We start from the raw sequence: 922746 nt of genomic DNA on the forward strand, positions 1-922746 counted from the left end.
TCGATGTGCGCGGTGCCGGCTTCGCGCCAGGCGAAAACGTCCAGCTGAGCGTGCGCGGCGAAGACGAAGGACTGGTACTGCAGAACTTGACCGCCAGGGCCGGCGAGAAGGCCAGCTCGGCGCCCTTCCAGGTGGTGGACGCCGCGGCGTCGCCCAACGCCCTGGTCGGCGACGCCCTGCGTACCTATCGCCTGGCGCTGGTCACAGACCCCACCTATGCCGCCTACTTCGGCGCCGAGAACGTCACTGCCGCCAAGGTCACGCTGATCAACCGCGTCACCCAGGTCTACGAGGACGAAACCGCGATCCGCCTGGTGCTGATCGACGCCACCGACGCGCTCAACCTGAATACCCCGGACCAGATGACCGGCGCCAACGGCCCCTGCGGCGGCGCAGCCTGCTTCACGCCGGCCCAGGCATCGGGCTGCGCCAGCGGCACGCTCACGCGCAACCGCGTCGTCGCCGGCCTGCTGGCCGGGGCCAGCAACTTCGACGTCGGCCACATCGCCCTCGGCCTGAATGGCGGCGGCGTCGCCAGCCTGGGCGTGGTCGGCGGCAGCTCCAAGGCGCAGGGCTGCACCGGCCTGCCGCAGCCGACCGGCGACTTCTTCGCGGTCGACTACGTTGCGCACGAACTGGGCCACCAGTTCGCGGGCAACCATACCTTCAACGGCATCAACAGCAACTGTTCCGGCGGCAACCGCAGCGCGGCCAACTCGGTCGAACCGGGCAGCGGCTCGTCGATCATGGCCTACGCCGGCATCTGCACCGCCGACAACCTGCAGAACCACAGCGATCCCTACTGGTCGCAGCGCAGCTTCGACGAGATCGTGGCCCTGACCTCGTCCAACGAACTCACGCTCAGTGAAATCCAGATGGGTGTGCTGACCGGTTTCAACACGAACGGGCAGCAGTTCCAGATCGCCTATAACGGCGGCCTGTCGGCACCAATCGTACGCGGCGCCAACTATACGACGGCCGGCATCAAGGCGGCGATCGAAGGCACCGCCGGCTGGCCCGCGGGCGGCACGGTGGCGGTCAGCGCATTGAGCGATACCGCCTTCACGGTGACGTTCGGCGGCGCGCTGGCCGGCGTCAACGTCGCAACGCTGCAGCTCCAGGGCTTCAGCGGCGGCAGCAGCGGCTATGTCGGCGAAATCACCGCCGGCGGCCCGACTACCCGCCGCGGGTCGGTGTCCTACAGCGGCAATACCGCGCCGGTCGTGTCGGTCACGGGCAGCTACACGATCCCGGTGCGCACGCCCTTCGCCCTGACCGGCAGCGCGGTCGATGCGGACGACGATCCGCTCACCTACCTGTGGGAGCAGAACGACCGCGGCGCCGCCACCGGCACTGCCCTGACCAGCAATCTCAAGACCAATGGTCCGCTGTTCCGCCAGTTCGGCATGCGCGCGCTGGTCTCGAACGCGGACGCGCTCGAGTTCAACTCGCCCGGGCAGAACGAGGTGAACGCGAATCCGACCCGCGTGTTCCCCGACATGGCCCAGATCCTGGCGAACAACACCAACGCCCGTACCGGCGCCTGCCCGGCCCCCAGCTCGCCGCTGACCGCGGCCGAGATCGAGTGCTATTCGGAGTTCCTGCCGACCGCCGCCTACGTCGGCTTCAACGCCAACGCCAACCCGGCCTCGCTCAACTTCAAGCTGACGGTACGCGACGGCCGCGGGGGCGTGAACAGCGCCACCACGAACCTGGTGCTGGCGCCGCTGGCCGGCCCCTTCCTGGTCACCTCGCAGGGTGCGCCTGCAACGCTGGATGCCGGCAGCATCCAGAACGTGACCTGGAACGTGGCCAACACCAATGCCGCGCCGGTGAACACCTCGGCCGTGAAGATCAGCCTGTCGACCGACGGCGGCGCGACCTAGCCTTATGTACTGGCCGAGTCGGCCCCGAACACCGGCAGCGCCAGCGTGCAGCTGCCGGCGATCGCCGCCGCGGCCGCGCGCATCAAGGTGGCAGCGGTCGGCAACGTGTTCTTCGACGTGTCGGACGCGGACATCGCGATCCGCCTGCGCGCGGACGCCAATGGCGACGGCATGGTCGACTGTGCCGACGTGGCCATCGTTAAGGCCTCGGTTGGCAAGCGCAGCGGCCAGGCGAGCTTCGATCCGCGCGCGGACGTCACCGGTGACGGCATCGTCGACCTGCGCGATCTGGCCTATGTCAACCAGCGCCTGGCGCCGGGCAGCGTCTGCAACTGACGCGCACGCGCCATCCGGGCGGGCGCCAGCCCGCCCGGATCAAACTAATGTTTATCAAGGACTAACAAATGTTTAAACTGAAAACCTTCCTGGCTGCCGCCCTGCTGGCCGTCACCGCCCAAGCCTGGGCCGCACCGATCCTGAGCGCCGACGCCACGCCGACTCCGGCCACCGCCGGCGCCAGGCTCGACGTCGACGTGCGCATCGCGGATATCGTCGACGTGTTTGCCTACCAGTTTACGCTGAACTACGATGCCAGCCTGCTTCAGGCGACCGGCATCAGCGAAGGCAGCTTCCTGGGTGCGGGCGGGCCGACCGACTGGTTCGTTCTCGGCATCGACAACGACGCGGGCAGCATCTCCTTCGTGCTCGGCTCCCTGGTCGGCGCAGTGCCAGGCGTATCGGGCAGCGGTAACCTGGCGAGCATCGCCTTCCAGGCGATCGGCATCGGCAATGCGGCGCTGTCGTTCTCGGACGTGCTGTTCCTCGACAGTAGTCTGAACGATATCGATGTCGAATTCGGTAATTTAACGATCGGCATCGCCCCCGCCTCGGGCAACGTGCCGGAGCCGGCCAGCCTCGCCCTGTTCGGCATCGGCCTGGCCGGCGCCGGCCTGCTGCGCCGCCGCGCCGCTCTAGCACGCGTCTGAGCGCATCCTCCGCGGCCCCACGGACGTCGCCCTTACTGGCGCCGTCCGGCAAGCAAGCGTGGGGCCGCGCGAGACGCCAGCCCCGGGTCTATTCCAGCGCGCGCCGGCGCGACTCCAGGTCGACGCAGGCGATCGCGATCGCGCCGATCACCAGGAAGGCCGCCAGCATGGCCAGCGCCAGCGTGAAACGGGTCGCCATCACCGGCGCCACGATGCTCGGCGCGAACAGGCCGCCGAAGCGGGCCACCGCGCCGGCCATGCCCATGCCGCTGGCGCGCAGGCCGGTCGGATACACCTCCGGCGTGAACGCATACAGCGCGCCCCAGGTGCCCAGCAGCGCAAAGCTCATCAACAGGGTCGAACCGACCACCAGCCAGGTAGCGCTGCCCAGGCTGTAGGCCATGCAGCCGGCGGCGCTCAGCAGCAGGAAGCCGACCAGGGTCGGCTTGCGTCCCCAGCGCTCCACGCCATAGGCAGCCAGCGCAAAGCCCGGCAGCTGCACCAGCGCCAGCAGGATCAGGAATTCCTGCCCGCGCATGAAGCCGAATCCCTCGCTGCTCAGCTTGACCGGCAGGTAGACGAAGATGCCATAGTAGGCGACGGAGATCAGCATCCATGCCGCGAACAGCGCGGTGCTGCGGCGCCGCAGCTTGCCGGAGAATAGCGCCGCCATCGGCTGCCTGCCGCCGGTGTCCGGCGCCAGGGGCCGGATCTCGACCCGGCGGCCGTTCACCGCGGCCACCCGCGCCAGCACGGCGCGCGCCTGCTCCCCCTTGCCGCTGCGGTTGAGGTACATGGGGGATTCGGGCACGTACAGGCGCAGGACGACGCCGAACAGGGCCGGCAGGCCGGTCACCAGGAAGATCACCCGCCAGGCGTCGACTCCCCAGCGCAGCGCGACCAGAGCCAGCACCGCCAGCAGGATGGTGCCGACGGCCCAGAAGGATTCGAGCAGCACCAGCCAGCGTCCGCGCCGGTCGCTGGGCAGGAATTCGGCCATCATGGTGTAGTCGACGGGCAGCGTGCCGCCGACGCCGACACCGGTCAGGAAGCGCAGCACCAGCAGCCAGCCCAGGTCGGGCGCGAAGGCCGAGGCCACCCCGAAGCAGGCATCGAGCAGCACCGCCGCCATCAGCACCGGCCGGCGCCCGATGCGGTCCGCCAGACGCCCGAAACCGAAGGCGCCGACCAGCATCCCGACAAAAAACCAGGTCCCGGTCCGCAGCGCTTCCGGCAGCGTGACCCCGAAGGTCTGCGCGATCGATGGCGCGCTGAAGCCGATCGACAGCACCTGCATGGCGTCGGCCATCCAGACCAGGCCGAAGATGGCGAACAGGCGGTACTGGAAGCGGCCGACGCCGGCCGCCTGCAGTCCCTGCTCTACGGTCGCGGTCATGGTGGACATCGTCGTTGTTCTCGCGGTCATGGCTGGAGTGTGCGGGAATATTGCAGGGCCAACAGTGCAATGGAAAACACTGGGACGAAAAAAATGCCTGCAATGCAGGCATTTTCGGGAGCTTCGGCGTGTTACACGCCAACCATCGAGACGGCCTTGGTGTTCAGGTAGGACTCCAGCGCTTCCGGACCGCCCTCGGACCCGTAGCCCGAATCCTTGATGCCGCCGAACGGCAGCTCGGCGCTCGGGGTGGCGGGCTGGTTAATCCAGAGCATGCCGACTTCGACGCGGTTCATCAGGAGCTGGGCGTACTTGATCGAGCGGGTGAAGGCGTAGCCGGCCAGGCCATACGGCAGGCGGTTCGCTTCCGCGATCGCATCTTCCAGGCTGTCGAAACCGCGCACCGCTGCCAGCGGGCCGAAGGGCTCGTCGTTGAACACGCTCGCGGCCAAAGGCACGTCGGCCAGCACGGTCGGGGCGAAGAAGTTGCCGGCGTCGCCGACGCGCTCGCCGCCGGTGGCGACGACGGCGCCCTTGGCGCGTGCGTCTTCGACGAACTGGGCCATGGCGCTCAGGCGGCGCGGATTGGCCAGCGGCCCGAGGGTGGTGCCCTCCTGCAGGCCGTCGCCCAGCTTCAGGCCTTCGGCATGCGCCACCAGTGCGCGCGTGAATTCGTCCTTGATCGCGTTGTGCACCAGGAAGCGGGTCGGCGAGATGCACACCTGGCCGGCGTTGCGGAACTTGGCCGCGCCGGCCGCCTTGACGGCCAGGGCCACGTCCGCGTCCTCGGCGATGATCACCGGGGCATGGCCGCCCAGCTCCATGGTCGCGCGCTTCATGTGGGCGCCGGCCAGGGCGGCGAGCTGCTTGCCGACCGGGGTCGAGCCGGTGAAAGTGACCTTGCGGATGATCGGGTGCGGAATCAGGTAGCCGGAGATCTCGGCCGGGTCGCCGAACACCAGGCCGACCACTCCCGGCGGCACGCCGGCATCGACGAAGCACTGGAACAGGGCCGCCGGCGAGGCCGGGGTCTCTTCCGGCGCCTTGCACAGGAAGGAGCAGCCGGTGGCCAGGGCGGCGGCCAGCTTGCGCACCACCTGGTTGATCGGGAAGTTCCACGGGGTGAAGGCGGCCACCGGGCCGACCGGCTCCTTGAGCACCAGCTGCTGGGCGGCCGGGTTGCGCGACGGCACGATGCGGCCATACACGCGCATGCCTTCGGCGGCGAACCAGTCGATGATCTCGGCGCCGGCCATGGCTTCCATCTTCGCTTCGGCCAGCGGCTTGCCCTGCTCCTGGGTCAGCAGGCGGGCGATGTCGCCGGCGCGCTCGCGCAGCAGGTTGGCGGCGCGGCGCATGGTGGCGGCGCGCTCGGCGGCGGTAACGTTACGCCAGGTCTCGAAGCCCTTTTGCGCCGCGGCCAGGGCGCGGTCCAGGTCGGCGACGCTGGCGTGGGCCACGGTGCCGATCGACTGGCCGGTGGCGGGGTTCACCACGGGGATCGTCTTGCCGCCCGTCGCGTCTTGCCATTCGTTGGCGATGAGGAGTCGGGTATCTGGATAGCTGGAAGTCGTCATGGGCCTCAAGTCCTGTGTTGAATGAATCGTAAATCATGATCATAACCGTTGTTCGCTTGCCCTGCAGGCCGGCGCGCCGGGTCCGGGCTGCGGCCAAAAAAGAAAACCCGCCGAGGCGGGCTTCCTGCTCAGCTGGACGATAGTTCGCAGAAACCATCGTATTGCTGGCAGGTGATAAGAAGATTGCCGATTAAATGCGGCAAAGCCTGGCGCGGCGGACGTATCTGCGCCGATTTCGCTCGTTGATCAAGATGATCACGATCAACACAACTGCTTCGAACGGTTGGTCCTTGATCAGGTGTACAAGTTGAGTCATGGTTTCGAGGTCAAACATGATGCTTCCTTTAAAAAGGTTGGAAGGACTCGCCGATAGGACATCCACAAGCTTCCTTCTGGGTGCTTTTTCCGCGAGCACATGTTCGACCGGCCCATTCCTCAGCAGTTGCCGCAAGTCGGTGCCAAGCTGAGCCGTATCAATAGGACCCGCTTAGGCGCCAGATGCCTGCCTTTAGATTGGCAGAAAGAGACAAGTGGCAGATGACCAAGCTTAAGCTGAGCAAAGACAGTGAGCGGCCACCTTTGATTCCATACAATCCCATGGAGCGGTAATGTCGAGCCAAAGGATGTTGGAAAGCTAATGGAAAGCGTGATCGTCTACACAGGGAAGGACTTGCGCCGCATGCGGGAGGAAGGCGGCTGCGGCCACTGGACCGCCAGCCCGATCCGGGTGGAGGCCGCCCAGTACCTGGTATGCGTACGGAACCGCCGCGAGCAATGGGCCGCGATGGACCACGAGCACGGCGTGGCTTTCCTGATTGCGAAAATCACCGGCACCAAGCCGTCGATGCATGCGGCGAGGATCACGATTGAATTCGACAGCTATGCCTTGCTCGCTATCCCCGATGCCTGGCAGCTGCTGGCCAAGGGTCAGCGTTTTCCTGTCGCCTACATGGAAACCGCTGACTTGTTCACCAGGCTGACCCTGGACCCGGACGCGCTGGCCTGGAAGCCGTTTACCACCAACCCAGGCCCTGTCCAGCGACACCTGGCGGATGCGCCTGGCGCGTACAGCGGTGCGCCCGATGCGGGCCGCAGCAACGTGGAGAGCTTTACCAATGCCATCGCCGATGCCAAGCGTAAGCTGGCCGACTCCCTTGGCATAGCTTCCGAGAAGATCGAGATAACGATTCGCCTGTAAGGCAGCGAGTCAAGGCAGCGCCAGCACCGTATGCGGCAATCCCGGCGTATCGACACGGAAGGCAAACAGTCCGCCCGCCAGCGGCTGCTCGAGACGCTGCGCCGGCGACAGCCCTTTCCAGGCCGTGGTCACATAAGCCGTGCGCAGGTCCGGGCCACCGAAGGCCAACTTGGTAATGTTCGTGCATGGGAAGCGGACGCTGCCCACCAGCCGTCCGGCCGCCGTGTAGCGTTCGATGCGGCCGGCGCCGAACAGGGCGATCCACAGGTGGCCTTCGCAGTCCACCGCCATGCCGTCCGGACGGCTGCCCTCCGGCAGTTGCAGGAACACCCGCTTGGCGGCCAGGCTGCCGTCCTCGCGCAGGTCGAAGGCGTACACGCGCCGCAGCGGCGTATCGGTGTGATACAGGGTTTTCCCGTCCGGGCTGATGGCCGGGCCATTGGTGATGATGTAGCCGTCATCGGCGCGCGCCAGGACGCCGTCGCGGCCGAGCCGGTACAGGGCGCCGGTCGGCGCGGCCTGGCCGTCGTCCATCGATCCGAACCAGAGGTTGCCGCCGGCGTCGACGTGGCCGTCGTTGAAACGATTGCCCGGCAGGTCCTCCTCGATGCGCCGCAGCGGCGCGAACGCGCCGGCCGCCGGGTCAAAGCGGTACAGGCCGTCTTCCAGGGCGCAGACCATGCTGCCGTCGGCGGCGGGCACCACGAAACCGGGCTGGCCGGGCGCGTTCCAGCTGCGCCGCGCGCTGCCGTCCGCGGCGCAGCGGTGGATGCGCCTGCCCTTGATGTCGACGAAATAGACCGCGCTGGCGGCGGCGTGCCACAGGGCGCCCTCGCCCAGGTGGGCGCCGACGTCCCAGATGCACTGGGGTGTTGTGAGAATATTCATCGGCGCATTGTAGCGCCGCAGGAGCTTGGGACCGCTTACAGGTAGCGGTAGCCGATGTCGCTGTACGGAGCGCCCGCCAGCTCGAAGGCACGGCGCAGCAAGGCGCCAAGGCGGCGCGCAAGACGGCCGAAGGTGTCGGTTGCTTCTGGACGGGTCGGGTGGATGGCGATGGCGTTCATGCTGTGTCCCTCAATGATGTTGCGTTTAGCGATAGGGAGAGTTTACAGCAGCGCCAGATATATATCCAATTTCTATTTCCGATCACCGCGATAAGTTTTGCAAATATCATGAACAGCCTGGTGCATGCGTGATATCAGCCGGGCTTATATGACTCAGGCAAGATCGCGGGCCCGCTGTCCGCGCGCCACGTCGCGCAGCACTTCCCGCGCTGCATTGTGGCCCGGGGCGCCGGTGACGCCGCCGCCCGGATGGGTTCCCGAGCCGCAGGTGTAGAGCCCGGGAATCGGGCCGCGGTAATCCGCATGTCCCAGCATCGGACGGGCCGCGAACAGCTGGTCCAGTCCCAGCGCGCCGTGGAAGATGTCGCCGCCGACCAGGCCGAAAGTCCGCTCCAGGTCGAGCGGTGTCAATATCTGGCGGCCCAGCACCGAACGCCTGAAGTTGGGTGCGTAACGGTCGACGGTGGCGATCATCAGGTCGGCCACCTCCTCGCGGTGCGCGTCCCAGCTGGCGCCGTCGGGCAGTTGCGGCGCCACGTGCTGGCAGAACAGGCTGGCGACATGCCGGCCCGGCGGCGCCAGGCCGGGGTCCAGGGTGGACGGGATCAGCATCTCGACGATGGGTTCGCGCGACCAGCCATGGGTGCGGGCATCCATGTAGGCGCGATCCATGTACTGCAGGCTGGGCGCGATGATGATGCCGCTGCCATGGTGCTCGGCGGCTTGGCTGCCGGGCAGGCAACTGAAGCTCGGCAGCTCCGACAGCGCCACGTTCATGCGGAAGGTGCCGGAACCGCAGCGCCAGGCCTGCATCCGGCGCAGGAAGTCGCCGGGCAGCGCGCCGGGGTCGACCAGCCGGGTGTAGAGCAGGCGCGGATTCAGGTTCGACACCAGCACGCGCGCATCCAGGCGCTCGCCGCCGGCGGTGACGACGCCGCGGGCTCGGCCCTCCTCCAGCGCCACCTCCTCCACCGCGCAGCCGGTGCGGATCTCCACCCCTTGCGCCTGCGCCGCCTTGGCCATCGCCTGCGTGATGGCGCCCATGCCGCCCATCGCATGCCCCCAGGCGCCCTTCTTGCCGTTGACTTCGCCGAACACATGGTGCAGCAGCACGTAGGCGGAACCGGGCGTATACGGACTGCCGTAGTTGCCCACCACGCTGTCGAAGCCGAACGCCGCCTTGATCGGGGCGCTCTCGAACCAGCCGTCCAGGTAGTCGCCGGCCGACTTGGTGAACAGGTCGAGCAGCTCGCGCTGGGTGGCGAGGGACAGGCCGCGCATCCGGTTGCCGAGTTTGCCGGCCTTGATGAGTTCGGGCAAGGCCGTGAGCCAGCTGCCCTGCACCCGGTTCGGCGGGGTCTGCAGCACCAGCTCGCGCAGCAGGTCGGCTGCGCTGTCGAGGTGGCGGCCGTAATCCTCGAGGCGGCCGGCGTCGCGCTGCGAGAACTTGGCGACCTCCTGCGCCGTCCTGCCGGCGCCCAGCTTCAGGTAGCGGGTATCGTCGAGCGGAAGGAAGTTCGACAGCGGCCGCTCGACGATGCGCAGGCCGTGCTTGCTCAACTCCATATCCGCAATGACCTTGGGGTTGAGCAGGGAGACCGTGTAGGCGGCGACCGAGTTGCGAAAACCGGGGTGGAATTCTTCCGTGACCGCGGCGCCGCCGACCACCGGGCGCCGTTCCAGTACCGTGACCTTCAGGCCGGCGCGGGCCAGGTAGAAGGCGCACACCAGCCCGTTATGGCCGCCCCCGATGATGATCGCGTCGCGCATAGGCTGTCTCCCCGGATAAGGGAAACATTATGTCCCAATGGCACGACGGATGCAGCTTGTAAATACGCCAGGGTTTGGCGCGGATCGAAGGCTCTTCGCTCAGCAGGCGCTCGGCTTCACGCGCTCGACTTCGAGGCCGAACAACGGACGCAGGCGCGTGCCGAACACGTTGCCCGTGAACGCGGCGACGAGCCAGAGCCAGCCGTGCAGGCTGCCCGACAGGATGCCGCTGAAATAGGCGCCGATATTGCAGCCGTAGGCCAGGCGCGCGCCATAGCCGAGCAGCAGGCCGCCGACCACCGCCGCCAGCAGCGAACGCAGGGGCAGGCGCCATACCGGCGCGTAGCGGCCGGCAAGCGCCGCGGCCAGCATCGCGCCCAGCACGATCCCGATGTCCATCACGGTGGTCACGTCGCGCCACAGCGGCGCGGCCAGGGCGGCGGCGTTGGCCTTGGTGGTCCAGTAGGGCCAGCTGGCGATGTCGACCCCGAGGACCGACAGGGTCTTCGCGCCCCACAAGGCGAATGCCGAGGTCACGCCCCAGGGGCGCCCGGCCAGGGCCAGGGTCGCGAAGTTCAGGACCACCAGCGCGACGGCGCCGGCCACCAGCGGCCAGGGGCCGTGCAGCCAGCGCGGGCCGGCCGCCGCCTGCAGCTGCGGCGTGACCAGGCGTCCGTGACGGCGCTTCTCGACCGCCACCGTGATGGCGGCGATCAGGGCGAACACGGCCAGGTTCAGCAGCAGCGCCGGCACCAGGCCCAGCGCGTTCACCATCGACAGCGGCGCCAGCTGCGGCTGCGCGCTCCAGAACGGCATGTGCGCGGTGGCGATCACCGAGCCGGCGATGAAGGCGGCCAGCGTCACGACCATGCGCGTGCTGCCGCCGCCGACCGTGTACAGGGTGCCGGAGGCACAGCCGCCGCCGAGCTGCATGCCGATGCCGAAAATGAAGGCCCCGACGATCACCGAAGTGCCGGCGGGCGACACCAGTCCGGTGACCGGGGCGCCGAACAGCGTGCCGCTGGAGAGCACGGGGAAGAACAGCAGCACGCCGAGCGCGAGCATGAGCATCTGGGCACGCAGGCCGGCGCCGCGCCCGTCGGCGATGAACACCCGCCAGGCCGAGGTGAAGCCGAATGCCGCGTGATACAGCGTGACGCCGAGCAGCGCGCCCACGGCGTAGAGCGCCGACTGGCGCCAGCCGGCCGCCTGCGCCAGGTACCAGCAGCCCGCCCCGATGAGCAGGAGCGCGACGGCGAAGGGTTTCAGGTTGATGTCGACGCGCGGGCGCGGGGACAGGGAGGACAGGGATGCGGGACCGGACATGGCGAATCGATGACGGAGTCGGGAAACCTGCCATTGTCGCGCGTTTTCGCACTTCTTGCAGGGTCCGCTGCGTGCTATCCTGCTTGCCTCTTGATCATGGGACGGGCGATGATGGCGAACTTGGGCGTGGCGCTGGCCACATTAGGGATGCTTCTTCCAGCGTCAGCCAGCGAGCCGCGGCAGCCGGACCCCAAGGCGACCGAGGTGTGGGCGCCCGAGCCCAGGCGCGTCGTTCCCGCCTCCCCGCTCGCGGCGCCGTCCGACGCGATCGTGCTGTTCGACGGGAAGGACCTGCGCGAATGGGTCTCGGCAAAAGCGTCCGACCAGGCCGCAGGCTGGAGCGTGGCCGAGGGCACGTTCACCGTGCGCGCCGGCAGCGGCGACATCCAGACCCGGCGCCTGTTCAGCGACTACCAGCTCCACCTCGAGTGGCGCGTGCCCACGACACTGGGCGGCAGCGGCCAGGGGCGCGGCAACAGCGGCCTGTTCCTTGCCTCGACGGGCCCGGGCAGCGGCTACGAGATCCAGATCCTCGACTGCGCCGACAACAAGACCTATGCCAACGGCCAGGCCGCCAGCATCTACAAGCAGCACATTCCGCAGGTGAACGCCTGCGCCGCGCCCGGAGAGTGGCAACGCTATGAGATCATCTGGACCGCGCCGCGCTTCGCACCCGACGGCAAGCTGCTGTCGCCGGCCCGCGTGACCGCCCTGCACAACGGCGTGCTGGTGCAGAACCATGTCGCCCTGCAGGGCGAGACCGTGTATGCGGGCAAGCCGTCCTACCGCCGGCACGGACCCGCGCCGATCAAGCTGCAGGACCACGGCGACGCCGTCAGCTTCCGGAATATCTGGGTGCGGCCGCTTTAACGGCCTAAGGTTTCCGGCTCAGCCGATCGCCGCGGCGATCGTGCGGACCAGCAGGGCCACGCCGCCGGCGACCAGCCGCGCGCCCACCACCGCGACCACGATCAGGACGGCCAGCTGGGCAAGGCGCAAGGCCAGCTCGTGACCGCGCCAGGCGCGGCCGAAGCGCAAGGGGCCATGCAGGCGCTGCGCAAAACCCGGTGTTGCCAGTCGAAGTTTCATGATTGTCTCCGATGTATGCATGTCTGTTGTGAGTCCAGCATACTCCACGACCAGGCTGCCTGCAAATGCACGCGGCAAGCCGCGTGCGTGGGCCTTCAGGCGCGGGCGGCGCGCGCCTTGTGCAGCTTGCGATAACTGTCGATCAGGCGCTGGTGCCGCTCCAGGCCTTCCAGCTTCATGCTGGTCGGCGTCAGGCCGTAGAAGCGCACGCTGCCGTCCACCGAACCCAGTACCGCGTCCATCCGCTCGTTGCCGTACATGCGGCGGAAGTTGACGACGTAGTCGTCCAATTCCAGCTCGTCGTCGAGCACGACTTCCAGCACCACGTTCATCGCCTGGTAGAACAGGCGGCGTTCGACGGTGTTGTCGTTGTATTGCAGGAAGGCGCCCACCAGTTCCTGCGCCTCGTCGAAGCGCTGCAGGGCCAGGTTGATCAGGAGGCGCAACTCGAGCACCGTCAGCTGTCCCCAGTCGGTGTTTTCGTCGAATTCGATGCCGATCAGGGTGGCGATGTCCGAGTACTCGTCCAGTTCGTTGCTCTCGAGGCGTTCGAGCAGCGCCGCCAGGGCGTCGTCGTCGAGGCGGTGCAGGTTCAGGACGTCTTCCCGGAACAGCAGGCTCTTGTTGGTGTTGTCCCAGACCAGGTCTTCCACCGGATAGATTTCCGAGTAGCCGGGCACCAGGATGCGGCAGGCATTGCTGCCCAACTGGTCGTACACCGCCGTGTAGACCTCCTTGCCCATGTCCTCGAGAATCCCGAGCAGGGTGGCGGCTTCCTCGGCGTTCGAATCCTGGCCCTGGCTTGAAAAGTCCCATTCGACGAAGTCGTAGTCCGCCCTGGCGCTGAAGAAGCGCCACGACACCACGCCGCTCGAATCGATGAAGTGCTCGACGAAGTTGTAGGGCTCGGTCACTGCCTCGCTGGCGAAGGTCGGCTGCGGCAGGTCGTTCAGTCCTTCGAAGCTGCGCCCCTGCAGCAGCTCGGTCAGGCTGCGCTCCAGCGCCACTTGCAAGCTCGGGTGCGCGCCGAACGAGGCGAACACGCCGCCGGTGCGCGGGTTCATCAGGGTGACGCACATGACCGGGTAGACGCCGCCCAGCGAGGCGTCCTTGACCAGCACCGGGAAGCCCTGCTCTTCCAGTGCCTGGATGCCGGCCAGGATGCCGGGGTATTTCGCCAGCACTTCCTGGGGGACGTCCGGCAGCGCGATCTCGCCTTCCAGGATCTCGCGCTTGACGGCGCGCTCGAAGATCTCGGACAGGCACTGCACCTGGGCTTCGACCAGGGTATTGCCGGCGCTCATGCCATTACTGGCGTACAGGTTTTCGACCAGGTTGGACGGGAAATACACGGTTTCCCCGTCCGACTGCCGCACGAAAGGCAGCGAGACGATGCCGCGCTCCACGTTGCCCGAATTGGTATCGATCAGGTGCGAGCCACGCAATTCGCCGTCCGGGTCGTAGATGCCCAGGCAGTATTCGTCGAGGATCCCGTCGGGAAGCGCATCGTCCGGGCCGGGCTTGAACCAGCGCTCGTTCGGGTGATGGACGAAGGGCGCGTTGGCGATATCCTCGCCCCAGAACACGCCGGCATAGAAGTGGTTGTTGTTCAGGCGTTCGATGTACTCGCCCAGGGCCGAGGCCAGCGCGCTTTCCTTGGTCGCGCCCTTGCCGTTGGTGAAGCACATCGGCGAGTGCGCATCGCGGATATGCAGCGACCAGACATTCGGCACGATATTGCGCCACGAGGCGATTTCAATCTTGATGCCCCAGCTCGCCAGCATGGCGGACATGTTGGCGATGGTCTGTTCCAGCGGCAGGTCCTTGCCGGGGATGTAGGTCTGCGCCGCCGCATCCGGCTGCAGGGTCAGCAGTGCCTGGGCGTCGGCGTCGAGGTTCTCCACCTCTTCGATCACGAATTCCGGCCCCTGCTGGACCACCTTCTTGACGGTGCAGCGCTCGATCGACCGCAGGATGCCCTGGCGGTCCTTGTCGGAGATGTCGGCCGGCAGTTCGACCTGGATCTTGAAGATCTGCTTGTAGCGGTTTTCGGGGTCGACGATATTGTTCTGCGACAGGCGGATGTTCTCGGTCGGGATATTGCGCGTATTGCAATAGAGCTTGACGAAATAGGCTGCGCACAGGGCCGACGAGGCCAGGAAGTAGTCAAAGGGACCGGGCGCGGAGCCATCGCCCTTGTAGCGGATCGGTTGGTCGGCGATCACCGTGAAGTCGTCGAATTTCGCTTCGAGACGCAGCTTGTCGAGAAAGTTGACCTTGATTTCCATAATAAATCCTTGAGTCCTGCTTGAAATAACATGGCCAACGCCGACCATCCAAAATAGCAAGGCCCTGTAAGAACAGGGCCTTGGGCTGACATTATCCGCGACGTTCATGGCGCGCGCAATCGGCGTTGACGCCGCCTGATGCCCGACGGTATTATGAAATCGATTTCACAACAATGACAGGAGACAGCATGCACCACCCAGCGCCCCCATCGGGGCCTCCCCGACTCTTGCCTGCGCGGCGCCTGGCTATTGCATGCGCCGCACTCGCGCTTGCCGGCGGCGCGCATGGCGCCGGCCCGGCGGCAAGCGTCAAGCTCAACCAGGTCGGCTACCTGCCGGCCGCGCAAAAGCTGGCCGTGGTGCCCATGTCCTTGCCGAGCGACGCGCAGGGCCGCTTCGCCGTGATCGATGCCGCCAGCGGCAAGCAGGTGTTCGAGGGCAGCCTGGGCGGCGCCGCCACCTGGGATGCCTCGGGCGAACGCGTGCGGCTGGCCGACTTCTCGGCCCTGCGCACCCCCGGCAGCTACCGCCTGCGCGTGGCCGGCCTGCCGGATTCGGCGCCGTTCGCGATCAAGGCGGGCGTCTACCGTGAGCTCGACATCGCGGCGATCCGCAACTATACGCTGAACCGCACCGGCATCGCCCTCACCCCGGCCGTGGCCGGCCCCTACGCGCGCCCGCTGGCCCACCCGGACACCCAGGTACTGGTGCACGCCTCGGCCGCCTCGAAAGCCCGCCCAGCCGGCACCGTGATCGCGAGCCCGAAGGGCTGGTACGACGCCGGCGACTACAACAAATACATCGTCAACTCCGGCATCAGCACCTACACCCTGCTGGCGGCCTACGAGCACTTCCCCGAGTGGTTCGCCAAACTTCCGCTGAACCTGCCCGAATCGGGCAACGGCCTGCCCGACATCCTCAACGAGACGCTGTGGAACCTCGACTGGATGCTCAGCATGCAGGACCCGAACGACGGCGGGGTCTACCACAAGCTCACCAACAAGGCCTTCGATGGCATGGTCATGCCCGAGAAGGCGATCACGCCGCGCTACGTGGTGCAGAAGACCACCACGGCCACGCTCGACTTCGCGGCCGTGATGGCCGCCGCCAGCCGCGTGCTGAAACCCTTCGACAGCCAGCAGCCGGGACGCTCGGCGCGCTACCTGGCGGCCGCCGAACAAGCCTGGCGCTGGGCCGAGGCCCATCCGAAGGTCCTGTACCAGCAACCGGCCGACATCCAGACCGGCGCCTACGGCGACCAGAGCGCGGACGACGAATTCGCCTGGGCCGCCGCCGAACTCCTGGTCACCACCGGCAAGCCGGCCTACCGCGCCCGCGCCTTTGCCGGTACGGCCATCAAGGGAACCGAGCCGGGCTGGGCCGACGTCGGCATGCTGGGCTGGATCTCGCTTGCCCAGCATGCCGGACGCCTGCCGGCGGGCGTGGACGCGGCTCCCGTGCGCAAGCAGCTGCTGGAGGTCGGCGACCGGCTGGTCGAACGCTGGCGCGCCTCGCCCTACCGCGTCACCATGGGCGCCAAGGACTTCGTCTGGGGCAGCAGCTCGGTGATCCTGAACCAGGCCATGATGCTGGTCGCGGCCTACCGCGTCGAGGCGCGGCCGGACTACCTGAATGCGGCCCAGTCGGCGCTCGACTACGTGCTCGGCCGCAACGGCCCGGGCATGTCCTTCGTCACCGGATTCGGCGCCCGCTCGCCGATGCACCCGCACCACCGCCCGTCCGAGGCCGACGGCATCGAGGCGCCGGTGCCGGGCATGCTGGTCGGCGGCCCTAATCCCGGCCAGCAGGACGCCAAGGATTGCCCGGCCCCCTACTCGTCGACACTGCCGGCCCTGTCCTACCTCGACCACGTGTGCAGCTACGCCAGCAACGAGATCGCGATCAACTGGAATGCGCCGCTGGTGTACGTGGCTGCAGCCATGGAGTCGCTGCAACGCTGAAACAGCGAAGCAACACCGATTGTTAGGCGCAAACATTTTGATTGCCTGACAATCGGGACCTGCTCTACACTTCGGTCGTATTGATGCGCAAAGACGCATCGACGGAAACAAGAACAGGAGACGATATGAATGACAAGCCGATCCGCCGGATCGTCATCGTGGGCGGCGGCACCGCCGGCTGGATGGCGGCGGCCCCGCTGGCGCAGCGCCTGGCGCGCCGCCCCGATGCGCCCTGCGAGGTGATCCTGGTGGAGTCGCCCGAGATCGGCACCATCGGGGTCGGCGAGGCGACCTTGCCGACCATCCGCTACTACAACGCCGCGCTGGGCCTCGACCCGGACGACTTCGTGCGGCGTACCAAGGCCAGCTACAAGCTCGGCATCGAGTTCAAGGACTGGGGCCACCTCGGCAACCGCTTCTTCCACGGATTCGGCGATTTCGGTCCCTCGGTCGACAGGCACCCTTCGCACTTGTTCTGGCTGCGCATGGCCGCGCAGTTCGACAACATGCCGGCGCTGGAGAACTGGTCGGTCTCGTCGATCATGGCTCGGCACAACAAATTCGTGCCGCCGCACAAGGGCACGCCCTCGATCACCGACGCCTATTCCTACGGCTACCATTTCGACGCCGGCCTGTACGCCAACTTCCTGCGCGAGTACGCCGTGGCGCACGGTGCGCAGCGCCTCGAGGGCACCATTGTGGAGGTCGAACAGCATCCGGAGAGCGGCTTCATCACGGCAGTCAAGCTGCGCGACGGCCGCCGGATCGAGGGCGACCTGTTCGTCGACTGCTCCGGATTCCGGGGCTTGCTGATCGAAGGGGCACTGAAGGCCGGCTACGATGACTGGAGCGAGCAGCTGCCCTGCAACAGTGCGCTCGCCGCGCCCTGCGCCAGCGTGCCCGCCCTGACGCCGTATACCCGCTCCACGGCCAAGGAATCGGGCTGGATCTGGCGTATCCCGTTGCAGCACCGCACCGGCAACGGCCACGTCTACAGCAACGCCTTCACCAGCGACGCGCGGGCACGCGAGCTACTGCTCGACTACCTCGACGGCGCCGCGCTCGACGAGCCGCGCCAGCTGCGATTCGTCACCGGCCGCAGGCGCAAGTCGTGGGTCAAGAACTGCGTCGCGGTGGGCTTGTCCGCCGGCTTCGTCGAGCCCCTGGAATCGACCAGCATCAGCCTGATCGAAACCGCGGTCGGCAAGCTGGTCGAGCTGTTCCCGGACCGCGACTGCCGTCCCGAACTGGCCAACGAGTTCAACCGCTACATGGGCGTGCGCTACGAATCGGTGCGCGACTTCATCGTCCTGCACTACAAACTGACGAAGCGCGACGACTCGGAATTCTGGCGCTACTGCGCCAACATGCCGATTCCCGATACGATTCGCCACCAGATCGAGCTGTTCCGCGAAACCGGGCGGGTCACGATCCTGGACCCGCACGGCTTCGCCGAGCCTTCTTTCGTGGCCATGCTGATGGGGCTGGGCGCAGTGCCGAAGCGTTACGATCCTTTCGTGGATGCGGTGGACATCCGCGAGGTGCACGGGCACTTCGCCGGTGTGCGCGACATGATCGCGCAGGCCGTGGACCGGATGCCGACCCATGACGCCTACATCGCGAGCCAGGTCAGGGCGGCGAACCAGGCCGCCGCCTGAACGGCGTCCCGCCCTACCAGCCCATCCGTGCCCGGACCAGTGCGGTCAGCTTCGCCGCATTCGCCTGGTGGTGATGCACCCGCGGATGCTGGCCATAGCCCGTATGCTCGAAGAACAGGGTGTCGATCCGCTTGTCGCCATCTTCCTTGCGCATCTGCTGCACGGCGGCGGTGACGTAGCCCGGCCAGGGTGAACCGGGACGGGTCGCATCCATGCTGCCGAGCGCACAGACTATGTAGGCCTGCGGGTAGCGTTGGCGGATGCGCTGCACGAAGCGCTTGTAGGCCGCGATCCGCTCGGCGTCGCCTGGTTCCGGCTGCAGCTTGTGGTCGCGGCCGATCAGCCAGCTGTCGTTCTGCAGCAGGTTGACCACCACCACGTCCGGGGTCCAGCGCGCGAAATCCCAGCGGCTGTCGTTGTCGCCGACGGCGCTCAGCTGGTCGTAGAAGTCCGGCATGGTGAACGGGAACCAGCTGATCATCACGCCGATGCCGCTCTGCGAAGTCATGTGCACTTCGGCCTTCAGCTGGCGGGCGGCGATCGCGGCATAGGACAGGAAGCTGTTCTTGTCCTTGCCGGCGTCGTCGCGGCCGTTGAGCGCACCCTCGTTGCCCATGCCGCTGGTGATCGAGTCGCCGAAGAATTCGATCCGGCGCTTGGGGCGCGGCGCGGGCGGCAGCAGAGCGGCGCCGTCGTCGAGCTCCAGGCCGCGGAACACGGTCGCGCCCTCCTCGCCTTCAGTGCGCTTGGTGATCAGGAAGCTGTGGGTGCCGGGAGCGAGCTTCTGCGCCACGACGTAGGTCGCCGCGCCCTGCTTTGCTTCGAGCACCAGGGGCGCCGATAGGTCCCCGTCCAGGAACACGTTGAAGTAATTCCGGCCGCGCTCGTCGTCAAGCTTGATGGCGAGCGAGGTGCCGGTGAAGCGCCCCGCGATGGAGGTATTCGGCCAGGAAATCAGCGGCGCATCCGCTTGCGAAAAGTCGATGCGGCCGGTGTACTGCAGTTTCGCATCGCTCGGAGAAACCGGCGTGGCAGCCGTCGCCAGGCCGGCGTGCAGCAGGGCCGCGAGGGCCAGCGAAAGGGTAAAACGTGTCATGGTGGCGCTTTCGGTCATGCTCGGCCTTGTTCTCTTGCTCGGGCATATTGTAATCGCCCCCGGAGCCGCGACCGGTCTTGCCGGGCGATGCGCTCCAGGGGATGGCTGCTCACAGCTTGATGGTCACCAAGCGGCCGTCGTAGCTGACCGACTTGTCGTAGGCATCCAGGTCCGCCGCCGCGGCGGTGCCCGGGCGCAGCACGCGTACCCGGAATTCGCGCTGCACCGGCATGCCCTTGTACTGGCCCTCGCGCGCGCCAATCGTGACCACCCCGTTGCGGTCGTCGTAGCTGAACGGGATGCGGCTGAACTCGCCACGAGCATAGGCATTGGTCACGCCGTCGTCCTCGTACAGGCTGGCCTGGCCGTCGGCCCCGGCGACGACCTGCAGCACCAGCGGCGCGTCCGGCTTTTCGTCCACGTACTGGGTGACCGGGCCGGTCGGGATCACGCTGCCAACGCGCAGGAACAGCGGGATGCGCTCGCGCGGCGCCTGTACGTTGATGGTCTTGCCGCCCTGGTGGCGTTGTCCGGTATCGAAGTCGACCCAGTCGCTGCCCTGCGGCAGGCAGACCTGGCGCGCGCGTGCGCCATACGCGGTAACCGGGGCCACCATCATGCTGGGGCCGAACATGTACTGGTCCTTGATGTTCTTGACGCGCTCGTCGTGCGGGAAGTCCATCACCAGCCCGCGCATCATCGTGCCCGAATGATAGTGGGTGTCGGCCGCCATCGTGTAAATATAGGGCATCAGGCGGTAGCGCAGTTTCAAATAACCGACCATCGCGTCGCGCATGCTCTCGTCGCCTGCCGCGATGTTGTAGATCTCGCGCTTGACCACCTCGCCGTGCGAGCGGAATAGCGGAGAGAAAGCGCCGAACTGGAACCAGCGCAGGTTCAGCTCGCGCCATTCCTGCATGTCTTCCGGCTTGGCCTGCTTGATCCCGGTTGCGCGGTTCTCCTGGGCCGAACCGACGTCGCCTGCCTGGAAGCGGGTCTCCTGGGCGTAGCCGCCGATGTCGTGGGTCCAGTTCGGGATCCCCGACATCGAGAAGTTCACGCCCGACGCGATCTGGTGGGCCAGGTTGTTCCAGCGGCCGACGATGTCGCCGCTCCACACCGCGACCGAGTTGCGCTGGATGCCGGCAAAGCCCGAGCGCGACAGGATGAACTGGCGCTTGTCCGGCTGGTCGCGGCGCAGGTTTTCGGCAAAGCCTTCCGAGTGCACCAGGCTGTAGGGATTGAAGGTGATCTCGCCGGCGCCATACACGGTGGGGCCGATCAGCTGCTTGAAGTCCTCGAGCCGCGCGTTCGACAGGATGTCCGGCTCGGTATTGTCCATCCACCAGGCATCGAAGCCCAGGTCGACCAGCTTGTGCTTCATCTGGCGGTAATAGATGTCGCGCGCTTCCTTGGTGTACGGGTCGTAGTGGCTGTTCTTGTAGCCCGGGCCGACCCAGTCGAGGTCGCCATTCTCGACGTTCTTGGTCCACATGTGGCCCTTCGCCGCCAGCTCCTTGTAGTTGTCGGTATTGGCGTAGAACTTGCCCCAGATCGACAGCATGATGCGGGCGTTCTGCTTGTGCACGGCCTCCACCATGCCCTTCGGGTCCGGGAAACGGGTCTTGTCCCAGTCGTGCGAGCCCCAGCCGTCTTCAGGCCAGTAGAACCAGTCCTGCACGATGTTATCCAGCGGCCAGCCGCGCTTGCGGTATTCAAGCACGGTGTCGAGCAGTTGCTGCTGGGTCTCGTAGCGCTGGCGCGACTGCCAGAAACCGTAGGCCCATTTCGGCATCATCGGCTGCTGCCCGGTCAGGTGGCGGTAGCCGGCGATGACCCGGTCCATGCTGTCGGCGCTGATGACGTAGTAGTTGATCGCCTCCGCGATTTCCGAGGACATGGTCAGTGAATGGCGCTCGGCTTTCGGCAGCGGATCATTATGGGTGATGGCGATCATCCCGCTCGACACCTTCCAGTCCAGGTGCAGCTTGACCGGCTTGTTCTTCTCGAACTTGACCTCAAAATTGTGATACCACGGGTTCCAGCCCATGCGCCAGACGTCCATCACTTCCTTGCCGTCGATGGACAGGCGCGCATAGTCCGACGAGTACAGCTGCATCTTGTGCATGCCGGGCTTGCTGCTGACCATGCTGCCTTCCCAGACCACGCGCGCGTCCTTGATATCCTTGAGGGCCGGCAGCTCCTTCGGCCAGTTCTCCGCCACGTCCTTCAGGTACTGGTAGGCGATGTCCTTTTCCTGGCGGGTCAGCGCCAGCTTGCCGTCGATGTAGTAGCGTGCCGTCAGGCCGCCGGGCTTCCCGTGCGCGTCGAGCAGGCGCAGGTCGCGCGACATCCAGGCATAGGGCGTCGGGTCGCCGAAGCGCGAGATGCTGTTGTTATCCCACAGCAGGCCGTAGTTCTTGTCCGAGACCACGAAAGGCACCGAGGCAATCATGTTGTGCTGGGCCAGCAGCACGTCTTCGCCGTTGTAGTTCATCTGCGAATTCTGGTGCTGGCCCAGGCCGTAGTAGGCATCGCGGGTGCCGTGGTTGAAGCCTTGCGTGATTGCGAGGAAGGGCTTGCCGCCCACCGTGACCGGCTTCATGCGCTCCGCGTCCTGGCGCAGGATAGGCTTGCCGGCCGCGTCGAAGAAGGCCACCCGCCCGTCCTTCAGCGACACCGTGGCCGATATCCTGCCCGCCTTGAGCCGTACCGCCTCGTCCTTGCCGTCGCGGGCGCCGTCCACGCTGAAGGTGCAGGCGCAGGGCCTGGCCACCGTCATCAGGGAGGGCGTGAGCGCCTTGCCGGGCGCATCGAACTTCAGCACCTGGATGATGTTGTCGCTCATCAGATTCAGGCGCACCAGCTTCGAGCCCCCCGTGTCCGGCCTGACTTCGACGCCGGTGGCGGTCTTCTGGTAGCTGCCGGCGAGGGCCTGGGTGGCTGCGCACAGCAGCAGGACGGCGGCTGCCGTTCGGGTCACTTGCATTGCGGGTCTCCTGGTTCTTGTTGTCGGTGCTCGGTCTTGCTGCTTAATAGTCGTAGGTGCGCATCGTGACCTTGAGCACGGTCGGCGCGGCCGGCAGGTTCAGGCCGTAGTCGGTCTGGTCGCCGTTCCAGTTGCGTTCCATGATCCATTTACCGGCGGCGTCGAAGCGTCTCTCCTCCACGCGCGCCAGCATGGCGGGCTTGTCGCCGGCAGGCGCGAACTTGACGCGTGCGCGCTGGCCGGCCAGCACGAATTCGCCAGGGCCGAGCTGCGCGATCGCCACGCCGCCTCCCGGCAGCTCGGTGCCCTCGGCGTATTCATTCTTGTCGCGCAAGTACTGGCGCTCGCCGAACTGGAACTCGCGGAACGAGACCGTGGCCTTCCAGCCGTCGAGGGCGACCGCCTGCTCGGCCCGGTCGTCGCCCTCCGCCACGCCATGGGTGCGGCCTTCGAAGGCCCAGCGCGCCCACAGGCGCGCCATCGGCGCCAGGGTGGCGTACACCTGGGCGAAAGGCTCGACCATGCGGCGGTCGCTGTGCTTCGAGCCGAGCGGGTAGTTGCTGTAGCTGGCATAGTCGATGCCGAAGGGGACCACGCCAAGCGCGCCCCTGCCGACGATCTGCCAGACGTAGCGCGCGTATCCCGCGGCATTGCCCATTTCCGCCACCAGGAGCGGGTTGTCCGGACGCTGAAAGCCGGCCAGCACCCCATTCACCTTGGCGGACTCCGGCATATAGATGTCGGGCGCGGCGAAGTCGATGTGGGGCGCCGCCGCCTTGTAGATGCCGAGCACGTCCCAGGTCGGGCCGCCGCTGGCGAAGTCGCCCTTCCACGGCGTGGCCGGCTGCCCGGGCTGGCCCGGCTCGCGCAGCGCATTGTTGACGAACATCGGCAGGTCGTAGACCGCGCGGCCGGCCTTGGCAATCTCCTCGATATAACTGGCGATCGCCCAGCTATGGAAGTACTGGCCGGCATAGTCGCCGTACACCTCGCTCCAGCTGCCTTGCGACGGACGTCCGGCGGGCGCGGGTTGGCGCGCCAGAACCGCCGCGGGAACCGCCTGGCGGAATGCGGCCTCGGCGCGCACGCCATGGTCGCGCACCAGGCCGTAGGTGCCGACCTCGTTCTCGACCTGCACCATGATCACGGTGCGCTTGCCGGCGTCGATCTTGCGGATGTGCCGCATCAAGGCCACGAACGCCTTCTTGTCGGCCGCCAGGGTGGCTTCGCCGAAGGGCGACAGGCAGTAGCTGGGCTTGCCGTCCGCGTCGAGCATGCGCGGAAAGCGCCGGTTGTCGAATTTCACCCATGCCGGGGTATACGCCGGGCCGGTGTTCTTCCAGGTGCCGAACCACAGCAGCACCAGGCGCTTGCCATGAGTCCTGGCCTGGGCCACCAGGGTGTCGACGTAGCTGAAGTCGAACCTGCCCTCCTCCGGCTCGAGCTGTTCCCATGCGACCGGGATCGCCAGGGTGTTGGCATGCGCATCCTTGAGCGCGGCCCAGACCTTTGGCAGCGCTGCCGGGTAGTTGCTGGAGTTGTGGGCCTGACCGCCCAGCACCAGGAAGGGGGCGCCATCGACCAGCAGGGCATGGCGTCCCTCGCGCTCGACAATGCGCGGCAGATCGGGAGTGAAGGCGGCGGCCGGACCCGCTTGAACGAGCTGGGCAAGAAGAATGGGGACGGCGACGGCAAGGCGCGGCGCGCCGCGGCGACGGAAAGGAAGGCGCATGGTCTCCTGCTTGTTATCGGTGTCGGTGGTGTCGGCACTTCTTGCCAGCATCCTAAGCCAGCCGTATGCAGCAATGCAAGGAAAATGTTCGCGCTACCATACAATTTCCCGGCATGCGCGGGTGATCGCTCTTGAAAAACGGAACAGGGACGCTGCGATTGCTGCGCCGCGGGGCTGGACGCCTGCCGCAATCACCTCGGCCGCAGCAAGCGGGACCCTCTCCCGCTTATGCGAACCGCATGAAATCCCGACTGGAGCAGCGGGTTCACGACAGTCGGTGCACAAAAAGCGCATTTCTATGAAATCGATTTCTTGACCTTGTTCAATGTATTGCGTACTGTAGAGAACCAGTGAGGCCGCTTGCCGCAAACCAGCTGCTTCCGGATGCCTGCCCGGGCACCTATACATGGCAAGGACCCGGCTTCGCGCCTCACCGTTTGCACGTCCTGCCGAATATGCTGTTGTGAATTAGCAAAATCTACAGTCTTGTGAGGTTTCTGCCGAAAATGTATGGTAGCGTATAACAACCGGTGTTAGTAGAGGCTCGGTGCAGTGCTGGCGCTTGACAACTCAGCACATAAAAAAATTACCTATATCAGGAGACAACGTGAGGAAGTTCCAGAAAACAGCGATCGCCGCAGCGGTCGCGCAGATTGCCGTCCTCTATAGCGGCGCAGCATGGGCACAGACCGCCGCTACCGGCGCGGAGGAGCCGACCGTCCCCGCGACCGCGGTCGTCAAGGTGTCCGGCCAGCGCGCCGCACTGCAATCGGCCCAGCAGCTCAAGCAGAATTCCGACGAGCTGGTCGATTCGATCGTCGCCGAGGACATCGGCAAGCTCCCGGACCGTTCGGTCACCGAGGTGCTGCAGCGTATCGCCGGCGTCACCATGGACCGCAACATGCCGGGCGACCCGAATCGCCAGGCCGTCGAAGGCTCCGGCGTGTCGGTGCGCGGCCTGACCTACGTGCGCTCGGAAGTCAACGGCCGCGACGCGTTCTCGGCCGGCGGCGGCCGCTCGCTCGGCTTCACCGACGTGCCGCCGGAGCTGATGGCCGGCGTCGATGTCTACAAGAACCCTTCCGCCGAACAGATCGAAGGCGCGCTCGCCGGCCTGGTCAACTTGCGCACGGCCATGCCCTTCGACTTCGCGGGCTTCAAGGGCTCGCTGGGCGCCTCGCAAACCTATTCGGAGCTGAACAAGGCCAAAGGTCCGACCGGCACCGTGCTGTTGTCGAACCGCTGGACCTCGCCCATCGGTGAATTCGGCGCCCTGGTCAACTTCGCGTATGCGAAGAACCCGACCCGGACCGACGCCATCGGCATCGATCCCTTCTTCCCGCACGTGAATTCCCGCAACCCGGCCCAGTACAATCGCGACGCGACCAAATGGCTGCCGTTGGGCGGCGGCCTGCGTTCGCAGGAGTTCGAACGCGTTCGCCGCGGCGACTATGCGGCCTTCCAGTGGCGTCCGAACCGCGACCTCACCGCGGCGCTGACCTACTTCAAGACGCAGTACGAGGAAGACCTGAGCGAGCGCGTCGTGGCCTCGTCGGAAGACAAGTGGTACCAGCAGGTGGCCGGCGCCGACGTCACCTATGACGCCAATGGCGCCTTCCAGAAAGGCACGATCTCGAACCCGACCTATGGCGGCTCGCCGTTCAACAGCTCGCGCCGCATCAACCAGCGCGACTCCGGCACGCGCGACCTCGCGCTGAACGTGCAATGGCGCGTGACGCCGGACCTGACCTGGACCAACGACTTCCAGCACGTCCGTTCCACCACCGAAGGCTTCGATGCCGACGTCTCGACGGGTTTCATCCTGCCGAACCAGTCGATCGACCTCACCGGCAGCGTCCCGCAGATCGGCCTCGGCTCGGCGCAGTTCATGGCCGATCCAAAGAACTACTACTGGGCCTACACCCAGGAGGCGCTGGACCGCGCCAAGGCTACCCAGAAGGCCTGGCGCAGCGACGTCAAGTTCAGCTTCGACGACCCGGTGCTGCGCGATATCCGCTTCGGCGTGCGCCTGGCGGACCGCGAAGCCGAAAACCGCAAGGCCCAGAAGTTCTACAACTGGTCGTCGATCACCTTCCCGTGGATGGAAGGCTGGCAGATCCCGGGCGTCGCACGCCTGAACGACCCGCGCTTCTCGGGCGGCACCGAGCTGGCGCAGATCCCGAACTTCTTCGACGGCAAGGTCTCGGTTCCGGCGATGCTGTATCCGACCGATGCGCTGGCACGCGACTTCCCGAACGGCTGGACCAAGCTGCACGGCTACCACACCACCCTGTGCGAAGAACAGAAGGCCGCCCAGGGCTGGGGTACCTGCGACGCGTGGAAGCCGTCGACCTTCGACACGCCGTCGGCGCTGAACACGCAGACCGAGAAGACCCAGGCCGCCTACACCCAGCTGCGCTTCGGCTTCGACGACCTCAAGTACCCGATCGACGGCAACATCGGCGTGCGCTACGTGAGGACGAAGAACACGACGAACGGCTATATCGCCTACGACCCGACCAACGTCAGCATTCCGGGCGACGTGCCGGTGGAAGGCGTGAACACTCTGGTCAACATCGCCAAGTTCGAGACCCCGCGCAGCACCGATACCTCGTACAGCCACTGGCTGCCGAGCCTGAACCTGCGCCTGAAGTACAACGACAAGCTGCAGTTCCGCTTCGCCGTCGCCAAGTCGATGGCGCGCCCGGACTTCAACCAGCTGCAGTCGCTGACCACCCTGACCTCGCCGGCGAACCAGCTGACGATCAAGGATCCGGTCACGCTCCAGGACCAGCGCGTCGTCTTCAGCGGCAACAACCTGACCGGCAGCAGCGACGGCAACCCGCTCCTGAAGCCGACCACGGCGACCAACATCGACCTGACCGCGGAGTGGTACTTCGCCAAGGCCGGTTCGCTGACCCTGGCGGCGTTCAACAAGGACATCAAGGACATCATCGTCAACACCACCTACGGTTACACGGTGAAGGATGTCAACGGCAAGAACCAGACCTTCGCGGTCACCCATCCGATCAACGGCGCCCACGGCTTTGCGCGCGGCTTCGAGATCGCGCACCAGCAGTACTACGACTTCGTGCCGGATTGGCTGCGCGGTATCGGTACCCAGGCCAGCTGGACCTATGTGTCGAGCGAGCGCAAGCTGGACAATCCGGTGCCGGCCGCGTTCTGCGCGGGCAGCGACCAGTCGAACATGAACCTGTCGATCAACGGCTGCGACACCGACGGACGCCCGTTCGGCAACACGCCGCTGCAAGGCCTGTCGCGTCACACGGTCAACTTCGCGGTCATGTACGAAAAGAATGGTCTGTCAGCGCGCCTGGCGTACAACTGGCGCTCGCGTTACCTGGTTGCCGTCAACACCTGGGGCAGCCGCGGCAACAACGGCCTGAACACGAACCCGGACGCCGGCCCGCGCTTCCTGATCCCGACGCCGAACAACGACCAGGCCTACGGCCTGCCGCTGTGGCAAGACGATTACGGCCAGCTGGACGGTTCGATCTTCTACGACTTCACGGACAGGTTCCGTGTCGGCCTGGCAGCCCAGAACCTGAACAACGCCAAGACGCGCCAGCTGATGCAGCAGCACGCCGGCATGTTCACCCGCCAGCTGTTCATGAGCGGGCCGCGCTACACGCTCCAGGCCTCGTACTCGTTCTAAGCTTCGTCTCTCCTGAAGTCGCGGTTCCGCCTGGCGGTCCGCGGCTTTTTTTTTGGTTCTTCGCGGGGAATGGGGGAAGACGGGGTTGACGATCTAATCGGGAGGTGGTGGCGGTGGCCTGATGTTGGTAGATTGATAGTCGCCAAACAAATCAGTCTATCAAACCACCGCCATGCTCAATGCTATGTCGTCTGTCCCGTTTTGGGAAGGCCATATTGTCGACACCGTCCAAGAACAAGAAGACGGATCACTGTTAATCGTTCTCGATACCTGCCCGGCAAGGGATGCTGTGTGCGGAGCGTGCCACCAGCCTTGCGCCCTGGTGCATGAGCGCCGAAGGCGTAAGGTGCGCGATCGCGACGTTCTGGACAAGCGCGTCTGGCTCGATGTGCCGGTACGGCGGCTGGACTGCCATCACTGCAATGCACGAGTGGCCGAGCACATTGTTTGGCTCGACCGCCGGGCGCGCATCACGCACCGCGTGCGTCTGTGGGTCGAGGCGCTGGCGCAGTTGCTGCCCATAGCCCATATAGCCCGGTTGACCGGGCTGCACTGGCATACCATCAAAGAGATTGATCATCGGCGACTAAAGCAGCTGCACGGCGACTTCTCGGCGGTGGGCGTACGCCGCTTGGTCATGGACGAATTTGCCCTGCACAAGGGCCATCGCTACGCTACCGTGGCCATGGATGCCGAGCGTATGCGCGTCTTGTGGGTTGGGGAAGGCAACAGCCGGGAAGCGATCCGGCCATTCTTTGAGCTGCTGGGCGAGCAAGGCTGCCAGCGAATCGAGGCGGTGGCCATGGATATGAACACGGCCATGGACCTTGAAGTGCGTCAGCAATGTCCAAACGCGGAGGTGGTCTACGATTTGTTTCATGTCGTGGCCCGCTTCGGCCGCGAAGTCGTCGACCGGGTGCGCGTCGATCAAGCCAATACGTTACGGGCCGAACCAAAAGCGCGCCAGGTCATCAAGCGTAGCCGCTGGCTGTTACTACGCAACCGCGACAACCTCAAGGCCGAACAGGCCGTCAAGCTCGAAGAACTGCTCGCCGCCAATCAGCCGCTGGCAACGGTCTACCTGCTCAAGACCGAATTGAAAGAGATCTGGTATGCGCCATCGGTCCGGGAAGGTGCTCGTCGATGGAAGGCTTGGCTCAAACTCGCCTTGGAAAGCCATATCACACCGCTGATCCAGTTTGCCAAACGGCTGGCCAAGTACCGGCGCGGCATTCTGGCTTCGGCCATCTATCCGATGAACTCATCGATCCTGGAAGGCGTCAACAACCGCATCAAAGTCATCAAGCGCATGGCCTACGGATTTCGGGATGCATCCTACTTCTTCCTGAAAATCAAGGATGCGTTTCCCGGCAAAACGCGATGAACCTTTTTTTTATCCTCCGCACCAACACCATTCAGACAAGGAGCATTCCATGCACATCCAAGGCGACATGATCATCGGCAGGCGCAGCGTGCGCGGCGCCGCAGGCGTCGTCCACGCCATCGACCCGGCCCGCCACGCCAACCTCGAACCCGGCTTCGGCCTGGCCTCCGGCGAAGAGCTGGCCACCGCCTGCGCGCTGGCCGAGGACGCCTTCGACAGCTACCGCGCCCTGCCCCTCGAGCGGCGCGCCGCTTTTCTGGAGGCCATCGCCGCCCGCATCCTCGACCTCGGCCCAGCCCTGATCGAACGCGCCGGTCTCGAAACCGGCCTGCCGCAGGCACGTCTGGAAGGCGAGCGCATGCGCACCGTGAATCAGCTGCGCCTGTTCGCCAAGGTGGTCCGCGACGGTCACTTCCTGGCGGCGACCCTCGATTCGGCCCTGCCCGAACGCACGCCGCCGCGCCCTGACCTGCGCATGCGCAAGATCCCGCTGGGCCCGGTCGCGGTCTTCGGCGCCAGTAACTTCCCGCTCGCCTTCTCGGTGGCCGGCGGCGATACCGCCTCAAGCCTGGCAGCCGGCTGCCCAGTGGTGGTCAAGGCCCACAACGCCCACCTCGGCACCTCGGAGCTGGTAGCCCGCGCGGTGCAGCAGGCCGCCATCGACTGCGACATGCCGGAAGGCGTGTTCTCGATGCTGATCGGCGAAGGCAGGACCATCGGCACCGCGCTGGTGGCGCATCCTGCGATCAAGGCGGTGGGCTTCACCGGCTCGCGCCAGGGCGGCCTGGCCCTGATGCGCACAGCTGGCGCGCGCCCCGAACCGATCCCCGTGTATGCGGAAATGAGCAGCGTCAACCCCTTCTTCCTGCTGCCGAATGCGCTCGGGGGCAAGGCCGGCGCATTGGCGCAAGGCTTCGTCGATTCGCTCACGCTCGGCGGGGGCCAGTTCTGCACCAATCCCGGCCTGGTGATCGGCCTGGAGGGAGACGCCTTCAATGCCTTCAGCGTGGCGGCCGCCGAGGCCCTGCAGCAAAAGACCGCCGGCACCATGCTCACCCCCGGCATCCACAAGGCCTATGTCGAGGCGGTCGAAGCCCGCTCCGCCGTGCCCGGCGTCCAGCTCCTGGCGCGCGGCGCCGGGGCTGGCTCGGAAGGCCCGGCATGCGCAGCCCAGCCTGCCCTGTACGGATGCGACGCCGCCACCTTCCTCGCCACCCCTGCGCTGGAAGAAGAGATCTTCGGGCCGGCCGCGGTGTTGGTGCGCTGCCGCGATGAAGCCGAGCTGCTGGCCGTGTCCGGCCACGTCGAGGGCCAGCTGACCGCGACCGTCCACGCGACGGCGGCGGACCAGGCGCTGGCGGCAAGCCTGCTGCCCATCCTGGAACGCAAGGCCGGCCGCATCCTGTTCAACGGCTTCCCGACCGGCGTCGAGGTATCGCATGCGATGGTGCATGGCGGCCCCTTCCCGGCCACCTCGGACAGCCGCACGACCTCGGTGGGTGCCACGGCGATCGACCGCTTCCTGCGCCCGGTCTGCTACCAGGCGGTGCCGGCCGAACTGTTGCCGGAAGCGCTGCGCGACGACAATCCGCTGGGCCTGGCCCGGGTGGTCGATGGCGTATTGAAGACCGCGGAATAAGGTCAGCTCCTTGTAGGGTGGGCGGGTCTTCCCGCCCACGCGGTGATAGTTGGCTTCTGAATAGGCGCACGGGCTGCAGAAGCGTGATATGACCGCGTGGGCTTCGTCGGTGAGGCCACTGGCCTCACCGACCCCGCCCACCCTACAACAGTCCAGCGCCAAATCAAAAAGCCAGGCGCATGCGCCTGGCTTTTTCACAATCAGCGGCGGCGCGCAAGCGCCGCCCGGCTCAGCGCCTGCCGGTACGGGTCGCCACGTCCAGCCACACCGCCAGGGTCAGGATCAGGCCCTTGACGATCATCTGCCAGTAAGTGTCGACGTCCAGCATCGACATGCCGTTGTCCAGGCTGGCCATGACCAGGGCGCCCACCAGCGCGCCGTGCACGGTGCCGGCGCCGCCCCGCATCGAGGTGCCGCCGATGAAGCAGGCGGCGATCACGTCCAGCTCGGCCGACATGCCGGCCGAGGGCGAACCCGCCGCCAGGCGCGCCGTGTTGATCAGGCCGGCCAGCGCGCACATCAGCCCCATCAGCCCGAAGATCCACAGCTTCACGGCGCGCACGTTGATGCCCGACAGGCGTGTCGCTTCCATATTGCTGCCGACGGCGTAGATGCGGCGGCCGAACACGGTCTGGCGTGCGATGTAGCTGAACACGCCCAGCAGGACCAGCAGGATCAGCACCGGCAAGGGGATGCCCTCGTAGCTGTTGAAGGTGCTGATGAGGCCTGCCAGCACCACGCCGATGATGGCCACCCGGGCCACGCTGCGCCACAGCGGCAGGACTGGCAGATGATGGCGCGCCTGGCTGGCGCGCTGGCGCCATGCCAGCACGCAGGCCAGCACGAACAGCACGGCGCCCAGCAGCATGCCGAAGGCAGGCGGCAGGTAGGCCTGGCCGAGCTGCTCGAATTCCGGCGAGATCGGCGCGATCGTGGTGCCGTCGGTGAGCCCCAGCACGATGCCGCGGTAGGCCAGCATGCCCCCCAGCCCGACAATGAATGACGGTATCCCCGCATAGGCTGTCAGGTAGCCGTTCAGGAAGCCGAGCAGCATGCCGCCCGCCAGCACGATCGCCATCGAGATCGGTAGCGGCAGGTGGTGGACCACGTCGAGCACTGCCGCCAGCCCGCCCAATAGTCCGAGGAGCGAGCCGATCGACAGGTCGATCTCGCCGGCGATGATGACGAACACCATGCCGCAGGCCAGGATGCCAGTCACCGACATCTGGCGCATCAGGTTGGACAGGTTGCGCGCGGAGGTGAAGCCGCCGTCGGTCTTCCAGCTGAAGAAGGCCCAGATGATGGCGATCGCGACCAGCAGGGCCAGAATCTTGTATTGCGTGAAAATCTGCTTGAAGCTGATTCCCGTGTTTGCCGCCGCCCGTGCCGCGCCGCCCTGGGCCGCCACTGGCGCGTGTACTTTGTCTAACATCATTTCACCTGTCCGATTGCAGCGGCCAACACCATTTCCTGGGTCAGGCCTTGATTAAGGAAGTTCCCGCGCAGCTTGCCCTCGCCCATCACCAGCACCCGGTCCGAGACCCCGAGCACCTCGGCCAGTTCGGACGACACCATGACGATGGCGATGCCCTGGGCGGCCAGTTCGAGGATCAGCTTGTAGATCTCGAACTTGGCGCCGACATCGACTCCGCGGGTCGGCTCGTCGAGGATCAGCACCTTCGGCTGGGTCAGCAGCATCTTGGCCAGCACCGCCTTCTGCTGGTTGCCGCCCGAGAGCGCCGTAATCGGCAGCGCCGGGCTAGCGGTCTTGAGCGCCAGGCGGCGGATCTGCTCGCCCACCTCGCGCGCTTCCAGGCCCTCGTCGATGCGGGAGAGCTTCGAGAAGCGGTCCAGCACCGACAGGGTGATGTTCTCGCCCACCGACAGGTCGCGCACGATGCCGTGCTGCTTGCGGTCTTCGGGCACCAGGGCGAAGCCCGCCCCGATTGCCTTGAGAGGTGTCGAGGTGTCGACCCGCTGGCCGTTCAGCCACACTTCGCCTTCGTAGGCGCCTTCGTAGGAGCCGTAGATCGCGGTGACGAGCTCGGTGCGGCCGGCGCCCACCAGGCCGGCGATGCCGAGGATCTCGCCGCGGCGCAGCTCGAAGGAGACGTCGTCGACCTTCTTGCGCTGCGGCTGGTCCGGATCCCAGCAGGTGACGTGGCGCGCCTCCATCACCACCTCGCCCACCTCGTGCGGCAAGGATGGATACAGCTGGTTCATCTCGCGGCCGCACATCTGGGCGATGATGCGGTCGACGTTCATCTGCTGCATCGGGGTGGTGGCGATGTGCTTGCCGTCGCGGATCACCACGATGGTGTCGCAGATCGCCGCCACCTCTTCCAGCTTGTGCGAGATGTAGACGCAGGCCACGCCCTTGGCCTTGAGGTCGCGGATGATCTCGAGCAGGACGGCGATCTCGCTGGCCGTCAGCGAGGCCGACGGCTCGTCCAGGATCAGGAGGCGCGCCTGCTTGTTAAGGGCCTTGCCGATCTCGATCAGCTGCTGGTGGCCGCCGCCGTAGTTCTTCACCGGCAGCACCACGTTCACGTCGGGGAGCTTCAGCTCGCGCAGGATTTCCTCGGCACGGCGGTTCATGGCCGGGTAATCGAGGCGCCCGCCCGGCAGGGTCAGTTCGTTACCGAGGAAGATGTTCTCGGCCACGGACAGTTCGGGCACCAGCATCAGTTCCTGGTGGATGATGATGATGCCGGCGTCCTCGGTCTCGCGCACCGAGCGCGCCCGCAGCGGCTGGCCGTCGAGCAGGATTTCGCCGTCCCAGCTGCCGTGCGGGTAGACCGCCGACAGGACTTTCATCAGGGTGGACTTGCCGGCGCCGTTCTCGCCGCACAGGCCGATGCACTCGCCGGGACGGATCGCCAGGTCGATCCCGTCGAGCGCGGGGACACCGTCGAATCGCTTCGCGATGCCCTTCATTTGGAGAAGATAGGGTGACATTCAAGACTCGTTGGTGTGCGCCGCCACGCGCCGGTCGCCATCGACCGGCACGGGTGGCGCAGAGTGCCGACAGCTGCTGGATTACTTCCCGGCCAGCTGTGCCTGGGAATAGAAGCCGTCCTTGACCAGCAGGTCGACGTTCGACTTGTTCAGCAGGACCGGCTTGAGCAGCAGGCTGTCGACGTTCTTGACGCCGTTGTGCATCTGGGCGTTGTAGGCCGGCTTCTGGTTGCGCACCAGCTGCACCGCGACGCTGGCCGCGTTCGAGGCCAGCGCGCGCAGCGGCTTGTAGACGGTCATGGTCTGGGTGCCGGCGATCACGCGGCGCACCGCCGCCAGGTCGGCGTCCTGGCCCGACACCAGCACCTTGCCGGCCAGCTTCTGGGCCGCCAGCGCCTGGATCGCGCCGCCCGCGGTACCGTCGTTGGAGGCGACCACGGCGTCGATCTTGTTGCCGCTTGCGGTCAGCGCGTTCTCGACGATGGCCATCGCCTCGGAAGCGCTCCAGTCCTTGACCCACTGCTTGCCGACGATCTTGACGTCGCCCTTGTCCACCAGCGGCTGCAGCACCTTCATCTGACCTTCGCGCAGGATCTTGGCGTTGTTGTCGGTCGGGGCCCCGCCCAGCAGGTAGTAGTTGCCCTTCGGCTTGAGGTTCACCAGCGACTGCGCCTGCAGCTCGCCGACGGCCTTGTTGTCGAACGAGACGTAGGCATCGACATCGGCATTCAGGATCAGGCGGTCGTACGACACCACCTTGATCTTGGCCTTCTTCGCTTCGCGGATGGCGTTGTTGAGCACCGTGGCGTTGTAGGGAACGATCACCAGCACGTCCACGCCGCGCGAGATCAGGTTTTCGATCTGGGCGATCTGGCGCTGCTCGCTGGCGTCGGCCGACTGTACGTACACCTTGGCGCCCAGCTTCTGCGCGGCCGCCGTGAAGTAATCGCGGTCGCGCGCCCAGCGCTCCAGGCGCAGGTCGTCGATCGAGAAGCCGATCTTGGGATTGGTGGCGTCCGCGTGGGCCACGCCGACGCCGCCGCTGAACAGGATTGCGAATGCCAGGCCGACGGCCTTGATCATCTTTTTCATTTGTTATGTCTCCAATTGATTTCTTCTGTTGCCAGTTCGGGGCGGCTCTGCGGCTGCTCCTGCCATTCTGATCAAAATCCCGCCGCAGCGCCAGCCCGACGCATCGTCAGTGGTTATGGCGCGGCATGTCGTGCGCCACGCCGCGGTAAGGCAGTGCCAGCTCCATACAAGCCCCGGTGTGCAGCTGGCCCACAGTGGCGCGGTAGATCTGCTGCCATGGCGTCTGGTTCGGCGGAATTGCCGGCGGATCGTCCCTGCGGCGCGCCGCCAGCTCCTCATCGGAGACCAGGACGTCGCAGCGCCCCGCGTTCAGGTCCACGCGCACGATGTCGCCGGTACGCAACAGCGCCAGGTTGCCGCCGGCCGCGCTCTCGGGCGACGCATTCAGGATCGAGGGGCTGTCCGAGGTGCCGGACTGGCGCCCATCGCCCAGGGTCGGCAGCGCCATGATGCCGCGCTTGATCAAGGCATCGGGCGGCTGCATGTTCACCACCTCGGCCGATCCGGGCCAGCCGATCGGGCCGGAGCCGCGGATCACCAGCATGGTGCGCTCGTCGATCTCGAGCGCCGGATCGTTGATGCGGTGATGGTAGTCGTCCGAACCGTCGAACACGACCACGCGGCACTCGAAGCGGTTTTCCGCGCCGGGCTCCGAGAGGTAGCGCTCGCGGAAGGCCGGGGAAATGACGCTGGTCTTCATGATGGCGAAGTCGAACAGGTTCCCCTTCAGCACCATGAAGCCGGCGCTGTGCTTGAGCGGATCGGCAAACGGGCGGATCATCTCGCGGTCCCAGCTTTCCTTGTCCACCAGGTTCTCGGCCATGGTCTTGCCGGTGACGGTCGGACGCTTCGAGCGCAACAGGCCCTGCTGCTCGAGCTCCCACATGATGGCCGGCACGCCGCCGGCGCGGTGGAAACGCTCGCCCAGGTATTTGCCGGCTGGCTGCATGTTGAGCAGCAGCGGCACGTCGTAGCCGTATTCCATCCAGTCCTCGGGCGTGATCTCGACGCCGGCGTGGCGCGCCATGGCGACGATGTGGGGCTGGGCGTTGCTGGAGCCGCCGATCGCGGCATTGACCACGATCGCGTCCAGGAAGGCCTCGCGCGTCAGGATGGTCGAGGGACGGACGTCCGCATGGGCCAGCTCGACGATGCGGCGGCCGGTGTCGTAGGCCATCTGGCCGCGTTCGCGGTACGGGGCGGGAATCGCCGAGCAACCGGTTAACGACATGCCCAGCGCTTCGGCCACGGCGTTCATGGTCGAGGCGGTGCCCATGGTGTTGCAGTGGCCGGCCGAGGGAGCCGACGCGGTGGCGATCTGGATGAACTTCTCTTCGTCGATCTCGCCTGCTGCAAGGCGCCGGCGGCCCTTCCAGACGGCGGCGCCGGAACCGGCCAGCTCGCCCTCGAACCAGCCGTCCAGCATCGGCCCGCCCGACAGCACGATGGCCGGGATGTCGACCGTGGCGGCTGCCATCAGCTGGGCCGGGGTGGTCTTGTCGCAGCCGGTGGTCAGCACCACCGCGTCGATCGGGTAGCCGTGCAGGATCTCGACCAGCCCCAGGTAGGCCAGGTTGCGGTCCAGCGCCGCGGTCGGGCGGCGGCAGTTCTCGAAAATCGGGTGCAGCGGGAATTCCATCGGGATGCCGCCGGCGTCGCGGATGCCGTCGCGCACGCGCCTGGCCAGGTCCAGGTGGATACGGTTGCAGGGCGCGATGTCGCTGCCGCTCTGGGCGATGCCGATGATCGGCTTGCCCGAGCGCAGTTCGTCCGGGGTGATCCCGTAGTTCATGAAGCGCTCCAGGTAGAGCGCGGTCATGTCGATCCGCTCGGGGTTGTCGAACCAGTCCTGGGAGCGGAAACGGCGTGGCTTCTGTTGTTGGTCGTCGTGATTCATGTTCTCATTTCTCCAGCCGCAAGAGGCGCTGCGGCAGTCCCGGGGTCTCCACACGGAAGCTGAACAGGCTGCCGGCCAGCGGCTGCGCCGCCAGTTCTTCGTTCGACAGGCCCTTGCGGGCGGTGGTGGCGTAGACCGTGCGCAGGTCCTCGCCGCCGAAGGCCAGCTTGGTGACGTTGGCGCAGGGGAAGCGTACTTCGCCCACTTTTCGTCCTTGCGCGTCGAAGCGGTCGATCCGCCAGCCGCCGAAGGTGGCGATCCACACGCAACCTTCCGCATCCACGGCCATGCCGTCCGGATAACCGCCGTCCTTCAATTCCACGAAGGGGCGCTTGTTCGACAGGCCCCCGTCCGTTGCCCGGTCGAAGGCGTAGGTGCGCTTCTCCAGGGTGTCGGTGTGGTACAGGGTGCGCCCGTCGGGACTCAGCGCCGGGCCGTTGGTGATGACGTAGCCGTCGTCGTGGCGTTCGGCCTTGCCGCCGTCGAAGCGGTACAGCGCGCCGGTGGGCTGCTCTTCGGCGTCGTCCATCGAGCCGAACCACAGTGCACCGGCGGCGTCGACGTGGCCGTCGTTGAAGCGGTTGCCCGGCTGGTCGGCTTCGACCGCGAGCAGGGATTCGAAGGCGCCGCCCTCCTCGATGAAGCGGTACAGGCCGTCGTCCAGCGAGCACACCATGCCGCCGTCGGAGGCGCGCACGATGAAGCTGACCTGGCCCGGCGCTTCCCAGCTTTTTCGCTCCCCGCCGTCGGCGTCGCAGCGGTGGATACGCCGGCCCTTGATGTCGACGAACCAGACCTGTGCGCTGGTGGCGTCCCACAGGACGCCCTCGCCCAGCGTGGCGCCCACCTGCCACAGGCACTCTGGCGTGCTTGCAATGGTCGGGTGGCCGCTCATGCGCCGTACCAGCCCGCGTCGACGAAGTATTCGCGGCCGCTGCAATGGCGCGCATTGTTCGAGGCCAGGAACAGGGCCAGCGCGGCCACGTCCTGCATCTCGACGCGCTCGGGAATGCACTGCCCGGCCAGGATGCGCGCCTCTTCCTCGGCGGTATGCCACAGCGCCTGCTGGCGCGGGGTGCGCACGGCGCCCGGCACCACGGTGTTGGCGCGGATCCCGTACTTGCCGACGTCGCGCGCCAGCGCGCGCGTCATGCCCTCGATGCCGGCCTTGGCCGTCATGTACAAGTGCAGCTGGGTGTGCGGCAGGTGCCAGGAAATCGAGCCGAAGTTCAGGATCACCCCGTCGCGCCGCTCCTTCATGCCCGGCAGCACGGCCTGGGTGCAGAAGAACTTGTGACGCAGGTTGACGTTCATGCGGCTGTCCCAGTATTCCGGGGTGACGTCCTCGATCTCGTGGCGGTCGTCGTTGGCCGCGTTGTTGAGCAGGATGTCGACGCCGCCGAGTTCTTCCTCGATGGCGGCGAACACGGACTTGAGCTGGTCCAGGTCGGTCAGGTCGCAGCGCATGAACTTCGGCGGGTGCCGGGACGCGGCCAGGCTGGCCTCCAGCTGGCGCGATGCCTCCTCGGCGATGTCGAGGAAGATCACGCGCGCGCCCTGCCCGGCGAAGGCCGTGGTCAGCTCGCTGCCGATGCCGCTGCCGCCGCCGGTGACGACGACGCGCTTGTCTTTCAGGTCGGGATAGGACGCGTAGGCGAATTCTTGTTGTTTGTTGTCAGACATGAAAATCTCGTGAGGGAATGGCGTCCTAGCGGGCGCCGGCGGCAGCCAGCAGGCCGCGCCGCGCCAGGTTGTTGTAGAGGGCCCGTACGCCGAAGGTCCAGGGTTCGATGCCGTCGCTGCGCTGGACCGTGTTGACCAGCGTGCCGAGCGAGGGCGTGGAGATGCTGACGCGATCCCCGAGGTGGTGGGTGAAGCCTTTGCCCGGCGCGTCGCGGTCCTTGATCGGCGAGAACATCGTGCCGAGGAAGAGCATGAAGCCGTCCGGGTACTGGTGGTGGGCGCCGCAGGTCTGGCCGACCAGGTCGAGCGGGTCGCGGCTGATCTCGCGCATGCGGCTGTGGCCCGCCAAGGTGAAGCCGTCGTCCAGGCCTTCGATCAGCATGCCCACTTCGGCTTCGCGCAGGGTATCGAGCGAGAAGCCGCCGTCGAACAGGCGGATGAAGGGGCCGATCGCGCAGGAACCGTTGTTGTCCTTGGCCTTGCCCAGGAGCAGAGCGCTGCGGCCTTCGATGTCGCGCAGGTTGACGTCGTTGCCGAGCGTGCCGCCGACCACCAGGCCACGGCTGTTCACGGCCAGCACGATTTCCGGCTCCGGGTTGTTCCAGTGGGATGCCGGGTGCAGGCCGACCTCCGCGCCGTGGCCGACCGCCGACATCGGCTGCGACTTGGTGAACACTTCGGCATACGGCCCGATGCCCACTTCCATGTACTGCGACCACAGGCCGCGGCTGGACAGCTCGTCCTTCAGGCGCAGGGCGGCTTCGGAGCCCGGCTCGATCTGCGACAGGTTGGTGCCGATCGAGGCCTGCAGCTGGGCGCGCAGTTCGCCGGCGCGTCCGGGGTCGCCCTTGGCCTGCTCTTCGATCACGCGTTCGAGCAGGCTGACCGCGAAGGTCACGCCGCATGCCTTGATCGCCTGCAGGTCGCACGGGGCGAGCAGCCTGACGCTGCCTTCGGCTTCCGCGCTGCTTGCGGCCTGCACCAGGGCCAGGGCGTCGCCCAGGTCTTCGCCTTCGGCGCCGCGCACGATGGCCAGCATGTCGTCGCGCTCGAACAGCTCGGCGACCGTGGCGGCGTGCCGGGTGATGTCGACCAGGCGGCCGCGGCGTACCGCCACCACGGCGGGGCCGTCGACTGGCGCGCCACGCCAGACGCGGCCGACCAGCAGCGCGTCGTTCAGGTCGGCGGGCAGGAGATTGGTTTCTTGTGTCATGATCTTTCTCTTTTCCTTATGCCACGGTGAGGGTCGCCTTCTTGAGGTCGACGCTGTTCGGTCCCACGAAGATGCTGAACGTGCCCGGCTCGACGACGCGCTTCATGTCGGCGTTGAAGAACCACAGGTCGCTCGGCTTGATGTCGAAGTCCAGGGTACGGCTGGCGCCCGGCTCCAGGCTGACGCGCTGGAAACCCTTCAGTTCCAGCAGCGGCCGGGTCACCGAGCTGACGTCGTCGCGGATATACAGCTGCACGACCTCGTCGCCGCGCAGCTGGCCAACGTTGCGCACGTCCACCTGGACCCGGGTGCTGCCGTTCACCCCGATGCGCGCCTGGATCAGGCGCGGCTTTGATATCTCGAAACGGGTGTAGGACAGGCCGAATCCGAACGGGAACAGGGGCGTGGTCACGCCGTCGATGTAGCCGCGCCGGGTGCTCGGCTTGCGGTTGTAGTACATCGGTAGCTGGCCCGGGTCGCGTGCGATCGTGACCGGCAGCTTGCCGCCCGGGTTGGCGCGGCCGAACAGCAGATCGGCCACCGCATGGCCGGTCTCCTGGCCCAAGTACCAGCATTCGAGCAGGGCGTCGGCGCGTTCGGCCAGCAGCTTGGCCGACAGCGGACGGCCGTTCAGCAGCAGCACCACGGTCGGTTTGTTCAGCGCGAAGATGGCGCGCGCCAGGTCGTTCTGCTGGCCGAGCAGGTCCAGGGTGATGCGGTCGCCCAGGTGGTGGTCGGCCCAGGCTTCGCGCGCGGTCATCTCGTTGTCGCCCAGGACCATGACGATGGTGTCGGCCGACCTGGCGGCTTCCACGGCATCCTGGATCAGGCGGGCATTGACTTCCGGCTTGGTAAACTCGATCTCGTCCTTGCCCCAGATGCGCTGTTCGGTCAGGCGCACGCCCTCGCGGTAGTCGAACGAGAAGCCCTGGGCGCGCGCTTCGTTCTCCAGCGCCTCGTGGATCGAGACCACGTGGCGCGGGATATCGGAATAGCCGCCGATCGGGGTATCCTTCGCGTGGGTGCCGAGCAGCAGCATCTTGCCGACCCGGTTCGGCTGCAAGGGCAGCAGGCCCTTGTCGTTCTTCAGCAGCACCGCGCTGCGGCGCGCCGCTTCGCGCGCCAGTGCGATCGCGTCCGGGGTCGCGGTCAGGGCTTCGGCCCGGGCCGCGTCCGCGTACGGGTTCTCGAACAGCCCGGCATCGAACTTCAGCTTCAGGATGCGGCGCACGCTGGCGTCGATCTCCTTGACCGAGATCCGTTTTTCGCGGACCAGGTCGGCCAGGCTCAGGTAGCCCAGCGGATCCGGGGTCTCGACGTCGACGCCGGCCTTGACCGCCTGCAGCGCCGCCTCCTTGTCGTTGGCGGCCAGGCTGTGGCGCGACACCAGCTCCTTGACCCCCATGTAGTCCGACACCGTCGCGCCCTGGAAGCCCCACTCCTTGCGCAGGACGTCGGTCAGGAGCCAGCGGCTGGCGTGCGACGGCAAGCCGTCGATCTCGTTATACGAGGGCATCACGGCCGCAATCTTTGTTTCCTTGATGATCTTCTCGAAGGGCGGAAAGAAATCCTCGCGCAGGGTGCGCTCGCCCACGTGGGCCGGACCGATGTTGGTGCCGCTCTCGGGCTGGCCGTGGCCGGTCATGTGCTTGAGGGTCGCATGCACCTTGTCGGCCGCCAGCGGCAGGGTCTCGCCCGAGAAGCCGATCACGGCCGCCTTGCCCATCACGCCGCACAGGTGCGGATCTTCGCCGTACGTTTCCTCGATGCGGCCCCAGCGCGGATCGCGCGCCACATCGACCACCGGCGCCAGCGCCAGGTTGGCGCCGCGCGCGCGCATCTCGCGCGCCGCGACCGAAAACACCTGCGTCACCATCGCCGGGTCGAAGCTCGAGGCCAGGCCGATCGCTTGCGGGAAGCAGGTCGCCTCGCGTGCCGTGTAGCCGTGCAGCGCTTCCTCGTGCATCAGGACCGGAATGCCCAGGCGGGTGCGCTCCACCGCCCATTTCTGCACCGCGTTCACGTACTCGGCGGTCTCGCGCGGGCCGCGGTTGGCGGTCGCACCCGAATTGCCGGCCACATTGGCGTCCCGGCCCAGCAGGCGGTCGGACGGGCGCGCCAGCATGCCCATGCCGTTCGGGTAGGCGGCCTGCGCCTTCTCCATCGAAAAACTGCTGTCCTGGTTCTGCACACCCGGCTTCTTTTGCCACAAGCATTGCATCTGGACGATCTTTTCTTCCAGCGTCATGCGCCGCAGCAGGTCTTCGACCCGCGCATTGACCGGTGCACTTGCCTGCTTGTACAGCGGTACGCCGCCCTGCCCGCCCTTGGGGGCCGCTGCCGCGAGGGCGGGGACGCTGCCCAGGCCCGCCATGCCAGCCATGCTCCCTACCGAGGCCAGGAATTCCCTGCGTTTGATACCCATCGATGTCGTCTCCGCTGCTTGTTGTTATGTCCCGCTCGTGAACGGCGGGTGATTGCAGTCAAACATTCGTATAACAGAAATGTTACCGCAACCATTCCAGTCTAAACGGCGGAATTATCAGCTGTCAATCAAATACTTGCCGAATGTTCAGCGAGCGCGACGAAAGGCGATGGGAAGCCGGCCGGAGCGGCTTCGAAGGCGGGATATCAGGGGGGAGAAAAGCTGCCGCGGGCGCGCCGGCAAGGCGCGCCCGCGGGGACGAGAACGGGGACGGAAGCGGCTCAGCGCGCAGCCTGGGAGCGGCGCGCACCCGCGGGTGCGACCTTGGCGCCGGCCTTGACGGAGGGGAGCCGCGCCGGCGGCCGGGTGCGCGGGGCGGCATCCGACTGGCGCCGCACCAGTTCGAATGCCATCGGCACGCGTTCCGGCGGCGCCTCTTCGCCCTCGCGCAGCGCGCGCACGCGCCGCACCAGCGATTGCACCGCTTCGCGCGCCATCTCGGCGATCGGCTGGCGCACGGTGGTCAGTTCGGGCCAGATGGTGGTGGCCAGGGCCGAGTCGTCGAAGCCGGTGACGGTGAGGTCGCCCGGCACGTCCAGGCCCAGGCGGTGCGCGACCGCGACGGCAGCCGCAGCCATGTCGTCGTTGCTGGCGAAGATCGCGGTCGGGCGCTCCTCGAGAGCCAGCAGGTGTTCCGCCGCATCCAGGCCGGAGCGGTAGGTGAACATGCCCTGCACCACCAGGTCTTCGGCCTTGTCGGCGCCCTTCTCTTCGATGGCGGCGCGGTAACCCGCCAGGCGGCGGCCGCTGGCGGTCTGGTTCGGGTGGCCGACGATGAAGCCGATGCGCTGGTGGCCGAGGGTAATCAGGTGGCGCGTCATCTGGTAGGCGGCATCGTAGTCGTCGATGCTGACGGCGCCCACGCGCTCGTCCGGCGAACCGCAGGCGACCACCACGGCCGGGATGTCGGCCTCGGCCACGCAAGCGATCACGGCTTCGCTGTCGCACAGCGGCGGCGGCAGGATGATGCCGTCCAGCCCGTTGCCGATCAGGCGCCGGGTCTGCTCTTCCTCGTGCTGCCCGGCTTCGCACTTCTCGACGAACAGCTGGACGTTGTTCAGGCCGGACTGGCTCAGCAGGCCGACCAGGAATTCGCTGAGGTAGGCGGCGCTCGGGTTACTGTACAGGAAGCCGACCCGGATCGGCTTGGAGCCGGCCAGGTTGCGCGCCTCCTGGTTGGGAGTGTAGTTCAGGGCGGCGACCGCCTCGGCGACCTTGCGCCGCGTGCTCTCGCGCACCAGGCCCTTGCCGTTCATGACGCGCGACACCGTCATCGGCGAGACGCCGGCCAGCTTGGCGACGTCGGCCATGGTCGGCTGGCCGCGGCGCTCCACGTCTTCCTGGATGGCTTTCACGTTGGCTTTACTCATGTTCTCGCGGACCCCTGTGGACGATATGACTCTGTTGTTTGCGCTATCTTAGCACAACCACAAACCACGACGCATGTCCCTCGCTCAGCGGCGCAACGTGCGATGCCTGCTTAGAAATCGATTTCATTCCGCCGAAGATTGCGCTAACATTCCTGCGCCACAATCACAATACGGAGACACGGAACAACATGACGACACGACGCACCATGCTGCAGGCGCTTGCCGGCGCCGCCCTCCTGCCCACAGGATTCCCCGCACTGGCGGCCGCCCCCGCGGGCGAGGCGCTTAAGGACATTGCAAAGCGCAAGGGCCTGCGCTTCGGGACCGCGGTCGGCGCCGGAAAGAACCAGTTCGGCGACCCGGCCTACCGCGTCCTGGTCGAACGCGAGTGCAACATCATCGTGGCCGAAAACGAGATGAAGTGGCAGGCCCTGGCGCCGACGCGCGATGCCTACCGTTTCGGCCCGGCCGACGCGATGCTGGACTGGGCCGAGAAGAGCGGCATGGCGATGCGTGGCCACAACCTGTTCTGGCAGCCCGAGAAATGGCTGCCGGCCTGGATCGCGAAGGAGAACTTCGGCAAGGACAGGGCGCGCGTGGAAACCCTGATGCGCAAGCACGCCCAGACGGTGTGCGCCCACTACGGCACCCGGATCCAGAGCTGGGACGTGATGAACGAAGCAGTCGACCCGGCCGACGGCAAGATGCGCCAGAACGCCCTCACCCGCGCGTTCGCCGGGCCGTCCGGCGCCGTCGAGCAGGTGGACCTGGCCTTCCGCCTGGCGCACGAGTACGCGCCGCACGCCCAACTGGTCTACAACGACTACATGCGCGAGGACAGCGGCAGCGCCAAGCACCGCGCAGGCGTGCTGCGCATGCTGGCCGAACTGAAGCGGCGCGGCACGCCGGTCCATGCGCTCGGCCTGCAGGCCCACATCGGCTCCTGGGACGAGAGCAAGAAGCGCGGCCGCGAAGACATGCTCGCGTGGCGACAATTCCTGGACGAAGCCACCGCCATGGGCTACGACCTGTTGATCACCGAGTTCGACGTCAACGACCGCGCCCTGCCGGCCGACATCGCCAAGCGCGACGCCGGCGTGGCGGCCGCCGCGCGCGAGTTCCTCGACGTGACGCTCTCGTATCCGCGCTTGACGGACTTCCTGCTGTGGGGCCTGGCCGACCATATCAGCTGGCTGCAGACCTGGGACGAGGCGCCGCGCAAGGACAAGCTGGCGCAGCGTCCCCTGCCCTACGACGCCCAGCTGCGCACCAAGCCGCTGCGTCAGGCGATCGCGGACGCCATGCGGGCGATGCCGGAGCGCCGGCAGGCACGCTCGGACAAGTCAGTTACCTAGCTCCATTCAGCGCCGGTCAGATTGGTGCCGTAGAGCGGAGCGTCTTCGTGGCGTTGCGCCTCTGTATACCCGTAACGTTTGGGCCCTTATCGGCAGTCGGGACGCCCGTATTCCTATCCGTAAGAATATGGCACCGACTGTGTCTGGTGACAGAGGGGCTATCTCACTCACCCGTCTATCCAACTGTGCACGAAACAGATGAAGCCATACGATTTCGCTAACCGGGAAGGTTATCTATAAATTGTTTCGGTCCAAAAACAACCGTTTCCATTTCATGGGCACGCGCCCGCGCGTGGATACATTTCTCATCCTGTCCTCGATGAAGCCACCTTTGATCGTGTACGTTGCCGTGTACGTTGTAGTGGGCGTCGCCGTTGACGTTGCAGTGGGCATTGCCGTGGGTAAGTCACTTCAACGCTTGGGCCATTCGCGTTAAGCCTGGGAAAAGCTTATCGATCAGAGAGACCCCAAAACCTTCCTTCTGATTCATCGGTCAAATTCATGCCTTAATCTATCGACGACCCGCTTGAACATTTCCACTGCACCGGCAAACCCTTCGCTGAGATCGTCATGGAAAAAATCGGTAAAAAATTCCTCAGGCCACAATAAAACAGCACCGTCTGAGTCTTGCCTTACATGCCAATACCGCGAGCATCGATCATCCACGACTTCGAACAGGCATGCCGGAATGATCCGGCATCCGCCAAAATCGTTAAGTATTTGATATTGCGCCCCACCACCATGTGGCTCGGTTGGGAGCAAAAAACTTAAACCCAGTACAAGATATTCCTTCCCGGGCACAATCTGGTATTCAATTTTTGGGCTAGACGTATAGCCCAGTTGCTTCTCTTGGTCATCGCTTAACCGTGTCCCAACGCACCTGACCTTCATGGCTGCCTCTCATCCTTCAACTTCGTTTTGAATTCGACGACCTGTTTGGTTTCCCTATTCTGAGCCGCATGAGTTTCGATTTTTGTACCGTCCTTCGCAACGTGATTGCCTCCAGACACTTTCTGCCAATCGCCGGCTTTGCCACCATGCTGCTCAGAAAGACGTCCAGCGTCTCGGTAAGGTGTTTTCGTTCCAGCGCCTGCAATTACCTCGCCTTTTCCAGCAGCCAGCCGTGCAGTTTGTGCCTCGCTCGCCAGAGATTTTCCAGCTTTAGTGCCTGAACGGCAGACTTCCCGGCTGCGCCAGCCACAACAGTGGCTTCTGCAGGAGCCATGATTGCAGCTGCTACGGGAGGACCAATCAGCATACCAATCCCCACCGCGATAGCTGGCCCTCGGAAGGGCTCGTACACAGATGCGTTACCTGCCGCTACGTCGTTGCGGAACTGGTCCCCGAACCCCTCGGCAGCGCGCTCCTGGCGACCGTCCGGATCAATGTATTTGTAGGGGTTGTTGGCCGCGTAAGCGTAGCGATTGAAGCCGCCGCCGGTATTCGCATCCGGTCACCGGATCTATGCTCAAGAATCGTCCAGCAAACGCATCATAATACCGCTGCTGCATGTACACGAGTCCTGTATCGTTGTCGTTCACATGCCCCGTGAACCCGATAGTCCTCGGCGAGCCTGCCACGATGTACCCGTACGGCTCGTAGCGCGTCCGATTCAGTATCACCCCCGCCGCATTGGTCTGCGCCACCGGACTGCCCAGCGCATCGGTATGGCTGTAGGTCACCGTGCTGCCACTCACCTCGGCCAGCACGTGGTTGCGCATGTAGACATACTTGGTCGGCGTGCCGCCGCTGGGTGCAACGTACAGCAGCTTGCCGTCCTGGGCGTACACCTGCACTCGCGTCACCCCGTCGGTGCCGACGACGCTCACCCTTCTCTTGAAACCGTCGTAGGTGTAGGTAGTGAATCGCCCCGGCTTTCGTGGAGGCCGGTTTGTGTGAGTCAGGCCGGGATAGCTTGACTACTCAACTGCTTGTAATAGTTTGCCTCAGCTTCTGCCGGCGGTATATAGCCGAGTGGTTCCAGTAAGCGGTGGTGGTTGAACCAGGATACCCATTCCAGCGTGGCCAGTTCGACGGCTTCACGCGTTTTCCAGGGGGCGCGGCGGTGGATCAGCTCAGCCTTGTAGAGTCCGTTGATGGTCTCGGCCAGCGCGTTATCGTAACTGTCCCCTTTGCTGCCCACAGATGGCTCAATGCCAGCTTCTGCCAGACGTTCGCTGTACTTTATTGACACGTATTGCGACCCTCTATCGCTGTGATGGACCAGCTCGTTTCGCTCCGGCTGCCGCGCATACAGCGCCTGTTCCAGCGCATCGAGTACGAAGTCGGTCCGCATCGAACTGCTCACCCGCCAGCCAACGATGCGCCGGGCGAAGACGTCGATGACGAAGGCAACGTAGACAAAACCCTGCCAGGTCGACACGTACGTGAAATCGCTGACCCACAGCTGGTTCGGCCGCTCGGCCTTAAACTGGCGGTTGACCCGGTCGAGCGGACACGGTGCCTTCATATCGGGAACCGTCGTACGTACGACCTTGCCACGCATGACGCCACGCAGCCCGGCCTTGCGCATCAAGCGCTCCACCGTGCAGCGGGCCACGTCCGTTCCCTCGCGTCGCAACTGGCGCCAGACCTTGTCGGCGCCATAGACCTGCATGTTTGCCTGCCAAACGCGCTCAATGTCGACGCTCAGCACATCGTCACGCTGGATTCTTGCACAACGCAAGGCCGGGTTGCGCTGCTGCGCGGCGTAACGCCAGTAGCCAGACGGCGCGACCTGCATCACACGGCAGATCGGCTCGACACCGTAGACGTGGCGGTACTGGTCGATGAATGCCCTCACGGCTTGAAGCGGCGGTCGAGCTCCGCCTGGGCGAAAAACGCACTCGCCAGACGCAGAATCTCGTTTGTCTTGCGCAGCTCGCGCACCTCTCGCTCCAGGGCTTTAATGCGCTCTTCTTCGGCAGTAGTCGGACCAGGACGCTGGCCGGTATCACGCTCTTGCTGGCGCACCCAGCGGCGCAGCGTCTCAGGAGTGCAGCCGATCTTGGCCGCGATCGACGTGATCGCTGCCCACTGCGATTCGTACTCGCTGGCTGCTTCGCTGACCATGCGCACAGCGCGCTCGATGACTTCGGGAGAATATTTCGGTTGCTTCTTCATAGCTCCATTTTCTCAAAGAACGGAGCCTCTACAAAACCCGGGGCGATTCAGTAGCTCTGCCGACTGCCCGTTTCATCCGGTTGGCCAGGTCGTACTCGAACACCTGGCTGTTGCGCTGCGTGACGTTGCCGCGCACGTCGTAGCCGTAGGTGACGTTGAAGCCCGGCGGACCATTCGTGATGCTGTCCAGGCGATTAGTCGTCGCGTTGATGTTGTGGAGCGTATTGCGCGCGCTGATGCCGCCGGTGATCGTGGTGCTGGTCAGGTTGTCCAGCACATCGTAGCCATAGGTGGCAGTACCCCACATGTTCGGCGCGGTGGCTGTTTTCAGACGCTCCAGGCCATCGTAGCTCATTGAGCGGTTGCTCACGTTCGACGGCAGCAGGTCAAGAATCGAAGTGACGTTGCCGCTGGCGTCGTAGCCATATTGGTCGTCGCGCACCCCGCCCAGGTCGGTCGACCGCAGAGGCAGGCCGCGCTCGTTCTGGGTGGTGCTGTGCTTGATGCCGGTGGTGCTGCCGTAGTTGAAGCTGGCGATGCCGCCGTTGGGGTGGTGCAGGATCGCGTTGGCATAGGGGCCGACCTGGCGCGGTTCGCCCAGGGCGTTAGGGTTGTAGGCGACCGGCGTGTTATCGGGATAGGTCAACTGCGCGAGCGAGCCGTTGGAGTCGTAGTTGCGGCTGATGTTGTAGGTCACGCCGCCATAGACCAGGCTTTCTCTCTCGAGCAGGCGCCGCTTGTTGTAGGTATTGGTCCAGACCGCGCCATCCGAGCTGACCGTGTTCAGCAGGCCGTCAGGCGTGAGAGTGACCGAAACCGCCGGGCTGTTGTCGCCGTAGGTCAAGCCGGTCGACCGGTTACGCGCGTCGTATTGATAAGTGATCTTGCTCGCTGCAGGCACGCTGGCCGTGTCGCACGATGTCGTCGACGGCAAGGCGAGGCCGCTGGCGCGCCAAGAGACATTGTCGGCGCCGTCGTAGTCCTGCACGGTCGCGCCGTTCTCCGGCTCGATGGTCTTGCACAGGCGCTGGGCGCTGTCGTAGACGTAGCGGCGGGTGACGCTCTTCGTGTTGTCGCTACGCCTGATCGAGAGTGGCTTGCCGAAGACATCGCGCGTGATCGAGACATCTGCGCGCTCGGGCCCGAGAATGTTCGTGATCGACGCTTGCGATGGTTCGTCGAAAGCCTGATATCCATACACGGTAGCGTAGCCACGCGGACTAGTTACCGTGGTCGTAAACCCGAGGTCGTAGGTGGTCCTGGTCCAGGCGTAACCGTCCGGCTCCCCGACTTCGCTTTTCGCAGCTTTCGCAGTCTGGCGCCCAAGGGCGTCGTACGCATAGTAGACCCCTGGGCCGATCTGGCCGTAGGTCCGTCGCGGATAGGACTCGAAGTTCAGACGCCCGGCGGAGTCATACAGCATCTTGGTCGTGCTCAGGGTCGCGGTGACGTCGCTGTCGTCCCAGCGCTCGACGTAAACGGGACGCAGCAGCGCGTCGAAATAGGTAACCGTGCGCGCCGTGCCGGTAGAGATCTGCTGGCGCCAATGACCAGCGGCGAGGTCGAACTGCGCGCCGGTCGACTGCCAGGTCGAGACCGTTGTCGGCGCCCAATTAACAGTGTCGCCCGTGGGATGATTGATCGACGCCAGGCGGCCCATGGCATCGTAGCCAAAGGTAGTGGTGAAGCTTGCCTCGTTGGTCAGCGAAGTGATCTTGCCGATATTGTTGACGACAGCGGATTCGAACTTGCTATCGGCATAGTCGATTCGCTGGGCGATGCCGCGCTTGTAGCTCGAGAACGTTGTTAGCTGGTTTTTCCCGTCCTTGACCGTCGCGACCGTGCCATCGGTGTTGTACGTGTACGTCTGTTGCAGCTTGCCGAATGTACTGACAGTTTCGAGGTTGGCGGTGGTGGCGTTGTACTGATTTAGCACCATCGACCGGCCCGTGCTGGCCTCTTTGACTTCCTTGACCTGACCCAGGACCCATTTGGACAGGTTGTTTTCGTAGCTCGTGTTTTCGGTGCGCGCAAAACCGAGGCTACTCGAACGTTGGATCTGCGTTGGTTTGACATAGGTGTCGAATGCGGTCGCTTCCCAAGTAAAGGTCGTTCCCTGTTGGGTGATAATCCGCTTGTCCAGCGGCGCCGGGCGGCTATCCATTGCCGAGTCACCCGAATTACTTGGATCGCCCACGCCGAAGTAATTCGGATAGGGACCTGCGCCATAGGCTCGGTAACGGTTGGACGTCGTCCGCAAGGCCGATCTTTCGTCCCAGCCTGCTTCCGTCAGCTCCAGACGTCCTTCATTCACATCCTTGTGATTCCCGAACGTGTAGCGGGTAACGAAACCTTCCGGAGCAGTCACGCGGACGGTTTTCGTTTCGGGACAACTGATGCAAGTATCCCAGCTGGCGTTGGACTCGCCATAATCGATTGTCCAGGATAGTGAGCTCAGCCCTGGTCCGGAAATCGTCTTATTGATAACAGACTGGGTGACGAAGTAACGGGGGACTACGGGAGGGGAGTCGGTACTAAAGCACCCCGTCTGCACCTTTGACCGCCCGTGCAAGGTTGGACGGAGCGTAAACGTTCCGGTTGCACCGGATGGATGCACGATAATGCCGGTGTAATCGATTGCGGTGAACATCGGCACGTCATAGCAGCCACCGTTGTTCTGGAACGTAACTGGCTTGAGCAAGTTGTGGAAGCTGTCTGGGAAAGTCCAGGACGAGTTGTCGGGCTGCGTCACCTTGCGTAGATCGAAAATCGTCGATGCTGAACCTTGCACCGGGAATTCGGCGTAGTCATAGGTCCAGGTACGCATCCCATCGCTGACGGTCTTGACCACGTCCGCCAAGCCCAAAGTATTCGGTACGTAAGTGAGGACAAGCGACCGCCCGTCGCTGGAATCGATCCGTGTGAGATTGCGGGACTTAGCCGGATCTGGGTTATATGTGTATGTAACCCAGTTGCCGTAGCGGTCTTCAACCCTAGTAGCAAGGATCCAGATTTCATCCCGTTGCAAGGTAAACGTGGTCGCAGCGTTGTCGGGCGAAGGATTCTCGGGAAGAAAAGGCGTTCCTCCGCTTTCCTTTTCTGGCGGTGGCGCCGTTCCTTTCTGCTGTTGCTCTAGCACCTGGGCTGCCACGGTGAGCGCACCTTGCGGCTCAGGGGAGGGCTTGGCCAACGTTTGCACGGGGTAACGGACATACCAGTCGAAGTAGTACTTCGTTCCATCCGGTGCGATAGCCAGGAAACCTTCGCCTCCGGTCACCGGGACCGTCGTGGTTGAAGGGTTTTTCAGCGTCGTCAGGCAGGACACTGCCCACAAGTTGGAAGTGACGATCGGATAGTTTGCAGCAGGCGCCGGGACATGGGGGTTGGAGGGATCGCGGAGCAGTAGTCGCTGCTCGCCCTTGCCTGGCACGTAGAGATAACTGCCTTTCCAGAATTCGTCGTAATCCCAGTAAGCGCTACCATTATTGGATGTCGCCGTGGGCGGTGCACCAAATTTCGAACAGCGAGTCATACCTTTGAAGCCGTCTTTCCATCCGTCGGAACGCGCGAAAATACCGTACACGTGAGGGACGTCGAGTTCCCATTGGCCAAATGGCCGGCTTGTCTCGCCCCGTTGGCCAGTCTTGATGCGGCGTCCAATAGATACTGGCAGAGTGTTATTCCCCGGAAGGCTGACATCTGTCTGCGTGAAGTCTAGGGCGCCGTTGTAGAAATTAATTGAGTCTCCGAAAAGGTCTGTTCCAACGGCAGCAACGGCGCTTGGCGAGAGGATTTGCTTCCTCTGCTCTTCAAAGGAAGTGATGTTCTGACCGGAGGCGATCAATGAAACGAACTGAAGAGAAACGAAAACGAACGCACGAGAGGGACTACGCATAAGGCACCCCACTGTCTTTGAATGGTTGAGATAACTCGACAGTAAGTGTTTAGTTTCGTGCGATCATCTCCCTCGCCGTAGCTGGCCTTTGTTCCGTGCAAAGGCTATGCTGGGCGAGTTGATTGCTGGGTTCAGCAGTCCCGGCATTCAATCGCACCAGGAGCAATTGGCAGCATGAGTTCACGTATTCACCCGCAGGCCCGTACCACACCGAAAATCCGGCAAGAGATCAAGGATTCGGGCCTGTCGGACCGGCAGGCCGCCAAGGTCTTCAACATCAGCCGCGCTACCGCCCGCAAATGGCTCAAGCGCGACGACGTGCAGGACCGCTCGCACCGTGCCCATACCCTGCACACGACCCTGAGCGCAGCGCAGGAGAACATTGTGCTCGCGCTACGCCAGTCGCTCTTCCTGCCGCTCGACGATCTGCTGTTCATCACGCGGCAATACATCAATGCCGACGTCTCCCGGTCGGGCATCGCACGCCTGCTCAAGCGCGAGGGCATGTCGCGCCTTGAAGACGTGATCCCGAAGGCCGAAGGCGAAACGATCTCTCCGAAGAAGACCTTCAAGGACTACGAGCCAGGCTTCATTCATATCGACATCAAGTATTTGCCCCAGATGCCGGACGAGACCTCGCGCCGTTACCTGTTCGTCGCCATCGACCGCGCCACGCGCTGGGTCTTCATGCACATCTACGGCGACATGACTGACAAGAGCAGCGTCGATTTCCTGCGCCGCTTGAAGCTGGCCTCGCCGATCAAGATCAGCAAGATCCTGACCGATAACGGCTCGCAATTTACCGACCGTTTCGCTACCAAGGACAAGAAGCCAAGCGGGCAGCACGCCTTCGACGTGGCTTGCGCCGCACTGCCTGCCGAGCACCGCCTGGCGCCGCCGCGGCATCCGCAAACGAACGGCATGGTCGAACGCTTCAACGGACGCATCAACGAACTGCTGCAGCAAACCCGCTTCGACAGCAGAGCCGACCTGGAAACGACCTTGCTGAACTATTTGAAGCTGTACAACCACCACATCCCGCAGCGTGCACTCGACGCCAAAACGCCCATCCTGGCGCTCAAGGAATGGCAGCAGAAACGGCCAGAATTATTCGTTAAACGGGTCTATGAACAGGCGGGACTTGACAGCTAATCGCTACGTCGTAATTACGCTGCTCGCATAATATCTTGCAGTTTCACAATCATCCAATGGGAAAATGACCGCCTCGGCGCGGAACTCTTCGCGTACGTGCGTTTTTCTGATTTGCTTATGTTGACTGCCTTTGATCAGTATTTCAGACGGGAGTGTGCGAAAATTTCAGGCTACCTCACTCACGAACCGAATTGGCTATGCAAGATACACTCGCTGCTAATCACAATTCAACGTGAGCTTTCCATGCAGCCGGACGCGATACAAGGATCGCGCACGCTGTAGTGCTAGGACTCCCGGCAGCAGCCAACGCACAAGCGTGCCGCTAGTAGCAGCCAAAAACACTTCAAGGCGAATCCTTAGATCGCCCGCACCGACTCGCGTACCACCAGGCTGGGCTCCGGCACTTCGAGCTCGAGCGGCTGCTGGCGGATCATGCGCAGGATTGCCCGCCCCAGGCGCTGGCCGACGTCGAACAGCGGCTGGCGCACCGTGGTCAGGGGCGGCGTCGTGTACATCGAGCTGTGCAGGTCGTCGAAGCCGACCACGGAGACCTCGTCCGGCACCGTGATGCCGCGCCGGAACAGGGCCAGGCGGGCGCCATAGGCGGTCAGGTCGTTGGCCGCGAAGATGGCGGTGAAGCGCTGGTTCGAGGCGAGCAGGCGCTCGACCGCCCGCAAGCCGCCGGACTCGGAAAAGTCGCCCTGCAGCACCAGCTTGCGCTGCGCCTTGATCCCGTGTTTGGCCAGGGTGTCGCGGTAGCCGGCCAGGCGCGCCAGCGCATCCCGGTGGTCGGAGGGGCCGGCGATGAAGGCGATGTCGCGGTGGCCATGCGCCACCAGGTGCTCGACCGCGTCGCAGGCGCCGCGGTAGTTGTCCAGTGAAAAGCCATAGGTGCGCGGTCCCTGCAGGTCGCGCCCGAAGACGACGATCGGCACCTGCTCCGACAGCGCCAGGATCTGCGCGTCTTCCAGGTTCCCGCTCAGGATCACCAGGCCGTCCACCCGGCGCGCGATCAGAAGTTCGATCCGCTCCGCCTCCTCGTCCGCATGCCAGTGGCCGGACACGATCAGCGGCGCATAGCCGGTGCCCTGCAGCGCATCGTCGACGCCGGCCATGGCGTCGGCAAAGTAGCCCGAGGCCAGCGACTGGGTCAGGATGCCGACGGTGCGCGAGCTGCCGGTCTTGAGGTTCTGGGCCAGCACGTTCGGCTTGTAGTTGAGGCGCTCGATGGCCTGCTCGATGGCCTGGCGCTTGTCGTCCGACACCTTGGCGGTGCCGTTGAGCAGGCGCGACACGGTGGCCGCCGACACCCCGGCCACGCGGGCGACTTCATGGACGGTGGCCGTCGGCCGTTCGGATGCTTTTCTCATGCAGGGATGGGGCCAGAACGGCAGCTCGGGGCCGCGGCCGGGGGTGGAAAATTGCCAGTATAGCAGCAGCCAAGCCGTCACCGCCCGCCAAAATGTCGTTGACACCCGCTCCGGCACGCGCATATGATGAAATCGATTTCATAGATAGCTTCCGGGTGGCTGCGCCAGTGCGCCACCGGCCGCACCGCCAACCTCGACCCCAATCCGCCATGACCGATTCCACCCACTTCCCCCCGGGCTTCACCTGGGGCGTCGCCACCAGCGCATTCCAGATCGAAGGGGCCGCCGAGCTCGATGGCAAGGGCCCCTCGATCTGGGACAGCTTCTCGCGCAACAGCGCCAACATCAAGGACGGCAGCAACGGCGACGTCGCCTGCGACCACTACCACCGCTACCGCGAAGACGTCGGCCTCATGGCGGGCCTGGGCGTGGATGCCTACCGGTTTTCGATGGCCTGGGCGCGCGTGCAGCCGGCCGGCAAGGGCGCCTGGAACGAGAAAGGCTTCGACTTCTATGCGCGCCTGCTCGACGCGCTGCAGGAAAAAGGCATCGCGCCGCACCTGACCCTGTACCACTGGGACCTGCCGCAGGGCCTGCAGGATGAAGGCGGCTGGCTGGCGCGCGACACCGCCTACCGCTTCGCCGGCTATGCGGAGGAAGTGGCGCGCCGCTTCGGCGACCGCCTGGCCAGCATCGCGACCCACAACGAACCCTGGTGCACCGCCAACCTCGGCTACGGCAACGCGCAGTTCGCTCCCGGCGTCGCCGACGCCAGGCAGGCGATCCAGGTGTCGCACCATCTGCTGCTCTCGCACGGCCTGGCAATGCGGGCGATGCGCGCCGTGAACCCGCGCGCCAAGCTCGGCATCGTGCTGAACCAGTGGACCTCGGACCCGGCCACCAACAGCGACGCGGACCGCGCGCTGGCCGAACTGGAGTGGGCGCGCTCGGTGCAGTGGTTCATGGACCCGATTTTCAAAGGCCATTACCCGGAACTGGCGCTGCGCGCCCACGGCGCCAACGCGCCCCAGGTCGCGGAGGGCGACCTCGACATCATCCAGGGAGCGCTCGACTTCCTGGGCGTGAACTACTACTTCCGCCACTACGCCAGCGCCGACACGCCGCCGCGCAGCGCGCCCGCGGCGCTGGGCACGACCGACATGGGCTGGGAGATCTACCCGCAGGGCCTGACCGAGCTTCTCCTCAAGCTCAAGGACGAATATACTCTGCCGCCCATCTACATCACCGAGAACGGCATGGCCTCGGCCGACCGCGTCGAAGGGGGACAGGTGAACGATAGCGCCCGGATCCGCTTCGTCGAGCTGCACCTGGCGGCCCTGAAGGCGGCCATGGACGCGGGCGTGGACGTGCGCGGCTACTTCATGTGGAGCCTGATGGACAACTTCGAATGGAACTCGGGCTACGCCAAGCGCTTCGGCATCTACCACGTCGATTACGCTACCCTGCAGCGCACACCGAAGGCCAGCGCGCACTGGTACCGCGACTTCGTCGCGGCCCAGCGCGGGCAGCGGCGCGCGGCATGACACGCTTGTCCGTCACATAAAAAGAAACACGGAGGAGACAATGAACGACGAACAATACCGGGACGGACCGCGCCTGGTGGCCGATATCGGCGGCACCAACGCGCGCTTCGCCCTGGAGCGCGGCCCGGGGTGTATCGAACAGACCGAGACCCTGCCCTGCGCCGACTACCCGCGCTTCCAGGACGCCGCGCGTGCCTATTTGGCGCGCCACGGCGGCGCCGGCGTACGCCATGCGGTGATCGCCATCGCCAATCCGGTCGACGGCGATGTCGTCAAGATGACCAACCACTGCTGGGAATTTTCGCTGCAGGCGGCGCGCGCCGAACTGGGCCTCAGCACCCTGCTGGCGGTGAACGACTTCGCCGCGCTGGCGACGGCGGTGCCGCTGCTGGCCGCTTCCGAACTGGTGCAGGTGGGCGGCGGCGCGCCGGCGCTGGACGGCGTGATCGGCCTGGTCGGCGCCGGCACGAGCCTGGGCATGGCGGGGCTGCTGCCGGCGCATGGGCGCTGGACCGCCCTGCAAAGCGAAGGCGGGCACGTGGCCTTTTCGCCTGCCGACCGGCGCGAACAGGACATCCTGGCCTATTGCTGGCAGCGCTGGGAGCACGTCTCGGCCGAACGCCTGGTCTCCGGCCCCGGGCTGGCGCTGATCCACGCAGCGCTGTGCGCGCGCGCCGGTCTTGCCCCCGCGCCGCTGGAGCCGGCCGTCATCGTCGAACGGGCACTGATTGGTGAGGACCCGCGGTGCGCCGAGACCCTCGACACCTTCTGCGGCATGCTGGGCACCGTGGCGGCCAACCTCGCCGTGACCCTGTGCGCGCGCGGCGGCATCTATATCGGCGGCGGCGTGGTGCCGCGCCTGGGCGAGTGGTTCGCGCGCTCGTCCTTCCGCCGGCGCTTCGAGAACAAGGGGCGCTTTTCCAGCTTCGCCACGCGCATTCCCTGCTTCGTGATCCACGCGCCCTACCCGGCCCTGGGCGGCGCCGCCGCCATGCTGGCCGAACACCTGGACGCGCGCCGCGCCGCGCCGCAACAGCCGCAGCCGACGATGGAGGTGCAGCATGGGCACGCCTGAACGCAGCCGCCACCCGCTGCTGTGGGTGCCGTCCGGCTACTTCACGATGGCGCTCGGCTACGTGATGCTGACCAGCGTCACCGCCATCATGTTCAAGAACCTGGGCATGGACAACGGCCGGGCCGCGCAGTATTCCAGCCTCCTGATCCTGGCCTACACCATCAAGCCGCTGTTCGCGCCCTTCGTGGAGATGTACCGCACCAAGAAATTCTTCGTGCTGTGCGCGCAGGCGGCAATCGGCTTCGGTTTCGCCGGCGTCGGGCTGGCTTTGGGGCTGCCCGGCTACATGGGCATCCTGATGGCCCTGTTCTTTGCGTTGTCCTGCATCGGCGCCACCCAGGACATCGCCAGCGACGGCGTCTACGTCACCTCGCTCGACTCGCGCGCCCAGTCGCTGTATTGCGGCATCCAGAGCCTGTCCTGGAATATCGGCCCGATCGTCGCCGCCGGCGGCATGGTGTTCCTGAGCGGCTACCTGCACAGCCATGTGTTCGGCCATGACCCCAAGGTGTTCGGCCCCGACTGGGTCGACGCCTGGCGCATCATCTTCTTCCTGGTCGCCGGCATCATCCTCTTGATGGCGCTGTGGCATGCGCGCGTGATGCCGGAAGGCGCGCGTGCCGCCGATACGCCTTCGAGCGTCCGCGACGCCGGCCGCATCCTGTTGGACGCCTTCGTCACCCTGTTCCAGAAGCGCGACATCTGGAAGATGATCGCCTTCGCCTTCCTGTTCCGGCTCAGCATCGGCTTCCTCGAGAAGATCGGCCCCTTCTTCATGGTCGACCCGGCCTCGCAAGGCGGGCTGGGACTGTCGAACGAGATGCTGGGCCTGATTTATGGCACCTACGGCCTGGCCGCGGTGCTGCTCGGCTCCCTGCTCGGCGGCTGGTACGTGGCGCGGCGCGGCCTGAAGTCGACCCTGTTCGTGCTGTGCTGCGCGGTGAACATCCCGAACGTGACCTTCCTCCTGATGAGCATCTACCTGCCGGACAGCCTGCTGGCCATCACGGCGGGCGTCGTCATCGAGAAGTTCTTCTTCGGCTTCGGCGCCGTGGGCTTCATGATCTACCTGATGCAGCAGCTGGCGCCGGGCAAGTACACCACCACCCACTATGCCTTCGGCACCGGCCTGATGGGGCTGTGCGGCATGGTGACCGGCGTGGTGAGCGGCCATCTGCAGGAAATGATGGGCTACATCGGCTACTTCACTTTCGTGATGGTGGCGACCATCCCGTCCTTCCTGGCGACCTGGTTCGCGCCCTTCCACCATGACGACGGCAGCCAGCCTGCTGGGGTGGTAGAGGAGGAAGGTGTGCCGCCGGCCGGTTCGCCCCACCCCGCCGCCTGAGCGTTGCAACGGCCGGGCCCGCGCGCCCGGCTGACTTTCTTCCTTCGAACGGCGCCGAATCACACCGGTGCCCATGCCTTCACGCAATCTACGTTATGCTCGCGTGTTCGACAGCTCGGACACACGGCAGAATGGGTATTTACCTCTTATTATCCGGGGGCGCCGCCACGCCCCCGCACGGCAATCCGGCCGACTCCAGCCGCAAGCGTCAGCGAATGGAGCGCACCTGATGTTTCATCTGATGTTCAGTTTGCCCTGCGTGCTCGTGCTGATACGCTGGCTATTGCCCTTGCCCTTGGCCGGGCGCACGAAGCTGGCTGGCGCGGTGGTGTTGGCGCTGGCCTCGCAATATCACCTGTGGTCGCGCTTTTCTTCCGGCAGCGTATTTTCGCCGGAATTCCCGAAGTCCCTGATTATCCTGTTCAATTGGGCGTTTGGCGCCATCTTGTTGCTGGCTGTGTTCCAGCTATTGCTCGATGTGGGCGCCCTGGTGGCCGCCCTGGTCCGGCGACGCCGCGTGCCGATCCCTGCGCGCCTGCGCGCTGCGACTGGCATCGCAGCCATGCTGCTGGCCGCTGTCGGCGTCATGCAGGCGATCAAGCCGCCGCCGCTGAAGGATGTCGAGATCGTGGTCAAGGACCTGCCGCGCGAATTCGAGGGCTACCGGGTGCTGCACCTCACCGACCTGCATATCAGTCGCCTGTTCGACGCCGCATGGACACGCAAGCTCGTCGACGATGCCAATGCGCGCGGGGCGGACCTGATCGTCATCACCGGTGACCTCATCGATGGCAATGTCTCAGAGCGCGAAGCCGACGTGGCCGCGCTGCGTGACTTGCGCGCCCGGGACGGCGTCTGGGTCATTCCCGGTAACCACGAGTACTTCTTTGGCCACAGCGCATGGATGGCGTATTTTGCCGGCCTCAACATGAAGCCTCTGGACAACCGCCATACCATCATCAAGCGAGGTAGCGGCCAACTCGTGCTCGCCGGCGTGAACGACGTGACCGCTCCGCGCACCGGCGCTCCCGCGCCCGACCTCGATGCGGCGCTGCGCGGCGCACCAAGCGGCGCGCCGGTCGTGCTGCTCGACCACCAGCCCAGGAATGCCCGCGTGTCAGCCAGCCGTGGCGTCGCGCTGCAATTGTCCGGCCACACGCACGGCGGCATGATCATCGGGCTCGACCAGGTCGTGGCGCGGGCGAACAATGGCTTCGTCTCGGGCCGCTACGAGGTCGACGGCATGACGCTCTACCTGAACAATGGCACGGCGCTGTGGCCGGGGTTCGCGCTTCGGCTTGGCGTGCCTGCGGAGCTGACGCGGATCATGTTGCGGCGGAAGGCGCCTTGAGCGTGCTGCGACTGCAAAGGTGCAAGCCGGGCGTCGACCCGTTTCCCGCATCCGGATGCAGTATCTTGACACCGGAATTAGCGACGGCTCAGTGGCTACGCGTAGACCCGGCGCTTGTCGCGCGCTTCCTGCTTGATCAAACCTTGATCCCGGCAAGATGAATAATACACGCCCGTCAACGCCGAACATCATCCGCTCAGGTCGGTTCGCAATAATGAAACGCGCTTGAAGAAGGGTACGTATCCTCGGAGCGAGAACGGTAGTCGACCCTATCTGGGCGGCATTGCGGGCACTTATGGGCTCGGCGATTTAACAAATCGCTTTGAACGACAGGTTCGCACCCTATCGGATCAGCTAAGCGCGCATCCAAACCTCTTCGAATGCATGCTCCTCTCTCCTGCTGCAGAGACCGTTTCAGACACAAAGCCGACGTCGGAATTGTAGAGATTCAAATAGGTTTTGCTTTAAGAAACGTCTTTTCTGTGCTTTTCTCGTGCGAGTCGAAGCTCCTTAGCTGTCAAGACCCGGCTGGTTATACACGCGCTTCCTGAACAATTCAGGGCGTTTTTCATGCCATTCCTTGAGCGCCTGAACGGGTGTTTTGTGTTGGAGCGCGCGTTGCGGAATGCTGTGGTTGTAGATCTTGACGTAATTGCGCAGCGTCGATTCCAGTTCGGCAGCTGAACCAAAACGGGTCTGGTTGACGATGTCGCTGATACGACCGTTGAAGCGCTCCACCATGCCGTTGGTCTGCGGATGACGAGGCGGGATGAGCCGGTGTTCGATGCCGAGCTGCTTGCACAGGCGGTCGAACACGTGTGTGCCGCTGGGTTCCTTCTTCTTGCCGCCAGCCGTGAAGCGGTCGGTGAACTGGCTGCCGTTGTCGGTCAGAAGCTTGACGATCTTGACGGGACAGGCTTGCTGGACTTTGTTGAGGAAGTCGCCACTGCTGCCATCGGTCTGGTCGGCATAGAGCTCGATGAAGACCCAGCGCGTAGCACGGTCGATGGCAACGAAGAGATAGCGCCTTGCCGTCTCGTCGGGCATCTGCGGCAGGTACTTGATGTCGATGTGCACAAAGCCCGGCTCGTAGTCCTTGAAGGTCTTTTTCGTGGCGGGCGCAGTGCCTTCCTGCTCGACCAGGTTACGTAGATCCGAGACACCGTGGCGGCGCAGGCAACGTCCCAGGCCGGCACGCGAGACGGCTGGATTGATGAACTCGCGCGTGACCGCCAGCAGGTCGTCCGTGGGCAGCAGCAACGTCTTGCGCAGCTCCACCACGATGAGCTCCTGCTCGGGCGTGAGCGTCGTGTACATCTTGTTCGGCGCATGCGACTTGTCTTCAGGAGACTCGCGGTTTTGCCACTTTCGGATGGTTTGGCGGGTGACGTTGTACATCCTGGCCAGTTCGGCCTGCGGGAGCGTCGAGTTCCTGATTTCCTCACGGATCAGGTGGGTAGTACGGGCTTGGCTGTGCAGTGCCTGGGTCATCGAGTTGCCAGTGAAGAGTCGGATTGGAACAGTGTACGCAAAACGTGTCTGGCCTTGAAGAGCGGCCAGCTACGCATGGGTACATGATCCCACGAGTCCAGACACTTAGCGTACTCGAGTTTTTCCAGTATTGCAACCGGAACTGCGCCGGGGCTTTCGTCGTCAAAAATCCATTCAAAGTAGTCCATTACGATCCCCACTAACTCATACATTAGAAAATGGAGTGATTTGGTATCTATGGAATACTGCGGACCAAAGAAATATGCATAGAATGAACTAATTTCGCGAGGGCCGATGGATATTTTTGGGGCTTCATCCAATGCAAAATGTTTGCTACCATTAGCGATATCGCGAATTGCATGCCTAATTTCCTTCATATAAGGGTGGGCTACTGCTGTCAGCAGCGGTTGTAAACTGATACAGGCAGCGATTGAAAACTGATACACCATTTTGAGAAGATGGCCGCTTTGCGGAGCGGCCTTGAAATCCAAAGAGGTGTACGTGGAAATCCAACTCCTGAAGAAGCATGGGTTAAGCCTTCGGCAGATCGCCGCCGAGGTAGGCTGCGCAGTGAACACGGTGCGCCGGCATCTGGCCCTGGAGGCTGTGCCGAAGTACGAACGCAAAGTGAAGCGCAAGACGAAGCTGGCGCAATTCGAGCAGTACCTGAAGGATCGGCAGCAAGCTGCTCAGCCCGACGTGATACCGGCCACCGTGCTGTACCGCGAGATCGCCGCGCGCGGCTACGAGGGCGGCATGAGCCAGTTGCGCGCCTTCGTGCGCACCTTGCGCCCGGCGCCTCCGGCCGACCCGGTGGTGCGCTTCGAGACGGCGATGGGCGAGCAGCTGCAGGTGGACTGGGTTGAATTCCGCAAAGGCAGCGCGCCGTTACATGCGTTCTGCGCGACGCTCGGTTTTAGCCGGGCCAGCTACGTGGAGTTCGTCAGCAACATGAAGGTGGAAACCCTGATCGCCTGCCATGAGCGCGCTTTTGCGGCGTTTGGGGGCGTGACGCGGCGGGTCCTGTACGACAACATGAAAACAGTGGTGCTGGAGCGCGATGCGTACGGCGAAGGCGAGCACCGCTTCCACGCCGGCTTCCTGGACTTTGCCAGGCATAGCGGTTTCGTGATCAAGCTGTGCCAGCCGTACCGGGCCAAGACCAAGGGAAAAGTCGAACGCTTCAATGGCTACCTGCGCCGCTCGTTCTATGTGCCGCTGGCGAGCCGGCTGGCGCAAAGCGGCCAGAAGCTCGACGTCGTAACGGCCAATGTGGAAGTGGCCCACTGGCTGCGCGAGGTGGCCAATGCGCGCATCCACGGTACGACTGGCGAGCCACCAGCTGAAGCATTGAAGCGGGAAGTGGAGCATCTGCAAGCGCTGCCGGCACCGTGGCGTGCGGACATCGCGGCAGCCAGGCCGCAACCGACCGCCGCAGCACCTACGGTGCCGCGGCCGGCGGCAGTGGTGGAGCGGATCGCCCAGCCATCTCCAGTACAGCATCCGTTGCAGGTGTATGACGCGCTGCTGGTACGGGTAACGGAAGGAGTGGCGGCATGAACCTGCAGCACGAGCGTATCGCGGCGTTGTGCGAGAGCCTGAACCTGCCGTTCGTGGCCCAGGGCTACGGCGCTGCAACGCAGAAGGCAGCGAAGCAGGAAATGGCCTACAGCGACTTCCTGGAGGGCCTGCTGAGGGAGGAAGTCGCCGGGCGCAACGTGCGCAAGCAAAGCACGATGACCCGACTGGCAGGATTCCCAGCGGTGAAGACGCTGGACGAGTTTAACTATGACTTCGCCAAAGGCGTGAAACGCAGTCAGGTCGAGGAGCTGGCTGGCCTGGGCTTCGTTGAGCGACATGAGAACGTGGTGCTGGTCGGCCCCAGCGGCGTGGGCAAGACGCACCTGGCGATGGCACTCGGTTACAAGGCCACCCAGGCCGGCATCAAGACGCGCTTCACCACGGCGGCCGACCTGATGCTGGCGTTGACGACGGCGCATACCCAGAACAATTTGAAAGCGGTGATGCATCGCGCGATCAAAGCATACCGGCTCTTGATCATCGACGAGATCGGCTACTTGCCGATGAACCGGGAGCAGGCGAACCTGTTCTTCCAAGTGATCGCGGCCCTGTACGAACGCAGCAGCCTGATCGTGACCAGCAACCTGCCGTTTGGGCAATGGGACACGACCTTTGCGCAGGATACGACGCTGACCGCGGCCCTGCTCGATAGGCTACTGCACCATGCGCACATCGTGCCGATTGCCGGCGAAAGCTACCGGCTGAAGCACCAGCGACAGGCCGGGATGATGAGGGGGAATGATGTTGCAGAAATGGGCTGAACACGGACCGTGTTCGGCGACGGCGGTGTATCAGTTTTAAATCGCTGGCACGACGATATCTGTATCAGTTTTCAATCGCCGTTGACAACTGCGATTTTAGAAAATGAATGAATGGGTTTTTCTATAGATTCACTGCCTAACCAATCTTTGTGCAGATGCCAAGCGGTTACAAAGAAGTTAAATGCTTCGTACTCTTCAAGCCACTGCTCATCCTGTGTCTCTGGGCGCTGCACAAGCAACAGCTTGCTATCGTGTTTCAGTTTTCGAAAGAGATCATAAGAAGTTGATAGGCCAAATTTCGTAGCGCCAAACGACATACACCCTCCACATAAGTTGCAACAAATATTGGCCGAGACTTGGAACAGCAGACTGGACAGCGATTTTAAACTGGAATGTTATCGTCGTATGTACTAGCTACGTCCACCAAATAGATGATTTGTGAGGCAGATACTGCGAGGACGTATTCTGCAACCTCAAGCGTGGCGACTCCCCCATCAGCGCCTCCATGGCCTACCCCATCCCCGCCACTTCGATACGCATAAATGCCAGTGATGGTCTGCGCCAGCGCTTTCGGGATAGGTTGCTCTTTATTTGTGCCTAGCCATTTTGCGAGCTCTCCTAACGTCGACGCCTTAGCCGCAGGGTATAAAGTTTTCCCTACAGCCTCAACTGCGCAAACAGCTTCCTTCACTGTATTTTCAAAGTCTGGTTTTCTAGGATCTCGGAAGAACTGCAGAGCTTTATCGTAGTGTCTACGTGCGCTGACAAGCCGAGGGTCCCCGAGTACAACCTGGGCTCGAGTTGATACGTCAACCGTATGCTTTCGCCCCCGACGGCGGACCATTCCCTCTGCAAACTCGTATGCTAACTGCTCTTCTGCAAATAAGCGTTGTAATTCATTTCCTATGAATGCTTGAACATCAGACTTCTCCGTTTCCACTTCGAATCCGAAATTATTGTGGTAGCCAACATCCTTTGCTAGAAAGCTGTATAGTCGCTCGCAAAAATCATAGCATCTTTCCCAACTTAAACCGTCAAGTGCGTCTGCAGCATCGTTTCGAGCTTGCTTGAGGTGAGCGGTTGCTTGACGGTCATATTAAATTGGCGATAAACGGCCTAGTCGTTGCAATTCCCTTGCGAACGGGATCCAATTGTCGATGAATCCTTTCTCTATTAGCTCAGCAAGCAAGTGTAGAAGACCCACTCTCGCACTTGCAGGAAAATCGGAATCGATCTGACGGTGTGTACCGCGAACTCTCGCTGAAAACGGAGCTGCAAAAATGTTATTCATCCCACATCATCCTTCATACATATAGAATCAATCTGGTTACACACCCAGATTGTCGCATCCATCATCCATGAAACCTTCGCGTGCATCACATGAATCGAGACAGCGCACGAATGTCCGTTTTTGGACGAACCTGGCCGTTAGGCTTAGCACAGCAGGTTGCCAGGGCGGAAAAATCGCGGACTGTCACGGAGGACCGGACCCTACCCAAAACAGCCTCTCAAAACTCAAGAATTCGCGCGCAAATACGTCAACACCAGAATTTTCAACTACCCCTGAGGATGTGTAACCGCGTAGAGGGCTTTACGAAAATCTGGGCTACCAAATTCTGGCGTGTCCTTCAATTTTTTATATATGTCGTATTTAAAAGCCATATCTACAACTTGAAAGAGCGCTCCTTCACGCGGTGTTAGGTAACGCGGCAATACGTCTTCTTGCATTTTTAAGGTAGCATGTGCCACTCGGTGCAGCCGTAATAGTAGCCCGACCAAGCTGTCTTGACCCCAACCCTCATAAAACCAACCTTGATGATTCAGAAATCCGGCTTCCGCAACTTTCCAGGGATTCAAAGACTTGTCGACAAAATTTGAAAAAACGCAAACATCATTCACAGCGATAAAGTCGGCTTGGTCCAGCGGGTCAACGCCACGCGTTTCATAAAATTCCAGGATTTCAAAACCAGTCTCAATAGGCGCAGCTTTGCATTGCATCGCAAAAACGCCGAACGGCACTCGCTTTGCCCAATCACCAAGAATCCCATATTCGTGGAGCATGGAGGTTTTTGCACGCCCCAATCTCTTGACAGACAAACCCTGTTCGAGCGCTCGATGAAGTTCTGCTCTGTCGGCAATGTTAGGCTTCACCTCGATAACAGAGTCAACGCCCTCGGCTAGCAGCAAGCTAAACTTGTCTCTTGCGCTTACCGTGTACGGATGGTTTGGTGCACATATCACACAGTCAATTGACGCAGCGATATTCCCGAATGAGTCACGCACCTTGCCTTTCGCGATTCGATGAGGAAAAGGAAAGTAGCGCCCTATAAATGCTTGGACAGCATTCTCACGAAATTCCGCGACTTCTTGGGATGTCCCGCCACCCTGGATCGAAGCCTTGCGGAATTCGCTGTTGAGCTGTAATGCTTCCTCACGTAATAAGCTATAAATATCGTCCATGCGATAGATCCAATTCTTGTTCAATTCTGGATGTCGATCGACCTGTTAGGTCCATTCGCCTCACAATTCTGGCTCACGGCTCAAACGTCCGATTTTGGCCAAAGTCGGCCACTGACCTCAGCATAGCAGGTAGCAATGAGGAAAAAATCGCTGACTATCACGAATGACGAGGGTCGATCCGGAGCAGCCCTCAAGATGCACCTTACTTCAGCCGGTAGATTCAGCATGGCCGGTTGCAAACGGTCAAAGCGCTCCAGTTCACAAGCAGCGTCGGAAACGGTCGATCCGATCCGCGGCACCTGCTCAGTCGACGCGACAAAGCAGGAAAGTCCGATGTAGCGAACGCGCCTGCGCAGCCAAGCCTACTACACTGATCCTGCCCATTCACGGCAAAGCCTGGAAGCGTCATCGCAGGCAGCGCCTCATTACGAAAACGCCGATCATGCTCCGCATTCCCTTGCGCAACTACCGCACCTCACCGACTCGCCGTACCCTACCCATCCTGCTGGCTTGCCTGTCGGCGCTAACGCTGCTGTCATCCGCCAGTAGCGATGCTGCGGCACAGGCGGCGGGCACCGATGGGCGCTATGAACGCGTCGCGCGGAGCCCGGATGGCATCGGCAAGAGCTACATGGGCCGCGAGATTGCCGGGGTGATGGGATGGGAGGGCGCCCAATGGCTCGAGCGCGAAAGTCGGGCACTTGAGGAGCGGCCGGAATTGCTTCTGCGAGAACTGGCGCTGGCGCCGGGCATGACCGTGGCCGACATCGGCGCCGGCACCGGCTACTACACCTGGCAGCTGGCGAAACAAGTTGGTCCCGGCGGGCGCGTCTATGCAGTCGACGTCCAGCTGGAAATGATTCGCATGCTCGACAGCCAGATGGCAAAGCGCGGCGTGCGCAATGTGGTCTCGGTGCTAGGCAGCGAAACCACCGTAAAACTGCCCCCGGCGAGCGTCGACCTGGCGATCATGGTCGATGTCTATCACGAGCTCGCTTATCCTGCGGAGGTCCTCGACAGCATTGTCGACTCCCTGAAGCCGGGCGGGCGCGTCGTCTTCGTCGAATATCGGGCCGAGGATCCGTCAGTCGCGATCAAGCCGCTGCATAAGATGAGCGAGCGGCAGGTACGGCGTGAAGCCACGGCGCATGGTTTAGTATGGGAACGCAGCATCACATCGCTGCCGATCCAGCATGCGATTGTGTTCCGGAAGCCATAAGCACAGATCGTGTTGCGAGATCGGGTGGTTGATGGCGAACTTCTCGAGTTCGCCACAGGAGACCTCCTCAGCGTTTGACATCCATCTCGAAGGGCACCGCCGGCAGGCCGGACTTGCTGTCGTAGAGCGTACAGGTGGGCGCGTCGCCCCAGCAATAGCGGATTTTTTTCGCATCGGCGGCTGCGGGCAGCACCACCCGGGTCCCCGCGACACGGGCTTCGGTCCAGCGGCAACCGGTATCCGTGCAGACCTCGAAACCGATCGGGCCTGCCGCGCCATAAGCGACCAGCGCAGATTCGACCCCATCGAAATCCACCACCACGCCTTCGCCCTGCGCGGCCCCCGACTTCACCATCGGCCCGTTGGGGCTGCCCGGCTGCCCATACAGCTTGACCCCGAATCCGCGCGCCAGCCGTTCGCCGACGCCCTGCTTGTTGGCCGGATGGATGTCGGTCGGGTCGCCCAGGTCGATCGCCGTCGCCAGCACCGCGTTCGCATCGGCCAGCACCGCGCGGCGCTGGTCCTCGCGCAGCCGCGCCCAGCCCGATTCGGCCGGCTGGGTCGGACGCGCGCCGAAGTTCGCCAACTGGACCACGCCAAAGGCCATGTCCTTGCCAAACTGCGCGCGCCAATCCTTGAACAGGCGCGCCAGCAGGCCCTGGTAAGGCGAGCCGACATTGCTCTCGCCCTGGTACCAGAGCGCCCCCTTGAACGGGAAGCGGCCCAGCGGCGCGATCATGCCGTTGTACAGGACGCTGACCCCTGCCATCGCATCCCAGGGGGCGCGCGGCGGATAGCGGTTCGCGGCTGGCGGCATCTGCCAGCGCCAACCCGTCAAGGGCAGCACGCTGCCGTCGGCCAGGCGCAGCCGGCGCGGCTGGTCGCCGTACATGCCGCCGTAGCTCCACAGGTCGAGCACGTTCAGTACGATCGTGTTCTCTCCCGCCTTGAGCGTACCGGCGGCCAGCGGGTAGGCGCGCGCCGTGCCGGCGCCCGCCGTGAAGCCGACCGGCTGGCCGTTCACCCAGGTAGTATCGACTTCGTCGATCAGACCGAGTTCGAGCGTCGCGGCCTGGGCCGCCTGCGCCGCCGTCAAGCTGACGCTGACGCCGTACCAGATACTGCCGTCATAGGCGGCAAGCTCGGGCACGCCCCAGTTTTCCCAGTTCTTGGCGACGTCCGGCACCGCCTTCCACGCCGCCAGGTCGGTGCTTGATGACGTCCAGGGCCGCCCCGGGCCGCCGGACGGCTGCCACCAGGCTTCGACCTCCTTGCCGAAGGCGATGCTGGCCTTGGCCGGATCGCTCGCATATAGCTGCAGCAGTTGCTGCTGGCGCGCGTAATCCGGCAGCGAGGCCGCGGGCGAGAGCCAGGCGGTCAGGTTCGAGCCGCCCAGCGAGGCGTGCACCAGCCCGACCGGCAGCTTGATCTTGCGCTGCAATTCCTTGCCGAAGAAGTAGCAGGTGGCCGACCAGTCGGCGACGGTCTGCGGCGATGCCGCCTGCCACGCGACCGGCTTTGCCAGCCGCGCCAGCGGCGCCGGCTGCGGATCGACGGCGACCGTCGCGATGCGCAGGTCCGGATTCGTCGATGTGCCGATCACCGTGTCCGCATTCAGGGCGCGATTCACCGTGAGCTGCATGTTCGACTGGCCCGAGCACAGGAAGACGTCGCCGGTGACGACGTCACCCAGCGTGACCCGCTGGCCGCTGCTGCTGGAGACCGCCAGGGTATCGGTGCGTCCCGCCGGGAGACTCGGCAGCGTCACGCTGAAGCGGCCGGCCGCGTCGGCGGTGGCCTTCCAGGCGCCGCCGAAGCCGCTCACCGTGACCACGTCGCGCGCGCCGGTAGTGCCCGACACGAGCGCACCCTGGCGCGGCAGCACCATGTGGTCCTGGAACAGGCTGTCCAGCTGCAGGCGCGGCGCCTCCGCTGCCGCGCCAGGGGGCATACTAGCCAGCAAGGCGGCCGAGATGATGAGTTGTCGCATGCGTCTCTCCCGATGTCAGCGTGCGCGGCCGCGCGCGTCCAGCGTGCTGGCGGGCAGGTCGACGGTCACGCTGGTGGCGCCCGTGCCGGCGGCGTCCTCCGCCAGGGTCAGGCGCAGCTTGCCTTCCGGCCGGCGCCAGGTGCGCGACTTCTCGTCGAACATGGCCAGCACGCGCGGCTCCACCGCAACCTCGACTTCCCTGGTCTCGCCCGGCTGCAGCTCGACCTTGGTCCACGCGGCCAGGCGCTTCGGCGCCTCCCATTTGGTCGCCAGGGGCGACGCGTACACCTGCGGCACGTCCTTGCCGGCCAGGTTGCCGGTATTGGTCACCTTGAAACGCAGGTGCAGGCGGCCGTCCTTGAGCTGGCCGGACAAACCTGAATACGCGAACGTGGTGTAGGACAGGCCGTACCCGAACGGGAACAGCGGCTTGTGGCCCTTCAGGTCGAACCACTTGTAGCCGACCGCCGCGCCTTCGTGGTAGTCGACGGCGAACTGCAGCTCGGGGTTCTTCGGGTCGCCGTCGAGTTTCGGGCGCGGCAGTTGCTGCACGGATTGCGGGAAGGTGGCCGGCAGGTGGCCGGACGGATTGACCGCGCCGAACAGCAGGTTGGCGATCGCCTCGCCGCCGCTGGTGCCCGGATACCAGGCTTCCAGCACCGCCGGGACCCGCGCCAGCCAGGGCATGGAGACCGGCCCGCCGGTCTGCAGCACGACCACGGTCCGGCCGTTGGCGCCCGCCACCGAGGCGATCAGTTCTTCCTGGCCATCTGGTAGCGCCAGGGTCTGGGCGTCGTTGGCCTCGCCGATCCACTGGTTGGCGAAGACCAGGGCCACGTCGGCCCCTGCCGCCACGCGCGCGGCGCGGGCCGGGTCCCGCCCATCGTCGAACACCACCTTCGCATTCGGCGCCTGGGCCTGGATCGCGTGCAGCGGCGAGGACGGGTAGTACACCACCGGCCCCGGCCAGGTGGCGGGCAGCAAGCCCTTGACCGCGATCCCGCCCTTCGGATACACCTGGGACGAGCCGCCTCCCGACAGCACGCCGGCATCCGCATGGCCGCCGATGACGGCAATGGTGCGCACGCTCTTCGACAGCGGCAGGATGCGGCCTTCGTTCTTGAGCAGGACCATGCCCTCTTCCGCGGTCCGGCGGCTGACCGCGCCGTTGGCGGCGTAGTCGACCGCGCCGCCCGGCTTGACCGGATTGTCGACCACGCCCTTGGCGAACATGGTGCGCAGGATGCGGGTCACCATGTCGTCGAGGCGCTTCTGCGGGACGGCCCCGGTCTTGACGGCCTCGCCCAGCGCGCCGCCGAAGTACTGCGACTTGTCGAATTCCATGCCGGACTGCTGGTCCAGGCCGTTGTTGGCGGCGGCCACGGTGCTGTGGGTGGCGCCCCAGTCGGACATGACATAGCCGCGGAAGCCCCAGTCGCGCTTGAGCACGTCGTTCAGCAGCCAGGAATGCTCGCAGGTATAGGGGCCATTGAGGCGGTTATAGGCGCACATCACCGAGCCGGCGTCGGACTGCTCGAGGGCCAGTTCCATCGCCAGCAGGTCGGACATGCGCAGCGCCGCCTTGTCGATGCGCGCATCGAGTTCGTTGCGGCCGGTCTCCTGGTCGTTGAGCACGAAGTGCTTGAGGGTCGAGATGATCTTGTTCGATTCCACGCCCTTGATCGCCTGGCCGATCATGGTTCCGGCCAGCAGCGGATCCTCGCCCGCGTATTCGAAGTTGCGGCCATTGCGCGGCTCGCGCTGCAGGTTCACGCCGCCGGCCAGCATCACGTTGAAGCCGGCAGCGCGCGCTTCCGAGCCGATCATGGCGCCGCCGGCATAGGCGACCGCCGGGTCCCAGCTCGAGGCCGTGGCCAGGCCGGACGGCAAGGCGGTGGCTTCGCGCACGTTCGGGCCGGCCTGCGAGGCCACGCCCTGGCCGGCATCGGTTTCGAACAGCGCCGGCAGGCCGAGGCGCGGCGTGCCGGGAATATAGCCGGCCGATTGCGGCAGCGCGTCCGGATGCTTCCTGCTCTGGCCGAAATCGTGGCCAAAGTAGCCGAACACCCAGCGCAGCTTTTCCTGCTGGGTCATGGCCTGCACGGCCAGGCGGGCGCGCTGGTCGGCGTCCAGGGAACGGTCGAGCCAGGGCTTCTGGGCTGGTTCTGCGGGTTCGGGCGCGGCCAGGGAGCCGGCGCCGAACAAGGGAAAGGCGGCGGCGATGGCCGCGACCAGGGCGGTGCGCGCCATGGCGACGGCGTGGTGCTTGCGTTGCATGTTGTCTCCAGATCGAATTGTTGTTGTCTGCTTATTTAGTGCTGTCGGCCGGCCGGTACTCGAACCAGTCGAAATCGGCCCCCGCCATGGGAGCGCCGTCCGGGCCATGCGCGACCATCCCCAGCACCACACCGGTGAAGCCGCCCGCGTCCTCGGAGCTGAGCGGCGCAGTCGGCGCGCTGCCGAAGTCCGCCACCTCGCGCTTGCCGTCGCGGTAGCCGAACACGTAGCGCTCGGCTGTGGCGCGCACGAACAGCTCGACCTTGCCGGCGGCCAGGGGCACCTCGCGCACCACGGTGCTCTTGCCTTTCACGCGGGTGAGCAAGCGGACCACGCGCCCCTTGCCGGTTCCGGCAACCAGCAGCTGGTAGTGGTTGTCCTCGTTCATGCGCAGCGCCAGCCCGGCCTGCTCGCCTTTGGCGCGCGGCGTGAAGTCGAGCAGCGTGGCGGCGCGCATGTCCAGGTGCGCCTGGCGCTTGCCCACGAAAGCGGGGGTGCCGATGTCTTCCAGCGACAGCTTGCTGCCCTTGAGGCGCAGGAAGCCGGGACGCTCCGACAGCGACCACAGGTCCTGGGCCGGACCGCGCAGGAAGATCCACTCGCCGCCCAGCTTGGGGCCCTTGAATTCGTCGCGCGCCGCGGTTGCCGGCCACGGGTGCGGCGCCGGCAGTCCGGGCGCCTGCATCTTCTCGAGGAGCGGCGCGCCGCCATTGATCTTGAGCCAGCCATCCTCGGTCCATTCGACCGGGGCCAGCATGGTTTCGCGGCCGAGGTGGTGCTTGTGCTTCAGGTGGCGCACCCCCAGCATCACCATGAACCACTTGCCCTCCGGCGTCTGCACCAGGTCGGCGTGCCCGAGCGCCTGCAACAGCAGGTCCGGCCGGTCGCGGTGGGTCAGGATCGGGTTATCCGGCGCCCCCTCGAACGGTCCCCAGGGCGAGCGCGAGCGCGCCAGGATCACCACGTGGCCGTAGGAGGTGCCGCCTTCCGCATGCAGCAGGTAATACCAGCCGTTGATCTTGTACAGGTGCGGCCCTTCGGGCCAGACGCCGCCCAGGCCATTCCAGATGCGGCGCGGCTTGCCTTTAATCTGGCCGGTGGCGACGTCGACCTCGACCTGGCCGATGCCGCCGCGCTCGCCGCCGTCCTGGTAGGTGAGGTAGACCTTGCCGTCGTCGTCGAAGAACAGCGAGGGATCGATCCCCTGCACGTCCTTGATCCAGACCGGCTCGGACCACGGGCCGGCCGGATTGGTGGCGTGGACGATGAAGTTGCCGCCGCCGGCGACGTTGGTGGTGATCATGGTGAAGTGGCCGTTCCCGCAGCGCAGGGTCGGAGCGAAGATGCCCGCCGAGCTTTTCTGACCCGCCAGCGGCAGCTGGCTTGGACGGTCGAGCGCATGGCCAGCCAGGCGCCAGTTGACCAGGTCCTTGCTGTGGTAGATCGGCACCCCGGGGAAGTACTCGAAGGTGCTGGTGGCGAGGTAGTAGTCCTCGCCGTCCCGGCAGATGCTGGGGTCGGGGTTGAAGCCCGGGATGACCGGGTTCCTGTACTCGCCTGCAGAGGCGATGATGGCGCAGGACAAGCCGATGGCTGCCCACGCTGCGATACCGAAGCGCATCCCAGTTCCTTTCGTCCACGTAATGTTAGCGCAACCAGTATAGGTTACAAAATGGTTACGAGCAACGGAAAGAAAGTGGGAGGACACGCGCCGGCGGAAACCGGCGCGTGGAGGGCCGCAGGCTTAGCGCACGGCGGCGACGGCGAGCGCGGTCATGTTGACGACCCGGCGCACGGTCGCGCTCGGGCTCAGGATGTGCACGGGCTTGGCCGCACCCAGCAGGATCGGGCCGACGGTGACCCCTTTGCCTGCCGCGACCTTCAGGACGTTGAACAGGATGTTGGCGGCGTCCAGCGAGGGCATCACCAGGAGGTTGGCGCTGCCCGCAAAGCCACTGGCGCCCTCGCCTGCCGGCTGGTACAGGCGCCGGATCTCTTCCGACAGCGCGGCGTCGCCATGCACCTCGCCGATCAGGGCCAGGTCCGGCGCGCTGGTCGCCAGCAGTTCGCGCGCTTCGCGCATCTTGCGCGCCGAGGGCCGCTCCGAGGAACCGAAGATCGAGTGCGACAGCAGCGCCGCCTTGGGCTCCAGGCCGAAGTGGCGCAATTCGGTGGCGGCGAGGCGCGTAATGTCCGCCAGTTCCTGCGCCGACGGGCTGTCGTTGACGTAGGTGTCGGTGATGAACAGGGTCATCTTGTCCAGCACCAGGGCGTTCATCGCGGCCAGCACGCCCGTGCCGGGCGCGGTGCCGATCACGTCGCGCACATGCGCCAGGTGGGTGTCGTAGCTGCCCGCCATGCCGCAAATGAGCGCATCGACCTGGCCCGACTGCAGCAGGCGCGTGCCCTGCAGGGTGGCGTCGCCGCTGCCATCGGGTTCGGCCAGCTCGTAATCGACGCCACGCGTCAGGCGCAGGCCGGACTGCTTGACCGCCTGCTCGACCGCTTGCGCCGTGCCGATCAGCACCGGCATGGCCAGGCCTTCGTCGACCACGGTCTGCACCGCGCGCAGCACGCGCTGGTCGGTGCCTTCGGCATAGGCGACGCGGCGCGGGCTGGCCTTGGCCTTGGCGAACACCGGCTTCATGAAGAAGCCGGTGTGGTAGATCATCTCGCCCAGGCGCGCGCGATAAGCGTCCATGTCGGCGATCGGGCGCGCGGCAACGCCGGAGGCTGCGGCGGCTGCAGCCACTGCTGGGGCGATGGCCGCCATCAGGCGCGGATCGAAAGGCTTCGGGATGATGTAGTCGGGACCGAAGCTCAGGTCCTGGCCGGCATAGGCTTCGGCCACCGTATCGTTGGCTTCGGCCTCGGCCAGCTGCGCGATCGCGACCACGCAGGCCAGCTTCATCTCGTCGGTGATGCGGGTAGCGCCGCAGTCCAGCGCGCCGCGGAAGATGTAGGGGAAGCACAGCACGTTGTTGACCTGGTTCGGGTAGTCCGAACGGCCGGTGGCGATGATGCAGTCGGGACGCGCGGCCTTGGCCACTTCCGGGCGGATTTCAGGTTCCGGATTGGCCAGGGCCAGGATCACCGGCTTGTCCGCCATGGTCTTGACCATCTCGGCAGTCAGGACGCCGGCGGTCGAGCAGCCCAGGAACACGTCGGCGTCCTTGACGATGTCGGCAAGGCTACGCGCTTCAGTAGCCTGGGCATAGCGTGCCTTGTTGGCTTCCATGTTGGCTTCGCGCCCCTGCCAGATCACGCCCTTCGAGTCGGTAACGAAGATGTTCTCCTGCTTTACGCCCAGGCTCACCATCATGTCGAGGCAGGCGATCGCCGCCGCGCCGGCGCCGGAGGCCACCAGCTTGACGGCGCCGATGTCCTTGCCCACCACCTTCAGGGCGTTGAGCAGGGCTGCGCTCGAGATGATGGCGGTGCCGTGCTGGTCGTCGTGGAAGACCGGGATGTTCATGCGTTCGCGCAGCTTCTTCTCGATGTAGAAGCACTCGGGCGCCTTGATGTCCTCGAGGTTGATGCCGCCGACGGTCGGCTCGAGCATGGCGATGGCGTCGACCAGCTTGTCCGGATCGTTCTCCGCCAGCTCCAGGTCGAACACGTCGACCCCGGCGAATTTCTTGAACAGGCAGCCCTTGCCCTCCATGACCGGCTTCGAGGCCAGCGGGCCGATATTGCCCAGGCCGAGCACCGCGGTGCCGTTGCTGATCACGGCCACCAGGTTGGCGCGCGAGGTGTAGTCGGCGGCGGTGCTCGGGTCGGCGGCGATCTCTTCACAGGCATAGGCCACGCCGGGCGAATAGGCCAGCGACAGGTCGCGCTGATTCGACAGCGGCTTGGTGGCCACCACCTCGATCTTGCCGCGCACGGGGTTGCGGTGGTATTCCAGCGCGTCGGTACGCAGTTGGCTATCGACGTTTGCGCCGAGGCTGCTCTCAGTGCTCATGGGTTCCTCTTTCTTGATGTGATGCAGAAAAGGGATAGCATACTGCACTGTGCGCCTGGTGTTGTTCCCGCCGCCCAATCGCGCAAGCTGTTGCTGCATCTTTCACTCTGCCTCGGGCGCGCGATCGCGCGAGAACGGTGTAGCATGGCGGCCTTGTTCCACGCCCAATGCCAGCCGCAGATGACGCACACGCCGACTACACCTACGACAGCGCCCCCCGCCTTAGTCGACCTCCCGTGGCGCGACCGCAGGATACAGCTCGAACTCGACTGGGTCGGCCACGCCGATTCCTGCTATCCGCCGGTCGTCTTCCTGCACGAGGGCCTGGGTTCGGTTGCGCTCTGGAAGGATTTCCCAGACCGCTTCTGCCGGGCCAACGGCCTGCGCGGCCTCGTGTATTCCCGTTACGGCTACGGCCGCTCCACCCCGCGTCCACCCGACGAGCCGCAGACCCGGGACTTCCTGCATTACGAGGCCGAGGTGGTGCTGCCGGCGCTATTGGCCAAACTGGACATCGTCCGCCCCTGGCTGTTCGGCCACAGCGACGGCGCCTCGATCGCGTTGCTGCACGCCGCCCGCCATGGCGCGGACCTGAGTGGGATCGTGGTCGCCGCTCCCCACATCATGGTCGAGGAGATCGGCCTGGCGTCGATCCGCCAGGCACGCGAAGCCTGGCTGCACGGGCGCTTGCGCGAACGCCTGGCGCCGTATCACCTCGACGTCGATTCGGCCTTTCGCAGCTGGAACGATATCTGGCTCGATCCGGCTTTTCGCGACTGGGATATCCGCGCAGAGGTGGCGAAGATCACCGTCCCGGTACTGGCGATCCAGGGCGAAGGCGACGAATACGGCACGCTCGAGCAGGTGCGCGGCATCCAGCGCCTGGCGCCGCACACGCACTTGGCGATCCTGCCTGACTGCGGGCACTCTCCGCATCGTGACCAGGCCGCGCGCATCATCACCGAAGCCGGGCGCTTCATCGTGGGGTACTCCCAGCCCTTCCATCAGAATAATTGATATTATGCATAAACAAACATTATTAGAATAGATGACAGTTCCGCGTTAATCTCGTGTCACATAAGCAGTGACATGGCGGCCAGCAGCCGCCGTACCTGCACGACATAAGGAGACGCACGTGGCGCATCTGGAACTGGCACAGGAAAGTTTCGACTACCTGATCGTGGGCGGAGGATCGGCAGGCTGTGTGCTCGCCAACCGCCTGTCCGCCGATCCCGGCATGCGGGTCGCCCTGATCGAGGCCGGCACCGACACGCCGCCGGGCGCGGTACCGGCGGAAATCCTCGACAGCTACCCGATGCCGCTGTTCTGGGGCGAGCGCTATATCTGGCCGGAGCTGAAAGCGCGCGCCACCGCCGGCGCCGCCCCCAAGGTCTACGAACAGGGCCGCGTGATGGGCGGCGGCTCGAGCATCAACGTGCAGGCTGCCAACCGTGGTCTGCCGCGCGACTATGACGGCTGGGCCCGCGATGGCGCGGACGGCTGGGGCTGGGACGAGGTGCTGCCCTATTTCCGCAAGCTCGAGCGCGACCTCGACTTTCCCGACTCTCCCCTGCACGGCAGCAAGGGCCCGATTCCGATCCGCCGCATCATGCCCGACGCCTGGCCGCGCTTTTGCCACGCCTTCGCGGCAGGCCTGCGCTCCAGTGGCCTGCCCTACCTGGACGACCAGAACGCCGAATTCGGCGACGGACTGTTCCCGGCGGCATTCTCGAACATCGACGACCGCCGCGTCTCCACCGCCGTCGGCTACCTCGACGCCGCCACGCGCGCCCGGCCCAATCTGCGCATCCACGCCGGCATGCGGGTCGAGCAGCTCGTCATGAGGCAGGGCGCGGCGAGCGGCGTGATCGCCGTCGACGCGCGCGGCAACCGGGTGCGCTTCGCCGCCCGCGAAGTCATCGTCTCGGCGGGCGCGCTGCAATCGCCCGCGCTGCTGCAGCGCGCCGGGATCGGCGATGCCCGGCTGTTGCGCGAGCTCGGCGTGCCGGTGGTGGCCGACCGGCCCGGCGTCGGCCGCAACCTGCAGGACCACCCGGCACTCACCTTCTGCCACTTCCTGGCTCCGGAATTCCGCATGCCGCTGGCGCGCCGCCGCGCCAGCATGACGGCAGCCCGCTTTTCCTCGCAGCTGGACGGCTGCGAGCCGGGCGACATGTACATGTCGAGCGCCACCCGCGCCGCCTGGCATGCGCTCGGCAACCGCCTGGGCCTGTTCTTCCTCTGGTGTAACCGGCCGTATTCGCGCGGGCAGGTACGGATCCTGTCGTCCGATCCCCTGGTCGCGCCCGAAGTCGAACTGAACCTGCTCTCGGACGAGCGCGACCTGGAGCGCATGGCGCTCGGCGTGCGCCGGCTTGCGCAAGTACTGCAGCGCACCGACCTGCACCGCCACCCCGGCGACTTCTTCCCGGCCGCGTTCTCGCCGCGCATCAAGGCCCTCAGCCGCGTGAGCCCGGCCAACGACCTGCTGACGCGGCTGCTCGGCATCGGCCTCGACACCCCGGCTCCCCTGCGGCGCTGGATCATCGAGCGCTTCGTTACCGGCGGCCAGCGCATGGCGGCGCTGCTGGCCGACGAGGCAGCGCTGCATGCCTTCATCCGCAAGAGCGTGTTCGGGGTGTGGCATGCCAGCGGCACCTGCCGCATGGGCCCTGCGCATGACCGCCAGGCCGTCACCGATTCCGAGGGCCGCGTATACGGCGTGGCGAATCTGCGCGTGGTGGACGCCTCGCTCATGCCCAGCCTGCCCTCGGCGAACACCAACATCCCCACCATCATGATGGCCGAAAAAATCGCCGACGCGATCCTGTCGCGCCGGCCAGGGGCCGGCATGCGTCAGCAGCGCGTGCTGGCCGTAGATCCCTGACGCCGCGCCAGACGGCGCAGAAACAGTTCGCAGTCGCCCGGTGCTTTCCCAAACACCGGGCGCTGCTCAACCCTAGGAGACGAAAATGGCTGTGGTCACAAACGAAGTCGCATTCACGGAGCGGGAGAACAACCGCCATACGCTCAGGGCGGTGGTCGCCTCAACTGTCGGCTGGTCGCTCGACCTGTACGACCTGTTCATCCTGTTGTTCGTCGCGCCGATCATCGGCCGGCTGTTCTTCCCGTCCGACAACCCGATGTTGTCGCTGGCGGCGGTGTATGCCTCGTTCGGGGTTACCGTGCTGATGCGGCCGCTGGGCTCGGCCCTGTTCGGGTCCTACGCCGACCGCAAGGGCCGCAAGGCCGCCATGATCGCCTCGATGATCGGGGTCGGCGTCTCCACCGCGGCCTTCGGCCTGCTGCCGACCGTCGCCCAGATCGGCGTGCTCGCACCGATCCTGTTCATCGTCCTGCGCCTGATCCAGGGCGTGTTCGTGGGCGGCGTGGTCGCCTCGACCCACACCATCGGCACCGAGTCGGTGGCGCCGCGCTGGCGCGGCGCGGTCTCGGGCCTGATCGGCGGCGGCGGCGCCGGCCTCGGCGCCCTGCTGGCTTCGGTGGTCTACTGGACCCTGTCCGAGATCTTCCCGGGCGAGGCCTTCGACGAATGGGGCTGGCGCTGGATGTTCTTCACCGGCATCATCAGCGCCGTGCTGGGCATCACGATCTTCAGCAAGCTCGAAGAATCGCCCATGTTCAAGAAGATGCAGGAAGCCAAGGCACGCAGCAAGGCGACCGTGGTGGCCGATGCACATCCGGTCCGCACCCTGTTCAGCGCCAAGTTCCGCAACATCCTGCTGGTCAACCTGTTGCTGACCATCGGCGGCGGCGCCGGCTACTACCTGACCTCGGGCTTCCTGCCCACCTACCTGAAGGTGGTGACCGGGACCCCGGCCACGACCTCCGGCTTCATCCTGATGCTGGCCAGCGTCGGCGTCATCGTCGCCTCGATCGCCGCCGGGCACCTGAGCACCCTGATTGGACGCAAGAAGGCCTTCGTCTGGATCGGCGTCGCGCGCCTGATCCTGCTGCCGGCGATCGCCCTCCTGATGCCGGGCGTGACCGATACGGTGACGCTGGCGGTCTACGTCATCGTCTTCAGCATGCTCGGCAGCATGGGTTATGCCCCGATCCTGATCTTCCTGAACGAGCGCTTCCCGACGGCGATTCGCGCCACCGGCACCGGCCTCTCGTGGAACATCGGCTTCGCGATCGGCGGCCTGATGCCGACCTTCGTGTCGCTCAGCTCGCCGCTGCCGACCGACGTGCCGATGTCGCTGGCACTCTACCTCGCCGGCATCAGCGTCATCTTCCTGATCGGCGCCCTGGTCGTGCCCGAAACCATGGGCAAGCTCGACGAGCCGCAGTCCTGAACGCCTACGGAGATGGAGGAACACACCATGCATGCAAAGGACCAGAAGATCCGCGAACGCTCTGCCCGCTTTCGTGACGAGTACGTCGCCGCCACGCCCGGCTGGTACCGCGGCGAGATGCACCTTGGCTTCACCCTGCTGTTCACCGGCAGCGTGATCGCGTGGTGCCTGTTCCAGATCGAGAATTCGCGCTGGCAGGAATGGATGATCGCGCTGCCGATCTTCCTGTTCGGTAACTGGGCCGAGTGGGCGGCGCACCGCTACCTGCTGCACCGCCCGAGCAAGTACTTCAACGCGATCTACAAGCGCCACTGCGCGGTGCACCACCAGTTCTTCACCCACGTCACCCTCGAGTACGAGGGACAGAAGATGTGGCGCGCACTGCTGTTCCCGCCGTTTGCACCGGTGATGTTCGTGCTGGCGGCGCTGCCCTTCGCGCTGCTGGTGGGCTGGCTGTGGTCCGCCAACGCCGGGTATATCGCGATGCTGACCATGGCCGGCTACTTCCTCATGTACGAGGCGCTGCACACCCTGTCGCACGTGGTCGACAGCCCCTTCCTCGACCGCCTGCCGCTGGTGAACACGGTGCGCCGCATGCATGTGATCCACCACCATCCGGAGTTGATGGCCACCCGCAACTTCAACCTGACCTTCCCGATCTGCGATGCCCTGTTCGGCACCAGCGACTTGCGCAAGGGCCTGTGGGGCACGCTGTTCCACGGCAGCGGGCATGCCACCATGGGCGAAGAAGAGCGGCGCATCGTCGGCCCCGATGCGGCCACCCCAGTGGCCGAAGACCGGCGCAAGCATCACAATTTGTGATATTTCGGATCAATAAACACTATTAGGCGTGATGACCTTGCCTCCCTATACTGAAATTATCAACACAGGCGTCACGCCCGGGAGTTCGACAGCATGGAAATGAAGATCGCCCATATCGACGGGCAGCAGCAGGCCGGGCCCTTCGTGGGCCGCCCGATGCGGCGCATCGAGGATGCCTCGCTCCTGACCGGGCGCGGCCAGTACGGCGACGACGTCGGCGTCAAGCCGGGCACCCTGCACGCGGCCATCGTGCGCTCGCCGCATGCCCACGCGACTCTGAACGGCATCGACAGCAGCCGTGCCGAAACCGCTCCGGGAGTGCGCGCCGTGCTGACCGGGCGCGACCTGGCCGCCTGGTCCAAGCCCTTCGTGGTCGGCGTCAAGGCGCCGATGGAGATGTGGGCACTGGCGGTGGACCGGGTACGCTATGCGGGCGAGCCGGTCGCGGTGGTGGTCGCGGATACGCGCTACCTCGCGGAGGACGCCGCGGACCTGCTGGTGGTCGACTACACCCAGCTCGACCCGGTGGTGTCGATCGAGTCCGCGATCCGCCCCGACGCTCCCATCCTGCACGAAGGCCACGGCAGCAACATCGCCAGCGACCGGAGCTTTCGCTACGGCGACCCGGAAACCGCTTTCGCCAATGCGCCGCACACGGTGGAGCTCACGGTGCACTATCCGCGCAACTCATGCACCCCGATCGAAGGCGCGGTGGTGGTCGCCGACTACCTGTCGGAAGAAGAAGGCTACGACGTCGCCTCCAACTTCATGGGGCCGTTCTCCCTGCACACCGTGATGGCGCTGGCGCTGCGCGTGCCCGGCCACAAGCTGCGCCACCGTACCTTCCGCGATTCCGGCGGCAGCTTCGGCGTCAAGCACGCGGTGTTCCAGTACGCGGTGCTGATGTGCCTGGCCTCGCGCAAGGCCGGCGCCCCCGTCAAATGGGTCGAGGACCGGCTCGAGCACCTGGGCGGCCTGACCTCGTCCACCAACCGCCTGTCGACCATCCGCGCCGCCGTGGAAGGCGACGGCCGCATCACAGCCCTGTCGTACGACCAGTTCGACGACGTCGGCGGCTACCTGCGCGCGCCGGAGCCGGCCACCTTCTACCGCATGCACGGCGTTCTTACCGGCGCTTATGCGATCCCGAACCTGGCGGTGCGCAACCGCGTGGTGCTGACCAACAAGACCCCGGCCGGCCTGGTGCGTGGCTTCGGCGGGCCCCAGGTTTACTTCCAGCTCGAGCGCCTGATGCAGCGCATCGCCGTCGAACTGGGGCTGGAGCAGCTCGAGGTCTACCGCCGCAACTTCATTCCCGCCGATGCCTTCCCCTACCAGGCGGCGGCCGGCGCCCTGATCGACTCGGGCAACTACCAGCGCGCGCTGGAACTGATGCAGGACGAAGGCGGTCTGGCTGCCCTGTACGAAAAGCGCAAGCGCGCCCGTGCCGAAGGCCGGCTGTACGGCATCGGCTTTGCCGCGATCGTCGAGCCCTCGATCTCGAACATGGGCTACATCACGACCGTCCTGCCGAAGGAAGCGCGCGCCAAGGCCGGCCCGAAGAACGGCGCCATCGCCTCGGCCAGCGTGGCCATCGACCCACTCGGCGGCATCAACGTCACCATCGCCTCGGCCCCTGCCGGCCAGGGCCACCGCACCGTGTGCGCCCAGGTGGTGGCCGACGTGCTGGGCGTGGAGCCGGACCAGGTCGCCGTCAACGTCGAATTCGACACCCAGAAGGATGCCTGGTCGGTCGCGGCCGGCAACTACTCGAGCCGCTTCGCCGGGGCGGTGGCCGGCACCGTGCACCTGGCCGCCGGCAAGATCCGCGACAAGCTGGCGCTGGTGGCGGCGCCGCAGCTCGGCGTGGACCCGGTCGACGTCGTCTTCGCCGGCGGCAAGGTGCACGCGAAGGGCGACCCGTCACGTTCCCTGCCTTTTCTCCGCATGGCCGCCAGTCCGCACTGGGCTCCTGGCCTGCTGCCGGAAGGCGTCGAGCCGGGCCTGCGCGAAACCGCCTTCTGGACCGCCCCGCAGCTCGGCGCGCCGGACGAGCAGGACCGCGTCAACACCTCGGCCGCCTACGGCTTCGCGTTCGACGTATGCGGCGTCGAGATCGACCGCAATACCGGCCGCGTGACGATCGACAAGTACGTCACCACCCACGACGCCGGCAAGATCCTGAACCCGGCCCTGGCCGACGGCCAGATCCGCGGCGCGTTTGCCCAGGGCCTGGGCGCGGCATTGATGGAGGAATTCCGCTACGGCGAGGACGGCAGCTTCCAGTCCGGCACCTTCGCCGACTACCTGGTGCCCACCACCTGCGAAGTGCCGGAACCGCAGATCATCCACATCGAGACGCCTTCTCCCTTCACGCCGCTGGGCGCCAAGGGCCTCGGCGAAGGCAACAACATGAGCACGCCGCCGTGCATCGGCAACGCGGTGGCCGACGCACTCGGCCTGAAGGACGTCGAACTGCCGCTCACGCCCTCGAAGGTCGCCGACCTGATCGGTGCCGACGAGCCGCCGCCCTCGCCTGCGGTGCGTCAGGCGCAGGCCGCGCCCGCACCGGCAACGGCCGGCGGCGGCAAGGGTGGCAAAGCGCTCGCCGCGCGCGGCGAAGTGCTGCTCGACGCGCCGCCCGAAGCCGTGTTCCGGGTCCTGCTCGACCCGGTGGCGCTGGCCAAGGTCATCCCCGGCTGCAACGCGCTGGAGCCGGCGGGAGAACACCGCTACCGGGCCGACGTCAGTGTCGGCGTGGGCATGATCAAGGCGCGCTACGCCGCCGAGGTGGCGCTGTCCGAACTCGATCCGCCGCGCAGCCTGCGCCTGGCCGGTTCCGGTCTGTCCGCGGTCGGCAGCGCGCGCGGCAGCGGCGTCGTCACGCTGGAGCCATCGAACGGCGGCACGCTGCTGCGCTACGACTACGCGGCCGAAGTGTCGGGCAAGGTGGCCGCCGTGGGCAGCCGCATGCTGGAGGGCGCCGCCAAGATCGTGCTGAACCAGCTGTTCGAGCAGCTCGGCCGCGAGGCCGGCGGCAAAGGGGCGGCCGTGGCCGCACCCTCAGCGAAACGCGGCCTGCTGGCACGCATCCTGGCCCTGTTTGGAGTACAACGATGAAACCGCAAGCATTCGACTACGCCCGTCCCGCCAGCCTTGATGAAGCCGTCGCCCTGCTCACCGACGCCGGCGATGACGCGCGCATCCTGGCCGGTGGCCAGTCGCTGATGGCCGTCCTGAACCTGCGCCTGGCCCAGCCGAGCGTGCTGATCGACATTTCGCGCGTCCCGGACCTGAACTATGTCCGCCCAAGCGGCGGCAAGCTCGCCATCGGCGCCGCCGCGACCCAGGGCAGCGTCGAGTGGCGCGCCACGCTGGCCACGGAAGTGCCGCTGCTGGCCCAGGCCTTCCCGCACATCTCGCACTTCCAGATCCGCAACCGCGGCACCGTGTGCGGCTCGCTCGCCCATGCCGACCCGAGCGCCGAGCTGCCCCTGGCCCTGCTGGCCTTAGGGGGCGAAGTGGTGCTGCGCAGCCGCCGCGGCCAGCGCACCGTCGCCGCAGCCGATTTCTTCCAGGGCATGCTGATGACGGCGCGGGCGCCGGACGAACTGCTGGTGGAAGCGCGCTATCCGCTGGCCCAGCCGGGCGTGCGCTATGCCTTCGACGAGTTCTCCGGCCGCCATGGCGACTTCGCCATGTGCGCGGTGGCGGCCGTGGTCGGCCCCGACAGTATCCGGCTGGCCGTCGGCGGCGTCTCGGACCGGCCGACGGTGCGGACCTGGGGCCGCATCGCCGGCGACGACCTGGCGTCGGCGATCAACGATTTCGCCTGGGAGCTGGGCGCCAAGGACGACCACCACGCCTCGGCCAAGTTCAGGCGGCAACTGGTGCGCCACCTGGGGCGCGCCGCGATTGAAAAGGCACTCTCATGAAAACCTACCGCAAAAACGAGGTCGTGCGCATCGAACTGGTCCTGAACGGCCAACGGCGCAGCGGCACCTGCGAACCGCGCACCCTGCTGTCGGACTTCCTGCGCCAGGACCTGGGCGCCACCGGCACCCACGTCGGCTGCGAGCATGGCGTCTGCGGCGCCTGCACCGTCAACATCGACGGCGTCGCCGGACGCTCCTGCATGACCCTGGCGGTGCAGGCCGAGGGCTGCCGGATCGAGACCGTCGAAGGGCTGAACGGCGGCCAGGAAGGCCTGTCCGACCTGCAGGAAGCCTTCCGCCGCAACCACGCGCTGCAGTGCGGCTTCTGCACCGCCGGGATCATGATGTCCTGCACCGACTACCTGCGCCGCAACCCGGACCCGACCGAAGCAGAAGTGCGCGAAATGCTCTCGGGCCACCTGTGCCGCTGCACCGGCTACACCAACATCGTCAAGGCCGTGCTGGAAACGGCCGCCGAACGCCTCGGCAGGCCGCACGCTCCCGGCCTGGCCCCGGACAGCCCGGGTCACGCCGGCGTCGGCGACGCCGGACAGTCCAGGCTGGTCAACGCCTAGATCAACGAAACGAACAATCAACCGGAGGAGAACATCGTGCTGGATCTTGGACGCACATTCCTGCAAAGCGTCGAACGCAGTCCCCACGCGCTGGCGGTCGTCGACGGCGAGCAGCGCCTTACCTATAGCGAGTGGTACGAACGGATACAGCGTGCTTGCGCCGGGCTGGCCGCCCTTGGCCTGGAGCGCGGCGACCACCTGCTGGTGGTGCTGCAGAACCGTATCGAAATGGCCACGCTGCACTGGGCCTGCCAGTTCAGCGGCGTGATCGCCACGCCACTGAACTGGCGCGCCAAACCCGAGGAAGTCGAGTACTGCCTGCTAGATTCCGGCGCCAAAGCCATCGCTTACGAATCCGTCAGCGAAGCGGCGGTCGGCGGCAGCGCGGCCGCGGCCGGCGTGGCCCGGATCGCCGTCGGCGGCGCCGCGGGCGGCACGCTGGCGTTCGACGAGCTGCTCGCACGCGCTCCCGGGTCGCCGATCCTGGCGGCCCAGGCCGAGGACATCTCGCTGATGCTGTATACCTCGGGCACGACCGGCAAGCCCAAGGGCGTGCCGCGCCGCCACCGCGCCGAGCGCGCAGGCGCCCTCGGCCACGTCGCCCAGAACCTGTACCGGCGCGGCGAGCGCACGCTCGGCGTCATGCCCCTGTACCACACCATGGGCGTGCGCTCGCTGCTGGCGATGGCGCTGGTCGACGGCCTGTTCGTCTGCGTGCCGAAGTTCGACTGCGCCGCCGCGTTCCGCTCCATCGAACAGGAGCGCGTGACCAACCTGTACCTGGTGCCGACGCTCTACCACGACATGCTGGCATGGCGCGAACAACACGGCGCGGACATCTCCTCGGTGAGGAAACTCGGCTTTGCCGGCGCACCGATGCCGGATGGCCTGCTCAAGCGCCTGACCGAGGCCTTCCAGCCGGAGCTGTTCGTCAACCACTACGGCTCGTCCGAGGTGTACACCTTCGCCATCGACCAGGACGCAACCCGCAAGGCGGGCAGCGCCGGACGTGCCGGCATCAACACCCGGCTGCGCGTGGTGCCGCTCAACGCCGAATCGCCCGAAGGGACCGTGGCGCCGGGCGAGGAAGGCCAGATCATCTGCGACCTGCAGGGCGACGAAGCCTTCGAAGGCTACTGGAACCGCCCCGACGCCGACGCCAAGTCGATTCGCAGCGGCTGGTACTTCACCGGCGACACCGGCTACATCGACCTCGAGGGCGACCTGTTCGTGACCGGCCGCATGGACGACATGATCATCAGCGGCGGCGAAAACATCTCCCCGGTCGACATCGAGTCGGTGCTGTCGCTGCATCCGTCGGTGGACGAGGTGGCGGTGGCCGGCCTGAAGGACGAGCGCTGGGGCCAGAAGGTGGTCGCCTTCGTCAAGACGCACGGCGTGGTCAGCCCGGAAGCGCTGAACGCTTACTGCCAGTCGTCTGACCTGCTGAACTTCAAGCGCCCGCGCGAATACGTCTTCGTGCGGGAGATCCCCAAGTCACCGGTCGGCAAGATCCTGCGACGCAAGCTGGTGGCCGGTGAGTACGAACCGGTGCCCGCGCCCGGCAACAAGGAAGGAAGTGTGCAATGAAGGCAGACGCGAACGCAGAAGTGATGTCGACCGGCAAGGCGCGCGACCTGCGCGAGTGGCTGGCCCACCTGGAAGCGACGCAGCGCCTGGCGGTGATCCGCGAAGGCGTGCCGCTCGAACACCGGCTCGCGGCGATCGCCAAGCGCCTCGACGGCGCCCAGGCCGCCTATTTCCCGCGCCCGGGCGGCCATGACATTCCCGTGGTGTCCGGCTTCGTCTCGCGCCGCGCCTGGATCGCCGAGGCGATGGGCGTGGAACAGGCAGGGCTGCTGGCCGCCTTTCGCAAGGCGGTCGAGCACCCGCTGCCCTGGCGCGAGGTCGACGCCGGCGCGGCGTGCCAGCAGGTCGTGCACCGCTTCGGCCAGGACGAGCAGGAGCTCGACCTGCACACCCTGCTGCCGATCCCGACCCACAGCGAACATGACAACGGTCCCTACATCACCGCCGGGCTGGTGATCGCGCGCAATCCGGTCACGGGCGTGCAGAACGTGTCGATCAACCGCATCCAGGTGCACGGCCGCGACCGCATGGCGATCCTGATGCTGCCGCGCCACCTGCTGGCCTTCTACCAGGCGGCCGAGGCGAACGACCAGCCACTCGACGTGGCGGTGGTGATCGGCGCCGATCCGCTCACCCTGCTCGCTTCTCAGGCGATCACGCCGATCGACCACGATGAGCTGGAAATCGCGGGCGCCCTGCACGGCGCGCCGCTGCCGGTCGCGAAGTGCCTCACCAGCGAGGTGCGCGTGCCTGCCAACGCCGAAATCGTCATCGAAGGCAAGCTGCTCCCGAAGCTGCGCGAGCCGGAGGGCCCCTTCGGCGAGTTCCCGAAGTATTACAGCGCCCAGGAGAACCGCGAGGTGATCGTGGTGGAGGCCGTGACCCACCGCTACAATCCGATCTACCACACCATCGTGCCGGCCGAAATGGAGCACCTGCTGCTCGGTTCGATCCCGCGCGAGGCCACCATGCTGGCCCACCTGCAGCGCAGCTTCCCCGGCGTGCTCGACGTCCACCTGTCGGTCGGCGGCGTGGGCCGCTACCACCTGTACGTCAAGTTCCGCAAGCAGCGCGAAGGTGAGCCGCGCAACGTCATCCTCGGCGCCTTCGGCGCCCACTACGACATCAAGCAGGTCACGGTGGTGGACGAGGACGTCGACGTGCACGATCCGCAGCAGGTCGAATGGGCGGTCGCCACCCGCTTCCAGGCCGACCGCGACCTGATCGTCATCTCGGGCGCGCAGGGCTCGGTGCTCGACCCCTCGACCACGGTGGGCTACACCGGCGACGGCGTCGCCCCGCCGCACCTGCAGGGCATCAGCGCCAAGATGGGCCTGGACGCCACCAAGCCGGTGGCTTACCACGGCCACGTCTTTACCAAGGTGCGCATCCCGGGCGAGACCGAGATCGACCTCGACCAGGAGATCGTGCGCGGCGCCGCCATCGACTGGTCGAACGTGACGGTGCGCACATGAGCAAGCCGCGCCTGGTCGTCGCCATCACCGGCGCCAGCGGCGCCATCTACGGCGTGCGCCTGCTGCAGGCCCTGCGTGAATCAGGCGCTTGCGAATCGCACCTGGTGATGTCGTCGTCGGGCGTCATGACGGCCCAGCAGGAACTCGACCTGCGCCGCGCCGACATCGAGGCGCTTGCCGACGTGGTGCACAACGTCAAGGACATCGGCGCGACCATCGCCAGCGGTTCGTTCCGGTCGGCCGGCATGGTGGTGGCGCCCTGCTCCATGAAAACCCTGGCCAGCATCGCCCACGGGCTGGCCGACAACCTGGTTGCGCGCGCGGCCGACGTGATGCTCAAGGAGCGGCGCCGGCTGGTGCTGGTCGTACGCGAAACCCCGCTCAACCTCGCGCACCTGCGCAACATGACGAGCGTGACCGAGATGGGCGGCATCATCTTTCCGCCGGTGCCGGCCTTCTACACCCGTCCCGGCTCGCTCGACGAGCTCGTCGACCATACCGTCGGGCGCCTGCTCGACCTGTTCGACCTTCCCCACGATGGCCTCGTCAAACGCTGGGAAGGCATGAGCAAGCAAACAAGCGAACAACGCAATCAATAACCTCCAGGAGAACAGCATGACCCAAGCAACCCAACTGAACCACCCGGCCCACCAGCTGCTCGACAACCTCAAGGGCTTCCGCGTGGAAGTCGACCCGGAGCGCCAGCGTGCCGACATCATCCTGTCGAACGGCCAGTTCAACATCATCTCGATGGCCCAGCGCGACCAGCTGCGCCTGGTGTTCGAGGCGCTCGACTTCGACGAGCGCGTGCGCGTGATCGTGCTGCGCGCCGAAGGCCAGCACTTCTCCAGCGGCGGCGACATCAGGGGCTTCCTCGAGGCCAGCCCGGAGCACGTGTCCAAGCTGGCCTGGAACATCGCCGCCCCGGCGCGCTGCAGCAAACCGGTGATCGCCGCCAACCGCGGTTTCTGCTTCGGCGTGGGCTTCGAGATCTCGCTGGCCTGCGACTTCCGCATCGCCACCGACACCACCTTCTACGCGCTGCCGGAGCAGAAACTCGGCCAGATCCCGGGCTCGGGCGGCTCGGCGCGCCTGCAGAAGATGGTCGGCATCACGCGCACCAAGGACATCGTGATGCGCTCGCGCCGCATCCCGGGCCAGCAGGCCTACGACTGGGGCGTGGCCACCGAATGCGTGCCCGACGCCGAACTGGAAGCGGCCACCGACCGCCTGGTCGACGAACTACGCGCCTTCTCGCCGATCGCCCAGCGCACCGCCAAGAAGCTCCTGAACGACACCGAGGATTCGCCGCTGTCGATCGCCATCGAGCTGGAAGGCCACTGCTACAGCCGCCTGCGTTCCTCGGACGACTTCCGCGAAGGCGTCGAAGCCTTCCATGCGAAGCGTTCCCCTAGCTTCAACGGCAGCTGAACCCAGGGGGAAGCTCCGGATGAGCAATCTGAACGCACGCAACTACATCGACGGGCAGTGGCAGGGCGCCGCGTCCGGCGCCGTCGGCGAAAGTCGCAACCCGGCCGACGGCAGCGTCATCGGCAGCTACGCCGCCAGCGGCACTGAAGATGCACGGCTGGCCATCGCCGGCGCGCGCCGGGCTTTTGACGGCTCGCTGTGGCCGCACGATGCGCGCCTGCGCCAGCTGGTGCTGCTGGAGTGGGCGCAGCGCCTCGAGCAGCGCCCCGAACTACCCGCCCTGCTCACCCAGGAAAACGGCAAGGTGCTGGCGCAGTCGCGCGGCGAGCTGGCGGCGGCCATCTCGGAAATCCGCTACTACGCGGGCCTGACCCGCCACATCCCGGGGCACTTCATGGAAGTCGAGCCGGGCGCCTACTCGGCCACGCTGCGCGAGGCGGCCGGGGTGGCGGGCCTGATCATCCCGTGGAACGCGCCGGTGGTGCTCTTGATCCGCTCGCTCGCGCCGGCTCTGGCGGCCGGCTGCACCGTAGTCATCAAGCCGGCGCACCAGACCGCACTGATCACCACCGAGGTGCTGCGCGAACTGGCGGCGGTGGAAAGCCTGCCGCACGGGGTGCTCAACCTGGTGCTGGAACGGGGCAGCGAGGTGGCGCAGGAACTGGTGGCCTCGGCCGAGGTGGACGTGCTGAGCTTTACCGGCTCCAACCTGACCGGCCAGCGCATCATGGCGGCCGCCGCCCCGACCATGAAGAAGCTGTCGCTGGAGCTGGGCGGCAAGTCGAGCTGCCTGGTGTTTCCCGACGCCGACATCAGGTCCGTGGCCCAGCGCCTGGCCACGGCGGCGACCATCATTTCGGGCCAGCAGTGCACGGCCGCGCGCCGCGTGCTGGTGCATGCCTCGCGTTTCGATGAGATGAAGCGCGCCCTGAAGGCGGCACTGGAAGCAATCGTCGTCGCGCCGGGCGACGCTCCGGGCGCCGGCATGGGGCCGCTGATCGACGGCGAGTCGCTCGATCGCGTGTCGTGCGACGTCGAACGCGCCCTCGACATGTGCGACGAAGTGGTGCTGCGCGGCGGGCGTGGCGACGGCAAGCTGGCGGACGGCCACTTCTTGAGCCCGACCCTGGTCGCGCACGCCGATACCGGCGCCTTCTTCACCCAGGACGAGATCTTCGGCCCCTTCGTCGTGCTCGAGAAATTCGAGGACGAGAAGGACGCGGTGGCGCGCGCCAACCATAGCGTGTTCGGGCTGTCCGCGAGTGTCTGGACGGCGGACGGCGACCGCGCCATGCGCCTGGCGCGCGCGCTGCGCAACGGCACCGTCTGGATCAACGACCACAACCGGCTGTTCGCCGAAGCGGAAACCGGCGGCTACCGCCGCAGCGGCATCGGCCGCCTGCATGGCTACGAAGGCCTGGCCGACTTCCTCGAGACCAAGCACATCTTCCGCAACGCCGGCCTGGTCTGAAGCCGGACAACAAACTGAAAACTACAGGAGACAACATGAGTTACCTCGAAGGACAGCGCCGCAAGGCGATGCTTGCGGGCGCATGCCTGGCCGGCTTCCTCTCGGCACCGGCATGCGCACAGGGAAACGTCACGGTGTACGGCATCGTCGATGCGGCGCTGGCCCGCATCAGCAATGCCAATGCCGAAGGGAAGGCCGTCACCAAAGTGCCGTCGCTGACCGGCAGCCTGCCCTCGCGCATCGGCTTTCGCGGCGAGGAAGCCCTGGGCAAGGGCCTGAGCGCAGTCTTCGCGGTAGAGGCCGGCTTCGGCCCCGACACCGGCCTGTCCGGCCAGGGCAACCGCCTGTTCGGCCGCCAGGCCTGGGTCGGTCTCAAGGGCGGCTGGGGCACGCTGCAGCTGGGCCGGGTGATGAACATGACCTACCTCAGCACCGCCAGGAGCGACGTGCTCGGCCCCGCCCTGTTCTCGATCAGCAGCATCGACCTCTACCTGCCGAATGCGCGCAGCGACAATGCGCTGGCCTATGTGGGCAACTTCAAGGGCTGGACCGTCGGCGCCAGCTACAGCCTCGGGCGCGACGCGTCCTCGGCCGGCGGGGCCGCGGCAACCGGCTGCCCGGGCGAACTGGCGGCCGACGACGACGCCTGCCGCCAGATCACCGCGCTGCTCGGCTACGAGACCGACGCATTCGGCATCAATGCCGTCTACGACCGGATGCGCGGCGGCCCGGGCGCGGCGAACGGCCTCACGAGCAGCGCAAACACCGACCGCCGCGTAGGCATCAACGCCTACGTCATGCTCGGACGCACCAAGCTGGGCGGCGGCATGTTTGCCAGGACCACGGATGCCGCGCCCGGCAGGACCGAATCGGACCTTTACTATCTGGGGGTCAGCCATCCCCTCAGCGCCAGCCTGACGCTCGACGCCCAGGTCGCGCGCAAGGCGGTCGACGCATCGGCCGACGATTCGAACCTGATGGCCGCGCGCCTCACCTACGCGTTCTCGAAGCGTACCGCCGTGTACGGTGCGGTCGGGCGCATGGACAACCGGGGTCAGGCGGCGATCGCCCTCGACGTGGGCGGCAGCGCGGCGCCGGGACGCACGCAGAACGGGATCATGGCCGGGCTGCGGCACTCATTCTGAAGTAAGATGCCGGCTTCGGACATCAATACCTGAAGCCACATTCCCATGGACTTGCGCCAGATTCACTACTTCATTGCGCTGTACGAGGAAGGCACCGTCACCCGTGCCGCGCACAGGCTGAACATCGTCCAGCCAGCCCTGAGCATGCAGATCGGCAGGCTGGAGGATCACCTCAGCCAGAAACTGTTCGAGCGAGGCAAGCAGGGCATGGTGCCGACCGCCGCCGCGCGTCAGATGTATCGCCTGTTCGTCCCCATCGTGCGCGACTTCTCGAATGCCGAGGCCCAGATGCTCAGCAGCGAGGGAGAAATCCGCGGACACGTGAAGATCGGCCTGATCGCCTCGATCACCGAAGGGGTGCTGGTCGAGACGCTGAGCGACTTCTCGAACAAGTATCCGGAGGTGGACGTGACGGTGAGCGACGGCTATACCAGCACGCTGACGGACTGGGTCACGGCGGGACGGCTGGATGCGGCCATCGTCAACAAGCCGCGCCGCCCGCTGGCGCTCGACGTCGAGCACATCGTCGACGAGGAGATGGTCCTGATCACCGGGGCCGGCCTGGCGGCCAGCCTGCCGCAGAACCTGGCCTTGCGCCAGGTGCCCGCGCTGGGCTTGCCGCTCGTCCTGCCGAGCCGCGGCCATGGCCTGCGCAGCAACATCGACAGCTTCGCCGAGAACGAGAACATCGAGCTGACGGCCAAGTTCGAAATCGACTCTCTGATCGCGGCCATCAACCTGGTCGAGCGCTGCCCGGTGGCCAGCATCGTCCCGCGTGTCGCGGTGCACCGGCAGCTGGCCAGCGGGTCGCTGCGCGCCCATGCCATCGTGTCGCCGAGGCTGGTGCGGCGCGTGGTGAGCGTGTCGCACCCGCGCCGCCCGCTGAATCCGGCCACCAAGCTGTTCGTGTCGATGCTGGCGGCGAACCTGCGCCTGCGCACACCGGGGGCGCAGGCGGAAGGCGAAACGCAGGGCGCCGCGCAGGAAGTGTCCGGCCTGGACCGGCCCGAAGCGGATTAATTCCTTCGATCGATACCTGCTTCAGCGCGACGGCCGGGCCACACGCGCATCCGGCACCGGAGCCCCGAAGTCCGGCGTGCCGTCCGGTCGCCACGTGATGGGCTGCGCGCGCGTATGGCGGTTCGGGTCGAACAGGGAGTCGCCCGTGATCTTTTCGTAGTTGCGCGCGTGATAGACCAGGATGTCCTGCTTGCCGTCCGGCGTGGTGGTGAAGGAATTGTGTTCCGGGCCGTACTGCCCGGTCGCCGCATTGGTGCGGAACACCGGCACTGGCGACTTGGTCCATACGGCCGGATCGAGCAGATTGGCGGATTCCGCGGCCGTCAACAGGCCCAGGCTGTAGCTGGCGTCAGTGGCGCTGGCGGAATACGTCATGAAAACGCGGCCATTCTTCACCAGCACGGCCGGGGCCTCGTTGACGTGATGGGTCATCTTCTCCCACGCATAGTGGGGCGTGGTCAAGAGCGTCGCCGGACCCTGGATCGACAGCGGCGTGTCCATCTTCGCGAGGTACACGGCCGTCATGTGCCGGTCCGCCGTGGGCGGCTTCTGGGTCCAGGCCAGGTAGCGCTGGCCCTTGACCACGAAGGTGGTCGCATCAAGGGCAAAGGATTCCCAGCCGGTCTTGAGCTGCCCCCGTTCGATCCACTGCCCTTCCAGGGGATTGGCGGCGGCATTCTCGAGCACGTAGAGGCGGATGTCGAAAGGGGCGTCCTCGCGTCCGGCCGTGAAGTACAGGTACCACTTGCCGTCGATATGGTGCAGCTCGGGCGCCCAGATGTGGCGGCTCATCGGGCCGCCGACATGCTTGCGCCAGACGACCCTGGCCTCGGCCTTGCCCAGCTCGTCCAGCGAACGGGTGCGGCGCAGTTCGATCCGGTCGTATTCCGGGACGGTGGCCGTGTAGTAGTAATAGCCGTCGCCATGCAGGGTCACATGCGGATCGGCCCGCTGCAGCACCAGCGGGTTGGCGAATTCCGCTGCGGCGGCCGGCAAGGCCAGCGCGAGCGCCAGTGCGAAGCTCAGACGGGCTTTCATCATGTTCAGGGTCCTCGGTTCAGTAGATCTCGGAGGCCGCCAGCCTCACCTGCTTGAGCAGCAGGTCCGCGCCCGGCGCCAGCAGGTGGTCCTGCTGGCGGATGATGCCGAAGGCGTCCATCTTGCAGGGCAGCTCGATCGGCAGGATGCGCATCACGTTCAGCGACGCGTAGTACTGCGCCACTTCCTGCGGCATCACGTGCAGCGAATCGGTCTGCTGCAGCAGCGTGGTGATGAGCAGCAGCGCGGTGGTGTCGACCACGTTCACGGGAGGCTGCAGGCCGGCGCGGCGGAACATCATGTCGAAGCGGTGGCGCAGGATGCTGCCGGGCGGCGGCAGGATCCAGGGCTGGTCGGCGATGTCTTCCAGGCGCAGGTCCTTCGCTTCGAGCAGCGCATGGCCGGGACGCACCACGGCGCAGGCGGGTTCCTCGGTCAGCTCCTCGTACACCAGGCCGCTCGAGTCTTCCTTCTCCAGGATGCGGCCGATCATGAAGTCGAGCGTGCCGCGCTGGAGCTTGTCGAGCAGGACGTTGCTGGGCTCGAGGTGCACGCCGATGCGCAGCAAGGGCGCCTGCTCCTTGATGCGCGCGATCGCGCGCGGCAGCAGCGCCATCGCCGGCGACATGATGACGCCTACTTCCACCTGCCCGGACAGGCCGGCCTTCAGGGCGACCAGGTCGTCGTGCGCCAGCGCCAGACTGGTGAGCGCCATGCGCGCGTGGCGGATCATGGTCTCGCCGTAGATGGTCGGTTCCATCCCGCGCGGCAGGCGCTCGAACAGGCGCACCTCCAGCATCTCTTCCAGGTCCTTGATCTGCTTGGACGCCGCCGGCTGCGTCATGTGGAGTTCCTCGGCCGCGCGGTGGATGTTGCGGTAGTCGTCCAGCGCGATCAGGAGCAGCAGCTGGCGCGTCTTGAGGCGCGCCTTCAGAAACCAGTTTGGGTTCGTCGTATCCATCAGGAAATCATATCATTTGTGATATCGATCCAATGGAAATGCCGCTCGATGGCTATCACTTGCAGCCAGGCGAGGGGTTGGCGGCCGGCCCTTCCGCCGTTTGCGCCACCGGCAGCATCTTGCCGTCCGGGCCGTAGTGCAGTTCTTCCACCGCGACCGAGCGGCGGTATTCGCCGCCGGTCGGCAGCTTGCCGTTGTGGTAGAAGATGTAGGACTTGCCGTTGAACTCGACGATGGCTTGGTGGATCGTGTTGACGTTGCTGTTCTTTTCCATGATCACCCCGCCGTAGGACCAGGGCCCGGTGGCCGTCGGGCCGCTCATCACCACGGTCTCTTCGGGGAACTTGCGCGAGTACGAGAGGTAGTAGGTGCCCTTGCGCTTGTGCAGGTAGGCCGCTTCCACGAAGTTGTCCAGGCCCACGGTGTGGATCGGACCGTCGAGCTCGATCATGTTGGGCTTGAGCTTGGCGTACTTCATCACCGTGTTGCCCCAGTACAGATAGGCCTGGCCATCGTCGTCGATGAAGACAGCCGGGTCGATGTCGTCCCACGGAATATCGGTTTGCTTGGTCATGTCGTTGGTGATCAGCGCGGTGCCGCGCGCGTCCACGAAGGGCCCGGTCGGGCTATCGGAGACGGCCACGCCGATCGCCTTGCTCTTGAGGGCGGCGTGGTCCACAGTCGAATAGAAATAGTACTTGCCATTGCGCTCGACGATGTCGGAAGCCCAGGCGTCGCGCCCGGCCCACTTGAAGGTGCTGTAGCGCAGGGGCGAACCGTGATCGGTCCACTTCTTCATGTCGCAGCTGGAGTAGACGCGCCACTCGTTCATCACGTACTCCTTGCCGCCGACGGGCGCTTCGTCCTTGCCGACATAGACGTAGACGCGGCCGTTGTCGACCAGCGCGGCCGGGTCGGCGGTGAAGATGTCCTTCACGATGGGATTCGAAGCCCCGGCCAGGGGCGCGGCCAATGCAGCGGCCAGTCCGGCCACGAGTACGGACATCTTATTCATCACGTCTCCTTATATATTGCTCTTATTTATTAGCTTTGCTTCTGACGGAAGCCCATCAGGCGTTGGACCACGCAGAACACGAACAGCAGCGCGCCGATGACGATCTTGGTCCACCAGGAGCTGAGGGTGCCGTCGAAGGCGATCAGGGTCTGGATGGTGCCGAGCACCAGCACGCCCGACAGCGCGCCGAGGATGTAGCCGTAGCCGCCGGTCAGCAGGGTGCCGCCGATGACCACCGCCGCGATGGCATCGAGCTCGGTGCCCTGCGCATGCAGGCCGTACCCGGACAGCATGTAGAACGAGAACAGCAGGCCGCCCAGCGCCGCGCAGAAGCCGCTGAAGGCATACACCGCTACCTTGGTGCGGCCCACGGCCAGGCCCATCATCGCGGCCGACTGCTCGTTGCCGCCGATGGCGTACACCGCGCGTCCGAAGGACGAGTAATGCGCCATCCACACCGCCAGCAGCAGCATGGCGATCGCGATCAGGGCGCCCGGCGACAGGAAGCCGCCCAGGAAGGGCAACTGGGTCTGCGACATGGCCACGAACAGCGGATCCTCGATGGTGATCGACTCGATGCTGATCAGGTAGCACAGGCCGCGCGCCAGGAACATGCCGGCCAGGGTGACGATGAAGGGCTGCAGGCGGAAGACATGGATGATGGTGCCCATCGCGCCGCCAAATGCTGCGCCGCCCAGCAGCACGATGGCGATCACCGCCAGCGGCGGCCAATGCGCCACCTGCAGCAGCCAGGCCGCAACCATGGTGCTCAGGGCCAGCACCGCGCCCACAGACAGGTCGATGCCGCCGGATAGGATCACGACGCCCATGCCGATCGCCAGCACCAGCAGGAAGGCGTTGTCGATCAGGAGATTGAGCATCACCTGCAGCGACAGGAAGCCGTCATATGCCTGGCCGCCGGCCAGCAGCATGGCCGCCAGCAGGACCACGGTCGCGGCCGAGGTGAACCAGGGCGCGCTCGACACGCGCGTGGTCAATGCGTTCATGCCGCCCTCCTCTTCCACAGGCTCTTGAACTGGTCGGACTGCGAGATGCAGACCAGGAACACCACGCTTGCTTTCACGACCATGTTGACCTCGGGCGGGACGCCCAGCGAATAGATGGTGTAGGTGAGCGTCTGGATGATCAGCGCCCCGATGATGCTGCCCATCAGCGAGAACTTGCCGCCGGCGAGCGAGGTGCCGCCCAGCGTGACCGCAAGGATGGCGTCCAGCTCCAGCATCAGGCCGGCGTTGTTGGCGTCCGCGCTCTTCACATTGGAACTGATCATCAGCCCGGCCATGCCGGCGCAGGCCGCGCTGAACACATAGACGAAGACGACCAGGGCCGCGGTGCGGATGCCGGCCAGGCGCGCCGCCACCGGATTGATGCCAACCGCCTGGATGAACAGGCCCAGCGCCGTGTGCCGCAGCAGCAGGCTGGTGGCGGCGAACACCGCGATCACCACGAACAGCGCGAACGGCAGTCCGAGCAAGTAGCCGCTACCCAGGAAGAAGAAGGGCTGGTAGTAGACGGTAACGATCTGGCCGTCGGTGAGCAGCTGGGCCAGGCCGCGCCCGGCCACCATCAGGATCAGGGTGGCGACGATCGGCTGCAGGCCCAGGCCCGCCACCAGTGCCCCGTTCCACAGCCCGCACAGCACGGCGGCGCCCAAGGCGGCCAGCAGGGCCAGTCCCATCGGCGTCTGCGCCACGTACTCGGGCACGCCGTTGTTGATCACCATGGTGCCGCCGATGAGCATCGAGGCGACGGTGCCGGACAGGGCCACCACCGCGCCCACCGAGATGTCGATGCCGCGCGTGGCGATCACCAGGGTCATGCCGATCGCGGCCAGCATCAAGGGAGCGGCGCGGTTGACGATGTCGACCAGGCTGCCGTACAGGTGGCCGTCCTTGATCTCCAGGTGGAAGAAGCCGGGGATCAGGAGGAAGTCGATCAGGAGCAGCAGCGCCAGCGCGGCCAGGGGGCGGAACAGCGAATGCTGGAACAACGAGGGTTTTGCCGACTGCGCGGGCGCCAGCACGGTTTCCTTGACAGCGACGTTCATGCGCTGCCCTCCCCGGCGATCACGTGCAGCACCGTGCTGTCGTCCAGCTCACCGCGGCCGTACTCGCCGCAGGCCTTGCGGTCGCGCATGACCACGATGCGGTCGCTCACGCGCAGCACCTCGGGCAGCTCGGACGAGATGAACAGAATCGACATGCCCTTGCGGCACAGGGTGGTAACGTAATCCATGATTTCCTGCTTGGCGCGCACATCGATGCCGCGCGTCGGTTCGTCGAGGATCATCAGCTTCGGCTCGGTGGCCAGCCAGCGCGCCAGCAGGACCTTCTGCTGGTTGCCGCCGGAGAGCGTGCCGATCGGCGTTTCGATGCTCGCCGTCTTGATCCCCAGTTGTTTCACATAGTGGGCCGCGAGTTCCTGCTGGCGGCGCATCGGGATCGCGCGCAGCAATCCCTGGCGCGCCTGCAGCGCCAGGATCAGGTTTTCGCGCACCGACAGGGCCAGGATCGCGCCCTCGTGCTTGCGGTCTTCGGAGCAGAAGCCGATGCCCTGTTGGATGGCGTCGCGCGGCGTGGAGAACACGCGGCTGCGGCCGTCGATTTCGATCGCGCCGGCGTCGGCCTTGTCGGCCCCGAACAGCAGGCGCGCGGTCTCGGTGCGGCCGGAACCGAGCAGGCCGGCCAGGCCGAGCAATTCTCCCTTGCGGATCTCGAGGTCGATCGGGTTCAGCACCCCCTTGCGCGCCAGCGCCTTGGTGCGCAGGAAGGTCTCGGTGGCTTCGCCGGCTGCGGCGCAGGCACTGCCGGTTTCTTCCTGCGCCTCGGCCGGTGCGCCGATCATCTTGTTGACCAGGGCCAGGCGCGACAGCTCGCTGCACAGGTACTCGCCTTCGCGCTCGCCGTTGCGCATCACGGTGATGCGGTCGGAGATCGCGTAGGTCTGGTCGAGGAAGTGGGTGACGAACAGGATCGCCATGCCATGCTCGCGCAAGCCGCGCAGCACCGAGAACAGCAGCTGGACTTCGTTCTCGTCCAGGCTGGAGGTGGGTTCATCGAGGATCAGGACCTTGCTCGAAATGTTCAGGGCGCGCGCGATCGCCACCATCTGCTGGATCGCCAGCGGATAGCTCGACAGGGGCTGGGAGACGTCAACATCGATCTGCAGGCGTTTTAATAGTTCGGCAGCCTGGCGGCGCATGCCGCGCCAATCGATCATGCCGAAGCGGCGTGGGTAGCGTCCGATGAAGATGTTTTCCGCAACCGACAGGTTCGGGCACAGATTCACTTCCTGGTAGACCGTGCTGATGCCGAGCTGCTGGGCGTCTTGGGTGGACGTCGGCGCGATCGCGCGGCCATCCAGCTGGATGCTGCCGCGCTCGGGCTGGTAGACGCCGGTCAGGACCTTGATGAGGGTCGACTTGCCGGCGCCGTTCTGGCCCATCAACGTGTGGACTTCGCCGGGAAACAGGCGCAGGCCCGCATCAAGCAGCGCCTTCACGCCCGGGAACTGCTTGTGGATGCCGGTCACTTCCAGGACCGGCGCCACGGTGGTCGAGGCGAGCATGGCCGCCTCAGTATTTACGGTTCGGGAATTCCTTGGCCGCGACTTCAGCTGGGAACACACCCTCGTTCACGGTAATACGCTTCGGCACCGGCTTGCCCGCCTTGACCATTTGCGCGGTCTGGATCAGCTGCGGCCCGAGCAGTGGGTTGCACTCGACGGTGACGTTGAGCTTACCCTGCAACATGGCCTCGAACGCGCCGCGCACGCCGTCGATCGACACCACCAGGATGTCCTTGCCCGGTTTCAGGCCCGCTTCCTCGATGGCCTGGATCGCGCCGATCGCCATGTCGTCGTTGTGCGCGTACAGCACGTTGATGTTCTTGCGGTCGGATTTGAGGAAGGCTTCCATCACCTCCTTGCCCTTGGCGCGTGTGAAGTCGCCGGTCTGCGAGCGGATGATCTTCAGCTTCGGATGGTCCTTGATGACTTCAGCGAAGCCGGCCTTGCGGTCGATCGCCGGCGCCGAGCCGACGGTGCCCTGCAGCTCGACGATGTTGTAGCTGCGGTTCGGGTTCTTCTTCTGGTGCTCGACCAGCCAGCGCGCGGCGCGGCGGCCCTCTTCCACGAAATCGGAACCGATGAAGCTCACGTACAGCGAGGGGTCGCTGACCTTGACGGCGCGGTCGGTGAGGATGACCGGGATCTTGGCGGCCTTGGCTTCGCGCAGCACGGTGTCCCAGCCGGATTCGACGACCGGCGAGAAGGCGATTACGTCGACGCGCTGGGCGATGAAGGAGCGGATTGCCTTGACCTGGTTTTCCTGGCGCTGCTGGGCGTCGGCGAACTTCAGGTTGACGCCGGCCGCCTTGGCGGCGCTCTTGATCGAGGCGGTGTTGGCGGTGCGCCATTCGCTTTCGGCGCCGACCTGGGAGAAGCCGATGGTGAGGGGTTTGGCGGCGTAGGCCGGCATCGCGCAAGCGATGGCACAGGCGGCGGCGCTACCCAGGAAGGTTCTGCGGGTGAGGGTCATTACCTTAGTCTCCGGTATTGTTGTTTCGCAATCGTAAGACAAAGTGTGATGCTGATCCAATCATATTTGTCTTTGATCAGATACCTGATTTGATATCAGTAGATGCACGACGCATCAAAACAGTGTTCAGCGCAGATTTCCAAGGACAGCTGCTACATACTCAACTACTATTATTTCCACACGACAACATGGAGTTGAAAATGGCTCGCCGTAGTAACAAGGGTTTGGCAAACGACCTGGTCGCCCTGCCCTGGCAATTCAGCGCCGCGCTCGCAGTCAGCGCCTTTTTCGGGATCCGCTGGATACTGCCGGGTTTTCTTCCCGAGCGCGGCGCGCTGTCGGCACTGAAAGCGCATCTCGAGGCGCTGTCCTGGATCGTCTTTGCCGCATTGGCCTGCATGGCATTGCTGGCGGCGCTGCGTGCTGGAATCCAGGGGTTGAAGCAGGCAGCTGGCTTCCGGTCCAGCCGGCAGCGCGCGCGAATGCGCGTCGTCCCGGATGCGCTACCGGTCTCGAAGCCAGGCGCTGCCAGCCTTCCTGCTGCGCCGACGGCATGGTCGCTCGATGCGCTGCGCACGCTGGAATGGAAGCGCTTCGAGCTGCTCTGCGCCAGGTACTACGAAGCCGTCGGCTTTACCACGGCGACCCTGGCCGCGGGGCCGGACGGCGGCATCGACGTCAAGCTGTTCAAGGTCGATCCGGCGAAACCGCTGGCGATCGTCCAGTGCAAGGCCTGGAATACCCATCCGGTCGGGGTCAAGGAAGTTCGCGAGCTGCTCGGCGTGATGGTGCACGAAGGCGTCGGGAGAGGCATCTTCGTCACCACCGGAACCTACACGCCGGATGCGCTGCAGTTCGGCGCGGCGAACCCGCTCCAGCTGCTCGACGGCGAGGCATTCGCCAGGAAAATCCTCGACCTCCCGCTCGACAAGCAGAAGGCGCTGCTCGACGTCGCCTTCGAAGGCGACTACCGCACACCAACCTGCGCCTCCTGCGGCACCAAGATGGTCGCGCGCGACAGCAAGCGCGGGGCATTCTGGGGCTGCATCTACTACCCGCGCTGCAAGACGACGTTCGCGATGCGCGCCTGAAGCCTCACTAGCGCAGCAGCCGCAGGCCGTACAGGCCGCCCGCCACCGATCCCGGCTTGGCCACGAAGCGCACCGACAACGCGTTCGGCTTGGCCTGCAGGATGGCCGCCGGCAGCGCGTAGTCGACGGTGTAGAACTCCTGGGCGGCATCCTTGGCGAGCGTCACTTCGGCCAGCAGCACGCCATTCACCTCGATATCGAAGCGCCGTCCCGCATCGGCCCTGGCGAAGGTCAGGCGCAGCAACCTCGCTTCTCCTTTCGGATCCTTCAGCTCATAGCTGAACCACTTCTTCGCATGCCGCCAGTGGCGTCCACCGTTCACGCCCGCATCGATGCCCTCGCCCTTGAAGAAGTGGTCCGACTCCGGCTGCTGTTCGCCCGGCGCCACCTGGTCGACGGTAGCAGCGTCCAGCGCAAGCCGGTCCGCTTCGCGGGCGGCATTCTCGGCACGCATGCGCTCAAAATTGGCCGGTGTCGAATGCTGCCAGTACATCGTGTAGCGCGACTCGTGCACGCGGAAGAAGGGAATGAACTCGGTCGCGCTGCCCGCAGCGCCCTGCACCAGCCCCGGCGCGGTAAAGGTCAGCGGCTTGCCTTTCACGGGCTTGAAACGGCGCAGGAAGTCGAGGGAGTCGCTGACAAGCATCGGCGCCGCTTCCAGCGGACACAACGGCCCGCCCGCGATATGGCCCATGCGCGACTCATCGGCCAGGTAGTTCAACTGCTCGTCGCCGAACATGCGCGTCTTTGCGGCCAGCACGATCGGGCCGTGCAGCACGGCATAGTAGTTCGATTTGTCCGGCATCTGCTCCAGACGCGTGCTCATCGGCAGCTGCACGTCCACCCGGTCGCCCTTCTTCCACGCGCGCGCCACACTTACGTAGCCTCCCGGCGCCGTGTCGAGCTTCACCGCCCTGCCGTTCACCTTCACCACCAGCTTTCCGGCAGCGACCCAGCCCGGATAGCGGATCTTCATGGTAAAGCTGCCCGGTTCATCCACCGTCAGTCGGGTGCTGCCCTCGTCCGGGAAGCGCGTCGACTGGGTGATGCGCACGCCCTTCTCACGCCAGTGCAGGGTCGAGGGGATGAACAGGTTCACGAACAGCGCATCGCCCTCGTGCGCGTAGATGAATTCGCCGTACTTCGCGTGGCTTTCGATGCCCGAGCCGACGCAGCACCACATGCCCTTGTCGACCTGCGAATACACACGGTAGTGATTCGGCCGCATCGGCGTGAAGTAGACGAAGCCGCCGCCCGGGCGCTGCGAGGACAGGATATGGTTGTACAGCGCGCGCTCGTAATAGTCGCCGTAGCTGCCCTTCTGCTCCGACTGGAACAGCATGCCGGTCAGCTTGAGCATGTTGTAGGTATTGCAGGTCTCGGGCCCTTCGACCTCGCCAATCATGGAACCGAAGTCTCCAGTGTCGTGGAAGTGCTCCTTGACGCTGTTGCCGCCGATCGCCACCGAACGGCGCTCGACTACCGTCTGCCAGAAGAATTGCGCGGCCCGGTCCAGGTCCTGGCGCCCCGTCATGTCGGCGATGCGCTTGAAACCGATCACTTTCGGAATCTGCGTGTTCGCATGCAGGCCGCTCAAGTGGTCCTGCCCTTGCGCCAGCGGCTGCAGCACCGCCTGGTGCGAAAAGCGCAATGCCAGCGAGAGGTATTTGTCCTCGCCCGTCATCTGCGCTACGTCGGCGAAGATCTCGTTCATGCCGCCGTGTTCGGCGCGCAGCATCTGCTGCATCTGCTCTTCGCTCAAGTGCGCGCTCAGGCGCAGCGCCCAGTTGGACAGCGCGATCAGCACCGCGCGAGCATCCTCGTTGCCGGCGTAGCGGTGGGCATCGCGCAGGCCCGCGTAGACCTTGTGCAGGTTGTACCAGGGGACCCACTTGCCGTTGACCGAGAAGTTGCTGGCTTCCATCTTGCCGGCCGCGATGTCGCGCCAGGCCTGGCGTCCGCCGGGAATGCCGCCTACATAGCCGTCGCCGTTCGCTTCCTGGGCACGCTTGAGCTCCGCCACGAAGTAGTTCAGGCGGCGCAACACCTCGGCGTCGCCGGTTGCGGCGTACATCAGCGCCAGGGCCGACAGGTAGTGGCCGCCCATGTGGCCGTCCAGCCCTGTCGATTCCCAATTGCCGTAGCTCGGCTGGCGCGGGTTCAAGCCGGCCTCGCGCAGGAACGGCGCCAGCAGGCGGTCCGGCCCCATCGCCATCATGTAATTCAGGTCGGTGGTCTGGGCGTCGAGGAAGGGGCCGGGCTTCAGGCGTACGTCGGCCAGGGGGAACAACTCGGCCGCCTGAGCCCAGGCGGTCGATACGAGCAAAGCAAGTGCGGCGAGACGGAGCTTCATGGCAGGCGGACGCTCTGGTAACGGTTGAGTTCAGACTGGTCGACAAGCGGCCAGCCGTCGCCGTCCCATTTCATCTCCAGCACCTTCAGTTTTTGCTTGTAGCGATCGGCGCTTTCATAGGCGTGCAACACCATGACATCCTTGCCGTCGAAGGTATAGGCGCTGTTGTGGCCCAACCCCTTCCAGTCGCGGTCGCCCTGGATGACGAGGGTGCCGCCGCCCTTGGCCATGTCCACGCCCTGGCGGTCGAGGTAGGGGCCGGTGATGGCTTTGGCGCGGCCGACCACCACCTTGTAGGTGCTGTCCTTGCCCTTGCAGCACAGGTCCCAGGAAGCGAACAGGTAGTACCAGCCGTTCTTCCTGAAGATGAACGGCGCCTCGATCTGGGCCGGACCTGCTTCCTCGTCCGGCACGTAGGCCGGACGCTCGCGGCGGGCGATGGTGTGCCATTCCTGCGGTTCGGCCAGCTTCGTGCGGCTGGCGTCGAGCTTGACGAGCTTCAGGCCCGTCCAGAAGGAGCCGAAGGACATCCAGGGCGTGCCGTTCTCATCGTCGATTACATGCGAGTCGATGGCGTTCCACAGGTCGCGCCCGGGCACCGACTGCAGCACCATGCCCTGGTCTTCCCACTTGTAGTTCGGCGAGCGCGGATCGAGCGTGGTGTTGACCGTCACGCCGATACCGGAGGTGTTCTTGCCGAAGCCCGACACCGAGTAGTACAGGTAGTACTTGCCGTTGTTGTGGTAGATGTCCGGCGCCCAGATGTGGTCGTTGAAGGTCGGCGCCGCCGTCTTGGCCCAGGTGGGCTGGCCGGCGAAGATGCGGCCTTCCGGCTTCCAGGACTTCATGTCGCTTGAACTGTAGAGGGTGATGCCGGGGCCGGTGCTGAAGAGGTAGTACTGGCCGCCCTCTTTCGCCATGACGGGGTCGTGGACTTCGAGTTGGGCGGCGGAGGCTGGGAGCGCGGTGGCGAGAGCCAGCGCGCACGCGCCAAGGCGGGAAAGTAGAGACATTGCGAACTCCTGAACAGTCGCGACCCGTAGGGTGGGCAGGTTTCCTGCCCACGCGGTGATAGTCTGCTGCGAGATCGACGGGCACGAAATCGGAGCCGTTATCGATCACCGCGTGGGCGGCGAAGCCGCCCACCCTACGAATTACGCGTCGACCGAGACAACCACCACCGACTTGGCCGGCACCTTCAGCGTCAGCTTGCCATTTACCGCCTTAACGCTGTACGGCGCCGGTTTGATAGCCTGCGGCTGCTCGAAGGTGTTGTGCGCATCCATCGCCTCGGCGGTCAGCACCTGCCCGGTGGCACCAAGCGCGGCCTGGCCCTTCAGGTCGATGTTCACGTCGCTGGCCTGGTGCGGGTTGGTGTTCACCAGGGCCACCCAGACCTTGCCGTCCTTGCCACGTGCGCTCGATGCGCTGATACCCGGGATGCTCTGGTTGTCGCTCGAGTAGGCCACGTCGTTGTTCACGGCCGTCGGCAGCGAGGTCGCGTCCTGGAACGGTATGTACATCTTGTAGGCGTGGTAGGTCGGGGTCAAGAGCATCTTCTCCTTGTCGGTGATGATCATCGCCTGCAGCACGTTGACCATCTGCGCGATGTTCGTCATGCGGACGCGCTCGGCGTGGGCATGGAAGATGTTGAAGTTCAGCGCCGCCACCACCGCGTCGCGCAGGGTGTTACGCTGGAACAGGAAGCCCGGGTTGGTGCCCGGCTCGACGTCGTACCAGGTGCCCCATTCGTCGACATAGAATCCGATCTTCTTCTTCGGATCGTTCTTGTCGAGGACCGCAAGGTTGTTGCGGATCAGCTCATCCATGCGCAGGGTCTGGCGCATGGTCGAGAACCATTCCGATTCCGGGAAGCCGATCGCGGCGCCCTTCTTGTCCCAGTTGCCGGTCGGGAGCGTGTAGTAGTGGAAGCTGATGCCGTCGGTGCCGCGCGCGGCGTCGCGGCTCAGCACATCGGTCCACTTGGTGTCGTTGTCGTTGCCGCCGCTGGCGACGATCTTCGGACGCGCGTTCGGCGGCGTCTTCAGGAAGGTGGCGTAGTGGTTGTACAGCTGCGCGTAGTATTCCGGCTTCATGTTGCCGCCGCAGCCCCAGGCTTCGTTGCCGATGCCGAAGAAGGCGACCTTGAACGGCTCCTTGCGGCCGTTCTTGCGGCGCTGCTCGGCCAGGGTCGACTTGGTGTCCGAGGTCATGTACTCGAGCCACTCGGCCATCTCCTGCGGGGTGCCGGAGCCGAGGTTGCCGTTGACGTACGCTTCGGTGCCGAGGATGTCGACTAAATCGAAGAACTCGTGGGTACCGACCGCATTGTCCTCGGCCACGCCGCCCCAGTGGGTATTGACCTTCACCGGGCGCTTGTTGCGCGGGCCGATGCCGTCGCGCCAGTGGTACTCGTCGGCGAAGCAGCCGCCCGGCCAGCGCACCAGCGGCACCTTCAGTTCCTTCAGGGCGCCGACCACGTCGTTGCGCCAGCCGCGGGTGTTCGGGATCTTCGAATCCGGACCCACCCACAAGCCTTCGTAGATGCCGGTGCCGAGGTGTTCGGCGAACTGGCCGTAGACGTTCTTGTTGATCACCGGGCCTGGTTTGGTGGCGTCGATGCTCACGTTCACCTGGGCGAAGGCCGAGGCCGATGCAAGGACGCTGAGCGCGAGGATGGTCGGTTTGAATACGTTCACTACTGTCTCCTGTTCTGTCGAACTCTTATTGGAATACGGCGACGAAGCCGCCGTGCGCTTTGATACTGATCTTGTGCTTGCCGCCCTTGAGGCGCGACTGGGTGAAGCTGCGTTCAGCGTCGCCGTCCGTGATGAGCGTGCCACCCGTCTTGCCGATAAAGGACAGGTCCAGCTCGAGCGACTTGTCGGCTGCGTCGGCATTCAGGCCGGCCACGTACCAGGCCTTGCCGGCCCTGCGCGCGATCACGACATGGCGGCCGGGGTAGCCGTCGACGAAGCGGGTCTCGTCCCAGCTGCGCGGCAGGTCCTGCAGGAAACCCTTCACATAAGCCGGCGCGGTGGCCATGCCATCCGGCGTGTCGGCGAAATGCTGGATCCCGGACAGGAACAGCAGCGACTCGGCCAGCTCGAAGCCGTTGCGGGTCTTGCGCTGGATCTTCGGGATGTCGCCGAACACCGTGGGCGTGAAGTCCATCGGGTCGAACAGGTTGCGCGTGAACGGCAGCATCGCGGCATGGGGCGCGACCGCGTCCTGGTCGCTTTGTTCGAAGGTGGTGAACTCGAAGCCGCGCACTGCCTCCACGGTCATCAGGTTCGGGTAGGTGCGCGACCAGCCGCGCGGCAGCGTGGCCCCGTGGAAGTTCACCAGGAGGCCCGCCTTGGCGGCATCGTTCAGGATGTCGACGTAGTAGGCGATCATCGACTGGCCGTCGCCGGCGAAGAAGTCGATCTTCACGCCCTTGACGCCCATCTCGACCAGCTTCGCGAATTCGCGGGTGCGCGCTTCGCGGGTGAGCAAGGCGCTTTTCGGGGTGAACGGGGTCTTGTTCCAGTCGCCCGACGAGTTGTACCAGACCAGGATGCCGATGTTCTTCCTGGCGCCGTACTGCACCAGCTCGCGCATCTTGGCGTCGCCGATACTGCGGTCCCAGCCGGCGTCCACCAGGGTGTACTCCCAGCGCATGTCTGCCGCGTAGTCGATAAACTTCTTCTGGACCTCGAAGACGGTGCCTTCATCCTTCAGCAGCGCCCAACTCCACGAGGCATGACCGGGCTGGATGCGCGCCTTGTCGAAAGCAATGGCCGGAGCGGCCAGGTCGGTGCCGAGCGTGGATTCGACCAGGGTCTTCAGGGAACCGAGCGCGATCACGCGCCAGGGAGTCACCAGCTCGCCACGGCTTTCCGCGAGCAGCGCGCCGTTGGTGAACACTTCGGCGGCCATCGGAGGAGCGAGCCGGTAGCGGCCTTCCGGCGATTCGGCGTCGAGGCGCGAGGCGTGGAAGCTGCCGTCCATGTTCGCCTCGGTCAACGCCACCCAGGTGTCGCCGCTGCGGAACAGGGCCGGGAAGACCCAGCCGGCGGGCATCGGGGACCGGGTGCCGACCGCGATCTCGCGCTGGTAGTGCTCTTCGTAGGACGGGTTGGTGTTCGACCAGCCGGTCTGCGCCACCGCCATCGGCTGCAGCCAGGCCTTGGCGGACTTGTCGAAGCTGAAGCCGGTGGCCTCGGAGATGAACTTCTTATGCGGCAGCGCCGGCTCGGCTACCCGATAGCGGAAGGCGACGCCGTCGTTCGAGACGCGGAAAGCCAGGTCCATGGCCTGGCCCTGGGCGTTGCGCACGGTGTAGACCTGCTCGTTCGCGGCGTAGCTGATGCGTCGCTTCTTGCCGGTGGCAAGCTCGTAGTTGTCGCGGACCGGCTTGATCGCGGAGGTGGAGGCGATCTTGAGCCCGGTCGCGAGGTCGGCGCCCTCCAGTCGCAAACCGAGAGGGGACGGGAGGATGACGGGTTTGCCGTGGCGGGCGACCGTATAGGTGAGTGCACCGTTCGAGGCGGCGCTGACGGTTACGGCAATGTGGCCGTCCGGGCTGGTCAGGGCGGCGGCGTGCGCCTGGGTGCTGAAGATGGCGGCAAGGGCCAGGGTGGTGCGGGTCAAGACGGTCATGACAGTATCCCGTTAGCCCGTCGTTCCGGCGCAGGCCGGAACCCAAGTTTGCGTGCACTCAGGCGAAATTGGATCACGGCCTACGCCGGGATGACGGTTCTGAAGTTGGAGGTAGAAAGCGACGACAGCGGAGTGCTACCCGCCAAACATCACGTCCAGCCCGCGTCGACGACGAAATCCTGCGCCGTGCACATCTTGCTGTCGTCGGCGCCGAGGAACAGCACCATGGCGGCGATATCGTCCGGCATCAGTTTGCCCGGCAGGCACTGGGCCTTCTTGATCTCGAGCTCCGCCGCCTCGTCCACCCACAGGTCGATCTGGCGCTGGGTCATGACCCAGCCCGGCGTGACGGTGTTCACGCGCACGCCGAAGGGGCCGAGGTCGCGCGCCAGGCTGCGGGTCAGCCCGATCACGGCCGCCTTGGTGGTGGCGTAGACCGGATAACCGGCGCCCTTGGCGTGCCAGGACATCGAGGAAAAATTGATGATGGAGCCGCCGCCCATCTTCTTCATGCCCGGCAGGACCGCCTGCGCGGTGAAGAACATGGGGCGCTGGTTGATGGCGATGCGCTCGTTCCAGTAGTCGAGCGAGACTTCCTCGATGTCGTGGCGCTGGTCGTTGGCGGCGTTATTGACCAGCACCTCGAAGTCGCCCAGCTGTTCGGCCAGCTCGGCCATCGTGCGCTGCAGCGCGGGGATGTCGGTGATGTCGCAATGACGGAACACCGGCGCAGGGTAGCCGGCGTCAAGCAGCCTCGCGCACAGCGCTTCGCTGGCCGCTGCCGCAATGTCGACGAAGGCGACCACCGCGCCCTGCTCCACGAACGCTGTGACGATCGCTTCGCCGATGCCGGTGCCGCCTCCCGTCACGAATACCCGCCTGTCCTGCAGGCTGGGATACCTGGCCAACTTTGTCATGCTTGTCTCCGTCCGTTCTTATTGTGCTGCGGCCTTGCTCTTCGGTCAATGCGCCGCGGGTTCCTAGAGCGCCTTCACCTTCGCGAAGCCGGTATCAACCACGGCCAGGCGGTTGCGCAGCGCGGGGCCGAACTGCGGCGACGCGACTTCGAAGATCTCGCCGGGCGCGACCTGGATGCCGTCGGCGAAGCTCAGGGTGGCGGTGCCGAAGAAATGGATGTGTACGTCCCCAGGACGCTTGAACAGGCCGTACTTGAAATGGTGGTGCTCGAGGTTTTCGATGCTGTGCGACATGTTCTGCTCGCCGCTGACAAACGCCTTTTCCCAGCGTACCTGGCCGTCCTTGCCGAGGATGCGCGAGGTGCCCGACACGTGGCCCGGCAGCTCGCCCACCAGCAGCGCCGGTCCCAGGCCGCAGTTGCGCAGCTTCGAGTGGGCCAGGTAGAGGTAGTTCTGGCGTTCGGTGACGTGGTCCGAGAACTCGTTGCCGATGGCGTAGCCGAGGCGGTAAGGCTGGCCGTCGTCGCCGATCAGGTACAGGCCCGCGATCTCCGGTTCCTCGCCGCCGTCGAGCGCGAACTCGGGCATCTCGATGTCCTGGTTTGTTGTCCGCACGATCGAGCCGTCGCCCTTGTAGAACCATTCCGGCTGCACGCCGGGCGTGCCGGATGCCGGCTTGCCGCCTTCCACGCCCATGCGGAACATCTTCATCGAGTCGCTCAGGGCCTCGACGTCGCCGCCGATCTTCTTGTGCATGGCGTCGCGGGTGTCGGCGCTGCCCAGGTGGGTCAGGCCGGTGCCGGTGACGTAGCAGTGGGCGGCGTCCGGGTGGTCGAGCGGGGGCAGGATGCGCCCCGCGCGGGCGACGTCCTCGTAGTGAAGGTGCTCGCTGGTGGCGGCGCTGTCGGCCAGTTGCTCCAGGCCGGCGCCGGCGGCGATGGCGGCGCGCGCCAGCTCGCGGGTGGTGGCGTAGCCGCCAACGACGCGGATGGTGTTCTCGTGCAGGATGCCGATGCGGCGTTCCTGGGATTCGGTGATGAATTGTACGAGCAGCATGGCCCGGTCTCCCAATATTGATGTTCGTTCGACGATGCGATTGTTCAAACGCTGGTTGACCGCGTGGGCAGGAAACCTGCCCACCCTACAAAGGCGGTTTCTGTAGGGTGGGCGGGTCTCCCGCCCACGCGGTCAGCTCATGTCTGATCAGTGAGAATGCTTGGGCACCGCCGACCCGCGGCACCCCACCAGGAAATCGAAGTCGCAGCCCTCGTCCGCCTGCAGCACGTGGTCCAGGTAGAGCCGCTGGTAACCGCTGTGCTGCACCGGCTTGTCCTGCGCGGCGCGCTCGGCCAGGCGGCTGTGGATCTCCTCGTCCGACAGCTCGATGTTCAGGCCGCCGCCGGCGCAGTCCAGCTGGATCCAGTCGCCGTCGCGCACGATCCCGAGCGGGCCGCCGGCCATGGCTTCCGGCGCCACGTGCAGCACCACGGTGCCGTAGGCGGTGCCGCTCATGCGCGCGTCCGAGATGCGCACCATGTCGGTGATGCCCTGGGCCAGCAGCTTGGGCGGCAGGCCCATGTTGCCCACTTCGGCCATCCCCGGGTAGCCCTTGGGCCCGCAGTTCTTCATCACCAGGATGGAATTCGCATCGACGTCCAGGTCCGGGTCGACGATGCGCTGCTTGTAGTGGTCAAAGTCCTCGAACACGACGGCGCGGCCGCGGTGCTGCATCAGGTGGGGCGATGCCGCGGAGGGTTTCAGCACCGCGCCGCGCGGCGCCAGGTTGCCGCGCAGGATGCGGATGCCGCCGTCCTCGATCAGCGGGGTGTCCAGCTTGCGGATCACTTCGTCGTTGTAGATCGGCGCGTCCTGGCAGTTCTCCCACAGGCTCTTGCCGTTGACGGTGAGCGCCTCCTTGTGCCTGAGCAGGCCGCCCTCGCCCAGGCGCCGGATCACGCCGGGCAGGCCGCCGGCATAATAGAACTCCTCCATCAGGTATTTGCCCGAGGGGAGCAGGTCGACGATGGTCGGGGTGCCCTTGCCGATCGCGGTCCAGTCTTCCAGTTCGAGCGGCACGCCGACGCGGCCGGCGATCGCCTTCAGGTGGATCACGGCGTTGGTCGATCCGCCGATCGCGGCGTTCACGCGAATCGCATTCTCGAAGTTCTCGCGCTTGAGGATTTTCGACAGGCGCAGGTCTTCGTGCACCATCTCGACGATGCGGATGCCCGACATGTGGGCCAGCACGTAGCGGCGCGCGTCCACCGCGGGAATCGCGGCATTGTGCGGCAGCGAGGTGCCGAGCGATTCGGCCATGCAGGCCATGGTCGACGCGGTGCCCATGGTGTTGCAGGTGCCCGCCGAGCGCGAATGGCCGGCTTCGGCGGACAGGAAATCGTGCATCGTGATGTGACCGGCCTTGGCCTGCTCGTGCAGCTGCCAGACGGCGGTGCCAGAGCCGATGTCCTTGCCGTTCAGCTTACCGTTGAGCATGGGGCCGCCGGTGACCACGATGGTCGGCAGGTCGACGCTGGCCGCGCCCATCAGCAGAGCCGGGGTGGTCTTGTCGCAGCCCACCAGCAGCACCACGGCGTCCATCGGATTGCCGCGGATGGATTCCTCGACGTCCATGCTGGCCAGGTTCCGGGTCAGCATGGCGGTCGGGCGCAGGTTCGATTCGCCGTTCGAGAACACCGGGAACTCGACCGGGAAGCCACCGGCTTCCAGGATGCCGCGCTTGACGTGTTCGGCCAGTTTGCGGAAGTGGGCGTTGCAGGGGGTGAGTTCGGACCAGGTGTTGCAGATGCCGATGATCGGCTTGCCCTGGAATTCATGGTCGGGAATGCCCTGGTTCTTCATCCAGCTCCGGTACATGAAGCCGTTCTTGTCCTGGGTCCCGAACCACGCTGCCGAGCGCAACGTGGTCTTCTTCTTCTCCGTCTCGGACATGCCTTCTCCTTGGGCGTGTAATTCAGCAATGAGGAAAGTCTACAATGCGGCCCAGATAACTTTCCAATCAAATATTTCGCAATATTGATACCGAATTTGTTATCTGAGCCCGCCGAGAAAGCGCGATTCCGGCAGGCCTTGCAGGTCGAGTTCGTGGCGGAACATGGCGCCCGACAGGGGGGCGGCCAGGCGGTCGCCCGCCGTCATGCCGAGCCATGCGCTGCTGAGGTACAGGGTCGACAGACCGGGGCCGCCGAAAGCCGGACAGCTCGGTTGCGGCGCAGCCAGGGCCAGCACCCGGTCCAGCCGGCCCTCGGGCGTGTAGCGCATCACCTGCCCCGCTCCCCAGCGCGTGGTCCACAGGCAGCCTTCGGCGTCGATGCAGGAACCGTCCGGTTCGCCCGGCGCCGCGTCGGCCGCGACGAACACCCGCGAGGCGCCGATCGCGCCGCTGTGCGGGTCGTAGTCGCAATACCGGATCTCGCGCGTGACCGAATCGGCATAGTACATACGCCGCCCATCCGGGCTGAAGCAGATGCTGTTGGCAATCGCGGCAGGCGCAAGCGGCAGGCGCTCGAGGCTCAGGTCCGTATTCAGGCGGTAGAAGCCGCCCAGCGCGCGCTTGGGGCCGTCCTCCTGGTTGAACATGCCGAACACGAAGCGGCCCTGGCGGTCGCAACGCCCGTCGTTCAGGCGGGTGGCGGGCAGCCCGGCTTCGACCTCCACGATGTGTCGCAGCTCGCCGGTCGAGAAGCGGAAGGAGGCCAGGCCGGACGCCAGCCCCAGCAGCAGGCAATCGTCGCTGTCCGTCAGCGCGAAGCAGCACAGGCGCTCCGGCATGCGCCACTTGAGGCTCCTGCCGGTCGCCGGCGAATACGACCACAGGGCCGCCGCCGGAATGTCGGTCCACAGCAGGCGCCCGGTGCGCTCGCACCACAGCACGCATTCGCCCAGTTCGTGGCGCTCGTCGAGGAAGTGCTCCATCACGATTGCGCGCCCTGCACCGAGAAGCGCCAGCGCGACTCGGTGCGGTACACCTGGCCGGGGCGCAGGATCACGTTCGGGAAGCGCGGCCGGTTCGGCGAATCCGGGAAATGCTGGGGTTCCAGGCAGAAGCCGCTGCGATGCCCGTGGCTGCGGCCCTTGCCGGATAGCGAGCCGTCCAGGAAGTTCCCGCTATAGAACTGCACGCCCGGCTCCTCGGTGAACAGCTCCAGCACCCTGCCCGAGAGCGGCTCGAGCACGTGGGCCGCGCGCGTCATTTCCCTGCCGTTCGGCTTGTTGAGCACGAAATTGTGATCGTAGCCCTGGCCATGGCGCAGCTGCTTGTCCGGCTGGCCGACGCGCTCGCCGATCGGGCGCGGCAGGCGGAAATCGAAGGGCGTGCCGGTGACCGGCGACAGCGTGCCCAGCGGGATCGCTGCCGCATCGATGCCCACGAAGGTGTCGGCATCGATGGTGAGCAGGTGCTCCAGGATGTCGCCCTCGCCGGCCAGGTTGAAGTAGCTGTGCTGGGTGAGGTTGACCGGGGTGGGCCGGTCGGTGACGGCCTCCACGCGCATCACCAGCTCATTGTCGTCGTTCAGCCCGTAGACCACGCTGACGTCCAGGTTGCCTGGATAGCCCTGTTCGCCGTCCGGGCTGCGGTAGGCCAGGCGCAGGCTGTCGCCCTCGACGCTGGCCTGCCACTTCACCTTGTGGAAGCCGCCGGGCCCGCCATGCAGGTGGTGGTCGCCGTCGTTCGCCGGCAGGACGATTTCGCGGCCGTCGAGCATGAAGCGGCCCTTGGCAATGCGGTTGCCGTAGCGGCCGATCAGGGCGCCGAAGTATGGATGCTCGCCTTCGTAGGCGCCCAGGCCGTCCAGGCCCAGCACCACGTCGGCCAGGCGCCCCTCGCGGTCGGGCGCGTGCAGCTCGGTGATGATGCCGCCGAAATCGATGATTCTGGCCACCAGGCCGTTCGCGTTGGCCAAGGTGTATTCGGTGATGGCCTGGCCGTTGGCCAGCCGGCCATAAGGCGCCAGGGTGATGCCGCGCGTGTTCAGGTCTCGCAATGCGTTCTTCCTCACTCGGTGGCTCAGTCGGTCGATGCGCGGCCGAACACCGGCATGCCTGCTTCGTCCCAGCGCAGGGTCTTCACGAAGGTATGGCGGTCGGGGTTCCACAGCGGGTCGCCGACAATCTCGGTATACGTGCGGGCGTGGTAGACCAGCAGCACGGTGTCGCCGTCTTCGGCATAGGTGAAGCTGTTGTGGCCCGGGCCGTAGATGCCGTGCTCGTAGCAGGTGCGCAGGACCGGCTCGCGCGACTTGGTCCAGGAGCCCGGGTCCAGCAGATCGGCCTCTTCATGGGCCCACAGCAGGCCCATGGCGTAGTTCTCGTCGGTGGCACTGGCCGAATAACTGATGAATACCCTTCCGTTGCGGCGCAGTACCGACGGACCTTCGTTGACCCGGAAGCCGCGCGTCTCCCAGTCGAACTCGGGTTTGCTGAGCATGACCGGCTTGCCCTCGATCTGCCACGGCGTCTTCATCGGCGCGATGTAGAGGTTCGAATTGCCTTCGATCTCGTGATCCTTCTGCGCCCACAGGTAGTACAGCTGGCCCTTGTGCGTGAAGGTGGTAGCGTCCAGGCAGAAACTGTCGATGCCGGTGTCGACCTGGCCCATGAACTCCCATTCGCCCTCGAGCGGGTTGGCATTGCGGTTGCGGATCGCGTACATGCGGTGCTGGAACAGCTGGTACTTGATCTCGCGGCTCGGGGCGGCCGCAAAGTAGATATACCAGGCGCCCCCGTTGAAGTGGATCTCCGGCGCCCATACCAGTTCGCAGTAGGGGCCGGTGTCCGGCTTGGTCCAGACGTCCACCGTCTCGGCATCCGCCAGGCCGGCAATGGTGGTGGCGCGGCGCAGTTCGATGCGGTCGTATTGGGGCACCGAGGCGGTGAAATAGTAGTAGCCGTCCGTGTGCTTGTAGATGTAGGGGTCGGCGCGCTGTTCGATCAGGGGTTTCAGGATGGTTTCTTGCATCGTTAATCTCGTTTCAAAGTTTGCTTATCACCGCGTGGGCGGGAGACCCGCCCACCCTACAAAGGCATTCGTAGGGTGGGCAGGTTTCCTGCCCACGCGGTCAACGCATGTCAGCCGGCGACGTAGCCGGCTGTGCGCATGTCGGCCTTGACAGTGTCGTAATACGCGTCGCTGATCCGGTACTTGAACATCAGCACGCCCATCAGGAAGTGGAAGAAGCCCGGGATCACCGACAGCATCAGGGCGATGCCCTGCAGCGCCAGCGTCGACTGCGCCTGGTTGGGCTGGTACTGGAAGTAATCCAGCAGGATACCCACCATGCCGCCCGCGATCGCCATGCCGACCTTCTGGCACACCGAGATGCCGCCAAAGGCGAAGCCCGACACGCGCTTGCCGGTCTTGACCTGGCCGTAGTCGATGGTCTCGGCGATCGCCGACCAGAACACCGGCGCGTGCAGGTCGACCACCAGCGACAGGATGAAGTACAGGACGAAGGCCAGCACGATGTCGCCCGGCTGCACCAGGAAGTAGATCATCAGGCTGATGAGGGCGACCAGGATCTGCGTGTTGCGGAACAGCTTGACCTTGCAGTAGAACTTGGTGGTCCAGGTGGACACCACCATGGCCAGGATCGCGGCCGCCACGCCCGTGGACAGGAAGGCCGAGACGATGGCGGTGTCGCCGCCCAGGTAGTATTTGGCGTAGTAGATCGCCACCGAGCCGCGGATCACGTAGCCGATGGTGCCGGTCACGCACACCGCGCACAGGATCAGCCACTGGTCGTTGCGCATCAGGACGCGCACCTGGTCGATGAGCGGCTGCTTGTCGACCTTGTGGACGACGCGTTCGGTGGTGGTGAAGAAGCACAGCAGGAACAGCAGCACGCCCATCGCGGCCATCACCGCCATCGCCACCTGGTAGCCGGCGGCCGGGTTCTTGGGGTCCCACCAGCTGGCCAGCATCGGCACGATGATGGTCACCATGAAGGCGCCGATCTTGGCGAAGAACAAACGGTAGCCGTTGGCCGACAGGCGTTCCTGCGGGTCGGACGTCAATCCGCTGATCAGGGAGATGTAGGGAATGCCGACGCCCGCCGTCATCAGGGTCATCAGGATGTAGGTCGAATAGGCCCAGATGAGCTTTGCATCGTAGCTCCAGTCGGGCGTGGTGAAGACCAGGAACACGCTGAGGCCATAGGGCACGGAGAGCAGCAGCAGCCAGGGCCGGTAGCGCCCCCAGCCGGTGAGCACCGCGTCGGTCACCTGCCCCATCGCGAGGTCGGCCACGGCGCCCACCACCTTCACGGCCACGAACAGCGCCGCCAGGTCGGCGGTGTGGATGCCGTAGATGTCGGTGTAGAAGAAGGTGATGATCAGCATCATCGACGAGATCACCACGTTGAGCGCCATGTCGCCGGCGCCGAAACCCGCTTTTTCGAGGGTGGAGAGTTTGTGTGTCCGCATGTGCCTTCCCTTCTGAACGACGCGGGGCCTACATCTTCCAGCGCAAGGCGACCGAGACCGAACGTCCGACCTGGACCGTACCGAAATTGGTCAACTGCTCGTTGCCCGCATTGCCGAAGTGGTAGTACTGCCGCTGCATTTCGTTGGTCAGGTTGATGGCGCCGACATCGACCGACATCCTGTCGTCGATCTTGTAGGACACCTGCATGTCCACGCTCTTTTCGGGTTGACGCCAGATACCGATCGGATTGGCAAACAGGGCGGCTTCGTTGGCGGCCAGGAAGGCGGAACGCCAGACATAGGACAAGCGCGCGCTGACCGGACCCTTCTCATAAGCCAGGGTAGCGTTGTAGGAGCGATCGGAGACCCCGAAGAACGGTGTCTCGAGCTGGGCGATGATCTCGCCGGCGCTATTCGCCTCGGGAACGTTCTGTGACGAGCTCAGCTTGGTAAAGCTGCCCTGGAAACCCAGGCCGTCCAGCGGGCCGGGGAGCCACTTCGGGAAGTAGATCAAGCCGATCTCGACGCCCTTGATGGTGCCGTCGGAGGCGTTGACCGGCGAGTTGATGACGTAGTCATAGCCGTTCGTATGGTCGCCGCCCGAGGTCGAGTTGCGGAACGGGTCGTCCGCCGGATCGACGTGAATCTTGCGACGCAGGGGCACGACCAGGCCGTCGATCTTGCGCTTGAACAGCGTGCCATAGAGTGCGCTGTCCTTCTGGAAGTACCACTCCCCGGTCAGGTCGAAGTTGGTCGAGAGCGTCGGTTTCAGGTCCGGATTGCCGCCGCTGCCCGAGCCATACCCCACCCGCGACACGTCGTCGGCGAGTTGCAGGACAGGGTTCAGGTCGCCGAAGTTCGGGCGCCGCAGGGTTTTACCGAAGTTGAAGCGCGTGACGACGTCCTTGGCCGGATCGTAGGTCAGGGTCAGGCTGGGCAGGAACCTGCTGGTCGACTTGTCGGCGCCGGACGCCGTCACCGCCCGGGTCGTGGCATCGACCTTATAGAAGCGCATGTCGGTATTGACCCTGGTATAGCGCACGCCGGCATTGGCGCGCAGACGGTTGCCGAACAGCTCGCTCTGGAAATTCCCCATGAGGTAGAGATTGCTCGTCTTTTCCTTGATCTCGAAGGTCTTCTGCAGGCTCAGTTGGTCCGTGGTCAGGAAGTTGCTGTTGACCGAGTGGTAGAGCTTGCGCCACTCGTCGATGTTGTCGCGGATGGTATAGGCATTCGGTTCCACCCACGAGCGCGGAACGTCCGAGATGTCCTTGCCGAAGTTCGCGTTGGTAATGGCATACTGCGGACCCAGCGAGGCAAGGTTGCGGCCCAGGAAGGCCGATTGCGTCCGGTTGGCCTCCGACGCCTTGCGGACGTCGTGGCGCAGCCCGAATTGAAGCGTCTGCAGCGCACCCCAGTCGGCGTCGAACACGCCCGCCAGGCTGGCTGTCGCGGCGCTGCCCTTGTTGCGGTTGGCGTTATCGTAGAACTCCGCCACATTCCACTTGCTCGGATCGACCAGGTCGGCATTGTCATTGAAACGGAAGGCGGTATCGCCGCCGGCATTGAAGTCGACGTCGATGGAAGGGGCAACGCGGTCGATCCGGGTGGCGGTGAATTGCGTGTCGAATTCGCTCGTCTGGAACGACAGGTCGCCGTCCAGTTTCAGGCGCTCGCCGACGTTCCACTTGCCGTTCAGGGCGTACACGAAGGAATCGGTTTTCGAGGTGGTGTAGTCGCCGCTGTTGAAGCCATACACGTTGTTGACCTTGCGGGACTTGATGACGTTGGTTCCCGGGAAGGTCGTGATCGTCCCCGCCGGGTTGCTGCCGAGATCGCCCCACCAGTCGACAAAGCTGAACAGCAGCTGATTGAAGGCCTTGTCGCGATACCCGTTGTACATCGATTCGAAGGTGTAGACCGCATCGCTGTTCGGTTTCCACTGCAGGGCGATATTCGCGGCCGGGCGCTTGCGTTCACCCTGGACGTCGCTCTGGAAAACGGCGTCGCGCGCCAGATAATACGGAGTGGCCTTGCCGTTGAAATTCAGCGTCGAGCCCGCGGCCATCGGCAAGCCGGTACGGGTACCGGGGGCCCAGACATCGTTGTCGAAGATGCGCTGCAAGGGCGTATAACCGGCCGGCACTTCGGCCGCATTCGGGCTGGTGAATGGCACCATGGCGCCCGGCGTCACGCTCTCGTTGCGGTATCTGGTCTGGGTGGCGGCCAGGTTGACCAGCGCGCCGACCTCGCCAAAGCCGGTCTCCCAGCGATTGCTGAACATGGCGCTGAGCTGGGGGTTCCATTTTTTTGCAGGATCCAGGTAGGTCTCGCGCGCCGAGATCGACACTTGCGGGCCCTTGAAATCGAAGGGCCGCAGCGACTTGACGTCGATCTGGCCGGCGATGCCGGTTTCCAGCTGGCTGGCGTCACGCGTCTTGTACACGTCGATCTGGCGCACCAGGGTCGAGGGAATGTCCTGCAGCGCGACCTGGGTGCCCGAGGCGGTAAAGATATTCCGCCCGTTCCAGGTGGTCTGGACGTCGGGCAGGCCGCGGATGGACAAGGCGCCGACTTCGCCACCGGCGCGGTTGGTGACCTGGATCCCCGTCACGCGCTGCAGCGCTTCGACGACATTGTTATCGGGGAGCTTGCCGATGTCTTCGGCAACGACCGATTCCACCACCTGGTCGCTGATGCGCTTGATCGCCAGGCTCTTGATGAGCGACGCCTTGACGCCCGTGACGACCACGGTCTGCGTGTCGCCCGGCTCGGTCGTTTCGGCACTGGCGGCGGGGGAGATTTCCTGGGCGCCGACCGTGGCGGCGCCCATCAGGCCGGCGCCGGCGAGTGCGGCGACCGTGGCGCGAAGTGCGAAGGCGTGACCGGTACTGGCCGCAACGCGGCCGAACGATGTGCGTTTCATACGTCTCCTGGTGTCGTTGTCGTTATTGCCGCTGTGTCGCGGCTTTGCTGTTATTACATGCTCGACAGGGATGGTAGGCGGTGCAATGAGATCGTTCCAATCAAATTTTTGGCCGATCCGATACCGAAACATGTATCGGGTGCCTGCCCCCGCCTGTACGGCAGCGGCGGCGCGCATGTTCAGCGCCACGCTGGCGCACAGGGCGGCCGACAGGCTGCAGGGCTCTCACTCGCGGACCAGACTGACGTCGTCCAGCATCAGCCACTGCCCGTGCTTGCCCTCGGTGTAGACACCGATCTGCACGCTGCCGTTGCGCACGGCGATGCCGGGCAGCGTGACCTGCGTCCAGGCGCCGAGCGCCCCGCTGAACTGGTGCGCGACTTCCGGAGCGCCATGGCCGCTGGCGAACAGGCGCGCCACGCCCTGCCCACCGCTGCTCCTGACCCAGGCACGCAGGGTGTAGCTGCCGTTCGGCAGCGCGATGTCCTGAACCGCGCTGCCCATGCTCGGATCAGCATGGCGCAGCACCAGCGCCCAGCGGCTGTTGCGCCCTTCCAGGGCATTCACGATGGGTGCGGCCCCTTGAAGGCTGGTCCAGCTGGTGCGCCAGCCGGCCACGCTGGTCTGCGTGACGCGGTCGGCTTCGAAACCCGGGTTGAGCACGTAGTTGTTGCCCTTGCCGACCGACCAGCGGCCCTTGGCGGCATCGAGCGTGAACTCGCTGAGCGAGTTGAACACCGGCTTGCTGCCCTCGAAGGAGAGCGGCGCCCAGATGTTGTAACCGATGCCGTTGGCCGCGTAGTTGCTCCAGCGGTCGCCGGCGTACAGCACCAAGCTGCCGTCGCTGCCCTGGACGGCAACGAAGAAGCCGTTCTGCGACACGTGCGAAAAGTCGGCCTCGGTTCCCTCGATCAGCTTTTCAGGCGTGTAGGGGCCGGTGATGCTGGTCGCGGTCATGTAGAAGCTACGCGAAGCGTTCCAGCCATGCAGGTCCGACGAGCAAAAGTAGTACAGGCCCTTGTACTTGAACATGGCGTTGCCCTCGCGCCCGCCTGCCGGCGCCGAATGCACCAGGATCGCGGGTTCGACCGCCAGGAAGTCCGCCGCGCGCAGCGGCGCCACGTAGAGCTTGCGCCGGTCGCCGCCGCTGCTGAAGACAAGATACGCCTGGCCGTCGTCGTCCACGAACACGGTCTGGTCGCCGGAGGTGGGCGTCGCCACCCGCTCGATATGGGTCTGCAGGCGCTGGAACACGAAGGGTCCGGTGGGCGAGTCGCTGGTCGCGAACAGGACGCCACTGCCCTTGTCCGTGCTGCCGTACTGGGTCAGCAGCACGTATTTGCCGGTGCGCCTGTTGTGCACCACACCCAGCCGCCCGACCCAGCCCGGCTGGTCGAACATCTTGCCGGCGGCGCCCGTCTTGAGCACCTCGCCTTCGAACTTCCAGTTCACCAGGTCGGTGGACGAGTAGGCCGTCACCGCGCTGAACGTCGGGTTGGCGCCGTTCGGCTGCGGCGCCGGCTCCCTGGCATAGCTGACCGCCTCGGCGTATTTGGCGCCGTACCAGTAGTACCTGTCGCCCACTTTCAGGATGCCGCCGCCCTGCGCATAGACCGGCGTGCCGGAGGTGTCCTTCCAGAAGACGCCGTTGCGGATGGTCGATTCGGCGGCGCCGGCGTGAGGCGGCATCACGGCGAGCAGCGCGCCCAGGAGCCACATGCGCTTCATGGATGAGCCGCCACGCGCCTGCCGTTGACGACCACGTTCTCCAGCCGCAGCCTGGTCACGTCCGCCGTCTCCAGCTTGTCCTTCTGCAGCTGCACGTCGAAGTCCTTGAGCAGGACCTCGCTGATCGTGGTTTGCCCCGGGTTCGGCTTGATCGTCCCGAAGGCCTTGAGGCGTCCGCGGATGCCGACCAGGCTGATGTTGCGCACGATCGATTGCGGCGGCGGCGCCCCCTTCAGGTCAAAGTACTGGGTCCAGGGCTCGATGGTGACGATCTGGCCGCCGGAGTCGTCGACCGTGATATTCCTGAAGTGGATGTTCTCGTAGTGCTGCGGCGTGTCCGGCCGCAGCTTGAAGACGGCCAGGCTGTCCACCTTGCCCGTCACCCGGCAATCTTCGATGAGCACGTCGCGCACCAGGGTCGCCTCGCTGCCGAGGGCCAGCATGTGGTGGCCGCGCCGGAACTCGCAGTTGCGCACCCGGATGCCGATCACCGGCGGGCTGTCCTTGTCCTGCATCGCGAACGGTCCCTTCGAGCCCTTGGCGGCGATGCAGTCGTCCGTCACCGAGAAGTAACAGCCCTCGACCAGCACCTGCTGGCAGCTGTCCAGGTCGATGCCGTCGGAGCTGGGCGCCTGGTGGTAGTCGTCGGGCACCACGAAGCGCGCATTGCGCACCGTGACGTCCTGGCAGCGGTACAGGTGCAGGTTCCAGAACTGCGAATCCTTGAAGGTGACGCCCTCGATGGTGACGTTCCTGGAAGCTTCGATCAGGCCCAGGCGCGCGCGCGGGATGCCGATGTTCTTGAAATTGTAGGGATCGGGAGCGGCATTGCGCAGCTTCCAGAACAGGTCCCAGATCGGCCGGCCGGCGCCGTCGAAGGTGCCGGCGCCGCTGATGCGCAAGCCGTCGCAGCCGTTCGCATTGATCAGCGCCGGATTGAAGTTGGGCGCGAAGTGCCCTTCGATGCGGGTACGGCCGGCCGGGAAGTGGCGCAGGTCGAGCGAGCAGCGCAGCACCGCGCCCTGCTCCAGGTGCAGGTTCACCTTGGGCTTGAGGAACAGCGCGCCGCTGACGAACACGCCGCTCGGCACCACGACGGTGCCGCCGCCCTGCGCCGCCAGGTGGTCGATGGTCTTCTGGATCGCCGCGGTGTTGACCGTGGCGGCATCGGCGACGGCGCCGAACTCCGTGACCGCGCTTCTCCTGCCCGGCGCGCCAGAGGACGGCGCAGCGCAGCCCCACAGGGGAGCGGAAAGTAAAGACAGCGTCAAGGCGCGGCGGGTGGAGAGACGGTTCGGCATGCTGGTTTCCTGGGCTCCTGTTTCGTGGGTGGCCGATGCGGCACCCAAGATATAGACGAAAACCGGCAATTAATCTCTATCCGCCGCCAGGATAATCACATTGTTGATTGCTTCTCGACGGCTGGGGGTGCAAGCGCGTCCACGTCGGCGGCCTCGCTTGGCGGCGGCAGGATGTCCGCCACGGGCGCATCCGGAGCGACGTCGAGCGTGCGCAGCGCGTCCTGGACCACGCTGGCGAACACCGGCGCCGCCACCCGTCCGCCGAAGTAGCCGCCTTCGGTCGGCTCGTCGATCATCACGGCGACGATGATGCGCGGGCGCGACACCGGCGCGAAGCCGACGAAGCCGGCGATGTAGCGGTTGGTGTAGCGTCCCGCCACCGGCTTGTGGGCGGTGCTGGTCTTGCCCGCCACCCGGTAGCCGGGCACGCGCGCGCGCGGCGCGGTCCCGCCCGGCCAGGTGGCGCGCTCCATCATGGCGCGCACCGCGCCGGCGCTTTCGCGGGAGATGACCGGGCGCGACACCGGCGCCTCGTCCACTTTCAGGAGGCTGAGCGGAATCATGTCGCCGTCGCGCGCGAACACCAGGTAGGACTGCGCCATCTGCATGAGCGAAGTCGCCATGCCGTGTCCATAGCTGATGGTGGCCTGCTCGATCGGCTTCCAGGAACGGTGCGGGCGCAGGCTGCCGGCGGCGGTGCCGGGAAAGCCCAGCTGCGGCGGCTGGCCGAAGCCCACCTGGGTCAGCATGGCCCACATGTCCTGGGCCGGCATCTGCAGCGCCAGCTTGACGGTGCCGACGTTGGAAGACTTCTGCAGCACCTCGGCCACCGTCAGGGTGCCGTGCCGGCTGGCGTCGCGGATCGTCGCGCGGCCGATGCTGAGGCGCCCGGGGGCCGTCTCCACCAGGGTATCGGGCGTGGCCAGGCCCTTTTCCAGCGCCAGCGCGATAGTGAAGGGCTTGATCACCGAGCCCGGTTCGTAGATGTCGGTGAGGGCGCGGTTGCGCAGCTGCGCCCCGGTCAGGCCGCGGCGTTCGTTCGGATCGTAGTCCGGCAGGTTGGCCAGCGCCAGCACCTCGCCGCTGCCCGCGTCGAGCACCACGATGGCGCCGGCGGCGGCCTGGTGGCGCTCGACCGCGGCCTTCAGGTGGCTGCGCGCCGCATGCTGGATCCGGCCGTCGATCGACAGCGCCAGGTCGCGGCCGTCGCGCGCCGGCAGGCGTCCGCCCGCGTCTTCCGCGATGCGCCCGAGGCGGTCGCGGATCACGCGCCGGCTGCCGACCGTGCCGCCCAGGCTGGCCTGGTGCGCCAGCTCGATGCCTTCCTGCCCGCGATCCTCGACGTCGTTGAAGCCCACCACGTGCGCGGTCAGGGAGCCGTGCGGGTAATGGCGCTTGCTTTCCTTGCGGCTGTGGATGCCGGCGATGCCGAGCGCCTCGACCCGCCCGGCCGTGGCCATGTCGACCTGGCGCTTCAGGTAGACGAAGCCGCGCCGCGAGTCCAGCTTGGCGTCGATTTCCGCGCGGCTCAGGCCGAGCTGGCGCGCCAGTTCGTCCAGTTGCGCAGGCGGGGCGCCGCGCGCCTCGGCGGGAATCGCCCAGACGGCGCGCGCCGGCAGCGACAGCGCCAGCACCTCGCCGTTGCGGTCGAGGATGCGTCCGCGCGTGGCCGGCAGTTCCAGCGTGCGTGCATAGCGGGCCGCGCCCTGCTTCTGCAGGAAGTCGTCCGACCACAACTGCAGCCAGACCGCGCGTCCGGCCAGGGTCGCGAAGGCGGCGAACAGCACCGCCAGCAGCAGGCGCGAACGCCAGGCCGGCAGGCGGCTCTCCAGCACCGGATTGGTGCTGAAGGCGTGGCCGCGGCCGGTAGCGACGCGCGCCGGATCGGCCATCTAGCGCTGCTCCCGCGCTTCGTCGAAGCTGCTGGTATCGGCTTCCAGCACCGGCAGGGCCAGGCCGAAATGCAGCGCCAGCAGGCGCAGGGCGAAGCCCGACGCGATCGCCGAGGTGGTGGCGATGCCGGCGGCCACGCCCAGTTCCAGCAAGCCGAGGTAGAGCACGCCGGTGGCGAACGACACGGTGGCGTACAGATCGCGCTGCAGCACCAGCGGCACCTGGTTGCACAGGACGTCACGCAGCAGGCCGCCGAACACGCCGGTGGCCATGCCCATCAGGATCACCACCACCCAATGGGCGCCGGTGGAAGCAGCGACGTCGCAGCCGATCACGGTGAACGCCACCAGCCCGAGCGCGTCCAGCCACAGGAAGGCGGTCCTGAGGCGGTGCATGCGGCGCGCCAGCAGGGCCGCGGCGATCGCGGCGCCGACGGTGTAGGCCAGGTATTCGGGATGGGCGACCCAGCCGAGCGGATAGTGGCCGATGAGCAGGTCGCGGATGGTGCCTCCGCCCAGCGCGGTCACGGTGCCCACCACGCACAGGCCGAACAGGTCCATGCGGCGGCGCATGCCCATCAGGGCGCCCGATGCGGCTTCGGCCGCGATGGCGACCAGGTAGATCGTGTGGAGCAGGCTCATTCTCTGGGGTTGGGGACGGATGGAGGACGGACTCGGTGCGGGGCATGGTACGATGCGGCCATCGATGTGTCCAATGCATAATCTTTGCCATATCGATGCATCTTTAACATAGGACCACGCTTGAACATCAAACAGCTGGAGCACCTCATCGCGGTCGCCGAGGCGCGCTCCTTCAGCCGCGCCGCGGAGCGCCTGTTCATCACCCAGCCGGCCCTGAGCCGCAGCATCCGGGCGCTCGAGGAAGACCTGGGCGCGCCGCTGTTCGACCGGATCGGCAAGCGCATCGAGCTCACGCCGCTGGGCAACCACGTGCTCGAGCGCGCCGGCCGCCTGGTGCGCGACTCGGGCGAGCTGGCGCGCAGCGCCGACATCTTCCGCCAGGGCGGGGGCGGCGCGCTGCGCATCGGGATGGGTTCGGGGCCGGCCGCCATGCTGATGGCGCCGCTGCTGTGCCACATGGCCGAACGGCACCCGGGGGTCCGGCTCGGCATCACGCGCGGGGCCCTGGCGCTGCAGCTGGTGCAGCTGCGTGCCGGCCAGCTCGACGCCCTGGTGGCGGACGCGCGCAGCATCGCGCCGGCGCAAGACCTGCTGGTCGGCCCGCTCGGGGAGCTGCGCACCTGCTTCGCCTGCCGCCCGGGCCACCCGCTGCTGGAGCACGACACGCTCACGTTCGAGCAGCTGCTGGCCTATCCGGTCGCCTCGACTCCCCTGTCCGACGAAGTGGCGCGCCTCCTGGTGGCCGCCTACGGACCGGCGGCCCTGCCGGAACGGATGGTAACCCTGCAGTGCGAGGACGTGGCCAGCCTGGTGGATGCGGTCGGCCGCTCGCAGGCCCTGTTCCTGGGGCTGGCGGCGGCGGCGCGCGCCGGCGGCCTGGCCGAACTGCCGCTGCGCCCGCGCCTCGATGCGCGGGCGCGCTTCGCCTGCGTGACCCTGGCGGGGCGCACCGAAGCGCCCTTGCTGCCGGCCTTCCGGGCCTTCGCGGCGGGCCTGTTGCGGGACTGAGGGGTGACAGCGCGTTGATTTTTCTGGGCATCAAGCTAAAATGAACCAATTAGTTCAGAATTGGAGCGGCAATGCGGACCAAAAGCGCGGCAAAACGGCAGGCGATCCTGGATGCGGCGGCGGCCATCTTCCAGGAACAGGGTTTCGAGCGCACATCCATGGAAGACATCCGCAAGCGCGCCGATTTTTCCAAGGCCACCCTGTACAGCTACTTCCCCTCGAAGGAAGAGCTGTTCATGGAGATCGTCATCGACGCCACCGATGCCCAGTTCCAGGCGACCCTCGACGCGCTCGGCCCGGGCGGCGAGGACATCGGGCAGGCCTTGATCAGCTTCGGCACGCGCTTCCTCACCCTGCTCTACCTGACGCCGGTGGCGGCGGTACGGCGGCTGGTGGTGTCCGAGGCCGGGCGCTCGGAGCTGGGCAGGAAGTGCTTCGAGATCGGACCGGTGCGCAGCATGGCGGTGGTGGCCGACTACCTCGAGGCCGCCATGGCGCAGGGCAAACTCAAGCGGGCCGACCCGCGCCTCGCGGCGCTGCAGCTCAAAGGCCTGCTCGAGGCCGAGTGGATCGCCCCCTTCATGTTCCAGACCCTGGACGCGCCCCCGACCGAGGCGCTGGCCGCGTCGGTGGAACGCGCGGTGGCGGTGTTCATGGCCGCCTACGGACCGGTGCGCGCCGCCGGGAAGAAGAACAAGCCTTAGGAAAGCACAGCATGGAAACCCAACAACTGTGGGTCGAGCCGGTCGGCGGCATCATCGTTGCGCGCATCCGCGGCGCCTGCACCGAAGCCCTGCTCGAGGAATGCCAGCGCCGCGTGATCTCCCTGGTGCAGGACACGCGCCAGGTGAAGGTCCTGTACGACTCGCTCGAGATGGACGTGCCGTCGGTCGACATCGCCCTGGTCCAGCAGAACCTGGAGTCGCGCGCCTGGGAGCGCTACGGCCCCCTGCCCTTGCGCCGCGCGATCCTGGTTGCGAACACCCGCATCGCCTACCTGGCCCGGATCGCCTTCGGCGAGCTGGGCGAAGGCAGCTACCGGGTGTTCTACAACGACCTGGCGGCGGCGCTGCGCTGGCTCGACGAGCCCCCGCAAACCCCTCCTGAAGGCTAGCGCGTCCGCTGCGGCGCCAGGCGGCGCAGCCAGGCGCCGGCGCCAGCGCGCAAGCGCGGGTTGTGCAGGCACCAGCCACCGGCCAGGCCGATCGCGCAGCCGAGCAGGGTGTCGAAGAAGCGCGCCTGCACCAGCGCGGCCGGCGCCGCATGGCCCAGCGTCGCGGCATCGGCCAGCAGGATCGTCAGCGGCGTGATGAGCACCGCGGCCAGCGCGTAGTGGCGCACCACCAGCATCTCGATCAGGAAGGTCAGCAGCGTCACCATCAGGGACACCGACCAGCCGGACAGCGGCAGCGACAGCAGGCCCCAGGCCAGGGCCACGCCGGCGCCGGTGCCGAGCACGCGCTGCAGCTGGCGGTTCCAGACCGCGCGCAGCGAGGCGCCCTGGATCACCGCCAGGCAGCTGACCGGCACCCAGTAGGGCTTGTCGAGCGCCAGGGCGTGCGCCGCCAGCAGCGAGACGCCGACCGCGGCGCCGATCACGACCGCGTCCAGCACCATGTAGTCGAAGGCGAAGGCCGGCAGCGGCGGCTGCGGCGCCGGCGCATGGCGCCGCAGCATGAAGATGCTGTAGAAAAAGCCGACCGCGCAGGCCAGCAGGCTGCCGAAGCCGATCAGGCCGGCCATGCGCGGCAGGTCGGCCGCCGTGAGCGGGCTATAGGCGCCGATCGCGGCGGCCATCACGAAGAACAGGCCGCCCGGCGGCCCGAGCGCGTAGATGCGCGATGTCGTCATTACCAGCACCGTGATCGCGACCAGGGCTGGCACGATCGCGGGCGGCCACAGTCCGCTCACCATCCCGAGCGTATAGCAGGCCAGCATGGCGAAGGCGCAGGCCAGCAGCGCCACCATGCGCCGCGCCAGCGAGGTGGCAGGCAGGTACAGGAACACCAGGCCGCCCAGCGAGGCCACCAGGCCGTCGCCGATGCGGCCGAGCGCAGCCGCGGCCACCAGCGGCAGCCCGGAGGACAGCGCCGCGGCCAGGGGCATCTGCCAGGCGCGGTCGCTGGCCTGGATGGTGGTCAGCTGGCGCAGCTCTTCGGACAGGAAGGCCCGCACCCGCTGCCGGCGTGCGTCGGGCATGGGCCGCTCAGTTGAAGCGTCCTGCCGTGCCGCCCAGGCTGTAGCGGCCGGCGCCCAGCAGCGCAACGGCCAGCGCCGCGGCGATGAACATGCCCTGCAGCTCGAGCGCCCAGCCGCCGGTCTCGTTGAGCGTGAAGAACTGCGCGGTATGGGCCAGCAGGATCGCCACGATCATGTTGATCACCACCACCAGCGCGGCGGCGCGGGTGAACAGTCCGACCAGGATCAGGAGCGGCGCCACCACTTCGCCGATGTAGACGCCATAGGCGAAGACCGCCGGCAGGCCGGCGCCCTGCACCATGCCGACGATCGGGCCGATCCCGCCGGCCAGCTTGGAAAAGCCATGGAACAGCAGGATGAGCGCGAGCGCCGCGCGCAGCAGCAGCTTGCCTTCGTCGTCCATGCTGCGGGGTCCGACAACATTTGCGGTTTGCATGATCACTCCTTCCGGATGAGTAGTATTGACATCATCGCGCGTCGCCAGCTTGGCGGGCGCACCGTTCGCGTTCATTCGAAGGCGTAGGCGTCCATCGCCAGCACGCCGTGTTCGACGCTGGCGTGCAGGCGCGTGGCGCGCGCCTGCGGGCCTGCGGCGCCCATGGCGACGAACAGGGGCAGCAGGTGCTCGTCGGTCGGGTGGTTGCGCACCGCGTGCGGGGCGCGCGAGCGGTAGTCGAGCAGCTCGGCCTGCTCGCCGTTCTCGAGCGAGGCCTGCATCCAGCGGGCGAAGTCTTCCACCCACGCGGGCGCCGGCGCCTCGACCGCCTGGCCCCGGTACTCGTGCAGGTTATGGGTCAGCGAACCCGAGGCCAGCACCAGCACGCCTTCGTCACGCAGCGCGCCCAGGGCCTGGCCGATGCGCAGGTGGGCGGCGGGATCGCCGTCGCGCAGGATCGAAAGCTGGGTGACCGGCACGTCGGCCTCGGGATACATCAGGCGCAGCGGCACCCAGGCGCCGTGGTCGAGCCCGCGCGCCGGGCTGCGCCCGGCCTCGATGCCGGCTTGTGCGAGCAGCGCCCAAGCGCGTTCGGCCAACTCCGGCGCGCCCGGCGCCGGATACTGGATCTCGAACAGGGCGCGCGGAAAGCCGCCGAAGTCGTGGATGGTGGCGGGCTGCCGGGCCAGGCTCACGGCCGGGACGCCAACGGTCTCCCAGTGCGCCGACACGGCCAGCACCGCGCGCGGCCGCGGCAGCGTCGCGCCCAGCTTCTCGAGGAAACGGCGGGCCGGGCTGTCCTGCAGCGCCAGCATGGGCGAACCGTGGGAAATGAACAGTGCGGGAAGGCGGGTCATGGCGTCTCTCCTCATGAAAGACCTCATTGTATTGTCTTGCCCCGCCCCGATAAATAGCTCTACAAGGATATAACTATTCCATTAAACGAAACAATCGTTTCAGTCGCGCCAGGGCGGTTCCGCAAAGGCCTCGACCAGGAAATCGACGAGCGCCCGCACCTTCGGCGCCAGGAATTTACGGGGAAGGATAGACCGCATGGATGCCCAGCGCGATCGAGCGCCAGCCCGGCATCACTTCCACCAGAGCGCCCTCGGCCAGGTCGGCGCCGACCATGAAGCTGGGCTGGAGGATGATGCCCTGGCCGGCCAGGGCGGCGGCGCGGCAGGTGTCGCCATTGTTGGCGCGCATGCGCGGCTGCACCTTCACCGCCTCCTCGCCGCCGGGGCCGGAAAAGCTCCAGGTGTCGCCGGCCGCGAACAGGCTGTAGCCGATCACGGCATGGCGCGCCAGCTCGGCCGGGCGTGCCGGGGCGCCGTGGGCGGCCAGGTAGGCCGGCGCGGCGCAGGCCACCAGCCGGGTCGAGGCGAGCGGCCGGCTCACCAGCGAGGACGCGGACAGCTGGCCGATGCGCACGGCCAGGTCGTAACCCTCGTCCACCAGGTCGGCCACCCGGTCCGACAGGGTGATGTCGAGTTCCAGCCCGGGATGGCGCTCGAGCAGGCGCGGCCACAGCGGCGCCAGGTGCAGCAGGCCGAAACTGAGCGGCACGTTGGCCCGGACCACGCCCTGGGCCGTGCTGTTGCCGGAGCCAAGTTCGGCTTCCGCTTCCTCGAGCCGGTCCAGCAGTTCGCGGCAGCGCGCGTGGAACAGCTCGCCTTCCGCGGTGCTCGACAAGCGGCGCGTGGTCCGGTGCAGCAGGCGCACGCCGAGCCGTTCCTCGAGCTCGGCCACGTGGCGCGACACCGCCGCCTTCGACATGCCGAGCCTTCCTGCCGCCGCCGTGAAGCCGCCCGCCTCCACCACGGCCGCGAACACCCGCATTTCCTCGAACCGGTCGGTCATTCATTCATCCTCGTTTGCCATGATGAGCGCGATTCTACCCCCGGATCTCGCCGGCCCCGGCGGGATCTGCCACAATGGGCGGACACACGGGAGCCGCACGCCATGTATCACCCACTGAACCGCCAATCGATCGCCACCCTGGTCAGGGATTTTTATGCCGATGTCCGGCGCGACAGCCTGTTGCAGCCGGTATTCGACGGCGCCATCGGCGCCGGCTGGGAAGCTCACCTCGAACGCATGGTCGACTTCTGGTGCTCGGTGATGCTCTCCAGCAGCGAGTTCAAGGGCAATGTGTACGGCAAGCACATGGCCCTGCAAGGGATCGAGGCCGAGCACTTCCGCCGCTGGCTCGGCCGGTTCGAGGCGCATGCGCGGCGCCTGTTCGAGCCGGACACCGCCGGCGCCTTCCTGGCGGCGGCGCGGCGCATCGCCGCCAGCCTCCAGTACGGGTATTTCGGCCGCGTCGAGGTGGCCTGAGGAGAACACCATGAAAGACCTGCCCGCCGGGCTGGAACACTACAAGAGCACGCCCGTGTTCGACCAGGACAGCGTGCCGGCCGGACTGCGGCGTGCGCACAGCACGGCTGCCGGGGTCTGGGGCCGCATCGTCGTTCACGCGGGCAGCCTGCGCTACGTGATCGAGGCGCCCGACACGGAACAGCACCTGCTGGCGCCGGGGAAGCCCGGCATCGTCGAGCCAGGCGTGCCGCACCACGTCGCGACCGAGGGACCGGTGCGGTTCTGCGTCGAGTTCTACCGCTAGCTTGCCGGGCGGCGGCGCTACAGCGCACGCGATTCGCATTGCATCGCGGCCCGGGTTTCGGTATGTTCAATCCTGTCCGCGACCACGACGAAAGGCACGCATCATGTTCCTCGAACGCGTCTGTATCGCCACCGATGGGTCGGACCTGGCCGTCCGCGCCGCCCAGATGGGCGCCCTGCTGGCGCGCTCCGGCGCCGGACGCATCGTCGCGGTCGCGGTGGCGCAACCGCATTTCCACCTGCCGGAGAGCGGCGCCGCCGCACCAGGCAGCCAGGCCGTGCAGGCGGAGTTCGCCCGCGCCCGCCAGGCCGCCCAGGCCCACGTCGACACGGTGCTGGAGATCGCCCGCCAGGCCGGCGTCAGCTGCGACGCCGAGACGCCGCTGGCCTCGGCGCCCGGCCCCGACATCGTCCGGCTGGCGGAAGAACATGGATGCGACCTCATCGTGATGGGCACGCACGGACCGAACGACGCCAACCGCCGCCTGATGGGCAGCGTGGCGCAGTACGTGCTGGCCAATTCCGCCATTCCCGTGCTCCTGTTGCGCGACCCGCGCGAAGCCTCGCAGCCCGACTTCATCGAGGGTGTCGCGTCCTGAACCGGAGCATGGAATCCTGCGGCCGGCGATTCAGTGCGCCTGCTCCTGCGCCCCGTGCGCGGCCGGACGCAGCACCATGACCGGCACCGGCGCGCCGGCCAGCACCGCCTGGGTCACGCTGCCGGCCAGCAGCCGGCTCAGGCCGCGCCGCCCGTGCGAGCCCATCACGATCAGGTCGCACTGCTGCTCGCGCGCGGTGTCGACGATCGCCTCGGCCGGGTCGAGCGCGCTGCAGGTGAGCGCCGTGGCCTGCACGCCGGCAGTGCGGCAGCGCGCCACGATCGCATCGACATAGCGCTGGGCGTGTTCCAGCAGGACGTCGATCTGCAGGCCCGGATCGTAGGCCATGGCGCCTTCGAGCGACTGGAAGGTGGGTTCGGGAACGGCGACGGACAAGGCCACGATCTCGCTGCCTTCGCGGCCGTGCACGAACTCGATGGCGGCATCGACCGCCGCCTCGGAAACGGGAGACCCGTCGGTGGGGACCAGGATACGTCGGTACATGGCAAGCTCCTGATAGGAATGGTCGAACGGTAGAGGCCAGTCTGTCCTTGCAGATGCTAAAAATCTTTGACCTGGATCAAAATCAAGCCGGTGTCATGACGCTCTGGGGAGCGTCCGGAAGCACGCGGTCGCCGAAACAGATGCCGAGCTCGCGCGCCGTGCGCACCATGTCGCCATCGACCGGCACCCGCTTGCTGCGCCCCGCCACCTCGCCCAGGGGCACGGTGCCGATCTCCTGGCCGCCCAGCGCCACCATCACGCCCGATTCGCCGCGCGCCAGCGCACGCACCGCGGCGGCGCCGAAGCGCGCCGCGGTCACGCGATCGAAAGCGGATGGGCTGCCGCCGCGCAACAGGTGGCCCAGCACCACGCTGCGGCATTCCTTGCCGGTGCGCCCGGCCAGCTGCGCTTCGACCCAGGCGCCGATGCCGCCCAGGCGTTCGGCATGCCCGCCGCCGGGCGCCGCCAGGCGTGCGCGCTCGCCGCCGAGCGGCTGCGCTCCCTCGGCGGCCACGACGATGGCATGGCGCCGGCCGGCGGCGTCGCGCCGGCCGATGGCGTCGGCCACGACCTCGAGGTCGAAGGGAATTTCGGGCAGCAGGATCGCATGGGCGCCCCCGGCCATGCCGGCGTGCAGCGCGATCCAGCCGGCGTAGCGCCCCATCACCTCGACCACCATCACGCGGTGCTGGCTGTCGGCGGTGGTGTGCAGGCGGTCGATGCATTCGGTGGCGAAGCCGGCCGCCGTGTCGAAGCCGAAAGTCTGGAAGGTCCGGTCGAGGTCGTTGTCGATGGTCTTGGGCACGCCGACCACGGGCAGGCCCTGGCGCTGCAGGCAGGCGGCGATTTCCATCGAACTGTCGCCGCCGACCATCACCAGCGCATCGAAGCCGCGCTGGCGGCACAGGCCGACCAGCTCGGCGCTGCGGTCCTGCTCCGCCATGCCGCCCGCGCCCGCTACCGGGTAGCGCAGCGGGTTACCGCGATTGGTGCTGCCGAGGATGGTGCCCCCGAGGTGGCCGATGCCGTGCACGGCTTCCAGCGACAGGCGCAGCACCGGTTCGCCGAGGCAGGTGTCGGGGGCGAGCAGGCCGTTGAAGCCGTCGCGGATGCCCCAGCATTCCCAGCCATGCCGGCTGGACGCGAGCACCACCGCCCGGATCACGGCGTTCAGGCCCGGGGCGTCGCCGCCCCCGGTGACGATGGCAATGCGCTGGATGCGGGTTTCCATGGGCGCCTCCTGTAGGTGCTGCCGACTATAACATGCGGGCGCGCTGGCTTGATCCGCCATAACAGCCCAGCGGTCCGGTATGGCTAAGCTGGCAATGCCGGACTGACATCGCGAGCGAGCATACCATGGCAAACATCTACGTCGACCCCAGCGCCGCCGGCCCCGGCGACGGCTCACTGGCCAATCCCTTCAGCGCCTGGACCAGCGTCGTCTGGACACCCGGCAACACCTACCTGCAGAAACGCGGCACCACCTACGCCGGGGTGTTCCGGCCGGCGGTCAGCGGCACCCGGGAACAGCGCATCACGATTGCCGCCTACGCCAGGCGCGACGGCTCGGACGACCCGTCCCAGCCCCGGCCCGTCATCCTGCTGCCGGGCAGCCCGGCCACGCCCCAGCAGGGGGCATCGATCGCGGTGTACGGGCAGGAACGCGATTTTCTCACCTACCGCAACCTCGACATCCGCAACCCGGCCCTGCCTGAAGCCAGCGACGTGGCGATCATCTGGCTCGGCAACGGCTGCAGATTCGAGAACATCAGGCTGACGTCGAATTGCGCGGGCGTCTACGTGTACGAAAAAAGCGGGGTCGTGATCAGCGGCTGCGTGCTGGACGTGGTCGATTGCGCGCCCGAGTTCGCCAACCACGGCATCCTGGTCGCGGGCGATACCCCGATCGACGACATCCAGATCATCGGCAATACCGTCGTCCATCGCGGCGGCGGCTCGGCCCTATCCTACGGCATCCGCTGCGAAACCTACCGCCGCGAGCTGCCGCTCACCAGGCTGGTGGTGCGGGGCAACCGGGTCGCTCCCCCGCCCGGCGCCAGCCCCAACGCCAACCGCGGCGCCATCGGCATCTACCTCGTCAACGGCCAGGCGGCCCAGCTCGACCGCAATACGGTCACCGGCATGCTGAGCGGGATCCGCCTCAGCAGTGGATCCGGCAACCGGGTAAGCAACAACAACTGCAGCAACAACATGAACTTCGGCATCCACGTCACCGGCTTCGCGACCGGTTTCCTCATCGAAGGCAATACCTGCAACCGCAACGGCGGCACCGCCAGCCCGACCTACTGGGGGCGCGGGATCGAACTGTCGGGGGCCGCCGGGCCGGGGGCGGTGTCGGATCACACGATCCGCCGCAACACCTGCATGTTCAACTATAACTACGGCGGACCGCTGGACAATGGTTCCGAGGGCGTCGGCATCGGCCTCGATGACGGCGTGCTGCGCTGCGCGATCCTGTCCAACCAGCTGGCTTTCAATGAGGGAAACGGCATCCAGCTGTACGGCGGCCCGCCCGGCAGCCGGACCGACACCGGTGGCCACACCATTTCCGGGAACGTGCTGGACACGAACTGCACCCACGCGGTGCTGAACCGCCGCAGCGGCGGCAACGCGCCCAGCCCGTTCTACGCCCACGTCCAGCTTGCCTATATCTACGGCAGCCGCACCACGATTACCGGCAACCTGTTCGCCGGCCCCACCCGCGGCGGCATCCACCTGGACAGCTCCTCCTCCAACGTCGTCGCGCGCAACAATATCTACCGCGGCACCCCGTATCCCATCGAGGAGGCCGCCCTCGTTCCCCCGGTGACGTAAGGGCGCCGCGATGTGCCGTTTCGCCGAGGATCGCCGGCATGCCGGTGCGCGCCGGGCATGTCACGCTGTACAATGCCGCGACGCCGACGATGCGTGAGACGCAGGATCGGCACACCCGGCTATACACTATGCAAAGACAAACGACATGCTGACTACCCTGCTCGACTGGTTCCTCCATCTTGACCGCCATCTGGCCCTGCTTGCGGCCGAATACCAGATGCTCGTCTACGTGATGCTGTTCGCGGTGATCTTCGTGGAGACGGGGGTGGTGGTGATGCCCTTCCTGCCGGGCGACTCGCTCCTGTTCGTCACAGGCGCACTGGCGGCCAAGGGCATGCTCTCGCTACCGGTGCTGATCCCGCTGCTGATCGTCGCGGCAGTCCTGGGCGACATCGTCAACTTCGCGATCGGCACCGTGTTCCGGGATCGGGTGAAGAATGGCTATCGGCTACGCTTCATCAAGCCCGAGCACATCGCCCATACCGAACGCTTCTTCGAACGCCACGGCCCCAAGACCATCGTGCTGGCGCGCTACGTCCCGATCGTGCGTACCCTGGCGCCCTTCGTCGCCGCGCTGGGCAGCATGCGCTACCGGACCTTCCTGTCGTACAACATCTCCGGCGGCACCCTGTGGGTGGTGTCGCTCACGGTGGCCGGTTATGCCTTCGGAAACATCAAGTGGGTCAACGACAACCTGACCGCGGTCATCATGGGCATCATCGTGCTGTCGCTGGTGCCGGGCATCCTGGCCTGGCTGCAGGAGCGTTACCGCAGCAAGAGCGCGGCCGGTCCCCAGGGCTGACCGGGCGCCTCCGGCGCCGCGTTTCTGCACCTCACCTCCCCATGCCCGGCCCATCGCCGGCCATGAGGAGGCGTCCATCCTGGCCGTGATATCGTCACGGCAACTCCGCCTCTCCCTGGTAGCCTTGCTGAAGGATTCCTAGCTTGGCCGTAGTCGTCAGCATCGAGGAATCGTTGTTCGCGCAATATACCGGTGGGTTAGTTACATTTCTTGAGATCGGTCCCGGGCCGGCGAGATCGGCATATCAGGATTGCAGGATAGGCGATTGCTCCGTCCATACCGGCACTCTACATTGGCCGTTCCGCTTCACAACGACAACACCAATGGAGACAAGATGATCGATGCCGAAAAAGGCCCGTGGAAATACCTGGTGATGTGGCTGCGCTTCTACTACGCGATCCACTTCCTCAAATCCGGAATCAACTACGCAGTGTTCGGGGTCATCCCCGATTTCAGCAAGGCGGGCGCGGTCGGCCCCTACCTCGCCGCGATGAACGATATCGGTTTTTACCCCTTCATCAAATACCTGGAAATCGTGCTGGGATCGATGTTGCTGTTCAATGTGCTGACGCCGTCGGCGCTGGCGGTCATGGCCGGCATCGCCTTCCAGATCGCCTACCTGAACCTGTTCGTCTCGCCCCACCCCCGGCAACTGTTCACGGGCACGCAGGAAGTGCTGCTGTGCGGCCTGCTCATTCTCGCCTACGGCAAGAGCTACGCTGAACTGTTCCGCGTGAAAGCGAAACCGGCCTTTCCCTGGACGACATAAGCCCCCCTCACCCCTCAAGGACCGACTCATGCACCATACCGCACGCTTCAAGGATGCCGTCATCGTGATCGCCACGGCAGCGATCTGGACCCTGGTGGTCATTGCCTTCTCCACCACCATGGGCTCGCGCCCCCTGCGCATCTACGACTGGGGCCCGCCGGTATTCGCCTGCCTGTTGACCCTGCTTGTCATGGCCAAAGACCGGCTCGCGGGAGGCAAGCCGCGCTAGCCGGGCGCCGGCTGCTGCGCCCTTGCGAACAGCATGCCGGCGGCCAGCAAGGCGCCCAGCACCCAGAACACCATCTGGGTGCCCCCGGCGGAACCGAGCGCCCCGACGCCGACCGGCAGGATGGTCTGGCTCGCATTGGCCAGCATCGAGCGGATGCCGATCGCCTCGCCGCCGCGTCCGGGCGGCGCGGCCTGGCCGATGGCGCTCATGATCATCGGCAGCGCGCAGCCCAGCGCCAGGCCCAGCACGAAAGCGCATGCCAGCAAGCTTGCCAGGGTGCGCGCCAGCGGCAAGGCCGGGTAGGCCGCCGCCGCCAAGCCCAGCGCCCCGGCCAGCACCTGCCAGGTTGACCAGCGTCGTGCCAGCGGCGGCAGGAATATGCGCACCACGAAGGTCCCGGCGCCGAAGACCCCCATCACCAGGCCGATGCGCGAGGCGGACAGTCCGAGCGCACTGCCGTGCAGCGGCATCATGAAGCTGAACAGGTCCCTACCCATCGACAGCAGCGCGCTGACCGCCAGCACCGCGCGCAGCGGCGCGTGGCGCAGCAGGTCCATGACCGACGCCCTGCCCTGCGGCCGCTCCGGCGCGGGCGTGCCCGCCATGCCGGCGCCCATCCTGGCCAGCGCCAGCAGGGCCAGCAGGGGCAAGACGGCCAGCGCAAGGAAGGTCCAGGCTCCGCCAGCCAGGTCGAGCAGGAAGCCGGCCAATACCGGGCCGGCGATGCTGGAGACGGAGTTGCCAAGCGCCAGCATCGAATAGGCGCGGGTATGCTGCTGCGCCGGGCCGCCATGCAGGACCGCATGGTGCAGCGCCACGTGCACCATCATGAATCCGCTGCCCAGCAGGACCGCGCTCGCGCCCAGGCCGCCGAGCGAGGGCAGCAGCGCCAGCAGCAGGCCGGCTTCCAGCAGCAGCAATGCGAGCAGGGTCGGCCTGAATGTGCCGCGGCGGTCGGTCCAGCGACCCGCATGCACCGACAGCAGCATCGGCACCAGCGCCAGCAGGCCGATCACCAGGCCCACTTCCAGCGGCGTCGCGCCGAGCCGGATCGCCGACAGGCTCAGCGCGACGCGCCCGCCACCGAAGGCGGTATGCGCCAGCACCATCAGCGCGACCAGTGCGGGCAGCTTCATACGGGGGGCTCAGGCAGGCAGCTCAGGCTTGCCGCGCGCAAGCGCGTTCGACCGGCGCGGCCTGGAAGCGCATCGAGAAGTCGATCGCGCGGATGTCCTTGATCAGGGCGCCGACCGAGATCCGGTCGACCCCGGTCTCGGCCAGTTCGCGCAGGCGCGCCAGCGTGACGCCGCCGGACACCTCCAGACTGCAGCGCCCGGCCGCCAGCGCCACCGCAAGCCGGATCTGCGCGGTCGACATATTGTCGAGCAGGACCATGCTCACCCCGGCCTGCAGGGCTTCCTCGAGCTGGTCCAGGGTTTCGACTTCGACCTGGATGAAACTCGCGCCCGCCCCCAGGCGCCGGGCGGCGGCGAAGGCCGCGCCCAGCCCGCCGGCAGCGGCGATGTGGTTTTCCTTGATCAGGATGGCGTCGTACAGGCCCATGCGATGATTGCGCCCGCCGCCGCAGCGCACCGCATACTTCTGCGCCGCCCGCAAGCCCGGAATGGTCTTGCGGGTGTCCAGGATCGCCGCCCCGGTGCCGGCCACCGCCTCCACATGCAGGGCGGTGCTGGTCGCCACCGCGCTCAGGGTCTGCAGGAAGTTCAGGCAGGTGCGCTCGGCGGTGAGCAGGCCGCGCGCCGGCCCCGCGATCTCGACGATGGCCTGGCCGGGCGCGCAGCGTGCGCCGTCGGCCACGTGCCAGGTGGCCACCGCGGACGGCGCCACCTGGCGCAGGGTTTCCATCACCCAGGGCTGGCCGCAGGTCACCGCCGCCTCGCGGCAGACGATGGTCGCGCGCGCCTCGCCGTCCGGCACCAGGGCCGCGGTCAGGTCGCCGCCGCCGACGTCTTCCGCGAGGGCGCGGTCGACGTCGGCCCCGACCTGCCGCAGCAGTTCCCGGTCGATGCCGGCGTGGGGGGCCGTCGGCATCAGATCACCACGCCGCGCGGCACCGGAATGCCGTACAGCGAGCCGGCATAGGCCGCGTACACCGTATCGTCGACGTTGCAGGCATGGCCCATGGCCACCGACAGGTCGCGCCAGGTGCGCTGGATCGGGTTGGTGACGCGGCTGGCGTTGCCGCCGGCATGCTTGAACACCTCGGCGGCCGCCTCGGCGGCGCGGCGCACGGCGCGCACCTGGTTGACGCGCGCCTTGTACTTCATCTCGCGGGTCACCTTGCCGCCGGCCAGTACCAGCTTGTAGATCTCGCCGATCTCGTTCACCACGTGCTGGCAGGAAGCGTCGATGTCGGCCAGGGCCGCGCCCAGCGAGGCCATGTGGTACGGATTCTGGGTCTGCTTCACGCCCATCCGGCTGACCCGGCTGCCGGTATAGTCGGCGAAATGCTTGACCACGCCGGCGGCGATGCCCAGCGTCGCGGCCGAGATCGCACCCGGGAAGAACAGGTCGAACGGAATCCGGTACAGCGGGCTGTCCGGGCGATGGCGCGCCGCGTATTCGCAGTCGTTCAGGGCCTGCACGTCATAGGTGCGGTAGTCCGGCACGAACACGTCCTTGACCAGCACGTCCTTGCTGCCGGTGCCCTGCAGGCCCATCACGTTCCAGGAATCCTGCAGGATCTCGTAATCGGCGCGCGGCAGCACGAAATGCATCAGCCGGGTGTATTCGCCGGCCGGGCCGCCGTCCTGCTCGGCCAGCACGCCCAGCACCGCCCAGGTGCAGTGGTCGGTGCCGGACGAGAACGGCCACTGCCCGTTCAGGATGTAGCCGCCCTCGACGCGGCGCGCGCGGCCGATCGGCGCGTAGGGTGAGGCGGTCCAGGTGTCGTGGTCCTCGCCCCAGACTTCTTCCTGCATGCGCGGGTCGCCCTGGCCGAACTGGAACGGGTGCACGCCGACCACCGAGCCGACCCAGCCCAGCGACGAGGCCCGGGAAGCCAGGTCGATCACGGTCTGGTAGAACTCGCGCGGGTCGGCCTCGAAGCCGCCGTACTGCCTGGGCTGCAGCATGCGCACCAGGCCGCTATCGCGGATCAGGCGCGCGCCTTCGTCCGTCACGCGGCCCAGTTCGATGCTGGGGACTTCCTGCTCGACGAAGCTGTCGATGTTGCCAATGATGGTTTCTCGTACCGGATGCATGTTGCGCTCCTTGATTCTAGGTCTTGCGATAGGTGTGATGGGCGGGTCGGGCTTCACGCCTCGTCCAGCTTCAGGGCGGTCAGTTCCGCGTGCTGGCGGCGATGGCCCCAGCTGCTCGGCTTGTCGTAGGTGCGCGGCGTCCACAGGTCCGGGGCCACGTCCAGTCCGCCCCAGCCATACTCGAGGCGGAAGCAGGACGGCGTGTACATGTAGAACGAGAACATCTGGTCGTTGCTGTGCTTGCCCAGGGTGGTCGTGATCGGAATCTCGCGCTGCAGGCAGATGTCGTGCGCGGTGCCGACGTCGTCGATCGCGTTCACCTCGATCATCAGGTGCAGGAAGGCCACCTCGCGGGTCGGCAGCGCGCTGATCGCCAGCGAGTGGTGGCGGCCGTTCAGGTGGTAGAAGTGCGCCACCAGCGGGCCGTCGCGCACCGTATCCGACGGGTAGAAACCCATCACGTCGCGGTAGAAACGGTCGCCTTCGTCCAGGTCCTTCACCGCCAGCACCACGTGGCCCAGGCCCTGGTCCGCGGTGCGAAAGCCCGAGATCGCGCGCCCCGGACGGAAGGCTGCCACGGTATGGTGCAGGCCCCAGCTCAGTTCATGGCGAAAGCCGGAAGGGTCCTTGAATCAGTAGAAGCCCTCGACCTTGCGCTCGGCGCATTCTTCCGGCGTGGCGCGGCAGGCCTCGATGACATGCGCGTTCACGCGCGCGGTCACCGCCCTGGCCGCGGCCTCGTCCTGCACGCTCCAGCCGATGTAGGCGACCGCATTGCGCTCGCCCGGGTGGATGACGATACGGTGGGCGACTTCGTCCAGGCGCAGGCGCACCGCGCCGTCCGGTCCGTGCCCGGCCGCCTGCAGGCCCAGCACTTCGGGGCCGAAACGTTCCCATTCCCGGTAGTCGGGGGAACGCACGCCCAGATAGGCAAGCGATTTGATCATTCGCTGTCTCCTCGTTTTCTTGATTTCAGGTTCTGGAATATTCGTCCAGGCCGGACGCGGCGTCGCCCGGCCCTGCCGGCATGCTCAGGCGGCCTGGCGCACCGCGACCGGATTGCCTTCGATGAAGGAATCGATCACGCGGTTGAATTCGTCGGTGTGCTCGAGTTGGACCCAGTGACCGCAGCGGTTGACCAGGTAGACGCGCGAATTCGAGATCATGCGCGCCAGCACCAGGGCCGAATTGAAGTGCACGGTGCGGTCGTCGCGGCCGTGCATCAGCAGGGTCGGAGCGGTGATGGTGGGCACGCGCTGCGTGTCCAGTTTGACCATCGGCTTGCCGTGGCCGCTCTTCCAGCCTTCGATGTGGTCGGGGCGCGCCAGCGCCGCCTTGACGCGTTCGGCCAGCAGCTCGTCGGTCACGTGGCGGGTATCGAAGGCCATGCCTTCGACGAACTTGCGCATGGTCTCGATCGAGGGATTGAAATAGGCCGCCTCCAGCGCCTTGACGCCTTCGCTCAGGCCGGCCGGATCGAAGATGCCCGGCACGCCGGCCGAGGAACCCATGGTAATCAGGTGCGACACCAGTTCCGGACGCTCGTAGGCCAGGCGGATGCAGGACGAGCCGCCCATCGAGTTGCCCACGAAGGCGGCCTGGGTGAGCCCTAAGGCTTCGAGGAATTCGGCCAGGGCGCCGCTGTTGTCGCGCTTGTCGTAGGTGACGGCCTGCGACTTGCCCCAGCCGGGCAGGTCGACGGCCAGCACGCGGTACTTGCGCGCCAGGGTGGCGATGTTGGGGTTGTAGTTGCTCCAGGCCGAGGCGCCGGGCCGCCGCCGTGCACCAGCACCAGCGGATGTCCCTGCCCCGCCTCGTGATAGTGGATGTCCCAGTTCTTGGTCTTGATGCGCTTGCTAGTGTTTTCTTCGGTCACGATCGCCACGTCTTCCTCCATTGAGCTTCAGATTCGGTTGCCTTCCGCGCGCCGGACAAGGGGTCCGCCGCGCAGTGGTCGAGACATATTAGCGGAATCTCCGTTCTAGAATCAACATTTTATTTTCGCAAAAGAAAAGGCCGGCGATTGCCGGCCTGGGAGGAGTCTGGAATGCGCGCGAGGCGCCGTATTCACGCCTTGGCGTCTGCCGGTTCCTGCTTGCGCCGCTTGCGCGCCGCGCCGCCCAGGGCAGGCAACTGCGCCTGGGCCTGTTCGACCAGGTGCGCCAGGCTGGAGGCCAGCATCGGCCGGAAGGCCTTGATCGTCTCGCCCGAGGCGCCGGCAATCGCGTTCCCGTCCTGCAGCGCCAGGGTAAAGCCGCTCAGGCGCTCGGGCAGGCCCGGGTCGTGGGCCAGCAGCGCTTGCGGCAGGGTCTTGCGCCACCAGGACGCGAATTCGGCGCGCTGTAATTGGCGGATGTGCAGGAAGCGCTCGCGCGCCACCTGCTCGCGCACCGACTTTTCCACGCTCAGGATCACGCCCAGGCGCCAGAAGTCCGCGGCGTCGTACTGGCGCTCGGCGTCGACGGCGCCGAACAGGCGCGCGATGTGCTCGCCGAAGCTTTCCCCGGTGCGCGGCTGCAGGGTGCTGGCCACCTGGCTGTGCCAGCGCGCGTAACTGGTTTCGATCAGCGCCGCCAGCAGCAGGTCCTTGTTCTCGAAATGCCAGTACACGCTGCCCACCGGCAGCTCGGCCTTCTTGGCCACCTTGGCCATGGTGGCGCCGCTATAGCCCTCGTCGCGGATCACCTCGAATGCGGCATCGAGGATACGTTCGCGCGATGCGGCGCTGGTGCGGTGTTCTCCGGAACGGCGGGGACGGTCGATCATGGACATAGGCGGTAGCACTCGGCTGACTGGAAAGAAAAAATGGTAACACGGGAGATTGCAAGATTACCACCGCAAAGGACGCTGCGAATGCCGCGCGCGCCGACTCGATGCCACCAGCTATGCGGCTTTGCGCATGCTCGGCACGAGCCATGCGGCGCACGCATAGCTAAAATGACCGTTCCCGCGTTGTTCGCTTCCCCTCGATACCAAAAAATAGCGTCATCCGGCGGCGCCTGCGCGTCCCACGTCCCACCCGTCAAGGAAACACATGAACAAACTGCAGCTCTCCGTGGCCATCGGCAATTACGACCGTTGCCGCCCCCTGATCGACGGCGCCGTCCAGATCGACGGCGTCGATCCCGTCTTCATGACGCTATCGCCCGAGGAGATCTTCTTCCGCGCCTTCCGCGCCGAGGAATTCGACATCTGCGAGCTGTCGCTCTCCAGTTCCACCGTCAAGGCCGCCGCCGGCACCCTGCCCTACGTCGGCGTGCCGGTGTTCCTGTCGCGCGCCTTCCGCCACACCGCGATCTACGTGCGCACCGACCGCATCAAGCGCCCCGAAGATCTGCGCGGCTGCCGCATCGGCCTGCCCGAGTACCAGCTCACCGCCAACGTCTGGGTACGCTCGATCCTGGAGGACGACTACGGCATCCTGCCCTCGGACGTGACCTGGGTGCGCGGCGGCATCTCGCATGCCGGCCGCCCGGAGAAGATCAAGCTGGCGCTGCCGCCGGACGTGCGCCTGATCGATGCGCCCGAGGGCGAGACCATTTCCAGCCTGCTGGCCAAGGGCGAGATCGACGCCTACGTGGCGCCGCGCGCACCCGATGTGGAGCCCGGCACGCCGAACATCGGCTGGCTGTTCTTGGACCCGGTGGCCGCCGCCAAGGACTACTTCCGCCGCACCCGCATCTTCCCGATCATGCACATCCTGGGCGTGCGCCGTTCGCTGGCCGAGCAGCATCCCTGGCTGCCGGGCGCCGTGTTCAAGGCCTTCAACCAGTCCAAGCACCTGGCGCTGGAGCACCTGGGCGAAACCTCGGCCACCAAGATCACCCTGCCCTTCGCCGAGGAGCGCCTGAAGGAAGCGCGCGAGCTGATGGGCGAGGACTTCTGGTCCTACGGCATCGACGAGAACCGCCACGTGCTGGACAAATTCTTCGACCACCACCACCGCCAGGGACTGTCCTCGCGCCGCGTGACCCCGGAGGACCTGTTCCATCCGGGTACCTTCGAATCCTTCAAGCTCTGAGGAGCCAGGCATGAGCGAATCGACCTTCAACCCTACCCGATCTGGCACGCGGCCCACCTCGCGCCGCTGTGGGACAGCCCGAACGCCCACAAGCCGCTGCCGCCCCCGGCCAGCGCCCACATCTGGCGCTGGACTGAAACCCGCCCGCTGGTCGACCTGGCTTTCAAGGAAACCTCGCCGGCGGCGGTGCAGCGGCGCGTGCTGCAGATGCTCAGCCCGCACGCCGCCTCGCTGGCCGACGAATTCACCTGCGGCAGCGTGCTGGCCGCGCTGCAGTGCCTGCTGCCGGGAGAAACCGCCCGCCCGCACCGCCATACCATGAACGCACTGCGCTTCCTGCTCGAAGGCGCCGGCGCCGTCACCCTGGTCGACGGCAAGGAATGCCCGATGGCCTTCGGCGACCTGGTGCTCACGCCCGGCATGTGCTGGCATGAGCACCGCCACGACGGCGAGGTGCCGGTGATCTGGCTCGATGTGCTCGACGTGCCGCTGCACCAGTACCTGGGCACCGTGGTGTTCCAGCCCGGCCCGATCGGAGAAGCGCCGATCACCATGCTTGACGCCTCCTTCATCGCGCCCGGCATCGTCCCGGAGCATATCCAGGGACGGCGCGACCACTCGCCGCTGTTCCGCTATCCGTATGCCGACGCGGTGCGCGCCCTGCAGCATGCGCCGCGCTCGCCCGACGGCGCGCGCCGGGTGCGCTACGTGAACCCGCTCGACGGCCAGGGAGCGATGCCGATGCTCGATACCGCCATGCTGCAGCTCGACGCCGGCGTGCGGACTCTGCCGGTCCGCAGCACCGCCAACCTGGTGTGCACCGTGGTCGAAGGCCATGGCGAGACCCGGATCGGCGAACAGCGCATCGCCTGGGGCCCGCGCGACACCTTCACCCTGCCCCAGCACAACTGGGCGTCGCACCACAGCGAAGACGGCGCGCGCCTGTTCGTCGTCTCCGACGCCGACGTGCTGCGCCGCCTCGGCCTGCTGAAAGAAGAAATCCAGGCAAGCGCCTGACACGTTTTACTGAGAAGAGATCACCATGAAAATCTGCTGGTACACCCAAGAACAACGCGAAGGAGCGCAGCTGGGCGCCGTCGTCGACGGCCGTGTCTACGACGTCAGCGCGGCCCTGCAGGCCCTGCCGCCGGCGCGCTACCCGGCCCTGCATGGCGACCTGCTGCTGGCCAACCTCGACCTGATACGCGTCGCCATCAACCAGCTGCTCCCTGGCGCCGCTTCGATCCCGGCCGAGCGCGCGCGTTTCCTGAGCCCGGTGGCCAACCCGGGCAAGATCATCGGCGTGCCGGTGAACTATGCCGACCACGTGGCCGAGGCGAATGCCGACCAGGCCACCTTCACTGACCGCTACAAGGGCGAGGTGCGCGAACAGGGCCTGTTCCTGAAGGCGGCCAGCAGCCTGGTGGGCCCCAGCGAGGGCGTGGCCCTGCGCTTCCCGCAGCGCCTGTCGCACCACGAGATGGAACTCGGCGTCGTGATCGGCAAGACCGCCGCCAATGTCTCCGTCGACGAGGCCCTGGACTACGTGGCCGGCTACGCGATCGCGCTCGACATGACCGTGCGCGGGCCGGAAGACCGCTCGCTGCGCAAGTCGGTCGACAGCTACGCGGTGCTCGGTCCCTGGCTGGTGACGGCCGACGCGGTGGGCGACGCCCAGAAGCTCGACATCCGCCTGGCGGTGAACGGCGAAGTGCGCCAGCAGGCCAATACCGCCGAGATGATCATCGGGATCGCCGAGCAGATCGCCTGGGCCTCCAGCTACTACACCCTGTACCCGGGCGACATCATCATGAGCGGCACCTGCGCCGGCGTCGGCCAGGTACTCCCCGGCGACGTGATGCAGTGCTTGATCGACGGCATCGGCGCGATGCGGGTCGACGTACGCGCCGCCCAGGACTGAGCCATGAACGCGCCCCTTCCACAATCCGCCGCCCGGCTGCAGGTGCGCCTGCAGTCGGTCAGCTACGTCACCCGCGACATCCAGGTGTTCGAGTTCGTATCGACAAGCGGCGCCACGCTGCCGGCGACGACACCGGGCGCCCACGTCGACGTCCACCTGGGCAACGGCATCACCCGCTCCTACTCGTTGCTGCAGGCTGAAGGCTGTCCCGAGCGCTACCTGGTCGGCGTCAAGCGCGACCCCAACAGCCGCGGCGGCTCGCGCTACATGCACGAGCAGTTGCGCGTCGGAGTCTCGCTCGAACTGTCCGGGCCGCGCAACCACTTCCCGCTGGTGGAAGACGCCGCGCACACGGTCCTGATCGCCGGCGGCATCGGCATCACCCCGATCCTGTGCATGGCCGAGCGCCTGGAAGCGATCGGCGCGTCGTTCGAGCTGTGGTATGCCAGCCGCTCGCGCGACGACCTCGGCTTCCTGCCCGCCCTGGCGCGCTTCGGCGAGCGCGTGCGCCTGCACGTGGACGAGGAAGCGGGCACGGTGCTCGACCTGGGCGCCGTCGTCGCGGCGGCCCCGAGCGGCAGCCACTTCTACTGCTGCGGCCCGGCGCCGATGCTGGCCGCCTATGAAGCCGCCACCGCGGGGTGCGCGCCAGGCACCGTGCACCTGGAGCGCTTCGGCGCCAGTCAGCCGGTCGCGACTGGCGGCGACGGCTTCGTGGTGCAGCTGGCCAGGCGCGGCGTCGAGCTGCGCGTGCCGGCCGGCGCCACCATCCTGCAGGTGCTGAAGGAGAACGGCGTCGCGGTCGATTCGTCCTGCGAGGCCGGCATTTGCGGCTGCTGCGAGGTGGCCGTGCTCGAAGGCGAGGTGGACCACCGCGACGAAGTCCTCACCGCCTCCCAACGCGCGTCCAACACCTCGATGATGGTGTGCTGCTCGCGCGCCACGTGCGAGCGCCTGGTGCTCGACCTGTAATTCTCCCCGGCCGCCAGCGCGGCCACGACAAATGCAATTCCTCCTTTACGCCGGGTTCGCCCGGCGTTTTTTTGTCCGCACGCTTCGCGTCCCTGTCCACGCCGCTGCCCGCACTTGTAGGGTGGGCGGCTCCACCGTTAACGGCAGTGGCTCGCCGTCGCCAGCGCCGCCCACGCGTTCAACCAGGCCATGATCGACCGCTTCGTCCATTCGCGGCCGCTTGAACGCGTGGGCGGCATCCGCGTCGCCACCGAGCCGAGTTCCGGGTGGAGCCGCCCACCCTACGAACGGCAATGCATCCGACAAAAGAAAAGGCCCGCTGCAAGCAGCGGGCCTTCGGATACTACGCCAGGTTCAGGACGCTCAGCGCACCCCGAGCTTGCCGGCTTCGACCGCGGCCAGCGCCGCACGCGCCTCGCGCTCGGCCTCGTTCGCCTCCTCGGTGCCGGCGGTGTACACCGGCAGCTCCTGGTCGAAACGCTCGGCGCTGAAGAAGTAGGCGATCGCGCTCACCACGCACAGGCCGCCGAAGAACAGGGCCACCAGCACCGGATCGGTGCCGCCGCGCATGGCCAGCAGGCCGGAAGCGATCATCGGCGCCAGGCCCGAGCCCAGGGTCGAGGCGATCTGGAAGGTCACCGCGATGCCGCTGTAGCGCACGTCGGCCGCGAACTTCTCGCCCATCCAGGTGTTCACCGGACCGCCCAGCATCGCCTGCACCACCGGCAGCGCCAGCACCAGGGCCAGGGTCAGGGCGCCCAGGCTGCCCTGGTTCACCAGCAGGAAGATCGGCCAAGTCAGCACCGCGCCCAGGATCGCGCCGGTGATCAGGAGCGGACGGCGGCCCAGGCGGTCCGACAGCGCGCCGAAGCACGGCATGGTGAAGATGTGCAGGAAGTTCGCGATCGTCATGGCCAGCAGCGCATCGGTGCGGCTGTGGCCCGCCGTGACCGCGTAGTTGAGCAGGAAGGCGGCGCCGAAGGTGGCGAAGGCCAGCGGCGCCAGGCCGCCGATTACGCCCGACAGCACTTGGGCGCGGTTGTGGCGGAACACCGTCACCACCGGCAGCACGCTCACCTTCTTGCCGGCGGCCAGGCGCTTCTTGCGCGCTTCCTCGAATTCCGGGGTTTCGTCGAGCTTCATGCGGATCACCACGCCCAGCACCAGCAGCAGCGCGCTGAGCAGGAAAGGCACGCGCCAGCCCCAGGACAGGAACTCCTCGTTCGGCAGCTTTGAGAAGCCCATCATCACCATGGTGCCCAGCAGCGCGCCGCTGGGGCCGCCCGAGGCGACGATCGAGACCGCCAGGCCGCGTCCCTTGGGCTTGGCGTGCTCCATCGACATCAGGGTGGCGCCGCCCCACTCGCCGCCGATGGCGAAGCCCTGCACCAGGCGCAGCACCACCAGCAGGATCGGCGCCATCACGCCGATCTGCTGGTAGCTCGGCAGCAGGCCGATGAGCACGCTGGCGCCGCCCATCATCATGAGGGTGATCATCAGGATCTTCTTGCGCCCCAGGCGGTCGCCGTAGTGGCCGAACTCTGGCTGCGGCTCCGCCGCCGAAGCCGCCGCCGGCATCGCCGGCGTGAGCAAAGTGCTGGTCGCCGACGCGCCGCACCTGCTGGATGGCCTGGCCGAGAACGTGGCCGAGCAGATCCTGTCGATCGCGGCAAGCTACTCGCACATCCTGGCCCCGGCCACCGCCTACGGCAAGAACATCCTGCCGCGCGTGGTCGCCAGGCTGGACGTGGCCCAGATCTCGGAAATTACCAAGGTCGCGTCCCCGGACACCTTCGAGCGCCCGATCTACGCCGGCAACGCCATCGCCACCGTGCAATCCGGCGACCCGGTGAAGGTCATCACCGTGCGCGGCACCGCGTTTGACGCCGCCGCCACCGGCGGGTCGGCTGCGGTCGAGCAGATCGCGCTTGTGCCCGACGTGGCCAAGTCGGCGTTCGTCGGCCGCGAGCTGGCCACCTCAAGCCGTCCGGAACTGACCGCCGCCAGGATCATCGTCTCGGGTGGCCGCGGCATCGGCTCGGCCGAGAACTTCAAGCTGCTCGAGCCGCTGGCCGACAGATTGAAAGCCGCCATGGGCGCCTCGCGCGCTGCGGTGGACGCCGGCTTCGTGCCGAACGACTGGCAGGTCGGCCAGACCGGCAAGATCGTCGCCCCGACCCTGTACATCGCGGTCGGCATCTCGGGCGCGATCCAGCACCTGGCCGGCATGAAGGACTCGAAGACCATCGTCGCCATCAACAAGGACCCGGAAGCGCCGATCTTCTCGGTGGCCGACTACGGCCTGGTGGGCGACCTGTTCGAGGTCGTGCCGCAACTGGTGGAGGAACTGGGCTAGTCGCCGGATTCCGGCTCGCCGTGCGGGGGCGGCAGGATCCGGACCAGGAGCTGGTCGATCCGGTAGTGGTCGACGTCGAGCACCTCGAACTTGACCCCCATGTATTCGACGCTGTCGGTCCGCTTGGGGACCTTGCGCAGCATGTACATCATGAAGCCGGCCGCGGTCTCGTAGGCCTCCTCGTCAGGCAGGCTCTCGAGCCCGACGGTGCGCTTGACGTCGCCGACCGGGGTGCTGCCGTCGATCAGCCATGAGCCGTCCTCGCGCTGCATGATCTGGTCGTCCTGGTCCAGCGGGCTGCCCCAGCTGCCCATCACGGTCAGCATGATGTCGCTCAGGGTGATCACGCCCATCACCAGCGCATACTCGTTGATCACCACCGCGAAGGTTTCCTTGGTGGCGCGGAACTTGTCGAGCAGTTCGGACAGGGTCAGCGTGTCCGGGATGATCAGGACGGTGCGCACGCTCGACTCGTTCAGCTGGAACACCGACTGCTTGTTCAGCAGCCGCACCAGGATGTCGCGCGTGTCCACATAGCCGATCACCCGGTCGATGCTGCCGTCGCAGACCGGGAATTTCGAATGTCCCGCCACCTTCTGGCGGATGCTCGCTTCGTTCTCGGTCAGGGTGAAATACACCACGCTGTCGCGGTTCGTCATGGCCGAGGCCACCGAGCGCGACTCCAGCTCGAACACGTTCTCGATGAAGTGCTGCTCCTGCTTCTGCAGCACGCCGGCCTGGGCGCCTGCTTCCACCGCGGCCGAGATCTCGTCGAAGGTGATGCTGTCTTCGCGCGCGGTGTCGACCTTGAATATCCGGAAAATCAGGTTGGCGACCAGGTTCAGCAGCCACGCCAGCGGCTTGCAGATCCGGATGTACCACTGGACCGGCTTGATCACCGCGACCGCGATGCGCTCGGGCGCGATCATCGCCAGGCGCTTGGGCATCAGGTCCGCGAACAGGATGAACAGGCAGGTGACGAACAGGAAGGACAAGGCGAAGCCGATGTTGTCGAGCGCCGGACCGACGTAGACGGTCGAGACCCAGTCGATGAAGAAAGGCCGCAGCGCGCCTTCGCCCAGGATGCCGCCCAGGATGGCGATCGCGTTCAGGCCGATCTGCGAGGCAGCGAAGAATTCCGCCGAGTGCACCTGCAGCGCCATTACCTGCAGGGCGCGCTCGTCCCCGGCCTCGGCCAGCAGCTTGAGCTTGATCTTGCGCGCGCCGGCAAAGGCGATCTCCGTGAGCGACAGGAAGCCGGCGGCCAGCACCAGCAGGATCATCAAGACGATATGTTGAAACAAGCTCACGGGACACCTGATTGGAAGACCAGCGAAACGCCGCTGTGGTGTCCAGTATACGTTTGGCAATTATTTGTGGCAACGACAGCCCGAAAACGCGCTGGTCTCACGCGCGCAAGCGCTGGCGGATCGCCTGCAGCGCTTCGCGCTGGCGGGCGTCCGCGCGCGGATACCGCAGCCCGAGTCCGCGCAGCGCATCGAGGACGATTTTCGAGACGATGAGGCGGGCGTTTTTCTTGTCGTCGGCCGGCACCACGTACCAGGGTGCGGCGCGGGTGCTGGTGCGCCGGATGCATTCCTCGTAGGCCTGCATGTAGGCGTTCCAGAATGCCCGCTCCTGGATGTCGGCCAGGCTGAACTTCCAATTCTTCTTCGGATCGTCGATGCGCTTGAGCAGGCGCTTGCGCTGTTCTTCCGGCGAGATGTGAAGAAAGAACTTGATGACGCGGGTACCGTTGGCGGCCAGGTGCCGTTCCAGGTTCCGGATCGAGCGGTAGCGTTCGCGCCAGATCGTCTCCTCGCGGGCCGCCGCGGGCACGCCTTCGCTGCGCAGGATCTCCGGATGCACGCGCGCGATCAGCACTTCTTCGTAATAGGAGCGGTTGAAGATGCCGATGTGCCCGCGCTCCGGCAGGTCGACCGTGGTGCGCCAGAGGAAATCGTGCTGCAGCTCCTTCGGAGCCGGGTGCTGGTAGCTGTGCACCTGGCAGCCCTGGGGATTCACGCCCGACATCACGTGCTTGATCGCGCCGTCCTTTCCCGCCGCATCCATGGCCTGGAAAATCACGAGGAGCGCGTGGCTGTTCGAGGCGAACAAGACCTGCTGGCGCGCGCTGAGGCGGGCGACGTGCCTGGCGAGCATCTCGCGGTAGTGCTGTTTCGAGCGGTATACCGGGGCGACCTCGGTCGGCAGGTCGGCCAGGCTGATCCTGCGCTCGCCGTCGATGCAAAAACGCTGTGCGTCGATCTTCATGTGCATCCTCCCTGGCCCAGAAGGTAACGCATCCGCCGTTCAGGGCGGCGCGCCCTTGGTATATATTCGACAACGACAAGGGACAAAACATTAGCGGGCACACCATTGCCGTTTCTTCCTGGAACGGAGGTTTTCCCAGCGCTCAACAGTTCCTGTGCATACAGCAAACACGCTTTCCATTGCGATGCACGCGCTCTTACAAATGCTTGCGTTTGAAACGTTTACAAACTTTCGCGTGCGCGCCGTTGCCATTAGTCTTATGGGCTTGGCCGCCGCCGGCGCCTGCCGCAATACACTGCGCCGCCATGGCGACGTGGGCCGATCGTTATCTTTTCACACGGAGTGTTCCTTGTCCGAATCAATTTTTCCCGAACCGGCAACGGTCATCAAGGTGATCGGCGTGGGCGGCGCCGGCGGTAATGCCGTCAGCCACATGGTCTCGTCCGGCCTGGCCACCTTCGACTTCATCTGCGCCAACACCGACGCCCAGGCCTTGTCGAATACCAAGGCCGAAAAGCGCATCCAGCTCGGCGAAGGCGGCCTTGGCGCCGGCAGCGACCCGAACGTGGGGCACGACAGCGCGGTGCGCGAGCGCGCCGCCATCGCCGATGCGCTCAAGGGCGCCGACATGGTCTTCATCACCGCCGGCATGGGCGGCGGCACCGGCACCGGCGCCGCGCCGGTGGTCGCCGAAGTGGCGCGCGAGCTCGGCATCCTCACCGTCGGCGTGGTCTCCAAGCCCTTCGACTTCGAAGGGCCGCGCCGCATGCGCGTGGCCGAGGAAGGCATCGCGGCCCTGGCGCGCTGCGTCGATTCGCTGGTCATCGTCCTCAACAGCCGTCTCGAGGAGGTGCTGGGCGAAGACATCACCCAGAAGCACGCCTTCGCCGCCGCCGACGAGGTGCTGTGCAAGGCGGTGACCGGCATCGCGGAGATCATCACCGTGCCCGGCATGGTCAACGTCGACTTCGAGGACGTGCGCACCGTGATGCGCCAGACCGGCATGGCCATGATGGGCTCGGCCCAGCACGCCGGCGAGGACCGCGCCGTCAAGGCGGCAGAAGAAGCGATCGCCTGCCCGCTGCTCGATGGCTCCAACCTGCGCGCCGCGCGCGGGGTCCTGGTGAACATCGCCGCCTCCGAGGAAACCCTGCGCCTGCGCGAAACCAAGCTGGTGATGAACACCATCTGCGCCCAGACCAGCGACGAGGCGATCATCAAGTTCGGCGCGGTGTTCGACGACAGCCTGGGCGACGCCATGCGCGTCACGGTGGTGGCCACCGGCCTGAACCGGCCCAGCGACTTTGCCGTGGGCCGGCGCACCCCGGGGACGCGCGCGGCGGCGCAGGGACAACCGGTCCTGCGCCAGGGCGGCGTGTCGGCGCCGGTGCGGCCCGCGCCGGCGCCTGCGCCGCGGCAGCCGGCCTCGTAGCGGCGCTTCGCAGTTTGCGCCCTGGCTCAGGACAGGGCGCCGCGCTCCTGCTTGGCAGCGAGCACGCGCGCCAGCGCCGTCTCCGGATCCAGTCCGGCCATCATCTGGTTGATGATCTCCTGCTTGTCCTCCGGGCCGAGCTGCTCGCAGGCGGTCCGGTGCGAATTGTAGTAGGCGTACCAGGCCACGTCCGCGGGCCGCTCCTTGCGCGGCTTGAAGCGTGCCGGCACCTTGGCGCGCATCGCTTCCACATAGGCTGCCAGCGGCGCCTCGGCCGCGCTCCAGTCGAATGCGGCGACCGCGCGCCGGTCGGCTTCCCAGTCGCCCCGGTATCCGGGACGCGGCAGGCTGTCCTTGTGCGCCGCCAGGCAGGCCAGGTTGGGATAGCCGTTCAGGGCGCAAAAATCCTCCACGAACAGCAGCTTGGGACCGATGCCCACCGGTACCGTGCGGCCGAGCACCGCGTCCTTCGGATGCAGAGAACGCGCCAGCGTGAGCAGGTCGCCGTAGGTGATCGGCATGCCGCGCAGGGACGTCGCCTGGCGCACCAGGGCCTCGACCAGGCGGGCGCCTACCTCGATGTCGTTGAAGGTGTATGGAATCATGCTGATACGGCGCTCAATGGGAAGGTGTTCGAAGTGGCAATCGTGGCATCTTAGCAAATCCCCGCGCGCTCACCTCGGCCTCTTCCACGTCCGGCATGCCTCCGAGCTTGCTGGATGCCCTCTTGATGCCGTGTTGGGCAGGCCGCAGTCGTTGACGCCAGAGCTATCCGACTCCGAAACATCATCAGTGGGTTAGTTACATTTTATGGACGGTAGGTGTTGTTGCTAGGTTCCATCTCATTCCCATCACTAGACTGCCCAGTACATTCACGACACATCGCCGCATGCTGGATAGCCTGAGCACCATAGTGAAACCACTGAAGCGTTGAGAAGCGTTTAATATAGCGCTACCTTGCGGAAATCAATGCCACTGAGCACCAACTGCTGAGAACATATCCTCCGCAGCCACGCATGCCACCGCAGCGCTGAACCACCACCTACCCTACCGCCGATTCGCGAAACAACCATGCAATCCCCTGCCCAGCTCATGAGCGGGCTGCTCGACTACCTGGTCGAGCAAGCCAAGGACATCGATCCTGCTGCTTTTACACTGTCGAAGGCTACCGAGTTCAAGAAGACCTATGCCGATCTCGAGACACTTCCTTGGGTCGACTTCAACGTGGAGACCGATGGGGAGCCCATCTGGCTGCGGGTACACCGCCTCGAGGCGACCCGCGCCCCCGCCGTTCCCGAGCCCGAGCTTGCTCCCTTCCTGACGGTCAGCGACGACCCGGCAGCCCCTTCGCCGACCGTGAAGGATGCCGCACTGGCAAGCGCCCGCAACCAGGACGCCAGTGTCGTCGGCGAGGAAGAGGCCACACGGCGCGACGATCAGCGGCGCGCACGGGTCGCTCGCATGCTCACGGTCTACACCCAGCACTGGAACGACTGGGCTGGGCGTGAACGACCGCGCCGCCAGGTGATGGCTCTGTACGCCGACCTGTTTGCGCTGAAGACGCGCCTGGAATCGGAAGAAGCGGTGCGTCCGACCGAGCTGGTGTGGGGCATGGGCGTGTCGTCGTGGCGCATCACGGGCACGGACCAAGCCGGCTCACCCGCGTCCTGCGACTTCCACTACCCCCTGATCACCCAGGCCGTGGAGCTCGAGATCGACCATGCCAGCCATGCGATCGGCGTGCGGCCGCGCCAGCTCGAGCCACGCCTGGAGTTCGACGCCTTTGCCGCCTGCGGCGTGCCCGGCATCGGCGATGTCGAGCGCGCCGCGCGCACCCTGTTGCGTGAGCGCCCGGACATCGCCATCTCGCCCTTCGACCCGACGACGGTCGAGCCGATTCTGAGCCTGGCCGCCGGCAATCTCGCTGCGTCGGCACGTTACGACCGTGAAGCGGCCAGCGCACCGGGCGCGGGCGACCAGCTGGTGGTGACCAAGCAGTGGGTCGTGTTCACCCGTCCGCGCCCCAGCCATTTCCTCATCGATGACATTGCGCGCCTGAAGGAACGGGTCAGCGCCGGCGACGCGATTCCCGACGGACCGCTCTGCATCGTCACGCCGCCTGGCGAGGCCGTGATCGAGCACGAAGCGATCGCCTTCCGTGGCCTGTCCGGCCGCCCGGCTACCCGCGGCGAACCGCGCGAACTCTACTTCCCGCTGCCCTACAACCGCGAACAGGAGACGATCGTGCAGCAGCTGGCGCGCTGCCCGGGCGTCGCGGTCCAGGGTCCACCCGGCACCGGCAAGACCCATACGATCGCCAACATCATCAGCCACTACCTGGCAATGGGGAAACGGATCCTGGTCACCTCCAAGGGCGAACCGGCGCTGAAGGTACTCCAGGAGAAGATTCCTGCATCGATCCGCCCCTTGAGCGTCGCGCTGCTCTCCGGCGACAAGGAAGGCATGCGCCAGTTTCAGGCATCGATCGAAGCAATCATTCACACCCTCACCCATCTGAATCCGCAGGTGGAGAGCGATGCCATCGCCGCCTGCCGCGCCGCACTCGACCGCGCGCATGAAGAGATGGCGCGAATCGACACCCGCATCGACGACATCGCCCGCGCGCACCTGAGCGAGATCGATGTCGACGGCGTGCCGATGCGCGCGCAGAAGATGGCCGAGCTGGTGATCCACGGACACGAAGAGTTCGGCTGGTTCGACGACCAGTTGTCGCTGGCGCCGGAACATGCGCCGCCCTTCGGCGACGAGGCCGGCATGCAGCTGCGCGACGCGCGCCGCCGGCTCGGCAGCGATCTTGTCTACTGCCGTGCCAAGGTCCCGGCATCCGGCACCCTGCTCCAGCCTGCGGAGGTCGGCCGCCTGCACGAGGTGCTCCAGACGGTACGCGACATCGAGCGCGACGAGGCGGCGGGCGTGCTGCTCCCGCTGCGCGCGACCACACCGGACGTTCTCGCGCGCGCCCGCGAGCTGCTTGCGGCGCTGGACGTCGCGGCCGCGCTGGTGCGCGAACTCGAGGAATCGGGGCATGCATGGGTCTCCACCCTGCGCGAGAAATGCCGGCGCGCCGACTTCACGACCGAACGGAGTTCCCTTGAGGCGCTGTTCTCGGAGATGGACGCGCTCCTGCAGGCCAGGGCCGAGTTCATGCAACGCCCCGTGACGGCGCCGCGCGAGGCCCTGGAACATCCCAAGGCGCTCGACGCCATCGCGCGCGGGGCAGAGTCCGGCAAGCCGTTCGGCTTGCTGGCCTTCGGCGCGGGCGACATCAAGCCGCACATCGGCGCCATCCGCGTCGCCGGACTCGCACCAGGCTCGCGCGAAGACTGGGCGCACGTGCAGCGCTTCGCGGCTTTGCACACGCGGCTGTTGTCCTTCGTGGTGCGCTGGAACGCCTTCGCCGAACTGCTCACCCTGCCCCTGCTCCAGCCGGATGTCGGCCAGCTGCGTGCGACCGAACAGATCGCGCTCGCCGCACGCCGCGCGCATACCCTGGCCACGACGCACGACCGCATGCTCCCTGGCCTGGCCGAGCAGGTATTTGCCCGGGTGCCCCAGGGCGAGCTGCTGGGGCGGCATGCCGACCTGGCCCATGTCCGCGAACAGTTGCGCCGGCATCTCACGCGCGCCGAACTGGCAGAGGCCATGACAAGCCTGGCCGCCCTGCGGGACCAGCTCGCGGGCACCTCGGGTCCGGTCTCGGAACAGCTGCGCAAGCTGGTCGAAGATACGTTGGGCGCTGCGGACCTGTCCGCCGAGACGCTCGTGGCCGGCTACGCCGACATCCTTGCCGAGATCCGGCGCGTCGAGGCGCTGGCACCGGTCCTTGCCACCGTAGACAAGCTGGCCGGCGACATCGCACGCCATGGCGCCTCGCGCCTGGCCGCGCGCGTGCTCACGGTGCCGGCCGACGCCGTCGGCGACGACAAGGTCTTCCCGGTGCGCTGGCGCGATGCCTGGACCTGGGCGCGCTTGAAGACCCACCTGGACGCCATCGACGATCGCGACGAAATGCGCAGCCTGGCAGCGCGCCGGCGCGACCTCGAGAAGGGCCTCGCCCGCCTCTACGAAACCCTGGTCTCGAAATCCGCCTGGCTCGCGACGCGGCGCCAGGCCGGCCAGAACGTCCTGACGGCGCTCGAAACCTACCGCATCGCCATGCGCAAGATCGGCAAGGGGACCGGGGTCAATGCCGCCCGCTACCGCCGTGACGCCCAGCAGGCGATGGTCGACGCGCAGGCGGCCGTCCCCTGCTGGATCATGAGCCACGCCCGCGTGTCGGAGACGCTGCCGGCCACGCTCGGCGCCTTCGACCTGGTCATCGTGGACGAAGCGAGCCAGTCGGACCTGTGGGCATTGCCCGCCGTCCTGCGCGGCAAACAGATCCTGGTGGTCGGCGACGACAAGCAGGTCTCGCCCGAGGCGGGATTCGTCTCGGCGGCCAAGATCGTCGACCTGCGCCGGCGCTTCCTGGCCGGCCAGCCCTTCGAAGCGGTGCTCACTGCCGACATGTCGCTGTATGACATCGCGTCGTCGGTGTTCGCCGCGTCCAGGGTCATGCTGCGCGAGCATTTCCGCTGCGTTCAACCGATCATCGCCTACAGCAACCGGGTGTTCTACAAGGATTTCATCCAGCCGCTGCGCATTCCCAAGGCTTCGGAACGCCTCGACCCGCCGCTCGTCGACGTCTTCGTCGCCAACGGCTACCGGTCCGCCAAGTCGCAGAACTTGCCGGAGGCCGAGTTCATTGCAGCGGAAATCGAAGCGATCCTGCGTGACCCGGCGCTGCACAGTCGCACCCTGGGCGTGGTATCCCTGCTCGGTCCCGAACAGGCGCAGTCGATCGACAAGCTGGTACGTTCCCGCTGTGACGCGGCAGAGCTGGCACGCCGCAATTTCGCCTGTGGCGATGCCCGCATCTTCCAGGGCAGCGAGCGCGATATCGTTTTCCTCAGCATGGTGGCCGACAGCCGCAACCACCATGCACTGTCGGGATTGCAGTATGACCAGCGCTTCAACGTGGCCGCATCCCGTGCGCGCGACCGCATGTATCTGGTGCGCTCGGTCCGTCTGGAAGAGCTGTCCACGGCCGACCTGCGGCGTACGCTGGTCGAGCACTTCGCCAAGCCAGTCGAGAGCAACGACGAAGCGGGCAGCCTCATCGCCCTGTGCGAGTCCGGCTTCGAGCGCGACGTCTACACCGAACTGTTCGAGCGTGGCTACCGTGTCATTCCGCAGGTGCCGGCCGCGGGCTACCGGATCGACATGGTGGTCGAGGGTGCGGACGACCGGCGCCTCGCCATCGAGCTCGATGGCGACGAATTCCATGGGCCGGACAGGTGGGCCGCCGATATGGGCCGCCAGCGCGTGCTGGAACGGGCCGGATGGATTTTCTGGCGCTGCTTCGCCTCGACCTGGTCGTTGCAGCGCGAGGCCGTGCTGGCCGAACTGCTCGGGCAACTGGCGAAGATGGGGATCGAGCCGCTTGGCGCGCTGGAACGGATTCCGTCGCTGGTGGAGTACCGGGAGTGGGGTCGGGAAGCAGGGGCAAGCCATGATGACACTGCTGCGCAGCTGGTCGAAGCGGCGGTTGTTGCCGACTCGAACTCGTCAATACCATGACCGGTACCATTTAAGCGAACCGGCTCGGACCAGCTGCCTCCGATGCGCCGGGCCCGGGCGGTGCGCACGCTCGGCGGCTTCATTCGGCGGCCGCCCCCCTTCGGCCCAGCGACTCAGCGCCGTACCATGGTGTACGCGTACGAGGTGTACGCGTGGTTCCCCTTCCTCATGGCGACCCGGCTTACCATGTCGTCGATCGCGCGCACGCTGGGAATCTTCCTGAAGTATCCGTGTCCATAGAACCGCGCAATCTGCACCTCCCGGAAGCCGATGCGTCCTATCCGCTCGACCACGCTAGCGGTGCAGCGGCACCAACTGTAATGGGCCGGAAATTTCAGGTACGCCTCGGACGAATCGGTCAGGCGTGCGCCGAAGGTCCATTCATACGAATGAGCAACGGCTGTTTAACTTTACTTAAAAATCAACTACTTAGAGACTCCGGTCACCCCACTCGACGATCAATGGATGAGCTAACTCATTGATTCAACTTTGATTTTTTCTCCAGGGCCTGGTCAATGCCACGAACGGCATCATGTAATCTGCTGCGCTCCGGTCCAGCCCGGACCTTCCTTTCGATCTGCGACAAGTCATCGTTGAACTGTACCGGCGCTTCGGATCCCGTTCCTGAACCGGTCCGCCATCCGTTGACCTGACAGGAATGCAGGTCGGGCCAGCAGCGAAGCAACACCAGCCAGCATGCTGGCTGGGCACACCGACGCCCGAGCATGCGGGACCTGCATTCTGCCAGGTACGCATCTCTGGTCCGACGCGGCGGCCGGCGCCCGATGCCCCGCAGATGCTATCATCGCCATCCGCGATGTTCCGCTTCCCGGAATGCTCGTTCTGTCAGGACACGGATATCAATCGACAAGAACGACTGGCTCGATCAGTTTCAGGACACGCGTCGACGAACAGCACCAGGCCATCCGCTGCAGAACCTCGTGGTCAGCCGCGACGGGCCGCTTGGCGCCAGACTGCGTGCTTCGGTGTTTCCATCGTCTGGCTCTACGACAGTCGTTTCCGGATCACGGTCAAGCTTGTACAGCGAGGCACTACCTTCGTGACGCACAGCGACGTCACGTTTGCTGACGCAACGGAAGCGGATGTCGCGCGCCTGCTCGACCGCGTGCAGGTGAAGAAATGCACGACACGTGGATGCCGGAATCCTGCATTCGATCCCGCCAGCGCGCAGGCGCACCGCGACGGAAAGTGCGAACAGTGCTTCATGAAGAATCTGGACAAGGAGCTAGAAAAGACACAGGCTGCCGCACGAAGGAAGCTGGCGCAGATGGACCGGCTGTACTGGGCTCGCGGCTTCACTCACCGAGTGGAGGCCTGGGTGCACGCGGACGGCGGTGACAAGCAACTCAGCATCTGGCTTGCAGACCCCACTGACGACAGCATTCGCGACGAGCTTCAGCGTGCTGGTGCAGACCCTGCACAGGGCGAGACCCTGCATCCGCTGTAATCCCTGTGCAACGAGCGCTTGTCTGGTCGGGCCGGTACACCACTCCGACACTCAGATGCATTCGCAGGGAGCTACCCCTGCAGGCAAACCCAGTGTTTCGGCAGGCACAACCGTCACGGATGCAGGCAGGCCGAACGTGAACGGAACCATCGAAACCAGATTCTGGTACCCGACCTGTTCGCAGTCATCGGCACTGGCGGTTTCGCAGACACGGACGCGCACCAGACGAATGCAGCGATCGCTGTATGGATTGCCCTGGCAGTTCGCGAAGTTGACTTCCGGACTGGCGGGCAAGGAGCCTGACGGGATCGGCACCATGGCCAGGCTGTTCCCGGTTTTCCGAATCCACATGTAGTCAATCGCGATGTGTCTGTCGGTGACTGGTTGAGCAAAGACAAGGAAACCCGGTGAGTCACGGAAAATGGCCTGCTCCCGCACTTTCTGCATCACTGCTTCCTTGCTGAAGTCAGCATTGGCAGCCAACATGGCGGCACGACGCGTCACTTCCTGCAATGTATTGATGATATACATCGCGCGTGCCGTCTCGACTATTCCGAAGAAGAGCAGAAAGAAAACAAGGGCGACGAGTGCGAACTCCACAGCGGCAACACCGCGCTGTTTTCTGCACCTCGAATGCAGTCTGGAGAGCTGTTCAATTGCCCGCATAGCGCATCGTGACGTCTGCTGTCAGGCGCAGCCCGTCTTCCCCGAAGATAGAATTGGTGACTGGCGCAAACATCTCGTCACGCACGAGTATCCTGACCGCTACGCGCACGTCCGCAGGAGCGCTCTCTCCGCCGCAAGTGTAGCCTCCACACAGAATTGTAGGAGGCAACATTTCCACTCCCGGCTTGATCTCCTCGAGTTCCGCGTCGATGATTCCCTCCACGAGCCCTACGACACCCGGCTTTCCGCCATTTCCTGGCCCGAAGATCTCGACCTTCGACGCTTGAGACAGAAAGCGTGCACTGTCGTGTGCGGCCTTTTCGACCACACTGTAGTACCAGAATATGCGGGCCAGGAAAATGGGGACCGCCAGGAACAGGATCAGTATCGGCAGGATGATTGCTGCCTCGATGGCAACGCTTCCCTGCTCGGTCCGCCGGAAACAACGGGAGAAAGATGTCTTCATTGGAAAAGCCTCACTCGGGTGTGCAAAGTCTGCTCTGCGGCCAGTCCCGCGAACTCGGCATACAGGCTTTTATCATCCGCCTGCACGGTCATGAAGAACCTGCCGATTCCCTTTACAGTTGCCCTGTTCCCCGACACAGGGCAGGCAAGCAAGGGAACATTCAGTACTCGTCTGTTTGCCACGCCTGTCCGGCTGGGGGAGAGCCCGTACGTCGCCCCCCGGTCTGGTAAGGAGTCGAGGACGGATAGCTGCTTTTCGCCTTCGGTTGCCCAGGGGTATACAGGTCTTTCCAGTTCGATGTACCGTAGACGGCGTAGCCTCCGGCGGGTGCCGTTGCGGCATACTTTACGGCCTTGGCGTAAGACCACAGTGGGCCGTACGCCTCGGCTACCGTGCCTCCCGGCGATGGTAAGGGTCCTGCAACCGTCCAGCGCTTCCTGTTGATCGTGTCCTCGTACACCGATGCCTGCACTGCGGGCGTCGTCTCCATCCAGGGCACTCCGTCGTTCTTGACGTCATAAGGTTTCACGTTCTTGTCGGGTGGGGCGGTCTCGGGATCGCAAGGCGCAGTATAGGAATCGAAGCGCGAATTGAATTGACGAAAATAATTCTCAAGGGGAAATGGGCTCGTAACGGGAACTCTTCCTCCCGTCAACCTTGCAACCCCCATCATCCCGGTGCATATGGCAGGTGCGACGATACCGAAATCGCTCGCCGATGTACTCGTCGAGCCGGGGCCGCCAAATGGATGGAGCAGGAAGGTCTGGCCTGTTCCCGCAGCCTCGGGGTTCAGTTGCATGAGGTCATAGCTGACACCGCGCCGAAACCCGAACTCCTCCAGCTCCCCATTGCGATCGTGCTTCTCATCAGGATGCATTGCACATATGCCGAACGGCACTACGCCAATTGCAGAAGGCCCTGCGATCGCGCGTCCACTGGTCGATGTGAACGTCCCGTCCTTCGAAACGACTGGCAGGAAGAACGTCCGCACCTCACCGTAAGACGGATCGAGACCACGAGTATCGACCTGTACGTACAGAAGGCCATTCGGAACGCTTTTCGCAGCTGCCTCGCTGCTCGATAGCCACGGTCCGTCGGGTGTGGTGGCAAATTTGATGGCATCATTGCTCCAGACCATCGGTTCCGCGATATAACCATAGCTGGGGCCGCCGAATCTGACAGGTATCCCGAAATACGAGCTTACCTTTTGTACTGCTTTCGTGAGCCCGACCTTCGTGCCATCGAGCTCGACTGCGGCGTGCAGTGCAGCGGCGTCCGCCACACTCTGCAATTCCATTTTCCGGTTGTAGACTCGGGAAAGATCGAGAGCCAGGCTACAAAAGCCACAGATTATGATGATGGCCCCTATGGCCATGACCGCCACAGCGCCATCTTCACGGCCCGGATGCTTGAAGGCCACATGACCAGGACGCACCAGGGACGCGCTCTTACCCATTCCCATTCTGCCTCCTCTGGAAATCCGTTGCGTGCCAGTACCTATCAGCAAGTCTAATAGTCGTTGGCGCTATTCAGTTGACTTCGCACAACTTGACTGGGTATAGGTCGCGATGCGATCCCATTCCTTCGGCAGGCATGTCGTGGTGCCAACCACAAGGGCACGCTCGCTGCAATGCCCTTCGCTTCTCGCAAGGCTTGACAGACTACCCCGGCGGAAACTGACAACGAATGAGCTGAAAATGACATAGAGCAACAATGAAGAGCAAAATGTTGTCAAGCTAAATCCTCGCACGCATAGCAACAGAGGAGAGACGCGGCATGCACGGGGACTACAGACGGAATCGTCACTTACGTAACGCTGGATTCAGCGCGCTCCTGTGCATTTCCTTCGGTTTCATCTTGCTGTTAAGCAGCCTGTTCCTTGTACGAGCAAAACCTGCTGCGCTCATTGTCAGCGGGCTTGTCGGGGCGGCCGCCATGATGCTGATGAATCGGAGAATCGCCAACTACTGGCGAGGCGGCATCGCACTCGAGCATCAAGGACCCGAAGACGCAGTTGGAAAACTTCTTAGTCCGTCCTTCTTGCTTGCCTTATTATTCCTGGCAAGCACCGGGTATATCGGAGCCATTGCCGCAGGGACTGGATGGGCCACACCGCTCTTCCCTTATGTCATGTTTCTGTTCCTTTTTCCCTGGTCCCAACTTGCGCTTTGCCGCACAAGTCCTGCCACCTCCTTGTCGGTGCTCTGTGCCGGACTGATTGCCGGGCTCGTCACAATGGACTGGCCGCCGCATCCTCTAGTGATCGGGGTCGCGGTGTGGATGTTCTGGACCTCGGCCGTGCTCGCCTGGCTGAGGCTCATTCTCATCGATCGGCAACAACTGCGTGCTACCCGGGCTGTCGGTCAGCAAGCTACTGAAAACCAGGGAACGCCCCGGGAGCGGTGCTCCACTCCTCCGTCATCCAGTCGTGGGTGAAGTCCGACGTGGCGTGCAGTAGCTGGGTGAGACCGCACGCCGAGTTCGACGCCGGCTCCGATGGAAATCATGCGGCGTGAACGGCGCCAGCGGGACGCCATCTGCCTGCGCCATCTCCAGCACGGCCACCGTCACCCGGTTCATCGTCGCCTTGCTCATCGGTTCGTCGCGATCGTACCTCGACGGGAATATGTAGCGCGATCCGCCGGCGCACGTCTTCAGCGCCACCAAAATGTCCAGCGCCTGTGTCGAGAGATATACATTGTGGGGCTTGCGCCGCTTCATGCGAGCGGCCGGGATGACCCAGACGCGGTTCGTGAAATTCACTTCATCCCAGGTACCTTCTCCCATCTCCGACTTCCTCAACATCGTCAGCAGCAGAAGCTTCACACCAAGGCGGATCGTCGGGCCAGTCGATACCTCTTCGAGGTACCTGAACCGTAGTCCGATCTCCTCTTCGCTCAAGGCGCGGTCGCGTGGCTGAAACCTGGCGATACTGCTCGGGCGAATCTCCTCAGCGGGATTTGGCAGCTTCATGCCCCGGTCACACGCATACCGGAAAACGAGCATGACGATCTCGCGTGCGTGAACTGCGGTGGCCGGTGCGCCCTCCCAACGATACGGTTACACAGCCCGCGCAACTCGTCCGGTGTGATCTCCTCGAGCTTCAGCCTGCCAAACGGTTTCGCGAGGTCGCGCTCGAAAACGGATCGCCGCATGTCACGAGTGGACTCCGCCATCATGTACTTGGCCAGCCCCTCTGCTGCCCACTGACCGAACGACTCTTCATCGCGCCGCCGCGCCGTTGTGGCGCTCTTCTGGCGGGCAGGGGAACGTCCCGCGGCCAGAGACGCCTTCGCCTCCATCAGAAGCTCCCGGGCTTCGCTGAGCTTGGTCCCGCCGGGTCCGTAGCGACCAAGAACAAGCGTCTTCTGCCTGCCGTTGATCGCGTAGTTGAAGCGGAACGAGATTGTCCCGGACGGGGTGACGTACGCGTAGAGGCCGTCGCGGTCCGCCTTCTTGTAGGGTTTGTCCCTGGGCTTCAGGGCGCGCAGCCCGGCATCTGTCAGCATGGAAGCCTCCGGTACCATTATTGAAGACACCCTTTTGCACGCCGTTTTCCTTATCAAAATCAATTACTTGGCTATTGGCGATACCACGTTTGAATGAAACCGGCAACATGGTATGGCAGTCCACGTGATCCATAGTCGATACCATCAAACGTTGTTGCTCTACCCTGCCCGATACTGCCAAGCGCTGCCAACAAAAAAGCCCCTGAAATCAGGGGCTTAGTCTTACTTCGTGCAATTTGCTGCTGAGCTGCGAATCATTCCCACTCGATGGTCGCCGGCGGCTTCCCCGAAATGTCATACACGACGCGATTCAATCCACGCACCTCGTTGATGATGCGATTCGACACCTTCCCCAGCAGCGCATGCGGCAGATGCGCCCATTGCGCCGTCATGAAGTCCAGCGTCTGCACCGCGCGCAGCGCCACCACGTACTCGTAGGTGCGCCCGTCGCCCATCACCCCCACCGATTTCACGGGCAGGAACACGGCAAAGGCCTGGCTAGTTGCCTCGTACCAGTTGGTCGGCGCCTTGCCCGGATCGATGCCGCTGACCGTCGGCAGCTCGAACGGCGTGTTGCGCAGCTCTTCGATGAAGATCGCATCCGCTTCGCGCAGCAGGTCGGCGTATTCCTTCTTGACTTCGCCCAGGATGCGCACGCCCAGGCCCGGACCCGGGAACGGGTGACGGTAGACCATGTCGTGCGGCAGGCCGAGCGCCACGCCGAGTTTACGCACTTCGTCCTTGAACAGCTCGCGCAGCGGCTCGAGCAGTTTCAGGTTCAAGGTCTCCGGCAGGCCGCCCACGTTGTGGTGGCTCTTGATGGTCTGGCCTTTTTTGCCTTTGCCGGCCGATTCGATCACGTCCGGATAGATGGTGCCTTGCGCCAGCCACTTGGCGTTGGTCAGCTTGCCTGCTTCCTGCTGGAACACCTCGACGAACTCGCGGCCGATGATCTTGCGCTTCTGCTCCGGGTCGGTGACGCCGGCCAGGTGGCCCATGAACTGGTCTTCGGCATCGATGCGCAGCACCTTCACGCCGAGGTTTTTCGAGAACATGTCCATGACCATCTTGCCCTCGTCCTTGCGCAGCAGGCCGTGGTCGACGAACACGCAGGTCAGCTGGTCGCCGATGGCGCGGTGGATCAGGGCTGCGGCCACGCTCGAGTCGACGCCGCCCGACAGGCCCAGGATGACTTCATCGGTGCCGACCTGCTCGCGGATCTTCTGCACGGCTTCGCCGATGTAGTCGGGCATGTTCCAGTCCGACTTGCAGCCGCAGATCTCGTGCACGAAGCGGCCGATGATGGCTTCGCCCTGCGTGGTGTGGGTGACTTCCGGGTGGAACTGCAGCGCATAGAAGCGGCGGTCCTCGTCGGCCATCGCGGCGATCGGGCAGCTGTCGGTGGAACCCATCAGCTTGAAGCCCGGCGGCATGTCGAGCACCTTGTCGCCGTGGCTCATCCAGACGCGCAGCATGCCGTGACCTTCATCGGTGACGAAGTCGTTGATGCCGTTCAGGAGGGCCGTATGGCCGCGGGCGCGCACCTCGGCGTAGCCGAACTCGCGCAGCTTGCCGTTCTCGACCTTGCCGCCGAGCTGGGCGGCCATGGTCTGCATGCCGTAGCAGATGCCCAGCACCGGCACCCCAGCCTCGAATACGGCCTGCGGCGCGCGCGGCGAATCGCCTTCCAGGGTGGAGTTGTGGCTGCCCGACAGGATGATGCCGGAGGCGCCGTAGTTGCGCACGAATTCGTCGCTGACGTCATACGGGAAGACTTCGGAAAACACGCCGGCATCGCGCACGCGGCGCGCGATCAGCTGGGTAACCTGGGAACCGAAATCGAGGATGAGGATTTTCGAATGCATGTGGTGGGCAACGATAGATGGTGAATCGGGTAATGCGAAAACGCGGCCCTCGGGCCGCGCTTCATGGATGGTTTACTCCGAACGGTAGTTCGGCGCTTCCTTGGTGATCTGCACGTCGTGCACGTGCGATTCGCGCATGCCGGCCGAGGTGATCTCGACGAATTCGGCCTTCTCGCGCAGTTCTTCGATCGTGGTGCAGCCGCAGTAGCCCATCGACTGGCGCACGCCGCCGACCAGCTGGAAGATGATGGCGAGCACGCTGCCCTTGTAGGCGACCCGGCCTTCGATGCCTTCCGGGACGAACTTATCGGCCTTGCTCGAGGCTTCCTGGAAGTAGCGGTCGGCCGAGCCTTCGGCCATCGCGCCCAGGCTGCCCATGCCGCGGTAGGATTTATAGGTGCGGCCCTGGTACAGGATGGTCTCGCCCGGTGCTTCGTCGGTGCCGGCGAACATGCTGCCCATCATGACGGTATGCGCGCCCGCAGCCAGTGCCTTGGAGATGTCGCCCGAGAAGCGGATGCCGCCGTCGGCGATGCAGGGCACGCCGGTGCCTTCCAGCGCCTTGGCCACGTTCGAGATCGCGGTGATCTGCGGCACGCCGACGCCGGCCACGATGCGGGTGGTGCAGATCGAGCCCGGGCCGATGCCGACCTTGACCGCGTCGGCGCCGTATTCCACCAGCGCCTTGGCGGCGGCAGCGGTGGCGATGTTGCCGCCGATGACGTCCACGTGCGGGAAGCGGTCCTTGATCCACTTGACGCGGTCCAGGATGCCCTGCGAGTGGCCGTGCGCGGTGTCGACCACCAGCACGTCCACGCCGGCGGCCACCAGCAGTTCGATGCGCTCCTCGTCGCGTGCGCCCACGCCCACGGCCGCGCCGACCAGCAGTTTGCCCTGCGAGTCTTTCGACGCCAGCGGGTGCTCGTGCGATTTCTGGATGTCCTTGACGGTGATGAGGCCGCGCAGCTCGAAGGCTTCGTTGACAACCAACACGCGCTCGAGGCGGTGCTTGTTCATCAGGCGCTTGGCTTCCTCGGTGTCGGCGTCTTCGTTGACGTAGACGAGCTTTTCGCGCGGGGTCATCTTGGCGCGCGCCTCGGCGTCCAGGTCTTCCTCGAAACGCAGGTCGCGGTTGGTGATGATGCCGACCACCTGCTTGCCCTCAACCACCGGGAAGCCGCTGATGCCGTGCTGTTGCGACAGCGCCAGCACTTCGCGGATCTTCATGGTGGGAGGAATGGTGATCGGGTCGCGCAGCACGCCGGATTCGTAGCGCTTGACGCGCGTCACCTCGCGGGCCTGGTCGGCCGGGCGCAGGTTCTTGTGAATGATACCGATGCCCCCCTCCTGTGCCATCGCAATCGCCAGGCGCGCTTCGGTCACGGTGTCCATCGCAGCCGACAGCAGCGGGATGTTCAGCGTGATGTTCCTGGTCAGTTTGGTGCGAAGGGAAGTGTTGGCCGGAAGAACGTTGGAATAGGCCGGGACGAGCAGCACGTCATCGAAGGTGAGTGCTTTTTGGAGGAGACGCATAACGATTTTCCTATAGGCGCAAAAGTGAATTATACAGAAACGGCGAAAAACTGTCGCAGCCATGCCTAAATTTGCCGGTGAAATCACGGCATGGAACAGCCGCGATTGACAGCGCCGGCGAAGCATGGCGAAATCCGTTTGTTACCCAAGGAAAACTTTATGCCGTCTCCGTCCTCTTTTTTCCGCCTGCTTGCCGCCACTGCCCTGCTGCTCGGCGGCAGCGTCGCGCACGCCCAGTATTCCTGGATCGACGCGAACGGCGTGCGTCACTTTTCCGACCGCCCGCCCCCGCCGTCGACGCCCCCGCACAAGATCCTCAAGGCGCCGGGCCGGGCCGCGCCGCCCGTGCCGCCCGCCGCGCTCGATGCCGCACCTGCCGCGGATGCACCCGCCCCTGCCAAGGGTCCCAAGACCCTGGCGCAGCGCGAGGAGGACTATCTTGCGCGCGCCAGGCTGCGCGAGGAACAGGAAAAGAAGGAAGCCGCCGAGTCCCAACGGCGCCGTGACCTGGCCGAGCATTGCCGGGATGCGCGCCAGATGCGCGCGCAGGTGGAATCGGGTGTGCGCATCGCGAAGTTCGATGCGAAAGGCGAACGCAGCTTTCTGACGGACGAAGAGCGCAGCGCCCAGCTGGCCCGCGTCAACAAGGCACTGGCGCAGTGCCGATGATCCTCTAGCGGCGCAGCCGGATCACCTGGGCGCCGCCGGACGGGCGCACGGGTTCGGGATGAAGCCTGGGCGCCACCTCCACCCGGTTGCGCCCACCGGCCTTGGCCGCATACAGGGCCGTATCCGCACGGCGCATCAGCGCGGCGAAGTCCTCTCCCTTTTCCAGCATCGCCAGGCCGATGCTGACCGTATAGGCCGCCCCCGGCGCCGACGGCAGGCCTGTTGCGGGCCGGTCGAGGGCGGCGCGCAGGCGCTCGGCGACCGCGCGGGTAGTGTCGAACGAGGCGTCCGGCAGCAGCACCCCGAACTCCTCGCCGCCGAGCCGGGCGAAGTAGTCGACCTTGCGGATTTCCTCGCGGGTGCGCGCCACCAGGTCGCGCAGGACCTCGTCGCCGACGCCATGGCCATAGGTATCGTTGATGCGCTTGAAATGGTCGGCATCCATCAGCAGCAGGCCCAGCCCGCTGCCGTGGCGGCGCGCCCGCGCCAGCTCGCGCTCGGCCATGTCGAAGAAGGCGCGGCGCGAGGGTGCGCCGGTCAGGTGGTCATGCTCGGCCGCGTAGGCGGTCTCGGTCAGCACGCGCGCATTGGCCAGCATCACCGCGCCCAGGCTCAAGGCCGGCATGGCCAGGGTGCCGATCGCAAAGAAGGTGAGGTTGGCGAGGTCGGGTTGCAGAAGCGAGGCCGGCTGGTAGGCAACGAAGGCGTAGAAGCCGCCGCGGCACAAATGTCCCACGCCCAGCAGCCAGGCGGCGGTCCGGCTGAAGGCATTCGGGTAGCGCAGGCGGCCCTCGGCGACCCGCGGCAGGCTGGCATAAATGCCGAAGCAGACAGCCACGTGAAAGGCCGACATCGCCACCACCCGCAGCGGCAGCGAAGGATGGAAGTAATGAAAGACCACCACGGCGGCGAAGGCGGCGCTGCCGCCACCTAGAAGCAGGCGCCAGGGAACCGGCAGGCCGAGGTAGCGCCGGTAGCCGGCCAGCATCAGGCTGGCGGTCAGGAGCAGCAGCGCGTTGGCAAGCTCGATGGTGAAGAGATCGGGCAGCACGTCGCGCGCCGCGAACAGCAGCAGCGCGATCACCGCCACGCCATTGGCCTGCGCCCATTCGCGAATACCGGCCACCCTGCTGTCGGCAAGCGAGGTCAGGACGAGCAGCATCACCGCGGACATCGCGGTAGTGACCAACAACAGGCTTATGGTAATCAGCATGAACGGAAAGAGCGGCGGCGGATGGCTTCGAAGCGGGCTCTATCATACCGCGAAGCAGGCCCTAGAATTTGCCCGGTCGGAATTTTACAACTGAGCAAATATGCAATCCGACGTCGGCGCCCTGCCTCAGGCGGCCGGCGGCGCGGCAGTGCCCGTCTTCTTGGCCGCGCGCTTGCGCCGCGAATCCTTGGGGTCGGCCACCAGCGGCCGGTAGATCTCGATGCGGTCGCGCTCACGCAGCACGGTGTCGAGCGTCTTCTTCTTCGCGTAGATGCCCACCGGCTGGGTGGCCAGGTTGATGTCCGGATACGCTTCGAGCACACCGCTCATCTCGATGGCCTGGCCGATCGTGGTGCCGGGGGCGACCGTCATGGGGCGCAGGAATTCCCCGTGCGCGCTCGCGTAGCAGACGCTGACCTGCACGCCCTCACCCATAGACGGCCTCGGCGCGCTTGCTGAAGGAATCGACCATGGTGTTGGCGATCATGCCGAACACCGGGCCGATGATCTGTTCCAGGATGATGCTCGAGAACTCGTAATGCATGTCGAGTTCGACCTTGCAGGCGTCTTCGCGCAGCGGCTTGAAGGTCCAGGTGCCTTCCAGCATCTTGAAAGGACCGTCGACCAGGTGCATCTTCATCTGGGTCGGGCGGTTGTTATGGTTCGAGGTGGTGAAGCTTTGCTTTACGCCGTGAAAATTAATTTGCAGGCTGGCCACCAGCTTGTCGTCGCTTCGTTCGAGCACTTTCACGCCGCCGCACCAGGGAAGGAATTTCGGATAATCTTCGACCTTGGCGACCAGGTCGAACATTTGCTCTGTGCTATAGCCGAGAAAAACTGATTTGTGTACTACTGCCATTGGTCAACCGTTTGTTATGATGTTGGACGAGTTGCATTTTGCGCCACGCAGTGTGTACTGCCTGCGCCACAGCAGTAGTTTAACCGAGACGCGGATTTTCGCTATTTCATGAGTATTGTTGACAATAAAAAAGCTTTTTTCGACTACTTCATCGAGGACCGGTATGAAGCCGGCATCGTACTGGAGGGGTGGGAGGTCAAGGCCATCCGCGCAGGCAAGGTACAGATCAAGGAAGCCTATGTCGTCGTGCGTAACGGCGAGCTGTTCCTGTTCGGCGCCCACATCAGCGCGCTGACCACGGCCTCCGCCTTCAGCCACCCCGAGGCCTTGCGCACCCGCAAGCTGCTGCTGCACCGCGCCGAGCTGGACAAGCTGGTCGGCAAGGTCGAGCGTGCCGGCTATACGCTGGTGCCGCTCAACCTGCACTTCAAGGGCGGCCGCGTGAAGTGCGAGATCGGCCTGGCCAAGGGCAAGAAACAGCACGACAAGCGCGCCACCGAGAAAGACCGCGACGCCAAGCGCGAGGTTGCCGCGGCGATGAAAACACACCGCCGCTGACCGGGGCAGCCGCGCCGCCCTGTTCTCAGGCGGCCGGCGCCACGAAGCGCCGGCTGAGGCGCCACATCAGGAAGCTCAGCACGACACCGACGGCCGCGCCGCTGGCCAGCTTCAGGGCGCTGCCGAACAGCAGCGGCGCCACCAGGCCGGACACCAGCGCGAACGACATCATCTGGATGAAGCCGACCATCGAGGCCGCCAGGCCGCGGTTGCGTGGGAACAGACTCATCGCGGTCAACTGGATGCCCGGCATGGCCACGGCCAGGCCGAAAGTGAACACGGCAAGCGGCAGCACCGCCCAGGGCACGCTGGCCGGGAACAGCGCGTTGTAGCCGACGTTCAGCACCGAGGCCAGCGCCATCACGGCGTAGCCGATCCACAGCAGGCGCCCCGTGGGCGCCTTGTGGGCGCGCCTGCCGCCCCAGGCCGACCCCGCCACCATGCCGCCGATCAGGGGGATGAACATCCAGCCGAAGGCGGTCTCCGGCAGACCCAGGATCTCCATCACGAAGTTGGCCGCCGAACCGATGTACAGCGACAGGCCGCCGAACACCAGGCCGAGCGCCAGCGACAGCATGACGAACTGCGGGTTGCGCAGCACCATCAGGTAGTTGCCGGCGATCGTCGCCGGATGGAAGGCCTGGCGTTTCCCGGCCGGCAGGCTCTCCGGCAGCATGCGCAGCACCAGCACGATCATCGCGGCGCCGAACAGGGCCAGGAAGATGAAGCTCGAGCGCCAGCCGAAGCTCACGTGCAGCCAGCCGCCCAGCACCGGCGCGATGGCCGGCGCCAGGCCGAATACCATCATGATGTGCGACATCATCTTCTGCGCCTGCGCGCCTTCGAAGCGGTCCTGCACGATGGCCTGGCCGATCACCGAACCGGCGCCGGCCGACAGGCCCTGCAGCGCGCGGAAGGCCAGCAGCCAGCCGAAGGTCGGGGCAAAAGCCGCGCCGACCGAGGCCAGCGTGTACACCGCCAGCGCGCCCAGGATCACCGGGCGGCGCCCGAAGGAATCCGACAGCGTACCGTAGAACAGCATCATCAGCGCGAAGGTGAACAGGAACACGCTCAGGGTCTGCTGCACCGCCACCGGCCCGACGCCGAAGTCGACGCCGATCGCCGGCATCGAAGGCAGGTAGGTATCGATCGCGAGGGCCCCGGTCATGCCGAGGCAGGCGAGGATGGTGGTGAGGAGTCGTTGCATGGCAGTGCCTTGTGGTTCGGGACCGGCACTGCAGGGGCAAGCGTCCGGGGGGACGCAATTGTACTGGGTTTCTAAAAAACAAATCGGCGCCCCGCCAAAATGGCCGAGGCGCCGGCGCCAGCACCGAGGGGGTCAGGTCTGACATCGAGACACGGACTCGTGTGTAGCACGATGGTAGCGCTCAGCCCGTGTCCGAATGTCAGACCTGACCCCCGGCTTGGTCAGCGCAGCGACTGGCCGAAGCGTTCGGTGCGCGGCATCCAGTTGCCCTGGTAGTCGGCCGAGACCAGGATGCGCTCGGCGCGTCCGATCAGGAGGTGGCGCGGCACGAAGCCGATGTAGCGCGAGTCGGCGCTGTTGTCGCGGTTGTCTCCCAGCACCAGGTAGGCGTCCGGCGGCACCGTCGCCGGGCCGAAATCGCGCAGCACCTCGCGCTGCGGCAGCACCTGGATGCGGTGGCGGCGGCCGTCGACCATTTCGTTCATGCGCAGCGCCTCCATGAGGCGGCCCTCCTCGGTCGCTTCCTGCACCACTTCCTCGAGCGAGTACTGCGATTCGACGCCGTTGATGGTCAGGCGCTCGTCGCGCATCTCGACGCGGTCGCCCGGCAGGGCCAGGATGCGCTTGATCAGGCGGGTGCCGTCGGTCGGCGAGGAGAAGGTGACGACGTCGCCGCGGCGCGGCTCGCCGGTGCGCGCAAGCACCAGGTCGGTGAGCGGGAGCTTGACGTTGTACGCCAGGCGGTTGACCAGCACCACGTCTCCTTCCAGCAGGTTGGGCCGCATGGAACCGGAGGGAATCGGGTTCCAGTCGGCCACCGCGGTGCGGAAGACGCCGAACAACAGCATGAACATCAGGAAACCCTTGTTGGCGCGCACGAAGGCTTTCATCTCGCAATGCTCCACTTGTTATGATTGATGATGAGAAGCTTTATACGCGCCCAGCCTTTAAGCATGCTTAAATGTCAAGCGCGCGCCTGCGTGTAACAACATTGTCATATTCGCCAACTACACTGCCTGCGCCGAGACTACGACGCAGACCCATGGATATGAAACACAAGGCCCTGGAAGCCGACGCCAGGAGCATTCCCGAAGGCGGCGCCTTCCTGAACCGTGAGCTGTCGCTGCTCGAGTTCAACCGGCGGGTCCTGGCCCAGGCCGAGGATCCCGCCGTTCCGCTGCTCGAGCGGCTGCGCTTTCTCACCATCGTGTCGGGCAACCTCGACGAATTCTTCGAGGTGCGCGTGGCCAGCCTGCTGGCCCAGCACCAGATGGAGGCCGGCCATAGCGGCATCCCGCTCGCCCTGGCCAGCACCCTGGAACGCGCCAGCCTCGAATGCCGGTCGCTGATCGAGCGCCAGTACAAGCTGTTCAACGACGAGATCCTGCCGCGCCTGGCAGAGAACGGCATCCACATGCTGCGCCGCGGCGAGCGCAACGCCGCCCAGCGCGCCTGGGTCAAGAACTACTTCGACCGCGAGGTGCGCCCGCTGCTGACCCCGATCGGGCTCGATCCGGCCCACCCCTTCCCGCGGGTGGTCAACAAGAGCCTGAACTTCATCGTCGAACTGGCCGGCAAGGACGCCTTCGGGCGCGGCACCGGCATCGCCATCATGAAGGCGCCGCGGGTGCTGCCGCGCGTGATCCGCCTGCCCGGCGAGCTGTCCGACCAGAAGGGTGAATCCTACTGCCTGCTGTCCTCGGTGATCCAGGCCCACCTGGCCGATCTGTTCACCGGCCGCGAGGTGCTCTCGTATTCGCAGTTCCGCGTCACTCGCAACAGCGACCTGTGGGTCGACGAGGACGAAGTCAAGAACCTGCGCCAGGCCCTGCAGAGCGAACTGCACAGCCGCAACTACGGCTTCGCGGTGCGCCTCGAAGTGGGCCGCGCCTGTCCGCCGCACCTGTCCGGTTTCCTGCTCGAGCAGTTCGGGATCGATCGGGCGCGCCTGTTCGCGGTGGACGGCCCGGTGAACCTCGGGCGCATGCTGGAAATCGCCAACACCAGTGAGCGCTCAGACCTGAAGTACCCGCCGTTCACGCCGGGCTTCCCGGCGCGCCTGGTAGGGCCGGACATCTTCGCCGTGCTGCGCAAGGGGGACGTGCTGCTGCACCATCCATTCGAATCCTTCCAGCCGGTGATCGACTTCATCCAGTCGGCAGCAAACGACCCCTGCGTGGCGGCGATCAAGCAGACCATCTACCGCGCCGGCATGAACTCCGACCTGATGGAAGCGCTCATCGCCGCCGCCCGGCGCGGCAAGGAAGTTACCGTCATCGTCGAGCTGATGGCGCGCTTTGACGAGGAAGCCAACATCAACTGGGCCGAGCGTCTCGAGCAGGCCGGCGCCCAGGTGGTCTACGGCGTGGTCGGCCTGAAGACCCACGCGAAACTGGCGCTGGTGCTACGCCGCGAGGAGAACGGCCTGCGCCGCTACGCCCACCTGGGCACCGGCAACTACAACTCGACCACCGCCAAGTTCTACACCGACTTCGGCCTGCTCACCTGCGACGACGAGATCACCGCCGACGTCAACGAGGTCTTCATCCATCTCACCAGCCTGACGCGCCCGAAGCAGCTCACCAGCCTGTGGCTGGCGCCGTTCTCGCTGCAGAAGGAGATCGTGCGCGCCATCCGCGACGAGGCGGCGATCGCGCGCAACGGCAAGCCGGCGCGCATCATCGCCAAGATGAATTCGCTCACCGACGAGTCGGTCATCCGGGCGCTGTATGAGGCCTCGCAGGCCGGCGTGCGCATCGACCTGATCGTGCGCGGCGCCTGCGCGCTGCGGCCCGGCGTGAAGGGCCTGAGCGAGACGATCCGGGTGCGCTCGATCGTCGGGCGCTTCCTGGAACATACGCGCATCTTCTACTTCCGCAACAACCTCAAGCACGACATCTACCTGTCGAGCGCGGACTGGATGAACCGCAACCTGTTCCGGCGCGTGGAAGTCGCCTTCCCGATCCGTTCGCCCGCGCTCAAGCGCCGCGTGCTGCGCGAAGGCCTGCATCCCTACCTGAAGGACAACGTCAACGCCTGGGAACTGGGCAGCGACGGGCGCTATCGCCGCAAGAAAGTCCGTGGAGGCCAGAAGCTGCTCAGCGCCCAGCAGGACCTGATGGAGACGCTCGGCGCGGGCCTGCATACCAACAAGGAGAACGAGCATGGACCTGATCCTGTGGCGGCACGCCGAGGCTGAAGCGCACGCGGCCGAGGGCGATCACGAAGGCGATTTGCGGCGCGCGCTGACGCCGAAGGGCAGGCGCCACGCCGCGCGCGTCGGAGCTTGGCTTCAGCGCCAGCTGCCGGACGATGTGCGGGTGCTGAGCAGCCCGGCCCGGCGCTGCGTGCAGACGGTGGAGGCGCTGGGGCGCAACTACAAGCTGGTCGACAGCCTGGCGCCGGATGCGAGTGCGGAAGCGATCATCGAGGCGGCCGGCTGGCCGGGCCAGCGCCAACCGGTGCTGGTCGTCGGCCACCAGCCGCTGCTCGGCCAGGTGGCCTCGATGGTGCTTTGCGGCGGCAAGCAGGACTGGCGCATCCGCAAGGCGGGGGTGTTCTGGATCACGCACAAGAACAGCGACGGGCTGCCCTACGTGAAACTGGTGGTGGGGCCGGACTTCATCGGACAGCTGCGCTGAACGGCACGCCGACCTCGTTCCACGCGCCCTCTTCCTTGCGCAGCCACGGCGCCAGGGTCGGATGCTTGTCGAGCAGCCCGGCCGGCAGTTCCAGCTCGATGCGGCCCTTCATGCGCAGGCCCAGGCCGGCCAGGTCCCCGTCGGCGCGGGCATGCATGAACACCACCGCCATGCGCAGCGCCAGCACCGCCTTGGCCACGTCGGGCGCGCCCAGCGCATCGCGGATCTTGCGCAGATTGCCCTTCTGCCCCAGGATCAGGCTCGCCATCAGGCGCTGCTCGCGCGTGGTGAAGCCTGGCAGGTCGGCGTGTTCGACGATGTAGGCGCCGTGCTTGTGCGCTCCGGTCATCGAGATCTGCAGGCCCACTTCGTGCAGCATGGCGCTCCAGCACAGGTAGGGCTGCGCGTCGACCGGCTCCAGCGCTTCGTACAGGCTTGCGGCGATCTTCGCCGTGCGCAGCGCGCGCTGGCTGTCCACGCCGAAGCGGCGCATGCAGGCGCGGATCGCGGCGTCGCGCCGGTCAAGCCGGCTGGCGCGCAGCTCGAGGTCGGACAGCACGCCCAGGCGCAGGCCGGCGTTGATCGCGGTGAGCTGCTGCAGCCCGAGTTCCTGCATCAGGCCGATCAAGACCGTCAGGCCGCCCACCATCGCCGGCACCCTGTCCTTCTTGACGCCCGGCATGGTAAAGGCCTCGACGTGTCCCAGCGCCAGCAGGATGTCGCGCAGGGCGTGCAGGCTGGCCTGCGACATGGAACCGTCGCCGATGCCGTTCCTGCCGATCACCTCGTTGATGGCGCGCATGGTGCCGGAGGAGCCATAGACGGCATCCCAGCCCTGCGCCTTGTACAGGTCGGCGGCATCCTCGAAGCGGGCGCGCGCCTCGGTGACGGCGTCGTCGAAGGCCTCCGGCGTGATGCGCCCGTCCGCGAAGAAGGCGGCGGCCTGCGGATGGGTGCCAATGCCGAAGGACTCGACCAGGGTGATCTCGGGACCGATGGCGGCGATGACTTCGGTCGAGCCGCCGCCGATGTCGATCACCAGGCGGCGCTCGTCGGGCTTGTCGATGGCGCGCGCCACGCCCATGTAGATCAGGCGCCCTTCTTCCTCGCCCGAAATGACCTCGATCGGATAGCCGATGGCCGCCTCCAGCCGCGGCAGCACTTGCTCGGCGTTGCGCGCCACGCGCAGGGTGTTGGTGGCGACCACGCGCACCGCATCCAGCGTGTAGCCGTCCAGGATGGCGCGGAAGTCCTGCAGGGTCTTCACCGCGCTGCGGATGGCGGGTTCAAGGAGCATGTTGTCGGCGTCCAGGCCCGCGGCCAGGCGGATCGGGTCGCGCGCGGTGCGCACGATGTGCATGCGCCCGCCCGCCGGCTCGCCGATGTGAAGCCGGAAGCTGTTGGACCCCAGGTCCACTGCTGCAAACATAGGCGCTCTTTCGCTGTGGGTGTGGGCGAAGTATACAGCCTCGGAGGCGCGCCCGGCAGCCCTAGCGGCGCGCGCGCTGCCGGCGCAGCCCGAATCATGCGCCCACCGCGACCGGCGCGCCCAGCGTCACGCTGGAGACCAGGTCCCAGACCCCGTCGCCGAACAGGGCCGCGAGCAGCCCGATCACGGTAAGGACGGCGAGCAACAGGGGCATGGCCCAGATCCGGCGGCGGCTGCGGATCATGGCGCCTCCGTGGAACGGGCCAGGGCCGGCTCATGGACGGCCGCCTTGTCCTGTTTGACGGCGCGGGTCTTGCGGCTGCGCTTGAGCCACAGGTAGAGGCCGCTGCCCAGGATGATGATGGTGGCGATGTCGAGCAAGGCCCACAACAGCTTCATGGCCTGGCCGCCGTAGTCGCCGAAATGCAGCGGCTGCGACAGCAGCAGCGCCGTCAGGTACCAGGGCAGTTGGCGGCGGTCGGTGATCTCGCCGGTGGCGGCGTCGATCAGCACCGGCTTGTACAGGCGCGAACTGAAGGCCTCTTCGCCGCGCATGAAAATGCCGTAATGGTGCGGGCTGCTGAAGGGCGTGCCCGGGAAGGCCACGAACGCGACCTTCATGCCCGGCTCCGCGTTTTCCGCGCGCACGATGGCGTCGTGGATCGAGGACATCCTGGTGACCGGCGGCTGGCCCGCGTAGGGCTGCAGCATCTCGGCCAGTTCGTTGTTCTGCCAGTACTTCAGCAGCAGGTCGGCCCAGGTGTTGACCATGCCGGTGGCGCCCACCACCAGCACCCAGACCATGGTCACGATGCCCAGCAGGTTGTGCAGGTCGAGCCACTTGATGACCCGGCTGCGCTCGCGGCGCACCTCGCCGAAGTCGAGCTTGCGCATGAAGGGGGCGTACAGCACCACCCCGCTGACCACCGCGACGATCAGGAGAAAGCCCATGAAACCGAGGAACAGCTGGCCATACAGGCCGGCGAACAGGTCCACATGCAGGCGCAGCATGGTCGACATGAAGGCGCCGCCCTCGAAAGCCGGTTCGGTGATGACCCGCGTGGTACGGGCGTCGACCGCGATCGGCTTGTAGTGCTCGTCGTTCGGGTGGTCGCCGAGGGTGACGTTCCAGATCGCCGGCTCGTCGATTTCCTGCGACATGTACATCGCAATCTTGTTGGGATACAGCGCCTTGGCTGAGGCCAGCACCGCGTCGATGTTGCCGCGTGGGGTATCTGCCGGCATGGCCGGAGCTTCGACGTCGGTGCCAAGCAGGTGGCCGATCTCGTGGTGGTAGATCAGCGGCAGGCCCGTCAGGCAAAGCAGCAGCATGAAGACGGTGCAGACCAGGCTGCTCCATTTGTGGATCCAGCTCCAGAGGCGCAGCTTGGTGGGGGACATAGGAAGACGGGAAAATCGTGGAGTGTGGCAAATAATAATCGTTCTCATTTACACGTGCAAGCCGAAACGGATAGAATGACAATCATTCTCATTAAGAAAAACGAGCCTGCACGATGAAACTGCTTCGCCTGTCCCCGATCGCCCTCGCCATTGCCGCCCTGGCCGCGCAAGCCCAGGACACGCTTGTCAACGAACCGGTTGCCACCGTCGTCGTCACCGCCTCGGCCGACGCATCCAGCCAGGGCTTGCCCTCCGCCTATGCCGGCGGCCAGGTCGCGCGCGGCGGCCGCCTCGGCCTGCTCGGCAACGTGGACATCATGGACACCCCGTTCAATTCCATGAACTACACCCAGGCGCTGATCCAGGACCAGCAGGCCCGCAGCGTGGCCGACGTGGTGCAGAACGATCCTTCCGTACGGGTGGCGCGCGGCTTCGGCAACTACCAGGAGCTGTACGTGATCCGCGGCTTCGCCGTCAACTCGGACGACCTGGCCTACAACGGCCTGTACGGCCTGCTGCCGCGCCAGTTTGTGGCCTCGGAACTGCTCGAGCGTGTCGAGGTGCTGCGCGGGGCGAACAGCTTCGTGAACGGCGCGGCGCCGGGCGGCGGCGGCATCGGCGGCGCCATCAACCTGCTGCCCAAGCGGGCGCCGAACGCGCCGCTGACCCAGCTGACCGTGGGCGTCGAGACCGGCGGCCAGGCCTATGTCGCAACCGACTTGGCCAAGCGCTTCGGCGCCGACGGACGCCTCGGCGTGCGGGTCAACGCGGCGCGGCGCGAGGGCGACACCGCGATCGCTCGCGAAAACCGCGAACTGAGCGTGTTCTCGGTGGGCGTCGACTATCGCGGGAGCGGCTACCGCCTGTCGGCCGACCTCGGCCACCAGGACCACCAGCTGCGCGGCGCGCGCCCGAGCGTGACGGTGGCGGCCGGCGTGCCGATCGTCGCGGCGCCAGGCAGCGACAGCAACTACGCCCAGCCCTGGACCTATTCCGGCGAGCGCGACACCTTCGGCACCCTGCGCGGCGAAGTCGACCTGCCGGGCGGCGCGGTGGCCTGGGCCGCGCTCGGCACGCGCACCGGCGACGAATTCAACATCATCTCCTCGCCGACCGTCACCGACGCCAATGGCGACGCCACCATGACCCGTTTCGACAACACGCGGGAAGACAAGGTGCGCACCGGCGAACTGGGCGTGCGCACCGAGCTGCACACCGGCGCGGTCTCGCACAAGCTGAGCGCTTCGGTGTCGGGCTTTCATTCGGAGTCGAAGAATGCCTACGGCATGAGCGACTTCGCCGGCTTCGCCTCGAACATCTATGCGCCGCGCGATGCGGCAGCGCCGGCTAGTAGCTTCTTCACCGGCGGGAACATGAACGCCCCGCTCCTGACCAGCAAGGCAATTCTGTCTAGCTTTGCCGTGGCCGATACCCTGGGCTTCATGGACGAGCGCTTGCTCGTGACCGTGGGCGCGCGCCACCAGACCATCAAGAGCTTCGGCTACGACTACAACACCGGCGCGCCGAATGCGCGCTATGACGAGAGCGAAGTGACGCCGGTGGCGGGCATCGTCTACAAGCCCCTGAAGGGGGTGTCGGTCTACGCCAACTACAGCGAGGCCATGCAGCAGGGCCCGGTGGCGGCGGGCACCGACATCGTCAACCAGGGCGAGGTGTTCGCGCCCTTCGTCTCGCGCCAGAAGGAAATCGGGGTCAAGTATGACGGCGGCAAGCTCGGATTGAGCGCGGCCGTGTTCACTACCTCCCAGCCGAGCGCTTACGTCGCTCAGCGCCGCTTCGGCGTGTTCGGCGAACAGCGCAACCGCGGCCTCGAGCTGAGCGTGTACGGCCTGCCCGCCCGTGGGCTGCGCCTGCTGGGCGGCCTGACGCTGCTGGAAGCCGAGCAGCGCCGCAGCGCCGGCGGCCTGCATGACGGCAAGGATGCGATCGGCGTGCCGGGCACCCAGCTGAACCTGGGCGCCGACTGGGACGTGCCGGGCGTGCAAGGCCTGTCGATCAACGCGCGCGCCCTGTACACCGCGAGCCAGTACGCGGATGCGGCCAACACCCAGAAGCTGCCCTCGTGGTCGCGCCTGGACATCGGGGCGAACTACCTGATGCGCTTCATGGACCGCGACCTCACCCTGCGCGCCCGCATCGACAACCTCACCGACAGGAACTACTGGGCCTCGGCGGGCGGCTATCCGGGCTTCGGCTACCTGGTGCAGGGTGCGCCGCGCAGCGTAGTGGTGTCGGCGACGCTCGACTTCTGAGCGCCGCCTGGTCGATCAGAAGCGGACCTTGACGTAGGCGGAAGGTCCGGTCAGCTTCAGGTCGAGGTCGGCGCCGCGTTCGCCGTTGCGGTGCAGGTCGATCTTCTGGATGCCGTAGTCGAGCACCAGGCCGACGTTCCTGGTCGCCATCCACTCGATGCCCGCGGCGGCGTTCACCACATGGCCCTCGACGCTGCCGCCATTGCGCTTGACCCCGCCCGCCTCGGCATACAGGCGCACCCTGTCGTTCAACGCGTGGCGCCAGGCCAGCTCGATGGTCGGCGCCCACACGCTGTCGCTGGCGGAACCGGACCCGCTCCAGCGGTAGGTCTGGACCGGCGCTTCGGCGCGCAGGTCGGCCTCGGCCGTCGCCGAGATCCTGGCGCGCAGGTGGGCCGCGCCCAGGCCGATCCCGAAGGCATTCTTGTCCGAACCGAACCAGTACTTGTAGGCCAGGCGCGCCATCTCGATGCGCAGGTTGGCATCCGCGCGGATGCTGCCGCTGACCGGACGGCCTTCGTAGACCGTGGCGCCGCTCGGCGCGGCCGCGTAGTCCTCGTCGAAGCGCCAGTAATCGAAGGACGCGCCATGGCGGTCACCGAACAGCAGCTCGGCTTTCACGCGCGGCAGGGTGCCGTCGCCGAGCTTCTCGTCGGGCGTCTCGACGCGGCCGTAGTGGGTGTCGCCGCCGAGGTGGATCTTCGGTTCGGCGTGGAAGGCGCCGACCGACAGGCTCATGCGGTCGAGCGCCGGCGACTGCTGCGCCTGGGCCATGCCGGCGGCGGCCGCGCCGAGCAGGATGGCGCCTTTTAACAGGGTGATGGATACGACGGACGTGCGTGATGCAGGGCGGGACATGGAGACTCCGATAATCAAAAGAGTTGTTTAAAAATGTCCGCCAGACTATGTCTAGCGCGACAACACCCTGATTATCGCAGTTATAAAAATGTTATCCCGCACGATTGGTGAACGCGCATTCGTCAAATAGCGGATGAGCCCAGGCATCCAGCCCCAGACGACTAGCTTGCGCCGAGGGGCAGCGAGACCTCGGCGACGGTGCCCTGCCCGTCAGGCTTGCGGTGCAGGCTGATCGACGCGCCATGCTGGCCGGCGATTTCCTTGACGATCGCGAGACCAAGACCATGTCCATCGGGCGCCGCTCCGGGCGAACGGTAGTATGGCGTGAACAGTTTGTTCATTTCCCCGGCCGGAATCGGGCGTCCGTCGTTCGCGACCGAGACCAGCGCACGGTCGGCCCGCCGCGCCAGCCGCACTTCGATCTCGCCGTCCGGGGCGCCGTGGACCGAGGCGTTGTCGATCAGATTCTGCAGCAGGCGCCGCAACTGCGACGGCTCGCCCCACACATGCACGTCCCGCTCGGCGTCCAGGCTGATGCCCTGCCCGCGCCGCTCGAGCAGCGGGTCGAGTGTGCTGATCACCTCCTGGCAAACCTCCAGCAGCGAGACCTGCTGCGGCGCGTAGACGTCGCTGCGGGCGCTGATGCGGCTCAGGGTCAAGAGCTGCTCGGCCAGCTTGCTGGTGCGGCGCGCCGCGGCCAGGGCCTGGGCCAGCGCTTCGGCGCGCTCGGCGTCGGCGGGCGCGCGCACGGCATTCTCGACATGCAGCTGGACCGCCGCGATCGGTGTGCGGATCTCGTGTGCCGCGGCGTCGATGAAGCGTTGCTCGCGTTCGAAAGCGGCCTTGATGCGGTCGAGCAGGCTGTTGAGCTCTTCGATGATCGGCGCCAGCTCGGTCGGCGTCTCCGGCAGGCGCACCGGATCGAGCGAATCGGGGGACCGCGCTGCGATCCGCGCGGCGAGCTCCTTGAGCGGACGCATGCTGCGCACCAGCACCAGGTTCACCGCGACCAGCAGCAACAGGCCGCCGCCGATCAGCGGCGCGGTGATCGACATGCCGATGTATTCGGCCAGTTCGCCGCGCACTTCTTCCTTTTCCGCCGTCACCACCCAGATATCCCCGGAGCGCAGGGCGAAGACTTCCCATAGCGTGTCACCGACCTGGTGAACGCTGAAACCCGCAGCCAGCGGCGCCAGCGCTTCGTTCGGCGCCGAGGCGGATTTCGCCAGCAGCACGCCGTTGGCGCGCCACACCTGGAAGGCGATCTTGGTCTCGTAGCGGTGCCCGACGGCCCCGGCGGCGTCGCCGGTCGCGCTCTCCAGTTCGGGCGGCAGCGCGATGACCAGCGGCTGCGACAGCGTCGCCGTCGACAGTTGCTGCGCCACCAGCGCCTCCAGCACCCGCGCCGAGGTGGCCAGGCGGGCACTGAACAGCTCCTCGGATTCGTGCCGCGCCACCAGCTGGGCGGCCACGCCGATCCCGCCGAACACCAGCACGATGCAGACCAGCGTGGCGACGACCAGGCGACGCCGGCCGGAATAGGTGCGCGTCCTCATGCGCCGACGTCGCCCAGGCGGTAGCCGACACCGCGGATGGTCTTGATCGCTGCCGGGGCGAGCTTTTTGCGCAGGTGGTGGACATGCACGTCGATGGTGTTGCTCTCGGCGCCTTCGCCCCAGCCATACAGCGACTCTTCGAGCTGCGCACGATTGAATACGCGCAGCGGGTTCTCGGCGAGCTGCTTGAGCAGCATGAACTCGAGACGTTGCAGCTCGACCGGCTGGCCATGCCAGGACGCGCGCAGGCTGTCTTCCTCCAGCACCAGGACGCCGCGTTCGATCCGGTTCACCGGTCGTCCGCCGTGGCGCCGCAGCAGCACGCGCAGGCGCGCCAGCAGTTCGTCGAGCTCGAAGGGCTTGACCAGGTAGTCATCGGCCCCGAGGTCCAGGCCCTGGACGCGGTCGCGCATGGCGTCGCGCGCCGACAGGATCAGGACCGGCACGCCGTTGCCGCTGGCGCGCACCCGCTCCAGCACCCGGGTGCCGTCGAGGTCGGGCAGGCCGAGGTCGAGCACCGCCAGGTCGAAGGCATTGTCGCGCAGCGCCGCTACCGCGGAAGCGCCGTCGCGCACGTGCTCGACCGTGTAGTGCGCACGGCGCAATGCCACCAGCAGCCCGTTGGCGAGCAACGCGTCGTCTTCCACCAGCAGCAACCTCAAGATGGCCTTCCTTCCCGTGTAACCGTCACTTCTTCCCTTCCGCAATCTTGTTCAGCAACTCCCTGATTTCCCCGCGCCGCCCCTCGTCGGCCAGCTTGCGGCCCGGGCGCGCAGGCGCCTGCAAGGCCTTGCGCAGATAGCGCTCGGCGCCGGCGTAGTCGCCCTGGCGCAGCAGGTAGTCGCCATAAAAATAATTCGGATCGATGCCATCCGGATTTACCGCCAAGCCTTTCTTGAGAAACTCCTCCGCTTTGGTCTTGTCGCCGAAGCCGATCGGCCAGCCCGGCACCTGGTAGTACAGCGAACCGAGGCTGGTATAGGCCGAACCGTTGAGCGCGTTCGGATCGAGGGCCAGCGCCTGTTCCAGCGACTTCTTGGCGTTCTTGACGTACTTTAACGCGCCCAGCCCGCCCTTGGCGCCGGCATAGGTGGACTCGACGATCGCATACCAGATCAGCACTTCCGCATTGCCGCGATTGCGCGCCGCCATCTGCTCGCTGTCGGCCAGCAGGCGCGCGAACTCGGCTTCCTGGCGCCCGGCCGGCGTTCCATACTTGATCTGTTCCCAGCCCTGCTGCATGCGCGCGACATCCTCGGCCGGCCCGGCCCAGGCGCTCCCGGCCAGCAGCGCGGCGGCGGCGAAGGCCGCGATCCATCGGTATACGGTGTTCATCATGTTCTCCTTTGTACTTCGCTTATGTTATCGAGGCAAGTATTTTCGAATCTGGACCAGCTGCTTGCGAATCGCCTTGTCGGGTATGCCGGGGAGCAGCTTGTTGACCAGGACGAAGAAGCGTTCCGCCGAGCCCAGGGTGCGGGTCGCGGCACTTCCCGAAAGGAAGGCCATGAAGGCATCCGCCACCGCCTCGGGCGTATCCTGCGCCGTGCGCAAGGCCTGGTTCATGTCGTTGACGGCGGCGCTGTTGATCGGCGTGCGGGTGGCCCGCGGCGAGAAATGGCGCACCGAGACCGTCGAGTCGGCGTACTCGCGCCGCAGCGCTTGCGAAAATCCGGCCAGGCCGGCCTTGGCGGCGCCATAGGCGGCGAAGCCGGGAAAGCCAAGCGCGCCGAACACCGAACCGATGTTGATCACCTGGGCCCGGGGCGCCGCGCCCAGCAGCGGCAACAGTTCGCGGGTGAGCAGCATCGGCGCCAGCAGGTTGGTCTCGACCTGGGCGCGGATGGCGGCCGGGTCCTGGGTCTCGAAGGCGTGGAAGCCGCTGACGCCGGCATTGTTGATCAACAGGTCGATCCCGCCGCTGGCGCGCGCGGTGGCGGCAATGGCGCTCGCGGTATGCGGGTCGCACAGGTCGCCGCAGACGATCTGGACGTCGCAGCCGCGCAGCTGCGCCGCCAGGGCCTCGAGCGCCTGGCGCTGGCGTCCGACCAGGATCAGGAGGGCGCACTGCGGGGCCAGGCGGGCGGCGATCGCCGCGCCGATGCCGCCGCTGGCACCGGTGAGGACGGCGCGGTAGCGCCCGGGTTGCGGTAGCCGCGCCATCTCAGGCCGCCTTCCCGAACAGCGCCTCGCCGCGCGGCAGGCTGCGGAACACGTTGCCGTACAGGCCATACATCATGCGCGCCATGTGGACCACCGCCTCGCGGTCGGCGTCGTCCTCGAGCCGGTTCATCAGCTGTTCGAAAAAGGCCACGTGCTCGAGGTCCAGGCTGCCGTGCGAGCTCAGGTAACTGAAGGCTTCCTGCGGCAGCGACAGCGCGGTCTGGATGGTGCCGGCGGCGTGGGTGGCCAGCGCGGTGCTGGTGCCTTCGAGCACGTGCACCATGCCGAAGAAGCCGACCGGATTGCCGCGGTCCACCTGGTGATAGGCATAGGCCACCATCAGCTCGGTGCTCGGGTGGGGCCGGGCGCGGCGCACCGCCTCGGCGTCGCCGCCGCAGGCGCGGATGTCGGACAGGATCCATTCCTGGTGCCCGACTTCCTCCTCGATGTATTCGGCAATCGCCTCGCGCAGCCACTCATGGCGTTCGCCGAGGCGGCTGCCGCAGGCCATCAGGAGCGGCACCGTGTGCTTCACGTGGTGGTAGGCCTGCGACAGGAAGGCGATGTACTGGGAAGTCACCACCTGGCCCTGGAGCGCGTCCTGGATGATCGGGATGGAGAACATCTCCTGGCGTTCGGCCAGGGTGGCGGATTGCAATTGGTCGAAAAAATTCACGTTGAATACTCCGGTTGATCGAACAGGGATGCGATGTCATGCGCGTGGACGGCCCGGATCGCGGCGCGGCGCAGGCGCCCGTTGGGGGTGAGCAGGCCGGCCGCCGGAGAAAATGGCGCAACCGGGCGCCAGCGCCGGACCTGCGCGTAGTCCGGCAGCTGCGCGTTGGCGCGGTCGACCGCCTCCTGCAGCTGCGCCAGGGCCAGGTCAGGGCGCGCGGGCACCAGCAGCGCGGCCAGGTAAGGCTGGGCCTCGCCGAGCACCATGGCCTGGGCGAACAGGCCGGTGCCGAGCAGGACCGCCTCGGGCCATTCGGGGGAGACGTTGCGGCCGTAGCCGGTGATCAGGATGTCCTTCTTGCGGCCGTCGACGAACAGGAAACCGTCCGCGTCGAGGTGGCCCAGGTCGCCGGTCGCCAGCCAGGGATCGGCCTGCACCGGCTGGCCCAGGTAGCGCGCGGCGCAGCCCTCGACCAGGATTTCGCCGTCGGCGGCGATGGCGACGCGCCGGTGCCCCAGCGGGCGGCCGACGCTGCCGTCGCGCTGCGCCCCCGGCAGGTTCAGCGCCACCACCGACGCGCATTCCGACAGCCCGTAGCCTTCGAACACCGGGAAGCCGCGCGCCCGGGCGGCCGCGATCAGCTGCGGCGGCATCTTGCCGCCGCCGACCGCCACGAACCGCAGGCTGGCGATGCGCCGGTCGCCGGGCTCGCTGGCGGCCACCAGCGCCCCCAGCATCTGCGGCACCAGGGTGATGCTGTGCGGCGCATAACGCGCGATCGCCTCGAGGCAGGCGCCGGCATCGAAGCCGCTGGCGCCGCGCATCCCGGTTTCCTGCAAGGGCGGACAGATCGTGGTGGCGCCGCTGAGCAAGGCGGTATACGGGCCGGCGAGGTTCTCGAGCAGCACCGCGAACGGCAGCAGGCACAGGTGGCGTTCCAGTCCCAGCGACGCGACGCCGTCGCGCAGGGCGTGGGCCACCTCCCATTGCTGCCCGGCGGAGAGGCACACACCCTTGGGCGCCGAGGTGGTGCCGGACGTGAAGGTCAGCTTCTGCACCCCGTCGAGCGGCGCGGCGCGCGGCGCGCGGCTGCTTTCGCACAGCACCAGCGGCCCGCCGGTATCGTGGACCACATCGAAGCCGAGCGCGGCGCCCTGCCCCGGATCGGCGCAGAACAGCGCGCCGATGCCGCTCTCGGCGATGACGTGCGCCCACTGCTGCGGGGTGAAGAACAGGGGCAGCGGGACCAGGGTGAGGCCGCGCGCCTGCGTGGCGAGGTCGACCATCAGCCACTCGGGCGAATTGTCGGCCAGGATGCCCACCGGGGCCAGGGGCCGGGTGCGCGCGCCGAGCGCGGCGCCGATGCGCGCAATGCCCTGCGCGAGCGCGGCGCGGTCGAGCCCGCGCTCGCCGTCACTCAGCAGGATCGCGTGGTCGGGCAGCGAGTCGAGCAAGTTCTGAATATCCATATTGAATGTCGCCAAACATGACTTGTGGGTGGGTGTCGTAGTAGCTGCCCCAATGGCTGCCGCCGTCGGGCAGGCGCGCCGGATCGGCGGGCGCCAGCACCTGCGGGCGTAGCTGGAGGCGGCTGAAGGAGTTGAGCAGGCTGGTGGTGGCGGTGAAGGCCACCACGCCCAGGCCGAGCCCGTGCAACAGGCCGGTGGTGCCGACGATCAGGGCGCGCGCCGCGCCCGGACGCAGCGCGGCCAGGTTCCCGACCTCGACGATCTCGGCGCGCGCGACCGGACGGCCGAGCCGCGCGCCGACTTCCGCTTCGATCGGGCCGTCCAGGTAGTGCTCCAGGAACAGCGGATGGGCGCCGGCCAGCGAAAAGCCCAGCGCGGCCGTCCAGGCGCCGTCCGCATCGCGGCAGCCCACCAGGGTGTCGCTGAAGTGGGCAATACGCGCGCCGTAGTTCTCCAGGAAGGTGGCCGCAATGAAGGCCTCGAGCTGCGCGCGCCCGGGGTCGCCCCGCTCGTAGCATTCGAGGCCGGCCCGGGACTGGCGCGACCGGCGCGGCGGCAGGGTTTTGCCCGCAGGTGGTTCGAGGATGTTCATCATGCTGGGCCTGCTTGCTGCTGTTTCAATGGTGCAAGCCTATGCAGCGAACATTAAACCCAGATTAAGCGGACTGCGGCGTAGGGCAATTTGCCGCCAACATGGGAAACCGCCAGGAGACAGTCGCGCGGCGATACCTCTACGAATGGCAGGCCGCGGCCCGTCGTCCTTGCGCCCAGAGAAGCGCCAGCCCCATCGCCAGCATCGCGAAGAGCCGGGGCTCCGGCACGCCCGGCACCGGCGTCAGCAGCGTGGAGCCGTAGCAGAACACGCCGGCCCGGTCGCAGGAGTGGGCCAGGATCTGGCCGCGCTCGTTGATCTCGTCGGCCGAGATCAGCAACAGGTCGGCATCGGGGTCGATCAGGGTGTTCGGGTCGCTCAGCGCGCCGTCGGCATACAGGAAGGGGCGGCCGTCCGTGACGCCGACGACCTGGCCGCGGTTGTTGATGTCGTAGCCGAAGCTGTTCGCCGCCCAGGGCGTCAGGTTGGTGAAGGTGTCGCCATCCCACAGGAAAGCGTGGGTGCGGCCGTTGGCGCCGGTGACGTAGCCGGTCACCCAGCCGGCGTCGTTGATGGCCTGGCCGGTCACCCGCTTTCCTCCAAAGAGCGGCAGGTCGGACAGGATCCCGTCGCTGTACACCGCCGTGCGCGGCACGTATCCGTTGTCGTACGCGTAGTAGCCGACCAGCAAGTCGCCGCGCTCGTTCATGTCGCCTGCCGCGCTGTTGTCGGGTTCCAGGACGTGGACCACGCCGTCCCTGAGCACGGCGGCGCGGAAGTCCGCGCTGCGGGCGGCGATCTCGCCCCGGTTGTTGATGTCGCGCACATCCTGCAGGCCATAGCGGGTCGTCAGGTCCACCATCCGCCCGTCGGAATAATAGAAGGAATGCGCCTCGCCCGTGCCCGTGGTCGAGATGCCGACCGCCTCGTCGAGGTCGTTCAGGGCGCGAATCTGCGTGACGTAGCCTCCCAGGCCGCCGACCGGTTCCCCGACAGGCCAGCGGATGATCCCGGCACCCTGATAGGGCGTCTCGGGTCCGTCGCTGTTGACCGCGAAGTGCCCCTGGTTGTTGAGTGCAAGCGCACGCGCATACTTGCTGCCCGCTGGCGTCGTCGAGAAGTATGCCGGGGCCGCAGCGGCAAGCGGCGCCAGCATGGCCAGCAGCGCCGCCACGCCGGCGCTGCGCAAACGCTTGTTCATCATTGCCCTCCCGGCGGCGGTCGTCACGCCGCAATCGAGCCCATTCTGACATCGGCAAGCCCTGAACCCGATAGGAATATGCTGGTTCTAGACTAGGAATCCGAGAAGGCACGTCCACCGCACGATCGTCCGGGCCGCACTAATCGCGTCCGCGCCTGTCGAAATGAGGCCGTTCCGCCCGCTGCCCGTTTCGCAAAGGAGACCGTCATGCCCCAGACCGCCCTCGTGCAGGCCGACGCAGGCGCCCACCATATCGACGTGGTCACCTTCGTGGCGCGCCAGTTGCTGGACGGCATGGCGCCCTCCAACTTCATCGCCACCAATCCGGTAGGGCAGCAGGTCACGCTGCAGCGCGGCGGCGAGAACCTGCTGACTACCGGCGGGCACAACGCGGGCGTGGTCTCGCCGCCAGGCATGCCCGGGCGCAGCTCCCAGGTGGCCGTCCATGCGCAAGAAGCACCCTATCGCAGTCCCGATGCCTGGGAGGCGATCAACCGCCGCCACGACGGCAGCTGGTGGCCGGCCTGGGAATCCTGGCTGGCGCGCCACGCCGGCGCGCAGCGTGCGCAGCCCGCCCCCGTGCCCGGGGCGGATGCGCCGGGCAGCTACGTGCTGGTGCGATGAAGCGCAGCCGGGCGCAGCCGCACCCGGCCGCACCCGAACCGGCGGCCCTGGCCGCACTCGATGCCGGGGCGGCCCTGCGCCTGCTCGGCACCGGCGCCGACGGCTTGCCGTCCGCCGAGGCCCGCATGCGTCTGGCGCGCCATGGGCCGAACACCGTTGCGCGGGCGCAAAGCCGGCCGGCCGTACTCGTTTTCCTCTCCGGTTTCATGCGGCCGCTTCCGCTGCTGTTGCTGGTCCTGGCCGGGCTGGACCTGCTCACCGGCGAGGGTTTTGGCGCCGCCATGATCGCGGCCATGGTGCTGCTGTCGACGGTACTCGGCTTCGTGCAGGAACACCGGGCCGACCGCGCCGCCCAGCGCCTGCGCGCGATGGTGCGCACCACGGTCCGGGTACGGCGCCCGGGGCCGGAAGGAGACGCGGACGGCGCCGAAGTCGAGCATCCGCTCGAGGCGCTGGTGCCGGGCGATGTCGTGCTGCTGGCCGCGGGCGACCCGGTGCCGGCCGAGGTACGCTTCATCGAAGCGATCGACCTGTTCGTCGACCAATCCTCGCTCACCGGAGAATCGCTGCCCGTGCGCAAGCAGGCCGGGGCGCTGGCCGGCGACCGCGGCGGCAGCGCGGCAACGGCCGACCTGGACAACATCGGCTTCATGGGCACCCACGTGACCAGCGGCAGCGCGCGTGCCCTGGTGTTCGCCACCGGCGCCGGCACCGGATTCGGGCAGCTCGCCGCGGCGCTGGTCGAGGGCCGCGAGCGCAGCGACTTCGATCGCGGCATCGCCGCCGTGATCGCCCTGCTGCTGCGCATCATGATGGTGATGGCGCCCCTGGTGCTGCTGCTGAACTGGGCTAGCAAGGGCGATCCCTACGAAGCGCTGCTGTTCGCCACCGCGGTGGCGGTCGGCCTGGCGCCCGAGATGCTGCCCGTGATCGTCACTGCCAACCTCGCGCGCGGCGCGCTGGAACTGTCCGCGCGCGGCGTGATCGTCAAACGCCTGGCCGCGGTGCAGACCCTGGGCGCGATCGACGTGCTGTGCGCCGACAAGACCGGCACCCTGACCCAGGACCGGGTGGTGCTGGAACGCCATGTCGACCTCCTCGGACGCGATTCGGAACGCGTGCTCGACTACGCCTACCTGAACAGCTACCATCAGACCGGGCTGCACAACCTGCTCGACAAGGCGGTGCTCGGGCACGCACGGGCGCACGCGCGCCTGCGCCCGGATCTGGGCTGGCGCAAGCTCGGCGAAATTCCGTTCGACTTCGCGCGGCGCCGGATGTCGGTCGTGCTGCAGGCGCCGGACGGCGCGCGCATCCTGGTGTGCAAGGGCGCCGTCGAGGAAATCGGCAGCGCCTGCAGCGCCGCCGAGGGCGCGCAGGGCGTGACCCCGTTCGAGGCCGCCCACGCAGGCGCCCTGGGCACGGTGGCGCAACACCTGAACGAGGAAGGCCTGCGGGTGATCGCGATCGCGTGGCGCGCGCTGCGCGACGACGAGACCGCGCTTGCCGACCCGGGACTCGAGCGCGACCTGGTGCTGCTGGGCTACATCGCCTTCTTCGATCCGCCCAAGGACTCGGCCGGCGCCGCGCTGGCCGGCCTGGCCTCCCGCGGCGTCGCCGTCAAGGTACTCAGCGGCGACAATGCGACGGTCTGCACCCACGTATGCCGGATGGTCGGCCTCGATCCGGGCGCGGTGGCCGAAGGTAGCGGGCTCGACAAACTGGACGATGTCGAACTGGGCCGACTGGCGCTGCGCACCACAGTGTTCGCCAAGCTGGCGCCGGCGCAGAAGACCCGCGTGATCCGCTGCCTCCAGGCCCAGGGCCGGGTAGTCGGGTTGCTCGGCGACGGCGTCAATGACGGCCCCGCGCTCAAGGCCGCCGACGTCGGCATCTCGGTCGATACCGGCGCCGACGTGGCGCGCGAGTCGGCCGACCTGATCCTGCTGCAAAAGAGCCTGCTCGCGGTCGACGCCGGCGTGCTGGCCGGCCGCCGCGTGTTCGGGAACATCGTCAAGTACATCCGCATGAGCGCGAGCTCGAACTTCGGCAACATGCTCAGCGTGCTCGGCGCCAGCGTCCTGCTGCCCTTCCTGCCGATGGCGCCGGTCCAGGTACTGCTCAACAACCTGCTGTACGACTGCGCCCAGACCGCGCTCGTGACCGACCGGGTCGATCCGGACTTCCTGGCGCGCCCGCGCCACTGGGACGTCAAGGCCCTGCGCCGCTACGTCCTGTGCTTCGGTCCGATCAGTTCCCTGTTCGACTATGCCACCTTCGCCCTGCTGTGGTTCGGCCTCGGCGCGGCCCACGCGCCGGCATTGTTCCAGACCGGCTGGTTCGTGGAATCGCTGCTGTCGCAGACCCTGATCGTCTACGTGATCCGCACCGGCGCCGGAGCCGGCCACGCCAACCGGCCATCGGCGGCCCTGGTGCTGGCCAGCCTGGCGATCTGCTGCGCAGGCCTGTGGCTGCCCGTCTCGCCGCTGGCCCCGCTGCTCGGCGCCGTCCCGCTGCCGCCCGCCTACTGGTGGGGCCTGGCGGCAATCCTGGCCGGCTACGCGCTGCTGACCCGCGCTGCCAAGTCGTGGCTGCTGCGCCGGGTGGATGCCGCCTGAGCCGGCGCAGCGGGGCCGGTCTTCCCGGGGAAATTCGATTGAGCGATATCAAACGCGCATTCGGGCGCCAGACTACGCTGCCGGAACAATCACCACGACAAGGAGAACGGCATGTTGACCGATATCGCTCGCGGCGCCGTGGCGGCCGCCGTTTTTGTCCTGCTGAGCGCACCCGCCGCCGTTGCGGCACAGGAGAGCCGGGCTGGCCAGGGCACGCCGAATGCCGCGCAGCCTGCCGAAACCGGGGCCCAGCGCAAGGAAACGGCCGCCCGGCGCGTGGCCGACGCCGCGGGTGTGGCACGGACCATGGCGGCAACGCCAGCAATCGCCGCGCTGCTGGGCCGGGCGCGCGGGGTGTACATCGTTCCCACCTATGGGCGCGCCGCGCTTGGTCTCGGCGCCGAGGGCGGCTCGGGCGTGCTGATGACGCGCCACGCGGACGGCCGCTGGGGCAATCCCGTGTTCTATACCATCGGCGGGATCAGCCTCGGACTCCAGGCCGGCGCCGAGGGCGGGCCTTTTGCCCTGCTCCTGATGAACCAGAAGGCGGTCGACCACTTCCGCAAGCGCAACAATTTTTCGCTCAACGCCGACGCTGGCCTGACCGTGATCAACTATGCGCGCATGGCGCAGGGCACGACCGCAGGGGACGTGGTGGTCTGGTCGGGCAGCAAGGGCTTGTTCGGCAATGCGGCGACGATCGCCATCGACGGCATCCGCTACAACCAGCGTCTGACCCACGCCTATTACGGCAAGCCGATCACGGCTCTAGAAGCGATGGACGGCGGCACGCCGGAGCCGCAGTCCGAGCCGTTGCGCACGGCGCTCGGCAAGTAGGCGCTTGGCCTCAGCGCGGCCGCAGCGCCGCGCCGAAGCGCGCCAGGCCCAGCGCGAACAGCAGCGTGCCGATTCCCAACAGCGCCAGCATGGGCCGCCATACCACCTCGCTCCCGGCGCCACGGAACAGGATCGCCTGGCTGATGTCCACGAAATGGGTGGTCGGCGCCAGCAGCATCAGGTCGCGCAGCACCGGAGGAATGCTCTCGCGCGGCGTGGTCGCACCCGACAGCATCTGGAGCGGCAGCAGCGCCAGGATCACCAGCAGAGCGAACTGCGGCATGCCGCGCGCACTGGCTGCCATCAGGATGCCGAGCGAGGTGGTGGCGAACAGGTGCAGCGCCAGCCCGAGCAGGAACAGCGGCAAGGAGCCCTGCAGGCCAACCTGCAACAGGCCGCGCAGCACCACCAGCAAGGCCACCAGCGTCGCCAGCATCACCACCGCGGCCATCGACCATAGCTTGGCCAGCAGGATTTCCGCACCGCGCACCGGCATCGCCAGCAGGTGCTCGACCGTGCCGTGCTCGCGCTCGCGGATAAGGGCGGCGCCGCTGAGGATGACCGACAGCATGGTGACATTGTTGATCAGCTCCATCAGGCCGCCGAACCAGCCGGGCGTGAGCGCGGGGTTGAAGCGCGCCCGAACCGTCAACGCGACGGGCGCGGCCTCCTGCACCCGCACGCCGCGCACGAAGGCCGTTACTTCGCCCAGCGCGATCTGCTCGACGTAGCCGCTGCCGGAGAATGCCTGGCTCATGCGGGTGGCGTCGACGTTCAACTGCAGCGCCGCCGCGCGCCCGGCCAGCACCCGGCGCTGGAAGCCGGCCGGGATCACCAGCACGAAGGTGGCGCTGCCGCGGTCCAGGCGCGCATCGAGCTCCCTCAGCCCGATCGTCTCGGGCGGGATGAACTGCGGCGCCAGAAATGCCTGGCGGATGCGCAGCGACAGCGCCGATCCGTCCTCGTCGACGATGGCGAGCGAGGTGCGGCTCAAGGTATCGGGCTGGGCGGTCGCGCCAAGATACACTGCCGCGGTGAAGCTGTAGACGATCAGGCCCAGCAGAACCGGGTCGCGCAACAGGCTCCACCATTCCTTGATGCCGAGGCGCCACACCTTGTTCCAGGACAGATTCACGTTAGCGCTCCTGGCGCGGCAGGACCAGGATCGCCAGGCCGAGGATCACGGGAAGCGCCGCCAGCAGGGCCAGGAAATCGGCGCGCAGGTCGCTCCAGCCGAGCGCCTTCGAGAATACGCCGCGGGCAATGCTCAGCATGTGGGTGGCCGGGTAGCTTTCCCCGATCAGCCTGCCGACGCCCCCCAGCGTCTCGACCGGGTTGATCAGGCCGCCGAACTGGATCGCCGGCAGCATGGTGCCGATCATGGTGAGGAAGATCGCGGCGATCTGGCTGCGGGTGAAAGCCGAGGCCAGCAGGCCGATCCCGGTCGAGCAGATGCAGAACAGGAAGGCCGCCGCGCTCAAGGCCGCCAGGCTGCCCTTGAGCGGCACCCCGAACAGCGTCACGGCCAGCAGCGTCATCAAGGCGAAGTTCAGCATGGCCAGCAGCACGTAGGGCGCCGCCTTGCCGAGCAGGAATTCACTGCGCCGCAAGGGCGTGACGTACAGGTTCACGATCGGCCCCATTTCCTTCTCGCGCACGACCGCCAGCGCGGCCTGCATGGCCGGCAGGTTCAGCAGCAGCAGGGCAATGATCGCCGGTACCATGGCTGGCAGGCTGCGCACGTCGGGGTTGTAGCGAAAGCGCGTCTCGACACGGGCGGGCAGCGCTCCCGCACCCGCGCCCGGGGCGCCGGCCATGGCGGCGCGGCTGCGCAGCCAGTGCGCGTGCATGCCCCGCACATAGGCTTCGGCCGTTTCGGCGCGGGGCGGATTGGCGCCGTCGATCCAGGCCCCGATCTCGACCTGGCGGCCGCGCTGCAGCGCACGGGCGAAACCGGGCGGGATCTCGATCGCCAGCGCCAGTTCGCCCGAGCGCATCCGGCGGTCCAGGTCGGCGTAGTCCGCCAGCGGCGGCCGCTCGCTGAAGTAGCGCGAGCCGGACAGGTTCAGCGCATAGTCGCGGCTGAGGGCCGTGGCGTCGCGGTCGAGCACTGCATAAGGCAAGTCTTCGACGTCCATGTTCAGGCCATAGCCGATCACGATCATCAGCAGCAGCGAGCCCAGCGTCGCCAGCAGCGCCCGCACCGGGTCGCGCAACAGCTCCAGGCTCTCGCGGCGGCTGCAGGCAGCGGTGCGCCGCAGCCAGCCGAAGCGCGCATCAGGCTGCGGCCGGGACGGCGGCAGCGCGGGCGCCGGCCGGCCCGCTTCGGGGTCGCTGTCGCACAGCCAGGCCACGAAGGCCTGCTCCAGGCTGGCCGCGCCGCGCTCGCGCTGGAGAGCGGCAGGCGCGCCGCAGGCCAGCACCCGGCCGGCGTGCATCAGCGCCACCCGGTCGCAGCGCTGGGCCTCGTTCATGAAGTGGGTCGAGATGAAGATCGTCACCCCTTCATGGCGCGACAGGGCCAGCATCTCGGCCCAGAAGGCGTCGCGCGACGGCGAGCGACAGGCGCTGGCGCACCCCCAAGGGCAGCGCATCCGGCATGGCGTCGAGCACGGGCTCCAGCCCGAAGCGCCGCGCCAGGTCGGCGCAGCGGCGGCGCCCGCTGTCTTCGGGCAAATCGAACAGGCGCGCGTGCAGCAGCAGGTTCTGGCGCACGCTCAGCTCATGGTAGAGGGAAAACCCCTGCGACATATAGCCGACCCGGCGCCGGGCGCCGAGGTCGTGGCGGTCCACCTGCCGGCCCAGCACCCGGGCTTCGCCGCTGCTCGGTGCCAGCAGCCCGGTCAACATCTTCATGATGGTGCTCTTGCCGCAGCCGTTGGAGCCGATGAAACCGAAGATCTCGCCACGCGCGATGTGGAAGCTCACCTCGTGCACCGCGACGAACTCGCCGAAGCGGCGCGAGAGTCTGTGCGCCTCGACCGCCGGCGCGCCGTCTTCCGCCGGCGGCGCCTGCTGCGCCTGCGCGCCAAGCTCGCGCAGCGCCGGGCGCGCGGCCGCGCGCGCGGGCGGCAGCAGCGCCACGAAGGCTGATTCCAGGTCAGGGCATCCGCTGCGCGCCAGCAGCGCCGCGGGGCTGCCCGCCGCCAGTACCCGGCCGGCGTCGAGCGCCACCAGCCAGTCCATCCGGCCGGCCTCCTCCATATAGGCGGTGGCCACCAGCACGCTCAGGCCGGGGCGCGCGCGGCGGATGGCCCCGATCAGCTCCCAGAACTGCACCCGCGCGAGCGGGTCGACCCCGGTGGTCGGCTCGTCGAGGATTAATAAGTCAGGCTCATGAATGAGGGCGCAGCATAAGCCCAGCTTCTGCTTCATGCCGCCCGACAGCAGTCCGGCCGGGCGCGCCAAAAAGGGATGCAGGCCGGTACTGCGGCTCAACAAATCGATACGGGCGCGCGCCGCCGGCGTGTCCAGCCCGAACAGGCGGGCGAAGAACTGCAGGTTTTCCTCGACCGTGAGGGCAGCGTACAGGTTGCGGCCCAGGCCCTGCGGCATGTAGGCGATGCGCGGGCTGACCCGGGTGCGAAAGCCGGCGTCGCCGATGTCCCCGCCCAGCACCTCGACCCGGCCGTGGCGGAAACGCCGCGCGCCGGCCAACACTGCGAGCAGGCTCGACTTGCCGACCCCGTCCGGCCCGATCAGGCCCGTCATCGCGCCGCCCGGGAATGCAAGATCGACATTGTCCAACGCGAGTACGCGCCTGTAATGCAGGCTCAGCCCGGCCACGCGCGCGCACGGCGGGATGGAGGGCGCCGTGTCCCCATTCATTGCCCGCTCCGCAAGGCCAGCGTCGGCGGCCAGGGGACACGCCGGTCGAGGCGCACCCAGGCCACCCCCGGCACTCCAGCCTTGACATAGTCGGCATAGCGCGACAGCACCTGGCGGTCGACCTGGGCCTTGACGCGGAACATCAGCTTCTGGCGCTCGCTGGCCGTTTCCACCGACTTCGGGGTGAACTGGGCAGCGCTGGCGACATAGCTTACCCTGGCCGGCACAATGAAGCCGGGAGCGGTGTCCAGCTGCAGGCGCACCTCGGCGCCGAGCGCAACGCGGCCGGCGGCCGTCTCCGGAACGAAAAAGCTCATGAAGACGTCGGTCAGGTCGATCAGGTTCAGCACCGTCCCGCCGCCGGCCAGCACTTCGCCCGGCTGGGCCACGCGGTACTGGATGCGTCCGGCGCGGGGAGCGGTCAGCGCCAGCTCGCGCAGGTCGGCGTCGATGCGGGCGGTGGCGGCCACCGCCACCTCCACATTCGAGCGCGCCTCCACCACCTGGGCCTGGGCCGCCTCGACTGCGGCAGATGCCGCCTCGCGCTGCGCCCGCGCCGCCATGACCGCCGCCTGCGCGCCGCGCACCCGCGCCTCGTCATCGTCCAGCTCCTGCGACGCCACCGCACCGGCGCCGGCCAGCGTGACGGAGCGCCGCAGGCGCCTGCCTGCGGCATCCAGTTCGCTTTCGCGCTGCACGACGCCGGCCGCCGCCGCAGCCTCGTCGCTGCGCCGCATCGCCAGGCCCGCCTGCGCCTGCGCCACCGCGTCGCGTGCCTGACGTTCACGCGCCACCGTCTCGGCCCGTTGCGCCAGCAGGGACTGCGCATCCATGCGCGCCAGCACCTGGCCGGCCGCGACCATGTCGCCCTCCTCCACCAGCACTTCGGCAACGCGTCCGGGCAGGCGGGTGGCGATATCGATCTCGGTCGCTTCGATGCGGCCGTTGCCACTGACGAAACCCGGCCCGGGCTCCTGCTGGCGCGCCAGCCGCCACGGGCCGAGCGTCGCGCCGATGGCCAGCAGCGCCACCAGCGCCAATAGCCCGGCGCCGAGGCGCCACCCGCGCTGGGCCGTCGTCGTCATGGGAAGCAGGACCTAGGGCACGATCGCCACTTTCAGTACGCCATCGCGCTGGTTGGCGAACAGCTCGTAGGCTTCCTCGATCCGGTCGAGGGGGAAACGGTGCGTGACGAGGGGCCGCAAATCGACCCGGCCCGACGCCACGATATTCATCAGGCGCTGCATGCGATGCTTGCCGCCCGGACACAGCGTCGTGATCAGCTTGTGGTCGCCCAGCCCGGCGGCGAAGGCGTCCACCGGCAGGCCCAGCTTGCCGGAGTACACGCCCAGGCTCGACAGGGTCCCGCCCGGCTTGAGGGCGCGCAGGCAGCTCTCGAAGGTCTGCTGGGTGCCGAGCGCCTCGATCGTCACGTCGGCGCCCTGCCCGTCGGTCAGCGCGAGGATGGCCTGGACCGGATCGGTAGTCCGGTAGTCGATGACGTGGTCCGCGCCCAGCCGTTTGGCCATCTCGAGCCGCGCCGGCACGGTGTCGACCGCGATGATCCGGCTGGCGCCGCGCAGCCGCGCCCCGGCGGTCGCGCACAGGCCGATCGGCCCCTGTGCGAACACCGCCACCGTATCGCCGATGCGGATCGCGCCGTTCTCGGCGCCGCCGAAGCCGGTGCTCATGATGTCGGGGCACATCAAGACTTGCTCGTCGCTGAGCCCGCTTGGTACGGGGGCCAGGTTCGCGCTTGCGAACGGCACCCGCACGTACTCGGCCTGGCAGCCGTCGATGGTATTGCCGAAGCGCCAGCCCCCCATTGCACGGCCCCCGCACTGCGACTGGTGCGCTTCCAGGCAGGCATAACATTGGCCGCAGGGCGTAATCGCGCCGACCACGACACGTTGTCCGAGCGAATAACCCGCCACGCCCGCGCCGAGCTCGGCGATGACGCCGACGGGTTCGTGTCCGATGGTCAGACCGGGCTCGACCGGATATTCGCCTTTCAGGATATGGACGTCGGTCCCGCAAATGGTCGTCATCGTCACCTTGACGATGGCTTCGCCGGGACCTGCCCGCGGCACCGGCTTGCGCTCGAGCGCAATCCGCCCGGGCCCGGTGAATACTGCCGCTTTCATCATTTCCATGGAAGCTCCCGTTGGTAGGAGAAAACAGTCAGCGCGCCATCAGTACGGCCATCGTGGCCTCCTGCAGTACCTTCCTGGTGACGCCCCCGAGGAACAGTTCGCGAAACTGCGAGTGCCCGTAGCAGCCGATGACGAGCAGATCGTAGGCCTCCTGGGTGGCCAGCGTGAGCAGGGCCTGTCCCCCATCGATATGGCGGTCGAAGGCGATGATCTCGGCCTGGACGTCGTGCCGCGCGAGGAAGGCGGCCAGGTCGGCCTTTTGCTGTGCGTCGCCGAGGTCGGTGTCGCCGGGCGAGCGAAAGGAGACGAGCGTCACGCGCACCGCCCGCCGCATCAGGGGCAGCGCGGCCAGCAGTGCGGCCGATGCTTCCTTGCTGCCATTCCAGGCGACCAGCACGTGCCGCCCCATGAAATGCGGGACCGGCGCGCAGGGAACCACCAGCACCGGGCGGGCGCAGGTGAAGGCCACGTACTCGGGTATGCGCCCGACGGTTTCGGCCAGGGCTTCGGTCAGGTCCTCCTGGCTGACGACGACCAGGTCGGCGTAGCGTCCCATGCGCGCCAGGGCTTCGCTGGCGAGGTCGCAGACCAGCCGCTTCTCGTGCACGACGCCGGTCTCGCTGGCCAGCGCGGCGAAGCCGTGGAGCGCACGCGTTGCGGTCTCGTGCAGGGGGCTGAAATAGCTGGCTTCGAGACTGCCGGGGACCGCTCGGTAGCCGTCCGGGAACACCTCGCGCGAGACGCCGATGGCCGCGACACCGATCAGGTGCGCCTCGTGCTCGACAGCCAGCCTGGCCGCGATCCGAATCCGCTGCGGCGCATGCCGCGACGCGTCGGCATGCACGATGATGGTCCTGTAGCTCATTGGTCTCCTCCTTTTGGCGGTGTCGCCGGAAACTAGGCCTGGCGCCGGCGCCGTCCCGCCCCATGCGGTATGGCGCGTCCAGGCAGCGGTCCCTGCGCCCCCGGCGAGCCGCGCGCCGTGGCCAGCATGCGCAGGCCGCAGAAGCGATGCAGCGACAGCAGGTCCGGCAGGGCCGCCACGACCTCCCGGCCCAGGCCCAGGTCGCCGGCCTCCACCCGCGGCGCCGCATGGTGCAGGGCACTGAGCAGCAAGGCATTGTCGCGGCGCTGCTCGACCACCCCGGGGAAGCCGATCGCATCCATCAGCGCCTCCTCATGGCGGAAGGCGGCCTCGATGGCAGCGGCCAGTTGCACGAACGCCGCGGCAAAACGCGCGTCAGGCTCGCCCCCGACCCTACGGACCTGTTCCAGCAGCAGCTTGCGCGCATGCGCCAATGCGCGGACAATCGTCCGGGCGGCCTGTGCGGGTCGTGACGAGGGGAGCATGGTAAAACCTCGTATGACGTTGAACGGGGTACAGGTGGCAGTCTCCTCCTCTCCCCCTTGCCCTGTATTTGATCTAGATCAAATAGGCAACGATCACTGCAAGACCGTACCCGATGGTCAAAGGAGTTGTCGTCCAGCCTCGTCAGGCAAGGGCGTTCGGCGCCAACCGGCAGGAGAATCCATGAGCATCCGCAACCTGCATCACCTGTTCGCGCCCGCCTCCGTCGCCGTGCTCGGCGCTTCCGACCGCAGCGGCAGCGTCGGTGCCACCGTGTGGAACAATCTCGTCACCGGCGGTTTCCAGGGGCCGCTATGGCCGGTCAACCGGCGCCACGCCCAGGTAGGCGGGCAGCAGGCATGGCGCAGCGTCGCCGACCTGCCCGCCGTACCGGAGCTGGCCGTGATCTGCACGCCCGCCGCTACCGTACCGGGGCTGATCCGCGAACTCGGCGCCGCCGGTTGCCGCGCCGCCATCGTCATCAGTGCCGGCTTGGACGCCCCCGAGACCGCGGGCGATCCGGGGCGAAGCTTGCGCCAGGCCATGCTCGACGCCGCCCGGCCCTGGCTGCTGCGCATCCTTGGACCCAACTGCGTCGGCCTGCTTGTGCCGGGCATCGGCCTGAACGCCAGCTTCGCGCCCGCCACGGCGCTCCCCGGGCGTTTGGCTTTCGTGGCCCAGTCGGGCGCCCTGGTCACGGCGGTGCTGGACTGGGCGGCGGCGCGCCGCATCGGCTTTTCGTACTTTGTTTCGCTGGGCGACGGCAGCGACATCGATTTCGGCGACCTGCTCGACTGGCTGGCGGGCGACGCCGGCACCGATGCCATCCTCCTGTACGCCGAGAGCGTGCGCCAGGCCCGCAAGTTCATGAGCGCGGCGCGCGGCGCCGCACGCGGCAAGCCCACCCTGATCGTCAAGTCCGGCCGCGGCGCCGAAGCCGCGCGCGCCGCCTTCAGTCATACCGGCGCGCTGGCGGGATCCGACCTGGTCTACGACGCCGCCATCCGCCGCGCCGGCATGCTGCGGGTCAACACGACGGCCGAACTGTTCGACGCGGTCGCGACCCTGGCCCATATCCGGCCGCCGCGTGGCGACCGGCTGGCCATCCTCACCAACGGCGGCGGGCCAGGCGTGATGGCGACCGACGCCCTGCTCGACGGCGGCGGCGTACCGGCCCGGCTCGCGCCAGGCACCGTGGCGCGCCTGGACGAAGCCCTGCCCCCGCTGTGGTCGCACGGCAACCCGGTGGACATCGTCGGCGATGCCCCTGCCGAACGCTACCGCCACGCGCTGGCCGCGCTGCTCGATGCGCCCGAGCTCGACGCGGTGCTGCTGATTCACGCGCCGACCGCCATCGTATCGAGCAGCGAGATCGCCGCCGCCGTGCTGCCGCTCATCAACGGCAGCAGCCGTCCTGTGCTGTGCTGCTGGCTGGGCGGTCCGAGCGTGGCCGGTGCGCGCCGGCTGTGCATCGAGGCGGGCGTGCCGGTGTTCGACACTCCGGAAGAAGCGGTCAAGGGCTTCCAGCAACTGGTCGACTACCGGCGCAACGGCGACATCCTGGTGCAGGCGCCGCGACCGGGAGAACTGGCAGTGCCGGACCGCAATGCTGCGCGGTCCCAGGTCGAGCGCCTGCTGGCCGGCGGCGCCAGGATGATCGGCGAAAGCGACGCAAAACGCCTGCTGGCTGCGTATGGCGTTCCCGTGGTGCCCACCGAGAGCGTCGCGGACCGCGGCGCGGCGCTGGCGGCGGCGCGCCGCATCGGCTTTCCCGTGGCGCTCAAGATCCAGTCGCCGGACCTGGCGCACAAGACCGAGGTCGGCGGCGTCGTCCTTGACCTGGTCGACGAAGACGCCTTGGCCGCGGCGCTCGATGCGATGGTCGTGCGTGTCGCCAGCCTGCGCCCGCAGGCGCGGCTGGCCGGCTTCACGGTGCAGGCCATGGCGCGCCGGCCACAGGCGCTGGAACTGATCATCGGCATCACCACGGACCCGGTATTCGGACCGGTGGTGCTGTTCGGCCATGGCGGCATCGCGGTGGAGGTCACCGCCGACCAGGCGGTCGGGCTGCCGCCGCTGAACCGGGTGCTGGCCGCGGACCTCGTCAAGCGCACCCGGGTGGCGCGGCTGCTGGCCGGCTACCGCGGCCTGCCCCCGGCCGACCTGGACGCGCTGTGCGACGTCCTGGTGCGCGTCGGCCAAATGGCGGCCGACCTGCCTGAACTCGTCGAGCTCGACATCAATCCGCTGCTGGCCGACGCCGGCGGCGTGGTGGCGCTCGATGCCCGCATGCGGCTGGAGCCGGCGTCTGCGGGCCGCGACGGCCACGCGCGGCTGGCCATCCTGCCCTACCCGGAACACCTCGAACGGCAGCTCGCCAGCAGCATCGGGCCGCTGACGATCCGCCCGATCCGGCCCGAGGACGCGGCTGCGCACGTGGAGTTCTTCAAGGCCCTGAGCCCCGAGGACGTGCACATGCGCATGTTCGGCATGATGCGCGAACTCTCGCCGCAACAGCTGGCGCGCTTCACGCAGATCGACTATGCACGCGAAATGGCCTTGATCGCGACCCGCGCCGGACCGGCCGGATCCGAGACGCTGGGCGTGGCGCGCGCCGTGTTCGATCCCGACGACCTGCGCGGCGAGTTCGCCGTGACGGTGCGATCGGACCTGCAAGGACGCGGCCTGGGGCGGATTCTGCTGTCCAGCCTGCTCGACTACTGCCGCGCGCGCGGCGTGCCGCTCCTCGAAGGCCTCGCGCTTCCGGAAAATACACGGATGCACAGGCTTGCCGCGAGCCTCGGCTTCGAGCTGGTTGGCGGCGACGGCGGCATGGTGCGCATGCGGCGCTACCTCGACAAGAGCGGTGCGGCCCCGTGAACAAGCGCATCCATCCTCCAGGGTCACCCGGCCGGCAGTGGTGAGCCTGGCACGCGCGCCGACAGCCACTTGCGCAGTTCGAGACCGGCCAGCGCCAATGCGGCAATGCCGCCCGAGGCGGCCAATGCGGCCGGCGGCGGAGGGGCCAGCACCAGGATCCCGGCCAGTACCGGTACGTACACGACCAGCGCCAGCAGAACAAGCGCAGTCGCGGCGATGGCCCAGAACACCGGATTGGCGGTGCGCAGCGTGCTGCTGAGCCCCTGGCGCTGCCGGTTGGAGAACATCAGCGCAAGGTTGCACAGCACCAGACCGGCAAATCCCACGGCGCGCGCCTCGGTTTCCGGCAGCCAGGACAGCGCCCAACCGTACAGCGAGGCCAGCAATGCCAGCACCCAGCCTCCCTGCAGCAGCGCACTGATGACGGCCTTCAGGCCAAACAGCGCTTCGTCGCGCCCGCGCGGCGGCCGCCGCATCAGGTCCGGCTCGGCTGGCTCGTTCTCGAACGCCACTGAACAGGCAGGCGTGATGACGAGTTCCAGGAAAACGATGTGCAAGGGATACAACATCACCGTCCAACCCAGCAAGGCGGGCAGCAAGGCCATGCCGGCGATCGGCACGTGCGCCGCCATCACGTAGCACATCGACTTGCGCATGTTGCCGAAGATCCGCCGCCCGGACGCGATCGCCTCGACCAGGGAGGCGAAGCGGTCGTCAAGCAGCGTCAGTTCGGCGGCCTCGCGCGCGACATCGGTGCCACGCAATCCCATGGCCACCCCGACATTGGCCGCCCGCAGGGCCGGGGCGTCGTTGACGCCGTCGCCGGTCATGGTCACCACCGCACCGCCGCGCTGGAGCGCCTGCACGATGCGCAGCTTCTGCTGCGGCGCAATGCGCGCGCATACGTCGGTATGGTCGAGACGGCGCGCCAGCGCCGTGTCGTCGAGTGCCGCGATCTGGCCTCCGGTGAGCGCGCCGCCATCCTTCCCCAGCGCGATCCCGGCCTGGCGCGCGATGGCGCGCCCGGTGTCGGGATGGTCCCCGGTAATCATGACGATGCGCAGGCCGGCCGCGCGGCAGGCCGCCACGGCCGCGGGAATGTCGGGGCGCAGCGGATCGGCGAGCGCGGCCAGGCCGAGCAGCTCGAAGCCGAACGCGCCAGGCTCCGCCGGCCATGGTCCGGGCGCGGCAAGGGCACGCGCCACCGCCAGGACCCGCAGGCCATCGGCCGCCATGCCCGCGGCAGCCGCCAGCGCCGCGTCACGGCCGGGTGCGTCCGGACGGCACATCGCCACGATCGTCTCGGGCGCGCCTTTCGCCGCGACCAGGACCGTCCCGTTGCCGCAATCCCAGACGTGCACCAGCGCGGGCCGGTGAGGGGTCAAGCCGTATTCGTGCACCAGCGTCCAGCCGGATGGCGCCGACCCGCCGCCCGGCAGCGCTTTCGCCGCGAGCCGCCAGAGCGCCGCCTCCATCGGATCGTTGCCGAGGGCGCGGCTGGCGCGCAGGGCGCAGGCCAGCAGTTCCGCGTGCGCCGGAGCCATCGGCGCATCCAGGGCGGCGTCGTAACAGGCGCCGGCGCGCCACAGCCGCGCCACCGCCATACGGTTCTCGGTCAGGGTGCCGGTCTTGTCCACGCACAGCACCGAGGTCGAGCCGAGAATCTCGATCGCCGCCAGGCGACGGGTCAGGACCTGCCTGCGCGCCAGGCGCCAGGCGCCGATGGCCGGAAACACGGTGAGGATGACGGGAAACTCGCCTGGCAGCATCGACATCGCAAGCGCGATGCCCGCCAACAGCGCCTGCAGCAGCGCGCTGCCGCGCGCGAGGAGCAAGGCCACCAGCAGGATGCTGACGATTCCCCCCAGGACCGCGAAACGGCGCGCCAGCGTCGCCGTCTCTTGCTGCAGCCGCCCGGGTGGCGGGGCGATGTCTCCGAGCGCCGCGCCGATGCGGCCCATCTCGGTGCGCGCCCCGGTGGCGCTGATCCGCGCCAGGCCATGTCCCTGCACCACCAGGGTACCCGAATACACCCACGGCAGGTCGGCGCCGCCGGGGGCGACCGGGGGGGTGCCGGGGGGCGCAGCCATCTTGCCAACAGGAACCGATTCACCGGTGAGCAGCGATTCGTCGACGCGCAGGCCCGCCGCCGTCAGGAGCAGGCCGTCGGCAGGCACGCGGTCGCCCTCTCCCAGTTCGACCAGGTCACCCTCGACCAGATTGCGCGCCGCAATCCGCTGGACGCGTCCGTCACGCCATACCAGCGCACTGGGTGCGCCGAGTTCACGCAACGCCTGCAGCGCCCGCTCGGTGCGTCCCTGCTGCAGCAGCGTCATGCACACCATCAGCAGCACGATGCCGAGCAGGAAGCCGCCCTCGAGCGGCTCGCCGAGCAGCAGATAGAGGACGGCGGCACCCACCAGCAGCACGTACATCGGCTCGCGCGCGGCATCCAGCGCGATCCGGCGCCAACGTCGTCCGCCCGGGTCGGGCAAGGCATTGGGCCCGTCGCGCACCAGGCGCCGCGCAGCTTCCTCGCTGTCGAGCCCCTTCGGCGCGGCAAGGCCAGCGTCAAGCTTCATGGCGCTCTCCCGACGAATGGGGCGGGGCCTGCTCGACGCGATTGCGTCCTCCCGACTTGGCCCGGTAGAGCGCGGCATCGGCGGCGGTGAGCAGCGCATCGATGCCCGCATGCCTGGGCTCGAGCGCGGCAACGCCGATACTGATCGTACATTGCACAGGCCCCGACGGCGCCTCCAGCCGGATTGCCCCCACCGCCGCACGCATCCGCTCTGCGCAGGCGAGCGCCTCGGTCTCGCTGGTCTCCGGCATGACACAGACAAATTCCTCTCCACCGTAGCGTCCGAGATAGTCACTGGCGCGCAGTTGGGCGGCGCAGGCCCTGCTGACGGCGCACAGGAGCATGTCTCCGACCGGGTGGCCCCAGGTATCGTTGAGGCGCTTGAAGTGGTCGATGTCGAGCATGGCGACCGCCAGCGGATGCGCATAACGCCGGGCCAGTGCCACGTCGTGGGCTGCCAGCTCGAGCAGGTAGCCACGCGACAGGATGCCGCACAAACTGTCGTGGCGGACCGACCAGGTCAGCGACCGCTCGGCCAGGAAATCCTTGCGCCTCAGGCGCCCCTGGAACATGGCGAGCACCAGCACCAGTGCAAGCATGACGGCATACACCAGTACGCAGCTGGCGAATATCCGCGGCGGCAACATCACTGCGCCCAGCACCAGGAACAGCAGCGAAGGCGGCAGCACCAGAGCGAGCAGGCGATGCAGGCGCGGTTCGACCAGCGCGAGCGGAAACATGGCGCCGGTGATCGCGGGCAGCGCCAGCACCAGGCCGTCGGGCAGCAGCGCCGAACTGAGGATCATGGCCCCGGTATGGGTGCCGTACACCAGCGCGCAGCGCCAGGCAACCGGGATCCGGCCGCCCCAGCGAACATACCCGGCGCTGCCGAGAAGCACCAGCGACAGTCGGACGAGTACGGTGGTGCCCGCCTGATGGGGCGCGATCCAGTAATCCCAAGCGCCGAACAGGATGACGCCGGCCCCGAATACGATGCCGAGCGCCGCCAGCGTATCGGAAAGCGTGCGGTCGAGCGCCAGACCGAACTCACGCTCATCCGGAGCGTCGAGCAAGCCGCCTGCACGGGCGATCCGGGCGCGCAGGCGGCGCCAGCCCGTCGGGACCGGGACCGCCAATGCGGCGCTCTTGTCGCCCGCCCCACGGGAACGCCCGCGATCGGTGAACGTGGACGCTGCTGGCCGCTGCTTTCCGGGCTGCACCTGGCGCCCCTAGCCGGGATCCGGGGCGGGCCAGGGCCCGGCCGGCGCCTGCGCATACGCCGGGGCCCGGGTGTCGCCCACCACCGGGCGCAGCACCATCACCGGTACCGGCGCATAGGCGAGTAGCGCCTGCGTCACGCTCCCGGCCAGCAGGCGCCCGATCCAGCGCCGCCCATGCGAGCCCATCGCGATCAGGTCGCACCCGCGCTGGCGCGCCGCGGCTCGCGCAAGATCGATTGCGGCGTCGACGGCCGCTTGGGCCACCGGCGAGCCGTCGGTCGGCACCAGGATGCGTTTGTACATGAAGGCCAGCCCTCCCCGTGCCTAGCGGTGCACCAGCACCGGAATCAGGCTGTGCACCAGCACTTTCTGCGTCTCGCTTCCCAGCAGCAGGCCCTTGATACCCTTGTGCCCATGCGAGGCCATCACGATCAGGTCGCACAGCCGTTCGCGCGCGGTGGCGATAATGGCCTCGTACGGCTCGTCGGAGACCACCTGCACGCAGCTGCAGGGCACGCCGGCGTCGCGCGCGACTGCCGCCACTTCGTCCAGAAGGCGCTCCCCGTGCGCCCTGGTGGATGCGACATACTGGTCGCGGGTTTGCTCCATCATCTCGGCATTGGCCGTGAAGGTATGGAATTCGGGCGTGGCCGTCATGCCGACCACCTCGGCGCCCAGACTTTTGGCGAAGTCGACGCCGGCCCGGATGGCACGCCGTGATGCCTCCGACCCGTCGGTCGTGAGCAGGATACGCTTGTACATGGCAACCTCCATGGAAATGCCGGCGCCGCCGGCAGGATGATTCGAGCACGCGGTATTAGGCACCAGTTAGGCGGTTGCCATTTGAGAGAAACAGTGCCAGTTTGTCCCCCCAGGCTCGCAGTTTCTTTGATGTAGATCAAGAACAGAATAGCGGCTATCGACTTCCTTCCGGGACCAGTACCGCGGCGCCGTCGATCCTGCCGGCACGCAGCGCATCCAGCGCTTCGTTGGCCGCGCCCAGCGGGTAGGTCCTGACGGTGGTACGCAGCGCGCCGTGCGCGATCTGTCCGAAGAAGGCGTCGCCGTCGGCGCGCGTCAGGTTCGCCACCGAGCGCACGCAGCGCTCGCCCCACAGCAGGGCGTAGGGAAAGGACGGGATGTCGCTCATGTGGATGCCGGCGCACACCACGATGCCGCCCTTGCGGGTCGCCGCCAGCGCCTGCGGCACCAGTTCCCCGGCTGGCGCAAACAGGATGGCGGCGTCGAGCGGCGCCGGCGGCGCCGCGTCGGCGGCTCCGGCCCAGGCGGCCCCGAGCGCGCGGGCGAAGGCCTGCGAGCGCGTATCGCCGGGACGGGTGAAAGCGCAGACTTCGCGGCCCTGCTGCAGTGCCAGCTGCGCGACCAAGTGGGCGGATGCGCCGAAGCCATACAGCCCGAGCCGGCGCCCGCCCTCCGTCATCGCATAGGCGCGGTAGCCGATCAGTCCGGCGCACAGCAGCGGGGCCGCGTGCGCGTCGTCGTAGGCATCCGGGAGCGCATGGCAGTAACGTTCATCGGCCAGCGTGTAGTCCGCGAACCCGCCATGCCGGTCATAGCCCGTGAACGTGGCGCGCTCGCACAGGTTCTCGCGTCCGGCGCTGCAGAACGCGCAGGCGCCGCAGCTGCCCGCGAGCCAGGGAACGCCGACCCGCTGGCCCGGACGAAAGCGCTGCGCCAGCGCGCCGGCGCCGGTCACACGCCCGACGATCTCATGGCCGGGGATGAGCGGCATCAGGTGCGGGGGCAGTTCGCCGTCGACGATGTGCAGGTCGGTCCGGCAGACGGCGCAGGCGCTTACCTTGATGAGGATGTCCCTTCCCTGCGCCCGGGGAAGCGCAAGCCTAGCCTTGCGCAGCGGGCGGCCGGGCGCATCGAGCAGCATCGCTTCCATGGTGAGGCGCATCACACGACGCCAGCCGGTGGCAAGCGCGCTGCCGGTCTCTCGAGCCAGTCGGGCGAGCATGCGGGATGATCGGTGTCGGCCAGCGCACCGCTCCAGGCCTGGATGATGCGGCGGTATTCGACGCCGGCACGGCGGATCCGGCGCGCCATGTCGTACAGGCCGTTGGCCACGACGTGGTGACGCTGCACGCGCAGGTCGATGTCCCAGTCGACCTGGTCGGTGAGGCTGTACCAGGTGAATCCGATGACCGGATGGTCCTCCTGGCGCAGGCGCAGGACGTTCGCCCACTGGCGCTCCAGCCAGAATGCCGCGTTGAGCCCCTGGATCTGGTTGGTTTCTGTGAGCATGATCGGAAGCCGGTAGCGCTCGTAGTACTGCCGGGTCAGCCCGTAGTAGCCCAGCACGTTGGATCCGCGGGCGCTGCCGTCGGCGAACACCACGGACTCGCTCGACTCGTAGTAATCGGTACCCATGATGCATTGCGGCCAGATCTTGCGCTGCAAGAAATAGTCGAGCCGGGAAGCTATCATGCCGTTTTCAGACAGGTAGGCGATCATCTGCTCCGATGGCCTGCGGGCGTAGTTCAGGTCGAGGCTCAGGAAACGGAGATCGTTCAGGTAGTCGGCCTGGGAAGCCGCGGCCGGATCGAAGGGGTGGTAATAACGGGTCGACTCGCTCTGCACGAACCACGGCTTGCACACCTGGCAGATCGCCTCGCTGGCACGCACGTTTGCCTCGACCACATGGCCTAGCTGTGATGTTTCAATAGGTTGTTCATTCGGATTGGATTTGCGAAACTGGAAATCGCCAAACCCCCAGTTCTCAAGGAAACCAACCGAATGAACATCCATAAGAATGCCCGATTGACCTTCATCCGTCGAGTCGAAATGGTCGAAGACGTCCTGAAATCTCGTTTGCCTGATAGCCAAGCGGCGCAGTTATACGGCGTCAGCGCAGCAACCGTGCGCAAATGGGTCGGTCGCTTTCTCGCCGAGGGAAAGCCAGGTTTGGTTGACCGCTCTTCACGTCCTAACTGCAGTCCGCGTGCCATTGATGAATCGAAGGCGCTGACCATCGTTGAGCTGCGCAAGAAGCGAATGACGCAAGCACGCATCGCCGAGTATTTGTCGCTATCAAAAGCCACGGTAAGCCGTGTGCTCGGTCGTGCTGGCCTGGCGCGATTGTCGGATCTGGAACCGGCCGATCCAGTGAAGCGTTATGAGCACGAGAATCCGGGCGACCTCATACACATCGATACGAAGAAGCTAGGCCGGATCGAGAAGACCGGTCACCGGGCTACTGGTGACCGTCGTGACCGCAGCCGCGGTGCGGGCTGGGAAGTGTTGTTTGTGGCCGTCGACGATCATGCCCGGATTGCGTACACCGAGCTGCACCCTGATGAGTCACAGGAAAGCGCCTGCCGCTTCCTGGCGAACGCTCATGCGTATTACTGCTCGCTGGGTGCGAAACCCAAGCGGCTGCTGACCGATAATGGCTCGGCCTTCCGTGCAAAGAGTTTTAGCCGCGTTTGCACAGGGCTGGACCTGAAGCACCGTTTTACCAAGCCCTACCGGCCCCAGACCAACGGCAAAGCCGAACGCTTCATCCAGTCGGCGTTACGTGAATGGGCCTACGGCTTCGTCTACAAGAGCTCCGACGAGCGTGCAGCCACGCTGCGTGAGTGGATCCATCATTACAACTGGCATCGCCCGCACCAGGGCATCAGCGGCAAGGCGCCAATGTCCAGGCTCTCAACCAACCGAAACAACCTCTTGCAACTTCACACCTAGCGCCGTGACGAAGGCCTGGTCGCTGCGCAAGGCCTCGTTCCAGTAGCCGCGCAAGGCCGAGTACTCGGCGGTCACGAGCATTTCGTTGACCGGCGTGTACATCCAGACCCATGGAAAGCGGCGGGCAAATGCTTGCGCGTATTCCGCGAAATAGGCGGGGAAGTCAGGATTCTGGAAATCTCCCAGCCAGGCAGGCAAGCCGAAATGGCACAGGTCGGCAATCGGGACGATGCCAAGCCGGCGCAGCTCGGCGAAGGTCTCGTCGGCAAAGGACCAGTCGTAATGGCCGGGGCCGAGGTGGGTGCGGTGGTAGCAGGGTCCGTAGCGCAGGCAGCGCAAACCGAGTTCCTGCACCAGGTGGAAATCCTCGCGCCAGCGCCGGTCGTGCCCGGATGCGGCCATCTGGTCGATCCGGAGCGGCCGGCCGTCGGGACCCGCGATGACGGGGGCACTGTTCTCGATCCCGGTGCAGAACGAAAATGAACGAAGCAGGTTCTCGGGCGTCAGGGGCGGACAGGCCCGGCAGGTCGACGGCATTGTCTTGTTTCCCCCTGATGTCGCTGGGCTAGCGCCCCTGCCCCCCGCTTGCGCAGCCCTCATTGCACGGCAATTTGCTTCCTTCCCGTACCTGGGAGCCGCTGCAGCGTTCACTGCATACCGTGTCGCCGACGGTTTTTTGTTCCTGTTCGTAGATGGTGGCGCCGATGGACACCAGCCTGCCCTCCACCGGGATCTTGATGTCTTCTTCCTTGAAGCCGGGCATGTCCGCCTTCACCAGGCAGGCCTGGTCGGCTTTCTTCACGCCGATCCTGATCCGGCGCCCGTGCTCGACACTGCGCAGCGCCGGCGAGAGCGCGAAGTCGCGCATCGGATCCTCGATATTGCGCAAGCCGGACATGCGCATGACGTCGTGGAACGGCGCGAAACGGGTCAGGTTGTTGGCCACGATGTTCTCCTGGGTGAACGTGGAAATGCTGCCAGAGGTCCCCCTGCGGTTCTGCATCCGTGCGGACGGAAAAGCCGGGCCGCGATGCCGCCGTCTGCGGCCGTGCCCCACGGCTCGTCGTCCATGCTAGGAGTCGTCATGACTGGTCGTATGAGGCACGTCAACGTGCGGCGCTTGAAAGCTTCAGAGTTACGGACCATGAAACGCCTCCCGGCGCGCCACGCCGTCGAACGCCCGGGCGCAGGCGGTGCGCAGCTGAGCGAGCCCGCCTGTACCGCCCGTATCGATCACGAGCGTGTATGCGCGCCAGCATGGCTGCGTGATCCGGACGTCTCCGCCCATCCGGCCGGCCGCTTGGCTTGCGCTGGTGATCCTCCCGCGCTCAGCCTGCAAACGGCATGCGCGCTGCGATACCGAGCGCACGCTCGACCTCGACCAGGTTGCGCACGGTGGCAAGCAGCGAATCGGGGTTCAGGCTGATCGAATCGATCCCCTGCTCCACCAGGTAGCGCGCCACCTCCGGATAGTCGGACGGCGCCTGGCCGCAGATCCCTACATGACGCCCGTTGCGCCGCGCACCGGCGACCGCCTGGCGCAGCATCTCGAGCACGCCGGGATCGCGCTCGTCGAAGTCGAAGGCCACGATGTCGGAATCGCGGTCCACACCCAGCACCAGCTGGGTCAGGTCATTCGAACCGATCGAAAAGCCGTCGAACAGGCGCGCAAAAGCATCGACCTGGATCACATTGTTGGGGATCTCGCACATGACGTAGACTTCCAGCCCGTCCACGCCCCGCTCCAGGCCGTGCGACGCCATCGCATGCAGCACGTCCTCGGCCTCCTTGACGCGCCGGCAGAACGGAATCATCAGGATCAGGTTCGACAGGCCCATGTCTTCGCGTACCCGCCGCATGGCACGGCACTCCAGCGCGAACCCTTCGGCATAGGCCGGATGCGCGTAGCGCGAGGCCCCGCGAAAGCCGATCATCGGATTGGCTTCGAGCGGTTCGAAGGCGGCGCCGCCGAGCAGGCTGGCATACTCGTTGGTCTTGAAGTCGGACATGCGGACGATGACGGGTTTCGGGTAGAAGGCGGCCGCGATCGTGCCGACTCCCTCGGCCAGCTCGCGGACGAAGTACTCGGCAGGCGACGCATGGCCGCTGGTGATACGGGCGATCTCGGCGCGCTGGCCTTCGTCGCGCACCTGGTCCGGATGAATCAGCGCCATCGGATGGATGCGGATATGTTCCGCGACGATGAATTCCATGCGCGCCAGGCCCACCCCGTCGTTCGGCAGGAAGCGCGTGCGGAAAGCGAGGTCGGGGTTGCCGATGTTGACCATCATGCGGGTGCGCGGCATGGGCAGGGCCGCCAGGTCGGTGATGGTCCGGTGGAACGGCAGGCTGCCGGCATACACGTGGCCGACGCTGCCCTCGGCACAGGACAGGGTGACGGGGTCGCCGGTGCGGATCGTTCGCGTCGCGTTGCCGCAGCCGACCAGGGCCGGCACACCGGTCTCGCGCGCCACGATGGCGGCGTGGCAGGTACGTCCGCCACGGTCCGTCACCACCCCGGCAGCGGTCTTCATGACCGTGCCCCAGTCCGGCATGGTGGTTTCGGCCACCAGGATCTCGCCCGGCCGGAACTGGCCGAGCTGGCCGATGTCGGCGATGACCCGCGCCGTGCCGGCCGCAACCCTGCTGCCCACGGCGCGTCCGGATGCCAGCACCTCGCCCTTGCCGTCGAGATGGTACTCGTCCAGCAGGGTCGCCGAGCGGCGCGCGGCGACCGTCTCGGGACGTGCCTGGACCACGTAGAGCTTGCCGTCGATGCCGTCCTGCGCCCATTCGATGTCCATCGGCACAGGGTGACCTGCCCGCGCGCCGTAGTGCTCCTCGATGCGCAGCGCGGCCTCGGCCAGTTCCAGCACGGCGGCATCGTCGAGGCAGTAGCGCGCCCGCGCGTCCGGCGCGGTCGGCACATTGCGCGTGGTGCCCGCGGCGCCCGCCTCCGCGTAGACCATCCGCACCTCCTTGCCGCCGAGGCTGCGCCGCAGCACGCTGCGGCGCCCCGCGCGCAGGGTCGGCTTGAACACATAGAACTCGTCGGTATCGACCGTGCCCTGCACCACGTTCTCCCCCAGTCCATAGGCGCCGGTAACGAGCACGACGTCGCGAAAGCCGGTCTCGGTATCGAGGGTGAAGATCACCCCGGAACAGGCCAGGTCCGAGCGCACCATTTTCATCACACCGACCGACAGCGAGACCCTGAAGTGGTCGAAACCGTTCTCGATACGGTAGACGATGGCGCGCTCCATGAACAGGCTGGCGAAGCAGCGCCGCACGCTGTCGAGCAGGTCCGCTTCGCCGCTGACATTGAGATAGGTTTCATGCTGGCCGGCGAAGCTGGCGGTAGGCAGGTCTTCGGCCGTGGCGGAGCTGCGCACGGCCACCGTCAATGTTTCGCCATACTGCTCGCGCAGCGCGCGCCAGGCCTGCACGATGCCCTCCGCGAGTTCGGGCGGCAGGGGCGCGCCGTAGACGATGTCGCGCGCAGTCCTGGCACGCCGCGTGAGCGCGGCCACGTTAGTATGGTCGAGTCCGTCGAGGGCCGCGTGCAGGCCATCCCATGCCCCGGCGCGGTCCAGGGTGGCCCGGTAGGCGGCCGCGGTCACGGCGAAGCCGTTCGGCACCCGCACGCCCTGGCCGCCCAGTTCACGCACCATCTCGCCAAGGGAAGCATTCTTGCCGCCCACCAAAGGCACGTCCGCAATGCCCAGCTCTGCAAACCAGGAAATGAACTTGCCGGATGCTTCCATGGTCCCCTCCCCGGTGCACGCATCGTATGTCGACCGATCGTATCCGAGGAATTTGACTATCGCTTAATCTGGCTCAATACTCTCCCATGCGAACGCGAGCCAGTTTCATGCAGTTTTGAGGCTGCGGGCGCATACTCTCCCACCTGCTCAAGGAGGACAGCATGTACAAGCGCATCCTGGTGCCGACAGACGGTTCGCCCATCGCGACGCAGGCGGGCGACGCCGCGCTCCAGCTGGCCCGTGCCTGCGGCAGCGAGATCGTGGCGCTGTCGGTCGCCTTTCCCGAGGCATTCCTCGGCGGCGCCGAACGCGGACTCGTCAGCGGCGCCGGCCCCCAGGTCGACCGCATGCTGGCGGAGGCCGAGGGCCGTGCGGCCGCGGTGGCCGCGCGCGCGCAGGCCGCCGGCCTGGCGTCCGAGACGCTGGCCACCTACTCGCTCAGCCCGGGGGATGCCATCATCGATGCCGCCAGGGAGCGCCAGTGCGACCTGATCGTCATGGGCTCGCACGGTGCGGGCGGGCTCACCGGCAAGATCGCCGGCAGCGTCACCCAGCATGTCCTCGCCTACGCCGCGGCCCCGGTCATGGTGCTGCGGCCGCCGCGGGCCGATGCGGCCGTGAGCGTTGCGGCCGGTTTCTGAGCGGGCGCCATCCTGCGCCCTTCCCGACCCGCCACCCATGACGCTCCCATTTCCCGCCCTGCTTCGCTCCAGCGCGCACAGGACCGCATCCGTCCTGCTGCTGTACCTCGTGCTCGCCGCGTCGCCGCAGCGCGCGCCGGCCTTTGCCGCCCCGGTCGACGCCGGCGCCCTGGCGGCGCGCCTGTACGCGTCCGGCGCGCCGCCGCGCTGGCTGGAGCACGGGCAGGCGCCGGCACGGCTGGCACTGCGCCTGCTTGGGGATGCCGCCACCCATGGTCTGGACCCGGCGCTCTACCGGACGGACGAGCTTGCTCACCAGCTGGATCGTGCGGTTTCCCCCGACGACAAGGCAGCGTTCGAGCGTGCGCTCAGCACCGCCATGCTGCAGTACCTGGCCGACCTGCATGCCGGCCGCACGCCTTCGCCTTACCGCCAGGACCAGGACGCGCTCGCGGGCTTCGATCCGGTAGCGGAGCTGCGCCAGGCTGCCGCCAGCGGCCGACTGGCCGACGCCGTGGATGCGGCCGCGCCCGCATTGCCGCTCTACGCCAGGGTGAAGGCTTCGCTCGCGCAGTACCGCGAACTGGCGGGGCGGGCGCCGGAGTGGCCGGCCTTGCCGGCAGGCGCGGCGGCGCTGCGCGAGCGCCTGCGTCTGCTCGGCGACCTGGAAGGCGGTGTCGAAGAAGGCGACGCGGGTGCAGCGGGCTCCCCCGCCCTGGCCTCCGCCGTGCGGCGCTTCCAGGAGCGTCACGGCCTTGTCGAAGATGGGCGCGTGGGTCCCGCCACCCTGGCTGCGCTGGCCGTGCCGCCGGCGCAGCGCGCCGCGCAGCTCGCGCTGACGCTGGAGCGCCTGCGCTGGCTGCCGCCCTTGCGTGGACGCGTTATCGCCGTCAACGTGCCTGCCTACCGCCTGTGGGCCTTCGACCTCGGCCAGGCGGCGTCCACGCCGCTCGAGATGCGGGTCATCGTCGGCAGGGCCGCGGGGACACCCACTCCCTCCTTCCTCGGTCACATGCGCGCAGTCGAGTTCAACCCCTACTGGAACGTGCCGCGAAGTATTGCTCTGGGTGAGATCCTGCCCAAACTGGTTCATCACCCCGCTTACCTGCGCCAGAACGACATGGAACTGGTGGCGGCGAACGGCCAGGTGCTCGCCACCGCGGGGCCACAGGCAGTGGCTGCCCTGCGCACGGGCACCGCGCGGGTCCGCCAGCGCCCGGGCGCGAAAAACGCGCTCGGCAACATCAAGTTCGCCATGCCGAACCCGATGAACATCTATCTGCATTCGACCCCGTCGCAGGAATTGTTCCAACGCGGACGCCGCGACCTCAGCCATGGTTGCATACGCGTGGAGCACCCGGCCGCGCTGGCCAGTTTCGTGCTGGCTGACCCTGACCGCTGGAGCGAGCAACAGATCGCCGCGGCCATGCGCCCGGGGCCGCCGCGAACGGTCAGCCTTGCCACCCCGGTGACCGTCATCCTGTTCTACGCCACCGCAGTGACGGACCGCCAGGGCCGTGTGCTGTTCGCGAACGACATTTACGGACGCGACCGGCAGTTGAGTGCAGCCCTGGCTTCCCGCTGACCGTAGGCGCCGATATCAGCGGGAATTGACAAGCGCGGCCAACGCCGCGCGCCCAATACCCAGCAGTCGGTGGCGCCTTGACCGTTCGCACAAACCGGGGCGACTGAGACGCCTCAACGGGGCCGGACGTCCTGTTTGAGGGCGGCCAGCGCCATCTTCTCCACCAAGCCGGGAGCGATCAGCTTGAGGAAGCGCCCAAGCCTGCCCTTGGCCGTCATGACGACTTCGCGCCGGCGCGCGTCCATTCCCTCGATGATCAGGCGCGCGCATTCCTGCACGCTCATCGCGCCTGCTTCATCGAGCCCGCTCACGCCGGCCTCCTCGCCGCGTGCGTTGAAGCCGCGGTGACGGATCGCGGTCGCCACCACGCCCGGATAAGCGGTGGTCACGGACACGCCATGGCCCTTCACTTCGGCGCGCAGCGCCTCGAAGAAGCCGGTCATGGCGAACTTGGTGGCGCTGTAGGCGGTGCGCCCCGGCACCCCGACCAGGCCTGCCAGCGAGGACACCGCGACGATCCTGCCGGTTGAGGCCTTCAGCGCCGGCAGCGCCGCCTGGGTGCACCAGACCGCGCCCCACAGGTTCACGCGCATCAGTTCCTCGTACCAGGACAGGTCTTCGACTTCCTCGAACAGCGCATGGGCCGAGCGCCCGGCATTGTTGACCAGCACGTCGATGCGGCCGAAATGCTCGAGGGCGCTGATCACCAGGCGCCGGCACTGGATCTGCACGCCGACGTCGGTCGGCACCACCAGCGTCTGCGCGCCGAAAGCGGCACATTCGGCCGCCACCGCGTCGAGCTGCTCGGCGCTGCGCGCCGCCAGCACCAATGCGACGCCTGCGCCCTCTTTCGAGGCCAACTGGCGCGCCATCTCGGCGCCAATCCCATCGGAAGCGCCGGTGATGATCACCACACGGGTCATCGCAGGATATCCGGCTGCTGCGACTTCACGATCTGCAGCGCGCTGGCGATCACGCTGCTCATGTCGCCCATGTTGGCCGGCACGATCAAGGAGTTGTTGGTCTTGGCCAGCTTGCCGAAGGCGTCCACGTAGTGCTCGGCCACGCGCAGGTTGACCGCGTCCATGCCGCCCGGCTCGCGGATCGCCGCGCCCACTTGGCGCAGCGCCGCGGCACTGGCTTCGGCCAGCGCGACGATGGCGCTGGCTTCGCCCTGGGCGCGGTTGATCGCGGCCTGGCGTTCGCCCTCGGAACGGGCGATCGCCGCTTCGCGCTCGCCGCTGGCGATGTTGATCTGTTCCTGGCGCCGGCCCTCCGACGCCGCGATCAGGGCGCGCTTTTCGCGCTCGGCGGTGATCTGGCGCTGCATCGCGTGCAGGATCTCGGCCGGCGGGGTCAGGTCCTTGATCTCGTAGCGCAGCACCTTGACGCCCCAGTTGGCGGCCGATTCGTCGATCGCGTTGACGATGGTGGTATTGATGTGGTCGCGCTCCTCGAACGTCTTGTCGAGCTCCATCTTGCCGATCACCGAACGCAGCGTGGTCTGGGCCAGCTGGGTGATGGCCTGGATGTAGTTCGAGGAGCCGTAGGAGGCGCGCATCGCGTCGGTCACCTGGAAGTACAGGATGCCGTCGACCTGCAGCTGGGTGTTGTCCCTGGTGATGCAGACCTGGGGCGGCACGTCGAGCGGAATCTCCTTCAGGCTGTGCCTGTAGGCGATGCGGTCGATGAAAGGCACCACGATGTTCAGGCCGGGCGCCAGCACGGCATGGAACTTGCCGAGGCGCTCGACCACCATCGCGTGCTGCTGGGGCACCACGTTGATGGTCTTGAAGATGAATACCAGGGCGATGATGAAGATGACGATCGCAACCGTGCCGGAGGTGAATTCCATGAGCATCCCTTGTAGATGAGTAGTATTTATTAGATTGTCTTATGAATCGGCCACGATCAGGCGGCTGCCGCGCACTTCCACGATGCGGTAATCGCCCGCTTCCGGCTGCGCGCCCGGACCGAGCTCGACGTCCCACAGCGCGCCGCGGTACATCACGCGGGCGCGGCCTTCCACCCAATGCGGGACGGCGACGCGCTGGCCGATGTCGAGATTGACGTTGCAGTCGCGGGTGGCTTCGGCCTTGGCCGGCTTGCCGAAGCGGCTGCGGTGCAGGACCGCGGTGGCGGCCAGGCCGACCACGGCCGCGGTCATGATCTGCAGCGGGCCGCTGGCGCCCGTGACGGCGGCCAGCGCGCCGGCGCCGACGCCGATCGCGATCATCAACAGGTAAAAAGTGCCGGTGAACAGTTCGGCAATCACGAGGACGCCCGCGGCCACCAGCCAGCCCATCCAATCAGTCATCTGCTTCTCCTCGAATGAATCAACAAAGTAAAAAACCCCCGCGACCTGCGACAGGCGGCGAGGGTTCAACGGTGTCGGGTTGGGTGCCGATTCTGTGCTTTCTGCCAAGAAGTTGTCGTTGCCAGTGTAGCAGGCCTGGCGAGGATTGGAAGCGCCAGGCCGCCGTTTATCGCAGGCGCATGAAGCGGGCGGAACAGCGCGCGTGGCGGGCCCGGCGCGAGCGTCACTTATGCGATGCTTAAACCGGCGCCGGCGCCACCGGCGGCCGTCAACTGCGGCGGCCGGCGCGCGTTGAGTGGGGGAGCGACTTGCTCATACCCGACTCAGGACAGGAGATCATCATGAAATCGACTTTCAAGCTGGCCGGCGCCGCACTGCTGATGGCTTCGACCGCCGCCTTTGCGGCGCCCCAGGCAGCCGCACCCGCCAACGCGCACCCCGCGGCCGCGGCCCATGCCAGCGCGCCGACCAAGACCGAGGTCAAGGCCGAGAAGAAGCAGATCACGGCCAATGAAAAGACCGCGCTGGCCAACTGCAAGACCATGAAGGGCGCCGAAAAGTCCGCATGCAAGAAAGACGCGGTAGCGAAAGCGCAGCATGCCAGGGCCCACCTGAAGGCCAAGCACGCCTGATCCATGCTGGCCGTCCCGCGTCTTCGGACGCGGGGCATTTTTCTTGAGCGAGCACCGAGGCGCCATCATGGCCTCGCGATCGCCCCAACGCCGTCGCGGGCAGGCCCGCGGACCACCTTGCGCAGGCCATCATGCCGCTCGCCCTCCTCCGCCGGCTCGTCGACAACGCCACCCTGAAGTCGCTCGGGCCCGGCTTGATCACCGGCGCCGCCGACGACGACCCTTCCGGCATCGCCACCTATTCGCAGGCCGGCGCGCGCTTCGGATTCAATGCCCTCTGGACCCTGGTGCTGACCTATCCCTTCATGGTCGGCATCCAGCTGGTGTCGGCGCGGATCGGGCGCGTCACCGGCCGCGGGCTGGCCGCGAACATCCGCCGCGCCTACCCGCCCTGGCTCCTGTACGCCATCATCGTCTTGCTGCTGGTCGCCAACGTGATCAACATCGCGGCCGACATCGCCGCCATGGGCGAGGCGCTGCGTCTGGCGCTCGGCCGTGGTTCCAGCCACCTGTACGCGCTGGGCTTCGGCGTGCTGTGCCTGCTGCTGCAGGTATTCCTGCCGTATACCACCTATGTGCGCTACCTGAAGTGGCTGACCCTGGCCCTGCTCTCCTACGTCGCCACCGCCTTCGCGGTGGAACTCGACTGGACCGATGCGCTTGCGCGCACGGTGTGGCCGCACTTCCGCTTCACCTCCGACTCGGTGGCGCTGGTGGTCGCGATCTTCGGCACCACCATCAGTCCCTATCTGTTCTTCTGGCAGGCGTCGCAGGAAGTCGAGGAAATCCGCAGCACGCCGCGCGCCCACGCCTTGCGCACCCGCCCGCCGGACGCCAGCGCCCAGCTCGCGCGCATGAAGTCGGATACCCTGGCCGGCATGGGATTTTCCAACCTGGTCGCCTACTTCATCATGCTCACCACCGCGGCCACGCTCGGCGCGCACGGCGTCACCGAGATCGTCTCGTCGAGCCAGGCGGCGCAGGCGCTGCGCCCGCTGGCGGGCGAATTCGCCTTCCTCGCCTTCGCGCTGGGGATCATCGGCACCGGCATGCTGGCCGTGCCGGTGCTGGCCGGATCGGCCGCATACGCGATCACCGAGAGCTTCCACTGGCGTAACGGCATGGATCTCAAGCCGATGGAAGCGCGCAGGTTCTACGCCATCATCGCGCTGGCCACGCTGGGCGGCGCCCTGCTCGACTTCGCCCCCATCGACCCGATCGCCGCGCTGCTGCTCTCGGCCCAGATCAACGGCGTGATCGCGGTGCCGGTCATGGTGGTCATGCTGCTGCTGGCGCGAAACCGCAAGATCATGGGAGGCTACACCCTGAGCCTGCGCCACACAGTAATCGGCTGGGCCGGGGTAGCCCTGATGCTGGCCGCCACCCTGGCCATGCTGGTGGACGGCTGAGGATCGGCATAGGGGACGGCCCTGAGGGCCGCTCCCCTGCCACACCACCCGGCATGCGGGTCCGCACCGGGCGGTTCGAGTAGTTGAGGTCAAGACAGGCGGGGTACGCCCAGTCGGTCGAAATAGCCGATAGTCATCACTGTTTTGAGTAGCCTATCGCTGTTGTGCCACCAGCGGCGGCTGTTCGCCGCCACGTGCCTTGCTGCCGACGGCCAAGCCCCAAGCTTGAGCAGTTCCCGATACATGGTGCTTCCGCGTTTCCAGTGCTTGAGCTGGATAGCTCGCAGCCTGTGCCGCAACCATTCATCGAGTCCGCGCCAGACCTTTGGGGTTTGCGCCAACTGGAAGTACCCTTTCCAACCCAGCATATAGGAACGAAGTCCCTGCACCACATCCGGCATGCTGCGTCCGCCGGAACGGCAGGTCAGCTCCCGAATACGTTGCTTGAACGCTTGCAGCGGCTTGTCAGCCACCTTGCGTTTGATTTCGCCTCCACGCGCCACCCACAGGCTGTAACCGAGGAACTTGCGGCCGAAGACGCTAGCTACCGCGCTCTTGCCCTCGTTGACCACGAGGTGCAACTTGGCATAGCAGCGCCGCAGCAGCCCCATCACCCGCTCACCCGCCCGCCTGCTGCGCACATACACATTCGCATCGTCGGCGTAGCGTGCAAAGCGATGGCCGCGCCGTTCCAGTTCCTTGTCCACTTCATCGAGCATCACGTTGGCAAGCAGCGGACTCAATGGCCCGCCTTGCGGCGTTCCTTCGCTTCGCTCCTGCACCACGCCATGGTCCATGATGCCGCTGTTCAGATAGGCACGGACCAGCCGGATCACTCGGGCGTCGTCGATGCGTTTCTTCAGGCGATCGATCAGGATGTCATGGTTGACCCGGTCGAAGAATTTCGACAAGTCCACGTCCACCACGATTCTCAACCCGGACTGGACGTATGCCTGAGCGGCTAACACCGCATCCTGCGCACGCCTGCCCGGCCGAAAACCATAGCTGTGCTCACTGAAAGTGGGGTCAAGGATCGGCTGCAGCACCTGTAGCAGTGCTTGCTGGATCAGGCGATCCGTCACCGTCGGAATGCCGAGCTCGCGCTCGCCACCATCGGGCTTCGGAATCGTCACCCGACGTACCGGGCTGGGCCGATACGTCCCTGCAAGCAGTTGTTCACGTATGTGCAGCCACTCGGTCGCCAGTAGACGCGAGGTCTGGTCAATGTCCAGTCCATCCACGCCGGCAGCTCCCTTATTGGCCCGTACACGCTTGAACGCCCGCCGCAAGTTCTCTGTCGTCAGCGCCGTTTGCAGCAGCGCCGACCCTGTGCCTCCGGTTGCATGCCGCGGGCAGAACGCTTCGTCGCTGAAAGCATCGAGCATGGCTTCACCTTGCCCTACGGCTTCCCGCCCCGCGTTAGCGGGCATCTGACGCTGTGCCTTCTGCATCGACATATCGGATTCACTCCTACTCGTTTGGTCCTTCGTCGGCGGAGTCGAGCCTTCCCGGCGCTACCTCCAACTACTATGACCTCTGCTGAGACCCCGCTCCGATTTTTTTTTCGTCGCCCTTTCAGGCACAAGGCGGGGCGTCCCCAGGTAAGGGCCGCACTCCTTCATCACACAACCGCCGCATCTACGCCACCTCTCCTTGACCACAAGAGCTTCGCGATTCATGGCCCGCTCGCCCTGATCGGCAACGCCTTCTATGCGATTCGTGTTCCTCGGCTCATGATTTACGCTCCACGCTTCCTTCCCACACTCGGTTACCCTCATGCAGTTGCGCTTCACTTCGCTCACTGTGGTCAGCTCGCGACGGGACTTGCACCCGCAGGAGTGCGCCCATGCTGGGCGCACCATGAAAAAACCCCGCCGCCTGGAAGGCGCGCGGGGTTGCCGGGACAGCCGGGCGTGCTTACTTCGCAGCCAGCTTCTGCCAGGTCTCGATCACCGAGTCCGGATTGAGCGACATCGACTCGATGCCCTCACCCACCAGCCACTCGGCGAAGTCCGGATTGTCGGACGGCCCCTGGCCGCAGATGCCGATGTACTTGCCCTGGGCGCGGCAAGCCTTGATGGCCAGGCTCAGCATGGCCTTCACGGCCGGGTCGCGCTCGTCGAAGTCCTTGGCCAGCAGCTCCATGCCGGAATCGCGGTCCAGGCCCAGGGTCAGCTGGGTCAGGTCGTTCGAACCGATCGAGAAGCCGTCGAAATACTGCAGGAACTGTTCGGCCAGGATGGCGTTGGACGGCACTTCGCACATCATGATGACGCGCAGGCCGCCTTCGCCACCACCTTCGCCGCGCTTCAGGCCATACTTCGCCAGCAGATCGATGACCTTCTCGGCCTGGCCCAGGGTGCGCACGAACGGGATCATGATCTCGACGTTGGTCAGGCCCATGTCTTCGCGCACGCGTTTCATGGCCATGCATTCCATCTCGAAGGACTCGGCGAAGTCCTCGGCCAGGTAGCGGGCGGCGCCGCGGAAGCCCAGCATCGGGTTCTCTTCGTCCGGCTCGTAGCGCGAGCCGCCGATCAGCTTCTTGTACTCGTTCGACTTGAAGTCGGACAGGCGCACGATCACTGGCTTGGGCCAGAAGGCCGCGGCGATGGTGGCGACGCCCTCGGCCAGCTTGTCGACGTAGAAGGCGCGCGGCGAGGCGTGGCCGCGTGCCACCGATTCCACCGCCTTCTTCAGGTCGACGTCGATGTTCGGGTACTCGAGGATGGCCTTCGGGTGCACGCCGATGTTGTTGTTGATGATGAACTCGAGGCGCGCCAGGCCGACGCCGTTGTTCGGCACCGACTGGAAATCGAAGGCCAGCTGCGGGTTGCCGACGTTGAGCATGATCTTGGTCGGGATCGGCGGCAGTTCGCCGCGCGAGACTTCGGTGATCTCGGTTTCCAGCAGGCCGTCGTAGATCTTGCCCTCGTCGCCTTCGGCGCAGGAGACAGTAACAAAGGTGCCGTCCTTGAGCGCCTCGGTGGCGTCGCCGCACCCGACCACGGCCGGCACGCCCAGTTCACGCGCGATGATCGCCGCGTGGCAGGTACGGCCGCCGCGGTTGGTGACGATGGCCGAGGCGCGCTTCATGACCGGTTCCCAGTTCGGGTCGGTCATGTCGGCCACCAGCACGTCACCCGGCTGCACGCGTTCCATCTCGCTCGGGTCGTGGATCACGCGCACGGGACCGGCGCCGATCTTCTGGCCGATCGCGCGGCCGGAGGTCAAGACGGTACCCGTGCCCTTCAGGCTGAAGCGCTGCTGGGTATCAAGGGCCGACTGCTGCGACTTCACCGTTTCCGGACGCGCCTGCAGGATGTACAGCTTGCCGTCGCGGCCGTCCTTGCCCCACTCGATGTCCATCGGACGACCGTAGTGGTTCTCGATGATGACGGCGTACTTGGCCAGCTCGACCACTTCAGCGTCGGTGAGCGAATAGCGGTTGCGCATCTCGATCGGCACGTCGACGGTGCGCACCGAACGGCCGGCCTTGGCTTCGCTGGTGAACTCCATCTTGATGAGCTTCGAGCCGATGTTGCGGCGGATGACGGGCAGCTTGCCCTGCGCCAGCATCGGCTTGTGCACGTAGAACTCGTCCGGGTTCACCGCGCCCTGCACCACGGTCTCGCCCAGGCCGTAGCTGGAGGTGACGAAGACCACGTCCTTGAAGCCCGATTCGGTATCGATGGTGAACATCACGCCGGCCGCGCCGGTGTCCGAGCGCACCATGCGCTGCACGCCGGCCGACAGCGCCACTTCGGCGTGGGTGAAGCCTTTATGGACGCGGTAGGAGATCGCGCGGTCGTTGTAGAGCGAGGCGAAGACGTGCTTCATCGCTTCCAGCACGTTGTCGATGCCGACCACGTTCAGGAAGGTCTCCTGCTGGCCGGCGAACGACGCGTCCGGCAAGTCTTCGGCGGTGGCCGAGGAGCGCACGGCGAACGAGACTTCGGTATCGGAGTCGGCCACCAGGCGATCGTAGAAGGCGTGGATTTCCTGCTCCAGGCGCGGCTGGAACGGGGTGTCGACGATCCATTGACGGATCTCGGCGCCGGCGGCGGCCAGGGAGCGCACGTCGTCGATGTCCAGGCCTTCCAGGCGCGTGGCGATGCGCTGCGCCAGCGACGGCCCGCCATCGCTGTGCTCGAGGAAGTCGCGGAAGGCCTCGGCCGTGGTGGCGAAGCCGCCCGGCACGCGCACGCCGGCGCTGGCCAGTTGCGAGATCATCTCGCCGAGCGAGGCGTTCTTGCCGCCGACCGACTCGACGTCGGTCATGCGCAGGTTCTCGAACGAGGCCACATAGACCCGTGATGCTTGCTCAGGCTCCTTCAATGCTGCTACAGACAGGTTAGTCATGGTGATACACCCTTACTTGAGATAGAAACCTTTTGGCATCGTGCGGGACGACGGGGTGTTCTTGTTATTCTCGCCGTCGTGCAGCACAATGCAGAACCGTTGCCGAGCATTTTACCGCGTGAGCGGTCAAGCACGCTGCAACTTTGTCACGCCGACCTAGCATCCAGACATCATGATCGTAGAAACCACCGCTTCGCCCGCCCCGGGTTCCGCCCCCTCCTCGCGCACCGTCTTCTTCGTTTCGGACGGGACCGGCATCACGGCGGAGACCTTCGGCCACGCCGTGCTGAGCCAGTTCGAGATGCGTTTCCGCCAGATCCGCCTGCCCTTCATCGACTCGATCGACAAGGCCCACGAGGCCGCGCGCCGCATCAACGACAGCTTCGCGCGCGACGGCCAACGGCCGATCGTGTTCTCGACCCTGGTGAAGCACGACCTGTCCAGCATCATCCGGGCCGCCCGGGGCATGCACATGGACCTGTTCCAGACCTTCGTATCGCCGCTCGAGCAAGAACTGGGCGTCAAGTCGACGCACACGATCGGACGCATCCATAATGCAGTGGACACCGAGGAATACAAGAACAGGATCGAAGCGATCAACTTTTCGCTCGCCCATGACGACGGTCAGTCGCACAAGAACCTGGCCGAGGCAGATGTGATCCTGGTCGGGGTGTCGCGCTCGGGCAAGACCCCGACCAGCCTCTACCTGGCGATGCAATACGGCCTGAAGGCAGCGAACTATCCCCTGATTCCCGACGATTTCGAGCGCGGCAAGCTGCCGTCCTCCTTGCCGCCGTTCAAGGCCAAGCTGTTCGGGCTGACCATCACGCCCGAGCGCCTCTCGCAGATCCGCAACGAGCGCCGCGCCGGCAGCAAGTATGCCTCGATCGAAAATTGCCGCTATGAAGTGAACGAGGCCGAAGCGATGATGCGCCGCGAGGGGATTCGCTGGCTGTCTTCGACCACCAAGTCGATCGAGGAAATCGCGACCACGATTCTGCAGGAGATCAAGCCGGACCGGCGCGAATACTAGTAGTCTGCGAAGGCGCTGTAGCACTGGAGAGTGCCGGAAGCGATTCAAGCCCTTGCTGCGTATTTGCAACATAATCCCCAAGTTCGATCCTGTCTGAAACAATCGTCGACTGCCTCCATTAAAATGACCAGACGAATTCCAGGCACGGCGATTCTTGCGCATGTGTGCCATGGACCCATTCTGGAATGGCACCTTGACGCTACCTAGCCCGAGAAAACAAGTACGCTGGATAATCGTATGCGCTACTTTGGGCGCGGCGCTGGTATGGCCGGTCGTGGCAGCGGCGGGTCAGCTGGACAGTGTCCATGTCGAAGAGCTTACCTGGACCGAGGTGGCGGCGCGCATTGCCGGCGGCGCCACCACGATTCTCGTGCCGGTTGGCGGTACCGAACAAAGCGGCCCGCACATGGTGCTCGGCAAACACAACGTGCGTGCACGGGCGCTCGCGACAGGGATCGCCCGGCGTCTTGGCAATACGCTGGTAGCGCCTGTCGTTGCCTATGTGCCCGAGGGATCGATTACGCCGCCTGGCGGCCACATGCGCTTCGCAGGTACGATCTCGATCCCGGAAGCGGCCTTCGAATCGATGTTGGTGGCAACGGCGCGCAGTTTTTGCCAGCACGGAGCGCGCGACATATTCTTCCTTGGCGACCATGGCGGCTACCAGGACAATCTGGCAAATGCAGCGGCACATGCACGGAGCGGATCCGCGTGCCGCGTGCATAGCTTGCCCGACTATTACGCGGCGACGCAGACGCAGTATGTGGCCGCACTCAAGCGGCGCGGGTATGGCGAACGCGAAATCGGCACCCACGCCGGCCTCGCCGACACCGCCCTGTCGATGGCGATCGACCCTTCCCTCGTGCGTCCCGGCTTGCTCGGCGTCGCCGCCAGAAATGGCAGCGCGGCCGGCGTACGGGGCGATCCATCCCGCGCGACAGCCGCGCTGGGCCAGCTCGGCGTCGACACCATCGTCGCAACGTCGGTGGCGGCCATTCGCACCCGGCTACGGACGCAAGCCAACCAGAACCCATCCACACAACCCTGAACGAAGCAGATCGTGCGATTCAAAAAGAACGTCGGCATCCTCGTGGTGGCCTCCGCGGCTGCGGCAAGCATCCTCATCATGCGCCCTGGAGATGCGCCCCTCGCGGCGACCGCAGCTGCCAGCATTGTCACCGTCGCGGGTATGCCGCCGGTGGTCGACCCGCGCAACGTCTACAGCGAAATCGGGCCGACCCATCTGAGCGCTGCCGTGCGCAAGGACCTCGAACGGGTCTACGTCCCGAACCTGCGTTCGAACGACGTCAGCGTCATCGATCCAGCCACGATGAAGGTCGTGGACCGCTTCAAAGTAGGGCTGAGTCCGCAGCACGTCATTCCGAGCTGGGACCTGCGTACGCTGTGGGTCGCCAACAATGCGGAGCGCAAGAAAACCGGCAGCCTCACCCCGATCGATCCGGCGACCGGCAAGCCGGGAGCGAGCGTGGTGGTCGACGCCCCCTACAACATGTATTTCACGCCGGACGGCAGATCGGCGATCGTGGTGGCCGAAGCGCGCCGCCGGCTCGATTTCCGCCATCCGCACACGATGGCAATGCAATATGCGATCGACGTGCCCCAGTGCGGCGGCATCAACCACGCGGAGTTCTCGATCGACGGGCGCTTCGCCCTGTTCACCTGCGAGTTCGACGGCGCCATCGCCAAGATCGACCTGGTACAACGCAAGGTGCTCGGCTACCTCAAGCTGAGCATGCCATCGACGCGGGTGCGCGAAGGTGCCGATCCGCGCGACCCCGGAGCCTCGGAAATCTGCACGGCCAAGAAAGGCATGCCCCAGGACGTACGCATCTCACCCGACGGAAAACGCTTCTACGTGGCCGACATGAAAGCCGACGGCGTGCACATTGTCGATGGCGCGAGCTTCCGGAAAATCGGCTTTGTCGCGTCCGGCCCGGGGACCCACGGGCTCTATCCTAGCCGCGATGGCAAATTCCTGTACATCACGAACCGCGGGACCCATCGCGTCCATGGCAAGCGCAATGGACCGGGCAGCGTCGACGTGATGGAATTTGCCAGCGAAAGAGTCGTGGCGCATTGGCCCATCCCGAACGGCGGCAGTCCCGACATGGGCAATGTCAGCGCCGACGGCAAGTCCCTATGGCTGGCCGGCCGCTACGACGACGTGGTTTACCGGATCGATACGCGAAACGGCGCCGTACGGCAGGTGAAGGTTGGCGGCGAACCACACGGGCTGACGGTCTGGCCCCAGCCTGGCCGCTACTCACTGGGGCACACGGGCAATTTGCGTTAGCAACTGGGCGCCGCCATGGCAGCACAAGCCTATCAGTGAGGTCCGGACCTGGCCGAGACCGGCGCTTCGGTTGAGCATGGCAGCTCACCAGGTGTGACAAATCGCACACGCTCACGAAGGTTTGGATCGGCCCATTGCGGACCTATATGGGCCGGAAAATCTTATGTTCACCAACTCCAACACCGATTGGACGGATGGCCACAGGCGAGGAGAAGTCTGACGCGACAATCTGTCTCGAACGCCGGGATAAGGATCATAACAGCGCGCGATATCTGGAAGCCGGAAGCGCCGGTGACGTACCAAAATCCCTCGCAGTCGTCGCCGCAGCAAGCCCTGTCGGTAGCAGTGCAGTCCTGTCGGCGAGCTTGTTCATAGGGATGCTCGATCTGTGCGGTGGCATGTCAACAGAAGCGTTCACGCCATGCTGCCTTCGCGTGAAATTCGCCCTTTCTCACAAGGCTAAGGACCGCTTCTGGCCGATTGTGGACCTGGAACAGCTACGCTGTCAGCGGGCGGTCTCACCGAACACGCGACTGTGCCAATACATCTGTGGTGCGGCAAACCAGCTTTCGTTCCTCGTCGTTCGAAATTGAGCAAGTTGGGCCATCGGTATCTGATAGCGACTGAACAAAGCTAACAGGTCTCTAAGGGACGCCTGGGACAGGTTCGTTCTGACCACCAAGGTATCCTGTTCCCACCTGAGGACACCGGGGATCTCCATCGCCCACTCAAACAGATGCTTCTCGTCGAGCTGCGAACCGAATCGCACGCCCGAACAGTCGAGATAGACCATTCATTTCCTTGTTCTTCTGCGCCCGCTCCTGGCCGGTAGTGGACGATCGTATGGCTCAGTGCACGAGCATGTCGCCGCTAGAGCAAGTAGCCGGGCTTGCCGGGCGTTCCAAAAGTCAAATCAGAAGAAATGCCGCCAGTCTTCCAGCCAGCCAGGGAAGGCCCCGGCTTCCATCGGATTGGCAATGTGATAGCCCTGCGCGTACGTGCAGCCGAGGTTCTGCAGGAAATCCCAGTCCTGGCGCGTCTCCACGCCGACCGCGACCGACATGCGGTCCAGGCTGTGCGCCAGGCCCAGGCAGGAGCGCAGCACCGTGCCCAGCGGGCGCCGCTTGGAGGCGCCGTCAACAAAACTGCGGTCGATCTTCAGTTCCGTGAACGGGATGCGCGCCAGCAGCTGCAGGTTGGAGCGACCGGTGCCGTAGTCGTCGATCGCCAGGCCGAAGCCCATCATGCGCAGGCGCACCAGGCGTTCGATGAATTCCGGGTCGGTGTTCAGGACCGAGGATTCGGGCATCTCGAAGGTCAGGTATTCCGGCAGGATGCGGTGCCGCTGCACACAGGCGGTGATCTGGCGCACGAAGGCCGGGTGCGCCAGGGTCTCGGGCGCGAGGTTCAGGCTGATCGGGACGGGAATGCCCTGGTCCTGGAACCAGCGGCAGCGCTCGCTGGAGAGCTCGATCATGCTCCAGTCGAGGAAATCGACCCGGTTGTTCTGCTCGAGCGCATCGATGAAGGAGCCCGGGCCCAGCACGCCGTGCTCGGGATGGCGCCAGCGGGCAAAGGCTTCCAGGCCCTTCACCTGCCCGGTGGCGAGCTCGATCTTGGGCTGGAAGAAGGGTTCGAACTGGCGCTTCTGCAGGCCGATGCCGATCTCCTGGAAGGAAAAGCTCGCCCCCCTAGAGGCGTCCTTGCCGTGCGTCAGCGGCGTGTAGTTGTCGAGCAGGGGCTTGAGTTTGGCGGCCGTGACCGGCTTGGGCGTCGTGCCCAGCAGGTCGACCCCATAGGCCTGGGCCAGGGTCTCGACCGAGAACAGCAGTCCGGCCGGCTGGGCGCCGGTGACGATCAGGCGCAGGCCGTCGGCCGCGGCGCCCAGCGCACCGAGATTGCGGATCAGTTCCAGGCCATCCATGCCGGGCAGGGCCAGGTCGACGATCGCGACATCCACCTTCGGTGCGAAGCCCGCTTCGAGCCGCTGCAGCGCCAGGTGCCCGTCCGGCACGTCGGTGACGCGGCGCGCGCCCAGTTGGCCGAGCAGCTCCACCAGCGTCCTGAGCTGGGCGGCGTCGGCTTCCGCCACCAGGAAGTGCAAATGCGCGATGTCCATCTTTACTCCATTTATGAACCTATCCCAGTAGGGAATGAGTCGTTGCTGGCGCGCCTGACAAGCGGGTGCTGCGTTGCTCGTCCTTGCATGGCTCGCCATGCGGCGTCCTCGCGCCTTGCCCTCGCTTGCCATGCATCGCCATCAACTTCCTCCTCCCTACCGGGATAGGTTCCAATCAACCGCCAGATTACCCTGAAGGCCGAGCCGCCGTCTACGCCTGCGTTTGCCGCAGCTGTTCGAAAAAGCACACCGCGGCGCAGGCGGCCACGTTCAGCGACTCCACCTTGCCGGCGTGGGGAACGGCGACGCGGTGGGTCGCCAGCTCGAGCAGCTCCTGCGAGACGCCCTGCCCTTCGTGGCCCAGCACCCAGGCCACCGGGCGGCGCAGGTCGAGCGCATACAGCCGCTCGCTGGCGTAGCCGCTGGTGGCCAGCACCGGAATGCTGGCTGCGCGCACCAGCGGCGCAAGCTCGATGTTCTCGAAGATGTCGAGCACGAAGTGGGCGCCCATCGCGGCGCGCAGCACCTTGGGCGACCAGCAGAAGGCGGTGCCCGGGCTGCAGTAGACCTGCCTGATGCCGCTTGCCGCGGCGCTGCGCAGGATCGAGCCGACGTTGCCCGGGTCCTGCACGCCGTCGAGCAGCACGCTCGATTCAACCAGGCCGGGCGCCTTCGAGGGAACGGGCGAGGCGACCACGAACACGATGTGCACGCCGTGCTCGACCTGGCTGATGGCGCCGAACAGCGCGTCCGGCAACGCCGTCACGTGGGCGTGCAGGGCTTCCACGCGATCGACGATGGCGGCGACCTCGGGATTGCCGAGCGCGCCCTCGGAGACCACGCAATGTTCGGGCGCGCCGCGCAGCTCGAGCCAGCTCTGGCACAGGTGGACGCCGTCGAGCAGGCTGGCGCCAAGCTTGCGGCGCGCCTGCGAACTGGTGGCCAGGCCCTTGAGTTCCTTGTAAAACGCGTTGTCGCGCGAGCTGACGTGCTTCATGCGGCGAACCTCATGCGGCGAACAGGTCGGACTGCAGCAGGCCGCGCACCGGCGCGAACGAGCGGCGATGCACCGGCGACGGGCCGTGCAGGCGCAGGCGCTCCAGGTGCAGCGGCGTCGAATAGCCCTTGTGCTGGTCGAAGCAGTATTGCGGATACTGGGCATGCAGTTGCACCAGCGCGGCGTCGCGCGCGGTCTTGGCCAGGATCGAGGCGGCCGAGATCGCGTTGACCTTGTCGTCGCCTTCCACCACCGCATGGGCGCGGATCTCCATCGGCGGGCAGCGGTTGCCGTCGATCAGGGCGATGGTCGGGATGGTTTGCAGCGCTTCCACCGCGCGGCGCATCGCCAGCATGGTCGCATGCAGGATGTTCAGGGTGTCGATCTCTTCGCAGGAACACTCGGCGATGGCCCAGGCCAGGGCATGCTCCTTGATCAGGGGCGCCAGCTCGTCGCGGCGCGCTTCCGTCAGCTTCTTGGAGTCGCGCAGGCCCTCGATCGGGCGCTTCGGGTCGAGGATGACGGCGGCGGCGAACACCGGCCCGGCCAGCGGACCGCGGCCGGCTTCGTCCACGCCACACACGATGTCGGCGTCCGTGAACGGCCGCAGCCGGGGCGGCAGGCCGGGGTAAAGATTGACCTTCTTCTTGCTCATTTTCTACGTCCAATCACGCGGAGCACTGCGTCCGCGCTCGCCTCGGCACTATTGCGCAGCAGGCTGTGATGCATGTCGGTAAAGCGGCGCGCCAGCGCCTCGCTGCCGGCCGGGTCGTCCAGCTGGCGCTGCACCGCATCGGCCAGCGCCTGCGGCGTGGCCGCATGCTGAAGATACTCCGGAACGACGAATTCGCGCGCCAGGATGTTCGGCAGTCCGATCCAGGGCTGGTAGCCCATGTGGCGCATGATCTGCCACGAGGCGCCCATCACCTTGTAGGCGATCACCATCGGCTTCTTGAACAGCGCCACTTCCAGCGTCGCAGTGCCCGAGGCCACCAGCACCACGTCGGCGGCGGCAATGGCGGCATGCGACTGGCCGTCGACCAGGCGTACCGGCACGTCCGCCAGCCCGGCCTTGTTCACGATCTCGGTGTAGTAGGCGCGCTGGCGCTCGCCCGCCATCGGCGCGATGAACACCAGCTTCGGGTCGCGCCGCGCCAGCAACCCGGCGGCGGCCACGAAGGGCTCGGCCAGGTACTTCAGCTCGCCCATGCGGCTGCCCGGCATGATCGTCACCACCCGCGCATCGTGGGCGATGCCCAGCTCCGCGCGCGCGGCCGCCACGTCGGGCTGGAGCGGAATCATCTCGGCCAGCGGATGGCCGATGTAGGTCACCGGCACGCCGGCGGCGCGGTAGATCGCTTCCTCGAAGGGAAAGATCACCAGCATGTGCGAGACGGCGCGCTTGATCTTCTTGATGCGCCCGCCGCGCCAGGCCCAGATCTGAGGGCTGACGAAGTGGACGGTCGGAATCCCTTCCGCGCGCAGCTGCTCTTCCAGGCCCAGGTTAAAGCCCGGATAGTCGGCGCCGATGAAGGCGGCCGGACGCTCGCGCAGCAGGCGGTCGCGCAGCGTGTTCTGGATGCCCTTGATCTCGCGGTAGCGCGGGATGATCTCGAACAGGCCGCGCACGGTGAGGGTCTCGATCGGCACGTCGCTGTGCATGCCCTGCTCGATCATGCGCGGGCCGCCGATGCCGTGGAAGCGCACGTTCGGCAGCTGCGGGCGCAGGCCGGCCATGAGGCGCGCGGCGAGCATGTCGCCGGACACCTCGCCGGCGACCATCGCTAGCGAGACCTCAGCGGACGATGCCACGGGTGGCGCTGTCGAGGAATTCGCGCATGGCGCGGATATCGGCCGCGGCGGCTGCCTGGCCGGATTCGAGCTCGAGCAGCGCGGCCTTGGCTTCTTCCAGCGTCAGGTTCGAGCGGTACACCAGCTTGTGGGCGCTGCGGATGCCGTCGATCTGCTCGCGGCTGAAACCGCGGCGCTTCAGGCCTTCGATGTTGACGCCGCGCTGGCCGGCCGGATTGCCCGACACCAGCACGAAGGGCGGCACGTCCTGGGTCAGGCTGGTGTACATGCCGACGAAAGCATGGGCGCCGATCTTGCAGAACTGGTGCACGCCGGCATAGCCGGACAGGATGGCATGGTCGCCCACGTGGACGTGGCCGGCCAGCTGCGCGTTGTTCGAGAAGATCGTGTGGCTGCCCACCTGGCAGTCGTGCGCCAGGTGCACGTAGGCCGAGATCCAGTTGTCGCTGCCCAGGCGGGTGATGCCGGCGTCCTGGGCGGTGCCCAGGTTCATGGTGACGAATTCGCGGATGGTGTTGCCGTCGCCGATTTCCAGGCGGGTCGGCTCGCCCTTCCATTTCTTGTCCTGCGGCGCGGCGCCGATCGAGCAGAACTGGAAGAATTTATTATCCTTGCCGATCGTCGTGTGGCCTTCGATGACCACGTGCGGTCCCACCACGGTGCCCGCGCCGATGCGCACGTCAGGACCGATGATCGAATACGGGCCGACCTCGACCGAGCTGTCCAGCTCGGCCTTGGGGTCGACGATCGCGCTCGGATGGATCTTGCTCATTACTGCCCCGCTGCTTCGTTGGCGCGGATGGTGCACATCAGTTCACCCTCGACCGCGACCTTGCCGTCGACGCTGGCGACGGCCTTGTACTTCCAGATGCCGCGCGACACGCGCAGGATTTCGACTTCCATCTTGAGCTGGTCGCCCGGCTCGACCGGACGCTTGAAGCGCGCGTTGTCGATGCCGACGAAATACACCACCGAATTCTCGTCCGGCTTGACGTTCATGGTCATGAAGGACAGGATCGCGGCGGTCTGCGCCATCGCTTCGATCATCAGGACGCCCGGCATCACCGGCTTGTGCGGGAAGTGGCCGTTGAAGAACTCTTCGTTGACGGTGACGTTCTTGATGGCGGTGATGCGCTTGCCCAGTTCGACGTCCAGCACGCGGTCGACCAGCAGCAGCGGATAGCGGTGCGGCAGGTATTCCTTGATCGCGTTGATGTCGAGGGTCTTGACTTCGTTCATGGTCTGGACTTCGGTGGTCATTTTTGTTCTGTCAGTGTTTTAATGGTTTTTTCAAGCGTGCGGATCTTCTCGCGCATCGAGGCCAGGTTGCGCACGATGGCGGCGCTGCGCTCCCACTCGGCGTTCTTGGCCAGCGGGTAGAAGCCGGTGTACTGGCCCGGTTCGAGCACCGAGCGCGAGACCATGCTGCCCGAGGAGATATGGACGTTGTCGGCGATTTCCAGGTGGCCCAGCACCATGGCGGCGCCGCCGAAGGTGCAGCCCTTGCCGATCCTGGCGCTGCCGGCCACGCCGACGCAGCCGGCCATGGCGGTATTGGCGCCGATGTGGCAGTTGTGGCCGATCTGGATCTGGTTGTCCAGCTTGACGCCGTCCTCGATGACGGTGTCGGCCAGCGCGCCGCGGTCGATGCAGGTGTTGGCGCCGATGTCGACGTCGTCGCCGATCACCACGCGCCCGGTCTGCGGGATCTTGATGTACTTGCCGCCTTCGACCGCGAAGCCGAAGCCGTCGCCGCCGATCACGGCGCCGGAATGGATCACGCCGCGCGCACCGATCACGCAGCGCGCGTGGAAGGTGGCGTTCGCGAACAGGTGGGTGCCCTCGCCGATCCGCGCCTCGGCGCCGATGAAGCAGCCGGCGTCGATGACCGCGTGGGCGCCGATCACGGCGCCCGCCTCGATGGTCACGTGCGGACCGACGTGGGCGGTGGGGTCGACCGTGGCGTCCGGCGCGATCACGGCGCTGGCGTCGATGCCGGGCGCCTTCGGCGTCTCGGCGAGCGACACGAAGTATTGCGCGGCGCGGGCGAAGTAGGCGTAGGGATTGGTCGTAACGATGCGCGCGCCCTCGTAGGTCGCGGCAACGCTCGGGTCGTCCAGCGGAGAGAGGATCAGTGCGGCGGCCTGGCTTTGCGCCGCCAGGGCGCGCAGCTTGCTGTTGCTGAGGAAGCTGATGTGCGAGGCGCCCGCGCTGTCGAGCGGCGCGATGGCCGAGACGACGAGGTCCGGGTCGCCGACGAGCTGTCCGCCGAAGCGCTCGACCAGGTCTTGGAGTCGAATGCCCATGTTGGAATGTCGGGTGTCAGTCAAAATGTGCTGCGTCTTTACTTGTGCTGCCGCCGGAGCGGATTACTTGTCCAGCAGCTTCAGGATCTTGTCGGTGATATCGATGCGCGGGCTCGACCAGGCGGCTTCGGCCAGCACGGCGTCCAGGCGCTCCTGCTCGGCGACCTGCTCGATGATCTTGTAGGCACGCGTCGCGATGGCGGCGCGCTCTTCGTTCTTGCGCTGCATGAGGTCTTCCTGGAACTCGCGCTGCATGCGCTGCACGTCCTTTTCCATGTTCAGCAGCTCGCGCGCGCGGCGCGTGCGTTCCACGTCGTTCAGGCCGGCCGCCTCGCCGTCGAATTTCTCAGACATCTGCTTGAGCTTGGTGACGGTCTCCTCGACCACCTTCTGGCGTTTCGAGAACTCGGCCTGGATGCGGGCATCGGCCGTCTTCGCCATCTTCGATTCGCTCATCAGGCGCTCGGTCGCGACGAACCCGATGCGGCCGGTGCTCTGGGCCTGGGCCAGCGGCGCGGCGCACAGCGCGGCCAGCAGCAGTGTCTGGAGCAAAGGCCGGGGCAACGTGGCTTTCAGCATTTTCAACATCTCTCTCCGTAAAATCGGGACCTGCCCAAGGTGGGGCCTTGTCAAGCGGCCCCGTTCCGGCCGGTCAGAAGCCGGTACCCATCTGGAACTGGAAGCGCTCCAGGCGGTCGCCCGGCAAGGCGTTCAAAGGCTTAGCATAACTCAACTTCAGCGGACCGACCGGGGAAATCCACGACAGGCCGATACCCGCCGAGAAGCGCATGCGGTCGAGGCGGATCTTCTCTTCCTCCTGGTAGACCTGGCCGCCGTCGACGAAGGTGAACCAGCGCAGGCTGCGATCCTTGCCGCCGCCCGGGAACGGGAACTGCAGTTCGGCGTTGGCGATCAGGCGCTTGGAGCCGCCCACCGCGTCGTAGTAGGTCGGGTCGACCACGCCCAGCGAGGAGCTTTCGTAGCCGCGCACCGAACCGATGCCGCCCGCGTAGAAGTTCTTGAACACCGGATAGCTGCTGCCGCCGATGCCCTTGCCGTAGTCGAACTCGCCGCGCAGCGCCAGGGTCATCCAGCGCGTGAGCGGACGCCACCACTGGTGTTCGTACACCACGCGGAAGTACTTGGCGTCGCCCAGCGCATCGACTTCGAGGTTGGCGCGCTGGTAGCGGCCGCGGGTCGGCGTCACCGCGCTGTCGCGGGTGTCGCGGCCCCATGCCGCGGTCAGCGGGATGGCGAAGGTGGAGGCCTTGCCGATGCCGTCGATCGGACCGCCGTTGTCGGCCACGAAGGTCTTGTACAGGGTCGGCGAGGTGAAGTCGGTCTCGATCTGGGTGCGCTCCAGGCCGGCGCCGAAGAACACGGTGTCGTTTTCCGAGAACGGCACGCCGAAGGTCATGGTGCCGCCGGTCTGGCGCACCGTGTACAGGCCGAGGTTGAGCGCCGGCGGGCGCATCGTGCGCAGGTAGAGCTGGAACGAGCGCGAGATGCCGTCGTCCGTGAAGTACGGATTGGTCTGCGAGAACGCGATCGTCTTGTTGTACTTGCTGGTGTTCAGCTCCAGGCCGATGGTATTGCCGCTGCCTGCGAAGTTGGCTTGCGAGATCGAGGCGGTGAAGGTGAACTTCTCGGACTGCGAGAAAGCGCCGCCGATCATGAAGTTACCGGTCGGCTTCTCTTCGACCACCATGTTCACGTCCACCTGGTCGGTGGTGCCGGGCGACTCCGGGGTCTCGACCTTCACGTCCTTGAAGTAGCCGAGGCGGTCGACGCGGTCGCGCGAGAGCTTGACGCGGTTGGCGTCGTACCAGGAGCTTTCGAACTGGCGGAACTCGCGGCGGATGACTTCGTCGCGGGTCACGGTATTGCCCGAGATGTTCATGTGGCGCACGTAGGCGCGCTTGCCCGGATCGATGAAGAAGGTGAAGCGGGCTTCGCGCTTCTCGCGGTTGATCTCCGGGTTGGCGGTGACGTTGGCAAACGCGTAGCCGAAGGAACCGAGGCGGTCCGAGATCAGCTTGTTGGTCGCTTCCATCAGGTCGCCCGAGTAGACTTTGCCCGGCTGCAGCAGGATCAGCTTGCTCAGCTCTTCCTCGCGGCCGAACATCTCGCCTTCCAGCTTCACGCCCGAGACGGTGTACTGCTCGCCTTCGGTGATGTTGATGGTCAGGTAGATGTCGCGCTTGTCCGGGGTGATCGAGACCTGGGTTGATTCGACGTTGGCTTCCAGGTAGCCATTATTCAGGTACAAGGACTTGATCGACTCGAGGTCGCCGGTCAGCTTCTGCTTCGAGTACTGGTCGGCCTTCGAATACCAGGTGAACCAGCCCGACTTGGACAGCTGCAGCACTTCGCGCAGCTGCTTGTCGCTGAAGGCCTTGTTGCCGACGAAGTTGATCTGGCGGATCTTCGCCACGTCGCCTTCGTCGACGTTGAACATGATCGTCACGCGGTTGCGCTCGATCGGGGTGACGGTGGTGGTGATCTTGACGCCGTACAGGCCGTGCGACAGGTACTGGCGCTTGAGCTCCTGCTCGGCGCGGTCCACGGCCGCCTTGTCGAAGATCTTGGTCTCGCCGACGCCGATCTCTCCGAGCGCCTTGACCAGCATGTCCTTTTCGAATTCCTTGGTGCCGGTGAAGTCCACCGAGGAAATCGCCGGGCGTTCCTCGACCAGCACCACCAGCACGCCGTTTTCTTCTTCCAGGCGCACGTCCTTGAAGAAGCCGGTCGCGAACAGGGCCTTGATGGCGGTGGTCGCCCGCGCATCGTCCATGGTCTCGCCCACGCGCACCGGCAGGTAGCTGAACACGGTGCCCGCTTCGGTACGCTGGATGCCTTCGACCCGGATGTCCTTGACCACGAACGGATTGGCGGCAAGGACATTGCCGGCGCACAGAGCCAGCACGGCTGCGCCAATCATGCTGCGGCGGATGAACGGCAGGGCGAAACGATCAGGTTGTGAATTCATTGGCTGGATCAAAGGGTCAGTCATTGGACAACATACATATTCTTGGCATCTCGAATAAGCTACTGCGCGTTGCACTGGCGGTCTGCGGTGCTCGCTGTACTATCGTACAGCTGCGCTTCTCGACCACCATTGCCGCCGCTCGCTACGCTTATTCGAGCGCCATTCTTTTGCCGGTGCGCGGTCCCTGCTTGGGCACCGCTAAAGCAACCGCACCAGGTCATTGAAGACGGCGAGCGCCATCAGCATGAACAGCAGGCCGACCCCGAAGCGCTGCGCATACTCTCCAACGCGCGCAGGGAGGGGACGCCCGGTCAAAACTTCCAGCGAATAATACAGTAAATGGCCACCATCCAGAACCGGAATTGGTAACAAATTCATTACGCCTAAGCTAATACTAATAAATGCGATGAACTGCAAATAGGTGGCCAGGCCGATGCGCGCGGTCTGTCCGGCGTAGTCGGCGATGGTGATCGGACCGGTGACGTTCTTCCAGGAGGCTTCGCCGGTGATCATCCTGCCGATCATCTTGATCGTCATGACGCTGGTTTCCCAGGTCCGCTCGGCGCCCTTGGCAATTGCCTCGAAGGGACCCGAATGCACGGTCACCATCTCGACCGGCTGCGACAGCATCACCTTGGCGACGCCGCGCCCGCTCGCCGCGTCCTTCTCCGGCGTGACCGCCAGCGCCACCACGCGCCCTGCCCGCTCGACTTCGAGCGGCACGGTGCGCCCGGCGGCCGCGCGCATGGTCTCGGTGAAGGCCATGCCGTCCTCTACCAGCTTGCCGTCGGCGCGCAGCACCAGGTCGCCGGCCTGCAGGCCGGCGCGCTCGCCCGCCCCGCCCGGCAGCACCTTGTCGATGCGGGCGCGGGCGCGCCACAGGTCCAGGCCCAGGGCCTCGGTCACGTCGCCTTCGACATCGAGCTTGGCGATCCGTTCCGCGGGAATGGTGGCGTGGTAGCTGCCGCCGCCCTGGGCGCGCAGTTCGAGCCGTGCTTCCGTTTTATCCACGGTGGCGTGGATGATCTGCCAGCGCAGTTCGGCCCAGGACTGGACCGGGTTGCCGTTCACCGCCACCACGGTGTCGCCCCCGCGCACGCCGGCCAGCTGCGCCGCCGTGCCCTGGGGCGCGGCGCGCAGGCGTGCCGATGGCTCCTCGACGCCGTGCATGAACAGTACCGCCATCAGGCCGATGGCGACCAGGAAGTTGGCGAGCGGGCCGGCCGCCACGATGGCGATGCGGCGCCACACGCTCTGGCGGGTGAACTCGCGGTGCAGTTCCGATTCGTCCTTGGGCGCCGTTTCCGGGTCGCGCGCATCGAGCATCTTGACGTAGCCGCCCAGCGGCAGGGCCGAGATGGCCCATTCAGTCTGGTCGGCGCCGAAGCGGCGCGACCACACCACGCGGCCCATGCCGATCGAAAAGCGCAGCACCTTCACGCCGCAGGCGCGGGCCACCAGGTAGTGCCCGAGCTCATGCAGGACGATCAGCGGCCCGAGGGCCAGGGCAAACGCCAGGATGGTATAGATCAGGCTCATGGCGTCAAGCCCGCAGGCGGGCGATCACGGACCTGGCGGCGGCACGCGCGCGCGCATCCTGGGCCAGCACCGCCTCGATCGAGGACGCCGGGCCGTGCGGCACGGCCTCCATCACCTGGGCGATCACGCGGTCGATATCGCGGAAACCGATCTCGCGGTCGAGGAAGGACTGCACCGCCACTTCGTTGGCGGCATTGAGCAGGCTCGGGGCGGTGCCGCCCGCGCGCAGCGCTTCGAAGGCGAGCGCCAGGCAGGGAAAGCGTTCGAAGTCGGGCCGGTGGAACTGCAGCGCGGCCATCTCGGTCAGGTCGAGCTGCGGCACGCCGGAAGCGATCCGCTCCGGGAAGGCCAGCGCGTGCGCGATCGGAGTGCGCATGTCGGGATTGCCCAGCTGGGCCAGCACCGAGCCGTCGGTGTAGGAGACCATCGAGTGGATCACGCTTTGCGGATGGATCACGACCTCGATCAGCTCGGGCGCGGCGCCGAACAGCCAGTGGGCCTCGATCACTTCCAGGCCCTTGTTCATCATGGTGGCCGAATCCACCGAGATCTTGCGACCCATGACCCAGTTCGGGTGCTTGCAGGCTTCCTCGGGCGTCACCGCCTCCAGGGTCTCGACCGCGCGCTGCAGGAAGGGGCCGCCCGAGGCGGTGAGCAGGATCCTGGCCACGCCGGCCGCCTGCGGGTCGCGCGCATAGCTGGCCGGCAGCGACTGGAAGATCGCATTGTGCTCGCTGTCGATCGGCAGCAGGGTCGCGCGGTGCTCGCGCACAGCGTCCATGAACAGCTGTCCGGACATGACCAGGGCTTCCTTGTTGGCCAGCAGGACCTTCTTGCCGGCACGCGCGGCCGCCAGCGTCGGCGCCAGGCCGGCGGCGCCGACGATGGCGGCCATCACGGTATCGGTGTCCGGACTGGAGGCGATCTCGCACAAGGCCTGCTCGCCATGATCGACCTGGATGTCCAGGCCCGCCAGCAACTGCGCCAGGCGCCCTGCCGCATCGGCCGAGCCGACCACGGCGCGCGCCGGCTTGAAACGGCGGCAGGCGTCGGCCAGTTCCTCGACGCGACCGTGCGCGCTCAGCGCGTACACGCTGTAGCGGTCCGGGTGGCGGGCGAGAACGTCGAGGGTCGAGGCGCCGATCGAGCCGGTGGCGCCCAGGATGGTAATGCGCTGCATTGCGGGATTCCTTTATTGCTGGCAGCTTGCTGCTAGAGCCGGGAGCCGATCAGGGCTGCCAGGGGCAGGACCGGGACGAGCGCGTCCACGCGGTCCAGCACTCCGCCGTGGCCAGGCAGCAGGTTGCTGCTGTCCTTCATGCCGGCGCGGCGCTTGAGCTGGGATTCGAACAGGTCGCCGACCACGCTGGCCGCGACGATGAGGATGAGCACCACGTACAGCGCGGCCCAGCCGAGGCTGGCCTGCACCTGCGCGGCGAAGGTGCCGGCCATCGCGTCGCCGCCGAGCACGATGCTCAGGGTGGCCAGGACCAGCACCGCGATGCAGCCGCCGATCGCGCCTTCCCAGGACTTGCCCGGCGAGATCGAGGGCGCCAGCTTGCGCTTGCCGAACGCCTTGCCCGAGAAATAGGCGAAGATGTCGGCGGCCCAGACGATGGCCATCACCGACAGCAGGTAGAGCGGCGACAGGCGATACATCTCGACGATGGCCGCGAAGCAGCCGACCACGGCGATGGCGTAGACCAGGCTGAGGAAGGTGTTGGCGCCGCTACCCAGCGGCGGCAGGCCGAGCTTGAGCGAGGGCGCGAAGCGCAGCGCCCACACCAGCACGCTGATCGCGAACCAGAAGGTCGGGTTCGGGCTCGGCGCGATGAAGAAGGCGTAGACGAAGGCCGCGGTCCAGAAGGCGGCGATCAGGGGCGCCTTGGCGGTCTCCGGGTTGAACAGGCGGAAGCACTCCCAGATGGCCGCGCCGAAGAACACCGAGGCCACCACCGCGAACGCCGTGTAGTTGTTGAAGTACAGGACCGGCAGCAGGACTGCCAGCAGTGCGAGCGCGGTAATGATCCGGGTTTTCAGCATTGTCGATATGGGCTTCGGGTCTTAAACCTTGGACTTCTGCGCAACCTGGTCGCCGGTCTGGCCGAAGCGGCGTTCGCGCTGCTGGAAGGAGTCGATCGCTTCGTCCAGCGAGGCCTTGGAAAAGTCGGGCCAGAAGGTCTTGGTGAAATACAGCTCGGAATACGCCAGCTGCCACAACAGGAAATTGGAGATGCGTTCCTCGCCGCCGGTACGGATGAACAGGTCGGGCTCGGGCGCATAGGCCATGGCCAGGTGCGGCGCCAGCATCTCTTCGGTGAATTCGGTCACACCGGGGTTAGCCGCCACCATCTTGCCCGTTGCCTGCATGATATCCCAGCGGCCGCCATAATTGGCGCACACGCTGACCGTGAGGCGGGTGTTGTTGGCGGTGCGGCGTTCCGCCGCGGTGATCATGTCCTGCAGCTTGGCGTCGAAGCGGCTCAGGTCGCCGACCACCTTGAGGCGGATGTTATTGGCGTGCATCTTCGCCACTTCGCGCTCGAGCGCGGTGACGAACAGGCGCATCAGGAGCGAGACTTCCTCGGCCGGACGGCGCCAGTTTTCCGACGAAAAGGCGAACAGCGTCAGGTATTCCACGCCGCGTTCGACGCAGTGTTCGACGACGCCGCGCACCGCCTCCACGCCCTTGACGTGACCGGCCACGCGCGGCAGCAAGCGTTTGGTAGCCCAGCGTCCATTGCCATCCATAATGATGGCGATGTGGCGCGGCACCTTCGGCGCTTCGGGAATGGCAGTGGTCGAACTTTTGAACATCTTTGCTTCCAGCTGGGTCTTAAAGGGAGTCGGACCGGCCGCGGCATGAGAGCCGGGGCCGGTCCGCCTGGGCGCGAGTGAGGATCACCCGCGGCGCCCAGTATCACACCGTCATGATGTCTTTTTCTTTGTCGGCCAGCAGCTTGTCGATCTCGGCGACGAACTTGTCGGTCAGCTTCTGGATGTCGTCGTTCGAACGGCGCTCGTCGTCTTCCGACGCGGTCTTGTCTTTGACCATTTTCTTGACGGCTTCGTTGGCGTCGCGGCGGATGTTGCGCACGGCGATCTTGGCGTCTTCGCCTTCCGACTTGGTCAGCTTGACCATTTCCTTGCGGCGCTCTTCGGTCAGCGGCGGGGTCGGCACGCGGATCATGTCGCCCTGCGACGACGGGTTCAGGCCCAGGTCGGAGTCGCGGATCGCCTTCTCGATGGTGCTCGCCATCTTCTTTTCGAAAGGCGCGACGCCGATGGTGCGGGCGTCGATCAGGGTCAGGTTGGCCACCTGCGACAGCGGGACCGGCGAACCGTAGTATTCGACCATCACGGAATCGAGGATGCCGGCGTGGGCGCGGCCGGTGCGGACCTTGGCCAGGTTGGCCCGCAGGGTCTCGATGGACTTGGTCATGCGCTCCTGCGCGTTCTTCTTGACGTCAGCTAAGGACATGCTGCACTCCTATATTTTAATTTTTGAAACGAAATTCAAACGTGTACCAGTGTACCCTCGTCTTCGCCCATGATCACGGCTTTCATGGCGCCGGGCTTGACGATGGAGAAGACCTTGATGGGCAGCTTCTGGTCGCGGCACAGTGCGAACGCGGTGGCGTCCATCACCTGCAGGTTCTTGGCGATCGCCTCGTCGAAGGAGATCGAATTGTAGCGGGTGGCGTTCGGGTCCTTCTTCGGATCGGCGGTGTAGACGCCGTCGACCTTGGTGGCCTTGAGCACGATCTCGGCCGAGATCTCGGCGCCGCGCAGGGCGGCCGCGGTGTCGGTGGTGAAGAAGGGGTTGCCGGTGCCGGCGGCGAACACGACGACCTTGCCCTCTTCCAGGTACTGCAGGGCCTTCGGACGCACGTAGGGCTCGACCACCTGCTCGATGCTGATCGCCGACATCACGCGCGCGGTGATGCCCACGTGGCGCATCGAATCGGCCAGGGCCAGGGCGTTCATGACGGTGGCGAGCATGCCCATGTAATCCGCGGTGGCGCGGTCCATGCCCTGGGCGCCGGGAGCGACGCCGCGGAAGATGTTGCCGCCGCCGATCACGACCGCCACCTGCACGCCCAGCTTCGCCACTTCCGCCACGTCGGCGACCATACGGTCGATGGTGGCGCGGTTGATGCCGAACTGGTCGTCACCCATCAGCGCTTCGCCAGACAGTTTGAGGAGGACTCGTTGGTAGGCTGGTTTTGTCATGATGAAGCGGCTCCTATGTTGTGTTTCGAATTCGGGTCCGAGCGCCGGCGACCTGCCGACGCTCTCATCTGCAACGACAGATGGCTGTGAGGGACTGCCGCGCGCACCTACCGACGCATGCGGCAGCACCCTACAAAAACGGGCCTTACGGCCCGCTTTGTTTGATTACTGCTTGTTGGCAGCCATCTGTGCTGCGACTTCTGCTGCGAAGTCGTCCACCTTCTTCTCGATGCCTTCGCCGACGACGTACATCGTGAATGCCTTCACGCTGGCGTTCGAGGCTTTCAGGTATTGCTCGATCGACTGCTTGTCGTTCTTCACGAATGCCTGGTTCAGCAGCGAGACTTCCTTCAGGTACTTCTGCACCGAACCGTCGATACGCTTGGCGACGATCTCGGCCGACTGCGGCTGCTTGCCTTCGGCGACGGCCTTGTCGGCGTCTTCCTGGGCTTTCAGCTGGGCAACCGAACGCTCTTTCTCGATCAGTTCAGCAGGCACTTGCTCTGCCGACAGCGAGACCGGCTTCATTGCAGCGATGTGCATGGCCACGTCCTTGCCGACCTGGTCGTCGCCCTCGAACTCGACCATGACGCCGATGCGGGCGCCGTGCAGGTACGACGCCAGCTTGGCGCTGGTTTCGAAGCGCTGGAAGCGGCGAACGGTCATATTCTCGCCGATTTTACCGATCAGTGCCGTACGCACGTCATCGAAGGTCTTGCCTTCGTGCGGCAGGGCTGCCAGGGCGGCGACGTCGGCCGGGTTCTGCTCGGCGACCAGCTTGGCTGCCAGGTTGGCCATGGCCAGGAAGTCATCGTTCTTGGCGACGAAGTCGGTTTCGCTGTTGATTTCAACCAGCGCGCCGATGTTGCCGGAGATGTAAGCGGCGACCACGCCTTCGGCGGTGATACGCGATGCTGCCTTCGATGCCTTGCCGCCCAGCTTGACGCGCAGGATCTCTTCGGCACGCGCCATGTCGCCTTCGGCTTCGGTCAGTGCCTTCTTGCATTCCATCATCGGCGCGTCGGTCTTCGCGCGCAGTTCACCAACCATCGCTGCGGTAATAGCTGCCATGTTGAATTCTCCCAAATATTTGATGTAGAGGCCCGCATGTCCCACGGACATCCGGACGATAATTTATTGCTAAGCGTCGCGCTTAAAAAAAGGGGCGCTCGTGCTATGGCTCGGCGCCCCTTCCATACTCAGGCAGGTCTCACCTGCCCTGCATTATGCCTGCTCGGACACTTCGACGAAGTCGTCGCCAGCGGCCTTGACCATCTCGACGACTTCGTTGGTGGCGTTGGCGCGGCCTTCCAGGATCGCATCGGCGACGCCGCGTGCGTACAGGGTGATCGCCTTCGACGAGTCGTCGTTACCCGGGATCACGTGGGTGACGCCTTCCGGCGAGTGGTTGGTATCGACCACGCCGATGACCGGGATGCCCAGCTTGCCGGCTTCGGTGATCGCGCCCTTGTGGTAGCCGACGTCGACGACGAAGATCGCGTCAGGCACGCCGCCCAGCTCCTTGATGCCGCCGATCGACTTCTGCAGCTTGACCATTTCGCGCGAGAACATCAGCGCTTCTTTCTTCGACAGCTTCTCGACTTCACCCGACTCGACCAGGGCTTCCATGTCCTTCAGGCGCTTGATCGAGGTCTTGATGGTCTTGAAGTTGGTCAGCATGCCGCCCAGCCAGCGCTGGTCGACGTAAGGCACGCCGGCGCGTTGCGCTTCAGCGGCGATGATGTCGCGGGCCTGGCGCTTGGTGCCGACCATCAGGATGGTGCCGCGGTTGGCCGAGATCTGCTTGATGGTCTTCATCGCATCCTGGTACATCGCCATGGTCTTTTCCAGGTTGATGATGTGGATCTTGTTGCGATGACCGAAGATGAACGGTGCCATTTTCGGGTTCCAGAAACGGGTCTGGTGGCCGAAGTGGATACCGGCTTCCAGCATTTCACGCATAGTAACGGACATGTAATTCTCCAGGGTTGGGTCTTGAACGTAGCCAGTCACCTAGCAGGCACCCTTTGGCGGCCACGTTCGCGATTTCATTTAAAAGATGATTTTTACAACATTGCTCGATGCGAATACGAGCAACCCGAGATTCTAGCGGGATTTGGTCCGCTTTTCAAGCGTAGACACAGGAGTAAATCGGTTTACCGTAGCGTGGGCGGGTCTCCCGCCCACGCGTTCGACCATCGCCAGCACATTCGCGACGGATCTACGCGCAACTCTCGCCGCGTGGGCGGCATAGCCGCCTACCCTACGAAACCCTTATAATGGCGTAATAACTTACATTCGCAGGAACAGAAAATGGCCTCCATCCCCAAGACCTCGGAAGAAATCGAAGGCATGCGCGTCGCCTGCCGGCTCGGTTCGGAAGTGCTCGACTACATCACGCCCTTCGTCAAGCCCGGCGTCACCACCGGCGAACTGGACCGCCTGGCCAAGGACTACATGATCAACGTGCAGGGCACCGTCCCGGCCACCCTGAACTACGCGCCGCCGGGCTACCCGCCCTTCCCCGGCTCGATCTGCGCCTCGGTCAACGACGTCATCTGCCACGGCATCCCGGGCGATCGCGTGCTCAAGAGCGGCGACGCGCTGAACATCGACATCACCCCGATCACCAAGGAAGGTTTCCACGGCGACAACAGCCGCATGTTCCTGGTCGGCGAAGCCTCGATCCTGGCCAAGCGCCTGTCGGAAGTCACCTTCGAATGCATGTGGCTGGGCATCGCCAAGGTCAAGCCGGGCAACCGCCTGGGCGACATCGGCTTCGCGATCCAGCAGCACGCCGAGAAGCACGGCTACAGCGTGGTGCGCGAGTTCTGCGGCCACGGCGTCGGCCGCGTGTTCCACGAAGAGCCGCAGGTGCTGCACTACGGCCGTCCCGGCACCGGCGAAGAACTGGTCCCCGGCATGATCTTCACCATCGAGCCGATGATCAATGCCGGCCGCCGCGAGATCCGCGAGATGCCGGACGGCTGGACCATCAAGACCAGGGACCGCAGCCTGTCGGCCCAGTGGGAGCACACCGTCCTGGTCACCGAGACCGGCGTCGAAGTGCTGACCATGTCGGCCGGCAGCCCACCGCCGCCCGCGATCGTGCTGCCGCTGCTGAACCAGGGCACCGCCGTTCCGGCCTGAGCGAGGGACACCCTATGGGCCAGCCCGCGCTCCTCGACAGCTCGCTCGGCGAGCTGCGCCAACGGCTGAAGGCCCGACTGAAATCCGAGCGCCAGGCCCTGATCGACGCCTTCCACCAGGACGGCAAGCCGGAAAAGCTGCTGCGCGGCCTGCGCAACTGCGTCGACGGCATCCTCACCGATGCCTGGCACGCGGCCGGCCTGCCCGCCAACACGGCGCTGGTGGGCGTGGGCGGCTACGGCCGCGGCGAACTCTTCCCCTATTCCGACGTCGACCTCCTGATCCTGCTCGGGCAGCCGGCCGACGCCCTCACCCAGGCCAGGCTGGAAAGCCTGGTGCAGCTGTTCTGGGACCTGGGCCTGGAAATCGGCCACAGCATCCGCACCGTGGACGAATGCCTGGTCGAGTCGCGCGCCGACATCACGGTGCAGACCAGCCTGCTGGAAGCGCGCCTGGTGGCCGGCGACGAAGCCCTGTTCGACGAGCTGCGCCGGCGCCACCGCGCCGCCCTCGATCCGCAGGCCTTTTTCCAGGCCAAGACCGCCGAGATGCGGCTGCGCCACGCCAAGTACGAATACACCGCCTTCGCCCTCGAGCCCAACGTCAAGGAAAGCCCGGGCGCGCTGCGCGACCTGCAGGTGATCATGTGGGTGGCCAAGGCCGCCGGCCTGGCCGAATCCTGGAGCCAGATGGCGCGCGCCAAGCTGATCACCCGCGCCGAGGCGCGCCAGCTGATGGAAAAGGAGTACGCCTTCAAGGACATCCGCGTGCGCCTGCACCTGCACACCGGACGGCGCGAAGACCGCCTGGTGTTCGACGTCCAGACCGCGATCGCCAAGACCTTCGGCCTGGAGAATGCCAAGGGACGCCGCGCCAGCGAATTGCTGATGCAGCGCTATTACTGGGCGGCCAAGGTGGTGACCCAGATGAACACCATCATGCTGCAGAACATCGAGGCGCAGCTGTTCCCGCGCCCGGCGGCCCGGGTGCCGCTCGGCGGCGACTTCAAGGCGCATTTCGACGAGGTCAACGGCTTCATCGACATCGCGCAGGCCGATACCTTCGAGCGCCATCCCTGGACCGTACTGGGCGTGTTCGTGGTCATGACCGAACGGCCCGACATCAAGGGCATGACGGCGCGCACCATCCGCGCCCTTTGGCATGCGCGCAACGTGATCGACGAGGCATTCCGCGCCGATCCCGGCAACAAGGCCCTGTTCCTGCGCATCCTGAAGGCCCCGGTGGGGCTGCTGCACGCGCTGCGGCGCATGAACGACATGGGCGTACTGGGACGCTACCTGCCGGCCTTCCGCAGCATCATCGGCCAGATGCAGCACGACCTGTTCCACGTCTACACGGTGGACCAGCACATCATGATGGTGGTGCGCAACCTGCGCCGCTTCACGATGCCCGAGCACGCCCACGAATACCCCTTCTGCAGCCAGCTGATCGCCAATTTCCGCGACCGCTGGCTGCTCTACGTGGCCGCCCTGTTCCACGACATCGCCAAGGGCCGCGGCGGCGACCATTCGGAGCTGGGCATGCAGGACGCGGCCGAATTCTGCCGCGGCCATGGCCTGTCCGAGGAAGACACCGGGCTGGTCGTGTTCCTGGTGCAGCAGCACCTGACCATGTCGACCGTGGCCCAGAAGCAGGACCTGTCCGACCCGGACGTGATCCAGTCCTTCGCCAACCTGGTGAAGGACGAGCGCCACCTGACCGCGCTCTACCTGCTCACGGTGGCCGACATCCGCGGCACCAGCCCGAAAGTCTGGAATGCCTGGAAGGCCAAGCTGCTCGAGGACCTGTACAAGGTGACCCTGCGCGTGCTGGGCGGCGAGCCGCACAGCGCCGACCGCGAACTGCGCGCGCGCCAGAAGGAAGCGCTGGCCACCCTGCGCCTGTTCGGCCTGTCCGCCAGCGCCCACGAGGCGCTCTGGAAGCAGCTCGACGTGGTCTACTTCCTGCGCCACGACGCCTCCGACATCGCCTGGCAGACGCGCGCCCTGCACGACAAGGTCGACAGCGGCAAACCGGTGGTGAAGGCGCGCCTGGCGCCGATCGGCGAAGGCCTGCAGGTGGCGGTATACGTGAAGGACCAGCCGGACCTGTTCGCGCGCATCTGCAGCTATTTCGAGCGCAAGAACTTCAGCATCCTCGACGCCAAGATCCACACCACCCGCCACGGCTATGCGCTCGACTCCTTCCTCGTCACCGAGGAGAGTTTCGCCGGCAGCTACCGCGACATCATCAGCCTGATCGAGCACGAACTGTGCGCCCTGTTGCTGGCCCAGGAAGCCCTGCCGCCGCCGACGCGCGGCCGCCTGTCGCGCCTGTCGCGCACCTTCCCGGTCACGCCGACCGTGGACCTTCGCCCCGACGAGCGCGGACAGTTCCACGTGCTGTCGGTGGCCGCCAACGACCGTCCGGGCCTGCTGTATGCGATCGCCAATGTGCTGACCCGCTACCGTATCAACCTGCACACCGCCAAGATCATGACCCTGGGCGAGCGCGTCGAGGACGTCTTCCTGATCGACGGCGCGGCCCTGAACAACCCGCGCAGCCAGGTGCAGCTCGAGACCGACCTGCTCGACGCCCTGAAGATCTAGCATTCCAGATTCAACCCTCTTTTTCCCTGTATTCCGATGACCGAACCTGTCCGCCTCTCCAAACGTATGTCCGAACTCGGCCTCTCCTCACGCCGCGAAGCCGATGAATGGATCGCCAAGGGCTGGGTGCGCGTGGATGGCAAGGTGGTGTCGGAGCTGGGCAGCAAGGTGCTGCCGCACCAGAAGATCACCGTCGAACGCCAGGCCGCGGCCGAGCAGTCCAAGCGCGTGACCATCCTGATCCACAAGCCGGTCGGCTACGTCAGCGGCCAGGCCGAAGACGGCTACAAGCCGGCCGTGACCCTGGTCAAGCCGGAGAACCGCTGGCCGGACGACCCTTCGCCCGAGCAGTTCCACCCGACCCAGCTGCGCAGCCTGGTCCCGGCCGGACGCCTGGACATCGACTCGGTGGGCTTGCTGGTGCTGACCCAGGACGGCCGCATCGCCAAGCAGCTCATTGGCGAAAACAGCTCGGTCGACAAGGAATACCTGGTGCGGGTGCAATACACCAAGCCGGGCACGCTGCCGGACGCCGACCTCAAGAAGCTCAACCATGGCCTGTGGATGGACGGCAAGCCGCTGCTGCCGGCCAAGGTGCGCTGGCAGAACGAGGACCAGCTCAGCTTCACCCTGAAGGAAGGCCGCAAGCGCCAGATCCGCCGCATGTGCGACATGGTCGGGCTGAAGGTGATCGGCCTGAAGCGGGTACGCATCGGCAAGGTGAAACTGGGCGACCTGCCGCCGGGGCAGTGGCGTTACCTGCGGCCGGACGAGCAGTTCTGAGATCTGCCGGCCTGGAAGCTTATGGCGCTGTTCTCATTATGTGTGGAAGATCCCGATCACCGCTCTCAGGAAGCGCTCCGGCGAAGCGATCCGTTCCCCGTCGAGCGCCCAGCGCCAGCCGAGGTAATTGGGCAGGTAGCGCGAGGCCACGCCGTGAAAACGCGCCAGCCAGCTGCGCAGGCGCTGGTGGTAGGCGTTGACGTGTTGAACGTGCACTGCACCCCGCACCCGCTCGCTTAGGCGCAAGTTGACGTAGGCGTGCGCGATGCGCGCCTGGCGGGCAAAGGTCCGGTAGGCGCGATGGCCGTCGGTCACGAGGAGCACATCCGGATCGAGCACAGGGAGCAGGTGCCGGTGCAATTGCTTGACTGTTACGGCAGCCCGACCCGTGACGAAGGAGCAGGTCTGGCCGGCACGGTCGCGCGCGACCAGGATGCAGTCGTGATCCTGGCTGATGCCACGGCTATGGGCGACACCGCCGCGCTTGCGTGCCGGCCGGTCGAGCTTGCGCGATCCCTTTTGCGATTCCAATAGAAACATCTCATCGGCCTCGGCGATGCCGGCCAGGCGTTCCGGCTGGTCGTGTTTTGCGCCGTCGAGAAAACGGTGGCGCCAGCGAAAACTAGTCGTATGGTGCACGCCAAGCAGCTTGGCCGCGACCCGCACGCTGCGCGAATCCAGCATGTGTTTGAGGAAGTCGAGCCATTTGCCGCGGTGGCGCAGGCGTGCCAGCGGTGTGCCGCTCAGGGCGCTAAAGGTGCGTCCGCAGGCGCGGCAACGGTAGCGCTGCAGGCCGCGGTTGAGGCCGTGGCGATAGTGACGGGAGCTCCCGCAGTCGGGACAGCACAAGGGTGCCGGCCGCGCGCCGTCGATCGCCGCGCAAACGCTGTCGAGCCCGATTGCCGGCTGTAACGCCGTGGCAAGCTGCGCTCGCTGCTGCCGGGTAAGCGAGGGCAAGCTGCGCAGCAATCGGGTGAAACTTGTCGGCCGCATCGATCCTCCTGGCGATTCAGTCCAGGTTGGACATCCACTCTGCTCGACAGTTCAATTTCTACACCTGGCGCGAACAGCGCCAAGCTTATTGGCCGACGCAAATGATCCTGGTGTCGTATTCCTGGGCATTGCCCTTCTTTTGCTTCGCCCAACGGATCACCTCGTCGGCTTCGGCGACCGTCATCACGGTCGCTTTTTCCTTGTTCCGGATAAAGGACACTCCTTCGAACTTGCCTTCCTTGCTGCGCATGACCCTGGCAAATACGGGTGGCTTCTTGCCCTCGTCGGTGCGCTTGTTTTGCTGGACGAGGTAACGCTGGTCGATGTTTTCCATGCTGGTGTTCCATGTGGGGCAGTCGGGGGCGCATTGTACCGGGTATGACGCCTCGGAAGTACCCGGCGTCTCATCCCGGGGCTCCTGATGGCGCCATGGTCGAACCAGGATACGCTAGCCTATCCGCGCTCTGCCCCTGAGGATGGATCTTCGTTCACGCAGCATGCCTGGCTGCCGGCGCCCGGCTGCCCGCGCGTCACGGAGCCAGCCAGGGGCTTGCCGCGGCGAGCATCGCCTCGATGCCGCGGTCCAGCGTCGGCGTGATCACGGGCGCAAACTGCGGCGAGTGGTTGGAGGGGATTTCGTTGGCCCGTCACTCGCTCTGGAGCCGGTCATACAGCTTGGGGGCAGTTCCACCCACTGCCCAATAGACAGCCGGCACATTCCAGGCCCGCGCGAACCAGCTGAAGTCCTCGCTCGCGGAGGCAGGAACGATCTGGGTCACCTGGTCGTCGCCCAGGCGCGCCTTCAGCGCCGCCACCACCTTCGGGGTCGCCTGCTCGTCGTTGTAGGTCGCAGGAAAACGCGTCCCCTCCTTGATGGCAGGCGGCTTCGGCGCATTCGAGGCGGTCGCTTCGGCGTCGAGGATCCGCCTGATCGAACCGAGCACGGTCTTGCGCACGCCCTCGTCGAAGGTGCGGATGTTCAGCCGCAGCGTCGCCTCGCTCGGAATGATGTTGCCGCTGCTGCCGGCCTGCACCGCGCCGACGCTGACGACCGCGCCCTGCGTGATGCCGATCTCGCGCGAGACGATGGTCTGCAGGCGCATGACGGAGGCGGCGGCCATCACCACCGGGTCGATCGTCTTTTCCGGAGGCGAACCGTGCCCGCCGCGTCCGAACAGGGTGACATCCAGGCTGTCGGACATCGACAGCATCAGGCCCACGCGCGTACCGATCTGGCCGGCACGCAGGGGCAACACGTGCTGTCCCATCACCACGTCCGGCTTCGGGAAGCGCTTGAGCATGCCGTCGTCGATCATCGCCCGGGCGCCCGAGCCGATTTCCTCGGCCGGCTGGAACACCGCCAGCACGGTGCCTTTCCAGTTCTTGCGATTCTCGGCAAGCATGCGCGTCACGCCCATCAGCCAGGTCACATGCATGTCGTGCCCGCACGAATGGGCGACGAAGGTCGACGCCCCGTTTGGCTCCCTCATCTGCTTCTTGCTGGCATAGGGAAGTCCGGTATCTTCCTTCATGTCGAGCGCGTCCATGTCGGCGCGCAGCAGCACGGTCGCGCCCTGGCCGTTGCGCAGGACACCGACCACGCCGGTGCCGCCGACCTTCTCGGTGACCTCGAAGCCCTGCTTGCGCAGCCAGTCGGCCGCGATCTTCGCGGTCCGGAGTTCCTGGTTCGCCAGCTCGGGGTTGGCATGCAGGTCCTTGTAGACGCCTTCGAGCTCGCGCAGGAGCGCCTCGGAAGGACGCGGGAACGGGCTCCGGTTCGCTGGCCCGGCATCCTGCTGCGCGCGGGCCGCTTGCGGCGGCGCCAGCCCGCAGACGAGCAGCGCCGCGACGAGGAGAAGGAACGACAGGAATGCAGACCGTGCGCGCGGCGTCGGGAACAGCGGGGTATGCGTCATATTGCCTCCACGGGGTTCAGCAGGATACAAACGCGCTCTGCCGCTCCATGGCGTTACGAGGGTTGGCGGCACACACGATATGACCGGGGTCGAAGCGCTTGGTTCCTCCCCGGCCACAGCCGAAGGCCGGTCCATCCGCCTACGGCGGCACCCCGAGCCCAGGCATGCGCCGCCCATCCGTGCGCTGCGCGACAATGGATGCCCGACACGCGACGAGGTAAACAGGCATGGAACCGGTCTACACCATCGGTCACTCGAACCGCCCGATCGAAGAATTCCTGGCCCTGCTGCGCGAGCACGGCATCGAACGCGTGCTCGACATCAGGACCGTGCCCAAGTCGCGCCACAATCCGCAGTTCGGGCAGGATCAGTTGCCGGCCGCGCTCGCCCAGGCCGGCATCGGCTACGAATACATCCGCGAACTGGGCGGCCTGCGCAAGGCGCGCAAGGACACGCCGAACGGGGCCTGGCGCAATGCATCGTTTCGCGGCTACGCCGACCACATGCAGACCGAGGAATTCAACACCCACGTCGACCTTGTCGCCCGCATGGCGCAATCGACCCGCTGCGCGCTGATGTGCGCGGAAGCTGTGCCGTGGCGCTGCCACCGCTCGATGGTGGCCGACGCGCTGGCGGTGCGCGGGATACCGGCCGAGCACATCATCGGCAAGGGCAAGACCAGGCCGCATACGCTCACGCCATTCGCGCAGGTCGAGGGCAAGCACATCACCTACCCGCCCGCGCCCGCGGACGCGCCGGACCCGCAATAGTGTCAATCGCGCCGGCGGTCCGCCAGGAACTGCCGGGCGCGCGGGTGCTGCGGGTTGGTGAAGAACTCCTCGGGCGTGGCCCGCTCGAGGATCCGCCCTTCGCTCATGAAGATCACGCGGTCCGCGACCTCGCGCGCAAAGCCCATTTCGTGGGTTACGCAGAGCATGGTCATGCCCTGCCCCGCCAGCGAGCGCATCACCCCCAGCACCTCGCCCACCATTTCCGGGTCGAGCGCGCTGGTCGGTTCGTCGAACAGCATGATCGGCGGGCGCATCGCCAGGGCGCGCGCGATCGCCACGCGCTGCTGCTGGCCGCCCGAGAGCGCGTTCGGATAGGCATCGACCTTGTGCGCCAGGCCGACCTGCTCCAGGAGCTCCATGGCGTACTCGCGCGCCTCCTTTGGCGAGGCGCGTTTCAGGTTCACCGGCGCCAGGGTGCAGTTTTCCAGCACCGTCAGGTGCGGGAACAGATTAAAGTGCTGGAACACGAAGCCGATCCCGGCGCGCAGCAGGTTGACATCCAGGCCCCTGGCGTGGATGTCGCGGCCATCGATGGCGATGCTGCCGCCATCGATTTCTTCGAGGCGGTTGAGGGTGCGGATCAGGGTCGACTTGCCGGAACCGGACGGGCCGCACACGACCACGACCTCGTTCTTTTCCACGGTTTCGCTGATGTCGACCAGCGCATGATAACGGGTCGCGCCGTGGCCGTACCACTTGTTGACTTTATCGAGAACGATCATCGTTCACACCCTTTTTATGGAAGCTGCACGGCGCGCTTGCTGGATAAGCGGCGCTCGAGCAGGAAGGCCAGGCGGGACAGGCCGAAACAGAGGATGAAATAGGTCAGCGCCAGGATCAGATAGACCTCGACCGCCTGCGTGAACACCAGGGTGTTGACCTGGGTGGCGATGAAGGACACTTCCGACAAGCCGATGATATAGCCGAGCGAAGTCGCCTTGATGGTCGAGACCAGCTGGCTGACGATCGAGGGCAGGCCGTTGCGCAAGGTCTGCGGCAGCACCACCAGGCGCAGCGCCTGTGAATAGGACAGGCCCAGCGAGCGGGCGCTTTCCAGCTGCCCCTTGGGCAGCGCGCGGATGCCGGCGGCCACGATCTCGGCCAGGTAGATGCCGTCGAACAGCACCAGCACCATCAGCATGGTGGTCGCCTGCCCGGTCTTGACGCCGGTAACCGCCGGCAGGAAGAAGTAGACCCAGAACACCACCAGCAGCAGCGGCACGGCGCGCACCAGCTGCACGATACCCGCTACCGGCCAGCGGATGGCGGGGCGGCTGCTCACGCGCGCCACGCCCAGCAGCAGGCCGAGCGGCATCGCCAGCAGCAGCGCCCCGAGCGACAGCAGCACGGTCAGCGCCAGGCCGCCGAGGGGCCCTTCCGGATACTGGCCGACCAGGAAGTACAGCCAGTAGGTGTCGATTAATTCAAGGATCGAAGCCAGCATCGGGACCTCATGCCGGACGGACCGGATAGCGCCGCTGGAACAGCCAGGCGGCAAACGAAATCAGGAGCGACACGCTCAAATACGCCAGGGTCGCGAAGGTGAACGCTTCCAGGCTGCGAAAACTTGCGGTTTCCACACGCGCGGCCTGGTACATCAGTTCGGCGGCGCCGATGACGGTGGCCACGCTGGTGTCCTTCCACAGGTTGACGGTCTGCGACAGCAGCGGCGGGGTCGCCGCGCGCAAGGCCTGCGGCAGCAGCACCAGGCGCACGCTGGCCAGGCGCCCCAGGCCCAGCGAGCGCGCCGCCTCCAGCTGGCTGGGCGGCACGGCGCGGATGCCGCTGCGGATGTCTTCGGCCATGTGCACCCCGCTGTACAGCGACAGCGCGATCACGGCGCACACCGCTTCCGGGTTGTGCGCGTACAGGAATTCGCGCGCGTTCTCGGGCAGCAGCTCGGGGAAGGCGAAATACCAGAACAGCAGGTGCGCCAGCAGCGGCACATTGCGAATCGCTTCGACAATTGTCGAAGCGATTGCGCGCGCCAGCGCGAAGCTGGACGTGCGCATCACCGCCAGCACTGCGCCGAACGGCAGGGCGATGACGAAACTGCTGGCGGTCAGCTGGAGCGACAGGATGAGACCCTGCACCAGCCAGTCATGGTACTGGCCGGATTGCAGGATGCTGGGATCGAAAAACTGCAAGGCGCGAACTTAGATCTTGTCGGTGCTGATCTTGAAGCTGCGCTTGGCGATGTTGGGACGGGTGCCCGGGCCATACCATTTGTTGAACAGCTTCTCGGCTTCGCCGCTCGCTTCCAGGCCGCGCAGGGTCTCGTCGACCGCCGCCTTCAGGTTCTTCTCGCCCTTGCGCAGGCCGAGCGCGATCGATTCGACGCCGATGCTGGTGGGCAGGATGGTGAAGCCCTTGGCGGCCGCGCCCAGCTTGCCGTAGTCGGCCAGCAGCGAGGATTCGTCGTTGACGTAGGCCACGCCCTTGCCCTGGCGCAGGGCCTGGAAGGCCTGCTGGGTGTTGTCGAAGGTGACCACCTCGACGTTCGGCACGGCCTTGCGGATGTTGGTCTCCTGGGTCCCGCCGCGCACCGTGACGACCTTCTTGCCGGCCAGCTGGGGCAGCGCGGTGATGCCGCTCCCCGCGCGCACCATGACCTTCGAGCCGGTGACGAAGTGGGTCAGCGCGAAGTCCACCTGCGATTCGCGTTCCTTGTTGTGGGTGAGCGTGGCGGCCAGCACGTCGACGTGGCCCTGCTGCAGCTCGGGGATACGGCTCGACACCGACATCTGCTTGAAGCGCGGCGTGACGCCGATCTTCTTCGCCACCGCGGTGGCGATGTCGATCTCGTAACCGACCAGCTGGCGGGTCTTGGGGTCGATGAAGCTGTTCGGCTCGTCGGTGCCGAGCACGCCGAACACGATCTCGCCTTTTTTCTTGATGTCCGCGAGCTGGTCGGCCTGGGCGGCGGACGCAAACATGGTGGCGGACAGGGCGGCTGCGCCTATGAGGATGTGACGGCGGGTGAACATGTTCTTCTCCAGACTACAACAATGCAATCGCAGGAGTATACGGCATGATCTTGCGTGGCCGAACGATCAATTCGCCATAAGAACATGCGTTCTCGACTATAAGCACCGGACAGCGTCTACATCCATGTTGACGCTCCGGCATGCTAGAGTTGCAAGCAATTGTGCAAGCTTTTGGAGGCAAGATGCTGGTCGTAACCTACAACGTCAACGGAATCGGCGCCAGGATCGGCGCCCTGCTCGACTATCTCGCGGAGCGCCGGCCCGACGTGGTCTGCCTGCAGGAGCTGAAGGCGCCGCAGGAGAAATTTCCTGAAGCGGCGATCCGGGAAGCCGGCTACCACGCGATCTGGCACGGCCAGAAGAGCTGGAACGGCGTCGCCATCCTGACCCGCGACGGCCCGGCCCAGGAGTTGCAGCGCGGCCTGCCGGGCGACCCGACGGACGAACAGAGCCGCTACATCGAAGCGGTGTACCAGGGCCTGCTCGTGTGCGGACTGTACCTGCCGAACGGGAATCCGGCGCCGGGGCCGAAGTTCGACTACAAGCTGGCCTGGTTTGAACGGCTGATTGCGCGCGGCGCCGAACTGCTGGAGGCCGGGGTGCCGGTCGTGATGTGCGGCGACTTCAACGTGATTCCGACCGAGCTGGACGTCTACAAGCCGGAGCGCTGGGTCGACGACGCCCTGTTCCGGCCCGAATCGCGCGCCGCCTTCGAGCGCCTGATGGCGCAGGGCTGGCTAGATGCGCTGCGCGCGCTGTATCCGGACCAGGTCATCTACACCTTCTGGGATTACTTCCGCAATGCCTTCGGGCGCGACGCCGGCATCCGCATCGACCACCTCCTGCTCAGCCCCGCGCTGGCGCCGGCGCTGCGCGCCGCGGGTGTCGACAAGTTCCAGCGCGCCAAGGAAAAACCGAGCGACCATGCGCCGACCTGGGTCGAGCTCGACATGGCCGCCGTGGTGCAGCCGAAGGCTTGAACCTTATCGGGGTGCAAAGCTTGCGCGCGCTTGCGCTATGATGCTGGTCCGTTTCACAAACAGCCCTGCGCGCCATGCTCACGCCCGAACAATTCTTCGGCTTTCTTACCGCCGCCATCCTGATCACGCTCTCGCCCGGCCCCGACAACATGATGGTGCTGGGCGCCGGCATCGCCAAGGGACGCGCGCGCGGCATCGCCTTCGGGCTGGGCTGCGCGCTCGGCTGCCTGAACCACACCCTGCTGGCGGTGATCGGCGTCAGCGCCCTGATCGCGGCCTCGCCCGCCGCCTTCACGGCGCTGAAGATCGCCGGCGGGCTGTACCTGATCTGGATGGGCGTCCAGGCGCTGCGCAGCCGTGGCGGCGCGCGCGTGGCGGGCAGCGTGCCGGACGAGTCGGCCCGCCAACTGTTCTTCAAGGGACTGCTGGCCAATGCCATCAACCCGAAGGTGGTGCTGTTCTTCCTGTCCTTCCTGCCGCAGTTCGTGGCGCCGGCGCGCGGCGACGCGAACTGGCAGATCGCCTGGCTGGGACTGGTGTTTACCGCGCAGGCGGCCGTGCTGTTCGGGCTGCTGGGCTATTTTTCGGGCGCGATCGGGCAGTGGCTGAACCGCACGCCGCGCGCCGGCATGTGGCTGGATCGGATCGCCGGCGCCATCTTCGTGGGCCTGGGCCTGCGCCTGATCGTGGCGCGCTGAGCCCGGTCCGGCGATCCGTTTTTCACCTCAACGCCTACAGCGTGATCGCCACCTGGCTTGCGGGCTGCTTGCGCGCCGCCAGCGGCACTTCCAGCAGCTTGTGGCGGCTGTTCCAGCTAAAGGCAACGGCGCGCCCGTCCACCGTTACCGCGCGCGGTTTCTTCTCGACGTTGTGCACCTTGAGCGCGAAGCCGCGCTCGGCGGGCACCTGCGCCTTGCCGGTCTCGGTCTGCAGGCCGATCTCGAGCTTGCCGGCAGCAAAGCTGCTGGCGAAGCGCACGATCTCGTACTTGCCCTTGGCGTAGGCATCAGCCGTTTCGCCGTCGTCGTCGTACATCCGGCCCGCGCCGCTGGCCACGCTGGCGTCGTGGTAGTAATGCAGGTCGATGCTCCGGGTCGAGTAGTCGCGCGTGGTCTGCACCACCTTCGCCATCGGGATGAAGGCGCCGGCCCGCACGTACACCGGGATATGCGCCTCTTCCGGCTTGACCACCTCGGTGATGCCGCCGCGGTGCTTCTCGCCGGTGTGGAAATCGAACCAGACGCTGTCCTTGACCGGGAAGTGGACTTCCTTGCGGGTCGCGCCCGGCTCCACGATCGGCGCCACCAGGAAGTCATGGCCCCACAGGTAGGTCGAGGACATCGCGGTCGCCTCGTCTTCCTCGAACAGCACCGGGCGCATCAGCGGCATGCCGGTCTGGCTGTTCTCGAAACCGAGGGTGTAGTTATACGGCAGCATGGCATAGCGCAGCCAGACCGCTTCGCGCGCCAGCACCTTGGTGCGCTCGGAGCGGAACACCGGTTCCGGCGCCACTTCGGACTGGGCGTGCGGACGGAAGATCGGCTGGAACACGCCGTACTGCAGCCAGCGCACGTACAGCTCGTCGTCCAGCACCGGGCCGGCGAAGCCGCCCAGGTCCGAGTGCATGTAGCCCAGGCCCTGCATGCCCATCTGCAGCGAGATCTCCATCTGCGACTGCAGCCCGCCCCAGCCGCGGCTGACGTCGCCCGACCAGGGGATCATGCCGAAGCGCTGCGAGCCCGAGTAACCGGCGCGCATCAGGATGAAGGGGCGCTCGTTCGGGAAGTCTTTCTGGTAGCCTTCCGCGATCAGGCGCGCCCAGTCGTGGCCGTAGACGTTGTGGACCTGGTCGGCGGTCTTTCCGCCACCGTGCCGCACCCAGGACGGATGCACTTCCGGCTCGCCCAGGTCGCCCCACCAGCCGCCCACGCCGCCGTTTTTCAGCTCCTTGTAGATGTTCCAGAACCAGTCGCGGCCCGGCTGGCTGTACAGGTCGATCAGGCCCGTGTTCCCGAAGTAGAAGTCGTAGGTGGCGGGCTTGCCGGAAGCATCAAGCGCCAGCACCTTCTGCTGGACCGCTTCCTGCCAGCGCTGCGAGGTCGTCAAGACGAAAGGCTCGGTGATGACGATGGTCCTGACACCCTTCCGTTTAAAGTCGGCCATCATCTTCTCGGCGGTCGGGAAGGTGTCGCGATCCCAGGCCAGGTTGCCCATCGTGCCCTTGACCTCCTTGCCGAACCAGTACAGGTCGAGCACCACGGCGTCCAGAGGGATCTTCTCGGCGGCAAACTTCTCGACCACGGCGCGGGTTTCAGCCTCGCTCTTGTAGCCGAAGCGGCTGGCGAAGTTGCCGAAGGCCCAGCGCGGCGGCAGCGGCTGGCGTCCGGTCAGGCTGGTGTAGTTGGCCATCACGTCTTCCCAGCTGTCGCCGGCCACCACCTGGTAGGTCTTGCGCCCGCCGATCACTTCGTAGCGCAGGGTGCCGTCCTTGCGGCTGTCGAAGTCGAGGAAGCCCACCTGCGGATTGTCGAAATGGATCGCATATTTTTTCGAGGACAGCGCGACCGGAATCGTGTAGTTGAGCAGTTGCGAGGTCTTGCCATAGCCGTAGTCGGCCTTGTTGTACAGCTGGAAGCGGTTGCCGCGGCGGTTCATGCCGACCGCGCGCGCGCCGGCGCCGTACAGGGCCTCGCCCTCGTCCAGCGCGAACTCGATGGTTTCCAGCTTGTCGCCCTTGGCGTAGCCGCGCTTCTCCGCCACCAGCGGCTTGCCCTTGTACAGGTAGCTGATGCGGAAGGGCTTGCGCTCGACCAGCACCGTGATGCCCGGCGTGGCGAACTCGATCCGGCCGGCGTCTTCCTTCAGGCTGGCCTGGATGCCGGCGGGCGGCAGCACCACCGCATGCGAGGCCGGGTCGTGCTGCTGGCCGTTCGGGATAAATGTAGTCTCGACTACATGGGCCGAATAGGGCTTGATCAGGTAGCGGCCGTCGCTGGTGGCCAGTTCCAGCGTGTTCCGGTTGAGGGCATGGCCTTGCAGCTGGCGCTCGGCGTTCTGGGCATAGGCAAGCGGACTGGCCATCATGCAGAGCAGAAGCCGGGCGATCGTGGTTTTCGTCATGGGTCTCGGTTGTTGTCGTTGAACGCAACCGAGAGCATGACAGAAATTCGCGCGCTGAAAAAGTAGCAATGTAATTAAATTACATAGTGACGGGCAAAAACCCTAGCGCAGGTAGGACATCACATTGTTCGCCACCCGCGCCGCTTCGGCATCGGTGAGCGGTAGGCTGCGGAAGGCCGCCCAGGCCTCGCGCGGGCGTACCTCGATGCCGATCTCGGCATCGGAGCCGTACAGCACCCGCTCCATGCCGACCTGGCGCAGGCGCCGCACCAGGCGGCGCGCGTCGGCGGCCGACAGTCCGGGTCGGGCAAACGCGGTCACGTCGACCCAGACGTGGCGCATGCGCGGATCCTGGCGTGCGGCGGCATCGGCCAGCACCGCCAGCGCGGCCAGTTGCGGCGAGGCGTCGCGCGCACCCGGCCGGTCGCCGGTGTACGCGACCTGGATCGGCACGTCGGGGGCGTGCGGCAGCAATTGCTCGAGCAGCAGGCGCGCCTCGCGCACGTCGGTCTCGTGCAGCTGCAGGACGATCGCCATGCCGCGCGCATTGGCCGAGCGAAACACGCGGCGCAGGCGCTCGAGCTGCTGCGGGTCGTCCAGCTCGACGCCGCCTGAAGCCGGCTGCAGCTTGATGCCGCGCCCGAACTCCGGACTGGCGGCGCAGCGCGCCAGTTCGGCCAGCGCGTAGTCCCTGAGCGGATCGACGCTGCACAGCGCCACCAGGCGCTCGGGGTACTCGGCGGCCTGGCGCGCGGCCCAGTCGTTCTCGGCGCGCACCCGGGCATACTCTTCCGCGAGCGAGCGCGCCGGCTGTCCGTACACGTAGGCGACCGACAGCACGGCGGCGCGTTCGATGCCGGCCGCATCCAGCTGCGGGATCAGGTCCTGGGCCGAGACCGGACGCATGGCGCTGGTGGCCGACATGAAGGCCGCCGCCGCCGGGCTGTAGACATATTGCTGGTGGTCGGCCACCGGCATCGCCGCCGCGACCGCGCGCGTGGGTGCCGCGGGAGCGGCGCTGGCTACGCCGCTGCAGGCCAGCGCCACGGCGGCGCAGCACAGGACGGGAAGACGCTTCATACATATACCTCGCGCAAAACATGCCGGCCTTTTGAGCCAGGCAAAACGCCATGTTATCGCATTGGCACGAACGCCTGTCAAGATTGCGTCTTGGCGGCGCCTGGCGTAGCATCGCGCGATCCGTGCCGGCATTTCCGCCGCCCGTCCTTACAAGGGAGAGACATGAAGAACGACATGCCGTCACAAGCGGCCCACCCCGTGAGCCAGACCCGCTCCTTCCTCACGGTGGCCCTGATCGAGTTGTGGGAACGCTTCGGCTACTACGGGATGCAGGCGCTGATCGTGTATTTCATGGTGCAGCGCCTCGGTTTCGAGGACAGCCGCGCCAACCTGGTATGGGGCGCGGCGGCGGCGCTGATCTACGTGGCCCCGGCCATCGGCGGCTGGATCGGCGACAAGGTGCTGGGCACCCGGCGCTGCATGATCCTGGGCGCGCTCATCCTCACCCTCGGCTACGCCCTGATGGCGGTGCCGACCACCAATACCTGGATGACCTTCTCCGCGCTCGGCGTGATCGTGGTCGGCAACGGCCTGTTCAAGCCCAACACCGCCAACCTGGTGCGCAAGATCTACGAGGGCGACGATTCCAAGATCGACAGCGCCTTCACCATCTATTACATGGCGGTGAACGTCGGCTCCACCTTCTCGATGCTGGCCACGCCCTGGATCAAGGACTACGTCAACGCCACCTACGGCAATCACCTCGGGTGGCACGTGGCCTTCGCGGTGTGCAGCGTCGGCCTGATGGTCGGCCTGCTCACGGTCGGCCTGCTGCGCAAGACCATCGGCCACATCGGCTCGCCGCCGGACGCCGAGCCGCTGCGGGTGAACCGCCTGCTGGCGGTGCTGGCGGGCGGCGTGCTGGCCGTGGCCGCCTCGGCCGTCATCCTCGAGTACCGCGACCTGGCGCGCGCCTTCGTCTACGTGGCCGGCTTCGTCGTGCTCGGCATCTTCATCCACCTGATCCGCAGCAGCCAGCCGAACGAGCGCGCCGGCCTGATCGCGGCCCTGGTGCTGACCTTGCAGACCGTGTTCTTCTTCATCTTCTACCAGCAGATGTCGACCTCGCTGTCGCTGTTCGCCCTGCGTAACGTCGACCTCGAGTTCACCGTGTTCGGCGCCCACCTGTGGACCTGGTCGCCGGCCCAGTTCCAGGCGCTCAACGCGATCTGGATCATGGTCCTGAGCCCGGTGCTGGCCTGGATCTACACCCGCGCCGGCAACAGCGGCAAGGACCTGTCGATCGCCGCCAAGTTCGCGCTCGGCTTCGCCGTGGTGGCGGCCGGCTTCTTCACCTATGGCGTGGCCGGCGCCTTCGCCGTGGGCGGCCTGACCTCGTCGTGGATCATGATCGCCGGCTACGGCCTGTACTCGCTGGGTGAGCTCCTGGTGAGCGGCCTGGGCCTGGCCATGATCGCGCGCTACGTGCCGGCGCGCATGGGCGGCTTCATGATGGGGGCGTACTTCGTCGCGGTCGGCATCTCGCAGTACCTGGGCGGGGTGGTGGCGAACCTGGCGGCGGTGCCGCAGGGCATGACCGATCCATTGCAGACGCTGCCGGTGTACACGAACCTGTTCAACAAGCTGGGCATCGCGGCGATCGGCTGCACGCTGGTTGCGCTGGCGGCGCTGCCGCTGATGCGCAGGCTGACGGCGACGCACCACGCGCACCAGTGATTTCGTAGGGTGGGCGGGTCTTCCCGCCCGCGCGTTCAACTCCCCGGTGCATTGAGGCCGCGCGACTATTCACCAACTGCTTGAACGCGCGGACGGCAAAGCCGTCCACCCTACGGTAAGATGCCGGATCAGATTTTACGGATTCCGGCATGTCTATTACTTCCCCCACCGACACCCAGGCCCTGCGCGCCCTCCAGGTCGCCCAGCGCGTCCACGCCATCGAACCCTTCCGCGTCATGGAAATGGTCAAGGCCGCCGGCGAAATGAAGCGCAGCGGCATCGACGTCATCAGCATGAGCGTCGGCGAGCCCGATTTCACCGCCCCCGACATCGTCGCCCATGCGGCGATGGAAGCCATCAAGGGCGGGGTCACCCAGTACACCGATTCGCTCGGCCTGCGCGAACTGCGCGAAGCGATCTCCGGCCACTATGCCGCCGTGCACGGCCTCGACATCGACCCGCGCCGCATCGTCGTCACCGCCGGCGCCTCGGCCGGCCTGCTGCTGGCCTGCGCCGCCCTGGTGGCCGATGGCGACGAGGTCCTGATGCCCGACCCCTGCTATCCCTGCAACCGCCATTTTGTCTCCGCCTTCGGCGGCAAGCCGGTGCTGGTGCCGGCAGGCAGCGAGGAGCGCTACCAGCTGAGCAGCGCCCACGTTGACGGGCACTGGAACGCACGCACGCGCGGCGTGCTGGTCGCCTCGCCGTCGAACCCGACCGGCACCTCGATGACGCCGGAGCAGCTGCGCGCCATGCTGGCCGCCGTCCGTGCGCGCGGCGGCTTCGCCATCATCGACGAGATCTACCAGGGGCTGTCCTACGATCACAAGCCGGTCAGCGCCCTGGCCTTCGACCCAAGCGCCATCACCGTCAACAGCTTCTCGAAATACTTCAGCATGACCGGCTGGCGCCTCGGCTGGCTGGTGGTGCCGGATGCACTGGTGCCGACCTTCGAAAAGCTGGCGCAGAACCTGTTCATCTGCGCCCCGACCGTGGCCCAGCAGGCCGCCCTGGCCTGCTTCACCCCGGAAGCCCTCGGCATCTACGAGGAACGCCGGCGCGAGTTCCAGCGCCGCCGCGATTTCCTGGTGCCGGCCCTGCGCCAGCTCGGCTTCGCGGTGCCGGTGATGCCGGACGGCGCCTTCTACGTGTATGCCGACATCAGCGCATTGCCGCATGCGCAGGCCGGCGACAGCACCGCGTTTGCCTGGTCGCTGCTGCGCGACGCGCAGGTGGCGATCGTGCCGGGAGATGATTTCGGTTTCGCCGCGCCCGCAAGGCACGTGCGCTTCTCGTACGCGACGCGCCTGGAGCGCATCGAGGAAGCGGTGGACCGCCTGGCGCGCCTGCTCGGCGCCTCAGGGTAGATTCAGGCGCCGAGCAGGCGCGCCTCGCCGACCAGCTCGAGCAGGACCTCGGGCGCGGCCGGCTTGACCAGGTAGCGGTCGAAGCCGGCGCCGAATGCGCGCTCGCGGTCTTCGCCCTGGCCATAGCCGGACAGGGCGACCGCAAAGGGCGTGCGTCCGTGCGGCTGGTCGCGGCGCAGCCGCGCCATGATCTCCAGGCCGTCCATGCCCGGCAGGCCGATGTCGCAGATCAGGATGTCGTAGCGGCGCGCCTGCGCCGCCTCCAGGCCGGCGCGGCCGTCGTAGGCGACGGCGACTTCATGGCCGGCCAGCTCGAGCAGCGTGCGCAGGGTATCGCAGGCGTCCACGTTGTCTTCGATGAGCAGGATCCGGCAGGCGCCCTCCGCGGTGCTCGGCCCAAGCGGCGTCTCGTCCACGGGTGCGGCCGCCCCGGACAGCGGCAGGCGTACCGTGAAGCTGCTGCCCTTGCCCTCGCCGGCGCTGTCGGCCGCGACGCTTCCGCCGTGCATGCCGACCAGGTTGCGCACCACGTTCAGGCCGATACCCAGTCCGCCCTCCGAGCGCGCCAGCGAACGCGGCCCCTGGATGAACAGGTTGAAGACCTGGGGCAGCATCTCGGGGGCGATGCCGGAACCGTCATCGCTCACCGCGACCACCACTTCCTCGTCCGCGCGCCAGGCGCGCAGCACGATGTGGCCGCCGTCGGGGGTGTACTTGGAGGCATTGCCGAGCAGGTTGGCGAACACCTGGGTCAGGCGCACCGGGTCGCCGTCGATGGTGAAGGCGTCGTCTGGCAGTTCGATATCCAGGCGCTGGCCGCGTTCGCGGATGCGCGGCGCCACCGTCTCGACCGCCTGGTCGAGGGCGCCCGCCAGTGCCATCGGGCGCACCGACAGGGTGATCTTGCCGCTGCTGATGCGGGCGGCGTCGAGCAGGTCGTCGAGCAGGCGCGCCATGTGGTCGACCTGGCGTCTTACCACACCGGACACCTGGGCCAGTTGCGGCGATGATGGGCCGGAGGCGCCGACGCTGCTCAGCAGGCTGGCCGCCATGCTCAGCGGCGCCAGCGGGTTGCGCAGCTCGTGCGCCAGCATGGCCAGGAATTCGGTCTGGCGCCGGTTGGTGGCTTCGGCCAGGTCGCGCAGCGACTGGGCGCTGACGGTAGCCATGACCAGGTGTTCGTTGGCTTCGCGCAGCTGCTCGACCTGGGCTTCGAGGCGGGCGTGTTCGCGCGCCAGCACGCGGGTGTGCGACAGCTCGGCTTCGAGGGCTGCGATGCGCTGCTGCAGTTCCTGTTCGCGTGGCAAGTTGCCGAAGGAGTGCTTGTCTTCGCCCATCAGGGAACGTTGTTCAGAGCCAGATTGTGATTCATTAAACGTCCCCATGTTTGTCTCATTCGTCCGAACTGACGCCGTTGACGCGTCCGTATAATATCCCGTTGACCTGGGCAGGAATGGTGTCGATGTCGATGCCATCGTCGGTGATGCGGTATTCGCGCAGGTCATGGCTGTGGGAGGTGCCGCGCACCTTGACCACCGAGATGAAACGCCTGACGTGCCCGTCGGTTTCGGCATAGCGCATGGCCACGATGGCGTCGGTGAGATAGGCCATGTCGGCGCGCGCATAGTTCATGTCGACCGAGCGGTCGTCCAGGCCCACGGTCACCAGGGTCGAGACGCCGCGTTTGGCCAGGCTGCTCAGGATGCGGAACACCCCCTCGCGCAGGTCGCGCCGGCACTCCGGCGCCAGGTAAAGGCTGAACTCCGACAGCGAGTCGATTACCACGCGGCGCGCGCCGGTGTGATCGATGGCGGTCAAGAGGTCGTCCTCGAACTCTTCGGCCGTCATGTCGATCTGCCGGCTTTCGACCACGCTCACCTGGCCCGCCTGGATCATGGCGGCCATCTCGGCATTGCGCAGGCGCGCAGTGCCCTTTTCGAAGCACATGATGACGCCCTTTTCGCCACGCTCGACGCCGGCGCGCAGGAACTTCGAACCCAGGATGGTCTTGCCGCAGCCGGTCGGGCCGATCGCCAGCAGCGAATGCCCCTGGGGCAGGCCGCCGTGCAGCATGTCGTCCAGGCCGGACACGCCAGTCGCGATGCGGCGCGGGTCGCGGTCCACCGAAACGCCCGGTTCGCGGTCGTCCGCCAGCGGGGGCAGCAGGCGCGGATAGATGCGCAAGCCGTCGTCGGTGATGCGGAACGTGTGCGAGCCGGACATGTGCGCCTGGCCGCGCATCTTGACGATCCGGATCTTGCGCACCACGGCGTTGCGGTCATGGATCTGGCTAAGGGCGATCATGCCGTCGGCCACGGTGGTAATCGGATTGGCCTCGACCTCGTTGTGCTGGTACTCGCCGATCAGGAAGGTGGTGGCCATCCAGCTGGTCATGCGGGTGCCGAGTTCCTGCACGAAAAACTGCAAGTCGCTCATGCCCTCGATGCCGCCCTTGCCGGTCTGGATCACGGAGCGGAAGGAATCCACGAACACCAGGCTCGGCGCAAAATCCTCGACCTCCTGCGTGATGCGTTCGAGCACGCCGTTGAAGTCGCCGGCGCGCAGGTCGGCGGCCAGGTTGACGTAGCGGATCGAGGTGTTCACCTTGTCGGTGTCGAAGAAAGAATACTGCTGCTGGTAGCGCAGCATCTTCAGGGGCGGCTCGCCCAGCACCGTGAAGAACAGGGCGCGTCGCTGCGGATTTGCCAGCGCGAACATGATCTGGTGCGCCAGCGTGGTCTTGCCGCAGCCGGGGGCACCGGTGATCAGGTTGAAGGAGAATTCGTTCAGCCCACCGCCCAAGAGAACATCGAGCCCTGGCACCCCAGTGGCCAATTTTCCCAAGCTTACTTTGTCGGTCATTTATTTCTGCTCCTGTGCATTCTTCTGCTGGCCTGGCGCCGGTTCCGCGGCGGCAGTGGCCGACTCCAGCAGGCGCTGGGTCAGTCTTTCCCCGATGAGTGTGGCAAGTAATTGGGTGAAGGTCCGCAGCAGGGCTTCGTTGGCGGCGGCGGCGCGCTGCGCGTCGACCAGTGCCATGCGTTCCTCCAGCGAGGTAAAGAGCTGTTCCGGCGCACGGCAAGGCTGCTGGGGCGCCAGCCAGGCGTGTTCGGGGCCGATCACGTGAACCGCGCGACCGAACAAGGCGCAGAACCCGCTCTCCCCGATCAGCGGGCAGAGATGCTGTGCGATGCGCCGCCATGGTTGCAGCAACACCCTGCCCCCATCGGATGAATCCGGCGCATCCGTACTATTCGTCATGTCTTCGTCGTTCAACAATGAATGCCGCAGGTGGTTGGGTGGAACTGTCGGGCTGGCGTCGTCGGGCGAGGCGGCAGAACCGCCTGCGCCCACGGTGCAGCGCGCATTATAGCTTGCCGGTTCGGCAAACTGAAAAAATCGCCTTCGTTCTTCCTGAAACATTTTGCAATAGTGTCACATCGTCTTCCCCGCTAAGATAGTGTCGTCGAGCAATTTGCTCATCATTCGCGGAAAAAACATGGAAAAGAAACTGGGTGCAGTCCTGTCGGCCGCCTGTGTCGTGCTGTTGTGCACGATGGCGCCGGCCACGGCCGCCACCGGCGCCGATGCGCGCTTCAAGACAATCTACACGAAAGAATGGAAGTGGCGCGTCACGGAACGGCTCGCCCGCGCCGAGGACGAGCGCGGGATCAGCCCGGCGTTCGCACGCGTGGACGCCCAGGCCCAGGAACGGCGCCGCGCCTACTGGGAGGGCATCCTGAAGGAACTCGACGCGATCAGGCCGGCCGACCTGTCTGCGGATGAGCGTATCAATTTCTCCGTCTACCGCGCCCAGATCGCCGCCCTGCTCGATGCCCAGCGCTTCCGCGAATACGAACAGCCGGTCAATGCCGACAGCGCGTTCTGGACCAACGTCACCTTCGGGGCGCGCCGTCCGTTCAAGACGCTCGAGGATTACCGCAACTACCTGAAGCAGCTGGCCGCCCTGCCCGACTATTTCGAGCAGGAGACCGCCAACATGCGCGCCGGCCTGGCGCGCGGCTTCACGCCGCCGCAGGTCACCCTCAAGGGCCGCGACGTGGCGCTGGTGCCGATCGCCGAGGCCAAGACCCCGCAGGAGACGGTCTTCTATACCCCGTTCAAGAGCTTCCCGGCTTCAGTGCCGGACGCCGAGCAGGAAGCGCTGCGCGCACAGGCCGCGGCCGTGATCCGCGAGCAGGTGCAGCCGGCCTATGCCAAGGTGCTGGCCTTCTTCCGCAACGACTACCTGCCGCAGGCGCGCACCACGCTGGCCGCCGAGAGCATGCCGGGCGGGAAAGCCTACTACCAGTCGAAGATCGTCGAGTTTACCACCACCAACATGACGGCCGACCAGATCCACGCCATCGGCCTGGCCGAGATGGCCAAGATCCGCGCCGAGATGCACGACACCATGAAGAAGGTGGACTTCAAGGGCGACCTGCCGGCCTTCCTGGCTTTTCTGCGCACCGACCCGCAGTTCTATGCCAAGACACCGAAAGAACTCCTGATGCACGCGGCCTGGACCGCCAAGAAGTTCGATGCCAAGGCCGACCAGTATTTCGGCTACCTGCCGCGCCGCCGCTTCGCAATCCTGCCGGTGCCCGACGACCAGGCGCCCTTCTACACCGCCGGCCGCGGCGGCGCCGGTTCGTATTGGGTGAATACCTACAACCTGCCGGCGCGCGCGCTCTACAGCCTGCCCGCGCTGACCCTGCACGAGTCGGCGCCCGGCCACGCCTTCCAGATGCCGGTGGCGCTGGAGCAGAAAGGCGTGCCGAACTTCCGCCGCGCCTACATCTCCGCTTTCGGCGAAGGCTGGGCCCTGTACTCGGAACGCCTGGGCGTGGAGATGGGCATCTACGAGACGCCCTACGAGCACTTCGGCATGCTGAGCTACCAGGCCTGGCGCGCCTCGCGCCTGGTGGTCGATACCGGCATCCACGCCAAGGGCTGGACCCGCGAGCAGGCCCAGGCCTACCTGATGGAGAACACGGCGCTGGCCAAACACGAGGTCGAGACCGAGGTGGACCGCTACATCTCGTGGCCGGGCCAGGCGCTGTCCTACTACCTGGGGCAGATGGCGATCCAGGAGGCGCGCGCGCGGGCAGAAAAGGCGCTCGGGCCGAAGTTCGACATCCGCAATTTCCACGATACCGTGCTGCAACTGGGCTCGGTGCCGCTGCCGGTGCTGCAGCAGCGCATCGACGCCTTCATCGCGGATGGGGGCAAAAGCCCGTACCCCAAAGAGTCTTGAGAAATGTAGGGTGGACGGGTTCCCCGTCCGCGCGTCCAACTGCACGATGACCTACTCGCTGCGTGGTTTCGACCATGATTTGAACGCGCGGACGGCGGAGCCGTCCACCCTACAACAGCTTGAACTTGAGCTGGAACGACACCCCGCCGTACAAGCGATCCTTGTACGACGGGATGATTCCCACGTTGAGCCCGACCCGCGCGTATTCGTAGGTCAGCGTCGGAATCGCCGCCGGGAACCAGCCACCGCCCCGCATGTTCGGATAGCCGTCGAAGGCCGCGACCGCGAGGCCCACGCGCACCGGTCCCAGCGCATACGGCTGCCAGATCACCCCCGCGTAGTTCGACCATTGGCGGTCGCTGTTGTAGAAGCGTCCGAGCGTGGCGGCGGTGGCGCCGTTGAAGCGGTACTCGGCGCCCAGGCCCTTGTTGGCGCCGTTCAGGTCCTTGTCGCTGTCGAAGTGGGCGGTGGCAAAGCCGGTGTCGAGCCAGAACTCGCTTTTCGGCGCGGCATCGATCCTGGTGAACAGCCCGTCGGCCCGGGCCGGCGCAGCCGCCAGCGCCAGCAGGGAAAGGAAGATGGCGCGCATCAGTCGTCGGCCTTCGGATCGAGGTCGGGGAACATCACCTCGGTGAAGCCGAAGCGCGAAAAATCGCGGATCCGCATCGGGTACAGGATGCCATGCAGGTGGTCCACTTCGTGCTGCACCACGCGCGCATGGAAACCCTCGGCGTCGCGCACAATCGGCTTGCCGAACTGGTCGACGCCTTCATAATGCAGGCGGGTGTAGCGCGGCACGCTGCCGCGCAGGCCGGGCACCGACAGGCAGCCCTCGAAGCCCTCTTCCATCTCGTCGGACAAGGGCGTCAGGACAGGATTGATCAGCACCGTTTCCGGCACCGGCGGGGCATCCGGATAGCGCCCGTTTTTCGCAAAGCCGAAAATCACCAGCTGCAGGTTGACGCCGATCTGCGGCGCCGCTAGGCCGGCGCCATTGGCCGCGTGCATGGTCTCGAACATGTCCGCGATCAGGGCGTGCAGCGCGGGCGTATCGAACTCGCGCTCGGCCACGGGTTCGGCCACGCGCAGCAGGCGCGGGTCGCCCATGCGCAGGATCGGGCGCACGCTCATCGCAGCTTGTCCTCGCACAGCGCCGCCAGATGGGCGCGGAAACCGGCGGCGGTTTCCGGATGCTTCAGGCCGATCGCGGCGGTCGCTTCCAGGTAGCCGAGCTTGGAGCCGCAGTCGTAGCGCTGGCCGTCGTAGCGGTAGGCCAGCACGCGCTCGGCCTGCATCAGCGCGGCGATGCCGTCGGTCAGCTGGATCTCGCCGCCGGCGCCGGTGCCGAGGTTCTCGAGGTAGCCGAAGATCGAGCCCGACAGCACGTAGCGTCCCACCACCGCCAGCGTCGACGGCGCCACTTCCGGGGCCGGCTTCTCGACGATGTTGGATACCAGCTCCAGGTTCGGACGGTAGCTCGATGCGCTGACGATGCCGTATTGGCGCGTGTTCTCGCGCGGGACGTCCTGCACCGCCAGGATGCTGGAGCGCTCGTAGGCATACAGGTCGGTCATCTGGGCCAGCACCGGTTTCTTGCCCGGATCGGTGTCCATGAAGTCGTCGGCCAGCAGCACGGCGAAGGGCTCGTCGCCCACCACCGGGCGCGCGCACAGGACCGCATGACCCAGGCCCAGCGGCGCCGACTGGCGGATGTAGATGCAGTTGACGTTCTTCGGGATGACCCCGCGCACCGTCTCGAGCAGGGCTTCCTTGCCGGCCGCTTCCAGCACCGATTCGAGCTCATAGGCCTTGTCGAAATGGTCCTCGATGGCGCGCTTGTTGCGGCCGGTGATGAAGACCAGTTCGGTGATGCCCGCCGCCACGGCTTCTTCGACGGCGTACTGGATCAGCGGTTTGTCCACGATCGGCAGCATCTCCTTCGGCTGGGCCTTGGTGGCGGGAAGGAAGCGGCTGCCGAGGCCGGCCACCGGGAAGACGGCTTTGCGAATCAGGCTCATGTTTTTTTCTTTCTGTCAGGGATTGAGCAGCGCCAGCAGGCCTGCTTCGTCGAGGATGGATACGCCGAGTTCTTCCGCCTTGGCGAGCTTGCTGCCCGCCTCGGCGCCTGCCACGACATAGGACGTCTTCTTCGAGACCGAGCCCGACACCTTGCCGCCGGCCGCCTCGATCAGGGCGCCCGCGGCTTCCCGGCTCATGGTCGGCAGCGTCCCGGTCAGCACGAAGGTCTTGCCGGCGAAAATGCCCTCGGCGGCGGCCTCCTGCGGCAACTGGGCCAGCAGTTCGGCGCGCAGCCGGGCTAGCGCGGCGAGCTGCTCGCGATGGCCGGGCTGCGCCATCCATTCCTCCAGCGCCGTGGCGACGCCGGCCGGCAGGCCGAACACGCCGAACACGTTCAGGTGCGCCAGCGACTCCAGGGTCTGGCCGGCGGCGAGCAACTGGCGCGCACGCGGTTCGGTCAGCTTCGGGATGCCGAGCGCCGCCAGCAGGTTCAGGTCTTCCAGCTTCTCGCGCAACTGCGCTTTCGGGGCATGCTCGCCCTGCGGCGCCACACCCGCGCCCAGCAGCGCGTCGATCGCGCGCTGGTTCTTCTCCTCCGCGAAGAATTCGGCGATGGCCTCGGCCACCGTGCCGCCGATGTCGGGCAGCACGCGCAGCAGCGCGCTTGGTGCCCGGCGCACCAGTTCGAAGCGTCCCAGCCAGTCGGCCAGGGTCTTGGCGGTGGATTCGCCCACGTGGCGGATGCCGAGCGCGAACAGCAGGCGCTCGAGGGGCGGGTTCTTGCTGGCCGCGATCGCCGCGAGCAGGTTGTCGGCCCACTTGGTGGCGACCTTGCCCTGCTTCACCGTCTCCGGTGTCGTGCCGTCGCGCTCGTCGGCCAGGCGTTTCATCTTGAGCAGGTCGTCGAGGGTCAGCTTGTACAGGTCGGCCACGCCGTGGATCAGGCTGCACTCGACCAGGCTGTCGATGTAGCGGTCGCCCAGGCCTTCGATGTCCATCATGCGCCGGCCGGCGAAATGCCGGATGGCTTCCTTGCGCTGGGCGGCGCAGGTCAGGCCGCCCGAGCAGCGCGCCACCGCCTCGCCCTCTTCGCGCACCACGTGCGAGCCGCACACCGGGCAGCTGTCCGGCAGCTTATAGCGCGCCGGCTCCGGGCTCGGGCGGCGCTCCAGCACCACGGCCAGCACTTCCGGAATGACGTCGCCGGCGCGGCGCACGATCACGGTGTCGCCCACCCGCACGTCCTTACGCAGCACCTCGTCCTCGTTGTGCAAGGTGGCGTTGGTGACGGTGACCCCGCCCACTGAGACGGGCACCAGGCGCGCCACCGGCGTGATGGCGCCGGTGCGGCCGACCTGCACGTCGATCGCCGATACCTGCGTCAGCGCTTCCTCGGCCGGGAACTTGTGGGCCAGCGCGAAGCGCGGCGCGCGCGACACGAAGCCGAGCCGGGCCTGGTCGGCCACGCGGTCGACCTTGTACACCACGCCGTCGATTTCATAGGGCAGGCTGGCACGGCGTTCGCCGATGCTGCGATAGTAGCCGAGCAGGCCTTCGCAGCCGCTCACCTGCGCGCGCTCTTTCGAGACCGGCAGGCCGAGGCGGTCAAACCAGTCGAGCACCGCCGAATGCGACTCCGGCAGCTCGGCGCCCGCCAAGAAGCCGATGCCGTACGCGAAGAAGCGCAGCTTGCGCTGCGCCGTGATGCGCGCGTCCAGCTGGCGCAGGCTGCCCGCGGCGGCGTTGCGCGGGTTGGCGAATTCCTTGTGCCCGGCCTCGCGCTGGCGCCCGTTAAGGCGATTGAAGTCATCCTTGAACATCAGCACTTCGCCACGCACTTCGAGCACACTCGGCACCTCGTCGCCGTGCAGGCGCAGCGGAATCACCCGGACGGTGCGGATGTTGGCCGTCACGTCCTCGCCGGTATAGCCGTCGCCGCGGGTGGCGGCCTGCACGAACACGCCGTTCTCGTAGCGCAGGCTGATCGCCAGGCCGTCGAACTTCAGTTCGGCGCAATAGCCCACCTGCCGGGCGTCCAGGCCTTCGCGCACGCGGCGGTCGAAGTTCTCGACGTCCTCGTCCATGAAGCCGTTGTTCAGCGAGAGCATCGGCACCGAGTGGGTCACCTGCTTGAACTCGGGGATCGGCGCGGCGCCCACGCGCGAGGTCGGCGAGTCGTTGCTGACCGCCTGCGGGTGCGCGCTTTCCAGGTCTTGCAGTTCCTTGAACAGGCGGTCGTACTCGGCGTCCGGAATGGTCGGCGCATCGAGCACGTGGTAATTGTAGATGTGGCGGTTCAGCTCCCTGACCAGCCAGGCCATCCGGTCGAGGACTTCCTGTGGCACCGTCATGCTCCCCTCAGACGAACAGGCGCAGCGCGCGGGTGGAGCCGGCCGGAATGTCCGAGGCTTCCATCTCGTCGTAGAACTCGGCGACCTGCCCCTTGATCTCTTCCAGCGCCGGATCGAGCAGCGGCTGCTCGAAATCGTCGACAATGGTGGCGTCCAGGCGCTGGGTCAGCTCCTTGGCGCACTTGACCATGGCGCCGAAGCCGTCGCGGCTGGGCGCCACGCAGGGCACGTCCAGCAGCAGGGTCAGGCGGTTGGTGGTGTCGGCGCCCAGGGTGACGTTGGTCGACAGCGTGAACAGCACGCCTCCGTGGCCGTCGGGCATCGAGAACTTGCCGTCCGGGCGCACGTCGAAGCCCTGCTTTTCCAGCGCCTGGATCAGGGTCGAGATCGCCCACGGGGCGCCGTTGGCGGCCAGGTTCACGCCCAGCTGGGCGTCGTGGCCAGCGACGAAGCGGTGCAGCGTGCGCGCTTCGCTCATCACCTCGATCATGTCCGGCACTTCCGGCTCGGCGCCGATCTCGTCGGCCACCGCGCGCAGGCGGGTCACCAGTTCGGAGTATTCGATCTCGTTCAGGGCCGTGGTGCGGGTGGCCATCTGCACGCCGGCCTGCAGCTTGGTGTACACGCCGCCGTGCACGATCGGCTCCCAGTCGCCGCTGACGGCGAAGCCGACGTAGTGGATCGGCTTGTTGCCGACGCGGCGCAGCTTCGACAGCGCCGGCAGGATCTTGTCGCCGCGCAGGGCGCCTTCGAAGTTCAGCGGGATGATGCAGTCGATCAGCGGGTCGACCAGGCTTTCGGCCAGTTCCGCGGGCGGCGTGCCGGCCGGGAGCGGCGTGGCCGGGGTCAGCGAGGCGATCGTGGTCGGGGCGCGCGGACCGCTCGCCGGCGCGCTCTCGGCCGGCGTTGCCGCCACCGGCGCCACGCTGTCCTTCGCCACGCCCGGCTCGATGTCCAGCGGCGCCAGCGGGGTTTCGGCCCCGAGGTCGAGCACCGGTTCCTGGCGGTCCACCGGGCCGCGTTCGGTCGCGGCGCCCTCGAGCGGGGATTCGCCGCTGCGCATCAGGACATCATCATGATCCGACGCGAATGCGCGCTCGACGCTCTTGCGGGCCTTGTATTCCTGCCACTTGTTGTAAGAGATGACGCCGGCGACGAACACGCCACCCGCTGCGATCAGGGTCATTTGGAAATCAGTCATGCTGCTTGTGCCTCAGTAGCGAAATTCGCGGCGGACTCCATGTCCACCGCCACGATGCGCGATACGCCCTGCTCCTGCATCGTCACACCGATCAGTTGGTTGGCCATCTCCATCGCGATCTTGTTGTGCGAGATGAAGAGGAATTGGGTATGGTCCGACATCCGCTTCACCATGCGGCAGAAGCGTTCGGTATTGGCGTCGTCCAGCGGCGCGTCGACCTCGTCGAGCAGGCAGAACGGCGCCGGATTCAGGCGGAACATCGAGAACACCAGCGCGGTGGCGGTGAGCGCCTTCTCCCCGCCCGAGAGCAGGTGGATGGTCGCGTTCTTCTTGCCCGGCGGCTGGGCCATCACCTGCACGCCGGAATCCAGGATCTCGTCGCCGGTCATCACCAGCTTGGCCTGGCCGCCGCCGAACAGGATCGGGAACAGTTCCGAGAAGTGGGTGTTGACGCGGTCAAAGGTATCCTGCAGCAGCTCGCGGGTCTCGCGGTCGATGCGGTGGATCGCGTCTTCCAGCGTATTGATCGCTTCCTGCAAATCGTTGTTCTGCGAGTCGAGGTAGCGCTTGCGCTCGGCCGCCTGGGCCAGCTCGTCCACCGCCGCCAGGTTCACTGCCCCGAGGGCGCTGATGGCATTGGTCAGGCGCGTGACCTCGCCCTGCAGGTATTGCGGCTTCATGTCGGGCGTGAGCTTCTCAAGCAGCTCTGCTTCGACCGCGCCGGTGGTGGCCAAAGCTTCGGCGAACTGCTCCTGGTTCAGGCGCGCGGCCTGCTCCTTCAGCTGCATCTCGGTGATGCGGTCGCGCTGCGGCTGCAGACTGCGCTCGCTCCCCATGCGCATTTCTTCCAGCTGGCGAAGCTGCTGGGTGATCTGGTCGAGTTCGTGTCGGGCGTCGGCCAGCGCGCGTTCCTGCGTGCTGCGCCGGTCCAGCAGCTCCTGCAGGCCTTCGTGGGCGGCGCCGGACTCCAGCGCTTCCAGTTCCAGCCGGCCCGCGCCCAGGCTGGCCGCTACCTGCTCGGCCTGTTGGGTGGCGGTGGCGATATTGCGGCGCAGTTCCTCGATCTTGCTGCGCTGCGAACGCTCGGCGAACTGGGCTTCCTGGGCGCCGCGCTCCAGGTCGCGCAGTTTCTGGCGCGCGTCCGCGAGATGCTGCTCCTTTTCCATGAAGACGGTCTGGCCGTCCTCGTGGCTGCCCTGCAGTTCGGCCAATTCCATGTCGAGCTGCTCGAATTCCTGCTCTGCCTCCGCAGCCGCTTGCCGCTGCTCGGCCTCCTGGGCTGCAATCTCCGACAGGTCGGCGGCGATCTGGCCGCTGCGCTGGTTGAAGCGGGCTTCGACCTCGCCCTGCTTGAGCACCTCGATCTGCAGCGCATGCACCTCGCGCGTCAGGCTGCCCGAGCGCTGGCGCGCGTCCTGCAGGCGCCTGGCCAGGTCGCTGGCGGCGGCGTCGGCGCGGGTGGCGCGGCTCTTCGCTTCGTCCAGCAGCAGGGCCTGGGCGCGCAGTTGCTTGCCGATGTTCTCGATCTCGTGCTGGCGCGCCAGCATGCCGTCCTGCTCCGCATCCGGCGCGTGGAAACGCACGGAAGATGCCGTGACCAGGTGGCCCTGGCGCGTCACGAACGCGCCGCCGGCCGGCAGGCGGCCCCGTTCGGCGAAGGCCTCGGCGGCGTCCTGGGCCACGTAGACGTGGTGCAGCCAGTCGTTCAGGACCCCGCGCAGGCCGGGGTCGTTCAGACGCAGCAGGCTGGCAAAGGGCTTCAGGCCGGGCGTATCGACCAGGGTAGCCGCGGCCGGCGCGGGCGCGAACAGGGCCAGGCGGGCCGGCGGGGCGTCGCTGAAGAAGGCCTTGGCCCAGTCCAGGTTCGACACTTCCAGCGCGCCGGAACGCTCGCGCAGCACGGCTTCGAGCGCCGTTTCCCAGCCTTCCTCGATGTCGAGCTTCTGCCACAGGCGCGGCAGGCTGGCGAGTTCATGCTTTTCCAGCCAGGGCTGGACCTTGCCCTGGGTTTGCACCCGGTCCTGCACCTGGCGCAGCGCGGCCAGGCGCGCTTCCAGCTGGGCCGTCGCACTGGACTCCTGCTGGACCTGCGCGTGGGCGTCCTTGCGCTCCTGCTCGACCGCGTCCTGGCGACCCGATGCCTCTTCCAGCAGCATGGTCTGCTCTTCCAGCGCCAGCTGCTTTTCTTCCAGTTGCAGGCGCAGGTTGTCGAGGGTGGCGCTGTCCGGCAGGTTCAGGCCGTTGCGCTCCTGCTGCAGGCGTTCGCGCCGCGCCGCCAGGCTAGTGAGGATGTTGGCGGCGTTGCGCTGGTGGGCGCTGGCCAGTTCGATGCGCTGCTGCACCTGCATGATGCGCGCGCGCGATTCGCCGGCAGCCTCCTGGGCCTGACGCCAGGCGGCTTCCAGTTCCGGCATCCGCTCGCCATGGCTTTCCACCGCGATCTGGGCGCCCTCGGCGCGCGCGCCGAGTTCTTCCAGGGTGATCTCGGCCTCGCCCAATTGTTCTTCGTACTCCTGGCGCTGCGCCAGCCAGCCGTCGCGCTGCGCGGCAAGCGTCCCGAGCTGGTTCTGCAGCCGGGTGCGCGACTCGACCACGAACTTGATCTGGGCCTCCAGGCTGCCGATTTCGGCATTGGTCTTGTACAGGTCGCCCTGCGCCGTGTGCAGGCGATCGCCGATGGAAAAATGCGCCTGGCGCATGTTTTCCAGCTCCAGCTCGACGTTGCGCAGCTTGGCGGTCTGGGCTTCCAGGGCGGTCTGCGCCTCTTCCACCTCGCGAAAATAACGGAGCTGCTCGGCCTTGGCTTCGTTCTTGCGCAGCAGCCAGAGCAGCTTCTGCTTTTCTTCCTGGTCGGCCTGGAGCTGGTGGAAGCGGTTGGCGACCGCCGCCTGGGCTTCCAGCTTTTCCAGGTTGGCGTTCAGTTCGCGCAGGATGTCCTCGACGCGCAGCAGGTTCTCGCGCGTGTCCGACAGCCGGTTCTCGGTCTCGCGCCGGCGTTCCTTGTACTTGGACACGCCGGCGGCCTCCTCGAGGAAGACGCGCAGCTCTTCCGGGCGCGACTCGATGATGCGGGCGATCATGCCCTGGCCGATGATGGCGTAGGCGCGCGGCCCCAGGCCGGTGCCGAGGAAGATGTCCTGGATGTCGCGCCGGCGCACCGGCTGGCCGTTGATATAGTAGGTGGAGGTGCCGTCGCGCGTGAGGGTGCGCTTGACCGCGATCTCGGCATATTGCCCCCACTGCCCCGCCGCCTTGCCCGCGCTGTTGTCGAACACCAGTTCGACCGAGGCGCGCCCGGCCGGCTTGCGGTAGGTGGAGCCGTTGAAGATCACGTCCTGCATCGACTCGCCGCGCAGCTCGGACGCCTTGGATTCGCCCAGCACCCAGCGTACGGCATCGATGATGTTCGACTTGCCGCAGCCGTTCGGGCCGACCACGCCGACAAGCTGGCCGGGCACCTGGAAATTGGTGGGATCGACGAAAGACTTAAATCCCGACAATTTGATGGATGAAAGGCGCACGTTGCTTCGGCTAGGGTTGGAGTCGTCAAAGACCCAATCATACCATCTGTTGATTGCTTTTCGGCCAAGAAGAAGTCTTGCGAGCCCTGCAATTTTCCAGCGAAAAGCCGGATCGGATTCAGCCGGCCCCGGTGGTCGCCGCCGGCTCACGCGCCGGATCGTTCATGGCGCCCTGCCCGACCGCCTCGCCCAGTACCCGCCCGACCACCCCCTCGGCTGCCAGCACCCGGATGCTGCCGGTCCGGAAAGCCTTGGCCAGGCGCTCGGCCGGCAGCGAGAAGGCTTCCTGGCGGTTGGCGCTGGAGAAGATGAAGAGCGTGCGCAGCGGACTGACCCAGGCCAGCCGGACCTTGCGCACGCCGAGCGCGCCCTTGAACTCGACCCGCATGCCGCGCTCCAGGCTGGCCAGGTCCGCGCCGGCCGGATCGGGCGGGCTGTCCGGTGCGGCGGCGTCGGCCTGCTCCTGGGCGATGCGGCGCAGCGCGTCCTGCTGGGCGGCTTCCACCGCCAGCTCCAGCTGGCGCTCCGGCGACAGTTCGATCGGGGCGCGCACAATGGTGGCATGGCAGTCGGCCAGGGCGGCGAAGAACTGCAGGCGCTCGGCATCCTGCCAGCCGGTGGCATCGAGCCACTTGTTGAGCGTGGTGAGCAGACCCGGCAGGCGCTTGATGAGCGCCTTGCGCTGTTCCTGGCTCACCTTGGGCTTGACGCTCCAGATCAGGTCGTCCATGGCGCGGGTGGCATTGTCGACCGCGCCGGGCTTGGCGTCCTCGATGCTGTAGGCCAGCGCCAGGACCGGGGTCCAGCGCTGCTCCAGGAAGGTGCCGACCAGCGCCACCACCTGCTCGCCGGCCAGGCGCAGCGACACCGCCCGTTGTGCGGAACGCTGGCTGGCCGCCTGTTTTTCCTGGCGCGTCGCCTGGGCGATCGGGCCGGCCATCGCGGCCTCGTCCTGCCGTGCGCGCTCGGCGATGCTGGCCTCCAGGTCCGCCACCGCGGCGGCGAAGGCTTCGGGCCGCGCCTCGCGGCGCAGCTTGTCGACGCCGCGCTGCATCGCGCGGTAGACCGGGTCGTCCGGGCCGGCGGGCCGCTCCCAGCCGGCGTTCGACAGCAGGTCGAGCATGCGCCGCGCCGGGTGCGCGTCTTCGAAGAAGAAGCTGCGGTCCTTCAACGCGGCCTTCAGCACCGGCACCTGCAGGAAGGCGATCAGCTCGCGCGTCTCCTGCGGGATCGATTCGTCCAGCAGGACGGTCTCGAAGATGCGCGACAGCAGGTCGAGCGTGGTCTCGTCGCCGCGCGACAGGCTGCCGCGCGGCAGGCTCTGTTTCAAGCGCGGCAGGTAGAAGACCTCATGCGCGGCGGCGGCCGGCGGCGCCTGGAAACCGGGACCGGGCGCGGCGCCGGCCAGCTGTTCCAGCACCTCGGCCAGCGGCGTCGGGAGCGGCGCCGCCGTACCCGCGCCAGCGCCGGCGGCGGCCACAGGCGCAGCGCCCGGCGGCACGGCGGCGCCAAAGCCGGCAGCCGCGCTCGGGCGCCAGCTGCCGCTGCGCTGCGGCAGATCGGGAATCAGGGGGATGTCGAGCCCGGCGCCGGCAGCCGCTTCGGCCGCACCGAACAGCTGGCGCAACTGCTGCGCCACGGCCGCGTCGCGGCGCGCCCGCGCGGCCCTGGCGGCGGCGCTGTCGTCGGTCTTGGCGAAACGCTCTTCACGCATGCGCGCCGGCTTGAGCCGGTCGCCCAGCGCCTCGAGGATGGGCTTGAGGTCGAACACGATCCCGGCGCGCAGCAGCGGCACGATCAGCCCGTGCGCGGCCTCGTCGGGCTCGAACTCGCACCAGGCTTCCTGCAGCGCGCGCAGGAAGACTTCGGGACGGAAGGGATTGTGGCTGGCGCGCACCAGTTCGCGCCCGAGCAGCAGCCCCAGGCGCACGCCGAGGCTGGCCAGGGGTTCGAACTGCTGGATGTCGAAGGGCCGGCTGATCGCGGCGAAGGCCAGCTGGCTGTCCATTTCCTCCATCGGCACCAGGCTCAGCGTCAAGGGCGCGGGCGCGGCCGCCTCTCTTGCGGGCGCCAGCAGGGCCGCCTCCTTGCGCAGGGCCCGTTCGATCGCGGTCGAGGCCAGGTGCACGAAGGCATAGGGGTTCTCCTGCAGCAGATTGCCGGAGCGGATCCGGCGTCCCGCCAGCTGCGGATCGTTGCCGGCGCTGGTCATGTCCAGCAAGGCGGCCGTCATGCGCTTGACCATGTCCGGCAAGCCGTCGGCAGCCCGCCCGGCCGCGATGGCGACGAGCTCGTCCAATGTCGCCTGCTGCGCGCTGGCGGCTTTGCGGAGGGCGGGTGTCTGGACGGTATTCACGGCCTGGCAAGGTGGACGGGGGATCGATGATCCCATTGTGCCACAATATTTCTACATGGCAATAGCAAAAGATGTCAGGTGCTTGATGCAGGCGGCGCCTGCGCCGGTTTATGCCTCGCGTGGCAGAAATAATGCCTTGAGAACGTCGGCGCCTGTCCTACACTGGATCACGCGGTGGTCCGATACCGATTCATCAATACCAATCGCATGATGGCTCGACCGGAAACGCTGCGGCAACCATCCACAGCTCGGCACGCAGGACATTTTTCCCACATTGAAAGGAAATGATCATGGCCCAAGGTAAATCGAAGCAAGGCGGCAGCTCCCAGCAGCACGCCGAAGCAGGCCGCCAGGGCGGCAGCAAGCAGTCGGGTTCCGGCTCGGGCTCGCGCTCGGGCGGCAGCGGCGGCACCCGCGGCGGCACCCCGGAGCAGCATGCCGAAGCCGGCCGTCAGAGCCACAAGAACGACAAGAACCGCTGATCGCGCGGCAGGCCCGGCCTGCCCACGACCAGCATTGTCGCCAGCCCGTCGCAGACGCGATGGGCTTTTTTTGGTCTCAAATATTGCGCAGCATGCCGCCCTTGGGCGGCCGGAAGTCGCGGATGTCGTTGACCAGCCCCGCGGTCTTGGCGTCGCGCGAGTTCAGGTGCAGGTCGGAGTACTGGTGGATGGCCCACTGTTCCGGCGTCAGCTCGATGCATTTGCGCAGGATCGACTCGGTGCGGGCATCGTCGGCGCGCAGGCCTTCGACGATGATGTTCAGCGCGTCCGGCCGTGAACCGGGCGAGGCCGTCGCGTGCGACTTGTGCACCATGAAGCGCGCCGTCTCGCTGCAATAGCGCTCGTCCCCGGACAGGTAGAGGATGACCGCGATCGAGGCCACCGCCCCGCCGTTGTACATGACGAACTTGATGGGCGAATTCGCCAGGAAGTTGTACAGGCACAGGCCGTCGCTGACGTAGCCGCCGTTCGACTGCACCAGCACGTGGGCCGTTTCGATGCCATCTTCGGTCATCATCGACACCGCTTCGAACACGCGGTGCACCATGTCGCTGTTGACGTCGCCCGACAGCGTGAACCAGGCCTCCTTGACCTTTTGTGCTTTGTCTTCGCTCATAGTTTTTCCCACTGCAAAGTGTGTAAGATAAGTGTAGCAAAACACGCCCCGCGGGACCGGTCATGGCGTGCACCAATAGTGCGCGGCAATTCTTTTTGGCAAGCGCCAACTCCCCCTGTCGAGGCCCCTCCTCGGTTGACACCGAATCAATGCTGGCATATCCTCCACAGTCTTGACCGGGAGAGCGCAGGAGCACCTGCCGCCGAAGGGGCACTACCCACAAACTCTCAGGCAAAAGGACTGGTCAAGGGGCGGCAGCGCAAGGCGCGGCCGGCTCACACTCTGGAGAGCGGCCCCGCCGACACGGGGCCCACCGAAGGGGCAGGCGGCGCATGCCGCTATCTCTCAGGTACCAAGGACAGAGGGGATACAGGCACCCGCACGGGTGCGCGCCCCCTATTTACTGCCCGAGGATTCCATGACGCTCAAAGCGACCCCGCTCAATTCCGCACACCGCTCCCTCGGAGCCAAGATGGTCGACTTCGGCGGCTGGGACATGCCGGTCAATTACGGCTCCCAGATCGAGGAACACCATGCCGTCCGTACCGACGCCGGCATGTTCGACGTTTCGCACATGTGCGTCGTGGACCTGAAAGGCGCCAATGTCCGCGCCTTCCTGCGCGGCCTGCTGGCCAACAACGTCGACAAGCTGCAGACGCCGGGCAAGGCGCTCTACTCCTGCATGCTCAATCCCGAAGGCGGCGTGATCGACGACCTGATCGTCTATTACTTCAGCGAGGACTGGTTCCGCCTGGTCGTCAACGCCGGCACCGCCGAGAAGGACGTGGCCTGGATCGCGCAACAGAACGACGCGACCGGATCCGGCGTCGTTATCACCCAGCGCCGTGATGGCAATGATCCGATCGCCCTGGTCGCCGTGCAGGGACCGAACGCGCGCGCCAAGGTCTGGCAGGTGCTGCCCGAGACCCAGGCCGCATCCGAAGCCCTGAAGCCCTTCAACGTCGTGATCGTCCCCGATACCGCGTTCGGCGAAGCGATGGTGGCGCGCACCGGCTACACCGGCGAGGACGGCTTCGAGATCGGCGTTCCGGCCTCGCAAGTCGAAGCCCTGTGGAATGCCCTGAAGGACGCCGGCGTCAAGCCGGCCGGCCTGGGCGCGCGCGACACCCTGCGCCTGGAAGCGGGCATGAACCTGTACGGCCAGGACATGGACGACAACATCAACCCGCTCGACGCCGGCCTGGGCTGGACCATCGACCTGGTCTCGGAACGCGACTTCATTGGCAAGGCCGCCTTGCTGTCCAAGGGCCAGCAGGCCAACTTCGTCGGCCTGATCCTGCGCGAGAAAGGCGGCATCCTGCGCGCCCACCAGAAGGTCGTCGCGGCCTCGGGCAACAGCGGCGAGATCACCAGCGGCACCTTCAGCCCGAGCATGCAGCAGGCGATCGCGCTGGCGCGCGTGCCGCTCGACGTCGCCGTGGGCGACACCGTGCATGTGGAAATCCGCGACAAGAAACTGGCTGCCAGCGTGGTCAAGCTGCCGTTCGTGCGTAACGGCAAAGTTCTCGCTGCTTGACCCAAAAAAAACCAACAACAAGCTTTATACTACCGCCTCACCCTCTACTGGAGCCTTATATGAACATCCCAACCGACCTGAAATACACCGAGTCCCACGAGTGGGTGCGCCGCGAGGCCGACGGCACCCTGACCGTCGGCATCACCGAATACGCGCAGGACGCACTGGGCGACATCGTGTTCGTCGAACTGCCGCAGGTCGGCAAGGCATTCACCGCCGGCGACGACGCCGCGGTGGTCGAGTCGGTCAAGGCCGCCAGCGACATCTACGCCCCGGTCTCGGGCACCGTCACCGCCGTCAACCAGTCGGTCGCCGACGCTCCCGATTCGATCAACCAGGACGCCTTCGGCGCCTGGCTGTTCAAGCTGGCCCCAAGCGACGCCGGCGCGGTCGACAAGCTGCTCGATGCCGACGCCTACGGCAAGACCACCGGCAACTGATCTTTGACGGGTGCGCTGTCCAGCGCACCCTGTTGTTTTGCGGTTCCGCCCCGATCTGGCGGCTTCCCTCCTGATTTCCTCCAGCTCTCCTGAATTGACCATGACCCGCTCCAGCCTCACCCAACTCGAAGCGCGCGACTCCTTCATCCCGCGCCATATCGGCCCGTCCGAATCCGAACAGGCAGCCATGCTGTCGACCCTGGGCTACGCCTCGCGCGCCGCCCTGATCGACGCTGTCGTGCCCGCGAACATCCGCCGCCAGGACACGATGGACCTCGGCCAGTTCGTCGAACCGCGCAGCGAGGAAGAAGCGCTGGCGACCCTGAAAGCGCTGGCTTCGAAGAACAAGGTCATGAAGTCGATGATCGGCCAGGGCTACTACGGCACCCATACCCCGAAGGTCATCCTGCGCAACATCTTCGAGAACCCGGCCTGGTACACCGCCTACACCCCCTACCAGCCGGAGATCTCGCAGGGCCGCCTGGAGGCGATCCTGAACTTCCAGCAGATGATCACCGACCTCACCGGCATGGGCATCGCCAACTCGTCGATGCTGGACGAAGGCACCGCCGCCGCCGAAGCCATGACCCTGCTGCAGCGCGTCGGCAAGTCCGCTTCCCGCGTCTTCTACGTGGCCGACGACGTGCTGCCGCAGACTCTGGAAGTGGTGCGCACCCGCGCCGAGCCGATCGGCGTCGAAGTGCGCGTGATCGCCGCGAGCGAGATCGAAACCCTGAACGAGACCTGCTTCGGCGTGCTGCTGCAGTACCCGGGCGTGAACGGCGAAGTGCGCGACTACCGCGCCGCGGTGGAGCACCTGCACGCCGCCGGCGCCATGGTGGTGGTGGCCGCCGACCTGCTGGCCCTGACCATGCTGGAAGCGCCGGGCACCTGGGGCGCCGACGTGGTCGTCGGCAACAGCCAGCGCTTCGGCGTGCCGCTCGGTTTCGGTGGCCCGCACGCCGGCTACCTGGCCACCCGCGACGAATACAAGCGCTCCATGGCCGGCCGCCTGGTCGGCGTGACGGTCGACGCCCAGGGCAACCAGGCCTACCGCCTGGCGCTGCAGACCCGCGAGCAGCACATCCGCCGCGAAAAGGCGACCTCGAACATCTGCACCGCCCAGGTACTGCTGGCCGTGATGGCCGGCATGTACGCGGTCTACCACGGCCCGCAGGGCCTGAAGCAAATCGCCACCCGCGTGCACCGCCAAACCGCGATCCTGGCCGCCGGCCTGAAGCAGCTCGGCGCCGAGGTGCTCAACACGACCTATTTCGACACCCTGACCGTCAAGGGCGACGCGCAAGCACTGCACGCCGCCGCCGAAGCGGCCGGCATCAACCTGCGCCGCATCGACGACGGCCACGTCGGCATCTCGCTGGACGAAACCACCACCCGCGACGACCTCGCCGCCCTGTTCTCGATCTTCGGCAAGGACAAGTCGGTCGACATCGACGCGCTGGATGCGGACGTCCAGGACGCCTTCCCGGCCGCACTGGCCCGGACCACCGACTACCTGACCCACCCGACCTTCCACCGCTACCACGCCGAGCACGAGATGCTGCGCTACCTGCGTAGCCTGGCGGACAAGGACCTGGCGCTGGACCGCACCATGATCCCGCTCGGTTCCTGCACCATGAAGCTGAACGCGACCTCGGAGATGATCCCGGTCACCTGGCCGGAGTTCTCGAACATCCACCCGTTCGCGCCCAACGACCAGACCGTCGGCTACCGCGAGATGATCGCCCAGCTGGAAGCCATGCTGTGCGCCGCCACCGGCTACGCCGCGATCTCGCTGCAGCCGAACGCTGGCTCCCAGGGCGAGTATGCGGGCCTCTTGGTGATCCAGAAGTACCACCAGTCGCGCGGCGAAGGCCACCGCAACATCTGCCTGATCCCGTCCTCGGCGCACGGCACCAACCCGGCATCGGCCAGCATGGTCGGCATGAAGGTGGTGGTCACCGCCTGCGACGAGAACGGCAACGTGGACCTGGCCGACCTGAAGGCCAAGGCCGAGCAGTACAGCCGCGACCTGGCCTGCGTCATGGTCACCTATCCGTCGACCCACGGCGTGTTCGAAGAGGGTATCCGCGAACTGTGCGAGATCGTGCACCAGCACGGCGGCCAGGTCTACGTGGACGGCGCCAACATGAACGCGATGGTCGGCGTGGCCGCGCCGGGCGCTTTCGGCGGCGACGTCAGCCACCTGAACCTGCACAAGACCTTCTGCATCCCGCACGGCGGCGGCGGCCCCGGCGTCGGCCCGATCGGCGTCGGCGCCCACCTGGCGCCGTTCCTGCCGAACCAGCTGTCGACCGGCTACGTCCGCAACGAAGCGGGCATCGGCGCGGTGAGCGCGGCCGCCTACGGCTCGGCCTCGATCCTGCCGATCTCGTGGATGTACATCGCGATGATGGGCGCTTCGGGCCTGACCGCCGCGACCGAAGTGGCGATCCTGAACGCCAACTACATTGCGCGCCGCCTGGCCCCGCACTACCCGGTGCTGTACACCGGCCACGACGGCCTGGTCGCGCACGAGTGCATCATCGACCTGCGTCCGCTGCAGGACAAGACCGGCATCTCGAACGAGGACGTGGCCAAGCGCCTGATGGACTTCGGCTTCCACGCCCCGACCATGAGCTTCCCGGTGCCGGGCACGCTCATGATCGAGCCGACCGAGTCGGAGTCGAAGGCCGAGCTGGATCGCTTCATCGAAGCGATGATCACCATCCACGCCGAGATCGTGAAGGTCGAGCGCGGCGAGTACGACAAAATGGACAACCCGCTCAAGGGCGCCCCGCACACCGCCGAGGTGGTGACCGCCGACGAGTGGGCCCACACCTACTCGCGCGAAGTGGCGGCCTTCCCGGTCGCCTCGCTGCGCAAGAAGAAGTACTGGCCGCCGGTCGGCCGCGCGGACAACGTCTACGGCGACCGTAACCTGTTCTGCGGCTGCGCGCCGATCAGCGATTATGAATAAACGCTGACCTATTTGCGGCTCGATGCGAGCCGCAAGTGCGAGCGCTCGTGACGGCGGCGCTCCCTGGGAAGATCCCGGGGGGCGCCGTTTTCCATTGGCGGCGGCGCCATGCTCTCCGGCTGCGGCGCCGGCGCCGCAGCCGGCTCCTCCAGGCGGAAGGCCGCCACGCTGCGCGACAGCGTCAGCGTCAGCGCCTGCATCTGCAGGGTGCGCGCCGCCGCCGCCGCCGCTTCCTCGACCAGCGCGCAATTCTGCTGGGTCACCTCGTCCATCCGCACGATCGCCTGGTTGACCTCGGCCAGGCTGCCGGCCTGGCCGGCGCTGGCGCTGCCGATCCGGCCCAGCACGTCCTCCATCTCGCGCGCGGCCCCGAGCGCATCCTCGACGCCGGCGCCGGCCTGGATGGCCCATGCGGCGCAGCCTTCGATCTCGGCCACCGAGCGCGCCGCCAGTTCGCGCACCTCGCGCGCGGCGCCGGCCGCGCGCTGGGCCAGCGCGCGCACTTCGTTGGCCGCGTGGGCGAACTCGTCGTCCGCATCCTGTCCCTGCTTCCCGTTGCGGGCCGCGCCGAGGGCGGCGTTCAGCGCCAGCGTCCCGGCTTCGCTGGCAAAGGCATCGATTGCCGCCGCCACCTCGGCCGCGCGGGCGGCGCCCTCCTTGACCCGCGCCAGGGTGGCCGCCATGCGGGCGACGCCCTGCCCGCCCTCGCGCGCACCGTGCGACGCCGACTGCGCCAGCCGGTTGGCGGCCAGCGCGTTGGTGGCGGTCACGGTCACGGTTTCGGCCAGCTGCTGCATGCTGGCCGCCGTGTCTTCCAGCGAACGGCTGCGAAATACCGCGCGGCTGTGCATGCTCAGGTTCCGGAGGCTGAGGTCGCGCGAAGCGCTGCCGATGGTGCGCGCCGATTCAAGCACGGTGCGCAGGGTGCCGTTCAGGTTGCGGATGCCGGCGTCGAGCGCGCGCGAGGTCTCGCCGATCTCGTCCTCGCCATAGACCCGTTCGCCGACCGTCAGGTCGCCGCTCGCCAGGCCCTGCGCTGCCGCGCCGATGCCGCGGATTTCCAGCAGCAGCGCACGCCGCACCGCCACCGTGATGGCGAGCGAGACCCCGACCGCGAGCAGCACCACGAAGGGCATCAGGGCGGCCGTGAGCCGGAAATCGGCGGCGGCCTCGCTGGACGCTTGTTCGGACAGCTCACGCTCGAGCCTGGCCAGCATGCCCATGCGCTCCACCAGCCTTGAAAACGCGGCCTCGGGCTTGATCATGGCGTTCGCGCCGACCGCCTCGTCGGCGTGGGCCAGCTTGACCACTTCGCGCGCCGCCTGCACATAGTAGCGGTGGGCCTGGGCCGCCTGCTCGGCGTGGCGCCGTTCAGCGCTGTCGCCGGTGCGCCGCAGCAGTTCGGCGAAGGCGCGCTCGATCGCGCCATGCTGGCGGTGGATGTCGGCGATCAGCACGTCGATGCGCTCGCGCGAGAAGCTGCTGCCGAGCCAGGTGAGCAGCTTGTAGGTGTCCGCATGCACGCGCTGGGCCTGGCCCACCAGTTCGACGGCGCTGCGCGTCTGCACCGCGCGCGGACCGACGATCGACTGCAGCGACTGGTGCTGCGTCACCATCGCGTAATAGGCGCCGCTCGAGAGCAGCACCAGGAGCAGCAGGACGACGCCGGGTGCGAGCAGCAGCTTGGGGCCGATTTTCAGTCGCGACAGCATGGCTCAGCCGCGGTGCGAAGACAGCCTTGCGTGGGAAGGAGCCGGTCGAAGCAGCATAATGCCTCCCTGAGAATGACACAGACCTTTTGTTTAATTTCCTAAACGCATTCAACGAATCTACGCGCTTCAATCTGGTGCCGGTTTGCGCTCCCTCAGATCGCCCACCATCTCGGCCTTCGAACCAACAGGCATATGTATTGTGAAACAATCACTTACTATTTTGATATAGTTGCTTCCGATGCAGGTTGTATCCTTCCGCTCGAGCAGAACAAGCACCTCACGAAAAGGAACACGCATGAACGCCAAGTGCATCGTTGTTGCAGCCGCACTCCTCGCCGCCGGCGGCGCCGGGGCGCAGACCGTCGAGGGGCCGTCCTCGCAGCTATCGGCGCAGACCGGCGGACGCTTCGGCCCGCTGGCCGAGGGTTTCAAACGCTACCAGCCGCTCTACGGCGGCAACGAGACCGCCAATCCGAACGACCGCCTGTTCAAGGCACAGGGCTTCCGCACCGATCCGAGGCTGGTGCTCGGCTACGCCTTCAACCAGTACCTGGCGCTGGAGGCCGGCTACTCGCACCTGGACGACCGCGGTTTCCACAAGCCGAACCCGTTCAACGCGCGGGAGATGGCAATCGACGAGGCCGTAGGAGCAGGCGTGCTCGGGGAACGGAGCTACACCACGTATCTTGCTGCGAAGATCACTGTGCCGGTCAACGAGCGCTTGACCGCCTACGGAAAATTGGGCGTCGCCCAGAGCGTGGTGAAGAACGACGGTTTCGTGACGCGGGACATGGCCGAAGCCCATGCCGCCGGCAGATCCGCCGGCGCATTCGGGAGCGAGACCGGCACCGGCGCCTACGGCGCGCTGGGCGCGAAGTACAAGCTGAACGACAAGGCCACGCTCAAGGGCGAAGTCATCATGAACGGCAGCGCCGACAAGTTCCGCAGCAACTCGAACGCCACCGGCTTGCGCGGCAGCGTCGGGTTCGGGTTCTGACGGGAGACGGGGCGCCATACCGGCGCCCCGGTTGACGGACCTTAGCCCAGCTTGGCCGCGTGCTCGCGGGTGGCGTGGAAGGTCAGCTTGGGCCAGCGTTCCTGGGTCAGGCGCAGGTTGACGCCAGATGTGGCCAGGAAGGCCAGGTTGCCGGCCGCGTCGACCGCGACCTGGTGGCCGAGCTGGTTCTCGAAGTCGGACAAGGCTTTCTTGTCGTCGCTCGACACCCAGCGCGCGCTCGAGATGCTGCTGCTCTCGAACACCGCGTCGACGCCGTATTCGTTCAGCAGGCGGCTCGCCACCACCTCGAACTGCAGCACGCCGACCGCGCCCAGGATCAGGTCCGAGCCCAGCATCGGCTTGAACACCTGCACCGCGCCCTCTTCGCCCAGCTGCTGCAGGCCCTTGTGGAGCTGCTTCACTTTCAGCGGATTGCGGATGCGCACGGTGCGGAACAGGTCCGGCGCAAAATACGGGATGCCGGTGAAGGTCAGCATCTCGCCTTCCGAGAAGCTGTCGCCGATCTGCATGTTGCCGTGGTTCGGCAGGCCGATGATGTCGCCGGCGTAGGCTTCTTCCACCTGCTCGCGGCTCGAGGCCATGAAGGTCACCACCGAAGACAGCTTCACTTCGCGGCCGAGGCGCAGGTGCTTGACCTTCATGCCTTTCTCGAAGCGGCCCGAGCACACGCGCAGGAAAGCGATGCGGTCGCGGTGGGCCGGGTCCATGTTGGCCTGGATCTTGAAGACGAAGCCGGAGAATTTCGGCTCGGTCGGCTCGACCGCGCGCACGGTGGCGTCGCGTTCGCGCGGGGCCGGGGCCCAGTCGACCAGCGCCGACAGGATCTCGCGCACGCCGAAGTTGTTGATCGCCGAACCGAAGAACACCGGGGTCTGCACGCCCGACAGGAAGCGCTCCAGGTCGAACACGTGCGAGGCGCCGTGCACCAGCTCCACTTCCATCTTGAGCTGCTCGATCTCGAGCGGGAACATCTCGGCCAGCTTCGGGTTGTCAATGCCCTTGACGATCTCGAAAGCGCCGTCGGCCTTCTCTTCGCCGGCCTTGAACAGCATGATCTCGTCGCGCAGCAGGTGGTACACGCCGCGGAAGTTCTTGCCCATGCCGATCGGCCAGGTCACCGGCGCGCATTCGATCTTCAGCACCGATTCGACTTCGTCGAGCAGCTCGAGCGGGTCGCGGGTTTCGCGGTCGAGCTTGTTCATGAAGGTAACGATCGGGGTGTCGCGCATGCGGCAGACGTCGAGCAGCTTGATGGTCTGCTCTTCCACGCCCTTGGCCGCGTCGATCACCATCAGGGCCGAGTCGACCGCAGTCAGCACGCGGTAGGTGTCTTCCGAGAAGTCCTGGTGGCCCGGGGTGTCGAGCAGGTTGATCACGTGCTCGCGGAATTCGAACTGCATCACCGAGGACGCCACCGAGATGCCGCGCTGCTTTTCGATGTCCATCCAGTCCGAGGTCGCATGGCGGCCGCTCTTGCGGCCCTTGACCGTGCCGGCCAGCTGGATCGCGCCCGAGAACAGCAGCAGCTTCTCGGTCAGCGTGGTTTTACCCGCGTCCGGGTGGGAAATGATGCCGAAGGTGCGGCGGCGCGCGACTTCGCGCGCGATCAGGGAGGCGGGCTTGGCTGCGCCGGCGGCGCCTTCCTGGAGGGAGATCTCGTCGGCGTTCTCGTTGCCGGGTGCTGCGGTATCGGTGGACATGGTCTCGGCCAAAGGGATTGATGCAAAACCGGCGATTTTACCGGGTACGGGGCGCCTTGTGTGGACGGCGCGCATCAGATCGCCCTTCCACGCGGGGCTGTGTCAGCAATTTGACAGCTTTGGTGTTTATACTGGGCAACATTCTATAATTCCGTGAGGAAACAATGATTTCCCCAATCGTCAGGCGCCCGCGCGGTTTCACCCTGGTCGAACTCATGGTGGCGGTGGTCATCATCGGCATCCTGGCGGCGATCGCCCTGCCTTCGTACAACCAGTATGTGGTGCGCAGCAACCGCGCCGCGGCCCAGTCCTACCTGATGGAACTGAGCCAGGCCCAGGTCCAGTACATGGCCGACAGCCGCAGCTACGCCGCCACGCCCGCCGAGATGGGCGTGACGCCGCCGAGCGCGGTCACCGCCAAGTACGAGGTCAAGATCACCCTGGTGGAAGGTCCGCCGCAGGGCTACACGATCACCGCCAAGCCCTGGCCCGGATCGACCCAGTCGGGCGACGGCGAACTGAGCATCAACCAGGCGGGCGTGCGTACGCCGAACGGCAAATGGTAAGTCCACGCCCGGCGCGCGGCTTCACCCTGCCCGAGCTGATGACGGCGCTGGCCGTCATGGCGATCCTGGGCGCGGTCGCGGCGCCCGCCTACGGCAACTGGGTCGCCGCCATGCGCGCGCGCAGCACCGGCACCGACCTGCACACCGCCTTGAACCTGGCGCGCAGCGAAGCCATCAAGCGCAACGCCGAGGTCACGCTGGCTCCTGGCGCCAGCGGCTGGCTGGCCGGCTGGAGCATTGCCGCGGCAAGCGACGCCAGCCGCGTGCTGCACAGCCACCCGGCGGTCGGCGTGGCCAGCATCACCGGACCGGCGCGCGTCACCTACGGGGCCAACGGCCGCATCAAGGGCACGAGCCTGCCGTCCTTCGAGATCGCGGCCCTGGCCGGGGGCGAGCTGCGCTGCGTCAAGGTCGACCTGTCCGGACGCCCGAGCCAGACCCAATCCGCGTGCTGATGCCATGAAACGAACCCCTTCCCTCCCCTCCCGGCTGCGCGAGCGCGGCGTCGGCCTGCTCGAAGTCCTGATCACGATGGTCGTGCTCGCCTTCGGCCTGCTGGGTCTGGCGGCCTTCCAGGCCAAGGCCCACGTCGGCACGATCGAGTCCTACCAGCGCGCCCAGGCCGCGGTGCTGCTGCAGGACATGCAGGCGCGCCTGTCCGGCAACGGCGCCCAGGCCGGCGCCTACGTCACCGAAGCGCCGCTCGGCACCGGCAGCACGCTGGAGACCGACTGCGCGGCGGCGGCGGTGGGCACCCAGCGCGACCTGTGCGAGTGGAACCTGGCCCTGCAGGGCGCTGCGGAACAGCGCAGCGGCAACAACGCCGGCGCCATGCAGGGCGCGCGCGGCTGCGTCGAACTGGTGCGCGCCGAAAACCAGGCCGCCGGCGTCTGCAGCCCGGCCGTCTATCTCGTCACCGTGGCCTGGCAGGGCATGCACGCGACCAAGGCCCCGGCCCAGGCCTGCGGCAAGGACCAGTACGGCGCGGACACCCACCGCCGCACCGTGTCGGCGCGCGTCGCCGTCGCCCTGCCGGGCTGCTCGTGAAGCCGGCACAGGAGAACAGCATGCGTCCCATCCCAACATTACGCCGCGCCGGCGGCTTCTCGCTGGCCGAGCTGATGATCGCGTCGAGCATCGGCCTGCTGATCCTGGCCGGCCTGTCCACGATGTTCGTCAAGAATATGCGCACCCAGCAGGAAATCGAGCAGGCCCACCTGCAGGTCGAGAACGGCCGCTACGCGATCGACGTGCTGGGCGTCGACCTGCGCAACGCCGGCTACTACGCCGAGTTCGACCCCACCGTCCTGGCCAGCCCGGCCGCCCTGCCGCCCCTGTGCGCCGCCAACCTGGACGAACTCAAGGCCGCCCTGGTGCTGCCGGTCCAGGGCCTCGACGCCGGTGCCGCCCTGCCCGCCTGCCTCAGCGACGTGCGCGCTGGCACCGACGTGCTGGTGGTGCGCCGCGCCGCCACCTGCATTGCCGGCGTCGGCAGCTGCGCCCCGCTGTCGAGCGGCGGCCCGTTCTTCCAGGCCTCGCTGTGCAACAACGCCACCGAACTGGATTCGCCCAACGTCGCCGACTTCTACGCGCTCAGCCTGTCGGAGGTCAACCTGAACCGGCACCAGCGCGACTGCAGCCCGGTCGCCGGCAGCGGCACCCTGGCGGCCAAGCGCCGTTACCTGACCCATATCTATTACGTAGCCAACAACAATCGCAGCGGCGACGGCATCCCGACGCTCAAGCGCCTCGAGCTCGGCAGCACCGGCCAGGCCCCGACCTGGAACACCGTGGTGCCGCTGGCCGAAGGCATCGAGAACCTGCAGGTCGAATACGGCCTGGACCTGGCCAAGGATGGCGTGGCGGACCTCATCACCGCCGACCCGGCCAGCGCCAACGGCTGCGCCAGCGCCGCCTGCGCGGTGAGCAACTGGCGCGCGGCGGTCGCGGTCCGCATCCACGTGCTGGCCCGCAATACCCGGGCCAGCCCCGGCTACGTCGACCGCAAGAGCTACACCCTCGGCCTGGATGCCGACGGCGAAGCGCACACCATCGACGCCGCGGGCGATGCCTACAAGCGCCACGTGTTCCAGACCCGGGTGGCGCTGCCCAACCCGGCCGGAAGGAGGCTGCCATGATTCGCTTTCCCCATCCGCGGCGCCAGCGCGGCGTGACCTTGATCACCGCCCTGGTCCTGCTGGTGCTCCTGACCCTGGTGGCGCTGACCACCTTCAACGTCGGCAAGTCGAACCTGCAAATCGTCAGCAACATGCAGCAGCGTGACGAAGCCGCCGCGGCGGCCCGCGAGGTGATCGAAGAAGCCATCAGCAACACCCGCTTCACGGTCACGCCCCAGCACGTGCTGGCCAACCCCTGCGGCGCCGACAACCAGCGCTGCGTCGACACCAACGGCGACGGCAAGGACGATGTGCGGGTGAAAATCACGCCCAGCCCGAAATGCGTCAAGGCGCCGGTGATCAAGAACACCGCGCTCGACCTGGCCAAGGTGGAAGACCAGGTGTGCAGCATGGGCAGTTCGCAGAGCTTCGGCGTGGCCGGCGCCGTCGACGGCAACTCGGCCTGCGCCGACAGCATCTGGGAAATCAGCGCCGAGGCCACCGACGTCGAGACCGAAGCCCAGGTCAGGGTCACCCAGGGCGTGGCCGTGCGCGTGGCGCGCGACGATGTCACCAACAATTGCCCCACCACTTGAGCTGCCGAGAAGGATTCACCATGTTCCGCACCATGCGCCTCTTTTCCCGTCCGGCTGCCCTGCGCCTGAGCCTGGGCCTGTCCGGCGCGCTCGCCCTGCTGCCGCTGCCGGCGGGCGCCGACGACATCGATATCTTCACCGGCGCGTCGGCCGGCCCCAGGCTCAATCCGCGCATCCTCATCGTGCTCGACAACACCTCGAACTGGGCGCGCCAGAACCAGAAATGGGCGGGCGGGATCACCCAGGGCCAGTCGGAGGTCAACGCGATCAAGCGCGTCGTTGCCGAGCTCGCCGGCTCGGTGAGCCTGGGCCTGATGGAGTACGTCACCGGCGGCAACGCCAACGACGACGGCGGCTTCATCCGCTATGCGGTCCAGCCGATGGACGAAACCAACCGCAACGCCATCAGCAGCCAGCTGACCACGATCTACAACAACATCAACAGCCCGGACGAGAAGCGCAACTCGAACACGCCCTACGGCAATCTGATGTACGACGTGTACAACTATTTTGCCGGGGCCAGTTCGTATTCGCCTAGCGCCACGCTGGCAAGCAAGGCCGACAGGAACGGCTACACCACGGCCTTTTCCCGCTTCAAGTCGCCGCTCACGCTCGACAACCTGTGCGGCAAGAGTTTCGTCATCTTCATCGGCAATCCCAACGCCAGCGGCCCGTCCAAGGACAGCGCCGCCAACACTGCCCTGCTGAACACGCTCAACGGCCAGCCGGTCACCCAGCTCGGCCTGCCGAACTTCAGCACCAAGAGCTTGACCACCTCGACCACGGTGGGCACGACCCCCGCCTGCTATGGCAGCGCCACCGCGGCCGCCTCGGCCCTGCCGTCCTTCAGCGCCGTCTGCGACGGCTACACCGAAGGCTGCAAGATCGGCAATGCGGTGCCCAGCGATGCCGGCGTCTGCACCGCCGGCAACAGCCGCTACAGCGTGGTGGCCACCGACATCGAGATCACGAATATCCCGACCGGCACCTTCAGCACCGACACCGGGCCGCGCAATGCCGACGAATGGGCGCGCCTGCTGCACGATCGCGGCATTGCCATGCCGAGCGGCAGCATCCGCCCGAACGTGACGACGTATACCATCGACGTCCATAACGCCCAGCCGAACGCCGAGCACACCTCGCTCCTGCTGAGCATGGCACGCGCCGGCGGCGGCAAGTATTTCCTGGCCAAGAACGAGGATTCGATCGTCGACGCCCTCAAGGAAATCCTGATCGAGATCCAGGCCGTCAACAGCACCTTCGCCTCGACCAGCCTGCCGGTGAACGCCACCAACCGCTCGCAGAACGAAAACCAGGTCTTCATCGGCATGTTCCGTCCCGACAAGAAGGCCAAGCCGCGCTGGTTCGGCAACCTCAAACGCTACCAGCTGGTCGACAACAACGGCAATGTCGACCTGGGCGACGTCAACGGCAAGGTGGCCGTGAATACCGTGACCGGCTTCGTGACGCCCTGCGCGGCCAGCTACTGGACCAAGGACAGCAAGAATTACTGGGAGGGCCTGGGCATCGATCCGGCCCCGCTGGGCACCTGCGGCACGGTGTCCTTCAACGCCTTTTCCGACCTGCCCGACGGCCCCTTCGTGGAAAAAGGCGCGGCCGCGCAGGTCCTGCGCGAGGGCAACGGCGCGGGCGGCCAGGCGGTCAACCGCAAGGTGCTGACCCACACCAGCGCCGGCCTGGCGGATCTCACCAGCGCCAACAGCGGCATGGCCGCCGACCTGGTCCGGTTCATCCGCGGCGAGGACGTGACCGGCGAGAAAGGCGCGCTCAATGCCAGCACCACCCGTCCCTCGATCCACGGCGACGTGATCCATTCGCGTCCGCTGCCGATCAACTACGGCGGCAAGCAGATCGACGGCGAGAAAGTCGGCGTGACCGTGTTCTACGGCGCCAACGACGGCACCCTGCGCGCCATGAACGCCGACACCGGGGTCGAACGCTGGGCCTTCGTGGCGCCGGAATTCTTCCCGCGCCTGTCGCGCCTGATGAGCAACACGCCGCTGGTCGCCTATCCCGACATGCCGGACATGGACATCACGCCAACCAGGAAGGATTATTTCTTCGACGGTTCGACCGGGGTCTACCAGAATGCGGACAGCTCGCAGGTATGGATCTTCCCGACCATGCGCCGCGGCGGACGCATGATCTACGCCCTCGACGTCAGCAAACCGCAGTCGCCGACGTTCAAGTGGAAGGCCGGCTGCCCGAACCTGAACAACGATACCGGATGCACCGCCGGCATGGCGGGCATCGGCCAGACCTGGTCGACGCCGAGCGTGGCCTTCCTGAAGGGCTATGGCGCGGGCGCCGCGCCGGTGCTGGTGGTGGGCGGAGGCTACGACGGCTGCGAGGACGCCGACAGCCGGGCTCCCGCCTGCAGCAATGCCAAGGGCGGCGTGATCTACGTGCTCGACGCCGCGACCGGCGCGCTGCTGCGCAGCTTCCCGACCACGCGCCCGGTGGCGGCCGACGTCGCGCTGGTCGACATCGACAACGACGCCATGCCCGACTACGCCTACGCGGCCGATACCGGCGGCAGCCTGTACCGGGTGGACTTCGTGGACGCCAGCCGCAGCGCCCAGTCGAGCAGCGCCTGGACCAGCCGCAAGGTGGCCGCCACCAGCGGCGGCGGCCGCAAGTTCCTATTCGCGCCGGCGGTGTTGGCGGCCCCGGACCACGTCTACGTGGCGATCGGCAGCGGCGACCGCGAGCATCCGCTGGCCAGCCAGTATCCGTTCGCGACCGTCACCAACCGCTTCTACGTCTACAAGGACAGCCTGGCGGCCGGCGCCGGCACCGATGCGGTCGACCTCGACGCGCTGGAAAACTACAGCGCGAGCGCCCGCAACACCTGCTCGAACGCGGCGGTGCTGCCGGCCAGCAGCCTGAAAGGCTGGTTCATGGACCTGAACGAGAACGGCCAGGGCGAGCAGGTCGTGACCTCGGCGCTGATTGCCGGCGGCATGGTGACCTTCAGCACCAACCGCTCGATCCCGCCGCTGGCCGGCACCTGCTCCACCACCCTGGGCGAAGCGCGCGGCTACTGGGTCAACCTGCTCAACGGTTCCGGCGCGATCGGCGTGGACGGCACCTGCGGCGGCCAGCGCTCCTCGCCCTTTGTCGGCGGCGGCCTGCCGCCCTCGCCGGTGCTGGCCACCGGTGTGCCGGTCACGGTCAACGGCAAGCCGCAGGCGACCACGGTCGTGATCGGCGCGGTGCAGCGCAGCGCCGGCGCCAGCGTGGCGATCGCCCCGCAGAAGATCCGCCCGAGCATCAACTCGCGGCGCAAGCGCAGCTACAGCTATACCTCGGGCGCCGACTGAGGAGGAACGGATCGTTCGGCGGGAAAGCGGACCGTGACCCGCAAGCCGCTCCCCTCCGCTCCCTCCCCGAGTTCCACCCGGGCGCCGTGCGCGGCGCCGATCTCGCGCACGATCGCCAGGCCCAGGCCCGAGCCCTGGCTGTGCTGGTCGAGCCGCACGAAGCGCTGGAACACCCGGGCCCGCTTCTCTGACGGAATCCCGGGGCCCGAATCCTCGACCGCGAACACGACCCCCTCGGGGGTCGGGCGGCAGCGTACCGTGACCCGGCCCTGCGCCGGCGTATAGCGCAGCGCATTGTCGACCAGGTTGTCGACCAGGTCGCGCAGCATGTGGCGCTCCCCTTCCAGCCAGCTCGGCGCCAGCTCGAAGCCCAGGTCGATGTCCTTGCGCAGCGCGCGCTCCACGAAAGACTGGACCGACTCGCCGACGATGCTTGACAGGTCGAGCGCGGAGAAGCGTGCCTGCGCGAAGCGCTCCGGCGCGGCGCGTTCGAGCGCGAGCAGCTGGTTGGCCTGGCGGATCATGCGTTCGTTGGCCTGCAACAGCAACTCGACGCTGCGCACCGTCTCCGGATCGTCGCGGTGGCGGCCGGCCAGCCACTCGAGCTGCAGGCGCAGCCCGGCCAGCGGGGTGCGCAGCTGGTGCGCGACATTCGCGCGGAAATCGTCCTGGGCCCGGGCGCCGGCGGCGATGCGTTCGAGCAGCGCGTTGAAGGCGCTCACCAGCGGCAGCAGCTCGCGCGGCATGCCCGCGTCCACCAGCGGCGCCAGGTCGTGGCTGCCGCGCGCATCGAGGCGGGCGCGCAGGCGCGCCAGCGGCGCCAGGCCGTTACCGACCGAGAACCAGACCAGGCCGACCAGCGCCAGGCTGAACACGACTTCGAGCAGCACCAGCGCGCGCACGATGGCCGAACGGACCTGCTGGCGCTGGGCCAGGGTGCGCGCCACCCCGACCTCGACCGGACCGCTGCTACCCGGCACCAGCAGGCTGGCCACCCGCACCGGCTGCCCGTGCATGCGCTCGTCGCGCACCGGCTCGCCGCCGGCGCGGCGTGGAAAAGCAGGGTCGCCGGCCAGTACCCGCCCCTGCGCGTCGCGCACCACGAACCAGCTGGCGTCGGGCGAAGCGACGCCCAGCGCGCGCGCGGCTTCGGGCAAACTCGCAGGCAGATTCGCAGGCAAGTCGAGCGCCGCGCCGCCCGGACGCAGGCGCGTGGCCAGGGCGCCGGCGGCGTCCAGCAGGCCCTGGTCGAAGGCACGCTGGGCCGGGGTCCAGGCCAGCAGGTAGGTCAGGCTGGCGGCCAGCAGGTTGAACACGAGGATGGGGGCGACCAGCCTCTTCAGCAGGCGCAGGCGGATGCTGCTCATGAAACGCTCGCGAAGGCGCTAGTTCCCGGCTTCCAGCAGGTAGCCGAAGCCGCGGATGGTGCGGATCGCCACGCCGGCGCCCTCGAGCTTCAGGCGCAGGCGCGAGACATAGACCTCGACCGCATTGAGGGTCAGGTCCTCGCCCCAGGGCGCGATGGCGTCGATGATCTGCTGCTTGGACACCACGCGCCCGGCGTGTTGCAGGAGGTACTCGAGCACGCCCCATTCGCGCACCGACAACTCCAGGGGGCGTTCGCCGATGCGGGCACGGCGGGTGGCGCCATCGAGCGCGAGCCGCCCGAGGCCCAGCTGGCTCGGAGGCGGCGCGAAGCGCCGCGCCAGCGCGCGGATGCGCGCCACCAGTTCCGGGGTGGCAAAGGGCTTGACCAGGTAGTCGTCGGCGCCGGCCTCCAGCCCGCGCACCCGGTCCGCAATGGCGTCGCGGGCGGTCAGGAGCAGCACCGGAATGGCGGCGCCGCGCGCGCGCAGGCGGCGCAGCACTTCGAAGCCGTCGATGCCGGGCAGGCCGATGTCGAGCACGATGACGGACCACTGCGCCGCCGACTGCGGATCTTGCAGCCGGGCGTCGGCCGCCAGGCCGTCACGCAGCAGTTCGACCTGCATGTCCTGGGCCTGCAGGGTGCGCAGCAGGCCATCGGCCAGCACGGCATCGTCTTCGACCAGCAGGAGGGGCAAGGGCATCGGCGCGGGAGAGCAAGAGGAAAGCCATATTATGCGCGAAACCGGCCCGCAAACGTTTCCTCAGCATAAGAAAAATCCTTGCCGGAGTAGCATTCTCTCCAGTAGGACTGGACTTACAAAACATCATGCGGCAAGCCTACATGGGGGCGACTACCTGTCTTATGTTCGCCAACAGACTATAGCCTTATTGTTCACACATCGCGATGAGGAAACGAAAACAAGACCTCACACAATCGCAAACCGATACACGTTAGAGATAAGAGGACAGAAAATGAACAACGCTCAGCTTGGTGGTATGCAAAAGGCACAACACAAAATCCCCGCCACGAGTGAGACTGTGAAAGCCGCGTCCCGCCCCGTTGTCAGCTACAGCGGCACCCAGCAGAACGAACTGCTCGGCGCCCTGCCCCGCCAAGACCTGGAAACCCTGTTCGAGCACCTGGAACTCGTCCCTCTGCCATTCGGCAAGGAGTTGTTCGAGTATGGCAGCAAATTGGAATACGTGTATTTTCCGACGACCGCAATCGTGTCGCTGCTGTACGTGATGGAAGATGGCGCCACCACCGAGATCGCGGTGGTCGGCCACGAAGGCGCGGTCGGCGTGTCCCTGTTCATGGGTGAGCGCGCCACTTGCAGCGCCGTGGTCCAGAGCGCCGGCTACGGCTACCGCCTGAAAACCCAGTTCCTGCGCGACGCATTCAACAAGGGCGGCGCACTGCCCCAGCTCCTGATGCGCTACACCAACGCCCTGTTCGCCCAGATGGCCCAGAACGCCGTCGGCGGCCGCCACAGCTCGATCGAGCAGAAACTGTGCCGCTGGCTGCTCGACCGCCTGGACCGTTCGGCCAGCAACGAGCTGAAAGTGACCCAGGAACTGATTTCGATCATGCTCGGTGTGCGCCGCGAAAGCATCACCGCTGCCGCCGGCAAGCTGCAGGACGAAGGCCTGATCCAGTACCGCCGCGGCAACATCACCGTGCTGGACCGTGCCGGCCTGGAAGAGTATGCGGGCGAATGCTACAAGGTCGCCAAGTCGGAGTACGACCGCCTGCTGAGCGACGTGGCCCGTTAAGAACCCACCGGCGCCCCATCGGGCGCCTTGCCGCTCCTGGCCTCGACCGCCGTCCCGATCGACAGGGACGGCGTTTTCATTTCCGCGCTTCCCAGGACCGGCACGGCGCTCGCCGTGCCGTCCGCGCCCGGGGCCGCCGCCGGAATCCAGGCGCGCACGCAGGTGCCGACATTGTTCACGCCGCGCGCCACGTTCAGGCTGCCGCCCAGCAGCAGCGCGCGCTCGCGCATACCCAGCAGGCCGTGCGACTTGGACTTGGCCATGGCATCGAGCGGAATGCCGATGCCGTCGTCCGTGATCTCGAGCTCCCAGCCATCCGGTTCCCGCGTCAGGTTGACGATCACGGTACGCGCCTTGGCGTACTTGGCGATGTTGTTCAGGGCTTCCTGGGTGATGCGGAACAGCGCGATCGCCTGCATCGGGCCGGCGCGGTCGGCTTCGGCATCGATCAGGGCGTCGCAGTCGAGCGCCGTGACCCGCGCATAATCGGCGCAATAACTCTGTAGCGCAGCCGACAGGCCCATGTTGTCGAGCAGGCTCGGGCGCAGGTTCTCGATGATGCGGCGCTTGAGCTGCACGGTGTCGACCAGGGTCCGGCGGGCCCGGCCCAGCATCGCCACCAGTTCCGGATGCGAGCCCTTGAGCTGTTCGCTGACTGAAGTCATGTCCATGCCGATGGCCGTCAGGTTGGCGCCCATCTCGTCATGCAGCTCGCGCGCCAGGCGCGTCTTCTCTTCTTCCTGCACCCGGATCAGGTGGCGCGACAGCACCGACAATTGCTCGGTGCGCTCGGCAACCACCGCCTCCAGGCTGTCGTTGGTCTGCTGCAGGGCGCGCTCGGCTTCCAGGCGCAGACCGAAGCTGCGCTGCACCAGGCCATGGAACAGCAGGATCACGAGAATGGCGGCGGCATTGATGCCGACGCCCAGCAGCACCGTGCGGCGCGACTGTTCGTAGAACGCGGCGGTGCGGCTGGCCAGCAGTTCGTTCTGCTCGCGCGTCATGATCACGACCTGCAGGCGGATCTCGTCCATCTGGCCGCGCTCGTCGGCGGCGGCCGAGATGGCGACGATGTCGACCAGCCCACCGCGCCGGTAGACCTCGAGCGACTCGTGCATCAGGCCGAGCTTGCGCTGCACCAGGGTGCGCAACTGGGCCAGGTTCCTGGTTTGCGAAGGATTGTCGGCCAGCAGCACGCCCAGGGCGCGCAACTGGCTGTCGATTTGCTGGGGCGCCGAATGCAGCGGCCCCAGATTGACTTCCGAGCCGGACAGGAAATAGCCGCGCAAGCCGCTTTCGGCGTCTGTGACGAGGAGGTTCAGGTACTGCAGTTCGTCGGAGACGCGGGCGGTCTGGGCCTGCAGGGCATTGCCGGAGCGCAGGTCATCCAGGTTGCGGATGAGGAAGACCGCGTTGATGACCAGGATCACGACACAGGCCACGCACAACAGGGTCTTGGAGAGCGGCAGACCACGCAGCCGCTTGCCGTCGAAGGCAGTGGAAAAGTACATGGGCTTCCTTTCGCGCAACTGGTGCCGTCCGGGCCGATTATAGTCGCGTTAGCTCGACAGTGCAGTGAGGCCCTTGGGGTAACCAGACGTTACGCGGTGCCAGCCTTGTTAATGGAAACGGACATGCTGGGTGGCAGGCACTTAGCAGTGTGCGCGAGGACGCGGCGGTATGCAATACAAATGTTGCACACCGGCGAAATTTTTGTAACGCTTGGAAACAGTTGTTGGCTGGCAAGTTGTCAGCCGGCGGAGCTGGCAAAGCGGGGGGCAGGCGCGCCGGCGGGCCGGCGCGTCGGGGCAAGGCTTAGTCGAGCAGGTTGTTCTTCATGGCGTAATAGGTCAGGTCGCTGTTCGACTGCAGGCCCATTTTTTCCATGATGCGGGTACGGTAGGTGGAGACGGTCTTGATCGACAGCGACAGGGCATTGCCGATGTCCGACACGGTCGCCCCCTTGGCCAGGCGCAGGAAGACCTGGAACTCGCGGTCGGACAGCTCGGTGTGCAGGGCCGTGTTCGGGTCGCGGTCGAAACTCTGCGCCAGCAGCTCGCCCACGGTCGAGCTGACGTAGCGGCGCCCCTGGTAAACGGTGCGCACTGCGGTCTTGAGCTCGTCGGCCTCGCATTCCTTGTTCAGGTAGCCGTTGGCGCCCATCTTGAACAGGTTCAGCGCATATTGCTGCGCCGGATAACCGGACAGGATCAGCACCGGCAGGTTGGGCTGGCCCTGGCGGATGGTGCGCAGGATATCGATGCCGCTCTGGTCCGGCATGGCAATGTCGAGCAACAGGACGTCGCAGATTTCGCGGCGTGCGATATCGAGGGCTTCACGCCCGGTGGCGCCTTCGGCGACGACTTCGAACTCGCCCGACGACGAGAAAATCTGCTTGAACCCTGCTCTAACTATTTGGTGATCGTCACAAATGGCAACGCGTATCATTGTCTTCCCTTAAATTTTCCCTTTTCAGGAAAGTGCCGGGTCCGTGCATACGCCCCGGCTTGCATGCGTATATAAGCATGACCGCAAGTGACATTCTATCACTACGGCGCAAGGCATCAAGGCACACACTTGCTGAGTTATGCGCGGCACGCATAGGCAGGGCAGCGCAAGGACGGATTCCACGGAGCGGCCCGCATATCGCGTCAAACGCGCATGCAACCGGCGGCGGCACGATGCCAGGGCCCGGCGTGCCGGAGCCGCTCAGGCGGCGCTGGCGCTCCTGCCGTGCTTCAGCAACTCGAGGATGTCCAGCAGCTCGGCCCGTACCATCTCGACATCGACGCTCGGGGCCGCCGGCGCCAATTCTTCGTGCGCATCGGCCAGTTCGTGGCCGCGGCCGTCCAGGCGGTTGCGCGCGCCGCTGATGGTGAACCCCTGCTCGTAGAGCAGTTCGCGGATGCGGCGGATCAGCAGCACTTCGTGGTGCTGATAATAACGGCGGTTACCTCGGCGTTTGACCGGCTTCAGCTGGGTAAATTCCTGCTCCCAGTAGCGCAGCACATGCGGTTTGACGCCGCACAGATCACTCACTTCACCAATCGTGAAATAGCGCTTCGCCGGGATCGGCGGCAGCACCACGGGTTCAGGCTTGTTCGGTCGTTCGCTCATCTACGTTTTGCTCAGGCAGCACGGGCCAGAGAATTACTCGGCGGATTAGTCTCCTCGACCATTCCCTTGAGCTTCTGGCTCGCGTGGAAAGTCACGACGCGGCGCGCCGTGATGGGGATCTCTTCCCCGGTTTTCGGGTTGCGGCCCGGCCGCTGCGGCTTGTCGCGCAACTGGAAGTTGCCGAAGCCAGACAGCTTGACGGCCTCGCCGCGCTCGAGCGCGTTACGGATCTCGTCGAAGAAGGTCTCGACCATGTCCTTGGCTTCGCGCTTGTTCAGGCCGACCTGCTCGAACAGCAGCTCTGCCAGCTCGGCCTTGGTCAGGGTCGGCAGGTCCTTCTCTGCTTCCTTCCGCATCCGCGCCACTTGGGTCGCGCGATGCAGATCGGCCGCCAGCGCTTCCTGGAACACGGCCGAATCAACGTCGTTGTTATTAATTTTGAAGCCCACCCTTCAAGAAACGATGTTTTGGAATGATAGACGCGTCACCAGGGCGCTCCGCCGGAGCACCCGGTACAACGCGTCATCCACGCAGCTTTGCGCCGACTTTTTCTTGTGCCGCACGGGCCACGGCCGCCATGATGGCATCGACCGCATCATCCTGCAGCGTCGATTGAGTATCTTGCATGCCAAAGCGGAAAGCAAGGCTTTTTTCATCCGTCTCCAGGCCCTTGCCGCGGTATTCATCAAACAAAACAACGGCTTGCACGATCTTTCCGCCAGGATTCGCAGCGATCTCGGCGTGGAAGCAATCGAGCACTTCCTGGGCCGCGACGGCCTGTTTCACCACCAGCGCCAGGTCGCGCGTGGCGCCCGGGAACTTCGAAATCTCGGCGTAGGCAGGCACGCTGCGAAGGCAGAGCGCCTCGGCATCGACCTCGAACACGACCGGCGCCTGCGGCAGGTCGTACTTCTGCAGCCAGCGCGGATGCAGCTCGCCGATGAAGCCGATGCGCTTGCCGTCCAGTTCGACGAAGGCGCTGCGGCCCGGATGCAGGGCCGGATGCTCGCCCTTCACGAAGCGCAGCACGCTGGGGGCGAACAGGGCCTCGAGGTCGGCCTTGAGGTCGAAGAAATCGACCGGGCGGGTCTTCTCGCCCCACTGCTCGTCGTTGACCGGGCCGTAGGCCATGGCGGCGACGCGCTTGGGCTGCTCGAAACCGGCCACCGACAGCGGACCGTCCTGTACCTCGGCGTTACGCTTGAAGACGGCGCCGACTTCGAACACGCGCACGCGGCCGGCCTTGCGGTTGACGTTGTAGCGCACGTTGGCCAGCAGGCTGCCCACCAGGTTCGAGCGCATCACGCTCATCTGGCTGGCGATCGGATTCTGCAGGCGGATCGGGTCCGCGTTGGCGGCGAAATCCTGCTCCCACTGGGCTTCCACGAAGCTCATGTTCACGGTTTCCTGGTAACCCAGGTCGGCCAGCTGGTGGCGGATCGCGAACAGCGAACGCGTGTTTTCCGGCTCGATCAGCATCGTGGTCGGCGCGACCGGCGGACGGGTCGGGATGTTCTCGAAGCCGTACACGCGCGCCACTTCCTCGATCAGGTCTTCCTCGATCTCGATGTCGAAGCGGTAGGACGGCGATGTCACCTGGAACACACCGTTGTCGAACGTGAACGGCAGCTGCAGGCGGGTGAAGATGTCCGCGACCACGTCATCGGTCAGCGGCACGCCGATCACCTTGGCGGCGCGGGCGGTGCGCATGGCGACCGGCTTGGGCTGCGGCAGGTTCACGGCCTGGTCGTCGACCGGGCCGACGCGGGTAGCGTCGGTGCCGCAGATCTCGACGATCAGGGCGGTGATGCGCTCGAAGTGTTCGAGCGTGGTCGCATAGTCGACGCCGCGCTCGAAGCGGTGCGCCGCGTCGGTCGAGAAGTTGTACTTGCGGGCACGCCCCTGGATGGCGTTCGGCCACCAGAAGGCCGCCTCCAGGTAGATGTCCGTGGTGTCCAGGGTGACGGCGGTGGCGTCGCCGCCCATGATGCCGGCCAGCGATTCGATCTGCTTGTCGTCGGCGATCACGCCGACCCACTCGTCGACCTCGATCGTATTGCCGTTCAGGAGCTTGAGGCTTTCGCCCTTCCTGCCCCAGCGGACATCCAGGCCGCCGTGGATCTTGGCCAGGTCGAACACGTGCGAAGGACGGCCGACTTCCAGCATCACGTAGTTCGAGATGTCGACCAGGCTCGATACCGAGCGCTGGCCGCTGCGCTCGAGGCGCTGCTTCATCCAGTCCGGGGTGGCGGCGCGCGCGTTCAGGCCGCGGATGACGCGGCCCGAGAAGCGGCCGCACAGGTCCGGCGCCGAGATGCGAACCGGCAGGGTCTCGTCCAGGTTGACGGCGACCTGCTTGGTGGTCGGCACGTGCAGCGGGGTGCCGGTCAGGGCCGCCACTTCGCGCGCCACGCCCAGCACCGACAGGCAGTCGGCCTTGTTCGGGGTCAGCTTGATGGTGAACTTCAGGTCGTCCAGGCCGAGGTAGTCGCGAATGTCGGTGCCCACCGGTGCGTCCGCCGGCAGTTCCATCAGGCCGCTGCTCTCTTCCGAGATTTTCAGCTCCTTGGCCGAGCACATCATGCCCTGCGACTCGACGCCGCGGAGTTTACCGACCTTGATCGCGAAGGGCTTGCCATCAAGCCCCGGCGGCAGCACGGCGCCGGCCTTGGCGCAGATCGCCTTCATGCCGGCGCGCACGTTCGGTGCGCCGCAGACGATATTCAACAGGGTGCCGGTGCCGACGTCCACCTGGCAGACGTTCAGGCGGTCGGCGTCCGGGTGCTTGGCGACTTCCTTGACCTCGGCCACCACCACGTTGGTGAACGGCGGCGCGACCGGCTCGACTTCCTCGACTTCCAGGCCGGACATGGTGAGCAGGTGCGACAGTTCACTCGAGCTCAACTTCGGATCGACCATCGAGCGGAGCCAGTTTTCGGAGAATTGCATGTTCTTTTTACCTCGTAACCGCGTTTATGACTGGGTGTACTGAATCAGCAACCGTATTAATTAAACTGCTTCAGGAATCGCAGGTCGCCTTCGTAGAACAGGCGCAGGTCGTTGATCCCGTAACGCAGCATGGTCAGGCGCTCGAGGCCGGAGCCGAAGGCGAAACCGATGAACTTTTCAGGATCCAGGCCGAAATTGCGCACGACCGTCGGGTGCACCTGCCCCGCCCCCGACACTTCCAGCCAGCGCCCCTTGAGCGGGCCGGAGCCGAAGGCGATGTCGATCTCGGCCGACGGTTCGGTGAACGGGAAATAGGACGGACGGAAGCGCACCTCCAGGTCCTCGGTCTCGAAGAAGGCCTTGACGAAGTTGAGGTACACGCCCTTGAGGTCGGCGAAGCTGATGTTCTCGCCGATCCACAGGCCTTCGACCTGGTGGAACATCGGCGAGTGGGTGGCGTCGCTGTCGACGCGGTAGGTGCGGCCCGGCGCGATCACCTTGATCGGCGGAGTATGGGTGCGCGCATAACGCACCTGCATCGGGCTGGTGTGGGTGCGCAGCAGCAGCGGCTTGCCGGTGCTGTCATTGCCTTCGATGTAGAAGGTGTCCTGCATCGAACGGGCCGGGTGGTTTTCCGGGCTGTTCAATGCGGTGAAGTTGGTCCAGTCGGTTTCGATCTCGGGGCCGTCGGCCACGTCGAAGCCGATCGAGCGGAAGATCTGCTCGACGCGCTCCCAGGTGCGCATCACCGGATGGATGCCGCCCTTGGCGCGGCCGCGGCCCGGCAGGGTCACGTCGATGGCTTCCAGATTCAGGCGCGCTTCCAGCTGGGCGTTGGCCAGGGCGTCGCGGCGGGCGGTCAAGGCCTGTTCGATTTTTTCTTTGGCGGCGTTGATCAGGGCACCCTGCGCCTTGCGCTGTTCAGGGTCGAGCTTGCCCAGGCCCTTCATCAGGTCGGTGACCTGGCCGGTCTTGCCCAGGTATTTGGCTTTTGCATTTTCGAGCGCGGCGGCATCCGCGGCGGCGGTGAAGTCAGCCTGGGCCGAGGAGACGAGATCTTCCAGCGATTGCATGCTTGTTCTTTTCCTGTTTGGGTGGTGGCAGGAGCCACAATCAAAAACGGGGCACAAGGTTATCTACCGTGTGCCCCGCTCTTTTTGCACCGGACCCGAAAGTCCGACGCTGGTCTTGCTAGCTAACTGACTGATTAGGCAGCCAGCTTGGCCTTGGCGGCGGTGACAATCGCGGCGAATGCCGGCTTGTCGTGCACTGCCATGTCGGCCAGGACTTTACGGTCCAGTTCAATCCCGGACTTCTTCAGGCCGTTCATGAAGGCGCTGTAGGTCATGCCGTGCGAACGCGATGCCGCGTTGATACGGGTGATCCACAGGGCGCGGAAGACGCGCTTCTTGTTACGACGGTCGCGGTAAGCGTACTGGCCAGCGCGCATGACTGCTTGCTTGGCAATACGGAATACCTTGCTGCGGCGGCCGCGGTAGCCTTTTGCAAGTTCAAGGACTTTCTTGTGACGGGCACGTGCAGTAACCCCACGTTTTACTCGAGGCATGGTAGCTCCCTTTGTATATGATTAGTGAGATTAAGCGGAAGGCATCATGCGCAGGACGCTGGTGACGTCGGACGCATTGATGTTACGGGTGCCGCGCAGTTGACGCTTGTTCTTGGTGGTCTTCTTGGTCAGGATGTGACGCTTGAACGCCATACCCGACTTGACGGTACCGCCCGGACGCACGCGAAAACGCTTCTTCGCGGAGCTTTTGGTTTTCATTTTTGGCATAGTATTCTGCCCTGTTACGGACAGCCTCTATACGACAGGATTGCAGGTGGCGGCAACGCCGCTCTTGGATGCCTGCTTTCACTTGTCTTGCAGCCGACGCCACTACCTGCCGACTACAACCTGCTTGTTAAAAACAGGAACCGCAGATGATAGCACAGGTTTGTAGCGAATGGTTGGGGCGGCGCCAGCGATTTCTCGCCACATATGGAACGAGACGCACAAACGAGCGCAGGCCGGGCCGGGCGCAGCGTATGCTGGCACCCGGGCCCGGCCCGTCATCTGACGAAGCGCGAAGCCCCTTGCGGGATTACTTCTTCTTCTTCGGCGCAACCACCATGATCATCTGGCGACCCTCGAGCTTCGGGAACTGCTCGACCTGGCCGTATTCCTCCAGATCGCCGCGCAGGCGCTCGAGCATGCGCATGCCGATGTCCTGGTGCGCCATTTCGCGGCCGCGGAAGCGCAGCGTGATCTTGGTCTTGTCGCCCTCCTCCAGGAACTTGATGAGGTTGCGCAGCTTGATGCTGTAGTCGCCTTCATCGGTGCCCGGGCGGAACTTGACTTCCTTGACCTGGATGATCTTCTGCTTCAGCTTGGCTTCATGCGCCTTCTTCTGCTCGGAGTACTTGAACTTGCCGTAGTCCATCAGGCGGCAGACCGGCGGGACCGCGTTTGGCGCGATCTCGACCAGGTCGACGTTCTTTTCCTCGGCCATGCGGAACGCTTCCGCCAGGCTTACGATGCCCAGCGGTTCGTTGTCCACGCCGTTCAGACGCATTTCGGGATAGGTGATCTCGCCGTTGATGCGATGCTGTTTGTCAGTAGCTATGTCGTTTCCTTTGAAAGTATTGATTGAGGGCCGGGATTATTTCGCCTTGGCGGCAACTTCGCCAACCAGACGCTCCACGAGCGCGTCGACCGACATCACGCCGAGATCGACATTGCCGCGGGCACGCACGGCCACCGTATTTGCTTCACGTTCTTTATCGCCAACAACCAAAATGTAAGGCAGTTTTTGGACGGAATGCTCGCGAATTTTATAAGTAATCTTCTCATTCCGCAAATCAGCGTGAACACGCAGGCCTGCCGCGCGCAGCTTTGCCTCGACCTGCTTCACATAATCTGCTTGCGCATCCGAAATATTCAAGACCGCGACCTGGACCGGGGCCAGCCACAGCGGCAGCGCGCCGGCGTAGTTCTCGATCAGGATGCCGATGAAGCGTTCCATCGACCCGACGATCGCACGGTGCAGCATGACCGGCACCTTGCGGGTGTTGTCTTCCGCAACATATTCGGCGCCCAGGCGGCCCGGCATCGAGAAGTCGACCTGCATGGTGCCGACCTGCCATGGGCGGCCCAGGCTGTCCTTCAGGTGGTACTCGATCTTCGGGCCATAGAAGGCGCCCTCGCCCGGCAGCTCGGTCCATTCCACGCCGCAGCCGCGCAGGGCCGAACGCAGGGCCTCTTCGGACTGGTCCCAGACCTCGTCGGAACCGATGCGGTTTTCCGGACGCAGGGCAATCTTGACGTCGATGTTGTCGAAACCGAAGTCCTCGTACACCTTCATCGCCTGGGCGTGGAAGGCCACCACCTCGGGGGCGATCTGCTCTTCGGTGCAGAACACGTGGCCGTCGTCCTGGGTGAAGCCGCGCACGCGCATCAGGCCGTGCAGCGCGCCCGAGGACTCGTTGCGGTGGCACTGGCCGAATTCGCCGTAGCGCAGCGGCAGGTCGCGGTAGGAACGCAGGCCGGCGTTGTAGATCTGCACGTGGCCCGGGCAGTTCATCGGCTTCAGGGCGTAGGTGCGGTGCTCCGACTCGGTCGTGAACATGTTTTCACGATAGTTGTCCCAGTGGCCGGTCTTCTGCCACAGGGTGACGTCGATGATCTGCGGCGCCTTGACTTCGCTGTAGCCGGTGCTCTGGTAGGTCTTGCGCATGTACTGCTCGACCTGCTGCCAGATGGTCCAGCCCTTCGGGTGCCAGAAGATCAGGCCCGGGGCCTCGTCCTGGAAGTGGAAGAAGTCCAGTTGCTTGCCGAGCTTGCGGTGATCGCGCTTCTCGGCCTCTTCCAGCATGTGCAGGTACTGCTCCTGGTCTTCCTTCTTGGCCCAGGCGGTGCCGTAGACGCGCTGCAGCATCTCGTTCTTGGAGTCGCCGCGCCAGTAGGCGCCGGCCAGCTTCATCAGCTTGAAGACCTTCAGCTTGCCGGTCGAGGGCACGTGCGGGCCGCGGCACAGGTCGGTGAAGCCGCCCTGCTCGTAGAGCGACACGTCCTCGTTCGCCGGGATCGAGGCGATGATCTCGGCCTTGTAGTCTTCGCCGATCGACTTGAAGTAGCTGACGGCCTCGTCGCGCGGCAGCACCTTGCGGGTGACCTGCTGGTCCTTCTTGGACAGTTCCTGCATCTTCTTTTCGATCGCCGCCAGGTCTTCCGGGGTGAACGGACGCTTGTACGAGAAGTCGTAGTAGAAGCCGTTCTCGATGACCGGGCCGATGGTGACCTGCGCTTCCGGGAACAACTCCTTGACGGCGTGCGCCAGCAGGTGGGCGGTCGAGTGGCGGATGACTTCCAGCCCGTCGGGATCGCGGTCGGTGACGATCGCCAGGTCGGCATCGGACTCGATCAGGAAGGAGGTGTCGACCACCTTGCCGTTGACCTTGCCGGCAAGCGCGGCCTTGGCCAGGCTGGGGGCGATGTTCTGGGCCACCTGGGCAACGGTGACCGGGCCGTCAAACTGACGACTGGAACCATCCGGAAGTCGAACGTTGAGCATTGCTGTTCTCCATGTGGCGCAGAGCGCGCCGTTAAATGTTGAAAATATTGAAAGCCAAAAAGCCTGGACGAAAAAAAACGCGCACCAGGCGCGTTTTTTCAGTGTTGTCGAGCTTCTTTGGACAAAAGACCACCTACCGCGTCTAGCGATTCCCCCACAACATAGTCGTAGTTCGCGGTGTCATAACCGTCGGTGCCTTTCTCGCTCTTACAAAATTACTTCAAGTACTGCTGAGTGTTCTGGTGGGCGGTGCAGAATTCGAATCTGCGACCCCTTGGATGTCGACCAAGTATTCTAACCAGCTGAACTAACCGCCCGATGCCGCCATTATAGGGAGCGCGCCGGTCTTAGGCAAGGCTTGTCACGGAAAAAGTTTCCTGGCGAGCCCGCCTGCCCCTTGGATTACACTAGGGGATGACCAAACCGCCACGGTTTTCGACCATGCCAACCGATCGCGCCGCGCCCTCATCCGAACACCTGCACGCCCACCTCGACGGCGATGCCAACCACACCCACGTCATCGAGGGGCGCAGTCAGGCGGCCCTGGCGATGGCGCTCGGCCTGACCCTGCTGTTCGCCGTCATCGAGGCCTTCACCGGCTTCATGTCGAACTCGCTGGCGCTGATTTCCGACGCCGGCCACATGGTGACCGACGCCGCCGCCCTCGGCCTGGCGCTGCTGGCCCAGGCCATCGCCAAGCGCCCGCCCTCGTCGCGCCACTCGTTCGGCTTCGTGCGCGCCGAAGCCCTGGCCGCGTTCGTCAACAGCCTGGCCATGCTGGCACTGGTGGGCTGGATCACCTGGGAAGCGGCGCAACGCCTGCTGCACCCGCAAGCCGTGCAGGGCGGCGTGGTGCTGGTGGTGGCCGCGATCGGCGCCGCCATCAACCTGCTGGTCGCCTGGATCCTGTCGCGCGACAACCAGAGCATCAACACCCGCGCCGCGCTGGTCAACGTCATGGGCGACCTGCTCGGCTCGATCGCCGCGATCGCCTCCGGCGCCATCATCTATTTCACCGGCTGGCTGCGGGTCGACCCGATCCTGTCGATCTTCGTGGCCCTCCTGATCCTGCGTTCGACCAGCGGCATCCTGCGCGAGTCCTACCACTTCCTGATGGAGGGCGTACCCCACGACATCGATTACCTGGCAATCGGCGCCGACCTGAAGGACGTCGACGGCGTGCTCGACGTGCACGACCTGCACGTGTGGGCCATGTCGCCCGGCCACCCTGCCCTGATCGGCCACCTCGAGATCGCCAGCCTCGAACAATGGCCGACGGTGCTGGCCGCGGTGCGCGCCATGCTGCGCGAGGAGCACGGCATCGACCACGTGACCCTGCAGCCGGAGGCGGCCGGCGGCAAGCCGCTTTGACTTCTTGTAAGCACTCTCTTACCCGCGCCCTGCCCGCACGCCGATATCCGGCAGGCTGCGGGGTCAGCATAATCGGCGCATGGACTGTTCACGCACCGTATTCGACACCCTCATCATCGGCGGCGGCCCGGCGGGTCTCACCGCCGGCGTCTACCTGCGCCGCTTCACCCGCCACATCGCCTTGGTCGACAAGGGCAACAGCCGCCTGTCCTGGATTCCCGTCTCGCACAACTACCCCGGTTTTCCCGAAGGTATCAATGGCGTGCGGCTGCTCGAGAACCTGCGCGCCCAGCTGGCCAACTACGGCGGCAGCGTGATGCCCGGCGAGATCCTCGACCTGCGCCTGGAAGACGGAATGTTCGTCGGCGACTACGTGCCGCAGGACGGCTGCGAGCCCTGCCAGATCCGGGCCCTGACGGTGCTGCTGGCCACCGGCGTGGCCGACGCCGGCATGCCGGTCGAGCGCTGGGACGAGGCGGTGCGCTGCGGCGCGGTGCGCCTGTGCCCGGTGTGCGACGGCTGGGACGTGATCGACAAGCGCATCGGCGTGGTCACCTCCGAAATCAACCCGGTCGGGCACGCCCTGTTCATGCGCACCTTCAGCACCGACGTGCTGCTGTTCGAGCGCGGCCCGGTATCGACCCTGAACGACGAGGACCGCCAGCGCCTGGCCGCCGCCAATGTGCGCTACATCGATTCGCCGCTGGCCGGCGTGACGATGAGCGAGGACATGAAACCGATCCTGCACACCAAGGACGGGGAAGACTACCGCTGCGACGTGTTCTACCCGATGCTGGGCGAGAACGCGCGTTCCGACCTGGCCAGCGCGCTCGGGGCGGAAACCGTCGAGTGCCGCAAGCTGGCGGTGGACGACCATTGCCGCACCTCGGTCCCGGGCCTGTTCGCGGTGGGCGACGTCACGCGCGGGCTGAACCAGATCGCGGTGGCCACCGGGCAGGCGGCGCTGGCGGCCACCACCATCCACAACGTGCTGCCGTGGGCGCTGCGCAGCGCGCCGGACGCGGCTGCGCCGGATCAGGCCTCGCTGTCGCAGACCTGATCGCGCCCGGCCGACTTGGCCTGGTACAAACGGCGGTCGATCCGATCGAGGAAGACCTCGGCCCGGTCCTGCTTGCCTGGCACGATGGTGCCGGCCCCGATGCTGACCGTGACCAGGCGGCCCACGCCGGAACGCGCGTGCGGCAACTCCTTCTGCGCCAGCAGCCGGCGGCAACGCTCCGCCACGTTGCGCGCCGCCTGGGCATCGGTCGCCGGCAACAGCAGCACGAATTCCTCGCCGCCCAGGCGCGCGCACAGGTCGCGCGAGCGCGACGCCCCCGCGTCCAGCGCCGCGGCGACCTGGCGCAGGCATTCGTCGCCCTGCATGTGGCCGTAGTAATCGTTGTACTGCTTGAAGTAGTCGACGTCGACCACCAGCAGCGACAAGGGCTCCCCGGTCGCCTGCGCCTTGGCCCACTCGACCGGATACAGGGTGTCGAACATGCGGCGGTTGGCCACGCCGGTGAGGCTGTCGCGGTAGGACAGCAGCTCGAGTTCGCGCTGCAGCTGCAGGATCTTGTCCTCGGCCTGCTTGCGCGCGGTGATGTCGAACATGAAGCCGGTCAGCGCCTCGATCTGCGGACCGATATAGGTGAAGCGCATGGTGGCCCAGTCGATGCGCCAGGGGATGGTCTTGCTCGATTCGAGCAGGGTGCGGTAGACGCCGGGGTCGTCGCAGGAGACCGGCGGGCATTCAGCGAGCTTGATCGTCATGATGCCCATGCAAGGTGGATATGCATGGCATTTTGCACTGGAAACAGATTACTGTGCCAGTCTAGCTCGATTCCAGGTCGATGCGGCACCAAATGGCAAGTCCGAGGCTTCCAGCATGACGTCGCCTTACAGACTCGCCACGAACGAAGCAAGGAACACTGTGCGGCGGGCCTTGCCTACCCCTGCAGCACACTGCATGCTGCCAGGTTCGCTTGGCAAAACGCTTCCCAACCCATGTGGCTGTAATGCCGCTGGAACTGAACGTCGACTCTGCAAATGTCCGGCCTGCTGTCGTAGACCCCGCACAGCTTGCTCACCTCGTCGTAGTGGATGCAGCAGCCGTCGCCCCGGTCGAGCATCGCGGTCTCGGGCGCTTTGTCGACATTGCGGCAACAGGCACCGCAGCGCGTACAAGGAAACGTGCCCTCCGTCACAGGACGAAGGCGCGTGTCGGGTCGCCCATCATGTCGTCGAACTCCTCCTGGCTACCGAAAGGCAGGCTGGCATCGAACTCTTCGTTAAGCGCCGTGAGACTGGCGAGGAAGCGGTCGCCGTCCCAGTCCACCATGGCGGATTCAAGCGCATCGAAGGCCGACAGCAGGTGCCGCCTGCGCGTGGCAAAGTGCTCCTCGATCAGCGCGTCGAACTCGAGACGGTGGGCCCGCATCAGCGGTATGGCGGTCAGACACATCGCCTCCACCCTCTCCTTGCGTTCGCGCGCCACCTTGACCACCGCCGTCTCGCCAAGACTGATGAGGCCGGACTGATGCAGCATATTGCCGACGAAGTAACCGACCGTCGAACCGATCAACGCTCCGACGACCGGTACCGGAATCATGACCTGCCCCAATGCGCCGTAATAAAACGCAGATGCACCTGTCATTGCCGTGTGACTGACCTCAGACAGCAACTCATCTTCATCGATGTCGCCATTCAGGTAGCGCGCCAGCGATCGCCCGCTCTGCACAATGCCGGCAGCCAGAGCCACGTGAGCATTCGACTTCACGAAACGCGCACTGACGGCCTTGCCGATCTCGGGCCCGCCAAGCGAGGTGAAGCCTTCGCGTACGGCGTGAGTCGCCGCCTTGCTGAGCGCGCCCGATGCGTAGCTCATGGTGTAGCCCTTGGCGGCATCGATCGCCACCTGTGCAAGGATTTCACCAGGCTCGGCGTTACCACGAGCCAGGCGGACCAGTCCGGCTACACCGCTGACCCCGCCAGCAAGAGCGCCGCCGACCGCGCCGGCTTCCATACCGGCCTGATGTGCCTCGGACAACATCGCCCTGCGATTAAAGTCTGTCGCTATTTTCCTGGCGGCGTCAACGCCGGTTGCCTCGACCGCCTCATGGTAGTTGGTCCCGCCCGAAGTCACGTTGTCAGCTTCAATCCCGGTATGCAGGCGATTGCTTGCGCTCTCGTAGTCACCGGCTTTGAGCGTACCCGTTTTTATCCGCGCCTTATAGAGCCGTTCGACCGTCTCCTTCTGGTCGGAAGGACCAACCAGTCCGACTCCCTGGTACTTTGGATCAGACAGTTTATATGCGGTTTCACTTGCTGCCTCGCAGGACTTGAGCTGAAACTCCTTGAGCTTGCGCTTGCCTTCCATGATGACGATATCGGCGGTCTCGTGGTTGGTCATACCGAGACTGTCGGTTGTCGCTGCCTTCAGAGTGCTGCGCTTGCCCAAGGCATCCAGGTTGAACTTGATCACCTCGAGCTGTTCGAACTGCCATCCCTGAGCCTGGGCCGCGCAAGTGCCGGCACGTTGTTGCGCGACCTTCACGAGACGCTCGGTATCGCTGAACACACCAAGTGTCATCTTCGAGATCTGCCGCGTTCGCGCATCAGCCAACAAGGTGGCGGCCAGCGCTTCAGGCTTCCCCGAGACGCGCTTGGTCGCCGCGTGCCGTTTGCTCACGCGCGCTCCAACGCCGCCAGCTGCTCTTTCGCACTTGCGATGACCGTGCGCGAGGCTGCTGTCAGAGCGCCATCCTTGTCGATCAGCGGCGCCTCCAGCACGTTCTTGATGGTTTTCGCCATCGCAGCGGCCATCATGACGCCGGTACGGTCGGCGGCCGAGTAGCGGCTGTAATCCTTGCCCGCCGCAACGCGGCGCTGGAGTCCGGCGAGCAGCGGCTCGAAGTGCCTGTCCAGTTCCTTGAGGACGGAGATGATTTCCTTGAACCGCTTCTCGAGGGCCGCCGTGGCAAGCGCTGCGGTCTTCATCTCTTCCGCGGCAACGCGCGCCTTGCTCAGGTTGGAGGATGCATTCAATCGTGCCTCCTCGGCCTTTGCCGCGAGCATCATTCCGCCGACGGCCAGTACCGGCCCGGCGACGATTCCGCCCAACACGGCGGCGCCGCCCGCCATGCCGAAGCCACCCGCGCTCAGCGCCCCACCGCCCAACCATGCAAGGGTGGCGTTAGTCGCCGCCGCGCCGCTGAGACCTGCAATTGCCGTGCCCCCTGCCGTCGAAGCCAGCGCCCCCACGCCGCCGTAGGCGGCAAGGCCTGCCAATCCGCCTGCGCCGAGTGCAGTCACGCCGCCGGTCACAATGCCTTGCATGTCGAGCGCGGAACGCTCGATGGCACGCAGATCGTTGCCGCTGACGCCGGCCAGCTTGAACTCATCCTTGAGCTTCTGGTCCTGGAAGTCGATATTCTTGATTTGCTTGAATGTGTCGACAAACGGAATCAGCTTTGTCTCATACACCGAGAATTTCAGCTTGCCGAGCTGTGTCAGCGCACGCTGCGCCTTGTCCCGGGCGCTTTCCAGTTCGCTTGTGGCGTCGTTGAAGATGCTCTTTGCCTGGTTGTTCAACGAATCGGCCTTGTTGAAATCGCTCTTCGCGTCGATGCCCTTCTTGACGCCGTAACCGCCCGCGAGAACGGCTGCGCCAACCAGCAGTAGTGGCAATGGCATGATCAGGCCTCCATGAACTGTTCGGCTTCGCGCACGAGCGCAAACTGGCGGCGCACCCAGTTTTCCATTTGGGAAAGCTCCTCTTTACCGATATCCAGCGAATTGGCGATGCCGCTCACAAAAGCTTGCTCAGTCTCGTGATATTCGGCATCAACCAGCGCCATGCCGAGCAGTTCGAGCATCAGCGCGACCCGGTCCGAGCGGCTGGCGAACATGCCCGGCAAATCGCCGCTGCGTACCTGGACAGGCGACACAGTCGACGCCATCTGCTGGCGCAGCGTCTTCAGCAGCGCCAATTCTTCTGCAGCCTGTTTGCCGTCCGCACTCATGAGTTGCGTAGCAAATGACAGGAGTGCGCCTTGTTGGACTTCAGAAAGCCGGTTCAGAAACATGGTAAATGCCTTGGTAATGTTGATTAAAGCTGACTCAGGGGAGCCACCATCCACACATTTTACCTAGAGGAAACATTACCAATCATCACGAATAGTTTCAGCTTTGTGTGTTTTACGAGGCCGATTGCAACTTCCGATAAGAGCCCGGTCGATCGCCCCTGGCAGAGCATCTCGGCAAGGCCCGACGACGCGCACGGGGACGTGCGGCCCCGACCGCTCATGACGCCAGGAAGACGGTGCTCAGCCCTGTCCGGACGCCAGCGCGATCCGGCGCCGGATCCGTTCGGCTTCGCGGGTATCGCCGGCCGCCTCGGCCCGCTGCGCCTGCACGCCCAGCCAGGCCAGCAGAGGACGGCGCCAGCCCTGGTTCGATGCCGTGTCGATGGCCTGCACGATGCCGTCCGGCGTGATGCGTCCGGCCTTGAACGCGGCCCCGGCGGCCACCAGGCGCGCCAGCGGATCGGTCACGCCGGCGACCTGGCCGGTGGCGGCGACCGATTGGTGCTGCGCGGGCAGCAGCGCGGGATTCAAGCCCTGCCAGCGGCCGTAGAGATAGTCGGCATAGGCGCGCTGTTCCGGCGTGGCCTCCTCTGCCAGTCTGGTGTAGCCCGGACAGTCGTCGAAATCCAGGCTGGCGACCTGCGCAGCGCAGCGCACCAGTTCGACCTGGGCCACGTAGTCCGGGCGGCCGGTGCTGGTGGTGGCCGTGCGCGCCGTGCGGAATTGCGCGGCGGCGGCGGCGGTGTAGCCCTTCAGGTAATCGTCCACCGACGCGTCGAGGGAGCCTTTGGCGTCCGCCTGCCAGTCGGGCGGCAAGGGTTTGCTGGCGCAGGCAGCCAGCATGGCCAAGGTGAGGAAGGCGAGGATTCTCATGGCAGCTTGATCTCCTGGTCGCTGCGGGCGAACGGCCACTTGCGGTTGATCTCGTCCACCAGGCGGTTCACCTTGCGCAGGCTGGCGTCGACCTCGCCGCGCAGCGCGCCCAGGTCCTGGGTGGCCACGCGGGCGTTGGCGCCCACGGCCTGGGCCTCGACCAGCACCGCATCCACCTTCTTGAGCGTGGTGCTGGCATCCTGCAACACCACGTGCAATTGGCGGATCGCCAGCTGGGCATCGTCCATCACGCCGTCCTTGCCGTAGATGCGCTGCTCGGTCTTGCCCAGCAGGGAGTTGATACGGTCGAGCGCCTCGCGCAGCTTGCGCGCTTCCGCGTCGCCGCCCATCACGCCGCCCAGCACCCCGCCGGGGCCGTTCAGGCGGCCGGTGACGGCATTGATGTTGGCCAGGCTGGCGTTGATGTCGGAATCGTTCGCCGTCATGGTCTCCAGGTTTTCCAGCAGCGCACGCGCGGTCGCGACGATGCGCGGGATCTCGGCGGTGGCGTCGCCGCGCAGCACCTGGCGGGTGGCGCCGGCGGGCAGCGGCGGATCGTTCAGCAGGCCGGTGAAGGCGCGCAGGCGGGTTTCGCCGACGATGCTCGACTCCAGCGTGAACACGCTCGAGGTGCGCAGCCACTTGGCGTCCTTGCTCTGCACGTCCACCAGGATGCGCACCTTGCCCTCCGGCGAGAGCTCGACCTGGCTGACGCGCCCGATCGGAAAGCCGGCGAAGGTCATGTCCATGCCCGGGATCACCCCGGACGAATCGTCGGTTTCCAGCACCAGCCGCTGGGTCGGCTCGAACACGCCGCGCGCGTGCATCACGTAGCCGAAGAAGGCGACGACCAGGATGCCGATCGCCGCCAACAGGATCATCGCCTTGAGTTCGACGTGTTTCGGTTCGTCCGGCAGGGGTTCGGTCATGGGACTCCTATTCTTGTTTTAGATGTATTTCAGCGCCAGCGATGCGGCCTCGATTACCAGGAGCACGAACAGCAGGCGCAGCGCGCCCGGCTGCACCGTGGAATTGACGCGGCGCGGGTAGCGCTGCAGTTCGAGGATGGCGGCGGTCGGGATCAGGGCCACGGCCAGGCCGAAGAACACGGTCTTGAGCACGAAGCCGACCGTCACCGTGGGCGAGAACACGCGGCCGACGGTGCGGGTGTAGTCCGCGATCCCCCAGGGCAGCAGGCCGTACACGTTCAGGTAGGCCAGCACCAGCACGATGGTGCTGGTGACCATGGCCAGGCTGGTCACCGCGACCGAGTTCGCCAGCAGCTGCGGCACCATGTCGCGCCGCAGCCGGCGCAGGGCTTCGTCGTTGGCGGCCTGCGGCGACAGGCCGGCGCGCGCCAGCCCGAGGGCGGAGGCGTCAAACGCCATGCTGGCGCGCAGGGCCACGAACATCGCGGCGGACAGGGGAATCAGTTCGAGCACCAGCACCCGCACCACCATCTCGAGCGCGAAATGCGACAGTCCGTAGCTCTTGGCGGTGACCAGCACGATGCGGATGATGACCAGGCTGATCAGGGTCGAGGCCAGCGAGAAGCCGGGCAGCACCTGCCAGGTGCTGGCGTAGATGTGGCGCGCGGCCGCCAGCCGGTTGGCGCGGTTGTAGGTCGAGGGCGACAGCGCCATCACCAGCGCGACCGCGCCCAGGTGCACCATATACCACCAGCTGCGCAGGTAGCGCAGGAAGGCGAGGCCCCACAGGCTCGGGTTGGCGTAGAGGTTGAGGGTTCGGCGCATGGTGTCAATATGATACAAATTCCGGTGGATGTGCCCGAATTTTGTATCGAATCGATACCGGCGCCGGCACGGAGCCCGTCATTGGCGGCGCGCCTCCATCACCCCTTTCACCTCGGCGATCGCCGCCAGCGCCTTGTTCAGCTGCCCAGTCGACCCGATCTCCGCCGTGAACACCATGCGCGCCTGCCCCTTGCTGCTTTGCGTGTTCACGCCGATTACGTTGATCTTCTCGCGCATGAACACGTCCGAGATATCGCGCAGCAGCCCTTGCCGGTCCATCGCCAGGATGAACAGGTCGACCGGATACACGGTTTCCAGCCCGGCCGAACCCCACTCGGTCTGGATCACCCGCTCGGGCGCCTTGGCGCGCATCTCGGCGAAGTTCTTGCAGCTCAGGCGGTGGATCGAGACGCCCTTGCCGCGCGTGACGAAGCCGCAGATCGGGTCCGGCGGCGCCGGCTTGCAGCATTTGGCGAGCATGGTCATCAAGCCCTCGGTGCCGACCACCAGCACGCCCGACTTGGCGCCCTGCTCCACGCTCGAGGCGCGGCTCTTGTTGACCACCGCTTCGTCGACCGGCGGCGGGCTTTCCGCCGTGTCGTGCAGGGCCGCTTCCACGTGGCGCAGGCTGAACTTCTCCTTGCCGACCTGGATGAACAGCTCGTCGACCTTGGCAAAGCCCAGTTTCTGCGCCAGCGCTTCCAGGTTGACCGCGGTCTTGCCCTCGCGCTGGAGCGACTTTTCGACCAGCGCGCGTCCCTGCGCCAGGGTCTCGGCCTGTTCCTGGGCGTGGAACCAGGCCCGGATCTTGGAGCGAGTGCGGCTGCTGACCGTGTAGCCGGGACTGAGCCAGTCGCGCGAGGGCCCCTGGGTGCCGGTCGGGCCCTTGGCGGTGATGATCTCGCAGGTCTGGCCGTTGCGCAAAGGCGTGTTCAGCGGCACCATCACGCCGTCGATCTTGGCGCCGCGGCAGCGGTGGCCCACCTCGCTGTGCAGGTGGTAGGCGAAGTCGATCGGGGTCGCGCCCTGCGGCAGTTCGAGCACCCGCGCCTGCGGCGTCAGCACGAAGATGCGGTCGTCCAGGGTGGCGGCCTTGAGCTTCTCGACCCATTCCTTCTGCAGGTCTTCCTGGCCCGCGACCACGTCGGCCACGTCGCTCTTCCAGGCCAGCAGCTGGCGCAGCCAGGCGATCTTCTCGTCGTACTTCTGGCTCTTGAAGTTGGAACCGCCCTCTTCCTTGTAGCGCCAGTGGGCGGCGACGCCGTACTCGGCGAAGTTGTGCATCTCCTGGGTGCGGATCTGCACTTCCAGCGGCCGCCCGTCCTCGGCGGTGACGACCGTGTGCAGCGACTGGTAGCCGTTCGGCTTGGGGCGCGAGATGTAGTCGTCGAATTCCTTCGGGATCGGGGTCCAGATGTTGTGGACGATCCCCAGCACCGTGTAGCAGGCCTTGACGTCCTCGACGATCACGCGGAAGGCGCGCACGTCGTACAGCGAGGAGAAATCGAGCTCCTTGCCGCGCATCTTCTTCCAGATGCTGTAGATGTGTTTCGGCCGGCCCGAGACCTCGGCCTTGATGCCGGCCTCGCGCAGCTCCTTTTCCAGCCGGTCGATCGAGGACTGCACGAAGCCTTCGCGCTGCGCGCGCTTCTCTTCGAGCATCCTGGCGATCTGGCGGTAGGCATCCGGCTCGATGAAGCGGAAGGACAGGTCTTCCAGCTCCCACTTGAGCTGCCAGATGCCAAGCCGGTTGGCCAGCGGCGCGTAGAACTCGAGTACCTCGCGCCCATAGGCGCGGGTGACCTCGTCGAAGCGCTTCTGCTCGGCGAAGTAGCGCAGGCTGGTGGCGCAGGCGGCCAGCCGCATCAGCACCACGCGCATGTCCGAGGCCATCGCCAGCAGCATCTTGCGCAAGGTCTCGACCTGGGCGGCGGCCTGCTGGGCGGCGTTCTTGCCGGCGCTCTTCGCTTCGGCGACCTGGTCCTTGCCAGCGGTGAGGTCGCGCAGCTTGACCAGCTGGTAGACGCCCTGCACCAGGTTCGAGACCTCCTTGCCGAAGCGCTCTTCGAGCGAGCCGGCCACCGCCGGGTCCATCATCGCCAGCTCGAACAGCAGGCCGGCAATGCGGGTCTCGGCATCGGTGCGCAGCAGCGCCAGCGTGCCGGCCACGCCGAGCGAGAATTCGAACGCATCCTGGCCGGTGCCGGCGCTGCGCTCGCCATACATGCTGCCGGCGTAATCCAGCGCCGCCTGGACCCGCGCGCAGTCTTCCACGCCGAGTCCCTGGACCAGCTGGGTGCTGGCGTCACCGAGTAAAACGCTTGCGACCATCTAGCTCGTGTGCCTCCGCTTCAGCGCAGGGCTGCGGTGATGCACACCTCGACCAGGCATGCGGGATTGGCCAGCTTGGCTTCGACGGTGGCGCGCGGCGGGGTGTGGCCCTGCGGCACCCACTCGTCCCAGACGCTGTTCATGCCGGCGAAGTGCTCCATGCTCGACACGAAGATCTGGCACATCAGGATGCAGGACTTGTCGCTGCCGGCTTCGTTCAGCAGGCGGTCGACGTGGCCCAGCACCTCGCGCATCTGGCCTTCGATCCCTTGCGTCGTGTCCTCGGCGATCTGGCCGGCCAGGTAGACGGTGCCGTTGTGGATGGCGGTTTCGGACAGGCGCTTGCCTACGTGGTGTCGTTTGATTTCCATAGCTGCTTTCTCATAAAACGTGGCGGAAGCCTCATGCTCCGCCGACTAAAAATTCGCGTGCGATCGCGATCTGTTCCTGCCGGACGAAGGTGGGCGCATGGCCCACGCCCGGGATCTCGACCAGCCGCGGCTTCGGTCCGCGCGCGCACATCTCCAGGGCCGCCGCGCGCGACAGCAGGTCGGACTGCTCGCCGCGCACGAGCAAGGTCGGGCAGCGGATCGCATCCCAGGCCGCCCACAGCTGCGCCTCGTCGCCGGCCGCGCGTTCCGGCGTCAGCGCGCGGAAGGGCTCGGCCAGGCCGAGGTCGTAGTGGCGCACCCACTGGCCGCCCGGCTCCTGGCGCAGCACGTCGCTGGCCAGCTTGAACCATTCTTCCTCGGTATGCGGCCCGAAGGACATCGACACGGCTTTCACATAGGCCGCGCCGGTATCGAAATCGGGGAAACGGATGTCCTGGCCGATGTACTCGCCGATGCGCGCCAGCGCGCCCTGGTCCAGCACCGGCCCGATGTCGTTGAGGACCAGCTTGCGCACCGGGCTGTCCTCGAGCGACGCCAGGATCATGCCGATCAGGCCGCCCATCGAGGTGCCGAACCAGTGCACGCCGAGGCTGTCGTCCCGGGTAACGCGTGCGATCAGGGTGACCATGTCGGCGACATACTGCGGCACCGTGTAGTACGCTGGATCGCGCAGGCGGCCGGAGCGGCCGCGGCCGACCACGTCCGGACAGACCACGCGGTACTCGTCGCACAGGGCGCGCGCCAGGTGGTCGAAGTCGTCGGCCACGCGGGTGACGCCGTGCACGCACACCAACACCTTCGGATTCGCGGGGTCGCCCCACTCCTTGTAGGCCATGCGGTGCAGGCCGGCGGGCGAGCTGCACTGCACGCTTTTCAATCTGGCTTCGCCGATTTGCACCTTCGCCCCCGCTCAGTCATGACAATATTGGTTACTTTGCATCGCAACACGCCATTTTACTTGGCATTGCCATTAGAATTCTACCAATTCTGAGGAAGCAACCCGTTCACCCACAAAGGGCTCCTCGAAAAACCGTCGCGAGCGGCAGCAATGGTGGCCGAGAAGCGGAGCTGTACTAAGGTACAGTGAGCATCGCAGGCCGCCAGTGCAACGCGCAGCAGGTTTTTTGAGGTGCCCGCAACTAGAGGACGCAATGAAATCCAATATGCTCAGCGGTAAAACAGCACTCGTCACCGGTTCCACCTCGGGCATCGGCCTGGGAATCGCCCGCTCGCTGGCGGAACAGGGCGCCAACATCGTGTTCAACGGCTTCGGCGACGCCCAGCAGATCGAGAAACTCTACACGGACGTGGGCGTCGAATTCGGCGTGCAGACCGCCTACCACAATGCCGACATGAGCAAGCCGCTTGAAATCGAGGCGATGATGAAATTCGCCGCGGACAAGTTCGGCGGCGTCGACATCCTGGTCAACAATGCCGGCATCCAGCACGTGGCGACCGTGGACGAGTTCCCGCCGGAGAAGTGGGATGCGATCCTTGCCATCAACCTGACCTCGGCCTTCCACACCAGCCGCCTGGCCATCCCCGGCATGAAGCAGAAGAACTGGGGCCGCATCATCAACCTGGCCTCGGTGCACGGCCTGGTCGGCTCGAGCGGCAAGTCGGCCTATGTCGCGGCCAAGCACGGCCTGGTCGGCTTCACCAAGGTGACCGCGCTCGAACTCGCCGCCACCGGCGTCACCTGCAACGCGATCTGCCCGGGCTGGGTCCTGACCCCGCTGGTGCAGAAGCAGGTCGACGACCGCGCCGCGCGCGACGGCCTGTCCAACGACGAGGCCAAGAAAGCCCTGCTGAGCGAAAAGCAGCCGTCCGGCGAGTTCGTCACCCCGGCCGAACTGGGCGCGCTGGCCGTGTTCTTCTGCTCGCCTGCCGGCGACCAGGTGCGCGGCGTGGCTTGGAACATGGACGGCGGCTGGGCCGCGCAGTAAGCCCGCCATGAGCGAACGCCTCGACGAACAACGCTTGCAGGACGCCTGCCAGGAACTGGCCCGGGTAGTCCTTGCCGCCGGCCAGCCCCAGGTCTCGAACGACATCCTCGAAACGCTGGCCGACCGTTTCTTTCGCGAGGTCGTCGATTTCGCCCCCGGCGTCGCCCGCGCCGGGCGCGATCCGAACCTCCTGGTCCGCGCGGTGCACTACCTGAACGATGCCCACGCCCTGCCCCTGATGGGCACTGACATGGAATGGTTCCGCCAGGCGCTGCAGTGCCTGGTGGAGCTGGCCGTGCCGGGCATCGCCCTGTCCGAACAGGGCGGCGCCTTCCTGCGCGACGTGCAGTTCGGGATCGAGCAGTCGCTCGGGGACCTGGAGGGTTGATGTCCCTGTCCGCAAAGCTGCTCTTGCTGTCGCTGGCCTTCGCGGCGACGAACGCCCTTGCCGCGTCCTGCGGGGCGCCGCCGTCGGGCGAGCTGAAGGCCGAACGCGTCGCCGCCGTCACGCCCTCGCGCGCCGAGCCGGGCCTGTACGAAGGGCCGGTGTGGGTCGAGGATGCGCTCTACTTTTCCGACTTCAGCTTCGCCAAGGGCTTTCCCTCGCGGGTGCGCAAGCTGGCCGCGGACGGCACGGTCAGCACCTTCATCGAGGACAGCGGCAGCAACGGCCTGGCCGTGGATGCGGGCGGCAGGCTGGTGCTGGCCAGCCACAAGGACAAGGCGCTGCTGCGCCATGTCCCGGATGGCCAGGCCGTGCGGCTGGCCGGCGGTTTCCAGGGCCATGTGTTCAACTCGCCCAACGACATCGCCATCGCGGGCGACGGGACGCTCTACTTTACCGATCCCGACTGGCAAAAGGCGGCCGCGCCCGGCGGGCAGCCGGTGACGGGCATCTACCGCGTCGCACCAAACGGCGAGGTGACGCTGGTGGACGGCACCCGTCCGAATCCCAACGGGATCGCGCTGTCGCCCGCCGGCGACGTCCTGTACGTGAACGCCAGCGACGGCTTGCTGGTGGCCTATCCGATCGTCAAGGGCGTGCCGCAGGCCGGGCGCTCCCTGGTGAGCGGACTGGAAGGCGCTGACGGCATGGCGGTCGATTGCCACGGCAACCTGTATGTGACCGAGCACGGGGCGCAACGGGTGCGGGTGTTTTCGCCGCAGGGCCGGCAGCTGGCGACGATCCGGGTGGATGCCAATGTCACCAATGCGGCTTTCGGCGGCAAGGACGGCAAGACCTTGTATATCACCGGGGCTGGGGTGCTGTGGAGGCTGCCGCTGAAGGTGAGCGGGATGCCGTATTGAGTCGCCTGGCGCGCACGTCCCGAGAACCGCGCTGATGGCGGGAGGCGAGGTAGTTTACGTTTTGATTGCCACACGGTCAAAGCTTGGGTAGTGTCGGAGCGACAAGGGGCGCTAAACGCCCCTTGTCGTTTCTACGCACTTCCCCTAACCCGCCTAGCTCGACGGCTCCGGAGCCTCAACACCAATGCTGTGAGGATTGCCGTGCCGAGGAATGAAAGGACGATGATGTTAAACGCCTTCTCGACATACATTTTCGACGGTAAGGCCAGATATACAAGCGCGGCCACCAAAAAGGCGACAACAAGCGAAATGAACGTGTTTTTCATGCGAATGGCTCCGCAGCAGGACAATTCAGGTACATACCGGCGTTACTTCCGCCAGCCTGCACAATCTCTTCTACAAAAGACGCACAATTGTTGGGCAAGACCAACCAGCGCCATTTCCTTGCTAGTAGTTCTTCCAATTTCTTGTGTGCCCCGGCAGGGTTCGGAAGCGGGACAATCCAGCGGCGAATCTCACGCTTCCCGTTCTCCTTTAGATAACGCATGTACCCGCTCTCTGTCATGAACTTAGGCAGATCGTTCTTCCCTGCTACGTGGAAGTACCAACCATTGCCCACATGAAGCAAAGCGTGACCGCACACGTTGATGAAGTCTCCAGACACGATCACAGCGCATGTATGCTTGAAGTCAGCCGTTTTGAGTGGGCAGAGGACCATTTCATCCCCGGTGTAGGGTTCGGCCATAATCGCCCCCTAGCACACTTTATGGGCGGTACAGTCCCATCCACCCTGAGTATTTGTTTAGTTTCGTGCGATCATCTCCCTCGCCGTAGCTGGCCTTTGTTCCGTGCAAAGGCTATGCTGGGCGAGTTGATTGCTGGGTTCAGCAGTCCCGGCATTCAATCGCACCAGGAGCAATTGGCAGCATGAGTTCACGTATTCACCCGCAGGCCCGTACCACACCGAAAATCCGGCAAGAGATCAAGGATTCGGGCCTGTCGGACCGGCAGGCCGCCAAGGTCTTCAACATCAGCCGCGCTACCGCCCGCAAATGGCTCAAGCGCGACGACGTGCAGGACCGCTCGCACCGTGCCCATACCCTGCACACGACCCTGAGCGCAGCGCAGGAGAACATTGTGCTCGCGCTACGCCAGTCGCTCTTCCTGCCGCTCGACGATCTGCTGTTCATCACGCGGCAATACATCAATGCCGACGTCTCCCGGTCGGGCATCGCACGCCTGCTCAAGCGCGAGGGCATGTCGCGCCTTGAAGACGTGATCCCGAAGGCCGAAGGCGAAACGATCTCTCCGAAGAAGACCTTCAAGGACTACGAGCCAGGCTTCATTCATATCGACATCAAGTATTTGCCCCAGATGCCGGACGAGACCTCGCGCCGTTACCTGTTCGTCGCCATCGACCGCGCCACGCGCTGGGTCTTCATGCACATCTACGGCGACATGACTGACAAGAGCAGCGTCGATTTCCTGCGCCGCTTGAAGCTGGCCTCGCCGATCAAGATCAGCAAGATCCTGACCGATAACGGCTCGCAATTTACCGACCGTTTCGCCACCAAGGACAAGAAGCCAAGCGGGCAGCACGCCTTCGACGTGGCTTGCGCCGCACTGCCTGCCGAGCACCGCCTGGCGCCGCCGCGGCATCCGCAAACGAACGGCATGGTCGAACGCTTCAACGGACGTATCAACGAACTGCTGCAGCAAACCCGCTTCGACAGCAGAGCCGACCTGGAAACGACCTTGCTGAACTATTTGAAGCTGTACAACCACCACATCCCGCAGCGTGCACTCGACGCCAAAACGCCCATCCTGGCGCTCAAGGAATGGCAGCAGAAACGGCCAGAATTATTCGTTAAACGGGTCTATGAACAGGCGGGACTTGACAAGTATTCCCCTGCGTTCCGCCCCTTATGCTCTGCTTGAGGTAATGCCATTTTATTTTGGCGTACCCAAGCTGGACCCGCTCAACGATGATTCCGCTTTCACCACTGTCAGGGGTGATACTTGCAATAATCAAGTTTTCAAGTTCGATCTTGAAATACGGGATCGGCTTGCCGTCACCGTCTGCCCGAAGGAATTCAAACGTCGCCTTGGGCAGAGTCTTCCCGGCTGCGCAGGTTTGCAAGAGGACAGGGGAAGCCAAGTCAGCAAGCTTCTTGAAGGTGATGGGGTAGAGGTCGGCCCTTCCTGTTGTATGCCCCCCTGCCGTCGATAGTGCCTCGGCCCTCGGCTGGTGAACCGCGTACAGGACGCTATTCACTTCCAGCCAATTGCGGTGCCGTTCGTCTTCCGACTCCCCGTTGATGCCCTCGATCTTGAGGTATGCGTCACTTGCCATTCGTGCCTCCGTTAAAGGTTGAAGGGCGATTCTTGCCCGACTGAACAGGAGCAACGTTGGCAAGAGTCAGCACCCGGAGGGAGGAAGATCAACCGGCAGTGTTTCAGGGGTGATTTTTTCCAAAAAAAATTGGGAACTCGTCCTTGTGCTGTGCCCCTATTCGAAGAACGATCACACGGTGATCAATCCCTGAATGCAGACATCCCATACCCCCCTCGGCTATCATGGAAATTTCCAAGCCATAAAGACAAGAGGAAAACCCCATGAGGATCCGCGCCATGCAGCTCGCCCTTTCCATCTTCGCCGCCCTGGCCGCCCTCTCCCACGCTCAAGCAGCACCGCGATCCGCGCCTTCTCGCCCCGTCCTGATCACGGCAGACAAGGTCTGGACCGGCGAAGGCGCCCCCCACGCCGGATGGAGCGTGCTGGTAGCCCAGGGCCGCATACAGGCCGTCGGCCCGCTCGACAACATGACCGTGCCGGCCGACGCCGAACGCATCGCCCTCCCCGGCAAGACCGTCTCAGGCGCCACTGGCGCCTGAGACTTCCCGGCATGATCGACCTGCACTCGCACGTCCTGCTGCACCCCTACAACGAAACCACCTGGGACGACCAGGTGATCAAGGAGCCGGTCGCCTACCGCATCATGCTGGCTGGCCGCCACGCGGCCGCCACCCTGCAGGCCGGCTTCACCACCCTGCGCGACCTCGGCACCGAAGGCGCAGACTATGCCGACGTCGGCATCAAGCGCGCCATCGACGAAGGCGTGGCGCCGGGCCCGCGCCTGCTGGTGGCCACGAAAGCCATCGTGGCCAGCTACAGCTACGGCCCGGCCGAGAGAAGCTACCGCCCCGACATGGAAATCCCCTACGGCGCCCAGCCGGCCACCGGCATCGTTGAAGTCACCAAGGCGGTGCGCGAGCAGTCGGCGCGCGGCGCGGACTGGATCAAGATCTACGGCGACTACCGCACCGGCATCGACGGCACCGCGCGCCCGACCTTCACCATGGAGGAAATGAAGGCGATGGTCGCCGCCACCCACGTCACCGGGCGCAAGGTCGCGGTGCACGCGAGCAGCGACGAGGCCATCCGCATGGCGGTGCTGGCCGGCGCCGACACCATCGAGCACGGCTACGGCGCCACCGAAGCGACCTTCCAGCTGATGAAGGAGCGCGGCACCGCCTACATCCCGACGCTCACGGCGCCGGAAGCGACCGGCGAATACTTCCAGAAGCACGTGCGGGGCGGCGCGCCGACACCTGGCATGCAGCAGGCGCAGCGCGCGTTCCAGCTCGCACGCAAGCTCGGGGTCACGATCGGCAACGGCAGCGACGTGGGCGTGTTCGCGCACGGGACCAATGCGCGCGAGCTGGCATGGATGGTCAAGCTGGGCATGTCGCCGCTGGAGGCGATGCGCGCGGCGACTGTGGTGGCGGCCCAGATCCTCGGCAAGTCGCAGGACCTGGGACAGCTGAAGGCGGGCATGCTGGCGGACGTGGTGGCGCTGGAGGGCGATCCGACCAGCGACATCGCGGCGGCGGCCAGGGTCGGATTCGTCATGAAAGGCGGCGAAGTATTCAGGCGGCCGTGAAGGGAACCGAAGCCCCCGTGCCAGAAATATCACCCCATACACAATCAGCATATCCACAACAAGATATAAGGCCTGCGGATATCCACAATAGATAAGGCAGCACGCTTCGGTGAAGATGGCAACACCACAAACTTCACTACGAAGCGTTGCCATGAAAAAGCCATTCTATAAAGTCCTGTATGTCCAGGTGCTGTTCGCCATCGTGCTTGGCGTGCTGCTGGGGGTGTTCTACCCTGAACTGGGCGCGAAGATGAAGCCCTTGGGAGACGGCTTCATCAAGCTCATCAAGATGATCATCGCTCCGGTGATCTTCTGTACCGTCGTCGCCGGTATCGCCGGCATGCAGGACATGAAAAAAATCGGCCGCGTCGGCGGCAAGGCCCTGCTCTACTTCGAGGTCGTCTCGACCTTCGCGCTGGCCATCGGCCTGGTGGTCGCCAACTGGGTCAAGCCGGGCGCCGGCTTCAACGTCGACGCCGCCCACCTCGACGCTTCGTCCATCGCCCAGTACACCGCCAAGGCCAAGGACCAGAGCACCGTCGACTTCGTGATGAACATCATCCCCAGCACCTTCGTGGATGCCTTCGCCAAGGGCGACATCCTGCAGGTTCTCCTGATCGCGCTGCTGTTCGGCTTCTCGCTGTCGATGCTGGGCGAACGTGGCCGTCCGGTGGCCAAGATGATCGACGACTTCTCGCACGCCATCTTCGGCGTGGTGAACATCGTCATGAAGGCCGCCCCGATCGGCGCCTTCGGCGCGATGGCCTTCACCATCGGCAAATATGGCCTCGATTCGCTGCTGCCGCTGGCCAAGCTGATGGGCTCCTTCTACCTGACCTGCTTCGTGTTCGTGATCGGCGTGCTGGGCATCATCGCCAAGCTCACCGGCTTCTCGATCATCCGCTTCATCAAGTACATCAAGGAAGAACTCCTGATCGTGCTCGGCACCAGCTCGTCGGAAAGCGCCCTGCCGGCCCTGATGCGCAAGCTCGAACGCCTCGGCTGCTCCAAGCCGGTGGTCGGCCTGGTGGTCCCGACCGGCTACTCGTTCAACCTGGACGGCACCAACATCTACATGACGATGGCGGCCCTGTTCGTGGCCCAGGCCACCAACACCGACCTGACCCTGATGCAGGAACTGACCATCCTGGCGGTGGCGATGCTGACTTCAAAAGGCGCATCCGGCATCACCGGCGCCGGCTTCATCACCCTGGCGGCGACGCTGGCCGTGGTCCCGACCATCCCGGTGGCCGGCATGGCCCTGATCCTCGGTATCGACCGCTTCATGAGCGAAGCGCGCGCCCTGACCAACTTCGTCGGCAACGGCGTGGCCACGGTGGTGGTCTCGAAGTGGGAAAAGGAACTCGATGTCCAGCGCATGGACGACGTCCTGCACGGCCGCGTGCCGCTCGACGGCGACAAGGACCTGGAGCCGGTGCGCGCCGCCGCCTGATTCCACCCTGCCCCGCCTCAAGAAACCGCATCTTCGGATGCGGTTTTTTTTCGTCTTCACTCGGGGGGGGTCAGGTCTGACAATCGGACACGAGCTCGAGCGTCGCTCGATCGCCCTGCTCAGCCCGTGTCCAAATGTCAGAACCTGACCTCGTTTGTATTCTGACCCCGTTTGTATTCTCCGCGCATAAAGCACGCACGGCACCCGAAAACTGTAGACAGCGGTGTCTAGACACACTATTCTAGACCTGACATTACCTATGAGGACGCTCATGCCACGCAAACCCGATACCCCCAAGCCGACCCCGGCCGAACTCGAACTCCTGCAAGTGCTGTGGCCGATGGCCTCGGGCACCGCCAAGCAGGTGCACCAGGAAATGCAGAAGAGCAAGCCCGAGGTCACCTACGCCACCGTGCTGCGCCTGATGCAGATCATGCACGGCAAGGGCCTCCTGGTGCGCGACGAGAGCGAACGCTCGCACGTCTACGCCCCTGCCCACGCCCAGGACTCGGTCGAGAGCAATCTGCTAAAAGACCTGATGCAGCGCGCCTTCGCCGGTTCGGCCAAGGCGCTGGTGCTGGCCGCGCTCAAGACCGGCATCTCGAAGAAGGAACGGGAAGAGATCGAGGAGCTGCTGCGCGAGGACAAGCCGGAGGACAAGCGATGAACGCCGCCGACCTCGTCGCCGGCGTCGGCTGGACGCTGGTCCACTTTCTCTGGCAGGGCACACTGGTCGGCTGCGCCACCGCGCTTGCGATGACCGTGCTGCGCAATGCGCGGCCGGAGTCGCGCTATCTGGTCGCCTGCGTCGGCCTGTTCCTGTGCCTGGCCTGGCCCGCCCTCGAGCTGGCGCTGCGCCTCGCCGGCGACAGCGGCAGCGGCGGCGATGCGATGGTGCTGTTCGCGGCCGGGCTGGTGGCCGGCTCGCCGGTCGACGCGGGCTGGGCCGCCCTGCTCGCCGACCAGTTGGCCTGGATCGTGGGCACCTGGGCCGTGTGCGCCCTGGCGATGGCCCTGCGCATGGTGGCCGGGCTGCTGTGGATCGAGCGCGCCGCCACGCGCGAACGCAGCGACCCGGCCTGGCAGGCGCGCATCGAACGCATGGCGACGCAATTCGGCATCGGCCGTGCGGTGCGCCTGCGCGTGGTCGAGGGGCTCGGCAGCCCGATCACGGCCGGCTGGTGGCGGCCGGTGGTGCTGGTGCCGGCTGCGCTGGTCACAAGCATGCCGGCGCACCTGCTGGAAGCGCTGCTGGCCCACGAACTGGCCCACGTCAAGCGCCACGACTACCTCGTCAACCTCGGCCAGAACCTGGTCGAGACCCTGCTCTTCTACCACCCGGCGGTCTGGTGGATTTCCAACCGCATCCGGGTGGAGCGGGAGCAGATCGCCGACGATCACGCGGCAAGGATACTAGGCGAACCGCGGCGCCTGGCCCTGGCCCTATCCGAACTGGAGAAACGCCAGTTCTCAACCCAGCAACTGGCCCAAGCGGCCAACGGAGGAGATCTTATGTCACGCATTAGACGATTGGTTCGTCCTGACACACAAGCCCTGAACTGGAAGGCGGCCATTCCCGTGCTGGGCCTGGTCATCGGCGCCGCCAGCCTGGCCCACGCCGCGCCTACCAGGCCGGTCGCGAAGGATACCGAAGCCGTGGCCAAATTCGACACCTGCAAGCGCCCCCACTACCCGGCCGAATCGATCAATCTGCACCATACCGGCACCGTCACCCTCGGCTTCCTGGTCGGCAAGAACGGCAAGGTGAAGGATTCGAAGGTCACCAAATCGTCCGGCCACGTGGCGCTCGACGAGGCTGCGCATACCGCGCTGACCAAGTGCACGTTCAAGCCGGCCACCGCCAAGGGCAAGCCGGTCGAGGCCTGGGCCGCGGTGCAGTACGTCTGGACGCTGGAGTAAGCCTGCATGCACGTGTTACGCTGGGAGGATTCGCGGGGACGCCCGCCCATTCCCGGCGTGACACGCCGACCGATAGTGGAGAACGCATGACCGGCATTAACCGTTTTGTCACCCTGGCGCGGCACGCCCAGCGTCGCGGCCCCGCATCCGTCCTGCTTGTGGCGACGGCCGCATTGATCGGCCTGGCGCACGCCGCCCCGGACGCGGCGCCAGATCCGCGCCCGCTCGTGGACACCAGCACCTGCAGCAGGCCGGTCTATCCCGAGGAAGATGCACGGCTGAAGAACGCCGGCACGGTCACGATGCAATTTCTCATCGGCGCCGATGGATGGGTGGTGGAGTCGAAAATCCAGAAATCGAGCGGCTACCCGGGCCTCGACGAGGCGGCGCGTTCGGCACTGGCCAAATGCAGATTCAGGCCGGCGACGCGCGAGGGCAAACCAATGCGTGCATGGGTGGGCGTGCAGTACGTCTGGACGCCAGAATAAATACCAGCCCGGGCGCTCACGCCGCCCATTTTCCGTATATCGCCAGGACGTCCGGTTCGCAGCCGGTCGTCGTCCACACCTGTCCATGGGTCACGCCGCGTCGCTCGGCGGCAGGCCGCGCTCCCTTATTGTCAGTTCATGCGTATCGCATTGCTCGGAGCGGGTGCCATTGCTACCATGGGGTAATCATAGTACCCAGAGATAGCACATTTAGGTTCTGAGCACTGCAGATGGGAATCCCCCCACTGCCCGACGTTTCCTTACCCCATAGGATTCTTATGCACCCGATGCGTACCCTGCTGCTCCTACCCCTGTTATTCGCTTCCCTCGCCTGCGACGCCAGGGCCGAGGTCGACGAGACCACGCGCAAGGCCGTGATCGCCGAACTCGGCGCCAAGGTCAGCGACATCTACGTCTTCCCCGACAAGGCCAGGCAGATCGTCGAACGCCTGAACGCGCGCGAGCAAAGCGGCGCCTACCGGACCGCCAAGGATCTGGCTGCCCTCGCGGACATGCTCACCGAGGACCTGCGCCAGCCGACCGGAGACAAGCACCTTGGCGTGCGCTACCGGGCGACGCCCATTCCTCCCGACACCGACAGCGGCAAAAGCGGACCGACGCCCGAGCAGGAGCGCCAGTTCGGTGCGTTCCTGAAGTCGCGCAATTACGACATCCGCAAGGTGGAGACCCTGCCTGGCAACATCGGCTATATCGACCTGCGCAGCTTCCCGCAGGCCTCGGCCGCCAAGCCGGCGCTGAGCGCAATGATGAACCTGGTGGCGGACACCGACGCGCTCATCGTCGACCTGCGACACAACAGCGGTGGCGATCCGCACGCGGTCGCCTTCATGTCCAGCTACCTGTTCGACAAGCGTACCCACCTGAACGACATGTACTGGCGGGAAGGCGGCCGCACGGAGGCTTACTGGACCGAGGAGGATGTACCGGGGAAGAAGTTTGGCGGCACCAAGAAGATTTACGTCCTGACCAGCAAGAACACCTTTTCGGGCGCCGAGGAATTCAGCTACAACCTGCAGCAGTTGCGCCGTGGCGTGATCGTCGGCGAAACCACCGGCGGCGGCGCGCATCCGGGTGCAGTGCACCGCGTCCACCAGCACATGGCGACCTTCATCCCCGCCGGCCGGGCGATCAACCCGATCAGCAAGACCAACTGGGAAGGCAGCGGCGTGGTGCCGGACGTGAAGGTCGATGCGGAGGACGCGCTGCGCACGGCCGAGCGCCTGGCCCTGACCGAACTGTTGAAGTCGCCCGCGAACGAAGGGCATGCGCAGCGGCTGCGCCAGCGCCTGGAGGCCCTGAAATAAGGAGTCCGCAGCCGCGCTGCGGACCCGCTTGTAGAAGCGCGGGGCCGAACATGCCGCCCCCGCGCTTGTTCCTTCAGACCGCCGAGACGTCCAGCTCGCAGCCGGTTGCCGCCAGCACCTGCTGGGTGGTGACGCCCGGCGCCAGTTCCACCAGCTTGAGGCCGGTCTCGGTCACGTCGATCACGCCCAGGTCGGTGATGATGCGGTCCACCACGCCCACGCCGGTCAGCGGCAGGTCGCACTTCGGCAGGATCTTGTGCGAGGTCGAGCCGTCCTTGGCGGTGGCGACGTGTTCCATCACCACGACCACGCGCTTGACGCCGGCCACCAGGTCCATCGCGCCGCCCATGCCCTTGACCATCTTGCCCGGAATCATCCAGTTGGCCAGGTCGCCGCGCTCGGACACCTGCATCGCGCCCAGGATCGCCAGGTTGATCTTGCCGCCGCGGATCATGCCGAAGGAATCGGCCGAGCTGAAATAGGCGGCGCCCGGCAGCGCCGTCACGGTCTGCTTGCCGGCGTTGATCAGGTCGGCGTCGACCTCTGCGTCGGTCGGGAAGGGGCCGATGCCCAGCAGGCCGTTCTCCGACTGCAGGAAGACCTCGATATCCTTGGGGACGTAGTTCGCCACCAGGGTCGGCAGGCCGATGCCCAGGTTCACATAGAAACCGTCCTGCAGTTCCTTCGCCGCGCGCGCGGCCATTTCATCACGAGTCCATGCCATGTCTCTGTCTCCGCTCTAGTCTCAGTTGGCGCGCACGGTGCGCTGTTCGATGCGCTTTTCCGGCGTCGGGTTATGCACGATGCGGTGCACGAAGATGCTCGGGGTGTGCACCTGGTCCGGATCGATCTCGCCGATCTCGACCAGCTCTTCGACTTCCACGATGCAGATCTTGCCCGCGGTGGCCACGTTCGGATTGAAGTTGCGCGCGGTCTTGCGGTACAGGAGGTTGCCGGCCTTGTCGGCCTTCCAAGCCTTGACCAGCGAGACGTCCGGCAGCAGCGAACGCTCCATGACGTAGTGCTCGCCGTCGAATTCGCGGGTTTCCTTGCCTTCGGCGACGATGGTGCCGTAGCCGGTCTTGGTGAAGAAGGCCGGAATGCCGGCGCCGCCGGCGCGCAGCTTCTCGGCCAGCGTGCCCTGCGGGGTGAATTCCAGTTCGAGTTCGCCGGCCAGGAACTGGCGCGCGAATTCCTTGTTTTCGCCGACGTAGGACGAGATCATCTTCTTGATCTGGCGGGTTTCCAGCAGCTGCCCCAGGCCGAAGCCGTCCACGCCCGCATTGTTCGAAATGGCCGTCAGGTTCTTGACGTCGGAATCGCGCAGCGCCGCGATCAGCGCCTCCGGAATGCCGCACAGGCCGAAGCCGCCCACGGCGATGGTCTGGCCGCTTGCTACGACGCCGGCAAGCGCCGACTTCGCATCAGGATACACTTTGTTCATACCCGTCCCTTTTATAGGTTAAGCAAAAGCTCTTCTGTACTACAGAGTAGAGTCTCAGCATAAAATACGCTGTACTGAATAACAATACCGTAGAAATACGGGCGGCCCCGTCCATGAACCGAGCAGTCGATCCACCTCAAGTGAAGCCATCCGCCGCCATCGATTACGAGATGATCTTCCAGCACGCGCCAGTGGGAATGTGCGTCTCGGCCGACCGCGTGATCCAGTCCTGCAACCGGGCCCTGGCAAGCATGTTCGGCTACGCCGAGGGAGACCTGAACGGCAGGTCGTTCAGCGTGCTCTACCCCACGATGGACGAGTTCCTGCGCACGGGCGACCGCATCGTGCCAATCATGAACGCCAGGGGACGCTATTCCGACGAGCGCATCATGCGCCGCGCCAGCGGCGAGCTGTTCTGGTGCCACGTGACCGGGAGCGCGCTCGATCCAAGCCAGCCGCTCGGCGCCGGCGTCTGGACCTTCGAGGACGTCAGCGAAAAGCGGCCGGTGTCGGCCGAGCTGACCCCGCGCGAACGGGAGATCGCGGCGCTGCTGGTGGAGGGCAAGACCAGCAAGATGATCGCCCGCGATACCGACCTGAGTCCGCGCACGGTGGAGATGCACCGCGCCAGCCTGATGCGCAAATTCGCCGCCTCGACCTCGTCGGAACTGGTGCACAAACTGGTCGGTGCGCGCTAAGTCCCTACTTCCGGAAACGCCGCACCGCAGGCCGGCATGCCATGAACGGGCATGCTCACGGACCCTATTTAAGCAGCAGCGCGCAGAAGGGGGCGCAGCGCTCGCGCCGGCGCCGCTAGCAATCCAGGTCGACCAGGACCGGATCCGGCAGGAATGCCGGCGGCCGGGCCCAGCAAAGCGCGCCGGCGAAGCCCGTATGCGTAAACACCTGCGTGGCGGCGCTCGCGGTGCCGAGCTTGATGCCCGCCTCGTGCAGGCACCACATGCGGTAGAACATCGCGGTGCGTTCCGGCGCCGCGCAGGCCCGAAGCCGCGCGACCGCTTCGGGAGAGAAGGCCTGCCCGGCAAGCGCGAGCAGGTCCCGGGCCGGATCCATGCGTTCGATATCCAGCCCCACACGGGTGACCCTGCTGGCGGCGCAGGCGACCAACGTAGCGCTGTGCGAGATGCTGAAGCCTGGCTCGCCGTGCGCAGGATGGACCAACAGGGGTGCCTGGCCGGGACGCTCCTGCAGCAGGATGCCGGCCGGATCCGCGGCGAGCATGCGGCCGAGCGCCAGGCGCAGCAAGGCCCGGCCGGCGACGAACTGGCGCCGCCGCTCGGGCCTGGCGAAGCGCGCGTAGCGCTGGCGTTCGGACTCCCCCAGCCAGCCGGCGTAGTGCGCCAGCCGGGATGGCGGGAGGCTGGCGATGTCGGCGAGCCATACCAGCGTGTCCGTTCCTGGCGCCACCGCCACGGCCTCCATGCTTACGGCTTGAGCTTGACGAATTCGCCCTTGAGCGCGACGCCGGTCATCAATGCGCCGTCGTGGCACTCGAACTCGGTTGCGCTCGCATGTTCCACGTTCTTGTAGTTGCTCACGATGTTGACCACGGCATTCGCCCCCAGCTCGCGCGCCCGCTCCTGCAGGCGCAGCATGGCCGACAGGAAGGCCCAATTGCAGGCGGTTTCGGCCGACTTGCCGAACGAATTGGTCTTCTGGCTGGTCTTGTCGCTGCCGAGGCGCTCGAGAATCGCCGGGGTCTTCTGGTCGCCGAAGTAGAACTGCACGGTGTCGCCCAGGCGGTTCTTCGCATCGTTGGCGGCCATGGCCTGGGCGATCGGCAGCATGTGCTTGGTGTCGCGCGCCTGCGCCGGTGCGGTGGCGGAGATGGCGGCCGCGCCGATGGCCAGCCTGAGGAGGAGTTTCTTCATTTTTCTAATCCCTTGGTTCTGGTGATGGAAGACCTTCAGTTCGCGGCGATGGCAGCGTCGTCGGCGCCGGTCGGTCCGCCCACCGCCTTGCTGTAGTTGGCGATGATGTAGTCGCTGGCGAGCTTCGAGACGCGGGTCAGCATCAGGTTGTCCTGCACGCCCAGGGTGAAGCCGCCGCTCATGGCGCTGGCGCGCTGGAAGAACTCGGGCGTCGCGATGACCTTGCCGGCCTGGTCGCGGAAGGTCACGCGCATCAGCACGCCGGAGCTGCCGGCCAGCGGCCCGAGGAACACGCGCTTGGTGCTGCTCTTGAACGACATCTCCTCGACGATCGGCTCGATCGTCAGGGTGCGCCCGTTGTCCGGCGCGCGGTTCCACTGCTGCACGGATTCGCCCAGGTTCTTGTCCAGGTTGCCGGCGATCTTCGCCAGTGCACCCGGGTTGCCCCGGTAGCCAGGGGCGAAGGCCACCGGCTTGACGACGATCCGGCCGTAGGACGAGAAGGCCTCGCTCGGCGCCGGATTGTGGGAAGTCGATGCCTTGATCTTGGTTGCGCACCCGCTCATCAAGGGAAGGGCGACCGCGACCGAGGCGGCCAGCAAAACACGGCGTTGCTTGTTCATGTTATCTCCTGTTATGGAACCTGCCGTTTAAAAATCAGCGACGTGTTGATGCCGCCGAAAGCGAAATTGTTCGACATGACGTACTCGCAATCGAGCCTGCGCCCTTCGCCGCGGATGTAATCCAAGGCTCCGCACTCCGGGTCGACTTCGTTCAGGTTGAGCGTGGGCGCGAACCAGCCTTCGCGCATCATCTCGATGCTGATCCAGGCCTCCAGCGCCCCGCAGGCGCCGAGGGTATGGCCCATGTAGCTCTTGAGGGAACTGATCGGCATGCGGCTGCCGAACAGGCTGGCGGTCGCCTGGGTCTCGGCCACGTCGCCCTGCTGGGTCGCGGTGCCGTGGGCGTTCACGTAGCCGATCGCCTCCGGCGCCAGGCCGGCGTCGTCCAGGGCCAGCGCCATCGCCTGCCGCATCGTGGCCGCATTCGGCTGGGTCACGTGGCTGCCGTCGCTGTTGGTGCCGAAGCCCACCAGCTCGGCATGGATGACGGCGCCGCGCGCCAGCGCATGCTCGCGTTCTTCCAGGATCAGGCAACCGGCGCCCTCCCCGATCACCAGGCCGTCGCGCTTGCGGTCGAATGGCGACGGGGTGGCTTGCGGACTGTCGTTGCGCACGCTGGTGGCGAACAGGGTGTCGAACACCGCCGCCTCGGTGGCGCACAGCTCCTCGGCGCCGCCCGCGACCATGGCCAGCTGCTTGCCGCTCTGGATCGCCTCGAAGGCGTAGCCGATGCCCTGGCTGCCCGAGGTGCAGGCCGACGAGGTGGTGACGACCCGCCCGGTCAGGCCGAAGAAGACCCCGATGTTGACCGGCGCCGTGTGGGCCATCATCTTGATGTAGGTGGTGGCATTGATGCCGCGCGTGGTGCGCTCCTCGATCATGCGGCCGAAGTCGCCGATCGCGCTGGTGGTGCCGGCCGAGGAGCCGAAGGACACGCCCATCTGCCCGCTTCTCAGCAGCGGATGGTCCAGCAGGCCGGCGTCAAGCAGGGCCACTTCGGTGGCGCGGGTCGCCAGCAGCGCCACGCGGCCCATGCTGCGGGTCGACTTGCGGTCGTAGCGCGACGACAGCGTGAAGGGCGCGGCCGGCGCGCCGAGCTGGGTGTTCAGGCCCTCGTAGCTGGCCCAGTCCTCCATGCGCACCACCGCGTTGCGGTACTCGCCCAGGCGGGCGCGGATGCTGGCCCAGTCGTTGCCGAGCGGGCTGATGCCGGCCATGCCGGTGACGACGACGCGGCGCTTCATGCCAGGCCTCCGTTCACCGACAGGACCTGGCGCGTGACGTAGCCGGCGTCCTCGGACATCAGGTAGCTGACCGCCGCCGCCACCTCTTCCGGACGGCCGACGCGGCGCGCCGGGACCAGTTTCAAGGCTTCTTCCATCGGCACCTCGGCGATCATGTCGGTCTCGATCAGGCCTGGCGCCACGCAATTGACGGTGATGTCGCGCTTGGCCAGTTCCAGCGCCAGCGCCTTGGTGGCGCCGATGACGCCGGCCTTGGCCGCACTGTAGTTGACCTGGCCGCGGTTGCCGATCAGGCCTGACACCGAGGCCATGGTGACGATCCGGCCCGGTTTGCGGCGCTGGACCATCGGCATCACGAGCGGGTTGAGGACGTTGAAGAAACCGTCCAGGTTGGTGCCCAGCACCTGGTCCCACTCTTCGCCGCTCATCGCCGGGAAGGCGGTGTCGCGCGCGACGCCGGCGTTGCAGACCACGCCGTAGTAGCAGCCGTGCTGCTCGACGTCCGCGGCCAGCGCGGCCGCGGTGGCCTCGCGCTCGCCGATGTCGAACTGCAGTACGCGCGCCGTGCCGCCCGTTTCAACAATCTGCGCGGCGACCGCGTCGGCTTCCTCGCGCCGGCTGCGGCAGTGCACGATCACCTGGTAACCGTCGCGCGCAAGCCGCAGCGCGATGGCTTTGCCGATGCCGCGCGACGAACCCGTCACCAGCACGCTTTTCTGGATACTACTCATACGGAACTCCGTTGCAAGAACTCTTCAACATGATCGGGCTGGAAGACGGTAATGGTGGCCGTCGCCAGTTCCTCGCCGCCGGCGTCTTCGATGCGGCAGTCGAACGCCCCCAGGCCGTTCTCGCCCTGCAGGGCGCGGCGCACCTGGATGCGCAGGACGCTGCCGACCCGGAAAGCCGGGACGCTGCAGACATACCTGCGGGCGCCGAGCAGGAAGCCGACGCGCACCGGTTCGCCGCGCCGGCGCGCACACCAGCCGGCATGCGCGGCGACCGCCTGCGCCATGTACTCGACGCCGACCCAGGCCCCTACGCCGCCGTCGTTGCAGAACATGCTGTCAGGCCTGATGTCGACTTCGGCGCTGAGGGTCTCGTCGTCGGCTTCCAGGAAGCGGCCGAGCAGCGACATGGCGCCGCTGTGCGGCACCAGGCTGTGGATGTCGGGCCGGCACAGGTGCTCGCGCTGCACCATCCGGTTCATCGCGTCCTCCCGAACACCAGGCTGGCGTTGGAGCCGCCGAAGGCGAAGGAATTGCTCAATGCATAGCGGATCGGCCGGCCCAGGCGTGCGCCCTTCTCCGCCACGTTCAAGGACGGCAGCGCCGGATCGCGCTCGCCGTTCCACAGGTGCGGCGGCAGCTGGCCTTCCGGGTTATCGTCCTGCATCGCCAGCCAGCACAGCGCCGCCTCGACGGCGCCGGCCGCGCCCAGCGTGTGGCCGGTGAAGGGCTTGGTCGAGCTGACCGCCACCCCGGCGCCGAACAGCGCCGCCACCGCCCGCGACTCCATCGCATCGTTCTGGACGGTCGCGGTGCCGTGCAGGTTGACGTAGTCGACCTCGGCGGCGTCGATGCCGGCGCGCGCCAGGGCTTCGCGCATGGCGATGCGGGCGCCGCCGCCTTCCGGGTCCGGCGCCGACATGTGGTGTCCGTCGGAGGATTCGCCCCAGCCGCACAGGGCCACGGCGGCCGGCTCGCGCGTCATGAGGAACAGCGCTGCGCCCTCGCCGATGTTGATGCCGTCGCGGCCCGCGCCGAGCGGCCTGCAGGGCGCGCTACTGACCGATTCCAGCGCGCTAAAGCCCGCCACGGTGAAGCCGCACAGGGTATCGACGCCGCCAGTGAGAACCGCGTCGCACAGGCCCATGCGGATCAGGCGCGCGGCGCTGGCCAGCGCCTTGGCGCTCGACGAGCAGGCGCTGGAGTGCACGTAGACCGGTCCCTGGGCGCCCGATTCGCGCGCCAGCAGTTCGGCCGGCGAGCCCATCTCCTGCTGGCCGTAGTGGAAACCGGGCGGCAGTGCGCCGGCCGCGTGCTGCGCCGCCAGCGCCGCTTCGGTTTCGCCCACGCCCGAGGTGCTGGTGCCGATGATGACGCCGACCCGGTGCGCGCCGAAGCGTGCAATGGCGTTCTCCAGCGCCGGTCGGATCTGCGCCAGGGCGGCGAGCGCCAGCGCGTTGTTACGGCTGCGTAAGCGCAGCGGCAGGTGTTCGAGGTCCGGCAAGGCGGTCTTGACACGGCCGAGCGGCAGCATCCGGCCCGGCGAGCAGGCGTCCGACGGAGCGAGTCCGCTTTCAGCGTCGACCAGCAGGCGCCGCCGGACGGCGGCCAGGTCGTCGCCCAGTGCGCACACCAGCGCGCATTCGTTCAGGTACAGGGTAGTCATCTCATTCGCTGGCCGACACCACGGTCAGCCGGTATTGGTAACGCAGGTTGTCCAGCACGGCGGTGCCCTGCCAGCGCGGCAGGCCGCTGTAGTCGATGGTCGCCACCACCTCGCCCTCGCGGCGCAGCGTGCGGCGCAGGCCGCGCTCCTCGACCTGCCAGCCGGGCGGCAGGGCCTGGGCGATCCGCTCCACCGGCCACAGGGTCAGCTGCAGGTCTTCCAGCACGTCCGCGGCGCGCACCTGGCTGGGGAGCATCGGGTGGCGCCATTCGGTGAGCTCGCGGCCGTCGAAGTCCAGGCTCAGCACCCGCATGCCGAGCGCCAGGCCGACCAGGCTGAGCCGCTGGGCATCCACCTCGAGGGCAACGTCGAGGTCGTTGGTTTTTCCGTCACGCTCGACGGTCAGGTGCTGCTGGACGCTGATGGCCTCGCCCAGCGCCGACGGGGCCAGGCGCAGGCCGAGGCGCGCGGGCGCGGGCGGCGTCGCGGCGCAGGCGGCCAGGGTCAGGGCCGCGCATAGCGCAGCGCCGCGTTCAAGCCAGGACGGCCGAGGCATCGATTGTTTCCTTTGTCACGACGAAGCAAGGGGCGACCAGCCAGACCAGCGCGGTCCCGGCCAGCATGGTCAGGCCGAAGGCCTGCAGTGCCGGCGTGCCGCTCAGGCCCAGCAGGCCGAAGGACAGGATGGTGCTGGCGGCCGACAGCCCTACCGCCAGCCAGGGGGCGTCGGCGCCGTGTCCGGCGTCTTCCTGCAGGAAGATGCCGTAGTCGACGCCGACGCCCAGCAGCAGCATCAGGGCCAGCACGTGGAACAGCTGCAGGCTCTGGCCCGCGAAGCCCAGCAGCGCCAGGGTCAGGACGCTGGCCGCCGCGGTCGGAGCCAGCACGCGCCAGGTGCTGCCGCGGTAGCGCGGCAGCAGCACCGCGAACACCACCGCGTAGGCGCCAAGCAGCACCCAGCCCATGTAGGCGCGGTAGCGGCCCAGCACCGAGGAGATGCCGCCGACCTTGTCCACCCACTGCACGCCATCGATGCCCTCGGCCGCGCGCGCGAGCGCCGGGATCGAGGCGTAGCGCATGCCGCGCAGGCCGACGATGCTGGCGTGCACGCCCTCGACTTCGCCCAGCCACAGGTGGCGCCAGGGTTCGCTGGCCGGCGTCTTCAGGAAGGCGTCGAGCGTCAATGGCGCAGCAAGGGCGCGCAGGTGCGCGGCGGTGGCGGCATGCCAGCCGGCGTCCTCGCCGATCTCGCTCGCCAGCGCCGCCAGCGGGCCGTGTGCGGCAAGGAGCTTGTCCTCGACCAGTCGCAGACGCGCGGCCTGGGCCTGGCTGGACGGCACCCAGTTCGACAAGGCCTGGTAGCCGGCGATGTCGCCCTGCGCCACCAGGGCGTCGAGACGGCGCTTGAGCGCCTCCTCGCGCCGCAGCACGTCTTCGCCGGTCGCGCCGCGCACCAGGTAGTACTGCACCGGGCTGGGCGCGTCGAGCAGCTTGCCCAGCTTGAGCTGGTCGCGCACCAGCTCGGGCGGCGAGGATTGCAGCGAGCGGATGTCGTCGTTCACCTCCAGGCGCGCACCGCCCAGCGCCGCGAACGTGCCCAGCAGCGCCACCGCCAGCAGCGGCACGATGCCGATCGAGATGCGCGGCCAACGCGCCATCATGCCGCGGTAGCGGCGCGCCAGCCAGCCGGCGCGCAGGCTGCGGCCGTGGATCAGCGCCGGGAACCAGCACACCACGGTCAGCCAGGCGAACACCAGGCCCAGGCAGGAGAACACCGCCATGTGGCGCAGGCCCGGGAACGGCGTCAGCGCCAGGCCCATGTAGCCGATCACGGCGGCCAGCAGGGTCAGGCCGAGGCCGGGCAGCAGGCGCCGCATCAGGCGCGGCGAGTCGAGCGCCGGATCGGCCCCGAGCCGGTGGCACAGGAAATAGATGCCGTAATCCTGGGCTACGCCGATCAGGCTGGCGCCGAACACCAGGGTCAGGAGGTGGATGCGGCCGAACAGCAGCCAGCACACCGACAGCGCCCCCAGGAATCCGATCCCGATCGCCAGCAGGGTGAGCGCGATCGGCTTGACCGAGCGGAAGGTCAGCCAGGTAAGCAGGACGATGCCGAGCATCGAGCCGACCCCGATGGTGTGGATTTCCCGGCTGGCCTGGCGCCCGGCCGCCGCCGCGTGCAGCACCACGCCTGCCTGGATCACTTCCGCCGAGGGCACGGCGCTGCGCGCCGCCAGGGTGGCGCGCTCCAGCAGCGGCACCACCGCTTCCTGCGCCGCCAGCGAGAACGCCGGCTGGCGCAGGGTGTAGGTCAGCAGCACGTATTCGCGTCCCTCGCCCGCCACGAACAGCTGGCCGTCGCGCGGGCGCACCGGGGTTTCGCCGGCGCGCTCCTGCGCCCAGCCGGCAAACAGGCCGAAGGGATCGTCGCGGAAGGCGCCCAGCCTGGGACCGGAAAAGGCGCTGTACAGGCTCGCCAGGGCTTTGTCGACCCAGAACCGGGGCGGTTCTTCGCGCAGCCGGCGCTCATCGAGCGCGCCCACCAGCAGGGTTGCATGCGGCTGCAGGCTGGCCAGCCAGCCCGCCTGCGCCTCCGCGCCCGGGGCGTCGGGCGCCAGGATGCCCGCATGCGGCGCCAGCGCCGCGCGCCAGGCCCGGGAAGCGCGCACCGCCTCGTCCCACTGCGCGGCGCCGACCAGCACCACCACGCGTTGCTGGGCGCTGTCGACCATGTGACTGAAGGATTGCTGCAGCACCGGGTCGCGCTCGTCCGCCGGCAGCAGGGCCAGGATGTCGGTATCGGGCGCGATGCGCTTGCCCAGCCACAGCCAGGCATTGTGCCCGACCAGCAGGCAGACGATCAGCGCCCAGACCAGGGCGAGGCGGCGCTGCACGTTCACATCAGGACCGATTCTTCGGGCAGGAGCGCCTGCGCGCCGGTCTTCAGTTCGCTGAAGACGATCTCGGTGCGGTCGCCGCCCTCGTCGACCATGCGGATGCTGCGCACGTAGGCGCCGCCTTCGAGCGTGATCGCCCCCACGGCGCGCGCCACGGCCGCGTTGCGGGCCTTCAACGCGACACGCCACGAGTCGCCGGCCACGCTGCCGTCGACCTCGAACAGGTTCTCCAGCTGGCCCAGGTCGCCGCCCAGCAGCGAGAACAGCACGCCATTGATCATGCGCACGGTCGGTTCCTGGCTGGCGTCGAGGCGCATCGACACCCGCGAACCCTGCATGTGGACAATCTCGTCGCGCTTCAGGCGCAGGGTGTTCGGGAAGGGTTTCAGGGTGCGCCACAGCACCCCCTTGCCGGCGACGACGCAGAAGCGTCCGCTGGAGAGCAAGGGTTTCTTCATGCCGGCCAGCTGCTTGGTCTGCTCGAAGCGGCCGCACAGCTGCTCCGGCTTGGCCAGCATGGACTGGATCTGGGCCACTGGCGCGGCCGCCTGCGCCGTGGCGCCGGCCGCGGCAAGGATGAGGGTGACGAGGATGCGTTTCATGGGGCCTCTACGGCGAGCTTCTCGAACAGGATGGCCGGCGAGGCGAAGCACATCTCGCCGGTCTTGAGGTCAACCGCGACCTGGGTGGTGCTTGCCTTGTTGAGGCGCTTGCCGCTCGCGGCATCAAGGATGAGGTAATCGATGCGCAAGCGGTTCTCCCACTCGACGATTTCGGCGCGTAGCAGCAGGCGCTGGCCGAATGCGGCCGGCCCGGCATAGCGCAGGTTCATCTCGATGATCGGCCACATGTAGCCGGAGTCGCGCATCTCCTGGTAGTTGTAGCCGATCTTGTCGAGCAGCGCGCAGCGCGCCACCTCGAGGTACTTGACGTAGTTGCCGTGCCAGACGATCTGCATCGGGTCGAGGTCGAAGAACTGCACCTGCAGCTCGACCTCGGCCCACCAGCGGCTGGGCGTCTTCGCTTTACGCATACAGGCTCCAGGCCTGGTCGCGGATGCGGCCCAGCAGCAGCTTGAGGTCCGGATCGAGGCGGCGGTCCTCGATCACCGGCGCCACGTCCTGGCCCAGCAGCTCGAGCATGCGCGCCAGCGGCGCCGGCAGCACCTTGCCGGCGTCGACGCGCTGGCGCAGCCACACGCCCTGGCGTACCGTGATCAGGAGGCTTGCCGCCACCTGCTCGGTCAGTTCCAGCACGCGCAGGCAGTCGCGCGCGGCGATCGTGCCCATGCTGACCTTGTCCTGGTTGTGGCATTCGGTCGAGCGCGAGAACACCGAGGCCGGCATGGTCAGCTTCAGGGCTTCGGCGGTCCAGGCCGAGGCGCTGATCTGCAGCGCCTTGAGGCCGTGGCTGATCGGGGCGCGCGCGCCCTGCATGCCCGACAGGTTGGCCGGCAGGCCGGCGTTGTAGCGCGCATCCACCAGCAGCGCCATCTGGCGGTCGAGCAGGTCGGCCAGGTTGGCAACCGCGTTCTTCATGCCGTCCATCGCGAAAGCGATGTGGCCGCCGTAGAAGTGGCCGCCGTGCAGCACGCGCTCGCCGTCGGCGTCGATGATCGGGTTGTCGTTGGCGCTATTGAGCTCGTTCTCGATCGACGCGCGGAAGAACGGCAGCGCATCGGCCAGCACGCCGATCACATGCGGCGCGCAGCGGATCGAATAGCGGTCCTGCAGGCGCTTGCCGTTGCGCTCGAGCTGGCCGGCATACTCCAGGTCCTGGCGCAGCCAGGCCGCCACGCCCTGCATGCCGGCATGCGGCTTGACCGAGAACAGGGTCTCGTCGAAGTGGTGATCGTTGCCGTCCAGGGCGAACGAAGCCAGCGCGGTGATGCGGGTGACCAGGCGCGCCAGGTAGTCGGCGCGGTCCCAGGCCAGGCAGGCCAGGCCGGTCATGACGGCGGTGCCGTTCATGATCGCCAGCCCTTCCTTCGGGCGCAGGCGCAGCGGCGTGATGCCGGCGTCAAGCAGCGCCTGCGCCGCCGCGACCGGCACGCCATCGCGCAGCACTTCGCGCTCGCCGCACAGCACCGCCGCCAGATAGGACAGCGGGGTCAGGTCGCCGCTGGCGCCGACCGAGCCTTCGCTCGGGATCAAGGGCAGCAGGCCGGCGTCGAACAAGCGCACGATCTGTTCCAGCAGCCCCACGCTCACGCCGGAAAACCCCTTGGACAGCGAGGCCAGGCGCGCCGCCATCACGGCGCGGGTCTGCGCCGGATCGAGACAGGCGCCCAGGCCGCAGCCGTGGTAGGTGTAGAGGTGATGCGGCAGCTCGGCCACCAGCTCGAGCGGCACCGCCACCGTGCACGAGTCGCCATAGCCGGTGGTGACGCCGTAGATCGTGCCGTCCTCGCGCAGCAGGCGGTCGAGGAAATCGGCGCCTTTCGCGATCGCGGCGCGGAAGGCCGGATCGTCCGACAAGGCGGGATGCGCCGTGCCGCGCGCGATGGCGACGATGTCTTCCAGCGCCAGGCGCTCGCGGTCGAAGCGCACGGTGCGCCGGGAAGTCTTGAGGTCAGTGAGCTGCATGGGGACGTTCCGAATCGGGTAGATGCCAAAAATCGTAGAAGTTGAACCACTCCAGCGGCGAGCACCTGGCATGGTGCTCGAGGCGCGCGGCGTATTCGCCCGCGAGTTCGGCCAGCGCGGCATCACGTCCGCGGCGCGGCAGGCGCACCTCCTCGCGCAGGCGTTCGAACTGCAGCGCGTAGCCCCCTTCCACCCGGATGGCGAACATCGCGTACAGCGGGCAGCCGAGCACCGAGGCCATCACGTAGGGGCCGACCGGGAAGGCGGCCGGCTGGCCCAGGAAGGGCGCGAGCGCCACCCGGCCGGCGCCTGATACCGGCACGCGATCGCCGGCGATGACGACGAACTCGCCTTGAGCGATGCGCTCGGACAGCTGCATCGCCATGGCCGGCGTCATCTCGGTCACCTGCATCAGGTTGAGCTGGCTGCGCGGATCGAGTTTGCCCAGCATGTCGTTGAAAGCCTGCGCATGGCGCGTGTGCACCAGCACCGTGATCCTCAAGCCCGGCGTGCGCAGCGACAGCGCCCGGCACAGGTCGAGGTTGCCCAGGTGCGAGCACACCAGCAGTGCGCCCTTGCCTTCGCGGATGCGCTGCCAGAGCGGATCGGCGCCAACCACCCGCACGCGCGAGAAGTCGAACTGGCCGCCCCACAGCAGCATCTTGTCGAGAATCGATTCGGCGAAGGCCTGGAAGTGGCGCAGCACCCCGAACAGGCCGGCGGGCCGGCCGATGCGGCGCAGGTAATCGTTGGAGACGCGGCGCGCGCGGCCCTGCGTGGCCACGTACCAGAACAGCACCGGCACCAGCAGCACGCGGAACGGCCAGCGCCCGAAAACCCGGCAGACCCAGAACAGCAGGCGCATGCCGGCCACGAAGCTGGCTTCGTTGATGGCGGCCCAGTGGCGGGTATCGGCGGAAGGATTCACGTGCGCCATCTGCGGACCAGCAGCGAAGGAATACGCGGCAGCATGCCGAAGAACAGGGCCACGTGCAGGCGCGTGATCAGGACGTTGTCGGTCCAGGCCTTGAAATGCGAGACCCCGTCCTCGGGATAGCCGACCTTGGTCGGCAGGTTGAGCACCGCCACGCCGTCCCAGTACAGGCGCACCAGGATCTCGATGTCGAAGTTCATGCGCAGGCCGAGGCGGCGGCGCGCGGCGAGCGCCACGACCTGCGCCACCGGATACACGCGAAAGCCGCACATCGAATCGCGGATCGCCAGCGACAGCGTGTTGATCCAGACCCAGACGTGGGTCAGGTAGCGCGCGTACAGGCGCAGCGGCGGCACCGATTCGTCGTACACCGGGCAGCCGGCGACCACCGCCTGCGGCCGGGCGCGCGCGGCCTCGAGGAAGCGCGGGATGTCGGCGAGGTTGTGCTGGCCGTCGGCATCGACCTGCAGCACGTGGCTGTAGCCGTCGCGCGCGGCGCGCCGGAAGCCGGTCAGTACCGCGCCGCCCTTGCCCTGGTTGGCCGTATGCCGCTCCAGCACCACCCGCCCGCGGTGGGCTGCGGCCAGGGCGTCGAGCACGGCCGCGCAGTCCTGCGAGGAGCCGTCGTCCACCAGGATGCAGGGCAGACCGTGGGCCAGCACGCCGTCGACCACCTTGGCGATCGCGTGCTCGTGGTTGTAGACCGGGATGACAACGCAGGGATGGAAGGGCTTCACCTTAGTGCGCCCTCTCGAAACGCAGCAGCGAATGGCAGTAGCCGATGCCGTCGCGCGCGGTCACCAGCTTCAGGCCGGCGGCCTCGGCCAGCCGGATGTAGTCGGCGCTCTCGTAGACCTTGCTGTTACCGCTCGCCATGACGTTGAAGTAAGGCGAGGTATTGATCAGGCAGTAGGCGGCGATGTCGTAGCGCTGGCGGTCCCAGAAGGTGTCGAGCACCAGCACCTGGCCGCGCGGGCCCAGGGCGCCCGCCACGCGCGCAAAGATGCTGGCAATCGCGGCTTCCGAAAAGCAGCTCAGGAACTGGCTCATCCACACCAGGTCCATGTCGCCCGGCAGCGTGGCGGCCTCGTCGAGCAGGTCGGTCGGGTGCAGGCTGGCACGGTCGCGCAGGCCCGCCTGGCGCAGCTTGTCCTCGGCCACGGCCAGTTGGCCCGGCAGGTCGACCAGGTGCAGGGCGACGCGCTCGTTGGCCGCCAGCGCGGCCAGGCTGAACTTGCCGGTGTTGGCGCCGATGTCCATCAGGCGGCGCGGACTCGTGGCGAACACGTCCGGCATGATCTCCGGGAAGGAGGTGTCGGAGTAGTAATGGTCGAAGGCGAGCCAGCTGGTGCGCGCCGGCTCCGGCAGCTGGGACAGGCCCTGGTACAGGGTCGGCCAGTCGCCGAACACCTTCAGGCCCAGCGGCTTCTCGGCGTCCAGCGTGTGTTCCAGCTCGAACAGCGCCTGGTAGCAGACGTCGTGGTTGAAATCGATGTTCACCTGGGTGATCGGGTCGGTCAGGACCACAAAGCCGGTCTTGTCCAGCACGTAGCGGCCCTGTTCCAGGTACACCACGCCGGCCGACAGGCAGGTCTCGAGCACCACCTTCAAGACGTAGGGCGTCCAGCGCCCGCTGGCAGCGAGCTGATCCACCGACAGGCCGGTGTCGCCGGCGTCCGCTATCGCCTGCAGCATGCCGCGCTTCCAGGCGAAGCGCACGCACTGGAACACAACCGGGGCAAAGGCGATCTTCTGGGCGTCGAAGCGGGCGTCGAATGCGCTCTGGCGCTCGGGCGAGAATTTTTTGTTCAGCATGCTCGGTCTAGGTCAGGAGGATGCGGCCGCTGGCGTGGGCGCCGGCGTCCGAGAAATAGCGGAAATGGAGCTGGCCCTTGACCGCGTCGTGCAGCAGCTCGAGCCGCACCGGGCGCTCCGGGCGGATCATCTGCTGGAACTTGAGCGCATTGATGCCGCCGAACGCGGCCCCGAGGCCGAAATGCTCGCGGCCATAATGGATCGCCCAGTCCACCTGCACCACGCCCGGCAGTACCGGGGCGACGCTGAAGTGGCCGTCGAAGTACAGCAGGTCCGCGGGAACGCTCAGCTCCAGCAGCACGCGCGCAGGCGCCTGCTCCAGCAGGCATACCCGCGGGAAGCGCGGCCGCTCTTCCAGCAGGGCCAGCAGCGCCGCCTGGGTGGTCTTGCCCTGTGCATTCACCGGCATGCGTGGCAGGAAGCGCCAGCGGCGCGGCAGCGCCACCGCCTCGATGCTGCGGCCGAGCTGCGCGCGCAGGCGTGCGCTGAGCGCGGCGCGCCCCTCGTCGCCAAGTATCGCCTGCCCTGCTGCGCTGGGCACCACGAAGGCGGCCAGCAACTGGCGTCCGGGCGCGGGCAGCGGCACCACCCGCGCTTCGCTGGCCAGGCTAGTGCCCAGCAGCGCGGCTTCGATGGCGTCGAGCGAGATGCGCTTTTCCTCGATCTTGACGATGCGGTCGGCGCGTCCGCGCAGCAGGAAGCCGCCGCTGGCCGCTTCGGCGCGGTCGGCCAGGCGCTGCCAGCCAATGGGGCCGGCATAGTCCGACTGCACTTCGAGCAGGCCGCCGGCAGCGAGGCGCCAGCGCACCCCGGGCAGCGGCTGCCAGGCTTCCCCTTGCGGGCGGCGGCGCCAGGCGACGCCGCCGGTTTCCGAGCTGCCGTAGACTTCGATCGGCGCCTGTCCCAGCAGCGCGCCGGCATGGCTTGATGCGTCCTGTTTCAGCATGCCGCCGGACGAGAACACGGCGCGCAGCTGGCGCGCGGCGCCGCGCCAGTCGAGGTGTTCCGGCAGCCGCTTCAGGTGGGCCGGACTGGCCAGCAGCACGCAGGGGCGCTCCGCCAGCGCGGGGGCCAGGCTTTCGGGGAATTCGTGGCGCGCCGCGTGCAGCGGGCGGCCCTGGGCCAGCGGCCACAGGATGCGGAACAGCAGGCCGTAGATGTGCTGGTGCGAGACGGTCGAAACGACGGCGGCCGCGCCCAGGCTGGGCCCGAACTGGAGTTCCAGCGCGGCGACCTCGCTGGTCAGCTGCGACAGCCGCTTCGGGATCGGCAGCGGCGCGCCGGTGCTGCCCGAGGTGAACACCACCAGCGCCGGGAATCTGGGCGCGGGGGGCGTCCACTGGTCCTGCCAGTCGTCGCCGGCAAGCGGGGCCTGGCCCTCGGGGAAAGCGCCCCAGAAGGCGCCGACCCGCTCACCCAGTGCCGCACAGGTCGCCGGCAGCGCATCGGCGCCGAGCCAGACGGTCTTCCCCGACAGCCAGGCGCCCAGCAGGCCGGCTGCGAATTCGAGGCTGTCCTCGTGGTACAGGGCCACCTGGCTGGCTGGCGTACGCTGGCCGAGCGCGGTCCAGGCGCGCACGCGCGCGAGCAAGGCGCCGTGCGGCACGGGGACGCCGTCGCGCCAGCCTGCCAGGGCCTCGGACGAACGGGTGGCGATTCGGTGGAACAGCTCAGGCATGGTGCAACCGCTTGAAACGCATGCGCAGCAGGTATTCCCCGCCGAACATCAGGCCCATCAGGATGTAGGCGATTACGCCGTTGTACAGCGACCAGACCGCGCTTGTGGCGAACAACGCCGTGCCCAGGGCCGCCGCGCCGTTCAGGACGAAGAACACGCACCAGGCCTGGGTCACGCGCCGCGTGTACGCGACGCCGGCCGGCGGCAGGGCCGGTTCGCGCAGGCGCGCCAGGCGTTCGACGACCGGCATGCCGGACACCAGGCTGGCGCCGAAGGCGGCCAGCAAGGCGCCATTGACCAAGACCGGATAGAGCTTGAGCGGCAGCACGGCGTTCGAGCCGACCGCCAGCGCCACCAGCAGCAGGGCCCCGCCGGCGGTCCAGCGCGCCGTGCTGCTCAAGCGCAACATCGGCAGGCGCGTGGCCGCCGCCAGCAGCAGCAGTCCCGCCAGCCAGCGCGGTTCGACGCGCTCCTGGCCGAACCAGATCGCCAGCGGATAGGCCAGCGTCAGCGCGGCCGCCAGGGCGTTCCAGAACACCGGGTCAGGCCGCCTGCTCTTCGGCCAGGCCGGCGAGCGCGTCCACCACGTCCCCGATGGTGCGGATGGTCTTGAACACCTCCGGCTGCAGGCGCTTGCCGGTCATCTGCTTGAGCTTCACGGCCAGGTCGACGGCGTCGATGCTGTCGATGTCGAGGTCGGCGTACAGGTTGGACGCCGGGCTCAGGGACGCGCGGTCGAGCTCGAACATGTCCGCCAGCAGGTCGGCGACCCAGGTGAACAGTTCGTCGCGGTTCATGTCGTTGATGCTTACCATGGCCATAGCCTCCTTACCCTTACTTTTTTCGGTTCGTTTCAATCATCGCGGCCAGTGCGCGCACCGAGGCGAAATGGCGGCGGGTTTCCTGGGATTCGGCCGCCAGGGTGATGCCGTAGCGCTTCTGCAGCGCCACGCCGATCTCGAGGGCGTCGATCGAATCGAGCCCCAGGCCCTCCACGAAGAGCGGCGCGTCGCTGTCGATGTCGCCGGGGGCGAGGTCCTCGAGCTGCAGGACGTCGATGATCAGTGCTTTCACTTCTTGTTCAAGCATGGTGCTGGCCTTCTTTCATAAAGAGCTGTTGCAGGTATTCTGTGAGGCGGCGCGCCGCCACGACCTCGCTCATGGCGCCGCTGCGGTAACTGTCCACGCCGATGTCGTCCCCGACCTCGATCCGGAAATGCGCCTGGCGCGGCGGGACGTGCCACCACTTGTCGCCCTTGCCCAGCGTCGGCGGCTCGCAGCGGATCAGGACCGGCGTGATCGGACGGGCGCCGCGCACCGCGACGTTCGCGGCGCCGCGCTTGAGTTCGGGCGTGCCGTCGCGCGGGGTGCGCGTGCCTTCCGGGAAGATGATCAGGTTGCCGCCGGAGCGCAGCGAGGCGATGCAGTCGTCGATCAGTGCGGGGCCGCGGTCGTTGCAGATGTAGCCTGCCGCGCGTACCGGCCCGCGCGTAAAGGGGTTGTTCCACAGCGCACCCTTGACGATGCAGTCGGCGTTCGGCACGAAGGCGATCAGGAATACGGTATCGATCAGGGTCGGGTGGTTGGCCAGGATCAGCTGGCCCCGGCGTTCGAGCTTGTCCAGCCCGCGTACCTCGTAGCGCAGCACGCCGAGTCCGCGCATGACGCCCACGAAGGCCCGGAAGCTGGCGCGGATCGTGGCGCGCGCGGCGCGCCGGCGCGCTTCGGGGGCGCGGATGCACAGGGCCAGCAGCGGGAAGACGATCACGCGCAGGAGCAGGCCGCCGATGCCGAACAGCGCGAAACTCAGGCCGGTGGCGAACACGCGCCAGGCATGGTCCAGCCTAGCCCTCATGGCGGCTCCAGGTCCAGCGCTTGCCGCCGGCTTCGCGCACCAGGCGTGCCTGGCCGCCGTGCTGGAAACGCAGCAGCTCGAGCCCGCCGGGCATGCGCGCCGGCGCAGCGCCGGGTTGAATGCCCTGGGCATGCCAGCGCAGGCGCACCGTATCCGGGCCGGCGCCGGCCGGCACCATGGCCCAGGCAAAGGCGAAAGGCTGCTCGTCGCAATCCTCGAACTGGCGCAGGGCTTCGGGGAGCGCGGTGTCGCAGGCGACCAGCAGCACCATCGGGGCGCCGTCGGCAAGCTGGCCGCAGGCCTCGATGACCGCGTGTTCGATGGTGGAACTGCCGGCGGCCAAGGCCACGTGGTTGGCGCGGTCGCCGCGCGCGATCGAGAACAGGCCCGCGCTGGCGTTGTGCACGGCCAGGCCGAAGGCGGTCGGGGACAGCGGTTCGCCGCGGGCGAGGTCGCCGAGCAGTTCCACCGCGCGCGCCACTTCGCCGTGGCGCGAGCAGAACACGGTCGCTACGTCACGCTGCTCGCCCAGGCATTCGTAGGCGACTTCGAGCGCCATGCGGCCGAGGAAGCCGGCGCGGCGCCGCAGCATGGCCGGCATCGCGCTCACTTTCGGTTCTTCGCCAGGCGCGAGGGTCCAGGGTTCGCGCGCCCACTCCGTCCAGCGCTGCGGGCTTGCCAGGCCGGGCGCCCAAGCGGCATGTCGCGCAATGGAAAAAACGACCTCTGACTCGAACATGACTCGCTGTTGTGGAAGTGAAGCGCACTATCTTGCGCTCTAGGAAATTGAACGGAATTATAATCGGTCGCCTTGTTTTCGTAGGACCTGTCTTACAGATCTCAACCGATTTGCAACAGTCATCCGTACGGGACGGTGCCCGAAATCGAAGAGGCGGGATGATGCCACAAAGAGAGGCGCTGCATTCTCACGAATTGTCACTGCGACACGGAAAAGCGCCGGGTTTTCGAAGAGGTTTAACCGGCATGAGTATGTAGGCGCAGGACTACAAGGTTTGTCCTGCGGGAGCGCATCGCGGCGCCGCTGGTCCCGGCCTTGCACCGGGACCCGTGTGCTTCATTGACGAGGTGGCTCAGTCAGCCGGCGGCAGCAGCGCCCGCAGGCGATCCGGCAGCGGCCGCGATTTCTCGGCCTTGAAATCGATCCACACCACCTTGGCGCCGCCTTCGGCATGCAGCGCCCCGGCCTGCCCGTCCGCGCCCACCAGGCGGATCTGGTGCGTGACCTCGATGCTCGAGCGGCCCGGCGGCCCGACATAGGTGCTGACTTCGATCTCGCCGGGATAGGTCAACTGCTTCAGGAAGCTGCAGTGGGCGTTGACGATGACCGGGCCTTCGGTCGATGCGGCCGGGTCGGGCAGCGCCCCGGCCTGCTCCAGCCAGGCGATGCGGGCCGACTCGATGTAGCGGAAATAGACGGTGTTGTTGACGTGACCCATCGCATCCATGTCGCCCCAGCGGATGGGGATCCTCATGGAATGCACGAACTGCTTCTTGCTCATTGCTTCCTTTGTTGCTTGTTCTAGATTACTGCGCCGTCATGCCGTCGTCGGCCGTGATGACCGCGCCATTGATGAAATGGGCCTCGTCCGCCGCCAGCAGCAGCAGCAGGCCGTCGAGGTCTTCCGGCCGGCCGGTGCGCTTGCGGGGCAGCATGTCGATCAGCTTGCGGCCCTGCTCGGTGTCGAAGTAGTCCTCGTTCATTTCGGTCGAGATGTAGCCGGGGCAGATGGCGTTCACGTTGATGCCGTAGCGGCCCCACTCCACCGCCATCGCCTTGGTCATCTGCACCACGCCGGCCTTGCTCATGCAGTACACGCCGATCTGCGGCAGCACGCGCAGGCCCGCCACCGAGGCGATGTTGACGATGCGGTGCTGCTTGCGCGGATCGCCCTTGGCGCGCTGGATCATGCGCTTGGCGGTCTGCTGCGCCACGAAAAAGGCGCCGCGCAGGTTGGTGTCCATGATGTAGTTGTAGTCTTCTTCGGTGACGTCCAGCAGGCGCTGGGTGCTCGACACGCCCGAATTGTTGACCAGGATGTCGATCGGACCGGCCTCGGTCTCGGCGTGCGCGATGGCCGACTTGATGCTGGCCAGGTCGGTCACGTCCAGGCGCACCACGTGGGCGGCGCCGCCGTCGGCCTCGATCTCGGCGCGCAGCTCCTTGAGCCGCTCGACCCGGCGCGAGGCCAGCACCACCTGCGCCCCGGCGCCGGCCAGCGCCTTGGCGAAACGCGCGCCCAGGCCGCTCGACGCGCCGGTGACCATGGCGATTTTTCCTTCGTAATTGACTTCGATGCCCACGCGGCTCCCCTTCCTTGTCCAATTGCGAAGTCACCATGATTACACAAATCATCAGTATTAGATTGCCGCATCTAATAATGTCCGTAAAATGGCGCCCAACGTTGCAATCGGCAGCAAAAAAGTGCACACTCGTGCTTAAATTTTCATTCTTATTAAAATAATCATATGACTGAGCCAACCAACATCCTCGAACAATACGGACCGCGTGAAGCCATGGAGTACGACGTGGTCATCGTCGGTGGCGGTCCTGCGGGCCTGTCGGCGGCGATCCGCCTCAAGCAGCTGGCGGCAGAAAAGGGACAAGAGGTCTCGGTCTGCGTGCTCGAGAAAGGCGGCGAGCTGGGCGCGCACATCCTGTCCGGCGCGGTGATGGACCCGATCGCCCTGAACGAACTGATCCCCGACTGGAAGGAAAAGGGCGCGCCCCTGAACACTCCGGTCACCGAGGACCAGGTGCTGTTCCTGACCGAGAAGAAGGCGATCAAGACGCCCCACTTCATGGTCCCGAAGATGCTGACCAACCACGGCAACTACGTGATTTCGCTGGCCAACGTGACGCGCTGGCTGGGCCAGCAGGCGGAAAGCCTGGGCGTGGAGATCTTCCCGGGCTTCGCGGCCGCCGAAGTGCTGTACAACGAGGACGGCTCGGTCAAGGGTGTCGCCACCGGCAACATGGGCGTCAAGCGCGACGGCGAGCCGGGCGCGGACTTCCAGCTCGGCATGGAGCTGCACGCCAAGTACACCCTGTTCGCGGAAGGCTCGCGCGGCCACCTCGGCAAGGCGCTGATGGCCAAGTATGACCTGAACAAGGGCAAGGACCCGCAGACCTACGGCATCGGCATCAAGGAGCTGTGGGAGATCGATCCCGCCAAGCACAAGCCGGGCCTGGTGATCCACACCGCCGGCTGGCCGCTCGACAACGACACCTATGGCGGCTCCTTCCTGTACCACCTCGAGAACAACCAGGTCGCGGTCGGCTTCGTGGTGGGCCTGGCCTACCAGAACCCCTACCTGTCGCCCTACGAGGAATTCCAGCGTTACAAGACGCACCCGGCGATCCGTCACTACTTCGAAGGCGGCAAGCGCATCTCCTACGGCGCGCGCGCCATCACCGCCGGCGGCCTGCAATCCCTGCCGAAGACCGTGTTCCCGGGCGGCGCCCTGATCGGCTGCGATGCCGGCTTCCTGAACACCAGCCGCATCAAGGGCAGCCACGCCGCGATCAAGACCGGCATGCTGGCCGCGGAAAGCGCCTTCGCCGCGCTGGGCGAAGGCCGCCAGCACGACGAGCTGGCGTCCTACCCGGCGGCGTTCGAGAACAGCTGGCTGCACGAGGAACTGCACGTCGCGCGCAACTTCAAGCCGTGGATGAGCAAGGGCCTGTACCTCGGCACCATCATGACCGGCATCGACCAGATGGTCTTCCGCGGCAAGGCGCCGTGGACCCTGCACCACCAGCACGCCGACCACGAATGCCTGAAACCGGCCTCGCAGTTCCAGCCGATCGTGTACCCGAAGCCGGACGGCAAGCTGACCTTTGACCGCCTGTCCTCGGTGTTCATCTCGAACACCAACCACGCCGAAGACCAGCCTGTCCACCTGACGCTGAAAAACCCGAACATCCCGGTCGACGTCAACCTGGCCAAGTATGCCGGGCCCGAACAGCGCTACTGCCCGGCCGGCGTGTACGAGTTCGTGAAGACCGACGAGGGCAAGGACCGCCTGCAGATCAACGCGCAGAACTGCGTGCATTGCAAGACCTGCGACATCAAGGACCCGACCCAGAACATCGTCTGGGTGACGCCGGAAGGCGGCGGCGGCCCGAACTACCCGAACATGTGATCGGGATGCGGACCACGACCGCGCGGCTGCGCGCCGCCGCCCTGGCCTGCGCGCTGGCCCTCCCCCTGGCCGCGCAAGCGGCCGACGCAGGCGTGAAGAGCGCCGCCCTGCTCGACCATGGCTGGTGGATCGACGCCGACATTACCTACCTGACGGCGAGCGGCCAGGGCCTCAAGCTCGACGTCTACCTGCCGACCAAGAAGAGCGACAAGCCGCTGCCCGTGGTGATGTACTTCCACGGCGGCGGCTGGGTGGCCGGCCGGCGCGAGGGCGCGGCGCTGTCCGCCATGCCCTACATGGAGATGGGCTTCGCCTTCGTGAACGTCAGCTACCGGCTGGCGAAGGTGGCGCCGGCCCCGGCCGCGGTGGAGGATACGCTGTGCGCGCTGCAGTGGGTCGGGCGCAATGCGAAGAAGTACAACTTCGACCTGTCGAAGGTGGTGACCACGGGCGACTCGGCGGGCGGCCACCTGGCCCTTGCCACGGCCATGATCCCGGCCGATTCGCCGCTCACGCGCCAGTGCGCGGCCAACGAGCCTAGCTGGAGCGGACCGTATCGGAACGCGGCGCCCAAGGTGGCGGCGGTCGTCAACTGGTACGGCATCACCGACGTCGCCGACATGCTGCAAGGCCCGAATGTGCGTTCGTACGCGGTGGCCTGGTTCGGCAGCATGCCGGATCCCGAACGCCAGGCGCTGGCGCGTGCGGTGTCGCCGCTGAGCCATGTGCACGCGGGCGGACCGGCCGTGTTCACCATCCATGGCGACGCCGATCCGCTGGTGCCCTACGCACACGGCGTGCGGCTGAAGGAGGCGCTCGACAAGGCAGGCGTGCGCAACGTCCTGCACACGATCAAGGGCGGCGGCCACGGCGGTTTCACGGCCGAGCAGCACGTCGGGGCGTATGGGGCGGCGCATGCCTTCCTGCGCGAACTCGGGATCGCGCCGGCGCTGCCTTGACGCGCCGCTTCTGCGGCAATCGGCCTAAGATGTGGTTTCCACCACACTTGATGCAAGGAGGCCACCATGCCTGAAAACAAGGATACTGGGGACAGGAGCCTGAGCGACGTCCAGCTCGACGACTTCGACGTGAACCGCCAGCGCGAACGGCTGGAGCGCAGCCGGCCGGGCAATCTGCAATCGGACCGGCAACAGGGTTCGCAGCAGTCCGGCGAGCAAGCGCAGCCGCAGGACAAGCGCTAGCCCCCCCCCTCTTCTTTTACTGCTGACTTTGTACGGGCCGTCCTACGACGGCGCGTGCCCGATTCCGATTGTCTCGTCCTGCGAGGGGGCTATCATGAGCCCATCGACACTCAAACAAGGAGACTGGTATGGGTGAAAACAAAGGACATGGCGTCAAAGGGCCGCGCCACGACGATGACGTGGACGAGCTCAGCATGAATACCGCGAGCGGCAAACCCGCCCAGGGCGGCCAGCAACAGTCCGGCAACATGCAATCGGGACAGCAGCAAGGCAGTATGCAATCCGGGCAGCAGCAAGGTAGTCGGCAGGGCCAGCAGGGCGGCAGCCAGCAATCGGGACAGCAGCAGCAAGGTAGTCAGCAATCGGGGCAGCAACAGGGAGGAAGCCGACAGGTTTCCCGCCAGTCGGGCCAGCAGGGCAGTCGGCAAAGCGGAGGGCAGCATGCCTCCGGCGGTACGCCGGCACTCGATGACCTGGGTACGCGCCAGGGTGAATCCGCCAAGGATGCATCGCAGGCGTGGAGCCAGGACGATAGCGCCGACCAGCAACGCGGCAATCGCTGAGCACGGGCGCCCCTGACCTCGCAGTACCACGCGCACCGGCAGGCCAGGCTTGCCGGTGCGCGTTCGCGTTCACGCTCCCTTTCTTGCTTGCCGGTTAGAGCGTCCGAACGGTCCTACGCCCCTTCCTCCCGTACTCCGATTGCCGACGTCAACAGGAGGACTAAGATGGTGGCTCGACAATCTTCGATGAGGAGACGATCATGAACCAGCAGCAAAACCAGAAGCAGTCGCAAGCGGACAACTCGCAAACGGACCCGAGCAAGGACCTGGTGTCGGCCGCCGGCCAGGGCCAGCGCGAGGGCAACCAGCAGTCGGGTGGTCAGCAGTCGGGAAGCAAGCAGTCCGGCCAGCAGCAAGGCAGCCAACAGTCGGGCCAGCAGCGTGGCAACCAGCAGCAAGGCGGCCAGCATGCTTCCGGCGGGACGCCGGCATTGGATGACCTGGGCGGTCAACGCCAGGGTGAAAGCGCCCAGCAGGCTGCCGACGCCTTCCAGCAGCAGGACCAGCAGCGCGACAAGCGCTGAGTGTCCCCGCTCCCGCGTGCCGGCCCTTGGTCAGCGCGCGGCGTGCGCGCGGTTCAGGCGCCGCTCGGCGCGGCGCTGGATCGCTTCGAAGGACAGGCTCAAGGCCCAGTAGATGCAGGCTGCCGCGAGGTACAGCGGCAGCGGCTGGAAACTCACCGCGATCACTTCCTTGGTCGCCAGCATCAGCTCGGTCACCGTGATTACCGATACCAGCGAGGTATCCTTGATCAAGCTGATGAGCGTGTTGCTCATCGAGGGCACCGCGATGCGCAGCGCCTGCGGCATGACGATGTGGTGCAGGGTCTGCCAGTAGCCCAGCCCGAGGCTGAAACTGGCGCGCCACTGCCCAACGCTCACGGCGCGGATCGCCCCGCGCAGGCTCTCGGACAGGTAGGCGCCCGCGTTCAGCGACAGCGCCAGCACGCCTGCCGTCACCGGCGCGAACTCGATGCCGATGCTCGGCAATCCATAGTAGATGACGAAGATCTGCACCAGGAGCGGCGTACCGCGCATCAGGCTTACGTACAGGCTGGCCGGCAGGCGCACGGCGGCCCAGGGAGCGATGCGCATCAGCGCCACCGGCAGGCCGATCGCCAGGCCGCCGATCATCGAGGCCACCGCGAACAGCAGGGTATAGCCGGCGCCCGTCAACAGGGTCGGCGCCGCTTCGCGCAGCAGCGCGATCAGGTCCACGTGGCGGCCTTTATTGGGCCGGGCGGCTGGCGTCGGTGCCGAACCACTTGAGCGACAACGCCTTCAGGCTTCCGTCCGCGGCCGCGTCCACCAGGACCTTGTCGAGCGCCGCCTTGAATTGCGGATTGCCCTTGCGGAAAGGGATGCCCATGCGCTCGGGTGCGCCGACGCGGGCGCCGGCCTTGATCGGCAGCTGCGAATGCTTCAGCAGATAGGCGACCATCAGGCTGTCGTTGAGCGCCGCATCGATGCGGCCGAAGGCCAGGTCCTGCAGGTTCTCGGGCGCCGCCGGGTAGCTCTTGACCTCGATGCCCGGCACCGCCTTGGCCTGCTGCTCGAACACGCTGCCCTGCCCCACGCCGACCTTCTTGCCCTTCAGGTCGTTCAGGCTGGTGTAGCTGGCGCGGTCGTTCTTGCGCACGATGAGCTGCGGGAAGGAATACGTGTACGGGCGCGAGAAATCGAAGGCCTGCTCGCGCCTGGGCGTGATGCCGACCTGGCTGACGATCACGTCGTACTTGCCGGCGGCCAGGCCGGCGAGGATCGCGGCCCATTCGGTGGTGACGAATTCGGGCTTGAGGCCCAGCTTGGCCGCCACCAGGCGCGCGACGTCGACGTCGTAGCCGGACAACTGGCCGGTCTTCGGGTCCTTGAAGTTGAAGGGCGGATAGGTGCCTTCCATCGCGATGCGCAGGGTGCCGCGCGCCTTCGCGTCCGCGAGCAGGTCGGCCGCCCGTGCCGGCGCCAGGGCCGCCAGGGAGGCGGCGAGCGCCAGGCCAAGTACGGCACGGCGTGCCACGGTGGTCGAATGCTTGCCCATCAAATCGTCTCCATGCCTAGTCGAGCTGACTTTATAACCGAAAGCCGTGCCGGCGGGAAGCGTCGTGGCGCCGTCAGAAGCGGCGGGCGCGCGCCCCGAAGGGGTGGCCGACCACCAGGGTGGTGTTCAAGACCAGCGTGGACAGGCCGAGGATCAGCTGCACCAGCCTGTCGTCCGGGAGCACCCAGACCTGCCCGCGCGGCCGCTCGGCGCCGGTGGCCGCCATGATCAGGGGCGCGATCCAGTCGGCCTCCGCTTCGACGTCGAGGATCACCGCGTCGCCGGTGGTCTGCATGTAGACGTTGCCGCCTTCGGCCAGCGTGAAGCAGATGCCGACGCCGGTCTCGGTCGGCTTGACCAGCTCCTGCAGGGCGCGGTTGTGCTCGTCGATCCAGAGCTCGACGTCCTGCGGGGTTTCAAGTAGCGTCCAGGGACGGGGTCGGAAGCGCGGCTGTGGGGTATCGGGTGGCAGGTTCATGATGCGGACAAAAGCGGAACGACCCGTATTTTACGCCAGCCGGCCCACCAGGATCAGCGACACCGGCTTGCCGGTCTGCGGATGGAGCGGCTCGCGCATCTCGACCACGCGCAGGCCGTGGTCCTCGAACAGCGCCAGCCAGCTCGAAACCGTCCGGAAGTACCAGGGCGCCGGATCGGTGAAGTCGCTGCTGAAACCGGCCCAGCTGCCGTCGCGCCAGCCGTCGGCATAGGGCGCGTCGCCGCAGGCCGTCAAGGGGTGCACGGTCTGCACGATGAGGTGCCCACCCTGCCGCAGGTAGCTCGGCGCGGCGCGCAACAGCCCGCGCACGGCCCCGTCGCCGATCAGCGAGAAGTTACAGACGGCCACGTCGGCGGCCAGCGCCAGCTGGCCGGCGGCGATCTCTTCATAGCTCAACTGGCGGAACTCGCCGCCACCCGCCTGCCTCGCCTGCCTCGCCTGCTCGACCAGGCCGGCGCTCGCATCGACGCCGATCATCGACACTTCCGGCAAGGCCCGCACCAGCCAGCCCTCGCCGCAGCCGAGGTCGACGCCGGTCGCCGGCGCATACGCACGCACGGCGTCGACGATGGCGGCATTGGTCACCAGCACGCGCGACCCGATCTCGCCGCCGCGCACGGCGGCGGTCCAGGGATCGGTATTGCGCGACCATGAATCGATGATGGATGCGTCGGTATGGGCGGTCATGCGGTCTCCTTGGGTTTTTGCGCATTATCGCCGACCTGAAATCCGTTTGCGAAGCGTCGGTATCGTGTTCGACCCCGAAACCACATGGATCTTGCAAGCTCGCGTGCTATCCAACGTCCAGTGTCACCAAGCGCGCCGTGACCTGCCCGCCCTCGACCAGCAGTTCGCCCACCGAGATCGGCAGCGTGAAGCGCCGGCGCCCCGCGCTGCCCGGGTTCACGTACAGCACGCCGCCGCGCTCGCTGGACGAAGGTTTGTGCGAATGGCCGGCCACCACCACGCGCATGCCTTCGCGGGCGGGATCCAGCGGCAGTTCCTTGAGGTCGTGGATGACGTAGATCGCGAGCGGCCCCAGCCGCAGGATGGCGGTCTCGGGAAGCTCGCGCGCCCAGGCGCCGTGGTCGTTGTTGCCGCGCACCACCGTCAGCGGCGCGATCGCCGCCAACGGGGGCAGGATCTCGGGGCCGGTAATGTCCCCGGCGTGGATGATGTGGTCGCTGCCCCGGAGGAAGTCGAGCGCCTCCGGACGCAGCAAGCCGTGGGTGTCGGAAATCAGCCCGACGCGCATGCCGCTCAGGCCGCGCGCTTGCTGCCGGCCATCTTGGCCGTGGTGTAGATCGCGTACAGCGCCGCCAGGCCCACCACCACGTAGACGATGCGGGTCGCCGGGCTGCCCGGGCCGAAGATGGTGGCGACCATGTCGACGTCGAACAGGCCGACCATGGCCCAGTTCAGGCCGCCGACGATCAGGAGCGCCATTGCCAGGTAGTCGAGCGCCGACATCGCGGAGCGCCGATGCGCATGCATGGACGTGCGGCGCTCGCCCATGGTCCTGCGGTCCATGGTGGGAGTATTCATCGTTGCCATCATTGCCTCCTTGAGAAAAGCGACATGGCCAGGGCGGCCTGCCCTGGCGCTGACAACGCATACTAGCGGAAGTTCGGTAGCGAGGACGCACCGGTCGGCGCGCGCCGGACGCGGGCGGCTCAGCCCTTCCAGGTGCGGTTGAGGCCGGTGTCCGCGTGGATCCAGCCGCCCTTCGGACCGGAACGGTAGTAATAGCCGACGCCGCCCTGGCGGAAACTGCGGATCAGGCCGCCGAGCACTTCCTCGTTCAGGCTGGCGATGCGGATGTCGGCCGCCTTGCCCACCATGTGCAGGGACTTGCGCGCGGCCGGCACGCCCTCCTCGACCAGGCGCCGGTTCGACGCCTCGGTGCGGTAGCCGGAGAGGATCTCGAGGGGCTGGGTCATGCCGTAGCGGGCAATGAAGGCCTGGGTGCCCCACAGGATCTCGAACAGCTTGGGATCGATCGGCGCCGACGCGCGGCCGTTCACGTCGCGCAGGATGTGGCACAGTTCCTGGTAGGCCGAATCGATGATCTCGCCGTCCTTCCAGTACAGGACCTTGGCGCGCTCGCCGCTTTGCGGACGCACCAGCGACAGGGTACGCGGCTTGATCCAGAAGTCGATGTCCAGCAACTGGGCATCGAACAGGTCGGGCGGGGGTTCCAGGTCGGTGGTCTGGGCCGCGGCCGCGGCCGGGACCAGCAGTGGGGAACCGAGGGTGCCCAACGCACATAGCCGGGCACTTTTCTGCAGGAAATCTCTACGTGATGCCATAACAAAGCGAACTCAGCCAAAGGAGGCGCTTACTATATCGCAAGCTTCTCCTGGACAAAAGGAGAGTTCGTCAAGATTATCGTGGAGCGCTAGGCGTTACAGTTGCAAAAGCGCTTGCGGGCGGCCGCGCCCGGCCCGCTCTCGCACTCGGCGTCGAGCGGCTTCCACAGCAGGTCGCATTCGAGGCCCCAGCAGGACTTGTCCTTGCCGGCGTTGACATAGCCCTGGCACTCGAAGAAGGCGCTCGCGCCCGCCGGGCTGTGCAGGTGCAGTTTCTTGATGCTCCAGGCGCGCGCCTGTTCCTCGGCGGCGTCGATCAGCGCGCGGCCGATGCCGCAGCGCAGCGCTTCGGGCGCCACATAGCACAGCGCCAGCTTGCCGGCCTGGGTCAGCAGGCACAGGCCGACCAGTTCTCCGTCGCGCTCGGCGACCAGGGCGTGGTTGCTGGGGTTGGCGAACCAGGTGGCGACGTTGGCGGCCGTTTTGTTGCCGAGCCAGGCTTCCAGCACGGCCGGCTGGTCCTGGTGGTCGGCCTTGCACCCGATTTCGATCGAGCGGCGCAGCAGGGCGCAGGCGGGGGCAGCATCACCGGGTACCGCCTTGCGAATGTCAAAACGCGTGGACATCAAACATCACTATGCAAAAAAAACGATCAGACCGCGCTTGTGGCGCAATGGCTGGGTACGACTATACACCGAAAGCTCCCGACCTTGCTGCGGCCGTCCGTATCGCCACGAGGCCGCGCAAGGCCGGTCACCGCCTTCACCTCCCTGCTCTGCAGTACTAAGCATATGACAAAACTATTGTTCCGTATTTGGGGGAAGCGGTGGATGATGCATCCCGTCACCACAAGATTCTGAAAAGCGAGACCATATGACCCTGACCTCCCCGCTCCGCCGTTTCATCCTGGCCCTGGCGCTGGGCGCCGCGCTGCCGCTGTCGGCCAGCGCCGCCACGACCGAGCTGCTGAATGTTTCCTACGACGTGGCACGCGAGCTGTACAAGGACATCAACCCGGCCTTCATCGCGGCCTACAAGCAACAGACCGGCCAGACCGTCAGCATCAAGCAGTCGCACGGCGGCTCGAGCAAGCAGGCGCGCGCCGTCGCCGACGGCCTGGAAGCCTCGGTCGTCACCATGAACCAGGCGAACGACATCGACATGCTGGCCGACCGCGGCCTGGTGGCCAAGGACTGGGCCAAGAAATTCCCAAACAACGCGGCGCCCTACTACTCGACCATGGTGTACCTGGTGCGCAAGGGCAACCCGAAGAAGATCCGCAACTGGGAAGACCTGGCGCGCCCCGGCGTGCAGGTGATCATCCCGAACCCGAAGACCGCCGGCAACGGCCGCTACACCTACCTCGCGGCATGGGGCTCGGTGCTCAAGAAGGGCGGCAACGAAGCCCAGGCGCGCGACCTGGTGGCCCGCATCTTCAAGAACGTGCCGATCCTGGATGCGGGCGGACGCGCCGCGACCACCACCTTCACCCAGCGCCAGATCGGCGACGTCCTGGTGACCTTCGAGAACGAAGTGAGCATGGTGCGCAAGGAATTCGGCGACAACTTCGAGGTGGTCTACCCAAGCTCCTCGATCCTGGCCGAGTCGCCGGTGGCCGTGGTCGACAAGGTGGTCGACCGCCGCAACCAGCGCAAGGAAGCGACGGCCTACCTGAACTTCCTGTATTCGCCGGCCGGCCAGGAAATCGGCGCCAAGCACTACCTGCGCGTGCGTTCCGATGCGGTGATGAAAAAATATGCCGCTAACTACAAGCCGATCCAGCTGTTCACCGTCGACGAGCTGTTCGGCGGCTGGCGCAAGGCCCAGGAAGTCCACTTCAACGACGGAGGCGAGTTCGACAAGATCTACCAGTCGAAGTAATCCCTCCACCAAGCCGCCCGCTTGCGGGCGCATGCCGAAGCCCTGCCCTTGTGCAGGGCTTTGTCGTTACGGCCTCCGATGCGTGGCGGTGCCTATCCACCCGGAATATCGACCTGTTCTGGCAATTATCATGGACGCTGTGTTAACTGCAGGGTTAAACTGCAACTAAATTCCGGTTCACAAGACCGTTTTTGCTTGTGTGCCATAGACATGCATCATGCTTGATGCTATCTTCCAACCTCCTGTAGTTGCCCTACAGCTAGATTGTTGACTGCGCGCTTCTCCGACTGCCGCGTTTTCCCGCTCAACACAACCTATTCCTGCACCCGACAATGTTCAAAAAATTGTTTGCCACCGCATTGTTGTCGTTTTCGGCTGCGGCTTTCGCCGTGCCCTTCGGCTCGCAATCGGTGCTCGTGGTAGAAGATGACACCGGCAAGATTTTGCTGGAAAAGAATGCGGACCGCGTCGCGCCGATCGCCTCGCTCACCAAGCTGATGACCGCCATGGTCGTGCTCGATGCCAGGCAAGACCTGGACGAGCTGATCGAGATCGACCGCAGCGACGTCGACACCTTCAAGCACAGCAGCTCGCGCGTGCCGGTCGGCGCCCTGATCTCGCGCCGCGACGTGCTGCAGCTGGCCTTGATGTCCTCGGACAACCGCGCGGCCCATGCGCTGGCGCGCACCTATCCGGGCGGCACCGCCGGTTTCAAGGCCGCCGTGCGCCACAAGATCGCGACGCTGGGCATGACCCAGACCGTGATCGAGGAGCCGACCGGCCTGTCGCCGCACAACCGCTCGACCGCGGGCGACCTGGTCAAGATGGCGGCGGCCTCGAGCAAGTATCCCGAGATCACGCGCATGACCACCGAGTCGAAGGAGCTGATCAACATCAACGGCCGCGAGGTCGAGTACCGCAATACCAACCGCCTGGTCGGCGCGCAGGGCTGGGACATCGGCCTGTCGAAGACCGGCTACATCCAGGAAGCGGGCCGCTGCCTGATCATGAACATCAAGGCCGGCGGCAAGAACGCCACCATGGTGCTGCTCAATGCCGGCGCCTCGTCGGCGCGCATCCTGGATGCGCTGAACATCCGCCGCTTCATCACCGGCGACGAGCCGGTCAGCATGGCCAAGGCTTCGAACCGCGCGCCGCGCTACAAGGCCGCATCGAGCCGCCCCGGCATCAAGGCCAGCGCCGGCAAGGCGCGCGTCAAGGCGACGGCCGGCAAGGGCAAGGGTAAGGCGGTCAAGCAGCGCGGCAAGGTGAAGGTGGAGCCGAAGCGCCGCAAGAAATAAACGACACGCCGTGTCGCGCACAGCAAAGGGGCCACGCGGCCCCTTTTGCTTTGGCGCGCAGCCATGCCCTCACTGGCTGCGCTGGGCCAGTTCCGGTCCGGGCGGCGGCGTGACCGTGTCCCACAGGGCGCCGCTCAGCTCCTGCACCAGGTCGTCGCTGTACGCGGCCGGCGGCGACTGCATCACCACCACCCGCCAGGCCTTGCCGTCGACCTCCACGATGCGCAGCTGCACCCGTTCCGGCCCCTTCTTGTGCAGCCCCCTGCCGACCCAGGAATGACGCCCGCGAAACTCGGCGAAGTAGCTGTCCGCCAGGTCGAAGCGGTCGGCCAGGCGGTCGACCAGGGCCTGGGCGTCCTGGCGCAGGGCCCGCCCGCCGGTCTCCTCGTGCGCGAACAGGATGGCGGCGCGGCCGCTGTGCTGGGTGAACAGGTGCTGCACGCTGCCATCCGTCCCGGCGCGCACCTCGAGTTTCCATTGCGGCCCGATGCGCGCCATCCGTCCGGTGACCGGGTTGGTCCAGGCGCTGTGCGGCGCTTCCTGCATGGCGCTCGCCTCGCCGCTGTCCTGGCGGTCGACGCCGTCGAGGATCAGGATGGCGCTGAACAGGCTGATGAAGGCGGCGCCGAACACGGCTTTCGCCACCCAGCCCGTGCCGCCGGCGCTGACCAGGAATTCGTCCTTGTCGTAGCTGGCCTGCATGCCCTTGCGCAGCCGCAGGCCCTGGCGCGCCATGGTGGCCAGGCTGATGAACGGCAGGCCGAGGGCGAGGCCGTCGCGCCAGATCTTCAGGTTGCGCCGCAGCAGCTCGCCGAAGCCGGGCACATGCCCGTCGGTCGTGATGAGGCGCAGGCCGAGCAGCGCCTTGCCCGGCGTATTGCCGAAGCGCGCCTGCAGGGCCGCGTCGAGCACCAGGCCGCCGGGTATGCAGGCCAGGCCGAACAGTTTCCAGCCGAACGGCGTTTCGAGCCAGCGCAGGAAAGCCGGGGACAGCTGGCCCAGGGCCGAACCGAGCACCAGGGCCACCAGCGCGGTCTGCCACCAGACGTCGAAGCTGCGGGCAAACCAGCGCGCGCAGGGTCCGGCCAACAGGAAGGCCGGCAGTTCGAAGGAAGCCACAAGGAGGGGCGCCACCCGGCCGGGGGTGGAACGGAACACGAGCGTCGGTTGGTCGAGTGGCTGCATGCTTGCGCGGGGGGCGGTTGCGGCCCTGGAATAAGTGCTTAGTAGCAGGAATATTTACAGGGAAAGTTACATGAAAAATGCTGCCCGGTCTTTGTTCTTGTACGTCAGTAAGACCACGAAGTAACGGTCGAGTTCGACGAAGCAGGCCTCGTCACGCGCCATTCCTGCTCTGCGTCAAACCCGTCGTCGCGCGGTCGCGACATGCGGCACTTGTAATCCGGCTCAGCGTGAGGTCGGCGCGATCATGCCGCGCAGGCCGCTGGTGCGGTGGGTGCGCTCGGCGATGGCTTCGTGCAGCGCGGCGCCGGGAGGCGTCACTAGCGTGAACATCTCGCTGGCGCGGGTGATGCCGGTATACACCAGCTCGCGGGTGAGGACGGCGCCGCGTTCGCGCGGCAGGGCCAGCACGGTATGGCGGAACTCCGAGCCTTGCGACTTGTGGACCGTCATCGCGAAGGCCGTCTCGACGTTGCGCAGGCGGGTTGCGAGCACGCTGCGCACCGTGTCGCCTTCGAGGAAGTACACGCGCAGGGCGCCCGGGCGCGCCGGATCGGGCAGCGTGAGGCCGATGTCGCCGTTGTAGACCCCGGTCCCGTAGTCGTTGCGGGTCACCATCACCGGGCGGCCGACATACCACTCGCCGCTCGGGCGCAGCAATCCGGCCTGGGCCAGGCGCCGCGCCACCGCCTCGTTCAGTCCGCTAACGCCCCACTCGCCGTCGCGCACCGCGCACAGGATGCGGAAGGACTCGAAGCGCTGCAGGACCTGACGCACCCATTCTTCATGATTCGTGTTCAATCCGGCCCTGGGGCCGGTATTCAACACGTCCAGGTAAGAACCGTAGCCGGACTGCGCCAGCTGCAGCAGGTGCTGCTGCTGGGCGTTTTCGATCCAGCGCACGCTCGGCTCGGCGGCGCGCAGCACGCTTTCGGCGCGCACCGCGTCGCCCGCATTCACGGCCAGGGCCAGCTGGCCGATCGGCCCGCCGAAGCGGCGGCTGTGGCGCAGCATCACGGTCTGCTGGGCCAGGGCGCCGGCGTCGCCCAGGAATTCGCCCGGTAGTTCCTCGCCGCTGGCGGCCAGGACGTAGTCGCAGGTGGCATCGGTATAGCCGCCGGCGCCGGCGTTATGGCACAGGTCGCCCAGCACGGCGCCCGCCTCCACCGAGGCCAACTGGTCCTTGTCGCCCAGCAGGATCAGGGTGGCGCCCGGCGGCAGCGCATCGAGCAGCGCCGCCATCATCTCCAGGTGCACCATCGAGGCCTCGTCGACGATCAGGACGTCGACGTCGAGCGGATTGCCGCGGTGGTGGGCAAAGGCGCGGGTATCGGGACGCGCGCCCAGCAGGCTGTGCAGGGTGCGCGCGGCGCCCATGCGCAGCGTCAGTTCGCGCAGCGGCAGGGTCGAGCCGACCTTGTCGGCCAGCTCGCCCAGGGCCTTGTCGATCGACTGCTTGAGGCGCGCCGCCGCCTTGCCGGTCGGCGCGGCCAGGGCGATGCGCTGGCTGCCCGCCTCGGGTGCGGTGGCGAACAGCAGCGCCAGCAGGCGCGCCACGGTATAGGTCTTGCCGGTGCCGGGGCCGCCCGTGATGATGGCCATCGAACCGCGCAGCGCGATCGCGCAGGCCAGCTTCTGCCAGTCCGGCCCCTCCCTGCTCCCCTGCGAGGCGAACAGCATGTCGAGCCAGGCGCGCACCGCTTTCTCGTCCACCGCGCGGGTGCGCGTCGCGCGCTCGCGCACGGCCTGGGCCACCAGCATCTCGTCGCGCCAGTAGCGGCGCAGGTAGAGGCGGTCGCCGTCCAGCACCAGCGGCTGGTCGTAGTCGAAGGCGCCGACGTCCCAGACCTGCTGGCAGCCGGAGAGCGCCTGGGCCCAGCCCTGTGCGTTCCTGGGCAGCGGGCCGGCGGCGCGCGCAAGCAGCTTCCATTGCTCGTCTTCCCAGCCGAGCAGCCCTGCGGGACCTGCGGCCAGGTCGGCCAGCTGCAGGCAGCTGTGGCCCTTCCCTTCCAGCTCGGACAGCACGCTCGTGGCCAGCACCAGCGCAGGCGGCGCCGCCCCAAGCGAGGCCACGAAGCGGGCGAAGGCGTAGGACAGGCGGCGCAGCTCGCCGGTTTCGCTCAGGCGCGCCAGCTCGCTCCACAGCAGCGCGATGTCGGCTTCATGTTTAAGCATGATGGTCCTTGTCCAGCAATGCTTCCAGTCCGGCCAGGAGTTCCATGTCCGGGCCCAGCACGCAGCAGCCGCACGTGTCGGCATTGGCGATCCCGCGCAGGAACAGGAACACGGCTCCGCCCAGCTGACGGCATGGATCGTAGGCGCTTCCCAAGCGGCTCTTCAGGAGGCGATGCAGCGCCAGCATGTAGATGGTGGCCTGGATGTCGTAGCGGTGCTCGGCCATGCCCAGTTCCATCGCGGCCTGGGTGTAGGCGGCGTCGCCCGGGCCCAGCGCATTGGTCTTGTAGTCGAGCACCCAGTAGCGGCCCTCGTGCTCGAACACCAGGTCGGCGAAGCCCTTGAGCATGCCGTGCAGCACCCGCTCCGGCAAGACCGGACGGTCCAGGCCCTTCATGATGCGCGCGCGGCACAGGCGGTCCAGCTGCACCACGTCGAGGCGCTCGCTGGGGAACCAGAATTCCAGCTCCGGCACTGGCGCAGTTTCACCCCGCAGGCCGCCCAGGGCCGCGCCCAGCGGCGGCAGCGGGGTCGTGACCACCGCGTGCAGCCAGGCCAGGGCGTCGTCCAGGCGGTGGCCCCAGCCGGCGCGTTCGATGCGCTGGCCAAGCCTGAGCATGAAGTCCGGCTCGTCGGCGCGATGAAAACCTTCCGCCGCCATCCATTCGAGCTGTTCGTGCATGAAGTTGCCGGGCACCGAGCCACGCGGGAAGCGGTGCCAGGGCGCGTCCTCGATGCGCGGCGGCGTCAGCACCTGCGGCGCCTCTTCCAGCAGGGTTTCTTCCTGGGCGCGCATCGGCGCCGGCGGCGGGGCGACCACCGCCACGGCATGGCGCACCAGCGAGGTGAAGGAGCCGATCGACCAGTCGCGCTCGAAACTGGCTTCGTAGCGCGGGGCTCCCAGGAGCTCCGGACGCACGTCTTCGCGCGCCAGCAGGGTGCGGCCCTGCGCCTCGGTCAGGTCGTGCAGCACGATGCCTTCGACGCCGCCGCGCAGGCGCTCCAGCCGCTCGCGCAGCAGTTCGGCCGCGATCTTCTCGCCGCCGCCCAGCAGGTAGCCGAGCGCCGACTCGTGCAGGCGGTTCTCGTTCTTGCTGCGGCCGCTGATCGGGGCCGCGCCCAGCCATAGGTAGTGGCGCGCGCGGGTGAGCGCCACGTACAGCAGGCGCAGGTCCTCTTCCAGGCGCGCGCGGTCCACCGCCTCCAGGGACGCGTCGTCCATGGCCAGGTCGAGCCGGCGCGTGCCGTCGCTGCCGACGAACTCGAAGAAGGCGCGGTTGCGACGGTCTGTCCGGCGCGCGGTCACCGCGAACGGCAGGTAGACCAGCGGGTATTCCAGGCCCTTCGACTTGTGGACCGTCACCACCTTGACCAGCTCGGCATCGCTTTCCAGGCGCAGCACGCGCTCGTCGCCGCCTTCGCCCAAACCCTCGACCTGCTCGGCCAGCCAGCGGATCAGGGCCTGCTCCCCTTCCAGCTGGCCGCTCGCTTCCTGCAGCAGCTCGGCCAGGTGCAGCAGGTTGGTCAGGCGCCGCTCGCCGCCCGGCTGGCGCAGCAGGCGCGCCGGCAGGCCAAGTTCGTGCACGAAGCGGCGCAGCATGGCCAGCACGCCCTGGCGCTGCCAGGCGCCGTGCAGGTTCTTCAGCTGCTCGACACGCTCTTCCCAGGCCACTTCGTCGCTCGAGAGCCGGGCCAGTTCGGCCAGCGGCAGGCCGGCGGTGCGGGTGGCGAAGGCCGCCCGCGCCAGGATGCCGTCGAGCGGGTTGGCCACCGCGTACAGCCAGCGCAGCACGTCGGCCGCTTCCTCGCTCTCGACCACCGAATCCTTGTCGGACAGGTAGACGCTGGCGACCTTGCGCTCGACCAGGGCGCGGCGCACCGCGCTCGCCTCGCGCCGGTCGCGCACCAGGATCGCGATATCGGCCGGCATCAGGCGGCGGAAACGCTCGCCGTCCGAGAAGCCGACGCGCTCGTCGCCCAGCAGGCCGACGATGTGCTCGGCGCAGTGGTGGGCAAAGTACTCGCGGTACTCTTCTTGGTTCATCGGGCCGGCGCAGCACACCGACATCGCATGCTGGGCGCCGCCGGCTCCCACCAGGCGCTCACGGTGGCCCTTGGCCTTGACGGACTCGAAGGGCAGCGGATTGTCCTCGCCGCGGCGGAAACGGAAGGCGCCCGCGGGATAGCCGCCCTGCCCGTCCGCGCCCTCGGCGTGGCGGAACAGCTGGTTGACCGCCTCCACCAGCTCGCTGGTGGAGCGGTAGTTGACGCCCAGCTGGTAATGGCGGCCGCTGGTGGCGCGGCGCGCCGCCAGGTAGCTGTGGATGTCGGCGCCGCGAAAGCCGTAGATCGACTGCTTCGGGTCGCCGATCAGGAACAGGCCCCGCTCCGGGTCGTTGTCCGCCACCCGGTACAGCAGGTCGAAGATGCGGTACTGGTCGGGCGAGGTGTCCTGGAATTCGTCAACCATCGCCACCGGGAACTGCAGCACGATGCGCTGGCGCAGGGCCTGGCCGTTCGGGCCTTCCAGCGCATCCTTGAGGCGTTCGAGCATGTCGGCGAAGCCGAACTGGCGGTTGCGCGCCTTCAGCTCGCGCATGCGGGCGGCGATGTGGCTGGCGGCGTGGCGCAGCAGCGCGTGCGACAGCGGCTGCAGGCGCGCCAATGCGTCCCGCAGTGGCGCGGTGAAGCCGAAGCAGGCTGGCACCTCGGCCACGAAGTCCTTGCTGAAAGCGTCATTGATACCGTCTGGGCACAGGCGCTTCCATGCCGTCTCGTTCAGGTCGGGCAGCAACCGCGCCGGGTCGATCGCCCAGGCGCGCAGCGCCTCGAACCACTTCACCAGCGAGTCGGCGCGCATCTTGTTGCCGTTGAAGCACTTCGGGTTGCGCTCGCGCTGGCCGGCGATCCAGCTTTCCATCTCGTCGGCGCGGGCGCTCCAGCCCTCCTTGAGGCCGGCCAGTTCGGCGCGCAGCGCCGCCTGCACGCGCGACACCAGGGAGCCGAGCGGCTCGGGCGCGCATTCGCCCAGCAGGTGGGTGCGCGTCACCAGCTCGCGCACGCCCCCCTTCAGGGCCTCGACATCGCGCCAGCATTCGCGCACCGAGGCCAGCGCCTCCGCGCCCAGCGGGTAGATGTGCTGGCGCCAGTAGTCGTGGGCGGCGTCCTCGAACAGGGCGCGCTCGTCGCTGACCAGCTCTTCGTCGAACAGGCTGCCGGAGTCGAAGGCGTGCTCGCGCAGCATGCGCTGGCACCAGGCGTCGATGGTGAAGATCGCCGCCTCGTCCATCGTCTCGGCCGCCAGCACCAGGCGGTGGGCGGCGACGCTGCGCTCTGCGTCCGTGGGATAGGCATCCGCCAGCTCGGCCAGGTAGGGGTCGTCGATGTCGTGCTGGCCACGGAAATAGGCGGCCGCCTCGACCAGGCGCTCGCGCACGCGGTTGGCCAGCTCGCGCGTGGCCGCGCGGGTGAAGGTCATCACCAGGATTTCGCTGGGCAGCAGCGGGCGGGCAAAGGCGGTCTCGCCGCCGTGGCCGAGCACCAGGCGCAGGTAGAGCGCGGCGATGGTCCAGGTCTTGCCGGTGCCGGCCGAGGCCTCGATCAGGCGCGTGCCGTGCAGCGGGAAGACCAGGGGTTCGAGCTGCTGGCTCATGCCGCCTCCCCTGCCGCGTCGCCGCCCAGGGGCGCCACCTGCACGCCGGTCTCCAGCCACTCGGCCAGCGGACCATACAGGTCGCGCGCCACGTGCGGCCAGTCGCCGGCCGCGACCAGGGAAGCGAAGTCGGGCCACAGGCGCGCCAGGCACAGTTCCTCGACTTCGCCGGACAGTTCATAGCTGCCGTCGTATACCAGGCGCGCATCCGCTTCGACCGCGCCTTCGCGCAGCAGCGCCAGCGCGGTCTTGCAGGCCACGCCCAGCGGGCGGTCGAGGTTGGTGCGCCACAGCGTGACCAGGTCGTGCAAGGTGGCGGCCGCCTCGATCGGGTTCAGGGCCGGCATGGTGAGGATCGCATCGCGCGCCACCAGATGGCCCGCCACCGGGGCGCCGGCGGCGCTGGCCGCCAGCTGGCGCAGCCAGGCGCCGATCAGCTTGTCGCCGCGCGGACGGCCTTCGCGGTCGAGCACCTTGGAGGACACCTGCATCAGCCAGGCGGTCTCGGTGCCGTCGGAGCGCAGGCGGTCGATCCAGTCGTCCAGCACCAGGCCGTCGGCCAGCCCCAGGCTCACCGCGCGCTTGGGCGCACTGTGGGGGAAGCGCGCGCCCAGCTCCAGCCAGGCGCTGCGCACCGGCACCAGGCCGTCGACCAGCTCCTGCTGCCACTGGCGCCCCATCAGGCCGATCGGCAGCACGCCTTCGCGCGCCAGCCGTTCCGCGCGGCCATTCAAGGCCGTGCGCACGTCGTGCAGGGCTTCCATCGGTCCGCTGTCGTCGAGCAGATGGTCTTCGATGAAATAGCGCTCGAGCGCGTCCAGCGAAAACGGTTCCTCGTCCTCGCCCACCACGGCGGCGTCGGCGAACACCACGCCCAGGCGGCGCCGGAAGAAGTAGCGGGCCGGCTGGCGCAGGAAAGCCGCCAGTTCGCCCAGCTTGAGCACCAGGCCGGGTTCGATCTCGTAGGGCGGCAGGGTGTCGACGCCTCCGGCCTCCGGCTGGTCCTGCCCGTGGGCGGTGCGCCACTCGCCGGCATAGGTCAGCAGGCCACCGCGCTCGAAATAGCGGCGGCTGAAGGGCTGCAGCGCATGTTCCGTGGTGCGCTCGGACAGGTCGAGATTCCAGCCGCTCTTCAGGTAATCGCGCAGCTGGGCCACCAGCACCGAGGCCGGCTGCTCGCTGTTGTCGCGCACGTTGCGGCCGACCCAGCTCAGGTACAGCTTGTCGCGCGCCGACAGCAGCGCTTCCAGCATCAGATAACGGTCGTCGTCGCGGCGCGAGCGGTCGCCCGGGCGCGCCATGCCGGGCAGCGCCAGGAGGTCGAAGTCGGCCTGATGGCTGCGGCGCGGGAAATCGCCATCGTTCATGCCAAGCAGGCACACCACGCGGAACGGCACGGCGCGCATTGGCATCAGGGTGCAGAAGGTCACGCCGCCCGAGACGAACTGGTGGTTCAGGGTCGGCTGGTCGAGCTGGCCGAGCCAGGACTCGCGCATCACCGCCAGCGGCACCGGTTCGCTGAACTGCGCGCTGTCCGTGGTCTCGAGCCAGCACTGCAGCGCTTCGTTCAGCTGCGCCAGGGTCAGGCGGTCCGCTTCGATGCCGGGATGGAAGAAGGCCGCCAGCAGCGCGCGCGCCGCCTCGCCCCACTCGCCTGGCGTGCGCGGCCGCACCAGCTCGGCACGCCAATGCAGGAGGTTCTCGATGAACTGGGCGAGCGAGCCGGCCAGCGCCGCATCCAGGCCGCCCACTTCGGCATAGGGTTCGATGTCGCCGAAACTGGCGCCGGCCCCGCTCGCGTAGCCGAGCAGCATGCGGCGCACCCCGAAGATCCAGGCATTCTGCTCCCCGACCGAGGCCAGGCCCAGCCCGGCGCGGTGCTCGCGATCCAGGCCCCAGCGCACGCCCGAGCCTTCGATCCAGCGGCCCAGGATCGGCAGGTCGTCGGCGGCCAGGCCGAAGCGGCCGGCCACCGCCGGGACATCGAGCAAGTCGCGCACCTCGCTCTGGCGGCAGCGCTGCTGCGGCAGGCGCAGCAGCCATTCGAGCGCCACCAGCAGCGGATTGACGCTGCGGTCGCGCATGTCGCCGATTTCAAAGGGAATGTGGCGCGGGTCGCTGCGCCGGTGCTGCTCGAACACCGCATGGATCGCGGCCGAGAACACGTCGATGTCGGGCACCATCACCACCACGTCGCGCGGGCGCAGGCTGGGGTCCTGGGCGAACCAGGACAGCAACTGGTCGTGCAGCACCTCGACTTCGCGCTGGACGCTGTGGGCGATGTGGAATTCGATCGAGCGGTCCGCGCGCGGCGGCGGCGTGCCGGGATGCTCGGCGGGCGGCAGCAGGTCGCGCACCGCGGCCTGCACCTGCTGCAGCAGGGTCACGCCGTCGGATTCGTCGAACAGGTCGACCCGCAGGTTCTCGTAGCGGCTGCCCTCGCCCTGGTCGAACTCGTCGAGCATGCGCACGAAGTCGCGTCCCTGCCGGCCCCAGCTCGCCAGCAGCGGGTGGCTGTGCATGTGCAGTTCCTCGACCGGCACGCTGGCCAGGTCGGCGCCGCCGCGCGGCTGCTGGCGCCGGCGCGCGGCCTTGAGCAGCTCGCGGCCCTCGATGATGTCGCCCCAGTAGAAGCGGCAAGGGTTGGGCACCGCGAACAGCACTTGCGTGTGGCGCGACAGCGCGGCGATGGCCTGCAGGGTCTGGTAAGGCAGGGTCGACATGCCGAACAGGATCACGCGGCGCGGCAGGCGCGACACCGGCTCGCGTCCCGCTTCCACCGCGGCCAGGAATTGTGCGTGGATGCTGGCGCGCCCGGTGACGCGCTGCTCCTGGGGCAGGCTGGCGTGGATTTCGCGCCACAGGCAGGCCTGCCACTTCAGGTCGGGACCGAGCGGCGCCGGCTCGCCGGCCGCGCGGCGCAACTGGTCGCGTCCCGCTTCCCAGTCGGCCAGCCAGTCGGCGCGGTAGACCTGGTACTGGTCGTACAGGTCGGCCAGGCGCTCGGCCAGCTGCAGGCGGCGCTCGGGGCAGCCGTCGCCCAGGAATTGTTTCAGCGGCGCGTAAGGGGCGTCTTCCACCAGCGCGGGCAGCAGGCGCATCAGGCGCCAGGTGAGCGGGTCCTTGTCGAAAGGCGCGCGGGTGGGCACGCGCTCGCGCCCCAGCATGCCGCGGTAGGCTTCCCACAGGAAGCGCGCCGGCAGCGCCACCCGGGTGGCGGCGCACACGCCCATGTCCTCGGCCAGGGCGATCTTGAGCCACTCCGCGACCCCGTTCGACTGCACCAGGATGGTCTCCTGCTCGAGCGGTCCCAGCGGGTGCGCGCGCAGCCAGTCGAACATGGCGCTGCGCAGCAATTCCATCTGGTTGCCGTGCAAAATTAACAAGCCGGGGGTGATCGCGGAAGACATCGGAACAGTTGGGTTGCTCAAGGGGCAAAGCATACCCGTTTTGACCGTCTCACGAAAGGCTTGGCGGAGGTACTTGGCCCTTTAACAATATCCAAAACACAAGGTCATCCCTGGTCGTGGACGCGCGCGCCAAGGCGGGCGCCGATCTCGCGCTCGACGCGCGCCAGCTGGGCGCGCAAGCGCGCCGCCAGAGCCCTGGCCTGAGCCGGACGCGCGGCCTGGCTTTCGATCTCCTCGCACAGGGAGGCGAACGGGCCGGCGCCCACCGCGCGCGCCGAGGACTTGAGGCGATGCGCCAGCGCGCCCACCGTCGCCATGTCGCCGGTCGCCAGGGCCGCATCGATGTCCGCCAGGGCGTCGCGCGCGCTGGCCAGGAACAGGAAGGCGTACTTGCGCATCCGATCGCGCTCGCCCCCGACACCACGGGCCAGCGCATCGAAATCGACCGCGCCGGCGCCGGGCGCCGGGATCGTCACCACGTCCGGCGCCGGCGCCGCGCTGCGGCCGAGGCAGCGCGCAATGGTGGCGGCCAGCAGTTCCGGCACCACGGGTTTACTCAGGAATTCATCCATGCCGGCCTGCAGGCAGCGCGCCCGGTCCTCCACCCCGGCGTTGGCGGTCATGGCGATCACTAGGGTGCCGGCAAGCTGGGGGTCCTGGCGGATGCGGCGGGTCGCTTCCAGCCCGTCCATGACGGGCATCTGCACGTCCATCAGGACGCAGTCGAAACGGCGCCGCCGCATCGCCTTCAGCGCCTCGAGGCCGTTGCCGGCCACGCTCACCTCGGCGCCGGCCTGCTGCAGCAGCTCGCGCCCGACCTGCTGGTTGAAAACGTTGTCCTCGACCAGCAGCAGCGCGCAGCCGTCCAGGCGGGCCCCGTGCGCCGCCCCCAGGCCGGCACCGGCGCCGCCGCCCTCTTCCGGCGCCAGGTTCAGCGCCAGCCGCGCGGTGAACCAGAAGGTGCTGCCCTGCCCCGGGGTGCTGTCGACCCCGACCTCGCCATGCATCAGCTCCGCCAGCTGCTTGCTGATCACCAGGCCCAGGCCGGTGCCGCCATGGCGCCGCGTGGCCGAGGGGTCGGCCTGGTGGAAGGGCGTGAACAGGCCGGCCAGCTTGTCGGGCGCGATGCCGATGCCCTTGTCCTGCACCTCGAAGCGCACCAGGAGCTCGGGGCCGAAGGCGTGGTCGAGCCGCGCGCGCAGCAGGATGCGGCCGTGCTCGGAGAACTTGACGGCGTTGCCGGCGAAGTTGAGCAGCACCTGCTCCAGCCGCAGCGGGTCGCCGCGCAGGGGACGCATCAGCTCGGGGGCGATCTCGATGTCGAAGCCCAGTCCCTTGCCGGCGGCCGCCTGTCCCAGCTGCTGCTCGACGTTGCGCATGACCCGCTCGAGCATGAAGCCGCGGGTCGCCAGTTCCAGCTTGCCGGCCTCGATCTTGGAAAAGTCGAGAATGTCGTTGATGATGCCCAGCAGGTGCTGGCCCGAGTGGTAGATCTTGTCCAGGTAGCCGCGCAGCTGCGGATCGGGATGCGCCTGCAGCGCCAGGTGGGTCATGCCGATGATACTGTTCATCGGCGTGCGGATTTCGTGGCTCATGTTCGACAGGAAGTCGCTTTTCGCCCGGTTGGCGGCGTCGGCGCGCGCCTTGAGCTCGTGCAGCGCCGTGACGTCGGTCGAGATGCACAGCACCGCCGGCATCTCGCCCTCCGGGTAAAGGGGCACGCGTACGCTCCACATCTGGCGCACGCTGCCGTCCGGCAGCGCCAGTTCGACCTGGCAGGCGTGGCGCTCGCCGCCCTCCAGCACGGCGCGGTCGCGTTCCCAGTTCTGCTCGGCATTGCCCGCCGAGATCACGTCGAGGTCGCGCTGGCCCACGATCTCGGCCGCCGGGCGCCCGAGCAGCGCCGCGATTTTCGCGTTCACGTAGCGGAAGCGGCGCGCGCTGTCCTTCAGGTAGACATAGGCGTCCAGGTTGTCCAGCACCGAATCGAGCAGCAGGCGCTGGTCGAGCGCGGCGCGGCGCGAGCGGTACAGGTTGAAGAACAGGGCGAAGCCCAGCAGGCTCACCCCGAAGCCGGAGCCGAAGGCCAGCAGCGGCAGGGTACGGTCGGTGCCTGCCGCCATCGCTGCGCGGTCGGCCGAAAAATGGGCTTTCCAGCGGGTGCCGGCATAGTCGATCGGAAGCAGGGTCGTGAAGCGCCCTGCCGCCGTGGGCTGGCCGCGCACGTCCGGCCCCAGCAGCAGGCGGTCGCCCGGATCCAGGGCGAGCGGCGTCCCGGACGGCGTTTTTCCGGCCGGCCCGGTCTCGCTGTACAGGCTGAGCGCCACCGGCTGGCCTCCTTGCGGGCCGAGCGCGCGGCGCACCAGTTCGTCGACCGAGAACGCAATCCCGATACTGCCCATGTAGCGTGCGCGCCGCTCCTGCACCGTGGCCGGCAGACCGCCGCCCAGGTACAGCTGCTCGCGCATGCCGAGCGCCGTGTGCGGGGTGGGATGCTGCAGGCGCACCGGATTGCCGGATGCGCCGAGGCTGCCCTCGTCGCGCGTGCGGGCCACCACCGCGGCGATGTGGGGCTGGGCCGCGATGTCGACGCCGAGCCGGTCGTTCGGCTGCGCGGCCGGCTCGACCCAGGTGATCACGGCATACCAGGGACGGCGGCCGGCCGGCCGGATGTCGAAATCCGGATAGCCGCGCGGGTCGACGCTGCGGTCCTGGCGCACGCCTGCGACGAAAGCCTCGCGCCGGGCATCGGGCACGTAGGCGATGAAGGACACCGCCTCGATCGCCGGAAACTGTGCCGGCAGGTCAAGCGCCTTCACGTAGCGGTGCAGGCGCAGCCGCGTCAGCGGACCTTCGCCGGCAGTATGCAGGGCGGCCAACCCGCGCACCACCTGGGTATACGAGACGATGGCGTTCGACACGCGCTCCTGGGCCAGCCGCGCCACGGTCTCGAAGCGCCGCCGCGCGTCGTCCTCGACCGCCCCGGCGGCGACGCGGTAGCACAGCGCCCCGACCGCGAGCGACAGCGCGAGCCCGGCCACCCAGGGGGCGGCGCTCGCGCCCTGCTGGGCCGCACCGGGCGTATTCACTGCGGAACTAGCGGTCATTGAAGAATCCATGCTCTGGAGTGCGGGATCTGCCTGCTCGATGTTGCTAGTATAGGCAAACGCAGGCCCGGCTTGCTCAACAATATTCACATCGCAGCCAATGAATTCAGCCACGACGCCATCCGCCCCCGACGACCCCTACCTCTGGCTCGAAGAGGTCGACGGCGCCCGGGCCCGCGCCTGGGTCGAAGGGCGCAACCGGATCACCGAGGCCGAGCTGGAAGCGCAGCCTGCCTACGGCGCCCTGCGCGCCCGCCTGCGCGCCATCCTCGACTCCGACGAGAAGATTCCCTACGCCGGCTGCCATGCCGGCCTGCTGTACAACTACTGGCGCGACGCCGTGCACGCGCGCGGGATCTGGCGCCGCACCACCCTCGACGAGTACCGCAAGGAGGCGCCGGCCTGGGAGACCCTGATCGACCTCGACCTGCTTGCGCGCGAGGAAGGCGAGAACTGGGTCTGGGGCGGCGTCACCTGGCTCGAACCCGATGGCGCGCGCTGCCTGGTCTCGCTGTCGCGCGGCGGCGGCGACGCCCGCGTGGTGCGCGAATTCGACGCGATTGAGCGCCGCTTCGTGAGCGATGGCTTCGTCCTGCCGGAGGCCAAGAGCGACGTCGCCTGGATCGACCAGGACACCCTGTTCGTCGGCACCGACTTCGGCCCCGGCTCCCTGACCGACTCCGGCTATCCGCGCATCGTCAAGGAGTGGCGGCGCGGCACTCCGCTCGCGGCCGCCGCGACGGTGTTCGAGGCCCGGCCGGACGACCTGTCCGCCTCGGCCTGGGTCGATGCGACGCCCGGCTTCGAGCGCGCGTTCGTGCAGCGCCAGATCGGCTTCTACAGCAGCGAGCTGTTCCTGCGGCGCGGCGGCCGCCTCATCAAGGTGCCCAAGCCGGAGGATGCGAATGCCTTCGCGGTGCGCGACCAGCTCGTGATCGAGCTGAGGTCGAGCTGGGAGACCGGCGGCGCGATCTATCCGCAGGGTGCGCTGCTGGCGGCCGATGTCGATGCGTTTCTCGACGGCGGGGCGGTCTTCGAGGCCCTGTTCCTGCCCGCGCCCGGCACCTCGCTGGACGGCGTGACGGTCACCCGTGACGCCCTGCTGCTCACCGTGCTCGACAAGGTCAGGAACCGCATCGTCGAACTGCGCCGCGAGGACGGCCGCTGGCAGGCGCGCGACCTCGCGCTGCCCGACATGGGCGCGCTCGACACCTGGGCCTTCGACCGGATCGCCTCGAACCGCTACTTCCTGACCATGACCGGCTTCACCGAGCCGTCCACCCTGTACCTGATGGAAGCGGGCACGCAGGCGCGCGAGCCGCTGAAAAGCATGCCCGCCTTCTTCCGGGCCGAAGGCCTGCAGGTGCACCAGTTCGAGGCGCGCTCGAGCGACGGCACCCGCGTGCCCTACTTCGCCGTGATGCACCGCGACACCCGGCCGGACGGCGACAACCCGACGGTCCTGTATGGCTACGGCGGCTTCGAGGTCTCCCTCAAGCCAGGGTATGCCGCGCTCAGCGGCGCCGCCTGGCTGGAAGACGGCGGCGTCTACGTGGTCGCCAACATCCGCGGCGGCGGCGAGTTCGGTCCCGGCTGGCACCAGGCGGCACTGAAAGAAGGCCGCCAGCGCGCCTTCGACGACTTCATCGGCGTGGCCGAAGACCTCATTGCACGCAACATCACCAGTCCGCGCCGGCTCGGCATCATGGGCGGCAGCAATGGCGGCCTGCTGGTGGGCGCCGTGCTCACCCAGCGCCCCGAACTGTTCAATGCCGTGGTCTGCCAGGTGCCGCTGCTCGACATGCGGCGCTACCACCTGCTGCTGGCCGGCGCGTCCTGGATGGGCGAGTACGGCGACCCGGACGATCCCGCCGAATGGGCCTGGCTGGCCCGCTACTCGCCCTACCACCGGGTGCGCGCCGGGGAGCGCTACCCGCGCGTGCTGTTCACGACCTCGACCCGCGACGACCGCGTGCATCCGGGCCATGCGCGCAAGATGGCGGCGCGCATGCTGGAACAGGGCCACGATCTGCTGTACTGGGAAAACCTCGAGGGCGGCCATGCCGGCGCGGCCGACAATGCGCAGACCGCGCGCATGTGGGCCCTCACCTGGACGTTCCTGCGCCGCCAGCTCGGCAAGGATCAGGCGGCCTGAGGGGTCATGCGGGGCGCATACAGCGCCTCCCAGGTGGCGCGCACGTCCACATAGAAGGCGACCGCGTTCTCGATCCCGATGCGCTGCGGCTCGCCGAAGCGGCTGGTGACCACGCCGGCGCGCCGGGTCAGGCGCTCCATGGCGGTGGTGGTCACCGTCACGTAGTGGGTCAGGCCGTTCTCGATGCCGTAACGGATCACTGCCTCGAAGCACTGCATCGTCATGTCCGAAAAGCCGTAGCGGTTTTCCTTGTCGGTCTCGAGGGCGAAGCGCGACAGCTCCCAGATGTGCGCGTCGCTCGGCGCCGCGCGGCCCTCGAGCAGCTGGGGAAAAGAATCCTTGAGCATGTACGGCCCCTCGGTCGGCAGCAGGCGCCAGCAGCCGAGCAGCGCGCCGGCGGGTTCGCGCATCACCATATAGGCCGGGTCCAGCGCGTCGTAGCCGTCGATCTCCATGCCGGACATGACGGGCACCTCCCAGCCGAGCCGCCCGCTGAACACCTTGGCGCGCAGCGTATGCATTTCCCACAGGTCTTTGGATTTGAATTCACGGCGTGCTGCGATTTTGATTTGCATCGTCATTTTAGAGCCCCTGGTTAATGGCACTTCGAAAAACCTGCTTCGCGACGGTTTTGCGAGGTGTCCTTGTGGTGGATCAATCTATGCACTTCGCATACAAGATTCATGCATCACGGGCAGAACCGGAACTATCAGCTCTGCTAGGTGGCTATGCGCGCCGACGGTGGAATACTTGCAGTTTGCATAGCCACTGATGGAAAGGAGCAAAGATGGGAAACGAGATGATGTGCGAAGCACTGGCGGCGGAACTGGAAGCGCAACAGGCGGCACAGGCGGGCGGCGCGTACCGCTCGGCGCCGCACGAGCTGCGGCGCCTGCGCATCGCCAAGCGCGAAAGCCAGGAAAAATTCTGGAGCCGCTTTGGCGTCACCCAATCGAGTGGCAGCCGCTTCGAGACCGGCCTCGCGGTCCCCGCGCCGGTCGCCATCCTGCTGCGCCTCTACGTCAATGGACGGGTCAGCGATGGTGATCTTCAGGCGTGATCAGGCCCAGGGCAATCGCCTTGACCACCGCCTGCTGGCGGGTGTTCACGCCGAACTTCTGGCGCACGTTCGCCAGGTGAAAATTGACGGTCGCCTCGGAACAGTTGGTGATCCGGGCGACCTCCCAGGATGACTTGCCGACCATGACCCACTGCAGCACTTCCAGCTCGCGCCGGGTCAGGCACGGCAGCTCCGGCTCCGCCTTCGCCTCGCGAAAGCGCGCCGAGGAGGCAAAGGCGTAGTCACGGATCAGCGACAGGGCCGGCAGCGCCTCGAACAGCGAGCGCTCGAACGGCGCATCGGGCCGCAGGTCGGAGGCGAAGCTGATCATGCCCAGCTCGCCCTGCGGGCCATGGATGGGCAGCGTCACCCCACTGCGGATGCCGTGCGCGCTGGCTTCCTCATAGAGTGCGCCGGGCACCCCGTTGCCGAAGGTGGACGGCGCCCAGACCAGCGGCAGCGTGTTCGAGACGCAATGGACCACGGTCGGATCGACATAGTGGAAGCCGTTGGCATCGTAACGGTCGCGCCACGCGAGCGAATAGTTGCTGCGCGTGAACGCATGTTCAAAGCGCACATGTCGCGACGGTACAACGCCATACAGCATCTGGTCGAAACCCTGGCTGCGCGCGAGCTCGAACAAACGCTGCGCCCATATGCGGTCGTCTCCGGCTTCCAGCAGCCCCAGTAATAAAGAGGTATCGATCATTGGACAAATGCGGGTCAAGACTGTCGTTTTATCGTAAATGACTTTGGCGTCAGAATATTCACCAATTGCCACAACGCCGACGAATGCCAGATTGTGCGGCAACACAATTGTCGTTCCGATACAAGAACATTCTCCTAATCGTGCGCTGTATTGATGGGGATTACGTTACCCTCCGCCGGATGCCCATTCCAGGTTTTCTTATTAGCAAGATTTCCTGACGCCAGCACCTTTCACCTATTACGATGCTTGACTTGACTTTGCACAAGAGTATCTTCTCAGCAGTTCACAATTCACAGTCGCCGGTCCCACCGGCGCGGCACTCTTTCACCCCCTACGCGAAACAAGGATTTAGTCGATGAACAACATGACCGACATGGGCGAACAGTTGGACGTCAAACTATTGCTGACCACCCTGATGGCGCTGAAAAAAGGCGACTTCTCGGTCCGCATGCCCTCGGACTGGACTGGCGTGTCAGGCAAGATTGCCGACACCCTGAACGACATCATCGAGACCAAGCAGAAGATGGTGGAGACGGTCACCGACGTGTCGCGCGTGGTCGGCCGCGAGGGCCACCTGACCCAGCGCGCCGACCTGCCGGGCGTGGTGGGCGGCTGGGCCACCATCATCAGCTCGGTCAACACCCTGATCGACGACCTGGTGCGCCCGACCACCGAGATGGCGCGCGTCATCGGCGCGGTGGCGAAGGGCGACCTGTCGCAGACCATGGCGCTGGAAGTGGACGGGCACCCGCTCAAGGGCCAGTACCTGCGCGCGGCGATGACCGCGAACACCATGGTGGAGCAGCTGTCCTCGTTCTCGTCCGAGGTGACGCGCGTGGCGCGCGAGGTGGGTACCGAGGGCAAGCTGGGCGGCCAGGCGCAGGTGAAAGGCGTGGCGGGCACCTGGAAGGACTTGACCGACTCGGTGAACTCGATGGCGGGCAACCTGACGTCGCAGGTGCGTAACATCGCCGAGGTGACCACCGCGGTGGCGAACGGCGACTTGTCCAAGAAGATCACGGTGGACGTGCGCGGCGAGATCCTGCAGTTGAAGGACACCATCAACGTCATGGTGGACCAGTTGCGCTCGTTCGCGTCCGAGGTGACCCGCGTGGCGCGCGAGGTGGGTACCGAAGGCAAGCTCGGCGGCCAGGCCTACGTGCCGGGGGTCGCGGGTACCTGGAAGGACTTGACCGACAACGTCAACTTCATGGCCTCGAACCTGACGGGCCAGGTGCGTAACATCGCGGCGGTGACGACCGCGGTGGCGAACGGCGACCTGTCCAAGAAGATCACCGTGGACGTGAAGGGCGAGATTCTCGAGCTGAAGAACACGATCAACGTCATGGTGGACCAGTTGTCCTCGTTCGCATCCGAGGTGACGCGCGTCGCGCGCGAGGTCGGCACCGAAGGCAAGCTGGGCGGCCAGGCGGTCGTGAAGGGCGTCGCGGGGACCTGGAAGGACTTGACCGACTCGGTGAACTCGATGGCGGGCAACCTGACGGGCCAGGTGCGTAACATCGCGGACGTGACCACCGCGGTGGCCAACGGCGACCTGTCCAAGAAGATCACGGTGGACGTGAAGGGCGAGATTCTCGAGCTGAAGAACACCATCAACGTGATGGTCGACCAGCTGAACTCCTTCGCATCCGAGGTGACCCGGGTGGCGCGCGAGGTGGGTACCGAAGGCCGCCTGGGCGGCCAGGCGAACGTGCCGGGCGTCGCCGGCACCTGGAAGGACCTGACCGACGGCGTGAACTCGATGGCCGGCAACCTGACCGGCCAGGTGCGCAACATCGCGGAGGTGACCACCGCGGTGGCCAACGGCGACCTGTCCAAGAAGATCACGGTGGACGTGAAGGGCGAGATTCTCGAACTGAAGAACACGATCAACGTCATGGTGGACCAGCTGTCCTCGTTCGCATCCGAAGTGACCCGGGTGGCGCGCGAGGTGGGTACCGAGGGTAAACTCGGCGGCCAGGCCTACGTGCCGGGCGTCGGCGGCACCTGGAAGGACCTGACCGACAACGTGAACTTCATGGCATCGAACCTGACCGGCCAGGTGCGTAACATCGCGGCGGTGACGACCGCGGTGGCGCGCGGCGACCTGTCCAAAAAGATCACCGTGGACGTGAAGGGCGAGATCCTGGAACTGAAGGACACCATCAACGTCATGGTGGACCAGCTGTCCTCGTTCGCATCGGAAGTGACCCGCGTGGCGCGCGAGGTGGGTACCGAGGGCAAGCTCGGCGGCCAGGCCAACGTGTCGGGTGTGGCGGGTACCTGGAAGGACTTGACCGAGAACGTCAACCAGCTGGCGGCGAACCTGACCAACCAGATGCGCGCGATCGGCGAGGTGGCGACCGCGGTGACCCGCGGCGACCTGTCGCGCTCCATTCAGGTGGAAGCGCGCGGCGAGGTGTCCTACCTGAAGGACAACATCAACGAGATGATCCGCAACCTGAAGGAGACCACGCAGAAGAACGCGCAGCAGGACTGGCTCAAGACCAACCTGGCGCGCTTCACCCGCCTGCTGCAGGGCCAGCGCGACCTGCAGGCCGTGACCAAGCTGATCCTGTCGGAACTGGCGCCGCTGGTGTCGGCCCACCACGGGGTGTTCTACATGATGGACTCGCAGGAGACCGACGCGCGCCTGCGCATGATCGCTTCCTACGGCTACCGCTCCAGCCGCAAGCTGCCGACCTCCTTCCTGCCGGGCGAAGGCCTGGTGGGCCAGTGCGCGCTGGAGAAGAACCGCATCTGGCTGACCGACGTGCCGCGCGACTACATCGTGGTCTCGTCCGGCCTGGGATCGGCGCCGCCGAACAACATCGTGGTGCTGCCGATCCTGTTCGAACAGCAGGTCAAGGCGGTCATCGAGATCGCGTCGCTGGACCGCTTCACCGAAACCCACCTGTCCTTCCTCGACCAGTTGATGGAATCGATCGGCGTGGTGCTGAACACGATCGAGGCGAACAGCCGTACCGAATCGCTGCTGACCCAGTCGCAGTCCCTCGCCCAGGAACTGCAGCAGACCAACCAGGAACTGGCCGAGAAGGCGCGCCTGCTGTCCGAGCAGAACATCGAGGTGGAACGCAAGAACCGCGAGGTGGAACAGGCAAAGCTGGCGCTGGAAGAAAAGGCGACCCAGCTGGCCCTGTCCTCGAAGTACAAGTCCGAGTTCCTGGCCAATATGTCGCATGAACTGCGCACGCCCTTGAACTCGCTCCTGATCCTGGCGCAGCAGCTGTCGGATAACCCGGAAGGCAACCTGTCCGCGCGCCAGGTGGAATTCGCGAAGACCATCCACGGCTCCGGCTCCGACCTCTTGACCCTGATCAACGACATTCTCGACCTGTCGAAGATCGAATCCGGCACCGTCACGCTGGACGTGTCGGAATACCGCTTCTCGAACCTGCGCAACTACGTGGACCGCACCTTCCGCCACATGGCGGAAGCCAAGCACCTGGGCTTCCAGGTCGACCTGGCGGACAACCTGCCGACCGCGGTGATGACCGACACCACGCGCCTGCAGCAGGTCCTGAAGAACCTGCTGTCGAACGCGTTCAAGTTCACCAGCCACGGCCAGGTCGAACTGACCATCAGCTTGGTAAACAGCGGCTGGACCCACGACCACCCGAACCTGGTGCATGCCGACGCGGTGCTGGCCTTCTCGGTGCGCGACACCGGCGTCGGGATCCCGTCCGACAAGCTGCAGCTGATCTTCGAGGCATTCCAGCAGGCCGACGGCTCGACCGCGCGCAAATACGGCGGCACCGGCCTGGGCCTGTCGATCTCGCGCGAACTGGCGCGCCTGCTGGGCGGCGAGATCCGCGTCGAGTCGACCGTCAACGTCGGTTCGACCTTCACCCTGTACCTGCCCTACAACCGCGCCGGCTTCATCAACTACGAGCAGACCCGCCAGCCGCAGCCGGCCCGCCTGGCCCCGCCGCCGGCTCCAGCAGCCGCCACGGTGTCCTACCAGCCGGCGGTGGAGGCAAGCAGCGAAGTAGCGACCTCCGAGGCGGTGGACACCGGCTCGCTGGTCGAATATTCCTCGGTGCTGGACGACCGCGGCCTGGTGACTCCGGGCGACCCCTCGGTGCTGATCGTGGAAGACGACGAGCGCTTCGCCAAGGTGCTGCTCGACTTCGCGCGCGAGAAGAACTTCAAGGGCGTCGTCACCCAGCGCGGCGATTCGGCGCTGTCCCTCGCCCGCGACTACCTGCCGTCCGCGATCCTGCTCGACATCGACCTGCCGGACATCGACGGCTTCACGGTGCTCGACCGCCTCAAGCGCGACCCGAACACCCGCCACATCCCGGTGCACGTGATGTCCCAGCAAGCGGAGCGCGAGCGCGCGCTGCGCCAGGGCGCGATCTCGTACATCAACAAGCCGGTAGGGCGCGAGGCGCTGCAGGAAGAGTTCAAGCGCATCCAGAAGTTCCTGATGGGCGGCAAGCGTTCGCTGCTGGTGGTGGAAGACGACATGGCCCAGCGCGAGTCGATCGTGGCCCTGATCGGCAACACCGACATCCACATGGTGACCGTGGACACGGGCGCCGCCGCTTGGTCCGCGCTGGAGAGCGCGCGCTTCGACTGCATGGTGCTGGACCTGACCCTGCCGGACATCTCGGGCTTCGACCTGCTGGACCGCATCGGCGCCAACGAACGCCTGCGCGACCTGCCGGTGGTGATCTACACCGCCAAGGAACTGTCGCGCAAGGAGGTCACCAAGCTCAAGCGCTACGCCAAGACCATCGTCATGAAGGACGCCCGCTCGCCCGAGCGCCTGCTCGACGAAACCGCCCTGTTCCTGCACCGTTCGCAGGCCAGCCTGCCCGAGCAGCAGCGCCGCATCCTGGAAGAGATCCATGCGGCGGACGGCGGCCTGGCCGGCCGCAAGGTCTTGATCGTCGACGACGACCTGCGCAATATCTTCGCGCTGTCCACGCTGCTGGAGCGCCAGCAGATGCAGGTGCTGTTCGCCGAGAACGGCCGCGACGGCATCGAGGTGCTGGAAAAGGATCCGAGCATCGAGATCGTCCTGATGGACATCATGATGCCGGAGATGGATGGCTACGACACGATGCGGGCCATCCGCCGCATCCCGAAGTTCCGTTCGCTGCCGATCATCACCCTGACCGCGAAAGCGATGAAGGGTGACCGCGACAAGTGCATCGCCGCCGGCGCCTCGGACTACATCACCAAGCCGGTCGACGTGGCCCAGCTGCTGTCGATGATGCGTGTCTGGCTCCACTGAGGCCGCGGCGATGGGTGAATTGAGCGCCTGGTCCGGGTTCGCCGGACTGAGCGGCCTTCAGGCAACCGAGGAACTCGAGCTCGAACTGCTGCTGGAAGCGGTCTACCAGCGCTTCGGATTCGATTTTCGCGGCTATGCGCGCCCGCGCCTGCGCGACAAGCTGTTCGCGCTGATGCGCACGCGCGGACTGGGGACCGTCTCGAGCCTGCAGGAGCAGGTGCTGCACGAGGCCGGGGTCGCGCACGAGCTGGTGCGCACGCTGGCGGTGCCGCAGACCCGGCTGTTCGACCTGCCGGAAGACACGCGCCGCCTGCGCACCGCACTCGGCGACAGCCTGCGTCCGACCGCCCTGCCCAAGGTCTGGCTGGCCGAACCGGCCGGCGTGGCCGAGGCCTGGACGCTGGCGATCCTGCTGGCCGAGGAGAAACTGTACGGCCGCACCGAGGTGTTTGCCACCGTGGCCAGCGACGAGCTGCTGTTCGAAGTGCGCAACGCGTCGCTCCCGTTGGACCAGCTGGCGCAATCGCAGGCGCAGTATCAGGCCAGCGGGGGAAGCGGGCGCCTGAGCGACTACTTCGAGGTTGCGGGCGGCGAAGCGCGCCTGCTGCCGCGCCTGCGCGAACGCATCACCTGGGCGCAATACAGCCTGGTGACGGATGCCTCGTTCAACGAGTTCCACGGCATCATCTGCCGCCACGCCCTGCCCGACTTCGGGCCGCTGCTGCGCCAGCGCGTGCTGCGCCTGTTCCGCGACAGCCTGTCGCTGTTCGGGGTGCTGGGTCTGGACCGCGAGCTGTCCGCCACCGACGCCGGTGCGGCGGACTACCAGCCGCTGTTCGCGGATGAGGGCTGGTACAAGCGGGTGCGGTGATTTTCAGGCTGACTGGACGCGCGGTCGGCACAGCCGACCACGCGTTCAAGCAAAGCTTGTTCATTCCCCCATCAAGCTTTGTATTCGGCTGCGATCCGGTCGCGCCACGCCTGCAGGTGCGCCATCCCCTCCTGCCCCGGCCTGAACCTCAACAATCCGCGTGCGAACTCAATCGTGCAAAAGGCCGTGATGTCGGCAATCGTGAACCTGTCGCCGGCCACGTAGGGCTGCCTGCCGAGCTCTCCGTCGAGCCAGCGCGCCGTCGCGCGCATCTTTTGTCCCTGCGCGGCGCCGAACTCGGGAAACTGCGGCTGCTCCAGGGTCGCCAGCCCCGGATGCGTATGGCGCACGCACAGCGCCGTTTCCAGCATCAGGTACAGCTCCATGCGGCGGTCGGCCATCTCGATGAAGGCGCGCTCGGTGCTGTCCACCCCCATCAGGTTGGGTTCCGGATACAGGCCTTCGAGGTAGGTGCAGATGGCGCGCGTCTCGCTCAGCACGCGGCCATCGTCGAGCACCAGCACGGGTACCCGCGCCAGCGGATTGAGCGCGGTGAATTCCGGGCTGCGGTGGGCGCCGGCATTCAGGTCGACGTCGACCAGTTCGATGCCGTCGATGCCTTTGGCCGCCATGAACATGGTGACGCGGCGCGGATTGGGGGCGCGGGGACTGACGTAGAGGCGCATGGGCTTTTCCATCCTTGAACAGGGACGCTCATGATAGCGCGAAGCGGCGGGAACTCAGGCAGGTGCGAACAGCGCGGCCGGCCCGCTGGCGGCGCGCGCGGCATCCATCCAGGCATCGACCGCGGCCGCGCAAGCCGGCGCCAGGTGCAGCCCGAGCTTGGTACGGCGCCACAGCACGTCCTCGGCGCAGCCGGCCCACTCGTGCCGCATCAGGTAGCGCAGCTCGGCCGCGTACAGGCCGGGAGCGACTTCCTCCCCCAGGTCGCCCAGGCCAGTGGCGCCGGCCAGGAGGACTTCGGCACGGGTCCCGTAGGCACGCCCCCAGCGCCGCGCCAGGCCGGCAGGCAGCCAGGGATGGCGGCCTGCCAGCGCGGCCGCCCAGCGCTCGAATTCGAGCACGGCGCGGCTGGCGGGCACGCTGCCGAACAGGTCTCCGCCCGGCAGCACGGCCTGCGCCGTCCAAGCCGGCCGGGGCTGCCCGAGCGCGGCGCAGATCCAGTCCGCCGCCTGCTCGGCCAGCTTGCGGTAGGTGGTGATCTTGCCCCCGAACACAGACAACAGCGGCGCGCCGGCAAGGTCGTGTCCGAGCAGGTAGTCGCGGGTGGCCGCGCTGGCGCTGGCGGCGTCGTCGTCGAGCAGAGGGCGCACGCCCGAGTAGGACCAGACCACGTTCGCCGGCGTGATCCGGCGCCGGAAATAGCGGTTGGCGAGCTCGCACAAATAGGCGGTCTCGGTCGCGGCGATCGCCACCTGGTCCGGGTCGCCCTGGAACTCGAGGTCGGTGGTGCCGATGAGGGTGAACGCATCCTCATAGGGCATCGCGAACACGATGCGGCCGTCGGGATGCTGGAAGATGTAGGCGTACTCGTGGTCGAACAGGCGCGGCACCACGATGTGGCTGCCCTTGACCAGGCGCAGGCGGCGCGCGCAAGCGCTGCCGGCCGCGGCCTGGGCGACCCGCGCCGCCCACGGCCCGGCCGCGTTGACCAGGCAGCGCGCCTTGACCGTGAAGCTGCGCTCGCCCTGCACCAGCGTCGCCATCCAGTACCGGGAGTGGCGCTCGAAGGCCGCGCAGCGCGTATGCGTCAGCACGCTCGCGCCGCGCTCGTGTGCATCGAGCGCATTGAGCACCACCAGCCGGGCGTCGTCGACCCAGCCGTCCGAGTACACGAAAGCGCGCGTGAAGGACGGCTTGAGCGGGCCGCCGGCGCGATGCCCCGCCAGGGCGACCGCGTTCGAGGCCGGCAGGAAGGCGCGCGGCGCCAGGCGGTCGTACAGGAACAGGCCGGCGCGGATCAGCCAGGCCGGCCGCTGCGTGCTGTCGTGCGGCATCACGAAGAGCAGCGGATGCATGATGTGCGGGGCGCTGCACAGCAGGATTTCGCGCTCGAGCAGCGCCTTGCGCACCAGGCCGAAGGCGCGGTGTTCGAGGTAGCGCAGGCCGCCGTGGATCAGCTTGCTCGACGCGGACGAGGTATGGGAACCGAGGTCGTCCTTGTCGCACAGGACCACCCGCAGTCCGCGCCCGGCCGCATCGCGCGCGATACCCGCGCCGTTGATGCCGCCGCCCACGACCAGCACGTCGCATTCCAGCTGGGTGTCATCGATCATATCGCGCCTCCTGTCGGCGGGCCGGGCCGCCTAGCCGGTCCAGTGTAGCTACTTGGCGCTGGAGCATCTTTGCTTGTATCAATTATGCAAAGAATGCGTCTGCCTGTGTGTAAAATCGGCACATGCACAACTCATCCAGCACCGACGTGCGTGCCTGGGTCCGCATGCCATCCGGCAAGCGCCTGGACCTGCTCAACCCGACTCCCTTCGACTGGGACGATGCCGACCTGGCGCTAGGCCTGGCGCGCACCTACCGCTGGGGCGGACACTCGGCCTGGCCGCTGCCCCTGTCCGTGGCCCAGCACTCGCTCACCGTGATGCTGCTGCGCCGCGCCCGCGCTCCCCGGCCCACGCCCCTGCAGGAACTGCGCGAGCTGCTGCACGACGCCGAGGAAGGCCTGCTCGGCTTCGATGCGATCTCGGTGATCAAGCCCTTCCTGGGCGAAGGCTTTCGCGCGTTGACGAAGCGCCTGGAGCAGATGGTGTTCCTGCGCTATGGTTTGCCGGCCTGGACCGAGAAGGAGCACGGGCTGCACAAGCAGGCCGACCGGCTGGCGGCGGCAAGCGAGGCAGTGCACGTGACCGGCTGGACCCGCGATGAGGTAAGGCGCACGCTCAAAATCCGCGCCGCCGTGCTGGACCAGGATCCGCTGGCGGCCTATTTCGGCTGCACGCCCTGGGAACCGTGGTCCCCGAGCCTTGCCGCGGAACGCTTCCTGGCCGAGCTGGATCGCCTGAAGCAGGCCAGCGCCAACGCGCGTGCCTGATTTGCGCAACACGGGCTTTCTACACCATGCTGCATGGCCGCCGCCGCAAATGGGTGCAAAGCTTGAGGAAGCTCAAACTCCGCACGTAAGCAATTGATTTTATAGGAAATTCTCGTATATCCACAAGAACTGTGGATAAAGATGTGGAAAAGCACTACTTGACAAGCCGAAAGTCCAGTAATGATGCGGGTTTCAACAAATTGCTCGTTCCGCAGGCAAATTGAAAAACTCTAAAAATCAAGGACTTGCACACACGACGCTTTCGTGCGGTGCGGGGCTCTGGGGCATATTCCTACAAAATCGCCGCACGGGGGATAAGTCCTCAACGTGCGCCGATCTTCGCTTATTTCCACACGTTCCTGGCCCGCTCCCGCACCAGCATGCGCACGCTCTCCGGCACCGGCTTGCGCAGCTGCTGCGTCTCCGCGCTCAGCCAGGTGGTTTCCTCGAAATGCTTGAGCATGGCTGGGGTGATGAAGCGCGTGCGCGCGGCATAGACGTGGCGGTCGCCCATCTGCGCCTGCTGCTTGATGAAGAAACGGTTCGGCAGCACCAGGTGCAGGTGTTCGCGGGCGCGGGTCATGGCCACGTAGAGCAGGCGCCGCTCTTCTTCGATGTCATCAATGCTGCCGGTGCTCATGTCGGACGGGATGCAGCCGTCCACCACGTTCAGCACCGTCACCGATGTCCACTCCTGTCCCTTGGCGGAATGGATGGTCGATAGGATCAGGTAGTCTTCGTCGAGCAGCGGGCTGCCGGCGCGGTCGCTGGTGGCTTCGGGCGGGTCCAGCGTGATCTCGGCCAGGAAGCTCTCGCGCGTCGCGTGCCCGCCCGCCAGGGCGGCCAGCTGCTCGACGTCGGCGGCGCGCACCTGGGCGTCGTCGTACCTGCGTTCGAGCATCGGCAAGTACCATTGCTTGACCAGCTCGATGTCGGCCGGCCAGCGCAGGCCGGGCGTGCGCAGGCGCCGGTACAGCGCGCTGAAGGCGGCCCAGTCCTCGCGGCTCTTGCCCGGCGCGGCGAAGCCCTCCACCGCCGCCACCGGGTCGGCGGCCTCGCCTACGGCGTCCAGCAGGCGGGTGGCCGTTGCCGGGCCGATCCCCGGGATCAGCTGGGCGACGCGAAAGCCCGCCATGCGCCCGCTGGGGTTCTGGGCGAAGCGCAGCACCGCCAGCACGTCCTTGATGTGGGCCGCTTCCAGGAACTTCAGGCCGCCGAACTTCACGAAGGGGATGTTGCGGCGCATCAGCTCCAGCTCCAGCGCGGCGCTGTGGCTGGCCGCGCGGAACAGCACCGCCTGCGACCTTAAGCCGATGCCGGCCTCGCGCTGCTCCAGGATGCGGCGGCAGACCCAGCGCGCCTGCTCGGCTTCGTCCGGGATCAGGACCAGTTGCGGCTTGAGGCTGGATGTCTTGTCGGTCCAGAGCGTCTTGGCGTGGCGTTCGCGGGCGGCCGCGATGACGGCGTTGGAAGCGTCCAGGATAGGCTGGGTCGAGCGGTAGTTGCGCTCCAGCGTGATGACGTGGGCGCTCTGCGTGAACTGCTTCGGGAAGTCGAGGATGTTGCGCACGGTGGCGCCGCGAAAGGCATAGATCGACTGGGCATCGTCACCGACCACCATCACGCCCGCGCCGGTGGGCTTCATGCCGGTGACGATTGCCCCCTGCAGGCGGTTGGTGTCCTGGTATTCGTCCACCAGCACGTGGTCGAAGCGCCCGCCCAGTTCAAGCCCCAGCTCCGGGTCGCTCGCCATCTCCGACCAGAACAGCAGCAGGTCGTCGTAATCGAGCACGTTCTGCTCCTGCTTGGCATCGACGTAGGCGCCGAACAGGGTCTTCAGTTGCCCTTCCCACTCGCTGCACCAGGGGAAGGTGGATTGCAGCACCGCCTCCAGGGGCTCGCGGCTGTTGACCACGCGCGAATAGATCGACAGGCAGGTGCCCTTCAGCGGAAAGCGCTTTTCCGTCGTTGACAGGCCGATCTCGTGGCGCACCAGTCCCATCAGGTCTTCGGCGTCGCCACGGTCGTGGATGGTGAAGGATTCGTCCAGGCCGATGCGGCCGGCATACTCGCGCAGCAGGCGCGCGCCGATCGCGTGGAAGGTGCCGGACCAGGGCAAGCTCAGCTGGGCCGCGTTGGCGCTGCCGCCCTTGCCGAGCAGGCGCTGCAGCACGCCGCCGGCGCGCTGCCCCAGCTCCCCGGCGGCACGCCGCGAGAAGCTCAGCAGCAGGATGCGCTGGGGATCGGCGCCAGCCTGGATCAGGCGTGCGACCCGGTGCGCCAGCGTATTGGTCTTGCCCGAGCCCGCCCCGGCCACCACCAGCAGCGGCCGCGCGCCGGCGGCGCCGATGTCGTGCTCGACCGCCGCGCGCTGTTCGGCATTCAGGCCGGCGAAGGGATCGTCGGAGGCGGGCTGGTCAAGGACGGCGGACATGGAGGTGACAGGAAAATGGGGGCTGCGAATGTCATACTGTACATTTATCCAGTTCTCTTGCGCAAGCCTCAATCCTGGAATAGTCAAGCCTGCGCACGATTGAAACCCCGTTTTGCCCGGCATCAGGTCATGGATTACATGCAGAAGCCATGCTAAGTAGTTAATAACTAAAAAGTTTTCCTGATATCCACAAAGTCTGTGAATAACTATGTGGAAAAGCGGGGGCTTGACACGCCGGATGCGGCCATCCGTGCGGCTTTCAACAATTTGCCTATTGGGAAGGCAATCACGATAGGCCCACAAATCAAGGGTTTACACGCTACTGTCGCGCAACTGGCACGGAGATGCACAAAATTATTTTACGGCAATTTTTGTGTATAAGCCCGGCCCGTCTGCAAGGTCAGCGCTGCGCCGCCCCGCGCCGGCGCCGCCTACAATGGCCGCGCAACCAACTACTGCGAGGACGCCATGAGCATGCACCCCGATCCCGATCTGAACCCTGGTGACGAAGCCGAACCCGACACGCCCGGCGCCGGCGAAGACGTCTGTGAAGCCTGCGCCGGCAGCGGCAAGCTGTCCGACGGCCGGCCCTGCTCCAACTGCGGCGGCACCGGCAAGGTGATGCGCGGCATCGGCGGCGGCTGAGCGCCCGCCCCGCATGACAGGCTGGCAGCGGCGCGACGACCATCCCGGGATGCGCGCTACGCCTGCCACCCATCCCGATCCGGACCGTCTCCGTCCGGCGTCGCTGGCCGACCTGTTCGTCTCGTTTACCGTCCTTGCCCTGCAAGGCTTCGGCGGCGTGCTCGCGGTGGTCCAGCGCGAGATCGTCGAGCGCAAGCGCTGGCTGACGCAGGAGGAATTCATCGAGGACTGGGCCGTGGCGCAGATCATGCCCGGGCCGAACGTGCTCAACCTGTCGATCATGATCGGCGCCCGCTGGTTCGGCCTGCCCGGGGCCGTGGCCGCGGCCGCTGGACTGCTCGCCTTGCCGCTGCTGCTGGTGCTGGTGCTGGCGGCCTTCCACGCGCAGTACGCGGATCACCCCGCGGTGACCGGCGCGCTGCGCGGCATGGCGGCCGTGTCGGCCGGCCTGATCGCCGCCACTGGCCTCAAGCTGTCCAGCGCCTTGGCGAAGAACCCGATCCCGCTGCCCTGGTCGATCGGCATCGCGGCGGCGGCTTTTGCCCTGCTGGCCTGGCTGCGCGCACCGCTGCTCTGGGTGCTGCCCGCGCTGGGCGGGCTCGGCTTCGTGCTGGCCTGGCGCGGCTTGCGATGACGACGGCGCCGCTCCTCGTCCTGGGCTGGCACGACTGGCTCAACTTGTTCGTCCATTTCCTGATGCTGTCGCTGATGCAGTTCGGCGGCGCGATCTCGGTGAGCGCCGACATGCAGCGCTTCCTGGTCGAAGAGGAGGGCTGGCTGGCCCCTTCCCAGTTCAGCGATGCGATCGCGCTGGCGCAGGCGGCGCCGGGACCGAACGTGCTGTTCGTCGCACTGATGGGCTGGCACCTGGGCATGAACACCGGCAGCCTCGGCGCCGCCCTGGGCGGCGTGGCGCTGGCCATGGCCGGCATCCTGCTGCCCTCTTCCATCCTCAATTACCAGGTCGCGCAGTGGGGACACCGCAATCGCGAGCTGCGCACGGTGCGCGCCTTCCGGCTCGGCATGGCGCCGACCGTGATCGGCATGCTGCTGGCCACCAGCTGGCTGCTCGCCGGCGCCGGTCCGGCGCACGGCAGCTGGCCGGTCTGGCTGCTCGCCGGGGCGAGCTGCCTCGTCATCTGGCGCACCCGCCTGCACCTGCTGTGGCTGCTCGGGGCCGGCGCCCTGATGGGCGCACTCGGATTCGTCTGACTGGCAAGCCGGGACGGCACAGGGCATACTTGCGGGATTGACCACTTATCCAGCGAACCCATGCTCGAACTTCTCAGCGAACATGCCTGCTTCGGCGGCGTCCAGCGTTTTTACCGTGTCGATTCGGCCGCCATCGGCCTGCCGATGCGCTTTTCCGTCTACCTGCCGCCCGGCGCCGAAGGTAAACGCCTCCCTGTTCTGTTCTACCTGGCCGGTCTGACCTGCACCGAAGAAACCTTCATGATCAAGGCCGGCGCCCAGCGCGTGGCGGCACAGGAAGGCCTGATCCTGGTCACGCCCGACACCAGCCCGCGCGGCGCCGGCGCGCCCGGCGAAACCGACAGCTGGGACTTCGGCGCGGGCGCCGGCTTCTACGTCGACGCTACCCAAGCCCCATGGTCGCAGCACTACCGCATGTACAGCCACGTGCTGGAACTGCGCGAACTGGTGCTGGCCCAACTGCCGGCCGACCCGGCGCGGGTCGGCATCTTCGGGCACTCGATGGGCGGACATGGCGCGCTCATGATGGCGCTGCGCAATCCCACCCTGTTCCGTTCGGTGTCGGCGTTCGCGCCGATCGCGGCGCCGATGCGCTGCCCGTGGGGTCAGAAGGCCTTCGGCGGCTACCTGGGCAGCGACCAGGAATCCTGGCGCCAGTACGACGCGAGCGAACTGATGGCCGCGATGGACACGGCGCCCTTCCCCGGCGGGATCCTGATCGACCAGGGGCTGGCCGACAAATTCCTGGCCGAGCAGCTGTATCCGGAAGCCTTCGAGGATGCCTGCGCGCGTGCCGGCCAGCCCTTGACGCTGCGCCGGCATGCGGGCTACGACCATGGCTACTATTTCATCTCGACCTTCGTGGAAGACCATGTGCGCTTCCATCGCCGCCTGCTCGGATGAGGGATGGCGGGGTCCAGGCCGGCGCCTGCCCCGCCCGCTTGAAAACGCCCCGCCTCCGACCTATAAAGACATTGCCGGCATCCGCCGGCACGCTCAATGTCTATCCATGGAGGCCATCATGAATCTCATTAGACGGGGCAATAGCCCGCTCCCGGCCTACCGTCCGGGCGCCGTCGAGGACCAGTTCGGGCGCATGGTCGAGAGCATGTTCCAGGACTTCTTCGCGCCGCTCGCACAGGGCGGGCAATGGGCCGGCGAAGGCGCGGCGACGCCGCGGGTCGACGTCAGCGAGACCGAAAAGACCTACGAAATCCAGGCCGAACTCCCCGGCGTGAACAAGGAGGACGTCAAGGTGTCGGTCGACGGGCAGCGCATTACCATCGAGGCGGAATGCCGCTCGGCAAACGAACGCCGCGAGGGTGAAACCGTGGTGTATGCTGAACGTACCGCACGCAGGTTCATGCGCAGCTTCGCCCTGCCCACCGAAGTCGACGACGGTGCGGCACAGGCCAAGCTGGAGAACGGCGTACTGCAGCTGAGCCTGCCCAAAAAGCAGGGTACTGAAGCACGCCGCCTGACCATCCAGTAATCGCCGGCCACGCGCCCGGCGCCATCCATGGTCCGTGTCCCGCGTTGCGGCGCCCTGCCGCGGCGCGGCGCGGCCGTTTTGCATTTTACGATGGTTCGGTTTGTTCTATGCGTTTCACCATGCCGGAAACCGAAGGCTACAAGGACCGCGCCCACGCCGGCCGACAACTGGCGCGCAGCTTGCGCCATCTCGCCGGCGGGGCCGACCCGATCGTGCTCGGCCTGCCGCGCGGCGGCGTGCCGGTGGCCTTCGCGGTGGCCCAGGCCCTCGGCGCCGAGCTCGACGTCCTGCTGGTGCGCAAGCTGGGCATGCCCGGCAACGAGGAGTACGCGATGGGCGCGATCGGCAGCGGCGGCGTGCGCGTGCTGCAGCCGGGGGTGCCCGGCCTGCTGGGCGTGACGCAGGAACAGGTGGAGCGGGTGGCCGCGCGCGAACTGGCCGAGCTCGAACGGCGCGACCGCCTCTACCGCGGTGGACGCCCGCCGCCGCGGCTCGCGGGCCGCTGCGTGATCCTGGTCGACGATGGCATTGCGACCGGGGCCAGCATGCTGGCCGCGGTCCAGGTCGCGCGCAAGCACCAGGTCGCGCGGCTGGTGGTGGCGGCGCCGGTGGGCGCGCCCGACACCCTCGAACGGCTCGCGCGAGAAGCCGACGAAGTCGTCTGTCCGCTTGCCCCTTCCCGCTTTCAAGCGGTCGGCCAGTTCTACCGGTCGTTCGGGCAGACGGAAGACGAAGAAGTACAGGACCTGCTGGCACAGGCATGGGCGGCGCCCGCCGCACCGGATGGTGGGCAGCAGGGGAACAAGGACAACAGAAAGGAGCGGACATGAAACCAATTCCAACCGAGACGGCAACCGATGTGGGCAGCGTGGGCAAATGGCTGGGTGCGGCAGCGGCGGGAGCGCTGCTGATGTACCTGCTCGATCCCGAGCGCGGCACGGCGCGCCGTTCGCGCGCACTGTCCGCGATGCGCGCCGCCGGCGCCCGTACCGGGGCGACGGTCGACGGTGTGCTGCACGGCGCCGGCGACCGCCTGGCCGGGCTCAAGGACAGCGCCGCCAACGCCCTGTCGCGCGGCGCCGATCGCGTGCAGGCGCAGGCGGCGCCGATGCTCGAGCGCGCCCGCCACGGCGTCCAGGAAGCCACCCATCGCCTGGAAGACAGTGCTCAACGCCTCCGCGAGCGCGCCAAGACTGCGGCCGAGGACAGCGGCGTGCGCGGCTATGACGCCGATGCCGGCCGTACGCCGGCGCCCTCCAACCGCTATGAACCGGCCCGCGATTACGGCGCCGAGCAGCGCGAGCGCGGCGGACTGTCCGCGTGGCTGCGCGGCTCCCGCGGCGGCGCCCGGGACGGACGCGGCCCCGACTATCTGGAAGGCGCCCATCCGGCCCTGGTGGGCGGCGGCATGCTGGGCCTGCTCAGCCTGATGCGCCGCTCTCCGGGCGGCCTGCTGATCGGACTGGCCGGCCTGGCCCTGCTGTGGCAAGGCACCCGCGACAAGACCTACCGCGTCAGCGACAACATTCCGGCCAGGCTCCCGCAGATGAAGCACCAGGACGAGCACGGCCAGGCGCCGGTGATCCCGCCGGCCGAGCAGTCCGGCAGCCGCTACCTGCACTGAGCGAGGCGATGCGTCCATGGCCAGCGCTACCCAGCATGACACCGCCGTCCTGCGGGCGGCGGCCCGGCCGCTCACCGGCAGCGCGTCCGACTACGACGCGCTCCTCGATCTGGTCGGCGATGCGCGCTTCGTGCTGCTCGGCGAAGCCACCCATGGTAGCGCCGAGTTCTACGATGAGCGCGCACGCATCACGCAGCGCCTGATCGAGGAAAAAGGCTTCACCGCTGTGGCGGTCGAGGCCGACTGGCCCGATGCCTGGCGCGTCAACCGCTACGTGCGTGGCGAAGGCGCGGACCCCGACGGACGCGCCGCCCTGTCCGGCTTCGAACGCTTTCCCGCCTGGATGTGGCGCAACACCTCGGTGCTGGCTTTCGTGGAGTGGCTGCGCGCTCGCAACGACGCCGCCGGCGCCGGGGGCGGCAAGACCAAAGCCGGTTTCTATGGGCTCGACCTGTACAGCCTGTTCACCTCGATCCAGGAAGTGCTGCGCTACCTGGAACAGGTCGATCCGGTTGCCGCACAAGAAACCCGGCGCCGCTACGCCTGCTTCGACCACTACGGCCAGGACAGCCAGCACTACGGCTATGCGGCCGGCGTCGGCCTGTCGGAGTCGTGCCAGCAAGGCGTCAACGCGGCGCTGCAGGATTTGCAGCAGCGCGCCTTCGACTACATGCAGGCCGACGGCGCCAGCGCCGAAGATGCCTTCTTCTACGCCCAGCAGAATGCGCGCCTGGTGAAGAATGCCGAGGAATACTACCGCACCATGTTCCGCGGGCGCATCTCGTCCTGGAACCTGCGTGACAGCCACATGGCCGAAACCCTCGATGCGCTCGCGCGCCACCTGGGGCGCGCGGGCAAGCCGGCCAGGATCGTCGTCTGGGAGCACAATTCGCACATCGGCGACGCGCGCGCCACCGAGATCGGGCGCCAGGGCGAATGGAACGTGGGCGAACTGGCGCGCAAGGCCTACGGCCAGGATGCCTGCCTGATCGGTTTCACCACCTACGACGGCCGGGTGACGGCGGCCTCCGAATGGGACGGCCCGGCCGAACACAAGCAGGTCCGGCCCGGCATGCCCGGCAGCTACGAGCACCTGCAGCACAGCGTCGGCATGGAGCGCTTCTTCCTGCCGCTGCGCACACCCGGCGCGGCGCGCGACCTGCTGATGGAAGAACGGCTGGAGCGCGCCATCGGCGTGCTCTACCTGCCGCGCAGCGAGCGCCAGAGCCATTACTTCATGGCCCAACTGGCGCGCCAGTTCGATGCGGTGATCCACATCGACCATACCAGCGCGGTGACGCCGCTCGATGCGACCAGTGGCTGGCATTCGGACGAGCCGCCGGAGACCTATCCGCAGGGGCTGTAGGCCCTCAGCCCTCGAAGAATGCGTAGCCGTTCCTGCCCTGCCCCTTCGCCAGGTACAGCGCGCTGTCCGCGGCCGCCAGCAACTGCTCCTGCGCCTGGCGCGGCTGCGACAAGGCCACGCCGACGCTGGTCGAGGCGTGTACCGGGCCGGCGCTGGTGGAAAACGGCACCCGCATGCTCTCCACGATTTTTTCCGCGATGTGCTCGGCCTCGACGCGCGTGCCGATTTCCTCGAGGATGACCACGAACTCGTCGCCCGACAGGCGCGCCGGGGTATCGGTGGCGCGCACGCCGGCGCCGAGGCGGCGTGCGAATTCCTTCAGGACTTCGTCGCCGACGCCGTGCCCATGGGTATCGTTGATCTTCTTGAAGTGGTCGATGTCCAGGTAGGCCAGGGCCAGCGGCTTGCCGCTGCGGCGCGCGCGGTCGAGCGCGTGGTGCAGGGTCTCGCCGAACATGCGCCGGTTGGCGATGCCGGTCAGGGTGTCGACCCGCGCCAGCTGCCGCAGCTGTTCCTCGACTTCCTTCACGTGGGTCATGTCGTGCACCAGCGCGTACACCCCCGCCACCCTGCCGTCCGGCTGCTGGTCGGGGATGTAGGTCGCCTGCAGGATGCGCGGCTCACCCTGCACCGGGATGCGCACCTCATGCGTCACCGCCTGCCCGCCGAAAGCCTGTTCCAGGTGCGGAGAAAGGTCGGCCTCGGTTTCCGCGCCCAGCAGTTTCGCAACCGGCATCCCGACCAGTTGCTCCGGCGAGATGCCGAACCATTTTTCGTAGGTCGCGTTTCCGAAGCGGAAGCAATGGTGGCGGTCGATATAGGAAATCAGGACCGGGAGGTTATCCGTGATCATGCGCAGGCGCCGCTCGCTTTCCGCCCGCTCGTTTTCGGCCAGCTCGCGCTCGGCCATCAGCGCATGGAAGGCCCGCCCCAGTTCGCCGATTTCATCCTTGCGTCCGTCGCGCAGGACGTCGATCGCGGCGCCATCCATGCGGATCGCGGCGACGTTGTCGCGCAGCTCCTGCAGCGGCGCCAGCAGCCGGAACACCAGCACCCAGGCCAGCAGGCCGGCCGCGAGCGCCAGCCCGCCGGCGCTGAAAAAGGCGTTGTGGCGCATCCTGTCCATCGGCGCGAACGCCTCGTCGCTCGGATAGCGCGCCGCCAGGATCCATCCGGTGCTGCGCAGGCGCTTGTAGGCATAGATCGAATCGGTGCCGTCCTTGCTTTGCGCTTCCAGCCAGCCTTCGAAGCCGGCCAGGGCGCGCTCGGTGCCCTGGTTCACGCCGGGCGTGCTGCCGACGTGCCGGAACAGGCGCGCTTCGTCGGGATGGTCGATCACCATGCCCTCGGCCGTCATCAGGAACAGGTAGCCGGTCTTGCCCGGCTTGAGGGTGCTGATCTGGCGCAGGAAGCCGGAACGCCGCAGGTCCACGCTGCCGGTCAGCACCGCCGCCACCCCGCCCGACTCGTCCAGTATCGGCGCGCTGAAGACCACGATGTGATTGTTCGTCAGGCGGCTGCGGATCGGCCGCGAGATCACGCCCTTGCGCGTCTGGAGCGTGCGCTCGAAATAGTCGGTGCCGCGTGCATTGAGCGAGGTCGGCCCGGGCAGCTCGCGCACCGACAGGCGCATCTCGCCGTCGCCGTCGAAGACCACCAGGTTCAGGTATTCGTCGGTGCCCCACAGCTTCACCTGTTCGGACAGGAAGGGCCGCAGCCCGGCCCAGTCGCTGCGCAGCCGCGGAGGAATGCCCGCGGCCAGGGCCTCAATCTGCCCCAGCCTGGCGGCCAGGCGGTCGTCCATAAAGGAGGCCGCGCCCGACAGCATGGTGAACTGCTGGTCGCCGATCACGCGCTTCATGCCACGCTCGGCCACCGACAGGGTCGACAGCGTTACCAGGAGGGTGGCGGCGAACACCAGTACCGCCGCCACCGAGGCGAGGCGCAGCTTGAGGTTCGCCGAGGCCAGGCGTGGACCTTGTTGGGGCATGAATTGTCGCGATACAGTCAGCAGGATGACAAAGTATTACATATTCCCTGTATCCATACCGCCCCCTTTGACCGGCAAACAATCAATATTGTTGAGAGCGCTTGATTGGATTAGCATGGCGGATTCCCTCATATTTCTTCCCTGCAAACGCCGAGGCCAACGAATGAGTACATACACGCTGCACATCAACGGCAAGAACCAGGCCGTGGACGTCGAACCCGACACGCCACTGCTGTGGGCCTTGCGCGACACCCTTGGCCTCGTCGGCACCAAGTACGGCTGCGGCCTCGGCCAGTGCGGCGCCTGCACCGTGCACATCGACGGCGTGCCGGCGCGCGCCTGCCTGACGCCGGTCTCCAGCCTGGGCAAGCAGAAGATCACCACCATCGAGGGTCTCGACCCGAACGCCCGCCATCCGCTGCAGCTGGCCTGGCAGGAGCTCGACGTGCCGCAATGCGGCTACTGCCAGTCGGGCCAGATCATGAGTGCCTGCCACCTGTTGAAGCAGCATCCGAAGCCGACCGACGCCCAGATCGACGAGGCGATGGCGGGCAACCTGTGCCGCTGCGCGACCTATACCCGGATCCGCGCCGGCATCCACCGCGCAGCCGAGATCGCTTCGACCGGAAAGGGCAAGAAATGAACGCATTGCGCTCGCCATCTCGCCGCAGCTTCCTGCGCAGCTCCGCCATCGGCGGCGCCTTCATGCTCGGCATGTCGGCCGAAGGCGCGCTGGCCGCAGCCGCCAACGCGGCCAGCACGCCGGATTTCACCCCGAACGCGTTCATCCGCATCGGCCGCGACGGCCGCGTGACGCTCATCTCGAAGCAGCCCGAGATCGGACAAGGCATCAAGACCTCGCTGCCGATGGTCATCGCCGAACAGCTCGAGGTCGATTGGAAGGACGTGCGCATCGTTCAGGGCGACCTCGACACCGCCCTCTACGGTCCGCAAGGCGCCGGCGGCTCGACCTCGACCCCGAACAACTACGAGAATTTCCATCGCCTCGGCGCCGCGGCGCGCATGATGCTGGTGCAGGCCGCGGCCACTGCCTGGGGCGTGCCGGTGGCCGAGTGCGCCGCCAGCAAGGGCGCCGTCGTCCATACTGGAACCAAGCGCCGGCTCGCCTACGGCGCCCTGGTGGAAGCGGCAGCGAAGTTGCCGGTGCCCGAGGCAAAAAGCGTGGTGCTGAAGGACCCGGCCGCCTACCGGCTGCTGGGCACCCGCGTCGGCGGCGTGGACAACGCGGCCATCGTCAGTGGCAAGCCGCTGTTCGGGATCGACGTGCGCCTGCCCGGCATGCTGTACGCCGTGTATGCCAAGTGCCCGGTCTTCGGCGGCAAGCCCGTCAAGGCCAACCTGGACGCGATCAAGGCCATGCCGGGCGTGAAGGACGCCTTCATCGTCGAAGGCACAAGCAACCTGAACGGCTTGCGGCCGGGCGTGGCGATCGTCGCCACCTCGACCTGGGCCGCGCTGCGCGCCCGCCGCACGTTGCAGGTGACGTGGGACGAAGGCGATGGCGCGGGCCACAGCTGGGCCGATTACACGGCGCAGGCCCAGGCGGCATCGAAACAGGCCGGCGCGGCCACGGTACGCAAGGACGGCGACGTCCCGGGCGCGCTGGGCAAGGCCGCCAAGGTGGTGGAAGCGGCCTACAGCTACCCCTTCATCTCGCACGCCAGCATGGAGCCGCAGAACTGTACCGCGTGGTTCAAGGAAGACGGCGCGCTGGAACTGTGGGCGCCGACCCAGAACCCGGGCTCCGGCCAGGCATTGGTGACGGCCACCTTCGGTATCCCGAAAGAGAAGATCCTGCTGCACATCATCCGCAGCGGCGGCGGTTTCGGGCGCCGGCTGAGCTCGGACTTCATCGTCGAGGCGACCGCCATCGCGAAGTGGGTCGCGGCGCCGGTCAAGCTGACCTGGACCCGCGAGGACGACCTGCAGCACGACCACTTCCGTCCGGGCGGCTTCCACTTCCTGCGCGCCGGCGTGGATGCGGCGGGCAAGGCGGTGGCCTGGCACAACCATTTCGTGAGCTTCGCTAACCGCGTCGAGCGCGAGGGCAAGAGCGTCCTGCAACCGGGCAGCGGCGGCAATCTGTCCAGCGACGAGTTCCCGGGCCGCTGGCTGGAGAACTGCCTGTTCGAGCAGACCATGCTGGAAACCCGGGTGCCGATGGGCCCATGGCGGGCGCCGGGCAGTTGCGTGTTCTCCTGGGTGCTGCACAGCTTCATCGACGAACTGGCGCATGCCGGCGGGCGCGATCCGCTCGCATTCCGCCTCGAGCTGCTGGGAAACAAGGACCTGATGCCGGCCAGCTTCGAGCGCGGCCAGGCCTACGACGTCGCGCGCATGCGCAATGTGCTGGTCGAAGTGGCGCAGCGCGCCGGCTGGGGCAAGAAGACCTTCCCGCGCGGCCAGGGCCAGGGCATCGCCTTCCACTTCAGCCACCGCGGCTATGTGGCCCAGGTGGCCGAGGTGACCGTGTCGCGCGAGGGCAAGCTGAAGGTGGACCGGGTGGTGGTGGCGGCCGACGTCGGGTCGCAGATCGTCAACCTGTCGGGCGCCGAGAACCAGGTGGAAGGTTCGGTCATCGACGGCCTGTCGACCATGATGTTCCCGGAGCTGAACATCGAACAGGGCCGCATCGTGCAGTGCAACTTCCACGATTACGCTCTGCTGCGCATGCCGGACAGCCCGACGAAGATCGAGACCCACTTCATCAAGACCGACAATCCGGTGACGGGGCTGGGCGAACCGGCCCTGCCGCCGCTGGCGCCGGCCGTGTGCAATGCGATCTTTGCCGCGACGGGCAAGCGGGTGCGCCAGCTGCCGCTGAGCAAGACCGACCTCAGCTGGAGCTGATGGGACGGCGGGCGCCGCCAGGCGCCCGCTTCGCTTCAGTGGCGATGCGCGGGATCGTGGTCCCTGGCGCCATGGTATTCGAGAATGGACGCGGCCTTTTCCAGCCGCGATTCGTCCGCGGTGACGGTGACGACGCACTTGCCGATCTCCAGCCCCGGCGCGTACACGTCCTTGTAGTCGGTGCCGCCCTTCACCGCGGGCGAGTCGCCCACAGTGAAATTGGCTTCCGACGGCCCCGCCTCGTCGCCGGTATGGCTGATGTCGATGCCGTCCCGCTCGAAGCCGGCGTCGAGCAGCGCCTGGCGCGCGCGCTCCGCATCCTGGAAGTTCTCGATCACACGTACGAGCTGCTTGTTCATGGTGCCTCCATCGATTCCTGTTGGAGAGACCGTACCAGAAATGCGCGCGGGCCGGCGCTCACGCCGCTTAGCGGCCCTTGTTGATCTGCTGCAGCAGCTTGAAGGCTTCGCTCTCCAGCACCGACTGCGCATCCGCGAGCTCCTTGCTCGCCTTGACGTAGGCGGCGCGCTCGCGCTCCTTCTTCTCTTCCGGCGGCACGGTCGGCTTGGCGCCCGGGAACATGATCTGCGGGCCGCTGTTGAACTTGTTCTGGATGAGCTGCTTGCCGTAGGGCGTGTTGTAGAAACGGGTCATCTCGGTCGCGGTATCGACGGAGATCACCTTCGACATCGGCAGCGCCAGGCGCCGGTAGACCTCCGCGGGCGGCGTGCGGTCGAGCTTGGCGAACACCTCCTTGCGTTGTGCTTCGCTCGGATAACGGCTGCGCGCGGCGACGCCGCGCAGCGTTTTCTCGGCCTGCATGGCGGCCAGCAGGTCTTGCACGGCCTTGATGTGGGCGGGGCTTTGCGCCGCCACCTGGGCCGGCGCCGCCGCCGCGGGGGCGGCATGGACGGGGTGCACGGCGACCAGCGACAAGCCGAGCATGGCATGGACTGCAAACTTCATGGTTTCCCTTTCGGATGAGGATCTCATCGCGAATGATGCCATGTCCTGGTCTAAAGATATGCGTGGAAACTCACTTATCGCGTGGCTGGAGCAGGCTAGCGCCCGATGCCGATCCCGATGCCCAGGCCGCTGCGGCCGCCGCTGCCGAAGCCGCCGAAGATCGAGGTCGACACGCCGCCGCGCCGTACACCGTCGCGCTCGGCCAACTGGACAACACAGTTGCGCCAGGGGTCGGTATTGGCTGCAAAGCCCAGCTGGGTGCATGCCGGCCCGTACACGGTCATCAGGCGTTCCATCTCGGCTTGTTGCTGCATTGCCTTTTCCTGGGGTGTCGCACAGCCGAGCAAGCACAGTGCGCTTGCTGCCGTCACAATCAATGCGCGCATGGCGGTTCTCCCGATGTCAGGTTTGGTTCCGCCAACTTACCGCGATGTCCAAAAAGGGGCAAGGTGCTCGACACTTGTCGTGACGTAGGAGCGATCCTGCGGCGGCGTCTGTCCGGAACTGTCACGAGTGGGGACTCAGTAGAGCGATTCGCGCTGCCGCTGCGGCAGCGCACTGTCATACGCACCGCCATCGATCCGGCCTTGGGTGAGCGCCGCCAGCATCGCGCCGGGTGACGGTACGCCCGCGGTATCGTGCTCCTGCGGATGCCAGAGCCGCGAGCGCAGGATGGAGCGCGCGCACTGGAAGAAGACCGTGTCGACCGCGATGCGCAGGACGCAGATCGGCCGCTTGCCCTCGTATTCGAACGACGCGAGCAAGGCCGGTTCGACGGAAACCTGCGCGCGGCCACGCACCCGCAGGGTTTCGCCCACGCCGGGAATCATGAAAAGCAGGCCGACGCGCGGATCGGCGATCAGGTTGCGCAGGCTGTCGATCCGATTGTTTCCCCGCCGCTCCGGCAGCAGCAGCGTGTGCTCATCCACGATCCGCACCAGCGGCCCGGCGTCTCCACGCGGCGAGACGTCCAGTCCCTGCGGCCCGCTGGTGGCCAGCAGGGCGAAGCGCGCCTGGGCGAGCCAGCGTGCGTAGACAGGATGCAGACTGTCAGTTTCCTTGGCCAGCGACGCCGGTGCGACGTCGCCGAACAGGGCCTCGAGCGAGGCAAGGTCGGTCACGAGATGCTCAAGCATGGATTTCCCATTCAGTCGGGCACTACCGCCGTCACTTCGATTTCGATGCGCGCGCGTTCCTCCATCAGCGCAGCTACCTGCACCGCGCTCATGGTCGGATAATGGCGCCCGATCACGTCGCGGTAAGCGGCGCCGAGCGCCGCGCCGGCCTGCAGGTATTCCTGCCGGTCGAGCAGGTACCAGGTCATGCGCACGATGTGCTCGGGGCCGGCGCCCGCCTCCCTCAGCACGGCGACCACGTTTTCCAGCGCCTGGCGCGTTTGTTCCACGAAATCGTCGGTCTGGAAGCGGCATTCGGCATCCCAGCCGACCATGCCGCTGACGTAGACCTGGCGGCCGCGCACCGCGATGCCGTTCGAATAGCCCTTCGGGCGCACCCAGCCCGGCGGTTGCAGGATATCCATCAGTTCCCCTCCTGGGCCAGCAGTTCGCGCGCGATGATCAGGAGCTGCACTTCGCTCGCGCCCTCGTAGATGCGCAGCGCGCGGATTTCGCGGTAGAGCGTCTCGACGGTCTCGCCGCTGACCACGCCCTGCCCGCCGAACAGTTGCACGGCCGCGTCGATGACCTGCTGGGCGGTCTCGGTCGCGGTCAGCTTGGCCATGGCGGCTTCTTTGGTCACGCGCTTGCCCCCGTCGCGCATCCAGGCCGCGCGGTAGGTCAGCAGCGCCGCGGCATCGATGCCGGTGGCCATCTGCGCCAGCTTGGCCTGGGTCAGCTGGAAGTCGGCCAGGGTCTTGCCGAACATGGCCCGCTCGCGGGCACGGCGCAGGGCTTCGTCGAGGGCGCGGCGGGCGAAACCGAGGCTGGCGGCCGCCACCGAGGTGCGGAACACGTCGAGCGTGGCCATCGCCACCTTGAAGCCCTGCCCTTCCTCGCCGATGCGGTTGGCCAGCGGCACCCGGCAGCCCGCGAAGCGCAGGCGCGCCAGCGGATGGGGGGCGATCACGTCGATGCGTTCGGCGACGTCGAAGCCGGGCGTGCCGGCTTCGACGATGAAGGCGGAAATGCCACGCGCTCCCCTGCCCCCCTCGCCGCCGCCGTCGCCCGTGCGGGCGAACACGACATAAAAGTCGGCGATGCCGCCGTTGGAGATCCAGGTCTTCTCGCCATCGAGCACGTAGCTGTTGCCGTCGAGCCGGGCGGCGCACTGCAGCGCGGCGACGTCGGAGCCGGCCTGGGGCTCGGACAGCGCAAAGGCGGCGATGGCCGCGCCGCTCGCCACGCGCGGCAGCCAGGCATCCTGCTGCCGGGCCGTGCCGAACAGCGAGATCGCGCCGCTGCCCAAGCCCTGCATGGCGAAGGCGAAATCGGCCAGGCCGGCATGGCGCGCCAGCGTTTCACGGATCAGGCAGATGGCGCGGGTGTCGATCGGCGTGCCGGCGCCGCCGACGGCATGGTGCAGCCAGCCGCCGCTGCCGAGTTCCTTGACCAGGGCGCGGCAGGCCGCATCGACGTCGCCGCCGTGGGCATGCGCCAGGTGCGCCCCCGCCCAGGCCTCGAGTTCGAGCGCCAGCGAACGGTGGCGCGGCTCCAGGAAGGGCCAGTCGAGGTAATCGCGGTCCGCCATCTCAATCTCCCTCGAACCGTGGCGCATCCTTGGCCACGAAGGCGTGGTAGGCACGGTGGAAGTCATTGGTCGCCATGCAGATGGCCTGGGCCTGGGCTTCGGCCTCGATGGCCTCGTCCACGCCCATGTTCCACTCCTGCTGCAGCATCTTCTTGGTCATGCCGTGCGCGAAAGTCGGACCATTAGCCAGGCTTGCAGCAAAGGCCTGCGCATCCGCCAGCACCGTATCCGGCTCGCACAGGCGATTGAAGAAGCCCCAGCGCTCCGCTTCCTCGCCCTTCATGACGCGGCCGGTATACAGCAGCTCGGCCGCGCGGCCCTGGCCGATCACGCGCGGCAGCAGCGCGCAGGCGCCCATGTCGCAGCCGGCCAGCCCCACGCGGGTGAACAGGAAGGCGGTCTTGCTGCGCGCGGTGCCGTAGCGGATGTCCGAGGACAGCGCCAGGATCGCGCCGGCGCCGGCGCAGATCCCGTCCACGCTTGCGACGATCGGTTGCGGGCAGGCGCGCATGGCCTTGACCAGGTCGCCCGTCATGCGGGTAAAGGCCAGCAGGCCGGGCATGTCGAGTCTGGTCAGCGGCCCGATGATCTCGTGCACGTCGCCGCCCGAGCAGAAGTTCTCGCCGGCGCCGGCGATGACGACCGCCTTGACGTCGTCCGCATAGGCCAGGGCGCGGAACAGGTCGCGCAGCTCGGCGTAGGAGTCGAAGGTGAGCGGATTCTTGCGCTCCGGGCGGTTCAAGGTGATGGTCGCCACCCGGTCCTGCACGGCGTACTGGAAATGGGTGGTCTGGTAGCCGGCAAGGCCGGCGCGGCTGCCCGGCAGCCGGTGCGCTTCGCCCGGTAAATAATGCATGCGGTAACTCCTGATGAAATGGATTCAGCCTTCGAGCAGACGCGCGGCCAGCTGCTGCGGGCTCAAGCCGCCACCCAGCGCCTGCAGCTGGCGCTCGCGTTCCAGGTTGCGTTCGAGCTGCAGCTTGCCGGACTGGTACTGGCGCGGCCAGGCGGCGCCCGTATAGCCGATGCGCGCCGCCTCGTTCAAGGTCCAGGCCGGGTTGGCCAGGTGCGGCCGGGCGACGGCGCACAGGTCGGCGCGGCCGGCCGAGACGATGCCGTTCACGTGGTCCGCCACGTAGATCGAGCCGACCGCGATGGTGGGGATGCCGGCCTCGTTGCGGATGCGGTCGGCGAACGGGGCTTGGTACATACGTCCATACACGGGCTTTTCTTCCTTGCTGACCTGGCCCGAAGAGCAATCGATCATGTCGGCCCCAAGCTCCTTGAACAGGCGCGCGATCGCCACCGCATCGTCCGGGGTAATCCCGCCGTCGACCCAATCGTGGGCCGACAGCCGCACGCTGATCGGTTTGTCCGCGGGCCAGGCGGCGCGGATCGCGGCGAACACCTCGAGCGGATAGCGGCAGCGGTTTTCCAGGCTGCCGCCATAGGCGTCCTGGCGGCGGTTGGTCAGCGGGGAGATAAAACTCGACAGCAGGTAGCCGTGGGCGCAGTGCAGTTCCAGCCAGTCGAAGCCCGCCTCGTGCGCCGCCTCGGTGGCGCGCACAAAGTCATGCTTGATGCGTTCCAGGTCAGCCAGGCTGGCTTGGCGCGCCACCTGCGACACCCCTTTCAGGTATTGCTGGGGCGAGCTCGAGACCAGCGGCCAGTTGCCCTCGGCGAGCGGCAGGTCGATCCCGTCCCACATCGGCCGGGTCGAGCCCTTGGCCCCGGCGTGGCCCAGCTGCACGCCGATCTTCGCGTCGGACTGCGCGTGCACGAAGTCGACGATGCGTTTCCAGGCCGCCGTGTGCTGCGCCGTGTACAGGCCGGGGCAGCCGGGCGTGATGCGCGCGTCGCTGGAAACGCAAGTCATCTCGGCCATCACCAGCGCCGCGCCGCCAAGGGCGCGCGCACCCAGGTGGGCCAGGTGAAAATCGCCCACCGTGCCGTCCAGCGCCGAGTATTGCGCCATCGGCGAGACGATCACGCGGTTCTTCAAGAGGACGCCGCGCACCTTATAGGGCGTGAACATCGGCGGCGTGAAGCCGCCTGGTGCCTCTACCCCCGCCTGCGCCGCCGCCTGCTCGGCAAACCAGCGCTCGAAACCGGACACGTAATCGGGGTCGCGCAGGCGCAGGTTTTCGTGCGACAGGCGCTGGCTGCGCGTGAGCAGCGAATAGGCGAACTGCTCGGCCTCCAGCGCCGTGTAGCGCTTGACGTTCTCGAACCATTCCATCGAATTGCGCGCCGCGCTCTGCAGCTTGAGCACCTCGACCCGGCGCGCTTCCTCGTAGGCGCCGAGGGCCTGCTCCATCGGCACGGACGGGTCGTCGAGGCAGCGCGCCAGTTCGATCGCGTCTTCCAGCGCCAGCTTGGTGCCGGAGCCGATCGAGAAGTGCGCGGTATGGGCGGCGTCGCCCATCAGGACCACGGGCACGCGGCGCCCATCGATATCGTGGAAGTGGACCCAGCGGCGGCAGGCAATGCGCGGGAAGCGGATCCACATGCCCAAGCCGCGCAGGTGGGCCGCATTGGCCATCAGCGGCTGGCCGTCGAGGTAGCGCGCGAACAGCCGCTCGCAGTAGGCCAGCGCTTCCTGCTGGTCCATCGCCTCCAGGCCGGCGGCGCGCCAGGTTTCCTCGGGTGTCTCCACGATAAATGTCGACGTGTCGCCGTCGTACTGGTAGGCGTGGGCCTGGAACCAGCCGTGATCGGTCTCTTCGAAAGCGAAGGTGAAGGCGTCGAATTTCTTGCGCGTGCCGAGCCAGACGAAGCGGCAGTGGCGCTGTTCGACTTCAGGCTGGAATACCTCGGCATGGCGCTGGCGTATCGCGCTGTTGACGCCGTCGCAGGCCACCACCAGGTCGGCACAGTAGGCGCGCGCCAGCTCGGCGTCGTCGCGCACCTCGTGCTCGAATTCCAGGCGCACGCCCAGCGCGGCGCCTCGCTCCTGCAGGATGTTCAGCAGGCGCTTGCGGCCGATGCCGCAGAAGCCGTGCCCGCCGGAGGTAAGGCTGCGTCCCTTGAAGTGGACGTCGATCGCGTCCCAGTGGTTGAAGGACTGCAGGATGGCGCGCGCGCTGTCCTCGTCGGCCCCGGCCAGGTGGCCGAGCGTCTGGTCGGAAAACACCACGCCCCAGCCGAAGGTGTCGCTGGCGCGGTTGCGTTCGACGACGGTGACGGCGTAGTCCGGATGGCGCTTCTTCATCAGGAGGCCGAAATACAATCCGGCCGGACCGCCGCCCACGCACACGATGTTCATTCCCGCTCCTGATTTGGTGTTGCCGACATCTTACATGGGCAGATGCTTTAAGTGTCAAGCAATGTTGAGCGACAGTCGACAAGCGGTATATCCGACAGCATTGTTTTAGTACAATACAGAACGTTTGCACCTTCTTGGTGCACGCGCAACCGCACGTTCACCGACATCCTCATGAATCCTTTGCTCCAGCGCCTACGCCTGAACAGCCTGCGCAGCCGCCTGATGCTGCTGGTGGCGCTGGCGATCACGCCCATCGCCATCATGACGGTACTGGGCGGCATCCGCGAACGCGAGGCGGCGATCCGCGCCTCCGAGGAAAACCTGCAGCGCCTGACCGGGATGGCCGCGGCCAACGAAGCCCAGTCGCTCGACCGCGCGCGCCAGATCCTGGTCGACCTGGTCAGCGTGCCGGACCTGATGGGCCCGCCCCAGCGCTGCAATGCGCTGCTGGCCGACGTCCTCGACCGTAACGAAGGCTATGCCAATTTCGGCCTGATCCAACTGGGCGGCGAGGTGACCTGCAGCGCGGTGCCGATGCTGCATCCGGTAAACCTGGGCGACCGCAGCCATTTCCGGCGCGCGATCGCCGAACGCCGCTTCATCGCCGGCGACTACGTGTTCGGCCGGGTGATCCGCCGCCATACGATCAACCTCACCTACCCGGTCACCGACCGCAGCGGCCGGGTGGTGGCGGTGGTGTTTTCGGCCATGGACCTGGCCGGGCTCGACACGTTCGTGAACGAAATCAACCTGCCCGTCGGTTCGATCCTGGAGACGGCCGACGCCAACGGCCTCCTGATCTCGCGCCGGCCCGACCCGGAGCGCTGGTTCGGCAAGAAGATCAGCGCGCCCCTGCTCGCCGCCATGCGCGACCCGGCACTGCGTCCGGTGCTGCTGCGCGGCGAAGACGGCATCGAGCGCCTGCACGCCTTCGCCCGCGTGGGCGGCCCCTCGCTGTCGGAGTATACGGTGACCATCGGTGTGCCGGTCGAGACCATCACCGCGGCGGCGCGCGAGGCGCAGCTGATGTCGCTGCTGGGCCTGGGCGTGACCACCATGCTGGCCCTGCTGGCGGCCTGGCTGGCGGGCGACATCCTGATCGTGCAGCGGGTGCGCAAGCTGATGGAGACCGCGCGCCGCATCGCCGCCGGCGAGCTGGAGGCGCGTTCCGGCATCAGCTACGGCAACGAGGAGATCGGCCGCCTGGCCGCCGCCCTCGACGAGATGGCGGCCGCCCTGCAGGCCAAGGAAGCGGCGCGCAGCCAGGCCGAGCGCGAACTGCGCGCGGCTGACCAGCGCAAGGACGAATTCCTGGCGATGCTGGCCCACGAGCTGCGCAACCCGCTGGCGCCGATCAGCACCGGCGCCCACCTGCTCAAGCTGCTGCATTCGGACAACGCCCAGATCACCCAGACCTGCGCGATCATCGCACGCCAGGTCGAGCACATGACCAGCCTGGTGGACGACCTGCTGGACGTCTCGCGCGTCACCCGCGGCCTGGTCTCGCTGTCGACCGGGGTGCTGGACCTGCGCAAGGTGGTGGACGACGCGGCCGAACAGATCCGCCCCTTGATTTCGGCGCGGCGGCACAAGGTGGTGCTCGAGCTGCCGAGCGAGCCGGTGCGGGTGAAAGGCGACCACAAACGCCTGGTGCAGGTGGTGGCCAATCTGCTGGGCAACGCCACCAAGTACACGCCCGAAGGCGGCCACATCGCGCTGCGCCTGGTGGAAAGCGAGGACAGCTACGTGCTCACCGTCACCGACGACGGCATCGGCATGGAGCCGGCGCTGGTGGGCCGCGTGTTCGACCTGTTCACCCAGGCCGAGCGCACCCCGGACCGCTCGCAGGGCGGCCTGGGGCTGGGCCTGGCGCTGGCGCGCAGCCTGGTCGAGCTGCATGGCGGCAGCGTCAGCGCGGCCAGCCCCGGACTCGGCAAGGGCAGCACCTTTACCGTGCGCCTGCCGCGCTATGGCCAGGAAGCCGAGATGCAGGTGCTCGACGTGGTGCGCCATGCGGCCTCCGCCCAGGCGCCATTGCGGGTGCTGGTGGTGGACGACAACCTGGACGCCGCCCATACCCTCAACCTGTTCCTGGCCTCCAGCGGGCACCGGGTCGAGATCGCCTACAACGGCGTCGACGCGATCGAGGTGGCGAAGGTGTTCTCGCCCCAGGTCTGCCTGCTCGATATCGGCCTGCCGGACATGGACGGCAACGAACTGGCGCGCCAGCTGCGCCGCCTGCCGCAAACCAGCGGCGCCCTGCTGGTCGCCGCCACCGGCTACGGTCGCCAGCAGGACCGCGATGCCGCCCGCGACGCGGGCTTCGACCACTACATGGTCAAGCCGGTCAATACGGTGCAGCTGAACGAGCTGCTGGCCTCGGCGGGCGCCGCGCCGGCTGCCGGCTGATGCCGCAGCCGGCTCCCGTAAGCGACGCCGCCGGGGCGGCGCATCGCATATCATCGGGTTTTACCTCAAGGGGCGCGCATGGGTGAAGTCGGAGTAGTGCTGGCCATGCTGGTGGCGGTGGTAGCGAGCGGCTACCTGGTACGCGTGCTGCCGGTCGCCCTTCCGCTACCCCTGGTCCAGATCGGGTTGGGCGTGCTGATCGCCAGCATGGGCTGGCATCCGGTGCGGCTCGATCCGCACACCTTCTTCATCCTGTTCCTGCCGCCGCTGCTGTTCCTGGACGGCTGGCGCATCCCCAAGGTCGGGCTGTTCCGCGACAAGGTCGTGATCCTGGAACTGGCGCTCGGCCTGGTGCTGTTCACGGTGGTCGGCGCCGGCTTCCTGATCCACTGGCTGATCCCCGAATTGCCGCTGGCCGTGTCCTTCGCCCTGGCCGCGATCCTGGCACCGACCGACCCGGTGGCGGTCGGCTCGATCGCGGCGCGGGTGCCGATCCCGCCGCGCCTGATGCACATCCTCGAAGGCGAGTCCCTGCTCAACGATGCCAGCGGCCTGGTGTGCTTCCGCTTCGCGGTGGCGGCCGCCCTGACCGGAACTTTTTCGCTGTCGAGCGCGGCGCTCACCTTCCTGTGGGTGGCGCTGGCCGGCATCGCCGCCGGCGTGCTGGTCACGCTGGCCATGGGCGGCGTCCAGCGCCTGCTGTCCAAGCGCTTCGGCGAGGAGCCCGGCGCCCCGATCCTGCTCAACCTGCTGCTGCCCTTCGGCGCCTACCTGGTGGCCGAGCACATCGGCGCCTCGGGCATCCTGGCGGCGGTCGCCGCCGGCGTCACGATGAGCTACGTGGAACTCAGCGGGCGGGCACTGGCCACCACCCGGGTGCGCCGCAACGTGGTCTGGGACACCGTGCAGTTCGCGCTCAACGGCGTGATGTTCGTGCTGCTGGGCGAGCAGCTGCCCAACATCGTGCGCGCGGCGGTCGAAGGCCCGGACCTGGCCGTGCCGCGCGAGTTCTGGTGGCTGGCGTGGCACGCGCTGGCGATCAGCTTCGGGCTGATCGCGCTGCGCCTGGTGTGGGTGTGGGTCTCGCTGCGGCTGTCGCTGGCGGCGGCGCGGCGCCAGGGACGCGAAGGCATCATGCCGCGCAAGCGCCTGATCCTGGCCACCTCGCTGGCCGGGGTGCGCGGCGCGATCACCCTGGCCGGCATCCTCACCCTGCCGCTGGCGCTGCCGGGCGGCGAACCCTTCCCGGGACGCGACCTGGCGGTATTCCTGGCCAGCGCCGTCATCGTCATTTCGCTGGTGGTGGCCAGCATCGGCCTGCCGCGCGTGCTGCACGGACTCGAACTGCCGCCGGAAACCGCCCTCCACGCCGAGGAGGACCAGGCGCGCCAGGCGGCCGCGCTGGCGGCGCTGGGCGCCATCGACGGCGCCGGCCCGCCCCAACCCTTCGACGAGAAGGACGCCGACCTCCACGCCAGCGCCGCCGAACAGGTGCGCGGCATGTACCAGCACCGTCTCGGCGGCGCCGGCGACAGCAGTCATCCGGGCCGGGCGCGGGTGGCCGAGGACGCGGAACGCCACTACCGGCTGGCGGCACTGGCGGCGGAGCGCAAGGTGTTGCTGCAGATGGCGCGCAGCGGCCAGATTTCCGACGAGACAGCGCGCCGCCTGGTGCGCGAGATCGACCTGGTCGAGGCGCGCTACCAGCCCTCGGCCAAGCACTAGCACGCGCACTAGGTTCGCTTCCGTACGGCGCGCAAGAGCGCTTCGGCGTAGGATCGGGCAACCAGATTGGAAGGAAGCCCCATGCACAGCGAAGAAAACGGCAGCGCCGACAACCCGCTCAGCGATCCACCCGCCGCCGCCAAGGCCGCCGGGCTGCGCTACGTCCACGACGACCGCCCCGGCATCCGGCGCGAACAATCCGGCGGCGGATTTCGCTACCTCGACGCCGGCGGCGACCCGGTCGCCGACGAGGCCAGCCTGGCCCGCATCAAGTCCCTGGCGATCCCGCCGGCCTGGACCGAGGTCTGGATCTGCCCGCAGGCCAACGGCCACCTGCAGGCCACCGGCCGCGACGCCCGCGGACGCAAGCAGTACCGCTACCACCCGAAATGGCGCGCCGTGCGCGACGAGGTGAAGTACGAGCGCATGCTGAACTTCGGCCAGGCGCTGCCCGCCATCCGCAAGGAAGTCGACCGCGCCCTGTCGCTGCCCGGCATGCCGCGCGAAAAAATGCTGGCCACCATCGTCTATCTGCTCGAGGCGACCATGATGCGCGTCGGCAATGAGGAATATGCCCGCACCAACAAGTCGTTCGGCTTGACGACATTACGCAACCGCCACGTCAAGGTGGACGGCAGCGACGTCGAGTTCCGCTTCCGCGGCAAGAGCGGGGTGTATCACAAGGTGCAGGTGCACGACCGGCGCGTGGCCCGCATCATCCGGCGCTCGCGCGACCTGCCGGGCCAGGAACTGTTCCAGTACGTGGACGACGAGGGCGAAACCCACAGCATCGATTCGAGCGACGTCAACGACTACCTGCGCGCGATCACCGGCGAGGACTACACCGCCAAGGATTTTCGCACCTGGTCGGGCACCGTGCTGGCCGCCCTCGCACTACAGGAGTTCGAGAAGTTCGACTCCGAGGCCCAGGCCAAGAAGAACATCGTGCGCGCGATCGAGTCGGTGGCCGAGAAGCTCGGCAATACGCCGTCGGTCTGCCGCAAGTGCTACGTGCACCCGGTGGTGCTCGACGCCTACCTCGACGGGGCGGTGCTGGAATCCCTGCGCGAGCGCACCGAGCAGGAATTGACGGACGACCTGCACGCCCTGCAGCCGGAAGAAGCCGCGGTGCTGGCACTGCTGCAGCAGCGCCTGCGCCATGAACAGGAACAGGAGCGGCAGCGCGCCCGGGCCGCCCCTGCCAAGTCAGCCAAACCCGGGCGCGCGCCGCGCCGCCGCGCCGCCCCCCAAGCCATGAGAGGAGCAGCATGAGCAAGCAGTCAGGATGGACCATCGAGCAGGTCGCAGCCTTCGAACACCAGGTGACCGGCGTCTCGGTCTCGGAGGACAACCGGATCTTCGTGAACTTCCCGCGCTGGACCGAAGACAGCGCGGTGTCGGTGGCCGAAGTGGGCCAGGACGGCGCCCTGCGCCCCTACCCCGACGAGCAATGGAATGCCTGGCGCAACGCGCGCAAGGATGAACTCCCGCCGGAGCAGCATTGGGTATGCGTGCAGAGCATCGTGGCCGACGGCCGCGGCAGCCTGTGGGTGCTGGACCCGGCCGCGCCGGCGCAGGCCCACCTGGTAGCGGGCGGCGCCAAGCTGGTGCAGATCGACCTGGCCGGCGACCGGGTCACGCGCAGCATCGTCTTCGACGAGGAAGCGGCGCCGCAAGGCTCCTACCTGAACGACGTGCGCTTCTCGAACGACGGCAAGTACGCCTTCATCACCGATTCGGGCGTGGTCGGGGCGATCCTGGTAGTGGACATCGAGCGCGGCAAGACCGCACGCCTGCTCGACGGCCACCCGTCGACCCAGATGAAGAAGGGCTTGACCGTGAAGACCGACGGCAAGGAACTGCGCCGGCCGGACGGGCGCGGCGTCGAGTTCTCGGCCGACGGCATCGCGCTGTCCGCCGATGGAAAGTGGCTGTACTGGCAGGCGATCAAGGGCGACACCCTGTACCGGATTCCCACTTCAACCCTTACGGGCAAGGGGCTGCAGGGGCAGGACGTGGGCGACGAGGTCGAGGAATTCGGCAAGAACGGCGTCTCGGACGGCCTCCTGATCCCGCGCGGGACCAACCGGATGCTGCTCAGCGCGGTCGAGGACGACGCGGTGAAAGTGCGCGACCTTGACGCCGGGCCCGCGAGCCAGCCCGAGATCCTGGTGCAGGACAAGCGCCTGCGCTGGCCGGACACCTTTACCCAGGGTCCGGACGGCACGGTTTACGTGACCACCTCGCACATCCAGGATTCGGCCTTCTTCAAGCCGGACGCGCCGCCTGCGCTGCCGACCCAGTTGTGGAAGCTGGTCGGCGGAGAATTCTAGGCCTTATTTGATGTAATAGCCGGACACCTTCCAGCTGCCATCCGGCTCGCGCATCGGGACCACGGTCTCGACGCCGGCCCTGTTGGCGAACACGGTCTGGTATTCGATCACGACGTACTCGCCGCCAGGTGCGCCCGGAAGCTGGCGCGTATAGCGCGCCGACACCCGCTCGCGCGACTTGATGGCGCCGAGCGGTGTGCGTACCGCGACCATCGCGTCGTTCCACTGGGCCTGGGTCACGGCGCCACGGAAGGCACTGGCGCCCTGGGACCAGCTCCCGGCATAGTCGCCGGCATCGGCCAGGGCCAACCAGGCCTCGGCAGCCGTGGTCGCGGCCTGCGTCGCTGCCGTGGATTCCTGCGCGGCGGCAGGCTGCGTGAAGAGGGCGAGGGTCAACAGGGCGGCTTCGAATTTCATGACGATCTCCGGTCTTGGCTGTTAGCGGTGTCGACCAGCATACCGGATCGTCGACGCAACAATGTCGCGCATTGTTGCGTCCGACACCAACTCAAGCGAGCTTGGCCTGGAACTCGGACGAGGCGATATCGGCCAGGTCGCACAGCGCCTGCAGCTCGGCCGAACGCAGGCGGCGCGGTTCGCGGTCGATCACGCACAGGGTCCCCATCGGCAGGCCGGAACGGTCGCGCAGCGGCACGCCGGCATAGAAGCGGATGTGCGGCTCGGCCAGCACCAACGGGTTCTCGTGGAAGCGCTCGTCGGTGGCGGCGTCTTCGACCATGAAGGGCGCATCCTGCAGGATGGCGTGCGAGCAGAAGGCCCATTCGCGCGGCGTCTCCTGCGGCCCCAGGCCGACGCGCGCCTTGAACCATTGGCGACGGGCGGTCAGCAGCGACACCAGCGCGATCGGCGAAGCGGTAACGGTGGCCGCCAGGCGCACGATGCGATTGAAGCGCTCTTCCTGCGGGCTGTCGACCAGCCTGGACGCCGCGAGCGCCGCCAGGCGGCGCGGCTCATCGGCGATGGTCGGGAAGGTTTCATCGCCCTGGAGCAGGAATTCGGGGTCGGTCGGTGCCTGTACCAGCGTTTCGCCGGAAAGCGCGCCCGACAAGGGGCCTGCACGGTCCAGCATGGCCTGGATCGTACTTTGACGGGTACGCCGGTGGCCCCCTGGGGTTTTCCACGAGGGGATGGCGCCGCTCTCCATCCATAATTGAACGGTGCTGGTCGCGACGCCCAGCATGCGCGCCGCGGCACTGGTGGTGAGGATCGGGTCCTCTTCGGTGAACTTGCTCTGCATTAGCGGTCCTGGTTATCCCTTCAAGTATACCCGAAATGACGAAATCCCTCATTTAAAACAGACATTCTAGAGATGAGTTTCAGATATACACAAATAACTCAAATTCAATTGCGAATAAGAAATTATACATACATACTCCTGCGCAATTTAAGCAGAATCGCTTAGTCAGTTACTAACTTTTCGTTCATTTATCTGAAAAGGCCACCATGCACTTCTTCCAGCGCGCGGGCATTGCGACCAGGCTCACCACGGCATTTGCCCTGATTTTGTCGGTCACCCTCATCCTCGCGGCGTTCTCGGTGTCACGCGTGAACAACATCGAACGTACATTGCAAACCGCCGACGCGGTCAGGAACGGCGAACTCGAACCCCTGTACGCCGCCCGCGAAGCCCTGGCCCAGACCGGCATCGCGGCGCGCAATGCCTACATCTTCCAGGACGACGCCGCGGCCCGGCGCGAGCTCGACCTGGTCGACGCGCGCAAGGCCGAGTACCTGGCCGCCCTCGCCCGCCTCGATCCGGTCCTGCGCGACAACGCGCAGTACGGCAAGGTGCGCGACGGCATGCTGGCCATGGCGCGCGAGCTGGAACGGCCCCGCGCCTATCGGGCGAGCGGCGACATGGAAGGCTTCGGCCGCTTCCTGGTCGAGGAATGCAGCCCGCTGCGCCGGAGCATCGTGGCCGACATCGACGTGCTGCTCAAGGGCTTGCAGGCGCGGACCGCCGAGGCCGTCCAGCTTGCCAAGGCCGAGGCCGCGGGCACGCGCTACTGGATCACCGGCCTGAGCATGCTGGCCGTGGTGCTGTGCGTGCTGGTGGCGCTGCTGCTGGTGCGCAGCCTGCTGGCCCAGCTCGGCGGCGAACCGGCCTACGCCGCCCGGGTGGCGCACGCCATCGCCGGCGGCGAGCTGCACCAGGCGGTGGACACGGCCCGCGCCCGGCCGTCCAGCCTGCTGTATGCGATGAGCGCGATGCGCGACGGCTTGAGCAGCATCGTCGGCAAGGTCCGCGGCGGAACCGACGCGATCGCCTCGGCATCGATCCAGATCGCTTCGGGCAACCTCGACCTGTCGACCCGCACCGAGACCCAGGCCGCCGCGCTGGCCGAGGTGGCGAGTTCGATGAAGCAGTTGATCGAATCGGTGCGCCGGAACGCCGAGTACGCGGCGCAGGCCAGCCAGCTGGCCGGCACCGCCTCGAGCATTTCGGTCAAGGGCGGCGCGGCGGTGGAGGAAGTGGTCACCACGATGCAGCTGATCGACACCTCCTCGAAGAAGATCGTCGACATCATCGCGGTCATCGACGGTATCGCCTTCCAGACCAACATCCTGGCGCTGAACGCGGCGGTCGAAGCGGCGCGCGCCGGCGAGCAGGGACGTGGATTCGCCGTGGTGGCGAGCGAGGTGCGCAACCTGGCGCAGCGCTCCGCCGCGGCGGCCAGGGAAGTCAAGCTGCTGATCGAGGACTCGGTGAGCAAGGTCGGTCTGGGGGCCGTGCTGGTGGGTGAAGCCGGCGAGACGATCCGCCAGGTGGTCGACGGCGTGCACCGCGTCAGCGACATCATGGGCCACATCAGCAGCGCGACCAGCGCCCAGCGCGCGGACATCGAACGTGTGGACGACGCCATCGCGCGCCTGGACGAGATGACGATCCAGAATGCGGCGCTGGTCGAACAGGCGGCAGCGGCGGCGCAGTCGCTGCGCCGGCAGGCGGCCGAGCTGGCGGCGGTGGTGGATACCTTCCAGCTCGAAGAGGAAAGGTCTTCGGCGCGCCGGCCGGCGCGCCCGTGATCAGCCCGGGCCCGGGTGGTTGAACACCTGCCGCAGGTAGGCCAGGAAGGTCTCGTCCGTGCACATCGACTTGCCCGGCGTATCCGACAGCTTGGCCACCGGCTGCCCATTGCAATGGGTGAGCTTCATCACGATGTTCAGCGCCTGGTAGGGCGTGTCGTTGGTGAGCTTGGTGCCGATGCCGAAGCCCAACATGGTGCGGTCGGCGAAGTGGCGGTACAGGGCGAGCGCCTTGGGCACCGTGAGGGCGTCCGAGAACACCAGCCGCTTGCTGCGCGCATCGATGCGCAGCCGTGCATAGTGCGCCAGGGCCTTCTCGCCCCACTCCACCGGGTCACCCGAATCGTGGCGCAGGCCGTCGAACAGCTTGGCGAAATACAGGTCGAAGTCGCGCAGGAACGCATCCATGCCGACCACGTCGGTGAGCGCGGTGCCGAGGTCGCCCCGGTATTCCTGCACCCAGTCTTCCAGGGCCGCCTTCTGGAAGTCGCGCAAGCGCACTCCGAATGCCTGGTAGGCCTGCAGGTATTCGTGCGCCATGGTCCCGATCGGCACCAGATCGTACTTGTGCGCCAGGTAGACGTTCGAGGTGCCCTTGAAGAACTGCGGCAGCTCGCGCGCCATGGTCGCCACCACCTCGTCGTGCCACTCGCCGGAAAAGCGCCGGCGCACGCCGAAGTCGAAGAACTCGAAGGGCGTGGCGCGCGCCGGCTCGTTCTCGAAGGCGCGCAATTCGTCGATCTTCTGCTGCAGGCGCACCCGCGCCTCGCGGATCGCGGCCTGCTGGTCAAAGCGGCGGAAGTACAGTTCGTTGACGATGTAGAGCACAAAGATCTCGAAGCCCATCACGTGCACCAGCGGACCGGTGGCGCGGATGCGCAGGTGCGGGCCGTCGGTCTCGACCTGGATGAACTTGCGCTGGAAGCGGAACAGCGTGAGGAAATCGGCGAAGTCGCTCTTGATGAAGCGCAGGCTGCGCAGGTAGGCGACTTCGTGCTCCTGGAACAGCATCGAGCACAGGTGGTCGAGCTCGCGCTCCACGTCTTCCTTGAGCTCGGCCAGCGGATAGGCCGGCTGGTTCCGGCACAGGAATTCGTACTCGCCGATCGCGTCCGGGTGGCTGTGCAGCAGCGCCTGCCACATGGTGAATTTGTACAGGTCGGTTTCCAGCAGACTGCGGACGATGGGCTTCATCAGGCTCCTTCAGGCGGTGGCGGGATGTTTCTTGCTGCGCTTTTTCGGCGCCAGCATGGTGCCGGTGCAGCCCGGCGTGCCGCAGCGGCAGGCGAACAGCTTCTTGAGGGCCGGGGTGTGGCGCTCGTCGTAGATCAGCGCGTAATTGTAGTTCAGCTCTTCGCCGGGCGCGATGTCGCGCATCGCGTGGATGTAGACCCGCCCCTCGTCCTCGAAGGCCTCGCAGTTGGGCGAGCAGGCGTGGTTGATCCAGCGCGCCGCGTTGCCGTGGCTGCCGCCGTCGATCACGCGGCCGTCCGCCAGCGTGAAATAAAAGGTGTGGTTGATCGGACCGCCCGCCTCGAGCGCGCGCCGGGTCGCCTCGTCCCAGGTGATGCGCTCGCCCCGGTATTCGATGATGCGCTCGCCGGCGCCGATCGCCTTGAGCGCGAACACGCCGTTGCCGTGGACGGGGGACTTCCTGACTTCATAGGCCTTGGCGGCGGCGGTGCGGGCTCTGGTGCTCATCGTGTCCTTGTCTGGTCATGGCGGCGGCGGCGCCGCCGGCCTTGCATGTCGAGCACGTATTATGGAGCCAATCGCTTGCGCGATGCCGCACATTTTGTGCGCCGCGACCCGGGTCAGGCCAGCGCTGGCGCTTGCGCCTCGCAGGACAGCATCCCGGTGCTGGCCGCCAGCCGCTCCGCGCTCCAGCCGTCGCCGAGCAGGATCATCCGGGTGTGGAAATCGTCGCCCAGGCAGGGCGCGGCGCCGGGCGCCTGCTGGCGCAGCTTCTTGTCGCGCAGCGCCACGTACAGCAGTTCGCGCTGCCGCGCCAGGGACAGCCAGAGCGCATGGGCGCCGGCCGATTGCCGCGCGCCGCTGATCAGGCAGTTCCCGCCCTCCAGCCACCAGCGGTAGATGGCCGTCGCGATCCCCTTGCGCTGGTAGGGCGGGGCAAACTTGGAATGCGGCGCGCGCAGGTGGCGGTCGGCGCGCCGGTCCAGCTCGACCAGGCGGTTGAACACCGTGTAGCCCGCCAGGCGGCGCAGCTGCAGGTCTTCCGCGTACACATAATGCTCGCCGTCGGCCTCGCGGTGGCGGAACACCAGCCCCGGATATTCGCCGGGCGCCACCGGCACGGTGGCCAGCCCGTGCAGGCGGTGGCCGGGGCGCTGCATGCGGCGGTACAGTTCATCGAGCTCGCGTCCCAGGTCGTCGGGGCGGTGCACCACATCGATCCGCAGTTCCGCGGGCCGCTGCCAGGCCCAGCCGAAGCCGGGCGCCAGGATCATGCTAGCCATCGGCAGCTCCGCAGCGCGGCACCCAATGGCCGCTCAGGAGCTGGGGTGGCCGCTCGCTCGCGTGCACCTGCGCGCTGCAGTCCCAGCGGTCCTGCTGGATCGCGAGGCCGGCGAACACGCCGTAGCCTTCGCCGGCGCGGATCTCTTCGCCGGCGAGCAGGCTCTCGCCGGCCCGGATCGCCCCCGCGGCGGCCAGGGCGCCGCCCGCCTTGATGCCCCAGGCGGCTTCGAGATGCCCGCCGCTCTCGATGCCGCCGCCCGATTCGATGCCGCGGCCGGCACGGATGTCCGCCTGCCCGGTGATCGCGCCACCGGCGCGGATGGCCTGTTCGCAGCGCGCCGGACCGCCCAGCACGATCTCGTGTCCCGCATTGCAGTCGCCATCCAGGGACAGCGTGCCGCCGCAGGCGATGTCCCAGCCGGCGCGCAGGGAGCCGCCCACGCGCATGTCGCCCAGCACATGGATGCCCCAGCCGGCGTCGACGCCGCCCGCGGCCGTCAGCGTGCCGGCGCACTGGATGCCGCCGCCGGCACGGATGTCGTCGCCGCCTTCGATCGACTGGCCGGCGCGGATGCCGCCGCCGGCGCGAATGACGCCGCCGGCCCTGAGCACGGTGTCGATCTCGATGTTGCCCTTCACCTCGAGCGAGCCGGCGAACACCAGGGCCTCGGCGTCGATCGCGTCGACCGTCATCACTGCCGAGGTCGGGCCGAACTGCGTCAGCAGCCAGCAGGCGTCGTCCACCCGTCCGGCCGCGACCAGGGCGTCGAGCAGGGGCTGGTAATCGCTGCCCTGCGCATGGTGCTGCAGGAACCAGCGGAAGCCATCCGCACAGGGACGCTTCGTCTTGATGAAATTCTTGTTCAGATCCATGTGATTCTCTTCTTGCATACGGACGGCCCGCGGCGCTGCCACAGCGCGCGGGGCGGCCGCAGTATCGGTGAAATCGGATGGGCTGCCTATTCGCCCGGGTCCGTACGGGAAACCCTTAGATCGGGTGCCTACGCCGCGGGCGCCGAACTCGCCGGCAGCGCCAGGATGTCGCAGTCGGAGCGGGCCAGCGCCTCGCCGAGCAGGCTGCGCAGGAACACGCCGCGCAGACCGGGAACCGGGTCGTTCGGCAGCACCAGAAGGTCGGGACGCAGGCGCCGCTCCGCATACTGGAGCACGGTGGGCGCGTAGCCATGCTCGACGATGCGCACGGTGCCGTCCGGCGCGTCCATGCCTTGCAAGGCGTCCTCGCGCTGCTGCTGGACGAAGGCCTCGATCCGGTCTTCGCCAGCGCCGGACGCGCGCAGCCGGTTCTCGCCCTTGCGGTCGAGCGCCGCCAGCAGCACGATCTCGGCCCCGGGCGCAACGCCGCCCAGGTGCGCGAGCGCCTCGCTCACGGAATGGCCGGGTTCGACCAGCACCAGGGCGCGCCGGTAGGCATGCGCGGCGTCGCGCCTGGCCATCAGGACCGGGTGTGCGGCGCCTTGCGCGATGGCGGGCGCGAGGCGCAGCGCGTGGCGGCCGGGACCCCAGGCCCGGTGCGCTTCGACCACGCTCAGGCGCGCCTGGCCGAAGCGCCTGCGCAGATCGGCGCCGCTGCGCGGCCAGCCGCGCTGGGCCTCGACCTCGAACAGGAAGCCGGTGTGGCGCTCGACCAGTTCGGCGAGCTGCACCAGGCGCTCGCGCTGGTGCTGGGCGCAGGCCTCGGCGCTCATGCCGCGCAGGAAATGCTGGAGGCCGTAGTGGTGGAAGTGCACCAGCAGGCCCCGTTCCCCGCGCTGCTGCGCGAGGCAGGCGGCGCGGCGCGCCACCTGCACGGTCTTGTCGGACCATTCGGCCGCGACCAGCGTCCAGTTGCTCACTTCGCCATCCCTTGCCATCGACATCCATCCTCCAGGGACGGCCAGTACGCCTGCCGCGCATCGACGGCCGCCCAATCCGTCCAGTATAATGAGGCGCCGATCCCAGCACATCCGCAGCCCGCGTACGGGAAGCCCTTAGCGCGCCCCACGACGCCGGGCGCATCCGAGGAATCCGACATGTTCGATCTCCGTGCCGTCCGCGCCGTCTGGCTCGGCGGCGCTTTCTGCCTTGCCTACGTCGCCCTCGACGTGACCAGCGGCCCCGAGGCGCGCCACCAGACCATCGCTCCGGTGTGGCATCCCGCCGCCGGCCTGGCGCTGTTCCTGGTCCTGCGCTGCGGGCGCCGCGCCGCCCTGCCGCTGGTCCTGGCCGCCCTGCTGGCGGCCGCGATCACCCCCGCCCTGCCGGCGCGGCCGGCATTTTCGCTGCTGATCGGACTGCTGCCGCCGGCCATCTACCTGGCCGTGGGCACGGCCATGCGCCGCCACCTGCCCGGCAGCGCCTTCCATGCGAGCCACCAGGGGCTGCTGCTGTGGGCGGTGTTCGCCACCATGGGCAGCCTGGGCGGCGCCCTCGCCTACGCCAGCGTGCTGCACGGGCCGGAAGTATTCTCCACGCGCGGGTGGCTGGACGTGGTGGCGCGCTACGCGATCGCCGAGACCGCCGGCATGCTGGTGGTGGTGCCGATCTGCCAGTTCCTGCTCGACGAGGAGCTGCGCGCGGCCTACCTCGGCCGGATCCTGCGCTGGGAGACCGCCGCCTACATCGCCCTGATGGCCGCGGTGCTGGCGGTCGCGCTGCAGCGTCCGGCGCCGGAATCGCTGGCCTACTACCTCCTGATCCTGCCGCTGGCCTGGTCCGCCGCGCGCCAAGGCATGGCCGGCGCGGTCACGGCCGCCCTGGTGCTCGAGATCGGCGTCACCGTGGCCTCGCTGCGCCCGATCGCCTACGCCGCGCAGATGCCGAACGTGCAGATGCTGGTGCTCACCCTGACCCTGTCCGGCTTCCTGATCGGCATCGCGGTCGACGTCGCGCGCCGCGCCAGCCACGAGCTGCGCCATTCGCTGCGGCTGGCGGCGGCCGGCGAGATGGCGGGCGCGGTCGCGCACGAGCTGAACCAGCCGCTGACCGCCCTGTCGATGTACGGCAGCGCCTGCGAGCGCCTGATGGCGCGCGGCGACAGCGGGGAGCTGCTGCAGAAGACCATCCGCGCGATGGTCGCGGAATCGCAGCGCGCCTCGGAGGTGCTCAAGCGCCTGCGCGAATTCTTCCGTACCGGGACCACCGCGCTCGCGCCGGTGGCCGTGCCTGCGCTGGTGGGAGACATGCTTGCCTCGTTTGCGGACCAGGCGGCGCGCGAAGGCGTGCGCCTGGAAGCGGGGCCGATGCCCGACGCCTGCGTGCTGGGCGACCGGGTCCAGCTCGAGATCGTGCTGCGCAACCTGCTGTCGAACGCCATCCATGCGGTCGCCTCGATGCCGGCCGGCGTCGAGCGCCGGATCGCGCTGGACGCCGGCGTGGAAGGCGAGTCGGTATGGATCCGCATCGCCGACAACGGCCCGGGCATCGCCGACAAGATCCGGGCGCGCCTGTTCGAACCCTTCATCTCGCTCAAGTCCAGCGGCCTGGGCCTGGGACTGGCGATCAGCCGCGCCATCATCGAGACCCACGGCGGCGCACTGAGCGTCGAACCGGGGCGCCACGCCATCCTGAGAATCACCCTGCCGGCCCACACCGGGGACGGCGAAAGGACCTCCTGACATGAACCGCAACCAGACCGTGTACATCGTCGACGACGATGCCGCCGTGCGCGACGCGCTCGGTCTCCTGCTGAGCCTGCATGGCTACCGGACCGCCTTCTTCTCCGACGCGGACTCCTTCCTGCGCGCGTGGACGAGCGAAGCCAACGGATGCCTGTTGCTGGACATTCGCATGCCGGGGATGGATGGATTGAGCCTGCAGAAGAAGTTGCGCGAACTGGGCAGCCGCCTGCCGGTCCTGATCATCACCGGCCATGGCGACGTCCATTCGGCGCGCGAAGCGTTTCGTTCGGAAGCGGTGGATTTCCTGGAAAAGCCGCTGCAGGAAGGGCCGCTGGTCGCGGCCATCGAGGAAGCGCTGGCGCGGGCGGCGCGCCCGGGCGCGGGCACGGCCTCGCCGGACTACCTGAAACGCCACGCCAGCCTGACCCCGCGCGAGCGCGAGGTGATGGAGCTGGTCGTGGCGGGCCGGCACAACCGCGAGATCGCCGAAGAACTCGGGATCAGCGTGCGCACCGTGGAAGTGCACAAGTCACGGGTGATGGAGAAACTGCAGGTGGAGTCGATCGCGGAACTGGTCCGCCAGCACCTGCAGAACCCGATCGGCTAGTCAGGCCGCGGGCAGCGCCTCGCTGTGCGCCGCCGGCGGCACGCCGTCCGGCTGCGCCACCGCCATCTCGCCGAACAGCAACTGCCCGGCCAGCACAGCCGCCAGCGTGGCCGCCATGGCCTTGAGCGCGGTGCGCCGCGATTGTGCATTGCGCTCCAGCAGGTGCTTCGCCAGGCGCCGCTTGCTGCGCCGCTCCATCCGCTGTTCCATCCGCTGCTTGGCGCGCAGCGCCGCATCCCGGCCAAACAATCCCGGTCGATACATTGACATTCCGTCCTCCAATTCGCCCCTGCTGCGGGGCATTCATCATGTCGCGGCGCCTCGGCCGCGGGTCGGGTTCGCAAGGAGGCTCGGGAGCTGCACGGCGGCGGACCAGCAGGCCGCGCGCGCGCAATCCCGAGCCTAGGCGAGGCCGGCGTGGCCTCGCATCCGGCGCAACCGGTACATGACGATGGGAGTGACGGGCATCATGCCGTCAACCGTGCCGGCGTGCCAGCGCCGCGTCGAGCTGGCGACCGGCCAGCACCAGGCCTTCGCGCAAAGCCGCCGCGTCGCCGGTGCGGACCGCCAGGGCCGCTTCGAGCGCATCCCGGAACGGCAGCAGGGCCAGGGCCAGGTCCTGGTGACCATAGCGGGCCGCCAGCGCGAGATCGGCCGTGGCGCGCCGCCGTGCCTGGCCGAGTTCGGCCATTGCCCCATCCAGCTGGTGCTGCAGCGCCGCGATACGCCGCCCGGTGGCGGCGATGCGCTCCTCGATGCCGCCCCCATGCGCGGACGGCGCTCCCTTGACGTCTGCGTCGTCTTGCGGGTGGAACGACCCGGCACAATTCATCTCGGTCATGACGTTCTCCTTTCTGGTGGGTTGCAAAGTGGCTGGTAAGGCGGCGCCGGCGGCATGATCGCCGGCGGCTCCACCTCGACGATGTCGACCAGCATGGAGCGCGCGTTCGGCAGCGCGATCTCCACGCTGCAGCCTTCGGCATGCCCGAGCAGTCCCAGCGCCAGCGGCGACAGGATGGTCACCCGCGCCAGCAGCGCGTTGGCGTCATACGGGCAGGCGATCACGATGGAACTCAGGTCGCGCGCGCCGTCGGGCCGGTAATGGACCGTCGCCCCCAGCGAGACGTGGCGGCGCGCCGCGTCGGTCTCGGGCAGCGGCAGCGACGACGCCAGCAGGGCCGCGAGCTTGCGCCCGGAGGGGTCGCGCGAACCCGCGTCGATGGCGTGCTCGCGTGCGAAACGATGAAGGACGGCCAGGTCTTGCTGGCTCAGGTAATGCCTGGTACACATACGATGCCTTTCCCAGCCCGCGGTGGGGCTGGCCGACAGTAACGAATCAGGCCGGGCGCCGTGGCGCCGCGACTACTGGACGATCTTGTGGGTGCGGCTCGGGAGAGTCAGCGGACTCTCGCCGAGCTCAAGAGAGGCAGGCGAGATCGCGCGTCGAGCGTTGTGCCAGACGAGCGTGGTAGACGCTCAATCCGAGCGACAGGCCGGTGTGCGGGCAGCGGGCGGCTTCGACGGCGCCGACGCGCGACGTCCGCACGCTGGAGGATGAACCAATGCCGAAAGAAGAAATGCAGCGCATGTCCGGTCGATGTACGTGAAGTGGAATCGGGACCAGTATATACCACCTGTTTTTTTCGTCAACACGGCGGCCAGCGCGCGGCGTGGAATCAGTCCGCACCCGCGCGCGGCAGCAGCAGCAGGTCGCACTCGGTGCGGGCCAGCAGCGCGCGCAGGCCGGCGCGCCGGCGCCATGCCGCCCACGGCCCGCCCCCGCCATCGGCCAGCACCAGCACGTCCGGCCGCGTCATGGCGGCATGCGCCGCGACCGCCGCGATCCAGGGCTGGCGCAGCACCATCAGCACGGGGCGGACCTGGCGTGCCCGCAACTGCGCGGCGAAGCGCCACAGCGCCGCGCGCGCGACCCCTTCGCTGCTGCGCCGGCAGGCGTCGAGCGTGGCCGCGCCCACGCCCGCCATGCGCATGCCGCCCTCGCCGCGCACGCGGCAGCCGTGCAGGAGGGTGAAGCGCATGCGCGGCAGCGTACGGATGGCCAGGCGCGCGCTCTCCAGCGAGGACGGCGACAGATCCGTCGGAAACAGCGCATGGCCGTCCTGGCGCGACTGGTACTGCCGGCCGGCGCGCACCAGCAGCACGGCGCCGGCGCCGGCACGCAAGGCCGCCAGCGCGCGCGCCGCGTTATGCCGCACCGGCCACAAGGGGTGCGCCTGCCAGTGCAGCACCCGCATCTCCCCCGCGTCCTGGCCGCCGGTGCGATGCCAGGTGCTGCCGCCCTGCGGCATGATGGTGTCGTAGGCCATGTCTTTCCTCCTCGCTCAATGAGCTCCCGGCGGGGCTTACGCCGCCAGGCGCCGGTCGCTGCCGTCGCCGTGGCGGTCCGGTCCGACCAGGAGATCGCATGCGCCCTCGTCCATCAGCCTTTGCATCACGTTGGTGCAGGACAGGCGCGCACCCGGATGGCACGCGCCGCGCCCCAGCACCAGCAGGTCGGCCTGCTGGCGCCGCACGCAATCGCGGATGACATCGAACGCGCGCCCGGCATGCACTTCGCGCCGCCCCGGCGGCACGTCATGCAGGAACAGCTCGACGAACTCGTCGAGCTTCCTGCGCGCGGCCTCCCAGCCCTGCTCGCGGTAGGAGCGGATCACCCGCAGCGGCAACTCCAGCTCGCGCATCATGGCCGTCTCGGGCTGCTGGAAGGCGTGCACGAAGACGAAACGGGCGTCCGGCGCAAGCAGCGCCGCGGTGCGCGCCGCCGCCAGCGAAGCACGCGAGAAGTCGGTGGCCACCACGACATTACGGTAATCGTGGCGCGGCTCGCCGTGCACCAGCAGCACGGCGCCCTGGCACAGGCGCACGACGTCGGCGTCGCGCGAGGGCCGCGCCCACAGCGGCAGGCGCGGCCTGCCGCTGCCCGCCATCAGGGTCAGGTCGGCCCGGATGCTGTCGGCTGTCACGGCGATCACGTCGGCCGGATGGCCGCGCCGGACCGTCCACACCTTGTCCAGCTCGTCCGGCAGCGGGAAGTCGCCGAGCGGCCTGGCCTCGCCATCGACCAGCGCCCTGAGCTTGCCGCCATCGACCTGGACGTGGCTGTAGGCGGTGGTGGGACGCATACCGCTGCCGGCGCGCTTCAGGGCCAGCACGTCGAAGGCCTCGACGCCCAGCGCCGGCGCCAGCAGCGAAGCCCGCATTTCGACACGGCCGGGATGGGACTGGTTTATCGCGAGCAGGATCCGGTCGATTCTACGCACAGTGTCCTCCCTGGATACCGTCGTGTGGCGTGGCGCGCGCCACCGCCTTGGCCAGCTGGCGCTGCGCCAGCTCCACGCTCTCGCGCAGGGGCGCGGCGTCGCCCAAGGCGAGCAGCCCGCCGGCCGGGTCCTGCCGGCCGCAGCGCTCGGCCTGCGCCAGCTCGGCGGCCGCGCGCCGGCGCGCCTGGGCCAGGTCGGCAAGCGCGTCATCCAGCCGTCGCTGCAAGGCCGCGATGCGCTGGCCGGCGGCCGCGATGCGCTCTTCGATGCCGGGCTTGCGCCCCGGCGCTGGCTTGTGCTCGATATCGGTCATGGCTTCTCCTTCAAGCGTAGGTAGGGATAAGGGGATCGTGCGGCGTGCCCTGGCCGGACTCAGGCCGGCAGGCCCGAGGGCGGCTGCACCTCGACGATTTCCAGGCGCATGCTGCGCCCCAGGGGCAGCTCGACATCGACCGTGCAGCCCTCGGCATGTCCCAGCAGGCCCAGCGCAAGCGGGGCCAGTACCGGAACGCGCGGCAGCATGGCGTGCGCATCTTGCGGAGAGGCGATGACGATGGTGTCGAGATCGCGGCTGCCCCGGCTGGGGACGGCGGTGCCGCAGGCGGCGACGCGGTAGCGCACGCTCGCACCGAGCGAGACGCGGCGCGCCTGGCCGCCGCTATCGATGCCGGGAAGCGCCCGGGAGACGGCGGTCAGGTGCGCCAGGCGGCGCACGGCGGCGTCGACCCGGCCGGGATCGGCCGATCGTGCCCGCACGAAGCGCGTCAGAACAACCAGGTCGTGCTGGCTGAGGTAGGTGGTAGTGCACATGGTTTGCCTTTCCCAGCCCGTTCCAGGCTGGCCAATAGGAACGAATGGCGTGCCGCGGCATGGCATCAGCCAATGCGCAGCGCTTCAGACGATGCTTTGGAGGGGGCTCGGGAGAGTCGGGAAGCTGGGCTTGCCCGGCTCTCGCCGAGCTCAGGAAAGGCAGGCGAGATCGCGCGTCGACAATTGTGCGAGACGAGCGTGGAAGACGCTCAGTCCGAGCGACAGGGGAAGGTGGGGGACAAGTTGCGACATGCGGGCAGCGCCGACGGCGGCAGCGCGCGCCGTGCGCGTGCTGGAGGAACAAGCTGTGCCGTAGGAAGAAATGCAGCGCATACCGGATCGAATCTCATCAATTGGATACCGGTCCAGTATATACCACCAGCTTTTTTCGTCAACCGAGCTGGGCCGGGGCGCGAACGGCGCCCCGGCCCAGCTCGGGCAGCTCAGGCGGGGAACTCTTCCTCGCGGTATTCCACGCCCTGCCCGTCGGCCTGCGCGGCGCCGGCGGCGCGCCCGGCTTCTTCCTTGCGCAGCTCGACGCGCCGGATCTTGCCCGAAATGGTCTTGGGCAGCTCGCGGAACTCGATGCGCCGGATGCGCTTGTAGGGCGCGAGCCGCTCGCGCGCGAACGCGAACAGCGATGCCGCCAGCTCGCGCGAAGGCGGGACGCCCTGGCGCAGGGTGACGAAGGCCTTCGGCACCGACAGCCGCAGCGGGTCCGGGCTCGGCACGATCGCCGCCTCCAGCACCGCCTCGTGCTCGATCAGGACGCTCTCGAGCTCGAAGGGGCTGATGCGGTAGTCCGAGGACTTGAACACGTCGTCGTTGCGCCCGACGTAGAAGTAGTAGCCGTCCTGGTCGACCGTGGCAGTATCGCCGGTATGGTAGTGGCCGGCGCGCATCACCTGGGCGGTCTTTTCTTCGTCGCCCTCGTAGCACATCATCAGCCCCAATGGCGCCGGATCGAGCGACAGCGCGATCTCGCCTTCCTCGGCGGGCTGCTCGTCGATGTCGAGCAGCGCCACCCGGTAGCCCGGCAGCGGCCGGCCCATCGAGCCGGGCTTGATCGGCTGGCCCGGCGGGTTGCCGATCTGGCAGGTGCTTTCCGACTGGCCGAAGCCGTCGCGGATGCGGATGCCCCAGGCCTGCTCGACCTGTTCGATCACCTCGGGGTTGAGCGGCTCGCCGGCGCCGACCAGTTCGCGCAGCGGCGGGCGCCAGGCGCTCAGGTCTTCCTTGATCATCATGCGCCAGACCGTCGGCGGCGCGCACAACGAGGTCACGCCGCAGCGCTGGATCGTGTCCAGCGCGGCCTTGGCGGAAAAACGCTCGTAGTTGTAGACGAAGATGGCGGCGCCCGCGTTCCAGGGCGCGAAGAAGCAGCTCCAGGCGTGCTTGGCCCAGCCGGGCGAGGAGATGTTCCAGTGGACGTCGCCCGGCTGCAGGCCGATCCAGTACATGGTCGACAGGTGGCCGACCGGATAGCTCTGGTGGCTGTGCAGCACCAGCTTGGGCTTGGCCGTGGTGCCGGAAGTGAAATACAGCAGCAGCGGGTCGGTGGCGCGGGTCTCGCCCTGCGGCGTGAACACCGACTGGATGTCGTGGCTGTCGGCGAAGTCGCGCCAGCCTTCGGGTTTGGCGCCTGCCGCGCCGCCCACCGCGATGCGGGTGAAGCTGCCGGCCATGCCGTCGAACTTGTGCGCTTCGGTGGCCTGGGCGATGACGTGCCTGACGCGGCCGCGCGCGATGCGGTCCTGCAGGTCGGGGCCCGACACCAGCATGGTGGTCGGCACCAGCACCGCGCCAAGCTTGATCCCGGCCAGCATGATCTCCCACAACTCGACCCGGTTGGGCAGCATCAGGAGCACCCGGTCGCCGCGCCTGACCCCGCATAAGCGCAGGTACTCGGCCACCTGGCACGAACGCGAGGCCATGTCGGCGAACGAGATTTTCTGCTCGCGGCCGTCCTCTTCGACTACCCAGAGGGCCGTGGCGTGGTTGTCCCTGGCCATCTGGTCGAAGTAGTCCAGCCCCCAGTTAAAGGCGTCGAACCGGGGCTGCCGGTACTCGCGATAGGCGGTGTCGTAGTCGAGGCGGTGCTGCAGCAGGAAGTCGCGCGCTTGCAGAAAGCGCTGGGTCGGCGTCATGGTGTCTCCTGGGTCGCTAGGGTGGCATGGCCGCTGTGGCCATCCCTGGCCATTCTGCCATGTTTGCGCGCGCTGTTCCAACTCGGCCGGCATGACCGGCCGAGACCGGAACCGTCAAGTGCGCTTGAGCGCCGTCACGCGCATCTCGTCGCGCGGCTCCATCATGTCGATGACGCGGCAGTCGCCGCACATGCGCAGGCGGTCGAGGTGGCCGCTGAAGGCGGGATGCGAAGCCAGACGGCCGAGCATGTTCTCGACCATCTGCAGGGTGCCGAAGGGCTGGTCGCAGCGGATGCAGTGGAAAGGCTGGGACTCGTTGAGCACCACGGCCTGGCCGCGGCTCTCCATGAAGGACAGGCGCGGCGCCAGGCTGATGGCGTTTTCCGGGCAGGTGCTGGCGCACAGGCCGCACTGGACGCAGTTCTTCTCGATGAAGCGCAGCAGCGGCGCGCCCTGCCCGTCCTGCAGCGCCCCGGCCGGGCAGGCGCCGACGCAGGACATGCACAGGCTGCAGGCCTTGCGGTCGACCTCGATCGCACCAAAAGGCGCGCCGGCCGGCAGCGCGACCTGCTCGGGCGCCAGCGGCGCATGGCGGTGCAGGTGCTCGAGGGCGTAGTCGAGCGTGTTGCGCTTGTCGTTCGCCAGGTGGAAGGTCGCCGGCTCGGCAGGGGTACGGCCGCGCGGGGCGTGGCGCAGCGCCACCGCCAGTTCGTCCGGCGCCTCCACGCGCAGCAGCTGGAAATGCGGGCCTTCGTAGCCGAGGCCGCTCAGTACCGCCTGGACGATCTCCATCTGCTGGTCCAGCAGGGCGACATACTGGGGAGCTTCGCGCCCCGTCAGCAGCACCGAGATGCCGGCCGCGCCATAGGCCACGGCGGCGAACCAGACGTCGATGCCGGTCGAGGCGGTGTGCTGCAGCGCCAGCGGGATCGCGCGCCCGGGCACCGACTCGCCCAGTTGGGCCAGCAGCGCGGCGCCGTGTTCCGGGTCGTGCAGCACGAAGACAGGGTCTTGCCCGCCGCCTTCGCGGTAGGAGCGCAGCGCCGCCTGCATGCGCTTGCCGGTCAGCGCCGCCGGCGGGAAGGCATAGCTGATGGCGCCGGTCGGGCAGGCCGTGGAACAGGCGCCGCAACCGGCGCACAGGTAGGGGTTGACCTTGACCCGGTCGCCGTCGCCGGAAATCGCCTGGGCCGAGCAGATCTCGATGCAGGCGCTGCAGCCCGTCAAGCCGTTGCGGCCATGGGCGCAGGTACGTTCCTTGTACGAGAAATACTTGGGCTTCTCGAAGTCGCCCACCATGTCGAGCATGGCCTCGACCGCCTCCAGGCGCGCGCCATCGTCGTAGCCGGGCGCGTAATACCCGTGGGGGCGCTGGTGGCTGGGAATCAGGCGGCTCGGGCTGAGGTCGAGCACGAGGTCGAAGCGGCCCTGCTGGACCGGCTGCCCGGGCGCCTGCCAGCGCGCCTCGAAGGCGCCCAGCCAGCCCGCCAGCGCGACGGTGCGCGCCACGTGCACCGGATACGGGCGCAGCGGCATCGTCTGCTGGCTGTCGAGCAGCAGCACGGTGACCGGCAAGGCCGCGGCGAGCCGGTCGGCCCAGGGCAAGGCGTGTTCGGCGGCGCCGACCACCAGGGTGCGGCCGCTGGACTGGTAGCTGACGGTGACGGCCGGCTCGAACACGGGGATAGCGTCGGCAGCCAGGATGGCCGCGCCCCTGGCCTGCGCATTGCGGCCTTCCTGGACCGGGTCGAGCGGCGGATTGTCGGTAAAGCGGATGTTCATGCGTTCCCTTGTCGTGTGGACGGCGGCGCCTGTTCGGGTTCCGGCACCGGCTGCGCTTGCTGTGCCTGTGCCTGCCCTGCCGCCTCGGCCTCTTTCTGCCGGTCGTCGAACAGGCGCGTGACCAGGCCCTGCGCATGCTTGAGCGAAGCCAGCATGGCCGGGGTGAGCGGCGCCGCCTTGTTGTAGTCGTTCATGTAGATATCGAGGCCGTCGATCGCATTGAAATGCGGATCGGCGAACAGTTTTTTGAGCGCCAGACGCCGCACCGACTGGTCGACGCCCTTGGCCACGAAGGCGGAGAAGTCGGCATCCGGGGTGAGCCGCGCCGCGTCTTCGAGCGTCGGCAAGGGGGCGCGTGGCGCCGCGTCGGCTTCCTGCATGGCGCCGCCAGGAGGCTCGCTCACGGGTACAGGGGGCGCCGGTGCGCGCGGACCTTCGGCCGGCGCCGCGTCTGCGCCGGATGACTTCAGCCGCGCCCAGCGCCGGAAGAAACCTTCTTCGGACATTCCGGCCCCGCTCATCCGTGCTGGCGCCCGCGGCGCGAGCGCGGCTTGGGCTGGTAGTGCTCGCGCAGGTAGCCGGCCACCCAGGCATAGATCTCGGCCGGCATGGCCACGCCGTCGGCCTGCTCGCCCGAGTCGAACATGCGCGTGCCCTCGACGTAGCTGACCGAGGCGCGTACGGGAATCGCCTTGCCCTCCTCCATACGCCACAGCACGAACACCTTGGAATCCGGCGCCATGCAGTTTTCGTAATAGCCTTCGTTCTCGTCGGTGTACAGCTCGAGTTCGAGGCCGGAGACGAGGTAGTAGTCGCGCTCCGGAGTCTCGCTGAGCACCTGCAGGCGCGGCAGGTTGCCGCGGTCCGGCACCACGCCGACCGCCTCCCAGGCCTCGTCGGCCCAGCGGTGCTGCACGGCGCGCCGCTGCATGATCACCGCGATTGGCATGCTTCCCATCTTCATTGCTTGTTCGCCGTCTTGGGGCTGTGTTCCTTCTCCACCGCCGGGGCCACACCCTTGGGCACCGACCGGGTCTGCCTGGTCTTGACGTCCTCGCTGGGCGCCGCGGTGCCCAGCTTTTCGCTCTTGATCGGGACGTTGGCCGCGTTCAGCGCCTGCGGGCTGTACGGCGCGGCGCCGGTCGCGGGCGCGGCCGCGGCGGTGCCGGGCGCCGCATTCGCGGGCGCCGCCGCCGGCATGCCGGCGTTGGGCGGTGTGCCCCCGGGCGGCACCATGCCGGCCGCCGCCGCCGCGCGGGCGGCCCCAGGCGCAGCCGCGCCGGGCGGCACCGGATTGGCGACCTGGCCGGGCGCCATGCTGCCCGGGCCGGCCACGCCGGGCGCCAGCCCCTGCCCCGCAGCCGCGGGAGCGGCGGCGACCGTGGTCGGCGCCACGATCTTGTAGCCCTTGGCCGGCGCCTGCGCACGCCAGCGCGCGCTGACCGCGTCCATCGACGCTGCAAGCAGTTCCTTGTCCTTGGCCGCCTTGGCGTCGGCGGCGGCCTTCTTGGCGGCGGCTTCCTGCTGCTGTGCGGGGGTCGGCGGCTTCAAGGCCGCCCAGCTGGAAGCGCTGCAGGCCAGCAGGCCGGCAAGCACCCAGCGCAAGCTTCGATGTGTGCTCATGTTCATTGTTTGGCTCCCAGTGTTCCCGGCGCTGCGGGACCTTTCGGCGCCGCATTGGTGGCGCTTGGCGCTTCCACCGTGCCCGGCGCCGGCGCCGCCGGTTTGCCGTTGTCGCCCGGCTGGGTCTGCGTTCCCGGCTGCGCACCGGATGACGGCGCCACACCCGAGGACGGCCCTGCGCCGGTTTCGGAGGTGCTGCCGCCGAGCTGCGCTCCGCCGGTATTGCCGCCCGAACCGCCGGCAGTGCCCGGTTGTCCGCCGGCATAGGTGGCGTCGGTGACCGGCTTGGCCGTGCTGGCGATGATGGCGCCCGCGGTACGGCCTCCGGCCGTAACCTGGCCCGGGTACTTGGTCTGTTCGATGCCGCCCACGCTCGGGTTGCGGCCGCGGTCGCAGCCGCTGGCCAGCGCCGCAAGCAAGGCCAGCGCGCCGGGGATGATGATGGTGGATGCTTTCATGGTGTTCCTCGCGTGCCTCAGGCGGCCGGGCCCGGACGGGGGCTCGGGTGGCCCGGCCGGGCGTCCGGATGGGGACGGTGCGCCGGGTCGGTCGCGGTGCCGTTGCGGACCTGTTCCAGCCACAGCGAGTGGTGGACGGCGGCCCAGTTCTCGTCGACGTGGCCTTCGCGCATGGCCTGGTAGGCCCCCGGCGTGCCCCAGGTGCCGATGTAGATATGGCCCATGGCGGCGGCGATGTACAGGGCAGCGCCGCCGATGTGCAGGTAGTTGGCCACCTGCAGCACGTAGCGGGTCTGGCCGAAGGTGACGAAATCCAGGATCAGGCCGGTAATCGACATGACGATGCCCAGCAGGGTCAGGCCGAGCCAGAACCAGGCCTTTTCGCCCGCGTTGAAGAAGCCGGCCGGCGGATGCTTGTGCGACACCAGGCCGCCGCCCTGCTTCACCCACTGCCAGTCGTTGCGGTTGAAGAAGTTGCGGCGCAGGAAAGTGATGAACATCAGCACCGAGCAGACGATGAACAGCGGCCCAACGAAGTTGTGCAGGTACTTGGAGATGATCGCGACCCAGGAGAACAGGTCGTGCCCCATCCAGGGCAGCATGATCTTCTTGCCGTACATGATGATGATGCCGGTGATCGCCAGCGCGATGAAGCTGTAGGCCGTGGCCCAGTGCACGTTGCGCTCCCAGGCGGTGAAGCGCTTGATCTGGCGTCCGGACGGCGCCACTTCCTTGGCGGCGCCGACCGCCTTGTAGAACACGAAGATCAGGAGCGGCACCGCCAGCAGGATGAAGCCGGCGATGCTGGCCAGCGGCCCGTTGCGTAGCATGCGCCAGGTGTTGCCGCCGCGCTGGACGATGACGTTGGCCTCGGTGGCGCCGTACTGGCCCAGGAAGTGGCGGTCCATGTGGACCCGCCCCGAGGCCGCGTTGGTCAGGCCCGGCTCCTTCACCACCGAATCGCCTTCGATCTGGAGCATGGTCTGCTCCTCGGCGTAGGCGGGCTTGGCGTCCTTGTTGGGTACGCCGGCCCAGGCGGCCGTCGACAGCAGTGCCAGCACCAGGCCAGTAATCAGCAACTGCGTCAGCAACAGCGACGCGCGCGAGGAAATGGCGTGCATGGTCGGCTCCTCAGGGATTGGCCCGGTTGTATTCGTTCTGCTTCATGGCACGGTTCTGGACCGCGGCCGACCAGGCCAGCCGGTCGTTGTGGAAGCGTTGCTGGAAATGGCGCTGGTCTTCCTTGCCGGCATATTCGCCGTGCAGCCAGCCGGGGAACTGCTCGACCTCGAGGCAGCCGGACAGCAGCAGCGGCAACACCAGCACAGCGTAACGGAGCTTGTTCATTGGACGATCCTCCCCGGGTCGTTCTGCACGTCGCCGACCTGCTGGTTCACCCGCGGCAGGTCGCCCTTCGCCTTGATCTCGCCGCCGCGCTTGGGCCGGCCGTAGGCGATCTTCCAGCCCCACAGCTCGGGGCCGTAGCCGCGCGTCTCGACGCGCTGGCGGTAGATGTCGGCGATCTGGTTGGCCTCGCCGCCCAGCAGGGCCTTGGTGCCGCACTGCTCGGCGCAGGCCGGCAGCTTGCCTTCGGCGATGCGGTTGCGCCCATACTTCTTGAACTCGGCTTCGGAAGTATCCGGTTCCGGGCCGCCGGCGCAAAAGGTGCACTTGTCCATCTTGCCGCGGTGGTTGAACATGCCGGTCTCGGGGAACTGCGGCGCCCCGAACGGACAGGCGTAGTAGCAGTAGCCGCAGCCGATGCACTGGTCCTTGCTGTGCAGGACGATGCCGTCCTCGGTGTGGTAGATGCAGTTGGTCGGGCACACCGCCAGGCAGGGCGCGTCGGTGCAGTGCATGCAGGCCACCGACACCGAGCGCTCACCGGGGATGCCGTCGTTGATGGTCACCACCCGGCGCCGGTTGATACCCCAGGGCAATTCGTGTTCGTTCTTGCATGCGGTCACGCAGCCGTTGCAGTCGATGCAGCGCTCTGTGTCGCAGATAAATTTCATTCTTGCGGCCATGCCGTTCTCCTCCGCTGTTCTGTACGCGCGCCGCGCCTCAGGCCTTGACGACCCGGCACTGCGATACCTTGGTTTCCTGCATCATCGTCACGGCGTCGTAACCGTAGGTCCAGCCCGTGTTGCAGGCCTCGCCGCGCACCGTCGGCGCGCCGCCTTCCGGATAGTGGCGCTCGAGGTCTTCTCCCATCCACCAGCCGCCGAAGTGGAAAGGCATCCAGACCAGGCCGATCGGCACCCGCTCGGTGACCATCGCCATCATCTTCAGGCGCGCCCCGGTGGGGGTCTCGACCCAGACGTAGTCGCCCACCTTGGCGCGGATCTGGGCCGCGTCGCGCGGGTTGATCTCGACGAACATGTTCTGCTGCAGTTCGGCCAGCCAGGGGTTGGAACGGGTTTCCTCGCCGCCGCCTTCGTACTCGACCAGGCGGCCGGAGGTCATGATCAGCGGGAAGTCCTTCGAGTAGTCAACGTCCTGCACTGACTTGAACAGGGTTGGCAGGCGCCAGAAGTTGGCCTTGTCGTCGTAGCTCGGGTACTTGGCAACCAGGTCGCGGCGAGGCGAGGCCAGCGGCTCGCGGTGGGTCGGCACCGGATCGGGGAAGTTCCACACGTTGCAGCGTGCCCGCGCATTGCCGAAGGGTGCGCAGCCATGGCCGATGACGACCCGGATGATGCCGCCCGAATTATCGGTCTTCCAGTTCTTGCCTTCGGCCATCGCCTGCTCCTGGGGCGTAAGCTCGGCCCACCAGCCGAGCTTCTTCAGGAACACGTGGTCGAATTCGGGGTAGCCGACGTCGAGTTGGCTGTCCTTGTTGGTGGAGCCGTCGGCCGCCAGCAGCGACTCGCCGTTGTGCTCGACGCCCCAGTTGGCGCGGAACGGCAGGCCGCCCTCGGCCACCGACTTGTTCAGGTCGTACAGGATGGGCGTGCCGGGGTGCTTCATTTCCGGCGTGCCCCAGCACGGCCACGGCAGGCCGTAGTAGTCGCCCTTGCAGGGACCGTCGTCGGCGCGCAGGGTGGTCGGGTTGAAGGTGTGCTTGTTCTCCATGTGGAGCTTCAGGCGCTCCGGCGAGCAGCCGGTGTAGCCGATGGTCCAGCAGGAGCGGTTGATCTCGCGCAGGATGTCCTCGACCACCGGTTCGTTGAGCACCACCTTGATGTTCTTGCACAGTTCGTTGTGGAAGCCGAGCTTCTTGGCGAACAGGTACATGATCTCGTGGTCGCTCTTGCACTCGAACAGCGGCATGATGACGCGCTCGCGCCACTGGATGCTGCGGTTGGAGGCGGTGCACGAGCCCGAGGTTTCGAACTGCGAGGCGGCCGGCAGCAGGTAGACGCCGTCGGTGCGGCCGTGCATCGAGGCGGTCATGCTCGGGTAGGGATCGATGACGACCAGCATGTCGAGCTTCTGCATCGCCGCCTTCATGTCCGGCAGGCGGGTCTGGCTGTTGGGCGCGTGGCCCCAGTAGAACACGGCGCGCAGGTTGCTCGGCTGGTCGATGTACTGGTTCTCTTCGTTGACGGCGTCGAACCAGCGCGACACCGTGATGCCGGGCTTTTCCATCAGCTCCTTGGAGCCGAAGCGCGACTTGATCCATTCGTAGTCGACGCCCCAGACGCCGGCGAAGTGCTTCCAGGCGCCCTCGGCGATGCCGTAGTAGCCGGGCAGCGAGTCGCCGTTGGGGCCGACGTCGGTGGCGCCCTGCACATTGTCGTGGCCGCGGTAGATGTTGGCGCCGCCGCCCGGAACACCGATGTTGCCCAGCGCCAGCTGCAGGATTGACAGTGCGCGCACGTTGGCGGTGCCCACCGTGTGCTGGGTAATGCCCATGCACCAGACCACCGACGAGGGCTTGTTCTTGGCCAGCATCTCGGCGGCCATCTTGACCGAGGCTTCCGGCACGCCGGTGATGTCCGAGACTTTATCCGGCGTCCATTTCGCCACTTCCTTGCGCACGTCTTCCATGCCGTAGGTACGGGCCGCGATGTATTCCTTGTCCTCCCAGCCGTTCTGGAAGATGTGCCACAGGATGCCCCAGACCAGCGGGATGTCGGTGCCCGGGCGCACCCGCACGTAGTGGTGGGCGAAGCGCGCGGTGCGGGTGAAGCGCGGGTCGATCACGATCATCTTCGCGCCCAGCTCCTTGGCGTGCAGGAAGTGCAGCATCGAGATCGGGTGGGCCTCGGCCGGATTCGAACCGATGAACATCACCGCCTTGCTGTGGTGCAAATCGTTGAAGGAGTTGGTCATCGCCCCGTAGCCGAAGGTCTGGGCCACGCCCGCGACCGTCGTCGAGTGGCAGATGCGCGCCTGGTGGTCGCAGTTGTTCGAGCCCCAGAACGAGACCCACTTGCGCAGCAGGTAGGCCTGCTCGTTGTTGTGCTTGGAGCTGCCGATCACCATCAGCGCGTCGGGGCCGGATTTCTGGCGCAGCTCGATCAGCTTGTCGCCGATCTCGTTGATGGCCTGGTCCCAGGACATCCGCACGTATTTGCCGTTCACCAGCTTCATCGGGTAGCGCAGGCGGTGCTCGCCGAAGGCGTGCTCGCGCACCGAGGCGCCCTTGGCGCAGTGCGCGCCCATGTTGATGGGTGAATCGAAGGCGGCTTCCTGGCGCACCCAGACGCCGTTGGCCACCACCGCGTCCACCGAGCAGCCCACCGAGCAGTGGCTGCAGATGGTGCGCTTGACCTCGGTGGGCACCGGGGCGTCGGCGACCTGGTCGGCGTGCGCCGGTTCGATCACGTTCAGCGGCAGCTGCCGGGCCAGAGCGCCGGCGCCGGCGGCGACACCGGCGCCGACCAGGAAGCGGCGCCGTTTGAGTCCGCTGTCGCGGACGGACTTCACGAGGGACATGCTGGTTCTCCCCTATGGATCATTGAATGCGGACCAGCCGCAGCTTCACCAATATGCGGCGGTCTCGTAGTAACGGCGGATGTGATCCGTTTCGTGGTAGCCGCGCTTGACCTGCGGCGCCGCCGCGGGCGCCGGCGCCGGCGCCGGAGCGTCGGCGGCCTCGGCGGTGCCGGCGACGACCGCCAGCGCCCCCAGCGGCGCGGCCTTCAGGAAACCGCGGCGGCTAGGGTCCGGGAGACCTGTCTCCTGCCCTGCGGCCGGCTTGACGTCCTGTGCGTGTTCAAGTTGCTGCGCTTGCTGTTCCATGCTCTGCCTCGTTTCGGTTAAGCGGGTGATTCGGTGAGCGCTTCCCCGACCACGAATGCTTCCGCTTCGATGGTGAGGAAAGCGCCGGCCAGGCGCGCGACCAGGCGGTAGTAATTGGCGCCCTCGGCGGCCGCGATGTCGGCCAGGCAGCGTTCGTACCAGGACGCGACGTGAACGTCGAAGAAAGCTTGCTGGCGCGCGAGCGGCTGGCGCGCAATGCCGGGCGCGCCGGTGATGAGCACGCGCATGGTCTCGCACAGCGCCCCCAGGTGGTCTTCGAATTCGCCGACGCCGCGCACCCGCCGGACGCCGAAGCGGGCCAGGTCGGCGCGCAGCTCGGCCAGCGGGGTGTCGTTCATGTAGCCGGCCAGGTAGCGCGAGCCGTAGGGATTGACGGGGGGCGTGCCGACACTGATGAAGAGGGCGTCGAATTCCTCGGCCACGGCAATCGGGTCCATGACGCCCGAGGCCAGCGTCAAGGCTTCCCAGGCCTGTTCCAGGGCCGGATCGCCGCCTTCCGACAGGATGGGGTCGGCGTGTGCCAGCGCGTCCAGCAGCGCTGCGTCCGGCGCCGCCAGCAGCAGGCGCGACAGCAGCGCGTACAGATCGGCGCGCGCCTGGTCTTCCGCGGCCAGCGGCAGGGATACGGCGACGGTGGCGGCGGGGTCGGCGGGACGCTGGATTGGCGGCGCGTCAGGATGGGACACGGTGCTGCTCTCCTGTTGGCAAAGGGTCACCAGCAGTGTAGCCCTCCCACGCGGCAGGCCGCGCACGGTTGATGACACGGTGTCATCAAACCATGCTCAATGCATGCCCAGCGCGCGCATCAGGGTCCGGATCACGTAGGCCACCGCCGCCAGCGTAAACACGCCGCCCAGCCAGAGCGCGGCCAGCCAGGCCAGCCGCCGCAGCCATTCGCGCCGGGTCACCATCAGTGATACCCCGCGTCGGCCTTGACCTTGCCCCGGAACACCCAATACGACCAGGCCGTATACATCAGGATGATGGGCAGGATGAACAGGGTGCCGACCAGGGCGAAGCCCTGGCTGGACGGTGGCGAGGCCGCTTCCCAGATCGAGATCGAGGGCGGCACGATGTGGGGCCAGATGCTGATCGCCATGCCGCTGTAGCCGAGGAAGATCAGGGCCAGCGCCGCCACGAAGGGCACCCGGTGCGGGTCGCGCTTGAGCGAGCGCAGCAGCAGCACGATGAACACCGCCACCAGCACCGGCACCGGGGCCAGGAACACGATGTTCGGGAAGGTAAACCAGCGCGCCGCCACCGCCGGGTCGCGCCACGGGGTCCAGATGCTGACGATGACGATGGCCGCGAGCAGCATCAGGGCGAAGGGACGCGCCACCTGGATCATGCGCGCCTGCAGCTCGCCCTCGGTCTTCATGACCAGCCAGGTGGCGCCCAGCAGGGTGTAGGCGATCATCACCCCGACCCCGGCCAGCAGCGGGAAGAGCGCGATCCAGTCGAGCGGCCCGCCGGCGTAGCTGCGCCCCGACACCGCGATGCCGTCGAGAAAAGCGCCCAGCGAGACGCCCTGGAAGAAGCTGGCCACCACCGAGCCGCCGATGAAGGCCTTGTCCCACTGGTGGCGCTCGTGCTCCTTGGCCTTGAAACGGAACTCGAAGGCCACGCCGCGGAACACCAGGCCGATCAGCATGAAGATCAGCGGCAGGTAGAGCCCCGACAGGATGATCGCATAGGCCACCGGGAAGGCCGCCAGCAGCCCCTCGCCTCCCAGGACCAGCCAGGTCTCGTTGCCGTCCCAGACCGGCGCCACCGTGTTCATCATGGTGTCGCGGTCGCGCTTTTTCGGGGTGAAGGGAAACAGCAGGCCAATGCCCAGGTCGAAACCGTCCAGCAGCACGTACATGAAGACGGCGAAGAAGATGATGACCGCCCAGATGACGGTGGTGTCAATACCCATGGCCTGGCTCCTCCTTGTCGCGCCCCGGGAGATCCGGGCTGGCCTCCCCCTCGTCGTCGTCGTTCTGCACGTCGGCGGCCGACAGCGGCCGGCTCGGCGTGCGCTCCTCGCCCGGACCGCCCTGGGCCGGCGTATGCAGCGCGGAGCGCTGCGGCCCCTTGCGCATCATGCGCAGCAGGTAGACGGTGCCGGTGCCGAACACGAACATGTAGGCCACCACGAACAGCGCCAGGGTCAGGCCGAGCTCGGCGGCACCGTGCGGCGAGACGGCATCGGCGGTGCGCAGCACCCCGTACACGACCCAGGGCTGGCGTCCCACCTCGGTGGTGGTCCAGCCGGCCAGGATGGCGACCAGGCCGGCCGGCCCCATCCACACGGCGAAGCGCAGGAAGGGGCGGTTGTGCCACAGGCGCGCCTCCCCTCCCCGCTTGCGCCGCAGCCACAGGCTCCAGGCCCCCAGCGCGATCATGAGCAGGCCCAGGCCCACCATCAGGCGGAAGCTCCAGAACACGATCAGCGAGTTCGGCCGCTCTTCGCGGGGAAAATCCTTGAGTCCGGGGAACTGGCCGTTCCACGAATGGGTCAGGATCAGGCTGCCCAGGTGCGGGATGCCGACTGCGTACCTGGTGCGCTCCTCTTCCATGTCGGGCATGCCGAACAGCAGCAGCGGGATCGCCTTGTCGCCTTCGTTCTGCCAGTGCCCTTCCATGGCCGCCAGCTTGGCCGGCTGGTGCTTCAGGGTGTTCAGGCCGTGGAAGTCGCCCACCACCGCCTGGATCGGCGCCACCAGCAGGATCATCCACATCGCCATCGACAGCATCTTGCGCACCGCCGGATTGTCGCGGCCCTTGAGCAGCTGCCAGGCCCCGGTGGCGCCGACGATCAGGGCCGTGGTGAGATAGGCGGCGATCACCATGTGCAGCAGCCGGTAGGGGAAGGAAGGATTGAAGACGATCGCCAGCCAGTCGGCCGGGACCATCCGGCCGCCCTCGATCGCATAGCCCTGCGGGGTCTGCATCCAGCTGTTGGCGGCCAGGATCCAGGTGGCCGAGATCAGGGTGCCGACCGCGACCGCGCAGGTGGCCCCGAAGTGCAGGCCCGGGCCGACGCGGGTCCAGCCGAACAGCATCACGCCCAGGAAGCCGGCTTCGAGGAAGAAGGCGGTCAGCACCTCGTAGGACAGGATCGGTCCCATGATGCTGCCGGCGAACTCGGACAGGTAGCCCCAGTTGGTGCCGATCTGGTAGGCCATCACGATGCCGGACACCACGCCCATGCCGAAGCAGACCGCGAAGATCTTGATCCAGTAGTGGTAGAGGTCGACGTAGACCTGGCGTCGCGTCCTCAGCCAGCACAGCTCGAGCACGGCCAGGTAGCTGGCCATGCCAATCGTTATCGCCGGAAACAGGATGTGGAAGGACATCGTGAACGCGAATTGCACACGCGCCAGATCCAAAGCGGACAAACCGAACATGCGGGCCCCTTTTGCTCGTCGACCTCCGTCGTGGTGTCCAGAATCTAGCATGCCAAAGGGGCGCGCACGCTTGGCGATGTTGATTTGATACGTCAAAACGCGGCTTCGGCGGCCGGCGAGTCGCTTGTTATCCATGCGCGAGCCGGGACTTGCTGTCGGTGTCGAAACCTTTCTCGAACACTGAAAACCTGGGGTCACTGATCCATATTAATGACCTGTCAGATCGGTCCTGCCGGCCCAATCCACTCGTCTATATTGGCTGACGATTCGAGCCCGGCTGCAGCCAAAATGCTGTGTACACGGCATGCTTGCGGACTCGCGATCCGGCGGCCCGGCCTCCGCCTTGTCCTGCGGCGGGCGGGCCATCCATCGATCGTCGATGTGAAAGGAGATGGTCATGATCCATCATCAGAACCACCCGGCGGCGGCGCGCGGCGCGGAGCGTGCCGGGGAAGCGGAGGTGCTGCTCGCTTCCTCGGCCATGCCGGCGAGCTTTCGCGAACTGCGCCAGGACGCCGATCCGGCCGCGGTCCGGCAGTTGTTCGGGGCCGCGGCCGCCCGCGCCGGCCAGTCCGAGCCCGAGCTGAGCGGCACCGGCTTCACCTACCGCCACGACTGGGGCGCACGGCGCGGACAGTGGGTCCTGCGGCTCGACTGGAACGTGATCCAGCCGCCCTCGCGGGTGCTGGTGGCGATCGGCGAAGGCGCGCCGGGCGGCCCGGCCGCCGGCAAGTTCATCGGCGCCGCCCGCTATACCGTGCACAACGTCGCCTCGCGCTGGAACGGCGTCGACATCTGGTCGACATCGCCTGGAGCAGCGACATCCCGCTCTACGCCGACTACCTGATCATCAACCCTTGAAGCGCACCAGGAGAATCCCATGGCACCAAACGATCGCCTCGACCAGGACGCCGCACTGCTGCTCGACCCCGGACCGGAGCGCGCCGACTCGTCGGACACCAAAGGCCCCTGGGCCGTCGCCGAAGCCACCGTCGGCACCGACGCCGTGCAGCCTGCGCTGCAGGGGACCGGCTTCACCTACCGCCACGACTGGGGCATGCGCCGCGGCGAATGGCTGCTGCGCCTCGGCTGGGACCTGATCCAGCCCGGCTCGCAGGTCTTCGTGGCCATCGGCGAAGGCGTGCCGGGCGGTCCGCCCGCCGGCAAGTTCATCGGCGCGGCCCGCTACACCGTCCACAACGTCGCGCCGCGTTCCAACGGCGTCGACATCTGGGTCAACATCGAGTGGAGCGCCGACATCTCGCTCTACGTCGATTACCTGATCGTCAATCCGCCCGCCGCGCCGCCCAGCCTACGCACGGTCTCGGTCACGGTGCACCGCCACAGCAGCGTAGCCCTGAGCGAAGCCGAGGCCGACCGGATCCTCGCCGACATGGGCACGATCCTCCAGAACGACGACAGCGGGCCGGACGTCGCGACCCCGGTCCGCTTCGTGCGCAACGGCGCGGTCCGGCTGCTACCGGCCAACGTCCCCGGGACCATCCAGACCTCGAGCGACCTGACTGCGCTCTTGAACGCCGGCAGCGGCGTCAAGGTCGTCCAGGCCATCCGCTGGTGCGGCGGCCCCGGTGACAGCATCATCGGCTGCGCCCCGGTCGGCAGCGCCTCGGTCAACGTGGCCGCGGTGCGCTTCACGGCCAACCAGGAAGGCCTGATCTGGGTGCACGAGTACGGCCACAACTGCGGCCTGAGCCACCGCACCGACGACCCGCGCGCGGTCATGTACCCGTCCGTCGGGGTCGACCACAACGTGGTCAACGCGGCGGAATCCTCGGCTTTCCTTTCGGGCCCGCTGAGCATCGGCGGCCAGGTGATGCCCGCCGGCGGCTGCTCCTGCGGCGCGGGCGGCATGGCGCTGCCCGCCGATGTGCGCGACTTCGTCTCCCGGCACTGGGTGGAAGGCGTGCCCTGGGAGCTGGCCTCGCAGTACGGCGAGAAGGACGCCCGCCTGCTGCTCGAGTGGCTGGTGGACGAACCGGAACGGCACGAGGAGTTCCTGACCCAGATCGTGGCCACCCTCGGCTACATCGGCAGCGAGATCGCAGTCCAGCCGATGATCGACTTCATCGAGCAGCCGCGCGCCGGTCGCGCCGTGTTCAATGCCAAGAACACGGCCCTGCTGCGTCTCGGCGACCTGGCCAACCGCTCCGGCAGCCGGGCGGCGCTCGACTACCTGGCGCGGGTCGCGGGCGACATGGGCCTGGCGCGCACGCTGGCGGCGCCCCAGGCCACCGCGGAGCTGCAGGCGGCCAAGGCGCAGCATGAGGTGGTGGCGCCGAGCCTCGACACCCTGGCCGCCGAGCTCGCGGTGTCGGCCACCTTCGGGCTGGCGCTGGCCGGCACCGCGCAGGCGCAGCAGGCCGTGGAAGCGCTCAAGGGAGATGCCGACGCCTTCGCCAGCGTGAATCAGGCGGCGCTGGAAGCGGCCGGGATCGCCGCGACCGTGCAGGCCAAGGGACGGCAGGAGTACTACAGGATGAAGGCGCAACACCGGCATCACCTGTAACAGGCTTGCGGTAGGGAAATAAAACCCGCGGACGCGGCCTTTGTCTATAATGGCCGCGTCAGCATTTTCGTTTTCCTGCCATGAACCAACCCATCTCGCTTCCGGGCGAAGCGCCGGTCATCCAGGCCCTCAAGGCCAGCTGCAGCGCCTGCAGCATGCACCAGCTGTGCCTGCCGATGGGGCTCGAGGATGCCGACATCAACCGCCTCGACCAGATCATCGGCCGCCGCCGCCGCCTCGCGCGCGACGAGCGCCTGTACGCCATGGGCGAACCCTTCCGCAACCTGTACGCGGTGCGCTTCGGCCATTTCAAGACCTACCAGGTGAACGCCGCCGGCGAAGCCCAGATCACCGGCTTCCAGATGGCCGGCGAGCTGCTGGGCATGGACGCCATCAGCGGCACCCACCACTGCGACGCCGTGGCCCTCGAGGACAGCGAGGTGTGCGAGATCCCGTTCGCGCGCCTCGAAGAGCTGTTCGGCCACGTCCCCGCCCTGCTGCGCCACTTCCACCGCATCATGAGCCAGGAGATCACGCGCGAGCAGAACGTCATGCTGCTGCTCGGCAATATGCGTGCGGAGCAGCGCTTCGCCGTGTTCCTGGTCAACCTGTCGGCACGCTACGCGGCGCGCGGCTATTCGCCGACCAGCTTCCAGCTGCGCATGTCGCGCGAGGACATCGGCAACTACCTCGGGCTCACCATCGAAAGCATCAGCCGCCTGCTGTCGCGCTTCAAGAAGCAGGGCTGGCTGCAGGTGGACAAGCGCGAGGTCACCCTGCTCGATCCGGCCAGGCTCAAGGCGCTGGCCGCCGGCACCGAGGTCTGCAGCCCGATGGGCTAGGATTGCCCAGGATGGCCGCCCTGCCGCCCGCCCCGCATCTGGATCTGCACCTGCGCAGCTATGGCGCCGCCCGTAGCGCGGACCGCCACGAGTTCGGCCAGCTGGTGCTGCCCGTGAGCGGCGAAGTCGCGCTCGAGATCGAAGGCCGCCAGGCCCGGCTCGATCCGCTGCGCGTGGCGGTGGTGGCGCCGCGCGCCTGGCACTCGCAGTGCAGTGCGGTCGCCAACCAGTCGCTGATCGTCGACCTGGGCCCGGAAACCTTCGCCGCGGGGCCCTGGCAGCGCCTGCTCGAGCAGCCCTTCGGCGCCATCGGTCCGGCCGCCCGCAAGCTGGTCGAATTCATGGGCATCCTGGCCGCCACCCGGCCCCCCGCCCCTTCCATGCTGGCCGGCTGGACGCCGCTGCTGCTCGACACCCTGGCGCTGGGCGCGCCCGCACCGCGCTCGCGCCTGGCCGCCCTGCGGGCCCGCATCGAGGCCGAACCCGGCCTGCCGTGGACCACCGAGGCCATGGCGCGCGTGGCCGGCCTGAGCGTGAGCCGCGTGCATGCCCTGTTTCGTGAGGAGCACGACAGCACGCCCCACGACTGGCTGCTGGACTGCCGCCTGCGCTACGCCTGCGAACGGCTGCGTGCCAGCAAGCGCCCGGTGGCCGAAATCGCGCTGGCGGCCGGCTTTTCCGAGCAGAGCGCCTTGACGCGCGCGATGCGCCGGGCGATGGACAGCACGCCCGCCGCCTACCGGCGCGCGTATCGAGAGAATCTGTCAAAGATCCAGTAGCGGCGGTCAAGAAGCGCGCCGGCATCCGGCCGACAATCTCCCTTCCCACGGAGATCGGCCATGCTGTCACAGATACACACCAGAACCCATACCACGCAACTCGGCATCGGCGCCGGCATCGCCGCGGGCGCCTTCTGGGGCCTGGTGTTCCTTGCCCCGGAGCTGGCGCCCGGCTTCTCGCCGCTGCAGCTGTCGGCGGGCCGCTACCTCGCCTACGGCCTGGTCGCCGCCCTCCTCGTCGCCCGCGCCTGGCCGCGGCTCAGGCGGCGCCTGACCCCGGCCGACTGGCGCGGCCTGGCCTGGCTCAGCCTGGCGGGCAACATCGTCTACTACCTGTTCCTGGCCCAGGCCGTGCAGTTGGGGGGCGTGGCCATGACCTCGATCGTGATCGGGCTGCTGCCGATCACCGTGACGCTGGCGGGCCTGCGCGAACCCGACGCGGTGCCCTTGCGGCGTCTGGCGCCTTCGCTGCTGCTGGGCGGGGCCGGCCTGGCCTGCATCAGCCGGGACGCGCTGGCTTGCCTGGATGGCGGCGCGATCACCGGGCTGTTGTCGGCGGTCGGCGCGCTGCTGTCGTGGACCTTCTATGCGGTCGCCAACCGGCGCTGGCTGGCGCGCCTCGAGGGCATCTCGGCCAAGGAATGGAGCCTGCTGGTGGGGGTGATGACGGGCGCCCAGGCCCTGCTGCTGGCGGCACCGGCCTTCGCGGTCGGCGCCACGCCGCACACGGGCCCCGAGTGGCTGCGCTTCCTGGGCCTGGTGACGGCGGTCGGGATCCTCTGTTCCGTGGTCGGCAACGCCCTGTGGAACCACGCCAGCCGCGCCCTGCCGATGGCCCTGATGGGCCAGATGATCGTGTTCGAGACCGTGTTCGCCTCGCTCTACGGCTTCCTGTGGGAGGCGCGCTGGCCGAGCGGGCTGGAGGCGGCGGCGCTGGTGTTCCTGGCCTCGGGCGTGGCGTCCTGCGCGGCCGTCCACCGTACTTAAATGTCGAGGACGAGATCGGGGCGGAATGCTTCCTGCTCGCCCTTGCTGAGATAGCCGAGCGGATTGGCCAGCACGCGGCAGGACCACGGCCGGCCGGCCTCGATGCCGCTGACCACGTAGTCGTTGGCGCAGTGCAGGTGGCCGTGGATCCAGACGTCGGCCTGCGGAAACAAGCCGTCGAGCCCATTGCAGAAGCCCGCGGTGCCGGGCGTCAGGCCATAGCGCGGGTCGGCGCTTTGCAGGCTGGGGGCGAAGTGGGTCACCACCACCGTGCTGCCGTCGAAGGGCGTCGCCAGCGCGCCGCGCAGCCAGTCCTGGCAGTCCAGCGCCATCGCGCGGATGCCCTCGGCCAGCACCTTCTCGCCGTTCTTCAGGGTGGTGTTCTTCGACAGGTACCAGTTGGCGGCGCGGAAGGCCTTCTCGCGTTTCTGCAGCTGCTTGGTCAGCTCCTGCTCGCGCAGCGCCAGCGCGTCGAAGTCGCTCCACAGGGTGGTGCCGATGAAGCGGACGCTCCCGATGACGAGCGTCTCGCGGTCCAGCCATTCGATGCCCAGGCGCGCGCAGCTGGCGCGCAGGCGCGCGTAGGCTTCGTCGTATTCCAGGCCATCGAATTCGTGGTTGCCGGGGATGTACAAGACACGCGCCGCGGGGGCGCCGGGCCGCAGCGGCGAGAAGCGTTCGAGTCCGAAATCCGTGTCGGTCAGACGCGACCCGGCCTGGTAGGAGCCGATGTCGCCGGCCAGGACGACGATGTCGGTGTCGCCGCGGATCTGCGGAATGAAACCCGCGTAGCGTTCGAGGTGCAGGTCGGAGAAAATCTGGATGCGCATGGTCGGCGCAGTATAGCGGTTTCCACCACCCCGCGCCGCCTCAGAAGCTGATGCGCACGTAGGGCGCGCTGTGCTTTGCCGCGCCGTGGTGCACCGCTTCGATGTTGTTGCCGTCCGGGTCGAGCACGAAGGCGCCGTAGTAGCCCGGATGGTAGGCGCGCTCGCCCGGGCGCCCGTTGTCCCTGCCGCCGGCGGCCAGGGCCGGGAAATAAAAGGCGTCCACCATCTTGCGGTCGCGCGCCTGGAAGGCCAGGTGGTGGCGGCCGGTGAGCACGCCTTGGGCGGCCTGGCTGTCGCGGCTGGAGATGAACAGTTCGTCGGCCCAGAAATAATCGCTACCTGCACCGCCGAGCGGGATGCCGAGCACCTCGAATACGGCGCCGTAGAACCGGCGCGATGCGGGCAGGTCCCTGACCACCAGCTGGATGTGGTCGATCAGCCTGCCGCGGTAGATCTCGTTTGTTTCCATGCTGCGCTCCTGCGAAAGAAGGTCATGAAAGACGGCGTGTGCGCGAGCAGTGTAGGAGCAAAACAGCGCACCGGCAAGCGCGCCAGTCGCTACGACAAGGGCGGCAGGTCGCCGCGTGCGGTGCGTTCCAGCATCCGCAAGGTGTCGCGCTCGATCCGAACGGCCGGGACGTGGCGCAGCACCTGGTCTGCAAAGGCGGGCAGGCCTGCCATGGCAACCGAGACGCGCAGGACTTGGCCGGGTTGCAGTTCGATCTTGAACCACCGCCCCAGGTTGCCGTAGCGGACCTCACGGACCTCGTCCCAGCCGAAGGCCAGGCGCTTACCCGTCGGCCGTCCGAAGTCCATGCCTGCCTCCGACACGGTATGCCGGGCGAAACGCCAGTCGGCCACCAGGTAAGCTCCCAGCAGTACGAAGCAGCTCATGAATGCATGGAACCAGGCGTTGACGCCCTCGTCCGGCCAGAAACTCGCGGCCACCATGACGCCGATGAAGAACAGCGTGCCGATCACCCCGATGACCAGACAACCCGCATGATGCTGCACGCGGCCGCCGGCCGCGGCGGCCGCGGCCCGGTGCCTGGCGCGCGCCAGCCAGCGCATGGTGAGCGTCATCGCCGCCACCCAGAACAATGTCTGTGCAAGCACGCGCAGCCAGTCGGGCATCACGGTAGTCCTTCATTCGGTGCGGCGATCGCGCCGCGGTACAAGGCGTCCGTGATGCGCTCCTGGAAGCGCGCCTCGGACGAGAAGCGTCCCGGGTGGCGGTCGGGGTCGTCGCCCACGCCGCTGCCCACGTAGATCATGCCGTTCTTCGTGGCCGGATCGAACACGAACAAGGCGTTCAGGCCCCAGGACCAGCCCAGGTGGCCGACCCCGGTGAAGCCGCCGCCTTCCACCAGGCGGTCGCCGCTGGCCCGGCCGTCCTTCATGATGCTGGTGTCCGTAAAATGCTGGTTGCCCAGGCCCCAGGCGTGGTACAGCCCACGAAAATTGTCGCTGTCGCCGTTGCCGCTGCCCGGCCGCAAGGTCCACTGGCGCGACAGCATCGTGGCCACCGTTTCCGGCTTAAGGATCCGCCGGCCCTGATGTTCACCCCCGTTCATCAGCATCAGCATGATCTGCGCCAGCTCGCCGGCCGAGATCCGCAGGCTGCCCTGCGGGCCGAACAGGGTGCCGTTGCTGCCCACCGCATAGCGTTCCAGGCCCGGCGGCGCGACGGGCGGATTGACGTGGAAATCGTCGGACTGCGCGATCCATGGGCCGTTCGGGTCCCAGCGCTCGTCGCCGTCCTTTTCGCGGCGCCGGTAGAGCGTTGCCGCATCCTCGATCCGGGCGGGTGCGAAGTCGGCCAGGTAGAAGCCGGCCGTCAAGCCCATCGGGTCGAACACCAGGCGCCGCATCAGGCGGTCGAAGCGCTCGCCGCCGGCGCGCTCCATGATGGTGGCCACGATGCCCGAGTTGAAGTTGACGTACTCGAAGAAGCGCCCCGGCGCGTGGGTCCGGGACCACATGGCGCCCTTGCCGTGATGGCGCCCGCCCGGCTGCAGGACCTCCTTCAGGTCGACCGAGGGATCGAACTTGAAGCCACCCTCGTCGCGCAGCGAAGAGGTGTGCGTGAGCAGCATGCGCAGGGTGATCGCTTGATCAGGAAAATGCGGGTTGCGCAGCCGGTAGCCGAGCCAGGCGCTGACGTCCTGGTCCAGCGCCAGCCTGCCCTGCTCCACCAGCTTCATCGCGCCCAGCGCGGTCGCCAGCTTGGACACCGAGGCGATGCGAAACATCGTGTCGGCGTCCATCGGCTGCGCCGGCACGGTGGCGGTGGCCAGGCGCTTGTAGCCGAACTGGCGGCTGTAGACGATCTCGCCGCCGCGAACGGCCACCACCGCCAGCCCGGGCAGCGGGATGGCGGGGTCGTCGACGATGGCCTGCAATTGCCGCGTCAAGGCCTCGGCCCGCGGCGCGGACAGGGGCGCGGCCGCGGCCGCACAGGACAGCGCCGACAGCGCCAGCGTGGCCAGCGTCGCCTTCATGGATGGCTTCACCCCTGCTTCTGCCTGGCGACCCAGCCGTCCACCAGCTCGCCCAGCACGTCGAGCGGCACCGATCCGGCGCCCAGCACCAGGTCGTGGAAGCCGGACAACGAGAACTTGTCGCCCAGTTCCTTCTTGGCCTTCTCGCGCAGGTCGATGATGCGCAGCATGCCGATCATGTAGGCATTGGCCTGACCCGGCCAGGCGACGTAGCGCTCGACTTCCTGGGCGCCGATGCCGTAGTCGATCGCTTGCTGGCGGGTCCAGCCTTTCGAGTGCAGGCCGGTGTCGACCACGAGGCGCCGGGCGCGGAACAGTTCCGAGCCGAGCGCGCCCAACAGGCCCGGCACGTCGCCTTCGTACCAGCCCTCTTCCACCGCCAGGCGTTCGGTGTACAGGGCCCAGCCTTCGGAGTGGGCGCTGCCGCCGCTGAAGATGCGCTGGCTGCGGAATTTCGGGATGCCGGTCAGTTCCTGCTGGATCGCCAGCTGGAAGTGGTGGCCCGGCACCGCCTCGTGGTAGGCCAGGCTGCGCATGCGGATCATGTCGAAGGTCGGCCCGCGCAGCGGCACCCAGAAGATGCCCGGACGGGTGCCGTCCGGCGCCGGCAGCGTGTAGTGGGCGGCGGCCGAGGGTTCGGTCAGCGGCGGCACGCGGCGCACCTCGACCGGCGCGCGCGGCTTCAGGTTGAACAGGGGGGCGCTACGGCGCTCGGCGTCCTTCACCATCTCGCCGTAGCTGGCGATGATGGCGGGGCGCGGATCGCCTTCGCCTTTCGGCTGGAAGCGCGCATCGAGCTGCTTCATGCGGGTCTCGATGTTGCCCTCGGAAAGACCGAGCGACTTCAAGTGGCGATCCATCTCGCCTTCGATGCGCGCCACTTCGCGCAGGCCGATCTCGTGGATCTCGTTCGGGGTCAGCTTGGTGCTGGTGAAGTTCTCCACCGCGCGCGCATAGGCCGCGCTGCCGTTCGGCAGGCGCGAGATGCCGGCCACGTCGCCGGTGCGCGGCTGGATCTCGGCCATGAATTCCTGCACCCGCTTGTAGGCCGGGCGAATGCGCTCGTCCACGATGCGGGCGGCGCGCGCCAGCGCGGCGTTGCGCACGTCCGGATTCAGGCCTTCCATCCTCTCGGTGCGCTGGGCCAGCGAGGTCACCAGGACGTTCTCGTTCGCCGCCGGCGCCAGGAAGCTGTCGACCTGGTACTTGGCGCGCTCGAGGATGAAGCGCGGCGGGATCAGGGACTTGGCGGCGGCCTCGCGGGCACGCGCCAGCGCTTCGTCCATGCGGGTGCCGACCTGCTCCAGGCGCGCCAGGTAGTTGTCGAGATCCTGCGGGTTGCGCAGCGGGTGGGTGGTGTTCATGAAGTTGACCAGGCTCACCTGCACGCCGCTGAACTGCGAGAAGACGAAGGAATGGTCTTCGAACGGCTCGTTGGCGATCACGTTCTGCAGCGACCAGCGCATCACCGCCGCCGAGATACGCTGGTTCTCGTCGAGCGGGCCGGCCATCCACTTGTCCAGGCGCGCCAGCCCGGTCCTGGCCAGCGCCTGCATCTTCTGGCGGTGCGCCTTGGTCAGCGGCGTGAGCTCGCGGTCCAGCCTGGCCTGCTCGGCGCCGCTGAAGTACTGGGTCGAGGTGGCCATCTGCGGGTTCATGCGCACCCAGTCTGCGGCAAACTTGTCGGCCCAGGTATCGAAGGCCTTGTTCGGCTTGGCGGCAGCCGCCTTGGCCGCGGGTGCGGCCAGCGCCACGCTCGGCAGGCTTGCCGCGGCGATGGCGGCGGGGATGAACAGGGCGGCGATGGCGGCGCGCAGGCTGCGCTGGCGGAGGGATGGCATCTTGGTCTCGTATCCTTGGTCGTTGTGGTATCGGTAGACGGCGCCGGGCGCCGTGCTTGCCGCGAAGGAATCTATCATGGAAAAGGTCAAGGAAACAACGCGCTCGTGGTACGTACAGACGGGCCGGCTGTGCCCTGGCGCTCCCGTGCCCACGTGCCGCCACGGTCGCCGGCACGCCAATCGCCCGATAAGTTCGACGTTTGAACTATTATGGCCGAGCGCTCCCGCGCCCGCTCGCCGCCATTATCGCGGCGAAATAATAATTCAAATTTGAGACCAGGATGAAATATTCTTTCATACCCGCAGTACTGCTGTGCGCTTCCCTGCTGGCTGCCGCCCCGGCCCGAGCCGAGCAACTCAATGTCCTCGTGTTCACCAAGACCTCCGGCTGGCACCATGACGCCGTGCACGCGGGCGTCACCGCCATCGAGGAACTGGGCAGGCTGCACGACTTCAAGGTCTTCTGGACCGCCGACGCCGGCCGCGTGATGAACGACGCCGAACTGTCCAAGTACCAGGCCGTCGTCTTCCTTTTAACCACCGGCGACGTGCTCGACGACCAGCAGCAGGCCGCCTTCGAGCGCTACATCCGCAAGGGCGGCGGCTTCGTGGGCGTGCACAGCGCTTCGGATACGGAATACGGCTGGCCGTGGTACACGAAGATGGTCGGCCACATGTTCCGGGTGCATCCGGCGGTGCAGACCGCGGTGCTGCAGGTCCGCGACCGCAACTTCCCCGGCATGGAGCGCTTCGCGCCGCGCACCCTGTTCACCGAGGAATGGTATGAGTTCGGGCCGCCGACTTCCGGCAAGCTGAACTACCTCCTGAGCGTCGACGAGTCCACCTACCGACCCGAGACCGCCAAGAGCAAGGGCATGGGCGCCTTCCATCCGATCAGCTGGTACCAGTCCTACGATGGCGGACGCGCCTTTTATACGGCGCTGGGCCACCTGCAGGCGACCTACCGCGACCCGGTGTTCCTGCACCACCTGTACGGCGGCATCTACTGGGCGGCGACGGGGCGCGGCTTCAAGGCGGAGTAAGGCTTCGCCGCAGCGCAAGGGACTTCGCACGGCAGCTTGCCTTGCTGCCGCATGTCAAGACAGCCGCTGTACCGGACGAATAAGCTGTTTCCACTCAGCAAACAAATGGAGGCAGCCATGGAAACCACAGCGGTAGACAATGTCATCAGCGATGAGGATACAATCGTATTGTGGAACCCGACGGCCGCCGCCCTCTGGAGCCTGCTCTTCACACCAGCCTTCGGGGCCTGGCTCCACATGCGTAACTGGGAACGCCTCGGACGGCCAGCCCAGGCTCGCCAGGCGCGCTACTGGTTCGCAGCCATGCTCCTGATTTCCCTCGCCAGTGCCGTCGCCGGCGCCGCCGGCGCCCTGCTGGGCCGCGAAGATCTGGTCGCGCCCTGGTGGGCCTCGCTGCTCCTGTTCAGCGCCTGGGCATGCTTGTCCGCTTATCCGCAGATCCAGCATGTCGACGATCACCACGGCGAACGCTATGTGCGCCGCTCCTGGGCCGCGCCGATCGTGACCGGCCTTTCCGCCATCTGCGCCATTCCGTTCGGGGCCGCCGTGGTCGCCGGCTACCGCGCGGCGGCGGGACAGTAATCATCCTGCCGCGGATTGCCCCCGGGCGGCGCCGTGATGTCGGCGAAAGCCGCACCGGTTCAAGGCCTGGCGCCGCTCTCCAGTTCCGCATCCGCCGCGATCGCCAGCACCGGTTCGCGCTGCCAGCTCCAGCTGCGCGCCAGACGCCAGTTGCGCGCCCCGCCTTCGACCACGACCTGCCAGTGGGTCGGCTCCAGCCCGGCCGCCTCGGCCACGAAGCGGCCGCGGGCGTCGGGCAAGGCTTCCAGGACGCGGTCGCGCTCCGGCTGGGTCGGATGCGCGAGGCGGATGTGGAAAGGCGCGCGCACCGGCTCGCCGTGGCTCAGCAAGGTGCCGGTGACGCGGCCGGCCGCGGCATCGTAGCTGGCCTCGAAGCGCAGCCCGAGGCGGCTGGCGGCGCGGTCGCGCCCCAGTTCCTGGTTGATGGCCTTGCCCTGCTTGTAGTAGTCGCCGACCACCATCGCGTCCGGGCGGCTCAGCGCCAGCCACATCATGACCGCGCCGCCGACCAGCACCAGCACCGGGCCGATCATCAGGAACCAGGGCCAGCGGTGCCGGTACCAGGGTGCGCCCGGCTGGAGGCTCATGTTCGCTCTCATCTTGTTTGCTCCTTTTTACTTGGGCACGATGAATGCCGCTTCTTCCCTCACCTGCAGCGCGGCGCCATCCCTTGATGCCAGCGTGAAGGCGATCCGGTTCGACCCGCTCTGGCCATCGCCGCCGGCGATGCGCACCCGCACCGGCACGGCGCGGGTGGTGGCGGCATCGATCTCGATCAGGTCCTCGTCGACGACCCTGGCCGAGGCGATGCCGTCCACCGTGATGCGCAGGCGCTGGGCGGCTTCCGTCGTGTTCATCACCTGCAGCCGGTACACGTTTTCGATCATCCCGTCCTCCACTTCGCGCCCCATCGAGCCGCGGTCGCGGATCACGTCGAGCTTGAGCGGGTTGCGCAGGGCCAGCGAGGCGACCATGGCGGTGCCGAGGAGCGCCAGCACCGCGGCATAGATCAGCACGCGCGGGCGCAGCACGCGGCGGCGCACCTGGCGCGGCGAGAGCTTGGCCGCCAGTGCATTCTCGGTGGCGTAGCGGATCAGGCCGCGCGGGCGCTCCACCTTGTCCATCACGCCGTTGCAGGCGTCGACGCAGGCGGCGCAGCCGATGCACTCGTACTGCAGGCCCTTGCGGATGTCGATCCCGGTCGGGCACACCTGCACGCACATGCTGCAGTCGATGCAGTCGCCGCGATCGGCCGAGGCCATGCGGGCATGGGCCGCGCCACGCGGCTCGCCGCGCGCGGCGTCATAGGTGACGATCAGGGTGTCCTTGTCGAACATCGCGCTCTGGAAGCGCGCGTACGGGCACATGTACTTGCATACCTGCTCGCGCAGCCAGCCGGCGTTGCCGTAGGTGGCGAGCGCATAGAACAGCACCCAGAAGCTCTCCCAGGGTCCGAGGCCGAAGCTGGCGATGTCGAAGCTCAGCGCGCGCACCGGCGTGAAGTAGCCGACGAAGGTGAAGCCGGTCCACAGCGCCACCAGGCCCCAGGCCGCGTGCTTGCCGCCCTTGCGCGCGATCTTCTCGAGCGTCCAGGGCTGGCGGTCGAGGCGGATGCGGCTGCTTCGCGTGCCCTCGAACTTGCGCTCGATCCATAGGAAGATCTCGGTATATACCGTTTGCGGGCAGGCGAAGCCGCACCATACCCGGCCCGCCACCGCCGTCACCAGGAACAGCCCGTAGGCGCACAGGATCAGGAGCGCCGCCAGGTAGATGAAGTCCTGCGGCCACAGCACCAGACCGAAGAGATAGAACTTGCGGCTGGCCAGGTCGAACAGCACCGCCTGGCGGCCGTGCAGTTCGAACCAGGGCAGGCCATAGAACAGCAGCTGGGTGAGCCAGACGCAGGCCCAGCGCAGCGAGGCGTAGCGGCCCTTGATCTCGCGCGGGTAGATCTCTTCGCGCGCCGCGTACAGGCGGACCACGGCCTCCTTGGGGGCATTCATTTTGCGTCCGCCGTCACGATGGGTTTCGATGCGGCCCCGTTCGACAGGCTCCAGACATAGGCCGCCAGCACGTGCACCTTCTCTTCTCCGAGGAAGTCGCCGAAGGCCGGCATGGTGTTGGTGCGGCCCTTGCGGATGGTTTCCATGACGGTATCAAGGCTGCCGCCGTACAGCCAGACCTTGTCCGCCAGCTTGGGCGCGCCCATGGCGTGGTTGCCCTCGCCCTTCGCGCCATGGCAGGCTACGCAGGCGCCGAACTTCGACTTGCCGAAAGCGACCTTGATCGGGTCGGCCGGCAGGCCGGACAGATCGCGCACATAGTGGGCCACGCTTTCGATGTCCTTGTCCGAACCGAGCGCCGCGCCCATCGGCGGCATGACGCCGACCCGGCCCTGCATGATGGTCTGCTTGATGGTCGAGGGCTCGCCGCCGTGCAGCCAGTCGCGGTCGGCCAGGTTCGGGAAGCCCTTGCTGCCGCGCGCGTCCGAGCCGTGGCACTGCGCGCAATAGGTCAGGAACAGGCGCTCGCCGATGGCGTGGGCCTGCGGGTCGGCGGCCACCAGCTTCAGGTCCTGGTTGGCGTACTTGGCGAACAGCGGGCCGAAATCCGCCTTGGCCTGCTTCAGCTCGGCCTGGTACTCGCCGCTGGAATTCCAGCCCAGCTTGCCGGCATAGCTGCCCAGGCCCGGATACAGCGCCAGGTAGGCGAAGCCGAACACGATGGTGAGCCAGAACAGCACGATCCACCAGCGCGGCATCGGCGTGTTCAGTTCGGTCAGGTCCTCGTCCCAGACGTGGCCGGTGGTTTTCTCGGGCGTGCCGTCGGCGCCCAGCTTGACGCGGTAGCTCGACTGCGACCACAGCAGGATGCCGCAGCCGAGGATAGCCAGCACCGTGATGACGGCGATGTACCAGTGCCAGAACTCGTTGAAGAAATCAGCCACGCTCGTTCTCCCCTGCTTCGTCGGCGAAGGGCAGTTGCGCCGCCTTGTCGAAGTCGCTGTTCCGGCGCAGCACGTAGGTCCAGCCGACGATGCCCAGGAAGGTCACGAAGCTCACGACCGTCATCACGCTGCTCGCATGATCGAAAATTTGTTGGAGTGCCATGTCAATTCCTCGTCTTGATCTGGGTGCCCAGGCCCTGCAGGTAGGCGACCAGGGCGTCCTGCTCGGTCTTGCCGCTCACCTCGCCCGGCGCGGCCGCGATCTCGGCATCGCTGTAGGGCACGCCGAGGCGGCGCAGCGCGCGCATCTTCGGCATGATCTCGCCCGGGTCCAGCTTGGCCTTGGCCAGCCACGGATAGCCGGGCATGTTCGATTCCGGCACCACGTCGCGCGGGTTGTCGAGGTGGGTGCGGTGCCATTCGTCGCTGTAGCGGCCGCCCACGCGGGCCAGGTCCGGGCCGGTGCGCTTCGAGCCCCACTGGAACGGGTGGTCGTAGACGAATTCGCCCGCCACCGAGTAGTGGCCGTAGCGCTCGGTCTCGGCGCGGAACGGCCGGATCATCTGCGAGTGGCAGTTGTAGCAGCCTTCGCGGATGTAGACGTCGCGCCCGGCCAGGCGCAGCGGCGAGTAGGGCCTCAATCCGGCCACCGGTTCGGTGGTCGACTTCTGGAAGAACAGCGGCACGATCTCGACCAGGCCGCCGAAGGAGATCACGAGCAGCACCAGGCCGATCAGCAGCCAGGGATTCTTCTCGATCCATTCATGCGTAAACTTCTTCTTCATTGTGTGCTCCGGTGGTTCAGGCGTGGGCCGCTTCGGGCTGCGCGTGGTTCGGGTGCGGCTTGACGGGCCCGAGCGGGATCTTCGCGTCCACGCTGTGCGTGCCGCTCAGCGTCTTCCAGGTATTGAAAGCCATGATCGCCATGCCCGACAGGTACAGGAAGCCGCCGGTGAAGCGAATCACGTAGTACGGATAGGTGGCCTTGACGCTCTCGGCGAAGGTATAGGTCAGGGTGCCGTCCGGATTGACCGCGCGCCACATCAGGCCCTGCATCACGCCGGCGATCCACATCGAGGCGATGTACAGGACGATGCCGATGGTCGCGACCCAAAAATGGGTATCGATCAGCGTCAGGCTCCACATCTGCTTTTTCCCGGCCAGGCGCGGGACCAGGTAGTAGATCGAGCCCATCGTGATGAAGCCGACCCAGCCCAGGGCGCCGGCATGGACGTGGGCGACGGTCCAGTCGGTGTAGTGCGACAGCGAGTTGATGGTCTTGATCGACATCATCGGGCCCTCGAAGGTGGCCATGCCGTAGAAGGACAGCGACACGATCAGGAACTTCAGGATCGGATCCGAGCGCAGCTTGTGCCAGGCGCCCGACAGGGTCATGATCCCGTTGATCATGCCGCCCCACGAAGGCGCCAGCAGGATCAGCGAGAACACCATGCCGATCGACTGGGTCCAGTCGGGCAGCGCGGTGTAGTGCAGGTGGTGCGGGCCGGCCCACATGTAGGTGAAGATCAGGGCCCAGAAGTGCACGATCGACAGGCGGTACGAATACACCGGGCGCTCGGCCTGCTTCGGGATGAAGTAATAGACCATGCCGAGGTAGCCGGCGGTCAGGATGAAGCCCACTGCGTTATGGCCGTACCACCACTGGATCATCGCGTCCTGCACGCCGGCGTAGGCCGAGTAGGACTTCATGCTTGATACCGGCATCACCGCGCCGTTCACCACGTGCAGGATGGCGACCGCCAGGATGTAGGCGCCGAAGAACCAGTTGGCCACGTAGATGTGCTGGACGCGGCGCTTGACGATGGTGCCGAAGAAGACGACGGCGTAGGCCACCCAGACGACGGTGATCAGGATCGCGATCGGCCATTCGAGCTCGGCGTACTCCTTGCCGCGGGTGAACCCCATCGGCAGCGAGATCGCCGCCGACACCAGCACCGCCTGCCAGCCCCAGAAGGTGAAGCTGGCCAGCCGGTCCGAGAACAGCCGCACCTGGCAGGTGCGCTGCACCACGTAGTAGGAAGTGGCGAACAGGCCGCAGATGCCGAAGGCGAAAATGACGGCATTGGTGTGCAGCGGACGCAGGCGGCCGTAGCTCAGCCAGGGGATGTCGAAGTTGAGCGCCGGCCAGGCCAGCTGCGCCGCGATGAAGACGCCAGCGGCCATGCCGATCACGCCCCACACGACGGTCGCGATGGCAAACTGGCGCACGATCTTGTAGTTATAGTTTAGACTGGTGTCCAAGATGCTCTCCTGAAAATACCTTGATGAATGACAATCTGGAGTGTCGTTTTTCGCAGTGCAAAAATCCTTGATGTGAATCAAATTGTTCAGCATCAGACGAGCTATGCAACAGCATCTTGCGGCCGAGTGCGCGAGGCGTGTGACTGAAAAATCAAGGCTGCGATTTTGAGATCAATCGAGGCTCTCGACGGACACTCGGAAAGGAAGGAAACCCGCCATGCCGCCTCTATCGCCATCCGTATCGGAACAGTTGAAGGAGCGCCTGCACCAGGCGCGCGCAGACCTGCTCGACACCGTGCGCGCCCGCACCGCCCCCCAGGACGACGAAGCGCCCTCCATCGGTCCCCTGGCCCACCAGGGCCAGAGCGACGATGCGCCGCAATCGGAAATGATCAGCCACAACGAGCAGCACCTGGCCGACCACGAGGCCAGCCTGCTGCACGAGATCGACGTCGCCATCGGCAAGCTCGAATCGGGCGGCGCCGGCATCTGCGAATCCTGCGGGCGCGACATCCCGGACGCACGCCTGCTGGCCACGCCGACGGTGCGGCTGTGCATCGCCTGCCAGGAGCAGCTCGAGAAAGACCAGCATACCGGGCGCGGCCCGTCGATGTAGCCGGCGCGGCCTGCCGGCGCTGCGCTCAGGCGGGCCGGTCGTCGTCCGCCAGGATCCGCATCCCCGGCCCTTCGAGGTCCTCGAACTGCCCGCTGTCCGCGGCCCCGAAGAAGATCCACACCGCCAGCGCGACCAGGATCACGCTCAGGGGTATCAGCAGATAAAGCGCTTCCATGTCAGTCCTTGCGCAGGCGCAGCGCGTTGAGCACCACGATCGCCGAGCTGCCCGCCATGCCGATGCCGGACAGCCAGGGGTTGAGCAGCCCGGTCGCCGCCGCCGGGATCGCGGCCAGGTTGTAGACCGAGGCCCAGATCAGGTTCTGGCGGATCACCGCCAGCGTGCGGCGCGCGGTGACGGCGGCGTCGGCCAGCGGCAGCAGGCTGTCGCCCAGCAGCACGCCATCGGCATGCACCTGGGCCAGCTCGGCGCCGCGCCCCATGGCGAAGGAGACGTCGGCGCCGCGCAGCACGGCCGCATCGTTGCTGCCGTCGCCCACCATGGCCACCACCGCGCCGTCGGCCTGCAGCTCGCGCACGAAAGCCAGCTTCTCGGCCGGCAGGCGGCCGCCGAAGGCGCTAGCGATGCCGAGCTGGCGCGCCACCGCGCTGGTGGCGGCCTGGTCGTCGCCGCTGAGCAGGATCACGGTCTTGCCGCCGCGCTGGAAGCGCCGCACCACTTCCTGGGCCTCTTCGCGCAAGGCATCGGACAGGTCGAAACGCGCCAGCCACTGCCCTTCGCAGGCCAGCCAGGCGCTGCTGGTGCCGCTCGGCGCCGCCGAACGCGCGACGCCGCCGGCCAGCTCCTGGACGAAGTCGGCGGTGCCGATGCGATACACCACGCCGTCGATGCTGCCTTCGATGCCGCGGCCGATCTCGGCGCGCAAGCCGCGCGCGCTCAAGCCGTGGCTCGGCATCGCCGCACGGATCGCCATGCCGATCGGATGGGAGTTCTCGGCCTGCAGCGCGGCGCCGATGCGCAGGCACAGGTCGCTGTCGAGTGCGCCGACCGGCTGCACCTGGCGCAGCACCGGGCGGCCCAGGGTCAGGGTGCCGGTCTTGTCGAATACCACATGGGTGGCGCGTTCGAAGGTTTCCAGCGTGTGCGGGGCAACCGCCAGCACCCCGCGGCGCAGCAGGCGGTCGGTGGCCGCCGCCAGCGCGGTCGGGGTGGCCAGCGACAGCGCGCACGGGCAGGACACCACCAGCACCGCCACCGCGGCATGCCAGGCGCGCTCGGGGTCGACCGTGTTCCAGATCAGGTAGACGGCGGCGCTCAGGAGCAGCAGGGACAGCACGAACCAGGCGGCGACGCGGTCGGCCCACAGCGCGATCGCCGGCTTGCCCTGGCCGGCGCGCTCGACCAGCTTGACCAGCATCGCCAGCGTGCTGTCGCGCGCCGCCGCGGTGATGCGCACCACGACAGCCTGGCCGGCATTCACGGCGCCGCCCGGCAGCAGCTCGCCCGGCCCCATGCGGCGGGTGCGGCTTTCGCCGGTCAGCAGCGAAAAATCGAGCTCGGTGCAGCCGTCGACGATGACGCCGTCGGCCGGCACCGCGCGCCCCGGCGGCACCAGCACCAGTTCGCCCACCGCCAGCTTTGATGCCGGCACCAGCTCGGTATCGCGCGCCAGCGGACCGCCCCGCAGGCGCAGCCCCGAGGCCGGCACCCCGCCGCGCAGGGTATCGAGGGCCTGGGTGGCGCGCCGGCGCGCGCCCAGCTCCAGGTAGCGGCTGCCCAGCAGCAGGAACACGAACATCGTGATCGAGTCGAAGTAGACCTCGCCCTTGCCGGACGCGAGGGTGACGCAACTGCCGGCGAAGGCGGCCGCGATGCCCAGCGCCACCGGCACGTCCATCCCCGGCACGCCGCGCTTGACGTCGCGCCAGGCGCCGGCGAAGAACGGCAGGGCAGAATAGAACACCGCCGGCAGGGTCAGCGCGAACGAGGCCCAGGCCATCAGCGCGCGCATGTCCTCGTCCATGGTGCCGTCCTGCGCCAGGTAGACCGGCACCGCATACATCATCACCTGCATCATCGACAGGCCGGCCACGAACAGCTGGCGGAACAGGGTGCGGCGTGCGCGCTCGATCCGTTCGGCATGGCGCTGGGCGTCGTAGGGCGCGGCGAAGTAGCCGATGGCGCGCAGTGCGCGCACGATCGCGCTGGGGCGGCACAAGGCCGGATCCCAGCGCACCAACACGCGCCCGGTGGCGACGTTCAGGGCCACTTCCTGCACGCCGGCCAGCTGTCCCAGGCGGCGCTCGACCAGCCAGACGCAGGCGCCGCAGCGCACCCCTTCGATCGAAAAGCTGCCCTCACCTTCCATTCCCTGCTGGTCGAACAGCGCCAGCTCGGGTTCGTCACCCCTGGCGGCGTTCGATGCCGCATACTCGGTGCGCACGCTGTAGTAATCGGCGAAACCGCCGGCCACGATCGCCTCGGCCGCCGCGGCGCAGCCGGGGCAGCACATGCTGCGCACCGCGCCGTCGACCCGGGCCTGCCAGCGGCTGCCTTCCGGCACCAGGGAACCGCAGTGAAAGCAGCCCGCGGCGGCGTCGATGGCGGCGGCGGGCGGCGCGGCCTGTGCCAGCACCGCGCTCATCCTTGCGCTCCCGGCGCTACGCACAGGACGTCGATCCAGTGGGCCCACATCCCGGGCGCGGCCATGCCGCCGGCGGCGCGCCACAGGCCGAGCAGGCCGAAGCCGAGGATCAGGAGGCCGCAGGCCAGGCGCACCTGGCGCTGCCCGAACAGGGTGCGCAGGCGCACCCCGGCCATGCCGATCGCCGCCAGCATCGGCAGCGTGCCGAGCCCGAATGCCAGCATCACGCCGGCGCCCTGCAGGGCGGAGCCGCTCAGCAGGGCCGTCACCAGCATGCTGTAGACCATCCCGCAAGGCAGCCAGCCCCACAGCGCGCCGGCGGCGAACATGCGCCCCGGGGTGGCGCCGGGCCCGAGCCGGCGCAGCAGCGGGGAGATGCGGCGCCACAGCGCCTGCCCGCATCGTTCCAGCAGCGCCAGGCCGCGCCAGGTATCCATCAGGTACAGTCCCAGCGCCACCAGCATCAGGTTGGCCAGCACGTAGGCCCCCAGCTGCAGCGAGGGCAAGCCGGCGAGGCTGGCCGCGCCGCCCGCCAGGCCGCCGGCGAGCGCGCCGGCAGTAGCATAGCTGGCGATGCGCCCGGCGTTGTAGGCGGCCACGTGCGCGGCCGCCGGCGCCAGGCGCTGGACGGTCACGGTGCGCACCGGCACCGGGAAAGCCGGCCGCGGCGCGACCGACATGGCGCCGACGATGCCGCCGCACATGCCGGCGCAGTGGACGCTGCCGGCCAGGCCGACCAGGAATACCGGGAGCAGGCTGAGGTTCATACGGTCTGGGAGTAGCGCGGCCCCTCGCTGCGGGCGGCGAGATAGCGGTCGAACACCATGCACACGTTGCGGATCAGGAGGCGTCCCTTCATGGTCACGGTCAGCCATTCCGGGCCGACCGTGACCAGCCCGTCCTCTTCCATCTGGCGCAGGCGCGCCAGCTCGGGGGCAAAATAGTCGCGGAACACGATCGGGAAGGCCTGTTCCAGCGCCGGGATCGACACCTCGAACTGGCACATCAGCTTCTGGATCAGGCTGCGGCGCAGCGCGTCGTCCATCCCGAGGCGGATTCCCCGCGCCACCGGCAGCTCGTTCTGGTCGAGCAGGTCGTAGTATTCGTCGAGGGTCTTGACGTTCTGACTGTAGGTGGCGCCCACCGCGCCGATGGCCGAGACGCCGAAGGCCACCAGGTCGGTCTCGGCATGGGTCGAGTAACCCTGGAAGTTGCGGTGCAGCCGGCCCTGGCGCTGGGCCACGGCGAGGTCGTCGTCGGGCTTGGCGAAATGGTCCATGCCGATGTAGACGTAGCCGGCCGCGCCCAGGCGCTCGATGCACAGCTGGAGCATCGCGAGCTTGGTGTCGCTTGGCGGCATGTCGGCTTCCACGATGCGGCGCTGCGGCTTGAACAGGTGCGGCATGTGGGCGTAGTGGTAGACGGCGATGCGGTCCGGGCTTGCCGCGACCACCTTGTCCAGGGTCTGGCGCATCGTGTCCATGGTCTGCTTCGGCAGGCCGTAGATCAGGTCGATGCTGACCGAACGGAAACCGGCGGCGCGCGCGGCATCGATCACGGCGCGCGTCTCGCTCTCGGGCTGGACGCGGTTGACGGCGCGCTGCACCTCGGGGTCGAAGTCCTGCACGCCCAGGCTGATGCGGTTGAAGCCCTGGCGCCGCAGGGTGTGGACGCGCTCGCTCGATACCGTGCGCGGATCGACCTCGATCGCATACTCGCCCACCTCGTCGGGCGCGAAGCGGAAGTTGCGGCGCAGGTGCGCCATCAGGTCGTCCATCTGGGCATCAAGCAGATAGGTCGGGGTGCCACCGCCGAAATGCAGCTGCTCGACCTCGTTCATGCCGCCGAACAGGGCGGCCTGCATCGCGATCTCGCGCTTCAGGTAGGCCAGGTAAGTGGCGGCCTTCTCGCGCTTTTTGGTGACGATCTTGTTGCAGGCGCAGTAGTAGCAGACCGTGTCGCAGAACGGAATGTGCAGGTACAGCGACAAGGGACGGGCGCCGCCGCGGGTGAGCAGGCCGGCCACGGCATGCAGGTAGTCGCGGTAGCCGAACTTGTCGTCGAAACGGTCGGCGGTCGGATAGGAGGTATAGCGCGGGCCGTTCCTGCCGAGGCGCTTGAGCAGGTCCAGATCGACGTCGACACCCGAAGCGGCGGCGGTCTGGGTTGCCGGGTGGGCAAGGATGGGAACCACGGGCTTGCCCACGGCCGGTAACACTGTTGCGTGCATGTCAATCAACTCCTGCTGCTGCCGGTTTGCGGAACTGCAAAACGGTTCGAATAACAGGCAGTTTATTGATCAGCGTCGTGTAAATCCTTGACTTGCATCAAATACGGACGAGTCTGGCAGAGCTGCGGGGGGCGTAGGGTGGGCGGCTCTACCTGACAAGGTGACTGACCGCGCCAAAAGCGCCGCCCACGCGGTGATGGTTATCGGCTCCGTCATCGCGCCGGATGATCTCGCTGCGAACGATCACCGCGTGGGCGGCGCTGATGGCGCGGCCAGCCACCTGTTCACATCGAGCCGCCCACCCTACGCCACCTGGCCGGCCGGGCTTAGCGCCGCGCCGCGCCGCCTTCGTCGAGCTTGAACACCGACAATGCCTGCACCAGATGGAAGGCCTCGTCGGCCACGCTGGCCGAGGCATTGGCCGATTCCTCCACCAGGGCCGCGTTCTCGCGGGTGATCTGGTCGAGCTGGGCCATGGCCGCATTCACCTGGGCGATGCCGGCGCCCTGCTCGCGGCTGGAGTCGGTGATGCCGTTCATGATCGCGGCCGCCTCGACCACCGAGGCCACCACTTCGCGCATGGTCCGGCCGGCGTCGCCCACCAGCACGTTGCCTTCGCCGACCTGCTGCACCGAGGTCTCGATGAGGGTCTTGATCTCCTTGGCCGCCGCCGCCGAGCGCTGCGCCAGGCTGCGCACCTCGCCGGCGACCACGGCGAAGCCGCGCCCCTGCTCGCCGGCGCGGGCCGCCTCGACCGCCGCGTTCAGCGCCAGGATGTTGGTCTGGAAGGCAATCCCGTCGATCAGGCCGATGATGTCCACGATGCGGGTGGCCGAGGCGCTGATATTGCCCATGGTATCGCCGACCCGGCCCACGGCGTCGCCCCCGCGTCCCGCGACCTTCGAGGCCGCCACCACCAGCCCGTCGGCGCGCACCGCGCTGTCGGTGTTGTGGCCGGCCGCCTCGGCGATCTGCGCCAGGCTGCTCGCGGTCTGCTCGAGGCTGGCCGCCTGGGCTTCGGTGCGGCTGGCCAGGTCGCCATTGCCGGCCGCGATCTCGCGGGTCGCATGTTCGATCGAGGCCACGTTGCGGCGCACGTCGCCGACGATGGCTTTCAGGTTGACGTTCAGCTGGCGCAGCGCCAGCTGCAGGCGGCCGATCTCGTCGTTGCGGCCCGGCTCGCAAGGATGCGACAGGTCGCCGCCGGCCAGCGCATACACGGCGGCGGTGGCCTCGCGCAGGGGACGGGCGATGGTGCGATGCAGTTCGGCCCAGGCCGCCAGTGTGATCGCCACGCCGGCAGCCGCCAGCAATTTCCACAGCATGCCGTCCGCGGCCAGGCCGAGGCCCGCCATCAAGAGCGCCTGCCCGGCCATGACGATGGCGAGGCGGCGCGACAGCGGCAGCGAACGCAGCGCATCGAGGCGGGCGCGCCAGCCGAGGCGGCGCAGCGCGCCGCGGTGGATCGCCAGGCCCTTGGCTTCGCCGGCGCGGAATTTCCGATACAGCTCGCTCGCCGCCTGCACCTGCGCGCGGCTCGGCGCCGTACGTACCGACATGTAGCCGGTGACGCGGCCGGCCTCCTTGACCGGCACCACGTTGGCGACCACCCAGTAGAAGTCGCCGTTCTTGCGGCGGTTCTTGACCAGGCCGGTCCAGGGCTCGCCCGCCTGCAGCGTGCGCCACATGTCGGCAAAGGCTTCCGGCGGCATGTCCGGATGACGAACGATGTTATGCGCCTTCCCGAGCAGTTCATGCTCGTCGAAGCCGCTGACTTCGATGAAGCTGGGGTTGATGTAGGTGATGCGGCCCTTGGTGTCGGTCTTCGAGACGATCGACTGGCCCTCTTTCATCAGGTATTCGATGCCGGTGACCGGCAGGTTGGTTCGCACGCGCTTCTCCTTGTTGCCGTAAGGCAAAACTTCAAGCGCACGATTCTAGCAAGTGAATCCCTGAAATTTTTGACTTGGATCAAATTTAACCGAGTGCATGTGGCACAAAAACACATCAGAACCTTGATTCTCGTCAAAGGTTGCCATTGGTGTAAGCTTTCGAGATGGACAACATGACACACTCGCTCGTCGGCCTCGCCCTTGGGGAGCTGGTCGAACGCGCCCTGCCCGCCTCCAGCGATCCGGCCCGGGGCCGCACCCGCCGCCGCGCCCTCCTGCTCACTGGCCTGCTGTCCAGTAATTTCCCTGACCTCGACCTGGTGCTGACGCCGCTGCTGCCGGCCCCGCTCGGCTACCTGATCCACCACCGCGGCCACACCCATACCCTGCTGTACGCGCTGCCGCAGGTGCTCCTGCTGCTGGCCCTCACCTGGCTGCTGTGGCCGGCGGCGCGCCGCCTGCTGCGGGAGGACCGCAGCGCCCGTCACGCCGTGCTCGCAACCGCCCTGCTGGGCATGCTGCTGCACCTGTCCTTCGACGCCCTGAACGTGTACGGGATCCACTCCTTCCACCCGGTCGATTCGCGCTGGCTGTACGGCGACCTCGTCTTTATTGTCGAGCCCGTGTTCTGGACCGCGCTCGGCGTCGCGCTGGCCCTGCTGTCGCGGCGCGCGCCCCTGCGCCGGCTGGGATTGCTCTTCTTTGCCGCCATGCCGGTGCTGTTCACCTGGATGGGCTTCCTGCAATGGGGGCCGCTCGCCGGCCTGGGCGTGGTGGCGCTGCTGGTCGCGAGCGCCAACTTCAAGCTCGGCGCGCGCGCCGGGCTGGTGGCGGCCTTGCTGGCCTGCGTGGGCTTCGTCGGCATCCAGGCGGTGGCCGGACAGCTCGCGCGCGGCCAGATCCGCAGCGCCCTGCAGGAAGCAGCGCCGGACAGCCAGGAGCGCGACATCGCGTTGTCTGCCTTCCCGGCCAATCCGGTGTGCTGGTCCTTCGCCACCGTGTCGGAAGGCCCGGCGGCCGGCAGCTACGGGGTACGGGTTGGCGTGCTCAGCCTGGCGCCGGGCCTGAGCCCGGTCTGGACATGCCCGCAACGTTTCGGCGGCGTGCCGGACAGCGCCAGCGAGGCCGATGGCAAGCCGGTAGCCCGGGCCGCGCAGGGCCGGGACGCCGAGCCGGCGGCCGGGGCGATGCCCGCGGCGACAGCGGCCCTGGCCTGGAAATTCAGCGAGACCGGCAGCCTGGCCGCATTCCGTGCGCTGCAGCGGACCAACTGCCACTTCGACGCCTGGCTGCGTTTCGCCCGCGTACCTTCGCTGGTGGAGGGCAAAGCGACCGACATCCGCTTCGGCCCACCCGACCAGCCTAATTTCTCGACCCTGCCGTATGCCGCCCGTGCGGCAGACCCCTGCCCGTCACCGCTTGCACAATGGGGCTATCCGCGCGCCGACCTGCTCGGCTGGAAGGAGCAAGGCGCACGCTAAGGGGCGCGCTCAGGTGCTCGCCTTGGCGCGGTGCGCAAGGCCGTGCCCGCCCGCACCCGGCCCTGCTTGTCGGCATGGGCGATGACGCGCCCGAAGAAATCCATTAGGGCGGGCGCGTGCACGTCGAAACAGAACCCGTCGCGCACCTGCCAGACGCGCTCGCGCAGCGCGGCCATGGCCGCGCAGTCGTGCAGCTGGCGCGCCAGGCCTTCGATGCTGTCGAAGAACAGCCCGATACCGAGGCGCCGCGCCAGCGCCTGCGCCGCCACGATGGCGCCGCCGTTGTCGAACTGAATCATCGGCAGCCCGGCCGCGGCCAGGGTGGCGACCCGCGCCGGGATGTTCAGGTCGTCCCAGTCGGCGCGCCGGATGTCGCCGCCGTTCTGGCTGCGAAACACGTGCAGCCAGCCGGCGTCGTACCGGGAAAATTCGCGCACCCATCCGTCGGGGTCGACGTTCGGGTGCAGGTGCAGGTGTTCCGGCGCCAGCGCCAGGGCCTTCGCTATCCACTCGCGCCACTGGGCCCTGCGTAAAGTCGCCATAGAAATGCAGGTGGATGCCGTGGCGCGCCAGTTCGGCCACCGTGGGCGGATGCAGCCCGATCGGCCGGCCCGGCACCACGGTGTGCACCTGGCCGCCCGCGCCCGGACCGGCGCCGGACAGCAAGGGGGAGCGCGCCTGCAGGAACCAGGCGCGGCGCGGCAGGTCGCCGTCGAGCACGTGTTCAGGACGGGGCGCGCAGCAGCTGGCGGGCAGCCCTGGCACGGCGGTAGCGAACCAGTCGCGCATTTCAGGGCTGCTGTAGATGCAGCCGTCGGCCAGCCGCACCAGGTCGGCCAGCAGCGGCCAGGTCCCCTTCTCGATGCAGATGAAGGGGCCTTCCTTGAAATGCCACACGAAAGGAATGTCCGGGGTGTGCATCAGCACCTCGTGGGCGAAGGGCAAGGCCTGCCAGTTGAGCTGGGCGTAGATGAGATCAGGCTCGATGCGCGCCAGCGCCTCGCGCCAGCCGTGGCGCGGCAGTTCCTCGACCCGGCCGAAAGGCAGGGGCCCGACCGTATTGAACCAGCTCGGTGTCGGCGTCCATAAGCCATACAACTGGTGTCCCAGGGCCTCGAGCGCCAACACGCGGTCGGCGTTGTAGGCCAGTTCGCCGGCCAGCACGATCTTCCGGCCCTTGCGCGGGTCGCGCGGCCGGGTGCCGCGCAGCTGCCCATACAGCCGCTGCTCGTCGATGCGGTTGCCGGTGCTGGTGTGGAAGTGCAGCGGCCCCGCTACCCGGTAGTGCTGGCGGAAGGGATTGATGCCCCCGAGCGGTTCGCGCATGCGTTTGTGGCGCTGGCCCGGATGGTCGACCCACTCGCAACTGAGCGCACCGGCCGGCACGAAGGCGCCCTGCGCGCGCAGCCCGGTCCAGAACAGGCGGTCGAGGTCGTCGCTCTCGAGCTCGGCGCGCTGGCGCCAGCGCAGCGCGGTGCGGCGGTGCAGGCACTGGACCAGTTGCAGGCATTCGCCCGGCACGAGGCCCTCGGCGCTGCGGTTGTAGTGGTGGCGCACGCCGGCATAGGCCAGCACCGCGCCGGGCGCATGCCCGAGGCAGGCCACCAGCTGGGCCAGGTGTTCGGCATACCAGACGTCGTCGCTCGGCAGGTAGGCCAGCAGTTCGCCGCGGGCGGCGTGAAGGCCGGCATTGATGGCCCGACCCAGTCCGCCATTGCTGTCGAAGCGCAGGTAGCGCACCCGGACGTCGGCCAGCCAGGGCGCCAGGGTGCAGGCGGTGTCGTCGCAGGAGCCGTCGTCGACGATGACGAGCTCCCAATCGGTAAAGGTTTGCGCCCACAGGCTGTCGAGGGCGCGGCCGATGAAGGCCGCCTGCTCGAAGGTGGGCATGATGACGCTCACGCGCGGGGAATCGGGGATGGGCGGCTGGCTGCTCATGAGGGTGACCGGTTGTGAAATGCTTGCCCAGATTGGAAGGCGGCGCCCGGCCGCGTTTGCGGCATGTCAGCAGTGCGCGGGACCTCGCGCCGCCTTGAACGCAAGCAGCGGCCGCGCCGCAAGGCTATACTCGCGGCATGCATCCCGACCAGTCCCTCCCCGATACCGCGTGCTACTGCTCGGCGCTGCGCCAGGCTTCGCGCTACGTCACCTCGTTCTACGACCAGATGCTGTCCGGATCGGGTCTGCGCGTCACCCAGTTCGCGATCCTGTCCCGGCTTCGGCCGCGCCCGGCAAGCGTGACCCAGCTGGCCCAGAACATGGTGATGGACCGCACCACGCTGGCGCGCAACCTGCAGCCCCTGGTGCGCGCCCAGCTGGTGCAGGTGCGCCCCAGCGAGCAGGACCGACGCGAGCGCATCGTCGAGCTGACCGGGCTCGGGCGCGACAAGGTCGAGGCCATCCTTCCCGCCTGGCGCCGCGCCCAGGCCCGCTTCGACCAGCAGTTCGGCGCGGAGCGCGGCGCCCAGCTGCTGGCAAGCATGCGCGCCGTGGTCGACAGCGGCCTGCACCAAGCCGGCGAAGCGGCGCCGGCCGAACCCGACTGAAGGGCGTAGCGGGCGCGGCACTTGCCATTTTTTCCAGTAAAATCACCGGTTTCCCACCGCGCCGACTGCCGTGCCCCCTACCGAACCCACGCTAGCCTTCCTGTCGAACGGCGGCGCCCTAGGTGCCCGGATCCACGCGCACGACTGGAACGCCCACCCGCTCGGACCGATCAGCGCCTGGCCGGCAGCCCTGCGCACCACGCTCGGCATCGTGCTGAGCTCGTCCTTCCCGACCTTCCTGGCCTGGGGCCCGCGGCTGGAGCTGTTCTACAACGACGCCTACCAGCCCCTGCTCGGCAACAAGTCCGCCGACGCGCTGGGCCGGCCGCTGGCCGAGGTCTGGAACGAGGTGTGGGAGGCGGTCGGCCCGTATGCCGAGCGCGTGCAGGCGGGCGAGTCCTTCTTTTTCGAGAATTTCGGCGCCACGCTGGAACGCCATGGCTACCGCGAGCAGGCCTGGTTCACCTTCTCCTACAACCCGCTGCGCGACGACCAGGGCCAGGTGTGCGGCCTGCTGTGCACGGCCATCGAGGTCAGCGACAAGGTGCGCGCGCTGGCCAGGCACAAGGAAGCGGAAGAACACCTGGCCCTGTCGCTCGAAGCCTCGGGCAACATCGGTACCTGGTCCTACGACCTGGACACCGCCGCCACCTATGTGGACGAACGCTTCGCGCGCCTGTTCCAGGTCGACGCCGCGCTGGCGCGCGAGGGCACCGAGCTGGTGCGCTTCACCGACATGATCCATCCCGCCGACCGCCCTAGGGTGCTGGCGGCGATCGACCGCGCCATCCTCACCGAGACCCTGTACGACATCGAGTACCGGATTCCGCAGCGCTCCGGCGTGGACGTCTGGGTCAACGCCCGCGGCAAGGTGTTCGCCAACCCGGATACCGGGAGCCGCCGCTTCGCCGGCATCGCGGTCGACATCACCGAGCGCAAGCACGCCGAGCAGGCTCGCATCGAGAGCGAGCGCGCGGCGCTGGCCGCATCGCGGCGCGCCGACGAAAGCGCGCGCCGGCTCGACGTGCTGCTCGACGCCGCGCCGGTCGGCATCGTCTATGCCGACAGCGCCGGCCAGCTGCTGGTGGCCAACGCCGCCAACCGCCAGATCTGGGGGGGCCACCCGATGTCGGGCGAGGTCGACGAGTACGCCGAATGGAAAGGCTGGTGGCCGGATGGTTCGCCGCGGGCCGGACAGCGCGTCCAGGCGCGCGAGTGGCCGCTCGCGCGCGCATTGCAGGGCGAGGCCCAGGCCGCCGGGGTCATCGAGATCGAACCTTTTGGCGAGCCCGGCACGCGCCGCACGGTCCTGGTGCGGGCCGCGGCGATCCACGACCGCGAGGGGGCGGTGGTCGGTGCGGTGGCGGCCAACATGGACATCACCGCCCAGGTCGAGGCGGAGCGGGCGATGATGGAGAGCGAGGCCAAGTTCCGCCTGATCGCCGACGCCATTCCGCAACTGGCCTGGTCGGCCGACGCGGGCGGCACCAACGATTACCTGAACGCGCGCTGGACCGAATTCACCGGCATGCCGCTCGAGCGCATCGGCGGCAACGGCTGGGGCGCGGTGGTTCATCCGGACGACCTGCCGGCCCTGCTCGCCACCTGGCGCGACAGCCTGGCGCTGGGCCGGCCCTACGAGCTCGAGCACCGCCTGCTGCACCGTTCCGGCGAATACCGCTGGATGCTCAACCGCGCCCTGCCCCTGCTCGACCAGGCCGGCAAGGCCACCCGCTGGATGGGCACCCTGACCGACATCCACGACAAGAAGGCCGGGGAGGAAGAGTTGCGCGCGCAGGCGCGCCGCAAGGACGAGTTCCTGGCGATGCTCGCGCACGAACTGCGCAACCCGCTGGCGCCGATCAGCAACGCCGCCCAGCTGCTCTCGATGGCCGCCCTCGACCCGCAGCGGGTGCGCCAGTCGAGCGGCGTGATCATCCGCCAGGTGCGCCACATGACCTCGCTGGTGGACGACCTGCTGGACGTCTCGCGGGTGACGCGCGGCCTGGTGGAACTGGAGCGCGAGCGGGTCGACCTCAAGGCGGTCGTCGCCAGCGCGGTCGAGCAGGCCAGGCCGCTGATCGAAGCGCGCGGCCACGCGCTCGAGCTGCACATGGCATCGAAGCGCTGCTGGGTGCACGGCGACCGCATCCGGCTGGTGCAGGTGATCGTCAACCTGCTGGGCAACGCGGCCAAGTACACGCCCCAGGGCGGCGCCATCGCGCTGTCGGTGGAGACCGGCGAGGCGGAGGTGACGATCGCGGTGCGCGACAACGGCATCGGCATCGACCGCGCCATCCTGCCGCACGTGTTCGAGCTGTTCACCCAGGCCGAGCGCACTCCCGACCGCTCTCAGGGCGGGCTCGGCCTGGGGCTGGCGCTGGTGCGCAGCCTGGTGCAGCTGCACGGAGGACGGGTCGCCGCCCGCAGCGACGGGGCGGGCAAGGGCAGCACCTTCAGCGTCACGCTGCCGACCGTCGACGGCGGCGCCGGCAGCGCGGCCGCAGAAGCGCAGGCGGCGCCGACTTTCCGCGCCGGCGCCGGCCGGCGCATCCTGGTGGTCGACGACAACGTCGACGCGGCCCTGTCGCTGGCCGAGGTGCTGCGCTCGCTCGGGCATCGGGTGGACACCGCGCACGATGCGCAGGACGCGCTGGCCCGGGCGGAACAGGAATGGCCGGATGTCTTCATCCTCGACATCGGCCTGCTGGACATCGACGGCTACGCGCTGGCGCACCGCCTGCGCGCGAGCGAGCGCGGACCGGCCGCGACCCTGCTCGCCCTGACCGGCTACGGTCAGGCCCACGACCGGGTGCTGGCGAAGACGGCCGGCTTCGACCACCACTTCGTCAAGCCGGTGGACCTGGCGCCGCTGGTGGAGATCATCGAACGCGCGCCGCGCCCGGAATTAAGGCAGGCTTGATCGCTTGCGCTCCATGCAGGGCGCCAGCCGGGCCGTTCTCGCTGGCGCCGCCGTCGGCGCAGTTCGACGGGGCGTCCTAGGTGGGCACGAGCACGGCGTCGCCGCCTGCCGTTCAATGAGGGAAGCGCCTGGACTCAGCTTGCCAGCCGGCCGAGCAGCGCGTCGATCTCTTCGAGCCCTGCCGGCTTGGTGAGATGGGCGTCGAAGCCGGCCGCATGCGCTTCGCTGCGGTCGTGCTGCGCGCCCCAGCCGGTATGCGCGGCCAGCAGCGCGCCGTCCAGGTGCGGCAGCCTGCGGATCTCGCGCGCCAGTTCGTAGCCCGACAGGCCGGGCATGCCGATGTCGAGGATCAGGAGGTCGAAAGCGCGCTCCCGCGCCAGCGCCAGCGCGGCGCGGCCGTCGTGCGCCATGCTGACCCGGTGGCCGCGCGCGCCGAGCACCGCGCCGAGCATGGTCGCGGCGTCGACGTTGTCGTCTGCCACCAGGACGCGCAGGCCAGGTGCCGGATGCCGGCCCGCCGGAGCCCGCCCGGGCCTTGCGGCGCGTCCGGGCGCTGGTGGCGCCAGCGGCAGCCGCAGCGTGAATGTACTGCCGAGCCCGATACCCGGGCTGGCGGCCTTGATCGTGCCGCCATGCATCTGCACCAGGCTGCGTACCAGCGCCAGGCCGATCCCCAGCCCTCCCTGGGCGCGGCCGATGTTCTGCGACACCTGGCTGAACATGTCGAACACGCTTTCCAGGGCATCCTGGGGGATGCCCATGCCGCTGTCGCGCACCGCGAGGATGAGCTGCCCGTGTTCCGCGGTCCGCGCCGACAGCGCGACCACTCCGCCCGAGGGCGTGTACTTGCAGGCGTTGGTGAGCAGGTTGGTCAGCACCTGGGCCAGGCGGGTCGGGTCGGCATCCAGCCATAGCGCCTCGTCCGGCAGCTCGGTCTCCAGCCGGTGTCCGGCCGCTTCGATCATCGGCATCACGCCTTCGATGGCGACATTGACGACCTGGGCCAGGGCGACCCGCTCGCGCTTGAGCTCGATCTTGCCGCTGTCGATGCGCGCGATGTCCATCAGGTCGTCGATCAGGCGCACCATCTGGCGCAACTGGCGGTCCATCATCGTGCGTGCCCTGGCCAGCGCTTCCGGGCTGCTGCCCGACAGCTGCATCAGGTCCAGGCCGGTGCGCAGCGGCGCCAGCGGGTTGCGCAGTTCGTGCGCCAGCGTCGCCAGGAAGCGCGTCTTGCGGTTGTTGACGTCGCCCAGGTCCACCGTCGCCTGGCGCAGGCGTTCCTCGGCAAGCTTGCGCTCGGTGATGTTGCGGCTGACGGTCGCGTAGCCCTCCGGCACCCCGTGCTGGTCGCGGATCACGTATACGGTGTAGATGATCCAGATCGGCTCGCCGGTCCGGAAGTGGCGGATCCGCACTTCGGTCTCGCTGTGCCCGTCGCGCGCGACGCGCGGCAGGAAGACCGTCGCGATGAAGTCGCGGTCTTCCGGGAAAAAATAGTCCGCCACCGGGGTGGCCAGCGCCTCCTCGCGCGTCGCGGCGCCGACCATCCGCATCGCGGCCGGGTTCATGTAGAAGATTTTCAGGTCGAGCCCGGTCATGCCGATGAAATCTTCGCTGCGCTCGGCCAGCGTCACGAAACGCTGGCGCTCCAGCTCGACCTGGCGCCGGTCGTGAATGTCGGTGGTGGTGCCGACCCATTCGCGCACCGCGCCGTCCTGGCCGAAGATCGGCACCGCGCGCGCCACCGTCCAGCGGTGCCGCCCGTCGGCGGTGCGCAGGCGCTGCTCGTGCTCGAAGGGCAGGCGCCGTGCGACGCAGTCGCGCCAGCGCGCCAGGAAGGCCGGGCGCTCGCCCGGATGGACCGCCTCGATCCAGCCGAAGCCTTTCCATTCCTCATAGGTCTGGCCGGTGTAGGCGCGCCAGGTCGGGGAATCGGCCTGCATCGTGCCGTCCGACCGGCAATGCCATACCACCTGGGTGGTCGCCACGATCAGCGAACGGAAGCGCTCTTCGTTCTCCCGGATCGCTTGCTCCGACTGCAGGCGCTCGGTAATGTCGCGCGTGGTGCCGGCCACCGCCTCGACCTCGCCGTCGGGCCCGAGCACCGGCACGAAGATGTATTCGTACATGCGGCGCCCGAAGGTGCCGTTGAAGGGCACCACGCCCTTGATCGGCGCCCGCGTCGTTTTCACCTGCTCGATCTCGCGCCCGTGCATCTCGGCGTGCCAGGGCTCGTAGCCGAGCTCCAGGCAGGTCTTGCCGATCGCATCATCCCAGCTGCGGCCCCACATCTGCAGCAGGACTTCGTTGGCGTAGGTGAAGCGGTGCTGGAGGTCGAACACATAGGCCAGGTCCGGGGTGCTCGACAGGAAGGCCTCGTACAGGCGGCGCCGCTGCTCCGACTCGCGCGCGAGCGCCTGCAGTTCGCGCTCGGTGGCGCGCTCGCGGGTGACGTCGCGGTAGAGCACGGCGACGCCTTCCTCGTACGGGTAGGCGTGCACGCTGAACCAGCGCGTCTGCCCGCCGCGCTCGTAGGCGAGCGGCAGCGACTGCGGCGTCCGTTCGCGCATCACGCGCTGGTACAGCAGGCCGGCGGGCTGCTCCCGCGAACCCGGCCAGACCTCCCAATGGCTGCGTCCGACGATCTCGGCGGCGGGCCGGCCATCCATGGCGACGCCGGCCGCATTGATCTGCAGGACGACGTAATCCCGGTCCAGCAGCACGAAGCCGTCCTGCAGCGTCTGCAGGATGTGGTGGCTGCGTTCCTGTTCGAGGTGCAGCCGCGCCTGGGCGCGCTCGCGCTCGACGATCGGGGCCAGGTGGCGCGCGCAGATGTCGGTGAGCTGCATCTCGCGTTCGTCGGGCACGCGCACCTCGCCGAAATACAGGCTGATGACGCCAAGCGCGGCGCCGTCGCTGTCGAAGAAGGGGGTGCTGTACAGCGCCCTGATTTCCTGTTCGGCCGCAAAGTCGCGGTACCCGGCGTAGATCGGGTCGACTGCGGTGTCTTCCACGATGACCCGCCGCTTCTGGCTGAACGCGGTGCCGCAGGCTCCCGCCCCCGGCAGGACGCAGCGCAGCGCCGCCAGGCCGGCGGCGTCCAGGCCCTGGCTGGCCTGGGTAAGCAGGCCGCCCACGCCGGGGTCGTACAGCGAGACCACGCCTTTTCCGCAGCCATGCAGGCTGGCGACCGTGCGCAGCACGATGTCGAACTGCCCGGCCAGCGTGGGCGCCTCGAGCAGCCGCTCGCTCATCGCATGGAGTTGCTGCCAGTCTTCCAGCTTGCGCGCGAGGTGGTGTTCGGACACCGCCAGGGCGACGTCGCTGCGCATCTTCGCGGCCGCCAGCTCGGCCTGGGCCTGCCTGCGCTGCGCCGCCTCATCCTCGAGCCGTCGGTTCAGCTCCAGCAGTGCGGCGCGGTTGCGCTGCTCTTCGGTGACATCGTTGCAGACGACCAGCACGCCGCGAATGCCCGCCTCGTCCTCGATCGGGCTGAAGCCGTAGGTCCACCAAGCATCGGCCAGCACGCCATTGCGCACCAGCGGCACCCGTTGGTACTCGTTCCAGGTGGCGCCGCCGCCGGCCATCACCTGTTCGATCTGCGGACCGATGATCGGCCAGGCCTCTTCCCAGCAGTCGCGCCCGCGCTGGCCGAGGGCGGCCGGATGGCGCCCGTCATCGAGCGTGGCGCGGTAGGCGTCGTTGTAGAACTGGATCAGCTCCGGCCCCCACCAGATGAACATCGGATGATTCGAGCTCAGGAGCAGGCGCAGCGTGGTCCGGAGCGCGCCCGGCCAGGCCGCGGGTTCGCCCAACGGGGTCGCGGCCCAGCGGTGGGCGCGCATCAGCGCGCCCATTTCGCCGCCGCCGGAAAGGAAGGCTGCCGGCGCGGACATCGGCTTGTCGCAATCGACAGGCAGCATGGCGTTATGGGGTGGGATTGAGTTGCCGGACAGTATAGCCGACGCGGCAGGCACTGCCTGGCTTTCCAACTCATCGGTAACAAGAGGAAACGATTGTTTCGTCCGTTACGGTTTGGAACAATTTCGAATCGTGCATACCTGCGGCCGGCATTAGGATTGTTGCATGAACTTCAGCTTTTCTACCCCAACCAGCGGCGCGTGCCTGGTGAAGCTCTGGGCCAGCGGACGTTACGGCTTTTCGCTGCCGAAAAAGGTCGAGATCACGGGACCGGACGGCGTGACCTCGACCTACCTGTACCACAGCCGAAAAGTCGGACTGACGTCCGAACTCACCAACCGCACGCTTGTCAGAATCGCGATTGCCCAGTTCCTGCAAGGCGCCGTGGGCGAAGGCCACCAGATCGACGACACGGTGGCGCCCTTCCCCGGCACCCTGACCCAGATCCGGCCTTTCGCCCCGCCCCCGCCGCCGCCGCGCGTACGGCCATCGCGGGTGATGCCGCGGGCGGGCTCGGTCGCCAAGGGGGCGGCATGAATTCAACACGGAAGACGAGGTAGACGCATGCGTATCACCTATACCCCCGGCCAGGTCGCCATGCTCGTCGGCAGGGCCGAACGCCAGCTCGAACAGATCGTCGCCGACTCGGTGCGCGAGACCGGCAACGGACGCAATATCGCGCGCGGCGCCCAGCACATGCTGCACGAGACGGTGGTCACCCTGATCCGCCTGTACCGCGAGCAGGTGCCCGGCGGGGCGCCGGTCGCGACCCGCATCGCGCGCGCCTATGCCAAGGGGGCGGACGCCCATACCGGAGTGCCGACCCTGGCCTGCGTGCGCACCATGCTCTCGATCGTGCGCGACGCCGGCGCGCTGCTGGCGGAACCGCAGCTGGATCCCGCGCTGGACGCGCCCCAACTGGACGGCCCGCAGCATCGGCCCGCGGCCGCACGGCTGGGACCGGCTTAGGCAGACTGCTCCGCGGTGCCGGCCCGGCGCGCATGGGTGCTGCCGCGCGCGGCATGCCGCTGTGGCAGGTGGCGCAGCAGCTCGGCTACGCCAGCCAGTCGGCCTTCACGACCATGTTCAGGAAGACCTTCGGCAGCACGCCGTCGCGCTACTTCACGGATGACGGCCGCGGCTAGAAGCTGATGACGAAGCGCGCGCCCTGCCCCGGCGGCCGCGCATAGCGCACCGTGCCGCCGTTCTCGTGGACCAGGTGGCGCACCATCGCCAGCCCGATGCCGCCGCCCTGCTTCTTGGTCGTGAAGAAAGGCGTGAAGATGTGCTTGACGAGTTCGGGCGGCACGCCGGGGCCGTCGTCCGCCACTTCGATGCGCAGGCGGCCGCCGCGCACCAGGCGGGCGCTGACGCGCGCTCCCGCCCGGTCGAGGCCGGCGCTGGCCTCGAAGGCATTCTTGAGCAGGTTGATCAAGGCCTGTTCCAGTTGCCCCGGGTCGGCCACCAGCTCGAGCGTGCTCGGCTCGACCGAGAACCGGACCTGGCCGCCGTGCGCGCGCCAGGCGGGGGCGACCAGCGCGCGCACCCGCTCGAACAGGGCGGCAAGCTGGATGCGTTCCGGCCGTGCGGCCGGCACGTTCGACAGGCTGCGGTAGCTGGCCACGAAATCGGCCAGGCTGTCGGCGCGCCGGCTGATGGCGTCGAGCGCGGTGACCAGATCGTGGGCGACATCCTGCGGCAGCGCCTCGCGCACCTCGTCCAGCATGTCGCGTGCGGTGCGCGACAGCGACGCCACCGGCGTGAGCGAATTCATGATCTCATGGGTCAGCACGTGCACCAGCTGGCGCCAGGCGTTCAGCGCTTCCGCTTCCAGCTCGCTCTCGACCGGCATCAGGGCGGCCAGGCGCTGGCTTCTTCCCTGCAGCGCCAGTTCGGACACTGCCAACAGCGCGCGCTCGGCCCCGCGCTCGGTCTCGAACTGGATCATGCTGCGGCGCTCGCCCGGCTGGCCGGCCAGCTGGCGGTAGAGCGCGGCCGGTTCGACGGCGCGGCCGGGCGCGACCAGCTTGCGCGCATTGCCATTGAGCGGCTGGACCCGCGCAGCCGCGCAGTCCTCGCCCGCGCCCTCGATGCGAAACAGCGCGATCGGCGCGTGCTCCAGGCTGGTCTCCAGCGCCAGCGCATTGTCGACCAGGTGCTGCTGTTCGATGCTGAGGACGGCCTTCGGTTCGGGCGGCCTGGGGTGGCGCAGCATGGCGAGACGGCCGAGGCAGCCCCACAGCGTCCACAGCAGGGGCAGCGCCGTCAGGGCGCACAGCACCACCAGGCGCGGTGCATCGTGGACCATGCCGGCGCCGAAGGCCAGCACGGCGACGCCCGCCAGGCACAGCAGGACGGCGGCCTTGAGCTGCCCTTCCCGCGGCCTAGAAGCCATGCTTGCCCAGCTTGCGGTACAGCGCGGCGCGGCTCAGGCCCAGCATGCGCGCGGCCAGGCTGATGTTGCCCTTGGCCTTGTCGAGGGCGGCGGCGATGGTCTCGCGTTCCAGCGCCCCGAGGCTGAAGCCGCCGGTCCGTGCCGGCGCTTCCACGGCCGGCGCGGCGGCGGCAGGCGCAGCCGGCGCCGCCAGTCCGAAGTCCTCGAAGCGGTATTCCGGCTGCGCCGCCAGAATGACCGCGCGCTCGCAGGCATGGCGCAGCGCGCGCACATTGCCGGGCCAGGGCCAGGCGCACAAGGCGTACAGCGCATGCGGGGCCAGCTCGCGCACCGGGCGGCCGTACTGGGCTTCGTACAGCGACAGGTAATGGTGCAGCAGCTGGGGGATGTCGTCGCGCCGCTCGCGCAGCGGCGGCACCCGCAGCACGATGGTGTTCAGGCGGAACAGCAGGTCGGGCCGGAACACCGCCGCATCGAACAGGCGGGCTTCCTCCAGGTTGGTGGCGCTGACGATGCGCACGTCGATCGGCTCGGCCCGGTCCGCCCCCAGGGGCGTGACTTCGCGCCGCTCCAGCGCGGTGAGCAGCTTGGCCTGGGCGCCGAGCGGCATGTTGCCGATCTCGTCGAGGAACAGGGTGCCGCCGCGCGCGGCCTGGAAGCGCCCGGCGCGGTCGGCCCTGGCGTCGGTGAAAGAGCCCTTGCGGTGGCCGAACAGTTCGCTTTCGAACGTCGCTTCGGGCAGCGCGCCCATGTCCACGGCGAGAAAGGTTTCCCCGCTGCGCTTCGAGGCCGCATGGATGGCGCGCGCCACCAGTTCCTTGCCCACGCCGTTCTCGCCCAGCACCATCACGTTGGCCTCGGTCGGGGCGACCGCGGCGATCATGGCGCGCAGTTCGCGCATCGGGCCGGAGTCGCCCATCAGCGGCGAGCCGGCAGTGGCGCCGGCCGGCGCATCCGCAGGCGCGGTGGCGGCGTGGCGCGCCAGGGCGCCGTCGACCGCCGCCGCCAGGCGCGCGTTGTCCCAGGGCTTGGTGATGAAGTCGCTGGCGCCGCGCTTGAGCGCCTCGACCGCCAGCGGAACGTCGGCGTAGGCCGTCAGCGCGATCACGCCGGGCGGACGCGGCAGCGCGCGCAGGCGGTCCAGCACCGCCAGTCCCTCGGCGCCGTCGATGCGGCCGGGGGTGAAGTTCAGGTCGAGCAGCACCAGCTCGGGCACGCCGCCCGCCAGCACCGCATCGAGCGCGCGCGGATCGCCCAGCGTCGCCACTTTTCCGTGGCGCCGGCGCAGCAGCATCTGCGCGGCGCAGGCGACGTCCTCGTCGTCGTCGAGGATCAGGATGGAGGTGGTCGAAGGGGACATTCGTGAGCGTGGGCAGTCATGACGGAATCGCATTCTAGCAGCGCCAATCGGCGCGGTGGACAGGCCGCCGGACACCTGTCCGGCTGCGAACATGCATACCTGTCCGGATCCGGACACTCTTGCCCGAAAACCGTCCGCCAGGCCGCAAAACCGGGGTGGCACGGAAGTTGCGAAGACTGGGGCATTTCAACCCGCAGTCTCGAACACAGAACCATATGGACCGACTCCCTCCCCAAGCCCAGGCCCAGGCCGTCACCGGCGCCGCCATGGACGTCGTGGTGCCCAGGCGCCGCGGCAAGCTGTATGTGCACGCCGGCGTGACCCTGGCGCTGCTGGCCGCCTTCGGCGCCGGCGCCTGGCACTTCATGCCGCACGGCCTGCAGGTGGACAGTGCCGACGTGCGCGTCGCTAGCGCCGCCACCGGCATCTTCCGCGACGACATCGTGGTGCGCGCCACCGCGCAGCCGCTCAATTCCATCATGCTCGACTCGGTCGAATCGGGCCGCGTCGAGGAAGTGCTGGTGGAGGACGGCCAGGCGGTCGACAAGGGCCAGCTGCTGTTCCGGCTGTCCAATCCGCTGCGCAACCTGGCGCTGCTGGAGCGCCAGGCCGAACAGGCGCAGCAGATCTCGAACCTGGCCAACCTGCGGGTGGCCCAGGAAACCAGCCGCAGCGAACACCGGCGCCGTCTCTCGGATGCCGAATTCGCGGTGCAGCAGGCCGAGAAGCAGCATGCGCGCAACAGCCGCCTGGCCCAGCAGGGCTTCATTTCGGCGGTGGCGCTGGAAGAGTCCGCCGACCAGCTGGCCCAGCAGCGTCGCACGCTGGAGAACGAACAGCGCCGCTTCGACACCGAGGAGCGGGTGCGCCAGCGCGGCCTGCAGCAGATGGAAACCGCGATCGACGGCTTCGCCTCCGGCCTGCAGCTGGTCAGCGCCACCGTCGATGCGCTGGCGGTGCGGGCGCCGGCGGCCGGCATGCTGACCGACTTCCGCCTGCAGGTCGGCCAGACCGTGCAACCGAACCAGAACATCGGCCGCATCGACGACCCCAAGCGCTTCAAGCTGTCCCTGCAGGTCGACGAGTTCTACCTGAGCCGGGTGACGCGCGGCCTGGCCGGCAGCGTCACCCAGGACGGCAAGGTCTATCCCTTGAAGGTGAGCGCGGTATTCCCGCAGATCCGGGAAGGCCGCTTCACCGCCGAGATGGTGTTTACGGGGGAGCAGCCGGCCGTGATCAGCCCGGGCCAGAGCCTGGACGCGCAGCTGACCCTGGGCCAGCCGGCCCAGGCCCTGCTGCTGCCGACGGGTGCGTTCATGAACGACAACGGCGGCGCCTGGGTCTTCGTGGTCGACCGGGCCAGCGGCCGCGCCGAGAAGCGCCCGGTGCGCCTGGGCCGGCGCAACAACAGCCACGTCGAGGTCCTGTCCGGCCTGAGCGCGGGCGAGCAGGTCGTCATTTCCAGTTACGGGCCGTTCGGCAAGGCCGAGCAGCTGCAGATCAACCACTAAGCAGTGACAGAAAAACAGAAAGGAAGCACCATGCTGAAACTCCGGGGCGTCTCCAAGATCCACCAGGCGGGCGAAGTGCAGACCCGCGCCCTCGACCGCGTCGACCTCGACATCGCGGCCGGGGAATACGTCGCCATCACCGGCCCGTCCGGCTGCGGCAAGTCCACCCTGCTGAGCGTGCTCGGCCTGCTTGACGTGCCGAACGAAGGCGACTACTTCTTCGAGGGCCAGAACGTGGCCGGCTGGAGCGAGGCGCGCCTGAACGCGCTGCGGCGCGGACGGGTCGGCTTCATCTTCCAGAGCTTCAACCTGATCGAGGAGCTGAGCGTCTACGAGAACGTCGAACTGGCGCTGGAATACACCGGCACCGCGGCCGCCGAGCGCCGCCGCCGGGTCGAGGCCATGCTCGAACGCCTGGGGGTGGCGCACCGCGCCAGGCACCGCCCATCGCAGCTCTCGGGCGGCCAGCAGCAGCGCGTGGCGATCGCGCGCGCGCTGGTGGCCGAGCCGAGCATGCTGCTCGCCGACGAGCCCACCGGCAACCTGGACACGGCCCACGGCGACGAAGTGATGCGCCTGCTGCGCAACATCAATCAGGAAGGCACCACCGTGGTCATGGTGACCCACTCGCCGGCCCACGCCGCCCAGGCCTCGCGCACCCTGCACCTGGTGGACGGCCGCGTGGTGGTCGACGCGCTGCAGGCGGCATGAGGAGCGATGATGATCTTGCGTGACGCATTGCGTGATTTCCGCATCGGCTGGCGCCTCCTGGTCAAGGAGCCGGCGTATTCGGCGGTGGTGGTGCTGGGCCTGGCCGTCGGCTTCGCCGCCTGCTTCCTGCTGCTCGGCTACGTCGCCCATTCCCTATCCTACGACCGCCACGTGCCTCAGCGCGAACAGGTCTACCGTCTCATGCAGAAGTGGAATACCGCCAGCGCGAGCGGCCATTGGAGCGACACCTCCAGCCTGCCGGCGCGCGACGCCGTGGTCGCCAGCGGCGCACCGGTACTGGCCAGCGCCTTCATCGAGAGCGACATCGACGTGCGCGTCGGTGGCCAGGTGCAGACCATCAGCCTGACCGTGGTCGACCCCGACTTCCGCCGCATCATCAATCCGCCCGTCGCGGCCGGCAACCTGGCCGAAGCGCTGGCGCGGCCCGATGCGCTGGCCTTGAGCCGCGAAACCGCCACCAGGCTGTTCGGCCGCGATGACGCCGTCGGCAAGACCGTGCAGGTGGCGGGCCAGCCCTACCGCGTGGCCGCCGTGCTGGAAGACCCGCCGGCCGCCACGGTCCTGCCCTTCGCCGCGCTGGCAGGCATCAAGACCGCGATCTGGAAGCCGGAATACCGGCAGCTGGTCACCACCAACTGGGGTTCCTCGCACGGCGGCGTCTACGTCAAGCTGCTGCCCGGCGCCAGCCAGCAGACCGTGCTCGATTCCGTGCGGCGCGCCATGCTGGCCTCCAGCTTCTACCAGCGCATGAGTCCCGAGCAGGTGGCCTCGCTGGGCGGCCGCGACCTGCTCGACTTCCGCCTCGGTCCCTTGAGCGACGCCTACCTCGACCCCTTGATCAAGTTTCCTTCGCCGATCCACGGCGACCGCAAGACCATCTTCGGCCTGGCCGCGGTGGGGGTGCTGATCCTGGTGCTGGCCGCCACCAACTACGTCAACCTGGCCACCGTGCGCACGGTGCGGCGCCAGCGCGAGATCGCGGTGCGCAAGGTGCTCGGCGCCAGCACCGGCACGGTCAGCCGGCATTTCCTGGCCGAGTCGGTGCTGGTGTGCCTGGTCGCCACCGCGATCGGCCTGCTGCTGGCCTGGCTGCTGCTGCCGGTGTTCTCCGACCTGGTGCAGCGCAAGCTCGACCGGATGTTCACCCCCGTGTCGATCGGCCTCGGCCTGCTGCTTGGCGTGCTGGTCGGCCTGCTGGCCGGCGCCTATCCGGCCTGGTCGGCCATCAAGGTGCGCCCCACCGCGGCCCTGGCCGGCCGCGGCAACAGCGAGACCGTGGGCGGGCTGCGCCTGCGGCGCGTGCTCACGGTGCTGCAGTTCGCCACCGCCATGGGCCTGACCAGCCTGACCCTGGCCGTGGCCTGGCAGACCCGCTATGCCAGCAGCCTCGATCCGGGCTTCGACCCGGCGCCGCTCCTGATCGTGCCGACCGCCGACGACATGCGCAGCGCCAACGTGCGTGCCTTCCGCGACGCGCTGGCGCGCCTGCCGGGCGTGTCCGGCGTGGCGGTGAGCGACGCGCCGGTGACCGTCAACTTCAACAGCACCGCGCTGCAGCGCGACGGCGGCAGCCCGATCGAGATCCACTGGGCCCGGGTCAGTCCCGAATTCTTCGGCGTCTACGGAATCAAGCCGGCCGCCGGCCGCCTGTATGAGCCCACGCGCGACAAGCTGGAAGACGAGAACAAGATCGTCATCAACGAAGCGGGGGCGCGCAAGTTCGGTTTCGCCAGCGCCCAGGATGCGGTCGGCAAGTTCATCCGCACGCCGGGCGGCGAGGACACGATGCAGGTGGTGGGCGTGGCGCCGAACCTGCGCCACCGCTCGGCGCACGAGGAGATGCAGGCCACGGTCTACTTCCTGGGCGAGCGCAGCGGCGTGTTTACCGTGCGCGCCGAACAGGACGGCGCGGCGGTGCAGCGCGCCATCGAGGAACTGTGGCCGCGCTACTTCCCGAACGACGTGCTGGACGTGCAGCGCATGTCCGCCCTGTTCGCCGCCGGCTATGCGGACGACCTGCGCCTGGCCAAGCTCCTGGGAGCCTCGAGCGTGATCGCCACGGCGATTGCCGCCTTCGGCATCTACGTGCTGGCCGCCTACAGTGTGCAGCGCAAGGCGCGCGAGATCGTCTTGCGCAAGCTGTACGGCGCCGGCCACGCCGCCATCGGCCGCCTGGTGGCGCGCGAGTTCGTGGTCTTGATCGGCATCGGCGCCCTGGTCAGCCTGCCGATCGCCTTCGTGGCGGTGCAGCGCTACCTGGCCGGCTTCACCGAGCAGGCGCCGATCGGGGCCTGGACCGTGAGCGCGGCCCTGCTCGTGGCCGCGGTCGTGGCGACCGGGTCGACCGCCCGCCATGCGCTGGCGGCGATGCAGATCCGCCCGGCGCAGGCACTGCGCGAATAAGTCAGTGTTTCCTTGCGGTCTCGGTAGCGACCGCAAGGGACGCTCCCTGCTCCGGCGCCAGGAACCTGGTCGACGGCCTGCCATCGGCGTTGTGGTGCACGATGCGGACCGGCCGTCCTTGCGCGTCGAGCCACACTTGGCCGATGCCGGCGCCGTTCCAGACGCGCTCGCCCTCCTGGCGCTGGTCCGGGAGGTGCGGCGTGAACACCAGGTCGCGGCGCTTGGTGAACCAGTTCAGCGGCGAGCGCGGCGCATACAGCCAGCGGTTCAAGCGATCGAGCCAGTCCAGCAGGCGGCGCGGGAATTCGTTCTTGATGCCACTGCTGGTGATCTGCCAGACATGGGGCACGCGATCCGAGTCGCGCACCTCGACGTCGTAGGCAAAGGAATAGTGCACGTCGCCCGACAGCACCACGTAGTTGCCCGGGGTGCGCGAATGACTAAAGATATTCAACATGCTGTTGGCCGCGCCGCGATGCGCCATCCAGTTCTCGGCGTCGACGGTCAGGGCCGCACCGAGAAAGGTGGCGATCCGCTGCACCACCTCGATCAGCTTGACCCCGAACATGGGCGTCGGCGAGACGATGACGGCGGCGCTTTCGTCCAGCAGTTCGTGCTGCAGCTCGCTCAAGGCCTCCCAATCCATCAGGCCCGACGGATGGCCGGGCCGGCGCCGGTTGCGCCAGCGCCGGGTGCGGGTATCGAGCACGATGATCGTGGGCGTGGTCCGCAGCACGACATCCCACTGGCGAAAACGCAGCAGGCGCTTGACCAGCGCGTCCTGCCTGGGCGCGTCGAGCCGCCCGTCGTCCGCCGCCGTGGCGGTCAGCGCCGCCAAGTCGTCCAGCGCCGCCGCGAATACCTCCGGGCGGTTGCCCCAGCCCTGGCACAGCATGTAGGCGACCAGCGCATTGCCGACGATGCGGCGCGAGAACGGGTGCCCGTAAGCGGTGCTTTCCCACTTGGCCGACAGGTTCCAGTCGTCGGTGATGTCGTGGTCGTCGAAGATCATCAGGGTCTGCACGTGCGCCAGCAATCGCGCGCAGCCGGGCAGATCGTGCCGGAATCCCGCCAGCGCCTCGGACTCGCGCCGCCAGCGCTGCGCCTGCCTGGGCGTCAGTGGCGGCGCGGCCGCATCCGCCACCAGGCGCCACGGCACGGGCGACCAGACCAGCAGGTACATGGCCATCACCTCGGCCAGGGTCACCAGGTGGTTGTGCGCATTGGCGGTGGTGAAGATCGGCTTTTCGCTGCCGCCAAAGAAGCGGTCGCGCAGCGCATCGTTGGACTTGACCGCGGGCAGCAGCTCTTCGCGCCGGTAGTAGCTGGCCGGATGGCGGTACAGCGCATCGCTGTCGGCGACCACCGCGCCTTCGAGGCATTCGCCATACAGGCCCAGGCGCCCGATCAGCGCGTGGATCGCCGCCAGCATCGGACCGGCCACGTCGTCCACATACACCTGGTCACCGCATAGCATCAGCATGGCAGGGCGCTCCTCGGCCTGGCCGACGTGCCCGGCCAGCAAGGCGTCGGCGCGCGCCAAGCCGTCGCGCGCGCGATGGTGCGGCTTGCGGCAGGAGCCGAACAGGATATTGTCGCTGCGGCTGCGCAGCACCAGGTTCGGCCGCGTGGCGCCGGCATGCAGCAGGTGCGGCGCCCATTGCGCGATGCCGGCCTCGATGCCATCGCCCTGCGCAAGGAGCAAGTCATAGTCGATGATGCTGTCCTGCGGCAGCGGCTCGGACAGCGCGACATCGATCAAGTGCACCCAGGCGTGGCGGCCGACCCGGATCATGCGGCAGCGGCGCGCGTCCAGCGGCAGGTGCCGGGGCGCGCCGCTTGCCGGCGCCAGCACCAGCACCAGGTCGAGTGGCGCGCTGCCGACCAGCCATAACACCAGACGGCCCGGTTCGAGGCGGCGCAAGACAGGGCCGGCGAGGACGGGCGGCAGGCTCTCGGAGGCAGGTGGCTGGATCAATCGGCGACTAGGCTGAGCGGGTTGAATGAACGAATCAGTGTAGCAGACACCCTCGTGGGGCTTCGGCACGGCAGCAGCCGGTGTGCCCCGCCGCCGGCCCGGACAATGCCGGGCGGTATCAAGCGCTTGCCTGCGGCGCATTGCGCTAGGATGACAGTCCACACAGCAAGGAGACGAATCATGGGCGAAATGGCAAACGTACAGTCGTGCATCCAGGCCTGCATGGAAGCGATGCGCGCCTGCCAGGCATGTGCCGCGGCCGACATCCGCGAAGGCCAGAACAACTGTGCACTGATCAACCTCGACTGCGCCGACATCTGCGCAGCCACCCTGAACGTGCTGTCGCGCGGCTCGCCTCACCACGGCGACTTCTGCGCGCTGTGCGCCCACGTCTGCCGGGCCTGCGCGGCCGAGTGCGCCAAGCACGCATCCATGCACCAGCATTGCGCCGAATGCCAGGCGGCCTGCGAGCGCTGCGCCGCCGAGTGCGACAAGCACGCGCGCGAACGCCACATCTGACATCCGGCTTTGTCTCGCCGTCATTGTTTCTTGTGCGCCTTCACCAGGGGCGCACAAGGAGCATTGTCGTATGTATGCGTCATTTAACACAATCTTAACGCCCCGGTAACGCCGGACTGAGCCGTTGCCGCTTAGCATCGGCTATGATCTGAGCATACTTATACATACAAGGTCGCTCCGCCCACAAGGCGGTGCACCACGGGGACATCGCCTGGCGATGTGTGGACCACGTCAACCAGGCGTCGCAACGCGTTTTCATGTTTTCACAAGCATCCGGCAATACCTCCCAGGACAAGACCCCTTCGGCGCGCCTGGCCCGAATCACCCGCTGGGCCGGCCCCTATGCCAGCCTGCTGCAGATGCTCCTGCTCGGACTGGCCATCCTGACCCTGTCGCGCGTTGCACTGGCCGTCTGGCAGTGGGAACGGGTGCAAGCCACCGGCATCTCGGCCACGCTGTTCCTGCAGGGCGTGCGGGCCGACCTTATCCTGCTCGGCTATTTCCTGGCGGTTCCATTGCTGCTGGCTCCGCTGTTCGCGCACCGCTTCTCGGCCCGCCTCTGGCGTACGGCGACGGTGGCCTGGGCCACCTGTGCGCTGGTCTTCATCGTCTTCATGGAACTGTCCTCGCCACAGTTCATCATGCAGTACGACGTCCGCCCGAACCGCCTGTTCATCGAATACCTGAGCTATCCGCGCGAAGTGTTCGCCACGCTGTGGAACGGCTTCCGCACGGCCCTGCTGCTGGGGGTGGGGCTGACCCTGGTGTTCGCCGTGCTGCTGTACCGCTTGCTGCGGCGCGCCTCGCACGGCATGAGCATGTGGTCTTCGCGCAAGCTGCTGCTGCTCTGGCCCCTGCTCGTCGTGGCGGTCTTCATGCAGGTGCGCTCGACCACCGGGCATCGGCCGGCCAATCCGGCCCTGTTCGCCCTCACCGGCGACTCGATGGTCAACTCCTTGATCATCAACTCGGCCTGGTCGGTGTTCGACGCGATCGGCTCGATGCGCAAGGAAGCGGTGTCTTCCGAAATCTACGGCGCCATGCCGCGCGCCAAGGTGCTGGAGCAGGTGCGCGCGGCGCCCTGGCTGGCCGGCGCACGCTTCGACAACCCGCAGCTGCCCACCCTGCACCACCAGCCGGCCGCCATCCAGCGCGAGCGCCCTCTGAACCTGGTCATCGTCTTGGAAGAAAGCCTGGGCGCCACCTTCGTGGAGTCGCTCGGCGGCCTGCCGGTCACGCCGGAACTGGAAAAACTGAAGCACGAAGGCTGGTGGTTCGAGCAGCTTTACGCCACCGGCACCCGCTCGGTGCGCGGCATCGAGGCGGTGGTGGCCGGCTATGCGCCGACGCCGGCGCGCAGCGTCGTCAAGCTCTCGCTGGCCCAACAGAACTTCTACACGCTGGCGGCGGGCCTGGGCCAGCAGGGTTACCACACCGAATTCGTGTACGGCGGCGAAGCGCATTTCGACAATATGCGCAGCTTCTTCACCGGCAACGGCTTCCAGAAGATCGTCGACATCAGCGAAATGCGCCCATCCTTCGTGGGCAGCTGGGGCGCTTCCGACGAAGACCTGTTCGACAAGTCGCTGGAACGCTTGAAAAGCCTGCATGCCGCCAAAAAACCCTTCTTCAGCCTGATCTTCACCTCGTCCAACCACGAGCCGTTCGAGTTCCCGGACGGGAAGATCGCGCTGCACGAACCCACCAAGCAGACCGTCAACAATGCCGTGAAATATGCCGACCACGCCCTCGGCAAGTTCATCCGCGAAGCGAAGAAGCAGGATTACTGGAAGGACACCGTCTTCCTGATCGTGGCCGACCACGACAACCGGGTGTATGGCAATGCCCTGGTGCCGATCAAGAAGTTTCACATCCCCGGACTGATCCTGGGCGCCGACATCCAGCCGAAGCGCATCGCCACCATCGCCAGCCAGGTCGACCTGGGGCCGACCCTGCTGTCGCTGCTGGGCGTGTCGAGCACCCATCCGATGATCGGGCGCGATTTCGTGCGCGACAGCAGCTCGCCGGGCCGGGCCCTGATCCAGTTCAACAACCTGTTCACCTGGCTGGAAGGCTCCTCCGCCACGATCCTGCTCCCGGGCAAGGCGCCGCTGCTGGGCCGCTACGATGCCGCCACCGGCGTGCTCGATCCCTATGCGGGCAAGCCGACCCAGGCCCAGGTCGACCAGGCAATGGCGCACGTGATGCTGCCTTCGCTGCTCTACCGCGAGCAGCGCTACCGGTTGACACCTTAGACTTGGGCGCTGTTCGCGCAAGATGTAGAAATTGAACTGTCGAGCTGAGTCGATCGACGGCGCACGGCCGGCGATCGACGAATCCCTGGCCGGCAAGCCCCTGAGCCAGGCCCTCACCAAGTCCTACGGCTGCTCGGTGAAATACGGCTGATTCATGCGGCTTAGATAATGTGCCGCAGGGACCCGCCATGCATGGCGGGCGCTGCTATGATGATTCCCGACATACAACACCAACAAGGGGATCCTCATGCGTCGTACCTCGCTGTCACGCCGCGGCCTGCTGGCCGCGGTGGCCTTTGCCGCCTTCCTGCCACTCTCCAGCGCCCTGGCCGCACCCTTCGAATCGCAGCGCATCACGGTGCGCACCGAGGGCGCCGGCCCCGACGTCATCCTGATCCCCGGCCTGAATTCCTCGCCGCGCGCCTGGGCCTCGACCGTGGCCGCGCTGCCCGGCTACCGCTACCACCTGGTGCAGGTGGCGGGCTTTGCCGGCCAGCCGGCGGGCGGCAATGGCGAAGGCAAGGTGGCGGCGCCGGTGGCCGACGAGATTGCGCGCTACATCAAGGAAACCGGCCTGAAGCAGCCGGCCGTGATCGGGCATTCGATGGGCGGCACCATGGGCATGATGCTGGCGGCGCGCCATCCGGAAGCGCTGTCGCGCCTGATGGTGGTGGACATGTATCCTTACCTGGGCAGCTTCTTCGCGGGCCCGGGCGCGCCGCCCGAGCAGGTCGAGGCGGTGGCGAATGCGGTGATGGCCGGCATCCGCAACGCCAGCCCCGAGCAGCGTGCCAGGAACACCAGCGACACCATCGTCGGCATGGTCAACACCGAGTCCATGCGCGCCGGAGCGATCGCCGATTCGGCCGCCAGCGACCTGGACGTCAGCAGCCGCGCCTACCGCGAACTGATCGTGACCAACCTGATTCCGGAACTGGGCAAGATCACCAAGCCGGTCACCGTGCTCTACGTGCAGCCCGAGAGCGTGCCGATCCCGGCCGAGCAGTTCGACTTCGCCTACAAGAGCGCCTATGCGCCGGTGAAGTCGCTCACGCTCAAGCGCATCCCGGACAGCGCCCACTTCATCATGTGGGACCAGCCGCAGCGCTTCCAGCATGAAGTGAAGGCCTTCCTGTCGGCGCCATAAGCTGCCGGCTTGCGTAGGCCTGATTCGAGACCGGGTACAAGCGGCTCAGATGAAGGGCCAGGCCAGGATGCGCTTCAGGTGCAGGACCGTGCGCGTGGCAAGGTAGCCGAACGCGAAGGCAAACGCCAGCAGGCTCCAGGCGTCGCCCAGCACCGCGAGCCAGGCGCCGCCGACGGTGGCGGCGGCGACCAGCACCATCAGCCAGAGTTCGATACTGAGAAAAAAGCTGGCGGATTCACGCCAGACGCGCGCCATCAATGCGGCGGCTTCCTTGAAGGTCTTGATGTCGTGGCCCATGATCGTATTCGCAAGATGGCAATGATGAAAATGAACAAACGTTGCCGGAAATGCACATCGCCGGCAGGAGCCGGCGATGTGCGCTTATGTTGCAGTGCATTATAACCGGGTTCGCGAGTTTTTCCTGACAGCATCATCGTCCATCAGGCCGGCTCGCCGGTTCTTGCGCGGTTTCAACGGTCCATGCGTACCAGCGCAATCTCCTTCATCGCTCCTTTTGCCGGGTGCCTGAAAGCCTGCAGCAAGCCTTCGGTCTCGACCTTGGCGCGCTCCATATTGGCCGCTTTCACATGGCCGTAGCCGCGGATCGATTCCGGGACCGAGGCCAGCTTCAGTGCCGCCGCACGATTTTCCAGGGTCAGCTCCGCGGCCAGCATGTCGACCATGGCGACATAGTCGCTGCGCAGCCGGCGCTCGGCGCGGCGCTCGTGGGTGTAGCCAAAGAGGTCGAAGGCGGTGCCGCGCAAGACCTTCAGCGGCGCCAGCATCCGGAAGGCCGAGCGCATCCAGGGACCGAAGCGCATCTTGGCCGGCACCTCGCTGCCGGGCTTCTTGCGCGCCAGCAGCGGCGGCGCCAGGTGGTATTCGACCCGGAAGTCGCCCTCGAACTGCTCCTTCAGGCTTTCCAGGAAACCGGTCTGCGTGTGCAGGCGCGCCACTTCGTACTCGTCCTTGTAGGCCATCACCTTGAACAGGGAACGGGCGACCGCCTTGGCCACGGCACGCTTGGACGACGGGCCCTCGATCGCGATCTCGCGTGCTTCGACCTTGGCCACGGCGGCGCGGTACTGCTGGGCGTAGGCGGCGTTCTGGTATTGCGTGAGCCAGTCGGCGCGGAAAGACACCAGCTCCTCGAGCGAGCTTGGGGGCGTGAACTGCACCACCTTGGCCGGCTGGGCCAGGCGCGCGGCGGCCTGCTCGTCGGCGGCCACCAGGCGGCCCAGCATGAAGGCCTTCTTGTTCATCTCGACGGCCACGCCGTTCAGCTCGATGGCGCGCATGAGGGCTTCGAGGCTCACCGGCACCAGCCCCAACTGCCACGCCGCGCCCATCATCAGGATGTTGGCGCCGATCGGATCGCCCAGCACGCTGCTGGCGACCTGCTGGGCGTTCAGGCGCAGCAGCGGGCCGCCCGCGTCCTGGATCTTGGCCAGCAGATCGTCCTTGCGGATGTCGGCATCCGGATCGCGCGTGAATTCCGCCGTCGGGGTCTCGTTTTCGTTGGCGACCACGCGGGTATGCCCGCGCCGCATCACCGCCAGGGCGTCGGGCATCGCCGCCACCACCAGGTCGCAGGCCAGCAGAGCGTCGGCCTGCTGCAGGTCGATGCGCACCTGGTGCAGCTGCTGCGGCGAGGGCGCCAGCCGCACGTGCGACATCACCGCCCCGCCCTTTTGCGCGAAGCCCATGAAGTCCAGGGTCGAGGCGCCCTTGCCTTCCAGGTGGGCGGCCATCGTGATCAAGGCGCCGACCGTGACCACGCCGGTGCCGCCCACGCCCGCCACCAGCATTTCGAAGGGCTTGTCGAAGGCGTAGCCGGGTGGCAGCGGATAGGCGGCCAGCATGCTTTCCAGCTGGCGCAGTTCGAGCGCGGCGGCGGCCGGCTTCCTGAGCTGGCCGCCGATGACGGACACGAAGCTCGGGCAGAAGCCTTCGGCGCAGGAGTAATCCTTGTTGCAGGAAGCCTGGTCGATTCTCCGCTTGCGGCCCAGCGGCGTCTCCAGCGGCAGGATCGACAGGCAGTTCGACTGCACGCCGCAGTCGCCGCAACCCTCGCACACCGCCGGGTTGATCACCATGCGGCGCGGCGGATCCGGGAAGACGATGCTGTCCGGCTTGTTCTTCTTGCGCCGGCGGCGCTTCTCGGCGGCGCAGGTCTGGTCGTAGACCAGCACCGTGACGCCAGGCGTATCGCGCAGGCGGCGCTGGATCGCATCGAGTTCGCCGCGGTGATGCACGGCGACTCCCGCCGGCAGGGTCACGCCCTGGTAGTTCTCCGGCTGGTCGGTGACCACCACCGCCTCCACCGCGCCCTCGCTCAGCACCTGCTGCAGGATTTGCGGCACGGAGAGCTTGCCGTCCACCGGCTGGCCGCCGGTCATGGCCACCGCGTCGTTGTACAGGATCTTGTAGGTGATGTTGGCGCGCGCCGCCACCGCCTGGCGGATCGCCAGCGAGCCCGAATGGTAATAGGTGCCGTCGCCCAGGTTCTGGAACACGTGCTTCTCGCGCGAGAAGCGCGAGGCCGCGACCCAGGGCACGCCCTCGCCGCCCATCTGGGTCAGCGTGAAGGTGTCGCGCTTCATCCAGCTGGCCATGAAGTGGCAGCCGATGCCGGCCAGCGCGCGGCTGCCTTCCGGCACCCGGGTCGAGGTATTGTGCGGGCAGCCGGAGCAGAAGTAAGGCGTGCGCTTGATCGCGTCGGCGCCGTTGGACAGCGCTTCGGCGCGGCAGAACTGCGGCAGGAAGTCCTCGAGGCGCAAGGCCGGCAGCTTCGGTCCCAGCCAGCGCACCAGGGCCGGCGCGATGCGCGAGGGGCGCAGCTCGCCCAGGCTGGACAGCAGCGGCTGGCCGGCCAGGTCAAGCTTGCCGAGCACCTGCGGGCGCTGCTGCGGCGCCAGGTTGTACAGCAGGCCTTTCAGCTGGCCTTCGATGACCTCGCCCTTCTCTTCCACCACCAGCACTTCCTGCAGGCCCTGGGCAAACGCGTGCAGGCGGGTGCGCTCCAGCGGGAAGGTCAGGCCCGGCTTGTACAAGCGCACGCCGAGCTCTTCGAGCCGGTCGAGGCCGAGACCCAGGCGCCCCAGGGCTTCCCGCAGGTCGAGGTAGGCCTTGCCGGCCGCGATGATCCCGAGCCTGGCGCCTGGTGCGGCGACCACCAGCTTGTCGATCGAGTTCACGCCCGCGAACGCGTGGACGGCCTGCAGCTTGTCGGCCACGCGCTGTTCGATCGCCAGGCTGGGCAGGTCGGGCCAGCGGTAGTGCAGCCCATCCGTCGGCGCCATGTAATCGTCGGGCGTCCTGAAGCGCCGGGGCGCGGGCAGTTCCACCACGGCCCCGCCTTCCACGGTTTCCGAGATCGCCTTGAAGCCGACCCAGGCGCCGGAAAAGCGCGACAGCGCCCAGCCATACAGGCCGAACTCCAGGTACTCCTCGATGTTGGCCGGGTTCAGGACCGGCATGCCCCAGGCCATGAAGGCGTGGTCGCTCTGGTGCGGCATCGACGAGGACACGCAGCCGTGGTCGTCGCCGGCCACCACCAGCACGCCGCCCAGCTTCGATGAGCCGTAGGCATTGCCGTGCTTGAGCGCGTCGCCGGCGCGGTCCACGCCCGGGCCCTTGCCGTACCACAGGGCGAACACGCCATCCACGGTGCGGTTCGGGTCGCCTCCGACCTGCTGCGAGCCCAGCACGGCGGTGGCGCCGAGTTCTTCGTTGATGGCGGGGAGGAATTCGATGGCGTTCTGCTGCAGGATCTTCGCGGCGCGCCAGGCTTCCTGGTCGACCGCGCCCAGCGGCGAGCCGCGGTAGCCCGAGATGAAGCCGCCGGTGTTCAGGCCGGCGCGTTCGTCGAGGGCCTTCTGCATGAGCGGCAGCCGGATCAGCGCCTGGGTGCCGGTCAGGAAGACGCGGCCTTGCTCGCGTTTCAGGTTGTCGTCCAGCCGGTAGGCGGTATCCAGCAGCGCCGCCGCGCCGACTTCCTCGTGCATCGTTCCCATCCATTCGTCTCCACTGTGCCAGCCCTGCAGGGCTTGTTTATAGTGAAAGATGATAGTGAATGGACAGGAAATAAGTTTTCTAACTTACCCGGCTTTGGTGCAGAATAGGTAAAATATTTCTGTTATTGACCCATTATGGAAAAAAATTACCTTGACGCTGCGTCAATGCGCATCCTGCGCGAATTGCAGCAGGACGGGCGCCTGTCCGTCAACGAACTGGCCGAACGGGTCGGCATGTCGGCCTCGCCCTGCTGGCGGCGCCAGAAGGAACTCGAGGAGAACGGCTACATCCGCCGCTACGCCGCCCTGCTCGAGCGCCGCAAGCTCGACCTGGGCCTGGTGTGCATGCTGCACGTCTCCCTCACGCGCCACGAAGCCGGCGTGGTCGAAGCCTTCGAGGCGCAGATGAAGGCCTGCCGCGAAGTGATGGAATGCTACGAGATGACCGGCACCTCGGACTACATCGTCAAGGTGATGGTCGCCGACATGGATGCCTACCACGACCTGCTGCACAACGTGCTGCTCAAGCTGCCGGGCGTGTCGCAGCTGAACACCAGCGTGGCGCTGCGCGAAGTGAAGTACGAGACCGCCCTGCCGCTGTAGATCAGCGGCCCGGCGCCGGGGCCCGGCTGCGGCGCAGGCGGCCGGCGAAATCGCGCAGGAATGCCTCGCGCCAGCGGCTGACCGTTTTCGCCCCCTGGTGCATGCCTTCCGCCAGTTGCGGGTCGGGATCGTCGGTCCACCAGTGCGGATGCCTAGTGGACGGCCGGCGCGCCAGTTCCGGCGCCGCCATGCGCGAGGTGAAGCCGCCCGTCTGCCCGTCCAGCCCCGGATGGTTGCTGGCGATCCGGTAGCGCCAGGTCTTGTCCTCCTGGGCGAGAACAGGAAGCGCCAGGAGCCGTCCGGCCGGGCGAAGCCCGGGAATTCCTGCTGGTCGATCTGCAGGCTGGCCCGCGGCGCGCCTGGCGCCTTGCCCGCGGGACGGTAGACCAGCTCCATGATGGCGAAGGTCTCGACCACTTCTTGTTCGGGCCGCCGATCATGTAGACACGCAACTTCGGCTTGATGTCGGGCGCATCGTGCAAGGCCTGGGCCAGGTCTTCGAAGCCGCCCCACAGCAACACCCACAGCGAACGCGGGTCAGGCTGGCGGGCGCGCTCGACGATCCAGTTCGATCCCTCGGTCGGCCGGCCCCAGCCTGGCGGCGGCGCCGGGTCCAGGCCGCCCTGCTTCGCGATGCCGCGCAGGGTAGCGGGAGTCGGATAGTCGGCCGACCAGGTCTTCAGGTTCGGATAGTCCTGTTCGTAGGCGTCGATGATGGCGAGCAGGTGGCGCTTGCGGTCGCGTCCCTCGCCCCAGGGCGAAGCCAGCAGGCCTTCCAGTTCGATCATGTCGGCGTAGAGCAGCAGGTGCACCAGCGACTGGAAATCGTCGAAGTCGGTGCCGCCGATGTCGGTCGAAACGATGACACGGGGCTTGGAAACGCCTGCGTTCGCAGGCCGCAGCGCGCAAGCGCCCAAGGGCAGCGACACGGCGAGCATGGCAAGCAGGCGGCGGCGATCCATTGTCATGGACTGGCCGCCGGATACAGCGAGGACCAGGCGGCATAGCGCGCGATCGCCCTGGCCGGGCTGGTCAGGAACCAGGCGTAGCCGTTGCGACGTTCGACCGACAGTTCGTTCACGTCGTCGTGGACGCTGCGGTCGCGGTCGCCGAACACCGGCTTGAGGCTGTGCGCGTCATAGTAGCGCGCCCAGATCTCGCCTGCTCCGGGCGCGGGCACGAGGCGGCGCCCGGCGTCCGCGGCGCCGGCTTGCCAGGCCAGGTCGCGCAGGGCCGCCGCGCGCAGCCAGCCGACGCCGGCATGCACCGACTGCCGCAGCGCGGGCGAGGGCTCGGGCAAGCGCATCAGGAACAGGAGCAGGTTGGCGCTCTCGCCGCTGGCCAGTGCCGCCGGTTCGAAATTGCGCGCACCGGCCAGGGCCAGGCTCAGGGCGTCGTGCTGCTGTCCCCAGCCGGTACGCTGCCCGCCGGCGCCCTGCTGCGCCGCGACGAATAGCGCGACGCCGCGCTCGGCCGCGGCCCGCGCCTCACCGGACAGCGCAGCCGGCACGAAGGCGAAGTCGCCCTGGGCGCTGCCTGCGTCCAGCAGGAGCTCCACGACCTTGAGCATGGCGTCGTCGTTCAGGGTGATCGCGTCGTGGTACCCCCCTTGCAGCGGGTATACCTGGGGGAAGCCGCCGTTCGGGTATTGGGCGTTGAGGAGGTAGCGCAGTCCCTTGAGGAAGGCGGCGCGGCAGGCTTCGCGCTGTGCCGGCGACTGCGCCTGCACCCGCGCCAGGAAGCGCATCTCGGTGGTCGTGGCGCCGTTGTCGATGGTGCCGACGTAATTCCAGCCGCCCTTGCGCCCGGCGTCGAGGGGCGACCAGTGCTCGCCCGGCCGGCGCGGCGGCCCCGAACGGTCGGCATTCTTGCCCCAGCCGCCGGCCGGGGTCTGGAAACTGAGGATGGTGTCCGCCACGCGTAGCGCCTCCGGCGTGGCGTACCACGCGGCCGGCTTGCGCAGCGGCATGCCTCCATCGGCTGGCGCCGCGTGCGGACGCGCCGGCAGGCCCGCGGGATCGGGGCGCTCGGCCTCGATGGCGGCCTTGTCCGCCGCCATCAGCGCGCGTGAGCGCGCCAGGTAGGCCAGCCACTGGCCGCGCTCGGCGGCGGGCAAGGCCGCCAGCCGCCCCTCGTCCAGCGCCTTGGCCGGGGTCATGGTGGACAGGGTCGCCGCCTGAACGGCGGCCGGCAGTACCAGGCACAGGGCGGCAAGGGAAAATGCTGCTGTTCGCATGCTTGTTGTCACCTAAAAAAATAGACCGGCATGGCTTGCTTGCGCCGCCCATGCCGGTCTCACTTCTCACTGCCTGCGGCTTAGAACTTGTACTCGACCGACATGCGGTAGACACGGCCCATCATGTCCGCCAGGCTGGTGAGGTAACCGCCGCTGTAGATCGTGTTGGCGGTCAGCGGTGGCCACTCTTCCGTGATGTTGTTCACGCCCAGCGACACGGTGGTGTTCTTGATGCCGGTATAGCGCACGTTCAGGTTGAACTGGCTATACGATTCCACTTCAGTCAGGTTCGATCCGGCACGCGGGGTCAGGTCGGTCAGCGCGGTGTTGAAACGCTGCGACAGGGTGGCGCGCCACGGGCCGGTGCTGTAAGTCACCGCCGCGGTGTACTTCCAGCGCGGGTTCACCTGCGGCATGCCGGCCAGGCCCGAGTTCGGACCGGCGCTGCCGAAGCGGCCGTCGTTGGTGATGATGCCGACGTTGCTGTTCCACGCGCCGCCCGCCTCGCTCTGGAACTCGTACTTGTGGTACCAGGTCGCATCCAGTTTCGCGTCGAAGGTGCCGAAGCTGGTCTTCGGGAAGCGGTAGCTGCCCGAGATGTCGGCGCCGCGGATGCGGGTCTGGCCGCGGTTGGCCTGGCTGGCGATGATGTAGTCGATCGTGCCGTCGGCGCGGCGGTTGATGACGCTCTCGTACTTGGCCGGGTTCTGCTGGATCTCGGCGATCGAGACCGCGCCCAGCACGTCACGCAGCTTCAGGCCCCAGTAGTCGACCGTCAGCGACAGGTTCTTGATCGGCTCCAGGCCGATGCCGACGTTGAAGCCGCGCGATTTTTCCGGCTTCAGGTGGGTGTTGTTGGGCGACTTGGTCCAGTAGTTGGTCAGGACGTTGCAGACCTGGTCGGCGGTATAGCCCGAGGACGGCGTACCGGTGCCCGGCTCCAGCGGACGGCTGCTGCGGCACAGGACCGGGTCGTCCATCAGCTGGCTGCGCACTTCCGGGGTCGGGTTCTGGATGTCCATGATCGACGGCGCGCGGAAGCCGCTCGACACCGAGGCGCGCAGCACCATCTGCTGCATCGGCGCCCAGCGGGTCGCCAGCGCCGGGTTGACGGTGGTCTGGTCCAGGTCGTCGTAGCGGTCGGCACGGACGGAACCGTTGACCAGCCAGGTCTTGGTGATCGGCGCGTCGATCTCGAACATCAGCGAGGAGATCTTGCGCTGGAGCTTCTTGGCCACGCCCTGCGGGGTTTCGCCCACCAGGTCGGACTGCACCACGTTGCCGGAAGCGTCGATGTTGTAGCTGCCGTCAGCGCGCTTGTACACGAAGTCGAGCGGCGCATTGTGGGTGCGCGCCGAGTCTTCGCGCAGTTCGCCCGACACCGCCAGCACCATGTCGCCGCCGCCGAGGGTCCAGACCGGACGGGTGACGGTGGCGTCGACGCTCTTGTTGAAGGCCTTGTTCAGCCGGTAGGTATAGTCCTCGGCCTGGATGCTGCGCAGGTACTGCAGGCCCGCCGCGTCCTGCGGACCGAAGGGGTTCAGGATGCCCTGGTCGAAGCCGGCCTGCGCCTTGCTGTACAGGATGTAGCCTTCGCCCACGCGGGTGTCGCGCTTGGAACGGCCGTAGTTCGCGCCGAGGCGGTAGTCCCAGCCCATCACCTCGCCTTCGAGCGACAGCACGACGCGGTCGTTGCCCTGCTCGTCGTTGCGGTAGGCCGGTCCGAGTTCGCCCGGGCCCCACTGGAAGTAGATGGTGCGGTTGTTCATGTTCAGCGGCGTCGCCGCGCCCGGGGTCTTGGCCGGGTCGATGAACATGGCCGGGGTGTTGGCGCCGGTGTTGCTGCCGACGACCTGCGGCAGCGGCGTGATGCCCTTGCCCGGGTAGAAGCGGCTGGTGGCCGGCATCGAGTAGGTGGTGAACGGCTGGGTTGCGTTCGGCACCTGCATGCCGCGGAACTTCTGCACGGTGAATGCGGAATGCAGCACGTCGAGGTCGAGCTTGTGGCCACCCGCCAGGTTCCAGCTGGCGCGGCCGGCGACGGTGGTGATCTCGCTGCCGTCGGTGACGGCGTTCCAGAACAGCGGATTGCGGATGCAGCCCGGCGCATAGACCGGCGGAGTCGCCAGGCTGTTGTTGCCGAGGGTCTGCAGCGACCATGGCGAATCGCAGCCGGTGGCGAAGTTCGGGTTGTAGTTGGAGTTGGCGTTGCGGGCGAAGCCGAAGTTGGCCAGCGGGTTCGGGTTGCGCGCGTCCGGCGTGATGCCCAGGCCCAGGCTGCGCAGCACGGCCGGATCATGCTGTTCCGGACGGTCGCCCTGGAACAGCGCATCCTTCTTCTGGTGGTCGATGGCGATGTAGGCGTTCCAGCCTTCCTGGTTCAGGTCACCCCAGCCGAAGATGCCGCCGATGCTCTTGGTGCGGCCGCCGCCGCTCAGTTCCGGACGGGCATATTCGGCCTTGATCGCGCCGCCCTGGTAGCCGCGCTTGGTCCAGTAGTTCTGGACGCCGCCGATCGCATCGGCGCCGTAGATCGAGGCGCCTCCGCCGTTGAGGGTCTCGACGCGCTCCAGCGCCATGCGCGGGATCACGTTGACCGAGACGTACTGGTCCTGCAGCGGCTCGTTCGCCAGGCGGCGGCCGTTCAGCAGGGTCAGGGTGCGCATCGGGCCGAGGCCGCGCAGGTTGGTCACGGGGCCGGCCGCGCCGGAGTTGGTGCCGAGCGACAGCGATTGCGGCTGCTCCAGCACGAAGTCCTTGAGTTCGGTATGGCCGCGGGCTTCCAGTTCCTGGGCCTTGACGGTGGTGACGGGATTCGTGCCCTCGTCATCGACACGGCGGATCAGCGAGCCGGTCACCACCACCGCCTGCACGGCTGGCGTCGACGACGGGGCTTCGGTGTTCTGCGCCTGCGCCTGGTTCGCCAGCTGGAACAGCGCCAGGCTCACCGCGGTTGCCAGCTGGGCTCGGCGTGGGGTGGGAGCAAAGTACGGGTTCATTCACGTCTCCTATCTTTTTTCTAAGAATTGATATGACCACACTACTGATTGGTCAGGCCACCCGACACTAAATCGAAGCAGCTTGCCAGAATTCCGGAACCTGTCTTTGCAGGTTTTACAAGGATTGATATGACCGGATTATAAAGTGGTCGGACCACTTTTTTGCAAGATATATTTACCGCACTGCGAGCCGGATGAAAAAAATTCGTCCCGTGAGCGCAAACTGTTGCGATTTGGTAACGGAAAATGCGGTTTTTGCAGCGAAAGCGATCGACCAAAGGCGGTTTTTTGTCCAACCAATCCAAAAACCGGTCTTGCCAATTTGAAGCAATCGCGCCACCATAGGGCGAGCCTGCGGCTGTGGACGCCAATGGCGCTACAACAAGACTGGAGACAAAGCATGAATGAAAAGAATTTCGGGGGCGTCGACCGCCGCACCGTACTGAAGAGCGCCGGGGCGGCCGGCCTGATGCTGGCCACCGGCTCGGCCGGCGCCTTCGCGGCGACTGCGCGCAAGCGCTACGCGGTGGTGGGTGTGGGTTCGCGCGCACGCATGTTCACCAATGCCATGACCGGCAAGTTCCGCGACACCTCCGAAGTCGTCGGCATCTGCGACCGCAACGCCGGCCGCCTGGCGCGCGCGGTAAAACTCATCACCGAGACCGGCGCCAGCCAGCCGCGCGGCTATGCGGCCGGCGACTTCGACCGCATGATCCGCGAGACCAGACCGCAGTTCGTGATCGTCACCACCACCGACGCCAGCCACGACGACTACATCGTGCGCGCGCTCGATGCCGGCTGCGACGTGATCACCGAAAAGCCGATGACCACCACCGCCGAGAAGGCGCAGCGCATCCTGGACGCCGTCAAGCGCAGCGGCCGCCAGGTCCGCGTCACCTTCAACTACCGCTATTCGCCGCCGCGCACCCAGATCAAGGAACTCCTGATGTCGGGCGAGATCGGCGACGTCATCTCGGTCGACTTCACCTGGCTGCTCAACACCGTGCACGGCGCCGACTACTTCCGCCGCTGGCATGCCAACAAGGCCAATTCGGGCGGCCTGATGGTCCACAAGTCGACCCACCACTTCGACCTGGTCAACTGGTGGCTGGGCGCCCAGCCGGAAACCGTGCACGCCTTCGGCTCGCGCCAGTTCTACACCCCGGAAACCGCACGCCGCATGGGCCTGTCCGGTCCGCACGAGCGCTGCCTGACCTGCCCCGAGAAGCAGAAGTGCAACTTCTACTTCGACCTGGCCTCGGACCCCGGGCTGAAAGCCCTCTACCTCGACAATGAACGCTACGACGGCTACTACCGCGACCAGTGCGTATGGCGCCCGGGCATCGACATCGAAGACACCATGAACGTGATGGTCCGCTACGACAACGGCGCGCACCTGAACTACGCGCTGTCGGCCTATGACGCCTGGGAGGGCTACCACATCGCCTTCAACGGCACCAAGGGCCGCATCGAGCACCGCATCGTCGAGTCGGGCGGCGCCGCCGGCGCGGCCAAGGTGCAAAGCGGCAGCGAGAGCGTGTCGATCCGCGTGATCCCGATGCGCGGCCAGCCGCGCGACATCGAACCGGTCATCGGCAAGGGCAGCCACGGCGGCGGCGACGACGTCATGCTCACCGAGATCTTCGGCGACGGCCCACCCGACAAGTACAAGCGCGCCTCGGACGAACGCGCCGGCGCCTGGTCGGCCCTGGTCGGCATCGCGGCCAACAAGTGCTTCGAGACCGGCCAGACGGTGCGCGTGGCCGACCTGGTCACCGGCCTCACGCCGCCGGACCGCGCGCCGATGCCGGATCGCCGCGCACCGGTGCCGATGCCGATCCGGATCAAGATTCCGTGATCAGTCCAACATCGTAGGATTACAGTAGGGTGGACGGCTTCGCCGTCTGCGCGTCCAACCAGAACACGCGTCCTTGTAACGCAAGCCGGAGTCGAACGCGCGGACGGCAGAGCCGTCCACCTACGTTTACAGATCCACTGACAAATAGGCCGACGCCAGGCGCCCGTTGATCACGTCATAGGCGCCGGCGCCGCGCAGCTCCCAGCCGTAGGTATCGAACACATTGTTCACCGCGACCCGCAGCGAGGCCGGCTGCTGCCCCAGCGTGAAGCGGTAGCGGCCGCTGAGCGCCACCAGGGTGCGCGCGGGAATCGCGACCCGGTTGTCGACGGTGGCGGTGATGGCGCCGCTGTGCGAGGCCGTCATGTCCAGCGACAGCCCCTCCACCCAGGGCGTGCGCCAGTCCAGGTTCAGCTCCGCGCTGCGCCGGCTCATGCCGACCGGGCGCTCGCCCACCCGTCCCAGGCGCACCCCTTCGCCGGTGGCGCGCGGCCGCGACAGGACCGCGCCGGCCACCACGTTCAGGCGCGGCGTGAGGGCGCCGGCCAGCGACAGCTCCACGCCGCGGTTCTGCACGTCGCCCAGCTGCGCGTAGCGGTTGCCGGCGTCGAAGTTGAAGTAGGGCTTGCGCAGGTCGAACATGGTGGCGACCAGCTTGATCTCCGGGCTCCATGCGTAACGCAGCCCGAGGTCGCCCTGGGTGGTGCGGATCGCCGGCAGCAGCTCGTTGCGGTTGAGCGCGTTGCTGGGCGCCACCCCGCTCTCTTCCAGCCCGCGCGTGAAGCTGCCGAAGGCCACCAGCTTCGGGCCGAGATGGCTGGCGGCGGTCAGGTTGTACAGCCAGGGCTTGTCCTCGGCGGTGGCGAGCGGCAGTCCCGGCTTGTGCAGGCGCTTGCGGTAGTCGGTCTTTTGCAGGCTGAAGCCGATCTCGCCGACATCGCGCCAGCGCCCGTCGTAAGCGACTCCGCCGGTCCACTGGCGGGTGCGGTCGCGGGTCTGGGCGCCGAACACGAAGGCCGGCTCGGGCGCGGTGTAGGGGGCGTCGATCGTGGTGCGGCCGAGGTCGAAGGCTTGCGAGCCGTCGTAGCGGCGCTGGCGGTCGCGCCCGCGCACGCTGAAGTGCAGATGGTGCAGGCGCGGCCCCTCGGCCAGCACCCGCGTGGCGCGCAGTTCGCCGCTGGTGGAGGCATTTTCCGCCGGCGGATCGACGATCAGGCGCCGGTTCGCGCTGCCATCCGGGGTCACGCCGCTGAGCAGGTGGGTGAAGGCGCGGTGGTCGTTGTACAGCGAGCGGAACACGCCGGCGCGGACGGTCCAGTCGTCCCCGGCCTTCAGCGTGGCCAGGCCGCCGTAGTTCATCGCGGTGGTGCGAAAGTCGGCCCACTCCGGACCATTGAAACGGCGGCGCTCGATACACGGCGGCAGGTGGCTGCCGGCCGGCAGGAAGCTCGGCGCCTTTTCGTCGTCATAGGTTTCGGCGCGGTGCCAGAACGGGACGATCTCGAGCGCCGCGCCTGGCTGCCAGCGCAGGCTCAAGGCGGCATTGCGGTAGCGCGAGTCGGTTCCGTTGGGGTACTCGTTGGCGCCGGCGGCGCCGCCGATGCCCAGGTTCAGGCCGCGCGCCAGCGGCAGTTCGCCGTCGGCCTCGGCGTAGACGCCGCCATAGCTGTCGCCTCCCGTCACCAGGGCCAGCCTGGCCCGCTCGCCCGGCTTGCGGAAGCTGTAGTCGACGATGCCGGTCGGCGCCGGGAAAGGATAGCCCTGGGCCGAGATGCCGACCCGGATGTTGGTGGCGCGCCGGATGCGCGGTGTGAGTCCCCAGACCTGGTCGAAGTACAGGCCCTCGATGCGCGCATTGCCCGCCGCGACCGGCGAGAAGCCGCGCATGCTCGACGAGTTGTACAGGCCGATGGTCTCGCGCCCGACGCTAGTGCCGAAGGCATCCTCGGCCTGGCGCATCACGTTTTCATCGGCCCGTCCATGCAGCTGCGCGGTGCCGGGCATGGCCGGCTCGGCGGGCTGGGTGGCGGCCGCAGGAGTGGTCTGCGCCCAGGCGGGCGCCGCGGCCAGGGCCAGCAGGAGGGTCGAACGCGGGATCTTCAGCATGAGGCAATGCGCAAGTCGGAAAGCCGGGCATTATCCAGTATTGATAGGCTACTATCAATAAGACTCATGGTCTTTCAATGTTGATAGAGTATTATCGACACCATCCTTGAACTCCGGGCATTCCTAATGACGCAATTCACGCTGCCGCAAAACTCCTTCCTGCTCCTGCTGGGCGCGGTCACCCTCGCCTTTTTCTGGATCCTGCTGCCCTTCTCCGGCGCCGTCTTCTGGGGCGTGGTGCTGGCGATCGTGTTCGCGCCCGTGTACGAGCGCCTGCTGGCGTGGTTCAAAGGGCGCGCCAACATCGCGGCCTTCGCCACCCTGATGCTGATCGTCCTGATGGTGATCCTGCCCCTGATCCTGATCGCCGCCGCGCTGGCCGACCAGGCCCTCGCGCTGTACAACATGGTCAGCGCCGGCAACCTCGACTTCGACGCCATGCTGCGCCGCGTGGTGGCGGGCCTGCCCGACTGGGCCGCCTCCCTGTTCGACCGCTACCAGTCGACCATCATGGCGACCGTGCAGGACAAGCTCAGCGCCGGCGTCGCCCAGGCGAGCCAGCTGGCGGCGCGCTATGCGGTCGGCTTCGGGCGCAATGCGCTCAACTTCGTGGTCAGCATGACCGTGATGCTCTACCTGCTGTTCTTCCTGTTCCGCGACGGCCGCACCATCGCGGCGCGCATCAAGCGCGCGGTGCCGCTCGACTCGCACTACAAGAAACCCCTGTTCGACAAGTTCGTGACCGTGATCCGCGCCACCGTGAAGGGCAACGTGCTGGTGGCGGTGGCCCAGGGCACCCTGGGCGGCCTGATCTTCTGGTTCCTGGACGTCCCCGGGCCGGTGCTGTGGGGCGTGGTGATGAGCTTCCTGTCGCTGCTGCCGGCGGTGGGCGCGGCCATCATCTGGGGACCGGTGGCGGCCTACTTCCTGTTCACGGGCTCGGTCACGCAAGGGGTGGTGCTGGCCTTGTACGGCGTGCTGGTGATCGGCCTGGTGGACAACCTGCTGCGCCCCATCCTGGTAGGCAAGGACACCAAGCTGCCGGACTACCTGGTGCTGCTGTCCACGCTCGGCGGCATGGCGCTGTTCGGCCTGAACGGCTTCGTGATCGGGCCGGTGGTCGCGGCCCTGTTCATCTCGGCCTGGAGCCTGTTCGCGCGCGCCGACGAATTCCAGGGGGAGTGAAAGCGGCCCTGCGCGGCAGGGCCATCCAGCTCAGAAGTTCAGCGTGACGCTACGCGGGCAGTGGTCGCTGGTCTCGATGCGCTGGCCCGGCGCCTGCACCACGGCGGTCTTGCGCGAGCCGATGTCGGCCGGCTGGCGCGCCGCCAACGGGCCGCTCAGCACGATGTGGTCCAGGCCCGAGAAGCCCTTGCAGCCGGCCTCGACGCCGGTCAGCGGAACCTGCTGGAGCGCGCGGCTGCCGTCGTTCAGCTCCTGCCACAGGTAGCGCGTGACCACCCGGCCATCCTGGTCCTGGGCCGGTACGCCGGACGGGTTGCTGCCGTCGGCGCGCACCTTGTCCGCGGGGATCCTCGCCGCGGCTTCCTCGTCGATGCGGCGGTTGAAGTCGCCCAGCAGGACGAAATCGGGGCTGTGCCTGGCCACGCCGTCGATCCAGCGCTCGAGCGGTGCGACCTGGCGGTTCAGGACCTTGCAGGCCGGAGCGGGATCGTCGAGCAGGCGGGCCTGGTAGATCGGGGTCGGCACGATGTTGGCGCAGCCGGACTTCAGGTGCACGTTCAAGAAGCTGATCGGGCGCCCCGCCACCTTCATCTCGAGCGCCAGGCCCGGGCGCACCTTGCGCGCTTGCGGATCGGCGGGATTGTCGACCACCGCCAGGCCGCTGTCCACCGTGCAGCGGGCATCGCTGCTCAGGCTGCGGTCCCAGGCGAAGGCCACGGTCTGGAAGCCCTCGTGCGGCGCGTCGCAGACGCCGAAGCGGCCGGCGTGGCGCCCGAGCACCTCCTTGATCACCTCGCTCGATCGCACTTCCTGGAAGGCGATCACGCGCACACCCTCTTTCTCGATCAGCCCGGCGACGGTCGCCTGCAGGCCGGCCAGCTTGGCCGCGTAGTCGGCGCCCGTCAAGGCCACCGGCGCACCGCGGCCCTGGTAGGCGTTACACGGCGCCATCATGGCCGACTGCGCGGGCCCGCCCGCCAGGCGCTCGGTATCGGCGACGCACTGGCGCGCCACCTTCGCGGCCTCCTCGGTGATGGCCCCCGTTCCCGGCTGGCGGCGCGGGCGCGTGTCGCACCAGGACACGGTCTTGCAGACGGCGTTCTGGCGATCGAAGTCCTGCTGCGAACCGGCCCAGGCCATGTTGAAGGAGGCGACGCCGATCTGGGATGTTGCCGGCGCCTTGGGTTGGACACCGGTCGGATTGGCGGCGCAGCCCGCCAGAGCGGCAAGCAGGGCGGCGGGGAGCGCGAGGCGGGTTGGTGTGAAGGTGGACAGCGTGCTTTTCATCGTGAGGGCGTCTATCGTCAGTTGTGCGAGGGGAAACGGTGGATTATCGCGGAGTTCCCAGGCGGCGGCAATGCGCAAGGCTCGCCCCGCGCCAGAGTGAGCAGACGCTTGAAATAAATCGTGAGTTTTGGCACTAGAAAATTCACTAATTCTATAAAACTTGATCTAGATCATTCTTTTCCATATAGCAATGAGATATCGTTGCGCCCGTCGTCAATCCACCCACATGCACGCGCGCCCGACACGGCGCCGTAGCCCGGCAGGCCCGCTGCCGGCATCGCGTGCATTCAGTACATGTTAGCCAATACCATTTTCAGCAATCCGCGCAAGCGCCTTCCCTGCCCCACCCGTGAGACCGAGCTTCCGCTGGCAGGGGCATCCGTCCCGGCCTCGATCCTGGACGAGCTCGGGCAGGTCGTGTTCCAGACCGATCGCCACGGCAACTGGCTCTTCCTGAACCAGGCCTGGCAGATACTGAGCGGCTACGCCGTCGAGACCACGCTGGGCGCTTCCTGCCTCGCGCAGGTGCACCCGGACGACCTGGCGCGCGCCCGGTCCAGGCTCGCGCAGCTGCTCTCCGGCCGGCGCAGCCGCTGCCGGCACCAGTTGCGCCTTCGGTGCGCAGACGGCGACGTCCGCTGGATCGAGCTGTCCGCGCGCGCCACCCACGCCGCGGACGGCGCGGTGGACGGCACCCGCGGCACCCTGACCGACATCTCGGAGCGCAAGCTGGCGCTGCAGCAGCGCCGGCTGGCCGACAGCATCTTCGCCAGCGCCGGCGAAGGCATCATCGTCACCTCGGCGGAAGGACTGATCGTCGACGTCAACGGCGCCTTCGAGGCGATCACCGGCTACGCCCGCGCCGAGGTGCTGGGCAAGAATCCGCGCCTGCTCAGCTCGGGCCGGCAGGACAAGGCGTTCTACGCAGACATGTGGCGCAGCATCGGGCAAAGCGGCAGCTGGAGCGGCGAAGTGTGGAACCGCCGCAAGTCGGGCGAGTTCTACGTCGAGCGCCTGACCATCACCGGCGTGCGCGACGACGACGGCAGGCTGTCCTGCCACGTGGGCGTGTTCGCCGACATCACGCACCAGAAGCTGCAGGCCGAGCGCCTCGAGCACATCGCCCATTACGATCCGCTCACCGGCCTGGCGAACCGCCGCCTGCTGGGCGACCGCCTGCAGCAGGCCATGGTGCGGGCGCGCCGCAGCGGCACGGTCGTGGCCGTCGCCGTCCTCGACATCGACGACTTCAAGGCCATCAACAGCGTCCATGGCCATGGTTGCGGCGACGAGCTGCTGACCGCCCTCGGCCGCAGGATTCAGGACACGGTGCGCGACAGCGATACCGCCGGCCGTCCCGGCGGCGACGAGTTCCTGGTCGTGTTCGACGGTCTCGAGTCGCCCCAGGCATGCCAGCCGATGGTGGCGCGGCTCCTGCACGCGATTTCCGAGCCGCTGGCCGTCGGCGGCGCCCCGCTGCGCGTCAGCGCCAGCGCCGGCCTGGCCTTCTACCGGCACGGCGAGGACATCGGCGCCGACCAGCTGATCCGGCAGGCGTACCAGGCCATGTACGATGCCAAGGTGGCAGGAAAGAACCGCTTCCACGTCTTCGACAGCCTCGGCTACCGCGTGATGCTCGAACGCGCCGAGGAAATCGAGGTCCTCGAACGCGCGCTCGCCAGGCAGGAGTTCGCCCTGCATTACCAGCCGATCGTACACCTCGGGAACGGCGAACTGAATTCGGTGGAAGCGCTGGTGCGCTGGAATCACCCCACCCGCGGCTGCCTGCCGCCGGGCGCCTTCCTGCCGACCCTGGAGGGACACCCTCTCATGCTGGCGCTGGAGAACTGGGTGCTGGAGGAGGCATTGCGCCAGCACCTGCGCTGGCTCGATGCCGGCCTGGACGTCGCGATCAGCGTGAACATGAGCGCGGCGCAGCTGCGCCGCAAGGATTTCGTCGCGCACCTGCGCGGGCCTGCTGGCCGCCTATCCCCGCGTCAACCCGCGCCGCATCAAGCTGGAAGTGCTCGAAAGCAGCGCGCTGGACGACATCGCGCACGTCTCCAGCCTGGTCACGCAATGCGCCGAGATCGGCGTCGGATTCGCGCTCGACGATTTCGGCACCGGCTATTCCTCGCTGCGCTACCTGAAGCAGCTGCCGGCCAGGCGCATCAAGATCGACCAGAGCTTCGTGCGTAACATGCAGCAGGATCCCGACGACCTGGCGATCCTCGAGGGCATCATCGGCATGGCCGCCGCCTTCAAGCGCGAAGTGGTCGCCGAAGGCGTCGAAACCGCCGAGCACGCCGCCATGCTGGTCCAGCTCGGATGCATGCTGGCGCAGGGTTACGGGATCGCGCGCCCGATGCCTCCGGAAGCGCTGGCGCCCTGGCTGGCGGCATGGCGCCTGCCAGCCGAGGTGGCCGCATGCACGCCGCTCGAACGCGACGACGCCCTGCTGTTGAAGGCCCTGGTGGAACAGCGCGCCTGGCATGCGGCGCCGTGCGATGACGCCAGCCTGTCCGGGGCGCAGGCCTTCGATGCCTGGCTGGACCGGCACAGCCGCAAGCGCGGGCGCTGCAAGCGGCTGCTGCGGCGCGCGCTGTCCTGCCGCGACGCCTTCATGGCGCAGGCCGCCCTCCCAGGCCCTGCCGGGCCGCGCGAACAGGCCAGCCAGGCCTTTGCCGACGCGCTCAGGGAGCTGCTCCATGCTTGATGCCGGCATGCGCAAGCGGCACGCTCGCGGAGGGCGCCCATGATCAGCGCGCAACTGGCCGCCAAGCGGCGCAGCATCAAGCTGCTGGCGGTCAGCATCCTGGTGCTCGCGGGCGCGGCATTGGCCGCCGCCTACGGCTGGAGCAGCTGGCAGCTGCGCCGGCTCGAGCTGTCCAACGCCGCGATCTCGACGAGCAATCTCACGCGCGCGCTGGCCGACCAGGCCAGCTCCGCGTTCAAGATGGTCGACACGGTGCTGGTCGGGATGGTCGACCGCATCGAACACGATGGCCTGCCGGCGACCGACAAGGACGCGCTGTACCGGCTGATGCAGGATCACCTGGCGGAGCTGCCGGCCCTGCAGGGCCTGTTCGTCTACGACGCGTCCGGCACCTGGATCGTGAATTCCGCCGGCCAGTCCTTCAACGGGCGCAACAACGCCGACCGCGCGTACTTCAGGTTCCACCGCGACGCGCCGGGGCGCGAGGTGCACATCGGCGCCCCCATTCTCGGCCGCACCAGCGGGGCCTGGGTGATCCCGGTCTCGCGCCGCCTCGAGCACGCCGACGGCAGCTTTGCCGGGGTGGTGCTGGCAACCATCAAGGTGGACTTCTTCCGCAGGATCTACGAGCAGATCGAGCTGCGCCGCGACGGCAGGATCATCCTGGCGCTGCGCAGCGGCACCCAGCTGCTGGGGATGCCCTTCACCTTGACCGGCATCGGCGAAGAACTCGGCCCTACCCCGCTGTTTGCGCAGCTGGCGGCGCAACTGCCGAACGGCCGCCTGCCGGATGTGCCGGAGAACGGCAAGCTGCTCATGTACGGGGTCGCGCAGGCGGGCGACTATCCGCTGCTGGTCGCCACCGTACGCTCGCAGGACCAGGTCCTGGCGCCATGGCGCGAAACGATCTTCGCGGCCGGCGCGGCGTTGCTTGCGCTGGCGGCCGGCATGGCCGTCCTGGCGCTCTGCCTGGTGCGGCAGATGCGCCTGCGCGACCGTCTCGAGCGTGATCTGCTCGATACCAAGGCGGCGCTCGAGGCGTCGAACGCCTCGCTGCTGGTGCAGTCGCAGGTCGACCCGCTCACCGGTCTCTACAACAAGCGCTATGTCGAGCTGGCGCTCGAGCAGGAGCTCGTCCGGGCGGCCGGGGATGGCAGCACGCTCGCCGCCCTGATGATCGACGTCGACCATTTCAAGAAGTACAACGATAGCCATGGCAACCTTGCCGGGGATACCGTATTGGCGGAAATCGGCCGCGTCATCGGGTCCGGCGCTTCGCGCCCGCGCGACGTCGCCGCCCGCTTCGGCGGTGAAGAGTTCGTCGTGCTGCTGCCGGCAACGGACGCGGCCGGCGGACTGGCGGTCGCCGAAGCGATCCGCGCCAGACTGGCGCAATTGCGGCTCGCCCACCGCGCAGCCCCGTCGGGAATCATGACGGTCAGCATCGGCCTGGCCTGCAGCGCGCCGCGCCAGGACCCCGAAGGCATGCACAGCCTGCTGCGGCGCGCCGACGCCGCCCTGTACGCAGCCAAGGAAAGCGGACGCAATTGTGTCAGGTCCGATCGCACCGGATGATGCCTGGCGCAGCGCGCTTCGATGGGGGACAGCGCGGACGGGTTAGCCGGCGGCGCCGGGCCGCGCCCCATCCTGCAGGCCGCCCTGCGTTTCGTTCCACAGCGTTTCGGCGCGCATGCCGGTGCGGCAAAAACCGAGCACGGGCTTCGGCGCCGCCGCGTACAGCGCGGCGAAAGCATCCCGGTCGGCCGCGGTGATCCTGCCCGGTATGACCGGCAGGTACAGCGCCTGCAAGCCATGCTTGTGCGCTTCGGCAGCGATCTCGGCGAATGCCGGCTGGTCGCCGCCCTCGCCGTCCGGCCGGTTGCAGACCAGGGCGGCAAATCCCAGCTCGTTCAGGCGGGCGACATCTGCCGGCATGAGTTGCGGCGCGACCGCGTAGTCCTTGTCGAGTTGACGGATGGTCATGGTGAACTCCTATAGATCGATGAAAACTACATTATATTGAAATATATATTGTGTTGACATATAATGTATCCCAGTAGATTAACCGAGCCAAGCCATGCCCGACACACCGCCACTCAATTTGCACGACATGCAGGCCGCCGCGGCGCGCGCCTGCGCTCTCCTGAAAGTACTCGGCAATCCGCACCGGCTGATGCTGCTGTGCCAGCTGACACAGGGCGAATACTGCGTCAGCGAACTGGAGGCCCTGCTGGGCATCACCCAGCCCACGCTGTCGCAGCAGCTCGGCGTGCTGCGCGATGAACAGCTGGTCAGCACGCGCCGCGAAGGAAAGCAGATCTTCTACCGGATCGCCAGCAACGAGGCGCTGGCGGTCATGCAGGTGCTGTACCAGCAATTCTGTCTGCCGTCCCAAGGAGTCGCACCATGAATATCGACTGGATCCACTTCACGCCCTGGAGCGCGCTGGCCGGCGGGCTAATCATCGGCAGCGCCGCCGCCGCGTTCGTGCTGTTCAACGGCCGGATCGCCGGCATCAGCGGCATTCTCGGCGGCCTGCTGCGGCCCGCACGCGGCGACATCGGCTGGCGCCTGGCTTTCCTGCTCGGCCTGGTCGGCGCGCCGCTCGCCTACGCGATATTCGCGCCCCTGCCGCCGGCCACCGTGGCGGCCGGCGATGCGAGCCTGATCGCCGCCGGACTGCTGGTGGGGCTGGGCACCCGTTACGGCGCCGGCTGCACCAGCGGGCATGGCGTCTGCGGCCTGTCGCGGCGCTCGCCCCGTTCGCTGGCCGCCACCGCGGCCTTCATGCTGGCCGGCTTCGCCACCGTCTTCGTGGCGCGCCACCTGTTCGCTTGAGACCGAAGGACAAGGCCATGAACATCTTGATTGCACTGTTGGTCGGACTGGTATTCGGTATCGGCCTGATCGTCTCCGGCATGACCGATCCCGCCAAGGTGACCGGCTTCCTCGACCTTGCCGGGAACTGGGACCCGTCGCTGGCCTTCGTCATGGGCGGCGCCATCCTGGTCGGCCTGGTCGCGTTCCACGTCGCCGCCGGGCGCGAACGCTCGCTGCTCGGCGAAGCGATGCGCCTGCCGACGGCGACCCGGATCGACCGGCGCCTGGTGCTCGGTTCGCTGGCCTTCGGCGCCGGCTGGGGCCTGGCGGGCTACTGCCCCGGCCCGGCCCTGGCCTCGCTGGCCACGGGCGACGCCAAGCCGCTGCTCTTCACAGTGGCGATGGTGGCCGGCATGAGCCTGTTCGAACTGCTCGAATGGTTCGGCGGCCGCGGCGCCCGCGCCGGCGCGAAGGCTTGAGCGATGGACGCGCTGCCGCTGGCCGCCCTGCCCGGCCTGGCCGTCAAGGCCTTGCCCGCTTGATGCACAAGCGCGATTTTTTTTGGAGAACGACATGAACATCAACCCTGTCCAGCTGTTCGATACCGAGTCTTCCACCTTCACCTACATCCTGGCGGCGCCGGGAGAGCAGGAAGCGGTCATCATCGACCCCGTGGAGCACCATTGGGAACGCGACCTCCAGCACCTCCGCCGACTGGGCTTGAGGCTGCGCTACGTGCTCGAGACCCATGCGCATGCCGATCACGTGACCTCGGCCGGCCGGCTGTGCGCCCTCACCGGCGCGCTTGCCGCCGTCCCGGGCGGCTGCGGCATCGCGCGCGCCGAACTGCAACTGAAGGATGGAGACCTCATCCGCTTCGGCGCCGCGGAAGCGATCCAGGTCCTGCATACGCCCGGTCACACCGCCGGCAGCATGAGCTATGTCTGGCGCGGCAACGTCTTCACGGGCGACACGCTGCTGATCGATGGATGCGGACGCACCGACTTCCAGAGCGGCAGCGCCGAGGCCCTCTACGACAGCGTCGAGGGCAAGCTGTTCACGCTGCCGGACGACACGCGCATGTGGCCGGGCCACGACTACAAGGGCCAGGCGGTGTCGACGATCGGCTGGGAAAAGCGGCACAATGCGCGCCTGGCCAACCGGACACGCGAGGACTTCGTGCGGCTCATGGGCGAGCTGAAGTTGCCCAAGCCGAAACTGATCGAGATGGCGGTGCCGGCGAACCAGAACCTGGGCCTGCCGCACAGCGCTTGAAGCGGACACAAGCCTGCGCCACAAGTTCAACGGGCCCTGAGAGGGCCCGTTTTTGCAAGATTCTGGAGGCGAGGACAGGAATCGAACCTGTCTCGGCGGCTTTGCAGGCCGCTGCATAACCTCTTTGCTACCTCGCCAGAACCGAGTGTAGGCCAAGGGCCGAGTTCCACTTTGTGGGGCCGCAATGGCACATCCGTTTGTTACTAACGTGACCGAGCGGAGAAGCTTGCTATAATTGTTTCTCTTAGGTGATGGGGCGAATCCCGCCTGTCCCATCCATCTGCCCCTGGCACACCGCAAGCCCAGTCCATGAGCGTCCTCTTCGACCACGAGATCATCGAATATGTGCACGAAAGTGCGCGCTCGCTGGTCTACCGTGCCCGCGCCGCCGATAGCGCCACGCTCATCGTCAAGCTGCCCAGGCAGGCGGCTCCCGGCTTGTCGCAACTGGCGCAGTTCAAGCGCGAATATGCGATCGCGCGCCGCTGCCGTCACCCGGGCGTGGTGCGTCCGCTTGCGCTGCAGTTGCACCGTGGACGCTGGACCATGGTGCACGAGGATATTGGCGGCCTGTCGCTCGACAAGCTGTTGCGTGCCCGGAAGGCAAGCGGGCATGCGCCCGTCCAGGCCGGCCTGGGGCTGGATGAATTCCTGGACATCGCCCTGCAACTGTGCGCGGCGCTCGAGGAAGTGCACCGGCAAGGGGTGATCCACAAGGACATCAACCCATCCAACCTGGTATGGAACGGCGAGCGGCGCCTGCTCCAGCTGATCGATTTCGGCATTGCCAGCGAGCTCCCGCACGAAAACCAGGGCATCGTCAATCCGGCGGCGCTGGAAGGCACGCTGCGCTACATGGCGCCGGAACAGACCGGACGGATGAACCGCCGGGTCGACTACCGGGCCGACTTCTATGCGCTTGGCGCGACCTTCTACGAACTGCTCGCCGGCCAGCCGCCTTTCAGCGCCGACGACGAGATGGAGCTGGTCCATTGCCACATCGCGCGCGAGCCCGATTGGTCGCATCCGGCACTGCGCGCCCTGCCCGGCCGGCTGCTGGCGATCGTCCAGCGCCTGCTCGCGAAAAATGCCGAGCTGCGCTACCAGAGCCTGTACGGGCTGCGCAGCGACCTCGATTCCTGTCGCGCGTCGTCTTCGATACCGGGGCTCGCGCTATCCGATCGCAACGGCCGCTTCATGGTCCCGCAAACGCTGCACGGGCGCGAGGATGCGATCGCCGCACTGCTGGAGGCATTCGAGCTGAGCGCCGCCGGGCAGCGCACGATGCTGTGGGTGACCGGTTATCCGGGCATCGGCAAGTCGGCGGTGGTCAACGAGGTGCACAAACCGATCCTTGCCCGGCGTGGTTGCTTCCTGGCCGGCAAATCCGACCAGTTCCGGCGCGACCTGCCCTACGCGTCGCTGATCCAGGCTTTCCAGGAACTGGTACGCCAGCTTCTTTGCGAGCCCGAGGCCTCGGTGCGGCAATGGGCGGAGCGGCTGCGTAGCGCCCTGGGGAACGGACTGGGCGTGATGGTCGACCTGATTCCCGAGCTCGCGCTGATCGTCGGCCCCACCGAGGCGGCCCCAGCGATGACGCCGGAGCAGGCACAGCGCCGCCTGCACCGTGTGTTTCCCCGTTTCGTCGACGTCTTCGCCGCCGCTGGCCGCCCGCTGGTACTGTTCCTCGACGACCTGCAATGGGCCGATACGGCCACCCTGCGGATGATCGAGCTGTTCATGGGCGCGCGCGACAAGGGCCACCTGCTGCTCATCGGCGCCTATCGCGACAACGAAGTCGACGCCCTCCATCCCTTGACCGCGCTGCGCGACCGGCTGCTGGCGGGCGGCCTGCACCTGCCCACGCTGGCGCTGGGCCCCTTGACCGAAGCGCAGGCAGGGCAAATCGTGGCGGCCGCCATGCGGGTGGCGCCGGCCGACTGCGCCGCGCTGACCCGGCTATGCTTCGCCAAGACCGGCGGCAACCCGTTTTTCCTCAACCAGTTCCTGGGCTCGATCCACGAGGCCGGCCACCTGCGCTACCGCAGCGACAAGGATTGCTGGGACTGGGATCTCGCTGCCATCGCGCAGGCCGGCCACACCGACAATGTCGTCGATCTGCTGGTCGACAAGATCCGCCGCCTGCCCGCCGCCACGCAGCGCCTGCTGCAACTTGCCGGGGCCGTCGGCAACCGTTTTACGCTCGACATGCTGGCGCTGCTCGTCGAATGCAGTCCCTGGGACGCGCAGCACGTCCTGTGGCCGGCGCTCGACGCGGGACTGGTCCAGCCGCTCGACGGCAGCTACAAGTACGTCGACGTCGACGCGCGCGACAGCGCAGTCGGCTACCGCTTCCTGCACGACCGCGTGCAGCAAGCCGCTTATCTGATCGTGGATGCCGGCACGCGCGCAAGCAATCACCTGCGCATCGGCCGGCTCCTGATGCGGCATACGCCGCAGGAACGCCAGGATGAGCGGCTGTTCGAGATCGTCGAGCAGCTCAACGCCGGCCGCGCGCTGATCGTCGACGCGGTCGAGCGCGTGCAGCTGGCGGACATGAACCGGCGCGCCGGCCTCAAGGCGCGCCGCTCGGCAGCCTTCATGGCCACCCTGGAGCACATGCGCATCGGTCTCGAGCTGTTGCCGGCGGATGCCTGGCACAGTCACGCCGGACTCTGGCACGCGCTGCAGCTCGGCATGGCCGAGGCGGCCTACCTGTGCGGTCAATTCGACGCCGCCGAGGCGATCTATCCGTTGGTACGGGCGCGCTGCCCGGCTCCGTTGCAGCAGGTGCGATGCATCGCCGTCCAGGCGCATCAGTACCAGCTGCAGGGCCGCTTGGGGGAAGCCATCGCCGTGCTGCGCGAGGGACTGGCGCTGCTGGGCTTCGAGATTGCGCACGATGTCACGCAACAGAAGGCGCGTTTCGACGAGCTCCTGGCCGACATCGCGCGCCTGCAAGGCACGCGCGCGCCCGAGCTGGTCGCCGGCGAGCTGCTGGCGGCCGGCGAGATGGACGATCCGGTCGCGGCGGCGGCGCTGCCGATGTTGCATGCGCTGTGGATGGCCGCCTACTATGCCGGCCAACAGGAGCTGTGCCAGCTGATGGTGCTGTTGATGACGCGCCTGTCCGCGCAGCATGGCAGCAGCGATTTCAGCGCCGTGGCGTATGTGGCCTACGCCTCGATTCTGGCGCTCCGGGACGGCGACCACGCGCGCAGCCACCGATTCGGCGCGATGGCGATGGCGCTGGCCAGGCGCCGCGCCAACCTGCAGGCGCGCACCCAGACCGCCCTGATGTTCGCGGCGCTGGTCAACCACTGGACGCGGCCGCTGCGCAGCTCGGACGCGCTGTACGAGGAAGCATTCGGCTGGGCGCTGGAAATCGGCGACTTCGTGCAGGTCGGCGTGGTGGCGGCCGTGCGCGCGACCGAGCGGATCATCCTGGGCGACTACCTGCCCGACCTGCTGCACGCCATCGAGCGCGACCTGGCGCTGATGCGCGCCAACGGGCAGCAGGCGATGGCCGATTGCTGCGCCGGCGCGGCGCTCCAGCCGGTCAAGTGCCTGATGGGCCTGGCCCCACGCAGCGACAGCTACGACGACGCAGGCTTCAGCGAGGCCGCCTTCCTCGAGCAATATGGCGGCTCGAACCTGTTTCTCGCCTATTACCTGCAGGGGAAGATCCGCAACGCCTATCTGTTCGACAGCGCCGATGCGCAAGCGCTGGCCGGCCAGGTCGGCATCGTGACCCGGATGATGCGTGGCCAGGCCAAAGTGCCCGAGACGAGTTTTTACGCGGCGCTGATCTGGATCCGCGCCTTGCGGCGCGATCCCGCACGCGCCGATGCGGCCCAAGTGCTGAACCGGATCGACGCCTTGCAGGCCGATCTCGCCGGGTGGGCCGAACTGGGACCGGAGGAACTGCGCGCCAGATACGCGCTGGTACAGGCGGAAATGGCACGCTACCGCCAGGACCTCGCATTGGCGACGCGCTCTTACCAGCGGGCGGTCGACGCCGCCGGCCGGGCCGCGTACGTCAATTTGCAGGCGCTGGCAAACGAGCTGTGCGGCGAATGCTGGATCGATCAGGACCTGCCGCGGGTGGCGGCGCTGTTCATCAAGGACGCCATTGCCTGCTACGCGCAGTGGGGGGCCGAGGGCAAGGTGACGCACATGCGCGAGCGCCACGGCGCCTTGCTGGCGAAGGTGGACGAAGAGGGAATGCAGTCGCATGCCGGCACGCTGACGCGCGGCGCCGCCGCGCTCGACCTGGCATCGCTGCTCAAGGCGACGCAGGCGGTGGCGAATGAAGTGGGCCTGCGCAAGGTACTGCAACGCCTGATTGCCGTCGCGCGCGAAAACGCCGGGGCACAGGTGGCGCGCCTGCTGCTGTCCGACGGGGTGTACAGGCTGGAAGCCGATATCGATGGCGATGCCGTCACGGTGCTGCAATCCCGCGAGATCGACCTGGATGCCGCGAGCGACCCGCAATTGCCGCTGTCGCTGCTGCGCTACGTGATCCGTACCGGCGCCGCGCTCATCGAAGACGATATCGCGCAGGGCTCGCGCTTCGCCGCCGATCCCTATGTGCGGCAGCACCAGCCGCGTTCCGTCATGTGCCTGCCGGTGCGGCACGCCGGCAATATCGACGGCATCCTCTATTTCGAGAACCGGCTCGCCGAAGCCTCGTTCACCGACGAGCGTGTCGAGTTCCTGCGCATGCTCGGCGCACAGTCGATGATCTCGATCGCCAGCGCGAAGTTGCACGACAGCCTGGAGCAGCGCGTGGCGGAACGCACCGCCCAACTGGAAGAGGCCAACCGCAAGCTGGCCACCTTGTCCATCACCGACGGCCTGACGGGCCTGGCCAACCGGCGCCGCTTCGACGAGTATCTGCGCAGCGAGTCGGCGCGCGCCGCCCGCGCCGGACAGCCGCTCGCCGTCATCATGCTCGACGTCGACTACTTCAAGAAGTTCAACGATCGCTATGGCCATCAGGCCGGCGACGCATGCCTGATCCGCGTCGCGGATGCGCTGGCGGCCGGCACCCGCCGCAGCGGCGACCTGGCGGCGCGTTACGGCGGCGAGGAGTTCTCGATCGTGCTGCCCGATACCGGCGCCCGGGAGGCGCACGCCATCGGCGAAGCCTTGCGCGGCGCGATCGAAGCGCTCGACATCGCCCATGCCGGCGCAGTCACGGGACGTGTGACGATCAGCGTCGGCGTCGCGATCCGGGCCCCACGGGAGGCCGGCGATCCGGACACGCTGATGCGTCGGGCCGACCTCGCCTTGTACCGCGCCAAGGAGGCGGGACGCAATCGCGTCGTGCTGGGCGGGGATGAGGCATGAAACCCGGTTGCCGGAATGGCAGCGGGAGCGCCGCCTGAAATAAAAGCCCTGGCAGCGCCGCGCCATACGCGCCTTGCCGATTTCGTATACAGTCCGCCCTCCGCACAAAAGAGAGGAACCATGGAACTGACGAATGAGGTGACACTCGACGGCAATCTGTACTGCTTCGAGGACGCGGCACGGGTGGCCGCAGCGCGCGCCTGGATCGATGCGAACGGCAAGGACAGCACGCGCTTGCGCAATGCCTTTCCCGATGCGCGCCCGGTCAGCACGCATCCATACGACTCGGGTAGCCAGCGCCGTGATGAGCACGACAGGACTCCCCGGGCCTAGCGCCGCAACTCCGACATGATGTTCTCGGCCATGAAGTCGCACGGCGGGCGGCGCGACTTGCTGCTGCGCGCGAGGATGACCTCCAGCGCATCGGGTTCCGGCAGGCCCTGTGCCTGGCCGAGCTGGCTCAGGTGCGCCGGCACCGCGCAGCGCGCCAGCGGTGCGATGGCCAGGCCTGCTTCGACCATGCTGAGCAGCCCCATCAGGCTCGGGCTTTCATACGACGTCCGGTAGGGAATCCTGGCCCGTTCCAGGCTGCGGATCGCGTTCTCGCGCGCCACGCTGCCGGGCAGGAAAACGGCGATCGGCAGCGGCCGCTCGCGCCAGATCTCGTGCGCGCCGGGCGAGGCGGCCCAGACCATTGGCTCGAAGCGCACGAACTCTCCCGACAGGCCCTTGACGCGTGTGGCGCACACCAGGTCGACCGTGCCGTCCTTCACCATGGGCGCGAGCGCCACGCTGGGCAGGCCGACCACCTGGATCTCCACCTTCGGATACGTGGCGGAAAACTTCTTGAGGATCGGCGGCAGCAAGGACGAGGCATAGTCGTCGGGCACGCCGAGCACTACCCGGCCGGTGACGTCGGGCCGGACCACCGCGGCCCAGGCTTCGTCGCGCAGGGCCAGCATGCGCCGCGCGTAGGTGAGCAGGACCTCGCCGTCCTGCGTCGGCGTGACGCTGCGCGGCCTGCGCACGAACAGCGGCTTGCCGAGCGCGGTCTCGAGCGTCTTGATCTGCATGCTCACCGCCGACTGCGATCGGTGGACGACTTCCGCCGCGCGGCTGATGTTGCCGGTATCGGCCACCGCCACGATCATGGCCAGGACGTCCAGGTCGAGTGCTTTCACAGATATCAGAAAAACAGATAGATGCCTTCAATATTATGCGATTTTCTTAAGCAATGCCATCGTGCATAGTATTGGAAAGGAGCCAGACATGAACGCAGCCACCGATCCACGCATCTTCGCAGTCCCCGAGCTTTGCTTTGCCACCGTCCCGTCCGGGGTACGCATCCCCTACGTGGCATCCGGGTCCGGCGAGCCGCTGCTCTTCGTGCATGGCTCGCTGTGCGACTACCGCTACTGGAACAGCCAGTCGGACGCCTTGTCACAGCACTTCCGCTGCTACTCGGTCAGCCTCAGCCACTATTGGCCGGCCGACGAGGGCGAGGCATCGGGCGCTTTCAGCTGGCGGCTGCACGTCGCGGAGCTGGCGCAGTTCATCCGGGCGATGAACCTGGGCCCGGTGCATCTGGTGGGCCATTCGCGGGGCGCATGTGTCGCCTTCAACCTGGCGCGCGAAGTTCCCGAGCTGGTGAAAACCTTGAGCCTGGCGGACCCCGCCGGCCCGCTGCAAACCGGCGCGATGCCGCCAGCGCCGCTGCCACCGTCTGCCGAGGCGGTCCGCACGCGCGTTGCCGACCTGATCGCGCATGGCGAACTCGAGGCCGGCCTGGAGCTGTTCGTCGACTCGGTGAGCATGCCCGGCATCTGGCGCAAGAGCCCGGCCTCGTTCCGCGCGATGGCGCTTGCCAATGCGGGAACGCTGCCGAAGCAGTTCCGCGACCCCTTGCCGGCCTACACCCGCGCCGGGGCGGCGCAGGTGCGCTGCAGGACCCTGCTCGTCGCAGGGGAACGCAGCCCGCGCACGTACCGCGATAACGTCGAACACCTGGCAGGCTGGATCGGACACGTGGACAAGCGCACCATGGCGGGCGCGTCGCATGGGATGAACGTGACGCACGCGGCGGCGTTCAACCGCCTGCTGCAGTCTTTTCTGGGGAAACAGGCGGCATGAGCGTTCGGGCCGGATCGTGTGGCGCCGATCGTCGAAGCCGGTTTCGACTAGCGATTGCATCGGGCTGCTGAGGGCTGGATCCAAAAGCAAACGGGCCCGATCGGGGCCCGTGCTTGGAAATTTCTGGAGGCGAGGACGGGAGTCGAACCCGTCTAGACGGCTTTGCAGGCCGCTGCATAACCGCTTTGCTACCTCGCCCGAGGTAATCTTGGGATAGCTGACCCGGCCGGTTATCTGCCGTATCAACCGAGAAGCAATGTCTTCTCTGAATCTGGAGCGGGAGAAGAGTCTCGAACTCTCGACCTCAACCTTGGCAAGGTTGCGCTCTACCAACTGAGCTACTCCCGCATTGGAGTACTACTTTTCGTAAAACCTTTGGAGCGGGAGAAGAGTCTCGAACTCTCGACCTCAACCTTGGCAAGGTTGCGCTCTACCAACTGAGCTACTCCCGCATTGGAGTCTTACATTACCTGTCGCGCCAAGCTATCCGAAGATAACTGGAGCGGGAGAAGAGTCTCGAACTCTCGACCTCAACCTTGGCAAGGTTGCGCTCTACCAACTGAGCTACTCCCGCGTACAGAACAACGATTATCGCAGAACTTTGACATTTTCTCAAGTTTCTCAATCGTGCATCCGATCGTGTCACCTGAAAAACTGGAGCGGGAGAAGAGTCTCGAACTCTCGACCTCAACCTTGGCAAGGTTGCGCTCTACCAACTGAGCTACTCCCGCTTTGTCTTTCATTCTGCTGCGTTGTCGTCGCAACAGGCAGGCATTATAGAGATTCTATTCCGTACGTCAAGGATGAGACAGAACATTTATTACAACTCAGATGATCCCGGATTTTTCCTTGATCAAGGGCCAGGCCCGGCGCAGGTAGTAGAACATCGACCAGACCGTCAGTGCGCCGGCGATCCACAAGAGGTACTCGCCCCAGTAGAGGGTGTCGATGCCGAACAGGACGTCATGAAACAGCAGCATCGGAATCGCCGTCATCTGGGCGGCGGTCTTGATCTTGCCGAGCGAGCTCACCGCCACCGACTTGGTGGCGCCGATCTGGGCCATCCATTCGCGCAGCGCCGAGATGGTGATCTCGCGGCCGATGATGATGAAGGCGATGATGGCGTTCACGCGGTCCAGCTGCACCAGCACCAGCAAGGCGCCGGCCACCATCAGCTTGTCCGCGACCGGGTCGAGGAAGGCGCCGAAGGCCGAGGTCTGGTTCCAGCGGCGCGCCAGGAAGCCGTCGAACCAATCGGTGACGGCGGCGATGATGAACACCAGGGTCGCGGCCAGGTTGCGGTCGGCCAGCGGCAGCCAGTGGGTCGGGAGATAGAAGACGCCTACAACCAGGGGAATCAGCGCTACACGTAGCCAGGTCAGGAGAATCGGGATGTTGAAAGGCATAGAAAAAGCACTGATATCGGGAATGAAAAGTTTCGGCGACAGTCTACATGGGTATTGCAAATCGGACTAGTTGACTCGTCTGTATGCGCTCCAAAAACAAAACCGGGGCGCAGGCCCCGGTCCGGTAAGTCAATGCAGCTGGCGGTAAATCTCCTCCGCCAGCGTACTCGAGATGCCCTCCACCGACATCAGGTCTTCCACGCTGGCGTCGATCACGCCGCGCAGGCCGCCGAAGCGCGCCAGCAGGCGCTGGCGGCGCTTGGCGCCGATGCCTTCGATCTCCTCCAGGCGCGAGGCTTGTCTTGCCTTGGCGCGCTTGGCGCGCATGCCGGTGATCGCGAAGCGGTGCGCCTCGTCGCGGATCATGGCCACCAGCATCAGCGCGGCCGATTCCTTGCCCAGCTCCTGCGGCGCGCGGCCGTCGGCGAAGATCAGGGTTTCCAGGCCCACGCGGCGCCCTTCCCCCTTGGCCACGCCGACGATCATCGAGGTGCTCAAGCCCAGCTCCTCGAATACCTGGCGCGCCATCTCGACCTGGCCCTTGCCGCCGTCGACCAGCACGATGTCGGGCATGACGCCTTCGCCGCCCGCCACCTTTTCGTAGCGGCGCTGCAGCACCTGGCGCATCGCGGCGTAGTCGTCGCCCGGCGTGATGCCGTTGATGTTGAAGCGGCGGTACTCGCCGTTCTGCATCTGGTGGTGGTGGAACACCACGCAGGACGCCTGGGTCGCTTCGCCCGCCGTGTGGCTGATGTCGAAGCATTCGATGCGCAGCTCGTCGAGGGTGTCGCTGTCCAGCGCCAGCACCTCGGCCAGCGCGCGCGTGCGCGCCTGCTGCGAACCCTGCTCGGACAGCAGGCGCGCCAGCGCGATCTCGGCGTTCTTACAGGCCAGCTCCAGCCACTGGCGGCGCTGCCCCTGCGGCTGGAAGATCAGGTTGATGCGATGGCCGCACTGTTCGGACAGGGCCACGATCAGCTCCGGCTGGTCGAACTCGATGTTCAGGATCAGGGTGCCCGGGATGAACTGGCCCGCGTAGTGCTGGGCCAGGAAGGCGCACAGCACCTCGACCTCGATCGGGCATTCGCCGAGCGACTCGCCGACGTGGGTCGGGAAGTAGGCGCGGTCGCCCAGGTGGCGTCCGCCGCGCACCATCGCCAGGTTGACGCAGGCGCGGCCGCCCTGCACCACCACGGCAATCACGTCGACGTCGGCGTCGCCCACGGTTTCCATGCTCTGCGCGTGCAGCACTTTCGACAGGGCCTGGATCTGGTTGCGCACGCTGGCGGCCTGCTCGAACTTCAGCTCCATCGCGTAGGACTGCATCTTCTGCTCCAGGTCCTCCAGCACCTCGCTCTGGCGCCCGCGCAGGAAACGCGCGGCGTTGTCGACGTCGCGCTTGTAGTCTTCCGGCGTGATCAGGTCGACGCAGGGCGCGCTGCAGCGGCCGATCTGGTGCAGCAGGCAGGGACGGGTGCGGTTGCTGTAGACGCTGTCCTCGCAGGTGCGCAGCAGGAACACCCGCTGCAGCAGCTGGATCGATTCCTTGGCCGCCCAGGCGGAAGGAAACGGCCCGAAGTACTGGTTCTTCTTGTCCAGCGCGCCGCGGTAGTAGCCCAGGCGCGGCGCCTCGCCGCCCGTGATCCGGATGTAGGGGTAGCTTTTGTCGTCGCGGAACAGGATGTTGTAGCGCGGCTTGAGCGACTTGATCAGGTTGTTTTCCAGGATCAGCGCCTCGGCCTCGCTGCTCGTCACCGTGGTTTCCAGGTGCGCGATCTGCGACACCATCATCGCGATGCGCGGGCTCGACAAGTTCTTCTGGAAGTAGCTCGACACCCGGCTCTTGAGGTTGCGCGCCTTGCCGACGTAGAGCACGTTCTGGTTGGCGTCGAAATAGCGGTACACGCCTGGCAGCCCGGGCAGTTTTGCCACAGTCGCCAGCACCTGCTCGCGCGCCGCCTCGCCCGGCTGCACCGGTTGTGCCGCGTCGCCCTTCAAAGTCGCTTTCAGTTCTTCTTTCATGGCCTGCCAACTGTCCGGCCGCACGCGTGGCGCGACGGCCTCAATCTTCCTGATCCTGGGTCTGGCGGCGCCGATGCGCGCCGGCTTGGGGGACGGAACCGGCATCGCGGCACCACAGCTCGCCACATAGGCGACATCCCGCTCGTCTTCCTTGCTCATTTCCGACCTACATCCTGCCTACTCTTGCTTTATACGGCCACGTCCTTGGTCACGATCACGAAGGCCACCGCATAATCGGCCTCGTCGCTGACTGTCACCTGCGCGCTCAAACCATTGGCGCGCATGAAGTCCTCCAGCGCCCCGCTGCAGACGATGACCGGCTTGCCGCTGGGCGCGTTGAGCATCTGGGCCGAGCGCCAGGTCATGGGCATGCGCATGCCCAGCCCGATCGCTTTCGAGAACGCTTCCTTGGCCGAAAAGCGGGTGGCCAGGAAGCGCAGTCCGCGCACTGCGTTCTTGCTGCTGCGCGCATGGTACTTCGCCAGCTCCTCGGGGCCGAGGATCTTCTCGGCGAAGCGCGGGCCGCTGCGCGCGAGGGCCGCCTCGACACGCGAGATCTGGACGATGTCGGTGCCGATGCCGTAGATCATCTCAGGCCCCTGCCCCGTATTGCACGGCGAGGCGCGCCGCCACCATGATGGCCTTCATTTCGCGCACCGCGTTCTCCCAGCCCGCGAACAGGGCGTGGGCGACGATCGCGTGGCCGATGTTGAGCTCGTGGATGTCGCTAATGGCCGCGATCGGCTGCACGTTGGTGTAGTGCAGGCCGTGACCCGCGTTCACGCGCAGGCCGCGCGAGGCGCCCGCATGCACGCCGAGCTTGATGCGCTCGATCTCGCGCAGCGCTTCATCCCCTTCCGCTTCGGCATAGCGGCCGGTATGCAGTTCGATGACGGTGGCGCCAACGGCGCTTGCCGCCTCGATCTGCTGTTCGTCGGCGTCGATGAACAGCGAAACGCGGATGCCTTCGCTTTTGAGCTGCTGCACCGCCGCCTCGACTTCCTTGTAGTAGCGGATCACGTCCAAACCGCCCTCGGTGGTGACTTCCTCGCGCCGTTCCGGCACCAGGCACACGTCCTGCGGCTTGACCTGGCAGGCGAAGTCGATCATCTCGCGGGTCACCGCCGCTTCCAGGTTCATGCGGGTGCCCAAGAGCGGGCGCAGCGCGACCACGTCGGCATCCTTGATGTGGCGGCGGTCTTCGCGCAGGTGCAGGGTGATCAGGTCGGCGCCGGCCTGCTCGGCCAGCAGGGCCGCGCGGATCGGGTCCGGATACGTGGTGCCGCGGGCATTGCGCACGGTGGCGATGTGGTCGATGTTGACGCCGAGGTCGATGACGGAGCCAAGGGGTTGCAGGAAGCTCATGTGTGGTCTTTATAGTTGCATCAGGTCGATCAAAATCTGGCGCGTATTCAGCGGCGCGCCGCCCAGGTGGTGCGCCAGCAGGAAGCGCATCAGCTGCTTGCTCTGCGCCTGCGTGACCGGATCGCGGTAATCCTCGCGCTCCATGTCGAGCAGGGTCTTGCCGAGCACTACCGGCCAGACGTCGGCGGGCACGGCTTCGCGCGCGCCCTTTTCCGGGTCGACCACGTAGTCGCGCCCGGGCTCGACCGCGGCGCGCGTGGTGGTCGAGCGCGCGAGGTCGGCGGCGACGCCTGTTTCCTTAAGTAAGGCCCGTTCGAACTTTCGCAAGACGATGGGCGGCGGTTCGCCGTGGGCCAGCTGGTTCAGGGTCGAGACATAGTGGTCGAACAAGGCCGGATGCTTGTCGTCGCGCGCCAGCAGCTTGACCAGCAGTTCGTTCAGATAAAAGCCGCACAGCAGCGCGGTCTTCTCCAGCGGCAGCATGCCGCCCACCCATTCGGCATCGATCAGGGTGCGCAGTTCGAGCTTGCCGCTGAAGGACACCGACAGCGGCTGGAAGGTCTGCAGCACCCCGCGCAGCTTGGACAGCGGGCGCTTGGCGCCTTTCGCCACCACGCCCACGCGGCCGAAGTCGCGCGTGAACATGTCGACGATCAGGCTGGTTTCCTTGTAGGGATAGCTGTGCAGGACGAAGCCGGGCTGGCCGGTCACGCGGGTGTCCTTTGTCGCGGGGCGCACGGGCGGCCGGCTGCGCTTGGCCGCTACCGGAACGCCGGGCTCCCGAGCTTCGATGAGGTCGTCTGATTTTGCTTGGTCTGGCATGCGGTCGGGACGGCCTCCAAATGCTTACTCGTAGCCGTAGGCGCGCAGGCCCGCTTCGTTGTCGGCCCAGCCGGATTTGACCTTGACCCAGATTTCCAGGTACACGGGGCCGTCGAACAGCTTTTCCATGTCCAGGCGCGACTGGGTCGAGATTTCTTTCAGGCGCGCCCCCTTGTTACCGATGATCATGGACTTGTGCGTGTCGCGCTCGACCAGGATGGCACAGAAGATGCGGCGCAGGTTGCCCTCCTGCTGGAACTGCTCGATGATCACGGTGCTCGTGTAGGGCAGCTCGTCGCCCAGCAGGCGGAACACCTTTTCACGCACGATCTCGGCGGCCAGGAACTTCTCGCTGCGGTCGGTGATGTCGTCCGGCCCGAAGATCGGGGCGTTTTCCGGCAGGTGGCGCTTGATCTCGTTTTCCAGCGCGTCGACCTGGAAGCGCAGCTTGGCCGAGACCGGCACGATGGCGGTGAAGTCGCGCAGCGCGGCGATTTTTTGCGCGAACGGCATCAGGACCGCCTTGTCCTTCACGCGGTCCGATTTATTGATGACCAGCACGACCGGAACATTCTTCGGCAGCAGGTCGAGCACCTGCTGGTCGGCCGGGCCGAAGGTGCCGGCTTCGACCAGGAACAGGATCACGTCCGAGGACGTGAGCGTGTTGGAGACGGTCTTGTTCAGCGTTTTATTCAGGGCATTCGCATGGCGGGTCTGGAAGCCCGGCGTGTCGACGTAGATGAACTGGGCATCAATGCGGGTCTGGATGCCGGTGATGCGGTGGCGCGTGGTCTGGGCCTTACGCGAGGTGATCGACACCTTGGCGCCGATCAGCACGTTCATCAGGGTCGACTTGCCGACGTTCGGACGGCCGACGATGGCGATATAGCCGCAGCGGAAGTTGTCAAGGGTGCCTGCGGTGTCGGTCGTGTCGGTATTCATATTCTTGCTCATGCGGATTTGCTGCCTGTTTGTTCTGCGCCTGCGGCGCCGTCGGTCTGGACCGTGCCGATGCCTGCCAGCTTCAGCTGGGCGGCGCGCGGTTTGCTCTTGCGGGCCGCCGGCGCCTTGGCCAGCGCCCCTTGTGCCGCTTCCAGCGCCAGCCGGGCGGCGGCCTGTTCGCCGGCGCGGCGGCTGCCGCCGCGTCCGAAGACCTGCACGTTCAGCTTCGGCACCAGGCACTCGACCTCGAATTCCTGGCTGTGGGCGGAGCCGTGCGTGGCCACCACGTTATAGGTGGGCAGCGAAATTTTCTTGCTCTGCAGGAATTCCTGCAGCAGGGTCTTGGCATCCTTGCCCAGTGTACGCGGATCGACCGAGTCGAGCAGCGGAATGTAGAAGGCGCGGATCACGTCGCGCGCGGCATCGAAGCCGGTGTCGAGGAAGATCGCGCCCAGCAAGGCTTCCAGGGTGTCGGCCAGGATCGACGGCCGGCGGAAACCGCCCGACTTCAGCTCGCCCTCGCCCAGGCGCAGGAACTGCGACAGCTCGAGCTTCTGGGCGATCTCGAACAGCGACTGCTGCTTGACCAGGTTGGCGCGCAGGCGCGACAGATCGCCTTCGTCGAGGTTGGTGAAGCGCTCGTACAGGATCGAGGCCACGACGCAGTTCAGGATCGAGTCGCCGAGGAACTCCAGGCGTTCGTTATGCAGCGCGCTATGGCTACGGTGGGTCAGGGCTTGCTGGAGCAGGCCGGTGTCCCGGAACGTGTAAGCCAAGCGTGTTTGCAATAACTGTAGATTCATTGTGCTGTCGTGGTTGCACCAGGCACCCGGTGCCCGGCGTGTTGCCTGTTACCGGGCCGCGGTCGCGGCCCCATCTGCTTCTTTTGCCGCATTCGCACCGCTCGGATCGGTCGTGCCCGCATAGTCGATCACGATGCTGACATTGCCCACCAGCGGCACCCGTTTCTCGTAGGCGAAGCTGACCTGGGTCTCGCCGCCGTCGCGGGTGATGGCCAGGTCGCGGCCGTTGATGGCGGTGACGTTGTTCATGCCGGCGTTCTTGTCGAAGGCTACCTGTATTTCGCGTGGCGTGCCGCCAGCTTCCTTGGCGCGCACAATCGCCTCCTTGATCGCGCTGTACTCGAAGTACGTGGGCAGCAGCTTGAGCGCGAACACGGCGGCCACGCCGAGGACGGCCAGGACGAGGATCAGGCCGGTCAGGGACATGCCGGCTTGCTTGCTGGGTGCTTGGTGACGCATCGTGGATCTCCCGGATTACTGGATGCCGCCAATCCGTTTCGGATTGCTGAAGTTCATCCAGACGACGATCGCCTTGCCAACAATGTTTTTATCCGGCACGAAGCCCCAATAGCGGCTGTCGGCACTGTTGTCGCGGTTATCGCCCATCATGAAATAGTTGCCTGGAGGTACGATACAGGTAAATTTATCGTACGAATAGTCGCAGGCTTCACGATTTGGGAAATTGTCCACAGCGCCGAGGTCGAGCGTGCGCTTGCCCTCGGTGTTCAGGATGCGGTGCGCCACCCCGCTTTCCTTGCCGGGCAGCTGCTCGATGAACTGCTTGTGGTAGATCGGGTGCTGGTCGTCCAGGTAGTCGTCCATCGGGGTGTACTGGACCGGCTTGCCGTTCACGGTCAGGCGCTTGTCTTCGTAGGTGATGGTGTCGCCGGGCACGCCGATGACGCGCTTGATGTAGTCCTGGCCCATATCCTTCGGATACTTGAACACCATGACGTCGCCGCGCTGCGGGTCGCCCACTTCGATCACCTTCTTGTTGACGATCGGCAGGCGCACGCCGTAGGCGTACTTGTTCACGAGGATGAAGTCACCCACCAGCAAGGTCGGCACCATCGACGAGGACGGGATCTTGAACGGTTCCCACAGGAAGGAGCGTAGGATGAAGACCAGCGCGATCACCGGGAAGAAGCTGCCCGAGTACTCGATCCAGGTCGGCTGGCGCAGGTGCGCCTGCTCGATGGCGGCGCGCCCGTTGCCGCTGTCGACCTTGATGCCCTCGGCGGTCAGCTTCCGGGTGCGGGCGTCGTATTCGGCCAGGGCGGCGTCGGCCTTGCGGCGGCGCGCCTTGGCCAGCACGAACACGTCCAGGCACCAGATCACTCCGGTCACCACCATCAGGACGAACAGGATCAGAGCAAAATTGCTCAGGATGGGTTGCATATCCATTTATTTTTCTTCCACCTGGAGGATGGCCAGGAAGGCTTCCTGCGGGATCTCCACCGAGCCGACCTGCTTCATGCGCTTCTTGCCGGCCTTTTGCTTTTCCAACAGCTTCTTCTTGCGCGAGATGTCGCCGCCATAGCACTTGGCCAGCACGTTCTTGCGCAACGCCTTGACGTTCTCGCGCGAGATGATGGTGGCGCCGATCGCCGCCTGGATCGCCACGTCGAACATCTGGCGCGGGATCAGTTCGCGCATCTTGGCCGCCACCTGGCGCCCGCGATAGGGGGCGTTGGCGCGGTGCACGATGATGGCGAGGGCGTCGACCTTCTCGCTGTTGATCAGCATGTCGACCTTCACCACGTCGGAGGCGCGGTTTTCCTTGAACTCGTAGTCCATCGAGGCATAGCCGCGCGAGGTCGACTTCAGGCGGTCGAAGAAGTCCAGCACGATCTCGGCCATCGGGATCTCGTACACCAGCTTGACCTGGCGGCCGTGGTAGGCCATGTCCATCTGCACGCCGCGCTTGCCGTTACACAGGGTCATGACGGCGCCGACGTACTCTTGCGGCATGTACAGGTTGACGGTGACGATCGGCTCGCGGATCTCGGCGATCTTCGACGGTTCCGGCATCTTGGACGGGTTGTCGACGCGCAGCTGGGTGCCGTCGCGCATCTCGACCTCGTACACCACGGTCGGCGCCGTGGTGATCAGGTCCATGTCGAATTCGCGCTCCAGGCGTTCCTGCACGATCTCCATGTGCAGCAGGCCCAGGAAGCCGCAGCGGAAGCCGAAGCCCAGCGCCTGCGACACTTCCGGCTCGTACTGCAGCGCGGCGTCGTTCAGCTTCAGTTTTTCCAGCGAGTCGCGCAGGGCGTCGTACTGGTTGGCTTCCACCGGGAACAGGCCGGCGAAGACCTGCGGCTGGACTTCCTTGAAGCCCGGCAGCGGGCTCGGTGCCGGCTTGTTGGCCAAGGTGACGGTGTCGCCCACCTTGGCGGCGGTCAGTTCCTTGATGCCGGCGATGATGAAGCCCACCTGCCCCGCCGACAGTTCCGGCAGCGAGACCGAGCGCGGGGTGAACACGCCGATGTTCTCGACCAGCTGCTGCGAGCCGGTCGCCATCAGGAGGATCTTGTCCTTCGGACGCAGGGTGCCGTTGACCACGCGCACCAGCATCACGACGCCCACGTAGGGGTCGTACCAGGAGTCGATGATCAGGGCCTGCAGCGGCGCGTCCTTGTCGCCCTTGGGCGGCGGGACCCTGGCGACCAGGGTTTCCAGCACGTCTTCCACGCCCAGGCCGGTCTTGGCCGAGCAGGTGGTGGCGTCGGAGGCGTCGAGGCCGATCACGTCCTCGATTTCCTTCTTGGCGTTGTCCGGATCGGCGTGCGGCAGGTCGATCTTGTTCAGGATCGGGATGACTTCCACGCCCAGGTCGAGCGCGGTGTAGCAGTTCGCCACGGTCTGGGCTTCCACGCCCTGGCTGGCGTCGACCACCAGCAGCGCGCCTTCGCAGGCCGACAGCGAGCGCGAGACTTCGTAGGAGAAGTCGACGTGGCCCGGGGTGTCGATCAGGTTCAGGTTGTAGATCTGGCCGTCGCGCGCCTTGTACTGCAGCGCCGCGGTCTGGGCCTTGATGGTGATGCCGCGCTCGCGTTCCAGGTCCATCGAATCGAGCACCTGCGCGTCCATCTCGCGCTCGGACAAGCCGCCGCACAGCTGAATGATGCGATCGGCCAGGGTCGATTTGCCGTGGTCGATGTGGGCGATGATGGAGAAGTTACGTATGTTGTTCATTAACAAAGCTCAAAACCAAAAAGGCCGCGGGCAGCGCGGCAGGCGACGACAACGAATAGGTGCAATGCAAAAAAGCGCTTCCAGAAGGGCATGCCGGCCCCCGGTCGAAGCGCTCGATGAAGCGAATGAAAAGCGTGGCGACAGGCGTGCAGGCGGCCGGCGCTTTTCCGACCCCGGCATTTTACCGGATTCCGCGCTGGAAAGCCCGGTTTTGCGGCTGGCGAGGGGGAGAAAGGCTGGTTTTTGTTGAAGCGGAGGGTGGCAGAGGCGTTTGGTAGGGTGGACGGCTTCGCCGTCCGCGCGTTCAGCCAACCGGAGAACAGCCGCGCAGGCCGCACAAGCTTGATTTGAACGCGCGGACGGCAGAGCCGTCCACCCTACGCGGCAGCCCTGGCGCAGGCATCCGCCCAGCCGCGGGCCGCCACCGGATCGAGGAAGTAATGGCACAGCTCCTCGCCCTCCGGAGCGCCGTACAGCACCGGCACCAGCTCGTCGAAACGCGCCACCAGCGCCGGATCGGCGTCAACATCGACCACGGCGACCTCGAAGCGCTCCCCGGGCTGCTGCAGGGCCAGCAAGGCCTGCAGCATGTCTTCGCACAGGTGGCAGTAGCTGCGCGAGTACAGCGTGAACGGGACCAATCGCATCATTGGCGCGGCTTGACGACGACGTACTGGGTGACGTCGTCACGGCGCACCAGGAGGGCCACCGGTTTTTTCGGGTCCAGCTTGGCGACCAGGCCGTTGAACTGGGCGACGCTGCTCACCGGGGTATTGCCCACCTGCGAGACGATGTCGCCCGGGCGGATGCCGGCGGTGGCGGCACTGCCTTCGGCGTTCTCGACCAGCACGCCGCCGTCGATGCCGGCTTCGGCGCGCGCAGCCGCCGGGATGTCCGAGACCACCAGGCCGAGCGCGTTGGGCGCGGCGCCGGGAGTCGGCTTCTTGGGCGTCGGACGGGCGGTCGGGGAACGCTCTTCCTGCAGTTCGACGATGGTCACCGGCAGCTCGAGCTGGGTGCCGCGGCGCCATACGGTGACGGTGGCGCGGCTGCCGACCTTGGTGGCGCCGACCAGGCGCGGCAGGTCGCGGGTGGTCTCGATCGGCTGGCCGTTGAACTTCAGGATGATGTCGCCGACCTTGATGCCGCCCTTCTCGGCCGGGCCGCCGGCTTCCACCATCGACACTTCCGCCCCGCGCGCCTTGCCCAGGCCGAGCGACTCGGCGACGTCGCGCGTGACTTCGCCGATCTGCACGCCCAGGCGGCCGCGCGTGACCTTGCCGGTGGTTTTCAGCTGCTCGGACACGCGCATGACCTCGTCGATCGGCACGGCGAAGGAAATGCCGTTGTAGGCGCCCGAGAGCGTGGCGATCTGCGAGTTGATGCCGATCACCTCGCCGCGCACGTTGATCAGCGGGCCGCCCGAGTTGCCCGGATTGACTGCGACGTCGGACTGGATCAGCGGCAGGTATTCGCCGGTGTCGCGCGACTTGGCCGAGATGATGCCGGCGGTGACGGTGTTGTCGAGGCCGAAGGGCGAGCCGATCGCCACCACCCATTCGCCGACCCGGATCTTGCTGGAGTCGCCGGTGCGCAGGTAAGGCAGGTTGCTGGCCGAGAGCTTGAGCAGGGCCACGTCGGAACGGCGGTCGGCGCCCAGCACCTTGGCCTTGAATTCGCGGCGGTCGGTGAGCGTGACGGTGACTTCGTCGGCGCCTTCGACCACGTGGGCATTGGTGAGCACGAAGCCGTCGGCGGAAATGATGAAGCCGGAACCGACGCCGCGCGTGACCTGCTCCTCGGCGCCGCCCTGCCCGCCCGGACGGCCCTGGCCGCGCCCGCCCCCGCGGGGAATCTGGCCGCCGAAGAAGCGGCGCAGGAATTCCTGCATCTCCTCTTCGCCCGGCATGCCCTGGCCGCGCGTGACGCGCTCGGTGGTGCGGATGTTGACCACGGCGGGTCCGACCTTGTCGATCAGGTCGGAGAAATCGGGCAGGCCGGTGACGACCGGGGTCTGCACCGGCGCCGCGGCCATGGCGCTGTCGGGAAGGAAGGCACAGCTCGCTGCGACCAGCAGGGCCGGCAGGTACATGCGGAGTGGACGATGCTTGGATTCACGGGTCATGGGCTTGGCGTAGGATGGCTGAGATTGACTTTATGGTAAGCCAAAATACGCGCTTTGTCGCGCCGTACGCGGGGGCATGCCGCAGCCATCGACGCCGGATACCGGACGGGAAAAAGTGTTGGAAGACTTATATACAGAATGAATCAGATGAGCCGTGTGATATGCCGCGCATATCAGGGGTGCCGCGTCGGCGTCGCGCACGACACGGCCGCGCCGCCAGCCTACAGGCGCTTGACGGCGGCCGCGGCGGTATCGGGGAGAGGTCCGTCGCGCGGCGTGACGCCGGGCCCGGCCATCTTGCCGCCACCCAGCGATTCGGGGCCCGCCGTGACCGCCGGCGCGATCGCCGCCAGCGCATCGGCCGCCGTCGCCGGGCGCGTCGGCGGGCGCCGCAGCGGCGTGGCTTCGGCGGCCAGCCGGTCCGCCAGGCGCAGCGCGAAGCCGGGCGAGAGTTCCGCCTCCAGGGGCTCGGCGCGCAGGGCGTCGCCGATGCGGTGGTAGAGATCCCAGGTCTGCCGCCCATCGGCCTCGCGCAGGGCCGCCAGCGCGAGCTCGAGGTCGGCATCCGGCAGTTCGCCATCCGCAAAGGCTGATATGTATTCGCGTATCTTCTTGTTCGTTTCCATCTGATAACCCGTCGGCGTCGGTCTGTTCAATTTGTCGCGTCTCTGTACGATCCTGCTACCTACCGACGTTTGTCAACCGGGAAATCGAGCAATGGGCGCAATTTCTCAGCAATGACTTCGCGTGCACGGAAAATCCGGCTGCGTACGGTTCCTATCGGACACGCCATGACCTCGGAGATTTCTTCGTAGCTCAATCCTTCTATTTCTCGCAAAACAATTGCCGTTCGCAATTCCAGCGGCAGTGCTTCCATCGCCGCATTGACTGTGTGGGCAATCTGCTTGCTCGCCAACACCGATTCGGGTGTGTTGATGTCACGCAGGCTGTCCGCGTCGTCGAACCCCTCGGCCCGCTCGGCGTCGGCGTCGGTCGAGGTCGGCGCGCGGCGGCCCTGTGTCACCAGGAAGTTCTTGGCCGTGTTGATTCCGATGCGATACAGCCAGGTGTAGAAGGCGGAATCGCCGCGGAAGTGGCGCAGGGCGCGGAAAGCCTTGATGAAGGTCTCTTGCACGACGTCTTCGGCTTCGGCCGGATCGTGCACGAGGCGCGACACCAGGCGCATCAGGCGGCGCTGGTATTTGGCCACGAGCAGGTCGAACGCGGCCCGGTCGCCAGCCTGGACGCGCTCCACCAACACCTGATCTCCCTCGCGTTCTGTCGTCACGGACCCTGCCCCATCGGCTGCAGCGGCCCTCCTGCGTAAGAGTTGGCCCGCTGCAATAAGTTCAAAGTATTTTGTGCTCCGCCGGCGACCCGCCCGAGGTCTGGACGCCGGCGCCGAGCGCCACCGCCAGGGCGCGGAATGCCTCCGGCGACAGGCTGTCCGGCAGCACGGCCACGGAAGGACGCGCCGGGGCGCGCAAGACCAGCCGGCAGCGCCGCATCCAGCCGTGCGCACACCCGTTCGCCCCTGCGACACCCGCGTCGTCGCCGATTTCCAGGCACAGCAGCAACATGCGCGGCCACAGCGTGGAGCCGGCCGACAGCCTTGCCGGCAAGCCCGCGCGTTTGTCCTGCCGCACACCCTGTTGTACCGTCAGGCGTAGCTGGCCGGGTCCAGAAATATCAATGCGATGCACCGTTGCAGCACGCAGCGCGGCACGCAGCACGCATGCCGCGGCGAACAGCAGCGCAGCCGCCACACAGGGCGCTCCGGCAAAGCGCGCAGGCGTGGCCAGGCCCACGGCGCACGCGGCCGCGAACAGGGAAGCGCCGAAGCCGGCCAGCAGGCAACGCAGGCGGCGTGACGGCGCAACGACGACGCTCAGCGCGATCGACATGGTTCTTCAGCGAGGAGAGGAAGGGGCGCCGCAGCCCGGAGGCGGACGGAGGAGATACAGGGGGATGTACTGCTTGATGCGCAGGACCGAACGACACAGCCTGCAGGCGCCCATCCCGGTTAGACCGGAATGGGCGTGGTCTGGTTCAGACCGACGGTCAAACTTTTGCGAAGACGAGGGTACCGTTGGTACCGCCGAAGCCGAAGGAGTTCTTGACCGCGTAATCGATCTTCATGTCGCGCGCCGTGTTGGCCACGAAGTCCAGGTCGCATTCCGGATCCTGGTTGAAGATGTTGATCGTCGGCGGCGACACCTGGTTGTGGATCGCCAGCACGGTGAACACCGACTCCAGGCCGCCCGCGCCACCCAGCAGGTGGCCGGTCATCGACTTGGTCGAGTTCACGACGAGGCCGGTCTTGGCGTGGTCGCCGAAGACGCGCTTGATGCCGCGCACCTCCGCGACGTCGCCCAGCGGCGTCGAGGTGCCGTGCGCATTGACGTACTGGACTTCACCGGCGTTCAGGCCGGCGTTCTTCAGTGCCGCGACCATGCAGCGCGCCGCGCCACTGCCATCCTCGACCGGCGAGGTGATGTGGTTGGCGTCCGCGCTCATGCCGAAGCCGATGACTTCCGCATAGATCTTGGCGCCGCGTGCGACCGCGTGTTCGTACTCTTCGAGCACCATCACGCCGGCACCCTCGCCCAGCACGAAGCCGTCGCGGTCCTTGTCCCACGGACGCGAGGCGGTGGCCGGATCGTCGTTGCGGGTCGACAGCGCGCGCGCCGAGGCGAAGCCGCCCAGGCCCAGCGGCGACACGGTCGATTCCGCGCCGCCGGCGATCATCACGTCGGCATCGCCGTACTCGATCAGGCGAGCGGCGGCGCCGATGCAGTGCAGGCCGGTGGTGCAGGCGGTGACGATCGCCAGGTTCGGGCCGCGCAGGCCGAATTTGATCGAGAGATCGCCCGAGATCATGTTGATGATCGAGGCCGGCACGAAGAAGGGCGAGATGCGGCGCGGGCCGCGATTCATGTACTCTTCCTTGGTGGCTTCGATCATCGGCAGGCCGCCGATGCCCGAACCGATGGTCACACCGATGCGGTCCGCGTTTTCCTCGGTCACGACCAGGCCCGAATCCTGCAGGGCCTGGATGCCGGCTGCCATGCCGAAATGGATAAAGCTATCCATGTTGCGGCCTTCCTTGCCCGGCAGGTAGTCTTCCACCTTGAAGTTCTTCACTTCTCCGGCGAAATGCGTCGTGAACGGCGTCGCGTCGAACTTGGTAATGTTGGCAATGCCCGACTTACCGGCCAGCGCCGCGTCCCACGCCTCGGCAATGGTGTTGCCGATTGGTGAAATGCAGCCCAGGCCGGTAACGACGACACGGCGGTTGCGTGAACGGCTCAAGCGATTCTCCCAAAAACTTTTAAAGCGCGATCTACTACTTAGGCCTTGACGTGCGCGGTGGCGTAGTCGATGGCTTGCTTGACGGTGGTGATCTTCTCAGCCTGCTCGTCAGGGATTTCCATTTCGAACTCGTCTTCCAGTGCCATCACCAGTTCCACGGTGTCCAGCGAGTCAGCGCCGAGGTCGTCAACGAACGAGGATTCGATTTTGATGTCTGCTTCTGCAACGCCCAGTTGCTCAGCGACGATTTTTTTAACGCGTTGTTCGATATCCGACATGTTATGGCTCCATTAAGGTGTGTGTTGCGGAAAGTGCGCGCATTTTATCAGGTTTGCGCGATGAAAAACTACTTTCGGCGATTACGCTTATATCCACCGAAATTGCTGCTAAAAGTGGCGTACACGCCGGATTTTTTTCGCAATCGATTCAATCCGGCATTCTAGCGCCTTAATTCATGTACATGCCGCCATTCACGTGCAGCTCGGTGCCCGTGATATAGGCCGCGGTCGGGCCTGCCAGGAAGGCCACGGCGTGGGCGATGTCTTCCGGCTGGCCCAGGCGGCCCAGCGGGATCTGCTGCATCAGCGCGCTGTGCTGGTCTTCGCCCAGAGCCTTGGTCATGTCGGTATCGATGAAGCCCGGCGCGACGCAGTTGACGGTGATGTTGCGGCTGCCGATCTCGCGCGCCAGCGCGCGGGTCATGCCGGCCACGCCGGCCTTGGCGGCGGCGTAGTTCATCTGGCCCGGGTTGCCCGAGGCGCCGACCACCGAGGTGATGTTGATGATGCGGCCGTGCTTGGCCTTCATCATCCCGCGCAGCACCAGGCGCGACAGGCGGCCGACGGCGGTCAGGTTGGTGGAAATCACGCTGTCCCACTCCTCGTCCTTCATGCGCATGGCCAGGTTGTCCTGGGTAATGCCGGCATTGTTGACCAGGATCGACAGGCTGCCGAAGCCCTTCTGCACCTCGTCAACGACGGCGCCGCACTGGGCGGCGTCGGTCACGTTCAGGACCACGCCCTTGCCGCCGAATTCAGCCAGGTAGGCGCCGATCGCCTCGGCGCCGGCCGCGCTGGTGGCGGTGCCGACGACCTTTGCGCCCTGGCGCGCCAGTTCGAGCGCAATGGCCTTGCCGATACCGCGCGATGCGCCGGTGACGAGGGCAACTTGGTTCTGCAGATTCATGCTATTCCTTTTCTTTGGTGTTGATCTCAAGCCGCGTTGATCGAGGCCAGCACGCGCTCCAGCGCAGCCTGGTCGACCAGGGCCTCGCCGACCAGGGCGGCGTCGATGCGCTTGGCCATGCCGATCAGGGTCTTGCTCGGGGCGCATTCGATGACCTGGGTCACACCTTCAAGCGCCATCTTCTGCATGGTCTCGACCCAGCGCACCGGACCGGCGGCCTGGCGCACCAGGGCGTCCTTGATCGCGGCAGGATCGTGCAGGATAGCGACGTCGACGTTGTTGATCAAGTCGATCTGCGGCGCCGAGAACGGGATGTTCTCCATGTAGTCGCGCAGGCGATCCGAAGCAGGCTTGAGCAGCGAGGAGTGGAACGGCGCCGACACCGCCAGCTTCATGGCGCGCTTGGCGCCCTTCGCCTTGGCGATCTCGCAGGCGCGGTCGATCGCGGCGGCGTGGCCGGCGATGACGATCTGGGTCGGCTCGTTGAAGTTGACGGCTTCGACCACTTCGCCTTGCGCGGCCTCGAGGCACACGGCGCGCACCTCGTCGGCCCCCAGGCCCAGCACGACGGCCATGCCGCCCTGCCCGACCGGCACCGCGTCCTGCATGGACTGGGCGCGGAAGCGCACCAGCGGCACCGCATCCTTGAACGCGATCACGCCGGCAGCGACCAGGGCCGAGTATTCGCCCAGGCTGTGGCCGGCAACGATGGAGGGCACCGGGCCGCCGGCGGCGATCCAGGCGCGGTACACGGCGACCGCGGCGGTCAGCATGACAGGCTGGGTGTTGGTGGTGAGGTCGAGGTCTTCCTTCGGGCCTTCGGCGATCAGCTTGCCGATGTCGAAGCCCAGGGCCGCCGAGGCTTCAAGCACGGTCTGCTCGACCACCGGGTTGCCGGCGAAGCCGTTCAGCATGCCGACGGCCTGGGCGCCCTGGCCCGTAAACAGGAATGCGAATTTGCTCATTATTGTTCTCTCTTCGGATATCTCGGTTTTCGTAGGGTGGTGGGCTCTGCCGACCGCGCGCTCAAACTTCGTACGCACTGTGGCAACGCATTCTCTTGCTGAACGCGCGGACGGCGAAGCCGTCCACCCTACGGATCGCCGCGGCGCATACGCCGCGGCACGAAACGAATTACATGCGGGCGAGCACCGCGCCCCAGGTGAAGCCGCCGCCCACGCCTTCCATCAGCACATTGTCGCCCTTCTTGATGCGGCCGTCGCGCACCGCGGCGTCGAGCGCCAGCGGGATCGAGGCGGCCGAGGTGTTGCCGTGCTGATCGACGGTGACGACCATCTTTTCCATCGGCAGGCCGAGCTTCTTGGCGGTGCCCTTCATGATGCGCAGGTTGGCCTGGTGCGGGATCAGCCAGTCGATGTCGGAGGCCTGCATCTTGGCGTGCTCGAGCGCTTCCTTGGCGACTTCTTCCAGCACGGTGACGGCCAGCTTGAACACCGCCGGGCCGTCCATGTACAGGAAGCCGCTGCCGGCCACCGCGCCGCCGGCCAGGTTGCCCGGGATCGACAGGATGTGCGACTGGCTGCCGTCGGCGTGCAGCTTGGTGGCCAGCACGCCCGGCTCTTCCGAGGCTTCCAGCACCACGGCGCCGGCGCCGTCGCCGAACAGCACGCAGGTGGTGCGGTCGGTGAAATCGAGGATGCGCGAGAACACTTCGGCGCCGATCACCAGCACGCGCCGGTACACGCCGGCGCGGATGAAGGCATCGGCGGTCGAGACCGCATACACGAAGCCGCTGCACACGGCCTGCACGTCGAAGGCGGCGCTGTTGTTGGCCATGCCGAGCTTTTGCTGCACGATGCAGGCGGTGCTCGGGAAGCTGCCGTGGAAGTCGGGGGTCGAGCTGGCGACGATCACCAGGTCGATGTCGGCGGGCAGGCAGCCGGCCGCTTCCAATGCATTGCGCGCGGCCTTCACGGCCAGGTCGGAGGCATTCTCGTCGCTCGCCGCGTAGTGGCGGCTCGAAATGCCGCTGCGGGTCACGATCCACTCGTCGGAGGTCTCGATCCCCTGCTCGGCCAGCTGGGCCGCGAGTTGGTCGTTGGTGACGCGCTTGGCCGGCAGGTAGCTGCCGGTACCGGTGATCTTGCTGTAGACAGTCATCTTCTGCACCATCCTGCTGGTTTTGGTCAAGCCTGGCGCTGCTGGGCGTCGGGCGGGGTCGGCATCAGTTCGGCGATCAGGGCCGACAGCTGCTCTTGTACATCGTATTTGGCGGCGTCGTAGGCGCGCTTGATCGCCCATTCGAAGGCGAAGGCATTGGCGCCGCCGTGGCTCTTGAAGACCAGGCCTTTCAGGCCGAGCAGGCTGGCGCCGTTGTAGCGCTCCGGATTGAGCTTCTTGAGCGACTTGCGGGCCAGCAGCGCGCCGGCCATCGAGAAGATATTTTCCGTGAACACCGATTTGACGAAGCGCGACAGGCCTTCGACCGCCTTGAGCGTGACGTTGCCGACGAAACCGTCGCACACCACCACATCCACGGTGCCCTTGAAGATGTCGTTGCCTTCGACGTTGCCGAAGAAATTCAGCTTGCCACGCGCGTGGTCGGCCTTGAGCAGCACGCCGGTGGCCTTGACCACCTCGTTGCCCTTGATCTCCTCGGTGCCCACGTTCAGCAGGCCGATGCTCGGGCGCGGATTGTTCTCCATGGCCGAGCACAGCACCGAGCCCATGATGGCGAACTGGTGCAGGTGGTGCGGTTCGCAGTCCACGTTGGCGCCCAGGTCGAGCATGTAGGTCGGCCCGCCCTTCTGGTTCGGCATGATCGAGCAGATCGCCGGACGGTCGACGCCGGCCATGGTCTTGAGCACGTAGCGCGAGACGGCCATCAGGGCGCCGGTATTGCCGGCCGAGACGCTGGCATTGGCGCTGCCGTCCTTGACCAGCTCGACCGCCACGCGCATGGACGAATCCTTCTTCTTGCGCAGGGCGATCTCGAGCGGGTCGTCCATGGTGACGACCTCGGTGGCGTTCTTGACGGTGATGCGGGGATTCGATTCGGCGCCCTGCTTCTTGAGCTCGGCGCGCAGGACGTCTTCGAGCCCCACCAGGATGAGGTGGACGTCAGCTTGTTTTTTTAGAAACGAGACGGCTGCCGGAATGGTAACTGAGGGGCCGTGATCGCCGCCCATGCAGTCAATGGAAATAGTGATTGTCATTTGTTTGGAGATGCCGGCTCATGCGAAGTGGCAGAGCGTGCGGGCGGCAAGATGGGAGCGGGCCTGGCGCGCAGCCAGCCGCTGTCCGCGCAATTCAAAATGACGGAGTGCAAAGTTGTTGCAGCCGCTGAAAACGGAAAAGAAAAAGCGGCGCCACGCAGACATACGTTGCACCGCTTTCATGGTACTAAAGGACAAGACGTCGATTACTCGTCGTTCTTGGTCTTCAGGACTTTACGGCCACGGTAGAAACCGTTCGGGCTGATGTGGTGACGCAGGTGGGTTTCGCCGGTGGTCGGCTCGACTGCCAGGTTCGGTGCGGTCAGGAAATCGTGCGAACGGTGCATGCCGCGCTTCGACGGGGACTTCTTATTCTGCTGAACTGCCATGATGACTCCTAATACATAAGTTCTAAAATTCTAACACATTCGATTTGCAAAAACTTGCAGATCGAGTATCCCAGCGGCAATTTCTTATTCATCCATCGCCGACATGTTTTAACGCTGCTACATCAACTGCCTACTGCCATACTCGACTACTGCACGCGTTTGACACGTTCTTTCAGTCGTACTGCTCGGTACTGCGGTACTACTCATTCTGTGATGCTTACTCGGGCTTGAGATTTTTCAGTGCCGCGAACGGCGAGACCTTCTCGGTCTTCAGGGCGTCCAGGAGCTGAGTGTCCGGACATACCTCGTGTTTCGGTGCCTGCGGCAGGGCCAGCAGGGCTTCGTCTTCCAGCAACTGGCGGATATCGCACTCACGGCTGCCGACGATCACGTCGATGCTCTCGTCGTCGAGGACTTCCTCGATCCCGTCCGCATCCTCGTCGTCCTTGCCGAGCACCAGCATGGTGGACGAGTCGATCTCGTAGTCCATCGGCGTCAGGCAACGCTGGCACACCAGCTTCACGGGACCGGCAACCGCCAGGGTCATCGATGGGTAACCCTGCTTGGTCAGGCCGCCGTCGATCGACCAGCGCATCGCGCCGGATGATTCGCCGGACTTGTCGGCGCACTCGGCCGCCAGGCGGCTCATCTCGGCGACAGGGGTCGTGCCCTCGCGGTGTCCGTTATTCCGGCAAAACTCGAAGGCGTCAATGACAAAAGCGCTCATTTGGAAAACTTCCCCGGAAAACCTGCGATAATAGCAGGCTTCTCCCCGCAGAGTCAAAGACTTACGTCGTTTTTGAGCAGCGTGCGTTGTGCCCGATATGATTTATCGGGTTTACTTGTTGGAGATATATTGTCTATAAGCTTAGCTTATAGTTTTCCTTATTCGCCAGACCGCAATGATACCAAGTTCGGCACCTTCGCGCCTCATTCTCGCCTCCAGTTCCGCTTATCGCCGCGAGCTGCTGTCGCGCCTCCAGCTGCCCTTCGAGGCCATCGCCCCCGACATCGACGAAACGCCCCATGCAGGCGAGGCGCCACAGGACACCGCCCTGCGCCTGGCGCGCGAAAAAGCGGCTGCGGTCGCCGCCCTGGCGCCGGGAGCGCTGGTGATCGGCTCCGACCAGGTGGCGACGCTTGACGGCATGCAGATCGGCAAACCAGGCGACCATGCGCGCGCGCTGGCGCAATTGCAGCTGATGCGCGGACGCCGCGTCGTGTTCCATACCGCCCTGTGCCTGTGGGACAGCCGCGTGACCGACCCGCACAGCGCCGCCCAGGTCGAGAATGTGCAGGTCTTCGTCGACTTCCGCGACCTGCCCGATGCCGAGCTGGACGCCTACCTACGCATCGAGCAGCCCTACGACTGCGCCGGCAGCGCCAAGAACGAGGGCCTGGGCATCGCCCTGCTCGAACGCATCGAGTCGAGCGACCCGACCGCCCTCACCGGCCTGCCCCTGATCGCCTTGACCGGCATGCTGCGCCGCGCCGGCGTTTCCTTCTTCGGCGTGTAACACCTCTTATTTTTTCTGAACGATGCCCGGCACCCTCTACCTGATCCCGAACACCCTTGGCCCCACCGACGCGTCCTCCGGCGCCCTGGCCGCCCTGCTGCCGACCCAGGTGCAGGCCCTGACCTCCAGGCTCGACTACTTCGTCGCCGAAAACGCCAAGACCGCGCGCGCCTTCCTGAAACTGATTGCCATCGACCATCCGCTGGCCAAGCCCTTGCAGGAAATCGAGATCGCCGAACTGAACGTGAACACGCCGCCGGCCGCGCTCGCGCAACTGTTGCAGCCGCTGCTGGCGGGGCGCGACGCGGGCCTGGTGTCGGAAGCGGGGGTGCCGGCGGTGGCCGACCCCGGCGCCGACCTGGTGCGCCTGGCCCACCAGCACGGGATTGCCGTGCGCCCGCTGGTGGGACCGTCCTCGCTGCTGCTGGCGGTGATGGCGAGCGGCCTGAACGGCCAGAGCTTCGCCTTCAATGGCTATCTGCCAACCGACGCCTCCCAGCGCAGCAAGCGCATCGGGCAACTGGAGGGGCGCTCGCGCAGCGAGAAGCAGACCCAGCTCCTGATCGAGACGCCGTACCGGAATGGACAGATGCTGGAAGCCCTGGTAAGCGCGTGCCAGCCGGGCACCCTGATTTGCGTGGCAACCGACCTGTCGCTGGCCACCGAGTCGGTCCGCACGCTGACGGCCGCGAAGTGGAAGGCGGCGCTGGCGGCTGGCAAGGGGCCGGATTTTCACAAGAAGCCGACTGTGTTCCTGTTTCTGGCGCAGTAGGGTGGACGGCTTTGCCGTCCGCGCGTGCAACGCCGACGTGCGCTGTGGCGACGTCGGCAACGCTACGAATCAGTGCACCTCGTGGGTCAGCTCGCGCACCCAGTCGAACGCCTGCAGCTCGATCTCGCGGATCTGCGCCACCGACAGGCCCAGCCTGCGCAGCGCGTTGTACAGCTTGCACCCGCCCTCGGCCGCCTCGAGCAGCTCGGCCACCCGCAGCATGGTGCCGAACTCCCCTTCGCGGTCGAGCAGCGCCACGCGCACGTCGTCCGCCACCTCGACATTGTCGAGGATGTCGCGCATCTGGATCGAGAACAGCGCATCGGCCAGCGACATGATCCCCACCGTGAAGGCACGGTCGGCCCTGGCCGCGTCGTTCGGATAGCGGGCCAGGGTCATCAGCTCGAGCAGCTTGCCGCGCGTGGTGGCCAGCTGCAGCAGCGGCGAGGCCAGCTCGACCCCGCCCGCGGTGGTGTACAGCAGGATCTGCAGCCAGCGCTGCAGCTGGCGCCGCCCGAGCTGGTGCAAGGCCTGCGACAGCGATTCGATCTGCGGCCCCGGCGCGGCGCGGCTGTTCACCAGGCGCAGCAGGTTCAGGCTGATCAGGGCGTCGCGCTTGACTGCGGTTTCGATCACCTGGGCGTCCGCATCCGAGCTCACCAGCTCGAGCAGGCGCAGGATGGTCATTTCCGAAGGCGTGATCTTCTTGCCCGACAGGATCACGGGGCGGGCAAAGTAATAGCCCTGGAAGTATTCGAAACCGAGCTCCATGCACAGCCTGAATTCGTCCAGCGTCTCGACTTTTTCAGCCAATAATTTTTTGCCGGTGGACTTGAGCGAGCGCACCAGGTCCTTCAGCTCTTCCGGCGGCACCAGCTTGACGTCGACCTTGATGACGTCGACCAGGCCGACCAGGCGATCGAGCTCGGGCGAATGCTCGACCACGTCGTCGACCGCGAACTTGAAACCGAGTTCTTTCAATTCGGCAACACGCGCCAACAGCTGCTGGGTCGGCTTGACGGTTTCCAGGATTTCGAGGATAACCTTATGCGGAGGCAGGAAGCGTACGAAGTCGCTCATCAGGACGACCTCGTCCACATTGACGAAGGCAAGCTGCTCGCCGACCACCTGCTCCATGCCCAGTTGCGAGGCGTGCGAAATCACCGCCGCCGTCGCCGCAGCGTTGTCGGTCAGTTTCGCATCGTCGTCCTCGCCGGCGGCACGGAACAGCAGCTCGAATGCCACGAGATGCTGGTCACGGCCGAGGATAGGCTGACGTGCGAGAAAAAAATCGTTGGACGGCACGGATGCCGCTGCCGTTGCTTCGGCATGCATCGAACAAACTCCTGGAAACTGTTGCGGCGCGGATAAACGCACCGGACAGGCGCGCAGGCCTGTCTCGGCGACTATACTACAAATCCGACACTATTAGCATTTTTATATCGAATTTGCGGCTCAGCGCTTGCCGCCGCCCTTGCCGCCACCAGTGCGCGCACCAGTCGGCCTCGGGCCGGCAGTGCGCGCGCCATCCGCCCGCGGCGCTCCCAAGCGTGCACCCGTGACGCCTGGCGCGGCGGCCGGGCGCTTGCCTGGCGCCCGCCCCTCGCCGGGCCCGCCCGCCTGCGGCTTGCCCTGGACGTTGGCGTCCGGGCGCCAGGCGCGGCGCGCGCCGGCTTTCGGTGCGGCCGGCGCCGGTGCTTCCCCTTCGCGCACCATCTTCTCGCCCGGCAGGCGCAGGCTGCCCTTGCCGGACAGCGGGCTGGCGCGGCGCGCATTGCCGACAGGCAGGCGTGGCCCTTCGCCGGCCAGGCGGCCAGACGCCGCACCGGTCAGCTGGGTGCCGGTTTCGATGGTGAAGCGTGCGCCGGCATCCTTGCCCAGCGCCTGCACCAGCCAGGGCATGGTCTCGCGCAGCATCGGCTCCAGGGTGTAGGGCGGGTTCAGGATGAACATGCCGCTGCTGTGCAGTCCGATGCCGTCCGGGCCCGGGGTCGACACGGTGAGGGTCACGTTGAGCCATTCCTTGGCCGGCAAACGCTTGAGCCGGTCGGGGAACTGGCGCGACTCCATGCGCTGCAGGACCGGATACCAGACCGCGTACATGCCGCTCGGGAAGCGGCCCAGGGCTTCTTCCAGCGCGTCGCGCACCTTCTTGTAGTCGTCCTTGACTTCATAGGGCGGGTCGACCAGCACCAGCGCCCGGCGCGAAGGCGGCGGCAGCAGTTTCTTCAGGCTCTGGAAGCCGTCGCCGTGCTCGATGAGGACGCGCTTGCCGCGCGCGCGCTCGCCCTGCTCGGCCTTGTGCGCCTCGGCCTTGCGGAAGTTCTCGTTCAGGATCTTGACGTCGGCCGGGTGCAGCTCGAACAGGCGCAGGCGGTCGTCGAGGCGCGACATCTGGTCGGCCACGTAGGGCGAACCCGGGTAGTAGCGCATCTTGCCGCTCGGGTTCATGCCCTTGACCAGGTCGAGATAGGGCTTGAGCGCCTCGGGGACATCGGTCGCGTTCCACAAGGGGCCGATGCCGGTGTCGTACTCGCCGGTCTTGGTGGCCTGGAAGCTGTCGAGCGCATACACGCCGGCGCCGGAGTGGGTATCGATATAGGTGTAGGCGACGTCCTTCTGGTTCATGTACAGGTGCAGCTGCACCTGTACGAAGTGTTTGAGGACATCGGCGTGATTACCCGCGTGGAAGGCGTGGCGGTAGCTCAACATAAGCTGGAATTCCTGAGAAGTGTTTTACAACGGTGCAATGGCCGCCATTATCCACTACAACGCTCTTTCTTGGGCCCACGAAAAAAAACCGCAGGCCCTTGCGGGCGCTGCGGCAAAGTCTTAGAGGTAAGTGGTGCAGGAAGCGTTCAAGCGACCTTTTTTTCGTCGAAGAACTGCTCGTCCTCGGTCGAACCGTGCAGCGCGGTGGTCGAGCTCTGGTTCTGCTGGATGGTCTGGGTCACGGCGTCGAAGTAGCCAGTGCCGACTTCGCGCTGATGCTTGACGGCGGTGAAGCCCTTCTCGGCGGCGGCGAACTCGTTTTCCTGCAGCTCCACGAAGGCCGACATGCCGCGCCGGGCATAACCGTGCGCCAGGTTGAACATGCTGTAGTTCAGGGCATGGAAGCCGGCCAGGGTGATGAACTGGAACTTGTAGCCCATCGCGCCCAGCTCTTTCTGGAACTTGGCGATGGTGGCGTCGTCCAGGTTCTTCTTCCAGTTGAACGAAGGCGAGCAGTTATAGGCCAGCATCTTGCCCGGGAATTTCGCATGGATGGCTTCGGCGAACTGCTTGGCGAAGTTCAGGTCCGGCTTGCCGGTCTCGCACCACACGAGGTCAGCGAAGGGCGCGTAGGCCAGGCCGCGCGAGATGGCCTGCTCGATGCCCGGCTTGACCTTGAAGAAGCCTTCCACGGTGCGCTCGCCGGTGCAGAAGGGCTTGTCGTTGTCGTCCACGTCCGAGGTGAGCAGGTCGGCGGCCTCGGCGTCGGTGCGGGCGATCACCAGGGTCGGGGTGCCCATCACGTCGGCGGCCAGGCGCGCGGCGTTGAGCTTCTCGACGGCTTCACGGGTGGGCACCAGCACCTTGCCGCCCATGTGGCCGCATTTCTTGACCGAGGCCAGCTGGTCCTCGAAGTGCACGCCGGCGGCGCCGGCATCGATCATGGACTTCATCAGCTCGAAGGCGTTCAGCACGCCGCCGAAACCGGCTTCGGCATCGGCCACGATCGGCGCGAAATAATCGATGTCGTCCTTGCCCTCGGACCACTGGATCTGGTCGGCGCGCTGGAAGGTGTTGTTAATGCGGCGCACCACCAGCGGCACCGAGTTGGCCGGATACAGCGATTGATCCGGATACATTTCGCCGGCAACGTTGGCGTCGCCCGCCACCTGCCAGCCCGACAGGTAGATGGCCTTCAGGCCCGCCTTCACCTGCTGCATGGCCTGGTTGCCGGTCAGGGCGCCCAGTGCGTTCACATAGGGTTCGTCGTTGACCAGGTTCCACAGCTTTTCGGCGCCGCGCTTGGCCAGGGTGTGCTCGACCTGGATCGAACCGCGCAGGCGGACCACATCGGCAGCCGTGTAGTTGCGCGTCACGCCTTTCCAGCGCGGATTGGTTTCCCAGTCTTGCTGGAGTTCACTGATCTGTTGTTCACGAGTTGCCATGCTGTTTCTCCTGATTGAGGACTAAGTTGCGAAGGAATCCGTTGGGTAAATCATAGATCAGTTTGTGCGTAGCACAACAACTCTTATATAAGACATCAAAAGATTTTTTTATCTATATATTTCAGCCACTTACATATTTATTTTCATGATACGAAATAAAATTTCTCAGAATGGGAATGGACGACCTGAGCCGGTTTGCTGCGTATTTCGTCAGGCGCAATGTGTATTTCACGATGTGAAATACGGGTGAACATCCTACCGTGTTGCATCGATGCATTTAATGATTAATTCGAGCAAGTATTTATTGACTAGATGAATTAGTAATGACGTCATGCAATTCATCAGATTCGTCAAAAAATTTAACAAACTATCGAAAGTGATTGTGCGTCCCCTCATCCGCTCCGTTCTCAGCAGCCTCCTCGTGATTGCCGCCAGCAATGCATCCGCCGGCGTGATCAAGCAAGATGGCGTCGTGTTCACGACCAGCTATACCGGTAATGTGCTGACACTGCAGATCGACGCGGCCGGACGCAGCGGCGGCTGGGCCGGCGCCACCGCCATCGATGCCCTGGGGATCAAGACGGTCGGCAGTTTCGGCAGCGTGAAGATGAGCAGCCCGACCGGCGCCGAATGGAACCTGTCGAGCGCGGAGTTGAATGCCTCCGGCTGCGCCGGCAAGGGCAAGGGGAAAGCGGAAGGCAGCCGCCTGTGCTACAGCGGCGGCGCGATCGGTCTCGCCGACAACATGTTGTTCACCTTTACTTTCGAGGGCACACCCAACCTGGCCGCGCCGCACCTGAAGGTCCATTTCGTCAACGCCAGCGGCACCAAGGTCGGCAGCCTGCTGTCGATGGATTTCCCATGGCAGGCCGAGACCATGCCGGTCGCGGCGCCCGCACCCGCTCCGGCGCCGGCTCCCGTGCCGACGCCACCGCCCGCGATCGATCCGGTACTGATGCCGCCGCCGCCCATCGCCATGCAGGAAGGCGGCGCCGCCGACACTGGCAACACGCCGGTCGTCATGCCGACCGACGAGCAGTCGGGCGAGGTGCCCGAGCCGCAATCGCTCGCCATCATCGGCGCCGGTCTGGCCGTGATGGGCCTGGTGCGCCGTCGCCGCCGCAAGGCCTGATCCCCTCCCCCAGCTTCCTCCAGGGACCGCTTCCCGCGGTCCGCTGCGCTAACTCAGCCATTGGTTAGTCGCCTAATAGAAAGGTCAATACGAGCGGCATAGTCTGGACCCGCGTGCTCATCCGTACGCGGGTCCGGGCCGTTCGCTTGACGCGAAGGTCCGGTCATTCAATATCATCGAGGAGATTGAATTGAAGACCTTCATTACCAAGGCCGCGGCCATCCTGGCCCTCGGCGCCGGCGTTGCCGCCTCCAGCCAGGCCGCTTCCCTCACCTACCAGGGCGTGACCTTCACGTCGACCTGGAGCGGCAAGCTGCTGACCCTGGAAATCGACGCCGCCAACCGCACCGGCGACTGGCTCGAGGCCAGCTCGATCGGCGCCCTCCAGCTCAAGAACCTGGGCAGCTTCTCCGACGTGAGCCTGGTGTCGGCGCCCGGCATGGCGGCCAACTGGACCCTGTCGTCGAACGAGCTGAACGCGAACGGCTGCGCCGGCGGCTCCCATGCGGGACGCAGCCTGTGCCTGTCCGGCGAGCGCGTGGCGCTGGCCGACAACATGGTGTTCCAGTTCAGCTTCAACGGCGGCGCGCCCGACCTGGAAGCGCCGCACCTGAAGGTGAATTTCTTCGGCGAGGGCGAGCGCAAGGTGGGCAGCCTGCTGTCGCAGGCCATCGCGCCGGTACCGGAGGCGCAGACCTACGCGATGATGCTGGGCGGGCTGGGCCTGGTGGGCTGGATGGCGCGCAGGAAGCGCAAGGGGGCTTGCCCCCCCGGTTCAAGCGATAAAAAACGGCGCGTGCCTTGCGGGACGCGCCGTTGTTGCCGGGGGCGGCAGGCCAAGCCTTACTTGGCCAGCTCCACCTGTTCGCCGAACACGAGGTTTCCGCCGCGCACCCGCACCGGGATCGTGTCCTTCGGCCCGAAGCGCCCCGACAGGATCGCCTTCGACAGCGGATTCTCGATCTGCTGCTGGATCGCGCGCTTCAGGGGCCGGGCGCCATAGATCGGGTCGAAGCCGGCTTCCGCGATCTTCTGCAGGGCTTCGTCGTCGATGTCCAGCTGCATCTCCATCTTGGCCAGGCGCTGCTCCAGGGCCTGCAGCTGGATCTTGGCGATCGCGCCGATGTTCTTCTCGTCGAGCGCGTGGAACACCACGATCTCGTCGATGCGGTTGATGAACTCGGGGCGGAAGTGGCCGCGCACCTCGGCCATCACGGCCAGCTTCACCACGCCCGGCTCATCGGTGTCCATCGACTGGATCTTGTTCGACCCCAGGTTCGAGGTCATGACGATGACGGTGTTCTTGAAGTCCACCGTGCGGCCCTGGCCGTCGGTCATGCGGCCGTCGTCGAGCGCCTGCAGCAACACGTTGAACACGTCCGGATGGGCCTTCTCGATCTCGTCCAGCAGGATCACGCTGTAGGGCTTGCGGCGCACCGCTTCGGTGAGATAACCGCCCTCTTCATACCCGACGTAGCCCGGCGGCGCGCCGATCAGGCGGGCGACCGAGTGCTTCTCCATGAATTCGCTCATGTCGATGCGGATCAGGGAGTCCTCGGTATCGAACAGGAAGGCCGCCAGCGCCTTGCACAGCTCGGTCTTGCCGACGCCGGTCGGGCCCAGGAACATGAAGGAGCCGTACGGGCGGTTCGGGTCGGACAGGCCGGCGCGCGAGCGGCGGATCGCATCCGACACCGCGACGATTGCCTCGTCCTGGCCCACCACGCGCTTGTGCAGCTCGTCCTCGATGTGCAGCAGTTTTTCGCGCTCGCCCTGCATCATGCGCGACACCGGGATGCCGGTCGCGCGCGCCACCACCTCGGCGATTTCCTCGGCGCCGACCTGGGTGCGCAGCAGCTTGGGTTTGTCGGCGTCGCCGTCGGCGCCGGCGGCGGCTTCCTCGGCCTTCTTGAGCTGGGCTTCGAGTTCCGGCAGGCGGCCATACGACAGCTCGGACATGCGGCTGTAGTCGCTCTGGCGCCTGGCTTCCTCGATCTGGTGGCGGACCCGCTCGATCTCTTCCTTGATGTGCGCCGTGCCCTGCACCGCCGCTTTCTCCGACTTGAGGATCTCTTCATAGTCGTTGTACTCGCGTTCCAGGCGCGCGATCTCCTCGCCGATCAGCTCGAGACGGCGCATCGAGGCTTCGTCGGTTTCCTTGCGCACCGCTTCGCGCTCGATCTTCAGCTGGATCAGGCGGCGCTCGAGCTTGTCCATGACTTCCGGCTTGGAGTCGATCTCGATCTTGATCTTGGAGGCCGCCTCGTCGATCAGGTCGATCGCCTTGTCCGGCAGGAAGCGGTCGCTGATGTAGCGGTGCGAGAGCTCGGCAGCGGCGATGATGGCCGGGTCGGTGATCTCGACCTTGTGGTGCAGCTCGTATTTTTCCTGCAGGCCGCGCAGGATGGCGATGGTCGCCTCCACGCTCGGCTCGTCGACCATGATCTTCTGGAAGCGGCGCTCCAGCGCGGCATCCTTCTCGACGTACTTGCGGTACTCATCCAGGGTGGTGGCGCCGACGCAGTGCAATTCGCCGCGCGCCAGCGCGGGTTTCAGCATGTTGCCGGCGTCCATCGCGCCTTCGGCCTTGCCGGCGCCGACCATGGTGTGGATCTCGTCGATGAAGACGATGGTCTGGCCCTCGTCCTGGGCCAGCTCCTTCAGCACGGATTTCAGGCGTTCCTCGAACTCGCCGCGGTACTTGGCGCCGGCCAGCAGCGCCGCCATGTCGAGCGAGAGCACGCGCTTGCCCTTGAGCGAATCGGGCACTTCGCCATTGACGATGCGCTGCGCCAGGCCTTCGACGATGGCGGTCTTGCCGACGCCCGGCTCGCCGATCAGGACCGGGTTGTTCTTGGAACGGCGCTGCAGCACCTGGATCGCGCGCCGGATCTCGTCGTCGCGGCCGATCACGGGGTCCAGTTTGCCCATGCGGGCGCGCTCGGTGAGGTCGAGCGTGTATTTCTTCAGCGCTTCGCGCTGGCCTTCGGCATCCTGCGAATTCACCGATTCGCCGCCGCGCACGGCAAGGATGGCCGATTCCAGGGCCTTGCGCGCCAGGCCGTGCTCGCGCGCCAGGCGGCCGGCCTCGGACTTGTCTTCGGTGAGCGCCAGCAGGACCATCTCGGACGCCAGGAACTGGTCGCCGCGCTTCTGCGATTCACGGTCGGCCAGGTTCAGCAGCGCCACCAGCTCGCGCGAGACCTGGACGTCGCCGCCGGTGCCCGAGACCTGGGGCAGGCGTTCGAGCGCCGACTTCAGCGCATTACCCAGGCCGCCGACGTTGACGCCGGCGCGCTGCAGCAGTGAACGGGCGCCGCCGTCGTCCTGGTTCAGCAGGGCGACCAGCAGGTGGACCGGATCGATGTATTGGTTATCGTTGCCGACCGCCAGGCTCTGGGCATCCGCCAGCGCTTCCTGGAGCTTGGTCGTCAGTTTGTCTTGCCGCATGATATTGCTCCCTAGTGGTGTTCTTAACTGAGGAGCAAGATAGGGGCCACTGTCCGCTTTTCAAGATGTGCAATGGACGCGCCATGCAAGAGAACGGCGCTAGCCGCGCAGGGCGCGCCATGTGGCGAAGCCGGCCACGCAGAACAGGATCGAGCCGAGCAGGTGCAGCAGCGTGTGAAGCAGTGCCCAGCCGTACTCGCCGCGCTGCAGCAGCAGCACCGATTCACCCGAGAAACTGGAGAAGGTGGTCAGGCCGCCGAGGAAACCGGTGATGGCGAACAGGCGCCATTCCGGCGCCAGGGCGGGGTAGGCCGTGAAACAGCCCAGCGCCAGCCCGACCAGGTAGCCGCCTACGAGGTTGGCGGCCAGGGTACCGATCTGGACGTAGGCATGCAGGCTGCCCAGCCAGAGGCCCAGTCCCCAGCGCAGCCAGGCGCCGACCGCCGCACCAAGACCGACCGCCAGCCAGCTCAAGCTTCAGCCCACTTGCGCTTGGCGGAATCGTCGCTGGCGCGGGCGTCGACCCAGCGCGCGCCTTCCGGCGTCTGCTCCTTCTTCCAGAACGGCGCGTCGGTCTTCAGGTAGTCCATGATGAACTCGCAGGCGGCGAAGGCCTCGCCCCGGTGCGCCGCGCCGCACGCCACCAGCACGATCTGGTCGAGCGGTTTCAAGGGACCCACGCGGTGGATGACCAGCACGCCCAGCAGCGGCCAGCGCGCCCTGGCCTGGGCCACGATGTCGCCAAGCGCCTTTTCCGTCATGCCAGGATAGTGCTCGAGCTCCATCTCCGCTACCTCCGCGCCCTCGTTCAGGTCGCGTACGGTGCCGACAAAACTCACCACGGCGCCCACGCGGCCGTCGCCGGCGCGCAGGGCGGCGAGTTCGCGCGACAGGTCGAAATCCGCTTCCTGCACGCGGATGTCGGTCAGGTGGCCGGAATCGGGCGTGCGCATCGGCACATTCATCGGCCGTCCTTCGCGTAGCGCGTCAACAATTGTTCGATGCGCAGCTCGGTGCGGGCGTCGAGCAGGGCCGGCAGGGCCAGCAGCTCGTGCAAGCCCTTGGCGCTAGCGCCCTGCCCCGCGCCGTGTCCGGTCCTGTGGCCGGACTTGAGCGAGCTTTGCAGCACCTCGACCTGCAGCTTGAGGCGCTCGCGCGCGAACTCGGCGCCGCTGTCGATGCCGGCCGCGATCTCCAGGCGCAGCAGCTCGTGCAGCAGCTGTTCGCGGTTGGCTTCGAGCTGGCGCGCGTAGCCGCTGCGCTCGCCTTCCAGGGCGCCCAGGGCGGCCTCGAAGCGGGCATGCAGCACCGCTTCGTATCCGCCTTCGAGCGGCAGCAGCGCGTCCCAGCGCGCGCGCCAGTCGGAAGGATTGGTGTGGGCGTCGGGATTGACGATGGCGTTTTCCAGCGCCTGGATCAGGCGCAGCTTGTCGCGCACGGCGCCGGCCAGCGCCAGCCCGGCGGCGCGGCGCGCCACGTCGGCATGGTGCTGCACCGCGGCCAGGGCGGCGTGGTAGCGCTTCTCGATGCGCGCCTCGTGGGCGCGCGGCACCGGTCCGATCGCGGCCCATTCGGCCGCCGCCTCGCGCAGCAGCTTGCTGGCGGTGGCCGGGGTGGCATCCGGCGCGGCGGCTTCGAGGCGCGCGCACAATGCGTCCTTGGCCGCTTCGTGGGCGCGCCGTTCGGCGTCCGCCGCATGGGCATGTTCCTTGCGCTTGGCGAACAGCGCGTCGCAGGCGGCGCGGAAGCGCTGCCACAGCGCCTGCTCGGCCTTGCGCTCGAGCGGCAGCGCGCGCGCATGCTCCTGCCAGCGCGCCTGCAGATCGCGCAGGGCGTCGACGGCGTGGCGGTCGTGCGGATCGAGCGCCAGCGCTTCGTCGATCAGCTGCTCGCGCACGCTCATCTCGCCCTTGCGCTGTTCTTCCAGCGGGCGCTGGAGCGTATTGAGCGCCTCGGAAAACAGCCCGTCGAGGCGCTTCTTGTCCTTGCGGTCGATCGCGCCCAGGTGGCTCCAGGCGGTGCGCAGGCGCTGCACCGTGCCGGACACGTGTTTCCAGTCGGCCTCGCCGGATTCCAGGCGTGCGATCTCGGCCTGGGCCTCGTCGACCAGGGCCTGGGCGCGCGCGGCGTTGGCGTGGCGCTCGTCGGCCAGGTGGCGGAAGTGGGCGGCGGCCGGCGCATAGGCCGCCGTGCAGGCGGCGTCGAAGCGTTCCCACAGCGAGCGCGGCGCGGCGCCCGACAGGCTGTCGAGCGCCTTCCAGCGCTCGCGCATGCTGCCGACCTTCTTGGCCAGTTCGCCCATCGCCAGGTTCTGCGCGGACAAGGACTCGACCTGCTTGATGAGCTCTTCGCGCGAAACGTTGCCGCCCCAGCGCGCCCAGTCGGACAGGCGCTTGAGCTCGGCGCGCACGTGGTTCAGGCGCTCGGCCTGGGCAGGCGTGAGACGCATGCCCTTGTCCTTGCTTTCCTTGAGCGACTTGTCGAGCTCGGCGGCGGTGCCGAGGGAGCCTTGCTGCAGGGCTGCTTCCATCGCATCGAGCCGGTCCAGGAAGTGCTGGTCGGCGCCCTTGTTCTGGGCCTTGGGCGGCTTCGGCGCGGATGGCGCCGCCGCGGCCGGCCTGGCCGGCTCCGGCTTTGGCCTGGGCGCCTCTTGCGGCAGGCTGGCCAGCAGCGCATCGAAGCGTCCCTGCAGTTGTGCGCCCGGTGCGTTGGCGGGCAAGGCCGGCAGGCGCTGCCATTCCTTGCGCAGCAGCTCCGCCTTCAGTTCCGCGATCGGCTGGGCCTGCCACTGCGCGAGCGCGGCCTCGCGCGCGGCCAGCGCGGCGCGGTCCTGTTCCAGGGTGGCCAGGCTGGCGGCCAGGCGCGCCTGCTCGGTGACGACTTCCGCCACCAGCGAGCGCGGCAGCGACGCATGGCCCGGCGCCACCAGGGCGGCGGCCTGCTCGCGCGACAGCGCATCGAGGCGTTCGGCAAAGGCGGCGGGCTCGAGGCCGCCCGACTCGAGCTGGCGCAGCGCGGCCAGGCGGTCGATCATGGCACGCTGCAACTGCACCTGGTGTTCCAGGCGCTGGCCGAGTTCGCTCCGGACGGCATCGAACTCCGGCGCCAGTTCCGGCGCGCTGATGAGCGCCCATTTACGGTCGAGTTCGGCAACGTGGTTCGGCGTCAGGAGCGCGTCGTCGCGCAGTGCCCTGGCATGCGCCAGGGCTTCCTGGCCGCGGCGCAGCTCGGCGTCATGGTGGCGGATCGCGTCCAGGCGCGCCTGCATCAGCTTGGCGACGCGCCGATCCAGGTTACGCATCGCCGCATGCACGCGCTCGAGCTGCGGCCGGCTGTGGACCAGTTCGGCGGCAGCCAGGCGCAGTTCGGAAAATTCGGAGGAAAGGATGAAGGCGACCGCGGCTTGCTCGTCGCCGTTCAGTTGCTTGAGCTGTTCGGCCTGCTGCTCGCGCGGGCTCGGTGCACCGGCGGCCGATGGCCCACCCGGCGGCGCGGCTGGTCCGGCATCCCGGGCCACCGGCGCGCTGCCCGGCTTGTCACCAGTGGCGCCGGCCGGCTTGTCGCCACCCTGCCGCTTGAAAAGGAATTCGAACATGATGAAATCGCACTTCCAAAACCCCCATCATAGCAAACAACCATCGTGGCGCCCGCCACGCGCCCTTGTTTCATGCATTCAGTGCGCGGCGTAGCGCGGCAGGAACGATAGCGCGCCTTGCCTGGACGGATTGCCGTCGATGGCGCCGGCCATGACCTGGCCGGTGCCATAGCCGCGGTTCTCGTTCTGCCAGGCATCCTGGACCAGCATCTGGTTGGCGATTGCAAACCAGACTTCGCTCGGCACATGGACGCGCGCCAGCGGGAACAACTCGCGTTCCTCGCGCTCCAGGCGCTCGAGCAGCAGGCTGCAGCAGCGTTCCAGGGCGGCGCCGAAGCCGGGGTCGTGCACGGCCGCCGCCGCATGGGCGTCGGCGCGCGCCTCGATCGCGGCCAGGGTCAGGGCATCGAGCTCGCCCAGCAGTTCGGCGCCCGCGCCAGCGCGGCGCAGGGCCGGCACCACGAACTTGTCGAGCTTGCGCCAGTAGCAGTTGTCGAAGGCGACCCGCAAGGCATCGCAGGCCAGCTTGACCTCGCGTCGGGTCGGCATGGCATGCTGGCGGGTGCCCGGTTGCCAGCGTTCCAGCAGGGACTGCAGGCCGATGCGCGCGCTGGCTTGTTCGATGGACAGGGTCACCAGCGTGTAGGTCGAAGTCAGCATCTTGTCTCCTCTCAGGATGGCTTCGCCAGGGCGGGGCCGGGCGCGGGCCGCGGGTCTTGGCTGGGGAAGCGTTTTTGTCGGGGTGGACGGCAGCTTTTATTGTTATGGCCGGCCTCAGGGAACTCGTAGTGTAGAGAGATGCCCCTACTCGGGTTTGAGGTGGCGCAAGCGACGACCGGTGGACATTGGAGACTTTTTAGTTGTTGCGATGTCAAAGCACGATTACGGCAACGCGACGGTTCCGGAAGCGGCGAGCGCTGCAGTCAGCCGCATGCCGAAGCTTTCCGGTACGGCATGATTGAGCCGCACCCGGGCGCATCCGTGCCAGCGCGCGCAGCGCAGTATAGCGGCGGCCACGTCATCCACCAAGCGCTCGCTGACGCGCACGCCAGGCTCCAGGTGCACGCTGCGCAGTTCGAAGTCGCCGGCCTTGCGGTGGGCCTTGGCATCGATCCGCCCGACCAGCGCGCCGCGGCGCAGGATCGGCAGCGTGAAGTAACCGTAGCGCCGTTTGGGCGCCGGGGTATAGCATTCGAGCCGGTAGTCGAAGCCGAACAGCTCGAGCGCGCGGCGCCGGTCCCAGACGATCGGGTCGAACGGCGACAGCAGCGTGGTCAGGCGCGGCGCCAGCCGCCCTTCCATTGCCTGGCGCGCCAGCAGCGCATGCTCGGGGTGGATGTAGACCGGATCGTTCCATCCTTCGACCCGCCCGCGCAGCAGCAGGCCCTGCTCCGCCAGCGCCGCGGGGTCCGGGTGCGGACGCCGGGTGCGGTGGTAGTCGGGAATCCACGCGGCCCGGGCCAGTCCGAGCGCGCGCACCGCCTGCAGCACGAAGCCGCGGCGCACGTCCTCCAGCGCCGGCAGGTGGGCGTCGTGCCAGGTCGGGTGCACCCGTTCGGCCAGGTCGTAAATGCGCTGGAAATTGTGGCGGCGCGCGATCATCAGTTCGCCCGCCGTGAACAGTACTTCCAGGCTGCGCTTCTCGGGCTTCCATTCCCACCAGCCGCCGCCCTTGCCTTCGCTGCGTTCGAAGTCGGACGAGCGCACCGGCCCCTGTTCGCGCACGTGCGCCAGCAGCGCTGCGACCTGGTCGGCGCGTTCGCGCATCCAGTTGGCGGAGTACTTCCAGCCCATGGCCTCCGGGTCGAGCATGCGGTGGCGGTACAGGCCGTAATCTTCGATCGGCAGGAAGCAGGCCTCGTGCGCCCAGTATTCGAACAGATGGCCCTCGGCCAGCAATTCGTCGAGCCAGACCGGGTCATAGTCGCCCAGCCGGCTCCACAGCACCAGGTAGGGGCTGCGCGCGACCACGCTGATGGTATCGATCTGGAGCATGCCCATGCGCCGGATCGCCGCCAGCACGTCGCGCTTGCTGCGCGGCGGCGCCGCGGCGCCAGCATCTCCTGCGCCAGGTGCAGGGCCCGGGCGCCACTTAAGGAAAGTTCGAAATCCGGCTTGATCGCGCTCATGTCCTTATTTTAATAGCAAACCAATACTACTGTAAAAAAACACAGTCTTTCCTTGGGCGACACGTGAAGTCTGCGCTATAGTGAGCGCCGACCCGACTTTCCATTCCAACCATGCGGCTGCTCCATACTTCCGACTGGCACCTGGGCCAGACCCTGCACACCTTCGATCGCAGCTACGAGCATGCGTGCTTCCTCGACTGGTTGGTGGCGACGCTCGCGGCGCAGCAGATCGACGTGCTGCTCATTGCCGGCGACATCTTTGACAATGCCAACCCGTCGGCCGCCGCCCACCGCCAGCTGTACCGTTTCCTGCAGCAGGCAAGGAGGGAGGTGCCGCATCTGCAGGTGGTGGTCATCGCCGGCAACCACGATTCGCCCGGGCGGCTCGAAGCGCCCACGCCGCTGCTGGAAGCGCACGGCACCATCGTGGTGGGCAACGTCGCACGCAGCCCGGACGGCAGCGTCGATCTCGAGCGCCTCCTGGTGCCGCTGCGCCGGCGCGACGGGACGGTCGGTGCATGGTGCCTGGCGGTTCCCTTCCTGCGCCCGGGCGACGTGCCGCGGGTGGCGGCCGAAGACGAATCGGCGGCGCTGGACCCCTATCTGCAAGGCACCGCCCTGCTCTACCGCCAGGCCTTCGCGCTGGCCCGGTCGCGCTGCACCGGGAACGAGGCGATCGTCGCCATGGGGCACTGCCACATGGTCGACGGCCAGTCGTCCCAGGATTCCGAGCGCCGCATCGTGATCGGCGGCACCGAGGCCCTGCCGGCGTCGATGTTCGATCCGCAAGTGGCCTACGTGGCCCTGGGCCACCTCCATCTGGCGCAACGGGTCGGCGGCCATGAGCACCGCCGCTATTGCGGCAGCCCGCTGCCGCTGTCCTTCTCCGAAGTCGGCTACCAGCACCAGGTGCTGCTCGTCGAGCTCGACGGCGCGAGCACCCGGTCGGTGACGCCGCTGCCGGTACCGCGCGCGGTGCAATTGCTGCGCGTACCAAGCCAGCCGGCGCCGATCGACGAGGTGCTGGCCGCGCTGGAAGCGCTCGCCCTTCCCGACGCGCCACCGCAGCAGCAGCCCTTCCTCGAGGTGCGCGTGCTGCTCGAAGGTCCCGAGCCGGGCCTGCGCGCGCGCGTCGAAGCGGCCCTCGCCGGCAAGCCGGTGCGCCTGGCCAAGATCGAGCCGACGCGCCGCCACGCCAGCGTCGACCAGGCCGAGGAAGCCCTGAGCCTCGACCAGCTGGCCCAGCTGCAGCCGGACGACATCTTCCGGCGCCTGTGGGCGCAGCGCTACGGCGACGAGGCGCCGCCGGAGCAGCTGGCGGCTTTCGCCGAGCTCACCACGGCCCTGGGTGGAGACGCGGCATGAGGATCCTGCGCATCAGCGGCAAGAACCTGGCTTCGCTGGCCGGCGAATTCCTGGTCGACTTCGAAGCCGAACCGCTCGCCTCGAGCGGCCTGTTCGCCATCAGCGGCCCCACCGGCGCGGGAAAAAGCACCCTGCTCGACGCCCTGTGCCTGGCGCTGTACGACGCCACCCCGCGCCTGCTCAAGCGCGCCGGCAGCCAGTTGCCGGACGTCGGCGGCGACACCGTCTCGGCGCTCGACCCGCGCACCCTGCTGCGGCGCGGCGCCGCCGACGCCTGGGCCGAGGTCGACTTCGCCGGCAACGACGACATCCGCTACCGCGCGCGCTGGAGCGTGCGCCGCGCCTACGGCAAGCCGAGCGGCGCCCTGCAGCCCTCGAAGATGACCCTGCACCGGCTGCCCGAACTGGCGCCGCTGGGCGGCACCAAGACCGAAGTGACGCTGGAAATCGTGCAGCGCATCGGCCTGTCCTTCGAACAGTTCACGCGCGCCGTGCTGCTGGCGCAGAACGAGTTCTCGGCCTTCCTCAAGACCGACGAGAACGAACGCGGCGAGCTGCTGGAAACCCTCACCGGCACCACGATCTACAGCGACATTTCGCGGCGCGCTTTCGAGCGCTACCGGGCCGAGCAGGAGCGGACCCGGACCCTGTCCGCCAGGCTGGCCAACCAGGCGCCGATGCCGCCCGACGAACGCGACAAGCTCGAAGCCGAGCGCGTGAATGCCGAGCTGGCGCTGGAAGCGGTCGATGCGCGCCGCGCCGCCCTCGAAGGCGAATTGCGCTGGCACCAGGAAGCGGCCAAGCTCCAGCAGAGCGAAGCCCAGGCCCTGGCTGCCCTCGACAGGGCCCAGGCCGCGCAGCAGGAGGCGGCCGGACGGCGCCAGCGCCTGGCCACCCTCGACGCGGTACAGCCGGCCCGCCCGCTGGTCACGGACGTCCAGCGCCTGCAGGAAGAACACAAGGCGGCGCTCGAGTCGACCGGGAAGCTGGAAAGCGCGCTGGCGGCGGCGCTGGATGCGCGCCGCCAGGCGGCGCTCGAGGTCGATGCCGCCCTGTCCGCCCTCGATGCCGCCGAAAGCGCCTTGCGTGCCTCGGCGCCACAGCTCGACAGCGCCAAGGCGCTCGACGCCGCCATCGCCGCGCTCGCACCCGCGCACGGCCAGGCCGCGGCCGCACTGGAAGGCGCCCGCGCCGAGGCGCGCCAGGCGCGCGCCGTGCACACCGCCAAGGCGGCCGAACACGACAGCGCGAAAGGCCAGCGCGAGCGCGCCGGCGGCTGGCTGGCGCTGCACGCGCGGCTGGAACCGATGGCGACCCAGTGGCCGCGCTGGGACAAGCTGCTGACCCAGGCCGCGCAGTCGGTCGCGCTCGACGCCGGCGCCGCCAGCGCGCTGGCGGCGGTGACCGTCCAGGCGCAGCAGGCCGCCGCGCACGAGCAGGCCGCCGCCCTGGCGCTGAGCGGCGCCAGCGAGCGCCTCGAAGCCCTCGACACGGCGCGGCGCGAAGCGATGGCCGCCCTCGACGCGGTCGACCCGCAGGCGCTCGACAGCGAACGCCAGGCCCTGGACGCGCGCCGCGAGCGCCTGGGCGCCGCCGAGAAGGCCTGGACGGCGCTGGTCACGACACGCCAGGAGCATGCCGACACCGCTGCCGAACTCGACCGGGTGGACACGGCCCGCGCCGCCGCCGGCCGCCTGCTGGAGGAAGCACGCGGCGCAGCGCCGGCCCTCGCGGCGGCGCTGCGGCAGGCCGAGAAGTCGCTGGCCGCGGCGGAGCTGGCCTGCGCGTCAAACGTGGAGCAATTGCGCGCGACCTTGCACGATGAGACGCCCTGCCCGGTCTGCGGCTCGCACCAGCATCCCTACCGCGACGCTGGCCGCGAGGACATGCTGCACGCCATGCTGGCGAACCTGCGCGCCGAGGTCGGCGACTGCCGGGGCCGCCTGCGCGACAACGAGGCCGTGCAGGCGGCGCAGGCCGCCACCCTGGCCGCCACCGGCGACCGGCTCGCCGGACTGCAGCGCGAACGCGCCACCCTGCGCAAGCTGCTCGACGAACTCGAAGCGGAGTGGGCCGCGCAGCCGCTGGCGGCCGAGGTCCCGGCCGCCGACGGCCAGGACGATACGGTGCGCAAGGCCTGGTTCGCCGATGCCCGCGACGCGCTACGCGCCGCCGCGGCGGCGCTGGACGGCCGCGCCGCTGCCCTGCGCCGCGCGGCACTGGCGCGCGACGCCGCCCAGGCCGCCTACGACAAGGCGCAACAGGAGCATGCCGGCCTGCGCCAGGCCCGCGATAGCGCGCGCGAGGCCGGCGCCCGCCTGCAGGCCGAGTTGCGCGCCGCGACGGTCCAGCGCGATGCCGCCGCCGCCCAGCTGGCGCATTTGCTGGCCGAGCTCGACCCGGTCCTGTCGCATGCCTGCGGCGACGGCTGGCAGGATGCCTGGCGCCGCCAGGGCGACGCCTGGCATGAAGGCCGCGCCCAAGAGGCCGCGCAATGGCAACAGCAGACCGAGCTGCAGACGCGCAGCAGCGCCGCCCTTGCCACGCTCGAGGCCGAGGTGGCCGGCGCGCTCGATCGCATCGCCCAGGCCGATCGCCACGGCGCCGGCGTCGCCGCCGAGTTCAAGCGCATCGACGCCGAGCTGAAGGACAAGCGCGACCAGCGCCTCGCCCTGTGGCACGGCCGGCCGGTCGCCGAAGTGGAGCAGGCACTGCAGGCCGCCGTCGGTGCCGCCCGCAATCATCTGTCGGCCCGCCAGGCGGTGGCCACCGAGACCGCGCAGCGCGAAGCCAGCGCCCGCAGCGCACTGGCCCAGCTGACCGGGCACATCGCCCAGCTCGACGCCGCCGGCGCCAGGGCCGCCGCGGCGCTGGCCGACTGGCTGGAAGACTACCGCAAGTCGGCCTTCGTCAAGGGCCTCGATCCGGTCGAGGACTCTGCCGAACTCGGCCGCCTGCTGGCGGTCGGCGGCACCTGGCTGGCGCAGGAACGCAGCGCGCTGGGTGCGCTCGACGCCCAGTGCGCCAGCGCCACCGCGGTGCTGGCGGAGCGCCGCGCCCAGCGCGTGCTGCACGCCGAAGGCGCGCCCGAAAGCGGCCTGAGTCTCGAGACCGTGGCCGCCGCCGTCGACGCCCTCACCAGCGAGCGCCGTGCGGCCCACGACCTCGCCACCGAACTGCGCATGCGGCTCGGCCAGGACGACGCCCGGCGCGTGCAGGCCCAGACGACGCTGGCCGAGATCGAGCGCCAGCAGCTCGAAGAACAGCGCTGGGGCAAGCTGTCCGAGCTGATCGGCTCCAGCGACGGCAAGAAGTTCCGCAACTACGCGCAGCAGTTCACGCTCGACGTGCTGCTCGGCTATGCCAATGCCCACCTCGGGCAACTGGCGCGGCGCTACCGGCTCGAGCGCGTCAGCCACAACGGCGCGCCCTCGCTGGCCCTCATGGTGCGCGACCAGGACATGGGCGGCGAAGTCCGCTCGGTCAATTCCCTGTCCGGCGGCGAATCCTTCCTGGTGTCGCTGGCCCTGGCGCTCGGCCTGGCCTCACTGTCCTCGAACCGGGTGCGGGTCGAATCGCTGTTCATCGACGAGGGCTTCGGCAGCCTCGACACCGACACCCTGGGGGTGGCGATGGATGCCCTGGACGCGCTGCAATCGCTGGGCCGCAAGGTGGGCGTGATCTCGCACGTGCAGGAAATGACCGAGCGCATCGCCACCAAGGTGCTGGTGCGTCCGGCGGGCGGCGGCTCCAGCGCGGTCGTGGTCGAGTAGGCGATGCGGGTGTAGAATGCCGCTCTCTTCCCGCAACCCACATACGACACGCTTATGAAGCCAGCCCGCTTCCTCACTTTCAAATGCGCCAAGTGCGCCAAACCGGTCAAGGTCACCCTGCAGAAGGTCTCGGCCTGCTCGCACATCCAGCCTTACCTGGGCGTCTGCGAATGCGGCGAGCCCAAGCGCCACGCCACCGGCAGCCCGGACGCCGTCAAGTCCTATCTCGAATCCGCCGACGGCAACTGGCACCACCATCACTGATCGGCCATCGATGAGCGACACGATGGGGCAACTGAGTTGGCTGGAAGGCGGCGCCGAGCGCTCGGCGCAATGGCGCTCGGAAAGCGGCTGGCCGGCGCCGAAGAAGGTGGTCGTTGCCGACGACACCATGACCGCCGACACCGCCTACCGGTTGGCGCTCGAGGGCACCGCCCTGCTCTGGCGCGGCGACTTCCAGAACGCGCGCCAGCTGCTGAGCGCGCTGGTGCGCCGGGTCGAGCACAAGAGCGACCGGGCGCGCCGCGCCAAGGCCGGCAAGGCGCCGGCAAGTCCAAGCGAACTGTTCCACCGGCACCGCCTGCAGCAGTTGCAGCGCGCACGCACCCTCGCCATGCTCTTGATCCCCTTCGATGCCGGCCACGCGATTCCGCTGCGCCGCGCACCGGACGTGCGCGAGGCCTGCCTCGAGGCCTACGGGCCGGCCGACGCACCCTATGTGGCCTCGCTGCGCGAACTGCTGGGCGTGATCGGCGCCCACGAATGGCGCCGCAAGGGCGTGCGCATACCAAGCCTGGATGCGCACATCCACCCGTGGTACGGCGTGTTCTCGCCGGTGCGCGGCGAATACGTCGAGCTGGTGGCGCAGGCGCCGCTGCCGCAAGGCGCGGCAGGAACGAAGCTGGCCTTCGACATCGGCGCCGGCACCGGCGTGCTGTCGGCCGTGCTGGCGCGACGCGGCGTCCAGCGCGTGCTCGCCACCGACATGGATGCGCGCGCGCTCGGCTGCGCGCGCGAGAACATCGCACGCCTCGGCCTGGCCGCCCAGGTCGACATCGTCCAGACCGACCTGTTTCCCGAAGGCCGCGCTGCGCTGGTGGTGTGCAATCCGCCCTGGCTGCCGGGCAAGCCCAGCTCGGCGATCGAATACGCGATCTACGACCCCGACAGCCGCATGCTCAAGGGTTTCCTGGGCGGCCTGGCGCAGCACCTGGAACCGGGCGGCGAAGGCTGGCTGATCCTGTCGGACCTGGCCGAGCACCTCGGGCTGCGCACGCGCGAAAAATTGCTCGGTTGGATTGCCGATGCCGGTCTGCAAGTCATTGCCCGCCACGACGTGCGGCCGACCCATGGCAAAGCGAGCGACCCGGACGATCCCCTGCATGCGGCCCGCTCGCGCGAAGTGACCTCGCTGTGGCGCCTGCGTGCGCATCCGGTCGCAACAAGCGAATGATTGCGCAAGCCGCCGATCCGCGCTATAATCTTTTTCTCAGACGCGGGGTGGAGCAGTCTGGCAGCTCGTCGGGCTCATAACCCGAAGGTCACAGGTTCAAATCCTGTCCCCGCAACCAAATACCGATAAAAGCCCGACTCTTGTAGCCGGGCTTTTGTTTTCTGCGGCAGCAAAAACGACGCAGCGCAGCATCCAGGCAGATGAGAGACAAGAAAGACAACGCGACAATCGACCTGCCGGGCTTCGAGCCGGCTGCACCGCTTGACCCCGTTGTCGAACCCAAGCGCAGCGCTCCCCGCGCGCGCCGGGCCTCCCTGAAGCAGGAGCAGCTGGAACTGCTCGAAGAAACCGATACCACTGGCCTGCCCGTCTGGCGCCGCGACGAGAACCTCGACCTGACCGGCCTGCCGGTGTGGGCGCCGGCCTCGGCGTAGTCCGCCAAATTGGCTACACTGTTGGCCTTATCCCTGGCTGGACTACCATGAACACGCAACCCTTCACTTCGCTGGCGCTGGCGCCGCGCTTCCTCGCCAACCTCGCCACCCTGGGCTACCACGGAATGACGCCGATCCAGGCCGCTTCGCTGCCGGCGGTGCTCGAAGGACGCGACCTGATCGCCCAGGCCAAGACCGGCAGCGGCAAGACCGCCGCCTTCGGCATCGGCGTGCTGCACAAGCTCAACCCGGCATGGTTCGCGGTGCAGGGCCTGGTGCTGTGCCCGACGCGCGAACTGGCCGACCAGGTCGCCAATGAATTGCGCCGCCTGGCGCGCGGCGTGGGCAACGTCAAGATCCTGACCCTGACCGGCGGCGTCGCCATGCGTCCGCAGATCGCCTCGCTGGAGCACGGCGCCCACATCGTGGTCGGCACCCCGGGGCGCATCCGCGACCACCTCGGCCGCAACACGCTCGACCTGTCGAAGGTCCAGACCCTGGTGCTGGACGAGGCCGACCGCATGACCGACATGGGCTTCTACGACGAGATCGAAGGCATCGTATCAAGCTGCCCGCAGCGCCGCCAGACCCTGCTGTTCTCGGCCACCTACCCGGACGACATCCGCTTCGCCACCGCCGGCTTCCTGGCCGACCCGCTCGAAGTGGCGGTCGAAAGCCAGCACAGCGCCGAAAAGATCGAACAGCGCTTCTACGAGATCGGTTTCGAAGGCCGTGACGAAGCGGTGGCGCAGCTGCTCAAGCACTACCAGCCGGTCTCCACCCTCGCCTTCTGCAACACCAAGGCCCATTGCCGCGAGCTGGCCGATCACCTGCGCGAGCAGGGCTTCTCGGCGCTGGCGCTGTACGGCGAGCTGGAACAATGGGAGCGCGACGAGATTCTGGTGCTGTTCGCCAACCGCAGCTGCTCGGTGCTGGTGGCCACCGACGTCGCCGCGCGCGGCCTCGACATCGCCAACCTCGACACCGTGATCAACGCCGATGTCTCGAAGGACCCGGAAGTGCACGTGCACCGTATCGGCCGCACCGGCCGTGGCCAGGACGCCGGCCTGGCGCTCACCCTGTGCGCACCGAACGAAAAGAAATGGGTGCGCCTGATCGAGGAATACCAGGACGCCCCGGCCGAATGGCACCGGCTCGACGAACTGGGCGCGCACCCTGAAGCCGCGGCGCCGGCCCCGATGCTGACCCTGCACATCGCCGGTGGCAAGAAGGCCAAGCTGCGTCCGGGGGACATCCTCGGCGCCCTCACCGGCGATGCCGGATTGACCAAGGAACAGGTGGGCAAGATCAACGTCGGCGAGTTCGCCAGCTACGTGGCCCTCGACCGCCACGCCGCGCACGCGGCGGTCGCCAAGCTGAGCGACCGCCAGGCTCCGGGTCCGGAATTCGGCGCCATCAAGGGCCGCTACTTCAAGATGCGCTTCCTGGAGGCCTGAGGCTGCACGGCTATCGGTAACGATTTGTAACAGCCGCGCACGGTTGGCTCAGCAGCGCCACCGCCGCGGCAAATCTGGCATTATTTGTCAAAATACAAATACCGCGCCGGGACACATTCCGGACAGCTTCCTGTGTGTCAGGGCGCGGCTCGACGCCATGATGACCAGCACTCCCGTAACCCAGCAACAGCAGACCGACGGCCGGACCGTGCGCGAAGTCGTCGAGTTCAATCACGAACTCGTCAACGAAGTCTGGTGCCGGCGCATTTTCCGCCAGATCCTGCAATCGCTCGAACTGCAGTACGCGATGCAGATGCCGCACCGCCCCATCAGCCCCGACACGGTGCTGGTGCTCGACTCGGGCGATCCGATGCTCCTGCCCTCGCCGGACGTGGGCAGCGCCTGGTCGGAAGCGGGCGACATGCACGACCTGGCGGCGGTGGTCCACTACGCCATCACCAGGGAGTATCCGCCCGCGGCGCCGCTGCAGGGACGCTTCCCCGCCAACGGCGGGGATCAGTACAGCGACAGCTTCGTGACCGCCGTCGACCGCTGCCTGTCGCCCGATCCGCAGCAGCGCCCCCATACCATCGAACAATTGCGCAACCTGCTTGGCATCGTGCCGCTCGGCCCGCCCGTACCCGCGCAGCCGCGGTCTTCCGCTCCGCCCGAACCGGCGGTGTCGTTTCTGAGCGAACCGCCCGCCCCCGTGAGCGACACCGGCGGAATGAAACGCTGGCTGCTCCTGATTGCGGCGGCGACCGTGCTGCTGGCCGCCCTCGGCGCCCTGTTCGCCCTGCTGCACGGGGCCGACTCGCGCGATACCGTCACGCTGGCGCTGCCGGGCGAGCCCGACCCCGGCGCCACCGCGTCCGCGGCGCCCGCCCCGGCCGCGACCGATCCATCCCTGCTTGCCGGAATGCCGCCCGCGGGCGGCATGCCGCTCGAGCAGCCGGCCGCCGCCCCGCCGGCCCTGGATGCCACCCTCCCCGTGCATGGCCAGGCCGCCACCGTGCGCCCGCTGCCAGCCGCGGCCGGCACCACCTACAAGCTCCTGATCAAGCCCTGGGGCATGGTGCAGGTCGACGGCGTCGACCACGGCGCCAGCCCGCCGCTCAAGCGCCTGACCCTGGCGCCGGGCCAGCACACGATCCGCATCGTCAACCCGAATTTCCCCGAGCACACCGTCACGGTCAACGCCGTCAAGGGCGCGTCCGCGACCATCGAGATGGATTTTACTGAAGAGGAGGTGGAGTGAACCCACGCATGAGGACCCATGGCCTGCGTGCCTGCCTGCTCGGCGCCGTGCTGCTGCTCGGCGGCTGCGCCGAACTGAATTCGCAGCTCAATTCCATCATGGGCAAGAATGAAGCGCCGCGTCCCCGCGCGCGCGTGGACGATCGCTCGCATCCGCGCGCCGAGCGTACCGAGCGCAACGAGCGCCCCGCCCCGCGCCCGGAACGCCCGGCCGCGAACCGCGACGAAACCGCCCTGCGCGAAGGCATTGCCCTGTACCACGACGGCGACTTCAATGGCGCGATCAAGCGCTTGAGCTCGAACGACATGAACAGCGGCTCGGTGCGCAACCGCGTCAGCGCGCTCAAGTACACCGCCTTCAGCTACTGCGTCACCAACCGCCCCACCCCATGCCGCCAGGCCTTCGAGCGGGCGATGCGCCTGGACGCGTCCTTCGACCTGAGTCCCGGCGAACAGGGCCACCCGCTGTGGGGGCCGCAGTTCGCCAAGGCCAGGCAGAACGTGCGCTGATCAGAGCTTGACGTTGATGGTGGCGGGGTACACCGGTGCGCGGCGACGCTTCGATGCCTGTTCGTAGGCATAGGCCATGCCGACCAGGGACGCCTCGCTCCACGCCCCGCCGACAAACGAGATCCCCACCGGCAGGCCGCGCGTAAAGCCGGCCGGCACCGTGATGTGCGGATAGCCCGCCACCGCGGCCGGGCTCGAGAAGCTGCCGCCGTAGTGGTCGCCGTTGACGTAGTCGGTGAGCCAGGCCGGCCCGCCGGTCGGCGCCACCAGGGCATCCAGCTTGTGCTCCTTCATCACCTGGTCGATGCCCTCGTCACGCGAATAGCGCAGGTCGTTGGCCAGGGCTTCGCGGTACTCGCGCGCATCCAGCCCCGGCTTGGCCTGGGCCGCCACCAGGTGTTCCTGCTTGAAGTAAGGCATCTCGCGCGCCGCGTTCTTTTCATTGAACGCGATCACGTCCGCCATGTTCTTGACCGGGGCGTGTGGCGCATAGTTCTTGAGCCAAGCCTCCAGGCCCGGCGCGAACTCGTACAGCAGCACCTGCAGCTCGCTCTCGTTGTACTTGTCGACGTTCGGCAGCTTGACGTCGACCAGGATCGCGCCTTGCGCGCGCAAGACCGCCAGTTCCTTCTCGATGATCGCGTCGACCGCATCATTGCTGCCGAAGAAGTTGCGCGCCACGCCAATGCGCTTGCCCTTCAGGCCGTCGAGGCGCAGGGCCGCCGCGTAGTCGGCCACGTGGCTGCGGCTGTCGGCGGTCGCCTTGTCGTCCGGATCGGGGCCTGCCATCGCGGCCAGCATCAAGGCCGCGTCCGCCACGCTGCGCGTCATCGGGCCGGCCGTGTCCTGCGAGTGGGCGATCGGGATGATGCCGCTGCGGCTGAGCAGGCCCAGGGTCGGCTTGATGCCGACGATGCCGCAGGAGGAAGAGGGCGAGACGATCGAGCCATCGGTCTCGGTGCCGACGGTCAGGGTCGCCAGGCTGGCCGCCGCGGCGGCGCCCGAGCCCGAGCTCGATCCGCTGGTATTGCGGTCGAGCGCGTAGGGGTTCTTGGTCTGCCCGCCGCGGCCGCTCCAGCCGCTCACCGACTTGGTGGAACGCATATTGGCCCATTCGGACAGGTTGGTCTTGCCGATGATGACGGCGCCGGCGTTGCGCAGCAGGGTCACGATGTGCGCATCCTTGACCGCGCGCACGCCGTCGAGGGCGAGCGAACCGGCGCTGGTGCTCATGCGGTCGGCGGTGGCGATGTTGTCCTTCAGTAGCACCGGGATGCCGTGCAGCGGACCGCGCAGCTTGCCCGCCGCGCGTTCGCGGTCCATCCCGGCCGCGATGGTCAGCGCATCCGGATTGGTCTCGATGACCGCGTTCAGGCGCGGGCCGGCCTTGTCGATGGCGGCGATGCGCGCCAGGTATTGCTGCACCAGGGAGTGTGAGCTGAGCGTGCCGGCCGCCATCTGGGCCTGCTGCTCGCGCACACCGGCATCCAGGATGCCCGCCGCGGCACCGCCCGGCGCCCTGGGTGCGGCTTGTGCCTGTGTCACTGCAGCGGTGGCGCCCGCCGCCACCCCTGCGCTTACTCCGAGCCGAACGAAATCCCTGCGCTTCATACCCGTCTCCATGTCGAATGATGCATCAGCATAGCAGTAAAAGTTACTCATGTGACACATCATGGATGACGACCCGGTACGCCGCACAGGCGAAAAAAAACGCTGCCGAGGCAGCGTTCTTTTTTTTGAACGTCGACGCTTAGTTGCGGACGACTTTCTTGTACTCGTTGGTACGGGTGTCGATTTCGATGACGTCGTCGGTGCTGACGAACAGCGGCACCATCACGGTGTGCTGCTTGGCTTCGATGGCGTTCTCGATCTTGGCTTCCTTCAGGACGTTGCCCGAGGTGTTGCCCTTGACGGCCGGCTCCGAGTACACGACCAGGCGGGCGATGGTGGTCGGCAGTTCGACCGAGATAGCCTTGCCGTCATAGAACACGGCTTCGCATTCCATACCGTCTTTCAGGTAGTTGATGGCGTCGCCCATGTTTTCTTCTTCGATTTCGTACTGGTTGTACTCTTCATCCATGAAGACGTACAGCGGGTCGGCGAAGTACGAGTAGGTCACCGGCTTCTTGTCCAGCACGACCACGTCGAACTTGTCGTCGCCGCGGAACACGTTTTCCAGCGGGGCGTTGGTCAGAAGATTCTTCATCTTCCACTTGTAGGTGAAGCCCGTGCGGCTGGAACCGTTCACGTCCGAGCGCAGCACGATGAACGGCTTGTCTTCGACCATAATGATGTTGCCAACACGGATTTCTTTAGCGAATTTCATAGTAGTTTTACGTAAAAAGTAAGTTGCATTAAATCAGCGGTGGCCATGAGCGAAGAAAGCCTGGGAGCCTACGTTTGATCCTGTGTATTTCGTTAGAGACTAACCGCGCATTATACCGGATTTTGCGCAGCGCCTCTGAGTTCGCGGGCGAATTCGAGCAGCTTCGTGGTCAAATCGCCATGGGCCAGCACCTCCCCCCGCCATTCCTCCGCACGCATGGCAATGCGCGGCAATTCACCTTGCAAGTCCTGCCATGCGGCCGCGATCGGATCGATATCGATCGCGCCATTCCATCCGAGCGAGAAACGCTCGAGCGCCGGCAAGCCGGGCGCATAACGGCCGAGAAAAGCGCGCAGTTTTTTATGGTGCAGGTTCTCGTCCTGCGGATAGATGTGCCAGACAAAAGGCCGCCCCGCCCATTGGGCGCGGACAAAAGAATCCTCGCCGCGCACGAGATTCAGGTCGCAGGCCCACAGCAGCCGGTCGTAGTCGGGCTGCGGCACGAACGACAGCACGCGCACAGTGAGCGCGCCAACCGTCGCGCTGTCGCCGGCACGGGCGCCGCCTCCCATCCATGCCCGGACCGCTTCGGCGGCCACCCCTTCCGGCACCAGGCAGGTCACGGGCCGTCCCCCTTCCGACCAGGCACGCAGCAGTGCGGCGACCGGCGCATGCGGATAGCAGAACAGCGAGACTTTCAGGCCTTGCATCTCGGCAGTACTCAGGCCGAGGCCGCCCAGGAAGGCAGCCATCGCGCGCGGGTCGGCCTGGAAGGCCAGGCGCTCCTCGTCCAGTCCGGCTTCATGCAGCACGCCGCCGGTCTTCGCGGTAAATCCGGGGAAGAAAAAGTGCTTGGTGAGTTTCAGGCGCGGATGCATGGACGGCAGGCGGTGGCAGCCCTCGACCCACTCTTCGGCCGTCAAGCCTTCGAGGTTGAACCAGACCGGGCGCGGCGTGCGCTGCGCCATGGCGGCGACGTAGCCGGGCGGGATGTCGACCGCGAAGAATTCGATCACGATGTCGGCGACGTCTTCCGGCACGAAAGCGCCTTCCTGGTCGCGCCAGTGGTGCACAAGCACGCCCTGCACCGTCTGCACGGCGGCGCCGGCGTCGACTTCCGGACAGATCCGGCGGAAACTGTGGAGATCGTCCACCCACAGGCTGACGTGGACGCCATGCTCGCGCCACAGCTGGCGCGCCAGGCGCCAGCAGATGCCGATGTCGCCGTAATTGTCGACGACCTTGCAGAACAGTGCGAGGGTAAGGGCTGAATCGGATGGCATGTCGATACGCAATTGCGTTGGACAAAATGAAAAACCGGAGCACCTCTCCGCGCATGCGCGTTGGTCTACTCCGGTTTTATGCTGGCGTCCCCACGGGGATTCGAACCCCGGTACTCACCGTGAAAGGGTGATGTCCTAGGCCTCTAGACGATGGGGACCTTGAACTGTACTTGCTGCTGTTTACTACGATTGCACCGCACCGCGGTGTCAATCATGCTGCCAAATTCTTGGCGTCCCCACGGGGATTCGAACCCCGGTACTCACCGTGAAAGGGTGATGTCCTAGGCCTCTAGACGATGGGGACCCGGACTGTCAGAACTGTTGTTTTTCCTACGTGGTGGAGGTAAGCGGGATCGAACCGCTGACCTCTTGCATGCCATGCAAGCGCTCTCCCAGCTGAGCTATACCCCCTACGGGAAAACAACATTCTAACATACTGCAACTACTTCTACTACTGCGTGCCGCTGGTTGCACGCTGGCGTCCCCACGGGGATTCGAACCCCGGTACTCACCGTGAAAGGGTGATGTCCTAGGCCTCTAGACGATGGGGACCTCGGAACTACCGTACTACTTTACTACCACGACCTCGATGTTGCCACATCGCTGCCGCACTCCAGAATGGTGGAGGTAAGCGGGATCGAACCGCTGACCTCTTGCATGCCATGCAAGCGCTCTCCCAGCTGAGCTATACCCCCTCTTTTCACACTGTCGCAAACTACTTCGACCTGCTTGTTTGCTACCGTGTGCTGCTGAAGTGCGAGCATTATAGCGGAGCGCCTTGCATTTCGCAAATACCCATTTTGAGAAAATGCGCGCTCCGCAAAAAAAGAATCTAGAGGTACTTTGCGATGCGCGTTAACACCACTTCGCGGCCGAACAATTCCAGCACCGCATCGATGGCCGGCGTCTGCAGCTGGCCGGTGACGATCAGGCGCAGCGGCATGGCGATCTGCGGCATCTTCAGGCCGTGCGCGCCCAGCACTTCCTTGAACATGGCGGCGATCGCGGCCTTGTTCCACTCGACCGTCTTGCAGCGCTCCGCGAACGCGCCCAGCGCCGGGCGCACCGCGTCGGTCAGGTGCTGGGCCAGCAGCGCGGCATCGGGCTGCGGCTCGCGGTAGAACAGCATGGCGGTATCGGCCAGCTCGTTGATGGTATTGGCGCGGTCCTTCACCAGCGCGATCACGGTCGGCAGGGCCGGCGCGTTCTCGAATTGCGCGCCCTCACGCTCCAGCACCGGACGGGCCAGGCCGGCCAGGCGCTCGTTGTCGGCCTGCTTGATGTAATGGTTGTTCAGCCAGGCCAGCTTCTCCGGGTTGAACTGGGCCGCCGACGCGGTCAGGTGCTCCAGGTTGAACCACTCGGTGAACTGCTCCATCGAGAAGATCTCATCGTCGCCGTGGCTCCAGCCCAGGCGCGCCAGGTAGTTCAGCATGGCTTCCGGCAGGTAGCCCTGCTCCGGATACTGCATGACGCTGACCGCGCCGTGGCGCTTGGACAGCTTCTGGCCGTCGGCGCCCAGGATCATCGGCAAGTGGCCGTACTGCGGCAGCTCGGCGCCGAGCGCGCGCAGGATGTTGATCTGGCGCGGGGTGTTGTTCACGTGGTCATCGCCGCGCAGCACGTGGGTGATCTTCATGTCCCAGTCATCCACCGAGACGCAGAAGTTATAGGTCGGGGTGCCGTCCAGGCGCGCGATGATCAGGTCGTCGAGCTCCTTGTTGGCGATGGTGATCGGGCCCTTGACCACGTCGTGCCAGGTCACTTCGCCGTCGAGTGGATTCTTGAAGCGCACCACCGGCTTGACGCCGGCCGGCACTGGCGGCAGGGTCTTGCCCGGCTCCGGACGCCAGGTGCCGTCGTAGCGCGGCTTTTCGCCGCTTGCCCTCATGCGCTCGCGCATCGCCTCGACTTCTTCCGGCGAGCAGTAGCACAGGTAGGCAGTGCCCTGCTCCAGCATCGAGGCGACCACCTCGCGGTAGCGGTCCATGCGCTGCATCTGGTAGAACGGGCCTTCGTCGTGCGACAGGCCGAGCCACTGCATGCCGTCCAGGATCGCCTGCACCGCTTCCGGCGTCGAGCGTTCCAGGTCGGTGTCTTCGATGCGCAGGATGAAGCTGCCGCCGAAGTGGCGTGCGTAGGCCCAGGAATACAGCGCGGTGCGGGCGCCGCCCAGGTGGAGGTAGCCGGTCGGGCTGGGTGCAAAACGGGTGCGGACGGTCATGTCTGGATGCAAGAAAGGTAAAGGAGTTATTTTACCCCGCCGTCCCTGGCTCACGCACCCATGCGCGCACCCGCCCTGCTTCAGGCCGGCGTGGACGGCTGCAGCAGCGGACGCGGCGCTGCCAGCGCGCGCCGCGCCGCCTCGGCCAGCTGACGCGCCGCACGCCGGATCTGGGCCGGCGTATGCTGGGCCATCAACTGCAGGCGCAGGCGCGCCGCGCCGAGGGGCACGCCGGGGAATTCCATCGGGTTGACGAATACCTGCCGGCGCGCCAGCAGCATGCCGGCGATCCGCGTGGCCGATTCGGGACCCAGCAACAGCGGAACGATCGGCGACGGCTTGCCCAGGCAGCGCAAGCCCTCCTCCTGCAGCAGCGCGCGCAGCTCGACCGCGTTGCGCATCAGGTCGGCGCGCAGGCGCTCGCCTTCCTCGCCGGTCGCGATGCGCAGACACTCCAGCACGGTGGCGGCCTGCACCGGCGACAGCGCGTTCGAGAACATGTGCGGCCCCGCAAACAGCTGCAACTGGCGCCGCACGCTGCGTTCCGAGCAGGCCACGAAGCCGCCGTTCGAGGCGAAGGTCTTGGAAAAGGCGCCCATCACGATGTCGATCTTGCCCAGCATCCCCTGGGCGCCGATCACGCCGGTACCGCCCGGCCCCACGGCCCCGAGGTCGTGCGCCACGTCCACCAGCAGGGTCGCGCGGTACTCGCGGCACAGGTACTGCATCAGCGGCAGGTCGGGACTGTCCGCATCCATGCTGAACAGGCCTTCGGTGATGACCAGGATCGCACCGTTGGCATCCACCGCGCGCAGCCCGGCCAGCAGTTCGCGCAGGTGGTCGCAGTCGTTGTGGCGGAAGGCTGCGACGTTGCGGGTGGCCGCGTGCGCGCCCTGGCGCAGCGAGGCATGGGCCAGGGCGTCGATCACCACATGGTCGCTGCCGTGCACCAGGGCGGTCACGGCGCCGAAGGCCGCGCCCCAGCCGGTCGGAAACAACACCACGTGGCCGCAGTCCAGCAGTTGGCCGATCGCCTCCTCCAGCGCGCCCGAATAGCGGCTGTTGCCGAGCAGGACGGCCGAGCCGGCGCTGTGCGGCCCGCATTCGGCCATCACGCGCATGGCCGCGTCGATGACGGCCGGGTGGGCGGCCAGCGACAGGTAATCCTGGGAGGCGAAGTTGATGCCCTGGCGGCGCTCGACGGTGGCCAGCGGCGCCGGCGGGCCGTCCAGGGTGCGGCCATAGGGCCAGACGCCATGGCGGGCGCGCAGCGCGCACCACGCGTCGAGCGGCGCGGCGCGGCGCAGCAGGTCGCGTCCGCGCGGCTGGCGGAACAGGGCGACGTTGCCGCCCAGCGCGCCCGAAGCGGCCAGCGCGTCGAGGTCGTGGGCGGGATCAAAGGGAATCGGTTCATTCAGCACGGCATCCTCCGGTACAAGAGATGAGCGGACAAGCATTACGGGCGGGAATTCAAGCCGGCAGGGGGAGCGCGTCCTCGACCTGGCGTGCCAGCATCGCCGCCACCTCGGCGGGCGGCAGCGGGCGGGCAAAGTAATACCCCTGGGCGCAATCGCAACCCATCGCGCACAGGTCGGCCAGCTGCTCGGGCGTCTCGACCGCCTCGGCGATCACGCTCAGGCCGAGCCGGTGCGCCATCGACACGATGGCCTCGGCGATCGCGTACGAGCGGGCGCCGGGCTTGCCGGCGCCGGCGGCGCCCAGCCGGCGCACGAACAGGCCGTCCATCTTGAGGATGTCGATCGGCAGTTCGGACAGGTAGTTCAGGCTCGAGTAGCCGGTGCCGAAGTCGTCGATCGACACCACCACCCCGGCCTGGCGCAGCCCGCTCATCAAGGCGCAGTTCCCGGCCAGGTCCTCGATCAGCATGCCCTCGGTGATCTCCAGGTCGAGGCAGCGCGCCGGCATCCCGGTTTCACACAGGATCGCCAGCACCCGCGCCGCCAGCCCGGGCTCCTTGAGCTGGCGCGCGGACAGGTTGACCGCGGTCTTGATCTCCGGGAGGCCGCTGGCGCGCCAGGCGCGGTTCTGCAGACAGGCGGTGCGCAGCGCCCAGTCGCCGATCGGGACGATCATGCCGGTCTCCTCGGCCAGCGGAATGAAACGGCTGGGCGCGACCCGTCCATAGACCGGATGCTGCCAGCGCAGCAGGGCCTCGACGCCGACCACGCGGCGCGTGGCCAGGTCGATCTGCGGCTGGTATTCCAGGAACAACTGGCCCTGCGCGAGGGCGTCGCGCAGGCCGTTCTTGAGGGCCAGGCGCTCGCTCTGCGGCTGCACCGTGTCGCCGGAGTAGACCTGGACGCTGTTCTCGCCCCAGTGCTTGGCGCCGCGCATGGCGATGTCGGCGCGCTTGAGCAGGGCGTCGAGGTCGCAGTCGGCCGCCGGATACAGGGCCACGCCCACCGCCAGCGTGACGAAGCACTCGCGCCCCGCCACGCTCAGCGGCAGGCCGAAGCGGTCGAGGATTTTCTCGGCCACCACCTGGGCGTCGGATTCGAAGCTCAGGTCTTCCAGCAGCGCGATGAATTCGTCGCCGCCCCAGCGCGCCACCGTGTCGGAATCGCGCAGGCAGCGCCGGATCGCGGCGCCGGCCTGGGCCAGGAGCTCGTCGCCGGCTTCGTAGCCGAATTCGTCGTTGATCTCCTTGAAGCCGTTGATGTTCAGGAGCAGCAGGGCCACCGGGCGGCGGTTGCGGTTGGCGCGGTCCATGGCGTGGCGCAGGCGGTCGCGCAGCAGGTTCCGGTTGAGCAGGCCGGTGAGCTGGTCGCACTGGGCGCCCGGTCCGGCATCGCGCAAGCGCGCGGCGCCCGGCCTCGCGCCAAGTCCGTGCGCCGCGCCCTGCTCCGGCGCCGGCTTGGGCAGCACCGGCAGGCGCTCGTCCTCGTCGTGGCAATGGACCCGGTTGCGCCCCAGCGACTTGGCCACGTACAGCGCCTCGTCGGCGCGCGCGATGGCCTGGGCCACGGCCTCGCCGAGCCGGTATTCGACCACGCCGACCGATACCGTGAGGCTGATCCCGCTGCCGCCCGTCTCGGCGCCGCGCAAGCTGAGGCCGGCGATCACGCGCCGCACCCGCTCGGCCAGCACCAGCGCGTCCGGCACCGGGGTCTCGGGCAGCATCAAGAGGAATTCCTCGCCGCCGTAGCGCCCGAATGCATCGGTGCCGCGCACCTGCCCCTGCACCGCCTCGGCGAAGCGGCGCAGCACCAGGTCGCCGGCTGCGTGCCCATAGGTGTCGTTGATGCGCTTGAAGACGTCGATGTCGAACAGGCACAGGCAGAACGGGCGGCCATTGCGGTCGGCGCGCTCCTTTTCGCGGTCGATCAGGCGGAGCAGGAAGCGGCGGTTGTGGCTGCCGGTGAGCTCATCGCGGATCGCCAGTTCGTTGATGGTGGCCAGGGCGCGCTGCAGCTTGACGAAGCCCTCGGTCTTGGTCAGTTCGAACAGCAGCACGAACACCAGCACCACGACATACAGGCCGAGGTTGCAGATCAGGTGCAGCAAGGGCATGTCGAGGCTCGGGGCGGGCGCCGCCGCCAGGCCGAAGGCGCTCACGCCCCAGATCGCGGCGGCGGCGGCGCAGCTCACCGCCAGCCAGAACACGCCGCTGGCCACGCCGCCGAGGAACATCGCCACCACCGGCGCGGTGATCAGCCAGCTGGCCGTGGGGGCATGGATGCCGCCCAGGTGCCAGGTCAGCCAGGTGAAATTGAAGAACAGCGCGCACAGGAACAGTTCGCGCGCCAGGGCGATGCTGCCGGTCAGTCGCAGCAGCGGGGGCGCCATCAGCATGAGCAGGCAGCAGGCCAGGATCTCGGCGGCCGCCAGCGGCAGGCCCAGCTTCCAGTAGGCCAGCGCGTACAGCGGGCCGGCGGTGGCCGCCATCAGGGCCGCGCCCACCACGTTCTCGGCACGCGCCAGCACGGTCGCATCCTGGCGCAGCCTGGCCGGCACGAACAGGTGAGCCGCGTCCAGGTAACGCCTGCGCCACCGCTGTCTGCTGTTATCGCTCATCAAGCATCCCATGCACCACGCTCCAAACTCCGAGTGTAGGCAGGAAGATTCCTGTGAACTTTATTTTCGAACAGAAAGTTGCTGGAAATCCGCGCGGCAGCGCCGTATTAGACGAGCAAGGACGTGTGAATGAACGGCGCTCAAGCCCGGCGCAGGGCGATCGTGCGCCCGGCCCGCGCGCGCAGCTGGCCGCAGCCGCCGTCGACGTTCTGCCCGGCCGAATCGCGCAGCTTGGTCAGCACGCCGCGAGCGTGCAGGCTGGCGGCGATCGCGCGGGCGCGCTCCCAGCTCGGCCGGCGAAATGCCAGGTCGGGCACGGCGTTATAGGGAATCATGTTGAGGATGGCGTACTTGCCGCGCAGGAGCGCCACGATGCCGTCCAGTTCGTCGGGGCCGTCGTTCACGCCCTCCAACAGCGTCCACTGGTACTGGACCGGATAGCCGGTCAGGCGCGCATAGCGCTCGCCGTGCTCGACCAGCGCTGAGGGCGCCAGGCGCGGCGCGCGCGGCAGCAGCTCGGCGCGCAACGGCGCCTTGGTGGTGTGCAGTGACAGCGCCAGCGCCGGTTTCACGCGCGCGTCCAGCAAGCGCTCGAAGGCGCGCAGGTCGCCGACGGTCGAAAACACCAGGTTCTTGTGCGCGATGCCGGCCTCGATGCCGAGCAGCTCGATCGCTTCCAGCACGTTGTCGAGGTTGTGGGCCGGCTCGCCCATGCCCATGAAGACCACCTTCTTCACCGGCCGGCGCGAGCGCGCCAGCACCACCTGGGCCACGATCTCGCCGCTGGTCACCTGGCGCAACAGGCCGTCGCGGCCGGTCATGCAGAACTGGCAGCCGACCGCGCAGCCGACCTGGCTCGAGACGCACACGCCGTCGCGCGGCAGCAGCACCGATTCGACCATCTGGCCATCGCTCAAGCCCACCAGCAGGCGTTCGGAGCCGTCCTCGCCCGGGTGGCTGGAGACCAGCCGCACCAGGCCGGCCAGTTTGGCGTCCAGCCCGGGCAAGGCTGCACGCACCGGTTTGGGGAGGAAATCGGAGGCCGGACGGCGCCCGCGCTCGTGGGCGGCGCCCTGCACCCAGTCGCGCAGCACGCGCTCCTGGTGCAGCGGCAGCGCGCCCAGCAGGGCCAGGCGCTCGCGGATGCTGGACACGCGCATGTTTTTTTACCAGTTGGTAAAAAATCAGTCGTTCTTGACGACGATGCTCGGGAACTTGCTGCTCATGTCCTTGGCCTTTTCGGCGACCTTGACGGCGACCTTGCGTGCGATCTCCTTGTACACGCTCGCGACCGGACCGTCCGGATCGGCCACCACGGTGGGGCGGCCGGAATCGGTCTGCTCGCGGATCGACAGGTTCAGCGGCAGCTTGCCGAGGAACTCGACGCCGAAGTCGCGGCACATCTTCTCGCCGCCGCCGGCCCCGAAGATCTCCTCGTGGTGGCCGCAGTTGGAGCAGATGTGGGTGCTCATGTTCTCGACCACGCCGATGATCGGGATGCCGACCTTCTCGAACATCTTGAGCCCCTTGCGCGCGTCCAGCAGGGCGATGTCCTGCGGGGTGGTGACGATGACGGCGCCGGTGACCGGCACCTTCTGCGACAGGGTCAGCTGGATGTCGCCGGTACCCGGCGGCATGTCGACGATCAGGTAGTCGAGGTCGCGCCAGTTGGTCTGCTCCAGCAGCTGCTGCAGCGCGCCGGTGACCATCGGGCCGCGCCAGACCATCGGCTCGTCCGGGTCGATCATGAAGCCGATCGAGGACACCTGCACGCCGTGGTTCTCGAGCGGTTCCATGGTCTTGCCGTCGCGGCTCTCGGGACGGGCGTTAATCCCCAACATCATCGGCTGCGAAGGGCCGTAAATATCCGCGTCCAGGATGCCGACGCTGGCGCCCTCAAGCGACAGGGCCAACGCCAGGTTGACGGCGGTGGTCGACTTGCCCACGCCGCCCTTGCCCGAGGCGACCGCGATGATGTTCTTCACGTTCGGCATAACCTTCAGGCCGCGCTGGACCGCGTGCGACAGGATCCTGGTGGTCACCTTGGCCGTCACGCTGCCCACGCCGGGCAGCGCCTTGACGCCGGCCACAACGCTGTCGCGGATGCTTGCCAGCTGGCTGGCCGCCGGATAGCCCAGCTCGACGTCGAAGGCGACGTCATTACCGCTGAGCTTGATGTTCTTGATGGATCTGGAAGAAACGAAGTCCTTCCCGGTATTCGGATCGATGACCGCCGACAATGCTGCTTTGACATCGTTCTCAGTGATGCTCATGTGTTTCTCCAATGTGATGGGGCGAAGTGTAGCGCAAAACGGCGGCGGCTTCTTGTTGCTTTGGCAAATGCGGGCCGTCGCTGCTGCGCATGCACAGGCTTCCGCTGTTAAAATGCTTCTTTCCCAAAACCTAAAGCGCTTCGACCACCATGACCCGCAAGCTGTTCGTCACCACCGCCCTGCCCTACGCCAACGCTGCCTTCCATATCGGCCACATGATGGAATACATCCAGGCCGACATCTGGGTGAGGTTCCAGCGAATGCAGCGCGACAATGGTAACCAGCGCCAGGTGCACTTCGTCTGCGCCGACGACACCCACGGCACCCCGATCATGATCGCGGCCGAGAAGGAAGGCATCACGCCCCAGGAATTCGTGGCCAAGATCGCCGCCGGCCGCCCGCAGTACCTGGACGGCTTCCACATCGCTTTCGATAACTGGTATTCCACCGACTCGCCGGAGAACGTCGAACTGTCGCAGGGCATCTACCGCAAGCTGGTTGACGCCGGCCTGATCTATACCAAGACCGTCGACCGCTTCTACGATCCGGTCAAGGGCATGTTCCTGGCCGACCGCAACATCAAGGGCGAATGCCCGACCTGCCACGCCAAGGACCAGTACGGCGACAACTGCGAAGTCTGCGGCGCCGCCTACCAGCCGACCGAGCTGATCAACCCGTTCTCGGTCTTCACCGGCTCGACCCCGATCCTCAAGCCGTCGGAACAGTACTTCTTCAAGCTGTCCGACCCGCGCTGCTTCGCGTTCCTGAAGGAATGGCTGAACACCCCGGGCCGCCTGCAGCCGGAAATGGTGAACAAGGTCTCGGAATGGCTGGGCGAGTCCGGCGAGAAGCTGGCCGACTGGGACATCTCGCGTGACGCGCCCTATTTCGGCATCCCGATTCCTGATGCGCCGGGCAAGTTCTTCTATGTGTGGCTGGACGCGCCGGTCGGCTACCTGGCCTCGCTGAAGAACTACTTCAGCAAACAGGGCATCGACTACGAAGCCTTCCTGAACGACCCGGCAGCCGAGCAGGTCCACTTCATCGGCAAAGACATCGTGTCCTTCCACCTGCTGTTCTGGCCGGCGATGCTGAACTTCTCGCAACACCCGATCATCGACAAGCTGAAGGTCGCGGTGCACGGCCACCTGACGGTCAACAACGAAAAGATGTCGAAGTCGCGCGGCACCGGCATCTCGCCGCTGCGCTACCTCGAGCTGGGCATGAACCCGGAGTGGCTGCGCTACTACCTGGCCTTCAAGCTCAACGCCAAGGTGGAAGACCTGGACTTCAACGGCGAAGACTTCGTGGCCCGCGTGAACAGCGACCTGATCGGCAAGTACATCAACATCGCCAGCCGCTGCGCCGGCTTCATCGCCAAGAAATTCGACGGCAAGCTGGCCGACAGCCTGTCCGACCAGGCCAAGGGCTGGATTTGCAAGGCCCTGATGAACGAGGGCGCCGAGCGCCAGGCCAGCATCGCAGCCGCTTTTGAGGCGCGCGAGTACGGCCGCGCGATGCGCGAGATCATGGAGATCACCGACATCGTCAACCAGTACGTGGACGAGAACAAGCCCTGGCTGCTGGCCAAGGACGAGTCCAAGCTTGCTGAACTGCACGACGTCTGCACCACCGCGCTGATCCTGTTCCGCCAGCTGACCATCATGCTGTCGCCAGTGCTGCCGCAGGTGGCCGCGCGCGTCACCGAGTTCCTAGGCGACGGCGAGCTGAGCTGGCTTGATACCCATGGCGCGGCCGTCTACGAGACCATGCTGGGCCGCACGATCGGCGCCTACAGCCACCTGATGCAGCGCGTCGATGCGAAGACGGTCGAGAACCTGTTCGACAAGCCGGCAGGCGTCCCTGCGGCCGCTCCCGCAGTGGCTGCACCTGCACCGGCTGCCGCCGCGACTGCGGCACCCGTGGCCGAGGCTGCGCCGGCGGACGACATCGAGGAACTGGCGCCGGAAATCTCGATCGACGATTTCCTCAAGGTCGACCTGCGCGTGGCGAGGATCGTCAACTGCGAGCACGTCGAAGGCGCCGGCAAGCTGCTGCGCCTGACCCTGGACGTGGGCGAAGGCCGCTACCGCAACGTATTCTCGGGCATCAAGTCGGCCTACAAGCCGGAAGACCTGGTCGGCAAGCTGACCGTCATGGTCGCCAACCTGGCGCCGCGCAAGATGAAGTTCGGCGTGTCCGAAGGCATGGTGCTGTGCGCATCGAGCGCCGACGAGAAAGCCAATCCAGGCCTGTACCTGCTGGATCCGACGCCGGGCGCGCAGCCGGGCATGCGTATCCGCTGAGCCAGACCCGCGCCGGGCTCGCCACAGCAGGGAGCCCGGCATTCCCGCCTCTTCCCCACCGCCAAAATCAACGCCACGCCCATCCGCGGCGTTATAATGACGTGTTATTTTTCTGAAACTCGTGCTTCCACCGGCCCTTGCCGGCAGCCTTCTTCAGACCATACAAGATAGGTAGATAATAAGATGACCGAATTCACTCCTCTCCGCCATATTCCGCAGGCCAACGTGTTCCGCAAGGGCGACGTGTTCGTCCTGTTCGGCGAGCTGTTCGGCCGCGGCTATGTGAACGGCCTGATCGACGAGGCGCGCGCCGCCGGCATGCGCATCGTCGGCATCACGGTCGGCCGCCGCGACGAGTCCGGCGCCCTGCGCGCCCTCACCGCGGAAGAACACCTTGAAGCGGAAGAGAAGCTCGGCGGCAAGATCGTCAACGTGCCGCTGATGGCCGGTTTCGACATGGACGCGCCGGAAGGCGAGCAGAATCCGACCGAACTGCTGGCGGACGTCAAGCTCAAGACCTGGCAGGACGACAAGCTGGACTGGGAAAAGATCGAGCGCTGCCGCGAAGCCGGCGTGCGCCGCTTCACCAGCTCGGCGGCCCAGGCGATGGCCGAGATCGACAAGCTGATCCCGGAAGGCGCCAACGTCTTCTTCGCCCACACCATGGCCGGCGGCATCCCGAAGATCAAGGCCTTCCTGGCCATCGCCAACCGCATCTACAAAGGCCGCGGCGAGCGCTTCGAATCCTCGCGCGCCCTGCTCGACAGCGACCTGGGCAAGCTGATCCTGATGAACTTCGACGAAGTCACCGCCAATACCCTCAAGTACCTGATCGATGCGTCCAGCACGATCCGCGAGCGCGTGACCCGCGCCGGCGGCGAAGTGCGCTACACCGCCTATGGCTACCACGGTACCGAAATCCTGATCGGCGGCGAGTACACCTGGCAGACCTACACCAACTACACCCAGGGCTACGCCAAGATGCGCCTGGAGTCGATCGCCCAGGCCGCCTGGAACCAGGGCATCGCCGCGACCGTGTTCAACTGCCCGGAAATCCGCACCAATTCCTCGGACATCTTCGTCGGCGTCGAGCTGTCGCTGTTCCCGCTGCTGCTCGCGCTGAAGAAGGAAGGCGGCGGCGCATGGGCAGACCAGCAATGGGCAATCTGCCAGGACCTGCTGGGCGAAGACATTTCGCTGCAGTCCCTGCTCGACACCATCGAGCACTACAATAATGACGCGACCAGCGCCCACTTCCGCAACTTCGCAGCCTGGCCGATGGACAATACCCCGGAGCTGGCCGAAGTCATGATCGGCACCTCGGAAGCCATCACCAACCTGCACAAGGACAAGAAGGCACTCATCACCGACCACCTGTCCAGCCTCGTATTGGAAGGCGCCGGTCCGCTGATGTTCCATGGCGCGTCGGAAAAGATCGCCCCGGTGCTGTGGCTCAACCACGACATCATCGCCCGCCAGCTGAACGAACTGCACAAGTAAACTTGACGCGCACGGCCCGGGGCAGAAGAATCTGCCCCGGGCAACGTTTGTCCGGATGTTCCTCACTTCTCTCTGGAAATCATGTTTTTCAAGAAACAACACTCGCTGTACGAATCCGAGCACACCAAGTTCATCAAGGAACTGAAGTCCAAGACCCCAGGCATGGAAGAGCGCCAGCTGGAAGGCCGCGCCCTGCTGTGGGACAAGGCCCCGCTGTCGCTGGACGAACAGGAGCGCATCAACGCGTCGCGCCTGCGCCAGCAAGCCTACCCGTACCAGTCCAAGGTCTGAGGCCGAGGTAAGCCCCATGCTGCCCGAGCAGGCCGCGCCCGGCGCGGCCGATCCCCCGCAGGATGGGGCCAACCCGCCAATCCACGACGAGCACCTGAACGCAGCGGCCGATGCGGCCGAGGCGGCCATCGCGCGCCTGTACGGCGAGCCCCTGACGCGCCTGCCCAACGACTTGTACATCCCGCCCGATGCGCTCGAGGTCTTCCTCGATGCCTTCGAAGGTCCGCTCGACCTGCTGCTGTACCTGATCCGCAAGCAGAACTTCAACATCCTCGACATCCCGATGGCGCAGGTGACCCTGCAATACCTGGAATACGTCGAGCAGATCCGCCAGCGCAACCTGGAGCTGGCCGCCGAGTACCTCTTGATGGCCGCGATGCTGATCGAGATCAAGTCGCGGATGTTGCTCCCCAAGCGGCATGAAGACCTGGTCGAGGACGTCGGCGACCCGCGCGCGGAACTGGTGCGCCGCCTGCTGGACTACGAGCAGATCAAGGCGGCGGCGGTGGCGCTCGGCGCCCTGCCCCAGGAAGGCCGCGACTTCGTGCGCCCGCAGCTGTTCGTCGAACAGGGCCTGGCGCCGGTGCTCCCGGACGTCGACCCCTGGGACCTGCAGCGCGCCTGGCTGGATGTGATGCGCCGCGCCAAGCTGACCCAGCACCACCGGATCAGCCGCCAGGAACTGTCCGTGCGCGAGCACATGTCGGCCATCCTGCGCACCCTGCAGTCGCAGCGCTTCGTCGAATTTTCCGACCTGTTCGCGGGCCAGCACACGATTCCTATCGTGGTTGTACACTTTGTCGCCATGCTCGAACTGGCGAAGGAAACCTTGATCGAGATCACGCAGGCCGAGCCCTTTGCGCCGATCTATGTGCGCCTGGCCTATTCCCCGGCTTGAAGAGCCGGTTACCTTACTCCTATTCTGTTACTCCCATGAAAATCATTTCCTCCATCGACGAACTGCGCGACCAGCTGCGCGGCCAGCTGCGCACCGCCTTCGTGCCGACGATGGGCAACCTGCATGAAGGCCATCTGTCGCTGATGCGCCTGGCGCGCCGCCATGGCGACCCGGTGGTGGCGTCCATCTTCGTCAATCGTTTGCAGTTCGGCCCGAACGAGGATTTCGACAAGTACCCGCGCACCTTCCAGGACGACGTGGCCAAGCTGGAGAAGGAAGGCGTCTACGTGCTGTTCGCGCCCACCGAGAAGGACATGTATCCGGAGCCGCAGGAATACCGCGTGCGCCCGCCCGAAGGTCTGGGCAACACCCTGGAAGGCGAGTTCCGCCCCGGCTTCTTCGACGGCGTCTGCACCGTGGTGACCAAGCTGTTCTCCTGCGTGCAGCCGCGCGTGGCCGTGTTCGGCAAGAAGGATTACCAGCAGCTGATGATTGTCCGTAACATGGCGCGCCAGTTCGCCCTGCCGACCGAGATCATCGGCGCCGAGACCTTCCGCGCCGAAGACGGCCTGGCCCTGTCCTCGCGCAACGGCTACCTCTCGAACGAGGAGCGCCTCGAAGCGCCCACGCTGTACCGGCAGCTGGGCGCCGTGGCCGAAGCGATGCGCGCGGGCAGCCGCGACGTCGCCGCCGTCGAGCGCCAGGCCATGGACGTCCTGGCCGCGCGCGGCTGGCAGCCGGATTATGTGTCGATCCGCAAGCGCATCGACCTGCAGGCGCCGGGCGCGGCCGACCTGGAAGCGGGCACCCCGCTGGTCGTGCTGGCCGCCGCCAAGCTCGGCAACACGCGCCTGATCGACAACCTGGAAATCTGAGTAACAAATCGCTATCGTTGCTTGCTAAATTGCAATATCAGCTGGACTGGCCTTATACTTGACGCGCGCGCACTCCCAGGGGTGTACGCGCACCATGAAGGAATCCTGCAAGGAAAGTCGCCGTGAACGAAACCGCCGCTCCCATCGACCGCAAGGGCCCGCCGAGGCAATCGGACGCGCTCAGCCGCATCGGCAGGACCGCCGAGCCGCATGAAATGCGCGATCCCTCGACATCGGCGAAGCCTTGAGCGCGCTGTCCCTGTCCGGCGAGCCGGTCACGGTGTTCCCGGCCGGCTGGATCGAGCCGCTGCTGGCGCGCATCGAGTCGGTCGACCCCGCGCTGCCGCACTTCGTGATCGACTTCACCGGCAGCGAGCGCCCTCCCGCCGGCAAGGCCACCCTGGTCGCTTCGCTGGGCGGCAACGCCAAGCTGCAGTTCGAGCTCGACCAGTCCTGGAAGCCGCTGCCGTCCAACAAGCTGCACGTCGCCGCCGAATTCCCGCCCGCCTGCCTGGTGCTGAACCGCCGCGCCGGGCGCCGGGTCGAGACGCCGGTGGGTCTGCACTACCTGGCCACCTTCCGCATCAAGGGAAGCGAGATGGAATTGCCCCTGTACGACTTCTCGCAAGGCGGGGTGGGACTGCGCGCGACGCCCGAACAGTGCTTCGGGCTGCATGTGGGAAAGAAGCTGGAGGGCGTGCGCCTGCAGCTGGGGCCGAACCTGGTGATCACGGCCGACCTCGAAGTGCGCCTGCTGCGGCCCTTCCGCACCTTCCTGCTGGGCGAGCAGGTGCAGGTGGGATGCAGCTTTGCCAGCATCTCGATGCAGATGCAGCAGACGCTGGAGCGCTTCGTGACCACCGGGACGCCCGAGCGGCGCGCGGCGCCGCGCTGAATCGGGTTGCGGCCTTCAGGCGGCGATCGACTGGGCCCAGGCCAGCGCCGACAGGTGCGCCTTGTTGAGCTCCAGCGGCGCGATGCCGAGCGACTGCGCCAGCGAGGCCACCAGGTTCGAATTGAGCTCGCAGGCCTCGGCCAGGGCCAGGTAAGGCCCATATCTACCTTCGCGCGACACCAGCGCCCTGACCACTTCCTCCGGCAGCGGCACCGTCTCCAGCACTTCCTGCATCGGCAGGCCCAGCACGCGGTCCAGCAGCGAGAACATGCCGGCCACGAACAGGTGCTCGCCCTCGCCGCGCAGCGTCGCCTGGCCGAGCAGCTCGGCCAGGCGGCCGCGCACCACCGCGGTTTCCATCAGCACCGGCGAATAGCCGCTCGAACTGGCCGTGGCCAGCAGCAGCACCAGCCAGCGGTACAGCGGCGCATAGCCCATCAGGGCGATCGCCTGGCGCAGCGACTCGACCCTGCGCGCGGCCCCGAAACCGGCCGAATTGATGTAGCTGAGCAGCTTGTAGGTGAGCGCCGGATCGCGCTTGAGGATGTTCTCGAGCTTGGGCAGGTCCTCGTTGTTCTGCACCAGCTGCATCAGCTGCAGGATGGTGCTCTGGGTCGGGTTCATGCCCTTGACCGGATTGCCCGGACGCGGGGTCAGGTGCAGCTTGCCGACAAAGGCGTCCAGGCCAAGCGCCGCGCAGGCGTCGAAGTCGGCCCAGGTCGCCACCGGGCGCCCCACCATGCGCACCGCGGCGTGCCTGGCGGCGGCGTAGGTGCGGGCCTGGGTGGCGACGTCGCTGCCCGCGAACTGCACCTCGACGTAGGAGGCGTAGGGCGCTAGGTTCCGGCCCAGCAGCCGGAGGTCGGCGCCGCGGATCGACACCCCGACTCCGCCCACGCGCACGGCCTGCACGGCGGCGCGCACGTCGGGGTCGGTCAGCTTGCGGATGTTCAGGGTGAGGACGGTGCGCTCCGGCGGCAGTGCGTGCAGCGCGTCGAGCGAGAGCATCTTGGGCACGGCGTCGAGGAACAGGAGCTTGTCGCGCAGCATCCAGCCGTGCTCGGCGTGGTTGACGTGCCCGGCGACGAAGCCGACCAGGTCTTCCAGCTCCTGGTCGGTGGGAGTCTGGCCGTCGTGGTGCTGCCACGACAGCTCGTAGCCGATGACGCGCTGCCTGGGATCGAGCAGCGGTTCGCGGACGATGAAGTTAGTTTGATGCATGGGGCGCGTGAGTGAAACGTGTTGCGGTACGCGGGGCGGCGCCGTGGCCCGGCGCGTTCAGAAGCCGAGGCTGTCGAGCAGGTCGTCGACCTGGCCCTGGTCGGCCACCACTTCGCTCTTGCCCTCCGGGTTGATCTGCGGGCCGTTCAGCAGGCCATTGTCGATCTCGCGCCGGATCTCGCTCGGTGCGAAGTCGATCAGCACCTGCACCAGCTGCTTCTCGAGGTTCTGGGCGATGCCCGTGATGCGGCCGATCACCTGGCCGGTCAGGTCCTGGAAGTCCTGGGCCATCATGATGTCCATCAGCTGGGCGCGCGTCGCGCAAGCGCCGGCGCGCGACTCGTCCAGGCCGGCGATGGTGCGCTGGGCCAGCGCACGCCACTCGGCTTCCGACGCGCCCTGCTCCAGCAAGGCCTGCCAGGCGCCGGACAGCTCGCCCGAGCGGGTCTCGATCGCATCCTGCACCGGGCCGGCGGCGTCGGTGGCGTCCAGCACGCGCTTGGCAGCCTGCTCGGACAGGCGTGCCACGTAGTCGAGACGGTCGCGCGCATCGGGGATGTCGCTCGCCGCTTTTTCGATCAGCTTGTCGAGGCCGAGGCCGCGCAGGCTTTCGTGCAGCGCGCGCGTCATGTGTCCGATCCGGCTCAGGACCTCCTCGTGGGAGGTCTCGACCTGCGCCACGGTCTGCTCCGTCATGTCAGCCCGCCTTGTCCATCTTTTCGAAGATCTTGTTGAGCTTCTCGTCCAGCGTGGCGGCCGTGAACGGCTTGACCACGTAGCCGCTGGCGCCCGCCTGCGCCGCCGCGATGATGTTTTCCTTCTTGGCTTCGGCGGTCACCATCAGCACCGGCAGCTTGGCCAGCGCGGGATCGGCACGGATGTTCTGCAGCATGGTCAGGCCGTCCATGTTCGGCATGTTCCAGTCCGACACCACGAAGTCGAAGGGTTCGCTGCGCAGCTTGGCCAGCGCCATCACGCCGTCTTCTGCCTCGTCGACATTGGCATAACCCAGTTCCTTCAACAGATTCCGGACGATGCGGCGCATCGTCGAGAAATCGTCAACAACCAGAAAACGCAACTTTGGATCAGCCATGAATTACTCCGTTTTGAATCTTTTGCTTTGGTTTAGTGGGCAGGCGCTGAACAAAATCGCGCGACCGTGGAATCAGCCTCAAGAATAGCATTTTTGTTGCCGTACGGCGATAAAATGGCATCAACACAAGGCCAGCTGGATCAAACACGCAACGCCCGGCCGCCCTGCGCAGCCAGGTGGTCGAGCACCATGCCCGGCAAGGCCTGCAAACTGCCCACTTCGTGGGCGGCGCCGAGCGCGATCGCTTCGCGCGGCATGCCGAACACGACGCAGCTGGCTTCGTCCTGGGCAAAATTGTGTGCGCCGGCATTGCGCATGTCCAGCATGCCGGCGGCCCCGTCCTTGCCCATGCCGGTCAGGATCACGCCGACCGCGTTCTTGCCCGCCGCCTGGGCCGCGCTGCGAAACAGCACGTCCACCGAGGGACGGTGCCGGTTGACCGGCGGGCTCTGCTCGATGCTGGTCATGTAGTTGGCGCCGGAACGGGTGAGCAGCAGGTGCGAGTGCCCCGGCGCGATGTAGGCGTGGCCGGGGAGCACCCGCTCGTTGCCCTGCGATTCGACCACGCTGATCTTGCACAGCGAGTCGAGGCGCTTGGCGAAGGAACTGGTGAAGCCTTCCGGCATGTGCTGGGCGATCAGGATGCCCGGGCAGTCCGAGGGCATCTGCATCAGGAATTCGCGGATCGCCTCGGTGCCGCCGGTGGAGGCGCCGATGATGATCAGCTTTTCCGACGAGATCAGGGGGCTGCGCAGGGCCGACAGCTGCGGCACGGGCGTGCCGCTCGGGACCATGCGCTTGATGCGGGCGCGGCTCGCTGCGCGGATCTTGTCGGCGATGAGTTCGGTGTATTCGCGCATCCCGGTCTGGATCGAGATCTTCGGCTTGGTCACGAAGTCGACCGCGCCGAGTTCCAGCGCGCACATCGTGATCTCCGAGCCGCGCTCGGTCAGCGAGGACACCATCAGCACCGGCATCGGGCGCAGGCGCATCAGTTTTTCCAGGAAATCGAGGCCGTCCATCTTCGGCATCTCGACGTCGAGGGTCAGCACGTCCGGGTTGTGGCGCTTGATCAGCTCGCGCGCGACCAGGGGGTCGGGGGCGGTGGCCACGACTTCCATGTCGGGCTGGGAGTTCACGATTTCGCTCATCACGCTGCGGATCAGCGCGGAGTCGTCGACGATCAGAACCTTGATTGTCATGCGTCGTCCTTTCAGGTCTTGTTCTTCGCCGGTCAAAACAGGTCGATGTCGCCGCCGACCGGCTCGACCTTGAGCCGCCTGGCGTAATCGAGCTCGCGTTTTGCCAGCGTATCGTTCTGGGTCTGCATCAGCTTCTTCACCAGCACCTTGCCGGTCTTGGGGAAGAAGTACACCTTGCGCGGATAGATGTCGTTCAGGTCCGAGGCCAGCACCGGGATGCGCTCGGTCTTCAGGAAGTCCACCACGAAGGCGGCATTGCGTTCGCCCACGTTCATGGCCGTGAAGCCGCGCAGCACCGCCCCGCCGCCGAACACCTTGGCTTCCAGGTGCTCGCGGCGCGCGCCGGCCTTGAGCAGGTCGTTGATCAGGATCTCCATGGCGAAGCTCCCGTAGCGCATCGAGGCCGACACCGGGCTGCCGCCATCGCCGCCGTCGGGCAGCATGAAGTGGTTCATGCCGCCCAGGCCGGTCAGGCGGTCGCGGATGCAGGCCGATACGCAGGAACCGAGCACGGTCACGATCAGCATGTTCTTGCCGGTGTAGTAGTACTCGCCCGGCAGGATCTTGGCGGCGTCGCAATCGAAAGTGCGGTCGTAGTAGACGTTGGTGGCGAACTGGTTGTTCATGTTCCGGTCTCAGAACGGGTGGCGGCGCGCGGCCTGATCGAGTTCGTACACCGTCTTGCCGCGCAGGCGCAGCGAATCCGACACGTACAGGAAGTTTTCGGAATGCCCGGCGAACAGCAGGGCATGGGGCTTCATCAGGGGCACGAAGCGCGCCAGGATCTTGCGCTGGGTGTCCTTGTCGAAGTAGATCATCACGTTGCGGCAGAAGATGGCGTCGAACTGCCCTTCCACCGGCCATTCGTTCGCCAGCAGGTTCAGCTGGCGGAAATTCACCAGCTGGCGCAGCTCCGGACGCACCCGCGCCATGCCCTCGTTGGCGCCCTTCCCCTTCAGGAAGAAGCGTTTCAGCCGCGCCTGGCCCACCTTGTCGACGCGCTCCATCGGATAGACCCCGCCGGCAGCCACCGCCAGTACGTTGGTGTCGATGTCGGTGGCGACGATCTGTACCGGCGGCGTGAGGGTATCGAAAGCCTCGCAGGCGGTCATCGCGATCGAATACGGCTCTTCGCCGGTGGACGCGGCCGAACACCAGATGGTGAGCGGCTTGCCGTCGCGGCGCTGCAGGCCGGCCAGGTGCTCGGCCAGCAGCGGGAAGTGGTGGGCTTCGCGGAAGAACGAGGTCAGGTTGGTGGTCAGCGCATTGGTGAAGGCTTCCCATTCGGCCCCCATCCGCCCCGCTTCCAGGTCGTCGAGGTAGCGCACGAAGGAGTGGATGCCGGTGGCGCGCAGGCGCCGCGCGAGGCGGCTGTAGACCATCTCCTGCTTGCTGTCGGCCAGGGATATCCCGGCGCGCTGGTAGATCAGCGCGCGGACCCGCTCGAAATCACTGCGCGTGAAATCGAATTCCTTGGCCGTATCGGTTCGTTGCTGCGGCACGTCGTTGCCTCTTGGTTGCTATCAGTGTTGCTTGTGCCGGCTATCTGTCGGACGGACGGCGATGCCGTCCATCCGACAAGGTCATGCTGCCAGCTTGTCCATCAGGCCCATCTCGCTGGACGACATCAGCTTGTCGATGTCGACCAGGATCAGCATGCGCTCGTCCACCGTGCCCAGGCCGATCATGTAGTCCGAATTGAAGGCGGTGCCCATTTCCGGCGCCGGCTTGATCTGGTCCGGGGTGAGCGTGGTCACGTCCGACACGCTGTCCACCACCATGCCCATGATGCGTCCGGCGATGTTCAGGATGATCACCACGGTGAACTGGTCGTACACCGGGGTGCCCAGCTTGAACTTGATGCGCATGTCGACCACCGGGATGATGATGCCACGCAGGTTGATCACGCCCTTGATGAATTCCGGTGCATTGGCGATGCGCGTCACCGCTTCGTAGCCGCGGATCTCCTGGACCTTGAGGATATCGATGCCGTATTCCTCGGAGCCCAGGGTGAAGGCGAGGAATTCGCTGCCGGCGCCTTCGACGGCGCCGTCGGCAGGCTTGTTGTTCTGTACAGTAGACATGTTCGCGTCCTCTTGGGGTTGATGTTTTGTAAAAAGCTTCATGAAACGACGGTGTCGCCCAGCAGCTGGCGCGAGGAGCGCACCAGCGCGGCCACGTCGAGGATCAGGGCGACGCCGCCGTCGCCCAGGATGGTGGCGCCCGAGATGCCCGCCACCTTGCGGTAATTCGCCTCCAGGTTCTTCACCACCACCTGCTGCTGGCCCACCAGTTCGTCGACGAACAGCGCGGCCTTCTTGCCCTCGGTCTCGAGGATCACCACGATGCCCTCCGACGGGTCGGTGATGCGCGGCGCGATCTCGAACATCTGGTACAGCGGAATCAGGGGGAGGTATTCGCCGCGCACCTTCAGCACCCGGCCGCGTCCCGCGATCTCGCGGATGTCGGCGGGCTCCGGCTGCAGCGACTCGACCACAAAGGAAAGCGGCAGGATGTAGACCTCTTCGCCGCTCCTGATCGACATGCCGTCCAGGATCGCCAGCGTCAGGGGCAGCGAGATCGAGATCGTGGTGCCGAAGCCGCGCGCCGAGCGGATCTCGACGCTGCCCCCCATCGAGGCGATGTTGCGCTTGACGACGTCCATGCCCACGCCGCGGCCGGACACGTCGGTCACCTGCTCGGCGGTCGAGAAGCCCGGCGCGAAGATCAGCTGCCAGACCTCCTCGTCGCTCATGTTCTCGCTCACCGGGAGGCCGTTCTGGCTGGCTTTGGCCAGGATGCGTTCGCGGTTCAGGCCGGCGCCGTCGTCCGAGACTTCGATGACGATGTTGCCGCCCTGGTGGCCGGCCGACAGGAACAGACGCCCCGCCTCGGACTTGCCGGAAGCCAGGCGCGCGGCCGGCATCTCGATGCCGTGGTCGATCGAGTTGCGCACCAGGTGGGTCAGCGGATCGACGATGCGTTCGATCAGGCCCTTGTCGAGTTCCGTGGCGGCGCCGTTGGTGATGAAGTCGACCTTCTTGCCGAGCTTGCCGGCCAGGTCGCGCACCATGCGCGGGAAGCGCGAGAACACGAAGTCCATCGGCATCATGCGGATCGACATCACCGCTTCCTGCAGCTCGCGGGTATTGCGGCCCAGCTGGCTGATGGAATTGAGCAGGCGCTCGTGCGTCATGGGGTCCAGGCCGCCGCTGCGCTGTTCGAGCATGGCGTTGGTGATCACCAGTTCGCCGATCAGGTTGATCAGCTGGTCGACCTTCTCGACCGACACCCGGATCGAGGACGACTCCGCGTGCGCGTCCTTCTTGGCGGCGGCTTTCTTTTCAAGCGCCAGCTCGCCCGCCGCTTCGGTGAGCTCGAGCGCGTCCTGCCCCTTCGGCGCGGACGCCGGCGCCGGCTCGCCCGTGATGCCGGCCGCGGCGCGGATTTGTTCGATCGGCTGGAAGAAGCCGTAGCCGCGCTCGTCGTCCGACAGGTCGTCGTCGCCGCTCGCCGCGGCCGCGCCCTCGTCGTCGGCGTCGAAGAAGCCGTAGCCCTGCTGGTCCTCGATGCGCTTGCGCTCGGCGGCCTCGATGGCGCGCTGTTCTGGCGTCAAGGCCGGCGCCTCGAAGATCTTCAGGTCTTCCGGGTTCAGCACGAAGGAGCAGATCGCGATGATGTCGTCCAGGCTCTCGTGCGTGGTGATGATGATGGCGCTGCGTCCGCCCTCCAGGGGCGTCACCTTGGCGCGGCCCATCAGGCCCAGCTCGTCGACCAGGGCGCTGATGTCGCGCTGCTCGACCGGCGGCAGCTCGATCTTGTAGCGGTGCGCGTTCTCGAGCCGGTGGTGGGCGCCGGCATCCGCGGTCAGGTAGGACGGCGCTACCAGCGGCGCCTGCGGCACCAGGCCTTCGGCCAGGTCGTGCAGCACCATGCGCACGTTGGCGATCGCTTCCTGGTCGACGCTTGCCCCGTGGCGGTGGCCGTCGAGCTGCATCTTGAGGCCGTCCTTGGCCGCCAGGAAGGCGTCCACGTGGTTCGAGGTCAGCGCCATCTCGCCCTTGCGGATGCGGTCCAGCAGCGACTCGAGCACGTGGGTGACCTCGCTCATGTCGGACAGGCCGAAGGTCGAGGCGCCGCCCTTGACCGAGTGGGCGGTGCGGAAGATGGCGTTCAGGTCTTCCGGGTCGGGCGCCGCCACGTCGACCGCCAGCAGCAGCCGCTCCATTTCGGCGAGCAGTTCCTCTGCTTCGTCGAAAAAGACCTGGTAGAACTGGCTGATGTCGATCGTCATGATGCTATTCCCTGGATTGCCTGGCGCATCATCGGTTCAACCGATGACTTTCTTGACCACCTCGATGAGGCGCTGCGGATCGAAAGGCTTGACCAGCCAGCCGTTGGCGCCGGCGGCGCGGCCCTTGGCCTTCATCTCGTCGGACGACTCGGTGGTCAGCATCAGGATCGGGGTCTTGGCGTAGGCCGGCAGCGTGCGCAGGGTCTTGATCAGCGCCAGGCCGTCCATGCGCGGCATGTTCTGGTCGGTCAGGACCAGGTCCACGCTCTGCAGCTTTGCCTTGTCGAGGCCATCCTGGCCGTCCACGGCTTCCACCACGTTGTAGCCAGCCGCCTTCAGGCTGAAGGCCACCATCTGGCGCAGCGAACTGGAATCGTCGACCGCGAGAATCGTTTTTGCCATGTTTTGCTCCTGCTGTTTTGTCCGGTATGTTCCGGTTGAATGTTAAGTGGCGAAGTGTCGTGTAATTCGGTGCCGGCGGCGCGCTCAGAAGAGTTCGATGTCGCCGCTCTCCAGGTGCTGCTGGTCGACCGACTTGCGCAGCATGCTGCGCAGCTCGAGCGACTGGATCGCCAGCGCCATGCTGACCTTGCCCAGGCGTTCGACGATCTCGTCGCTGTCGGTTTCCGGCGCGATCTCGGCGCCATGCTCGCTGAGCGTGCCGAGGAAGTCGCGCAGGCCGGCCACGCGCCGCAGCGTGCGGTCGATCAGCTGGCTGGTCATGTCCTGGAACTGCATGCTGGTGATGGCCGAGTTCACGTGCTGGCCGATCTCGCCCGACATGTCGGACAAGCGCGCGCTGTCCTCCGCGCTGGGCGTCTCGCCGGCCAGCAGGCGGTTGATCGCTTCCTGGCGCGCCCCGACCGCCGTGTGGATGGCCATGAAGCTGATGGTCAGCTTGTCGATGGCTTCTTCCAGCAGCAGCTCGGTCTGCAGCAGGTCGGTCTCGACCTCGGTCAGGTGGCGGCGTCCGTGGATGGCCACCCCCGACAGCAGGCGCTTGACGTGCGATCCGAGAATCTTTTTTCTTTTCATTCGAGTCTCCTGCTGGACTACTTGCCCGGCGGCGTTGCGCCCGCCGTTGCGACCGCTTCGGCGGCAGCAAGCGCTTGCTGCGCCGGCACCTCGAGCGAGGCGGCGTCGCGCTGCACGGCTTCCTCGGTCTTCTTGTTCATGACGATGATGCTGATGCGCCGGTTGATCGGGTTGAACGGGTCCTTCCGGTCCAGGTTGGCGGCCGAGGCCAGGCCGACCACGCGCAGCACCTTGTCGTCGCCCAGGCCGCCGCGCACCAGTTCGCGGCGCGAGGCGTTGGCGCGGTCGGCCGACAATTCCCAGTTGCTGTAGCCGGCGTCGCTGACGTACGGGGTGGCGTCGGTATGGCCCGACAGGCCGATCTTGTTCGGGACTTCGTTGAGCACCATGCCGATGATGTTCAGGATTTCCTTGGTATACGGCTGCAGCTCGGCCTTGGCCAGCTCGAACATCGGACGGTTCTGCTCGTCGACGATCTGGATGCGCAGGCCTTCGCTGGTGAGGTCGAGCAGCAGCTGGTTCTTGTACTTCTTGAGCAGCGGGTTGACCTCGATGACCGACTCGATCTTCAGTTTCAGCGACTGCAGGCGCTCGGCCTCGGCGCGCGCGATCTGGGCCTTGGCCGCTTCCAGATTGTAGGTCTTCGAGGTGGGGTCGATGTCGCCCTTCTTGACCTGGCCGTTGCGGCGCGTCAGGTCGGTGCCGCCGCCCTTGATCACCGACGAGGAGTCGCCCGCGCCCGAGCCGCCCGCCATCGCCACCTTGAGCGGGGTCTTGAAGTATTCCGAGATGCCTTCCAGGTCGCCCTTGGCGGTCGAGCCGAGCAGCCACATGAGCAGGAAGAAGGCCATCATCGCGGTCACGAAGTCGGCGTACGCGATCTTCCAGGCGCCGCCATGGTGGCCGCCCTGCACCTTCTTGATGCGCTTGACGACGATGGGACGCATGCTGTCGTCAGCCATGGCGCCCTCCCCGCTTCGATTCCCGCAGTTGATCCGGAAGCAGCATCACGCCTTACTTCTTCCTCTTGATGTGCTCTTCGAGCTCGGCGAAGCTCGGGCGCTCGGTCGAGTACAGCACCTTGCGGCCGAATTCGACGGCCAGCGCCGGCGCATAGCCGTTCAGGCTCGCCAGCAGCGTCACCTTCACGCACTGGAACATCTTGGTCGACTCCTCCAGCTTCTGCTCCAGCACGCTGGCCAGCGGGGTCACGAAGGCATAGGCCAGCAGGATGCCGAGGAAGGTGCCGACCAGCGCCTTGGCGATCAGGATGCCCAGCTCGGCCGGCGGCAGGCCCACCGATTCCATGGTGTGGACCACGCCCATCACCGCCGCCACGATACCGAAGGCCGGCAGGCCGTCGCCGACCTTGGCGATCACGTGGGCCGGGATCGCGCCCTCGTGGTGGTGGGTCTCGATCTCGTTGTCCATCAGGTTTTCGATCTGCATCGCGTCCATGTTCCCCGACACCATCAGGCGCAGGTAGTCGGTCATGAATTCGACGATGTGGTGGTCGGCCAGGACCGCCGGGTATTTCGAGAACAGGGGCGAGGCTTCCGGCGCCTCGATGTCGCCTTCGATCGACATCAGGCCTTCCTTGCGCACCTTCGACAGCACGTCGAACTGCAGCGCCATCAGCTCCATGTACATGTCCTTGGTGTACTGCGAGCCCTTGAGCACGGACGGCAGCGCCTTCATGGTGGCCTTGACCGACTTCATGGTATTACCGACGAAGAAAGCACCCAGCGCGGCGCCGCCGATCATCAAGAGTTCGATCGGCTGCCACAGCGAGGCCAGGTGGCCGCCGGCCAGGGCGAAGCCGCCGAACACGCAGGCGCAGACGACGAGGTAACCAAGAATGACTAACAAGGGAATTCCGCTCCAGAAATGCCGGGGATATTCCTCCGGCCGGCTCAATAATAGTGATCTCAGGCAAAGTTGACGCAGGGAACCACTCTAGCGGGAGAATGACTTACCGGCAAGCGGAAAGGCCGGTTTTGTCGTCTAAAAGTGCCAGATATGAAGGGCTGGACCACCCTCTGTGGGATAGACGATACGGTCCGGCGAACGATCATCGATGATGAATTCGTAACTGAGTAGCAGCGAACCGGGCCGCATTTCACGCGCCGCCTTGCGCCACAGGGCGCCCATCGCGGCCGGCGACAGGTAGGCGAACACCAGGTCGAATTCGCCGAAATTGAGGGCATTGTAGTCGCCGCGGATGAAGCGCGCGGGGCTGCGGGCCAGGCGCGCGCGCAAGCGGCTCACCAGCCAGGGCAGCGGCGCCAGCTCGATGCCGATAGCCTCGATGGCGGGGCCGCGGCGCGCCAGGTCCAGCACCAGGCCGCCCAGGCCGCTGCCGATGTCGATCACGCGCGCCGCTTGTTTATGTGGTAAAAGCTCGGCCACCGCCTCCCGGACGCGCCGGCCGGACGGATAGTACGGCACCTGGGTACGGTAGGTGGACCAGTACAGCAGGAGCAGGAACAGGAAGACGGCCAGGAAGACCAGCGGCGGGATCGCCAGTTGCACGGCGCCGAACAGCGCGACCGGGAACAGCAGCGCTATTGCGCGCCACCAGCTCGCCAGGCCGCGCCACCAAGTCAGGGCGGCGGCGACCAGCCCTTGGATCAGGGCCACGGACAGGTAGGACATCGGGATGCCGGCGGTGGCCAGCAGCCAGGTCAGCGCCAGGGTCAGCGGGAATGCGGCAAGCTGCAGGAGCAGCGCCGCAACTGCCGGTTTCATGTAGGGTGGACGGCTTCGCCGTCCGCGCGTTCCACTACGGGGTGAATAGAGGCAGCGCGCCTGAGCATGCACGGTTTGAACGCGCGGACGGCAGAGCCGTCCACCCTACGCACATCCGTGTTCACTCGCCCTGCTTCGCGGCGGCGTTGGCCGCGTCCCTGGCATCCTTGGCCTTGCGCGTCTTGCCGGCGCGCGAAGGCATGTGGCACAGGCCGCACAGGTAGCCGGCGTTCAGGTCGAGGGCGTTGACGATGAACTTGCCCTGGCATTTCTGGCACGGGGCCAGCACCAGCATGCCGCTCTGGAAGAAGCGCACCAGGGTCCAGGCGCGCGTCAGCGACAGCAGCGGCTCTTCGCCCGGTTCGGGCGGCATCTGTTCGAGGTAGAGTTGATAGGCCTTCATCACGGCCTGGATGCCGCTCGCGCCGGCATGTTCGACCAGGAAGTGATGGATGTTGATGAACAGCGAAGAATGGATGTTGGGCTGCCAGGTCAGGAACCAGTCGGTCGAGAACGGCAACATGCCCTTGGGCGGAGAGACGCCCTTCAATTCCTTGTACAGCTTGAGCAGGCGCTCGCGCGACAGCGAGACTTCGGTTTCGAGCAGCTGGAGGCGCGCCCCCAGGTTGATCAGTTCGATCGCAAGCTGGATTTCCTGCGCTTCCGATACGACACTCTTCTTGCTCATTGCTACTCCCGCCCGTATTGCTTGCCGTGCAGCCCCGACGGGGCCGCCTCAAGTGGGATTTTATACGATCTCTTCAACAGGCTGGCCGGCCATCAGGATGGCGGCGTGCGACTGGGCCAGGCTGCGCTCCTTGGTGTGGCTGGTCAGCATCGACAGGATGGCGGTGTCGTCGAAGCGGAAACGGGCCAGCATCATGTTGCCGCTTGCCAGCTTCAGGATCTGGGCGTTGCTCATGCCTTCGATCAGCTCGGCGATGTCGGCAGAGATGCCGAGACGGAAAATGGCGGTGACTTTGTCGGCGCGGATCATCTGCTGAGCCAGCATCAGGTAGCTCAGGTTAGCGTCGCGGATTTCAGCCATCATGTCGTTGATCGTCATTTTCTTCTCTCCGTATCCGTTGAATCGGCTACCCAGTCGTTACTGAGTGTTGCCGTTGAGATAGATTCTGACCGTGAGGAAACTTTTTCGGTATTGGACGAAGTCTGTATTTTTCGTCCGCGAAATGACGACATGACCCGTAGGAGTTTGTCTGACAAACCCTGCCGGATCACTCTGGCGCCCCTATGAAAACGGGGCTGGAGGAGTTGCGGAAAATCCGCCGAATTGTGGACGCCTGACGCTGCTTCTGTCGTGCGCTTGATACGGTTTACGTCAAGCTTTTGGAGAACTTTAGGGTTTTCGCAAAATATTTTTTCACTTTGCTGCCCCTCTCCACCCCATTAACGGCGTGCCTGGCGAGAACTTGAGGGTTTGTCGAAAATATTTTTTCAAGACCCTTTACCGCGCTTCTGGTACGGGTAACGGCAGCGCTTTGGGGAACTTGAGGGTTCTCGAGAAAAAATGTCGAAAATTTTTTCGGGGCGCGAAAACAGTTATCTTCAAACCAACAAAAGCGGACGGCCGGCACGGGAACTTGCTACACTGCGAAGCTGGCAAAAGCTTCAAGCCTCAACCATTCAAAGGCGCCGCATGGACTCTTTACGCATCTGGGATATCAGCCCGACGATCTCGATCGACATTCCGGTCTGGCCGGGCGACACGCCTTTCGATGCCGCGCCGACCTGGCAGATCCAGGATGGCTGTCCGGTACGGGTCAGCCGCATGACCATGACGACCCACCTCGGCGCCCATACCGATGCACCCAGCCACTACGACCCGGCCGGCAAGTCGATCGACCAGGTCGACCTGCGGCCCTACATCGGCGCCTGCCGCGTGATCCATTGCGTGGGTGTACCCCGGGTGGAGGCCGCCCACCTGGAGGGCAAGCTCGACGGCGTCCCGCCGCGCGTGCTGCTGCGTACCTACGCGTATGCGCCCCAGCATGCCTGGGATCCGGCCTTTCGCGCCATCAGCCCGGCCGCGATCGACCTGCTGGCCAGCCGCGGCGCGATCCTGGTCGGCACCGACGCCCCCTCGCTCGACCCGCAGGACTCCAAGACCCTGGACGCCCACCATGCGGTGCGCGCCGCCGGCATGGCGATCCTGGAAGGCATCGTGCTGGACGAGGTTCCCGAGGGCGACTATGAACTGGTCGCCCTGCCCCTGAAATTCGCCGGCATGGACGCCAGCCCGGTGCGCGCCATCCTGCGCCAACTACCAACGAAGGAAGCTGCATGACCGCTGTAATGACACGCGCCGACTGCGTCGCGCGCGACCAACGCGACCCGCTGCGCGCCCTGCGCGCGCGCTTCGACCTGCCCGACGGGATCATCTACCTCGACGGCAATTCGCTCGGCGCCCGGCCCAGGGCCGCCCTCGCCCGCGCCCAGGAAGTCGTCAGCCGCGAATGGGGCCAGGACCTGATCAAGAGCTGGAACACGGCCGGCTGGTTCGACCTGCCCAAGCGCCTCGGCGACCGCCTGGCGCCGCTGATCGGCGCCAAAGCGGGCGAAGTCGTGGTCACCGACACCACCTCGCTCAACCTGTTCAAGGCGCTGGCCGCGGCGCTGCAGCTGCAGGCCGAAGGCGCGGGAGCCGCGCGCCGCACCATCGTCACCGAGCGCAGCAACTTCCCCACCGATATCTACATGGCCGAGGGCCTGACCCGCTGGCTGGATCGCGGCTACCGGGTGCGCCTGGTCGATTCGATCGAGGAGATCCCGGCCGCGGTCGACGACGACTGCGCGGTCCTGATGCTCACCCACGTCAACTACCGCACCGGCTACCAGCATGACATGGCGGCCTTGAGCCGCCATGCGCACGCCGCCGGCGCCCTGGCGGTGTGGGACCTGGCCCACTCGGCCGGCGCGGTGCCGGTCGACCTGCATGCGGCAGGGGCCGACTTCGCGGTCGGCTGCACCTACAAATACCTCAACGGCGGCCCCGGCGCCCCGGCCTTCATCTGGGTGCCGCAGCGCCACCAGGCGGCGTTTTCCCATCCGCTCACGGGCTGGTGGAGCCATGCCCAACCCTTCGCGATGTCGCACGGCTTCGCCGCTGCCGATGGCATCGGCCGCGCGCTGTGCGGGACCCAGCCGGTGCTGTCGCTGGCGCTGGTCGAGTGCGGACTGGAGGTATTCGAGGAGACCACCATGGCCGCCATCCGCGAGAAGTCCCTGGCCTTGACCGACCTGTTCATCGAGCTGGTCGAATCGACCTGCCGCAAGCATCCGCTCGGCCTGGTGACGCCGCGCGACCATGCGCGCCGCGGCAGCCAGGCCAGCTTCACCCACCCGCATGGCTACGCGGTGATGGCGGCCCTGATTCGGCGCGGCGTGATCGGCGACTACCGCGAGCCGGAGATCATGCGCTTCGGCTTCACGCCGCTGTATACCAGCTTCGCCGACGTCTGGGATGCGGTGGCGATCCTGAAGGACATCCTCGACCGCGAAGCCTACGACACCCGGGCCGAGCGCAGCGCCGTGACCTGAGGCCGACATGGACGACCAAGCCAACCCCAAACCGGCCGAATGGCACGGCGCCAAGCTCGATTTCAAGGAATCGATGAGCTACGGCGACTACCTGGGCCTGGACCGGATCCTGTCGGCCCAGCATCCGCTCTCGCCCAACCACAACGAGATGCTGTTCATCATCCAGCACCAGACCAGCGAGCTGTGGATCAAGCTGATGCTGCACGAGCTGCAGGCGGTGCGCCGCCACATCAAGGATAGCAACCTGCCGCCGGCCTTCAAGATGCTGGCGCGCGTGGCCCGCATCATGGACCAGCTGGTGCATGCCTGGGACGTGCTGGCGACCATGACGCCGCCCGAATACACGGCGATCCGCCCCTACCTGGGCGCGTCCTCGGGCTTCCAGTCCTTCCAGTACCGCGAGCTCGAGTTCATCCTCGGGAACAAGAACGCGAACCTCCTGGCCGTGCACGAGAAGTCGCCCGAGGCGCACGCCATCCTGGAACGCGAACTGCATGCGCCTTCCGTCTACGACGAGGCGGTGATGCTGCTGGCGCGCAGCGGCCTGGCCGTCGCCCCGGAACGCCTGAACGCCGACTGGACCCGGCCGACGGTTGCCGACGAGAGCGTCAAGGCAGCCTGGCTGCAGGTCTACCAGGATACCGAGCACCACTGGGCCTTGTACGAACTGGCCGAGAAGCTGGTCGACCTGGAGACCGCCTTCCGCTTCTGGCGCTTCCGCCACGTGAGCACGGTGGAGCGCATCATCGGCTTCAAAACGGGTACCGGCGGCACCACCGGCGCCAGCTATCTGCGCAAGATGCTCGACGTGGTGCTGTTCCCTGAATTGTTCGCTCTTCGAACCGCGTTGTGAGTGGAGCAAGCCAGGCGGTGTATGATCGCATTGTTCCCATGACATGAGGAAACAATGCAATCCGCACCGCCTGCGCTCGCGCAGCCCTTCTCCATCTATCTCGACCTGACCCGCTTCCTCGCGGCAGTCATGGTGGTGCTCGCCCATTTCGAGTACTTCGGCGCCATTCCCAAGGGCGCCTGGGGCCTGGTGCCGGAGATGGGGCGCGAGGCGGTGATCGTGTTCTTCGTGCTGTCCGGCTTCGTGATCGCATCGACCGTGGCGCAGCAACGGCCCTCCGCGCGCGCCTACGCGGTGGCGCGCCTGTCGCGCCTGTATTCGGTGGCGCTGCCGGTCCTGCTGCTGGGCCTGGCCTGCGCGCTCGCCGTGCGCAGCTTCACCGATCTGGTTCCGCCGCACAGCTATGTGCTCGACAAACTGTACGTGTACGTACCTTTGCACCTGCTCTTCCTCGGCCAGCACTGGACCCTGGCCGAAGTCCCGCCGTACATGGAGCCCTACTGGTCGCTCAGCTACGAAGCCTGGTACTACCTGCTGTTCGGCCTGGCCTGGTACCTGGAGGGGCGGCGCCGCATCCTGCTGGTGGCGCTGGCCCTGGCCCTGATGGGCTACAAGCTATGGCTGCTGCTGCCGGTGTGGCTGGCCGGCGCCTGGCTGTGCCGGCGCAGCCACGGCCCCTGGCTCGCCCCCAGGGCGGCCCGGGCCGGATGGCTGGCCAGCCTGGTGCTGCTCGCAGCCTGGGTCGGCCTGCGCCTGGAAGACCCGCTGCGCATGGCTGCCATCGCCTGGTGGCCCTTCCCCGCACTGCACCTGGGCAGCGCCGACCGCTTCCTCGGCGACTACGTGGTCTGCGCCATCGTGCTGCTCAATTTCGCCTGCGCCCGCGACGCCGGCTTCACCGCGCTCGAGCGCATCGGGCCGGCGATACGCCTGCTGGCCTCGTACACCTTTACGCTCTACCTGTCGCATGCGATCGTGATCGCGCTGTGGCTGGGCTTCTATCCGCAGGCGCGCGGCGCGGGCGCCGGCCTGGTGGGTCTGGGCGCCGCGATCGCCGCGACCACCTTCGCCATCGGCACCCTTACCGAACACCGCCGCCACCTGTTCCGGGCCCTGTTCGCGCGCCTGCTGGCGCCGCGCACGCCCATGGTTGCGGCCGAAAAATCCGGCGCCTGACGTCCGCCTGCCGCTTTCGACGTACAATCGCCGTTACTATTTTTTTAAGGGCGGAGGCGCGATGAAGTGCGACGTACTGATCCTGGCAGGCCTGTGGAATTCCGGCCCCGAGCATTGGCAGAGCCAGTGGCAGGCACGCTATCCCGCCTGGACCAAGGCCCGGCACCGCGACTGGAACTGCCCGGAGCGCGACGAGTGGGTGGCCGAACTGGACGCGGCCATCGGCGCCTGCAAGGGAGCGCCGATCCTGGTCGCGCACAGCCTCGGCTGCATGCTGGTGGCGCACTGGGCCGCCAGCCGCTCGCCCTTGAAGGTGGCCGGCGCCTTCCTGGTGGCCCCGAGCGACGTCGAAGCGCCTAGCTATCCGGCGCCGAGCAACGGATTCGCGCCGGTCCCGCTCGCGCCCCTGCCCTTCCCCAGCATGGTGCTCGCGAGCAGCGACGATCCCTACCTCAGCTTGACACGCGCCGGCGCATTCGCCCAGGCCTGGGGCAGCCGCCTGGTGCACATCGGCGAGGCCGGCCACGTGAATGCGGAGTCCGGCCACGGCCCCTGGCCCGAGGGCGAGCGCCTGCTGCAGGAATTCTGCGACCAGATCGGGCACACCACGTGACGGTCCTGACCACCGCGCGCCTGCGCCTGGAACCGATCTCCCCCGCGCACTACGCGGGCCTGCGGGTGCTGAACGCCGATCCGGCGGTGCAGCGCTACATCGCGGGCCGTCCCGAGACGCCGCAGGAAACCGCGGCCATGATCGCGCGCGTGCGGGGCCGCTGGCAGCAGTTCGGCCATTCGTGGTGGAGCTTCATCGAGCAGGACACGGGAAACCTGGTCGGCGCCGGCTGCATCCAGCACCTCGGGCACGATCCTGCCAACGAACACGAGGTCGGCTGGCGCCTGCTGCCCAGCCGCTGGGGCCGCGGCTATGCCACGGAAGCGGCGCGCCGCATGGCGGCCTTCGCCTTCGACGATCTGCAGGCGCCCTCGCTGGCGGCGATCTGCCACCCGGAGAATGCCGATTCGGCCAAGGTGATGCGGCGCCTGGGCATGCGTTACCGGGGCGAAGAGACCTGGCATGCGCAGGTCGTGTCGGTGTACGACATCAGCGCGCCAGCCTTCGCGGCGCTGCGCACATGAAGACCTACCGCGGCAGCTGCCATTGCGGCAGCGTGCGCTTCGAAGCCGACATCGACCTGGGCGCCGGCACCATCAAGTGCAACTGCACGATCTGCACCAAGATGCGCTTCTGGGCGGCGCTGGGACCGTTCCATGCGGTGGTGCTGGCCAGTCTGGACGACTTGCCGGTCGAGGAACTCCTGGCAGCGCCGGTACGCTACCTGGACGGGCGCAACGATCATTGGGTGACGCCGCCCCTCGAAACCCGCCACCTTTGAAGGACTCGCGAACCGTACGGTGGGCGGCTTCACCGTGGCATTCAATCAGCCAGTAGCACCAGCGCCGCCCACGCGTTCAAGCGACGGTCGTGACCCATCTAGGCATCCGGGTACGCGAACACGGATTGAACGCGTGGGCGGCAAAAGAGCCGCAGGGGTGAATGTATGTTCGGGTGGAGCCGCCCACCCTACGAAAAACCGGGGCACCAGGCCCCGGTTCGGTGCAGACTGATAAAGACGCTTACTTCGCCGTCGCCAGCAGCATCTCGTTCAGGCGTTTCACGAACGAGGCCGGATCGCTCAGGCTGCCGCCCTCGGCCAGCATGGCCTGGTCGAACAGGATGTGCGACCAGTCGGCAAAGCGCGGGCCGCTCGCGTCCTCGTACTTCAGGCGCGTCACCAGGGGGTGGTTCGGGTTGATCTCGAGGATCGGCTTCGATTCCGGCGCGTTCTGGCCGGCCGCCTTCAGCATGCGCAGCAGGTTACCCGACAGCTCGTTCTCGTCCGCGACCAGGCAGGCCGGGGAATCGGTCAGGCGGAAGCTCACGCGCACGTCCTTGGCCTTGTCGCCCAGCGCGGCCTTCATCTGCTCGACCAGTTCCTTGTAGCCGGCTTCGACCTCCTGGTGCTCCTTCTTCTCGGCTTCGTCTTCCAGGCCGCCCAGGTCCAGGCCGCCCTTGGCGACCGACACCAGTTCCTTACCGTCGAACTCGCTCAGGAAGGACAGCATCCACTCGTCGACGCGGTCGGTCATCAGGAGCACTTCGACGCCCTTCTTGCGGAAGATCTCCAGGTGCGGGCTGTTCTTCGCGGCGCCGTAGTTGTCGGCGGTGACGTAGTAGATCTTGTCCTGGCCTTCCTTCATGCGCCCGACGTAGTCCGCAAACGAGACGGTCTGCTCGTCCGACTCGCCGGCGGTGGAGGCGAAGCGCAGCAGCTTGGCGATGCGGTCCTTGTTGGTCGCGTCCTCGCCGATGCCTTCCTTGAGCACCTGGCCGAATTCCTTCCAGAAGGTGGCGTACTTGTCCTTGCCGGCCTGCTCTTCCGAGTTGGCCATCTCTTCCAGCATGCCCAGCACGCGCTTGGTCGAGCCTTCGCGGATCACGCGCACGTCGCGCGACTCCTGCAGGATCTCGCGCGAGACGTTCAGCGGCAGGTCGCTTGAATCGATCACGCCCTTGATGAAGCGCAGGTAGGTCGGCATCAGCTGCTCGGCGTCGTCCATGATGAACACGCGCTTGACGTACAGCTTGATGCCGCCGCGCTTGTTGCGGTCCCACAGGTCGAACGGGGCGTGGCCCGGGACGTACAGCAGCTGGGTGTACTCGCTGCGGCCTTCCACCCGGTTGTGGGTGTAGGTCAGCGGGTCCTGGAAGTCGTGCGAGACGTGCTTGTAGAACTCGTTGTACTGTTCTTCGGTGATCTCGCTCTTCGAGCGCGCCCACAGCGCGCTGGCCTGGTTGACGGTCTCGAATTCGTCCTTCAGGACGGTGGCTTTCTTTTCCTCGTCCCACTCTTCCTTCTGCATCACGATCGGCAGCGAGATGTGGTCCGAGTACTTGCGGATGATCGACTTCAGCTGCCAAGCGGAGAGCAGCTCTTCCTCGCCGGCGCGCAGGTGCAGGATCACGTCGGTGCCGCGGCTCGGCTTCTCGATCTGCTCGACGCTGTAGTCGCCTTCGCCGGTCGACTCCCAGCGCACGCCGTCGGAGGCGAACGCGCCGGCGCGGCGGGTGTTGACGATGACGCGGTCGGCCACGATGAAGGCCGAATAGAAGCCGACGCCGAACTGGCCGATCAGGGCCGCGTCCTGCTGCTGGTCGCCCGACAGCTTGCTGAAGAATTCCTTGGTGCCCGACTTGGCGATGGTGCCCAGGTGCGAGATGACTTCATCGCGGCTCATGCCGATGCCGTTGTCCGAAATCGTGATGGTGCGCGCATCCTTGTCGAAGCTGACCTTGATTCTCAGTTCATGGTCGTTGCTGTACAGGGCGTCGTTGTTGATCGCCTCGAAGCGCAGCTTGTCGGCGGCGTCGGAGGCGTTCGAGATCAGCTCGCGCAGGAAGATCTCCTTGTTCGAGTACAAGGAGTGAATCATGAGCTGCAACAGCTGTTTTACTTCTGCCTGGAAGCCAAGGGTTTCTTTTTCGGCAACTGCCATCTTGTTCCTCGTGGTGAGTCAGGTTAAGGGTTAAACATAGCGGATTGCAGCAATATAGGGATGCCGATAACAATTTCAAGGCCTGTCCGTTCACGCTGGCAATATTGCAATAATTTTAACCTATCCCGGCTCAGCGCTTGGCGGCGGCCAGCGGTCTGACCTGGATATTCCGATAGAACACTTCCGCACCTTCCGACTGCAGCGAAAACTTCCCGCGCGTATGCGGCAGCATCCGGCCGCCCAGGTTCTGGCGCGGGTTTTCGACGCGCAGCACTTCGTGGCCGTTGACGATGTGGACCAGGGTCTTGCCGTCGGCGATCACCTCCATCGTGTTCCACTCGCCGGTCGGCTTCTCGAAGTTGCCCTTCTTGAGGATGCGCGCCTTCAGGCCGGTGCGCAGCGGCAGGCTCGGCTCGTAGCGGTAGAACTTCCAGTCGCCCTCGTTGGCGTCGCCCACGCGCGCATCGACCGTCACGCCGTCCAGGCTGTGGTAGTCGCCAGTATCGCCTTCCTGGATCTGCGCTTCGTGGCTGCGCATCCAGTGCCCGCTCTCGGCGCCTTCCAGGCCGACCGCGTAGTACAGCAGCCCGCTGTCGCGCGGCAGGTCGAGGCGCGGGGCCCATTTCCTGCTGCCCCACTTGAATTCGAGCTTGAGGTGGAAATGCTCGTACTCGCCGACCGTGCTGACGGCGCCCCACTCTTCGCCCGACACGCGCAGCATGCTGTCGACCACCGAGAACACCTTGCGCGGATCCTGGTTCAGGCCGCGACTCGAGGTCGGGATCTTCATGTTCAGCGAGGTCGGCTGCATGCTGATCCAGGTCGTCCAGCCGGACAGGTCGCGGCCGTTGAACAGCGGGGTCCATCCGGCCTCGGCCGCCTGCAGCGGCGTGCACAGGGCCAGGGCGGCGGCCAACAGGCTGGCTCCAGCCAAGCAATAGCGGGGCATCACGGGTCTCCTTCTCTTATAAATATGCGCTGCGCCTGAACAAGCCCGGCAGCGCCGCGGGCAGCCCTTCGGTACAGGCGAAGTCAATCTAGCACGGCCGATTGTGTTAGCGCTATCACAAACAGCCATCTTGCCGAATTCTTTGTAAATTTTTCCGATTTATTGACACTCTTAAACATTTCGGAATGCTAGTATTTCCCTCATAAACAGCCGGGCGCGCCAAAAGTGTTAGCGCGCACATGACTGAACACAAAAGCGGAGACAGGCAAGATGAGCACAATTGTCGTTGGCATGGGCATGGTCATTGCCATGGGCTCGGACAGCGAGCACGAGGAGCGCAAGGAGCGTCAGCGCCCGCGCCGTGCGCCATCCGCGGCCAGACCCTGCGCCAACGCGGCGCGGGAGGAATGCGCCGGCTTCTTCGCCGCGCATGGCATCTCGCCCCCGAGCACCCTGTTCGACACGCTCTCGGACGCCTATTACTTCGCCAAGAACCGGGCCGGCCAGTTCGTCTGGGGCAACCGCCTGCTGCAAGAGCAGCACCGGCTCGCCGACGTCAAGGACATCCTCGGCAAGACCGACCACGACTTTTTCCGGCGCGACATCGCCGACCGCATCCGCGCCGACGACCTGGCCGTGATGGAGACCGGCGTCACCGTCAAGAACAAGCTGGAAGTGATCGACGGCGGCAACGGCGTGCTGACCTGGCTGTTCACCACCAAGGTCCCGATCCGCAACCGCGAGGGGGCGATCGTCGGCATCGAAGGCTTCTCGCGCGACGCCCGCCGTTCGCAGGACACGATCGCGCCCTTCCACGAATTCAAGGCCTGCATCGAATATGTGCAGGAACACCTGACCGAGAACATCAGCATCGACCACCTGGCCAGGCTGTCCTGCATGTCGCTGTCGACCTTCGAGCGCAAGTTCAAGGAGCACTTCTCGCTCACGCCCAAGCAGTACGTGCTGCACATGAAGGTCCACGAAGCCTGCCGCCTGCTGCCCGGCGCCGCCAGCATCGCGCGGGTGGCGCTGGCCACCGGCTTCGGCGGGCAGAGCTACTTCACCAAGCAGTTCCGCAGCATCGTCGGGATCACGCCCAAGCAATACCAGCTGGCGCTGGCGGCCGGACGGCCGGCAATGCGCCATCTTTTCACCGAAAAGGAAACCATGTCGAAGCCACTTGATCCCTGCGCCCGGCAACGGCGCTCGGCCCTGCTGCGCCTGGGCGCCCTGTGCGGCGTGGGCGGATTGTCCGCCCTGGCCTCAAGCAGCGAGGTGCTTGCCGCCGTGGCGGCGGCGAACAAGGGCGCCGCCTACGAGCCGGTGCTGCTCACCCGCGACGAGCTGCTGCTGACCGGCGTGCTGGCCGAACTGATCATCCCCAGGACCGACACGCCGGGGGCGCTGGCGGTCGGCGCGCACCGCACCATCGACCACCTGCTCAAGGTGTGCGCGCTGGCGGCGGAGCAAGCGCGCTTCAAGGCTGGGCTGGCCCGCATCGATGCGGCCGCGCAGGCGCAGGGCGGCAAGCCTTTCCGGGCCCTGCCGGCGGCGCGCCAGGTGGCGCTGCTGCACGCGCTCGACGCCGGCAGCGTCCCTTTCAATGGCGACGACCAGGGCTTTTTCCGCCAGCTGAAGGGCTATGTGGCCTTCGCCTACTACACCTCGGAAGCCGGCGCCACGCGCGAGCTGGCCTACCTGCCCATTCCCGGCGGCTTCCAGGGCAACTACAAGCTCACCCGGTCCAGCCGCGGCTGGGCGATCCAATAACAGCCGACACCAGGCCCCATGGAACCCGTCTCCTCCTTCTATATCAAAAGCAGCCCGGAACAGTTCGACGCGATCGTCGTCGGCTCGGGCATCACCGGCGGCTGGGCCGCCAAGGAACTGACCGATACCCGCGTGGCCGACCTGATCGTCGCCGAAAAGCAGCTGGTGGAGATCGCCAAGGCCCTGTCGCGCAAGGCGCGCCTCTTGATCATGGACGAGCCCACCGCCAGCCTGTCGGCCGGGGAAACGAAAAAACTCTTCGCCTGATGGCGCGGCTGAAGGCGGAAGGCGTCACCATCGTCTACATCTCCCACAAGCTCGACGAGATGGAGGCGCATACCAACGAAGTGGTCGTCATGCGCGACGGCAAATTCGTTACCCGCGCCGCTACCTGTGACGTGAACCGCCGGCAGATGGCCAACCTGATGGTCGGACGCGACGTCTCGGACATGTTCCCGCCCAAGCAGCCTGCGCCTGACGACGCCCCAGTTCTGCTGCGGGTAGCGAGCCTGGAGGTCCCGGGCTGGGTACGAAACCTGGACTTCGAGGTGCGCGCCGGCGAGATCCTGGGCTTTGCCGGCCTGGTCGGCGCCGGCCGCACCGAAGCCTTCGAAGCCATCCTCGGCCTGCGTGAGCGCCACGGCGGCAGCATCGAGATCGGGGGTCGGGCGGTCGACATCCGCAGCCCGCGCGAGGCCATGCAGCATGGCCTGACCTACCTGAGCGAAGACCGCAAGGGCAAGGGCCTGCACCTCGACCTGGGCCTGCGCGAAAACCTCACCATGATGACCCTCGAGCGCGACGGCCGCCCCTGGGTCGACCTGAAGGCCGGGCGCGCGGCGCTCGAGCGGGCCATCCTCGATTTCGGCATCCGCCTGCGCGACCCGGACTGCGTGGCGCGCTCGCTCTCGGGCGGCAACCAGCAGAAGCTGGCGCTGGCCAAGTACCTGCATTCGAACCCGCGCGTGATCGTGCTCGACGAACCCACCCGCGGCGTGGACGTGGGCGCCAAGCGCGACATCTATGCGCTGATCCATCGCCTCGCCGGCGAGGGCCGCGCGGTGATCGTCATCTCCTCCGAACTGATCGAGCTGATCGGCCTTCGAGTGCTCTCGATCAGAACCGGGGCATGCTGCTCGGCCTGCTCGGCGTGGCCATGTTCAGCCTGACCATGCCCTTCACCCGCATGGCCGTTGTTCAGCTCGCTCCGGTGTTCGTCGCGCTCGGCCGCGCATTGGGCGCCGCCCTGCTGGCGGCGGCATGGCTGCTCTGGCGCCGCGCCCCGCTGCCGCCGCGCGCGGCCCTGCTGCCCCTGGCGCTGGTGGCGGGCGGCTGCATCGTCGGCTTTCCGCTCCTGACCTCGATCGCGCTGCGCACCCTGCCGGCCGCCCACGGCGCTCTGCTGGTGGGCGTGCTGCCCCTGATGACGGCGCTGTACGCCGCACTGCGCGGCCATCGACCGGCTTCTGGGGCATGGCCGTGCTCGGCTCCGGCCTGGTGGTGGCCTATACCCTGGCCCAGGGCGGCGGCAGCCTGCATCCGGCCGACCTGCTGGTGTTCGGCGCCGTGGCCGCGGCGGCGGTCGGCTACGCGGAAGGCGGGCGCCTGGCGCGCAGCCTGGGCGGACCGGAAACCATCTGCTGGGCCCTGGTGCTGGCGGCCCCGGTCCTGCTCCCGGTGCTGCTGTGGCATGGGATTCCCGACCTGGGCGGCGTGGGAACGGCGTCCTGGCTCGGCTTTGCCTACGTCACCGCGGTCTCGATGTTCATCGGTTTCTTCTTCTGGTACCGCGGACTGGCGCTGGGCGGGGTGGCGCGGGTCGGCCAGGTACAGCTGCTGCAGCCATTCATGAGCCTGCTCGGAGCCGCACTGCTGCTGGGCGAAACGCTGAGCCTGGCCAACTGCGCGTTCGCGCTGGCGGTGGCCGCCGTCGTATTCGCGGGACGCCGGATGGCGGTGCGTCAGCAGTAAAACATGCTTACCGGCGCCGGGTGGACGTACAATATCGGCTTCTTTCACTGCAACGTCACAAAAACCATGTCCGTCTACGATAAACTCAAAGAACTGAACATCACCCTGGCCGCGCCGGCCACCCCGGCCGCCGCCTACGTCATGTACGTGCAGACCGGCAACCTCGTGTTCATCTCGGGCCACATCGCCAAGAACGCCGACGGCTCGCCGAACGCGGGCATTCTGGGCCGCGACAAGACCACCGCGGATGGCCAGCTTGCTGCGCGTTCGGTTGCCATCGACCTGATCGGCACCCTGCAGGAAGCCGTGGGCGGCGACCTGAACCGCGTCAAGCGCATCGTCAAGGTGATGAGCCTGGTTGCCTCGACCCCGGAATACAACGAGCAGCACCTGGTCACCAACGGCTGCTCGGAACTGATCGGCGAGATCTTCGGCGAAGCCGGCAAGCACGCCCGTTCGGCCTTCGGCGTCGCTTCGCTGCCGCGCGGCACCTGCGTCGAGATCGAGATGATCGCTGAAGTTGCCTGATTTTTTCGCCCAAACATTTGTTTGGGAATTGTTGCATTTTTTTAAATAGTACCGATCGCGGGCTGGGCCTACCCGGCCCGGTCCATCCCGAGGCTGCCTACCGGCCTGCCTTATAATGGTCCGGCACTACCCGTGCGGTCCCTTCCTGAGAGTCCTGAGAACAGCATGAAAATCGAGAATCCAAACCCCATCCAGTGGCAGTTTTCGGAGCGCGCCCAGCAGCTGCAAAGCTCGTTCATCCGCGAAATCCTGAAGATCACCCAGCGTCCTGAGATCATCTCCTTCGCGGGCGGCCTGCCGTCGCCGGCCACCTTCCCGGTCGAGCGCATGAAAGCGGCCTACGACAAGGTCCTGCTTGACGCCGGCAAGGTCGCGCTGCAGTACGGCCCGACCGATGGCTACGCGCCGCTGCGGGAATGGATCGCCAATTCTCTCTCCACGGAAGGCAGCCGCATCCTGCCGGAACAGATCCTGATGACCTCGGGCTCGCAGCAGGCCCTCGACCTGCTGGGCAAGGTCCTGATCGACGAAGGCAGCCGCGTGCTGGTCGAAACCCCGAGCTACCTGGGCGCCCTGCAGGCCTTCTCGGTCTACCGTCCCGAATTCAAATCCGTCGAAACCGACGAACACGGCCTGGTGCCGTCGTCGATCGACGCGATCGCGCAAGGCGCGCGCCTGCTGTACGCGCTGCCGAACTTCCAGAATCCGACCGGCCGTTCGCTGTCGGTCGAGCGCCGCCAGGAGCTCGTGGAAACCTGTGCCCGCCTCGGCCTGCCGCTGATCGAGGACGACCCGTACGGCACCCTGTCCTACCGCGGCGAGCCGTCGCCGAAGATGGTCGCGATGAACCCGGACGGCGTCATCTACATGGGTTCCTTCTCCAAGGTGCTGACCCCGGGCATCCGCCTGGGCTACGTCTGCGCACCGCTGCCGCTGGTGCGCCGCCTTGAGCTGGCCAAGCAGGCGGCCGACCTGCACACCGCCCAGCTGACCCAGATGGTGGTGCACGAGGTGGTGAAGGACGGCTTCCTGGACCAGCACATCCCGACCATCCGCAAGCTGTACGGCGACCAGTGCCAGGTGATGCTGGACGCGATGCTTGAACACTTCCCGGCAGGCGTGAGCTGGACCAAGCCCGAAGGCGGCATGTTCATCTGGGTGACCCTGCCGCAGAGCATCGACGCAATGAAACTGCTCGAGCAGTCGCTGGCCGCGCGCGTGGCCTTCGTGCCGGGCGCGCCCTTCTATGCCAACGATCCGGCCACCAACACCCTGCGCCTGTCCTTCGTGACCGTGCCGCCGGAACGCATCCGCGAAGGCATCGCCATCCTCGGCAAGCTGATCAAGGACATGCTGTAAACACCAGAAAGCATGCAGCGCGCGCAACCGCCAGTATGTATTGGCGCTTGCGCAACTGGTCGTAGCGGTACAACACCGGGACAGCCTTTCAAGCTTGTTTGTGTTCTTGTGGCAAGAAAACTTGCCGCGAGTGACGGCGGACGGGGTATGATTTTCCTAGAGAAAATTCTGCTTTACCCCGCAACCGTATGAACCATCCTGCTTTCGAGCCCGTAGTGCCCGCGCGCCAGGCCGCGATCCTGATCGTCGACGACGCGCCAGCCAGCCTGGCCTGCTGCAGGAGATGCTGCGCGGCCAGGGTTACCGCACCTTCGTCGCCATTTCCGGCGAACGCGCCCTCGATCTCGCCCAACGGGTCCAGCCCGACCTGATCCTGCTGGACGTCATGTTGCCGGCCTGGACGGCCTGGAAACCTGCCGCCGCCTGAAAGCCAACCCGGCCACCGGCGACATTCCCGTCATTTTCGTCAGCGCCTGCTCCGACACCAACGACATCGTGGCCGGTTTCGACCAGGGTGCGGACGTCGAGCGCCTGCGCGTGCCCAACCCGCGCTCCTCGACCTCCGACTTCGTCACCGTCAGCATCGGCGTCGCCACCTTCGTGCCGACCCAGTTCGACGACATGCGCGCGCTGTTCCTGGCCGCCGACCGCGCCATGTACGAGGCCAAGGCGGCAGGGCGCAACCGGGTGGTGGCCGTGGGCGGCGGCTATGCCTGGGAAGCGATGCAGACGGCGCTGGCGCGCTAGCCTCCAGGTCCGGGTTCAGGCCTGGCGCGGATAACCGGTGATGCGCGCGATGTCGCGGTACATCGGCTGCAGCTGGCGATACATCTTCAGGTAGACCTCGCGGTACAGCCGCTCGTAGATCGCCTGGTTGCCCGCCACCGGCTCGAACACCCTGCCCACCCGCGTCATGGCCTCGATGGCGGCCGCGAAGTCCGGGTACAGGCCCAGCCCGACGGCGGCATCGATCGCCGCGCCCAGCCCCGAGGTCTCGTACACGTGCGGGCGCGCGACCGGCAGGCCGAAGATGTCGGCGGTGAGCTGCATCGCCGCGTCGCTCTGCGAGCCGCCGCCCGAGACGCGCAGTTCGGTGATGCGGGTCCCGGCGCGCCGCTCGATGCGCTCCTTCCCTTCGCGCAGCGCATACGCCAGCCCTTCCAGGATGGCGCGGTAGACGTGGGCGCGGGTATGCACGTCGCCGAAACCGATGATGGCGCCCTTGGCCTCGCGCCCCGGCACCCGGATGCCGGGCGTCCAGTAGGGCTGCAGCATCAGGCCCATCGAGCCGGGCGGCACGGCCTCGGCCAGCTCGTCAAACAGGTGTTCGGGCGCCACGTCTTCCAGCAGCGCGCGCATCTGTTCGTGGTGGCCGAACTGCTCCTTGAACCAGTTGACCATCCAGTAGCCGCGGAACACCTGCACCTCGAGGCTGTAGGCGCCCGGAATCGCCGCCGGATACGGCGGCACAAAGGGCGACACCTCGACGTAGCGGGTGGTGGTGGTGTTGATGGTGGCCGTGGTGCCGTAGCTCAGGCAGCCGACGTGGGGCGCGCTGCAGCCGGCCCCGATCACCTCGCAGGCCTTGTCGGCGGCCGCCGCCAGCAGCGGCAGGCCTTGCGGAATACCGGTGTCGCGGGCCGCCTGCGCGCTGATGCTGCCCAATTGCGTGCCCGGCGCCTGCAGCTCGGGCAGCATGCGCGGCTCCAGCGCCAGCGCCTGCCATTTCCAGTCGCGCCGGCCGGCCCACTTGAGGCGCCGGTAGTCGAACGGCAGGTAGGCCACCTGCGACCCGGCGGAATCGGCGAAGCGCCCGCACAGGCGCCAGTTCAGGTAGCCCGACAGCAGCAGGAACTTGTGGGTCGCCTGCCAGACCTCGGGCTGGTGCGCGTGGATCCAGTTGATTTCGGCTTCGCCGCGCAGGTAGTCGACCGTCTCGTGGACCCGCGCCAGCCTGAAGGCGGTGCGCCACAGCGGCCCGATGGGCGGCACCGCGCTTGTGCTGCGCTGGTCGAGCCAGGTGATGGCCGGGCGCAGCGGCCTGCCCTCGCGGTCGACGTTGATGACGGTGCCGCGCTGGGTCGTCACCGCCACGCCGGCGATGCGGGCACGGTCGGCGCCCGGCTGGGTCCAGAGCTGGCCACAAGCCTGACACAGCGCCTGCCAGAAGCCCTCCGGGTCGTGCTCGGCCCAGCCCGGATGTTCGCTGCGGTAGTCCAGCAAGGGCACCTGCGACCTGGCGACGATCTCGCCCTTCAGGTCGAACAGCAGGGCGCGCACGCTCTGGGTGCCGTTGTCGATGGCGAGGATCAGCGGGTCATGCATCGCACAAGCGCCGGCTCATGCCGCGCAGGTGCGCAGGCCGACGAAGATATCGTCGCGCTGCGGCTGGTAGAAATTGCGGAAATGCGGGGAGCGCAGGCGCCCTGGTGTCGCGAACGATGCGCCGCGCAAGACCTGGCGGCTGCCGAAGTACGGCGCCGAATATTCCCGGTAGCGGTCCGCAGTGAAGCCGGGATACGGCAGGAAGGGCGAGGCCGTCCACTCCCACAATCCGCCCCAGTGAAAATCCGGGTGGCCTGATGCGGCCGCGAACTCCCACTCCTGCTCGGTCGGCAGGCGCCGCCCGGCCCAGCGGCAATAGGCTTCGGCTTCGTGCAGGCTCACATGCCGCAGCGGCGCGCGCGGGTCGAGCGGGACCCGCGCCCCGAAGCGCTGCTCCAGCCAGCCTCCCGCGCCATCCGGGCGCCAGTAGCGCGGCGCCACGCGCCCCGTCTGCGCCAGCCAGTCCGATCCGGCCTGGCTCCAGCATGCGGCGCGCCGGTAGCCGTCATCGCGCATGAAGGCGAGGTAGTCGGCGTTGGAGACCAGGCCGGCGTCGATCACGAAGGGCGCGACCTGGCAAGGGAAGGCTTGCCGTTCATTGTCGAACACGAAGCCGCGCTGCTGCTCTCCGCCGAGCAGCAGCGCGCCGCCGGCAAAGGCGATCTCGCCTGGCGCGGGCGCAGGCAGGCCCTCGTCCGGCGCGCCGGCAAGCATCGCGGGCGCGGCCACGCCGAGCGTCTGCAGCGTATAGGCCAGCGCTTCGCCGTGCATGTCCTCGTGCGCCAGCACCAGGCGGTAGGGAAAGAGGGCGGCATCGTCGCCGGGCGCGCTCGCCAGCCGCGCGCAGATCCCGTCGAGCACGGCATCGCAATACTCCTTGAGCCTGCCCAGCGTGGGCAGCGCCAGCGCCCAGCGCGCGTCGTGCGCCACCGTGTTCGAGTTGAACCAGGCATCGGCCTGCGCCAGCAGCGAAGGCCCGCGCGCCGCGCCGGTCGCGCTGCTGGGCGCCGCGCGCAGCACGAACCATTCGGCGAACCAGGCCAGGTGGCCCAGCTCCCACAGCGGCGGATTCAGGATCGCCAGGCGCGGCACCCGCGCGCTCTCGTGGTAACCGGCGCCGGCCAGCGCATCGAAGCAGGCAAGCGTGCGCCGGCGCGCATCGCGCAGGGCCCCGTCCAGGCCGCGCGGATCCATGCTGCGGAAGGATGCGTGCACGTCGTTCATGCAGGCATTGTACGGGCCTTATCGGCGCAAGACCATCACCCCGTCTGCGCATCGGCCGGCATGCGCCGGGTCCGGGTCGCGCCGGCATCCGCACCGCGCCTGCGGGCCAACACCGTGTCCATCGCCCAGCTTCCGGCCTCGTGCAGCTCCCAGGCGCCCTCGCCCTTCAGGCACAGCACATGGGTGTGATGGCGCAGCACCGCGGCGCGGTGGGCGATGCTCACCAGAGTCGCGCCGCTGCTGCGCAGGCGCGCGTACAGGGAAGCTTCGTTGGCGGCATCGAGGGCGCTGGTGGCCTCGTCCAGGATGACGATTTTCGGCCGGTGCACCAGCACCCGGGCGAAGGCCAGGCGCTGCTGCTCGCCGACCGACAGCAGCTTTTCCCAGTCGTGCACGGCGTCCAGGCCGCCCACCCGCTCGGCCAGGCGCGGCAGCTGGACCTCGCGCAGGATGTCCAGCAACTGAGCGTCGCTCAGGTCCGCGTGCGCGCTGGGATAGAGGAGCTGGCTGCGCAGCGTGCCCGACTGCAGGTAGGGCTGCTGCGGCAGGAAGAAGAACTGGTCCAGCGCCGGCCGCTGGATCGTCCCGCTGCCGTCGTGCCACAGGCCGGCGATCGCGCGCAGCAGCGAGCTCTTGCCGCAGCCGCTCTCGCCGGTGATGAACAGCGCCTCGCCGGCTTGCAGGGACAGCGACAAATCCTTGATGAGCACCCGTTCCGATTGCGGCGGGCGCAGGGTCAGCGCGTCGAGCGCCAGGTGCGCGCCCTGGCGCGTTTCGATGCGCGCCGTCCCGGATGCCGCCGCGGCGCCGGCCTCCGGCAGCACCAGGCTGGACAGGGCCTGCAGGCGCCCGATGCCGGCCACGAAGCGGCTCAGGCTCTCGAAGTTGTCGACGATGACGCCCACCGCGGCAAGCACCGCGGTGAAGGCGCCGGCCGCCTGCACCGCGCGCCCCACTTCCAGCTCGCCCGACAGCACGCCGTTGGCCAGGATCATGAAGGGCAGCACCAGGGTGAGCTGGCTGAAGCTGCGCTGGAACAGGTTGAGCGAGCATTGCTTGCGGATCAGGCGCGCGAAATTGTCGATCACCTGCTGGAACTTGCTCTCGATATGGGCGCGCTCCTGCGCCTCGCCGCGGTAGAAGGCGATCGACTCGGCGTTCTCGCGCAGGCGCATCAGGCTGAAGCGGAAGTCGGCTTCGCGCCGCAGCTGCCAGAAGTTCAGGTGGATCAGCGGGGCGCCGAACACGTACAGGGCGAGCACGGTGCCGGTCAGCGCATACAACGCCAGCACCCCGACCAGCACCTGCGAGATCGACCACAGCACCGTGCTGAAGGCCACCAGCTGCATGAGCGAGCCCAGGAAGATCAGCAGGAAGTGGATCGAACGGCCGGTGAAGCTGTTGATGTCTTCGCTGATGCGCTGGTCCGGGTTGTCGATGTCGCCGGCGGCGCCCAGCCGGTAGTAGGTGCGCCCTTCTAGGTAGCCGTCCAGGAAGCGCCCGGTGAGCCAGCGCCGCCACTGGTTGGCGAAGCGGTCGCGCATGTAGTAATAGAAGGCGTAGACCGGCACCGCGAACGCCAGCGTCATCAGGCAGGCGCGCACCGCGGTCCAGAAGCGGCCGCCGTCCTTGCCGGCCAGCGCCGAGGTCATCTCGCCGGCCTGTTCGTTGAGCATCACGGCCAGCTTGGTCTCAACCAGCATCAGCACGATCAGGAGCGCCAGCAGGGTCCAGGCCTGCCTGCGCTTCTCGCCCAGCCAGTAGGGCTTGGCCACGCTGAGGAACTCCTTCCACGCCGCGAGCGACAGGGGCGCGGCGCGCCGTCCCTCGTCGGCGCCCGCCGGCGCTTCCTGCGCTGCTGGGCCCTGGGCTGCTATGGTCGGCGTCTTCATGCTCGGTGGAATGCGGTTGATGTCTTGAGACCAGCATAGCGCCGCCTGTCACCCGCTTCCGTGCGAAAACGGACATAGTCCGTGCTGCGCAGTTAGGCCTTCGACGCCCCCGGGACAGGCTCGGGACAGCGCGCCTCCGCGGCGCCGGGCTGCAACAGCGCCAGCTGCTCGGGCGCAAACACCACGGTCTGGGCCTGGAAGCCCAGCGCGATCCCGGCCTCTTCGAGCCGCTTGACGATCTCCAGCAGCAGCGCTTCGCGCATCCGCACGCTGGCCTCGAAATCCGCCACCTCCATGTAGGCGAACACTTCGATATTGAAAGAACGCTCGCCGATCCGGCCCAGGTGCGCGCGCGAACCTTCGGCGACCTCGTCGCGATCGAGCAGGACCTGGCGCACGATGGCGGCGGCTTCGGCCAGCCCGGCGGCCGGGGTGCGGTGGTCGAGCGCGATCACCGGATTGAACAGGAAGCGGTCGCGCGCGGCGTAGTTCTCGATCTGGCGCGCCGAGAAATCGCCGTTCGGGATGGTGACCAGGGTGCGGTCCAGGGTGCGGATGCGGGTCGAGCGGATCCCGATGTCTTCCACCGTGCCGATCACGTCGCCGACCTTGACGAAGTCGCCCACCTGGGCCGGCCGGTCGGCGATCACGGTGACGCTGCCGACCAGGTTCTCCACGGTCTTCTGCGCGCCCAGGGCCAGCGCGATGCCGCCGATGCCGAGCGCCGCGATGCCGGTGGTGACGTCGATGCCGAAGGTGTCGAGCAGGCCGATCGCGAAGAACAGCAGCAGCACGACCTTGGCGGTGCGCCGCGCCAGCACGATCACCGAGACCACCTGGCGCCGCCCGCGCCGCTGCATGCGCGTGATGGCGAGCTGGGCGACGGCGTCGAGCAGGCGCAGGCCGAACCAGACGAAGGCGATCAAGAGCAGGATGCCGGTGTAGCGCAGCAGGGTCTGGCGCGCCACGATGGCGACCGGCAGCCGCTCGGCCCATTCGAAGAACACGAACACCGCAATCAGGAGGCCGAGCGGCGGCAGGGCCGCCTCGAAGAAGCGGTAGGCGCCGTTGGCGGCCGGGTCGCGCACCAGCCGGCGCATGATGGCAACCAGCAGCGTGGCGACGATCCACAGCCCGCCGAAGACCAGCGCGCCCAGGCCCACCAGCATGCCCCAGTCCTCCAGCGGCGCGCCGGCCACGGTGAACTGCGGGCGCTGGGCGCCGGAGATGGCCGGCGCTTTCTCGGCCACGGCGGCGATTGCCGCCGCGGTCTCGCGCGAGACCCGCCAGATCTGCAGGCCGTCTTCTTCGCCGCGGCTGAGCAGGACCGGGATCGTCCGGCCCTTGGCGCGGATCTCGCCGACGCGCTCCTGGTCCACGGGCAGTTCGTCGCCGATCTTGCCGGGGCCGTCGTTCGACAGCGCCGCATACGGCTGCAGCGAGCCGCCGCTGTCGAGCAGGGCCTGGAACTCGCGCGCCCTGGCGGCCGCGGCCGCGCGCTGCCGGCTGCTGTTGGCGGGGAGGTCGAAATACTGGGCGGCGCGGTCATGGTCCTGCTCGGCCAGGGCCCGGATCAGCCCGGAGACCGTCGAGCGCGGCGTTTCGCGGCCGAGCAGGTCAGCCTGGGTGGGCGCGGCCGCGGCCTCGGGCTCGGACGCGAACAGGGGACCGGCCGCCGCGGCCGGCAGGATGAAGGCGAGCAGCAGCCAGGCCAGGGCCAGCGGCATCAAAAATTTCGGGAAAGAAATCAGGACGGGAAGACGCATTCTCAAAAACAACTCCTTCGCTCAGGGCCAAGGCGAAGTCTAGCATCCGCCCCGCCCCCCACGAACTGCTGTCCCCGCCATCGTATCCGCAGGCAAGGGCTATAATTGTCCGAATAGCCAACGCACCCAGACCGCTCACTGACGGTAATCGACGTGAATCCACATCTCGACCAGCTCCACCCCTACCCTTTCGAACAGCTGCGCCAGCTGTTCAGCGGCGTGACGCCGAATCCCGCCCACAGCCCGATCAGCCTCGGCATCGGCGAGCCGAAACACCCGACGCCTGCCTTCATCGAGAAAGCCCTGCTGCATGCGATGGCCGGCCTGTCGGTCTATCCCTCGACCCACGGCACCGAGCCGCTGCGCGTGGCCATCGCCGGCTGGCTGGAGCGCCGCTACGGCATCCCGGCGGTCGATCCGGGCACGATGGTGCTGCCGGTGAACGGTTCGCGCGAAGCGCTGTTCGCCTTTGCCCAGGCCGTCGTCGACCCCGCCCGTGGCGATGCGCTGGTGATGAGCCCGAACCCCTTCTATCAGATCTACGAAGGCGCGGCCTACCTGAGCGGCGCCACGCCCTATTACGTCAATTCCGAGCCCGGCCGCAACTTCGCGCCCGACTACGGCAGCGTGCCGGATGAGGTGTGGGCGCGCGTGCAGCTGCTCTACGTCTGCTCGCCGGGCAATCCGACCGGCGCCGTGCTCTCGCTGGAGGACTGGCGCCAGCTGTTCGAACTCTCCGAGCGCCACGGTTTCGCGATTGCCGCCGACGAATGCTATTCCGAGATCTATTTCGGCGCCACGCCACCGCTGGGCGCCCTGGAAGCGGCCCACCAGCTCGGCCGCAGCGGCGGCGCACGCCCGTATGCCAACCTGGTCGTGTTCTCCAGCCTGTCGAAGCGCTCGAACGTGCCGGGCATGCGCTCGGGTTTCGTGGCGGGCGACCCGCAGCTCCTGAAGAAATTCCTGCTCTACCGCACCTACAGCGGCGGCGCCATGTCGCCGCCGATCCAGGCGGCCTCGATCGCGGCCTGGAACGACGAGCACCACGTGCAGGACAACCGCGCGCTGTACCGCGAGAAGTTCAGGCTGATCACCCCGCTGCTGAAGGAGGTGATGGACGTCGAACTGCCGGACGCCGGCTTCTACCTGTGGGCCGACGTGCGCCGCACCGGTCTGTCGGACACCGACTTCGCACGCCGCCTGTACGCCGAATATAATGTGACGGTTTTGCCAGGCAGTTATCTTGCACGCGAAGCGCACGGCCTCAACCCGGGCCGCGGGCGCATCCGCATGGCGCTGGTCGCCAGCGTCGACGAAGGACTCGACGCCGCCAACCGCATCAATGAGTTCTGCAAGGGCCTGTGACAGGCAGCACCAACATATACCTCAACTAGAGAATCATCATGACCCAACAACTCCAGAACATCATCGACACCGCGTGGGAACAGCGCGCCGAGTTCAGCCCGTCCAACGCCCCAGCCGAACTGCGCGACGCGGTCGCCCACGTGCTCGCAGGCCTGGATGCCGGCACCCTGCGCGTGGCAGAGAAAAGCAGCGGCGACTGGGTCGTGAACCAGTGGATCAAGAAGGCCGTCCTGCTGTCCTTCCGCCTCGAGAACAACGTACAAATGCCGGCGGCGGGCCTCGGCGGCAGCCTGCAGTTCTACGACAAGGTCCCGACCAAATTCGCCGACTACACGCCGGAAGATTTCGCCAAGGGCGGTTTCCGCGTGGTGCCGCCGGCCGTCGCCCGCCGCGGCAGCTTCATCGGCAAGAACGTGGTCCTGATGCCGTCCTACGTCAACATCGGCGCCTACGTCGACGAAGGCGCGATGGTCGACACCTGGGCCACCGTCGGCTCCTGCGCCCAGATCGGCAAGAACGTGCACCTGTCGGGCGGCGTCGGCATCGGCGGCGTGCTCGAACCGATGCAGGCCAACCCGACCATCATCGAAGACAACTGCTTCATCGGCGCCCGTTCGGAGATCGTCGAAGGCGTGATCGTCGAAGAGAACTCGGTGATCTCGATGGGCGTCTACATCGGCCAGTCGACCAAGATCTACAACCGCGAAACCGGCGAAGTCAGCTACGGCCGCATCCCGTCGGGTTCGGTGGTGGTGTCGGGCAGCCTGCCGTCCGCCGACGGCAAGTACAGCCTGTACTGCGCCGTGATCGTCAAGCGCGTAGACGCCAAGACCCGCGCCAAGACCGGCATCAACGAGCTGCTGCGCGGCGACTGATGCGCTTGCTGACCGCGTGGGCGGGAAACCCGCCCACCCTACGTACAGCGATCCGGTTTCGTAGGGTGGGCAGGTCCCCTGCCCACGCGGTCAAGCGGCAATAGAGCACCACTATATTAGGAGACGATGCCATGGCCATGGACCGCCTGTTCCAGCTGATGAAGGAGAAGAACGCTTCCGACATGTTCTTCGCCGCGAACTCGCCGGTGCACATCAAGATCAACGGGAACCTCATCCCGATCAACCAGCATCGTCTCGAGCCCGACAACATCATCTCGCTGCTGTCCGAGATCGCATCAAACGAGCAGATGCAGGAGCTCGAGCGCGAGAACGAACTGAACATGGGCGTGTCGGTCGCCAACCTGGGGCGCTTCCGCCTGTCGGCCTTCCGCCAGCGCGGCTCGATCTCGGCGGTGCTGCGCTTCGTGCCGGCCAACATCCCGCCGCTTGGCGAACTGGGCCTGCCGCCCGTGCTATCCGAGCTGATCATGGAAAAGCGCGGCCTGCTGCTGGTCGTGGGCGCCACCGGTTCCGGCAAGTCGACCACCATCGCCTCGATGCTGGACCACCGCAACGAACAGCGCACCGGCCACATCCTGACCCTGGAAGACCCGATCGAATACCTGTTCAAGAACAAGAAGTCGATCGTCAACCAGCGCGAAATCGGCAGCGACGCCACCAGCTTCGCCACGGCGCTACGCAACTCGATGCGCCAGGCGCCCGACTGCATCCTTATCGGCGAGATCCGCGACAAGGAAACCATGGCGGCGGCGCTGGCCTACGCCCAGTCCGGCCACCTGGTGCTGGCCACCCTGCACGCCAACAACAGCTACAACGCGCTCAACCGCATCATCAGCTTCTACCCGATCGAGAACCGCGCCGCCCTGTTGCAGGACCTGGCCTCGAGCGTGAAGGCGATCGTCTCGCAGCGCCTCGTCAAGGCAGCCGCCGGCGGCCAGCGCCAGCCTGCGGTCGAAGTGATGCTCAATACCCGCTACATCGCCGACCTGATCGAAAAGGGCGAGATCGGCCAGATCAAGGAAGCGATGGACAAGAGCCTGTCGCCGGGCTCGCAATCGTTCGAAACCGCGCTGCTCAAGCTGGTCAAGGATGGGCTGGTGACGCAGGACGAAGCGCTGGCCAATGCCGATTCGGCCACCAACCTGCTCTGGCTGCTCAACAATGGGCCGGATAGCCAGGCGCAGCCGGAGGAAGAGAACAAGCCGGGCAAGGAAGCGCCGGGGGCGTCCTTCACGGAATTCACGCTCAACAACTGAGCCATTTCTTCCGTCCGCTGCGGAACAACGCCCCTGTGTAGAATCCTCGCAGGGGGCGTGCTGTGCTATCCTTGCCGCCTTTCCAAAATACCATCTCCCTGCTCATTCGCGCAGGCGCAAGGATTGACGCATCATGACCACGACCCTCTACGGCATCCCCAACTGCGACACCGTCAAGAAAGCCCGCACCTGGCTGCTTGATAACGGCCACGATTTCACCTTCCATGACTTCAAGAAGCAAGGCTTGACGCGCGAACTGGTGGCAGACTGGCTCGAACAGCTGGACTGGGAAACCCTGGTCAACCGCAAGGGCATGACCTGGCGCAATTTGCCGGACGAGCGCAAGGCGCAGATCACCGACAAGGCCAGCGCCCTGGAACTGATGCTGGAAAACCCCTCCGTCATCAAGCGCCCGGTCCTTGCCGGCGTCGGCCCGGTCTCGGTCGGCTTCTCGGCCGACGCCTATGCCGCGAAATTCAAGGACGCTGCATGAAACCCTCGCGCACCCTGCTGCTCACCGAAGAGCTGATCGCCCTCGATTCGATCACGCCGCACGACAAGGGCTGCCAGGAGCGCCTGAAGGAACTACTGGCGCCGCTGGGTTTCCACTGCGAGACCATCGAATCGAACGGCGTCACCAACCTGTGGGCGCGCAAGGGGACGACCTCGCCGGTGTTCGTGTTCGCCGGCCACACCGACGTGGTGCCGTCCGGCCCCGAACACCAATGGGTGTCGAGCCCCTTCGTGCCGACCCGCCGCGACGGCAAGCTGTATGGCCGCGGCGCCTCCGACATGAAGACCTCGATCGCGGCCATGGTGGTCGCCTGCGAGGAATTCATCGCCGCCCACCCTGACCACAAGGGCTCGATCGCATTTCTCATCACCAGCGACGAGGAAGGACCGGCCGTCGACGGCACCGTGGTCGTCTGCGAGCGCCTGGAAGAACGCGGCGAGACCCTGGACTATTGCGTGGTGGGCGAACCGACCTCGAACCACGTGCTGGGCGACACCATCAAGAACGGCCGCCGCGGCTCGCTCTCGGGCCACCTGGTGATCAAGGGCATCCAGGGCCACATCGCCTACCCGCACCTGGCGCGCAACCCGATCCACCAGGCCGCGCCGGCGCTGGCGGAACTGGCGGCGGAAGTCTGGGACGAAGGCAACGAGTACTACGCCCCGACCAGCTGGCAGATCTCGAACATCCAGTCCGGCACCGGCGCCACCAACGTGATCCCGGGACACGTGACGATCGACTTCAACTTCCGCTTTTCCACCGCCAGCACCGCCGACGGCCTGGAAGCGCGCGTGCACGCCATCCTCGATCGGCACGGTCTCGACTACGACCTGCAGTGGACCCTGTCCGGGCAGCCCTTCCTGACTCCCAAAGGCCTGCTTTCCGACACGCTGTGCGACGCCATCCGCGAGGAGCTGGGCGTGCAGACCGAACTGTCGACCACCGGCGGCACCTCGGATGGCCGCTTCATCGCCCGCATCTGCCCGCAGGTGATAGAATTCGGGCCTCCGAACGCCAGCATCCACAAGATCGACGAACACATCGAGCTGCGCTACATCGATCCCCTCAAGAACATCTACCGCCGCACGCTGGAACAGCTGCTGGCGCAGTAATAGAACAACCCTCGGGAGAAGGCCATGACCAACACCACTTTCAGCACGCCGCGCGACCTGCTGCGCTATGCGATCACCCGCTTCAATGGCGCGAAGCTGTTCTTCGGCCACGGCAGCGCCGAGGCCTTCGACGAAGCCGCCTACCTGATCCTGCACACCCTCAAGCTGCCGCTGGACCGGCTCGACCCCTTCCTGGACGCCAGGTTGCTGCCGGACGAAGTAATCCAGGTGATGGAAGTGATCGAGCGCCGCGTGGTCGAACGCGTGCCGGCCGCCTACATCACCAAGGAGGCCTGGCTGGGCGAGTACCACTTCTACGTGGACGAGCGCGTGCTGGTGCCGCGTTCCTTCATCGCCGAACTGATTCCGCAGACCTTCAGCCCCTGGGTGCAGGATCCGGACAGCGTGGAAAACGTGCTGGAACTGTGCACCGGCAGCGGCTGCCTGGCGATCATGATGGCCGAGGCCTTCCCGAACGCCGTGGTCGACGCGGTCGACATCTCGAAGGACGCCCTGGCCGTCGCCGAGCACAACATCCGCGAATACAAGCTCGAAGGCCGCGTCAACCCGATCGAATCGGACCTGTACGAGCACGTGCCCTTCAAGCGCTACGACCTGATCGTCACCAACCCGCCCTACGTGAACAGCGTCTCGATGGGCAAGCTGCCGCCGGAATACCTGCGCGAACCGCAGATCGCGCTGGCGGGCGGCGAGGACGGCATGGACCTGGTGCGCAAGATCGTCGAAGGCGCTGCCGAGCGCCTGACGCCGGAAGGTATCCTGGTGGTCGAGATCGGCAACGAGCGCGGCTATGCCGAAGCGGCTTTCGGGCACCTGGGCCTGACCTGGCTGAGCACCAGCGCCGGTGACGATGCCGTGTTCCTGCTGACGGCCGAACAACTGCAGGCAAAATAAGACCGTTTAACGCTTTTCGTAGGGTGGACGGCTTCGCCGTCCGCGCATCCAGCCAGAGACTGCGTCGTCACAGCGCATCCGAGCGTTGAACGCGCGGACGGCAGAGCCGTCCACCCTACATAAACCCAGAAATTCCCTCATGATCCGCTTCCAGAACGTCAGCCTGATGCGCGGCACCAAGCCGCTGCTAGAAAGCGCCGACCTGACCCTCAACCCGGGCGACAAGATCGGCCTGATCGGCGCCAACGGCGCCGGCAAATCGAGCCTGTTCGCCATGCTGCGCGGCGAGCTGCACCCGGACCAGGGCGCCATCGACTTCCCCGCCAAGTGGCGCATGGCCTACGTGGCCCAGGAGACTCCGGCCCTGGACCGTCCGGCGCTGGAATACGCGATCGACGGCGACGTCAACCTGCGCAAATTGCAGGCCGAACTCGCCGAACTGGAAGCGCATCCGGATGCCGATGCGCACGGCATGCGCCTCGGCGAGCTGCACAGCGCCCTGCTTGATGCCGATGCCTACACGGTGCAGTCGCGCGCCGAGCAGCTGCTGCTGGGCCTGGGCTTCTCGCTGGAGCAGATGACGCAGCCGGTGGCGAGCTTCTCGGGCGGCTGGCGCATGCGCCTGAACCTGGCGCAAGCCCTGATGTGTCCTTCCGACCTGCTGCTGCTGGACGAGCCGACCAACCACCTGGACCTGGACGCGATCATCTGGCTGGAAGACTGGCTCAAGCGCTATCCGGGCACCCTGATCATCATCTCGCACGACCGCGACTTCCTCGACGAAATCGTGAACGTCATCGTGCACATCGACCAGCGCAGCTTGACGCGCTATTCGGGCAACTATTCCAGCTTCGAGCGCCAGCGCGCGGCAAGCCTGGTGCTGGCCGCTGCTGCCTTCGAGAAGCAGCAGCGCACCCGCGCCCACCTGCAGTCCTTCGTCGACCGTTTCAAGGCCAAGGCCACCAAGGCGCGCCAGGCCCAGAGCCGCATGAAGGCGCTGGCCAAGATGGAGGAACTGGCGCCGCTGCGCGCCGCCGCCGAATTCTCCTTCGAATTCCGCGAGCCGCTGTCCGCCCCCAATCCGCTCCTGGTGCTGGAAGACGTCGATGCCGGCTATCCGGTCCTCGACGCGCACGGCGACAAGGTCGGCGGCAAGGCGATCGTCAAGCGCGTGAACTTCTCGCTGCAGATCGGCCAGCGCATCGGCCTGCTGGGCGTGAACGGCGCCGGCAAGTCGACGCTCATCAAGACGGTCGCCGGCGAGCTGATGCCGCTCGAAGGCAAGGCCACGCTCGGCAAGGGCCTGTCGATCGGCTACTTTGCCCAGCACCAGGTCGAGATGCTGCGCCACGACGAGTCGCCGCTGTGGCACCTGGCGAAAATCGCGCCGACCGTGCGCGAGCAGGAGCTGCGCAACTTCCTCGGCAGCTTCAACTTCCCGGGCGATATGGTGACCAGCAAGATCGCGCCCTTCTCGGGCGGCGAAAAGGCGCGCCTGGCGCTGGCCCTGATCGTGTGGCAGCGCCCGAACCTGCTGCTGCTGGACGAACCGACCAACCACCTCGACCTGGAAACGCGCGAGGCCCTGACCATGGCGCTGGCGCAGTTCGAGGGCACCCTGGTGCTGGTCTCGCACGACCGCCACCTGCTGCGCGCCACCACCGACCAGTTCATCATCGTGGCCGACGGCAAGCTGCAGCCCTTCGACGGCGACCTCGACGACTACAAGGAGTGGCTGTTCCAGACCAAGCTCGGCAAGGGCACCGACACCCTGCCGGCGCCCGTCCCTGCGAAGGACGGCAAGCTGGAAGCCCCGCTGTCGGCCCCGGTCGACCGCAAGGAGCAAAAGAAGCTGGAGGCGGAAGCGCGCCAGCGCCTGGCCGCGCTCAGGAAACCGATCGAGAACCGCGTCAAGCGCCTGGAAGAGCAGATGGCCAAGCTGAACGCGAAGAAGGCCGAGATCGACGCCCAGCTGCTCGAGCCGAGCATCTACGAGGCCGAGAACAAGGAAAAGCTCAAGCTTCTCGTGGCCGACCAGGCGTTTGCATCGCGCGACCTGGAGCAGCTCGAATCCGAATGGCTGGAGCTGCAGGAGCAGCTCGAAGGCCTGGTCGCCTGAGTTTCACGCCACACCTCCCCGTTTGACCCCTCCGCATCGCCCCGAACCGGGGTGATGCGCGACCTGCTGCGCCTTCCCTCCCCCTCCCTGTCCGTCCTCCCACCCGGAGGCCTCGGCACGCCGTCTCGCCCGGTCTCGAAAAAACTTGGATTATGAATAGGAATCATTCTCATTATCATTTATAATGTTTCCATTCTGCATATCTCGACGTCTTTTTCGACCACTCACACGGATACCGTATGCCTGAGCCACGCTTTGCCCTGCCGCTGTTTCGCCGCTCCCTCATCGGCACCGCCGCCGCCCTGCTGCCCTTCGCCGCCAGCGCCAACCCGCTGCCCGAGAACATGGCGACGGTCGTCGTCACCGCCTCCGGTTTCGAGCAGAGCATCCGCGAAGCGCCGGCCTCGATCACCGTCCTGAGCCGCGGCCAGCTCGAGAAGGAACGCTTCGGCAACCTGGCGCAGGCACTGGAGAGCGTGGAAGGGATCGACGTCGGCGCGGCCGGCGACAAGACCGGCGGCCTGAACATCAGCATCCGCGGCATGCCCAGCGACTACACCCTGGTCCTGATCGACGGCCGCCGCCAGAACGCCGCCGGCAGCGTCACCCCGAACGGCTTCGGCGGCACCTCGACCAGCTTCATGCCGCCGATCGGCGCGATCGAGCGCATCGAGATCATCCGCGGCCCGATGTCGACCCTGTACGGCTCGGACGCGATGGGCGGCGTGATCAACATCATCACGCGCAAGGTCGGCAAGCGCTGGCACGGCAACCTGGCGGCCGACTATACGGTGCAGGAAGAGTCGAGCTTCGGCGACGTCAAGGGCGCCAAGTTCTACCTCAGCGGCCCGCTCGCCGCCGAGGTGCTGGGCCTGTCGCTGCGCGGCAGCACCCAGCACCGCGCTGGCGCCGATATCCGCTACCGGAACCAGAATGGCGAGGTGGCCCCGACCATGGGCGCCAACCCGGTCGAATCAAGCATCCACAACCTCGGCGCGCGCCTGGCCTGGACGCCCAGCCGCATGCACGAATTCACGCTGGACGCGGACAGCACCCGCCAGAGCTACGACAACACGCGCGGCCAGCTCGGGCCCCTGGGGGTCCAGGGCGGCTATGCTCCCAAGCAGAAGTACAACCGCGACCAGGGCAGCCTGTCCTACCGCGCACGCCTCGGCTTCGGCACCCTGGACAGCAGCTACATGGTGAACCGCACCGAAACCATCGGCCGCACCATCCCGCCGGGCACCCCGGGCGCCGTGGCCGGCAGCGCGCGCACGCTGGAAGTGGAGAGCCGCGTGTTCGATACCAAGCTGGTGGCGCCCTGGGGCAATCACCTGACCACCATCGGCGCCCAGCACTGGGATGCCGAGATGGTCGACGGCGTCGCGCCGCAGGCCTTCGCCTTCACCCAGCAGGCCCTGTTCCTGGAAGACGAATGGCGCATCGCGCAGCCGCTGCTCCTGACGCTGGGCGCGCGCTACGACGAGCACAGCATCTTCGGCGGCCAGCTCAGCCCGCGCGCCTACCTGGTGTGGAACGCGTCGCCGCGCTGGACCGTCAAGGGCGGCGCCAGCCGCGGCTACAAGACCCCGCGCGTCGAGCAGCTCGCGCCCGGCATCAACGGCTTCGGCGGCCAGGGCACGATTCCCCTGGTGGGCAGCCCCGGCCTGAAGCCCGAGACCAGCGTGACGACCGAACTGGGCGTCTATTTCGACAATGGCGCCGGCTGGAGCGCGCATGCCGCTCTGTTCAACAACACGTTCAAGGACAAGATCACCGCCGGCACGGGCCTGCTGAACTGCTCCTACCGGCTGGCGCCCGGCCGTCCGGGCTGCGTCAGCTTCGGCAACTGGCCGAACGTCGATGCCTTCGGCCAGTCCACCAACGTCGACGAGGCGGTGACCCGCGGCCTGGAGCTCGCGACCCGCTTCCCGCTCGCCCCCGGCTGGGCCCTGAGCGCCAACTACACCTACACCGACAGCGAGCAGAAAAGCGGCCCGAACGCCGGCAAGCCGCTCGGCGACACGCCGGAACATGCGCTCAATGCGCGCCTTGCCTGGGACATCGCGGCGCAATGGCATGCCTGGCTGCGCCTGGAAGCGCGCAGCGAGCGCTTCCGCGATCCGGGCAGCTCGGCGGCGACGCGCGCCGCCAGGGCGGCCCTGGGCAACTACAAGGGCTACGGGATGCTGCACCTCGGCGGCAGCTACCGGCTGAACAAGCGGGTGACGGTGACTGCGGCGCTCTACAACCTGGCCAACAAGGACTTCATCGACTACCGCCCTTACCAGGCGCCCGGCGCGGCCGCGCCGGCCTGGGGCAGCGTCTACGTCAACAACATGGACGGGCGCCGCCTGTGGCTGTCCGTGAGCGCGGACTTCTGACGCGCCTCAGGTCTAGGCCACCTGGCGCGGCTCCACCGGCGCCACCGACATCAGGCGCGCGATGTCGATCAGGATCATGCGCCGTCCCCGGGCCAGGCCGAGGCCGATCAGGTAGTCGGCATCGCGCTGGGCGCCCGGCAGCGGAACCACCTGCTCCGGGCGCAGGCGCACAACGCCGGTGACGCGCTCCACCACCACCCCCACCCGGCCCGCCGCCACACGCACGATCACCACGTCGGTCTCCGGCTCGGGCAGCGAAAACACCGGGGCGAAGGCGGCCCGCAAGTCCATCACCGGCATGATCACCCCACGCGACAGGGCCACGCCGCCGATGATCTCGCCGTCGCTGCAGAAACGCTCGAGCGAGCGGTAGGCCTTGAGTTCCTGCACCGCGGAATAGTCGAGCCCGTAATCGAGCCCGCCCAGGGTAAACCCAAGGAACTGCTGGGGTGCGGCGAGGATGTGGTGCGACATGGTGGTTCCTTTCATCGGCACCACCTATCCTAAGGGGCAGGTCCATGGAAATTGTTGACTGCAGTCAACCTCTGCAGCATGCCGGGGCGCGGCGCATCAGGATTGTCCCAGCTATTGCGCCGTGCTGACCGCGAGCAAAGCCCGTTTGACCCGCCGGCGCGTCCGGATGTCCCGAAAACCGGTCGTTCCAGATTCAAGGGGCGACATACCGCTCTCCCAGCGCGGCCCTGGCGGCCCGCTGCTCGATGTGCTTGAAATAGGGCCGGCCCCTGCCCTCGGAGATGAAAAAAAAGTATTCGCCATGGGCATTGCGCGCGTAGCGGGTCACGCTGAGGACGCGGATGCCGTACTTGTCCTCGTAGGCCACGCCCTCGGCCACGATCTCGGCGCTGCGCCCGTCGAAGCACAGCTCCGGCGGCGCTTCCGTGATACGTAGCTGCCGGAACTCCTCGTTCGCCATGCCGACGACATCGCGCGCGCCGCGTATATACCGGTAGTTGCTGTACACGATGAGCGCAAGCACCACGATCCAGACGACCACCGCAATGGGTTCCATGGCGTCTCCCGTTCAGGCCTGCAGCCAGGCCACCAGTGGCGCATCGTTCGGATTGAGCAGCACCCGGTCCAACTGGGCGCGAGGCAGCAGCGACACCGCCTGGCTCTCCCAGCCCATGTCGGACGGGCAGCCGCCGACGCGCCGGCCCAGGTAATAGCGGGTGCGGCTGCGGCTGCGCGTCAGGTCCATCAGGAAGCCGGTCAACACCACGTGCAGGCCGCTTTCCTCATGGGCTTCGCGGATCGCCGCGGCGCGCAGCAGCATGCCCGGGTCGAGCGTGCCTTTCGGGAAGGTGGCCGGGTAGCCGCCGAAGCCGTTCGACGGGTGCACCACCCAGACCCGCCCATCGTCCTCGAGGATGACGACGCCCGCCGCCACGCGCCGGCCGGGCGCCGGCGCGAAGGGTGGCTCGTCGAAGGCATCCTCGCGCCCGGCAAGCGCGATCCAGCCGGCATCGCTGCGCGGGGCCTCGCGCCACAGCGCGAACGGGATGGCGTTCAGGGCCGGCGGCACCGCACCGCCCGGGATCACGGTGGCGCCAAGCCGCGGGTCGAGCCAGTGCTCCAGCGGCGTCGGGGCGGTGGGCGCGGCGATGGCGACCGGCTTGCCCCATTCGTCGGGTTTCGGGTGGATCGATATCGGCATGGCTGGCGCGGGAGTCGGTGACGCTCCATTCTAATACCGCAACATCGGCGCAGCGAAGCATTGATTCGCCATCCCTTCTGTGACAACATCGGTCGACCCCGTCTGCCTCCATCCGCGACCCGACAACAATGAACAAGACGCCCGGCTCCGCCCCCCTCACCCTGGCCCTCGACAACGTCCTGCTCGACACCCGCCCGCGCCGGCTCGGCGGCTGGCGCCGCGCCAGCGCCGAGTTCCTGTATTTCGGCTTCAAGAACGCGCGCGCCTGCCTGTTCGTGGGCCTGTTCTTCGCCGCCATGATGCTCACCCCGCGCACCGGCATCCTCGGCATCCCGCGCTACGACGTGCTGCTGCTGGTGGCGCTGGCCATCCAGCTGTGGATGGTGAGGTTGGGCCTGGAAACGATGGACGAACTGAAGGCGATCTGCCTGTTCCACGCGGTCGGCTTCGCGCTCGAGGCCTTCAAGGTGTCCGGCGCCATCCAGTCCTGGGCCTACCCGGACTTCGCCTACACCAAGCTGCTGGAGGTGCCGCTGTTCTCGGGCTTCATGTACGCCGCCATCGGCAGCTACATCGTGCAGGCCTGGCGCCTGTTCGACCTGCGCATCCGCCACCATCCGCCGCACTGGATGGCCTGGACCATCGCGATCCTGATCTACCTGAACTTCTTCACCCACCATTACATCGGCGACTACCGCTGGTACCTGGCGGCTTGCGCGCTCGGCCTGTACTCGCGCACCATGGTGGTGTTCCGGCCACTCGACCGCGACCGCAAGATGCCGCTGCTGCTGTCCTTCGTGCTGATCGGCTTCTTCATCTGGCTGGCCGAGAACATCGGCACCTTCTGGGGCGTGTGGCGCTACCCGAACCAGTTGGGCGCCTGGTCGGTGGTCCACGTAAGCAAGTGGAGCTCGTGGTCGCTGCTGGTGATCATGACGTTCACCATCGTGGCCAACCTCAAGCACATCAAGGAAAAGATCCACGTCGCGCGGGCATAGCCGGGCGCGGCGCGGGTATCATGGGCGTGTCGCGCCCGTGTCCGCTTCTGCCAAGGAACCACCATGAAACCGCCGACCAGCCTCGTTGCGCTTGCCCTGCTAGCGGTGCTGTCCGCCGCCCTGGCGATGCCGGGAGACGTGCGCGCGGCCGGCTTCCAGAGCCAGCGCGCCATCGCCGCCGGCGAAGTCGACCTCACTGCCCTGCTGGCCGGGCTGGAACGGCAGCGCGCCAAGGCCATCGTGCAGAACGACATCGCCGCCCTGCGCTACCTGATGGACCGCGAGTACTACCACGTCGACAGCCGCGGGCGGGTGCGCAGCAAGACCGAGCTGCTCATTGCGCTCGAACGCAAGGACTTCCGCTTCCGGCTCTACGAGATCGACAGCACCGAGGTGCATATGCTGGAGGGCGGCAACGCCGCCCTGGTCACCGGCACCTACCGGGCGCTGATGGCGGGCGACGCCGCCAAGCCGCCGCGCTTTCGCTATGCGCACCTGTGGATACGCCAGCCGGACGGCTGGAAGAACAGCTTCCACCAGAGTACCGCCATCCGCCCCGCGCAGGGCAACTGAAGCTCAGGCGACGCCTTGCGCCGTGCTCCAGCTGACGCTTCCGCTGTTTCCCGCGAAGAGCACCTCGGCGCCGCTGGCCTCGCGCAGGCGCGCCTTGATCTCGCGCGGCGCCAGGCGGTAGTGATGGCCGCGCTCCGCCTCCGCGCTGTCCGGCTCCACGTCGAGCGCACGCACCGTGAGTTCGCCCGCCACCTGCCCGATGGCGACGCTGACCGTGCCGCTGTGCTGCGCGCGCTGGGCCTGCAGCCTTTCCAGCAGCGCCACGCCTGACTGCCGCTCGGCCTCGACCTCCTTGACCTCCTGCGACAGCGCGGCCATCTGCTTGAGCGCGGGCGCCGCCGCGGCGGCCAGCTTCCTGAAGGCCGGCTGCTGTTCCGGGGTAAGCACCAGTTCGCCCTTGCGCACGCGCCCCGCCAGCCTGACGTAGCTGGCCACTTCAAGCTGGGCCGCCACCGCTTCCATCGCGGCGCGGCGCCGGCCGGCCAGCTCGCCGAACTGGCCCACGCGCTCGCGGATCATGCCGATCGCCGCATCGATGCGCGCGCAGTCCGGGCGCAGCACGAAGACCCGCATCTCGCTGTATCCGCGCGGCGCGGCGCGCTCGATGGCGATGCGCCTGGCGGCGATGGCGCAGCCCTCGGCCTGCCCGATCTCCACCTCGTCGGCCACGATCTCGCAATTGAGCGCTTCGGCCACCACGACCCGGCTGCCGGAGATGATGCAGTTCTCGGCGCGCTGCAGGCTGACCTCGCCGTTGGCGCTCTGGATGGTGGCGCCGGATGCGACGCCGGCCACGAGGATCGGGCCGTCGCCGTTCCTGGCGCTGCCGCCCATCAGGTTGCGGTTCAGGCGCACCGCGCCGCCGCGCGAGACCACGTGGCCGTACACGTCGGCGTGCACCGTGATGCTCTCGCCCTCGACCACTCGGTTTTCCTGGACCTCGCCGAATTCCTCGTAGTCGCCCTCCAGCTGCAGGTTGCCGGTGGTCCTGGCGCTGACCCCGTCGCGGCTGACGATCTTGTCGCCCACCGAAAGCCGGTTGCCTTCCACGTTCAGGAAGCCGTCCTGCAGCGCGACCACGAACTCGCCTTCGGCGATGCGGTCGACCGTCGTGCCGGGGCCGCTCCAGTCGCCCAGATCGAGATCGAGCGGCAGTTCCGGGGCGAGGGCGATGCCGGACAGCTCGAAGCCCGGCTCGCCCTGCACGCCCGGCAGCTTGCGCAGCAGGCGCGTGCCGCGCTGGACCTGGGGAAAGCGGTTCTGGAAGCTCATCAGGTCAAGCTTGCCGTTGGCGAGCTGGCGCGGGGCGTCGCTGCGGTGCAGCTCGTTCGAGACCTCGACCACGCGCGCATCCTCGCCCGCGCGCGCGGGCAGCCGGCGCGCCACCACGAAACGGCCGGCCGCCGCGGCATCGATGAGGCCCTTGAGCGCCCCGACATCGATGCCGAAGCGGATGCCCTTGAGCCACATGTCGGCGATGAATTCGTCGATGTCGAGCCGGGCCGGCTGCTCGACGCCCTCGGGGTCCGGCAGGAACACGGGCTCGAAGTAGTATTCGGCCTGGCCGTCGGCGATCTTGACGGCGCGGTAGAGCTGGCGGCGCGCCGGATCGAAAGGCAGGATGTCGTCGGCCAGGCGCACCAGGGGCTCGCCGCGCGCCCCGCTGACCGCGGGCGGCAATGCGGGGCCGTGGCCGAACAAGGCCTTGATCAGGACCGGGTAGTCGAGGCCGGCAAAATACCGGTTCCCGAGCAGGATGCCGTCGACCGCCGCCAGCAGGCCCGGGCCGAGCGCGGCCATGTCGCAGTAGATGCCGTCGGCCTGGCGGACAATGCAGGCGTCTGCGGCTGCTGGGTTGGACACGGCGCGTTCTCCCGATCGGCTAAGGTGCCGATACGATAGCATGTTGCGATATGTAAATAAACATATAGCAACAATATTTCACCAAGGAAATTCAACGCACGGGGACGCGGCGCGTAATCGGGATAGGGGCGGCCAAATCTGGCCAGCCCCTCCCACACCACCCGGCATGCGGGTCCGCACCGGGCGGTTGGAACGGTTGAGGTCATAGTGCCGAAACCCGGCGCACCATGCCTGCTCTCACCTGTGTTCAACCCGGTCGAGTCGGTTCTTCGCTGTCGGAGAAAGCGTCGGCTTCACCTTGGCTCCCATTAACGAGCCCCGTTGCCGGCATCTGAAGCATTCCTTCTCGAATGGTCGAGCAGATTCCAACTCCCATTCCTTCGGTCCTTCAGTACCAGTCTTTAGCCTCGCCGGCCATACCAGCACCTACTACGACCTCTGCTGACTTCTCGCTCCGGCTTTCACGTTCCGGTTGCCATTGGCAACCGTCACCCCTTTCAGGCACCAGGCGAGATCTCCCGGTAAGAACGCACTCCTTCCCTGCACAACCGCCGAATTTACGCCGCCTCGCTTTGACCACAAGAGCTTCGCGGAATGTTGCCCGCTCGCCCTGCTCGGCAGCGCCTTCTATTCGGTTCTTGTCCATCGGCTCGCAGTTTCGCTCCACGCTTCCTCTCCACGCTCGGTCGCCCTTACGCAGTTGCGCTTCACTTCGCTCGCTGTGGTCAGCTTACGGCGGGACTTGCACCCGCAAGAGTGCGCCCATGCTGGGCGCTCAACGACGACGGCGCCCGCAGGCGCCGTCAAGGAGGGGTCGCGGCCCGGCCGCAGGCCGGCTCAGCGGCGCCGCGCGTTCGGATACAGGTCGCGGTTGGCTTCGTTGATCTGGCGCTTCAGTTCGCTGCGCTCGTCCGGCGTCATGCGGCCGCGGCGGCCACCTTCTTCGCGCATGGACTCGCGCATCGCCTGTTCCTGGCGCATGCGGGCCTCGACGCGCATTTCCTCGGCCCGCGGGTCGTAGCGCGGATCCTGGGCGCGCATCTCGTAACGGTCGCGCATGGCCTGCTGCTGCATTTCCTCGCGGCGCTGGCCACGGTCCTGGCCTTCCGCCATGGCGCCGGCGGCGGTGCAAGCCAGGGCGAAAGCGAGGACGCCGTGCCTGACGCAACGCGCCAGCCGACCCTCGTTTGCTGCCTCGATTTTGGTATGCACGTTGTTCATGGTGTTCCTCTTCCGCGATGCCCTATAAACAGATAAGCTGTGATTTCCACTTGTCGCCAGTGTAGGTGCATACCGTTCGAGGAGTAAGCCTGATTGGGTAAAGTTTGTAACACAATGTAATGGCTGAGCCACATGGACGAGATGTCCAAGCGATAAGACGTTACCATAGCGACATGCTTCTGACAATTCTGGATTCCATATGAACGCGACCACGAACAATACGGGTGCTACCCCGACCAATAGCGCTAGCGGCAACCAGGGCGGCCATTCCGCCAAGATCATGGTGGTCGACGACGACGTGCGTCTGCGCGACCTGCTGCGCCGCTATCTCACCGAGCAGGGCTTCCAGGTCGTCACCGCGGAGAGCGCGCCGGCCATGAACAAGCTGTGGCTGCGCGAGCGCTACGACCTCCTGGTGCTGGACCTGATGCTTCCGGGCGAAGACGGCCTGTCGATCTGCCGCCGCCTGCGCGGCGACGGCGACCAGACCCCGATCATCATGCTGACCGCCAAGGGCGAGGACGTCGACCGCATCGTCGGCCTCGAGATGGGCGCCGACGACTACCTGCCCAAGCCCTTCAACCCGCGCGAGCTGGTGGCCCGCATCGGCGCGGTCCTGCGCCGCAAGGGTCCGGACGAAATCCCGGGCGCCCCGAGCGAAACCCCGCAGACCTTCGAGTTCGGCGACTTCGTGCTCGACCTGGGCACGCGCACGCTCAAGAAAAACGGCGAGACGGTTCCCCTGACCACCGGCGAGTTCTCGGTGCTCAAGGTGTTCGCGCGCCATGCGCGCCAGCCGCTCTCGCGCGAGAAGCTGATGGAGCTCGCCCGCGGCCGCGAATACGAGGTGTTCGACCGCTCGCTGGACGTGCAGATCTCGCGCCTGCGCAAGCTGATCGAGCCCGATCCTTCCAGCCCGCTGTACATCCAGACCGTCTGGGGCCTGGGCTACGTGTTCATCCCTGAAGGACAGCCGCGCTAGTGTTCGCCCCACTCTCGGCGGCGCGCCGCGCCGCCCGCTTTGCCTGGTACCGGAGCGGCCTGTTCTGGCGGACCTTCCTCCTGATGTCGGCGCTGACCGCCGCCTCGATGGGGTCGTGGATCGGCATGATCAGCGTATTCCAGCGCGGCCCGCAGATCCAGCAGACCGCCGAGCTGGTGGTGTCGGCGGTGACCATCACCAGGGCCGCCCTGATCCACTCGGCGCCCGCGCAGCGCCTCGAGCTGCTGCTCGAACTGGTGTCGAACGAAGGCATCCGCGTCCTCACGCTCAACGAGGACGACATCGTCGAGCCGCCGCCGAACAATCCCCTGATGCCGGAGATCGCCGCCATCGTGCGCGAACGCCTGGGCAAGCAGACCCGCTTTTCGAGCGGCGTGAACGGCGTGCCCGGCTTCTACATCAGCTTCAATATCGACGGCGACGAATACTGGCTGATGCTCGAGCGCGAGCGCCTGGCCGGCCTGAGCCGCGTGCAGTGGCTCGGCTGGGCCACGCTGGTGGGCCTGCTGTCGCTGATCGGCGCCGCCTTCATCTCTTCGCTGGTCAACCGGCCGCTGGCCCGGCTGACGGCGGCCGCGCGCGCCATCGCCAAGGGCGAGAGGCCGGCGCCGCTGCCCGAGAAGGGCTCGCAGGAGATCATCGAGGCCAACCGCAGCTTCAACCAGATGGTCGAAGACCTGGCCCAGGTCGAGAAGGACCGCGCCGTGATCCTGGCCGGCATCTCGCACGACCTGCGCACGCCGCTGGCGCGCATGCAGCTCGAGGTCGAGATGGCCAACCTGCCGCAGGATGCGCGCGAAGGCATGCAGTCGGACATCGAGCAGATGGACGCGATCATCGGCCAGTTCCTCGACTACGCCAAGCCGACCGATGCCGCCACCTTCATCGCGGTGAACCTGTCCGAGATGCTGGCCGAGGTCGGCCGCGAGGCGGGCCGCATCCGCGACCTGCGGGTGCAGGTCGACCTGATGCCGGGCGTGCACGTGATGGGCAACGCCACCGACCTGCGGCGGGTGGTCAACAACATCATCGAGAACGCGCGCAAGTACGGCAAGACGCCGGGCCAGGACTACACCGAGATCGCGATCGTCCTGCGGGTAAAGGCAACCGGCCACGGGCGGCGCGCCGTGATCGAGATCTGCGACCACGGGGTGGGCGTCCCGCAGGACCAGATCAACCAGCTGCTCAAGCCCTTCACGCGCCTGGACAGCGCGCGCGGCCAGGCCAACGGCGCCGGCCTGGGCCTGGCCATCGTGGAGCGCGTGCTCTCGCGCCACAATGCCGAGCTCACGGTGAGCAACCGCGAAGGCGGCGGGCTGTTGCTGCAGCTGGCCTTGCCGCTGGCGGGATAAGCAGCGCGTGGCTCAGCTGCTGGCCGCCCTGCTCCGTGGCCTCGGCCGCAACCTGCTGGTCTTCGCGGCCATCGTGCTGGTTCTCGCATCAAGCCACTGGTTGCGGGGCGAGTGGACCAACATCCAGCACATCGTCGGCGAGCTCCTTGCCCTGCGCCAGGCGCAAGCCGGCTTCGACGCACGCCGCGCCGCGCTGGCGCGCAGCACCGAGCAAGCGCTGCGCAGTTTGTCCGGCGCCGGCATCGCGCAGCTCGACGGACACATCGCCGAAGTCGACAGGGAGATCGCACGCCTGCGCCGCGAGGGCGAAGGCGCGCCGGTGCTGGGCGCCGCGCTCGCCGGCCGCGAGGCCCTGGCGCAGCAGCTCGCCCGCTCGGCCATGCGCGACATGGAAATCGAACTGCGGCGCCAGGAAAAGACCCACCTGCTGGCCCTGCGCGCACGCGTCGACGCGCTCGCCAACCGGCAGGCCGCGCTGGCCACCCTGGAGCGGCTGCGGCGCGAACACGTGGCGGTCTACGCGGCGCTGCAGGACACGATGAACAAGCGCACCGAGGCGGCACGGGCCGCGGGCACCTGGGGCAAGCTGTTCTTCACCGACGACTACCGCCAGCTGCGGGCACTGGACGCGCAAGCGGCCCGGCTGCGCGCCAGGAACAGCGCCGCGCACCGCGCCTTCCAGGCCCAGCGCACGCTGGTCGATACGCTGCCCGCGATCGGCGCGCCGGCCGCGTTCCGGCTCAATGAAGAAGCGCTGGCGGCGGCGGCCGCGCCGCTGCGCGAACGGCTGCGCGAAGTCGAGCAGCTGGCGGGAACCAGCGCCGTGTGGCAAGCCTATGGCGTGGTGCAGCCGCTGTTGCTGCCGGCGCTCGTGCTGCTGGCCGGATGGTGGCTGCTGCCCGCAAGCATCCGCGCCCTGTTCTATTTCGTGCTGGCGCCGCTTGCGGCAAGAAGGCCGCCGATCGTCTTGGGCGACGCGCCGGCCGTCCCCGGCGTGCCGGCCCGGATGGCCGCGCGCATCTCCGCCGTCTCGCACAACCTGGCGCTGGCGCCGGGCGAGGAACTGCTGATCCGCCCCGACTACTGCCAGAGCCAGCCCGCGGGCGTGGCCGTCTCGACCCGGCTGCTGTTCAACTGGCGGCGCCCGCTGAGCAGCCTGGCGGCGCGCCTGTGGATGCTCAAGCGCCTGCGCGCCACGGCGCCGGCCGAGGTGGTGGTGTCGGCCACCAGCGACCCGCTGGACGAGCTCGCGCTGCTGGAACTGCGTGCCGGCGAGACCTTCGTGCTGCAGCCGCGCGGCCTGGCCGGGATGGTCTACCGGAGCGGCCGCCGGCCCGCCATCCGCAGCCACTGGCGCCTGGGAACCCTGCACGCCTGGCTCACGCTGCAGCTGCGCTACCTGGCCTTCGAGGGCCCGGCGACCCTGGTCCTGAAAGGCTGCCGCGGCGTGCGGCAGGAAGTGGCTGGCGCCGGGCGTACGATCAGCCAGGATGCGACCCTTGGCTTCAGCGCGCATGCCCGCTACGGCACCGTGCGCGCCGAGCCCTTCCTGCCTTACCTGGCTGGCCGGCAGCCCCTGTTCCACGACAGCTTCGCCGGGCAGGACGCCTGCTTCCTGTACGAGGAAGTGCCGCGCTCGGCCCAGGCCGGCGGGCGCCGCAACAACCCGTTCGAGGTGCTGTTCGACGCCGCCCTGAAGGCCTTCGGGATCTAGGTTCTACCCTTCCTGCCGGAACACCGGCGGCAGCACCGGTTTGCCCAGCCCCGCCCTGCCGCCGAAGGTGGACGCCATGTCGTAGCGCAGGCCGGCCGCTTCCCAGCGGCGCAGGAATTCCTCGATCACGTCCGGATGGCTGCCCAGGTGCAGGCGCACGTAGGGCACCGGCGCGGTCTGGTTGAACAGCGAGGCCGACACCAGGGTGCCGGTGGCGAAGAACAGGTCGTCGCGGAAGCGGTCGATGCCGCCGTCCGTCGTCTGGTAAACCTTCGGGATCTCGATCAGCATGTACGAGGTCGACGGGCCGATGCACAGGGCCGCGTCGTTCCAGCCCATGCGCTCCTTCAGGCGCGCACGCACCAGCTCCTTCTGGCGGGTGTAGAACAGGCCGGTCTCGATGGTCCAGTCGGCCGCTTCCGGGGTGGCCAGCCAGGCGCACATCAGTTCCGCGTTGTGGGTGTTGGTGTGGTAGCGGTTGATCCAGGACTCGCGGCTCAGCTGGCGCAGCATCGTCGGCGAGGTGGTGATGGCCGCCACGCCCATGGTGTTGCAGGAGAACTGCTTGCCGAAGGGACGGGTCGCGACCCAGCGCTCGAACATGCCGGAGCGCACCAGTTCGTTGTCGCCGCCCTCGCGGTCGAAAGCGTCGAGCAGCGCCTTCAGGTGGTTGACCACCGGCGCGCGCGGGTCGTGGACGCAGTAATAAGCGTCGTCGAGCAGCAGGAAGCCGTCCTGGGCAGCGCACAAGTCGAGCAGCCAGCCGGTCACGTCGACCGGCCACTGCATGCCGGTCGGGTTGTGCTGGGGATTGGTCACCGCCATGGCGATGTGGCGGCTGCCATCGGCGAGCGTGTCGCGCACGATCGCATCCCATGCCTGCAGGTCCGGCAGCCAGCCGTTCTTCGGTCCCAGGGGCAGGAACACGATCTCGAAGCCGACGTCCTTGAAAATGCCGCGGTAGTCCCAGCTCGGGGTCGGCACCAGCGCCACCGGGGTCTTGCCCGGATGACGTTCGCGCGCGTGGCGCATGGCGACCTTCGCCATGTCGTACATCGCCATCCGGGTCGTCATCGCCAGGCAGCCGACGTCGATGTCGAGCCTGGCCGCGGGCCGGCGCGCCTCCAGGTGGTGCTCGCTGACGATCAGGCGGCGCATGAAGTTGCGGTGGCGCTGGATGCCATAACCGGATTCGGCATAGCCCATGTCGCCGCGCCTGAACTGGAAGGCGTTGATGAACTCCAGGAATTTGGGGCTGACGCCGTTCCAGTGTTCGCCCTTGACGGCGTACAGGGCCGGTCCGTGCGGCGCCCCGGCCTGCATGTAGTCGTGGTACAGCACCTGCTCGGGCGAGCATTGGCGCATCTCTTCCGAGTCGTTCTGGAGGTGTTCGGCGGCGGCCTGGATGTGGCTGCGCAGGTGCGGCGTCCAGGTCGGGACCGTGGGACGCTCGAGGGCTTGATTCAGCTGGGTCATCGGGATGTCTCTCACTATAAACGTGGCGGATACTTGCAGTTTTGCCATGTGGCAACATCACAAGTTCCGCGCAGTCTAATGAGTTGGCGTGGAGACGGTCGCACGATTGGCGCCCCCATGCAGGCGACATGAAATGCGCGTTATCCGGCGCGTTTCAGGCGCGTTTCAGGCTCGCCAGGGCCTGTGCGATGTCGGGATAGCGGAACCCGAAACCCTCGCGCAGCAGCCGGCGCGGCGCGACGCGCTGCCCTTCGAGCAGCAGGTCGGACTGCTCGCCCAGCACCAGGCGCAGCGGCCATCCCGGCGTGGGCATGAAGCACGGCCGGCGCCAGATGCGTGCGGCCGCCTCGCTGAATTGCGCCTGCGTGACGCATTCGGGCGCGGTGAAGTTGCTGGCCCCGACGGCGCCCCGGGCCGGATGCGCGATCGCATCGCGCCAGCGGTGCGCGATGCCGCCCACCACGTCATCCACATGGATCCAGGACAGCCACTGCCGCCCGCTGCCGAGCCTGCCGCCCAGGCCGAGCAGGATCGGCAGCAGCATCATCGGCACCGCCCCGCCCCTGCCGACGACCAGGCCGAAGCGCATGCATTCCACCTGCACGCCGTACTGCGCGGCCCCGCCGGCCGCTTGTTCCCATTCGCGGCACAGGTCCGACATGAAGACCGGCTGCGGCGGAGACGATTCGTCCAGCTCCGCGGTGTCGCCGATGCGCTGGGTGCCGTAGTAGCCGATGGCGGACGCGTTCAGCAGCAGGAAGGGCTTGTGTTCGGCGCGTGCGATCCAGTCCACCAGCTGCCGCGTCAGCCCGACGCGGCTGCGGCGCAGCGCCTCCTTGCGCGCCGCGGACCAGCGCGCACCCAAGATGCGCGCGCCGGCCAGGTTGACGACCACGTCGATGCGGGTCTGCGGCGGCAGCGCCTGCATCGATCCGACGCATGTGATCTTGTCTTCGAACAGCCGCGCCGCCGCTTCCGGCTGCCGGCTCAGGGCGAACACCGTATGGCCGTCTTGCAGCAAGGCGCCCACCAGATGCCGGCCGACGAAGCCGGTGGCGCCGGTAACGAGGACGCTGCGCTTGTGGGTGTCGAAGGACACGGCGGGGGCAGCAACGCCGCCCTGTCCGCGCGCCGCCGCGATCACGTCGCGCAGTCCGGCCAGGTGTCGTACGGTGGAAGTCATGGCTGCTCCTTGCTGTTCGGTCCGAGGAAGCGGGCGACCTTGCCGCCCATCTTGAGGAAGCGCTGCAGCGTCTGCGGCGGCAGGTGCCGGTAATCCTCGAAGCCGGCGCTGAGCATTTCGAGGAACTCGAGCACGACCTGCATGCGCGCCAGCGTGGCCGCGTCCAGGCCCGCGTCTTGCTCGCCTTCGATGGCGCATTCGCGCAGCAGGCTCAGGGTCGGGTCGATCTCGCGGCGCTTGCGCTCTTCCAGGATGACCCGGAAGATTTCCCACACGTCCTGCAAGGCCTGAAAATGGTCGCGCCGGTCGCCCAGCACGTGCGAGACGCGCACCAGCTTCCAGCTCTGCAATTCCTTGAGGCTGTTGCTGACGTTGGAGCGCGCCACGCCTAGGGTCTCGACGATGTCGTCGGCGGTCAAGGGCCGCTCCGACAGGTAGAGCAGCGCATGGATCTGGGCGACGGTGCGGTTGACGCCCCAGCGGGTGCCCATCTCTCCCCAGTGCAGGACGAATTTCTGTGCGGTCGGGCTGAGGCTCATGGCTTTCCTTTATTTCTGCTATTACAGAAATTAAAGAACAAGCCGAAGAAAATAGCAAGGGTATTCGACGTGCAGTGTTGTTCGTTCGGCTCATGCTGCTCGCCTTCCCAGGGTGGCCGGCATTTTTTGTGCTTGTCTGGCTCGCCTGAAACGACTATTTCCTACCGGGATAGGTTCCCGGTGCGCGCTGATCGCGCAAGCTCTTCTGGCAATACGTTTGGGCACCTCGAATAACCCTTGATTTTGCCGCCATCAGCGGGCCGAGCGTTTGAGTGTGGCCGGAAATGCGCGAGCGGCGCCGTTTCTGGGCCTGTTTTTCAGGCTGCGGTGCTCGATTTCAGTGGTCCGGACGGACCCTGGGCGTCAGAACGCCTCGATCCGGGCCTCCTTCAAATAGACGAGGCGCTGTAAGTTGTATACAGCTACCTTCCAGCTCAGGTGCAGCGTGGCGCGCGCCAGGCCGATCGAACGCAAGGCCTTGCCACCCATCTGCGCCAGGGCGGCGAAGACATGCTCGACGCGGGCGCGGGTCTTGGCGATGCGGCGGTTGCGGCGCTCCTGGGTCTCCGAGATCGGCTTGTCTTTGCTGCCCTTGCGCTGAATCTGCATGCGCCAGCCTTGCTTGCTCAGCCTCGCTTCACGCTCGCCATCGACATAGCCCTTGTCGGCCAGGATGTTCCGATTTGTGTTGGCAGGGTCGAGCACTTCCTCGAAATGCGTGGTGTCGTGTTCGCTGGCCGTGCTCACTTTGATCTTGCGTACCAGCTTGTAGCGCTTGTCGGCGTTGGCCGAGACCTTGTAGCCGAAATAGGACTTGCCGTGCTTTTTCGTCCAGCGCGCGTCCGTATCTTTCTGGCGCCGTTTGGCTGGCTTCCAGTCGGCCGGCATCGCGCCTTCGCTGACCAGGGCTTTCTCTTCCTTGCTCAGCGACTGCCTGGGCGCCTGCACGATGCTCGCGTCGATCATTTGGCCGCCGCGAGCAATGTAGCCGTGCATGGACAACTGGCGATTGACCGCATCGAAAATGCTCTCGCTGGCGCCGGCTTGGATCAGGCGCTCCTTGAAAGTCCAGATCGTCGTTCGGTCCGGGATCTGGCTGCTGGCGCGCAGTCCGACGAAACGCTGAAAGCTCAGGCGATCAAGCAGCTGGAATTCCATCTGCTCATCGCTCAAGTTGAACAACTGCTGGATCGACAGCACGCGCACCATCAGTTCGGTGGGGAACGGTGGACGGCCGCCGCGTTCGCGGCTGGGACGCGGTGCCGCACGATCGACTTCGGCGGCAAGGGCAACGAAGTCGACATGCTGCTCCAACACCCGCAGCGCATCGCCAAGCTTGTTCAGCTTGGCTTCGCGCTCCTGGTCGGCAAACAAACTGGTCTTGATCATGAAAATTTACGTCAGGTTCGAGGCGACAGCATCATGACAGATTCGGGAGGGTTTTTCGAGGTGCCCGTTTGCGTTGAACGACAAAGCCCCGGTCTGCCGGAGCTTTCTTTCTGCTATGCAATCGCTCACGCAACTTTATTTGCTACCAAGTCCCAGCCGCCAACTGTCGAGCCGCCACCACCGCCGCCGATTTTCTGCTGGGTGTATTTCCATTTCACCTTGGAGAATTTCAGGCTTACTTGCTCATGCAGAATCGAACCAGCCTCGATGCCGGGCGAAATTGCGCCGATTAACACGTTTTCCAATTCGATTTCGAAATACTTGATTGGACTTCCGTTACCGTCAGCGCGCATGAATTCAAATTTTGCTTTCGGTATTGTTTTCCCCATCGCACAGGTCTGCATAAGAATTGGCGAGGACAAGTCTGCCATTTTGGAGAACGTAACCTCTTCCAGCTCGACTCTCTCTGCCGTATGTCCCCCGCCAGTTGAAGCGGTTGCGCTGCGGGGTTGAATGAGACCCCAATTCACCGATGCGCATTCGATCCAGTCTTTATGCTTGTCGTCCTGCGACTCGCCTTTAATCCCGTCGATTTGCAAATAGACGTCGATTGCCATGATTCCTCCGGTATTTGTTGAGCTTGCTATGTTGCCGCAACCAATGCAGAGTCCGCTTGTGTCAAGTCAATAAGCCTGTCTTCCTTCATGATAGCGTGAATGTTTATCTCGACTATGGAGCCATGTATGGCTAGTAACAATCCTAAGCCCACAAATCCCAATGTCACAATGAAAATGTCGCCGGAGGGGCGAGCGCGTTTACGGGCGACGGAAAAAGCGATTTATCGGTATTACAATGATATGGGAAAGAACAAGGGACACTGTACCTGGGGCGTAGGCATCCTCGCTCATAAAGGGGTTTGCACCAAAGAGGAGTTGGGAAGGAAAGTATCGGTAGAGATGGTTGACCAGGAATTCGAGCGCAAAATCGTCGAGACGGAGGGGATCGTTCGCCGCAATATCACGGTCGCGCTTAACCAAGCCCAGTTCGATGCACTATGCAGCTTGGCTTATAATGCCGGCGCAAAAGGTTCCCGCACCACTTTTACATATGTGAACCAAGGTGACTTTACTGGAGCAGCCGCAAATATGGCTTTAATGATCAAGGTCCAGGTGGTCGAGAAGGGGAAAAAGAAATACGTTATCGCACCCGGCCTTATCAAGCGACGCGCCGAGGAGAGCGAACCATTCCTTACCAAAGACGCGGCGAGCGCCGCTAGCAAATGAGGAGAATTGAAAAATGTTCTTTCTTCACCCTCTCTTCTTGATCCAGCGCGCTAACATTCTGTCGCTTATCGTCGCAGCGACCATGACAATGTTGCCTTCCGCTCATGCCTCAGACTCGATTGAGCGAAGAGTTACTGGGGAATGGAAATTCACTGCTGCGCTCGACGGTGCGGAGATAAGCTCCCTCGATGAGCGCGAGGCACAGCGACTTCTCGGCCAAGTTTTCACGATAAGGAAAGACAAGGTCAGATTTGGAAAGATGGACTGCGGAGAAACACAATTCGAAGCGCAAAAGGTCGAGCCAAGGCTTCATTTGCGCGAAGAATTCCACGCAAGCTCAAAAGAGCTTCGTCTGCCTGATCCTGTTACGGTGGTTGACCTGAGCTGTACGTCCGTCTTTATTACAAAGCCAAATCACCTGGTAATTTTCTGGCAAGGGTGGTTCTTCGATGCTGTCCGGGTCAAGAAATAATCAGCAACTTGTATCACGCTCGAAGCTCAGTTCCTCTCTAGGCAATGTGACCCACGACCTTCTTTTCGCTGACGTGGAGCACGATGATCAAGACTTCGTACGCTATTACAACGCCGCCATGAAAACGCTGCTGATCGAGCCCGACAGGCCCGGCAAATAAGGGCCGCGCCTCCGGTATACTGGCGTCTTTCGACCTTCGCGAGCCCGCCATGACCGCTACCCCCGCCCTCTCCTACCGTGACGTCGAACTGGCCGCCGAGCGCCTGCTTGGGGCCGCGCACCGCACCCCGGTGCTGAGCTCGCGCACGGCCAACAGCATGTGCGGCGGCACGCTGTTCTTCAAGTGCGAGAACTACCAGCGCATGGGCGCCTTCAAGTTCCGCGGCGCCTACAACGCGATCGCCAGGTTCGACGATGCCCAGCGCGCTGCCGGCGTGCTGACCTTTTCGTCGGGCAACCACGCCCAGGCCATCGCTCTGTCGGCCAAGCTCGCCGGCATCACATCGACCATCATCATGCCGCAGGACGCGCCGGCGCTGAAAGTGAAGGCCACCAGGGAATACGGCGGCGAAGTCATCACCTACGACCGCTATACCGAAAACCGCGAGGAGATCGGCCGGCGCCTGTCGGAAGAGCGCGGCATGACCCTGATTCCGCCCTACGACCACCCGGACGTGATCGCCGGCCAGGGCACGGCGGCCAAGGAACTGTTCGAGGAAGTCGGCGAGCTCGACATCCTGCTGGTGTGCCTGGGCGGCGGCGGCCTGCTGGCCGGCTGCGCGCTGGCGGCGCGCGCGCTGTCGCCCAATTGCAAGGTGATCGGGGTCGAGCCGGAAGCCGGCAACGATGGCCAGCAGTCGCTGCGCAAGGGAGAGATCGTGCACATCGCCGTGCCCAAGACCATCGCCGACGGCGCCATGGTGACCCACATCGGCGAGCACAATTTCGAGGTGATCCGGCGCGCGGTGGACGACATCGTCACGGTCAGCGACGCTCAGCTGGTGCAGACCATGGCCTTCTTTGCCGAGCGCATGAAGATGATTGTCGAGCCGACCGGCTGCCTGGCGGCGGCCGCGGCCCTGCACGGCGTGGTCGACGTCAAGGACAAGCGCGTGGGCATCCTGATCAGCGGCGGCAACGTCGACCTGTCGCGCTTTGCCGAGCTGATGCAGACCCTGGAAGGCTGAGACGCCATACGGATGAGAGATTCCCGTGCGCGGTGCGCGCACGGGTGAGACAGCGAACAGAGCGTTGTAAAAACGACACCGACAATGGAGGCTCGAACAAAGGAGCCGACCATGAAGCGTCATCTCTGTCTCAGTATCCTTGTCGCGGCACTGGCCGCGCCCGGCGCCCAGGCGGGCGCCAACATCGTCAAGTGCGTGGATGGCGCCGGACGCGTCACCCTGACCGACCAGCCCTGCGAGCAGGGCGCGACCATGGTGCGCCTGGCGAATATGCCTGCCGACGAAGGCGTCACCCGCGCCGAGCCCTATCCCTTGATCACCGAGCGCGGCGTGCTGCCGCCACCGCCGGCGGTGCAGCGGCGCCAGCCGAGCCAGCGCGTGAAGGCCAAGCCGATGCTGCGCGACGTGGTCACGCTTAAGGCGGCGCGGGCGCAGTTCCTGTTGATGGATGCGGCGGGAGCCTCGAAACACACCCTGGCGACGCTGGACTGAGGCGGTCCGCTGTCCGGCCGGCCGCGCCGCTCAGTGCAGGTCGTGCAGCCGCGTCACGCTCGCCAGGTGCGGCGGTGACGGCGACTCCAGCAGGCGCAGCACGTCCAGCACTTCCGGATGGGTGATGAAATCCGCGGCCGACCTGGCCTGCAGCAGGCGCTCCGGCGGCTGCGAGCGCGCGACCGCCCAGCCCTGCACGTAATCCACGCCGATCTCCGCCAGCGTCTGCACGGTGGCCGCGTCTTCCGCCCATTCCGCGATCGTCTTCATGCCCAGGTTACCGGCCAGGCTGACGATCGCCTCGACGATCGCCACGTTGGCCGGGTGGGCGTTGATGTTGACGATGAAGTTGCCGTCGATTTTCAGCACGTCGGCCGGCAGTTCCTTCAGGTAGGAGAAGGAGGTGTAGCCGGCGCCGAAATCGTCCAGCGCCACCTTCACCCCGAAGCTGCGCACCTGGTCGATGAAGCGGCGCGTGTTGTCGAGGTCGTGCAGGGCGACGCTTTCCGTGATCTCCAGGCACAGGCGGCTGGCCACATGCACGTAGCGTCCCAGGATGTCGAAGGTGTCCTGCACGAAGCGCTCGTCGTTGAGCGAGGCGCCCGACAGGTTCATGCAGACGAAACGGGTATTGCCCAGCTCCTCGGCATGCTCGGCGATCCAGGCCAGGGTGGTGTTCAGCACCCAGCGGTCGATGATGCTGGCGCGGCCGCTCTTCTCGGCCGCCGAGATCACCGCGCCAGCCGGCACCACGCGGCCGTCCGGCTCGCGCATGCGCAGCAGCACTTCGAAATTCAGCGATTCGCGCGGGCTGCGCAAGGACATGATCGGCTGCATCTCGAGCAGCAGGTCTTCGGTGGCCTGCGGGCCGGACAGGCGCGCTACCATGTCCAGCTCGGCGGCGCGCTGGCGGAAGGCTTTGGCGCCGCGCTCGTACACCACCAGGCCCTCACCCTGCCCCGTCTTGGCTTCGCGGCAGGCGCGGTCGGCGGTCGAGACCGCGTCCTTCATGGCGATGCCGGGCGCCACCTCGATCAGGCCGACCGAGCCGCGCACGTGGAAGGCCTTGTCGCCCACCCGGTAAGGCGTGTTGCCGAGGCGGTCGACGATGCCGCGGCAGATGATCGAGGCCAGCGGGATGGCCGTCTCCGGCATCAGGATCACGAATTCATCGCCGCCCACGCGGCCGATCTGCTGGCCGCCGGCCAGCATGGTGGCCATGCGCTCGCACACCTGCTTGAGCACCTCGTCGCCGGCGGCATGGCCGAACAGGTCGTTGATCAGCTTGAAGCGGTCGAGGTCGACGTAGGCCAGGGCCATCGGCTTGCCGGCCGCCAGGCCGCCGGCGGCCAGGGCGAATTCGCGCTCGATGCCGCGGCGGTTGAAGACCTTGGTCAGCGGATCGTTGTTGGCCATGAACTGCAGCTGCTCGGTGGCCTTGTGCTTTTCGGTGGTGTCCTGCAGCACGCCCTCGATGCGCGAACGCGCCAGCGTGGCGCTCACCAGGAAGCGCTGGGCGCCGTCGCGGCTGGTCAGCTCCATCTCCGCCTCGGCCTCCCTGTGCACGCCCTCGTGCAGCTCGGTCCAGGTGCTTTCGGTAAAGAACTGGCGCCATGCGGTGCGCCCCGGCACGAAGCTGGCGATGCCCAGCATCTTCTGCAGGGCCGGGTTGACGCTCAGGAAGTGGCCGTACATGTCGAGCGTGAACAGGCCCACCGGCATGGCCTGGTAGGCGTGTTCCAGTTCCTGCTGGGCCGCTTCGCGCTGCTCGGTCTCGATCCGCATCTGCTCGGCCACGGCCAGGGCGGCCAGCAGGCTCGAGGCCAGCGCGGCGGTGACGCTGTTGATGATGCCCAGCAGTTCGCGCATGCCGAGCGCGGCCGAGGCGACTTCGGCAATGGTGGCCAGGAAACTGACGGCAAAGGAAGCGGCGAACCAGGAGGCGACCCGGTTGCGCGATTCCGCGATGATCTTGAACAAGCCCACCGTCATCACCGAGAAGCAGCATACCGTGATGCCCCACAGCAGCGGCAGGTACATGCCATAAGGCAGGAACATGGCGGCGGCCAGCATCGGCATGCACAGCCACTGCATGATGCGGAACGGCAGCACATAGCGCAGCGCGGCGATGTTTTCCTTCAGCAGGGCCTGGTACAGGGTGAGCGTGGCGATGCCGTACAGGGTGATCGACACCGAGCGGCTGCGCAGCAGCCATTCCGACGGGATGGTCTGGCCCAGCCACTGGATGTCCCAGCCGGCCGATAGCGCGGCTACCCGCAGGTTGAGCACCAGCCAGCCGGCGAACAGCACGTACAGGGGCTGGCGGTTGATCAGGGCGGTAATCAGGATGAACAGGGCCAGCACGATCATGCCGCCGTCGAGCAGGCCCGACTTGCGGTGGTACTGCTCGACCGAGAGCTGGTATTGCTCGGCAGGCCACTGCAGGACCGACAGGCGCGCCGGGCCGGCGAAATCAGCGCGGCACAGCAGTTCCCGCGGAAGCGGGTCCAGCGCCAGCGCGAAGCCGGCTTTCGAGGCTTCGATGGCCCCTTGCCCGGCGCCGCGGGTGGCGCTGCCGAGCGGCGCCAGGCTGGCGGCATCCCAGCAGGCCACGTCGAGCGCATGACGCGAAGGGAATTCGACCACCTGGGCGCCAGCGCGCGGCATCGGTTCGAAAGCGAACCACACCGGGGCTTCGGACAAATGGGTGTCGTGGCCGGTCACCAGGCTGGAGGCGCGCGCACGCGCCAGCGCGGCGCCGGGCGCGAGGGCGGCTTCCTGCTGGACCGTGACATGCATCGACAGCGGCACGTCGCCGGAGCTGCGGTACTGGTCGTGCCAGAAAATCAGGGCGATGAGGGAAACCAGGCCGATTCCGAACGGAATCAGGTAATACGAGAACAATTTCAACACCCGCTCCACCACCGCATGCGCGGTGGCCAGGAGCGAAGAACGACGTTGGGGTGTTGGGATGAGCATAAGCTGGATCAGTGCGAATCAATGCTGCGCCGGCGCCGGCACCGCGTCAAGTCGCAAGGATACAGCTTTAGGGTAATGCCGTCATGCAATATATGCTCAGCAAATCGCGAATTGGCGTGCCTGCAACGTCAAATCCGTCACTTTTACTACCTTGGTCGTGGCCAGCGCCGGCGGCGTGGCGGGGCCGACGTCGATGTCCGGGTGCTGCGTATCGAAGAAGAATTTTGCCAGCGGATGGCGCGCATCGCGGTAACGCTGTTCGAAGCTGGCGATCTCGAAGGCCATCACACGGTGCGGGATATTGCCGACGTGGCGCAGCGGCACGGCGCCCTGTTCCGGGAACACATCGCTGAACAGCAGCTGCTCGTACTGGCGGTCCACCGGTGGACGGCCGGTTGCGACCGAATAGTCGATGGCGTTGTCTTCGCAATACATGAAGCAGGCCTTGATCAGTGCCATCTTGACCACGCGGCCAATCCGGCCCTCGTCGATGCCGAGGCGGGTCGCTTCGACCAGGCGGCGGCCCTGCAGCCAGGACGGCAGCTCGATCGATTCTTCGACGCCGAGCGGGCGGTACAGGTTGGTACGGATGCGGGTGCTGCCGATCGGCGAGCCGTCCAGCCTGGATTCGGCCAGCAGCACGATGGTGTCGTCCTCGTAGTCGGCGGCCTCAGGCTGGGCCAGCGCCCGTGCGAAGTCGGGCACGTGGCGGGCATAGGCGGCGTGGCGGATCTTCACGGCCTTGAGCAGGTCCGCCTCGGTTTCCACCCGGCGAATCGTGAATGGCAGGCGCTCGGTGGGACGGCCGGCTGCGCGCGCGGCACGCGCCACCTCGGCGGGGTGGGAAACGACTGGGTCGAACAGCGACATGACAACACTCCGGATTGAAATTATGAAACGAAACTTGCTTGATTCAAATTATCAATCCGCTCAGTAAATTTCTAATTGCTGAGCTGAAGCACTTTCTGCCTTCTGTTTGTCCTACATGCCTGCCGGATTACTCCGATTTATTTGCAAGATTTCTCCTACACGAAAGCACGAGCGTACTTAATAATCTCGCCACACTTACTGATAGTAGCTTGACATTCGTAAAGACACAGCAAGCGGGGCACCGTGTTTACATCATGCGCGCGGTGCCGGATACCCGGATCGATCCGCCCGGTTCCGGGCCGATCTCGGCCCACAGGCGCGAGCGCATGCCCATGTCCTCGCCCTGCACCACCTCGATGCGTCCGCCGTGCGGCCAGCCGATGTCGCGCAGGTAGCCGGCGAAAGCCGCGGTCCCGGCCCCGGTCGCGGGATCTTCGAGCACGCCGCCGGAGGCGAAAGGGTTGCGCGTATAAAACAGCTGCGGCGTTTCCGCCCAAGCGAACACGACCGTGACCAGGCCGTGTTCGTTCATCAGGCGGCGGCCGGCATCGAAGTCGTAGGCCATGCGGGCCAGCGCGGCGCGGCTGTTCAGCGCCAGCACCAGGTGGTCGGCGCCGCCGTGGGCCAGGGCCGGCGGGATGCGTTCGTCGAGATCGGCCCGGGTGTAGCCGAACAGCGCCAACGCGGCCTCGACCAGCGCATCCCCTGCCTGCCTGCTACTGGTCGGCGGCGACTGCAGGCTGGCCGCCACCCGCTCGCCGTCGACCCGTCCCTCGACCGAGATGGCGGCCGCGTTCAGCGCCAGCGCATAGCGCCCGTCGCCGAAGCGGCGCGTCAGCGCGGCGCCCAGGGCAATGGTGGCGTGGCCGCAGAACGGCACTTCGGACTCGGGCGAAAAGTAGCGCACGCGCCAGGCGGAACTGGCGCCCGGTTCCTGCGGCGCCGCGAAGACGGTTTCGGAAAAGCCGATGGCGTGCGCCAGCGACTGCATCTCGGACGCGGCCGGCAGCGCCGCGCCGATCCAGACGCCGGCAGGGTTGCCGCCTTCGTCGCCGTCGGAGAAGGCGGCAATGCGCAGCGTGTTGGACAACAGCGAGGATGCATGCATGGCGGTCCCTTTCTTGTGTTTGAGAACGCCATGATAATCCGTCACGGGCAGCCCTGCTGCATGGCCGCGGCCATCTCTTCGGGCGAGACGTCGCGGATGTGGGTGGCCATCGACCAGCGGTGCCCGAACGGGTCTTCGACCACGCCGTAGCGGTCGCCCCAGAACATGAGGCGCTCTACTTGCGCGCGACCGCGCCCGCCTCCACCGCGCGCTCGAAGCAGCGGTCGACGTCCGGCACCGCCAGGTGGATGGTGACCGGGGTGCCGCCCAGCGCCGCCGGACCGCTGGCGTCCCAGTCGGGGAATTCATCCATCAGCATGAGCATCGAATCGCCGATGCGCACGCTGGCGTGGGCCAGCTTGCCGCACGGTCCGGGCAGGCGCATGACTTCCTCGGCGCCGAAGGCGCGCGTGTAGAAGGCGATGGCGTCGGCGGCACCGGCGCAGACCAGGTGGGGCGTGATAGTGTGCATGCCGTCTTCGACGGGCTTGACGGTGTTCTCAAGCGTGCTCATGGCGGTCTCCTCGGTTGGGAACAAGCGTACAGACACTAGCGCCGGCAATAGGTTCTGGCCATCCCTGAAAAGCTTGACCCGGCACCCTGGCGGGCCCAGTATTTAGACATTCATCTAATTAGAGAGCGATCGAACATGGCAGGACCGCTGAACGAGGTGTTCAAGGCGATCGCCGATCCGACGCGGCGCGAGATCCTGCGTCTGCTGCGTCATGAAGAGATGAGCGCGGGCGAGGTGGCGGCGCGTTTCGACATGAGCAAGCCGACCATGTCGCATCATTTCGCAGTGCTCAAGGCGGCCGGCCTGATCACCAGCCGGCGTGAGGGGCAGACCATCTGGTATGCGCTCGACACCACGGTGCTCGAGGACGTGCTGGCCTGGTCGATGGACATGGCGCGCGGCGCCAGAGGAGAAAAATGATGAAGAAGCGTTTTATCCTGGTGTGCCTGGCGGCGCTGCTGCTGGTGCTGGGCATGGTTGCGGCGATCTATCCGGAACTGCCGGCACGGGTGCCGATGCACTGGAATGCCGGCGGCGAGATCGACGGCTGGGGCGAACGCCACATGCTGCTGATCCACTCCGCCTTCATGGTGGGTGTGGCTGCGCTCTGGCTGGTGCTGCCCAGAATATCGCCGCAGCACTTCGCGGTGGACGGTTTCGACCGCACCTGGTGGTTCAGCGGCATGCTCATGGTCTGCCTGATCGCCTACCTCCAGTGCGTCCACCTGTGGGCCGCCTACCGGCCCGGCTTTCCGATGGAGCGCGCGGTGCTGGGCGGGCTGGGGCTGCTGTTCGTCCTGCTCGGCAACGTGATGGGCAAGGTGCGCCGCAACTTCTGGCTCGGCATCCGTACGCCGTGGACGCTGGCGAACGAGCGGGTCTGGTACGCGACGCACCGGCTGGCGGCCAAGAGCATGGTGGCGGGCGGCCTGCCGCCCCTGCTGGCGGCCTTCGGTGTGCTGCCGGGGGTGGTGGCGGTCGTGGCAATGCTGGCGTCGGCGCTGGTGCCGGTGGTCTTCTCCCTGATCTACTACAAGCGGCTGGAGCGCGCCGGGACGCTCGAAGCCTAGCCCCTCAGCGTTCCAGCACCTCCTCCAGGCGCCGCGCCAGGAAGTCCACCAGGGCGGCCACGCGCGGCGCCAGCGAACCCTGTTTATAGAAGACCGCCCACACCGGCTGGGTCCACGGCAGCGTCGCCTCTTCCAGCACCGGCACCAATCTGCCGGCGGCGACATCGGCGCGCGTGAGGAAATCCGACAGCGAGGCCAGGCCCGCTCCGGCCAGCGCCAGGTGGCGCACCGTCTCGCCGCTCGATGCCGTCACGCCCGGTGCGACCGTCCAGCCTTCCCCGCCCGCGTGGCGCAGCGGCCAGGTGTTGAGCAGGGCCGGGGCCGTGAAGCCGAGCGTGCGGTGGTCCTTCAGCGCCGCGACGCTATGCGGCAGGCCATGCCGGTCGAGATACGCGGGCGCCGCCAGCACGCGCAGGCGCGAACTGCCCAGGCGACGCGCGTTCAGGGTCGAATCGGGCAGCGCGCCGATGCGAATCGCCAGGTCGGCGCGCTCCTCGATCAGGTCGACATAGGTCTCGCCGCTAACCAACTCCAGCTGCACCAGCGGATAGCGCTCCAGGAATTCCGGCAGCAGCGGCGCCAGCAGATGGTCGAGCGCCGGCGTGGCCGCGTTCACCCGCACCAGGCCCGAGGGCTGCGAACGCCGCGCGGCGGCTTCGAGCTCGGTATTGGCCAGGTCGGCCAGCAGGCTGCGCGCCCGCCCCAGCAGCCAGCTGCCCTCCTCCGTCAGCTGCAGGCGCCGCGTGGTGCGGCGCATCAGCGTCATGCCCAGGTAGTTTTCGAGGCGCGAGATGGTGCGCGACACCCCCGAGGGCGTCTGTCCGAGGCGCTCGGCGGCCTTCGAAAACGACCCGGAATCTATGACTGCGGCGAATGTAATCAAGGCATCCACATCGATCATTTGTGACTCCACGTCAAAAATGAATTGTACGTCAGGGCATTTTTCTGCGCAGCCCGAAGCGGCACACTGCGCGGCCTGGATCAATGGCATACAAGGAGAACCCATGCCGCTCGCCCTCTGGGCGCTCACGCTGAGCGCCTTCGCCATCGGCACGACCGAGTTCGTGATCGTCGGCCTCATTCCCACCATCGCCGCCAGCCTGAACGTGTCGGTGCCGTCCGCCGGTCTCCTGGTGAGCCTGTACGCGCTCGGCGTCGCCGTCGGCGCGCCGGTGCTCACCGCCCTCACGGGCCGGGTCCCGCGCAAGCGGCTGCTGCTCGGCCTCATGCTGCTGTTCACCGTCGGTAACCTGGTGGCCTGGATGGCGCCCGGCTATGGCGCCCTGATGGCCGCGCGCGTGCTGACCGGCCTCGCGCACGGCGTCTTCTTTTCGATCGGTTCCACCATCGCTACCAGCCTGGTGGCCAAGGACAAGGCGGCCAGCGCGATCGCGCTGATGTTCACCGGCCTGACCGTGGCACTGGTCACCGGCGTGCCGCTCGGGACCTTCATCGGCCAGCACTTCGGCTGGCAGGCGAGCTTCCTGGCCGTCTCGCTGCTGGGCATCGTCGCCATGGCCGGCAGCTGGATCCTGGTGCCATCCACGATCGCAGGCAGCAAACCGTCCAGCCTGGCAGCCCAACTGGCGGTGCTGAAGAAGCCGCGCCTGCTGCTGGTGTACGCCATCACCACGCTCGGCTACGGCGGTTCCTTCATCGCCTTTACCTACCTGGCGCCGATCCTGCAGGAAGTCTCGGGCTTCGCCGCCTCGAGCGTCAGCCTGGTGATGCTGGTGTACGGCGTCTCGGTCGCGGCCGGGAACATCTGGGGCGGCAAGCTGGCCGACCGCAAGGGCCCGCTGCCGGCGCTGCAGATCGTGTTCGCGCTGCTGGCACTGGTGCTCCTGGTGCTCGGCTTTACCGCGCCGCACAAGTGGCTGGTGCTCGCCACCGTGCTGGTCTGGGGCGCGGTCGCCTTCGGCAACGTGCCCGGCCTGCAGGTCTACGTGGTGCAGCGCGCCGAACGCGATGCACCGCATGCGGTGGATGTGGCTTCCGGCCTGAACATCGCCGCCTTCAACGTCGGCATCGCCTTCGGCGCCTGGGGCGGCGGCCTGATCGTCGCCAGATTCGGGCTGCTGGCCACGCCCTTGACCGGCGCCTTGATCGTCGCCGGCGCCTTCGTTCTCACCACGCTGGCGCGCTGGCTCGACCGCCGCGACGGCCTGCCTGCCAAGGCGGCCCCGCACGGCGCCGTCGCTACCCACTGATGATGTTGAAAGTGATTACTCGTCCAGCTCCGGATAGTGGCGGAAGATCCCGTTCTGGTTGAACGGGATGCGGCGCGGCGAGGCCAGGTAGGCCACGATGTTCGGCCGCGCCGCCACGCGCTCGCGCAGCGCGCCGAGGGCCGGATACTCGCCCTCCAGGCGTTTCATCGCGTTCGGGAAGGCGTAGCGCAGGTCCTCGATCACCTGGAACAGCGACAGGTCGGCATAGGTCAGCTTGTCGCCCACCAGCCAGTCGCGCGGCTCGGGATTGGTGAGCAGGCGCGAGAAATAGCCGAAGAACTTGGGCAGGCGCGTCTCGATCAGGTCGGCGGCGCGCCGCAGCGCTTCCGGCTTCTGGTCTTCGTAGTAGAGCGAAGTGGCGATCGGGTGGTGGGTGTCATGGATCTCGGTGACCAGGTCGGCAATGGTCAGCTGCAGCTGGTGGGTCCATAGCCGGCCCGGATCGGAACGGGGCGCCAGCGCATGCTGCTCGCCCAGGTAGAGCAGGATGTTGGCGACCTGGCCGATGGTCAGCTCGCCGGCACGCAGGAAAGGCGGCGCGAACGACGGCCGGGCTTCGGTCTCGAGCGCCGACAGCAGGAGGTCCATGCCGCCCTCGCGGCGCGCGACGTCCACGTATTCGGCTCCCGCCTCTTCCAGGGCAAGCCGGACGAACTCGCCACGCCCTTGTATACCCGGCCAGTAAAAAAGTTCATACGCCATCTCGCACCTCCGGTCTGCTTCGGTCTGGCGCAATTATCGATGATGAATTGGAAGCGTGTCGCCGCACAAACATGGTAATCTTGTAGTGCCTGTCAGGCGAAAACAAAAAGTCGCAAAAGAAGCAAAAAATAAGCAAGAATAAGCAAGACGAACCACGAGAGAGAGACAACATGAACGCAACCCGTCCCAGCGGTTTCATTCACATTCCCCAGCGTTCTCCGTATTACCACAGTACCAGTTAGCCTCCCGGTTAATTGCATGGCAGAATGTGATTTCTGCGATGCAAGTCCTTCACGTTCGAAGGGCATCGAAGATAAAGACAGTGGCGCCGTCGTGGCGCCCGCAACTTTACGCCGACTGGAGCGCTCACATGATTTTCGCTCACCTTACCAAGGGTTGGATCGCACGCCGCAGCCAGACCACGCCTGCCTCGTGGATGCTGAGCATCGCGCGCAGCCTGCGCGTGCTGCGCTACTGGCGCGAGCACCAGGCCCTGTGCCGCCTCGACCTGGTGCGCCGCTTCGTCGCGGCCGCTCCCAACGACGACCTGTTCCACCACCTGAGCCATCGCAGCTACCTGTCGCGCGACCTGAGCGCGCGCGAGCGCGTGCAGTGCGTGCTGTCGCACTACCGCTTCGAGGACGCCGCGTTCAGCAATGCCTACCACCAGGCCGTCTACGGCGGCGGCGGACTCACGCTGTGGCAGCACACGTCCCTGGGTGAAAGCGGCGAGCACAACTTCCTGCTGCGTCTCGAGATGGCGCCGCGCCACGACGCCGAGGGCGACCTCACCATCTCGCTGGTCGCCGACGGCAAGTACCTGCACCGCCTGTCCTATACCTGGATCGACGGCCAGCTGGCAGGCAGCGAGCTGCCGACCGTGCCCTTCGTCACCCGCAACCAGGGCCGCTGGACCGATTCCGGCGCCGCCTTCGACGCCTTCGAAGAAGTCTTCCCCAACAACTCGCCGAGCTTCTTCTGCTTCGCCGCGATGCAGGGCGTGGCGCAGGCCCTGGGCATCGACTAGGTGGTGGCCATCAAGTGCACCTCGCACATCGCCTACGATCCCCTCGACGTGAAGCACTTCGAGAATGCCTACGACGGCTTCTGGAAGATCCTTGGCGGGGTCGAGATGCCGGGCCGCAGCTACCTGATCCGCCTGCCCTTCTATCTCAAGCCGCTGGCCGACATGCCCTCCAAGCACCGCAAGCGCGCCGCCCAGCGCCGCGAATTCTGGCGCGCCATCGGCGACTCCACCCGCAGCACCATGCTGCGCCACATGGTGCCGGCGGTGGCAAGCCGGGACCGCACGGTCAACTCGCCGGCCGTGGCCGAGGCATAGCGCCCAGCCACGGATGCACGCGCCGGCGCAAGCCCGGCTTGCCACATTCGCCACACCCGCCCGGGTCCGTGGTACACTGCCGCCTCGCTAGGGGTCCTGGTGTGCGCAACAGCGCGCTGCCGGGTGAGAGATACCCTTCGTACCTGATCTGGATAATGCCAGCGAAGGAAAGCGCAACGCAGTTCCCATCCTTGTTTGCCCTTCCCCCACGTTGGCTCCGGCTTTTTTCATTGAAAGCAGCGCGCCATGTTCGACGTGGCGCGCGAAGACGAGCAAACCATGACATCCACGCTGAAGTATTCCCTGATTGCCTGCGCCATCCTGCAGGCCTTCTCCACCACCGCATCCGCCCAGGACACCGAAGGCATGGCCTCGGTGGTCGTCACCGGCAGCCGCTGGGTCGGCAGCGAGCGCGCCAGCATCGGCGGCTTTTCCGACGCGCCGCTGCTCGACACGCCGGCATCGATCACCGCCATCAACCGCACCCAGATGCTGGACCTGTCGATCCGCAACGTGACCGATGCCGCCCGCTACGACGCCGCGGTCGGCGACGCCTACAACGCGGTCGGCTATGCCGAGCAGTTCTCGATCCGCGGCTTCGCCCTCGACAACGCCACCAGCTACCGCAAGGACGGCATCGCGATCTCCGCCGATACCCAGATTCCGCTGGAGAACAAGGAACGCATCGAGGTGCTGCGCGGCCTGGCCGGGCTGCAGGCCGGCGTCGCGGCGCCGGGCGGCATGGTCAACTTCGTCACCAAGCGCCCCACCAACGCGCCACTGCGCTCGGCGCTGGTGGAAGTGAGCGAGCGCGGCACCCTGCACGGGTCGATCGACCTGGGCGGGCGCTTCGAGGATCGCCGCTTCGGCTATCGGCTCAATGCCGCCGCCGAAGACCTGAAGTCCTACGTGCGCGGCGCCGACGGCGAGCGCCAGTTCGTGTCCGCCGCTTTCGATTGGCAGATCAGCCCTGACGCCCTGCTTCAGCTGGACCTCGACCACCAGCACAAGGCGCAGATCACGGCGCCCGGCTACCAGCTGCTGCGCAACGAAGTCCTGCCGACCGGCGTCTCGGCCAAGACCCTGCTGAACGACCAACCCTGGACCAGGCCGGTGGAGACCGACAGCAGCAATCTGGGCCTGCGCTTCGAATACCGCCTCAGCCAGGACTGGAGCGCGACCGTCAACGCCAACAAGCACTGGTTCAAGCGCGACGACTACACCGCCTTCCCCTACGGCTGCAGCAACGAGGGCGACGGCTTCTATCCGGGCTACTGCTCGAACGGCGACTACGACGTGTATGACTACCAGAGCGTGGGCGAACGCAGGACGCCGTGGGGCCTGCAGGCCAAGCTGCAGGGCCGCTTCGCCACCGGCGCGGTGCGCCACCAGCTGACCGTGGGCGCTGCCCTGTCCGAGCGCCACGACAGCTTCGGCGAGTACGTCTACGACTACGCCGGCTACAGCAACATCTGGAACAACCGGGCGGTCGATCCGGCTCCCGGCAACCCGCGTACCGGCCCGGTGATGGAGCGCCGCAGCGACCGCGAGAGCGCGCTGTTCGTGCAGGACGTGGCGACGCTGTCCGACAAGCTCACGCTGCACACCGGCCTGCGCTGGGTGAAGCTCAAGCGTGACGAGCTGGCCGAGATCGAGCAGGGCTGGGTGCATGCCGACGATTCCTTCGTGCTGCCGAGCGTCGCCCTGGTCTACAAGCCGGCGCGCGACTGGAGCGTCTACGGTTCGCTGAGCCACGGCCTGCAGCATGGCGGCATCGCCGAGATGGGCACCGCCAACGAAGCCAGCGTGCTGCCGCCGAGCCGATCGAAGCAGGTCGAAGTGGGCGTCAAGGGCGTGGTGGGCAACGCGGTGATGCTGTCGGCCGCCGCCTTCGACATTCGCCAGGGCCTGGAGTACGTGAATGCCGCCAACCTGTTCGTGCGCGCCGGCCAGCAACGCCACCGCGGCGTCGAACTGGCGGCCCAGGGCAAGCTGAACGCTGACCTGAACTACAGCCTGTCCCTGATGGCGCTCGACGCCGAGCAGACCGGCACCGGGGACGTCGATGTCGAAGGCAAGCGCGTGACCAACGTGCCGGAGTTCCGTTCGACCGCCTGGGTGGAATACGCCGTGCCGGCGCTGCGCGGCCTGAAGCTGGACGCCACCTGGCAGTACTCGGGCAGCAAGGCCTTCGACCCGGCCAACCGCGCCATCGTGCCGGGCTACCACGTGGCCGCGCTGGGCGCCTCGTATGCGCTGCGCGTGGGCGGCATGCACACCGTTCTGCGCGCCCGCGTGGACAATGTGTTCGACAAGTTCTACTGGCGCGACGTGACGCAGTCGCTGGGCGGCTACCTGCTGCCGGGCGCGCCGCGCACGTTCAGGGTATCGGCGCAGTTCGAATTCTGATCGGGCTTTTGGTAGGGTGGACGGCTTTGCCGTCCGCGCGTTCAACCGGCGGGAAAACAGTCGCACGGGCAGCATCACCGTCGTTTGAACGCGCGCACGGCATAGCCGTGCACCCTACATTAATCCGCTAGTTCGGCCAGCTTGTTCAAGCAGCGCCGCTGGAACCCATCCAGCCCGGCGCTCACGAAACTGTCCTCCGGTGCGATCACCGCCGACAGCTGGCGGCTGGCCTCGAACAGTTCGATCCCGAAGGTCCCCGAACCGGGCACCTTGCCCTGGCAGATCCGGTCGGCCACCTGGAACGCGACCTGCAGGCCCACGTTCTGCATCAGGCCCGCCAGGTAGGATTCGAACACGCCGGCGCACAGCCCCGGGGCCATCACGCTGGCGGCAAGGCGCAGCGCTCGGAGTGGCGCCAGACGTTGGGCGCCACCTTGCGCGCGACGCCCTGCACTTTCACGCGGATGAGCGGGCGCATCGCGATGCGCGCCAGCAGCATGCGCAGGCCGTTCAGGCCGAGCATGGTCACCGCGCCGTCGAGGGTCTCGATCGGCTTGGCCGGCCGGTAATAGGCGCTGTTCGCCTCGCGGATCACTTCGGCCACCAGCACCACGTCGCGCCCCACCTCGGCCGACAGCGCCCCAGTGGAGATGTTCTCGTCCGACAGCGCGCCCAGCAACTGGGTCACGAGTTCCGGCACGCGCGGCACCAGGCCGGACGCGCTTTCGGGGTCGTCCGTCAGGGCGCGGACCTCGACCAGGATCTGCTGCTCGATCTCGGGACTGGCGTTGGTGCCGCTCGAGGCGGCCAGCCAGCGGTAGTAGGCGGCGTCCAAGTCGGACGCCATGTTCTCTTCGTTCGCCACCGCGGCCGCTTCAAGCGCGGCCGAGGCGGCGGTCTCCTTCTCGGCGCCGCCCAGCAGGCGGCCTATCCAGTTTTTCACAGCGCACCGCCGTCATGTCAAAGCTGAGAAGAGTATTTTAATACCATGCGGCAACAAAAAAGCAATGTCAGCGCTCGACTGTTGAATCCAGCTCAATCGGCACGGACAAACGCTCAGCGCGCCGGCCCCAGCAAGGCCTCCACCCGGCGCACCCGCTGTTCCAGGCTGCCTTCGAGCAGCACGTAGGGAATGGCGCGTGCCGCCAGGGTCTCGACCAGCATCCGGTGCACGCTCTGGCGCACTTCTTCCGACTCGCGCTGCAGGCCGTCCGGCTCCCAGGGGCTGTCGGGCGCCGTCACCAGGGTCCAGGCGTAGTCGTGGCGGCTTTCCAGGCGCGCCAGCTGCGGGTCGACCCGGTTCCAGTACTGGCGGCTGTACAGCGCCGTCATCAAGGGCGTCGTGTCGCAGAACAGGAAGCGAACCGCGCGCGCGGCCGCCTCGTCCTCGCGCGCAAGCTGGGTGCAGGCGATCGGGTACTGGTCGCCCTCGAAAGGCACGCGGCCGCGGGTGTCGACGAATTCGCGCAGGTATTCCGGCACCCACACGCTGCCGTAGTGCCGCGCCAGCGCCTCGCACAGGGTCGACTTGCCGGACGATTCGGCGCCGAGCACGGCGATCCGCTGGACTGGAGAACTCACGCGTCCCTCCGCGCGAGCTTCGACCAGGCGCGCCAGCCGGTCCAGGCCAGCACCACGAACACCGCATACAGGATGGCGGTCAGGTGCAGGTCCTTGTAGATGTACAGGCCGACGTAGAGCAGGTCCACGACGATCCACACCAGCCAGTTCTCGACCTTCTTGCGGCCCAGCAGGAGCTGACCCACCAGGCTGCCGGCGGTCAGGAAACCGTCCGCATGCGGCACGTCGGTGTCGGTGAGATGGTCGAGGAACTGGGACAGCAGCACGAAGCCAATGGCCCAGGCGGCGATGGACCAGCCACGCCCCGCGCGCGTCAGGCGCGAAACGACCAAGGGCTGGTCGCCGGCACCGTGCAGCCACTGGTACCAGCCCCATACGGAGGCGCCGATGAACACGAACTGCAGGCCCATGTCGCCATACAGCTTGGCCTCGAAGAAGACCACGGCGAAGGTCGCTGACGACGCGATCGAAAACAGCCAGGCCCAGTGCTTCTGGCGGATGTTCAGCAGCACGGTGGTCACCGCCAGCAGGAAGGAGATGAGTTCCAGCGGCGTGGTGCTGAAACCGAGGAAGGCGAGCGGTTCGTTCATTCGGATGCGGTTGGGAAGGCGGCGGCGCCGCCAGATCAGCAGGCGATTATGGCCACTCGCCGCCCAATGCGCAAGCCGGACCGTCCGGATCCGCACCCAGCCGTCGATGCTGCCTGTGGCGTGGTGAAGCGCTCTGTCGTCACGATGTCGTGACAATGCGAGATTTTCCAGTACACGACCCTCGCTATACTGGTCGCGCGCCATCCGCGGCGCCTTTCCGGAGAACTCATGCGACCAAGCGCCATCCTCCTTTGCGCGTCCCTGCTGGCGCTGCACCGTCCTTGCGTCGCCGCCCAGGGCGCGGAAGCTGCGGCCGGCGCCGCAGTACCGATCTCCGCTTTCGTCGACGAAGACAAATACAGGATCCCGCGCCTGTCGCCCGATGGCAAGCAGCTCGCAATCACGGTGCGCATTCCCTCGGGCGAGCGCACCGCGCCGGTCATCATGGTCTACTCGCTGCCCGACATGAAAGTCACCGGCGGCATCCGCCTGCCGGTGCACGAAGTCCCGCTGGATTACGACTGGGTCGGCAATGCGCGCCTGGTGATCGCACGCGGCTTCGAGCAGGGTTCGCGCACCACACTGCTGAATCACGGCGAACTGCTGGCCAGCGACATCGACGGCAAGAACCAGGTCTACCTGCACGGCTACCGCATGCCCACGACCATACTGCGAGGCGCGCGCCATCCCGACGATTACGCCACCGGCATCGTGGAAAGCGTGCCCCCGGAATACAACGACCGTGTGTTCGTCTCGTCCCAGCTATGGGAAGGCGACCGCACCCAGCTTTACGACATCAACACCCGGAACAATGCGCGCAAGCTGATCGCCGACCTGCCGATGAAGGAACTGAATTTCCTGATCCAGAACGACGGCATGCCGCGCTTCGCCTTCGGCTACGACGCCGAGCTTCACGCCGTCGTGTTCCGCAACAACCAGGCCAAGGGGGCCTGGGACAAGATCACCGGCATGGGCAGCCGGTACACGCCGCTGGCGTTTTCCCGCGACGACACCCGCTTCGCAGCGCTGTATTCGAAATCGGGCGAACCGGAGTCCCTGGTGGTGGAAGACGTGCGCAGCGGCGAGCGCAAGACACTGTACGCGGACCCGGTCGCTACGCCGCTGCGCCTGTACGGTGGACGTGGGGGCCTGCCCTTCGGCACCGTATCGAGCGTCGGCATTGCGCGCGCCAGTTATTTCGACGATGCAGACGAGGACACGCGCCTGCACAAGCTGCTGAGCCAGCAGTTCCCCGGCAACCTGGTCAACTTCGAGAGCGCCAGCAGGGATGGGCAGATCATGCTGTTCAGCGTGCGCAGCGACCGTGACCCCGGCTCCTATTACCTGTTCGACCGCAACACCGGCAAGGCCGACCTGCTGTTCGCATCCATGGAAGCGATCGAGCCGGACCAGATGGCCGAGCGCCGCCCCGTCAGCTACCGCGCGCGCGACGGCCTGGAAATCCATGGCTACCTCACCATACCGCGCCGCGCCGCAGGCGCGAAGCTGCCGCTGGTCCTGATCCCGCACGGCGGCCCGCACATCGTGTACGACAGCTGGTTCTTCGACACCGACGCCCAGTTCCTCGCCAGCCGCGGCTACGCCGTCCTGCAGCTCAACTTCCGCGGCTCGGGCGGACGCGGCCCGTCCTTCCAGCACGCCGGCTACCGCCAGTGGAGCGGCAAGATCCAGGACGACCTGGTCGACGGCGTCAAATGGGCGATCGCCCAGGGCGACATCGATCCCCAGCGCATGTGCGTCTATGGCGCCAGCTTTGGCGCCTACTCGGCCATGATGCTGGCGGCGCGCGAGCCCGGCCTGTTCCGCTGCGCGGTGGGTTACGCGGGCGCCTACGACCTGAGCCTGCTGGCCAAGACCGATGACGCCGTACTCGACAAGCGCCTGCGCGCCGCCATCGCCCGCTTCGTCGGCACCGACCAGGCGGAACTGGAACGCAATTCGCCCGTGTCGCGCGCGGCAGACATCAAGGTTCCGGTGCTGCTGGTGCACGGCGGCCAGGACAAGCGCACGCCCGCCGCGCACGCCGAGCGGATGCGCCAAGCCCTCAGTGCCGCCGGCCGGCCTCCGGAATGGTTCTATGTCTCCGACGAGGGCCACGGCTTCTACGACACCAAAAACCAGACCGAGTTCTACCGCCGGCTCGAAACCTTCCTCGCCAAGCACCTCGGCAAGTAAGCCGGGACCGCTGCCTTCTGGACGCCCATAAGCAAACCGCCGCGGGATTGCTCCACGCGGCGGTTGCCCAACCTTCCTCGCTTATTTCTTCGCTTACTTCTTCGGATACTTGATCGTCATTTCCTTCAGCAGGTTGTCGGCGTGGTCGACTTCCTTCATCACCCACAGCATGTAGCGGATGTCGACGTGGATCGCGCGCGTGATCGCGGTGTCGAAGTACCAGTCCTTGGTGATCGATTCATAGGTCGAATCGAAGTTCAGGCCCACCAGTTCGCCGCGCTTGTTCATCACGGCCGAACCCGAGTTGCCGCCGGTGGTATCGGCGCTCGACAGGAAGTTCACCGGCACGGTGCCCAGCACCGGGTCCTTGAACACGCCGTAGCGCTTGGCCTTGATGGCCTCGAGCAGCGCGTTCGGTGCGATGAACGGATCCTTGTTGGTGGCCTTCTCGACGATGCCTTCCACGGTCGTGAACGGGCCTTTCACCAGGCCGTCGCGCGGGGAGTACGGCGCCACGGTGCCGTAGGTCACGCGCAAGGTCGAGTTGGCGTCCGGGTAGACCGGCTTGCCCTGCGACTTCTTCCAGGCGATGACGGCCGCCATGTACTGCGGGATCACGCGTTCGAGGTTGCCGTCGATCTCGTTGCGGCGGTTCTCCAGCACCATGCCGGTCTCGTGCAGGCGCACGGCGAGCTGGATGAACGGGTCGTTGGACTTGCGGAAGGCATCGGCATCCTTGCCAATCCAGGCCAGGCGCTTGGCGGTATCGGCCAGCTCGGTCGCCTTGTACATGGCGTTGAGGGCGTTCGGCGCCGGCAGCAGCCCGTCCAGGCCCTGCGGGTGCATCTTCGCATCGATGCGGGCATAGCGCGCCAGCGCGGCGCCCCAGCGGGCTTCGTCGACCTGGGGCACGAAGGACTGCTCGAGGCGGGTCAGGCGCGCCTTGATGAAGGACAGGTCGCGCTCCTGGTAGCCCGATTCGCGCTGCGCGTCCGGCTTCTGGCGCTCCAGCGCCAGGCGATACAGGGTGCGCGCGCTCTTGAGCAGGTCGCTGTGGGTCGCCTCAAGCCAGGCGGCTTCCTGGCGCGAGGCCGCCATGTCCTGGGCGATCACACCATCGAGCTCGCCCAGCAGGCCCTTGGCGCCCTTGCCGTTCTGCTTGTGCCAGGCGCGGAATTCGGCGTCCTGCACGTCCTTGATCGCGGCGATGTCCTTGCGCGCGAAGCCGTCCAGCAGGCCCTGGGTCTTCTTGAGCACGTTGTTCAGGCTCTTGGCCACGCTCGCATAGCGCACGTCCCAGGCCGGGTTGCCCATGGTGGCGGCCGAGATCACCGACAGGTCGGCGGTAATGCTGCCCACCTTGGCGGGGAAGTCGACGTCGCGCGCGAAGCGGATCTCGCTCGGCAGCTTGTAGCGGCTGGTGCGGCCCGGGTAGCCCGCCAGCAGGATCGGGTCGCCGTTCTTCAGCCCTTCGCTTGATACCACCAGGAAGTCCTTGGACTTGTAGGGCACGTTGTCGGGAGAAGGATCGGCCGGGCGGCCGTCCTTGCCGACGTAGGCGCGCAGGAAGGCGAAGTCGCCGGTCTGGCGCGGCCATTCGTAATTGTCGATGTCGCCGCCGAAGTTGCCGATGCGGTCGGACGGCGCATACACCAGGCGCACGTCGCGGATCATCAGCTGCTTGATGCGGTAGTACTCGAGGCCGCGGTGGAAGGCCGGCACCGAGCAGCGCGCCGATTTGTCGGTCTCGCATTCGGCCACCAGCGCCTTGATGCGCGACTCCACCAGTTCATGGCGCTCGCGGCCCGACAGGCTCGGGCTCAGGCCCTTGAGCACGCGGTCGGTGACGTTCTCGACCTTCTCGGTCACGTACACCAGGGTGTTGGGACCGCCCGGCAGTTCCTCGGCGCGCGACTTGGCCAGGAAGCCATTGACGATGTAGTTCTTCTCCGGAGTCGAATTGCGCTGGACCGCGCCGTAGGCACAGTGGTGGTTGGTGACCACCAGGCCATCCGGCGACACGAACGAGGCCGAGCAGCCGCCCAGCGAGACGATGGCGCTCATCGGATGCCGGCTCAGGTCGGCCAGTTTCTCGGCCGGGATGGTGATGCCGATGCGCTTGAGTTCGGATTTGAGTTGCGGCAGCTGGTGCGGCTGCCATTGGCCTTCATCGGCGAGCGCGAAATTTGCGGCGCCCATCAAGGCGACAGGCAGAACGAACGATTTGAACAAGGTGGACCCCAGATGAATAAAAAAGCACCCGGCAGTATAGCCGTGTTGGATATGCATGCGGTCGTTTTTTGGCGTAATGACGGGCAGTTCAGCCCTGCTCCTGGCCCGCGCGCCAGCCGCCGCCCAGGGCCTGGATCAGCGCCACCGCCGCTGCCTGGCGGTCGGCCTGCACCTGCACCAGCTGGCGGCGCGCATTCAGCGCGGTGGCCTGGGCCTGCACCACTTCCGAATAGCTCACCTGCCCCGCGCGGTAGCGGTTCAGGATCTGCTGCTCGACCTTGTCGGCGGCTTCGGAAGCCACCCGGGTCAGCTCCTGCTGCTGCTCCAGGACGCGGGTCGCGGTGAGCTGGTTCTCGACATCGGCGAAGGCCGTGAGCACGGTCTGGCGATAACGTGCGACCGTCGCCTGGTGGCGCGCCTCGGCCCCCGCCACGCTCGCGCGCGTGGCGCCGGCGTTGAAGATCGCCTGCGCCGCCGACAGCCCGAAGGACCAGGCGGCATGCGATGCCGAGAACAGGTCCGACACGCGGCTGCCGCCCGTGCCCAGCGAGGCCGACAGGCCGATGTTCGGGAAGTAGGCCGAGCGCGCGATGCCGATCTCCGCATTCGCGGCGGCCACGTCGCGCTCGGCGGCGGCGATGTCGGGGCGGCGCTGCAGCAGCAGCGACGGCACGCCCACCGGCACCGCCGGCACCGTCACCCGCCATTCCGGCAGCGGAGCGAGGGTGAACTCGCTCGGGGCCTTCCCGACCAGCACCGCGATCGCGTGCTCGAACTGGGCGCGCTGGCGGCTGAGGCTCAACGCGTCGCTCTGCGCATTGGCCAGCTGGGTCTGGGCCTGCAGCACGTCGGTGCGGGCGACAATGCCGACGTTGTAGCGGTTGGTCGTGATCTGCAGCTCGCGCTCGTAGCCGGCGATGGTGCGCGCCAGCAGGCCGCGCTGGGCATCGAGGGCGCGCACCGCGAAGTAGTTCGCGGCCAGCTCGCCCTGGGCCGACAGGCGCGCGCTCGCCAGGTCCGCGGCAGTGGCCTCGGCATTGGCCTGGGCGCTGGTGACGCCGGCGCGCAGGCGGCCCCACACGTCCGGCTCCCAGCTGCCGCCGAGGTTCAGCCGGTAGGCATTGTCGGCGCCCTGCCCGCGCACGCCGGCGCGGTCTCCGGACAGATTCAGGTTCACGGTCGGAAACAGCGACGCGCGCTGCTGCGCCACCAGGGCGCGCGCCTGCGCATAGTTGGCGACCGCTACCGCCACGTTCTGGTTCGAGACCTCGATGCTGTCGGCCAGCGCGTTCAGCACCGGATCGCCGAACAGCTGCCACCAGGGACCGCGTTCGAGCGCATCGCTGGGCGCCGCCGGCACCCAGCCTTCGGCTTCCTTGTAGGCCGCCGGCTCGGGCGCGGTGGGGCGCTGGTAGGCGGGAGCGACGGCACAGCCGCCGGCGATGCCGGCGGCCAGGGCGACGAGGGAAAGGCGATACATGGCGTGGGTTCTCATCATGGATTCGTTATTTTGCCGGGATCGGCTGATCGAGGTCGGCGTGGCGGGTCAGCTCGTGCTCGTTCGGCTTCCTGGTGCGCAGCTTGTCGAGCAGGACGTAGACGACCGGCGTGGTGAGCAGGGTCAGGAGCTGGCTGGCGACCAGGCCGCCGATGATGGCGATGCCGAGCGGACGGCGCAGCTCCGAGCCTTCGCCGAAGCCGATCGCCAGCGGCAGCGCGCCCAGGGCGGCCGCCAGGGTGGTCATCAGGATCGGGCGGAAGCGCAGGATGCAGGCTTCGCGCACCGCTTCCACCGCGCTCAAGCCGCGCGCACGCTCGGCTTCGAGCGCGAAGTCGATGATCAGGATGGCGTTCTTCTTGACGATGCCGATCAGGAGGAAGACCCCGATCAGGGCGATGATCGAGAACTCCATCCGGAACAGCAGCAGCGCCAGCACGGCGCCCACGCCCGCCGAAGGCAGCGTGGACAGCACCGTCACCGGGTGCACCAGGCTCTCGTACAGGATGCCGAGCACGATGTAGATCACGACGATGGCCGCCAGGATCAGCATCGGCTGCTCCTTGCTGGACTCCTGGGCGGCGCGCGCCGTACCCTGGAAGCTGCCGCGCACGTTGGACGGCATCGCGATGTCGGCTTCGGCCTGCTTCAGCGCGGCCTGGCCGTCCTCGAGGTTGTAGCCCTGGGCCAGGTTGAACGAGACGGTGGTCGACAGTTCACCGTCCTGGTGGTTGACCGAGGTCGGGGTCGAGCTTTCCGCGTAGCTGGCGATCGCGCTCAGGGGCACCATGGTGGTGGCGCCGGTAGAGAGCGCCGCTCCGCTGGCCGGGTCGCGCGCGGCCGTCAGGTTGGTGGACGAGCCTGCCGTGCCGGAGGTGGACTGCGCGCCGCCGCCGCTCCCCCCGCCACGGGCCGGCACGTAGACGTCGCGCAGCGCTTCCGGCGACTGCGCATAGCGCTGGGCCACGCCCATGATCACCCGGTACTGGTTCAGTTCGTCGTAGATGTTGGCCACCTGGCGCTGGCCGAAGTTGTTGTACAGCGCGTTGTTGACGTCGCGCGTGCCGATGCCCAGGCGCGCCGCGGTGTCCTTGTCGATCGTGACGAAGGTCTCGACGCCGTTCTCGGCCTGGTCGGTGTCCACGTCCACCAGCGCCGGCTGGCGCTTCATCGATTCGGCCAGGCGCGTGGCCCATTGTTTCAGGTCGGCCGCATTGTCGCTCTTGAGCGTGTACTGGTAGGTCGAGTTGCTGGAACGCCCGCCCATGCGCAGGTCCTGCACCGGATTCAGGAAGATCGACACGCCGGTGACGCGCGCAAGCTTCGGACGCAGGCGCGCGATGACGGCCTGTCCGGTATCGCCTTTCGCACGCTCGTCGATGGGTTTCAGGTTAATGAACATGAAACCGCCGCCCGCGCGTCCGCCGCCGGTGAAGGCGACCACGGTGTCGACCGCCGGGTCGCGCCGGATGATGTCCACCAGCTGGCGCAGCTTGTCCTGCATGGCCTGGAAGGAGATGCTCTGGTCGGCGCGGATACCGCCGTTGAGCTGGCCGGTGTCCTGCTGCGGGAAGAAACCTTTCGGGGCCGCCGCGAACAGGTAGACGTTCAGGGCCACCACGAAGCCGAGGATGATCATCACCAGGAGCTTGCTGTCGAGCGCCCAGTCGAGCGCGTGCCCGTAGCCGCGCAGCACCCGGGCGAAGCCGCGCTCGGACCAGCGTGCGAGAACGCCCGGCTTCTTGTCCTTGTCTTCCTTGCGCAGCAGCCAGGCGCACATCATCGGGGTGGTGGTCAGCGAGATCACCAGCGAGATCATCACCGCCGCCGACAGGGTCACGGCGAACTCGCGGAACAGCCGGCCTACCTGCCCGCCCATGAACAGCAGCGGGATGAACACGGCCACCAGCGACAGCGAGATCGACAGCACGGTGAAGCCCACCTCGCGCGCGCCCAGCAGCGCCGCCTTCATGCGGTCCATGCCGGACTCGATGTGGCGCGCCGTGTTCTCCAGCACCACGATGGCGTCGTCGACCACGAAGCCGGTGGCCACCGTGAGCGCCATCAAGGACAGGTTGTTCAGGCTGAAGCCCAGCATGTGCATGACGCCGAAGGTGCCCAGCAGCGACACCACGGTGGCCACCGCCGGGATGACGGTCGCGCGCAGGCTGCGCAGGAACACGCTCACCACCAGCACCACCAGCAGAATCGACAGCACCAGGGTGAATTCGATCTCATGCAAGGAGGAGCGGATCGAATTGGTGCGGTCCGACGCCACCTGCAGGGTCACGTCGCCCGGCAGTTGGGCCTGCAGGGTCGGCAGCAGCGCGCGCACGCCGTCCACGGTCTCGATGACGTTGGCGTCCGGCTGGCGCGTCACCAGCACGATGACCGCCGGCTGGCCGTTGAACAGGCCGAGCGTGTTGACGTTCTCGACGCCGTCGATGACCTCGGCCACGTCGCGCAGGCGAATCGCCGCGCCGTCGCGCCAGGCCACGACCAGGTCGCGGTAGTCGGCCGCCTGCGGCCGGCCCTGGCCGGGGGTGCTGCCTTCCTTGCCGGCCGGCTGGGAATAGATCTGGAAGCGGTTGCCGGCGCCTTCGATCGCGCCTTTCGGGCGGTTGGCATTGGTGGCCTGGATCGCGGCGCGCACGTCCTCGCTCGACAGGCCGACCTTGTTGAGCGCATAGGGCAGCAGCTCGACGCGCACCGCCGGCAGCGAGCCGCCGCCGATCTCGACATCGCCCACGCCCTTCACCTGGGCCAGGCGCTGCTGCACCAGGTTCGACACCGACTCGTAGATCTGGCCGGGCGAGCGGGTCTTCGAGGTGAGCGCCAGGATGATCACCGGCGCGTCCGAAGGGTTGGCCTTGCGGTAGGTCGGGTTGCTGCGCAGCGTGGCCGGCAAGTCGGCCCGGGAGGCATTGATCGCGGCCTGCACTTCGCGCGCGGCGGAGTCGATTTTCCGGTTCAGGTCGAACTGCAGGCTGACCCGGGTCGAGCCGTTGCTGCTGCTCGATGTCATCTCGTTGACCCCGGCGATCACGCCCAGCCTGCGCTCCAGCGGCGTGGCCACGCTCGAGGCCATGGTTTCCGGGCTGGCGCCGGGGAGCGAAGCCGACACCGAGATGGTCGGATAGTCGACCTGCGGCAGCGGCGAGACCGGCAGCACGAAGAAGGCGGCGATGCCGGCCAGCGCCAGGCCGATCGTCAAGAGGACGGTCGCGATCGGGCGTTCGACGAAGGGCCGCGACAGGTTCATGCGCCGATCCTCTCGGGCTTGTTCGGCGCCGGTCCGCGCTTGTCCCCACCCCTGCGTTGCGCCAGGCGGTCGAATGCCAGGTAGATCACCGGCGTGGTGAACAGGGTCAGCAGCTGGCTCACGATCAGGCCGCCGAAGATGGCCAGGCCCAGCGGACGGCGCAGCTCGGCGCCCTCGCCCGTGCCCAGCATCAGCGGGACCGCGGCGAACAGGGCGGCGAGCGTGGTCATGATGATCGGACGGAAGCGCAGCAGCGCGGCCTGGCGGATCGCGTCCAGCGGCGCCTTGCCCTCGTCGCGCTCGGCCTCGATGGCGAAGTCGATCATCATGATCGCGTTCTTCTTGACGATGCCGATCAGGAGGATGATGCCGATGATGCCGATCACCCCGAGCCCCTGCCCGGTCACCCACAGGGCCAGCAGCGCGCCCACGCCGGCCGACGGCAGCGTCGACAGGATGGTCAAGGGGTGCACATAACTCTCGTACAGCACGCCCAGCACGATGTAGACGCAGACCACGGCCGCCAGGATCAGCCACAGCTGGTTCGACAACGAGGCCTGGTAGGCGCCCGAGGCGCCGAGGAAGGTCATGCTCACCGCATTCGGCATCTTGATCTCTTCGGCCGCTGCGCGGATCGCGTCCACCGCGGTGCCGAGCGAGACGCCCGCGGCGGTGTCGAAGCCGACGGTGGCGGCCGGGTACTGGGCCACGTGGGTGATCTGCAGCGGCGCCTCAGCCTCGCGGATGGTGGCCACCGCCGACAGCGGGGTCGGCTGGCCCGAGCTGGTGCGCAGCTGCAGGTTGTTCAGGCTGGCCGGCGACATCGCCCCATCCCCGTCCTCCTGCTGGGCCTCGAGGATCACCCGATACTGGTTGGTCTCGGTGAAGATGGTCGAGACGATGCGCTGCCCGAAGGCGCTGTAGAGCGCGTCATCGATCGAAGCCGCCGTGATGCCCAGGCGCGAGGCGGTGTCGCGGTCGATGTCGATGTAGGCGGCGCTGCCGACCGCGCCGGCGTCGGTGGTGGCGTTGCGCACTTCCTTTTTCTTCGCCATCTGGGCGACCAGCTTCCTCGCCCATTCGTTCACGGTGGCGCTGTCGGCGCCCTCGATCGACAGGCGGTACTGGGTCGGCCCGCTTTCGGCGTCGATGGTCAGGTCCTGGGTCGGCTGCAGGTACAGGGTCACGCCCGCCACCTCGGCCACCCGGCTGCGCAGCCGGTTCATGATCGCTTCCTGGTCGCCGCGTTCCTCGGACTTCAGGTTGATCAGCATGGTGCCGGTGTTGAGCATGGTGTTGTTGGCCGCGTCCACGCCCACGTAGGAGCTGAGCGAAGCGACCGCCGGATCCTTCAGCACTTCGGCGGCGGCAAGCTGCTGCAGCCTGGCCATCTCGGCATAGGAGATCGACTGGCGCATCTGCAGCCTGGCCTGCAGCTGGCCGGTGTCCTGGGTCGGGAACAGGCCTTTCGGAATCACGACCCACAGCAAGGCGGTCAGCACCAGGGTGGCCAGGGCCACCAGCAGGGTCAGGCCCTGGCGCGCCAGCACCCAGCCGAGCGCCACGTCGTAGCGCCCGATCACGCGGTCGAAAAAGGCCTGGGACTTTTGCGCGAAGCGGCCCGGGCGCTCCTCCGCATGGCTCTTGAGCCAGCGCGCCGACATCATCGGCACCAGGGTGAGCGACACCACCATCGAGATCAGGATGGTCACGGCAAGGGTCACCGCGAATTCGCGGAACAGGCGGCCGACCACGTCGCCCATAAACAGCAGCGGGATCAGGACCGCGATCAGGGACACGGTCAGCGAGATGATGGTGAAGCCGATCTGGCTCGCGCCCTTGAGCGCGGCCGCCATCGGTTGTTCGCCCTCTTCGATGTAGCGCGCGATGTTCTCGATCATGACGATCGCATCGTCGACCACGAAGCCGGTGGCGATCGTCAGCGCCATCAAGGACAGGTTGTTCAGGCTGTAGCCCATCAGGTACATGACGCCGAAGCTGCCGACCAGCGAGATCGGCACCGCCAGGCTGGCGATCACCGTCGCGCGCAGGCTGTGCAGGAAGGCGAAGATCACCAGCACCACCAGCACCACGGCCAGCAGCAGTTCCATCTGCACGTGCTCGACCGAGGAACGGATGCCGGCGGTGCGGTCGCTCAGCACGTCCATGCGCACCGCGCTTGGCAAGCCCGCCTGCAGCTCGGGCAGGCGCTCCTTGATGCCGTCCACGGTGGCGATCACGTTGGCGCCCGGCTGGCGCTGCACGTTCAGGATGATGGCCGGCTTCATGTTGGCCCAGGCCCCGATGCGCACGTTCTCGGCGCTGTCGACCACGCGCGCCACCTCTTTCAATCTCACCGGGGCGCCGCCGTTGTTGCCATTCCTGTAGGCGACGATCAGGTTCTGGTAATCCTCGACGGCCAGCAGCTGGTCGTTGGCGTTGATCGCATAGGAACGCGTGGGGCCATCGAAATTACCCTTGGCGCTGTTGGCGTTGGCCGCCGTGATGGCCGAGCGCAGGGTGTCCAGGCCCAGGCCGTACGAAGCAAGCGCCTCGGTATCGGCCTGGATCCGCACGGCCGGGCGCTGGCCGCCCGACAGGGTCACCAGGCCGACGCCCGAGACCTGGCTGATTTTGAGCGCCAGGCGCGTGTTCACCAGGTTCTGCACCTCCGTGAGCGGCAGCGTGTCGGAGGTGATCGCCAGGGTCAGCACCGGCGCGTCGGCCGGGTTGACCTTGGCGTAGACCGGGGGCGCCGGCAGGTCGGTGGGCAGCAGCGAGCCGCCCGCATTGATCGCAGCCTGCACTTCCTGCTCGGCCACGTCCAGCGTCTGGCCGAGGCCGAACTGCAGGGTGATCACCGAGACCCCGGCCGCGCTGGTGGAACTCATGCGCGTCAGGCCCGACATCTGGCCGAACTGGCGCTCCAGCGGCGCGGTGACCGTGCGCGCCATCACTTCGGGACTGGCGCCCGGGTACAGGGTCTGCACCTGGATGGTCGGGAAGTCCACCTGCGGCAGCGCCGACAGCGGCAGGAAGCGGTAGCCGACCAGGCCGGCCAGCACGATGGCCAGCATCAAGAGGGCCGTCGCGACCGGGCGTTTGATGAATGGGGCGGATGGACTCATGGGGTACTCCCGTACGGCGCCTCGATGCGAGCGTGATTTGAACGCGCGCACGGGAAACCCGTGCACCCTACGTAGGGTGGTCGGCTTTGCCGACCGCGCGTCCAGCACACGCTGATCATTGTTGGCCCCCTTGTCGCTGGCGTCGACCTTCGCCCTGTCCGGCGCCTCCCTGTACACGCGCTCCCTGCGGCCGGTTGCCCGGCAGCGTCACTTTGGCGCCATCGCGCAAGCGGTCCGCGCCTTCGGTAATCACCTGCTCGCCCACCTTCAGGCCGGTCTTGATCTGCACCTTGTCCACGCTCGCCTGCCCGCGCGTCACCGCGCGCTGCGACACCGTTTTTTCCTGGGGATCGAGCACGTACACGAAGTCGCCGTTGGCCCCATGGCGCAGCGCCGTCACCGGCACCACCACCGCGTTATCGATCATGTCCAGTTGCAGGCGCAGGTTGACGAACTGGCTCGGGAACAGCTTGTTGTCGCTGTTGGCGAAGCGCGCCTTGGCGCGCACCGTGCCGGTCTGCACGTCAACCTGGTTGTCGAGCGCGATGAAGCTGCCCGTGGCCAGCTTGTCGGTGCGGGTGCGGTCCAGGGCGGTGGCGGGCAGCTTCGCGCCTTGCGCGATGCGTCCCTGCAGCGCCGGCACCTGGTCCTGCGGCACGGTGAATTCGACGTCGATCGGCGACAGCTGGGTGATCACCGCCACGCCGTTCGCGTCGCCGGTGTTGACCAGGTTGCCGATGTCGACCGTGCGCAGGCCCACCCGGCCGGAGATCGGCGCCTTCACCTGGGTGTAGCCGACATTCAGCTGGGCGATGCCTTCGGCCGCGCGGTCGGTCATGACCGTGCCCTCGAGCTGCTTGACCAGCGCGGCCTGGGTGTCGACTTCCTGGCGGGCGATCGACTCCTGTTCCAGCAGGGTGCGGTAGCGGCCGAGCAGCAGTCGCGCGTTCTCGAGCTGGGCCTCGTCGCGCTGGCGCTGGCCGCGCGCCTGCAGCAGCGCCATCTCGAAGGGGCGCGGATCGATCGTGGCCAGCACCTGGCCGGCCTTGACCGCCTGACCTTCGGTGAACAGGATCTTCTGCACCACGCCCGAGACCTGCGGCCGCACGGTGGCGGTCGCCGCCGGCACCACGGTGCCGAGGGCGTCGATCAGGATCGGGATATCTGCCTGTTCGGCGGTCGCAACGCCGACCGTGGTCGCGGGCCCGCCGCGCCCGCCCCGGCCGCCGCCACCGGCGCCAGGACCGCCGCCGCCACCGGGACCGCGGGCGCCGGCCGCCCCCGGCGGGCCGCCTGCGCCCTCGCCCGCCGGACGGTGGGTCAGGTACCACGCCAGCGCCGCCAGGCCGGCCATCGCGAGCACCGCGATGACGGTACCGATCAGGCGCTTGCGGCGCCTGGCCTGGGGCGATGGGGGTGGCGGGCTCGTGAGGGCGGACTTGGGGGACTGGTTCGAATCCATGCTCTACCTTGTTCTTATGGGCGGAATGTTATTCAGATAACGCAATGCCGAAAAGATTAGCATGGTGCACTGTCCCGATATGTTTCGTAACGTACATTGCGTGCATGACCCTGTTACATGGGCGGGACGGTTCTGAGCATCGATTGACACCGATGGCCCCCAAACCCGTGCCGTAAACGGGAAACGGGTGCGGAATCGCTTCCGCACCCGTCATTTTTTCCGTAGCACTCAGTTACAAACTGGCTACAAATCCGACCCCATCCCGTTCACGGCGTGCCGCACAGGCAGTGCGTCACCGCGGCGAAGGGCTTGCGGCCATCGGCGACGTCTTTCAAGAAGGCCATGTCCTGCGCCACCTGGGCCACGGGGCCGGCTGGCAGCGCCGCTTCCATCAGGCCGAGCTTGACCTGGATATTGACGGCTTGCGCCGTCGAAGCGCCCATCATGTTCAGGAAGCGCTCGATGCGGCTGACCGGCCGCTCGATGTAGGCGACCCGGTAGTCCTCGCCCAGCTTGGCCCGCTTGGCGGCCGACGCCAGCGCATCGCGATAGCCGCCCAGGCGGTCGACCAGGCCGCGTTCCTTGGCCTGGGCGCCGGTCCAGACCCGGCCCTGCCCCACTTCGTCGATCTTCGCCGGCGTGGTCTTGCGCGCTTGCGCCGCCTTGGTGGTGAACTCGCTGTACACGTGGTTGATGCTGCTCTGGACCAGCGCGCTGAAACGCGGGTCGATCGGACGCAGCGGGTTGTAGGCATCGGCCAGCCAGGTGGTGGTGACGCCTTCGGTATGGATGCCCAGCTTGTCGCTCACCTTCTCGGCGGTCGGCAGGATGGTGAACACGCCGATCGAGCCGGTGATGGTGGCCGGGTCGGCGATCACCTCGTCGGCCGCCATCGAGATCCAGTAGCCGCCCGATGCGGCCACGCTGCCCATCGACACCACCACCGGCTTGCCGGCAGCGCGCGTCAGTTCCAGCTCGCGCCGGATCAGCTCCGAGCCATAGGCGCTGCCGCCGGGCGAATCCACGCGCAGCACCACTGCCTTGACCTGATCGTCCTCGCGCGCCTGGCGGATCAGGTTGGCGGTGGTGACGCCACCCACCACGCCCGGGCCGCTCGTGCCTTCGGTGATGTTGCCGGAGGCGGTGATCACGCCCACCGCATCGCCGAAGGGACGGACTTCGTGGCGCGCCAGGTAGTCGTGGTAGCCGACCTGGCGGAAGGATTTGATGCGCTGGTCCCAGGCGCCGCGCTTGGCCAGCATGTCGCGGATCTCGTCGCGGGTCTTGATGCCGTCCACCAGCTTGGCGCGCAGCGCCACCTGCGCCGCGCTGCCCTCGGCCGCTTCCATCTGCTGCGGCAGGGTCTCGATCCAGCGCGCCACGCTGCCGGCGGCGAGCTTGCGGTTCTTCTCGACCTGGGCCGTGTAATCCTGCCACAGGGCGTTGTACAGGAAGCTGTCGGCTTCCCTGGCGGCGTCCGACGGACCGTTGGCGATATACGGTTCGGCGAAGCTCTTGTAGGTGCCGACCTTGATCAGGTTGACCGTCACGCCCAGTTTGTCGAGGGCGTCGCGGTAGTAGTTGCGGCGTGCGCCGAAACCTTCGATCAGCACCATGCCCATCGGGTGCACATAGACTTCATCCGCGTGCGAGGCGATCAGGTAGCGCTTCTGGTCGTAGGTGCCGCCCCAGGCCACCACCTTCTTGCCGGCAGCCTTGACGCGGTCGAGCGCGGCGCCGACCTCGCGCAGCTGGGCCAGGCCGCCGCCGTCCAGCTGGTCGAGCAGGAGCACGACGGTGCCGATGTTCTTGTCCTTCGCCGCGGCATCGAGCACGCGCAGCAGGTCGCGCAGGCGCACGCTGCGCTTGCTGTCGCCGCCGATCGAATCGAGCACCGTGTCCTCCAGGCTCGACTGGTACTGCTCGACCAGGTCGCCCTTCAGCTCCAGCACCAGGGCGGTCTTCTCGCCGATCGGCTTGACGCCGCCCGAGGTCATGATCGAGATGACGATGATGACGAACAGCAGGAACAGCAGGTTCATGAAGGTGCGGCGCGATACGTCGACCGCGCGCCACAGCATGCCGAAAGCGCGGCGCAGCGCACTCAGGGGTTTGAAAGCCATCGAAACTCCGTCTTCAATCGATTGAATAGGCGCAGGCCGCTTTACACGGTGACTGCGGCCGTCCCGGCCTTTTCCTTCTGGGAGATGGCGAACAGGCCGGCATACACGAGTATGCCATTTACCATAAGCAATTCCAGTCCAAGGCGGTAAGAACCGAGCAAGTGTTCCTGATTGTACTCAAGGAGAGCGCAAAGAATCGGTGCGCCAATCGTAATGTACGGCACCAGGCGGTCGGTCAGCGTGCGGCGCGTGAGCATGCCGAAGGCGAACAGGCCCAGCAGCGGGCCGTAGGTATAGGCTGCCAGCTTCAGGATCACCCCGATCATGCTCGGGTTGTCGGCCGCCTTGAAGCCCAGCACCAGGAGCAGGAACAGCGCGGCGAAGCCCAGGTGCACGCGGCGGCGCAGGCTTTCCTTGGCCGCTTCCGTCATGTCGGTACGGCGCTTGATGCCCAGCAGGTCGATGCAGGTCGACGAGGTCAGCGCCGTGATCGCGCCGTCGGCGCTGGGGAACAGGGCCGAGATCAGCGCGATCAGGAACACGACCTGCAGCGCCGCCGGCAGGTGGCCCATCACCACGGCCGGGAAGATCTTGTCGCCGCTTGCCGTGACGCCCGCGATCGGCGCGTACAGGTACAGCAGGCCGCCCAGGAACAGGAAGGAGAGCAGCACCACGACCAGCACCGCGGTCAGGGTCAGCATGTTCTTCTGCGAGTCCTTCAGGGTCTTGACCGAGATTGTCTTCTGCATCATTTCCTGGTCCATGCCGGTCATCGTGATCGTGATCAGGGCGCCGGCCACGATCTGCTTGAGCCAGAAGTTGGGGCTGTCCAGATCGTGCGTGAAGATCCTGGCCAGACCTTGCGACTGCATCTGGTTCAGGCTTTCCGGCACCGACATGTTCAGTTCGCCTAGCAGGATCCAGACGCATGCGAACAGGCCGAACAGCATGGCGCTGGTCTGCAGGGTGTCGGTCCAGACAATGGTCTTGACGCCGCCCTTGTAGGTATACAGCAGGATCATGGCCAGCACGACGAGGGTGCTGAGCCAGAACGGCACGCCGAGGCTGTCGAGGATGATCGCCTGCAGAATATTTACGACCAGGTACAGCCGCGCGGTGGCGCCGAGCAGGCGCGACACGATGAAGAAGCCCGCCCCGCTCTGGTAAGCACGGCGGCCGAGGCGGACGTCGAGGTAGTGGTAGATCGAGGTCAGCTGCAGGCGGTAGTACAGCGGCAGCAGCACGTAAGCCACGGCGACGTAGCCGATCACGTAGCCGATCACGATCTGGGCATAGCCGAAGCCGTCGACACCGACCGCGCCCGGCACGCTCACGAAGGTCACGCCGGACAGCGTGGTGCCGACCATGCCGAAGGCGACCAGCATCCAGTTGCTGCTCTTGTTACCGATGAAGAAGCTGTCGTTGTTGGCGTTGCGGGAGGTCGCCCAGGCCACGGCGAGCAGGAGCGCGAAGTAGCCGATGAGGATTGCGAAAAGGAGTGCCGGGGACATGGGATTCCAGTGGGGTTGTCGTTTCGCCCAGCAATATACACCTAAGCGATGCCACCGGGAATGCAGCAAACTTGCCCTGCCATGCCCGGCGGTTATGCCTCGACAAAACCTTCTGGCGATCCACTACTCTTCACAAAAATTCCCGACAGTTGCAATCAAGGTGGCGCCGCAGGTCGTTTTATGTCCCTCGTAAGCGACTGCGATGTCGTCGATGACGTGGCGCTGCTCGCCTTCGGCGATCTTGCAGTTGTCATGTCCCTTGATGGGACAAGTGCACACGTCGCCCACACGGGCCACCGGTTTTCCATCCACCGTGAAATGCTCTGCGCTTACGCTCACTACCTTGCCGCCATGGGATGTCGGGTCACCGAGACGAATGACGTTGCACATCGCTCAGCCTTGTTGTTCGGGCGGGTGTTTCTGGTGCAGCCTATCGCCAGAATTGTTACGTTCGGCAATCTTCTAGCGCCATCCTCTGGATGACTTTGCGCGACCAATGGCGTGTCAACTGGCGCAATGGCAAGAGCACGCTGGTCGCTATAGTCTACCAGCTTCCAGACTGTTGCCAGTTGATGGGAAGGTGCTTCTCCTTTAAGCTTTTGCCAGAGAGATGGTTTGCCAAGCACTGTCACCCGCGGCATTGTTTCGCCAGCTTGGATATACCTGCGCCGGCTGCTTTCGGTGTCGGATGCTTCGTTGGATTCCCACATACCCGTCTGCGGGCAGGTGCGTCCGGTGGCGGCAAGCTCTCCCAACGGAAAACGCGGTTGCGGGTCGGTGCCTGTGGTCTTTACCGCCGCGGCGCCGGTCGGGCGCACACGGATAGTGCTGGTTATCTTGTCCCACACCGCAATGGCTTCTTCGTCGGTCAAGCTGGGTTTGGTAGCGCCGGCGGCGTTGTTGGCGACGCCGGTTTGCATGAGGATAAGCACGAACGGTTTCAGAGGATCATGCGGCACCCCCTGGAAATCGATGCCGAAGTCGTGAATGCCGTGGATGTCGGCCTGGTCTGGCGAGCGGGACAGGCCTTCGAAACCGTCGGCCCAATCGTGGATCTGCCGCTCGCCTCTACGGAAGTATTTTGGTTTTCAGGCGCGGGTGGTTCGGGTTTTCGGCTTTCAGATTCTTTTCGAGCCGTTCGAGTTGCCATTTCAGCGTATTGCTTTCGCTGCGGTGCGGGTTTGAAGGACGAATAGAGATGGACAAATGCGTGTCGGGGAATTCCTTCAGGCGAAAGCCGATGCTGATGAGTTCGGCACGACGCTCTTTCTTCGTGCCCGGTTTATCTGGCAGGAAGGCATGCTCGATGCAATTGCCAGGTTCAGCAGGTACTTCATGCTCCGCACGCGGTCGCAAACGCTGGGCGATGCTAATGATATCCGAAGTCACACGATCTTTCATATTATCCAAGGGACGAGAATCGATCACCACTCCGTCATCGTTCAACTTGAAATAACCATTGATTTTAAGCTCACTGATCGCCTCAAAACCTTCGTAACCGGTTACGATTTTTCCCTCAGGGTGAGTTATTTCTTCAACTGAAATCAATAAGGGAATGTCATTGAGATAGATAGCCTTCTCGCTTTTTAGCTCGTCGATAAATGTTTGCGCCATGGCTTCAACTTCGTTCACGCCGTTCGGGTACACACTGACGCCGAGAGGAACACTAACGTCTCCCCAAGCAACCGTGGTTGCGGCAGGCACGTCGATCATGAAACGCCCGAAGCAGACGGCCTTGGTTTTCTCGAACATTGGCTGCAGGCGAGGAGTGAGTACGGTCATGTTTGGTGTCTTCCATTCATCAGAATCATGTTTGCAAGCGGCCAGCAGCCATACTGAGGTACGCTGATTTTTTCGGACACTCTTGTTTGGTAAAGTTCACCAACAGGAGCCTTTATGAAGACATTGAAGAAGACGTACACCCCGGAACTCAAGGAAGAAGCCGTGAAGCTGGTGCTGGCGCAGGGTTTGTCCATTGAGCAGGCAGCAGCACGAGTAAGTATCCCAAAAGGGACGCTGGCCAATTGGGTAGCAGCCGCCAAACGCGGGCCGGCCGCAACAGCAGCCCCTGGAAGCCGCTCTGTGGCCGAGCTGGAAGCGGAGAACGCGAAGCTGCGCAGGCAGCTGGTCCAGGCAGAGATGGAGCGGGACATCGTAAAAAAAGCGGCGGCGTACTTTGCGCAGGAGTCGCTGCCAAGTACGCGTGGATAAAGACAATGCGACTCGATTTCCCTGGCTATCCTGTGAAGCTGATGTGCCAGGTATTGGACGTCTCGCGCAGCGGCTACTACAACTCGCTGCAGGCCAAGCCATCGACACGCGAGCAGGAAGACGCTCGGTTGAAAATCCTGATTACGGCAGTGCATCGGCAAACCCGAGAGACCTACGGGGTGCCTCGGATAAAGCACGAGCTTGCTGCACAGGGCCATGAAGTTGGTCGCGACCGTGTGCGCCGACTTCGCCAGGAGCTCAATCTGCGCTGCAAACAACGGCGCAAATTCATCGCAACGACAAACTCGAATCACAACCTTCCCATCGCTGAGAAATTGCTGGAACAGCGGTTCGCGCCGAACAGGCCTGACGAAGTGTGGGTGACCGACATCACCTATATCTCCACTGCCGAAGGCTGGCTGTATCTTGCCGGCGTAAAGGACGTTTTTACCTGCGAGATCGTCGGCTACGCGATGGGCGAGCGCATGACGCAGGAGCTGACGACGCAGGCCTTGTGGCGCGCCGTGAGCCACAAGCGGCCGGCGCCAGGGCTGATCCATCATTCGGACCGTGGAAGCCAATACTGCGCCCATGCCTATCAGGAGCTGGTGGCGCAGTTCGGCATGCGCGCGTCGATGTCGCGCCGCGGGAACTGCTATGACAACGCGCCGATGGAGAGCTTCTGGGGCACGCTGAAGAATGAGCTTGTTCATCATCGCCGCTATGCCACCCGTGCTGAGGCAAAGGCCTCGATTCAGGAATACATCGAAATTTTCTACAACCGACAGCGGCGCCATTCCCGCATCGGCTTTGTTCCGCCAGCGTTGTTCGCCGAATCCTTCAGCGAACAGCCGCAGGCGGCTTAAGACGAGCGTGTCCGTTATTGACAGTACACCTCAGTTCGCCAAGGCGACGGTAATCGTCCCCGCTGTCTCCTGCATGAGGCATATCGATCAGGTAGTCGTCGAGCGTTGCCGCGAACTGACTACCTGTTGATCCTTGATTAATACAGGAAGGCGTAACACTGGACGTCAACCGGCCTTGCATGTAGTCCCAACTATGGCGCACCACATTGCCCGGCTTTAGTGTACAAACTGGACTCCAGCGGATGATGGTGTCGCTTTGCTCCGTACTGTCGTCTCGGTGGTAGCGCACGGTGCCGGCGACGTTTTGCCGCAACATGGATACATTATCGAACAGAACCAGCGTATGGCCCGGCATGTTCTGGCTTCCTGGCTCGCTGGCTCGTCCGGCGCGAACAAACCAGGCGATGCCACGTCGTTTCCATAATCGACGCAGGAATTCGGCATCGGACTCGTTATGCTGCATCGTGAATTCTCGAACCGGATATGTGGCGGTGATCTGAGACCAGTCCACGTCGAAGGTCTTGGCCAGTACCGGATTGTTCCGGCGCCATTCGTCGAGAATAACTCCGGTAAGATCAAGTTCGTTCTGCTGACGGAAAACGCGGGTGTTGATACGCTGTTCCATCAGCGCCAACGCATCGCGCATTACGAGTTGGTAGGTCGCCAAACCGCCATCGCTATGTCCGGCTGCCACTTGCCAGACAATGCCACAAACGGCGTGCAGCTCTCCACGATCGGTGACGAACTGGAGTTCAATCGGTAACGCGATAAATTCTTTCAAAGGAAAGTCTGCACGGGTCGCTACGCATGCGAGCCTGTATTCCAGTCCACCGCATAGCGTTTCGTTTCCTGTAACACGCTTGACCGGCTTTGTTGCACAAATCGGCCCATCAGCGGCCGAGGCGCAGCACGGGTAAACTGACGGCATGATTGCTCCCGTAAAGCTGAAGTACCGAACGACCAACTGGAAAGACTACAACGCGGCATTGAAAGCCCGCGGCTCGCTGCTGATCTGGCTGGACAAGGACATGTGCTGGCACGGCAGTGCGAGCGGCAAGCGGGGCCGCAGTCCGAAGTACAGCGAGGCGGCGGTCCAGTTCTGCCTGACCGTTAAGGGCCTGTTCAATCTGCCCTTGCGCCAGGCCATGGGTATGACGCAGAGTCTGCTCGGGTTGGCCGGACTGGACTGGCAAGTGCCCGACTTCAGCACGGTCAGCCGGCGCCAGAAGCGTCTTTCGGTGACGATCGGAGCGCAGCCGACGACGACGGGATTGCACCTGCTGGTCGACAGTACAGGCATCAAGATGCTGGGCGAAGGCGAGTGGAAGACGAAGAAACATGGTGCCGACTACCGTCGCCAATGGCGCAAGATCCACCTTGGCATTGACGCGGCCACGCTGGAAATCCGGGCGATCGAGGTGACCGACAATGCCACCGGCGATGCCCCAATGCTGCCGTGCTTGCTCGACCAGATACCCACCGAGGAGGTTGTCGCGAGCGTCAGTGGCGACGGCGCCTACGACACGAAAGGCTGCCACGAAGCGATTGCACAACGCGGAGCGCAGGCACTCATTCCGACACGCAAGAACGCCAAGCCATGGAAGGACCAGCGTCCCGGTGCCAAAGCGCGCAATGCCATCCTGGCGGCCACCCGCCGGCTTGGCCGGAAGATCTGGAAAAAGTGGAGCGGGTATCACCGGCGCAGCCTTGTCGAGACCAAAATGCGTTGCTTCAAGCTGCTTGGTGAACGCGTCATGGCGCGCGACTTCGACCGTCAGGTCGCCGAGTTGCAGGTCCGTGCCGCCATCCTCAATCGCTTCACGCGCTTGGGCACGCCCACGACCGTAGCGGTGACCATGCCGTAAATCCGTCTGGGGTTTGGGGTACTACGCGCTCAATTGATTTATGCAACAAAGCCCGCTTGACCAGCAAGACGTCGTCAAGCACATTTTGTCCCTGCGCAAACCTGACACGGATTGGACGATTCTCTTCTGTCATGCCGGCGCACGCGCCCGCCAATTCCTTCAGATTCATGCGAGTTGCATCCCAGGTTGCGTTACTGAGAGATTTGTTGCAACGAGTAGTATTGCAACTATGAACCCTCAGCAATTGCTCTGGGTTAAAGTCGGACGCGAGGCAAGCTAATCAGGACAATGAGCGCAGGCAGCTGGATACCTTATGCGGACGCTGCAGTCCGAGTCATGGCAGAGCAGGCTGACGTATTAATGAAAACAACCAAGGCCGCACGTAGTCAGATGCTATTCGGAGATGCTGTCCGATGGCAAACAGGGAACTACGCCTCCTCGCCCTGCACCCGCTCGAACGGACCGATGCAGGTATTCATGCTCTCATCCGCGCACATCAGGAACAGCGCCCCGGAAGGATGGAAGCGGATGTAGTTGGTGGCCGTGGTGCCTGGTTTCATGATGGCGCCGGCGCAGTCCTTCTTGCCGTTGTCCTTCACGACACGGTCGTCCAGCCGGTAGAAACCCTTGGCGCTGGGCTTGGCGGGAATGCGGTATTCACTCTCGGAGACCTCTTCGGCGCTGGTGACGAGGGTGGTGCCGTCACCCCGGAAGCGGTAGGTTTCCGAGCAACCGAGGTCGGGCAGGCTCAGCTTCCAGATGCCCAGGATCGGATGGTCGGCCGGCGGCGCGGCCTGCGCCGCCGACGGCACGGCACTCAAGGCGATCGAGAACAAGGCCCCAGTCAACACCGCGGCAGGCATACGCATGGCAGGCTCCTTCGCACGTTGCGACAACCGGGCGGACGCCGCGGCAGGCCCGCGCATGCGGACGGTGCCATTATTGCAAAGGCGGCGCACGCGCGGCGCACGCGCCGCCTTCGCCGTCAGCCGTTTTCCGACGGGGTCTTCGGCTTGGCCGGATGGCGTCCGCGCGGGGCGCTCTTGCGGGCCGGGGCCTTGTGGGCAGGACGGGTGCTCTTCTTGCGAGCCGGCTTGGCGTCAGCGTCGGCATCGCTTGGTGCCGCCTCGCCGCTGCCCGGTTCCGAAACGTTTTCCGGCGCGGCTTCCGGGGCAACTGCGGGCGCAACTGCGGGCGCATCGGCGGCGCTGTCGGGCGCCACGGCCGGGTCGGGCAGATCGGCGGCCGCTGGCGCCGCCGCCTTCTTGGCGGCCGGCTTGCGTGGTGCGCGGCGGCGTTCCTTGACCGGGGCCGGCGCCGGTTCCGCGGCGGCTTCCTCGGCCGCGTTGTCGGCGGCCGGTTCGGCCACCGGTTCGGCTGCGGGCGCCGCCTCTGCCGGCGCCGCTTCCGGCGCCGCTTCTTCGGTGACGGCCGGGCCTGGCAGCAGTTCCGCAGCCAGGGCGGCGTCCACCGCATTCAGCTCGGGCGCTGCGGGCGCCGCCTCGCGGCCCCTGCCGCCGCGCCCGCCGCGGCCGCGGCGGCCGCGTTCCGGCTTGGCCTCGGCCTGCGGCGCTTCTTCGCCGCCCTGGACGGCGGCGGCTTCCTCGCCGGCCGGGGTGTCCGGCGCCACGACCAGCTCGGGCGCCGGCATCGCCACCGGCGCCGAGGCGCTGCGGAACACGTAGGTGCCGGATTTCTCGTCGCGGCCGAAATCGAACAGGCCGCGCGCCTGGGCTTCTTCCAGCAGGTTGCCGAAGGTACGGAAACCGTAGAAGGTCTCGGAGAAATCCGGACGGCGGCGCTTCAGGGTGTCCTTCAGCAGCGAGGCCCAGATCTTGCCGGTGTCGCCGCGTTCCAGCACCAACGCATCGAAGGTCTCGACCACCATCTCGAGCGCCTGCGCCTTGCGCGCTTCCAGCTCCTCGCGGCGCTTGTCGTCGCTCGGGCGGCGTGTGGACGGCTGGCCGCGGCGCGCGTCAAGCTCTTCCTTGCGCTTGGCGGCGGCCCGGCGCACTTCGCGCACCAGGTCGTCGTAGAAGATGAATTCGTCGCAGTTCGCCACCAGGAGATCCGAGGTGGACTGCTTGACGCCCACGCCGATCACGCGCTTGGCGTTCTCGCGCAGCTTCGATACCAGCGGCGAGAAATCCGAGTCGCCCGAGATGATGACGAAGGTATCGACGTGCGACTTGGTGTAGCACAGGTCGAGCGCATCGACCACCAGCCGGATGTCGGCCGAATTCTTGCCCGACTGGCGCACGTGCGGGATTTCGATCAGTTCGAAGTTCGCTTCGTGCATCGGCGCCTTGAAGGTCTTGTAACGGTCCCAGTCGCAATAGGCTTTCTTGACGACGATGCTGCCCTTGAGCAGCAGGCGTTCCAGCACCGGCTTGATGTCGAATTTCTCGTAGTTGGCGTCACGCACGCCGAGCGCGACGTTTTCGAAGTCGCAGAACACCGCCATGCTGATGTTGTCGGAGGTAGCCATGAATTATTGCTTTCGATTAATAGAAGGACAAACTGACCGCGATTATACGCATCCCGCTTCTTCCTGGCGGCGCGCGTTGCATCAGTAAATGTGTCATGGCAAGCACTTCGCTTTTATAATTGTGTTTCCTTCATGCTCTGACCCTGTATTGACCCATGCTTTCGTCATCCGTCTTCGAGTCAGCGTTTAACAGTTCGCCGATCGGCAAGTACCTCCTGTCCCCGACGCCGGAGGCCGTGATCCTTGCCGTGAACGATGCCTTCCTGAAGGCGTCGTCGCGCCGGCGCGAGGAGCTGGTGGGCACCAGCCTGTTCGTGGCCTTCCCTTCCAATCCGGACGACCCCGGCAGCAGCACCAACGAGGCCGAGCTGCGCACCTCGTTCGCCAAGGTGCTGGCGACCGGCGAGCCGGATATGCTTCCGGTACAGCGCTACCCGATCCCGGTGCAGACCCCCGACGGTACGATCGGCTTCGAAGAACGGTTCTGGAACGCCTACAGCGCCCCGGTGTTCGGCGAGAACGGCGCCATCGCATGCATCTCGCATACGACCAAGGACGTCACCGAGCAGATCCATTCCGAGCGGGCGCTGCGCGAGAGCGAGAACCGGTTCCGGGCGCTGACCACTGCCGGCCAGGTGGTGTACCGGATGAATGCCGACTGGACCGAATTGCGCGAACTCGACGGGCGCGGCTTTCTGAAGGACACCGAGCGGCCGCGCTCGTTCTGGCTGGAGGATTACATTCCGGACGACGAACAGGAACGGGTGCACGCCGCCGTGCTCGAAGCGATCCGGACCGGCTCCGTGTATGAGCTCGAACACCGGGTGCGCCGCGTCGACGGCAGCGACGGCTGGGCATTGTCGCGCGCCGTGCCGATCCTCGATGCGAAGGGGCAGGTGGTCGAATGGATCGGCGCCGCCAGCGACATCACCGAGCGCAAGACGGCCGAGGAAAGGCTGCGCGAGTCGGATCGCCGCAAGGACGAGTTCCTGGCCATGCTGGCGCACGAACTGCGCAATCCGATCGCGCCGATCAGCGCCGCGGCCGCCCTTCTGCAACGCATGAAGCCGGACGAGGCGCTGGTGCGGCGAACCAGCGAGATCATCGCGCGCCAGGTCGGCCACATGACCGGGCTGATCGACGACCTGCTCGACGTCTCGCGCGTCACCCGTGGTCTGGTGGAGCTGGAACGCGTACCAGTCGACCTGCGCACCGTGCTGCAGGACGCGGTGGAACAGGTCATGCCGCAGATCGAGGCGCGCCGCCACGCGCTGGCGCTGGCCCCGCCATCCGGGCCGGTTGTGGTCATGGGCGACAAGAAGCGGCTGGTGCAGGTGGTGGCCAACCTGCTCAACAACGCCGCCAAATACACCCCGGAAGGCGGACATCTGGCCCTGCACGCCCATGCCGCAAACGCGCAAGCCTGCATCGAGGTCAGCGACAACGGCATCGGCATGGCGCCCGAATTGACCGGGAGGGTGTTCGAACTGTTCGCGCAGGCCGAGCGCAGCGTCGACCGCTCGCTGGGCGGACTCGGCCTGGGGCTGGCGCTGGTCAAGAGCCTGGTCGAGCTGCACGGCGGCTCGGTCGCCTGCGCCAGCCCGGGGCTGGGGCTGGGCAGCAGCTTCTCGGTGTGCCTGCCCTGCCTGCCCGCGCAGATGGCGCCGTGCGGCGACACCTGCGCGGCCGCCACGGCCGCCAGTGCCGGCACCGCCTCCTCGCTGCGGGTCCTGGTCGTGGACGACAACGTCGACGCGGCCGTGACCCTGTCCATGGTGCTGGAAGCGGCCGGCCACCAGACCCTGGTGGAACACGGCGCGCTGGCCGCCCTCGAACGCGCACGGGCAAGCGCGCCGCAGGTCTGCCTGCTCGACATCGGACTGCCGGAGATGGACGGCAAGGAGCTCGCGCGCCGCCTGCGCGCCGACCCGGTCACGACGGATGCCCTGCTGGTCGCCGTCACCGGGTATGGCCAGGACAGCGACCGCCGCCAGATCATGGCCGCCGGTTTCGACCACCACCTGGTCAAGCCGGTGGACATGGAGCGGCTCGCGGCGATCCTGGCCACGGCCTGAACCGGTCTTTCCTAGCGCAGCGCCTGCGCCGGCCCATGGCGCAGTGTCGCCGCCAGCGCGCGCGCCTGCTGTTGCCGGCGCACGGCCGTGCCCACAGGGTACGCCCGTGCGCCCTGACCCTGGATGCCGGGCGTGCCGAGGTCGAGGATCGTGATCTGCTCGAACAGCTGGGTGAGCTTGCCGGTCGAGTCCCTGACGCGCACGACGATGCTGTAGTCGCCGTTGGACGTGTAGGTATGGCTGGCGCGCACCTCGCCCTTGCCCCGGTATTCGCGCAGGCCCGCCGCCTGGGGACCGCTGCCGTCGCCCCAGTCGACCGTCGCGCTATGGGTGTCGCCCAGGTTGCGGTCGCGGAAGGACAGCGTGATCTCGAGCGGCTGGTTCAGGCGCGGCGCGGCGTGCCGGATCGGCCCCAGCACCGGCGCATCGGTGCCGCCGCCGTTGGCGCGCAGGAGCACCACCCCGGCGTTGGAACTGGCCACGATGTCGCCGTTGTTCGCGACGGCCAGCGCCGCGTTCAGCACCAGGCCCGTGGGCGGGTCGAGCAGGCGCGTATTCAGGTCGACCGCGCCGCCGCGGGTCCAGCGGTAGGCGATATTGTCGCCCGCGGCGCGCTGCGCCAGGCCGACCACCACGCCGCGCTCATTGGCGGCATTGGCTTCCGAGGCCTGGAACCCGCGCGGGTGCAGGTCGACCAGTCCGCGCGCGCGCGAAAACAGGAAGGCGCGCGGTGCGGGGTCGGCGTTGCCGCTGACCCTGCGCCCGACCACCTCGCCGATGCCGTTCAGGGCGTGCGTGATGGTGCGGGCGCCGATACGCACTGCGCCCTTGTCCGGGCTCCACAGGAAGCCGCTGAGGTTCGGGCTCAGCGTGTCGAGCATGCCGGCGATCTCGCCGCGGTTGTTGTTGACCGAGGCGAATGCGAAGCGCTTGCCGAAAGGACCGAGATCCATCGTCCGGCCAGCCGCATCCCATGCCAGCACGTTCGGCACCCCGCCCGCCCTGTCTCCGGAGCCGACGGTGACGTTGTCGTCGTTGATGTGGCTGGCATAGGTCGGGCCGATGCCGGCCGGCGCGGGCAACTGGATCAGGCGGTTCGCCGCGCTCCAGCGCACGGCGCGGTCGCTGCCGTCCTCGGCCGAGAGGACGGATCGCCCGACGATCTCGGAGCGCTTGTTGATGCCCGTGACAAAAGTCGCGCCGTCGCTGCTCGGGCTCGGCAAGGGAAGCAGGCCGCGCGACGCGGACCAGCGGAACGGCCGGAACGGCGTGCCTTCAGGCTTTCCAGGCTCGACAATGCTTGCCGAGAAGGCGACTTCGCCCCGGTCGTTCAAATCGCCAAGAAAGGCGGTGTGGTTGCCCGGCGGTGAGATGTCGGTCACGCGCGTACCGTCGAAATAGCCGACGTGCAGCAGGCCATCGGGTCCGAAGTATTCGAAGGCGGCCTGGCCGCGCGCATTGATGCCGGCGACAAAACCAAAGGTCCCGCCCGCCAGATTGACGATGCCATAGACGTCCTTGCCCGGGCTCCCGGCCCTGTGCTCTTCCTGCCCTCCTGGCGCAGCAAGGACATTGCCGGCCGCCACTGCGCTCGCCAGCACCGCCATGCCTGCTACTATCAAGAAATGTCGCATGTCTGTCTCCGGTAGTGTTCTCATGCGCCCGCATGAGCAGGACGAATGTAGAACGCCCACCGGGCAGGCAGGACGAACTACCGCAAACGCGTTCGACGGCGCGCCGCGCAGCGACGCTCAGCCCGACAGCCGGGCCAGGGTGGCATCGTCCGGCTCGCCATCGAAGTACCTGTCGATGCAGGCCTGGAACACCGCCTCGTCCGGCGCGACGTCGGCGAACAGGGTCATCGACGAGCGGAACTTGAGGTCGTCGGGGTGGCCGAACAGCGCTTCGGCGGACAGGTCGTCACGGGCGGCCACGATGCCCGCGCACTCGCGCAGGCGTGCGCCCAGCACCGGATGGGCCAGGTAGGCAGCCGCTTCATCGCTGGAGGCGATCGCGTAGCTCTGCGCCATCTCGCTGCGGCCGAGCCCGGCAAGCTGGGGGAAGATGAACCACATCCAGTGGCTGTGCTTGTGGCCGGTGCGCAGTTCGGCGAGCACCGTGGCGTACACCGGGTCCTGGGCCTGGACGAAGCGTTCCAGGTCGAATTCATTGTTCATCGTACTCACCTCCGACGCCGACCATGCTATGACTTTGAGATTGTTTGCTAAAGTGCGTTCCCTAGGACGCGCCAATGGACACCCATCATCTCTCTCTACTGCTCGTGCGTGACATGCCGTACGGGAAATATAAAGGCAGCAAGATTGCCGACTTGCCGGGCCACTACCTGGGCTGGTTCGCGCGCGAAGGCTTTCCGCGTGGCGAACTGGGCCAGTTGCTGGCCCTGATGTACGAGCTCGACCATAATAATCTGCGCAGCCTGCTCGACCCGCTTCGTAGCCGCTAAGCAACATCGAATGGCACCTCTCCAGTGCTTGTCAGCTATACTTAGAACCTATCCCAGCAGGGAATGAGTCGTTGCTGGCGCGCCTGACAAGCGGGTGCTGCGTTGCTCGTCGTTGCATGGCCAGAGCCATGCGGCCTCCTCGCGCCTTGCCCGCGCTTGCCATGCATCGCCAGCAACTTCCTCCTCCCTACTGGGATAGGTTCTTAGCGGCGGCACCGCCTTACCGGAATTCGATGGAAAACGAACAAGCTTCCCCTCCCCTCGTGCTGGTCGTCGAGGACGACGAGCACATCGCCCAGGTCCTGCGCTTCATGCTCGAGCGCCAGGCTTACCGCGTCGTCCACCTGGCCGACGGCCGCGCGGCGAGCGAACATATCCGCAACGCGCCAGAGCAGCCCGACCTGGTGCTGCTCGACGTCATGCTGCCCTACGTCGACGGCTTCGAGCTGGTGCGGCTGGCGCGCGAACGCAGCGACTGGGCCGGCGTGCCGATCCTGATGCTTACCGCCAAGAATACCGAACGCGACACCGTGCGCGCGCTCGACGCCGGCGCCAACGATTTCGTCATCAAGCCCTTCCAGCCGAACGAACTGCTGGCACGGGTCCGGCGTTTCCTGAAGACGGGGCCATGACGCCGAGCGCCCTGCCCGCAGGCACCGGCAGTTTCGTCACCGTCGCGGTCTGGACCGGGACGGTCGCTCTCATCCTGACCCTGCTGCTGGCCCTGCAGATCGTGCTGCTGCGCATGAACCTGCGGCGGCGCGAGCGCCGCGCGGCCCGCGCCGTGGCGCGCTGGCGTCCGCTGCTGAACCAGGCCATCGTGGGCGAGGAACCGGCGCTGCCGTCCTTGCGTCCGAGCGAACGCCTGCCCTTCCTGCACCTGTGGGCGCACCTGCAGGGTTCGCTGCGCGGCGAAGCCAACGAAGCGCTCAACGGCGTGGCGCGCCGGCTCGGCGTGGACGCGCTGGCGCGCGACATGCTGGCGCGCGGCGCGCGCGACGAACGCCTGCTGGCCACCCTGGTGCTGGGCCACCTGCGCGACCGCGCCGCCTGGCCCCAGCTGCTGCCGCTGGCCAGCGCCGCCGACAGCGTACTGTCGCTGAGCGCGCTGTGGGCGCTGGTGCGGGTCGATCCGGACGCCGCGGCCGAGTACCTGACGCCGCTGTTCATCGAGCGCGAGGACTGGGCGCTGTCGCACGTGGCCGGCATCCTGCAGCAGGCCAGCGGCCCGGTGGCACAAGTGCTGGCGCGCATCCTGCCAGGCTTGCCCGAAGAGCGGCTGCCGCGCGCCTTGCGGATCGCCGAATCCCTGCGGGTCATGCTGCCGGCCGGGGTGCTGGCCGGCGCCCTGCACAGCCCATCCAGTGCGGTGGTGATCGCCGCGCTGCGCGGGGTGCGTGAGCCCGCCGCCCTGAACGAGGTGCGCACGCTGCTCGGCCACGAAGACTGGCAGGTGCGGGTGCAGGCCGCGCGGGCCCTGGGCCGGGTCGGCGACCGCGGCGACGCCGCCCGCCTGACCAGCCTGCTGGGCGACCCGCAATGGTGGGTGCGCTACCGCGCGGCCCAGGCGCTGCGCGAACTGCCGCGGCTGGCGCAGGCCGATCTGGAGGCGGTCCGCGCCTCGCTCACCGACCGCTTCGCGCTCGACATGCTGGACCAGGTGCTGGCCGAGGAGCAGGCATGACCGATTTCATTACCTGGTTCGTGTTCTGCTATTTCATCGCGCTCAACGGCGGCTACCTGCTGCTCAACGCGATCGCGCTGCGCGCCCTGCGCGTCAAGGGCCAGGAACTGTTCATCGCCGACCTGCCACGCGCCTATTCGGGCCTGGAGCCGCCGGTGAGCATCCTGGTGCCGGCGTATAACGAGGAAGCCACCATCGCCGCCTCGGTACGCTCGATGCTGCAGCTGAGTTACGCGGAATTCGAGATCATCATCGTCAACAACGGCTCCAAGGACGGCACGCTGGACGTGCTGGAGCGCGAGTTCGCCCTGCTGCCCTTCCCCGAGGCCTACCGCCGCCAGATCCCGACCGCCGAGGTGCGCGGCATCTACCGCTCGACGCGCTACCCGAACGTGCGCGTGATCGACAAGCTCAACGGCGGCAAGGCGGATTCCCTGAATGCCGCGATCAACGTCTCGCGCTATCCGCTGGTGTGCGGGGTCGACGCCGATTCGATCCTGCAGCGCGACAGCCTGGCCAAGGTCACCGAGCCCTTCCTGCGCGACCCGACCGTGGTGGCGGCCGGCGGCACGGTGCGGGTGGCCAACGGCTGCACGGTCAGCGGGGGCTTCCTCACCAGCGTCGGGCTGCCGAAAAACATCTGGGCCCTGTTCCAGGTGGTGGAATACCTGCGCGCCTTCCTCTTCGGGCGGCTGGGCTGGTCGTCGATGAACGGCATGCTGATCATCTCCGGCGCCTTCGGCGTGTTCCGCAAGGACGCCGTGGTGCTGGCCGGCGGCTACCGCCGCGATACTATCGGCGAGGACATGGAACTGGTGGTGCGCATGCACCGCCTGCTGCGCGAGCAGCGCCAGCCCTACCGCATCGAATTCGTGCCCGACCCGGTGTGCTGGACCGAGGCGCCCGAGGACTACCGCACCCTGAAGAACCAGCGCATCCGCTGGCAGCGCGGGCTGGCCGAAAGCCTGAACGCCAACTGGGGCCTGCCGTTCTCGCGCAACGGCGGCGCGCCGGGCTGGGTGGCCTTCCCGTTCATGGTGCTGTTCGAGTGGCTGGGGCCGCTGGTGGAGATCGGCGGCTATGTATTCATGATCTGGGCCTACTTCAGCGGCATGATTTCCTGGGAAGCCTTCGGCGCCTTCCTGTTCGTCGCCATCGGCCTGGGCATCCTGCTGTCGGCCTCCGGCCTGCTGCTGGAAGAGATGTCCTTCCACATCTACCCGCGCGGCAGGCAGCTCCTGATGCTGGGACTGGTGGTGATCCTGGAGAACTTCGGCTACCGCCAGCTCAATTCCCTCTGGCGCCTGACCGGCCTGTGGCGCTGGGCGATGCAGAAGGAGTCGACCTGGGGAACGATGAAACGCAAAGGGTCTTGGCAACAAGACGGCCAGACCCCGGCCGGCAAATGAGCGCGGCAAGCCGGCCGTCCTCGCTACACTGAACGCCATGTCACGGCTTGCCTTCATTTTTCTCTTGTCGATGAGCGCTCCCGCCCACGCCGCTTTCCTGCACCTGTGCCCCGGTGGGGCGGCGCCTGGCGGCAGCCCTTCCGCCAAGGCCCTCGGGCCGGACGGCAGGGAGCTGCGCTTCGTCGTCACCGGCGCGGCGGCGCTGCCCGGCTGCCGCTCGCTCGAACTCGGCGCGGCCAGCGTGGAAGCCCTGCACGTCCTGGGCACGGACAGCACGCCGACCGCCACCATCCTGCTGCAGGGCCAGGCCAGGGACGGCGGCTTCGCCGTCAGTGAACAGACCCTGGTGCCGGACGGCGCCGGCCGGCAGCCGGCAAAGCCCGCACCGATGCCGCTGCGGACCAACCTGCTGGCCGCGATGCAGGTGCGCAGCTACGGCGTCGAGGAACGGGTGCGGGCGCGCCTCGACGGGGGCCGCCTGCGTGTCGACTGCCGCGCCGGCACGCGCCCGGCCGGCGTCCTGCTCACGGGGCCGTGGTTCCTCCCGCGCCTGCGCGGGCAGCTGGTGGCCAGGCATTCCGGCAAGGGACAATTCGCCTGGCAGGCCGCGGACGCGGCCGGCGCGGCGCGCGAGTCGGCCCTCGACATGGGCCAGCTCCCCGCACGCGGCGCAGCCGGCGACACCCGGCTGGGCCTGCCCGCCGCCCTCGACCGGGCCGGCTGGCGCCACTTCGTGCTGGCCTGCCCGGCCGGCGGCGGCGAGCTGCTGCTCGATGCGCTCACGCTGGAGCCGGAAGCCGCCGGCGCGGCGCCGCGCTCGACCTGGATCTGGGACCGCGGCGCCTGGCTCGAACGCGGCGACGCGCTGCTCGACTGGGCCGCGCGCGAACGCATGGGCGAGCTGTTCGTGGTGGTGCCGCTGGAAGAAGGCCGCGTCCGCGACCCGGACGCGCTGGCCGCCTTCGTGCGCCGCGCCGGACAACGCGGCATCGGCATCAGCGCGGTGGAGGGCGACCCGCACATGGTGCTACCGGGCGAGCGCGCCGCCACCGCCGCACGCGCCCGCGCCTACGCCGCCTACAACGCCGCGGCCGAACCGGTGGCGCGTTTGAAGGGCATCCAGTTCGACATCGAACCCTATCTGCTGCCCGAGCACGTGCTGCCGGCCGCGCGCCTCGATGCCGAGTACGTGGCCACCCTGGCGGCGCTGCGCGAAGCGGCGGGCGCCATGCCGCTCGAATTCGTCGTGCCCTTCTGGTGGGGCGAGCGCCAGGCGGTGCTGGACGGCCTGGCGCGCCATGCCGACGCGGTCTCGGTGATGGACTACCGCACCGATCCCGACCAGATCCTCGGCTTCGCCATCCCCTTCCTGGACTGGGGCGCGGCCACCGGCAAGCGCGTGCGCATCGCGCTGGAAGCGGGCCCGCTGCCGCTCGAGACCCAGCGCCGCTACCGCCGCGCGCAGATGGGCGCCGCGGGCGACATGCTGCTGTTCACGCTCGATGGCCAGCAGGTAGCGGTGCTGCTGCGCCAGCCGCTCGCGCATCCGAACGCCCTGTCCTACAAGCTGGTGGACAGCCGCCCGATCGACGGTTCGGCCACCAGCTTCCACCAGAACAAGGACGCGCTGCGCGCCCTGCTGCCCCGCCTGGAAGCCGATTTCGGCGCCTGGCCGGGCTTTGCCGGGATCGCGCTGCACGAATGGCGATGAGCGCGACCGATGTCGATCCCGGCCTGGTCGCCGCGCTGCACGGCGCGCAACACGTCATGGTGCTGACGGGCGCCGGGGTGTCCGCGGAAAGCGGCATTCCCACCTTCCGCGACGCCTTGACCGGTCTGTGGCAGCATTTCGACGCGGCCTCGCTTGCCACGCTCGATGCCTTCCGGCGCGATCCCGCCTTGGTCTGGGGCTGGTACGAATGGCGGCGCATGAAGGCGCTGTCGGCCCAGCCGAACGCGGGGCACGTCGCGATCGCGCAGCTCGCCGGCCGCGTCGAACGCCTGTCCCTGTTCACGCAGAACGTCGACGACCTGCACGAGCGTGCCGGCAGCCATGAAGTGCAGCACCTGCACGGCAGCCTCCATCATCCGCGCTGTGCCGACTGTAGCCACCCGTTTGTCTTGCCGGCGGCCGCGCCCGTGGAGCCGGAAGGCGGCCGGCGCCTGGCGCCGCCACGCTGCCCGGCCTGCGGCGGCCCGGTCAGGCCCGGCGTGGTGTGGTTCAACGAAGCGCTTCCCGAGGCCGTCCTCGCGCGCGCATTCGACGCATGCGGCAGCTGCGATCTCCTGATCGTCGTCGGCACCTCGGGCACGATCTATCCGGTGGCCCAGCTTCCCGAGGTGGCGCGCCGGGCCGGCAGCCAGGTCGTCCAGGTCAACCCGGCCGCCAGCGGGCTGGATCGCGTGTGCACCTGGAACCTGCGGGGGAGCGCCGCCCAGGTGTTGCCGGCCCTGATCAGCCATGCCTGGCGGCCGGCGTGAGTTTCGGTGAATTTTCCGGCGTGTTTTACCAGTAGAGTCAAGACTTTGCCTCTACCGGAAAGCCCAAGCACGATGCGCCTGCTTCCCCTTGCCCTGCTTGCCGTCGCCGTCGACGGATGCGCCGCTCCGGCGCAACCGGTCGAGCCGGCGCCAGCCGTCTCCACGGTCGTGACGACGGCGGCCCGCAACACCGCCGAGCTTTCCTACCGCTTCTTCCTCGGGGTGCAATACGAGCTGCACCAGCACATGCCGCCCGAGCCGCACCTGGTGGACCTGTGGTACCGCCTTGCCTATTCGGGAAAGACGGAAGCCGAGCGCGACGCGTTCGTCCCGCCGGGCCACGCGATCACCGTGCACGGCAAGTCGGTGAGGGCCACGGTACCGATGCGGCGCGGCGCCTATTTTTCGCTGCCGGCGATCCAGGACGCCTACGACCAGGAAGCCGCGCTCGTGATCAGCGACGTCGACAGGCCCTGGCTCGGCGTGTGGTGGACGCTGCGTGTGCCGACCAGCCAGCGCATGGCCTACCGCGACATCCGCCGTGCACGGGCGCAGATCGCCGCGGTACAGGGAAAAATCTCGGCGCACTCCCACGAATACCTGAGGAACGTCAAGCGCCAGCCCTACGACGGCATCAAGGCCTGCTTCCACGACGACGGCGGCGCGATCCTGGTCGACGGCAAGGCCGTCGCCGACGCCACCGAAGGCCGCTGCAAGGTGCTGTTCAGCGCCCCGGAGCGCATCGCGGACGACAGCAGCATCGCCTTCGCGGGCTCGCTCGACGTGGTCAGCTTCATCGACCGCGATTTCTACCGCTAGGATCGCGAGGCAAGCTTGCGTACCCCGCCGATCCATCCCCGCGTGGCCACCCGCGCCACGGCGGTGCAGCTCATGCGCGCCCGCCTGCTGCGCGAGGGCTTTCCGCGGGTCCAGATGTTCATCCTGGTGTCGCTCACCGGGCTGGCCGGTTTCGGCGCCTCGGTGGCGATGCTCGCCGCCGGGGTCGACACCATGGCGCTGCGCTACGCGCTGGCGATGGGCGTGGCCTACCTCGCCTTCCTGCTGCTCCTGTGGCTGTGGCTGCGTACGAGTGCGGCGGACTACCTCGACTTCCTGCCCTCTGATGGGCCGGGCGGCCAGGCGAGTGCGAACGATGCTGCGGCCGGCTTCAGCGGTGGCGGCGGCAGCTTCGACGGCGGCGGCGCCAGCGGCAACGTCGACTTCGGCACCCAGGACAGCGTCAGCGACGCCATCGCCGACGCGCCGCTCGATGTCGGGGCCGAGGCCGACGAAACCGTGATGCCCCTGGTCGTGATCCTGCTCGCCGTGGGCATCGCGCTGTCTTCCCTGTTCGTGATCTGGTCGGCGCCGATCCTGTTCGCCGAGATCCTGGTCGATGCCTTGCTGGCCGCGGGCCTGTACCGGCGCCTGCGGGTGCTGGAGCCGCAGCACTGGATGCTGGCGGCCTTGAAACGCACCATCCTCCCCTTCGTGCTGACCACCCTGACGGTGGTCGCCGCGGGATGGGGCATGCAGGCCTATGCGCCCGAGGCGCGCTCGCTGGGCGAGGTCCTGGCCAGCCGCTAGGCGGGCGCTGCCGGCAGTTCCACCACGAAGCGCGTGCCGCGTCCGGGCGCCGTGGTGAAGCCGATGGTGCCGCCGTGCTCCTCGATGATCGCCTTGCTGATCGCCAGTCCCAGGCCGGTGCCGCCGCGGGTGCGCGAGTCGGCGCCGTCGGCCTGGGCGAAGCGCTGGAACACGCGCTGCTGGAATTCCGGCGCGATGCCGGGGCCTTCATCCAGCACCAGCAGGCGGACCTTGCCGGGCGTGCGGGCCAGGCCCAGCGTGACGGTCTTGCCCGCCGGCGTGAACTTGATGGCGTTCGACAGCAGATTGGTCAGCACCTGCTCCATGCGGTCCGCGTCGATGCTGGCCGCGATCCGGGCCGCGCCCGCATCCCAGTCGCCCAGCAGGCGCACCCCCGCCTTGCGGGCATGCCCCTCCATGGCCGCCAGCGCGCGCTCGGCCACCGGCAGCAGCGGCTGCGCCAGCGTCTCGAAATGCATCTGGCCGGCCTCGATCTTCTGGATGTCGAGCAGGTCGTTCACCATGCGCACCAGGCGCTCGCTGCTCTGGCTGGCGATGGTGATCAGGCGCAGGGCGTCCGGCGGCAGTTCGCCCGCCATGCCGTCGGCCAGCATCGCCAGCGAAGCCTGGATCGAGGTCAGCGGCGTGCGCAGCTCATGCGAGACGGTCGAGATGAACTCGTTCTTCATCTGCTCGACCCGCTTGCGCTCCGAGATATCGTGCAGGAACACGCTGAAGAAGGCGTCCTCGCCCTGGCCGGCCAGGGCCGCCGTCATCTCGATCGGGAATTCACGGCCGTGGCGGTCGATCACCTTGCGCTCCAGGCGCTGGTCGAGCATGGCCAGGTGGCCGGTCTGGCGGAAGGCATGCAAGGCCTGGCCCAGGCTGGCGCGGTAGCGCTCCGGCAGCACCAGCTCGGCCAGCGGCCAGCCGACGGCCTCGTTGCGGCGCCAGCCGAACATGCGCTCGGCCGCGCCGTTCCAGTCGAGGATGATACCGCGGCGGTCGACCGCGATGTAGGCATCCTGCGCCGCTTCCACGATCGCATTGATGCGCTGCTCGTTGGCCTGCACCGAGGCCAGCGCCCGCTCCAGTTCGCCGGTGCGTTCCTCGACCCGCTGCTCGAGCGTGGCGTTCAGGTCGCGCAGTTCGGCCTGCTTGCGCACCAGGTCGTCCACCAGCCCGTTCAGGGTGGTCGACAGCGCCTGCACCTCGAAATAGTCGTTCGCGTTCGGCGGCAGCCGGACCGCTTCGCCGCGTCCCAGGCGTTCGGCCGACTCGGCCAGCGCCCCGAGGGGACGGGTGATGCGGCGCGCCACCAGCAGGCCGGCCACGGAAAACAGCACCGCCAGCGCCGCGCCGCTCCACAGCGCCTGCTCGCGCAGGCGGCGCACCGGCGCATAGGCATCCTCCACGTCCTGGCGCACTAGCACGGTCCAGCCCAGGCCCGGGTACAGGTCGCGGCCGACGGTGGCGCCGTAGCCGACCAGGTAGGACAGGCCGTCCGGCCACTCTTCGACCAGATAACCGGCGCGCTTCTGCTGCGCCAGGCGCAGGCTCCGGGTAGCGATCTTCTTGCCCTGCAGGCCGGGCGGGCCGAACAGGACCTCGCCCTGCCGGCTGACGATCAGGGCCTGGACCCGGCCGCGCGCCTGGACCGAGGCGACGATCGAGCGCTCGACGTCGCGCGCCCATTGCCAGGACAGGTGCACGCCCAGCACGCCGGCGGTCTTGCCGGACAGGTCGGTGTAGGGGAAGGCCACGTCGACAAAGCGGCGCGGCTCGCCGTTCTCGCCCGGCAGCAGCTTGGCGAGCTTGACCGCCTCGTGCACGTCGCCCACGTTGACGCCTGCGAGGGCGTTGCGGAACCAGGGGCGCTGCGACACGTCGACACCCTCGAGCAGGCCGCGCGCCTCGACGATCACCCGGCCGTCCAAGCCGGTCAGGCCGATCCAGTCGTAGTAGCCGTAGGTCTCGCGCATGTCTGACAGCACCTGGCGCCGCTCGGCCGGCGCGATGCCGGCATCGCGCAGCGCGCGGCGCCGCGTCATCAGGCTGACCTCGCGGTAGCGCTCGGCCATGCCACGGTCGAGCTTGTCCGCGGTCTGGCGCGCCATCTCGCCCAGGTTGTTGCCGATGCTGTCCTTGACCTGTTCGGTCGACGAGCGCTCGATGACCCCGACCAGCAACAGGGTCAGGATCACCGTCAGCAGCGAAAACGCCAGCGCCAGCCAGGCGCCAAGGCCGCGCCTGCGGCGCCGTGTGGGGGGAGTTGCGGGTGTGTCCATGCTGGGCTGGGCTCGAAACAATTGCGCCAGCGTAACACACGTCAGCCCGACATACTATGGGCGAGACCGTGGGCGTCGCACGGGAGAAACGGATTTCCTGTAAACTAGACGGCTAGTGATTTGCACGATGTTGCAACGACAAGAAACACCACGAGAACGCCCATGTCCACCCCATCCCCCGCCGCCGATCAGTTGCTCGATTACGTCACCTCCTGCGCCCTGCCGACGCCCTGGGCGCAGTTCACGCTGCACGCCTTCATCGAGCACTCGACGGGCAAGGAGCACCTGGCGATGGTACTGGGCGACATTGGCGACGGCGAACCGGTGCTGGCGCGCGTGCATTCCGAATGCCTGACCGGCGACGTGCTGTTCTCGCAGCGTTGCGACTGCGGCGCCCAGCTCGAGGGCGCGCTGCGGCGCATTGCCGAGGAAGGGCGCGGCGTCCTGCTGTACCTGCGCCAGGAAGGCCGCGGCATCGGCCTGGTCAACAAGATCCGCGCCTACCGCCTGCAGGAAGCCGGCGCCGACACCGTCGAGGCCAACCTGCAGCTGGGCTTCCATGCCGACGCCCGCAACTACGAGTTGTGCAAGCCGATGCTGGAACAGTTCGGCGTGCGTTCGCTGCGCCTGATGACCAACAACCCGCGCAAGATCGACGCCATGACCCGCCTCGGGATCGCGGTGGCCGAGCGCGTGCCGCTGCTGGTCAACCGCAATGCCTTCAACGACAGCTACCTGAACACCAAGCAGGCCAAGCTGGGCCACATGATGGGTCCGGCCGAGCCGCTTGCCGCCGCGCTGGCCGAGCCTGGCACGAACTGAGCTTCCGGCTTCGCGTGATCGGGCCAGCGGAGCGGATCGCGCTAGCGCGCGCACAGATCCCGCGTCCGATGGCAAGATAATGCTTCCTTGTTGCCAATGATCGGATTGCATGAAACGGACTGCCGCCGCCCTCCTGCTTCTTTGCCTCACGGCGGGCGCAGCCACGGCTCCGCCTGAACAGGCCAACCGCCCGCCTCCAGCCCACGCCGCCACGGCGCCGGCGCCGCCCCCGCACCTGACGCCCAGCGCGCCGCCGGGGACCACCCCGCCGGCGCCGGCGCCGGGCGAGGTCGATGCCCAGGACGCCCTGCCGCCGCCCTCCTCCGCCGCCCAGGACCTGTACTCGTCGGCGCGCGGCGACCTGCTGCAGATCCGCATGCTGCTCAAGAACGGCCGCACCCAGTCCACCGTCGGCTCGGGCTTCCTGGTCGGCACTGGCAACCTGGTCGTCACCAACTACCACGTGGTATCGCAAATGGCGCTCGACCCCGACGTCTACACCGCCGAATACGTCGACACCGACGGCAACAGCGGCCCGGTCGAGCTGCTGGCCGTCGACGTGCTGCACGACCTGGCGGTCCTGCGCGTCGACCGCGAAGGCAGCGGTTTCTTCAAGGTGCCCGAACGCCCGGTGCGCCTGACCCAGGGGCAGCGCCTGTACTCGCTCGGCAATCCCCTCGACCTGGGCTTTGCGATCTCGGAAGGCGCCTACAACGGCATCGTCACGCGCAGCTTCTACGACCAGCTCATGTTCGGCGGGCCGATCAATTCCGGCATGAGCGGCGGGCCCAGCGTGACCGGCAGCGGCACCGTGGCCGGCGTCAACGTGTCCAAGCGGCGCGACGGCGAGTCGGTCAGCTTCCTGGTTCCCGTCAAGTATGTGCAGGAGTTGCTGCGCAAGGTGGAGCGCCAGCCGGCGCCGCCGAAGGATTTCAATCCCCTGATCGCGGCCCAGCTCCTGGCGCACCAGCGCGCCATGGTCGACCGCCTGCTGGAAGAGCCGCTCGCCATCAAGAGCATGGGCCCCTACCTGGTGCCGGTGCGCGAATCCGGCCAGCTGCGCTGCTGGGGACGCTCGAACGTGAAGGCCGAGACCGCGTACACCTCGGACTCGATGAGCTGCGCGATGGAGTCGGCGATCTACGTGTCCGCGACCCAGCAGACCGGCCACGTGTCGATGACCCACCAGTACATCCGTTCCGACAACCTGGCCCGGCTGCCTTTCGCGGCGCTCAGCAGCCGCCTGTTCGGCGCCGCCAATCTGGGCAATGCCGGCGACCGGCGCCTGACCAAGCCGGTGTGCACCGAACGCTTCGTGCACACCCGCACCCTGCCGCTGCGCGCGGTGACCTGTGTGCGCGCCTACCGCAAGTTCGAGGGCCTGTACAACTTCACGCTGCTCACGGCCAGCACCAACGCGGCCGAGTCGAGCCTGCAGAGCCGGCTGGACATATCGGGCGTGTCGTATGAAAACGGCGTGCGCGTGACCCGCGCCTTCCTCGGCTCCTTCGGACGCAACATCCGGCGCCCGCCCGCCGCACCAGGCGCGCCCGGAGGCCGGCCATGAACGGTCCCTGGACCGTCGAGATCCTGGCGCGCAACGGCGAGGTGCTGCACCGGCACCGTGCGGCAAGCCTGCCGATCCGCGTCGGCCGCGCCTACGACAACGACTTCATCCTCGACGACGAATACGCGGCCGCGCACCACGCCGTGATCGAACAGGGTCCGGATGGCGCGCTCTCGATGCGCGACCTCGGCACCCGCAACGGCTTGAACATCGGGCGCAAGCGGGTGCAGGAACTGTCCCTCACGGGCGACACCGTGGTGCGCATGGGCCACACCTCGCTGCGCGTGCGCGCGGCCGATTTCCCGGTGCCGGCCGAGCTGCGCGACCGCACCATGCACGGCTGGGAAGGGCTGGTGCCCGGCGTCGTCGGCGTGCTGCTGGCCGGTCTGGTCGCCCTGTTCGTGACCTGGCTGTTCGACGCCGAACCCTTCGAACTGCTCAACTATGTGCTGGCGCCCGGCGCCGGCATCGGCGCGGCGCTGCTGTGGAGCGGCCTGTGGGCCTTCATGAACCGCCTATTCGGGCGCTATACCCGGCTGGGACGGCACCTGTTCATCTTCGGCTGCGGGATGGCGGCCCTGGTGGGCTTCCGCCTGCTGGCGGCGGTGGCCGCCTATGCCTGGTCGCTCGAATGGCTCACCCGCTACGGTTCCCACGTCGCGGTGGCGACCGGCGCGGGCATCATCTACTTCCACCTGGCGACCATCAAGCCGTCCCTGCGCCGGCGCCTGCGCGCGATCTGCGCCGTTGGCGCGGTGCTGGCGTCCGCTCTGGTGCTGATCGCGAACCAGCAGCGCCACGGGCGCGTGGCGGACGAACTGTACATGTCGGTGCAGCTGCCGCCGGCGCTGCGCGCCAGCCCCGACGCGACGGTGGCCGAGTACATGGCCGACGTCGAGGCGATGCGCAAGCAGCTGGAGGAAGAGCGCGGGCTTGTCCCGGCTGCCGGCGGGAACTGAGCAAGGCTTTGCAGCTTTGACAAGCAGCGGCGAATGCTGGATGATCGGGCCATCTCCAGCCCGGCCAGCCCATGAAACCGACCCGCAGCGCCATCACCGCCATCATCGCCTGGTTCCTGTTCTGGGCGCTGATGGTGCTGGTCGCCATCGAGGACTACCGGCGCGACGGCGGCACGGCCTATTGGCAGCCGGTGCTCTGGGAGACTTCCTCCGCGCTGGCGGCGACCTTCCTGCTGCTGCTCGCGCGCCGCATCACTCGCCGCAACGACCACCTCATCGCCACGCCCTGGCGCTGGTTCGCGCTACAGGCGCGCATGCTGCCGCTGTACTGGCTTGCCTTCGTGCCGCTGGCATTCGGCATGCGTCATGCCGTGTATGCGCTGGCCGGCGCCAGCTACGAGCACGAAGCCTGGCCCCAGATATTCGTCTACGAATCCCTCAAGCTCACCGTGTTCGCGGGTTTGTTCACCGTGATCGCGTTCGGCCTGCTGTCCTACCGCGAGCTGCTCGGCGCGCGCCTGCGGGCCGAGCAGGCCAACGCGCTGCTGCGCGAGGCCCAGCTGCAGTCGCTGGCGCGCCAGATGCAGCCGCATTTCCTGTTCAACGCGCTCAATACGATCTCCTCGCTGATGCACACCGACGTGGCCCGCGCCGACGCCACGCTGGTGCAACTGGCGGACCTGCTGCGCGCCGCCTTGGCGCTGGGCGAACGGCCGCAGGCCACGCTTGCGGAAGAATTGCGCCTGGCGCGCGCCTACGCCGGCGTGATGGAAGAACGCTTCGATGGACGCGCCCGGGTCGAGTGGCGCATCGACGAGGCGCTGCTGGGCATTGCACTGCCGGCGATGAGCGTGCAGCCGCTGCTGGAGAACGTGTTCAAGCACACGGTCGAACGGCGGCGCAACCCGACTTGCATGACGGTCAGCGCGACGCGCGACGGCGAGCATTTCATGCTGCGCGTCGAGGACGACGGCGGCATCCTCGACAAGGATGCCGGGGACAGTGGGCAGGGCATCGGCCTGGCCAACCTGCGTGCGCGTCTGGCCGGGCTGTACGGGGACGGCGCCAGCCTGAGCCTGAGCCAGCTGCTGCCTTGCGGCGTACGCACGGAACTGAGGCTGCCATGCGCATCCTGATCGTCGACGACGAGCGCCCGGCGCGCGAGCGCCTGCGCCGCATGCTGGCGCTGGAGGCAGGGATCGAGACCATCGACGAGGCTGCCGACGGCATCGAGGCGCTGCGGCAGGTGGCGCAGCTGCGGCCCGATGCCCTGCTGCTCGACGTCGAGATGCGGAGCTGTCGGGCATCGACCTGGCGGCCTTGCTGCCCGCCCCCAGGCCATTGATCGTGTTCGTCACGGCCTACGACGAGTACGCGCTGCGCGCTTTTGATGCGAATGCCATCGATTACCTGCTCAAGCCCTTCGACCAGGCGCGCCTGCGGCGGGCGCTCGAGCGCCTGCGCGCGCGCCATGCGGCGTAGGCCCTGGCTGCGGCAGCATCCGGTCTGCCGCCGCGCCAGCTCCTGGTGTCGGAGCGCGGCGCCACGCGGGTGGTGCAGGTGGCGGACATCGAATGGCTGGAGACCGCCGACAACTACGTGGTCCTGCACACCGCCGGCGACGCGCCGCTGCTGCGCCAGACCCTGTCGGGCCTGCTGGCGCAACTGGGCAGCGGGTTCGTGCGTTGCCATCGGCGCGCGGCGGTGCGTCCCGGCGCCGTCCAGCGCATTGTCCCGCTCGACAAGGGCAACTGCGAACTGGTGCTGCGCAGCGGCGCGCTCGTGCCCTGCAGCCGCCAGTACCGGGCGGCGCTGATCGAAGCGCTCCAGGCCTGCTAGCCTGAGAGCGCGCTCTTGTTCCTTCTGTCCGATCCGCCCCATCCCGGACCCGCCTCGCCACAAAACGCTCGCCGCCGGCATGCCGAAACGTCATGCTCGCGCCATCACTTCAACAAGAGCGAGCCATGAACCGTCATCTTCCTCCATCCGCCACCCGCCTGTACTTCCTCGACTGGGTGCGCATCCTCGCCTTCTTCCTGCTGATCGTCTACCACGTCGGCATGTACTACGTGAGCTGGGACTGGCACGTGAAGAGTCCTTTTGCCGGGACCGGCCCCGAGCCCTTCATGAAGCTATCCTCCCCATGGCGCCTGAGCCTGCTGTTCTTCGTGGCCGGCGCCGGTGCCAGCCTCATGCTGCGCAAGCTCGGCGCCGCGTCGTTCGTACGCCGGCGCAGCCTGCGCCTGCTGGTGCCGCTGGTATTCGGCATGCTGGTAATCGTGCCGCCGCAGCCCTATCTCGAAGTGGTCGAGAAGCTCGGCTATGCGGACGGCTACCGGGCCTTCATGGGACTGTACCTGCAGGCCTATGACGGCTTCTGCCGCGAGGACTGCCTGATCCTGCCGACCTGGAACCACCTGTGGTTCGTCGCCTACCTGTGGATCTACACCGTGCTGCTCGGCGGCCTCGTTGCCGTGCTCGGAGAGCGCTTCGACCGCATCGCCGCGCATGCCGGCGCCTTGCTCCACGGCTGGAAGCTGATCGCACTGCCGGCTGCGCTGCTGGCCCTGGCACGCATCAACCTGGTCGAGCACTTCCCGACCAACCACGCCGTGGTCGGCGACTGGTACAACCACGCGATGTCCTTCCTGTGCTTCCTGCTCGGCGCGCTGGTGGCACGCGTCCCGGGGTTCTGGACACGGCCTGCGCTGCTGCGCTGGCACGCGCTCGGCATCGCCGCCACCGGCTGGGCGCTGCTGCTGATGTGGGATGCGGTGACGTATGAGGTGGTGCCGCGGCAGGTGGTGGCGGTGCTCCGTCCGCTCATGTACGCCGTGTACGCCGTGCTGGCCTGGAGCGCGATCATGGCCGCCTGCGGTTTCGCCGCGCGTCACCTCGACCGTGACGGCCCTGCGCGGCGCTACCTGAACGAGGCGGTGTTCCCGGTCTACATCCTGCACCAGACCCTGATCGTCGTGCTGGCGCATGCGATGCAGCCGCTGCGGATCGCCCCGGGCCTGGAAGCCATCCTGTTGATCGTGCTGACCCTGACCCTCAGCTTCGGCGCATTCGAACTGATCAGGCGAGTGAGCTTGTTGCGGCCGCTGTTCGGGCTCGCGCCCCGCACCCTCGGAACCGCGCCGGCGGCGGAACCGGCGCCGGCGCAGCCCGCGCATGCGCAGGCCGCCGCCGGCTAGCATCGGCGCCCGTGGCGCTCAGTGGGTAGGGGCGCCCTCGGGGCGGCTGCCCTGGCTGCTGCGGCCCTGCTGCCCGCCTTGCCCCATGCCCGGCTGTGCGCGCTGCGTCTCGCCGTTGGTCCGCGCATACGGATCGGCGACATTGCGCATCGCCTCCTGCTGGTTGCGGATGCTGCGCTCGGTTTCCTCGGCGGTGGTGCGCACCACCTCGTCGACCAGGGCGCGCGCGGTGCGCGAGGTATTCTGCACGTGCTGCTCGGTCACGCGCGCCAGCTCGACCTGGGAATCGGCGGCCAGGCGTGCGACGTGCTGCTGGTAGGCGCGCAGCTTCTCGGTGGCGGGCTGGGCCCGGGCCGAGGCCGCGCTGAACAGCGCGCTCTGGCGCTCGGTGCTGAGCACCTGCTGGCTGGCCAGGGCACCCTCCTCGACCAGGGTCTGGACCAGCTGGATGTTCAGCTCGCACATCTGCTGGAAAGCGTGGAACATCGATTTGGACATATCGTTGAGAAAGGCGGCCTGCGCCTCCATGTGGGAGCGTACGGCCGGGGTTTGCGGAAAGAACACCATGCGTTGACCTCCGTATGTGCTTGCAAAGAAAGGCACGCCACGGTCGGCGAAGCGGACCGTGGCACGAAGGTAGAAGGCTAAAGAGGCTGCCAGGTGCACGCTTGATGTAAACCAAACGTGCACCCGGCCAGACTTCAGCGCCCGGCCGGCCCCGAGGGCAGCTCGGCGCCGCAATCCTTGCAATACTGCGCAGCGGTGTCGTGACCGGTGCTGCCGCAGGCCTCGCAGGCACGTTCCAGGCGCGCCGGACCGTGGCGGCGGTCGAAGCGGCGCGCCGTCATCTCGGCGGTGACGATGCCGGTCGGGACCGCCAGGATGCCCCAGCCGAGCAGCATCATGAACGAGGCGATCGCCTTGCCGAGCGTCGTATGCGGCGTGATGTCGCCGTAGCCGACGGTGGTCATGGTGACGACCGCCCAGTACATAGCGGTCGGAATGCTAGTGTAGCCGTGCTCGGGTCCTTCCACCACGTACATGACCGTGCCCAGGATCAGGACCGCCATCAGCACCACCGACAGGAATACCATGATCTTGCGCCGGCTCGCGGCCAGCGCTTCGCCCAGCCGGGTGTACTCTTCGATGTACAGGGTCAGCTTGAAAATCCGGAACACGCGCAGCAGGCGCAGGATGCGGATGTCGAGCAGCGCTTCACTGCCCGGCAGCAGCAGCGACACATAGGTCGGCAGCACGGACAGCAGGTCGATGATGCCGTAGAAGCTCATGGCGTAGCGCAGCGGGTGGCGCACCGTCAGCAGCCGCGCCAGGTATTCGACCGTAAATAGCAGGGTGAAGAACCATTCGAGGGCATGCATCAGGTCCGCATGGCGGCCGCCGATGGCAGGAACGCTGTCGAGCACCACGACCAGGATGCTGAGCAGGATGGCCACCACCAGCACGATGTCGAAGGTCCGGCCGGCCCGCGTGTCGATGCCGAAGATGACCTGGTGTATCCGCGCACGCCATCCGCCCGGCGGCCCTGCGCTCTCCACCGGAAGAAAGGCGTCGCGCTGGCGCTTGCCGCGGTTCATCGCACTGGCGGCCCCTTGAGCTCGACGGTATTGCGCTCGGGGTCGAGCAGGTAGATCGACGGCCCGTCGCCTTCGGCGCCGTAGCGCATTTCGACGGGGCCGGCGGCGAGCCCGTGCGCCTCCAGGTGGCCCCGGATCGCCGCTTCGTCGAAGGGCTCGACGCGCAGGCACAGGTGGTCCAGGTTGCGCCCGCCGATGCCTGGCGCCACGCCGCCTTCGCGCCCGAGCTTGCTGTCCACGGGCACCAGGTCGATCAGGGAGTGACCTGCGCGCAGCTGGATCAGGCCGATGTCGTCGAGGCGGCGCTCGACCCGGCAGCCCAGCACCTCGCCATAGAAGGCGATCATGGCCTCCAGGTCGGCCACGCGCAGCACGATGTGGTCGAGTCCGCGTACGGCGATCGGATTAGTTGGCATGGCGCTCGACCCAGGCGGCGAAGGTGTCGATGAAGGTCTGGAAGAAGGCGCGGCTGGAGTCGTCGATCAGCCGCTCGCCCTCGTACTTGGCCGCCACCTGCCCGACATAGGCTTCCGGTGCCGGCATGCAGGGCATGTCGAGGAAGGGCAGCATCTGGCGCAGGTGGTGGTTGGCGCCGAAGCCGCCGAGCGCGCCGGGCGAGACGCTGACGACCGCGCAGGGCTTGCCGTTCCAGGCGGCCTTGCCGTAGGGGCGCGAGCCGACGTCGATCGCATTCTTCAGGGCGCCCGGCACCGAGCGGTTGTATTCCGGCGTGCAGAACAGGATGCCGTCGGCCTGCTTGATGCGCTCGCGGAAAGCGCTGAAGGCGGCCGGCGGGTTGTCGGTTTCGTCGTCCTGGTTGTACAGCGGCAGGTCGCGGATCTCGACGATCTCCAGGTGCAGGCTGGCGGGGGCCAGCTCGATCATCGATTGCGCCACCTTGCGGGTGAACGAGTCCTTGCGCAGGCTGCCGACGATGACGGCGATATTCCGGGTAGTCATGGTGCTCCTTTCGGGGTCTCAAAACCCGATGGTAACCATTTTTACAATATTGCGCTGCCGGAGGGCTAGATTCGGAGGCGTCTGCGCTCACCGAGGAAGCGCGCCAGCGCCGCCTTGCTCAGCACCACCACCGGATCGCCGTGCCAGGCGTAGAGGAAGGGCTCGCCGCCCAGGCGGTCGGTCAGCTTGGCGGACAGGAGAAAGCGCGTGCCCAGCGGATAGCGCGCGAGGTCGGCCAGCGCGCGCGCGCATTGCACCCGCAGCGAGGTCGCGTAAGCCTGCCCGGACACCGGACGGATGCGTACCCGCCCAGTGCGCGGATCGATCGCCGACTCGACGGCCACTTCGCGATAGGCCCAGGTTTCGCGCGCCATCCGTTCAGCCCTTCGCGGCCGCCAGCGCCGGGCGGACTACCTTCGCCTCGCGGATCGGCAGGTTGATGAGCGCGGCCGCCAGCGCCAGCAGGATGTCGGCGTACCACATCCAGGTGTAGTCGCCGAAGCGCACGAACGACAGGCCGCCCAGCCAGGCGCCGAAGAAGCCGCCGATCTGGTGCGACAGCAGGGTCATGCCGAACAGCGTCGCCAGGTAGCGCATGCCGAACAGCTTGCCCACCAGGCCGGCGGTAGGCGGCACGGTGGCCAGCCAGGTGAAGCCGAGGGCGCCGGCAAACAGGTAGAAGGTCAGGGCCGTTTTCGGGGCCAGCAGGTAGAGCACGATCAGCACGGCGCGGCTGGCGTAGATCATGGCCAAGAGCGACTTCATGCGGTAGCGGCTGGCGAGCGCGCCCGCGGCCAGGCTGCCGGCAATGTTGAACAGGCCGATCAGCGCCAGCGCGGTGGCCGAGACGCCGGCCGGCAGGCCGCACAGCGCGACTTCCTGCGGCAGGTGGGTCACCACGAAGGCGATGTGGAAGCCGCAGGTAAAGAAACCCAGGTGCAGGCACAGGTAGCTGCGGTCGCGCATGGCCTGGCGCAGCTGTTCAGTGAGGGTGATGCCCGGTACGGTTGGGGCACTGGTCGCGGCAGCTGAGGGGCTGGAGGACACCGGCGCAGCTGTTTTCTTGCTGCGCATGCCGAGCGCAAGGGGAATCGTGAGCAGGGTCGCGGCCGCCATCGTCAGCATCGCCATCACCCAGCCGGCGCCGGCGATGATCGCACCCATCAGCGGCGCGAACACGAACTGGCCGAAGGAGCCGCCGGCATTGATGAAGCCGGACGCGAAGGCGCGGCGTTCCGCCGGCAAGCGCTGGGCGGTGGCGCCGATCAGGATCGAGAAGCTCCCGGCCCCTGCCCCGGCGGCGGACAGGATGCCCATTGTGAGCAGCAGGCCCCACTCGGAATCCACGAAGGGCGTGGCGGCGGTGCCCGCGGCCAGCATGATGCCGCCGATGACGATGACCCTGGCCGCCCCGTACTTGTCGGCAATGGCGCCGAACACGGGCTGGGAAGCCCCCCACATGAGCTGGGCCACGGCCATCGCGAAGCTGATGCTGGCCACGCCGAGGCCGGTAGAAGTATTGATCGGCGATAGGAACAGGCCCGTGGTCAGGCGCGCACCCATCGTGATCATCAGGATCGTGCTCGCGGTCAGGATCAGCATCCAGGTCGCGCGCGGCGTCATTTCGGTCTGGACCTGCATGCGTCAGTTCCTCGATCAATGTCTACGCCCGGCAGCTGTTGCTGGCTGGCGGAGGCATTCAGTTTAGCTGTATGGCGGGGTGTCGGCCAGGATGGGGGTGGCACCGCGCTGGCATTCATGCATTATAGTGCATATACACGCAAATACAGCGTCTTGCCGAAGCTTGTTGGCCACCCACTCCTGTCGACAGTTTTTACAGCGTGCCTTATCACAGTCGGCGGCAATGAGCTATCTCGTTGATTCCGTTCAATAATTTCCTAATGGCAAAATTATTGCTTAGAAGTAGTAATTATTCCAACGATAAGGAGACTTGCATGAAACTTGGGAAATCCGCTCTGGCTCTCTGCACCTCGCGGTTGATGGCTGCCTCGGGAGTGGTGGGCGCCGCACCGATCGTCGACCAGGACAACCCGACAACGCTCGGCGGCTTCTGCAGCATGGGTGAGGCCTACTCGTGCGGCCAGTCCTTCTTCCAGACTGCCGACAACATCTCCGGCGCCGGCATCTTCGTCCACCCGGCCTGGTACACGCCGACGAAAACCGACGTGACGATCGCGATCTTCGATGCCATCACCGGTGGCAACGTGCTGGCGCAAGGCACGGCCACCAATGTCGACAGCAGCAGCGGCTGGGTGGACGTGTTCTGGAACCCTGTCGCGCTGTCATCCAACACCCAGTATTTCCTGCGCCTGCACGCATCGAACAACGACCTGGTTGCCGCCTATGCTGACAGCGGGTCCTACACGCAGGGCGAGGCCTTCTATGACGGCGGTCCTTTCTGGAGCTACGACCTGAGCTTCAGGACCTACTCGAACGTCGATGCGACCGAAGTACCGGAGCCGGCCTCGCTGGGTTTGCTGGGCCTGGGTCTGCTGGGCGTCGCGGCGAGCCGCCGCAAGCTGCGCAAGCGCTGAACACACAGCGCATGCATGGCCCGCCCGGTCGGGCGGGTCGGAAATCAAGCGGGCGCGCGGATCAGCAGGGATACCGCCTCGGCCGCCATGCCCTCCTCGCGCCCGAGGAAGCCCAGCTTCTCGTTGGTCTTGGCCTTGATGTTGACCTGCTGCGGCGACACACCCAGGTCTTCGGCGATGCGCGAGACCATCTGCGGGATGTGCGGCGCCATTTTCGGCTGCTGGGCGATGATGGTCGCGTCGATGTTGCCGATGGTGTAGCCGGTCGCCAGCACGCGGTGGGCGACTTCGCGCAGCAGCGTGCGCGAGTCGGCGCCGGCGAACATCGGATCGGTGTCCGGGAAATGCTTGCCGATGTCGCCCAGGGCCGCCGCGCCCAGCAGCGAATCGATGATCGCATGCAGCAGCACGTCGGCGTCGGAATGGCCGAGCAGGCCGAGACGGTGCGGGATGGTCACGCCGCCGACGATGAGCTTGCGCCCTTCGACCAGCGCGTGGCAGTCGTAGCCGGTTCCGATGCGGAACGGCGGAGTGGGATTCCAGGAGGCTTGTGTCATGGTGGTTCAGTTGGTTTCGTTATTGGGGTCGGTTCGGTAGGCTGCTAGGTACATCTCGGCGATCCGGATATCGGCAGGCAGCGTGACTTTCAGGTTGCGGGGATGCCCTTCCACCAACTTGGGGGCCAGTCCCAGCGCTTCAACCGCGCTGGCGTCATCGGTGATGGCGGCCGGGCCCGCGCTGCTGCTCACGGCGGCATCGAGCGCACGCAGCAGGAGCTGGTAGCGGAACATCTGCGGCGTCTGCGCCAGCCAGAGCCCGTCGCGCGCGACGGTGGCGACCTCGCCCGCGCTGCTGCGCTTGACCGTGTCGACCACGGGCAGGGCCAGCAGGCCGCCGGCCGGGTGTTCACCCGTTTCGACGATCAGGCGTTCGATGAGTTCCGCGTCCAGGCCGGGCCGGGCCGCGTCGTGCACCAGGATCCAGTCGTCAAGCGCGATGCTGCCGTGCAGCGCGCGCAGGCCATTGCGGATCGACTCCATGCGGGTGGCGCCGCCGCAGCGCAGGACGGTCACGCCGCTTGGCGGCACGAGCGCATCGATGTAAGGGTCGCCGGCGCCGACCACCACGTAGGTATGCGCGATCAGCGGGCTCGAGCGGAAGGCGTCGAGCGTGTGGCGCAGCATGGGCTTGCCGCCGATCTGCAGGTATTGCTTGGGACTGCTTGCCCCCATGCGTGCGCCGACCCCCGCCGCCGGAATCAGTGCGAAATAGCGCTGCGACGATGGTGGACTGGCTTCTACTGCCGGGTTTGTCATTTTTGCTTGCTTCGTTGTAAAGGGCCAAGCAAAGACTGTACCTCACCTCCGCAAACCTTGCCGAGACGGGCATATTCCTGCGGCGAGTCGATTGCCGCCTGCAAGACCTCGACCTTGGCCATCTCGCTTTTAATATAGGGCATCCAGCCGCGGTCGATTTCGCGCTGGAGCAGGTTTTGTGCTTGTCCGATGCGCGCATACAGGGGCTTGTCCTCGAAACGCCGCGCCAGCGCCTGGCGCACCCGGGCCTCGGCTTGCGGCAGGTAGTCGAGGTAGGCGTTCAGGTGGCGCATCTCGTGGGCCAGCACTTCTTCGTAGGCGCAGGATCCGGGCCGGAACTCGCGGCTGACGTAGACCACGATCGGCGGGTAGGTGAGCTTGATCTCGATGTGCGGCGCGATGCATTCATAACCGCTGGCCTCGTCGGCCAGCAGGCGTCCGCCGACACTAATGCTGACGCGCGACTCGGTACGGGTCAGGCCCAGCACCAGCTGGCCCGGGCGCGCCCTGCCCTTCATTGCCGTCAGCGCGCGCGCGCCGACGCTGTTGTCGATCCGAAAACCGTTCTGGGTGCCGGTCAGCACCGACAGGCTTTCGCCGATCGTGTCCTCGCAGCGTGCCTGGAAGTCGCTGCGCGGTGCCGCCGAGGCTGCCAGCGCCCACCACCACAGCACCAGCGCCAGCAGCGCTCGCATGCCTCAGGCCGGTTGCCAGGTGCCGGACAGGATCTTCTCGAGCCAGAAGCTACCGATAATGGTCTTGACGTCGGTGATCTCGCCGCGCCTGACCATCTCGAGCAGCTCCGGCACGGTGACGCTGAAGGTTTCGAGGAATTCGCCCTCGTCTAGCCTTTGTTCCCCGGCGCGCAGGTCCTCGGCCAGGAACAGCTCGAGGTGCTCGTCGGAATAGGCGATGGCGTTGTGGATGGTGCACACGAAGCGCCATGTGGCGGCCGTATAGCCGGTCTCTTCTTCGAGCTCGCGCTTGGCGCAGGCCAGGTGGTCTTCGCCCGGGTCGATCTTACCGGCCGGGAATTCGATGAAGACCTGGGAATTCGGATAACGGAACTGGCGTTCCAGCAGGACGCGGCCGTCGGGCAGCAGCGGCAGGATCACCACCGCGCCGGGATGGCGGATGAATTCGCGCTGGGTGATGGAACCGTCGGGGAGTTCGATGCGGTCGCGCTCGACCTTCAGGAAGTGGCCGTCATAGACCACGCCACCGTCGATACGCGTTTCTTTCAGTTGATCTGACATGCAGACTCCGTTGGGGATTGTTCGGGTGATCGGCTGCGCCGTTCGCCCGGACAATTCAACGACGCTGCTTGCGCAGGTAGCGCAGTACGAAACCGGGGAAGGCCAGCACCAGGAACAGGCAGCCGGTGATTGCGTAGAACTCCCAGTTCTGCGCGAACACGCCGCCGACCCGCGATTCCAGCATGCGAGCCAGGAAGCCGACGACGAAGTATAAAACAATTAATTCCAACAGGCGCAGCGGGAAGGACTTCGTGCGCGGGCCGTCACCGGCGCCCCTGGTCTTCAGAGGTACAAGACCGAACAGGCGCTCGGTGAGGAAAGGCAGGTTGGCGGCCGCGAGCGAGATCGCGACCACCAGCCAGGCAGCAAGGGAGGAATCCACCCGGCCTGCCTGATTACTTGGCGAGGGTGGCCTGCATCGCGGTGTAGCACACCGCCAGCAGCCAGCCCGGGACGATGCCCAGCACTACCACGGCCACGCCGTTGATCGACATCACGGCGCGCATGTCGGCCGAGGTGTTGATCGGGGCAGTGTCCACTGCCTCGTCGAACCAGATGGTCTTGACGATGCGCAGGTAGTAGAAGGCGCCGATCAGCGAGAACAGCACCGCGACCACCGACAGCCACACCATGCCGGCGTTCACGACGGCCTGCAGGACTGCCCACTTGGCCATGAAGCCCACCATCGGCGGCACGCCGGCCAGCGAGAACATCAGGATGGTCATGACGATCGCGAACCACGGCGCACGCTTGCCCAGGCCCTTGAAGTCGGCAATGGTCTCGGCTTCATGGCCGGCACGCGCCAGCATCATGATCAAGCCGAAGCTGCCGACCGTGGTCAGGACGTAGGTGATGGTGTAGTACATCGCGGCGCTGTACGACGCGGCCGCATTGCTGTTGTCGCCGTCGACCACGCCGGTCATCAGTGCCAGCACCACGAAGCCCATCTGGGCGATGGTCGAGTAGGCCAGCATGCGCTTGATGTTGGTCTGCGCGATCGCGGTGATGTTACCCACGGCCAGCGACAGCACTGCCAGCACCAAGAGCATCTGCTGCCAGTCGAAGGCCATGCTTGGGAGGCCTTCGACCAGGATGCGGATCACCATGGCGAAGGTCGCCAGCTTCGGTGCGCCGCCCAGCAGCAGGGTGACCGCGGTCGGCGCGCCCTGCACGACGTCCGGGACCCACATGTGGAACGGAACCACGCCCAGCTTGAAGGCCAGGCCGGCGACCACGAACACCAGGCCGAACACCAGGATGGTGCGGTTGGCATCGGCGGCGGCGCTGGCCTGCGCGATGGCGGTCAGGTCGAGCGAACCGGTGGCGCCGTAGATCATCGACATGCCGTACAGCAGGAAGCCCGAGGACAGCGCGCCCAGGATGAAGTACTTCATCGCGGCTTCGGTCGAGATCGCGTGGTCGCGGCGCAGTGCCACCAGCGCGTACAGCGACAGCGACATCAGTTCCACGCCCAGGTAGAGCGACAGCATGCTGTTGCCCGAGATCATGATCATCTGGCCGAGCATCGAGAACAGCGCGAGCACGTAGAACTCGCCGCCCAGGTTACCGGACATCATGGCGCGCTCTTGCGCATACTGGCGCGAATACACCAGGGTCATCGCGGTGGCCGCGTAGGTCACCAGCTTGAGCAGGTTGGACATCGGGTCCGACACGTACATGCCGTTGAAGGTATAGACGGTGGCGCCGGCGCTCATGTCGCCGAAGGTCAGCACGCCGCAGCCGGCGATGGCCATCAGGCTCAGCGCATACGTCAGGTTGCGCTTGCCCGCCTTCATGTACATGTCGATCAGCAGGATCGCGGAAGCCGCGATCAGCAGGAAGATTTCGGCATACACCGGCGCCAGATTGGCGTCGGTTGCCGCTAACATTGTGGAGTTCATTTCGTTCATGTCAGTTTATTGAGGCAGTTTGCCCGCTGCGACGTGCTGCAGCAGGTCGGTGACCGACACCTGCAGCGTCTCGGCGATTGGCGCCGGGTACAGGCCCATCACCAGGGTAGCGATGGCCAGCACGCCCAGGATGGCGAACTCGCGACCGTTCAGGTCGGTCAGTTCGGCCACGTGCTTGTGCACGACCGGGCCGAACACGACGCGCTTGACCATCCACAGCGAGTAGGCGGCGCCCAGGATCAGGGCGGTGCCCGCAGCCAGGCCAGTCCAGAAGTTGAACTCGACGGCGCCCAGGATGACCATGAATTCGCCGATGAAGCCCGAGGTGGCCGGCAGGCCGGCGTTGGCCATCGAGAACAACACCACGAAGGCGGCGAACTTCGGCATGGTGTTGACCACCCCACCGTAGTCGGCGATCTCGCGCGAGTGGACGCGGTCGTACAGCACGCCGATGCACAGGAACATCGCACCCGACACGAAGCCGTGCGAGATCGACTGCATCAGGCCGCCCTGCACGCCCAGGTCGTTGAACATGAAGAAGCCCAGGGTGACGAAGCCCATGTGGGCGATCGACGAATAGGCCACCAGTTTCTTCATGTCCTTCTGCACCATCGCCACCAGGCCGATGTAGATCACGGCGACCAGCGACAGGCCGATGACGATCCACGCCAGTTCCTTGGAAGCGTCCGGGGTGATCGGCAGCGAGAAACGCAGGAAGCCATAGGCGCCCAGTTTCAGCATGATCGCGGCCAGCACCACGGAACCGCCGGTCGGCGCTTCCACGTGGGCATCCGGCAGCCAGGTGTGCACCGGCCACATCGGAACCTTCACGGCGAAGGCCATGAAGAAGGCGATGAAGATCAGGATCTGCTCGTTCATCGTGAGCGGCAGACGGTGCCATTCGAGGATGTCGAAGGTGCCCGAGGCGTTGTACAGGTAGATGATCGCGACCAGGGTCAGCAGCGAGCCGAAGAACGTGTACAGGAAGAACTTGAATGCCGCGTACACGCGATTCGGGCCGCCGAACACGCCGATGATGATGTACATCGGGATCAGGGTGGCTTCGAAGAAGAAGTAGAACAGCAGGCCGTCCAGCGAGGCGAACACGCCGATCATCAGGCCCGACAGGATCAGGAAGGAACCCATGTACTGCGCCACGCGCTCTTCGATCACCTGCCATGCCGCCAGCACCACGATGATGCTGATGAAGGCGGTCAGCGGGATGAACCACAGCGACAGGCCGTCGACGCCCAGCTTGTAGAACACGTTGAAGCGTTCGATCCAGGCGGCCGACTCATAGAACTGCATGCCGTGCGCGGCATTGTCGAAGTTCATGATCAGCGGCAGCGTCGGCAGGAAGCTGACGACGGCGCCGACCAGGGACAGCAGGCGTACGAAGCCGGCGTTCTTGTCGCGGCCGACGGCCAGCACGATCATGCCGAACAGGATCGGGAGCCAGATCGACAGGCTCAGGTAAGGAGGAAATGTAGAAATTGACTGCATCATTTTTCGCTTTTCTTTTCGAGCCGATTAACCGCGCCAGAACGGGAAGAACCACAGCAGCGTCGCCAGCACGCCAACGATCATCACGAACGCGTAGTGGTAGATGTAGCCCGTCTGGAAGGTACGGGTAATCGTCGAGAACCAGCCGACCAGCTTGGCCGAGCCGTTGACCAGCAGGCCGTCGATCAGGCCGCGGTCGCCCACTTTCCACAGGCCGCCACCGATGGCGCGCGCGCCGCCGGCGAACACGACGTCGTTGAACTTGTCCATGTAGTACTTGTTGTCCAGCAGGGTGTGCAGGAACTTGAACTTGGCATAGAACCAGGCCGGAACGCGCGGGTTGACCATGTAGCAGTAGTAAGCCAGCGCCACGCCTGCCAGTGCCAGCCAGAACGGTGCGGTCTGCACGCCGTGCAGGGCCATCGCCATCGGGCCGTGGAACATCTCGCTCAGTTCAGCCATCGCCGGGTGGTTCGGGCTGACGAAGATCACGTCCTTGAAGAAGTCGCCGTGCAGCATCGGGCCGATGGCCAGGTAGCCGATGATGACCGACGGGATCGCCAGCAGGATCAGCGGCAGGGTCACGACCAGCGGCGACTCGTGCGGCTTGTCGCCCGGCTGCAGGCCGTGGTGGTGGTGGTCGTCGCCATGCGCGTCTTCTTCATTGTGCGCATCCGAATCGTGGCCATGGCTGTGCGGCTGCGGCTTGTTCCAGCGCGACTCGCCATGGAACACCAGGAAGTACATGCGGAACGAGTAGAAGGCGGTCACGAACACGCCGGCCAGCACCGCGAAGTTGGCGAAGCCCGAACCCGGCAGGTTCGACGCGTGCACCGCCTCGATGATCGAATCCTTCGAGTAGAAGCCCGAGAAGAACGGGGTGCCGATCAGGGCCAGCGAGCCCAGCAGCGAAGTGATCCAGGTGATCGGCATGTACTTGCGCAGGCCGCCCATGTTGCGCATGTCCTGGTCGTGGTGCATGCCGATGATGACCGAACCCGCGCCGAGGAACAGCAGCGCCTTGAAGAAGGCGTGGGTCATCAGGTGGAACACGGCCACCGAGTAGGCCGACACGCCCAGGGCGACGGTCATGTAGCCCAGCTGCGACAGGGTCGAGTAAGCGACCACGCGCTTGATGTCGTTCTGGATGATGCCCAGGAAGCCCATGAACAGCGCGGTGATCGAGCCGATCACGATGATGAAGGACAGTGCGCCGTCCGACAGTTCGAACAGCGGCGACATGCGCGACACCATGAAGATGCCGGCGGTAACCATGGTCGCAGCGTGGATCAGCGCCGAGATCGGGGTCGGGCCTTCCATCGAGTCGGGCAGCCAGACGTGCAGCGGGAACTGCGCCGACTTGCCCATCGCGCCGATGAACAGGCAGATGCAGGCTGCGGTCAGCAGCGGCCAGCCGATGCCCGGCACGGTCATGCCGGCCAGCTTGTCGGCCTGGGCGAACACCTCGGTGTACTGCATCGTGCCGGAAGCGGCCAGCAGCAGGCCGATGCCCAGGATGAAGCCGAAGTCGCCGACGCGGTTGACCAGGAAGGCCTTCATGTTCGCGAAGATCGCGGTCGGACGGGTATACCAGAAGCCGATCAGGAGATACGAGACCAGGCCCACCGCTTCCCAGCCGAAGAACAGCTGCAGGAAGTTGTTGGACATGACCAGCATCAGCATCGCGAAGGTGAACAGCGAGATGTACGAGAAGAAGCGGTTGTAGCCTTCGTCCTCGGCCATGTAGCCGATCGTGTAGATGTGCACCATCAGCGAGACCGAGGTGACCACGCACATCATCATCGCCGACAGCGTGTCGATCTGGAAGCCGACGGCCAGCTTGAGCGTGCCGACGGTCATCCAGGTGTAGATGTCTTCATTGAAAACCGGTGCGCCATCGAGCACCGCCATCAGGGTCTGGACCGAGATGATCAGCGCGATCAGGACGCCCAGGATGGTCGCGGTGTGCGACACCTTGCGGCCGACCACATTGCCGAAGAACTTGGTGCCGAGCAGGCCGGCAATCGCCGAGCCTGCCAGCGGCGCCAGAGGCACCGCCAGTAACATTGAGGAAGAGAGTTGCCCCGCCATTGTTGAACCTTAGTCGTTATTGTTAATCAGCCGAGACCATCAGCCCTTCAGGCTGTCGAGGTCTTCCACATCGATCGTGTCCAGGTTACGGAACAGGACCACCAGGATCGCCAGGCCGATTGCCGATTCGGCGGCCGCGACGGTCAGAATGAAGAACACGAAGATCTGCCCCGCCGCGTCTCCGAGGTAGTGCGAGAAAGCGACGAAGTTCAGGTTCACCGCCAGCAGCATCAGTTCGATGGCCATCAGCAGGATGATGATGTTCTTCCGGTTCAGGAAGATACCGATCACCGAGATCGCGAACAGGATCGCGCCCAGGATCAGGTAGTGTGCGAGCGACAAGGTCATGGTGCCTCCTTCGGTGCTGCGGCCGCTGCGGCTGCTGCTGCTCGTTCGGCGGCTGCTGCATCGATGGCGCGCTGGTTGACCGCATCCATCTTGACGATGCGCAGGCGGTCGTTACGCTTGACGCGGACGGCGAGGCCCGGGTCGATTGCTTTGGTGTCCTTGCGCTTGCGCAGGGTCAGGGCGACTGCGGCGATGATCGCCACCAGCAGGATCACGGCGGCGATCTCGAAACCGTAGATGTACTTGGTGTAGATCAGGAGGCCCAGTTCCTTGGTGCCGCCGATGTTTAGGGCGGCAGCCTCGGCCGACAGGTCGGTCTGGTTGTACGCGCGGTACAGCACGGCGGCCATCTCGAGCACGATCAGGGCGCCCACGCCCGAGGCGACCGGCAGGTAGCCCCAGAAGCCTTCGCGCATGCGGTCGATATTAATGTCGAGCATCATGACGACGAACAGGAACAGCACCATCACGGCGCCGACGTAGACCAGCACCAGCACGATGGCCAGGAACTCGGCCTTCAGCAACAGCCAGATGCCGGCCACGTTGAAGAAGGCCAGCACCAGGAACAGCGCGGCGTGCACTGGGTTCTTGGTGGTGATGACGCGCAAGGCGGCCAGGACCGTGATGGTCGCGAACGCGTAGAACAGGAAAGTGGTGAATTCCATGAATTGACAGCCTCTTCTTATCGGTACTTCGCGTCCGCTTCGCGGGCGGCGGCGATGTCGTTTTCGTAGCGGTCACCGACGGCCAGCAGCATCTCTTTGGTGTAGTAGAGATCGCCACGCTTTTCGCCGTGGTATTCCAGCACGTGGGTCTCGACGATCGAGTCGACCGGGCAGGATTCTTCGCAGAAGCCGCAGAAGATGCACTTGGTCAGGTCGATGTCGTAGCGCGTGGTGCGGCGGGTGCCGTCCTCGCGCTGCGCCGATTCGATGGTGATCGCCATTGCCGGGCACACTGCCTCGCACAGCTTGCAGGCGATGCAGCGCTCTTCCCCGTTGGGGTAGCGACGCAGGGCGTGCAGGCCGCGGAAGCGGTTCGACATCGGGGTCTTCTCTTCCGGGTACTGGACCGTGATCTTGCGCGACAGCGCATACTTGCCGGTCAGGGCCAGGCCCTTGAAGAGTTCGGACAGCATCAGGCTGCCGACGATTTCTTTAATCCGATTCATTTTCGTTTGCTTCCTTACTTCACAGGCATCCAGATGTTCCACGGCGAGTGCATCCAGATCGCGACCACGACCAGCCAGAACAGGGTCAGCGGGATGAACACTTTCCAGCCCAGGCGCATGATCTGGTCATAGCGGTAGCGCGGGAAGGTGCCGCGGACCCAAATCATGGTCGATACCAGCATGAACATCTTCAGGAACAGCCAGAAGAAGCCGCCGATCGCGCCGAATTCCAGGAAGCCGAACGGTGCCGACCAGCCGCCCAGGAACAGGATCGATGCCAGGGTGGCGATCAGGATCATGTTGGCGTATTCGGCCAGCATGAACATCGCGTAGGACATGCCCGAGTACTCGACCATGTGGCCGGCGACAATCTCCGACTCCCCTTCCACCACGTCGAACGGGTGGCGGTTGCATTCGGCCAGGCCGGACACGAAATAGATCACGAACAGCGGCAGCAGCGGCAGCCAGTTCCACGACAGGAAGTTCAGGCCCATGTCGGCGAAGGTGCCGATCTGCTGGCTGGTGACGATGTCGGTCATGTTCAGGCTGCCGGTGACCATCAGCACCACGACCAGCACGAAACCGATCGGGATTTCGTAGGAGATCATCTGGGCCGAGGCGCGCATCGCACCCAGGAACGAGTACTTCGAGTTCGAAGCCCAGCCGGCGATGATGACGCCGTAGACTTCCATCGAGGTGATCGCCATCAGGAACAGCAGGCCGGCGTTGACGTTGGCCAGCGCGGCTTGCGGGCCGAACGGGACCACCGCCCAGGCGGCCAGCGCCGGCATGATGGTCATGATCGGACCGATCACGAACAGGCTGCGGTTGGCCTTGGCCGGGATGACGATTTCCTTGAGCAGCAGCTTGACCGCGTCGGCGATCGGCTGCAGCAGGCCGCCCGGACCCACGCGGTTCGGGCCGACGCGGATCTGGATCCAGCCGATCAGCTTGCGCTCCCACAGGGTCAGGTAGGCCACCAGACCCATCAGCGGCAGCAGCACCACGAGGATCTTCATGACGGTCCAGGCCAGCGGCCAGACCGGGCCGAGCAGGTCAGCCCCGCCGGCGTTCAGCGTATCGATAAAACCGGGCGTTGCCATTATTTGCCCTCTCCTGCTTTTTCAACATTGATCGAACCAAACATCGCGCCCAGGGTGGCGACGGCCGGGTGGCCGGCGGCCACGCGCACCGCGTTCGACGGCAGGCGTGCATCCACGTTGGCCACCAAGGTGGCGCTGCCCGAACCCTGCGACACACGGACCAGGTCGCCGGCCTTGACGCCGATCTGCTCGGCCACGGCCTTGGACAGGGTCACCAGCGGCGCATTCGCGTCGGCGGTGCGCTGCAGCGGCTCCGAACGGCGCGCCAGCGCGTCGGTGAAGTAAATGCCGACGTCGGCGACGCGCTCGATCTGGCCGGCCGGGGAATACTGGCCCGCGCTCGGCGCCAGCCTGGCGACGTTGTTCAGCTTGGACGACAGGTCGGTGACGCCCTTGCCGATCGCTTCTTCGCGGATCGATTCCGAGGTCTCGTAGTCGAAGCCCGACAGGCCCAGCAGGTTGCCGAGCACGCGCAGCACTTTCCAGGCCGGGCGGGTTTCGCCGAGCGGCTTGACGGTGCCGTTGAAGCTCTGTGCGCGGCCTTCGCAGTTCACGAAGGTGCCGGCGGTCTCGCTAAACGGCGAGATCGGCAGCAGCACGTCGGCGAAGTCCATGCCGTGCTTGAAAGCCGACATGGCGACGACCATCTCGGCGCCGTCCAGTGCGGCGCGCGCCTGCTGCGGATTGGCCGCATCCAGTTCCGGTTCCGCGTTCAGCAGCACGTAGGCTTTCTTCGGCGATGCGAACACGGCTTCGCCCTTGCCCGTGGCGCCGACGATGTGGCCGCCGACGGTGTTGGCGGCGTCGACCAGGTAGCCGAAGGCGCAGCCGGTCTGCTCGGCGATCCATTGCGCCGCGGCGTGGATCTTCGAGGCTTGCGGATGGTAGGCGGCAGCGTTACCCAGCAGGACGGCGCCCGGGGTGTCGACGCCGACCAGGGTCGCGGCGATGGCCTTGCCGCCTTCGCTCGGTTCAACGTTGCCGAAGCCAGCCGGGGCTGCGATGTCCTTGGCCAAGGCCACGGCGACCACGACTTCCGACAGCGCGGCCAGCCAGTCGCTCGGTGCGGCGACCATCTTGTTCGCCACCGGCATCAGGAGTTCGTCGTCGCTCGCGCCCAGCAGGGACAGCTTGGCGCCGCCCTTGGTGGCGGTGCGCAGGCGGGTCGCCACCAGCGGGTGATCCTTGCGCAGGTTGGAACCGATGACGAAGGCGCGCTTCAGTTGCGAGAAGTTCGCGATCGGCATGCCCAGCCACGGGGTGACCTGGCCGTCCAGGGCGAAGTCGCTCTGGCGCAGGCGGAACTCGATGTTGTCCGAGCCGAGGCCGCGGGTCATCTTGTTCAGCAGGTACAGTTCTTCCAGCGTCGAGTGCGGGGTCGCGACAGCGGCGATGCTGTCTGCGCCATGCTCGTGGCGGATGTTACGCAGGCCGTGGGCCACGTATTCCAGCGCGGTCTGCCAGTCGGCCTCAATCCATACGCCACCCTGCTTGATCATCGGCTGGGTCAGGCGGTCGGCATTGTCCAGCGCCTCGTACGAGAAGCGGTCCTTGTCCGACAGCCAGCATTCGTTGATGGCTTCGTTTTCCAGCGGCAGCACGCGCATGACCTTGCCGCCCTTGACCTGGACGATCAGGTTCGAGCCGAGCGAGTCGTGCGGCGCGATCGACTTGCGGCGCTGCAGTTCCCACGGACGCGCCGAGTAGCGGAACGGCTTGCTGGTGAGCGCGCCGACCGGGCACAGGTCGATCATGTTGCCCGACACTTCCGAGTCCACGGTCTTGCCGACAAACGTGGTGATCTCCGAGTGCTCGCCGCGGCCGACCATGCCGAATTCCATCACGCCGGCCACTTCCTGGCCGAAGCGCACGCAACGGGTGCACTGGATGCAGCGCGCCATCTCTTCCATCGAGATCAGCGGGCCGGCTTCCTTCGGTGCCACCACTCGCTTTTCTTCGTCGTAGCGCGACTGGCTCTTGCCGTAGCCGACGGCCAGATCCTGCAGCTGGCATTCGCCGCCCTGGTCGCAGATCGGGCAATCCAGCGGGTGGTTAATGAGCAGGAACTCCATCACCGACTTCTGTGCCTGCACGGCCTTGTCGCTGTGGGTGCGCACGATCATGCCCGGCGAAACCGGCGTGGCGCAGGCCGGCAGCGGCTTCGGTGCCTTCTCGACTTCGACCAGGCACATGCGGCAGTTCGCTGCGATCGACAATTTCTTGTGATAGCAGAAGTGCGGGATGTAGGTCCCGAGTTTGTTTGCGGCGTCCATCACCATGGAACCTGGTGCGACTTCGACTTTTTTGCCGTCTAATTCAATTTCAACCATTTGATCGTTACCTGACCTGGTTTAAAGGTATGCGGGCACGAGGCAGTGCTTGTGCTCGATGTGATATTCGAATTCCTCGCGGAAGTTCTTGATCATCGCTTCCACCGGCATCGCGGCGGCGTCGCCCAGCGCGCAGATGGTGCGGCCCTTGATGTTGCCCGCGATGTTGTTCAGCAGGTCCATGTCTTCCGGACGGCCCTTGCCGTTCTCGATGCGGTGGACCATGCGGTACATCCAGCCGGTGCCTTCACGGCACGGGGTGCACTGGCCGCAGGATTCTTCATAGTAGAAGTACGACAGGCGCAGCAGCGACTTGACCATGCAGCGGGTCTCGTCCATGACGATCACGGCGCCCGAACCCAGCATCGAACCGGCCTTGGCGATCGAATCGTAGTCGAGGTCGGTATCCATCATGACCTCGCCGCGGATCACCGGCGCCGACGAACCGCCCGGGATGACGGCCTTGATCTTCTTGCCGCCGCGCATGCCGCCGGCCAGCTCCATCAGCTTGGCGAACGGGGTGCCCAGCGGGACTTCGTAATTGCCCGGACGCTCGACGTCGCCCGAGATCGAGAAGATCTTGGTGCCGCCGTTGTTCGGCTTGCCGAGCGCCATGTAGTTTTCCGGGCCGATGTTCAGCAGGAACGGGACGGCCGCGAAGGTCTCGGTGTTGTTGATGGTGGTCGGCTTGCCGTACAGGCCGAACGAGGCCGGGAACGGCGGCTTGAAGCGCGGCTGGCCCTTCTTGCCTTCGAGCGACTCGAGCAGCGCGGTTTCTTCGCCGCAGATGTAGGCGCCGTAGCCGTGGTGGGCATGCAGCTGGAACGAGAAGTTCGAACCCATGATGTTATCGCCCAGGAAGCCGGCGGCGCGCGCCTCTTCCAGCGCCTCTTCGAAGCGCAGGTATTCCTGGAAGATCTCGCCGTGGATGTAGTTGTAGCCCACGGTGATGCCCATCGCGTAGGCGCCGATGGCCATGCCTTCGATCAGCGCGTGCGGGTTGTAGCGGATGATGTCGCGGTCCTTGAAGGTACCCGGCTCGCCTTCGTCGGTATTGCAGACGAGGTATTTCTGGCCCGGGTACTGGCGCGGCATGAAGCTCCACTTCAGGCCGGTCGGGAAACCGGCGCCGCCGCGGCCGCGCAGGCCCGAGGCCTTCAGGTCGGCGATGATCTGTTCCGGCGCGACACCGCCTTCCAGGATCTTGCGCAGCGCCGAATAGCCGCCACGCTTGACGTAGTCGGCCAGGCGCCAGTTATCGCCGTTCAGGTCCTTGAGGATCAGCGGATTGATGTGACGATCGTGCAGGCTGCTCATTTCTTCAGTTCCTCTACCAGGGCGTCGATTTTCTGGTCGTTCATGAACGAGCACATGCGGTGGTTATTCACCAGCATCACCGGCGCGTCGCCGCAGGCGCCCATGCACTCGCCTTCGACCAGGGTGAACTGGCCGTCCGCGGTGGTTTCGCGGTAGTCGATGCCCAGCTTGTCCTTCAGGTACTGGCCGGCGCGCTCGCCGCCCGACAGGGCGCACGGCAGGTTGGTGCAGACCGTGATCTTGGCCTTGCCAACCGGCTTCAGGTTGTACATGTTGTAGAAGGTCGCCACTTCCTGCACGGCGATGGCCGGCATGCCGATGTAGTCGGCGACTTCCTGCATGGTTTCCGGCGACAGCCAGCCCAGTTCGACCTGGGCGTGGGCCAGCGAGGCCATCACGGCCGACTGGCGTTGATCGGCTGGGTACTTGGCCAGCTCGCGATCAATTTTCTTGTAGGTTTCCTGCGATAACATAATTCTTTCCTGCCCTCTTAGCGGTCGATACTGCCGAACACGATGTCCTGGGTGCCGATGATCGCGACCGCGTCGGCGATCATGTGACCGCGCGACATTTCGTCGAGGCTCTGCAGGTGGACGTAGTCCGGGGTGCGGATCTTCAGGCGGTACGGCTTGTTGGCGCCGTCCGAGACGATGTAGATGCCGAACTCGCCCTTCGGGTGCTCGACCGCCGCGTAGGCCTCGCCTTCCGGCACGTGGAAGCCTTCGGTGAACAGCTTGAAGTGGTGGATCAGCGATTCCATGTTGGACTTCATGTCCATGCGGTTCGGCGGCGCGATCTTGTGGTTGTCGATCATCACCGGACCCTGGTTCACGCGCAGCCAGGCGATGCACTGCTTGATGATGCGGTTCGACTGGCGCATTTCTTCCACGCGCACCAGGTAGCGGTCGTAGGAGTCGCCGTTGGTGCCGACCGGGATGTCGAACTCGACCTTGTCATAGGCCGCGTAGGGCTGGGTCTTGCGCAGGTCCCAGGCCACGCCCGAGCCGCGCAGCATGGCGCCGGAGAAGCCCATCGCTTTCGCGTCTTCCGGCGACACCACGCCGATGCCGACGGTACGCTGCTTCCAGATACGGTTATCGGTCAGCAGGGTTTCGTATTCGTCGACGTAGCCGTCGAAACGCTTCGTGAACGCATCGATGAAGTCCAGCACCGAACCCTGGCGGTCGCGATTCAGTTCGTCGATCGCCTTCTTCGAGCGGATCGGCGACTCGCGGTGCTGCGGCATGCGGTCCGGCAGGTCGCGGTACACGCCGCCCGGGCGGTAGTAGGCCGCGTGCATGCGCGCGCCCGACACCGCCTCGTAGACGTCGAACAGGTCTTCGCGGTCACGGAAGGCGTACAGGAAGGGACCCATGGCGCCGATGTCGAGCGCGTGCGCGCCCAGCCACATCAGGTGGTTCAGGATACGGGTGATCTCGTCGAACATCGTGCGGATGTACTGCGCGCGGATCGGGGCTTCGATGCCCAGCAGCTTTTCGATCGCCAGCACGTAGCCGTGCTCGTTGCACATCATCGACACGTAGTCCAGGCGGTCCATGTACGGGACCGACTGCAGGTAGGTGCGGGTCTCGGCCAGCTTCTCGGTGCCGCGGTGCAGCAGGCCGATGTGCGGGTCGGCGCGCTGGATCACTTCGCCGTCCAGTTCCAGCACAAGGCGCAGCACGCCGTGCGCTGCCGGGTGCTGCGGACCAAAGTTCAGGGTGTAATTCTTAAGCTCAGCCATTATTTCGATGTCCCGTAGGTTTCTTCGCGGATCACGCGCGGGATGTTCTCGCGCGGTTCGATCGTCACCGGTTGGTAGATCACGCGTTTCTGTTCAGGGTCGTAGCGCATCTCGACATAGCCCGTGATCGGGAAGTCCTTGCGGAACGGGTGGCCGATGAAGCCGTAGTCGGTCAGGATGCGGCGCAGGTCGCCGTGACCGTCGAACAGGATGCCGAACAGGTCGAAGGCTTCGCGCTCGAACCAGTTGGCGGCGCGCCAGATCGGCGTGATCGATTCGACCATCGGCATGTCGTCGTCCACGCAGAAGGTGCGCACGCGCACGCGCCAGTTGTGCTGGAGCGAGAGCAGGTGCACGACCACCGCGAAGCGCGGACCGTCCCAGGTGCCTTCACCATATTGGGAGTAGTCGACGCCGCACAGGTCGATCATTTCTTCGAAGGCGAGTGCGGGGTCGTCGCGCAGCGCCTGCATCGTCTTGATGTAGTCGGCGGCCTTGACCACCACAGTCACTTCGCCCAGCGCCTGCTTGATGGCGGCGCCCTCGCCCAGTGCGTTTTTCAGGGCGAGTTCAAGGGTTTCGAGTTTCGTCGTCATGGTGTTTCGCTGTTCTTAGCGCGCGATGGTGTTGGTGCGCTTGATCTTGTTCTGCAGCTGCAGGATGCCGTACAGCAGGGCTTCCGCGGTCGGCGGGCAACCCGGCACGTACACGTCGACCGGCACGATACGGTCGCAGCCGCGCACCACCGAGTACGAGTAGTGGTAGTAGCCGCCGCCGTTGGCGCAGGACCCCATCGAGATCACCCAGCGCGGTTCGGCCATCTGGTCGTACACCTTGCGCAGGGCGGGAGCCATCTTGTTGCACAGCGTGCCGGCGACGATCATCACGTCGGACTGGCGCGGCGACGGGCGGAACACAATGCCAAAACGGTCGAGATCGTAGCGGGCAGCGCCCACATGCATCATCTCGACCGCGCAGCATGCCAGGCCAAACGTCATCGGGAACATCGATCCCGTGCGTGCCCAGTTGATCAGCTTATCGGCTGTGGTGGTAATGAAACCTTCGTTTAATACGCCTTCAATTGCCATGGCTTATTCCCAATCAAGGGCACCTTTCTTCCAGATGTACCAGAAGCCCACGACGAATTCGGCGATGAACACCATCATCGTGATGAAACCGGTCCAGCCCAGTTCGCGCATCGAGACGCCCCATGGGAAGAAGAATGCCGTTTCCAGATCAAACAAAATAAACAGGATCGCCACCAGGTAGTAGCGAACGTCGAACTTCATGCGCGCATCTTCGAAGGCTTCGAAGCCGCATTCATACGGGGACAGCTTGGCGGCGTCCGGGCGGTGCGGACCCAGGATACGGCCGAGCACCTGCGGAGCGACACCGACGCCGATGCCAATCAGGATAAAGAGAAGAACGGGGAGATAATTTTCGAGGTTCACGTGAAGCCTATTTGAACGATCGGTTAATGAAACACTGCAGGGCTGCAGCGCCGAGTCGCGCGAACCTGGCCGGAGGAGAACTCCGTTGAATGCCACCAGGACCGTACAACTGATCCTCGTGAAAAAGCCAGCTCAGGCAGGAGAGCGATCGCTCATGCGCCCTTGCTGGCTCTTTCGTATATTGGTGCCGACGGCGAGACTCGAACTCGCACAGCTTGCGCCACTACCCCCTCAAGATAGCGTGTCTACCAATTTCACCACGTCGGCTGGAGACCAGTATTTTACCCTGCTTTAGCACTACTTTTCAATGCACAAATTGCGCTATCACAAGGAAATTACGCAATTACTCAACATTTCTTTTGATGCCAGCCATCTTTACTGCAGGGTTGGCAGCTTAAAGGGCTGCCCATCCTTCACAACCATGCACCCTGCCCGATGGCGAGGCGCATTCTACTCCTAATCTGGAACGGGCGTGCGGCCCGGGCCAGGAATTACTTGGTCGGTGCCGGTGCAGGTGCGGCGGGCGCAGCTGCGGCTGGAGCGGCCGGCGCCGGAGCGGCTTCGCCCGGCGCGGCAGGCACGGCAACGCCCGGGGTCTGCGGGATGTCGTTGGCCGGAACGGCGGTGGTCGCGCCGGCGTTCGGGCCCGCGCCCGGGACGTCGGTCGGAATGCCAGTGGCTGGCGCCTGCGAGGACGGCACGGTGACGCGCTCCATCACGCCGCCATCGGTGCCGGCGGCGGTACGGCCATTGCTGTGCCAGGCCAGCGCCAGGGTCGATGCAAAGAACACCGCGGCCGCGACGGCGGTCGACTTCGACAGGAAGTTCGACGAGCCCGAGGCGCCGAACAGGCTGCCCGAGGCGCCCGAACCGAAGGCCGCGCCCATGTCGGCGCCCTTGCCGTGCTGGACCAGCACCAGGCCGATGATGGCCAGGGCAGAAATAACCTGCACAACAATAATCAGATTGAACACGGTGTTCATTACAATTCCATTTCCAAGTTAAACGACGTCGATTGACTGCTATGAATGCTCTATCTCTAAAGCTTGATTACTTTTGAAACTGTGAATCTCTCAATTCGCTGAGCGAATGATGCCGAGGAAGTCCGCCGCTTTCAGCGCCGCACCGCCGATCAGGCCGCCGTCAATATCCGGCTGCGCCATCAGGTCCGCCGCATTATCCGGCTTCATGCTGCCGCCGTACAGCACCAGCGTGCGCTGCGCGGCATCGGCGTTGCATCCGCGCAGTTTCTGGCGCAGGCCGGCGTGAACTTCCTGGGCCATTTCCGGAGTTGCGGTCTTGCCGGTGCCGATCGCCCACACCGGCTCGTAGGCCAGCACGATCTTGTCGACGGCGTCAACGCCCACCGCTTCCAGCACGGCTTCCAGCTGGGCATTGACCACTTCCATGGTCTGCCCCGCTTCGCGCTGCTCCAGGGTTTCGCCGATGCAGACGATCGGGGTCAGACCGGCCTCGAGCGCGGCCTTGGCCTTCCTGGCAACCAGTTCGTTGGTCTCGCCGTGGTAGGCGCGGCGCTCCGAGTGGCCGACGATCACGTAGCGGCTGCCGAAATCCTGCAGCATCGACATGCACACTTCGCCGGTATAGGCGCCCACCGGATGGCAGGACACGTCCTGCGCACCCCAGGCGACCGGGGAACCCTTGAGAATTTCTTCGCACTGGAACAGGTAGGGCGCCGGCACGCACACCGCCACCTGGGCCCGGGCATCGCCCAGACCTTCGAGGATGCCGTGCAGGAGCGCGGCATTGGCAGCACGGCTGCCGTTCATTTTCCAGTTACCTACGACGAGCTTGGGACGCATAGAACCCCATCTTTTAATTTAACCCGCTATTCTAGCGGTCGAATATGTGGCGGTCAAACAATGGCTGAGCCATTCTGCGAGCGCCACTTCCCTTTTTGATTCAATCTCTTAGACCACTTCCAATACGATTTTGCCCACGTGCGTGCTCGACTCCATCAGCGCGTGTGCCTCGGCTGCCTGGGCCAGCGGGAAGCTCCGGTAAATGACCGGCTTGAGTTTGCCCTGCTCGAACAGCGGCCAGACCCGCTCGCGCAGGCTGCGCGCGATCGCGGCCTTGAACGCGACCGGGCGCGGGCGCAGCGTCGAGCCGGTGATGCAGAGGCGGCGGCGCAGCACCTGGCCCAGGTCGATCTCGGCTTTCGCGCCGCCCAGCAGCGCGATCAGGGCGATGCGGCCATCGTCGGCCAGGCAATCGATCTCGCGCGGGATGTAGTCGCCGGCCACCATGTCCAGGATCACGTCGACGCCCTTCCCGCCGGTCAGCTCCTTCACGACCTGCGCGAAATCCTCGCTGCGGTAATTGATGCCGCGTTCGGCGCCGAGCTGCTCGCAGGCGCGGCACTTCTCATCGGACCCCGCGGTGGCGAACACGCGGTGCCCCAGCGCCGTGGCGAGCTGGATCGCGGTGACGCCGATGCCCGAGGTGCCGCCCTGCACCAGCAGCGATTCACCCGGCGCCAGGCGGGCGCGGTCGAACACATTTGACCAAACGGTAAAAAAAGTCTCGGGCAGCGAGGCCGCGGCCAAGAGGCTCAGGCCTTGCGGCACCGGCAGGCACTGTTCAAGCGGAGCGGTGCAGTATTCGGCATAGCCGCCGCCCTGGACCAGCGCGCACACCAGGTCGCCCTTGGCAAAGCCGGCGGCCGCGTAGTCGCCGTCGACGATCTCGCCGGCCACTTCCAGGCCCGGCAGATCGGAGGCGCCGGGCGGCACCGGGTATTTGCCGAGCCGCTGCAGCACGTCGGGGCGGTTGATGCCGGCCGCGTGCACCTTGATCAACACCTCGCCGGCCTTGGGCACCGGCACAGGACGCTCGCACAGCTGCAGGACGTCCGGCTTGCCGGGCTGCGTGATTTCGATGGCGCGCATGGGAACTCCCGTGTTAAAAAAACCACAATTGTAAGGGAGCCGGGGAAAACCTGCGCGCCCCGCGTCGCATCAACCCGTCCAGCGCGTGCTGCGCCTACCGCAGAATTCCACGTGCGGCATGCAGTAGCCACGATCCTGGCGGACGAACGTGCGGCCATCGCGGGACTGCAGGCGCAGGGTCGCCCGGAAGTCGGCGCCGAACTTGTGGTCGTTAGGGTAGCTGGGAATGTTAGGCATGGGCACCAGTCCGAACTCGAGGAGCATGCTCGCTGCCGCCAGCGCATCCGGCGCGATGCCATGCCTGCCAAGCGCCTCGCGCAGGTTCAGTGCCCAGCTGCGCGCCATACTGCTGCATGCAGGAAAATCCGGCCGTGCGCGGCCATGGAGCACATCGATCTCGACCCGGTTGCCGCAGGCGCGCGCTTGCGTGTACAGCACGCCGAGCGCCCAATAACCGTCGATGTCGTTGTAGCGGGTGAGAAACTTGGAGAGGAGACCTGCGGTGATGTGATTGAATTTGCGTCTGGCAATCATGTCCATGCCTCATCGATCGCCGGATGCCTGGCATCACGCGGCAAATCGATCAAGATGGATGGGCCAGGGGGTCAGACTACCACAATCGCAGCTTCACGAGCGCATCTGGCGCTGCGGCGCCTGCATGACGCTGACACCCACCAGGGTATCGCGCCGCAGGCGCACGCGCGTATGCGGGGTGCGGATCCCGGCCGCCATGCCCCAGGCCGCGGCCCAGCGCAGCGCCCGGTCCGTTTCCGGTCCGAAGGGCCGCGCTGCCGCGGCCCGGTTCAGCGCGGCCGACATGCGCTGCATTGCGTAAAGCTTTTTCATCGAAACGATCTTTGCCATGGAGCCAAGATACGGTCTCGCGCCGGGACTGACCGTGCCTTACCTAACTCAGTGCGGCTGCCGCTTCGCGCGGGACGAACAGCGGGCTCAGGCCGGCGTCGACAGCCTGCAGCGCCTGCAGGGCCATCGCATAGGCGCCCTCGTAGGATTTTGCGGCGGCAATGAAGCGGCCGTTGTGGCAGAACTTCGCATCCGGCACGCCGGTCACCGCGGCCAGGTCGGCGTCGCGCAGGCCGGCCCAGCTTTCCGGCAGGTCGGCGCGCGCATCGAAGGTGTCGGTCGTGGCGGGCACGGTGTGCAGCATGTAGCGGTCTTCCGACAGGCTGTGGCTGAGCACGAAGAGCACCTTCGGCATTTCCTTGCGCACCACCGAGCTCCAGGGCAAGGCCGCATTCTTCAGGAACAGCAGCCGGCCGTTCTCCAGCACCTGCGCCTGGCGCACCTGGGCCAGCGCCAGGATGGCGCCGACGCGGTACTTGACCGAATTGACGATCACCTCGGTCAGAAAGTCCATCGCCTTGCGGAACTGGGCCAGGCGGTAGGCGTCGGCCTGCTCGCCGTAGCCCAGGCGCTGCTCGTCCATCCAGTTCGGATTGAAGCCCGACACCACCGCCGACATGCCGTAGCCGCCCGGCGCGTTCTTGGCCGCGCCGACGTCCGACAGGTCGAGGTACTGGACGATGTCGGCATCGATGGCATAGGCCATCTGCTGGGCCGTGTCCTCGTCGAGCTGGTGGCCGGTGTGCATGGCTGCCAGGTGGGCGACGCAGCGCGCGCCGTAATCGCGCCATACCAGGCCGGCGCTGGCGTAGGGCACGCCGCTGGGGCGCGCGCCGTCGAAGCCCTTCTGGTGGTGGTCGAAGCGGCCCGCGGCCGGATCCCAGATGCCGCCGACGTCGACCACGAAATCGGCGGCCTCGATGATGGCGCTCTCGCGTGTCCTGACGATCTCGGCGTCAGGGAAGAGGATGTGCAGGACGGCCACCGCCCATGCGTCGTCCGCATGGAACTTGCCGTTGTGGGTCACGATGACCATTGTCGCTCCAAAACTTAAAAATCAGGAGCGCATCATACGCGCTTCACCCCGCTTCGGGCGCGAGCCGTTGCGGATGGCTGTACAGGACGTGGCGTCCGCCCCGCACAAAGCCGGCTAGGGTCAGCCCTGCCCGCTCGGCCACCTGCACCGCCAGCGCGGTCGGCGCCGAGACCGCGGCCAGCAGCGGAAAGCCCGCGCGCGCGGCCTTCTGCACCATCTCGAAGCTGGCGCGGCTGGTCACCACCGCGAAGCCGTCCGTCGTATCCGCCTTGCCGCGCGCCAGTGCGCCGACCAGCTTGTCGAGGGCGTTGTGGCGGCCGATGTCTTCGCGCACGCACAGCAGTTCGCCATCGCGGCCGGCCCAGCCGGCCGCGTGCACGGCACCGGTCGCGTGGTGCAGGTCCTGGCGCGCCGCCATCGCCGCCATCGCCCGGTGCAGGGCTGCGGGCGCGAAGCCTGCCTGGGCGCCCTCCCCCAGCTCGGCGAAGGCATCCTCGCCGAAGCGCTCCAGGCTCTCCACGCCGCACAGGCCGCAGCCGGTTTTTCCGGTGCGCGCGCGGCGCGTCTCCTTCAGGCGCATCATGGCGCCGGCGGCGATGCGCATCTCGATGGCGATGCCGTGCCCAGCCTGTTCGACGTCGATGTCGTGGATGTCGCGCGCGTCGCGCACGATCCGTTCGCCCAGCGAAAAGCCGAGCGCGAAATCTTCCAGGTCCTGCGGGGACGCCAGCATCACCGCATGGCTGATGCCGTTATAAACGAGCGCGACCGGCACCTCGTCCGCCACCAGCTCGGCCGCGCCGGCCAGTTCTCCGTCGCGCCAGCGCTGCACCGGCAGGCGGCGCGCGCCCTGCGGCGCGAAGAAGCCTTCCCCCGCGTTCACGACGGCCTCCCGCCGCGCTCGAGGATCACGTCGATCGCCTTGGCCGCCGGCACCTTGCTTTCCTTGGCGTGGTGCCACAGCGGGATCAGGGGATTGAGCTCGGGGAAGTAGCCCGCGATGCAGCCTTCGGGCACGTCATAGGGCACCACCGCCAGGCCGCCGACGCGGCGCTCGACCCCGTCCTCGGCCGCGCAGCGCAGCGTTACCAGCTCGCCCTGCGTGAGCGCATGCCGGGCCATGTCGGCGCGCGCCATGAAGATCACCATGCGGCTGCCGTAGACGCCGCGGAAGCGGTCGTCATGACTGTAGATGGTGGTGTTGAACTGGCCGTCGCTACGCACCGTGAACAGGCGCAGCGTGCTCGAACCGCCCTTCAGGTCCGGATTACCCTGGAGCGCCTCGGGCACCGTGAAATTGGCCTTGCCGCTCTCGGTCTTCCAGACCCGGTGCGCGGCGCCCAGGGGTTTGCGAATGCCGCCCGGGGTCCACATGCGCGCATTGAAGTCGTGGAAGATCTCGGGATAGGTCTCGGCGATCGCATCGCGGATGGTCGCATAATCGGCCACCCAGCGGTCCCAGTCGACCCGCGGGTTGGGCGCGAGCGTAGCCTTGGCGATGCCGGCCACGATGGCCGGTTCCGACAGCAGCGACGGCGCCACCGGTTCGGCCATCCCGCGCGAGCCGTGCATGCAGGCGGTCGAATCCTCAATGGTCACGTCCTGGGCGCCGCCGGCCTGGCGGTCGATCTCGATCCGTCCCAGGCAGGGCAGGATGTAGGATGCCTTGCCATGGACCAGGTGGTTGCGATTGAGCTTGGTCGAGACCTGCACCGTCAGCGGAATGGCGCGCCACGCGGCCTCCATCAGCTGGCGCTCGGGCACCGCGCGCACGAAGTTTCCGCCCAGGCCGATGAAGGCCTGCACACGTCCGGCCAGGATGCCTTCGCAGGCCTCGACCGTGTTCATGCCGGGTTCGCGCGGCGGCGCGAAGCCGTACTGTTGTTCCAGCTTGTCGAGCGGCGCCAGCTCGGGCTTTTCGGTGATGCCGACCGTGCGCTGGCCCTGCACGTTGGAGTGGCCGCGCACCGGGCACACGCCGGCGCCGGGCTTGCCGATGTTCCCGCGCAGGAGCAGCAGGTTGACGATCATCTCCACGTTCTGCACGCCGTTGCGGTGCTGCGTCACGCCCATGCCGTAGACAGCCATCACGGCGCTGGCGCTGCAGTACACCTGGGCCGCGCTTTCGAGGGCGGCGCGGCGCAGGCCCGATTCGCGTTCGATGTCGCCCCAGGCGCAGGCGCGCACCGCCGCCTCGAAGTGTTTCAGGCCATCGGTGTGTTCCTGCAGGAAGGCGGTATCGAGCAGCCGCTGGCTGCCCGCCGCGCGGGTGGCGTCGTCGAAGGCGAAGATGGCCTTGCACAGGCCCATGATGGCGGCGGTGTCGCCGCCGGGCTTGACCTGGTGGTACTGGGTGCTGATGGCCGTCTCGGCCCCGGTGAGCATCTCGGTGGGCGATTGCGGATTGGTGAAGCTGACCAGTCCGCGCTCGCGCAGCGGGTTGAAGGTGATGATCGGCACGCCGCGCCGGCGCGCCTGCTGCAGCTGGTGCAGCATGCGCGGGCTGTTCACGCCCACGTTCTGGCCGAAGAAGAAGATGCAGTCGGTGTGCTCGAAGTCCTCCAGCGTCACGGTGCCGACCGGCACGCCGATGGTCTTTTGCAGCCCGACCGAGGTGCTTTCATGGCACATGTTGGAGCTGTCCGGCAGGTTGTTGTTGCCGTACATGCGCGCCAGCAAGCCGTACATGTAGGAGGTCTCGAGCGAGGCCCGGCCCGAGCTGTAGAACACCACCCCCTTGCGGTCCATGGCACGCAGCAGCGCGCCGATCTCGGCAAACGCGCTGTCCCAGCCGATCTCGCGGTACTTGTCGGTCTGCGGGTCGTAGCGCAGCGGCACGGTCAGGCGGCCCTGGTCTTCCAGACGGTGGTCGTCCCAGGCCTCGAGTTCGGTGACCGTATGGCGTTCGAAGAAGTCGGCCCCAATGGCCTTGCTGGTGGTTTCCCAGGCCGTGGCCTTGGCCCCGCTCTCGCAGAACTCGAAGGGATGCGGATTGGCCGGCTTGGCCCAGGCGCAGCTCACGCAGGCAAAGCCGTCCGGCTTGTTCTGCTTCAGCAGCAGCGGACTGTCCTTCAACGGCACGCGCTGGTGCAGCAGGATGGTGGAGACTTCCTGCACCGAACCCCAGCCGCCCGCCGGCATCGTCGGGTTCTCGATCCTCAGCTCACTCGAATGCTTGCTCATGGCCGCTCCTCGTCCGTGGAAGCATCAAGCTAAACCTGTTGCCCGGCACATTCGGTGCGCCTGCGAACAGTAGGGGCGGCAGGACGGGTCAATCTCCGGTCAACATTTACCCGACAAGCACAGAAGATTCTTGCAGGAATATCAATCGTTTGCCGCTTCGATCCTGCGCAAAGGGCGCGATTGTTGCCTTCTTGTTCACGGTCCCGGGACTGGCTACATTGGCAGACGAGCTCATGCATTTCGCATGGCCGTTATTCAAGGAGCCGATCATGAAACGCTTCCTTCCCCTCCTCCTCGACGCCGCGCGGCGTCTCAAGGACGGTGTTGCCTTCTCCACCACGGGCATGCATCCGCCGCGCCGGCGCCTGCTGCTGGGCAGCGCCATGCTGGCCGCGGCGATCGCCCTGCCGCAACCGGCCACCGCCCAGTCCTGGACCATGGAACATTGGGCCGGCACCTGGGGCGCGGCCCCAAGCGGTCCGCCGCCGGACGCCAGCCTGCAGACCTTCACCGACCAGACCCTGCGCCTGATCGTCCACACCAGCACCGGCGGCAACCGCGTGCGCATCCGGCTGTCCAACGAGCTCGGTTCGACGCCGCTGACGATCGGCGCCGCCCGCATCGGCCTGCGCGCGAGCGGTTCGGACGTCGCCGCCGGTACCGACCGCCTTCTCACCTTTGGCGGGCGCAGCTTCGTCACCATCCCGCCGGGCGCGCCGGCGCTGTCCGATCCGGTCGAGCTGAACGTGCCGCCGCTGTCCGACCTGGCGGTGAGCCTGTACCTGCCCGGCACGGTACAGGCGAGCACCGTGCACCAGCTGGCCCTGCAGACCAATTACGTGTCCCTGCCCGGCAACTTCACGGCCGCCGCGACCCTGCCGGTGCAGCGCACCATCCAGATCTGGCCGTTCCTCACCGAGGTCGATGTCGACACCAGCGGCCCCACCATCGTCACGCTGGGCGACTCGATCACCGACGGCACCCGCAGCACGCCCGACACCAATAACCGCTGGCCCGACTGGCTGGCGCGCCGGCTGCAGACCGAGCGCGACCCGGTCCTCGGCATCAACGCCCGTTTCGGCGTGGTCAACCGCGGCATCAGCGGCAACCGCCTGCTGAGCAATTCACCGAACACGCTGTCCGGCCGCAGCGCCCAGGAACGCTTCGACCGCGACGTGCTGGCCACCGCCGGGGTGCGCTACCTGGTGGTCCTGATCGGCATCAATGATATCGGCAACAGCTCGCCCACCAGCCCGGTCACGGCCGAGGACCTGATCGCCGCCTACCGCCAGCTGATTCATCGCGCGCATGCCAAGGGCATCAGCGTGATCGGCGCCACCCTCACGCCTTTCGAAGGCGCGGCCTACTATTCGCCGGAGAAGGAAGTCGTGCGGCAGGCGGTGAACAACTGGATCCGCAACAACGACGAGTTCGACGCCGTGATCGACTTCGACCGCGTCACGCGCGACCCGGCCCGGCCGACCCGCTTCCTGCCTGCCTTCGACAGCGGCGACCACCTGCATCCGAACGACCTGGGCTACCAGGCGATGGGCAATGCGGTGCCCTTGAGCCTGTTCCGCAATGCGGCGAAGGCTCCTGCAAGCACGCAGGCGAAATGATGGTCGTAGGGTGGACGGGTCTCCCGTCCGCGCGTTCAAACTTGGTTAGACTAGATGCACGGCTATTCTTGAGCTGGTTGAACGCGCGGACGGCGAAGCCGTCCACCCGAAACCGACACGCCAACAAAAGAAACCGCCGGTCGCGGCCGGCGGTGTTGTTCAGGAATTGCTCCCCGTGCGCGAACTCGTCGGCAAGGGCCGGCCCGGCCGCCAGGTGCGCGACATCGCCTGGGCTTCCTCGATCTGCTCCTGCGTCATCTGGCGCGAGATGGCCGCGCGCTGCTCGACCGCATTGTGGTTGCCGCCGGCGGCCGCCAGGTTCCACAGCATATAGGCCAGCACTTTGTCCTGCGGCATGCCCGCCTGGTGGTAGCGGTACATCAGCCCGAGCGCATGCTGGGCCTCGGCATGGCCCTGCTCGGCCGCCTTGCGGAACCAGCCCACCGCATGGCGCTGGTCCTGCGGCACGGCATTGCCGGTGTAGTACATGGCGCCGACCACGTACTGGGCGTCGGCCTTGCCCTGCTGGGCCGCCTTGTAGTGCCAGGCAAAAGCCTGCTTGTAGTCGCGCGCGACGCCGCGGCCCATGTAATACATCAGGCCCAGCAAATGCTGGGCGTCCGCATGGCCGGCCTTGGCGAGCGGGACGATCTCTTTCAGTGCTACCGCGTAGTTGCGCGCGTTATACGCGCTGGCCCCTTCCGCGAAGCCCGCATGCGCACTGGCCTGCAGGCCCAGCACGAATGCGATCGCTATCAATAGTTTTTTCATGTCTCGACCATGGAATCAGGGTTTCTGCGTACCCTTGGTCCTCGTGATGGACTCAGTGTTGGTTCGTTCGTTGTTCTTGTTCTGGTCCTGCTTATTTCCAGTTGACCTTGCCAAGGCCGTCGACGCTCACCTTGCGGTTCTGCGGCTTGCCGTGCACCGTCACCGAACCAAGGCCCGACAGCGTCAGGTTGGCGCTGTCCTTGGCGGTCACGGTCGCGTTGCCCAGGCCGGACAGCTCCAGGGTCACGTTCTCGGCCGAGAACGCCTGGGCGTCCAGGCCGCCCAGGCCGCCCAGCTCCGCCTTGAGCCTGCGGCTGCGGCCCGACAGGGTCACGTAGCCGGCGCCGCTGAGGTTCAGCTCGACGCTCTCGCTGTTAATGCCATGCACTTTCATGCTGCCGACACCGCCCAGGTTGGCGCTCAGCGCCTTGTAGTTACATGATACATTCATTGAGCCGGCCCCATCGAGGTTGAGCTCGAGTTCGTCACCCGAGAAACCGGTGATCGCGGTGCCTCCCACGCTCTCGGAGCTGACTTCACGCAAGTTCGGCAGGGTCAGCTCGGCATGCAGGCCCATGCTGCGGCCCAGGTTGATGCTGATGCCCTTGGTCTCGGTGCCGATGCTGATGGTGTCGCCGCTTTGCAGCGTGGTGGTCTTGCCGAGCAGGCGCGGGTCGCCGGTCAGCACCAGGAGCGGCGTGCTGCCCTGGCGGATCTTGAGGTCCACCACCCCGTCGACCTTGACGCGCACCACGCGCGCATCGACCTGGCGCGTCTCGGTGACCACATCCGGCGCCGCCTTCGCCATGCCCATGCAGGTCAACAGCCAGGTGCACAGTGCAGCGGCGGCGAAGCCGGCCTTGGAAAGCTGATTCATACCATTCTCCGAATACATGTTCGTGTTGTCCGTGGGCCGCCTGATGGGTGAACCAGTGCGCAACAGCTCAAAATTATCATGTTGCAACTATATCCGTTCGGACTGCCATCGCCTACCGATCTGCGATGAACTGCAAGAATCGCGTCCTGGAGCGGCGTATGCACGGATGGCTGGTCAAGTCTGGCGATCAAAAAAGATTACTTATTGACATGCCATTGCGCTAAGATGCAGCGCATGGCGGCCCTGCCGTCAGTACAGATCCTTTTCGTATTTTTTCGAGGTCAACCAATGCGCATGCGCCAATTACCAGTATTGCTGGCCGGGCTCACGTTCTCGCTGTCGGCATTCGCCGCCTCCGCGGACCAGTGGACCCTGCCGATCGCCGTCAAGAAGCTCGACAACGGCCTGACGGTCATCGTCACCGAAGACCGCAGCTCGCCCACCGTGGGCGTATCGGTCGTCTATAAAGTGGGCATGCGCCTGGAGCCGAAGAACCGCACCGGTTTCGCCCACCTGTTCGAACACCTGATGTTCCAGGGCACGCCGAATGCCAAGAAGGGCGTGTTCGACACCACCATCACCGCCGGCGGCGGGCGCAACAACGGTTCGACCCGCGCCGACTATACCAACTACATCGAGACCGCCCCGCGCTCGGCGCTGGAACCGATCCTGTGGCTGGAAGCGGACCGCATGAAGACGCTCGACTTCAACCCGGCCACGCTGAAGAACCAGCAGGACGTGGTGAAGGAAGAGATTCGCGTGAACGTGAAGAACCAGCCTTACGGCGGCTTCATGTGGATCGACATCGGCCAGCATGCCTTCCAGAAGTGGGAAAACAACCATGACGGCTACGGCAGCTTCGAGGACCTCGAGAACGCCAGCCTGGACGACGTGCGCGCCTTCCACCGCGACTACTACGGCCCCAACAACGCCGTGATCGCGATCGCCGGCGACATCACGCCAAGCCAGGGCTTCGCGCTGGCCGAGAAGTACTTCGGCAAGATCCCGGCCCGCCCCACCCCGAAGCCGACCGATTTCAGCGAAGGCCTGAACACCCAGGAGAAGCGCCTGGTGCAGAGCGACCCCCTGGCCCAGGTGCCGGCGATCGCCGCGGCCTGGAAGATGCCGCCGCGCGGCCACCGCGACCAGGCCGCCATGGCCGTGCTGGGCGAACTGCTGGCCGGCGGCGACGCCTCGCTGTTCTACCAGGGCCTGGTGAAGGGCCGCGAGATCGCGCTCAACGTCGACTCCCTGTTCGGCCTGACCGGTCCGTTCGAATACGACGGCCCGACCCTCCTGACCGTGTTCGCCCTGTACAAGCCGAACAGCAGCGCCGACGCCATGCTCAAGGCGATCGACGAGGAACTCGCCAAGGTCGCGCAGGACGGCGTGGACGCCGCCACACTCAAGCGCGTCAAGACCCGCATGCTGGCCAACTGGAACAACCAGCTGGAAAGCTTCATCAACCGCGCCGACATGATGGCCAAGATGCAGGTGATGTGGGGCGACGCCAACGTGGTCAACAAGGTCCCGGGCCTGATCGAAGGCGTGACGTCGGAAGACATCCAGCGCGCGGTGCGCACCTACATGGTGCCGACCAACCGTACCGTCATCGACCGCAAGCCGGCCGCGATGCTCGCCGCACCTGCCGCCGCATCCGCCACCCCCGCTGCCGCTGCCGCACCGGCCGGCGCTAACAAATAAGGAGCGCATCGATGAAAAAACTGATGCTCGCATTCGCCGTCTCGGTCGCCTTTGCGCCGATGGCCGCCTATTCCGCAAGCTCCGCGCCCGCCGCGGACAACCTGCCGATGCCGGCCTATGGCAAGGACAACCCGATCCCGGTGCCGAAGATCACCAAGAAAACCTTGGCCAACGGCCTGACCGTCTGGGTCGTGCCGCGCAAGGGCCTGCCGCGCGTGGACTACGTGCTGGCGGTCCGCGGCGCCGGCTTCGCGGCCGACGCGCCGCAGTCCCCGGCCTTCGCCACCATGCTGGCCGGCCTGCTCAACGAAGGCACCGCCAAGCGCGATTCGCGCGCGATCGCCGAAGCGGCCCAGGGCATGGGCGGCGAGGTCGGCGCCAGCGCCACCTCGGACGGCATCGTGGTGTCGGCCAATGCGCTGGTCTCGCAGGCCGCGCCGATGATGCAGCTGCTGGCCGAAGTGGCGCGTACCCCGTCCTTCCCGGAAAGCGAAGTGGCGCTGGCCAAGGCCAATGCGTTGCAAGCGCTGCGCGTATCCGAGACCCAGCCGGGCTTCCGCGCCGAGCGCGCCATCAGCCGCGCGGTCTATGGCGACCATCCGTACTCGCGCACCACCCCGACGGTGGAAGCCATCAACGCGGTGACCCAGGACATGCTGCGCACCGAACACGCCAGGCGCCTGCGCCCGGACCACGCCCTGCTCGTGATCACCGGCCCGGTCAAGGAAGCCGACGCGATCAAGCTGGCGGAACAGGCCTTCGGCTCTTGGCGTGCGAGTGGCCCGGCCCTGCCGGAGACCGCCGCCGCCCCGGCCAACGCCAAGCCGGCGCGCATCCTGCTGAACCGCGACAAGAGCGTGCAGTCGGCCGTGCGCCTGGGCAGCCCGGGAATCGCGGCGAGCGCGCAGGACCAAATCCCGCTGCGCCTGGCGAGCACCATCCTGGGCGGCGGCTTCTCGAGCCGCGTCAACATCAATCTGCGCGAGGAAAGGGGCTATACCTACGGCGCCTCGGCCGGCGCGCGCATGAACCGCGCGGGCGGCGCGATCGTCGGCGGCGCCGACGTGCGCAACGAAGTGACCGGCGCGGCGCTGAACGAGTTCTTCTCCGAGTACAAGCGCATCGGCACCGAGCTGGTGCCGGCCAAGGAAATGGAGATGAACAAGCGCTACGTGGCGGGCGGCTACATGATCAGCAACCAGCTGCAGCGCGCGGTCGCCGCGACCCTGGCGCAGAACTGGCTGGTCGGCCTGCCGGCCGAGTTCCTGGGCGAGTACGTGCCGCGCATCCAGAAGGTCACGCCGGAACAGGTGCGCGACGTGGCCAGGAAGTACTTCAATCCTGAGAACCAGTCGATCGTGGTGGTGGGCGATCCGAAGGCGGTGGGCGAGCAGCTCAAGGCCTTCGGGGAGTTCACGGTGACCGACAAGTGATGCGGCCCGTGTGCTGATGTGGAAAGCCCCGCCGATGCGGTAATGCCGTTCAGTTAAGACTGAACGGCATTTTTCTTTTGGGGTGTTGTAAACGGTAGCTGAGGCTGTTAACCTGCGTCACCATGTTTGATGACGCGCTCCATTTCCTCGTGCAAGCCCAGGAAGACCCTGACTGGGCCCGTCTGGGACAGCACTTACCTCACGAGTGGATCGAGCAAGCGGTTGCATACACTGGCAAAGCGAGCATTCGACAGCGTCGCTTACCGGCCGAGCAGGTAGTGTGGCTCGTCGTTGCCTTGGCGCTGTACCGTCATCAGTCCATCAGTGAAGTGGTCGATGACCTGGACCTTGCGTTGCCGGACGCGCAGGCGCCTTTCGTGAGCAAGAGCGCGGTAGCGCAGGCACGGCAGCGTCTTGGTGCCGAGCCACTTCGGGCGTTATTCGAGATCTCAGCAAAAGCATGGTCGGAGCAGGATCGCAAGCAGTACCTGTTCAAGGGACTGAGCCTGTTCGCGATGGACGGCACGACATTGAAGACTGCCGACACGGTTGAACACCGCGAGCATTTCGGCGAGCAGGTGTATCCCAGTGGTCGGATCTCCAGCTATCCGCAAGTGCGTGGCGTGACCTTGACCGCGGTGCCGACCCACTTGATCCGTGATGCGAAATTTGGTCCTTATGGAATCAACGAAATGCTCTATGCCAAAGAGCTGCTTGCATCGATTCCAGATGATTCCCTTACCGCCTTCGACAAAGGGTTCCTGTCGGCCGAGATTCTATGCGGCCTGACCATGGGCGGGACCAACAGACACTTCATCATCCCAGCCAAGGCCAACACCAAGTGGGAAGTCGTCGGCGGCACACCTGACGATGCCGTCATTGAAATGCGCGTATCGCCCCAGGCGCGCAAGAAGTGCTCCGACTTGCCTGAGACATGGCGCGTGCGCGCCATCACGATCATCGACCAGAGTGCACGCAAGCACGTACTGCTTACCTCATTGTTCGACACCAAGCGTTACACAGCCAAGGACATCGCCGCTTGCTATACCCAGCGCTGGCGGATCGAAACAAGCTATCGCGAGCTCAAGCAAACAATGATGGGCATGGCGCTAACCCTGCGTAGCCGTACCGTGGAAGGCGTCTATCAGGAAATCTGGGGAACCCTGACCGCTTACAACCTGATCCGGCTGGAGATGTCCAAGGCGGCACTGGAGGTGAAATGCGAGCCGACAGAGATCAGTTTCATCCGTGCCTTCCACGTCATCCAGTACGAACTGCATTGGGCAGCGGTGACCCGGTCATACGGCAAGTTGCCCGCTCTGATGCAGCGCCTGCGTCAACGCCTGGTGATGCTCTTGAATGAAGAACGGCCCGGTCGAAAACTCGACCGGGCCGTGAAGGCCTTACCTCATCGTTACACCGTTCGTGTCCTGAAGAAGGACCTTAACTGAACGGCATTACCGCCGATGCGGGGCTTTTTTTCAATCTCCAGCCAACTTCATCAACACTAGCCCCGACACGATCAGGACCGCCGCCACCACACGCATGGTGTTGACCTGCTCCCCGAGCAGCGCGATCCCGACGACGAAGGCTCCCACCGCACCGATCCCGGTCCAGATGGTATAGGCGGTCCCAAGGGGAATGCTGCGCATTGCCCAGGACAGCAGCAGGAAACTGGCGATGCTGCCGACCAGGGTGATGATGCTGGGCCAGAGCCGGGTGAAGCCATGCGACTGCTTCATGGCCACCGCCCACACCACTTCGAACAGTCCCGCCAACAACAACATGAACCAAGCCATTCGGCCATCCTTTCAAAAAGCCGGGCCGGCCCGGGGTTTGTTCTCACAACGGCGCAGGCCGCTACTTCAAAGGGCGGTATTTTACCCCTTCAGCGCGCGCTCCAGGTCCGGCAACTCGGCCGGCTTGACCAGGTGGGCGTCGAAGCCCGCCTCTATCGCGCGCCGGCGGTCTTCCGGCGAGCCGTAGCCGGTGTGCGCCACCAGGCGGATATCGGCCAGCTGCGGGTTCTTCTTGATGCGGCGCGCCACTTCATAGCCGTCCATGCCCGGCAGGCCGATGTCGAGCACGATCACCTGCGGCTTGTGGCGCAGCGCCAGCGCCTCGATCTCGGTGGCGTCCGAGGTGGTGCAGGTCTCGTAGCCCATCTCGGCCAGCAGGAAACCCATCATCTCCATCGCGTCGACGTTGTCGTCCACCAGCAGCACGCGCATGCCGCTGCCGCCCTGCTTCGAGGCCTCGGCATGGTCCGGGCTGGCCGCGTCCGCGCTGCCCCGCAGCAGCGGCAAGTCGACCGTGAAGGTGCTGCCCAGGCCGATGCCAGGGCTCTGGGCCAACAGGCGCCCGCCATGCAGCTCGATCAGGTGCGATACCAGGGAAAGGCCGATGCCCAGGCCTTCCGGCGCGCGGTCCGGCGGCACGTCCACCTGGGCGAACATGCCGAAGATGCGCGGCAGGTTGTCTTCGGCGACGCCGATCCCGTTGTCGCGCACCGCGATCTGCACCCGCTCCTGGTCGAGCAGCGCAACACGCACCGACAGCTCGCCGCCCTTGGGCGTGAACTTGGCGGCATTGTGCAGCAGGTTGCCGACCGACTGGGCCAGGCGCACCGGGTCGCCCATCACCCACACCTGCTGTTGCGGCAGCTGCACGTCCAGGTGGTGGCCGCGCGCCGCGATCAGCGGGCCGGCGGTCTCGATCGCCTGGGCCACCACGGCCCCCAGATCCACCTCTTCGGTGCGCAGCACGATCTTGCCTTCGGAAATGCGGGCGACGTCGAGCAGGTCGTCCACCAGGTGGGCCAGGTGGTCGACCTGGCGCGTGATGACTTCACGCGCGCGCGCCTGGCGCTCGGTATTGCCGTCGCTGTTCGCGCCCAGCAGCGCGGCCGCGTTGCGGATCGGGCTGAGCGGGTTGCGCAGCTCGTGGGCCAGCGTGGCCAGGAACTGGTTCTTGTTGCGATCGGCCGCGCGCAGCAGCGCTTCCATCTCCTTGCGCGCGGTAATGTCGCTGGTCACGCGCGCCACCCGGTACACTTCGCCGCGCGCATTGCGGACCGCAAACAGCCGGTCGCGCACCCACTGTGTGCGCCCGTCCGGTCCGAAGATGCGGAACTCGTCGTCGTAGTGCGGCGCCTGCTGCAGCTGGCGCCAGCGCTGCGCGATGCGCTCGCGGTCCTCCGGATGCACGGCGTCCAGCCAGCTTTCGGGCCGCTGGCGCAGCGCGTCCAGGCTGCCGCCCCAGATGTCCGAATACGCCGGGCTGACGTACTCCAGGTCGCCTTCCGGCACGGCGAACATCCAGAACACGTCGTCGATGTTGTCGGTGATCTGGCGGAAACGCTCTTCGCTGTCGCGCAGCTGGACCTGGGTCTGGCGCATGCGCAGCAGCGCGTTCACGTTGGCAATCAGCTCGTCGGCCTCGATCGGCGCCGCCAGGTAGTTGTCGGCGCCCCCTTCCAGCCCGCGGATCTTGTCGGCGCGGCCGGTCAGTGCCGCCGATGTCTGCAGCACCAGCACCATGGCGCTCTCGGGGTTTGCCTTGATGCGGCGGCAGACTTCGATGCCGTTGATGTCCGGGAGCTTCACGTCGAGCAGTACCAGCGCCGGGTTCATGCGCTTGACGATCTCCAGCGCATCGGTGCCGTTGGTCGCCTCCACTACCTCGAAACCCGCTCCCTGCAGGATGCGGTTCTTGGCGTAGCGGGCGCCGTCGTTGTCGTCAACGTTGAGGATCAGGGTGGAGTTGGCTTTCATGTTTCGGTTCCATCGTGGCTGGGCTGCGGAAAGTGCCGCGGCAAGGTCAGCGTAAAGGTCGAGCCTTCGCCTTCCGTGCTCCGCACGTCGACGCGCCCGTGCAGCAGTTCGGCCAGCTTGCGGCACAGCGGCAGGCCGAGGCCCGTGCCCTTGCTGCGGCGCTGGAGCGGATGCTCGATCTGGCTGAACTCTTCGAAAATCAGTTGCAGGTTTTCCGGGCTGATGCCGATTCCGGTATCGAGCACCGCGAACGCGATTGTATCGGCCTGCGCATCGTGGGTGGCCGAGACGCGCACCGCGCCGCGCTCGGTGAACTTGAGCGCATTCGAAATGAAATTACGCAGGATCTGGGAGATCTTGCCTTCGTCCGAATCGAAGGCGTCCGTGAAGTCGGAAGGCTCGAAGATCAGTTCCACCCGGCCTTCATCGACCAGCGGCCGCATCATGCCCTTCAATGCGCGGAACAGGTTGTCGACCACCACCGGCGCCAGCTGGACCTCGACCTTGCCGGCCTCGATCTTGGCCAGGTCGAGCAGGTCGTTGACCAGCTCCGACAGGTCGTTGGCGGCCTTGGCGATGAACTGCACCTGGCGCTCCTGCTCCGTGGTCAGGTCGCCGTCCATGCGGTCCAGCAGCAGCTGCGCCAGGGCGCGGATCGAGGACAGCGGGGTGCGCAGTTCGTGGCTGGTATTCGACAGGAAGCGCGACTTCATCTCGTCGGCGCGGCGCAGCCGCTCGGCCTTGTCCTCGATTTCGGCGTACAGCGCGACGATGCCGCGGTTGGTGTCCTCCAGTTCGCGCGTCAACGATAGCAAGTCTTCCTGGCGCTCGCGCAGCTCGGCCAGGGTGCCGAGCAGCTCGTGGTTCTGCAGCTGCAGTTCCTGCAGCGTGTTCGAGACCGGGCTGCCGGCCAGGCGGTTGCTGATCTCGGCCAGGCGCGCGCTTTCGACGATGGCCTGCGGCGGCAGCGCCTTGCGCATGGTGACCGCGGTGACCACGCCCTGTTCCGGCTCGACCTCGCAGGAATCCATGAGGCGGTGCGCGCTGATCACGGCCAGTTCCGGCAGCGTGCGGCTGAAGCCCTGGCCGCTTCCGGGCGCCGTCGGGGCGCGCCGTTCGCCGGAGCCCGGGTAGATGACGACTTCCAGGTACTGGCGTCCCAGGTTGCGACCCAGCAGGAAGGCGGCGCGCCCGCCCGAGCCCAGGTGGCAGGCGGCGCGCGCGATCTCGGACACCGCGGTGGCCACGCGCACCTGGTCCTGCTGCGAAAAGCCGAGCAGTTCCGACACCTGGCGCGCGCGCTGGCGCACCACGACCACGTCCTGGTCGCTGTCCAGGGCGACGTTGAGGATACGGTGCTGGCTCATCGTTCAACTCCCCAGCCTGCGCACGACCAACACCATGGCATCGTCGCGGCGGCGGATGAAATCGCGCATCAGGATGGCCGCGACCAGCGCCGGGCTGCGCCCGGCCAGGCCGGGATACTTGTCCAGGTCCCACTGGGTCTGAATGCCGTCCGAGTGCATGATGCACAGCGCCCCCTTCGGGAAAGGCAGCGCGAATTCCTGCACCTTGCGCATATTGTGGCCGACGATCCCGTTGTGCGACACCAACGCGCGCCGGCTGCCGTCGATCACGCAACCGCCGATGTTGCCCACGCCGGCGAAGCGCAGCTCGCTCGCATCGAAGTCGATGCGGGCGGTCGCCAGCGCCGCGCCGCGCGTCGGGCGCAGCGCGTCGTGGGCGGCGTGCATCAACTCCCCGGCCTGGCCTCCCTTGCGGGCGTCGAGGACGCGAATCGCCGCCGCGGCGGCGCGCGCCGCCTCCGGCCCGTGGCCCAGGCCGTCGACCGCAAGCATGGACGCGCCGCGGCTGTCGCAGCGTACGCCCCAGCCGTCGCCGCACTCCTCTTCGCCGGCCATCGGCGTCCACAGCGCGCCGATCTCGACGCCGCACGGCTCGGGCGCCGGCACGTCGCGCCAGATGCGCATGAAGAAGGCGGAACCCTGACCCTGCTGGGTGTAGGCATCGAACTCGTCGGCCAGGCGACTGAGCGCGCCCAGCCCGGTGCCGGCCGTTCCCGTGGTGGACACGCCGTCAATCAGGCTGGCATCCAGGTCGGGGATGCCGGGTCCCTTGTCGATGGCGAGCACGTCGACGCCCACGCCGGCGCTTGATTGCGCCGGCCCGACGTGGATCTCGCCCTCGCCCGCATGCTTGAGGATGTTGGTGGCGGCTTCGGTGATGATCAGCGCCAGCTGGCCGGCGCGGGTCTCGTTGAAACCGAGCGCATCGGCCAGCTTCTGGCCGCTGCGCCGCACCGCCGCCACATCGCTCGCATGGTTGATCGCGAAGACTTCGTGTTGCGTGAGTGAACTGATCAGCGCTTCCATTTCACCACCAGCACGGCAGTGCCCTCTCCAGGACGGCTTTCGATGTCGAATTCATCCGCGAGGCGCTTGGAGCCGCCCAGGCCGAGGCCGAGGCCGCCGCCGGTGGTGAAGCCGTCGCGCAGCGCGGTTTCGATGTCCGGGATGCCGGGACCGGCATCGACGAACAGCAGGCCGATGCCCTTGCGGATGCCGTCGACCAGGCTGTCGAGGTGGACTTCGCCGCCCCCGCCATACTTGATCGTGTTACGTGCCAGCTCGCTCGCGGCCGTGACCAGCTTGGTCTGGTCGACCAGGGACAAGGCGATGGCCACCGCCCGCTCGCGCACCTGCTTGCGCAGGCCTACAACGTCCTCGTCCGACTGCAGGCGCAGGGTCACGCGTGCGGTGCGATGCTGGCGGTGGCGATCCAGCAGCGCGGTATCGAACAGGACTGCGTCGGTTTGCGCGCCGTTCATTATTTATAGCTCTTTCCCAGCAAGGCCATGCCCTTCTCGACGTTCAGGGCGGTCTTGACGCCGTGCAGCGTCAGGCCCAGCTCGACGAGGGTGATCGCCACCGCCGGCTGCATGCCGACGACCACGGTACGGGCATCGAGCACGCGCGCCATGGCGGCGGTATTGCTGATCATGCGGCCGATGAAGGAATCGACCAGGTCGAGCGCCGAGATGTCGATCAGGACGCCCTTGGCGCCGTCGCTCACGATGCGTTCGGTGAGATCGTCCTGCAGCTGCATGGCGAGGCGGTCGTGCATGTCGACCTGGATCGTGACGAGCAACAGGTCGCCCATGCGCAGGATAGGAATGCGTTCCATATGCTTGTCCTATGCTTGCGCGTTACGCCTTGGCGACGACCGAGGTGCCGGTGCGCTCGAGCGCGACCAGGAAGGCGTCGGCCAGGGTGGCCTTGGTGATCACGTCTTCCAGGTTCACGCCGAGGTGCACGATGGTCTGGGCGATCTGCGGGCGGATGCCGCTGATGATGCAGTCGGCGCCCATCAGGCGGGCGGCAGCGATGGTCTTCATCAGGTGCTGGGCCACCAGGGTGTCGACGGTCGGCACGCCGGTGATGTCGATGATGGCGATGATCGCGCCGGTGTCGACGATCTTCTGCAGGATGTTTTCCATCACCACCTGGGTGCGGGCCGAATCCAGGGTGCCGATCAGCGGCAGCGCCAGGATGCCGTTCCACAGCTTGACGACCGGGGTCGAGAGCTCGAGCAGTTCCTGCTGCTGGCGCACGATGATCTGGTCCTTGGTCTTCTGGAACACCTCGATGGTGAACAGGCCGAGCTTGTCGAGCAGGGTGCTGATGGTCCAGGAGGCCGCGGCCAGCCCGTCGGCGTCGCCGGCGAAGGCGGTGCGCAGCTGGGTGAACAGCGGCTGCTTCAGCGAGAAGACGAAGGTGGCGGTCTCGCTCGGGGTCGAGCCCGACTTGGCGCGGGTCGCCGAGATCTCGGCCATCAGGTCGCGCACCTCGTCCCACGAGCGGTGCTCGATGTTGTCCAGTTCGCCGCCGCGGGTAGCGGCAGCGAACGCGGCCAGGAACTGCTGGCAATGGCTGCGCAACTGCTCTTTCGAGCTTGCCGTACCGCGCACGGTCAGTGCTTCCAGCTGTGCAATCCACTCCGCGCCGATGTCGGCCTGGTGTTCCTGGATGAGCTGGCTGATGCGGGCGGCGTAATCCTTCGTGGTCATCTTGTTCGTTTCCTAGTTTTGATGGTGGAAGTCAGGTGCGCTGCGCGGAACACGGGCGTGCGTACCCATCGTTACAGAAATAAACAACTATAACACTTATTGCATTATGGTTACGGCCCGCTTGTGTCGTGCGCGCTACCTGAATTCAACAAAAAACCGCCGAGCTGGGGCAACGGCGGTTCGTATAGAAGTCGCCCTCTATTTTTGTTGAGCGCGGCCGGGATGCGGGGTGTGCCTAGGCGGCCGGACGGAGCTGGACGTCGATGACCCGGCCGGTGATCCGGTCGATCCGGAACACCAGCATCTGCTCCCTGCCGGGGCTGCCGTTCGCGGCACGCTGGGCCACCAGGTAGGCCGGATCCTCGTAGTCGGCGTAGGTCGTGGGCTCGCCCAGCCAGAGCTTGATCTCGACGACCGACATCCCTTCCGGATGGTGGCGGTCCAGGAAGGAGGTCATCATGCAGCCGCGTCCGAAACGGTCGGCCTGCGCCCAGCGCTCGCGGTCGAAATCGCAGGAGCCCCATTCGAAGGCCAGGACGACGGCGGTATTGCCGCCGCAGGCGTGCAGGGACAGCGACAGGAGGATCAGGGAAATGAGCTTGCGCATGTTCCGTCCGGAAGGTAGGCCACCAACTTGGGATTCTCGGAGCATGCTGACGACGCTTCTTGTGCCGCCTCAAATCGGAGTGCATTGCCGATAGAAACCACCCGCCTCGTGCGCTGCGGGTACAAGGGGCGCGCCTGCAAGCGCCCGCGGCCTTGTGGGCCCACAACGATAGGGGGCTCGTCCTTGGCTACATTGGGCGGATAAGGCACTGACCGATCAATCCGTTCAAAGGACAACGATGCGGCGTTTCTACATCACGCTCGGCGCGCCCACCAGCGTCGACGGCAAGGTCATCTCTGCGAACCACCTGGACACGATCAACGGCGTCCCGATGGCGCTCGAAGGCGACAAGTGCTGGTGTCCGGCATGCGATGCCGAGGGGACCATCGTGCTCGACGGTCCCCGGCTGAGCGAAACCTTCGAAGGCCGCGAGTTCGCGCTCAGCGATGACCTGTGCGCCTGCCAATGCGACCCGCCGCCGCGCCTGCTGGCCGCCCAGACCTTCGCCTACCAGGAGTTCGACGGCGACTGGCATGCAGCCCAGGCCGGCGCGGCGGCGCTGGCCGCCGCCAAGCTCAACGCGTCCGCAGGCGGCGCACCGCCTTCGGACGGCATTCCGTTCGTGCTGCTGGATCCTCGCACGCAGGAGCCTTACGCCCACCGCCCCTATCGTCTTCGGCTGCGCAATGGCGTGATCGAAGGCACGACCAACGCGAGCGGCGCCACACGGCCACTGAGCGCGGCGGAACGCGCCGCGGTGCTCGCGTGGTCGGTCGAAGGCGGTATCGGCTGATCGCTGGCCCGACACTGCGGCGACGGCATGTACGTTCCCGGCAAGCCCCATCCTTTCTTCCCCAGGCACCAGTTCCATGGCGTGCGCGTCTATGGGAACTACCAGCGCGTCGAGGAATGCAGGACGCATCACTACGTGGGCTCGTGCGCGACGGTGAAGCACGGGATTGCCGCCTATGTCCTGAGCCCTGAGCACCTGTGGGCAACGTTCCAGACGGAGGCGGAAGACCTGCTGAAGGTGAATGGATCCTTCATCGCGGATCCGACGAAGCGGAACAGGCGCATCAATGCGGCGTACGCGCGGCTCTGGCTGGCGGACAAGCGCTTTCAGTGGGCGGGTCTGGCCGCGTTCGCGTCCAAGCAGGTCGGCTGCGGCCTGCTGCATTCGACCGACGTCATCGAGCGGAACCGGCGTGAACGAGAGCAGATCCAGCGGTCCTTCGCCCAGGCCGCGGTGAGCGGCGCCGAGGCGGCCACGCTGGTACAGATGGGGACCGAAGTCGCGGCCCACAACATGCTTCGGCGGCTTGGGCACGGCAATATGCATCTGTTTCTCGATATTTATCCCTTGCACCGGTTTTTCATGGAGCGCGGGTGGGAAGACTTTGAAAAATATTTGCGTTACAGACAGAACGATAAATACCCTGTCTATTGGGACATCGATAGGGCCAGACTGCCCTTTGGTGTTCCTTTTCGTGAAATTACCTTGGGATTTGAGCGGATACATGCAGGCACGCTGCATGAAGGAGTAAGACTACTGGCACAGCATGAACAATTGAACATTCTCCAGAAAATCATGTATGACGACAGGTTCATGCAATCGCTACTTGCTATAAACCAGTTCGCGTGGGCTACTGGATTTCCGACCGGCGACTATCAGGAAATCCAACTGACGCTCTCGGCCCAGTGCAAGGGTAAAACGGGCGTAACCTCATGGTTCTCTAAAGAAAAGTACGCGAAACTGTGGGTGCCCGAGCAACGCATGCCATTCGTATTCAGTGCGGCCGAGCGATTCGACAAACTTCTGAATAGCCCAGAGCGGCGTCGTTTCGAAGAGTCGATTCAAGCAGTTGCCGAGGGCGGAGATATAAGGTGATGGCGAATTATCGCCCTCTTGTACTGGTCGTCATCGCTGGCGCCGCTCTATGGTGGCACTACCGGACGCCGGAACCGACCGTCCTGTCGTTTCATCTCGGGCAAACGTTCGAGGAAGTCGCCCAGAACTCGACCTATCCGGTCATGGAGCGATCGAACCATCCTGCAGATGATGCTACCCAATTTGGAGCGACGTGGGTCTCGGAACCTGCCGTGATCATTCGCTTCACCGACCCTATCCACGGCTTCACACTGCCACCGACAAAATTTGCCGCACTGACCTACGAACACAATGTGGCATCGGTACTCTCCACTTCGCCGATGCTGGAAAAACTACCCTTTGACAAAGCCGTGGCAATACTGGAAAACCTGCAGAAGCAGTTCAAGGCCGGTGGCTGGGCACCATACGAGGATGATGGAAGTCGCTGGTTCGATCTGACGCCCGAGGGAAAGAAGCGACTGCATGCGGCCATGCTCAAGCCGCCGTTCCTCGAACACTACACGCTGCGCGTCCCCAAGAAGTATGCGATGACCTTCCGGTTCAAATGCGCCGAAGGCTGCTGGACCCGCGAACCTCCCTATCTGTTTCTTATCGACGTGAGTATCAGCAGCGACTCACATGGCTGGGAGCTTGGCGATCCGCCGATCTGGGACGAATCACACCCGGCCCAACAAGCGACTATAAAGCCAGTCGCAAGCAGAGCTCATGCAGTTGTCGAGGGCGGAGGCTGGTCGTGAAGAAGAATGATCGCCGTCTTGTACTGGCCGGCGTCGCTGGCATTGTGCTTTGGTGGCACTTCCGCACGCCCGAACCGACCATCCTGTCGTTTCGTATCGGGCAGACGTTCGAAGAGGTCGTTCGAAATTCGACCTATCCGGTGATGAAGCGTTCGAACCTCCCGGCCGACGACCCAGGCGATGGCCAGTTCGGGGCAACATGGGTGACGGAGCCGGCTGTGATTATCCGATTCAGCGATCCTGTCCATGGGTTCACACTGCCGCCAACGAAATTTGCTGCACTCGGATTCGAACACAACGTCGCCACGACGCTGTCAACCTCGCCGATGCTGGACAAGTTGCCATTCGATGAAGCCGTGACCATCCTCGAAGACCTGCAGCAGCAGTTCAAGGACGGCGGATGGGAACCATATGAACTTCACCAAAGCCACTGGTTCGACCTTTCGCCAGATGGCAAGAGGCGGTTGCACGCCGCGATGTTCAAGCCGCCATTCTTCCGCCAGGAAACCTTGCGCGTCCCTAGAAAGTACGCAATGACCTTGCGCCTCAAATGCGCCGAAGGCTGCTGGACCCGCGAGTCACCCTATCTGTTCCTCATCGACCATTGGCGTTGGTACCGACACCCACGGTTCTCAACCTGGCGACCCGCCGATCTGGGACAGATCCCATCCGGCGAGAAAAGTGCCCACAATTCCAGTCAACACCAGCCTTCCCGCGAACCGCACTCGCTGATAGTCGGCTAGCAAGCGCAGGACACGCTCGCCCAATAAAAAACCGCCAGGCTCACGCACTGGCGGTTTTCATAGGCTAAAAGCCGGGAGCAGAATTACTGCGCCGCGCCCTCCACCGGATCGGCAGCCTTCATCGACAGCTTCAGGCGGCCACGCTCGTCGGTCTCGAGGACCTTCACGCGCACTTGCTGGCCTTCCTTCAGGTAGTCGGCCACGGCGTTGACGCGCTCGTTGGCGATCTGCGAGATGTGCAGCAGGCCGTCCTTGCCCGGCATGACCTGGACGATCGCGCCGAAGTCCAGCAGCTTGAGCACGGTGCCGTCGTAGGTCTTGCCCACTTCGACCGATGCGGTCAGCTCTTCGATGCGGCGCTTGGCTTCCTGGCCGGCGGCGGCATCGACCGACGCGATGGTCACGATGCCTTCGTCGGTGATGTCGATCTGGGTGCCGGTTTCCTCGGTCAGCGCGCGGATCACGGCGCCGCCCTTGCCGATCACGTCACGGATCTTTTCCGGGTTGATGCGGATGGTGATCAGGCGCGGTGCGAAGTCCGACAGTTCGGTCTTCACGCTCGGCACGGCCTTCTGCATCTCGGCCAGGATGTGCTGGCGGGCTTCCTTGGCCTGCGCCAGCGCCACCTGCATGATTTCCTTGGTGATGCCCTGGATCTTGATGTCCATCTGCAGCGCGGTGATGCCGGCCGGGGTGCCTGCGACCTTGAAGTCCATGTCGCCCAGGTGGTCTTCGTCACCCAGGATGTCGGTCAGGACCGCGAACTTGCCGCCTTCCTTGATCAGGCCCATGGCGATGCCGGCGACGTGCGCCTTCATCGGCACGCCGGCGTCCATCAGTGCCAGGCAGCCGCCGCACACCGATGCCATCGACGAGGAACCGTTCGACTCGGTGATTTCCGAGACCAGGCGCACCGAGTAGCTGAATTCGTCCGCCGACGGCAGCGCGGCGACCAGCGCGCGCTTGGCCAGGCGGCCGTGGCCGACTTCGCGGCGCTTCGGGGTGCCCACGCGGCCGGTTTCGCCGGTGGCGAACGGAGGCATGTTGTAGTGCATCATGAAGTCGTCGGTGTACTCGCCCATCAGCGCGTCGATCTTCTGGCTGTCGCGCGCGGTGCCGAGGGTGGCCACCACCAGCGCCTGGGTTTCACCGCGGGTAAACAGGGCCGAACCGTGGGTACGCGGCAGCACGCCGGTGCGGATCGCGATCGGACGCACGGTGCGGGTGTCGCGGCCGTCGATGCGCGGCTCGCCGTTCAGGATCTGCGAGCGAACGACCTTGGCTTCCATGTCGAACAGGATGTTGCCGACTTCGGCCGCATCGGCTTCGACGCCCTGGGTCGCCAGGCCGGCCATCACGTCGGCCGAGATCGACTTCAGCTTCTGCTGGCGCAGCGACTTTTCGCGGGTCTGGTAGGCGTCGCGGATGGCGGCGCCTGCCAGATCGTTCACGCGGGCGATCAGTTCTTCGTTCTTCGGCGCCGGGCTCCACTCGACTTCCGGCTTGCCGCCTTCGGCGACCAAGTCGTGGATCGCGTCGATGACGGCGCGCATCTGGTCATGGCCGAAGACGACCGCGCCCAGCATGACTTCTTCCGACAGCTGCTGCGCTTCCGATTCCACCATCAGCACGGCGGTTTCGGTGCCTGCAACGACCAGGTCCATCTGCGAGGTCTTGAGCTGGGTGGTGGTCGGGTTCAGGATGTACTGGCCGTTCGCGTAGCCGACGCGCGCTGCGCCGATCGGGCCGTTGAACGGGATGCCGGCGATGCACAGCGCAGCCGAGGCGCCGATCATGGCCGGGATGTCCGGATCGATCTCGGGGTTGACCGACAGGACGTGGATGATGACCTGGACTTCGTTCAGGTAGCCTTCCGGGAACAGCGGGCGGATCGGACGGTCGATCAGGCGCGAGGTCAGGGTTTCCTTTTCCGAAGGACGGCCTTCGCGCTTGAAGAAGCCGCCCGGGATCTTACCGGCTGCGTAGGTTTTCTCCATGTAGTCGACGGTCAGCGGGAAGAAGTCCTGGCCCGGCTTGGCGTCCTTCTTGGCGACCACGGTGGCCAGGATGACGGTGTCTTCGACCGACACGACGACGGCGCCGCTTGCCTGGCGCGCGATTTCACCCGTCTCCAGGGTGACCGTGTGTTGACCGTACTGGAAGGTTTTCGAAACTTTATTAAACATGGGTAATCCCTTTCTATTTGCCGACAGATTTTCAGGAGCTGTCGTTCACCTCACCACGGGTGGGATAAATCTCCCGCCATTGCTACAACAACAAAAAAGCTAAAACAAAAAATGCCCGCGACAGGTATCTGGCGCAGGCATTTCGTGACTAAATCGTCTTGACCAACGATTACTTACGCAGGCCGAGCTTGGCGATCAGGTCGCGATAACGGTTTGCGTCTTTGCGCTTCAGGTAAGCCAGCAGGCTCTTACGACGGTTGACCATCATGATCAGGCCACGACGCGAGTGGTGATCTTTCTGGTGAGCCTTGAAGTGGCCGTTCAGCTCGTTGATGCGTGCGGTCAGCAGTGCGACCTGGACTTCCGGCGAACCGGTATCGTTCTGGCCACGTGCGTTGTCCGCGATGATCGCGGCTTTGTTGATGTTTTCTACGGTCATGATGTTACCTTTCACATGCGGTGCATGAGTCGAAACCCAGCGCACCGTGATTGACGAATCGCCTGCCCAAAACGGACAGACCCGCCAGTATAGGGGAAAACGTGGCGTGGGGCCACTGTTTGCATCGTCTGACAGGCGGATTTTGCGGTTATTGGCGCGTTTGGAGGGCCAAATGATGAACAAATTAATCAGATTTACAACATTCGTGGCGTTCGTCCTGCTCGGCGGCTGCGCCGGCCTGCTGCGCGAGGCGCCCAGCATCGGCGACCCGGAAGACCTGGTGCAAAAAAAGATGGGGCCGCCCACCAGCATCTACGGCGCCGGCAACGACCGCATCTTCGAATACGCGACCGGGCCGATGGGCCAGTTCACCTGGATGGCGCGCATCGGCGCGGACGGGCGGCTGGTGTCCTACGAGCAGGTGCTGACCGGGGAGAAGTTCGCGACCATCAAGGTGGACGAGGCCACCAAGGAAGAGGTGCTGCGCACGCTCGGGCGGCCGGCCGAGAAATCCACCGTGGCGATGAAGGGCTACGAGGTGTGGTCGTACCGCTACAAGGAGGCGGGCGTGTGGAATTCCATGATGAACGTGCACTTCGACCGGGACGGCATCGTGCGGCAGATGCTCAATGGCCCCGATCCGATGTACGAGCCGCGCGACCGGAACGGGTGGTGAAGCCGGCCCCGGCAAGAGCGGGACCGGCTCGGTCGAGCGCTTACACGCCCTGCGGATTGACGCGCTCGACCTTCGAGTGCAGCTTGTTCAGCCCCGCCAGGTAGGCCTTGGCCGAGGCCACGATGATGTCCGGATCCGCGCCCACCCCGTTGACGATGCGCCCCGAGTGCGACAGGCGGATGGTGACCTCGCCCTGCGATTGCGGGCCGTTGCTGATCGCATTGATCGAAAACAGCACCTGCTCGGCCCCGCTCTTCACCACGCTCTCGATCGCCGTGATCACGGCGTCGACCGGCCCGTCGCCCGAGGATTCGGCCGACACTTCCTTGCCGTCCACCGCGAACACGATCTTCGCATGCGGCAGCGCGCCGGTCTCGGAGCGCTGCGCCAGCGACACCAGGCGGTAGGTCTCGCCGGCCTGCTCATGGTCCGCGCTCGACACCAGCGCCATGATGTCCTCATCGAAGATTTCGGCCTTGCGGTCGGCCAGCTCCTTGAAGCGCGCAAACGCGGCGTTCACTTCCTGCTCCGATTCCAGCTCGATGCCCAGCTCCTGCAGGCGCGCCTTGAAGGCGTTGCGGCCCGAGAGCTTGCCCAGCACGATCTTGTTGGTGGTCCAGCCCACGTCTTCGGCGCGCATGATCTCGTAGGTCTCGCGCGCCTTCAGGATGCCGTCCTGGTGGATGCCCGAGGCATGGGCAAACGCGTTCGCGCCCACCACCGCCTTGTTCGGCTGCACCGCGAAGCCGGTGATCTGCGACACCATTTTCGAGGCCGGGACGATCTGCGTGGTGTCGATGCCGACCGCCAGGTTGAAGTAGTCATGGCGGGTGCGCAGCGCCATCACGACTTCTTCCAGCGAGGTGTTCCCTGCCCGCTCGCCCAGGCCGTTGATGGTGCATTCGATCTGGCGCGCGCCGCCGATGGCGACGCCGGCCAGCGAGTTGGCCACGGCCAGGCCCAGGTCGTTATGGCAGTGCACCGACCAGATCGCCTTGTCCGAATTGGGCACGCGTTCGCGCAGGCGGCGGATGCGCTCGCCGAACTGCTCCGGCACCGCATAGCCGACCGTGTCGGGGAAGTTGATGGTGGTGGCGCCTTCGGCAATCACCGCCTCCAGCACGCGGCACAGGAATTCCTCGTCCGAACGGCTGCCGTCCTCGGGCGAGAACTCGATGTCGTCGGTATGGTGGCGGGCGTAGCGGATCGCCAGTTTCGCCTGCTCCAGCACCTGCTCGGGCTCCATGCGCAGCTTCATCTGCATGTGCAGGGGCGAGGTGGCGATGAAGGTGTGGATGCGCTTGCGCGCGGCAGGGGCCAGCGCCTCGGCGGCGCGGGCGATGTCGCGGTCGTTGGCGCGCGACAGCGAGCAGATGGTCGATTCGCGCACCGCGCCTGAAATGGCGCGGATGGCTTCGAAGTCGCCGGGCGAGGCGGCGGCGAAGCCGGCTTCGATGACGTCCACCCGCAGGCGCTCCAGCTGGCGCGCGATGCGCACCTTCTCGTCGCGGGTCATGGAGGCGCCGGGCGATTGCTCGCCGTCGCGCAGGGTGGTGTCGAAGATGATGAGGCGGTTCTGGTCAGGCAAGGCAGACATTCTGGGCTCCATTCGCTAATCAAAATCAGCGGGCGCCCTGCCCCGACCCGAAGGTCCGCGCTAGCGGCGCACGCCGTCGTCCGGCTCGTCGTCGAGCGGGATGATGCTCACCGGCTTGCCCCTGGCTGCGCGCCAGGCGAACACGGCATACCCCGACAAGCCGTAAATCACAAAAATCGGCCACAGGACTTTCGGTGGGTCGATCGCCAGCAGCGCCAAGGCCAGGGCAATCAGGAACACCACGATGAACGGCACCGACTTGCGGAAGTTCACGTCCTTGAAGCTGTAAAACGGTACGTTCGACACCATCGTCAGGCCAGCGAACACCGCCAGGCCCCAGCTCACCCAGTCCACCTGGCGCGAGCTGACGTTGATGTCCGGGTCGGTCATCATCATGATGAAGCCGACGATCAGCGCCGCCGCTGCCGGACTCGGCAGACCCTGGAAGAAGCGCTTGTCCACCACCTGGATGTTGGTGTTGAAGCGCGCCAGGCGCAGCGCGGCTCCGGCGCAATAGATGAAGGCCGCGATCCAGCCCAGCTTGCCGAGGCCGCGCAGCGACCATTCATAGATCACCAGCGCCGGCGCCGCCCCGAAGGACACCATGTCCGACAGCGAGTCGTACTGCGCGCCGAACTCGGACTGGGTGTTGGTCAGGCGCGCGATGCGCCCATCCAGCCCGTCCAGCACCATGGCGATGAACACCGCCCAGCAGGCGTGCTCGAAGCGCTGGTTCATCGCCATGACGATCGCATAGAAGCCGCAGAACAGCGCGCCGGTCGTGAACGCGTTCGGCAGCAGGTAGATGCCGCGGCCGCGCTCGCCCTGGACACGGTCTTCCGCCCTGCGCCCGAAGCGTTTCAAGCGGGAAAATCGTGGCGCCTTGGGCGCGGCTCCAGGTACTCGGCGTCGTGGGAAATTGGGCATAGTGGTCCGTCAAAAAATAATGCTGTTGTCAGCATTATAAAGGCGTGAACCTCTGCTTAGCGAATGATCACTGTTGTGCGAGCATTCACTTAAAGCGAATCTTTCCCACAAGACGCATCTGCAGCGTGGTTTCTCCCGGTTCAAAGCTCGGTTCCGGCATCTGGTCGGCCGCTTCCTTCATGGCGCTGGCCCGCATCATCATCGGCGCCGCCGCCGCCCGGCCATCGCCCGCATAGTTGCCCGAGCCCTCGAAATCGACAGTGTCGAGCACGGCCTCGGCCGGCTTGCGGCCCATCGCACCCGCGATCGAGGCGATGCGTTCGTTCAGGTTGCGGTACGTGGCGGCAATGCGCTGGTCATCGAGGCGCTTTTCCAGTTCCGGGCTGAGTCCGAAGCTCACGTTGTTGATCTGCAGAACTTTCTGGGCTGCGGCGGCGGTCTTCGGCAACTCTGCCAGGTTGGTGGTCTTCACCTCCAGGTACTGGCCGACCCGCCAGGCGACCGGCACCGGTTTCACCGGCGTGCGCGCTGCCGGTTGCGGCATCGGCGGCACTTCCGGGTACACCGGGTAGGTGTAGTAGCCCATCGTCTTCAGCTCGGCCTTCGGATCGGCGCGGCGCACGATCTCGGTTCCCTCCTTCATCTTGCGGTTCACGCGTGCCGCGGCGGCATTCTTGTCCTTGTCATGCTCTTCAACGGCGAAGATGACGGTCGCCTGGTCGTTGACATGCTTGACCTCGCCGAAGGCCGGGACCACGACCAGCGTGCCGGCCGTGGACGGGGCAGTCTGGGCCTGCGCCTGGGTGTGGAAAGCCAGTACCAGGGCGGCGGCGACGAGTGATTTTGAAAGTTTCATTGTTGTTCTCCAGTACAGTAAATAATGACAGATGTCCGTGTCATTTATACGATACCGGGTTCACAACGTCCTTCGTAGTTTTGTAATGAACCGTTGCAAGTGTCTTTAATTGTAGGGTTGGACGGCTTCGCCGTCCGCGCGTTCAAATCCAGTGTGCCGACACGAGCGTGTGAGTCATCTGAAGTTTGAACGCGCGGGCGGGAGACCCGCCCACCCTACGGATCAGTTTTTGCTCTGGTCGACCAGCTTGTTCTTGGCAATCCACGGCATCATCGCGCGCAGCTTGGCGCCGACTTCCTCGATCTGGTGCTCCGAGGTCAGGCGGCGGCGCGAGATCAGGGTCGGGGCGCCGGCCTTGTTCTCGAGGATGAAGCTCTTCGCGTACTCGCCGGTCTGGATGTCCTTCAGGCACTGGCGCATCGCGTCCTTGGTTGCCGAGGTGACGACTTTCGGGCCGGTGACGTACTCGCCGTATTCCGCGTTGTTCGAGATCGAGTAGTTCATGTTGGCGATGCCGCCTTCGTAGATCAGGTCGACGATCAGCTTCAGTTCATGCAGGCATTCGAAATAAGCCATTTCCGGCGCGTAGCCCGCTTCCACCAGGGTCTCGAAGCCGGCCTTGATCAGCTCGACGGTGCCGCCGCACAGCACGGCCTGCTCGCCGAACAGGTCGGTCTCGGTCTCTTCGCGGAAGTTGGTCTCGATGATGCCGGCGCGGCCGCCGCCGTTGGCCATGGCGTAGGACAGCGCGATGTCGCGTGCCGAGCCGGATTTGTCCTGGTAGACCGCGACCAGGTGCGGCACGCCGCCACCCTGGCGGTAGGTGCCGCGCACGGTGTGGCCCGGGGCTTTCGGCGCCACCATGATCACGTCGAGGTCGGCGCGCGGCACGACCTGGCCGTAGTGGACGTTGAAGCCGTGGGCGAAGGCCAGCACGGCGCCCTGCTTGGCGTGCGGCTCGACGCTGTTCTTGTAGACCTCGGCGATGTTTTCGTCCGGCAGCAGGATCATGATGACGTCGGCGTTCTTGACCGCTTCATCGACCTCGGCGACTTTCAGGCCGGCCGCTTCGACCTTGTTCCACGACGCGCCGCCGCGGCGCAGGCCGACGGTAACGCTCACACCCGATTCGGAGAGGTTCTGTGCGTGGGCATGGCCCTGCGAGCCGTAGCCGATGATGGCGACATTCTTGCCTTTGATGAGGGAGAGGTCGCAGTCTTTGTCGTAGAAAACTTTCATGGTCATTCCTTTAAATTTTTTAAAATATTGAGTATGTGTATGTCGGTTGTGCCACGACAATCAGACTTTGAGGATGCGCTCGCCCCGGCCGATGCCCGAGCCGCCGGTGCGGACGGTTTCCAGGATCGAGGCGCGGTCGATGGCGTCGATAAAGGCGTCGAGCTTGCTCTTGGCGCCGGTCAGTTCGATCGTGTAGGTCTTCTCGGTCACGTCGATGATCCGGCCGCGGAAGATGTCGGCGGTGCGCTTCATTTCTTCGCGCTCCTTGCCGACCGCGCGCACCTTGATGAGCATGAGTTCGCGCTCGATGTGCTGGCCTTCGGTCAGGTCGACCACCTTCACCACTTCGATCAGGCGGTTCAGGTGCTTGGTGATCTGCTCGATGATGTCGTCCGAGCCGCTGGTGACGATGGTCATGCGCGACAGGGTCGCATCTTCGGTCGGCGCCACGGTCAGGGTTTCGATGTTGTAGCCGCGCGCCGAGAACAGCCCGACCACGCGCGACAGCGCGCCGGCTTCGTTCTCGAGAAGGACGGAAATGATGTGTCGCATTACAGGTCCTCCGAGCCGAGCAGCATTTCGTTCAGGCCCTTGCCGGCCTTGACCATCGGCCAGACGTTCTCGCTCCGGTCGGTGATGAAGTTCATGAACACCAAGCGGTCCTTCATGGCGAAGGCCTCAACCAGCGAAGCCTCGACGTCGCCCGGCTTCTCGATGCGCATGCCGACGTGGCCGTAGGCTTCGGCCAGGCGCTCGAAGTCGGGCAGCGAATCCATGTAGGACTCGGAATAGCGCGAACCGTAGTCGATCTCCTGCCACTGGCGCACCATCCCGAGGAAGCGGTTGTTCAGCAGGATGATCTTCGGGGTCAGGTGGTACTGCTTGCAGGTGGCGAGCTCCTGGATGCACATCTGGATCGAGCCCTCGCCGGTGACGCAGGCCACGGTCGCGTCGGGGTTCGCCATCTGCACGCCCATCGCGTACGGCAGGCCCACGCCCATGGTGCCCAGGCCGCCCGAGTTGATCCAGCGGCGCGGCTTGTCGAAGCCGTAGTACTGGGCGGCCCACATCTGGTGCTGGCCGACGTCGGAGGTGATGAAGGCGTCGCCCCCCGTCACCTTGTGCAGGGTCTCGATGACCGATTGCGGCTTGATCAGCTCATCGGAGGGCGCGTAGGCCAGGCATTCGCGGCCGCGCCATTCGGCGATCTGCTTCCACCAAGCCTGCAGCGCATGGGTATTGGTCTGGCTGGTAGACGCCTCGAGCTGCGACAGCAGTTCGACCAGCACGTCCTTGACGTTGCCGACGATCGGGATGTCGACCTTGACGCGCTTCGAGATCGACGAGGGGTCGATGTCGATGTGGATGATCTTGCGCGGGTGGCTGGCGAAGTGCTTCGGATTGCCGATCACGCGGTCATCAAAACGCGCACCGATCGCGATCAGGACGTCGCAATGCTGCATCGCCATGTTGGCTTCATAGGTGCCGTGCATGCCCGGCATGCCGACGAAATGCGGGCTCGAGGAGCGCGAGGCGCCCAGGCCCATCAGCGTATTGGTGACCGGAAAGCCGGTCTTGTCGACCAGGCGGTTCAGTTCGTTCGATGCATTGGCCAGGATGACGCCGCCGCCCGCATAGATCATCGGGCGCTCGGCGCTGGCAAGCAGCTGGACGGCCTTGCGGATCTGGCCGGCGTGGCCCTTGTCCACCGGCTTGTACGAGCGCATCTCGATGTCGCGGGGATACTCGAAGCCGCACTTGTGCATCGTGATGTCCTTCGGGATATCGACCAGCACAGGGCCGGGACGGCCGGTGCGGGCGATGTAGAAGGCTTTCTTGATGGTCGATGCCAGTTCGCGGACGTCCTTGACCAGGAAGTTGTGCTTGACGACCGGGCGGGTGATGCCGACGGTGTCGCATTCCTGGAAGGCATCCTGGCCGATCGCATTGCTCGGCACCTGGCCGGAAATGACGACCATCGGGATCGAGTCCATATAGGCCGTGGACAGGCCGGTGACGGCATTGGTCACGCCCGGACCGGAGGTCACGAGGGCGACGCCGACGGTGTTGGAGCTGCGCGAATAGGCGTCTGCGGCGTGGACCGCGGCCTGTTCGTGGCGGACCAGGACGTGCTGGAACTTGTCCTGCTTGAAGATGGCGTCGTAGATGTAGAGGACTGCCCCGCCGGGATAACCGAAGACGTGCTTGACGCCCTCTTCCGCGAGACAACGCACCACGATTTCAGCGCCCGTGATCGAGGCTGACGACCCGGAGGCCAATGTTTCGTTACTCATGTACATTCCTTTCAAGACCCAATGGGAGTTTGATCGGATGCCCGTTCCTAACGAAATGCGAAGTGCGCGACGACCCTCAATGCTTCCCTTCTCTCTGCGGTCGCGGCTGTGGTTCGGGACGCCAATAGGGTCCTTACGCACGGGCGCTGGGCGCAACTCGTTCGGCTTGAGTGTCTGTAGCGTTTATACGCATCTCTCGCGCTTGTGGCGCGGGTCGGAGCAAACTGCCTACAAATGAAAGCGCGTCGATCCGGAGATGGCGTGTGGGCCGTCACCGGATGACCGGAGAGCTTCGGGGGTGCAAAGCGTGCAAACACATTACTGCGTTGCACCATTTTGGTCAAGCCAAAATGCTGATTATTTTTGCTCGACCGGAACAGCGCACCGGGATGGTGCGCTGCACGGTGCTAGCGCTGCATGCCCCAGCGGCGGACAGTGATCCGTTCGAGGGTCTGGAACACCAGGTGCTCTACCGCCAGCCCGATGAGGATCACGGCGGCCAGGCCGGCGAACACCTTGTCGGTGAAGAGTTCGTTGCGGCTCTGGAAGATATACCAGCCCAATCCGCCCTGCCCCGAGGTGCTGCCGAATACCAGCTCGGCGGCGATCAGGGTGCGCCAGGCAAAGGCCCAGCCGATCTTCAGGCCCGACAGGATCGCCGGCAGCGCCGCCGGAATCAGGATCTGCAGCACCATGCGCAAGCCGCCGAGGCCGTAGTTGCGGCCGGCCATGCGCAGCGTGTCCGGCACCGAGCGGAAACCCGCGGTGGCGCTCAGGGTCAGCGGCCACAGCACCGAATGCACCAGCACCATCAAGAGGCTGCCCTCGCCCAGGCCAAACCACAGCAGCGCCAGCGGCAGCAGCGCAATCGCCGGCAAGGGGTTGAACATCGAGGCCAGGGTATCGATCAGCTCGCGCCCGGGCTTGCTCGACACCGCGAGCCAGGTCAGCAGGAAGGCGCCGAACACGCCCAGCGCGAAGCCCTGGCTCAGCACCTGCAGCGAGACGCGCACGTAGCCCCACAGTTCGCCAGAAGCCAGGCCCTCCGCGAAGGCCTGGCCGGTCTGGATGGCGCCGGGCAGCAGCAGGTCGTTGCCGAACCAGCGCGCCAGCGCTTCCCAGATGAGGGCGACGGCCAGCAGCATGCCGAGTTTGCGCAGCCAGCCGAGATCTGGCAGCGGAAGTTTTACCGTTTGGTCAAAAATCGGCGCCGGCCTCGCTTCCAGCACGTATTCGGGTCGAACCGGCGGATTAACCATAAAAGACCTCCGTAGAGTGGGCGGGTTTCCCGCCCACGCGTTCAACCAGCTCCTGCGTACCGAACAACAAGCCATGAATCCGCTGCGTCGCCGCCTGGAACTCGCCGCTCCCCCGCACTGGCCAGGCTGAATTGATGACTGTTCAATTCCGCCCTCACCCGCCCCGGGTGCGGCGACAGCAGCAGGATGCGGTTGCCCACCACCAGCGCCTCTTCGATCGAGTGCGTCACGAACAGCATCGTAAAACCGATCTCGTCCCACAGTGCCTGCAGCTCTTCCTGCATGGTCCGGCGCGTCAGCGCATCGAGCGCCGCGAACGGTTCATCCATCAAGAGAATGGCCGGCTGCATCGCCAGCGCCCGCGCGATCGCCACGCGCGCCTTCATCCCGCCCGACAGCGTGTGCGGATAAGCGTCGGCAAAGCGCGCCAGCCCCACCTTGCCGAGCCAGTGGCGGGCCCGCGCGTCCGCCGCCTTCCTCTTCACGCCGCTCGCGAGCATCGGGAACATCACGTTCTCGCGCACCGTCTTCCAGGGCGGCAGCTGGTCGAACTCCTGGAACACGACGATGCGGTCCGGCCCGGGGCGCGCGATCGCCTTGCCCGCCAGGCGCAGGCTGCCCGCCTGCGGCGCGATGAAGCCGCCCACCGCCTTCAGCAGGGTCGACTTGCCGCAGCCCGAAGGCCCCAGCAGCACGAAGCGGTCGCCCCGGTGGACATCGAAGCTGACGTCTTCCAGCGCGCGCACGATGCCGCGTTCGCCCCGGTAGTCGAGCGTCACGTGCTCGGCGCGCAGCAAGGGCTCGGGTGGCGGGACCAGAAGGAGCGGACTGAGATTCGGTGGACTCATGCTCAGCTCCCCTTGTCGAGTGCCGGATGGACGAAGAAGTAATCGCGCCAGTTGGCCGGCCTGGTCTTGATGGCGCCCACCTCGTGCAGGAACCGGGCCAGGCCGAGCGTGTTCTGCGGCGCCACCTTGAACTGCACTTGCGGATCCTTGATCACTTTCAGCAGCAGCGCCCGGTCGATATTGCCCTTGTTGACGCGCAGGTAGGCGTCGGCCGCGGCTTCCGGATTCGCGGACGCCAGCTGCGCCGCCTCGCTCAGGGCGTCGATGAAGGCGCGGTAGGTCTTCGGGTTCTCCTTGACGTACTTCTCGGTGGCATACAGCACGGTGGCCGAGCTCGGGCCTCCCAGCACGTCGTAGGAGCTCAGCACGACGTGCGCGCGCGGATTGCCGGCCAGCTCCTGGTCCTGGAAGGGCGGGTTGCCGAAATGGGCGTTCAGTTCCGTCTTGCCGGCGATGATGGCGGCGGCGGCGTCCGGGTGGGGCACGGTCTGGGTGATCGGATCGAGCTTCTTGAATTGCGCCTTGCCCCACTGCCTGGCGGCCGCCATCTGCAGGATGCGCGCCTGCACCGACACGGACACCGCCGGCAGCGCGATCCGGTCCTTCTGGCTGAAGTCGGCAATGGTCTTGACCGCCGGGTTGGTGCTGACCAGGTAGTACGGAAAATTGCCGAGCGAAGCGATGGCGCGCACGTTCTGGCGTCCGCTGGTGCGGTCCCAGATCGTCAACAGCGGGCCGAGGCCGGCGCCGGCCACGTCGATGGAGCCGGACAGCAGCGCATCGTTGACCGCCGCGCCGCCCGACAGCTTGACCCAGTCGACGGCGATATCGACGCCCTGCTTCCTGCCGTGCTTCTCGATCAGCTTCTGGTCCTGGGCCACGTTCAGCAGCAGGTAGACGATGCCGAACTGCTCGGCGATGCGGATCCTGCCTTCGGCCCGGGCGTTTGCAGACAGGCCAAGTGCCAGCGCGGCGGCCGCGGCCACGAGTTTCATCTTCATTGTCATGATTCTCTTTCGGTCAGAACGGAACGTCGCCCTCGATGGTGGTGCGGTACAGCTTGCGGCGCTGGTCTTGCGGGAAAGGCATGGCCAGGTGCATGGTCGAGCGGTTGTCCCAGAACACCATGTCCTTCGGTTTCCACTGGTGCCGGTAGACGAACTCCGGACGGGTGCTGTGCTCGAACAGCTCGTCGAGCAGTTCGCGGCTGCGCGCCTCAGGCAGGCCGATGATGCGGGTGGTGAAATGCTCGCTGACGAACAGCGCGCGGCGCGCCGTCTCCGGATGGGTGCGCACGACCGGGTGCACGGCCGGCACCACTTCATCGATCTGCTCCTGGGTCAGCTTCGGGCGTCAGGGATTGCGCCGGCGCAGCTCCTCGTACTTGGCAAGATAGCTGTGCTCGGCGCGCAAACCGGTGATCTCGCGCTTGAGCTTGCCCGGCAGCGCGTCATAGGCGGCGTGCTGGTTGGCGAACAGGGTGTCGCCGCCATCCGCGGGTAATTCCTGCGCGTGCAGCATCGAGCCCAGGCTCGGCACTTCCCTGTACGACAGGTCCGAGTGCCAGAAATGGCCGGCGTCGCCCAGGCCGATCGCCTGGCCGTTCTCGCGGATGTTCGAGATCACCAGCACTTCGGGGTGCCCGGCCAGCTGGAACTGGCGCAGCACGTGGATCTGCAGCCGGCCGAAGCTGCGGCTGAACGCCACCTGCTGCTGCGGGGTGAAGGTCTGGTCGCGGAACACCAGCACGTGGTGCTCCAGGTGGGCACGGTGGAGGCGGTCGAAGTCGTCAATGCTGAGCGGGCGGGCAAGGTCGAGGCCGAGCACTTCCGCGCCGAGCGGCTGGTTGACGAGGGGGCGGATGTCGAAATCCTGGCGGGTCGAGTCGAGCGGCATGATGAACCAGTGTTGTTGAGTGAGCCTGATTCCAGAATAGCCACGCCCGCCTGCCCCAACAACGAATCATTTCGACTAACTTCATGCATTTTTTGTCATCGAACGCCCCTGCACAATAAGTGGGCACTGCGCGATTTCGCTGCGCTGAACAGGGTTTTTTGCTAGGATTCGATAGTTTTCCTCACGGCATTCGCACCAAACGCCCTTTCAAGCACGCATGGCCACAGACAAAGAACTCAACGACTTCCTCGAGAATGTCGAACGGCGTGCGTTCAAGCAGGCGGTCTATGCGGTTCGCAAGGACGAATCGGCGCTCGACATCGTGCAGGATGCGATGATCAAGCTGGCCGAGAAATACGGCGACAAGCCGGCGGCCGAGCTGCCGATGTTGTTCCAGCGCATCTTGCAGACGACCATCCTCGATTACTTCCGCCGTGAAAAGGTTCGGAACACCTGGGTCAGCCTGTTCTCCGGCTTCAGCCGGCGGGATGGGGACGATGAAGAATTTGATATACTTTCTTCCTATGAAGCGGAGGAAGGAACGGCCGCCGCGGAGTCGAGTGCCGACCAGTTTGAGCGGGCTCAAACCTTGCGCCTGATCGAACAGGAAGTAGAAAAGCTCCCACCGCGTCAACGGGAAGCCTTCCTCATGCGTTACTGGCAGGACATGGACGTGGCCGAGACGGCCGAAGCGATGGGTTGCTCCGAGGGAAGCGTCAAGACGCACTGCTCGCGCGCCACCCACGCCCTCGCCGAGGCGCTCAAGGCCAAGGGAATCAAGCTATGAACACGGACGACATCAACCTGGCGTACAAGATACGCCATGCCCTGAACGAGAACCTCGACGCACTGCCGGCTTCGACGACCGACCGGCTGGCCGCCGCGCGCGCGCGCGCCTTGGCGCGCAAAAAACCCGACGCGCCGGGCGTCGATACGTCGCGCCAGGTCCAGGCCGGCCCGCGTCCGCTGTTCGACCTCAAGGGCCTGTTTACCGGCCCGGCGCTGGCGCGCTTGGCCGTCGCGGCGCCGATGCTGGCGCTGGTGGTCGGCATGGGCGGCGTCTACCAGTACGAGCAGCAGCAGCGCCTGGCCGCGATGGCCGAGGTCGACGCCGCCGTGCTCGCCGATGAGCTGCCGCTGACTGCCTACCTCGACCAGGGTTTCAACGCCTACGTGGAGTCGCAACAGCGCCAGCAATGACGAAAACCGCGCCGAAGCCCCGCATCGCCGTTGTTGCAACCGCGGCAGCGGTCTTGATTGCCGGGGCCGCGACCTGGGCGGTCTACAACAAGTCCGAATCGACGGCGCCGGCCGCGCGCGGTGCGGACAATCACCCGACGGTCGCCGCCGGCGCCAAGCCGCCCGCCAAGACGCTCGACAAGCCGCTCTGGCGCGAACTGTCGCGCAGCCAACGTACCGCGCTCCAGCCCCTGCAGCCCGAATGGGATGGCATGGACGGCATCCGCAAGCGCCGCTGGCTCGAACTGTCGGCCCGCTTCGCCTCGATGAGCCCGGACGAGCAGGCCCGCGTGCACGAGCGCATGCGCCAGTGGGTGCGCCTGACGCCGGCCCAGCGCAACCTGGCGCGCGAGAACTTCAGTAAGACCCGCAAGCTCGACCCCGGCAAGAAAGCGGCGACCTGGGAAAGCTACAAGCAGCTGTCCGAGGAAGAAAAACGCCGGCTGGCGCGCTCGGGCGGCAAGCCGCAGGGCGCGCCGTCGCTGCCGCATTCGCCGATCATCGACACGCCGACCAGCTGCCCGCCGGGCGCGACGCGCCGCGGCACCTCCTGCATCATGCCGGCGCCGAGCACGCCTGCCGCCAGCGTACCGGCCACCGCGGCCACGTCGCCGCCGCCGGCCGCCGCGCCATCGGCAGCGCCGGCACCGACACCGGCGCCGGCCGCTCCCCTGCCCGCCACCCCGGCCGCTCCCACCGCTCCTACCGCTCCGAGTGCAAACAATGCAAGCAACGCAAGCAACATCGGCACCGCCAGCAACTAAGCCCGCGCCGGTCGTCACCCCGACCATCCTGCGCCGCGTCACCGTGATGCTGTACGAAGCGCTGCTGCTGTTCTCGGTCGAGATGCTGGCGATCGCCGTCTACATGCTGGTGACCCTGAACAGCCAGCATCCGGTGGCCAAGGAAGGCATGAAGGCCTGGCTGTTCCTGGTGACGGCGGCCTACTTCATCTGGTGCTGGATGAATACCGGACACACCCTGGCCATGAAGACCTGGCGCATCAAGATCGTCAAGCCGGGCCACCGCCAACTGCCGTTCGGAACGGCTGCCATCCGTTTCCTGCTGGCCTGGGGCTGGTTCCTGCCGGCCCTGCTGGCGTGCTGGGCCTTCGGGCTGCACGGCAAGGGGCAGATCGCGATCGCCCTGCTGGCCGGGATCGCGGCCTGGGCGATGACGGCGCTGTTCGACAAGGACCGCCAGTTCCTGCACGACCGCCTGGCCGGCACCCGCCTGATCGCGCTTCCCAAGCCGACGCGCTAGGCGCGTGGCGCTTGCCGCGCGGCATTCGAACGCGGCGCGAATCGAAACAGCGGAATAATCGCAAGCTTCAACCCGACCTTCCAGAAAGGAGAGCCATGAAGCTTTCGAACATCCGCGTCGTGATCATGGGCGCATCGAGCGGCATCGGGGCGGCCACCGCCCTCGCATTCGCGCGCGAGGGCGCGCAGCTGGTGCTGGGCGCGCGCGGCAAGGAAGGCCTCGACGAGGTCGTGCAGCGTTGCCGCCAGGCCGGCGCCCGGGCCGAAGCGCTGGTCGTCGATGCGGTCGACGCCGATGCCGTCGCGGCCTTCGCGCGCGAAGCGCGCGCGATCCTGGGCCGCATCGACCTGTGGTTCAGCAACGTCGGCGCCGGCGTGGTCGGCAAGTATGCCGAGGTACCGATGAGCGACCACCGCCGCATCATCGAGACCAACCTGATCACCCACATGAACGACGCCCACGCCGTGATGCCGATCTTCCTCGAGCAGGACCACGGTGTCTGGGTCAACATGATCTCGGCCGGCGGGTTCGTCGCCTCGCCCTACGCCGCCGCCTACGCGGCCAGCAAGTACGGCCTGCGCGGCTTCAGCGAAGCCCTGCGCGCCGAACTGGTCAAGCGCCCGCACATCCGCGTCTGCGACCTGTATCCGACTTTCGTGGACACGCCGGGCATGCGCCACGCCGCCAACTATACCGGCGCCCGCCTGTCGATCCCGCCCGGCGCGCTCACTCCCGAGAAGGTCGCCGCGGCCGTGGTCGGCCTGGCGCGGCATCCGCGCGACTCGACCGCCGTCGGCGCACCGGCCTCCCTGTTCAGGCTGGGCAACGCGGTCGCGCCCAACCTGCTCGCCGCCGGCATGAACCGCTTCCTGGACGGGTGGGCCAGGCGCGCCGAGCGCGCGCCGGATACGGTGGGGACCCTGTATGCGCCGCAGCACGGCGCCAGCGGAATCCACAGCGGCGAGCGCCGGCCGGAAGGAAGGGGCAACAAGGCGCTGCTGCTGGGGGCGACGGCGCTGCTTGCCGCGCTCGGCACGCAGCTGTGGCGGCGCCGGAGCGCTTGACCAAGAACCGATCCCAGTAGGGAGGAGGAGCGACTCATTCCCTACTGGGATAGGTTCTAAAAGCGTTCGTAGTCGAGCAGGTAGCGCCACTGCCCTGCCTGCAGGCCCGCCATCGGCACCCGGCCGATGCGGATCCGGCGCATCTCGACGATCTCCAGCCCGACCTCGCGGCACATATGGTCGATCAGGCCGGGGCGCACGTCCTTCAGCGCGAAGCGCAGCCGGTGTTCGCTTTGCCAGCTGACCTTCATCGGCGCGATCGGCTTGCCGTTGAAGTGCAAGCCGTGGTTGAGCAGCGCCAGCCCGCCTTCGCGGATGCTGCCAGTGACGTCGACGATGTATTCCTGCTCGACGCGCGCGGCGTCGTCCACCAGCTTGCGCACCACCCGGAAGTCCTGGGTGTAGACCACCAGCCCGCTCGCATCCGTTTCCAGCGGCGAGGTCAGGGTCAGCTTGTGCAGGTGGCGCCTGAGGAAGCGCGGCTGGCCGTAGGCCTGGGCCAGGGACTCCGGGCTCAGGCAGCCCAGCGCCGGCTGGCCGCGCGCGCCGACCCCGGAATTGAAGCCGGCTGGCTTGTGCAGCAGGATGGTGACGGGCGGCGCCTCCTGGCTCGACGCGCCCGGCAGCACGCGCACTTCCTGCGACGGCAGCACGCGGCTGGCCGGATCCTCGACGACGCTGCCGTCGACCTTGATGCCGCCGCCGGCGATGTAGCGCTCCGCTTCCGCGCGCGAGCAGCCGAGTTGCGCCGCGACGCGCTTGGCCAGGCGAATACCCTCCTCCATCATTGCTCCCGCCAGTCAGCAAAGAAGGCCTTGAACACCTCGACGGTGCGCGCCACGTCCGCGGCGCCCACGTCCAGGTGGGTCACCAGGCGGGTGCGCGGACCGATCGAGGCGCGGATTCCGGCACGCGCCAGGTGCTGGCGCAGCGGCTCGCAGGCCGCCTGCGGGACGTCGAGCCAGAAGATGTTGGTCTGCGGGGTGCCCACGCTGAGCTGTTCGATCTGCGCCAGGCCCTGCGCCAGCGCGGCCGCGTTGTCGTGGTCATCACGCAGGCGCTGCACGTTGTGCTCCAGCGCATACTGCGCGGCCGCCGCCAGCACGCCGGCCTGGCGCATGCCGCCGCCCAGCATCTTGCGCCAGCGCTTGCCCTGCTCGATGAAGGCCTTCGGGCCCAGTAGCACGGAACCGACCGGCGCGCCCAGGCCCTTCGACAGGCAGACCGAGACGGTATCGAAGCCTTGCACCACCTCACGCAGGCTGATGCCCTGCTTGACCGCCGCGTTGGCGATGCGGGCGCCGTCCAGGTGGGTGGCCAGGCCGCGGCTGTGCGCGAGCGTGGTGGCAGCTTTCACGTAGTCCTGCGGCAGCACGCGGCCGCCGATGGTGTTTTCCAGCGCCAGCAGGCGGGTGCGCGCGAAGTGCAGGTCGTCGGGCTTGATGTAGGCCTCGATGTCGGACAGCAGGATCGTGCCGTCCGGCTGGTTGGCGATCGGCTGCGGCTGGATCGAGCCCAGCACCGCGGCGCCGCCGCCTTCGTACTTGTAGGTGTGCGCTTCCTGGCCGACCAGGTATTCGTCGCCACGGCCGCAGTGGGTCATCAGGGCGATCAGGTTGGTCTGGGTGCCCGAGGGGGCGAACAGGCCGGCTTCAAAGCCGAACAGCTCGGCCGCGACATCCTGCAGGCGGTTGACCGACGGATCGTCGGCGTACACGTCGTCGCCGACCTCGGCCGCCGCCATCGCGGCGCGCATCGCCTCCGACGGTTGCGTCACGGTGTCGCTGCGCAGGTCGATCCACTTCTGGTTGGTGTCGCTCATCTCGTTCTCAGTCTGCGGTGACAGGGATATAGAAGCGCCGCTTCATTTCGTCGAGCCCCAGTTCGGTCATCACTTCCTGCAGGCGTTCGGACGGCCGGCGGCGCGGCAGGTTCTTGTAGGTCGCGACGATGAGTTCGTTCTTCATCGAGTGCTCCCAGCCCACCAGCTCGGTGACGGTCACCTGGTAGCCGTGCGCTTCCAGCTGCAGGCAGCGCATGACATTGGTGATCTGGCTGCCGAACTCGCGGGTGTGGATCGGGTGGCGCCAGATCTCGGTCAGCGCGCTGCGGCCCAGGTCCTTGCCCTTGTTCTTGCGCAGCACGCTCGCGACCTCGGCCTGGCAGCACGGCACCAGCACCATGTGCTTGGCCTGCTTCTTGAGGGCGAAGTCGATGGCGTCGTCGGTGGCCGTGTTGCAGGCGTGCAGTGCGGTGACGATGTCGAGGGTGGGCGGCAGCTCGGTCGAGGTGGTCGATTCCGCCACCGACAGCGGCAGGAAGGACATGCCGCCAAAACCCAGGCGCGCCGCCAGCTCGGTCGATTTCTGCACCAGCTCGGCGCGGGTCTCGATGCCGTAGATGTGCGAGCCCGCCTCCAGCCCCTTGAAGAACAGGTCGTACAGGATGAAGCCGAGGTAGGACTTGCCGGCGCCGTGGTCGACCAGGGACACCTGGCCCTTTTCCTGCAGGACGTCCTTGAGCAATGGCTCGATGAAGTTGTACAGGTGGTAGACCTGCTTGAGCTTGCGGCGGCTGTCCTGGTTCAGCTTGCCGTCGCGCGTGAGGATGTGCAGCTCCTTCAGCAGTTCGACCGACTGGCCGGGACGCACTTCGGGAGGCAGCGCGGGCGCTGCCTGTGCCTTGTTGTTGGATTGTTTAGCGTGCTTCATCGATCCATGCTGCCTGAATGGCTTCCAGTACCCGCTCGCCGCCGCGCGAGCGGTCGTCGTCGAAGCCATCGAGCCCGACGACCCAGTTGTGCAGGTCGACGAAGCGCACGGTGGCGGGGTCGACGTCGGGGTACTTCTCGAGCAGCGCCTCGGCGATGCTCGTTACGTCAGTCCACTTCATGGCAGGCCTCTTTCAGTGGCTTTTCTCTGCGGCGTGGTTGATGGTGTACTTCGGGATCTCGACCACCAGGTCTTCGTCGGCGACGATCGCCTGGCAGGACAGGCGCGAGTTCGGCTCCAGGCCCCAGGCCTTGTCCAGCATGTCTTCTTCTTTTTCTTCCTGCTCGTTCAGCGAGTCGAAGCCTTCGCGCACGATCACGTGGCAGGTCGTGCAGGCGCAGACGCGGTCGCAGGCGTGTTCGATCTCGATGTCGTTTTCCAGCAGGACGTCGCAGATCGACTTGCCGGCCGGGGATTCCAGCACGGCGCCGTCGGGGCAGAAGACGGGATGGGGGAGGATGACGATTTGTGGCACTTGATAACCTCGTATTGTGTTTTTCGTAGGGTGGACGGCTTCGCCGTCCGCGCGTTCAACAGGGGCAAGCGTCGCCACGGATCGACCGTGAGTCGGACGCGCGGTCGGCAGAGCCGACCACCCTACTAAACTTCGTCCAGCGATTTACCGGCCAGGACCTTGCGCACGCTCTTGTCCATCCGGCGTGCCGCGAATTCTTCCGTACCCCTGGCCAGCGCCTGCACCGCCGCGTGCAGCCCGTCCTGGCGCTGCCCGGCGTCAATCGACGCGTCGTTCGAGCGCTGGATCGCGTCGCGCACGCCATCCACCAGCCTGCCCACATCGGTCTGCTCGGCGGCATCCAGCAGCTCGGCGTCGGCATCCAGCGCCGACTGGGTCGCCAGCAGGATGCGTTCGGCCTCGACCTGCTCTTCGCGCAGCGCGCGCATCTGCATGTCGCCCTGGGCCGAGGTGTAGGAATCCTGCAGCATGCGCGCCACTTCGTCGTCGCCCAGGCCGTAGGACGGCTTCACGGTGATCGACGCTTCCACGCCGGAGCGGGTTTCGCGCGCCGACACCGACAGCAGGCCGTCGGCATCGACCTGGTAGGTCACGCGGATGCGCGCCGCGCCGGCCGCCATCGGAGGGATGCCGCGCAGCTCGAAGCGCGCCAGCGAACGGCAGTCGGACACCAGCTCGCGCTCCCCTTGCACCACGTGCACCGCCAGGGCCGTTTGACCGTCCTTGAAGGTGGTGAATTCCTGCGCACGGGCGCATGGGATGGTCGAGTTGCGCGGGATGATCTTCTCGACCAGGCCGCCCATGGTCTCGATGCCCAGCGACAGCGGCGTGACGTCCAGCAGCAGCCAGTCGTCGCCCTCGGCGCGGTTACCGGCCAGCAGGTTGGCCTGGACGGCGGCGCCCAGCGCCACCACCTTGTCCGGGTCGATGTTCGCATGCGGGATGGTGTGGAAGAACTCGCCCACCGCGCGGCGCACGTGCGGCATGCGGGTGGCACCGCCGACCATCACGACGCCGTCCACGTCCTCGACGGAAACATCGGCGTCGCGCATGGCCTTGCGGATCGCATTCATGGTCTTGCCGACCAGGTGCTTCGTGATCTCGGCGAAGGTCTGGGCGGTGATGGTCACCTGCACGATCTCGCCCGACTTCAGGATCGCTTCGATCGTGGTTTCCTCATTGGTCGACAGGAGCTCCTTGGCCTGGCGCGCCTTGACCATCAGGGTGGCGGTGTCCTGCTCGGAGAGCGGCGCCAGCTTGGCCTGCTCGACGATCCAGCAGAACAGGCGGTGGTCGAAGTCGTCGCCGCCCAGGGCCGAGTCGCCGCCGGTGGACAGCACCTCGAACACGCCCTTGGAGAGCCGGAGGATCGAAATGTCGAAGGTGCCGCCGCCCAGGTCGTAGACGGCGTAGACGCCTTCCTTGCCGTGGTCGAGGCCATAGGCGATGGCCGCGGCGGTCGGCTCCGACAGCAGGCGCAGCACGTTGATGCCGGCCAGTTGGGCGGCATCCTTGGTGGCCTGGCGCTGGGCGTCGTCGAAGTAGGCCGGCACGGTGATCACGGCGCCGACCAGTTCGTCGCCGAGGGAATCCTCGGCGCGCTGGCGCAGCGTGGCCAGGATCTGGGCCGAGGTCTCGACCGGGCTCTTCACGCCGGCGACCGTGTTGATCTGCACCATACCCGGGGCGTCGACGAAGTCGTACGGCATGTTCTCGGCGTGGGCGATGTCCTTCAGACCGCGGCCCATGAAGCGCTTGACCGAGACCACCGTGTTCTTGGGGTCGGTGGTCTGGTGCGCCTGCGCCTTGTAGCCGATGTTGGCATGGCCGTTCGGGAGGTAGCGCACGACCGAGGGCAGCAGCGAACGGCCGTCCTCGTCGCTCAGCACTTCCGGGATGCTGCTCCTCACGGTGGCAACCAGCGAGTTGGTGGTGCCCAGGTCGATGCCGACCGCCAGGCGATGCTGGTGCGGGGCGGTGGACATGCCGGGTTCGGCGATTTGGAGTAGTGCCATGGTCGTGTTACCTGTTTGTTTTTCTGTGCTGCTATGTGGTCGGGGTCGTTTGTGTCATCGACACAAACGACCCCGACCATCATGCGAATTCGATTACGCGTCCAATGCCTCGAACGCGTACTGTACCTCTTCCCCGAATTTATCGAGGAACATCATCGCGCGCACGCCCTGCGCGGCCGCGTGGTAGTCGCCGGCATCGAGCTGCCTGCCGACCTGCTCCAGCATGCTTTTGCGCTCGCGGCGCACCTGGGCGTCGAGCTCGTCCAGCGCCGATGCATCCTTGGCCGCGCGCGCATCCTCGAGCGCTTCGCGCCATTCCATCTGCTGCATCAGGAAGCTCGCCGGCATCGCCGTGTTCGACTCGGTCTGCAGGTCGACGCCGTTGATCTCGCAGAGGTACTGCGCGCGCTTTTGCGGATTGCGCAGGGTTTGATAGGCCTCGTTGGCGCGCGTGGCCCACTGCATCGCGACGCGCTTCTCGGTATCGGTGGCGTTCACGAAGCGGTCCGGGTGCACGCGCCCCTGGACCTCGCGGTAGGCCGCGTCCAGGGCGTCGCCGTCGACGGCGAAGCTGGCGGGAAGCTGGAACAGCTCGAAATGGTTCTGCATTGCCTTAGATACGGAAGCTTTCGCCGCAGCCGCAGTTGTCCTTGACGTTCGGGTTGTTGAAGCGGAAGCCTTCGTTCAAGCCTTCGCGCGCGAAGTCCAGTTCGGTGCCGTCGATGTAGGGCAGGCTCTTCGGGTCGACGAAGACCTTGACGCCGTGCGACTCGAAGACATTGTCTTCGTTCGAGGCTTCGTCGACGTACTCGAGCTTGTAGGCCAGGCCGGAGCAGCCGGTCGTGCGCACACCGAAGCGCAAGCCGATGCCCTTGCCCCGGCGCTCGAGGTAACGGTTGACGTGCTTCGCGGCTTTTTCAGTCAGGGTGATTGCCATGTCGGTGACTCCAGTCTTTGCTAACTATTACGCCTTCTCGGCGTGCTTGGCTTTGTAGTCGGCCACGGCGGCCTTGATCGCGTCTTCCGCCAGGATCGAGCAGTGGATCTTCACCGGCGGCAGCGCCAGTTCTTCGGCGATCTGGGTGTTCTTGATCGCCAGCGCCTCGTCCAGCGATTTGCCCTTGACCCATTCGGTCACGAGCGAGCTCGAGGCGATCGCCGAACCGCAGCCGTAGGTCTTGAACTTCGCGTCCTCAATCAGGCCCTGCTCGTTGACCTTGATCTGCAGCTTCATCACGTCGCCGCAGGCCGGCGCGCCGACCATGCCGGTGCCGATCGCATCGTCGCCCTTGTCGAAGGCGCCGACGTTGCGCGGGTTTTCGTAGTGGTCCAGTACTTTGTCCGAATATGCCATGGTAGTGCTCCTAGAATTCCGTAATGTTTAGTGGGCTGCCCATTGGATCGAATTCAAATCGATCCCTTCCTTGAACATGTCCCACAGCGGCGACAGTTCGCGCAGTTTACCGACCTTGGCTTTCAACAGGTTGACAGCGAAGTCGATGTCTTCCTCGGTCGTGAACCGGCCGATGGTGAAGCGGATCGAGCTGTGCGCCAGTTCGTCGCTGCGGCCCAGGGCGCGCAGCACGTAGGACGGCTCCAGCGAGGCCGAGGTGCAGGCCGAACCCGAGGACACGGCGATGTCCTTGATCGCCATGATCAAGGACTCGCCCTCGACGTAGTTGAACGAGACGTTCAGGTTATGCGGCACGCGGTGGTCCATGTCGCCGTTGATGTAGACCTCTTCGATCTCCAGCAGGCCGCGGGCCAACCGGTCGCGCAGCGCCTTCACGCGCTCGAGTTCCGACGCCATCTCTTCCTTGGCGAGGCGGAAGGCTTCGCCCATGCCGACGATCTGGTGGGTCGGCAGCGTGCCCGAACGCAGGCCGCGCTCGTGGCCGCCGCCGTGCATCTGCGCTTCCAGGCGCACGCGCGGCTTGCGGCGCACGTACAGGGCGCCGACGCCCTTCGGGCCGTAGGTCTTGTGCGCGGTGAAGGTCATCAGGTCGCACTTGGTTTTATTCAGGTCGATCTCGACCTTGCCGGTCGCCTGGGCGGCGTCGCAATGGAAGATGATGCCCTTCGAGCGGCACAGTTCGCCGATCTCGTCGATCGGCTGGATGACGCCGATCTCGTTATTCACCAGCATGACCGATACCAGGATGGTGTCCGGACGGATCGCCGCTTCCAGCTGGGCGATGGTGATCAGGCCGTTGTCCTGCGGCTCGAGGTAGGTCGCCTCGAAACCCTGGCGCTCCAGTTCGCGCACGGTGTCCAGCACGGCCTTGTGCTCGGTCTTGACCGTGATGATGTGCTTGCCGCGGGTCTTGTAGAAGTGGGCGGCACCCTTCAGGGCCAGGTTGTTCGATTCGGTCGCGCCCGAGGTCCAGATGATCTCGCGCGGATCGGCGCCGACCAGGGCGGCCACGTTGGCGCGCGCTTCCTCGACCGCCGCTTCGGCGCTCCAGCCGTACATGTGGCTGCGCGACGCCGGATTGCCGAACTGCTCGCGCAGGTAGGGAATCATCTTGTCGGCCACGCGCGGATCGATCGGAGTGGTCGCCGAGTAATCCATGTAGATCGGGAAATGCGGCGCAGTCACGAAGCTCTGCTCGGTTTTTTTGTCCAAAGGCGCGTTCATCAGTTCACTCCGGTTTCAATATTGGCGCTAGCGGAGGTGCGGTGCACCACCACGACGTTTTGTTCTTTCTGCTTCTGCTGGTCGACCAGGTCTTGCAGCGAGACCGAATCGAGATAGTCGACCATCTTGGCGTTCAGCGTGGTCCACAGTTCATGGGTCATGCAACGGGTGCCGGAAGCAGCGTCGGCGCCGTGACAATTTTCTTTGCCGCCACACTGGGTGGCATCGAGCGGCTCGTCGACCGCGATGATGATGTCGGCCACCGTCACCTTGTGGGCGGGTCTGGCCAGGCTGTAGCCGCCGCCGGGTCCGCGGATCGACTCGACGATCTGGTGGCGGCGCAGCTTGCCGAACAGTTGTTCCAGGTACGACAGCGAAATGGCCTGGCGCTGGCTGATGCCCGACAGCGTGACCGGACCATTGCCCTGACGCAGGGCGAGGTCGATCATCGCGGTAACAGCAAAACGGCCTTTGGTGGTCAGACGCATCGGAAACCCAGTTAATGTAAAATATTGCCTCTTTTCAACTCATCGGTGCGGCGCAGCAAACACAACCAGCGAGAGCGCCCCCTTGAATGACCCGATTAGTTGATCGATTTAGTCAAGTATAGCAAATCCTGACTGGCTTGTCTTGGAGGCCCCCAAAACTTTCCCGGGCCTTTCCTCCTCCCGGCCCTTATCGCAAACGCAGCAATTCCATCGGCCCGAACAATGCCTGCATCCCCTCGTGCTGGATGAAGGACAGGTTGTACGGGTGCTCGGCCTGGATCTGCGGCAGGCGCGCCGCTTCCGGCAGCTTTTTCAGCTGTTCGGCGATCTTGCCCCACAGAACCAGGGTGGGCGGCTGAGGCTGGCTTGCCAGGGCGGCAAGCACGACTTGCAGGAATGGTTGCCAGGCGCGTGCGTCGATGGCCGGCGCCACGTGCTTGCGAAACACCAGGGCCGCGTTCAGCAGCAGGAAACCGTGCTCGAGCAGATTGTCCTGCAGCTGGGCCAGGGTCTGGATCGAGCCGTCGGTGCGGGCGGCCTGGGCCACTGGCACCATGGCGCTGCCGCCGGTGGCGTCGGCATCGAGTTGCCCGTTTGCCACCAGGAGCATCTTCATGAAGTTGCGCAGCGAGGTGGCGCGGTTGACCGGCTTCGACAGCCCCGTCTCCGACCACAGCGCGCCCACGGCGCCGTCCATGAAGCAAAAGCCCGTGGCGCTTTCGGCGCGCGGGTAGGGCCCCTCCCCCACCAGCACATACTTCACTTTCTCCAGCGGCTGGGCAAAGGCGGCGAAGATGCGGCCGTCGAGCGGCAGGTAGTCATCGACGGCCAGCGCCGGCAGGTAGCCCGGGTCGGCGCTGGCGACGGCCTGCAGGCCGGCCTCGAGGACCGGGCGCCAGGAGGCGTCGGCACGGTCCAGGGCGACGATGATCGGGGCGGGAATGGGGTGGGTGGACATGGCGAAATCACAAGGCGCAAAGAGGCCGGATTGTAGCCCATGTCCGTGGGCTCACTCCGCGTCCGGCTGCTGGCTCGGATGCGCCGCCTTGAAGGCCGGCAGGTCCACGCACAGCGCGTCGATGCGTGCAATGGTCGGATAGGCATCGATGTCGATATCGAAGCGCCTGGCATTGAACACCTGCGGCACCAGGAAGCAGTCGGCGATGGTCGGGGTGTCGCCATGGCAGAAGAGGCCGGTGCCCAGGTTGCGCGCCAGGTGCGCTTCCAGCGAGCGCAGCCCCTCGATGACCCAGTGGCGGTACCAGTCGGTCTTGGCTTCTTCGGACTGCCCCAGGTGCTTCACCAGGTATTTCAGCACGCGCAGGTTGTTCACCGGGTGGATGTCGCAGGCGATGATCTGCGCCAGCTCGCGCACGCGGGCGCGGCCGACCGCGTCCTTCGGCAGCAGCGGCACCAGCGGGTAGACTTCGTCCAGGTACTCGATGATGGCCATCGACTGCGTCAGCGTCATGCGGTCGTCCTGCAGGGCCGGCACCAGGCCGCTGGGATTGATGGTCAGGTAGTCGTCCATCAGGTGCTGCCCGCCCTCGCGCAGCAGGTGCACCGGGACCGCCTGGTAGTCCAGGCCTTTCAGGTTGAGCGCGATGCGCACCCGGTACGCGGCCGAGCTGCGGAAATAGGTGTAGAGCTTCATGCCGGTCTCCTCTCAAGCTTTCCTGTGATAGGGGCATACTTCCTGGTCGATCGCGCCGAAGATGCTGGCGCCGTCCTGGTCGACCATCTCGATGCGCACGGTGTCACCATAACGCAGGAAGGGCGTTTGCGGCTTGCCGCCCTCGATCGTCTCGTACATGCGCACCTCGGCCAGGCAGCAGTAGCCGACGCCGCCGTTGCCGATGCTCGAGCCGTGCAGGCTGCCCTGCTTGTTCGATACCGTGCCGGAGCCGATGATGCTGCCCGCGCCCAGCTCGCGCGTCTTGGCGGCATGGGCGATCAGCTGGGCGAAGCTGAAGGTCATGTCCTCGCCCGCGTTGGGGCGGCCGAAGGGGCTGTCGTTGAGCGTCACCAGGAGCGGCAGGTGCAGCTTGCTGTCCTGCCAGGCCTCGCCCAGCTCGTCGGGGGTGACCGCCACCGGCGAGAAGGCGCTGGCCGGCTTGGACTGGTAGAAGCCGAAGCCCTTGGCCAGCTCGTTCGGAATCAGGTTGCGCAGCGAGACGTCGTTTACCAGCATCACCAGGCGGATCGCCGCGGCCGCTTCTTCGCTTGATGCGCCCATCGGCACGTCGCCGGTGACCACCGCCACCTCGGCCTCCAGGTCCACGCCCCACTCTTCCGAGAGCACGGCGATCGGGTCGCAGGGACCCACGAAGGAATCCGAGCCGCCCTGGTACATCAGCGGATCGCTGTAGAAGGATTCGGGCAATTCGGCGCCGCGCGCCTTGCGCACCAGCTCGACGTGGTTGATGTAGGCCGAACCGTCGCACCATTGATAGGCGCGCGGCAATGGCGAATGGCATTCTTCTTCGATGAAGGATTCGGCCTTGTCGGCGGTGCCCGCGTTCAGGCGCTCGTACACCTTCTGCAGCTGCGGCGCCACCTCCTCCCAGTTGTCGAGCGCGCACTGCAGCGTGCGCGCGATCTTCGGGACGGCCTGGCAGGTGACCAGATCGCGGCTGACGACGACCAGCGTGCCGTCGCGGCCGCCGGTCTTGAGGGTGGCAAGTTTCATGGCGTTTCCTTCCCTTGGTGTTTGCTTTTCGCCATTAGAGAACAAAACGTACTATCATTCAAACAGTATTTTTCGCTCGATTTATTAGATAAGCTTATGAATCCGACCTTGCGCCAGATGCGCGCATTCGTGGCCCTGGCCAAGACGGGTAACTTTACGCTTGCCGCGCAGGCGATGCACGTCACGCAATCGGCGCTTTCGGGTTTGATCAAGGAGCTCGAGCAGACCCTGGGCGCCAAGGTGGTCGACCGCAGCACGCGCCGCGCCCTGCTCACCGACATCGGCAAGGAACTCTATCCGCTGTTCAGCCAGATGATCGACGACCTCGACGGCGCCCTGGCCAATGTTGCCGACCACACGCGCCTGAAAAAGGGCATCGTGCGCATCGCCGCGCCCCAGCTGCTGTCCTGCACCCTGATGCCGGAGGCGATCGCCGCCTACCGCGCCCGCTACCCCGACATCGAGGTGCGCCTGGGCGACACCGGCGTGGAAAGCGTGGTCACGCGCGTGCTGTCCGGCGAAGCCGATGTCGGCATCGGCCCGGAGCGCGCGCCGGCGCCGCCGCTCGACGCCCGGCTGCTGTTCGAGATGCCCTTTGCGCTGGTGTTCCCGAAAGGGCATGCACTGGAGCGGCAGGCGCGCGTCACCTGGAAGGACGTCGCGCGCTATCCGCTGATCTCGCTGCAGGGCCAGTTCACAGAGCGCCTGCTGGACGACATGCACGCCGCGCTGCACGCGCCGTCCGTCAAGCCTGCCTACGAGCTCACCTTCATGACCACGGCACTGGCCATGGCCGCCGCCGGGCAGGGCGTGACGGTCTGCCTGCCCTACGCCGCGCCGCTGGCCACGCTGTACGGCCTGGTGATGCGCCAGCTGGAGGAACCGGTGCTCACGCGCCGCTTCTTCCTCTACACGCGCCCGGGCCGCACGCTGTCGCCGGCGGCGGAGAGCTTCATCGCCTTCCTCGGCGCGTTCGTCGACAAGCGCGCGCCCGGTCCGGCAGCGTGACGGCGCCGGAGCGCGGCGCGCCTCACCTGGCCGCTTTCGCGGACGGATAGAAGACCTGCTCGCCGCCCGCCTTGAACGAGGCGATCAGCCCCTGCCCTTCAGGTGAGGTCATCCACTCGACCAGCTGCATCGCGCCCTTGTAGTTGACGTGCTTGTGGCGCTCGGGATTGACGGCGATGATGCCGTAGGGGTTGAACATCTTCGGGTCGCCCTCGACCGCGATCTGCAGGCCGGTCTTGGCCTTGTAGGCGACATAGGTGGCGCGGTCGGTCAAGGTGTACGCGTTCATTTCCGCCGCCATGTTCAGCACTTCGCCCATGCCCAGCCCGGCGGAGATATAGGCGGCGCCCTGCGGCTGGGCGCCGGCCTGCTTCCAGTAGGCCTTCTCCATCTGGTCGGTGCCCGAGTTGTCGCCGCGCGAGACGAAACGCGCCCGGCTATCGGCGATCTTCTTCATCGCCGCGAGCACGTCCTTGCTGCCCTTGATGCCGGCCGGGTCGCTCACCGGACCGACCAGGATGAAGTCGTTGTACATCACGTCGCGGCGGTTGACGCCATGGCCTTCGGCGACGAACTTGTCTTCCGCCGCGCGGGCATGGACCAGGGTCACGTCGACGTCGCCGTTCTTCGCCAGCTCGAGGGCCTTGCCGGTGCCGACCGAGATCACGTTGACCTTCGAATTGGTCTTGCTCTCGAACTTGGGCAGCAGGTATTGCAGCAGGCCCGAGTTCTCGGTGCTGGTGGTGGTCGAGAGCTTGATGACCTGCTGGGCCAGGACGGGCGCCGTGGCGGCGAGCAGGAAGCCCAGCAGGGCAAGCTGTTTGTTCAGGAAGCGCATGGGTAGTAGTCCTTTCTAATGAATCTAGTGAAATCCATGTTGGCGCAGGATCGCCTGCCCGGCTGGACCCAGCACGAACCCGAGCAGGCGCTCGCCCTCGGCGGAACCGCTGCGCGCGGCGATGCCATAGCTGCTGCGCACGTTCAGGGCGTCGGGAATGCGCAGGATCTCGAGGCGCGGGACGGCCTGCTTCGTCAGTACCGCATTGGTGCAGTACATGACGTAGGCATCGGCCTTGTCCTGTTCGAATGCCGTCACATAGGGCAGCGTGCTGTCCGGCGCCAGCTCGGCGGTGCCGGATAGCTTGAGGGCCTTGGCATCGAGGATGGCGTACAGGCCCGGCTGGCGCCCGTCCGCCTTGCGGAAGAACTGCCAGGTGTAGTCGCCCATCGGATCGCTGCCGGGGGTGGAGGTCGCCAGCCGCAGCGTGGGCTTGCCCAGTTCACCCAGCAGATTCTCGGAGCGCAGCTTCAATTCGGGCCTGCTGACGACGCACAGCGCGTTGTGCGTGAACACGGCCGGCTCGCCCAGCAGTCCCTGCCGCGCCAGCGCCGCGGTATGCTCGCTCGACGCCGATGCGAACACGTCCACCGCGCGCCCGCCTTCGATGTCCTTGCGCAGCTTACCGGACGGACCGTACACGGCGCTGAACGCCGCGCCGCCGCCGGCACGGTAGGCTGCCAGCAGCTCGCCCATCGCGGCGCGCAGACTGCCGGCGGCCAGCAGCACCGGCTGGGAAGGCGCATCGCCTGCCGCCGACTGGGCCATGGCGCCCGGTGCCTGGAGCGCTGCCAGCAGCACCCAGGCCGCATGTCGTACGCGATGCTGTCGCATTCTTGCCCCATCCGTGGTTGTGGATGCGCCATCCTAAGCTATACTGAAAAACTTTCAATATGAATAAGTTTGCATATGTTGCGCATCAAGCTGTCCTACACCTTCGACGATGCGGCAGTCACCGGACAGCAGCTCGGCAATCCCTTGTTCGATATCCTGGGCGCCATCCATGCGTGCGGATCGGTGGGCGCGGCGGCGGCGCAGCTCGGGCTGTCCTACCGCCACATCTGGGGCGAACTGAAGCGCTTCGAGACGGCGCTGCGGGCCGACCTGATCGTCTGGGAACGGGGCAAGCGGGCGCGCCTGTCGCCCTTCGGCGAGAAGCTGCTGTTCGCCGAGCGGCGCGCGCGCATGCGGGTGCAGCCGCAGGTCGACAACCTGATCGCCGAAATGGAGCGCGAATTCGCCCTCGCCTTCGATCCGCAGGCGCACGTGATTCCCATGTACGCCAGCCATGACCTGGCCCTGCCGCGCCTGAAGGAATTCATGGCGCGCGACGCCAAGCTGCACCTGGACCTGCAATACCGCGGCAGCCTCGAATGCATCGCCGCCCTGTCGCGCGGCGACTGCCTGCTGGCGGGCTTCCATGTGAGCGAAGACCATGCGCCCGGCAGCATGACGCACCAGGCCTTCAAGTCCATGCTCAAGCCGGGCCGCCACAAGCTGATCAACTTCGTGGGCAGGCAGCAGGGCCTGATGGTGGCCGCCGGGAACCCGAAAGGCATCCACGGCGTCGAAGACCTGCGCCGCGCCGGCGTGCGCTTCGTGAACCGCCAGGGCGGCTCCGGCACCCGCGTCACCGTCGAGCAGCTGCTGGCCAAGGCCGGCGTGCAGCCCGCCGAGGTCGACGGCTTCGACCATGCCGAGCCGACCCATCTGGCCGTCGCCGCCAGCGTCGCATCGAACGTGGCCGATGCCGGCTTCGGCATCCAGGCCGCCGCCGCGGCCTTCGGGCTGGCCTTCGTCCCGGTGATCCGCGAGCAGTATTATTTCGTCTGCCTGAAGGAGGCGGTGGACCAGCCGCCCATCAGCACGCTGCGCGAGCTGCTGCGGCGCAGCGAGTGGCAGGCCTTGATCGCGGACCTGCCCGGCTACGACATCCAGCATGCCGGCGAAGTGGTGGCGCTGCGGCGCGCCTTCCCCTGGTATGCCTTCCGCACGCCGAAACGGCAGATGGCGTCCTGCACGTGAAACGGGCTGCACGTACAATAGCGTGCATTCCCGTTTTTGCTGCCGCCGATGTCCCTCAACACCATCGAGATCAACCGCTTGATGAACCGCTTCGACAGCCATGACAGCGTCTGGCTGTTCGGCTACGGTTCCCTGATCTTCAAGGCCGACTTCCCCTTCATCGAACGCCGTCCCGCCTCCATCGCCGGCTGGAGCCGCCGCTTCTGGCAGGGCTCGCACGACCACCGCGGCACCGAAAGCGCCCCGGGCCGGGTCCTGACCCTGGTGCCAGAAGAAGGCGCCACCTGCCACGGCATGGCCTACCTGGTCACGCCCGAGGAGTTCGCCCACCTCGACCACCGCGAAAAAAACGGCTACCTGCGCCTGGCCACCGAGATGACGTTCGAGGACGGCGGCAGGCTTGAGGGCATCGTCTACATCGCCACCGCCGACAACGCGGCCTACCTGGGGCCGGCCAGCGAGCGCGACATCGCGCGCCAGATCGCCACGGCGCACGGCCCGAGCGGGCCGAACAGCGAGTACCTGCTGGAACTGGCGCGCGCGCTGCGCGAACTGGGCAAGCACGACGAACACGTGCATGCCATCGAAGGCCACCTGGAAGAATTCACCCGGGCCGCGCGCTGAGCTTGCGTCGCTCCACCTTGAGCAGCAAGCGGACTTTCGGGCGCAAGGAGATATTCAGCACCGCCTCCGGCTCCGTCATCCCCTCTCCCTTCGCGAGCGTAAAACGCTGCAGCAGCATCGCCGCCACCACCGTCATCTCCGCCAGCGCCAGGTGCTGCCCCAGGCACACCCGCGGTCCGGTCCCGAAAGGCATGAAGGCCCCGCGCGGGATAGGCGGCGCATCCGCCCCGAAGCGCTCCGGCTGGAATTCATCCGGCGCCGGGAACCAGCGGGCGTCGCGGTGCATCAGGAACAGCGGGATCATGAACATGGTCCGTGCCGGCATAGTCCAGCCGCCCAGGGTGAACGCCCGCGTCGAACGGCGGCTCATCAGGATCGGCGCGGCCGGGTACAGACGCATCGTCTCGTTCAGGGTCCGGGCCAGGTAGGCGAGCCGCGGCAACGCCTCCTCGCCGGGGACGGCGCCCTGCAGCACCGCGTCGACCTCGCGCCGCGCCTTCTCCTGCGCCGCCGGATTGGCCGCCATGCACCAGGCCCACCAGCTCAGGCTTGCCGCCGTGGTCTCGTGCCCGGCAATGAAGGCCGTCATGCATTCGTCGCGCACCGCCGACAAGGGCCAGGCGGCCGCGTCCTGCCGGTGCAGCTCCAGCAGGCAGCTCAGCAGGTCCTGCGGCCAGACGTCGAGCGGCAAGGCCAGGCGGGCCTGGACATGGCGCGCGATCAGCGCCGTCAGCATGGCGCGCACCTGCCGCTTGCGGCGCTGCCATGGTAGCCAGTCGGGGCTGCTTACGGGCCAGAACATCTCGGCATTGGCGGCCACCAGCGCCTCCTGCACCGCGCTCTCCAGCGCGCGCGCATCAGGGCCGATCTCGGATGAGAACATCATGCGTTGAATCACGTCCATCGCCAGCGAGGTCAGCGCGCTTTCGATCGGCATCGCTTCTCCCGGCTGCCAGCCTGCCATTGCCGCCTCGGCTGCCGCCGCGATCGTCATAACGAAGGCCTTGACCGACTTCGGCGCGAACGCCGGCTGCAGCGCCTGGCGTTTCGCGGTCCAGCCCTTGCCCTCCGCGACCAGGACGCTGTCGCCCTGCAGATAGGCGAAGATGTCGATCCCGCGTTCCCAGCGCCGGACCGCGTCATGCTGACCCACCAGCAGCTCGCGCACCAGTTGCGGGTCGGTGACCACGACCTCGTGCTCCGGCCACACGCGCAGGTGGACCACGTCGCCATACGCCTGGCGCCAGCTCGCCAGGCTGCCGGGCAGGTCGCGCGCCATGGGCGCCAGCAGGCCCCAGCCGGTCAGGCCTGATGGCGGACCGGGCGGCCAGGCGCCGGACGGATGCCGGGTTGGCGCCGGATCGACGGAAGCGGGCGGCGTGCCATCCGCATGGAAGGGGCAGCGGGAGGTGTCGGGCGTATTCATGTCTCGCATTCTTCGCCGCTTTCGCCCCCGCGTCTTGAACGGAAACGACATCGACAGCCCGCGGGCGCCTGCCTATACTGCTGACTCATGGCCCCCGATCGTCACGATTGCCTGCACCCCTGCCCCAACCGGCTGGCGCGCGGGCCGCGCGTATGCAACGGGGGTAAGGCGCCGCATGACCGTCTCTACCTGGCGCCGCCGGCCCTGCAGGGCGCGATGCTGGCGCTGGTCAGCCGCGACACCTCCCGCCTCCTGCTCAACGACGCCCAGCGCCTGTCGCACTTCCCCGCTTCGCCAATCGTGACGCTGTCCTGGTTCGACGGAGCCGGAATGGGATTGCTTGACCCGGACACCGGCTGGCATCCCTTCGGCGCGCAAATGATGATCTCGGGCAGCCATTCGCGCCCGCTGACCACCTGGTCGCCGACTAGCGGGCGCGGCTACATGGCCTGCTTCCAGCCGGACACCATCTCCGCCCTGTTCGGCATCGAACTGGCGGCCATCCAGGACCGCTTCCTGCCGGCGCACACGGTCCTCGGTGCCGGCTGGCAGCCCTTCCTCGATGCCCTGCTGGCCGCGCCCGACGATGCCGCCGCCATGCGCCTGCTCGAAGCGCAGCTCGGCAAGCGCTGGCGCGCCGCGCAGGGCGGCGAATCGGGCCGTCCCTCGCTGCGCCAGATGGACCGGCACTGGGTACAGCGCCTGGCGTGGCAGGCGCACCAATGGCGCGACACGCACAGCGCGCGCCAGGTCGAGCGCCGCATCAAGTCCTTCAGCGGGCGCTCGCTGCGCGAATGGCAGTCGCTGGTGCGCACCGAAGGCCTGTTCTTTGCTGCCCGCGAACGCTACGAGACCGGCCAGCCCTTCGACTGGGCCACGCTGGCGCTGGACGAAGGCTTCTCGGACCAGGCCCACCTGAGCCGCGTCACCCGGCAGATCTGCGGCTTTCCCCCGACCGAATTCGCCGACCGCTACATCGAGGACGAGTCGTTCTGGATCTACCGGCTGTGGGTCTGAAGACCGGCCGAGCGCGGCCTGAAGTCCGCTAGAATCGCTGGACCATACGGAGCGCGTCGATGCCACGCGCCATATAACAAGGAGACAGGGATGTCGAAGAAGATGCTGATGGGCTTGTGCGCTTCGCTGCTACTGGCGATGCAGCCTGCCGTGGCGCAAACCAAGGCGCTTGAAGCCGCGCCGCAATACGATGCCGCGCTGGCCCAGTCGCTTGGTGCCGACGAGCGTGGCATGCGCCCCTACGTGTTTGTGATCCTCAAGACCGGCCCCAAGAACATCGAGGACAAGGCCGAGCGCGCGAAGATCTTCGAGGGCCACTTCGCCAACATGGGCAAGCTGGCGAGCGAGAAGAAACTGGTGTTCGCCGGACCGCTGGACGGCAAGGAAGGCCGCCGTGGCATTTTCGTGATCGCTACCCCGGACATCGAGGAAGCCAAGCGCTACGTGGCCACCGATCCAGTCATTTCAAGCGGGCTGATGGAGGCCGAATACCACAAGCTCTACGGCTCGGCGGCGCTGATGATGGTGAACGACGTACACAACAAGATCCAGAAGAAGCAGTAAGCCACCTGCCGATCTCAATCGGGCAGCCGGCTAGAACAGGTCCAGCTGCCCGGCTGGATTCCCGCTGCCGCCCTTGCCGGCGGCAGGCGATGGACGCGCCGGCACGGTCAGCGGCTTGCGAAACTGCGAGCCGTCCAGCCTGCCGAAGCGCCCACGAAACTCCCCCATCCCCAGCCGGTGCACCGCTTTCGAGAAGCGCTGGCGGATCAGGTCCGCCCACACGCCCTCGCCGTGCATGCGCTTGCCGAAGTCGCTGTCGTAATCCTTGCCGCCGCGCAGGTCGCGCACGCGGTTCATGACGCGCTGCGCCCGCTCGGGGAAATGCGCCTGCAGCCATTCCTGGAACAGCGGGTTGACCTCGTGCGGCAGGCGCAACACGACGTAATGGGCGCCGATGGCGCCGGCCTCAAGCGCCGCTTCCAGGATACGCTCGATCTGCGGTTCGGTGACGAAAGGAATGATGGGCGCCACGCTCACGCTGACCGGAATGCCAGCCTCGGCAAGGGTGCGGATGGTGCGCAGGCGCCGTGCCGGCGCTGCCGCGCGCGGCTCCAGCGTGCGCGCGATTTCCGGATCGAGCGTGGTCAGAGTGATGGCGGCGCAGGCCAGGTTCTTTTCCGCCATCGGCGCGATCAGGTCGATGTCGCGCTCGATGAGGGAAGACTTGGTGATGAGTCCGACCGGATGCCGGCATTCGCTCAGCACCTCGAGCACCTGGCGCGTGAGGCGCATCTCGCGCTCACAGGGTTGATACGCGTCGGTGTTGACGCCGAGGGCGATGTGCTCGGGCACGTAGCCCGGCTTGGCCAGCTCGCGCCGCAGCAGCTCGGCCGCATTCACCTTGGCGAACAGCCGGCTTTCGAAGTCGAGCCCCGGCGACAGGCCGAGGTAGCTGTGGGTGGGCCGCGCAAAACAATAGATGCAACCGTGCTCGCAACCGCGATACGGATTCAGCGAGACGTTAAAGGGGATGTCGGGCGAAGCATTGCGCGAGAGGATGCTCTTGGCGTGCTCGTTGGTGACGAGCGTCTTGATCCCGGCAGCTTCATCCTCGTCACGCTCCCAGCCGTCGTCGAATTCTTCCCGGCCATTGACCTCGTAGCGCCCCTGCAGGTTCGATATCGCGCCCCGCCCCTTGCGCGCCGCGAGCGGACGCGGGCCGAGCATGGGCTGCTCGTCCACGGGCTGGCGCTGGCTGGGTTGGTTGCGGTCGGGCACGTCGGCTCCATACTGTATATTTATACAGTATGGTACGCCTCTCTCAACCGGATTTCAAGTCCGGCGCACCCAGCGGCACATACGCGGCCTGCTGCTGCACGAAACCGTCGAATGCCTCGAACAAGGGCTGGAAGACGGCATCATCCCCTTCCAGCTGGCCCAGCGCCAGCGCCGCCGCCTCCAGCGAAGACAGCTGGTGCGGCGCATGCGCCTTGCGGATCCGGTAATTCGACGGCGCGACGTCCACCAGCGCCAGGCGCGGCAAGGCTTGCAGGGCTGGGTTCAGGTACAGCATCTTGCGGCTCTTGCGCCAGGTGGCATCCAGCAGCACCAGGCGCAGCTGCTGCGCCTCCAGCGCTTCGAACGGCGGCGGCGCCGGCAGGCTGGGGTCGCCCGGCGTGTCCGGATACAGCAGTACCGGCACGCGGCCGTCCGCATGCAGCAGCGCATCCAGTTCGGCGCGGTCGAAAGCCTCACCCACCGCAAGCCTGCTGCCGGCCACGCTCAGGTGCAGCAGGCGCGCGCTGTTCTTGGCGTTGGCCACTTCCAGCGGATGCTGCAGCACCAGCAGCGCGGCACGCGGCGCGACATGGGTGATCCAGCGGCAGATGCAGGCCGACTGCGCGCGCAGACAGGTCGGGCAGCGCGCACGCTTTACTGATACATCGCTCATGGCGCCGGGCTCCAGCCGCCGCCGAGCGCGCGGTACAGGTCGACATGGGCCGCGAGCAGGCTGGCGCGCAGCTGCAGCACCGTGTTCTCGGCGCCGAAGGCGTTGCGCTGGGCGTCCAGCTCTTCGAGGTAGGACGCATAGCCGTTGGCATAGCGGTTGTGCGCCACCCGCAGCACCTCGTTGGCCGCGGTCCGCCGCGCTTCGGCCTCCATCAACTGACGCCGCAGGCCGTCGATGCCGGCCAGGGCGTTCTCGGTTTCCGCGAAGGCGCCCCGTACCACGTTCTCGTAGGTGTAGATGGCGCGGTCGCGCACCGTTCCCGCGATCTCGGCCTGGGCGCGCAGGCGGCCCGCATCGAACAGCGGCGCGAGCACGCTGCCGCCGATGCTCCACAGTTCGACCGGAGAGCGCAGCAGGCGAGCGATGCTGGCGCCTTCCACTCCCAGCGACGCGGTAAGGCGGATCGAGGGCAGCAGCTGGTCGCGCGCCGCGGCCAGGCTGGCGTCCGCGGCTGCCACCGCGCGCTCGGCCTGGGCGATGTCGGGGCGGCGCCGCAGCAGTTCGGAGGGCAGGCCGGGGGCAGGCAGGGGCAGGCGCAGGCTAAGCAGCGGCACGCCGCGCGCCACCGGCCCGGGGCTGCTGCCCACCAGCAGGTTCAGCGCCTGCTCCTGCTGCGCGATGGCGCGCTCCAGCTGCGGCACCACGCCGGCGGTGGCGTGCAGCTCGGCCTCGGCCTGCGACATCTCCAGGCGCGAGCTGTAGCCGACTTCGAACTGGTGGCGCGCCAGCGCGAACGAACGCTCGCGCGAGGCCAGCGTCTCGCGTGCCAGCGCGAGCTGGGCGTCCAGTCCCAGCAGATTGAGGTAGCCGGAAGCGGTATTCGCCGCCACAGACAGGGCCGCCGCTTCCAGGGCGGCTTCCTGCGACAAGGCGTCGAAGCGCGCCGCGTCGACGGTGCTGGCCAGGCGTCCGAACAGGTCGAGCTCGTAGGCTGCCTGCACGGTCCCGACCAGCGAGGTGACTTCCACCGGCTGCCCCAGCGGCCCGATGGCGCGCGCGCGGGTCGGGGCGAACGAGACATTCAGGGACGGCTGCTGCGCGCTGGCGGCGATGCGCACGCGCGCCGCATATTCCTGCAAGCGCGAGCGGGCGATGCGCAGGTCGCCGTTGTTGTCGAGCGCACGCCGCACCAGCGCGTCCAGCTGCGGGTCGCCGAAATGCTGCCACCAGTCGCGCGTCACGGCCGCCTCCGCGCCAGGTGCCATGCGCCAGGCAACGGGCACCTGCAGGGTCGGCGCGGGTGCCGGCTGCGGCGCCATGGCGCAGCCGGCCAACAGCAGCGGCGCCACGAGACAGGCAAGCCTCCTCATCGCGCTTCCTTGTCTGCCTGGGCGGTGTCGATCGTCGCCACCACCGACATGCCGGGCCGCAGGCGCTGGGCCAGCGGCTGGTTCGGGTCGATGCTGATCCGCACCGGGATGCGCTGCGCGATCTTGACGAAGTTGCCGGTCGCGTTGTCGGGCGTGATCACCGAGAACTCCGAGCCGGTCGCCGGGGAGATTCGTTCCACATGGCCGCGCAAGCTGGCGTTGTTGAGCGCGTCCACCGTGAAGCTCACCGGCTGGCCCAGGCGCACCCTGGCCATCTGCGTCTCCTTCATGTTGGCGATCACCCACAGCGTGCTTGGCACCAGGGCCGTGAGCTGGGCGCCGGCGTTGACGAAGGCTCCCTGGCGCACCGTCACCTGCCCCAGCTGGCCGTCGCGCGGCGCCAGGATGCGGGTGTTGGACAGGTCGATCTCGGCCAGCTTCACCGCAGCTTCGGCATTCGCCACCGCGGCCTCCAGCGAGGCGCGGCTCACGCCCACGGAACGCAGGTTCTGGCGCGCGATCTCGAGCGCCGCCCTGGCCTGGTCGCGCGCCGCCACCGCCTGGGCGCGGGTAGCGCGCGCGGCGTCGCGCTCGCGCGCCGACAGCGAACCGTCGGCCGCCAGTTCCTCGACCCGGCGCAGGTCGGCCTCGGCGCGGCGCGCCTGCGCGTCGCTCGATGCCAGCGTCGCCTGGTTCTGCGCGATCGTCGCCTGCGCGCTGGCATTGCTCTGCGCGTAGTTCTCGAGCGCGGCGCGGCGTGTCGCCAGTTCGGCGCGCGCCTGTTCCAGCCGCTGGGTCGGGATGCGGTCGTCGATGCGCATCAACAGCTCGCCCTTGCGCACCGGCTGGAAGTCCTGCACCAGCACTTCCACCACGTAGCCGCTCAACTGGGGACTGATGATGGTCACCTGCCCGCGTACCAGCGCGTTCTCGGTGCTTTGCAGCGTGCTGCGGAAAGGCGGCAGCTGCCAGGCGTAGAGCACGATCAGCACGCCGGCCAGGGCGATGGCGGCAAAGGCAAGGGCGCTGAGCAGCATACGGCGCGAACGTGGCCTCGATGGCGATGCGGCAGGGGTGGTCGATGGTTCAGGCATGTCAGTCCAGATTAGTCAGTAACCGGTTCGGGTGGCGGCGGCGCCCCGGGGGGGCGGGTTGCCGGCACCGGCGTCAAGGCAGGGAAATAACGCAGCCAGAGCGCGTGCACGAAGATCCACGCGGCGGCCGTGGCGGCCAGGATGGAAAGGACCAGGAACACGTCGTTGTAGGCCAGGATATTGGCTTCGCGCGAAGCGCTGGCGGCCAGCGAGGCGACGCCCTGGCGGGTGCGCGCGGCGGGGTCGGCCACCAGCTGGCCGACGGCGGCGGCGCCGGACTGGATGCGGCTGGCCACCAGCGGATCGAGGCTGCTGAGGTGTTCGACGATGATCGAGGAATGGTACTTCTCGCGCAGCACCTGGAACGTGCCGACGATGGCGGAGCCGAGCAGGCCGCCCAGGTTCTGGGTCAGCCCGAACAGCACCGAGAAGCTGATCAGGTTGGCCGGATTGGCGATCACGGTGCCGATCAGCGAGACCACCAGCGGCCCGAGGAAGACCGTGCCGCCGAAGGCAAGCAGGCTCTGGCTCAGGTACATCTGTTCCGGGCGGGTCTGGTTGGTGGCGTGGGCATCGAGCCAGGCGCCCAGCGCCATGATCAGGAGCGAGATGACCTGCGGCGCCATCAGGTGCTGCACGTTGATGGTCAGCGCCGAGACCACGACCCCGGCGATGGTGGCGCACAGCACGATGAGGAACAGGGTCTGCAGCTGGTCGTTGTTCAGGCCCACCAGGCGCAGGAAGCCGACCGCGCCCACGCTCTGTTCGGACAGCACGATGCGCACCAGGACCATCGACAACGCCAGGCGCAGGATGTTCGCGCTGGTGAACCAGCGCAGGTTCAGGAGCGGATTGGCGCGGTTGTGCTCCACGCAGACGGCGGCCGCCAGCAGGACGATCGCGGCGGCCAGCGCCACGCCGATCCAGGGCGCTTCGAACCACCACAGGACCCGGCCGAAGCTGACCGCCGCGCACAGCAGCGCCATGCCGGGCGCGAACAGCGCGAAGGTGACGAAGTCCATCGGACGGAAGGCCTGGAAGCGGTCGCCCGGCGGCAGCTTGAGCATCAGCACCGCGCCGAGCGAAACCAGGGCCAGGCCGAGCTCGAACATGTACAGGCCGCGCCACTCGGCGATCTGCAGCAGGTCGCTGGAAAAGATGTAGGCCAGCGGCAGCGCCAGTTGGGCGCAGCCGAGCGCCAGCGCCATGCCGCGCAGGCGCCACTCCTTCCGGAAGGCTTGCAGCACGTAGTACAGGCCGAGCGGCGACACCGCCGCCGCCAGCATGCCGTGCGCGGCGCGCACCGCGATGGCCGAGCCGAGGTCGTTCACGAACAGGTGGGCGAAGGTCACCAGCGCGTACAGCACCAGGAAGAATTCGGTAAACAGGCGCAGCCCGAACTGCTGGCGGAACTTCACCAGAAGCAGGTTCATGGACGCATTGGCCATCACGAATACGGCCGGCAGCCAGGCGGTCTCGGTGGAGTAGGCGCCCAGGGCGCCCTGCAGGTTGACCAGATTGACGGCGACCAGCGCGTTGCCGAGGCCGCCGGTGAGGGTGACCAGGATGCCAACAAAAAGGTAGGCGAAACGCAGCGGTGTCGGGTGGGCGGGCGTGGAGGGAGAGCCCGGGAGCATCGGTTTCTCGTCGGGCGCCCATTCGCGCGGCGCGTACTTGCTCATCCGATCATTCCTCCACCTCCCTTGCCAGGTAGGCATGATAACCGTTCACGAAAAACCATGCCGGAAGCTGCTCGACAGCGTGCGTGGCGTGGCAAAGATCATGAACGCGTGATCACTTTGTCACGCCACAAAAATTTAGCGCCGGAATTGCCAGATTGAGTATTGCCCTGGGTTTTCTACGTACCTAGAATCAACTTATGCCATGCGGAAATTCTTCCGTGTTTGTTTCACCTGGTACGTAGTCGAGACAGAGTCACCATGGTTCCACGCTTCACGCTCCGCAAACTCCTGGCAGCCGCCCTGGCCGCCGCCGCATTGACCCCGGGGATCGCCGTGCAGCAGGAGTTGCAACTTGATCACCGTATGAACGAACACATCGAGCAGGTGCCTGCCGGCCCGCAGGGCCGCGCCATGCTCGAGACCACCGTGTTCCAGCCGAACGGACCGGGCCCCTTCCCGCTCATCATCATCAATCACGGCAAGGACCCGGGCCGCCCGAACCTGCAGCCGCGCGACCGCTTCTACCACATGGCTTCCGCCTTCGTGAAGCGCGGCTACGCCGTCATGGTGCCGATGCGCCAGGGCTTCGCCAACTCCACCGGCCGCTACCGCGACTTCGGCTGCGACATGACCGCCAACGGCTATGCCCAGGCGGAAGACATCGCCGCCACCCTCGCCTACGCGCGCAAGCAGAAGTGGATCGACGCCAACCGCATCGTGATCGCCGGCCAGTCCTACGGCGGCCTGGCGACCATCGCCCTCGGCACCAAGGACCTGCCGGGCGTGCGCGGCCTGATCAACTTCGCCGGCGGCCTGCGCGACGACAGCGACCGCTGCGCCTGGCGCTCGGCGCTGGTGACCGCCTTCTCCGAGTACGGCGCCAAGACCAGGCTGCCGACCCTGTGGATGTATGGCCAGAACGACTCGCTGTTCGGCCCCGAGCTGGCGCAGCGCATGCACGCCGCCTTCGAACAGGCCGGCGGCCGCGGCCGCCTGGTCGAGTTCCCGGCCTTCAAGCGCGACTCGCACGGCATGCTGGCCAGCCGCGACGGCGAAAAGGTGTGGCTGGACGACACCATGCGCTTCCTGGCCCAGGTCGGCATGCCGACCAAGGTGATCCACGACGTGCCGCCGCCGCCGAGCCCGGCGCGTACCGACTACGCCCAGGTGGACGACGTCGAGGCCGTGCCCTTCCTCTCCGAAAACGGCCGCCGCGCCTACCAGGAATACCTGGGCAAGATGACGCCGCGCGCCTTCGCGGTCTCGCCGAGCGGCGCCTGGACCTGGGCCGAGGAAGGCGAAGACCCGGACGGCCGCGCGCTGGCCACCTGCACCGCCAAGAGCAAGGAGCCGTGCCGCCTGTACTCGGTGGACGACTACGTGGTCTGGACCGGCGACATCGACCAGGCGGACAAGACCTCGGTGACGGCGTCGGTGATCGACGTGCCGAAGCCGGCGGTGGATCCGACCGCGTCGGCGCCGACCACCTCGATCGGCTCGAACAAGGCCACGAACTAGGTTTTCGCAGGGCGGGCAGCCGCCAAGAGTCCGACCCAGCGCAAACCGCGCCCGGCCTGCTGCTCCGACAATGGCCCTGACGTCATTTCGGAGACTTGCATGTTTCGCATCATCCACGCCCTGCTGGCGCTGGCCGCGCTGTGCGCCAGCGTGCCCGCCAGCGCCGCAGTGGCGGACCACGCCAACAACGACCCCGTGATCCTGGTCCACGGTTTCCTCGGCTTCGGCCCGGACACCTTCGAGCACAGCGGTTTCAACTACTGGGGCGGCTACGGCGACATCGCCTCGCACATGCAGGTCTACCGCGGCCCGCGCACGGTGTTCGCGGCCGTGGTCGGCCCGATCAGCTCCAACTGGGACCGCGCGGCCGACCTGTATGCCCAGATCAAGGGCGGCTGCGTCGACTACGGCGCCGCGCACGTGCGCAAGTACGGCCTGCCGGGCCAGCAGCAAAAACCCGCCGGCAAGTGCTGGGCCGCCGACCCGAAGAACAACCCCGAAGGCTACCCGCTCGCGCTCTACCCGGCCTGGGATGCGCGCCATCCGGTCCACCTGATCGGCCACAGCCAGGGCGGCACGACCATCCGCGCCCTGATCGAACTGCTGGAACACGGCTCGCCAGAGGACGAAGGCGGCCACGAACTGTTCAAGGGCGGCAAGCTGGGCTGGATACGCAGCGTGACGACCATCTCCACGCCCCACAACGGCACCACCTTCGCCGACGCCGTCCTGAACGTGGTGCCGCCCCTGCAGTCACCCTTGGGCGAGCTGCTCAAGCACCGCTGGGCGAACTGGGAGCTGTCGCCGGACGGCGCGCGCGAATTCAACCTGTGGGCGCGCACCTCGCCGCACATCTATTACTACTCGGTGGGCACGCAGGCGACCGAAGCCGGCAGCTGGTGCTGCAACGAGACCGACCGCGTGATCGCGCCGGTCCAGACCACCCTCTACCAGTACCCGCGGCTCGACATGATCCCGGCCTTCAAGGCCATGGCGGGAGAATGGATCGTGCCCTCGGTGCTGCAGAACGGCCTGGGAGGCTACACCCAGGCAGGCGCCGGGCGGGTGCCCATCGGCAGCGAATGGTTTCCCAACGACGGTGTGGTGAACACCATCAGCATGCGCGCCCCGAACGGGCATCCGGTGCGCAACTACGATGGCACCTCGGTCAAGGGCACTTGGAATTTCCTCGGCACCTACAAGGGATATGACCACTTCGACATCCTGAACTGGCCGAATCCAGGGCCGTCGGCGAATCCGGTGTATGAGCGGATCAGCGACATCATCTTCGGGCTGTAAGATGACTTAACGCAATAGTTTCCTGGCGAAGGGCCGTATCGTGAATATCTGCGCCGATGCGTCAAGGAGCGCGAGCGGGTACTCACCGTCCTTGGCAAGGCGGATCACAGGTCACAGGCGACACTTGAAGAACATCGCGCTGCTGAAGAGTATGCGAGAACAAACAAGATTCTCCGCTTTCGCATCGGTGGTCATGAACCATGGGACGGGGCCGTAGGCGTCATGTAGAGGGCTGGTTATCTCAGATACAGGAAAATCTACTCCGGAAGCGACACCTCCCTGATCTCGTAGGCAGCCCCGCAGCGCTCAATGGACGCTGCGCAAGCCCCGCGCCAGATCCGACAGCCGGTACGGCTTGCTCACGAAGGTGAAGTCCCCCAGCCGGTACTGGTCGAGCTTGAGCGCCGGCTGCGGATACCCGGAGGCCAGCATCACCTTGATGCCCGGGTAGTGCTCGCGGGTGTACTCGGCCAGCTCGATGCCGTTGACGCCGTTCGGCATGACGATGTCGGTGAACAGGATGTCCACGTCGCGGCTGGCCAGCACGTTCATGGCTTCCTGGCCGCTGGCCGCGGTGGTGACCTCGTAGCCCATGCTCATGAACAGCGCCGAGGCCACGTCCAGCAGGTCCGGCTCGTCCTCGACGATCAGGACCGTTTCCGAGTCGCCGCGCGCCAGCTCGCCCTCCTGCGCGCTCACGGCCGGCAGGTAGATCGCGATCGTGCTGCCCTCGCCAAGCGTGCTCTGGATGACCACCTCGCCGCCCGACTGCTTGATGAAGCCGTACACCTGCGACAGGCCCAGGCCGGTGCCCTTGCCGGTTTCCTTGGTGGTGTAGAAGGGTTCGAAGGCGCGCTGCACGGTCTCGGGCGCCATGCCGGTGCCGGTGTCGGTCACCGAGGTGCACACGTAAGGTCCCGGCGCCAGCCCCGGCACCTCGCCCTCCTGCAGCGTGAGCTGGGCGGTGTCCAGCCTCAAGGTGCCCCCGTCGGGCATGGCGTCGCGCGCATTCACGACCAGGTTGAGCAGGGCCGATTCGAAGCGCGCCGCGTCCACCACCGCGCTGCCGGCCTGCGGGTCGAGGTTGAACTCGAACTCGATGCCGGAATGCCCGGCGCGGCGCAGCACCGACTCGAAGCCGGAGATCAGGCGGTTGATGCTGCGCGTTTCCGGCTGCAGCGGCTGCTGGCGGGCAAAAGCGAGCAGCTGCTGGGTGAGCGTGGCGCCGCGGTCGATCGCGCGGCGCATGCTGTCGATGGTCTTGGCGTCGCCGCTGCCCTGGCGGTTCATGCTCAGCACCTCGAGGCCGCTGGCCAGCACCGACAGCAGATTGTTGAAGTCGTGCGCCACGCCGCCGGTGAGCTGGCCGATCGATTCCATCTTCTGCGACTGGAACAGGGCAAGCTGGGCCTGCTCGAGCGCTTCCTCGGTGCGCTTCTTCTCGGTGAGGTCGCGCGTGATCTTGGCAAAGCCCAGGAGCTTGCCATCGTCGCCGTGGACGGCGTCGATGATGACGTGGGCCCAGAAACGCGTGCCGTCCTTGCGCCGGCGCCAGCCTTCGGCCTCGTAGCGGCCCTCGCGCGCGGCGGTGGCGAGCGCGCGCTGCGGCATGCCGCCCTCGCGGTCTTCATCGGTGTAGAAGCGCGAGAAGTGGCTGCCGAGGATCTCCTCCAGGCTGTAACCCTTGATGCGTTCGGCGCCGACGTTCCAGTTGGTCACCAGGCCTTCGGGCGAGAGCATGTAGATCGCATAGTCGGTGACGCCCTGCACCAGCAGGCGGAAGCGCTGCTCGCTCTCGCGCAGCGCGTCCTCGGCCAGCTTGCGGCTCGTGACGTCGCGGGTGATCTTGGCGTAGCCCAGCAGGTTGCGCTCTTCGTCGTAGATCGGGTCGATGACGACGTGGGCCCAGAAGCGGGTGCCGTCCTTGCGCACGCGCCAGCCCTCGGCCTCGTATTTACCGTGCTCCAGGGCTTGCGCCAGCGCGCGCGCCGGCAGGCCGCCCTCGCGGTCTTCCGGCGTATAGAAGCGCGAGAAGTGCTCGCGCAGGATCTCGTGCGACCGGTAGCCCTTGAAGCGCTGGGCGCCGGCGTTCCAGCTGGTGATGTGGCCAGACGGGTTCAGCATGTAGATGGCATAGTCGCTGATGCCGGCAATGAGGTACTGGAACCGTTGTTCGTCGGTCAGGGGCGGCTTGGGCGGTTGGTGCGGTTTCATGGACCGGGGGCCTTGCGGTGTCTGGAGCGTCAAATATCCTATCATACCGATACTCAGCAATAGGATGCCACGCAATTGACCCGCATTTGGACGGCCCTGGCATGATGAATATTGGAAATTGCGCCGCTCTCTGCTTGATCCGCCGGAATTGACGTTACAATGCCAAGTTGTATCTTCAGCAGGCCTCCCGTTTGACATGACCCAGGCACCCTCCGACACCCTAGACCTCAGCCGCTGTGCGGACGAACCGATCCGCACGCCCGGCAGCATCCAGCCGCACGGCTTCATGCTGACGCTGTCGCCGACGGCGCTCATGGTGCAGCAGGCAAGCGGCAACCTCGCGGACTGGATCGGCATGCCGGCACAGCAAGCCGTCGGCCGCCCGCTCGCCGAGGTGGTGGGCGACACCGCCGCAACCCGCATCGGCGCCGAGATCGACGCCAATCAGGTGGCGTCGCGCCCGGCGTATATCGGCACGATCACGGCCGGCAACGGCGCTCATTTCGACGTCCTCGTGCATGCCTGGGACAGCCTGCTGATCCTCGAATTCGAAGGGGTCGAGCGCCGCCGCGCCGCCGACTTCCGCCACCTGTACCCCTTGATCGGCGACTTCCTGGTCAAGATCAACCAGCCGGCCTCGATCCCCGAGATGTCCGAACTGGCCGCGCGCCGGGTGCGCGAAGTCACCGGCTACGGCCGCGTGCTGGTGTACCAGTTCGACACCGACGGCCACGGCCGGGTGCTGGCCGAATCGAAGGAAGACGGCTACGAGTCTTACCTGGGGCAGCACTTCCCGGCCAGCGACGTGCCGGCCCAGGCGCGCGCCCTGTATACGCTGTCGCCGATCCGCTTGATCCAGGACGCCAACTACGTGCCGGCGCCGCTGGTGCCCGATCTGAATCCGCTGACCGGCACGCGCAACGACCTGTCCTTCGCCTCGCTGCGCAGCGTCTCGCCGGTGCACCTGCAGTACATGCGCAACATGGGCACGCTGGCCTCGATGTCGGTGTCGCTGATCGTCAAGGGCAAGCTGTGGGGCCTGATCTCCTGTCACAACGCCGAGCCCCGTCCGGTCTCGGTCGAGAAGCGCACCGCCTGCGAGCAGCTGGGCCAGATCCTGGCGCTGGTGATCGAGTCGCGCGAGGACGCGGCCGAACTGCAGTTCCGCCTCGACGTGCGCCGCATCATGGTCGAGATGCTGGGCCATCTGACCAAGGGCGCCGACTTCCTGGAAAACATGAGCGGCGTGTTCCCCGAGCTGCTGCGCTTCGGGCGCGCCGGCGGGGTCGCCATCGTGGTCGACGACCGCGTGCTGACCTACGGCGACACCCCGAGCGAGCCGCAGATCCGCGCCCTGGCCGACTGGCTGTCGCTGCACGGGCACACCGAGGTATTCCACACCGATCACCTGAAACAGGTCTACCCGGCGGGCAGCGACATGGTGCGCAACGCCAGCGGCCTGCTGGCTCTGCCGATCTCGCGCATCCACCAGCATTACCTGCTGTGGTTCCGCCCTGAGGTGGTGCAGACCATCGAGTGGGCCGGCAACCCGCGCGGCAAGCATGCCTCGCCCGACGACCCGACCCAGCTGACGCCGCGCCTGAGCTTCGACGCCTGGCGCGAGACCATCCACGGCCGCAGCCTGCCCTGGCATAGCGCCGAGATCGAGCTGACGGTCGAATTCCGCAGCGCCCTGCTGGGCATCGCGCTCGAGCGCGCCGAGCAGATGGCCGAACTGGCCGAGGAACTCGGGCGCGCCAACAAGGAGCTGGAAGCCTTCTCGTATTCGGTCTCGCACGACCTGCGCGCGCCGCTGCGCCACATCGTCGGGTTCTCCGACCTCCTGATCGAATCGGCCGGCGCCGAGGACCCGGAGCGGCGCCAGCGCTTCCTGAAGAACATCAAGGAATCGGCCCGCCTGGCCGGCAAGCTGGTGGACGACCTGCTGTCGTTCTCGCAGATGGGCCGCGCCGCCCTGCGCCCGACCACGGTGGACATGAACGACCTGGTCTCGGCCTGCATCGACAAGCTCGGCATGGAGATGCAGGGCCGTAACGTCGACTGGCACATCGAGCCGCTGCCGCGCATCTGGGCCGACCCGACCTTCCTGCACCTGGCGGTGTTCAACCTGCTGTCGAACGCGGTGAAGTTCACCAGCCAGCGCGACCCGGCGGTCATCACCATCACGTCCGAGGAAGACGCCGAGGTCACGGTCTTCCACGTCGCCGACAACGGCGCCGGCTTCAACATGGAGTACGTGCACAAGCTGTTCGGCGTGTTCCAGCGCCTGCACCGCATGGAAGACTTCCAGGGCACCGGCATCGGCCTGGCCAACGTGCGCCGCATCGTCGAGCGCCACAACGGCCGGGTCTGGGCAACGTCCTCGCAGGGCGAAGGCGCGACCTTCTCCTTCAGTATCCCGAAACACCCATCCAACTGAGGCAAACGATGCTCAAGCCTATCCTCCTCGTCGAAGACAATCCGCACGACCTCGAACTGACCCTCATCGCCTTGTCGAAGAGCCAACTGGCCAACGAGGTGGTCATCGTGCGCGACGGCGCGGAGGCGCTCGACTACCTGCATCGCCGCGGCGAATTCAGGGAGCGCGTCATCGGCAACCCGGCCGTCATCCTGCTCGACCTGAAGCTGCCCAAGGTGGATGGCCTGGAAGTGCTGAAGGAAATCCGCGAGACCGACTGCCTCAAGAGCATCCCGGTCTGCATGCTGACCTCGTCGAAGGAAGAGCAGGACGTCATCCGCAGCTACGAGCTGGGCGTGAACGCCTACGTGGTCAAGCCGGTGGACTTCACCGAGTTCGTGCGCGCCATCGGCGACCTCGGCATCTTCTGGGCGGTCCTGAACGAACCGCCGCCGGGCTCGCGCCGCTACGTCAAGCCCAAGTGATTCTGCGCCGCCGGCTGCGGGGGTGACACGCCGGCCTTCTGGTCGCGCTTGGCGCGGCGCAGCAGGTGGCGGATGCGCGCGCTCAGCGCGTCCGGATGGTAGGGCTTCTGCAGCAGGTGCACCGACGCGTCCAGCCTGCCCTCGTGCGCGAGCACGCCTTCCGCATAACCCGACGTGTACAGCACCTGCGCGTGCGGCAGGCGGCGGCGCACCAGCTCGCCCAGCTGCAGGCTGCTGACCGGCCCCGGCATGATCACGTCGGTGAACACCAGGTCGATGTGGCGGCCGCTGTCGACGATCTCCAGCGCGCTTTCCGCGTCCTCCGCTTCCAGCACCTCGTAGCCCAGCGCCGACAGGATGCCGCAGGTCGAGCTGCGCACGTCGGCCTCGTCCTCGACCACCAGGATGGTTTCCAGGCCGCCCGCCAGCGGCGCGCTGTGGACCGGCTCGATGGGCGTGGGCGCGGCGTCGCTGCGGGGCAGGTAGATGCGCACGCTGGTGCCGCGCCCGACGTCGCTGCGCAGCACCAGCTCGCCGCCCGACTGCTTCACGAAGCCATAGGCCATCGACAGGCCCAGGCCCGTGCCCTGCCCGGTCGGCTTGGTGGTGAAGAAGGGCTCGAAGGCGCGCAGCAGCACGTCCTGGGGCATGCCCTTGCCGGTGTCGGCCACTTCGATCATGATGAAATTACCCTGCGGGACCTCGGGAGGACGCTCGTCGTCCGGGCCGACGTTGCAGGCGCGGATGGTCAGGGTGCCGCTGCCGGCCATGGCGTCGCGCGCATTGATGGCCAGGTTCAGCAGCACGTTGTTGAGCTGGTTCGGGTCGACCATGGTGCTGCCCAGGCCAGGGGCGATCTCAGTGACCACGCGCGCGCTGGGACCCAGCACGCGGCGCATCATGTCGTCCATCTCGCGCAGCAGGTGGCCGGGATCGACCACCACCGACTGCAGCGGCTGGCGCCGCGCGAAGGCCAGCAGGTGCGCGGCCAGCTTGGCGCCGCGCTCGACCCCGCTCAGGGCCATGTCGACGCGCGCCCGGGCGTTCTCGTTCAGGTTACCCACCAGCTTGAGCAGCTGCAGGTTGCCGCCGATGATCTGCAGGACGTTGTTGAAGTCGTGCGCCACCCCGCCGGTGAGCTGGCCGATCGCTTCCATCTTCTGGGCCTGGTGCAGCGCAGACTGGCTGGCGGCCAGCTGTTCCTGGCTCACGCGCAGCGAGGCATAGGCGCCGTCGCGCTGGCGCCGCGCGATGCAGGCGCCGCTGTGGTAGCGCACGCGCGCCACCAGCTCGCGCGGGTCGGGCCACTTGACCATGTAGTCGTTGGCGCCCATGGCGAAGGCGCGCGCCTTGATCTCCGGATCGTCCTCGGACGACAGGACGATGACCGGAATGTCTTCGGTATCGGGATGGGCGCGCAGGCTGGCGGTGACCTCGAAGCCGTCCAGGTCCGGCATGCGCAGGTCGACCAGCACGACGGTGGCACGCACCTCGCGCGCCACCTCGACCGCACGCGCCGGGCTCGACTCGTAGCACAGGGTGTGGCCGGCACATCCCTGCAGGCCGTGCGCGATGATGTCCTGCGCAAAAGGCTCATCGTCGATGAGGAGAACCGAGCATTCGGAGCGATCGTCAATCATTGCGTAAAGGCTCACTGATACGACACGATCTTGCAAAAAGGTAAGCATTGATTCTACTACATTTCAGAAACTCGGCGCACGATTGACGGGCGCGCGGCACCTTGCAAGAGCCGCCTGGCGCCGCCATCTATGCGCCATGCCCAAACGCCGGCCCGAACCGATCGAAGCAGCCCCCGCCGCCGATGCGCACTGCCCCCTGTGCGGCCGTGTGTTGGGCGCGCTCAACATCGACCGCCACCACCTGATCCCCAAGACCTTCAAGGGCAAGGAGCAATTCCCGATCCATAAGATCTGCCACCGCAAGATCCATTCGGCCTTCACGGAACGTGAGCTGCTGCAGACCTATCACACCTGGGAAGCGCTGCGCGGGCACGAAGACATCCGCGCCTTCATCGACTGGGTGGCGAAGAAGCCGCCGGATTTCTATACGCGCACCTACACCTCGAACAAGAAGAAGTATCGCTGAATCCGATGCGGCGCCAGCGCACTTTCGCTTGACAAGCCCGGGCGCAGAGGATTTGATGCAATGCAAGTCCAACAACAGGCTTGCCCATGGATTTCGACACTTATCTACGCCATGACGCCACCGCCCTCGCCGCCCTTGTCGCGCAGGGCGCAGTGACGCCGCAGCACCTGCTCGACCTGGCGCTGGCGCGCCACCACGCGGTCCATGGCCGCGTCAACGCGGTGGTGCGGCTGATGGAAGACGAGGCGCGCCGCCAGTTGCAGGGGCCGCTGCGCGGGCCCTTCGCCGGCGTGCCCTTCCTGCTCAAGGATGCGCTGCAGGACTACGCCGGCCTGCCCACCACCAATGCCAGCCGCGCCATGCGCGCGCACGTACCCAGGGAGCACGCGGCCGTGGTGCGGCGTTATCTTGACGCCGGCCTGGTCGTGTTCGGCAAGACCAACCTGCCCGAATTCGCCCTGAAGGGCGTGACCGATCCGGAACTGTTCGGCCGCACCAGCAACCCCTGGAACCTGGCGCACACGCCGGGCGGATCGAGCGGCGGCGCGGCCGCGGCGGTGGCCGCCGGCATCGTGCCGATGGCGGCCGGGAACGACGGCGGCGGCTCGATCCGTATCCCGGCCGCCTGCTGCGGCCTGTTCGGCTTGCGGCCTTCGCGCGGGCGCGTGTCCGCCGGGCCCGACGTGGGCGAAGTCTGGTTCGGCGCCTCGAGCGAAGGCGTGCTGTCGCGCAGCGTGCGCGATTGCGCGCTGGCGCTCGACCTGCTGCAGGGCGCCGAGCCGGGCGATCCATTCATCATCGCCCCGCCGTCCGCGCCCTACGTGGAACTGATGCGGCGCGCGCCTGGCCGGCTGCGCATCGGCTTCACGGCGGCCTCGCCGATCGGCACCGAGGTCCATCCTGAAGCGCTGGCGGCGGTGCGCCATGCGGCCACGCTGCTGCGCGGACTGGGGCACGAGGTGGAGGAAGCGGCGCCGCAGATCGACGGCGCGGCCCTGGCGACGAGTTATCTGCACATCTATTTCGGACAGGTGCCCGCCCTGGTGGCGCGCATGAAAGCGCTCGGCGCCGGCGACGGCGAACCGGAACTGATGACGCGCCTCCTGGTGACGCTGGGCGGCGCGCTGAAAGCGCCGGCCTTGAGCACGCAACTGGCGCAGTGGAACACGTTCGCGCGGGCGCTGGGGCGCTTCCACCAGCGCTACGACCTGTTGCTCACGCCGACGCTGGCGCATCCGCCGATCGCGCATGGCACCGGCGATTTGCCGGCGGCGCAGCAGGCGCTGCTGGGCTTCCTGCAGCGCACCGGCATGCTCGGCCTGCTGGCGCGGCTCGGGCTGCTCGACAGCACCGTGCAACAGATCGCACGCGACAACCTGCGCTACGTGCCGTTCACCCAGCTGTCGAACCTGACGGGAACGCCGTCGATGTCGGTGCCGCTGTACTGGACGGCGGACGGCTTGCCGCTGGGAGTGCAGCTGGTGGCGCCGTTCGGGAGGGAGGACCTGCTGCTGCAGCTGGCGCACCAGCTGGAGGGGGCGCAGCCCTGGTTCGATCGCTTGCCGGCGATGACGCGCGAAGGCGCGCATGCGAGCGGTGGCGCCCAACCCGCTGCGGCTTGAAAATCGGGATAGGGGCAGTCAGCATGCTGACCGACCCCTCCCACACCACCCGGCATGCGGGTCCGCACCGGGCGGTTCGAGTAGTTGAGGTTAAGTGAGGCGAGGCATGCCAAGACGGTCAAAGTAGCCAATCGTCAGGACGTTGTTCAGGGCAAGCCTGCTGTTGCGCCACCAGCTGCGGTTGTTCCCCGCAACCAGAGCAGCGACTTTCGGCGTTGCCCCCAACTTTCGCAGCTCTCGATAGATGGTAGGCCCACATCGCCACTGTTTCAGGTGAATTGCACGTAGACGGTGGCGCATCCACTTGTCCAGCTCTCGCAGGGCAGTCGGGGTTTGCGCCAGTCCGAAATATGCTTTCCATCCCAATACGTAGCTACGCAGCCCATCAATTACCTCGGCAATGCTGCGTCCACCTGATCGACGAGTAAGTTGCCTGATCTTCTGCCGGAATGCCTCCAGCGCCTTCTTCGACACCGCGCGTTTTACCTCGCCTTTAGGGCCCATCCACAGCTCATAGCCCAGGAATTTGCGGCCAAACGCCCGGCTCACTGCACTTTTCGATTCGTTGATCTTCAGGTGCAGTTTGTCGTACCGGCGCTTGAGCAAGATCATTACCCGCTCGCCTGCCTTCTGGCTGCGCACGTACACGTTGCAGTCATCGGCATAGCGGGCAAAGCGATGCCCCTGTCGTTCCAGCATCCGATCCACCTCGTCGAGAAGCACGTTGGCCAGAAGCGGCGAGAGCGGTCCGCCTTGCGGCGTCCCTTCTCCCCGCTCGACCACCACGCCGCCATCCATGATCCCCGCGTTCAGGTAGGCGCGCACCAGCCAGATCACTCCAGCATCGTTCACGCGTTTCCTTAGACGGTCGATCAGGATGTCGTGGTTGACCCGATCAAAGAACTTCGACAGATCGACGTCGACCACGGTGCGGTAGCCTTCCTGCACGTACTGCTGTACTGCGAGCACGGCATCGCGCGCACGCCGACCAGGCCGGAACCCGTGGCTGTGTTCACTAAAGGTGGGATCGATCAGCGGTTGCAGCACCTGCAATAGTGCCTGCTGAATCAAACGGTCGGTTACGGTGGGTATTCCCAGTTCACGCTCGCTTCCGTCCGGCTTTGGAATGCCGACGCGCCGCACCGGCATGGGTTGGTACGTGCCTTCCAACAGTTGCTTCCTGATGGCAGGCCAAGCGTGCTTCAGGTGCTGTCCGGTCTGGGCAATGTCCAGACCATCGACGCCTGCGGCTCCCTTGTTCGCCTTCACGCGTTTCCACGCGCGTTGCATGTTCTCCCTCGCGAGCGCTTGCACAAGCAAGTCTCGCCCTGTGTCTTCCAGTTCCTGTCGCGGGAGTCGTGTTTCATCGCTGGTTGCATCGGACGAGGCTTCACCCCGCCTTGCCGCTACCCGCCCCGCTGATGCGGGCATCTGATGCCGTACATGATTCATCGACAAGTTGTTCGACACTCCTACTCGTTCGGCCCTTCGCTAAAAAAAACTTAGCTACTATGGCCTCTGCTGACTTCTCGCTCCGTGTCGCCACGTCGCCCTTTCAGGCATGAGGCGAGATCTCCCCAAGGTAAGAACGCACTCCTTCCCTGCACAACCGCCGAATTTACGCCGCCTCGCTTTGACCACAAGAGCTTCGCGGAATGTTGCCCGCTCGCCCTGCTCGGCAGCGCCTTCTATTCGGTTCTTGTCCATCGGCTCGCAGTTTCGCTCCACGCTTCCTCCCCACGCTCGGTCGCCCTTACGCAGTTGCGCTTCACTTCGCTCGCTGTGGTCAGCTTACGGCGGGACTTGCACCCGCAAGAGTGCGCCCATGCTGGGCGCACAACAAAAAGGGCCGCATTCGCATGCGGCCCTTCGTATTCTGGCTCCCCGACCTGGACTCGAACCAGGGACCTGCGGATTAACAGTCCGTCGCTCTACCGACTGAGCTATCAGGGAAAAGAGGCCGCATTATAGCGGCCCGTTTCCGGTTTGCCTAGTGCTACGCATAAACAGTTTGGCCGCCAGCAGCCGCGGGACTGCTTTGCTATAGTCGTCGCACTTTTCACAACCGCGATTTCCCATGACTAGCCCACGCCTTTTCGGTACCCCGCTCTCCCCTTCCGCCATCAAGGTCATGCTGCTCGGCTCCGGTGAACTCGGCAAGGAAACCATCATCGCCCTGCAGCGCCTGGGCGTGGAGACCATCGCCGTCGACCGCTACCCGAACGCACCCGGCCACCAGGTCGCCCACCGCGCCCACGTGATCGACATGCTTGATGGGGCCGCCCTGTCCGCCCTGATCGCACTGGAAAAGCCCGACCTGGTGGTCCCGGAAATCGAAGCCATCGCCACCGAGACCCTGCTGGCCCTCGAAGAAGCCGGCAAGATCACCTGCATCCCGACCGCGCGCGCGGCGATGCTGACCATGAACCGCGAAGGCATCCGGCGCCTGGCCGCCGAGAAACTCGGCCTGCCGACCTCGCCCTACCGCTTTGCCAGCAGCCTGGAAGAACTGGAACAGGCGTGCGCCACGGTCGGCTTCCCCTGCGTGGTCAAGCCGGTGATGTCCTCGTCCGGCAAGGGCCAGTCCAAACTCGACAGCGCCGCGGACGTCGCCGCGGCCTGGGAAGCCGCCGCCAGCGGCGGGCGCGTCGACGCCGGCCGCGTGATCGCGGAAGGCTTCGTCGACTTCGATTACGAGATCACCCTGCTCACGGTGCGCTCGGTGGGCGCCGATGGCCAGGTCGAGACCAGCTTTTGCGAGCCGATCGGCCACAAGCAGGTCCAGGGCGACTATGTCGAATCCTGGCAGCCGCAGCAGATGAGCTCCGCCGCCTTGGCGCGCGCGCGCGATATCGCGGACAAGGTGACAACCGACCTGGGCGGCTGCGGCGTCTTCGGCGTCGAGCTGTTCGTCAAGGGTGACATGGTGTGGTTCTCGGAAGTGAGCCCGCGTCCGCACGACACCGGCATGGTGACCATGGTCAGTCAGGTGCAGAGCGAATTCGAGCTGCACGCCAAGGCGGTGCTGGGCTTGCCGGTGGATGCGTCGCTGCGCGCGCCGGGGGCGTCCGCCGTGATCTACGGCCAGATCGATGCGGCCGGCATTGCCTTCGACGGCGTGGCCGATGCCCTGCGCGTGCCGGGCGTGGACCTGCGCCTGTTCGGCAAGCCGGAATCGTTCGCGCGCCGCCGCATGGGGGTGGCGCTGGCGACGGCGGAGGATGTCGAGACCGCCCGTCGGCGGGCGCTGGAGGCGGCATCGCGGGTGAAACCGGTAAGCCGCTGATCGCTGGCTGGAAGGCGCCGAACCAGACGGCGCCTGAATGCGCGCCGCAAAATCGGGATAGGGGCAGTCAGCATGCTGACCGACCCCTCCCACACCACCCGGCATGCGGGTCCGCACCGGGCGGTTCGAGTAGTTGAGGTTAAGTGAGGCGAGGCATGCCAAGGCGGTCGAAGTAGCCAATCGTCAGGACGTTGTTCAGGGCAAGCCTGCTGTTGCGCCACCAGCTGCGGTTGTTCCCCGCAACCAGAGCAGCGACTTTCGGCGTTGCCCCCAACTTTCGCAGCTCTCGATAGATGGTAGGCCCACATCGCCACTGTTTCAGGTGAATTGCACGTAGACGGTGGCGCATCCACTTGTCCAGCTCTCGCAGGGCAGTCGGGGTTTGCGCCAGTCCGAAATATGCTTTCCATCCCAATACGTAGCTACGCAGCCCATCAATTACCTCGGCAATGCTGCGTCCACCTGATCGACGAGTAAGTTGCCTGATCTTCTGCCGGAATGCCTCCAGCGCCTTCTTCGACACCGCGCGTTTCACCTCGCCTTCAGGGCCCATCCACAGCTCATAGCCCAGGAATTTGCGGCCAAACGCCCGGCTCACTGCACTTTTCGATTCGTTGATCTTCAGGTGCAGCTTGTCGTACCGGCGCTTGAGCAAGATCATTACCCGCTCGCCTGCCTTCTGGCTGCGCACGTACACGTTGCAGTCATCGGCATAGCGGGCAAAGCGATGCCCCTGTCGTTCCAGCATCCGATCCACCTCGTCGAGAAGCACGTTGGCCAGAAGCGGCGAGAGCGGTCCGCCTTGCGGCGTCCCTTCTCCCCGCTCGACCACCACGCCGCCATCCATGATCCCCGCGTTCAGGTAGGCGCGTACCAGCCGGATCACTCCGGCGTCGTTCACGCGTTTCCTTAGGCGGTCGATCAGGATGTCGTGGTTGACCCGATCAAAGAACTTCGACAGATCGACGTCGACCACGGTGCGGTAGCCTTGTTGCACGTATTGCTGTGCTGCAAGCACGGCATCACGCGCACGCCGGCCGGGCCGGAACCCGTGGCTGTGTTCACTAAAGGTGGGATCGATCAGCGGTTGCAGCACCTGCAATAGTGCCTGCTGAATCAAACGGTCGGTTACGGTGGGTATTCCCAGTTCACGCTCGCTTCCGTCCGGCTTTGGAATGCCGACGCGCCGCACCGGCATGGGTTGGTACGTGCCTTCCAACAGTTGCTTCCTGATGGCAGGCCAAGCGTGCTTCAGGTGCTGTCCGGTCTGGGCAATGTCCAGACCATCGACGCCTGCGGCTCCCTTGTTCGTCTTCACGCGTTTCCACGCGCGTTGCATGTTCTCCCTCGCGAGCGCTTGCACAAGCAAGTCTCGCCCTGTGTCTTCCAGTTCCTGTCGCGGGAGTCGTGTTTCATCGCTGGTTGCATCGGACGAGGCTTCACCCCGCCTTGCCGCGACCCGCCCCGCTGATGCGGGCATCTGATGCCGTACATGATTCATCGACAAGTTGTTCGACACTCCTACTCGTTCGGCCCTTCGCTAAAAAAAAACTTAGCTACTATGGCCTCTGCTGACTTCTCGCTCCGTGTCGCCACGTCGCCCTTTCAGGCATGAGGCGAGATCTCCCCAAGGTAAGAACGCACTCCTTCCCTGCACAACCGCCGAATTTACGCCGCCTCGCTTTGACCACAAGAGCTTCGCGGAATGTTGCCCGCTCGCCCTGCTCGGCAGCGCCTTCTATTCGGTTCTTGTCCATCGGCTCGCAGTTTCGCTCCACGCTTCCTCCCCACGCTCGGTCGCCCTTACGCAGTTGCGCTTCACTTCGCTCGCTGTGGTCAGCTTACGGCGGGACTTGCACCCGCAAGAGTGCGCCCATGCTGGGCGCACAACAAAAAGGGCCGCATTCGCATGCGGCCCTTCGTATTCTGGCTCCCCGACCTGGACTCGAACCAGGGACCTGCGGATTAACAGTCCGTCGCTCTACCGACTGAGCTATCAGGGAAAAGAGGCCGTATTATAGCAGCGCTTTTCGATTTCGCGAAGTGCCCCGCTATCGAAAGGCAATATTTCCTAGATCCGCACCCGGCGGATCAGTTTCGACAACTCATCGAACACCACCTGCGGCTCGGTCGTCTGCGGAAAATGCGCGCTGCGCTTCGCGATTGCCCGCTCGCCCAGCGGCGACAGGTGCACCAGGGCCTCCTGGTTGCGCTCGCGCTCGCGCTGTACCTCGCCCGAGATCATCCAGCGCGGCAACCGCTTGCCGCCCGACAGCACGGTGATGGGAATCGGCGGAAACGCCGGCGCCTCGGCGATCTCTTCGATCGTCTCCAGTTCGTTGCTGACCTCGTCGTTCGGATCCGGCGGCGAGAAGCGATCGAGCAGGCCGGCCACCAGGCGCTGCAAGCCGGAGCGGTAGCGTTTCAGGTTGCGCACGTCGTCGGGCGTGGTCGCCTCGATGAACAGGACGCCGCAGGTCTCTTCCGGATAGACCCGTGCGAACAGGTTCGCATGCAGACCGCCGAAGGAATGCGCCACCAGCAGGAAGGGTGGCCTGGCGCCGACCTCGCGCAGCAGCGCGCGCAACTGCAGGATGACGGTGGTGCCCATCTGCGGCTCGCGCGGCCGCCCGCTGGCGCCCACGCCCGGCCTGTCGTAGGCGAAGACCGTGCCCAGCGTTTCGATCTCGGGAAACAGCTGGTGCCAGCCCTCCAGCGGACCGCCGGCGCCGCCCAGCAAGACGATGGTCGGGCTGCCCTGCCCCGACAGCGAAAAACGGAGCATCTGTCCCGCGACCGCGACCCGTTTGCTCGATGGTAGATGCTTCACTGTGTGACCCTGATGAGATTGGTGTTGCCAGCTTACCCATTTCACATGTAAATACGCAACTACCAAAACGCATCCACACGCAAAAACAAAAAGCCACATCTCGCGATGTGGCTTTCTGGAATTCTGGCTCCCCGACCTGGACTCGAACCAGGGACCTGCGGATTAACAGTTGAACGTTTAGGCCTGGGAGGTGAGCATGACGTCATCCCAACTCAGCAAAATCAAGCAGTTACGCGAAATCGACCGCAGTCAACCGCAGCTGCTCGCACCTGTCCGCAGCGGTCTGCGCTATCATTTGCGCTATCAATGAAGACCTGTGGACTGGCCCGATTATAGGTTCTTGCGGAGCGAAAACACAAGACGTTACATCTTCGGATGCTACAACGGACTTAAATTGCAATCCATCGTCCAAGCACTAGCCACGCACGCTCATACCTGACCGGATTTACCTTTGGCTTAACTCGCGACAATGATGCTTTTACGATATTATTTAGCTCTTTCCTGGAGTCCGTATGTCCACATCTTCGTGCCGTGTTCCTGCAACATCCCGCGCCACTAACCTGTCAGTCACGCGTGGTGCTTGTCAACCTGTCTCACGAGTGGTCTCTCCAGACATCAATCATGGCGTACTTGCGACCGACCTGAGCGCTAAAGAGGTCGATGCGCGTATCCGCAAAAGCGGCTACTCAATGACTGAAGTGGTAAGGCCTTACGCAGTCACAACCGTACGAATCCGACAACAAGGATATATACAGCAAGGAAGTGCGCCGAATTTTGGAGGTGGGTTGATAACTCTTTGCACCTGTAAGCACCAAATGCGCGGAAATTATGGCATCGAGGAATGGAATGCCGGCGCTTGGGTGGTTGGGCTGACAAGCATGAGCGAATCACCTACAGGCGAACAGAACCTTTACTATCTCATGCGAGTGTTCCAGGCCTACGAATCGCACGCGGACTTGGTTACGGGGCTCACATCCTTAAACCTTGGCGACGCTATCGCTGCTAAGGATTCAAGGAGCCACGACTTAGGTGACGTAATGATGCCGCTGAAGTCAGGACTTTGCGGTGCGGACCGTTTTATCCCAGCGCTTTACTATCCTCCAATGCTCGGCCACGCACATCGGCAACCGAAACATCTCGACTACTGGCACAAGGACATCGATTATGTCGGTCGAGCGAACCGCCCTCCATTGCTAGTGGGCGACCCCGGTTTGAGTTTCGTGTGGACAAGGCCTGTAGTGCGCCGAAGGAACCCGCAGGCAATTAGGGACTATGAGAACTGGACACTTGGGCGTCTCCTAGCTGAGTTGACCGAGGTTCTGATATGAACGTGGTCCTCCTACAAGCACGTATCGACTCCGGCCCCAGGCACTAAGAGCCCGCTGTTTGCCGACGATTCTTTTGCGCTGCTCTCAATAGAAGACAACTCAGCCGTTGGCAGTCATATCTATGCCAACAATCTTCGTACGGCGACGCCTGACCAAATAATCCCAGAATCCCTTCAAAATTGCGCGCACGCGCGACCAATGCATGTAGAACTGGGGTTGCAGACGTTTACGACAATTTTGGTCGAAATTTACACTTATCGCTATTCCGTAATTACATAAACAGCCGTGCAATCAAGGGGAGCACTCCACCATGTCCGTATTTCACGCCAAGATTGATGGCGTTCCGCAGTTTGTAAGTTACTTCGCCCCAGTGCACCGGGCTATGCAACAACTGGGTGGGCAAGCTACTCCGAAACAAGTTTATGCACACATTGCCGAGCACGAAAGCCTTTCGTCGGAAGATTTGGCTCAGGTCAACCTAAATGGACGCCCCACTTTTGAGAACCGCGCGGCCTGGGCACGTTTTTATATGACTAAGGCAGGCTGGATGTACTCACCCAAGCACGGCGTGTGGGCGTTGACGGAACATGGCAAGCAATCCGCTGAAATTACCGACGCGCAGGCGGTGGCTATGTTTAACAGCGTAGCTACGCAGCTCAAGGGTCATGAAGATGCAGTAGAGGCTCCAAAGGACCATGTGCAGCCGGACAGCACGCAATACTGGTTTGTAGGTGCGATGTGGGGCAATGGTGAGGGGGACCAAACGCCTCGCTTTTTGCAGGATGGCGTTTGGCAGAACGGTTATGAAGATAAGTTCGCCGAGCAAGTCCGCGCAATGAAACCAGGCGACCGCATCGCCATCAAGGCTACCTTTGCACGTAAGCATGGCACCCCTTTTGACAATAAGGGAAAGAGGGTTAGTGCCATGAAAATTAAGGCTATTGGCACGGTTACCCGTAATCATGGTGACGGTCGCAGTGTGGATGTAGTCTGGGACGCACTGGCTGAGCCCCGCGAGTGGTACTTTTATACTTACCGCACTACCATCACCCGTGCACGAGTGGAAGACGAGATTCTGGCACGTCGTTTGGTAGCGTTCACCTTTGACGGCGCTCAGCAGGATTATGCATTCTTTATGGCTCAACCTTACTGGCGCGACCGATTTATGGCGGCTGACGACACCGCGCTGGGCGGGGACTCTTCCGACGAAGATACAGAAACACTGGATGAAATCGAGCAAGTACCACCCGTGGTCATTTATGGCGTAACAGACATCGTAGCCGAAGGGTGTTTTGTGCCCGAAGCCGAGCTACACAACATGCTCAAGCGTTGGACAGAGAAAAAGAATCTAATCTTACAGGGCCCGCCGGGCACTGGTAAAACGTGGCTAGCCCAACGCTTGGCCAAAGCATTAATTGGGCAAAGAAACGTAACTGATGAGCAGTTGCGCATGGTGCAGTTCCACCCAGCATTGTCGTACGAAGACTTTGTGCGTGGATATCGCCCTGGTGGGGACGGACGCCTGACGCTAACGGATGGGCTGTTTTTACAGGTAGTACAGGCTGCTATTGCACAGCCTGATATCGAACATGTGCTTATCATTGAGGAAATAAACCGAGGAAACCCAGCTCAAGTGCTAGGAGAGATGTTGACATTGCTAGAGAGTAGTAAGCGTTCACGTGCAGATGCGATGGAACTGGCCTATTCGAAATCACGTGGAGAAAAGGTTTATGTTCCAGAGAACCTGTACGTGATTGGCACTATGAACGTCGCTGACCGTTCCCTTGCGTTGGTAGATTTGGCTCTACGTCGTCGCTTTGCATTTGTGAATCTATCCCCAAGCCTGAATAGTACTTGGCGCAAGTGGTGCTGTGATAAAGGTATGGATGCAGCGACCATTGAAAACATTCAAACGCGAATGGACGCCTTGAACGAAGAGATTGTTTCCGACCGCGCTTTGGGACCTCAGTTTCGAATCGGCCATTCATATGTCACACCACATGAGCCGGTAACGAACGCTCAGGCTTGGTTCGAAGACTGAGGTGTACTGTCAATAACGGACACGCTCGTCTTAAGCCGCCTGCGGCTGTTCGCTGAAGGATTCGGCGAACAACGCTGGCGGAACAAAGCCGATGCGGGAATGGCGCCGCTGTCGGTTGTAGAAAATTTCGATGTATTCCTGAATCGAGGCCTTTGCCTCAGCACGGGTGGCATAGCGGCGATGATGAACAAGCTCATTCTTCAGCGTGCCCCAGAAGCTCTCCATCGGCGCGTTGTCATAGCAGTTCCCGCGGCGCGACATCGACGCGCGCATGCCGAACTGCGCCACCAGCTCCTGATAGGCATGGGCGCAGTATTGGCTTCCACGGTCCGAATGATGGATCAGCCCTGGCGCCGGCCGCTTGTGGCTCACGGCGCGCCACAAGGCCTGCGTCGTCAGCTCCTGCGTCATGCGCTCGCCCATCGCGTAGCCGACGATCTCGCAGGTAAAAACGTCCTTTACGCCGGCAAGATACAGCCAGCCTTCGGCAGTGGAGATATAGGTGATGTCGGTCACCCACACTTCGTCAGGCCTGTTCGGCGCGAACCGCTGTTCCAGCAATTTCTCAGCGATGGGAAGGTTGTGATTCGAGTTTGTCGTTGCGATGAATTTGCGCCGTTGTTTGCAGCGCAGATTGAGCTCCTGGCGAAGTCGGCGCACACGGTCGCGACCAACTTCATGGCCCTGTGCAGCAAGCTCGTGCTTTATCCGAGGCACCCCGTAGGTCTCTCGGGTTTGCCGATGCACTGCCGTAATCAGGATTTTCAACCGAGCGTCTTCCTGCTCGCGTGTCGATGGCTTGGCCTGCAGCGAGTTGTAGTAGCCGCTGCGCGAGACGTCCAATACCTGGCACATCAGCTTCACAGGATAGCCAGGGAAATCGAGTCGCATTGTCTTTATCCACGCGTACTTGGCAGCGACTCCTGCGCAAAGTACGCCGCCGCTTTTTTTACGATGTCCCGCTCCATCTCTGCCTGGGCTAGCTGCTTGCGCAGCTTCGCGTTCTCCGCTTCCAGCTCGGCCACAGAGCGGCTTCCAGGGGCTGCTGTTGCGGCCGGCCCGCGTTTGGCGGCTGCTACCCAATTGGCCAGCGTCCCTTTTGGGATACTTACTCGTGCTGCTGCCTGCTCAATGGACAAACCCTGCGCCAGCACCAGCTTCACGGCTTCTTCCTTGAGTTCCGGGGTGTACGTCTTCTTCAATGTCTTCATAAAGGCTCCTGTTGGTGAACTTTACCAAACAAGAGTGTCCGAAAAAATCAGCGTACCTCAGACAACGACCGCGCGCCAAACCTTACCCTGCCAGGATTCGACAGATTTGTGATTGGTGGTGCTGCACGCTGACAGTCCTGCAACCATCGAACTGACAGCAATGAGTTTTGCCGTTCGAAGAAACGTTTTCATCAGTATCCTTTTGTTCACACAGCGAGTGAACGTCGCAATCGATGTTCGGGATTAGTCGTATTTTTTGATTTCATCAGCGGTGAGCCGGCGATTGTAGGTCGCGCCATGCTTGGCTGAGATGTCCGATGCTGGATGCTCGTCGATGACTACACCAACACGCTTCGCTGCTTTCTCTCGGTCCAGGCACGCGTCGTCTTTGGAATCGCATACGACGCCCAAAATCCGGGTGAACCGTTGCATCGAGAAGTCCATGTTTGGACCGGTTTCCGTTACAACATCTACCAACGTTCCGCGCTGGAGCTTAGAGAACTCGATATTGTCGGGAACAATCACGTTCGCAATGGTTGAATTGAAGCCGGACATCAGATGAACACGCGCCATGCGGGGGGCCATGTCTCGGCTGTAGTCAAACTTGGTCGCGACGGCCCACTCTTTATTGATTCGACTCGACGTGGTGTTAACGAACTGCTTGACAACCACTGCGCGCCACACCTTCCCTTGCCAGTCTTCTACAGATTTATGGTCTGTAGTGGTGCACGCTGATAGACCGGCCACTACAGCGCAAACCGCAGCGAATTTACTTGTTTTCGTGAACACATTCATAGCTTGTTCTTTTGTCTGTTATTGCAATTGTGGCGTGAACCTACGCTCCAGTCGTAAAGCTCCACGATTTGTTCACCACGACACCGTTGACGGTGCCTGAGAACTTTGAGGTGTACTGTCAATAGCGGACACCCTTGTTTCAAGCAGCCCGTGCCATTTTGCTAAAACTCTCAGCAAATCTGGCAGGGGCGATGTGGCCAAGGCGCGAGTGACGCCGCTGGCGGTTGTAGAAGATCTCGACGTATTCTCTAATCGACGCCTCGGCATCGGCCCGGGTGGCATAACGTTGATGATGAACCAGCTCATTCTTCAAGCTGCCCCAGAAGCTCTCCATCGGCGCGTTGTCATAGCAGTTTCCCTTGCGCGACATGGATGCCTGCATGCCGAACTGGTCGAGCAGGCGACGGTACGCATGCGCGCAATACTGGGTGCCCCGGTCCGAGTGATGAATCAGCCCATGCGCCGGGCGCTTGTGCTGCACGGCCTTCCACAGAGCCCGGATCGTCAACTCCTGCGTCATCCTCTCACCCATGGCGTAGCCCACGATCTCGCAGGTGAACACGTCCTTCACGCCGGCCAGGTACAGCCAGCCCTCGCCGGTCGGCACATACGTGATGTCGGTGACCCACACCTGGTTCGGTGCGCTCGGTTCGAAGCGCTGCTCGAGCAGGTTGTCGGCAACCGGCAGGCTGTGTTTCGAGTTCGTCGTGGCGCGGAACTTGCGCCGCTGCCGGCAGCGCAGGCCCAGTTCGCGCCGCAAGCGTGCAATCCGGTCACGGCCGGCAATGAAGCCTTGCTCGCGCAGTTCGGGCTGGACACGGCGCGTGCCGTAGGTCTCGCGGCTCTGCCGGTGCACCGCCTGGATCGCCACCTTCAGCGCTGCATCCTCCTGGGCTCGCCGAGCAGACGGCGCACGCAGCGAGGCGTAAAAGCCGCTACGCGATACGTCGAACGCGCGGCACAGCCGCTCAACGGGATAGTCGGGTCGCATCACCTTTACTTGCGCGTACCGGGCAGCGACTCCCGTGCAAAGTACGCGGTGGCTTTTTTTAATATTTCCACCTCGACATTGGCGTTAGCTAACTCCTTGCGCAGCCGCGTCACTTCCGCCTCCAGTGATCTTGCCCCGCCATTCCCGGACACAGCCTGATGCTTAGTTAGCGTCAGTTTCCAGAGCCTGACAGCGTCGCTCTTTCCTAAACATGCGCGGCGATTTGTATCCCAGCGCCGAATGTGGATGCACCTCGTTGAAATGCCGGAACGCGTCGGGCAACTGGTCCAGCACGACAGCGCCGCTGCTGCGGTCCATGCCGCCGACGTAATCGCGTTTAAACGTGTTCACGAAGCTCTCCGCCATGCCGTTCGACTGCGGGCTGTTCACCGGCGTATGCACCGGCTTGATGCCCAGTTGATGGGCCAAAGCGTGCGTCTCGATGGCTCGGAAAGCGCCGCCATTGTCGCTCAAGAATTCCACTGTAATCGCCCGCTCGTCGGTGCTGCCGAAACGCGCTTCCACGGCCTCAATCATCATGTCGCGCACCGGCTCACCGGGCAGTCCACGTCCAATCCAGGCACGCCAGGCGATAATCTCGCGGTCGCAGCAGTCCTTCATGAAAACGCCAGTCACCACCTCGCCGTTGTCGCAGGCGATCTCGAAGCCATCCGAGCACCAGCGCTGGTTCGATTCTTCGACCATCACTTTGCCATCGTGAGTGCGGCCGCTATCACTACGCCTAGGCGATTTCGGCAGCAACAAACCTTGCTGCTTCATCACGCGGTACATGCGCTTGTGGTTCACCGGGCGCAGGCCCATCAGGCTGCGTGTACGGTTCACCAGGGCGCCTGCGCGGCGATAACCATAGGTCGGCAGTGCCGTGATCTCGGCGCGTACAGCGTCGGCAATCATCGCGTCAGCGACCGGATCGAGCCTGGCCACAGTGCGCTTGTCGATCCAATCTACAGGTCGAGCAAGGAGATCAATCACGTGCGAGCGCGCTACACCAAGGACAACGCAAACAGGCTTTACTGCCCGTCCTTGTCCAATAAGGGTGAGCGCGCAATCCACTTTTTTTCGCGAGCCAGCTCGACCGCTTCGCGCAGGATCTCCGCTTCCATCGTTTTCTTGCCCAGCATGCGCTGCAGTTGCGCGATTTGGGCGCGTGCCGCTGCCAGCTCGCTTGCCGGCACAACCGATTCACCTGATTGCACAGCGACCAGAGCGCCTTCGCGCTCGAGCTTGCGCCAGTTGAACAGCTGGCTGGCACTGATGCCGTGCTTTCGGGCCACCAGCGATACGCTCATGCCCGGCTCGTACGTTTCCTTGACCAGCGCTGCCTTTTCCTGCACTGACCAGCGTCGGCGCCGCTCTTCGGACACCGTCACGACTTCGATGGTTTGGTTGTTTCTAGTCATACTCACAGTCTTATTCCTATCCGTAAGGATACAGCATTGACTGTGTCTGGCGAATCAAGGGGCTATTTCACCAGCTCGGCCACGCTTCTGCCGCCTGGGACTGCTGCCGCGCCGTCGCCTCGTCTGGCTGCGGCCACCCAGTTCGCCAGCGTGCCCTTCGGCAGAGCCAGGCTTGCGCCAGCTTCTTCCAGCGACATTCCTTGCTCCAACACCAGCTTGACCGCCTCGGCGCGGAACTCCTTCGTGTATGTGCGTTTTTCTGATTTGCTCATGATGACTCCCTTTGGTCAGTTTACCAAACAGGAGTGTCCGAAAATCTCAGGCTACCTCACTTCACGCTGTAGATAGTATTCGGTTTGAATGGTGCCTTGCCTACCAGGAAGGCTGTGTTGGCCCTAACGTACTTGTTAGGGTCGTTGTCCTTGGTGATGAGGCGAACGTCCAGTGCTGTGGTCTGACCGGACTCGGTCATCGTAAAGCTGGTCACTGCCAGAGTGGTGCCCTCTGCCGACACGACGTTAACTGGGTAGCTGGTCTTGGTCGCGTATTCCTGCAAGGTGATGTCCGAGAACGGGTTAGGCAATTCCGTCGCTGCAACCAGGCGAACGCCAGTTTGCTTGTCGGCTGGATAGCTGCCGAAGTAGTTCGAGGCATTGAATTGCTTCTTCGTTTCGTACCCGAATTCGACGATGACCGTCTGGTCCTTGTCGGTACCAACTACGATACCGATATCACGTGGCGACTGATACATGAACGCAGCACGGTGATACACCGTCGCGAGCAAATCGCCGAACGCTTTAGACGCGCCTTTGCCGAGACCGAACGAACCAGTTTCGCCGACGTACGGGCCGGCGTACTGCACGAACTTTGCACGGTCGAGTTCCTGGATGCCGGTGAAACCTGGGCGGCTTGGCGACTCGATGTGGAACACCGCGCGGCCGGTAGCTGTTTAGTTTCGTGCGATCATGTTCCTCGCCGTAGCTGGCCTTTGTTCCGTGCAAAGGCTATTCTTCAAGAATTGATTGCTGGGTTCAGCAGTCCCGGCCTTCAATCGCACTAGGAGCAGTTGGCAGCATGAGTTCACGCATTCACCCGCAAGCCCGCACCACACCGAAAATCCGCCAGGAGATCAAGGATTCTGGTTTGTCTGATCGCCAAGCGGCAAAGGTCTTTGGCATCACGCGCGCGACCGCCGCGAAGTGGCTCAAGCGGGACGACGTGCAGGACCGCTCGCACCGTGCCCACACACTGCATACGACCTTGAGCGCAGCCCAGGAAGCCATCGTTCTGGCGCTGCGCCAGTCGCTCTATCTCCCCCTTGACGACCTGCTTTTCGTCACGCGGCAGCACATCAATCCAGACGTCTCCCGGTCCGGCATCGCACGCCTGCTCAAGCGCGAAGGCATGTCGCGCCTCGAAGACGTGATCCCGAAGGCCGAGGGCGAAACCATCACGCCCAAGAAGACCTTCAAGGACTACGAGCCAGGCTTCATCCACATCGACATCAAGTACCTGCCGCAGATGCCGGACGAGACTGCGCGCCGCTACCTGTTCGTCGCCATCGACCGCGCCACGCGCTGGGTCTTCATGCACATTTACGGCGACATGACCGACAAGAGCAGCGTCGATTTCCTGCGCCGCCTGAAGCTGGCCTCGCCCATCAAGATCAGCAAGATCCTGACCGACAACGGCTCGCAATTTACCGACCGTTTTGCTACCAAGGACAAGAAGCCGAGCGGCCAGCACGCTTTCGACGTCGCTTGCGCCGCACTGCCTGCCGAGCACCGCCTGGCGCCGCCGCGGCACCCGCAAACAAACGGGATGGTCGAGCGCTTCAACGGCCGCATCAACGAATTGCTGCAGCAGACCCGCTTCGACAGCAGAGCCGATTTGCAGGCCACATTGATGAACTATTTGAAGCTGTACAACCACCACATTCCGCAGCGCGCACTCGACGCCAAGACACCCATCCTGGCGCTCAAGGAATGGCAGCAGAAACGACCAGAATTATTTGTTAAACGCGTTTACGATCAAACGGGACTCGACAGGTAGCTGGGTCGGTTGCGAACAGGTCGAGGTCCAGGTTCTGGGCCTGATAGTTCAGGTGGTTCTTCGCCGCCAGGTCGAGCTTTGTGTTTTGCGCGAGCTTGCCGAGACCAGCTTGCGAACGGAACTCGTTGTAGGCATTGAAGAACGCCAGCTCTTCCGAATTGGCCGCGTATGTTGGTATTGGCACCGACGTCTGCAAGTCCTGCTCAGGAGTCGCAGGCGGAGACGTCACCACCGGTGGCGTCGGATTGGTTGAAACCGGCGGTGATGGCGAGCCTCTCTCACCACCACCGCCACCACAAGCGCTCAGCACTACCGCAAACGACGCTGCGAGACCTATAGCGCGATACTTCATATCGTTTGTCATTGTTCTTTCGATTTTATTGTAGAGTCGTGTCACTTCTTCGGGCCGATGCAACGGTTTGATACGAGTGCTCGCAAGATGTTATGAGTTGGGGCGATGCCTCAAAGCGTGCTACCTACCGCTGGCCAACGCGGCCCGAAGGCGTCCTACTTAGCGTCTGTGGCACTAGGTGGCGTTCAGCTTTTTCCGTTGAGCAAGAACGTCGGCGTTTTGCCCAGCGCAGGCTGCCCCTCGATGTGCTTGACTGTCGCATGCGCGTCGACTTCAATCTGGCGAGTCATATCAAGGATGGTTTTGTTGACCCACTCTTCAGGCGTACCAACAATCTTGTGAGCAAAATCACGTGATACCTGATACAGCCCTCCCTCAACTTTTTGGAACACGGCATAGGTGTTCAAATGGTAGCCGGCTTGATATTTGTAGAGGCACGCATACAGATTGAGATTGCTTGAGCCGGAAATGGTGCGCTGCGCGCGCGCCGTCCAGGAGGCGCCTTCACAGGTGGCTCCTTTCAAAGAGACGCCGCCATTTTGCATAGAGGCAAGTTGCATCATTGCACCCATTCCGGTTCCGTTAAATTTCGAGCTCATGTCAGTAATCGTAAAACGGCCTGGCTCTACAGGAACCTTGACTCCCATCTGGAGCGGCATGTTCGAACTGATTTCATTTGTGTTTTGACTGAGCCCGTCAGTCGCGGCCCTCGCAACAGCTGCAGCGCTCGCGGTAGTTTTGATGTCGAAGATGTGATACATCTCGACTGTTGTGTTGCGGTTCGCCAAATAGCTGTTTGTGCTCGCGCAAGAGCAGAGCGCTCCGACGAGAGGAAGTAGAACGAAAACGGTCTTTTTCATGGTCTCGGTGTTAGTGGTATCAAAAGCCTCGTTGAAGGATTCGTCCAAGTTAGTCTCCATGAGCTTCAGAGGAGGCCAGTGCGCCGGACGCAATCGCGGGACGGAAGTCTCGAAGCAACTTGTAGGGCTTAGCCTGCGCGATAAGCCTTAACAACGGCCGGCTACTGTCAGTTGACGGTAGCGTTAGTGCGCACCATCAGGCCTGCAGGTACTTCGAACATCTTTGCCCTATTCTTGTACCTCCGTTGTTGCCTTGGTGAGAACTATAGGAAAGATGCATTGCTGAGGCATGCTCGATGCGGTGAAGCTCTGATTTTTGCGTACGAACCCCAGTTTTTTGCGTGTTCATCCAATTATTGTGATTTTCGCTACTCGCGGCGGAAGACTCCTTGGCGGCCTGAAGTCACAGACACGCAGGCTGGCTCGACCGCAAACTATCGCGCGGGCCGTTAGATTCGCGGTTGCCGCGAGTGTTTTAGCATGGCTACACGGTGTCGGGTCCGCTATACAAACGCTCAGGATTTGGCTCATCGGTGAGCTTTTAACAGTCCATGCCATGTATATCGCGCACCTCACTGAAAAGTAGCCCCGCGACCGTAACCAAGTGTGCAACTTCAAATTCTAAGGCTGGTTCTGGCAAAAGTGCGCTTTGTTCTCAAGGCGGCGAAGCGCAGTAGTGACGCATAGCAAGGTCCCGCGTCACGCCCTTAAGCTGAACATGGTGGAGGACAGACGAAAGTCGCAGCCTTCACTACGTGGCGCTTATTGCCACTGTTTATAGGAAAAAAAGGATTGCAAGTGCGTTGCATCAATGTCCTAGCAGATATCACTGATATTTCCTATGGACTGCCAATGAAATTAGGCTCATCGGCAGTGGATTGCGCAAAGACACCGACGCAAGTTTGCGTAATCCGCCTAACATTAGCCGCGTGTTAATACCTAAAACAGCTCGATTCGTCCAAACAAAAAATGATAGAACTTTATGACTGCATGACGGAGTTCAACATGAGTGCAGTTTGCGAAAAAAAGCCCCCGACCTGCGGGGGCAAAATGAGTAGAACCTTTACTCTCGGCTATTACGCTCTCTATGTTTTCGAAGTGCTTCTTAAATACATTCCAACTATCTTTGATAAAATCCATTGCACCAAGCAGCGCTAGGAAGCCGATAGCCAGAAATGCCACATACAAAAATTCTTGCATGATTAAGTTTCTGTTTATTTGTTTGTAAAGGTCCGACCAAGTGTAGGAAGCACCCTTCCAAATTAGCGCTCTATCCAAGCGAAGTGCCTATGTGTCGAGTCCCGTTTGATCGTAAACGCGTTTAACAAATAATTCTGGTCGTTTCTGCTGCCATTCCTTGAGCGCCAGGATGGGTGTCTTGGCGTCGAGTGCGCGCTGCGGAATGTGGTGGTTGTACAGCTTCAAATAGTTCATCAATGTGGCCTGCAAATCGGCTCTGCTGTCGAAGCGGGTCTGCTGCAGCAATTCGTTGATGCGGCCGTTGAAGCGCTCGACCATCCCGTTTGTTTGCGGGTGCCGCGGCGGCGCCAGGCGGTGCTCGGCAGGCAGTGCGGCGCAAGCGACGTCGAAAGCGTGCTGGCCGCTCGGCTTCTTGTCCTTGGTAGCAAAACGGTCGGTAAATTGCGAGCCGTTGTCGGTCAGGATCTTGCTGATCTTGATGGGCGAGGCCAGCTTCAGGCGGCGCAGGAAATCGACGCTGCTCTTGTCGGTCATGTCGCCGTAAATGTGCATGAAGACCCAGCGCGTGGCGCGGTCGATGGCGACGAACAGGTAGCGGCGCGCAGTCTCGTCCGGCATCTGCGGCAGGTACTTGATGTCGATGTGGATGAAGCCTGGCTCGTAGTCCTTGAAGGTCTTCTTGGGCGTGATGGTTTCGCCCTCGGCCTTCGGGATCACGTCTTCGAGGCGCGACATGCCTTCGCGCTTGAGCAGGCGTGCGATGCCGGACCGGGAGACGTCTGGATTGATGTGCTGCCGCGTGACGAAAAGCAGGTCGTCAAGGGGGAGATAGAGCGACTGGCGCAGCGCCAGAACGATGGCTTCCTGGGCTGCGCTCAAGGTCGTATGCAGTGTGTGGGCACGGTGCGAGCGGTCCTGCACGTCGTCCCGCTTGAGCCACTTCGCGGCGGTCGCGCGCGTGATGCCAAAGACCTTTGCCGCTTGGCGATCAGACAAACCAGAATCCTTGATCTCCTGGCGGATTTTCGGTGTGGTGCGGGCTTGCGGGTGAATGCGTGAACTCATGCTGCCAACTGCTCCTAGTGCGATTGAAGGCCGGGACTGCTGAACCCAGCAATCAATTCTTGAAGAATAGCCTTTGCACGGAACAAAGGCCAGCTACGGCGAGGAACATGATCGCACGAAACTAAACACCTATGTAAAGCTGAAGGTCAACGAATGAGACATTAGAAAAAATCCAGTCGATGAACAGATTTTATCGGATGTGGCTTAACAGGCTCTATTGGAGGAAAAGGTGTTGATGCGGTTATCGTGCAATGGGAGAGGATTGTCGCGTAGCAATCCATCTGACAAGTATCGAACTGTGAATGCTACATCTGTTTAAACGCGGCCTGATATCCTGAACTCACCGCTAAGCACTCGGTCGAGCCTTTTGAGATAGCCCCTTGATTCACCAGACACAGTCGATGCTGTATCCTTACGGATAGGAATAAGACTGTGAATATGACTAGTAACAAGCAAACCATCGAAGTCGTGACGGTGTCGGAAGAGCGACGCCGCCGCTGGTCAGTGCAGGAAAAGGCTGCGCTGGTCAAGGAAACGTACGAGCCGGGCATGAGCGTATCGCTGGTGGCCCGCAAGCACGGCATCAGTGCCAGCCAGCTGTTCAACTGGCGCAAGCTCGAACGGGAAGGCGCCCTGGTCGCGGTGCAATCAGGTGAATCGGTCGTGCCGGCGAGCGAATTGGCAGCGGCACGCGCCCAGATCGCGCAACTGCAGCGCATGCTGGGCAAAAAGACGATGGAGGCGGAGATCCTGCGTGAAGCGGTCGAGCTGGCTCGCGAAAAAAAGTGGATTGCGCGCTCACCCTTATTGGACAAGGACGGGCAGTAAAGCCTGTCTGCGTTGTCCTTGGTGTAGCGCGCTCGCACGTGACTGACCTGCTTGCCCGACCTGCAGACTGGGTCGACAAGCGCACCGTCGCCAAGCTTGATCCAGTAGCTGACGCGATGATTGCCGACGCCGTACGCGCCGAGATCACGGCACTGCCGACTTACGGCTATCGTCGTGCCGGCGCCCTGGTGAACCGCACGCGCAGCCTGATGGGCCTGCGCCCCGTGAACCACAAGCGCATGTACCGTGTGATGAAGCAGCAGGGTTTGCTGCTGCCCAAATCGCCTAGGCGTAGTGATAGCGGCCGTGCTCACGATGGCAAAGTGATGGTCGAGGAATCGAACCAGCGCTGGTGCTCGGACGGCTTCGAGATCGCCTGCGACAACGGCGAAGTCGTGACTGGTGTTTTCATGAAGGACTGCTGCGACCGCGAGATCATCGCCTGGCGTGCCTGGGTCGGCCGAGGACTGCCTGGTGAACCGGTGCGGGACATGATGATCGAGGCTGTGGAAACGCGTTTTGGCAGCACGGACGAGCGCGCGATTACTGTTGAATTCTTGAGTGACAATGGCGGAGCTTTCCGGGCCATCGAAACGCATGCCCTGGCCCATGAGCTGGGCATCAAGCCAGTGCATACCCCAGTGAACAGCCCGCAGTCGAACGGCATGGCAGAGAGCTTCGTGAACACGTTCAAACGCGATTACGTCGGTTGCATGGACCGCAGTAGCGGCGCTGTCGTGCTTGCCCAGTTGCCCGACGCCTTCAGGCACTTCAACGAGGTGCATCCGCATTCGGCGCTCGGCTACAAATCGCCGCGCATGTTTAGAAAAGAGCGACGCCGTCAGGCTCTGGAAACTGACGCTAAATAGGCATCAGGCTGTGTCCGGGAAAAGCGGGGCAAGATCACTTTCAAGTGAATTTTCATCTGCCCTTCCAATCGGGTAATAGTGTCAATATTGTGCAGATTTACAATGCAGCCCCGACTAATTTGAACGAAGTCTTCCGGATTGAGTTCGTCGGTGAGTTCTTTAATAGTCTTGCGTACAAAGTGCTCTCCTACTGATGTGACAACTCGGGTGTATCTGGAATCTGACTGAAAGTATACAATCTCCTTCACGGTGATGAGTCGTAAGGACGTGCCAACAGATGCTTGAATCCAGGTAAGGTACTTGTGCGGAAGTTCAAGCGGACGCAATGGCGGAGGTTGCTCCATAGTGGAGCTAGTTGCTGACTTCAGCCGTTCGATTGTCTCGACAAGACGCCCTGGCTGCAACGGTTTGAGGAGATAGTCGACAGCCGCCACGCTGAATGCATCGACGGCATGCTCAGAATGCGCCGTGAGAAACACAATATGAGCTTTGCTTCGTATCGCATGCGCAACCTCGATGCCGGAAAGCTTTGGCATCTGGATGTCGAGAAAAACAATGTCGGGACTCCACTGGCTAACGGCAGCCAAGGTCTCGGCACCGTCGCCCGCCTCACCCAAAATTTTCAAGTCTGGCCAGTATGCCTCAAGTAATCCGCGGAGCCGGCGGCGAAGGAGGGGTTCGTCGTCAGCGATAATGGCAGTCGTCATCTCAAGCTAACCCTTCAAATGGGAGCACAATGCTCGCCTTGAACCCGCCATTCTTTCCGGCGTCGATTTCGAGCCACGCGCGTGGGCCGTAAAGCGCATCCAGGCGGTCACGGAGGTTCGTAAGCCCTGTACCGGTACCGCCCACGCTTGAGAACCCTGCGCCGTCATCTGACACCTCCAGACGCACGACATCCCCTACCTGTAAAGCTCGAACTTCTACGGTGCCGCCTGCATTTGGCGCGATACCGTGCTTGATAGCGTTCTCAACCAAGGAGATGAGCATTGCCGGCGGCAATGGATGGTGACGTACGTGCTCCATCGCGTCAAATAAAAAGGATAGCCGGTCGCCCATGCGCGCCCTCATAATCGCTAGATAGCGCTGCGAGAGCTCCATTTCTTTCGCAACGGTCGAGCGGTCGGAGCGGAAACCCTCCACAGCGCCGCGGAAGTAGGCGGTCAGGTGATTGAGCATCTCCTCGCCCTCGTCAATATTCTCGCGGTACATCTGCTGCACGTTGGCCAACGTATTGAAGAGGAAGTGGGGCTCAATTTGAGTCTGCAGCATGCGTAGCTGGGCCTCGACCGCAAGATGCTTGAATTCATCCTGCTTACGCAAAGCGTTAGCCAGGCGCATTTCGTTGTCCGTCGCGTCTACCAGGTTAGTGCGAAGGAAATTTAGACAGGCGGTTACCTCCTGTGGTGCCGGAAATACCTCAAATCGGTAGAGCCCTTTTCGTAAGCTGCATCGGAGCCGAACTTGTGTTCCGGTTTCCACCCGGCTTAAGTAGAGCTCGACAGTGGTCGGGCATAGCGGCCACGTCAGCTGTAAGGACGTCTCATTCGCGCCGCTTTGCCGAGTGCGCGGCCGCGATTCAAGCAACCGCCGAGTGAACCGGGGAGCCTTATCGAACTGCAGCTGCTGAAGTCGAAGAGCAAGTGCAGCTTCCACAGCGGCACTGGCTGCCGGAATGGTTACAAGGAGGTCGCAGTAACTGCCTTTAGCAATCTCGTCAATGTTGTAACCCATTCGTTTGAGTCGGACGAACCGCCAGGCCGAAATCACGACACTCCATACCAGTGCAAGCTTGAGAAAGTTCTGGACTCGATTAACGATAACGTCCTCCACAGCTTTTTCCGATAAATGCTCGGGTGTCAGAGGATTTTGTAGCAAATAGTCGCAGAATATCGTTACCACGAGGATAGCGCCGATGTGCGTAAGGATTTTCAGCATCGACTGGAGCTGTAACTTGGCCAGGAATGCTAAAAGATTACGGTCTATCAACTTTGCACAGTAGCTCTGCCTGAAGTACGCCAACTGAACCGTAGCCCAGAACACAATGAATACGGGAAGAAGCGGGGATTTCGTTGCAAGAACGAAGCTGACTACCAATCCAAGGATGAGAAGAGCCGATGGGACAATGCGGTGCAATGCGCTAACTATCCCTAGCGGGGCGCGAGTGAATAGCAGCTCTGGAGGTCGAGAGGATATTTCGCCGGGTAGCACAGCAGGTCCTTGAAAAGAGCCAGGACCCGAAGGTCGGCTGATTGGTGCCAAATAACAATGATTATAGCTCTCCAATCAACCAAACAAAAGGCAGGGTTCGGCTCGATACTGCTCCTGCTCATTTCGATGTCGTTTTCTGCGCCGGTCTAGCAATGCCGCCACAACAGTCGTTGCGGCATCGGCTCTAGCCAAAATAACAATGTTATTAATCCCACAGCCTGCCGGTCTTCGTACTTTCTAACAATCCTTAGCTCATATAAATCCGGTTCATACATTGCTCCGACGGTATGTCATTTGGAGGCACGTCCTGGCATCGCCAGGCTTCAGGAGGAACGTCGCCTTGCTACACACATAAGGAGCTTTTTTGATGGAAAAGAAACTGTTGGACCTGGATGAACTTGCAACCCTGCTCGGTCGCAGTCCCGAAACGATTAAGAAGGACTTGAAACGAAATCGGCTGGTGAGGTGTACTGTCAATAACGGACACGCTCGTCTTAAGCCGCCTGCGGCTGTTCGCTGAAGGATTCGGCGAACAACGCTGGCGGAACAAAGCCGATGCGGGAATGGCGCCGCTGTCGGTTGTAGAAAATTTCGATGTATTCCTGAATCGAGGCCTTTGCCTCAGCACGGGTGGCATAGCGGCGATGATGAACAAGCTCATTCTTCAGCGTGCCCCAGAAGCTCTCCATCGGCGCGTTGTCATAGCAGTTCCCGCGGCGCGACATCGACGCGCGCATGCCGAACTGCGCCACCAGCTCCTGATAGGCATGGGCGCAGTATTGGCTTCCACGGTCCGAATGATGGATCAGCCCTGGCGCCGGCCGCTTGTGGCTCACGGCGCGCCACAAGGCCTGCGTCGTCAGCTCCTGCGTCATGCGCTCGCCCATCGCGTAGCCGACGATCTCGCAGGTAAAAACGTCCTTTACGCCGGCAAGATACAGCCAGCCTTCGGCAGTGGAGATATAGGTGATGTCGGTCACCCACACTTCGTCAGGCCTGTTCGGCGCGAACCGCTGTTCCAGCAAGTTCTCAGCGATGGGAAGGTTGTGATTCGAGTTTGTCGTTGCGATGAATTTGCGCCGTTGTTTGCAGCGCAGATTGAGCTCCTGGCGAAGTCGGCGCACACGGTCGCGACCAACTTCATGGCCCTGTGCAGCAAGCTCGTGCTTTATCCGAGGCACCCCGTAGGTCTCTCGGGTTTGCCGATGCACTGCCGTAATCAGGATTTTCAACCGAGCGTCTTCCTGCTCGCGTGTCGATGGCTTGGCCTGCAGCGAGTTGTAGTAGCCGCTGCGCGAGACGTCCAATACCTGGCACATCAGCTTCACAGGATAGCCAGGGAAATCGAGTCGCATTGTCTTTATCCACGCGTACTTGGCAGCGACTCCTGCGCAAAGTACGCCGCCGCTTTTTTTACGATGTCCCGCTCCATCTCTGCCTGGGCTAGCTGCTTGCGCAGCTTCGCGTTCTCCGCTTCCAGCTCGGCCACAGAGCGGCTTCCAGGGGCTGCTGTTGCGGCCGGCCCGCGTTTGGCGGCTGCTACCCAATTGGCCAGCGTCCCTTTTGGGATACTTACTCGTGCTGCTGCCTGCTCAATGGACAAACCCTGCGCCAGCACCAGCTTCACGGCTTCTTCCTTGAGTTCCGGGGTGTACGTCTTCTTCAATGTCTTCATAAAGGCTCCGTTGGTGAACTTTACCAAACAAGAGTGTCCGAAAAAATCAGCGTACCTCATGGCTGTTCCGCCTCGCCTCCATATCCCAGGTACACGATTGCTGCGCTGGCGGCAGTCGGATATCGATAACTGGCTCGACAGCCATGTCGAAAACCGACGAGGGGGCCTAGAATGAAGAAGATAATTCCGTTGGACATCCGCGCCACTCTCGGCGCCAACGCACCTGTGCTTGATTTCGTACTCCCTGGGTTAACAGCCGGGTCCGTAGGCACAGTGGTCGGGCCAGGGGGAGTTGGGAAAACGATGTTGCTCACCCAACTGGGAGTGGCAGTGGCGACAGGCTCGCCCGTTTTCGACAACCCGCTGACGCCGCGCAGCGCGCCGGCGCGCGTCGTGCTCATCGCGGCCGAGGAGTCGTCCGACATCCTTCGCATTCGCCTGCATGCAATAAAAAAATGGACGGACATCCAACGTCAGAAATCTTGGGTCCCGACCGTGGCCGCGGACAGCGACTTCGCAGCTCTGCTAGAAAAGAATCTACTGCTGGTTCCGGCCGCAGGACAGTCGGTAGCTCTCGTCAACAATGGCGCGACCACCGATTTCTATAAGACCCTTTGCCATTTCGGCGCAGGAGCACGACTAATCATCATCGACCCACTTCGCCGCCTTCATGACGGCGAGGAGAACAGCTCTTCCGCGATGACCCACATAGTCCAACTTCTCGAGGCGTTGGCGAAACACACCGGGGCCGCCGTGATTGCAGCGCATCACGTAGCCAAAGGGGCCGTATTCAACGACGTCAGAGAATTAGCGGCAGCATCGCGCGGCTCAAGCGCGCTTACAGACGCCGTGCGTTGGCAAGTCAATCTGTCAGGCATGACCGAGAAAGAAGCGCAAAAGCATCGGGTTTCGGGACAGCACAAATCGTTTGCCCGCCTCGATTTCGCCAAGGCAAACTACATCGCCCCGGAACCGACGGTTTGGTTGAGGCGACTCGAGGGCGGAGTGCTGACACACACGAATTTGAAGGGGGCATCGGCTACCACCCGACATAGCGGTCAGGACAGCGATAACGCGGGAGAACGCTCCGCCAAGGAGAGAGTCTATGACTGGTGAAATGCGTTTTGAGTTTGCCATCCAAGAGCCGGCGCTGGCCATTGCTCCGGTGTTCTTAGTGTTGAAGAAATCGCCCCGGGCGAAACTCGACGTTACCTTCAAGTTCGGTACCTCCACGCTGCAATGGCGCGGCGCTGATGCGTTGGGAATTCCGGAGCAATCGGTACTACTGGCACTGCTATCCATCGCGGGGCAACAGCCGTTTTCCATCAACCCGAATAGTGCAGTAGGCGACAAGGCGAAGCTCTTTAATCAACTATCTTGCGTGGGCCCACAATCTGACGTCGCCGTCGTGAAAGCACATTGGCGAAAAATTGAAATTGCAGCCGGCTACAGTGTCCATAGCGGGAAAAATATCACGAGCATCAAATCTGCTGTCAAACGGCTGGCGGAAACTACTGTTTGGGAATGCCGTGACGGAATCGAGTATCAATCGAGGCTACTGTCCTGGATTCTTGGCGATGATAACGGTGTAATTATTGCGCTTAACCGACGAGCAACAAATGCTATCTACGGGCAGCAATTTATCAAAATCTCGCTCGATGAACGCAACAAGCTGCCGGACGAATCGGCCAAGGCCCTGCATGCTTACCTCAGCGGTTCCATGCGGGCTGGCTCAACTCGGCGCCATACGATTGACAAGCTGCAGGCGCATATCTGGAGCGGCAAAGCCATGGGCAGTACACGGCGCAGCAGAATCGAGAAACTCCGTCGCGCGCTGCTCGCAATTGACCAGTTGCCCTCGTGGCGCTGCGCTTTGCTTCCTTGCGGTCAGGTCGAAATCACGCGTATCGACGAGAGGACTGTCCTCAGCAAAACAGCTGATGATGGACGCACGCAACGGAGCCTTAGTAGACGTGAAACGACACCCTCGGCTTTAGAGACAACTTGCCTCCGGTGACGCGTCGCGGCGGCGATTTCGCCCGGGCTTTAAAGGGCGCAGCTATCGCTGCGCCCTTTATCTGTGCGCGGGTCGTGATACGCGGGGAGCCCGCAGACCTAGCAACGACATGCGGGTTCGTCCTTCTCCTCAAACGAAGTAGCTGTCGAAAATATCGTGCCAAACGGCAGGCGCGAACGGCTCGTTGATTCAGACAAGACCTCTTACGTGCAATGGGCGCGAAGCATCCACACACGTGTCCGGCGAGCGCCACTACAAAGGCCAACGACGGATTGCCGTGCGCCGGCGATAGAGCGCATGGTTGACTGACCCGCGCATAGCGGTCGTGCCGGGTGTGGCACCCGTGCTTTACCTACCGGCCGCTGAGCGCTACGGCCGTTGGGCAAGAACGCCGTGGTGACTTGGCTCACTCTCAACGCCACTGTCAACGCGAAACCGAACGCCCCGCATTCGGGCCTGTTATTTCCACCGATATGCTCCGTCCACGCCCCGGCCGACCGCTCCCACTACGCTACCGTAAAGGCCCATCTGGCGGCGCCGCTCCGCAGACGTCATCGGAAAACACGTGACGGTCAACGAAAGGCGATATCGGAAGTGGATAAGGGAGTGGGAACTATCGACGATAAAACCGGGAACAATCGCCGCGCTGGGAACTATCGACGACGGTAAAAAACGCAAAGCATAGGAAATAATCACTCCAAAATATCAGCCGCCGGGTCACCGGAGGCTCTCCACTAGGAGTAACTATCGACGACGCTGCGGGCTGCGCCCACGGGGCACTGTCCTCGCTTGGAAAAGACGGGCTTGCCTAGCAACGGAGGCCGGGCCCGGACTTCTTCCAAAAACTTGTACTAAAAATATGAAAGTGCGCTGACGCACAGTTGTCCCAGGGGCCGCGTCCCCCGAAATCTCGTCCCAGCGCCGCTGCGGCGTCGCCCCCATCAAACGCAACTATGGAGGACTACTTGCAACGCCGACGGAATTACACCCCCTCTCTCAAAGAGGGATGCAAGCCTCGGAGAAAAAGTCTGGGAACTATCGACGACAAAACCGGGAACTATCGCCGCACGCTGGGAACTATCGACGACGGCAAAAAAACGCACAAAACACAGGAAAAAACCACTCCGAAATTGCGGTCACAGGCTCACTACCGGACCCCCACTAGGAATAACTATAGACGACGCTTCGGTCCGCGCCTATAGCGCAGTCCTCGCTTGGAAAAGCGGGCTTGCCTGGCAACGGAAGTCGGGCCGACTTCTCCTAAAAAACTTATCTTAAAAAAATATGAAAGTGGCGCTCACGCGCAGTTGTCCAAGGGCGTCCGGCAGTACTGCGAACCCTTGGCACAATCGATGCCGCGACGAGCTTCAACCGAACTTGGACAGGGAGACGCCGTGTGCCATCCAGTCCAGTTGCAAATTCCAGCGTCGGCCGCCGGCACCTGCCGCTCCTTGGCCAACGGTTGTGGGCTGCGTCTCGCACGATAGCTCCGGCCGCTTATGGCGTTCCGCGCCCATTGTCATCTTAGATGACACTTCCTCAGTCCTATGACGCCTGCGCCGCTTCCTGCGCCTCCACTCATAGCGGGCGCGACTCCTCAGTGAGCTAGGTCGCGCAGCGGCGCTCACCGAATTAACAGCGTGCAAGCACCGCTCCGGAGTCGGCCTGCCGCTGACATCGACATACGCGACAAATCCATAAAATAATGTGGGACAAACCGTTTATCTAATATATCCAACGAATTGTGCTATCCCGTCATGCGGGTTGTATCGCAATAATTCTCATGATGTGCCGACGCTGGTAGCGGACGCTCCTGTTCCCTATCGCCGGCACCACCAAGACAGCCTGTTCCACGCAGTCCATCAATGGCCTCCTTCGTCGCTCGTTTCAAAAATTTGACATCGCCATCGCTGTTTGCACTGCGCGTTCGCTATACGTTCTAAGGCCACAAAGCGAGCATGATTTGCAGCACATCGTTATGCGCACCGTCGCACTCTGACACTGCCCACTGCGAGTACTCGCACTGCCCGGCGGCCGGCACTACTCAGACTCATTTTTTCGTCGCCGATATAAATCCATTCCGCTACATGTCAGTAGAACGAATACCACCGTTCTAACCGATTGAACTGTCAATAAAAAGGAAACACGTATGCAGAAACAAGCACGCATAATCGCAGTGACCCACCCAAAGGGTGGGGTCGGAAAAACTTCGACCAGCATGGTCCTTGCCGCCGAACTTGCGGAGCGAGGATACCGAGTTCTCGTGGCAGATTGCGATGCCCAAGCCTCGGCGTCCGCTTGGGCAAACGCTGCACCAGAAGGCAAACCATTTCCAGCTGCGGTAGTAAATCTATCAGCGTACGCAGGGAAGGTGCATCGAGAAATCCAAAAGCAATTGGAGAACTACGATTTCATCATTGTCGACTGTCCACCGGGATTAGATTCGTTAAGTCCGCAGTCCGCAATTCTCATCGCCGATTTGGTCATCGTTCCAACGCCGCCCTCGCCCGCCGATGTGTGGGCCTGTTTGGGGGCCATACGCCTTATCGAGCGGGGAGCGAATTTAAATCCGGCCTTGGTAGCCCGCATCTTGCCCAACCGGGTCGTTCGGACGTCATTATCGAATGCAATCATGCGTGAACTGGCCGAGTTCGGAATTCCGTTGATGTCCTCGAGGTTGACGAATCGGACCGCTTACCAAGAGGCCGTCGTGAGCGGCCTATCGATGTCCGCGTTAGGCCGAGACGCCAAGCCGGCTGCCGATGAGGTTCGCGCCTTGGCCAACGAAGTGCTGACTTTGCTAGGGGAGTGACCATGACGAAAAAAATGTTCGATAACAACACTCTTCGTTCGACGGTCGCACATCAAGACCAGGCATTGGAGGACCGGTTCGCGAAAGCAGACTCGATTCTCCTCAAAACGTTGCCCCCCACTCCCGAGCCAGTACCGGCGCCGCAGAAATCCTTGGTGGTGCGGGATACGTTTTCGTTGCCTCCTAGCGACTACGCGCTCATCGACGCAGTGCGTCGCACCGCAGCAAAAGAGGGACGAATTTCAACGAGCAAAAGTGAGGTGATTCGCGCCGGATTGCAGGTCTTGCATCTGCTTGAAGGCCAGGATTTGATACAGGCCCTCGACCAGCTCGAGAAAATATTACCGGGCAGGAAAAAATAACTCATTCACATACCGTTATAACGTGCTGCTGCGTTATGACGGTATTTTTCAACGCAACGGTATTTTTCAAGGTCGCGCCGAAAGTCAGCATTTTTCGCACCGATTTGCATTGAATTCGGTAAACCCGCTGTGGTGAACCTGTCGTACGCGGCATACAGTTCAATTTCGAGATACCGTATAAACGCTTAATGCCGCGCCAACTTCCTTAACCGCTGAGAACTGATGACTTCCGCGGCGCTCATCAGCTTAGTCGACGGCGCCATAGGGAGGTCAGCACATCTGGCAGTACATTAACCTTCTTCAATAATGAAAGGAGTTCCGACAGTTCATAACAGAGGCAATGCGCTATTGCTCGGCGGCTCTCGCGATTCGGCGCGTAGTATCAGTATCCCTGCACTCCGCCCCGCACGCAGCCAAGGTCCGGTATCAACGCTGGCCAAATCGCTACGAACGCCAAAAAACCGGCCTTGCAACCGTGGTCAACGCCACTGACTGCCCTCAGTTCCGAGCAACTTTACGCTGGTCGCCTGGATGATGGTGGGGACCGCCGCGCATTTACCCCGGCGGGAGTGCAGGCGCCCGACACTTGGGCCAGCGACTATTATTCAGATTTCGATTGCCTCGCCTCCGTACCAAGGGCAGCACGCCGACAATGGATGCACTCATCGCCTCACCCGCCACAGCGGTCTCCGCCGTTGGAAGCTTCAACGGACTGGGTGGCTCTTAGTGAAGTGATGGCGTTCACGCGTTCAACTTTGATTCAAACTTCGGATATGAAGTGCCGGCAACTCTCGCAGCGACGTCGAGGAAAACCATTTACGGCCGCGTCACGGACAATTTTGATAACTGAACGAATCGGCGATAGGCATGCTGATGGTCAGCCAAGTGCTATACGGTACTGGCCTCGCGCTAGGAGAACCAGACCAGCTTTGCCATGTCAAAGTGGCGCCGCGACCGGACGCCGACGCCGAACGAACAACGTCCAATGCCGACATGATAACGCCAGTAAGATGGTCCTCGATAGCTCCCTGCTGAAACAGTAACGAAGCACGGGGAGGCATGAAAAGAGGAATCGCTGTTTCTGCTTCGTACTCTAGCTTCCTGACACTTTATGCCCGGTCGGCTCATTTGTTCCAGTCATCGTCAAATGTAGGACTATGGAAGCCACTATCGAACGAGCTATGAGAGAAGCAGTCATCAGACGTGGAAGCGCTAGAGTTCATCATGTCATCCACAGAAGTGGTCCCATACATGTTCCCGTGGATGTCTACCACATCATTTATCATCGGCAGTAAATTCGCAGGGTTGACGCTGTGATGAAAATCATCTGACATCGAAACATCGCTGCCTGACATCATACCTGAGTTCATATCAACGCCGTTGTGGTCCTCCATCGCATCCAGGTCCGCCATTACGAATCCGGTTGAAGAGTTCGACTCCGAGTCCCATTCGCCATCGTTATTGCTGTACGTGGCAGCAGCCGCACCAGTCGCAGTCACACCTGCTAGTCCCGCAATGATTAGCGATGCTCTGTTACCGCGGCCGTAACACTTATAGGCTACCGTAAAATATAAAACCACAATCGCGAGCCCAACGTTGACTCCCGGGTCAAATCCTTTACCAAAAAAGGCACAAATCCCCAGCAAAAACATACCAAGCTGTATGCAGTTTAACAGCACAAAACGAATCGTAAGCTTAACAGCTTCGATGCAGCGTGCATTCGACTCAGCGTCCGACATAAGACCGACCTCCTTATAATTATTATTAGCAAGGCAAAATAAAACTATAGTTTAGTTGCGCACATTCGTCAACAGCTGCACTGGTTAGCCGCATATCTGCCACACTTCAAAAATACAGCTTGACGGTAAAGCGGCACACCTCTAGGGCTAACGCCTGATTCCTGTCATCACAGCGCGAGAAATTCGCACACTTCCGCGTCGAACATACGTTTCAAACTGTCCTAATGACTAATACCGTTATAACGGTATTTCTCCCCATACGACATACCGGCTCAAACAATATTTATCGGCATTGATTTCATAAATCTTATTTTCAAGCAGTCTCGGCGACTATTTGCGACAATCTTCGCATATATTCTTACCTTGTCGCTATACATCTTAGCAGCGGTGTGCTGCGACTCTAAGGACAAAATATATGAACTTTGCAACTGAGATGTTTGAGTTTTCCAAGCAGGGGCGCACGGTTGCGTTCATCCAAGCCGAAAGTAAAAAACAAGCGCGCGGCAGGACACGACTTATCAGCCATATCGTTCGCATCCCGAAGGACTGCAAAGTAAGAGCCGTGGAACGTATAGTACTGGGGACAGGTCCGGTTTTTTTCGATGAACACCTGCGAGCGTTGGAAGATATAATCGAGCAGGGTTGTGCAGGGGCGTAGCAAGACGCCAGTTTTCGCCACCTGATGCCGGGATGTGGTCGGCCGCTTATAACTCCAGAGAGAAAAATTATGAGAGCACTTGACGTTGGAGATATCGTTGAAAGACTTCTCGACCTGCGCACCTACAGCCCAGAATTATCGAAGAAAATGGACCATGAAAAGGAGCTTCCGGACGATGCGGTTCCCTTTTTAGTAAGTCGAATTGAAGCGGCGTTTACAGCCTGCGAAGATTCGACAGAAGAAGACAAGTCGAAAGTTTTTTCGGAGCTAACGGCATGGCTGATTATAAGCTATCAGTTCTACCTAATGCGCCTTGCAAGAGACGACAATCCTTGGACGTTCACCTTTCCCAAGTCGGAGCACCACACTCATCATTGAGTCGACGAAGACGGTGATTTAGAAGAGTTGTGACGTCTCAGGAAACATCCAGTGGTAACCAACCAGATTAAGGAATTCATTCATGCGGAATCCCCAACGGATTCCGCTTTTTCATTTACGGCACACGACCCTAACCTCTTCCAAAATCGCCCAATATATTGGGCATTAACGTCAGGTCCGTTCCGTTACGGAAACGGGGATAGCGTAACGCTACCCCCGTTTTAATCAGATTCCTTAAAGTACTCTTGTTTTTCCGCACCTGCCAAGGTGCTCAAAACCTCTCCGTATTCCGGCCAAGGAATCGGAATCCGGACACGCCGCCAAGCGGTCCGGACTGAGCCTAATACAACCACACAGTTGACGCCTTTCGCGTCGGTTAGGACTTTCGTGTCGCCCATAAGAGCAAGCAAGCAGGTTTTTCGTGCGAATCCTCCTGATGCCTGGCTTGCGCCATCACTAATCATCTTGCAGCCGTCGGCGCGATACGGTTTCCCGTATCTCGGATAGTGCGCTGTCTAAAGGGTAGTCAGCCCCATCAACAACAACGCCGTCACCGGCCAACCTTCCCGTCTTCACCAAGGAGTATCTACAAAAAAGTAGCCGTGCTTAAGAATCATGGAATCCCGTTTCCAGCGGGCGAACACCAAGGTGTCCCGTCACGCAGCCAAGAGGCCCAAACGCTTGCGCTTCTTCCAAGTTCCATCAGTTCGCACCGACGAGGGGTACCACCCACCTCATCCCACGGCAAGACCTCGCGGTCCTTTTCTTTTTCTCCCAATGCAACGCCTGGCCAACAGCATCCCTGCTGCCGACGTTAGTCGCAATTACACCCTTAAGCTCTCCCCGAACCCATCCTGCTTGCGCAAGATGGTGCCCCGCGTTTACGCCGCTCTCTGTCGAGTTCACGGACATATCTCTTCGGTAGTTGAGATGCGCACCAAGCTCCTTACGGATACCTGGCAGAGTTCTAGGTGTGGGTAGCCTGCGGACGCTTTCGCGCCCCGATACAAGTCCAGGATTAGCCTGGTCTCTCCATAGCTTCGGATTTCATCTGCTTTCACATTCGGGAGCCCTTTCGGACACCGACTGCTCCTGCAGCGCCACTCTCTTGCGAGGTGGTCCTTTGAGACGTTCGCGCCCTCTCTCGCTGCTTGCTTGAGTATGGCGTGTGGGTCAATCAGGGAGTGGCGCTCCCTGACTGCCCGTTATCGCCGGACGGGCACAATTACGTGCATCCGGCGGTCCCGACGCTGCTGCTTGCTGCTCGACTAAAGCAGGTAGCAGTGCATCAACTGTGTGTACGGCTCTGGGGGCGTTGGCGCGCCCCAGGCCAATGAAATTGGCTCGAGGGTGGCTAGCCCTGCAGTAACACTTGCAATGAGTGTCCTGGCTTGTATAGGAACTGCGAAAAAGCTCTCGCAAAAATTTTCTTGGCCTCTTTTTAGGTGCCTTCGGCACAGGGGATGAAAACATGCGGCTCCGGCTGGAGCCACCGAAATCTTCGCCATTTCAGTCCTTATTTCGGCCGAAATCTTCGCCGTGTGTCCTTGTCGCTATACGAAGGCAAACAACTAACAAGGAGCTCTGAAATGGAAGATAAGATTTACGACATACCGGTCGCAGTCACCAAAACCGCGGCAATGCGCTACATCGCAGAGACGGCTGGGCACGGCTATCATCTCTTCCAGACAGGCGCAGTGCCAGCGGAAAAGGTCCTATCACTCATCGAGAAATTCGACCGGCAATATCGCGTGCTGGCGACGCGCGGCATGCGTGACAATGACCGGTCGCGGGGCCGCTCCTGCGCACGCCTCATACTCTTCCCGAAAGATGGCTACCCTGTGGAGAGACCAGACCGTGAATGGCTGTTCTGGCTCATGGCGACCGATGGCGTCGGTACCCTCGCCGAAGAAAAATGTACGCGTGACGCTCGCAACCCTTCAACGCGCCTACCGTGGCAGAAACAGTACGAACTGGTCTCTCGCCCAGTTCGCCGGCGCAATGGCGACCTTGACCACGTCTGGACTTGGGTACTACAAGATGCCTTCATGGCGCGGTGGCGCCATGCTCTTCATAAGGCTGCCGGTCGAGTTCGCTCAAGCAGAGAAAGAAAGCCGGAATACCTTGTTAAACTGTTGACGTCGCTGCGCAGGGTGCCCGGGTTCCAAGGCATAAATCGGCAGAAAAAGGCACTCATCGTCAGTGCAGACATTCCGCGTGCGTGGCATGAAGAACTCAACCTGAAGCTCTTGGGGACAGTCGTCAATAAAGCTCTCGCAGTTTTCACTTCCGAGCGGACGGTTGTATCAATGCTTGGGAACCAGGAACCATCGAATAGGCCGTCTGCCGAATGAAGCACACGGCGCGAGACGCGTTGTCAGGTTCAATTCGCGGAGCCGCCAATTCGCTGGGCCTTGGCCAACACCAAGGCGAAGCGCGTACCCCGTGTGCTCGTGCCGCCGTGGTCCCGCGCCAGCCATTCTAGCAACGACAACTTACCGAAAGAGCGACACCAAAAATACTTTGGAAAAACTTAAAAAACGTATAAACGTTTGGCCACCTGTAGCTATACAAGCCTCCAGTAACGTTTTTTGAGGACAAGTATGAACAAGCTAGCCCCCCAGCAGAGTGTCGGTCTGTGCAGCAGCGAGAGAATCAGCAATGAGGAAAAGCTGCATACATCTACTCGTATCGTTTTGCTCGAAAAAAGCGACGTAATCAAACGCCTCGGCGTCTCTGAGCGAACCTTGGAAAAGTGGATGGAATCCGGGAAGTTCCCGCGAGGCCTCAAACTTGGCAAGAATGCAAAATGGGCTGAGGCCGCTGTCGAGCTCTGGTTAGCGCAGGCGCTCGCACCCCAACTGACCTGGTCACCGCCAAAAAAACCGTCCAGAAGCAGCCGTACGAGCTAGCCTATAAATAGTGGCACCGTGCCGGTGCCACTGTCGATGCGTCGCCATACTATCTTGGTTGCGTCTTGCGACTGCCCACCTCCGTTAACGTTACTTCGCAGTGCAAAACTGCGGGATTATGAGGCGAATTCAGAGCGGCCACAATGCTGACCGGCACACTGCTCGACGTGTTTGTAAGCATGTACCGGGCCCTCTTTTGTGGCCGCGAGCCCAACTGCTCGCTGTGCGAGTGGGTGATAGCGCCGCTGGTAGCGCGGTGCCAAACGACCAACCAGCTCGACGCGTCTATCAATATCAGATACGACTGGGCTCCGTCGGTGCACTCTAGCCAGTTGCTCTCGTGAAGAGGCTGAGTGATAGCGCTGCTGATAGCGCGGTTGTCGGCGCTCGGCGAGCATCTCTTGGCCCCGCCGTTGTATGCCCTGCAGAAACTTAGACAGGAACGAAATAATTTTTCGCTTCTGCCTCAAAAAAAATAAATTCGATGGCTTCACTGGTTGTTACTTAACCGCAAAAGGCCAACGATATGTATCCTTGTTTTACTGCTCTCGCTGTACCCAACCTTCCGCCAGTACGCCCATTCACGACCCTCGCTTCCCAGTGGACCTCCTCGTTGTCGCCAGTGAGCGCTTCCTCCCGGAGGACCCATGGCTAAGGGCGCAAAACCATTCAAGTTCCGCGGCAGGTGGCGCGCGCAAGTGACACTTGAAAACGGCAAACGGCCCGCTGAGGACTTCGAAATGCACGCCGATGCCGTTGCCTGGATTGCAGAGCAAAGGGCCAATGCTAACTCCGTGCACGAGCCAGCTCTTGGCGGGCCCAAAACTGCGACCCTAGCTGAAGCATTGTTGCACTATGCCGAACTCCATACCGTAACGAAGGATGGGGCAGCCAGCGAACTAAATCGTATCAATCGCTACCTGGAAGCGGCGGGCTATCCGCGGCTTAAACGTGTCGTGACGGACAGGGGCGGATACAAGTTAGCAGAGGTCAAGTCACTTGCTCCGCCCAGCGCTTTCCAGAAACACAACGTAACAAGGCGAGCCGCTCGTGAACAGACATATATGTGTATTCAGCTACTGGCGAACAAACGCTGTAGTGCTATCTCTACCTTGGATATTCGTACCTTGTTCAAAGAAATGAAAAAGGAAGGCCTTAGCGAAAGTACTATCCAAAAAGAAATTGCGCTCCTTAAGCATTTGTTCAATCTCGCAGCGAAGGAATGGAACTGGAGCGGGTTTAAGAACCCATGCATCGGTATCAAACTTGGAAAATCAAATATGCGTTTTGTCGTCATTAAGCCGCAAGAGCGGCAAGCACTAACGTTTGCACTTTCCGAGTGCGACAATCCCTACTTCTGGCCGATGGTCGAAATCGCACGTGAAACGACCATGCGCCGCAAGAGCTTGCTGAGCATGCTCTGGAAAAATATCGACTTGGATGGACGAGTTGCCGTTGTACCGTCGAAGACTGGCGAGGTATCTATTCCTCTTTCCCAATGTGCTGTACAAGTGCTTCGCACAATGCCCCGCAGCGAGTCCGGGTTTGTATTTCCAATGACGGCCAACGCGGTTGACATGGCGTGGGACCGCGTCCGCAAGAAAGCGGGTCTCCCGAAGTTGCAATTTAGAGACCTGCGGCATATCGGTGCAACTGATTATGCCCGTGGGGGCTTGGGGAGCCATCAACTGGCGAAAGTGCTGGGACACAAGACGACAAAAATGGCGGAGGTCTACGTTAATTTCGTCAACCAAGACGTCCTCGACGCCATGGACCGCGCAGCGGCAGGCTGCCCAGTAATGCAATTGCCGCCTCCGGCAAGCGACAAGGCTTCGGTTACGCTTAACCGAAAACGTGCGACTCGTATTGTGCAGGCGGCAAAAGCACGTCTTCTCAGCAGCGATACGCCAACCACAGGGGCGCCGTTGACGCTGTAGGTTGCTACCGAATACTAAACCCGCCAGCTATCAGAAATCCGGTAGCTGGCCGGCCGACGCAAATACATGTGCGAAGGTTGTCGACACTGCCGAGTCGTCGGTTCGTATTTTCCTGTCTCACGCGCGCAAAGCGCTGCTAGGCGCTACAGTGGTAGTCCATGCCTGGGTTGAGCCATATTGTGCCGCAGCCGACGTAGTAGCAACCACGCTCGACGCGCCGTGGCCTTCGTCTGACCCAGCCGGTGCGCGAGTGAACGCAGTTGACTTCTCTGGTGCGCAAGTACGTGTGCATCTGCCCGCATGTAGCGATGGATTCCATCCGTATGGAAGTGCTGATATCGTTCAAGCGGCCGACTTTACTGCAGAGCGAGTAGTCAGCATTCTCGACCAATGGTCTCACCGCATCTACAGTGTGGAGCTCTGTTCGTAGCAAAGCATTCCTAGAGTCTCTTAATCTTCTGTTTAGCATCCGACGCTTAGTTCTTGCGAAGGCGGGACTACATGATGGAAAGATGCTTACTCGTTCGCTTGAGGAAGTGCTTATGATGAATAATTGCATGAGATTCCGATTAGATGGGGCCAGTTGGGATTTAGTCTTCACTTCCAACGCAACGTCCACTATGTACGCAAATGCCCAGACGAAATGGTCGTCGCCTGAATCGGTAGGGCAGCTCTACACTCGGGACCTCACTAGGTCAGTGATTTGTGTAGGACATGCTAGCTTGCTCAAGCCACGGCGTTCCAGCCGAGGACGAGTACAGTTCGCCCCCAAGGCCGCGTTTTCAGAACGTCTCGAGCTCTTCAGCCGAGGACTCCACTGTATCGCACATGGCACACTCACCTTGAACCTTGTACTTCCCCATCCTCTGAAGATAAGGTTCTGGCACGTAATTATGCTATTGCGGCTAACCCTGCTCTTTCAGGCATCGCTTTCGTTATCGTGGGCACGCGACCACACCCAAATACTTTTAGGGTCTGGATAGATAACGGAACTCAGCTACGTGCTGCAGATAATATACAAAATTTTTCGCCATCCATAAATAAGCACTAATACTTGTGCCTAGACCTGAGAACATTTTAAATTCATTAGGCCAATCTATTCCAGCGGATGTATAAAGCAAGTCAGATGATTCTTTCTCTTGCCCTCAATTCTTCTCACCTTTATCGCAATGGTGCGCATACTTCTGCCGTAGTCCTTATAAGTTACCTCGGGTGCTTATTTTGACGACACAACTCTACAGATGGTTTCACTATAATACCTACGCTGCGACGATTTTTTCCTACAGGAATCTTATCTCTTATTGATTTGCACCAATATTGACCAAGCAATCGTGCGCGGGCCGCAACTTGATATAGTTACGTCAACAAGCACAAAAAATTGCATTACGCTCTCTATACATTACTAGACGATTCATCGAAATCGTCAAATTGGTAGAGATATTGGCACATTGACTTAGGTCCACGTGTAAGACTGCGAGCATATTTATGGAATTTGTTGCAAAGGCCTGGATAGGCGCACTTTTCCTCAGTACCGCGCTATCAGCGCAAGGGCAAACACAAGCTCCTCAGGCTGTACCCGCTTTCAAGAAGCTCGATTCTATGGAAGCAAGAGTTCAAGGCTGTGTTACCTGCCATGGCCAGCAGGGTGAGGGCACCGCTAATGGCTACTTTCCACGCATAGCAGGTAAGCCCGCTGGCTATCTCTACAACCAACTCATCGCGTTTCGCAACGGCACTCGTCACTATCCACCAATGAACTATTTAGTAGCGTATCTACCGGACGCCTACTTGAAGGAAATGGCGGAGCACTTCGCTGCTTTGCGTCCAGCATATCCTCCTCAGGAGCGCCCTGCTGTCAATTCTACAATGGCGCGTGGTGAAGCATTAGTAGTAAAAGGTGATGCGAGCAAAGGTATTCCCGCATGCATTGCCTGTCACGGAAAGGCTCTTACAGGAATGGAGCCGGGTATACCTGGATTAGCTGGCTTACGTCCAGCCTATATCGCAGGACAACTTACCCGATGGAAAGTCGGAGAGCGCAAGGCTGCTGAGCCCGACTGTATGAAGCGTATCGCTAATCGTCTTAGTGATGAGGACATCTCTGCCGTAGCCGCTTACTTGGCTCACCAAACTCCTCCGACCACGACGTCGCCGGAACCCTCTAACCTAGTTCGAATGCCATTCGCTTGTGGCAGCCAACGGTAGGTCTCTATGCGTAAAAGTGCTCGAATCGCTCTCATATTAGGCGCTATCGGCCTCTCTGCAGCCGGCGCTCTTTACTTCCTTCGGCCAGGTACACTGCCGCAAAATACGGCTACGGCTCAGCTCGACGCATCAACTCAGCTCATCAACAAGGGCGAGTACCTTGCTAGGCTCGGTGACTGCATAGCCTGCCACACCGAGCCCAACGGCCCTGCTTTCGCTGGCGGTAGGGCCATGCCTACTCCGTTTGGCGCACTCCACGTCCCCAACATCACACCTGATGATGAAACAGGTATCGGGCTTTATACATCCGACGAATTTTATCGAGCAATGCATTCGGGTATAACGCGCGACGGGAAGATTATGTATCCCGCGATGCCGTATCCGTCCTATACCCAAGTCACTCGAGCTGACTCGGATGCTATCTATGCCTACCTGATGTCGATTAATCCGGTTAAGAAGAAGAACCGGGAACACGAGCTTCGCTTCCCCTACAACAATCGTGAACTGCTCATCGGCTGGCGCACCTTGTACTTTAAGGAGGAAGAGTTCAAGTCCGACCCTAAGCAGACTGTCGAATGGAACCGGGGAGCTTATTTGGTCAAGGGCCTTGGCCATTGCTCGATGTGTCATACCGCTGTAAACGCTCTAGGAGGCTCGTCTGAAGCAAAGGCATTTGAAGGCGGCATGATTCCAAACCAGAACTGGTACGCCCCTTCGCTAACGTCGAACAGAGAGGCAGGCCTAGGCAACTGGTCAATCAAGGAAATTACTGACCTTCTGCAGGGCGGTGTTTCTCACCGCGGTACCGTCTACGGTCCCATGGCTGAGGTTGTGTTCAACAGTCTTCAGTACATGACCGATGAAGACGCAAAAGCCATGGCTGTCTACCTGAAGGCACTCCCGCAAAAGGACAACTCACCACCTCCAACAAGCCAGGCGCGACTTGTCAATCCTGAGACGATGGAGCTGGGTAGGAAGGTGTATGTAGCCCAGTGTGCTATGTGCCATGGAACCGAGGGCAAGGGTCAGCCTCCGGACTATCCACTCCTAGCGAACAACCAATCAATCACGATGGAGTCGCCCGTCAACGCGATTCGTATAGTCTTGAACGGGGGGTATCCACCAGGGACCAAGAAAAATCCTCGTCCACATGGAATGCCGCCCTTCGCGCACATCTTGAATGATGAGGAAGTCGCGGCTGTGACAACCTACATCCGTGTCGCTTGGGGTAACAGCGGTACACCAGTAAACGTGAAGCAGGTCAACGATTTGCGCACCCTGCTGCCTGAATGAGGAATGACTATGCCTACGCCCGAAGAAAATGAACTTGAGCTAGAGAAGAGAATCGATGAGATTGTTAGCCGTGGCCCCTCGGGCGCCTTTGCGGTAGCTGGAGTTGCAACTGCCATAGTGGTAGCAATGTTCTTCGTCTTCTACTTCGTCGTTTATCTACCTCGAGGCACAGTGCAATGACGCCATCAAAACCGGTCGACCCGCATGGTGATAAACATCACGTATCCGAAGCTGTTGCTAACGCAGCCGAGCACCGCTGGGCCATCATTGTCCTGCTAATCATTGCGTCGCTGATAGCGATGATGGTGTTCACCGGCGTGCATTGGGCCTCTATGCCGCCCTCACGTGTAGAGACAGTTGATGTCAAAACTTTGCATTTGAGAGGTGAATTCGTCGAGAACAATCTCGGTACATCCATCGAAAAGGACGGACGTGTCATCGTCAGGCTTATTGCGCAGCAGTATTCCTTTGCTCCCCAGTGCATTGTCGTTCCAGCAGGGATTAAGGTTACCTTTCGCGGTACAAGTACAGACGCAATCCATGGCTTTGTGGTTGGGAAGACCAATGCAAACACCATGCTGATACCTGGCTTTGTATCTACCTTCACCACTTCGTTCCCTAAAGTGGGTGAGCAGCTGATGCCATGCCATGAGTACTGCGGCACTGGGCATGAAGCCATGTGGGCCAAGGTTCAAGTTATCTCTCCTGAAGAGTTCTTCGCCAAAGCAAAAGCGGCAGAAAGGTTGAGCTGTGTACCTCGCTAAGAGACTAGTGTTAGCGCACTTCTGGGTCGCATTCATTGCCTTCTTCGCCGCTGTGCTCTTGGGCGAGTGGCAGATGTATGTCCGTAGTCCACTATCCCCTTGGGTGAACAATCCTGAGTATTACTATCGCTCTGTGACTGGACACGGCACTGTCATGGGCTACGTCTTGCCGACCTTGGTTGCGATGGGCTTTGGTTACGCAATTACTGAGCTCTCTCTCAAGCGCCCCCTAATCGGCTTGCGCTGGGCGTGGGCAGGCTTCTGGCTGGTCATCGCTGGTACAGTGATGGCCGCAACGACAACTGCACTAGGCAAGTCGTCAATCTTGTACACCTTCTATCCGCCGATGATTGGTAGCTCGTTCTACTACTTGGGCGTGGTCCTAGTGGTTGTTGGCTCGTGGATTTGGGTCGCGCTAATGTCCGTGAATCTGTACACCTGGAAGAAGGCGAACCCTGACGCTACTGTGCCGTTGGCCATGTACGGTAATGTGGCGGGCGCATACCTGTGGGCGTGGACGTCGGTTGGTGCCGCGATTGAAATTCTTGTACTAATCCTCCCGGCGTCGCTCGGATTTACTGACACTATCAACGCTGGCCTGGCTCGTGTGTTCTTCTCTTGGACGCTACACGCCATTGTGTACTTCTGGCTCATGCCAGCGTACATCGCCTTCTATACGCTGTTCCCTCGAGCAATCGGCGGCCGGCTCTACAGCGATACGATGGGACGAGTCGCTTTCGCCCTCTTCCTGGTTTTCTCGATGCCTATCGGTATCCACCATCTCTTCGCTGACCCGCAAGTCGGCGCCGGCTTCAAATTTGTGCACGCGGCGATGACCGCTATGGTGTCGATACCGACCCTTCTGACAGTCTTCACCATCGTGGCTTCCGCAGAGGTAGTTGGACGTCTCCGCGGAGGCAGGGGTCCGTTTGGCTGGGTAAAGGCCCTGCCTTGGGATAATCCAATGATGCTCGCTGTGACCTTTGCGTTCATCATGCTCGGCTTCGGCGGTGCCGGCGGCATCATCAACATGAGCTATCAGCTCAACGAATCCATCCACAACACCCAATGGGTGACGGGCCACTTCCACCTGATTTTCGGTGGTGCCATCGTAATCATGTATTTCATGGTGGCGTACGAGTTGTGGCCTCAACTACGCTCCTCCAGCGCTCTACCTATAAAACTCATCAGGATGCAGCTGTGGCTTTGGTTTATCGGCATGATGATTCTTACGATGCCATGGCACCTCGTTGGCCTCTATGGCGCGCCCCGCAGGATGGCTTACTACGACTACACGCACCCGGCATTGGAGCCACAAGCGATAACCGTAACCATCTCGACCTTCGGTGGCCTGCTACTTGTCATCTCTGCAGCCATGTTCCTGTTCATCTTGGCGCGAGCTAAGCCGCAATCTGCGCCGCTGCCTGAATTTGCATTCGCTAAGCCAGTACACCCTACCAAGCCTCCTGCTGTACTCAACAAGATGGGGCTGTGGGTTGCCATGATGATTGCTCTTACGGTTGTCAACTACGGCTACCCTATCGTACAGCTGGCGCTCATGCCAGACGCTTCAGTACCAATCATTCCAGTTGGAGAACGATGATGCGAGAACACGGCTTCTTTTCTCGGTCGAATCGATGGACTTGGGTAAGCGTAGGTGCCCTTGTGGTGGTTACGCTGTTATCCATACTTATTGGTTTTGGGTGGCTGCCCTCAGCCCAAGCTGACTTCCGAGCTCAGGGACTCTGGGATAGCATTTGCCGCGCAGCTGGCGTACCCAGCAAATGGATTGAAGAAGGCAATCAGAAGAAGGCTGTGGTTTCTACAAACGTAGTACTCGTGCCAGCAATGGCAAACCAGACCTCATCCGTCTCTATTGGCCGAGGCGCAACGCTTGCGTTGAGCTGCACGATGTGCCACGGCGCGCAGGGCATGAGTAGGTCTGACGCTCCGAACCTGGCTGGACAATACCCAGAGGTCGTGCAAAAGCAACTGCTCGACTACAAAAATGGACACAGGCAACACACGCTCATGGTTGCTCTCGCCAAAGGGCTCAGCAACCAGGATATAGCGGACCTAGGAGCCTATTATGCTAGTTTGCCCAAAGCACGTACGGCGCCGACCACATATGATGAGTCCTTACCTGCACTTGTCCGTGTTGGAGACCCAATGCGCAACATCGCTCCCTGCATCTCATGCCATGGCGGTACGGACCAAAAGCTAGGGGCTCCGTGGCTCGAGGGAATGCCAAAAGAGTACCTCATACTTCAGCTAGAAGCCTTTAAGCAAGGTCATCGCCGCAACGACCCGCAGCAGCAGATGCGAAACGTAGTTCGACTTATGACTGCAGAAGAGATTAATGAAGTGTCGACGTTCTATGCGAGGAAAGCTGCTGTCGCAGGCCACTAAGTCGAGGTAGAGGGGGCCAAACACAACACAATGTGTGGTAGCTCTCACTCTCGGTTATCGCCTGCAGCAGGTTGCCAAGCAGATTCATGAGACTAAATGACCCAAGCCGGTTTATTTAAGTTTGATGAGCATTCAATTGACACATACTGTTGTTCGTCCGTAAGATTAAATTTGGTGTATTTTTTAAGGGCGCCGTATCAGATGGTCGCCGTTTCACGTTACTGCCCAGCCGTGCTCGTATCCCACTCCACAGCGGCTTTTCTCATCGTTGTAGCTTCACCTCCTTCTTACGTTCCGGTCGCGACACTTGGCTACGCACTGCGTGGATAAGACGGTCTGCACGCTTCTGCCTCGTGATATCCACTGGGCTACTAGTCGCTGGAGGGGGCAACTGGACTACTGGTGAACGGTGCTGCGTCCGGTCCATGACGTCGAGCACGTCCTGATTGACGAGATTGACGTAGACATCGGCCATGAATGTTGACTTATGACCCAGGACCTTCCTCAGTTGATGGCTATTGAAGCCACGACGCGCGAAGTCAGTTGCAGCGAGGTGTCGTAGGTCTCTGAACTGCAGTTTCGGCACGCCGGCCTTCACGCGTACGCCGTCCCATGCCATGTCCACAGCATTAGCGCTAAGCGGAAAAACGTAACCAGAGTCATCCCGCGGCATTTGGCTGAACACCGTGACCGCGCGAACAGTGAGAGGAATCGCAACCTGGCCGCTTTTCGAAGGGACCGTCACGATGCGACCGTCGAGGTCGACCTGGTCCCAACGCATTGCCAGCAAACTTGCTCTACGCAGTGTTGTCTGCAAACTGATTTCGACGAGCGGCCAAAAATAAGGGTTGTCACATCCTGCGAGCGCGTTCCAAAGCGCCTTTCTCTGCTCCGTGGAAATAAACACGAACCGCATCTCAGATTTGCCAAGCTTGATGCCTTTGCAAGGATTGTCAAACCCTTTCCAGTTCCACTCGCCGGCCGCCATATTGAACAAATGCTTGAGGAGCGCGACCTCCTTCTGAATTGTGCTGTCGCTCAGCCCGTCTTGTTTCATATCGCTGACCAAACGTCGAATGTCCGCAGTGGAAATGACGCTGCAGCGCTTGCTGGCCAGCTCAGCAATGCGAGCATAAGTTTGCTCCCGAGCTGTGCGCCGTATCTCGTTGTGACGTTGGAAGGCGCTGGGCAGTTCGCGCAAAGGCCGCTCTATTAACGTAGAGCCCCCGGCCGCATTCGCAACGGACTTCAGCGGAGCACGTCCGGCCGCCTCTAGGTAGTGGTTGATGCGATTAAGTTCGCTGACAACACCGCCCTTGTTGACGGTGTAGAGCCCAGCATAATGGAACAAGGCGTCGGCCAGTGTCGCGACGGTGGGTCCGCCCAGTTCGGGTGCGCAAAGCGAATCCGCATTGGCCAACTGTTCGGCTATCCATTGGACCGCGTCATCGTACTTTTCAAAGTCCTTGGTCGGACGGGTGCGATTTGATAGCGTGACGGTAGCGCGCCACTTGTCGCGATACTTGAATGGTTTAGGTCCCTTAGCCATTGAGACCTCCCGACGCTGCGCACGTTGGCGCATCCGTGGTATGGTTCAGTGATACATGATTCATGTCGTTTCCCTTATTTGTTTAAGGGACAACGAGGTTGAAAGACCCGGATGCCGACTACGGCACAGTACGCTTTCAACCCTAGCGCGAGGCGCCTACACGCACGTGGCCGCAAGAAACCGCAGGAAAGCGTGTCTTGCGGGAAAAACGTGCGCTACCATTTGCGCTATCAAAACCACCAATTAGACCGTAAACGACAAAGACCTTCCGAAGAAGGCCTTTGTTTTCAACGCTTTATTCTGGCTCCCCGACCTGGACTCGAACCAGGGACCTGCGGATTAACAGTCCGTCGCTCTACCGACTGAGCTATCAGGGAATTGATGACAGCATTATATGTTTGCGGTGACAACCTGTCAAATTCGACGCGTGTCGCGCAGCCACTTTTGCTGCTCTTCGGAAGCAAACTGCGCCAACCGAAGAGCCGCGATTTTAAAGAACTTTCGCCACCGCGTCAACGACGCGGTCGAGATTGGTCGAGTTCAGGGCGGCGACGCAGATGCGGCCGGTGTCGACCGCATAGATCGACTGCTCGCGCAGCTTGCCGACCTGTTCCTTGGTCAGGCCCGAGTACGAGAACATGCCGACCTGCTCGCGCACGAACTCGAAGTCGTGGCCAGGGGCTTTTTCCTTGAGCTTCTCGACCATGAGGTTGCGCATTTCGCGGATGCGCACGCGCATGCCGGCCAGCTCCTCTTCCCACAACTGGCGCAGTTCCGGGGTCGACAGCACCATCGCCACCACCTTGGCCGTATGCGTCGGCGGGTTCGAATAGTTGGTGCGGATCACACGCTTCAGTTGCGACAGCACGCGTGCGGCTTCCTCGGCGCTGGTGGCCACGATCGACAGCGCGCCGGCGCGCTCGCCGTACAGCGAGAAGGATTTCGAGAACGAGTTCGACACCAGGAGCGGAATGCCGGTCTCGGCGAAGCGGCGCACCACGGCGCCGTCTTCCGCGATGCCGGCGCCGAAGCCCTGGTAGGCCATGTCGAGGAAAGGCACCAGGCCATTGTCGACCACGGCCGCGATCACCTGGCCCCACTGTTCCTGGCTCAGGTCGGCGCCGGTCGGGTTGTGGCAGCAGGCGTGCAGCACCACGATCGAGCCGCGCGGCATGGACGTCAAGGAAGCCAGCATGCCGTCGAAATTCACGCCGTGGGTGGCCGGGTCGTAATAGGTGTAGTTGTTGACGGCGAAGCCGGCGCTCTCGAACAGCGCGCGGTGGTTTTCCCAGCTCGGGTCGCTGATGTAGACGCTTGAGTCGGGCGCGAAGCGCTTGAGGAAATCGGCGCCCAGCTTGAGCGCGCCGGTGCCGCCCAGAGCTTGCACGGTGATCGCACGCTTCTCTTGAATAACAAGGCTGTCGGCCCCAAATACCAGGTCTTGCACGGCCCTGTCGTACGCCGCCAGTCCTTCGATCGGCAGATAGGTACGCGGCGCCGGCTGTTCCATCAGCTTCGCTTCCGCCTTTTGCACGCACTGCAGCAAAGGAACCTTGCCATTGTCGTCATAGTAGACACCCACCCCCAGGTTGATCTTGGCCGGGTTGGTGTCGGCGTTGAATGCTTCGGTAATGCCCAGGATCGGGTCGCGTGGCGCCATGTCGATGGCGCCGAAGAGGCTGGCGGAGGCTGTGGAAGTCATCGTGATAAACTGAGTTGTCGGTGGGTTCGCAGCGGTTGTAAAAACATGGACGCCAGTGCTGCACTGCGTCATGTGGACTCCCATTCTAGCAAAGGTCTGAAAGTATGGCAGATTTATCCATCGCAAATGCCCCCGAACCGACCGTCATCACCTATCCCGGATCGCCGTTCAAGCTGCACCAGCCCTTCCCGCCGGCCGGCGACCAGCCGACCGCGATCGCGGGCCTGATCGAAGGCATCAATGACGGCCTGATGTACCAGACCCTGCTCGGGGTGACCGGTTCCGGCAAAACCTACACGATGGCGAACGTGATCGCGCAGGCGGGCCGTCCGGCCATCGTCTTCGCACCCAATAAAACGCTGGCGGCCCAGCTGTATGCGGAGTTCCGCGAATTCTTCCCGCAGAACGCGGTCGAGTATTTCGTGTCCTACTACGACTACTACCAGCCGGAAGCCTATGTGCCGCAGCGCGACCTGTTCATCGAAAAGGACTCGTCGATCAACGAGCACATCGAGCAGATGCGCCTGTCCTGCACCAAGTCGCTGATGGAGCGGCGCGACGTCGTCATCGTCGCCACCGTGTCGGCGATCTACGGTATCGGTAACCCGAACGAGTACCACAAGATGATCCTGACGCTGCGCCACAAGGATAAAGTGGCGCAGCGCGACATCATCGCGCGCCTGATCCAGATGCAGTACACGCGCAACGAGATGGACTTCTCGCGCGGCTCCTTCCGCGTGCGCGGCGACACCATCGACATCTTCCCGGCGGAGCACGCGGAACTGGCGATCCGCGTCGAGATGTTCGACGACGAGATCGAGTCCTTGCAACTGTTCGACCCGCTCACCGGCCGCGTGCGCCAGAAGATCCCGCGCTTCACCGTGTACCCGGGCTCGCACTACGTCACGCCCCGCTCCACCGTGCTGCGCGCGGTGGAATCGATCAAGGCCGAGCTGCGCGACCGCCTCGAGTACTTCCGCAACGAGAACAAGCTGATCGAAGAACAACGCCTCGAGCAGCGCACCCGTTTCGACCTCGAGATGCTGGCCGAGATCGGCTTTACCAAGGGTATCGAGAACTACTCGCGCCACCTGTCCGGCTCGATGCCGGGCGAGCCGCCGCCGACCCTGATCGACTACCTGCCGAAGGACGCGCTGATGTTCATGGACGAGTCGCACGTGATGATCGGCCAGCTCAACGCGATGTACAACGGCGACCGTTCGCGCAAGGTCAACCTGGTCGACTACGGCTTCCGCCTGCCTTCGGCGCTGGACAACCGGCCGCTGAAGTTCCAGGAATTCGAAGGCAAGATGCGCCAGACGGTGTTCGTTTCGGCCACGCCGGCCGAGTACGAAAAGGGAAAGGCCGACAACGTGGTCGAGCAGGTGGTGCGCCCCACCGGCCTGGTCGACCCGAAAGTGATCGTCAAGCCGGCGCGCTCGCAGGTCGAAGACCTGATGAGCGAGATCACCGACCGCATCGCCAAGGACGAGCGCGTGCTGGTGACCACGCTGACCAAGCGCATGGCCGAGCAGCTCACCGAATACCTGAGCGACCACGGCATCAAGGTGCGCTACCTGCACAGCGACATCGAGACGGTGGAGCGCGTGGAGATCCTGCGCGACCTGCGCCTGGGCACCTTCGACGTGGTGGTCGGCATCAACCTGCTGCGCGAGGGCCTCGATTTGCCGGAGGTGTCGCTGGTGGCGGTGCTGGACGCCGACAAGGAAGGCTTCCTGCGTTCCGAGCGCAGCCTGATCCAGACCATCGGCCGCGCGGCGCGTAACCTGAACGGCGTGGCGATTCTGTACGCGGATCAGATGACCGATTCGATGAAGAAGGCGATCGACGAGACCGAACGCCGCCGCGCCAAGCAGATCGCCTTCAACGAGGCAAACGGCATCGTGCCGAAAGGCGTGAACAAGAAGATCAAGGACATGATCGACGGCGTCTACAGCAATGCCGCGCAGAAGGCCGTGGGTGAAGGTGTCGCCGACGACGCCGCCACGGCCAAGGTCGAGGCCATGAGCGAGAAGCAGATCAGCAAGGAGATCAAGCGCCTCGAAAAGCTCATGGTCGACCACGCCAAGAACCTCGAGTTCGAAAAGGCGGCGCAGGTGCGCGACCAGCTGCATGTGCTCAAGCAGCAGGCCTTCGGGGCGCCCGGTGCCGACAACGTGGTGTCGATGCTGGGCAAGTAAGCCGGCAAAGGAGCACACCCTTCAGAAAACCGTTTCCGCCTCGGCGGAGACGGTTTTTTTTCGCTTCCTCGACGACCGGCAGGTGGAATTGCGCGCATTTTCAGCGGCGCCGGCTGTGTAGACTGCTGCCCATGACGCCTCACACCAAACTCAAGGTCGCAAACGCTCTCATGCTGCTGGGAGCCGTGCTGGTCCCGATCGGTTTTTACCGCTTCCTCGCCCTGGTTTCTCCCGCGCCTCAACGCATGAGCGTGGTGGGGGAAAGTCTGCTCCAGCTCGGCGGCCTGGTCGCCTTCGCGCTGGTCGTCGGCATGGGCGCTTTCGTCTGGTCGCTGCGCGTGGAAAAGCGCCATCCGGCGGTGCAGGTCAGCGGGACCTTCGCGATCCGTGTCCTGGTCTTCATCGTCGTTTTTGCCCCGATCGTCATCGGCAGCTTCTGAGTCGGGAGCCGGTCACGCCGGCCGCTTGAACATCCGGGGATCGAAGCTGAACAACTTGGCGATCGACAGCTTCACGTCCGCATAGGCCGGGTGCTCCGGATTGATCACCAGGTTCACGCCCTCCCCCACGCTCACCGACGGCACCCGCAGGTAGAGGTGGTGGCACTTCTGCAGGAAGGCAGTGCCAAACCGGGTTGCGCTGCCGCCGTCGTCGAGATCGTCCCAGCCTTCCGGCAGCTCCTCGCGCGATACGATCATGCCCAGCTCCGGGTCGTCCGGCAAGTCCACCGCCACCAGCACCAGGCCGGGTTCGTCGCCATCAAGGTGGACGAATTTTTCCAGTGCCGCCAGCTCCGCCGTCATGGCGGTGTAGAGCGCGGCGCAGCCCTCCTCATGCCAGTGGCCGCCACTCTTGCGCGCGCCTTCGCAGCTGCGGTCCAGGGCCACGTCTTCCTCCGCGATTCTCCAGGTTCTCATCCAAGCTTGTCCCCCTGTTGTCCCGGAGCCAGGATACACCGGCTCGGAAGGCGCACCGCGCACGGATGGGACAGGCTGTTAGTCGACCCGCTCGCGCACCTCGGCCAGGATGCCCAGCAGTTCCGACAGGTCCGCCGGCTTGACCAGGTGGCGGTCGAAGCCGGCCTGGCGCGCGCGTTCGCGGTCTTCGCTCTGGCCATAGCCGGTCAGCGCGACCAGCATCGCATTGGCCGTATCGGGCGAGGCACGCAGGCGGCGCGCCAGTTCGTGACCATCCATGTCGGGCAGGCCGATATCGAGCAGCATGACCTCGGGCCGTTCGCGCAGGGCGCGCGCCAGGCCGCCGGTGCCGTCGCACTCGACGCTCACCAGGTGGCCGTGCGCCTCGAGCAGCGTGGCCAGCATCTGCGCGGCGTCGGCATTGTCGTCCACCACCAGCACCCGCACCGCGCCATCCATGGCCTGCTCGCGCGGCGGCTGCGCCTCGTGTTCCTCGCTACCCGGCAGCAGCGGCAGGCGGATCACGAATTCGCTGCCCGTGTTCGGGCCCTCGCTATGGGCGGCCACCCGCCCGCCATGCAGCGCCACCAGGCTTTTCACCAGCGCCAGGCCGATGCCCAGGCCGCCCTGCGAGCGGTCCGGCGTGCGCTCGGCCTGCGTGAACAGGTCGAAGATGTAGGGCAGCACCTGCGGCTCGATGCCCTGGCCGTTGTCGCACACCGCGATCACGGCCTCGCCGCCTTCGCTGCTCACGCGCAGGATGATCCTGCCGCCTGCGGGCGTGTACTTGGCGGCGTTGTTGAGGATGTTCGAGACCACCTGCACCAGGCGCGTGCGGTCGCCTGACACGTGCAGCGGCTGCTGCCACAGCTCCAGGCGCAGCTCGTGGCGCTTCAGGTCCAGCAGCGGGCGCACCTGTTCGACGGCGCCGTGGACGATCGCCGCCACGTCCAGGTTTTCCTTCTCGATCTCGGCCAGGCCGCGCGTCACCCGCGAGACGTCCAGCAGGTCGTTCACCAGGTCGGTCATGTGCTCGGCCTGGCGCACGATGATGTCGCTGGCGTGGCGCGCGCGCTGCGGGTCGAGGTTGCCGCGTTGCAAGAGCTGGGCAGCCGTCGTGATCGGCGCCAGCGGGTTGCGCAGCTCGTGCGCCAGCATCGCCAGGAACTGGTCCTTCTGGCGGTTGGCGGCGCGCAGCTCGTCTTCCACGCGCTTGCGCATGGTGACGTCGCTGCCTTCCACGAAGATGCCCTCGACGTCGCCCTTCGGGCCGCGGATCGGCTGGTACACGAAGTCGACGAAGCGCTCTTCCAGCGGCGCGCTGGCCTCGCGCTGGACGCGCACCGGCACCGCGTGGCCGACGAAAGGCTGGCCTGACTGGTAGACCTGGTCGAGCAGCTCGAAGAAGCCCTGGTCCGCGACCTCTGGCAGCGCCTTGCGCGCCGGCTTGCCGATCAGCTCGCGGCGTCCGATCAGCTGCAGGTAGGATTCGTTGGCGATCTCGAACACGTGGTCCGGGCCGCGCAGCACGGCGAAGATGCCGGGCGCCTGTTCGAACAGGGTCATCAGGCGCTGGTTTTCCTGTTCGCGGTAGCGTTCCGCCAGCACCTCGCCGGTCATCTCGACGCAGGCGCAATACATGCCGGCCACGGTGCCGTCCTCGTCGCGCACCGGCGAATACGAGAAGCGGAACCAGGTGTCCTCGTCGTAGCCGAAACGGTTCATGCGCAGCGGCAGCCGGTCCATGTAGGTGGATTCGCCCTTGAGTGCGCGCACGATCAGCGGATGGATGTCGTCCCAGATCTCGCGCCAGATGTCGTGGAAACGGGCGCCCAGCGCCGCCGGATGCTTTTCGCCGAGGATGATGGCGTAGGAGTCGTTGTACAGGAAGCCCAGTTCCGGGCCCCAGGCCACGAACATCGGGAACTTCGAATTGAGCATCAGGCCGACCGTGGTGCGCAGGGCCTGCGGCCAGGCGCGCGGGTGGCCGAGCGGCGAATGCGACCAGTCATGCGCCCGCATCATGGCTCCCATCTGCCCTCCCCCGCTGAGGAAGGGCAGCCATTCGGAAGGAGTCTCGTGTTCGGGTTTCATGCTTGTTTGGGAACGGATGAGGCCGCGCGGGTGGTCATGCCAAAAGTGTGCCAGAAACAAGGCATATGCCCCCGCACCGCTGCCCTCATAGGGTCTGGACGAATTCGCGGATGCCGCCCAGCAGCATTTCCACCGACATGGCCGTCAGGATCAGGCCCATCAGGCGCTCGAAGGCGGTCATGACCTGCGGGCCCAGGCGCTGCTGCAATTTTTCCGCGCTGAGGAAGACCGCCAGCCAGACCACGCCGACCGCGGCCAGCGCCGCCACATGCACCATGGTCTCGGAAAAGCTGTCGGAAACGAACAGCAGCACGGTCGCCAGCGCCGACGGCCCGGCCAGCGCGGGAATGGCCAGCGGCACGATGAAGGGCTCGCCCCCTTCGCTGCGCCCCAACACGCCATCCGGATGCGGGAAGATCATGCGGATCGCGATGATGAGCAGGATGACGGCGCCGCCAATGCGCAGCGCCACCGGCGACAGGTGCAGGGCCGCCAGGAAATGCTGGCCGAAGAACATGAAGACCAGCAGGAGCAGAAAGGCGATCGCGCATTCGCGCACCACGATGCGGGGACGGCGCTGGACCGGGACGTCCTTGAGGGCCGCGGCGAACAGGGGAACGTTGCCGAAGGGGTCAGTAACGAGGATCAGCAGGATGAAGGTTTGAAAAAAACTTTGGGTCATCGGTTTCTACTTGTTATTGTTGAACCATGCGGAAATGGCCGAGCCGCATCTTAGCAGAGTAACACGCTCAAGGCTCCACCGAATGGGTACGTTTGAGGGTGCGCAGCACGAAGGTCGAGCGGCTGTGGCGGATGCCCGGAATCTTGTACAGGCGCTGGCGCAGGAAGCGCTCGTAACCCTCGGTACCGGCCACGGCCACCTTGATCAGGTAGTCGTAGTCGCCGGTCAGGAGGCTGGCCTCCATCACCTCGGGCAGCCTGGCCAGTTCTTCGCCGAAGCGGATCAGCATGTCGTCGTCGTGGCGCTCGAGCGTGACTTCGATGATGACGGTGTCCGGCAGGCCCAGCGCACGCTGGGACAGGATCGCCGCATAGCCCTCGATGTAGCCCTGCTCTTCCAGCGCGCGCACCCGGTTCCAGCAGGGCGTGGGCGACAGGTGCACGCGCTCGGCCAGCTTCTGGTTGGTGATGTGGCCTTCGACGCGCAGGATGCGCAGGATCTTCCGGTCGATGTCGTCGAGTACGTCCTTTTTTGGCCTGCTGTCGGCTTCCATAAGAAGAAACTCCTAATGTTTTACGTTTATGCAGGATATTCTCCCATAAACTGCTTAAAACAGGGAAACTATGAAAGCACCTTTTTGCCCCCTGCCACTACGATAGAGGGGTGCTTCATCGAGACCATGCCGCGCCGCCCCGAACCTCCGCCACGAACGGAGCTGCATCGCGCGCCGCGGGCGCCGCTTCACGAGAGCGGCTGACAAAGTAGAACGGGCAGGAAAGGCTTTCGCCTTTCCTGCCCGTTTGCTTTGCTCTTCCAAAGCGCGTTCCAGATTACTCCTCGAACTTCTTCATCCACGCCGACAGCTGGTGCGGACGCAGGCCGTCATAGTCTTCGAACGGCTGGTGGATCCACGGATTGTGCGGCAGGTCTTCCAGGTGGTAGTCCGGCTTGAAGGCCGAGGTGCCTTTCACCCAGATGACGGCCGAACGCACTTCCGAGACGTCCGGGTAGTTGGTCTGCAGGTGCTCGCGCACCTTCTGCAGGGTCACGCCCGAATCGGCCAGGTCGTCGACCAGCAGGATGCGGCCGGCCAGCGGGCCCTTGGTCATCGTCATGTACTTGGCGATGTCCAGGTTGCCCTGCTTGGTGCCGGCTTCTTCGCGGTAGGAGCTGGTCGACAGGATCGCCAGCGGCACGTCGAAGATGCGCGAGATCACGTCGCCCGGACGCACGCCGCCGCGCGCCAGGCACAGCACCATGTCGAACTTCCAGTTCGATTCATACACTTGCAGCGCGAGGCGCTCGACCAGGCGGTTGTACTGGTCCCACGAAACCCAGAGGTCCTTGTCGGTCGATGCAGGGGTGTTCATTTCAGGCTATTCCTATTGTTATTAGGCTGCGAACGGATGGCGCAGCACGATGGTTTCTTCGCGGTCCGGGCCGGTCGACACCATGTCGATCGGCACGCCCACCAGTTCTTCGATGCGCTTGATGTAGGCGCGGGCGTTGGCCGGCAGCTCGTCCATCGACTTGGCGCCGACGGTGGACTCGGTCCAGCCCGGCATCTCTTCGTAGACCGGCTCGCACAGCGCGGCTTCCTCGGCGCCGACCGGGAAGATATCGACCTCGCGGCCGTCGATCTTGTAGCCGGTGCACAGCTTGAGCGACTCGATACCGTCCAGCACGTCCAGCTTGGTCAGGCACATGCCCGACACGCCATTGATCTGCACCGAGCGGCGCAGCAGCGCGGCGTCGAACCAGCCGCAGCGGCGGGCACGGCCGGTCACAGTGCCGAACTCGTGGCCCACGCGCGACAGGTGCTCACCCACCCCAAGGTCGGTCGGCAGTTCGGCCGGGAACGGGCCCGAACCCACGCGGGTCGTATACGCCTTGGTGATACCCATGATGTAGTGCAGCATGCCCGGGCCGACGCCGGCGCCGGCGGCGGCATTGCCGGCCACGCAGTTCGACGAGGTGACGAACGGGTAGGTGCCGTGGTCGACGTCGAGCAGCGAGCCTTGCGCGCCTTCGAACAGGAGGCTGCCGCCGGCCTTGTGGGCGGCGTACAGCGCGGACGAGACGTCGCCCACCATCGGGCGCAGGCGCGGCACCAGGGCCATCGCATCGTCGTAGGTCTTCTGGAAGTCGATCGCTTCGCCGCCCAGGTAGTTCACCAGCACGAAGTTGTGGTATTCCAGGTTCTCTTTCAGCTTCTCGGCGAAGCGCTCTTCGTTGAGCATGTCGGCGATGCGGATCGCACGGCGGGCGACCTTGTCTTCGTAGGCCGGGCCGATGCCCTTGCCGGTGGTGCCGATCTTGTTCTCGCCGCGCTTGGCTTCGCGCGCCTTGTCGATGGCGACGTGGTAAGGCAGGATGACCGGGCAGGCTTCCGAGATCTTCAGGCGCGAAGCCACTTCGACGCCGGCGGCCTCCAGCTTGTCGATCTCGCGCATCACGTCGGGTACCGAAACCACCACGCCGTTGCCGATGTAGCAGGCCACGCCTTCGCGCATGATGCCCGACGGGATCAGCTGCAGCGCGGTCTTCTGGCCCTTGATCACGAGGGTGTGACCCGCGTTATGGCCGCCCTGGAAACGGACGACGCCGGCCGCATGGTCGGTCAGCCAGTCGACGATCTTACCCTTGCCTTCATCGCCCCACTGGGTGCCGATGACAACGACGTTCTTTGCCACGTTAGTATTTGACATCACTTAACCTAAGTTTTTGAGAATCCAATTTCCGTTTTCGAGGACGAGCACGCGGTCGCACTCGAACTCGTCCTGAACATTGTCGTGACCGGGCATGGACTGGATCACGACTTCGCCTGCCTTGCGCAGGTCAGCGATTTTTTCCCTCAGCTCCGGCGCATTGCCCCAGGGCGCGCGGATCGAGTGCTTGCGCTCGGCAGTCGGCAGCAGCCGCGCCAGTTCGCGCAGGTCGAGCGAGAAGCCGGTCGCCGGACGCGCGCGTCCGAAGGCCTCGCCCACATGGTCGTAGCGCCCTCCCCTGGCGACCGCGTTCGGCAGGCCCGGCACGTAGAGCGCGAACATGGCGCCGCTTTCGTACTGGTAGCCGCGCAGGTCGGCCAGGTCGATCGCCACCTCGGCGCGGCCAAGGGCGCCGGCCGCAAGCGCGGCCAGTTCGGCCAGCGCGCGGGTGACGCCCGGCAGCGCCGGCAGCTCCTCCCTGGCGCGCGCCAGCACCTCGACGTCGCCGTACAGGTGCGGCAGCGCCAGCAGGGCCTTGCGGGTGGCGGGCGGGTAATCCCGGGTGATCTCGTGCAGGGCCGGCGCATCCTTGGCGCGCAGCATGGCGGTCAGGCGCGCTTCGTCGCGCTGCGCGGCCGCATCCTCGGCCAGCAGGGCGCGCAGGATGCCGACGTGGCACAGGTCGAGGCGGACGCTGTCGAAGCCGGCCAGCGCCAGCGTGCCGAGCGCCAGCTCCTGGATCTCGGCGTCGGCTTCCAGGCCGGCGTGGCCGTAGATCTCGCAACCGATCTGGATCGGCTCGCGGGTGGCGTGCAGGCCCGACGGGCGGGTGTGCAGCACGCTGCCGGCGTAGCACAGGCGGGTGACGGTATCGCGGTTGAGCAGGTGGGCGTCGATGCGCGCGACCTGGGTGGTCATGTCGGCGCGCAGGCCGAGCAGGCGGCCGGACAGCTGGTCGACCACCTTGAAGGTGCGCAGTTCGGAGTCCTGCCCTGCTCCGGCCAGCAGCGACTCGACGTACTCGAGCAGCGGCGGCATCACCAGTTCGTAGCCGTACAGGCGGAAGGCATCGAGCATCTTGCGGCGCAGATCCTCGATCTTGCGCGCTTCGGACGGCAAGACATCGGCGATATTTTCAGGCAGTAGCCAGTTCGGCATGGACGGAGCTAACGGGTTGTTGACAAGAGCGGTACAAAGGGCACGGGCGTGCTGGCGCACGGTGCGAGCGCCGAATCGGCAATTTTACCCGAAAATGGTAAGGCGTAGGCGGGGGATGTTGGTTTAACAGGCAGGATAGCTTGTCAGAGTGCCATGTTGCAACGCTTGTCTAGACGGATGTGTAGGGTGGACGGCTCTGCCGTCCGCGCGTTCAAACCACGTGTCATGGCCTGCGCCGTGGTTTGCATACGGTCCTTGAACGCGCGGACGGCGAAGCCGTCCACCCTACGAATTACTTGCCGCCCGGCTGCTTGAAGTACTTGAAGAACTCCGAATTCGGATCCACCACCATCACGTCCCCACGGTTCTTGAAGGTCGCCCGGTAGGCTTCCAGCGAACGGTAGAACCTGGCGAATTCCGGATTCTTGCCGAAGGCCTCGGCATAGATCGCGGTGGCCTTGGCGTCGCCGTCACCCTTGATCTTCTCGGCCTCGCGGAAGGCTTCGGCGATGATCACGGTGCGCTGGCGGTCGGCGTCGGCGCGGATCTGTTCGGATTCGGCGGCGCCGGTCGAGCGCAGCTCGTTGGCCACGCGCACGCGCTCGGCCTTCATGCGTTCGTACACCGAGTTGTTGATCTGCTCGATGTAGTCGACGCGCTTGAGGCGCACGTCCACCACGCCCACGCCGATCTCCTTGGCTTCGGCCACGACCTTTTCCTTCACCGCGTTCATCACGGCGCCGCGCTCGCCGGAAATCACTTCGCGCACGGTGCGCTTGGTGATCTCGTCGTTCAGGGCGGCCTTGATGATCTGCGACAGGCGATCGCGGGCACGGGCCTCGTCGCCGCCGAAGCTGACGTAGTACAGGCGCGGGTCGGTGATCCGCCATTTCATGAAGGCATCCACCAGGATGTTCTTCTTCTCGGCCGTGATGAAGCGGTCGGCGTCGGGCGTGTCGAGGGTCAGGATGCGCTTGTCCAGGTAGATCACGTTCTGGAACGGCGGCGGCAGCTTGAAGTGCAGGCCCGGCTCGGTGATCACGTCGCGCACCTGGCCCAGGGCGAACACGATGGCGAAGCGGCGCTGGTCGACCACGAACACGGTGGACGAGAGCAGCATCAGGGCAATGAAGCCCGCCACAAATAAAGTTACGAGGCGGTTCATTAACGGCTCTCCCGGTCACGTGAGGAATCGCGGCTGCGGCTGTCGCGCTGGCGCACCGAATCCATGGCTTGCATGACGTCCGTTGGCGGCGCCGACTGCGGCACCTGCACCGGACCCGAACGGGCGCCGACACTTTCGTTGCCGGCGCCTTGCTGGATCAGCTTGTCCAGCGGCAGGTAGATCATCGGATTGCCCGCGCGCGAATCCACCATCACCTTGCTGGTGCTGGAGAAGATCTGCTGCATGGTATCGATGTACATGCGGTCGCGGGTGACGGCCGGGGCTTTCGCGTAGGCGGCCACCACCTGGTCGAAGCGCGAGGCGTTACCGGTCGCGTTCTCGACCACCATCGAGCGGTAGGCCTCGGCGTCCTGCTGCAGGCGGAAGGCCTGGCCGCGCGCCTGCGGGATCACCTGGTTGGCGTAGGCTTCACCCTCGTTGCGGGCACGGGCACGGTCCTGGCCGGCCTTGACGGCGTCGTCGAAGGCTTCCTGCACCTGCTCCGGCGGCTGCACGCCCTGCATGGTCACGTTGGTGACCAGGGCGCCCAGCGCGTAGCGGTCGAGGATCTGCTGCATCATCTGGTGCACGTCGGCGGCGACCTTCTCGCGGCCTTCGTACAGGACGAAGTCCATCTTGCTCTTGCCGACCACTTCGCGGATGGCGGTCTCGGCCACCTGGCGCACGGTCTCGTCGTTCTCGCGGTTGTTGAACAGCCACTGGACCGGGTCCTTCAGCGTGTACTGGACCGCGAACTGGATGTCGATGATGTTCTCGTCGTCGGTCAGCATCAGCGATTCTTGCGGCTGCTTGTTGCGCACGTTGGCGCGGTAGCCGATCTCGGCGGTACGGATGGTCGACACGTTGACGGTCTCGTGGGCCTGGATCGGATACGGCCAGCGCCAGTTGAAGCCGGCGCCCGTCGTATGGCTGAGCTTGCCGAAGGTGGTAACGACGCCGGTCTGGCCTTCCTGCACGATGAAGGCGCCGCTCGCCAGCCAGATCAGGCCGACGATGGTCGCCACCACGCCCGCGCCGATGCCGGCGCCGCGCATTTCGCCGCGGCCGCCCGGGCCGCCGCCGCCGTCGCCGCCATTGTTGCGGCCGCCGAAGATGCGGTTCAGGCGCGCGTTGAAATCGCGCCAGAGTTGATCGAGGTCGGGCGGGCCTTCACCCGGCCGGCGGCCCTCCTGGGCCTTGTGGTCACCGTCGGGTTTGTGGCCCCAACGTGGATCGTTCAGCGACAGTTTGATGCCGCAACGTTTAAGTAAAGAAACGAGCATAGGCTAGTGTGGCCCGAGATGGGTAGAGGTTGTCATAGTGTTCTCTGCAGGATTGGCCAGGGAGCCGCCCACCGCCGGTTCTTCCCCATGCCGTGCATGTTCTTGTTCCGCGCGGGCCGCCATCGCCGCCTCGACGATGGCCTCTCGCAGCAGGTCCAGGCCGGCCCCGCTGTGGGCGCTGATGAAAACGCGGCTGATCTTATCATACTCATCACGCTCGACCCCGGGCTCCAGCCCGGCCGCATCGATCTTGTTCCAGACCAGGATCTGGGGCACATGATCGGCGCCGATCTCGCGCAAGACCTCGTTGACCTGCTCGATCTGCTCCATGCGCACCGGCGAGTTGCCGTCGACTACATGCAGCAGCAGGTCGGCATGGATGGTTTCCTCCAGCGTGGCGCGGAAGGCCGCCACCAGCTGGTGCGGCAGTTCGCGCACGAAGCCGACCGTGTCGGAAATGACCACGCTGCCCACCTCGTCGCCAAGGTAGAGGCGGCGGCTGGTGGTGTCCAGCGTCGCGAACAGCTGGTTCGCAACATACACGCCGGCCTTGGTCAGCGTATTGAACAGGGTCGACTTGCCGGCGTTGGTATAGCCGACGAGGGACACCGAGAAGGTCTGGTTGCGTCCGCGCTGGCGGCGCTGGGTCTCGTGCTGCTTGCGCAGCTTGGTCAGGCGGGTGCGCAGCATCTTGACGCGCTCGCCGATCAGGCGGCGGTCGGTCTCGAGCTGGGTTTCGCCGGGACCGCGCAGGCCGATACCGCCCTTTTGACGTTCCAGGTGGGTCCAGCCGCGGATCAGGCGCGTGGCCAGGTGCTGCAGCTGGGCCAGTTCCACCTGCAGCTTGCCCTCGTGGCTCTGGGCGCGCTGGGCGAAGATGTCGAGGATCAGGCTGGTACGGTCGATCACGCGCACCTCCAGCCGGCGCTCGAGGTTGCGCTGCTGGGCCGGAGACAATGCGTGGTTGAAGATGACCAGCTCGATGCCCTCGACCTTGCAGGCCATCTTGATTTCGTCGGCCTTGCCGCTGCCGACGAAGTGGGCGGGGTCGGGACTGCTGCGCTTGGCCGTGATCGTGGTGATCGGTTCGGCGCCGGCGGAGCGCGCAAGCAGCGACAGCTCTTCCAGGCTGGCGTTGAAATCGCCAGCACCAAAATCGATGCCGACCAGCGCTGCGCGCATGGAGGTGTTGCCGGGGGCGTCAGCCATCGGCCTTACTCGGCTTCGGAGTCGAGGTTAAGGTTGACGGCGCGAGCCGGGACAACGGTGGAAATGGCATGCTTGTAGACCATCTGGGTCACGGTGTTACGAAGCAGGACGACGTACTGGTCGAAGGACTCGATATGGCCTTGCAGCTTGATGCCGTTGACCAGGTAGATGGAGACGGGGACGTGCTCCTTGCGCAAGGCGTTCAGGAATGGGTCTTGTAACAGTTGCCCTTTGTTGCTCATAACAGCTCCGTAATGTTGTTGTAGTTCAGTGGGTATTTGTAACGTTGTGGCAATTTGCCATTTTTCAAGTGCCTGGGCTACATTCCGCTGTGGCGAATGAAAGCCCTAAGCTACTGTAACCTGTTTCGCCACTTTTTGTCGTACTGCTACGGCTAATTCTGCTCCTTGGCAAAAGGATTCTTACCGGATTTGAATTCGATGCGCACCGGGGTGCCGACCAGGTTGAAGGTATCGCGGAAATGCTTTTCCAGATAGCGCTTGTACGGGTCGCTGACGGCTTCGAGCGCATTGCCGTGGATGACGATGATGGGCGGATTCTGGCCGCCCTGGTGGGCGTAGCGCAGCTTGGGACGGGTGCTGCCCTTGCGCTTGGGCTCCTGCTTTTCGATCGCTTCCTGCAGCGCGCGGGTCAGGCGCGGAGTCGACAGGTTGGCGGTGGCGGCGGCATAGGCCGAGTCCACCGATTTCATCAGCTGGCTGATGCCGGTGCCCTTCAGGGCCGACACGAAGTGGGTCTTGGCGAACGAGAGGAAGTCGAGCTTGCGGTCGAGGTCCATCTTGACCTGGTCGCGCTGGTCCGACTGCAGGCCGTCCCATTTGTTGACGGCGACCACCAGCGCCCTGCCCGACTCCAGGATGAAGCCGGCGATGTGGGCGTCCTGTTCGGAAATATCTTGCTGGGCGTCGAGCAGCAGGACGATCACGTTGGCATCCGAGATCGACTGCATCGTCTTGATCACCGAAAATTTCTCGATGGCTTCAAAAATCTTGCCGCGGCGGCGGATACCGGCGGTATCGATCAGCGTGTACTTCTTGCCGTCGCGCTCGAACGGCACTTCGATCGAGTCGCGGGTGGTGCCCGGCATGTCGAAGGCGATCACGCGCTGCTCGCCGACCAGGGTGTTGATCAGGGTCGACTTGCCGACGTTGGGGCGGCCGACGATGGCGATCTTGATGCCGTGGTCGGGATGCTCCGCCTCGTCTTCCTCGTCGGGACGGTTGGCGAAGGCGAAGTCGAGCGCCTCGTTCACCAGGTCGTGCACGCCGTCGCCGTGGGCGGCGGAAATGACGTAAGGGTCGCCCATGCCGAGCTCGTAGAAATCGGCGGTGACCGAGGTGTACTTCATGCCCTCGGACTTGTTGACCACGAGCATGACCTTGCGGCCCGTCTTGCGCAGGTAATCGGTGATGGTCTTGTCGTGCGGGGTCAGGCCCTGGCGGCCGTCGACGATGAACACGACGACGTCGGCTTCCGCCACCGCCTGGCGCGTCTGCAGCGCCATCTCGTGCATGATGCCCTCTTTGGCCACCGGTTCGAAACCGCCGGTGTCGATGACCAGGAACGGGCGTTCGCCGATCCGGCCTTCGCCATAGTGGCGGTCGCGGGTCAGGCCAGGGAGGTCGGCCACCAGCGCGTCCCGCGAGCGGGTCAGGCGGTTGAATAAGGTCGACTTCCCGACGTTCGGGCGACCAACGAGTGCGATTACCGGCTTCATGTAGTTATTCTATTCGACCGCGATGGCGGCCACAGTTCCATTTTGTGTTTGAAAAATCAGGTGCGATCCAGCCACCAAAGGGGTGCCGATGACGGCGCTGCCGTCGAGAGCGGCGCGCGCGAGGAACGATCCATCCTCGCGCGACAGGAAGTGCACGATGCCCTGGTAGTCGCCCACCGCCACCGCGCGGCCGAAGGAGACCGGGGTCGACAGGCGGCGGAAGGCCAGCTTGTCGTTCTTCCAGGCGCTCGAACCGGTGTCGCGGTTGAAGGCGTACAGCGCGCCCTTGTCGTCCGCGGCGAACACGAAGCGCTGGTCGACCGCGACGCCGACTTCGGACGACAGGTCGCGGGTCCACTTGGGCGAACCGGAGGCGGCGTCGAAGCAGGCCACCCGGCCCTGGTAGGACGCGGCGCAGACCTCGCCCTCGAACAGCACCGGGGCGCCGCCGATGTCGGTCACGCGTTCCAGTTCGGTGGCGCCGCGCGCCACGCCCACTTCCTGGTCCCAGCGCGGCGCGCCGGTGGCCAGGATCATGGAGGACAGGCGGCCGGCCGGCTGGGCGACGATGACGTCGCTGCCGTTGACGATCATGCCCGGCGCGGTGCGCAGGGTCAGCGACGGGGTCACGCGCTGCACGGTCCATTTCTTTTCGCCGGTCTTGGCATCCAGGCCGACGATGCGGTTGTCCAGGCTGCGCGCGACGACGATGCCCTGCCCCACGGTCGGCGCGGACAGCAGCTCGCTCGACAGCTGCGAGGTCCACAGCTTCTTGCCCTCCATGTCGAACGCGATCACGGTGCCCTTGGTGCCGCCGACCACGATCAGGTTGCCGTCGGTGCCGACGCCGGCCGAAAGTTCGCTGCCGGCCTTGACGCGCCACAGCTGCTTGCCGCTTTCGGCCTCGACACGGGCGATGTCGCCGCTGCCGCCGGCCACCACCACCGTGTTGCCGGCCAGCGCAGGCGAGAAGGTGTACGGGCCGGACTTGCCGATGTCGAGCTTCCATGCGGTGCGTACCGCCATCGTCGCCTTCAGCTCCACCAGCGGCGCCGGCTGGTCGGTCTTCGACTTCGACGCGAAGGGATTGAGCGAGCTGAGTTTGTTCACCATGCTGGACGGGCTCAGGCTCGAGCAACCGGTCACCAGGGCCAGTACACCAACACCGACAAGTTTGCTGCTGATACGCATATTCTTTAACCTTGTTCCTGGACTGTAGAAGACTCTATAGAGGACGCAAGGCCCGCGCACGCCTTCGCGGCATGCGCGGGCCTGTCAATCCTGGTATTACGCGGCGGCCGCGGCGGCTTTGGCGTCTTTCGCTTCCGGCACGGTGCCGCCGATGGCTTCGAGCTTGATCTGCACCAGCTGGCGGCCCGGATTATCCTTGTGCATTGCTGCCAGCGCGGCCACGTAGGCCTGGCGTGCTTCGGCAATCTTGTTTTGCGCAACCAGCACATCGCCCTTGCGGTCGGCCACTTCGGCCGAGAACTGCTCGGGGAATTTGTCGTTCAGCAGCTTGAGCGCGGCATCGAAGGACTTCTCGTCGAGCAGCACGCCGGCCAGGCGCAGCTTGGCAATCGCCTGGTACTCGTCGTTGCCCTTGTCCACCACCCACTGCAGCTGGGCCTTGGCGGTCTTCAGATCGTTCGCATCAAAAGCCGTCTTGGCGGCGGCCAAGCTGGCCATCTGCGCGTACACGGTGCCGTCGTACTTCTGCTTGATGTCGCCGGCGATGCGCTGGGCCTTGGCATTGTCGCTGGCGACCAGGGCAGTCTGCAGCTCGTCGTACAGCGCCGAGGCCTCGACCGCGTGGGTGCGCTGGCGCGACTGCCAGAAGTTGTAGCTGGCGTAGGCCAGGAGCGCAACGATCAGCACGCCCATGATGAGGTTGCCGTATCGGGCCCAGAAGGCCTTGAAATTCGCTATCTGTTCCTGTTCTTCGAGGTCGTATGCCATTGTCTGCTCAGTGTCTGGTTGTTATCAGGATGGTAAATCGTTGCCCTTACGGACGGTGGTGATGACCGTGCTCGTTGCAATTCTCGTCGTCGCAGTCGTGGCCGCCTCCGACGATCTGGTCGACCACGTAGTCGACCACGTCCTCGAAGGGCACGCTGGCCTGCTGCTGCTCGCCTGCTTCGCCTCGCATCGCCTTGACGTTCGCCTTGCCACTGGCGATTTCGTCGTCGCCGATGATCACGGCGAACGCCGCGCCGCTGCCGTCGGCCTTCTTCATCTGGCTCTTGAAGCTGCCCGCGCCTGCCGGCGTTGCGCAATGTAACACAACATCCAGGCCGGCATCCCGCAGGCGCTCGCCCAGGATGAAGGACTGCAGCTGGGCGTCCGCGCCCTGGTGCACCAGGTAGACGTCGCACTGGCTCGGCGCCTGGGTCTCGCCCAGGCCCTTCATCAGTTCGATGATGCGCTCGATGCCCATCGCGAAGCCGACTGCAGGCGTCGGCTTGCCGCCGAACTGCTCGATCAGCGGATCGTAGCGGCCGCCCGCGCAGATGGTGCCCTGCGAGCCCAGCTCGTCGGTGACCCACTCGAACACGGTGCGGTTGTAGTAATCCAGGCCGCGCACCAGGCGCGGATTGATGGTGTACTGCACCGCATTGCGGTCCAGGATGTTCTTCAGGCCGTTCAGGTGCGCGAGCGACTCCTCGCCCAGGTAGTCGAGCAGCTTGGGCGCGGCGTTGACCATGTCCTGCATGGCCGGGTTCTTGGTGTCCAGGATGCGCAGCGGATTGCTGTGCAGGCGGCGCTTGGCCTCGGCATCGAGGATGTCCTCGTGCTTCTCGAGGTAGGCGATCAGGTCGGCGCGGTGGCGCAGGCGCTCGTCGGCGTTGCCGATCGAGTTCAGCTCGAGGCGCGCGTTCTGCAGGCCGAGGTCGTCCCACAGGCGGCGGCACAGCATGATCAGCTCGGCGTCGATGTCCGGGCCCGAGAAGCCGACGGCTTCGGCGCCGAACTGGAAGAACTGGCGGTAGCGGCCGCGCTGCGGACGCTCGTGGCGGAACATCGGGCCCTTGTACCACAGGCGCTTGGGGCCATCGTACACGAGGTTGTGCTCGATCACGGCGCGCACCGCGCCGGCGGTGCCTTCCGGACGCAGGGTCAGCTGGTCGCCGTTCATCGAGTCTTCGAAGGAGTACATTTCCTTCTCGACGATGTCGGTGACGGCGCCGATGGCGCGCGCGAACAGCGAGGTGTCCTCGACGATCGGAGTGACGATCTTCTGGTAGCCGTAGCTCTTCAGGATGGTTTCGGCGGTGTTCTCGAACAGCTCCCACATCGGCGCATCGGCCGGGAGGATGTCGTTCATGCCTTTGACGGCGACGATTTTTTCTGGTTTGGACATAGTTTCTTTCGCTCTTGTAGGGTGGACGGCTCCGCCGTCCGCGCGTCCAGCTCCCGGATGCGCTGTGGCATGGCACGGGGGAGTTGAACGCTTGGTCGTTTGTAATTCCGGACATTGTCCGAAATTACCCCGCCCACCCTACGGATATCTTATTGCGCCACTGCCTCGCGGCTGTAATTTTTCTGCACGTAATTCAGCACGATGGTCTTGAACTCGTCGACGATGCGCTCGCCGCGCAGCGTCGCGACCTTCTGTCCATCGACGAACACCGGCGCCGCTGGCGATTCGCCGGTACCCGGCAGGCTGATGCCGATGTTGGCGTGCTTCGATTCGCCCGGGCCGTTGACGATGCAGCCCATCACGGCCACGTTCATCGCTTCCACGCCCGGATAGGTCTTCTTCCATTCCGGCATCTGCTCGCGCAGGAAGGTCTGGATGTTGTCCGCCAGCTCCTGGAACACGGTGGACGTCGTACGGCCGCAGCCCGGGCAGGCGATCACCATCGGGGTGAACTTGCGCAGGCCCATGGTCTGGAGGATTTCCTGGCCCACCACGACCTCCCTGGTGCGGTCGCCGCCCGGTTCCGGGGTCAGCGAGATGCGGATGGTGTCGCCGATGCCTTCCTGCAGCAGCACCGCCAGCGCGGCGGTCGAGGCGACGATGCCCTTGCTGCCCATGCCGGCCTCGGTCAGGCCCAGGTGCAGCGGGTAGTCGCAGCGGCGCGCCAGTTCGCGGTAGACCGCGATCAGGTCCTGCACGCCCGAGACCTTGCACGACAGGATGATCTTGTCGCGCGCCAGGCCCACTTCTTCGGCACGCACCGCGTTCTCGATCGCGGAAGTGATGAGCGCTTCGTACATCACCGCCTGCGCGCTCCACGGCGTGGCGCGGGCCGCGTTCTCGTCCATGATGCGGGCCAGCAGCGACTGGTCAAGGCTGCCCCAGTTGACGCCGATGCGCACCGGCTTGTCGTATTTCGCCGCGATCTCGATCATCTGGGCGAACTGGGTGTCGCGCTTGGCGCCCTGCCCCACGTTGCCCGGGTTGATGCGGTACTTGGACAGCGCCTGCGCGCATTCCGGATAGTCGCGCAGCAGCAGGTGGCCGTTATAGTGGAAGTCGCCCACCAGCGGGGTGTCGATCTCCATGCGGTCGAGCTGTTCGCGGATCGCCGGGACCGCGGCCGCGGCAGCCGGGGTATCCACGGTGATGCGCACGATCTCGGATCCGGCGCGCGCCAGCTCCTTGACCTGGATCGCGGTGCCGATCGCGTCGGCGGTGTCGGTATTGGTCATCGACTGCACCACTACCGGCGCGTCGCCGCCGACCCAGACGGTGCGTGCGCCATGCGATACCGCGACCTTGCGGCGGGGGCGGCGCGCCATGGGGCCCGAAGGGATCGGTTCGCCAATGCAGGGTTCGTTCACGATCATGTTCCGTTCCATTACTTCAAAGACACTTGAGCAAACTTCTTGCCCGGCGCCTGCTCCAGGGCGACAGGCGCACCGCGCAGGGTCGCGCTGACCGCGCCCGGATTACCGACGGTCAGCATGCCCGGCCCAGTGACGTCGAAGGTTTCGGTCGAGCCGGCCTTGACTTCGCGCCACAGCAGGCGCTTGCCGCCGACGACCACGCCGATCCAGGCATCTTCACGCACGTTCAGCACCAGCGCATTGCTGCCGCCGGCCGCAACTGCCGGGGCTGCCGGCACCGCGGTCACCGGCGCCGCCAGCGTGGCCGCCGGTGCGGCCGGGGTCGTGGTTGCGGATGCGGTGCCCGGCGTGGCGGCAGACGGCGCGGCAGTACCCGGAGCGGTAGCACCCGGAGCGGTTGCGGGCGCGGCGGCGGGCGGCGTCGTGCCGGCCGGCGCCGGCACCGAGATCAGCGGCACCGACTGATTCTGCAGCGTGTCGTGGGCATCCGGCGCGCCGCCGTGCGGGCTGACCGCCGGGGTTTCGAGCAGGGCGCCATGCTCGGCCTCCGGCTGCTGGCTGCCCGGGATCAGGCCGAAGTGCCAGAGCGCGGCGCCGGCGGCGATCAGCACCGCCACGCCGGCGATCAGGCCGACCGGCACTTTATTGCGCTTGCCGCCGATCGGGAAGCGGCTTTGCGAGAACGAGGCCGGGCGCTGCTCGCGGCGCGGGATCGAGGCGGTGACGCCGGCCTGGGCTTCGGGCGGCATGTTCATCTCGATCTTGGCGACCAGCGGGGCCGCGTCGATCTTCAGCAGCTTGGCGTAGGCGCGCACGAAGCCGCGCGTCACGGCCGGGCTCGGGAGCGAGGCGTAGTCGCCGGCTTCCAATGCCACCACCTGGCGCGGCGCCAGTTTCAGCTGGTCGGCCACCTGCTCCACGCTCCAGCCCATCGCTTCGCGCTGGGACTGCAGGGTCTTGCCGGGAATGCCAGCGTCGTTGCCCGGCGTCGCCGGCTGGTCTGCATGCTCGTTCATGTTGCTCGTCTCACTCTAGCTAGTTCACTCATCGAATGCCCCGCGCTCGAACGCCGCGTACTCGGGCGAGCCGGGGAAGCGCCGCCGCAGCTGGGCTGCCAGGCTGGCTTCCTGCGTCCGCTCGCCCAGCTTGCGCTGCACGCGCAAAGCCAGCCAGAGCGCATCGGCCGACAGCGTGTCGAGTTTCGAAGTCTCGATCAGGCGGTTAATGAAAAAACCGGCGCGCGGGTAGTCGCGCCGCTCGTAATAGGTCCGCGCCAGGCCAGCGTTGCTCGCCTGCAGGTCGGGGTTGTAACGCAGGGCCTCGAGCAGGTAGCGCTCGGCGGCCTGGAAATTCTTGCTGCGGATGCTGCACAGGCCGGCATTCACCAGCGCGCTCACCGGGGTCTGGTAGACCGGGTTGCGCAGCGCCGCGTCGAAGTACGGCATGGCCTGGGCCGGCTTGTTCAGCGAGGTGCACAGGAAGGAACCGTAGTTGTTCGACAGGTCCGGGTTGCCCGGCTTGAGCCGCAGCGCGGTCTGGTAGTTGTCGTCGGCCAAAGCCAGCTGCCCCATCGCGGTGTAGACCAGCGCGCGCAGGCCATGGGCTTCGGCATTGCCCGGATCGGCCGCGAGCGCCTGCTTGACCTCGTCGAGGGCGGTCTCGTACTGGCCGTTCTGGTAGTAGCCGACCGCCAGCTGCAGGCGGATCGCGGCGCGTTTTTCCGCCGCCGTCACGTCGGACGCGGTCTTCAGTTCGCCGCCGCCCGTGCCATGACTGGCGCAGCCGGCCAGCACGGCCACGGCGAACAGGAGCGCGGCACGACCGGCGGCGCCGCCCATCAGGAGGGAATCTCCACGATGCGCCCGAAGTCGGCGCCGAACTTCTTCTGGTACTCGGCCATCTTTTCCATGCGCTGGGCCACGCGGGTGCGGTCCTGCACCTCGCCGGCCAGCTGGCCGCAGGCGGCGTCGATGTCGTCGCCGCGCGTCTTGCGCACGGTGGTGACGATGCCGGCATCCATCAGCACCTGGGCAAAGGCCTTGATGCGCGGGTTCTTCGAGCGGGTCAGGCCCGATTCCGGGAACGGATTGAACGGGATCAGGTTGAACTTGCAGTTCACCCCCACCACCGGATCGTTCACCAGGGCGATCAGTTCGCGCGCGTGCTCGTCGCTGTCGTTGAAGCCGTCGAGCATGCAGTACTCGAAGGTGATGAAGTCGCGCGGGGCGAATTCCAGGTAGCGCTTGCAGGCAGCCAGCAGCTCGCGCAGCGGATATTTCTTGTTCAGCGGCACCAGGATGTCGCGCAGGGCGTCGTTGGACGCGTGCAGCGACACGGCCAGGGCCACCGGCACGTCCTGGGACAGCTTGTCGATGTTCGGAACCACGCCCGAGGTCGACAGGGTCACGCGGCGGCGCGACAGGCCGTAGGCGTTATCGTCCAACATCAACTTGAGCGCGGTGACGGTCGGCTCGTAGTTGAGCAGCGGCTCGCCCATGCCCATCATGACCACGTTGGTGATCTGGCGCTCGCCCTTCGGGCCCGGCTCGATGCCTTTCGTGCGGCGCAGCTCGAACTCGGCCATCCACAGCTGACCGATGATCTCGGCCACGGTGAGGTTGCGGTTGAAGCCCTGCTTGCCGGTTGAGCAGAAGCGGCAGTTGACGGCGCAGCCGGCCTGGGTCGAGATGCACAGCGTGCCGCGGTTTTCTTCCGGGATGAACACGGTTTCCACGGCGTTGCCATTGCCGACGTCGACCAGCCACTTGCGGGTGCCGTCCGTCGACGTATGGTCGCTGATGATGCCAGGGGCACGGATCTCGGCGCGGGTCTTGAGTTTTTCGCGCAGCGACTTGGCCAGGTCGGTCATGTCGTCGAAATCGGACGCACCGAACTGGTGGATCCAGCGCTGGAGCTGCTTGGCGCGGAACGGTTTCTCACCCAGCTCGGCGCAGTACGCAACGAGTTGCGCGGGATCGAAGTCCAGCAGGTTGGTGAGAGTCGTCATGGCAAAATCCTTTATTTCTGAAACCACTCGCGCCGGCCCGAGGCCGCGGGCGAGTGGCTTACTCATTTAAATTAGTCCGGGGGAAATTTACCGGGGCGCGCCCCGGATGCGCTCCCCCTACTAATTAACGCGAGTAGACGTTCAGTGCCGGGAAGAAGTAAGCGATTTCCACGGCAGCGGTTTCAGCAGCGTCCGAACCGTGGACGGCATTGGCGTCGATCGAATCGGCGAAGTCGGCGCGGATGGTGCCGGCTTCTGCTTTCTTCGGATCGGTGGCGCCCATCAGCTCGCGGTTCTTCAGGATCGCGCCTTCGCCTTCCAGCACCTGGATCATCACCGGGCCCGAGATCATGAAGTTGACCAGGTCCTTGAAGAACGGACGCGCTGCGTGCACGGCGTAGAAGCCTTCGGCTTCGGCTTGCGACAGCTGGGTCATGCGGGCAGCGACCACTTTCAGGCCAGCGCCTTCGAAGCGGCTATAGATTTGGCCGATCACGTTTTTTGCAACTGCGTCCGGTTTGATGATCGACAGGGTGCGTTCGATTGCCATGTAAAACTCCAATAAAAGAATGGTTTGAATCAAGAACCTTTGGTGGCTCCTGCAACTGAATTTGGAACTCAATTAACCTTTAATTTTACCACAGCTGCCTCATATAACCGATATTGCGGCACTGGCAAGCAAAGTGGTAGAGTTGCGGGGCAAAATCGTCCTGGCTTAAGGCTCTGCTAAGCATCTGCTTGTATGGTTTTCAGTGACGCTCATCCACCAACCGGAGGCTCCATGATCCCTAATTCGCAACCCCGCAGCACGATCGACCTGACCAAGGCAGGCCGGGTCGACGTCACGCGCAACAAGGTACTGCGCAACACCTACTGGCTGCTGGCGCTGTCGATGATCCCGACCGTGCTGGGCGCCTACATCGGCGTGTCGTTCAACCTGATGGCCGGCCTCGGCACCTTCGGCTTCATCGGCTTCATGCTGGTCGCCTTCGGCTTCATCTTCGCGATCCAGAAGTTCAAGGACTCGGCCGTCGGCCTGGGCCTGCTGCTGGCCTTCACCTTCGTGATGGGCCTGATGCTGACCCCGCTGCTGCAGCACACCCTCGGCTACTCGAACGGCGGCACCCTGATCATGACCGCCTTCGGCGGCACCGCCTGCGTGTTTGCCGTGATGGCCAGCATCGCCACCACCACCAAGCGCGACTTCTCGGGCATGGGCAGCTGGCTGATGGCCGGCGTGATCGTGCTGATCCTGGCCGCCGTGGCCAACATCTTCCTGCAGATGTCGGCCCTGACGATCGTGATCTCGCTGCTGGCGATCGGTATCTTCTCGGCCTTCATCCTGTTCGACGTGCAGCGCATCGTCAACGGCGGCGAAACCAACTACATCAGCGCCACCCTGTCGATCTACCTGGACGTGTACAACATCTTCACCAGCCTGCTGCAACTGCTGGGCATCGCCGGCGGCGACCGCGACTAAGCGGTTTCAGCCGAAACGAAAAGCCGACCGCGAGGTCTAATGCCGTTCAGTTAAGACTGAACGGCATTTTTCTTTTGGGGTGTTGTAAACGGTAGCTGAGGCTGTTAACCTGCGTCACCATGTTTGATGACGCGCTCCATTTCCTCGTGCAAGCCCAGGAAGACCCTGACTGGGCCCGTCTGGGACAGCACTTACCTCACGAGTGGATCGAGCAAGCGGTTGCATACACTGGCAAAGCGAGCATTCGACAGCGTCGCTTACCGGCCGAGCAGGTAGTGTGGCTCGTCGTTGCCTTGGCGCTGTACCGTCATCAGTCCATCAGTGAAGTGGTCGATGACCTGGACCTTGCGTTGCCGGACGCGCAGGCGCCTTTCGTGAGCAAGAGCGCGGTAGCGCAGGCACGGCAGCGTCTTGGTGCCGAGCCACTTCGGGCGTTATTCGAGATCTCAGCAAAAGCATGGTCGGAGCAGGATCGCAAGCAGTACCTGTTCAAGGGACTGAGCCTGTTCGCGATGGACGGCACGACATTGAAGACTGCCGACACGGTTGAACACCGCGAGCATTTCGGCGAGCAGGTGTATCCCAGTGGTCGGATCTCCAGCTATCCGCAAGTGCGTGGCGTGACCTTGACCGCGGTGCCGACCCACTTGATCCGTGATGCGAAATTTGGTCCTTATGGAATCAACGAAATGCTCTATGCCAAAGAGCTGCTTGCATCGATTCCAGATGATTCCCTTACCGCCTTCGACAAAGGGTTCCTGTCGGCCGAGATTCTATGCGGCCTGACCATGGGCGGGACCAACAGACACTTCATCATCCCAGCCAAGGCCAACACCAAGTGGGAAGTCGTCGGCGGCACACCTGACGATGCCGTCATTGAAATGCGCGTATCGCCCCAGGCGCGCAAGAAGTGCTCCGACTTGCCTGAGACATGGCGCGTGCGCGCCATCACGATCATCGACCAGAGTGCACGCAAGCACGTACTGCTTACCTCATTGTTCGACACCAAGCGTTACACAGCCAAGGACATCGCCGCTTGCTATACCCAGCGCTGGCGGATCGAAACAAGCTATCGCGAGCTCAAGCAAACAATGATGGGCATGGCGCTAACCCTGCGTAGCCGTACCGTGGAAGGCGTCTATCAGGAAATCTGGGGAACCCTGACCGCTTACAACCTGATCCGGCTGGAGATGTCCAAGGCGGCACTGGAGGTGAAATGCGAGCCGACAGAGATCAGTTTCATCCGTGCCTTCCACGTCATCCAGTACGAACTGCATTGGGCAGCGGTGACCCGGTCATACGGCAAGTTGCCCGCTCTGATGCAGCGCCTGCGTCAACGCCTGGTGATGCTCTTGAATGAAGAACGGCCCGGTCGAAAACTCGACCGGGCCGTGAAGGCCTTACCTCATCGTTACACCGTTCGTGTCCTGAAGAAGGACCTTAACTGAACGGCATTAGACCGCGAGGTCGGCTTTTTTTATCCCAGGGGGTCAGGTCTGACATTCGGACACAAGCTCTTCCGTACTTACGCTCGAGGCCGTGTCTGAATGTCAGACCTGACCCCGGGTTGTCTGCATCAGGCCTCGGCCGGCACTTCGTAGGCGGCAGCAGCGGCCGGCTTCTCGCCCAGCTCGAACACCGCGATCGACTCCACATGCGAGGTATGCGGGAACATATTGCACACACCCGCCTTTTTCAGCACGTAGCCTGCCTTGTGCGCCAGGATGCCGGCGTCGCGCGCCAGCGTCGAAGGGCTGCAGGAGACGTACACGATCCGCTGGGGCATCAGCTCCTCGTGGGTCTCGCGCAGGTCGGCCAGCGCCAGCGACAGGGCCATGGCGCCGTCGCGCGGCGGATCGACCAGCATGCGGTCGAATTTGCCGAGCGCGACCAGGTCATCCTTGGTCACCTCGAACAGGTTGCGGGTCGAGAACGAGGTCTTGCTCGCCAGGCCGTTGGCCTGGGCGTTTTCCAGCGCGCGCGTGGTCAGCGCGGTACTGCCCTCGATGCCCACCACTTCGCGCGCCTGCGTCGCCAGCGGCAGCGTGAAGTTGCCCAGGCCGCAGAACAGGTCGGCCACGCGCTCGCCCGGCTGGACGTCCAGCAGGCGCAGCGCCTTCGCGACCAGCACCCGGTTGATCTGGTGGTTCACCTGGGTGAAATCGGTCGGCTTGAAGGGCATGCGGATGCCGAATTCGGGCAGCGTGTAGTACAGCTCCTTGCCCAGCGGGTAGAACGGATAGGCGGTATCCGGGCCCTTCGGCTGCAGCCACCACTGGATGTTCCACTTGTCAGCGAAGGCCCTGGCCAGCGCTTCGTCCGCCGGGGTAAGCGGAGCCATGATGCGCAGCACCAGCACCGTGACCTCTTCGCCGATGGCGACCTCGATCTGCGGCATCTGGTTGTAGATCGACAGCTGGCCGACGAACTCGCGCAGCGGCACGATCAGCCGGGCGACGTGGTCCGGCAGGATCTCGCAATAGGTGATGTCGGCCACGTAGGACGAGGCGCGCTCGTGGAAGCCCACCAGTACCCCGCCCTTCTTGGCCACGTGGCGCACCGACAGGCGGGCGCGGTAGCGGTAGTCCCAGGTCGGGCCGTACAGCGGGCGCATGATGTTCTCGGCCTTCACCTTGCCGAGGTGCCAGAGGTTGTCCTCGAGGACGCGCTGCTTCATGGCCACCTGGGCCGAAGGTTCCAGGTGCTGCATCGAGCAGCCGCCGCAGTAGCCGAAATGCTGGCACTTCGGCTCGACGCGCATCGACGAGGCGCGCTGCAGGGTAAGCATGCGGCCCGACTCCCAGTTCTTCTTCTTGCGCAGGGTTTCAAAGCTGACGCGTTCGCCCGGCAGTGCGCCTTCGACGAAGATCACCTTGCCCGGGCTGCCGTCTTCGTTCTCGAGGTGGCCGACGCCGCGCGCGTCCGCATCCAGGGATTTGATGTCGATGAAAATTTCTTGCATGCTGGTCAAAAGAATAGGGAGTGGGCGCAGGACTGGCTGCGCAGGGAGTTCGCAAATAAAAAATGGGCTGATGGCGCCCGGCCGGAATCATAACAAGGAAACGGGGTGGGCGCCATGGGAAGGAAGGCGCCGAGGGGCGGCCGGCGCCGGGCCGGCGTGGCGGAACTACTGGAAGGCAGGCGCCGTGCTGCTCTGGACGCCGTCAGCGTTCCGGATGTAGCGCAGCGACACCGGCGGCAGCATGACCAGGCGCTCCTTTCCGTCCGCACTGGGCTTCACCTCCCATTCGCACAAGGTACGCGCGACGCAGGCCATGAACATCCCGTCGTTCACATTCTCCGTACCCAATACCGACACCTGGGTCATCTTGCCCTCGGGCGAGATACGGCCGCCATACAGCACGACCGCCCCCTTGACCAGGCCGCCCTCGGGACGCGCGTAGCGGTCGATGCACTTGTCGGTGACGCGCCCGTACTTGCCTTCCAACTGACGCATTTCCGCCGCAAGGGCGGGATCGGCATCGAAGGGAACCAGCTTATCCCTCGCGAAATCGCCGCTTGGATCTTTCGCGGCATAGCAGGCTCGGGGTTCGTCAGCAAGGGCGGCGCCGGCAAGCAGGACGGATACAGCGAAGGCGATCAGGGTGCGCATGGGCGGTGGCAGGCGGTGGATAACAGGCCGATGTCATCAAATGCAGTTGCATGCAGGAACGTTTTTGGGGAATCTGGATCCCTGCGGGGAGAGATCATGCGCAGTGCATGGGGAGTGCGGTTTACAACAAGGAATCGCGCACCACCCCGCGCGCCGCCATCGCCCGCTTGAGCTTGACCAGCGCCTCTTGCTGGATCTGGCGCACCCGTTCGCGCGTCACACCCATCTCTTCGGCCAGAGTCTCCAGGGTGGCCGGATCGTCATTGTCCAGCCCGAAGCGCCGCGTGACCACCAGGCGCTGCTTGTCGGGCAGGCGCGTGAGCCAGTCGCGCACCAGGGCCGTCATCTCGTGCTGCTCGGCGCGCGCATCCGGACTATCTTCGCCGTCGTCGGGCAGCATGTCCATCAGGCTGGAGGTCGGGTCGTTGTCGAGCGGGGCGTCGAGCGAGGCGGCGTGTTCGGACAGCGCCAGGATGTCCTGCACCTCTTCCACCGGCCGTCCGACCAGGCTGGCGATGTCTTCGCAGGACGCTTCCTTGCCGTCGTGCTTCTGCGCCTCGAGGTGGTACTTGGCGCGCAGCACCTGATTCAATTCGCGCACCATGTGCACGGGCAGGCGCACGGTGCGCGCCTGGTTCATGATGGCGCGCTCGATGCTCTGGCGGATCCACCAGGTGGCGTAAGTGGAGAAACGGAAACCGCGCTCGGGCTCGAACTTGTCGATCGCGCGCATCAGGCCGATGTTGCCCTCTTCGATCAGGTCGAGCAGCACGACGCCGCGGTTGATGTAGTGCTTGGCGATCGAGACGACCAGGCGCAGGTTATGCTCGATCATCTTCTGGCGCGCCGCGAAGTCGCCGGCCTTGGCCATGGTGGCGACCTGGACTTCCTCGCCCGCCGTCAACAGCGGGCGGGTGCCGATCTGGTTGAGGTAGTGCTGGGTGGTGTCGGTGGCCAGCTCGGCCTGCAAGACCTTGCGCAGCTCGTCCACCGTGTCGATCTCGGGGCCGGGGAGGATGCCCTCCCCGTCAGCCGCAGCGGCGCCGCCGTGCTCCGGTTCGTCCGGAAACTCGTCCGATTCCTGCGGGTCCAGCGTGTGCGGCGGCTGCGTCATACCATCCCTACGCGTCTGTGAAAAATCGCCCTGGGCGTTTTTTCACACCCGCGGATTCTAGCGTCCCGGCAGGAACCTCGCTGGATCGACCGGCTTACCCTGCTGGCGTATCTCGAAATGCAATTTCACCGAGTCGGCATCCGAGTCGCCCATCTCCGCAATCATCTGGCCCTTGGCCACGTTGTCGCCTTCCTTGACGACGATCTTGCGGTTGTGCGCGTATGCCGACAGCAAGCTGTTGTTGTGCTTGACGATGACGAGATTACCATAACCCCGGATGCCACTGCCAGCGTACATTACCTTGCCGGCGCCCGCCGCCACCACCTGCTGGCCTGCACGGCCGGCGATGTCGATGCCCTTGTTACGGCCTTCGTCGAAGGTGGCGACGATGCGTCCCTCCGCCGGCCACATCCAGCTCAGCTTGTCGTCGTCGTTGGCGGTCACGATGCTGCCCGCGGCGATCGCCGGAGCCGGGGACGCCGGCGCCGGCGCGGCCGGGCGCACCGGTTCGGTGCGCGCGCCCGATTCCGGACGGGCGGCGACGCTCTCGGTGTAGGGCTGCTTGTCGGCGCGCGGTTCGGTCTTGCGCGGCGGCGTGGCCGCCGGCGGCGCCGGCACCGGCTGGGTCTGGACGTTGGCGGTGCGCTCACGCTCCGGCGCCGCCACGCGCAGGACCTGGCCGACCTTGATGTCGTCCGGATCGCGCAGGTTGTTCCAGGCGACGATGTCGCGGTAGTTTTCGCCGTGGTCCAGTGCGATGCGCAACAGGGTGTCGCCGCGGCGCACCGTGTACATGCCCTTCTCGGCCTTCGGTTCTTCGACACGGGCGGCCGGGGCCGGGCGTGGACGCTCCGCCACCGACGCACCGGTACGCTCGACGACCGGCGCCTGGCGCGTCAGGGAGTTACAGCCGGCCAGCAGGCCGAGGGCAAGGGTGAGCAGTGCGAAGCGGGGTAAATGGGAAGCTTGGTTCATTGTCTTTCTATTTTCTGTTCAAAGGCGGGACATCCCTGGCACAGCGCCAGGGGCGACACACGCCGCGGACATCGTCAGCCGTGGTCATGCCGGTTGGACCAGGCTCTTCAACGCCGGCCGGGCCGGCGGGGTTGACCCGGCAGGCCGGGACAGGCGGCAGCGCGCGGCCTGCCTTGGGCACGCCAACGCTGGCCACGCTAGATGGTGCCGGGGCGCAGCGGCACGAAGTGGCACGCTTCCAGCGTTTCGCTGGCCCACTCGCTTTTGCCGATGCGGGTAATACGTTCTAGGTGCTGGACCTGGGCGCCAACCGGTGCGACGAGATGCGCGCCGATGGCCAGTTGTTCGAGCAGGGCGCGCGGCACTTCGAGTCCCGCGGCTGCCAGGATGATGCCGTCGAAAGGCGCAACCTGCGGCAAGCCTAGCATACCATCGCCATATTGCAAACGCAGGTTCGAAATCCTCAGCGGCCGCAGGTTGGTCTTGGCCAGCTCGTGCAGCGGCTTGATGCGCTCGATCGAGTACACCTCGCGCGCAACGAAGGACAGCACGGCGGCCTGGTAGCCGCAGCCGGTGCCGATCTCGAGCACCCGGCCCAGCTGGCCGCCGGCCGGGATCGCGGCCCGCATCGCTTCGATCATGCGCGCGACGATGTAGGGCTGCGAAATCGTCTGGTTGTGCCCGATCGGCAGCGAAGCGTCGATGTATGCCTGCGCCGACAGGGCCGGTTCGATGAACAGGTGGCGCGGCACCGCTTCCATCGCGCCCAGCACGACGCCGTCCTTGACGCCCTGCTTGGCCACGCGCGCCACCATGGCGCGGCGCACCGCTTCCGACGCCATCAGGTCGGAGCGCTGCGCGACCGGCGCGGCGGGCGCGTGCGCCTGGGCGTAGCCCGGCGCACGCGGCGACGGCGCGGCCGGCCGCCCCACGCCGCCGGCGGCGGTGCTCGCATTGCGCGTCGCGGTCTGCGGCGTGGCCACCGGCGTGGGCAGCCCCGGCTTGCGGACGGCGCCGCCGGTCACCGAGGACAGCGGCAAGGGAAAGGTGCTGCGCTTGTCGCTCACGTCGCCGCTCATACGAGTCCTCGCAGCAGTTCCAGCTGGGCCTTGTGGGTCAGGTCGACCTGCAGCGGCGTGATCGATACGCAGCCCTGCGCGGTCGTGTGGAAATCGGTGCCCTCGCTGGCATCGCGGCAGGCCCCCGGTGCGCCGATCCAGAAGATCTCGCGGCCGCGCGGATCCTGCGAGCGGATGACCGGCTCGGCCTGGTGACGGCGGCCCAGGCGCGAAGGCGTCAGGGGGCCGATCTCGTCGTAGGGCAGGTTCGGGATGTTCACGTTGAACAGGAAGGGCAGCTCGAGCTTGTCGAAGCGGCGCTCGACGATCTCGCGTGCCACCCTGGCGGCGGCATCGACGTGGGCCCAGCCGGGATTCACCTGCGAGAAAGCGATCGCGGGGATGCCGAACAGGTAGGCTTCGGTGGCCGCCGCGACGGTGCCGGAATACAGGGTGTCGTCGCCCATGTTCTGGCCGTTGTTAATGCCGGAAACGACCAGATCGGGCGGCGCATCGCCCATCGCCGTCAGGGCGATGTGAACGCAGTCGGTCGGCGTTCCATTGACAAAATGGAAACCGTTGGCGGCCTTGGTGACCGTCAGCGGACGGTCGAGCGTCAACGAATTCGACGCACCCGAGCGGTTGCTGTCGGGTGCGACCACCACGATGTCCGCGATCGCGGACAAGGCATCGGCCAGCGCACTGATACCAGGCGCCAAGTAGCCGTCGTCGTTACTGATAAGAATTCGCATGTCAGCGATTTTACCTGAAGCAACGCCAGGATCGCTCGTCAGCCAGCCCTTTTTTGTTTCCTCATGGCGATTTTTCCTGTCAAGCAATGAGCAGTCTGTCAAGTAATTTTGTCGCTAATACACCGACAGCGGCGCCGTCAACTCCGCCCGCCTGGCACGGACCAGGGCGCCCTCCAGTGAGGAGACCAGGTCCTTGTTGAGCGCCAGCGCCGCGTCCTTGTCCCCTTCCCTCAGGTAGACCTGCTCGATCATGGCCGCCACCCGCTGGCGTAGCGGAAGTGCCACACTCAGCCATTGCACCGAGTGGCGCATGCTGTCGGCCAGTGCGCGCGCCTCCAGCCGGCTGTCCTGGTCGATCAGGGCTTTCAGCTGCGCGCACTGCTGCTGCAGGCTGTCGATCGCAGCGTGCTCGTCGGCGTGGCCGGCGCCCGGCTCGGTCTCGCGCACCGGGGCCGGGGCGCTGCGCAGGCTGCGCACGGCAGCCATGTCGCCCTGGGCTGCGAGGATCTGGGCCAGCGCCTCGCGCGCGCTCACGGTCGGCGCGGCGTGGGCGCCGTCGTAGCGCTCGCGCACGCGCAGCACGGCCTCCAGCAGCCGCCGCGCGTTGCCCAGGTCACCGGTCTCGCCGAGCAGCTGGCCGAGCCGCTGGCCGCAGCGCAGGGTGTCTTCGTGTTCGGCGCCCTGCAAGCGGCGGCACCCGTCGAGCACCCGCTCGAACAGCACCCGCGCCCGGTCTTTCTCGTGCTGGAGGTCGAGCGTGACGGCGAGCTGTTCGAGGCTGTCGAGCGTGGCCGGGTGCGCATCTCCCCACAGGCGCTCGCAGGTGGCCACTACCTGCTCGTGCAGCGCCAGCGCCCGTTCCCCCTCGTTCTTTCGGCCGAGCACGCTTGCCAGGCCGGAACGTGCGGCCAGCGTCTCGGGATGGTCGGTGCCGAGGAAGCTTGCGCAGAGCTGGGCCAGCAGTTCGTAGCGCTGGCGCGCATCGTCGAGCCTGCCTGCTGCGAGCTCGAGCGCGGCCAGCGCGGCATGGGCGGCGCGCGTGTCCGGATGCTCGTCGCCCAGCACGGCGCAGCGCAGCAGCAGGCACTCGCGCAGCAGCTCGCGCGCTTCGTTGGCGCGCCCTTCCTGCCGGCACAGTTCGGCGAGCCGCGCCAGGCAGCCGGCCTGCTGCACGGCTGCGGGCTTGCCTTCCTGCGCACGGGCGCGCGCGAGCGCGCCGCGCAGGCGCACCTCGGCCAGCGGCTGCCAGGGGAAGCAGCCCTGGGCAAACCATGTCATCAGGCAGGACGCCGGATGCGCCAGCGCGGCGCGCCCCGGGCCGGCGATGGCCACCGCCTCGGACACCGGCAGCTGAACTTCGTCGAACCAGCTTTCCAGGCGCAGCCAGCCGACGCCGTAGCTGCCGCGCAGCAGCGCTTCGAGGCGCGGCTGGTAGCCGGCCAGTCCCTGGGCGGGATCGCCGCGGCGCCAGCGCTGGCCGGCATCGCTGCGGGCGCCGTCGGCGGCGCAGGCGACCGGATAGACCAGCAGCGGACGCTGCTCCTCCTCGTGGGTGCAGCGGTAGTCGATGGCGCGCCGCACGACGCCTTCGAGGCCCTCGATGCTGCCGGGCGCCGGCGTGAACAGGCCGACCAGGCGGTCGGGAACCAGCACGGTGCAGGCGCTCACGCTCGCCGAGCGGCCGGCGCCGCTGGCCACCAGCACGTGGCGGAAATGCCGTGCCAGGCGCGCGGCAAAGCGCCGCAGCAGGGGCGGACAGGCATCGAACAAGGCCACCCAGTCGAAGCGCCCGGCGCGCTCTGCATAATCGTCGTCGAAGCGCCCCGCCCGCATCAGGTACAGCGGGGGGCGGCCATCCACGCGCTGGACGTAGGCGCGCCAGTCGACGGCGTCGAGCAGCGCATCGGCCAACTGAGCTGCAAGGTCGCCGCCGCAGTCGTCGCGCGCGATGCGGCGGCGGCGCAGCTCGCCGAGGAGCGCGCCGGCATAGTCGACCAGGCCGGGCGGATTGCTGTCCTCGGCCGCGCCGGGCGGCGGGCCGAAGTAGCCGTGCAGCGATGGAGAGGCGAGGTCCCAGTCGATCATCAGCACCGGCGCCCCGCCGGCGTCGGCGGCCAGCTGCTGCGCCATGGCCGCCAGCAGGCCGTTGCGGACCGGGCCGCCTTCGTAGGCATACAGGGTGGTGACCTGGCCGGGACTGGCCAGTGGCTGGAGCGTAGAGCGATTCTGTTCCATGTGACTCCTCGTTATTTTTTTGGGAAAGTCAGGCTTGGCATCGCGCGCCATTCTGGTGGGACATCGGGGAGCACGAATTGGTTGCAGTCATGTCCAGGTGGCGTATGCTTTTTTTGCTGGTGATAGTGCGTGGAGATGCGCTGCACCATCTTGTCGATGTCGGGCAGGAAGTCCGGATTGGACTTCAGGTCGCTGGTCGCCATGGTGAAATGCGAGAAGTCGACATAGAAGGTGTTCTCGGTGATTTGCGGCGGCAGCGATTCGGGATGCCGCGTCATGATCACCGGAATGATCAGCCGGCTCGGCAGCTCGTACCAGCTGGAGCGCTCGTGCTCGAGCTGGCGCATGGCCGCGTACTCGCGCCGGGTGTAGGCATGGGCCTCGTACTTGGGCGTGTAGATCAGGATCATGCAGACGCTCTCGCACATCGCGCGCGCGATCTTGCGGTCGAGGTCGTCGCCACCGCCCAGCTGTTCGGTGTCGATAAACAATTCGTCTTCGTTGTCGAAGTGAGGTTCGAGATAGCAGCGCAACGCATCGGCAAGGGCGGTCTTGAACCGTTTCATCAGGTCGTGCCTGCCGTGCGCATAGCTAAAAAAACACCCGTAACGGATCGCCATTGCCTGCCCCCCATTCCAATGTGCCAAGGCGGATTCCTTTGACTCTAGCTTCCCCGACCTCGGCCACTTTGCGGGCGCACAAGCGTGCTGGCGGACTCGGCAGCATGCCTGGAAAGTAGCGTGACATGCACCTTGAGGCATAATGCCGCCGATTAATGATCATGTATGTGAAGGACAGGATATGAAAGCCGTACGTTGCAAGGATTGGGGCCCGGTCGACCAGCTCGTGATCGAGGACCTGCCCGACCTGGTGCCGGGCGCGGGCGAGGTCGTGGTCGACGTGAAGGCAGCCGGCGTCAACTTCCCCGACGTGCTGACCGTGCAGGGCAAGTACCAGGTGCGCCCGCCCCTCCCCTTCACGCCGGGGAACGAATTCGCCGGCACCGTGCGCGCCGTGGGTGCGGGCGTCAGCGGCTTCGCCCCGGGGCAGGCCGTGATCGGTTTCACGCGCACCGGCGCGTTTGCCGAACAGGCCCTGGCCCCGATGGATGCCCTGATGCCGTTACCGCCCGGCATGGACTTCGACACCGCCGCCGCCATCACCCTCACCTACGGCACCTCGCACCACGCGGTGGTCGACCGCGCCGCCCTGCAGCCGGGCGAAACCATGCTGGTGCTGGGCGCGGCCGGCGGCGTCGGGCTGGCGGCGATCGAGATCGGCAAGGCCCTGGGCGCGCGCGTGATCGCGGCCGCCTCGAGCATGGATAAGCTGGCGGTCTGCCGCGACCACGGCGCCGACGTCGTGATCAATTACGAGAAGGAAGATCTGCGCGAGGCGCTGAAGGCGGCCACCGGTGGCCGCGGGCCGGACGTGATCTACGATCCGGTGGGCGGCAAGTACAGCGAGCCGGCGCTACGCTCGATCGCCTGGCGCGGACGCCACCTGGTGGTGGGCTTCGCCGCGGGCGAGATTCCAAAGCTGCCCTGGAACCTGATGCTGCTGAAAGGCGCGTCGGTAGTGGGTGTGTTCTGGGGCGATTTCGTGCGCAAGGAGCCGGCGGCGAACCTGGCGGCGATGCGCCAGATGCTGGGATGGATGGCGGAAGGGAAACTGAAGCCGCTGGTGTCGGCGCGCTACAGGCTGGAAGAAACGGCGCAGGCGCTGAACGACATGGCGGCGCGCAAGGTGACAGGCAAAGTCGTCATTTGCCCGTAGGGTGGTCGGCTCTGCCGACCGCGCGTTCAAATCACGTATGAATGGACGCGGTGCGATTCATCGAGCGATGGTTGAACGCGCGGTCGGACAAGCCGACCACCCGAACAACGTCGAGCGCAGCCGCAGGAATCAAGCGTTCAAATCTGCCGCATCCGCCATCGTCCCCGGGTGGAAGAACTCGATCACCTCCGACTGCACCCGGGTACGCTTGAACGGCGGCAGGCTCTGCCAGATGCGCCTGCCGTAGGGCTTGGTGATGATGCGCGGATCGCAGATCATCAATACCCCGCGGTCGTCCACGTCGCGGATCAGGCGCCCCGCACCCTGCTTGAGGGTGATGATCGCTTCCGGCAGCTGGTGGTGCATGAAGCCGTTCAGCCCCTGCTTTTCCATCACCTCGATGCGCGCCGCCAGCACCGGGTCGTCCGGCGGGGCGAAAGGCAGCTTGTCGATGATGACCAACGAGAGCGCGTCGCCGCGCACGTCCACGCCTTCCCAGAAGCTCTGGCTGCCCACCAGCACGGCGTTGCCGGCAGTGCGGAAGGAATCGAGCAATTCGGTCCGCCCGCGCTCGCCCTGCACGAACAGCGGAAAATCCAGCCCGCGCGCGGCGAATTCCTCGCGCAGGCGTTCGGCCACCTTGTTGACGGCGCGGATCGTCGTGCACAGGAAGAAGGTGCGGCCGCCCGCCGCCTCGATCACCGGCAGCGCGATGTCGACGCAGGCGTCGGTGTACTGGAAGGAATTCGGCTCGGGCAATCCGGTGGGCACGTACAGGATGCCCTGCTCGCCATAATTGAATGGGCTCGGCCAGGTCATGGCCGGCTCGCCGGTCAGGCCCATCTGGTCGGAAAAATGCTTGAAGTCGTTCTTCACCGCCAGCGTCGCCGAGGTGAAGATCCAGCTGCGCGGCGTGCCCTCGCGCTGGCCGGAGAAGATCGGGGCGATCGACAGCGGCGTCTTGTGCAGCTGCAGCGAGGAATTGAAGGCCTCGACCCACAGCACGGCCGCATCGTCGCCCGCCACAGCCTTGCCCTTCCTGGCATCCGGCTTCCAGGCGTCGAAGGAGGCGCTGAGCTCGTGCGCGCGCAGGCGGCAGGCTTCGATCGTCTCGGCGCGCGCGGAATGTTCTTCCAGCACCGTGATCATGCCCGACAGTTCTTCCTTGAGCTTGTCGAGCGCGGGGAAGAAGCTTGATGTCGGCAGGATCTGCGGCAGCGACAAGCGGGTGCCGCCTTCCGGGAAGGTCAGGCGCAGGTCGCGCGCGGCCTTTTCGACCACGGTCACGACCTTGGCCCAGTCCGGGCCGCGCGCATGCGCCAGGCCTTCGGCCAGCACGTCACGGCACAGCTCCAGCACCTGCGAGGTCGAGACCGACTGGCCGAAGAACAGCGTGGCGGTGTCCGGCAACTGGTGCGCTTCGTCGAAGATGATGGTGTTGGCCGAGGGCAGCAATTCGGCGACGCCGGTGTCCTTCAGGGCCACGTCGGCGAAGAACAGGTGGTGGTTGACCACCACCACGTCGGCCTGTTGCGCTTCGCGGCGCGCCTTCATCACGAAGCAGTCCTGGTAGTACTGGCATTCGGCGCCCATGCAGCTGTCGCGCGTGGAGGTGACCAGGTTCCAGACCGTGGCGTTTTCCGGCACCTTGGCCAGCTCGGCCTTGTCGCCCGAGTTGGTCATCTTGATGAAGCGCGAGATCTCGCGCAGGTGGCCGACGTCGTCGCGCGAAGTCAGGCGCCCGTTGTTCAGCGTGCGTTCCAGGTGGAAGTGGCAGACATAGTTCGAACGCCCCTTGAGCAGCGCCACCGAGACCGGCGCGCGCAGCGCGGCGCGGATGGTCGGGATATCGCGCAGGAACAACTGATCCTGCAAGTTCTTGGTACCGGTCGAGATGATGGTCTTGCCGCCCCACAGCAGCGCGGGAACCAGGTAGGCGAAGGTCTTGCCGGTGCCGGTGCCGGCCTCGGCCATCAAGACCTTCTGCTCGGCGATCGCCGCCGCAATGGCCTTGGCCATCTCGGTCTGCGACTGGCGCGGCTTGTAGGTGCCGACGTTGGGCGCAAGCGGCCCTCCCGCCCCGAACAGGCGGTCGAGTTCTTCGTCGTATTTGCCGGGCGCACGGGCACCGGCCGGGAGGACGTCGCCCTGTGGCGACGTGCCCGCCGGCTCGGCGGCGCTGACGCCGGGAACAGGGAGATGGTCGGTCAAAATGTCTGTTTCTTTAAAGCCAAGCAAGCGCGTCTAACAAAAGCTCAGGCACTAGGCTGGAATATCGGGCACCAGCTGCATCTTCAGCAGCGTAATATGATCCTTCAGCTGCAGCTTACGCTTTTTCAAACGGCGCAGCTGGAGCTGGTCGGCATGGCCGTCCGCGGCAAGCATCGAAATGACGGCATCGAGGTCGCGGTGTTCCACGTCGAGTTCAATGATGCGGCGCTGGATGTCCTGGACGTCGGTCATGATGGCTGTTCCAAACAGTTCTTTACAAAGCGTTTGCGGGAGCTGGGGCGGCGGCGCCGGCTGTCGGCGGCGGCACGTGATGGCGGCCATTTGTGTTCGGCTTGCAACACCACGGCTTCTCGGTGCATAGTTTAATCTACGCTGAGGTTGCCGCCAACAAAGATTGGCGCGGGCGCTACGGAAATAAAGGTTTATGACAACATTCAGGATCGAAGCGGGAACCGCGCAGCACATCGGGAACCGCCCGCAGCAGAACGACCGCGTTGCCCTGCTGACCGGTGCCCGTGCGCCCGGTTACGTGCTGGCCGTGCTGTCCGACGGCATCGCCGGCGCTGCGGGGGCGGACCAGGTGCTGCATACGGCGCGCCAGGTCTTCGACGAATTCAAGCCGGGCGACCGCCCCAGTACGGAGCGGATCATGCAATTGCTGCAGGACATCGTCAGCGAAACCCATCTGGTCATGAAGATGAACGCCATGATGCTGGGCGCCGGCGAAGGCCTGGAAGCGCATGCGAGCTTCGTCGGCCTGGTATTGACGCCGCATGGCGAGGCGGTATGGGGCCATGTGGGCGATTCGCGCCTGTACCATTTCCACGACGGCAAGTGCAGGCTCCGCACGGGTGACGCGGCCTATGTGCAGCACCTGGTGTCCAGCGACAAGCTGCCGGAAGACGCGGCCAGGAACCACCGCAAATCCAAGCTGCTGCTCAACGTCATGGGCAACAGCCGTAAGGAGCCTTTCGTGAGCTTCGGCAGCCATGCCGGACTGGCGCCGGGGGACGTGTTCCTGCTGGCCTCGGACGGCTTGTGGCATTTCTTCACGGATGCCGAACTGGCGGCGGCCACCAGCAGGGCCACGCCGCGCCAGGCCTCGGAAATGCTGATCAACAAGGCGCAGGAGCGCTCGCAGGGCAAGGGCGGGAACTGTTCGATGGCGATCGTGAAGCTGGTGAAGCCGGCCCAGGATGGCCTGGCGGGCAGGGTCGCACGCATCCTCTGAGCCCGTGGGCGCCGCGCGGGCGCCCGCCGACAAGCTGCCTTACCTGGTCGGCGCCGGGGTAGCCGCCCTGGCCTTCTCTTGCTCGGCCTTGCGCGCCGCCGCCTTGGCTTCGCGCTCGGCCACGCGCTGCGCGGCTTCCTTCTGTCTCTGCTCGGCCTTGCGCTTGCGCTCCTCGAAGGCGCGCACATTGGCCGCCGCCCTGGCGGCTTCCTCGGGCGCGCGGGCAGCCTCTTCCTTCGCCTTGGCATCGCGGCGCGCCATGCGCGAGGCGGCCGGCGAGGGCTTGGGTGGCGGCAGGGCCGTGGTGTCGCGTGGCGGTGGCGGCGGTTCGGCCGCCAGGCGCGCTTCCTCGGCCTTGTATTCGGCGTCGGCGGCGGCGATCTCGCGGTCGCGCTCCTCGACCTTCACGCGGCGCTTGAAGCGCTCCGCTTCGATTTCGATGTTGCGCTGGGCGTTCAAGGCCACCCGACGCCGCTCTTTCGCCTCGTCCAGGCAGTGATTGACGAAGAATTTGTCGTAGCAGACGGCTTCGCGTTCGGCGTAGCGCGCCTCGATCGCGGCGCGCTCGACGGCGACGGCAGCCAGGCGCGCGTCGGCCTGCGCCACCGAGGTGGTGGGATCGACCGTTTCCACCGCGGGGCCCGGCTCGACGCTGGCGCAGGCGGCCAGCGCCGCCGCGATCGCGGCCGCGGCAAGTACGCGCGCAGTGGTACGGCTTACTAGGTGACTCGTCATGGTGTCCTTTCGATCAGGCGATGGCGTCGGCGGCGCCGCGGCGTTCGGCCAGCATGTATTCGCGCGACTGCATTTCAATGATACGCGAGACCGTGCGGTGGAATTCGTTCGCCAGCATACCCTGGGTGTACAGCTCCTCGGGCTCGACCGCGGCCGACATGATCAGCTTGACCTTGTGGTCGTAGAACACGTCCACCAGCCAGGTGAAGCGGCGCGCCTCCGAGGACTGCCCCGCGGACATGGCCGGAATGCTCGACAGGATCACGGTATGGAAGCGCGAAGCCAGCTCCAGATAGTCGTTCTGCGAGCGCGGCCCGCCGCACAGGGTGGCGAAGTCGAACCAGATCACGCCGCCGGCCCGGCGCAGCGCGCGGATCTCGCGGTTCTCGATGTGCACGATCGGGCTCTCGTCGGCGGTGTCGGCCACCTTGGCATAGGCGTCACGCAGGGCGCGGTCCGATGCCGCATTGAGCGGCGTGTAGTAGGCCTCGACCTGCTCGAGCGCGCGCTTGCGGTAGTCGTTGCCGGCATCGACGTTGAGAATGTCCAGCTTCTCCTGCAGCAGCGCGATGGTCGGCAGCATGCGGTCGCGGTGCAGCCCGTCCGGATACAGGGTGGACGGCTCGTAGTTCGAGGTCATCACGAAGCTCACGCCATTGTCGAACAAGGCCTTGAGCAGGTTATACAGGATCATCGCGTCGGCGATGTCCGAGACGTGGAATTCGTCGAAGCAGATCAGGCGGTATTTCCTGGCGATGCGCTTGGCGACTTCGTCGAGCGGATCGGCCACGCCCTTCAGCTCGTCCAGTTGGCCGTGGACGGCGCGCATGAATTCGTGGAAGTGCAGGCGCGTCTTGCGCACCACCGGCACCACCGAATAGAAGGAGTCCATCAGGAAGGACTTGCCGCGCCCTACCCCGCCCCACATGTACACGCCCTTCGGCACGTCGGGGCGGTTGATCAGACGCTTGAAAGCGGACGACCGCTGGGCCTTGTACCGGACCCAGTCGTCGTACGCCTGCTGCAGGCGGTCCACCGCGGCGGCCTGGGCCGGGTCGGACTTGAAGCCGCGCTCGGTCAGCGCGTGCTGGTAATACTCTTGAACATTCATGATGAGACGGTGTTAACGTAGCGTGGGCGGCTCCGCCGCCCGCGCGTTCAACCGTCGTATGAACAGCCACGGAGCGGGCCGGGATACGTGATGTGAACGCGCGGGCGGGAGACCCGCCCACCCTACAAAAGCGCGACGCGCTTCTACTGCTTTAGAAGTTCAGCGAACGCTTGTCCACCGCCAGCGCGGCTTCCTTGACGGCTTCCGACAGCGACGGGTGCGCATGGCAGATGCGGGCGATGTCTTCCGACGAGGCCTTGAACTCCATCGCGACCACGGCTTCCGAGATCAGCTCGGAGGCGACCGGGCCGACGATGTGCACGCCCAGGATTTCATCGGTGGTGGCATCGGCCAGGAACTTCACCATGCCCGAGGTATCGCCCAGCGCGCGCGCACGGCCGTTGGCCATGAACGGGAAGGTGCCGGCCTTGTAGGACACGCCTTCGGCCTTCAGCTGCTGCTCGGTCTTGCCGACCCAGGCGATTTCCGGCGAGGTGTAGATGACCCAAGGAATGGTGTTGAAGTTGACGTGGCCGTGCTGGCCGGCGATGCGCTCGGCAACCGCGACACCCTCTTCTTCCGCCTTGTGCGCCAGCATCGGGCCGCGCACGACGTCGCCGACTGCCCACACGCCCGGCAGGCTGGTGCGGCACTCGTCGTCCACCACCACGAAACCGCGCTCGTCCAGCTGCAGGCCGACCGCTTCGCCATTGAGGCCATTGGTGTTCGGCACGCGGCCGATCGAGATGATCAGGCGGTCGAAGGTAGCGGTCTGCTCGGCGCCGGTCGAGTCGGCGTAGTTGACGGTGACGCTGTTCTCGCCCTTGGTGATCGCGCCGATCTTGCAGCCCAGGTTGATTCTCAAGCCCTGCTTGGTGAACAGCTTGTGCGCTTCCTTGGCGATCTGCTCGTCGACCGCGCCCAGGAAGGTCGGCAGGCCTTCCAGCACGGTGACGTCGGCGCCGACGCGGCGCCACACCGAGCCCATTTCCAGGCCGATGACGCCGGCGCCGATCACGCCCAGCTTGGACGGGACGGCATCGATCGCCAGTGCGCCTTCGTTCGACAGGATCAGCTTCTCGTCGAATTCCGCGCCCGGCAGCTGGCGTGCGTTCGAACCGGTCGCGATGACCACGTTCTTGGCAGTCAGGGTGTCGGTGGTCGGACCCGTCACGTTGACGGTGTAGCCGCCCTCAGCCTTGCCGGCGAACGAACCCAGGCCGTGGAAGAAGGTGACCTTGTTCTTCTTGAACAGGAACAGGATGCCGTCGTTGTTCTGCTTGACGATGGTGTCCTTGCGCTTGAGCATGGTCGGCAGGTCGAGTTCCAGGCCGCCGACCTTGATGCCGTGGTCGGCAAAGGCGTGACCGGCGTGCTCGAAGTGCTCCGACGACTGCAGCAGGGCCTTCGACGGGATGCAGCCGACGTTGGTGCAGGTGCCGCCCGGGGCCGGCTTGCCGGCCGCGTTGCTCCACGCGTCGATGCAAGCGGTCTTGAAGCCGAGCTGCGCTGCACGGATGGCGGCGATGTAGCCGCCTGGGCCGCCGCCGATCACGACGACGTCGAATTGTTTCTCGTTACTCATGAATAGCTTCCTTATTTATTCTTCTGGGACAAAGATCCACAGCGCCAGATAGGCCAGCGCCCCGACACCGGAGGTCACGAAGGTGAGCAGCACGAACACGAGGCGCCAGGCATAGATGTCCATGCCGAAGCCGGCGCTCAGGGCGCCGCAGACGCCGCCCAGCCAGCGGTCGCGGCGGGTGCGGCGCAGGGACTTGAGCTTCGCCTCGAAGCTGCCGGGCGGCGGGCCGAAACCGGCGCCGGCGCTGCCGCGGCCCTCCTTCTCCAGGCTGACCTTTTCGCTGGCCAGCACTTTCGCCTTGGCCTGCTCGAATTCGGCGTCGGAGAGCGCGCCGGCCTGGTGCAGTTCGTGCAAACGCCGGATTTCATCGGAGATCATGGCGGTCCTCACTCGGTGTTGGGGACATGCCTGCCAGGGCAGGCATGTCTGTATTGCAGGTGCGGCCGATTACAGGTCGAGCAGCAGGCGTGCCGGATCTTCCAGCGCGTCCTTCATGGCCACCAGGCCCAGCACGGCTTCGCGGCCGTCGATGATGCGGTGGTCGTACGACATTGCCAGGTAGTTCATCGGGCGGATGACGATCTGGCCGTTCTCCACGACAGCGCGTTCCTTGGTCGCGTGCACGCCCAGGATCGCCGACTGCGGCGGGTTGATGATCGGGGTCGACAGCATCGAGCCGAACACGCCGCCGTTCGAGATCGAGAAGGTACCGCCGTTCAGGTCTTCCAGGGTCAGCTTGCCGTCTTTTGCCTTCTGGCCGAATTCGCCGATCTTCTTCTCGATCTCGGCGATCGACAGCTGGTCGGCGTTGCGCAGGATCGGCACCACCAGGCCGCGCGGCGAACCGACGGCGATACCGATGTCGAAGTAGCCGTGGTAGACGATGTCGTTACCGTCGACCGAGGCGTTCAGGATCGGGTACTTCTTCAGGGCGGCAACAGCGGCCTTGACGAAGAAGGACATGAAGCCCAGCTTGACGCCGTGCTCTTTCTCGAACTTGTCCTTGTACTTGTTGCGCAGTTCCATGACCGGCGCCATATTCACCTCGTTGAAGGTGGTCAGGATGGCGTTGGTCTGCTGCGACTGCAGCAGGCGCTCGGCGATACGGGCGCGCAGGCGGCTCATCGGCACGCGCTCTTCCGGACGGTCGCCCAGGTTGGCGACCGGTGCGGCGACCGATTGCAGTGCCGGCTTTGCTGCCGGTGCCGGAGCGGCGGCTTGCGCCGGCTTGTTGGCGACGGCGGCCAGGGCGTCGCCCTTGGTCACGCGGCCGTCGCGGCCGGTGCCGGTGGCGTCGGCGGCGCTCATGTTGTTGTCGGCCAGGATCTTGGCGGCGGCCGGCATGGCGACGTCGCTCTTGGCGCCGGCGGCGGCCGGCGCTGCTGCCGGCTGGATCGGTGCGTTCGGTGCGGCCGACGGGATCGGCTTCACTTCCAGCGGGCTGGTCTGGGCCGAGGCTTCGGTGTCGATGATGGCGATGACTTCGCCCGACACGACGGTGGCGCCGTCGGCCTTGATCAGCTGGACGATCACGCCCGCGCTCGGGGCCGGCAGTTCCAGGACCACCTTGTCGGTTTCGATGTCGATCATGTTTTCGTCGCGCGAGACCGGCTCGCCGACTTTCTTGTGCCAGGACAGCAGGGTTGCTTCAGCAACCGATTCCGACAGTTGGGGGACCTTGACTTCGATTTGTGCCATGTTGATGTAGCTCCGTTCTATATATTCTGTATGCAAAGGCCCTGCGCGTGAGCGCAGGGCGTGGTGATTACTTGGGCAGGAGCCGCACGCATGTGTGCGGCGCACCATTCTCACTTGGTGAGAATGAATCCTTTCAGCTTGGAGAACGCGGTCTCCAGCAGTTCCTTCTGCTGCGCCACGTGCTTGTCGGCATAGCCGACCGCAGGCGACGAGGAAGCCGGGCGGCCTGCGTAGGCGAGGCGCTGGCCGTCTTCCATGCTTTCGAAGATGTTGTGCTGGATCTGGAACCACGGACCCTGGTTCTGCGGCTCGTCCTGCACCCACACCACCTCGGTCGCGTTCGGGAACTTCTTCAGTTCGGCCGCGAACGACTTGTGCGGGAACGGGTACATCTGTTCGATACGGATGATCGCGACGTCGTTGGCGGCGCGGGTCTTGCGGGTGTTGACCAGGTCGTAGTAGACCTTGCCCGAGCAAACCTGCACGCGCTTGACCTTGGACGCGTCGATCTTCTCGTCCACTTCGCCGATGACGGTCTGGAAGCCGCCCTTGGCCAGGTCGGTCAGCGGCGAGCCGGCGTCCTTGTTACGCAGCAGCGACTTCGGCGTGAAGATCACCAGCGGCTTGCGGAACTGGCGCACCATCTGGCGGCGCAGCAGGTGGAAGATCTGGGCGGCCGTGGTCGGCTGCACCACTTGCATGTTGTTGTCGGCGCACAGCTGCAGGAAGCGCTCGATGCGTGCCGACGAGTGCTCCGGACCCTGGCCTTCGTAGCCGTGCGGCAGCATCATGGTCAGGCCCGAGGCGCGGCCCCACTTTACTTCGCCCGAAGCGATGAACTGGTCGATGACGACCTGGGCGCCGTTGACGAAGTCGCCGAACTGGGCTTCCCAGATGGTGAGCGTATTCGGTTCGGCGGTCGAGTAGCCGTACTCGAAGCCGAGCACCGCTTCTTCCGACAGCACCGAGTCGATCACGGTGAAATTGGCCT

General features: G+C 66.1%; 806 protein-coding genes, 17 tRNA genes, 13 pseudogenes, 3 riboswitches and 1 other annotated feature (2 of these 840 running past the window's edge). Of the genes and pseudogenes, 295 read left to right on the forward strand and 541 right to left on the reverse strand.

Annotation, left to right across the window (positions count from 1 at the left end):
* From MasN3_RS14780 to MasN3_RS14790, 3 genes are all read left to right on the forward strand, one after another.
* A protein-coding gene (locus MasN3_RS14780) for a M12 family metallo-peptidase (RefSeq protein WP_281908109.1) crosses the window boundary here: on the forward strand, positions 1–1886 show its 3' portion. The gene continues 505 nt to the left of window position 1, outside the view; the window shows 1886 of its 2391 coding nt (coding positions 506–2391); its start codon lies off the left edge, out of view; it ends in the stop codon at positions 1884–1886.
* A 45-nt stretch (positions 1887–1931) separates the two neighbouring features.
* On the forward strand, positions 1932–2222 hold the full coding sequence (locus MasN3_RS14785) for a dockerin type I domain-containing protein (protein WP_281908110.1): 291 nt from the start codon (positions 1932–1934) through the stop codon (positions 2220–2222).
* 68 nt (positions 2223–2290) lie between these two features.
* Positions 2291–2872 (forward strand): cohesin domain-containing protein, encoded by a 582-nt coding sequence (locus tag MasN3_RS14790; RefSeq protein WP_281908112.1) that lies wholly within the window; start codon positions 2291–2293, stop codon positions 2870–2872.
* 88 nt (positions 2873–2960) lie between these two features.
* On the opposite strand, the gene MasN3_RS14795 is transcribed toward MasN3_RS14790, so the two are convergent.
* The 3 genes from MasN3_RS14795 to MasN3_RS14805 all read right to left on the reverse strand — a co-directional run bounded on the left by MasN3_RS14795 (position 2961) and on the right by MasN3_RS14805 (position 6179).
* Positions 2961–4277, reverse strand: a complete 1317-nt coding sequence (locus MasN3_RS14795) for an MFS transporter (RefSeq protein WP_281908114.1) — start codon at positions 4275–4277, stop codon at positions 2961–2963.
* Between the two features lie 122 nt (positions 4278–4399).
* Positions 4400–5845, reverse strand: coding sequence for an NAD-dependent succinate-semialdehyde dehydrogenase (locus MasN3_RS14800; protein WP_281908116.1), 1446 nt, complete (start codon positions 5843–5845; stop codon positions 4400–4402).
* 190 nt (positions 5846–6035) lie between these two features.
* Entirely contained in the window at positions 6036–6179 is a 144-nt protein-coding gene (locus MasN3_RS14805; RefSeq protein WP_281908117.1) for a hypothetical protein, read from the reverse strand.
* 303 nt (positions 6180–6482) lie between these two features.
* Between MasN3_RS14805 and MasN3_RS14810 the strand changes: the two genes are divergently transcribed.
* Positions 6483–7043: a hypothetical protein gene (locus MasN3_RS14810; RefSeq protein WP_281908119.1), complete on the forward strand. Its 561-nt coding sequence runs from the start codon at positions 6483–6485 to the stop codon at positions 7041–7043.
* Positions 7044–7052: 9 nt separating this feature from the next.
* Here the strand turns inward: MasN3_RS14810 and MasN3_RS14815 are convergent, their stop codons facing one another.
* The 4 genes from MasN3_RS14815 to MasN3_RS14830 form a co-directional block, all read right to left on the reverse strand.
* The gene (locus MasN3_RS14815; protein WP_281908120.1) at positions 7053–7931 is read right to left on the reverse strand and encodes an SMP-30/gluconolactonase/LRE family protein; all 879 of its coding nucleotides are present in this window, start codon (positions 7929–7931) and stop codon (positions 7053–7055) included.
* Positions 7932–7966: 35 nt separating this feature from the next.
* Positions 7967–8110: a hypothetical protein gene (locus MasN3_RS14820; protein ID WP_281908122.1), complete on the reverse strand. Its 144-nt coding sequence runs from the start codon at positions 8108–8110 to the stop codon at positions 7967–7969.
* Between the two features lie 153 nt (positions 8111–8263).
* A complete protein-coding gene (locus tag MasN3_RS14825; protein WP_281908123.1) occupies positions 8264–9880 on the reverse strand; it encodes a phytoene desaturase family protein in 1617 nt (538 codons plus the stop codon).
* Between the two features lie 99 nt (positions 9881–9979).
* Positions 9980–11206, reverse strand: a complete 1227-nt coding sequence (locus MasN3_RS14830; RefSeq protein ID WP_281908124.1) for a YeeE/YedE family protein — start codon at positions 11204–11206, stop codon at positions 9980–9982.
* A gap of 108 nt (positions 11207–11314) precedes the next feature.
* On the opposite strand from MasN3_RS14830, the gene MasN3_RS14835 reads away from it, so the two are divergent.
* Positions 11315–12076, forward strand: a complete 762-nt coding sequence (locus tag MasN3_RS14835) for a 3-keto-disaccharide hydrolase (protein WP_281908126.1) — start codon at positions 11315–11317, stop codon at positions 12074–12076.
* Positions 12077–12094: 18 nt separating this feature from the next.
* Here MasN3_RS14835 and MasN3_RS14840 read toward each other — a convergent pair whose 3' ends face one another.
* Both MasN3_RS14840 and MasN3_RS14845 read right to left on the reverse strand, forming a co-directional pair.
* A complete protein-coding gene (locus MasN3_RS14840) occupies positions 12095–12295 on the reverse strand; it encodes a hypothetical protein (protein WP_281908127.1) in 201 nt (66 codons plus the stop codon).
* A gap of 95 nt (positions 12296–12390) precedes the next feature.
* On the reverse strand, positions 12391–14583 hold the full coding sequence (locus tag MasN3_RS14845) for an OsmC domain/YcaO domain-containing protein (protein ID WP_281908129.1): 2193 nt from the start codon (positions 14581–14583) through the stop codon (positions 12391–12393).
* A 188-nt stretch (positions 14584–14771) separates the two neighbouring features.
* Between MasN3_RS14845 and MasN3_RS14850 the strand changes: the two genes are divergently transcribed.
* Both MasN3_RS14850 and MasN3_RS14855 read left to right on the forward strand, forming a co-directional pair.
* The gene (locus MasN3_RS14850) at positions 14772–16544 is read left to right on the forward strand and encodes a glycoside hydrolase family 9 protein (RefSeq protein ID WP_281908131.1); all 1773 of its coding nucleotides are present in this window, start codon (positions 14772–14774) and stop codon (positions 16542–16544) included.
* Positions 16545–16669: 125 nt separating this feature from the next.
* Entirely contained in the window at positions 16670–18202 is a 1533-nt protein-coding gene (locus tag MasN3_RS14855) for a tryptophan halogenase family protein (RefSeq protein ID WP_281908133.1), read from the forward strand.
* A 13-nt stretch (positions 18203–18215) separates the two neighbouring features.
* On the opposite strand, the gene MasN3_RS14860 is transcribed toward MasN3_RS14855, so the two are convergent.
* The 3 genes from MasN3_RS14860 to MasN3_RS14870 form a co-directional block, all read right to left on the reverse strand.
* A complete protein-coding gene (locus MasN3_RS14860) occupies positions 18216–19298 on the reverse strand; it encodes an SGNH/GDSL hydrolase family protein (RefSeq protein ID WP_281908135.1) in 1083 nt (360 codons plus the stop codon).
* 109 nt (positions 19299–19407) lie between these two features.
* Positions 19408–22287: a glycoside hydrolase family 31 protein gene (locus MasN3_RS14865; protein WP_281908136.1), complete on the reverse strand. Its 2880-nt coding sequence runs from the start codon at positions 22285–22287 to the stop codon at positions 19408–19410.
* Between the two features lie 43 nt (positions 22288–22330).
* Entirely contained in the window at positions 22331–24070 is a 1740-nt protein-coding gene (locus MasN3_RS14870) for a DUF5597 domain-containing protein (RefSeq protein WP_281908137.1), read from the reverse strand.
* Between the two features lie 556 nt (positions 24071–24626).
* On the opposite strand from MasN3_RS14870, the gene MasN3_RS14875 reads away from it, so the two are divergent.
* From MasN3_RS14875 to MasN3_RS14885, 3 genes are all read left to right on the forward strand, one after another.
* Positions 24627–27695, forward strand: coding sequence for a TonB-dependent receptor (locus MasN3_RS14875; RefSeq protein ID WP_281908138.1), 3069 nt, complete (start codon positions 24627–24629; stop codon positions 27693–27695).
* A 184-nt stretch (positions 27696–27879) separates the two neighbouring features.
* On the forward strand, positions 27880–29079 hold the full coding sequence (locus tag MasN3_RS14880; RefSeq protein ID WP_370662345.1) for an ISL3 family transposase: 1200 nt from the start codon (positions 27880–27882) through the stop codon (positions 29077–29079).
* 49 nt (positions 29080–29128) lie between these two features.
* Positions 29129–30718: an aldehyde dehydrogenase (NADP(+)) gene (locus MasN3_RS14885; RefSeq protein WP_281908143.1), complete on the forward strand. Its 1590-nt coding sequence runs from the start codon at positions 29129–29131 to the stop codon at positions 30716–30718.
* Between the two features lie 229 nt (positions 30719–30947).
* Here the strand turns inward: MasN3_RS14885 and MasN3_RS14890 are convergent, their stop codons facing one another.
* From MasN3_RS14890 to MasN3_RS14930, 9 genes are all read right to left on the reverse strand, one after another.
* Positions 30948–32150, reverse strand: a complete 1203-nt coding sequence (locus MasN3_RS14890; protein WP_281908145.1) for a sugar ABC transporter permease — start codon at positions 32148–32150, stop codon at positions 30948–30950.
* A complete protein-coding gene (xylG, locus tag MasN3_RS14895) occupies positions 32150–33676 on the reverse strand; it encodes a D-xylose ABC transporter ATP-binding protein (RefSeq protein WP_281908146.1) in 1527 nt (508 codons plus the stop codon). The genes MasN3_RS14890 and xylG overlap by 1 nt, the downstream gene beginning before the upstream one ends.
* Positions 33677–33757: 81 nt before the next feature.
* Positions 33758–34768, reverse strand: a complete 1011-nt coding sequence (gene xylF, locus MasN3_RS14900) for a D-xylose ABC transporter substrate-binding protein (protein WP_370662298.1) — start codon at positions 34766–34768, stop codon at positions 33758–33760.
* A gap of 106 nt (positions 34769–34874) precedes the next feature.
* Complete coding sequence (locus tag MasN3_RS14905; protein ID WP_281908147.1) at positions 34875–36665, reverse strand: IlvD/Edd family dehydratase; 1791 nt, start codon at positions 36663–36665, stop codon at positions 34875–34877.
* Positions 36666–36669: 4 nt separating this feature from the next.
* Positions 36670–37560, reverse strand: coding sequence for an SMP-30/gluconolactonase/LRE family protein (locus tag MasN3_RS14910; protein ID WP_281908149.1), 891 nt, complete (start codon positions 37558–37560; stop codon positions 36670–36672).
* Positions 37557–38348 (reverse strand): SDR family NAD(P)-dependent oxidoreductase, encoded by a 792-nt coding sequence (locus tag MasN3_RS14915; RefSeq protein WP_281908151.1) that lies wholly within the window; start codon positions 38346–38348, stop codon positions 37557–37559. Before MasN3_RS14915 ends, MasN3_RS14910 begins: the two co-directional genes overlap by 4 nt.
* 25 nt (positions 38349–38373) lie before the next feature.
* On the reverse strand, positions 38374–39561 hold the full coding sequence (locus MasN3_RS14920; protein WP_281908153.1) for a fumarylacetoacetate hydrolase family protein: 1188 nt from the start codon (positions 39559–39561) through the stop codon (positions 38374–38376).
* A gap of 16 nt (positions 39562–39577) precedes the next feature.
* Positions 39578–41986, reverse strand: coding sequence for a glycoside hydrolase family 3 N-terminal domain-containing protein (locus tag MasN3_RS14925; protein WP_281908155.1), 2409 nt, complete (start codon positions 41984–41986; stop codon positions 39578–39580).
* 281 nt (positions 41987–42267) lie between these two features.
* On the reverse strand, positions 42268–43416 hold the full coding sequence (locus MasN3_RS14930) for a LacI family DNA-binding transcriptional regulator (protein WP_281908156.1): 1149 nt from the start codon (positions 43414–43416) through the stop codon (positions 42268–42270).
* A gap of 188 nt (positions 43417–43604) precedes the next feature.
* Here MasN3_RS14930 and MasN3_RS14935 point away from each other — a divergent pair, with 188 nt between their 5' ends.
* Positions 43605–44771 (forward strand): endo-1,4-beta-xylanase, encoded by a 1167-nt coding sequence (locus MasN3_RS14935; protein ID WP_281908157.1) that lies wholly within the window; start codon positions 43605–43607, stop codon positions 44769–44771.
* 486 nt (positions 44772–45257) lie between these two features.
* Here MasN3_RS14935 and MasN3_RS14940 read toward each other — a convergent pair whose 3' ends face one another.
* From MasN3_RS14940 to MasN3_RS14955, 4 genes are all read right to left on the reverse strand, one after another.
* Positions 45258–45662, reverse strand: coding sequence for a hypothetical protein (locus MasN3_RS14940; protein ID WP_281908159.1), 405 nt, complete (start codon positions 45660–45662; stop codon positions 45258–45260).
* A 491-nt stretch (positions 45663–46153) separates the two neighbouring features.
* Entirely contained in the window at positions 46154–46600 is a 447-nt protein-coding gene (locus tag MasN3_RS14945; protein ID WP_281908161.1) for an RHS repeat-associated core domain-containing protein, read from the reverse strand.
* Between the two features lie 71 nt (positions 46601–46671).
* Positions 46672–47894, reverse strand: a protein-coding gene (locus tag MasN3_RS14950) for an IS3 family transposase (protein ID WP_281908162.1) whose coding sequence is annotated in 2 segments (ribosomal slippage) — positions 46672–47606 and positions 47606–47894 — 1224 coding nt in all. Because the reading frame shifts where the segments join, the coding sequence is not laid out codon by codon here.
* Positions 47500–47616: a sequence feature (AL1L pseudoknot), on the reverse strand. (Overlaps the previous gene by 117 nt.)
* A 28-nt stretch (positions 47895–47922) precedes the next feature.
* A complete protein-coding gene (locus tag MasN3_RS14955; protein WP_281908163.1) occupies positions 47923–51789 on the reverse strand; it encodes an RHS repeat domain-containing protein in 3867 nt (1288 codons plus the stop codon).
* A gap of 174 nt (positions 51790–51963) precedes the next feature.
* On the opposite strand from MasN3_RS14955, the gene MasN3_RS14960 reads away from it, so the two are divergent.
* On the forward strand, positions 51964–52941 hold the full coding sequence (locus MasN3_RS14960; protein WP_281908164.1) for an IS481 family transposase: 978 nt from the start codon (positions 51964–51966) through the stop codon (positions 52939–52941).
* Between the two features lie 356 nt (positions 52942–53297).
* On the opposite strand, the gene MasN3_RS14965 is transcribed toward MasN3_RS14960, so the two are convergent.
* Positions 53298–54311 (reverse strand): LacI family DNA-binding transcriptional regulator, encoded by a 1014-nt coding sequence (locus tag MasN3_RS14965; RefSeq protein WP_281908165.1) that lies wholly within the window; start codon positions 54309–54311, stop codon positions 53298–53300.
* 209 nt (positions 54312–54520) lie between these two features.
* On the opposite strand from MasN3_RS14965, the gene MasN3_RS14970 reads away from it, so the two are divergent.
* The 4 genes from MasN3_RS14970 (at position 54521) to MasN3_RS14985 (ending at position 59629) form a co-directional block, all read left to right on the forward strand.
* Positions 54521–55855: a GH1 family beta-glucosidase gene (locus MasN3_RS14970; protein WP_281908166.1), complete on the forward strand. Its 1335-nt coding sequence runs from the start codon at positions 54521–54523 to the stop codon at positions 55853–55855.
* A gap of 40 nt (positions 55856–55895) precedes the next feature.
* Positions 55896–56930: a glucokinase gene (locus MasN3_RS14975; protein WP_281908167.1), complete on the forward strand. Its 1035-nt coding sequence runs from the start codon at positions 55896–55898 to the stop codon at positions 56928–56930.
* Positions 56917–58278 carry an MFS transporter gene (locus MasN3_RS14980; RefSeq protein WP_281908169.1) on the forward strand — a complete coding sequence of 454 codons (1362 nt, stop codon included), beginning with the start codon at positions 56917–56919 and terminating at the stop codon, positions 58276–58278. The genes MasN3_RS14975 and MasN3_RS14980 overlap by 14 nt, the downstream gene beginning before the upstream one ends.
* Positions 58279–58507: 229 nt before the next feature.
* Positions 58508–59629, forward strand: a complete 1122-nt coding sequence (locus tag MasN3_RS14985; protein WP_281908171.1) for a metallophosphoesterase — start codon at positions 58508–58510, stop codon at positions 59627–59629.
* Positions 59630–60139: 510 nt separating this feature from the next.
* Here MasN3_RS14985 and MasN3_RS14990 read toward each other — a convergent pair.
* Both MasN3_RS14990 and MasN3_RS14995 read right to left on the reverse strand, forming a co-directional pair.
* Entirely contained in the window at positions 60140–61120 is a 981-nt protein-coding gene (locus MasN3_RS14990; protein WP_179063258.1) for an IS481-like element ISKpn27 family transposase, read from the reverse strand.
* Positions 61117–61611, reverse strand: a complete 495-nt coding sequence (locus MasN3_RS14995) for a hypothetical protein (protein WP_281908173.1) — start codon at positions 61609–61611, stop codon at positions 61117–61119. The genes MasN3_RS14990 and MasN3_RS14995 overlap by 4 nt, the downstream gene beginning before the upstream one ends.
* Here MasN3_RS14995 and istA point away from each other — a divergent pair.
* Entirely contained in the window at positions 61601–62680 is a 1080-nt protein-coding gene (istA, locus tag MasN3_RS15000) for an IS21 family transposase (protein ID WP_281907819.1), read from the forward strand. The genes MasN3_RS14995 and istA overlap by 11 nt on opposite strands.
* Positions 62677–63462, forward strand: a complete 786-nt coding sequence (gene istB, locus MasN3_RS15005; protein WP_281907820.1) for an IS21-like element helper ATPase IstB — start codon at positions 62677–62679, stop codon at positions 63460–63462. The genes istA and istB overlap by 4 nt, the downstream gene beginning before the upstream one ends.
* Positions 63463–63533: 71 nt before the next feature.
* On the opposite strand, the gene MasN3_RS15010 is transcribed toward istB, so the two are convergent.
* The 3 genes from MasN3_RS15010 to MasN3_RS15020 form a co-directional block, all read right to left on the reverse strand.
* Positions 63534–63779, reverse strand: a complete 246-nt coding sequence (locus MasN3_RS15010; protein WP_281908174.1) for a hypothetical protein — start codon at positions 63777–63779, stop codon at positions 63534–63536.
* A gap of 65 nt (positions 63780–63844) precedes the next feature.
* Entirely contained in the window at positions 63845–64402 is a 558-nt protein-coding gene (locus MasN3_RS15015; RefSeq protein WP_281908176.1) for a hypothetical protein, read from the reverse strand.
* A 617-nt stretch (positions 64403–65019) separates the two neighbouring features.
* Complete coding sequence (locus MasN3_RS15020; protein WP_281908177.1) at positions 65020–65922, reverse strand: DUF6602 domain-containing protein; 903 nt, start codon at positions 65920–65922, stop codon at positions 65020–65022.
* Between the two features lie 442 nt (positions 65923–66364).
* On the opposite strand from MasN3_RS15020, the gene MasN3_RS15025 reads away from it, so the two are divergent.
* Positions 66365–67141, forward strand: a complete 777-nt coding sequence (locus tag MasN3_RS15025; protein ID WP_281908178.1) for a class I SAM-dependent methyltransferase — start codon at positions 66365–66367, stop codon at positions 67139–67141.
* Between the two features lie 67 nt (positions 67142–67208).
* Here MasN3_RS15025 and MasN3_RS15030 read toward each other — a convergent pair whose 3' ends face one another.
* The 4 genes from MasN3_RS15030 to MasN3_RS15045 form a co-directional block, all read right to left on the reverse strand.
* Positions 67209–69131 (reverse strand): sialate O-acetylesterase, encoded by a 1923-nt coding sequence (locus MasN3_RS15030; protein WP_281908180.1) that lies wholly within the window; start codon positions 69129–69131, stop codon positions 67209–67211.
* Positions 69132–69146: 15 nt separating this feature from the next.
* Positions 69147–71408: a beta-glucosidase family protein gene (locus MasN3_RS15035; RefSeq protein ID WP_281908182.1), complete on the reverse strand. Its 2262-nt coding sequence runs from the start codon at positions 71406–71408 to the stop codon at positions 69147–69149.
* Between the two features lie 31 nt (positions 71409–71439).
* Positions 71440–73029, reverse strand: coding sequence for a glycoside hydrolase family 43 protein (locus MasN3_RS15040; protein WP_281908183.1), 1590 nt, complete (start codon positions 73027–73029; stop codon positions 71440–71442).
* Between the two features lie 123 nt (positions 73030–73152).
* A complete protein-coding gene (locus tag MasN3_RS15045; protein WP_281908184.1) occupies positions 73153–75372 on the reverse strand; it encodes an NADP-dependent malic enzyme in 2220 nt (739 codons plus the stop codon).
* 180 nt (positions 75373–75552) lie between these two features.
* Between MasN3_RS15045 and MasN3_RS15050 the strand changes: the two genes are divergently transcribed.
* From MasN3_RS15050 to MasN3_RS15115, 14 genes are all read left to right on the forward strand, one after another.
* Complete coding sequence (locus MasN3_RS15050) at positions 75553–76389, forward strand: alpha/beta fold hydrolase (RefSeq protein ID WP_370661402.1); 837 nt, start codon at positions 75553–75555, stop codon at positions 76387–76389.
* Positions 76390–76507: 118 nt separating this feature from the next.
* A complete protein-coding gene (locus MasN3_RS15055) occupies positions 76508–78259 on the forward strand; it encodes a GMC family oxidoreductase (protein ID WP_370662299.1) in 1752 nt (583 codons plus the stop codon).
* 85 nt (positions 78260–78344) lie between these two features.
* The gene (locus MasN3_RS15060; RefSeq protein WP_281908188.1) at positions 78345–79691 is read left to right on the forward strand and encodes an MFS transporter; all 1347 of its coding nucleotides are present in this window, start codon (positions 78345–78347) and stop codon (positions 79689–79691) included.
* Positions 79692–79718: 27 nt separating this feature from the next.
* Positions 79719–80513 (forward strand): sterol desaturase family protein, encoded by a 795-nt coding sequence (locus MasN3_RS15065; RefSeq protein ID WP_281908189.1) that lies wholly within the window; start codon positions 79719–79721, stop codon positions 80511–80513.
* Between the two features lie 93 nt (positions 80514–80606).
* On the forward strand, positions 80607–83633 hold the full coding sequence (locus tag MasN3_RS15070; protein ID WP_281908190.1) for a xanthine dehydrogenase family protein molybdopterin-binding subunit: 3027 nt from the start codon (positions 80607–80609) through the stop codon (positions 83631–83633).
* Positions 83630–84448 (forward strand): FAD binding domain-containing protein, encoded by an 819-nt coding sequence (locus MasN3_RS15075; protein ID WP_281908192.1) that lies wholly within the window; start codon positions 83630–83632, stop codon positions 84446–84448. Before MasN3_RS15070 ends, MasN3_RS15075 begins: the two co-directional genes overlap by 4 nt.
* A complete protein-coding gene (locus MasN3_RS15080) occupies positions 84445–85023 on the forward strand; it encodes a (2Fe-2S)-binding protein (protein WP_281908194.1) in 579 nt (192 codons plus the stop codon). The genes MasN3_RS15075 and MasN3_RS15080 overlap by 4 nt, the downstream gene beginning before the upstream one ends.
* A gap of 36 nt (positions 85024–85059) precedes the next feature.
* Positions 85060–86613, forward strand: coding sequence for an AMP-binding protein (locus tag MasN3_RS15085; RefSeq protein WP_281908195.1), 1554 nt, complete (start codon positions 85060–85062; stop codon positions 86611–86613).
* Positions 86610–88088 carry a UbiD family decarboxylase gene (locus MasN3_RS15090; protein WP_281908196.1) on the forward strand — a complete coding sequence of 493 codons (1479 nt, stop codon included), beginning with the start codon at positions 86610–86612 and terminating at the stop codon, positions 88086–88088. Before MasN3_RS15085 ends, MasN3_RS15090 begins: the two co-directional genes overlap by 4 nt.
* Positions 88085–88687: a UbiX family flavin prenyltransferase gene (locus MasN3_RS15095; RefSeq protein WP_281908197.1), complete on the forward strand. Its 603-nt coding sequence runs from the start codon at positions 88085–88087 to the stop codon at positions 88685–88687. Before MasN3_RS15090 ends, MasN3_RS15095 begins: the two co-directional genes overlap by 4 nt.
* A 16-nt stretch (positions 88688–88703) precedes the next feature.
* Positions 88704–89519, forward strand: a complete 816-nt coding sequence (locus MasN3_RS15100; protein WP_036217507.1) for an enoyl-CoA hydratase/isomerase family protein — start codon at positions 88704–88706, stop codon at positions 89517–89519.
* 19 nt (positions 89520–89538) lie between these two features.
* Complete coding sequence (locus MasN3_RS15105; RefSeq protein WP_281908201.1) at positions 89539–90990, forward strand: aldehyde dehydrogenase family protein; 1452 nt, start codon at positions 89539–89541, stop codon at positions 90988–90990.
* 35 nt (positions 90991–91025) lie between these two features.
* Entirely contained in the window at positions 91026–92135 is a 1110-nt protein-coding gene (locus tag MasN3_RS15110) for a porin (RefSeq protein ID WP_281908202.1), read from the forward strand.
* 45 nt (positions 92136–92180) lie between these two features.
* Positions 92181–93155, forward strand: a complete 975-nt coding sequence (locus MasN3_RS15115; RefSeq protein ID WP_281908204.1) for a LysR family transcriptional regulator — start codon at positions 92181–92183, stop codon at positions 93153–93155.
* A gap of 21 nt (positions 93156–93176) precedes the next feature.
* Here MasN3_RS15115 and MasN3_RS15120 read toward each other — a convergent pair whose 3' ends face one another.
* Genes MasN3_RS15120 through MasN3_RS15150 form a run of 7 tightly spaced genes read right to left on the reverse strand, consistent with a single transcriptional unit; the run spans position 93177 to position 100727 of the window.
* Complete coding sequence (locus MasN3_RS15120; RefSeq protein ID WP_281908208.1) at positions 93177–94196, reverse strand: glycoside hydrolase family 43 protein; 1020 nt, start codon at positions 94194–94196, stop codon at positions 93177–93179.
* Between the two features lie 16 nt (positions 94197–94212).
* The gene (locus MasN3_RS15125; protein WP_281908209.1) at positions 94213–95154 is read right to left on the reverse strand and encodes a LysR family transcriptional regulator; all 942 of its coding nucleotides are present in this window, start codon (positions 95152–95154) and stop codon (positions 94213–94215) included.
* Between the two features lie 55 nt (positions 95155–95209).
* Positions 95210–96169, reverse strand: a complete 960-nt coding sequence (locus tag MasN3_RS15130) for a glycoside hydrolase family 43 protein (RefSeq protein ID WP_370662300.1) — start codon at positions 96167–96169, stop codon at positions 95210–95212.
* A 29-nt stretch (positions 96170–96198) separates the two neighbouring features.
* Positions 96199–97176 carry a galactofuranose ABC transporter, permease protein YjfF gene (gene yjfF, locus MasN3_RS15135; protein ID WP_281908211.1) on the reverse strand — a complete coding sequence of 326 codons (978 nt, stop codon included), beginning with the start codon at positions 97174–97176 and terminating at the stop codon, positions 96199–96201.
* Complete coding sequence (locus MasN3_RS15140; protein WP_281908212.1) at positions 97173–98237, reverse strand: ABC transporter permease; 1065 nt, start codon at positions 98235–98237, stop codon at positions 97173–97175. Before MasN3_RS15140 ends, yjfF begins: the two co-directional genes overlap by 4 nt.
* Positions 98234–99757, reverse strand: a complete 1524-nt coding sequence (locus MasN3_RS15145; RefSeq protein WP_281908213.1) for a sugar ABC transporter ATP-binding protein — start codon at positions 99755–99757, stop codon at positions 98234–98236. Before MasN3_RS15145 ends, MasN3_RS15140 begins: the two co-directional genes overlap by 4 nt.
* A gap of 7 nt (positions 99758–99764) precedes the next feature.
* Positions 99765–100727: an ABC transporter substrate-binding protein gene (locus MasN3_RS15150; RefSeq protein ID WP_281908215.1), complete on the reverse strand. Its 963-nt coding sequence runs from the start codon at positions 100725–100727 to the stop codon at positions 99765–99767.
* Positions 100728–100927: 200 nt separating this feature from the next.
* On the opposite strand from MasN3_RS15150, the gene MasN3_RS15155 reads away from it, so the two are divergent.
* The gene (locus MasN3_RS15155; RefSeq protein ID WP_281908216.1) at positions 100928–101818 is read left to right on the forward strand and encodes a restriction endonuclease; all 891 of its coding nucleotides are present in this window, start codon (positions 100928–100930) and stop codon (positions 101816–101818) included.
* A 7-nt stretch (positions 101819–101825) separates the two neighbouring features.
* Here MasN3_RS15155 and MasN3_RS15160 read toward each other — a convergent pair whose 3' ends face one another.
* From MasN3_RS15160 to MasN3_RS15235, 16 genes are all read right to left on the reverse strand, one after another.
* On the reverse strand, positions 101826–104171 hold the full coding sequence (locus MasN3_RS15160; protein ID WP_281908218.1) for a glycoside hydrolase family 127 protein: 2346 nt from the start codon (positions 104169–104171) through the stop codon (positions 101826–101828).
* The gene (locus MasN3_RS15165; protein WP_281908219.1) at positions 104168–105184 is read right to left on the reverse strand and encodes an arabinan endo-1,5-alpha-L-arabinosidase; all 1017 of its coding nucleotides are present in this window, start codon (positions 105182–105184) and stop codon (positions 104168–104170) included. The genes MasN3_RS15160 and MasN3_RS15165 overlap by 4 nt, the downstream gene beginning before the upstream one ends.
* A 141-nt stretch (positions 105185–105325) precedes the next feature.
* A complete protein-coding gene (locus tag MasN3_RS15170; RefSeq protein ID WP_281908220.1) occupies positions 105326–106870 on the reverse strand; it encodes an alpha-N-arabinofuranosidase in 1545 nt (514 codons plus the stop codon).
* 25 nt (positions 106871–106895) lie between these two features.
* The gene (locus MasN3_RS15175) at positions 106896–108815 is read right to left on the reverse strand and encodes a glycoside hydrolase family 97 protein (RefSeq protein ID WP_281908221.1); all 1920 of its coding nucleotides are present in this window, start codon (positions 108813–108815) and stop codon (positions 106896–106898) included.
* Between the two features lie 149 nt (positions 108816–108964).
* Positions 108965–109732 carry an SDR family NAD(P)-dependent oxidoreductase gene (locus MasN3_RS15180; RefSeq protein ID WP_281908224.1) on the reverse strand — a complete coding sequence of 256 codons (768 nt, stop codon included), beginning with the start codon at positions 109730–109732 and terminating at the stop codon, positions 108965–108967.
* A gap of 63 nt (positions 109733–109795) precedes the next feature.
* On the reverse strand, positions 109796–110788 hold the full coding sequence (araD1, locus tag MasN3_RS15185) for an AraD1 family protein (RefSeq protein ID WP_281908225.1): 993 nt from the start codon (positions 110786–110788) through the stop codon (positions 109796–109798).
* Between the two features lie 147 nt (positions 110789–110935).
* On the reverse strand, positions 110936–112681 hold the full coding sequence (locus MasN3_RS15190; RefSeq protein ID WP_281908226.1) for an IlvD/Edd family dehydratase: 1746 nt from the start codon (positions 112679–112681) through the stop codon (positions 110936–110938).
* A gap of 99 nt (positions 112682–112780) precedes the next feature.
* Complete coding sequence (locus MasN3_RS15195; protein ID WP_281908228.1) at positions 112781–113668, reverse strand: SMP-30/gluconolactonase/LRE family protein; 888 nt, start codon at positions 113666–113668, stop codon at positions 112781–112783.
* Complete coding sequence (locus tag MasN3_RS15200; protein WP_370662301.1) at positions 113665–114735, reverse strand: aldose epimerase family protein; 1071 nt, start codon at positions 114733–114735, stop codon at positions 113665–113667. The genes MasN3_RS15195 and MasN3_RS15200 overlap by 4 nt, the downstream gene beginning before the upstream one ends.
* A 23-nt stretch (positions 114736–114758) precedes the next feature.
* A complete protein-coding gene (locus MasN3_RS15205) occupies positions 114759–115709 on the reverse strand; it encodes a glycoside hydrolase family 43 protein (protein ID WP_281908229.1) in 951 nt (316 codons plus the stop codon).
* 110 nt (positions 115710–115819) lie between these two features.
* The gene (locus tag MasN3_RS15210) at positions 115820–117172 is read right to left on the reverse strand and encodes an MFS transporter (protein WP_281908230.1); all 1353 of its coding nucleotides are present in this window, start codon (positions 117170–117172) and stop codon (positions 115820–115822) included.
* Positions 117173–117200: 28 nt separating this feature from the next.
* On the reverse strand, positions 117201–120098 hold the full coding sequence (locus tag MasN3_RS15215) for a TonB-dependent receptor (RefSeq protein WP_281908231.1): 2898 nt from the start codon (positions 120096–120098) through the stop codon (positions 117201–117203).
* 225 nt (positions 120099–120323) lie between these two features.
* Positions 120324–121826: a family 43 glycosylhydrolase gene (locus tag MasN3_RS15220; protein WP_281908233.1), complete on the reverse strand. Its 1503-nt coding sequence runs from the start codon at positions 121824–121826 to the stop codon at positions 120324–120326.
* Positions 121823–123127 (reverse strand): glycoside hydrolase family 28 protein, encoded by a 1305-nt coding sequence (locus MasN3_RS15225; RefSeq protein ID WP_281908235.1) that lies wholly within the window; start codon positions 123125–123127, stop codon positions 121823–121825. Before MasN3_RS15225 ends, MasN3_RS15220 begins: the two co-directional genes overlap by 4 nt.
* Positions 123128–123222: 95 nt before the next feature.
* Entirely contained in the window at positions 123223–125019 is a 1797-nt protein-coding gene (locus tag MasN3_RS15230) for a peptidoglycan D,D-transpeptidase FtsI family protein (RefSeq protein WP_281908237.1), read from the reverse strand.
* Positions 125020–125661: a trimeric intracellular cation channel family protein gene (locus tag MasN3_RS15235; RefSeq protein ID WP_281908240.1), complete on the reverse strand. Its 642-nt coding sequence runs from the start codon at positions 125659–125661 to the stop codon at positions 125020–125022.
* Between the two features lie 120 nt (positions 125662–125781).
* On the opposite strand from MasN3_RS15235, the gene MasN3_RS15240 reads away from it, so the two are divergent.
* The 3 genes from MasN3_RS15240 to MasN3_RS15250 all read left to right on the forward strand — a co-directional run bounded on the left by MasN3_RS15240 (position 125782) and on the right by MasN3_RS15250 (position 127783).
* Positions 125782–126669 (forward strand): LysR family transcriptional regulator, encoded by an 888-nt coding sequence (locus tag MasN3_RS15240; RefSeq protein WP_281908241.1) that lies wholly within the window; start codon positions 125782–125784, stop codon positions 126667–126669.
* Positions 126670–126740: 71 nt separating this feature from the next.
* On the forward strand, positions 126741–127373 hold the full coding sequence (locus MasN3_RS15245) for a TetR/AcrR family transcriptional regulator (protein WP_281908243.1): 633 nt from the start codon (positions 126741–126743) through the stop codon (positions 127371–127373).
* Positions 127374–127384: 11 nt separating this feature from the next.
* On the forward strand, positions 127385–127783 hold the full coding sequence (locus MasN3_RS15250) for a hypothetical protein (protein ID WP_281908244.1): 399 nt from the start codon (positions 127385–127387) through the stop codon (positions 127781–127783).
* Here MasN3_RS15250 and MasN3_RS15255 read toward each other — a convergent pair.
* The 4 genes from MasN3_RS15255 to MasN3_RS15270 all read right to left on the reverse strand — a co-directional run bounded on the left by MasN3_RS15255 (position 127780) and on the right by MasN3_RS15270 (position 131164).
* Positions 127780–128868, reverse strand: coding sequence for an FUSC family protein (locus MasN3_RS15255; RefSeq protein WP_281908246.1), 1089 nt, complete (start codon positions 128866–128868; stop codon positions 127780–127782). The two genes, MasN3_RS15250 and MasN3_RS15255, sit on opposite strands and share 4 nt — an antisense overlap.
* A gap of 7 nt (positions 128869–128875) precedes the next feature.
* Positions 128876–129304, reverse strand: a complete 429-nt coding sequence (locus MasN3_RS15260) for a DoxX family protein (protein ID WP_281908248.1) — start codon at positions 129302–129304, stop codon at positions 128876–128878.
* 71 nt (positions 129305–129375) lie between these two features.
* On the reverse strand, positions 129376–130161 hold the full coding sequence (locus tag MasN3_RS15265) for a dioxygenase family protein (RefSeq protein ID WP_281908249.1): 786 nt from the start codon (positions 130159–130161) through the stop codon (positions 129376–129378).
* A gap of 175 nt (positions 130162–130336) precedes the next feature.
* The gene (locus MasN3_RS15270; RefSeq protein WP_307730360.1) at positions 130337–131164 is read right to left on the reverse strand and encodes a LysR family transcriptional regulator; all 828 of its coding nucleotides are present in this window, start codon (positions 131162–131164) and stop codon (positions 130337–130339) included.
* 102 nt (positions 131165–131266) lie between these two features.
* On the opposite strand from MasN3_RS15270, the gene MasN3_RS15275 reads away from it, so the two are divergent.
* From MasN3_RS15275 to MasN3_RS15285, 3 genes are all read left to right on the forward strand, one after another.
* The gene (locus MasN3_RS15275) at positions 131267–131641 is read left to right on the forward strand and encodes a group III truncated hemoglobin (protein WP_281908250.1); all 375 of its coding nucleotides are present in this window, start codon (positions 131267–131269) and stop codon (positions 131639–131641) included.
* A 10-nt stretch (positions 131642–131651) separates the two neighbouring features.
* A complete protein-coding gene (locus MasN3_RS15280; RefSeq protein WP_281908252.1) occupies positions 131652–131927 on the forward strand; it encodes a DUF1971 domain-containing protein in 276 nt (91 codons plus the stop codon).
* A 103-nt stretch (positions 131928–132030) separates the two neighbouring features.
* Entirely contained in the window at positions 132031–132525 is a 495-nt protein-coding gene (locus MasN3_RS15285) for a universal stress protein (RefSeq protein ID WP_281908253.1), read from the forward strand.
* Between the two features lie 30 nt (positions 132526–132555).
* Here the strand turns inward: MasN3_RS15285 and MasN3_RS15290 are convergent, their stop codons facing one another.
* Both MasN3_RS15290 and MasN3_RS15295 read right to left on the reverse strand, forming a co-directional pair.
* Positions 132556–133029: a universal stress protein gene (locus MasN3_RS15290; protein ID WP_281908255.1), complete on the reverse strand. Its 474-nt coding sequence runs from the start codon at positions 133027–133029 to the stop codon at positions 132556–132558.
* 82 nt (positions 133030–133111) lie between these two features.
* Positions 133112–134260, reverse strand: coding sequence for a 6-phosphofructokinase (locus MasN3_RS15295; protein WP_281908257.1), 1149 nt, complete (start codon positions 134258–134260; stop codon positions 133112–133114).
* 125 nt (positions 134261–134385) lie between these two features.
* On the opposite strand from MasN3_RS15295, the gene MasN3_RS15300 reads away from it, so the two are divergent.
* From MasN3_RS15300 to MasN3_RS15315, 4 genes are all read left to right on the forward strand, one after another.
* A complete protein-coding gene (locus MasN3_RS15300) occupies positions 134386–135864 on the forward strand; it encodes a right-handed parallel beta-helix repeat-containing protein (RefSeq protein ID WP_281908258.1) in 1479 nt (492 codons plus the stop codon).
* A 145-nt stretch (positions 135865–136009) separates the two neighbouring features.
* Positions 136010–136666 (forward strand): VTT domain-containing protein, encoded by a 657-nt coding sequence (locus MasN3_RS15305; protein WP_281908260.1) that lies wholly within the window; start codon positions 136010–136012, stop codon positions 136664–136666.
* 334 nt (positions 136667–137000) lie between these two features.
* On the forward strand, positions 137001–137435 hold the full coding sequence (locus tag MasN3_RS15310) for a hypothetical protein (protein WP_281908262.1): 435 nt from the start codon (positions 137001–137003) through the stop codon (positions 137433–137435).
* 28 nt (positions 137436–137463) lie between these two features.
* Positions 137464–137664, forward strand: a complete 201-nt coding sequence (locus MasN3_RS15315) for a hypothetical protein (protein ID WP_281908264.1) — start codon at positions 137464–137466, stop codon at positions 137662–137664.
* Here the strand turns inward: MasN3_RS15315 and MasN3_RS15320 are convergent.
* From MasN3_RS15320 to MasN3_RS15350, 7 genes are all read right to left on the reverse strand, one after another.
* On the reverse strand, positions 137661–138800 hold the full coding sequence (locus tag MasN3_RS15320; RefSeq protein WP_281908266.1) for an MFS transporter: 1140 nt from the start codon (positions 138798–138800) through the stop codon (positions 137661–137663). The genes MasN3_RS15315 and MasN3_RS15320 overlap by 4 nt on opposite strands.
* A 22-nt stretch (positions 138801–138822) precedes the next feature.
* On the reverse strand, positions 138823–139716 hold the full coding sequence (nadC, locus tag MasN3_RS15325) for a carboxylating nicotinate-nucleotide diphosphorylase (protein WP_281908268.1): 894 nt from the start codon (positions 139714–139716) through the stop codon (positions 138823–138825).
* The gene (locus MasN3_RS15330; RefSeq protein ID WP_281908270.1) at positions 139716–140888 is read right to left on the reverse strand and encodes a hydroxylase; all 1173 of its coding nucleotides are present in this window, start codon (positions 140886–140888) and stop codon (positions 139716–139718) included. The genes nadC and MasN3_RS15330 overlap by 1 nt, the downstream gene beginning before the upstream one ends.
* A gap of 53 nt (positions 140889–140941) precedes the next feature.
* On the reverse strand, positions 140942–141466 hold the full coding sequence (locus tag MasN3_RS15335) for a VOC family protein (protein ID WP_281908272.1): 525 nt from the start codon (positions 141464–141466) through the stop codon (positions 140942–140944).
* Between the two features lie 54 nt (positions 141467–141520).
* Positions 141521–141835: a hypothetical protein gene (locus MasN3_RS15340; RefSeq protein ID WP_281908275.1), complete on the reverse strand. Its 315-nt coding sequence runs from the start codon at positions 141833–141835 to the stop codon at positions 141521–141523.
* Positions 141836–141919: 84 nt separating this feature from the next.
* On the reverse strand, positions 141920–142723 hold the full coding sequence (locus MasN3_RS15345; RefSeq protein WP_307730422.1) for an alpha/beta fold hydrolase: 804 nt from the start codon (positions 142721–142723) through the stop codon (positions 141920–141922).
* A gap of 232 nt (positions 142724–142955) precedes the next feature.
* A complete protein-coding gene (locus MasN3_RS15350; RefSeq protein WP_281908276.1) occupies positions 142956–143654 on the reverse strand; it encodes a TetR/AcrR family transcriptional regulator in 699 nt (232 codons plus the stop codon).
* Between the two features lie 268 nt (positions 143655–143922).
* On the opposite strand from MasN3_RS15350, the gene MasN3_RS15355 reads away from it, so the two are divergent.
* The 4 genes from MasN3_RS15355 (at position 143923) to MasN3_RS15370 (ending at position 147802) form a co-directional block, all read left to right on the forward strand.
* A complete protein-coding gene (locus MasN3_RS15355; protein WP_281908277.1) occupies positions 143923–144909 on the forward strand; it encodes an ABC transporter substrate-binding protein in 987 nt (328 codons plus the stop codon).
* Between the two features lie 207 nt (positions 144910–145116).
* The gene (locus tag MasN3_RS15360) at positions 145117–145926 is read left to right on the forward strand and encodes a cupin domain-containing protein (protein WP_281914520.1); all 810 of its coding nucleotides are present in this window, start codon (positions 145117–145119) and stop codon (positions 145924–145926) included.
* Between the two features lie 25 nt (positions 145927–145951).
* Complete coding sequence (locus MasN3_RS15365; RefSeq protein WP_281908278.1) at positions 145952–146830, forward strand: fumarylacetoacetate hydrolase family protein; 879 nt, start codon at positions 145952–145954, stop codon at positions 146828–146830.
* 3 nt (positions 146831–146833) lie between these two features.
* Positions 146834–147802: a PDR/VanB family oxidoreductase gene (locus MasN3_RS15370; RefSeq protein ID WP_281908279.1), complete on the forward strand. Its 969-nt coding sequence runs from the start codon at positions 146834–146836 to the stop codon at positions 147800–147802.
* Between the two features lie 363 nt (positions 147803–148165).
* Here the strand turns inward: MasN3_RS15370 and MasN3_RS15375 are convergent, their stop codons facing one another.
* Positions 148166–149395 (reverse strand): MFS transporter, encoded by a 1230-nt coding sequence (locus tag MasN3_RS15375; RefSeq protein WP_281908280.1) that lies wholly within the window; start codon positions 149393–149395, stop codon positions 148166–148168.
* On the opposite strand from MasN3_RS15375, the pseudogene MasN3_RS15380 reads away from it, so the two are divergent.
* Positions 149343–150158 (forward strand): annotated as a pseudogene (locus MasN3_RS15380) (electron transfer flavoprotein subunit alpha/FixB family protein); the annotation flags it as partial. The gene MasN3_RS15375 and the pseudogene MasN3_RS15380 overlap by 53 nt on opposite strands.
* On the opposite strand, the gene MasN3_RS15385 reads toward MasN3_RS15380, so the two are convergent.
* Entirely contained in the window at positions 150155–151468 is a 1314-nt protein-coding gene (locus MasN3_RS15385; protein ID WP_281908282.1) for a hemolysin family protein, read from the reverse strand. The pseudogene MasN3_RS15380 and the gene MasN3_RS15385 sit on opposite strands and share 4 nt — an antisense overlap.
* 97 nt (positions 151469–151565) lie before the next feature.
* Positions 151566–152432: an ADP-polyphosphate phosphotransferase gene (locus MasN3_RS15390; RefSeq protein WP_281908284.1), complete on the reverse strand. Its 867-nt coding sequence runs from the start codon at positions 152430–152432 to the stop codon at positions 151566–151568.
* Positions 152433–152781: 349 nt separating this feature from the next.
* On the opposite strand from MasN3_RS15390, the pseudogene ftsZ reads away from it, so the two are divergent.
* Positions 152782–153801, forward strand: a pseudogene (ftsZ, locus tag MasN3_RS15395) (cell division protein FtsZ); the annotation flags it as partial.
* Between the two features lie 89 nt (positions 153802–153890).
* On the opposite strand, the gene MasN3_RS15400 reads toward ftsZ, so the two are convergent.
* The gene (locus MasN3_RS15400; protein WP_281908287.1) at positions 153891–154469 is read right to left on the reverse strand and encodes a hypothetical protein; all 579 of its coding nucleotides are present in this window, start codon (positions 154467–154469) and stop codon (positions 153891–153893) included.
* 466 nt (positions 154470–154935) lie between these two features.
* On the opposite strand from MasN3_RS15400, the gene MasN3_RS15405 reads away from it, so the two are divergent.
* Positions 154936–159504 (forward strand): AAA domain-containing protein, encoded by a 4569-nt coding sequence (locus MasN3_RS15405; RefSeq protein WP_281908288.1) that lies wholly within the window; start codon positions 154936–154938, stop codon positions 159502–159504.
* A 1060-nt stretch (positions 159505–160564) separates the two neighbouring features.
* Positions 160565–160972 carry a hypothetical protein gene (locus MasN3_RS15410; RefSeq protein WP_281908290.1) on the forward strand — a complete coding sequence of 136 codons (408 nt, stop codon included), beginning with the start codon at positions 160565–160567 and terminating at the stop codon, positions 160970–160972.
* A 51-nt stretch (positions 160973–161023) separates the two neighbouring features.
* Here the strand turns inward: MasN3_RS15410 and MasN3_RS15415 are convergent, their stop codons facing one another.
* The 3 genes from MasN3_RS15415 to MasN3_RS15425 form a co-directional block, all read right to left on the reverse strand.
* Positions 161024–161638: a TadE/TadG family type IV pilus assembly protein gene (locus tag MasN3_RS15415; RefSeq protein ID WP_281908293.1), complete on the reverse strand. Its 615-nt coding sequence runs from the start codon at positions 161636–161638 to the stop codon at positions 161024–161026.
* On the reverse strand, positions 161625–162104 hold the full coding sequence (locus MasN3_RS15420; RefSeq protein WP_281908295.1) for a TadE/TadG family type IV pilus assembly protein: 480 nt from the start codon (positions 162102–162104) through the stop codon (positions 161625–161627). The genes MasN3_RS15415 and MasN3_RS15420 overlap by 14 nt, the downstream gene beginning before the upstream one ends.
* Positions 162105–162264: 160 nt before the next feature.
* Positions 162265–163566 carry a pilus assembly protein TadG-related protein gene (locus MasN3_RS15425; protein ID WP_281908297.1) on the reverse strand — a complete coding sequence of 434 codons (1302 nt, stop codon included), beginning with the start codon at positions 163564–163566 and terminating at the stop codon, positions 162265–162267.
* Between the two features lie 314 nt (positions 163567–163880).
* Between MasN3_RS15425 and MasN3_RS15430 the strand changes: the two genes are divergently transcribed.
* Positions 163881–164540 (forward strand): hypothetical protein, encoded by a 660-nt coding sequence (locus MasN3_RS15430; RefSeq protein WP_281908300.1) that lies wholly within the window; start codon positions 163881–163883, stop codon positions 164538–164540.
* Here the strand turns inward: MasN3_RS15430 and MasN3_RS15435 are convergent.
* From MasN3_RS15435 to guaB, 4 genes are all read right to left on the reverse strand, one after another.
* Positions 164523–165077, reverse strand: coding sequence for a tyrosine-type recombinase/integrase (locus MasN3_RS15435; RefSeq protein ID WP_281908301.1), 555 nt, complete (start codon positions 165075–165077; stop codon positions 164523–164525). The genes MasN3_RS15430 and MasN3_RS15435 overlap by 18 nt on opposite strands.
* The gene (locus MasN3_RS15440) at positions 165074–165613 is read right to left on the reverse strand and encodes an Arm DNA-binding domain-containing protein (protein ID WP_281908303.1); all 540 of its coding nucleotides are present in this window, start codon (positions 165611–165613) and stop codon (positions 165074–165076) included. Before MasN3_RS15440 ends, MasN3_RS15435 begins: the two co-directional genes overlap by 4 nt.
* Positions 165614–165867: 254 nt before the next feature.
* Positions 165868–167478, reverse strand: a complete 1611-nt coding sequence (gene guaA, locus MasN3_RS15445; RefSeq protein ID WP_281908305.1) for a glutamine-hydrolyzing GMP synthase — start codon at positions 167476–167478, stop codon at positions 165868–165870.
* Positions 167479–167550: 72 nt separating this feature from the next.
* On the reverse strand, positions 167551–169011 hold the full coding sequence (guaB, locus tag MasN3_RS15450; RefSeq protein ID WP_281908307.1) for an IMP dehydrogenase: 1461 nt from the start codon (positions 169009–169011) through the stop codon (positions 167551–167553).
* 159 nt (positions 169012–169170) lie between these two features.
* Between guaB and MasN3_RS15455 the strand changes: the two genes are divergently transcribed.
* The gene (locus MasN3_RS15455) at positions 169171–169680 is read left to right on the forward strand and encodes a DUF4124 domain-containing protein (protein WP_281908309.1); all 510 of its coding nucleotides are present in this window, start codon (positions 169171–169173) and stop codon (positions 169678–169680) included.
* 4 nt (positions 169681–169684) lie between these two features.
* On the opposite strand, the gene MasN3_RS15460 is transcribed toward MasN3_RS15455, so the two are convergent.
* The 3 genes from MasN3_RS15460 to MasN3_RS15470 all read right to left on the reverse strand — a co-directional run bounded on the left by MasN3_RS15460 (position 169685) and on the right by MasN3_RS15470 (position 171752).
* Positions 169685–170872 (reverse strand): GGDEF domain-containing protein, encoded by a 1188-nt coding sequence (locus MasN3_RS15460; protein ID WP_281908310.1) that lies wholly within the window; start codon positions 170870–170872, stop codon positions 169685–169687.
* 147 nt (positions 170873–171019) lie between these two features.
* Positions 171020–171328 (reverse strand): RnfH family protein, encoded by a 309-nt coding sequence (locus MasN3_RS15465; protein WP_281908311.1) that lies wholly within the window; start codon positions 171326–171328, stop codon positions 171020–171022.
* Complete coding sequence (locus MasN3_RS15470) at positions 171321–171752, reverse strand: type II toxin-antitoxin system RatA family toxin (RefSeq protein WP_281908313.1); 432 nt, start codon at positions 171750–171752, stop codon at positions 171321–171323. Before MasN3_RS15470 ends, MasN3_RS15465 begins: the two co-directional genes overlap by 8 nt.
* Positions 171753–171860: 108 nt before the next feature.
* On the opposite strand from MasN3_RS15470, the gene smpB reads away from it, so the two are divergent.
* A complete protein-coding gene (smpB, locus tag MasN3_RS15475; RefSeq protein ID WP_281908314.1) occupies positions 171861–172310 on the forward strand; it encodes an SsrA-binding protein SmpB in 450 nt (149 codons plus the stop codon).
* A gap of 25 nt (positions 172311–172335) precedes the next feature.
* Here smpB and MasN3_RS15480 read toward each other — a convergent pair whose 3' ends face one another.
* Both MasN3_RS15480 and lepB (MasN3_RS15485) read right to left on the reverse strand, forming a co-directional pair.
* Complete coding sequence (locus MasN3_RS15480) at positions 172336–173517, reverse strand: multidrug effflux MFS transporter (RefSeq protein WP_281908315.1); 1182 nt, start codon at positions 173515–173517, stop codon at positions 172336–172338.
* A 221-nt stretch (positions 173518–173738) separates the two neighbouring features.
* Complete coding sequence (gene lepB / locus MasN3_RS15485; protein WP_281908318.1) at positions 173739–174407, reverse strand: signal peptidase I; 669 nt, start codon at positions 174405–174407, stop codon at positions 173739–173741.
* Positions 174408–174559: 152 nt separating this feature from the next.
* On the opposite strand from lepB (MasN3_RS15485), the gene ppk1 reads away from it, so the two are divergent.
* Together ppk1 and MasN3_RS15495 are read left to right on the forward strand one after the other, a co-directional pair.
* The gene (gene ppk1 / locus MasN3_RS15490) at positions 174560–176716 is read left to right on the forward strand and encodes a polyphosphate kinase 1 (protein WP_281908320.1); all 2157 of its coding nucleotides are present in this window, start codon (positions 174560–174562) and stop codon (positions 176714–176716) included.
* On the forward strand, positions 176682–177158 hold the full coding sequence (locus MasN3_RS15495) for a SixA phosphatase family protein (protein WP_281908322.1): 477 nt from the start codon (positions 176682–176684) through the stop codon (positions 177156–177158). The genes ppk1 and MasN3_RS15495 overlap by 35 nt, the downstream gene beginning before the upstream one ends.
* On the opposite strand, the gene MasN3_RS15500 is transcribed toward MasN3_RS15495, so the two are convergent.
* Together MasN3_RS15500 and MasN3_RS15505 are read right to left on the reverse strand one after the other, a co-directional pair.
* The gene (locus tag MasN3_RS15500; RefSeq protein WP_281908324.1) at positions 177139–178587 is read right to left on the reverse strand and encodes a Ppx/GppA phosphatase family protein; all 1449 of its coding nucleotides are present in this window, start codon (positions 178585–178587) and stop codon (positions 177139–177141) included. The genes MasN3_RS15495 and MasN3_RS15500 overlap by 20 nt on opposite strands.
* A 240-nt stretch (positions 178588–178827) precedes the next feature.
* Complete coding sequence (locus tag MasN3_RS15505) at positions 178828–179988, reverse strand: PepSY-associated TM helix domain-containing protein (RefSeq protein ID WP_281908326.1); 1161 nt, start codon at positions 179986–179988, stop codon at positions 178828–178830.
* A gap of 113 nt (positions 179989–180101) precedes the next feature.
* On the opposite strand from MasN3_RS15505, the gene MasN3_RS15510 reads away from it, so the two are divergent.
* On the forward strand, positions 180102–182261 hold the full coding sequence (locus tag MasN3_RS15510) for a TonB-dependent receptor (RefSeq protein WP_281908327.1): 2160 nt from the start codon (positions 180102–180104) through the stop codon (positions 182259–182261).
* 15 nt (positions 182262–182276) lie between these two features.
* Here the strand turns inward: MasN3_RS15510 and MasN3_RS15515 are convergent, their stop codons facing one another.
* From MasN3_RS15515 to MasN3_RS15555, 9 genes are all read right to left on the reverse strand, one after another.
* A complete protein-coding gene (locus MasN3_RS15515) occupies positions 182277–183119 on the reverse strand; it encodes a hypothetical protein (RefSeq protein ID WP_281908328.1) in 843 nt (280 codons plus the stop codon).
* Between the two features lie 161 nt (positions 183120–183280).
* Entirely contained in the window at positions 183281–184675 is a 1395-nt protein-coding gene (locus MasN3_RS15520) for a sensor histidine kinase (protein ID WP_281908329.1), read from the reverse strand.
* Complete coding sequence (locus MasN3_RS15525) at positions 184672–185337, reverse strand: response regulator (protein WP_281908332.1); 666 nt, start codon at positions 185335–185337, stop codon at positions 184672–184674. The genes MasN3_RS15520 and MasN3_RS15525 overlap by 4 nt, the downstream gene beginning before the upstream one ends.
* A 25-nt stretch (positions 185338–185362) precedes the next feature.
* On the reverse strand, positions 185363–186013 hold the full coding sequence (locus MasN3_RS15530; RefSeq protein ID WP_281908334.1) for a TRAP transporter TatT component family protein: 651 nt from the start codon (positions 186011–186013) through the stop codon (positions 185363–185365).
* A 24-nt stretch (positions 186014–186037) separates the two neighbouring features.
* Complete coding sequence (locus MasN3_RS15535) at positions 186038–186838, reverse strand: SDR family oxidoreductase (RefSeq protein ID WP_281908336.1); 801 nt, start codon at positions 186836–186838, stop codon at positions 186038–186040.
* Position 186839: 1 nt separating this feature from the next.
* The gene (locus tag MasN3_RS15540; protein WP_281908339.1) at positions 186840–187514 is read right to left on the reverse strand and encodes a TenA family transcriptional regulator; all 675 of its coding nucleotides are present in this window, start codon (positions 187512–187514) and stop codon (positions 186840–186842) included.
* Complete coding sequence (locus MasN3_RS15545) at positions 187511–188983, reverse strand: AMP-binding protein (protein ID WP_281908341.1); 1473 nt, start codon at positions 188981–188983, stop codon at positions 187511–187513. The genes MasN3_RS15540 and MasN3_RS15545 overlap by 4 nt, the downstream gene beginning before the upstream one ends.
* The gene (locus MasN3_RS15550; RefSeq protein WP_281908343.1) at positions 188928–189578 is read right to left on the reverse strand and encodes a thermostable hemolysin; all 651 of its coding nucleotides are present in this window, start codon (positions 189576–189578) and stop codon (positions 188928–188930) included. Before MasN3_RS15550 ends, MasN3_RS15545 begins: the two co-directional genes overlap by 56 nt.
* Before the next feature lie 136 nt (positions 189579–189714).
* On the reverse strand, positions 189715–190776 hold the full coding sequence (locus MasN3_RS15555; RefSeq protein WP_281908345.1) for a hypothetical protein: 1062 nt from the start codon (positions 190774–190776) through the stop codon (positions 189715–189717).
* A gap of 207 nt (positions 190777–190983) precedes the next feature.
* On the opposite strand from MasN3_RS15555, the gene MasN3_RS15560 reads away from it, so the two are divergent.
* From MasN3_RS15560 to MasN3_RS15570, 3 genes are all read left to right on the forward strand, one after another.
* Positions 190984–191400 (forward strand): hypothetical protein, encoded by a 417-nt coding sequence (locus MasN3_RS15560; RefSeq protein WP_281908347.1) that lies wholly within the window; start codon positions 190984–190986, stop codon positions 191398–191400.
* Positions 191397–194018, forward strand: a complete 2622-nt coding sequence (mgtA, locus tag MasN3_RS15565) for a magnesium-translocating P-type ATPase (protein ID WP_281908348.1) — start codon at positions 191397–191399, stop codon at positions 194016–194018. The genes MasN3_RS15560 and mgtA overlap by 4 nt, the downstream gene beginning before the upstream one ends.
* 111 nt (positions 194019–194129) lie before the next feature.
* Positions 194130–194855: a lipid-binding SYLF domain-containing protein gene (locus MasN3_RS15570; RefSeq protein WP_281908350.1), complete on the forward strand. Its 726-nt coding sequence runs from the start codon at positions 194130–194132 to the stop codon at positions 194853–194855.
* 10 nt (positions 194856–194865) lie between these two features.
* Here the strand turns inward: MasN3_RS15570 and MasN3_RS15575 are convergent, their stop codons facing one another.
* From MasN3_RS15575 to MasN3_RS15600, 6 genes and pseudogenes are all read right to left on the reverse strand, one after another.
* A complete protein-coding gene (locus MasN3_RS15575) occupies positions 194866–195990 on the reverse strand; it encodes an ABC transporter permease (RefSeq protein WP_281908352.1) in 1125 nt (374 codons plus the stop codon).
* Position 195991: 1 nt separating this feature from the next.
* Positions 195992–198683: pseudogene (locus MasN3_RS15580) on the reverse strand (ATP-binding cassette domain-containing protein).
* Positions 198680–199768 carry an HlyD family secretion protein gene (locus MasN3_RS15585; protein ID WP_281908354.1) on the reverse strand — a complete coding sequence of 363 codons (1089 nt, stop codon included), beginning with the start codon at positions 199766–199768 and terminating at the stop codon, positions 198680–198682. Before MasN3_RS15585 ends, MasN3_RS15580 begins: the two are co-directional and overlap by 4 nt.
* A 12-nt stretch (positions 199769–199780) precedes the next feature.
* On the reverse strand, positions 199781–200836 hold the full coding sequence (locus MasN3_RS15590; protein WP_281908356.1) for an NAD(P)-dependent alcohol dehydrogenase: 1056 nt from the start codon (positions 200834–200836) through the stop codon (positions 199781–199783).
* A gap of 28 nt (positions 200837–200864) precedes the next feature.
* Positions 200865–201701 carry a universal stress protein gene (locus MasN3_RS15595; protein ID WP_281908358.1) on the reverse strand — a complete coding sequence of 279 codons (837 nt, stop codon included), beginning with the start codon at positions 201699–201701 and terminating at the stop codon, positions 200865–200867.
* A 32-nt stretch (positions 201702–201733) separates the two neighbouring features.
* The gene (locus MasN3_RS15600) at positions 201734–202186 is read right to left on the reverse strand and encodes a hypothetical protein (RefSeq protein ID WP_281908359.1); all 453 of its coding nucleotides are present in this window, start codon (positions 202184–202186) and stop codon (positions 201734–201736) included.
* 181 nt (positions 202187–202367) lie between these two features.
* Here MasN3_RS15600 and MasN3_RS15605 point away from each other — a divergent pair, with 181 nt between their 5' ends.
* Positions 202368–205064 (forward strand): bifunctional acetate--CoA ligase family protein/GNAT family N-acetyltransferase, encoded by a 2697-nt coding sequence (locus tag MasN3_RS15605; RefSeq protein WP_281908361.1) that lies wholly within the window; start codon positions 202368–202370, stop codon positions 205062–205064.
* A 23-nt stretch (positions 205065–205087) separates the two neighbouring features.
* On the opposite strand, the gene MasN3_RS15610 is transcribed toward MasN3_RS15605, so the two are convergent.
* The 6 genes from MasN3_RS15610 to MasN3_RS15635 form a co-directional block, all read right to left on the reverse strand.
* A complete protein-coding gene (locus MasN3_RS15610) occupies positions 205088–207646 on the reverse strand; it encodes a cation-translocating P-type ATPase (protein WP_281908362.1) in 2559 nt (852 codons plus the stop codon).
* Positions 207636–208781, reverse strand: coding sequence for a GGDEF domain-containing protein (locus tag MasN3_RS15615; protein WP_281908363.1), 1146 nt, complete (start codon positions 208779–208781; stop codon positions 207636–207638). Before MasN3_RS15615 ends, MasN3_RS15610 begins: the two co-directional genes overlap by 11 nt.
* A 93-nt stretch (positions 208782–208874) precedes the next feature.
* The gene (locus MasN3_RS15620; protein WP_281908364.1) at positions 208875–209168 is read right to left on the reverse strand and encodes a universal stress protein; all 294 of its coding nucleotides are present in this window, start codon (positions 209166–209168) and stop codon (positions 208875–208877) included.
* Between the two features lie 21 nt (positions 209169–209189).
* Positions 209190–209627: a universal stress protein gene (locus tag MasN3_RS15625; protein WP_281908365.1), complete on the reverse strand. Its 438-nt coding sequence runs from the start codon at positions 209625–209627 to the stop codon at positions 209190–209192.
* A gap of 154 nt (positions 209628–209781) precedes the next feature.
* Positions 209782–210777 (reverse strand): zinc-dependent alcohol dehydrogenase family protein, encoded by a 996-nt coding sequence (locus tag MasN3_RS15630; RefSeq protein WP_281914521.1) that lies wholly within the window; start codon positions 210775–210777, stop codon positions 209782–209784.
* 11 nt (positions 210778–210788) lie between these two features.
* Positions 210789–211517 (reverse strand): hypothetical protein, encoded by a 729-nt coding sequence (locus tag MasN3_RS15635; protein ID WP_281908366.1) that lies wholly within the window; start codon positions 211515–211517, stop codon positions 210789–210791.
* A gap of 111 nt (positions 211518–211628) precedes the next feature.
* On the opposite strand from MasN3_RS15635, the gene MasN3_RS15640 reads away from it, so the two are divergent.
* On the forward strand, positions 211629–212579 hold the full coding sequence (locus MasN3_RS15640) for an IS481 family transposase (RefSeq protein WP_281908367.1): 951 nt from the start codon (positions 211629–211631) through the stop codon (positions 212577–212579).
* On the opposite strand, the gene MasN3_RS15645 is transcribed toward MasN3_RS15640, so the two are convergent.
* The 3 genes from MasN3_RS15645 to ppsA (MasN3_RS15655) all read right to left on the reverse strand — a co-directional run bounded on the left by MasN3_RS15645 (position 212541) and on the right by ppsA (MasN3_RS15655) (position 216343).
* Complete coding sequence (locus tag MasN3_RS15645; RefSeq protein WP_281908368.1) at positions 212541–213116, reverse strand: family 1 glycosylhydrolase; 576 nt, start codon at positions 213114–213116, stop codon at positions 212541–212543. The two genes, MasN3_RS15640 and MasN3_RS15645, sit on opposite strands and share 39 nt — an antisense overlap.
* Positions 213117–213144: 28 nt before the next feature.
* Positions 213145–213525 (reverse strand): Hsp20/alpha crystallin family protein, encoded by a 381-nt coding sequence (locus tag MasN3_RS15650; RefSeq protein WP_281908369.1) that lies wholly within the window; start codon positions 213523–213525, stop codon positions 213145–213147.
* 382 nt (positions 213526–213907) lie between these two features.
* A complete protein-coding gene (ppsA, locus tag MasN3_RS15655; protein WP_281908371.1) occupies positions 213908–216343 on the reverse strand; it encodes a phosphoenolpyruvate synthase in 2436 nt (811 codons plus the stop codon).
* 161 nt (positions 216344–216504) lie between these two features.
* Between ppsA (MasN3_RS15655) and MasN3_RS15660 the strand changes: the two genes are divergently transcribed.
* Both MasN3_RS15660 and MasN3_RS15665 read left to right on the forward strand, forming a co-directional pair.
* The gene (locus MasN3_RS15660; protein WP_281908373.1) at positions 216505–216984 is read left to right on the forward strand and encodes a universal stress protein; all 480 of its coding nucleotides are present in this window, start codon (positions 216505–216507) and stop codon (positions 216982–216984) included.
* Positions 216985–217021: 37 nt separating this feature from the next.
* On the forward strand, positions 217022–218569 hold the full coding sequence (locus MasN3_RS15665) for a L,D-transpeptidase family protein (RefSeq protein WP_281908374.1): 1548 nt from the start codon (positions 217022–217024) through the stop codon (positions 218567–218569).
* 113 nt (positions 218570–218682) lie between these two features.
* On the opposite strand, the gene MasN3_RS15670 is transcribed toward MasN3_RS15665, so the two are convergent.
* Genes MasN3_RS15670 through MasN3_RS15680 form a run of 3 tightly spaced genes read right to left on the reverse strand, consistent with a single transcriptional unit; the run spans position 218683 to position 220886 of the window.
* On the reverse strand, positions 218683–219492 hold the full coding sequence (locus MasN3_RS15670; RefSeq protein WP_281908376.1) for an SDR family oxidoreductase: 810 nt from the start codon (positions 219490–219492) through the stop codon (positions 218683–218685).
* Entirely contained in the window at positions 219489–220424 is a 936-nt protein-coding gene (locus tag MasN3_RS15675; RefSeq protein WP_281908377.1) for an SPFH domain-containing protein, read from the reverse strand. The genes MasN3_RS15670 and MasN3_RS15675 overlap by 4 nt, the downstream gene beginning before the upstream one ends.
* Before the next feature lie 39 nt (positions 220425–220463).
* Positions 220464–220886 (reverse strand): NfeD family protein, encoded by a 423-nt coding sequence (locus MasN3_RS15680; protein ID WP_281908378.1) that lies wholly within the window; start codon positions 220884–220886, stop codon positions 220464–220466.
* 341 nt (positions 220887–221227) lie between these two features.
* Between MasN3_RS15680 and MasN3_RS15685 the strand changes: the two genes are divergently transcribed.
* The gene (locus MasN3_RS15685) at positions 221228–221518 is read left to right on the forward strand and encodes a hypothetical protein (protein ID WP_281908379.1); all 291 of its coding nucleotides are present in this window, start codon (positions 221228–221230) and stop codon (positions 221516–221518) included.
* 131 nt (positions 221519–221649) lie between these two features.
* A complete protein-coding gene (locus MasN3_RS15690; protein WP_281908380.1) occupies positions 221650–222927 on the forward strand; it encodes an NRAMP family divalent metal transporter in 1278 nt (425 codons plus the stop codon).
* 89 nt (positions 222928–223016) lie between these two features.
* On the opposite strand, the gene ltrA (MasN3_RS15695) is transcribed toward MasN3_RS15690, so the two are convergent.
* Both ltrA (MasN3_RS15695) and ppsA (MasN3_RS15700) read right to left on the reverse strand, forming a co-directional pair.
* Positions 223017–224384 (reverse strand): group II intron reverse transcriptase/maturase, encoded by a 1368-nt coding sequence (ltrA, locus tag MasN3_RS15695; RefSeq protein ID WP_281908382.1) that lies wholly within the window; start codon positions 224382–224384, stop codon positions 223017–223019.
* A gap of 460 nt (positions 224385–224844) precedes the next feature.
* Positions 224845–227289: a phosphoenolpyruvate synthase gene (gene ppsA / locus MasN3_RS15700; RefSeq protein ID WP_281908383.1), complete on the reverse strand. Its 2445-nt coding sequence runs from the start codon at positions 227287–227289 to the stop codon at positions 224845–224847.
* Between the two features lie 172 nt (positions 227290–227461).
* On the opposite strand from ppsA (MasN3_RS15700), the gene ppsR reads away from it, so the two are divergent.
* The 3 genes from ppsR to MasN3_RS15715 all read left to right on the forward strand — a co-directional run bounded on the left by ppsR (position 227462) and on the right by MasN3_RS15715 (position 230636).
* The gene (gene ppsR / locus MasN3_RS15705; protein ID WP_281908385.1) at positions 227462–228322 is read left to right on the forward strand and encodes a posphoenolpyruvate synthetase regulatory kinase/phosphorylase PpsR; all 861 of its coding nucleotides are present in this window, start codon (positions 227462–227464) and stop codon (positions 228320–228322) included.
* A gap of 169 nt (positions 228323–228491) precedes the next feature.
* Positions 228492–229370, forward strand: coding sequence for a creatininase family protein (locus tag MasN3_RS15710; RefSeq protein ID WP_281908387.1), 879 nt, complete (start codon positions 228492–228494; stop codon positions 229368–229370).
* A 78-nt stretch (positions 229371–229448) separates the two neighbouring features.
* Positions 229449–230636 carry a YVTN family beta-propeller repeat protein gene (locus MasN3_RS15715; RefSeq protein ID WP_281914523.1) on the forward strand — a complete coding sequence of 396 codons (1188 nt, stop codon included), beginning with the start codon at positions 229449–229451 and terminating at the stop codon, positions 230634–230636.
* A gap of 505 nt (positions 230637–231141) precedes the next feature.
* Here MasN3_RS15715 and MasN3_RS15720 read toward each other — a convergent pair.
* The 18 genes from MasN3_RS15720 to rpsB all read right to left on the reverse strand — a co-directional run bounded on the left by MasN3_RS15720 (position 231142) and on the right by rpsB (position 248605).
* Positions 231142–231429 (reverse strand): hypothetical protein, encoded by a 288-nt coding sequence (locus MasN3_RS15720; protein WP_281908389.1) that lies wholly within the window; start codon positions 231427–231429, stop codon positions 231142–231144.
* 120 nt (positions 231430–231549) lie between these two features.
* Positions 231550–232755 carry an EAL domain-containing response regulator gene (locus MasN3_RS15725; protein ID WP_281908392.1) on the reverse strand — a complete coding sequence of 402 codons (1206 nt, stop codon included), beginning with the start codon at positions 232753–232755 and terminating at the stop codon, positions 231550–231552.
* Positions 232756–232966: 211 nt separating this feature from the next.
* On the reverse strand, positions 232967–233752 hold the full coding sequence (locus MasN3_RS15730; RefSeq protein ID WP_281908394.1) for a TrmH family RNA methyltransferase: 786 nt from the start codon (positions 233750–233752) through the stop codon (positions 232967–232969).
* A gap of 10 nt (positions 233753–233762) precedes the next feature.
* Positions 233763–234407 carry a ribonuclease HII gene (gene rnhB, locus MasN3_RS15735; RefSeq protein ID WP_281908395.1) on the reverse strand — a complete coding sequence of 215 codons (645 nt, stop codon included), beginning with the start codon at positions 234405–234407 and terminating at the stop codon, positions 233763–233765.
* Positions 234404–235564 carry a lipid-A-disaccharide synthase gene (lpxB, locus tag MasN3_RS15740; RefSeq protein ID WP_370662302.1) on the reverse strand — a complete coding sequence of 387 codons (1161 nt, stop codon included), beginning with the start codon at positions 235562–235564 and terminating at the stop codon, positions 234404–234406. The genes rnhB and lpxB overlap by 4 nt, the downstream gene beginning before the upstream one ends.
* Positions 235548–236336 carry an acyl-ACP--UDP-N-acetylglucosamine O-acyltransferase gene (gene lpxA / locus MasN3_RS15745; RefSeq protein ID WP_281908396.1) on the reverse strand — a complete coding sequence of 263 codons (789 nt, stop codon included), beginning with the start codon at positions 236334–236336 and terminating at the stop codon, positions 235548–235550. Before lpxA ends, lpxB begins: the two co-directional genes overlap by 17 nt.
* A complete protein-coding gene (gene fabZ, locus MasN3_RS15750) occupies positions 236336–236824 on the reverse strand; it encodes a 3-hydroxyacyl-ACP dehydratase FabZ (RefSeq protein WP_281908397.1) in 489 nt (162 codons plus the stop codon). The genes lpxA and fabZ overlap by 1 nt, the downstream gene beginning before the upstream one ends.
* Positions 236821–237870 (reverse strand): UDP-3-O-(3-hydroxymyristoyl)glucosamine N-acyltransferase, encoded by a 1050-nt coding sequence (gene lpxD, locus MasN3_RS15755; RefSeq protein WP_281908398.1) that lies wholly within the window; start codon positions 237868–237870, stop codon positions 236821–236823. Before lpxD ends, fabZ begins: the two co-directional genes overlap by 4 nt.
* Before the next feature lie 63 nt (positions 237871–237933).
* Complete coding sequence (locus tag MasN3_RS15760; protein WP_281908399.1) at positions 237934–238422, reverse strand: OmpH family outer membrane protein; 489 nt, start codon at positions 238420–238422, stop codon at positions 237934–237936.
* A gap of 100 nt (positions 238423–238522) precedes the next feature.
* Entirely contained in the window at positions 238523–240859 is a 2337-nt protein-coding gene (gene bamA / locus MasN3_RS15765; RefSeq protein WP_281908400.1) for an outer membrane protein assembly factor BamA, read from the reverse strand.
* Positions 240860–241057: 198 nt separating this feature from the next.
* Entirely contained in the window at positions 241058–242398 is a 1341-nt protein-coding gene (gene rseP / locus MasN3_RS15770) for an RIP metalloprotease RseP (RefSeq protein ID WP_281908402.1), read from the reverse strand.
* Positions 242399–242402: 4 nt separating this feature from the next.
* Positions 242403–243578 carry a 1-deoxy-D-xylulose-5-phosphate reductoisomerase gene (gene ispC / locus MasN3_RS15775; protein ID WP_281908403.1) on the reverse strand — a complete coding sequence of 392 codons (1176 nt, stop codon included), beginning with the start codon at positions 243576–243578 and terminating at the stop codon, positions 242403–242405.
* Positions 243579–243610: 32 nt separating this feature from the next.
* Positions 243611–244441, reverse strand: a complete 831-nt coding sequence (locus tag MasN3_RS15780; protein ID WP_281908404.1) for a phosphatidate cytidylyltransferase — start codon at positions 244439–244441, stop codon at positions 243611–243613.
* Between the two features lie 21 nt (positions 244442–244462).
* A complete protein-coding gene (gene uppS, locus MasN3_RS15785; RefSeq protein ID WP_281908406.1) occupies positions 244463–245215 on the reverse strand; it encodes a polyprenyl diphosphate synthase in 753 nt (250 codons plus the stop codon).
* 103 nt (positions 245216–245318) lie between these two features.
* The gene (frr, locus tag MasN3_RS15790) at positions 245319–245879 is read right to left on the reverse strand and encodes a ribosome recycling factor (protein ID WP_281908407.1); all 561 of its coding nucleotides are present in this window, start codon (positions 245877–245879) and stop codon (positions 245319–245321) included.
* A 35-nt stretch (positions 245880–245914) separates the two neighbouring features.
* Positions 245915–246631 (reverse strand): UMP kinase, encoded by a 717-nt coding sequence (gene pyrH, locus MasN3_RS15795; protein ID WP_036207004.1) that lies wholly within the window; start codon positions 246629–246631, stop codon positions 245915–245917.
* Between the two features lie 165 nt (positions 246632–246796).
* A complete protein-coding gene (gene tsf / locus MasN3_RS15800) occupies positions 246797–247702 on the reverse strand; it encodes a translation elongation factor Ts (protein WP_281908411.1) in 906 nt (301 codons plus the stop codon).
* 153 nt (positions 247703–247855) lie between these two features.
* The gene (gene rpsB / locus MasN3_RS15805) at positions 247856–248605 is read right to left on the reverse strand and encodes a 30S ribosomal protein S2 (RefSeq protein ID WP_036207002.1); all 750 of its coding nucleotides are present in this window, start codon (positions 248603–248605) and stop codon (positions 247856–247858) included.
* 339 nt (positions 248606–248944) lie between these two features.
* Between rpsB and map the strand changes: the two genes are divergently transcribed.
* From map to MasN3_RS15820, 3 genes are read left to right on the forward strand one after another with little or no spacing between them, the layout of a single operon-like run.
* On the forward strand, positions 248945–249781 hold the full coding sequence (gene map, locus MasN3_RS15810) for a type I methionyl aminopeptidase (protein ID WP_281908413.1): 837 nt from the start codon (positions 248945–248947) through the stop codon (positions 249779–249781).
* Between the two features lie 14 nt (positions 249782–249795).
* On the forward strand, positions 249796–252390 hold the full coding sequence (locus MasN3_RS15815; protein ID WP_281908415.1) for a [protein-PII] uridylyltransferase: 2595 nt from the start codon (positions 249796–249798) through the stop codon (positions 252388–252390).
* A gap of 36 nt (positions 252391–252426) precedes the next feature.
* Positions 252427–253173 carry a pseudouridine synthase gene (locus MasN3_RS15820; protein WP_281908416.1) on the forward strand — a complete coding sequence of 249 codons (747 nt, stop codon included), beginning with the start codon at positions 252427–252429 and terminating at the stop codon, positions 253171–253173.
* A gap of 36 nt (positions 253174–253209) precedes the next feature.
* Here MasN3_RS15820 and MasN3_RS15825 read toward each other — a convergent pair whose 3' ends face one another.
* The 3 genes from MasN3_RS15825 to MasN3_RS15835 form a co-directional block, all read right to left on the reverse strand.
* Positions 253210–254166 (reverse strand): IS1595 family transposase, encoded by a 957-nt coding sequence (locus MasN3_RS15825; protein ID WP_281908417.1) that lies wholly within the window; start codon positions 254164–254166, stop codon positions 253210–253212.
* A gap of 85 nt (positions 254167–254251) precedes the next feature.
* Entirely contained in the window at positions 254252–254500 is a 249-nt protein-coding gene (locus MasN3_RS15830) for a hypothetical protein (RefSeq protein WP_281908419.1), read from the reverse strand.
* Positions 254501–254813: 313 nt separating this feature from the next.
* Entirely contained in the window at positions 254814–256082 is a 1269-nt protein-coding gene (locus tag MasN3_RS15835) for an amidohydrolase (protein ID WP_307730361.1), read from the reverse strand.
* A 227-nt stretch (positions 256083–256309) separates the two neighbouring features.
* Here MasN3_RS15835 and MasN3_RS15840 point away from each other — a divergent pair, with 227 nt between their 5' ends.
* A complete protein-coding gene (locus MasN3_RS15840) occupies positions 256310–256852 on the forward strand; it encodes a DUF488 domain-containing protein (RefSeq protein WP_281908422.1) in 543 nt (180 codons plus the stop codon).
* A 2-nt stretch (positions 256853–256854) separates the two neighbouring features.
* Here MasN3_RS15840 and MasN3_RS15845 read toward each other — a convergent pair whose 3' ends face one another.
* Genes MasN3_RS15845 through MasN3_RS15860 form a run of 4 tightly spaced genes read right to left on the reverse strand, consistent with a single transcriptional unit; the run spans position 256855 to position 259860 of the window.
* Entirely contained in the window at positions 256855–257595 is a 741-nt protein-coding gene (locus MasN3_RS15845) for an amino acid ABC transporter ATP-binding protein (protein WP_281908423.1), read from the reverse strand.
* Positions 257596–257609: 14 nt separating this feature from the next.
* Complete coding sequence (locus tag MasN3_RS15850) at positions 257610–258305, reverse strand: amino acid ABC transporter permease (RefSeq protein WP_281914526.1); 696 nt, start codon at positions 258303–258305, stop codon at positions 257610–257612.
* A gap of 19 nt (positions 258306–258324) precedes the next feature.
* Positions 258325–259020, reverse strand: a complete 696-nt coding sequence (locus tag MasN3_RS15855) for an amino acid ABC transporter permease (protein ID WP_281908424.1) — start codon at positions 259018–259020, stop codon at positions 258325–258327.
* A 9-nt stretch (positions 259021–259029) separates the two neighbouring features.
* A complete protein-coding gene (locus tag MasN3_RS15860; protein WP_281908426.1) occupies positions 259030–259860 on the reverse strand; it encodes an ABC transporter substrate-binding protein in 831 nt (276 codons plus the stop codon).
* Between the two features lie 182 nt (positions 259861–260042).
* Here MasN3_RS15860 and xth point away from each other — a divergent pair, with 182 nt between their 5' ends.
* Positions 260043–260840, forward strand: a complete 798-nt coding sequence (xth, locus tag MasN3_RS15865; RefSeq protein WP_281908428.1) for an exodeoxyribonuclease III — start codon at positions 260043–260045, stop codon at positions 260838–260840.
* Positions 260841–260914: 74 nt separating this feature from the next.
* Positions 260915–261538, forward strand: a complete 624-nt coding sequence (locus tag MasN3_RS15870) for a LysE family translocator (protein WP_281908429.1) — start codon at positions 260915–260917, stop codon at positions 261536–261538.
* Positions 261539–261572: 34 nt separating this feature from the next.
* On the opposite strand, the gene MasN3_RS15875 is transcribed toward MasN3_RS15870, so the two are convergent.
* Positions 261573–263960, reverse strand: a complete 2388-nt coding sequence (locus MasN3_RS15875; protein WP_281908430.1) for a glycoside hydrolase family 31 protein — start codon at positions 263958–263960, stop codon at positions 261573–261575.
* 102 nt (positions 263961–264062) lie between these two features.
* A complete protein-coding gene (locus tag MasN3_RS15880; RefSeq protein WP_281908432.1) occupies positions 264063–265040 on the reverse strand; it encodes an amidohydrolase family protein in 978 nt (325 codons plus the stop codon).
* Positions 265041–265202: 162 nt separating this feature from the next.
* Here MasN3_RS15880 and MasN3_RS15885 point away from each other — a divergent pair, with 162 nt between their 5' ends.
* Positions 265203–266717: a peptide MFS transporter gene (locus MasN3_RS15885; protein ID WP_281908433.1), complete on the forward strand. Its 1515-nt coding sequence runs from the start codon at positions 265203–265205 to the stop codon at positions 266715–266717.
* Between the two features lie 149 nt (positions 266718–266866).
* Positions 266867–268084, forward strand: a complete 1218-nt coding sequence (locus tag MasN3_RS15890) for a pyridoxal phosphate-dependent aminotransferase (RefSeq protein WP_281908436.1) — start codon at positions 266867–266869, stop codon at positions 268082–268084.
* 2 nt (positions 268085–268086) lie between these two features.
* On the opposite strand, the gene MasN3_RS15895 is transcribed toward MasN3_RS15890, so the two are convergent.
* From MasN3_RS15895 to MasN3_RS15905, 3 genes are read right to left on the reverse strand one after another with little or no spacing between them, the layout of a single operon-like run.
* The gene (locus MasN3_RS15895) at positions 268087–269421 is read right to left on the reverse strand and encodes a hybrid sensor histidine kinase/response regulator (RefSeq protein ID WP_281908438.1); all 1335 of its coding nucleotides are present in this window, start codon (positions 269419–269421) and stop codon (positions 268087–268089) included.
* A 55-nt stretch (positions 269422–269476) separates the two neighbouring features.
* Positions 269477–270946, reverse strand: coding sequence for an ATPase domain-containing protein (locus MasN3_RS15900; RefSeq protein WP_281908440.1), 1470 nt, complete (start codon positions 270944–270946; stop codon positions 269477–269479).
* Positions 270947–271507, reverse strand: a complete 561-nt coding sequence (locus MasN3_RS15905; RefSeq protein ID WP_281908442.1) for a hypothetical protein — start codon at positions 271505–271507, stop codon at positions 270947–270949. It abuts the gene before it with no gap.
* A gap of 76 nt (positions 271508–271583) precedes the next feature.
* On the opposite strand from MasN3_RS15905, the gene MasN3_RS15910 reads away from it, so the two are divergent.
* The gene (locus MasN3_RS15910) at positions 271584–273341 is read left to right on the forward strand and encodes a DUF885 domain-containing protein (RefSeq protein WP_281908444.1); all 1758 of its coding nucleotides are present in this window, start codon (positions 271584–271586) and stop codon (positions 273339–273341) included.
* A gap of 109 nt (positions 273342–273450) precedes the next feature.
* Here the strand turns inward: MasN3_RS15910 and MasN3_RS15915 are convergent, their stop codons facing one another.
* From MasN3_RS15915 to MasN3_RS15945, 7 genes are all read right to left on the reverse strand, one after another.
* Positions 273451–273930 carry a hypothetical protein gene (locus tag MasN3_RS15915; RefSeq protein WP_281908446.1) on the reverse strand — a complete coding sequence of 160 codons (480 nt, stop codon included), beginning with the start codon at positions 273928–273930 and terminating at the stop codon, positions 273451–273453.
* Positions 273930–274472: a peptide deformylase gene (def, locus tag MasN3_RS15920; protein WP_281908448.1), complete on the reverse strand. Its 543-nt coding sequence runs from the start codon at positions 274470–274472 to the stop codon at positions 273930–273932. Before def ends, MasN3_RS15915 begins: the two co-directional genes overlap by 1 nt.
* Positions 274469–275359 carry a UTP--glucose-1-phosphate uridylyltransferase GalU gene (gene galU / locus MasN3_RS15925; protein WP_281908451.1) on the reverse strand — a complete coding sequence of 297 codons (891 nt, stop codon included), beginning with the start codon at positions 275357–275359 and terminating at the stop codon, positions 274469–274471. The genes def and galU overlap by 4 nt, the downstream gene beginning before the upstream one ends.
* Before the next feature lie 15 nt (positions 275360–275374).
* Positions 275375–277711, reverse strand: coding sequence for an NAD-dependent DNA ligase LigA (gene ligA / locus MasN3_RS15930; protein WP_281908454.1), 2337 nt, complete (start codon positions 277709–277711; stop codon positions 275375–275377).
* 7 nt (positions 277712–277718) lie between these two features.
* Complete coding sequence (locus MasN3_RS15935) at positions 277719–278912, reverse strand: cell division protein ZipA C-terminal FtsZ-binding domain-containing protein (RefSeq protein WP_281908457.1); 1194 nt, start codon at positions 278910–278912, stop codon at positions 277719–277721.
* Positions 278909–282433 (reverse strand): chromosome segregation protein SMC, encoded by a 3525-nt coding sequence (smc, locus tag MasN3_RS15940; RefSeq protein ID WP_281908459.1) that lies wholly within the window; start codon positions 282431–282433, stop codon positions 278909–278911. The genes MasN3_RS15935 and smc overlap by 4 nt, the downstream gene beginning before the upstream one ends.
* Before the next feature lie 118 nt (positions 282434–282551).
* Complete coding sequence (locus MasN3_RS15945; RefSeq protein WP_281908461.1) at positions 282552–284825, reverse strand: DUF1631 family protein; 2274 nt, start codon at positions 284823–284825, stop codon at positions 282552–282554.
* A gap of 254 nt (positions 284826–285079) precedes the next feature.
* Here MasN3_RS15945 and MasN3_RS15950 point away from each other — a divergent pair, with 254 nt between their 5' ends.
* Entirely contained in the window at positions 285080–285271 is a 192-nt protein-coding gene (locus MasN3_RS15950) for a hypothetical protein (RefSeq protein WP_281908463.1), read from the forward strand.
* 76 nt (positions 285272–285347) lie between these two features.
* On the opposite strand, the gene MasN3_RS15955 is transcribed toward MasN3_RS15950, so the two are convergent.
* A complete protein-coding gene (locus MasN3_RS15955; protein ID WP_027865338.1) occupies positions 285348–285908 on the reverse strand; it encodes an ATP-dependent Clp protease proteolytic subunit in 561 nt (186 codons plus the stop codon).
* A gap of 167 nt (positions 285909–286075) precedes the next feature.
* A riboswitch (glycine riboswitch) is annotated at positions 286076–286161 on the forward strand.
* Between the two features lie 19 nt (positions 286162–286180).
* Positions 286181–286280: riboswitch (glycine riboswitch) on the forward strand.
* 46 nt (positions 286281–286326) lie between these two features.
* Between MasN3_RS15955 and gcvT the strand changes: the two genes are divergently transcribed.
* From gcvT to gcvP, 3 genes are all read left to right on the forward strand, one after another.
* Positions 286327–287445 carry a glycine cleavage system aminomethyltransferase GcvT gene (gcvT, locus tag MasN3_RS15960; protein ID WP_281908467.1) on the forward strand — a complete coding sequence of 373 codons (1119 nt, stop codon included), beginning with the start codon at positions 286327–286329 and terminating at the stop codon, positions 287443–287445.
* A gap of 59 nt (positions 287446–287504) precedes the next feature.
* Positions 287505–287885, forward strand: a complete 381-nt coding sequence (gcvH, locus tag MasN3_RS15965) for a glycine cleavage system protein GcvH (RefSeq protein ID WP_281908469.1) — start codon at positions 287505–287507, stop codon at positions 287883–287885.
* A gap of 100 nt (positions 287886–287985) precedes the next feature.
* Positions 287986–290865 carry an aminomethyl-transferring glycine dehydrogenase gene (gene gcvP / locus MasN3_RS15970; protein ID WP_281908470.1) on the forward strand — a complete coding sequence of 960 codons (2880 nt, stop codon included), beginning with the start codon at positions 287986–287988 and terminating at the stop codon, positions 290863–290865.
* A gap of 8 nt (positions 290866–290873) precedes the next feature.
* Here the strand turns inward: gcvP and MasN3_RS15975 are convergent, their stop codons facing one another.
* Entirely contained in the window at positions 290874–292577 is a 1704-nt protein-coding gene (locus MasN3_RS15975) for a methyl-accepting chemotaxis protein (RefSeq protein WP_281908472.1), read from the reverse strand.
* 295 nt (positions 292578–292872) lie between these two features.
* Here MasN3_RS15975 and MasN3_RS15980 point away from each other — a divergent pair, with 295 nt between their 5' ends.
* A complete protein-coding gene (locus MasN3_RS15980; protein WP_281908473.1) occupies positions 292873–293574 on the forward strand; it encodes an outer membrane beta-barrel protein in 702 nt (233 codons plus the stop codon).
* A gap of 41 nt (positions 293575–293615) precedes the next feature.
* On the opposite strand, the gene MasN3_RS15985 is transcribed toward MasN3_RS15980, so the two are convergent.
* Positions 293616–295295 (reverse strand): peptide chain release factor 3, encoded by a 1680-nt coding sequence (locus MasN3_RS15985; protein ID WP_281908474.1) that lies wholly within the window; start codon positions 295293–295295, stop codon positions 293616–293618.
* 164 nt (positions 295296–295459) lie between these two features.
* Here MasN3_RS15985 and MasN3_RS15990 point away from each other — a divergent pair, with 164 nt between their 5' ends.
* The 6 genes from MasN3_RS15990 to MasN3_RS16015 are packed head-to-tail and all read left to right on the forward strand — an operon-like array spanning position 295460 to position 301918.
* Positions 295460–295861 carry a type IV pilin protein gene (locus tag MasN3_RS15990; RefSeq protein ID WP_281908476.1) on the forward strand — a complete coding sequence of 134 codons (402 nt, stop codon included), beginning with the start codon at positions 295460–295462 and terminating at the stop codon, positions 295859–295861.
* Entirely contained in the window at positions 295855–296316 is a 462-nt protein-coding gene (locus tag MasN3_RS15995) for a GspH/FimT family pseudopilin (protein WP_281908478.1), read from the forward strand. Before MasN3_RS15990 ends, MasN3_RS15995 begins: the two co-directional genes overlap by 7 nt.
* 4 nt (positions 296317–296320) lie before the next feature.
* Positions 296321–296908, forward strand: coding sequence for a type IV pilus modification PilV family protein (locus tag MasN3_RS16000; protein ID WP_281908479.1), 588 nt, complete (start codon positions 296321–296323; stop codon positions 296906–296908).
* A gap of 20 nt (positions 296909–296928) precedes the next feature.
* A complete protein-coding gene (locus MasN3_RS16005) occupies positions 296929–297999 on the forward strand; it encodes a PilW family protein (protein WP_281908480.1) in 1071 nt (356 codons plus the stop codon).
* Entirely contained in the window at positions 297996–298574 is a 579-nt protein-coding gene (locus MasN3_RS16010) for a PilX N-terminal domain-containing pilus assembly protein (protein WP_281908481.1), read from the forward strand. The genes MasN3_RS16005 and MasN3_RS16010 overlap by 4 nt, the downstream gene beginning before the upstream one ends.
* Positions 298575–298594: 20 nt before the next feature.
* The gene (locus MasN3_RS16015) at positions 298595–301918 is read left to right on the forward strand and encodes a pilus assembly protein (protein WP_281908482.1); all 3324 of its coding nucleotides are present in this window, start codon (positions 298595–298597) and stop codon (positions 301916–301918) included.
* Here the strand turns inward: MasN3_RS16015 and MasN3_RS16020 are convergent.
* Together MasN3_RS16020 and MasN3_RS16025 are read right to left on the reverse strand one after the other, a co-directional pair.
* Complete coding sequence (locus MasN3_RS16020) at positions 301897–303285, reverse strand: sensor histidine kinase (RefSeq protein ID WP_281908483.1); 1389 nt, start codon at positions 303283–303285, stop codon at positions 301897–301899. The genes MasN3_RS16015 and MasN3_RS16020 overlap by 22 nt on opposite strands.
* Positions 303286–303303: 18 nt before the next feature.
* Positions 303304–303987, reverse strand: coding sequence for a response regulator transcription factor (locus MasN3_RS16025; RefSeq protein ID WP_281908484.1), 684 nt, complete (start codon positions 303985–303987; stop codon positions 303304–303306).
* 271 nt (positions 303988–304258) lie between these two features.
* Between MasN3_RS16025 and MasN3_RS16030 the strand changes: the two genes are divergently transcribed.
* Complete coding sequence (locus tag MasN3_RS16030; RefSeq protein WP_281908486.1) at positions 304259–305059, forward strand: Crp/Fnr family transcriptional regulator; 801 nt, start codon at positions 304259–304261, stop codon at positions 305057–305059.
* Here MasN3_RS16030 and MasN3_RS16035 read toward each other — a convergent pair.
* From MasN3_RS16035 to MasN3_RS16085, 11 genes are all read right to left on the reverse strand, one after another.
* The gene (locus MasN3_RS16035; protein ID WP_281908488.1) at positions 305056–306570 is read right to left on the reverse strand and encodes a CHASE3 domain-containing protein; all 1515 of its coding nucleotides are present in this window, start codon (positions 306568–306570) and stop codon (positions 305056–305058) included. The two genes, MasN3_RS16030 and MasN3_RS16035, sit on opposite strands and share 4 nt — an antisense overlap.
* Positions 306571–306874: 304 nt before the next feature.
* On the reverse strand, positions 306875–307507 hold the full coding sequence (locus MasN3_RS16040) for a response regulator (protein WP_027865355.1): 633 nt from the start codon (positions 307505–307507) through the stop codon (positions 306875–306877).
* A 261-nt stretch (positions 307508–307768) separates the two neighbouring features.
* Positions 307769–308176: a MerR family transcriptional regulator gene (locus MasN3_RS16045; RefSeq protein ID WP_281908491.1), complete on the reverse strand. Its 408-nt coding sequence runs from the start codon at positions 308174–308176 to the stop codon at positions 307769–307771.
* Positions 308177–308187: 11 nt separating this feature from the next.
* Positions 308188–308532 (reverse strand): integration host factor subunit alpha, encoded by a 345-nt coding sequence (locus MasN3_RS16050; RefSeq protein ID WP_281908493.1) that lies wholly within the window; start codon positions 308530–308532, stop codon positions 308188–308190.
* 166 nt (positions 308533–308698) lie between these two features.
* Complete coding sequence (gene pheT, locus MasN3_RS16055; RefSeq protein WP_281908495.1) at positions 308699–311125, reverse strand: phenylalanine--tRNA ligase subunit beta; 2427 nt, start codon at positions 311123–311125, stop codon at positions 308699–308701.
* 56 nt (positions 311126–311181) lie between these two features.
* Positions 311182–312198, reverse strand: coding sequence for a phenylalanine--tRNA ligase subunit alpha (pheS, locus tag MasN3_RS16060; RefSeq protein WP_281908497.1), 1017 nt, complete (start codon positions 312196–312198; stop codon positions 311182–311184).
* 134 nt (positions 312199–312332) lie between these two features.
* Positions 312333–312692, reverse strand: coding sequence for a 50S ribosomal protein L20 (gene rplT, locus MasN3_RS16065; protein WP_027865360.1), 360 nt, complete (start codon positions 312690–312692; stop codon positions 312333–312335).
* Between the two features lie 30 nt (positions 312693–312722).
* Entirely contained in the window at positions 312723–312920 is a 198-nt protein-coding gene (gene rpmI, locus MasN3_RS16070; protein WP_057262756.1) for a 50S ribosomal protein L35, read from the reverse strand.
* A 307-nt stretch (positions 312921–313227) separates the two neighbouring features.
* Entirely contained in the window at positions 313228–313773 is a 546-nt protein-coding gene (infC, locus tag MasN3_RS16075) for a translation initiation factor IF-3 (protein ID WP_281914527.1), read from the reverse strand.
* Positions 313774–313785: 12 nt separating this feature from the next.
* The gene (gene thrS / locus MasN3_RS16080; RefSeq protein WP_281908501.1) at positions 313786–315696 is read right to left on the reverse strand and encodes a threonine--tRNA ligase; all 1911 of its coding nucleotides are present in this window, start codon (positions 315694–315696) and stop codon (positions 313786–313788) included.
* Between the two features lie 240 nt (positions 315697–315936).
* Positions 315937–316013: transfer RNA gene (locus MasN3_RS16085), tRNA-Val, on the reverse strand.
* Positions 316014–316137: 124 nt separating this feature from the next.
* Here MasN3_RS16085 and MasN3_RS16090 point away from each other — a divergent pair.
* Positions 316138–317067, forward strand: a complete 930-nt coding sequence (locus MasN3_RS16090; protein WP_281908502.1) for a cation diffusion facilitator family transporter — start codon at positions 316138–316140, stop codon at positions 317065–317067.
* 79 nt (positions 317068–317146) lie between these two features.
* On the forward strand, positions 317147–318127 hold the full coding sequence (locus tag MasN3_RS16095) for an NAD(P)/FAD-dependent oxidoreductase (protein ID WP_281908504.1): 981 nt from the start codon (positions 317147–317149) through the stop codon (positions 318125–318127).
* On the opposite strand, the gene MasN3_RS16100 is transcribed toward MasN3_RS16095, so the two are convergent.
* From MasN3_RS16100 to MasN3_RS16145, 10 genes are all read right to left on the reverse strand, one after another.
* Positions 318103–318840, reverse strand: a complete 738-nt coding sequence (locus MasN3_RS16100; RefSeq protein WP_281908506.1) for a diguanylate cyclase — start codon at positions 318838–318840, stop codon at positions 318103–318105. The two genes, MasN3_RS16095 and MasN3_RS16100, sit on opposite strands and share 25 nt — an antisense overlap.
* A gap of 430 nt (positions 318841–319270) precedes the next feature.
* Positions 319271–320758 (reverse strand): hypothetical protein, encoded by a 1488-nt coding sequence (locus tag MasN3_RS16105; protein ID WP_281908508.1) that lies wholly within the window; start codon positions 320756–320758, stop codon positions 319271–319273.
* A complete protein-coding gene (locus tag MasN3_RS16110; RefSeq protein ID WP_281908509.1) occupies positions 320755–321762 on the reverse strand; it encodes a hypothetical protein in 1008 nt (335 codons plus the stop codon). Before MasN3_RS16110 ends, MasN3_RS16105 begins: the two co-directional genes overlap by 4 nt.
* Before the next feature lie 2 nt (positions 321763–321764).
* On the reverse strand, positions 321765–322154 hold the full coding sequence (locus MasN3_RS16115; RefSeq protein WP_281908510.1) for a TerB family tellurite resistance protein: 390 nt from the start codon (positions 322152–322154) through the stop codon (positions 321765–321767).
* Between the two features lie 240 nt (positions 322155–322394).
* Complete coding sequence (locus tag MasN3_RS16120; RefSeq protein ID WP_281908513.1) at positions 322395–323027, reverse strand: hypothetical protein; 633 nt, start codon at positions 323025–323027, stop codon at positions 322395–322397.
* Complete coding sequence (locus MasN3_RS16125) at positions 323024–323956, reverse strand: MlaD family protein (RefSeq protein ID WP_281908515.1); 933 nt, start codon at positions 323954–323956, stop codon at positions 323024–323026. The genes MasN3_RS16120 and MasN3_RS16125 overlap by 4 nt, the downstream gene beginning before the upstream one ends.
* An 18-nt stretch (positions 323957–323974) precedes the next feature.
* A complete protein-coding gene (locus MasN3_RS16130) occupies positions 323975–324781 on the reverse strand; it encodes an MlaE family ABC transporter permease (RefSeq protein ID WP_281908516.1) in 807 nt (268 codons plus the stop codon).
* A 78-nt stretch (positions 324782–324859) separates the two neighbouring features.
* Complete coding sequence (locus MasN3_RS16135) at positions 324860–327112, reverse strand: RelA/SpoT family protein (protein ID WP_281908518.1); 2253 nt, start codon at positions 327110–327112, stop codon at positions 324860–324862.
* 20 nt (positions 327113–327132) lie between these two features.
* Complete coding sequence (locus tag MasN3_RS16140) at positions 327133–327483, reverse strand: RidA family protein (RefSeq protein WP_281908519.1); 351 nt, start codon at positions 327481–327483, stop codon at positions 327133–327135.
* Positions 327484–327514: 31 nt separating this feature from the next.
* Positions 327515–328396, reverse strand: a complete 882-nt coding sequence (locus MasN3_RS16145; RefSeq protein ID WP_281914528.1) for an alpha/beta fold hydrolase — start codon at positions 328394–328396, stop codon at positions 327515–327517.
* Between the two features lie 259 nt (positions 328397–328655).
* Between MasN3_RS16145 and MasN3_RS16150 the strand changes: the two genes are divergently transcribed.
* The 3 genes from MasN3_RS16150 to MasN3_RS16160 are packed head-to-tail and all read left to right on the forward strand — an operon-like array spanning position 328656 to position 330758.
* On the forward strand, positions 328656–329450 hold the full coding sequence (locus MasN3_RS16150; protein ID WP_281908520.1) for a 3-hydroxybutyrate dehydrogenase: 795 nt from the start codon (positions 328656–328658) through the stop codon (positions 329448–329450).
* A 7-nt stretch (positions 329451–329457) separates the two neighbouring features.
* A complete protein-coding gene (locus tag MasN3_RS16155; protein WP_281908522.1) occupies positions 329458–329838 on the forward strand; it encodes a hypothetical protein in 381 nt (126 codons plus the stop codon).
* The gene (locus MasN3_RS16160; protein WP_281908523.1) at positions 329838–330758 is read left to right on the forward strand and encodes an SMP-30/gluconolactonase/LRE family protein; all 921 of its coding nucleotides are present in this window, start codon (positions 329838–329840) and stop codon (positions 330756–330758) included. The genes MasN3_RS16155 and MasN3_RS16160 overlap by 1 nt, the downstream gene beginning before the upstream one ends.
* Before the next feature lie 322 nt (positions 330759–331080).
* Here MasN3_RS16160 and MasN3_RS16165 read toward each other — a convergent pair whose 3' ends face one another.
* Positions 331081–331503, reverse strand: coding sequence for a hypothetical protein (locus tag MasN3_RS16165; RefSeq protein ID WP_281908524.1), 423 nt, complete (start codon positions 331501–331503; stop codon positions 331081–331083).
* A gap of 182 nt (positions 331504–331685) precedes the next feature.
* On the opposite strand from MasN3_RS16165, the gene MasN3_RS16170 reads away from it, so the two are divergent.
* Positions 331686–332696 (forward strand): IS481 family transposase, encoded by a 1011-nt coding sequence (locus MasN3_RS16170; RefSeq protein WP_281908527.1) that lies wholly within the window; start codon positions 331686–331688, stop codon positions 332694–332696.
* On the opposite strand, the gene MasN3_RS16175 is transcribed toward MasN3_RS16170, so the two are convergent.
* Entirely contained in the window at positions 332626–333111 is a 486-nt protein-coding gene (locus MasN3_RS16175; RefSeq protein ID WP_281908529.1) for an Hcp family type VI secretion system effector, read from the reverse strand. The genes MasN3_RS16170 and MasN3_RS16175 overlap by 71 nt on opposite strands.
* A 263-nt stretch (positions 333112–333374) precedes the next feature.
* Between MasN3_RS16175 and MasN3_RS16180 the strand changes: the two genes are divergently transcribed.
* From MasN3_RS16180 to MasN3_RS16210, 7 genes are all read left to right on the forward strand, one after another.
* Complete coding sequence (locus MasN3_RS16180; RefSeq protein WP_281908531.1) at positions 333375–333653, forward strand: hypothetical protein; 279 nt, start codon at positions 333375–333377, stop codon at positions 333651–333653.
* 11 nt (positions 333654–333664) lie between these two features.
* On the forward strand, positions 333665–334702 hold the full coding sequence (locus MasN3_RS16185) for a metal-dependent hydrolase family protein (RefSeq protein ID WP_281908532.1): 1038 nt from the start codon (positions 333665–333667) through the stop codon (positions 334700–334702).
* 151 nt (positions 334703–334853) lie between these two features.
* Complete coding sequence (locus MasN3_RS16190; protein WP_281908534.1) at positions 334854–336155, forward strand: dicarboxylate/amino acid:cation symporter; 1302 nt, start codon at positions 334854–334856, stop codon at positions 336153–336155.
* Between the two features lie 271 nt (positions 336156–336426).
* Positions 336427–336822: a BlaI/MecI/CopY family transcriptional regulator gene (locus MasN3_RS16195; RefSeq protein ID WP_281908535.1), complete on the forward strand. Its 396-nt coding sequence runs from the start codon at positions 336427–336429 to the stop codon at positions 336820–336822.
* Complete coding sequence (locus MasN3_RS16200; RefSeq protein ID WP_281908536.1) at positions 336819–338075, forward strand: M56 family metallopeptidase; 1257 nt, start codon at positions 336819–336821, stop codon at positions 338073–338075. The genes MasN3_RS16195 and MasN3_RS16200 overlap by 4 nt, the downstream gene beginning before the upstream one ends.
* A gap of 86 nt (positions 338076–338161) precedes the next feature.
* Positions 338162–338563, forward strand: a complete 402-nt coding sequence (locus MasN3_RS16205; protein ID WP_281908538.1) for an energy transducer TonB — start codon at positions 338162–338164, stop codon at positions 338561–338563.
* A 278-nt stretch (positions 338564–338841) separates the two neighbouring features.
* Positions 338842–339888 carry a S41 family peptidase gene (locus tag MasN3_RS16210; protein ID WP_281908539.1) on the forward strand — a complete coding sequence of 349 codons (1047 nt, stop codon included), beginning with the start codon at positions 338842–338844 and terminating at the stop codon, positions 339886–339888.
* 73 nt (positions 339889–339961) lie between these two features.
* On the opposite strand, the gene MasN3_RS16215 is transcribed toward MasN3_RS16210, so the two are convergent.
* Positions 339962–340612, reverse strand: a complete 651-nt coding sequence (locus MasN3_RS16215) for a 3-oxoacid CoA-transferase subunit B (RefSeq protein ID WP_281908541.1) — start codon at positions 340610–340612, stop codon at positions 339962–339964.
* Between the two features lie 21 nt (positions 340613–340633).
* Positions 340634–341332, reverse strand: a complete 699-nt coding sequence (locus tag MasN3_RS16220) for a CoA transferase subunit A (RefSeq protein ID WP_281908542.1) — start codon at positions 341330–341332, stop codon at positions 340634–340636.
* A 113-nt stretch (positions 341333–341445) separates the two neighbouring features.
* On the opposite strand from MasN3_RS16220, the gene MasN3_RS16225 reads away from it, so the two are divergent.
* Positions 341446–342030 (forward strand): PAS and helix-turn-helix domain-containing protein, encoded by a 585-nt coding sequence (locus MasN3_RS16225; protein ID WP_281908544.1) that lies wholly within the window; start codon positions 341446–341448, stop codon positions 342028–342030.
* Positions 342031–342145: 115 nt separating this feature from the next.
* Here the strand turns inward: MasN3_RS16225 and MasN3_RS16230 are convergent, their stop codons facing one another.
* The 23 genes from MasN3_RS16230 to MasN3_RS16340 form a co-directional block, all read right to left on the reverse strand.
* Positions 342146–342775 carry a 4'-phosphopantetheinyl transferase family protein gene (locus tag MasN3_RS16230; RefSeq protein WP_281908545.1) on the reverse strand — a complete coding sequence of 210 codons (630 nt, stop codon included), beginning with the start codon at positions 342773–342775 and terminating at the stop codon, positions 342146–342148.
* Between the two features lie 2 nt (positions 342776–342777).
* On the reverse strand, positions 342778–343224 hold the full coding sequence (locus MasN3_RS16235; RefSeq protein ID WP_281908546.1) for a heavy metal-binding domain-containing protein: 447 nt from the start codon (positions 343222–343224) through the stop codon (positions 342778–342780).
* Positions 343225–343259: 35 nt separating this feature from the next.
* On the reverse strand, positions 343260–343847 hold the full coding sequence (locus MasN3_RS16240) for a hypothetical protein (protein WP_281908548.1): 588 nt from the start codon (positions 343845–343847) through the stop codon (positions 343260–343262).
* A gap of 11 nt (positions 343848–343858) precedes the next feature.
* Positions 343859–345091 (reverse strand): beta-ketoacyl-ACP synthase, encoded by a 1233-nt coding sequence (locus MasN3_RS16245; RefSeq protein ID WP_281908550.1) that lies wholly within the window; start codon positions 345089–345091, stop codon positions 343859–343861.
* Positions 345088–345822 (reverse strand): 3-oxoacyl-ACP reductase FabG, encoded by a 735-nt coding sequence (gene fabG / locus MasN3_RS16250; RefSeq protein ID WP_281908553.1) that lies wholly within the window; start codon positions 345820–345822, stop codon positions 345088–345090. Before fabG (MasN3_RS16250) ends, MasN3_RS16245 begins: the two co-directional genes overlap by 4 nt.
* The gene (locus MasN3_RS16255) at positions 345819–346301 is read right to left on the reverse strand and encodes a hotdog family protein (RefSeq protein WP_281908554.1); all 483 of its coding nucleotides are present in this window, start codon (positions 346299–346301) and stop codon (positions 345819–345821) included. Before MasN3_RS16255 ends, fabG (MasN3_RS16250) begins: the two co-directional genes overlap by 4 nt.
* Entirely contained in the window at positions 346298–347485 is a 1188-nt protein-coding gene (locus MasN3_RS16260; protein WP_281908555.1) for a beta-ketoacyl-ACP synthase, read from the reverse strand. The genes MasN3_RS16255 and MasN3_RS16260 overlap by 4 nt, the downstream gene beginning before the upstream one ends.
* Position 347486: 1 nt before the next feature.
* Positions 347487–348041 (reverse strand): DUF3261 domain-containing protein, encoded by a 555-nt coding sequence (locus MasN3_RS16265; RefSeq protein WP_281908556.1) that lies wholly within the window; start codon positions 348039–348041, stop codon positions 347487–347489.
* Positions 348019–350379, reverse strand: coding sequence for an MMPL family transporter (locus MasN3_RS16270; protein WP_307730364.1), 2361 nt, complete (start codon positions 350377–350379; stop codon positions 348019–348021). Before MasN3_RS16270 ends, MasN3_RS16265 begins: the two co-directional genes overlap by 23 nt.
* Positions 350380–350381: 2 nt before the next feature.
* Positions 350382–350984: an outer membrane lipoprotein carrier protein LolA gene (locus tag MasN3_RS16275; protein WP_281908558.1), complete on the reverse strand. Its 603-nt coding sequence runs from the start codon at positions 350982–350984 to the stop codon at positions 350382–350384.
* Positions 350981–351415 (reverse strand): acyl-CoA thioesterase, encoded by a 435-nt coding sequence (locus tag MasN3_RS16280; RefSeq protein WP_281908560.1) that lies wholly within the window; start codon positions 351413–351415, stop codon positions 350981–350983. The genes MasN3_RS16275 and MasN3_RS16280 overlap by 4 nt, the downstream gene beginning before the upstream one ends.
* Positions 351408–352967, reverse strand: a complete 1560-nt coding sequence (locus MasN3_RS16285) for an HAL/PAL/TAL family ammonia-lyase (protein ID WP_281908561.1) — start codon at positions 352965–352967, stop codon at positions 351408–351410. The genes MasN3_RS16280 and MasN3_RS16285 overlap by 8 nt, the downstream gene beginning before the upstream one ends.
* Positions 352954–353895 (reverse strand): LpxL/LpxP family acyltransferase, encoded by a 942-nt coding sequence (locus MasN3_RS16290; RefSeq protein WP_441904724.1) that lies wholly within the window; start codon positions 353893–353895, stop codon positions 352954–352956. The genes MasN3_RS16285 and MasN3_RS16290 overlap by 14 nt, the downstream gene beginning before the upstream one ends.
* Positions 353892–354638 carry a glycosyltransferase family 2 protein gene (locus MasN3_RS16295; protein ID WP_281908564.1) on the reverse strand — a complete coding sequence of 249 codons (747 nt, stop codon included), beginning with the start codon at positions 354636–354638 and terminating at the stop codon, positions 353892–353894. Before MasN3_RS16295 ends, MasN3_RS16290 begins: the two co-directional genes overlap by 4 nt.
* Position 354639: 1 nt before the next feature.
* Positions 354640–355716, reverse strand: a complete 1077-nt coding sequence (locus MasN3_RS16300) for a class I SAM-dependent methyltransferase (protein WP_281908566.1) — start codon at positions 355714–355716, stop codon at positions 354640–354642.
* A gap of 7 nt (positions 355717–355723) precedes the next feature.
* A complete protein-coding gene (locus tag MasN3_RS16305) occupies positions 355724–357394 on the reverse strand; it encodes an AMP-binding protein (protein WP_281908568.1) in 1671 nt (556 codons plus the stop codon).
* Positions 357387–357932: a hypothetical protein gene (locus tag MasN3_RS16310; protein ID WP_281908569.1), complete on the reverse strand. Its 546-nt coding sequence runs from the start codon at positions 357930–357932 to the stop codon at positions 357387–357389. Before MasN3_RS16310 ends, MasN3_RS16305 begins: the two co-directional genes overlap by 8 nt.
* Positions 357933–357936: 4 nt before the next feature.
* On the reverse strand, positions 357937–358209 hold the full coding sequence (locus tag MasN3_RS16315) for an acyl carrier protein (protein ID WP_229413074.1): 273 nt from the start codon (positions 358207–358209) through the stop codon (positions 357937–357939).
* Positions 358210–358228: 19 nt separating this feature from the next.
* Positions 358229–358483: a phosphopantetheine-binding protein gene (locus tag MasN3_RS16320; RefSeq protein ID WP_281908570.1), complete on the reverse strand. Its 255-nt coding sequence runs from the start codon at positions 358481–358483 to the stop codon at positions 358229–358231.
* Entirely contained in the window at positions 358476–359249 is a 774-nt protein-coding gene (locus MasN3_RS16325) for a lysophospholipid acyltransferase family protein (protein ID WP_281908571.1), read from the reverse strand. The genes MasN3_RS16320 and MasN3_RS16325 overlap by 8 nt, the downstream gene beginning before the upstream one ends.
* A complete protein-coding gene (locus MasN3_RS16330; protein WP_281908574.1) occupies positions 359239–359988 on the reverse strand; it encodes a beta-ketoacyl synthase chain length factor in 750 nt (249 codons plus the stop codon). Before MasN3_RS16330 ends, MasN3_RS16325 begins: the two co-directional genes overlap by 11 nt.
* 352 nt (positions 359989–360340) lie before the next feature.
* Complete coding sequence (locus tag MasN3_RS16335) at positions 360341–360769, reverse strand: acyl-CoA thioesterase (protein ID WP_281908575.1); 429 nt, start codon at positions 360767–360769, stop codon at positions 360341–360343.
* 25 nt (positions 360770–360794) lie between these two features.
* Positions 360795–361571, reverse strand: coding sequence for an SDR family oxidoreductase (locus MasN3_RS16340; protein WP_027865407.1), 777 nt, complete (start codon positions 361569–361571; stop codon positions 360795–360797).
* A gap of 165 nt (positions 361572–361736) precedes the next feature.
* Here MasN3_RS16340 and MasN3_RS16345 point away from each other — a divergent pair, with 165 nt between their 5' ends.
* The 5 genes from MasN3_RS16345 to MasN3_RS16365 all read left to right on the forward strand — a co-directional run bounded on the left by MasN3_RS16345 (position 361737) and on the right by MasN3_RS16365 (position 365702).
* Positions 361737–363413, forward strand: a complete 1677-nt coding sequence (locus MasN3_RS16345; RefSeq protein ID WP_281908576.1) for an electron transfer flavoprotein-ubiquinone oxidoreductase — start codon at positions 361737–361739, stop codon at positions 363411–363413.
* A gap of 5 nt (positions 363414–363418) precedes the next feature.
* Complete coding sequence (locus MasN3_RS16350; protein ID WP_281908578.1) at positions 363419–364372, forward strand: alpha/beta hydrolase; 954 nt, start codon at positions 363419–363421, stop codon at positions 364370–364372.
* A 66-nt stretch (positions 364373–364438) separates the two neighbouring features.
* Positions 364439–364615: a hypothetical protein gene (locus MasN3_RS16355; protein WP_281908580.1), complete on the forward strand. Its 177-nt coding sequence runs from the start codon at positions 364439–364441 to the stop codon at positions 364613–364615.
* A 128-nt stretch (positions 364616–364743) separates the two neighbouring features.
* Positions 364744–365178 (forward strand): hypothetical protein, encoded by a 435-nt coding sequence (locus tag MasN3_RS16360; RefSeq protein ID WP_281908581.1) that lies wholly within the window; start codon positions 364744–364746, stop codon positions 365176–365178.
* A gap of 200 nt (positions 365179–365378) precedes the next feature.
* Positions 365379–365702 carry a hypothetical protein gene (locus MasN3_RS16365; protein ID WP_281908582.1) on the forward strand — a complete coding sequence of 108 codons (324 nt, stop codon included), beginning with the start codon at positions 365379–365381 and terminating at the stop codon, positions 365700–365702.
* A 30-nt stretch (positions 365703–365732) separates the two neighbouring features.
* Here the strand turns inward: MasN3_RS16365 and MasN3_RS16370 are convergent, their stop codons facing one another.
* The 8 genes from MasN3_RS16370 to MasN3_RS16405 all read right to left on the reverse strand — a co-directional run bounded on the left by MasN3_RS16370 (position 365733) and on the right by MasN3_RS16405 (position 370649).
* Positions 365733–366395, reverse strand: a complete 663-nt coding sequence (locus tag MasN3_RS16370; protein ID WP_281908584.1) for an amino acid ABC transporter permease — start codon at positions 366393–366395, stop codon at positions 365733–365735.
* A gap of 10 nt (positions 366396–366405) precedes the next feature.
* A complete protein-coding gene (locus MasN3_RS16375; protein ID WP_281908585.1) occupies positions 366406–367215 on the reverse strand; it encodes a transporter substrate-binding domain-containing protein in 810 nt (269 codons plus the stop codon).
* Between the two features lie 73 nt (positions 367216–367288).
* The gene (locus MasN3_RS16380) at positions 367289–367693 is read right to left on the reverse strand and encodes a hypothetical protein (protein ID WP_281908586.1); all 405 of its coding nucleotides are present in this window, start codon (positions 367691–367693) and stop codon (positions 367289–367291) included.
* A 30-nt stretch (positions 367694–367723) separates the two neighbouring features.
* Positions 367724–368401: a class I SAM-dependent methyltransferase gene (locus tag MasN3_RS16385; RefSeq protein ID WP_281908587.1), complete on the reverse strand. Its 678-nt coding sequence runs from the start codon at positions 368399–368401 to the stop codon at positions 367724–367726.
* Between the two features lie 106 nt (positions 368402–368507).
* Entirely contained in the window at positions 368508–368969 is a 462-nt protein-coding gene (locus MasN3_RS16390; RefSeq protein ID WP_281908589.1) for a metallophosphoesterase family protein, read from the reverse strand.
* A 5-nt stretch (positions 368970–368974) separates the two neighbouring features.
* Entirely contained in the window at positions 368975–369268 is a 294-nt protein-coding gene (locus MasN3_RS16395) for a DUF378 domain-containing protein (protein ID WP_281908590.1), read from the reverse strand.
* A gap of 119 nt (positions 369269–369387) precedes the next feature.
* Positions 369388–370023, reverse strand: a complete 636-nt coding sequence (locus tag MasN3_RS16400; protein WP_281908592.1) for a YcbK family protein — start codon at positions 370021–370023, stop codon at positions 369388–369390.
* A gap of 89 nt (positions 370024–370112) precedes the next feature.
* Positions 370113–370649 (reverse strand): GNAT family N-acetyltransferase, encoded by a 537-nt coding sequence (locus MasN3_RS16405; RefSeq protein WP_281908593.1) that lies wholly within the window; start codon positions 370647–370649, stop codon positions 370113–370115.
* A 247-nt stretch (positions 370650–370896) separates the two neighbouring features.
* Here MasN3_RS16405 and MasN3_RS16410 point away from each other — a divergent pair, with 247 nt between their 5' ends.
* Positions 370897–371904, forward strand: coding sequence for a sulfate ABC transporter substrate-binding protein (locus MasN3_RS16410; protein WP_281908595.1), 1008 nt, complete (start codon positions 370897–370899; stop codon positions 371902–371904).
* A 332-nt stretch (positions 371905–372236) separates the two neighbouring features.
* Positions 372237–373205 (forward strand): serine hydrolase, encoded by a 969-nt coding sequence (locus tag MasN3_RS16415; RefSeq protein ID WP_281908596.1) that lies wholly within the window; start codon positions 372237–372239, stop codon positions 373203–373205.
* Positions 373206–373274: 69 nt separating this feature from the next.
* On the opposite strand, the gene MasN3_RS16420 is transcribed toward MasN3_RS16415, so the two are convergent.
* From MasN3_RS16420 to MasN3_RS16440, 5 genes are all read right to left on the reverse strand, one after another.
* Positions 373275–374390: an RDD family protein gene (locus MasN3_RS16420; protein ID WP_281908598.1), complete on the reverse strand. Its 1116-nt coding sequence runs from the start codon at positions 374388–374390 to the stop codon at positions 373275–373277.
* A gap of 222 nt (positions 374391–374612) precedes the next feature.
* Entirely contained in the window at positions 374613–376562 is a 1950-nt protein-coding gene (recD, locus tag MasN3_RS16425) for an exodeoxyribonuclease V subunit alpha (protein WP_281908600.1), read from the reverse strand.
* Positions 376555–380214 (reverse strand): exodeoxyribonuclease V subunit beta, encoded by a 3660-nt coding sequence (gene recB, locus MasN3_RS16430; RefSeq protein ID WP_281908602.1) that lies wholly within the window; start codon positions 380212–380214, stop codon positions 376555–376557. Before recB ends, recD begins: the two co-directional genes overlap by 8 nt.
* Entirely contained in the window at positions 380211–383624 is a 3414-nt protein-coding gene (recC, locus tag MasN3_RS16435; protein ID WP_281908603.1) for an exodeoxyribonuclease V subunit gamma, read from the reverse strand. Before recC ends, recB begins: the two co-directional genes overlap by 4 nt.
* 104 nt (positions 383625–383728) lie before the next feature.
* Positions 383729–386731, reverse strand: a complete 3003-nt coding sequence (locus MasN3_RS16440) for a CHASE domain-containing protein (protein ID WP_281908604.1) — start codon at positions 386729–386731, stop codon at positions 383729–383731.
* Between the two features lie 100 nt (positions 386732–386831).
* Here MasN3_RS16440 and MasN3_RS16445 point away from each other — a divergent pair, with 100 nt between their 5' ends.
* Positions 386832–388886, forward strand: a complete 2055-nt coding sequence (locus MasN3_RS16445; protein ID WP_281908605.1) for a prolyl oligopeptidase family serine peptidase — start codon at positions 386832–386834, stop codon at positions 388884–388886.
* On the opposite strand, the gene MasN3_RS16450 is transcribed toward MasN3_RS16445, so the two are convergent.
* A complete protein-coding gene (locus MasN3_RS16450; RefSeq protein ID WP_281908606.1) occupies positions 388874–389467 on the reverse strand; it encodes an acyl-homoserine-lactone synthase in 594 nt (197 codons plus the stop codon). The genes MasN3_RS16445 and MasN3_RS16450 overlap by 13 nt on opposite strands.
* A gap of 206 nt (positions 389468–389673) precedes the next feature.
* Between MasN3_RS16450 and MasN3_RS16455 the strand changes: the two genes are divergently transcribed.
* Positions 389674–389946: a helix-turn-helix domain-containing protein gene (locus MasN3_RS16455; RefSeq protein WP_281908608.1), complete on the forward strand. Its 273-nt coding sequence runs from the start codon at positions 389674–389676 to the stop codon at positions 389944–389946.
* Here MasN3_RS16455 and MasN3_RS16460 read toward each other — a convergent pair.
* Positions 389921–390757, reverse strand: coding sequence for a helix-turn-helix transcriptional regulator (locus MasN3_RS16460; protein ID WP_281908611.1), 837 nt, complete (start codon positions 390755–390757; stop codon positions 389921–389923). The genes MasN3_RS16455 and MasN3_RS16460 overlap by 26 nt on opposite strands.
* A gap of 253 nt (positions 390758–391010) precedes the next feature.
* Here MasN3_RS16460 and MasN3_RS16465 point away from each other — a divergent pair, with 253 nt between their 5' ends.
* A complete protein-coding gene (locus MasN3_RS16465; RefSeq protein ID WP_281908612.1) occupies positions 391011–395918 on the forward strand; it encodes a response regulator in 4908 nt (1635 codons plus the stop codon).
* A complete protein-coding gene (locus MasN3_RS16470; RefSeq protein ID WP_281908613.1) occupies positions 395902–396789 on the forward strand; it encodes a CheR family methyltransferase in 888 nt (295 codons plus the stop codon). The genes MasN3_RS16465 and MasN3_RS16470 overlap by 17 nt, the downstream gene beginning before the upstream one ends.
* A gap of 71 nt (positions 396790–396860) precedes the next feature.
* Here MasN3_RS16470 and MasN3_RS16475 read toward each other — a convergent pair whose 3' ends face one another.
* Together MasN3_RS16475 and glpD are read right to left on the reverse strand one after the other, a co-directional pair.
* A complete protein-coding gene (locus MasN3_RS16475) occupies positions 396861–397475 on the reverse strand; it encodes a glutathione S-transferase family protein (protein ID WP_281908615.1) in 615 nt (204 codons plus the stop codon).
* A 54-nt stretch (positions 397476–397529) separates the two neighbouring features.
* Positions 397530–399086, reverse strand: coding sequence for a glycerol-3-phosphate dehydrogenase (glpD, locus tag MasN3_RS16480; protein WP_281908616.1), 1557 nt, complete (start codon positions 399084–399086; stop codon positions 397530–397532).
* Between the two features lie 122 nt (positions 399087–399208).
* Between glpD and MasN3_RS16485 the strand changes: the two genes are divergently transcribed.
* Positions 399209–399853 (forward strand): phosphohydrolase, encoded by a 645-nt coding sequence (locus MasN3_RS16485; RefSeq protein WP_281908617.1) that lies wholly within the window; start codon positions 399209–399211, stop codon positions 399851–399853.
* Between the two features lie 343 nt (positions 399854–400196).
* On the opposite strand, the gene MasN3_RS16490 is transcribed toward MasN3_RS16485, so the two are convergent.
* A complete protein-coding gene (locus MasN3_RS16490) occupies positions 400197–402287 on the reverse strand; it encodes an ATP-dependent helicase (RefSeq protein ID WP_281908618.1) in 2091 nt (696 codons plus the stop codon).
* 468 nt (positions 402288–402755) lie between these two features.
* Here MasN3_RS16490 and MasN3_RS16495 point away from each other — a divergent pair, with 468 nt between their 5' ends.
* From MasN3_RS16495 to MasN3_RS16530, 8 genes are all read left to right on the forward strand, one after another.
* Positions 402756–402932: a hypothetical protein gene (locus MasN3_RS16495; RefSeq protein WP_281908619.1), complete on the forward strand. Its 177-nt coding sequence runs from the start codon at positions 402756–402758 to the stop codon at positions 402930–402932.
* 49 nt (positions 402933–402981) lie between these two features.
* Positions 402982–403566: a chromate transporter gene (locus MasN3_RS16500; protein ID WP_281914529.1), complete on the forward strand. Its 585-nt coding sequence runs from the start codon at positions 402982–402984 to the stop codon at positions 403564–403566.
* Entirely contained in the window at positions 403563–404144 is a 582-nt protein-coding gene (locus tag MasN3_RS16505; protein WP_281908621.1) for a chromate transporter, read from the forward strand. Before MasN3_RS16500 ends, MasN3_RS16505 begins: the two co-directional genes overlap by 4 nt.
* Positions 404145–404204: 60 nt before the next feature.
* A complete protein-coding gene (gene fghA, locus MasN3_RS16510; protein ID WP_281908623.1) occupies positions 404205–405047 on the forward strand; it encodes an S-formylglutathione hydrolase in 843 nt (280 codons plus the stop codon).
* 118 nt (positions 405048–405165) lie between these two features.
* Positions 405166–405636, forward strand: a complete 471-nt coding sequence (locus tag MasN3_RS16515) for an Hsp20/alpha crystallin family protein (protein WP_281908625.1) — start codon at positions 405166–405168, stop codon at positions 405634–405636.
* Between the two features lie 107 nt (positions 405637–405743).
* Positions 405744–406466, forward strand: a complete 723-nt coding sequence (locus MasN3_RS16520; RefSeq protein ID WP_281908626.1) for a phosphoribosyltransferase — start codon at positions 405744–405746, stop codon at positions 406464–406466.
* A complete protein-coding gene (locus tag MasN3_RS16525; RefSeq protein WP_281908627.1) occupies positions 406463–407260 on the forward strand; it encodes a hypothetical protein in 798 nt (265 codons plus the stop codon). The genes MasN3_RS16520 and MasN3_RS16525 overlap by 4 nt, the downstream gene beginning before the upstream one ends.
* Before the next feature lie 16 nt (positions 407261–407276).
* Positions 407277–408626 carry an erythromycin esterase family protein gene (locus tag MasN3_RS16530; protein WP_281908628.1) on the forward strand — a complete coding sequence of 450 codons (1350 nt, stop codon included), beginning with the start codon at positions 407277–407279 and terminating at the stop codon, positions 408624–408626.
* Positions 408627–408630: 4 nt separating this feature from the next.
* Here the strand turns inward: MasN3_RS16530 and MasN3_RS16535 are convergent, their stop codons facing one another.
* Entirely contained in the window at positions 408631–410616 is a 1986-nt protein-coding gene (locus MasN3_RS16535) for a diguanylate cyclase domain-containing protein (RefSeq protein WP_281908630.1), read from the reverse strand.
* Between the two features lie 163 nt (positions 410617–410779).
* Between MasN3_RS16535 and MasN3_RS16540 the strand changes: the two genes are divergently transcribed.
* Together MasN3_RS16540 and MasN3_RS16545 are read left to right on the forward strand one after the other, a co-directional pair.
* Complete coding sequence (locus tag MasN3_RS16540) at positions 410780–411259, forward strand: (2Fe-2S)-binding protein (protein ID WP_281908631.1); 480 nt, start codon at positions 410780–410782, stop codon at positions 411257–411259.
* The gene (locus tag MasN3_RS16545; protein ID WP_281908632.1) at positions 411256–413487 is read left to right on the forward strand and encodes a xanthine dehydrogenase family protein molybdopterin-binding subunit; all 2232 of its coding nucleotides are present in this window, start codon (positions 411256–411258) and stop codon (positions 413485–413487) included. The genes MasN3_RS16540 and MasN3_RS16545 overlap by 4 nt, the downstream gene beginning before the upstream one ends.
* A gap of 35 nt (positions 413488–413522) precedes the next feature.
* Here MasN3_RS16545 and MasN3_RS16550 read toward each other — a convergent pair whose 3' ends face one another.
* From MasN3_RS16550 to MasN3_RS16585, 8 genes are all read right to left on the reverse strand, one after another.
* Complete coding sequence (locus MasN3_RS16550; protein ID WP_281908634.1) at positions 413523–413846, reverse strand: hypothetical protein; 324 nt, start codon at positions 413844–413846, stop codon at positions 413523–413525.
* Between the two features lie 67 nt (positions 413847–413913).
* Positions 413914–414453 carry a hypothetical protein gene (locus MasN3_RS16555; protein WP_281908636.1) on the reverse strand — a complete coding sequence of 180 codons (540 nt, stop codon included), beginning with the start codon at positions 414451–414453 and terminating at the stop codon, positions 413914–413916.
* A 95-nt stretch (positions 414454–414548) separates the two neighbouring features.
* Positions 414549–414767 carry a hypothetical protein gene (locus MasN3_RS16560; protein WP_281908638.1) on the reverse strand — a complete coding sequence of 73 codons (219 nt, stop codon included), beginning with the start codon at positions 414765–414767 and terminating at the stop codon, positions 414549–414551.
* Positions 414768–414974: 207 nt separating this feature from the next.
* Positions 414975–415589, reverse strand: coding sequence for a pyridoxamine 5'-phosphate oxidase family protein (locus MasN3_RS16565; RefSeq protein WP_281908639.1), 615 nt, complete (start codon positions 415587–415589; stop codon positions 414975–414977).
* 11 nt (positions 415590–415600) lie between these two features.
* A complete protein-coding gene (locus MasN3_RS16570) occupies positions 415601–415993 on the reverse strand; it encodes a RidA family protein (RefSeq protein WP_281908640.1) in 393 nt (130 codons plus the stop codon).
* Entirely contained in the window at positions 415993–417159 is a 1167-nt protein-coding gene (locus MasN3_RS16575) for an acyl-CoA dehydrogenase family protein (RefSeq protein ID WP_281908642.1), read from the reverse strand. The genes MasN3_RS16570 and MasN3_RS16575 overlap by 1 nt, the downstream gene beginning before the upstream one ends.
* A 1-nt stretch (position 417160) precedes the next feature.
* Entirely contained in the window at positions 417161–418015 is an 855-nt protein-coding gene (locus MasN3_RS16580) for an enoyl-CoA hydratase family protein (RefSeq protein ID WP_281908643.1), read from the reverse strand.
* Between the two features lie 24 nt (positions 418016–418039).
* On the reverse strand, positions 418040–420424 hold the full coding sequence (locus MasN3_RS16585; RefSeq protein WP_281908645.1) for a bifunctional salicylyl-CoA 5-hydroxylase/oxidoreductase: 2385 nt from the start codon (positions 420422–420424) through the stop codon (positions 418040–418042).
* Positions 420425–420595: 171 nt separating this feature from the next.
* On the opposite strand from MasN3_RS16585, the gene MasN3_RS16590 reads away from it, so the two are divergent.
* The 4 genes from MasN3_RS16590 (at position 420596) to MasN3_RS16605 (ending at position 426891) form a co-directional block, all read left to right on the forward strand.
* Entirely contained in the window at positions 420596–422833 is a 2238-nt protein-coding gene (locus tag MasN3_RS16590; RefSeq protein ID WP_281908647.1) for a hybrid sensor histidine kinase/response regulator, read from the forward strand.
* A gap of 78 nt (positions 422834–422911) precedes the next feature.
* A complete protein-coding gene (locus MasN3_RS16595) occupies positions 422912–424558 on the forward strand; it encodes a Na+/H+ antiporter (RefSeq protein WP_281908649.1) in 1647 nt (548 codons plus the stop codon).
* An 81-nt stretch (positions 424559–424639) separates the two neighbouring features.
* Positions 424640–425830, forward strand: a complete 1191-nt coding sequence (locus tag MasN3_RS16600; protein WP_281908651.1) for a DNA topoisomerase IB — start codon at positions 424640–424642, stop codon at positions 425828–425830.
* Positions 425827–426891: an L-dopachrome tautomerase-related protein gene (locus MasN3_RS16605; RefSeq protein WP_281908652.1), complete on the forward strand. Its 1065-nt coding sequence runs from the start codon at positions 425827–425829 to the stop codon at positions 426889–426891. Before MasN3_RS16600 ends, MasN3_RS16605 begins: the two co-directional genes overlap by 4 nt.
* Before the next feature lie 3 nt (positions 426892–426894).
* Here the strand turns inward: MasN3_RS16605 and MasN3_RS16610 are convergent, their stop codons facing one another.
* Positions 426895–427308: a DUF4019 domain-containing protein gene (locus tag MasN3_RS16610; RefSeq protein ID WP_281908653.1), complete on the reverse strand. Its 414-nt coding sequence runs from the start codon at positions 427306–427308 to the stop codon at positions 426895–426897.
* 91 nt (positions 427309–427399) lie between these two features.
* Positions 427400–428149: a GAF domain-containing protein gene (locus MasN3_RS16615; RefSeq protein ID WP_281908654.1), complete on the reverse strand. Its 750-nt coding sequence runs from the start codon at positions 428147–428149 to the stop codon at positions 427400–427402.
* 206 nt (positions 428150–428355) lie between these two features.
* Here MasN3_RS16615 and MasN3_RS16620 point away from each other — a divergent pair, with 206 nt between their 5' ends.
* On the forward strand, positions 428356–429939 hold the full coding sequence (locus MasN3_RS16620; RefSeq protein ID WP_281908656.1) for a methyl-accepting chemotaxis protein: 1584 nt from the start codon (positions 428356–428358) through the stop codon (positions 429937–429939).
* Here the strand turns inward: MasN3_RS16620 and pncB are convergent, their stop codons facing one another.
* From pncB to MasN3_RS16645, 5 genes are all read right to left on the reverse strand, one after another.
* The gene (gene pncB, locus MasN3_RS16625; RefSeq protein WP_281908657.1) at positions 429940–431133 is read right to left on the reverse strand and encodes a nicotinate phosphoribosyltransferase; all 1194 of its coding nucleotides are present in this window, start codon (positions 431131–431133) and stop codon (positions 429940–429942) included.
* Positions 431134–431142: 9 nt separating this feature from the next.
* Complete coding sequence (locus MasN3_RS16630; protein WP_281908658.1) at positions 431143–431640, reverse strand: SET domain-containing protein; 498 nt, start codon at positions 431638–431640, stop codon at positions 431143–431145.
* A 113-nt stretch (positions 431641–431753) separates the two neighbouring features.
* On the reverse strand, positions 431754–432416 hold the full coding sequence (locus MasN3_RS16635; protein ID WP_281908660.1) for an N-acetyltransferase: 663 nt from the start codon (positions 432414–432416) through the stop codon (positions 431754–431756).
* Positions 432409–433290, reverse strand: a complete 882-nt coding sequence (locus tag MasN3_RS16640; protein ID WP_281908661.1) for a hypothetical protein — start codon at positions 433288–433290, stop codon at positions 432409–432411. Before MasN3_RS16640 ends, MasN3_RS16635 begins: the two co-directional genes overlap by 8 nt.
* 128 nt (positions 433291–433418) lie before the next feature.
* Positions 433419–434294 carry a universal stress protein gene (locus MasN3_RS16645; RefSeq protein WP_281908662.1) on the reverse strand — a complete coding sequence of 292 codons (876 nt, stop codon included), beginning with the start codon at positions 434292–434294 and terminating at the stop codon, positions 433419–433421.
* 153 nt (positions 434295–434447) lie between these two features.
* Between MasN3_RS16645 and MasN3_RS16650 the strand changes: the two genes are divergently transcribed.
* Positions 434448–436031, forward strand: a complete 1584-nt coding sequence (locus MasN3_RS16650; protein WP_281908664.1) for an ATP-binding protein — start codon at positions 434448–434450, stop codon at positions 436029–436031.
* A gap of 1 nt (position 436032) precedes the next feature.
* Positions 436033–436641 (forward strand): response regulator transcription factor, encoded by a 609-nt coding sequence (locus tag MasN3_RS16655; protein WP_281908665.1) that lies wholly within the window; start codon positions 436033–436035, stop codon positions 436639–436641.
* On the opposite strand, the gene MasN3_RS16660 is transcribed toward MasN3_RS16655, so the two are convergent.
* From MasN3_RS16660 to MasN3_RS16765, 22 genes are all read right to left on the reverse strand, one after another.
* On the reverse strand, positions 436642–436911 hold the full coding sequence (locus MasN3_RS16660; RefSeq protein WP_281908666.1) for a hypothetical protein: 270 nt from the start codon (positions 436909–436911) through the stop codon (positions 436642–436644).
* 205 nt (positions 436912–437116) lie between these two features.
* Complete coding sequence (gene grpE / locus MasN3_RS16665) at positions 437117–437482, reverse strand: nucleotide exchange factor GrpE (protein WP_281908667.1); 366 nt, start codon at positions 437480–437482, stop codon at positions 437117–437119.
* Positions 437479–437931 (reverse strand): GreA/GreB family elongation factor, encoded by a 453-nt coding sequence (locus MasN3_RS16670; RefSeq protein WP_281908669.1) that lies wholly within the window; start codon positions 437929–437931, stop codon positions 437479–437481. The genes grpE and MasN3_RS16670 overlap by 4 nt, the downstream gene beginning before the upstream one ends.
* A 386-nt stretch (positions 437932–438317) precedes the next feature.
* Positions 438318–438968, reverse strand: coding sequence for a hypothetical protein (locus MasN3_RS16675; RefSeq protein ID WP_281908671.1), 651 nt, complete (start codon positions 438966–438968; stop codon positions 438318–438320).
* A 36-nt stretch (positions 438969–439004) separates the two neighbouring features.
* Positions 439005–439922, reverse strand: a complete 918-nt coding sequence (locus MasN3_RS16680; protein ID WP_281908673.1) for a universal stress protein — start codon at positions 439920–439922, stop codon at positions 439005–439007.
* A complete protein-coding gene (locus tag MasN3_RS16685; RefSeq protein ID WP_281908674.1) occupies positions 439915–440235 on the reverse strand; it encodes a hypothetical protein in 321 nt (106 codons plus the stop codon). The genes MasN3_RS16680 and MasN3_RS16685 overlap by 8 nt, the downstream gene beginning before the upstream one ends.
* Before the next feature lie 59 nt (positions 440236–440294).
* Positions 440295–440732, reverse strand: coding sequence for a GreA/GreB family elongation factor (locus MasN3_RS16690; RefSeq protein WP_281908675.1), 438 nt, complete (start codon positions 440730–440732; stop codon positions 440295–440297).
* A gap of 443 nt (positions 440733–441175) precedes the next feature.
* Positions 441176–442879, reverse strand: coding sequence for an AMP-binding protein (locus MasN3_RS16695; RefSeq protein ID WP_281908676.1), 1704 nt, complete (start codon positions 442877–442879; stop codon positions 441176–441178).
* 114 nt (positions 442880–442993) lie between these two features.
* Positions 442994–444661, reverse strand: coding sequence for a 4Fe-4S binding protein (locus MasN3_RS16700; protein WP_281908677.1), 1668 nt, complete (start codon positions 444659–444661; stop codon positions 442994–442996).
* Positions 444658–445167, reverse strand: a complete 510-nt coding sequence (locus tag MasN3_RS16705; protein WP_281908678.1) for a DUF3306 domain-containing protein — start codon at positions 445165–445167, stop codon at positions 444658–444660. The genes MasN3_RS16700 and MasN3_RS16705 overlap by 4 nt, the downstream gene beginning before the upstream one ends.
* An 11-nt stretch (positions 445168–445178) precedes the next feature.
* Positions 445179–445619 (reverse strand): DUF3305 domain-containing protein, encoded by a 441-nt coding sequence (locus tag MasN3_RS16710; protein ID WP_281908679.1) that lies wholly within the window; start codon positions 445617–445619, stop codon positions 445179–445181.
* 2 nt (positions 445620–445621) lie between these two features.
* Entirely contained in the window at positions 445622–446284 is a 663-nt protein-coding gene (locus MasN3_RS16715) for a hypothetical protein (RefSeq protein WP_281908680.1), read from the reverse strand.
* Positions 446285–446286: 2 nt separating this feature from the next.
* A complete protein-coding gene (locus MasN3_RS16720; RefSeq protein WP_281908682.1) occupies positions 446287–446742 on the reverse strand; it encodes a hypothetical protein in 456 nt (151 codons plus the stop codon).
* Between the two features lie 17 nt (positions 446743–446759).
* Complete coding sequence (locus MasN3_RS16725; RefSeq protein ID WP_281908683.1) at positions 446760–447863, reverse strand: formate dehydrogenase subunit gamma; 1104 nt, start codon at positions 447861–447863, stop codon at positions 446760–446762.
* A 10-nt stretch (positions 447864–447873) separates the two neighbouring features.
* The gene (locus MasN3_RS16730) at positions 447874–448089 is read right to left on the reverse strand and encodes a hypothetical protein (protein ID WP_281908685.1); all 216 of its coding nucleotides are present in this window, start codon (positions 448087–448089) and stop codon (positions 447874–447876) included.
* A complete protein-coding gene (fdh3B, locus tag MasN3_RS16735) occupies positions 448086–448757 on the reverse strand; it encodes a formate dehydrogenase FDH3 subunit beta (RefSeq protein ID WP_281908686.1) in 672 nt (223 codons plus the stop codon). Before fdh3B ends, MasN3_RS16730 begins: the two co-directional genes overlap by 4 nt.
* Positions 448758–448806: 49 nt before the next feature.
* Positions 448807–451626, reverse strand: coding sequence for a formate dehydrogenase subunit alpha (locus tag MasN3_RS16740; RefSeq protein ID WP_281908688.1), 2820 nt, complete (start codon positions 451624–451626; stop codon positions 448807–448809).
* A gap of 45 nt (positions 451627–451671) precedes the next feature.
* A complete protein-coding gene (locus MasN3_RS16745) occupies positions 451672–451932 on the reverse strand; it encodes a twin-arginine translocation signal domain-containing protein (protein WP_281908690.1) in 261 nt (86 codons plus the stop codon).
* A 17-nt stretch (positions 451933–451949) separates the two neighbouring features.
* Positions 451950–452639 carry a TorD/DmsD family molecular chaperone gene (locus tag MasN3_RS16750; protein ID WP_281908692.1) on the reverse strand — a complete coding sequence of 230 codons (690 nt, stop codon included), beginning with the start codon at positions 452637–452639 and terminating at the stop codon, positions 451950–451952.
* 96 nt (positions 452640–452735) lie between these two features.
* Positions 452736–452864: a DUF2474 domain-containing protein gene (locus MasN3_RS16755; protein WP_281908693.1), complete on the reverse strand. Its 129-nt coding sequence runs from the start codon at positions 452862–452864 to the stop codon at positions 452736–452738.
* Positions 452864–453871 carry a cytochrome d ubiquinol oxidase subunit II gene (gene cydB / locus MasN3_RS16760; RefSeq protein ID WP_281908694.1) on the reverse strand — a complete coding sequence of 336 codons (1008 nt, stop codon included), beginning with the start codon at positions 453869–453871 and terminating at the stop codon, positions 452864–452866. The genes MasN3_RS16755 and cydB overlap by 1 nt, the downstream gene beginning before the upstream one ends.
* Positions 453861–455345 carry a cytochrome ubiquinol oxidase subunit I gene (locus MasN3_RS16765; RefSeq protein WP_281908696.1) on the reverse strand — a complete coding sequence of 495 codons (1485 nt, stop codon included), beginning with the start codon at positions 455343–455345 and terminating at the stop codon, positions 453861–453863. Before MasN3_RS16765 ends, cydB begins: the two co-directional genes overlap by 11 nt.
* A 397-nt stretch (positions 455346–455742) precedes the next feature.
* Between MasN3_RS16765 and MasN3_RS16770 the strand changes: the two genes are divergently transcribed.
* The 5 genes from MasN3_RS16770 to MasN3_RS16790 all read left to right on the forward strand — a co-directional run bounded on the left by MasN3_RS16770 (position 455743) and on the right by MasN3_RS16790 (position 460480).
* Complete coding sequence (locus MasN3_RS16770) at positions 455743–456192, forward strand: hypothetical protein (RefSeq protein ID WP_281908698.1); 450 nt, start codon at positions 455743–455745, stop codon at positions 456190–456192.
* Positions 456193–456225: 33 nt separating this feature from the next.
* Positions 456226–457872, forward strand: a complete 1647-nt coding sequence (locus MasN3_RS16775; RefSeq protein ID WP_281908699.1) for a hypothetical protein — start codon at positions 456226–456228, stop codon at positions 457870–457872.
* Between the two features lie 80 nt (positions 457873–457952).
* Positions 457953–458714, forward strand: coding sequence for a fumarate/nitrate reduction transcriptional regulator Fnr (gene fnr / locus MasN3_RS16780; RefSeq protein WP_281908701.1), 762 nt, complete (start codon positions 457953–457955; stop codon positions 458712–458714).
* Between the two features lie 11 nt (positions 458715–458725).
* Positions 458726–459493: a helix-turn-helix transcriptional regulator gene (locus tag MasN3_RS16785; RefSeq protein ID WP_281908703.1), complete on the forward strand. Its 768-nt coding sequence runs from the start codon at positions 458726–458728 to the stop codon at positions 459491–459493.
* 60 nt (positions 459494–459553) lie between these two features.
* Positions 459554–460480 carry a DMT family transporter gene (locus tag MasN3_RS16790; RefSeq protein ID WP_281908705.1) on the forward strand — a complete coding sequence of 309 codons (927 nt, stop codon included), beginning with the start codon at positions 459554–459556 and terminating at the stop codon, positions 460478–460480.
* On the opposite strand, the gene MasN3_RS16795 is transcribed toward MasN3_RS16790, so the two are convergent.
* The 5 genes from MasN3_RS16795 to MasN3_RS16815 form a co-directional block, all read right to left on the reverse strand.
* The gene (locus tag MasN3_RS16795; RefSeq protein ID WP_281908707.1) at positions 460477–461310 is read right to left on the reverse strand and encodes a metallophosphoesterase; all 834 of its coding nucleotides are present in this window, start codon (positions 461308–461310) and stop codon (positions 460477–460479) included. The two genes, MasN3_RS16790 and MasN3_RS16795, sit on opposite strands and share 4 nt — an antisense overlap.
* Positions 461311–461350: 40 nt before the next feature.
* Positions 461351–461779: a VOC family protein gene (locus MasN3_RS16800; RefSeq protein ID WP_281908708.1), complete on the reverse strand. Its 429-nt coding sequence runs from the start codon at positions 461777–461779 to the stop codon at positions 461351–461353.
* A gap of 89 nt (positions 461780–461868) precedes the next feature.
* Positions 461869–462447, reverse strand: a complete 579-nt coding sequence (locus MasN3_RS16805; RefSeq protein WP_281908709.1) for a hypothetical protein — start codon at positions 462445–462447, stop codon at positions 461869–461871.
* Entirely contained in the window at positions 462444–463823 is a 1380-nt protein-coding gene (locus MasN3_RS16810; RefSeq protein ID WP_281908711.1) for a serine hydrolase domain-containing protein, read from the reverse strand. The genes MasN3_RS16805 and MasN3_RS16810 overlap by 4 nt, the downstream gene beginning before the upstream one ends.
* Positions 463820–465652 (reverse strand): DUF885 domain-containing protein, encoded by a 1833-nt coding sequence (locus tag MasN3_RS16815; protein WP_281908712.1) that lies wholly within the window; start codon positions 465650–465652, stop codon positions 463820–463822. The genes MasN3_RS16810 and MasN3_RS16815 overlap by 4 nt, the downstream gene beginning before the upstream one ends.
* A 281-nt stretch (positions 465653–465933) precedes the next feature.
* Between MasN3_RS16815 and MasN3_RS16820 the strand changes: the two genes are divergently transcribed.
* Positions 465934–466695 (forward strand): ThuA domain-containing protein, encoded by a 762-nt coding sequence (locus MasN3_RS16820; protein WP_281908713.1) that lies wholly within the window; start codon positions 465934–465936, stop codon positions 466693–466695.
* A gap of 237 nt (positions 466696–466932) precedes the next feature.
* A complete protein-coding gene (locus MasN3_RS16825; RefSeq protein ID WP_281908715.1) occupies positions 466933–467277 on the forward strand; it encodes a hypothetical protein in 345 nt (114 codons plus the stop codon).
* A 59-nt stretch (positions 467278–467336) separates the two neighbouring features.
* Here MasN3_RS16825 and MasN3_RS16830 read toward each other — a convergent pair whose 3' ends face one another.
* From MasN3_RS16830 to ccoN, 6 genes are read right to left on the reverse strand one after another with little or no spacing between them, the layout of a single operon-like run.
* Entirely contained in the window at positions 467337–467876 is a 540-nt protein-coding gene (locus MasN3_RS16830) for a FixH family protein (RefSeq protein ID WP_281908717.1), read from the reverse strand.
* Between the two features lie 15 nt (positions 467877–467891).
* On the reverse strand, positions 467892–469280 hold the full coding sequence (gene ccoG / locus MasN3_RS16835) for a cytochrome c oxidase accessory protein CcoG (protein WP_281908719.1): 1389 nt from the start codon (positions 469278–469280) through the stop codon (positions 467892–467894).
* Positions 469277–470224 carry a cytochrome-c oxidase, cbb3-type subunit III gene (gene ccoP / locus MasN3_RS16840; RefSeq protein WP_281908720.1) on the reverse strand — a complete coding sequence of 316 codons (948 nt, stop codon included), beginning with the start codon at positions 470222–470224 and terminating at the stop codon, positions 469277–469279. Before ccoP ends, ccoG begins: the two co-directional genes overlap by 4 nt.
* Entirely contained in the window at positions 470217–470387 is a 171-nt protein-coding gene (locus MasN3_RS16845; protein ID WP_281908721.1) for a cbb3-type cytochrome oxidase subunit 3, read from the reverse strand. Before MasN3_RS16845 ends, ccoP begins: the two co-directional genes overlap by 8 nt.
* A gap of 1 nt (position 470388) precedes the next feature.
* The gene (gene ccoO / locus MasN3_RS16850) at positions 470389–471009 is read right to left on the reverse strand and encodes a cytochrome-c oxidase, cbb3-type subunit II (RefSeq protein ID WP_281908722.1); all 621 of its coding nucleotides are present in this window, start codon (positions 471007–471009) and stop codon (positions 470389–470391) included.
* Positions 471010–471025: 16 nt separating this feature from the next.
* The gene (gene ccoN, locus MasN3_RS16855) at positions 471026–472486 is read right to left on the reverse strand and encodes a cytochrome-c oxidase, cbb3-type subunit I (protein WP_281908723.1); all 1461 of its coding nucleotides are present in this window, start codon (positions 472484–472486) and stop codon (positions 471026–471028) included.
* Positions 472487–472703: 217 nt separating this feature from the next.
* Between ccoN and MasN3_RS16860 the strand changes: the two genes are divergently transcribed.
* Positions 472704–473102 (forward strand): TraR/DksA family transcriptional regulator, encoded by a 399-nt coding sequence (locus tag MasN3_RS16860; protein ID WP_281908725.1) that lies wholly within the window; start codon positions 472704–472706, stop codon positions 473100–473102.
* Positions 473103–473127: 25 nt separating this feature from the next.
* Here MasN3_RS16860 and ccoS read toward each other — a convergent pair whose 3' ends face one another.
* The 5 genes from ccoS to MasN3_RS16885 form a co-directional block, all read right to left on the reverse strand.
* Positions 473128–473277, reverse strand: a complete 150-nt coding sequence (gene ccoS / locus MasN3_RS16865; protein WP_281908726.1) for a cbb3-type cytochrome oxidase assembly protein CcoS — start codon at positions 473275–473277, stop codon at positions 473128–473130.
* Position 473278: 1 nt separating this feature from the next.
* A complete protein-coding gene (locus MasN3_RS16870; RefSeq protein ID WP_281908728.1) occupies positions 473279–475705 on the reverse strand; it encodes a heavy metal translocating P-type ATPase in 2427 nt (808 codons plus the stop codon).
* Entirely contained in the window at positions 475702–476472 is a 771-nt protein-coding gene (locus tag MasN3_RS16875; RefSeq protein ID WP_281908730.1) for a sulfite exporter TauE/SafE family protein, read from the reverse strand. The genes MasN3_RS16870 and MasN3_RS16875 overlap by 4 nt, the downstream gene beginning before the upstream one ends.
* Positions 476469–477935 (reverse strand): oxygen-independent coproporphyrinogen III oxidase, encoded by a 1467-nt coding sequence (gene hemN / locus MasN3_RS16880; protein ID WP_281908732.1) that lies wholly within the window; start codon positions 477933–477935, stop codon positions 476469–476471. Before hemN ends, MasN3_RS16875 begins: the two co-directional genes overlap by 4 nt.
* A 326-nt stretch (positions 477936–478261) precedes the next feature.
* Positions 478262–479827, reverse strand: coding sequence for a methyl-accepting chemotaxis protein (locus tag MasN3_RS16885; RefSeq protein ID WP_281908734.1), 1566 nt, complete (start codon positions 479825–479827; stop codon positions 478262–478264).
* A 173-nt stretch (positions 479828–480000) separates the two neighbouring features.
* Between MasN3_RS16885 and MasN3_RS16890 the strand changes: the two genes are divergently transcribed.
* Positions 480001–481308, forward strand: coding sequence for a metal-dependent hydrolase (locus tag MasN3_RS16890; protein ID WP_281908736.1), 1308 nt, complete (start codon positions 480001–480003; stop codon positions 481306–481308).
* A 9-nt stretch (positions 481309–481317) separates the two neighbouring features.
* Here the strand turns inward: MasN3_RS16890 and MasN3_RS16895 are convergent, their stop codons facing one another.
* Positions 481318–483246, reverse strand: a complete 1929-nt coding sequence (locus tag MasN3_RS16895; protein ID WP_281908737.1) for a glycosyltransferase family 2 protein — start codon at positions 483244–483246, stop codon at positions 481318–481320.
* Between the two features lie 137 nt (positions 483247–483383).
* On the opposite strand from MasN3_RS16895, the gene MasN3_RS16900 reads away from it, so the two are divergent.
* The gene (locus MasN3_RS16900) at positions 483384–483854 is read left to right on the forward strand and encodes a MarR family winged helix-turn-helix transcriptional regulator (RefSeq protein WP_281908740.1); all 471 of its coding nucleotides are present in this window, start codon (positions 483384–483386) and stop codon (positions 483852–483854) included.
* Between the two features lie 70 nt (positions 483855–483924).
* On the forward strand, positions 483925–486777 hold the full coding sequence (locus MasN3_RS16905) for a PAS domain S-box protein (RefSeq protein ID WP_281908741.1): 2853 nt from the start codon (positions 483925–483927) through the stop codon (positions 486775–486777).
* A gap of 134 nt (positions 486778–486911) precedes the next feature.
* On the opposite strand, the gene MasN3_RS16910 is transcribed toward MasN3_RS16905, so the two are convergent.
* Entirely contained in the window at positions 486912–490703 is a 3792-nt protein-coding gene (locus MasN3_RS16910; RefSeq protein WP_281908742.1) for a PAS domain-containing protein, read from the reverse strand.
* Positions 490704–490908: 205 nt separating this feature from the next.
* Here MasN3_RS16910 and MasN3_RS16915 point away from each other — a divergent pair, with 205 nt between their 5' ends.
* From MasN3_RS16915 to MasN3_RS16925, 3 genes are read left to right on the forward strand one after another with little or no spacing between them, the layout of a single operon-like run.
* Entirely contained in the window at positions 490909–491238 is a 330-nt protein-coding gene (locus MasN3_RS16915; protein ID WP_281908743.1) for a hypothetical protein, read from the forward strand.
* 27 nt (positions 491239–491265) lie between these two features.
* Positions 491266–491670 carry a hypothetical protein gene (locus MasN3_RS16920; protein ID WP_281908745.1) on the forward strand — a complete coding sequence of 135 codons (405 nt, stop codon included), beginning with the start codon at positions 491266–491268 and terminating at the stop codon, positions 491668–491670.
* Between the two features lie 32 nt (positions 491671–491702).
* Positions 491703–491846: a helix-turn-helix domain-containing protein gene (locus tag MasN3_RS16925; RefSeq protein WP_307730369.1), complete on the forward strand. Its 144-nt coding sequence runs from the start codon at positions 491703–491705 to the stop codon at positions 491844–491846.
* On the opposite strand, the gene MasN3_RS16930 is transcribed toward MasN3_RS16925, so the two are convergent.
* Positions 491843–493096, reverse strand: a complete 1254-nt coding sequence (locus MasN3_RS16930; RefSeq protein WP_281908747.1) for a sensor histidine kinase — start codon at positions 493094–493096, stop codon at positions 491843–491845. The two genes, MasN3_RS16925 and MasN3_RS16930, sit on opposite strands and share 4 nt — an antisense overlap.
* Positions 493086–494456 carry a sigma-54-dependent transcriptional regulator gene (locus MasN3_RS16935; protein ID WP_281908748.1) on the reverse strand — a complete coding sequence of 457 codons (1371 nt, stop codon included), beginning with the start codon at positions 494454–494456 and terminating at the stop codon, positions 493086–493088. Before MasN3_RS16935 ends, MasN3_RS16930 begins: the two co-directional genes overlap by 11 nt.
* Positions 494457–494671: 215 nt before the next feature.
* Between MasN3_RS16935 and MasN3_RS16940 the strand changes: the two genes are divergently transcribed.
* The 3 genes from MasN3_RS16940 to MasN3_RS16950 are packed head-to-tail and all read left to right on the forward strand — an operon-like array spanning position 494672 to position 499102.
* The gene (locus MasN3_RS16940) at positions 494672–495967 is read left to right on the forward strand and encodes an efflux RND transporter periplasmic adaptor subunit (protein WP_281908749.1); all 1296 of its coding nucleotides are present in this window, start codon (positions 494672–494674) and stop codon (positions 495965–495967) included.
* A 30-nt stretch (positions 495968–495997) separates the two neighbouring features.
* On the forward strand, positions 495998–496678 hold the full coding sequence (locus MasN3_RS16945) for an ABC transporter ATP-binding protein (protein WP_281908751.1): 681 nt from the start codon (positions 495998–496000) through the stop codon (positions 496676–496678).
* A 6-nt stretch (positions 496679–496684) separates the two neighbouring features.
* Positions 496685–499102 (forward strand): ABC transporter permease, encoded by a 2418-nt coding sequence (locus MasN3_RS16950; protein WP_281908753.1) that lies wholly within the window; start codon positions 496685–496687, stop codon positions 499100–499102.
* Between the two features lies 1 nt (position 499103).
* Here the strand turns inward: MasN3_RS16950 and MasN3_RS16955 are convergent, their stop codons facing one another.
* Positions 499104–501026, reverse strand: a complete 1923-nt coding sequence (locus tag MasN3_RS16955) for an alkaline phosphatase family protein (RefSeq protein WP_281908755.1) — start codon at positions 501024–501026, stop codon at positions 499104–499106.
* Between the two features lie 234 nt (positions 501027–501260).
* Here MasN3_RS16955 and MasN3_RS16960 point away from each other — a divergent pair, with 234 nt between their 5' ends.
* The 3 genes from MasN3_RS16960 to MasN3_RS16970 all read left to right on the forward strand — a co-directional run bounded on the left by MasN3_RS16960 (position 501261) and on the right by MasN3_RS16970 (position 505001).
* A complete protein-coding gene (locus tag MasN3_RS16960) occupies positions 501261–501599 on the forward strand; it encodes a four-helix bundle copper-binding protein (RefSeq protein WP_281908756.1) in 339 nt (112 codons plus the stop codon).
* Positions 501600–501856: 257 nt separating this feature from the next.
* Complete coding sequence (locus MasN3_RS16965; RefSeq protein ID WP_281908757.1) at positions 501857–503854, forward strand: LTA synthase family protein; 1998 nt, start codon at positions 501857–501859, stop codon at positions 503852–503854.
* Between the two features lie 247 nt (positions 503855–504101).
* Positions 504102–505001: an alpha/beta fold hydrolase gene (locus tag MasN3_RS16970; RefSeq protein WP_281908759.1), complete on the forward strand. Its 900-nt coding sequence runs from the start codon at positions 504102–504104 to the stop codon at positions 504999–505001.
* Between the two features lie 45 nt (positions 505002–505046).
* Here the strand turns inward: MasN3_RS16970 and MasN3_RS16975 are convergent, their stop codons facing one another.
* The gene (locus tag MasN3_RS16975; protein WP_281908760.1) at positions 505047–505298 is read right to left on the reverse strand and encodes a hypothetical protein; all 252 of its coding nucleotides are present in this window, start codon (positions 505296–505298) and stop codon (positions 505047–505049) included.
* Between the two features lie 173 nt (positions 505299–505471).
* A complete protein-coding gene (locus MasN3_RS16980) occupies positions 505472–509017 on the reverse strand; it encodes an indolepyruvate ferredoxin oxidoreductase family protein (RefSeq protein ID WP_281908761.1) in 3546 nt (1181 codons plus the stop codon).
* A gap of 135 nt (positions 509018–509152) precedes the next feature.
* Between MasN3_RS16980 and MasN3_RS16985 the strand changes: the two genes are divergently transcribed.
* Positions 509153–509620, forward strand: a complete 468-nt coding sequence (locus tag MasN3_RS16985) for an Lrp/AsnC family transcriptional regulator (protein WP_281908762.1) — start codon at positions 509153–509155, stop codon at positions 509618–509620.
* Between the two features lies 1 nt (position 509621).
* Here MasN3_RS16985 and MasN3_RS16990 read toward each other — a convergent pair whose 3' ends face one another.
* The 4 genes from MasN3_RS16990 to MasN3_RS17005 form a co-directional block, all read right to left on the reverse strand.
* Positions 509622–509810 (reverse strand): hypothetical protein, encoded by a 189-nt coding sequence (locus MasN3_RS16990; protein WP_281908764.1) that lies wholly within the window; start codon positions 509808–509810, stop codon positions 509622–509624.
* Positions 509773–510588, reverse strand: a complete 816-nt coding sequence (locus tag MasN3_RS16995) for a nucleoside hydrolase-like domain-containing protein (protein WP_281908766.1) — start codon at positions 510586–510588, stop codon at positions 509773–509775. Before MasN3_RS16995 ends, MasN3_RS16990 begins: the two co-directional genes overlap by 38 nt.
* Positions 510585–511856 carry a pectate lyase gene (gene pelA / locus MasN3_RS17000; protein ID WP_281908767.1) on the reverse strand — a complete coding sequence of 424 codons (1272 nt, stop codon included), beginning with the start codon at positions 511854–511856 and terminating at the stop codon, positions 510585–510587. Before pelA ends, MasN3_RS16995 begins: the two co-directional genes overlap by 4 nt.
* An 80-nt stretch (positions 511857–511936) precedes the next feature.
* Positions 511937–514855, reverse strand: coding sequence for a TonB-dependent receptor domain-containing protein (locus MasN3_RS17005; RefSeq protein ID WP_281908768.1), 2919 nt, complete (start codon positions 514853–514855; stop codon positions 511937–511939).
* A gap of 400 nt (positions 514856–515255) precedes the next feature.
* Here MasN3_RS17005 and MasN3_RS17010 point away from each other — a divergent pair, with 400 nt between their 5' ends.
* A complete protein-coding gene (locus MasN3_RS17010; RefSeq protein WP_281908769.1) occupies positions 515256–516713 on the forward strand; it encodes a Gfo/Idh/MocA family protein in 1458 nt (485 codons plus the stop codon).
* 126 nt (positions 516714–516839) lie between these two features.
* Here MasN3_RS17010 and MasN3_RS17015 read toward each other — a convergent pair whose 3' ends face one another.
* Positions 516840–518819, reverse strand: a complete 1980-nt coding sequence (locus MasN3_RS17015; RefSeq protein ID WP_281908770.1) for a TonB-dependent receptor domain-containing protein — start codon at positions 518817–518819, stop codon at positions 516840–516842.
* Between the two features lie 126 nt (positions 518820–518945).
* Here MasN3_RS17015 and MasN3_RS17020 point away from each other — a divergent pair, with 126 nt between their 5' ends.
* Entirely contained in the window at positions 518946–520004 is a 1059-nt protein-coding gene (locus MasN3_RS17020) for an AI-2E family transporter (protein WP_281908771.1), read from the forward strand.
* Between the two features lie 30 nt (positions 520005–520034).
* On the opposite strand, the gene MasN3_RS17025 is transcribed toward MasN3_RS17020, so the two are convergent.
* Complete coding sequence (locus tag MasN3_RS17025) at positions 520035–521291, reverse strand: hypothetical protein (RefSeq protein ID WP_281908772.1); 1257 nt, start codon at positions 521289–521291, stop codon at positions 520035–520037.
* Between the two features lie 294 nt (positions 521292–521585).
* Between MasN3_RS17025 and MasN3_RS17030 the strand changes: the two are divergent.
* From MasN3_RS17030 to MasN3_RS17040, 3 genes and pseudogenes are all read left to right on the forward strand, one after another.
* Positions 521586–523250, forward strand: a pseudogene (locus MasN3_RS17030) (putative bifunctional diguanylate cyclase/phosphodiesterase); the annotation flags it as partial.
* A gap of 64 nt (positions 523251–523314) precedes the next feature.
* Positions 523315–524007, forward strand: a complete 693-nt coding sequence (locus MasN3_RS17035; RefSeq protein WP_441904771.1) for an EAL domain-containing protein — start codon at positions 523315–523317, stop codon at positions 524005–524007.
* Between the two features lie 39 nt (positions 524008–524046).
* Entirely contained in the window at positions 524047–525582 is a 1536-nt protein-coding gene (locus MasN3_RS17040; protein ID WP_281908774.1) for a GGDEF domain-containing protein, read from the forward strand.
* A gap of 42 nt (positions 525583–525624) precedes the next feature.
* Here MasN3_RS17040 and MasN3_RS17045 read toward each other — a convergent pair whose 3' ends face one another.
* The gene (locus MasN3_RS17045; RefSeq protein ID WP_281908775.1) at positions 525625–525990 is read right to left on the reverse strand and encodes a TIGR01244 family sulfur transferase; all 366 of its coding nucleotides are present in this window, start codon (positions 525988–525990) and stop codon (positions 525625–525627) included.
* A 94-nt stretch (positions 525991–526084) separates the two neighbouring features.
* Between MasN3_RS17045 and MasN3_RS17050 the strand changes: the two genes are divergently transcribed.
* From MasN3_RS17050 to MasN3_RS17065, 4 genes are all read left to right on the forward strand, one after another.
* Positions 526085–526417, forward strand: a complete 333-nt coding sequence (locus MasN3_RS17050; RefSeq protein ID WP_281908776.1) for an ArsR/SmtB family transcription factor — start codon at positions 526085–526087, stop codon at positions 526415–526417.
* Entirely contained in the window at positions 526414–526845 is a 432-nt protein-coding gene (locus tag MasN3_RS17055; RefSeq protein ID WP_281908778.1) for a YeeE/YedE family protein, read from the forward strand. Before MasN3_RS17050 ends, MasN3_RS17055 begins: the two co-directional genes overlap by 4 nt.
* 17 nt (positions 526846–526862) lie before the next feature.
* Positions 526863–527306 (forward strand): YeeE/YedE family protein, encoded by a 444-nt coding sequence (locus MasN3_RS17060; RefSeq protein WP_281908779.1) that lies wholly within the window; start codon positions 526863–526865, stop codon positions 527304–527306.
* A 94-nt stretch (positions 527307–527400) separates the two neighbouring features.
* Complete coding sequence (locus MasN3_RS17065) at positions 527401–528102, forward strand: MBL fold metallo-hydrolase (protein WP_281908780.1); 702 nt, start codon at positions 527401–527403, stop codon at positions 528100–528102.
* Between the two features lie 63 nt (positions 528103–528165).
* On the opposite strand, the gene MasN3_RS17070 is transcribed toward MasN3_RS17065, so the two are convergent.
* A tRNA-Cys gene (locus MasN3_RS17070) sits at positions 528166–528239 on the reverse strand.
* Positions 528240–528411: 172 nt separating this feature from the next.
* On the opposite strand from MasN3_RS17070, the gene MasN3_RS17075 reads away from it, so the two are divergent.
* Together MasN3_RS17075 and MasN3_RS17080 are read left to right on the forward strand one after the other, a co-directional pair.
* Positions 528412–533454 carry a diguanylate cyclase domain-containing protein gene (locus MasN3_RS17075; protein WP_281908783.1) on the forward strand — a complete coding sequence of 1681 codons (5043 nt, stop codon included), beginning with the start codon at positions 528412–528414 and terminating at the stop codon, positions 533452–533454.
* Between the two features lie 120 nt (positions 533455–533574).
* Positions 533575–533787, forward strand: coding sequence for a hypothetical protein (locus MasN3_RS17080; RefSeq protein WP_281908784.1), 213 nt, complete (start codon positions 533575–533577; stop codon positions 533785–533787).
* On the opposite strand, the gene MasN3_RS17085 is transcribed toward MasN3_RS17080, so the two are convergent.
* Positions 533784–534605 (reverse strand): LysR substrate-binding domain-containing protein, encoded by an 822-nt coding sequence (locus MasN3_RS17085; RefSeq protein WP_281914531.1) that lies wholly within the window; start codon positions 534603–534605, stop codon positions 533784–533786. The two genes, MasN3_RS17080 and MasN3_RS17085, sit on opposite strands and share 4 nt — an antisense overlap.
* A 118-nt stretch (positions 534606–534723) precedes the next feature.
* Between MasN3_RS17085 and MasN3_RS17090 the strand changes: the two genes are divergently transcribed.
* On the forward strand, positions 534724–535584 hold the full coding sequence (locus MasN3_RS17090) for an alpha/beta fold hydrolase (RefSeq protein ID WP_281908786.1): 861 nt from the start codon (positions 534724–534726) through the stop codon (positions 535582–535584).
* A gap of 124 nt (positions 535585–535708) precedes the next feature.
* Here the strand turns inward: MasN3_RS17090 and MasN3_RS17095 are convergent.
* From MasN3_RS17095 to lepA, 15 genes are all read right to left on the reverse strand, one after another.
* Positions 535709–535782 (reverse strand) — tRNA-Cys (locus tag MasN3_RS17095).
* Between the two features lie 74 nt (positions 535783–535856).
* A tRNA-Gly gene (locus tag MasN3_RS17100) sits at positions 535857–535932 on the reverse strand.
* A gap of 28 nt (positions 535933–535960) precedes the next feature.
* Positions 535961–536036: transfer RNA gene (locus MasN3_RS17105), tRNA-Gly, on the reverse strand.
* Positions 536037–536082: 46 nt separating this feature from the next.
* Positions 536083–536158, reverse strand: a tRNA-Gly gene (locus MasN3_RS17110).
* Positions 536159–536239: 81 nt separating this feature from the next.
* Positions 536240–536315 (reverse strand) — tRNA-Gly (locus tag MasN3_RS17115).
* Between the two features lie 96 nt (positions 536316–536411).
* A complete protein-coding gene (gene pgsA / locus MasN3_RS17120; protein ID WP_281908787.1) occupies positions 536412–536990 on the reverse strand; it encodes a CDP-diacylglycerol--glycerol-3-phosphate 3-phosphatidyltransferase in 579 nt (192 codons plus the stop codon).
* Positions 536991–537119: 129 nt separating this feature from the next.
* Entirely contained in the window at positions 537120–539171 is a 2052-nt protein-coding gene (gene uvrC / locus MasN3_RS17125; protein ID WP_281908788.1) for an excinuclease ABC subunit UvrC, read from the reverse strand.
* A gap of 29 nt (positions 539172–539200) precedes the next feature.
* Entirely contained in the window at positions 539201–539602 is a 402-nt protein-coding gene (acpS, locus tag MasN3_RS17130) for a holo-ACP synthase (protein ID WP_281908789.1), read from the reverse strand.
* Between the two features lies 1 nt (position 539603).
* Positions 539604–540377: a pyridoxine 5'-phosphate synthase gene (gene pdxJ, locus MasN3_RS17135; protein WP_281908791.1), complete on the reverse strand. Its 774-nt coding sequence runs from the start codon at positions 540375–540377 to the stop codon at positions 539604–539606.
* A 9-nt stretch (positions 540378–540386) separates the two neighbouring features.
* Entirely contained in the window at positions 540387–541199 is an 813-nt protein-coding gene (gene recO, locus MasN3_RS17140; protein WP_281908793.1) for a DNA repair protein RecO, read from the reverse strand.
* Positions 541200–541223: 24 nt separating this feature from the next.
* Positions 541224–542141 carry a GTPase Era gene (gene era, locus MasN3_RS17145; protein ID WP_281914532.1) on the reverse strand — a complete coding sequence of 306 codons (918 nt, stop codon included), beginning with the start codon at positions 542139–542141 and terminating at the stop codon, positions 541224–541226.
* Positions 542142–542149: 8 nt separating this feature from the next.
* The gene (gene rnc / locus MasN3_RS17150) at positions 542150–542917 is read right to left on the reverse strand and encodes a ribonuclease III (RefSeq protein WP_281908794.1); all 768 of its coding nucleotides are present in this window, start codon (positions 542915–542917) and stop codon (positions 542150–542152) included.
* A gap of 75 nt (positions 542918–542992) precedes the next feature.
* Positions 542993–543403, reverse strand: coding sequence for a DUF4845 domain-containing protein (locus MasN3_RS17155; RefSeq protein ID WP_281908796.1), 411 nt, complete (start codon positions 543401–543403; stop codon positions 542993–542995).
* A gap of 15 nt (positions 543404–543418) precedes the next feature.
* Positions 543419–544348 (reverse strand): signal peptidase I, encoded by a 930-nt coding sequence (gene lepB, locus MasN3_RS17160; protein WP_281908798.1) that lies wholly within the window; start codon positions 544346–544348, stop codon positions 543419–543421.
* Entirely contained in the window at positions 544349–546142 is a 1794-nt protein-coding gene (gene lepA, locus MasN3_RS17165; RefSeq protein ID WP_281908799.1) for a translation elongation factor 4, read from the reverse strand.
* Here lepA and MasN3_RS17170 point away from each other — a divergent pair.
* Positions 546132–546392, forward strand: coding sequence for a hypothetical protein (locus MasN3_RS17170; RefSeq protein WP_281908800.1), 261 nt, complete (start codon positions 546132–546134; stop codon positions 546390–546392). The two genes, lepA and MasN3_RS17170, sit on opposite strands and share 11 nt — an antisense overlap.
* Positions 546393–546519: 127 nt before the next feature.
* Here MasN3_RS17170 and MasN3_RS17175 read toward each other — a convergent pair whose 3' ends face one another.
* The 13 genes from MasN3_RS17175 to MasN3_RS17235 form a co-directional block, all read right to left on the reverse strand.
* Positions 546520–546792, reverse strand: coding sequence for a glutaredoxin family protein (locus MasN3_RS17175; RefSeq protein ID WP_370662303.1), 273 nt, complete (start codon positions 546790–546792; stop codon positions 546520–546522).
* A complete protein-coding gene (locus MasN3_RS17180) occupies positions 546789–548267 on the reverse strand; it encodes a DegQ family serine endoprotease (RefSeq protein ID WP_281908801.1) in 1479 nt (492 codons plus the stop codon). The genes MasN3_RS17175 and MasN3_RS17180 overlap by 4 nt, the downstream gene beginning before the upstream one ends.
* Before the next feature lie 221 nt (positions 548268–548488).
* The gene (locus tag MasN3_RS17185; protein WP_281908802.1) at positions 548489–548893 is read right to left on the reverse strand and encodes a sigma-E factor negative regulatory protein; all 405 of its coding nucleotides are present in this window, start codon (positions 548891–548893) and stop codon (positions 548489–548491) included.
* Positions 548894–548952: 59 nt separating this feature from the next.
* Positions 548953–549555 (reverse strand): RNA polymerase sigma factor RpoE, encoded by a 603-nt coding sequence (gene rpoE / locus MasN3_RS17190; protein ID WP_281908804.1) that lies wholly within the window; start codon positions 549553–549555, stop codon positions 548953–548955.
* Between the two features lie 61 nt (positions 549556–549616).
* Positions 549617–550171 (reverse strand): hypothetical protein, encoded by a 555-nt coding sequence (locus tag MasN3_RS17195; RefSeq protein WP_281908805.1) that lies wholly within the window; start codon positions 550169–550171, stop codon positions 549617–549619.
* 157 nt (positions 550172–550328) lie between these two features.
* A complete protein-coding gene (gene fabF / locus MasN3_RS17200; RefSeq protein ID WP_209586115.1) occupies positions 550329–551579 on the reverse strand; it encodes a beta-ketoacyl-ACP synthase II in 1251 nt (416 codons plus the stop codon).
* 38 nt (positions 551580–551617) lie between these two features.
* Entirely contained in the window at positions 551618–551857 is a 240-nt protein-coding gene (gene acpP / locus MasN3_RS17205; protein WP_020653257.1) for an acyl carrier protein, read from the reverse strand.
* Positions 551858–552026: 169 nt separating this feature from the next.
* A complete protein-coding gene (fabG, locus tag MasN3_RS17210; RefSeq protein WP_281908812.1) occupies positions 552027–552764 on the reverse strand; it encodes a 3-oxoacyl-ACP reductase FabG in 738 nt (245 codons plus the stop codon).
* A gap of 26 nt (positions 552765–552790) precedes the next feature.
* Positions 552791–553729: an ACP S-malonyltransferase gene (gene fabD, locus MasN3_RS17215; RefSeq protein WP_281908814.1), complete on the reverse strand. Its 939-nt coding sequence runs from the start codon at positions 553727–553729 to the stop codon at positions 552791–552793.
* A gap of 169 nt (positions 553730–553898) precedes the next feature.
* The gene (locus MasN3_RS17220) at positions 553899–554885 is read right to left on the reverse strand and encodes a beta-ketoacyl-ACP synthase III (RefSeq protein WP_281908815.1); all 987 of its coding nucleotides are present in this window, start codon (positions 554883–554885) and stop codon (positions 553899–553901) included.
* 26 nt (positions 554886–554911) lie between these two features.
* Positions 554912–555940: a phosphate acyltransferase PlsX gene (plsX, locus tag MasN3_RS17225; RefSeq protein ID WP_281908816.1), complete on the reverse strand. Its 1029-nt coding sequence runs from the start codon at positions 555938–555940 to the stop codon at positions 554912–554914.
* A gap of 206 nt (positions 555941–556146) precedes the next feature.
* Positions 556147–556329 carry a 50S ribosomal protein L32 gene (gene rpmF / locus MasN3_RS17230; RefSeq protein WP_005666806.1) on the reverse strand — a complete coding sequence of 61 codons (183 nt, stop codon included), beginning with the start codon at positions 556327–556329 and terminating at the stop codon, positions 556147–556149.
* A 217-nt stretch (positions 556330–556546) separates the two neighbouring features.
* The gene (locus MasN3_RS17235; protein WP_281908819.1) at positions 556547–557056 is read right to left on the reverse strand and encodes a YceD family protein; all 510 of its coding nucleotides are present in this window, start codon (positions 557054–557056) and stop codon (positions 556547–556549) included.
* 175 nt (positions 557057–557231) lie between these two features.
* On the opposite strand from MasN3_RS17235, the gene MasN3_RS17240 reads away from it, so the two are divergent.
* Both MasN3_RS17240 and MasN3_RS17245 read left to right on the forward strand, forming a co-directional pair.
* Entirely contained in the window at positions 557232–557846 is a 615-nt protein-coding gene (locus MasN3_RS17240) for a Maf-like protein (RefSeq protein WP_281908821.1), read from the forward strand.
* Between the two features lie 22 nt (positions 557847–557868).
* Positions 557869–558618: an SAM-dependent methyltransferase gene (locus MasN3_RS17245; RefSeq protein ID WP_281908823.1), complete on the forward strand. Its 750-nt coding sequence runs from the start codon at positions 557869–557871 to the stop codon at positions 558616–558618.
* A gap of 69 nt (positions 558619–558687) precedes the next feature.
* Here the strand turns inward: MasN3_RS17245 and MasN3_RS17250 are convergent, their stop codons facing one another.
* The 3 genes from MasN3_RS17250 to aceA all read right to left on the reverse strand — a co-directional run bounded on the left by MasN3_RS17250 (position 558688) and on the right by aceA (position 562775).
* The gene (locus MasN3_RS17250; RefSeq protein ID WP_281908824.1) at positions 558688–559953 is read right to left on the reverse strand and encodes an EAL and HDOD domain-containing protein; all 1266 of its coding nucleotides are present in this window, start codon (positions 559951–559953) and stop codon (positions 558688–558690) included.
* A 120-nt stretch (positions 559954–560073) separates the two neighbouring features.
* Positions 560074–561330 (reverse strand): 23S rRNA (adenine(2030)-N(6))-methyltransferase RlmJ, encoded by a 1257-nt coding sequence (locus tag MasN3_RS17255; RefSeq protein WP_281908825.1) that lies wholly within the window; start codon positions 561328–561330, stop codon positions 560074–560076.
* 146 nt (positions 561331–561476) lie between these two features.
* Entirely contained in the window at positions 561477–562775 is a 1299-nt protein-coding gene (aceA, locus tag MasN3_RS17260; RefSeq protein WP_281908826.1) for an isocitrate lyase, read from the reverse strand.
* A 421-nt stretch (positions 562776–563196) separates the two neighbouring features.
* Here aceA and MasN3_RS17265 point away from each other — a divergent pair, with 421 nt between their 5' ends.
* On the forward strand, positions 563197–563907 hold the full coding sequence (locus tag MasN3_RS17265; RefSeq protein WP_281908828.1) for a PEP-CTERM sorting domain-containing protein: 711 nt from the start codon (positions 563197–563199) through the stop codon (positions 563905–563907).
* 556 nt (positions 563908–564463) lie between these two features.
* Positions 564464–564649, forward strand: a pseudogene (locus MasN3_RS17270) (PEP-CTERM sorting domain-containing protein); the annotation flags it as partial.
* 101 nt (positions 564650–564750) lie between these two features.
* Here MasN3_RS17270 and clpB read toward each other — a convergent pair.
* The 6 genes and pseudogenes from clpB to MasN3_RS17300 form a co-directional block, all read right to left on the reverse strand.
* Positions 564751–567357 (reverse strand): ATP-dependent chaperone ClpB, encoded by a 2607-nt coding sequence (clpB, locus tag MasN3_RS17275; RefSeq protein WP_281908830.1) that lies wholly within the window; start codon positions 567355–567357, stop codon positions 564751–564753.
* A 99-nt stretch (positions 567358–567456) separates the two neighbouring features.
* A complete protein-coding gene (gene crcB / locus MasN3_RS17280) occupies positions 567457–567831 on the reverse strand; it encodes a fluoride efflux transporter CrcB (RefSeq protein WP_281908832.1) in 375 nt (124 codons plus the stop codon).
* The gene (moaE, locus tag MasN3_RS17285; protein ID WP_281908834.1) at positions 567828–568322 is read right to left on the reverse strand and encodes a molybdopterin synthase catalytic subunit MoaE; all 495 of its coding nucleotides are present in this window, start codon (positions 568320–568322) and stop codon (positions 567828–567830) included. The genes crcB and moaE overlap by 4 nt, the downstream gene beginning before the upstream one ends.
* On the reverse strand, positions 568319–570952 hold the full coding sequence (locus MasN3_RS17290) for a DUF349 domain-containing protein (RefSeq protein ID WP_281908836.1): 2634 nt from the start codon (positions 570950–570952) through the stop codon (positions 568319–568321). The genes moaE and MasN3_RS17290 overlap by 4 nt, the downstream gene beginning before the upstream one ends.
* A 78-nt stretch (positions 570953–571030) precedes the next feature.
* Positions 571031–571612: a hypothetical protein gene (locus MasN3_RS17295; RefSeq protein ID WP_281908838.1), complete on the reverse strand. Its 582-nt coding sequence runs from the start codon at positions 571610–571612 to the stop codon at positions 571031–571033.
* A 222-nt stretch (positions 571613–571834) separates the two neighbouring features.
* Positions 571835–573081: pseudogene (locus MasN3_RS17300) on the reverse strand (winged helix-turn-helix domain-containing protein).
* Positions 573082–573192: 111 nt separating this feature from the next.
* Here MasN3_RS17300 and MasN3_RS17305 point away from each other — a divergent pair.
* The 9 genes from MasN3_RS17305 (at position 573193) to MasN3_RS17345 (ending at position 583330) form a co-directional block, all read left to right on the forward strand.
* A complete protein-coding gene (locus MasN3_RS17305; protein WP_281908840.1) occupies positions 573193–574446 on the forward strand; it encodes an exonuclease SbcCD subunit D C-terminal domain-containing protein in 1254 nt (417 codons plus the stop codon).
* The gene (locus tag MasN3_RS17310) at positions 574443–578219 is read left to right on the forward strand and encodes an AAA family ATPase (RefSeq protein ID WP_281908841.1); all 3777 of its coding nucleotides are present in this window, start codon (positions 574443–574445) and stop codon (positions 578217–578219) included. Before MasN3_RS17305 ends, MasN3_RS17310 begins: the two co-directional genes overlap by 4 nt.
* 54 nt (positions 578220–578273) lie before the next feature.
* Positions 578274–578483, forward strand: a complete 210-nt coding sequence (locus MasN3_RS17315; protein WP_027863734.1) for a hypothetical protein — start codon at positions 578274–578276, stop codon at positions 578481–578483.
* A 10-nt stretch (positions 578484–578493) separates the two neighbouring features.
* Positions 578494–579672 carry a class I SAM-dependent methyltransferase gene (locus tag MasN3_RS17320; protein ID WP_281908844.1) on the forward strand — a complete coding sequence of 393 codons (1179 nt, stop codon included), beginning with the start codon at positions 578494–578496 and terminating at the stop codon, positions 579670–579672.
* A 41-nt stretch (positions 579673–579713) separates the two neighbouring features.
* Positions 579714–579790 (forward strand) — tRNA-Met (locus tag MasN3_RS17325).
* Between the two features lie 82 nt (positions 579791–579872).
* The gene (locus MasN3_RS17330; protein WP_281908845.1) at positions 579873–580106 is read left to right on the forward strand and encodes a hypothetical protein; all 234 of its coding nucleotides are present in this window, start codon (positions 579873–579875) and stop codon (positions 580104–580106) included.
* 47 nt (positions 580107–580153) lie between these two features.
* Entirely contained in the window at positions 580154–581563 is a 1410-nt protein-coding gene (gene dbpA / locus MasN3_RS17335; RefSeq protein WP_281908846.1) for an ATP-dependent RNA helicase DbpA, read from the forward strand.
* 160 nt (positions 581564–581723) lie between these two features.
* Positions 581724–582821 (forward strand): PEGA domain-containing protein, encoded by a 1098-nt coding sequence (locus MasN3_RS17340; protein WP_281908848.1) that lies wholly within the window; start codon positions 581724–581726, stop codon positions 582819–582821.
* Complete coding sequence (locus MasN3_RS17345) at positions 582818–583330, forward strand: TssQ family T6SS-associated lipoprotein (RefSeq protein WP_281908850.1); 513 nt, start codon at positions 582818–582820, stop codon at positions 583328–583330. Before MasN3_RS17340 ends, MasN3_RS17345 begins: the two co-directional genes overlap by 4 nt.
* Here the strand turns inward: MasN3_RS17345 and MasN3_RS17350 are convergent, their stop codons facing one another.
* The 13 genes from MasN3_RS17350 to apbC all read right to left on the reverse strand — a co-directional run bounded on the left by MasN3_RS17350 (position 583331) and on the right by apbC (position 595471).
* Positions 583331–584941, reverse strand: coding sequence for an amidase (locus MasN3_RS17350; RefSeq protein WP_281908852.1), 1611 nt, complete (start codon positions 584939–584941; stop codon positions 583331–583333). It abuts the gene before it with no gap.
* 139 nt (positions 584942–585080) lie between these two features.
* Entirely contained in the window at positions 585081–585656 is a 576-nt protein-coding gene (locus MasN3_RS17355) for an elongation factor P (RefSeq protein WP_027863741.1), read from the reverse strand.
* 110 nt (positions 585657–585766) lie between these two features.
* On the reverse strand, positions 585767–586939 hold the full coding sequence (gene earP, locus MasN3_RS17360) for an elongation factor P maturation arginine rhamnosyltransferase EarP (RefSeq protein WP_281908855.1): 1173 nt from the start codon (positions 586937–586939) through the stop codon (positions 585767–585769).
* A gap of 82 nt (positions 586940–587021) precedes the next feature.
* Positions 587022–587097, reverse strand: a tRNA-Glu gene (locus MasN3_RS17365).
* Between the two features lie 70 nt (positions 587098–587167).
* Positions 587168–587243, reverse strand: a tRNA-Glu gene (locus MasN3_RS17370).
* Between the two features lie 31 nt (positions 587244–587274).
* Positions 587275–587350, reverse strand: a tRNA-Ala gene (locus MasN3_RS17375).
* A gap of 65 nt (positions 587351–587415) precedes the next feature.
* Positions 587416–587491: transfer RNA gene (locus tag MasN3_RS17380), tRNA-Glu, on the reverse strand.
* Between the two features lie 67 nt (positions 587492–587558).
* Positions 587559–587634 (reverse strand) — tRNA-Ala (locus MasN3_RS17385).
* Between the two features lie 137 nt (positions 587635–587771).
* Positions 587772–589163 (reverse strand): glutamate--tRNA ligase, encoded by a 1392-nt coding sequence (gltX, locus tag MasN3_RS17390; RefSeq protein ID WP_281908857.1) that lies wholly within the window; start codon positions 589161–589163, stop codon positions 587772–587774.
* An 80-nt stretch (positions 589164–589243) separates the two neighbouring features.
* Positions 589244–590584, reverse strand: coding sequence for an aminotransferase class I/II-fold pyridoxal phosphate-dependent enzyme (locus MasN3_RS17395; RefSeq protein WP_281908858.1), 1341 nt, complete (start codon positions 590582–590584; stop codon positions 589244–589246).
* A 49-nt stretch (positions 590585–590633) separates the two neighbouring features.
* Positions 590634–593198: a putative bifunctional diguanylate cyclase/phosphodiesterase gene (locus tag MasN3_RS17400; protein WP_281908860.1), complete on the reverse strand. Its 2565-nt coding sequence runs from the start codon at positions 593196–593198 to the stop codon at positions 590634–590636.
* A gap of 140 nt (positions 593199–593338) precedes the next feature.
* On the reverse strand, positions 593339–594358 hold the full coding sequence (locus MasN3_RS17405; RefSeq protein WP_281908862.1) for an RNA methyltransferase: 1020 nt from the start codon (positions 594356–594358) through the stop codon (positions 593339–593341).
* A 24-nt stretch (positions 594359–594382) separates the two neighbouring features.
* Positions 594383–595471 carry an iron-sulfur cluster carrier protein ApbC gene (gene apbC, locus MasN3_RS17410; RefSeq protein ID WP_281908863.1) on the reverse strand — a complete coding sequence of 363 codons (1089 nt, stop codon included), beginning with the start codon at positions 595469–595471 and terminating at the stop codon, positions 594383–594385.
* A gap of 149 nt (positions 595472–595620) precedes the next feature.
* Here apbC and metG point away from each other — a divergent pair, with 149 nt between their 5' ends.
* The 7 genes from metG to MasN3_RS17445 all read left to right on the forward strand — a co-directional run bounded on the left by metG (position 595621) and on the right by MasN3_RS17445 (position 602236).
* On the forward strand, positions 595621–597777 hold the full coding sequence (gene metG / locus MasN3_RS17415) for a methionine--tRNA ligase (protein ID WP_281908864.1): 2157 nt from the start codon (positions 595621–595623) through the stop codon (positions 597775–597777).
* Positions 597778–597960: 183 nt separating this feature from the next.
* Positions 597961–599277 (forward strand): enoyl ACP reductase FabMG family protein, encoded by a 1317-nt coding sequence (locus MasN3_RS17420; RefSeq protein WP_281908866.1) that lies wholly within the window; start codon positions 597961–597963, stop codon positions 599275–599277.
* Positions 599278–599358: 81 nt separating this feature from the next.
* Positions 599359–599568 carry a DUF3460 family protein gene (locus MasN3_RS17425; protein WP_281908868.1) on the forward strand — a complete coding sequence of 70 codons (210 nt, stop codon included), beginning with the start codon at positions 599359–599361 and terminating at the stop codon, positions 599566–599568.
* Positions 599569–599584: 16 nt separating this feature from the next.
* On the forward strand, positions 599585–600466 hold the full coding sequence (locus tag MasN3_RS17430; protein ID WP_281908870.1) for a segregation and condensation protein A: 882 nt from the start codon (positions 599585–599587) through the stop codon (positions 600464–600466).
* 35 nt (positions 600467–600501) lie between these two features.
* Positions 600502–601341 (forward strand): pantoate--beta-alanine ligase, encoded by an 840-nt coding sequence (panC, locus tag MasN3_RS17435; RefSeq protein ID WP_281908872.1) that lies wholly within the window; start codon positions 600502–600504, stop codon positions 601339–601341.
* Between the two features lie 122 nt (positions 601342–601463).
* Positions 601464–601589: a hypothetical protein gene (locus MasN3_RS17440; RefSeq protein ID WP_281908873.1), complete on the forward strand. Its 126-nt coding sequence runs from the start codon at positions 601464–601466 to the stop codon at positions 601587–601589.
* Complete coding sequence (locus MasN3_RS17445) at positions 601586–602236, forward strand: PilZ domain-containing protein (RefSeq protein WP_281908874.1); 651 nt, start codon at positions 601586–601588, stop codon at positions 602234–602236. Before MasN3_RS17440 ends, MasN3_RS17445 begins: the two co-directional genes overlap by 4 nt.
* A 15-nt stretch (positions 602237–602251) precedes the next feature.
* Here the strand turns inward: MasN3_RS17445 and MasN3_RS17450 are convergent, their stop codons facing one another.
* The 15 genes from MasN3_RS17450 to flhD all read right to left on the reverse strand — a co-directional run bounded on the left by MasN3_RS17450 (position 602252) and on the right by flhD (position 614895).
* Complete coding sequence (locus tag MasN3_RS17450) at positions 602252–603457, reverse strand: EAL and HDOD domain-containing protein (RefSeq protein ID WP_281908876.1); 1206 nt, start codon at positions 603455–603457, stop codon at positions 602252–602254.
* Between the two features lie 57 nt (positions 603458–603514).
* Positions 603515–604153 carry a protein phosphatase CheZ gene (cheZ, locus tag MasN3_RS17455; RefSeq protein WP_281908878.1) on the reverse strand — a complete coding sequence of 213 codons (639 nt, stop codon included), beginning with the start codon at positions 604151–604153 and terminating at the stop codon, positions 603515–603517.
* A 1-nt stretch (position 604154) separates the two neighbouring features.
* The gene (gene cheY / locus MasN3_RS17460) at positions 604155–604550 is read right to left on the reverse strand and encodes a chemotaxis response regulator CheY (protein WP_036207318.1); all 396 of its coding nucleotides are present in this window, start codon (positions 604548–604550) and stop codon (positions 604155–604157) included.
* A 140-nt stretch (positions 604551–604690) separates the two neighbouring features.
* Positions 604691–605752, reverse strand: a complete 1062-nt coding sequence (locus tag MasN3_RS17465) for a protein-glutamate methylesterase/protein-glutamine glutaminase (protein ID WP_281908880.1) — start codon at positions 605750–605752, stop codon at positions 604691–604693.
* A gap of 32 nt (positions 605753–605784) precedes the next feature.
* The gene (gene cheD / locus MasN3_RS17470; protein ID WP_281908881.1) at positions 605785–606378 is read right to left on the reverse strand and encodes a chemoreceptor glutamine deamidase CheD; all 594 of its coding nucleotides are present in this window, start codon (positions 606376–606378) and stop codon (positions 605785–605787) included.
* Positions 606379–606387: 9 nt separating this feature from the next.
* Positions 606388–607254 (reverse strand): CheR family methyltransferase, encoded by an 867-nt coding sequence (locus MasN3_RS17475; RefSeq protein WP_281908883.1) that lies wholly within the window; start codon positions 607252–607254, stop codon positions 606388–606390.
* Positions 607255–607335: 81 nt separating this feature from the next.
* Positions 607336–607836 carry a chemotaxis protein CheW gene (locus MasN3_RS17480; RefSeq protein WP_281908885.1) on the reverse strand — a complete coding sequence of 167 codons (501 nt, stop codon included), beginning with the start codon at positions 607834–607836 and terminating at the stop codon, positions 607336–607338.
* 38 nt (positions 607837–607874) lie between these two features.
* Entirely contained in the window at positions 607875–610046 is a 2172-nt protein-coding gene (gene cheA, locus MasN3_RS17485) for a chemotaxis protein CheA (protein WP_281908887.1), read from the reverse strand.
* 36 nt (positions 610047–610082) lie between these two features.
* Positions 610083–610448, reverse strand: coding sequence for a response regulator (locus MasN3_RS17490; protein WP_036248827.1), 366 nt, complete (start codon positions 610446–610448; stop codon positions 610083–610085).
* Between the two features lie 84 nt (positions 610449–610532).
* The gene (locus tag MasN3_RS17495; RefSeq protein ID WP_281908890.1) at positions 610533–611081 is read right to left on the reverse strand and encodes a chemotaxis protein; all 549 of its coding nucleotides are present in this window, start codon (positions 611079–611081) and stop codon (positions 610533–610535) included.
* Positions 611082–611098: 17 nt separating this feature from the next.
* The gene (gene motB / locus MasN3_RS17500; protein ID WP_281908891.1) at positions 611099–612043 is read right to left on the reverse strand and encodes a flagellar motor protein MotB; all 945 of its coding nucleotides are present in this window, start codon (positions 612041–612043) and stop codon (positions 611099–611101) included.
* Positions 612044–612095: 52 nt separating this feature from the next.
* Positions 612096–612950, reverse strand: a complete 855-nt coding sequence (gene motA, locus MasN3_RS17505; RefSeq protein ID WP_281908892.1) for a flagellar motor stator protein MotA — start codon at positions 612948–612950, stop codon at positions 612096–612098.
* Positions 612951–613085: 135 nt separating this feature from the next.
* On the reverse strand, positions 613086–613829 hold the full coding sequence (locus MasN3_RS17510) for an SAM-dependent methyltransferase (protein WP_281908893.1): 744 nt from the start codon (positions 613827–613829) through the stop codon (positions 613086–613088).
* Between the two features lie 121 nt (positions 613830–613950).
* Positions 613951–614517 (reverse strand): flagellar transcriptional regulator FlhC, encoded by a 567-nt coding sequence (gene flhC / locus MasN3_RS17515; protein ID WP_281908894.1) that lies wholly within the window; start codon positions 614515–614517, stop codon positions 613951–613953.
* 60 nt (positions 614518–614577) lie between these two features.
* On the reverse strand, positions 614578–614895 hold the full coding sequence (gene flhD / locus MasN3_RS17520) for a flagellar transcriptional regulator FlhD (protein WP_281908895.1): 318 nt from the start codon (positions 614893–614895) through the stop codon (positions 614578–614580).
* Between the two features lie 591 nt (positions 614896–615486).
* Here flhD and kynB point away from each other — a divergent pair.
* From kynB to MasN3_RS17555, 7 genes are all read left to right on the forward strand, one after another.
* Positions 615487–616134: an arylformamidase gene (gene kynB / locus MasN3_RS17525; RefSeq protein WP_281908896.1), complete on the forward strand. Its 648-nt coding sequence runs from the start codon at positions 615487–615489 to the stop codon at positions 616132–616134.
* Positions 616131–617387, forward strand: coding sequence for a kynureninase (kynU, locus tag MasN3_RS17530; protein ID WP_281908897.1), 1257 nt, complete (start codon positions 616131–616133; stop codon positions 617385–617387). Before kynB ends, kynU begins: the two co-directional genes overlap by 4 nt.
* A gap of 7 nt (positions 617388–617394) precedes the next feature.
* Positions 617395–618240: a tryptophan 2,3-dioxygenase gene (gene kynA / locus MasN3_RS17535; protein WP_281908898.1), complete on the forward strand. Its 846-nt coding sequence runs from the start codon at positions 617395–617397 to the stop codon at positions 618238–618240.
* 54 nt (positions 618241–618294) lie between these two features.
* Positions 618295–619416, forward strand: a complete 1122-nt coding sequence (locus MasN3_RS17540) for an acyltransferase family protein (protein ID WP_281908914.1) — start codon at positions 618295–618297, stop codon at positions 619414–619416.
* 61 nt (positions 619417–619477) lie between these two features.
* Positions 619478–620029, forward strand: coding sequence for an RBBP9/YdeN family alpha/beta hydrolase (locus MasN3_RS17545; protein WP_281908915.1), 552 nt, complete (start codon positions 619478–619480; stop codon positions 620027–620029).
* On the forward strand, positions 620026–620553 hold the full coding sequence (locus MasN3_RS17550) for a GNAT family N-acetyltransferase (RefSeq protein WP_281908917.1): 528 nt from the start codon (positions 620026–620028) through the stop codon (positions 620551–620553). The genes MasN3_RS17545 and MasN3_RS17550 overlap by 4 nt, the downstream gene beginning before the upstream one ends.
* On the forward strand, positions 620550–620810 hold the full coding sequence (locus MasN3_RS17555) for a GFA family protein (protein ID WP_281908918.1): 261 nt from the start codon (positions 620550–620552) through the stop codon (positions 620808–620810). The genes MasN3_RS17550 and MasN3_RS17555 overlap by 4 nt, the downstream gene beginning before the upstream one ends.
* A gap of 241 nt (positions 620811–621051) precedes the next feature.
* Here MasN3_RS17555 and htpG read toward each other — a convergent pair whose 3' ends face one another.
* Positions 621052–622971 (reverse strand): molecular chaperone HtpG, encoded by a 1920-nt coding sequence (gene htpG, locus MasN3_RS17560; protein WP_281908919.1) that lies wholly within the window; start codon positions 622969–622971, stop codon positions 621052–621054.
* A 130-nt stretch (positions 622972–623101) separates the two neighbouring features.
* On the reverse strand, positions 623102–623920 hold the full coding sequence (locus MasN3_RS17565; protein ID WP_281908920.1) for a 3-keto-disaccharide hydrolase: 819 nt from the start codon (positions 623918–623920) through the stop codon (positions 623102–623104).
* Positions 623921–624190: 270 nt separating this feature from the next.
* Here MasN3_RS17565 and MasN3_RS17570 point away from each other — a divergent pair, with 270 nt between their 5' ends.
* From MasN3_RS17570 to MasN3_RS17600, 7 genes and pseudogenes are all read left to right on the forward strand, one after another.
* Entirely contained in the window at positions 624191–625690 is a 1500-nt protein-coding gene (locus MasN3_RS17570; RefSeq protein ID WP_281908921.1) for a gluconate 2-dehydrogenase subunit 3 family protein, read from the forward strand.
* A 123-nt stretch (positions 625691–625813) separates the two neighbouring features.
* Positions 625814–626859 (forward strand): annotated as a pseudogene (locus tag MasN3_RS17575) (sugar ABC transporter ATP-binding protein); the annotation flags it as partial.
* A pseudogene (locus tag MasN3_RS17580) lies at positions 626820–627661 on the forward strand (DMT family transporter). The pseudogenes MasN3_RS17575 and MasN3_RS17580, both read left to right, overlap by 40 nt.
* A gap of 66 nt (positions 627662–627727) precedes the next feature.
* Complete coding sequence (locus MasN3_RS17585) at positions 627728–628189, forward strand: RidA family protein (protein ID WP_281908922.1); 462 nt, start codon at positions 627728–627730, stop codon at positions 628187–628189.
* A gap of 165 nt (positions 628190–628354) precedes the next feature.
* The gene (locus tag MasN3_RS17590) at positions 628355–629548 is read left to right on the forward strand and encodes an aminotransferase-like domain-containing protein (protein ID WP_281908923.1); all 1194 of its coding nucleotides are present in this window, start codon (positions 628355–628357) and stop codon (positions 629546–629548) included.
* Between the two features lie 283 nt (positions 629549–629831).
* Complete coding sequence (locus tag MasN3_RS25225; RefSeq protein WP_307730374.1) at positions 629832–629975, forward strand: hypothetical protein; 144 nt, start codon at positions 629832–629834, stop codon at positions 629973–629975.
* A gap of 68 nt (positions 629976–630043) precedes the next feature.
* Entirely contained in the window at positions 630044–630295 is a 252-nt protein-coding gene (locus MasN3_RS17600; protein ID WP_281914535.1) for a diguanylate cyclase, read from the forward strand.
* 15 nt (positions 630296–630310) lie between these two features.
* Here MasN3_RS17600 and MasN3_RS17605 read toward each other — a convergent pair whose 3' ends face one another.
* The 4 genes from MasN3_RS17605 to MasN3_RS17620 form a co-directional block, all read right to left on the reverse strand.
* Positions 630311–631873: an FGGY-family carbohydrate kinase gene (locus MasN3_RS17605; protein ID WP_281908924.1), complete on the reverse strand. Its 1563-nt coding sequence runs from the start codon at positions 631871–631873 to the stop codon at positions 630311–630313.
* A gap of 15 nt (positions 631874–631888) precedes the next feature.
* Positions 631889–633097 (reverse strand): selenoneine synthase SenA, encoded by a 1209-nt coding sequence (senA, locus tag MasN3_RS17610; protein ID WP_281908925.1) that lies wholly within the window; start codon positions 633095–633097, stop codon positions 631889–631891.
* Positions 633098–633132: 35 nt separating this feature from the next.
* Positions 633133–634989 carry an ABC transporter ATP-binding protein/permease gene (locus MasN3_RS17615; RefSeq protein WP_281908926.1) on the reverse strand — a complete coding sequence of 619 codons (1857 nt, stop codon included), beginning with the start codon at positions 634987–634989 and terminating at the stop codon, positions 633133–633135.
* A 92-nt stretch (positions 634990–635081) separates the two neighbouring features.
* Positions 635082–636755, reverse strand: a complete 1674-nt coding sequence (locus MasN3_RS17620) for a mechanosensitive ion channel family protein (protein WP_281908927.1) — start codon at positions 636753–636755, stop codon at positions 635082–635084.
* A 153-nt stretch (positions 636756–636908) separates the two neighbouring features.
* On the opposite strand from MasN3_RS17620, the gene dapC reads away from it, so the two are divergent.
* The 8 genes from dapC (at position 636909) to MasN3_RS17660 (ending at position 647316) form a co-directional block, all read left to right on the forward strand.
* Positions 636909–638120, forward strand: a complete 1212-nt coding sequence (gene dapC, locus MasN3_RS17625) for a succinyldiaminopimelate transaminase (protein WP_281908929.1) — start codon at positions 636909–636911, stop codon at positions 638118–638120.
* A 38-nt stretch (positions 638121–638158) separates the two neighbouring features.
* Complete coding sequence (gene dapD, locus MasN3_RS17630; RefSeq protein ID WP_281908931.1) at positions 638159–638995, forward strand: 2,3,4,5-tetrahydropyridine-2,6-dicarboxylate N-succinyltransferase; 837 nt, start codon at positions 638159–638161, stop codon at positions 638993–638995.
* Positions 638996–639126: 131 nt separating this feature from the next.
* A complete protein-coding gene (locus MasN3_RS17635; protein ID WP_281908932.1) occupies positions 639127–640272 on the forward strand; it encodes a PilT/PilU family type 4a pilus ATPase in 1146 nt (381 codons plus the stop codon).
* 133 nt (positions 640273–640405) lie between these two features.
* A complete protein-coding gene (locus MasN3_RS17640) occupies positions 640406–640765 on the forward strand; it encodes an ArsC family reductase (RefSeq protein ID WP_281908933.1) in 360 nt (119 codons plus the stop codon).
* Positions 640762–641898 (forward strand): succinyl-diaminopimelate desuccinylase, encoded by a 1137-nt coding sequence (gene dapE / locus MasN3_RS17645; RefSeq protein ID WP_281908934.1) that lies wholly within the window; start codon positions 640762–640764, stop codon positions 641896–641898. Before MasN3_RS17640 ends, dapE begins: the two co-directional genes overlap by 4 nt.
* 24 nt (positions 641899–641922) lie before the next feature.
* A complete protein-coding gene (prmB, locus tag MasN3_RS17650) occupies positions 641923–642813 on the forward strand; it encodes a 50S ribosomal protein L3 N(5)-glutamine methyltransferase (RefSeq protein ID WP_281908936.1) in 891 nt (296 codons plus the stop codon).
* A 139-nt stretch (positions 642814–642952) separates the two neighbouring features.
* Positions 642953–644932 carry an ATP-binding cassette domain-containing protein gene (locus MasN3_RS17655; protein ID WP_281908937.1) on the forward strand — a complete coding sequence of 660 codons (1980 nt, stop codon included), beginning with the start codon at positions 642953–642955 and terminating at the stop codon, positions 644930–644932.
* Positions 644933–645171: 239 nt separating this feature from the next.
* Positions 645172–647316 carry a TonB-dependent receptor domain-containing protein gene (locus tag MasN3_RS17660; protein ID WP_441904793.1) on the forward strand — a complete coding sequence of 715 codons (2145 nt, stop codon included), beginning with the start codon at positions 645172–645174 and terminating at the stop codon, positions 647314–647316.
* A gap of 12 nt (positions 647317–647328) precedes the next feature.
* On the opposite strand, the gene MasN3_RS17665 is transcribed toward MasN3_RS17660, so the two are convergent.
* The 3 genes from MasN3_RS17665 to MasN3_RS17675 all read right to left on the reverse strand — a co-directional run bounded on the left by MasN3_RS17665 (position 647329) and on the right by MasN3_RS17675 (position 648991).
* Positions 647329–647790 (reverse strand): chemotaxis protein CheW, encoded by a 462-nt coding sequence (locus MasN3_RS17665; protein ID WP_281908939.1) that lies wholly within the window; start codon positions 647788–647790, stop codon positions 647329–647331.
* A 193-nt stretch (positions 647791–647983) separates the two neighbouring features.
* Complete coding sequence (locus MasN3_RS17670; protein WP_281908940.1) at positions 647984–648346, reverse strand: hypothetical protein; 363 nt, start codon at positions 648344–648346, stop codon at positions 647984–647986.
* Positions 648347–648358: 12 nt separating this feature from the next.
* Positions 648359–648991: an NUDIX hydrolase gene (locus MasN3_RS17675; RefSeq protein WP_281908942.1), complete on the reverse strand. Its 633-nt coding sequence runs from the start codon at positions 648989–648991 to the stop codon at positions 648359–648361.
* Between the two features lie 128 nt (positions 648992–649119).
* On the opposite strand from MasN3_RS17675, the gene MasN3_RS17680 reads away from it, so the two are divergent.
* Positions 649120–649989 (forward strand): DUF817 domain-containing protein, encoded by an 870-nt coding sequence (locus tag MasN3_RS17680; RefSeq protein ID WP_281908944.1) that lies wholly within the window; start codon positions 649120–649122, stop codon positions 649987–649989.
* A 63-nt stretch (positions 649990–650052) separates the two neighbouring features.
* The gene (locus tag MasN3_RS17685; protein WP_281908945.1) at positions 650053–650562 is read left to right on the forward strand and encodes a nuclear transport factor 2 family protein; all 510 of its coding nucleotides are present in this window, start codon (positions 650053–650055) and stop codon (positions 650560–650562) included.
* Positions 650563–650565: 3 nt separating this feature from the next.
* On the opposite strand, the gene MasN3_RS17690 is transcribed toward MasN3_RS17685, so the two are convergent.
* Together MasN3_RS17690 and MasN3_RS17695 are read right to left on the reverse strand one after the other, a co-directional pair.
* On the reverse strand, positions 650566–652425 hold the full coding sequence (locus MasN3_RS17690) for a flagellar assembly protein A (RefSeq protein WP_281908947.1): 1860 nt from the start codon (positions 652423–652425) through the stop codon (positions 650566–650568).
* Between the two features lie 837 nt (positions 652426–653262).
* The gene (locus tag MasN3_RS17695) at positions 653263–653646 is read right to left on the reverse strand and encodes a hypothetical protein (RefSeq protein ID WP_281908948.1); all 384 of its coding nucleotides are present in this window, start codon (positions 653644–653646) and stop codon (positions 653263–653265) included.
* A 280-nt stretch (positions 653647–653926) separates the two neighbouring features.
* Between MasN3_RS17695 and ompR the strand changes: the two genes are divergently transcribed.
* Genes ompR through MasN3_RS17710 form a run of 3 tightly spaced genes read left to right on the forward strand, consistent with a single transcriptional unit; the run spans position 653927 to position 657715 of the window.
* A complete protein-coding gene (gene ompR, locus MasN3_RS17700) occupies positions 653927–654628 on the forward strand; it encodes an osmolarity response regulator transcription factor OmpR (protein WP_281914537.1) in 702 nt (233 codons plus the stop codon).
* Positions 654628–656001: a sensor histidine kinase gene (locus MasN3_RS17705; RefSeq protein ID WP_281908949.1), complete on the forward strand. Its 1374-nt coding sequence runs from the start codon at positions 654628–654630 to the stop codon at positions 655999–656001. Before ompR ends, MasN3_RS17705 begins: the two co-directional genes overlap by 1 nt.
* 7 nt (positions 656002–656008) lie before the next feature.
* A complete protein-coding gene (locus MasN3_RS17710; protein ID WP_281908951.1) occupies positions 656009–657715 on the forward strand; it encodes a hypothetical protein in 1707 nt (568 codons plus the stop codon).
* 3 nt (positions 657716–657718) lie between these two features.
* Here MasN3_RS17710 and MasN3_RS17715 read toward each other — a convergent pair whose 3' ends face one another.
* From MasN3_RS17715 to MasN3_RS17735, 5 genes are all read right to left on the reverse strand, one after another.
* Entirely contained in the window at positions 657719–659191 is a 1473-nt protein-coding gene (locus tag MasN3_RS17715; RefSeq protein WP_281908953.1) for a pyridoxal phosphate-dependent aminotransferase, read from the reverse strand.
* 154 nt (positions 659192–659345) lie between these two features.
* On the reverse strand, positions 659346–660374 hold the full coding sequence (locus MasN3_RS17720) for a TIGR01777 family oxidoreductase (protein ID WP_281908955.1): 1029 nt from the start codon (positions 660372–660374) through the stop codon (positions 659346–659348).
* Positions 660371–660913, reverse strand: coding sequence for a GbsR/MarR family transcriptional regulator (locus MasN3_RS17725; protein WP_281908956.1), 543 nt, complete (start codon positions 660911–660913; stop codon positions 660371–660373). The genes MasN3_RS17720 and MasN3_RS17725 overlap by 4 nt, the downstream gene beginning before the upstream one ends.
* Positions 660914–661276: 363 nt before the next feature.
* Positions 661277–662302 (reverse strand): IS5 family transposase, encoded by a 1026-nt coding sequence (locus MasN3_RS17730; RefSeq protein WP_281908958.1) that lies wholly within the window; start codon positions 662300–662302, stop codon positions 661277–661279.
* Between the two features lie 125 nt (positions 662303–662427).
* Positions 662428–662919, reverse strand: coding sequence for an Hcp family type VI secretion system effector (locus MasN3_RS17735; protein ID WP_281908959.1), 492 nt, complete (start codon positions 662917–662919; stop codon positions 662428–662430).
* Between the two features lie 126 nt (positions 662920–663045).
* Between MasN3_RS17735 and MasN3_RS17740 the strand changes: the two genes are divergently transcribed.
* The 4 genes from MasN3_RS17740 to MasN3_RS17755 all read left to right on the forward strand — a co-directional run bounded on the left by MasN3_RS17740 (position 663046) and on the right by MasN3_RS17755 (position 665736).
* Complete coding sequence (locus MasN3_RS17740) at positions 663046–663585, forward strand: lysozyme (protein WP_281908961.1); 540 nt, start codon at positions 663046–663048, stop codon at positions 663583–663585.
* A gap of 13 nt (positions 663586–663598) precedes the next feature.
* A complete protein-coding gene (locus MasN3_RS17745) occupies positions 663599–664057 on the forward strand; it encodes a hypothetical protein (protein WP_281908963.1) in 459 nt (152 codons plus the stop codon).
* Positions 664058–664266: 209 nt separating this feature from the next.
* Complete coding sequence (locus tag MasN3_RS17750) at positions 664267–665244, forward strand: threo-3-hydroxy-L-aspartate ammonia-lyase (RefSeq protein WP_281908965.1); 978 nt, start codon at positions 664267–664269, stop codon at positions 665242–665244.
* Between the two features lie 111 nt (positions 665245–665355).
* Complete coding sequence (locus MasN3_RS17755) at positions 665356–665736, forward strand: DUF4124 domain-containing protein (RefSeq protein ID WP_281908967.1); 381 nt, start codon at positions 665356–665358, stop codon at positions 665734–665736.
* Between the two features lie 30 nt (positions 665737–665766).
* On the opposite strand, the gene MasN3_RS17760 is transcribed toward MasN3_RS17755, so the two are convergent.
* The 4 genes and pseudogenes from MasN3_RS17760 to MasN3_RS17775 form a co-directional block, all read right to left on the reverse strand.
* Entirely contained in the window at positions 665767–668715 is a 2949-nt protein-coding gene (locus MasN3_RS17760; protein ID WP_281908968.1) for an EAL domain-containing protein, read from the reverse strand.
* Positions 668716–668811: 96 nt separating this feature from the next.
* Complete coding sequence (locus MasN3_RS17765) at positions 668812–669585, reverse strand: N-acyl amino acid synthase FeeM domain-containing protein (RefSeq protein WP_281908969.1); 774 nt, start codon at positions 669583–669585, stop codon at positions 668812–668814.
* 247 nt (positions 669586–669832) lie between these two features.
* Complete coding sequence (locus MasN3_RS17770; RefSeq protein WP_281908971.1) at positions 669833–670693, reverse strand: PhzF family phenazine biosynthesis protein; 861 nt, start codon at positions 670691–670693, stop codon at positions 669833–669835.
* Positions 670694–670734: 41 nt separating this feature from the next.
* Positions 670735–671207 (reverse strand): annotated as a pseudogene (locus tag MasN3_RS17775) (VOC family protein).
* Between the two features lie 135 nt (positions 671208–671342).
* Here MasN3_RS17775 and MasN3_RS17780 point away from each other — a divergent pair.
* Together MasN3_RS17780 and MasN3_RS17785 are read left to right on the forward strand one after the other, a co-directional pair.
* Positions 671343–671627, forward strand: a complete 285-nt coding sequence (locus MasN3_RS17780) for an autorepressor SdpR family transcription factor (protein WP_229412980.1) — start codon at positions 671343–671345, stop codon at positions 671625–671627.
* Complete coding sequence (locus MasN3_RS17785; RefSeq protein ID WP_281908974.1) at positions 671627–672277, forward strand: SdpI family protein; 651 nt, start codon at positions 671627–671629, stop codon at positions 672275–672277. The genes MasN3_RS17780 and MasN3_RS17785 overlap by 1 nt, the downstream gene beginning before the upstream one ends.
* A 4-nt stretch (positions 672278–672281) precedes the next feature.
* Here the strand turns inward: MasN3_RS17785 and MasN3_RS17790 are convergent, their stop codons facing one another.
* Positions 672282–673178 (reverse strand): LysR family transcriptional regulator, encoded by an 897-nt coding sequence (locus MasN3_RS17790; protein WP_281908975.1) that lies wholly within the window; start codon positions 673176–673178, stop codon positions 672282–672284.
* Between the two features lie 103 nt (positions 673179–673281).
* Between MasN3_RS17790 and MasN3_RS17795 the strand changes: the two genes are divergently transcribed.
* Positions 673282–674487: an MFS transporter gene (locus MasN3_RS17795; RefSeq protein ID WP_281908976.1), complete on the forward strand. Its 1206-nt coding sequence runs from the start codon at positions 673282–673284 to the stop codon at positions 674485–674487.
* A gap of 15 nt (positions 674488–674502) precedes the next feature.
* On the opposite strand, the gene MasN3_RS17800 is transcribed toward MasN3_RS17795, so the two are convergent.
* On the reverse strand, positions 674503–675210 hold the full coding sequence (locus MasN3_RS17800) for a glutathione S-transferase (RefSeq protein ID WP_281908978.1): 708 nt from the start codon (positions 675208–675210) through the stop codon (positions 674503–674505).
* Positions 675211–675580: 370 nt separating this feature from the next.
* On the opposite strand from MasN3_RS17800, the gene MasN3_RS17805 reads away from it, so the two are divergent.
* The 3 genes from MasN3_RS17805 (at position 675581) to MasN3_RS17815 (ending at position 678961) form a co-directional block, all read left to right on the forward strand.
* A complete protein-coding gene (locus MasN3_RS17805) occupies positions 675581–676237 on the forward strand; it encodes a DUF535 family protein (protein ID WP_281908980.1) in 657 nt (218 codons plus the stop codon).
* Positions 676238–676240: 3 nt separating this feature from the next.
* Entirely contained in the window at positions 676241–676552 is a 312-nt protein-coding gene (locus MasN3_RS17810; protein ID WP_281908982.1) for a DUF535 family protein, read from the forward strand.
* Positions 676553–676631: 79 nt separating this feature from the next.
* A riboswitch (TPP riboswitch) is annotated at positions 676632–676739 on the forward strand.
* 59 nt (positions 676740–676798) lie between these two features.
* Positions 676799–678961, forward strand: coding sequence for a TonB-dependent siderophore receptor (locus MasN3_RS17815; RefSeq protein ID WP_281908983.1), 2163 nt, complete (start codon positions 676799–676801; stop codon positions 678959–678961).
* Positions 678962–679080: 119 nt separating this feature from the next.
* Here MasN3_RS17815 and MasN3_RS17820 read toward each other — a convergent pair whose 3' ends face one another.
* The 4 genes from MasN3_RS17820 to pnuC form a co-directional block, all read right to left on the reverse strand.
* On the reverse strand, positions 679081–679344 hold the full coding sequence (locus tag MasN3_RS17820) for a hypothetical protein (protein ID WP_281908984.1): 264 nt from the start codon (positions 679342–679344) through the stop codon (positions 679081–679083).
* The gene (locus tag MasN3_RS17825; protein ID WP_281908985.1) at positions 679341–679904 is read right to left on the reverse strand and encodes an HDOD domain-containing protein; all 564 of its coding nucleotides are present in this window, start codon (positions 679902–679904) and stop codon (positions 679341–679343) included. Before MasN3_RS17825 ends, MasN3_RS17820 begins: the two co-directional genes overlap by 4 nt.
* A 113-nt stretch (positions 679905–680017) precedes the next feature.
* Positions 680018–680542: an ATP-binding protein gene (locus tag MasN3_RS17830; RefSeq protein ID WP_281908987.1), complete on the reverse strand. Its 525-nt coding sequence runs from the start codon at positions 680540–680542 to the stop codon at positions 680018–680020.
* A complete protein-coding gene (gene pnuC / locus MasN3_RS17835; RefSeq protein ID WP_281908989.1) occupies positions 680539–681132 on the reverse strand; it encodes a nicotinamide riboside transporter PnuC in 594 nt (197 codons plus the stop codon). The genes MasN3_RS17830 and pnuC overlap by 4 nt, the downstream gene beginning before the upstream one ends.
* Positions 681133–681360: 228 nt before the next feature.
* Between pnuC and MasN3_RS17840 the strand changes: the two genes are divergently transcribed.
* Positions 681361–683328 (forward strand): alpha/beta hydrolase family protein, encoded by a 1968-nt coding sequence (locus MasN3_RS17840; protein ID WP_281908990.1) that lies wholly within the window; start codon positions 681361–681363, stop codon positions 683326–683328.
* 93 nt (positions 683329–683421) lie between these two features.
* Here MasN3_RS17840 and MasN3_RS17845 read toward each other — a convergent pair whose 3' ends face one another.
* The 10 genes from MasN3_RS17845 to MasN3_RS17890 form a co-directional block, all read right to left on the reverse strand.
* The gene (locus tag MasN3_RS17845) at positions 683422–685560 is read right to left on the reverse strand and encodes a S46 family peptidase (RefSeq protein WP_370662304.1); all 2139 of its coding nucleotides are present in this window, start codon (positions 685558–685560) and stop codon (positions 683422–683424) included.
* A gap of 88 nt (positions 685561–685648) precedes the next feature.
* Positions 685649–687055 carry an efflux transporter outer membrane subunit gene (locus MasN3_RS17850; RefSeq protein ID WP_281914538.1) on the reverse strand — a complete coding sequence of 469 codons (1407 nt, stop codon included), beginning with the start codon at positions 687053–687055 and terminating at the stop codon, positions 685649–685651.
* A 10-nt stretch (positions 687056–687065) separates the two neighbouring features.
* On the reverse strand, positions 687066–690320 hold the full coding sequence (locus tag MasN3_RS17855) for an efflux RND transporter permease subunit (protein ID WP_281908992.1): 3255 nt from the start codon (positions 690318–690320) through the stop codon (positions 687066–687068).
* A complete protein-coding gene (locus MasN3_RS17860) occupies positions 690317–693448 on the reverse strand; it encodes an efflux RND transporter permease subunit (protein ID WP_281908993.1) in 3132 nt (1043 codons plus the stop codon). Before MasN3_RS17860 ends, MasN3_RS17855 begins: the two co-directional genes overlap by 4 nt.
* Positions 693449–693563: 115 nt before the next feature.
* Positions 693564–694910, reverse strand: coding sequence for an efflux RND transporter periplasmic adaptor subunit (locus MasN3_RS17865; RefSeq protein WP_281908994.1), 1347 nt, complete (start codon positions 694908–694910; stop codon positions 693564–693566).
* Between the two features lie 266 nt (positions 694911–695176).
* Positions 695177–697033 carry a signal peptide peptidase SppA gene (gene sppA / locus MasN3_RS17870; RefSeq protein ID WP_281908995.1) on the reverse strand — a complete coding sequence of 619 codons (1857 nt, stop codon included), beginning with the start codon at positions 697031–697033 and terminating at the stop codon, positions 695177–695179.
* A gap of 41 nt (positions 697034–697074) precedes the next feature.
* Positions 697075–698544: a sodium:solute symporter gene (locus tag MasN3_RS17875; protein ID WP_281908996.1), complete on the reverse strand. Its 1470-nt coding sequence runs from the start codon at positions 698542–698544 to the stop codon at positions 697075–697077.
* A gap of 123 nt (positions 698545–698667) precedes the next feature.
* A complete protein-coding gene (locus MasN3_RS17880) occupies positions 698668–698934 on the reverse strand; it encodes a PAAR domain-containing protein (RefSeq protein WP_281908997.1) in 267 nt (88 codons plus the stop codon).
* A complete protein-coding gene (locus MasN3_RS17885; RefSeq protein WP_307730423.1) occupies positions 698883–699599 on the reverse strand; it encodes a T6SS immunity protein Tli4 family protein in 717 nt (238 codons plus the stop codon). The genes MasN3_RS17880 and MasN3_RS17885 overlap by 52 nt, the downstream gene beginning before the upstream one ends.
* A gap of 13 nt (positions 699600–699612) precedes the next feature.
* Positions 699613–700326 (reverse strand): T6SS immunity protein Tli4 family protein, encoded by a 714-nt coding sequence (locus tag MasN3_RS17890; RefSeq protein WP_281908998.1) that lies wholly within the window; start codon positions 700324–700326, stop codon positions 699613–699615.
* A gap of 114 nt (positions 700327–700440) precedes the next feature.
* Between MasN3_RS17890 and MasN3_RS17895 the strand changes: the two genes are divergently transcribed.
* A protein-coding gene (locus MasN3_RS17895) for an IS3 family transposase (RefSeq protein ID WP_281908999.1) occupies positions 700441–701621 on the forward strand; the annotation gives its coding sequence in 2 pieces (ribosomal slippage) (positions 700441–700708 and positions 700708–701621; 1182 coding nt in all).
* On the opposite strand, the gene MasN3_RS17900 is transcribed toward MasN3_RS17895, so the two are convergent.
* Complete coding sequence (locus MasN3_RS17900) at positions 701596–702549, reverse strand: type VI secretion system Vgr family protein (RefSeq protein ID WP_281909001.1); 954 nt, start codon at positions 702547–702549, stop codon at positions 701596–701598. The genes MasN3_RS17895 and MasN3_RS17900 overlap by 26 nt on opposite strands.
* On the opposite strand from MasN3_RS17900, the gene MasN3_RS17905 reads away from it, so the two are divergent.
* Positions 702548–703486, forward strand: a complete 939-nt coding sequence (locus MasN3_RS17905) for an IS5-like element ISEcl7 family transposase (protein ID WP_045911956.1) — start codon at positions 702548–702550, stop codon at positions 703484–703486. The two genes, MasN3_RS17900 and MasN3_RS17905, sit on opposite strands and share 2 nt — an antisense overlap.
* Positions 703487–703914: 428 nt before the next feature.
* On the opposite strand, the gene MasN3_RS17910 is transcribed toward MasN3_RS17905, so the two are convergent.
* Positions 703915–704355, reverse strand: coding sequence for a hypothetical protein (locus MasN3_RS17910; protein WP_281909004.1), 441 nt, complete (start codon positions 704353–704355; stop codon positions 703915–703917).
* Positions 704356–704471: 116 nt separating this feature from the next.
* Complete coding sequence (locus MasN3_RS17915; RefSeq protein ID WP_281909005.1) at positions 704472–705974, reverse strand: NYN domain-containing protein; 1503 nt, start codon at positions 705972–705974, stop codon at positions 704472–704474.
* 155 nt (positions 705975–706129) lie between these two features.
* Between MasN3_RS17915 and MasN3_RS17920 the strand changes: the two genes are divergently transcribed.
* The gene (locus MasN3_RS17920) at positions 706130–708049 is read left to right on the forward strand and encodes a PAS domain-containing hybrid sensor histidine kinase/response regulator (protein WP_281909006.1); all 1920 of its coding nucleotides are present in this window, start codon (positions 706130–706132) and stop codon (positions 708047–708049) included.
* 11 nt (positions 708050–708060) lie between these two features.
* Here MasN3_RS17920 and MasN3_RS17925 read toward each other — a convergent pair whose 3' ends face one another.
* Both MasN3_RS17925 and MasN3_RS17930 read right to left on the reverse strand, forming a co-directional pair.
* A complete protein-coding gene (locus MasN3_RS17925) occupies positions 708061–709683 on the reverse strand; it encodes a PKD domain-containing protein (RefSeq protein ID WP_281909008.1) in 1623 nt (540 codons plus the stop codon).
* Positions 709684–709800: 117 nt separating this feature from the next.
* Positions 709801–710226, reverse strand: coding sequence for a DUF1810 domain-containing protein (locus MasN3_RS17930; protein ID WP_281909010.1), 426 nt, complete (start codon positions 710224–710226; stop codon positions 709801–709803).
* 74 nt (positions 710227–710300) lie between these two features.
* On the opposite strand from MasN3_RS17930, the gene MasN3_RS17935 reads away from it, so the two are divergent.
* The 8 genes from MasN3_RS17935 to MasN3_RS17970 all read left to right on the forward strand — a co-directional run bounded on the left by MasN3_RS17935 (position 710301) and on the right by MasN3_RS17970 (position 717674).
* Positions 710301–710513, forward strand: coding sequence for a DUF3820 family protein (locus MasN3_RS17935; protein ID WP_281909012.1), 213 nt, complete (start codon positions 710301–710303; stop codon positions 710511–710513).
* Positions 710514–710746: 233 nt separating this feature from the next.
* The gene (locus MasN3_RS17940) at positions 710747–711145 is read left to right on the forward strand and encodes a response regulator transcription factor (protein ID WP_281909013.1); all 399 of its coding nucleotides are present in this window, start codon (positions 710747–710749) and stop codon (positions 711143–711145) included.
* The gene (locus MasN3_RS17945; RefSeq protein ID WP_281909014.1) at positions 711142–712197 is read left to right on the forward strand and encodes a HEAT repeat domain-containing protein; all 1056 of its coding nucleotides are present in this window, start codon (positions 711142–711144) and stop codon (positions 712195–712197) included. The genes MasN3_RS17940 and MasN3_RS17945 overlap by 4 nt, the downstream gene beginning before the upstream one ends.
* Positions 712194–713606 (forward strand): glycosyltransferase family 2 protein, encoded by a 1413-nt coding sequence (locus MasN3_RS17950; RefSeq protein WP_281909016.1) that lies wholly within the window; start codon positions 712194–712196, stop codon positions 713604–713606. The genes MasN3_RS17945 and MasN3_RS17950 overlap by 4 nt, the downstream gene beginning before the upstream one ends.
* Before the next feature lie 37 nt (positions 713607–713643).
* Complete coding sequence (locus MasN3_RS17955) at positions 713644–715317, forward strand: hypothetical protein (protein ID WP_281909017.1); 1674 nt, start codon at positions 713644–713646, stop codon at positions 715315–715317.
* Positions 715314–716087, forward strand: coding sequence for an SIR2 family NAD-dependent protein deacylase (locus MasN3_RS17960; RefSeq protein ID WP_281909018.1), 774 nt, complete (start codon positions 715314–715316; stop codon positions 716085–716087). Before MasN3_RS17955 ends, MasN3_RS17960 begins: the two co-directional genes overlap by 4 nt.
* A gap of 72 nt (positions 716088–716159) precedes the next feature.
* Positions 716160–716906 carry a hypothetical protein gene (locus MasN3_RS17965; RefSeq protein WP_281909020.1) on the forward strand — a complete coding sequence of 249 codons (747 nt, stop codon included), beginning with the start codon at positions 716160–716162 and terminating at the stop codon, positions 716904–716906.
* Positions 716907–716921: 15 nt separating this feature from the next.
* The gene (locus MasN3_RS17970; protein ID WP_281909021.1) at positions 716922–717674 is read left to right on the forward strand and encodes a hypothetical protein; all 753 of its coding nucleotides are present in this window, start codon (positions 716922–716924) and stop codon (positions 717672–717674) included.
* On the opposite strand, the gene MasN3_RS17975 is transcribed toward MasN3_RS17970, so the two are convergent.
* Positions 717671–719962, reverse strand: a complete 2292-nt coding sequence (locus MasN3_RS17975) for a sensor histidine kinase (RefSeq protein ID WP_281909023.1) — start codon at positions 719960–719962, stop codon at positions 717671–717673. The two genes, MasN3_RS17970 and MasN3_RS17975, sit on opposite strands and share 4 nt — an antisense overlap.
* Before the next feature lie 162 nt (positions 719963–720124).
* Here MasN3_RS17975 and ribA point away from each other — a divergent pair, with 162 nt between their 5' ends.
* The 8 genes from ribA to MasN3_RS18015 all read left to right on the forward strand — a co-directional run bounded on the left by ribA (position 720125) and on the right by MasN3_RS18015 (position 726507).
* Positions 720125–720784 carry a GTP cyclohydrolase II gene (gene ribA / locus MasN3_RS17980; RefSeq protein ID WP_281909024.1) on the forward strand — a complete coding sequence of 220 codons (660 nt, stop codon included), beginning with the start codon at positions 720125–720127 and terminating at the stop codon, positions 720782–720784.
* A 109-nt stretch (positions 720785–720893) separates the two neighbouring features.
* Positions 720894–722351 carry a S1 family peptidase gene (locus tag MasN3_RS17985; protein ID WP_281909026.1) on the forward strand — a complete coding sequence of 486 codons (1458 nt, stop codon included), beginning with the start codon at positions 720894–720896 and terminating at the stop codon, positions 722349–722351.
* The gene (locus MasN3_RS17990; protein WP_281909027.1) at positions 722348–723310 is read left to right on the forward strand and encodes an FHA domain-containing protein; all 963 of its coding nucleotides are present in this window, start codon (positions 722348–722350) and stop codon (positions 723308–723310) included. Before MasN3_RS17985 ends, MasN3_RS17990 begins: the two co-directional genes overlap by 4 nt.
* Positions 723311–723381: 71 nt before the next feature.
* Complete coding sequence (locus tag MasN3_RS17995; protein ID WP_281909029.1) at positions 723382–724446, forward strand: sensor histidine kinase; 1065 nt, start codon at positions 723382–723384, stop codon at positions 724444–724446.
* Positions 724434–724655, forward strand: coding sequence for a LytR/AlgR family response regulator transcription factor (locus tag MasN3_RS18000; protein WP_281909030.1), 222 nt, complete (start codon positions 724434–724436; stop codon positions 724653–724655). The genes MasN3_RS17995 and MasN3_RS18000 overlap by 13 nt, the downstream gene beginning before the upstream one ends.
* Before the next feature lie 2 nt (positions 724656–724657).
* Positions 724658–724792: a hypothetical protein gene (locus tag MasN3_RS18005; RefSeq protein ID WP_281909031.1), complete on the forward strand. Its 135-nt coding sequence runs from the start codon at positions 724658–724660 to the stop codon at positions 724790–724792.
* 45 nt (positions 724793–724837) lie between these two features.
* Positions 724838–725149: a LytTR family DNA-binding domain-containing protein gene (locus MasN3_RS18010; RefSeq protein WP_281909032.1), complete on the forward strand. Its 312-nt coding sequence runs from the start codon at positions 724838–724840 to the stop codon at positions 725147–725149.
* A 125-nt stretch (positions 725150–725274) separates the two neighbouring features.
* Positions 725275–726507, forward strand: a complete 1233-nt coding sequence (locus tag MasN3_RS18015; protein ID WP_281909033.1) for an acyltransferase family protein — start codon at positions 725275–725277, stop codon at positions 726505–726507.
* An 18-nt stretch (positions 726508–726525) separates the two neighbouring features.
* Here MasN3_RS18015 and MasN3_RS18020 read toward each other — a convergent pair whose 3' ends face one another.
* The 6 genes from MasN3_RS18020 to MasN3_RS18045 form a co-directional block, all read right to left on the reverse strand.
* The gene (locus tag MasN3_RS18020; RefSeq protein WP_281909035.1) at positions 726526–727074 is read right to left on the reverse strand and encodes a phasin family protein; all 549 of its coding nucleotides are present in this window, start codon (positions 727072–727074) and stop codon (positions 726526–726528) included.
* Positions 727075–727208: 134 nt separating this feature from the next.
* Positions 727209–728102, reverse strand: coding sequence for an ion transporter (locus tag MasN3_RS18025; protein WP_281909036.1), 894 nt, complete (start codon positions 728100–728102; stop codon positions 727209–727211).
* Positions 728099–728518, reverse strand: a complete 420-nt coding sequence (locus MasN3_RS18030; RefSeq protein ID WP_281909037.1) for a VOC family protein — start codon at positions 728516–728518, stop codon at positions 728099–728101. Before MasN3_RS18030 ends, MasN3_RS18025 begins: the two co-directional genes overlap by 4 nt.
* Positions 728508–729062: an NADPH-dependent FMN reductase gene (locus tag MasN3_RS18035; protein WP_281909038.1), complete on the reverse strand. Its 555-nt coding sequence runs from the start codon at positions 729060–729062 to the stop codon at positions 728508–728510. The genes MasN3_RS18030 and MasN3_RS18035 overlap by 11 nt, the downstream gene beginning before the upstream one ends.
* A gap of 65 nt (positions 729063–729127) precedes the next feature.
* Positions 729128–729436, reverse strand: coding sequence for a hypothetical protein (locus tag MasN3_RS18040; RefSeq protein WP_281909039.1), 309 nt, complete (start codon positions 729434–729436; stop codon positions 729128–729130).
* Between the two features lie 4 nt (positions 729437–729440).
* Positions 729441–730703, reverse strand: coding sequence for an MFS transporter (locus tag MasN3_RS18045; RefSeq protein ID WP_281909040.1), 1263 nt, complete (start codon positions 730701–730703; stop codon positions 729441–729443).
* A gap of 314 nt (positions 730704–731017) precedes the next feature.
* Between MasN3_RS18045 and MasN3_RS18050 the strand changes: the two genes are divergently transcribed.
* Positions 731018–731617: a PEP-CTERM sorting domain-containing protein gene (locus MasN3_RS18050; RefSeq protein WP_281909041.1), complete on the forward strand. Its 600-nt coding sequence runs from the start codon at positions 731018–731020 to the stop codon at positions 731615–731617.
* Positions 731618–731661: 44 nt separating this feature from the next.
* On the opposite strand, the gene ispF is transcribed toward MasN3_RS18050, so the two are convergent.
* The 28 genes from ispF to MasN3_RS18190 form a co-directional block, all read right to left on the reverse strand.
* On the reverse strand, positions 731662–732174 hold the full coding sequence (gene ispF / locus MasN3_RS18055; protein ID WP_281909042.1) for a 2-C-methyl-D-erythritol 2,4-cyclodiphosphate synthase: 513 nt from the start codon (positions 732172–732174) through the stop codon (positions 731662–731664).
* Positions 732175–732180: 6 nt separating this feature from the next.
* Positions 732181–732933, reverse strand: a complete 753-nt coding sequence (gene ispD / locus MasN3_RS18060) for a 2-C-methyl-D-erythritol 4-phosphate cytidylyltransferase (RefSeq protein WP_281909043.1) — start codon at positions 732931–732933, stop codon at positions 732181–732183.
* Entirely contained in the window at positions 732930–733628 is a 699-nt protein-coding gene (locus MasN3_RS18065; RefSeq protein WP_281909045.1) for a hypothetical protein, read from the reverse strand. The genes ispD and MasN3_RS18065 overlap by 4 nt, the downstream gene beginning before the upstream one ends.
* A gap of 3 nt (positions 733629–733631) precedes the next feature.
* Entirely contained in the window at positions 733632–734189 is a 558-nt protein-coding gene (locus tag MasN3_RS18070; RefSeq protein ID WP_281909047.1) for an NUDIX domain-containing protein, read from the reverse strand.
* 55 nt (positions 734190–734244) lie between these two features.
* Positions 734245–734571 carry a DUF2818 family protein gene (locus MasN3_RS18075; RefSeq protein ID WP_281909048.1) on the reverse strand — a complete coding sequence of 109 codons (327 nt, stop codon included), beginning with the start codon at positions 734569–734571 and terminating at the stop codon, positions 734245–734247.
* Positions 734572–734584: 13 nt separating this feature from the next.
* Positions 734585–736078 carry an NADH-quinone oxidoreductase subunit NuoN gene (nuoN, locus tag MasN3_RS18080; RefSeq protein WP_281909049.1) on the reverse strand — a complete coding sequence of 498 codons (1494 nt, stop codon included), beginning with the start codon at positions 736076–736078 and terminating at the stop codon, positions 734585–734587.
* A gap of 27 nt (positions 736079–736105) precedes the next feature.
* Positions 736106–737605, reverse strand: a complete 1500-nt coding sequence (locus MasN3_RS18085) for an NADH-quinone oxidoreductase subunit M (RefSeq protein ID WP_281909050.1) — start codon at positions 737603–737605, stop codon at positions 736106–736108.
* A gap of 24 nt (positions 737606–737629) precedes the next feature.
* A complete protein-coding gene (gene nuoL, locus MasN3_RS18090; RefSeq protein ID WP_281909051.1) occupies positions 737630–739693 on the reverse strand; it encodes an NADH-quinone oxidoreductase subunit L in 2064 nt (687 codons plus the stop codon).
* Positions 739694–739732: 39 nt separating this feature from the next.
* Complete coding sequence (nuoK, locus tag MasN3_RS18095) at positions 739733–740041, reverse strand: NADH-quinone oxidoreductase subunit NuoK (RefSeq protein ID WP_281909052.1); 309 nt, start codon at positions 740039–740041, stop codon at positions 739733–739735.
* Complete coding sequence (locus tag MasN3_RS18100) at positions 740038–740706, reverse strand: NADH-quinone oxidoreductase subunit J (protein ID WP_281909053.1); 669 nt, start codon at positions 740704–740706, stop codon at positions 740038–740040. The genes nuoK and MasN3_RS18100 overlap by 4 nt, the downstream gene beginning before the upstream one ends.
* 17 nt (positions 740707–740723) lie before the next feature.
* Entirely contained in the window at positions 740724–741212 is a 489-nt protein-coding gene (gene nuoI / locus MasN3_RS18105) for an NADH-quinone oxidoreductase subunit NuoI (protein WP_027863876.1), read from the reverse strand.
* A gap of 14 nt (positions 741213–741226) precedes the next feature.
* Complete coding sequence (gene nuoH, locus MasN3_RS18110) at positions 741227–742315, reverse strand: NADH-quinone oxidoreductase subunit NuoH (RefSeq protein ID WP_281909055.1); 1089 nt, start codon at positions 742313–742315, stop codon at positions 741227–741229.
* Positions 742315–744645, reverse strand: a complete 2331-nt coding sequence (gene nuoG / locus MasN3_RS18115) for an NADH-quinone oxidoreductase subunit NuoG (protein WP_281909056.1) — start codon at positions 744643–744645, stop codon at positions 742315–742317. The genes nuoH and nuoG overlap by 1 nt, the downstream gene beginning before the upstream one ends.
* 21 nt (positions 744646–744666) lie before the next feature.
* On the reverse strand, positions 744667–745962 hold the full coding sequence (gene nuoF, locus MasN3_RS18120) for an NADH-quinone oxidoreductase subunit NuoF (protein WP_281909058.1): 1296 nt from the start codon (positions 745960–745962) through the stop codon (positions 744667–744669).
* Positions 745959–746435, reverse strand: a complete 477-nt coding sequence (gene nuoE / locus MasN3_RS18125; RefSeq protein ID WP_281909060.1) for an NADH-quinone oxidoreductase subunit NuoE — start codon at positions 746433–746435, stop codon at positions 745959–745961. Before nuoE ends, nuoF begins: the two co-directional genes overlap by 4 nt.
* A gap of 17 nt (positions 746436–746452) precedes the next feature.
* The gene (locus MasN3_RS18130) at positions 746453–747706 is read right to left on the reverse strand and encodes an NADH-quinone oxidoreductase subunit D (RefSeq protein ID WP_281909061.1); all 1254 of its coding nucleotides are present in this window, start codon (positions 747704–747706) and stop codon (positions 746453–746455) included.
* Entirely contained in the window at positions 747706–748302 is a 597-nt protein-coding gene (locus MasN3_RS18135) for an NADH-quinone oxidoreductase subunit C (protein ID WP_281909063.1), read from the reverse strand. The genes MasN3_RS18130 and MasN3_RS18135 overlap by 1 nt, the downstream gene beginning before the upstream one ends.
* Before the next feature lie 15 nt (positions 748303–748317).
* Entirely contained in the window at positions 748318–748794 is a 477-nt protein-coding gene (locus MasN3_RS18140) for a NuoB/complex I 20 kDa subunit family protein (RefSeq protein ID WP_036249088.1), read from the reverse strand.
* Positions 748795–748797: 3 nt separating this feature from the next.
* Positions 748798–749157, reverse strand: a complete 360-nt coding sequence (locus MasN3_RS18145) for an NADH-quinone oxidoreductase subunit A (protein ID WP_281909066.1) — start codon at positions 749155–749157, stop codon at positions 748798–748800.
* A 182-nt stretch (positions 749158–749339) separates the two neighbouring features.
* Positions 749340–749424: transfer RNA gene (locus tag MasN3_RS18150), tRNA-Leu, on the reverse strand.
* Positions 749425–749648: 224 nt separating this feature from the next.
* Positions 749649–750140 (reverse strand): preprotein translocase subunit SecG, encoded by a 492-nt coding sequence (gene secG / locus MasN3_RS18155; protein WP_281909067.1) that lies wholly within the window; start codon positions 750138–750140, stop codon positions 749649–749651.
* A 90-nt stretch (positions 750141–750230) separates the two neighbouring features.
* Positions 750231–750980 (reverse strand): triose-phosphate isomerase, encoded by a 750-nt coding sequence (gene tpiA / locus MasN3_RS18160; protein WP_281909068.1) that lies wholly within the window; start codon positions 750978–750980, stop codon positions 750231–750233.
* A 108-nt stretch (positions 750981–751088) separates the two neighbouring features.
* A complete protein-coding gene (locus tag MasN3_RS18165) occupies positions 751089–752069 on the reverse strand; it encodes an NAD(P)H-quinone oxidoreductase (protein ID WP_281909070.1) in 981 nt (326 codons plus the stop codon).
* Between the two features lie 69 nt (positions 752070–752138).
* Positions 752139–752609 (reverse strand): hypothetical protein, encoded by a 471-nt coding sequence (locus tag MasN3_RS18170; RefSeq protein ID WP_281909072.1) that lies wholly within the window; start codon positions 752607–752609, stop codon positions 752139–752141.
* 87 nt (positions 752610–752696) lie between these two features.
* Positions 752697–752915 (reverse strand): hypothetical protein, encoded by a 219-nt coding sequence (locus tag MasN3_RS18175; RefSeq protein ID WP_281909074.1) that lies wholly within the window; start codon positions 752913–752915, stop codon positions 752697–752699.
* Between the two features lie 61 nt (positions 752916–752976).
* Complete coding sequence (locus MasN3_RS18180; protein ID WP_281909075.1) at positions 752977–753969, reverse strand: MYG1 family protein; 993 nt, start codon at positions 753967–753969, stop codon at positions 752977–752979.
* A 43-nt stretch (positions 753970–754012) separates the two neighbouring features.
* On the reverse strand, positions 754013–754852 hold the full coding sequence (gene fdhD, locus MasN3_RS18185) for a formate dehydrogenase accessory sulfurtransferase FdhD (RefSeq protein WP_281909077.1): 840 nt from the start codon (positions 754850–754852) through the stop codon (positions 754013–754015).
* Positions 754849–757152 carry an FdhF/YdeP family oxidoreductase gene (locus MasN3_RS18190; protein ID WP_281909079.1) on the reverse strand — a complete coding sequence of 768 codons (2304 nt, stop codon included), beginning with the start codon at positions 757150–757152 and terminating at the stop codon, positions 754849–754851. Before MasN3_RS18190 ends, fdhD begins: the two co-directional genes overlap by 4 nt.
* 269 nt (positions 757153–757421) lie before the next feature.
* On the opposite strand from MasN3_RS18190, the gene MasN3_RS18195 reads away from it, so the two are divergent.
* Entirely contained in the window at positions 757422–758771 is a 1350-nt protein-coding gene (locus tag MasN3_RS18195) for an SGNH/GDSL hydrolase family protein (protein ID WP_281909080.1), read from the forward strand.
* A 159-nt stretch (positions 758772–758930) separates the two neighbouring features.
* Here MasN3_RS18195 and MasN3_RS18200 read toward each other — a convergent pair whose 3' ends face one another.
* Both MasN3_RS18200 and MasN3_RS18205 read right to left on the reverse strand, forming a co-directional pair.
* Positions 758931–759542 (reverse strand): tetratricopeptide repeat protein, encoded by a 612-nt coding sequence (locus tag MasN3_RS18200; RefSeq protein WP_281909082.1) that lies wholly within the window; start codon positions 759540–759542, stop codon positions 758931–758933.
* A 91-nt stretch (positions 759543–759633) separates the two neighbouring features.
* On the reverse strand, positions 759634–760419 hold the full coding sequence (locus tag MasN3_RS18205) for a GIN domain-containing protein (protein ID WP_281909083.1): 786 nt from the start codon (positions 760417–760419) through the stop codon (positions 759634–759636).
* 294 nt (positions 760420–760713) lie between these two features.
* Here MasN3_RS18205 and MasN3_RS18210 point away from each other — a divergent pair, with 294 nt between their 5' ends.
* From MasN3_RS18210 to MasN3_RS18220, 3 genes are all read left to right on the forward strand, one after another.
* The gene (locus tag MasN3_RS18210) at positions 760714–762123 is read left to right on the forward strand and encodes a M16 family metallopeptidase (RefSeq protein WP_281909085.1); all 1410 of its coding nucleotides are present in this window, start codon (positions 760714–760716) and stop codon (positions 762121–762123) included.
* An 11-nt stretch (positions 762124–762134) separates the two neighbouring features.
* Entirely contained in the window at positions 762135–763556 is a 1422-nt protein-coding gene (locus MasN3_RS18215; protein ID WP_281909088.1) for a M16 family metallopeptidase, read from the forward strand.
* A 122-nt stretch (positions 763557–763678) separates the two neighbouring features.
* Complete coding sequence (locus MasN3_RS18220) at positions 763679–765007, forward strand: IS4 family transposase (protein WP_281909090.1); 1329 nt, start codon at positions 763679–763681, stop codon at positions 765005–765007.
* Positions 765008–765037: 30 nt separating this feature from the next.
* Here MasN3_RS18220 and sugE read toward each other — a convergent pair whose 3' ends face one another.
* The 8 genes from sugE to MasN3_RS18260 all read right to left on the reverse strand — a co-directional run bounded on the left by sugE (position 765038) and on the right by MasN3_RS18260 (position 772023).
* Entirely contained in the window at positions 765038–765355 is a 318-nt protein-coding gene (sugE, locus tag MasN3_RS18225) for a quaternary ammonium compound efflux SMR transporter SugE (RefSeq protein ID WP_281909091.1), read from the reverse strand.
* An 81-nt stretch (positions 765356–765436) separates the two neighbouring features.
* Entirely contained in the window at positions 765437–767329 is a 1893-nt protein-coding gene (locus tag MasN3_RS18230) for an ATP-binding response regulator (RefSeq protein WP_281909093.1), read from the reverse strand.
* Positions 767326–768696, reverse strand: coding sequence for an ATP-binding protein (locus MasN3_RS18235; protein ID WP_281909095.1), 1371 nt, complete (start codon positions 768694–768696; stop codon positions 767326–767328). Before MasN3_RS18235 ends, MasN3_RS18230 begins: the two co-directional genes overlap by 4 nt.
* Positions 768697–768699: 3 nt before the next feature.
* Entirely contained in the window at positions 768700–769722 is a 1023-nt protein-coding gene (locus MasN3_RS18240; protein ID WP_281909097.1) for an ATP-binding protein, read from the reverse strand.
* A complete protein-coding gene (locus MasN3_RS18245; RefSeq protein WP_281909098.1) occupies positions 769710–770177 on the reverse strand; it encodes an anti-sigma regulatory factor in 468 nt (155 codons plus the stop codon). The genes MasN3_RS18240 and MasN3_RS18245 overlap by 13 nt, the downstream gene beginning before the upstream one ends.
* Complete coding sequence (locus MasN3_RS18250; RefSeq protein ID WP_027867697.1) at positions 770177–770533, reverse strand: STAS domain-containing protein; 357 nt, start codon at positions 770531–770533, stop codon at positions 770177–770179. Before MasN3_RS18250 ends, MasN3_RS18245 begins: the two co-directional genes overlap by 1 nt.
* A gap of 22 nt (positions 770534–770555) precedes the next feature.
* On the reverse strand, positions 770556–771416 hold the full coding sequence (locus tag MasN3_RS18255) for an STAS domain-containing protein (protein ID WP_281909104.1): 861 nt from the start codon (positions 771414–771416) through the stop codon (positions 770556–770558).
* Positions 771417–771651: 235 nt separating this feature from the next.
* The gene (locus MasN3_RS18260) at positions 771652–772023 is read right to left on the reverse strand and encodes a hypothetical protein (protein WP_281909105.1); all 372 of its coding nucleotides are present in this window, start codon (positions 772021–772023) and stop codon (positions 771652–771654) included.
* 238 nt (positions 772024–772261) lie between these two features.
* Between MasN3_RS18260 and MasN3_RS18265 the strand changes: the two genes are divergently transcribed.
* The 4 genes from MasN3_RS18265 to MasN3_RS18280 are packed head-to-tail and all read left to right on the forward strand — an operon-like array spanning position 772262 to position 775391.
* A complete protein-coding gene (locus tag MasN3_RS18265) occupies positions 772262–772816 on the forward strand; it encodes a PAAR domain-containing protein (protein WP_281909106.1) in 555 nt (184 codons plus the stop codon).
* Between the two features lie 27 nt (positions 772817–772843).
* On the forward strand, positions 772844–773911 hold the full coding sequence (locus tag MasN3_RS18270; protein ID WP_281909108.1) for a DUF2515 family protein: 1068 nt from the start codon (positions 772844–772846) through the stop codon (positions 773909–773911).
* Positions 773911–774648 (forward strand): hypothetical protein, encoded by a 738-nt coding sequence (locus tag MasN3_RS18275; protein WP_281909110.1) that lies wholly within the window; start codon positions 773911–773913, stop codon positions 774646–774648. Before MasN3_RS18270 ends, MasN3_RS18275 begins: the two co-directional genes overlap by 1 nt.
* A complete protein-coding gene (locus tag MasN3_RS18280; protein ID WP_281909112.1) occupies positions 774645–775391 on the forward strand; it encodes a hypothetical protein in 747 nt (248 codons plus the stop codon). The genes MasN3_RS18275 and MasN3_RS18280 overlap by 4 nt, the downstream gene beginning before the upstream one ends.
* An 83-nt stretch (positions 775392–775474) precedes the next feature.
* Here the strand turns inward: MasN3_RS18280 and pnp are convergent, their stop codons facing one another.
* Together pnp and rpsO are read right to left on the reverse strand one after the other, a co-directional pair.
* A complete protein-coding gene (gene pnp / locus MasN3_RS18285) occupies positions 775475–777577 on the reverse strand; it encodes a polyribonucleotide nucleotidyltransferase (RefSeq protein WP_281909114.1) in 2103 nt (700 codons plus the stop codon).
* A gap of 169 nt (positions 777578–777746) precedes the next feature.
* Complete coding sequence (gene rpsO / locus MasN3_RS18290; protein WP_027867691.1) at positions 777747–778016, reverse strand: 30S ribosomal protein S15; 270 nt, start codon at positions 778014–778016, stop codon at positions 777747–777749.
* Positions 778017–778188: 172 nt separating this feature from the next.
* On the opposite strand from rpsO, the gene bamE reads away from it, so the two are divergent.
* Positions 778189–778692, forward strand: coding sequence for an outer membrane protein assembly factor BamE domain-containing protein (bamE, locus tag MasN3_RS18295; RefSeq protein WP_307730379.1), 504 nt, complete (start codon positions 778189–778191; stop codon positions 778690–778692).
* A 40-nt stretch (positions 778693–778732) separates the two neighbouring features.
* Here the strand turns inward: bamE and MasN3_RS18300 are convergent, their stop codons facing one another.
* The 10 genes and pseudogenes from MasN3_RS18300 to MasN3_RS18345 form a co-directional block, all read right to left on the reverse strand.
* Positions 778733–780289, reverse strand: a complete 1557-nt coding sequence (locus MasN3_RS18300) for a 2-isopropylmalate synthase (protein WP_281909117.1) — start codon at positions 780287–780289, stop codon at positions 778733–778735.
* A 60-nt stretch (positions 780290–780349) separates the two neighbouring features.
* Positions 780350–781216: a CDP-diacylglycerol--serine O-phosphatidyltransferase gene (gene pssA / locus MasN3_RS18305; RefSeq protein ID WP_281909119.1), complete on the reverse strand. Its 867-nt coding sequence runs from the start codon at positions 781214–781216 to the stop codon at positions 780350–780352.
* Positions 781217–781301: 85 nt separating this feature from the next.
* Positions 781302–782072 (reverse strand): SIMPL domain-containing protein, encoded by a 771-nt coding sequence (locus MasN3_RS18310; RefSeq protein ID WP_281909121.1) that lies wholly within the window; start codon positions 782070–782072, stop codon positions 781302–781304.
* A 222-nt stretch (positions 782073–782294) separates the two neighbouring features.
* Complete coding sequence (gene ilvC, locus MasN3_RS18315) at positions 782295–783311, reverse strand: ketol-acid reductoisomerase (RefSeq protein ID WP_281909123.1); 1017 nt, start codon at positions 783309–783311, stop codon at positions 782295–782297.
* Between the two features lie 60 nt (positions 783312–783371).
* On the reverse strand, positions 783372–783863 hold the full coding sequence (gene ilvN, locus MasN3_RS18320; RefSeq protein WP_027867685.1) for an acetolactate synthase small subunit: 492 nt from the start codon (positions 783861–783863) through the stop codon (positions 783372–783374).
* Complete coding sequence (locus tag MasN3_RS18325) at positions 783863–785605, reverse strand: acetolactate synthase 3 catalytic subunit (protein WP_281909125.1); 1743 nt, start codon at positions 785603–785605, stop codon at positions 783863–783865. Before MasN3_RS18325 ends, ilvN begins: the two co-directional genes overlap by 1 nt.
* A gap of 407 nt (positions 785606–786012) precedes the next feature.
* Positions 786013–786864, reverse strand: coding sequence for an ABC transporter permease (locus MasN3_RS18330; protein WP_281909126.1), 852 nt, complete (start codon positions 786862–786864; stop codon positions 786013–786015).
* Positions 786857–787712: pseudogene (locus tag MasN3_RS18335) on the reverse strand (ABC transporter ATP-binding protein). The gene MasN3_RS18330 and the pseudogene MasN3_RS18335 overlap by 8 nt, the downstream one beginning before the upstream one ends.
* Before the next feature lie 2 nt (positions 787713–787714).
* Complete coding sequence (locus MasN3_RS18340; RefSeq protein ID WP_370662305.1) at positions 787715–788713, reverse strand: ABC transporter substrate-binding protein; 999 nt, start codon at positions 788711–788713, stop codon at positions 787715–787717.
* A 19-nt stretch (positions 788714–788732) separates the two neighbouring features.
* Positions 788733–789608, reverse strand: a pseudogene (locus MasN3_RS18345) (TauD/TfdA dioxygenase family protein).
* Positions 789609–789825: 217 nt separating this feature from the next.
* Between MasN3_RS18345 and MasN3_RS18350 the strand changes: the two are divergent.
* The 5 genes from MasN3_RS18350 to MasN3_RS18370 all read left to right on the forward strand — a co-directional run bounded on the left by MasN3_RS18350 (position 789826) and on the right by MasN3_RS18370 (position 793174).
* Positions 789826–790395: an RNA polymerase sigma factor gene (locus MasN3_RS18350; protein ID WP_281909128.1), complete on the forward strand. Its 570-nt coding sequence runs from the start codon at positions 789826–789828 to the stop codon at positions 790393–790395.
* Positions 790392–790808, forward strand: a complete 417-nt coding sequence (locus MasN3_RS18355) for a DUF3619 family protein (protein ID WP_281909130.1) — start codon at positions 790392–790394, stop codon at positions 790806–790808. The genes MasN3_RS18350 and MasN3_RS18355 overlap by 4 nt, the downstream gene beginning before the upstream one ends.
* On the forward strand, positions 790805–791611 hold the full coding sequence (locus MasN3_RS18360; RefSeq protein WP_281909132.1) for a DUF3106 domain-containing protein: 807 nt from the start codon (positions 790805–790807) through the stop codon (positions 791609–791611). Before MasN3_RS18355 ends, MasN3_RS18360 begins: the two co-directional genes overlap by 4 nt.
* A complete protein-coding gene (locus tag MasN3_RS18365) occupies positions 791571–792110 on the forward strand; it encodes an RDD family protein (RefSeq protein WP_281909134.1) in 540 nt (179 codons plus the stop codon). The genes MasN3_RS18360 and MasN3_RS18365 overlap by 41 nt, the downstream gene beginning before the upstream one ends.
* A gap of 95 nt (positions 792111–792205) precedes the next feature.
* Positions 792206–793174 (forward strand): SDR family oxidoreductase, encoded by a 969-nt coding sequence (locus tag MasN3_RS18370; RefSeq protein WP_281909135.1) that lies wholly within the window; start codon positions 792206–792208, stop codon positions 793172–793174.
* 56 nt (positions 793175–793230) lie between these two features.
* Here MasN3_RS18370 and MasN3_RS18375 read toward each other — a convergent pair whose 3' ends face one another.
* The 14 genes from MasN3_RS18375 to MasN3_RS18440 all read right to left on the reverse strand — a co-directional run bounded on the left by MasN3_RS18375 (position 793231) and on the right by MasN3_RS18440 (position 804250).
* On the reverse strand, positions 793231–793959 hold the full coding sequence (locus tag MasN3_RS18375) for an rRNA pseudouridine synthase (RefSeq protein ID WP_281909137.1): 729 nt from the start codon (positions 793957–793959) through the stop codon (positions 793231–793233).
* A complete protein-coding gene (gene ltaE / locus MasN3_RS18380; protein WP_281909139.1) occupies positions 793959–794996 on the reverse strand; it encodes a low-specificity L-threonine aldolase in 1038 nt (345 codons plus the stop codon). Before ltaE ends, MasN3_RS18375 begins: the two co-directional genes overlap by 1 nt.
* 7 nt (positions 794997–795003) lie before the next feature.
* The gene (locus MasN3_RS18385) at positions 795004–795885 is read right to left on the reverse strand and encodes a class I SAM-dependent methyltransferase (RefSeq protein ID WP_281909141.1); all 882 of its coding nucleotides are present in this window, start codon (positions 795883–795885) and stop codon (positions 795004–795006) included.
* A complete protein-coding gene (iscX, locus tag MasN3_RS18390; RefSeq protein WP_281909142.1) occupies positions 795872–796066 on the reverse strand; it encodes a Fe-S cluster assembly protein IscX in 195 nt (64 codons plus the stop codon). The genes MasN3_RS18385 and iscX overlap by 14 nt, the downstream gene beginning before the upstream one ends.
* A 12-nt stretch (positions 796067–796078) precedes the next feature.
* Positions 796079–796420: an ISC system 2Fe-2S type ferredoxin gene (gene fdx, locus MasN3_RS18395; RefSeq protein ID WP_227798951.1), complete on the reverse strand. Its 342-nt coding sequence runs from the start codon at positions 796418–796420 to the stop codon at positions 796079–796081.
* Between the two features lie 125 nt (positions 796421–796545).
* Positions 796546–798435 (reverse strand): Fe-S protein assembly chaperone HscA, encoded by a 1890-nt coding sequence (gene hscA / locus MasN3_RS18400; protein WP_281909143.1) that lies wholly within the window; start codon positions 798433–798435, stop codon positions 796546–796548.
* Between the two features lie 93 nt (positions 798436–798528).
* The gene (gene hscB / locus MasN3_RS18405) at positions 798529–799044 is read right to left on the reverse strand and encodes a Fe-S protein assembly co-chaperone HscB (RefSeq protein WP_281909144.1); all 516 of its coding nucleotides are present in this window, start codon (positions 799042–799044) and stop codon (positions 798529–798531) included.
* Positions 799045–799048: 4 nt separating this feature from the next.
* Entirely contained in the window at positions 799049–799372 is a 324-nt protein-coding gene (gene iscA, locus MasN3_RS18410; protein WP_036249162.1) for an iron-sulfur cluster assembly protein IscA, read from the reverse strand.
* 27 nt (positions 799373–799399) lie between these two features.
* Positions 799400–799789, reverse strand: coding sequence for a Fe-S cluster assembly scaffold IscU (iscU, locus tag MasN3_RS18415; RefSeq protein WP_281909145.1), 390 nt, complete (start codon positions 799787–799789; stop codon positions 799400–799402).
* A 27-nt stretch (positions 799790–799816) separates the two neighbouring features.
* Positions 799817–801073, reverse strand: a complete 1257-nt coding sequence (locus MasN3_RS18420) for an IscS subfamily cysteine desulfurase (protein WP_281909146.1) — start codon at positions 801071–801073, stop codon at positions 799817–799819.
* The gene (gene iscR / locus MasN3_RS18425) at positions 801073–801561 is read right to left on the reverse strand and encodes a Fe-S cluster assembly transcriptional regulator IscR (protein ID WP_281909147.1); all 489 of its coding nucleotides are present in this window, start codon (positions 801559–801561) and stop codon (positions 801073–801075) included. Before iscR ends, MasN3_RS18420 begins: the two co-directional genes overlap by 1 nt.
* Before the next feature lie 187 nt (positions 801562–801748).
* On the reverse strand, positions 801749–802519 hold the full coding sequence (locus tag MasN3_RS18430; protein WP_281909148.1) for a uracil-DNA glycosylase: 771 nt from the start codon (positions 802517–802519) through the stop codon (positions 801749–801751).
* 51 nt (positions 802520–802570) lie between these two features.
* Positions 802571–803215, reverse strand: a complete 645-nt coding sequence (gene maiA / locus MasN3_RS18435) for a maleylacetoacetate isomerase (protein WP_281909149.1) — start codon at positions 803213–803215, stop codon at positions 802571–802573.
* 12 nt (positions 803216–803227) lie between these two features.
* Positions 803228–804250 carry a fumarylacetoacetate hydrolase family protein gene (locus tag MasN3_RS18440; protein WP_281909150.1) on the reverse strand — a complete coding sequence of 341 codons (1023 nt, stop codon included), beginning with the start codon at positions 804248–804250 and terminating at the stop codon, positions 803228–803230.
* A gap of 96 nt (positions 804251–804346) precedes the next feature.
* On the opposite strand from MasN3_RS18440, the gene MasN3_RS18445 reads away from it, so the two are divergent.
* Complete coding sequence (locus MasN3_RS18445) at positions 804347–805258, forward strand: LysR family transcriptional regulator (protein WP_281909151.1); 912 nt, start codon at positions 804347–804349, stop codon at positions 805256–805258.
* 22 nt (positions 805259–805280) lie between these two features.
* On the opposite strand, the gene MasN3_RS18450 is transcribed toward MasN3_RS18445, so the two are convergent.
* Entirely contained in the window at positions 805281–806096 is an 816-nt protein-coding gene (locus tag MasN3_RS18450; protein WP_281909152.1) for a substrate-binding domain-containing protein, read from the reverse strand.
* A 24-nt stretch (positions 806097–806120) separates the two neighbouring features.
* Entirely contained in the window at positions 806121–806930 is an 810-nt protein-coding gene (locus tag MasN3_RS18455; RefSeq protein WP_281909153.1) for an extracellular solute-binding protein, read from the reverse strand.
* Between the two features lie 75 nt (positions 806931–807005).
* Between MasN3_RS18455 and MasN3_RS18460 the strand changes: the two genes are divergently transcribed.
* Both MasN3_RS18460 and MasN3_RS18465 read left to right on the forward strand, forming a co-directional pair.
* The gene (locus MasN3_RS18460) at positions 807006–808121 is read left to right on the forward strand and encodes a substrate-binding domain-containing protein (RefSeq protein WP_281909154.1); all 1116 of its coding nucleotides are present in this window, start codon (positions 807006–807008) and stop codon (positions 808119–808121) included.
* Between the two features lie 48 nt (positions 808122–808169).
* Positions 808170–808745 carry a gamma-glutamylcyclotransferase gene (locus tag MasN3_RS18465; RefSeq protein WP_281909155.1) on the forward strand — a complete coding sequence of 192 codons (576 nt, stop codon included), beginning with the start codon at positions 808170–808172 and terminating at the stop codon, positions 808743–808745.
* Here the strand turns inward: MasN3_RS18465 and MasN3_RS18470 are convergent.
* On the reverse strand, positions 808726–810171 hold the full coding sequence (locus tag MasN3_RS18470; RefSeq protein WP_281909156.1) for a cytochrome P450: 1446 nt from the start codon (positions 810169–810171) through the stop codon (positions 808726–808728). The genes MasN3_RS18465 and MasN3_RS18470 overlap by 20 nt on opposite strands.
* 87 nt (positions 810172–810258) lie before the next feature.
* Between MasN3_RS18470 and MasN3_RS18475 the strand changes: the two genes are divergently transcribed.
* Positions 810259–811188 (forward strand): AraC family transcriptional regulator, encoded by a 930-nt coding sequence (locus MasN3_RS18475; protein ID WP_281909157.1) that lies wholly within the window; start codon positions 810259–810261, stop codon positions 811186–811188.
* 90 nt (positions 811189–811278) lie between these two features.
* A complete protein-coding gene (locus tag MasN3_RS18480; RefSeq protein WP_281909158.1) occupies positions 811279–811752 on the forward strand; it encodes a YciI family protein in 474 nt (157 codons plus the stop codon).
* Positions 811753–811782: 30 nt separating this feature from the next.
* Here MasN3_RS18480 and MasN3_RS18485 read toward each other — a convergent pair whose 3' ends face one another.
* The 5 genes from MasN3_RS18485 to MasN3_RS18505 all read right to left on the reverse strand — a co-directional run bounded on the left by MasN3_RS18485 (position 811783) and on the right by MasN3_RS18505 (position 817789).
* Positions 811783–812919: a PA0069 family radical SAM protein gene (locus MasN3_RS18485; RefSeq protein ID WP_281914541.1), complete on the reverse strand. Its 1137-nt coding sequence runs from the start codon at positions 812917–812919 to the stop codon at positions 811783–811785.
* Positions 812920–813013: 94 nt separating this feature from the next.
* Positions 813014–813643 (reverse strand): tRNA-uridine aminocarboxypropyltransferase, encoded by a 630-nt coding sequence (locus MasN3_RS18490; RefSeq protein ID WP_281909159.1) that lies wholly within the window; start codon positions 813641–813643, stop codon positions 813014–813016.
* The gene (locus MasN3_RS18495; RefSeq protein WP_281909160.1) at positions 813640–815013 is read right to left on the reverse strand and encodes an efflux transporter outer membrane subunit; all 1374 of its coding nucleotides are present in this window, start codon (positions 815011–815013) and stop codon (positions 813640–813642) included. Before MasN3_RS18495 ends, MasN3_RS18490 begins: the two co-directional genes overlap by 4 nt.
* Positions 815010–816107: an HlyD family secretion protein gene (locus MasN3_RS18500; RefSeq protein WP_281909161.1), complete on the reverse strand. Its 1098-nt coding sequence runs from the start codon at positions 816105–816107 to the stop codon at positions 815010–815012. The genes MasN3_RS18495 and MasN3_RS18500 overlap by 4 nt, the downstream gene beginning before the upstream one ends.
* 11 nt (positions 816108–816118) lie before the next feature.
* Positions 816119–817789 carry an MFS transporter gene (locus tag MasN3_RS18505; RefSeq protein ID WP_281909162.1) on the reverse strand — a complete coding sequence of 557 codons (1671 nt, stop codon included), beginning with the start codon at positions 817787–817789 and terminating at the stop codon, positions 816119–816121.
* 258 nt (positions 817790–818047) lie between these two features.
* Between MasN3_RS18505 and MasN3_RS18510 the strand changes: the two genes are divergently transcribed.
* Together MasN3_RS18510 and MasN3_RS18515 are read left to right on the forward strand one after the other, a co-directional pair.
* Complete coding sequence (locus MasN3_RS18510) at positions 818048–819307, forward strand: dienelactone hydrolase family protein (RefSeq protein WP_281909163.1); 1260 nt, start codon at positions 818048–818050, stop codon at positions 819305–819307.
* A gap of 99 nt (positions 819308–819406) precedes the next feature.
* Complete coding sequence (locus MasN3_RS18515; RefSeq protein ID WP_281909165.1) at positions 819407–820606, forward strand: esterase/lipase family protein; 1200 nt, start codon at positions 819407–819409, stop codon at positions 820604–820606.
* A 306-nt stretch (positions 820607–820912) separates the two neighbouring features.
* Here the strand turns inward: MasN3_RS18515 and MasN3_RS18520 are convergent, their stop codons facing one another.
* Positions 820913–822820, reverse strand: a complete 1908-nt coding sequence (locus tag MasN3_RS18520) for a hybrid sensor histidine kinase/response regulator (protein ID WP_281909167.1) — start codon at positions 822818–822820, stop codon at positions 820913–820915.
* Between the two features lie 196 nt (positions 822821–823016).
* On the opposite strand from MasN3_RS18520, the gene MasN3_RS18525 reads away from it, so the two are divergent.
* Positions 823017–825260 carry an ATP-binding protein gene (locus MasN3_RS18525; protein ID WP_281909169.1) on the forward strand — a complete coding sequence of 748 codons (2244 nt, stop codon included), beginning with the start codon at positions 823017–823019 and terminating at the stop codon, positions 825258–825260.
* 8 nt (positions 825261–825268) lie between these two features.
* Positions 825269–825724 (forward strand): response regulator, encoded by a 456-nt coding sequence (locus tag MasN3_RS18530; RefSeq protein WP_281909171.1) that lies wholly within the window; start codon positions 825269–825271, stop codon positions 825722–825724.
* Here the strand turns inward: MasN3_RS18530 and MasN3_RS18535 are convergent.
* Positions 825706–827364 (reverse strand): response regulator, encoded by a 1659-nt coding sequence (locus MasN3_RS18535; protein WP_281909172.1) that lies wholly within the window; start codon positions 827362–827364, stop codon positions 825706–825708. The genes MasN3_RS18530 and MasN3_RS18535 overlap by 19 nt on opposite strands.
* A gap of 136 nt (positions 827365–827500) precedes the next feature.
* On the opposite strand from MasN3_RS18535, the gene MasN3_RS18540 reads away from it, so the two are divergent.
* Positions 827501–827830 (forward strand): hypothetical protein, encoded by a 330-nt coding sequence (locus tag MasN3_RS18540; protein WP_281909174.1) that lies wholly within the window; start codon positions 827501–827503, stop codon positions 827828–827830.
* A gap of 86 nt (positions 827831–827916) precedes the next feature.
* Positions 827917–829452 (forward strand): amidase, encoded by a 1536-nt coding sequence (locus MasN3_RS18545; RefSeq protein ID WP_281909175.1) that lies wholly within the window; start codon positions 827917–827919, stop codon positions 829450–829452.
* 90 nt (positions 829453–829542) lie between these two features.
* On the opposite strand, the gene ltrA (MasN3_RS18550) is transcribed toward MasN3_RS18545, so the two are convergent.
* Together ltrA (MasN3_RS18550) and MasN3_RS18555 are read right to left on the reverse strand one after the other, a co-directional pair.
* On the reverse strand, positions 829543–830904 hold the full coding sequence (ltrA, locus tag MasN3_RS18550; protein WP_370662369.1) for a group II intron reverse transcriptase/maturase: 1362 nt from the start codon (positions 830902–830904) through the stop codon (positions 829543–829545).
* 425 nt (positions 830905–831329) lie between these two features.
* Positions 831330–831405: transfer RNA gene (locus tag MasN3_RS18555), tRNA-Asn, on the reverse strand.
* A 124-nt stretch (positions 831406–831529) separates the two neighbouring features.
* Between MasN3_RS18555 and purT the strand changes: the two genes are divergently transcribed.
* Positions 831530–832738, forward strand: coding sequence for a formate-dependent phosphoribosylglycinamide formyltransferase (gene purT, locus MasN3_RS18560; RefSeq protein ID WP_281909176.1), 1209 nt, complete (start codon positions 831530–831532; stop codon positions 832736–832738).
* Between the two features lie 139 nt (positions 832739–832877).
* Here the strand turns inward: purT and ltrA (MasN3_RS18565) are convergent, their stop codons facing one another.
* The 3 genes from ltrA (MasN3_RS18565) to MasN3_RS18575 all read right to left on the reverse strand — a co-directional run bounded on the left by ltrA (MasN3_RS18565) (position 832878) and on the right by MasN3_RS18575 (position 835523).
* Positions 832878–834239: a group II intron reverse transcriptase/maturase gene (gene ltrA, locus MasN3_RS18565; RefSeq protein ID WP_370662370.1), complete on the reverse strand. Its 1362-nt coding sequence runs from the start codon at positions 834237–834239 to the stop codon at positions 832878–832880.
* A gap of 426 nt (positions 834240–834665) precedes the next feature.
* A tRNA-Asn gene (locus tag MasN3_RS18570) sits at positions 834666–834741 on the reverse strand.
* Between the two features lie 68 nt (positions 834742–834809).
* Positions 834810–835523 (reverse strand): alpha/beta fold hydrolase, encoded by a 714-nt coding sequence (locus tag MasN3_RS18575; RefSeq protein ID WP_281909177.1) that lies wholly within the window; start codon positions 835521–835523, stop codon positions 834810–834812.
* 1683 nt (positions 835524–837206) lie between these two features.
* Between MasN3_RS18575 and MasN3_RS18580 the strand changes: the two genes are divergently transcribed.
* The gene (locus tag MasN3_RS18580) at positions 837207–838937 is read left to right on the forward strand and encodes an AAA family ATPase (protein ID WP_281909178.1); all 1731 of its coding nucleotides are present in this window, start codon (positions 837207–837209) and stop codon (positions 838935–838937) included.
* A 30-nt stretch (positions 838938–838967) separates the two neighbouring features.
* On the opposite strand, the gene MasN3_RS18585 is transcribed toward MasN3_RS18580, so the two are convergent.
* From MasN3_RS18585 to MasN3_RS18610, 6 genes and pseudogenes are all read right to left on the reverse strand, one after another.
* Positions 838968–840148 (reverse strand): IS3 family transposase gene (locus tag MasN3_RS18585; protein ID WP_281909179.1). Its coding sequence is split into 2 segments (ribosomal slippage): positions 838968–839881 and positions 839881–840148, totalling 1182 coding nucleotides; the frame shifts between segments, so codons are not numbered across the junction.
* A gap of 243 nt (positions 840149–840391) precedes the next feature.
* Positions 840392–840943 (reverse strand): hypothetical protein, encoded by a 552-nt coding sequence (locus MasN3_RS18590; protein WP_281909181.1) that lies wholly within the window; start codon positions 840941–840943, stop codon positions 840392–840394.
* Positions 840944–841082: 139 nt separating this feature from the next.
* Positions 841083–842089 (reverse strand): annotated as a pseudogene (locus tag MasN3_RS18595) (IS3 family transposase); the annotation flags it as partial.
* Positions 842090–842096: 7 nt separating this feature from the next.
* Positions 842097–843355, reverse strand: a protein-coding gene (locus MasN3_RS18600) for an IS3 family transposase (protein WP_281909182.1) whose coding sequence is annotated in 2 segments (ribosomal slippage) — positions 842097–843025 and positions 843025–843355 — 1260 coding nt in all. Because the reading frame shifts where the segments join, the coding sequence is not laid out codon by codon here.
* A gap of 71 nt (positions 843356–843426) precedes the next feature.
* A pseudogene (locus MasN3_RS18605) lies at positions 843427–843627 on the reverse strand (transposase); the annotation flags it as partial.
* Positions 843628–843683: 56 nt separating this feature from the next.
* The gene (locus MasN3_RS18610) at positions 843684–844286 is read right to left on the reverse strand and encodes a hypothetical protein (protein ID WP_281909183.1); all 603 of its coding nucleotides are present in this window, start codon (positions 844284–844286) and stop codon (positions 843684–843686) included.
* 143 nt (positions 844287–844429) lie between these two features.
* On the opposite strand from MasN3_RS18610, the gene MasN3_RS18615 reads away from it, so the two are divergent.
* Complete coding sequence (locus tag MasN3_RS18615; RefSeq protein WP_281909185.1) at positions 844430–845407, forward strand: IS481 family transposase; 978 nt, start codon at positions 844430–844432, stop codon at positions 845405–845407.
* On the opposite strand, the gene MasN3_RS18620 is transcribed toward MasN3_RS18615, so the two are convergent.
* From MasN3_RS18620 to MasN3_RS18635, 4 genes are all read right to left on the reverse strand, one after another.
* Entirely contained in the window at positions 845370–845771 is a 402-nt protein-coding gene (locus tag MasN3_RS18620) for a CAP domain-containing protein (RefSeq protein ID WP_281909187.1), read from the reverse strand. The two genes, MasN3_RS18615 and MasN3_RS18620, sit on opposite strands and share 38 nt — an antisense overlap.
* Before the next feature lie 173 nt (positions 845772–845944).
* Positions 845945–846667 (reverse strand): hypothetical protein, encoded by a 723-nt coding sequence (locus MasN3_RS18625; RefSeq protein WP_281909189.1) that lies wholly within the window; start codon positions 846665–846667, stop codon positions 845945–845947.
* 891 nt (positions 846668–847558) lie between these two features.
* Positions 847559–847819, reverse strand: a complete 261-nt coding sequence (locus MasN3_RS18630; protein WP_281909191.1) for a hypothetical protein — start codon at positions 847817–847819, stop codon at positions 847559–847561.
* An 87-nt stretch (positions 847820–847906) separates the two neighbouring features.
* A complete protein-coding gene (locus MasN3_RS18635) occupies positions 847907–848884 on the reverse strand; it encodes an IS481 family transposase (RefSeq protein WP_281909193.1) in 978 nt (325 codons plus the stop codon).
* A 438-nt stretch (positions 848885–849322) separates the two neighbouring features.
* Between MasN3_RS18635 and MasN3_RS18640 the strand changes: the two genes are divergently transcribed.
* A protein-coding gene (locus tag MasN3_RS18640) for an IS3 family transposase (protein WP_281909195.1) occupies positions 849323–850581 on the forward strand; the annotation gives its coding sequence in 2 pieces (ribosomal slippage) (positions 849323–849653 and positions 849653–850581; 1260 coding nt in all).
* Here the strand turns inward: MasN3_RS18640 and MasN3_RS18645 are convergent.
* The 3 genes from MasN3_RS18645 to MasN3_RS18655 form a co-directional block, all read right to left on the reverse strand.
* Complete coding sequence (locus tag MasN3_RS18645; protein ID WP_281909196.1) at positions 850554–851288, reverse strand: LytR/AlgR family response regulator transcription factor; 735 nt, start codon at positions 851286–851288, stop codon at positions 850554–850556. The genes MasN3_RS18640 and MasN3_RS18645 overlap by 28 nt on opposite strands.
* Before the next feature lies 1 nt (position 851289).
* Positions 851290–852717, reverse strand: coding sequence for a sensor histidine kinase (locus tag MasN3_RS18650; protein WP_281909197.1), 1428 nt, complete (start codon positions 852715–852717; stop codon positions 851290–851292).
* Positions 852718–853286: 569 nt separating this feature from the next.
* A protein-coding gene (locus MasN3_RS18655; protein WP_281907664.1) for an IS3 family transposase occupies positions 853287–854467 on the reverse strand; the annotation gives its coding sequence in 2 pieces (ribosomal slippage) (positions 853287–854200 and positions 854200–854467; 1182 coding nt in all).
* Between the two features lie 171 nt (positions 854468–854638).
* On the opposite strand from MasN3_RS18655, the gene MasN3_RS18660 reads away from it, so the two are divergent.
* From MasN3_RS18660 to MasN3_RS18675, 4 genes are all read left to right on the forward strand, one after another.
* Positions 854639–855583: an AAA family ATPase gene (locus MasN3_RS18660; RefSeq protein WP_281909199.1), complete on the forward strand. Its 945-nt coding sequence runs from the start codon at positions 854639–854641 to the stop codon at positions 855581–855583.
* Positions 855573–856484 carry a replication protein C, IncQ-type gene (repC, locus tag MasN3_RS18665; protein WP_281909200.1) on the forward strand — a complete coding sequence of 304 codons (912 nt, stop codon included), beginning with the start codon at positions 855573–855575 and terminating at the stop codon, positions 856482–856484. Before MasN3_RS18660 ends, repC begins: the two co-directional genes overlap by 11 nt.
* 2149 nt (positions 856485–858633) lie before the next feature.
* Entirely contained in the window at positions 858634–859296 is a 663-nt protein-coding gene (gene parA, locus MasN3_RS18670; RefSeq protein ID WP_281909201.1) for a ParA family partition ATPase, read from the forward strand.
* Positions 859297–859298: 2 nt separating this feature from the next.
* Entirely contained in the window at positions 859299–859658 is a 360-nt protein-coding gene (locus MasN3_RS18675) for a hypothetical protein (RefSeq protein WP_281909203.1), read from the forward strand.
* A 1124-nt stretch (positions 859659–860782) separates the two neighbouring features.
* Here the strand turns inward: MasN3_RS18675 and MasN3_RS18680 are convergent.
* Positions 860783–861397, reverse strand: coding sequence for a hypothetical protein (locus MasN3_RS18680; RefSeq protein ID WP_281909205.1), 615 nt, complete (start codon positions 861395–861397; stop codon positions 860783–860785).
* A 415-nt stretch (positions 861398–861812) separates the two neighbouring features.
* Here MasN3_RS18680 and MasN3_RS18685 point away from each other — a divergent pair, with 415 nt between their 5' ends.
* From MasN3_RS18685 to MasN3_RS25230, 10 genes are all read left to right on the forward strand, one after another.
* Positions 861813–862055 carry a hypothetical protein gene (locus MasN3_RS18685; protein ID WP_281909208.1) on the forward strand — a complete coding sequence of 81 codons (243 nt, stop codon included), beginning with the start codon at positions 861813–861815 and terminating at the stop codon, positions 862053–862055.
* Positions 862056–862124: 69 nt separating this feature from the next.
* Entirely contained in the window at positions 862125–862433 is a 309-nt protein-coding gene (locus tag MasN3_RS18690) for a hypothetical protein (RefSeq protein ID WP_281909210.1), read from the forward strand.
* 1589 nt (positions 862434–864022) lie between these two features.
* A complete protein-coding gene (locus tag MasN3_RS18695) occupies positions 864023–864787 on the forward strand; it encodes a hypothetical protein (protein ID WP_281909212.1) in 765 nt (254 codons plus the stop codon).
* A 249-nt stretch (positions 864788–865036) separates the two neighbouring features.
* On the forward strand, positions 865037–865345 hold the full coding sequence (locus MasN3_RS18700) for a helix-turn-helix transcriptional regulator (protein ID WP_281909213.1): 309 nt from the start codon (positions 865037–865039) through the stop codon (positions 865343–865345).
* Positions 865346–865992: 647 nt separating this feature from the next.
* Positions 865993–867282, forward strand: a complete 1290-nt coding sequence (locus MasN3_RS18705) for a tyrosine-type recombinase/integrase (RefSeq protein WP_281909215.1) — start codon at positions 865993–865995, stop codon at positions 867280–867282.
* Positions 867283–868767: 1485 nt separating this feature from the next.
* The gene (locus tag MasN3_RS18710) at positions 868768–869487 is read left to right on the forward strand and encodes a c-type cytochrome (protein ID WP_281909217.1); all 720 of its coding nucleotides are present in this window, start codon (positions 868768–868770) and stop codon (positions 869485–869487) included.
* Between the two features lie 6 nt (positions 869488–869493).
* Complete coding sequence (locus MasN3_RS18715; RefSeq protein WP_281909218.1) at positions 869494–870780, forward strand: c-type cytochrome; 1287 nt, start codon at positions 869494–869496, stop codon at positions 870778–870780.
* Between the two features lie 176 nt (positions 870781–870956).
* Positions 870957–871544, forward strand: a complete 588-nt coding sequence (locus MasN3_RS18720) for a cytochrome C oxidase subunit II (protein ID WP_281909220.1) — start codon at positions 870957–870959, stop codon at positions 871542–871544.
* The gene (locus tag MasN3_RS18725) at positions 871531–873147 is read left to right on the forward strand and encodes a cbb3-type cytochrome c oxidase subunit I (protein ID WP_281909222.1); all 1617 of its coding nucleotides are present in this window, start codon (positions 871531–871533) and stop codon (positions 873145–873147) included. The genes MasN3_RS18720 and MasN3_RS18725 overlap by 14 nt, the downstream gene beginning before the upstream one ends.
* Entirely contained in the window at positions 873147–873953 is an 807-nt protein-coding gene (locus MasN3_RS25230) for a c-type cytochrome (RefSeq protein WP_307730424.1), read from the forward strand. Before MasN3_RS18725 ends, MasN3_RS25230 begins: the two co-directional genes overlap by 1 nt.
* Positions 873954–874215: 262 nt before the next feature.
* Here MasN3_RS25230 and MasN3_RS18735 read toward each other — a convergent pair whose 3' ends face one another.
* From MasN3_RS18735 to MasN3_RS18745, 3 genes are all read right to left on the reverse strand, one after another.
* Complete coding sequence (locus tag MasN3_RS18735; RefSeq protein WP_281909224.1) at positions 874216–875502, reverse strand: site-specific integrase; 1287 nt, start codon at positions 875500–875502, stop codon at positions 874216–874218.
* Positions 875503–875803: 301 nt separating this feature from the next.
* Positions 875804–875879, reverse strand: a tRNA-Asn gene (locus tag MasN3_RS18740).
* Positions 875880–875992: 113 nt separating this feature from the next.
* Entirely contained in the window at positions 875993–877204 is a 1212-nt protein-coding gene (locus MasN3_RS18745) for an amino acid aminotransferase (RefSeq protein WP_281909226.1), read from the reverse strand.
* Positions 877205–877308: 104 nt separating this feature from the next.
* On the opposite strand from MasN3_RS18745, the gene uvrB reads away from it, so the two are divergent.
* Both uvrB and MasN3_RS18755 read left to right on the forward strand, forming a co-directional pair.
* On the forward strand, positions 877309–879405 hold the full coding sequence (gene uvrB, locus MasN3_RS18750; RefSeq protein ID WP_281909227.1) for an excinuclease ABC subunit UvrB: 2097 nt from the start codon (positions 877309–877311) through the stop codon (positions 879403–879405).
* Positions 879406–879536: 131 nt separating this feature from the next.
* Positions 879537–879845, forward strand: a complete 309-nt coding sequence (locus MasN3_RS18755) for a hypothetical protein (RefSeq protein ID WP_281909228.1) — start codon at positions 879537–879539, stop codon at positions 879843–879845.
* Positions 879846–879857: 12 nt separating this feature from the next.
* Here MasN3_RS18755 and MasN3_RS18760 read toward each other — a convergent pair whose 3' ends face one another.
* The 20 genes from MasN3_RS18760 to ndk all read right to left on the reverse strand — a co-directional run bounded on the left by MasN3_RS18760 (position 879858) and on the right by ndk (position 900710).
* The gene (locus MasN3_RS18760; protein ID WP_281909229.1) at positions 879858–880322 is read right to left on the reverse strand and encodes an RES family NAD+ phosphorylase; all 465 of its coding nucleotides are present in this window, start codon (positions 880320–880322) and stop codon (positions 879858–879860) included.
* 78 nt (positions 880323–880400) lie between these two features.
* The gene (locus MasN3_RS18765) at positions 880401–882416 is read right to left on the reverse strand and encodes a hybrid sensor histidine kinase/response regulator (RefSeq protein ID WP_281909230.1); all 2016 of its coding nucleotides are present in this window, start codon (positions 882414–882416) and stop codon (positions 880401–880403) included.
* A gap of 85 nt (positions 882417–882501) precedes the next feature.
* Positions 882502–883098 carry a MarC family protein gene (locus tag MasN3_RS18770; protein WP_281909232.1) on the reverse strand — a complete coding sequence of 199 codons (597 nt, stop codon included), beginning with the start codon at positions 883096–883098 and terminating at the stop codon, positions 882502–882504.
* 67 nt (positions 883099–883165) lie between these two features.
* Positions 883166–883651, reverse strand: coding sequence for an Lrp/AsnC family transcriptional regulator (locus MasN3_RS18775; RefSeq protein ID WP_281909233.1), 486 nt, complete (start codon positions 883649–883651; stop codon positions 883166–883168).
* A gap of 277 nt (positions 883652–883928) precedes the next feature.
* A complete protein-coding gene (locus MasN3_RS18780) occupies positions 883929–884468 on the reverse strand; it encodes a phosphoribosyltransferase (RefSeq protein WP_281909234.1) in 540 nt (179 codons plus the stop codon).
* 21 nt (positions 884469–884489) lie between these two features.
* Positions 884490–885806, reverse strand: a complete 1317-nt coding sequence (locus MasN3_RS18785; RefSeq protein WP_281909235.1) for an adenylosuccinate synthase — start codon at positions 885804–885806, stop codon at positions 884490–884492.
* Positions 885807–885809: 3 nt separating this feature from the next.
* Positions 885810–886964: an ATP phosphoribosyltransferase regulatory subunit gene (locus tag MasN3_RS18790; RefSeq protein ID WP_281909237.1), complete on the reverse strand. Its 1155-nt coding sequence runs from the start codon at positions 886962–886964 to the stop codon at positions 885810–885812.
* 292 nt (positions 886965–887256) lie between these two features.
* A complete protein-coding gene (gene hflC / locus MasN3_RS18795; protein ID WP_281909238.1) occupies positions 887257–888129 on the reverse strand; it encodes a protease modulator HflC in 873 nt (290 codons plus the stop codon).
* Positions 888129–889412: an FtsH protease activity modulator HflK gene (hflK, locus tag MasN3_RS18800; protein WP_281909239.1), complete on the reverse strand. Its 1284-nt coding sequence runs from the start codon at positions 889410–889412 to the stop codon at positions 888129–888131. Before hflK ends, hflC begins: the two co-directional genes overlap by 1 nt.
* A 3-nt stretch (positions 889413–889415) precedes the next feature.
* A complete protein-coding gene (gene hflX / locus MasN3_RS18805) occupies positions 889416–890594 on the reverse strand; it encodes a GTPase HflX (RefSeq protein ID WP_281914544.1) in 1179 nt (392 codons plus the stop codon).
* A 32-nt stretch (positions 890595–890626) separates the two neighbouring features.
* Positions 890627–890863: an RNA chaperone Hfq gene (hfq, locus tag MasN3_RS18810; RefSeq protein WP_026354376.1), complete on the reverse strand. Its 237-nt coding sequence runs from the start codon at positions 890861–890863 to the stop codon at positions 890627–890629.
* Between the two features lie 152 nt (positions 890864–891015).
* On the reverse strand, positions 891016–892359 hold the full coding sequence (der, locus tag MasN3_RS18815; protein ID WP_281909246.1) for a ribosome biogenesis GTPase Der: 1344 nt from the start codon (positions 892357–892359) through the stop codon (positions 891016–891018).
* A 9-nt stretch (positions 892360–892368) separates the two neighbouring features.
* Positions 892369–893550, reverse strand: coding sequence for an outer membrane protein assembly factor BamB (gene bamB / locus MasN3_RS18820; protein ID WP_281909247.1), 1182 nt, complete (start codon positions 893548–893550; stop codon positions 892369–892371).
* A 96-nt stretch (positions 893551–893646) separates the two neighbouring features.
* The gene (locus MasN3_RS18825; RefSeq protein WP_281909249.1) at positions 893647–894318 is read right to left on the reverse strand and encodes a YfgM family protein; all 672 of its coding nucleotides are present in this window, start codon (positions 894316–894318) and stop codon (positions 893647–893649) included.
* Between the two features lie 46 nt (positions 894319–894364).
* Positions 894365–895720, reverse strand: a complete 1356-nt coding sequence (gene hisS, locus MasN3_RS18830; RefSeq protein ID WP_281909251.1) for a histidine--tRNA ligase — start codon at positions 895718–895720, stop codon at positions 894365–894367.
* A gap of 149 nt (positions 895721–895869) precedes the next feature.
* Positions 895870–897153 (reverse strand): flavodoxin-dependent (E)-4-hydroxy-3-methylbut-2-enyl-diphosphate synthase, encoded by a 1284-nt coding sequence (gene ispG, locus MasN3_RS18835; protein WP_281909253.1) that lies wholly within the window; start codon positions 897151–897153, stop codon positions 895870–895872.
* 11 nt (positions 897154–897164) lie between these two features.
* Positions 897165–898169: a helix-turn-helix domain-containing protein gene (locus MasN3_RS18840; protein ID WP_281909255.1), complete on the reverse strand. Its 1005-nt coding sequence runs from the start codon at positions 898167–898169 to the stop codon at positions 897165–897167.
* A 24-nt stretch (positions 898170–898193) separates the two neighbouring features.
* Positions 898194–898991, reverse strand: coding sequence for a type IV pilus biogenesis/stability protein PilW (gene pilW, locus MasN3_RS18845; protein WP_281909256.1), 798 nt, complete (start codon positions 898989–898991; stop codon positions 898194–898196).
* Positions 898991–900160: a 23S rRNA (adenine(2503)-C(2))-methyltransferase RlmN gene (gene rlmN, locus MasN3_RS18850; protein ID WP_281909257.1), complete on the reverse strand. Its 1170-nt coding sequence runs from the start codon at positions 900158–900160 to the stop codon at positions 898991–898993. Before rlmN ends, pilW begins: the two co-directional genes overlap by 1 nt.
* 124 nt (positions 900161–900284) lie before the next feature.
* Positions 900285–900710 (reverse strand): nucleoside-diphosphate kinase, encoded by a 426-nt coding sequence (gene ndk / locus MasN3_RS18855; protein ID WP_281909259.1) that lies wholly within the window; start codon positions 900708–900710, stop codon positions 900285–900287.
* Positions 900711–900941: 231 nt separating this feature from the next.
* On the opposite strand from ndk, the gene MasN3_RS18860 reads away from it, so the two are divergent.
* Both MasN3_RS18860 and MasN3_RS18865 read left to right on the forward strand, forming a co-directional pair.
* A complete protein-coding gene (locus MasN3_RS18860; RefSeq protein ID WP_281909260.1) occupies positions 900942–901640 on the forward strand; it encodes a Bax inhibitor-1/YccA family protein in 699 nt (232 codons plus the stop codon).
* A gap of 119 nt (positions 901641–901759) precedes the next feature.
* Positions 901760–903088, forward strand: coding sequence for an IS4 family transposase (locus tag MasN3_RS18865; protein ID WP_281909090.1), 1329 nt, complete (start codon positions 901760–901762; stop codon positions 903086–903088).
* Between the two features lie 128 nt (positions 903089–903216).
* Here MasN3_RS18865 and rlmD read toward each other — a convergent pair whose 3' ends face one another.
* The 8 genes from rlmD to MasN3_RS18905 form a co-directional block, all read right to left on the reverse strand.
* Positions 903217–904602, reverse strand: coding sequence for a 23S rRNA (uracil(1939)-C(5))-methyltransferase RlmD (gene rlmD, locus MasN3_RS18870; protein WP_281909262.1), 1386 nt, complete (start codon positions 904600–904602; stop codon positions 903217–903219).
* Between the two features lie 165 nt (positions 904603–904767).
* The gene (locus MasN3_RS18875; protein ID WP_281909264.1) at positions 904768–905253 is read right to left on the reverse strand and encodes a hypothetical protein; all 486 of its coding nucleotides are present in this window, start codon (positions 905251–905253) and stop codon (positions 904768–904770) included.
* A gap of 121 nt (positions 905254–905374) precedes the next feature.
* Positions 905375–906367: an RNA polymerase sigma factor RpoS gene (gene rpoS / locus MasN3_RS18880; protein WP_281909265.1), complete on the reverse strand. Its 993-nt coding sequence runs from the start codon at positions 906365–906367 to the stop codon at positions 905375–905377.
* A gap of 57 nt (positions 906368–906424) precedes the next feature.
* On the reverse strand, positions 906425–907342 hold the full coding sequence (locus MasN3_RS18885) for a peptidoglycan DD-metalloendopeptidase family protein (RefSeq protein ID WP_281909267.1): 918 nt from the start codon (positions 907340–907342) through the stop codon (positions 906425–906427).
* Between the two features lie 197 nt (positions 907343–907539).
* Complete coding sequence (locus MasN3_RS18890; RefSeq protein WP_281914546.1) at positions 907540–908409, reverse strand: protein-L-isoaspartate(D-aspartate) O-methyltransferase; 870 nt, start codon at positions 908407–908409, stop codon at positions 907540–907542.
* Between the two features lie 8 nt (positions 908410–908417).
* A complete protein-coding gene (gene surE / locus MasN3_RS18895) occupies positions 908418–909152 on the reverse strand; it encodes a 5'/3'-nucleotidase SurE (protein WP_281909269.1) in 735 nt (244 codons plus the stop codon).
* A 114-nt stretch (positions 909153–909266) separates the two neighbouring features.
* A complete protein-coding gene (locus MasN3_RS18900) occupies positions 909267–911387 on the reverse strand; it encodes a tetratricopeptide repeat protein (protein WP_281909270.1) in 2121 nt (706 codons plus the stop codon).
* Positions 911388–911398: 11 nt separating this feature from the next.
* Positions 911399–912007, reverse strand: a complete 609-nt coding sequence (locus tag MasN3_RS18905; protein ID WP_281914547.1) for a toll/interleukin-1 receptor domain-containing protein — start codon at positions 912005–912007, stop codon at positions 911399–911401.
* Between the two features lie 181 nt (positions 912008–912188).
* On the opposite strand from MasN3_RS18905, the gene MasN3_RS18910 reads away from it, so the two are divergent.
* The gene (locus MasN3_RS18910) at positions 912189–913163 is read left to right on the forward strand and encodes an NADPH:quinone oxidoreductase family protein (protein WP_281909272.1); all 975 of its coding nucleotides are present in this window, start codon (positions 912189–912191) and stop codon (positions 913161–913163) included.
* 129 nt (positions 913164–913292) lie between these two features.
* Here MasN3_RS18910 and MasN3_RS18915 read toward each other — a convergent pair whose 3' ends face one another.
* Positions 913293–915374 carry an ATP-dependent DNA helicase gene (locus MasN3_RS18915; RefSeq protein ID WP_281909274.1) on the reverse strand — a complete coding sequence of 694 codons (2082 nt, stop codon included), beginning with the start codon at positions 915372–915374 and terminating at the stop codon, positions 913293–913295.
* A gap of 51 nt (positions 915375–915425) precedes the next feature.
* A complete protein-coding gene (locus MasN3_RS18920) occupies positions 915426–915626 on the reverse strand; it encodes a YdcH family protein (protein WP_027867157.1) in 201 nt (66 codons plus the stop codon).
* Positions 915627–915819: 193 nt separating this feature from the next.
* Here MasN3_RS18920 and MasN3_RS18925 point away from each other — a divergent pair, with 193 nt between their 5' ends.
* Entirely contained in the window at positions 915820–916626 is an 807-nt protein-coding gene (locus MasN3_RS18925) for a PP2C family protein-serine/threonine phosphatase (protein ID WP_281909276.1), read from the forward strand.
* Between the two features lie 39 nt (positions 916627–916665).
* Here the strand turns inward: MasN3_RS18925 and MasN3_RS18930 are convergent, their stop codons facing one another.
* From MasN3_RS18930 to MasN3_RS18955, 6 genes are all read right to left on the reverse strand, one after another.
* Positions 916666–917361 (reverse strand): hypothetical protein, encoded by a 696-nt coding sequence (locus tag MasN3_RS18930; protein WP_281909278.1) that lies wholly within the window; start codon positions 917359–917361, stop codon positions 916666–916668.
* Positions 917362–917374: 13 nt separating this feature from the next.
* Entirely contained in the window at positions 917375–918472 is a 1098-nt protein-coding gene (gene zapE, locus MasN3_RS18935; protein WP_281909280.1) for a cell division protein ZapE, read from the reverse strand.
* Positions 918473–918623: 151 nt separating this feature from the next.
* Positions 918624–920057: a dihydrolipoyl dehydrogenase gene (gene lpdA, locus MasN3_RS18940; protein ID WP_281909282.1), complete on the reverse strand. Its 1434-nt coding sequence runs from the start codon at positions 920055–920057 to the stop codon at positions 918624–918626.
* Positions 920058–920072: 15 nt separating this feature from the next.
* Entirely contained in the window at positions 920073–920435 is a 363-nt protein-coding gene (locus MasN3_RS18945; protein WP_281909283.1) for a PspC domain-containing protein, read from the reverse strand.
* Positions 920436–920504: 69 nt separating this feature from the next.
* A complete protein-coding gene (gene odhB / locus MasN3_RS18950; protein WP_281909285.1) occupies positions 920505–921755 on the reverse strand; it encodes a 2-oxoglutarate dehydrogenase complex dihydrolipoyllysine-residue succinyltransferase in 1251 nt (416 codons plus the stop codon).
* A gap of 110 nt (positions 921756–921865) precedes the next feature.
* Positions 921866–922746: the 3' portion of a 2-oxoglutarate dehydrogenase E1 component gene (locus MasN3_RS18955; protein ID WP_281909287.1), read on the reverse strand. It continues 1975 nt past the right edge of the window; the window shows 881 of its 2856 coding nt (coding positions 1976–2856); the start codon falls outside the window, past its right edge; it ends in the stop codon at positions 921866–921868.

This window comes from Massilia varians (genome assembly GCF_027923905.1).
Lineage (GTDB): Bacteria > Pseudomonadota > Gammaproteobacteria > Burkholderiales > Burkholderiaceae_D > Telluria > Telluria varians_B.

Bases quoted from the DNA above. Each gene is read 5' to 3' on its own strand.
- aceA (WP_281908826.1), bottom strand. From the start codon at position 562,775: ATGGCAACTCGTGAACAACAGATCAGTGAACTCCAGCAAGACTGGGAA.
- ligA (WP_281908454.1), bottom strand. From the start codon at position 277,711: ATGACGGTGCCACAGGAAGTCCTCGACCGGATGGCCTGGCTGGTCAGG.
- MasN3_RS14845 (WP_281908129.1), bottom strand. From the start codon at position 14,583: ATGGAAATCAAGGTCAACTTTCTCGACAAGCTGCGTCTCGAAGCGAAA.
- MasN3_RS14960 (WP_281908164.1), top strand. From the start codon at position 51,964: ATGAGTTCACGTATTCACCCGCAGGCCCGTACCACACCGAAAATCCGG.
- hscA (WP_281909143.1), bottom strand. From the start codon at position 798,435: ATGGCACTACTCCAAATCGCCGAACCCGGCATGTCCACCGCCCCGCAC.
- MasN3_RS16900 (WP_281908740.1), top strand. From the start codon at position 483,384: ATGCATCCCGACCAGTCCCTCCCCGATACCGCGTGCTACTGCTCGGCG.
- MasN3_RS17350 (WP_281908852.1), bottom strand. From the start codon at position 584,941: ATGAAGCGCAGGGATTTCGTTCGGCTCGGAGTAAGCGCAGGGGTGGCG.
- MasN3_RS17220 (WP_281908815.1), bottom strand. From the start codon at position 554,885: ATGACTGTCTACAGCAAGATCACCGGTACCGGCAGCTACCTGCCGGCC.
- MasN3_RS18350 (WP_281909128.1), top strand. From the start codon at position 789,826: ATGGCCACAGACAAAGAACTCAACGACTTCCTCGAGAATGTCGAACGG.
- MasN3_RS16360 (WP_281908581.1), top strand. From the start codon at position 364,744: ATGGGTGAAAACAAAGGACATGGCGTCAAAGGGCCGCGCCACGACGAT.
- MasN3_RS18505 (WP_281909162.1), bottom strand. From the start codon at position 817,789: ATGAGCAAGTACGCGCCGCGCGAATGGGCGCCCGACGAGAAACCGATG.
- MasN3_RS17420 (WP_281908866.1), top strand. From the start codon at position 597,961: ATGACCGAATTCACTCCTCTCCGCCATATTCCGCAGGCCAACGTGTTC.
- MasN3_RS16930 (WP_281908747.1), bottom strand. From the start codon at position 493,096: ATGGCTTCTAGGCCGCGGGAAGGGCAGCTCAAGGCCGCCGTCCTGCTG.
- MasN3_RS15280 (WP_281908252.1), top strand. From the start codon at position 131,652: ATGAAAGACCTGCCCGCCGGGCTGGAACACTACAAGAGCACGCCCGTG.
- MasN3_RS15430 (WP_281908300.1), top strand. From the start codon at position 163,881: ATGCACGGGGACTACAGACGGAATCGTCACTTACGTAACGCTGGATTC.
- lpxD (WP_281908398.1), bottom strand. From the start codon at position 237,870: ATGGGCATTCGACTCCAAGACCTGGTCGAGCGCTTCGGCGGACAGCTC.
- MasN3_RS18040 (WP_281909039.1), bottom strand. From the start codon at position 729,436: ATGGCGCGCGAAACCTGGGCCTATCGCGAAGTGGCCGTCGAGTCGGCG.
- MasN3_RS15535 (WP_281908336.1), bottom strand. From the start codon at position 186,838: ATGGCGCGGCTACCGCAACCCGGGCGCTACCGCGCCGTCCTCACCGGT.
- MasN3_RS14820 (WP_281908122.1), bottom strand. From the start codon at position 8,110: ATGAACGCCATCGCCATCCACCCGACCCGTCCAGAAGCAACCGACACC.
- MasN3_RS17875 (WP_281908996.1), bottom strand. From the start codon at position 698,544: ATGTCCCCGGCACTCCTTTTCGCAATCCTCATCGGCTACTTCGCGCTC.
- MasN3_RS15370 (WP_281908279.1), top strand. From the start codon at position 146,834: ATGAACGCGCCCCTTCCACAATCCGCCGCCCGGCTGCAGGTGCGCCTG.
- MasN3_RS18460 (WP_281909154.1), top strand. From the start codon at position 807,006: ATGTTGCGCATCAAGCTGTCCTACACCTTCGACGATGCGGCAGTCACC.
- flhC (WP_281908894.1), bottom strand. From the start codon at position 614,517: ATGAGCAAGAAGAGTGTCGTATCGGAAGCGCAGGAAATCCAGCTTGCG.
- pssA (WP_281909119.1), bottom strand. From the start codon at position 781,216: ATGCCCAATTTCCCACGACGCCGAGTACCTGGAGCCGCGCCCAAGGCG.
- MasN3_RS16765 (WP_281908696.1), bottom strand. From the start codon at position 455,345: ATGTTCGGTTTGTCCGCTTTGGATCTGGCGCGTGTGCAATTCGCGTTC.
- mgtA (WP_281908348.1), top strand. From the start codon at position 191,397: ATGAAGCGCAGCCGGGCGCAGCCGCACCCGGCCGCACCCGAACCGGCG.
- senA (WP_281908925.1), bottom strand. From the start codon at position 633,097: ATGAACGACGTGCACGCATCCTTCCGCAGCATGGATCCGCGCGGCCTG.
- MasN3_RS15945 (WP_281908461.1), bottom strand. From the start codon at position 284,825: ATGGGATCATCGATCCCCCGTCCACCTTGCCAGGCCGTGAATACCGTC.
- MasN3_RS16175 (WP_281908529.1), bottom strand. From the start codon at position 333,111: ATGGCAAGTGACGCATACCTCAAGATCGAGGGCATCAACGGGGAGTCG.
- MasN3_RS16115 (WP_281908510.1), bottom strand. From the start codon at position 322,154: ATGTTTCTGAACCGGCTTTCTGAAGTCCAACAAGGCGCACTCCTGTCA.
- MasN3_RS16565 (WP_281908639.1), bottom strand. From the start codon at position 415,589: ATGCTTGAGCATCTCGTGACCGACCTTGCCTCGCTCGAGGCCCTGTTC.
- MasN3_RS15075 (WP_281908192.1), top strand. From the start codon at position 83,630: ATGAAACCGCAAGCATTCGACTACGCCCGTCCCGCCAGCCTTGATGAA.
- MasN3_RS16870 (WP_281908728.1), bottom strand. From the start codon at position 475,705: ATGAGCGCGGTGCTGGCACAGGCCGCGCCGCCCGCCGCCGCCATCGAC.
- MasN3_RS18015 (WP_281909033.1), top strand. From the start codon at position 725,275: ATGAACCGTCATCTTCCTCCATCCGCCACCCGCCTGTACTTCCTCGAC.
- MasN3_RS15405 (WP_281908288.1), top strand. From the start codon at position 154,936: ATGCAATCCCCTGCCCAGCTCATGAGCGGGCTGCTCGACTACCTGGTC.
- MasN3_RS15070 (WP_281908190.1), top strand. From the start codon at position 80,607: ATGGAAATGAAGATCGCCCATATCGACGGGCAGCAGCAGGCCGGGCCC.
- nuoH (WP_281909055.1), bottom strand. From the start codon at position 742,315: ATGGCAACGCCCGGTTTTATCGATACGCTGAACGCCGGCGGGGCTGAC.
- MasN3_RS17425 (WP_281908868.1), top strand. From the start codon at position 599,359: ATGTTTTTCAAGAAACAACACTCGCTGTACGAATCCGAGCACACCAAG.
- MasN3_RS14975 (WP_281908167.1), top strand. From the start codon at position 55,896: ATGAACGACGAACAATACCGGGACGGACCGCGCCTGGTGGCCGATATC.
- MasN3_RS17615 (WP_281908926.1), bottom strand. From the start codon at position 634,989: ATGAAGACGCCGACCATAGCAGCCCAGGGCCCAGCAGCGCAGGAAGCG.
- MasN3_RS15220 (WP_281908233.1), bottom strand. From the start codon at position 121,826: ATGAAGCGCATGTGGCTCCTGGGCGCGCTGCTCGCCGTGATGCCGCCT.
- MasN3_RS17800 (WP_281908978.1), bottom strand. From the start codon at position 675,210: ATGGCGTATGAACTTTTTTACTGGCCGGGTATACAAGGGCGTGGCGAG.
- MasN3_RS15275 (WP_281908250.1), top strand. From the start codon at position 131,267: ATGTATCACCCACTGAACCGCCAATCGATCGCCACCCTGGTCAGGGAT.
- MasN3_RS18465 (WP_281909155.1), top strand. From the start codon at position 808,170: ATGTCCCTCAACACCATCGAGATCAACCGCTTGATGAACCGCTTCGAC.
- MasN3_RS15560 (WP_281908347.1), top strand. From the start codon at position 190,984: ATGCCCCAGACCGCCCTCGTGCAGGCCGACGCAGGCGCCCACCATATC.
- MasN3_RS16350 (WP_281908578.1), top strand. From the start codon at position 363,419: ATGCGGACCACGACCGCGCGGCTGCGCGCCGCCGCCCTGGCCTGCGCG.
- nuoI (WP_027863876.1), bottom strand. From the start codon at position 741,212: ATGAATCGGATTAAAGAAATCGTCGGCAGCCTGATGCTGTCCGAACTC.
- MasN3_RS18765 (WP_281909230.1), bottom strand. From the start codon at position 882,416: ATGAAACCCGAACACGAGACTCCTTCCGAATGGCTGCCCTTCCTCAGC.
- MasN3_RS18500 (WP_281909161.1), bottom strand. From the start codon at position 816,107: ATGCCTGAACCATCGACCACCCCTGCCGCATCGCCATCGAGGCCACGT.
- MasN3_RS16135 (WP_281908518.1), bottom strand. From the start codon at position 327,112: ATGGTCGCAAGCGTTTTACTCGGTGACGCCAGCACCCAGCTGGTCCAG.
- MasN3_RS15820 (WP_281908416.1), top strand. From the start codon at position 252,427: ATGACCGAACCTGTCCGCCTCTCCAAACGTATGTCCGAACTCGGCCTC.
- MasN3_RS18250 (WP_027867697.1), bottom strand. From the start codon at position 770,533: ATGGAACGCATTCCTATCCTGCGCATGGGCGACCTGTTGCTCGTCACG.
- MasN3_RS17065 (WP_281908780.1), top strand. From the start codon at position 527,401: ATGAACATCAACCCTGTCCAGCTGTTCGATACCGAGTCTTCCACCTTC.
- MasN3_RS16990 (WP_281908764.1), bottom strand. From the start codon at position 509,810: ATGGCGGCGCCGGAACTGGCGCGCCGGCCGTCCACTAGGCATCCGCAC.
- MasN3_RS17005 (WP_281908768.1), bottom strand. From the start codon at position 514,855: ATGAACCCGTACTTTGCTCCCACCCCACGCCGAGCCCAGCTGGCAACC.
- MasN3_RS15025 (WP_281908178.1), top strand. From the start codon at position 66,365: ATGCTCCGCATTCCCTTGCGCAACTACCGCACCTCACCGACTCGCCGT.
- MasN3_RS15670 (WP_281908376.1), bottom strand. From the start codon at position 219,492: ATGACCCGTGTGGTGATCATCACCGGCGCTTCCGATGGGATTGGCGCC.
- MasN3_RS16535 (WP_281908630.1), bottom strand. From the start codon at position 410,616: ATGCCCCAACAAGGTCCACGCCTGGCCTCGGCGAACCTCAAGCTGCGC.
- kynU (WP_281908897.1), top strand. From the start codon at position 616,131: ATGACCGCTGTAATGACACGCGCCGACTGCGTCGCGCGCGACCAACGC.
- MasN3_RS17960 (WP_281909018.1), top strand. From the start codon at position 715,314: ATGAGCGCGACCGATGTCGATCCCGGCCTGGTCGCCGCGCTGCACGGC.
- MasN3_RS17480 (WP_281908885.1), bottom strand. From the start codon at position 607,836: ATGTCTACTGTACAGAACAACAAGCCTGCCGACGGCGCCGTCGAAGGC.
- MasN3_RS15215 (WP_281908231.1), bottom strand. From the start codon at position 120,098: ATGAAACGCACATCGTTCGGCCGCGTTGCGGCCAGTACCGGTCACGCC.
- MasN3_RS18100 (WP_281909053.1), bottom strand. From the start codon at position 740,706: ATGGAATTCACCACTTTCCTGTTCTACGCGTTCGCGACCATCACGGTC.
- metG (WP_281908864.1), top strand. From the start codon at position 595,621: ATGACCCGCAAGCTGTTCGTCACCACCGCCCTGCCCTACGCCAACGCT.
- MasN3_RS15425 (WP_281908297.1), bottom strand. From the start codon at position 163,566: ATGGGAATGGGTAAGAGCGCGTCCCTGGTGCGTCCTGGTCATGTGGCC.
- MasN3_RS15620 (WP_281908364.1), bottom strand. From the start codon at position 209,168: ATGTACAAACGCATCCTGGTGCCGACCGACGGCTCGCCGGTGGCCCAA.
- MasN3_RS17540 (WP_281908914.1), top strand. From the start codon at position 618,295: ATGCAATCCGCACCGCCTGCGCTCGCGCAGCCCTTCTCCATCTATCTC.
- MasN3_RS17235 (WP_281908819.1), bottom strand. From the start codon at position 557,056: ATGAGCGCTTTTGTCATTGACGCCTTCGAGTTTTGCCGGAATAACGGA.
- MasN3_RS15955 (WP_027865338.1), bottom strand. From the start codon at position 285,908: ATGAGCGAAGACAAAGCACAAAAGGTCAAGGAGGCCTGGTTCACGCTG.
- MasN3_RS15295 (WP_281908257.1), bottom strand. From the start codon at position 134,260: ATGGAAACCCGCATCCAGCGCATTGCCATCGTCACCGGGGGCGGCGAC.
- MasN3_RS14815 (WP_281908120.1), bottom strand. From the start codon at position 7,931: ATGAATATTCTCACAACACCCCAGTGCATCTGGGACGTCGGCGCCCAC.
- MasN3_RS14835 (WP_281908126.1), top strand. From the start codon at position 11,315: ATGATGGCGAACTTGGGCGTGGCGCTGGCCACATTAGGGATGCTTCTT.
- MasN3_RS16020 (WP_281908483.1), bottom strand. From the start codon at position 303,285: ATGAGCAGCATCCGCCTGCGCCTGCTGAAGAGGCTGGTCGCCCCCATC.
- MasN3_RS16285 (WP_281908561.1), bottom strand. From the start codon at position 352,967: ATGCAGCTCACTGACCTCAAGACTTCCCGGCGCACCGTGCGCTTCGAC.
- MasN3_RS15495 (WP_281908322.1), top strand. From the start codon at position 176,682: ATGGACCTGATCCTGTGGCGGCACGCCGAGGCTGAAGCGCACGCGGCC.
- MasN3_RS15610 (WP_281908362.1), bottom strand. From the start codon at position 207,646: ATGAAGCTTGACGCTGGCCTTGCCGCGCCGAAGGGGCTCGACAGCGAG.
- MasN3_RS17730 (WP_281908958.1), bottom strand. From the start codon at position 662,302: ATGATCAAGACCAGTTTGTTTGCCGACCAGGAGCGCGAAGCCAAGCTG.
- MasN3_RS15040 (WP_281908183.1), bottom strand. From the start codon at position 73,029: ATGCGCTTCGGTATCGCAGCGTGGGCAGCCATCGGCTTGTCCTGCGCC.
- MasN3_RS15030 (WP_281908180.1), bottom strand. From the start codon at position 69,131: ATGCGACAACTCATCATCTCGGCCGCCTTGCTGGCTAGTATGCCCCCT.
- MasN3_RS15365 (WP_281908278.1), top strand. From the start codon at position 145,952: ATGAAAATCTGCTGGTACACCCAAGAACAACGCGAAGGAGCGCAGCTG.
- MasN3_RS18840 (WP_281909255.1), bottom strand. From the start codon at position 898,169: ATGAACGAGCATGCAGACCAGCCGGCGACGCCGGGCAACGACGCTGGC.
- MasN3_RS16970 (WP_281908759.1), top strand. From the start codon at position 504,102: ATGCGTCGTACCTCGCTGTCACGCCGCGGCCTGCTGGCCGCGGTGGCC.
- MasN3_RS16775 (WP_281908699.1), top strand. From the start codon at position 456,226: ATGGCACCAAACGATCGCCTCGACCAGGACGCCGCACTGCTGCTCGAC.
- MasN3_RS14980 (WP_281908169.1), top strand. From the start codon at position 56,917: ATGGGCACGCCTGAACGCAGCCGCCACCCGCTGCTGTGGGTGCCGTCC.
- MasN3_RS17680 (WP_281908944.1), top strand. From the start codon at position 649,120: ATGAACAAGACGCCCGGCTCCGCCCCCCTCACCCTGGCCCTCGACAAC.
- ispG (WP_281909253.1), bottom strand. From the start codon at position 897,153: ATGATCGTGAACGAACCCTGCATTGGCGAACCGATCCCTTCGGGCCCC.
- MasN3_RS16720 (WP_281908682.1), bottom strand. From the start codon at position 446,742: ATGAAAGCATCCACCATCATCATCCCCGGCGCGCTGGCCTTGCTTGCG.
- MasN3_RS18580 (WP_281909178.1), top strand. From the start codon at position 837,207: ATGTCCGTATTTCACGCCAAGATTGATGGCGTTCCGCAGTTTGTAAGT.
- MasN3_RS18675 (WP_281909203.1), top strand. From the start codon at position 859,299: ATGACGAAAAAAATGTTCGATAACAACACTCTTCGTTCGACGGTCGCA.
- MasN3_RS17750 (WP_281908965.1), top strand. From the start codon at position 664,267: ATGACCGCTACCCCCGCCCTCTCCTACCGTGACGTCGAACTGGCCGCC.
- MasN3_RS16455 (WP_281908608.1), top strand. From the start codon at position 389,674: ATGGGAAACGAGATGATGTGCGAAGCACTGGCGGCGGAACTGGAAGCG.
- MasN3_RS17670 (WP_281908940.1), bottom strand. From the start codon at position 648,346: ATGGAACCCATTGCGGTGGTCGTCTGGATCGTGGTGCTTGCGCTCATC.
- iscR (WP_281909147.1), bottom strand. From the start codon at position 801,561: ATGCGTCTGACCACCAAAGGCCGTTTTGCTGTTACCGCGATGATCGAC.
- MasN3_RS14795 (WP_281908114.1), bottom strand. From the start codon at position 4,277: ATGTCCACCATGACCGCGACCGTAGAGCAGGGACTGCAGGCGGCCGGC.
- MasN3_RS14920 (WP_281908153.1), bottom strand. From the start codon at position 39,561: ATGACACAAGAAACCAATCTCCTGCCCGCCGACCTGAACGACGCGCTG.
- MasN3_RS16110 (WP_281908509.1), bottom strand. From the start codon at position 321,762: ATGCCATTGCCACTACTGCTGGTTGGCGCAGCCGTTCTCGCGGGCGGT.
- MasN3_RS18455 (WP_281909153.1), bottom strand. From the start codon at position 806,930: ATGCGACAGCATCGCGTACGACATGCGGCCTGGGTGCTGCTGGCAGCG.
- MasN3_RS15630 (WP_281914521.1), bottom strand. From the start codon at position 210,777: ATGGAAGCGATGCTGCTCGATGCGCCCGGCCGCCCGCTGCGCAAGGCT.
- MasN3_RS16400 (WP_281908592.1), bottom strand. From the start codon at position 370,023: ATGGCATCACGTAGAGATTTCCTGCAGAAAAGTGCCCGGCTATGTGCG.
- dbpA (WP_281908846.1), top strand. From the start codon at position 580,154: ATGAACACGCAACCCTTCACTTCGCTGGCGCTGGCGCCGCGCTTCCTC.
- MasN3_RS15020 (WP_281908177.1), bottom strand. From the start codon at position 65,922: ATGGACGATATTTATAGCTTATTACGTGAGGAAGCATTACAGCTCAAC.
- surE (WP_281909269.1), bottom strand. From the start codon at position 909,152: ATGCGAATTCTTATCAGTAACGACGACGGCTACTTGGCGCCTGGTATC.
- MasN3_RS17295 (WP_281908838.1), bottom strand. From the start codon at position 571,612: ATGCTGACTTCGACCTACACGCTGGTGACCCTGTCCATCGAACAAGCC.
- MasN3_RS16950 (WP_281908753.1), top strand. From the start codon at position 496,685: ATGATGATCTTGCGTGACGCATTGCGTGATTTCCGCATCGGCTGGCGC.
- bamA (WP_281908400.1), bottom strand. From the start codon at position 240,859: ATGAATTCACAACCTGATCGTTTCGCCCTGCCGTTCATCCGCCGCAGC.
- MasN3_RS15585 (WP_281908354.1), bottom strand. From the start codon at position 199,768: ATGACGACGACGGCCCAGCGCGGGTGGCGCCTCGGCGCCGGGCTATTG.
- MasN3_RS16465 (WP_281908612.1), top strand. From the start codon at position 391,011: ATGAACAACATGACCGACATGGGCGAACAGTTGGACGTCAAACTATTG.
- MasN3_RS16700 (WP_281908677.1), bottom strand. From the start codon at position 444,661: ATGAACATCCGCTTTACCGACAATCCGCCGCTCGACCCGGTCCAGGAA.
- era (WP_281914532.1), bottom strand. From the start codon at position 542,141: ATGAATACCGACACGACCGACACCGCAGGCACCCTTGACAACTTCCGC.
- MasN3_RS16235 (WP_281908546.1), bottom strand. From the start codon at position 343,224: ATGAAGAAACTCCTCCTCAGGCTGGCCATCGGCGCGGCCGCCATCTCC.
- MasN3_RS15520 (WP_281908329.1), bottom strand. From the start codon at position 184,675: ATGAGGACGCGCACCTATTCCGGCCGGCGTCGCCTGGTCGTCGCCACG.
- MasN3_RS15825 (WP_281908417.1), bottom strand. From the start codon at position 254,166: ATGCGGCCGACAAGTTTCACCCGATTGCTGCGCAGCTTGCCCTCGCTT.
- MasN3_RS14940 (WP_281908159.1), bottom strand. From the start codon at position 45,662: ATGAAGGTCAGGTGCGTTGGGACACGGTTAAGCGATGACCAAGAGAAG.
- MasN3_RS17860 (WP_281908993.1), bottom strand. From the start codon at position 693,448: ATGAGTCCATCCGCCCCATTCATCAAACGCCCGGTCGCGACGGCCCTC.
- rpsB (WP_036207002.1), bottom strand. From the start codon at position 248,605: ATGTCCGTTACTATGCGTGAAATGCTGGAAGCCGGTATCCACTTCGGC.
- gcvH (WP_281908469.1), top strand. From the start codon at position 287,505: ATGAACATCCCAACCGACCTGAAATACACCGAGTCCCACGAGTGGGTG.
- MasN3_RS15675 (WP_281908377.1), bottom strand. From the start codon at position 220,424: ATGGAATTCACCTCCGGCACGGTTGCGATCGTCATCTTCATCATCGCC.
- MasN3_RS15125 (WP_281908209.1), bottom strand. From the start codon at position 95,154: ATGGATACGACGAACCCAAACTGGTTTCTGAAGGCGCGCCTCAAGACG.
- MasN3_RS18045 (WP_281909040.1), bottom strand. From the start codon at position 730,703: ATGCAGGTCCAGACCGAAATGACGCCGCGCGCGACCTGGATGCTGATC.
- MasN3_RS16785 (WP_281908703.1), top strand. From the start codon at position 458,726: ATGGCCGCCCTGCCGCCCGCCCCGCATCTGGATCTGCACCTGCGCAGC.
- MasN3_RS17965 (WP_281909020.1), top strand. From the start codon at position 716,160: ATGCGCCTGCTTCCCCTTGCCCTGCTTGCCGTCGCCGTCGACGGATGC.
- MasN3_RS17920 (WP_281909006.1), top strand. From the start codon at position 706,130: ATGCTTTCGTCATCCGTCTTCGAGTCAGCGTTTAACAGTTCGCCGATC.
- lepB (WP_281908318.1), bottom strand. From the start codon at position 174,407: ATGAAAGCCTTCGTGCGCGCCAACAAGGGTTTCCTGATGTTCATGCTG.
- MasN3_RS15985 (WP_281908474.1), bottom strand. From the start codon at position 295,295: ATGTCCACCGATACCGCAGCACCCGGCAACGAGAACGCCGACGAGATC.
- pheT (WP_281908495.1), bottom strand. From the start codon at position 311,125: ATGCAATTCTCCGAAAACTGGCTCCGCTCGATGGTCGATCCGAAGTTG.
- MasN3_RS16315 (WP_229413074.1), bottom strand. From the start codon at position 358,209: ATGGTAAGCATCAACGACATGAACCGCGACGAACTGTTCACCTGGGTC.
- MasN3_RS18375 (WP_281909137.1), bottom strand. From the start codon at position 793,959: ATGGAGGAGGGTATTCGCCTGGCCAAGCGCGTCGCGGCGCAACTCGGC.
- flhD (WP_281908895.1), bottom strand. From the start codon at position 614,895: ATGACGATCAACGACATGATGGCTGAAATCCGCGACGCTAACCTGAGC.
- MasN3_RS18000 (WP_281909030.1), top strand. From the start codon at position 724,434: ATGCGCATCCTGATCGTCGACGACGAGCGCCCGGCGCGCGAGCGCCTG.
- MasN3_RS16155 (WP_281908522.1), top strand. From the start codon at position 329,458: ATGAGCGAACGCCTCGACGAACAACGCTTGCAGGACGCCTGCCAGGAA.
- MasN3_RS16220 (WP_281908542.1), bottom strand. From the start codon at position 341,332: ATGAACAAAGTGTATCCTGATGCGAAGTCGGCGCTTGCCGGCGTCGTA.
- MasN3_RS14935 (WP_281908157.1), top strand. From the start codon at position 43,605: ATGACGACACGACGCACCATGCTGCAGGCGCTTGCCGGCGCCGCCCTC.
- MasN3_RS16150 (WP_281908520.1), top strand. From the start codon at position 328,656: ATGAAATCCAATATGCTCAGCGGTAAAACAGCACTCGTCACCGGTTCC.
- MasN3_RS16245 (WP_281908550.1), bottom strand. From the start codon at position 345,091: ATGAAGCGCCGCGTCGTCGTCACCGGCATGGCCGGCATCAGCCCGCTC.
- MasN3_RS17780 (WP_229412980.1), top strand. From the start codon at position 671,343: ATGGCAGGACCGCTGAACGAGGTGTTCAAGGCGATCGCCGATCCGACG.
- MasN3_RS17855 (WP_281908992.1), bottom strand. From the start codon at position 690,320: ATGAACCTGTCGCGGCCCTTCGTCGAACGCCCGATCGCGACCGTCCTC.
- nuoG (WP_281909056.1), bottom strand. From the start codon at position 744,645: ATGGTTGAAATTGAATTAGACGGCAAAAAAGTCGAAGTCGCACCAGGT.
- pnuC (WP_281908989.1), bottom strand. From the start codon at position 681,132: ATGAACGAACCGCTCGCCTTCCTCGGTTTCAGCACCACGCCGCTGGAA.
- MasN3_RS18515 (WP_281909165.1), top strand. From the start codon at position 819,407: ATGTTTCGCATCATCCACGCCCTGCTGGCGCTGGCCGCGCTGTGCGCC.
- MasN3_RS15305 (WP_281908260.1), top strand. From the start codon at position 136,010: ATGCTGACTACCCTGCTCGACTGGTTCCTCCATCTTGACCGCCATCTG.
- fabZ (WP_281908397.1), bottom strand. From the start codon at position 236,824: ATGACCACCGAAGTCCAGACCATGAACGAAGTCAAGACCCTCGACATC.
- MasN3_RS14965 (WP_281908165.1), bottom strand. From the start codon at position 54,311: ATGAGAAAAGCATCCGAACGGCCGACGGCCACCGTCCATGAAGTCGCC.
- MasN3_RS15155 (WP_281908216.1), top strand. From the start codon at position 100,928: ATGGCTCGCCGTAGTAACAAGGGTTTGGCAAACGACCTGGTCGCCCTG.
- MasN3_RS18070 (WP_281909047.1), bottom strand. From the start codon at position 734,189: ATGTCAGATCAACTGAAAGAAACGCGTATCGACGGTGGCGTGGTCTAT.
- MasN3_RS18690 (WP_281909210.1), top strand. From the start codon at position 862,125: ATGAGAGCACTTGACGTTGGAGATATCGTTGAAAGACTTCTCGACCTG.
- MasN3_RS17770 (WP_281908971.1), bottom strand. From the start codon at position 670,693: ATGCATGCATCCTCGCTGTTGTCCAACACGCTGCGCATTGCCGCCTTC.
- MasN3_RS18660 (WP_281909199.1), top strand. From the start codon at position 854,639: ATGAAGAAGATAATTCCGTTGGACATCCGCGCCACTCTCGGCGCCAAC.
- der (WP_281909246.1), bottom strand. From the start codon at position 892,359: ATGAAGCCGGTAATCGCACTCGTTGGTCGCCCGAACGTCGGGAAGTCG.
- MasN3_RS18085 (WP_281909050.1), bottom strand. From the start codon at position 737,605: ATGATGCAGTCAATTTCTACATTTCCTCCTTACCTGAGCCTGTCGATC.
- MasN3_RS16960 (WP_281908756.1), top strand. From the start codon at position 501,261: ATGGGCGAAATGGCAAACGTACAGTCGTGCATCCAGGCCTGCATGGAA.
- MasN3_RS15870 (WP_281908429.1), top strand. From the start codon at position 260,915: ATGCTCACGCCCGAACAATTCTTCGGCTTTCTTACCGCCGCCATCCTG.
- MasN3_RS16620 (WP_281908656.1), top strand. From the start codon at position 428,356: ATGCACTTCTTCCAGCGCGCGGGCATTGCGACCAGGCTCACCACGGCA.
- MasN3_RS15100 (WP_036217507.1), top strand. From the start codon at position 88,704: ATGACCCAAGCAACCCAACTGAACCACCCGGCCCACCAGCTGCTCGAC.
- MasN3_RS16505 (WP_281908621.1), top strand. From the start codon at position 403,563: ATGACGACGGCGCCGCTCCTCGTCCTGGGCTGGCACGACTGGCTCAAC.
- MasN3_RS17925 (WP_281909008.1), bottom strand. From the start codon at position 709,683: ATGCGACATTTCTTGATAGTAGCAGGCATGGCGGTGCTGGCGAGCGCA.
- MasN3_RS16920 (WP_281908745.1), top strand. From the start codon at position 491,266: ATGCGTATCACCTATACCCCCGGCCAGGTCGCCATGCTCGTCGGCAGG.
- MasN3_RS15330 (WP_281908270.1), bottom strand. From the start codon at position 140,888: ATGCATCCGGTACGAGAAACCATCATTGGCAACATCGACAGCTTCGTC.
- MasN3_RS16225 (WP_281908544.1), top strand. From the start codon at position 341,446: ATGAACCGAGCAGTCGATCCACCTCAAGTGAAGCCATCCGCCGCCATC.
- ltrA (WP_370662370.1), bottom strand. From the start codon at position 834,239: ATGAATCATGTACGGCATCAGATGCCCGCATCAGCGGGGCGGGTCGCG.
- MasN3_RS17950 (WP_281909016.1), top strand. From the start codon at position 712,194: ATGACCGATTTCATTACCTGGTTCGTGTTCTGCTATTTCATCGCGCTC.
- MasN3_RS16100 (WP_281908506.1), bottom strand. From the start codon at position 318,840: ATGACGATCAAGCTCGCTGAATGCCCGCCGGTCTCCTGCGACGACCCC.
- secG (WP_281909067.1), bottom strand. From the start codon at position 750,140: ATGAACACCGTGTTCAATCTGATTATTGTTGTGCAGGTTATTTCTGCC.
- MasN3_RS18745 (WP_281909226.1), bottom strand. From the start codon at position 877,204: ATGACTTCCACAGCCTCCGCCAGCCTCTTCGGCGCCATCGACATGGCG.
- MasN3_RS17050 (WP_281908776.1), top strand. From the start codon at position 526,085: ATGCCCGACACACCGCCACTCAATTTGCACGACATGCAGGCCGCCGCG.
- MasN3_RS18930 (WP_281909278.1), bottom strand. From the start codon at position 917,361: ATGACGAGTCACCTAGTAAGCCGTACCACTGCGCGCGTACTTGCCGCG.
- MasN3_RS18785 (WP_281909235.1), bottom strand. From the start codon at position 885,806: ATGTCAAATACTAACGTGGCAAAGAACGTCGTTGTCATCGGCACCCAG.
- MasN3_RS16935 (WP_281908748.1), bottom strand. From the start codon at position 494,456: ATGTCCCCTTCGACCACCTCCATCCTGATCCTCGACGACGACGAGGAC.
- MasN3_RS15415 (WP_281908293.1), bottom strand. From the start codon at position 161,638: ATGCGGGCAATTGAACAGCTCTCCAGACTGCATTCGAGGTGCAGAAAA.
- MasN3_RS18480 (WP_281909158.1), top strand. From the start codon at position 811,279: ATGTCGAAGAAGATGCTGATGGGCTTGTGCGCTTCGCTGCTACTGGCG.
- cheY (WP_036207318.1), bottom strand. From the start codon at position 604,550: ATGGCTGATCCAAAGTTGCGTTTTCTGGTTGTTGACGATTTCTCGACG.
- MasN3_RS15830 (WP_281908419.1), bottom strand. From the start codon at position 254,500: ATGGAAAACATCGACCAGCGTTACCTCGTCCAGCAAAACAAGCGCACC.
- recC (WP_281908603.1), bottom strand. From the start codon at position 383,624: ATGTCTTCCGCGATCACCCCCGGCTTGTTAATTTTGCACGGCAACCAG.
- MasN3_RS16860 (WP_281908725.1), top strand. From the start codon at position 472,704: ATGCCGCCTCTATCGCCATCCGTATCGGAACAGTTGAAGGAGCGCCTG.
- MasN3_RS14800 (WP_281908116.1), bottom strand. From the start codon at position 5,845: ATGACGACTTCCAGCTATCCAGATACCCGACTCCTCATCGCCAACGAA.
- MasN3_RS18545 (WP_281909175.1), top strand. From the start codon at position 827,917: ATGGATTTCGACACTTATCTACGCCATGACGCCACCGCCCTCGCCGCC.
- MasN3_RS14955 (WP_281908163.1), bottom strand. From the start codon at position 51,789: ATGCGTAGTCCCTCTCGTGCGTTCGTTTTCGTTTCTCTTCAGTTCGTT.
- ispF (WP_281909042.1), bottom strand. From the start codon at position 732,174: ATGACACAAGCCTCCTGGAATCCCACTCCGCCGTTCCGCATCGGAACC.
- MasN3_RS17090 (WP_281908786.1), top strand. From the start codon at position 534,724: ATGAACGCAGCCACCGATCCACGCATCTTCGCAGTCCCCGAGCTTTGC.
- MasN3_RS18235 (WP_281909095.1), bottom strand. From the start codon at position 768,696: ATGAGCCAGCACCGTATCCTCAACGTCGCCCTGGACAGCGACCAGGAC.
- MasN3_RS16605 (WP_281908652.1), top strand. From the start codon at position 425,827: ATGAGCAAGCAGTCAGGATGGACCATCGAGCAGGTCGCAGCCTTCGAA.
- MasN3_RS17245 (WP_281908823.1), top strand. From the start codon at position 557,869: ATGCCCGGCACCCTCTACCTGATCCCGAACACCCTTGGCCCCACCGAC.
- MasN3_RS14890 (WP_281908145.1), bottom strand. From the start codon at position 32,150: ATGTTAGACAAAGTACACGCGCCAGTGGCGGCCCAGGGCGGCGCGGCA.
- MasN3_RS18210 (WP_281909085.1), top strand. From the start codon at position 760,714: ATGCGCCAATTACCAGTATTGCTGGCCGGGCTCACGTTCTCGCTGTCG.
- MasN3_RS16280 (WP_281908560.1), bottom strand. From the start codon at position 351,415: ATGCGTAAAGCGAAGACGCCCAGCCGCTGGTGGGCCGAGGTCGAGCTG.
- MasN3_RS15640 (WP_281908367.1), top strand. From the start codon at position 211,629: ATGAACATCCATAAGAATGCCCGATTGACCTTCATCCGTCGAGTCGAA.
- MasN3_RS16980 (WP_281908761.1), bottom strand. From the start codon at position 509,017: ATGGGAACGATGCACGAGGAAGTCGGCGCGGCGGCGCTGCTGGATACC.
- MasN3_RS15950 (WP_281908463.1), top strand. From the start codon at position 285,080: ATGGCCCAAGGTAAATCGAAGCAAGGCGGCAGCTCCCAGCAGCACGCC.
- MasN3_RS18905 (WP_281914547.1), bottom strand. From the start codon at position 912,007: ATGGCGATCCGTTACGGGTGTTTTTTTAGCTATGCGCACGGCAGGCAC.
- MasN3_RS15465 (WP_281908311.1), bottom strand. From the start codon at position 171,328: ATGGGTGAGGGCGTGCAGGTCAGCGTCTGCTACGCGAGCGCGCACGGG.
- nadC (WP_281908268.1), bottom strand. From the start codon at position 139,716: ATGCCGACGGCCCCCCACGCCGGCATCGACCGGGAACTGCTGCGGCAG.
- MasN3_RS16975 (WP_281908760.1), bottom strand. From the start codon at position 505,298: ATGGGCCACGACATCAAGACCTTCAAGGAAGCCGCCGCATTGATGGCG.
- MasN3_RS16120 (WP_281908513.1), bottom strand. From the start codon at position 323,027: ATGAGAATCCTCGCCTTCCTCACCTTGGCCATGCTGGCTGCCTGCGCC.
- MasN3_RS15885 (WP_281908433.1), top strand. From the start codon at position 265,203: ATGAAGAACGACATGCCGTCACAAGCGGCCCACCCCGTGAGCCAGACC.
- MasN3_RS16170 (WP_281908527.1), top strand. From the start codon at position 331,686: ATGAGTTCACGTATTCACCCGCAGGCCCGTACCACACCGAAAATCCGG.
- MasN3_RS17910 (WP_281909004.1), bottom strand. From the start codon at position 704,355: ATGCGTATGCCTGCCGCGGTGTTGACTGGGGCCTTGTTCTCGATCGCC.
- MasN3_RS16830 (WP_281908717.1), bottom strand. From the start codon at position 467,876: ATGAGAGCGAACATGAGCCTCCAGCCGGGCGCACCCTGGTACCGGCAC.
- sppA (WP_281908995.1), bottom strand. From the start codon at position 697,033: ATGGCTTTCAAACCCCTGAGTGCGCTGCGCCGCGCTTTCGGCATGCTG.
- MasN3_RS17935 (WP_281909012.1), top strand. From the start codon at position 710,301: ATGGACACCCATCATCTCTCTCTACTGCTCGTGCGTGACATGCCGTAC.
- MasN3_RS16185 (WP_281908532.1), top strand. From the start codon at position 333,665: ATGATCGACCTGCACTCGCACGTCCTGCTGCACCCCTACAACGAAACC.
- repC (WP_281909200.1), top strand. From the start codon at position 855,573: ATGACTGGTGAAATGCGTTTTGAGTTTGCCATCCAAGAGCCGGCGCTG.
- MasN3_RS18340 (WP_370662305.1), bottom strand. From the start codon at position 788,713: ATGAAGATGAAACTCGTGGCCGCGGCCGCCGCGCTGGCACTTGGCCTG.
- MasN3_RS16640 (WP_281908661.1), bottom strand. From the start codon at position 433,290: ATGGATCTGAACAAGAATTTCATCAAGACGAAGCGTCCCTGTGCGGAT.
- nuoK (WP_281909052.1), bottom strand. From the start codon at position 740,041: ATGACCTTGTCGCTCGCACACTACCTGATCCTGGGCGCGATCCTGTTC.
- sugE (WP_281909091.1), bottom strand. From the start codon at position 765,355: ATGGCTTGGTTCATGTTGTTGTTGGCGGGACTGTTCGAAGTGGTGTGG.
- MasN3_RS15205 (WP_281908229.1), bottom strand. From the start codon at position 115,709: ATGCAAGAAACCATCCTGAAACCCCTGATCGAACAGCGCGCCGACCCC.
- htpG (WP_281908919.1), bottom strand. From the start codon at position 622,971: ATGGCAGTTGCCGAAAAAGAAACCCTTGGCTTCCAGGCAGAAGTAAAA.
- MasN3_RS16275 (WP_281908558.1), bottom strand. From the start codon at position 350,984: ATGAAACGCATCCTCGTCACCCTCATCCTTGCCGCGGCCGGCGCCACG.
- MasN3_RS15845 (WP_281908423.1), bottom strand. From the start codon at position 257,595: ATGATCGTTCTCGATAAAGTCAACAAGTGGTACGGCCACGGCGCGACC.
- recD (WP_281908600.1), bottom strand. From the start codon at position 376,562: ATGCTTAAACATGAAGCCGACATCGCGCTGCTGTGGAGCGAGCTGGCG.
- MasN3_RS15780 (WP_281908404.1), bottom strand. From the start codon at position 244,441: ATGCTGAAAACCCGGATCATTACCGCGCTCGCACTGCTGGCAGTCCTG.
- rpsO (WP_027867691.1), bottom strand. From the start codon at position 778,016: ATGACCGTAGAAAACATCAACAAAGCCGCGATCATCGCGGACAACGCA.
- MasN3_RS15895 (WP_281908438.1), bottom strand. From the start codon at position 269,421: ATGGGCGAAGACAAGCACTCCTTCGGCAACTTGCCACGCGAACAGGAA.
- MasN3_RS18430 (WP_281909148.1), bottom strand. From the start codon at position 802,519: ATGTCCACCCACCCCATTCCCGCCCCGATCATCGTCGCCCTGGACCGT.
- MasN3_RS15080 (WP_281908194.1), top strand. From the start codon at position 84,445: ATGAAAACCTACCGCAAAAACGAGGTCGTGCGCATCGAACTGGTCCTG.
- smpB (WP_281908314.1), top strand. From the start codon at position 171,861: ATGAGTATTGTTGACAATAAAAAAGCTTTTTTCGACTACTTCATCGAG.
- MasN3_RS14985 (WP_281908171.1), top strand. From the start codon at position 58,508: ATGTTTCATCTGATGTTCAGTTTGCCCTGCGTGCTCGTGCTGATACGC.
- MasN3_RS16490 (WP_281908618.1), bottom strand. From the start codon at position 402,287: ATGTCCGCCGTCCTTGACCAGCCCGCCTCCGACGATCCCTTCGCCGGC.
- MasN3_RS25225 (WP_307730374.1), top strand. From the start codon at position 629,832: ATGCTGCGCGGCCAGGGTTACCGCACCTTCGTCGCCATTTCCGGCGAA.
- MasN3_RS15245 (WP_281908243.1), top strand. From the start codon at position 126,741: ATGCGGACCAAAAGCGCGGCAAAACGGCAGGCGATCCTGGATGCGGCG.
- MasN3_RS18920 (WP_027867157.1), bottom strand. From the start codon at position 915,626: ATGACCGACGTCCAGGACATCCAGCGCCGCATCATTGAACTCGACGTG.
- MasN3_RS17765 (WP_281908969.1), bottom strand. From the start codon at position 669,585: ATGTCGCTGTTCGACCCAGTCGTTTCCCACCCCGCCGAGGTGGCGCGT.
- MasN3_RS17880 (WP_281908997.1), bottom strand. From the start codon at position 698,934: ATGTGCAACGTCATTCGTCTCGGTGACCCGACATCCCATGGCGGCAAG.
- iscA (WP_036249162.1), bottom strand. From the start codon at position 799,372: ATGGCAATCACCCTGACTGAAAAAGCCGCGAAGCACGTCAACCGTTAC.
- MasN3_RS15260 (WP_281908248.1), bottom strand. From the start codon at position 129,304: ATGCAAACCGCAAATGTTGTCGGACCCCGCAGCATGGACGACGAAGGC.
- MasN3_RS18275 (WP_281909110.1), top strand. From the start codon at position 773,911: ATGGCGAATTATCGCCCTCTTGTACTGGTCGTCATCGCTGGCGCCGCT.
- odhB (WP_281909285.1), bottom strand. From the start codon at position 921,755: ATGGCACAAATCGAAGTCAAGGTCCCCCAACTGTCGGAATCGGTTGCT.
- MasN3_RS14810 (WP_281908119.1), top strand. From the start codon at position 6,483: ATGGAAAGCGTGATCGTCTACACAGGGAAGGACTTGCGCCGCATGCGG.
- MasN3_RS17570 (WP_281908921.1), top strand. From the start codon at position 624,191: ATGAGCACAATTGTCGTTGGCATGGGCATGGTCATTGCCATGGGCTCG.
- gltX (WP_281908857.1), bottom strand. From the start codon at position 589,163: ATGACCGTCCGCACCCGTTTTGCACCCAGCCCGACCGGCTACCTCCAC.
- dapE (WP_281908934.1), top strand. From the start codon at position 640,762: ATGAAACCCTCGCGCACCCTGCTGCTCACCGAAGAGCTGATCGCCCTC.
- MasN3_RS17175 (WP_370662303.1), bottom strand. From the start codon at position 546,792: ATGATGCGATTGGTCCCGTTCACGCTGTACTCGCGCAGCTACTGCCAC.
- MasN3_RS15815 (WP_281908415.1), top strand. From the start codon at position 249,796: ATGGGCCAGCCCGCGCTCCTCGACAGCTCGCTCGGCGAGCTGCGCCAA.
- earP (WP_281908855.1), bottom strand. From the start codon at position 586,939: ATGCCATCCGATTCAGCCCTTACCCTCGCACTGTTCTGCAAGGTCGTC.
- bamB (WP_281909247.1), bottom strand. From the start codon at position 893,550: ATGCGTATCAGCAGCAAACTTGTCGGTGTTGGTGTACTGGCCCTGGTG.
- MasN3_RS15625 (WP_281908365.1), bottom strand. From the start codon at position 209,627: ATGTACAAGCGTATCCTGCTCACGACCGACGGGTCGGAGGCATCACGG.
- MasN3_RS17155 (WP_281908796.1), bottom strand. From the start codon at position 543,403: ATGCGTCACCAAGCACCCAGCAAGCAAGCCGGCATGTCCCTGACCGGC.
- MasN3_RS17685 (WP_281908945.1), top strand. From the start codon at position 650,053: ATGAAACCGCCGACCAGCCTCGTTGCGCTTGCCCTGCTAGCGGTGCTG.
- MasN3_RS16725 (WP_281908683.1), bottom strand. From the start codon at position 447,863: ATGCACGCCATTTCCTCGCGCGCGTCGCTGTTGCTGACGCAGTTGCTG.
- MasN3_RS16530 (WP_281908628.1), top strand. From the start codon at position 407,277: ATGGCCAGCGCTACCCAGCATGACACCGCCGTCCTGCGGGCGGCGGCC.
- MasN3_RS16745 (WP_281908690.1), bottom strand. From the start codon at position 451,932: ATGGAACAGCAAGCGCAGCAACTTGAACACGCACAGGACGTCAAGCCG.
- MasN3_RS16260 (WP_281908555.1), bottom strand. From the start codon at position 347,485: ATGACTACCCTGTACCTGAACGAATGCGCGCTGGTGTGCGCACTGGGC.
- tpiA (WP_281909068.1), bottom strand. From the start codon at position 750,980: ATGCGTCCCAAGCTCGTCGTAGGTAACTGGAAAATGAACGGCAGCCGT.
- MasN3_RS18780 (WP_281909234.1), bottom strand. From the start codon at position 884,468: ATGAACACCCCTGCATCGACCGACAAGGACCTCTGGGTTTCGTGGGAC.
- MasN3_RS16630 (WP_281908658.1), bottom strand. From the start codon at position 431,640: ATGAGCACCAGAGCCCGCACCGCCGCCGCCAAGGCCTATGAAGTCAGG.
- MasN3_RS17840 (WP_281908990.1), top strand. From the start codon at position 681,361: ATGCGACCAAGCGCCATCCTCCTTTGCGCGTCCCTGCTGGCGCTGCAC.
- MasN3_RS17305 (WP_281908840.1), top strand. From the start codon at position 573,193: ATGCGGCTGCTCCATACTTCCGACTGGCACCTGGGCCAGACCCTGCAC.
- MasN3_RS15210 (WP_281908230.1), bottom strand. From the start codon at position 117,172: ATGCGGACACACAAACTCTCCACCCTCGAAAAAGCGGGTTTCGGCGCC.
- ilvC (WP_281909123.1), bottom strand. From the start codon at position 783,311: ATGAAAGTTTTCTACGACAAAGACTGCGACCTCTCCCTCATCAAAGGC.
- MasN3_RS15265 (WP_281908249.1), bottom strand. From the start codon at position 130,161: ATGACCCGCCTTCCCGCACTGTTCATTTCCCACGGTTCGCCCATGCTG.
- MasN3_RS16715 (WP_281908680.1), bottom strand. From the start codon at position 446,284: ATGAGCACACATCGAAGCTTGCGCTGGGTGCTTGCCGGCCTGCTGGCC.
- MasN3_RS15360 (WP_281914520.1), top strand. From the start codon at position 145,117: ATGCTCAGCCCGCACGCCGCCTCGCTGGCCGACGAATTCACCTGCGGC.
- MasN3_RS17605 (WP_281908924.1), bottom strand. From the start codon at position 631,873: ATGCATGACCCGCTGATCCTCGCCATCGACAACGGCACCCAGAGCGTG.
- MasN3_RS15860 (WP_281908426.1), bottom strand. From the start codon at position 259,860: ATGTTCACCCGCCGTCACATCCTCATAGGCGCAGCCGCCCTGTCCGCC.
- MasN3_RS15470 (WP_281908313.1), bottom strand. From the start codon at position 171,752: ATGGCAGTAGTACACAAATCAGTTTTTCTCGGCTATAGCACAGAGCAA.
- MasN3_RS16730 (WP_281908685.1), bottom strand. From the start codon at position 448,089: ATGAACAAGCTCCGTTACGCTGTGCTGGTGTTGCCGCTGCTGCTGTCC.
- MasN3_RS17675 (WP_281908942.1), bottom strand. From the start codon at position 648,991: ATGCCGATATCGATCCACCCGAAACCCGACGAATGGGGCAAGCCGGTC.
- MasN3_RS15645 (WP_281908368.1), bottom strand. From the start codon at position 213,116: ATGCCGTCGACCTGCCGGGCCTGTCCGCCCCTGACGCCCGAGAACCTG.
- MasN3_RS18135 (WP_281909063.1), bottom strand. From the start codon at position 748,302: ATGACGACGAAACTCGAAACCCTTGAACTCGCCCTGAAAAACGCACTG.
- nuoE (WP_281909060.1), bottom strand. From the start codon at position 746,435: ATGTTATCGCAGGAAACCTACAAGAAAATTGATCGCGAGCTGGCCAAG.
- rnhB (WP_281908395.1), bottom strand. From the start codon at position 234,407: ATGAGCAAGAAGAAGGTCAATCTTTACCCCGGCCTGCCGCCCCGGCTG.
- MasN3_RS16655 (WP_281908665.1), top strand. From the start codon at position 436,033: ATGAACCGCAACCAGACCGTGTACATCGTCGACGACGATGCCGCCGTG.
- MasN3_RS16450 (WP_281908606.1), bottom strand. From the start codon at position 389,467: ATGACGATGCAAATCAAAATCGCAGCACGCCGTGAATTCAAATCCAAA.
- MasN3_RS18175 (WP_281909074.1), bottom strand. From the start codon at position 752,915: ATGAAAAAGCTTTACGCAATGCAGCGCATGTCGGCCGCGCTGAACCGG.
- maiA (WP_281909149.1), bottom strand. From the start codon at position 803,215: ATGAAGCTCTACACCTATTTCCGCAGCTCGGCCGCGTACCGGGTGCGC.
- MasN3_RS17790 (WP_281908975.1), bottom strand. From the start codon at position 673,178: ATGATCGATGTGGATGCCTTGATTACATTCGCCGCAGTCATAGATTCC.
- MasN3_RS16395 (WP_281908590.1), bottom strand. From the start codon at position 369,268: ATGGCAACGATGAATACTCCCACCATGGACCGCAGGACCATGGGCGAG.
- MasN3_RS15065 (WP_281908189.1), top strand. From the start codon at position 79,719: ATGCATGCAAAGGACCAGAAGATCCGCGAACGCTCTGCCCGCTTTCGT.
- MasN3_RS17010 (WP_281908769.1), top strand. From the start codon at position 515,256: ATGAATGAAAAGAATTTCGGGGGCGTCGACCGCCGCACCGTACTGAAG.
- MasN3_RS18760 (WP_281909229.1), bottom strand. From the start codon at position 880,322: ATGAGAACCTGGAGAATCGCGGAGGAAGACGTGGCCCTGGACCGCAGC.
- MasN3_RS17585 (WP_281908922.1), top strand. From the start codon at position 627,728: ATGTCCGTCTACGATAAACTCAAAGAACTGAACATCACCCTGGCCGCG.
- MasN3_RS18510 (WP_281909163.1), top strand. From the start codon at position 818,048: ATGGTTCCACGCTTCACGCTCCGCAAACTCCTGGCAGCCGCCCTGGCC.
- clpB (WP_281908830.1), bottom strand. From the start codon at position 567,357: ATGCGGCAAGACAAACTGACGACCAAGCTCCAGGAAGCGCTGGCGGAT.
- MasN3_RS15435 (WP_281908301.1), bottom strand. From the start codon at position 165,077: ATGAAGCTGCCAAATCCCGCTGAGGAGATTCGCCCGAGCAGTATCGCC.
- MasN3_RS15595 (WP_281908358.1), bottom strand. From the start codon at position 201,701: ATGAGCTACAGGACCATCATCGTGCATGCCGACGCGTCGCGGCATGCG.
- hemN (WP_281908732.1), bottom strand. From the start codon at position 477,935: ATGCACGCAACAGTGTTACCGGCCGTGGGCAAGCCCGTGGTTCCCATC.
- MasN3_RS17785 (WP_281908974.1), top strand. From the start codon at position 671,627: ATGAAGAAGCGTTTTATCCTGGTGTGCCTGGCGGCGCTGCTGCTGGTG.
- bamE (WP_307730379.1), top strand. From the start codon at position 778,189: ATGATGAACAAATTAATCAGATTTACAACATTCGTGGCGTTCGTCCTG.
- MasN3_RS18220 (WP_281909090.1), top strand. From the start codon at position 763,679: ATGTTTGATGACGCGCTCCATTTCCTCGTGCAAGCCCAGGAAGACCCT.
- MasN3_RS16540 (WP_281908631.1), top strand. From the start codon at position 410,780: ATGAGTACATACACGCTGCACATCAACGGCAAGAACCAGGCCGTGGAC.
- ccoG (WP_281908719.1), bottom strand. From the start codon at position 469,280: ATGAATGCCCCCAAGGAGGCCGTGGTCCGCCTGTACGCGGCGCGCGAA.
- MasN3_RS18300 (WP_281909117.1), bottom strand. From the start codon at position 780,289: ATGTCTGCCTTGCCTGACCAGAACCGCCTCATCATCTTCGACACCACC.
- MasN3_RS16040 (WP_027865355.1), bottom strand. From the start codon at position 307,507: ATGATACGCGTTGCCATTTGTGACGATCACCAAATAGTTAGAGCAGGG.
- pgsA (WP_281908787.1), bottom strand. From the start codon at position 536,990: ATGCCTTTCAACATCCCGATTCTCCTGACCTGGCTACGTGTAGCGCTG.
- MasN3_RS15115 (WP_281908204.1), top strand. From the start codon at position 92,181: ATGGACTTGCGCCAGATTCACTACTTCATTGCGCTGTACGAGGAAGGC.
- pilW (WP_281909256.1), bottom strand. From the start codon at position 898,991: ATGGGCGGCGCCGCCGGTCGTGCCGCGCTCCTGTTCGCCGTGGCCGTG.
- MasN3_RS16555 (WP_281908636.1), bottom strand. From the start codon at position 414,453: ATGAAGTTTGCAGTCCATGCCATGCTCGGCTTGTCGCTGGTCGCCGTG.
- MasN3_RS18330 (WP_281909126.1), bottom strand. From the start codon at position 786,864: ATGGTTAATCCGCCGGTTCGACCCGAATACGTGCTGGAAGCGAGGCCG.
- MasN3_RS17915 (WP_281909005.1), bottom strand. From the start codon at position 705,974: ATGGCTACCTCCGACAACATCAGCATGGCGGTGTTCTGCGACTTCGAA.
- MasN3_RS18705 (WP_281909215.1), top strand. From the start codon at position 865,993: ATGGCTAAGGGCGCAAAACCATTCAAGTTCCGCGGCAGGTGGCGCGCG.
- MasN3_RS16445 (WP_281908605.1), top strand. From the start codon at position 386,832: ATGAATTCAGCCACGACGCCATCCGCCCCCGACGACCCCTACCTCTGG.
- MasN3_RS14915 (WP_281908151.1), bottom strand. From the start codon at position 38,348: ATGTCTGACAACAAACAACAAGAATTCGCCTACGCGTCCTATCCCGAC.
- MasN3_RS17735 (WP_281908959.1), bottom strand. From the start codon at position 662,919: ATGGCAATCGACGTCTATTTGCAAATCGACGGGATTAAAGGCGAGTCG.
- MasN3_RS17620 (WP_281908927.1), bottom strand. From the start codon at position 636,755: ATGCGTCTTCCCGTCCTGATTTCTTTCCCGAAATTTTTGATGCCGCTG.
- MasN3_RS16205 (WP_281908538.1), top strand. From the start codon at position 338,162: ATGACCGGCATTAACCGTTTTGTCACCCTGGCGCGGCACGCCCAGCGT.
- MasN3_RS14880 (WP_370662345.1), top strand. From the start codon at position 27,880: ATGTCGTCTGTCCCGTTTTGGGAAGGCCATATTGTCGACACCGTCCAA.
- ltrA (WP_281908382.1), bottom strand. From the start codon at position 224,384: ATGTCGATGCAGAAGGCACAGCGTCAGATGCCCGCTAACGCGGGGCGG.
- MasN3_RS18635 (WP_281909193.1), bottom strand. From the start codon at position 848,884: ATGAGTTCACGCATTCACCCGCAAGCCCGCACCACACCGAAAATCCGC.
- MasN3_RS17740 (WP_281908961.1), top strand. From the start codon at position 663,046: ATGGCTAGTAACAATCCTAAGCCCACAAATCCCAATGTCACAATGAAA.
- MasN3_RS17760 (WP_281908968.1), bottom strand. From the start codon at position 668,715: ATGCTCATCCCAACACCCCAACGTCGTTCTTCGCTCCTGGCCACCGCG.
- MasN3_RS15605 (WP_281908361.1), top strand. From the start codon at position 202,368: ATGAGCATCCGCAACCTGCATCACCTGTTCGCGCCCGCCTCCGTCGCC.
- MasN3_RS15300 (WP_281908258.1), top strand. From the start codon at position 134,386: ATGGCAAACATCTACGTCGACCCCAGCGCCGCCGGCCCCGGCGACGGC.
- MasN3_RS18525 (WP_281909169.1), top strand. From the start codon at position 823,017: ATGACCCAGGCACCCTCCGACACCCTAGACCTCAGCCGCTGTGCGGAC.
- MasN3_RS17315 (WP_027863734.1), top strand. From the start codon at position 578,274: ATGAAGCCAGCCCGCTTCCTCACTTTCAAATGCGCCAAGTGCGCCAAA.
- MasN3_RS18165 (WP_281909070.1), bottom strand. From the start codon at position 752,069: ATGCGCGCCATCGAAATCACGCAGCCCGGCAAGCCGGACGTCCTGCAG.
- MasN3_RS17900 (WP_281909001.1), bottom strand. From the start codon at position 702,549: ATGCCGTCAGTTTACCCGTGCTGCGCCTCGGCCGCTGATGGGCCGATT.
- MasN3_RS16345 (WP_281908576.1), top strand. From the start codon at position 361,737: ATGACTGAGCCAACCAACATCCTCGAACAATACGGACCGCGTGAAGCC.
- MasN3_RS16695 (WP_281908676.1), bottom strand. From the start codon at position 442,879: ATGACGCCGACCCAGCGCTTTCTGCAAGCGCGCGACTTCCTGCTGCAG.
- MasN3_RS16265 (WP_281908556.1), bottom strand. From the start codon at position 348,041: ATGCCTCGGCCGTCCTGGCTTGAACGCGGCGCTGCGCTATGCGCGGCC.
- hflX (WP_281914544.1), bottom strand. From the start codon at position 890,594: ATGCGCGCAGCGCTGGTCGGCATCGATTTTGGTGCTGGCGATTTCAAC.
- MasN3_RS15710 (WP_281908387.1), top strand. From the start codon at position 228,492: ATGGACCCATTCTGGAATGGCACCTTGACGCTACCTAGCCCGAGAAAA.
- lepA (WP_281908799.1), bottom strand. From the start codon at position 546,142: ATGAACAACATACGTAACTTCTCCATCATCGCCCACATCGACCACGGC.
- cheZ (WP_281908878.1), bottom strand. From the start codon at position 604,153: ATGACGGAGCAGACCGTGGCGCAGGTCGAGACCTCCCACGAGGAGGTC.
- MasN3_RS15390 (WP_281908284.1), bottom strand. From the start codon at position 152,432: ATGAAGATCGACGCACAGCGTTTTTGCATCGACGGCGAGCGCAGGATC.
- MasN3_RS16005 (WP_281908480.1), top strand. From the start codon at position 296,929: ATGCGTCCCATCCCAACATTACGCCGCGCCGGCGGCTTCTCGCTGGCC.
- MasN3_RS17955 (WP_281909017.1), top strand. From the start codon at position 713,644: ATGTCACGGCTTGCCTTCATTTTTCTCTTGTCGATGAGCGCTCCCGCC.
- MasN3_RS15590 (WP_281908356.1), bottom strand. From the start codon at position 200,836: ATGGAAATGATGAAAGCGGCAGTATTCACCGGGCCCGGGCGGATTGCG.
- MasN3_RS17080 (WP_281908784.1), top strand. From the start codon at position 533,575: ATGGAACTGACGAATGAGGTGACACTCGACGGCAATCTGTACTGCTTC.
- MasN3_RS14990 (WP_179063258.1), bottom strand. From the start codon at position 61,120: ATGACCCAGGCACTGCACAGCCAAGCCCGTACTACCCACCTGATCCGT.
- MasN3_RS17890 (WP_281908998.1), bottom strand. From the start codon at position 700,326: ATGACCGTACTCACTCCTCGCCTGCAGCCAATGTTCGAGAAAACCAAG.
- ndk (WP_281909259.1), bottom strand. From the start codon at position 900,710: ATGGCAATCGAACGCACCCTGTCGATCATCAAACCGGACGCAGTTGCA.
- def (WP_281908448.1), bottom strand. From the start codon at position 274,472: ATGAGCGTGCGCCCGATCCTGCGCATGGGCGACCCGCGCCTGCTGCGC.
- MasN3_RS18735 (WP_281909224.1), bottom strand. From the start codon at position 875,502: ATGGCTAAGGGACCTAAACCATTCAAGTATCGCGACAAGTGGCGCGCT.
- MasN3_RS15255 (WP_281908246.1), bottom strand. From the start codon at position 128,868: ATGCCCGACGCACGCCGGCAGCGGGTGCGGGCCTTCCTGTCCGAAGAG.
- ccoO (WP_281908722.1), bottom strand. From the start codon at position 471,009: ATGAAGAAGAAGTTTACGCATGAATGGATCGAGAAGAATCCCTGGCTG.
- MasN3_RS15235 (WP_281908240.1), bottom strand. From the start codon at position 125,661: ATGAGCCTGCTCCACACGATCTACCTGGTCGCCATCGCGGCCGAAGCC.
- MasN3_RS17015 (WP_281908770.1), bottom strand. From the start codon at position 518,819: ATGCTGAAGATCCCGCGTTCGACCCTCCTGCTGGCCCTGGCCGCGGCG.
- zapE (WP_281909280.1), bottom strand. From the start codon at position 918,472: ATGAATGTTCAAGAGTATTACCAGCACGCGCTGACCGAGCGCGGCTTC.
- MasN3_RS17995 (WP_281909029.1), top strand. From the start codon at position 723,382: ATGAAACCGACCCGCAGCGCCATCACCGCCATCATCGCCTGGTTCCTG.
- MasN3_RS18860 (WP_281909260.1), top strand. From the start codon at position 900,942: ATGATCCCTAATTCGCAACCCCGCAGCACGATCGACCTGACCAAGGCA.
- MasN3_RS17990 (WP_281909027.1), top strand. From the start codon at position 722,348: ATGAACGGTCCCTGGACCGTCGAGATCCTGGCGCGCAACGGCGAGGTG.
- recO (WP_281908793.1), bottom strand. From the start codon at position 541,199: ATGCCAGACCAAGCAAAATCAGACGACCTCATCGAAGCTCGGGAGCCC.
- MasN3_RS16545 (WP_281908632.1), top strand. From the start codon at position 411,256: ATGAACGCATTGCGCTCGCCATCTCGCCGCAGCTTCCTGCGCAGCTCC.
- MasN3_RS15400 (WP_281908287.1), bottom strand. From the start codon at position 154,469: ATGATTCCATACACCTTCAACGACATCGAGGTAGGCGCCCGCCTGGTC.
- MasN3_RS18355 (WP_281909130.1), top strand. From the start codon at position 790,392: ATGAACACGGACGACATCAACCTGGCGTACAAGATACGCCATGCCCTG.
- MasN3_RS16515 (WP_281908625.1), top strand. From the start codon at position 405,166: ATGAATCTCATTAGACGGGGCAATAGCCCGCTCCCGGCCTACCGTCCG.
- dapD (WP_281908931.1), top strand. From the start codon at position 638,159: ATGACCCAACAACTCCAGAACATCATCGACACCGCGTGGGAACAGCGC.
- nuoN (WP_281909049.1), bottom strand. From the start codon at position 736,078: ATGTTAGCGGCAACCGACGCCAATCTGGCGCCGGTGTATGCCGAAATC.
- MasN3_RS17310 (WP_281908841.1), top strand. From the start codon at position 574,443: ATGAGGATCCTGCGCATCAGCGGCAAGAACCTGGCTTCGCTGGCCGGC.
- MasN3_RS18540 (WP_281909174.1), top strand. From the start codon at position 827,501: ATGCCCAAACGCCGGCCCGAACCGATCGAAGCAGCCCCCGCCGCCGAT.
- MasN3_RS15290 (WP_281908255.1), bottom strand. From the start codon at position 133,029: ATGTACCGACGTATCCTGGTCCCCACCGACGGGTCTCCCGTTTCCGAG.
- MasN3_RS17490 (WP_036248827.1), bottom strand. From the start codon at position 610,448: ATGGCAAAAACGATTCTCGCGGTCGACGATTCCAGTTCGCTGCGCCAG.
- MasN3_RS18575 (WP_281909177.1), bottom strand. From the start codon at position 835,523: ATGCTCCGTTTTTCGCTGTCGGGGCAGGGCAGCCCGACCATCGTCTTG.
- ccoS (WP_281908726.1), bottom strand. From the start codon at position 473,277: ATGGAAGCGCTTTATCTGCTGATACCCCTGAGCGTGATCCTGGTCGCG.
- thrS (WP_281908501.1), bottom strand. From the start codon at position 315,696: ATGCTCAACGTTCGACTTCCGGATGGTTCCAGTCGTCAGTTTGACGGC.
- MasN3_RS15320 (WP_281908266.1), bottom strand. From the start codon at position 138,800: ATGAAGCTGCCCGCACTGGTCGCGCTGATGGTGCTGGCGCATACCGCC.
- MasN3_RS17465 (WP_281908880.1), bottom strand. From the start codon at position 605,752: ATGACAATCAAGGTTCTGATCGTCGACGACTCCGCGCTGATCCGCAGC.
- cydB (WP_281908694.1), bottom strand. From the start codon at position 453,871: ATGGGTATTGACACCACCGTCATCTGGGCGGTCATCATCTTCTTCGCC.
- MasN3_RS18270 (WP_281909108.1), top strand. From the start codon at position 772,844: ATGTACGTTCCCGGCAAGCCCCATCCTTTCTTCCCCAGGCACCAGTTC.
- MasN3_RS17665 (WP_281908939.1), bottom strand. From the start codon at position 647,790: ATGTCGCACCACATCCTCGCCGCACCCCAGCAGTTCCTTGGGTTTACC.
- MasN3_RS16325 (WP_281908571.1), bottom strand. From the start codon at position 359,249: ATGAGGGCTAGGCTGGACCATGCCTGGCGCGTGTTCGCCACCGGCCTG.
- MasN3_RS18240 (WP_281909097.1), bottom strand. From the start codon at position 769,722: ATGGAAGCGCTGATCAGTTCACTCACGCAACACGAAGTCTTCGCGATC.
- MasN3_RS15190 (WP_281908226.1), bottom strand. From the start codon at position 112,681: ATGTCCGAGACGGAGAAGAAGAAGACCACGTTGCGCTCGGCAGCGTGG.
- MasN3_RS16050 (WP_281908493.1), bottom strand. From the start codon at position 308,532: ATGCGGAAGGAAGCAGAGAAGGACCTGCCGACCCTGACCAAGGCCGAG.
- MasN3_RS16095 (WP_281908504.1), top strand. From the start codon at position 317,147: ATGGACTGTTCACGCACCGTATTCGACACCCTCATCATCGGCGGCGGC.
- MasN3_RS17025 (WP_281908772.1), bottom strand. From the start codon at position 521,291: ATGAAAAGCACGCTGTCCACCTTCACACCAACCCGCCTCGCGCTCCCC.
- ppk1 (WP_281908320.1), top strand. From the start codon at position 174,560: ATGGATATGAAACACAAGGCCCTGGAAGCCGACGCCAGGAGCATTCCC.
- MasN3_RS16705 (WP_281908678.1), bottom strand. From the start codon at position 445,167: ATGTCCGAAGAAGGTTTCTTCCGGCGCTGGGCGCGGCTGAAGTCATCC.
- MasN3_RS16160 (WP_281908523.1), top strand. From the start codon at position 329,838: ATGTCCCTGTCCGCAAAGCTGCTCTTGCTGTCGCTGGCCTTCGCGGCG.
- pheS (WP_281908497.1), bottom strand. From the start codon at position 312,198: ATGCAATCGCTGGAAGATCTCGTCTCCTCGGCCCAGGCTGACTTCACC.
- MasN3_RS16045 (WP_281908491.1), bottom strand. From the start codon at position 308,176: ATGAGCGAACGACCGAACAAGCCTGAACCCGTGGTGCTGCCGCCGATC.
- MasN3_RS17400 (WP_281908860.1), bottom strand. From the start codon at position 593,198: ATGAGCGATAACAGCAGACAGCGGTGGCGCAGGCGTTACCTGGACGCG.
- MasN3_RS16405 (WP_281908593.1), bottom strand. From the start codon at position 370,649: ATGTCCACGCGTTTTGACATTCGCAAGGCGGTACCCGGTGATGCTGCC.
- MasN3_RS15600 (WP_281908359.1), bottom strand. From the start codon at position 202,186: ATGCTCCCCTCGTCACGACCCGCACAGGCCGCCCGGACGATTGTCCGC.
- MasN3_RS16520 (WP_281908626.1), top strand. From the start codon at position 405,744: ATGCGTTTCACCATGCCGGAAACCGAAGGCTACAAGGACCGCGCCCAC.
- MasN3_RS16305 (WP_281908568.1), bottom strand. From the start codon at position 357,394: ATGCCTGAGCTGTTCCACCGAATCGCCACCCGTTCGTCCGAGGCCCTG.
- recB (WP_281908602.1), bottom strand. From the start codon at position 380,214: ATGAGCCAGCAGCTCGAACCCCTGGTCTTCCCGCTGCACGGCACGCGC.
- MasN3_RS18475 (WP_281909157.1), top strand. From the start codon at position 810,259: ATGGCCCCCGATCGTCACGATTGCCTGCACCCCTGCCCCAACCGGCTG.
- MasN3_RS17635 (WP_281908932.1), top strand. From the start codon at position 639,127: ATGGCCATGGACCGCCTGTTCCAGCTGATGAAGGAGAAGAACGCTTCC.
- MasN3_RS16230 (WP_281908545.1), bottom strand. From the start codon at position 342,775: ATGGAGGCCGTGGCGGTGGCGCCAGGAACGGACACGCTGGTATGGCTC.
- MasN3_RS15480 (WP_281908315.1), bottom strand. From the start codon at position 173,517: ATGCAACGACTCCTCACCACCATCCTCGCCTGCCTCGGCATGACCGGG.
- MasN3_RS18695 (WP_281909212.1), top strand. From the start codon at position 864,023: ATGGAAGATAAGATTTACGACATACCGGTCGCAGTCACCAAAACCGCG.
- MasN3_RS16600 (WP_281908651.1), top strand. From the start codon at position 424,640: ATGCACAGCGAAGAAAACGGCAGCGCCGACAACCCGCTCAGCGATCCA.
- MasN3_RS15270 (WP_307730360.1), bottom strand. From the start codon at position 131,164: ATGACCGACCGGTTCGAGGAAATGCGGGTGTTCGCGGCCGTGGTGGAG.
- purT (WP_281909176.1), top strand. From the start codon at position 831,530: ATGACTAGCCCACGCCTTTTCGGTACCCCGCTCTCCCCTTCCGCCATC.
- MasN3_RS15995 (WP_281908478.1), top strand. From the start codon at position 295,855: ATGGTAAGTCCACGCCCGGCGCGCGGCTTCACCCTGCCCGAGCTGATG.
- MasN3_RS17805 (WP_281908980.1), top strand. From the start codon at position 675,581: ATGATTTTCGCTCACCTTACCAAGGGTTGGATCGCACGCCGCAGCCAG.
- MasN3_RS18490 (WP_281909159.1), bottom strand. From the start codon at position 813,643: ATGAGCGATGTATCAGTAAAGCGTGCGCGCTGCCCGACCTGTCTGCGC.
- MasN3_RS17055 (WP_281908778.1), top strand. From the start codon at position 526,414: ATGAATATCGACTGGATCCACTTCACGCCCTGGAGCGCGCTGGCCGGC.
- MasN3_RS15880 (WP_281908432.1), bottom strand. From the start codon at position 265,040: ATGAAGCGTCTTCCCGTCCTGTGCTGCGCCGCCGTGGCGCTGGCCTGC.
- galU (WP_281908451.1), bottom strand. From the start codon at position 275,359: ATGAGCCTGATTCGCAAAGCCGTCTTCCCGGTGGCCGGCCTCGGCAGC.
- MasN3_RS17495 (WP_281908890.1), bottom strand. From the start codon at position 611,081: ATGAAAAGAAAAAAGATTCTCGGATCGCACGTCAAGCGCCTGCTGTCG.
- iscX (WP_281909142.1), bottom strand. From the start codon at position 796,066: ATGAAGTGGACTGACGTAACGAGCATCGCCGAGGCGCTGCTCGAGAAG.
- MasN3_RS15550 (WP_281908343.1), bottom strand. From the start codon at position 189,578: ATGATGAACATCCTCGAACCACCTGCGGGCAAAACCCTGCCGCCGCGC.
- hflK (WP_281909239.1), bottom strand. From the start codon at position 889,412: ATGCTCGTTTCTTTACTTAAACGTTGCGGCATCAAACTGTCGCTGAAC.
- map (WP_281908413.1), top strand. From the start codon at position 248,945: ATGGCCTCCATCCCCAAGACCTCGGAAGAAATCGAAGGCATGCGCGTC.
- fghA (WP_281908623.1), top strand. From the start codon at position 404,205: ATGCTCGAACTTCTCAGCGAACATGCCTGCTTCGGCGGCGTCCAGCGT.
- MasN3_RS18615 (WP_281909185.1), top strand. From the start codon at position 844,430: ATGAGTTCACGCATTCACCCGCAAGCCCGCACCACACCGAAAATCCGC.
- MasN3_RS18030 (WP_281909037.1), bottom strand. From the start codon at position 728,518: ATGCCAACTAATCCGATCGCCGTACGCGGACTCGACCACATCGTGCTG.
- MasN3_RS15110 (WP_281908202.1), top strand. From the start codon at position 91,026: ATGAGTTACCTCGAAGGACAGCGCCGCAAGGCGATGCTTGCGGGCGCA.
- MasN3_RS16415 (WP_281908596.1), top strand. From the start codon at position 372,237: ATGTTCAAAAAATTGTTTGCCACCGCATTGTTGTCGTTTTCGGCTGCG.
- MasN3_RS18620 (WP_281909187.1), bottom strand. From the start codon at position 845,771: ATGACAAACGATATGAAGTATCGCGCTATAGGTCTCGCAGCGTCGTTT.
- MasN3_RS15180 (WP_281908224.1), bottom strand. From the start codon at position 109,732: ATGACAAAGTTGGCCAGGTATCCCAGCCTGCAGGACAGGCGGGTATTC.
- MasN3_RS18245 (WP_281909098.1), bottom strand. From the start codon at position 770,177: ATGAACGGCGCGCAAACCGACGCAGTCCTGTTCGATACCGCGCTGCTG.
- MasN3_RS16195 (WP_281908535.1), top strand. From the start codon at position 336,427: ATGCCACGCAAACCCGATACCCCCAAGCCGACCCCGGCCGAACTCGAA.
- MasN3_RS15060 (WP_281908188.1), top strand. From the start codon at position 78,345: ATGGCTGTGGTCACAAACGAAGTCGCATTCACGGAGCGGGAGAACAAC.
- MasN3_RS15555 (WP_281908345.1), bottom strand. From the start codon at position 190,776: ATGAACAAGCGTTTGCGCAGCGCCGGCGTGGCGGCGCTGCTGGCCATG.
- MasN3_RS15095 (WP_281908197.1), top strand. From the start codon at position 88,085: ATGAGCAAGCCGCGCCTGGTCGTCGCCATCACCGGCGCCAGCGGCGCC.
- MasN3_RS16790 (WP_281908705.1), top strand. From the start codon at position 459,554: ATGCTGTCACAGATACACACCAGAACCCATACCACGCAACTCGGCATC.
- uppS (WP_281908406.1), bottom strand. From the start codon at position 245,215: ATGTTCAAAAGTTCGACCACTGCCATTCCCGAAGCGCCGAAGGTGCCG.
- MasN3_RS15685 (WP_281908379.1), top strand. From the start codon at position 221,228: ATGAAATCGACTTTCAAGCTGGCCGGCGCCGCACTGCTGATGGCTTCG.
- MasN3_RS17660 (WP_441904793.1), top strand. From the start codon at position 645,172: ATGCCTGAGCCACGCTTTGCCCTGCCGCTGTTTCGCCGCTCCCTCATC.
- MasN3_RS18140 (WP_036249088.1), bottom strand. From the start codon at position 748,794: ATGGCAATTGAAGGCGTATTAAACGAAGGTTTCATTACCACCACAGCC.
- MasN3_RS18865 (WP_281909090.1), top strand. From the start codon at position 901,760: ATGTTTGATGACGCGCTCCATTTCCTCGTGCAAGCCCAGGAAGACCCT.
- MasN3_RS15665 (WP_281908374.1), top strand. From the start codon at position 217,022: ATGACGCTCCCATTTCCCGCCCTGCTTCGCTCCAGCGCGCACAGGACC.
- ppsA (WP_281908371.1), bottom strand. From the start codon at position 216,343: ATGGAAGCATCCGGCAAGTTCATTTCCTGGTTTGCAGAGCTGGGCATT.
- araD1 (WP_281908225.1), bottom strand. From the start codon at position 110,788: ATGCTGCTCGTACAATTCATCACCGAATCCCAGGAACGCCGCATCGGC.
- MasN3_RS14805 (WP_281908117.1), bottom strand. From the start codon at position 6,179: ATGTTTGACCTCGAAACCATGACTCAACTTGTACACCTGATCAAGGAC.
- MasN3_RS14860 (WP_281908135.1), bottom strand. From the start codon at position 19,298: ATGACACGTTTTACCCTTTCGCTGGCCCTCGCGGCCCTGCTGCACGCC.
- MasN3_RS15285 (WP_281908253.1), top strand. From the start codon at position 132,031: ATGTTCCTCGAACGCGTCTGTATCGCCACCGATGGGTCGGACCTGGCC.
- MasN3_RS25230 (WP_307730424.1), top strand. From the start codon at position 873,147: ATGCGAGAACACGGCTTCTTTTCTCGGTCGAATCGATGGACTTGGGTA.
- MasN3_RS15175 (WP_281908221.1), bottom strand. From the start codon at position 108,815: ATGACCGTCTTGACCCGCACCACCCTGGCCCTTGCCGCCATCTTCAGC.
- MasN3_RS18775 (WP_281909233.1), bottom strand. From the start codon at position 883,651: ATGGAAGCCGACAGCAGGCCAAAAAAGGACGTACTCGACGACATCGAC.
- MasN3_RS18195 (WP_281909080.1), top strand. From the start codon at position 757,422: ATGAAACGCTTCCTTCCCCTCCTCCTCGACGCCGCGCGGCGTCTCAAG.
- ltaE (WP_281909139.1), bottom strand. From the start codon at position 794,996: ATGAGCGACACCAACCAGAAGTGGATCGACCTGCGCAGCGACACCGTG.
- MasN3_RS14870 (WP_281908137.1), bottom strand. From the start codon at position 24,070: ATGCTGGCAAGAAGTGCCGACACCACCGACACCGATAACAAGCAGGAG.
- MasN3_RS15660 (WP_281908373.1), top strand. From the start codon at position 216,505: ATGTACAAGCGCATCCTGGTGCCGACAGACGGTTCGCCCATCGCGACG.
- xylF (WP_370662298.1), bottom strand. From the start codon at position 34,768: ATGAAAAAGATGATCAAGGCCGTCGGCCTGGCATTCGCAATCCTGTTC.
- prmB (WP_281908936.1), top strand. From the start codon at position 641,923: ATGACCAACACCACTTTCAGCACGCCGCGCGACCTGCTGCGCTATGCG.
- MasN3_RS17075 (WP_281908783.1), top strand. From the start codon at position 528,412: ATGAGCGTCCTCTTCGACCACGAGATCATCGAATATGTGCACGAAAGT.
- MasN3_RS16560 (WP_281908638.1), bottom strand. From the start codon at position 414,767: ATGCAGCAACAAGCCGAGATGGAACGCCTGATGACCGTGTACGGGCCG.
- MasN3_RS16300 (WP_281908566.1), bottom strand. From the start codon at position 355,716: ATGCTGAACAAAAAATTCTCGCCCGAGCGCCAGAGCGCATTCGACGCC.
- MasN3_RS16390 (WP_281908589.1), bottom strand. From the start codon at position 368,969: ATGCGCGTCGGGCTGATTTCCGACACCCACGGCTTGCTGCGTCCGGAG.
- ppsR (WP_281908385.1), top strand. From the start codon at position 227,462: ATGATCGTAGAAACCACCGCTTCGCCCGCCCCGGGTTCCGCCCCCTCC.
- MasN3_RS17865 (WP_281908994.1), bottom strand. From the start codon at position 694,910: ATGGATTCGAACCAGTCCCCCAAGTCCGCCCTCACGAGCCCGCCACCC.
- MasN3_RS16385 (WP_281908587.1), bottom strand. From the start codon at position 368,401: ATGACCGCCCATACCGACGCATCCATCATCGATTCATGGTCGCGCAAT.
- MasN3_RS17815 (WP_281908983.1), top strand. From the start codon at position 676,799: ATGTTCGACGTGGCGCGCGAAGACGAGCAAACCATGACATCCACGCTG.
- MasN3_RS17555 (WP_281908918.1), top strand. From the start codon at position 620,550: ATGAAGACCTACCGCGGCAGCTGCCATTGCGGCAGCGTGCGCTTCGAA.
- MasN3_RS17195 (WP_281908805.1), bottom strand. From the start codon at position 550,171: ATGTCGATCGCGCTGAGCGTCGTCGTTGCGCCGTCACGCCGCCTGCGT.
- MasN3_RS18945 (WP_281909283.1), bottom strand. From the start codon at position 920,435: ATGATCTCCGATGAAATCCGGCGTTTGCACGAACTGCACCAGGCCGGC.
- lpxA (WP_281908396.1), bottom strand. From the start codon at position 236,336: ATGAGCAAGATCCATCCGAGCGCGATCGTCGACCCCAAGGCCGAGCTG.
- MasN3_RS15165 (WP_281908219.1), bottom strand. From the start codon at position 105,184: ATGTCTCTACTTTCCCGCCTTGGCGCGTGCGCGCTGGCTCTCGCCACC.
- MasN3_RS16770 (WP_281908698.1), top strand. From the start codon at position 455,743: ATGATCCATCATCAGAACCACCCGGCGGCGGCGCGCGGCGCGGAGCGT.
- gcvT (WP_281908467.1), top strand. From the start codon at position 286,327: ATGACGCTCAAAGCGACCCCGCTCAATTCCGCACACCGCTCCCTCGGA.
- MasN3_RS18365 (WP_281909134.1), top strand. From the start codon at position 791,571: ATGCAAGCAACGCAAGCAACATCGGCACCGCCAGCAACTAAGCCCGCG.
- MasN3_RS16440 (WP_281908604.1), bottom strand. From the start codon at position 386,731: ATGACCGCTAGTTCCGCAGTGAATACGCCCGGTGCGGCCCAGCAGGGC.
- MasN3_RS15990 (WP_281908476.1), top strand. From the start codon at position 295,460: ATGATTTCCCCAATCGTCAGGCGCCCGCGCGGTTTCACCCTGGTCGAA.
- MasN3_RS17430 (WP_281908870.1), top strand. From the start codon at position 599,585: ATGCTGCCCGAGCAGGCCGCGCCCGGCGCGGCCGATCCCCCGCAGGAT.
- rseP (WP_281908402.1), bottom strand. From the start codon at position 242,398: ATGAGCCTGATCTATACCATCCTGGCGTTTGCCCTGGCCCTCGGGCCG.
- MasN3_RS17590 (WP_281908923.1), top strand. From the start codon at position 628,355: ATGAAAATCGAGAATCCAAACCCCATCCAGTGGCAGTTTTCGGAGCGC.
- MasN3_RS18520 (WP_281909167.1), bottom strand. From the start codon at position 822,820: ATGAAACCGCACCAACCGCCCAAGCCGCCCCTGACCGACGAACAACGG.
- rpoS (WP_281909265.1), bottom strand. From the start codon at position 906,367: ATGACGCAGCCGCCGCACACGCTGGACCCGCAGGAATCGGACGAGTTT.
- MasN3_RS17020 (WP_281908771.1), top strand. From the start codon at position 518,946: ATGACGCAATTCACGCTGCCGCAAAACTCCTTCCTGCTCCTGCTGGGC.
- MasN3_RS16670 (WP_281908669.1), bottom strand. From the start codon at position 437,931: ATGTGTACCAGGCATTACCTGAGCCAGCAAGACCTGGCCGTCCTTCAT.
- MasN3_RS16825 (WP_281908715.1), top strand. From the start codon at position 466,933: ATGCGTAACTGGGAACGCCTCGGACGGCCAGCCCAGGCTCGCCAGGCG.
- MasN3_RS14840 (WP_281908127.1), bottom strand. From the start codon at position 12,295: ATGAAACTTCGACTGGCAACACCGGGTTTTGCGCAGCGCCTGCATGGC.
- MasN3_RS16025 (WP_281908484.1), bottom strand. From the start codon at position 303,987: ATGCCCTTGCCCCTCCTGCTGGTCGAAGACGATGCCGTGCTGGCCGAT.
- uvrC (WP_281908788.1), bottom strand. From the start codon at position 539,171: ATGAGCAAGGAAGACGAGCGGGATGTCGCCTATGTGGCGAGCTGTGGT.
- MasN3_RS16615 (WP_281908654.1), bottom strand. From the start codon at position 428,149: ATGCAGAGCAAGTTCACCGAAGAGGACCCGATCCTCACCACCAGTGCC.
- glpD (WP_281908616.1), bottom strand. From the start codon at position 399,086: ATGATCGATGACACCCAGCTGGAATGCGACGTGCTGGTCGTGGGCGGC.
- fnr (WP_281908701.1), top strand. From the start codon at position 457,953: ATGAACCAACCCATCTCGCTTCCGGGCGAAGCGCCGGTCATCCAGGCC.
- MasN3_RS16240 (WP_281908548.1), bottom strand. From the start codon at position 343,847: ATGAACAAGCAACGCCGTGTTTTGCTGGCCGCCTCGGTCGCGGTCGCC.
- ppsA (WP_281908383.1), bottom strand. From the start codon at position 227,289: ATGACTAACCTGTCTGTAGCAGCATTGAAGGAGCCTGAGCAAGCATCA.
- MasN3_RS15505 (WP_281908326.1), bottom strand. From the start codon at position 179,988: ATGTCCCCCACCAAGCTGCGCCTCTGGAGCTGGATCCACAAATGGAGC.
- gcvP (WP_281908470.1), top strand. From the start codon at position 287,986: ATGACCCGCTCCAGCCTCACCCAACTCGAAGCGCGCGACTCCTTCATC.
- MasN3_RS14865 (WP_281908136.1), bottom strand. From the start codon at position 22,287: ATGCAAGTGACCCGAACGGCAGCCGCCGTCCTGCTGCTGTGCGCAGCC.
- MasN3_RS16125 (WP_281908515.1), bottom strand. From the start codon at position 323,956: ATGACCGAACCCCTGCCGGACGAACCGAAACACGTCGAACTCAAGGCG.
- MasN3_RS16710 (WP_281908679.1), bottom strand. From the start codon at position 445,619: ATGGGAAGCATGCCAATCGCGGTGATCATGCAGCGGCGCGCCGTGCAG.
- MasN3_RS18265 (WP_281909106.1), top strand. From the start codon at position 772,262: ATGCGGCGTTTCTACATCACGCTCGGCGCGCCCACCAGCGTCGACGGC.
- MasN3_RS15310 (WP_281908262.1), top strand. From the start codon at position 137,001: ATGATCGATGCCGAAAAAGGCCCGTGGAAATACCTGGTGATGTGGCTG.
- MasN3_RS16985 (WP_281908762.1), top strand. From the start codon at position 509,153: ATGGAAAAAAATTACCTTGACGCTGCGTCAATGCGCATCCTGCGCGAA.
- MasN3_RS18495 (WP_281909160.1), bottom strand. From the start codon at position 815,013: ATGAGGAGGCTTGCCTGTCTCGTGGCGCCGCTGCTGTTGGCCGGCTGC.
- MasN3_RS15500 (WP_281908324.1), bottom strand. From the start codon at position 178,587: ATGTTTGCAGCAGTGGACCTGGGGTCCAACAGCTTCCGGCTTCACATC.
- MasN3_RS16945 (WP_281908751.1), top strand. From the start codon at position 495,998: ATGCTGAAACTCCGGGGCGTCTCCAAGATCCACCAGGCGGGCGAAGTG.
- MasN3_RS17330 (WP_281908845.1), top strand. From the start codon at position 579,873: ATGAGAGACAAGAAAGACAACGCGACAATCGACCTGCCGGGCTTCGAG.
- MasN3_RS18360 (WP_281909132.1), top strand. From the start codon at position 790,805: ATGACGAAAACCGCGCCGAAGCCCCGCATCGCCGTTGTTGCAACCGCG.
- cheA (WP_281908887.1), bottom strand. From the start codon at position 610,046: ATGACGATCGACATCAGCCAGTTCTACCAGGTCTTTTTCGACGAAGCA.
- MasN3_RS16320 (WP_281908570.1), bottom strand. From the start codon at position 358,483: ATGCTTGAACAAGAAGTGAAAGCACTGATCATCGACGTCCTGCAGCTC.
- rpmI (WP_057262756.1), bottom strand. From the start codon at position 312,920: ATGCCAAAAATGAAAACCAAAAGCTCCGCGAAGAAGCGTTTTCGCGTG.
- MasN3_RS14925 (WP_281908155.1), bottom strand. From the start codon at position 41,986: ATGGGTATCAAACGCAGGGAATTCCTGGCCTCGGTAGGGAGCATGGCT.
- MasN3_RS16015 (WP_281908482.1), top strand. From the start codon at position 298,595: ATGTTCCGCACCATGCGCCTCTTTTCCCGTCCGGCTGCCCTGCGCCTG.
- MasN3_RS15045 (WP_281908184.1), bottom strand. From the start codon at position 75,372: ATGAGCACTGAGAGCAGCCTCGGCGCAAACGTCGATAGCCAACTGCGT.
- MasN3_RS17745 (WP_281908963.1), top strand. From the start codon at position 663,599: ATGTTCTTTCTTCACCCTCTCTTCTTGATCCAGCGCGCTAACATTCTG.
- MasN3_RS17795 (WP_281908976.1), top strand. From the start codon at position 673,282: ATGCCGCTCGCCCTCTGGGCGCTCACGCTGAGCGCCTTCGCCATCGGC.
- MasN3_RS15230 (WP_281908237.1), bottom strand. From the start codon at position 125,019: ATGGCCGATCCGGCGCGCGTCGCTACCGGCCGCGGCCACGCCTTCAGC.
- hfq (WP_026354376.1), bottom strand. From the start codon at position 890,863: ATGAGCAACAAAGGGCAACTGTTACAAGACCCATTCCTGAACGCCTTG.
- MasN3_RS16525 (WP_281908627.1), top strand. From the start codon at position 406,463: ATGAAACCAATTCCAACCGAGACGGCAACCGATGTGGGCAGCGTGGGC.
- panC (WP_281908872.1), top strand. From the start codon at position 600,502: ATGAAAATCATTTCCTCCATCGACGAACTGCGCGACCAGCTGCGCGGC.
- MasN3_RS16165 (WP_281908524.1), bottom strand. From the start codon at position 331,503: ATGGCCGAACCCTACACCGGGGATGAAATGGTCCTCTGCCCACTCAAA.
- MasN3_RS18180 (WP_281909075.1), bottom strand. From the start codon at position 753,969: ATGGTCATCGTGACCCACAACGGCAAGTTCCATGCGGACGACGCATGG.
- MasN3_RS17340 (WP_281908848.1), top strand. From the start codon at position 581,724: ATGACCAGCACTCCCGTAACCCAGCAACAGCAGACCGACGGCCGGACC.
- MasN3_RS16035 (WP_281908488.1), bottom strand. From the start codon at position 306,570: ATGTACTTTTCCACTGCCTTCGACGGCAAGCGGCTGCGTGGTCTGCCG.
- MasN3_RS15120 (WP_281908208.1), bottom strand. From the start codon at position 94,196: ATGATGAAAGCCCGTCTGAGCTTCGCACTGGCGCTCGCGCTGGCCTTG.
- MasN3_RS15355 (WP_281908277.1), top strand. From the start codon at position 143,923: ATGAACAAACTGCAGCTCTCCGTGGCCATCGGCAATTACGACCGTTGC.
- MasN3_RS16650 (WP_281908664.1), top strand. From the start codon at position 434,448: ATGTTCGATCTCCGTGCCGTCCGCGCCGTCTGGCTCGGCGGCGCTTTC.
- MasN3_RS16335 (WP_281908575.1), bottom strand. From the start codon at position 360,769: ATGAGCAAGAAGCAGTTCGTGCATTCCATGAGGATCCCCATCCGCTGG.
- MasN3_RS17655 (WP_281908937.1), top strand. From the start codon at position 642,953: ATGATCCGCTTCCAGAACGTCAGCCTGATGCGCGGCACCAAGCCGCTG.
- MasN3_RS18025 (WP_281909036.1), bottom strand. From the start codon at position 728,102: ATGAACCGCGGCAAGCGCCAGCGCGACGCCTTTCTTCCGGTGGAGAGC.
- MasN3_RS18385 (WP_281909141.1), bottom strand. From the start codon at position 795,885: ATGAAGCACGCTAAACAATCCAACAACAAGGCACAGGCAGCGCCCGCG.
- cheD (WP_281908881.1), bottom strand. From the start codon at position 606,378: ATGAACAACCAGTTCGCCACCAACGTCTACTACGACCGCACTTTCGAT.
- ltrA (WP_370662369.1), bottom strand. From the start codon at position 830,904: ATGAATCATGTACGGCATCAGATGCCCGCATCAGCGGGGCGGGTAGCG.
- MasN3_RS18325 (WP_281909125.1), bottom strand. From the start codon at position 785,605: ATGAGTAACGAAACATTGGCCTCCGGGTCGTCAGCCTCGATCACGGGC.
- MasN3_RS16140 (WP_281908519.1), bottom strand. From the start codon at position 327,483: ATGGAAATCAAACGACACCACGTAGGCAAGCGCCTGTCCGAAACCGCC.
- MasN3_RS16475 (WP_281908615.1), bottom strand. From the start codon at position 397,475: ATGCGCCTCTACGTCAGTCCCCGCGCCCCCAATCCGCGCCGCGTCACC.
- MasN3_RS16965 (WP_281908757.1), top strand. From the start codon at position 501,857: ATGTTTTCACAAGCATCCGGCAATACCTCCCAGGACAAGACCCCTTCG.
- pnp (WP_281909114.1), bottom strand. From the start codon at position 777,577: ATGTTTAATAAAGTTTCGAAAACCTTCCAGTACGGTCAACACACGGTC.
- acpP (WP_020653257.1), bottom strand. From the start codon at position 551,857: ATGTCGGATATCGAACAACGCGTTAAAAAAATCGTCGCTGAGCAACTG.
- MasN3_RS16610 (WP_281908653.1), bottom strand. From the start codon at position 427,308: ATGAAATTCGAAGCCGCCCTGTTGACCCTCGCCCTCTTCACGCAGCCT.
- MasN3_RS15130 (WP_370662300.1), bottom strand. From the start codon at position 96,169: ATGAATAAGATGTCCGTACTCGTGGCCGGACTGGCCGCTGCATTGGCC.
- istB (WP_281907820.1), top strand. From the start codon at position 62,677: ATGAACCTGCAGCACGAGCGTATCGCGGCGTTGTGCGAGAGCCTGAAC.
- rlmN (WP_281909257.1), bottom strand. From the start codon at position 900,160: ATGACGACTCTCACCAACCTGCTGGACTTCGATCCCGCGCAACTCGTT.
- MasN3_RS18445 (WP_281909151.1), top strand. From the start codon at position 804,347: ATGAATCCGACCTTGCGCCAGATGCGCGCATTCGTGGCCCTGGCCAAG.
- MasN3_RS17930 (WP_281909010.1), bottom strand. From the start codon at position 710,226: ATGAACAATGAATTCGACCTGGAACGCTTCGTCCAGGCCCAGGACCCG.
- frr (WP_281908407.1), bottom strand. From the start codon at position 245,879: ATGTCCTTAGCTGACGTCAAGAAGAACGCGCAGGAGCGCATGACCAAG.
- MasN3_RS14790 (WP_281908112.1), top strand. From the start codon at position 2,291: ATGTTTAAACTGAAAACCTTCCTGGCTGCCGCCCTGCTGGCCGTCACC.
- MasN3_RS18035 (WP_281909038.1), bottom strand. From the start codon at position 729,062: ATGACTACCCGGAATATCGCCGTCATCGTCGGCAGCCTGCGCAAGGAC.
- MasN3_RS16675 (WP_281908671.1), bottom strand. From the start codon at position 438,968: ATGGCCTACGACACCATCATGCCGCAGGGCGGCAGCACCTGGCATCGC.
- lpdA (WP_281909282.1), bottom strand. From the start codon at position 920,057: ATGAGTAACGAGAAACAATTCGACGTCGTCGTGATCGGCGGCGGCCCA.
- MasN3_RS16580 (WP_281908643.1), bottom strand. From the start codon at position 418,015: ATGCATTATTTACCGGGCGAAGCGCACCGGCTGCCGGGCAGCCGCGCC.
- MasN3_RS16595 (WP_281908649.1), top strand. From the start codon at position 422,912: ATGGGTGAAGTCGGAGTAGTGCTGGCCATGCTGGTGGCGGTGGTAGCG.
- MasN3_RS17755 (WP_281908967.1), top strand. From the start codon at position 665,356: ATGAAGCGTCATCTCTGTCTCAGTATCCTTGTCGCGGCACTGGCCGCG.
- MasN3_RS16585 (WP_281908645.1), bottom strand. From the start codon at position 420,424: ATGAACATCGTGTGCGTGGGCGGCGGTCCGGCCGGATTGTATTTCGGC.
- MasN3_RS16190 (WP_281908534.1), top strand. From the start codon at position 334,854: ATGAAAAAGCCATTCTATAAAGTCCTGTATGTCCAGGTGCTGTTCGCC.
- pdxJ (WP_281908791.1), bottom strand. From the start codon at position 540,377: ATGAGCTTCCTGCAACCCCTTGGCTCCGTCATCGACCTCGGCGTCAAC.
- MasN3_RS16420 (WP_281908598.1), bottom strand. From the start codon at position 374,390: ATGCAGCCACTCGACCAACCGACGCTCGTGTTCCGTTCCACCCCCGGC.
- MasN3_RS14825 (WP_281908123.1), bottom strand. From the start codon at position 9,880: ATGCGCGACGCGATCATCATCGGGGGCGGCCATAACGGGCTGGTGTGC.
- MasN3_RS14930 (WP_281908156.1), bottom strand. From the start codon at position 43,416: ATGAGTAAAGCCAACGTGAAAGCCATCCAGGAAGACGTGGAGCGCCGC.
- fdh3B (WP_281908686.1), bottom strand. From the start codon at position 448,757: ATGAAATTTATCTGCGACACAGAGCGCTGCATCGACTGCAACGGCTGC.
- rplT (WP_027865360.1), bottom strand. From the start codon at position 312,692: ATGCCTCGAGTAAAACGTGGGGTTACTGCACGTGCCCGTCACAAGAAA.
- MasN3_RS16200 (WP_281908536.1), top strand. From the start codon at position 336,819: ATGAACGCCGCCGACCTCGTCGCCGGCGTCGGCTGGACGCTGGTCCAC.
- MasN3_RS16010 (WP_281908481.1), top strand. From the start codon at position 297,996: ATGATTCGCTTTCCCCATCCGCGGCGCCAGCGCGGCGTGACCTTGATC.
- MasN3_RS14885 (WP_281908143.1), top strand. From the start codon at position 29,129: ATGCACATCCAAGGCGACATGATCATCGGCAGGCGCAGCGTGCGCGGC.
- MasN3_RS17255 (WP_281908825.1), bottom strand. From the start codon at position 561,330: ATGTTGAGCTACCGCCACGCCTTCCACGCGGGTAATCACGCCGATGTC.
- MasN3_RS15890 (WP_281908436.1), top strand. From the start codon at position 266,867: ATGTCTATTACTTCCCCCACCGACACCCAGGCCCTGCGCGCCCTCCAG.
- MasN3_RS14970 (WP_281908166.1), top strand. From the start codon at position 54,521: ATGACCGATTCCACCCACTTCCCCCCGGGCTTCACCTGGGGCGTCGCC.
- MasN3_RS15455 (WP_281908309.1), top strand. From the start codon at position 169,171: ATGCCGTCTCCGTCCTCTTTTTTCCGCCTGCTTGCCGCCACTGCCCTG.
- MasN3_RS18720 (WP_281909220.1), top strand. From the start codon at position 870,957: ATGACGCCATCAAAACCGGTCGACCCGCATGGTGATAAACATCACGTA.
- MasN3_RS17060 (WP_281908779.1), top strand. From the start codon at position 526,863: ATGAACATCTTGATTGCACTGTTGGTCGGACTGGTATTCGGTATCGGC.
- MasN3_RS14850 (WP_281908131.1), top strand. From the start codon at position 14,772: ATGCACCACCCAGCGCCCCCATCGGGGCCTCCCCGACTCTTGCCTGCG.
- MasN3_RS15440 (WP_281908303.1), bottom strand. From the start codon at position 165,613: ATGCTGACAGATGCCGGGCTGCGCGCCCTGAAGCCCAGGGACAAACCC.
- MasN3_RS17985 (WP_281909026.1), top strand. From the start codon at position 720,894: ATGAAACGGACTGCCGCCGCCCTCCTGCTTCTTTGCCTCACGGCGGGC.
- MasN3_RS18680 (WP_281909205.1), bottom strand. From the start codon at position 861,397: ATGTCGGACGCTGAGTCGAATGCACGCTGCATCGAAGCTGTTAAGCTT.
- MasN3_RS18200 (WP_281909082.1), bottom strand. From the start codon at position 759,542: ATGAAAAAACTATTGATAGCGATCGCATTCGTGCTGGGCCTGCAGGCC.
- guaA (WP_281908305.1), bottom strand. From the start codon at position 167,478: ATGCATTCGAAAATCCTCATCCTCGATTTCGGTTCCCAGGTTACCCAG.
- MasN3_RS18215 (WP_281909088.1), top strand. From the start codon at position 762,135: ATGAAAAAACTGATGCTCGCATTCGCCGTCTCGGTCGCCTTTGCGCCG.
- rpmF (WP_005666806.1), bottom strand. From the start codon at position 556,329: ATGGCAGTTCAGCAGAATAAGAAGTCCCCGTCGAAGCGCGGCATGCAC.
- parA (WP_281909201.1), top strand. From the start codon at position 858,634: ATGCAGAAACAAGCACGCATAATCGCAGTGACCCACCCAAAGGGTGGG.
- MasN3_RS18230 (WP_281909093.1), bottom strand. From the start codon at position 767,329: ATGAAAGCCAACTCCACCCTGATCCTCAACGTTGACGACAACGACGGC.
- xth (WP_281908428.1), top strand. From the start codon at position 260,043: ATGCTGGTCGTAACCTACAACGTCAACGGAATCGGCGCCAGGATCGGC.
- MasN3_RS15160 (WP_281908218.1), bottom strand. From the start codon at position 104,171: ATGAAGCTCCGTCTCGCCGCACTTGCTTTGCTCGTATCGACCGCCTGG.
- MasN3_RS18925 (WP_281909276.1), top strand. From the start codon at position 915,820: ATGACAACATTCAGGATCGAAGCGGGAACCGCGCAGCACATCGGGAAC.
- MasN3_RS16495 (WP_281908619.1), top strand. From the start codon at position 402,756: ATGAGCATGCACCCCGATCCCGATCTGAACCCTGGTGACGAAGCCGAA.
- MasN3_RS17725 (WP_281908956.1), bottom strand. From the start codon at position 660,913: ATGAGCCTCAGCCCGACCGCACAGAAATTCGTCCTGCACTGGGGAGAG.
- MasN3_RS15545 (WP_281908341.1), bottom strand. From the start codon at position 188,983: ATGGATATTCAGAACTTGCTCGACTCGCTGCCCGACCACGCGATCCTG.
- MasN3_RS16875 (WP_281908730.1), bottom strand. From the start codon at position 476,472: ATGAACCTCAGCCTGCTCCCGGTATTCCTGGTCGGCCTGGCCGGCAGC.
- MasN3_RS16690 (WP_281908675.1), bottom strand. From the start codon at position 440,732: ATGTGCACTACCACCTACCTCAGCCAGCACGACCTGGTTGTTCTGACG.
- grpE (WP_281908667.1), bottom strand. From the start codon at position 437,482: ATGACCGAGATGAATTGTGCCGGGTCGTTCCACCCGCAAGACGACGCA.
- MasN3_RS18065 (WP_281909045.1), bottom strand. From the start codon at position 733,628: ATGCGAGCGCTGCTGGCGCTGGTGCTGTGGTGGTGGGCGCTGGCAGCC.
- MasN3_RS16660 (WP_281908666.1), bottom strand. From the start codon at position 436,911: ATGTCAATGTATCGACCGGGATTGTTTGGCCGGGATGCGGCGCTGCGC.
- MasN3_RS18590 (WP_281909181.1), bottom strand. From the start codon at position 840,943: ATGAATGTGTTCACGAAAACAAGTAAATTCGCTGCGGTTTGCGCTGTA.
- MasN3_RS16815 (WP_281908712.1), bottom strand. From the start codon at position 465,652: ATGCCATCCCTCCGCCAGCGCAGCCTGCGCGCCGCCATCGCCGCCCTG.
- MasN3_RS18770 (WP_281909232.1), bottom strand. From the start codon at position 883,098: ATGACCCAAAGTTTTTTTCAAACCTTCATCCTGCTGATCCTCGTTACT.
- MasN3_RS15035 (WP_281908182.1), bottom strand. From the start codon at position 71,408: ATGCAACGCAAGCACCACGCCGTCGCCATGGCGCGCACCGCCCTGGTC.
- hscB (WP_281909144.1), bottom strand. From the start codon at position 799,044: ATGCAGAACCATTTCGAGCTGTTCCAGCTTCCCGCCAGCTTCGCCGTC.
- MasN3_RS16740 (WP_281908688.1), bottom strand. From the start codon at position 451,626: ATGTCCCTCGTGAAGTCCGTCCGCGACAGCGGACTCAAACGGCGCCGC.
- MasN3_RS15420 (WP_281908295.1), bottom strand. From the start codon at position 162,104: ATGAAGACATCTTTCTCCCGTTGTTTCCGGCGGACCGAGCAGGGAAGC.
- MasN3_RS17170 (WP_281908800.1), top strand. From the start codon at position 546,132: ATGTTGTTCATTAACAAAGCTCAAAACCAAAAAGGCCGCGGGCAGCGC.
- MasN3_RS17945 (WP_281909014.1), top strand. From the start codon at position 711,142: ATGACGCCGAGCGCCCTGCCCGCAGGCACCGGCAGTTTCGTCACCGTC.
- plsX (WP_281908816.1), bottom strand. From the start codon at position 555,940: ATGACAATCACTATTTCCATTGACTGCATGGGCGGCGATCACGGCCCC.
- MasN3_RS16330 (WP_281908574.1), bottom strand. From the start codon at position 359,988: ATGTTCGAGTCAGAGGTCGTTTTTTCCATTGCGCGACATGCCGCTTGG.
- pelA (WP_281908767.1), bottom strand. From the start codon at position 511,856: ATGCGAACAGCAGCATTTTCCCTTGCCGCCCTGTGCCTGGTACTGCCG.
- MasN3_RS16215 (WP_281908541.1), bottom strand. From the start codon at position 340,612: ATGGCATGGACTCGTGATGAAATGGCCGCGCGCGCGGCGAAGGAACTG.
- MasN3_RS17720 (WP_281908955.1), bottom strand. From the start codon at position 660,374: ATGACTTCCACCGTACGACACCTGGCCGGACTGCGCGACGTGATCGCG.
- MasN3_RS17085 (WP_281914531.1), bottom strand. From the start codon at position 534,605: ATGATCGTGGCGGTGGCCGATACCGGCAACATCAGCCGCGCGGCGGAA.
- MasN3_RS16180 (WP_281908531.1), top strand. From the start codon at position 333,375: ATGAGGATCCGCGCCATGCAGCTCGCCCTTTCCATCTTCGCCGCCCTG.
- MasN3_RS17715 (WP_281908953.1), bottom strand. From the start codon at position 659,191: ATGACCCAGCTGAATCAAGCCCTCGAGCGTCCCACGGTCCCGACCTGG.
- MasN3_RS16500 (WP_281914529.1), top strand. From the start codon at position 402,982: ATGCGCGCTACGCCTGCCACCCATCCCGATCCGGACCGTCTCCGTCCG.
- MasN3_RS15915 (WP_281908446.1), bottom strand. From the start codon at position 273,930: ATGCGCGCCATCTTCCTTTCCCTGCTGGCGCTGGCGGCTGCGCCGGCC.
- acpS (WP_281908789.1), bottom strand. From the start codon at position 539,602: ATGATCTACGGCATCGGCACCGACATCGTCCAGATCTCGCGTGTCGAG.
- MasN3_RS18260 (WP_281909105.1), bottom strand. From the start codon at position 772,023: ATGCGCAAGCTCATTTCCCTGATCCTCCTGTCGCTGTCCCTGCACGCC.
- MasN3_RS18440 (WP_281909150.1), bottom strand. From the start codon at position 804,250: ATGAAACTTGCCACCCTCAAGACCGGCGGCCGCGACGGCACGCTGGTC.
- MasN3_RS16410 (WP_281908595.1), top strand. From the start codon at position 370,897: ATGACCCTGACCTCCCCGCTCCGCCGTTTCATCCTGGCCCTGGCGCTG.
- MasN3_RS16130 (WP_281908516.1), bottom strand. From the start codon at position 324,781: ATGCGCCGAACCCTCAACCTCTACGCCAACCCGAGCCTGTGGGGCCTC.
- MasN3_RS15225 (WP_281908235.1), bottom strand. From the start codon at position 123,127: ATGCCGAACCGTCTCTCCACCCGCCGCGCCTTGACGCTGTCTTTACTT.
- MasN3_RS16575 (WP_281908642.1), bottom strand. From the start codon at position 417,159: ATGGCGGACCGCGATTACCTCGACTGGCCCTTCCTGGAGCCGCGCCAC.
- MasN3_RS17290 (WP_281908836.1), bottom strand. From the start codon at position 570,952: ATGTTCGAATTCCTTTTCAAGCGGCAGGGTGGCGACAAGCCGGCCGGC.
- apbC (WP_281908863.1), bottom strand. From the start codon at position 595,471: ATGAGCATCACTGAGAACGATGTCAAAGCAGCATTGTCGGCGGTCATC.
- ispC (WP_281908403.1), bottom strand. From the start codon at position 243,578: ATGCAGCGCATTACCATCCTGGGCGCCACCGGCTCGATCGGCGCCTCG.
- MasN3_RS17905 (WP_045911956.1), top strand. From the start codon at position 702,548: ATGATTGCTCCCGTAAAGCTGAAGTACCGAACGACCAACTGGAAAGAC.
- lepB (WP_281908798.1), bottom strand. From the start codon at position 544,348: ATGGATATGCAACCCATCCTGAGCAATTTTGCTCTGATCCTGTTCGTC.
- MasN3_RS15730 (WP_281908394.1), bottom strand. From the start codon at position 233,752: ATGAAGCACGTCAGCTCGCGCGACAACGCGTTTTACAAGGAACTCAAG.
- MasN3_RS15715 (WP_281914523.1), top strand. From the start codon at position 229,449: ATGCGCCCTGGAGATGCGCCCCTCGCGGCGACCGCAGCTGCCAGCATT.
- MasN3_RS16755 (WP_281908693.1), bottom strand. From the start codon at position 452,864: ATGGTGACCCGGCGCGAATGGCTGCGGCGGCTGGCCTGGCTGGCCGCG.
- MasN3_RS17565 (WP_281908920.1), bottom strand. From the start codon at position 623,920: ATGCCCCGCTATTGCTTGGCTGGAGCCAGCCTGTTGGCCGCCGCCCTG.
- MasN3_RS17940 (WP_281909013.1), top strand. From the start codon at position 710,747: ATGGAAAACGAACAAGCTTCCCCTCCCCTCGTGCTGGTCGTCGAGGAC.
- MasN3_RS18790 (WP_281909237.1), bottom strand. From the start codon at position 886,964: ATGCCGAACTGGCTACTGCCTGAAAATATCGCCGATGTCTTGCCGTCC.
- fabG (WP_281908553.1), bottom strand. From the start codon at position 345,822: ATGAGTAGTATCCAGAAAAGCGTGCTGGTGACGGGTTCGTCGCGCGGC.
- MasN3_RS15720 (WP_281908389.1), bottom strand. From the start codon at position 231,429: ATGGTCTATCTCGACTGTTCGGGCGTGCGATTCGGTTCGCAGCTCGAC.
- pncB (WP_281908657.1), bottom strand. From the start codon at position 431,133: ATGAAGCCCATCGTCCGCAGTCTGCTGGAAACCGACCTGTACAAATTC.
- MasN3_RS15150 (WP_281908215.1), bottom strand. From the start codon at position 100,727: ATGACCCTCACCCGCAGAACCTTCCTGGGTAGCGCCGCCGCCTGTGCC.
- MasN3_RS16355 (WP_281908580.1), top strand. From the start codon at position 364,439: ATGCCTGAAAACAAGGATACTGGGGACAGGAGCCTGAGCGACGTCCAG.
- MasN3_RS15515 (WP_281908328.1), bottom strand. From the start codon at position 183,119: ATGTCCCGCCCTGCATCACGCACGTCCGTCGTATCCATCACCCTGTTA.
- MasN3_RS18530 (WP_281909171.1), top strand. From the start codon at position 825,269: ATGCTCAAGCCTATCCTCCTCGTCGAAGACAATCCGCACGACCTCGAA.
- MasN3_RS15140 (WP_281908212.1), bottom strand. From the start codon at position 98,237: ATGAACGTCGCTGTCAAGGAAACCGTGCTGGCGCCCGCGCAGTCGGCA.
- rlmD (WP_281909262.1), bottom strand. From the start codon at position 904,602: ATGCAAGAAATTTTCATCGACATCAAATCCCTGGATGCGGACGCGCGC.
- MasN3_RS16940 (WP_281908749.1), top strand. From the start codon at position 494,672: ATGGACCGACTCCCTCCCCAAGCCCAGGCCCAGGCCGTCACCGGCGCC.
- MasN3_RS18715 (WP_281909218.1), top strand. From the start codon at position 869,494: ATGCGTAAAAGTGCTCGAATCGCTCTCATATTAGGCGCTATCGGCCTC.
- MasN3_RS18755 (WP_281909228.1), top strand. From the start codon at position 879,537: ATGACGCCTCACACCAAACTCAAGGTCGCAAACGCTCTCATGCTGCTG.
- MasN3_RS16550 (WP_281908634.1), bottom strand. From the start codon at position 413,846: ATGAACAAGCAGCTCGTACGTGTGATCGAGAACTTCCAGGATGCGGAG.
- MasN3_RS18205 (WP_281909083.1), bottom strand. From the start codon at position 760,419: ATGAATCAGCTTTCCAAGGCCGGCTTCGCCGCCGCTGCACTGTGCACC.
- MasN3_RS15340 (WP_281908275.1), bottom strand. From the start codon at position 141,835: ATGATCAAATCGCTTGCCTATCTGGGCGTGCGTTCCCCCGACTACCGG.
- MasN3_RS16925 (WP_307730369.1), top strand. From the start codon at position 491,703: ATGGGTGCTGCCGCGCGCGGCATGCCGCTGTGGCAGGTGGCGCAGCAG.
- MasN3_RS18170 (WP_281909072.1), bottom strand. From the start codon at position 752,609: ATGGACATGATTGCCAGACGCAAATTCAATCACATCACCGCAGGTCTC.
- MasN3_RS17510 (WP_281908893.1), bottom strand. From the start codon at position 613,829: ATGAAACCGGCAGTTGCGGCGCTGCTCCTGCAGCTTGCCGCATTCCCG.
- MasN3_RS18645 (WP_281909196.1), bottom strand. From the start codon at position 851,288: ATGACGACTGCCATTATCGCTGACGACGAACCCCTCCTTCGCCGCCGG.
- MasN3_RS18535 (WP_281909172.1), bottom strand. From the start codon at position 827,364: ATGATTGACGATCGCTCCGAATGCTCGGTTCTCCTCATCGACGATGAG.
- MasN3_RS18630 (WP_281909191.1), bottom strand. From the start codon at position 847,819: ATGCAAGAATTTTTGTATGTGGCATTTCTGGCTATCGGCTTCCTAGCG.
- MasN3_RS15680 (WP_281908378.1), bottom strand. From the start codon at position 220,886: ATGACTGATTGGATGGGCTGGCTGGTGGCCGCGGGCGTCCTCGTGATT.
- MasN3_RS16645 (WP_281908662.1), bottom strand. From the start codon at position 434,294: ATGTCGATGGCAAGGGATGGCGAAGTGAGCAACTGGACGCTGGTCGCG.
- iscU (WP_281909145.1), bottom strand. From the start codon at position 799,789: ATGGCATATTCGGACAAAGTACTGGACCACTACGAAAACCCGCGCAAC.
- MasN3_RS16795 (WP_281908707.1), bottom strand. From the start codon at position 461,310: ATGCGCATCCAGATTTTCTCCGACCTGCACCTCGAACGCTACGCGGGT.
- MasN3_RS14855 (WP_281908133.1), top strand. From the start codon at position 16,670: ATGAATGACAAGCCGATCCGCCGGATCGTCATCGTGGGCGGCGGCACC.
- MasN3_RS18910 (WP_281909272.1), top strand. From the start codon at position 912,189: ATGAAAGCCGTACGTTGCAAGGATTGGGGCCCGGTCGACCAGCTCGTG.
- MasN3_RS18470 (WP_281909156.1), bottom strand. From the start codon at position 810,171: ATGAATACGCCCGACACCTCCCGCTGCCCCTTCCATGCGGATGGCACG.
- MasN3_RS18370 (WP_281909135.1), top strand. From the start codon at position 792,206: ATGAAGCTTTCGAACATCCGCGTCGTGATCATGGGCGCATCGAGCGGC.
- MasN3_RS18485 (WP_281914541.1), bottom strand. From the start codon at position 812,919: ATGCTCGGCCCGCGTCCGCTCGCGGCGCGCAAGGGGCGGGGCGCGATA.
- guaB (WP_281908307.1), bottom strand. From the start codon at position 169,011: ATGCGTCTCCTCCAAAAAGCACTCACCTTCGATGACGTGCTGCTCGTC.
- MasN3_RS17975 (WP_281909023.1), bottom strand. From the start codon at position 719,962: ATGGACACACCCGCAACTCCCCCCACACGGCGCCGCAGGCGCGGCCTT.
- MasN3_RS16380 (WP_281908586.1), bottom strand. From the start codon at position 367,693: ATGAACCTGCCACCCGATACCCCACAGCCGCGCTTCCGACCCCGTCCC.
- MasN3_RS18825 (WP_281909249.1), bottom strand. From the start codon at position 894,318: ATGGCATACGACCTCGAAGAACAGGAACAGATAGCGAATTTCAAGGCC.
- hflC (WP_281909238.1), bottom strand. From the start codon at position 888,129: ATGAACCGCCTCGTAACTTTATTTGTGGCGGGCTTCATTGCCCTGATG.
- ispD (WP_281909043.1), bottom strand. From the start codon at position 732,933: ATGACAAACCCGGCAGTAGAAGCCAGTCCACCATCGTCGCAGCGCTAT.
- MasN3_RS18130 (WP_281909061.1), bottom strand. From the start codon at position 747,706: ATGGCTGAGCTTAAGAATTACACCCTGAACTTTGGTCCGCAGCACCCG.
- MasN3_RS18190 (WP_281909079.1), bottom strand. From the start codon at position 757,152: ATGAGCAAGCATTCGAGTGAGCTGAGGATCGAGAACCCGACGATGCCG.
- yjfF (WP_281908211.1), bottom strand. From the start codon at position 97,176: ATGAACGCATTGACCACGCGCGTGTCGAGCGCGCCCTGGTTCACCTCG.
- MasN3_RS16890 (WP_281908736.1), top strand. From the start codon at position 480,001: ATGACACACTCGCTCGTCGGCCTCGCCCTTGGGGAGCTGGTCGAACGC.
- MasN3_RS14910 (WP_281908149.1), bottom strand. From the start codon at position 37,560: ATGAGCGGCCACCCGACCATTGCAAGCACGCCAGAGTGCCTGTGGCAG.
- MasN3_RS18875 (WP_281909264.1), bottom strand. From the start codon at position 905,253: ATGCGCACCCTGATCGCCTTCGCTGTATCCGTCCTGCTTGCCGGCGCC.
- MasN3_RS15145 (WP_281908213.1), bottom strand. From the start codon at position 99,757: ATGCTCGCCTCGACCACCGTGGCGCCGGTCCTGGAAGTGACCGGCATC.
- MasN3_RS17545 (WP_281908915.1), top strand. From the start codon at position 619,478: ATGAAGTGCGACGTACTGATCCTGGCAGGCCTGTGGAATTCCGGCCCC.
- ilvN (WP_027867685.1), bottom strand. From the start codon at position 783,863: ATGCGACACATCATTTCCGTCCTTCTCGAGAACGAAGCCGGCGCGCTG.
- MasN3_RS16995 (WP_281908766.1), bottom strand. From the start codon at position 510,588: ATGACAATGGATCGCCGCCGCCTGCTTGCCATGCTCGCCGTGTCGCTG.
- MasN3_RS15900 (WP_281908440.1), bottom strand. From the start codon at position 270,946: ATGACCGACAAAGTAAGCTTGGGAAAATTGGCCACTGGGGTGCCAGGG.
- MasN3_RS16590 (WP_281908647.1), top strand. From the start codon at position 420,596: ATGAATCCTTTGCTCCAGCGCCTACGCCTGAACAGCCTGCGCAGCCGC.
- MasN3_RS15250 (WP_281908244.1), top strand. From the start codon at position 127,385: ATGGAAACCCAACAACTGTGGGTCGAGCCGGTCGGCGGCATCATCGTT.
- MasN3_RS18700 (WP_281909213.1), top strand. From the start codon at position 865,037: ATGAACAAGCTAGCCCCCCAGCAGAGTGTCGGTCTGTGCAGCAGCGAG.
- moaE (WP_281908834.1), bottom strand. From the start codon at position 568,322: ATGAATGTGCCGATGCGCACGCCCGATTCCGGCCACCTGACCGACATC.
- MasN3_RS16090 (WP_281908502.1), top strand. From the start codon at position 316,138: ATGCCAACCGATCGCGCCGCGCCCTCATCCGAACACCTGCACGCCCAC.
- uvrB (WP_281909227.1), top strand. From the start codon at position 877,309: ATGGCAGATTTATCCATCGCAAATGCCCCCGAACCGACCGTCATCACC.
- MasN3_RS15875 (WP_281908430.1), bottom strand. From the start codon at position 263,960: ATGACGAAAACCACGATCGCCCGGCTTCTGCTCTGCATGATGGCCAGT.
- hisS (WP_281909251.1), bottom strand. From the start codon at position 895,720: ATGTCCAAACCAGAAAAAATCGTCGCCGTCAAAGGCATGAACGACATC.
- MasN3_RS15570 (WP_281908350.1), top strand. From the start codon at position 194,130: ATGTTGACCGATATCGCTCGCGGCGCCGTGGCGGCCGCCGTTTTTGTC.
- MasN3_RS16845 (WP_281908721.1), bottom strand. From the start codon at position 470,387: ATGGCACTCCAACAAATTTTCGATCATGCGAGCAGCGTGATGACGGTC.
- MasN3_RS15975 (WP_281908472.1), bottom strand. From the start codon at position 292,577: ATGCTGTCGCGACTGAAAATCGGCCCCAAGCTGCTGCTCGCACCCGGC.
- MasN3_RS14905 (WP_281908147.1), bottom strand. From the start codon at position 36,665: ATGAATCACGACGACCAACAACAGAAGCCACGCCGTTTCCGCTCCCAG.
- MasN3_RS17850 (WP_281914538.1), bottom strand. From the start codon at position 687,055: ATGAGAACCCACGCCATGTATCGCCTTTCCCTCGTCGCCCTGGCCGCC.
- MasN3_RS15050 (WP_370661402.1), top strand. From the start codon at position 75,553: ATGACGCACACGCCGACTACACCTACGACAGCGCCCCCCGCCTTAGTC.
- MasN3_RS17640 (WP_281908933.1), top strand. From the start codon at position 640,406: ATGACCACGACCCTCTACGGCATCCCCAACTGCGACACCGTCAAGAAA.
- MasN3_RS17695 (WP_281908948.1), bottom strand. From the start codon at position 653,646: ATGAACAACGTGCATACCAAAATCGAGGCAGCAAACGAGGGTCGGCTG.
- MasN3_RS18685 (WP_281909208.1), top strand. From the start codon at position 861,813: ATGAACTTTGCAACTGAGATGTTTGAGTTTTCCAAGCAGGGGCGCACG.
- MasN3_RS16365 (WP_281908582.1), top strand. From the start codon at position 365,379: ATGAACCAGCAGCAAAACCAGAAGCAGTCGCAAGCGGACAACTCGCAA.
- MasN3_RS16800 (WP_281908708.1), bottom strand. From the start codon at position 461,779: ATGGAAACAAACGAGATCTACCGCGGCAGGCTGATCGACCACATCCAG.
- MasN3_RS17240 (WP_281908821.1), top strand. From the start codon at position 557,232: ATGATACCAAGTTCGGCACCTTCGCGCCTCATTCTCGCCTCCAGTTCC.
- MasN3_RS15510 (WP_281908327.1), top strand. From the start codon at position 180,102: ATGAAACTGCTTCGCCTGTCCCCGATCGCCCTCGCCATTGCCGCCCTG.
- MasN3_RS16210 (WP_281908539.1), top strand. From the start codon at position 338,842: ATGCACCCGATGCGTACCCTGCTGCTCCTACCCCTGTTATTCGCTTCC.
- motB (WP_281908891.1), bottom strand. From the start codon at position 612,043: ATGGCTGACGACAGCATGCGTCCCATCGTCGTCAAGCGCATCAAGAAG.
- MasN3_RS15090 (WP_281908196.1), top strand. From the start codon at position 86,610: ATGAAGGCAGACGCGAACGCAGAAGTGATGTCGACCGGCAAGGCGCGC.
- MasN3_RS18020 (WP_281909035.1), bottom strand. From the start codon at position 727,074: ATGGTGTTCTTTCCGCAAACCCCGGCCGTACGCTCCCACATGGAGGCG.
- MasN3_RS15980 (WP_281908473.1), top strand. From the start codon at position 292,873: ATGAACGCCAAGTGCATCGTTGTTGCAGCCGCACTCCTCGCCGCCGGC.
- MasN3_RS15690 (WP_281908380.1), top strand. From the start codon at position 221,650: ATGCCGCTCGCCCTCCTCCGCCGGCTCGTCGACAACGCCACCCTGAAG.
- MasN3_RS15315 (WP_281908264.1), top strand. From the start codon at position 137,464: ATGCACCATACCGCACGCTTCAAGGATGCCGTCATCGTGATCGCCACG.
- MasN3_RS17180 (WP_281908801.1), bottom strand. From the start codon at position 548,267: ATGACCCGTGAATCCAAGCATCGTCCACTCCGCATGTACCTGCCGGCC.
- MasN3_RS18450 (WP_281909152.1), bottom strand. From the start codon at position 806,096: ATGCGCTTCCTGAACAAACAGCTTGCCCTGCTGGGCTTCCTGCTCGCC.
- MasN3_RS17450 (WP_281908876.1), bottom strand. From the start codon at position 603,457: ATGCATCAAACTAACTTCATCGTCCGCGAACCGCTGCTCGATCCCAGG.
- MasN3_RS15935 (WP_281908457.1), bottom strand. From the start codon at position 278,912: ATGACTGATTTCCAAATGACCCTGATCGCAGCGGGTGGCGTGTTCGTC.
- MasN3_RS15725 (WP_281908392.1), bottom strand. From the start codon at position 232,755: ATGGACATCGCGCATTTGCACTTCCTGGTGGCGGAAGCCGACGCCGCC.
- nuoF (WP_281909058.1), bottom strand. From the start codon at position 745,962: ATGAGCAGCCTGCACGATCGTCACATCAATCCGCTGATCCTCAAGGAC.
- MasN3_RS15905 (WP_281908442.1), bottom strand. From the start codon at position 271,507: ATGTTTCAGGAAGAACGAAGGCGATTTTTTCAGTTTGCCGAACCGGCA.
- MasN3_RS14830 (WP_281908124.1), bottom strand. From the start codon at position 11,206: ATGTCCGGTCCCGCATCCCTGTCCTCCCTGTCCCCGCGCCCGCGCGTC.
- MasN3_RS16030 (WP_281908486.1), top strand. From the start codon at position 304,259: ATGAACAACGCTCAGCTTGGTGGTATGCAAAAGGCACAACACAAAATC.
- MasN3_RS17405 (WP_281908862.1), bottom strand. From the start codon at position 594,358: ATGCGCGTGTCCAGCATCCGCGAGCGCCTGGCCCTGCTGGGCGCGCTG.
- MasN3_RS16820 (WP_281908713.1), top strand. From the start codon at position 465,934: ATGAAATATTCTTTCATACCCGCAGTACTGCTGTGCGCTTCCCTGCTG.
- MasN3_RS18710 (WP_281909217.1), top strand. From the start codon at position 868,768: ATGGAATTTGTTGCAAAGGCCTGGATAGGCGCACTTTTCCTCAGTACC.
- MasN3_RS15350 (WP_281908276.1), bottom strand. From the start codon at position 143,654: ATGATCGACCGTCCCCGCCGTTCCGGAGAACACCGCACCAGCGCCGCA.
- MasN3_RS15840 (WP_281908422.1), top strand. From the start codon at position 256,310: ATGGAACCGGTCTACACCATCGGTCACTCGAACCGCCCGATCGAAGAA.
- kynB (WP_281908896.1), top strand. From the start codon at position 615,487: ATGGACTCTTTACGCATCTGGGATATCAGCCCGACGATCTCGATCGAC.
- fabD (WP_281908814.1), bottom strand. From the start codon at position 553,729: ATGAGCAAATTCGCATTCCTGTTTACGGGCCAGGGCGCCCAGGCCGTC.
- MasN3_RS16255 (WP_281908554.1), bottom strand. From the start codon at position 346,301: ATGAACCGGATGGTGCAGCGCGAGCACCTGTGCCGGCCCGACATCCAC.
- MasN3_RS16685 (WP_281908674.1), bottom strand. From the start codon at position 440,235: ATGACCGATATCGAGCACAAGCCAGCGCCGGGGCGCAAGCCCGGCATC.
- nuoL (WP_281909051.1), bottom strand. From the start codon at position 739,693: ATGGCGGGGCAACTCTCTTCCTCAATGTTACTGGCGGTGCCTCTGGCG.
- MasN3_RS18885 (WP_281909267.1), bottom strand. From the start codon at position 907,342: ATGAACCAAGCTTCCCATTTACCCCGCTTCGCACTGCTCACCCTTGCC.
- tsf (WP_281908411.1), bottom strand. From the start codon at position 247,702: ATGGCAGCTATTACCGCAGCGATGGTTGGTGAACTGCGCGCGAAGACC.
- MasN3_RS16375 (WP_281908585.1), bottom strand. From the start codon at position 367,215: ATGGGCAAGCATTCGACCACCGTGGCACGCCGTGCCGTACTTGGCCTG.
- MasN3_RS18310 (WP_281909121.1), bottom strand. From the start codon at position 782,072: ATGAAACTTTCAAAATCACTCGTCGCCGCCGCCCTGGTACTGGCTTTC.
- MasN3_RS16570 (WP_281908640.1), bottom strand. From the start codon at position 415,993: ATGGATATCCTGCAACCGCCGGGCTGGGTGCGCCCGAAGGGCTATTCG.
- MasN3_RS15530 (WP_281908334.1), bottom strand. From the start codon at position 186,013: ATGATGAACACCGTATACCGATGGATCGCGGCCTTCGCCGCCGCCGCG.
- MasN3_RS15105 (WP_281908201.1), top strand. From the start codon at position 89,539: ATGAGCAATCTGAACGCACGCAACTACATCGACGGGCAGTGGCAGGGC.
- pyrH (WP_036207004.1), bottom strand. From the start codon at position 246,631: ATGACAAAACCAGCCTACCAACGAGTCCTCCTCAAACTGTCTGGCGAA.
- MasN3_RS17320 (WP_281908844.1), top strand. From the start codon at position 578,494: ATGAGCGACACGATGGGGCAACTGAGTTGGCTGGAAGGCGGCGCCGAG.
- MasN3_RS16895 (WP_281908737.1), bottom strand. From the start codon at position 483,246: ATGAGCAGCCAGCCGCCCATCCCCGATTCCCCGCGCGTGAGCGTCATC.
- MasN3_RS16000 (WP_281908479.1), top strand. From the start codon at position 296,321: ATGAAACGAACCCCTTCCCTCCCCTCCCGGCTGCGCGAGCGCGGCGTC.
- MasN3_RS18900 (WP_281909270.1), bottom strand. From the start codon at position 911,387: ATGGAACAGAATCGCTCTACGCTCCAGCCACTGGCCAGTCCCGGCCAG.
- ompR (WP_281914537.1), top strand. From the start codon at position 653,927: ATGGTGGTCGACGACGACGTGCGTCTGCGCGACCTGCTGCGCCGCTAT.
- MasN3_RS17045 (WP_281908775.1), bottom strand. From the start codon at position 525,990: ATGACCATCCGTCAACTCGACAAGGACTACGCGGTCGCGCCGCAACTC.
- kynA (WP_281908898.1), top strand. From the start codon at position 617,395: ATGGACGACCAAGCCAACCCCAAACCGGCCGAATGGCACGGCGCCAAG.
- MasN3_RS16485 (WP_281908617.1), top strand. From the start codon at position 399,209: ATGCACAACTCATCCAGCACCGACGTGCGTGCCTGGGTCCGCATGCCA.
- MasN3_RS18050 (WP_281909041.1), top strand. From the start codon at position 731,018: ATGAAACTTGGGAAATCCGCTCTGGCTCTCTGCACCTCGCGGTTGATG.
- xylG (WP_281908146.1), bottom strand. From the start codon at position 33,676: ATGTCACCCTATCTTCTCCAAATGAAGGGCATCGCGAAGCGATTCGAC.
- MasN3_RS15835 (WP_307730361.1), bottom strand. From the start codon at position 256,082: ATGACGCATACCCCGCTGTTCCCGACGCCGCGCGCACGGTCTGCATTC.
- MasN3_RS17185 (WP_281908802.1), bottom strand. From the start codon at position 548,893: ATGGAAACGAACAAGAAGATACGCGAATACATATCAGCCTTTGCGGAT.
- ribA (WP_281909024.1), top strand. From the start codon at position 720,125: ATGTCCACCCCATCCCCCGCCGCCGATCAGTTGCTCGATTACGTCACC.
- MasN3_RS17355 (WP_027863741.1), bottom strand. From the start codon at position 585,656: ATGAAATTCGCTAAAGAAATCCGTGTTGGCAACATCATTATGGTCGAA.
- MasN3_RS15910 (WP_281908444.1), top strand. From the start codon at position 271,584: ATGGAAAAGAAACTGGGTGCAGTCCTGTCGGCCGCCTGTGTCGTGCTG.
- fabG (WP_281908812.1), bottom strand. From the start codon at position 552,764: ATGAATCTGCAGAACCAAGTTGCCCTCGTCACCGGCGCATCGCGCGGT.
- MasN3_RS16635 (WP_281908660.1), bottom strand. From the start codon at position 432,416: ATGGCTAGCATGATCCTGGCGCCCGGCTTCGGCTGGGCCTGGCAGCGG.
- MasN3_RS15010 (WP_281908174.1), bottom strand. From the start codon at position 63,779: ATGTCGTTTGGCGCTACGAAATTTGGCCTATCAACTTCTTATGATCTC.
- MasN3_RS18255 (WP_281909104.1), bottom strand. From the start codon at position 771,416: ATGACCACGAAGGATTACGCCGCCCGCATCAGCCAGCTCATCCAGGAA.
- MasN3_RS18420 (WP_281909146.1), bottom strand. From the start codon at position 801,073: ATGAACGCGCCTTTGGACAAAAAAACCGAGCAGAGCTTCGTGACTGCG.
- MasN3_RS17040 (WP_281908774.1), top strand. From the start codon at position 524,047: ATGATCAGCGCGCAACTGGCCGCCAAGCGGCGCAGCATCAAGCTGCTG.
- MasN3_RS17250 (WP_281908824.1), bottom strand. From the start codon at position 559,953: ATGCATGCCGAAGCAACGGCAGCGGCATCCGTGCCGTCCAACGATTTT.
- MasN3_RS16910 (WP_281908742.1), bottom strand. From the start codon at position 490,703: ATGCTGCCTGTCGATTGCGACAAGCCGATGTCCGCGCCGGCAGCCTTC.